The organism is Nocardioides sp. B-3 (assembly GCF_024703895.1).
GTDB lineage: Bacteria > Actinomycetota > Actinomycetes > Propionibacteriales > Nocardioidaceae > Nocardioides.
In genome coordinates, this window is sequence record NZ_CP087968.1 from 497075 (window position 1) to 1377131 (window position 880057).

945 protein-coding genes, 14 tRNA genes, 1 other RNA gene, 256 pseudogenes and 3 riboswitches (2 of these 1219 cut by a window edge) are annotated in these 880057 nt (G+C 69.7%); of the genes and pseudogenes, 458 read left to right on the forward strand and 758 right to left on the reverse strand.

From position 1 onward, the window contains the following. The 8 genes and pseudogenes from LP418_RS03325 to LP418_RS03360 all read right to left on the reverse strand — a co-directional run. Positions 1 to 264, reverse strand: the 5' portion of a protein-coding gene (locus tag LP418_RS03325; protein ID WP_257955226.1) for an FtsW/RodA/SpoVE family cell cycle protein. The gene continues 117 nt to the left of window position 1, outside the view; the window shows 264 of its 381 coding nt (coding positions 1-264); its start codon is at positions 262 to 264; its stop codon lies off the left edge, out of view. 94 nt (positions 265 to 358) lie between these two features. Beyond that, positions 359 to 871, reverse strand: a pseudogene (locus LP418_RS03330) (FtsW/RodA/SpoVE family cell cycle protein); the annotation flags it as partial. 198 nt (positions 872 to 1069) lie between these two features. Further along, positions 1070 to 2101: a penicillin-binding transpeptidase domain-containing protein gene (locus LP418_RS03335; protein WP_257955227.1), complete on the reverse strand. Its 1032-nt coding sequence runs from the start codon at positions 2099 to 2101 to the stop codon at positions 1070 to 1072. A 415-nt stretch (positions 2102 to 2516) separates the two neighbouring features. After that, positions 2517 to 3029: pseudogene (locus LP418_RS30235) on the reverse strand (penicillin-binding protein 2); the annotation flags it as partial. Next, positions 3005 to 3193 (reverse strand): hypothetical protein, encoded by a 189-nt coding sequence (locus LP418_RS03345; RefSeq protein WP_257955228.1) that lies wholly within the window; start codon positions 3191 to 3193, stop codon positions 3005 to 3007. The pseudogene LP418_RS30235 and the gene LP418_RS03345, both read right to left, overlap by 25 nt. Further along, positions 3193 to 3420, reverse strand: a complete 228-nt coding sequence (locus LP418_RS03350; protein ID WP_257955229.1) for a hypothetical protein — start codon at positions 3418 to 3420, stop codon at positions 3193 to 3195. Before LP418_RS03350 ends, LP418_RS03345 begins: the two co-directional genes overlap by 1 nt. A 39-nt stretch (positions 3421 to 3459) precedes the next feature. Further along, a complete protein-coding gene (gene mreC / locus LP418_RS03355; protein WP_257955230.1) occupies positions 3460 to 4626 on the reverse strand; it encodes a rod shape-determining protein MreC in 1167 nt (388 codons plus the stop codon). 23 nt (positions 4627 to 4649) lie between these two features. Beyond that, complete coding sequence (locus LP418_RS03360) at positions 4650 to 5678, reverse strand: rod shape-determining protein (protein WP_257955231.1); 1029 nt, start codon at positions 5676 to 5678, stop codon at positions 4650 to 4652. 130 nt (positions 5679 to 5808) lie between these two features. Between LP418_RS03360 and LP418_RS32260 the strand changes: the two are divergent. Beyond that, positions 5809 to 6075 (forward strand): annotated as a pseudogene (locus tag LP418_RS32260) (DUF937 domain-containing protein); the annotation flags it as partial. A 19-nt stretch (positions 6076 to 6094) separates the two neighbouring features. Beyond that, positions 6095 to 6376 carry a DUF937 domain-containing protein gene (locus LP418_RS32265; protein ID WP_442940220.1) on the forward strand — a complete coding sequence of 94 codons (282 nt, stop codon included), beginning with the start codon at positions 6095 to 6097 and terminating at the stop codon, positions 6374 to 6376. A 125-nt stretch (positions 6377 to 6501) separates the two neighbouring features. Here LP418_RS32265 and LP418_RS03370 read toward each other — a convergent pair whose 3' ends face one another. The 3 genes and pseudogenes from LP418_RS03370 to LP418_RS32275 all read right to left on the reverse strand — a co-directional run bounded on the left by LP418_RS03370 (position 6502) and on the right by LP418_RS32275 (position 7623). Next, positions 6502 to 6816 (reverse strand): nucleoside-diphosphate kinase, encoded by a 315-nt coding sequence (locus tag LP418_RS03370; RefSeq protein ID WP_442940221.1) that lies wholly within the window; start codon positions 6814 to 6816, stop codon positions 6502 to 6504. A gap of 58 nt (positions 6817 to 6874) precedes the next feature. After that, positions 6875 to 6928 (reverse strand): annotated as a pseudogene (locus tag LP418_RS32270) (nucleoside-diphosphate kinase); the annotation flags it as partial. Continuing rightward, positions 6925 to 7623, reverse strand: a complete 699-nt coding sequence (locus LP418_RS32275) for a pyridoxamine 5'-phosphate oxidase family protein (RefSeq protein WP_442940098.1) — start codon at positions 7621 to 7623, stop codon at positions 6925 to 6927. The pseudogene LP418_RS32270 and the gene LP418_RS32275, both read right to left, overlap by 4 nt. A 71-nt stretch (positions 7624 to 7694) precedes the next feature. Between LP418_RS32275 and LP418_RS03385 the strand changes: the two are divergent. Further along, a pseudogene (locus LP418_RS03385) lies at positions 7695 to 8552 on the forward strand (aminotransferase-like domain-containing protein); the annotation flags it as partial. Positions 8553 to 8980: 428 nt separating this feature from the next. On the opposite strand, the gene LP418_RS03390 reads toward LP418_RS03385, so the two are convergent. From LP418_RS03390 to LP418_RS03405, 6 genes are read right to left on the reverse strand one after another with little or no spacing between them, the layout of a single operon-like run. Beyond that, on the reverse strand, positions 8981 to 9463 hold the full coding sequence (locus tag LP418_RS03390; RefSeq protein WP_257955233.1) for a DUF4233 domain-containing protein: 483 nt from the start codon (positions 9461 to 9463) through the stop codon (positions 8981 to 8983). Next, entirely contained in the window at positions 9460 to 10125 is a 666-nt protein-coding gene (locus LP418_RS30245) for a glutamate ligase domain-containing protein (protein ID WP_336275892.1), read from the reverse strand. Before LP418_RS30245 ends, LP418_RS03390 begins: the two co-directional genes overlap by 4 nt. Continuing rightward, positions 10074 to 10556, reverse strand: coding sequence for a hypothetical protein (locus tag LP418_RS30250; protein ID WP_336275893.1), 483 nt, complete (start codon positions 10554 to 10556; stop codon positions 10074 to 10076). Before LP418_RS30250 ends, LP418_RS30245 begins: the two co-directional genes overlap by 52 nt. Beyond that, complete coding sequence (locus LP418_RS30255) at positions 10553 to 10825, reverse strand: hypothetical protein (protein WP_336275894.1); 273 nt, start codon at positions 10823 to 10825, stop codon at positions 10553 to 10555. The genes LP418_RS30250 and LP418_RS30255 overlap by 4 nt, the downstream gene beginning before the upstream one ends. A gap of 12 nt (positions 10826 to 10837) precedes the next feature. Then, positions 10838 to 11083: a GNAT family N-acetyltransferase gene (locus LP418_RS03400; protein ID WP_257955234.1), complete on the reverse strand. Its 246-nt coding sequence runs from the start codon at positions 11081 to 11083 to the stop codon at positions 10838 to 10840. Further along, a complete protein-coding gene (locus tag LP418_RS03405) occupies positions 11080 to 11640 on the reverse strand; it encodes a hypothetical protein (RefSeq protein WP_257955235.1) in 561 nt (186 codons plus the stop codon). Before LP418_RS03405 ends, LP418_RS03400 begins: the two co-directional genes overlap by 4 nt. A gap of 184 nt (positions 11641 to 11824) precedes the next feature. Between LP418_RS03405 and valS the strand changes: the two are divergent. Beyond that, a pseudogene (gene valS, locus LP418_RS03410) lies at positions 11825 to 14452 on the forward strand (valine--tRNA ligase). Between the two features lie 15 nt (positions 14453 to 14467). Here valS and LP418_RS03415 read toward each other — a convergent pair. From LP418_RS03415 to LP418_RS03485, 17 genes and pseudogenes are all read right to left on the reverse strand, one after another. Further along, positions 14468 to 14815 (reverse strand): hypothetical protein, encoded by a 348-nt coding sequence (locus tag LP418_RS03415; protein WP_257955236.1) that lies wholly within the window; start codon positions 14813 to 14815, stop codon positions 14468 to 14470. 408 nt (positions 14816 to 15223) lie between these two features. After that, a pseudogene (gene clpX / locus LP418_RS03420) lies at positions 15224 to 16509 on the reverse strand (ATP-dependent Clp protease ATP-binding subunit ClpX). A 117-nt stretch (positions 16510 to 16626) separates the two neighbouring features. After that, positions 16627 to 17239 (reverse strand): annotated as a pseudogene (locus LP418_RS03425) (ATP-dependent Clp protease proteolytic subunit). Positions 17240 to 17244: 5 nt separating this feature from the next. Further along, the gene (locus LP418_RS03430) at positions 17245 to 17850 is read right to left on the reverse strand and encodes an ATP-dependent Clp protease proteolytic subunit (protein WP_257956884.1); all 606 of its coding nucleotides are present in this window, start codon (positions 17848 to 17850) and stop codon (positions 17245 to 17247) included. A gap of 32 nt (positions 17851 to 17882) precedes the next feature. Then, positions 17883 to 19031, reverse strand: coding sequence for an esterase/lipase family protein (locus LP418_RS03435; protein WP_257955237.1), 1149 nt, complete (start codon positions 19029 to 19031; stop codon positions 17883 to 17885). Beyond that, positions 18965 to 19144: a hypothetical protein gene (locus LP418_RS03440; protein WP_257955238.1), complete on the reverse strand. Its 180-nt coding sequence runs from the start codon at positions 19142 to 19144 to the stop codon at positions 18965 to 18967. The genes LP418_RS03435 and LP418_RS03440 overlap by 67 nt, the downstream gene beginning before the upstream one ends. 112 nt (positions 19145 to 19256) lie before the next feature. Further along, entirely contained in the window at positions 19257 to 19748 is a 492-nt protein-coding gene (locus LP418_RS30260; protein WP_336276012.1) for a hypothetical protein, read from the reverse strand. 118 nt (positions 19749 to 19866) lie between these two features. After that, positions 19867 to 20649, reverse strand: a pseudogene (gene tig / locus LP418_RS30265) (trigger factor); the annotation flags it as partial. Between the two features lie 59 nt (positions 20650 to 20708). After that, a tRNA-Pro gene (locus LP418_RS03450) sits at positions 20709 to 20781 on the reverse strand. 45 nt (positions 20782 to 20826) lie between these two features. Next, a tRNA-Gly gene (locus tag LP418_RS03455) sits at positions 20827 to 20900 on the reverse strand. 85 nt (positions 20901 to 20985) lie between these two features. Further along, the gene (locus LP418_RS03460; protein ID WP_257955239.1) at positions 20986 to 21555 is read right to left on the reverse strand and encodes a PP2C family protein-serine/threonine phosphatase; all 570 of its coding nucleotides are present in this window, start codon (positions 21553 to 21555) and stop codon (positions 20986 to 20988) included. Continuing rightward, positions 21552 to 22079: a hypothetical protein gene (locus tag LP418_RS03465; RefSeq protein ID WP_257955240.1), complete on the reverse strand. Its 528-nt coding sequence runs from the start codon at positions 22077 to 22079 to the stop codon at positions 21552 to 21554. The genes LP418_RS03460 and LP418_RS03465 overlap by 4 nt, the downstream gene beginning before the upstream one ends. Further along, positions 22076 to 22951, reverse strand: coding sequence for an Fpg/Nei family DNA glycosylase (locus tag LP418_RS03470; RefSeq protein ID WP_257955241.1), 876 nt, complete (start codon positions 22949 to 22951; stop codon positions 22076 to 22078). Before LP418_RS03470 ends, LP418_RS03465 begins: the two co-directional genes overlap by 4 nt. Then, positions 22944 to 23162 (reverse strand): RpiB/LacA/LacB family sugar-phosphate isomerase, encoded by a 219-nt coding sequence (locus LP418_RS32280; RefSeq protein ID WP_442940099.1) that lies wholly within the window; start codon positions 23160 to 23162, stop codon positions 22944 to 22946. Before LP418_RS32280 ends, LP418_RS03470 begins: the two co-directional genes overlap by 8 nt. Positions 23163 to 23247: 85 nt before the next feature. Beyond that, positions 23248 to 23454: pseudogene (locus tag LP418_RS32285) on the reverse strand (RpiB/LacA/LacB family sugar-phosphate isomerase); the annotation flags it as partial. Between the two features lie 371 nt (positions 23455 to 23825). Then, positions 23826 to 24257 (reverse strand): hypothetical protein, encoded by a 432-nt coding sequence (locus LP418_RS03480; RefSeq protein WP_257955242.1) that lies wholly within the window; start codon positions 24255 to 24257, stop codon positions 23826 to 23828. Between the two features lie 766 nt (positions 24258 to 25023). Beyond that, entirely contained in the window at positions 25024 to 25899 is an 876-nt protein-coding gene (locus tag LP418_RS03485; RefSeq protein WP_257955243.1) for an alpha/beta hydrolase, read from the reverse strand. 225 nt (positions 25900 to 26124) lie between these two features. On the opposite strand from LP418_RS03485, the gene LP418_RS03490 reads away from it, so the two are divergent. After that, positions 26125 to 26430, forward strand: a complete 306-nt coding sequence (locus LP418_RS03490) for a GIY-YIG nuclease family protein (RefSeq protein WP_257955244.1) — start codon at positions 26125 to 26127, stop codon at positions 26428 to 26430. A 144-nt stretch (positions 26431 to 26574) separates the two neighbouring features. Here the strand turns inward: LP418_RS03490 and LP418_RS03495 are convergent, their stop codons facing one another. The 4 genes and pseudogenes from LP418_RS03495 to LP418_RS32295 all read right to left on the reverse strand — a co-directional run. After that, on the reverse strand, positions 26575 to 26928 hold the full coding sequence (locus tag LP418_RS03495; RefSeq protein WP_257955245.1) for a GNAT family N-acetyltransferase: 354 nt from the start codon (positions 26926 to 26928) through the stop codon (positions 26575 to 26577). A 116-nt stretch (positions 26929 to 27044) separates the two neighbouring features. Further along, a pseudogene (metG, locus tag LP418_RS03500) lies at positions 27045 to 28847 on the reverse strand (methionine--tRNA ligase). Next, on the reverse strand, positions 28844 to 29089 hold the full coding sequence (locus tag LP418_RS32290; protein WP_442940100.1) for a mycothiol-dependent nitroreductase Rv2466c family protein: 246 nt from the start codon (positions 29087 to 29089) through the stop codon (positions 28844 to 28846). The pseudogene metG and the gene LP418_RS32290 overlap by 4 nt, the downstream one beginning before the upstream one ends. Positions 29090 to 29162: 73 nt before the next feature. After that, positions 29163 to 29494: pseudogene (locus LP418_RS32295) on the reverse strand (DsbA family protein); the annotation flags it as partial. A gap of 60 nt (positions 29495 to 29554) precedes the next feature. Between LP418_RS32295 and LP418_RS03510 the strand changes: the two are divergent. The 3 genes and pseudogenes from LP418_RS03510 to LP418_RS03520 all read left to right on the forward strand — a co-directional run bounded on the left by LP418_RS03510 (position 29555) and on the right by LP418_RS03520 (position 32284). Then, positions 29555 to 30445 (forward strand): M1 family aminopeptidase, encoded by an 891-nt coding sequence (locus LP418_RS03510; protein WP_257955246.1) that lies wholly within the window; start codon positions 29555 to 29557, stop codon positions 30443 to 30445. A 44-nt stretch (positions 30446 to 30489) separates the two neighbouring features. Then, positions 30490 to 30828: pseudogene (locus LP418_RS03515) on the forward strand (M1 family aminopeptidase); the annotation flags it as partial. A 460-nt stretch (positions 30829 to 31288) separates the two neighbouring features. Next, positions 31289 to 32284 carry an ERAP1-like C-terminal domain-containing protein gene (locus tag LP418_RS03520; RefSeq protein WP_257955247.1) on the forward strand — a complete coding sequence of 332 codons (996 nt, stop codon included), beginning with the start codon at positions 31289 to 31291 and terminating at the stop codon, positions 32282 to 32284. Here LP418_RS03520 and LP418_RS03525 read toward each other — a convergent pair. The 3 genes from LP418_RS03525 to LP418_RS03535 are packed head-to-tail and all read right to left on the reverse strand — an operon-like array spanning position 32217 to position 32957. Next, positions 32217 to 32600 carry a DUF5130 domain-containing protein gene (locus tag LP418_RS03525; protein ID WP_257956885.1) on the reverse strand — a complete coding sequence of 128 codons (384 nt, stop codon included), beginning with the start codon at positions 32598 to 32600 and terminating at the stop codon, positions 32217 to 32219. The genes LP418_RS03520 and LP418_RS03525 overlap by 68 nt on opposite strands. Continuing rightward, on the reverse strand, positions 32587 to 32775 hold the full coding sequence (locus LP418_RS03530) for a hypothetical protein (protein WP_257955248.1): 189 nt from the start codon (positions 32773 to 32775) through the stop codon (positions 32587 to 32589). The genes LP418_RS03525 and LP418_RS03530 overlap by 14 nt, the downstream gene beginning before the upstream one ends. Next, positions 32751 to 32957: a hypothetical protein gene (locus tag LP418_RS03535; protein ID WP_257955249.1), complete on the reverse strand. Its 207-nt coding sequence runs from the start codon at positions 32955 to 32957 to the stop codon at positions 32751 to 32753. The genes LP418_RS03530 and LP418_RS03535 overlap by 25 nt, the downstream gene beginning before the upstream one ends. A 115-nt stretch (positions 32958 to 33072) precedes the next feature. On the opposite strand from LP418_RS03535, the gene LP418_RS03540 reads away from it, so the two are divergent. Beyond that, positions 33073 to 34089, forward strand: a complete 1017-nt coding sequence (locus LP418_RS03540) for a mechanosensitive ion channel family protein (RefSeq protein ID WP_257955250.1) — start codon at positions 33073 to 33075, stop codon at positions 34087 to 34089. A 106-nt stretch (positions 34090 to 34195) separates the two neighbouring features. On the opposite strand, the gene LP418_RS03545 is transcribed toward LP418_RS03540, so the two are convergent. Continuing rightward, complete coding sequence (locus LP418_RS03545; protein ID WP_442940101.1) at positions 34196 to 34687, reverse strand: OsmC family peroxiredoxin; 492 nt, start codon at positions 34685 to 34687, stop codon at positions 34196 to 34198. A 24-nt stretch (positions 34688 to 34711) separates the two neighbouring features. On the opposite strand from LP418_RS03545, the gene LP418_RS03550 reads away from it, so the two are divergent. After that, positions 34712 to 35086 carry a globin gene (locus tag LP418_RS03550; RefSeq protein ID WP_257955251.1) on the forward strand — a complete coding sequence of 125 codons (375 nt, stop codon included), beginning with the start codon at positions 34712 to 34714 and terminating at the stop codon, positions 35084 to 35086. 3 nt (positions 35087 to 35089) lie between these two features. On the opposite strand, the gene LP418_RS30275 is transcribed toward LP418_RS03550, so the two are convergent. From LP418_RS30275 to LP418_RS03565, 3 genes and pseudogenes are all read right to left on the reverse strand, one after another. Further along, positions 35090 to 35698 carry a thioesterase family protein gene (locus tag LP418_RS30275; protein WP_336275897.1) on the reverse strand — a complete coding sequence of 203 codons (609 nt, stop codon included), beginning with the start codon at positions 35696 to 35698 and terminating at the stop codon, positions 35090 to 35092. Beyond that, positions 35637 to 35942 (reverse strand): annotated as a pseudogene (locus LP418_RS03560) (acyl-CoA thioesterase); the annotation flags it as partial. The gene LP418_RS30275 and the pseudogene LP418_RS03560, both read right to left, overlap by 62 nt. A 70-nt stretch (positions 35943 to 36012) precedes the next feature. Continuing rightward, a complete protein-coding gene (locus LP418_RS03565) occupies positions 36013 to 36192 on the reverse strand; it encodes a hypothetical protein (protein ID WP_257955252.1) in 180 nt (59 codons plus the stop codon). Positions 36193 to 36307: 115 nt separating this feature from the next. Here LP418_RS03565 and LP418_RS03570 point away from each other — a divergent pair, with 115 nt between their 5' ends. The 4 genes from LP418_RS03570 (at position 36308) to LP418_RS03580 (ending at position 38800) form a co-directional block, all read left to right on the forward strand. Next, a complete protein-coding gene (locus tag LP418_RS03570; protein ID WP_257955253.1) occupies positions 36308 to 36910 on the forward strand; it encodes a TetR/AcrR family transcriptional regulator in 603 nt (200 codons plus the stop codon). Between the two features lie 39 nt (positions 36911 to 36949). Next, a complete protein-coding gene (locus LP418_RS03575; protein WP_336275898.1) occupies positions 36950 to 38041 on the forward strand; it encodes an acetyl-CoA C-acyltransferase in 1092 nt (363 codons plus the stop codon). Beyond that, a complete protein-coding gene (locus LP418_RS30280) occupies positions 38014 to 38166 on the forward strand; it encodes a hypothetical protein (RefSeq protein ID WP_336276013.1) in 153 nt (50 codons plus the stop codon). The genes LP418_RS03575 and LP418_RS30280 overlap by 28 nt, the downstream gene beginning before the upstream one ends. A gap of 142 nt (positions 38167 to 38308) precedes the next feature. Next, positions 38309 to 38800, forward strand: a complete 492-nt coding sequence (locus LP418_RS03580) for a MarR family winged helix-turn-helix transcriptional regulator (protein WP_257955254.1) — start codon at positions 38309 to 38311, stop codon at positions 38798 to 38800. 294 nt (positions 38801 to 39094) lie between these two features. On the opposite strand, the gene ettA is transcribed toward LP418_RS03580, so the two are convergent. After that, positions 39095 to 40777: an energy-dependent translational throttle protein EttA gene (gene ettA, locus LP418_RS03585; RefSeq protein ID WP_257955255.1), complete on the reverse strand. Its 1683-nt coding sequence runs from the start codon at positions 40775 to 40777 to the stop codon at positions 39095 to 39097. 118 nt (positions 40778 to 40895) lie between these two features. On the opposite strand from ettA, the pseudogene LP418_RS03590 reads away from it, so the two are divergent. The 3 genes and pseudogenes from LP418_RS03590 to LP418_RS03600 form a co-directional block, all read left to right on the forward strand. Beyond that, a pseudogene (locus tag LP418_RS03590) lies at positions 40896 to 41075 on the forward strand (sigma factor); the annotation flags it as partial. Between the two features lie 181 nt (positions 41076 to 41256). Beyond that, on the forward strand, positions 41257 to 41430 hold the full coding sequence (locus LP418_RS03595; RefSeq protein WP_257955256.1) for an RNA polymerase sigma factor: 174 nt from the start codon (positions 41257 to 41259) through the stop codon (positions 41428 to 41430). Then, positions 41417 to 42235, forward strand: a complete 819-nt coding sequence (locus tag LP418_RS03600; protein ID WP_257955257.1) for a hypothetical protein — start codon at positions 41417 to 41419, stop codon at positions 42233 to 42235. The genes LP418_RS03595 and LP418_RS03600 overlap by 14 nt, the downstream gene beginning before the upstream one ends. Before the next feature lie 90 nt (positions 42236 to 42325). Here the strand turns inward: LP418_RS03600 and ssb are convergent, their stop codons facing one another. From ssb to LP418_RS03615, 3 genes are all read right to left on the reverse strand, one after another. Continuing rightward, positions 42326 to 44593 carry a single-stranded DNA-binding protein gene (gene ssb, locus LP418_RS03605; RefSeq protein ID WP_257955258.1) on the reverse strand — a complete coding sequence of 756 codons (2268 nt, stop codon included), beginning with the start codon at positions 44591 to 44593 and terminating at the stop codon, positions 42326 to 42328. 101 nt (positions 44594 to 44694) lie between these two features. After that, positions 44695 to 46485: a GTPase domain-containing protein gene (locus LP418_RS03610; RefSeq protein ID WP_257955259.1), complete on the reverse strand. Its 1791-nt coding sequence runs from the start codon at positions 46483 to 46485 to the stop codon at positions 44695 to 44697. Further along, positions 46482 to 47603 (reverse strand): PrsW family intramembrane metalloprotease, encoded by a 1122-nt coding sequence (locus LP418_RS03615; protein ID WP_257955260.1) that lies wholly within the window; start codon positions 47601 to 47603, stop codon positions 46482 to 46484. Before LP418_RS03615 ends, LP418_RS03610 begins: the two co-directional genes overlap by 4 nt. A gap of 134 nt (positions 47604 to 47737) precedes the next feature. Here LP418_RS03615 and LP418_RS03620 point away from each other — a divergent pair. The 5 genes and pseudogenes from LP418_RS03620 to LP418_RS03640 all read left to right on the forward strand — a co-directional run. Then, positions 47738 to 48529, forward strand: a pseudogene (locus LP418_RS03620) (aminopeptidase P N-terminal domain-containing protein); the annotation flags it as partial. A gap of 127 nt (positions 48530 to 48656) precedes the next feature. Beyond that, positions 48657 to 49184 carry a M24 family metallopeptidase gene (locus LP418_RS03625; RefSeq protein ID WP_257956887.1) on the forward strand — a complete coding sequence of 176 codons (528 nt, stop codon included), beginning with the start codon at positions 48657 to 48659 and terminating at the stop codon, positions 49182 to 49184. Between the two features lie 25 nt (positions 49185 to 49209). Next, the gene (locus LP418_RS03630; RefSeq protein WP_257955261.1) at positions 49210 to 49863 is read left to right on the forward strand and encodes a hypothetical protein; all 654 of its coding nucleotides are present in this window, start codon (positions 49210 to 49212) and stop codon (positions 49861 to 49863) included. A gap of 485 nt (positions 49864 to 50348) precedes the next feature. After that, positions 50349 to 50876, forward strand: a pseudogene (locus LP418_RS03635) (cation:dicarboxylate symporter family transporter); the annotation flags it as partial. Between the two features lie 100 nt (positions 50877 to 50976). Beyond that, on the forward strand, positions 50977 to 51717 hold the full coding sequence (locus LP418_RS03640; RefSeq protein WP_257955262.1) for a dicarboxylate/amino acid:cation symporter: 741 nt from the start codon (positions 50977 to 50979) through the stop codon (positions 51715 to 51717). Between the two features lie 57 nt (positions 51718 to 51774). On the opposite strand, the gene LP418_RS03645 is transcribed toward LP418_RS03640, so the two are convergent. Further along, positions 51775 to 51848, reverse strand: a tRNA-Arg gene (locus LP418_RS03645). A 58-nt stretch (positions 51849 to 51906) separates the two neighbouring features. Between LP418_RS03645 and LP418_RS03650 the strand changes: the two genes are divergently transcribed. Then, the gene (locus LP418_RS03650) at positions 51907 to 52410 is read left to right on the forward strand and encodes a DUF4442 domain-containing protein (protein WP_257955263.1); all 504 of its coding nucleotides are present in this window, start codon (positions 51907 to 51909) and stop codon (positions 52408 to 52410) included. On the opposite strand, the gene LP418_RS03655 is transcribed toward LP418_RS03650, so the two are convergent. From LP418_RS03655 to LP418_RS03675, 7 genes and pseudogenes are all read right to left on the reverse strand, one after another. Further along, complete coding sequence (locus LP418_RS03655) at positions 52355 to 52627, reverse strand: WSD1 family O-acyltransferase (protein ID WP_257955264.1); 273 nt, start codon at positions 52625 to 52627, stop codon at positions 52355 to 52357. The genes LP418_RS03650 and LP418_RS03655 overlap by 56 nt on opposite strands. 26 nt (positions 52628 to 52653) lie before the next feature. After that, a complete protein-coding gene (locus LP418_RS03660; RefSeq protein ID WP_257955265.1) occupies positions 52654 to 53025 on the reverse strand; it encodes a hypothetical protein in 372 nt (123 codons plus the stop codon). 259 nt (positions 53026 to 53284) lie between these two features. Then, a pseudogene (locus LP418_RS32300) lies at positions 53285 to 53500 on the reverse strand (wax ester/triacylglycerol synthase domain-containing protein); the annotation flags it as partial. After that, positions 53421 to 53723 (reverse strand): annotated as a pseudogene (locus tag LP418_RS32305) (wax ester/triacylglycerol synthase domain-containing protein); the annotation flags it as partial. The pseudogenes LP418_RS32300 and LP418_RS32305, both read right to left, overlap by 80 nt. Positions 53724 to 53958: 235 nt before the next feature. Then, positions 53959 to 54507, reverse strand: a pseudogene (locus LP418_RS32310) (lysophospholipid acyltransferase family protein); the annotation flags it as partial. Next, on the reverse strand, positions 54395 to 55198 hold the full coding sequence (locus LP418_RS03670; protein ID WP_257955267.1) for an HAD family hydrolase: 804 nt from the start codon (positions 55196 to 55198) through the stop codon (positions 54395 to 54397). The gene LP418_RS03670 and the pseudogene LP418_RS32310, both read right to left, overlap by 113 nt. Next, positions 55195 to 57027, reverse strand: coding sequence for a lysophospholipid acyltransferase (locus LP418_RS03675; RefSeq protein WP_257955268.1), 1833 nt, complete (start codon positions 57025 to 57027; stop codon positions 55195 to 55197). Before LP418_RS03675 ends, LP418_RS03670 begins: the two co-directional genes overlap by 4 nt. A 58-nt stretch (positions 57028 to 57085) precedes the next feature. Between LP418_RS03675 and LP418_RS03680 the strand changes: the two genes are divergently transcribed. The 4 genes and pseudogenes from LP418_RS03680 to LP418_RS03695 all read left to right on the forward strand — a co-directional run bounded on the left by LP418_RS03680 (position 57086) and on the right by LP418_RS03695 (position 59136). Next, on the forward strand, positions 57086 to 57316 hold the full coding sequence (locus LP418_RS03680) for a hypothetical protein (protein WP_257955269.1): 231 nt from the start codon (positions 57086 to 57088) through the stop codon (positions 57314 to 57316). Then, positions 57261 to 57911, forward strand: coding sequence for a thioesterase family protein (locus LP418_RS03685; protein ID WP_257955270.1), 651 nt, complete (start codon positions 57261 to 57263; stop codon positions 57909 to 57911). The genes LP418_RS03680 and LP418_RS03685 overlap by 56 nt, the downstream gene beginning before the upstream one ends. Positions 57912 to 58235: 324 nt before the next feature. After that, positions 58236 to 58397 (forward strand): annotated as a pseudogene (locus LP418_RS03690) (aldo/keto reductase); the annotation flags it as partial. Between the two features lie 94 nt (positions 58398 to 58491). Further along, positions 58492 to 59136 (forward strand): aldo/keto reductase, encoded by a 645-nt coding sequence (locus LP418_RS03695; protein ID WP_257955271.1) that lies wholly within the window; start codon positions 58492 to 58494, stop codon positions 59134 to 59136. A gap of 72 nt (positions 59137 to 59208) precedes the next feature. Here the strand turns inward: LP418_RS03695 and LP418_RS03700 are convergent, their stop codons facing one another. The 4 genes and pseudogenes from LP418_RS03700 to LP418_RS03720 form a co-directional block, all read right to left on the reverse strand. Continuing rightward, complete coding sequence (locus LP418_RS03700) at positions 59209 to 59493, reverse strand: hypothetical protein (RefSeq protein WP_257956888.1); 285 nt, start codon at positions 59491 to 59493, stop codon at positions 59209 to 59211. 73 nt (positions 59494 to 59566) lie between these two features. Then, positions 59567 to 59830, reverse strand: a pseudogene (locus LP418_RS03710) (adenosine deaminase); the annotation flags it as partial. A 41-nt stretch (positions 59831 to 59871) separates the two neighbouring features. Beyond that, positions 59872 to 61017, reverse strand: a pseudogene (locus LP418_RS03715) (thioredoxin domain-containing protein); the annotation flags it as partial. Beyond that, entirely contained in the window at positions 60926 to 61447 is a 522-nt protein-coding gene (locus LP418_RS03720) for a MauE/DoxX family redox-associated membrane protein (RefSeq protein ID WP_257955272.1), read from the reverse strand. The pseudogene LP418_RS03715 and the gene LP418_RS03720, both read right to left, overlap by 92 nt. 61 nt (positions 61448 to 61508) lie before the next feature. Here LP418_RS03720 and orn point away from each other — a divergent pair, with 61 nt between their 5' ends. Both orn and LP418_RS03730 read left to right on the forward strand, forming a co-directional pair. Further along, a complete protein-coding gene (gene orn, locus LP418_RS03725) occupies positions 61509 to 62141 on the forward strand; it encodes an oligoribonuclease (protein ID WP_257955273.1) in 633 nt (210 codons plus the stop codon). 47 nt (positions 62142 to 62188) lie between these two features. Beyond that, a tRNA-His gene (locus tag LP418_RS03730) sits at positions 62189 to 62264 on the forward strand. 29 nt (positions 62265 to 62293) lie between these two features. On the opposite strand, the gene LP418_RS03735 is transcribed toward LP418_RS03730, so the two are convergent. After that, positions 62294 to 62932, reverse strand: coding sequence for a DUF4396 domain-containing protein (locus tag LP418_RS03735; RefSeq protein ID WP_257955274.1), 639 nt, complete (start codon positions 62930 to 62932; stop codon positions 62294 to 62296). A 77-nt stretch (positions 62933 to 63009) separates the two neighbouring features. Between LP418_RS03735 and LP418_RS03740 the strand changes: the two genes are divergently transcribed. The 4 genes and pseudogenes from LP418_RS03740 (at position 63010) to LP418_RS03755 (ending at position 65381) form a co-directional block, all read left to right on the forward strand. Continuing rightward, entirely contained in the window at positions 63010 to 63609 is a 600-nt protein-coding gene (locus tag LP418_RS03740) for a DUF305 domain-containing protein (protein WP_257955275.1), read from the forward strand. A 36-nt stretch (positions 63610 to 63645) separates the two neighbouring features. Continuing rightward, positions 63646 to 63774: pseudogene (locus LP418_RS03745) on the forward strand (FAD-dependent oxidoreductase); the annotation flags it as partial. Positions 63775 to 63790: 16 nt separating this feature from the next. After that, a complete protein-coding gene (locus tag LP418_RS03750) occupies positions 63791 to 65128 on the forward strand; it encodes a phytoene desaturase family protein (RefSeq protein WP_257957306.1) in 1338 nt (445 codons plus the stop codon). Between the two features lie 180 nt (positions 65129 to 65308). Then, positions 65309 to 65381 (forward strand) — tRNA-Lys (locus LP418_RS03755). Positions 65382 to 65573: 192 nt separating this feature from the next. Here LP418_RS03755 and LP418_RS03760 read toward each other — a convergent pair. From LP418_RS03760 to LP418_RS03785, 6 genes and pseudogenes are all read right to left on the reverse strand, one after another. After that, positions 65574 to 66077, reverse strand: coding sequence for a pyridoxamine 5'-phosphate oxidase family protein (locus LP418_RS03760; RefSeq protein ID WP_257955276.1), 504 nt, complete (start codon positions 66075 to 66077; stop codon positions 65574 to 65576). A gap of 169 nt (positions 66078 to 66246) precedes the next feature. Continuing rightward, entirely contained in the window at positions 66247 to 66546 is a 300-nt protein-coding gene (locus tag LP418_RS03765) for a GroES family chaperonin (protein WP_257956890.1), read from the reverse strand. Positions 66547 to 66595: 49 nt separating this feature from the next. Beyond that, positions 66596 to 66844: a DUF3618 domain-containing protein gene (locus LP418_RS03770; RefSeq protein ID WP_257955277.1), complete on the reverse strand. Its 249-nt coding sequence runs from the start codon at positions 66842 to 66844 to the stop codon at positions 66596 to 66598. After that, a complete protein-coding gene (locus LP418_RS03775; protein ID WP_257955278.1) occupies positions 66841 to 67512 on the reverse strand; it encodes an energy-coupling factor ABC transporter ATP-binding protein in 672 nt (223 codons plus the stop codon). Before LP418_RS03775 ends, LP418_RS03770 begins: the two co-directional genes overlap by 4 nt. Positions 67513 to 67593: 81 nt before the next feature. After that, complete coding sequence (locus tag LP418_RS03780; RefSeq protein ID WP_336276014.1) at positions 67594 to 68010, reverse strand: energy-coupling factor transporter transmembrane component T family protein; 417 nt, start codon at positions 68008 to 68010, stop codon at positions 67594 to 67596. 478 nt (positions 68011 to 68488) lie between these two features. Next, positions 68489 to 69268: pseudogene (locus tag LP418_RS03785) on the reverse strand (energy-coupling factor ABC transporter permease); the annotation flags it as partial. Between the two features lie 119 nt (positions 69269 to 69387). On the opposite strand from LP418_RS03785, the gene bcp reads away from it, so the two are divergent. From bcp to LP418_RS03800, 3 genes are all read left to right on the forward strand, one after another. Continuing rightward, on the forward strand, positions 69388 to 69858 hold the full coding sequence (bcp, locus tag LP418_RS03790) for a thioredoxin-dependent thiol peroxidase (protein ID WP_257955279.1): 471 nt from the start codon (positions 69388 to 69390) through the stop codon (positions 69856 to 69858). A 35-nt stretch (positions 69859 to 69893) separates the two neighbouring features. After that, a tRNA-Leu gene (locus LP418_RS03795) sits at positions 69894 to 69974 on the forward strand. Between the two features lie 146 nt (positions 69975 to 70120). After that, positions 70121 to 70900 (forward strand): bile acid:sodium symporter family protein, encoded by a 780-nt coding sequence (locus LP418_RS03800; RefSeq protein ID WP_257955280.1) that lies wholly within the window; start codon positions 70121 to 70123, stop codon positions 70898 to 70900. Positions 70901 to 70932: 32 nt separating this feature from the next. Here LP418_RS03800 and LP418_RS03805 read toward each other — a convergent pair. The 5 genes and pseudogenes from LP418_RS03805 to LP418_RS03825 form a co-directional block, all read right to left on the reverse strand. Next, positions 70933 to 71509, reverse strand: a pseudogene (locus LP418_RS03805) (non-canonical purine NTP pyrophosphatase); the annotation flags it as partial. Next, complete coding sequence (rph, locus tag LP418_RS03810; RefSeq protein ID WP_257955281.1) at positions 71506 to 72243, reverse strand: ribonuclease PH; 738 nt, start codon at positions 72241 to 72243, stop codon at positions 71506 to 71508. The gene rph and the pseudogene LP418_RS03805, both read right to left, overlap by 4 nt. A 14-nt stretch (positions 72244 to 72257) precedes the next feature. After that, complete coding sequence (locus LP418_RS03815; RefSeq protein ID WP_257955282.1) at positions 72258 to 72422, reverse strand: hypothetical protein; 165 nt, start codon at positions 72420 to 72422, stop codon at positions 72258 to 72260. Then, entirely contained in the window at positions 72397 to 73032 is a 636-nt protein-coding gene (locus LP418_RS03820; protein ID WP_257955283.1) for an SGNH/GDSL hydrolase family protein, read from the reverse strand. Before LP418_RS03820 ends, LP418_RS03815 begins: the two co-directional genes overlap by 26 nt. A 167-nt stretch (positions 73033 to 73199) precedes the next feature. Further along, complete coding sequence (locus LP418_RS03825; RefSeq protein ID WP_257955284.1) at positions 73200 to 73595, reverse strand: hypothetical protein; 396 nt, start codon at positions 73593 to 73595, stop codon at positions 73200 to 73202. 23 nt (positions 73596 to 73618) lie between these two features. Here LP418_RS03825 and LP418_RS03830 point away from each other — a divergent pair, with 23 nt between their 5' ends. Continuing rightward, the gene (locus tag LP418_RS03830) at positions 73619 to 74050 is read left to right on the forward strand and encodes a hypothetical protein (protein WP_257955285.1); all 432 of its coding nucleotides are present in this window, start codon (positions 73619 to 73621) and stop codon (positions 74048 to 74050) included. Here LP418_RS03830 and LP418_RS03835 read toward each other — a convergent pair. Both LP418_RS03835 and LP418_RS03840 read right to left on the reverse strand, forming a co-directional pair. After that, complete coding sequence (locus LP418_RS03835) at positions 74025 to 74546, reverse strand: AAA family ATPase (RefSeq protein ID WP_257955286.1); 522 nt, start codon at positions 74544 to 74546, stop codon at positions 74025 to 74027. The two genes, LP418_RS03830 and LP418_RS03835, sit on opposite strands and share 26 nt — an antisense overlap. 88 nt (positions 74547 to 74634) lie before the next feature. Further along, a pseudogene (locus LP418_RS03840) lies at positions 74635 to 74979 on the reverse strand (ATP-binding cassette domain-containing protein); the annotation flags it as partial. Positions 74980 to 75042: 63 nt separating this feature from the next. On the opposite strand from LP418_RS03840, the gene LP418_RS03845 reads away from it, so the two are divergent. Both LP418_RS03845 and LP418_RS03850 read left to right on the forward strand, forming a co-directional pair. After that, entirely contained in the window at positions 75043 to 75870 is an 828-nt protein-coding gene (locus LP418_RS03845) for a histidine kinase dimerization/phosphoacceptor domain-containing protein (RefSeq protein WP_257955287.1), read from the forward strand. A gap of 427 nt (positions 75871 to 76297) precedes the next feature. After that, positions 76298 to 76891: a response regulator transcription factor gene (locus LP418_RS03850; protein ID WP_336276015.1), complete on the forward strand. Its 594-nt coding sequence runs from the start codon at positions 76298 to 76300 to the stop codon at positions 76889 to 76891. Between the two features lies 1 nt (position 76892). Here the strand turns inward: LP418_RS03850 and LP418_RS03855 are convergent, their stop codons facing one another. From LP418_RS03855 to LP418_RS03870, 4 genes and pseudogenes are all read right to left on the reverse strand, one after another. Then, positions 76893 to 77045, reverse strand: a complete 153-nt coding sequence (locus LP418_RS03855) for a hypothetical protein (RefSeq protein WP_257955288.1) — start codon at positions 77043 to 77045, stop codon at positions 76893 to 76895. A 5-nt stretch (positions 77046 to 77050) separates the two neighbouring features. Further along, positions 77051 to 77656 (reverse strand): annotated as a pseudogene (locus tag LP418_RS03860) (MBL fold metallo-hydrolase); the annotation flags it as partial. Further along, positions 77653 to 78466: pseudogene (murI, locus tag LP418_RS03865) on the reverse strand (glutamate racemase). The pseudogenes LP418_RS03860 and murI, both read right to left, overlap by 4 nt. A gap of 64 nt (positions 78467 to 78530) precedes the next feature. After that, the gene (locus LP418_RS03870) at positions 78531 to 78890 is read right to left on the reverse strand and encodes a winged helix-turn-helix transcriptional regulator (RefSeq protein WP_257955289.1); all 360 of its coding nucleotides are present in this window, start codon (positions 78888 to 78890) and stop codon (positions 78531 to 78533) included. A 106-nt stretch (positions 78891 to 78996) separates the two neighbouring features. Between LP418_RS03870 and LP418_RS03875 the strand changes: the two genes are divergently transcribed. Beyond that, entirely contained in the window at positions 78997 to 79857 is an 861-nt protein-coding gene (locus LP418_RS03875) for an NAD(P)H-binding protein (protein ID WP_257955290.1), read from the forward strand. Between the two features lie 223 nt (positions 79858 to 80080). On the opposite strand, the pseudogene LP418_RS03880 reads toward LP418_RS03875, so the two are convergent. Then, positions 80081 to 81486, reverse strand: a pseudogene (locus LP418_RS03880) (IS1380 family transposase). 136 nt (positions 81487 to 81622) lie between these two features. Here LP418_RS03880 and LP418_RS03885 point away from each other — a divergent pair. Further along, entirely contained in the window at positions 81623 to 82732 is a 1110-nt protein-coding gene (locus LP418_RS03885; RefSeq protein ID WP_257955291.1) for an alkaline phosphatase family protein, read from the forward strand. On the opposite strand, the gene LP418_RS03890 is transcribed toward LP418_RS03885, so the two are convergent. The 17 genes and pseudogenes from LP418_RS03890 to LP418_RS03965 form a co-directional block, all read right to left on the reverse strand. After that, positions 82648 to 83118, reverse strand: coding sequence for a DUF3152 domain-containing protein (locus tag LP418_RS03890; protein ID WP_257955292.1), 471 nt, complete (start codon positions 83116 to 83118; stop codon positions 82648 to 82650). The genes LP418_RS03885 and LP418_RS03890 overlap by 85 nt on opposite strands. 365 nt (positions 83119 to 83483) lie before the next feature. Next, positions 83484 to 84023 (reverse strand): CotH kinase family protein, encoded by a 540-nt coding sequence (locus tag LP418_RS03895; protein WP_257955293.1) that lies wholly within the window; start codon positions 84021 to 84023, stop codon positions 83484 to 83486. Continuing rightward, positions 83918 to 84451: a CotH kinase family protein gene (locus LP418_RS32315; protein WP_442940105.1), complete on the reverse strand. Its 534-nt coding sequence runs from the start codon at positions 84449 to 84451 to the stop codon at positions 83918 to 83920. The genes LP418_RS03895 and LP418_RS32315 overlap by 106 nt, the downstream gene beginning before the upstream one ends. Then, positions 84348 to 84635, reverse strand: a pseudogene (locus LP418_RS32320) (CotH kinase family protein); the annotation flags it as partial. The gene LP418_RS32315 and the pseudogene LP418_RS32320, both read right to left, overlap by 104 nt. A gap of 156 nt (positions 84636 to 84791) precedes the next feature. Next, on the reverse strand, positions 84792 to 85571 hold the full coding sequence (locus tag LP418_RS03905) for a polyphosphate polymerase domain-containing protein (protein WP_257955295.1): 780 nt from the start codon (positions 85569 to 85571) through the stop codon (positions 84792 to 84794). 16 nt (positions 85572 to 85587) lie between these two features. Then, positions 85588 to 86220, reverse strand: coding sequence for a DUF4956 domain-containing protein (locus tag LP418_RS03910; RefSeq protein WP_257955296.1), 633 nt, complete (start codon positions 86218 to 86220; stop codon positions 85588 to 85590). A 93-nt stretch (positions 86221 to 86313) separates the two neighbouring features. Then, positions 86314 to 87263 (reverse strand): annotated as a pseudogene (locus LP418_RS03915) (PLP-dependent cysteine synthase family protein). After that, positions 87260 to 87532 (reverse strand): MoaD/ThiS family protein, encoded by a 273-nt coding sequence (locus tag LP418_RS03920; protein ID WP_257955297.1) that lies wholly within the window; start codon positions 87530 to 87532, stop codon positions 87260 to 87262. Before LP418_RS03920 ends, LP418_RS03915 begins: the two are co-directional and overlap by 4 nt. Positions 87533 to 87625: 93 nt before the next feature. Next, positions 87626 to 87967, reverse strand: coding sequence for a Mov34/MPN/PAD-1 family protein (locus LP418_RS03925; protein ID WP_442940106.1), 342 nt, complete (start codon positions 87965 to 87967; stop codon positions 87626 to 87628). A 43-nt stretch (positions 87968 to 88010) separates the two neighbouring features. Beyond that, positions 88011 to 88139, reverse strand: coding sequence for a hypothetical protein (locus LP418_RS03930; RefSeq protein ID WP_257955298.1), 129 nt, complete (start codon positions 88137 to 88139; stop codon positions 88011 to 88013). A 60-nt stretch (positions 88140 to 88199) separates the two neighbouring features. After that, on the reverse strand, positions 88200 to 89012 hold the full coding sequence (locus LP418_RS03935) for an NUDIX hydrolase (protein WP_257955299.1): 813 nt from the start codon (positions 89010 to 89012) through the stop codon (positions 88200 to 88202). After that, positions 89009 to 89287 (reverse strand): hypothetical protein, encoded by a 279-nt coding sequence (locus LP418_RS03940; RefSeq protein WP_257955300.1) that lies wholly within the window; start codon positions 89285 to 89287, stop codon positions 89009 to 89011. Before LP418_RS03940 ends, LP418_RS03935 begins: the two co-directional genes overlap by 4 nt. Positions 89288 to 89327: 40 nt before the next feature. Next, positions 89328 to 89957, reverse strand: a complete 630-nt coding sequence (locus LP418_RS03945) for a Gfo/Idh/MocA family protein (protein ID WP_257955301.1) — start codon at positions 89955 to 89957, stop codon at positions 89328 to 89330. After that, complete coding sequence (locus tag LP418_RS03950; protein WP_257955302.1) at positions 89954 to 90538, reverse strand: DUF2017 domain-containing protein; 585 nt, start codon at positions 90536 to 90538, stop codon at positions 89954 to 89956. The genes LP418_RS03945 and LP418_RS03950 overlap by 4 nt, the downstream gene beginning before the upstream one ends. Position 90539: 1 nt before the next feature. Next, entirely contained in the window at positions 90540 to 90845 is a 306-nt protein-coding gene (clpS, locus tag LP418_RS03955) for an ATP-dependent Clp protease adapter ClpS (RefSeq protein ID WP_257955303.1), read from the reverse strand. Between the two features lie 47 nt (positions 90846 to 90892). Then, positions 90893 to 91276, reverse strand: coding sequence for a VOC family protein (locus LP418_RS03960; protein ID WP_257955304.1), 384 nt, complete (start codon positions 91274 to 91276; stop codon positions 90893 to 90895). Between the two features lie 2 nt (positions 91277 to 91278). After that, positions 91279 to 91806: a DUF1697 domain-containing protein gene (locus LP418_RS03965; RefSeq protein ID WP_257955305.1), complete on the reverse strand. Its 528-nt coding sequence runs from the start codon at positions 91804 to 91806 to the stop codon at positions 91279 to 91281. Positions 91807 to 91845: 39 nt separating this feature from the next. Here LP418_RS03965 and LP418_RS03970 point away from each other — a divergent pair, with 39 nt between their 5' ends. The 6 genes and pseudogenes from LP418_RS03970 (at position 91846) to LP418_RS32330 (ending at position 94265) form a co-directional block, all read left to right on the forward strand. Continuing rightward, a complete protein-coding gene (locus LP418_RS03970; RefSeq protein WP_257955306.1) occupies positions 91846 to 92028 on the forward strand; it encodes a hypothetical protein in 183 nt (60 codons plus the stop codon). A gap of 22 nt (positions 92029 to 92050) precedes the next feature. Beyond that, positions 92051 to 92527, forward strand: a complete 477-nt coding sequence (locus tag LP418_RS03975) for an ABC transporter substrate-binding protein (RefSeq protein WP_442940107.1) — start codon at positions 92051 to 92053, stop codon at positions 92525 to 92527. A gap of 150 nt (positions 92528 to 92677) precedes the next feature. Further along, positions 92678 to 93202 (forward strand): hypothetical protein, encoded by a 525-nt coding sequence (locus LP418_RS03980; protein ID WP_257955307.1) that lies wholly within the window; start codon positions 92678 to 92680, stop codon positions 93200 to 93202. Continuing rightward, positions 93157 to 93468 carry an ABC transporter permease subunit gene (locus tag LP418_RS03985; RefSeq protein ID WP_257955308.1) on the forward strand — a complete coding sequence of 104 codons (312 nt, stop codon included), beginning with the start codon at positions 93157 to 93159 and terminating at the stop codon, positions 93466 to 93468. The genes LP418_RS03980 and LP418_RS03985 overlap by 46 nt, the downstream gene beginning before the upstream one ends. A 166-nt stretch (positions 93469 to 93634) precedes the next feature. Beyond that, a pseudogene (locus tag LP418_RS32325) lies at positions 93635 to 93941 on the forward strand (ATP-binding cassette domain-containing protein); the annotation flags it as partial. A gap of 21 nt (positions 93942 to 93962) precedes the next feature. Continuing rightward, positions 93963 to 94265, forward strand: a complete 303-nt coding sequence (locus LP418_RS32330; protein WP_442940361.1) for a hypothetical protein — start codon at positions 93963 to 93965, stop codon at positions 94263 to 94265. Here LP418_RS32330 and LP418_RS03995 read toward each other — a convergent pair. The 3 genes and pseudogenes from LP418_RS03995 to LP418_RS04005 all read right to left on the reverse strand — a co-directional run. Continuing rightward, a complete protein-coding gene (locus LP418_RS03995; RefSeq protein WP_257955309.1) occupies positions 94234 to 94548 on the reverse strand; it encodes a LysR substrate-binding domain-containing protein in 315 nt (104 codons plus the stop codon). The two genes, LP418_RS32330 and LP418_RS03995, sit on opposite strands and share 32 nt — an antisense overlap. After that, on the reverse strand, positions 94545 to 94781 hold the full coding sequence (locus LP418_RS04000) for a hypothetical protein (RefSeq protein WP_257957307.1): 237 nt from the start codon (positions 94779 to 94781) through the stop codon (positions 94545 to 94547). Before LP418_RS04000 ends, LP418_RS03995 begins: the two co-directional genes overlap by 4 nt. Before the next feature lie 222 nt (positions 94782 to 95003). Further along, positions 95004 to 95141 (reverse strand): annotated as a pseudogene (locus tag LP418_RS04005) (LysR family transcriptional regulator); the annotation flags it as partial. A 72-nt stretch (positions 95142 to 95213) separates the two neighbouring features. Here LP418_RS04005 and LP418_RS04010 point away from each other — a divergent pair. Next, the gene (locus tag LP418_RS04010) at positions 95214 to 95861 is read left to right on the forward strand and encodes a LysE/ArgO family amino acid transporter (RefSeq protein ID WP_257955310.1); all 648 of its coding nucleotides are present in this window, start codon (positions 95214 to 95216) and stop codon (positions 95859 to 95861) included. 30 nt (positions 95862 to 95891) lie between these two features. Here LP418_RS04010 and LP418_RS04015 read toward each other — a convergent pair whose 3' ends face one another. Continuing rightward, the gene (locus LP418_RS04015) at positions 95892 to 96278 is read right to left on the reverse strand and encodes a hypothetical protein (protein WP_257955311.1); all 387 of its coding nucleotides are present in this window, start codon (positions 96276 to 96278) and stop codon (positions 95892 to 95894) included. Between the two features lie 140 nt (positions 96279 to 96418). On the opposite strand from LP418_RS04015, the gene LP418_RS04020 reads away from it, so the two are divergent. Next, complete coding sequence (locus LP418_RS04020; protein ID WP_257955312.1) at positions 96419 to 96751, forward strand: hypothetical protein; 333 nt, start codon at positions 96419 to 96421, stop codon at positions 96749 to 96751. Here LP418_RS04020 and LP418_RS04025 read toward each other — a convergent pair. Beyond that, positions 96730 to 96858 carry a hypothetical protein gene (locus LP418_RS04025; RefSeq protein ID WP_336275899.1) on the reverse strand — a complete coding sequence of 43 codons (129 nt, stop codon included), beginning with the start codon at positions 96856 to 96858 and terminating at the stop codon, positions 96730 to 96732. The two genes, LP418_RS04020 and LP418_RS04025, sit on opposite strands and share 22 nt — an antisense overlap. Before the next feature lie 19 nt (positions 96859 to 96877). Between LP418_RS04025 and LP418_RS04030 the strand changes: the two genes are divergently transcribed. Beyond that, positions 96878 to 97015 carry a hypothetical protein gene (locus tag LP418_RS04030; protein WP_257957308.1) on the forward strand — a complete coding sequence of 46 codons (138 nt, stop codon included), beginning with the start codon at positions 96878 to 96880 and terminating at the stop codon, positions 97013 to 97015. A 134-nt stretch (positions 97016 to 97149) separates the two neighbouring features. Here LP418_RS04030 and LP418_RS04035 read toward each other — a convergent pair whose 3' ends face one another. After that, positions 97150 to 97545: a hypothetical protein gene (locus LP418_RS04035; protein WP_257955313.1), complete on the reverse strand. Its 396-nt coding sequence runs from the start codon at positions 97543 to 97545 to the stop codon at positions 97150 to 97152. A gap of 227 nt (positions 97546 to 97772) precedes the next feature. Here LP418_RS04035 and LP418_RS32335 point away from each other — a divergent pair. Next, positions 97773 to 98285, forward strand: a pseudogene (locus LP418_RS32335) (oxygenase MpaB family protein); the annotation flags it as partial. Here the strand turns inward: LP418_RS32335 and hppD are convergent. Beyond that, on the reverse strand, positions 98262 to 99635 hold the full coding sequence (gene hppD / locus LP418_RS04045) for a 4-hydroxyphenylpyruvate dioxygenase (RefSeq protein WP_257955315.1): 1374 nt from the start codon (positions 99633 to 99635) through the stop codon (positions 98262 to 98264). The pseudogene LP418_RS32335 and the gene hppD sit on opposite strands and share 24 nt — an antisense overlap. 221 nt (positions 99636 to 99856) lie before the next feature. On the opposite strand from hppD, the gene LP418_RS04050 reads away from it, so the two are divergent. Continuing rightward, positions 99857 to 100189: an Lrp/AsnC family transcriptional regulator gene (locus tag LP418_RS04050; protein WP_257955316.1), complete on the forward strand. Its 333-nt coding sequence runs from the start codon at positions 99857 to 99859 to the stop codon at positions 100187 to 100189. On the opposite strand, the gene LP418_RS04055 is transcribed toward LP418_RS04050, so the two are convergent. Next, positions 100186 to 100824 carry an IclR family transcriptional regulator gene (locus tag LP418_RS04055; protein WP_257955317.1) on the reverse strand — a complete coding sequence of 213 codons (639 nt, stop codon included), beginning with the start codon at positions 100822 to 100824 and terminating at the stop codon, positions 100186 to 100188. The two genes, LP418_RS04050 and LP418_RS04055, sit on opposite strands and share 4 nt — an antisense overlap. An 81-nt stretch (positions 100825 to 100905) precedes the next feature. Here LP418_RS04055 and LP418_RS04060 point away from each other — a divergent pair, with 81 nt between their 5' ends. Together LP418_RS04060 and LP418_RS04065 are read left to right on the forward strand one after the other, a co-directional pair. Next, on the forward strand, positions 100906 to 102360 hold the full coding sequence (locus tag LP418_RS04060; protein ID WP_257955318.1) for a hypothetical protein: 1455 nt from the start codon (positions 100906 to 100908) through the stop codon (positions 102358 to 102360). A 1-nt stretch (position 102361) separates the two neighbouring features. Continuing rightward, the gene (locus tag LP418_RS04065; protein WP_257955319.1) at positions 102362 to 102457 is read left to right on the forward strand and encodes a hypothetical protein; all 96 of its coding nucleotides are present in this window, start codon (positions 102362 to 102364) and stop codon (positions 102455 to 102457) included. 286 nt (positions 102458 to 102743) lie between these two features. On the opposite strand, the pseudogene LP418_RS04070 reads toward LP418_RS04065, so the two are convergent. The 4 genes and pseudogenes from LP418_RS04070 to LP418_RS04085 form a co-directional block, all read right to left on the reverse strand. Continuing rightward, positions 102744 to 104424: pseudogene (locus tag LP418_RS04070) on the reverse strand (DEAD/DEAH box helicase). A 108-nt stretch (positions 104425 to 104532) separates the two neighbouring features. Further along, the gene (locus tag LP418_RS04075; protein WP_257955320.1) at positions 104533 to 104820 is read right to left on the reverse strand and encodes a DUF3039 domain-containing protein; all 288 of its coding nucleotides are present in this window, start codon (positions 104818 to 104820) and stop codon (positions 104533 to 104535) included. Between the two features lie 46 nt (positions 104821 to 104866). Continuing rightward, positions 104867 to 105433, reverse strand: a complete 567-nt coding sequence (locus LP418_RS04080) for a YqgE/AlgH family protein (RefSeq protein WP_257955321.1) — start codon at positions 105431 to 105433, stop codon at positions 104867 to 104869. 163 nt (positions 105434 to 105596) lie between these two features. Next, a complete protein-coding gene (locus tag LP418_RS04085; RefSeq protein WP_257955322.1) occupies positions 105597 to 106076 on the reverse strand; it encodes a hypothetical protein in 480 nt (159 codons plus the stop codon). A 308-nt stretch (positions 106077 to 106384) separates the two neighbouring features. On the opposite strand from LP418_RS04085, the pseudogene LP418_RS30285 reads away from it, so the two are divergent. Together LP418_RS30285 and LP418_RS04095 are read left to right on the forward strand one after the other, a co-directional pair. Next, positions 106385 to 106453: pseudogene (locus LP418_RS30285) on the forward strand (hypothetical protein); the annotation flags it as partial. A 169-nt stretch (positions 106454 to 106622) separates the two neighbouring features. Then, a complete protein-coding gene (locus tag LP418_RS04095; protein ID WP_336276016.1) occupies positions 106623 to 106937 on the forward strand; it encodes a hypothetical protein in 315 nt (104 codons plus the stop codon). Between the two features lie 3 nt (positions 106938 to 106940). On the opposite strand, the gene LP418_RS04100 is transcribed toward LP418_RS04095, so the two are convergent. The 16 genes and pseudogenes from LP418_RS04100 to LP418_RS04155 all read right to left on the reverse strand — a co-directional run bounded on the left by LP418_RS04100 (position 106941) and on the right by LP418_RS04155 (position 118579). Continuing rightward, entirely contained in the window at positions 106941 to 107297 is a 357-nt protein-coding gene (locus LP418_RS04100; protein WP_257955323.1) for a DUF3048 C-terminal domain-containing protein, read from the reverse strand. Continuing rightward, positions 107230 to 107892, reverse strand: a complete 663-nt coding sequence (locus LP418_RS04105; RefSeq protein WP_336275900.1) for a DUF3048 N-terminal domain-containing protein — start codon at positions 107890 to 107892, stop codon at positions 107230 to 107232. The genes LP418_RS04100 and LP418_RS04105 overlap by 68 nt, the downstream gene beginning before the upstream one ends. A gap of 337 nt (positions 107893 to 108229) precedes the next feature. After that, positions 108230 to 108541: pseudogene (locus LP418_RS32340) on the reverse strand (HupE/UreJ family protein); the annotation flags it as partial. After that, positions 108466 to 109332 carry a hypothetical protein gene (locus LP418_RS04110; protein WP_257955325.1) on the reverse strand — a complete coding sequence of 289 codons (867 nt, stop codon included), beginning with the start codon at positions 109330 to 109332 and terminating at the stop codon, positions 108466 to 108468. The gene LP418_RS04110 and the pseudogene LP418_RS32340, both read right to left, overlap by 76 nt. Then, entirely contained in the window at positions 109283 to 110812 is a 1530-nt protein-coding gene (locus LP418_RS04115) for a metallophosphoesterase (RefSeq protein ID WP_257955326.1), read from the reverse strand. The genes LP418_RS04110 and LP418_RS04115 overlap by 50 nt, the downstream gene beginning before the upstream one ends. Continuing rightward, positions 110719 to 112716, reverse strand: coding sequence for a hypothetical protein (locus LP418_RS04120; protein WP_257955327.1), 1998 nt, complete (start codon positions 112714 to 112716; stop codon positions 110719 to 110721). The genes LP418_RS04115 and LP418_RS04120 overlap by 94 nt, the downstream gene beginning before the upstream one ends. Positions 112717 to 112875: 159 nt before the next feature. Next, positions 112876 to 113619, reverse strand: coding sequence for a C40 family peptidase (locus LP418_RS04125; protein WP_257955328.1), 744 nt, complete (start codon positions 113617 to 113619; stop codon positions 112876 to 112878). 2 nt (positions 113620 to 113621) lie between these two features. Continuing rightward, a riboswitch (cyclic di-AMP (ydaO/yuaA leader) is annotated at positions 113622 to 113798 on the reverse strand. Between the two features lie 218 nt (positions 113799 to 114016). Further along, positions 114017 to 114583, reverse strand: coding sequence for an SDR family oxidoreductase (locus LP418_RS04130; protein WP_336275901.1), 567 nt, complete (start codon positions 114581 to 114583; stop codon positions 114017 to 114019). A gap of 44 nt (positions 114584 to 114627) precedes the next feature. Further along, on the reverse strand, positions 114628 to 114783 hold the full coding sequence (locus LP418_RS30290) for an SDR family NAD(P)-dependent oxidoreductase (protein ID WP_336275902.1): 156 nt from the start codon (positions 114781 to 114783) through the stop codon (positions 114628 to 114630). 38 nt (positions 114784 to 114821) lie between these two features. Next, positions 114822 to 115817 carry a hypothetical protein gene (locus LP418_RS04135; RefSeq protein ID WP_257955329.1) on the reverse strand — a complete coding sequence of 332 codons (996 nt, stop codon included), beginning with the start codon at positions 115815 to 115817 and terminating at the stop codon, positions 114822 to 114824. A gap of 164 nt (positions 115818 to 115981) precedes the next feature. After that, positions 115982 to 116149 carry an HIT family protein gene (locus LP418_RS30295; RefSeq protein ID WP_336275903.1) on the reverse strand — a complete coding sequence of 56 codons (168 nt, stop codon included), beginning with the start codon at positions 116147 to 116149 and terminating at the stop codon, positions 115982 to 115984. A 71-nt stretch (positions 116150 to 116220) separates the two neighbouring features. Further along, positions 116221 to 116394, reverse strand: coding sequence for an HIT family protein (locus LP418_RS30300; RefSeq protein ID WP_336275904.1), 174 nt, complete (start codon positions 116392 to 116394; stop codon positions 116221 to 116223). A 15-nt stretch (positions 116395 to 116409) separates the two neighbouring features. Continuing rightward, positions 116410 to 117558, reverse strand: a complete 1149-nt coding sequence (locus LP418_RS04145; protein ID WP_257955330.1) for an NAD(P)/FAD-dependent oxidoreductase — start codon at positions 117556 to 117558, stop codon at positions 116410 to 116412. Continuing rightward, positions 117555 to 118001 carry a GTP cyclohydrolase I gene (folE, locus tag LP418_RS04150; RefSeq protein WP_442940222.1) on the reverse strand — a complete coding sequence of 149 codons (447 nt, stop codon included), beginning with the start codon at positions 117999 to 118001 and terminating at the stop codon, positions 117555 to 117557. Before folE ends, LP418_RS04145 begins: the two co-directional genes overlap by 4 nt. Beyond that, positions 117955 to 118065: pseudogene (locus LP418_RS32345) on the reverse strand (hypothetical protein); the annotation flags it as partial. The gene folE and the pseudogene LP418_RS32345, both read right to left, overlap by 47 nt. Before the next feature lie 109 nt (positions 118066 to 118174). Beyond that, the gene (locus tag LP418_RS04155; protein ID WP_257955331.1) at positions 118175 to 118579 is read right to left on the reverse strand and encodes a hypothetical protein; all 405 of its coding nucleotides are present in this window, start codon (positions 118577 to 118579) and stop codon (positions 118175 to 118177) included. An 83-nt stretch (positions 118580 to 118662) separates the two neighbouring features. Between LP418_RS04155 and LP418_RS04160 the strand changes: the two genes are divergently transcribed. Continuing rightward, the gene (locus LP418_RS04160) at positions 118663 to 119337 is read left to right on the forward strand and encodes a helix-turn-helix transcriptional regulator (protein WP_257955332.1); all 675 of its coding nucleotides are present in this window, start codon (positions 118663 to 118665) and stop codon (positions 119335 to 119337) included. Between the two features lie 64 nt (positions 119338 to 119401). On the opposite strand, the gene ssrA is transcribed toward LP418_RS04160, so the two are convergent. Together ssrA and LP418_RS04170 are read right to left on the reverse strand one after the other, a co-directional pair. Further along, positions 119402 to 119770: a transfer-messenger RNA gene (gene ssrA / locus LP418_RS04165) on the reverse strand. Between the two features lie 58 nt (positions 119771 to 119828). Continuing rightward, positions 119829 to 120362 (reverse strand): hypothetical protein, encoded by a 534-nt coding sequence (locus tag LP418_RS04170; protein WP_257955333.1) that lies wholly within the window; start codon positions 120360 to 120362, stop codon positions 119829 to 119831. Between the two features lie 54 nt (positions 120363 to 120416). Here LP418_RS04170 and LP418_RS04175 point away from each other — a divergent pair, with 54 nt between their 5' ends. Both LP418_RS04175 and LP418_RS04180 read left to right on the forward strand, forming a co-directional pair. Next, positions 120417 to 120734 carry a type II toxin-antitoxin system VapB family antitoxin gene (locus LP418_RS04175; protein WP_257955334.1) on the forward strand — a complete coding sequence of 106 codons (318 nt, stop codon included), beginning with the start codon at positions 120417 to 120419 and terminating at the stop codon, positions 120732 to 120734. Beyond that, on the forward strand, positions 120731 to 121066 hold the full coding sequence (locus LP418_RS04180) for a type II toxin-antitoxin system VapC family toxin (RefSeq protein WP_272496311.1): 336 nt from the start codon (positions 120731 to 120733) through the stop codon (positions 121064 to 121066). The genes LP418_RS04175 and LP418_RS04180 overlap by 4 nt, the downstream gene beginning before the upstream one ends. Here the strand turns inward: LP418_RS04180 and LP418_RS04185 are convergent. The 7 genes and pseudogenes from LP418_RS04185 to ftsE form a co-directional block, all read right to left on the reverse strand. After that, positions 121050 to 121940, reverse strand: a complete 891-nt coding sequence (locus LP418_RS04185; RefSeq protein WP_257955335.1) for an amidohydrolase family protein — start codon at positions 121938 to 121940, stop codon at positions 121050 to 121052. The genes LP418_RS04180 and LP418_RS04185 overlap by 17 nt on opposite strands. Then, positions 121940 to 122429 (reverse strand): annotated as a pseudogene (smpB, locus tag LP418_RS04190) (SsrA-binding protein SmpB). Before smpB ends, LP418_RS04185 begins: the two are co-directional and overlap by 1 nt. Positions 122430 to 122479: 50 nt before the next feature. Continuing rightward, positions 122480 to 123067 (reverse strand): M23 family metallopeptidase, encoded by a 588-nt coding sequence (locus LP418_RS04195; RefSeq protein ID WP_257955336.1) that lies wholly within the window; start codon positions 123065 to 123067, stop codon positions 122480 to 122482. Further along, complete coding sequence (locus tag LP418_RS04200) at positions 123048 to 123758, reverse strand: hypothetical protein (protein ID WP_257955337.1); 711 nt, start codon at positions 123756 to 123758, stop codon at positions 123048 to 123050. The genes LP418_RS04195 and LP418_RS04200 overlap by 20 nt, the downstream gene beginning before the upstream one ends. A 56-nt stretch (positions 123759 to 123814) precedes the next feature. After that, entirely contained in the window at positions 123815 to 124240 is a 426-nt protein-coding gene (locus tag LP418_RS04205) for an FtsX-like permease family protein (protein WP_257955338.1), read from the reverse strand. Between the two features lie 115 nt (positions 124241 to 124355). Then, positions 124356 to 124508, reverse strand: a pseudogene (locus LP418_RS04210) (hypothetical protein); the annotation flags it as partial. A gap of 250 nt (positions 124509 to 124758) precedes the next feature. Then, entirely contained in the window at positions 124759 to 125448 is a 690-nt protein-coding gene (ftsE, locus tag LP418_RS04215) for a cell division ATP-binding protein FtsE (protein ID WP_257955339.1), read from the reverse strand. Positions 125449 to 125502: 54 nt separating this feature from the next. Here ftsE and LP418_RS04220 point away from each other — a divergent pair, with 54 nt between their 5' ends. After that, positions 125503 to 126234: a hypothetical protein gene (locus LP418_RS04220; protein WP_257955340.1), complete on the forward strand. Its 732-nt coding sequence runs from the start codon at positions 125503 to 125505 to the stop codon at positions 126232 to 126234. A 13-nt stretch (positions 126235 to 126247) separates the two neighbouring features. On the opposite strand, the gene prfB is transcribed toward LP418_RS04220, so the two are convergent. From prfB to LP418_RS32370, 18 genes and pseudogenes are all read right to left on the reverse strand, one after another. After that, complete coding sequence (prfB, locus tag LP418_RS04225) at positions 126248 to 127366, reverse strand: peptide chain release factor 2 (protein WP_257955341.1); 1119 nt, start codon at positions 127364 to 127366, stop codon at positions 126248 to 126250. Between the two features lie 141 nt (positions 127367 to 127507). Further along, positions 127508 to 128305 (reverse strand): hypothetical protein, encoded by a 798-nt coding sequence (locus LP418_RS04230; protein ID WP_257955342.1) that lies wholly within the window; start codon positions 128303 to 128305, stop codon positions 127508 to 127510. Positions 128306 to 128368: 63 nt separating this feature from the next. Then, positions 128369 to 128776 (reverse strand): Tad domain-containing protein, encoded by a 408-nt coding sequence (locus LP418_RS04235; RefSeq protein WP_257955343.1) that lies wholly within the window; start codon positions 128774 to 128776, stop codon positions 128369 to 128371. Positions 128777 to 128812: 36 nt separating this feature from the next. Further along, positions 128813 to 129160, reverse strand: coding sequence for a hypothetical protein (locus LP418_RS04240; protein WP_257955344.1), 348 nt, complete (start codon positions 129158 to 129160; stop codon positions 128813 to 128815). Positions 129161 to 129270: 110 nt separating this feature from the next. Beyond that, positions 129271 to 131727 (reverse strand): type II secretion system F family protein, encoded by a 2457-nt coding sequence (locus tag LP418_RS04245; protein WP_257955345.1) that lies wholly within the window; start codon positions 131725 to 131727, stop codon positions 129271 to 129273. Further along, on the reverse strand, positions 131727 to 132980 hold the full coding sequence (locus LP418_RS04250; RefSeq protein WP_257955346.1) for a CpaF family protein: 1254 nt from the start codon (positions 132978 to 132980) through the stop codon (positions 131727 to 131729). Before LP418_RS04250 ends, LP418_RS04245 begins: the two co-directional genes overlap by 1 nt. Before the next feature lie 129 nt (positions 132981 to 133109). After that, positions 133110 to 133604 (reverse strand): hypothetical protein, encoded by a 495-nt coding sequence (locus LP418_RS04255; protein ID WP_257955347.1) that lies wholly within the window; start codon positions 133602 to 133604, stop codon positions 133110 to 133112. A gap of 100 nt (positions 133605 to 133704) precedes the next feature. Then, entirely contained in the window at positions 133705 to 134082 is a 378-nt protein-coding gene (locus LP418_RS04260; RefSeq protein ID WP_257955348.1) for a hypothetical protein, read from the reverse strand. Further along, positions 134055 to 134252, reverse strand: coding sequence for a histidine kinase dimerization/phospho-acceptor domain-containing protein (locus tag LP418_RS32350; protein WP_442940108.1), 198 nt, complete (start codon positions 134250 to 134252; stop codon positions 134055 to 134057). The genes LP418_RS04260 and LP418_RS32350 overlap by 28 nt, the downstream gene beginning before the upstream one ends. Further along, entirely contained in the window at positions 134182 to 134901 is a 720-nt protein-coding gene (locus LP418_RS04265; RefSeq protein ID WP_257955349.1) for a hypothetical protein, read from the reverse strand. The genes LP418_RS32350 and LP418_RS04265 overlap by 71 nt, the downstream gene beginning before the upstream one ends. Before the next feature lies 1 nt (position 134902). Then, on the reverse strand, positions 134903 to 135136 hold the full coding sequence (locus tag LP418_RS32355; RefSeq protein ID WP_257955350.1) for a winged helix-turn-helix domain-containing protein: 234 nt from the start codon (positions 135134 to 135136) through the stop codon (positions 134903 to 134905). 178 nt (positions 135137 to 135314) lie between these two features. After that, positions 135315 to 135608 (reverse strand): annotated as a pseudogene (locus LP418_RS32360) (response regulator); the annotation flags it as partial. Between the two features lie 55 nt (positions 135609 to 135663). Then, positions 135664 to 136569, reverse strand: a complete 906-nt coding sequence (gene ligD, locus LP418_RS04280; protein WP_257956895.1) for a non-homologous end-joining DNA ligase — start codon at positions 136567 to 136569, stop codon at positions 135664 to 135666. After that, positions 136566 to 137096 (reverse strand): ATP dependent DNA ligase, encoded by a 531-nt coding sequence (locus tag LP418_RS04285; protein WP_257956896.1) that lies wholly within the window; start codon positions 137094 to 137096, stop codon positions 136566 to 136568. The genes ligD (LP418_RS04280) and LP418_RS04285 overlap by 4 nt, the downstream gene beginning before the upstream one ends. 82 nt (positions 137097 to 137178) lie before the next feature. Beyond that, positions 137179 to 137502: pseudogene (locus LP418_RS04290) on the reverse strand (ATP-dependent DNA ligase); the annotation flags it as partial. 12 nt (positions 137503 to 137514) lie between these two features. After that, positions 137515 to 138501, reverse strand: a complete 987-nt coding sequence (locus LP418_RS04295; RefSeq protein WP_257955351.1) for an AMP-binding enzyme — start codon at positions 138499 to 138501, stop codon at positions 137515 to 137517. A gap of 64 nt (positions 138502 to 138565) precedes the next feature. After that, positions 138566 to 138688: pseudogene (locus tag LP418_RS32365) on the reverse strand (AMP-binding protein); the annotation flags it as partial. A gap of 67 nt (positions 138689 to 138755) precedes the next feature. Then, a pseudogene (locus LP418_RS32370) lies at positions 138756 to 139037 on the reverse strand (AMP-binding protein); the annotation flags it as partial. Positions 139038 to 139133: 96 nt separating this feature from the next. Between LP418_RS32370 and ku the strand changes: the two are divergent. Both ku and LP418_RS04310 read left to right on the forward strand, forming a co-directional pair. Further along, a pseudogene (ku, locus tag LP418_RS04305) lies at positions 139134 to 139700 on the forward strand (non-homologous end joining protein Ku); the annotation flags it as partial. Between the two features lie 94 nt (positions 139701 to 139794). After that, the gene (locus LP418_RS04310) at positions 139795 to 140055 is read left to right on the forward strand and encodes a hypothetical protein (protein WP_257955353.1); all 261 of its coding nucleotides are present in this window, start codon (positions 139795 to 139797) and stop codon (positions 140053 to 140055) included. On the opposite strand, the gene LP418_RS04315 is transcribed toward LP418_RS04310, so the two are convergent. The 7 genes and pseudogenes from LP418_RS04315 to LP418_RS30315 all read right to left on the reverse strand — a co-directional run. Then, the gene (locus LP418_RS04315) at positions 140052 to 140969 is read right to left on the reverse strand and encodes an SDR family NAD(P)-dependent oxidoreductase (protein WP_257955354.1); all 918 of its coding nucleotides are present in this window, start codon (positions 140967 to 140969) and stop codon (positions 140052 to 140054) included. The genes LP418_RS04310 and LP418_RS04315 overlap by 4 nt on opposite strands. Before the next feature lie 26 nt (positions 140970 to 140995). Next, entirely contained in the window at positions 140996 to 141634 is a 639-nt protein-coding gene (locus LP418_RS04320; protein WP_257955355.1) for a hypothetical protein, read from the reverse strand. Between the two features lie 122 nt (positions 141635 to 141756). Further along, positions 141757 to 142425, reverse strand: a complete 669-nt coding sequence (locus LP418_RS04325; protein WP_257955356.1) for a sigma-70 family RNA polymerase sigma factor — start codon at positions 142423 to 142425, stop codon at positions 141757 to 141759. 244 nt (positions 142426 to 142669) lie between these two features. Continuing rightward, positions 142670 to 144617: pseudogene (locus tag LP418_RS04330) on the reverse strand (NAD-glutamate dehydrogenase domain-containing protein). Beyond that, a pseudogene (locus LP418_RS04335) lies at positions 144520 to 145929 on the reverse strand (NAD-glutamate dehydrogenase domain-containing protein); the annotation flags it as partial. The pseudogenes LP418_RS04330 and LP418_RS04335, both read right to left, overlap by 98 nt. Further along, on the reverse strand, positions 145865 to 146416 hold the full coding sequence (locus tag LP418_RS30310) for a hypothetical protein (protein WP_336276017.1): 552 nt from the start codon (positions 146414 to 146416) through the stop codon (positions 145865 to 145867). The gene LP418_RS30310 and the pseudogene LP418_RS04335, both read right to left, overlap by 65 nt. A gap of 646 nt (positions 146417 to 147062) precedes the next feature. After that, positions 147063 to 147590, reverse strand: a pseudogene (locus tag LP418_RS30315) (NAD-glutamate dehydrogenase); the annotation flags it as partial. Positions 147591 to 147693: 103 nt separating this feature from the next. Here LP418_RS30315 and LP418_RS04345 point away from each other — a divergent pair. Genes LP418_RS04345 through LP418_RS04355 form a run of 3 tightly spaced genes read left to right on the forward strand, consistent with a single transcriptional unit; the run spans position 147694 to position 148653 of the window. Then, positions 147694 to 148164: a DUF2505 domain-containing protein gene (locus LP418_RS04345; RefSeq protein WP_257955357.1), complete on the forward strand. Its 471-nt coding sequence runs from the start codon at positions 147694 to 147696 to the stop codon at positions 148162 to 148164. Next, positions 148164 to 148427, forward strand: a complete 264-nt coding sequence (locus LP418_RS04350) for a DUF2505 domain-containing protein (protein ID WP_257955358.1) — start codon at positions 148164 to 148166, stop codon at positions 148425 to 148427. Before LP418_RS04345 ends, LP418_RS04350 begins: the two co-directional genes overlap by 1 nt. A 13-nt stretch (positions 148428 to 148440) precedes the next feature. Beyond that, on the forward strand, positions 148441 to 148653 hold the full coding sequence (locus LP418_RS04355) for a DUF2505 domain-containing protein (RefSeq protein ID WP_257955359.1): 213 nt from the start codon (positions 148441 to 148443) through the stop codon (positions 148651 to 148653). Positions 148654 to 148666: 13 nt separating this feature from the next. Here the strand turns inward: LP418_RS04355 and LP418_RS04360 are convergent, their stop codons facing one another. The 10 genes and pseudogenes from LP418_RS04360 to LP418_RS04400 all read right to left on the reverse strand — a co-directional run bounded on the left by LP418_RS04360 (position 148667) and on the right by LP418_RS04400 (position 153402). After that, positions 148667 to 149449 carry a hypothetical protein gene (locus LP418_RS04360; protein WP_257955360.1) on the reverse strand — a complete coding sequence of 261 codons (783 nt, stop codon included), beginning with the start codon at positions 149447 to 149449 and terminating at the stop codon, positions 148667 to 148669. Continuing rightward, positions 149400 to 149921, reverse strand: coding sequence for a hypothetical protein (locus LP418_RS04365; RefSeq protein ID WP_442940109.1), 522 nt, complete (start codon positions 149919 to 149921; stop codon positions 149400 to 149402). The genes LP418_RS04360 and LP418_RS04365 overlap by 50 nt, the downstream gene beginning before the upstream one ends. Next, positions 149918 to 150049 (reverse strand): hypothetical protein, encoded by a 132-nt coding sequence (locus LP418_RS04370; RefSeq protein ID WP_257955361.1) that lies wholly within the window; start codon positions 150047 to 150049, stop codon positions 149918 to 149920. The genes LP418_RS04365 and LP418_RS04370 overlap by 4 nt, the downstream gene beginning before the upstream one ends. Next, positions 150046 to 150612, reverse strand: coding sequence for an aldehyde dehydrogenase family protein (locus LP418_RS04375; protein ID WP_257955362.1), 567 nt, complete (start codon positions 150610 to 150612; stop codon positions 150046 to 150048). Before LP418_RS04375 ends, LP418_RS04370 begins: the two co-directional genes overlap by 4 nt. Beyond that, positions 150605 to 151681: an aldehyde dehydrogenase family protein gene (locus LP418_RS04380; protein WP_257955363.1), complete on the reverse strand. Its 1077-nt coding sequence runs from the start codon at positions 151679 to 151681 to the stop codon at positions 150605 to 150607. The genes LP418_RS04375 and LP418_RS04380 overlap by 8 nt, the downstream gene beginning before the upstream one ends. 9 nt (positions 151682 to 151690) lie before the next feature. Next, positions 151691 to 151825: a hypothetical protein gene (locus tag LP418_RS04385; protein ID WP_257955364.1), complete on the reverse strand. Its 135-nt coding sequence runs from the start codon at positions 151823 to 151825 to the stop codon at positions 151691 to 151693. A gap of 68 nt (positions 151826 to 151893) precedes the next feature. After that, positions 151894 to 152118 (reverse strand): annotated as a pseudogene (locus LP418_RS32375) (hypothetical protein); the annotation flags it as partial. After that, positions 152022 to 152621, reverse strand: a complete 600-nt coding sequence (locus LP418_RS04390) for a WS/DGAT domain-containing protein (RefSeq protein ID WP_336276018.1) — start codon at positions 152619 to 152621, stop codon at positions 152022 to 152024. The pseudogene LP418_RS32375 and the gene LP418_RS04390, both read right to left, overlap by 97 nt. Positions 152622 to 152717: 96 nt before the next feature. Beyond that, positions 152718 to 153161 (reverse strand): annotated as a pseudogene (locus LP418_RS04395) (wax ester/triacylglycerol synthase domain-containing protein); the annotation flags it as partial. A 22-nt stretch (positions 153162 to 153183) separates the two neighbouring features. Beyond that, positions 153184 to 153402, reverse strand: coding sequence for a wax ester/triacylglycerol synthase domain-containing protein (locus tag LP418_RS04400; protein ID WP_257955365.1), 219 nt, complete (start codon positions 153400 to 153402; stop codon positions 153184 to 153186). 636 nt (positions 153403 to 154038) lie between these two features. On the opposite strand from LP418_RS04400, the gene LP418_RS04405 reads away from it, so the two are divergent. Next, positions 154039 to 155361, forward strand: coding sequence for a hypothetical protein (locus LP418_RS04405; protein ID WP_257955366.1), 1323 nt, complete (start codon positions 154039 to 154041; stop codon positions 155359 to 155361). 38 nt (positions 155362 to 155399) lie between these two features. Here LP418_RS04405 and LP418_RS04410 read toward each other — a convergent pair whose 3' ends face one another. The 4 genes and pseudogenes from LP418_RS04410 to LP418_RS04420 all read right to left on the reverse strand — a co-directional run bounded on the left by LP418_RS04410 (position 155400) and on the right by LP418_RS04420 (position 158692). Then, positions 155400 to 156323, reverse strand: a complete 924-nt coding sequence (locus tag LP418_RS04410) for a calcium-binding protein (protein WP_336275905.1) — start codon at positions 156321 to 156323, stop codon at positions 155400 to 155402. Further along, positions 156286 to 156681 (reverse strand): annotated as a pseudogene (locus tag LP418_RS32380) (calcium-binding protein); the annotation flags it as partial. The gene LP418_RS04410 and the pseudogene LP418_RS32380, both read right to left, overlap by 38 nt. Before the next feature lie 74 nt (positions 156682 to 156755). Beyond that, the gene (locus LP418_RS04415; protein ID WP_257955368.1) at positions 156756 to 158009 is read right to left on the reverse strand and encodes an AAA family ATPase; all 1254 of its coding nucleotides are present in this window, start codon (positions 158007 to 158009) and stop codon (positions 156756 to 156758) included. Positions 158010 to 158020: 11 nt separating this feature from the next. Further along, positions 158021 to 158692 (reverse strand): hypothetical protein, encoded by a 672-nt coding sequence (locus tag LP418_RS04420; RefSeq protein ID WP_257955369.1) that lies wholly within the window; start codon positions 158690 to 158692, stop codon positions 158021 to 158023. A 57-nt stretch (positions 158693 to 158749) separates the two neighbouring features. On the opposite strand from LP418_RS04420, the gene LP418_RS04425 reads away from it, so the two are divergent. Further along, positions 158750 to 159064, forward strand: coding sequence for a helix-turn-helix domain-containing protein (locus LP418_RS04425; protein WP_442940110.1), 315 nt, complete (start codon positions 158750 to 158752; stop codon positions 159062 to 159064). A gap of 18 nt (positions 159065 to 159082) precedes the next feature. On the opposite strand, the gene LP418_RS30320 is transcribed toward LP418_RS04425, so the two are convergent. From LP418_RS30320 to sigE, 3 genes and pseudogenes are all read right to left on the reverse strand, one after another. Further along, positions 159083 to 160375 carry a S1C family serine protease gene (locus tag LP418_RS30320; protein WP_336275906.1) on the reverse strand — a complete coding sequence of 431 codons (1293 nt, stop codon included), beginning with the start codon at positions 160373 to 160375 and terminating at the stop codon, positions 159083 to 159085. Positions 160376 to 160475: 100 nt separating this feature from the next. Then, positions 160476 to 161015, reverse strand: coding sequence for a zf-HC2 domain-containing protein (locus LP418_RS04435; RefSeq protein ID WP_257955371.1), 540 nt, complete (start codon positions 161013 to 161015; stop codon positions 160476 to 160478). Next, positions 161015 to 161601: pseudogene (gene sigE / locus LP418_RS04440) on the reverse strand (RNA polymerase sigma factor SigE). Before sigE ends, LP418_RS04435 begins: the two are co-directional and overlap by 1 nt. Before the next feature lie 290 nt (positions 161602 to 161891). Here sigE and LP418_RS04445 point away from each other — a divergent pair. Beyond that, positions 161892 to 162494, forward strand: a complete 603-nt coding sequence (locus LP418_RS04445; protein ID WP_257955372.1) for an O-methyltransferase — start codon at positions 161892 to 161894, stop codon at positions 162492 to 162494. A gap of 320 nt (positions 162495 to 162814) precedes the next feature. Here the strand turns inward: LP418_RS04445 and LP418_RS32385 are convergent, their stop codons facing one another. The 3 genes from LP418_RS32385 to LP418_RS04465 all read right to left on the reverse strand — a co-directional run bounded on the left by LP418_RS32385 (position 162815) and on the right by LP418_RS04465 (position 164786). Next, positions 162815 to 164122: a M17 family metallopeptidase gene (locus tag LP418_RS32385; RefSeq protein WP_442940111.1), complete on the reverse strand. Its 1308-nt coding sequence runs from the start codon at positions 164120 to 164122 to the stop codon at positions 162815 to 162817. Further along, a complete protein-coding gene (locus LP418_RS04460) occupies positions 164088 to 164312 on the reverse strand; it encodes a hypothetical protein (RefSeq protein WP_257955373.1) in 225 nt (74 codons plus the stop codon). The genes LP418_RS32385 and LP418_RS04460 overlap by 35 nt, the downstream gene beginning before the upstream one ends. Positions 164313 to 164618: 306 nt before the next feature. After that, complete coding sequence (locus LP418_RS04465) at positions 164619 to 164786, reverse strand: DUF3117 domain-containing protein (RefSeq protein WP_257955374.1); 168 nt, start codon at positions 164784 to 164786, stop codon at positions 164619 to 164621. A 167-nt stretch (positions 164787 to 164953) separates the two neighbouring features. On the opposite strand from LP418_RS04465, the gene LP418_RS04470 reads away from it, so the two are divergent. The 3 genes from LP418_RS04470 (at position 164954) to LP418_RS04480 (ending at position 166561) form a co-directional block, all read left to right on the forward strand. Further along, on the forward strand, positions 164954 to 165739 hold the full coding sequence (locus tag LP418_RS04470; protein ID WP_257955375.1) for a PaaX family transcriptional regulator: 786 nt from the start codon (positions 164954 to 164956) through the stop codon (positions 165737 to 165739). Between the two features lie 97 nt (positions 165740 to 165836). Next, a complete protein-coding gene (locus tag LP418_RS04475) occupies positions 165837 to 166478 on the forward strand; it encodes an enoyl-CoA hydratase/isomerase family protein (RefSeq protein WP_257955376.1) in 642 nt (213 codons plus the stop codon). Continuing rightward, positions 166418 to 166561 carry a hypothetical protein gene (locus LP418_RS04480; protein ID WP_257955377.1) on the forward strand — a complete coding sequence of 48 codons (144 nt, stop codon included), beginning with the start codon at positions 166418 to 166420 and terminating at the stop codon, positions 166559 to 166561. Before LP418_RS04475 ends, LP418_RS04480 begins: the two co-directional genes overlap by 61 nt. Before the next feature lie 40 nt (positions 166562 to 166601). Here the strand turns inward: LP418_RS04480 and LP418_RS04485 are convergent, their stop codons facing one another. The 7 genes and pseudogenes from LP418_RS04485 to dapE form a co-directional block, all read right to left on the reverse strand. Further along, entirely contained in the window at positions 166602 to 166748 is a 147-nt protein-coding gene (locus LP418_RS04485; RefSeq protein ID WP_257955378.1) for a hypothetical protein, read from the reverse strand. Between the two features lie 208 nt (positions 166749 to 166956). Next, a pseudogene (locus tag LP418_RS32390) lies at positions 166957 to 167073 on the reverse strand (M14 family zinc carboxypeptidase); the annotation flags it as partial. A 46-nt stretch (positions 167074 to 167119) separates the two neighbouring features. Continuing rightward, positions 167120 to 167365 (reverse strand): annotated as a pseudogene (locus tag LP418_RS32395) (M14 family zinc carboxypeptidase); the annotation flags it as partial. Beyond that, entirely contained in the window at positions 167362 to 167787 is a 426-nt protein-coding gene (locus tag LP418_RS04495; protein WP_257955380.1) for a hypothetical protein, read from the reverse strand. The pseudogene LP418_RS32395 and the gene LP418_RS04495, both read right to left, overlap by 4 nt. Positions 167788 to 167802: 15 nt before the next feature. Beyond that, on the reverse strand, positions 167803 to 168093 hold the full coding sequence (locus tag LP418_RS04500; RefSeq protein ID WP_257955381.1) for a DivIVA domain-containing protein: 291 nt from the start codon (positions 168091 to 168093) through the stop codon (positions 167803 to 167805). 4 nt (positions 168094 to 168097) lie between these two features. Beyond that, positions 168098 to 168872: pseudogene (locus LP418_RS04505) on the reverse strand (TIGR00730 family Rossman fold protein). Beyond that, positions 168869 to 169941, reverse strand: a pseudogene (gene dapE, locus LP418_RS32400) (succinyl-diaminopimelate desuccinylase). The pseudogenes LP418_RS04505 and dapE overlap by 4 nt, the downstream one beginning before the upstream one ends. An 84-nt stretch (positions 169942 to 170025) precedes the next feature. On the opposite strand from dapE, the pseudogene LP418_RS04515 reads away from it, so the two are divergent. Continuing rightward, a pseudogene (locus LP418_RS04515) lies at positions 170026 to 170253 on the forward strand (LLM class F420-dependent oxidoreductase); the annotation flags it as partial. A 112-nt stretch (positions 170254 to 170365) separates the two neighbouring features. Continuing rightward, on the forward strand, positions 170366 to 170869 hold the full coding sequence (locus tag LP418_RS04520; protein WP_257956902.1) for an LLM class flavin-dependent oxidoreductase: 504 nt from the start codon (positions 170366 to 170368) through the stop codon (positions 170867 to 170869). Here LP418_RS04520 and LP418_RS04525 read toward each other — a convergent pair. The 9 genes from LP418_RS04525 to LP418_RS04560 form a co-directional block, all read right to left on the reverse strand. Further along, the gene (locus tag LP418_RS04525) at positions 170836 to 171069 is read right to left on the reverse strand and encodes a hypothetical protein (protein WP_257957310.1); all 234 of its coding nucleotides are present in this window, start codon (positions 171067 to 171069) and stop codon (positions 170836 to 170838) included. The genes LP418_RS04520 and LP418_RS04525 overlap by 34 nt on opposite strands. A gap of 28 nt (positions 171070 to 171097) precedes the next feature. After that, complete coding sequence (locus LP418_RS04530; protein WP_257957311.1) at positions 171098 to 171511, reverse strand: hypothetical protein; 414 nt, start codon at positions 171509 to 171511, stop codon at positions 171098 to 171100. Next, a complete protein-coding gene (locus tag LP418_RS04535; protein ID WP_257955382.1) occupies positions 171511 to 172449 on the reverse strand; it encodes a hypothetical protein in 939 nt (312 codons plus the stop codon). The genes LP418_RS04530 and LP418_RS04535 overlap by 1 nt, the downstream gene beginning before the upstream one ends. A gap of 9 nt (positions 172450 to 172458) precedes the next feature. Continuing rightward, on the reverse strand, positions 172459 to 172806 hold the full coding sequence (locus LP418_RS04540; RefSeq protein WP_257955383.1) for a hypothetical protein: 348 nt from the start codon (positions 172804 to 172806) through the stop codon (positions 172459 to 172461). Beyond that, positions 172760 to 173590 carry a hypothetical protein gene (locus LP418_RS04545; RefSeq protein ID WP_257955384.1) on the reverse strand — a complete coding sequence of 277 codons (831 nt, stop codon included), beginning with the start codon at positions 173588 to 173590 and terminating at the stop codon, positions 172760 to 172762. The genes LP418_RS04540 and LP418_RS04545 overlap by 47 nt, the downstream gene beginning before the upstream one ends. Positions 173591 to 173998: 408 nt before the next feature. Continuing rightward, on the reverse strand, positions 173999 to 175123 hold the full coding sequence (locus LP418_RS29760) for a class I tRNA ligase family protein (RefSeq protein ID WP_272496312.1): 1125 nt from the start codon (positions 175121 to 175123) through the stop codon (positions 173999 to 174001). A gap of 13 nt (positions 175124 to 175136) precedes the next feature. Next, complete coding sequence (locus LP418_RS29765) at positions 175137 to 176582, reverse strand: class I tRNA ligase family protein (protein ID WP_272496313.1); 1446 nt, start codon at positions 176580 to 176582, stop codon at positions 175137 to 175139. Beyond that, positions 176524 to 177327 (reverse strand): class I tRNA ligase family protein, encoded by an 804-nt coding sequence (locus LP418_RS29770; RefSeq protein ID WP_272496314.1) that lies wholly within the window; start codon positions 177325 to 177327, stop codon positions 176524 to 176526. The genes LP418_RS29765 and LP418_RS29770 overlap by 59 nt, the downstream gene beginning before the upstream one ends. A gap of 330 nt (positions 177328 to 177657) precedes the next feature. Further along, on the reverse strand, positions 177658 to 178452 hold the full coding sequence (locus LP418_RS04560) for a hypothetical protein (RefSeq protein ID WP_257955386.1): 795 nt from the start codon (positions 178450 to 178452) through the stop codon (positions 177658 to 177660). A gap of 416 nt (positions 178453 to 178868) precedes the next feature. Here LP418_RS04560 and LP418_RS04565 point away from each other — a divergent pair, with 416 nt between their 5' ends. The 4 genes and pseudogenes from LP418_RS04565 (at position 178869) to LP418_RS04580 (ending at position 181884) form a co-directional block, all read left to right on the forward strand. Continuing rightward, a complete protein-coding gene (locus LP418_RS04565; protein WP_257955387.1) occupies positions 178869 to 179417 on the forward strand; it encodes a DinB family protein in 549 nt (182 codons plus the stop codon). A 71-nt stretch (positions 179418 to 179488) separates the two neighbouring features. Further along, positions 179489 to 180416, forward strand: a pseudogene (gene dapD, locus LP418_RS04570) (2,3,4,5-tetrahydropyridine-2,6-dicarboxylate N-succinyltransferase). Between the two features lie 3 nt (positions 180417 to 180419). After that, positions 180420 to 181427 (forward strand): hypothetical protein, encoded by a 1008-nt coding sequence (locus LP418_RS30340; protein WP_257955388.1) that lies wholly within the window; start codon positions 180420 to 180422, stop codon positions 181425 to 181427. A gap of 73 nt (positions 181428 to 181500) precedes the next feature. Further along, positions 181501 to 181884, forward strand: a complete 384-nt coding sequence (locus tag LP418_RS04580) for a hypothetical protein (RefSeq protein WP_257955389.1) — start codon at positions 181501 to 181503, stop codon at positions 181882 to 181884. Positions 181885 to 182003: 119 nt separating this feature from the next. Here the strand turns inward: LP418_RS04580 and LP418_RS04585 are convergent, their stop codons facing one another. Then, complete coding sequence (locus LP418_RS04585; RefSeq protein WP_257955390.1) at positions 182004 to 182615, reverse strand: hypothetical protein; 612 nt, start codon at positions 182613 to 182615, stop codon at positions 182004 to 182006. Next, on the reverse strand, positions 182530 to 183327 hold the full coding sequence (locus LP418_RS04590; RefSeq protein WP_257955391.1) for a hypothetical protein: 798 nt from the start codon (positions 183325 to 183327) through the stop codon (positions 182530 to 182532). Before LP418_RS04590 ends, LP418_RS04585 begins: the two co-directional genes overlap by 86 nt. A 7-nt stretch (positions 183328 to 183334) precedes the next feature. On the opposite strand from LP418_RS04590, the gene LP418_RS04595 reads away from it, so the two are divergent. Together LP418_RS04595 and LP418_RS04600 are read left to right on the forward strand one after the other, a co-directional pair. Further along, entirely contained in the window at positions 183335 to 183931 is a 597-nt protein-coding gene (locus LP418_RS04595) for a hypothetical protein (RefSeq protein WP_257955392.1), read from the forward strand. A 55-nt stretch (positions 183932 to 183986) separates the two neighbouring features. Further along, the gene (locus tag LP418_RS04600; protein ID WP_257955393.1) at positions 183987 to 184373 is read left to right on the forward strand and encodes a hypothetical protein; all 387 of its coding nucleotides are present in this window, start codon (positions 183987 to 183989) and stop codon (positions 184371 to 184373) included. 9 nt (positions 184374 to 184382) lie between these two features. On the opposite strand, the gene LP418_RS04605 is transcribed toward LP418_RS04600, so the two are convergent. Together LP418_RS04605 and fdxA are read right to left on the reverse strand one after the other, a co-directional pair. Continuing rightward, a complete protein-coding gene (locus tag LP418_RS04605; protein ID WP_336275908.1) occupies positions 184383 to 185447 on the reverse strand; it encodes an aminotransferase class I/II-fold pyridoxal phosphate-dependent enzyme in 1065 nt (354 codons plus the stop codon). 34 nt (positions 185448 to 185481) lie between these two features. After that, complete coding sequence (fdxA, locus tag LP418_RS04610) at positions 185482 to 185808, reverse strand: ferredoxin (protein ID WP_257955394.1); 327 nt, start codon at positions 185806 to 185808, stop codon at positions 185482 to 185484. A gap of 54 nt (positions 185809 to 185862) precedes the next feature. Between fdxA and LP418_RS04615 the strand changes: the two genes are divergently transcribed. Both LP418_RS04615 and LP418_RS04620 read left to right on the forward strand, forming a co-directional pair. After that, entirely contained in the window at positions 185863 to 186447 is a 585-nt protein-coding gene (locus tag LP418_RS04615; RefSeq protein WP_257955395.1) for a hypothetical protein, read from the forward strand. 43 nt (positions 186448 to 186490) lie between these two features. Beyond that, positions 186491 to 186805 (forward strand): GNAT family N-acetyltransferase, encoded by a 315-nt coding sequence (locus LP418_RS04620; RefSeq protein ID WP_257955396.1) that lies wholly within the window; start codon positions 186491 to 186493, stop codon positions 186803 to 186805. A gap of 49 nt (positions 186806 to 186854) precedes the next feature. On the opposite strand, the gene LP418_RS04625 is transcribed toward LP418_RS04620, so the two are convergent. Beyond that, positions 186855 to 187355, reverse strand: a complete 501-nt coding sequence (locus LP418_RS04625) for a CHRD domain-containing protein (protein WP_257955397.1) — start codon at positions 187353 to 187355, stop codon at positions 186855 to 186857. A 183-nt stretch (positions 187356 to 187538) separates the two neighbouring features. On the opposite strand from LP418_RS04625, the pseudogene aspS reads away from it, so the two are divergent. Continuing rightward, a pseudogene (aspS, locus tag LP418_RS04630) lies at positions 187539 to 188940 on the forward strand (aspartate--tRNA(Asn) ligase). Positions 188941 to 188960: 20 nt separating this feature from the next. On the opposite strand, the gene LP418_RS04640 reads toward aspS, so the two are convergent. From LP418_RS04640 to LP418_RS04670, 7 genes and pseudogenes are all read right to left on the reverse strand, one after another. After that, positions 188961 to 189575 (reverse strand): VanW family protein, encoded by a 615-nt coding sequence (locus tag LP418_RS04640; RefSeq protein ID WP_257955398.1) that lies wholly within the window; start codon positions 189573 to 189575, stop codon positions 188961 to 188963. Between the two features lie 569 nt (positions 189576 to 190144). Next, positions 190145 to 190729 (reverse strand): annotated as a pseudogene (locus LP418_RS04645) (peptidoglycan binding domain-containing protein); the annotation flags it as partial. A gap of 9 nt (positions 190730 to 190738) precedes the next feature. Then, on the reverse strand, positions 190739 to 191095 hold the full coding sequence (locus LP418_RS04650; protein ID WP_257955399.1) for a hypothetical protein: 357 nt from the start codon (positions 191093 to 191095) through the stop codon (positions 190739 to 190741). A 4-nt stretch (positions 191096 to 191099) separates the two neighbouring features. Next, the gene (locus LP418_RS04655) at positions 191100 to 191432 is read right to left on the reverse strand and encodes a hypothetical protein (RefSeq protein ID WP_257955400.1); all 333 of its coding nucleotides are present in this window, start codon (positions 191430 to 191432) and stop codon (positions 191100 to 191102) included. Next, positions 191429 to 192007: a PIG-L family deacetylase gene (locus LP418_RS04660; RefSeq protein ID WP_257955401.1), complete on the reverse strand. Its 579-nt coding sequence runs from the start codon at positions 192005 to 192007 to the stop codon at positions 191429 to 191431. Before LP418_RS04660 ends, LP418_RS04655 begins: the two co-directional genes overlap by 4 nt. Positions 192008 to 192129: 122 nt before the next feature. Beyond that, on the reverse strand, positions 192130 to 192909 hold the full coding sequence (locus LP418_RS04665; protein ID WP_257955402.1) for a DMT family transporter: 780 nt from the start codon (positions 192907 to 192909) through the stop codon (positions 192130 to 192132). A gap of 263 nt (positions 192910 to 193172) precedes the next feature. Continuing rightward, positions 193173 to 193583, reverse strand: coding sequence for a (deoxy)nucleoside triphosphate pyrophosphohydrolase (locus LP418_RS04670; RefSeq protein WP_257955403.1), 411 nt, complete (start codon positions 193581 to 193583; stop codon positions 193173 to 193175). A 22-nt stretch (positions 193584 to 193605) separates the two neighbouring features. On the opposite strand from LP418_RS04670, the gene LP418_RS04675 reads away from it, so the two are divergent. The 3 genes and pseudogenes from LP418_RS04675 (at position 193606) to LP418_RS32410 (ending at position 197663) form a co-directional block, all read left to right on the forward strand. After that, positions 193606 to 194739, forward strand: a complete 1134-nt coding sequence (locus tag LP418_RS04675; protein WP_257955404.1) for a hypothetical protein — start codon at positions 193606 to 193608, stop codon at positions 194737 to 194739. Positions 194740 to 195274: 535 nt separating this feature from the next. After that, positions 195275 to 196810, forward strand: a pseudogene (locus LP418_RS32405) (S8 family serine peptidase); the annotation flags it as partial. Between the two features lie 211 nt (positions 196811 to 197021). Beyond that, on the forward strand, positions 197022 to 197663 hold the full coding sequence (locus LP418_RS32410; protein ID WP_442940223.1) for a hypothetical protein: 642 nt from the start codon (positions 197022 to 197024) through the stop codon (positions 197661 to 197663). 275 nt (positions 197664 to 197938) lie between these two features. Here the strand turns inward: LP418_RS32410 and LP418_RS04685 are convergent, their stop codons facing one another. Together LP418_RS04685 and LP418_RS04690 are read right to left on the reverse strand one after the other, a co-directional pair. Beyond that, on the reverse strand, positions 197939 to 198748 hold the full coding sequence (locus LP418_RS04685) for a thioesterase family protein (RefSeq protein WP_257955406.1): 810 nt from the start codon (positions 198746 to 198748) through the stop codon (positions 197939 to 197941). A 166-nt stretch (positions 198749 to 198914) separates the two neighbouring features. Next, a complete protein-coding gene (locus LP418_RS04690) occupies positions 198915 to 199649 on the reverse strand; it encodes a LysR substrate-binding domain-containing protein (protein ID WP_257955407.1) in 735 nt (244 codons plus the stop codon). A 220-nt stretch (positions 199650 to 199869) separates the two neighbouring features. Here LP418_RS04690 and LP418_RS04695 point away from each other — a divergent pair, with 220 nt between their 5' ends. From LP418_RS04695 to LP418_RS04705, 3 genes are read left to right on the forward strand one after another with little or no spacing between them, the layout of a single operon-like run. Beyond that, positions 199870 to 200238 carry a hypothetical protein gene (locus LP418_RS04695; protein WP_257955408.1) on the forward strand — a complete coding sequence of 123 codons (369 nt, stop codon included), beginning with the start codon at positions 199870 to 199872 and terminating at the stop codon, positions 200236 to 200238. After that, entirely contained in the window at positions 200223 to 201110 is an 888-nt protein-coding gene (locus LP418_RS04700; protein WP_257955409.1) for an MFS transporter, read from the forward strand. The genes LP418_RS04695 and LP418_RS04700 overlap by 16 nt, the downstream gene beginning before the upstream one ends. 9 nt (positions 201111 to 201119) lie before the next feature. After that, entirely contained in the window at positions 201120 to 201593 is a 474-nt protein-coding gene (locus tag LP418_RS04705; protein WP_257955410.1) for an SRPBCC family protein, read from the forward strand. Positions 201594 to 201599: 6 nt separating this feature from the next. On the opposite strand, the gene LP418_RS04710 is transcribed toward LP418_RS04705, so the two are convergent. Both LP418_RS04710 and LP418_RS04715 read right to left on the reverse strand, forming a co-directional pair. Continuing rightward, on the reverse strand, positions 201600 to 201899 hold the full coding sequence (locus tag LP418_RS04710) for a glutaredoxin domain-containing protein (protein WP_257955411.1): 300 nt from the start codon (positions 201897 to 201899) through the stop codon (positions 201600 to 201602). Position 201900: 1 nt separating this feature from the next. Continuing rightward, entirely contained in the window at positions 201901 to 202296 is a 396-nt protein-coding gene (locus tag LP418_RS04715) for a VOC family protein (RefSeq protein WP_257955412.1), read from the reverse strand. A gap of 159 nt (positions 202297 to 202455) precedes the next feature. On the opposite strand from LP418_RS04715, the gene LP418_RS04720 reads away from it, so the two are divergent. The 7 genes and pseudogenes from LP418_RS04720 (at position 202456) to LP418_RS32425 (ending at position 205631) form a co-directional block, all read left to right on the forward strand. Then, positions 202456 to 202743, forward strand: a complete 288-nt coding sequence (locus LP418_RS04720; RefSeq protein ID WP_257955413.1) for a hypothetical protein — start codon at positions 202456 to 202458, stop codon at positions 202741 to 202743. A gap of 49 nt (positions 202744 to 202792) precedes the next feature. Next, positions 202793 to 202954, forward strand: coding sequence for a hypothetical protein (locus tag LP418_RS32415; RefSeq protein ID WP_442940113.1), 162 nt, complete (start codon positions 202793 to 202795; stop codon positions 202952 to 202954). Beyond that, positions 202902 to 203507: an NAD-glutamate dehydrogenase domain-containing protein gene (locus LP418_RS04725; protein WP_336275909.1), complete on the forward strand. Its 606-nt coding sequence runs from the start codon at positions 202902 to 202904 to the stop codon at positions 203505 to 203507. Before LP418_RS32415 ends, LP418_RS04725 begins: the two co-directional genes overlap by 53 nt. After that, the gene (locus tag LP418_RS04730; protein WP_257955415.1) at positions 203440 to 203709 is read left to right on the forward strand and encodes an NAD-glutamate dehydrogenase; all 270 of its coding nucleotides are present in this window, start codon (positions 203440 to 203442) and stop codon (positions 203707 to 203709) included. The genes LP418_RS04725 and LP418_RS04730 overlap by 68 nt, the downstream gene beginning before the upstream one ends. Further along, positions 203684 to 204804, forward strand: a pseudogene (locus tag LP418_RS32420) (NAD-glutamate dehydrogenase domain-containing protein); the annotation flags it as partial. The gene LP418_RS04730 and the pseudogene LP418_RS32420, both read left to right, overlap by 26 nt. 25 nt (positions 204805 to 204829) lie before the next feature. Then, a pseudogene (locus tag LP418_RS04740) lies at positions 204830 to 205510 on the forward strand (hypothetical protein); the annotation flags it as partial. Beyond that, positions 205482 to 205631 (forward strand): hypothetical protein, encoded by a 150-nt coding sequence (locus LP418_RS32425; RefSeq protein WP_442940224.1) that lies wholly within the window; start codon positions 205482 to 205484, stop codon positions 205629 to 205631. The pseudogene LP418_RS04740 and the gene LP418_RS32425, both read left to right, overlap by 29 nt. A gap of 70 nt (positions 205632 to 205701) precedes the next feature. Here the strand turns inward: LP418_RS32425 and LP418_RS04745 are convergent. The 3 genes and pseudogenes from LP418_RS04745 to LP418_RS32430 all read right to left on the reverse strand — a co-directional run. Further along, positions 205702 to 206412 (reverse strand): annotated as a pseudogene (locus LP418_RS04745) (IclR family transcriptional regulator); the annotation flags it as partial. A 49-nt stretch (positions 206413 to 206461) separates the two neighbouring features. Next, a complete protein-coding gene (locus LP418_RS04750; protein WP_257955418.1) occupies positions 206462 to 206866 on the reverse strand; it encodes an FCD domain-containing protein in 405 nt (134 codons plus the stop codon). Between the two features lie 58 nt (positions 206867 to 206924). After that, positions 206925 to 207116: pseudogene (locus LP418_RS32430) on the reverse strand (GntR family transcriptional regulator); the annotation flags it as partial. 193 nt (positions 207117 to 207309) lie between these two features. Here LP418_RS32430 and LP418_RS04755 point away from each other — a divergent pair. The 14 genes from LP418_RS04755 (at position 207310) to LP418_RS04820 (ending at position 220885) form a co-directional block, all read left to right on the forward strand. Beyond that, a complete protein-coding gene (locus tag LP418_RS04755; RefSeq protein ID WP_257955419.1) occupies positions 207310 to 208179 on the forward strand; it encodes a purine-cytosine permease family protein in 870 nt (289 codons plus the stop codon). Further along, the gene (locus LP418_RS04760; RefSeq protein ID WP_257955420.1) at positions 208143 to 208703 is read left to right on the forward strand and encodes a cytosine permease; all 561 of its coding nucleotides are present in this window, start codon (positions 208143 to 208145) and stop codon (positions 208701 to 208703) included. Before LP418_RS04755 ends, LP418_RS04760 begins: the two co-directional genes overlap by 37 nt. Positions 208704 to 208744: 41 nt before the next feature. After that, the gene (locus tag LP418_RS04765; protein ID WP_257955421.1) at positions 208745 to 209173 is read left to right on the forward strand and encodes a flavin reductase family protein; all 429 of its coding nucleotides are present in this window, start codon (positions 208745 to 208747) and stop codon (positions 209171 to 209173) included. Then, the gene (locus LP418_RS04770) at positions 209170 to 209400 is read left to right on the forward strand and encodes a hypothetical protein (RefSeq protein ID WP_257955422.1); all 231 of its coding nucleotides are present in this window, start codon (positions 209170 to 209172) and stop codon (positions 209398 to 209400) included. The genes LP418_RS04765 and LP418_RS04770 overlap by 4 nt, the downstream gene beginning before the upstream one ends. Positions 209401 to 210059: 659 nt before the next feature. Further along, a complete protein-coding gene (locus tag LP418_RS04775) occupies positions 210060 to 210578 on the forward strand; it encodes a helix-turn-helix domain-containing protein (protein ID WP_257955423.1) in 519 nt (172 codons plus the stop codon). Next, the gene (locus tag LP418_RS04780) at positions 210578 to 211138 is read left to right on the forward strand and encodes a DUF6036 family nucleotidyltransferase (RefSeq protein WP_257955424.1); all 561 of its coding nucleotides are present in this window, start codon (positions 210578 to 210580) and stop codon (positions 211136 to 211138) included. The genes LP418_RS04775 and LP418_RS04780 overlap by 1 nt, the downstream gene beginning before the upstream one ends. Positions 211139 to 211227: 89 nt before the next feature. After that, positions 211228 to 212154, forward strand: coding sequence for a hypothetical protein (locus tag LP418_RS04785; RefSeq protein WP_257955425.1), 927 nt, complete (start codon positions 211228 to 211230; stop codon positions 212152 to 212154). 315 nt (positions 212155 to 212469) lie between these two features. After that, entirely contained in the window at positions 212470 to 214425 is a 1956-nt protein-coding gene (locus LP418_RS04790) for an ATP-binding cassette domain-containing protein (RefSeq protein ID WP_257955426.1), read from the forward strand. A gap of 36 nt (positions 214426 to 214461) precedes the next feature. Further along, positions 214462 to 214653, forward strand: coding sequence for a hypothetical protein (locus tag LP418_RS04795; RefSeq protein ID WP_257955427.1), 192 nt, complete (start codon positions 214462 to 214464; stop codon positions 214651 to 214653). Between the two features lie 547 nt (positions 214654 to 215200). Then, a complete protein-coding gene (locus tag LP418_RS04800; RefSeq protein ID WP_257955428.1) occupies positions 215201 to 216250 on the forward strand; it encodes a relaxase domain-containing protein in 1050 nt (349 codons plus the stop codon). Positions 216251 to 216330: 80 nt separating this feature from the next. Continuing rightward, positions 216331 to 218007, forward strand: a complete 1677-nt coding sequence (locus tag LP418_RS04805) for an ATP-dependent DNA helicase (protein ID WP_257956904.1) — start codon at positions 216331 to 216333, stop codon at positions 218005 to 218007. A gap of 130 nt (positions 218008 to 218137) precedes the next feature. Then, complete coding sequence (locus LP418_RS04810) at positions 218138 to 218827, forward strand: hypothetical protein (RefSeq protein ID WP_257955429.1); 690 nt, start codon at positions 218138 to 218140, stop codon at positions 218825 to 218827. Positions 218828 to 219726: 899 nt separating this feature from the next. Beyond that, positions 219727 to 220557, forward strand: coding sequence for a tyrosine-type recombinase/integrase (locus LP418_RS04815; RefSeq protein WP_257955430.1), 831 nt, complete (start codon positions 219727 to 219729; stop codon positions 220555 to 220557). Next, on the forward strand, positions 220454 to 220885 hold the full coding sequence (locus LP418_RS04820) for a tyrosine-type recombinase/integrase (protein ID WP_257955431.1): 432 nt from the start codon (positions 220454 to 220456) through the stop codon (positions 220883 to 220885). Before LP418_RS04815 ends, LP418_RS04820 begins: the two co-directional genes overlap by 104 nt. Here the strand turns inward: LP418_RS04820 and LP418_RS04825 are convergent. The 4 genes from LP418_RS04825 to LP418_RS04840 all read right to left on the reverse strand — a co-directional run bounded on the left by LP418_RS04825 (position 220857) and on the right by LP418_RS04840 (position 223000). Then, entirely contained in the window at positions 220857 to 221288 is a 432-nt protein-coding gene (locus LP418_RS04825) for a type II toxin-antitoxin system VapC family toxin (RefSeq protein WP_257955432.1), read from the reverse strand. The genes LP418_RS04820 and LP418_RS04825 overlap by 29 nt on opposite strands. Continuing rightward, complete coding sequence (locus tag LP418_RS04830; RefSeq protein WP_257955433.1) at positions 221288 to 221509, reverse strand: hypothetical protein; 222 nt, start codon at positions 221507 to 221509, stop codon at positions 221288 to 221290. The genes LP418_RS04825 and LP418_RS04830 overlap by 1 nt, the downstream gene beginning before the upstream one ends. Before the next feature lie 131 nt (positions 221510 to 221640). Further along, positions 221641 to 222714 (reverse strand): redox-regulated ATPase YchF, encoded by a 1074-nt coding sequence (gene ychF, locus LP418_RS04835; RefSeq protein ID WP_257955434.1) that lies wholly within the window; start codon positions 222712 to 222714, stop codon positions 221641 to 221643. A gap of 64 nt (positions 222715 to 222778) precedes the next feature. Then, positions 222779 to 223000, reverse strand: a complete 222-nt coding sequence (locus LP418_RS04840) for a hypothetical protein (protein WP_257955435.1) — start codon at positions 222998 to 223000, stop codon at positions 222779 to 222781. 25 nt (positions 223001 to 223025) lie between these two features. Between LP418_RS04840 and LP418_RS04845 the strand changes: the two genes are divergently transcribed. Genes LP418_RS04845 through LP418_RS04860 form a run of 4 tightly spaced genes read left to right on the forward strand, consistent with a single transcriptional unit; the run spans position 223026 to position 226540 of the window. After that, a complete protein-coding gene (locus LP418_RS04845; RefSeq protein ID WP_257955436.1) occupies positions 223026 to 224465 on the forward strand; it encodes an FG-GAP-like repeat-containing protein in 1440 nt (479 codons plus the stop codon). Then, positions 224458 to 224832 carry a PH domain-containing protein gene (locus LP418_RS04850; RefSeq protein WP_257955437.1) on the forward strand — a complete coding sequence of 125 codons (375 nt, stop codon included), beginning with the start codon at positions 224458 to 224460 and terminating at the stop codon, positions 224830 to 224832. Before LP418_RS04845 ends, LP418_RS04850 begins: the two co-directional genes overlap by 8 nt. Then, positions 224832 to 224981 carry a hypothetical protein gene (locus LP418_RS04855; protein WP_257955438.1) on the forward strand — a complete coding sequence of 50 codons (150 nt, stop codon included), beginning with the start codon at positions 224832 to 224834 and terminating at the stop codon, positions 224979 to 224981. The genes LP418_RS04850 and LP418_RS04855 overlap by 1 nt, the downstream gene beginning before the upstream one ends. Before the next feature lie 8 nt (positions 224982 to 224989). Next, positions 224990 to 226540 carry a PH domain-containing protein gene (locus LP418_RS04860; RefSeq protein ID WP_257955439.1) on the forward strand — a complete coding sequence of 517 codons (1551 nt, stop codon included), beginning with the start codon at positions 224990 to 224992 and terminating at the stop codon, positions 226538 to 226540. Between the two features lie 4 nt (positions 226541 to 226544). Here LP418_RS04860 and LP418_RS04865 read toward each other — a convergent pair whose 3' ends face one another. Further along, entirely contained in the window at positions 226545 to 227291 is a 747-nt protein-coding gene (locus LP418_RS04865; RefSeq protein WP_257955440.1) for a M57 family metalloprotease, read from the reverse strand. Between the two features lie 236 nt (positions 227292 to 227527). Here LP418_RS04865 and LP418_RS04870 point away from each other — a divergent pair, with 236 nt between their 5' ends. Then, on the forward strand, positions 227528 to 227659 hold the full coding sequence (locus LP418_RS04870; RefSeq protein ID WP_257955441.1) for a hypothetical protein: 132 nt from the start codon (positions 227528 to 227530) through the stop codon (positions 227657 to 227659). Further along, on the forward strand, positions 227659 to 228306 hold the full coding sequence (locus LP418_RS04875; protein ID WP_257955442.1) for an exodeoxyribonuclease III: 648 nt from the start codon (positions 227659 to 227661) through the stop codon (positions 228304 to 228306). Before LP418_RS04870 ends, LP418_RS04875 begins: the two co-directional genes overlap by 1 nt. A gap of 3 nt (positions 228307 to 228309) precedes the next feature. Here LP418_RS04875 and LP418_RS04880 read toward each other — a convergent pair whose 3' ends face one another. Then, entirely contained in the window at positions 228310 to 229470 is a 1161-nt protein-coding gene (locus LP418_RS04880; protein WP_257955443.1) for an ROK family transcriptional regulator, read from the reverse strand. Positions 229471 to 229642: 172 nt separating this feature from the next. On the opposite strand from LP418_RS04880, the pseudogene LP418_RS32435 reads away from it, so the two are divergent. From LP418_RS32435 to LP418_RS04925, 12 genes and pseudogenes are all read left to right on the forward strand, one after another. Then, positions 229643 to 229786 (forward strand): annotated as a pseudogene (locus LP418_RS32435) (ATP-binding cassette domain-containing protein); the annotation flags it as partial. 70 nt (positions 229787 to 229856) lie between these two features. Then, positions 229857 to 230837 (forward strand): ATP-binding cassette domain-containing protein, encoded by a 981-nt coding sequence (locus LP418_RS32440; RefSeq protein ID WP_442940225.1) that lies wholly within the window; start codon positions 229857 to 229859, stop codon positions 230835 to 230837. Continuing rightward, positions 230741 to 231619: pseudogene (locus tag LP418_RS32445) on the forward strand (ATP-binding cassette domain-containing protein); the annotation flags it as partial. The gene LP418_RS32440 and the pseudogene LP418_RS32445, both read left to right, overlap by 97 nt. A gap of 58 nt (positions 231620 to 231677) precedes the next feature. Beyond that, entirely contained in the window at positions 231678 to 232085 is a 408-nt protein-coding gene (locus LP418_RS32450) for an ABC transporter permease subunit (protein WP_442940226.1), read from the forward strand. Positions 232086 to 232276: 191 nt separating this feature from the next. After that, positions 232277 to 233188: pseudogene (locus tag LP418_RS32455) on the forward strand (ABC transporter permease); the annotation flags it as partial. Then, positions 233188 to 233739 (forward strand): hypothetical protein, encoded by a 552-nt coding sequence (locus tag LP418_RS04895; protein ID WP_257955446.1) that lies wholly within the window; start codon positions 233188 to 233190, stop codon positions 233737 to 233739. The pseudogene LP418_RS32455 and the gene LP418_RS04895, both read left to right, overlap by 1 nt. A gap of 16 nt (positions 233740 to 233755) precedes the next feature. Further along, positions 233756 to 234415: a substrate-binding domain-containing protein gene (locus LP418_RS04900; protein WP_257956905.1), complete on the forward strand. Its 660-nt coding sequence runs from the start codon at positions 233756 to 233758 to the stop codon at positions 234413 to 234415. Positions 234416 to 235387: 972 nt separating this feature from the next. After that, a pseudogene (locus LP418_RS04905) lies at positions 235388 to 235912 on the forward strand (Gfo/Idh/MocA family protein); the annotation flags it as partial. A 91-nt stretch (positions 235913 to 236003) separates the two neighbouring features. Continuing rightward, on the forward strand, positions 236004 to 236468 hold the full coding sequence (locus LP418_RS04910) for a Gfo/Idh/MocA family protein (RefSeq protein WP_257956906.1): 465 nt from the start codon (positions 236004 to 236006) through the stop codon (positions 236466 to 236468). Between the two features lie 391 nt (positions 236469 to 236859). Next, positions 236860 to 237651, forward strand: coding sequence for a sugar phosphate isomerase/epimerase family protein (locus tag LP418_RS04915; protein WP_336275910.1), 792 nt, complete (start codon positions 236860 to 236862; stop codon positions 237649 to 237651). After that, on the forward strand, positions 237639 to 238718 hold the full coding sequence (locus tag LP418_RS04920) for a DNA recombination protein RmuC (RefSeq protein WP_257955447.1): 1080 nt from the start codon (positions 237639 to 237641) through the stop codon (positions 238716 to 238718). Before LP418_RS04915 ends, LP418_RS04920 begins: the two co-directional genes overlap by 13 nt. Positions 238719 to 238771: 53 nt before the next feature. After that, on the forward strand, positions 238772 to 239323 hold the full coding sequence (locus LP418_RS04925) for a DUF6542 domain-containing protein (RefSeq protein ID WP_257955448.1): 552 nt from the start codon (positions 238772 to 238774) through the stop codon (positions 239321 to 239323). A 4-nt stretch (positions 239324 to 239327) separates the two neighbouring features. Here LP418_RS04925 and LP418_RS04930 read toward each other — a convergent pair. Beyond that, positions 239328 to 239952 (reverse strand): annotated as a pseudogene (locus LP418_RS04930) (L-threonylcarbamoyladenylate synthase). Between the two features lie 2 nt (positions 239953 to 239954). Beyond that, positions 239955 to 240897, reverse strand: a pseudogene (locus tag LP418_RS04935) (4-hydroxy-3-methylbut-2-enyl diphosphate reductase). 211 nt (positions 240898 to 241108) lie between these two features. Between LP418_RS04935 and xseA the strand changes: the two are divergent. The 3 genes and pseudogenes from xseA to LP418_RS04945 all read left to right on the forward strand — a co-directional run. Beyond that, positions 241109 to 241819 (forward strand): annotated as a pseudogene (gene xseA / locus LP418_RS30345) (exodeoxyribonuclease VII large subunit); the annotation flags it as partial. A gap of 121 nt (positions 241820 to 241940) precedes the next feature. Continuing rightward, positions 241941 to 242252: an exodeoxyribonuclease VII large subunit gene (locus LP418_RS30350; protein WP_336276020.1), complete on the forward strand. Its 312-nt coding sequence runs from the start codon at positions 241941 to 241943 to the stop codon at positions 242250 to 242252. Then, positions 242245 to 242442, forward strand: coding sequence for an exodeoxyribonuclease VII small subunit (locus LP418_RS04945; RefSeq protein ID WP_257955449.1), 198 nt, complete (start codon positions 242245 to 242247; stop codon positions 242440 to 242442). Before LP418_RS30350 ends, LP418_RS04945 begins: the two co-directional genes overlap by 8 nt. A gap of 3 nt (positions 242443 to 242445) precedes the next feature. On the opposite strand, the gene LP418_RS04950 is transcribed toward LP418_RS04945, so the two are convergent. From LP418_RS04950 to LP418_RS04960, 3 genes are read right to left on the reverse strand one after another with little or no spacing between them, the layout of a single operon-like run. Beyond that, positions 242446 to 242640 carry a dihydrofolate reductase family protein gene (locus tag LP418_RS04950; protein WP_257955450.1) on the reverse strand — a complete coding sequence of 65 codons (195 nt, stop codon included), beginning with the start codon at positions 242638 to 242640 and terminating at the stop codon, positions 242446 to 242448. Between the two features lie 35 nt (positions 242641 to 242675). Further along, complete coding sequence (locus tag LP418_RS04955) at positions 242676 to 243533, reverse strand: SRPBCC domain-containing protein (protein WP_257955451.1); 858 nt, start codon at positions 243531 to 243533, stop codon at positions 242676 to 242678. Positions 243534 to 243536: 3 nt separating this feature from the next. Next, a complete protein-coding gene (locus tag LP418_RS04960; RefSeq protein WP_257955452.1) occupies positions 243537 to 243878 on the reverse strand; it encodes an ArsR/SmtB family transcription factor in 342 nt (113 codons plus the stop codon). 179 nt (positions 243879 to 244057) lie between these two features. Between LP418_RS04960 and LP418_RS04965 the strand changes: the two genes are divergently transcribed. From LP418_RS04965 to LP418_RS04975, 3 genes are all read left to right on the forward strand, one after another. Beyond that, a complete protein-coding gene (locus LP418_RS04965) occupies positions 244058 to 244432 on the forward strand; it encodes a hypothetical protein (protein WP_257955453.1) in 375 nt (124 codons plus the stop codon). Further along, positions 244393 to 244848, forward strand: a complete 456-nt coding sequence (locus LP418_RS04970; protein ID WP_257955454.1) for a 13E12 repeat family protein — start codon at positions 244393 to 244395, stop codon at positions 244846 to 244848. Before LP418_RS04965 ends, LP418_RS04970 begins: the two co-directional genes overlap by 40 nt. Positions 244849 to 244997: 149 nt before the next feature. Further along, positions 244998 to 245309: an HNH endonuclease signature motif containing protein gene (locus tag LP418_RS04975; RefSeq protein WP_257955455.1), complete on the forward strand. Its 312-nt coding sequence runs from the start codon at positions 244998 to 245000 to the stop codon at positions 245307 to 245309. 48 nt (positions 245310 to 245357) lie between these two features. On the opposite strand, the gene LP418_RS04980 is transcribed toward LP418_RS04975, so the two are convergent. From LP418_RS04980 to LP418_RS32475, 9 genes and pseudogenes are all read right to left on the reverse strand, one after another. Continuing rightward, a complete protein-coding gene (locus LP418_RS04980; protein ID WP_257955456.1) occupies positions 245358 to 245678 on the reverse strand; it encodes a hypothetical protein in 321 nt (106 codons plus the stop codon). A gap of 270 nt (positions 245679 to 245948) precedes the next feature. Further along, complete coding sequence (locus LP418_RS04985) at positions 245949 to 246155, reverse strand: 2Fe-2S iron-sulfur cluster-binding protein (RefSeq protein WP_336275911.1); 207 nt, start codon at positions 246153 to 246155, stop codon at positions 245949 to 245951. After that, on the reverse strand, positions 246130 to 247113 hold the full coding sequence (locus LP418_RS04990) for an FAD-binding oxidoreductase (protein WP_257955458.1): 984 nt from the start codon (positions 247111 to 247113) through the stop codon (positions 246130 to 246132). Before LP418_RS04990 ends, LP418_RS04985 begins: the two co-directional genes overlap by 26 nt. 16 nt (positions 247114 to 247129) lie before the next feature. Then, positions 247130 to 247189 (reverse strand): annotated as a pseudogene (locus LP418_RS32460) (hypothetical protein); the annotation flags it as partial. Between the two features lie 37 nt (positions 247190 to 247226). Continuing rightward, positions 247227 to 247907, reverse strand: a pseudogene (locus tag LP418_RS04995) (fatty acid desaturase); the annotation flags it as partial. 78 nt (positions 247908 to 247985) lie between these two features. After that, complete coding sequence (locus tag LP418_RS32465) at positions 247986 to 248519, reverse strand: helix-turn-helix domain-containing protein (protein WP_442940227.1); 534 nt, start codon at positions 248517 to 248519, stop codon at positions 247986 to 247988. Then, positions 248417 to 248668 (reverse strand): annotated as a pseudogene (locus LP418_RS32470) (hypothetical protein); the annotation flags it as partial. The gene LP418_RS32465 and the pseudogene LP418_RS32470, both read right to left, overlap by 103 nt. 611 nt (positions 248669 to 249279) lie before the next feature. Next, complete coding sequence (locus tag LP418_RS05005; protein ID WP_257955461.1) at positions 249280 to 249432, reverse strand: hypothetical protein; 153 nt, start codon at positions 249430 to 249432, stop codon at positions 249280 to 249282. Between the two features lie 128 nt (positions 249433 to 249560). Continuing rightward, positions 249561 to 249827 (reverse strand): annotated as a pseudogene (locus LP418_RS32475) (DUF4245 family protein); the annotation flags it as partial. A 139-nt stretch (positions 249828 to 249966) separates the two neighbouring features. On the opposite strand from LP418_RS32475, the gene LP418_RS05010 reads away from it, so the two are divergent. From LP418_RS05010 to glpX, 5 genes and pseudogenes are all read left to right on the forward strand, one after another. After that, entirely contained in the window at positions 249967 to 250248 is a 282-nt protein-coding gene (locus tag LP418_RS05010; protein WP_442940114.1) for a TOBE domain-containing protein, read from the forward strand. A 55-nt stretch (positions 250249 to 250303) separates the two neighbouring features. Continuing rightward, the gene (modA, locus tag LP418_RS05015) at positions 250304 to 251050 is read left to right on the forward strand and encodes a molybdate ABC transporter substrate-binding protein (RefSeq protein WP_257955462.1); all 747 of its coding nucleotides are present in this window, start codon (positions 250304 to 250306) and stop codon (positions 251048 to 251050) included. Between the two features lie 412 nt (positions 251051 to 251462). Next, positions 251463 to 252584, forward strand: a complete 1122-nt coding sequence (locus tag LP418_RS05020; RefSeq protein ID WP_257955463.1) for an ABC transporter ATP-binding protein/permease — start codon at positions 251463 to 251465, stop codon at positions 252582 to 252584. Beyond that, positions 252581 to 252820 carry a TOBE domain-containing protein gene (locus LP418_RS05025; RefSeq protein ID WP_257955464.1) on the forward strand — a complete coding sequence of 80 codons (240 nt, stop codon included), beginning with the start codon at positions 252581 to 252583 and terminating at the stop codon, positions 252818 to 252820. Before LP418_RS05020 ends, LP418_RS05025 begins: the two co-directional genes overlap by 4 nt. Before the next feature lie 10 nt (positions 252821 to 252830). Beyond that, positions 252831 to 253834 (forward strand): annotated as a pseudogene (gene glpX, locus LP418_RS05030) (class II fructose-bisphosphatase). On the opposite strand, the gene LP418_RS05035 reads toward glpX, so the two are convergent. Next, positions 253799 to 254659 carry an esterase/lipase family protein gene (locus LP418_RS05035; RefSeq protein WP_257955465.1) on the reverse strand — a complete coding sequence of 287 codons (861 nt, stop codon included), beginning with the start codon at positions 254657 to 254659 and terminating at the stop codon, positions 253799 to 253801. The pseudogene glpX and the gene LP418_RS05035 sit on opposite strands and share 36 nt — an antisense overlap. Before the next feature lie 71 nt (positions 254660 to 254730). Here LP418_RS05035 and LP418_RS05040 point away from each other — a divergent pair, with 71 nt between their 5' ends. From LP418_RS05040 to LP418_RS32485, 7 genes are all read left to right on the forward strand, one after another. Next, on the forward strand, positions 254731 to 255672 hold the full coding sequence (locus LP418_RS05040) for an alpha/beta fold hydrolase (protein ID WP_257955466.1): 942 nt from the start codon (positions 254731 to 254733) through the stop codon (positions 255670 to 255672). Between the two features lie 420 nt (positions 255673 to 256092). Then, positions 256093 to 256734 (forward strand): extracellular solute-binding protein, encoded by a 642-nt coding sequence (locus LP418_RS05045; protein ID WP_257956907.1) that lies wholly within the window; start codon positions 256093 to 256095, stop codon positions 256732 to 256734. Then, positions 256664 to 256939 carry a hypothetical protein gene (locus LP418_RS05050; RefSeq protein ID WP_257955467.1) on the forward strand — a complete coding sequence of 92 codons (276 nt, stop codon included), beginning with the start codon at positions 256664 to 256666 and terminating at the stop codon, positions 256937 to 256939. Before LP418_RS05045 ends, LP418_RS05050 begins: the two co-directional genes overlap by 71 nt. Before the next feature lie 127 nt (positions 256940 to 257066). Continuing rightward, a complete protein-coding gene (locus LP418_RS05055; RefSeq protein WP_257955468.1) occupies positions 257067 to 258014 on the forward strand; it encodes a carbohydrate ABC transporter permease in 948 nt (315 codons plus the stop codon). Continuing rightward, the gene (locus LP418_RS05060; protein ID WP_257955469.1) at positions 258004 to 258849 is read left to right on the forward strand and encodes a carbohydrate ABC transporter permease; all 846 of its coding nucleotides are present in this window, start codon (positions 258004 to 258006) and stop codon (positions 258847 to 258849) included. The genes LP418_RS05055 and LP418_RS05060 overlap by 11 nt, the downstream gene beginning before the upstream one ends. Before the next feature lie 4 nt (positions 258850 to 258853). Further along, positions 258854 to 259480 carry an ABC transporter ATP-binding protein gene (locus LP418_RS32480; RefSeq protein ID WP_442940115.1) on the forward strand — a complete coding sequence of 209 codons (627 nt, stop codon included), beginning with the start codon at positions 258854 to 258856 and terminating at the stop codon, positions 259478 to 259480. After that, positions 259474 to 260154: a hypothetical protein gene (locus LP418_RS32485; RefSeq protein ID WP_442940116.1), complete on the forward strand. Its 681-nt coding sequence runs from the start codon at positions 259474 to 259476 to the stop codon at positions 260152 to 260154. The genes LP418_RS32480 and LP418_RS32485 overlap by 7 nt, the downstream gene beginning before the upstream one ends. 129 nt (positions 260155 to 260283) lie before the next feature. Here the strand turns inward: LP418_RS32485 and LP418_RS32490 are convergent. The 13 genes and pseudogenes from LP418_RS32490 to LP418_RS05120 form a co-directional block, all read right to left on the reverse strand. After that, a pseudogene (locus LP418_RS32490) lies at positions 260284 to 260502 on the reverse strand (hypothetical protein); the annotation flags it as partial. Continuing rightward, complete coding sequence (locus tag LP418_RS05070) at positions 260495 to 261454, reverse strand: choice-of-anchor B family protein (protein ID WP_257955470.1); 960 nt, start codon at positions 261452 to 261454, stop codon at positions 260495 to 260497. The pseudogene LP418_RS32490 and the gene LP418_RS05070, both read right to left, overlap by 8 nt. A 109-nt stretch (positions 261455 to 261563) precedes the next feature. Next, positions 261564 to 261815: a hypothetical protein gene (locus tag LP418_RS05075; RefSeq protein ID WP_257955471.1), complete on the reverse strand. Its 252-nt coding sequence runs from the start codon at positions 261813 to 261815 to the stop codon at positions 261564 to 261566. Beyond that, positions 261812 to 262237, reverse strand: coding sequence for a DUF1707 SHOCT-like domain-containing protein (locus LP418_RS05080; RefSeq protein ID WP_257955472.1), 426 nt, complete (start codon positions 262235 to 262237; stop codon positions 261812 to 261814). The genes LP418_RS05075 and LP418_RS05080 overlap by 4 nt, the downstream gene beginning before the upstream one ends. A gap of 23 nt (positions 262238 to 262260) precedes the next feature. Next, positions 262261 to 263757, reverse strand: coding sequence for a phosphomethylpyrimidine synthase ThiC (gene thiC, locus LP418_RS05085; protein WP_257955473.1), 1497 nt, complete (start codon positions 263755 to 263757; stop codon positions 262261 to 262263). After that, positions 263754 to 264677 (reverse strand): hydroxymethylpyrimidine/phosphomethylpyrimidine kinase, encoded by a 924-nt coding sequence (locus LP418_RS05090; protein ID WP_257955474.1) that lies wholly within the window; start codon positions 264675 to 264677, stop codon positions 263754 to 263756. The genes thiC and LP418_RS05090 overlap by 4 nt, the downstream gene beginning before the upstream one ends. Further along, positions 264674 to 265237, reverse strand: a complete 564-nt coding sequence (locus LP418_RS05095; RefSeq protein ID WP_257955475.1) for a thiamine phosphate synthase — start codon at positions 265235 to 265237, stop codon at positions 264674 to 264676. The genes LP418_RS05090 and LP418_RS05095 overlap by 4 nt, the downstream gene beginning before the upstream one ends. 43 nt (positions 265238 to 265280) lie before the next feature. Further along, a pseudogene (locus tag LP418_RS05100) lies at positions 265281 to 266046 on the reverse strand (thiazole synthase). Further along, positions 266043 to 266231, reverse strand: coding sequence for a sulfur carrier protein ThiS (gene thiS, locus LP418_RS05105; protein WP_257955476.1), 189 nt, complete (start codon positions 266229 to 266231; stop codon positions 266043 to 266045). Before thiS ends, LP418_RS05100 begins: the two are co-directional and overlap by 4 nt. After that, on the reverse strand, positions 266225 to 267124 hold the full coding sequence (locus tag LP418_RS05110) for an FAD-dependent oxidoreductase (RefSeq protein WP_257955477.1): 900 nt from the start codon (positions 267122 to 267124) through the stop codon (positions 266225 to 266227). The genes thiS and LP418_RS05110 overlap by 7 nt, the downstream gene beginning before the upstream one ends. A gap of 14 nt (positions 267125 to 267138) precedes the next feature. After that, a pseudogene (locus LP418_RS32495) lies at positions 267139 to 267240 on the reverse strand (FAD-dependent oxidoreductase); the annotation flags it as partial. Further along, on the reverse strand, positions 267240 to 267830 hold the full coding sequence (thiE, locus tag LP418_RS05115) for a thiamine phosphate synthase (protein WP_257955478.1): 591 nt from the start codon (positions 267828 to 267830) through the stop codon (positions 267240 to 267242). The pseudogene LP418_RS32495 and the gene thiE, both read right to left, overlap by 1 nt. After that, positions 267823 to 267933, reverse strand: a riboswitch (TPP riboswitch). Its footprint overlaps the gene before it by 8 nt. Positions 267934 to 267951: 18 nt before the next feature. Further along, positions 267952 to 269034, reverse strand: coding sequence for a flavin-containing monooxygenase (locus LP418_RS05120; RefSeq protein WP_257955479.1), 1083 nt, complete (start codon positions 269032 to 269034; stop codon positions 267952 to 267954). Between the two features lie 235 nt (positions 269035 to 269269). On the opposite strand from LP418_RS05120, the pseudogene LP418_RS32500 reads away from it, so the two are divergent. Together LP418_RS32500 and LP418_RS32505 are read left to right on the forward strand one after the other, a co-directional pair. Next, positions 269270 to 269830, forward strand: a pseudogene (locus LP418_RS32500) (fumarate hydratase); the annotation flags it as partial. 82 nt (positions 269831 to 269912) lie between these two features. Beyond that, positions 269913 to 270809 (forward strand): FumA C-terminus/TtdB family hydratase beta subunit, encoded by an 897-nt coding sequence (locus tag LP418_RS32505; protein ID WP_442940118.1) that lies wholly within the window; start codon positions 269913 to 269915, stop codon positions 270807 to 270809. A 126-nt stretch (positions 270810 to 270935) separates the two neighbouring features. Here LP418_RS32505 and LP418_RS05130 read toward each other — a convergent pair whose 3' ends face one another. From LP418_RS05130 to LP418_RS05155, 6 genes and pseudogenes are all read right to left on the reverse strand, one after another. Further along, positions 270936 to 271274 carry a DUF559 domain-containing protein gene (locus LP418_RS05130; RefSeq protein WP_257955480.1) on the reverse strand — a complete coding sequence of 113 codons (339 nt, stop codon included), beginning with the start codon at positions 271272 to 271274 and terminating at the stop codon, positions 270936 to 270938. After that, entirely contained in the window at positions 271258 to 271920 is a 663-nt protein-coding gene (locus tag LP418_RS05135) for a hypothetical protein (RefSeq protein ID WP_257955481.1), read from the reverse strand. Before LP418_RS05135 ends, LP418_RS05130 begins: the two co-directional genes overlap by 17 nt. 461 nt (positions 271921 to 272381) lie before the next feature. Continuing rightward, entirely contained in the window at positions 272382 to 273146 is a 765-nt protein-coding gene (locus LP418_RS05140; protein WP_257955482.1) for a hypothetical protein, read from the reverse strand. After that, positions 273146 to 274468 (reverse strand): FAD/NAD(P)-binding protein, encoded by a 1323-nt coding sequence (locus LP418_RS05145; protein ID WP_257955483.1) that lies wholly within the window; start codon positions 274466 to 274468, stop codon positions 273146 to 273148. The genes LP418_RS05140 and LP418_RS05145 overlap by 1 nt, the downstream gene beginning before the upstream one ends. Before the next feature lie 42 nt (positions 274469 to 274510). Then, positions 274511 to 274934 (reverse strand): annotated as a pseudogene (locus tag LP418_RS05150) (FAD/NAD(P)-binding protein); the annotation flags it as partial. Between the two features lie 246 nt (positions 274935 to 275180). Further along, positions 275181 to 275519, reverse strand: a complete 339-nt coding sequence (locus LP418_RS05155) for a hypothetical protein (protein ID WP_257955485.1) — start codon at positions 275517 to 275519, stop codon at positions 275181 to 275183. A 90-nt stretch (positions 275520 to 275609) separates the two neighbouring features. On the opposite strand from LP418_RS05155, the gene LP418_RS05160 reads away from it, so the two are divergent. Further along, positions 275610 to 276290: a hypothetical protein gene (locus LP418_RS05160; RefSeq protein ID WP_257955486.1), complete on the forward strand. Its 681-nt coding sequence runs from the start codon at positions 275610 to 275612 to the stop codon at positions 276288 to 276290. On the opposite strand, the gene LP418_RS05165 is transcribed toward LP418_RS05160, so the two are convergent. The 3 genes and pseudogenes from LP418_RS05165 to LP418_RS32510 form a co-directional block, all read right to left on the reverse strand. Next, the gene (locus LP418_RS05165) at positions 276261 to 276911 is read right to left on the reverse strand and encodes a TetR/AcrR family transcriptional regulator (protein WP_257955487.1); all 651 of its coding nucleotides are present in this window, start codon (positions 276909 to 276911) and stop codon (positions 276261 to 276263) included. The genes LP418_RS05160 and LP418_RS05165 overlap by 30 nt on opposite strands. Positions 276912 to 277228: 317 nt before the next feature. Beyond that, positions 277229 to 277753 carry an SRPBCC family protein gene (locus LP418_RS05170; RefSeq protein WP_257955488.1) on the reverse strand — a complete coding sequence of 175 codons (525 nt, stop codon included), beginning with the start codon at positions 277751 to 277753 and terminating at the stop codon, positions 277229 to 277231. A gap of 204 nt (positions 277754 to 277957) precedes the next feature. After that, positions 277958 to 278059: pseudogene (locus tag LP418_RS32510) on the reverse strand (ArsR family transcriptional regulator); the annotation flags it as partial. 294 nt (positions 278060 to 278353) lie between these two features. On the opposite strand from LP418_RS32510, the gene LP418_RS32515 reads away from it, so the two are divergent. From LP418_RS32515 to LP418_RS05195, 6 genes and pseudogenes are all read left to right on the forward strand, one after another. Beyond that, positions 278354 to 278713, forward strand: coding sequence for a sigma factor-like helix-turn-helix DNA-binding protein (locus tag LP418_RS32515; protein ID WP_442940119.1), 360 nt, complete (start codon positions 278354 to 278356; stop codon positions 278711 to 278713). Then, positions 278710 to 279459 (forward strand): hypothetical protein, encoded by a 750-nt coding sequence (locus tag LP418_RS32520; RefSeq protein ID WP_442940120.1) that lies wholly within the window; start codon positions 278710 to 278712, stop codon positions 279457 to 279459. The genes LP418_RS32515 and LP418_RS32520 overlap by 4 nt, the downstream gene beginning before the upstream one ends. A gap of 86 nt (positions 279460 to 279545) precedes the next feature. Beyond that, positions 279546 to 279884 (forward strand): annotated as a pseudogene (locus LP418_RS32525) (lyase family protein); the annotation flags it as partial. A gap of 19 nt (positions 279885 to 279903) precedes the next feature. Then, positions 279904 to 280917 carry a lyase family protein gene (locus LP418_RS05185; protein ID WP_442940121.1) on the forward strand — a complete coding sequence of 338 codons (1014 nt, stop codon included), beginning with the start codon at positions 279904 to 279906 and terminating at the stop codon, positions 280915 to 280917. Continuing rightward, a complete protein-coding gene (locus LP418_RS05190; RefSeq protein ID WP_257955491.1) occupies positions 280914 to 281507 on the forward strand; it encodes a class I SAM-dependent methyltransferase in 594 nt (197 codons plus the stop codon). The genes LP418_RS05185 and LP418_RS05190 overlap by 4 nt, the downstream gene beginning before the upstream one ends. 150 nt (positions 281508 to 281657) lie before the next feature. Then, complete coding sequence (locus tag LP418_RS05195) at positions 281658 to 282251, forward strand: GNAT family N-acetyltransferase (RefSeq protein ID WP_257955492.1); 594 nt, start codon at positions 281658 to 281660, stop codon at positions 282249 to 282251. Here the strand turns inward: LP418_RS05195 and LP418_RS05200 are convergent. The 4 genes and pseudogenes from LP418_RS05200 to LP418_RS05215 all read right to left on the reverse strand — a co-directional run bounded on the left by LP418_RS05200 (position 282235) and on the right by LP418_RS05215 (position 285972). After that, positions 282235 to 282480: a DMT family transporter gene (locus LP418_RS05200; protein ID WP_257955493.1), complete on the reverse strand. Its 246-nt coding sequence runs from the start codon at positions 282478 to 282480 to the stop codon at positions 282235 to 282237. The two genes, LP418_RS05195 and LP418_RS05200, sit on opposite strands and share 17 nt — an antisense overlap. A gap of 22 nt (positions 282481 to 282502) precedes the next feature. Continuing rightward, positions 282503 to 282566, reverse strand: a riboswitch (guanidine-III (ykkC-III) riboswitch). 125 nt (positions 282567 to 282691) lie between these two features. Beyond that, entirely contained in the window at positions 282692 to 283087 is a 396-nt protein-coding gene (locus LP418_RS05205; protein WP_257955494.1) for a hypothetical protein, read from the reverse strand. 521 nt (positions 283088 to 283608) lie between these two features. Next, on the reverse strand, positions 283609 to 284922 hold the full coding sequence (locus LP418_RS05210; protein ID WP_257955495.1) for a PhoH family protein: 1314 nt from the start codon (positions 284920 to 284922) through the stop codon (positions 283609 to 283611). A gap of 245 nt (positions 284923 to 285167) precedes the next feature. Beyond that, positions 285168 to 285972: pseudogene (locus tag LP418_RS05215) on the reverse strand (isoprenyl transferase). 70 nt (positions 285973 to 286042) lie between these two features. Between LP418_RS05215 and trhA the strand changes: the two are divergent. Both trhA and LP418_RS05225 read left to right on the forward strand, forming a co-directional pair. Beyond that, positions 286043 to 286765, forward strand: coding sequence for a PAQR family membrane homeostasis protein TrhA (gene trhA / locus LP418_RS05220; protein WP_257955496.1), 723 nt, complete (start codon positions 286043 to 286045; stop codon positions 286763 to 286765). An 83-nt stretch (positions 286766 to 286848) separates the two neighbouring features. Beyond that, positions 286849 to 287316, forward strand: a complete 468-nt coding sequence (locus LP418_RS05225; protein ID WP_257955497.1) for a hypothetical protein — start codon at positions 286849 to 286851, stop codon at positions 287314 to 287316. On the opposite strand, the gene LP418_RS05230 is transcribed toward LP418_RS05225, so the two are convergent. The 8 genes and pseudogenes from LP418_RS05230 to LP418_RS05265 all read right to left on the reverse strand — a co-directional run bounded on the left by LP418_RS05230 (position 287205) and on the right by LP418_RS05265 (position 295504). Then, positions 287205 to 288128: a DUF1353 domain-containing protein gene (locus LP418_RS05230; RefSeq protein ID WP_257955498.1), complete on the reverse strand. Its 924-nt coding sequence runs from the start codon at positions 288126 to 288128 to the stop codon at positions 287205 to 287207. The genes LP418_RS05225 and LP418_RS05230 overlap by 112 nt on opposite strands. 34 nt (positions 288129 to 288162) lie before the next feature. Continuing rightward, positions 288163 to 288408 carry a hypothetical protein gene (locus tag LP418_RS05235; RefSeq protein WP_257955499.1) on the reverse strand — a complete coding sequence of 82 codons (246 nt, stop codon included), beginning with the start codon at positions 288406 to 288408 and terminating at the stop codon, positions 288163 to 288165. Positions 288409 to 288651: 243 nt separating this feature from the next. Next, a complete protein-coding gene (locus LP418_RS05240; protein WP_257955500.1) occupies positions 288652 to 290127 on the reverse strand; it encodes a thioredoxin domain-containing protein in 1476 nt (491 codons plus the stop codon). Between the two features lie 535 nt (positions 290128 to 290662). Further along, positions 290663 to 291118, reverse strand: a complete 456-nt coding sequence (locus LP418_RS05245) for a hypothetical protein (RefSeq protein ID WP_257955501.1) — start codon at positions 291116 to 291118, stop codon at positions 290663 to 290665. A gap of 823 nt (positions 291119 to 291941) precedes the next feature. Then, positions 291942 to 292424: pseudogene (locus LP418_RS05250) on the reverse strand (ABC transporter permease); the annotation flags it as partial. A 288-nt stretch (positions 292425 to 292712) separates the two neighbouring features. After that, positions 292713 to 293486 (reverse strand): ABC transporter permease, encoded by a 774-nt coding sequence (locus tag LP418_RS05255; protein ID WP_257955502.1) that lies wholly within the window; start codon positions 293484 to 293486, stop codon positions 292713 to 292715. A gap of 65 nt (positions 293487 to 293551) precedes the next feature. Then, positions 293552 to 294394, reverse strand: coding sequence for an ABC transporter ATP-binding protein (locus LP418_RS05260; RefSeq protein ID WP_257955503.1), 843 nt, complete (start codon positions 294392 to 294394; stop codon positions 293552 to 293554). 132 nt (positions 294395 to 294526) lie between these two features. Beyond that, positions 294527 to 295504: an ABC transporter substrate-binding protein gene (locus LP418_RS05265; RefSeq protein WP_257955504.1), complete on the reverse strand. Its 978-nt coding sequence runs from the start codon at positions 295502 to 295504 to the stop codon at positions 294527 to 294529. A gap of 242 nt (positions 295505 to 295746) precedes the next feature. Here LP418_RS05265 and LP418_RS05270 point away from each other — a divergent pair, with 242 nt between their 5' ends. Continuing rightward, positions 295747 to 296085, forward strand: a complete 339-nt coding sequence (locus tag LP418_RS05270) for a hypothetical protein (RefSeq protein ID WP_257955505.1) — start codon at positions 295747 to 295749, stop codon at positions 296083 to 296085. A gap of 296 nt (positions 296086 to 296381) precedes the next feature. Then, positions 296382 to 297155, forward strand: coding sequence for an SDR family NAD(P)-dependent oxidoreductase (locus LP418_RS05275; RefSeq protein ID WP_257955506.1), 774 nt, complete (start codon positions 296382 to 296384; stop codon positions 297153 to 297155). A 137-nt stretch (positions 297156 to 297292) separates the two neighbouring features. Here LP418_RS05275 and LP418_RS05280 read toward each other — a convergent pair whose 3' ends face one another. The 30 genes and pseudogenes from LP418_RS05280 to LP418_RS05415 all read right to left on the reverse strand — a co-directional run bounded on the left by LP418_RS05280 (position 297293) and on the right by LP418_RS05415 (position 315295). Next, on the reverse strand, positions 297293 to 297490 hold the full coding sequence (locus LP418_RS05280) for a hypothetical protein (RefSeq protein ID WP_257955507.1): 198 nt from the start codon (positions 297488 to 297490) through the stop codon (positions 297293 to 297295). Next, on the reverse strand, positions 297468 to 297707 hold the full coding sequence (locus LP418_RS05285; protein WP_257955508.1) for a RidA family protein: 240 nt from the start codon (positions 297705 to 297707) through the stop codon (positions 297468 to 297470). The genes LP418_RS05280 and LP418_RS05285 overlap by 23 nt, the downstream gene beginning before the upstream one ends. Beyond that, a complete protein-coding gene (locus tag LP418_RS05290; RefSeq protein ID WP_257955509.1) occupies positions 297704 to 298042 on the reverse strand; it encodes a hypothetical protein in 339 nt (112 codons plus the stop codon). Before LP418_RS05290 ends, LP418_RS05285 begins: the two co-directional genes overlap by 4 nt. Then, the gene (locus LP418_RS05295) at positions 298042 to 298677 is read right to left on the reverse strand and encodes a hypothetical protein (protein WP_257956908.1); all 636 of its coding nucleotides are present in this window, start codon (positions 298675 to 298677) and stop codon (positions 298042 to 298044) included. Before LP418_RS05295 ends, LP418_RS05290 begins: the two co-directional genes overlap by 1 nt. 103 nt (positions 298678 to 298780) lie before the next feature. Beyond that, a pseudogene (locus LP418_RS32530) lies at positions 298781 to 299122 on the reverse strand (Rieske 2Fe-2S domain-containing protein); the annotation flags it as partial. Position 299123: 1 nt separating this feature from the next. Continuing rightward, a complete protein-coding gene (locus LP418_RS05300) occupies positions 299124 to 299342 on the reverse strand; it encodes a recombinase-like helix-turn-helix domain-containing protein (RefSeq protein ID WP_257955510.1) in 219 nt (72 codons plus the stop codon). After that, the gene (locus tag LP418_RS05305) at positions 299335 to 299961 is read right to left on the reverse strand and encodes an alpha/beta fold hydrolase (RefSeq protein ID WP_257955511.1); all 627 of its coding nucleotides are present in this window, start codon (positions 299959 to 299961) and stop codon (positions 299335 to 299337) included. Before LP418_RS05305 ends, LP418_RS05300 begins: the two co-directional genes overlap by 8 nt. Before the next feature lie 5 nt (positions 299962 to 299966). Further along, the gene (locus LP418_RS30355; RefSeq protein ID WP_336276021.1) at positions 299967 to 301247 is read right to left on the reverse strand and encodes a thiamine pyrophosphate-dependent enzyme; all 1281 of its coding nucleotides are present in this window, start codon (positions 301245 to 301247) and stop codon (positions 299967 to 299969) included. Between the two features lie 15 nt (positions 301248 to 301262). Continuing rightward, positions 301263 to 301436 (reverse strand): annotated as a pseudogene (locus tag LP418_RS30360) (thiamine pyrophosphate-binding protein); the annotation flags it as partial. A 28-nt stretch (positions 301437 to 301464) separates the two neighbouring features. Further along, a pseudogene (locus tag LP418_RS32535) lies at positions 301465 to 301629 on the reverse strand (thiamine pyrophosphate-binding protein); the annotation flags it as partial. A 23-nt stretch (positions 301630 to 301652) separates the two neighbouring features. Then, positions 301653 to 302081 carry an SDR family oxidoreductase gene (locus tag LP418_RS05320; protein ID WP_442940228.1) on the reverse strand — a complete coding sequence of 143 codons (429 nt, stop codon included), beginning with the start codon at positions 302079 to 302081 and terminating at the stop codon, positions 301653 to 301655. 118 nt (positions 302082 to 302199) lie between these two features. After that, the gene (locus LP418_RS05325; RefSeq protein ID WP_257955512.1) at positions 302200 to 302436 is read right to left on the reverse strand and encodes an SDR family NAD(P)-dependent oxidoreductase; all 237 of its coding nucleotides are present in this window, start codon (positions 302434 to 302436) and stop codon (positions 302200 to 302202) included. Positions 302437 to 302459: 23 nt separating this feature from the next. Further along, positions 302460 to 302534, reverse strand: coding sequence for a hypothetical protein (locus LP418_RS32540; RefSeq protein WP_442940229.1), 75 nt, complete (start codon positions 302532 to 302534; stop codon positions 302460 to 302462). Positions 302535 to 302875: 341 nt separating this feature from the next. Continuing rightward, a complete protein-coding gene (locus tag LP418_RS05335) occupies positions 302876 to 303202 on the reverse strand; it encodes an SDR family NAD(P)-dependent oxidoreductase (RefSeq protein ID WP_257955513.1) in 327 nt (108 codons plus the stop codon). Then, positions 303202 to 303972, reverse strand: a complete 771-nt coding sequence (locus tag LP418_RS05340; RefSeq protein WP_257955514.1) for an alpha/beta fold hydrolase — start codon at positions 303970 to 303972, stop codon at positions 303202 to 303204. Before LP418_RS05340 ends, LP418_RS05335 begins: the two co-directional genes overlap by 1 nt. 38 nt (positions 303973 to 304010) lie before the next feature. Then, positions 304011 to 304349 carry a hypothetical protein gene (locus LP418_RS05345; protein ID WP_257955515.1) on the reverse strand — a complete coding sequence of 113 codons (339 nt, stop codon included), beginning with the start codon at positions 304347 to 304349 and terminating at the stop codon, positions 304011 to 304013. 42 nt (positions 304350 to 304391) lie between these two features. Continuing rightward, positions 304392 to 304973: a VOC family protein gene (locus LP418_RS05350; protein WP_257955516.1), complete on the reverse strand. Its 582-nt coding sequence runs from the start codon at positions 304971 to 304973 to the stop codon at positions 304392 to 304394. Between the two features lie 34 nt (positions 304974 to 305007). Continuing rightward, positions 305008 to 305757 carry a PDR/VanB family oxidoreductase gene (locus LP418_RS05355; protein ID WP_257956911.1) on the reverse strand — a complete coding sequence of 250 codons (750 nt, stop codon included), beginning with the start codon at positions 305755 to 305757 and terminating at the stop codon, positions 305008 to 305010. Then, positions 305751 to 306518: a cupin domain-containing protein gene (locus LP418_RS32545; RefSeq protein ID WP_257955517.1), complete on the reverse strand. Its 768-nt coding sequence runs from the start codon at positions 306516 to 306518 to the stop codon at positions 305751 to 305753. The genes LP418_RS05355 and LP418_RS32545 overlap by 7 nt, the downstream gene beginning before the upstream one ends. After that, positions 306515 to 306925: a RidA family protein gene (locus tag LP418_RS05365; protein WP_257955518.1), complete on the reverse strand. Its 411-nt coding sequence runs from the start codon at positions 306923 to 306925 to the stop codon at positions 306515 to 306517. Before LP418_RS05365 ends, LP418_RS32545 begins: the two co-directional genes overlap by 4 nt. Further along, positions 306922 to 308151 carry an aldehyde dehydrogenase family protein gene (locus tag LP418_RS05370; protein WP_442940123.1) on the reverse strand — a complete coding sequence of 410 codons (1230 nt, stop codon included), beginning with the start codon at positions 308149 to 308151 and terminating at the stop codon, positions 306922 to 306924. The genes LP418_RS05365 and LP418_RS05370 overlap by 4 nt, the downstream gene beginning before the upstream one ends. Before the next feature lie 394 nt (positions 308152 to 308545). Next, positions 308546 to 308992: an aspartate dehydrogenase domain-containing protein gene (locus LP418_RS05375; RefSeq protein ID WP_257955520.1), complete on the reverse strand. Its 447-nt coding sequence runs from the start codon at positions 308990 to 308992 to the stop codon at positions 308546 to 308548. Positions 308993 to 309047: 55 nt separating this feature from the next. Further along, positions 309048 to 309320 (reverse strand): hypothetical protein, encoded by a 273-nt coding sequence (locus LP418_RS05380; RefSeq protein WP_257955521.1) that lies wholly within the window; start codon positions 309318 to 309320, stop codon positions 309048 to 309050. Between the two features lie 23 nt (positions 309321 to 309343). Next, positions 309344 to 309892, reverse strand: coding sequence for a molybdopterin cofactor-binding domain-containing protein (locus tag LP418_RS05385; protein WP_336275914.1), 549 nt, complete (start codon positions 309890 to 309892; stop codon positions 309344 to 309346). Between the two features lie 82 nt (positions 309893 to 309974). Further along, a pseudogene (locus LP418_RS05390) lies at positions 309975 to 312470 on the reverse strand (molybdopterin-dependent oxidoreductase); the annotation flags it as partial. Positions 312471 to 312628: 158 nt separating this feature from the next. Beyond that, positions 312629 to 313078, reverse strand: a complete 450-nt coding sequence (locus LP418_RS05395) for an FAD binding domain-containing protein (protein ID WP_257955523.1) — start codon at positions 313076 to 313078, stop codon at positions 312629 to 312631. A gap of 1 nt (position 313079) precedes the next feature. Beyond that, positions 313080 to 313538 carry an ABC transporter ATP-binding protein gene (locus LP418_RS05400; RefSeq protein ID WP_257955524.1) on the reverse strand — a complete coding sequence of 153 codons (459 nt, stop codon included), beginning with the start codon at positions 313536 to 313538 and terminating at the stop codon, positions 313080 to 313082. A gap of 173 nt (positions 313539 to 313711) precedes the next feature. Continuing rightward, a pseudogene (locus LP418_RS05405) lies at positions 313712 to 313882 on the reverse strand (ATP-binding cassette domain-containing protein); the annotation flags it as partial. Next, entirely contained in the window at positions 313875 to 314792 is a 918-nt protein-coding gene (locus LP418_RS05410) for an ABC transporter permease (RefSeq protein WP_257955525.1), read from the reverse strand. The gene LP418_RS05410 and the pseudogene LP418_RS05405, both read right to left, overlap by 8 nt. Then, positions 314789 to 315295, reverse strand: a complete 507-nt coding sequence (locus LP418_RS05415) for an ABC transporter permease (protein ID WP_257955526.1) — start codon at positions 315293 to 315295, stop codon at positions 314789 to 314791. Before LP418_RS05415 ends, LP418_RS05410 begins: the two co-directional genes overlap by 4 nt. On the opposite strand from LP418_RS05415, the gene LP418_RS05420 reads away from it, so the two are divergent. Next, a complete protein-coding gene (locus LP418_RS05420; protein ID WP_257955527.1) occupies positions 315288 to 315602 on the forward strand; it encodes a hypothetical protein in 315 nt (104 codons plus the stop codon). The genes LP418_RS05415 and LP418_RS05420 overlap by 8 nt on opposite strands. A 46-nt stretch (positions 315603 to 315648) precedes the next feature. Beyond that, positions 315649 to 315975 (forward strand): hypothetical protein, encoded by a 327-nt coding sequence (locus LP418_RS05425; RefSeq protein WP_257955528.1) that lies wholly within the window; start codon positions 315649 to 315651, stop codon positions 315973 to 315975. Here the strand turns inward: LP418_RS05425 and LP418_RS05430 are convergent. Beyond that, positions 315943 to 316638 (reverse strand): ABC transporter substrate-binding protein, encoded by a 696-nt coding sequence (locus tag LP418_RS05430; protein ID WP_257955529.1) that lies wholly within the window; start codon positions 316636 to 316638, stop codon positions 315943 to 315945. The two genes, LP418_RS05425 and LP418_RS05430, sit on opposite strands and share 33 nt — an antisense overlap. A 110-nt stretch (positions 316639 to 316748) precedes the next feature. Continuing rightward, positions 316749 to 317255, reverse strand: a complete 507-nt coding sequence (locus tag LP418_RS05435; protein WP_257955530.1) for a MarR family winged helix-turn-helix transcriptional regulator — start codon at positions 317253 to 317255, stop codon at positions 316749 to 316751. A 213-nt stretch (positions 317256 to 317468) separates the two neighbouring features. Here LP418_RS05435 and LP418_RS05440 point away from each other — a divergent pair, with 213 nt between their 5' ends. The 7 genes and pseudogenes from LP418_RS05440 to LP418_RS05465 all read left to right on the forward strand — a co-directional run bounded on the left by LP418_RS05440 (position 317469) and on the right by LP418_RS05465 (position 323203). After that, positions 317469 to 318662: an AAA family ATPase gene (locus LP418_RS05440; RefSeq protein ID WP_257955531.1), complete on the forward strand. Its 1194-nt coding sequence runs from the start codon at positions 317469 to 317471 to the stop codon at positions 318660 to 318662. Positions 318663 to 318746: 84 nt separating this feature from the next. Further along, positions 318747 to 318998 carry a helix-turn-helix domain-containing protein gene (locus LP418_RS05445; protein WP_257955532.1) on the forward strand — a complete coding sequence of 84 codons (252 nt, stop codon included), beginning with the start codon at positions 318747 to 318749 and terminating at the stop codon, positions 318996 to 318998. Between the two features lie 5 nt (positions 318999 to 319003). Then, entirely contained in the window at positions 319004 to 319288 is a 285-nt protein-coding gene (locus LP418_RS05450) for a hypothetical protein (protein ID WP_257955533.1), read from the forward strand. Between the two features lie 121 nt (positions 319289 to 319409). Then, complete coding sequence (locus LP418_RS05455) at positions 319410 to 320504, forward strand: ATP-binding protein (RefSeq protein WP_257955534.1); 1095 nt, start codon at positions 319410 to 319412, stop codon at positions 320502 to 320504. 369 nt (positions 320505 to 320873) lie between these two features. Beyond that, entirely contained in the window at positions 320874 to 322343 is a 1470-nt protein-coding gene (locus tag LP418_RS05460) for a TOTE conflict system archaeo-eukaryotic primase domain-containing protein (protein ID WP_257955535.1), read from the forward strand. A gap of 10 nt (positions 322344 to 322353) precedes the next feature. Next, positions 322354 to 322455, forward strand: a pseudogene (locus tag LP418_RS32550) (hypothetical protein); the annotation flags it as partial. A gap of 151 nt (positions 322456 to 322606) precedes the next feature. After that, positions 322607 to 323203 (forward strand): DEAD/DEAH box helicase, encoded by a 597-nt coding sequence (locus LP418_RS05465; protein ID WP_257955536.1) that lies wholly within the window; start codon positions 322607 to 322609, stop codon positions 323201 to 323203. A 254-nt stretch (positions 323204 to 323457) separates the two neighbouring features. On the opposite strand, the gene LP418_RS05470 is transcribed toward LP418_RS05465, so the two are convergent. Beyond that, on the reverse strand, positions 323458 to 324015 hold the full coding sequence (locus LP418_RS05470) for a hypothetical protein (RefSeq protein ID WP_257955537.1): 558 nt from the start codon (positions 324013 to 324015) through the stop codon (positions 323458 to 323460). A 53-nt stretch (positions 324016 to 324068) separates the two neighbouring features. On the opposite strand from LP418_RS05470, the gene LP418_RS05475 reads away from it, so the two are divergent. Beyond that, on the forward strand, positions 324069 to 324314 hold the full coding sequence (locus LP418_RS05475; RefSeq protein WP_257955538.1) for a helix-turn-helix domain-containing protein: 246 nt from the start codon (positions 324069 to 324071) through the stop codon (positions 324312 to 324314). 485 nt (positions 324315 to 324799) lie between these two features. Here LP418_RS05475 and LP418_RS05480 read toward each other — a convergent pair whose 3' ends face one another. Beyond that, positions 324800 to 325060 carry a metal-sensitive transcriptional regulator gene (locus tag LP418_RS05480; RefSeq protein WP_257955539.1) on the reverse strand — a complete coding sequence of 87 codons (261 nt, stop codon included), beginning with the start codon at positions 325058 to 325060 and terminating at the stop codon, positions 324800 to 324802. Positions 325061 to 325064: 4 nt separating this feature from the next. Beyond that, the gene (locus LP418_RS05485; RefSeq protein WP_257955540.1) at positions 325065 to 325466 is read right to left on the reverse strand and encodes a DUF302 domain-containing protein; all 402 of its coding nucleotides are present in this window, start codon (positions 325464 to 325466) and stop codon (positions 325065 to 325067) included. Positions 325467 to 325989: 523 nt separating this feature from the next. Between LP418_RS05485 and LP418_RS05490 the strand changes: the two genes are divergently transcribed. From LP418_RS05490 to LP418_RS05515, 5 genes are all read left to right on the forward strand, one after another. Beyond that, positions 325990 to 326313 (forward strand): MMPL family transporter, encoded by a 324-nt coding sequence (locus LP418_RS05490; protein ID WP_257955541.1) that lies wholly within the window; start codon positions 325990 to 325992, stop codon positions 326311 to 326313. Beyond that, positions 326307 to 326969, forward strand: a complete 663-nt coding sequence (locus tag LP418_RS05495) for an MMPL family transporter (RefSeq protein WP_257955542.1) — start codon at positions 326307 to 326309, stop codon at positions 326967 to 326969. The genes LP418_RS05490 and LP418_RS05495 overlap by 7 nt, the downstream gene beginning before the upstream one ends. A 300-nt stretch (positions 326970 to 327269) precedes the next feature. Beyond that, positions 327270 to 328088 (forward strand): carboxymuconolactone decarboxylase family protein, encoded by an 819-nt coding sequence (locus LP418_RS05500; protein WP_257955543.1) that lies wholly within the window; start codon positions 327270 to 327272, stop codon positions 328086 to 328088. A gap of 287 nt (positions 328089 to 328375) precedes the next feature. Continuing rightward, on the forward strand, positions 328376 to 328594 hold the full coding sequence (locus tag LP418_RS05510) for a YgaP family membrane protein (RefSeq protein WP_257955545.1): 219 nt from the start codon (positions 328376 to 328378) through the stop codon (positions 328592 to 328594). Between the two features lie 465 nt (positions 328595 to 329059). Then, positions 329060 to 329944 (forward strand): Fic family protein, encoded by an 885-nt coding sequence (locus LP418_RS05515; RefSeq protein ID WP_257955546.1) that lies wholly within the window; start codon positions 329060 to 329062, stop codon positions 329942 to 329944. A gap of 372 nt (positions 329945 to 330316) precedes the next feature. On the opposite strand, the pseudogene LP418_RS05520 reads toward LP418_RS05515, so the two are convergent. The 6 genes and pseudogenes from LP418_RS05520 to LP418_RS05540 form a co-directional block, all read right to left on the reverse strand. Further along, a pseudogene (locus LP418_RS05520) lies at positions 330317 to 331557 on the reverse strand (IS110 family transposase). A 182-nt stretch (positions 331558 to 331739) separates the two neighbouring features. Beyond that, on the reverse strand, positions 331740 to 332045 hold the full coding sequence (locus LP418_RS32555) for a DUF255 domain-containing protein (protein WP_442940124.1): 306 nt from the start codon (positions 332043 to 332045) through the stop codon (positions 331740 to 331742). 131 nt (positions 332046 to 332176) lie between these two features. Further along, positions 332177 to 332461, reverse strand: coding sequence for a hypothetical protein (locus tag LP418_RS05530; RefSeq protein WP_257955547.1), 285 nt, complete (start codon positions 332459 to 332461; stop codon positions 332177 to 332179). A gap of 77 nt (positions 332462 to 332538) precedes the next feature. Then, positions 332539 to 332832: pseudogene (locus tag LP418_RS32560) on the reverse strand (flavin reductase family protein); the annotation flags it as partial. A 217-nt stretch (positions 332833 to 333049) separates the two neighbouring features. After that, a pseudogene (locus LP418_RS32565) lies at positions 333050 to 333478 on the reverse strand (cytosine permease); the annotation flags it as partial. Next, positions 333415 to 334254: a purine-cytosine permease family protein gene (locus LP418_RS05540; protein WP_257955549.1), complete on the reverse strand. Its 840-nt coding sequence runs from the start codon at positions 334252 to 334254 to the stop codon at positions 333415 to 333417. The pseudogene LP418_RS32565 and the gene LP418_RS05540, both read right to left, overlap by 64 nt. 197 nt (positions 334255 to 334451) lie before the next feature. Here LP418_RS05540 and LP418_RS05545 point away from each other — a divergent pair, with 197 nt between their 5' ends. Beyond that, a complete protein-coding gene (locus LP418_RS05545) occupies positions 334452 to 335105 on the forward strand; it encodes a GntR family transcriptional regulator (RefSeq protein ID WP_257955550.1) in 654 nt (217 codons plus the stop codon). Positions 335106 to 335155: 50 nt separating this feature from the next. On the opposite strand, the gene LP418_RS32570 is transcribed toward LP418_RS05545, so the two are convergent. From LP418_RS32570 to LP418_RS05605, 13 genes and pseudogenes are all read right to left on the reverse strand, one after another. Further along, positions 335156 to 335458 (reverse strand): hypothetical protein, encoded by a 303-nt coding sequence (locus LP418_RS32570; protein WP_442940230.1) that lies wholly within the window; start codon positions 335456 to 335458, stop codon positions 335156 to 335158. A 20-nt stretch (positions 335459 to 335478) separates the two neighbouring features. Then, positions 335479 to 336135, reverse strand: a complete 657-nt coding sequence (locus LP418_RS32575) for a helix-turn-helix domain-containing protein (RefSeq protein ID WP_442940231.1) — start codon at positions 336133 to 336135, stop codon at positions 335479 to 335481. After that, positions 336029 to 336451: pseudogene (locus LP418_RS32580) on the reverse strand (cupin domain-containing protein); the annotation flags it as partial. The pseudogene LP418_RS32580 and the gene LP418_RS32575, both read right to left, overlap by 107 nt. Positions 336452 to 336466: 15 nt before the next feature. Further along, positions 336467 to 337096, reverse strand: a pseudogene (locus LP418_RS05560) (NAD(P)-dependent oxidoreductase). 19 nt (positions 337097 to 337115) lie between these two features. After that, the gene (locus LP418_RS05565; protein ID WP_257955551.1) at positions 337116 to 337556 is read right to left on the reverse strand and encodes an anthrone oxygenase family protein; all 441 of its coding nucleotides are present in this window, start codon (positions 337554 to 337556) and stop codon (positions 337116 to 337118) included. A 122-nt stretch (positions 337557 to 337678) separates the two neighbouring features. Beyond that, positions 337679 to 338068 carry a hypothetical protein gene (locus LP418_RS32585; protein ID WP_442940232.1) on the reverse strand — a complete coding sequence of 130 codons (390 nt, stop codon included), beginning with the start codon at positions 338066 to 338068 and terminating at the stop codon, positions 337679 to 337681. Between the two features lie 31 nt (positions 338069 to 338099). Further along, positions 338100 to 338330: pseudogene (locus LP418_RS32590) on the reverse strand (hypothetical protein); the annotation flags it as partial. A gap of 66 nt (positions 338331 to 338396) precedes the next feature. Further along, positions 338397 to 339252 (reverse strand): annotated as a pseudogene (locus tag LP418_RS05580) (dioxygenase family protein). A gap of 10 nt (positions 339253 to 339262) precedes the next feature. Next, complete coding sequence (locus LP418_RS05585; protein WP_257956912.1) at positions 339263 to 339745, reverse strand: 4-hydroxyphenylacetate 3-hydroxylase C-terminal domain-containing protein; 483 nt, start codon at positions 339743 to 339745, stop codon at positions 339263 to 339265. Then, positions 339742 to 340128, reverse strand: a complete 387-nt coding sequence (locus tag LP418_RS05590) for a 4-hydroxyphenylacetate 3-hydroxylase C-terminal domain-containing protein (RefSeq protein WP_257956913.1) — start codon at positions 340126 to 340128, stop codon at positions 339742 to 339744. The genes LP418_RS05585 and LP418_RS05590 overlap by 4 nt, the downstream gene beginning before the upstream one ends. 88 nt (positions 340129 to 340216) lie before the next feature. After that, positions 340217 to 340859: pseudogene (locus LP418_RS05595) on the reverse strand (4-hydroxyphenylacetate 3-hydroxylase N-terminal domain-containing protein); the annotation flags it as partial. Beyond that, positions 340856 to 341260 carry a flavin reductase family protein gene (locus LP418_RS05600; RefSeq protein WP_257956914.1) on the reverse strand — a complete coding sequence of 135 codons (405 nt, stop codon included), beginning with the start codon at positions 341258 to 341260 and terminating at the stop codon, positions 340856 to 340858. The pseudogene LP418_RS05595 and the gene LP418_RS05600, both read right to left, overlap by 4 nt. Beyond that, positions 341214 to 341477 carry a flavin reductase family protein gene (locus tag LP418_RS05605; protein ID WP_257955556.1) on the reverse strand — a complete coding sequence of 88 codons (264 nt, stop codon included), beginning with the start codon at positions 341475 to 341477 and terminating at the stop codon, positions 341214 to 341216. The genes LP418_RS05600 and LP418_RS05605 overlap by 47 nt, the downstream gene beginning before the upstream one ends. 154 nt (positions 341478 to 341631) lie before the next feature. Between LP418_RS05605 and LP418_RS05610 the strand changes: the two genes are divergently transcribed. Next, a complete protein-coding gene (locus LP418_RS05610; RefSeq protein WP_257955557.1) occupies positions 341632 to 342447 on the forward strand; it encodes an IclR family transcriptional regulator domain-containing protein in 816 nt (271 codons plus the stop codon). Between the two features lie 466 nt (positions 342448 to 342913). Here LP418_RS05610 and LP418_RS05615 read toward each other — a convergent pair whose 3' ends face one another. The 3 genes from LP418_RS05615 to LP418_RS05625 form a co-directional block, all read right to left on the reverse strand. Next, positions 342914 to 343660: an iron-containing alcohol dehydrogenase gene (locus LP418_RS05615; RefSeq protein ID WP_257955558.1), complete on the reverse strand. Its 747-nt coding sequence runs from the start codon at positions 343658 to 343660 to the stop codon at positions 342914 to 342916. Between the two features lie 25 nt (positions 343661 to 343685). Further along, positions 343686 to 344579, reverse strand: a complete 894-nt coding sequence (locus LP418_RS05620) for a LysR family transcriptional regulator (RefSeq protein WP_257955559.1) — start codon at positions 344577 to 344579, stop codon at positions 343686 to 343688. A gap of 189 nt (positions 344580 to 344768) precedes the next feature. Further along, entirely contained in the window at positions 344769 to 344987 is a 219-nt protein-coding gene (locus LP418_RS05625; protein ID WP_257955560.1) for a hypothetical protein, read from the reverse strand. A gap of 1 nt (position 344988) precedes the next feature. Between LP418_RS05625 and LP418_RS05630 the strand changes: the two are divergent. The 10 genes and pseudogenes from LP418_RS05630 to LP418_RS05670 form a co-directional block, all read left to right on the forward strand. Beyond that, positions 344989 to 345875 (forward strand): annotated as a pseudogene (locus tag LP418_RS05630) (acetyl-CoA C-acyltransferase). After that, positions 345872 to 346786, forward strand: a pseudogene (gene pcaD / locus LP418_RS05635) (3-oxoadipate enol-lactonase); the annotation flags it as partial. The pseudogenes LP418_RS05630 and pcaD, both read left to right, overlap by 4 nt. A 25-nt stretch (positions 346787 to 346811) precedes the next feature. Then, positions 346812 to 347426 carry a CoA transferase subunit A gene (locus LP418_RS05640; protein ID WP_257956915.1) on the forward strand — a complete coding sequence of 205 codons (615 nt, stop codon included), beginning with the start codon at positions 346812 to 346814 and terminating at the stop codon, positions 347424 to 347426. A gap of 76 nt (positions 347427 to 347502) precedes the next feature. After that, positions 347503 to 348144, forward strand: coding sequence for a 3-oxoacid CoA-transferase subunit B (locus LP418_RS05645; protein WP_257955561.1), 642 nt, complete (start codon positions 347503 to 347505; stop codon positions 348142 to 348144). Between the two features lies 1 nt (position 348145). Next, a pseudogene (locus LP418_RS32595) lies at positions 348146 to 348361 on the forward strand (nuclear transport factor 2 family protein); the annotation flags it as partial. A gap of 46 nt (positions 348362 to 348407) precedes the next feature. Then, positions 348408 to 348494, forward strand: a pseudogene (locus tag LP418_RS32600) (hypothetical protein); the annotation flags it as partial. 390 nt (positions 348495 to 348884) lie between these two features. Next, positions 348885 to 351188, forward strand: a pseudogene (locus tag LP418_RS05655) (enolase C-terminal domain-like protein); the annotation flags it as partial. 199 nt (positions 351189 to 351387) lie between these two features. Next, positions 351388 to 351801: a dioxygenase family protein gene (locus tag LP418_RS05660; protein ID WP_257956916.1), complete on the forward strand. Its 414-nt coding sequence runs from the start codon at positions 351388 to 351390 to the stop codon at positions 351799 to 351801. Between the two features lie 4 nt (positions 351802 to 351805). Next, entirely contained in the window at positions 351806 to 352087 is a 282-nt protein-coding gene (gene catC / locus LP418_RS05665; RefSeq protein WP_257955563.1) for a muconolactone Delta-isomerase, read from the forward strand. A 33-nt stretch (positions 352088 to 352120) separates the two neighbouring features. Further along, positions 352121 to 352708, forward strand: a pseudogene (locus LP418_RS05670) (class I SAM-dependent methyltransferase); the annotation flags it as partial. Here the strand turns inward: LP418_RS05670 and LP418_RS05675 are convergent. After that, positions 352648 to 352914: a hypothetical protein gene (locus LP418_RS05675; protein WP_257955564.1), complete on the reverse strand. Its 267-nt coding sequence runs from the start codon at positions 352912 to 352914 to the stop codon at positions 352648 to 352650. The pseudogene LP418_RS05670 and the gene LP418_RS05675 overlap by 61 nt on opposite strands. 12 nt (positions 352915 to 352926) lie before the next feature. After that, positions 352927 to 353821: pseudogene (gene mca, locus LP418_RS05680) on the reverse strand (mycothiol conjugate amidase Mca). Between the two features lie 160 nt (positions 353822 to 353981). Between mca and LP418_RS05685 the strand changes: the two are divergent. Both LP418_RS05685 and greA read left to right on the forward strand, forming a co-directional pair. Then, positions 353982 to 354302: a DUF4307 domain-containing protein gene (locus LP418_RS05685; RefSeq protein WP_257955565.1), complete on the forward strand. Its 321-nt coding sequence runs from the start codon at positions 353982 to 353984 to the stop codon at positions 354300 to 354302. A 142-nt stretch (positions 354303 to 354444) separates the two neighbouring features. Then, entirely contained in the window at positions 354445 to 354942 is a 498-nt protein-coding gene (gene greA, locus LP418_RS05690) for a transcription elongation factor GreA (RefSeq protein WP_257955566.1), read from the forward strand. Between the two features lie 96 nt (positions 354943 to 355038). Here the strand turns inward: greA and LP418_RS05695 are convergent, their stop codons facing one another. From LP418_RS05695 to LP418_RS05750, 12 genes and pseudogenes are all read right to left on the reverse strand, one after another. Then, on the reverse strand, positions 355039 to 355734 hold the full coding sequence (locus LP418_RS05695; RefSeq protein WP_257955567.1) for a pyridoxal-phosphate dependent enzyme: 696 nt from the start codon (positions 355732 to 355734) through the stop codon (positions 355039 to 355041). A gap of 88 nt (positions 355735 to 355822) precedes the next feature. Further along, positions 355823 to 356173, reverse strand: a pseudogene (locus LP418_RS05700) (pyridoxal-phosphate dependent enzyme); the annotation flags it as partial. Positions 356174 to 356257: 84 nt separating this feature from the next. After that, positions 356258 to 356545 carry an AI-2E family transporter gene (locus LP418_RS05705; RefSeq protein WP_257955568.1) on the reverse strand — a complete coding sequence of 96 codons (288 nt, stop codon included), beginning with the start codon at positions 356543 to 356545 and terminating at the stop codon, positions 356258 to 356260. 85 nt (positions 356546 to 356630) lie between these two features. After that, positions 356631 to 357098: pseudogene (locus LP418_RS30370) on the reverse strand (AI-2E family transporter); the annotation flags it as partial. Then, positions 357031 to 357291 (reverse strand): annotated as a pseudogene (locus LP418_RS05715) (AI-2E family transporter); the annotation flags it as partial. The pseudogenes LP418_RS05715 and LP418_RS30370, both read right to left, overlap by 68 nt. Beyond that, positions 357240 to 357554, reverse strand: coding sequence for a hypothetical protein (locus LP418_RS05720; RefSeq protein WP_257955569.1), 315 nt, complete (start codon positions 357552 to 357554; stop codon positions 357240 to 357242). The gene LP418_RS05720 and the pseudogene LP418_RS05715, both read right to left, overlap by 52 nt. A 9-nt stretch (positions 357555 to 357563) precedes the next feature. Then, positions 357564 to 358921, reverse strand: a pseudogene (locus LP418_RS05725) (glutamate mutase L). Positions 358922 to 359091: 170 nt separating this feature from the next. Beyond that, positions 359092 to 359172: pseudogene (locus LP418_RS32605) on the reverse strand (hypothetical protein); the annotation flags it as partial. Between the two features lie 66 nt (positions 359173 to 359238). Then, positions 359239 to 360399, reverse strand: coding sequence for a cystathionine gamma-synthase (locus LP418_RS05735; RefSeq protein ID WP_257955571.1), 1161 nt, complete (start codon positions 360397 to 360399; stop codon positions 359239 to 359241). Positions 360400 to 360489: 90 nt separating this feature from the next. Further along, positions 360490 to 361335 (reverse strand): hypothetical protein, encoded by an 846-nt coding sequence (locus LP418_RS05740; protein ID WP_257955572.1) that lies wholly within the window; start codon positions 361333 to 361335, stop codon positions 360490 to 360492. A gap of 129 nt (positions 361336 to 361464) precedes the next feature. Further along, the gene (locus tag LP418_RS05745) at positions 361465 to 361824 is read right to left on the reverse strand and encodes a type II toxin-antitoxin system death-on-curing family toxin (RefSeq protein ID WP_257955573.1); all 360 of its coding nucleotides are present in this window, start codon (positions 361822 to 361824) and stop codon (positions 361465 to 361467) included. Between the two features lie 60 nt (positions 361825 to 361884). Then, a complete protein-coding gene (locus LP418_RS05750) occupies positions 361885 to 362022 on the reverse strand; it encodes a ribbon-helix-helix domain-containing protein (RefSeq protein WP_257955574.1) in 138 nt (45 codons plus the stop codon). 96 nt (positions 362023 to 362118) lie between these two features. Between LP418_RS05750 and msrA the strand changes: the two genes are divergently transcribed. Further along, positions 362119 to 362763, forward strand: coding sequence for a peptide-methionine (S)-S-oxide reductase MsrA (msrA, locus tag LP418_RS05755; protein WP_257955575.1), 645 nt, complete (start codon positions 362119 to 362121; stop codon positions 362761 to 362763). Positions 362764 to 362840: 77 nt separating this feature from the next. Then, positions 362841 to 363206 carry a YciI family protein gene (locus LP418_RS05760; RefSeq protein WP_257955576.1) on the forward strand — a complete coding sequence of 122 codons (366 nt, stop codon included), beginning with the start codon at positions 362841 to 362843 and terminating at the stop codon, positions 363204 to 363206. Here LP418_RS05760 and LP418_RS05765 read toward each other — a convergent pair. Then, positions 363190 to 364590: a reprolysin-like metallopeptidase gene (locus LP418_RS05765; RefSeq protein WP_257955577.1), complete on the reverse strand. Its 1401-nt coding sequence runs from the start codon at positions 364588 to 364590 to the stop codon at positions 363190 to 363192. The genes LP418_RS05760 and LP418_RS05765 overlap by 17 nt on opposite strands. Positions 364591 to 364828: 238 nt before the next feature. Between LP418_RS05765 and LP418_RS05770 the strand changes: the two genes are divergently transcribed. Together LP418_RS05770 and LP418_RS05775 are read left to right on the forward strand one after the other, a co-directional pair. Next, the gene (locus LP418_RS05770) at positions 364829 to 365482 is read left to right on the forward strand and encodes a TetR/AcrR family transcriptional regulator (RefSeq protein ID WP_257955578.1); all 654 of its coding nucleotides are present in this window, start codon (positions 364829 to 364831) and stop codon (positions 365480 to 365482) included. A gap of 37 nt (positions 365483 to 365519) precedes the next feature. Then, a complete protein-coding gene (locus tag LP418_RS05775) occupies positions 365520 to 365726 on the forward strand; it encodes a hypothetical protein (RefSeq protein WP_257955579.1) in 207 nt (68 codons plus the stop codon). Positions 365727 to 365776: 50 nt separating this feature from the next. Here LP418_RS05775 and LP418_RS05780 read toward each other — a convergent pair whose 3' ends face one another. Beyond that, positions 365777 to 368509 (reverse strand): hypothetical protein, encoded by a 2733-nt coding sequence (locus tag LP418_RS05780; RefSeq protein WP_257955580.1) that lies wholly within the window; start codon positions 368507 to 368509, stop codon positions 365777 to 365779. Beyond that, a complete protein-coding gene (locus tag LP418_RS05785) occupies positions 368394 to 368885 on the reverse strand; it encodes an ATP-binding protein (protein WP_257955581.1) in 492 nt (163 codons plus the stop codon). The genes LP418_RS05780 and LP418_RS05785 overlap by 116 nt, the downstream gene beginning before the upstream one ends. Positions 368886 to 369121: 236 nt before the next feature. On the opposite strand from LP418_RS05785, the pseudogene LP418_RS32610 reads away from it, so the two are divergent. Both LP418_RS32610 and LP418_RS05790 read left to right on the forward strand, forming a co-directional pair. Continuing rightward, positions 369122 to 369238: pseudogene (locus LP418_RS32610) on the forward strand (VOC family protein); the annotation flags it as partial. Positions 369239 to 369353: 115 nt separating this feature from the next. Then, positions 369354 to 369620 carry a hypothetical protein gene (locus LP418_RS05790; protein ID WP_336275915.1) on the forward strand — a complete coding sequence of 89 codons (267 nt, stop codon included), beginning with the start codon at positions 369354 to 369356 and terminating at the stop codon, positions 369618 to 369620. 400 nt (positions 369621 to 370020) lie between these two features. Here the strand turns inward: LP418_RS05790 and LP418_RS05795 are convergent, their stop codons facing one another. The 3 genes from LP418_RS05795 to LP418_RS05805 form a co-directional block, all read right to left on the reverse strand. Next, complete coding sequence (locus LP418_RS05795; protein ID WP_257955582.1) at positions 370021 to 370257, reverse strand: hypothetical protein; 237 nt, start codon at positions 370255 to 370257, stop codon at positions 370021 to 370023. A 4-nt stretch (positions 370258 to 370261) separates the two neighbouring features. Next, the gene (locus tag LP418_RS05800) at positions 370262 to 370873 is read right to left on the reverse strand and encodes a hypothetical protein (protein ID WP_257955583.1); all 612 of its coding nucleotides are present in this window, start codon (positions 370871 to 370873) and stop codon (positions 370262 to 370264) included. A 153-nt stretch (positions 370874 to 371026) separates the two neighbouring features. After that, positions 371027 to 371281 carry a hypothetical protein gene (locus LP418_RS05805; RefSeq protein ID WP_257955584.1) on the reverse strand — a complete coding sequence of 85 codons (255 nt, stop codon included), beginning with the start codon at positions 371279 to 371281 and terminating at the stop codon, positions 371027 to 371029. Between LP418_RS05805 and LP418_RS05810 the strand changes: the two genes are divergently transcribed. Beyond that, entirely contained in the window at positions 371262 to 371789 is a 528-nt protein-coding gene (locus LP418_RS05810; protein ID WP_257955585.1) for a hypothetical protein, read from the forward strand. The two genes, LP418_RS05805 and LP418_RS05810, sit on opposite strands and share 20 nt — an antisense overlap. Here LP418_RS05810 and LP418_RS05815 read toward each other — a convergent pair. Beyond that, complete coding sequence (locus tag LP418_RS05815) at positions 371779 to 372345, reverse strand: dihydrofolate reductase family protein (protein WP_257955586.1); 567 nt, start codon at positions 372343 to 372345, stop codon at positions 371779 to 371781. The genes LP418_RS05810 and LP418_RS05815 overlap by 11 nt on opposite strands. Before the next feature lie 136 nt (positions 372346 to 372481). On the opposite strand from LP418_RS05815, the gene LP418_RS05820 reads away from it, so the two are divergent. The 3 genes from LP418_RS05820 (at position 372482) to LP418_RS05830 (ending at position 373707) form a co-directional block, all read left to right on the forward strand. Continuing rightward, positions 372482 to 372712, forward strand: coding sequence for a hypothetical protein (locus LP418_RS05820; RefSeq protein ID WP_257955587.1), 231 nt, complete (start codon positions 372482 to 372484; stop codon positions 372710 to 372712). Next, the gene (locus LP418_RS05825) at positions 372709 to 373227 is read left to right on the forward strand and encodes a CDP-alcohol phosphatidyltransferase family protein (protein ID WP_257955588.1); all 519 of its coding nucleotides are present in this window, start codon (positions 372709 to 372711) and stop codon (positions 373225 to 373227) included. The genes LP418_RS05820 and LP418_RS05825 overlap by 4 nt, the downstream gene beginning before the upstream one ends. Positions 373228 to 373326: 99 nt before the next feature. Continuing rightward, the gene (locus LP418_RS05830) at positions 373327 to 373707 is read left to right on the forward strand and encodes a hypothetical protein (protein ID WP_257955589.1); all 381 of its coding nucleotides are present in this window, start codon (positions 373327 to 373329) and stop codon (positions 373705 to 373707) included. A gap of 77 nt (positions 373708 to 373784) precedes the next feature. Here LP418_RS05830 and LP418_RS05835 read toward each other — a convergent pair whose 3' ends face one another. Beyond that, positions 373785 to 374072, reverse strand: coding sequence for a DUF1905 domain-containing protein (locus tag LP418_RS05835; protein WP_257955590.1), 288 nt, complete (start codon positions 374070 to 374072; stop codon positions 373785 to 373787). 48 nt (positions 374073 to 374120) lie between these two features. Here LP418_RS05835 and LP418_RS05840 point away from each other — a divergent pair, with 48 nt between their 5' ends. Genes LP418_RS05840 through LP418_RS05850 form a run of 3 tightly spaced genes read left to right on the forward strand, consistent with a single transcriptional unit; the run spans position 374121 to position 375846 of the window. After that, positions 374121 to 374318 (forward strand): hypothetical protein, encoded by a 198-nt coding sequence (locus LP418_RS05840; RefSeq protein WP_257955591.1) that lies wholly within the window; start codon positions 374121 to 374123, stop codon positions 374316 to 374318. Further along, positions 374255 to 375445, forward strand: a complete 1191-nt coding sequence (locus LP418_RS05845) for an AarF/UbiB family protein (RefSeq protein ID WP_257955592.1) — start codon at positions 374255 to 374257, stop codon at positions 375443 to 375445. Before LP418_RS05840 ends, LP418_RS05845 begins: the two co-directional genes overlap by 64 nt. Before the next feature lie 5 nt (positions 375446 to 375450). Next, complete coding sequence (locus LP418_RS05850; RefSeq protein ID WP_257955593.1) at positions 375451 to 375846, forward strand: nuclear transport factor 2 family protein; 396 nt, start codon at positions 375451 to 375453, stop codon at positions 375844 to 375846. A 3-nt stretch (positions 375847 to 375849) separates the two neighbouring features. Here the strand turns inward: LP418_RS05850 and LP418_RS32615 are convergent. Then, positions 375850 to 377897 (reverse strand): annotated as a pseudogene (locus LP418_RS32615) (vWA domain-containing protein). 895 nt (positions 377898 to 378792) lie between these two features. Beyond that, positions 378793 to 379284 (reverse strand): hypothetical protein, encoded by a 492-nt coding sequence (locus LP418_RS32620; RefSeq protein ID WP_442940130.1) that lies wholly within the window; start codon positions 379282 to 379284, stop codon positions 378793 to 378795. Positions 379285 to 379374: 90 nt separating this feature from the next. On the opposite strand from LP418_RS32620, the pseudogene LP418_RS05865 reads away from it, so the two are divergent. Further along, positions 379375 to 380190, forward strand: a pseudogene (locus LP418_RS05865) (wax ester/triacylglycerol synthase domain-containing protein); the annotation flags it as partial. 172 nt (positions 380191 to 380362) lie between these two features. Next, positions 380363 to 380785, forward strand: coding sequence for a WS/DGAT domain-containing protein (locus tag LP418_RS05870; RefSeq protein ID WP_257955594.1), 423 nt, complete (start codon positions 380363 to 380365; stop codon positions 380783 to 380785). 9 nt (positions 380786 to 380794) lie between these two features. Here LP418_RS05870 and LP418_RS05875 read toward each other — a convergent pair whose 3' ends face one another. Further along, positions 380795 to 381190 (reverse strand): hypothetical protein, encoded by a 396-nt coding sequence (locus tag LP418_RS05875; protein ID WP_257955595.1) that lies wholly within the window; start codon positions 381188 to 381190, stop codon positions 380795 to 380797. 55 nt (positions 381191 to 381245) lie between these two features. Then, entirely contained in the window at positions 381246 to 381707 is a 462-nt protein-coding gene (locus LP418_RS05880; protein WP_257955596.1) for a hypothetical protein, read from the reverse strand. A 142-nt stretch (positions 381708 to 381849) separates the two neighbouring features. On the opposite strand from LP418_RS05880, the gene LP418_RS05885 reads away from it, so the two are divergent. Next, on the forward strand, positions 381850 to 382119 hold the full coding sequence (locus LP418_RS05885) for a hypothetical protein (protein WP_257955597.1): 270 nt from the start codon (positions 381850 to 381852) through the stop codon (positions 382117 to 382119). Between the two features lie 125 nt (positions 382120 to 382244). Beyond that, positions 382245 to 382631 (forward strand): VOC family protein, encoded by a 387-nt coding sequence (locus LP418_RS05890; RefSeq protein WP_257955598.1) that lies wholly within the window; start codon positions 382245 to 382247, stop codon positions 382629 to 382631. Positions 382632 to 382634: 3 nt separating this feature from the next. Here the strand turns inward: LP418_RS05890 and LP418_RS05895 are convergent, their stop codons facing one another. Genes LP418_RS05895 through LP418_RS05905 form a run of 3 tightly spaced genes read right to left on the reverse strand, consistent with a single transcriptional unit; the run spans position 382635 to position 383889 of the window. Further along, positions 382635 to 383162, reverse strand: coding sequence for a DinB family protein (locus tag LP418_RS05895; RefSeq protein WP_257955599.1), 528 nt, complete (start codon positions 383160 to 383162; stop codon positions 382635 to 382637). Between the two features lie 41 nt (positions 383163 to 383203). Beyond that, positions 383204 to 383437, reverse strand: coding sequence for a hypothetical protein (locus LP418_RS05900; RefSeq protein ID WP_257955600.1), 234 nt, complete (start codon positions 383435 to 383437; stop codon positions 383204 to 383206). After that, positions 383434 to 383889 carry a hypothetical protein gene (locus LP418_RS05905; protein WP_257955601.1) on the reverse strand — a complete coding sequence of 152 codons (456 nt, stop codon included), beginning with the start codon at positions 383887 to 383889 and terminating at the stop codon, positions 383434 to 383436. The genes LP418_RS05900 and LP418_RS05905 overlap by 4 nt, the downstream gene beginning before the upstream one ends. A gap of 60 nt (positions 383890 to 383949) precedes the next feature. Between LP418_RS05905 and LP418_RS05910 the strand changes: the two genes are divergently transcribed. Continuing rightward, positions 383950 to 384333: a YchJ family protein gene (locus LP418_RS05910; protein WP_257955602.1), complete on the forward strand. Its 384-nt coding sequence runs from the start codon at positions 383950 to 383952 to the stop codon at positions 384331 to 384333. Positions 384334 to 384424: 91 nt separating this feature from the next. On the opposite strand, the gene LP418_RS05915 is transcribed toward LP418_RS05910, so the two are convergent. The 8 genes and pseudogenes from LP418_RS05915 to LP418_RS32635 form a co-directional block, all read right to left on the reverse strand. Further along, entirely contained in the window at positions 384425 to 384631 is a 207-nt protein-coding gene (locus LP418_RS05915; RefSeq protein WP_257955603.1) for a hypothetical protein, read from the reverse strand. Further along, positions 384606 to 385013 carry a VOC family protein gene (locus tag LP418_RS05920; protein WP_257956918.1) on the reverse strand — a complete coding sequence of 136 codons (408 nt, stop codon included), beginning with the start codon at positions 385011 to 385013 and terminating at the stop codon, positions 384606 to 384608. Before LP418_RS05920 ends, LP418_RS05915 begins: the two co-directional genes overlap by 26 nt. Before the next feature lie 26 nt (positions 385014 to 385039). Continuing rightward, entirely contained in the window at positions 385040 to 385627 is a 588-nt protein-coding gene (locus tag LP418_RS05925) for a hypothetical protein (RefSeq protein WP_272496317.1), read from the reverse strand. 253 nt (positions 385628 to 385880) lie between these two features. Then, a complete protein-coding gene (locus tag LP418_RS05930; RefSeq protein WP_336276022.1) occupies positions 385881 to 387062 on the reverse strand; it encodes a YigZ family protein in 1182 nt (393 codons plus the stop codon). 263 nt (positions 387063 to 387325) lie between these two features. Beyond that, on the reverse strand, positions 387326 to 388069 hold the full coding sequence (locus LP418_RS05935) for a sulfite exporter TauE/SafE family protein (protein ID WP_257955604.1): 744 nt from the start codon (positions 388067 to 388069) through the stop codon (positions 387326 to 387328). A gap of 494 nt (positions 388070 to 388563) precedes the next feature. Next, complete coding sequence (locus LP418_RS32625) at positions 388564 to 389136, reverse strand: CBS domain-containing protein (RefSeq protein WP_442940233.1); 573 nt, start codon at positions 389134 to 389136, stop codon at positions 388564 to 388566. Then, a pseudogene (locus LP418_RS32630) lies at positions 389113 to 389511 on the reverse strand (PLP-dependent cysteine synthase family protein); the annotation flags it as partial. The pseudogene LP418_RS32630 and the gene LP418_RS32625, both read right to left, overlap by 24 nt. Positions 389512 to 389653: 142 nt before the next feature. Next, a pseudogene (locus LP418_RS32635) lies at positions 389654 to 390106 on the reverse strand (pyridoxal-phosphate dependent enzyme); the annotation flags it as partial. Here LP418_RS32635 and LP418_RS05945 point away from each other — a divergent pair. Then, a complete protein-coding gene (locus LP418_RS05945; RefSeq protein ID WP_257955605.1) occupies positions 389997 to 390494 on the forward strand; it encodes a hypothetical protein in 498 nt (165 codons plus the stop codon). The pseudogene LP418_RS32635 and the gene LP418_RS05945 sit on opposite strands and share 110 nt — an antisense overlap. Next, positions 390457 to 391056: a hypothetical protein gene (locus LP418_RS05950; protein ID WP_257955606.1), complete on the forward strand. Its 600-nt coding sequence runs from the start codon at positions 390457 to 390459 to the stop codon at positions 391054 to 391056. The genes LP418_RS05945 and LP418_RS05950 overlap by 38 nt, the downstream gene beginning before the upstream one ends. 7 nt (positions 391057 to 391063) lie before the next feature. Here the strand turns inward: LP418_RS05950 and LP418_RS05955 are convergent, their stop codons facing one another. From LP418_RS05955 to LP418_RS06005, 11 genes and pseudogenes are all read right to left on the reverse strand, one after another. Then, on the reverse strand, positions 391064 to 391765 hold the full coding sequence (locus tag LP418_RS05955) for a Bax inhibitor-1/YccA family protein (RefSeq protein ID WP_257955607.1): 702 nt from the start codon (positions 391763 to 391765) through the stop codon (positions 391064 to 391066). Next, positions 391677 to 391955, reverse strand: a complete 279-nt coding sequence (locus tag LP418_RS05960) for a hypothetical protein (RefSeq protein ID WP_257955608.1) — start codon at positions 391953 to 391955, stop codon at positions 391677 to 391679. The genes LP418_RS05955 and LP418_RS05960 overlap by 89 nt, the downstream gene beginning before the upstream one ends. 111 nt (positions 391956 to 392066) lie before the next feature. After that, positions 392067 to 392140: transfer RNA gene (locus LP418_RS05965), tRNA-Leu, on the reverse strand. A 145-nt stretch (positions 392141 to 392285) separates the two neighbouring features. Further along, positions 392286 to 392693, reverse strand: a pseudogene (locus LP418_RS05970) (peptide deformylase); the annotation flags it as partial. After that, a complete protein-coding gene (locus LP418_RS05975; protein WP_257955609.1) occupies positions 392690 to 393208 on the reverse strand; it encodes a glycine cleavage system protein R in 519 nt (172 codons plus the stop codon). The pseudogene LP418_RS05970 and the gene LP418_RS05975, both read right to left, overlap by 4 nt. A 104-nt stretch (positions 393209 to 393312) precedes the next feature. Continuing rightward, positions 393313 to 394776: a Ppx/GppA phosphatase family protein gene (locus tag LP418_RS05980; RefSeq protein WP_257955610.1), complete on the reverse strand. Its 1464-nt coding sequence runs from the start codon at positions 394774 to 394776 to the stop codon at positions 393313 to 393315. Further along, positions 394773 to 395274: pseudogene (locus LP418_RS05985) on the reverse strand (DUF501 domain-containing protein). Before LP418_RS05985 ends, LP418_RS05980 begins: the two are co-directional and overlap by 4 nt. Then, positions 395271 to 395747 carry an FtsB family cell division protein gene (locus LP418_RS05990; RefSeq protein ID WP_257955611.1) on the reverse strand — a complete coding sequence of 159 codons (477 nt, stop codon included), beginning with the start codon at positions 395745 to 395747 and terminating at the stop codon, positions 395271 to 395273. The pseudogene LP418_RS05985 and the gene LP418_RS05990 overlap by 4 nt, the downstream one beginning before the upstream one ends. Before the next feature lie 163 nt (positions 395748 to 395910). Continuing rightward, positions 395911 to 397189, reverse strand: a pseudogene (gene eno, locus LP418_RS05995) (phosphopyruvate hydratase). A 115-nt stretch (positions 397190 to 397304) separates the two neighbouring features. Next, positions 397305 to 397964: a MazG family protein gene (locus tag LP418_RS06000; RefSeq protein ID WP_257955612.1), complete on the reverse strand. Its 660-nt coding sequence runs from the start codon at positions 397962 to 397964 to the stop codon at positions 397305 to 397307. Then, entirely contained in the window at positions 397957 to 398304 is a 348-nt protein-coding gene (locus LP418_RS06005; RefSeq protein WP_257955613.1) for a hypothetical protein, read from the reverse strand. Before LP418_RS06005 ends, LP418_RS06000 begins: the two co-directional genes overlap by 8 nt. A gap of 55 nt (positions 398305 to 398359) precedes the next feature. On the opposite strand from LP418_RS06005, the gene LP418_RS06010 reads away from it, so the two are divergent. After that, entirely contained in the window at positions 398360 to 398689 is a 330-nt protein-coding gene (locus LP418_RS06010; RefSeq protein ID WP_257955614.1) for a hypothetical protein, read from the forward strand. Here the strand turns inward: LP418_RS06010 and mfd are convergent. The 3 genes and pseudogenes from mfd to LP418_RS06025 form a co-directional block, all read right to left on the reverse strand. After that, positions 398661 to 402143: pseudogene (gene mfd / locus LP418_RS06015) on the reverse strand (transcription-repair coupling factor). The gene LP418_RS06010 and the pseudogene mfd overlap by 29 nt on opposite strands. A 134-nt stretch (positions 402144 to 402277) precedes the next feature. Then, positions 402278 to 402544 carry a VOC family protein gene (locus tag LP418_RS06020; RefSeq protein ID WP_257955615.1) on the reverse strand — a complete coding sequence of 89 codons (267 nt, stop codon included), beginning with the start codon at positions 402542 to 402544 and terminating at the stop codon, positions 402278 to 402280. A gap of 173 nt (positions 402545 to 402717) precedes the next feature. Next, a complete protein-coding gene (locus LP418_RS06025) occupies positions 402718 to 402969 on the reverse strand; it encodes a hypothetical protein (protein ID WP_257955616.1) in 252 nt (83 codons plus the stop codon). Between the two features lie 113 nt (positions 402970 to 403082). Here LP418_RS06025 and LP418_RS06030 point away from each other — a divergent pair, with 113 nt between their 5' ends. The 3 genes from LP418_RS06030 (at position 403083) to LP418_RS06040 (ending at position 404451) form a co-directional block, all read left to right on the forward strand. After that, on the forward strand, positions 403083 to 403697 hold the full coding sequence (locus tag LP418_RS06030) for a lytic transglycosylase domain-containing protein (protein WP_257955617.1): 615 nt from the start codon (positions 403083 to 403085) through the stop codon (positions 403695 to 403697). A gap of 74 nt (positions 403698 to 403771) precedes the next feature. Continuing rightward, entirely contained in the window at positions 403772 to 403990 is a 219-nt protein-coding gene (locus tag LP418_RS06035) for a hypothetical protein (RefSeq protein WP_257955618.1), read from the forward strand. 5 nt (positions 403991 to 403995) lie between these two features. Beyond that, a complete protein-coding gene (locus LP418_RS06040) occupies positions 403996 to 404451 on the forward strand; it encodes a hypothetical protein (protein ID WP_257955619.1) in 456 nt (151 codons plus the stop codon). Between the two features lie 77 nt (positions 404452 to 404528). Here the strand turns inward: LP418_RS06040 and LP418_RS06045 are convergent, their stop codons facing one another. Genes LP418_RS06045 through LP418_RS06055 form a run of 3 tightly spaced genes read right to left on the reverse strand, consistent with a single transcriptional unit; the run spans position 404529 to position 405738 of the window. Then, the gene (locus LP418_RS06045; RefSeq protein WP_257955620.1) at positions 404529 to 404786 is read right to left on the reverse strand and encodes an inositol monophosphatase family protein; all 258 of its coding nucleotides are present in this window, start codon (positions 404784 to 404786) and stop codon (positions 404529 to 404531) included. Beyond that, entirely contained in the window at positions 404768 to 405316 is a 549-nt protein-coding gene (locus LP418_RS06050; RefSeq protein WP_257955621.1) for an inositol monophosphatase family protein, read from the reverse strand. The genes LP418_RS06045 and LP418_RS06050 overlap by 19 nt, the downstream gene beginning before the upstream one ends. Positions 405317 to 405336: 20 nt before the next feature. Then, positions 405337 to 405738, reverse strand: coding sequence for a LuxR C-terminal-related transcriptional regulator (locus LP418_RS06055; RefSeq protein WP_257955622.1), 402 nt, complete (start codon positions 405736 to 405738; stop codon positions 405337 to 405339). A gap of 780 nt (positions 405739 to 406518) precedes the next feature. On the opposite strand from LP418_RS06055, the gene LP418_RS06060 reads away from it, so the two are divergent. The 4 genes from LP418_RS06060 to LP418_RS06075 all read left to right on the forward strand — a co-directional run bounded on the left by LP418_RS06060 (position 406519) and on the right by LP418_RS06075 (position 408548). After that, a complete protein-coding gene (locus LP418_RS06060) occupies positions 406519 to 407253 on the forward strand; it encodes a hypothetical protein (RefSeq protein ID WP_257955623.1) in 735 nt (244 codons plus the stop codon). Further along, a complete protein-coding gene (locus LP418_RS06065; RefSeq protein WP_257955624.1) occupies positions 407135 to 407881 on the forward strand; it encodes a sensor histidine kinase in 747 nt (248 codons plus the stop codon). Before LP418_RS06060 ends, LP418_RS06065 begins: the two co-directional genes overlap by 119 nt. Next, a complete protein-coding gene (locus LP418_RS06070; RefSeq protein WP_257955625.1) occupies positions 407859 to 408137 on the forward strand; it encodes a hypothetical protein in 279 nt (92 codons plus the stop codon). Before LP418_RS06065 ends, LP418_RS06070 begins: the two co-directional genes overlap by 23 nt. Positions 408138 to 408236: 99 nt before the next feature. Next, the gene (locus LP418_RS06075) at positions 408237 to 408548 is read left to right on the forward strand and encodes a helix-turn-helix domain-containing protein (RefSeq protein ID WP_257955626.1); all 312 of its coding nucleotides are present in this window, start codon (positions 408237 to 408239) and stop codon (positions 408546 to 408548) included. A 336-nt stretch (positions 408549 to 408884) separates the two neighbouring features. Here LP418_RS06075 and LP418_RS06080 read toward each other — a convergent pair whose 3' ends face one another. Next, entirely contained in the window at positions 408885 to 409670 is a 786-nt protein-coding gene (locus LP418_RS06080) for a hypothetical protein (RefSeq protein WP_257957312.1), read from the reverse strand. Here LP418_RS06080 and LP418_RS06085 point away from each other — a divergent pair. From LP418_RS06085 to LP418_RS06095, 3 genes are read left to right on the forward strand one after another with little or no spacing between them, the layout of a single operon-like run. Then, positions 409600 to 410109: a sugar transferase gene (locus LP418_RS06085; protein ID WP_257955627.1), complete on the forward strand. Its 510-nt coding sequence runs from the start codon at positions 409600 to 409602 to the stop codon at positions 410107 to 410109. The genes LP418_RS06080 and LP418_RS06085 overlap by 71 nt on opposite strands. Before the next feature lie 3 nt (positions 410110 to 410112). Then, the gene (locus tag LP418_RS06090) at positions 410113 to 410319 is read left to right on the forward strand and encodes a dTDP-4-dehydrorhamnose 3,5-epimerase family protein (RefSeq protein WP_257955628.1); all 207 of its coding nucleotides are present in this window, start codon (positions 410113 to 410115) and stop codon (positions 410317 to 410319) included. Continuing rightward, positions 410285 to 410614, forward strand: a complete 330-nt coding sequence (locus LP418_RS06095; protein WP_257955629.1) for a dTDP-4-dehydrorhamnose 3,5-epimerase family protein — start codon at positions 410285 to 410287, stop codon at positions 410612 to 410614. The genes LP418_RS06090 and LP418_RS06095 overlap by 35 nt, the downstream gene beginning before the upstream one ends. Positions 410615 to 410726: 112 nt before the next feature. Here LP418_RS06095 and LP418_RS06100 read toward each other — a convergent pair whose 3' ends face one another. Then, the gene (locus LP418_RS06100; protein WP_257955630.1) at positions 410727 to 410912 is read right to left on the reverse strand and encodes a hypothetical protein; all 186 of its coding nucleotides are present in this window, start codon (positions 410910 to 410912) and stop codon (positions 410727 to 410729) included. A 263-nt stretch (positions 410913 to 411175) separates the two neighbouring features. Continuing rightward, complete coding sequence (locus tag LP418_RS06105; protein ID WP_257955631.1) at positions 411176 to 411625, reverse strand: DUF6492 family protein; 450 nt, start codon at positions 411623 to 411625, stop codon at positions 411176 to 411178. A gap of 408 nt (positions 411626 to 412033) precedes the next feature. Here LP418_RS06105 and LP418_RS32640 point away from each other — a divergent pair, with 408 nt between their 5' ends. From LP418_RS32640 to LP418_RS06115, 3 genes are all read left to right on the forward strand, one after another. Beyond that, entirely contained in the window at positions 412034 to 412561 is a 528-nt protein-coding gene (locus LP418_RS32640; protein ID WP_442940132.1) for a DUF4082 domain-containing protein, read from the forward strand. Positions 412562 to 412566: 5 nt separating this feature from the next. Next, complete coding sequence (locus LP418_RS06110) at positions 412567 to 413037, forward strand: hypothetical protein (RefSeq protein WP_257955632.1); 471 nt, start codon at positions 412567 to 412569, stop codon at positions 413035 to 413037. 241 nt (positions 413038 to 413278) lie between these two features. Continuing rightward, complete coding sequence (locus LP418_RS06115; protein ID WP_257955633.1) at positions 413279 to 413572, forward strand: hypothetical protein; 294 nt, start codon at positions 413279 to 413281, stop codon at positions 413570 to 413572. A 26-nt stretch (positions 413573 to 413598) separates the two neighbouring features. On the opposite strand, the gene LP418_RS06120 is transcribed toward LP418_RS06115, so the two are convergent. From LP418_RS06120 to LP418_RS06140, 5 genes are all read right to left on the reverse strand, one after another. After that, on the reverse strand, positions 413599 to 414432 hold the full coding sequence (locus LP418_RS06120; protein WP_257955634.1) for a glycosyltransferase: 834 nt from the start codon (positions 414430 to 414432) through the stop codon (positions 413599 to 413601). Further along, positions 414432 to 415304: a WecB/TagA/CpsF family glycosyltransferase gene (locus LP418_RS06125; protein WP_257955635.1), complete on the reverse strand. Its 873-nt coding sequence runs from the start codon at positions 415302 to 415304 to the stop codon at positions 414432 to 414434. Before LP418_RS06125 ends, LP418_RS06120 begins: the two co-directional genes overlap by 1 nt. Beyond that, entirely contained in the window at positions 415285 to 415629 is a 345-nt protein-coding gene (locus LP418_RS06130) for a hypothetical protein (RefSeq protein ID WP_257955636.1), read from the reverse strand. The genes LP418_RS06125 and LP418_RS06130 overlap by 20 nt, the downstream gene beginning before the upstream one ends. 108 nt (positions 415630 to 415737) lie before the next feature. After that, positions 415738 to 416583 carry a hypothetical protein gene (locus LP418_RS06135; RefSeq protein ID WP_257955637.1) on the reverse strand — a complete coding sequence of 282 codons (846 nt, stop codon included), beginning with the start codon at positions 416581 to 416583 and terminating at the stop codon, positions 415738 to 415740. Between the two features lie 240 nt (positions 416584 to 416823). Next, the gene (locus LP418_RS06140) at positions 416824 to 417069 is read right to left on the reverse strand and encodes a hypothetical protein (protein ID WP_257955638.1); all 246 of its coding nucleotides are present in this window, start codon (positions 417067 to 417069) and stop codon (positions 416824 to 416826) included. 1397 nt (positions 417070 to 418466) lie between these two features. On the opposite strand from LP418_RS06140, the gene LP418_RS06145 reads away from it, so the two are divergent. The 5 genes and pseudogenes from LP418_RS06145 to LP418_RS06155 all read left to right on the forward strand — a co-directional run bounded on the left by LP418_RS06145 (position 418467) and on the right by LP418_RS06155 (position 421794). After that, positions 418467 to 418754, forward strand: coding sequence for a hypothetical protein (locus tag LP418_RS06145; RefSeq protein ID WP_257955639.1), 288 nt, complete (start codon positions 418467 to 418469; stop codon positions 418752 to 418754). A gap of 780 nt (positions 418755 to 419534) precedes the next feature. After that, positions 419535 to 420140: pseudogene (locus LP418_RS32645) on the forward strand (oligosaccharide flippase family protein); the annotation flags it as partial. After that, positions 420028 to 421020 carry an oligosaccharide flippase family protein gene (locus LP418_RS32650; protein WP_442940234.1) on the forward strand — a complete coding sequence of 331 codons (993 nt, stop codon included), beginning with the start codon at positions 420028 to 420030 and terminating at the stop codon, positions 421018 to 421020. The pseudogene LP418_RS32645 and the gene LP418_RS32650, both read left to right, overlap by 113 nt. Next, a pseudogene (locus LP418_RS32655) lies at positions 421017 to 421418 on the forward strand (glycosyltransferase family 2 protein); the annotation flags it as partial. The gene LP418_RS32650 and the pseudogene LP418_RS32655, both read left to right, overlap by 4 nt. A 220-nt stretch (positions 421419 to 421638) precedes the next feature. Beyond that, positions 421639 to 421794, forward strand: coding sequence for a hypothetical protein (locus tag LP418_RS06155; RefSeq protein ID WP_257955641.1), 156 nt, complete (start codon positions 421639 to 421641; stop codon positions 421792 to 421794). 141 nt (positions 421795 to 421935) lie between these two features. On the opposite strand, the gene LP418_RS06160 is transcribed toward LP418_RS06155, so the two are convergent. The 4 genes and pseudogenes from LP418_RS06160 to LP418_RS06170 all read right to left on the reverse strand — a co-directional run bounded on the left by LP418_RS06160 (position 421936) and on the right by LP418_RS06170 (position 423864). Continuing rightward, complete coding sequence (locus LP418_RS06160; protein ID WP_257955642.1) at positions 421936 to 422364, reverse strand: glycosyltransferase family 2 protein; 429 nt, start codon at positions 422362 to 422364, stop codon at positions 421936 to 421938. Positions 422365 to 422479: 115 nt separating this feature from the next. Beyond that, positions 422480 to 422896, reverse strand: a pseudogene (locus tag LP418_RS32660) (glycosyltransferase family 2 protein); the annotation flags it as partial. Positions 422897 to 422902: 6 nt separating this feature from the next. After that, complete coding sequence (locus LP418_RS06165) at positions 422903 to 423592, reverse strand: NAD-dependent epimerase/dehydratase family protein (RefSeq protein WP_257956920.1); 690 nt, start codon at positions 423590 to 423592, stop codon at positions 422903 to 422905. Continuing rightward, complete coding sequence (locus LP418_RS06170; protein WP_257955643.1) at positions 423535 to 423864, reverse strand: hypothetical protein; 330 nt, start codon at positions 423862 to 423864, stop codon at positions 423535 to 423537. Before LP418_RS06170 ends, LP418_RS06165 begins: the two co-directional genes overlap by 58 nt. 256 nt (positions 423865 to 424120) lie before the next feature. On the opposite strand from LP418_RS06170, the gene LP418_RS06175 reads away from it, so the two are divergent. The 15 genes and pseudogenes from LP418_RS06175 (at position 424121) to LP418_RS06240 (ending at position 433114) form a co-directional block, all read left to right on the forward strand. Further along, positions 424121 to 424960, forward strand: coding sequence for an SDR family NAD(P)-dependent oxidoreductase (locus tag LP418_RS06175; RefSeq protein WP_257955644.1), 840 nt, complete (start codon positions 424121 to 424123; stop codon positions 424958 to 424960). Between the two features lie 77 nt (positions 424961 to 425037). After that, the gene (locus tag LP418_RS06180) at positions 425038 to 425211 is read left to right on the forward strand and encodes a hypothetical protein (RefSeq protein WP_257955645.1); all 174 of its coding nucleotides are present in this window, start codon (positions 425038 to 425040) and stop codon (positions 425209 to 425211) included. A 33-nt stretch (positions 425212 to 425244) separates the two neighbouring features. Beyond that, positions 425245 to 425673 (forward strand): annotated as a pseudogene (locus tag LP418_RS06185) (PQQ-dependent sugar dehydrogenase); the annotation flags it as partial. Beyond that, entirely contained in the window at positions 425648 to 427303 is a 1656-nt protein-coding gene (locus LP418_RS06190) for a PKD domain-containing protein (protein ID WP_257955646.1), read from the forward strand. The pseudogene LP418_RS06185 and the gene LP418_RS06190, both read left to right, overlap by 26 nt. Continuing rightward, a complete protein-coding gene (locus tag LP418_RS06195; protein WP_257955647.1) occupies positions 427278 to 427553 on the forward strand; it encodes a hypothetical protein in 276 nt (91 codons plus the stop codon). The genes LP418_RS06190 and LP418_RS06195 overlap by 26 nt, the downstream gene beginning before the upstream one ends. Positions 427554 to 427568: 15 nt before the next feature. Continuing rightward, on the forward strand, positions 427569 to 428747 hold the full coding sequence (locus LP418_RS06200; protein ID WP_257955648.1) for a PA14 domain-containing protein: 1179 nt from the start codon (positions 427569 to 427571) through the stop codon (positions 428745 to 428747). Beyond that, positions 428744 to 428944, forward strand: coding sequence for a hypothetical protein (locus LP418_RS06205; RefSeq protein ID WP_257955649.1), 201 nt, complete (start codon positions 428744 to 428746; stop codon positions 428942 to 428944). Before LP418_RS06200 ends, LP418_RS06205 begins: the two co-directional genes overlap by 4 nt. A gap of 117 nt (positions 428945 to 429061) precedes the next feature. Further along, positions 429062 to 429178: pseudogene (locus tag LP418_RS32665) on the forward strand (hypothetical protein); the annotation flags it as partial. Positions 429179 to 429325: 147 nt separating this feature from the next. Then, on the forward strand, positions 429326 to 430294 hold the full coding sequence (locus LP418_RS06210) for a class I SAM-dependent methyltransferase (protein ID WP_257955650.1): 969 nt from the start codon (positions 429326 to 429328) through the stop codon (positions 430292 to 430294). A 180-nt stretch (positions 430295 to 430474) separates the two neighbouring features. Continuing rightward, a complete protein-coding gene (locus LP418_RS06215) occupies positions 430475 to 430720 on the forward strand; it encodes a hypothetical protein (RefSeq protein WP_257955651.1) in 246 nt (81 codons plus the stop codon). A gap of 11 nt (positions 430721 to 430731) precedes the next feature. After that, positions 430732 to 431157, forward strand: coding sequence for a hypothetical protein (locus LP418_RS06220; RefSeq protein ID WP_257955652.1), 426 nt, complete (start codon positions 430732 to 430734; stop codon positions 431155 to 431157). 12 nt (positions 431158 to 431169) lie between these two features. Beyond that, complete coding sequence (locus LP418_RS06225) at positions 431170 to 431685, forward strand: PIG-L deacetylase family protein (protein WP_257955653.1); 516 nt, start codon at positions 431170 to 431172, stop codon at positions 431683 to 431685. Further along, entirely contained in the window at positions 431654 to 431812 is a 159-nt protein-coding gene (locus LP418_RS06230) for a hypothetical protein (protein WP_257955654.1), read from the forward strand. The genes LP418_RS06225 and LP418_RS06230 overlap by 32 nt, the downstream gene beginning before the upstream one ends. Beyond that, entirely contained in the window at positions 431809 to 432690 is an 882-nt protein-coding gene (locus LP418_RS06235; RefSeq protein ID WP_257955655.1) for a DUF4910 domain-containing protein, read from the forward strand. The genes LP418_RS06230 and LP418_RS06235 overlap by 4 nt, the downstream gene beginning before the upstream one ends. Beyond that, positions 432641 to 433114, forward strand: coding sequence for a DUF4910 domain-containing protein (locus LP418_RS06240; protein WP_257955656.1), 474 nt, complete (start codon positions 432641 to 432643; stop codon positions 433112 to 433114). The genes LP418_RS06235 and LP418_RS06240 overlap by 50 nt, the downstream gene beginning before the upstream one ends. Here the strand turns inward: LP418_RS06240 and LP418_RS06245 are convergent. The 8 genes and pseudogenes from LP418_RS06245 to LP418_RS06280 form a co-directional block, all read right to left on the reverse strand. After that, on the reverse strand, positions 433092 to 433832 hold the full coding sequence (locus LP418_RS06245; protein WP_257955657.1) for a hypothetical protein: 741 nt from the start codon (positions 433830 to 433832) through the stop codon (positions 433092 to 433094). The two genes, LP418_RS06240 and LP418_RS06245, sit on opposite strands and share 23 nt — an antisense overlap. A gap of 81 nt (positions 433833 to 433913) precedes the next feature. After that, positions 433914 to 434502: pseudogene (gene pth, locus LP418_RS06250) on the reverse strand (aminoacyl-tRNA hydrolase). Positions 434503 to 434798: 296 nt separating this feature from the next. Further along, positions 434799 to 435479, reverse strand: a complete 681-nt coding sequence (locus tag LP418_RS06255; RefSeq protein WP_257955658.1) for a 50S ribosomal protein L25 — start codon at positions 435477 to 435479, stop codon at positions 434799 to 434801. 195 nt (positions 435480 to 435674) lie between these two features. Further along, positions 435675 to 435992 carry an ABC transporter permease gene (locus tag LP418_RS06260; protein WP_257955659.1) on the reverse strand — a complete coding sequence of 106 codons (318 nt, stop codon included), beginning with the start codon at positions 435990 to 435992 and terminating at the stop codon, positions 435675 to 435677. Next, positions 435992 to 436462 carry a hypothetical protein gene (locus LP418_RS06265; RefSeq protein WP_257955660.1) on the reverse strand — a complete coding sequence of 157 codons (471 nt, stop codon included), beginning with the start codon at positions 436460 to 436462 and terminating at the stop codon, positions 435992 to 435994. The genes LP418_RS06260 and LP418_RS06265 overlap by 1 nt, the downstream gene beginning before the upstream one ends. Next, the gene (locus LP418_RS06270; RefSeq protein WP_257955661.1) at positions 436459 to 437229 is read right to left on the reverse strand and encodes an ABC transporter permease; all 771 of its coding nucleotides are present in this window, start codon (positions 437227 to 437229) and stop codon (positions 436459 to 436461) included. The genes LP418_RS06265 and LP418_RS06270 overlap by 4 nt, the downstream gene beginning before the upstream one ends. A 4-nt stretch (positions 437230 to 437233) precedes the next feature. Then, a complete protein-coding gene (locus LP418_RS06275; protein WP_257955662.1) occupies positions 437234 to 438193 on the reverse strand; it encodes an ABC transporter ATP-binding protein in 960 nt (319 codons plus the stop codon). A gap of 10 nt (positions 438194 to 438203) precedes the next feature. After that, positions 438204 to 438632, reverse strand: coding sequence for a MarR family winged helix-turn-helix transcriptional regulator (locus LP418_RS06280; RefSeq protein WP_257955663.1), 429 nt, complete (start codon positions 438630 to 438632; stop codon positions 438204 to 438206). Between the two features lie 87 nt (positions 438633 to 438719). On the opposite strand from LP418_RS06280, the gene LP418_RS06285 reads away from it, so the two are divergent. Both LP418_RS06285 and LP418_RS06290 read left to right on the forward strand, forming a co-directional pair. After that, positions 438720 to 439109 (forward strand): maleylpyruvate isomerase N-terminal domain-containing protein, encoded by a 390-nt coding sequence (locus LP418_RS06285; protein WP_257955664.1) that lies wholly within the window; start codon positions 438720 to 438722, stop codon positions 439107 to 439109. Further along, a complete protein-coding gene (locus LP418_RS06290; RefSeq protein WP_257955665.1) occupies positions 439100 to 439351 on the forward strand; it encodes a hypothetical protein in 252 nt (83 codons plus the stop codon). The genes LP418_RS06285 and LP418_RS06290 overlap by 10 nt, the downstream gene beginning before the upstream one ends. Positions 439352 to 439353: 2 nt before the next feature. Here LP418_RS06290 and LP418_RS06295 read toward each other — a convergent pair whose 3' ends face one another. From LP418_RS06295 to LP418_RS06305, 3 genes are all read right to left on the reverse strand, one after another. Beyond that, complete coding sequence (locus tag LP418_RS06295) at positions 439354 to 439632, reverse strand: FCD domain-containing protein (RefSeq protein WP_257955666.1); 279 nt, start codon at positions 439630 to 439632, stop codon at positions 439354 to 439356. 81 nt (positions 439633 to 439713) lie between these two features. Further along, a complete protein-coding gene (locus LP418_RS06300) occupies positions 439714 to 439965 on the reverse strand; it encodes a hypothetical protein (RefSeq protein WP_257955667.1) in 252 nt (83 codons plus the stop codon). Continuing rightward, positions 439962 to 440135: a hypothetical protein gene (locus LP418_RS06305; protein ID WP_257955668.1), complete on the reverse strand. Its 174-nt coding sequence runs from the start codon at positions 440133 to 440135 to the stop codon at positions 439962 to 439964. Before LP418_RS06305 ends, LP418_RS06300 begins: the two co-directional genes overlap by 4 nt. 138 nt (positions 440136 to 440273) lie before the next feature. Here LP418_RS06305 and LP418_RS06310 point away from each other — a divergent pair, with 138 nt between their 5' ends. From LP418_RS06310 to LP418_RS06340, 7 genes and pseudogenes are all read left to right on the forward strand, one after another. Beyond that, positions 440274 to 440705, forward strand: a complete 432-nt coding sequence (locus tag LP418_RS06310) for an L-lactate permease (RefSeq protein ID WP_257955669.1) — start codon at positions 440274 to 440276, stop codon at positions 440703 to 440705. Between the two features lie 5 nt (positions 440706 to 440710). Further along, positions 440711 to 441547, forward strand: a pseudogene (locus LP418_RS32670) (L-lactate permease); the annotation flags it as partial. Positions 441548 to 441648: 101 nt separating this feature from the next. Further along, positions 441649 to 441963 carry an L-lactate permease gene (locus LP418_RS06325; protein WP_257956922.1) on the forward strand — a complete coding sequence of 105 codons (315 nt, stop codon included), beginning with the start codon at positions 441649 to 441651 and terminating at the stop codon, positions 441961 to 441963. A 20-nt stretch (positions 441964 to 441983) separates the two neighbouring features. Beyond that, positions 441984 to 442724: pseudogene (locus tag LP418_RS06330) on the forward strand ((Fe-S)-binding protein). Next, positions 442721 to 444225: pseudogene (locus LP418_RS06335) on the forward strand (LutB/LldF family L-lactate oxidation iron-sulfur protein). The pseudogenes LP418_RS06330 and LP418_RS06335 overlap by 4 nt, the downstream one beginning before the upstream one ends. Continuing rightward, positions 444222 to 444551, forward strand: coding sequence for a hypothetical protein (locus LP418_RS30385; protein ID WP_336275918.1), 330 nt, complete (start codon positions 444222 to 444224; stop codon positions 444549 to 444551). Before LP418_RS06335 ends, LP418_RS30385 begins: the two are co-directional and overlap by 4 nt. 53 nt (positions 444552 to 444604) lie before the next feature. Then, entirely contained in the window at positions 444605 to 444874 is a 270-nt protein-coding gene (locus LP418_RS06340) for a LutC/YkgG family protein (RefSeq protein WP_257956923.1), read from the forward strand. A gap of 9 nt (positions 444875 to 444883) precedes the next feature. On the opposite strand, the pseudogene LP418_RS06345 reads toward LP418_RS06340, so the two are convergent. The 4 genes and pseudogenes from LP418_RS06345 to LP418_RS06360 all read right to left on the reverse strand — a co-directional run bounded on the left by LP418_RS06345 (position 444884) and on the right by LP418_RS06360 (position 447379). Beyond that, positions 444884 to 445865 (reverse strand): annotated as a pseudogene (locus LP418_RS06345) (ribose-phosphate diphosphokinase). Positions 445866 to 445969: 104 nt separating this feature from the next. Next, a complete protein-coding gene (locus tag LP418_RS06350; protein WP_257955670.1) occupies positions 445970 to 446707 on the reverse strand; it encodes a hypothetical protein in 738 nt (245 codons plus the stop codon). Further along, positions 446685 to 447065: a hypothetical protein gene (locus tag LP418_RS06355; protein ID WP_257955671.1), complete on the reverse strand. Its 381-nt coding sequence runs from the start codon at positions 447063 to 447065 to the stop codon at positions 446685 to 446687. The genes LP418_RS06350 and LP418_RS06355 overlap by 23 nt, the downstream gene beginning before the upstream one ends. Further along, positions 447062 to 447379, reverse strand: coding sequence for an NTP transferase domain-containing protein (locus tag LP418_RS06360; protein ID WP_257955672.1), 318 nt, complete (start codon positions 447377 to 447379; stop codon positions 447062 to 447064). The genes LP418_RS06355 and LP418_RS06360 overlap by 4 nt, the downstream gene beginning before the upstream one ends. A 90-nt stretch (positions 447380 to 447469) precedes the next feature. On the opposite strand from LP418_RS06360, the gene LP418_RS06365 reads away from it, so the two are divergent. The 9 genes from LP418_RS06365 to LP418_RS06410 all read left to right on the forward strand — a co-directional run bounded on the left by LP418_RS06365 (position 447470) and on the right by LP418_RS06410 (position 453176). Beyond that, a complete protein-coding gene (locus tag LP418_RS06365) occupies positions 447470 to 448105 on the forward strand; it encodes a hypothetical protein (protein ID WP_257955673.1) in 636 nt (211 codons plus the stop codon). Between the two features lie 84 nt (positions 448106 to 448189). Then, positions 448190 to 449131, forward strand: a complete 942-nt coding sequence (locus LP418_RS06370) for an ABC transporter ATP-binding protein (protein WP_257955674.1) — start codon at positions 448190 to 448192, stop codon at positions 449129 to 449131. Beyond that, positions 449124 to 449324, forward strand: a complete 201-nt coding sequence (locus tag LP418_RS06375; protein ID WP_257957313.1) for a hypothetical protein — start codon at positions 449124 to 449126, stop codon at positions 449322 to 449324. The genes LP418_RS06370 and LP418_RS06375 overlap by 8 nt, the downstream gene beginning before the upstream one ends. An 82-nt stretch (positions 449325 to 449406) precedes the next feature. After that, positions 449407 to 449991: an ABC transporter permease gene (locus tag LP418_RS06380; RefSeq protein ID WP_336275919.1), complete on the forward strand. Its 585-nt coding sequence runs from the start codon at positions 449407 to 449409 to the stop codon at positions 449989 to 449991. 249 nt (positions 449992 to 450240) lie between these two features. Further along, positions 450241 to 450669, forward strand: a complete 429-nt coding sequence (locus LP418_RS06390) for an AAA family ATPase (protein ID WP_257955675.1) — start codon at positions 450241 to 450243, stop codon at positions 450667 to 450669. After that, complete coding sequence (locus LP418_RS06395; RefSeq protein ID WP_257955676.1) at positions 450669 to 450923, forward strand: hypothetical protein; 255 nt, start codon at positions 450669 to 450671, stop codon at positions 450921 to 450923. Before LP418_RS06390 ends, LP418_RS06395 begins: the two co-directional genes overlap by 1 nt. Next, positions 450920 to 451609: an ABC transporter permease gene (locus LP418_RS06400; protein ID WP_257955677.1), complete on the forward strand. Its 690-nt coding sequence runs from the start codon at positions 450920 to 450922 to the stop codon at positions 451607 to 451609. The genes LP418_RS06395 and LP418_RS06400 overlap by 4 nt, the downstream gene beginning before the upstream one ends. Before the next feature lie 388 nt (positions 451610 to 451997). Continuing rightward, positions 451998 to 452564: an esterase/lipase family protein gene (locus LP418_RS06405; RefSeq protein ID WP_257955678.1), complete on the forward strand. Its 567-nt coding sequence runs from the start codon at positions 451998 to 452000 to the stop codon at positions 452562 to 452564. 90 nt (positions 452565 to 452654) lie between these two features. Continuing rightward, positions 452655 to 453176 (forward strand): hypothetical protein, encoded by a 522-nt coding sequence (locus tag LP418_RS06410; protein ID WP_257955679.1) that lies wholly within the window; start codon positions 452655 to 452657, stop codon positions 453174 to 453176. 32 nt (positions 453177 to 453208) lie between these two features. On the opposite strand, the gene LP418_RS06415 is transcribed toward LP418_RS06410, so the two are convergent. The 3 genes from LP418_RS06415 to LP418_RS06425 all read right to left on the reverse strand — a co-directional run bounded on the left by LP418_RS06415 (position 453209) and on the right by LP418_RS06425 (position 454796). Next, positions 453209 to 453290, reverse strand: a tRNA-Gln gene (locus LP418_RS06415). A gap of 73 nt (positions 453291 to 453363) precedes the next feature. Further along, complete coding sequence (locus LP418_RS06420) at positions 453364 to 453915, reverse strand: hypothetical protein (RefSeq protein WP_257955680.1); 552 nt, start codon at positions 453913 to 453915, stop codon at positions 453364 to 453366. After that, positions 453870 to 454796, reverse strand: coding sequence for a hypothetical protein (locus LP418_RS06425; protein WP_257955681.1), 927 nt, complete (start codon positions 454794 to 454796; stop codon positions 453870 to 453872). Before LP418_RS06425 ends, LP418_RS06420 begins: the two co-directional genes overlap by 46 nt. Positions 454797 to 455480: 684 nt before the next feature. Between LP418_RS06425 and LP418_RS06430 the strand changes: the two genes are divergently transcribed. The 7 genes and pseudogenes from LP418_RS06430 (at position 455481) to LP418_RS06455 (ending at position 459789) form a co-directional block, all read left to right on the forward strand. After that, positions 455481 to 456470, forward strand: coding sequence for an ATP-dependent DNA ligase (locus LP418_RS06430; RefSeq protein ID WP_257955682.1), 990 nt, complete (start codon positions 455481 to 455483; stop codon positions 456468 to 456470). Next, positions 456467 to 456670 carry a hypothetical protein gene (locus LP418_RS06435; protein WP_257955683.1) on the forward strand — a complete coding sequence of 68 codons (204 nt, stop codon included), beginning with the start codon at positions 456467 to 456469 and terminating at the stop codon, positions 456668 to 456670. Before LP418_RS06430 ends, LP418_RS06435 begins: the two co-directional genes overlap by 4 nt. Beyond that, complete coding sequence (locus tag LP418_RS06440) at positions 456670 to 457026, forward strand: hypothetical protein (RefSeq protein ID WP_257955684.1); 357 nt, start codon at positions 456670 to 456672, stop codon at positions 457024 to 457026. Before LP418_RS06435 ends, LP418_RS06440 begins: the two co-directional genes overlap by 1 nt. A gap of 68 nt (positions 457027 to 457094) precedes the next feature. Beyond that, complete coding sequence (locus LP418_RS06445) at positions 457095 to 457778, forward strand: glycosyltransferase (protein WP_257955685.1); 684 nt, start codon at positions 457095 to 457097, stop codon at positions 457776 to 457778. Next, positions 457724 to 457852 (forward strand): annotated as a pseudogene (locus LP418_RS32675) (hypothetical protein); the annotation flags it as partial. The gene LP418_RS06445 and the pseudogene LP418_RS32675, both read left to right, overlap by 55 nt. A 70-nt stretch (positions 457853 to 457922) precedes the next feature. After that, complete coding sequence (locus LP418_RS32680; protein WP_442940134.1) at positions 457923 to 458495, forward strand: glycosyltransferase; 573 nt, start codon at positions 457923 to 457925, stop codon at positions 458493 to 458495. Further along, positions 458380 to 459789 (forward strand): stealth family protein, encoded by a 1410-nt coding sequence (locus LP418_RS06455; RefSeq protein ID WP_257955687.1) that lies wholly within the window; start codon positions 458380 to 458382, stop codon positions 459787 to 459789. Before LP418_RS32680 ends, LP418_RS06455 begins: the two co-directional genes overlap by 116 nt. Here the strand turns inward: LP418_RS06455 and LP418_RS06460 are convergent. The 7 genes from LP418_RS06460 to ligD (LP418_RS30395) all read right to left on the reverse strand — a co-directional run bounded on the left by LP418_RS06460 (position 459680) and on the right by ligD (LP418_RS30395) (position 463985). Next, positions 459680 to 459916, reverse strand: coding sequence for a hypothetical protein (locus LP418_RS06460; RefSeq protein WP_257955688.1), 237 nt, complete (start codon positions 459914 to 459916; stop codon positions 459680 to 459682). The two genes, LP418_RS06455 and LP418_RS06460, sit on opposite strands and share 110 nt — an antisense overlap. Continuing rightward, entirely contained in the window at positions 459913 to 460515 is a 603-nt protein-coding gene (locus LP418_RS06465; RefSeq protein WP_257955689.1) for a hypothetical protein, read from the reverse strand. The genes LP418_RS06460 and LP418_RS06465 overlap by 4 nt, the downstream gene beginning before the upstream one ends. A 381-nt stretch (positions 460516 to 460896) precedes the next feature. Then, positions 460897 to 461295: a hypothetical protein gene (locus LP418_RS06470; protein WP_257955690.1), complete on the reverse strand. Its 399-nt coding sequence runs from the start codon at positions 461293 to 461295 to the stop codon at positions 460897 to 460899. After that, on the reverse strand, positions 461247 to 461867 hold the full coding sequence (locus LP418_RS06475) for a hypothetical protein (RefSeq protein WP_257955691.1): 621 nt from the start codon (positions 461865 to 461867) through the stop codon (positions 461247 to 461249). The genes LP418_RS06470 and LP418_RS06475 overlap by 49 nt, the downstream gene beginning before the upstream one ends. Beyond that, positions 461864 to 462196: a DUF6578 domain-containing protein gene (locus LP418_RS06480; protein ID WP_257955692.1), complete on the reverse strand. Its 333-nt coding sequence runs from the start codon at positions 462194 to 462196 to the stop codon at positions 461864 to 461866. Before LP418_RS06480 ends, LP418_RS06475 begins: the two co-directional genes overlap by 4 nt. Then, positions 462193 to 462822 carry a non-homologous end-joining DNA ligase LigD gene (gene ligD, locus LP418_RS30390; protein WP_336276024.1) on the reverse strand — a complete coding sequence of 210 codons (630 nt, stop codon included), beginning with the start codon at positions 462820 to 462822 and terminating at the stop codon, positions 462193 to 462195. The genes LP418_RS06480 and ligD (LP418_RS30390) overlap by 4 nt, the downstream gene beginning before the upstream one ends. After that, positions 462732 to 463985, reverse strand: coding sequence for a non-homologous end-joining DNA ligase LigD (ligD, locus tag LP418_RS30395; protein ID WP_336275920.1), 1254 nt, complete (start codon positions 463983 to 463985; stop codon positions 462732 to 462734). The genes ligD (LP418_RS30390) and ligD (LP418_RS30395) overlap by 91 nt, the downstream gene beginning before the upstream one ends. A 218-nt stretch (positions 463986 to 464203) precedes the next feature. On the opposite strand from ligD (LP418_RS30395), the gene msrB reads away from it, so the two are divergent. After that, entirely contained in the window at positions 464204 to 464614 is a 411-nt protein-coding gene (gene msrB / locus LP418_RS06490; RefSeq protein WP_257955693.1) for a peptide-methionine (R)-S-oxide reductase MsrB, read from the forward strand. On the opposite strand, the gene LP418_RS06495 is transcribed toward msrB, so the two are convergent. Further along, entirely contained in the window at positions 464580 to 465254 is a 675-nt protein-coding gene (locus LP418_RS06495; protein WP_257955694.1) for a class I SAM-dependent methyltransferase, read from the reverse strand. The genes msrB and LP418_RS06495 overlap by 35 nt on opposite strands. 153 nt (positions 465255 to 465407) lie before the next feature. On the opposite strand from LP418_RS06495, the gene LP418_RS06500 reads away from it, so the two are divergent. From LP418_RS06500 to LP418_RS06520, 5 genes are all read left to right on the forward strand, one after another. Then, on the forward strand, positions 465408 to 466367 hold the full coding sequence (locus tag LP418_RS06500; RefSeq protein ID WP_257955695.1) for a hypothetical protein: 960 nt from the start codon (positions 465408 to 465410) through the stop codon (positions 466365 to 466367). Further along, positions 466303 to 466611 (forward strand): UDP-glucose/GDP-mannose dehydrogenase family protein, encoded by a 309-nt coding sequence (locus LP418_RS06505; RefSeq protein ID WP_257955696.1) that lies wholly within the window; start codon positions 466303 to 466305, stop codon positions 466609 to 466611. The genes LP418_RS06500 and LP418_RS06505 overlap by 65 nt, the downstream gene beginning before the upstream one ends. After that, on the forward strand, positions 466608 to 467069 hold the full coding sequence (locus LP418_RS06510) for a glycosyltransferase family 2 protein (protein ID WP_257955697.1): 462 nt from the start codon (positions 466608 to 466610) through the stop codon (positions 467067 to 467069). The genes LP418_RS06505 and LP418_RS06510 overlap by 4 nt, the downstream gene beginning before the upstream one ends. Positions 467070 to 467387: 318 nt before the next feature. Further along, complete coding sequence (locus LP418_RS06515; RefSeq protein ID WP_257955698.1) at positions 467388 to 467819, forward strand: NAD-dependent epimerase/dehydratase family protein; 432 nt, start codon at positions 467388 to 467390, stop codon at positions 467817 to 467819. Continuing rightward, positions 467776 to 468393 (forward strand): NAD-dependent epimerase/dehydratase family protein, encoded by a 618-nt coding sequence (locus LP418_RS06520; RefSeq protein ID WP_257956924.1) that lies wholly within the window; start codon positions 467776 to 467778, stop codon positions 468391 to 468393. The genes LP418_RS06515 and LP418_RS06520 overlap by 44 nt, the downstream gene beginning before the upstream one ends. Positions 468394 to 468498: 105 nt before the next feature. On the opposite strand, the gene LP418_RS06525 is transcribed toward LP418_RS06520, so the two are convergent. After that, entirely contained in the window at positions 468499 to 468768 is a 270-nt protein-coding gene (locus tag LP418_RS06525) for a hypothetical protein (protein ID WP_257955699.1), read from the reverse strand. 85 nt (positions 468769 to 468853) lie between these two features. Between LP418_RS06525 and LP418_RS06530 the strand changes: the two genes are divergently transcribed. Then, positions 468854 to 470077 (forward strand): hypothetical protein, encoded by a 1224-nt coding sequence (locus LP418_RS06530; protein WP_257955700.1) that lies wholly within the window; start codon positions 468854 to 468856, stop codon positions 470075 to 470077. Here LP418_RS06530 and LP418_RS06535 read toward each other — a convergent pair. The 6 genes from LP418_RS06535 to LP418_RS06560 all read right to left on the reverse strand — a co-directional run bounded on the left by LP418_RS06535 (position 470058) and on the right by LP418_RS06560 (position 474040). Next, positions 470058 to 470285 (reverse strand): hypothetical protein, encoded by a 228-nt coding sequence (locus LP418_RS06535; protein WP_257955701.1) that lies wholly within the window; start codon positions 470283 to 470285, stop codon positions 470058 to 470060. The genes LP418_RS06530 and LP418_RS06535 overlap by 20 nt on opposite strands. Continuing rightward, positions 470266 to 470988 (reverse strand): hypothetical protein, encoded by a 723-nt coding sequence (locus LP418_RS06540; RefSeq protein WP_257955702.1) that lies wholly within the window; start codon positions 470986 to 470988, stop codon positions 470266 to 470268. Before LP418_RS06540 ends, LP418_RS06535 begins: the two co-directional genes overlap by 20 nt. After that, positions 470985 to 471887 (reverse strand): hypothetical protein, encoded by a 903-nt coding sequence (locus LP418_RS06545; RefSeq protein ID WP_257955703.1) that lies wholly within the window; start codon positions 471885 to 471887, stop codon positions 470985 to 470987. Before LP418_RS06545 ends, LP418_RS06540 begins: the two co-directional genes overlap by 4 nt. A 117-nt stretch (positions 471888 to 472004) precedes the next feature. Continuing rightward, a complete protein-coding gene (gene hemQ, locus LP418_RS06550) occupies positions 472005 to 472703 on the reverse strand; it encodes a hydrogen peroxide-dependent heme synthase (RefSeq protein WP_442940135.1) in 699 nt (232 codons plus the stop codon). Between the two features lie 5 nt (positions 472704 to 472708). After that, positions 472709 to 472957 (reverse strand): hypothetical protein, encoded by a 249-nt coding sequence (locus tag LP418_RS06555; RefSeq protein ID WP_257955705.1) that lies wholly within the window; start codon positions 472955 to 472957, stop codon positions 472709 to 472711. A gap of 249 nt (positions 472958 to 473206) precedes the next feature. Continuing rightward, the gene (locus tag LP418_RS06560; protein ID WP_272496318.1) at positions 473207 to 474040 is read right to left on the reverse strand and encodes an FAD-dependent oxidoreductase; all 834 of its coding nucleotides are present in this window, start codon (positions 474038 to 474040) and stop codon (positions 473207 to 473209) included. Positions 474041 to 474121: 81 nt separating this feature from the next. Here LP418_RS06560 and LP418_RS06565 point away from each other — a divergent pair, with 81 nt between their 5' ends. Continuing rightward, the gene (locus LP418_RS06565) at positions 474122 to 475048 is read left to right on the forward strand and encodes a DUF4349 domain-containing protein (protein ID WP_257955706.1); all 927 of its coding nucleotides are present in this window, start codon (positions 474122 to 474124) and stop codon (positions 475046 to 475048) included. Between the two features lie 2 nt (positions 475049 to 475050). Here the strand turns inward: LP418_RS06565 and LP418_RS06570 are convergent, their stop codons facing one another. The 11 genes and pseudogenes from LP418_RS06570 to LP418_RS32695 form a co-directional block, all read right to left on the reverse strand. Then, the gene (locus LP418_RS06570) at positions 475051 to 475626 is read right to left on the reverse strand and encodes a flavin reductase family protein (protein ID WP_257955707.1); all 576 of its coding nucleotides are present in this window, start codon (positions 475624 to 475626) and stop codon (positions 475051 to 475053) included. Continuing rightward, positions 475626 to 475778: a hypothetical protein gene (locus tag LP418_RS06575; protein ID WP_257955708.1), complete on the reverse strand. Its 153-nt coding sequence runs from the start codon at positions 475776 to 475778 to the stop codon at positions 475626 to 475628. Before LP418_RS06575 ends, LP418_RS06570 begins: the two co-directional genes overlap by 1 nt. Beyond that, positions 475775 to 476629, reverse strand: coding sequence for an LLM class flavin-dependent oxidoreductase (locus LP418_RS06580; RefSeq protein ID WP_257955709.1), 855 nt, complete (start codon positions 476627 to 476629; stop codon positions 475775 to 475777). The genes LP418_RS06575 and LP418_RS06580 overlap by 4 nt, the downstream gene beginning before the upstream one ends. A 299-nt stretch (positions 476630 to 476928) precedes the next feature. Beyond that, positions 476929 to 477849 carry an acyl-CoA dehydrogenase family protein gene (locus LP418_RS06590; RefSeq protein WP_257955710.1) on the reverse strand — a complete coding sequence of 307 codons (921 nt, stop codon included), beginning with the start codon at positions 477847 to 477849 and terminating at the stop codon, positions 476929 to 476931. 86 nt (positions 477850 to 477935) lie between these two features. Continuing rightward, entirely contained in the window at positions 477936 to 478142 is a 207-nt protein-coding gene (locus LP418_RS06595; protein WP_257955711.1) for an acyl-CoA dehydrogenase family protein, read from the reverse strand. Next, positions 478139 to 479242 carry a dimethylsulfone monooxygenase SfnG gene (sfnG, locus tag LP418_RS06600; RefSeq protein WP_257955712.1) on the reverse strand — a complete coding sequence of 368 codons (1104 nt, stop codon included), beginning with the start codon at positions 479240 to 479242 and terminating at the stop codon, positions 478139 to 478141. Before sfnG ends, LP418_RS06595 begins: the two co-directional genes overlap by 4 nt. 44 nt (positions 479243 to 479286) lie before the next feature. Continuing rightward, positions 479287 to 479418, reverse strand: a complete 132-nt coding sequence (locus tag LP418_RS06605) for a hypothetical protein (RefSeq protein ID WP_257955713.1) — start codon at positions 479416 to 479418, stop codon at positions 479287 to 479289. A gap of 67 nt (positions 479419 to 479485) precedes the next feature. After that, entirely contained in the window at positions 479486 to 480202 is a 717-nt protein-coding gene (locus tag LP418_RS06610) for an acyl-CoA dehydrogenase family protein (protein ID WP_257955714.1), read from the reverse strand. A gap of 106 nt (positions 480203 to 480308) precedes the next feature. Further along, positions 480309 to 480593: pseudogene (locus tag LP418_RS32685) on the reverse strand (acyl-CoA dehydrogenase family protein); the annotation flags it as partial. Next, positions 480580 to 480933, reverse strand: coding sequence for a hypothetical protein (locus LP418_RS32690; RefSeq protein WP_442940235.1), 354 nt, complete (start codon positions 480931 to 480933; stop codon positions 480580 to 480582). The pseudogene LP418_RS32685 and the gene LP418_RS32690, both read right to left, overlap by 14 nt. A gap of 625 nt (positions 480934 to 481558) precedes the next feature. Next, positions 481559 to 481696: pseudogene (locus tag LP418_RS32695) on the reverse strand (acyl-CoA dehydrogenase family protein); the annotation flags it as partial. A gap of 319 nt (positions 481697 to 482015) precedes the next feature. On the opposite strand from LP418_RS32695, the pseudogene LP418_RS32700 reads away from it, so the two are divergent. The 3 genes and pseudogenes from LP418_RS32700 to LP418_RS06630 all read left to right on the forward strand — a co-directional run. Continuing rightward, positions 482016 to 482132 (forward strand): annotated as a pseudogene (locus LP418_RS32700) (LysR family transcriptional regulator); the annotation flags it as partial. A 142-nt stretch (positions 482133 to 482274) separates the two neighbouring features. After that, positions 482275 to 482931: a substrate-binding domain-containing protein gene (locus tag LP418_RS06625; RefSeq protein WP_257955717.1), complete on the forward strand. Its 657-nt coding sequence runs from the start codon at positions 482275 to 482277 to the stop codon at positions 482929 to 482931. Between the two features lie 192 nt (positions 482932 to 483123). Beyond that, positions 483124 to 484044, forward strand: a complete 921-nt coding sequence (locus LP418_RS06630) for an NYN domain-containing protein (protein WP_257955718.1) — start codon at positions 483124 to 483126, stop codon at positions 484042 to 484044. Between the two features lie 71 nt (positions 484045 to 484115). Here LP418_RS06630 and LP418_RS06635 read toward each other — a convergent pair whose 3' ends face one another. Beyond that, positions 484116 to 484715: a TetR/AcrR family transcriptional regulator gene (locus tag LP418_RS06635; RefSeq protein ID WP_257955719.1), complete on the reverse strand. Its 600-nt coding sequence runs from the start codon at positions 484713 to 484715 to the stop codon at positions 484116 to 484118. A gap of 133 nt (positions 484716 to 484848) precedes the next feature. Here LP418_RS06635 and LP418_RS06640 point away from each other — a divergent pair, with 133 nt between their 5' ends. Beyond that, positions 484849 to 485649: an ABC transporter ATP-binding protein gene (locus LP418_RS06640; RefSeq protein WP_257955720.1), complete on the forward strand. Its 801-nt coding sequence runs from the start codon at positions 484849 to 484851 to the stop codon at positions 485647 to 485649. Continuing rightward, on the forward strand, positions 485646 to 486404 hold the full coding sequence (locus tag LP418_RS06645) for an ABC transporter permease (RefSeq protein WP_257955721.1): 759 nt from the start codon (positions 485646 to 485648) through the stop codon (positions 486402 to 486404). The genes LP418_RS06640 and LP418_RS06645 overlap by 4 nt, the downstream gene beginning before the upstream one ends. 3 nt (positions 486405 to 486407) lie before the next feature. On the opposite strand, the gene LP418_RS06650 is transcribed toward LP418_RS06645, so the two are convergent. Together LP418_RS06650 and LP418_RS06655 are read right to left on the reverse strand one after the other, a co-directional pair. After that, positions 486408 to 486551, reverse strand: coding sequence for a uroporphyrinogen decarboxylase family protein (locus tag LP418_RS06650; protein ID WP_257955722.1), 144 nt, complete (start codon positions 486549 to 486551; stop codon positions 486408 to 486410). Then, complete coding sequence (locus LP418_RS06655; RefSeq protein ID WP_257955723.1) at positions 486551 to 487363, reverse strand: uroporphyrinogen decarboxylase; 813 nt, start codon at positions 487361 to 487363, stop codon at positions 486551 to 486553. Before LP418_RS06655 ends, LP418_RS06650 begins: the two co-directional genes overlap by 1 nt. Positions 487364 to 487597: 234 nt before the next feature. Between LP418_RS06655 and LP418_RS30400 the strand changes: the two are divergent. The 4 genes and pseudogenes from LP418_RS30400 to LP418_RS06670 form a co-directional block, all read left to right on the forward strand. Continuing rightward, positions 487598 to 487693: pseudogene (locus LP418_RS30400) on the forward strand (DUF3000 family protein); the annotation flags it as partial. A 112-nt stretch (positions 487694 to 487805) separates the two neighbouring features. Further along, positions 487806 to 488144, forward strand: a complete 339-nt coding sequence (locus LP418_RS30405) for a DUF3000 family protein (RefSeq protein WP_336276025.1) — start codon at positions 487806 to 487808, stop codon at positions 488142 to 488144. Positions 488145 to 488270: 126 nt separating this feature from the next. Beyond that, positions 488271 to 488975: pseudogene (locus tag LP418_RS06665) on the forward strand (HRDC domain-containing protein); the annotation flags it as partial. A gap of 211 nt (positions 488976 to 489186) precedes the next feature. After that, a pseudogene (locus LP418_RS06670) lies at positions 489187 to 489273 on the forward strand (hypothetical protein); the annotation flags it as partial. Between the two features lie 259 nt (positions 489274 to 489532). On the opposite strand, the gene LP418_RS06675 reads toward LP418_RS06670, so the two are convergent. Together LP418_RS06675 and LP418_RS06680 are read right to left on the reverse strand one after the other, a co-directional pair. Further along, positions 489533 to 490870, reverse strand: a complete 1338-nt coding sequence (locus LP418_RS06675) for an ABC transporter substrate-binding protein (protein ID WP_257955724.1) — start codon at positions 490868 to 490870, stop codon at positions 489533 to 489535. Positions 490871 to 490931: 61 nt separating this feature from the next. Continuing rightward, positions 490932 to 491312 carry a type II toxin-antitoxin system PemK/MazF family toxin gene (locus tag LP418_RS06680; protein ID WP_257955725.1) on the reverse strand — a complete coding sequence of 127 codons (381 nt, stop codon included), beginning with the start codon at positions 491310 to 491312 and terminating at the stop codon, positions 490932 to 490934. 37 nt (positions 491313 to 491349) lie between these two features. Between LP418_RS06680 and LP418_RS06685 the strand changes: the two genes are divergently transcribed. Further along, entirely contained in the window at positions 491350 to 491952 is a 603-nt protein-coding gene (locus LP418_RS06685; protein WP_257955726.1) for a hypothetical protein, read from the forward strand. Between the two features lie 126 nt (positions 491953 to 492078). On the opposite strand, the pseudogene hrpA reads toward LP418_RS06685, so the two are convergent. Together hrpA and LP418_RS06710 are read right to left on the reverse strand one after the other, a co-directional pair. Continuing rightward, positions 492079 to 495913 (reverse strand): annotated as a pseudogene (gene hrpA / locus LP418_RS32705) (ATP-dependent RNA helicase HrpA). A 24-nt stretch (positions 495914 to 495937) separates the two neighbouring features. Then, complete coding sequence (locus tag LP418_RS06710; protein WP_257955727.1) at positions 495938 to 496531, reverse strand: TetR/AcrR family transcriptional regulator; 594 nt, start codon at positions 496529 to 496531, stop codon at positions 495938 to 495940. 166 nt (positions 496532 to 496697) lie between these two features. Between LP418_RS06710 and LP418_RS06715 the strand changes: the two genes are divergently transcribed. Then, entirely contained in the window at positions 496698 to 496913 is a 216-nt protein-coding gene (locus tag LP418_RS06715) for a hypothetical protein (RefSeq protein WP_257955728.1), read from the forward strand. Between the two features lie 90 nt (positions 496914 to 497003). Then, positions 497004 to 499709: an SDR family NAD(P)-dependent oxidoreductase gene (locus tag LP418_RS06720; RefSeq protein ID WP_257955729.1), complete on the forward strand. Its 2706-nt coding sequence runs from the start codon at positions 497004 to 497006 to the stop codon at positions 499707 to 499709. Between the two features lie 20 nt (positions 499710 to 499729). Here the strand turns inward: LP418_RS06720 and LP418_RS06725 are convergent, their stop codons facing one another. Together LP418_RS06725 and LP418_RS06730 are read right to left on the reverse strand one after the other, a co-directional pair. Then, the gene (locus LP418_RS06725) at positions 499730 to 500485 is read right to left on the reverse strand and encodes a threonine/serine exporter family protein (RefSeq protein ID WP_257955730.1); all 756 of its coding nucleotides are present in this window, start codon (positions 500483 to 500485) and stop codon (positions 499730 to 499732) included. Positions 500486 to 500576: 91 nt separating this feature from the next. Further along, a pseudogene (locus LP418_RS06730) lies at positions 500577 to 501158 on the reverse strand (threonine/serine ThrE exporter family protein); the annotation flags it as partial. Here LP418_RS06730 and LP418_RS06735 point away from each other — a divergent pair. Continuing rightward, on the forward strand, positions 501100 to 502173 hold the full coding sequence (locus LP418_RS06735; protein ID WP_257955731.1) for a glutamate--cysteine ligase: 1074 nt from the start codon (positions 501100 to 501102) through the stop codon (positions 502171 to 502173). The pseudogene LP418_RS06730 and the gene LP418_RS06735 overlap by 59 nt on opposite strands. On the opposite strand, the gene LP418_RS06740 is transcribed toward LP418_RS06735, so the two are convergent. Genes LP418_RS06740 through LP418_RS06770 form a run of 7 tightly spaced genes read right to left on the reverse strand, consistent with a single transcriptional unit; the run spans position 502080 to position 509455 of the window. Beyond that, positions 502080 to 502769 (reverse strand): hypothetical protein, encoded by a 690-nt coding sequence (locus tag LP418_RS06740; RefSeq protein WP_257955732.1) that lies wholly within the window; start codon positions 502767 to 502769, stop codon positions 502080 to 502082. The two genes, LP418_RS06735 and LP418_RS06740, sit on opposite strands and share 94 nt — an antisense overlap. Continuing rightward, positions 502694 to 503065 carry a hypothetical protein gene (locus tag LP418_RS06745; protein ID WP_257955733.1) on the reverse strand — a complete coding sequence of 124 codons (372 nt, stop codon included), beginning with the start codon at positions 503063 to 503065 and terminating at the stop codon, positions 502694 to 502696. The genes LP418_RS06740 and LP418_RS06745 overlap by 76 nt, the downstream gene beginning before the upstream one ends. 4 nt (positions 503066 to 503069) lie before the next feature. Beyond that, positions 503070 to 505655 carry a BTAD domain-containing putative transcriptional regulator gene (locus tag LP418_RS06750; RefSeq protein WP_257955734.1) on the reverse strand — a complete coding sequence of 862 codons (2586 nt, stop codon included), beginning with the start codon at positions 505653 to 505655 and terminating at the stop codon, positions 503070 to 503072. 11 nt (positions 505656 to 505666) lie between these two features. After that, complete coding sequence (locus LP418_RS06755) at positions 505667 to 508654, reverse strand: ATP-binding protein (protein ID WP_257955735.1); 2988 nt, start codon at positions 508652 to 508654, stop codon at positions 505667 to 505669. Between the two features lie 37 nt (positions 508655 to 508691). Continuing rightward, complete coding sequence (locus LP418_RS06760; RefSeq protein WP_257955736.1) at positions 508692 to 508883, reverse strand: zinc-ribbon domain-containing protein; 192 nt, start codon at positions 508881 to 508883, stop codon at positions 508692 to 508694. A gap of 3 nt (positions 508884 to 508886) precedes the next feature. Beyond that, positions 508887 to 509264 carry a hypothetical protein gene (locus LP418_RS06765; protein ID WP_257955737.1) on the reverse strand — a complete coding sequence of 126 codons (378 nt, stop codon included), beginning with the start codon at positions 509262 to 509264 and terminating at the stop codon, positions 508887 to 508889. Further along, positions 509252 to 509455 (reverse strand): hypothetical protein, encoded by a 204-nt coding sequence (locus tag LP418_RS06770; RefSeq protein ID WP_257955738.1) that lies wholly within the window; start codon positions 509453 to 509455, stop codon positions 509252 to 509254. The genes LP418_RS06765 and LP418_RS06770 overlap by 13 nt, the downstream gene beginning before the upstream one ends. A 169-nt stretch (positions 509456 to 509624) precedes the next feature. On the opposite strand from LP418_RS06770, the gene LP418_RS06775 reads away from it, so the two are divergent. From LP418_RS06775 to LP418_RS06790, 4 genes are all read left to right on the forward strand, one after another. Continuing rightward, positions 509625 to 510227, forward strand: a complete 603-nt coding sequence (locus LP418_RS06775; protein WP_257955739.1) for a hypothetical protein — start codon at positions 509625 to 509627, stop codon at positions 510225 to 510227. Next, complete coding sequence (locus LP418_RS06780) at positions 510200 to 510691, forward strand: PaaI family thioesterase (RefSeq protein ID WP_257955740.1); 492 nt, start codon at positions 510200 to 510202, stop codon at positions 510689 to 510691. Before LP418_RS06775 ends, LP418_RS06780 begins: the two co-directional genes overlap by 28 nt. Further along, the gene (locus LP418_RS06785; RefSeq protein WP_257955741.1) at positions 510688 to 511410 is read left to right on the forward strand and encodes a hypothetical protein; all 723 of its coding nucleotides are present in this window, start codon (positions 510688 to 510690) and stop codon (positions 511408 to 511410) included. The genes LP418_RS06780 and LP418_RS06785 overlap by 4 nt, the downstream gene beginning before the upstream one ends. A 68-nt stretch (positions 511411 to 511478) precedes the next feature. Then, a complete protein-coding gene (locus LP418_RS06790) occupies positions 511479 to 512579 on the forward strand; it encodes a GNAT family N-acetyltransferase (protein ID WP_257955742.1) in 1101 nt (366 codons plus the stop codon). Positions 512580 to 513184: 605 nt separating this feature from the next. Here LP418_RS06790 and LP418_RS30410 read toward each other — a convergent pair. Then, positions 513185 to 513361 (reverse strand): annotated as a pseudogene (locus LP418_RS30410) (FUSC family protein); the annotation flags it as partial. Between the two features lie 337 nt (positions 513362 to 513698). On the opposite strand from LP418_RS30410, the gene LP418_RS06795 reads away from it, so the two are divergent. Beyond that, positions 513699 to 515105: a WS/DGAT/MGAT family O-acyltransferase gene (locus LP418_RS06795; RefSeq protein WP_257955743.1), complete on the forward strand. Its 1407-nt coding sequence runs from the start codon at positions 513699 to 513701 to the stop codon at positions 515103 to 515105. A 310-nt stretch (positions 515106 to 515415) separates the two neighbouring features. Here LP418_RS06795 and LP418_RS06800 read toward each other — a convergent pair whose 3' ends face one another. Further along, positions 515416 to 516567 (reverse strand): site-specific DNA-methyltransferase, encoded by a 1152-nt coding sequence (locus tag LP418_RS06800; RefSeq protein WP_257955744.1) that lies wholly within the window; start codon positions 516565 to 516567, stop codon positions 515416 to 515418. Positions 516568 to 516719: 152 nt separating this feature from the next. Between LP418_RS06800 and LP418_RS06805 the strand changes: the two genes are divergently transcribed. From LP418_RS06805 to LP418_RS06815, 3 genes are all read left to right on the forward strand, one after another. Continuing rightward, entirely contained in the window at positions 516720 to 517286 is a 567-nt protein-coding gene (locus tag LP418_RS06805; protein WP_257955745.1) for a hypothetical protein, read from the forward strand. A gap of 71 nt (positions 517287 to 517357) precedes the next feature. After that, complete coding sequence (locus LP418_RS06810) at positions 517358 to 517942, forward strand: phosphodiester glycosidase family protein (RefSeq protein ID WP_257955746.1); 585 nt, start codon at positions 517358 to 517360, stop codon at positions 517940 to 517942. Continuing rightward, the gene (locus LP418_RS06815) at positions 517939 to 518253 is read left to right on the forward strand and encodes a hypothetical protein (RefSeq protein ID WP_257955747.1); all 315 of its coding nucleotides are present in this window, start codon (positions 517939 to 517941) and stop codon (positions 518251 to 518253) included. Before LP418_RS06810 ends, LP418_RS06815 begins: the two co-directional genes overlap by 4 nt. Here the strand turns inward: LP418_RS06815 and LP418_RS06820 are convergent. Next, positions 518202 to 518516 (reverse strand): hypothetical protein, encoded by a 315-nt coding sequence (locus LP418_RS06820; protein WP_257955748.1) that lies wholly within the window; start codon positions 518514 to 518516, stop codon positions 518202 to 518204. The genes LP418_RS06815 and LP418_RS06820 overlap by 52 nt on opposite strands. 300 nt (positions 518517 to 518816) lie before the next feature. Here LP418_RS06820 and LP418_RS30415 point away from each other — a divergent pair. Continuing rightward, a pseudogene (locus LP418_RS30415) lies at positions 518817 to 519041 on the forward strand (uracil-DNA glycosylase family protein); the annotation flags it as partial. Between the two features lie 61 nt (positions 519042 to 519102). Then, positions 519103 to 519387 (forward strand): uracil-DNA glycosylase family protein, encoded by a 285-nt coding sequence (locus LP418_RS06825; RefSeq protein ID WP_257955749.1) that lies wholly within the window; start codon positions 519103 to 519105, stop codon positions 519385 to 519387. A 13-nt stretch (positions 519388 to 519400) separates the two neighbouring features. Here LP418_RS06825 and LP418_RS06830 read toward each other — a convergent pair whose 3' ends face one another. Then, on the reverse strand, positions 519401 to 519757 hold the full coding sequence (locus tag LP418_RS06830; protein ID WP_257955750.1) for a hypothetical protein: 357 nt from the start codon (positions 519755 to 519757) through the stop codon (positions 519401 to 519403). Between LP418_RS06830 and LP418_RS29795 the strand changes: the two genes are divergently transcribed. From LP418_RS29795 to LP418_RS06850, 5 genes are all read left to right on the forward strand, one after another. Then, positions 519746 to 520123, forward strand: coding sequence for a hypothetical protein (locus tag LP418_RS29795; protein WP_272496319.1), 378 nt, complete (start codon positions 519746 to 519748; stop codon positions 520121 to 520123). The genes LP418_RS06830 and LP418_RS29795 overlap by 12 nt on opposite strands. 79 nt (positions 520124 to 520202) lie before the next feature. Continuing rightward, complete coding sequence (locus tag LP418_RS06835) at positions 520203 to 520937, forward strand: GTP pyrophosphokinase (protein WP_336275921.1); 735 nt, start codon at positions 520203 to 520205, stop codon at positions 520935 to 520937. Between the two features lie 26 nt (positions 520938 to 520963). Then, positions 520964 to 521752 carry a calcium:proton antiporter gene (locus LP418_RS06840; protein WP_257955751.1) on the forward strand — a complete coding sequence of 263 codons (789 nt, stop codon included), beginning with the start codon at positions 520964 to 520966 and terminating at the stop codon, positions 521750 to 521752. Beyond that, a complete protein-coding gene (locus LP418_RS06845) occupies positions 521749 to 522099 on the forward strand; it encodes a hypothetical protein (protein ID WP_257955752.1) in 351 nt (116 codons plus the stop codon). The genes LP418_RS06840 and LP418_RS06845 overlap by 4 nt, the downstream gene beginning before the upstream one ends. Next, positions 522096 to 522449 carry a hypothetical protein gene (locus LP418_RS06850; protein ID WP_257955753.1) on the forward strand — a complete coding sequence of 118 codons (354 nt, stop codon included), beginning with the start codon at positions 522096 to 522098 and terminating at the stop codon, positions 522447 to 522449. The genes LP418_RS06845 and LP418_RS06850 overlap by 4 nt, the downstream gene beginning before the upstream one ends. A 52-nt stretch (positions 522450 to 522501) precedes the next feature. On the opposite strand, the gene LP418_RS06855 is transcribed toward LP418_RS06850, so the two are convergent. The 8 genes from LP418_RS06855 to LP418_RS06890 all read right to left on the reverse strand — a co-directional run bounded on the left by LP418_RS06855 (position 522502) and on the right by LP418_RS06890 (position 528413). Next, positions 522502 to 523089, reverse strand: a complete 588-nt coding sequence (locus LP418_RS06855; RefSeq protein ID WP_257955754.1) for a transporter substrate-binding domain-containing protein — start codon at positions 523087 to 523089, stop codon at positions 522502 to 522504. Then, entirely contained in the window at positions 522998 to 523309 is a 312-nt protein-coding gene (locus LP418_RS06860; protein WP_257955755.1) for a hypothetical protein, read from the reverse strand. The genes LP418_RS06855 and LP418_RS06860 overlap by 92 nt, the downstream gene beginning before the upstream one ends. A gap of 5 nt (positions 523310 to 523314) precedes the next feature. Beyond that, complete coding sequence (locus LP418_RS06865; RefSeq protein ID WP_257955756.1) at positions 523315 to 523734, reverse strand: GTP-binding protein; 420 nt, start codon at positions 523732 to 523734, stop codon at positions 523315 to 523317. Positions 523735 to 523889: 155 nt separating this feature from the next. Then, positions 523890 to 524090 (reverse strand): DUF742 domain-containing protein, encoded by a 201-nt coding sequence (locus tag LP418_RS06870; RefSeq protein WP_257955757.1) that lies wholly within the window; start codon positions 524088 to 524090, stop codon positions 523890 to 523892. A 186-nt stretch (positions 524091 to 524276) separates the two neighbouring features. Continuing rightward, positions 524277 to 524696 (reverse strand): roadblock/LC7 domain-containing protein, encoded by a 420-nt coding sequence (locus tag LP418_RS06875; protein WP_257955758.1) that lies wholly within the window; start codon positions 524694 to 524696, stop codon positions 524277 to 524279. 15 nt (positions 524697 to 524711) lie between these two features. Then, positions 524712 to 526832: a sensor histidine kinase gene (locus LP418_RS06880; protein ID WP_257955759.1), complete on the reverse strand. Its 2121-nt coding sequence runs from the start codon at positions 526830 to 526832 to the stop codon at positions 524712 to 524714. A 110-nt stretch (positions 526833 to 526942) separates the two neighbouring features. After that, the gene (locus LP418_RS06885; protein WP_257955760.1) at positions 526943 to 527671 is read right to left on the reverse strand and encodes a hypothetical protein; all 729 of its coding nucleotides are present in this window, start codon (positions 527669 to 527671) and stop codon (positions 526943 to 526945) included. Positions 527672 to 527993: 322 nt separating this feature from the next. Next, a complete protein-coding gene (locus LP418_RS06890; protein ID WP_257955761.1) occupies positions 527994 to 528413 on the reverse strand; it encodes a hypothetical protein in 420 nt (139 codons plus the stop codon). A gap of 101 nt (positions 528414 to 528514) precedes the next feature. Between LP418_RS06890 and LP418_RS06895 the strand changes: the two genes are divergently transcribed. The 10 genes and pseudogenes from LP418_RS06895 to LP418_RS06940 all read left to right on the forward strand — a co-directional run bounded on the left by LP418_RS06895 (position 528515) and on the right by LP418_RS06940 (position 532893). Next, on the forward strand, positions 528515 to 529252 hold the full coding sequence (locus LP418_RS06895; RefSeq protein ID WP_257955762.1) for a matrixin family metalloprotease: 738 nt from the start codon (positions 528515 to 528517) through the stop codon (positions 529250 to 529252). Positions 529253 to 529312: 60 nt separating this feature from the next. Continuing rightward, complete coding sequence (locus tag LP418_RS06900; protein ID WP_257955763.1) at positions 529313 to 529630, forward strand: WXG100 family type VII secretion target; 318 nt, start codon at positions 529313 to 529315, stop codon at positions 529628 to 529630. Beyond that, positions 529627 to 529923 carry a WXG100 family type VII secretion target gene (locus LP418_RS06905; RefSeq protein ID WP_257955764.1) on the forward strand — a complete coding sequence of 99 codons (297 nt, stop codon included), beginning with the start codon at positions 529627 to 529629 and terminating at the stop codon, positions 529921 to 529923. The genes LP418_RS06900 and LP418_RS06905 overlap by 4 nt, the downstream gene beginning before the upstream one ends. After that, positions 529920 to 530534 (forward strand): hypothetical protein, encoded by a 615-nt coding sequence (locus tag LP418_RS06910; RefSeq protein WP_257955765.1) that lies wholly within the window; start codon positions 529920 to 529922, stop codon positions 530532 to 530534. Before LP418_RS06905 ends, LP418_RS06910 begins: the two co-directional genes overlap by 4 nt. Continuing rightward, entirely contained in the window at positions 530419 to 531216 is a 798-nt protein-coding gene (locus tag LP418_RS06915) for a hypothetical protein (RefSeq protein ID WP_257955766.1), read from the forward strand. Before LP418_RS06910 ends, LP418_RS06915 begins: the two co-directional genes overlap by 116 nt. A gap of 47 nt (positions 531217 to 531263) precedes the next feature. Further along, positions 531264 to 531569 (forward strand): hypothetical protein, encoded by a 306-nt coding sequence (locus LP418_RS06920; protein ID WP_257955767.1) that lies wholly within the window; start codon positions 531264 to 531266, stop codon positions 531567 to 531569. A 161-nt stretch (positions 531570 to 531730) separates the two neighbouring features. Then, positions 531731 to 532438, forward strand: a complete 708-nt coding sequence (locus LP418_RS06925; protein WP_257955768.1) for a DUF6359 domain-containing protein — start codon at positions 531731 to 531733, stop codon at positions 532436 to 532438. Then, positions 532392 to 532499 (forward strand): annotated as a pseudogene (locus tag LP418_RS06930) (hypothetical protein); the annotation flags it as partial. The gene LP418_RS06925 and the pseudogene LP418_RS06930, both read left to right, overlap by 47 nt. Before the next feature lie 21 nt (positions 532500 to 532520). After that, positions 532521 to 532643: a hypothetical protein gene (locus LP418_RS06935; protein WP_257955769.1), complete on the forward strand. Its 123-nt coding sequence runs from the start codon at positions 532521 to 532523 to the stop codon at positions 532641 to 532643. Next, positions 532633 to 532893, forward strand: a complete 261-nt coding sequence (locus LP418_RS06940; protein ID WP_257955770.1) for an endonuclease — start codon at positions 532633 to 532635, stop codon at positions 532891 to 532893. The genes LP418_RS06935 and LP418_RS06940 overlap by 11 nt, the downstream gene beginning before the upstream one ends. Positions 532894 to 532899: 6 nt before the next feature. Here LP418_RS06940 and LP418_RS06945 read toward each other — a convergent pair whose 3' ends face one another. Further along, the gene (locus tag LP418_RS06945) at positions 532900 to 533088 is read right to left on the reverse strand and encodes a DUF1918 domain-containing protein (RefSeq protein WP_257955771.1); all 189 of its coding nucleotides are present in this window, start codon (positions 533086 to 533088) and stop codon (positions 532900 to 532902) included. A gap of 220 nt (positions 533089 to 533308) precedes the next feature. Between LP418_RS06945 and LP418_RS06950 the strand changes: the two genes are divergently transcribed. Then, a complete protein-coding gene (locus LP418_RS06950; protein WP_257955772.1) occupies positions 533309 to 533755 on the forward strand; it encodes a hypothetical protein in 447 nt (148 codons plus the stop codon). Between the two features lie 37 nt (positions 533756 to 533792). Here LP418_RS06950 and LP418_RS06955 read toward each other — a convergent pair whose 3' ends face one another. From LP418_RS06955 to LP418_RS06965, 3 genes are read right to left on the reverse strand one after another with little or no spacing between them, the layout of a single operon-like run. After that, on the reverse strand, positions 533793 to 534032 hold the full coding sequence (locus LP418_RS06955; protein ID WP_257955773.1) for a PIN domain-containing protein: 240 nt from the start codon (positions 534030 to 534032) through the stop codon (positions 533793 to 533795). Beyond that, complete coding sequence (locus tag LP418_RS06960) at positions 533998 to 534150, reverse strand: hypothetical protein (protein WP_257955774.1); 153 nt, start codon at positions 534148 to 534150, stop codon at positions 533998 to 534000. The genes LP418_RS06955 and LP418_RS06960 overlap by 35 nt, the downstream gene beginning before the upstream one ends. Before the next feature lie 29 nt (positions 534151 to 534179). Then, positions 534180 to 534428 (reverse strand): type II toxin-antitoxin system Phd/YefM family antitoxin, encoded by a 249-nt coding sequence (locus tag LP418_RS06965; RefSeq protein ID WP_257955775.1) that lies wholly within the window; start codon positions 534426 to 534428, stop codon positions 534180 to 534182. Between the two features lie 116 nt (positions 534429 to 534544). Between LP418_RS06965 and LP418_RS06970 the strand changes: the two genes are divergently transcribed. The 7 genes and pseudogenes from LP418_RS06970 (at position 534545) to LP418_RS06995 (ending at position 539775) form a co-directional block, all read left to right on the forward strand. Then, the gene (locus LP418_RS06970; RefSeq protein WP_257955776.1) at positions 534545 to 534934 is read left to right on the forward strand and encodes a DUF2237 family protein; all 390 of its coding nucleotides are present in this window, start codon (positions 534545 to 534547) and stop codon (positions 534932 to 534934) included. Between the two features lie 121 nt (positions 534935 to 535055). After that, positions 535056 to 535393 (forward strand): annotated as a pseudogene (locus LP418_RS06975) (acyl-ACP desaturase); the annotation flags it as partial. After that, complete coding sequence (locus tag LP418_RS06980) at positions 535353 to 535916, forward strand: acyl-ACP desaturase (protein WP_257956926.1); 564 nt, start codon at positions 535353 to 535355, stop codon at positions 535914 to 535916. The pseudogene LP418_RS06975 and the gene LP418_RS06980, both read left to right, overlap by 41 nt. Positions 535917 to 536125: 209 nt before the next feature. After that, positions 536126 to 536455, forward strand: a pseudogene (locus LP418_RS32710) (RNA polymerase sigma factor); the annotation flags it as partial. A gap of 149 nt (positions 536456 to 536604) precedes the next feature. Continuing rightward, a complete protein-coding gene (locus LP418_RS32715; protein ID WP_442940236.1) occupies positions 536605 to 537396 on the forward strand; it encodes a zf-HC2 domain-containing protein in 792 nt (263 codons plus the stop codon). Continuing rightward, positions 537393 to 539483 (forward strand): ABC transporter ATP-binding protein, encoded by a 2091-nt coding sequence (locus LP418_RS06990; protein ID WP_257955778.1) that lies wholly within the window; start codon positions 537393 to 537395, stop codon positions 539481 to 539483. Before LP418_RS32715 ends, LP418_RS06990 begins: the two co-directional genes overlap by 4 nt. Further along, positions 539464 to 539775 (forward strand): hypothetical protein, encoded by a 312-nt coding sequence (locus LP418_RS06995; RefSeq protein WP_257955779.1) that lies wholly within the window; start codon positions 539464 to 539466, stop codon positions 539773 to 539775. Before LP418_RS06990 ends, LP418_RS06995 begins: the two co-directional genes overlap by 20 nt. Before the next feature lie 18 nt (positions 539776 to 539793). On the opposite strand, the gene LP418_RS07000 is transcribed toward LP418_RS06995, so the two are convergent. The 5 genes from LP418_RS07000 to LP418_RS07020 form a co-directional block, all read right to left on the reverse strand. Continuing rightward, positions 539794 to 540819 (reverse strand): hypothetical protein, encoded by a 1026-nt coding sequence (locus tag LP418_RS07000; protein WP_257955780.1) that lies wholly within the window; start codon positions 540817 to 540819, stop codon positions 539794 to 539796. Then, positions 540794 to 541192 (reverse strand): hypothetical protein, encoded by a 399-nt coding sequence (locus LP418_RS07005; protein WP_257955781.1) that lies wholly within the window; start codon positions 541190 to 541192, stop codon positions 540794 to 540796. Before LP418_RS07005 ends, LP418_RS07000 begins: the two co-directional genes overlap by 26 nt. 53 nt (positions 541193 to 541245) lie before the next feature. Further along, positions 541246 to 541614 (reverse strand): hypothetical protein, encoded by a 369-nt coding sequence (locus LP418_RS07010; protein ID WP_257955782.1) that lies wholly within the window; start codon positions 541612 to 541614, stop codon positions 541246 to 541248. Between the two features lie 157 nt (positions 541615 to 541771). Next, on the reverse strand, positions 541772 to 542197 hold the full coding sequence (locus LP418_RS07015; RefSeq protein WP_336276026.1) for a hypothetical protein: 426 nt from the start codon (positions 542195 to 542197) through the stop codon (positions 541772 to 541774). Between the two features lie 16 nt (positions 542198 to 542213). After that, positions 542214 to 542507, reverse strand: a complete 294-nt coding sequence (locus LP418_RS07020; protein ID WP_257955784.1) for a hypothetical protein — start codon at positions 542505 to 542507, stop codon at positions 542214 to 542216. 521 nt (positions 542508 to 543028) lie between these two features. On the opposite strand from LP418_RS07020, the gene LP418_RS07025 reads away from it, so the two are divergent. The 3 genes and pseudogenes from LP418_RS07025 to LP418_RS32725 all read left to right on the forward strand — a co-directional run bounded on the left by LP418_RS07025 (position 543029) and on the right by LP418_RS32725 (position 544976). Continuing rightward, entirely contained in the window at positions 543029 to 543370 is a 342-nt protein-coding gene (locus LP418_RS07025) for a hypothetical protein (RefSeq protein WP_257955785.1), read from the forward strand. Positions 543371 to 543526: 156 nt separating this feature from the next. Continuing rightward, positions 543527 to 544573: pseudogene (locus tag LP418_RS32720) on the forward strand (alkaline phosphatase PhoX); the annotation flags it as partial. A gap of 148 nt (positions 544574 to 544721) precedes the next feature. After that, positions 544722 to 544976 carry an alkaline phosphatase PhoX gene (locus tag LP418_RS32725; protein ID WP_442940237.1) on the forward strand — a complete coding sequence of 85 codons (255 nt, stop codon included), beginning with the start codon at positions 544722 to 544724 and terminating at the stop codon, positions 544974 to 544976. Positions 544977 to 545391: 415 nt separating this feature from the next. Here the strand turns inward: LP418_RS32725 and LP418_RS07035 are convergent, their stop codons facing one another. Together LP418_RS07035 and LP418_RS07040 are read right to left on the reverse strand one after the other, a co-directional pair. Further along, positions 545392 to 546300, reverse strand: a complete 909-nt coding sequence (locus LP418_RS07035) for a penicillin acylase family protein (protein WP_257956927.1) — start codon at positions 546298 to 546300, stop codon at positions 545392 to 545394. Between the two features lie 64 nt (positions 546301 to 546364). Next, positions 546365 to 547267, reverse strand: a pseudogene (locus LP418_RS07040) (penicillin acylase family protein); the annotation flags it as partial. A gap of 41 nt (positions 547268 to 547308) precedes the next feature. Here LP418_RS07040 and LP418_RS07045 point away from each other — a divergent pair. The 6 genes and pseudogenes from LP418_RS07045 (at position 547309) to LP418_RS07070 (ending at position 550204) form a co-directional block, all read left to right on the forward strand. Beyond that, positions 547309 to 547599, forward strand: coding sequence for a hypothetical protein (locus tag LP418_RS07045; RefSeq protein WP_257955787.1), 291 nt, complete (start codon positions 547309 to 547311; stop codon positions 547597 to 547599). Between the two features lie 174 nt (positions 547600 to 547773). After that, a complete protein-coding gene (locus LP418_RS07050; protein WP_257955788.1) occupies positions 547774 to 548184 on the forward strand; it encodes a nitroreductase family deazaflavin-dependent oxidoreductase in 411 nt (136 codons plus the stop codon). 3 nt (positions 548185 to 548187) lie between these two features. Continuing rightward, positions 548188 to 548337 (forward strand): annotated as a pseudogene (locus LP418_RS07055) (homocysteine S-methyltransferase family protein); the annotation flags it as partial. A 124-nt stretch (positions 548338 to 548461) separates the two neighbouring features. Further along, positions 548462 to 548827 (forward strand): homocysteine S-methyltransferase family protein, encoded by a 366-nt coding sequence (locus tag LP418_RS07060; RefSeq protein ID WP_442940238.1) that lies wholly within the window; start codon positions 548462 to 548464, stop codon positions 548825 to 548827. Beyond that, positions 548818 to 549084, forward strand: a pseudogene (locus LP418_RS07065) (homocysteine S-methyltransferase family protein); the annotation flags it as partial. The gene LP418_RS07060 and the pseudogene LP418_RS07065, both read left to right, overlap by 10 nt. A gap of 430 nt (positions 549085 to 549514) precedes the next feature. Next, positions 549515 to 550204: a GTP pyrophosphokinase gene (locus LP418_RS07070; RefSeq protein ID WP_336275922.1), complete on the forward strand. Its 690-nt coding sequence runs from the start codon at positions 549515 to 549517 to the stop codon at positions 550202 to 550204. Positions 550205 to 551521: 1317 nt separating this feature from the next. On the opposite strand, the gene LP418_RS07075 is transcribed toward LP418_RS07070, so the two are convergent. The 23 genes and pseudogenes from LP418_RS07075 to LP418_RS07170 all read right to left on the reverse strand — a co-directional run bounded on the left by LP418_RS07075 (position 551522) and on the right by LP418_RS07170 (position 570133). Then, the gene (locus tag LP418_RS07075) at positions 551522 to 552208 is read right to left on the reverse strand and encodes a hypothetical protein (RefSeq protein WP_257955790.1); all 687 of its coding nucleotides are present in this window, start codon (positions 552206 to 552208) and stop codon (positions 551522 to 551524) included. Positions 552209 to 552423: 215 nt separating this feature from the next. Then, positions 552424 to 553176: an ATP-binding protein gene (locus tag LP418_RS07080; protein ID WP_336275923.1), complete on the reverse strand. Its 753-nt coding sequence runs from the start codon at positions 553174 to 553176 to the stop codon at positions 552424 to 552426. Further along, entirely contained in the window at positions 553154 to 553585 is a 432-nt protein-coding gene (locus tag LP418_RS32730; RefSeq protein WP_442940137.1) for an EcoRII N-terminal effector-binding domain-containing protein, read from the reverse strand. Before LP418_RS32730 ends, LP418_RS07080 begins: the two co-directional genes overlap by 23 nt. A 35-nt stretch (positions 553586 to 553620) precedes the next feature. Then, positions 553621 to 554235: a helicase-related protein gene (locus tag LP418_RS07085; RefSeq protein ID WP_442940239.1), complete on the reverse strand. Its 615-nt coding sequence runs from the start codon at positions 554233 to 554235 to the stop codon at positions 553621 to 553623. Between the two features lie 21 nt (positions 554236 to 554256). Beyond that, a pseudogene (locus LP418_RS32735) lies at positions 554257 to 555379 on the reverse strand (SNF2-related protein); the annotation flags it as partial. Between the two features lie 43 nt (positions 555380 to 555422). Then, a complete protein-coding gene (locus LP418_RS07090; protein ID WP_257955793.1) occupies positions 555423 to 556610 on the reverse strand; it encodes a type II restriction endonuclease in 1188 nt (395 codons plus the stop codon). Next, positions 556607 to 557014 (reverse strand): very short patch repair endonuclease, encoded by a 408-nt coding sequence (locus tag LP418_RS32740; protein WP_442940240.1) that lies wholly within the window; start codon positions 557012 to 557014, stop codon positions 556607 to 556609. The genes LP418_RS07090 and LP418_RS32740 overlap by 4 nt, the downstream gene beginning before the upstream one ends. A gap of 20 nt (positions 557015 to 557034) precedes the next feature. Continuing rightward, positions 557035 to 557943, reverse strand: a complete 909-nt coding sequence (gene dcm, locus LP418_RS07100; protein ID WP_336276027.1) for a DNA (cytosine-5-)-methyltransferase — start codon at positions 557941 to 557943, stop codon at positions 557035 to 557037. 44 nt (positions 557944 to 557987) lie between these two features. Continuing rightward, positions 557988 to 558152 (reverse strand): annotated as a pseudogene (locus LP418_RS32745) (DNA cytosine methyltransferase); the annotation flags it as partial. A gap of 146 nt (positions 558153 to 558298) precedes the next feature. After that, positions 558299 to 558937: a PASTA domain-containing protein gene (locus tag LP418_RS07105; protein ID WP_257955795.1), complete on the reverse strand. Its 639-nt coding sequence runs from the start codon at positions 558935 to 558937 to the stop codon at positions 558299 to 558301. A 131-nt stretch (positions 558938 to 559068) separates the two neighbouring features. Then, entirely contained in the window at positions 559069 to 559347 is a 279-nt protein-coding gene (locus LP418_RS07110) for a hypothetical protein (protein ID WP_257955796.1), read from the reverse strand. Positions 559348 to 559410: 63 nt separating this feature from the next. Then, positions 559411 to 559827, reverse strand: coding sequence for a Mov34/MPN/PAD-1 family protein (locus tag LP418_RS07115; protein ID WP_257955797.1), 417 nt, complete (start codon positions 559825 to 559827; stop codon positions 559411 to 559413). A gap of 132 nt (positions 559828 to 559959) precedes the next feature. Beyond that, on the reverse strand, positions 559960 to 560502 hold the full coding sequence (locus LP418_RS07120; RefSeq protein ID WP_336275924.1) for a ThiF family adenylyltransferase: 543 nt from the start codon (positions 560500 to 560502) through the stop codon (positions 559960 to 559962). A gap of 179 nt (positions 560503 to 560681) precedes the next feature. Continuing rightward, positions 560682 to 561332 (reverse strand): hypothetical protein, encoded by a 651-nt coding sequence (locus LP418_RS07125; RefSeq protein WP_257955799.1) that lies wholly within the window; start codon positions 561330 to 561332, stop codon positions 560682 to 560684. Then, entirely contained in the window at positions 561325 to 562047 is a 723-nt protein-coding gene (locus tag LP418_RS07130; RefSeq protein ID WP_257955800.1) for a hypothetical protein, read from the reverse strand. Before LP418_RS07130 ends, LP418_RS07125 begins: the two co-directional genes overlap by 8 nt. Further along, positions 562038 to 562220, reverse strand: a complete 183-nt coding sequence (locus LP418_RS07135; RefSeq protein ID WP_257955801.1) for a hypothetical protein — start codon at positions 562218 to 562220, stop codon at positions 562038 to 562040. The genes LP418_RS07130 and LP418_RS07135 overlap by 10 nt, the downstream gene beginning before the upstream one ends. 95 nt (positions 562221 to 562315) lie before the next feature. Then, positions 562316 to 562840 carry an SLATT domain-containing protein gene (locus LP418_RS07140; RefSeq protein WP_257955802.1) on the reverse strand — a complete coding sequence of 175 codons (525 nt, stop codon included), beginning with the start codon at positions 562838 to 562840 and terminating at the stop codon, positions 562316 to 562318. Positions 562841 to 562940: 100 nt separating this feature from the next. Beyond that, the gene (locus tag LP418_RS07145) at positions 562941 to 563186 is read right to left on the reverse strand and encodes a DUF2188 domain-containing protein (protein ID WP_257955803.1); all 246 of its coding nucleotides are present in this window, start codon (positions 563184 to 563186) and stop codon (positions 562941 to 562943) included. Positions 563187 to 563624: 438 nt separating this feature from the next. Continuing rightward, positions 563625 to 565469, reverse strand: coding sequence for a type I restriction enzyme subunit R domain-containing protein (locus LP418_RS07150; RefSeq protein WP_257955804.1), 1845 nt, complete (start codon positions 565467 to 565469; stop codon positions 563625 to 563627). Then, positions 565372 to 566733 (reverse strand): type I restriction endonuclease, encoded by a 1362-nt coding sequence (locus LP418_RS07155; RefSeq protein WP_257955805.1) that lies wholly within the window; start codon positions 566731 to 566733, stop codon positions 565372 to 565374. Before LP418_RS07155 ends, LP418_RS07150 begins: the two co-directional genes overlap by 98 nt. Before the next feature lie 8 nt (positions 566734 to 566741). Further along, the gene (locus tag LP418_RS07160; protein ID WP_257955806.1) at positions 566742 to 567956 is read right to left on the reverse strand and encodes a restriction endonuclease subunit S; all 1215 of its coding nucleotides are present in this window, start codon (positions 567954 to 567956) and stop codon (positions 566742 to 566744) included. After that, entirely contained in the window at positions 567949 to 569460 is a 1512-nt protein-coding gene (locus LP418_RS07165; RefSeq protein ID WP_257955807.1) for a type I restriction-modification system subunit M, read from the reverse strand. The genes LP418_RS07160 and LP418_RS07165 overlap by 8 nt, the downstream gene beginning before the upstream one ends. A gap of 178 nt (positions 569461 to 569638) precedes the next feature. Continuing rightward, on the reverse strand, positions 569639 to 570133 hold the full coding sequence (locus LP418_RS07170) for a hypothetical protein (protein ID WP_257955808.1): 495 nt from the start codon (positions 570131 to 570133) through the stop codon (positions 569639 to 569641). 621 nt (positions 570134 to 570754) lie between these two features. Here LP418_RS07170 and LP418_RS07175 point away from each other — a divergent pair. Next, on the forward strand, positions 570755 to 571342 hold the full coding sequence (locus tag LP418_RS07175; RefSeq protein WP_257955809.1) for a hypothetical protein: 588 nt from the start codon (positions 570755 to 570757) through the stop codon (positions 571340 to 571342). 668 nt (positions 571343 to 572010) lie between these two features. Here LP418_RS07175 and LP418_RS07180 read toward each other — a convergent pair. Beyond that, positions 572011 to 572154 carry a hypothetical protein gene (locus LP418_RS07180; protein WP_257955810.1) on the reverse strand — a complete coding sequence of 48 codons (144 nt, stop codon included), beginning with the start codon at positions 572152 to 572154 and terminating at the stop codon, positions 572011 to 572013. Between the two features lie 233 nt (positions 572155 to 572387). Between LP418_RS07180 and LP418_RS07185 the strand changes: the two genes are divergently transcribed. The 6 genes from LP418_RS07185 (at position 572388) to LP418_RS07210 (ending at position 577977) form a co-directional block, all read left to right on the forward strand. Next, complete coding sequence (locus LP418_RS07185) at positions 572388 to 573230, forward strand: Mu transposase C-terminal domain-containing protein (RefSeq protein WP_257955811.1); 843 nt, start codon at positions 572388 to 572390, stop codon at positions 573228 to 573230. 231 nt (positions 573231 to 573461) lie between these two features. Continuing rightward, the gene (locus LP418_RS07190) at positions 573462 to 574019 is read left to right on the forward strand and encodes a hypothetical protein (RefSeq protein ID WP_257955812.1); all 558 of its coding nucleotides are present in this window, start codon (positions 573462 to 573464) and stop codon (positions 574017 to 574019) included. A gap of 104 nt (positions 574020 to 574123) precedes the next feature. Then, entirely contained in the window at positions 574124 to 575083 is a 960-nt protein-coding gene (locus tag LP418_RS07195) for a hypothetical protein (protein WP_257955813.1), read from the forward strand. 156 nt (positions 575084 to 575239) lie between these two features. Beyond that, positions 575240 to 575953, forward strand: coding sequence for a helix-turn-helix domain-containing protein (locus tag LP418_RS07200; protein WP_257955814.1), 714 nt, complete (start codon positions 575240 to 575242; stop codon positions 575951 to 575953). Positions 575954 to 575957: 4 nt separating this feature from the next. Then, the gene (locus tag LP418_RS07205; protein ID WP_257955815.1) at positions 575958 to 576377 is read left to right on the forward strand and encodes a hypothetical protein; all 420 of its coding nucleotides are present in this window, start codon (positions 575958 to 575960) and stop codon (positions 576375 to 576377) included. 1282 nt (positions 576378 to 577659) lie between these two features. Beyond that, a complete protein-coding gene (locus LP418_RS07210; protein ID WP_257955816.1) occupies positions 577660 to 577977 on the forward strand; it encodes a hypothetical protein in 318 nt (105 codons plus the stop codon). 768 nt (positions 577978 to 578745) lie between these two features. Here the strand turns inward: LP418_RS07210 and LP418_RS32750 are convergent. From LP418_RS32750 to nrdR, 3 pseudogenes are all read right to left on the reverse strand, one after another. Beyond that, a pseudogene (locus LP418_RS32750) lies at positions 578746 to 579173 on the reverse strand (TSCPD domain-containing protein); the annotation flags it as partial. A gap of 81 nt (positions 579174 to 579254) precedes the next feature. Further along, a pseudogene (locus LP418_RS07215) lies at positions 579255 to 581342 on the reverse strand (vitamin B12-dependent ribonucleotide reductase); the annotation flags it as partial. Between the two features lie 108 nt (positions 581343 to 581450). Beyond that, positions 581451 to 581925: pseudogene (nrdR, locus tag LP418_RS07220) on the reverse strand (transcriptional regulator NrdR). Between the two features lie 372 nt (positions 581926 to 582297). Here nrdR and LP418_RS07225 point away from each other — a divergent pair. Then, positions 582298 to 582459, forward strand: coding sequence for a hypothetical protein (locus LP418_RS07225; protein ID WP_257955817.1), 162 nt, complete (start codon positions 582298 to 582300; stop codon positions 582457 to 582459). After that, positions 582450 to 582647: a hypothetical protein gene (locus tag LP418_RS07230; protein ID WP_257955818.1), complete on the forward strand. Its 198-nt coding sequence runs from the start codon at positions 582450 to 582452 to the stop codon at positions 582645 to 582647. The genes LP418_RS07225 and LP418_RS07230 overlap by 10 nt, the downstream gene beginning before the upstream one ends. Before the next feature lie 16 nt (positions 582648 to 582663). On the opposite strand, the gene LP418_RS07235 is transcribed toward LP418_RS07230, so the two are convergent. Together LP418_RS07235 and LP418_RS07240 are read right to left on the reverse strand one after the other, a co-directional pair. Beyond that, entirely contained in the window at positions 582664 to 583611 is a 948-nt protein-coding gene (locus tag LP418_RS07235) for a CAP domain-containing protein (protein ID WP_257955819.1), read from the reverse strand. Between the two features lie 16 nt (positions 583612 to 583627). Continuing rightward, positions 583628 to 584956, reverse strand: coding sequence for a hypothetical protein (locus tag LP418_RS07240; protein WP_257955820.1), 1329 nt, complete (start codon positions 584954 to 584956; stop codon positions 583628 to 583630). A 292-nt stretch (positions 584957 to 585248) separates the two neighbouring features. On the opposite strand from LP418_RS07240, the gene LP418_RS07245 reads away from it, so the two are divergent. Together LP418_RS07245 and LP418_RS07250 are read left to right on the forward strand one after the other, a co-directional pair. After that, positions 585249 to 585710, forward strand: a complete 462-nt coding sequence (locus LP418_RS07245; RefSeq protein ID WP_257955821.1) for a DUF6318 family protein — start codon at positions 585249 to 585251, stop codon at positions 585708 to 585710. 344 nt (positions 585711 to 586054) lie between these two features. After that, a complete protein-coding gene (locus LP418_RS07250; RefSeq protein WP_257955822.1) occupies positions 586055 to 586618 on the forward strand; it encodes a hypothetical protein in 564 nt (187 codons plus the stop codon). 395 nt (positions 586619 to 587013) lie between these two features. Here the strand turns inward: LP418_RS07250 and LP418_RS07255 are convergent, their stop codons facing one another. Further along, positions 587014 to 587307, reverse strand: a complete 294-nt coding sequence (locus LP418_RS07255; RefSeq protein WP_257955823.1) for a LysM peptidoglycan-binding domain-containing protein — start codon at positions 587305 to 587307, stop codon at positions 587014 to 587016. A 321-nt stretch (positions 587308 to 587628) separates the two neighbouring features. Here LP418_RS07255 and lexA point away from each other — a divergent pair. After that, a pseudogene (gene lexA, locus LP418_RS07260) lies at positions 587629 to 588358 on the forward strand (transcriptional repressor LexA). Positions 588359 to 588634: 276 nt separating this feature from the next. Here the strand turns inward: lexA and LP418_RS07265 are convergent. Further along, positions 588635 to 588775 (reverse strand): hypothetical protein, encoded by a 141-nt coding sequence (locus tag LP418_RS07265; RefSeq protein WP_257955824.1) that lies wholly within the window; start codon positions 588773 to 588775, stop codon positions 588635 to 588637. Here LP418_RS07265 and LP418_RS07270 point away from each other — a divergent pair. The 5 genes and pseudogenes from LP418_RS07270 (at position 588728) to LP418_RS07295 (ending at position 592308) form a co-directional block, all read left to right on the forward strand. After that, complete coding sequence (locus LP418_RS07270) at positions 588728 to 589267, forward strand: phosphatase PAP2 family protein (RefSeq protein WP_257956930.1); 540 nt, start codon at positions 588728 to 588730, stop codon at positions 589265 to 589267. The two genes, LP418_RS07265 and LP418_RS07270, sit on opposite strands and share 48 nt — an antisense overlap. A gap of 222 nt (positions 589268 to 589489) precedes the next feature. Beyond that, positions 589490 to 589681, forward strand: a pseudogene (locus tag LP418_RS07275) (PhoD-like phosphatase N-terminal domain-containing protein); the annotation flags it as partial. 110 nt (positions 589682 to 589791) lie between these two features. After that, positions 589792 to 590749: pseudogene (locus LP418_RS32755) on the forward strand (alkaline phosphatase D family protein); the annotation flags it as partial. A 76-nt stretch (positions 590750 to 590825) separates the two neighbouring features. Beyond that, positions 590826 to 591023, forward strand: a complete 198-nt coding sequence (locus tag LP418_RS07290; RefSeq protein WP_257957314.1) for a hypothetical protein — start codon at positions 590826 to 590828, stop codon at positions 591021 to 591023. Next, positions 591016 to 592308, forward strand: a complete 1293-nt coding sequence (locus tag LP418_RS07295; RefSeq protein WP_257955825.1) for an alkaline phosphatase family protein — start codon at positions 591016 to 591018, stop codon at positions 592306 to 592308. Before LP418_RS07290 ends, LP418_RS07295 begins: the two co-directional genes overlap by 8 nt. A gap of 15 nt (positions 592309 to 592323) precedes the next feature. On the opposite strand, the pseudogene LP418_RS07300 reads toward LP418_RS07295, so the two are convergent. The 12 genes and pseudogenes from LP418_RS07300 to LP418_RS32770 all read right to left on the reverse strand — a co-directional run bounded on the left by LP418_RS07300 (position 592324) and on the right by LP418_RS32770 (position 600327). Then, positions 592324 to 594305, reverse strand: a pseudogene (locus tag LP418_RS07300) (ATP-dependent DNA helicase). A gap of 46 nt (positions 594306 to 594351) precedes the next feature. Next, positions 594352 to 594720 carry a hypothetical protein gene (locus tag LP418_RS07305; protein ID WP_257955826.1) on the reverse strand — a complete coding sequence of 123 codons (369 nt, stop codon included), beginning with the start codon at positions 594718 to 594720 and terminating at the stop codon, positions 594352 to 594354. Beyond that, positions 594662 to 595972, reverse strand: coding sequence for a SecD/SecF family protein translocase subunit (locus tag LP418_RS07310; RefSeq protein WP_442940241.1), 1311 nt, complete (start codon positions 595970 to 595972; stop codon positions 594662 to 594664). The genes LP418_RS07305 and LP418_RS07310 overlap by 59 nt, the downstream gene beginning before the upstream one ends. Further along, entirely contained in the window at positions 595894 to 596196 is a 303-nt protein-coding gene (locus LP418_RS32760) for a SecDF P1 head subdomain-containing protein (RefSeq protein WP_442940242.1), read from the reverse strand. Before LP418_RS32760 ends, LP418_RS07310 begins: the two co-directional genes overlap by 79 nt. Beyond that, on the reverse strand, positions 596165 to 596413 hold the full coding sequence (locus LP418_RS07320; RefSeq protein WP_257955828.1) for a hypothetical protein: 249 nt from the start codon (positions 596411 to 596413) through the stop codon (positions 596165 to 596167). Before LP418_RS07320 ends, LP418_RS32760 begins: the two co-directional genes overlap by 32 nt. Next, a pseudogene (locus tag LP418_RS32765) lies at positions 596412 to 596636 on the reverse strand (hypothetical protein); the annotation flags it as partial. The gene LP418_RS07320 and the pseudogene LP418_RS32765, both read right to left, overlap by 2 nt. Positions 596637 to 596674: 38 nt before the next feature. Beyond that, positions 596675 to 598166 (reverse strand): annotated as a pseudogene (gene hflX, locus LP418_RS07325) (GTPase HflX). A gap of 46 nt (positions 598167 to 598212) precedes the next feature. After that, positions 598213 to 598434 carry a hypothetical protein gene (locus LP418_RS07330; RefSeq protein ID WP_257955829.1) on the reverse strand — a complete coding sequence of 74 codons (222 nt, stop codon included), beginning with the start codon at positions 598432 to 598434 and terminating at the stop codon, positions 598213 to 598215. A 110-nt stretch (positions 598435 to 598544) separates the two neighbouring features. Further along, a complete protein-coding gene (locus LP418_RS07335; protein ID WP_257955830.1) occupies positions 598545 to 598727 on the reverse strand; it encodes a thrombospondin type 3 repeat-containing protein in 183 nt (60 codons plus the stop codon). Beyond that, the gene (locus tag LP418_RS07340) at positions 598711 to 598929 is read right to left on the reverse strand and encodes a thrombospondin type 3 repeat-containing protein (RefSeq protein ID WP_257955831.1); all 219 of its coding nucleotides are present in this window, start codon (positions 598927 to 598929) and stop codon (positions 598711 to 598713) included. Before LP418_RS07340 ends, LP418_RS07335 begins: the two co-directional genes overlap by 17 nt. A 95-nt stretch (positions 598930 to 599024) precedes the next feature. After that, complete coding sequence (locus LP418_RS07345) at positions 599025 to 599432, reverse strand: hypothetical protein (RefSeq protein WP_257955832.1); 408 nt, start codon at positions 599430 to 599432, stop codon at positions 599025 to 599027. A gap of 166 nt (positions 599433 to 599598) precedes the next feature. Continuing rightward, positions 599599 to 600327 carry an SDR family NAD(P)-dependent oxidoreductase gene (locus LP418_RS32770; RefSeq protein WP_442940138.1) on the reverse strand — a complete coding sequence of 243 codons (729 nt, stop codon included), beginning with the start codon at positions 600325 to 600327 and terminating at the stop codon, positions 599599 to 599601. A gap of 84 nt (positions 600328 to 600411) precedes the next feature. Here LP418_RS32770 and LP418_RS07360 point away from each other — a divergent pair, with 84 nt between their 5' ends. Then, positions 600412 to 600711: a hypothetical protein gene (locus tag LP418_RS07360; RefSeq protein WP_257955833.1), complete on the forward strand. Its 300-nt coding sequence runs from the start codon at positions 600412 to 600414 to the stop codon at positions 600709 to 600711. Positions 600712 to 600714: 3 nt separating this feature from the next. Here LP418_RS07360 and dapF read toward each other — a convergent pair. The 5 genes and pseudogenes from dapF to LP418_RS30430 form a co-directional block, all read right to left on the reverse strand. Beyond that, positions 600715 to 601501, reverse strand: a pseudogene (gene dapF / locus LP418_RS07365) (diaminopimelate epimerase). Then, positions 601498 to 603267 (reverse strand): gamma-glutamyltransferase, encoded by a 1770-nt coding sequence (locus LP418_RS32775; protein ID WP_442940243.1) that lies wholly within the window; start codon positions 603265 to 603267, stop codon positions 601498 to 601500. The pseudogene dapF and the gene LP418_RS32775 overlap by 4 nt, the downstream one beginning before the upstream one ends. Before the next feature lie 76 nt (positions 603268 to 603343). After that, positions 603344 to 604573: pseudogene (locus tag LP418_RS30420) on the reverse strand (gamma-glutamyltransferase); the annotation flags it as partial. Further along, positions 604539 to 604637, reverse strand: a pseudogene (locus LP418_RS30425) (tRNA (adenosine(37)-N6)-dimethylallyltransferase MiaA); the annotation flags it as partial. The pseudogenes LP418_RS30420 and LP418_RS30425, both read right to left, overlap by 35 nt. Further along, the gene (locus LP418_RS30430; RefSeq protein ID WP_336275925.1) at positions 604634 to 604822 is read right to left on the reverse strand and encodes an isopentenyl transferase family protein; all 189 of its coding nucleotides are present in this window, start codon (positions 604820 to 604822) and stop codon (positions 604634 to 604636) included. The gene LP418_RS30430 and the pseudogene LP418_RS30425, both read right to left, overlap by 4 nt. Before the next feature lie 93 nt (positions 604823 to 604915). Here LP418_RS30430 and LP418_RS07400 point away from each other — a divergent pair, with 93 nt between their 5' ends. The 4 genes from LP418_RS07400 (at position 604916) to LP418_RS07415 (ending at position 607519) form a co-directional block, all read left to right on the forward strand. Then, positions 604916 to 605119: an antitoxin gene (locus tag LP418_RS07400; RefSeq protein ID WP_257955837.1), complete on the forward strand. Its 204-nt coding sequence runs from the start codon at positions 604916 to 604918 to the stop codon at positions 605117 to 605119. A 124-nt stretch (positions 605120 to 605243) separates the two neighbouring features. Next, positions 605244 to 606119: an Rv0909 family putative TA system antitoxin gene (locus LP418_RS07405; RefSeq protein ID WP_257955838.1), complete on the forward strand. Its 876-nt coding sequence runs from the start codon at positions 605244 to 605246 to the stop codon at positions 606117 to 606119. Further along, positions 606116 to 606451: a hypothetical protein gene (locus tag LP418_RS07410; protein WP_257955839.1), complete on the forward strand. Its 336-nt coding sequence runs from the start codon at positions 606116 to 606118 to the stop codon at positions 606449 to 606451. Before LP418_RS07405 ends, LP418_RS07410 begins: the two co-directional genes overlap by 4 nt. 300 nt (positions 606452 to 606751) lie before the next feature. After that, positions 606752 to 607519: a hypothetical protein gene (locus tag LP418_RS07415; protein ID WP_257955840.1), complete on the forward strand. Its 768-nt coding sequence runs from the start codon at positions 606752 to 606754 to the stop codon at positions 607517 to 607519. A gap of 31 nt (positions 607520 to 607550) precedes the next feature. Here LP418_RS07415 and miaB read toward each other — a convergent pair. Together miaB and LP418_RS07425 are read right to left on the reverse strand one after the other, a co-directional pair. Beyond that, positions 607551 to 609064, reverse strand: a pseudogene (miaB, locus tag LP418_RS07420) (tRNA (N6-isopentenyl adenosine(37)-C2)-methylthiotransferase MiaB). A 51-nt stretch (positions 609065 to 609115) separates the two neighbouring features. Next, on the reverse strand, positions 609116 to 609283 hold the full coding sequence (locus LP418_RS07425) for a hypothetical protein (protein WP_257955841.1): 168 nt from the start codon (positions 609281 to 609283) through the stop codon (positions 609116 to 609118). Positions 609284 to 609447: 164 nt separating this feature from the next. On the opposite strand from LP418_RS07425, the pseudogene LP418_RS07430 reads away from it, so the two are divergent. The 5 genes and pseudogenes from LP418_RS07430 to LP418_RS07450 all read left to right on the forward strand — a co-directional run bounded on the left by LP418_RS07430 (position 609448) and on the right by LP418_RS07450 (position 612795). After that, a pseudogene (locus tag LP418_RS07430) lies at positions 609448 to 610225 on the forward strand (amino acid ABC transporter ATP-binding protein). A 275-nt stretch (positions 610226 to 610500) separates the two neighbouring features. Then, positions 610501 to 611160: pseudogene (locus tag LP418_RS07435) on the forward strand (transporter substrate-binding domain-containing protein); the annotation flags it as partial. An 89-nt stretch (positions 611161 to 611249) separates the two neighbouring features. Then, a complete protein-coding gene (locus LP418_RS07440; RefSeq protein ID WP_257955842.1) occupies positions 611250 to 611681 on the forward strand; it encodes an ABC transporter permease subunit in 432 nt (143 codons plus the stop codon). Further along, positions 611674 to 611934, forward strand: coding sequence for a hypothetical protein (locus LP418_RS07445; protein ID WP_257955843.1), 261 nt, complete (start codon positions 611674 to 611676; stop codon positions 611932 to 611934). The genes LP418_RS07440 and LP418_RS07445 overlap by 8 nt, the downstream gene beginning before the upstream one ends. 213 nt (positions 611935 to 612147) lie before the next feature. Continuing rightward, the gene (locus LP418_RS07450; protein WP_257956934.1) at positions 612148 to 612795 is read left to right on the forward strand and encodes an amino acid ABC transporter permease; all 648 of its coding nucleotides are present in this window, start codon (positions 612148 to 612150) and stop codon (positions 612793 to 612795) included. 3 nt (positions 612796 to 612798) lie between these two features. Here the strand turns inward: LP418_RS07450 and LP418_RS07455 are convergent, their stop codons facing one another. Continuing rightward, a complete protein-coding gene (locus LP418_RS07455) occupies positions 612799 to 612981 on the reverse strand; it encodes a DUF4442 domain-containing protein (protein ID WP_257955844.1) in 183 nt (60 codons plus the stop codon). A 61-nt stretch (positions 612982 to 613042) separates the two neighbouring features. After that, positions 613043 to 613270 (reverse strand): annotated as a pseudogene (locus tag LP418_RS07460) (DUF4442 domain-containing protein); the annotation flags it as partial. A 57-nt stretch (positions 613271 to 613327) separates the two neighbouring features. Between LP418_RS07460 and LP418_RS07465 the strand changes: the two are divergent. Further along, positions 613328 to 613928, forward strand: a pseudogene (locus LP418_RS07465) (TetR/AcrR family transcriptional regulator); the annotation flags it as partial. A 134-nt stretch (positions 613929 to 614062) separates the two neighbouring features. Next, positions 614063 to 614485 carry a MarR family winged helix-turn-helix transcriptional regulator gene (locus LP418_RS07470; RefSeq protein WP_336275926.1) on the forward strand — a complete coding sequence of 141 codons (423 nt, stop codon included), beginning with the start codon at positions 614063 to 614065 and terminating at the stop codon, positions 614483 to 614485. Between the two features lie 4 nt (positions 614486 to 614489). Here LP418_RS07470 and LP418_RS32780 read toward each other — a convergent pair whose 3' ends face one another. The 11 genes and pseudogenes from LP418_RS32780 to rsmI all read right to left on the reverse strand — a co-directional run bounded on the left by LP418_RS32780 (position 614490) and on the right by rsmI (position 621228). Continuing rightward, entirely contained in the window at positions 614490 to 614843 is a 354-nt protein-coding gene (locus LP418_RS32780; RefSeq protein WP_442940140.1) for an ABC transporter C-terminal domain-containing protein, read from the reverse strand. 205 nt (positions 614844 to 615048) lie between these two features. After that, positions 615049 to 615420: pseudogene (locus LP418_RS32785) on the reverse strand (ATP-binding cassette domain-containing protein); the annotation flags it as partial. Further along, the gene (locus LP418_RS32790; protein WP_442940141.1) at positions 615407 to 616039 is read right to left on the reverse strand and encodes an ATP-binding cassette domain-containing protein; all 633 of its coding nucleotides are present in this window, start codon (positions 616037 to 616039) and stop codon (positions 615407 to 615409) included. The gene LP418_RS32790 and the pseudogene LP418_RS32785, both read right to left, overlap by 14 nt. A 22-nt stretch (positions 616040 to 616061) precedes the next feature. Further along, a complete protein-coding gene (locus LP418_RS32795; protein ID WP_442940142.1) occupies positions 616062 to 616358 on the reverse strand; it encodes an ATP-binding cassette domain-containing protein in 297 nt (98 codons plus the stop codon). After that, the gene (locus LP418_RS07480; protein ID WP_336276029.1) at positions 616288 to 616608 is read right to left on the reverse strand and encodes a hypothetical protein; all 321 of its coding nucleotides are present in this window, start codon (positions 616606 to 616608) and stop codon (positions 616288 to 616290) included. Before LP418_RS07480 ends, LP418_RS32795 begins: the two co-directional genes overlap by 71 nt. Continuing rightward, a complete protein-coding gene (locus LP418_RS30435; protein ID WP_336276030.1) occupies positions 616502 to 616999 on the reverse strand; it encodes a GHMP family kinase ATP-binding protein in 498 nt (165 codons plus the stop codon). The genes LP418_RS07480 and LP418_RS30435 overlap by 107 nt, the downstream gene beginning before the upstream one ends. Before the next feature lie 212 nt (positions 617000 to 617211). After that, positions 617212 to 618075 (reverse strand): annotated as a pseudogene (rsmA, locus tag LP418_RS07485) (16S rRNA (adenine(1518)-N(6)/adenine(1519)-N(6))-dimethyltransferase RsmA). A gap of 46 nt (positions 618076 to 618121) precedes the next feature. Then, positions 618122 to 619252 carry a resuscitation-promoting factor gene (locus LP418_RS07495; RefSeq protein ID WP_272496320.1) on the reverse strand — a complete coding sequence of 377 codons (1131 nt, stop codon included), beginning with the start codon at positions 619250 to 619252 and terminating at the stop codon, positions 618122 to 618124. Between the two features lie 254 nt (positions 619253 to 619506). After that, a complete protein-coding gene (locus LP418_RS30440; protein ID WP_336275927.1) occupies positions 619507 to 620058 on the reverse strand; it encodes a TatD family hydrolase in 552 nt (183 codons plus the stop codon). A gap of 58 nt (positions 620059 to 620116) precedes the next feature. Further along, complete coding sequence (locus tag LP418_RS30445; RefSeq protein ID WP_336275928.1) at positions 620117 to 620392, reverse strand: hypothetical protein; 276 nt, start codon at positions 620390 to 620392, stop codon at positions 620117 to 620119. Then, a pseudogene (gene rsmI, locus LP418_RS07505) lies at positions 620379 to 621228 on the reverse strand (16S rRNA (cytidine(1402)-2'-O)-methyltransferase). The gene LP418_RS30445 and the pseudogene rsmI overlap by 14 nt, the downstream one beginning before the upstream one ends. 38 nt (positions 621229 to 621266) lie before the next feature. Between rsmI and LP418_RS07510 the strand changes: the two are divergent. Next, the gene (locus LP418_RS07510; protein WP_257955846.1) at positions 621267 to 622022 is read left to right on the forward strand and encodes a phospholipid carrier-dependent glycosyltransferase; all 756 of its coding nucleotides are present in this window, start codon (positions 621267 to 621269) and stop codon (positions 622020 to 622022) included. Positions 622023 to 622118: 96 nt separating this feature from the next. Next, positions 622119 to 622892 carry a hypothetical protein gene (locus LP418_RS07515; protein WP_257955847.1) on the forward strand — a complete coding sequence of 258 codons (774 nt, stop codon included), beginning with the start codon at positions 622119 to 622121 and terminating at the stop codon, positions 622890 to 622892. Positions 622893 to 623084: 192 nt separating this feature from the next. On the opposite strand, the gene LP418_RS07520 is transcribed toward LP418_RS07515, so the two are convergent. The 7 genes and pseudogenes from LP418_RS07520 to LP418_RS07550 all read right to left on the reverse strand — a co-directional run bounded on the left by LP418_RS07520 (position 623085) and on the right by LP418_RS07550 (position 628538). After that, positions 623085 to 623157 (reverse strand) — tRNA-Ala (locus LP418_RS07520). Positions 623158 to 623308: 151 nt separating this feature from the next. Continuing rightward, entirely contained in the window at positions 623309 to 623827 is a 519-nt protein-coding gene (locus tag LP418_RS07525) for a hypothetical protein (RefSeq protein ID WP_257955848.1), read from the reverse strand. 327 nt (positions 623828 to 624154) lie between these two features. Further along, positions 624155 to 624706, reverse strand: coding sequence for a GNAT family N-acetyltransferase (locus LP418_RS07530; RefSeq protein ID WP_257955849.1), 552 nt, complete (start codon positions 624704 to 624706; stop codon positions 624155 to 624157). A gap of 126 nt (positions 624707 to 624832) precedes the next feature. After that, positions 624833 to 625183 carry a MogA/MoaB family molybdenum cofactor biosynthesis protein gene (locus LP418_RS07535; protein ID WP_257955850.1) on the reverse strand — a complete coding sequence of 117 codons (351 nt, stop codon included), beginning with the start codon at positions 625181 to 625183 and terminating at the stop codon, positions 624833 to 624835. Positions 625184 to 625300: 117 nt separating this feature from the next. Continuing rightward, positions 625301 to 625771, reverse strand: coding sequence for a cyclic pyranopterin monophosphate synthase MoaC (gene moaC / locus LP418_RS07540; protein ID WP_257955851.1), 471 nt, complete (start codon positions 625769 to 625771; stop codon positions 625301 to 625303). Positions 625772 to 625933: 162 nt separating this feature from the next. Continuing rightward, positions 625934 to 627163: a molybdotransferase-like divisome protein Glp gene (gene glp, locus LP418_RS07545; RefSeq protein WP_257955852.1), complete on the reverse strand. Its 1230-nt coding sequence runs from the start codon at positions 627161 to 627163 to the stop codon at positions 625934 to 625936. Then, positions 627156 to 628538 (reverse strand): annotated as a pseudogene (locus tag LP418_RS07550) (UTP--glucose-1-phosphate uridylyltransferase). Before LP418_RS07550 ends, glp begins: the two are co-directional and overlap by 8 nt. A gap of 197 nt (positions 628539 to 628735) precedes the next feature. Here LP418_RS07550 and LP418_RS07555 point away from each other — a divergent pair. Then, positions 628736 to 629149, forward strand: coding sequence for a 5-formyltetrahydrofolate cyclo-ligase (locus LP418_RS07555; RefSeq protein WP_257955853.1), 414 nt, complete (start codon positions 628736 to 628738; stop codon positions 629147 to 629149). Here the strand turns inward: LP418_RS07555 and LP418_RS07560 are convergent. From LP418_RS07560 to LP418_RS32800, 3 genes and pseudogenes are all read right to left on the reverse strand, one after another. Continuing rightward, positions 629139 to 629855, reverse strand: coding sequence for an AIM24 family protein (locus tag LP418_RS07560; protein WP_257955854.1), 717 nt, complete (start codon positions 629853 to 629855; stop codon positions 629139 to 629141). The two genes, LP418_RS07555 and LP418_RS07560, sit on opposite strands and share 11 nt — an antisense overlap. A 16-nt stretch (positions 629856 to 629871) precedes the next feature. Beyond that, positions 629872 to 631876 (reverse strand): annotated as a pseudogene (locus LP418_RS07565) (penicillin acylase family protein). A gap of 73 nt (positions 631877 to 631949) precedes the next feature. Continuing rightward, positions 631950 to 632507 (reverse strand): annotated as a pseudogene (locus tag LP418_RS32800) (penicillin acylase family protein); the annotation flags it as partial. Positions 632508 to 632602: 95 nt separating this feature from the next. Here LP418_RS32800 and LP418_RS30455 point away from each other — a divergent pair. From LP418_RS30455 to LP418_RS07590, 4 genes and pseudogenes are all read left to right on the forward strand, one after another. After that, a pseudogene (locus LP418_RS30455) lies at positions 632603 to 632665 on the forward strand (FmdB family zinc ribbon protein); the annotation flags it as partial. Between the two features lie 317 nt (positions 632666 to 632982). Continuing rightward, positions 632983 to 633600, forward strand: coding sequence for an SAF domain-containing protein (locus tag LP418_RS07580; RefSeq protein ID WP_257955857.1), 618 nt, complete (start codon positions 632983 to 632985; stop codon positions 633598 to 633600). Between the two features lie 63 nt (positions 633601 to 633663). Then, a pseudogene (locus LP418_RS07585) lies at positions 633664 to 633720 on the forward strand (large conductance mechanosensitive channel protein MscL); the annotation flags it as partial. Between the two features lie 70 nt (positions 633721 to 633790). Then, positions 633791 to 634009, forward strand: coding sequence for an MscL family protein (locus LP418_RS07590; RefSeq protein ID WP_257955858.1), 219 nt, complete (start codon positions 633791 to 633793; stop codon positions 634007 to 634009). 275 nt (positions 634010 to 634284) lie between these two features. Here LP418_RS07590 and LP418_RS07595 read toward each other — a convergent pair whose 3' ends face one another. The 4 genes from LP418_RS07595 to LP418_RS07610 form a co-directional block, all read right to left on the reverse strand. Next, on the reverse strand, positions 634285 to 634476 hold the full coding sequence (locus LP418_RS07595; protein ID WP_257955859.1) for a hypothetical protein: 192 nt from the start codon (positions 634474 to 634476) through the stop codon (positions 634285 to 634287). Next, the gene (locus tag LP418_RS07600; RefSeq protein WP_257955860.1) at positions 634473 to 634727 is read right to left on the reverse strand and encodes a hypothetical protein; all 255 of its coding nucleotides are present in this window, start codon (positions 634725 to 634727) and stop codon (positions 634473 to 634475) included. Before LP418_RS07600 ends, LP418_RS07595 begins: the two co-directional genes overlap by 4 nt. Next, on the reverse strand, positions 634715 to 635479 hold the full coding sequence (locus tag LP418_RS07605) for an LCP family protein (RefSeq protein ID WP_257955861.1): 765 nt from the start codon (positions 635477 to 635479) through the stop codon (positions 634715 to 634717). The genes LP418_RS07600 and LP418_RS07605 overlap by 13 nt, the downstream gene beginning before the upstream one ends. A 364-nt stretch (positions 635480 to 635843) precedes the next feature. Continuing rightward, a complete protein-coding gene (locus LP418_RS07610; RefSeq protein ID WP_257955862.1) occupies positions 635844 to 636956 on the reverse strand; it encodes an LCP family protein in 1113 nt (370 codons plus the stop codon). Between the two features lie 294 nt (positions 636957 to 637250). Here LP418_RS07610 and LP418_RS07615 point away from each other — a divergent pair. Together LP418_RS07615 and LP418_RS07620 are read left to right on the forward strand one after the other, a co-directional pair. Beyond that, positions 637251 to 638502: pseudogene (locus LP418_RS07615) on the forward strand (sulfatase-like hydrolase/transferase). 120 nt (positions 638503 to 638622) lie between these two features. After that, a tRNA-Arg gene (locus LP418_RS07620) sits at positions 638623 to 638698 on the forward strand. Here the strand turns inward: LP418_RS07620 and LP418_RS07625 are convergent. Next, positions 638657 to 640063, reverse strand: a complete 1407-nt coding sequence (locus LP418_RS07625) for a saccharopine dehydrogenase family protein (protein ID WP_257956935.1) — start codon at positions 640061 to 640063, stop codon at positions 638657 to 638659. The two genes, LP418_RS07620 and LP418_RS07625, sit on opposite strands and share 42 nt — an antisense overlap. Positions 640064 to 640384: 321 nt before the next feature. Between LP418_RS07625 and LP418_RS07630 the strand changes: the two genes are divergently transcribed. The 5 genes and pseudogenes from LP418_RS07630 to LP418_RS07650 all read left to right on the forward strand — a co-directional run bounded on the left by LP418_RS07630 (position 640385) and on the right by LP418_RS07650 (position 644655). After that, positions 640385 to 642022: a beta-propeller domain-containing protein gene (locus LP418_RS07630; RefSeq protein ID WP_257956936.1), complete on the forward strand. Its 1638-nt coding sequence runs from the start codon at positions 640385 to 640387 to the stop codon at positions 642020 to 642022. Between the two features lie 43 nt (positions 642023 to 642065). Next, the gene (locus tag LP418_RS07635; RefSeq protein WP_257956937.1) at positions 642066 to 643520 is read left to right on the forward strand and encodes an FAD-dependent oxidoreductase; all 1455 of its coding nucleotides are present in this window, start codon (positions 642066 to 642068) and stop codon (positions 643518 to 643520) included. A 29-nt stretch (positions 643521 to 643549) separates the two neighbouring features. Further along, a pseudogene (locus LP418_RS07640) lies at positions 643550 to 643720 on the forward strand (DUF2277 domain-containing protein); the annotation flags it as partial. Positions 643721 to 644042: 322 nt separating this feature from the next. Continuing rightward, a pseudogene (locus tag LP418_RS07645) lies at positions 644043 to 644180 on the forward strand (Sir2 family NAD-dependent protein deacetylase); the annotation flags it as partial. A gap of 82 nt (positions 644181 to 644262) precedes the next feature. Then, entirely contained in the window at positions 644263 to 644655 is a 393-nt protein-coding gene (locus LP418_RS07650; protein ID WP_257955863.1) for a Sir2 family NAD-dependent protein deacetylase, read from the forward strand. Here the strand turns inward: LP418_RS07650 and LP418_RS07655 are convergent. Then, positions 644631 to 645317, reverse strand: a complete 687-nt coding sequence (locus LP418_RS07655) for a metal-dependent transcriptional regulator (RefSeq protein ID WP_257955864.1) — start codon at positions 645315 to 645317, stop codon at positions 644631 to 644633. The two genes, LP418_RS07650 and LP418_RS07655, sit on opposite strands and share 25 nt — an antisense overlap. Positions 645318 to 645377: 60 nt before the next feature. Here LP418_RS07655 and LP418_RS07660 point away from each other — a divergent pair, with 60 nt between their 5' ends. Further along, on the forward strand, positions 645378 to 646172 hold the full coding sequence (locus tag LP418_RS07660) for a hypothetical protein (RefSeq protein ID WP_257957315.1): 795 nt from the start codon (positions 645378 to 645380) through the stop codon (positions 646170 to 646172). Positions 646173 to 646176: 4 nt separating this feature from the next. Continuing rightward, a pseudogene (locus LP418_RS32805) lies at positions 646177 to 647776 on the forward strand (glycoside hydrolase family 13 protein). On the opposite strand, the gene LP418_RS32810 reads toward LP418_RS32805, so the two are convergent. Then, positions 647733 to 648086 carry a MarR family transcriptional regulator gene (locus LP418_RS32810; RefSeq protein ID WP_442940144.1) on the reverse strand — a complete coding sequence of 118 codons (354 nt, stop codon included), beginning with the start codon at positions 648084 to 648086 and terminating at the stop codon, positions 647733 to 647735. The pseudogene LP418_RS32805 and the gene LP418_RS32810 sit on opposite strands and share 44 nt — an antisense overlap. On the opposite strand from LP418_RS32810, the gene LP418_RS07675 reads away from it, so the two are divergent. Further along, a complete protein-coding gene (locus tag LP418_RS07675) occupies positions 648009 to 648173 on the forward strand; it encodes a hypothetical protein (RefSeq protein WP_257955866.1) in 165 nt (54 codons plus the stop codon). The genes LP418_RS32810 and LP418_RS07675 overlap by 78 nt on opposite strands. Positions 648174 to 648227: 54 nt before the next feature. Here the strand turns inward: LP418_RS07675 and LP418_RS07680 are convergent, their stop codons facing one another. From LP418_RS07680 to LP418_RS07715, 8 genes and pseudogenes are all read right to left on the reverse strand, one after another. Then, positions 648228 to 648410, reverse strand: coding sequence for a hypothetical protein (locus LP418_RS07680; RefSeq protein ID WP_257955867.1), 183 nt, complete (start codon positions 648408 to 648410; stop codon positions 648228 to 648230). 211 nt (positions 648411 to 648621) lie between these two features. After that, positions 648622 to 649173: pseudogene (locus LP418_RS07685) on the reverse strand (MFS transporter); the annotation flags it as partial. Positions 649174 to 649189: 16 nt separating this feature from the next. Next, a pseudogene (locus tag LP418_RS07690) lies at positions 649190 to 649954 on the reverse strand (MFS transporter); the annotation flags it as partial. A 413-nt stretch (positions 649955 to 650367) separates the two neighbouring features. Beyond that, positions 650368 to 652385 (reverse strand): annotated as a pseudogene (locus tag LP418_RS07695) (ABC transporter ATP-binding protein). Beyond that, a pseudogene (locus LP418_RS07700) lies at positions 652382 to 654117 on the reverse strand (ABC transporter ATP-binding protein). Before LP418_RS07700 ends, LP418_RS07695 begins: the two co-directional pseudogenes overlap by 4 nt. Then, positions 654117 to 654692, reverse strand: a complete 576-nt coding sequence (locus LP418_RS07705; RefSeq protein ID WP_257955868.1) for a TetR/AcrR family transcriptional regulator — start codon at positions 654690 to 654692, stop codon at positions 654117 to 654119. Before LP418_RS07705 ends, LP418_RS07700 begins: the two are co-directional and overlap by 1 nt. Before the next feature lie 42 nt (positions 654693 to 654734). Beyond that, positions 654735 to 655394 carry a pyridoxamine 5'-phosphate oxidase gene (gene pdxH, locus LP418_RS07710; RefSeq protein ID WP_257955869.1) on the reverse strand — a complete coding sequence of 220 codons (660 nt, stop codon included), beginning with the start codon at positions 655392 to 655394 and terminating at the stop codon, positions 654735 to 654737. Further along, the gene (locus LP418_RS07715; protein ID WP_257955870.1) at positions 655391 to 655909 is read right to left on the reverse strand and encodes a hypothetical protein; all 519 of its coding nucleotides are present in this window, start codon (positions 655907 to 655909) and stop codon (positions 655391 to 655393) included. The genes pdxH and LP418_RS07715 overlap by 4 nt, the downstream gene beginning before the upstream one ends. A gap of 116 nt (positions 655910 to 656025) precedes the next feature. On the opposite strand from LP418_RS07715, the pseudogene LP418_RS07720 reads away from it, so the two are divergent. Both LP418_RS07720 and LP418_RS07725 read left to right on the forward strand, forming a co-directional pair. Beyond that, positions 656026 to 657178: pseudogene (locus LP418_RS07720) on the forward strand (citrate synthase 2). A gap of 58 nt (positions 657179 to 657236) precedes the next feature. Beyond that, positions 657237 to 657914, forward strand: coding sequence for a hypothetical protein (locus tag LP418_RS07725; protein ID WP_257955871.1), 678 nt, complete (start codon positions 657237 to 657239; stop codon positions 657912 to 657914). Here LP418_RS07725 and LP418_RS07730 read toward each other — a convergent pair. Both LP418_RS07730 and LP418_RS07735 read right to left on the reverse strand, forming a co-directional pair. Then, positions 657911 to 658483, reverse strand: a complete 573-nt coding sequence (locus LP418_RS07730; protein WP_257955872.1) for a hypothetical protein — start codon at positions 658481 to 658483, stop codon at positions 657911 to 657913. The genes LP418_RS07725 and LP418_RS07730 overlap by 4 nt on opposite strands. A 52-nt stretch (positions 658484 to 658535) precedes the next feature. Further along, a complete protein-coding gene (locus LP418_RS07735; RefSeq protein WP_257955873.1) occupies positions 658536 to 659015 on the reverse strand; it encodes a GNAT family N-acetyltransferase in 480 nt (159 codons plus the stop codon). A 133-nt stretch (positions 659016 to 659148) separates the two neighbouring features. On the opposite strand from LP418_RS07735, the pseudogene serC reads away from it, so the two are divergent. Further along, positions 659149 to 660271, forward strand: a pseudogene (serC, locus tag LP418_RS07740) (phosphoserine transaminase). On the opposite strand, the gene LP418_RS07745 reads toward serC, so the two are convergent. The 3 genes from LP418_RS07745 to LP418_RS07755 are packed head-to-tail and all read right to left on the reverse strand — an operon-like array spanning position 660268 to position 664138. Beyond that, entirely contained in the window at positions 660268 to 661797 is a 1530-nt protein-coding gene (locus LP418_RS07745) for a DNA topoisomerase IB (RefSeq protein ID WP_257955874.1), read from the reverse strand. The pseudogene serC and the gene LP418_RS07745 overlap by 4 nt on opposite strands. After that, positions 661730 to 662689 (reverse strand): hypothetical protein, encoded by a 960-nt coding sequence (locus LP418_RS07750; protein WP_257955875.1) that lies wholly within the window; start codon positions 662687 to 662689, stop codon positions 661730 to 661732. Before LP418_RS07750 ends, LP418_RS07745 begins: the two co-directional genes overlap by 68 nt. Positions 662690 to 662734: 45 nt before the next feature. Beyond that, positions 662735 to 664138: a M14 family metallopeptidase gene (locus LP418_RS07755; protein WP_257955876.1), complete on the reverse strand. Its 1404-nt coding sequence runs from the start codon at positions 664136 to 664138 to the stop codon at positions 662735 to 662737. On the opposite strand from LP418_RS07755, the gene LP418_RS07760 reads away from it, so the two are divergent. Then, positions 664131 to 664409 carry a hypothetical protein gene (locus tag LP418_RS07760; RefSeq protein ID WP_257955877.1) on the forward strand — a complete coding sequence of 93 codons (279 nt, stop codon included), beginning with the start codon at positions 664131 to 664133 and terminating at the stop codon, positions 664407 to 664409. The genes LP418_RS07755 and LP418_RS07760 overlap by 8 nt on opposite strands. 137 nt (positions 664410 to 664546) lie before the next feature. On the opposite strand, the gene LP418_RS07765 is transcribed toward LP418_RS07760, so the two are convergent. The 4 genes from LP418_RS07765 to LP418_RS07780 all read right to left on the reverse strand — a co-directional run bounded on the left by LP418_RS07765 (position 664547) and on the right by LP418_RS07780 (position 669211). Next, positions 664547 to 666961, reverse strand: a complete 2415-nt coding sequence (locus tag LP418_RS07765; RefSeq protein WP_257955878.1) for an SAM-dependent methyltransferase — start codon at positions 666959 to 666961, stop codon at positions 664547 to 664549. Positions 666962 to 667062: 101 nt separating this feature from the next. Then, positions 667063 to 668217, reverse strand: a complete 1155-nt coding sequence (locus tag LP418_RS07770) for a hydroxyacid-oxoacid transhydrogenase (protein WP_257955879.1) — start codon at positions 668215 to 668217, stop codon at positions 667063 to 667065. Further along, positions 668205 to 668330, reverse strand: a complete 126-nt coding sequence (locus tag LP418_RS07775; protein WP_257955880.1) for a hypothetical protein — start codon at positions 668328 to 668330, stop codon at positions 668205 to 668207. Before LP418_RS07775 ends, LP418_RS07770 begins: the two co-directional genes overlap by 13 nt. Beyond that, entirely contained in the window at positions 668327 to 669211 is an 885-nt protein-coding gene (locus LP418_RS07780; RefSeq protein ID WP_257955881.1) for an NUDIX hydrolase, read from the reverse strand. Before LP418_RS07780 ends, LP418_RS07775 begins: the two co-directional genes overlap by 4 nt. A gap of 63 nt (positions 669212 to 669274) precedes the next feature. Here LP418_RS07780 and LP418_RS07785 point away from each other — a divergent pair, with 63 nt between their 5' ends. Next, on the forward strand, positions 669275 to 670483 hold the full coding sequence (locus tag LP418_RS07785) for an acyltransferase family protein (protein ID WP_257955882.1): 1209 nt from the start codon (positions 669275 to 669277) through the stop codon (positions 670481 to 670483). A gap of 142 nt (positions 670484 to 670625) precedes the next feature. On the opposite strand, the pseudogene LP418_RS32815 reads toward LP418_RS07785, so the two are convergent. The 3 genes and pseudogenes from LP418_RS32815 to LP418_RS07795 all read right to left on the reverse strand — a co-directional run. Further along, positions 670626 to 671063: pseudogene (locus tag LP418_RS32815) on the reverse strand (lysophospholipid acyltransferase family protein); the annotation flags it as partial. A 51-nt stretch (positions 671064 to 671114) separates the two neighbouring features. Further along, a complete protein-coding gene (locus tag LP418_RS07790) occupies positions 671115 to 672359 on the reverse strand; it encodes a geranylgeranyl reductase family protein (protein WP_257955883.1) in 1245 nt (414 codons plus the stop codon). A 43-nt stretch (positions 672360 to 672402) separates the two neighbouring features. Next, on the reverse strand, positions 672403 to 672657 hold the full coding sequence (locus LP418_RS07795; RefSeq protein ID WP_257955884.1) for a hypothetical protein: 255 nt from the start codon (positions 672655 to 672657) through the stop codon (positions 672403 to 672405). A 216-nt stretch (positions 672658 to 672873) separates the two neighbouring features. On the opposite strand from LP418_RS07795, the gene LP418_RS07800 reads away from it, so the two are divergent. Then, on the forward strand, positions 672874 to 673407 hold the full coding sequence (locus tag LP418_RS07800; protein ID WP_257955885.1) for a winged helix-turn-helix transcriptional regulator: 534 nt from the start codon (positions 672874 to 672876) through the stop codon (positions 673405 to 673407). Continuing rightward, positions 673371 to 673559, forward strand: coding sequence for a hypothetical protein (locus tag LP418_RS07805; RefSeq protein WP_257955886.1), 189 nt, complete (start codon positions 673371 to 673373; stop codon positions 673557 to 673559). Before LP418_RS07800 ends, LP418_RS07805 begins: the two co-directional genes overlap by 37 nt. A 168-nt stretch (positions 673560 to 673727) precedes the next feature. Here LP418_RS07805 and LP418_RS07810 read toward each other — a convergent pair whose 3' ends face one another. From LP418_RS07810 to LP418_RS07995, 38 genes and pseudogenes are all read right to left on the reverse strand, one after another. After that, a complete protein-coding gene (locus LP418_RS07810) occupies positions 673728 to 674168 on the reverse strand; it encodes a GrpB family protein (RefSeq protein ID WP_257955887.1) in 441 nt (146 codons plus the stop codon). A gap of 382 nt (positions 674169 to 674550) precedes the next feature. After that, positions 674551 to 678426: pseudogene (locus LP418_RS07815) on the reverse strand (DNA-directed RNA polymerase subunit beta'). 88 nt (positions 678427 to 678514) lie between these two features. Next, positions 678515 to 680966: pseudogene (gene rpoB, locus LP418_RS32820) on the reverse strand (DNA-directed RNA polymerase subunit beta); the annotation flags it as partial. Between the two features lie 101 nt (positions 680967 to 681067). Next, a pseudogene (locus LP418_RS07835) lies at positions 681068 to 682024 on the reverse strand (DNA-directed RNA polymerase subunit beta); the annotation flags it as partial. A gap of 242 nt (positions 682025 to 682266) precedes the next feature. After that, positions 682267 to 682749 (reverse strand): hypothetical protein, encoded by a 483-nt coding sequence (locus LP418_RS07840; protein ID WP_257955890.1) that lies wholly within the window; start codon positions 682747 to 682749, stop codon positions 682267 to 682269. Between the two features lie 42 nt (positions 682750 to 682791). Next, complete coding sequence (locus tag LP418_RS07845; RefSeq protein ID WP_257955891.1) at positions 682792 to 683031, reverse strand: J domain-containing protein; 240 nt, start codon at positions 683029 to 683031, stop codon at positions 682792 to 682794. After that, positions 683028 to 683204 (reverse strand): hypothetical protein, encoded by a 177-nt coding sequence (locus tag LP418_RS07850; protein WP_257955892.1) that lies wholly within the window; start codon positions 683202 to 683204, stop codon positions 683028 to 683030. Before LP418_RS07850 ends, LP418_RS07845 begins: the two co-directional genes overlap by 4 nt. Further along, on the reverse strand, positions 683201 to 683596 hold the full coding sequence (locus LP418_RS07855; protein ID WP_257955893.1) for a hypothetical protein: 396 nt from the start codon (positions 683594 to 683596) through the stop codon (positions 683201 to 683203). The genes LP418_RS07850 and LP418_RS07855 overlap by 4 nt, the downstream gene beginning before the upstream one ends. Before the next feature lie 47 nt (positions 683597 to 683643). Further along, positions 683644 to 684546 (reverse strand): MCE family protein, encoded by a 903-nt coding sequence (locus tag LP418_RS07860; RefSeq protein WP_257956939.1) that lies wholly within the window; start codon positions 684544 to 684546, stop codon positions 683644 to 683646. After that, the gene (locus LP418_RS07865; RefSeq protein WP_257955894.1) at positions 684464 to 684928 is read right to left on the reverse strand and encodes an MlaD family protein; all 465 of its coding nucleotides are present in this window, start codon (positions 684926 to 684928) and stop codon (positions 684464 to 684466) included. Before LP418_RS07865 ends, LP418_RS07860 begins: the two co-directional genes overlap by 83 nt. Next, positions 684925 to 685422 carry a hypothetical protein gene (locus LP418_RS07870; protein WP_257955895.1) on the reverse strand — a complete coding sequence of 166 codons (498 nt, stop codon included), beginning with the start codon at positions 685420 to 685422 and terminating at the stop codon, positions 684925 to 684927. Before LP418_RS07870 ends, LP418_RS07865 begins: the two co-directional genes overlap by 4 nt. After that, on the reverse strand, positions 685385 to 686359 hold the full coding sequence (locus tag LP418_RS07875; RefSeq protein WP_257955896.1) for an MCE family protein: 975 nt from the start codon (positions 686357 to 686359) through the stop codon (positions 685385 to 685387). The genes LP418_RS07870 and LP418_RS07875 overlap by 38 nt, the downstream gene beginning before the upstream one ends. After that, complete coding sequence (locus tag LP418_RS07880) at positions 686356 to 686682, reverse strand: hypothetical protein (protein WP_257955897.1); 327 nt, start codon at positions 686680 to 686682, stop codon at positions 686356 to 686358. Before LP418_RS07880 ends, LP418_RS07875 begins: the two co-directional genes overlap by 4 nt. Beyond that, positions 686607 to 687503 carry an MCE family protein gene (locus LP418_RS07885; RefSeq protein ID WP_257955898.1) on the reverse strand — a complete coding sequence of 299 codons (897 nt, stop codon included), beginning with the start codon at positions 687501 to 687503 and terminating at the stop codon, positions 686607 to 686609. Before LP418_RS07885 ends, LP418_RS07880 begins: the two co-directional genes overlap by 76 nt. Before the next feature lies 1 nt (position 687504). Beyond that, entirely contained in the window at positions 687505 to 687888 is a 384-nt protein-coding gene (locus LP418_RS07890) for an MCE family protein (protein WP_257956940.1), read from the reverse strand. Then, a complete protein-coding gene (locus LP418_RS07895) occupies positions 687806 to 688477 on the reverse strand; it encodes an MlaD family protein (protein WP_257955899.1) in 672 nt (223 codons plus the stop codon). The genes LP418_RS07890 and LP418_RS07895 overlap by 83 nt, the downstream gene beginning before the upstream one ends. 67 nt (positions 688478 to 688544) lie before the next feature. Continuing rightward, positions 688545 to 689579 carry an MCE family protein gene (locus tag LP418_RS07900; protein ID WP_257955900.1) on the reverse strand — a complete coding sequence of 345 codons (1035 nt, stop codon included), beginning with the start codon at positions 689577 to 689579 and terminating at the stop codon, positions 688545 to 688547. Then, positions 689579 to 690859 carry an MCE family protein gene (locus LP418_RS07905; RefSeq protein WP_257955901.1) on the reverse strand — a complete coding sequence of 427 codons (1281 nt, stop codon included), beginning with the start codon at positions 690857 to 690859 and terminating at the stop codon, positions 689579 to 689581. Before LP418_RS07905 ends, LP418_RS07900 begins: the two co-directional genes overlap by 1 nt. A 14-nt stretch (positions 690860 to 690873) precedes the next feature. Continuing rightward, entirely contained in the window at positions 690874 to 691701 is an 828-nt protein-coding gene (locus LP418_RS07910; RefSeq protein ID WP_257955902.1) for an MlaE family ABC transporter permease, read from the reverse strand. Position 691702: 1 nt separating this feature from the next. Further along, positions 691703 to 692489, reverse strand: a pseudogene (locus tag LP418_RS07915) (MlaE family ABC transporter permease). A gap of 39 nt (positions 692490 to 692528) precedes the next feature. Then, positions 692529 to 693449, reverse strand: a pseudogene (locus tag LP418_RS07920) (ABC transporter ATP-binding protein). Positions 693450 to 693712: 263 nt separating this feature from the next. After that, positions 693713 to 694696, reverse strand: coding sequence for an electron transfer flavoprotein subunit alpha/FixB family protein (locus LP418_RS07925; RefSeq protein WP_257955903.1), 984 nt, complete (start codon positions 694694 to 694696; stop codon positions 693713 to 693715). Continuing rightward, positions 694693 to 695124, reverse strand: coding sequence for a hypothetical protein (locus LP418_RS07930; protein WP_257955904.1), 432 nt, complete (start codon positions 695122 to 695124; stop codon positions 694693 to 694695). Before LP418_RS07930 ends, LP418_RS07925 begins: the two co-directional genes overlap by 4 nt. Then, the gene (locus LP418_RS07935) at positions 695090 to 695476 is read right to left on the reverse strand and encodes a hypothetical protein (RefSeq protein WP_257955905.1); all 387 of its coding nucleotides are present in this window, start codon (positions 695474 to 695476) and stop codon (positions 695090 to 695092) included. The genes LP418_RS07930 and LP418_RS07935 overlap by 35 nt, the downstream gene beginning before the upstream one ends. After that, entirely contained in the window at positions 695473 to 695784 is a 312-nt protein-coding gene (locus LP418_RS07940; RefSeq protein ID WP_257955906.1) for a glycine cleavage T C-terminal barrel domain-containing protein, read from the reverse strand. Before LP418_RS07940 ends, LP418_RS07935 begins: the two co-directional genes overlap by 4 nt. Positions 695785 to 695920: 136 nt before the next feature. Further along, a pseudogene (locus LP418_RS07945) lies at positions 695921 to 697998 on the reverse strand (GcvT family protein); the annotation flags it as partial. A 115-nt stretch (positions 697999 to 698113) separates the two neighbouring features. Then, positions 698114 to 699103: a BCCT family transporter gene (locus LP418_RS07950; RefSeq protein ID WP_257955908.1), complete on the reverse strand. Its 990-nt coding sequence runs from the start codon at positions 699101 to 699103 to the stop codon at positions 698114 to 698116. Positions 699104 to 699191: 88 nt separating this feature from the next. Further along, positions 699192 to 699359 (reverse strand): annotated as a pseudogene (locus tag LP418_RS32825) (BCCT family transporter); the annotation flags it as partial. 122 nt (positions 699360 to 699481) lie between these two features. Next, positions 699482 to 699598: pseudogene (locus LP418_RS32830) on the reverse strand (BCCT family transporter); the annotation flags it as partial. 321 nt (positions 699599 to 699919) lie between these two features. After that, positions 699920 to 700558, reverse strand: coding sequence for a glycine betaine ABC transporter substrate-binding protein (locus tag LP418_RS07960; protein ID WP_257955909.1), 639 nt, complete (start codon positions 700556 to 700558; stop codon positions 699920 to 699922). Between the two features lie 417 nt (positions 700559 to 700975). Next, positions 700976 to 703039 (reverse strand): ABC transporter permease, encoded by a 2064-nt coding sequence (locus LP418_RS07965; protein WP_257955910.1) that lies wholly within the window; start codon positions 703037 to 703039, stop codon positions 700976 to 700978. Next, positions 703036 to 703623, reverse strand: coding sequence for an ATP-binding cassette domain-containing protein (locus LP418_RS29800; RefSeq protein WP_336276032.1), 588 nt, complete (start codon positions 703621 to 703623; stop codon positions 703036 to 703038). The genes LP418_RS07965 and LP418_RS29800 overlap by 4 nt, the downstream gene beginning before the upstream one ends. Further along, positions 703592 to 704110, reverse strand: coding sequence for an ATP-binding cassette domain-containing protein (locus LP418_RS29805; protein ID WP_272496322.1), 519 nt, complete (start codon positions 704108 to 704110; stop codon positions 703592 to 703594). The genes LP418_RS29800 and LP418_RS29805 overlap by 32 nt, the downstream gene beginning before the upstream one ends. Then, positions 704107 to 705456: a GMC family oxidoreductase N-terminal domain-containing protein gene (locus LP418_RS07975; protein ID WP_257955911.1), complete on the reverse strand. Its 1350-nt coding sequence runs from the start codon at positions 705454 to 705456 to the stop codon at positions 704107 to 704109. The genes LP418_RS29805 and LP418_RS07975 overlap by 4 nt, the downstream gene beginning before the upstream one ends. Continuing rightward, positions 705423 to 705809: pseudogene (locus LP418_RS07980) on the reverse strand (GMC family oxidoreductase N-terminal domain-containing protein); the annotation flags it as partial. The pseudogene LP418_RS07980 and the gene LP418_RS07975, both read right to left, overlap by 34 nt. A 73-nt stretch (positions 705810 to 705882) precedes the next feature. After that, positions 705883 to 707031 (reverse strand): aldehyde dehydrogenase family protein, encoded by a 1149-nt coding sequence (locus LP418_RS07985; RefSeq protein ID WP_257955912.1) that lies wholly within the window; start codon positions 707029 to 707031, stop codon positions 705883 to 705885. Positions 707032 to 707104: 73 nt separating this feature from the next. Further along, a pseudogene (locus LP418_RS07990) lies at positions 707105 to 707287 on the reverse strand (aldehyde dehydrogenase family protein); the annotation flags it as partial. A 141-nt stretch (positions 707288 to 707428) separates the two neighbouring features. Next, complete coding sequence (locus LP418_RS07995; protein WP_257955913.1) at positions 707429 to 708238, reverse strand: IclR family transcriptional regulator; 810 nt, start codon at positions 708236 to 708238, stop codon at positions 707429 to 707431. A 208-nt stretch (positions 708239 to 708446) separates the two neighbouring features. On the opposite strand from LP418_RS07995, the gene purU reads away from it, so the two are divergent. From purU to LP418_RS08015, 4 genes and pseudogenes are all read left to right on the forward strand, one after another. After that, positions 708447 to 709223 (forward strand): formyltetrahydrofolate deformylase, encoded by a 777-nt coding sequence (gene purU, locus LP418_RS08000; protein WP_336275930.1) that lies wholly within the window; start codon positions 708447 to 708449, stop codon positions 709221 to 709223. Between the two features lie 36 nt (positions 709224 to 709259). Continuing rightward, positions 709260 to 710942, forward strand: a pseudogene (locus LP418_RS08005) (formate--tetrahydrofolate ligase). 157 nt (positions 710943 to 711099) lie between these two features. After that, a complete protein-coding gene (locus tag LP418_RS08010; protein ID WP_257955914.1) occupies positions 711100 to 711579 on the forward strand; it encodes a hypothetical protein in 480 nt (159 codons plus the stop codon). Positions 711580 to 711606: 27 nt separating this feature from the next. Beyond that, positions 711607 to 712476: a reverse transcriptase family protein gene (locus tag LP418_RS08015; protein WP_336276033.1), complete on the forward strand. Its 870-nt coding sequence runs from the start codon at positions 711607 to 711609 to the stop codon at positions 712474 to 712476. A gap of 13 nt (positions 712477 to 712489) precedes the next feature. On the opposite strand, the gene LP418_RS08020 is transcribed toward LP418_RS08015, so the two are convergent. After that, on the reverse strand, positions 712490 to 714001 hold the full coding sequence (locus LP418_RS08020) for a trimethylamine methyltransferase family protein (RefSeq protein WP_257955916.1): 1512 nt from the start codon (positions 713999 to 714001) through the stop codon (positions 712490 to 712492). A gap of 45 nt (positions 714002 to 714046) precedes the next feature. Here LP418_RS08020 and LP418_RS08025 point away from each other — a divergent pair, with 45 nt between their 5' ends. Beyond that, the gene (locus LP418_RS08025; protein WP_257955917.1) at positions 714047 to 714901 is read left to right on the forward strand and encodes an IclR family transcriptional regulator; all 855 of its coding nucleotides are present in this window, start codon (positions 714047 to 714049) and stop codon (positions 714899 to 714901) included. 23 nt (positions 714902 to 714924) lie between these two features. After that, complete coding sequence (locus tag LP418_RS08030) at positions 714925 to 715491, forward strand: corrinoid protein (protein WP_257955918.1); 567 nt, start codon at positions 714925 to 714927, stop codon at positions 715489 to 715491. Between the two features lie 90 nt (positions 715492 to 715581). On the opposite strand, the gene LP418_RS08035 is transcribed toward LP418_RS08030, so the two are convergent. Continuing rightward, the gene (locus tag LP418_RS08035) at positions 715582 to 715785 is read right to left on the reverse strand and encodes a hypothetical protein (RefSeq protein ID WP_257955919.1); all 204 of its coding nucleotides are present in this window, start codon (positions 715783 to 715785) and stop codon (positions 715582 to 715584) included. Positions 715786 to 715795: 10 nt separating this feature from the next. Here LP418_RS08035 and LP418_RS32835 point away from each other — a divergent pair. The 4 genes and pseudogenes from LP418_RS32835 to LP418_RS08050 form a co-directional block, all read left to right on the forward strand. Further along, positions 715796 to 716002: pseudogene (locus tag LP418_RS32835) on the forward strand (hypothetical protein); the annotation flags it as partial. Between the two features lie 520 nt (positions 716003 to 716522). Beyond that, positions 716523 to 716933, forward strand: a pseudogene (locus LP418_RS32840) (2Fe-2S iron-sulfur cluster-binding protein); the annotation flags it as partial. A 67-nt stretch (positions 716934 to 717000) separates the two neighbouring features. Continuing rightward, the gene (locus LP418_RS08045; protein ID WP_257955921.1) at positions 717001 to 718353 is read left to right on the forward strand and encodes an ASKHA domain-containing protein; all 1353 of its coding nucleotides are present in this window, start codon (positions 717001 to 717003) and stop codon (positions 718351 to 718353) included. After that, positions 718286 to 719020 carry a DUF1638 domain-containing protein gene (locus LP418_RS08050; RefSeq protein ID WP_257955922.1) on the forward strand — a complete coding sequence of 245 codons (735 nt, stop codon included), beginning with the start codon at positions 718286 to 718288 and terminating at the stop codon, positions 719018 to 719020. Before LP418_RS08045 ends, LP418_RS08050 begins: the two co-directional genes overlap by 68 nt. A gap of 372 nt (positions 719021 to 719392) precedes the next feature. Here LP418_RS08050 and LP418_RS08055 read toward each other — a convergent pair whose 3' ends face one another. From LP418_RS08055 to rplJ, 3 genes and pseudogenes are all read right to left on the reverse strand, one after another. Then, positions 719393 to 719806 carry a hypothetical protein gene (locus LP418_RS08055; RefSeq protein ID WP_257955923.1) on the reverse strand — a complete coding sequence of 138 codons (414 nt, stop codon included), beginning with the start codon at positions 719804 to 719806 and terminating at the stop codon, positions 719393 to 719395. A 192-nt stretch (positions 719807 to 719998) separates the two neighbouring features. Beyond that, entirely contained in the window at positions 719999 to 720385 is a 387-nt protein-coding gene (gene rplL / locus LP418_RS08060) for a 50S ribosomal protein L7/L12 (RefSeq protein ID WP_257955924.1), read from the reverse strand. A 208-nt stretch (positions 720386 to 720593) separates the two neighbouring features. Next, positions 720594 to 721149, reverse strand: a pseudogene (gene rplJ, locus LP418_RS08065) (50S ribosomal protein L10); the annotation flags it as partial. A gap of 272 nt (positions 721150 to 721421) precedes the next feature. Between rplJ and LP418_RS08070 the strand changes: the two are divergent. Beyond that, complete coding sequence (locus tag LP418_RS08070; protein WP_257955925.1) at positions 721422 to 722279, forward strand: DnaB helicase C-terminal domain-containing protein; 858 nt, start codon at positions 721422 to 721424, stop codon at positions 722277 to 722279. 170 nt (positions 722280 to 722449) lie between these two features. On the opposite strand, the gene LP418_RS08075 is transcribed toward LP418_RS08070, so the two are convergent. Continuing rightward, positions 722450 to 723298 carry a hypothetical protein gene (locus LP418_RS08075; RefSeq protein ID WP_257955926.1) on the reverse strand — a complete coding sequence of 283 codons (849 nt, stop codon included), beginning with the start codon at positions 723296 to 723298 and terminating at the stop codon, positions 722450 to 722452. A 136-nt stretch (positions 723299 to 723434) separates the two neighbouring features. Between LP418_RS08075 and LP418_RS08080 the strand changes: the two genes are divergently transcribed. Then, positions 723435 to 724430, forward strand: coding sequence for a DnaB helicase C-terminal domain-containing protein (locus LP418_RS08080; protein ID WP_257955927.1), 996 nt, complete (start codon positions 723435 to 723437; stop codon positions 724428 to 724430). 236 nt (positions 724431 to 724666) lie between these two features. On the opposite strand, the gene LP418_RS08085 is transcribed toward LP418_RS08080, so the two are convergent. Further along, positions 724667 to 725083: a DinB family protein gene (locus LP418_RS08085; protein WP_257955928.1), complete on the reverse strand. Its 417-nt coding sequence runs from the start codon at positions 725081 to 725083 to the stop codon at positions 724667 to 724669. A gap of 196 nt (positions 725084 to 725279) precedes the next feature. Here LP418_RS08085 and LP418_RS08090 point away from each other — a divergent pair. After that, a pseudogene (locus LP418_RS08090) lies at positions 725280 to 726189 on the forward strand (transposase). A 65-nt stretch (positions 726190 to 726254) separates the two neighbouring features. Here LP418_RS08090 and rplA read toward each other — a convergent pair. The 5 genes and pseudogenes from rplA to LP418_RS08115 form a co-directional block, all read right to left on the reverse strand. Continuing rightward, positions 726255 to 726975 (reverse strand): annotated as a pseudogene (gene rplA, locus LP418_RS08095) (50S ribosomal protein L1). An 81-nt stretch (positions 726976 to 727056) separates the two neighbouring features. Further along, positions 727057 to 727484, reverse strand: a pseudogene (rplK, locus tag LP418_RS08100) (50S ribosomal protein L11). A gap of 172 nt (positions 727485 to 727656) precedes the next feature. Next, positions 727657 to 728527, reverse strand: a pseudogene (gene nusG, locus LP418_RS08105) (transcription termination/antitermination protein NusG). A gap of 75 nt (positions 728528 to 728602) precedes the next feature. Further along, on the reverse strand, positions 728603 to 728899 hold the full coding sequence (gene secE / locus LP418_RS08110) for a preprotein translocase subunit SecE (RefSeq protein ID WP_257955929.1): 297 nt from the start codon (positions 728897 to 728899) through the stop codon (positions 728603 to 728605). Between the two features lie 44 nt (positions 728900 to 728943). Then, positions 728944 to 729016 (reverse strand) — tRNA-Trp (locus LP418_RS08115). 491 nt (positions 729017 to 729507) lie between these two features. On the opposite strand from LP418_RS08115, the gene LP418_RS08120 reads away from it, so the two are divergent. The 4 genes and pseudogenes from LP418_RS08120 to LP418_RS08135 all read left to right on the forward strand — a co-directional run bounded on the left by LP418_RS08120 (position 729508) and on the right by LP418_RS08135 (position 731905). After that, positions 729508 to 730134 (forward strand): glycerophosphodiester phosphodiesterase family protein, encoded by a 627-nt coding sequence (locus tag LP418_RS08120; protein ID WP_257955930.1) that lies wholly within the window; start codon positions 729508 to 729510, stop codon positions 730132 to 730134. Positions 730135 to 730246: 112 nt separating this feature from the next. Beyond that, a pseudogene (locus tag LP418_RS08125) lies at positions 730247 to 730693 on the forward strand (adenosine deaminase); the annotation flags it as partial. Further along, entirely contained in the window at positions 730662 to 731222 is a 561-nt protein-coding gene (locus LP418_RS08130; protein ID WP_257956941.1) for a hypothetical protein, read from the forward strand. The pseudogene LP418_RS08125 and the gene LP418_RS08130, both read left to right, overlap by 32 nt. Further along, a complete protein-coding gene (locus tag LP418_RS08135; RefSeq protein ID WP_257955931.1) occupies positions 731219 to 731905 on the forward strand; it encodes a hypothetical protein in 687 nt (228 codons plus the stop codon). The genes LP418_RS08130 and LP418_RS08135 overlap by 4 nt, the downstream gene beginning before the upstream one ends. A 32-nt stretch (positions 731906 to 731937) precedes the next feature. Here LP418_RS08135 and LP418_RS30480 read toward each other — a convergent pair whose 3' ends face one another. Beyond that, entirely contained in the window at positions 731938 to 732225 is a 288-nt protein-coding gene (locus LP418_RS30480; RefSeq protein ID WP_336275931.1) for a hypothetical protein, read from the reverse strand. Between the two features lie 302 nt (positions 732226 to 732527). Beyond that, positions 732528 to 732653 (reverse strand): annotated as a pseudogene (locus LP418_RS30485) (UDP-N-acetylmuramate dehydrogenase); the annotation flags it as partial. Between LP418_RS30485 and LP418_RS30490 the strand changes: the two are divergent. Continuing rightward, positions 732652 to 732912: a hypothetical protein gene (locus tag LP418_RS30490; protein WP_336275932.1), complete on the forward strand. Its 261-nt coding sequence runs from the start codon at positions 732652 to 732654 to the stop codon at positions 732910 to 732912. The pseudogene LP418_RS30485 and the gene LP418_RS30490 sit on opposite strands and share 2 nt — an antisense overlap. A gap of 1 nt (position 732913) precedes the next feature. Here LP418_RS30490 and LP418_RS08145 read toward each other — a convergent pair whose 3' ends face one another. The 8 genes from LP418_RS08145 to LP418_RS08180 form a co-directional block, all read right to left on the reverse strand. Beyond that, positions 732914 to 733210, reverse strand: coding sequence for a MaoC/PaaZ C-terminal domain-containing protein (locus LP418_RS08145; protein WP_257956942.1), 297 nt, complete (start codon positions 733208 to 733210; stop codon positions 732914 to 732916). 91 nt (positions 733211 to 733301) lie between these two features. Continuing rightward, the gene (locus LP418_RS08150) at positions 733302 to 733517 is read right to left on the reverse strand and encodes an FAS1-like dehydratase domain-containing protein (RefSeq protein WP_336276034.1); all 216 of its coding nucleotides are present in this window, start codon (positions 733515 to 733517) and stop codon (positions 733302 to 733304) included. Then, positions 733489 to 733701, reverse strand: coding sequence for a MaoC family dehydratase N-terminal domain-containing protein (locus tag LP418_RS08155; protein ID WP_257955932.1), 213 nt, complete (start codon positions 733699 to 733701; stop codon positions 733489 to 733491). Before LP418_RS08155 ends, LP418_RS08150 begins: the two co-directional genes overlap by 29 nt. Positions 733702 to 733776: 75 nt before the next feature. Next, positions 733777 to 733947, reverse strand: a complete 171-nt coding sequence (gene rpmG, locus LP418_RS08160) for a 50S ribosomal protein L33 (RefSeq protein WP_028654832.1) — start codon at positions 733945 to 733947, stop codon at positions 733777 to 733779. 42 nt (positions 733948 to 733989) lie between these two features. After that, positions 733990 to 734063 (reverse strand) — tRNA-Met (locus LP418_RS08165). Positions 734064 to 734104: 41 nt separating this feature from the next. Further along, positions 734105 to 734177: transfer RNA gene (locus tag LP418_RS08170), tRNA-Thr, on the reverse strand. Positions 734178 to 734237: 60 nt separating this feature from the next. Then, positions 734238 to 735635 carry an amidase gene (locus LP418_RS08175; protein ID WP_257955933.1) on the reverse strand — a complete coding sequence of 466 codons (1398 nt, stop codon included), beginning with the start codon at positions 735633 to 735635 and terminating at the stop codon, positions 734238 to 734240. A gap of 21 nt (positions 735636 to 735656) precedes the next feature. Next, a complete protein-coding gene (locus LP418_RS08180) occupies positions 735657 to 736232 on the reverse strand; it encodes a DNA-3-methyladenine glycosylase I (RefSeq protein WP_336275933.1) in 576 nt (191 codons plus the stop codon). A gap of 241 nt (positions 736233 to 736473) precedes the next feature. Here LP418_RS08180 and LP418_RS08185 point away from each other — a divergent pair, with 241 nt between their 5' ends. Genes LP418_RS08185 through LP418_RS08200 form a run of 4 tightly spaced genes read left to right on the forward strand, consistent with a single transcriptional unit; the run spans position 736474 to position 738735 of the window. Then, complete coding sequence (locus tag LP418_RS08185; RefSeq protein WP_257955935.1) at positions 736474 to 736794, forward strand: ArsR/SmtB family transcription factor; 321 nt, start codon at positions 736474 to 736476, stop codon at positions 736792 to 736794. A gap of 11 nt (positions 736795 to 736805) precedes the next feature. Beyond that, complete coding sequence (locus tag LP418_RS08190) at positions 736806 to 737801, forward strand: TIGR03086 family metal-binding protein (RefSeq protein ID WP_257955936.1); 996 nt, start codon at positions 736806 to 736808, stop codon at positions 737799 to 737801. Positions 737802 to 737812: 11 nt separating this feature from the next. Further along, entirely contained in the window at positions 737813 to 738157 is a 345-nt protein-coding gene (locus LP418_RS08195; protein ID WP_257955937.1) for a TfoX/Sxy family protein, read from the forward strand. Further along, positions 738154 to 738735, forward strand: coding sequence for a TerD family protein (locus tag LP418_RS08200; protein ID WP_257955938.1), 582 nt, complete (start codon positions 738154 to 738156; stop codon positions 738733 to 738735). The genes LP418_RS08195 and LP418_RS08200 overlap by 4 nt, the downstream gene beginning before the upstream one ends. Before the next feature lie 124 nt (positions 738736 to 738859). Here LP418_RS08200 and LP418_RS08205 read toward each other — a convergent pair whose 3' ends face one another. Next, complete coding sequence (locus tag LP418_RS08205) at positions 738860 to 739270, reverse strand: SMI1/KNR4 family protein (protein WP_257955939.1); 411 nt, start codon at positions 739268 to 739270, stop codon at positions 738860 to 738862. A gap of 8 nt (positions 739271 to 739278) precedes the next feature. Further along, positions 739279 to 740265, reverse strand: coding sequence for a pirin family protein (locus LP418_RS08210; protein ID WP_257955940.1), 987 nt, complete (start codon positions 740263 to 740265; stop codon positions 739279 to 739281). Between the two features lie 139 nt (positions 740266 to 740404). Here LP418_RS08210 and LP418_RS08215 point away from each other — a divergent pair, with 139 nt between their 5' ends. Continuing rightward, entirely contained in the window at positions 740405 to 741088 is a 684-nt protein-coding gene (locus tag LP418_RS08215; RefSeq protein WP_257955941.1) for a dihydrofolate reductase family protein, read from the forward strand. After that, positions 740980 to 741348, forward strand: coding sequence for a cupin domain-containing protein (locus tag LP418_RS08220; RefSeq protein WP_336275934.1), 369 nt, complete (start codon positions 740980 to 740982; stop codon positions 741346 to 741348). The genes LP418_RS08215 and LP418_RS08220 overlap by 109 nt, the downstream gene beginning before the upstream one ends. Here the strand turns inward: LP418_RS08220 and LP418_RS30495 are convergent, their stop codons facing one another. From LP418_RS30495 to LP418_RS30505, 3 genes are read right to left on the reverse strand one after another with little or no spacing between them, the layout of a single operon-like run. After that, positions 741349 to 741573, reverse strand: coding sequence for a hypothetical protein (locus LP418_RS30495; protein WP_336275935.1), 225 nt, complete (start codon positions 741571 to 741573; stop codon positions 741349 to 741351). A 40-nt stretch (positions 741574 to 741613) separates the two neighbouring features. Next, entirely contained in the window at positions 741614 to 742261 is a 648-nt protein-coding gene (locus LP418_RS30500; protein ID WP_336275936.1) for a hypothetical protein, read from the reverse strand. After that, positions 742183 to 743700 (reverse strand): molybdopterin-dependent oxidoreductase, encoded by a 1518-nt coding sequence (locus tag LP418_RS30505; RefSeq protein ID WP_336275937.1) that lies wholly within the window; start codon positions 743698 to 743700, stop codon positions 742183 to 742185. Before LP418_RS30505 ends, LP418_RS30500 begins: the two co-directional genes overlap by 79 nt. On the opposite strand from LP418_RS30505, the gene LP418_RS08230 reads away from it, so the two are divergent. Genes LP418_RS08230 through LP418_RS08245 form a run of 4 tightly spaced genes read left to right on the forward strand, consistent with a single transcriptional unit; the run spans position 743699 to position 746033 of the window. After that, positions 743699 to 743950, forward strand: coding sequence for a hypothetical protein (locus tag LP418_RS08230; protein WP_257955943.1), 252 nt, complete (start codon positions 743699 to 743701; stop codon positions 743948 to 743950). The genes LP418_RS30505 and LP418_RS08230 overlap by 2 nt on opposite strands. A 4-nt stretch (positions 743951 to 743954) precedes the next feature. Continuing rightward, positions 743955 to 744908, forward strand: coding sequence for a glycosyltransferase (locus LP418_RS08235; protein WP_257955944.1), 954 nt, complete (start codon positions 743955 to 743957; stop codon positions 744906 to 744908). 38 nt (positions 744909 to 744946) lie between these two features. Beyond that, a complete protein-coding gene (locus LP418_RS08240; RefSeq protein ID WP_257955945.1) occupies positions 744947 to 745273 on the forward strand; it encodes an oxidoreductase in 327 nt (108 codons plus the stop codon). Next, positions 745164 to 746033 carry an oxidoreductase gene (locus LP418_RS08245; RefSeq protein ID WP_257956944.1) on the forward strand — a complete coding sequence of 290 codons (870 nt, stop codon included), beginning with the start codon at positions 745164 to 745166 and terminating at the stop codon, positions 746031 to 746033. Before LP418_RS08240 ends, LP418_RS08245 begins: the two co-directional genes overlap by 110 nt. Here LP418_RS08245 and LP418_RS08250 read toward each other — a convergent pair. The 4 genes from LP418_RS08250 to LP418_RS08265 form a co-directional block, all read right to left on the reverse strand. Beyond that, entirely contained in the window at positions 745960 to 747321 is a 1362-nt protein-coding gene (locus tag LP418_RS08250) for a multidrug effflux MFS transporter (RefSeq protein WP_257955946.1), read from the reverse strand. The genes LP418_RS08245 and LP418_RS08250 overlap by 74 nt on opposite strands. 7 nt (positions 747322 to 747328) lie before the next feature. Beyond that, positions 747329 to 747610 carry a hypothetical protein gene (locus tag LP418_RS08255; protein ID WP_257955947.1) on the reverse strand — a complete coding sequence of 94 codons (282 nt, stop codon included), beginning with the start codon at positions 747608 to 747610 and terminating at the stop codon, positions 747329 to 747331. Between the two features lie 73 nt (positions 747611 to 747683). Beyond that, positions 747684 to 748400 carry a hypothetical protein gene (locus LP418_RS08260; protein ID WP_257955948.1) on the reverse strand — a complete coding sequence of 239 codons (717 nt, stop codon included), beginning with the start codon at positions 748398 to 748400 and terminating at the stop codon, positions 747684 to 747686. Position 748401: 1 nt separating this feature from the next. After that, entirely contained in the window at positions 748402 to 748659 is a 258-nt protein-coding gene (locus tag LP418_RS08265; RefSeq protein WP_257955949.1) for a hypothetical protein, read from the reverse strand. An 87-nt stretch (positions 748660 to 748746) separates the two neighbouring features. On the opposite strand from LP418_RS08265, the gene LP418_RS08270 reads away from it, so the two are divergent. Beyond that, complete coding sequence (locus tag LP418_RS08270) at positions 748747 to 749151, forward strand: hypothetical protein (RefSeq protein ID WP_257955950.1); 405 nt, start codon at positions 748747 to 748749, stop codon at positions 749149 to 749151. A gap of 155 nt (positions 749152 to 749306) precedes the next feature. Here LP418_RS08270 and LP418_RS08275 read toward each other — a convergent pair whose 3' ends face one another. Next, positions 749307 to 750518 carry a homogentisate 1,2-dioxygenase gene (locus tag LP418_RS08275; RefSeq protein WP_257955951.1) on the reverse strand — a complete coding sequence of 404 codons (1212 nt, stop codon included), beginning with the start codon at positions 750516 to 750518 and terminating at the stop codon, positions 749307 to 749309. Between the two features lie 65 nt (positions 750519 to 750583). Here LP418_RS08275 and LP418_RS08280 point away from each other — a divergent pair, with 65 nt between their 5' ends. The 4 genes and pseudogenes from LP418_RS08280 (at position 750584) to LP418_RS08295 (ending at position 752576) form a co-directional block, all read left to right on the forward strand. Continuing rightward, positions 750584 to 751435, forward strand: coding sequence for a hypothetical protein (locus LP418_RS08280; RefSeq protein ID WP_257955952.1), 852 nt, complete (start codon positions 750584 to 750586; stop codon positions 751433 to 751435). Further along, positions 751432 to 751635, forward strand: a pseudogene (locus LP418_RS08285) (fumarylacetoacetase); the annotation flags it as partial. The gene LP418_RS08280 and the pseudogene LP418_RS08285, both read left to right, overlap by 4 nt. A 205-nt stretch (positions 751636 to 751840) precedes the next feature. Next, positions 751841 to 752035: pseudogene (locus LP418_RS08290) on the forward strand (fumarylacetoacetase); the annotation flags it as partial. Positions 752036 to 752117: 82 nt separating this feature from the next. Beyond that, positions 752118 to 752576, forward strand: a complete 459-nt coding sequence (locus LP418_RS08295; protein ID WP_257956945.1) for a fumarylacetoacetate hydrolase family protein — start codon at positions 752118 to 752120, stop codon at positions 752574 to 752576. Here LP418_RS08295 and mptB (LP418_RS08300) read toward each other — a convergent pair. The 3 genes and pseudogenes from mptB (LP418_RS08300) to mptB (LP418_RS32845) form a co-directional block, all read right to left on the reverse strand. Then, positions 752501 to 753118 carry a polyprenol phosphomannose-dependent alpha 1,6 mannosyltransferase MptB gene (gene mptB / locus LP418_RS08300; RefSeq protein ID WP_336276035.1) on the reverse strand — a complete coding sequence of 206 codons (618 nt, stop codon included), beginning with the start codon at positions 753116 to 753118 and terminating at the stop codon, positions 752501 to 752503. The genes LP418_RS08295 and mptB (LP418_RS08300) overlap by 76 nt on opposite strands. A gap of 54 nt (positions 753119 to 753172) precedes the next feature. Next, positions 753173 to 753394 (reverse strand): hypothetical protein, encoded by a 222-nt coding sequence (locus tag LP418_RS08305; RefSeq protein ID WP_257955953.1) that lies wholly within the window; start codon positions 753392 to 753394, stop codon positions 753173 to 753175. 55 nt (positions 753395 to 753449) lie between these two features. After that, positions 753450 to 753746 (reverse strand): annotated as a pseudogene (mptB, locus tag LP418_RS32845) (polyprenol phosphomannose-dependent alpha 1,6 mannosyltransferase MptB); the annotation flags it as partial. Between the two features lie 798 nt (positions 753747 to 754544). Between mptB (LP418_RS32845) and LP418_RS08315 the strand changes: the two are divergent. Next, the gene (locus LP418_RS08315; RefSeq protein ID WP_257955955.1) at positions 754545 to 755024 is read left to right on the forward strand and encodes a metallophosphoesterase family protein; all 480 of its coding nucleotides are present in this window, start codon (positions 754545 to 754547) and stop codon (positions 755022 to 755024) included. 9 nt (positions 755025 to 755033) lie between these two features. Here the strand turns inward: LP418_RS08315 and LP418_RS08320 are convergent, their stop codons facing one another. The 6 genes from LP418_RS08320 to LP418_RS08345 form a co-directional block, all read right to left on the reverse strand. Further along, positions 755034 to 755504, reverse strand: coding sequence for a hypothetical protein (locus tag LP418_RS08320; protein ID WP_257955956.1), 471 nt, complete (start codon positions 755502 to 755504; stop codon positions 755034 to 755036). Further along, entirely contained in the window at positions 755501 to 755743 is a 243-nt protein-coding gene (locus LP418_RS08325; protein WP_257955957.1) for a hypothetical protein, read from the reverse strand. Before LP418_RS08325 ends, LP418_RS08320 begins: the two co-directional genes overlap by 4 nt. An 84-nt stretch (positions 755744 to 755827) precedes the next feature. Continuing rightward, positions 755828 to 756208, reverse strand: a complete 381-nt coding sequence (locus LP418_RS08330) for a hypothetical protein (RefSeq protein WP_257955958.1) — start codon at positions 756206 to 756208, stop codon at positions 755828 to 755830. An 84-nt stretch (positions 756209 to 756292) separates the two neighbouring features. Further along, on the reverse strand, positions 756293 to 757168 hold the full coding sequence (locus LP418_RS08335; RefSeq protein ID WP_257955959.1) for an MFS transporter: 876 nt from the start codon (positions 757166 to 757168) through the stop codon (positions 756293 to 756295). Between the two features lie 97 nt (positions 757169 to 757265). Next, entirely contained in the window at positions 757266 to 757676 is a 411-nt protein-coding gene (locus tag LP418_RS08340) for a DoxX family protein (RefSeq protein ID WP_257955960.1), read from the reverse strand. A gap of 147 nt (positions 757677 to 757823) precedes the next feature. Then, positions 757824 to 757909: transfer RNA gene (locus LP418_RS08345), tRNA-Tyr, on the reverse strand. Between the two features lie 94 nt (positions 757910 to 758003). Between LP418_RS08345 and LP418_RS08350 the strand changes: the two are divergent. After that, positions 758004 to 758495 (forward strand): annotated as a pseudogene (locus LP418_RS08350) (YajQ family cyclic di-GMP-binding protein). A gap of 302 nt (positions 758496 to 758797) precedes the next feature. Here the strand turns inward: LP418_RS08350 and LP418_RS08355 are convergent. Beyond that, positions 758798 to 759808 carry a glycosyltransferase family 2 protein gene (locus LP418_RS08355; protein ID WP_336276036.1) on the reverse strand — a complete coding sequence of 337 codons (1011 nt, stop codon included), beginning with the start codon at positions 759806 to 759808 and terminating at the stop codon, positions 758798 to 758800. 391 nt (positions 759809 to 760199) lie between these two features. Between LP418_RS08355 and LP418_RS08360 the strand changes: the two genes are divergently transcribed. Beyond that, positions 760200 to 760556: a hypothetical protein gene (locus LP418_RS08360; RefSeq protein WP_257955961.1), complete on the forward strand. Its 357-nt coding sequence runs from the start codon at positions 760200 to 760202 to the stop codon at positions 760554 to 760556. Between the two features lie 1164 nt (positions 760557 to 761720). On the opposite strand, the gene LP418_RS30510 is transcribed toward LP418_RS08360, so the two are convergent. The 12 genes and pseudogenes from LP418_RS30510 to LP418_RS08415 form a co-directional block, all read right to left on the reverse strand. Continuing rightward, positions 761721 to 762254, reverse strand: a complete 534-nt coding sequence (locus tag LP418_RS30510) for a DUF4143 domain-containing protein (RefSeq protein ID WP_336276037.1) — start codon at positions 762252 to 762254, stop codon at positions 761721 to 761723. After that, positions 762161 to 762886, reverse strand: a complete 726-nt coding sequence (locus tag LP418_RS30515) for an AAA family ATPase (protein ID WP_336275938.1) — start codon at positions 762884 to 762886, stop codon at positions 762161 to 762163. The genes LP418_RS30510 and LP418_RS30515 overlap by 94 nt, the downstream gene beginning before the upstream one ends. 212 nt (positions 762887 to 763098) lie before the next feature. Beyond that, positions 763099 to 763777 (reverse strand): annotated as a pseudogene (locus tag LP418_RS08370) (N-acetylmannosamine-6-phosphate 2-epimerase). After that, positions 763777 to 764475 (reverse strand): ROK family protein, encoded by a 699-nt coding sequence (locus LP418_RS08375; protein ID WP_336276038.1) that lies wholly within the window; start codon positions 764473 to 764475, stop codon positions 763777 to 763779. Before LP418_RS08375 ends, LP418_RS08370 begins: the two are co-directional and overlap by 1 nt. A 37-nt stretch (positions 764476 to 764512) precedes the next feature. Beyond that, a pseudogene (locus tag LP418_RS08380) lies at positions 764513 to 764695 on the reverse strand (ROK family protein); the annotation flags it as partial. Positions 764696 to 764698: 3 nt separating this feature from the next. After that, entirely contained in the window at positions 764699 to 765592 is an 894-nt protein-coding gene (locus LP418_RS08385) for a dihydrodipicolinate synthase family protein (protein ID WP_336276039.1), read from the reverse strand. Between the two features lie 39 nt (positions 765593 to 765631). Further along, positions 765632 to 766603, reverse strand: a complete 972-nt coding sequence (locus LP418_RS08390) for an oligopeptide/dipeptide ABC transporter ATP-binding protein (RefSeq protein WP_257956950.1) — start codon at positions 766601 to 766603, stop codon at positions 765632 to 765634. Positions 766604 to 766685: 82 nt separating this feature from the next. Continuing rightward, a complete protein-coding gene (locus LP418_RS08395) occupies positions 766686 to 767096 on the reverse strand; it encodes an oligopeptide/dipeptide ABC transporter ATP-binding protein (RefSeq protein WP_257956951.1) in 411 nt (136 codons plus the stop codon). 90 nt (positions 767097 to 767186) lie between these two features. After that, positions 767187 to 767390, reverse strand: a pseudogene (locus LP418_RS08400) (ABC transporter); the annotation flags it as partial. Positions 767391 to 767469: 79 nt separating this feature from the next. Continuing rightward, a pseudogene (locus LP418_RS08405) lies at positions 767470 to 769572 on the reverse strand (ABC transporter permease subunit); the annotation flags it as partial. A gap of 89 nt (positions 769573 to 769661) precedes the next feature. Further along, a complete protein-coding gene (locus LP418_RS08410) occupies positions 769662 to 769976 on the reverse strand; it encodes a hypothetical protein (protein ID WP_257955962.1) in 315 nt (104 codons plus the stop codon). A 13-nt stretch (positions 769977 to 769989) separates the two neighbouring features. Further along, positions 769990 to 771295: pseudogene (locus LP418_RS08415) on the reverse strand (ABC transporter substrate-binding protein); the annotation flags it as partial. A gap of 142 nt (positions 771296 to 771437) precedes the next feature. Here LP418_RS08415 and LP418_RS08420 point away from each other — a divergent pair. From LP418_RS08420 to LP418_RS08430, 3 genes and pseudogenes are all read left to right on the forward strand, one after another. Beyond that, a pseudogene (locus LP418_RS08420) lies at positions 771438 to 772535 on the forward strand (GntR family transcriptional regulator); the annotation flags it as partial. 19 nt (positions 772536 to 772554) lie between these two features. Beyond that, positions 772555 to 772872, forward strand: a pseudogene (locus LP418_RS32850) (acetylxylan esterase); the annotation flags it as partial. Positions 772873 to 772984: 112 nt separating this feature from the next. Beyond that, positions 772985 to 773188, forward strand: coding sequence for an acetylxylan esterase (locus tag LP418_RS08430; protein ID WP_257955964.1), 204 nt, complete (start codon positions 772985 to 772987; stop codon positions 773186 to 773188). Positions 773189 to 773248: 60 nt separating this feature from the next. On the opposite strand, the gene LP418_RS08435 is transcribed toward LP418_RS08430, so the two are convergent. From LP418_RS08435 to LP418_RS08450, 3 genes are read right to left on the reverse strand one after another with little or no spacing between them, the layout of a single operon-like run. Then, positions 773249 to 773716 (reverse strand): discoidin domain-containing protein, encoded by a 468-nt coding sequence (locus LP418_RS08435; protein WP_257955965.1) that lies wholly within the window; start codon positions 773714 to 773716, stop codon positions 773249 to 773251. Beyond that, complete coding sequence (locus LP418_RS30520; RefSeq protein ID WP_336276040.1) at positions 773637 to 775334, reverse strand: exo-alpha-sialidase; 1698 nt, start codon at positions 775332 to 775334, stop codon at positions 773637 to 773639. The genes LP418_RS08435 and LP418_RS30520 overlap by 80 nt, the downstream gene beginning before the upstream one ends. 58 nt (positions 775335 to 775392) lie before the next feature. Next, positions 775393 to 775704 carry a sialidase family protein gene (locus LP418_RS08450; RefSeq protein WP_257955966.1) on the reverse strand — a complete coding sequence of 104 codons (312 nt, stop codon included), beginning with the start codon at positions 775702 to 775704 and terminating at the stop codon, positions 775393 to 775395. Between the two features lie 162 nt (positions 775705 to 775866). On the opposite strand from LP418_RS08450, the pseudogene LP418_RS08455 reads away from it, so the two are divergent. Then, a pseudogene (locus LP418_RS08455) lies at positions 775867 to 776538 on the forward strand (SIS domain-containing protein); the annotation flags it as partial. A gap of 326 nt (positions 776539 to 776864) precedes the next feature. Here LP418_RS08455 and nagA read toward each other — a convergent pair. The 8 genes and pseudogenes from nagA to LP418_RS08500 form a co-directional block, all read right to left on the reverse strand. Then, the gene (gene nagA, locus LP418_RS08460; RefSeq protein ID WP_257955967.1) at positions 776865 to 777869 is read right to left on the reverse strand and encodes an N-acetylglucosamine-6-phosphate deacetylase; all 1005 of its coding nucleotides are present in this window, start codon (positions 777867 to 777869) and stop codon (positions 776865 to 776867) included. A gap of 136 nt (positions 777870 to 778005) precedes the next feature. Next, the gene (locus LP418_RS08465) at positions 778006 to 778260 is read right to left on the reverse strand and encodes a TOBE-like domain-containing protein (RefSeq protein ID WP_257955968.1); all 255 of its coding nucleotides are present in this window, start codon (positions 778258 to 778260) and stop codon (positions 778006 to 778008) included. Continuing rightward, a pseudogene (locus tag LP418_RS08470) lies at positions 778257 to 778986 on the reverse strand (sulfate/molybdate ABC transporter ATP-binding protein). Before LP418_RS08470 ends, LP418_RS08465 begins: the two are co-directional and overlap by 4 nt. 9 nt (positions 778987 to 778995) lie before the next feature. Continuing rightward, entirely contained in the window at positions 778996 to 779739 is a 744-nt protein-coding gene (locus tag LP418_RS08480) for a sulfate ABC transporter permease (RefSeq protein WP_257955970.1), read from the reverse strand. A 62-nt stretch (positions 779740 to 779801) separates the two neighbouring features. Next, a complete protein-coding gene (locus tag LP418_RS08485; RefSeq protein ID WP_257955971.1) occupies positions 779802 to 780266 on the reverse strand; it encodes an ABC transporter permease subunit in 465 nt (154 codons plus the stop codon). A gap of 414 nt (positions 780267 to 780680) precedes the next feature. Continuing rightward, positions 780681 to 780815, reverse strand: coding sequence for a hypothetical protein (locus tag LP418_RS08490; RefSeq protein WP_257955972.1), 135 nt, complete (start codon positions 780813 to 780815; stop codon positions 780681 to 780683). Beyond that, the gene (locus LP418_RS08495) at positions 780796 to 781251 is read right to left on the reverse strand and encodes an extracellular solute-binding protein (RefSeq protein ID WP_257955973.1); all 456 of its coding nucleotides are present in this window, start codon (positions 781249 to 781251) and stop codon (positions 780796 to 780798) included. The genes LP418_RS08490 and LP418_RS08495 overlap by 20 nt, the downstream gene beginning before the upstream one ends. A 52-nt stretch (positions 781252 to 781303) precedes the next feature. Then, a pseudogene (locus LP418_RS08500) lies at positions 781304 to 781738 on the reverse strand (substrate-binding domain-containing protein); the annotation flags it as partial. 309 nt (positions 781739 to 782047) lie between these two features. On the opposite strand from LP418_RS08500, the pseudogene LP418_RS08505 reads away from it, so the two are divergent. Both LP418_RS08505 and LP418_RS08510 read left to right on the forward strand, forming a co-directional pair. Next, positions 782048 to 783891 (forward strand): annotated as a pseudogene (locus LP418_RS08505) (2-oxoacid:acceptor oxidoreductase subunit alpha). Then, on the forward strand, positions 783888 to 784985 hold the full coding sequence (locus LP418_RS08510) for a 2-oxoacid:ferredoxin oxidoreductase subunit beta (protein WP_257955974.1): 1098 nt from the start codon (positions 783888 to 783890) through the stop codon (positions 784983 to 784985). Before LP418_RS08505 ends, LP418_RS08510 begins: the two are co-directional and overlap by 4 nt. 73 nt (positions 784986 to 785058) lie before the next feature. On the opposite strand, the gene LP418_RS08515 is transcribed toward LP418_RS08510, so the two are convergent. Further along, entirely contained in the window at positions 785059 to 785475 is a 417-nt protein-coding gene (locus LP418_RS08515; protein ID WP_257955975.1) for a hypothetical protein, read from the reverse strand. Positions 785476 to 785674: 199 nt separating this feature from the next. On the opposite strand from LP418_RS08515, the gene rarD reads away from it, so the two are divergent. Beyond that, complete coding sequence (rarD, locus tag LP418_RS08520) at positions 785675 to 786571, forward strand: EamA family transporter RarD (RefSeq protein WP_257955976.1); 897 nt, start codon at positions 785675 to 785677, stop codon at positions 786569 to 786571. A 157-nt stretch (positions 786572 to 786728) separates the two neighbouring features. Here the strand turns inward: rarD and LP418_RS08525 are convergent, their stop codons facing one another. The 16 genes and pseudogenes from LP418_RS08525 to LP418_RS08605 form a co-directional block, all read right to left on the reverse strand. Then, positions 786729 to 787757 (reverse strand): polyprenyl synthetase family protein, encoded by a 1029-nt coding sequence (locus LP418_RS08525; RefSeq protein WP_336275939.1) that lies wholly within the window; start codon positions 787755 to 787757, stop codon positions 786729 to 786731. Further along, a complete protein-coding gene (gene nuoN, locus LP418_RS30525) occupies positions 787754 to 788755 on the reverse strand; it encodes an NADH-quinone oxidoreductase subunit NuoN (RefSeq protein WP_336276041.1) in 1002 nt (333 codons plus the stop codon). Before nuoN ends, LP418_RS08525 begins: the two co-directional genes overlap by 4 nt. Positions 788756 to 789343: 588 nt before the next feature. Further along, positions 789344 to 790887: pseudogene (locus LP418_RS32855) on the reverse strand (NADH-quinone oxidoreductase subunit M). After that, positions 790884 to 792753, reverse strand: a pseudogene (gene nuoL, locus LP418_RS08540) (NADH-quinone oxidoreductase subunit L). The pseudogenes LP418_RS32855 and nuoL overlap by 4 nt, the downstream one beginning before the upstream one ends. A gap of 108 nt (positions 792754 to 792861) precedes the next feature. Then, positions 792862 to 793156, reverse strand: a pseudogene (gene nuoK / locus LP418_RS30545) (NADH-quinone oxidoreductase subunit NuoK). Continuing rightward, the gene (locus LP418_RS08555; protein ID WP_336275941.1) at positions 793153 to 793782 is read right to left on the reverse strand and encodes an NADH-quinone oxidoreductase subunit J; all 630 of its coding nucleotides are present in this window, start codon (positions 793780 to 793782) and stop codon (positions 793153 to 793155) included. The pseudogene nuoK and the gene LP418_RS08555 overlap by 4 nt, the downstream one beginning before the upstream one ends. Before the next feature lie 183 nt (positions 793783 to 793965). Further along, positions 793966 to 794506 (reverse strand): annotated as a pseudogene (gene nuoI, locus LP418_RS08560) (NADH-quinone oxidoreductase subunit NuoI). Next, a complete protein-coding gene (nuoH, locus tag LP418_RS08565) occupies positions 794506 to 795876 on the reverse strand; it encodes an NADH-quinone oxidoreductase subunit NuoH (RefSeq protein ID WP_257955977.1) in 1371 nt (456 codons plus the stop codon). The pseudogene nuoI and the gene nuoH overlap by 1 nt, the downstream one beginning before the upstream one ends. 252 nt (positions 795877 to 796128) lie before the next feature. Next, positions 796129 to 796701: a molybdopterin-dependent oxidoreductase gene (locus LP418_RS08570; RefSeq protein ID WP_257956954.1), complete on the reverse strand. Its 573-nt coding sequence runs from the start codon at positions 796699 to 796701 to the stop codon at positions 796129 to 796131. Next, positions 796667 to 798283: pseudogene (locus tag LP418_RS08575) on the reverse strand (NADH-quinone oxidoreductase subunit G); the annotation flags it as partial. The gene LP418_RS08570 and the pseudogene LP418_RS08575, both read right to left, overlap by 35 nt. Beyond that, a pseudogene (gene nuoF / locus LP418_RS08580) lies at positions 798280 to 799593 on the reverse strand (NADH-quinone oxidoreductase subunit NuoF). The pseudogenes LP418_RS08575 and nuoF, both read right to left, overlap by 4 nt. Then, positions 799590 to 800311: pseudogene (gene nuoE / locus LP418_RS08585) on the reverse strand (NADH-quinone oxidoreductase subunit NuoE). Before nuoE ends, nuoF begins: the two co-directional pseudogenes overlap by 4 nt. Continuing rightward, positions 800308 to 801657: pseudogene (locus LP418_RS08590) on the reverse strand (NADH-quinone oxidoreductase subunit D). The pseudogenes nuoE and LP418_RS08590 overlap by 4 nt, the downstream one beginning before the upstream one ends. Beyond that, positions 801657 to 802368, reverse strand: a pseudogene (locus tag LP418_RS08595) (NADH-quinone oxidoreductase subunit C). The pseudogenes LP418_RS08590 and LP418_RS08595 overlap by 1 nt, the downstream one beginning before the upstream one ends. After that, a pseudogene (locus LP418_RS08600) lies at positions 802365 to 802920 on the reverse strand (NuoB/complex I 20 kDa subunit family protein). The pseudogenes LP418_RS08595 and LP418_RS08600 overlap by 4 nt, the downstream one beginning before the upstream one ends. Positions 802921 to 802925: 5 nt before the next feature. Continuing rightward, a complete protein-coding gene (locus tag LP418_RS08605; RefSeq protein WP_257955978.1) occupies positions 802926 to 803285 on the reverse strand; it encodes an NADH-quinone oxidoreductase subunit A in 360 nt (119 codons plus the stop codon). 493 nt (positions 803286 to 803778) lie between these two features. On the opposite strand from LP418_RS08605, the gene LP418_RS08610 reads away from it, so the two are divergent. Both LP418_RS08610 and LP418_RS08615 read left to right on the forward strand, forming a co-directional pair. After that, the gene (locus LP418_RS08610) at positions 803779 to 804360 is read left to right on the forward strand and encodes a hypothetical protein (protein ID WP_257955979.1); all 582 of its coding nucleotides are present in this window, start codon (positions 803779 to 803781) and stop codon (positions 804358 to 804360) included. An 8-nt stretch (positions 804361 to 804368) separates the two neighbouring features. Then, positions 804369 to 805163 carry a hypothetical protein gene (locus LP418_RS08615; RefSeq protein WP_257955980.1) on the forward strand — a complete coding sequence of 265 codons (795 nt, stop codon included), beginning with the start codon at positions 804369 to 804371 and terminating at the stop codon, positions 805161 to 805163. A gap of 141 nt (positions 805164 to 805304) precedes the next feature. Here LP418_RS08615 and LP418_RS08620 read toward each other — a convergent pair whose 3' ends face one another. From LP418_RS08620 to LP418_RS08630, 3 genes and pseudogenes are all read right to left on the reverse strand, one after another. After that, the gene (locus LP418_RS08620) at positions 805305 to 805544 is read right to left on the reverse strand and encodes a hypothetical protein (RefSeq protein WP_257955981.1); all 240 of its coding nucleotides are present in this window, start codon (positions 805542 to 805544) and stop codon (positions 805305 to 805307) included. Continuing rightward, positions 805537 to 806106: an ROK family protein gene (locus LP418_RS08625; protein WP_257955982.1), complete on the reverse strand. Its 570-nt coding sequence runs from the start codon at positions 806104 to 806106 to the stop codon at positions 805537 to 805539. The genes LP418_RS08620 and LP418_RS08625 overlap by 8 nt, the downstream gene beginning before the upstream one ends. 88 nt (positions 806107 to 806194) lie before the next feature. Continuing rightward, positions 806195 to 806770: pseudogene (locus LP418_RS08630) on the reverse strand (sugar kinase); the annotation flags it as partial. Between the two features lie 80 nt (positions 806771 to 806850). Here LP418_RS08630 and LP418_RS08635 point away from each other — a divergent pair. The 5 genes and pseudogenes from LP418_RS08635 to LP418_RS30555 form a co-directional block, all read left to right on the forward strand. Then, positions 806851 to 807363: pseudogene (locus LP418_RS08635) on the forward strand (glucose-6-phosphate dehydrogenase); the annotation flags it as partial. Between the two features lie 127 nt (positions 807364 to 807490). Continuing rightward, positions 807491 to 808330, forward strand: coding sequence for a glucose-6-phosphate dehydrogenase (locus tag LP418_RS08640; protein ID WP_257955983.1), 840 nt, complete (start codon positions 807491 to 807493; stop codon positions 808328 to 808330). Next, positions 808327 to 810195: a phosphogluconate dehydratase gene (edd, locus tag LP418_RS08645; protein WP_257955984.1), complete on the forward strand. Its 1869-nt coding sequence runs from the start codon at positions 808327 to 808329 to the stop codon at positions 810193 to 810195. The genes LP418_RS08640 and edd overlap by 4 nt, the downstream gene beginning before the upstream one ends. 61 nt (positions 810196 to 810256) lie before the next feature. After that, positions 810257 to 810343, forward strand: a pseudogene (locus LP418_RS30550) (keto-deoxy-phosphogluconate aldolase); the annotation flags it as partial. A 100-nt stretch (positions 810344 to 810443) separates the two neighbouring features. Continuing rightward, entirely contained in the window at positions 810444 to 810806 is a 363-nt protein-coding gene (locus LP418_RS30555) for an aldolase (protein ID WP_257956955.1), read from the forward strand. A 20-nt stretch (positions 810807 to 810826) separates the two neighbouring features. On the opposite strand, the pseudogene LP418_RS08660 reads toward LP418_RS30555, so the two are convergent. Further along, positions 810827 to 811457, reverse strand: a pseudogene (locus LP418_RS08660) (demethylmenaquinone methyltransferase); the annotation flags it as partial. A gap of 128 nt (positions 811458 to 811585) precedes the next feature. On the opposite strand from LP418_RS08660, the gene LP418_RS08665 reads away from it, so the two are divergent. Then, positions 811586 to 812587, forward strand: coding sequence for a L,D-transpeptidase family protein (locus LP418_RS08665; RefSeq protein ID WP_257955985.1), 1002 nt, complete (start codon positions 811586 to 811588; stop codon positions 812585 to 812587). Between the two features lie 45 nt (positions 812588 to 812632). Here the strand turns inward: LP418_RS08665 and LP418_RS08670 are convergent, their stop codons facing one another. Continuing rightward, positions 812633 to 812938 carry a hypothetical protein gene (locus LP418_RS08670; protein WP_257955986.1) on the reverse strand — a complete coding sequence of 102 codons (306 nt, stop codon included), beginning with the start codon at positions 812936 to 812938 and terminating at the stop codon, positions 812633 to 812635. 94 nt (positions 812939 to 813032) lie between these two features. Here LP418_RS08670 and LP418_RS32860 point away from each other — a divergent pair, with 94 nt between their 5' ends. Beyond that, a complete protein-coding gene (locus tag LP418_RS32860) occupies positions 813033 to 814445 on the forward strand; it encodes an isochorismate synthase (protein ID WP_442940147.1) in 1413 nt (470 codons plus the stop codon). Position 814446: 1 nt separating this feature from the next. Here LP418_RS32860 and LP418_RS08680 read toward each other — a convergent pair. Further along, positions 814447 to 814911 (reverse strand): annotated as a pseudogene (locus tag LP418_RS08680) (MBL fold metallo-hydrolase); the annotation flags it as partial. A gap of 184 nt (positions 814912 to 815095) precedes the next feature. On the opposite strand from LP418_RS08680, the gene LP418_RS08685 reads away from it, so the two are divergent. Further along, a complete protein-coding gene (locus tag LP418_RS08685; RefSeq protein WP_257955987.1) occupies positions 815096 to 816244 on the forward strand; it encodes a glycoside hydrolase family 16 protein in 1149 nt (382 codons plus the stop codon). Between the two features lie 86 nt (positions 816245 to 816330). On the opposite strand, the gene LP418_RS08690 is transcribed toward LP418_RS08685, so the two are convergent. Genes LP418_RS08690 through LP418_RS08700 form a run of 3 tightly spaced genes read right to left on the reverse strand, consistent with a single transcriptional unit; the run spans position 816331 to position 818522 of the window. Further along, a complete protein-coding gene (locus LP418_RS08690) occupies positions 816331 to 816765 on the reverse strand; it encodes a UBP-type zinc finger domain-containing protein (protein WP_257955988.1) in 435 nt (144 codons plus the stop codon). Then, the gene (locus LP418_RS08695) at positions 816765 to 818204 is read right to left on the reverse strand and encodes a cation:proton antiporter (RefSeq protein WP_257955989.1); all 1440 of its coding nucleotides are present in this window, start codon (positions 818202 to 818204) and stop codon (positions 816765 to 816767) included. The genes LP418_RS08690 and LP418_RS08695 overlap by 1 nt, the downstream gene beginning before the upstream one ends. 12 nt (positions 818205 to 818216) lie before the next feature. Beyond that, positions 818217 to 818522: a hypothetical protein gene (locus LP418_RS08700; protein WP_257955990.1), complete on the reverse strand. Its 306-nt coding sequence runs from the start codon at positions 818520 to 818522 to the stop codon at positions 818217 to 818219. Positions 818523 to 818597: 75 nt separating this feature from the next. Between LP418_RS08700 and LP418_RS08705 the strand changes: the two genes are divergently transcribed. Both LP418_RS08705 and LP418_RS08710 read left to right on the forward strand, forming a co-directional pair. Then, entirely contained in the window at positions 818598 to 820220 is a 1623-nt protein-coding gene (locus LP418_RS08705) for a hypothetical protein (protein ID WP_257955991.1), read from the forward strand. Between the two features lie 15 nt (positions 820221 to 820235). Beyond that, complete coding sequence (locus LP418_RS08710; RefSeq protein WP_257955992.1) at positions 820236 to 821258, forward strand: hypothetical protein; 1023 nt, start codon at positions 820236 to 820238, stop codon at positions 821256 to 821258. Here LP418_RS08710 and LP418_RS08715 read toward each other — a convergent pair. From LP418_RS08715 to LP418_RS08745, 7 genes are all read right to left on the reverse strand, one after another. Then, complete coding sequence (locus LP418_RS08715; RefSeq protein ID WP_257955993.1) at positions 821225 to 821782, reverse strand: thiamine pyrophosphate-binding protein; 558 nt, start codon at positions 821780 to 821782, stop codon at positions 821225 to 821227. The genes LP418_RS08710 and LP418_RS08715 overlap by 34 nt on opposite strands. Next, positions 821779 to 822723, reverse strand: coding sequence for an o-succinylbenzoate synthase (locus LP418_RS08720; protein WP_257955994.1), 945 nt, complete (start codon positions 822721 to 822723; stop codon positions 821779 to 821781). The genes LP418_RS08715 and LP418_RS08720 overlap by 4 nt, the downstream gene beginning before the upstream one ends. Further along, positions 822720 to 823532 carry an AMP-binding protein gene (locus LP418_RS08725; RefSeq protein WP_336275942.1) on the reverse strand — a complete coding sequence of 271 codons (813 nt, stop codon included), beginning with the start codon at positions 823530 to 823532 and terminating at the stop codon, positions 822720 to 822722. Before LP418_RS08725 ends, LP418_RS08720 begins: the two co-directional genes overlap by 4 nt. Further along, positions 823438 to 823731 (reverse strand): hypothetical protein, encoded by a 294-nt coding sequence (locus tag LP418_RS08730; protein WP_257957316.1) that lies wholly within the window; start codon positions 823729 to 823731, stop codon positions 823438 to 823440. Before LP418_RS08730 ends, LP418_RS08725 begins: the two co-directional genes overlap by 95 nt. Positions 823732 to 823740: 9 nt before the next feature. Continuing rightward, entirely contained in the window at positions 823741 to 823893 is a 153-nt protein-coding gene (locus LP418_RS08735; RefSeq protein WP_257955995.1) for a hypothetical protein, read from the reverse strand. A gap of 68 nt (positions 823894 to 823961) precedes the next feature. Next, complete coding sequence (locus LP418_RS08740; protein WP_257955996.1) at positions 823962 to 824216, reverse strand: hypothetical protein; 255 nt, start codon at positions 824214 to 824216, stop codon at positions 823962 to 823964. A 42-nt stretch (positions 824217 to 824258) separates the two neighbouring features. After that, a complete protein-coding gene (locus tag LP418_RS08745) occupies positions 824259 to 824882 on the reverse strand; it encodes an SAM-dependent methyltransferase (protein ID WP_257955997.1) in 624 nt (207 codons plus the stop codon). A 67-nt stretch (positions 824883 to 824949) separates the two neighbouring features. On the opposite strand from LP418_RS08745, the pseudogene LP418_RS08750 reads away from it, so the two are divergent. Next, positions 824950 to 825547, forward strand: a pseudogene (locus tag LP418_RS08750) (helix-turn-helix domain-containing protein). 122 nt (positions 825548 to 825669) lie between these two features. Here the strand turns inward: LP418_RS08750 and LP418_RS08755 are convergent. Further along, positions 825670 to 825939 carry a hypothetical protein gene (locus tag LP418_RS08755; RefSeq protein ID WP_257955998.1) on the reverse strand — a complete coding sequence of 90 codons (270 nt, stop codon included), beginning with the start codon at positions 825937 to 825939 and terminating at the stop codon, positions 825670 to 825672. Positions 825940 to 826512: 573 nt separating this feature from the next. On the opposite strand from LP418_RS08755, the gene LP418_RS08760 reads away from it, so the two are divergent. From LP418_RS08760 to LP418_RS08770, 3 genes and pseudogenes are all read left to right on the forward strand, one after another. Continuing rightward, a complete protein-coding gene (locus LP418_RS08760; protein WP_257955999.1) occupies positions 826513 to 827685 on the forward strand; it encodes an MFS transporter in 1173 nt (390 codons plus the stop codon). Then, a pseudogene (locus LP418_RS08765) lies at positions 827669 to 828554 on the forward strand (1,4-dihydroxy-2-naphthoate polyprenyltransferase). The gene LP418_RS08760 and the pseudogene LP418_RS08765 overlap by 17 nt, the downstream one beginning before the upstream one ends. A gap of 57 nt (positions 828555 to 828611) precedes the next feature. Beyond that, positions 828612 to 829877 carry a GNAT family N-acetyltransferase gene (locus LP418_RS08770; RefSeq protein WP_257956000.1) on the forward strand — a complete coding sequence of 422 codons (1266 nt, stop codon included), beginning with the start codon at positions 828612 to 828614 and terminating at the stop codon, positions 829875 to 829877. On the opposite strand, the gene LP418_RS08775 is transcribed toward LP418_RS08770, so the two are convergent. From LP418_RS08775 to hemL, 9 genes and pseudogenes are all read right to left on the reverse strand, one after another. Next, complete coding sequence (locus LP418_RS08775) at positions 829874 to 830146, reverse strand: DUF4229 domain-containing protein (protein ID WP_257956001.1); 273 nt, start codon at positions 830144 to 830146, stop codon at positions 829874 to 829876. The two genes, LP418_RS08770 and LP418_RS08775, sit on opposite strands and share 4 nt — an antisense overlap. Beyond that, a complete protein-coding gene (gene ccsB / locus LP418_RS08780) occupies positions 830143 to 831063 on the reverse strand; it encodes a c-type cytochrome biogenesis protein CcsB (RefSeq protein WP_257956002.1) in 921 nt (306 codons plus the stop codon). The genes LP418_RS08775 and ccsB overlap by 4 nt, the downstream gene beginning before the upstream one ends. Further along, the gene (locus LP418_RS08785) at positions 831060 to 831782 is read right to left on the reverse strand and encodes a cytochrome c biogenesis protein ResB (protein ID WP_336276044.1); all 723 of its coding nucleotides are present in this window, start codon (positions 831780 to 831782) and stop codon (positions 831060 to 831062) included. The genes ccsB and LP418_RS08785 overlap by 4 nt, the downstream gene beginning before the upstream one ends. Beyond that, a pseudogene (locus LP418_RS32865) lies at positions 831697 to 832601 on the reverse strand (cytochrome c biogenesis protein ResB). The gene LP418_RS08785 and the pseudogene LP418_RS32865 overlap by 86 nt, the downstream one beginning before the upstream one ends. Before the next feature lie 59 nt (positions 832602 to 832660). Then, positions 832661 to 833416, reverse strand: a complete 756-nt coding sequence (locus LP418_RS08800; protein ID WP_257956004.1) for a cytochrome c biogenesis CcdA family protein — start codon at positions 833414 to 833416, stop codon at positions 832661 to 832663. Beyond that, on the reverse strand, positions 833409 to 833798 hold the full coding sequence (locus LP418_RS08805) for a TlpA family protein disulfide reductase (RefSeq protein WP_257956959.1): 390 nt from the start codon (positions 833796 to 833798) through the stop codon (positions 833409 to 833411). Before LP418_RS08805 ends, LP418_RS08800 begins: the two co-directional genes overlap by 8 nt. Further along, complete coding sequence (locus LP418_RS08810; RefSeq protein WP_257956005.1) at positions 833713 to 833976, reverse strand: hypothetical protein; 264 nt, start codon at positions 833974 to 833976, stop codon at positions 833713 to 833715. The genes LP418_RS08805 and LP418_RS08810 overlap by 86 nt, the downstream gene beginning before the upstream one ends. Continuing rightward, entirely contained in the window at positions 833973 to 834650 is a 678-nt protein-coding gene (locus LP418_RS08815; protein ID WP_257956006.1) for a histidine phosphatase family protein, read from the reverse strand. The genes LP418_RS08810 and LP418_RS08815 overlap by 4 nt, the downstream gene beginning before the upstream one ends. Before the next feature lie 76 nt (positions 834651 to 834726). Continuing rightward, a pseudogene (hemL, locus tag LP418_RS08820) lies at positions 834727 to 836042 on the reverse strand (glutamate-1-semialdehyde 2,1-aminomutase). 283 nt (positions 836043 to 836325) lie between these two features. Here hemL and LP418_RS08825 point away from each other — a divergent pair. Continuing rightward, entirely contained in the window at positions 836326 to 837450 is a 1125-nt protein-coding gene (locus LP418_RS08825; protein ID WP_257956007.1) for a lytic transglycosylase domain-containing protein, read from the forward strand. A 147-nt stretch (positions 837451 to 837597) separates the two neighbouring features. On the opposite strand, the gene hemB is transcribed toward LP418_RS08825, so the two are convergent. From hemB to LP418_RS32885, 10 genes and pseudogenes are all read right to left on the reverse strand, one after another. Then, positions 837598 to 838593 (reverse strand): porphobilinogen synthase, encoded by a 996-nt coding sequence (hemB, locus tag LP418_RS08830; protein WP_257956008.1) that lies wholly within the window; start codon positions 838591 to 838593, stop codon positions 837598 to 837600. Between the two features lie 143 nt (positions 838594 to 838736). After that, positions 838737 to 840385 (reverse strand): annotated as a pseudogene (locus LP418_RS08835) (uroporphyrinogen-III synthase). Beyond that, a pseudogene (gene hemC / locus LP418_RS32870) lies at positions 840382 to 841684 on the reverse strand (hydroxymethylbilane synthase). The pseudogenes LP418_RS08835 and hemC overlap by 4 nt, the downstream one beginning before the upstream one ends. 12 nt (positions 841685 to 841696) lie before the next feature. Next, positions 841697 to 842617, reverse strand: a pseudogene (hemA, locus tag LP418_RS08850) (glutamyl-tRNA reductase); the annotation flags it as partial. Beyond that, positions 842614 to 843304: pseudogene (locus tag LP418_RS08855) on the reverse strand (redox-sensing transcriptional repressor Rex). The pseudogenes hemA and LP418_RS08855, both read right to left, overlap by 4 nt. 152 nt (positions 843305 to 843456) lie before the next feature. Continuing rightward, positions 843457 to 843711 carry a glutaredoxin family protein gene (locus LP418_RS08860; protein WP_257956010.1) on the reverse strand — a complete coding sequence of 85 codons (255 nt, stop codon included), beginning with the start codon at positions 843709 to 843711 and terminating at the stop codon, positions 843457 to 843459. Beyond that, entirely contained in the window at positions 843708 to 844043 is a 336-nt protein-coding gene (locus LP418_RS08865; protein WP_257956011.1) for an AMP-binding enzyme, read from the reverse strand. Before LP418_RS08865 ends, LP418_RS08860 begins: the two co-directional genes overlap by 4 nt. A 168-nt stretch (positions 844044 to 844211) precedes the next feature. Continuing rightward, positions 844212 to 844259 (reverse strand): annotated as a pseudogene (locus LP418_RS32875) (hypothetical protein); the annotation flags it as partial. Between the two features lie 103 nt (positions 844260 to 844362). Then, positions 844363 to 844845, reverse strand: a pseudogene (locus tag LP418_RS32880) (AMP-binding protein); the annotation flags it as partial. Positions 844846 to 845050: 205 nt separating this feature from the next. Further along, positions 845051 to 845320, reverse strand: a pseudogene (locus tag LP418_RS32885) (AMP-binding protein); the annotation flags it as partial. Between the two features lie 61 nt (positions 845321 to 845381). On the opposite strand from LP418_RS32885, the gene LP418_RS30575 reads away from it, so the two are divergent. From LP418_RS30575 to LP418_RS08900, 6 genes are all read left to right on the forward strand, one after another. Beyond that, positions 845382 to 845981, forward strand: coding sequence for an HAD family hydrolase (locus tag LP418_RS30575; protein WP_336275945.1), 600 nt, complete (start codon positions 845382 to 845384; stop codon positions 845979 to 845981). Beyond that, positions 845869 to 846264 (forward strand): HAD family hydrolase, encoded by a 396-nt coding sequence (locus tag LP418_RS30580; protein WP_336276045.1) that lies wholly within the window; start codon positions 845869 to 845871, stop codon positions 846262 to 846264. Before LP418_RS30575 ends, LP418_RS30580 begins: the two co-directional genes overlap by 113 nt. 133 nt (positions 846265 to 846397) lie before the next feature. After that, positions 846398 to 847135: a sigma-70 family RNA polymerase sigma factor gene (locus LP418_RS08885; RefSeq protein ID WP_257956013.1), complete on the forward strand. Its 738-nt coding sequence runs from the start codon at positions 846398 to 846400 to the stop codon at positions 847133 to 847135. A 444-nt stretch (positions 847136 to 847579) separates the two neighbouring features. Continuing rightward, entirely contained in the window at positions 847580 to 848032 is a 453-nt protein-coding gene (locus LP418_RS08890; RefSeq protein WP_257956014.1) for a DUF5667 domain-containing protein, read from the forward strand. Beyond that, complete coding sequence (locus tag LP418_RS08895) at positions 848029 to 848313, forward strand: hypothetical protein (protein WP_257956015.1); 285 nt, start codon at positions 848029 to 848031, stop codon at positions 848311 to 848313. Before LP418_RS08890 ends, LP418_RS08895 begins: the two co-directional genes overlap by 4 nt. After that, positions 848276 to 848449, forward strand: a complete 174-nt coding sequence (locus LP418_RS08900; protein WP_257956016.1) for a hypothetical protein — start codon at positions 848276 to 848278, stop codon at positions 848447 to 848449. Before LP418_RS08895 ends, LP418_RS08900 begins: the two co-directional genes overlap by 38 nt. A gap of 14 nt (positions 848450 to 848463) precedes the next feature. Here LP418_RS08900 and LP418_RS08905 read toward each other — a convergent pair whose 3' ends face one another. The 6 genes and pseudogenes from LP418_RS08905 to LP418_RS08930 all read right to left on the reverse strand — a co-directional run bounded on the left by LP418_RS08905 (position 848464) and on the right by LP418_RS08930 (position 852180). Further along, a complete protein-coding gene (locus LP418_RS08905; RefSeq protein WP_257956017.1) occupies positions 848464 to 849111 on the reverse strand; it encodes a hypothetical protein in 648 nt (215 codons plus the stop codon). 159 nt (positions 849112 to 849270) lie between these two features. Then, the gene (locus LP418_RS08910; protein WP_257956018.1) at positions 849271 to 849582 is read right to left on the reverse strand and encodes a hypothetical protein; all 312 of its coding nucleotides are present in this window, start codon (positions 849580 to 849582) and stop codon (positions 849271 to 849273) included. A 33-nt stretch (positions 849583 to 849615) separates the two neighbouring features. Further along, positions 849616 to 850482 (reverse strand): NAD-dependent epimerase/dehydratase family protein, encoded by an 867-nt coding sequence (locus LP418_RS08915; RefSeq protein ID WP_257956019.1) that lies wholly within the window; start codon positions 850480 to 850482, stop codon positions 849616 to 849618. Positions 850483 to 850627: 145 nt separating this feature from the next. Continuing rightward, positions 850628 to 850728, reverse strand: a pseudogene (locus LP418_RS08920) (30S ribosomal protein bS22). A gap of 136 nt (positions 850729 to 850864) precedes the next feature. Next, positions 850865 to 851047: a helix-turn-helix domain-containing protein gene (locus LP418_RS08925; RefSeq protein ID WP_257956020.1), complete on the reverse strand. Its 183-nt coding sequence runs from the start codon at positions 851045 to 851047 to the stop codon at positions 850865 to 850867. Beyond that, positions 851026 to 852180, reverse strand: a complete 1155-nt coding sequence (locus tag LP418_RS08930) for an acetoin utilization protein AcuC (RefSeq protein ID WP_336275946.1) — start codon at positions 852178 to 852180, stop codon at positions 851026 to 851028. The genes LP418_RS08925 and LP418_RS08930 overlap by 22 nt, the downstream gene beginning before the upstream one ends. 38 nt (positions 852181 to 852218) lie before the next feature. On the opposite strand from LP418_RS08930, the gene LP418_RS30585 reads away from it, so the two are divergent. Genes LP418_RS30585 through LP418_RS08940 form a run of 3 tightly spaced genes read left to right on the forward strand, consistent with a single transcriptional unit; the run spans position 852219 to position 853149 of the window. Next, complete coding sequence (locus LP418_RS30585) at positions 852219 to 852446, forward strand: hypothetical protein (RefSeq protein WP_336275947.1); 228 nt, start codon at positions 852219 to 852221, stop codon at positions 852444 to 852446. Between the two features lie 33 nt (positions 852447 to 852479). After that, on the forward strand, positions 852480 to 852653 hold the full coding sequence (locus LP418_RS08935; protein ID WP_257956021.1) for a hypothetical protein: 174 nt from the start codon (positions 852480 to 852482) through the stop codon (positions 852651 to 852653). A gap of 31 nt (positions 852654 to 852684) precedes the next feature. Further along, on the forward strand, positions 852685 to 853149 hold the full coding sequence (locus LP418_RS08940; RefSeq protein WP_257956022.1) for an HAD family hydrolase: 465 nt from the start codon (positions 852685 to 852687) through the stop codon (positions 853147 to 853149). Positions 853150 to 853433: 284 nt separating this feature from the next. Here LP418_RS08940 and proC read toward each other — a convergent pair whose 3' ends face one another. The 9 genes and pseudogenes from proC to LP418_RS08990 form a co-directional block, all read right to left on the reverse strand. Further along, positions 853434 to 854204 carry a pyrroline-5-carboxylate reductase gene (gene proC / locus LP418_RS08945; RefSeq protein ID WP_257956960.1) on the reverse strand — a complete coding sequence of 257 codons (771 nt, stop codon included), beginning with the start codon at positions 854202 to 854204 and terminating at the stop codon, positions 853434 to 853436. Then, positions 854113 to 855045, reverse strand: a complete 933-nt coding sequence (locus LP418_RS08950; protein ID WP_257956023.1) for a proline dehydrogenase family protein — start codon at positions 855043 to 855045, stop codon at positions 854113 to 854115. Before LP418_RS08950 ends, proC begins: the two co-directional genes overlap by 92 nt. Positions 855046 to 855227: 182 nt before the next feature. Continuing rightward, complete coding sequence (locus LP418_RS08955; protein WP_257956961.1) at positions 855228 to 855620, reverse strand: ABC transporter permease; 393 nt, start codon at positions 855618 to 855620, stop codon at positions 855228 to 855230. Positions 855621 to 855953: 333 nt separating this feature from the next. Beyond that, positions 855954 to 856659: pseudogene (locus LP418_RS32890) on the reverse strand (ABC transporter ATP-binding protein). A 43-nt stretch (positions 856660 to 856702) separates the two neighbouring features. Further along, positions 856703 to 858328, reverse strand: coding sequence for a peroxidase family protein (locus LP418_RS08970; RefSeq protein ID WP_257956024.1), 1626 nt, complete (start codon positions 858326 to 858328; stop codon positions 856703 to 856705). Between the two features lie 85 nt (positions 858329 to 858413). Next, positions 858414 to 858998, reverse strand: coding sequence for a TetR/AcrR family transcriptional regulator (locus LP418_RS08975; RefSeq protein WP_257956025.1), 585 nt, complete (start codon positions 858996 to 858998; stop codon positions 858414 to 858416). Next, positions 858998 to 859786 (reverse strand): sugar phosphate isomerase/epimerase family protein, encoded by a 789-nt coding sequence (locus LP418_RS08980; protein ID WP_257956026.1) that lies wholly within the window; start codon positions 859784 to 859786, stop codon positions 858998 to 859000. The genes LP418_RS08975 and LP418_RS08980 overlap by 1 nt, the downstream gene beginning before the upstream one ends. Beyond that, entirely contained in the window at positions 859783 to 860310 is a 528-nt protein-coding gene (locus LP418_RS08985; RefSeq protein WP_257956963.1) for a Ppx/GppA phosphatase family protein, read from the reverse strand. Before LP418_RS08985 ends, LP418_RS08980 begins: the two co-directional genes overlap by 4 nt. After that, a complete protein-coding gene (locus tag LP418_RS08990) occupies positions 860202 to 860726 on the reverse strand; it encodes a Ppx/GppA phosphatase family protein (RefSeq protein WP_257956027.1) in 525 nt (174 codons plus the stop codon). Before LP418_RS08990 ends, LP418_RS08985 begins: the two co-directional genes overlap by 109 nt. Before the next feature lie 39 nt (positions 860727 to 860765). Between LP418_RS08990 and LP418_RS08995 the strand changes: the two genes are divergently transcribed. The 3 genes from LP418_RS08995 (at position 860766) to LP418_RS09005 (ending at position 862949) form a co-directional block, all read left to right on the forward strand. Further along, the gene (locus LP418_RS08995; RefSeq protein ID WP_257956028.1) at positions 860766 to 861527 is read left to right on the forward strand and encodes a hypothetical protein; all 762 of its coding nucleotides are present in this window, start codon (positions 860766 to 860768) and stop codon (positions 861525 to 861527) included. A gap of 74 nt (positions 861528 to 861601) precedes the next feature. Continuing rightward, a complete protein-coding gene (locus LP418_RS09000) occupies positions 861602 to 862240 on the forward strand; it encodes a VOC family protein (protein ID WP_257956029.1) in 639 nt (212 codons plus the stop codon). 4 nt (positions 862241 to 862244) lie between these two features. Beyond that, a complete protein-coding gene (locus LP418_RS09005; protein ID WP_257956030.1) occupies positions 862245 to 862949 on the forward strand; it encodes a class I SAM-dependent methyltransferase in 705 nt (234 codons plus the stop codon). Positions 862950 to 863129: 180 nt separating this feature from the next. Here the strand turns inward: LP418_RS09005 and LP418_RS09010 are convergent, their stop codons facing one another. Further along, on the reverse strand, positions 863130 to 864173 hold the full coding sequence (locus LP418_RS09010) for a LacI family DNA-binding transcriptional regulator (RefSeq protein ID WP_257956031.1): 1044 nt from the start codon (positions 864171 to 864173) through the stop codon (positions 863130 to 863132). A 103-nt stretch (positions 864174 to 864276) separates the two neighbouring features. On the opposite strand from LP418_RS09010, the gene radA reads away from it, so the two are divergent. Both radA and disA read left to right on the forward strand, forming a co-directional pair. After that, entirely contained in the window at positions 864277 to 865686 is a 1410-nt protein-coding gene (gene radA, locus LP418_RS09015; protein ID WP_257956032.1) for a DNA repair protein RadA, read from the forward strand. Positions 865687 to 865717: 31 nt separating this feature from the next. Then, a pseudogene (gene disA / locus LP418_RS09020) lies at positions 865718 to 866802 on the forward strand (DNA integrity scanning diadenylate cyclase DisA). A 258-nt stretch (positions 866803 to 867060) separates the two neighbouring features. Here the strand turns inward: disA and LP418_RS09025 are convergent. Beyond that, positions 867061 to 867726, reverse strand: coding sequence for a hypothetical protein (locus tag LP418_RS09025; protein ID WP_257956033.1), 666 nt, complete (start codon positions 867724 to 867726; stop codon positions 867061 to 867063). A 114-nt stretch (positions 867727 to 867840) separates the two neighbouring features. Between LP418_RS09025 and LP418_RS09030 the strand changes: the two are divergent. Further along, positions 867841 to 868711: pseudogene (locus LP418_RS09030) on the forward strand (A/G-specific adenine glycosylase). Positions 868712 to 868841: 130 nt separating this feature from the next. On the opposite strand, the pseudogene LP418_RS09035 reads toward LP418_RS09030, so the two are convergent. The 8 genes and pseudogenes from LP418_RS09035 to panC all read right to left on the reverse strand — a co-directional run bounded on the left by LP418_RS09035 (position 868842) and on the right by panC (position 877630). After that, positions 868842 to 871439, reverse strand: a pseudogene (locus tag LP418_RS09035) (ATP-dependent Clp protease ATP-binding subunit). A gap of 171 nt (positions 871440 to 871610) precedes the next feature. Then, positions 871611 to 871703, reverse strand: coding sequence for an Lsr2 family DNA-binding protein (locus LP418_RS32895; RefSeq protein ID WP_442940148.1), 93 nt, complete (start codon positions 871701 to 871703; stop codon positions 871611 to 871613). Positions 871704 to 871824: 121 nt separating this feature from the next. Then, positions 871825 to 871929, reverse strand: a pseudogene (gene lsr2 / locus LP418_RS32900) (histone-like nucleoid-structuring protein Lsr2); the annotation flags it as partial. A gap of 98 nt (positions 871930 to 872027) precedes the next feature. Next, positions 872028 to 872801, reverse strand: coding sequence for a type III pantothenate kinase (locus LP418_RS09045; RefSeq protein WP_257956034.1), 774 nt, complete (start codon positions 872799 to 872801; stop codon positions 872028 to 872030). Beyond that, positions 872798 to 873697 (reverse strand): carboxylating nicotinate-nucleotide diphosphorylase, encoded by a 900-nt coding sequence (nadC, locus tag LP418_RS09050; protein WP_257956964.1) that lies wholly within the window; start codon positions 873695 to 873697, stop codon positions 872798 to 872800. Before nadC ends, LP418_RS09045 begins: the two co-directional genes overlap by 4 nt. A gap of 171 nt (positions 873698 to 873868) precedes the next feature. Then, positions 873869 to 875358: pseudogene (locus tag LP418_RS09055) on the reverse strand (L-aspartate oxidase); the annotation flags it as partial. A 9-nt stretch (positions 875359 to 875367) separates the two neighbouring features. Beyond that, entirely contained in the window at positions 875368 to 875784 is a 417-nt protein-coding gene (panD, locus tag LP418_RS09060) for an aspartate 1-decarboxylase (protein ID WP_257956965.1), read from the reverse strand. A 76-nt stretch (positions 875785 to 875860) separates the two neighbouring features. Next, entirely contained in the window at positions 875861 to 877630 is a 1770-nt protein-coding gene (gene panC, locus LP418_RS09065) for a pantoate--beta-alanine ligase (RefSeq protein WP_257956035.1), read from the reverse strand. A 630-nt stretch (positions 877631 to 878260) separates the two neighbouring features. Between panC and LP418_RS09070 the strand changes: the two genes are divergently transcribed. Further along, positions 878261 to 878530: a hypothetical protein gene (locus LP418_RS09070; protein ID WP_257956036.1), complete on the forward strand. Its 270-nt coding sequence runs from the start codon at positions 878261 to 878263 to the stop codon at positions 878528 to 878530. A 6-nt stretch (positions 878531 to 878536) separates the two neighbouring features. On the opposite strand, the gene LP418_RS09075 is transcribed toward LP418_RS09070, so the two are convergent. Further along, complete coding sequence (locus LP418_RS09075; RefSeq protein ID WP_257956037.1) at positions 878537 to 879874, reverse strand: hypothetical protein; 1338 nt, start codon at positions 879872 to 879874, stop codon at positions 878537 to 878539. A 74-nt stretch (positions 879875 to 879948) separates the two neighbouring features. After that, on the reverse strand, positions 879949 to 880057 hold the end of the coding sequence (locus tag LP418_RS09080) for a hypothetical protein (protein WP_257956038.1). The gene runs 836 nt beyond the window's last position; only the last 109 of its 945 coding nucleotides appear in the window; its start codon lies beyond the right edge, outside the window; its stop codon occupies positions 879949 to 879951.

Sequence of the window (880057 nt, forward strand, 5' to 3'; positions counted from 1 at the left end):
GCCGCCGTACGACACGAAGGGCAGCGGGACTCCGGTCACCGGCATGATCCCGAGGCACATGCCGATGTTCTGGAAGGCCCGGAAGCCGAACCAGCAGGCGATGCCGGCGGCGGCGATGCGGCCGAACATGTCGTCGGTGTCGGCCGAGATCGCGAGCGCGCGCCAGATGACGATGGCGAGCAGCGCGATCAGCAGGCCCGCACCGACCAGCCCGAGCTCCTCGCCGGCGACGGTGAAGATGAAGTCGGTGTGCTGCTCGGGCACGAAGCCCGAACGGGTCTGGGAACCGTCGAAGAGGCCCCCGGCCGAAGAGTCCGCCGTTGCCGACGGCGATCCGGGCCTGCTCGGTGTTGTAGCCGGCACCGCGCGGGTCGAGGCCGGGGTTGGTGAAGGCCATGAAGCGGTCGACCCGGTAGTCCTTCAGCACGCCGGCGGAGACCGCGACCGCCGCGGCGGCGATGCCAGCGACGCTGAGGCCCATCAGCCAGCGCCGGTCGGCGCCGGAGACCGCGAGGACGCCGAAGACGGTCGCCGTGAGGACCAGCATGGTGCCGAGGTCGGGCTGCAGCATGATCAGCGCGGCCGGGATGCCGGCGATGACCAGCATGCCGATCACCTCGACGGAGCGGACACCGCGGCGCCAGCGGCCCTCGGTGCGCTCGGCGACGAGCAGGGCCATGCCCACGACCACGGAGAGCTTGGCGAACTCCGACGGCTGGATGGACATGCCGCCCAGCTGGAGCCACGAGCGCGAGCCGTTGATCGTCGACCCGGCCACCAGCACGAGCGCGAGCCCGACGATCGACCCGAGGTAGAACACTGGCGCGATGATCCGCACCCAGCGGTGGTCGGTGGCCATCACCGTCACCATCAGCACCCGGGCCGATCGCGACGTTGACGAGCTGCTTGGTGAGGTAGGCCGTGGTCTCGCCGCCGGTCAGGTCCTCACGGGTCGAGGTCGCCGACCAGACCAGCAGGGTGCCCATGACGACGAGCGCCAGCGCCGCGACCATCAGCAGCCAGTCGAGCCCGGGCGCCTTCAGCGTGGTGCGACCGGAGGTCGGCGTGCTCATCGGGTCTCCTTCACGGGCGGCAGGATCGACCCGTCCTCGAGGAAGGTCGGCAGCGCCTTCGGGGCCACCACGCCGGGGATGGCGGCCTGCTGCGGCACCACCTTCTCCCCCTTGACGCCGTAGAGGGTCTCCCAGATCTTGCGGATCGCGTCGCCGGTGGAGCCAGACCCGGTGCCGCCCCGGCTGATCATCATCACCACGACGTAGTCCTCGGTGTAGGACGCGACCCAGCCGGTCGTCTGCTTGCCGACGACCTCCGCGGAGCCGGTCTTGGACCGGACCACGACGTCGTCGAGCGGGAAGCCGCCCATCTTCCAAGCCATGGTGCCGACCCGGGTCACGCCCTTCAGTGCCTCGTCGATGTAGTCGAGGAGCTTCGTGGGTACGTCGACCGAACCGGTCTTGCGCGGAGCGAACCGGCGCAGCACCTCACCGCTCGGGCTGACCAGCGCCTTGGCCACGGTCGGGGCGTAGAGCGTGCCGCCGTTGGAGATGGCGGCGTAGGCACGGGCCAGCTGCAGCGGGGTGACGATGGTGTCGCCCTGCCCGATGGCGAAGTTGGCGGCGTCACCGGCGCGGTAGGCGTAGCCGTCGATGCAGAACTCGCGCGCGAGCTGGTAGACGTAGTCGCTGGTCGCCTTGGTCTGCGGCTTGGCGGACAGGTCGCAGTAGTAGTCCTTCATCGACTCGTAGTAGTCGCGCTTCCACGTCCGGTCCGCGATCCGGCCGGGTGCCTCGCCCGGGATGTCGATGCCGGTGCGACTGCCGAACCCGAAGGTCTGCGCCTCCTCGACGAGGGGGTCCCTCGCGTCGACGTCGGCCTCGTCGCTGCCGAACTTCTGCCAGTAGTGGTAGCCGACCCGGTAGAAGAAGGTGTTGCAGGAGACCTCGAGCGCCTTGGCGAAGCCGATGCTGCCGTAGGAGCCCGACTCGTAGTTCTTGAAGACCCGGTTGCCGACTCGGAACCCGCTCGGGCACGGCAGGCTGGTGTCCGTGCCGTAGCCGTTCTGCAGCGCCGCGGCCGTCATGAACGGCTTCCACGTCGAGCCGGGTGCGAACTGGCCCCCGGGTGGCGCGCGAGAGCAACGGCGTGCCGGCCTCCTCGGAATAGAGCCGCTCGAGCTCCTTGGTGGTGATCCCGCCGACCCAGACGCCCGGGTCGTACGTCGGTTGGCTGGCCATCGCGACGACACGGCCGGTCTTCGCCTCCAGCACCACGGCGGCGCCGGAGTCGGCTTCGTACTTGCGCCCGGTGACGGTGTCGAGCTGGGTCCGCTGGTAGGCGATCCGCTCGGCCAGCTGCTTCTCCACGACCCCCTGCACCTTGGCGTCGATGGAGGTGACGAGGGTGTCGCCGGGCGTCGCCTCGATCGTGCCGTCGTCGCCGAGCACGCGCCCCATCGAGTCGACAGCGACGCGCCGATAGCCGGGAAGTCCGCGCAACCACTCGTCGTACTGCTTCTCGATCCCGGCCCGCCCGACGCTCGAGGCGGCGTTGAGCGACTGGTCGTCGGCGTCCTGCGCTGCGTCGTGCTCGTCCTCGGTGATCGGCGAGAGGTAGCCGAGCACGTGTGCGAGGTTGACCCCGAACGGACGCGGGTAGGCGCGGACGTTCTGCTGCTCGGCGACGACGCCGGGGTAGTCCTCCTGCTGCTCGAGGACGCGCAGCGCGACGTCCTTGCTCACGTCACTGGCGACCGGGACGGGCTGGTAGGGCGAGCCGTTCCAGCAGGTGCCGCGCATGCTGCCCTCGTGGCCGCAGGTGATGAGCCGTTCCTCGATGTCCTGCGGAGCCTCGTCGACCACCACGGCGACGCGACGGATCAGCTCGGTGCGCTGGCGCTCGCCGAGCTTGTCGACGAGGTTGCGATCGATCGAGATCACCCGGGACGTGCGATTGGCGACCAGCGGGCGGCCCCGGTCATCGACGATCAGGCCGCGCTGCGGCTGGACCACGACGTCGCGGACCGACTGGTTGGCGGCCTGCGCCTCGGTAGCCCTCGCCGCCCACGACCCGGAGGTAGTAGAGCCGGACGAAGAGCGTGGCGAAGAGGGAGAAGACGAGCGCCCTGGACCACGACGAGGCGCAGGCGGCTCTTCTGCGAACCGGAGACGGCCATCAGGCGGTCGCCGCCTTCGGATCGAGCGGTGCGAACAGGCGCATCAGCGGCGGCAGCACGAACGGGGTGAGCAGCACGTCCCACAGCACGGCCACGACGATGACCAGCAGCAGGTCGGGCACCGAGCCGCTCTCGCCCAGCAGCAGCCCGGTAAGCGCGAAGATCGAGGTGCCGACGAAGGAGGCCGCGGCGACCGTGCCGACGACGGCGGTGGCCGTCGGCTTCACGTCCCGGCGCACCCGGGCGGCCGGGGAACGCCACCGTGGTCAGCGCCAGCGCCCAACGTCCGGCGACGTGGTCGGCGGGCGGGACGAGGTCGAGGGCCACGCCCGCGGCGAAGCCGAGCAGCATCGCCGAGGGGGCGTCGATCGTGAGCGCAGCGGCCACGACGACGAGCAGGCAGAGGTTGGGGACGATGCCGTGCCACGCGAAGTGCGGGAACAGGGAGACCTGAAGGACCAGTGCCGCGGAGATGGCCGGGGGCAGCGACGACCACCCGGAACCCGGGTCATCGCAGCGCTCCGTCGGCCTCGATGACCGCACGGTCGCTGGTCGTCCCGGTCGGCACCATCACGCCGACCACGTCGAGCGCGGAGAAGTTGACGAACGGCTCGATCACGGCGCGCTGGCTGCTCCCGATCAGGCTGGTGTAGACGTCGGTGACCCGGCCGACCGGGACGCCGCGCTGATAGGGCCCCCTCGGCACTCCCCCACGTGACGACCGTGTCGTGCTTGGCCGGGACGACCGCGTCGTCGACGAGGTGCAGCTCGAGCTCGTCGTCGGCCAGCGAGCCCGGGCCCTTGACGAAGCCGATCTCCGGGCTCGACCCGACCCGGCCGCCGACGTTGGACTCCTTGTCGATGATCAACAGCACCGTCGCCGTGGTGCGGGTGACGCGCAGCACCCGGCCGACCAGTCCATCGTTGTTGATGACCGTCATGTCGGGGCCGATGCCCGACTGCGAGCCGGCGTCGATGGTGACGGTGTTGCTGAAGGACTGCGACGAGCCGTAGGCCACGACCCGGGCCGGGACCGGGGGCCCGGCCGAGGCTCTCGGCGGACTGGGTGAGGCCGTCGTACTCCTCGAGCCGGTTCCTGGTCCCGGGCCGGCGGTCGCGACCCGGCTCCTGAGGTCGGAGTTCTCGGCCTCGAGCTTGCGGACCTCGTCGCTCAGGGAGCCCTTCGCGCGGAACCAGCTCGGGACGGCGGTGAACGGGCGGATCACGGCCGCGGCGCCCGACTCGACCGGGCCGAAGGCCTCGCCGAGCACGCGTCGGGCCGGCTCGACCGGGGAGTCGGTGCCACCGTGGAAGTCCGGGGTGATCAGGGTGACGCTGGCCGGGACCAGCGCGACGAGCAACGACCGTGGCGGTCGGTTGCGCGAGTCGAGTCGGTCCATGCCGCGCCAGCGACGTTCGCGGCCGCCTGTCACGCCGCCTCCCCCGAGCCCGGCCATCAGAATCGCCGTACGTCCGAGACGAGCACCTGCTGGAGCGCCTCGAACTCCTCGACGCACTTGCCGGCGCCGAAGGCGACGCTGGAGAGCGGGTCCTCGGCCACGTGCACAGGCATGCCGGTCTCGTGGCGCAGCCGCTCGTCGAGGCCGCGGAGCAGGGCACCGCCGCCGGTGAGCACGATGCCGCGGTCCATGATGTCGCCGGCGAGCTCGGGCGGAGTCTGGTCGAGCGTGCTGCGAACCGCGTCGATGATGTTGTGCAGCGGCTCCTCGAGCGCCCGGCGCAGCTCCGCGCTGGAGACGACGACGGTGCGCGGCAGGCCGGAGACCATGTCGCGACCACGGATCTCCGCCTCCGGCTCGTTGGGCAGTGGGAAGGCCGAGCCGAGGGTCATCTTCATCTCCTCGGCGGTGCGCTCCCCCAGCATCAGGGAGAACTCCTTCTTCATCCACGCGATGATCGCCCGGTCGAGGTCGTCGCCGGCCGTGCGCACGCTCATGCTGGTGACGATGCCGCCGAGGCTGATCACCGCGACCTCGGTGGTGCCGCCGCCGACGTCGACGATCATGTTGCCGGTGGCCTCGTGCACGGGCAGGCCGGCCCCGATGGCGGCGGCCATCGGCTCCTCGACGATGTAGACCTTGCGGGCGCCGGCCCGGTAGCCGGCCTCCTTGACCGCGCGCTGCTCGACCGCGGTGATGCCGCTGGGCACGCAGATCACCATCCGGGGCTTGGCGAAGTAGCGCCGGCGGTGCACCTGCTGGATGAAGTAGCGCAGCATCTGCTCGGTCGCCTCGAAGTCGGCGATGACGCCGTCCTTGAGCGGCCGGATGGCGGCGATGTTGTCAGGCGTGCGACCGATCATCCGCTTGGCCTCGTGGCCCACCGCGAGGACCTCGCCGGTGGTGGTGTTCATGGCCACCACGGACGGCTCGTCGAGCACGACGCCCTTGCCGCGGACATAGACCAGCGTGTTGGCGGTGCCGAGGTCCACGGCCATGTCACGGCCGACGAAACTAGAAGCCATCTGCGATGCCTCGCTGGGAGATGCGTGTGTACGGGGGAAGGTGGGCGCGGCACTTCTCCGACCCAAGGCTCAGGGTAGGTAGCGCTCCAGCCTGTTCCCGGGAGGACACGCGCGGCGCTAGGTTTCCTGCATGGCTGACATCAACGAGCTCCTCTCGACCCTGCCCATCGACCAGATCGCCTCCCAGCTCGGAGAGGATCCCGACGAGGTACGCCGTGCGGTTGACGTGGCCCTGCCCGCGCTGCTCGGCGGCCTCGAGGCCAACGCCGCCGACCCGGGTGGTGAGGCATCGCTCGCCGAGGCGGTCGCGCAGCACGACAACGACGTCGCCACGCCTCCGGTGGACGTCAACGACGTCGACGTGGCGGAGGGGCAGAAGATCGCCGCCCACATCTTCGGCGCCAACCAGGGACCGGGTGGTCAGCCAGCTCGGGTCGACCGGTGTCTCCAGCGGCCCGGTCTCCAAGCTGATCCCGATCCTCGCGCCCATCGTGCTGAGCTACCTCGCCAAGCAGGTCGGCGGCAAGACCGGCGCGCTCGGCGGAGCCGCCGGCGGCGGTGTCCTCGGCTCGATCCTGTCCAGCATCTCGGGCGGAGCCGCCTCAGGTGCCGGCACGCCGTCGTCCGCGGACAAGGGTGCCGGCTCGATCCTCGGCGACCTGCTCGGCGGGCTGCTGGGTGGTGGCCGCAAGGCCTGAAAACCTCCCTGACATGTGGTGGAGTCCCCGGATATCCGGGGACTCCTTCATGTGTCAGGGGTTGCAGCACCTGACATGTGCACGACTTCCCTGACCAGTCGCGCGACGAGGGGCCTTCGGCCGCGTCAGGCTCCGAGGTCGGGAAACCAGATGCCGATCTCGCGGGCGGCGGACTCGGGGGCGTCGGAGCCGTGGACGAGGTTCTGCTGGACCTTCAAGCCCCAGTCACGGCCGAGGTCGCCACGGATCGTGCCGGGGGCGGCGACGGTCGGGTCGGTGGCGCCGGCGAGCGAGCGAAAGCCCTCGATGCAGCGCTCCCCCTCGAGCACCATCGCGGCCACCGGGCCGGACAGCATGAACTCGACGAGCGGCTCGTAGAACGGCTTGCCCTCGTGCTCGGCGTAGTGCTCGGCGAGCAGCTCGGGCGTCGCCTCCCGCAGCTCGAGGGCGACCGGGGGCGTAGCCCTTCGCCTCGATCCGGCGGATCACCTCGCCGGTGAGGCCGCGGCGCACGCCGTCGGGCTTGACAAGGACAAGAGAGCGCTCGGTCATGGGCCGGAGCCTAGCGGGCAGCCGGGGCCCGGGCGCGAGCCACCACCTCGCCGGGTACCGCCCCGGCGGCGTCCGCGTCGGGGACCGGGGTTGCGGCCACCCGGAGGAGCGGGATGTGCCCGCCCCACCCACCGGCCGACACATCCTCCGGCTCGTCCCCCGGCCCGCCGGCGCGCTCCTTCATCGACGCCTCGTGGAGGGGTACGGCGACGACGGCGGTCGCGGCAAGCTCCTTGCGCGTGCTGGCCCGCAAGGTCGCCGCCCGCCCCGGGATCATGTGGTCGACGATGAGGTCGAGCGCGTGCTGGCGCTCGGACGCATCTTCGACCGGAGCGGCCCGTGCCGATGATCACCGCCGACCGGTAGTTCATCGAGTGGTGGAAGGCCGAGCGGCCGGCGACCAGCCCGTCGAGCTCCGTCACGGTGACGCACACCGTCGCGTCGGGGGCCGCGCGCAACCAGCCGGCCGCCACGGAGCCGTGCAGGTAGAGCGTGCCTCCGGCGTCGGGGCCGTCCGCGTCGACCGCGAAGGCGGTGGGCAGCACCACGGGGTGCTCCCCCATCACGACGCCGACGTGGGCGATCAGCGCGTCGCCGAGCAGGGCCATCAGCCGGCCACGGTCGGCCACGGCGCGGTTGCGGCCCCGCCCGATCGTGGTGCGGGCGGTCGGTTCGAGGGTCGTGGTGCTGTCCATGGCTACCATCGTGGCGCGACAGTGGCTTGCGTGCACGAGCCACTTCAACACCAAACAGACAGGCCACTTCCATGCTTCCGGTGACTCTCGACCGCGCCGACGGCCGACCGCTCGGCGTCCAGCTGGCTGACCGGGTCCGCCGGCTCGTGCTGGCCGGCACCCTCGCCCACGGCACTCGGCTGCCCAGCACCCGGCGGCTCGCGGCCGACCCGGGCGTCTCCCGGGCGGTCACCGAGCAGGCGTGGGACCAGCTGCGGGCGGAGGGCTGGCTCGAGGCGCGGCAGGGCGCCGGCAGCTGGGTCAGCGGCGGTCCCGGGCCCCGCCCTCCGACGTCGCGACCCGGGCGAAGGCCTCAGCCACGACGCCCGCTGGTCCCCCTCGACGCCGGCACGCCGTGGGTCGACACCCGCCACGACGCCGCCCGGCGCCGCGCCCGGCGCGAGGTCTCGTCGGCGACGCCGCCGCGCGGCTACGACGACGCTCGCGGGCTGCCGGAGCTGCGCGCGCTGCTGGCCGAACGGCTCGGCACGACCCGCGGGCTGGGCGTCGACCCTGACGAGCTGAGCATCACCGCGGGCACCACCGCCGGGCTCCGGCACATCCTCAACGCCCTGCCACGGCAGCCGGTCGTGATCGAGGACCCCGGCTACCGCGCCGCCGCCCTGACCGTGCGCGAGAGCGGGCGCGACGTCCGCGACCATCCGGCCCTGCTGCCGATCACGAATCTCTCCGAATGCGCGGCGGCGTACGTCACGCCGGCCCACCAGCACCCGCTCGGCCGGGTGATGCCCGCCGAGGACAGGCTGACGCTGCTGGCCGCCGCACGCCGCGACGGCGCCGTGGTGATCGAGGACGACTACGACTCCGAGTTCCGCTACGACGTCGCCCCGGTGCCGGCCCTCGCCTCGATCGACCCCGACGTGGTCGCCTACCTCGGCACCGCGTCGAAGTCGGTCCTGCCCTCGCTCCGGCTGGGCTGGATGGTGCCGCCGGCGTCCCTGCGTCCGGAGGTGGAACGGCACCGTGCGATCACCCACGACGCGCCCGCCCGGCCCCGTGCAGCGGGCGTTCGTGGCGCTGGTCCGCGACGGCTACCTCGACGCCGTGGTGCGCTCCGCGCGTCGGGTGTACGGCGAACGCGCCCCGCGCGTCGTGGCCGCGCTGTCGCCGTACGCAGAGCTGGCGGGACCCGTGGCAGGCATGTACTCCACCCGGTTGCTCCCCCACCGCAAGGCCGTGCGCGCCCGAGCGGCCGCCGAGGCGGCCGGATTCCGGGTCAACCTGCTCGCGGGCTACTGCCGCAGCGCCGAGCTGTCCGGGCTGGTCGTCGGGTTCGGCGGGCCGACCGACGAGGAGCTCAGAACGCGCGCTGGCCGTGCTGGTCGAGGCGCTCGCGGAGGACTGACGGGCAGTTCAGACCAGGGGCGGCGTCGGGTTCAGGACTACAGCGGGTTCTCGGCGCGGTACGCCGCCCGGGGGCCGCCTTCTCGCGCTCGATCTTGCGTCCGAGGTGATCGGCCGTGGCCCACAGGGCAGCGAAGATGCCGCCCAGCAGGAACATCATCGGGATCACGAAGCCGAGTCCGATCGCGGCGACCCGGATGACGTAGCCCGCGGTGTAGGCCCAAGGCGCCCGCAGCATGCCGGCCAGCAGCAGGCACGCGACCGCGAGCCCGACCCCCACGACGAGCGCGGTGCCGGTGGCGACGCCGGCGATCGTGATCATCACCGGGGTCGTCAGGCCGATGGTGATGGCCTCCGGGCAGAGCACCGCCGCGCACATGCCACGTCGGGGCGAGCGCTCGGTGTTCTGCGGTGCGGTGGCCTCGATGTCGCTCATCGACGCCCCTTCCGGACCAGCATCGAGCGAGCCTCCCCGACGGTGACCACCGAACCGGTGACCAGCACGGCTCCGGCACCGAAGGCGTCACCGAAGGCCTCGCCGGCCTCGGCCGGGGTCGCGGCCCGGTCGATCGCCTCGGCGAGGTCGGGCACGACGGTGACGCGGTCCTCGCCGTAGATCTCGATCGCGGCGGCGCCCGTGTCGGCGGCCGACATCGAGCGCGACGTGGAGTTCTGGGTGCAGATGAGGTGGTGGAAGTGCGGCTCGAAGGCGGCGAGCACGCCATCGGCGTCCTTGTCACCCATCACGCCCATCACGCCGATCAGCGGCGAGAAGCTGAAGGAGTCCTCGAGCGCCTCGGCCGTGGCCTCGGCGCCGTGCGGGTTGTGGGCCGCGTCGAGCACGATCGTCGGGCTGCGACGAATGATCTCGAGCCGCCCCGGGCTGGTGACCTCGGCGAAGGCGGCGCGCACGATCTCGGCATCGAGCGGCTCGCCGTTGCCGAAGGCCTCCACCGCGGCGAGCGCGACGGCGGCGTTCTGGGCCCGGTGGGCGCCGTACAAGGGCAGGAAGACGTCGTCGTAGCGACCGCGCAGGCCCTGCAGGCTCAGCATCTGGCCGCCGATGGCGGGCACACGCGAGATGACCCCGAACTCCATGCCCTCGCGCGACGGTCGCGCCGACCTCGACGGAGCGCTCGAGCAGCACCGCGGCGACGTCGGGCGTCTGCTCGGCGAGGACGGCGTAGGAGCCCTCCTTGAGGATGCCGGCCTTCTCCCGGGCGATGGCGGCGACGCTGTCGCCGAGGTACTTCGCGTGGTCGACCGCGATCGGCAGCACGACCGCGACGTCGGCGTCGGCGACATTGGTGGCGTCCCAGCTGCCACCCATGCCCACCTCGATGACCGCGACGTCGACCGGCGCGTCGGCGAAGGCGGCGTAGGCCATCCCGACCATGGTCTCGAAGAACGACAGCGGGTGGTCCCGGGTCCTCGTCGACGAGGTGCGTGTACGCCGCAACGTCGTTGAACGCACGGACGAACTCCTCGTCGGTGAGCTGTTCCCCGTCGATGCTGATCCGCTCGCTCATCCGCTCGAGGTGCGGGCTGGTGAAGCGGCCGGTGCGCAGGTCGAGCGCGCGAGCAGCTGCTCGATCATCCGGCTGGTGGAGGTCTTGCCGTTGGTGCCGGTCAGGTGGATCACCCGGAAGGACCGCTGCGGCTCCCCGAGCAGCTCGGTGAAGGCGCGGATCCGGTCCGGGCTCGGCTCGAGCTTGGTCTCGGGCCAGCGGGACAGCAGGGCGTCCTCGACTTCGGCGTAGGTCTCGGCCGGGCGGGCGTGTGCGGTGTCGTCACTCATCTCGTGGCGAGTCTAAGGGGCCTCGATGACCGGGTGAGCCATGTCGACGACCGGTCGGTAGCCGAGCGACTCGTAGATCTTGTTCGACGTCGGGTTGGCCCGATCGGTGAACAGGCACATCCGGTGCCCCGCCTCGAGACCGAGCCGGGTCAGCTCGCCCACGACGTAGGACGCGATCCCGGCTCCGCGGTGCTCGCGCGGGGTGAAGACGGGGCCGACCCGCGAGACGCCGTAGGACGGCAGGCTGCGTCCGGTCACGTGCGCGACCTCGCCCGACGGCAGCTCCCACAGCCACTCGGCGCCCTCCCGGATCCGCACGAGGACGCTCTCCGGGTGTTGTGCTCACCGCTGGAGAGGTCGGGCTCCCGGCCGGCCTGCTCGTCCGCCTCGATGTGGAAGGCGGTGAACCACTCCAGCACCAGCACGGCGTCGTCCTCGGTCGCCCGGCGCAGTCGTCCGGGCGGTGGCGGCGGCACCGTGACCTCCGTCGCCTCCCACAGCCGGATGGAGTGGTGGACCTCGGGGTCACCGCCGGCCAGCCCGGCCGTCTCGGCCGCGATCACCTCGACCGCCGGGAGCGCGCCGTTGACGCCGCCGAGCACCTCGCCCCGCTCGTGCAGCGCGACCGCCAGCGCTCGTGCGGCCTCGTCGGACATGGGCAGCGCGAAGATCGGATAGGGCTTGAAGGGCGCGGTCCGCATGGCGACGCTGACCACCTTCCCGGCCTCGTCCCGCACGGCCAGCCACCAGCGCTCGAAGGGAGCGCCGACCTCGGACCGGGAGTCGATCCCGTCGACGATCTCGCGCGCCGGCACGGTCGCTGACCCCGGCGATCACCGTGCCCAGCACGGGGCTCGGCCGCCAGCAGGTCGCCGGCAGCGGCGAGGAAGGCGGCGGGGTCGGTGAAGAACTCAAGGTCCATGGCGCAACGCTAGTCACCGGTGACCACGGGTGGTAACTCGTTTTCGCAGGCCAGAGCGGCGTCAATAGACTGCGCACATGACTGACACCAGCCCTGAGCCCGAGTCCACGACGTCCGCACGCCGCGACGTCGTCGTACCCGACAAGGCCGTGCTCGAAGGGCTCGAGGCCACATGGTCGCAGCGCTGGAAGAACGACGAGACCTACAAGTTCGACCGCACGGCCACGCGCGCCGACGTCTACTCCATCGACACCCCGCCGCCGACCGTGAGCGGCAGCCTGCACGTCGGGCACGTCTTCTCCTACACGCACACCGACCTGATCGCGCGCTACCAGCGGATGACCGGCAAGAAGGTCTTCTACCCGATGGGCTGGGACGACAACGGTCTCCCCGACCGAGCGCCGCGTCCAGAACTACTTCGGCGTCCGCTGCGACCCGAGCCTGCCCTACGACGAAGACTTCACGCCGCCCGAGAAGCCCGACCCGAAGAAGCAGGTCCCGATCAGCCGGCCCAACTTCATCGAGCTGTGCGAGCGGCTCGTCGAGGAGGACGAGCTGGTCTTCGAGTCGCTGTGGCGCACCCTCGGCCTCAGCGTCGACTGGTCCGAGAACTACACGACGATCGGTGCCAAGTCGCAGAAGGTGAGCCAGACCGCGTTCCTGCGCAACTTCGCGCGTGGTGAGGCCTACCTCCGGGGAGGCGCCGACCCTGTGGGACGTCACCTTCCAGACCGCCGTCGCCCGGGCCGAGCTCGAGGCGCGCGACTACCCAGTGCCTACCACCGCGTGGCCTTCCACCGGCCCGACGGCGAGCCTGACCAAGAAAATTTGGTGTGGATCGAGACCACCCGTCCCGAGCTGATCCCGAGCGTCGTCGCGCTGATCGCGCACCCCGACGACGAGCGCTACCGGGCGCTCTTCGGCACGACGGTGACCAGCCCGGTCTTCGGCGTCGAGATCCCGGTCCTCGCCCACCCGGCGGCCGAGCCCGACAAGGGCGCGGGCATCGCCATGTGCTGCACCTTCGGTGACCTCACCGACGTCACGTGGTGGCGCGAGCTCAACCTCCCGGTCCGCACCCCGGTCGGTCGGGACGGGCGGATGCTCCGCGAGACCCCGGAGTGGCTCTCGAGCGAGGCCGGCGTTACGGCGTACGAAGAGCTCAAGGGCAAGACGACCTTCAGCGCGCGAGGCCGTCGTGGCCGCGCTGCGCGAGTCGGGCGACCTCGACGGTGAGCCGAAGGCCACCCAGCGGATGGCCAACTTCTATGAGAAGGGCGACAAGCCGCTCGAGATCGTGGCCACCCGTCAGTGGTACATCCGCAACGGCGGCCGCGAGGCCGACGTCCGAGCCGAGATGCTCGAGCGCGCCGACGAGATCACCCGGCTGCCGAGCCACATGAAGCACCGCTATGACAACTGGGTCGGCGGCCTGAACGGCGACTGGCTGATCTCGCGCCAGCGGTTCTTCGGCATCCCGTTCCCGGTGTGGTACCCGCTCGACGAGGCCGGCGACCCCGACTACGACCACCCGCTGCTCCCCCGCGAGGACGCGCTGCCGATCGACCCGTCGACGCAGGCACCCGAGGGCTTCGACGAGGCGCAGCGCGGCCAGCCCGGCGGCTTCATGGGCGACCCCGACGTCATGGACACGTGGGCGACGTCGTCACTGACGCCGCAGATCGCGGGCGGCTGGCTCACCGACGAGGACCTCTTCTCGCGGGTCTTCCCCTACGACCTGTGCACCCACGCGCACGACATCATCCGCACGTGGCTGTTCAGCCGGATCGTGCGGGCCCACTTCGAGCAGCACGCCTCGCCGTGGACGCACGCGATGATCTCCGGATTCATCGTCGACCCCGATCGCAAGAAGATGTCGAAGTCGAAGGGCAACGTCGTCGTCCCGACCGAGATCCCGGACAAGTACGGCGCCGACGCTGTCCGCTGGCGGGCCGCCCCGGGCCCGCCCGGGTGCTGACTCACCGTTCGACGAGTCGCAGATGAAGATCGGCCGCCGGCTGGCGATGAAGGTCCTCAACGCGTCGAAGTTCGTGCTCGGCAACGTCGGCGCGACCTCGCTCGACCACTTCGCCGTCAGCGCGCCGATCGACTGCGCGCTGCTCGGCCGCCTCGAGGTGGTCACCCGCAAGGCGACCGAGGCGTTCGACGCCTACGACTACACGACCGCCCTCGAGGTCACCGAGAAGTTCTTCTGGGAGTTCTGCGACGACTACCTCGAGCTGGTCAAGGAGCGCGCCTACGACGAGGACGGCGGCACGGCCACCCACTCGGCGAAGGCCGCGCTGGCGATCGCGCTGCACGTCCAGCTGCGGCTGCTCGCGCCGTTCCTGCCCTACGTCACCGAAGAGGTCTGGTCCCGGTGGCAGGACGGCTCGATCCACCACGCCGCTTGGCCCACGCCGGCCGACCTCGGCTCGGCCGCTGCGGCCGACCCGACGGCCGTGACCGCCGTCGCGGCCGCACTGATGGGCGTCCGGGGTGCCAAGTCGAAGGCCAAGGTCTCGATGAAGGCCGAGCTCTCCCGCGTGGAGATCACCGGGCCGCCGGCGCTGCTGGCCGGCGTCGAGTCCGCCGCCGACGACCTGCGCCGGGTCGGCAAGATCACCGGCGAGCTGATCTTCACCCCCGACGAGAGCGCGACGGAGATCTCGGTCTCCGCCGACCCGGCAGAGGTCGCGTCCTGACCTGAGGCGCCGCGCCTAGGGCGTGGGTACGGCCGTCGGGGACTCACCCGGCACCGTGTCGTGCTTCTCGACCTTCGCGGCCTCCCGGGCAGCGACCTCGAGGGCCTTGTCGGCCTCCTTGGCGGCCTTGGCGGCGTCCTTGGTGTCCCCGTCGAGGGCCTCGTCGGCCTTCTTCAGCGCGCGCCGGGCATCCCCGGCCTCCTCCCGGGCGGCCTTGCGGGCCGCCACGACGTCGGGCTGGGCGCCCTTGTCCTTGGTCTTGACCGGGTGTGGGGGCGGAGTCGGGGTCGGCGTCGGCGTCGGGGTGACGGCCGGGACCGGCACGATCGTGGGCTGGGCCGCGGGGTGCACGACGGCGGTCACGGTGGGCGTCGCGGTCGCGGACGGTACGGCGAGCTCGGGGGCTCAGCCCGTGCGCCCCGGAGGCGATCGAGGGAGCCACGGCGGCCGCGGTGTCTCGCACGGTGACCGTGGCGTCGTTGTGCGCAGCAGCAGCGACGGGTTGGGACGGACCGAAGAGGCCGATCAGGGCGTCGGTGCGGATGCCGTGTCCCAGCATCACGGCGCAGACGATCGACACCAGCACGAATGCAACCAGCGGCCGTCTGTGCTCTGCGCTCACCCGGGATCCCCTTTCCGAACCATGAAGTCAGGGGTCATTCTCCCCTGCCCCAGACCCCACATCGTCCGATCGGGCCAAAAATGACTAGAAAGGACTACGTCCGACCCACCCCGGTCGGGTCAGGTCGGACGTAGTGTCTTCGAGCTGCGTCAGGCGGACTTCTTCTTCTTCGACTCCGACTCGCGGGGCACCGGGGTCGGAGACACGTCGTCGAGGACGACTTCCCGGGTGACGATCACCTTGGCGATGTCGTCGCGCGAGGGCACCTCGTACATCACGTGGAGGAGGACCTCCTCGATGATCGCGCGCAGGCCGCGGGCACCGGTGCCGCGCTCGAGGGCCTTGTCGGCGATCGAGGTGATGGCGTCGTCGGTGAACTCGAGCTCGACCCCGTCGAGGTCGAAGAGCTTCTGGTACTGCTTGACGAGGCGCGTTGCGCGGCTCGGTGAGGATCTGGACCGGGGCCTCGTTGTCGAGCTTGGTGACGCTGGCGATGAGCGGGAGCCGGCCGATGAACTCGGGGATCAGGCCGAACTTGGTGAGGTCCTCGGGCCGCACCAACGCCATCAGGTCGTCGGAGTCGCGCTCGGCCTCGCCGCGCACGTCGGCGGTGAAGCCGAGGGTCTTCTTGCCCACCCGCTGCTCGACGATGTTCTCCCGGGCCGGCGAACGCACCACCCACGATGAACAAGATGTTGGTGGTGTCGATCTGGATGAACTCTCGGTGCGGGTGCTTGCGACCACCCTGCGGCGGCACCGAGGCGGTGGTGCCCTCGAGCATCTTCAGCAGCGCCTGCTGGACACCCTCGCCCGACACGTCGCGCGTGATCGACGGGTTCTCCGCCTTGCGGGCCACCTTGTCGATCTCGTCGATGTAGATGATGCCGGTCTCGGCCTTCTTGACGTCGTAGTCGGCGGCCCGGATCAGCTTGAGGAGGATGTTCTCCACGTCCTCTCCGACATAGCCGGCCTCGGTCAGCGCCGTGGCATCAGCGATCGCGAAGGGCACGTTGAGCATGCGCGCCAGCGTCTGGGCGAGATAGGTCTTGCCGCACCCGGTCGGACCGATGACCGGGATGTTGGACTTGGCCACCTCGACGGCCTCGTCCTTGGTGTGCTTGCCGGCAACCGGCTGCAGCCCCGCCCGGACGCGCTTGTAGTGGTTGTAGACCGCCACCGCGAGCGCCTTCTTGGCGTGCTCCTGCCCGATGACGTAGGCATTGAGGAACTCGAAGATCTCCCGCGGCTTGGGCAGCTCGTCGAGGCTCACCTCGCCGCCATCGGCGAGCTCCTCCTCGATGATCTCGTTGCAGAGCTCGATGCACTCGTCACAGATGTAGACGTTGGGTCCTGCGATGAGCTTCTTGACCTGCTTCTGGCTCTTCCCGCAGAAGTTGCACTTCAGCAGGTCGCCGCCGTCACCGATTCGAGCCACGGGTTGATCCTCCGGTCCTGCCGGGCTGCGTTCCCGGCCTTGCAAACTCCCTGACGGTACCCCGCGCCGGCCCCATCTGGGGGCCGGACACGGAGCAAGGTGACACTGTCATGCGACCTAGCTCGTGAGAGCCGGGATGGCCTTGCGCGACTCGAGCACCGCATCGATGAGGCCGTATTCGACGGCGCCCTCGGCGGTGAGGATCTTGTCGCGCTCGATGTCGCGACTGACCTGCTCGATGTCCTTGCCGCTGTGGTCGGAGATCATCTTCTCCAGCAGCTCGCGCATCCGGAGGATCTCGTTGGCCCGGATCTCGATGTCGGAGGTCTGGCCGAACGTGCCCTCGGTGTAGGGCTGGTGGATCAGGATCCGGCTGTTGGGCAGCGCCGGGCGCTTGCCCGGGGTGCCGGCCGCCAGCAGGATCGCGGCGGCCGAGGCGGCCCGGCCCCGGGCAGACGGTCTGCACGTCGGGCTTGATGAAGCGCATCGTGTCGTAGATCGCCGTCAGCGCGGTGAACGAGCCACCGGGGCTGTTGATGTAGATGCTGATGTCCCGGTCGGGGTTCATCGACTCCGGGGACAGCAGCTGGGCCATCACCGCGTTGGCGACGTCGTCGCTGATCGGGGTGCCGAGGAAGATGATGCGCTCCTCGAACAGCTTGGTGTAGGGGTCGATCCGACGGAAGCCGTAGGACGTGCGCTCTTCCCACTGGGGGATGTAGTAATTCATCGGGATCAGCCCTTCTGCCGCGCGGGGCGGCCTTCGTCGGCAGCTTCGCGGGCGTTGGTGACGACCTTGTCGACGAGGCCGTACTCGACCGCCCGGTCGGCGGTGAACCAGCGGTCGCGGTCGGCGTCGGCGACGACCCGGTCGACCGACTGGCCGGTGTGCTCGGCGATCAGGTCGAGCAGCACCTTCTTGATGTGCAGCGACTGCTGCGCCCGGATCTTGATGTCGGAGGCGGAGCCACCCATGCCCGAGGAGGGCTGGTGCATCATGATCCGCGCGTGCGGCAGGGCGTAGCGCTTGCCCTTGGTGCCGGCGCACAGCAGGAACTGGCCCATCGAGGCGGCCGGGCCCATGCCGACCGTGGCCACGTCGTTGGGGATGTAGTTCATGGTGTCGTAGATCGCCATGCCGGCGTCGACGGAGCCGCCGGGGCTGTTGATGTGCAAGAAGATGTCGGCCTCGGGGTCCTCGGCCGAGAGCAACAGCAGCTGGGCGCAGATCGCGTTGGCGTTCTGGTCGCGGACCTCGGAGCCGAGGAACACGATCCGCTCGCGGAGCAACCGCTGGTAGATGTGGTCGTCGAGGCCGTAGGTCCCGATGCCGCCGTTCATCTCGGGCGAGAGTGCTGGGCTGGAGTTCTGGTTCACGCGAGCGACATTAGCCCGAAGCACCGACAGTTCCACGCGTTATGCACCCCTGTTCGCCCACAGCGCACAGCGCGCCGCGCAGGGGCGTGTCGGTCGGTGCTCAGGTCAGCCACCGGGTCAGCGCCGCGGCGACCCGATCGTCGTTCAGCAGGTCGAAGTGGTGTCCGCGCAGGTGCAGCACCTCGCTGCCGGGGAAGAGGTCGCGCCCGCGGCGGTCCCGTCCGTACGCCGAAGCCTGCCGCACCAGCATGTCGCCGAAGAACGCACTGGCGGGGTGTCGCGGTGAGGACGCCGGGGTCGCGGAGACGAGGCGGTAGCGCGTGCGGCAGCGGGGCGAAGTCCTCGTCGAGGCCCTCGATCAGGTCGTCGACGCCGACCGAGCGCTGGTCCGGGATCCGCCCGAACCCGGCCACCTCGGGCAGCCGACCGAGCAGTCCGCTGCCCTGCTTGACCCCGCGCGCGAGGGGCGCGCCGAGGTGCGGGGTGCCGAGCGTGACGACATTGGTGACGCGCGATCGCCACGTCCACTCCCCCTGAACGGCCGTCGCCGCCCGGATGACCAGCCCGCCCATCGAGTGCCCGATCAGCGCCAGCTCGGTCACGCCGGTCGGCCAGTTCTCGACGAGGTGCTCGAGCAGGGCCGCGAGCGACGCGCCGTTGGTGCGCACGGACAGGCCGGTGTTCACGCGGAGCAGCACCGGCGTCCAGCCGAGGTCGGTCAGCTCGTCGGCGTACGTCGTGCCGCGTCGCTCGCGGTTGCGCTGCCAGTAGGCCTCGTTCTCGCAGAGCCCGTGCAGGAACACCGCCACCCGCCCCGTCGCCGTGGGGTACGCCGACGCGAGGCCGCCCGAGGTCAGCGACACGTCGCGTCCGTCCACCCGCGGGGCCATGGTGATCGCCGGGCGCGGCCGCTCCCGCTCGAGCCGGTCACCGATCAGTCCGTTGGCGGCCGAACGGACGAACCGTCCACGCGCTCCGGCCTCCATCACGGGTCCGGCACCGCTTCGGGCGGCCACGTCGAGGCCCGCTCCGAGCCCCTTGAGCGACAGTCCGACGCCGGTGTAGACGGACCCGGCGATCACGCGATGGCCGAGACCCGGGATCGCGCTCGGCGCGCCGAGCGACCGGTCGAGCACACCGTGCACGCGGTCGACCCGGGCCGGTGGGTGTCGCGGACTGTGTCCACCGGGACCTCGTCGGCGACGATCGCGAGGAGCGCGAGGGCGTCGAGGAGGCTCGGCTCGGTGCGAGTCGTCATGGGGCCACTCTAACCTTTTGAGTGAACAGATGTTCACTCACGGGTGCCGAAGCCTTCCGAAAACGCAACAGCGCCCGACGCCGGGGGCGTCGGGCGCTGCTTCAGGCGTGTGTCAGTCCTGCTCAGCAGCCTCAGTGGCGTCGGCGGGCGCCTCGGCGTCCACCTCGGCAGCGGGCTCGCCGATGCTGCCGTCGGGCAGCAGGTTGGCGAGCTCGACGACGTTGCCGGAGGCGTCCTTCACGACCGCACCCTCGACCGGGGTCGCCAGCGCCTTGCCGCGCAGGATCTCCTGCACCATGTCCGGGATGTGGTTGTGCTCGAACATGTGGTTGGCGAACTCCTGCGGGTCCTGACCCGACTGCTGCGCGCGGCGCACCGGGTGGCTCGAGAGGTCCTGCTGGTCGACGCCGATCTCTTCCTTCTTGGCGATGGCGTCGAGCACGAACTGCGCGGCGACGGCGTCGCGGACCCGGCGGTCGAGGTCGGCCTCGAACTCCTCGGTCGTCTGGCCCTCGTCCTCGAGGTACTTCTCCATGGTCAGGCCGGCGTACACCAGCTGCTGCTCGACGTTCTCGCGACGGGCGTTGAGCTCGTCGGTGACCATCGTCTCGGGCAGCGGCACGGAGACCTTCTCGAGCAGGGCCTCGAGGACGGCGTCGCGCGGCGGCGGCCTGCTCGAGACGCTTGCCCCGGCCCGGGCGCTCCTTGACGTCGGCGGTGAGCTCCTCGACGGTGTCGAACTCGGAGGCGAGCTGGGCGAACTCGTCGTCCAGCTCGGGCAGCTCCTGCTCTCGGACGGCGGTGACCTTGACGGTGACGTCGACGGCCTCGCCGATCAGGTCGCCGCCCACGAGCTCGGAGGCGAAGGTCTTTTCGTCGCCGGCAGCCATGCCGACCAGCGCCTCGTCGAGGCCGTCGAGCATGCCACCACGACCGACCTTGTAGGACATCCCGCTGACCTCGCCGCCCTCGACGGTCTCGCCTTCCTTGGTGGCCGTCAGGTCGATGGTCACGAAGTCGCCGTCGGCGGCCGCGCGCTCGACGTCGGCGAGGGTGCCGAAGCGCTCACGCAGCGCCCGGACCTGCTCGTCGACCTCGGCGTCGGACAGCTCGATGTCCTCGACCTGCGCCTCGAGGGCGTCGTACGCCGGGAGCTCGAAGTCGGGCTTGACGTCGACCTCGGCGGTGAACTCGAGGGCCTCGTTGTCCTCGAACTTGGTCACCTCGATCTCGGGCTGCGCGAGCGGCTCCAGCGAGTTCTCCTGCATGGCCTCGGCGTACTTCTGCGGGACGACCTCGTTGATCGCCTCGTCGAGCACGACGCCGCGCCCGACCTGTCGGTCGATGACCGCCGGCGGGACCTTGCCGCGGCGGAAGCCGGGGACGTTGATCTGCTGGGCGATCTTCTTGTACGCCTTGTCGAGGCTCGGCTTGAGCTCCTCGAAGGGCACCTCGATGGTCAGCTTGGCCCGGGTGGGGCTCAAGTTCTCGACGGCGCTCTTCACAGGTGGTCTCCTTCGTTGTCAGGGGTGACCCAGTCGTGGGTCGATATTGCAGGTTGCAGTCGGGGCGACAGGACTCGAACCTGCGGTCTCCTGCTCCCAAAGCAGGCGCGCTAGCCACTACGCTACGCCCCGCCAAGTGCGCCGAAATCGCCCGGTTGTGAGCGGTTCTGACTCCCTTGGAGCGGATGACGGGAATCGAACCCGCGTAATCAGTTTGGAAGACTGGAGCTCTACCATTGAGCTACATCCGCAGCGCGCAAATTGCGCGGTGTCATGGTGCCACACCGGGCCTGAACAGCCACAACCGCGGCCACTGGCCGAGCAGCGAGCGAGCGCTCAGCGGCGGTGCACGAGCAGCAGCGCGCGGTCGTCGTTGCGCGAGCCGATGGACTCGATGATGCGCTTCGCGCCGCCGTCGAACTCCCCGCGGAGCAGCTGTTCGGCTTGGCCCAGCATCTTGTCCACGCCGAGCATGATGTCGCGGTGCGGCGTCTCGACCATGCCGTCGGTGTAGAGCAGCAGCGCGTCGCCGCGACGCATGGTCCCCACGACGGGTTCGTACGTCGCCATGTCGATCAGGCCCGGGACAGGCCCCTCCGCCTCCAGCGTCGACCACCGGCCGGTCCCGGCCGTGCGCAGGGCGGCCGGGGGGTGGCCCGCCGAACGGATCTCGAACTGGCCGGAGCTCAGGTCGAGCGAGAGGTGGACCGCCGAGGCGAAGCCCTCCTCCCAGTCCTGACGCATCAGGAAGTCGTTTGCGGACTCCGGGAAGTCCTCGGGCGCCATCGCACCGAGCAGTCCGCCGAGGGCTCCGGACAGCAGCAAGGCGCGGGTGCCTGCACCCTCCCCCTTGCCTGACACGTCGACGACGACGAGGTCGAGCCGGTGGCCGTGTCGCGCCGTCACCACGAAGTCGCCGGCGAAGGGGTGCCGCCGGCGGAGCGCAGCTCACTGCCGACATACCAGTTGTCGGGGAGCTCGGGGATGCCGCCCCGGCGCAGGATTCGGTCGCGCAGGTCGACGAGCATCGACTCGCCCTGCAGCCCCGCGACGCCCAGCCGGGAGCGGCGGAAGCTCGCGAGCAGGATGATGAAGCCGAGCCCGAAGAGGATCACGACGGTGACGGCGGTGCGCTTCGTGATCTCGGGCTGCTGGGGCACGAGCACCGCGAGGATCAGCAGCGTCAGCACCACGAACCACGGAAGCTGCACGGGTCCCAGCACGAGGTTGGCCAGCACCAGCGGCACCACCATCGCGGTCAGCGGGATGTAGTCGGTGAACTGCCAGATGAGCACGCCGATCACGGCGGCGAGGGCGACCAGCATCGCGAGCATGCGCGACTCGTGCGGCAGGACACCCTGCAGCGCAGACTCGAATCGCTGGCCGATGGACGGCGCCGGCGCCGTTCGACCCTCCCGGTATGCCGTCATGTCCTCGGTCCTCGTGCGGATGCTGTGGAGGACTCTACGGCTCTGGAGCGGAACCGGGGCTGACATTGGGAACACCAGAAGCTGTTGCGTCCGACGAGGACCTCGGTGCGCACCGGGGAGCCGCAGACCGGGCAGGGCTGCCCGGTGCGACGGTAGACGTAGACCTCACCGCCGTGGTCGTCCCTGCGCGGATCTCTGCCCATCGCCTCGGGCGTGTGCTCGGGTCGAACCGTGTCGATCCGGTTGTTGATCACGCCCTCGCGCATCAGGTCGACGAGGTCAGCCCAGATCGTCCGCCACTGGCTGACGCGCACGGTGTTGCCGGGCCGCAACGGGTGGATCCGGTTCCTGAACAGCACCTCGGCGCGGTAGACGTTGCCGACACCTGCCAGCACCGCCTGGTCCATCAGCAGGTCACCGATCGGGCGGTGGCTGGCCTTGATCCGCCGCCGGGCACGGTCCGGGTCGGCGGCGGCGCGCAGCGGGTCGGGCCCGAGCCCGGCGACGATCTCGTCGCGTCTCGTCGGACCGATGAGCTCGCACTGCGTGGCGCCCCGCAGGTCGCCGTACGCCGAGAGGTCGGCGCGCACGATCCGCAGCCGCACCTGTCCGACCGGGAGCGGGACCTCGTCGACGCCGGTGTGCACGTCGAAGCCGCCGATCAGGCCGAGGTGGACGTGGACCGGGTGGTCGTGCTCGAACTCCACGAACAGGTGCTTGCCGGCGGAGTCGGCCCCGAGGAGGCGCGTGCCGTCGATGATCGCGGCGTCGGCCTCGAACCTGCCCTGCGGGCTGCCGACGCGCACGAGGCTGCCCTTGAACGCGGCGTCGAGGTCGTCGGCGAGCCGCCGGAGGGTGTGCCCCTCAGGCACCCGTGCTGCCCCGGAGGGCCGACTCGGGCAGCGGCGGCAGCTCGCCGCTGGTGTCGTACGTCGAGAGCTGGCCGATGCGACGCACGTGTCGCTCCTCGCCGCTGAACGCAGTGGTGAGGAAGACCTCGACGAAGCGGGTCATGTCCTCGACGGTGTGCATCCGGCCGCCGACGGAGACCATGTTGGCGTCGTTGTGCTCGCGCGCGAGCACGGCGGTCTCCTCGGACCAGACCGGGGGCGCAGCGGATGCCTTCGACCTTGTTGGCGGCCATCTGCTCGCCGTTGCCGGAGCCGCCGATGACGACGCCGAAGCTGTCCCGGCCGTCGGCGCGGTCAGCGGCGACGCCCTCCCCCCCGCGCAGGCAGAAGACGGGGTAGTCGTCGACCGCGTCGTAGATGAAGGGACCGTGGTCGACGGGCTCGTAGCCGTTGTCGACCAACCGGGTCATGAGGTGGTCCTTGAGTTCGAGGCCGGCGTGGTCGGAGCCGAGGTGTACGCGCATGGCCGCATTCTCTCAGCCGGCTCCGGGGATCACGACAGGTGTGGTCAGCGCGCCATCAGTGCATCGAGACCCACCGCCACAGCGGCCGGCTCTTGCTCTCGTCTGAGAAGAAGGTCACCTGCTCCTTGAAGGCCATCCGCTTCTGCTCGGCAAGGGCCATCAGGCGCACCGGGCTGAATGCGCGACCTTAGTCACCGATGCCTTGGGGGATGACCCTTGACATTCACATCCCCTCATGAGAGAATCGAGACATACGTTCGGATCGGCGAGAGGGGGTGGATCAGATGGCGTCACAGACGGACACCACGGCCCGGCAGGCCGGCGAACTGCACACGCTGGCACATCTCCTTGCGGACCTCACACCAAGCGGTCTACCGGCCGATCTGCTCGACCAGCTCGAAGCGTTGGAGCGGATCAAGTCCGCCGCCTCGGCCGCCCGGGTCGCGGTGACCACGGCGTTCGCGAATGTCGCCGAGGACGAACACACCCCTCCAACTGGGCTGCGCCCGCCGCCGCGGGCGATGTCGATCGGCGCCGAGATCGCGGTGGTGACGTTGGCCAGTCCCTACGCCGGTGAGCAACGCGTGCTCCTCTCGCGCCGACTCCACGATGACCTGCCGCTGACCCCGGCCGCGTTGGCCCGCGGTGAGCTGACAGAGGACCGCGCGTTCGCTCTCGCGCGCGAAGTCACGCACCTCACCCCCGACCAACGCAGGCTCGTCGATGCGGACCTGGACGGCCTGATGGGCGGCCTTGGTGATGGCCCGCTGCGGGAGGCAGTGCGGCGCTCGTGCTTGACCCACGCAGCGGACACCGAGACCCGCCGTTACCGCCGAGCCCGGGCAGACCGCCGCGTCACCACACGGACCCCGGACGACGGCACCGGACAGCTCACCGCCACTCTCACCCTCGAAACCCCGGCCGCAGTCCGGGCCGCCCTCGACGCTGACGCGGCCGCCGCCCGCGTAGCCGGTGACGAACGGACCGCAGGCCGGGTCCGTGCCGACACCCCGGCCGCCCGGATCACCGGCACGACCGACGCCGCCACCCCAGAGGTGCGAGTCAATCTGGTGATCGGGGTCGACTCTCTCTTCGGCAACAGCGCCGAACCGGGCCTCATCCCCGGCACCGGCTTCCTGCCCGCCGCACTGTGCATCGACTGGGTCCGCCGCGCCTCCGCCGCGGCGAAGGCAACCCTGCGTCGACTCTTCGTCACCCCGGAGGACCGGGCCTTGGTGGCGATGGAATCAGCAAGCCGCCGTTTCGACGGTCACCTCGCCGAGTTCCTCGACCTCCGAGACGGCGGCCGCTGCCGCACCCCCGGCTGCAACGCGGCGATCCGACACCGCGACCACATCCAGCCCGCCGGCCTCGACGGGCAGACCACCGCCAGCAACGGCCGGGGCCTCTGCAGAGCGCTGCAACTACCTCAAGGAATCCCCGGGATGGACCAGCTGGGTCGCCGATCCCGGTCAGGCACAGAGACACGAGGTCCACGCAGTCACGGAGCACCTCAGGATCCTGCGATCCACCGCCCCACCGATGCCCGGTGGAGCTGCCACGTACTACTCACGGGTCGAGCTCATGCTCGCCAGCCATTACACGCTGGCGTCCTAGGAACTGGCCACGATCGACAGGTGCTGGTCGATGAACGCGGCGCCCTGCCTCAGGAGCGGCTCGGAGGCGGTGAACTGGGCGTGCCGCCAGAAGCCGTGGCTTTGCCCGAGGCACCTGATGGCGACGGTCTCGACGCCGGTCTCGGCGATGCGCTGCGCCAGCTCTTCCCCCTCGTCGCGGAGCGGGATCGAACTCCGCAGTGGCGACGAAGGTCGGGGGCAGGTGCTCCAGCTGGTCGGAGTGGAGGGGTGCCACATCGGGGTCGTCCCAGTCGGCCCTGTCGGCGTACTGCTCCCAGTACCAGCTCGCCTCCTGAGGTCCGAAGCCGCTCGCCTCGCCGACCTCGTAGGAGTCGAAGCCCGCTGTCGGGTCGAGGAACGGGTAGATCAGGACCACGGCCCGGAACCGCCCGGGGTTGCGCAGGGCACCGACGAGCGCAAGGTTGGCACCCGCGGAGTCGCCGTGGATCGCCCACTCCCCGGGGAGCGCCTGCTGCTCGAGCCAGCCCGGGACGGTGTCGATGTCCTCGATCGCAGCGGGGAACCTGCGCTCGGGAGGCTTGCGGTAGCCGACGCTCAGCACCCGCCTGCGTGACCGGTTGGCCAGCCGCCGGCAGACGCCGTCGTGCACGTCGATGTCGTTGAAGACGAACCCGCCGCCGTGCACGTGCACGATCACGCCGTCCTCCGGGTCGTCCGGTGTGAAGAGCCGGCACGGCACACCGTCCGCGTCCACGTCCCTCGCCTCGGCGACGTCCTCGCGCGGCTGTGCGAGGTTGAAGAGCCGGACCTTCTCCCTGTACGCCGCCGAGGTCGAACCCCTCGGCACGGAAGTCGGGCGTGGAATCAGCCGCGACCGCGGCACGGACCTCGGGATACATGGATCCATCCTGCCGGGCCTTTCCGCTGGTTGAGCAGCGAGGCCGCCCCACGAGCCCAATCCGCCGGTTGAGCAGTGACGAGCGCAGCGAGGAACGTGTCGAAACCAAGGACGCTCGCGCGTTGTCCACAGCTCGCGATTCACCGCTGGCCTTCGCTCAGCGACTTACCAAGGATGAAGACATGCCCCTGGACCTACATCCTCGAATGCGCTGACGGCTCGTTCTACGTCGGCAGCACGGTCGATCTCGAGGCGCGGGTCTGGCAGCACAATGAAGGTGAGGGCGCGGTCTACACGAAGCGAAGGCTGCCGGTCACACTCGCTTGGGCAGCCGAGTTCGAGCGGATCGACGACGCGTTCGCGTTCGAGAAGCAGGTCCGGGGTTGGCGGCGCGAAAAGCGCATGGCCCTCATCGAGGAGCGGTACGACGAGTTGCCGGCGTTGGCGGTCGGGTACTGGCGCAAGCCCTCCGCTGGTTGAGCCTCGGTTTCGACACGGCGCTGGCGCGCCTGCTCAACCAGCGGCACGTCTACGTCCGCTGGTTGAGCAGCGAGGCCGCCCGCGGCCGAGCGTGTCGAAACCAAGGACGCTGCCTCGGTCTCGACACGGCGCTGGCGCGCCTGCTCAACCAGCGGCTGGAGTCAGCTGCTTCTCGAACCACCAACCCGCGTCGGGGTTGCCGTTGTAGTCCTCGATCTCGACGTAGCCGGTCGCGCGGTAGAGCCCCACTGCCGGCGCCATGTCGCGGCCGGTGTCCGGGCGCGCGACGGTCGCACCGAGCGAGACGCCGGCCTCCTCGAGCGCGGTCAGCAGGCGCCGGGCCGGGCCCGCTCCGCGCGCCGACGGATCGACGTACATCCGCTTGATCTCGCAGACCTCGGGCGCGAGCAGGCGCACGCCACCGCACGCGACCGCCTCGTCACCGCGCCAGCCGACGAGCCACGTGCCCAGCGGAGGTGCGAGCTGCGAAGGCGTCACTCCCCCGGCCCAGCCGTGGTTCAGCGTGACCCCGAGCGAGACGAGCTCGGCTTCAGAGCGCCGCCAGCAACCGCGCCGACTCGACCGAGTCGGACGCGGCTGCTCGCAGGACGACCTCAGCCAATCCGGGCCAGCTCTTCCTCGATGATCGAGGGGTCGAGCTTGGTGAAGATCGGCGTCGGCTTCTCGATCTTGGCGCCCACCGTGACCGGCCGGGACTCCCGGGCGGGCGTCGCCGAGTAGTCGCCGGTGATCACCGGGTAGGACAGCAGGCCTGCGCCGTTGTCGGGGTCGAGCTCGTCGACCTGCTCGATGCGCGGCATCGGGACGAACTCGCCCTCGCCACCCGGGGCGAGGTGCACCTTGTTGGCGGCATGGGGCAGGAACGGTGCGAGCAAGGTGTTGCAGTCGCTGACGCACTGTGCCGTGACGTGCAGGACGGTCGAGAGGCGCTCGCGCTGCGACTCGTCCTTCATCTTGAAGGGCTCGGTGGCGGTGATGTACTTGTTCACCTCGCCGACGACGCGCATGGCCTCGGCAGTGGCGGCGCGCAGCCGGTGTCGTCCGAGCAGGCCACCCACCGTGTCGAAGCCGGCGCGCACCGCGGCGAGCACCTCTTCGTCGATCTCTTCGAGCGTGTACGCCGCCGGGATCTCGCCGAAGCTCTTCGCGATCATCGTCGCGGTGCGGTTGACGAGGTTGCCCCAGCCCGCGACCAGCTCGGAGTTGTTCCGGGTCACGAACTCGGCCCGGGTGAAGGCGGCGTCGGAGGTCTCCGGACCGGCGGCGCAGATGAAGTAGCGCAGCGGGTCGGGGCCATGTAGCGAGCCGTGAAGTCGCCGACGTAGAGCACGTGGCCACGGGAGGTCGAGAACTGCTGGTCGCCCATCGTGAGGTATTCCGACGAGACGACCTCGGTGGGCAGGTTGAGCACGCCGTAGTCACCCGGCTCACCGCCCTTCGAGCCGCCGCCGTTGTAGGCGAGCAGCTCGGCCGGCCAGATCTGCGAGTGGAAGACGATGTTGTCCTTGCCCATGAAGTAGTAGGACAGGGCGTCGGGATCGTTCCACCAGTCACGCCACTTGTCGGGCTCACCCAAGCGGCGCGCCCATTCGATGGAGGCCGAGAGATAGCCGATGACCGCGTCGAACCAGACGTAGAGGCGCTTCGTCGGCTGGTCCTCCCAGCCCGGGATCGGGATGCCCCAGTCGATGTCGCGCGTCATCGCCCGCGGGCGGATCTCCTTGAGGATGTTCTGGCTGAACTTGATCACGTTGGGACGCCAGTGCCCCTCGGCCTCACGCTCGTCCAGCCACACCTTCAACGCGTCGGCGAGCGCCGGCAGGTCGAGCAGGAAGTGCTGGGTGTCGACGAAGTTCGGCGTCTCGCCGTTGATCTTCGAGCGCGGATTGATCAGCTCCGTCGCGTCGAGCTGGTTGCCGCAGTTGTCGCACTGGTCGCCCCGCGCATCGCCGTACCCGCAGATCGGGCAGGTGCCCTCGATGTAGCGATCGGGCAGGGTGCGCCCGGTGGACGGGCTGATGGCTGCCTGCGTGGTCTGCTCGACCATGTAGCCGTTGGCCGGGACGGTGCGGAACATCTCCTGCACGACGCCGTAGTGGTTGCCGGTCGTGGTGCGCGTGAAGAGGTCGTAGGACAGGCCGAGATCGGCGAGGTCGGTGACGATGACCGCGTTGTTCTTGTCGGCGAGATCCTTGGCGCTGATGCCCTCCTTGTCGGCCGTGACCGGGATCGGCGTGCCGTGCTCGTCGGTGCCGGAGACCATCAGCACGTCGTGACCGGCCATCCGCATGTACCGACTGAAGACGTCGGAGGGCACACCTGAAACCGGCCACGTGGCCGATGTGGCGCGGGCCGTTGGCATACGGCCGAGCAACTGCGGAGAGAACATGGGTCATGGGGGAATCCTAGTGAGGAGTCGCGACCCGGTTTCACCCGTGCCGATCAGCTGAAGTCGAGCTCCCCGGAGCGGGTGCGCTTGAGCTCGAAGAAGTAGGGGAACTTCGCCACCGCGACGGTGCCGTCCCACAGGTCCGGGGGCGTCCCGGCCACGCGGGATCTTCGTCAGCACGGGGCCGAAGAACGCCGCACCCTCGATGTGGATCGTCGGTGTGCCGACGTCGTCGCCGACGGCGTCCATGCCCTCGTGGTGCGACCTCGGCGACCGCCTCGTCGAGGGACTCGTCGTCCATCGCGTCGACCAGATCGGCGTCCATCCCCGCCTCGGCGAGGGAGTCGACGATCATCTCGCGATCGATGGGGTTCTTCTGCAGGTGGATGCGCTGGCCCATCGCGGTGTAGAGGTCGAGCAGTCGCGCGTTGCCGTGCCGCTCCTCGGCCGCGATGCACACGCGCACCGGACCCCGGGCGGGCTCCAGCATCTTGCAGTAGTCCTCGGGGATGTCGCGGTCCTTGTTGAGGTAGGCCAGCGACATCACGTGCCGGTGACGTCGACGTCGCGCTGCTTCTCGACCTCGAGGATCCACCGAGAGGTGATCCGAGCGAAGGGACAGAGCGGGTCGAACCAGAAGTCGGCTTGGGTCATGTCTCCCCCAACCACCCTGCGGCGAATTGATTCCCACCCGGCTGGTGGCAGGATGCCCGCATGCCCGGAACCAACCTCACCCGGGACGAGGCCGCTACCCGCGCCGCACTCCCGGACGTCACCTCATACGCCATCGATCTTGACCTCACGACCGGGGACAAGACGTTCGCGTCGACCACGACCATCTCCTTCACCAGCCGGGAGGTGGGGGCCGAGACCTTCGCCGATCTCGACGGTGCCGCGGTCCGCTCGATCACGCTCAACGGGCGTGCGCTGGACATCGCTTCGGCGTACGTCGACAGCCGGATCGCCCTCGACGACCTGCAGGCGGCAAACACGCTCGTCGTGACGGCCGACCTCCCCTACTCCAACACCGGCGAGGGCCTGCACCGCTTCGTCGACCCGGCCGACGACCGCGTCTACCTCTACTCCCAGTTCGAGGTCCCCGACGCCCGCCGCGTCTTCACCACCTTCGAGCAGCCCGACCTCAAGTCCGTCTTCACGTTCAACGTCACCGCGCCCAGCCACTGGAAGGTCGTCTCGACCGCGCCCACTCCGGAGCCGAAGGACCTCGGCGACGGCAAGGCCGTCTGGAACTTCCCGGTCACCGAGCGCATGTCGACCTATGTCACCGCCGTCGTCGCGGGTGAGTACCACGAGGTCCTCGACACCTACGAGGGCAAGTTCGGCACCATCCCGCTCGGGCACTACTGCCGCCAGTCGATGGTGGAGCACATGGACACCGACGTGCTCGTCGAGCTGACCGTGCAGAGCTTCGAGTTCTTCGAGGAGAAGTTCGACTTCCCCTACCCGTTCCACAAGTACGACCAGCTCTACGTCCCGGAGTACAACATGGGCGCGATGGAGAACGTCGGCTGCGTGACGCTGCGCGACGAGTACCTCCCCGCTCCCGGCAGCCGCGCTCGTTCTTCGAGTTCCGCGCCTCCGTGATCACCCACGAGATGGCGCACATGTGGTTCGGCGACCTCGTCACCATGAAGTGGTGGGACGACCTGTGGCTCAACGAGTCCTTCGCCGAGTGGGCCTGCTACTGGTGCGAGGCCGAGGCGACGGAATACACCGATGCCCGGACCGGCTTCGCCAACGCCCGCAAGCAGACCGGCTACCGCGCCGACCAGCTCCCCTCGACGCACCCGATCGCGGCCGACAACGTCGACCTGCACGCGGTCGAGGTCAACTTCGACATGATCACCTACGCCAAGGGCGCCTCGGTGCTCAAGCAGCTCGTCGCGTGGGTCGGCCCGGACGCCTTCGTCGAGGGCATCCGGCAGTACTTCAAGGACCACGCCTTCGGCAACACCGAGTTCTCCGACCTCCTCGTCGCCCTCGAGAAGGCATCGGGTCGCGAGCTTTCGAGCTGGGCCGAGGAGTGGCTGCAGACCGCCGGTGTGAACACCCTCGCCCCGGTCTTCGAGCTCGACGCCGACGGCAGCTACTCGTCCTTCTCGGTCGCCCAGACCGCCCACGCTGACTGGCCGACGCTGCGTCGCCACCGTCTCGGGATCGGCCTGTACGACGAGGTGGACGGTCGCCTCGTCCGTCGCGACTACCTCGAGGTCGACGTCGAGGGAGCGTCCACCCCTGTCGCTGAACTGGTAGGCAGGACGCAGCCCGCGCTGCTGCTGCTCAACGACGAGGACCACGCCTACGCCAAGATCCGCCTCGACGAGCGCTCGCTCGCCACGGTGATCGCCGGCCTGTCCAAGCTCGACGACTCGCTGGCCCGCGCCCTCGTCTGGGGCGCCGCCCGGGGACATGACCCGCGACGCCGAGATGGCCACCACCGACTGGGTCCGCCTCGTGCTGGCCAACATCGGGTCCGAGACCGACGCCCGGGGCGTCACCCGGATCCCGATGATGGCCGCGACCGCCATCGCCCGCTACAGCGACCCCGCGCAGCGCGAGGAGCTCAAGGCCGAGTGGGAGCGCGGGATCCGTCAGCTGATGCTTGACGCCGAGCCCGGCAGCGACCAGCAGCTCACGTTCGCCCGCTGCTACGCCGGGTGTGCGCCGAGCAACGCCCGCCGGGACCACACGATCGGCTCCGACGCGGTTCTCGACGAGCTCGAGGCGTTCCTCGACGGGTCCTTCACGGTGGAGGGACTCGCCGTCGACCAGCACTTCCGCTGGGCGCTGATCACCGCGCTGGCCAAGGCCGGGCGCTACGGCGACGCCGAGATCGACGCCGAGCTCGCCCGTGACAACACGATCGAGGGCCGGGAGAAGGCAGCGGGCGCTCGCGTCGCCCAGCCCACGGCCGAGGCCAAGGCCACCGGATGGGACCTCATCCCGGACCCGGCGACGCCCAACGAGACCTCGCTCCAGATCGTGCTCTCGATCTTCCGCTCGGAGCAGGACGAGGTCGTGGCGCCGTACGTCGAGAAATTCCTCGACGCGACCGACACCGTGATCGACACCCCTCGGGTTCCACAAGGCCTCGAAGCTGCTCGAGTACGGCTTCCCGCTCGCCGTGGGCTCTCCCGAGGTGGTCTCCCGCCTCGACGAGAGGCTGGCCGACAACACGGCTCCCAAGGGCGCTCAGCGCTTCGTGGCCGAGGCCCGCGACGACATCGCCCGTGCCCCGGCTGCTCAGGCCCGCGACGCCCAGCGCTAGCCCCAACAGCCGAGTCGGCGCAAACCAACGGCCGAGTCGGCGCAAGTTGCGCCGACTCGGCGTGCAACTTGCGCCGACTCGGCGGGTTCAGACGCTGGCGTGCAGGGTGTTCTGCGGGCGGGCGTGCTCGGCGAGCATCGCGATGCCGCGCTTGAGGCCGCCCACGAAGTCGTCGGCCGCGAAGTCGGTCTGCATGGCGAGGATCGACAGCTCGACCTCGCGGTCGGTGAGGTGACGACGCACCTCGGTGCCGGTCACGATGTCGATCACACGCGCGGTGGGGTCGACCATCACCAGCAGGCTGTGGGTGGGCGCGACGAGCGAGGCGTGCAGGCGCCGGGCGTAGGCCCGGGTGTCACCCTCGGCGGCGCCGATGAAGACGGAGAACTCGAAGCGGCACGACTGCTCGGCCGCGCGGATGGCCTTGTCGAGCTCGGCGCGATCGCGCGAGCTCAGGTCACCAGCTGCCATGAGCTCCACCGGTCTCACTCGACTCGGTGTCGCCGGAGGCGAGCTCCTTGGAGTGGCGTGGCCCACCGATCCACTGGCTCTCGACGCTGCCACCGGTCGGCGAGACGTCCTCGCCGCGGACCAGCGCGGGGATGTAGACCGCCAGCCCGATCAGCACGAAGATGAGCACGGGCACGCCGCCGAGCAGCAGCAGCGCTTCCGAGCGAGTCGACGTCCGTACAGGGTGGTCCAGCCGTCGGCCGCTTCTGCGTGGGCCGGAGTGGCGAGAAGTGCGATGCCCAGCGCGACGAGCGGCAGGCTGGCGCGGGCGGTGAACCGGGCAGTGGTCGAGAGCGCGGGCGTGATCACGAGGGACACGATATCCGCTCCCCCACCCGACCCGCGCCGCGGCTGAGGTCGACTCGCTCACACTGGCCGCGATGACGCGGCCGGGCGACTTGGGTTCGGCTGCGGAGTCGCCATACTGGCGGGCATGCTTTCGCTCTCCGACACCTGCGCCGACGGCGAAGACATCTGTGACTGGGTCCTGAGGGAGACCGGCGACCAGCGGCTCGCCACGATCTCCGACTGGTTCGTCGGCAAGCCCTTCGCCCTGCTCGGCTCGGCCCTGCTCGGACTGGTCGTCCGCTGGCTGCTGCACCGCCTGATCGACCGCGTGGTGCGGCGTGCGGCGGCCGGCGGGCTCTCCGGATCGATGAGCCGCGTCCCGTTCGGCGGCCGCATGAGCGAGGCCTTCGCCCGGGCCGAGGCGGCCGGCGCCGGTCGTCGTGTCCAGCGGGCCCAGACGATGGGCAGCCTGCTCAAGAGCATCGTCACCGGCGTCGTCGTCGCGGTCACCGTCACGATGATGCTCAGCGAGCTCGGCGCCAACATCGGCCCGGTCATCGCCAGCGCCGGCATCATCGGTGTCGCCCTCGGCTTCGGCGCCCAGAGCCCGGTCAAGGACTTCCTCTCGGGCATCTTCATGATCTTCGAGGACCAGTACGGCGTCGGCGACGTCGTCGACCCGGGCGAGGCGAGCGGCACGGTCGAGGCCGTCAGCCTGCGCGTCACCCGGCTGCGTGACGTCAACGGCACGGTCTGGTACGTCCGCAACGGCGAGATCGTCCGCGTCGGCAACATGAGCCAGAACTGGGCGCGCACCGTTCTCGACATCGCGGTCGGGTACGCCGAGGACCCGGCGCGCGTCCGACGCGTGCTGCAGGAGGTCGCGCACGAGCTCTGGGAGGACGAGGAGTTCAAGGGACTCGTCATCGAGGAGCCGGAGGTCTGGGGCGTCGAGCAGCTCGGCATCGACGGCGTGACCGTGCGCGTCACCCTCAAGACCGCCCCGATGGAGCAGTGGGCCGTGGCTCGCGCGATGCGCGAGCGGATCAAGGCTCGCTTCGACCACGAGGGCATCGAGATGCCGTTCCCCCAACGGGTCGTCTGGCACCGGTCCCCTCCCGAAGCCGGGGATGCCGGCGCCGTACCGGCGGAAGACAACTGACCCGCCCGAAAGCATCCGGGCGGGCCAGACCTCCCCTTGCCGCAAGCGGCTGCGGGGCTCGCACCGGTCCTCCCGCCCCGACGACGTCGGGTCCGAGGACCCCTGCTCAGGCGAGTGCCGCGTCCAGCGTGATCGGCACGGAGAGCGCCTGCGAGACCGGGCAGCCGGCCTTCGCTTCCTCGGCGAGCGCGACGAACTTCTCGTTGTCGAGGCCCTCGACGACGCCACGCACGGTCAGCTTGATGCCGGTGATGCCGGTGCCGGGCGTGAAGTCGACGGCGGCCGTGGTGTCGAGCGAGGTCGCGGGGGTCTCGTTCTTGGCCGGGCCGTTGGAGAAGGCCATCGAGAAGCACGACGAGTGCGCCGCGGCGATCAGCTCCTCTGGGCTGGTCTTTCCGTTGGCCTCCTCGGCTCGCGAAGGCCAGTTCACGTCGAAGGTGCCGAGGCCCGACGAATCGAGGGTGACCTTGCCGGCGCCCTCGAAGAGGGTGCCTTCCCAGTGGGTGCTCTGCAGTGCGGGTGGTGGGCATGAGTGCTCCTTGTGGCTGGGGACAGAGTCTGCGCCCCCGAGTCTTCCACGCCCGCCCGACCGAGCCATCCCCCCGCACGACACAATGGCGAGGTGAGCACCTTCTACGACGAGATCGGCGGCGAGGCGACGATTCGCCAGATCGTGCACACGTTCTACGAGGGCGTGGCCGACGACCCGCTGCTGCGCCCGCTCTATCCCGAGGAGGACCTCGGTCCGGCCGAGGAGCGGTTCGCGCTGTTCCTCATGCAGTACTGGGGCGGTCCGACGACGTACGGCGACACGCGGGGCCACCCCCGGCTACGCATGCGGCACGCGCCCTTCGCGGTGACGCCCGCCGCGGCGGAGCGCTGGCTGGTGCACTTCCGCGAGGGCCTCGACAAGGCGGCGCTGACACCGGCGCAGGACGAGCAGTTCTGGGGCTACGTCACGCACGCCGCGCAGTTCATGGTCAACACCCCGGAGTGACGTTCAGGCCTTGACGACGGCCAGCATCGCTTCGCGGTACGCCGCCGGCGGCTCGATCGAGCGTTGGGTCTCGGAGTCGAAGCAGACCAGCACGACGCGCGCCCGCGACAGCAGGGTCTCGCCGTCGCGGATCTCCGACTCGATCGTGAACGACTTCGTGCCCACGTGCGTGATCCGCGAGTGGACGTCGTAGGGCTCGAGCCGGAAGAGGATCGGCACCTTGTAGTCGACGTCGGTCTGGGCGACGACCACGTGGAAGCCTGCCTCGGGCAGCGAGCGGCCGAGCCGCTCCATCATCGGGATCCGAGACTCCCGGAAGTACTCGAAGTACTTCACGTTGTTGACGTGGCCGTAGACGTCCACGTCGGAGAAGCGCACGTGCAGCGGGTAGTGGCCGGGCTCCCGGGGATCGACCGGCGCGATCTTCGGCGACGCCGGGAGCGGGTCCTCGAGGAAGACGGCGAGCGCGTCCTTCTCCGCGGGGCTCAGCCGCCGGGGGGCGCTCGGTCGCGAAGACGTACGGCGTGAGCACGGTGCTCGCCCGGAGGTGGACGACGCGCCCGTCCGGGGTCTCGTCGAAGATCTCGTAGGCCATGGTGAAGCTGGCCGCACGGATCTCGGTGACCCAGCACTCGATGCTGATGGGTCGGAAGCGGAAGGTCAGCGGGGCCGGGTAGCTCACCTCGTGGCGGACGACCACGACACCCTCGGCGAGGTCCTCGCCGCCCTGCCCGTCCTCACCCCGGCGGACCGCCGGGCCGTGGCTGCGCATCATGTCGACGCGGGCTTCCTGCAGGTAGTCGACATAGACGACGTTGTTCACGTGGCCGAGCAGGTCGAGGTCGGCCCAGCGCATCGGGCACTGATAGAGGTGGCGCACGCCTCGATGGTGTCAGAGCGGCGTCACCCGCGACGTCGGGAGGGCATCAGTGGGCGCCGAGGAGGTTCCCGTAGTAGGTCGGGATCGACTCGTGGCAAGCGACGCGCACCTTGCGGTTGCTGGCGAAGAACTCGGTGCCGGCACCGAGGGCCAGCAGCGCGGCGAGGCCGGCGACCGCGAGCACGGCGAAGACGATCGGGTTGGCGTTGATCAGTTCGAAGCTCATGATGAGTCCTTTCTACGTCTGTAGAATCTCTACATGTGTAGAAGGTACGCTCGCCCGGCGTCCGGCGCAAGTCGGTCGGTAGTGTCGTGCCTCACCTCGTCCCGAAAGGCCCCCCTTGTCCATCGCCCCCCGGCCGCCCCCGGAGCTCTCGGCCCGTCGCCGACAGATCCTCGACGCCGCCGTGACGGTGCTGGCCACGCAGGGATGGCGCGGTCTCACGCATCGCGCCATCGACCGGGCGGCCGGCCTGCCGGAGGGCTCGAGCTCCGCCTATTACCGCTCGCGCAGCGCCCTGCAGGCCGCGATGGCGGAGTACGTCGTGTGGCAGCTCGCCGCCGATGTCGAGACCCCGGCCGCGGAGCTGGACCAGCAGCCCGGCGACCACGACCACGCCGTCGCGGCCACCAGCGCCACCTTCCGGCGCTGGCTCGAGGAGTCCGACCTGCTCACCGCGCGGCTCGAGCTCACGCTGGCGGCGGCCCGCGACGACGACCTCGCGGTGCAGTTGCGTGATTCCCGGCAGAGCCTCACCACGATCGTCGACGACATCATGGACCGCGGCGGGCACGCCCACTCCGGAGCCGTGTCCGCGACCATCGTGGCGGCGCTCGACGGCGTACTGATCTCCGCGCTGCTCCGCCCTGCCGCCCAGCGCGCGGCCTTCGTCGCGGACAGCCCGGACCTGCTCCTCGGATCGCTGGTCGAGGGCCTAGGGTGAAACAGCATCCCCACCAGACTTGAGAATCGGAGTTCTTCCATGCCCGAGGCAGTGATCGTTTCCGTCGCCCGCTCCCCCATCGGTCGAGCCAACAAGGGCTCCCTCAAGGACTTCCGTCCCGACGACCTGACCGCGTTCATCGTCAAGACGGCGCTCGACAAGATCCCCGCCCTCGACCGCAAGACCGTCGACGACCTCTACCTCGGGTGCGGCCTGCCCGGTGGCGAGATGGGCAACAACATGGGCCGCATCGTCAACGTCCTCAACGACATGGACGAGGTCCCGGGCGCGACGATCACCCGCTACTGCGCCTCCTCCGTGCAGACCACCCGGATGGCCTTCCACGCCATCAAGGCCGGCGAGGGAGACATCTTCATCTCCGCCGGCGTCGAGACGGTCTCGCGGTTCGCCAAGGGCACCTCCGACCACATCCCCGGCACGCGCAACGAGGTCTTCACCGACGCGGAGGCCCGCACCGCCAAGCTCGCCGAGGGCGGCCGGGACTGGCACGACCCGCGCGAGGACGGTTCGCTCCCCGACGCCTACATCGCGATGGGCCAGACCGCGGAGAACGTCGCGCGCATGCGCGGGCTCGACTGCAAGGAGCTCGACGAGTTCGCGGTCCGCTCGCAGAACCTCGCCGAGAAGGCGATCAACGACGGCTTCTGGGCCCGCGAGATCACCCCGGTCACGACTCCCGACGGCACGGTCGTGTCGGCCGACGACGGCCCACGCGCCGGTGTCACCTACGACGCGCTCGCCGGACTCCAGCCGGTGTTCCGACCCGACGGCGTCGTGACCGCCGGCAACTGCTGCGCGCTCAACGACGGTGCCGCCGCCGTCGTCATCATGTCCGACACCAAGGCCGCCGAGCTCGGCCTCAAGCCCGCTGGCCCGCATCGTGTCCACCGGCGTCTCCGGCCTCTCCCCCGAGATCATGGGCCTCGGCCCGGTCGAGGCGACCAAGCGTGCGCTCGCCAACGCCAACATGAGCATCGGCGACATCGACCAGTCGAGATCAACGAGGCCTTCGCCGCCCGGTCGTCCCGTCCTACCGGGACCTCGGCATCGACCCGGACCGCCTCAACGTCAACGGTGGCGCCATCGCCGTCGGCCACCCGTTCGGCATGACGGGGGCTCGCCTGCAGAACACCCTGATCAACTCGCTGGACTGGCACGACAAGTCCACCGGCCTGATCACGATGTGCGTGGGCGGTGGCCGGGGCATGGCGCTGATCCTCGAGCGCCCGGCCTAGAACCTGCCTTCCGCCCGCGGGGCCGTGTCGCAACACAATGGTCACGGTCCGCGGGTCAAGGCACGGTTCACCCGTGCCGCTGGATACTCTCGTGGGACCACCTGCTCCGCAGGAGTGGCGCCACACACGGGAGACGACGCTGATGACCACTGAGTCTCAAGAGCCACGCTGGCTCGACGAAGCCCAGCAGCGTTCCTGGCGAGCCCTCGTCATCGGCACCACGCTGCTGATGGACCGGCTCGACGACGACCTGCGTCAGGGCTTCAACATCTCGCTCACGGAGTACGAGATCTCGGTGCGGCTCTCCGAGCGCCCCGGCCGCTTCATGCGGATGGCCCAGCTCGCCGATGCCCCGGCCCATTCCCGCAGCCGTGTCACCCACACGATCGACCGGATGGAGAAGGCCGGCTACGTCGTGCGCGGCAGCACTCCCGAGGACGGACGCGGCATCGTGGCGACCATGACCGACAAGGGCTTCGCGCTCCTCGAGGAGGCCGCCCCGATGCACGTCGAGGGCGTGCGGTCCTACCTCGTCGACGTCGCCGCACCCGATGACTTCGTCGCCCTCGGCCGCGCGATGGACGCCGTCACCGACCAGCTCATCGCCGGACACCCGGAGATGGAGATCCGCTGACGCTCGCCCCGCCCGGCAGGTTCGTCGGCGCCGTACGACTCTCACCGACCAGCGGTGCGTCACCCACATTCCGTACGGCGATCTAGTGGCTGTGCCACCGCCGGCCGGCGCGTCGCCGCTACGACCCACCTGTGGCGGTGCGTCAGCCACATTTCGTGACCCGAAAATGTGGCTCAGTCACCGCTGGAGCACGGGCTGGCGGGTCGCTGAGAATCAGGATAGTCCGTGACGAACGGACCCTCGAATCCTCAGATCCGGGGTCCGTCCGTCACGGACTTTCGAAAGACTTGCGAGTCAGTCGCGGGTGAGGCGGCGGTGCGTCACACGGTGCGGGCGGGCCGCCTCGACGCCGAGGCGCTCGATCTTGTTCTCCTCGTAGGACGCGAAGTTGCCCTCGAACCAGAACCACTTGGCGGGGTCCTCGTCGTCGCCCTCCCACGCCGGGATGTGCGTCGCGACCCGGTCCAGGAACCACCGGTCGTGGGACGTGACCACGGCGCAGCCGGGGTAGTCGAGCAGCGCGTCCTCGAGGGCCGAGAGGGTCTCGACGTCCGTGTCGTTGGTGGGCTCGTCGAGGAGCAGCACGTTGCCGCCCTGCTTGAGGGTCAGCGCCGGGTTGAGGCGGTTGCGCTCACCACCGGAGAGCACGCCGGCCTTCTTCTGCTGGTCCGGGCCCTTGAAGCCGAACGAGGCGACGTACGCCCGCGAGTTCATCTCGAAGTTGGCGACCTTGATGAAGTCCGGGCCGTCGGAGACGACCTCCCAGACGTTCTTGGTGGGGTCGATGCCGCCACGGCTCTGGTCGACGTAGGACAGCTTCACCGTCTGGCCCACGACGAGCTCGCCGCTGTCGGGCTTCTCGTCACCGGTGATCATCCGGAAGAGCGTCGTCTTGCCGACACCGTTGGGACCGACGATGCCGACGATGCCGGCGCGCGGCAGCGTGAAGGAGATGTCGTTCCACAGGGTGCGGCCCTCGAAGCCCTTCACCGGGTGACGGCCCTCGAGCACGATGTCACCGAGGCGCGGGCCCGGCGGGATGTTGATGTCGGCGGTGTCGATCTTGCGGGCCTTGTCGGCCTCGTTGGCCATCTCCTCGTAGCGAGCAAGTCGCGACTTGGACTTGGTCTGGCGCGCCTTGGCGTTGGAGCGCACCCACTCGAGTTCCTTCTCGAGCATCTTGGCGCGCTTGACGTCCTTCTGGCCCTCGATCTTGAGGCGTTCCTTCTTGGTCTCGAGGTAGGTCGTGTAGTTGCCCTCGTAGGGGTGCGTCTTGCCCCGGTCGAGCTCGAGGATCCACTCGGCGACGTTGTCGAGGAAGTAGCGGTCGTGGGTGATGGCCGGGACGGCGCCGGGGTAGTCCTTGAGGTGACCCTCCAGCCACTGCACCGACTCGGCGTCGAGGTGGTTGGTGGGCTCGTCGAGGAGCAGCAGGTCGGGCTGCTGGAGCAGCAGCTTGCACAGCGCGACGCGTCGACGCTCACCACCGGAGAGGGTGTCGACGATGGCGTCCGGCGGCGGGCAGCGCAGCGCGTCCATCGCCTGATCGAGGCGGCTGTCGAGGTCCCGGGCGCTGGCGTGGTCGAGGTCGGTCTGCAGGTCGCCCATCTCGGCGAGCAGCGTGTCGAAGTCGGCGTCGGGGTCGGCCATCAGCTCGGAGATCTCGTTGTAGCGGTTGAGCTTGCCCTTGATCTCGCCGACGGCCTCCTCGACGTTCTCCGGGACCGTCTTGCCCTCGGTCAGTGGCGGCTCCTGCTGGAGCATGCCGACGGAGGCGCCGGGGTCGAGGATCGCGTCGCCGTTGTTGGCCTTGTCGAGGCCGGCCATGATCTTGAACAGCGACGACTTGCCCGTGCCGTTGGGGCCGACGACACCGATCTTGGCGCCGTGCAGGAAGGAGAGGGTGACGTTGTCGAGGACGACCTTGTCGCCGTGGGCCTTGCGCACGTTGCGCAGGGTAAAAACGTATTCAGCCATGGCCCGGAGCCTACGGGTCTGAGCGTCCTCACCGACAACCGGCAGACTTTGAGACCTGTACGGCGATCGCCGCGTCCTTGAGGTGTGGGAGCGACCCACACGGACCACAGGAGGCCACATGCGCGACTCCCCGTCTACCGACGAGGACTTCACGGCGTTCGTCGCAGCCCGATCCCCGGCCCTCTACCGCAGCGCCCGGTTGCTGACGACCAGTGCGCCGGCGGCCGAGGACCTCGTGCAGTCGGCACTGGCCAAGGCCTACGTGCACTGGCGCAAGGTGCAGACCGCCGACGATCCCGCCGCCTACGTGCACGGAATCGTCCTCAAGACCTTCCTCAGCGACCGGCGTCGACGCAGCAGCGGTGAGATCCCGGTCGACGCCACTCCGGACCGCCCGAGCATCGACCGCGACCCGACCGAACGGCTCGCGCTGATGGCCGCCCCGGGGCAGGCTGGCGCCTCTCGATCGAGCGGTCGTGGTGCTGCGCTACTGGGAGGACCGCTCGGTCGAGGAGACAGCGCACGCCCTCCACCTCTCCCCCGCCGCGGTCAAGAACCGCGCGATGCGCGCCCTCGCCCGGTTGCGCCAGACCCTCACCGATCCCGAGCTCCACGAGCTCGCCAGCACGGAGGCACGCCATGACTCACACTGACGAACTGCTCGACCCCCACGAGGCCGAGCTGCGCGACCTGCTCGAGCGCACCATGAACGACACGACGGCGCCGCTCGAGATCGGGCCGCACGCCCTGCGGCAGGGCCGCCGACTCCGCACCCGGCGTCGCCTCGGCATCGCGGCCGGCGCCGTGGCGGCCGGCACCGTGGTCGCGCTCGTCCTGCCCACGGCACTGGGCAGCGGCACGACGGCCATCGATCCGGCGGGCGCCCCGTCGAGCTCGGCCAGCGAGCAGAGTCCGGAACCGCCGACGGCCGAGGTCCCCGAGGGGTGGTGGTCCATCCCTTCCACCGAAATGATCTCGACGGTCGAGGCGATCTTGCCCGACGGCGTGACCGTCACCTCCCCCGGCCCGCTCACGCTCGACGGCCCGGAGGACGGATTCATCAACGCATTCGTGACGGGTCCGGATGGCCCCGGCCGACTCCACATGGTGCTCCTCGGGGGCGACGAGTCGAGTCCACTGATCCCACCGGGCGCAGACCGGGCTGGCACCGGCGACCTCATGTCCCGCGTCGTCCGCTGCAGTGCGGAGGCCACCGCTGACGACAAGTGCATCGAGCTCACCAACGACGCCGGGGCGATCATCGGCCGGCGACTGATCAGCCACTACGGTGATGTGGTCATGAACCGGGTGACGCTTCTGCGCGGCGATGGCATGGTCTACGCCGCCGTGACCAACACCCTCGACGACCAGCCCGGCCCAGATTCGACCGCATCCGGGGAGACTCCGCCCCTCACCCTCGACCAGCTCGAGGACCCGGTCGCCAACGACACTGGGTGATGCCCGCGACCTGAGGCGCCCCGGCCGACCGTGTGGATCTGGTGTCACCGGCTGCACCAGATCCACACGGTCGTCGGCGTCGGGTCGGTCTCAGGCCGCGTCCGCGGCGGCAACCTCGGCGGCGGGCGCTGCCGGCTGGTCGACCGACGCCACGGGCTGCTCGCCCAACGGCACGGCCCGGGGATCGGTCGCGGACTGGCTCGGCTGCTCCCGGCTCCACTGCGGCTGGGGCGCGACCGACTGGACCATCTCGGGTCGGACCGGCTTGGTGAAGACAGCCGTCCCCCGCGACAGGTCGTGCCCGACCGACGTGGCGGTGATCACCAGCTGGGTGTTGGTGGTGCCGTCCTCCTTGGTCCACACGTCGGCTTCGAGCTTGCCGTGCACGACCACGGGGTCACCGCGCTTGATCGACCCGTGGACGTTGTCGGCGAGCCGGCGCCGAGCTCGGATGGAGTACCACGTGGTCGCGCCGTCCTCCCACTGGTTGTTGCGGAACTTGCGCGACGTCGTCGCCACCCGGAAGTTGGCCACGGGCGCACCGCCGGGGACCTCCCGGAGCGAGACGTCGGAGCCGACCCAACCGGTCAGCGTGATGTAGGTGTCGTTCATGAGAAGTGCCTTCCTCGCTGTCGAGGACGGCGTGTCCGCCCTCGACACCAAGAGTGCGGCGAGGCACGGACACCGACGCTGCGGCGTACGAAATCCTGTGGACGACCGTGAAGGCGAGGGACCCTGTGGAGAAGAAGTGGCCCGCGACCGGCCTACTTCAGTGCGATCGCCGGAGCCGTCGCGCATCGTGGAATAGGCCTCGAGCTCGGCTCGCATCGGTTGGACCACGATCTCCTCGGAGACCGACGAGATCGCGTCGCGCAGCCGCTTGTCGGCCACGCGTCCGCGACGTCGCGCCGTCATCGACACCAGCACCCGGCACAGCAGCGCGAGCAGCACCCCGAGCGCTATCCCGCCCAGCAGGAGCAGCGTGGGGACCGGGAAGCCACCCACCTCGGGTGTCGGCGGTTCGGGCAGCCGGGCGTAGGCGCCGAACGCCAGCAGCGCCAGCCATCCGCCACCGACGACGGCGGCGATGATCAGCAGCCACTGCAGGACGCGCACCGGGCCGGCCCACATCGGGATCCTGTCGGCACCCGGGTCGGTGGCCGCGACGGCCCGGTCGAGCCGGTCGCCGAGGTCGGGCAGGCGGGAGACCGACGCCGTGCGGATCGCGGTGACCCGGGGCTGGCCCATGCCGTCGGACACTCGGTCGGCCAGCGCGCGCACCTCGGTGTCGACCCGGGCCTTCTGCACACCGGTCGCCTTCGGCACGGACGTCCGGGCCGCGCCGGTGAGCTGCTTGCCGGCGGCACCGAGGTCGAGGTGGAGTCGCTTGAGCGGGTCGGGCTTGAGCCGGGAGAACCACGCCGTCACCGGCCAGCCGGTGGCGCGGTTGGCGCGGATGCGGGTCGAGTCCTCGACGGCCTTGACGACCGTCGGCACCCCGGCCGCGTCGGCGAACGCGTCATCCAGCGCGGCGACCCGTTCGGTCGACAGCGAGCGCACCGTGGCGGTGCCGGAGGCGGCCCGGAGGCGCTCGGCGGCGGCGCGAACGTCGGCACCGAGCCGGGCCCGGGTCGCCTTCTTCTCGGCCACCCGCTTGGCGATCTGCTTCTTGAGCTCGTCGATCCCCCAGCCGTGGCGGGCACTGATGGGCAGCACCGGGACACCGTCGAGTCCGTCGGCGTCCAGCAGGCGGCGTACGTCCGCGACCATGCCGTCACGACGCGCCTCGGGCACGGTGTCGATGTGGTTGAGGACGACCAGCATCACGTCCTTGTGGGACGCGAGCGGCGCGAGGTAGCGGTCGTGGATCGCGGCGTCGGCATACTTCTGCGGGTCCGGGACCCAGACGAACATGTCGGCGAGCCGCACGAGCCGGTCGACCTCGAGGTGGTGCGAGACCTCCGTCGAGTCGTGGTCGGGCAGGTCGAGGAGCACGACACCGGCCGGGGCGTTGTCCTCCTTGCCCGTGGACAGCATGGAGTCGCGAGTGACCCGGTGGCGGGCCGGGATGCCGAGCCACCCGGGAGCTCCTCGGCGCCGTCGCGGCCCCACACGCAGGCCGTCGCCCACGAGGTCGTCGGCCGGCGGACGCCGACGGCCGACAGCTCGAGCTCGGCCAGCGCGTTGAAGGTCGACGACTTGCCCGAGCCCGTGGCCCCGGCGAGCGCGACCACCGTGTGCTCGGCCGACAGCTTCAGGCGACCGGCGGCACGGTCGACGACGGAACGGGCATCGTCGATGAGCGCGGAGTCGACACGCCCCCCGGGCGGCGTCGACTGCCTGTTCGAGACCCTGCACACGGGTCCCGATCTCAGAACTCCGCGAGACGAGCTTTTGGCCCCCTCGAGCAAGGACGTCATGGTCTCCCTCGGAAAACAGCGGAAAGTGCGCTGCCCACCCTATGTGGCCGAGGCCGGTTCATTGGTCGTGCCACCCTTCGCGGCGAAGCGAAGATCGTCGACGCGCCGAGATGCTGATCTCAGCTTCTCCGGCGCCTCGGGCGAGATCTCGAGGCTCTCGAGCAGGTCGATGTAGCGCTGGCGCTCGCTGCCGAGGAGCTCGGTGACCTTGCTCTCGAGGTCGCGGCGCGCGCGCTCGGCCAGTGCGCGGACGGCCCGGTCGCCGAAGACGGCCTCCAGCAGCTTCTGTCCGAGGACGGCCGAGCCACCGGCGATGCCCGCCTCGGCGCCGGTCACGCCCGCGGTGTGGGCGAAGACGACGACCATCAGTGCGACGGACAGGCCGTTGACGCCGAAGGCCGGGAAGCGAGCCGTCGAACGCTTGTCGGCACCTTCGGTCCGGACCATGTCCGGGACGTCGGACTGCCAGTCGCGTACGGCGCGCTCGGCCCGGCGACGGAAGTCGCGTGAGGCACGACCGAGGTCCTCGCCCGCATCGGCCAGCAGGATCTGGCCCGAGGCCAGCGACTGCCGGGAGGCCTCGGCGCGCTCAGCGGCGGCCTCAGCGTGCTCGAGGATCAGCGTCTCGAGGCCGGACTCGACCGCAACGGTGACGCGCTCGGCCTGCTGCGGCTTGCCCTTGATGGCGTTGACGACCCGGTCGCGCAGCCAGCCGACGCGCGTCTCGAGCGACTTGAGCAGCTCGCCGGTGCCGACGAACTCCTGCCAGCGGGCGAGCACCTCGCCCCGCAGGAGCGTGCCGTCGGCGGAGGCTTCGGCGATCTCGGCCACCGCCCGGTCGTAGGCCTTGTTGGCGTCGTCTCGCAGGCGGCGTACGGCATCGACCTGCTCGGTGGCGGCGTCGGCGACGGAGTGGGTGCGCCGGGCCAGCGTGCGTACGGCGCCGTCGAGCGTCTGCTTCACCACGGCGGAGCGGGCCTCGGAGTCGGCGGCCAGCGACTCCAGCCAGCCGCGGATCTGCTCGACCGACTCGGTCGGCAACAGGCCCTCGTCGCTGACCTCGCCCTCGGTGACGGTGAAGAGCGGGGAGTCCTTGAGGCCACGGCTCGCGAGCATCCGGGCGAGGTGGGTGGAGACGGTCTCGACCGCCTCGGGCGCGGTGCGGTCCAGCACGATCGCGACCGCGGCGGAACGTTCGGCGGCCTTGCGCAGGAAGTCCCACGGCACTCGGTCGGCGTAGCGGGCGGCCGAGGTGACGAAGAGCCACAGGTCGGCGGCGGCGAGCAGCTGCGCGGCCGGGGTGCGGTTGCGCTCCTCGACCGAGTCGATGTCGGGCGCGTCGAGGATGGCGAGGCCGGCCGGCACGGCGTCCGAGGCGACGAGCTGCAGCGCGTCGGGGTCGTTGGTCGGCTTGCTCACGCGCTCGAGCTCGGGCAGCAGCCGGTCCCGGCCGAACCACTCGGCGTCGGCCGGGTTGTGCACCAGCACGGGCGAGCGAGTGGTCGGACGGAGGACGCCGGGCTGGGTGACGCGCTTGCCGACCAGCGAGTTGACCAGCGTCGACTTGCCGGCCCCGGTCGAGCCGCCGACAACGGTGAGCAACGGCGCGTCGATCGTCATCAGTCGCGGGATGACGTAGTCCTCGAGCTGGTCGACCATCTCGCGCTGGGCGTCGCGGTTGGCGACGGCGCTCGGCAGCTCCAGCGGCAGGCGCACCTCCCGGAGCGCGCTGCGCATGCGCACCGTGGCCGTGAGCATCTGGGTGCTCTCGGTGCTGGGGCCGTCGTGCTTGCCCTCGTCCTTGCTCTGCTTGCTCTCGAGCTCAGTCATCGGGTGGGAACCACCTGTCCGGGGAAGGAGATGTAGGGCCGGACAGCGTTGAGGGCAACGACATGCTCCTGACCCCTTTCGGCGAAGTCGTGCGGAGCGGTGCCGCGCAGGTAACGGTGATGAAGGTAGGCCAGCTCGATCGCCGCCGCCCGGTACTCGCGCATCGCCCGCTCACCTTGCGCCCCACCTGCCTGCTTCGCGTGGATGCGCGCCTGCCGGCGGTGCCGCAGGTCGACCAGCCGGGGGATGTCGGTGGCCGGCAGCAGTCCGCGCTGCGAGGCATCGGCGAGGGCCGCGGCCATCATCCCCTTCTCGGATCCGCGTCGATACAGCGCGAAGGCGATCAGACCGAGGAAAGCAGGCAGCATCATCGTGCCGTAGACGACGAAGAAGTTCTCCGTCCCGCCGAGCGTGGAGGAGTTCCACAACGAGTGGGCGATCACCGCGACGGCGTACCCACCCAAGGGCGCCAGCCAGCGCACCGCCAGCTTGCGAGACGTCACGGCGAGACCGACGCCGATCCCGATGAACGCGGTGAAGAGCGGGTGCGCGAAGGGGCTCAGCAGGCACCGGATGATGAAGGTGCCGGTGAGTGCCTCGGTGCCGCCGGGGCCCATGCCGTCGGTGCCGTTGTAGGCCGCCGCGAGATAGAGGATGTTCTCGGTGAAGGCGAAGCCGATGCCGACCATGCCGGCGTAGACGATGCCGTCGAGGACCCCGTCGAGCTCGTGGCGGCGCCACCACAGGAGCAGCACCGGGAACGCGCCCTTGGTCGCCTCCTCGGTGACCGGCGCCAGCACCGCCAGGGGCTCTGCTCGTCGCTCGCGCCACCGGCCGGGCCGATGCCCCCGGAAGAGGAGCGCCGCGGCGGTCGCCACGAAGGCTCCCCACAGCAGGCCGCCGACGAGCAGCGAGCGCGGCTCGGGCTCGTAGCGGTCGAGCCACATGAAGCAGCCGACCAGCGGGCCGACGGGCAGCGCAGCCAGCAGTGCGGCGAGGATCAGCGATCCCGGAGCACCGGACAGCGCGATCACGACGGCCATCACGAGGGCGCCGAGCAGCACGAGGGCGGTCACGACAACGGTGAACGCAACGCTGTCGCGGCGACGTCTGGGCATGCCCGAACCCTAGCCCGATTCGACTCTGCGACCGGTTTCCTCCCGGCGTACAGTGACCGGCGTGAGCGACCAGACGACTCCCGAGACCACCGAGCCGAAGACCGAGTCCCACGATCCCGCGGTCCCCGAGGCCTATGCCGCGTTCATGCGGACCGGCTGGGGTGAGCGCAAGCTCGACGTGCCGGTGCACCCGATCTCGGAGTACGCCGAAGCCCGCCGCGCCGGGCTCGCCGACGCCTTCCCGGGCGAGCGCCCGGGTGCTGCCCGCCGGCACGTACAAGGTCCGCGCCAACGACACCGACTACCGCTTCCGCCCGGACACCGCCCACACCTACTTCACCGGCAACCAGACCTCCGACGCCGTGCTGGTGCTGGACGACGGCGAGGCTGTCCTCTACGCGCGGCCCCGCTCGGAGCGCGACACCGACGAGTTCTTCCGCGACCGGCAGTACGGCGAACTGTGGGCCGGGCGCCGCCCGTCGGCCGACGAGATCAGCGACTCGCTCGGCATCGAGGTCCGCCACGTCAACGACCTTCCGTCGATCGAGGACGACCGCAAGACCCGCGACATCACCACCGACGAGGACCTCGCACGGGTCGCCTCCGAGCTGCGCCTCGTCAAGGACGAATGGGAGGTCGCCGAGCTGCAGGAGGCCTGCGACATCACCACGCTCGGCTTCGAGGACTCGGTGCGCGAGTGGGACCGCGTGCTCGAGCTCGGCGAGCGCTGGATCGAGGGCACGTTCTTCCGTCGGGCGCGGGCCATGGGCAACGACATCGGCTACGACTCGATCGTCGGCGGCGGGTCGCACGCGACGACGCTGCACTGGATCGACAACACCGGCCCGATCACGCCCGGCGAGCTGGTGCTGCTCGACATGGGTGTGGAGGGCAAGAACCTCTACACCGCCGACGTCACCCGCACCATCCCGGTGGACGGCCGGTTCACGACGTTGCAGCGCGACCTCTACGACCTCGTCTTCAACGCCCAGCAGGCCGGCATCGAGGCGGTCAGGCCGGGCGTGCCCTTCCCCGCGGGCCCACAACGCGGCCATGGAGATCCTCGCCCACGGGCTGTCCGACCTCGGCCTGCTGCCGGTCTCCGCGGAGGAGTCGCTCGACCCGGAGTCGAAGCTCTACGCCCGCTGGACCCTGCACGGCACCTCGCACATGCTCGGCATGGACGTCCACGACTGCGGTCGCACGTCGAAGGACATCTACCCCAACGGCGACCTCGCCGAGGGCATGGTCCTCACGGTCGAGCCCGGCCTCTACTTCCGGGAGGACGACCTGCTCGTCCCCGAGGAGCTGCGAGGCATCGGCATCCGGATCGAGGACGACATCCTCGGTCACCGCCGACGGCTGGCGGAACCTGTCCGCCGCCCTTCCCCGCACCTCCTCGGAGGTCGAGGAGTGGATGGGTGCACTCCGCTAGTGGAGTGTCACCACTACGACGCGTATCGCTGCCGGTCGTGCTCGCTCCCGGAGGTCCCGCGCGCCCAGCAGCTCAGTGACAAGGAGGCGCACGCGCGTTCGCTCGTGCCCGCGGTCACCCGGGTTGCCGACGATCGCCGGGCCTGACGCGGGGTTCCGCAACAAGGCCAAGATGGCGGTCGGGGGCACCGCGTCCGCGCCCACTCTCGGGATCCTCGACCGCGAGCACCACGGCGTCGACCTGCGCGACTGCGGACTGCACTCGCCGGGCCTCTCGTCCGCCCTCTCGGTGGTGGCGGATTTCATCACGAAGGCCGACCTGGCGCCGTACGACGTGAAGACGCGGAGCGGCGAGCTCAAGCACGTCCTGCTCACCGAGTCCCCCGATGGCGAGCTGATGCTGCGGCTCGTGGTCCGGTCGACCGCCGACGAGGCGCGCGTCCGCAAGCACCTGCCGTGGCTGCTGTCGTCCCTGCCGGCTCTCCGCGTGGTGTCGCTCAACATCCAGCCGTCGCACGCCGCCGTCCTCGAGGGCGTACGCGAGATCGTGCTCACTCCCGACACCGCGCTGCCGATGCGGCTCGAGGGACTCGAGCTGGCGCTGCGACCTCAGGGGTTCTTCCAGACGAACACGTTCGTCGCCGCCGCGCTCTACGCCCGGCCCGCGCGTGGGCGTCGGCGCTCGAGCCGACCACGGTGTGGGACCTCTACTGCGGCGTCGGCGGCTTCGCCCTGTCGTGTACGGCGGACGGCCGGTCGATCACCGGCGTCGAGCTGTCCGTCGAGGCGGTCGCAGCGGCGTCGGCCACAGCACCCCCCGGAGTGATCTTCGTGGCCGGCGACGCAACGCAGTGGGCGCTCGGCCAAGGGGACTCCCCGGAGCTGGTCATCGTGAACCCGCCCCGTCGCGGCATCGGACCGGCGCTGTCCGAGTGGCTCGAGGCGTCGGACACGTCGCACGTCGTCTACTCCTCGTGCAACGCGGTCACCCCCGGCCGAGGACCTCGCGCGGATGCCGTCACTGCGGCCGGTCGAGGCGCGGGTCCTCGACATGTTCCCGCACACGACGCACTACGAAGTGATCGTGCTGCTCGCCCGCGGGGAATAACCCCCGACCCCTTTCGTTGGGCCCGGTGTGCGAGCACCGGTGACAGATGGCGAGACGCTGACGCGTCGGCGCGTCGTGGACCTGCAGCGCACCAAGAGCTCGCGCTGTCGTCACTGACGCAGCCGCTGTCAGTCCTCTCCCCGCCCGACACCGGCGCAACCCCGCTGGGTCGCGCCCGTGTGACGAAAGGCTATCTTGTAACTATGACTACTGCACTTTCGGAGCAGCCAACCCGCAAGCTCCGTCTCCCCTCGTTCGGCATCCGGGTCCTGATCGGACTCGTGCTGGGCGTCGTCCCGGGCCTCGTGGCCCGCTCGATCGGACCCGACGCGGTCGATGACCCCAACTGGCTGACCGAGACGCTCAGCACGGTGGGCGGCGTCTTCGTCACCCTGCTGCGCACGATCGTCCCGCCACTGGTCTTCCTCGCGATCGTGGCCTCGATCGCCAATCTCCGCGACGTCACCGGCGCCGCGCGGCTCGCGTGGAAGACGCTCGCCCGGTTCGCTGCCACCGCACTGATCGCGGTCTCCATCGGCATCGTGCTCGGGCTCGTCCTGCAGCCGGGCGACCACGCCAGTGTCTCGGCCGACGCGGCAGCAGCACCCTCGACCACCGGTTCGTGGCTCGACTTCCTGACCGGCCCGGTCCCGGCCAACGTGCTCGGCCTCCGGGGCAGCGCGGGTGACGACGGGTCGGTCGGCCTGTCGTTCAACGTGCTGCAGATCCCGGTGGTCGCGATCGCCGTCGGCATCGCCACCCTCAAGGTCGGCAAGGAGGCCGACCCCTTCCCCGGCCGTCGTCCGCTCCGCACTCACCGTGGTCCAGAAAGTGCTCTGGTGGGTCATCCTGCTCGCGCCCGTCGCCACCGTCGGCCTCCTCGGCAACGCCGTCGCGACCTACGGCTGGGACGCCCTCGGCTCCCTCGGCACGTTCACGGTCGCGATCTACCTCGGGCTCGCGCTGGTGATGTTCGGCGTCTACCCGGTGCTGCTGCGCCTCAACGGGCTCTCGGTGAAGCAGTTCTTCTCCGGCGCCCGGCCGGCCCTGTCGCTGGCCTTCGTGTCGCGGTCCTCGGTCGGGACGATGCCGGTCACCGAGTCGGTCACCGAGAAGAACCTCGGCGTGCCTCGCGCCTATGCATCGTTCGCCGTACCCCTCGGCGCGACGACCAAGATGGACGGCTGCGCCTCGATCTACCCGGCTATCGCGGCGATCTTCGTGGCGCAGTTCTTCGGGCTGGACCTGTCGGTCACCGACTACGTCCTGATCGCGTTCGTCTCGGTCATCGGCTCGGCCGCGACCGCGGGCGTCACCGGCGCGACCGTGATGCTGACGCTGACCCTGTCGACGCTCGGCCTGCCGCTGGAGGGCGTCGGCCTGCTGCTGGCGATCGACCCGATCCCGGACATGGGGCGTACGGCGACCAACGTCGCCGGGCAGGCCCCCGGTGCCGACCCCCTCGTGGCCAAGCGGGAGGGGATCCTCGACCTCGAGGCCTACAACGCCCGGCGTACCGGCGCCGCGTGGCGTGAGGACGCTCCGTCAGAAGCGCTCGTCACCGCGTCCTGAGGCCGCATGCAACGAGGCCCCGTCCCGCACCAGCGGGCTGGGGCCTCGTTCGATGTGCGCCCCCGGCAGGACTCGAACCTGCGGCCCAGTCATTAGAAGTGACTCGCTCTATCCAGCTGAGCTACGGGGGCCCTGACGAAACGTAGTAAATCACGGAGGTGCGGCGGTCCGGATTGCTACGGTCCGCCCATGACCACCCAGCCCGACCCGGCAGCACTGACCTCGGGCATCCGTGAGCTCGTCCCGATCCCGGGGGCGATGGAGATCTCCGTGCTCGACGCCCGGAGGGGGCACGCGGCAGCGGAGATCCCGGCCGCGCCCAACGTCAACCACTTCGGGGCGATGTATGCCGGGTCGCTGTTCTCCGTCGCGGAGATGCTCGGCGGGGTGCTCGGCTTCACCACCTTCGACCTCGAGGGGTTCGTGCCGATCGTGAAGAGCCCGGAGATCCGGTTCCTCAAGCCCGCCACCGGCTCGGTGCGCGCGGCCGCCGCGATCTCGGAGGAGGAGATCGCCCGGATCGAGGCCGAGGCGCGCGGACGGGCCGGGCGGAGTTCGTGCTCCCCGCGGAGATCACCGACGAGGCCGGTCTGGTCGTCGGTGCCACCGAGGGCGTCTATCAGATGCGCAGGCTGGGCTAGGAGGGCGCGATCGACGTCACCTCGGCCAACCCCTCGTCCATGCACTCCATGAACACGTCGATGTCCTTGATCGCGTCACCGTCGATGTTCAGCCCGATGCAGCACGTGCCGTCGTGCGAGATCAGGCTGGCCATCACGGCCACGCCCGGCAGCGGGCCGAACGGGAAGACCCGCTCCACGCGGGCGCCGGCCATGTAGACCGGGTAGGGCACGCCGGGCATGTTCGACGCCGAGAGCTCGGCAGCGCTGCCCACGAGGTTGAAGGCCATCTGCCCGACCTTCGAAGGGACGCGGTTCAGCAGCGGCGCGACCCGGGGACAGCGTGTCCGGGGGCGGGCTCGACCCGCAGGGTCAGCACGATCCCGCGCAGCACCGCGATCCGCTCGACGGGGTCCTCGACCCCGATCGGCGCGGCGAAGTAGGCGCCGGCGAACTTGTTGCCGCCCATCGGGTCGTCGGACTTGCGCATGCTCACGGGCATCACCATCGACAGGTCCTCGATGTCCACGCCGTGCCGCTCGTGGTAGCGCCGCAGCCCACCGAGCAGCGCCGCCACATAGGCGTCGTTGAGGGATCCGCGGGCCAGCTTGGCGGTCGCCTTCAGGTCGGCGAGCTCGCACTCCATCACCCGGAAGCGCCACGTCGTCCCGCGCCGATCGGCGAGCAACGGGGAGGGCGTCGCCGGCGGCGGCGAGAGCGTACGGCGAAGCGAGCTGCCGTAGCGGGACGGCCTCGCCCGGGGCGCTGGACCGCCCGGTCAGCATCCGGGCGCCACCCGTCACCGGGCGCGGCCCACGCCGGGCAGCTGCCGGGCCCGGGTCCTGCGCGACCGTCCCGGTGAAGTCCCACGGGTTCGCCGGGTAGCGCGACTCGCGGGGCTCCGCCCGCGGTTTGTCCGCCGTGTGCTCGCGCGTCCGGCTCTGCACGAGCGACATCAGCTGGATGCCCCCGAGCCCGTCGGTGAGCGAGTGGTGCAGCTTCAGCAGGTAGGCCGCCCGCCCGCCCTCGAGCCCCCTCGATGAGAGTGCCCTCCCAGAGCGGCCGGGTGCGGTCGAAGGGTGCGAGCGCCTGCGTCTGCGCGAGCTCCGGGAGCTGCGCCATCGATCCGTCTCCGGGCAGGTGCGTCCGCCGTACGTGGTAATCGAGCTGGAACGTCTCGTCGGGCACCCACGCCGGCGGACCGACCGGCAGCAACGGGTCCATCACCCGCTGCCGGCAGCGCGGCACCAGCTCGGTGGCCCACTCGTGCGCGGCCGGGAAGCGGCCCCAGTCGGGCGGGGCGTCGAAGATCATCAGCGAGCAGATCGTCGACGACAGCCGCGGGTGGTTCTCCGAGCGCCACATCAGCGCCTCGGCCTCGTTCATCCGGTCCTCGGCGCCCCGGGGAGGCGGCGAGGTCCCACATCTGTTCGGTCACGACGGCCACTTCTCCGGGGGTGTCGACGAAGAGCTGGCGCACGTCGGCGACGATCGTGTTGAGGTTGTCGACGGTCCAGTCGGACGTGTCGATCGGGTCGAGCACGCACACGTCGACAGTCCCTTGGCGGACCACGGTCGCGCGAGGGGCGAGCAGCTCGCCGGCGTTGCGGATGACGACCGGCACGATCGGCACCCCCGCCTGCATCGCCATGTGGAAGGCGCCCTTCTTGAAGGGACCCGGCTCCGGCGTCGGCATCCGTGTGCCCTCCGGGAAGATCATGATCGAGGTGCCCGAACGGATCCGCTCGGTGAGCTTGTCCAGCGCCCCTTGGGACTGCCCGGAGTTGGAGCGGTCGATGAAGACGGGGTCGAGGAACAGCGACCCGGCCAGCATCCGCGGGTCGAACCTCGCCTCCGCCTTGGCGACGCCCGTGAAGTCTCGACGCAGCAGCGCACCCATGATCACCGGATCCAGCGAACTGCGGTGGTTGCCGATGAAGATCGCCGGTCGCGCCTTCCGGGCGTTCTCCTCGCCGGTGATGTTCAGCTTGACGCCGGCGAGCGCGAGGGCGCTGTCGCACGCGAGCGGGATGCCGACGTTGGTGCCCGCCCTCTTGTCACGGCGTACGGCGCCGAGGACCGCCCCGGCGACCGGGCCGGCGTTCAGGCCGCCGGCCGCGGCGGCCGTGCCGAGCACGGAGCGGACCCCGGTGCGCAGCGGCTCGGACACGTCGAGGACCGGCCAGCCCTGCAAGCTGGCGGTCGCCCGCAGCGCCCGGCCGGGCGCGATCGGGTGCGGGTGGCCGGTGCTGGCCGGGGAAGGCGACGTCCTCGTCGCCGTTCGCATAGCCGTAGCTCTGGGCAAGGTCGACGTCGTGCTCGCGCGCGAATCGGCGTACGGCCCGGGCCTTGGGCTCGCCCCAGAGGAACTTGCCGACGACACGTCCGGTCAGCACCCCGTCCTCGACCTCGAGCTCGGTGCACAGGATGTCGTCGATGCCGAGCTCGCGCGCGACCGGTCCGGTCTGGAAGCGGGTGGCGGCCGAGGCCAGCACGACGACGTGCCCCATCCGCTGGTGCGCCTTCACGATCGCACGGGCCTGCGGACGGATGGTGCCGGCGATCTTCTGCACGAACAGCCGGTCGCCCATCTCCTCCATGGCGTCGACGAGGTGCCCGCGCAGCGAGGCGAGCCCGAGGTCACCGGCCCGCGTGGGGTCGCCGCCCAGCGTCCCGTCCACCGCGGTCAGCACCAGCTTGGCGAGGTCGCCCGCGCCGACCCGGCCCTTGCGGAGCTGGTCGCGCAGGATGTGCGTGGCCGTGAAGCCCGACACGAGCGTGCCGTCGAGGTCGAAGAACGCCGCGATGTGCGACCCGCGAGGCCCGGCCTCGATCTCGGCGATCAGGTCATCGGGGTTCACGCGCGCCCGGCCCGGTGGAACTCCGCGATCGTGTCGATGCGCGCGATCGTCGCGGAGATCTCGTCGGCGAACGCGTGCCGGACCTTGTCCGTGTCGGGCGTCTCGGGATCGAGCAGGCCGCGGTGGTCCGCGAGCCGCAGGGCCGTCTTGAACAGCTCGAGGGTCACGGACTCGTCGCTGGTGATCCGCCCCTGCAGCGCCCACTGCTGCCCGACCGCGATGCAGTCGTCGAGGAACTCGGGCTCGCTGAAGGGCACGTCGAGGTCGGCCAGCCGGTCGGCGACGATGTGATAGGCGTCGAGGAACGGCCGCAGCACCGGGTGCGCGACGTGCGGGCGGGTGGACGCCAGCCGGGCCCGGAGCTCCGCAGTGTCGGCCTTGCGGCGGCTGCTGGTCGGATCCGCCACGGCTCGCAGCTCGGCGTCGATGTCGGCCCCGAACTCGTGCCGGCCCGCGAAGAAGAAGTCGAACTTCAACAGCTCGCGCAGCCGCAGCGCCTCGGCCTCGGCCACCGCGCGGATGTCACCCGCATCGCTCTCCGCGGCGGCCAGCAGCGCCAGCTCCCCGATCCCGCGGTCGACGAAGACGTGGATCGCGGTGTTGCGGTAGAACGCCGCCACCGGGTGCTTGTCCGGGGCGATGCGCCACACCGTCTCGGTGCCGCCCTCGTAGGACACGAGCACGCCCGAGCCAACGAGCTCCTGCAGGGTCCGCCGCAGCGTCTCGCGCTCCTTGAGGTCGAAGGCTCCCGCGACCCGCCACCCCCGCTCGCCCGGGTAGTCCGCGATCGGAGCGACCGTCGCCTGCACCTGCGCCAGCGACAGCGCCCGGTCCTCCCCGAGGATCGCCATGCTCACGATCGCGGTCGCGGTCACCGGGGTCGCCCGGTTGATCCGGTGGCACGACTCGAGGGCGATCCGCTCGATGGCGTACGGCGCCGCCGACTCGTCCGCCTTGAGCTCGGCCATCCGGTCGGCCAGCGAGATCGGCTCGCCGAAGTCGACGTAGGCGCGACCCGTGCGGCTGCTCTGCTCGCGGGCGAACTTGTAGAGCCAGCGCAGGTCCTCGGGCCGCTTCTGCGCGCCCTTGGCCTCCGAGGTCATCATCGAGACCTCGTGCAGCTGGTCGTAGACGATCGACACCGGCACGATCAGGGCGTCGACCCCGTCGGCCTGCTCGATCGCGTCGGCGACGTACCGCATGATGCCGAAGACCGGCGGACGCAGCTTGCCGGTGCGGGTCCGGCCGCCCTCGATCGACCACGCGAGGTTGGACCTGTTCTTGAGGTGCTGGGCGATGTAGGCGCGCAGTGCCTGCCGGTAGACCGGGATGTCGGAGGTGCTGCGCTTGATGAAGATGACGCCGGAGCGGCTGGCGATCCCGCCCATGGGGAAGAAGTTCAGGTTGGCGCCGCCGAACGTGTACGGCGTCGACATCCGCCCGGACGCGACGACCTCGGGCACCAGCGCGCCGTCGAGGTAGGACCGGTGGGAGAAGAGGAACAACAGCGAGTGCTGCCGGTCGAGCGCGCGCAGCCGTGCGATCGAGTCCTCGTCGACGTACACGTCGTGCGCGCGAGCCAGCCACTGGGAGAAGCGCCGGAACGCCGTCCCCGCACCGGTGGTGTGCGTCGCGGACATCTCGCGCAGGTGCACGCCCGCCTCGCGGCCGACCTGCTGCCGGGGACGGCCCGGGTCCTCGGCCGGGTCGCTGAGCTTCTCGCCGAACGCCTCGTCGGACAGGAGCTGGGCGACCTCCCGGCTGTCGGTCGCCCCGGTGGGCGCGAGGCCGACCCTGCTGGTGATCGGAGTCAGCCACTTCGCGGTCATCCCCGGAGTCTCGGAGGCTCAGCGACTGAGGTCAAGCATCGTCCACCACAATGCGGGGGTGACCTTCTCCTTCTTCACCGTCGACGCCGACCTGCTCGTCCCGACCGACGCCGCCCGGAGCCTCTGGAGCGCCGACCAGATGCACGGCGTGGCGGTGAGCGGAGCGATGGCGCGCGCCATCGAGCGTGCGGTGCCGCGCGACGACCTGCGCCCGGCCCGCTACACCCCTGGACATGTTCCGCCCGGCGTCGATGAACCCCTTCACCATCGAGACGACGATCGTCCGTGAGGGCAAGCGCATCTGCCCGGTCGACGCGGTCCTCGTCCGGGACGGCGAGCCCAAGGTCCGGGCCAGCACGATCTTCCTCAAGCCCAGCCGGGACCCGGACGGCGAGGTCTGGCAGCCGAGCGACAACCCCTCCGCCCCTGCCGGTGTGCCGGTCCTGACCGAGCCGACGATCCCGTGGTTCGCCAGCGAGAAGCCGTGGTCGCAGGACTTCGTCGAGCACCAGAACGCCGGCCGCAAGCAGACCCGGCAGCACGGCGTGCCGATCGTCGCCGGTGAGGAGCCGACGCCGTTCCGGGCCGTGGCCTCGATCTCGGACGCCACCACCATGGCGTGCAACTGGGGCAGCAAGGGCGTGCAGTACATCAACACCGACATCACCCTCTCCCTCGCCCGACTCCCCCGCACCGCCGAGCTCGGCCTGCGCGGCGAGCGCTGGTCCGGCGCCGACGGGATCGCCGTCGGCGTCGCCACCGTCTTCGACCGCGACGGGGTGATCGGCCAGTCGATGGTCACGTCGCTCGCCAACGCCCTGCGGACCGTCGACTTCGAGAAGCACGACTTCAACGAGGACGGCACCCGCACCAACCGGGTCTGAGCGGTCAGGGGCGCCACTCGGCGCGCCTCCCGGATCGGGTCGCGAACGCCGGTTAGAAAATGCACAGGCCCGGCGACGTATGAGATCGCCGGGCCGAAGTCTTTTGCCCTGAAATGGGTGGAACCCAGCAAGTATGAGTTGCTGGGTTCCGGTGTCTTCCGGACCGAAGTCCTTCCGACATCCATAGTTCTACGCCCGCTCCCTCGGGACATGCAAGACCTCCCGGGCACTTTTTCGAAGAGCCTCGGCGTGTCCCGCCGGACACGCCGGACGAGTGGTCGGGTCTAGCGTGGAGCCGTGATCAGCGACCTCGTCCTCGGCACGATGTACTTCGGCACCGGGACCGACCGGCCCACCTCCTACGCCCTGCTCGACCGCTTCGTCGAGGCCGGCGGCACCACGATCGACACCGCCAACTGCTACGCCTTCTGGGCCGATCCGACCGGCCACGGCGGGCAGAGCGAGTCCCTGATCGGCGACTGGCTGCGCGAGCGCCCCGGCCTGCGCGAGCGGCTCACGATCGCCACCAAGGTGGGCGTCGAGCCGACCGACGACGGCGGCGTCGAGGGGCTGGCTCCTGATGTCGTACGGCGCCGGGGCGGAGCTCAGCCGGGAGCGGCTCGGTCTCGAGGTGATCGACCTCTACTGGGCGCACGGCGAGGACCGGAACACCCCGATCGAGGAGACCGTCGACGCGATGGGCACGCTCGTCACGGACGGTCTCGTCAGGCGGCTGGGCATCTCCAACCACCCGACCCGGCTCGTCGAGAGGGCACGCGGGCATGCCCTCGCGCGGGGGCTGGCGCCGTACGACGCCCTCCAGCTCACGACGTCCTACGTCGAGCCGAGGCCGGGCGCGGCGGTGGAGGGCAAGGACCACCGCTTCGGCTGGGTGAGCGAGGAGACGCGTGACTACGTCGCGACGAACGGACTCGAGCTGTGGGCCTACAGCCCGCTGGTCCAGGGGCAGCTTCGACCGCGACGACCGCCCGTTCCCCCGGGCCTACGACCACCCGGGCACGACGGCCCGGCTCGCGGCCCTACGACGCGTTGCCGACGAGCGCAGCCTCGCCCCCAGCCGTGGTGGTGCTCGCCCGGGCTGATCGCCGAGCGCATCCGCCCGATCGTCGGCGTCAGCACCGTCGAGCAGCTCGACTCGGCGCTCGCCGCAGGTGCCCTCGACCTCGACATCGAGACGATGCAGCGGCTGACGACCGCTGGTTGAGCAGCGACGAGCGCAGCGAGGAGCGTGTCGAAACCAAGGTCCTTGATTTCGACACGGCGCTGGCGCGCCTGCTCAATCGGCGGTGCGCTCGTAGTCGTCGATCTCCCCGAGGATCCGGGTCTTCACGTCGTCGGGCGCGAAGGACGCCCGCACGGCGGCCCGCGACAGGTCGGCCATGCCGTCGCGGGAGAGGGACAAGAGCTCGGCCGCGATCGCGTATTCGTCGTTCAGCGTCGTGCCGAACATCGGCGGGTCGTCGGAGTTGATCGTCACCGGCACGCCCGCCTCGACGAACGCCACCGGGGGTGCTCGGCGAGGGTCGCCACTGCCCGGGTCGCGATGTTGGAGGACGGGCACACCTCGAGCGTGATCGACTCCGTCGCCGGTGCTCGAGGAGCAAGGGGTCCAGCGCCGACGACGTGCCGTGCCCGATCCGCTCCGCCCCGAGCAGGCGGATCGAGTCCCACACCGTCTCCGGCCCGGTCGTCTCCCCCGCGTGCGGCACGGAGTGCAGGCCCGCCGCGACGGCCGCCTCGAAGTGCGGCTGGAACTGCGGGCGGGGTACGCCGATCTCCGGGCCACCCAGTCCGAACCCCACGAGCGCCGAAGGACCGTGGTCGAGCGCGTAGCGGAGGGTCGCGTCGGCGGCCGGGATGCCCGACTCGCCGGGGATGTCGTAGATCCAGCGCAGCACCAACCCGAAGTCGCGCTCGGCGGCGACGCGCGGTCCTCGATCGCCTCCGTGTAGGCCTCGATCGGCATCCCGATGTCGTCGCGGTCAGGACGCACGGAGGTGTAGGGCGTGCACGTGAGCTCGGCGTAGCGCAGGTTCTGACCGGTCGCCATCTCGCGCGCCACCTCGTAGGTGAGCATCCGGATGTCCGCCGCCGTCCGGATGACATCGACGACCGCGAGGTAGACGTCGACGAAGTGCGCGAAGTCGCGGAACTCGAAGAACTTCTTCAGCTCCGCCGAGTCGGACGGGACGGTGCACGGGTGCCGGGCCGCGAGCTCGGAGACGATCCGCGGCGAGGCCGACCCGACGTGGTGGACGTGCAGCTCGGCCTTCGGCAGGCCCGCGATGAACGCGGTCAGGTCCGTCACTGCAGGGCCGCCTCGAGCGTGCTGGCGTCGATGGCCTCGCCGTCGACGATGACCGTCGGGGTGCCCCGGATGCCGGCGCTGGCGGCGGCCTTGGCGCCGTTGGCGACCCAGCCCTCGAACTCGAGGTCGTTGATGCCGTCCCCCACGTCCGCCTCGGTGGCACCTGCCTCGACGGCCTTCTCGATCAGCCACGCGTCGTCGGGGGTGGTCCCCGTCCTCGGCCGGCTGTTCGGCGTACAACATGTCGTGGAACTCCTTGGCCACGTCAGGCCCGGCGGTGTCGAGCACCACGGCGAAAGCGTTGGCGGTGCGCTGGGAGTAGTCGCCGAAGCGGCTGAGGAAGTCGAGCGGGCGGTATTCCACGGTGGCGCGACCGTCCGTCACCGCGGTGTCCAGCGTCTCCCCAGCTGCATCCTCGAAGGCCTTGCAGGCCGGGCAGAGGAAGTCCTCGTAGATCACGACCTCGTGGTCGGCACCGGTCTCGCCGAGCACCATGCCGTAGTCGTCCGTGGCGCCCGCCGGGGCGGCCGCCGTCTCATCGATCCTGCCGGCCCGGCTCTGCAGCCAGAAGCCGATGGCGACGACGAGGAGCAGCGCGCCCACGACCCCGCCGATGGTGAGCAGGCGACGCTGCCGCTCCTTGCGCTCCTGCTCCGCCTTCAGGGCCGCTGCCCGGGCGGCGCGCTCAGCGGTCTTGTTGCGCTTCGACATCGAGTTCCTCTCCTTCGCCCGGACCGGGCGAGACCTCTCCCGCACGGGGCGAGAAGACAACAGCATCCAGTGACCAGCGGGTCCGTGGCCAGATCACCAGCCGGGCGGACAGCAGCAGCAGCCCGACGTCGCGGGCGATCTCCCACGGATATTTCGCCGTGGCGTCGGCGATCTCGCCGCCCCCGCCGAAGCAGCCGCAGTCGATCGAGAGCCCGCGCGCCCACGCCGCCGAGATGCCGACGATGAAGGCGACGAACAGCAGCGACGACAGCACACCCATCGTGCGCGTCAGCAGGCCGAGCACCGTGCAGACGCCCAGCACGACCTCGACGACCGGCAGCGCATGGCCGACCGTCGGCACGACCGACTCGGGCAGCAGCTCATACGCGCGTACGGCGCGGACACTGCTCGCCGGGTCGGGCAGCTTCAGGGCGCCGGCCACGATCCAGACCCCACCAGTGATCAGTCGCGCGAGGAGACCGATCCACTGCTTCACGTCCATGACCCTAGGACCAGCGCCTGAACCGCCGCTGAGAACCCTGAGTAGGGTGCTCACCGTGAATGAGCGACTCGTCTGGATCGACTGCGAAATGACCGGCCTCAGCCTCGAGACGGATGCGCTGGTGGAGGTTGCGGCGCTGGTCACCGACTTCGACCTCAACGTCCTCGGCGAGGGCATCGACGTGCTCATCAAGCCACCGCAGGCCGCGCTGGACCAGATGATCGACTTCGTCCGCAACATGCACGTCTCCTCCGGCCTGCTCGAGGAGCTCGAGGGCGGGACGACGATGGAGGACGCCGAGCAGCAGGTGCTGGCCTACATCAAGGAGCACTGCCCCGACGGCAGCCGTCCGCCGCTGGGCGGCAACACCGTCGCCACGGACCGCTCGTTCCCGGCCCGCGACATGCCCACGCTCGAGGGCTTCCTGCACTACCGCAACGTCGACGTCTCCTCGATCAAGGAGCTCGCCCGCCGGTGGTACCCCCGCACCTACTTCGCGGCCCCGGCCAAGCGCGGCAACCACCGCGCGCTCGCCGACATCCGGGAGAGCATCGAGGAGCTGCGCTACTACCGCGAGGCCGTCTTCGTCCCGCAGCCGGGCCTCGACAGCGTCACGGCCCGCGAAGTGGCGGCCCGCCACGCCGGGACGATCACGGGGCTGGGCCCCGATTCAGATTCCGCGCACTGATTGCCCTACACTTCTCATCGGTCTTGCGCCTTGTTGTGCAAGCCATGGTGGGTATAGCTCAGCTGGTAGAGCGCCGCCTTGTGGTGGCGGATGTCGTGGGTTCAAGTCCCGTTACTCACCCCAAGCGATCGAGGCCCTGACCGCAGTCGCGGTCAGGGGCTCGATGCGTGTGAGCTCTCCGTCATCGGCCCGTCCCCGAGCTCGTCGGCGACCGAGACGACCAGCCCGCCGAGCATGAAGGCGACGATGGCAGCCACCAGCGTCGAGGTGGCGAGCGTGGGGATGAATCGGCGAGCGCCCGTCGCCGTACCGCCACCGTGGTGGCCGTGGGTGAGCGCGTGACCCTTGCCGCGCTGCAACAGGTAGCGGTTGACCGGGTAGGCCGCGAGGAACGCGACCGTCAGCGCGATCATCATGCTGATCCAGAAGACGGCGTTGACCGGGCCGGCGTCCATGGCTCCGGGGATGAGGGCCATCACTGCGTTGTCGACGACCTCCATGGTGGCGATCGAGAGCGTGTCGGCGGCGAACACGAGACCGAGGGCAGCGCCGAGGCCCAGACCCGACTTCAGCAACGGCAGCGTCGAGAGGGCGTAGCCGAAGAGGAAGGCGAGCGAGACGGCCAGCAGGATCGTCCAGCCGGCGCTTAACCCGATCGCGGTGCCGATCATCAGGCCGGCGATCTCACCGATGGCGCAACCGGTCAGGCAGTGCAGGGTGGCGCTGAGCGCCATCGCCTTCACCCCACCCATCGCTGCGTGATCGTGCCCGTCGTGATGCATCTCGTTCATCTTCTCTGACCTCCGGCGTGGATGATGGAAGCGTTCATGCTCGTGCCAACCTATACCCCAGGGGGTATATTCCCATCATGATGAAGACTTTGTTGCCGCTCGCCCTCATCCTCGCCCCGGCCGTCGGTTGTGGCGACGACTCCGCGCCCGCGCCTCAGCGTTCCGAGACCGAGCACAACGCCGCCGACGTCACGTTCGCCTCCGAGATGCTCCAGCACCACGCCCGGGCGCTCTCGATGGTCGACCTGACGCTGGACCGCCCAATCGACCCGGAGGTCCGGGAGCTCGCCGAACAGGTCCGCGCCGCCCGGGCGCCTGAGATCCAGACCTTCTCCGAGTGGCTCACCGACTGGGACGAGCCGATCCCCGAGACGATGCGTGACCACGTCAACGCCGGCCACGGCGACGAGCACGTGGGCGAGTCGATGGAGGGTGTCGACACCGACATGCCCGGCATGATGTCGGCCGACGAGATGACCGCCCTGTCGGAGGCCTCGGACGGCGAGTTCCGGGCCATGTGGCTCGACATGATGATCGAGCACCACGAGGGCGCCGTCGAGATGGCGCAGGCGGAGATCGAGGACGGCCGCTACCAGCCGGCCGTCAATCTCGCCGGTGACATCGTCGACACGCAGTCGGCCGAGATCGAGACGATGCAGGCACTCTCGACCTCCTGACGACCCGCCGATGATGATGCGGCTACGTTGGCTCAGGTGAACAACGCTCACCAGTCCTACGACGTCGCCATCGTCGGCGGCGGCCACAACGGCCTCGTCGCGGCCGCCTACCTCGCCCGCGCAGGCCTGTCGGTGGCCGTCCTCGAGCGCCTCGACCACACCGGCGGCGCCGCGGTCTCAGGTGAGCCCGTTCGCCGGGATGCCGGCCCGGCTCTCGCGCTACTCCTACCTCGTCAGCCTGATGCCCGAACAGCTGATGGCCGACCTCGAGCTCGACGTCACGCTGGTCTCGCGGACCACGGCGTCATACACGCCGTACACCCGGGACGGCCGCTCCGGCGGCCTGCTCGTCGAGCGCCCCGAGGGCGAGCCCACGCGCGAGTCCTTCGCCGCCCTGACCGGCTCGGATCGTGAGTACGGCGCCCGGCGCGAGTTCTACGCCGACATGACCGACCTCGCGCACGCCGTCGCGCCGACACTGATGTCGCCGCTCCCCCTCGAGCGCGAGCTGCGCGAGGCCGTCGACCCGGGCATCTGGCGCGACGTCGTCACCCGGCCCCCGGGGCAGACGATCGAGGAGCGCTTCCTCGACGACACCGTCCGCGGCGTCGTCGCGACCGACGCGCTGATCGGCACGTTCGCCTCGATGCACGACCCGTCGCTGGTCCAGAACCGGTGCTTCCTCTACCACCTGATCGGCAACGGCACCGGCGAGTGGCGCGTGCCCGTCGGCGGGATGGGCGCGGTCACCGACGCGCTCGCGCGAGCAGCGACCCGCTGCGGGCGCCGGGATCGTCACCGGGGCCGGCGTCAGCCGGATCGAGGCGGCTCCGACTCCGCAACCGTCGTCTGGCACGACGGCTCCAGCGAGCAGTCGCTGACCTGTCGCCGCGTGCTGTCCGGTGTGGCGCCGTGGGTGCTGCGGATCCTGCTCGGCGAGGGCGAGGACGACGCCACCAAGCCCGAGGGCGCACAGCTCAAGATCAACTTCCTTCTCGACCGGCTGCCGTCGCTGAGGTCGGGCGCCGACCCGGCCGTCGCCTTCGCCGGCACCCTGCACCTCGGCGAGGACTACACACAGCTCGAGGCGGCGTACACCGAGGCGTCGGCCGGGCAGGTGCCGACCACGATGCCCGGCGAGGTCTACTGCCACTCCCTCAGCGACCCCTCGATCCTCGGCCCACTGGCCGAGCAGGGTGCGCACACGCTGACCTACTTCGGCCTGCACACCCCGGCGAGCCTGTTCGAGGGGCAGGGTGGCGCGGCGGCCAAGGACCTCGCGGTCGAGCGCGGATCGCCTCGCTCGACGAGCACCCGGGTCGGGTCGATCCGCGACTGCATCGCGACCGACGCCGACGGCAACCCCTGCATCGAGGCGAAGGTCCCCCAGGGACATCGAACGCGACCCGGCGATGCCGGGCGGGCACATCTTCCACGGAGACCTCGACTGGCCGTGGGCGCCCAACCGGGCCCGCCGCGACACCCCGGCGCAGCAATGGGGCGTCGCGACCGACCATGAGGTCGTCCTCCTGTGCAGGTTCCGGCGCCCGTCGCGGCGGCGCCGTCTCCGGCCTCGGCGGCCACAACGCGGCGCAGGCCGTGCTCGCCGACCCGGCCTGATGATCTCGATTTCAACTCGGCGGCGCAGGCGTGTAGAGTTCAACCTCGTTGCACAGCGCTCCACCGCGTTGTGCAATATGCGCCAGTAGCTCAATTGGCAGAGCAGCTGACTCTTAATCAGCGGGTTCGGGGTTCAAGTCCCTGCTGGCGTACAGAATCACGAGAGGCCGGTCCACCAGGACCGGCCTTTCGTGCGTCTTGGGGCCTCCGAGTCCGACGTCTCGGCGACCAGCCCGTCGGACGTCCACCGGGACGTCCGACGAGGCGGCTGCCCGAGCAACCAGACGGTCGGACGTCCCGCACAACGTCCGACGATGTGGCGACCGGGGTGTCGGACGTAGGAGTCAGCGCTCGTCGATCGAGGCAGCCGTCGTCCCGCCCGGCTCCATCGCAGGCAGGCCGAGCTTGCGGTGGTCCCGTGTCCGGGTGCGCTCGACGTCGAGGCGGATGACGACGCGGTTGTGCATCATCAGGTCGAGGAAGGGCCGCAGCTCTTCGGTGTACGGCGCGTTGTAGCGCTCGAAGACGTCCGGGCAGACGCGCTCCAGCAGCGCCGGGTCGTCCTCGACGACCACGCCGCGGCCCTCCATCGAGACGCCGCGCAGCTGGTCGTAGGTGTGGCCCGCCTCGACGAGGAACGTCAGCCGGTCGTTGCGGCGCAGGTTGAGCACCTTCTGCGACTTCGGCTTGGTCTCGAACCAGACGTGGCCGTCGAACCACGCGTACCACATGCCGACGAGGTGGACCTGGCCCTGCGGGCCGAGCGTCGCCACCGTCGAGCTGCGTTGGGACGTCAGGAACGTGTCGATCTCGGCGTCGTCCATGACGATCGCATCGCGCTGCTTCACGCGGTCACCCTAGCGACGGCGCTAGAGGACGGCCTGCACGAGCGGGGGCTTCCGCGCAGGCCGTCCAACGACGCCTCGACATTCACGGGGAAACGTCGCGACCCGGCAATCCTCACCCCGCGCGGGGCGGCGTGGCTAGGCCTCGTCGGGACTTCCCCAAAATTCGCGGTCAGAGGTAGAGGCCGGTCGAGCCGGCATCGAGCCGCTCCGCAGCGACGGCATGAACGTCACGCTCGCGCATCACGATGTAGACCTCGCCCTGCACCTCGACCTCGGACTTGTCCTCGGGGTCGAAGAGCACGCGGTCGCCGACCTCGACGGCCCGGGCGTGCGGGCCGACGGCGATGACGCGCGACCACGCCGGGCGGCGAGCGCCCATCGCCGCGGTCGCGGGGATGACGATGCCGCCGGACGAGCGCCGCTCCCCCGACTCCCGGTCGAGCTCCACGAGGAGGCGGTCGTGCAGCATCTTGATGGCGGCTGCGCCCGAGGTGCTCACGACTGGATCAGGGCCGCGGTCAACGGACGATCTTGCGGATGATCGCGAGGACCACGATCGCGCCGACGACGCCGCCGGCGACCTTGATGAGGTTGTCGGTGCGCGGGGCACCTGACTCCGTGTCGACGAAGTGCGACTTCACCGACGTCACCTCGCGACCAACGATGGTCTTGGGGTTGGCGCGGTAGGTGAGCTGGTCGATCGTGCTGGCGAGACGCTGGCGCGTCTCCTCGATCTCGCGCTCGAGCGCGCTCAGTTCGTTGGTCACGCGGGAAGGTTACCAACCGTGCGCGGATCGAATCCCCACGGCAGCTCCAGCCGATGGGCGGCCATCAGGGGCCCATCGGTGAGTACGTCGAAGGTCCGCCCGTCCGCCACCACGACCCCGTCGCTGAGCACCAGCGAGCGGGGGCAGAGCTCCAGCGCGTAGGGCAGGTCGTGGGTCACCATCATCAGCGTCACGTCGAGTCCGCGCAGGATGTCGGCCAGCTCGCGACGGCTGGCGGGGTCCGTGTTGGAGCTCGGCTCGTCGAGCACCGGGATCTCCGGCTCCATCGCCAGCACGGTGGCCACGGCCACGCGGCGACGCTGGCCGAAAGAGAGGTGGTGGGGCGGCCGGTCGGCGAAGTCGGCCATGCCGACCCGGTCGAGGGCCGTCATCACCCGCTGGTCGAGGGCCGCGCCCCTGAGCCCGAGATTGGCGGGGCCGAAGGCGACGTCCCGGCGCACGCTGCCGAGGAAGAGCTGGTCGTCGGGGTCCCGGAAGACGATGCCGACGCGGCGGCGGATCTCCGTGAGGTTGCGCTTCTCGACCGGCAGGCCGCTGACGCTGACCGAGCCGGCGCCCCCGGAGAGGATGCCGTTGAGGTGCAGCACCAGCGTCGTCTTGCCCGCACCGTTGGGTCCGAGGAGGGCGACCCGCTCTCCCCGGTGCACGTGCAGGTCGACGCCGTACAGCGCCCGGTGCCCGTCGGGGTAGGCGAAGGCGAGGCCCCTGGACGTCGAGGACAGGTGTGCTCATCGAGGAAGACTTCCGTTGTAGCCGCGCGAGAGCATCGCGAGGTGGATCCGCTCACCGCGCTCGTAGGAGCGGATGAAGAGCGCGCCCATGCCGCGCGCCGGGGTCGGCCAGTGCTTCGGCGATCGCGGGTCGCAGCCGCGCGACCGCATCGCGACGAGCATCCGCGACCACTCCGCCGTGACGACGTCGAGGTAACGGATCATGAAGCCCATGATCTGGACGAGCAGGTCGGGCATCCGCAGCCGCTCCAGGCCGCGCAGGATGTCGTCGGGTTCGGTGGTCGCCGCGAACGTCAGGGACGAGGCGACCCCGATCGTGCCCTTGGCGAGCAGGCCGAAGGCAGCGACGAGGCCAGGCTCCGAGAGCGAGAGGCCGAGCACCTCGGTCTTCGGGCCGGTCGCGATGAAAGGCACCCGGGACCGCGAAGCAGACGAACGGGACCTCGATCACCATCCGCTTGGCGATGTAGGTGAGCGGCACGCCCGAGGCGAAGATGACCGAGACGACCAGCACGGCATAGATGCCGAACACGGAGTAGAGCTCGCGCGGCGTGGCCACCACGACGAGCATGAAGCCGACCAGGACCAGCAGCTTGTGGTGGGCGGCCATCCGGTGCAGCGGGCCGTGCCCGTGGAAGTGCAGGCGGTGGCCGTGCCCGGCGCCCATCAGGCCTGCTCGGGAGTGTGGGTACGGCGACGACGCAGCACCCAGAACAGGCCGCCGCCCGGGAGCAGCGTCGTGAGCGAGCCGACCACGCCGGCCAGACCCCCGGAGAGGCGCTCGTTGTCGACGCCCCGCGTGGGAGTAGCCGGAGAAGACTCCGTCGGAGGTGGCGGACTCCTTCTCGGAGTCGCTGAATCCGGTCTGCTCGGCCACGTAGGCCAGTCCGTCGGGCTGGGCGCTGGCGTAGTAGCTGCCGACACCCGCCACGAGCAGGGCGGCGAGCAGGAAGGCCGCGAAGAACTTCGCGTTGCGGGTCATCGGGCGACCTCCACGTCCGTGCGGATCTCGAGCTCGCGCGTCGAGCAGTGGGCGGGCGCCGTACACGAGATCGGGTCGGGTGGTGACGACCGTGCCGACGACCGGGAACGTGATGACTGCCTCGCCGATGCCGATCACGGTGTGCCAGCCGAGCATCGCGGTCAGGACCGTGCTCATGTCGACCGGGGCGGTGCCGCCGACCGGGAAGAGGCCCGTGAAGACGAGCGCGGCGGCCGGGACGCTGAGCAGGGCGGCGATGCCCGCGGCCGGCGGGATCATCTGGACCTTCTTCGGCAGCACGCTGCGGGCGACGACGAAGGCCAGCCAGCCGGCGGTGACGCCGACCGTGCCCATCAGCGTGACGTTGGTGCCGAGCGCGGTGATGCCGCCGTCGGCCATCAGCAGCGCCTGCACGAGGAGGACCACGCTGATGCAGAGGGCGCCGGTGTAGGGACCGACGAGCACGGCCGCGAGCGCGCCGCCGAGGAGGTGCCCGCTGGTGCCGCCGGCGACCGGGAAGTTGATCATCTGGCCGGCGAAGACGAAGGTCGCGACGAGTCCGGCCATCGGCGCGGTCCGGTCGTCGAGCTCGCGCCGGGCGCCGCGCAGGGCGAGCGCGACGCCAGCGGCCGCAACGACCGCGGTCGCCACCGACGTCGGTGCGTCGAGGAATCCGTCGGGGACGTGCATGTCGCTGACCTCCGTGATGGTTGTATGTCGGTGATCCGAAATCACCTTATTGCAGGTTGTTCGCAACAACCAACCAGTCGGATTGGTAGCAGTTTCCCCTCCGAACGAACAGGACCGAGATGACCGACCGCCTGTCCCCCGGCGACACCGCCCCCGACTTCACGCTCACCTCCGACACCGGCGAGGAGGTCACCCTCTCGGACCTTCGCGGCCGCAAGGTGATCGTCTACTTCTACCCCGCCGCGATGACCCCCGGCTGCACCAAGCAGGCGTGCGACTTCAGCGAGTCACTCGACTCTCTCAAGGGCGCGGGCTACGAGGTGCTCGGCGTGTCGAAGGACAAGCCGGCCAAGCTGGCGAAGTTCCGCGAGCGCGACCAGCTCACTCTCACCCTGCTCTCGGACGAGTCGCTCGACGTGCACAAGTCCTTTGCGGCGTACGGCGAGAAGAAGCTGTACGGAAAGACCATCGAGGGCGTCCTGCGATCGACCTTCGTGATCGACGAGGACGGCCGGATCGAGCTGGCGCAGTACAACGTCAAGGCCACCGGTCACGTCGCGAAGCTGCGGCGGGACCTCGGTCTCGACTGATCCCCGCCTCGGGCGTCGATAGGATCCCGGGGCAAGCCGAAGTGGTGGAATCGGCAGACACGCGGCGCTTAGGACGCCGTGCCTTCGGGCGTGGGGGTTCAAGTCCCCCTTCGGCACACAGCGCATTCGGCACACAGGAGGCATCCGCATCGCTAGGGTCCGCACATGGATTCTGCGATGACCGAGATCGGCCTGCCGATCGCCCTTGCCATCATCATGTTCGGGCTCGGCCCTGGACCTGACGCCCGCGGACTTCCGCCGGGTGGGCAAGCACCCCAAGGCGGTGTTCGTCGCGCTGATCTGCCAGCTCGTGGTGCTGCCGGCGATCTGCTTCGGCATCGTGCTGCTCTTCGACCTGCCGCCGTTCCTCGGTATCGGCCTGCTCCTGCTATCGGCCAGCCCGGGCGGGACGACGGCCAACCTGTTCAGCCACCTGTTCCGCGGCGACGTGGCCCTGAACATCACGCTGACCGCGATCAACTCGATCGTTGCGATCGCCACGCTGCCGATCATCACCAACCTCGCGATCGGCTACTTCGACCAGAGCGACAACGTGACCATGCCGCTGGCCGAGGTGGTCAAGGTCTTCGCGCTGATCCTGATCCCGGTGGGCATCGGCATGCTGGTCAGGTCAAAGAGCCCCGGGTTCGCGCAGCGGATGGACAAGCCGGTCCGCATGGCCTCAGCCGTCATCCCGGCCGTGCTGGTCCTCGGCATCCTCGCGAGCGAGTGGGAGAACGTCGGTGAATACCTCGCCGACGTCGGCCCGGCCGCGATTCTCTTCTGCGTGATCAGCCCGGTCGTCGGCTTCGTCGTCCCGCGTGCCTTCGGCATCGTCGAGAACCGGGCGATCGCGTCATCCTTCGAGATCGGTGTGCACAACGCGACACTGGCGATCTTCGTGGCCGAGAACGTGCTGAACGAGGCCGAGATTGCCGTCCCCGCGGCGGTCTACGGATTGCTGATGTTCCCCCTCGCGGCACTGTGGGGGACCTTCGTCATCAAGAAGATCACCACAGCGAGCGAGTCCGTCGCCGTCTGACCTACGCCGGGGCCTCCGCGATCCGCGGGGCCAGCGCGCAGTGCCTTGCCGCGGTGCGAGATGCGGTCCTTCTCGGCCGGGTCGAGCTCGGCGGAGGTCAGGTCGGCCTCGGCATGCTCGTCGGCGACGAAGACGACGTCGTAGCCGAAGCCTCCGCTGCCGCGGGGAGCGTGGATGATCCGACCGGGCATCCGGCCGTGCTCGACCAGCTCTCCCCCGTCGGCGCCGACGAACGCGACGGCGCACTCGAACCCAGGCGTCTCGCCTGTCGTCCGGTAGGTCGCTGAGCTGGGCCAGCAACAGCTCGTTGTTCCGCGAGTCGCTCTTGGGAGGGCCGGACCACCGAGCCGACAGCACCCCCGGCATGCCGTTCAGCGCGCCGACGCACAGGCCGCTGTCGTCGGCGATCGTCGGCAGCCCGGTGGCCGCGAAGCCCGCGCGCGCCTTGAGCAGCGCGTTGCCCTCGAAGGTCGGCTGGTCCTCGACCGGCTCGTCGTAGTGCGACACGTCGTCGAGCCCCACGACCTCCACCCCGTCGACGTGCTCGGCCGGGATGCGCTGCATCTCGACCAGCTTCTTGGCGTTGCGCGAGGCGAGGAACACCCTCATCGCGCGAGCGCCTCCTGCTGGAGCCGGGTCAGGTCGACGCAGCCCTTGGCGGCAAGGTCGAGCAGGGCGTCCAGCTCGGCGCGGTCGAAGGCGACGCCCTCGGCGGTGCCCCGGACCTCGACGAAGGAACCGGTGCCGGTCATCACGACGTTCATGTCGGTCTCGGCCCGCACGTCCTCCTCGTAGGGCAGGTCGAGGCGCGGCACCCCGTCGATGATGCCGACACTGACGGCGGCGACGGAGCCGGTCAGCGGCTCGCCCTTAAGCGCGCCGGTCGAGCGGAGGTGGGCGACGGCGTCCGCGAGGGCGACGTAGGCGCCGGTGATGGACGCGGTGCGGGTGCCGCCGTCTGCCCGGAGGACGTCGCAGTCGAGGACGATGGTGTTCTCGCCGAGCGCTTCGTAGTCGATGATCGCGCGCAGCGAGCGGCCGATCAGGCGCGAGATCTCGTGGGTGCGACCGCCGATGCGGCCCTTGACCGACTCGCGGTCGGAGCGGGTGTTCGTGGACGCGGGCAGCATGGCGTATTCCGCCGTCACCCAGCCCGAGCCGGAGCCCTTGCGCCAGCGCGGGACACCCTCGGTGGCCGACGCCGAGCACAGCACCTTGGTGCCGCCGAACTCGATCAGCACCGAGCCGGCCGCGTGGTCGAGCCAGTTGCGCGTGATGGTGATCGGGCGGAGCTGGTCGTCGGCGCGACCGTCGGCGCGGAGGGGAGCAGTGGAGATCGTCATGGGGACAAACCTAGTCAGGCCACGGCCTCGTCCCGGAGCGGGTCTCGCCGCGCACCGAGCTCCGCCAGTGCCATCCGAGCGCCCCGGGGGCCGAGGTCGCCGGCGCGGCGCGCGAGCCACGGCACGCCGGCCTTCGCCAGCCGGGCCGGGTCCTCACGTCGCGAGGGGACGGTGCCCACACCGGCGGCCACGCACGGCGGCACGACTGCAGCCGCGCTCGGCCAGCGCTTCGGCGTACCAACCCGCGACCGCCCGGTGCCCCTGCCCCGACGGGTGCAACCGGTCGACCGACCAGAACGAGCGCGTCGTCACCTCGGGCCGCTGGGCGAGGTCGATGCGCACGGTGTCGTGCCGGGCATGGATCTCGTCGTAGGTCGCATTGAGCTGCTGGATCCGCTGCCACATCGGGCGCCGGAGCCAGCCGGGGAGGCCGAGCACCGAGGCATGGTCGTGGTAGCGGACCGTGAGCAGGAGCGCGCCGGCGTCTGCCAGCTCGGCCGCGGTCGTCACCAGCCGCTCCCGGACCCCGACCGGGTCCCGGGAGGACTTCATGGTGTCGTTGACGCCGACGATCACCGACGCGAGGTGCGGACGCAGGACCAGCGCCGGCCGGAGCTGCGAGTCGTGGACGTCGATCGTGGTCCCACCCGAGACGGAGAGGTTGACGAAGTCGACGTCGTAGGACTGTGCGAAGGAGTCGGCCGGGAGCGCGGCCCAGCCGCGGCGTACGGGATCTCCGACACCGAACGTGGTGCTGTCCCCCGGGGCCGCGAACCGCAGTTGACGCATGCCAGCAGCGTGTCGGCGCCCGGGAAGCATCGTCCTGCCACCGGATGACGGCGAGTCCAACGCCGCGTGAAGTTCCCCCGAAGAAAACCAGCCGGGGCCGGTCATCCCCGTGGAAGACCGGTCCCGGCTGGTGTTGGCCCCTCCCCGTGGGGGCCAGTCAGTGGGAGCTACTTGAGCTCGGCCCTCGTCACCCGGCGCAGGCCGAGGACGAACGGCAGCACGACCCAGATCGCGAAGGTGAAGATCACCTGCAGCAGGGTGGTGGTGGAGGGTTCGGCAGCGTCGGGGCTCTGGCCCGGGTAGGGGCTGATCGCGAAGCCGAGGTCGATCCACGGAATGAGGTCCTTGGCCCAGTCGAAGAAGGCGTAGAGCGTGCCGTAGACCATGAAGGGCACCAGCATGGCGACGACGTAGTAGACCGCGATCGCAGCAGGCGTGCTCAGGAAGACCGGGCCGAAGGCGAAGGCCATGGCGAAGAACGCCAGCTGGTTGAAGATCGACCGGGCGAACGTCCCGGCCTCGATGTCCCAGACGGGGTCGGTGCCGGTGATCGCGGCCGCCACCGGGGGTGCCGATGGTGCCGACGATGATGGCCAGCACGATGGTCACGGCGGCCGGGATCATCACGGTGGTGAACTTGGCCCACACGACGCGCATGCGGTGGGGCTCGAGCGTGAAGGACACCGGGCCGGTGCGCTGGCTCCACTCGCTGGTGATGCTGGTGATGGCCGGGACGGGGACGAGCAACGACACCGGGATCGTCATGATCTGCGCGAACTGGGTCGCGGACGGGCTCCCTTCGTCGCTGAGCGCGACGACGAGCAGCACGATGCCGAGGGCCAGCACGAGCAGACCGCCGGTGATGGCGAGCAGCCAGAAGCCGGCGCGGGTGTCCCACATCTTGCGCAGCTCGACCGACACGAGGCGCACGAACGGCACCTGCTGGGTCGAGGAGATGTCGATGGTCGGCGACGGGTCTGCAGCGACGGCTGTCATACCGCGACTCCTTCGGCGGTGATGCTCTCGCGCTGGGTGTCAGCGGTGAGCTCGAGGAACAGGTTCTCCGGGCCGCCCTCGGCGGGCCGGAGGTCGGTCAGCACGATCTGCTTGTCGGCCGCGACCCGGCCCACGTGCACGGGGTCGGTCTCGACCCGGAGCCCGTCACCGGCGGCCGAGACGGTGAAGCCGTTGCCCTCCAGCGCGGTCGACAGCGACGCGACGTCGAGCGCAGTGACGTGCGTGGCACCCCCCGCGCGACCGGCGAGCAGCTCCTGCTTGGTGCCGCTGGCCACGATCTGGCCGCGACCGATCAGGATCATCTCGTCGGCGACCAGCTCGACCTCGTTGAGGAGGTGGCTGGAGAGCAGCACCGTGCCACCGCGGTCGGCATAGTCCTTCAACAGTCCGCGCATCCACCGGATGCCGGCCGGGTCGAGGCCGTTGGCGGGCTCGTCGAGGATCAGCACCGACGGGTCGCCGAGCAGGGCGTGCGCGATGCCGAGCCGCTGGCGCATGCCGAGCGAGTAGTTGCAGGAGCCGACGCGTCGACTCCACGTCGGACAGGCTCACCGGGGCCAGCATCTCGTCGACCCGGGAGGCCGGCAACCCCATCTGCTTGGCGCCGAGCGTGAGGACCTCGCGGCCCGTACGTCCGGCGTGCTGGGCGGAGGCATCGAGGAGCACACCGACGTGGCGACCGGGGTTGGGGATGTCGCGGTAGTGGTGACCACCGATCGTGACCTCACCAGCCGTGGCCGGCGTCAGCCCGACCATCACGCGCATCGTGGTCGTCTTGCCGGCACCGTTGGGGCCCGGGAACCCGGTCACACGACCGGGTCGGCAGGTGAACGTCACGTCCCGCACGGCCGTGAAGTCGCCGTACTTCTTGGTCAGAGAGGTCACCCGGAGCATGCGCCCCAGCCTGTCGGCCCGGACCGCCCCGGACATCGGTCGCAGGGCTGGACCCTGCCCCTACCTAAGTAGGGGGCCGCTGCGCTTAGCCTTGCCCCCATGGAAGGTCAGGTGGAGCGCCCGCGCGCCGAGGACACCCGGCCCGACCTGACACTGGCCGGCCACGCGTGGCGCCCGGCCGTCTGCCTCGCCTTCTCCCTGCTCATCTGGTCACAGGCCGTCGAGGCCGAGTGGTCCCGGCACCGGACGACCTTCTGGTTCGAGATCATCCCGGGGCTGATCGCGTTCGTGGCGGTGATCTTCCGGCGCCGCGCACCGGTGCTCTTCGCCGCCCTGATCGCTTGCCTGAGCGCCTTCTCCGGTCTCGCATCCGGCCCAGCCACCCTCGCCGCCGTCTCGTTGGCCACGCAACGGCGGCCCGGCCCGATCATCGGCGTCGGCCTGCTCAACTTCGCCTGCGCGATGACCTACACGCTCTATGCGCCCTTCGAGCTGAACGGGCCCATCTGGGTCTCCGTGGTGATCAACCTCGTCACGAACGGCGCGATGATGGGCTGGGGCATGTATCTCGGCTCTCGCCGCGAGCTGATCTGGACGCTGCGCCACCGCGCCTCCCGCGCCGAGTCCGAGCAGGAGCTCCGGGTCGCGCAGGGCCGCAGCCGAGAACGCGAGCGGATCGCGCGCGAGATGCACGACGTGCTCGCACACCGGATCACCCAGATCTCCATGCAGGCGGGCGCGCTCGCGTTCCGCGACGACCTCGAGGCCGACCAGCTCCAGCGACGGCCTCGGACAGATCCGGGGCAAGTCCAACGAGGCGATCAACGAGCTGCGCGGTGTGCTGGGGGTGCTCCGCGACGAGGTGACCGGCGAGCTCGTCGAGGGGCCGCAACCGACGTACGCCGACATCGCCGCCCCGGTCAGTGAGTCGCGCGACCACGGTCTCCACGTCGAGTTCAGCGACCGGGTGGACCGCTCGATCGACGCGGTGCCGGACGTCGTCGGGCGCGCGCTCTACCGGATCATCCAGGAGGGGCTCACCAACGCCACCAAGCACGCGCCCGGTGCCCGCGTGAGCATCGCGCTCAGCGGCTCGCCCGAGCACGGGATCGACGTGCTGATCCGCAACCCCCTCGGGTTCGCCGCCGCTCTCCGCGCCGGGAGCGGGCCTCGGCCCGGTGGGCCTGTCCGAACGTGCCGAGCTGCGTGGCGGCACCCTCGTGCACGGCCGCGAGGGCTCGGCGTTCGTGCTGCGCGGGTCGATACCGTGGATCGCATGAGGCGGCCTCCGACGAAGACGATCAAGGTCCCGGTCGTCGACGACGATCCACTCGTCCGCTCCGCGCTGGCCCTGATGCTGGGCGGTCAGCCCGACCCGGTCCTCGTGGGCGAGGCCGGCGACGGCGCCGAGGCGCTGGCGATGGTCGAGCGCGAACGGCCGCACGTCGTGCTGATGGACATCCGGATGCCGGTGATGAACGGTCTCGACGCCACCAAGGCGCTCCTGCAGCTGCCGCAGGCCCCGTCCGTGATCGTGCTGACGACGTTCCGGGCCGACGACTACGTGTTCGCCGCCGTCGCGGCCGGCGCCGACGGGTTCTTGCTCAAGGACACGCCGCCGGCCGAGATCGTCACCGCCGTACGCCGCGTGGCGGACGGCGAGGCCATCCTCTCGCCGTCGGTCACCCGCACGGTGCTGGAGCAGATGCGCCTGACCCAGCCGCTCGATCGCTCCGCGGTCGCGGAGGAGCGGATGGCCACCCTCACGCTGCGCGAGCGCGAAGTCGCGATCTGCGTCGGGCGTGGGCTGAGCAACGCGGAGATCGCGGGCGAGCTCTACCTCTCGATCCCCACCGTCAAGGCCCACGTCTCGCGGCTCTTCGACAAGCTCGACTCGACCAACCGCGTGCAGATCGCGATGGTCGTGCACGACGCGGGGCTGGTCTGAGCTACAGCTCGATGACCATCCCGGCGACCGCGACGTCGAGCTGACCGGTCCAGTGGCCTTCGCCTCGGCGAGTGCGACCTGAGCGTCGTGCCACGGCGGGATGTGGGTGAGCACGAGCCGGCCGACGCCGGCCTCGGTGGCGGTCGTGCCGCACTCGGAGCCCGTCATGTGCAGGTCGGGCGGGTTGTCGACGCCGTCACGGAAGGACGCCTCGCACAGCAGCAGGTCGGCGCCCGCGGCGAGGTCGGTCAGCTCCCGGCAGGGGCCGGTGTCACCGCTGTAGACCGGGGTGCGGCCGTCGACGGTGACCTTCATGGCGAAGGCGTCGACCGGGTGTACGACGACGCGGGCGGTCTCGACCGGGAACGGTCCGACCTGCACGGGGCCGGCGTGCGCGTGGAAGTCGAACTCCTCGGTCATCCCCGGGTCGAGCGGCAAGTCGTAGGCCCGCGCGAGCCGCCCGGGGGTGTCCGAGGGACCCCACACAGGGATGCGCGGCTGCGGGCCGGTCGGGTGGTACTTGCGCATGACGTAGTAGCCGCACATGTCGAGGCAGTGGTCTGCGTGCAGGTGGCTCAGGAACACCGCGTCGATGGTCAGCGGGTCGGCGTAGCGCTGCAGGTGGCCGAGCGCACCGTTGCCGAGATCGAGCAGGATCCGGAAGGTGCGACCGTCCAGCTCGGCCTCGAGGAGGTAGCTGCTCGCCGGCGACTCGGGGCCGGGATAGGAGCCCGAGCAGCCGAGGACGGTGAGGCGGGCGCTCACGACAGTCCGCCGGCGAACTGGGAGGCGACCAGCAGGTCGGAGCCGAGGAACCGGCGACCGATCGTCTCGAACTCGTCGGGGCTGCCGGTGGTGGCGAAGGAGTAGGTCGGCACGCCGCCCTCGCGCATCAGGTCGGTGCGTACGAGCAGCTTGTAGACGTCCTTGGCGCACTCTTCGGCCGAGCTGACCGGGGGTGACGTCGTCGCCCATCACCAGCGAGATGACGCCGGTGAGCAACGGGTAGTGCGTGCAGCCGAGCACGAGCGTGTCGACACCCGCGTCGACGAGCGGCTGGAGGTATTCGTGGGCGACGTCGATGAGCTCGCTGCCGCCGGTCACGCCCTGCTCAACGAAGTCCACGAAGCGAGGGCACGCGCGGGTCAGGAGCTCGACGTGGGGCGCCGCGGCGAACGCGTCGTCGTAGGCCATCGACTCCGCGGTCGCGCGGGTGCAGATCACGCCGATCCTGCCGTTGCGCGAGGCGGCGACGGCGCGCCGGGTCGCGGGCAGGATGACCTCGACGACGGGTACGTCGTAGCGCTCGCGTGCGTCGCGCAGCATGGCCGCGCTCGCCGAGTTGCAGGCGATGACCAGCGCCTTGACGCCCTCGGCGTAGAGGTGGTCGAGGCACTCGAGGGCGTACTCGCGGACCTCGCTGATCGGCTTGGCGCCGTAGGGCTGGCGCGCGGTGTCACCGACGTAGCGGATGGATTCGTGCGGCAGCTGGTCGATGACCGACCGCGCGACCGTCAGCCCGCCGAAGCCGGAGTCGAAGATCCCGATCGGGGCTTCACGGGAGAGGGAGGGCACTGGGCAAGGCTAGGGCTGCGCGGGGAGAAAGGCACGCGCTCGGCGGCGTCGGTCCCGTCACACGTCACGACGTCGGGTTGTCGCCCGCGTGCCCGGCGATCCACTGCATCAACGGGACGAGGTGTGCGGCGAGCTCCGCGCCCGGCTCGGTGAGGGAGTACTCCACGTGCGGGGGCACGACCGGCCGGGCGTCGCGGAGGACCGGGCCGTCGTCGGCCAGCGTGCGCAGCGTCTGGGCGAGCATCTTCTCGCTGACACCCTGCGCCCTGCGGCGCAGCTCGCTCCAGCGCAGTGGCTCTCCCTCGGAGAGGGCCAACAGCACGAGCACGCCCCACTTGCTCATCACGTGGTCGAGCAGGACCCGGCTGTGGCAGGCCGCGGGGAAGACGCCGTCGGGGTAGAGCTCGCGGAGATTGCTACTCACCAACATGTAGGTACCTTACTTCAAAGTGGGTACTACCCAATGGGAAGTTAGTGGAGCTCCCCTTCGTTGGGCCGGACGACAAGCCCTCCAACGAACAGGAATCACGATGACCACCTACCTCGTCACCGGCGCCAGCGGACAGCTCGGCCGCCTCACCGTCCGGGCCCTCCTCTCGCAGGGAGTGGCCGCTTCCGACGTCGTCGCCACCGCCCGCAACACCGCGGCCATCTCCGACCTCGCCGCCCTCGGCGTCGTGACCCGCGCCGCCGACTACACCGACCCGGCCTCCCTCAAGGAGGCCTTCGCCGGCGTCGACCGCGCCCTGCTCATCTCCTCGAGCGCCGTTGGTGAGCGGGTCGCGCAGCACGCCAACGTCATCGACGCCGCGCGCGACGCCGGCGTCGAGCTGCTCGGCTACACCAGCGTCACCCGGGCCGACACCTCGCAGATGATCCTCGCCGGCGAGCACCGCGCGACCGAGGAGCTGCTTGCCGCATCGGGTCTGCCCGTCGTCCTGCTGCGCAACTCGTGGTACCTCGAGAACTACACGGCACAGGCCACCACCGCGCTCGAGCACGGAGTCGTGCTCGGCGCCGCCGGCGAGGGTCGGGTCAGCGCCGCCACCCGCGCTGACTACGCAGCCGCGGCCGCCGCGGCACTGGTCGCCGACGACCGGGCCGGTCGCGTCCACGAGCTCGGTGGCGATGTCGCGTTCACCCTCGAGGAGTACGCCGCAACGCTGGCCGCCGAGTCCGGCCGGCCTGTCGCCTACCGGGACCTGCCCGCGGCCGAGCTGAGTGCGGCCCCGGTCGGCGCCGGCCTGCCCGGGCCGTACGCCGACATCCCGGCCGACTCCGACCCGGGCCCGGGGCGCGGCGAGCTGCTGGCCGACTCGCGCGACCTGTCCCGGCTGATCGGTCGCCCGACGACCACGCCGGTCGAGGCGATCCGCGCCGCTCTCGCCTGATCCGTTGCACTGACCCGTCCCGGCCGCGCGGTGCGACGCACCGCGCGGTCGGTGGTGCGCGCTGCGGCGTACCGCCCGCTTAGCCTCGATCCACCGATGAGCAGGGGCTGACTGGTCGGGGTCGCTGACGACGGGTCATCGGGTGTGTGGGCGTGGCCATCCGTCTGGCCTCGCTGCCGGGTTGTTCCAGGGTTGGTCTTCGTGCCGGTCTCGGCTGGGGTGGTCAGGCCGTCGGTGTTGGTGGTGGGCGTCCGCAGGCCCGGGTGAACAGGTCGCTCCAATCTGTCTCCCGGGGGCCAGTGCGCCGGGAGGTGCAAGGTCACCCGGCGTGCGGAGGACGCGACCCGGGCCGGCACCGTGATGACTTTGCGACGGATCGTCGCGGTCGTGGCCTTGGCCAGCCCGGGGCTGGTCAGGGTCGCGGCGGCTCGGGTCAGGTTGAACGCCATCACGGCCAGCACGAGCCGGGCTGCGTTGGCGGCGAACTTGCCCGAAGGCAGGTGCGCCAGCGCGGAGTGCTTCAGATCGGCGTGGACCTGCTCGATGATCGCGTGACCACGGTGGGTCTTGTCCGCGGCCACGGTGTCGGCCACGGCCGGGTCGGTGGTGGTGAAGAACGCGTGGAAGCGCCGGGTGTCGAACAACGTCTCCTGCCCTGCGTTCTTGCCCGGGTTGAGGTCCGGGATCCGGCGCACCACGAGCCGTCCGGGGACCTGCTCGGCCTTCTTCTTCGAAGTGAACGCGGTGAACCCAATCTCGGAGACCTCGGCGCGAGAGACCCGGGTCTGGGTCTGCTCGTCGAAGACCGCGTCGGTGTACTCGATGGGAGTCCACGCATCGTCACCGATGCTGGCGATCGCCGCCTTGACCTTGGGATCCATCCGGACGGTTACCGACACATCGGCGCCGCCGCGGATCGTGGCACCAACGGTGGCGTGGCCGTAGAACGCGCTGTCGGCACGCACCAACACCTTGGCCGAGGACAACGAGGCGACCGTCTTCAACGCGTCCGCGATCAGCTCGGCCGCGCCCCTGCGGCGAACCACACGAGCCCTTCCGCAGTCGCTGAGCCACGATCACCGGTGCGGACTGGGTTGTGGTCGCCGTGGCGAGGAGTGCGTTGAGTCCGCGGACGCCGGAGTAGCCGTAGCCCGAACCCTGCTTGGCGTAGCCGTGGACCTCGATGATGGTGTCGTCGATGTCGAGCATCACCCGCTCAGCGGTGCCAGCCGAGGAGACGACCAGCGGGGTCCGGGCTGCCAGCCGGCCCGGGAACCGGGAGGCCACGGCGTCGAGCTGACGGACGTGACCGAAGGTGAACGACCGCAAGAACGAACCCAGCGTTGAGGGTGCGTAGGCGTTGGTGAAGACCCGGCCCATCCCGCCGTGACGCAACAGCGCCATGTCGTCGATGGAGTCGGCGCCAGCGACCATCCCGGCGACCAGCGAGGTGACCTTCAAGCCGGCGTTGGCGCCCTTGTCGGTCGGCACGCTCAGATGCGTGTGAGCGAGTTCTCGGAGCCCGGCGGACCGGGCGAGAGTCAGGACCGGGACCAACCCGGCGGACGACACGAGATTCGGATCGTCGAACACCGCTGAGGTCGCGGCCGACGTGTGGCAAAGTTGCATCTACGAGATGCCCTTCGTACTTGGTGGAATTGGGACCCTGAAGAAGTCCGATTTTCCCAGCACGTAAGGGCATTCTCACTTCACGACGCGCTCACAACCCCAAGTTCATCGGTGGATCGAGGCTTAGGGTTGGCGCATGCATCGCCTCGGAGTCGTCCTGTCCGCCCTGACCGTCTCACTCTCGGGCGGCATCGCCTGCGCCGCCGCCAGCGACGGTCCGGACGCCGCGCGTCCCACTGTCGAGCGTCGACTCGACACGGTCGGACCCATCGACACGGTCGTCGCGATCTCCATCGACGGCCTCAACCCCAACGCGATCACCAAGCTCGGTCGTCGCGGCGCGCCGACGCTGCACAAGCTGATCCGGCAGGGCGCCACCACGCTCAACGCTCGCACCGAGCTCGAGCTGACCGACACACTGCCCAACCACACCGGCATGGTCACCGGTCGCCGGATCGAGGCCGCGACCGGCGGGCACGGTGTGACTCGGAACGACGACCGGCGCACACCCGCGACGGTCCAGGCCGCGGCCGGTCACGACGTCTCGTCCGTCTTCAACGTGGTCCACGACGCCGGCGGCGACACCGCCTACTTCGCGAGCAAGACGAAGTTCTCGCTGTGGGAGCGCTCGTGGCCCGAGGCGATCGACGCCGACGTGATCGTCGAGAACAACAAGGCGCTCGTGGCGAACTTCCCGGGTGACCTGACGAACGAGACCCGCAGCTTCCGCTTCCTGCACCTGTCGGCGCCAGACGTCGCCGGTCACGCCACGGGCTTCATGGGCCCGGGCTACCTCCGGGCCGTCACCGCAACCGATCGCCTCGTGGGCCGGGTCCTGCGCGCGGTCAAGGCGTCGCCCACGCTGGCCGGGCACACCGCGATCATCCTCACGTCCGACCACGGCGGCCGCGGCGCCAGCCACCGCGCTCCCAACCGGCCGGCCAACTACACGGTCCCCTTCATGGTCTGGGGTCCCGACGTCGCCCGCGGCGCCAACCTCTATGCGATCAACCCCACCTACTCGGCCCCGGGGCGAACGCAGACGACGTACGCCGACTCGCCGATCCGCAACGGTGACGTGGCCAACCTCGCGCTGGACCTGCTCGAGCTGCCGGCCGTTCCCCGACAGCGAGCACAACCGGGCCCGGGACCTGATCGCGTTCACCGCTCAGCCGGCGTCGGCCACGGGTTGAACCGGCAGCCGTCGAGAGCCTTCGACTGCTGCATCATCACCGGCGCCGGCTGACCCGCGCCGGGACAACCACGGTGCCCGTGGCCGAGCCAGTGGCCGGTCTCGTGGTTGACCACGAGGTGCCGGTAGTCGCGCAGCCCGGCCCGTGCCCGGTTCCACGCCGGCGAGGCGAACTTCCAACGGTCCCGGTTGATCACCACGAAGCGACCGACCCGACATGACCAGTACGTCGAGCACTCGGCGCCGAAGGACGGCAGGGTCGACGCCTCCGCGAGGACGAGCGAGAAGTCGCCTCCCCTCTCGACCTGCCGGAAGGCGATGCCGCCCGCTCGCCAGCCCCGCGCGTCGCCGTACGTCTCCTGCGCCCGGCGCTTGAAGATCGCGACACTGGTGCTGATCCGACCGCGAGTCGTGACGTCGTAGGTGACGGTCCTTCTCACCGGGGTGCGGTAGTCGACCCCGGTCGTCGCCTGCGCGGTGGCGGCGGTCCACGCATGGCCGTCCGCGCGGACGCGGACCTCGACCGAGACCCCCGGTCCCGACGTCGAGCGCGGTCAGGCGGTAGGACCGCTCGCGCGCCCGGGCGATCGGTTCGCCGTCGCGCAGCCAGCGGTAGCGCGTCTCCGTGCGCTGGGGTGACCATCGGCCCGGGTGGGCCCGGAGGACTGGCCCTCCCTCGCCGTGCCGCTGATCACCGGCGCCTCGGTGTTGGTCAGCGACGGCAGCACGAGGGCCGCCCGCGGGGCGCGGCGACGAGCACGAGACACAGCACGACAAGGAACACGGTCCCGGGCACGGGCTCAGACTAGGACGCCGGCGACAACTCATCGACGTGCTCGTCCAGCCGGGCGATCCGCGTCTCCAACCACCTGCGCAGGGCCCGGACCTCCCGGCCGTACGTCTCCCGCTCGGTCGCGGACGGCGGGTTGGGCCACCTGCGCTTGCCGAGCACCGGCCAGCGCCGGAAGTTGCGTTCCGCAGCGCCGGTCGACCGCAGCGTGCGGGCGTTGCCGGCCACGGATCCGAGCAGCTCCTCGCGGAGGCCACCAGCGCGGAGCTCCTGCCAACGCGCAGCCGGGGCCGAGACGAAGGCCGGGTCGGCGTACAGGCGCTCGACCCATGGACGGTCGGCGAGCATGGATCCGCGCGGGAACCGTGCCGCGCCCCGGAAGTCGTTGCCGGACGAGATGTCGAAGTCCCAGACCGGGCCGAGCACCCGGGGCGACCCCGCGGACCCGGTCAGGTAGGTGCTCGAGTAGAACGCGTCCCGGTTCTTGAAGAGCTCGTTGACCAGCACGTAGTCGACTGCCGCCGACTCATCGAGGTGGGGGCGCCAGCCGGACACCGCGTCCGTCCGGGGGGCCCGTGGATGGCGCGGTCGGCGGCCTGCAGGCTGCGCCTCACGTCCGCGCGCTCCTGCCGGCCGAGCTCATCGCGCTCGGGGTCGTTGTGGAGCACGGGCACGTTGGCCTCCGTCAGCCGGAAGGGCTTGTCCTCGCCGGCGAGCTTGTCGAAGGACGTCCACTCGAGGAGCCGCCCCGACGCCCGGTCGGCCCGCACCCGTTGGTCGTGGAGCTTCAGCTTCTCCATCAGCACGTAGACCCCGTGGTAGCGACCGTTGAGAACCACTTCGACGAACCGGGTGCGGCTGGCGGTAGCGGCCCATGCTGCGTGCCGTCGCGTAGGCGAGCACGTTGCGCATGAGCGTTTTCTCGCTGTACGGCGCATACAGCACCCAGTCGTCGTCGGCAGGCATGCCGAGGAGCCGGGCATCCCGGTTGTCACCGGCACGATCCTGCAGCTCGAAGCTCCGGGACTTCTTCGGGAAGCGCCGCGACGACTGGCCTCGCAGCTCGATGTCGATCGACCCACGGAAGGTGGTGCGGTTGCCCTTGCGCAGCACCGGGCGGGCCGTGGTCCTGTCGTCGTGGATCCGGCCGCCGACCCGGATGTGCACCGTGGGCAGCGACCTCTCGGTCGACGGTCGCGCCGCCTCCGCCGGAACGGCCGGGGCCGCCCCACTCAGTGACGCGGCCGGGCAGGGGGCGGCCGGGATCAGGACCAGGGCTGGCCACCAGCGCGACGGATCGGGTGAGCCTGCGCGGCGACGGGCTCATGCTCCGACCCCCACCGGGGGTGCGCGCTCGGGCTCCCAGTCGAAGTAGCGCCGCAGGGTCCGGTTCCATCGGTTCGCCGACAGATGGGGTCGCACCATCGCCATGCCGACGCAGTACTTGCTGATCGGCACGGGCCTCTCCCCCATCGACCACAGCACCCGATCGGCGGTGGTCGCACCGCCGAGCGACTTGATCTCGATCAGCACGTGGCTGTCCATGCGTGCTGTCTGGCCGCCCGGCGCCGTACACACCAGGCGAGCGTCGCACGTGACTCTCGAGCCCTCGGCCAGATTCACCGGGGTCTGCCGCGCGTAGCGGGTGCGGAGCACGGGTTCGAGCTCCCCCGCGCCGCCGTCGAGGTGCACGCGTTCGTCGACGAACTCGCCCGCCTCGTCGTCGAGTGCTTCGCGGCCCTCGAGCGGGTAGGGCATCCGGGTCTTCACCGTCTCGCCGCGGCCACCCTCGGTCTTGACCTCCAGCATGCACGTCGCGGAGTCGACGTAGGTGCGGGTGCGGACCTTGAACTTGCTGCGGCGACCGGTGGCCGACTGGTGGTATGCCTTGAGATCGGGAGTGTCGAAGTAGACGGACTCGTAACGGAAGTCGCGGAGTCCGTCGATCTCCAGCACCCGCAGGGTGTCCCCACACGCTCGCACGAACTCGTCGAACCGGTCCGGGGTGACGAGGTACTTCCGGTCGACCCGGCTCTGCAGCTCGGCCACCGCGAGCACCTCACCCAGCGTGATCGGGGCGAGCTGCGCGGCGCCCCGGCGCATGGCCGCGCGCGGTCGCTCACCGGACGCCACCGGCCGACACGACCTCGTCAGGACCTCGCACGACCTCTCGCGGGGCCATCGACAGCGAGTCCAGCTCATGGCATTCCGGCCGCAATCGATAGCGCACATCGACGATGGTCACGTCGCGCACGAGGTCGAGCTCGACGACGATGAACCTCTGGATGTCCGCGCCCAGCAGGCCGTCGAGGTGATGTGCAAGCGCCGCCTCGTTCGCGATCGCCGCATCCGGGGTGACCGTCTGTTGCCGGTTGAGTGCGTACAGGCGCGGGTGATCTGCGACGAACATGACCACCACGATCAGCGAGCCCACCAACGGTGCCACCTGGGCAGGGTTCGGCTGCAGGCCGGCAATCAGTCCCGGGGCCAAGGAGGCGAAGTAGTAGGCCACCTCCTCCTGCGTCAGCGCGTTGGAACGCAGCCGGATGATCGACAGGACCCCGAACAGTCCGAGCCCCAACCCGGCGGCGACGGTGGCGTTGGCGAGGACCAGAGTGACGGCCATGATGCCGACGTTGAGCGCGACGTAGGCGATGAGCATGTCCCGGCGGCGGTGCCGGATGAAGTAGATGCCGTAGGCCAGCACCGAGATGGCCAGCGCATCGAAGGCCACCAGAAGGATCGTAGTCATGAAGGGTTCTCCTCATCTGCGCCCGAGCGCGTCGACGACCACCATCTCGGCGATGCGTGAGCGCTCGGTGAGGCGCGGATGAGAAAGGTCTTACTAGGCCCAGAGCTGGCCGTCGAGCCGGTCTTCCGCCTCGTCGACGGTGCCTTCGTAGGCGCCGGTGGAGAGGTACTTCCAGCCGCCGTCGGCGACGACGAACGCGATGTCGGCGCGCTCCCCGCCTTGACGGCCTTGGCGGCCCGGCCCAGCGCGGCGTGCAGGATCGCGCCGGTCGAGATGCCGGCGAAGATGCCCTCGAGCTCGAGCAGCTCACGCACGCGGCGTACGGCGTCGCGGGGGCCGACCGAGAAACGCGAGTCGATCAGCGTCGCGTCGTAGAGCTCGGGCACGAAGCCCTCGTCGAGATTGCGCAGGCCGTAGACGAGCTCGCCGTAGCGCGGCTCGGCTGCGACGATCTTCACGTCCGGCTTGGCGGAGCGGAAGTAGCGCGAGACGCCCATGAGGGTGCCGGTCGTGCCGAGGCCGGCGACGAAGTGGGTGATCTCGGGCAGGTCGGCGAGGATCTCGGGGCCGGTGCCCTGCTCGTGCGAGAGGGCGTTGGCGTCGTTGCCGTACTGGTAGAGCATCACCCAGTCGGGGTGCTCGCCGGCGATCTTCTTGGCGACGCGGACGGCCTCGTTGGAGCCGCCCGCTGCCGGCGAGGACACGATCTCGGCGCCCCACATGCGCAGCAGCTGGCGACGCTCCTCGGAGGTGTTCTCCGGCATCACGCAGACGATGCGGTAGCCCTTGAGCTTGGCGGCCATGGCCAGCGAGATGCCGGTGTTGCCGCTGGTCGGCTCGAGGATGGTGGCGCCGGGGCGCAGCGTCCCATCCTTCTCGGCCTGCTCGATCATCTTGAGCGCGGGCCGGTCCTTGATGGAGCCGGTCGGGTTGCGGTCCTCCATCTTGGCCCAGATGCGGACATCAGGGCTCGGCGACAACCGCGGCAGCCCGATCAGCGGGGTGCCGCCGACGGACTCCAGCAGGCTGTCGAAGCGGGTCATCCGCCCGCAACCGCCGGGAGCACGACGACCCGGTCGCCGTCGGCGAGCTCCGCCTCGAGGCCGCCGATGAAGCGGACGTCCTCGTCGTTGATGTAGACGTTGACGAAGCGGCGCAGGTCGCCGTTCTCAAGGAGGCGATCCCGCAGACCCGGGTGGTTGCCCTCGAGGTCGTCGATGAGCGCGGTCAGCGTGGCACCGTTGGCCTCGACCGCCTTGGCGCCGTCGGTGTAGGTACGAAGGATGGTGGGGATGCGGACCTCGATGGCCATCAGATGCTCTCTTCCTTGGGCGTGATCGTGACGTCTTCCTCGGTCACGACAGCGTCGATGATTCTGTAGGACCTGAACTCGACCGGGCCGTCGTTATTCCCGTGCTCGCGCGTGCTGACCAGCACGTAGTGCGCGTTGGGCTCTGCCTGCGAGGCCGATGTCGGTGCGGCTCGGATATGCCTCGGTCGCGGTGTGCGAGTGGTAGATGACCACCGGCTCCTCGTCGCGCTCGTCCATGTCCTTGTAGAGCTGGAACAGGTCCGTCGAGTCGAACTCGTAGAACGTCGGGCTCCCCGCGGCGTTGACCATCTCGATGAACCGCTCGGGCCGGTCGCTGCCCTCGGGCCCGGCGACGATGCCGCAGGCCTCGTCGGGATGGTCGCGCTTCGCGTGCGCGACGATCACGTCGTACGTCGCTTGGTCAATGGTCAACACGGGTCAAGGGTAGGCGGCGGGACCGAGGCGGCCCGACCGCGTCTCAGACGCGGAGGGCCGCAGCGCGACCGAGCGGCCAGATGACGGTGGCGGCAGATCGCAGCCACCCTGCGCCGTACGACGCGAGGTGCCGCCACCCCCTGAAGTTCCACTCGTGCGAGTGGAAGTTCATCGGCCGCTGAGCGTGGGGCGGCTGAAGCGGGCCTGAAGTTCCACCCGAGCGAGTGGAAGTTCAGTGGGTATGCCGAAGCGCGGCTGCGGCGCACACCGCGGCGCACGCGTCGAGCAGCTCGTCCTCGGTGAACCCCGCGCCCGCGAACCGGGCAGGGGCGGTCAGGCCCTGCGCGAGCAGGTCGTCGCGGCTCAAGGGCTTGCCCTCGTGGACCTGCACCAGCTCCGGGTCGCTCGACTCGCGGACCAGTTCCACCGGGTCGGCGATGCTGGCGGCGACGTGCACGGTTGGGCGACCTTCTGGCCCGAGGAGCACGCCCACCCATCCCGCTGCACAGGACGTCACGCCGAACACGGGGACGTCCGGGCGCAACGGCACAGGCCCCTGTTCGGGCACGAACTTCCCGATGAAGCGGGCTTCGCGCTCGTCGGAGAGCCCCGCCTCCATCCGGCTCGCCATGTGCGGCGACATCGGCGGAAGGTCGTCGATGGGCCACCAGCGCACGTCGGTGGACTCGTCGTCGGCGACGTAGGCCTCCCCGCTCACCCAGGTGCAGGCGAACGTGAGGTCGAGGTAGGCCGCGCGATCACCGTTGTCATAGGTCAGCTCGGGCAGCACGGTCGTGGTGGCGAGCCGGTCGACGGTGATGACGACGCCGGTCTCCTCCGGGGCCTCGCGCGCCGCCGCGATCGCCGGTTCCTCGCCGGGGTCGACAATGCCGGTGACGGGCGTCCAGGCGCCGTTGTCGGCGCGCTTGACCAGCAGCACGTGCCCGTCGCCGCGGGTGATGACCGCGGTGACGCCGGGCAGCCAGAGCGGGTGGTGGCCGATCAGCTCGCGCATCTCGACGATGAAGTCGGGGATGGGGCTCATCCGGCCAACCAACCCTCGACCACCCGCTGCACACGGAGCCCGGCGGCGAAGTCGGCCATGTTGGGAGATCCCCCGTCGCGTACGGCGACAGCGAACGCACTCAGGCGAGTGTGCTCGCTGCCGCGCTCACCCGGAGCCTCGATCGGCTCGAAGGCGCTGCCGGTCGACACCGCGAGGTCGCCCCAATCGGTCAGGCGATAGGAGCGATCGGTGCCGTGGACCGTCCATTCGTAGGTCTCCGGCCGGGCGCTGCCCGATTCGGCCCAGACGCGCACGGGCACACCTCCGGCCGGGAACACGGCTGTCGCCGAGGTCTCACTGCCATCGCCGTCGCCCGGTCGCGTGACCGATGACCACACGGGCGTGAGCTCGCCGACAAGCCTGTCGGTGACATAGGCGAAGTGCGAGAAGACCTCTCGCAGGAATCCGCCCTCGGCCGTGCGCGAGCCACGTCGCGTCCTGCTGGAACTCGCGCGGCCACTGCGGGAAGGCGAGTCGGATCTCGACCGAGACCACCTCGCCCAGCTCGCCGGCCCTGATCGCGCGCTCCACCTCGAGCACGGCGGCGCGATCAGAGAGGGCGAAGTTCAGTCCCGTGGCTGGACCATGCTGGGCTGCCGCGACCATGCGCTCCCCGTCGGCAAGGTCGATCGCCAGCGGCTTCTCGCAGAAGACGGCCATTCCCGCATCGAGCGCTCGGGTCGCGAGGTCGGCGTGCAAGCGGGGTGGAGTGGCGATGTAGATCGCGTCGAGACCTTCGTCGAAGAGCTCCGCCGCGTCGGCGACGACCGTGACGCCCGGGTGCGCCGACGCCGCACGCAGCCGTGCGCCGGGGTCAGGATCTGCGGCGATCCGCACGTCGTGATCGGCGTGCTCGCACGCCACGCGCAGCATCTCGGTGCCCATGGCGCCGAGTCCGATGATTCCCAGCGCGATCCTGCTCACGCGATCAGTGCCTCGACAATCGTCTCCTGCAGCAACCCGACCCACTCGTAGATGTCGTGCGCCCGGGCGCGCGGATCGTCGTCGTCGAGGGTGTACCAGAACTCCTCGTCGTCCTCCTCGACACCGAGCCGGGTGGCGAGGGCGAGGCGGATGTCGGTGAACGACCGCATCCAGGTCTCGGCGGTCGGCTCATCGAGCTCGACGTCGATCATCAGCCCGTCCTCCTCGAGCTCGGGCGGCAGCCCGGCCTCCTCGAGGCAGTCGATGATCGCGATGGCGGCCGCGGCCTTGCCGTCGCGCAGGCTGCCCTCGGTGAAGCGGCGGAACTCCGACGCGGCCTCCGGGTCCTCCGTGTAGGCAGTCGGGAACAGCCGCTGCAGCACCGGGTCCTCCGGCTCGCTGGTTGGCCCGGAGAAGTCCATCATCGCCTCGAACGGGTCACGCGAGTCGTCCGGCACCGCGGCTTCGTTGCGGAGCAGCTCGACGATCTGCGAGGCCAGCGAGCGCAGCAGGTCTGCCTCGAAGCCGGTGAAGTTGGCGATGATCAGGCGAGAGGTCCGGTGGCGGGTGAAGGCCCCCACGTCAGGTCGCCTTCTCCATGGTCGCCCACAGCCCGTATTCGTGCATCGCCTGCACGTCGCGCTCCATCTCCTCGCGGGTGCCGGTGGAGACCACGGACTTCCCGTCGTTGTGCACCTCGAGCATCAGCTTGTCGGCCTTCGCCTCGGAGTAGCCGAAGTACTTCCGGAAGACGTAGCTGACGTAGGACATCAGGTTGACCGGGTCGTTCCACACGATCGTCACCCACGGCTTGGCGAGGAACGTGATCTCGTCGGGGGTGAGGGTCGGATCGACCTCGACGGGGCTTGCGGCTGACACGGTCGCCATCGTGACACACGCGGTGGCAAGGGCTCACCAACTGGGCGTTTCCCGCGTCAGGGCCGGGTGGTCGCGTGCCGGTCGAAGTCGGCGCGGTCGGTCCAGACGGGCACGACGCACAGCAGCAGGCCACCGGGGTCGGCCATCACCACCCACCCGTCGGCACGCTCGACGACGGTCGCGCTGAGGGCCTCGAGCCGCGACACCTCAGCAGCGATGTCGTCGGTCTCGAGGTCGAGGTGGATGCGCGGCGGCGTACCGCTCCCGGTCCGCTGCAGCTCCAGTGCCACGTTGCCGGGCAGCCGATGGAGAGATTCGTACGGCGGGTCCGGGTTTGCGGCACGGGTTGCACCCTGCGCGCCCGCCCAGAAGCCGGCCGCGGCGTCGAAGGACTCCTCGGGCTGGTCGATCATGACGACGGCGATCCGGGATCGATGCATGCTCAGCACCACTTCTTGGCCGAGGTCGTGACAACGTTGTAGTTGCGGTTCGTCGCGACGCCGATCAACCTCTCGACCTTCAACGGGTCGACGCCGCCGGCCTCGTAGCCCGCGCCGAGCAGGAGGTGGCAGGCGCGGCCCCGCACCACGGCCCGGTGGTCGTCGGTCGACAACGCCTCGACTGCCGCGGGGTCGGCCACGGGCTCCTTGAGGAGCAGCACGTAGTGGCGCGACAGCTCGCGTTCGGCGTACAGCTCCTCGGCATCCCTGCCGATCTGGGCGAGCTCCGCCCGCGTGAAGACGATCGTCGGCACCTCGAATCCGGTGGCCGCGAGGAAGGCCTCCTCCAGCGCCGCCTCGATCTTGGCCCGCGAGCGGAGGCTCGAGGTCACGCGGACGTTGCCGGTGTTGATGTAGGTCTCGACGTCGGTGAAGCCGGCACTCTCGCAGGCGCCCTTGATCGCGTCCTTGGGGAACTTCCGTTTCGCTCCGAGGTTGATGGCCCGGAGGAACGCGAGGTGGGTCGGCATGCAGACATCATGGCGCGGAACAGGGTTATGGTGCTGGGCATGAAGACTCGAGCTCTGGCCGCAAGTCTGTCCGCCCTCGTCCTCGCCGCGACCGCCGCAGGTTGCGCCAAGGACGACACCTCCTCGACCACCGAGTCGGGCATCGAGCTGGTCAAGGACGGCACCCTGACCATCTGCACGCACCTGCCATACGAGCCGTTCCGAGTTCACCGAGGGCGGTGAGGTCGTCGGCTTCGACCCCGCGGTGCTGGAGATCGCCGCCGACAACGAGGGGCTCGAGACCGAGGTCCTCGACGTCGCGTGGGAGACGATCACGACGGGCGAGGCACTCAACAGCGGCCAGTGCGACGTGGGCGCCGGGGCCATGACGATCAACCCCGAGCGTGAGGCGGTCATGGACTTCACCGACCCCTACTTCAAGGCCACCCGGGCCCTCATGACCAAGACCGGCGCGGGCATCACCTCGCTCGAGGACCTCGCGGGCAAGAAGGTCGCGGTGCAGGACGGCACGACCGGCGCGGAGTACGTCCGCGAGAACGCACCCAAGGACACCGAGGTCATCTCCTACGAGGACTCCTCCCTGATGCAGCAGGCGGTCCTGACCGGCCGGTCGACGCCGGCGTCAACGACAACGGCCTGCTCAACTACTTCGTCAGCGAGAACCCCGAGGTCGAGGTCGTCACGGAGTTCCAGACCGGCGAGGAATACGGCTTCTCGGTGAAGAAGGACGGCAACGACGAGCTGCTCGCCGCCATCAACGAGGGCATCGCGAGCGACGAGTACGACGCGGTCTACGAGGAGTGGTTCGGCACTGCCCCGCCCAGCTGATCGTCCCTTCCCCGCCGCCCCGTCGAAGAAGGTGACCTGACCCATGGCGAGTCCCCGCCAGCGCGCCGCCCGGTGGCGCTACGTCCAGTACGCCGTCCTCGTCGCCGTGTTGGTGGCGATCGCATTCCTCGCGGACTGGGGCCAGATCCAGCGCGTTCTGGAACTGGGAGCTGGTCAAGGAGCAGTTCCCCGCGTCCTGACCATCGCGTTGAAGAACACCATCATCTACACCGCGTGCGGCTTCACCTTCGGACTGGCCCTCGGCCTGTTCCCCGGCACTGATGCGCCTCTCGAGCGTCGGCCCCTACCGATGGATCGCGACGGCCGTCATCGAGCTCTTCCGTGGTCTCCCCGCCCCGGTCGTCTTCATCGCCCTGAGCGTCGGTTTCCGATTGGCCTTCCCGGCCTACGAGATCCCGTTCGGCAACCTCGGCGTCGTCACCCCCGGCCCCGGGCCCGGTCGGGGGTGCCTACATGGCCGAGACGATCAGGGCCGGCATCCGAGCCGTGCCCAAGGGTCAGATGGAGGCCGCCCGCTCGCTCGGCCAGTCGCACGGGCAGGCGATGATCCACGTGGTCGTCCCGCAGGCGTTCCGGATCATCCTGCCGCCGCTGACCAACGAGCTGATCCTGCTCACGAAGGACTCGTCGCTGGTCTACATCCTCGGGCTCTCCCTCTCTGGCTACGAGCTCACCAAGTTCGGCCGGGAAGGCATGAACTCCGCCTCCAACCTGACCCCGATCATCGTGATCGCCCTGTGCTACCTGCTGATCACGGTGCCGTTGTCGATCGTCGTCCGCCGCATGGAGAGCCGCTCGGAGAGGGCCCGCTGATGACCACCACCCACACTGCCTCCGATCGACGCGGCGCCGCGATCGACGTCCGGGACCTGCACAAGTACTTCGGCGACAACGAGGTGCTCAAGGGCATCGACTTCCACGTCGGCAACGGCCGGTCGTCTGCGTCATCGGCCCCAGCGGCTCGGGCAAGTCCACCCTGCTGCGCTGCGTCAACCTGCTGGAGATCCCGACGAGCGGCAAGATCTTCGTCGAGGGCGACGAGATCACCGATCCCGACGCCGACATCGACAGGCTGCGCTCGCGGATCGGCATGGTCTTCCAGCAGTTCAACCTGTTCCCGCACATGACCGTGCTGCAGCAACCTCACCATCTCCCGGGAGAAGGTCAAGGGACGCAAGAAGGCCGAGGCGATCGAGGTCGCCCGCAAGAACCTCGAGAAGGTCGGACTGGCCGACCGCGAGGACGCCTACCCGGCACATCTCTCCGGCGGGCAGCAGCAGCGCGTCGCGATCGCCCGGGCGCTGTCCATGGACCCCGACATGATGATGTTCGACGAGCCGACCTCGGCGCTCGACCCCGAGCTGGTCGGCGACGTGCTCGCCGTCATGAAGGACCTCGCCTCCGAGGGTATGACGATGATGGTCGTCACCCACGAGATGGGCTTCGCCCGCGAGGTCGGCAACAAGCTGGTCTTCATGGACGGCGGAGTCATCGTCGAGGAAGGTGATCCTCGCGAGGTCCCGGGCAACCCTCAGCACGAGCGCACCCAGGGCGTTCCTCTCCAAGGTGCTCTGAGCCTCAGCCCAGCCAGCCGCGCGCCGATTCGGTGATGGCTGCGGTCAGGTCGGCCATCAACGGCGACTCGAGGCGCCAGTGCTGCCAGAACAGCGGCACGTCCGAGTGGCGACCGGGGACGATCTCGACGAGACGGCCCTTGTCGAGGTCAGCGCGCACCTGCGCCTCGGGGATCATCCCCCAGCCCATGCCGCGGCGTACGGCGGTGTCGAACTCCCCCACGGACGGGATCCACGTGACCGGCGGAGTGAAGTGCCGGCGCGTGACCTTGCGCAGGAAGTCGTGCTGCAAGGTGTCGTTGCGGTCGAACGCGATCATCGGAGCCCGGCCCAGCGCGGCCGGGACGGGGCCGTCGGGCAGGTGGTCCTCGAGCCGGGGGGCGTGGCGACGGCGCGGTAGCGCATCGACCCGAGCCGCACCACGCGACAGCCGGGCACCGGCCTCGGGTCGGAGGTCACGGCCGCCATCACGTCGCCTCGACGCAGGCGCTCGGTGGTGCGCGACTGGTCCTCGCGGACGACCTCGAAGGTGACGCGGTGCGCCGACTGCACGGAGACGAGGGCATCGATGAGCCAGTGTAGAGGGCATCCGCGTTGACAGCAATCGGTACGGCGACGAACGGGTCGTCCTCGTCGGGTTCCTCCCCCTCGAGCAGCTCGGCCACCGCCTCGCGCTCCAGCAGCTCGGTCTGCGCCGCCAGCCGGACCAGCACTGCCCGCCTCGGTCGCCTCCAGCGGCTTGATCCGGTGGACCGGGACGCGACCCACGTGGGTCTCCAGCGCCTTGATCCGCTGGCTCACCGCGGAGGGCGTGACGTGCAGCTCGCGAGCCGTGGCCTCGAACGTCCCCAGCCGCACGGCGGTCGCCGTGGTGCGCAGGGCCACGGGGTCGATCTGGGTGACGTCTCTCATAATTAGAGAGTCTAATGATTCCTCAGAATACTTCGCTGGATTGAAGATCGATCCCCACCTAGCGTTGGACGCATGTTGAGCATCTTCGTCACCGGTGTGGCCACCGGCTTCGCCCTGATCGTCGCCGTCGGCGCGCAGAACGCCTTCGTCCTGCGCCGGGGCATCCGCGGCGAGCGGGTCCTGCCGATCATCGTCGTGTGCATGCTCTCCGACGCGCTCGCGATCTCCGTCGGGGTGGCCGGCTTCGGCGTCGTGCTCGAGCGCTGGCCGTCGGTCCTGCCGATCGCCCAGATCGGTGGTGGGCTCTACCTCCCGGCGTTCGGCGTCCAGTCGGCGATGCGAGCCCGGCGCCCGACCGGCCTGTCCGCGGGGTCAGGAACGACGATGACCGTGCGCCGCGCGGTGCTCCTCACCCCGGCCCTGACCCGGCTGAACCCGCACTTCTACCTCGACGCCATCCTCATGCTCGGCACCGTCGCCAACAGCTTCGGTGACCAGCGCTGGTGGTTCTGCGCCGGCGCACTCACGGCCAGCGCGATCTGGTTCCCCACGCTCGGCTTCGGTGCCCGCGCCCTGCGCGGGGTCTTCGCCCGCCCGTCGGCCCGGCGGGTGCTCGACTCCGGCATCGCCGTGGTCATGGCCGGCCCTGGGCATCGGGTTGCTCGCGCACTGAGGCACCCACACCGGCCATCCGGCGTGCACCACGCTGCCACCGTGTAGCCACCTGCTCGCCAGCCGCGCTCGGTCGACTCAGGACATGACTCCTCGGATCCTCACCGCCCCGGTCGCACCGGCCCTGCTGGCGGGCGTCGCGCTCGTCGGCCCCACGGCCTCGCCGGCCACCTCCGCCACGGCCGAGGCCCCGGCCGCCGCCCCCTCCAGCAGGCCCACGCCCACAACGACTACGAGCACGAGCGTCCACTGCTCGACGCTCTCGACCACGGGTTCACCTCGGTCGAGGCCGACGTCTGGCTGGTCGATGGAGAGCTGCTCGTCGCCCACGACCTCGCCGACGTCGAGCCCGGACGGACCTTGGAGTCGCTCTACCTCGAGCCGCTGGCGAAGATCGCGGCCGACAACGGCGGCTCGGTGTACCCCCGACTGGGACGGCACCTTCCAGCTGCTGATCGACGTCAAGAGCGCCGCCGGTCCGACGTACGACGCTGTCCACCTCCGCGCTCGCAGCGCACGAGGACACCATCACCCGCTTCCAGCACGGCACCACCAAGCAGCGCGCCGTCGATGCGGTCATCAGTGGCAACCGCGACCTCGCGTTCATGCAGTCGCAGAAGAAGCGCTTCGCCGGCTTCGACGGGCGCCTCGCGAACCTCGGATCGGGACTGCCCGCAGGCGTGATGCCGCTGGTGAGCGACAACTGGACCAAGCACTTCACCCGGCAGGGTGTCGGGCCGATGCCACAGGCCGAACGCGCCAAGCTCGACGCGATCGTCGCGCAGGCGCACGCGGCGGGCTACCGGGTCCGGTTCTGGGCCACGCCTGACGCTGACCTGCCCAACCGGGAGTCGCTGTGGCAGGTGCTGCGAGACGCAGGGGTCGACCACATCAACACCGACGACCTTGCGGGGCTTCAGGCCTTCCTGTCGTCCTGACCGACGACCGGGCCGAGGCCGGAGCCCTGCTCGGCGAGCGCTTCGCCCAGCCGGTCGATCGCGATCGGTCCGACACCGTGCATCGCCGCGAGCTCCGCCTCGCTCAACGACGCGACTCCCTCCAGCGTGGTGATCCCCACGCTGCGCAGGGCTCGCGTCGCGGGCGCACCGATGGTGCGCGGCAAGGGCGTCCCGGTCTCGCGCGGTGCGCGTTCCGCGCGGCTGGGGCAGCCCGGCATCGACGACCGCCTCACCGCGCGGTGACAGCAGGTAGCCGATGGCCAGCGACTCGGTCAGCCCGAGCTCCTTGAGCTTGCGGACGTCCTTCTTGAAGTCCGCCGTCTCCCGGCCGACCTGCGCGGCCGGGTCGGGCGCCCGCACGGTCGGGTTGAGGTCGATCAGGTCCAGAGTCTCGCGGGTCCAGGGCGCCGTACGCCGAAGCGCCGTCCAGCCTCGCCGGGCGCGTTGATCTCGGCGAGCTCGTGGGCGGTCGGGATCGCCTCGCGGAGCGCTTCACGGGGATCCGGGCCGGCGTAGGCGAGACCGATGCGCCGGGCCGGGTCGTCGGGGCGGGCCGCGAGGGCTTCGCGAAGCGCCTTCAGGGACGGGGCACCCGCGCGACGGGCATCCTCCGCGGTGATCCGCCCGGCTTTCTCGACCGAGGTGACCTCCAGCAGCCCGACGGACGTGCGCATCCGGGTGCCGATCACGACGCGCGGCTTGGCCCAGCGCCGGAACGCGAGATCGACGGTGCCGGCCTTGATCGCGGCGAGCTCCGCCGGACGGATCATCATGGCTCCCAGCCTGCCAGACCTCGTAGTGTCGAGGCATGGCATCCCTGCGGACGCGACTTGGCCGGGAGCTGTTCGCGCGCGTGGCCGGGCCGGAAGGGCCCAAGCACCGCGAGCGCATCCACGGCACGCCCGGACCGCGCTGGTTCGACCGCGACTCCGAGATCGTCCGCGTCCACGGCGACGCGGCCATGTTCATCGGCGGTATCCGCGCGATCCTGCTCCAGACCATGCACCCGGCCGCGATGCAGGCGGTCGCCGACCACTCCGGCTACCGCGGCGACATGTGGGGCCGGCTGGCGCGCACGAGCCACTTCCTCGCGGTCACCACCTTCGGCACCGCCGAGCACGCCGAGCAGTCGGTGCGCGCCGTACGCACCATCCACGAGCGGATGACCGGGACGATGCCGGACGGCACTCCCTATGCCGCGTCCGACGCGCACCTCCCGGCGTGGGTGCACGCGGCCGAGGTCGACAGCTTCCTGCTCGCGCACCAGACGTACGGCGCCCGCCCGCTCGACGCAGCCGGGTGCGACGCCTATGTAGCGCAGGCAGCCGAGATCGCCACAAGACTGGGGGTGCTCCATCCCCCACGGACGGTGGCCGAGCTCCGCGAGGTGCTGGACGACTTCCGGCCCGAGCTGCGCGCCACCGACGAGGCGCGCGGCGGTCAGGTTCCCGGTGCTGCACCCCGACCTGCCGCTCGCCGCCCGCCCGGCCTACGGCGTGCTGATGGCCGCCGGCGTCGCGCTGATGCCGCGCTGGACGCGGCTGCCGCTGCGCCTCCCCCGGCTGCCCGTCTCCGAGCGGACCGTGGTCAAGATGCTCGGCACGCTCGCCACCGGCACCATCCGCTGGGCCATGAGACCGCCAGCGTGACGCTCAGAGGTTCCCCGCGCGTCCTGCTCGCGCTCGATCGCCTCGAAGAGCGCCTTGAAGTTGCCCTTGCCGAAGCCCGGGGAGCCGTGGCGCTCGATGAACTCGTAGAACACCGTCGGCCGGTCGCCCATGGGCTTGGTGAAGATCTGCAGGAGGTAGCCGTCCTCGTCGCGGTCGACCGGGATCTTGCGCTTCTTCAGCTCCTCGATCGGCACCCGGACCTCGCCGATGCGAGCACGCAGCTCGGGGTCGTCGTAGTAGGAGTCGGGCGTGTCGAGGAACTGGATGCCGTTGTCGCGCAGGATGTCGACCGAGCGCAGGATGTCGTTGGTCGCGAGCGCGATGTGCTGGCAGCCCGCGCCGTCGTAGAACTCGAGGTACTCGTCGATCTGCGACTTCTTCTTCACGATCGCCGGCTCGTTGAGCGGGAACTTCACACGGTGGTTGCCGGACGCGACGACCTTCGACATGAGCGCGGAGTAGTCGGTGGCGATGTCGTCGCCGATGAACTCCGCCATGTTCGTGAACCCGAGCACCTTGTTGTAGAAGGTGACCCACTCGTCCATCTTGCCGATCTCCACGTTGCCGACGCAGTGGTCGATGGCCCGGAAGAGGCGCTTGGGGTGCCCCTCGCGACGGACCACCGTCGACTCCCGGGCGACGAAGCCGGGCAGGTAGGGGCCGCTGTAGCGGGAGCGGTCGACGAGGGTGTGGCGCGTCTCGCCGTACGTCGCGATCGCCGCGAGCCGGACGGTGCCGTGCTCGTCGGACTCGTCGTGCGGCTCGACGAGCACGGTAGCGCCCATCTTGCGCGCGTGGTTGATGCACTTGTCGACGTCGGGCACCTCGATCGCGAGGTCGACGACGCCGTCGCCGTGCCTGCGGTGGTGCTCGAGCACGGGGCTGTCGGGGGTGACACCGCCGGTGAAGACGAAGCGCGCGGAGCCACTGCGCAGGACATAGGTCTTGGATTCGCGGTGGCCGGTCTCGGGGCCGCGGTAGGCCTCGAGCTCCATGCCGAGCGCGAGCTGGTAGAAGTTCGCGGTCTGGGTCGCATTGCCGACCACGAAGCAGACGGCGTCCTGCGCGATCACCGGGAAGGGGTCGGTCGAGGCGTCGTACTCGACGAGCCCGACCAGCTGCTGGAGCTGCTCGAGCGTGAGCCCGGCCTGCTGCTCCTCGGCGGTGAGCACGGTCAGCGTGGTGTCAGTCATGGCACAACTCTGACAAGTGACACGCAACGTGTGCAACAGTACGGCGAAGTGCTGGACAACTTGCACAGTCAGGAGCCGTGCCATGGACGATCTGGACGCACAAGTGATCGATCTGTTCGCGAACGAGCCGCGGATCGGCGTCCTCGAGGCGAGCCGTCGCCTCGGCGTGGCCCGCGGCACCGTCCAGGGCGCGGCTCGACCGCCTGACCGGGACCGGCGTCGTGACGGGTTGGGGCCCGGACCTGTCCCCCGACGCCCTCGGCTTCCCGGTGATGGCGTTCCTGACCCTCGAGATCCGCCGGGGCTCGGGCCACAACACCGTCGCCAGCCACCTCGCGACCATCCCCGAGGTGCTTGAGGCCTACACGATCACCGGCGCCGGGGACATGTGGGCGCGCGTCGTCGCCCGGTCCAACGCCGACCTCCAGCGCGTCATCGACCGGGTGCTCGCCGACCCCGGCATCGAGCGCTCGACGACCGTGATCGCCCTCGCCGCCCAGATCGAGCACCGGGTGCTGCCGCTCGCGCGGGTCGCGGCCGTCACGCCGGGTTAGCGCAGGCGCAGCGCGACTTCCTTCGCCGCAGCCAGCACCCGCGGCGCGACGAGCTGCTCGTCGATGGCGCCGTCGAGCGTCACGATCCCGACGCTCGCGCGCAGGCCGTCGACGCCCCGCACCGGAGCGGCCAGCCCGTGGGCACCGGACTGCAGCTCACCACTCGTCACGGCGTACGCCGCAGTGTCGGCCTCGCCGAGCAGACCGATCGCCTTCCCGGCCGCACCCGAGGACAGCGGGTGCCGCGACCCGATCCGGTAGGCCACGTGGAAGTCGGTCCACGTCGGCTCGACCACGGCCGGGGCGAGCGCCTCGTCGCCGTCGGCGACGGTGAGGTGCGCCGTACACCCGATCGCCTCGGCGAGGGACCGCAGCACCGGCACTGCCGGGTCGCGGAGCAGAGGTTGCACGGCCGAGGCGAGATGGAGCACCCCGAGCCCGACGAACAGCCGTCCTCGGCTGTCGCGACGGACCAGCGCGTGCTGCTCGAGGGTGCTGATCAGGCGGTAGACGACCGTGCGGTTGACCGCCATCTGCTGCGACAGCTCGGTGACGGTCAGACCCTCGGGCGCCTCAGCGAGGACGCGCAGGACGCGCAGTCCCCGGTCCAGCGTCTGGGAGGTCTCGGCGGTCATGACCCCAATCTAGTGACAACTTCGTGCGGACCGCTCCCATCACACCCTGTGAGTGCCTCTGGCACCCAACCCCGAGACGGGGTGTCCACACACCGAACCATCAAGGGAGTCATCCATGCATCGCCACGTTCGCCACACGTTCGCCGCCACGGGAACCACGGCGCTCCTCGCTGCCGCACTGCTGACCGCGCCCGGCGCGCAAGCCCTGCTGCCGCGGTCACCTGCCGGGGCAAGGACGTCACCATCGACGGCACCAACCGGGCAGCCGTCAACGGCACGCCCAACAACGACGTCATCGTCGCCAGCGTCGGCGCGACCGTCACCGCGCTCGCCGGGGACGACACCATCTGCGTGCTGCCCGGCACCGCCACCTCGGCGACCTCGGTCGACGCCGGAGACGGCAACGACTCCGTCGACACGTCCACCGTGGCAGCCGCCAGCACCGTCACCACCGCCCTCGGCGCCGGCGACGACACGTTCACCGGCGGAGCCGGCTCCGATCAGGTCTCGACCGGCGCCGGCACCGACACGGTCTCGACCGGCGCCGGCAACGACGGCGTCGGCTCCGGCGTCGCCACCCAGCCCAACGGGGACAAGCTCGACCTCGGCACCGGGGACGACGTGCTCGACTGGCACGGCGTCCAGACGCCGCAAGGGTCCGTCGACTTCGGCGACGGGCTCAACACCTTGACCGACAGCGACGGCGGAGCCGTCGCGATCAACGCCACCTCGCGCAAGGTGGACCGCGCCGGTGTCACGGTGCTGAAGTGGACCGGCTCGGTCGCGACGTACGTCGTGGACTCCACGGCGACGACCGCGGCCTTCACCGGCAGCACCGGTCCCGAGACCTTCGTGCTGCGCGACCCCGCGACGGGCGCCACGCCCACCACGGTCGCTGTCGACATGGCCGGCGGCGACGACACCATCACCATCCGCTCCAACGTCCTCGACGGCTCCACCCGGAACGGCGGCGACGGCACGGACCTCTTCCAGATCGCCTACGACTACAAGGAGCTGCTCCTCGACCTCCGCAGCGGCCAGTTCGAGACCGGCCCCGCGGACGTGACGCCCGACCAGCGCGTCAGCAGTGTCGAGAACGTCGACGCGGTCACCGCCGCAATGACCGTCAAGGGCGACGACCCCGCCAACGCCTTCAACCTGCAGGGTTGCTTCGTCAATGCCGTCGGGCGAGCCGGAGCCGACACCATCGGCTTCGGCGTCGACATCGACAACGCCCCGGCGCTCACGTGCACCGGCGCGAAGATGATCGCCCGAGGCGGCAAGGACACCGACAAGATCTCCGGCACCGTCGGCGACGACCGGTTGTTCGGCAACAAGGGTGCGGACATGATCGAGGCGATGGCCGGCAACGACGTGATCTTCGGTGGTGACGACAACGACCGGATCCGCGGCAACGCCGGCAACGACAAGGTCCGCGGCAGCAAGGGCGACGACGAGCTCGCCGGCAACGAGGGCAACGACCGGGTCCAGGGGCGACCGGGGCAACGACCGGCTCCTCGGTCACGCGGGCAATGACGTGCTCGTGGGCGGCCCGGGCTTCGACCGCGCCAACGGCGGCTCGGGATTCGACCGCGCCTTCACCGTCGAGCGTCGCTGGAAGATCGAGCGCTGATCCTGCGCCGTACCAACGAATCGGCCGTCGTCCGCACCCGCGGGCGGCGGCCGATCCGCGTCCCGGGCGGGGTGACACTCGCCGTACGCCGCCTCACAGCGGTGAGTGAGCCACATTCGGCCGACTGAAAATGTGGCTCCGTCACCGCCGTCGCGCGTGTCGCCCGCGACCCGCCACACCGGCGGTGCACCACCCACATTTCGCGGCCCGAGAATGTGGCTCACTCACCGCCGTCGGGAGACGGGAGACGAGACGAGACGAGAGACGGTACGGCGAACAGCGACCCTCACGAGGTCTTCTTGACCGCCCACTCGCGGACGCGGTTGATCCGGGCGTGCAGCTGGTCGGCGGAGGCGACGGCCGCGGCCGGGCCTCCGCACTCCTTGCGCAGGGCAGCGTGGGTGATGCCGTGCGCCCGGCCGGTGCGGTGGTGCCGGGCGGCGACCAGCCCGTTGAGCTCGCGGCGCAGCACGGCGAGCTGTTCGTGCGTGGTCACCTCGACGACGGTGTCGGGCTCGCGCGCCGCAGCGGCGGCCTTCTGCTTCTTGGCGCGCTCGCTGGTGCGCGAGTGCAGCAGCTCGCGCACCCGGTCGGGCTCGAGCAGGCCGGGGATGCCGAGGAAGTCCATCTCCTCCTCGGAGCCGACGTGCACCTCGCCGGAATGGCCGAACTCGCCGCCGTCGTAGAGCACACGGTCGAAGGACGCGGTCGAGCCGAGGGCCTCGAAGGACATCTCCAGCTCGTCGGAGGCCGACTCCCCCGCGTTGGCCCGGGCCAGCAGGTCGTTCTCGGCGGCGAAGATGTCGTCCTCGTTGGTGACCTTGCGACCGAGGACGTGGTCGCGCTCGACCTCCATCTCGGAGGCGAAGCCCAGCAGGTGGGGAACGGACGGCAGGAACACCGACGCCGTCTCGCCGCGGCCCCGGGCGCGCACGAAGCGGCCGACGGCCCGGGCGAAGAAGAGCTGGGTGCCCGTGGTGGTGGCCCAGACCCCGACGGCAAGGCGCGGCACGTCGACGCCTTCGGAAACCATGCGTACGGCGACCATCCACCGCTTGTCCGAGTCGGCGAACTGCGAGATCTTCTTCGACGAGCCCTTCTCGTCCGAGAGGACCACGACCGGCGACTCGCCGGTGATCTTCTTCAGGAGGCCGGCGTAGGCGCGAGCCGTCTCCCCGGTCTCCGGCGATGACCAGCCCACCGGCGTCGGGCATGTGGCGGCGCACCTCGGAGAGCCGCTTGTCCGCAGCCTCGAGCACCGACGGCATCCACGACCCCGACGGGTCGAGTGCGGTGCGCAGAGCCTGCGCGTGCATGTCCTTGGTGAGCGGCTCGCCCAGCCGCGCGAGGATCTCGTCGCCGGCCCGGGTGCGCCACGTCATCTCGCCGGAGTAGGCCATGAAGAGCACCGGGCGGACGACGTGGTCGGCCAGCGCGTGGGCGTAGCCGTAGGTGAAGTCGGCCACCGAGCGCGGGATGCCGTCGTCGCCGGGCGCGTAGGTGACGAACGGGATCGGGTTGATGTCGGAGCGGAACGGCGTGCCGGTCAGCGCGAGTCGACGGGTGGCCGGCTGGAAGGCCTCTCGGACGCCCTCGCCCCACGACATCGCGTCACCGGCGTGGTGGATCTCGTCGAGGATCACCGGGGTCTTGAAGCGCTCGGTGCGGATGCGCATGGCGAGCGGGTTGACCGCGACGCCGGCATAGGTCACCGCGATCCCGACGTAGTCCTTCGAGGTCTTGCCCGAGCCGGCGCTGTAGGTCGGGTCGAGCGGGATGCCGGCGCGCGCGGCGGCCTCGGCCCACTGGGTCTTGAGGTGCTCGGTCGGGGCGACCACGGTGATCCGGTCGATGATGCGACGGCCCAGCAGCTCGGCGGCCACCGTCAGGGCGAAGGTCGTCTTGCCGGCCCCGGGGGTCGCGACGGTGAGGAAGTCGCGCGGCGAGGTCGCGGCGTAGCGATCCATGGCGGCCTGCTGCCGGGCACGCAGCGAGGGTGCCGTCCCCCACGCGGCGCGGTCGGGCCACGCCGGGGTGAGGACTGGGGACGGATGGACGGGTTCAGGGGCGCCCCGTCACGCGTCCGGGCCCTGATTGCCCGGACCGTCGCCCGAGCCGCCGCCGGGCTTCATCTGCTCCCAGATGTCCTTGCACTCGGGGCACACCGGGAACTTCTCCGGCGCCCGCGAGGGGACCCACACCTTGCCGCACAGCGCGATGACGGGCGTGCCCATCACCATCGCCTCGGTGAGCTTGTCCTTGGGGACGTAATGACTGAACTTCTCGTGATCACCCTCGTCGGTCGGCTGGGTGCGACGGTCTTCGATCGTCTGCGTGCCGGGCGAGAAACCGATGGTGCTCATGGCGCCCAGCCTAACGTCCGCGGGCGGCGAACCTGACCTTGGTGAGCTAGTTCGTCTCCGGGTCGAGCGGTCGCGTCACGTGCCACGCGAGCTGACCGGGTTGGCGGCGCAGCACGTCGCGCCACAGGCTCGTCGTGTCTGCCCGGAAGGCGTCCGCGGTCTCGCCCGCGACGACGTACCAGCTGCCCTCGGCGATCTCGCCCTGCAGCTGATCGGCGCCCCAACCGGCATAGCCCGCATAGACGCGCACGCCGCCGAGCCCGCCGTCCACGAGCTCGACCGGGGTGTCGAGGTCGAGGATGCCGAGTCGGCCGACCACGGTCCGGAACCCGACCGGGACGTCGTCGGCATCGCTGAGCAGCGCCACCGCCAGCGCCCCGTCGGGGCTGACCGGGCCGCCGTGGAACAGCACCTCCGGCTCGGCGCACAGGGCACCCCGGGGTTCGAGCACCTCGGCGACCGGCACGGGTGAGGGACGATTGAGCACGACGCCCAGCACGCCCTCGTCGTCGACGTCGAGCAGCAGGATGACCGTGTGCGCGAAGTTGGGGTCGATCAGCTCGGCGGTCGCGAGCAGCAGCGTGCCGGGCGCGACGTCGCTGCCCCGGCTCATGGCGTCAGTATGGCGCAGCGTGGCGGCTCGCACGGGGAGCGCCAGTCACACGTGCGCACCCGCTGGACAGCGGACGGCCCCCGTCCGACGCACTGGGAGGGAGGGCGCGGTTGGGAGGAACCGCTGGCGTCGGACGGGGGCCGTCACAATCGGGGGTGGGCCGTCAGGCCGCGTGCAGCACCGCCCTGAGGCGGTCGACCGGGGAGGTCTGCGCCGGGGTGGCGAGGGGCGCGACCACGCGCGATGCGCGGGCCCGCTCGGCGATCAGCTCGCCGGCGTGGGCTGCGAGCGCGTCGCGACCGGAGCTGCGTCCGGCCATCACGGCCAGCATCACGTGCTCCTTGGCCGCCGAGGTCGTCATCGCCGCGGCCATCTCGTCGTCGAGGGGTTCGGCGCGGTGGCGATCAAGGATCGCCAGCACGCCGGGGAGCTCGTCGGCCGTGGCCTGCCGGGCGTCGATGACGGCGGCCTCGAGGTCCATGGGCTGCGTCATGAGCTCGCGCTCGATGCGACCAGCCGGGCGGGTGTGCCACCGCAGTGTCAGTGCGCCGAGCAGGGTCAGCTCGTCGCGGAAGGTCTCGGAGACGCCCTCGACGTACATCGGCAGGTCGCCGTCACGTCGTGCATCAGCTTCAGTGATCACGGTGCGGAGGACTTCTCCGCGGGAGTGAAAGGACTTCCGTGTCATGGCAGCTCCTTCGTCTAGGACTCACATACCGTCGGTACGTACTCAGAGTATGCGACCCGACCGCGGCATTCAAACGAAGCGCCGCGTGACCCCGCCCACACCGCGTCGTCCTACACTCGCCGGATGAGCAAACCCGCCGCCTCCAAGCTGATTCCGAAGGTGCCCGGGGTGCCGCGAGTGCCCAGGTCGACGGACGCAGTACTCCTCGTCCACCAAGCGGGCGTTGGTCGAGGTGGCCGAGGAGCTGTTCACCGAGCACGGCTATCCGGCGACCTCGCTGGACCAGATCGTGGCCGGCGCGCGTCACCAAGGGCGCGCTCTACCACCACTTCTCCGGCAAGCAGGCGCTCTTCGAGTCGGTCTTCGAGCGCGTCGAGACCGAGGCCCGCACGGCGATCCAGACCGGGCTCAAGAGCGAGCGCGACCCGTGGCTCAAGGCCCCGGGCCGGTCTGCGGGTCTTCCTCGACGTCGTCCAGCAGCCCGCCTACCGCCGCATCGTGATGCAGGACGGACCGTCTGTCCTCGGCTACGAGCGGTTCCGGGAGCGGGAGGAGCGTTCGACCTTCGCGACCGTGGTGGAGATCGTGCGCGCCGTACTCACCGCGGGCGACTGGGAGCTCGACGAGGAGATGCTGCAGACGTTCACCCGGATCTTCTTCGGCGCCATGAGCTCGGCCGGCGAGTCCGTCGCGAGCAGCGACGACCCCGCCATGGCCGCGATCCGCGTCGAGGCGGCGATGGGCTTCATCCTGACCGGCCTGCAGTCCCCGGCCGACGCCGGCGTGCAGATCCCGGACCCCGCCGCCCCGGAGTGAGCCCTACTTCGCCCAGGTGACGTTGCCGGTGCCCTGCGGCACCAGCTCGATCCAGGTGCGACCCGCCGGCACCGTGAGCTCCTCGCCCTTCTTGGTCTCGAGCTTGATCGCGCCCGTCAGGCCGTCCTTGGTCCAGGTGCCCTGCACGACCTTGCCGTCGTGGAACAGCTGCGCTGGACCGGTGCCCTCGAACTTCGTCTCCGGCACGGGATAGCCCGCCGGGTCGCGGTAGCCCGCATCACCGATCTCGACGCGCATCACCGGGACGCTGGTCGCCGGGAACTCGTCACCCTCAGCGGCGTAGGAGTTGGTGTTGACGTAGGTGCCGCCCCGGGAAGGCCCAGCTCGTCGTGTGGCCACCGAACGAGGCCGTCAGCGAGCGCGCCTTCTTGCCACCGGGGAAGTCGTCCTCGGAGCCGAAGTCGAGGTAGGGCTTCGGCGCATCGCCGCCCTTGATGCCCTTGGCGATCACGTCGGGGTGCGAGAAGAGGTTGTACGGCGCCGAGCGCGAGTCCTCCCGATAGACGCCCTTGGCGCCCTCGGTGACGAACGGGATGCCCGCCTTCTTGACGCGGGCCGGGGTGACGGCCGCCGCGCCACTGGTGATGACGTGCGCGCCGGTCGGCACGATCCCGATGTCGCTCGCCGCACGCATCGAGCGCACGGGACCGACGACGGAGGGGACCTCGGAGTAGTAGAACGCGGCGAGGCGCGTCATGCCGCCCTCGACCAGCTCCTCGACGACCATGTCGGCCGAGCCCGAGCCGATCTGCGGGGAGCTGGACGACGTGTTGTCGACCTTGGTGACGAGCACGGGGTGGGTGGGGGGTGTCGCCGTCGACCTCGAGGCCGGTGAGGGGCCACAGAGCCGGCTCCTCGGGCGTCTCGGTCGCGTCGTCGGAGGGGTCGGCGGAGGAGGATGAGCTCGACTCCGGGGTCTCCTCGTCGCCGCCACAGGCGGCCAGCCCGGTCAACAGGGCGGTCGCCGCGAGGGCGGCGACGGACAGGCGCAGACGGGGATGCACGGGTACTCCGATCACAGGGGGTGTGGAACAAGTTCGACGCCAAGTGTCACTCCGGGCCCAAACGCCGCGCAGCAGGCGCGCCCAAAGAGTGGTCCCGGTCACACGGGAGCGACCCCGGCTACAAGTCGCTCGACGAACCAGAAAGTGCCGGTGACCGCGACCGGGGTCGCCGCGCCGACCAGCACGACCTGACCGCGCGGCAGCCAGCAGCAGCACCACCACCGGGAAGAGCAGGGCGATCAGGACGAGCTGGACGACCTCGATCCCGACGTTGAAGGCGAGCAGTGCGCCGAGCAGGTCCCACGACGCCGCCTCGTCGAGGCCGATCGCACCAGCGAAGCCCGGGCCGTGCAGGAGCCCGAAGCCGAAGACGACGGGAAGTCGCCAGCGTCCTCCTCGCCCGACCACCGTCAGCACGGCAACACCCACGATCGACAGCGCGATGATCGGCTCCACGATCGCCGCCGGAACCGACACCATCCCCAGCGCTGCCAGCAGGAAGGTCACGCTGTGCGCCACGGTGAACGTGCTCGCCGCCAGCACCACGTCGCGCACCGACCGGGAGCCCAGCACCAGCACGAGCAGGAACAGCAGGTGGTCGAGGCCGAGCAGCAGGTGCTCTGCGCCGAGGACCACGAACGACACCCACTGTCGGGACTCGTCGTGCTCGGCGGGCGTGATCTCCCCGGGTGTCGTCGTCGCCCTTGAGCACCGTGGTGCCCTCGGTGCCGTCGAGGTCGTAGCGCACCAGCGTGGTGGTGCTGTGCACGAACGTCTCCGAGTCGGGGAAGAGCGCCGAGAAGAGCGCGTGCGACCTGCCCGGCTCGTCCCCGCAGTCGTAGCCGAGGTGGATCACGGCCGGGCTGCGGCCGTCGCGTTCCGGTGCGCTCCGGTGCGGCGGTCGGCGTCGCCGTACACCTGACGTCGCCGTAGGCGACCCGGAAGCGGTCCGAGACGTACGCCGCAACGTCGGCCCGGTTCGCCTCGAGCTGTCGGGCCTGCTCGGCCGGATCGGTGGCGCCCCGTGCCTCCTCGCGCAGCCGGGGGGACTTCATCAGCAGGTCGTACTCGACCTCGACGTCGACGAGGACGTCGCTCCCCTCACCGGCGGTCGCGGTGACCCGGGCCGTGGTCATCGACCCGTGGGAGCTGGCCGGGGCGGCGCCGATGACGAGCATCGCCGCCGCCCCGACCAGTGCGAGGAGCAACCTCACCGAGCGAGCACCGTGTCGTCGATCCGGATCGGGCGGCCGTTGACGTCGAGGGTGGCGAAGACGTTCGGCGTCGACGTGGTGACGCCGCCGCCGACCGACCGCGCGGTCACCACCCGTGCGCAAGGCCGTGCCCTGCTTGAGGCCCGCCCACTCCACGCTGGCCACCCGGCCGGACGGCACGGTCGCCTCCCCGATCACGGTCGTCGGCGCGTAGACCGCGACCGAGTCGGTGACGAAGCTGGTGGTGCGGCTGGTCAGGTCGACCGGGAGCACCATCGTGTCCTCCCCGGCCGTTGTAGCGCCGGTCGATGTCGAACTCGGTGGCGCCGAAGTCGTCGAGCAGCGGGGAGTAGGTGTCGACCGACATCTCGCCGCGGTCGACGTCGAACTGCAGCATCCGGAAGAAGCTCGCGCCGAACCGGAGCTGGTCGGTCGGGCTGTAGCCGCCGGCCTCGACGAGCCCGAGCCGGTCCGCGGACACCGTGTAGAACTGGTAGTCCGCGAGCAGCTCGACGACGCCGTTGCCGATGTCGCCGACCTGCGGCTTCACGTTGGTGCCGACGCCGTGCTCGTGGCCCGCGAGGATCAGGAACACGTTGGGGTTGTCGGCCACGATCGTGTTGAAGAGCATCGCTCCGTCGGGCGCCGAGAAGGTCGACCCGCGTCCGTCCGGGCTCTTCGACGGCTTGATGTAGTCGTGCGAGAGCAGGATGCCGTTGCGGCCCGGGAAGCGCTTGAAGACCTCGTCGGCCCACTCCCCCTCGTCCCGCGTCACGCCGTACGACAGACCGACCACCACGAAGTCGAGCCCGCCCGCGGAGAACAGGCCGTAGTGGTTCTGGTTGTCGCCGTTGCGCCACGGCCCGCCGTAGGACGCGTTCTGCCAGCGCGCCGCCGCGGCGGTGTAGCGGTCGGGACCGTAGTAGCGGTTGTAGATCGCCTCGGGCCCTTCCTCGGTGCCGGACTGGTTGTCGTGGTTGCCGGCGATCACGCCGTTGGCCACGCCCGCGTCGTCGAGCACCTGCTGCTGGCGCGACGAGAGCTCCATCTCGCCGACGACCCGGCGCTCGAGCTCGGGCGTCGCGGGTCGGCGGATGTTGTTCTCGATGATGTCGCCGGTGTGCGCGACGTAGGCGATCTTGCGGTCCCGGGCGTTCGCCGCGACCCAGCGGGTCACGTCGCCGTACGCCTTCTCCCAGATCGCGCGCTCCTCGGGCGACTCCTGCTCGACCGCACCCTCGGAGAGGTACTGCGTGTCGGTGTAGTGCACGAGCGAGAAGTCGTAGCTCGCCGGGTCGTCGAAGCCGGCCTTGTCGCTGGCGTCGATGTCGTCGGCGAAGGGATCCGCGCCGGTGACGAGCACGTGCACGAACTGGCCGTCGAGGTATCGCTCGTCGACCGTCGCCGTGAGCACCGTGGCGGCCTCGGCGGCCCCGCGCGCGGCGGCGACCGGGTCCCGGGAGCCGGCGCGGACGTTCCACGCGTGCAGCACGACGCGACGGGCCGGGTCGATCGCGCCTTCCCAGCGCAGGACGGGGGCGGTCACCTTGCCCCGGATCGGTACGTCGAAGCGCTGGTAGGCGAGGTCGGTGGCCGCCGCGGACGGCAGCGTCCCGGTGTCGCCCGGCGCCAGCACCCCGGTGCTCCCCGATCCGCTGCTCCCCCGGGACCTGCAGCGTGGTCGGCATCGTCCCGGTCGTGCCCTGCCAACCCCGGGTGGGCGTCAGGATCTCGGCCTGCGAGAAGACCGCCGTCGTCTGGCCACCACCGGGCTCGGCGACCCCGGCGCTCAGCGTCGCCGTCTCGCCGATGTCGGTCGAGCCCGACGCGGGCGCCCGGGTCGGCCGGGACGTCCGGGATCCCGGCGGACTTGAAGGGGATCTCACGCGTGGCCTCGTTGCCGAGGGAGTCGGTGGCCCTCGCGGTGATCAGGTGGTCGCCGGCCGCGAGGCCGGGCCCGACCATCGCGCCGATCTCCACCGGCTGCCCGTCGAGGGTGTACGTCGCCGTGCCCTCGATCTCGCTGCGGTCGGCCAGCTCCACGGCCAGCGGGACGGCGGACGTGATCGTCGAGCCGGCGGCCGGGGTGGACGAGGCGACCTCGGGAGCGGTGTTGTCCACCACGATCAGTCGCGTCGCGGTCTGGCCGGTCGTCGAGGTGGCGGCCGGGGTGTGGTCGCCGTCGGCGAGCGCGGTGGTGTCGAGCAGGGACTTCACCCCGCCCTGCGGCGAGTCGAGGTTGAAGATCAGGTCGATCTCGCGCTTGGCGGTGGTCGACGACCCGCAGTTGCCATCTCCCATGGAGTAGGACGCCTTGAGGTCCCGGCCCGTCGCCGTACCGGATGCCGGCGCGAGCGCGAGGTTCGAGATGGTGAAGTCGTCGCGGTTCTGTCCGCAGGTCGCGGTCGTGACGCCGGTGACGACCTTGATCCGGTTCATGCCGGGCACCGGGCGGTCGTTGGGGAACATCACGTCGACGCGCTGGCTGACGAAGTCGCCGCCGATCTCGGACTTCATCCCGTTGACGAGGACGTAGCTGTGGTACTTCGCCTCGATCGAGTTGCTGCCGACGTTGAAGCTGAAGGCGGCAGCCCCGTGGCCGAGGGTCGGGGTGATCGGGAGCGGCGAGCCGTCGACGCTGACCGACTCGACCCCACCGGGAGTGCCGGCCGGGAAGGACGCCAGCACCGGCACCTCGCCCGACACCGAGCTGCCGTCGGCCGGCATCAGGCGGGGCGCACCGGCGGGTGCGTTGTTGACGGTGAAGCCGTGCTCGGTCTGCGCGCCCGACTCGGTGACCGCCGTCAGCAGGTGCGCGCCATTGTTCAGGGTGGAGGTGTCCGGGTCGGCGCTGAGCCCGGTCGTGCCGACCGGGTCGCCGAGGACGAAGAAGGTGAGCGTGGCCCGCTTCAGCAGCGAGGTGTTGGTGCCGCAGCTGCCGTCGCCCATCGAGTAGGTGTAGTTGTTCTCCTCGCCGTCGGCCACCTCGCCGAGGAGCTCGAGCGAGAGGTTGCTGAGGACGAAGTCGTCGTGGTTGGTGCCGCAGCTCGACTCGATGGTGCCGGTGACGATCTCGATCGTGTTCTCGCCCCGGACCAGCTCGTCGTTGGGGACCTCGAGCGTGGCCCGCTCGTCGACGAGGTCGGGCAGGTCGATGCGGTGCTCGCCGTTGACGAGCAGGTGGTTGCCGTAGCGCCGCTCGATGGAGTTCGTGCCGACGTCGAAGCGGAACTTCGACGTGCCGACCGTCGGCTCGGCCGCGACCTCACGGTCGTCGACCCACAGCGACGCGACCGAGTCCTCGGCGGTGGTCGGCGTCGAGACCACGGCCTGCCGGCCCTCGAGCCAAGCCCCGTCGGGCGGTGACAGCGTCGGCGGCGTCAGCGCGCCCGCGCTCGGCCTCGGCTTGGGGGCGACCGGCTGCGTGGACGCCGGCGTGATGAACGCACCGGTCGACAACATGGCGACGGCGAGGCCCGGGAGCAGGGCGATCGCCGTCAGCGGCCGGAAGCGGGCAGGGCTCGTTGAGTTGCTGCGCATCGACGCGCGTCCTTCCGTGAAGACCTCGAGACCAGACGTGCGGACGGGCCTGAGCGGGCGCGGCCGTCGCTCAATCTGGTGGCTGAACGAGTACTCACGGAGAGCCGAAAACGTCGGGTCGGCAAACAACCCGCGAATGCGAACGGGCGCCCGCCCGAGCTACCGAACAGTCAGGGGGTCCCCACTGAAATTTTCACCCGTACCGTTCGGTAGCGCGGAGGCGGGCGCGCGTGCCCGATCGAGCCAATGCTCCGTCACGGGAGCGGGCCAGAAATGCGAACGGCCCGCCCGCTCCGAGGAGCAGGCGAGCCGTTCTGACAGGCAGTGAAACCTCAGCGCAGGGTGCCGCCGAACCAGCTGCTGGTCCAGGGGCGCGGCGACGGTGACCCGCTGGCCAGAGCCGGGCGCGTGCACCATCATCGCGTGGCCGTTCTGGTAGCCCACGAAGATCGCGGCGTGGTAGACCCCGCCGGAGTTGAAGAAGAACATCAGGTCGCCGGGGCGCATGTTCTGCTTCAATGCGACACGATGCGTGTACGCCGCCTGGGCACCCGACGTCCGCGGGACGTTGAACCCGGCACGGCGGTAGCTGTAGAACACGAGACCGGAGCAGTCGAACGCGTTCGGGCCGGCCGAGCCGTAGGAGTAGGCGTCACCGCGCTGCGCCATCGCCGTGCGCTGGGCGGTGGTGATGCGGGCGTTGAGTCGCTGGGCGGCCCGCTGCTTGCGAGCGGCCTGCTCCTTCTCGTAGCGCTGGTACTGGCTCTCGGAGAGGACGACGGCGCCGGAGCGCTGGGTCTCCTCGGCGGCATGGGCGGGAGCGACGGCCGGGGTGGTGGCGGTGACTCCCGGGGTGACGAGCGTGAGCGCGCAGGTGCGCGCCATGCGACGGATCGCAGGCATGGCAGATTCCTTTCCCACGCCTGTGAGGTGAGCTGTCGGGTTGGAGCTGGAAAGTGCCCCGCCATCTCGCGATGACTTCACCCCGAGCCGTCCGGAACGCTGGTGAGCGCTGCGGCCGGCGGTGGAACCTGTGGGTCCCCCACTCCTGCCCGATCTTCGTGACTCGGGGGTCCATCTCCGGCGGGCAGGACTCGGCGTTACCGGGGATGGCTATTCGGTTTGTTTGCTTGTGAAGCGACGACGACGTTAGGCACCCCCGTGCCAATAAATCCAACCGGCCGACACGACTTGGGGGTCGTGTCGGCCGGTCCTGAGCGTAAAAGTGGGTGGTCGGCGTGAGCAGCGTCTCGCGCTCGCAGCTGCTGCCCCGGACCGCGAGAAGCCGGTCCGGACGGGATCAGCCGAGCTTGGCGCCACCATCGACGTAGAGCGTCTGGCCGGTGATGTAGGAGGCCTCGTCGCTGCACAGGAACGCCGCGGCGGCGGCGATGTCCTCGGGGAAACCGACCCGGCGGACCGGGTTGTGGTCGGCGTTGAGCTTGCGGAACTCCTCGACGTCCATCTTGAGCCGGGCGGCGGTCGCGTCGGTCATCTCGGTGGCGATGAATCCGGGGGCGATGGCGTTGGCGTTGATGCCGAACGGGCCGAGCTCGATGCCGAGCGTGCGGGTGAAGCCCCGGACACCCATCTTGGCGGCGGAGTAGTTGGCCTGGCCGCGGTTGCCGAGCGCGGAGACGCTCGAGAGGTTGAGGATCTTGCCGTACTTCTGCTCCACGAAGTGCTTCTGGGCGGCCTTGGTCATGTTGAACGGGCCCTTGAGGTGGACGCCCATGACGAGGTCCCAGTCCTGCTCGGTCATCTTGAAGAGGAGGTTGTCGCGGGTGATGCCGGCGTTGTTGACGAGGATGTGGATGCCGCCGAGGCCGTCCACGACCGCCCGGATCGCGGCTTCCGCGGCCGCCACGTCGGAGACGTCGCAGCCGATGCCGATGGCCTTGGCGCCCTCGGTCAGCTCGATACGACCGGCCGCTTCTGGGCCGCTGCCTCGTCGAGGTCGACGATGGCGATCGACGCGCCCTCCGTGGCGAAGCGCTGCGCCGTACCGAATCCGATGCCGCGTGCGGCTCCGGTGATGACTGCGACGCGACCGTCAAAGCGACCCATGGTGACTCCTCAAAACCTGTGATGTGGACGGCCCGACACTAGTACCCCCGGGGCCGCGGCTCGTCCCAGGCCAGCACGTGGCCCCAGTGCTCGCGCCTGCCCAGCGTGAGGACCATCTCCTCGACCTTGGTGACAGGGTCGAAGAGGGAGAGTACGGCGCGGGGCGGGCCCTCGTCGCAGGTCGCGGTGTGGGCGATGACGAGCCGGTCGTCGCGGGCGTCGACGAGGCTGATCCCGCCCGTGCTGCCGGGCACGCGCACCTTCTTCGCGTCGCCGGCGGCGTTCTCCCGGACGATGAAGGAGCCGCCGCAGGGGCCGTTGCCCTCGTAGTAGGCGCGGCCGCCGACGACGCGCATGTCGGTGTCGTCCCAGCTCGGTCCGCGGAAGTCCGGGCTGCCGGTCGCGCGCAGGCCGGCGCGGGGCGTGATGGTGCCGTCGAGGGCGATCGTGACGAGCTGGCTGCCAGTGCGGGAGTAGCAGGAGGCGAGCAGCTGGGTGTCGCCGTACCAGCGAAGGGGCCGGCACTCCCCCGGTGTGGAGATCTCGCGCGCCGCCGAGCCGTCGAGAGGCAGGATCGTGACGTGGCCGACGCCGGCGACGACGGCCGCGGTGCCGTCGGGAGTGCTGATGGGGCCCCATGACGACTCGCCCCGACCGAGGAGGGTGCGCGTCCCGTCCCGTGCGATCGAGAAGATCTTGCCGCCGATGTTCTGCGTCAGCACCCCGGCGCCGTCGGGTCGCAGCCCGGTGGCCGACTCGCGCCCGGGCAGCGCCGGGGTCTGGCTGGCGCCGGACTCGAGGTCGAGCCTGATCGCCTGGCTGCGGCGCAGGCTGACGTAGCGCTTGAGCAGGGCGACGCGGGTGTCGGGGTCCCAGCCGATCAGGGTGAAGTTGCTCGGGTCGACGTTGTTCTCCATCGGCTGCCTGCGCGTGGCGTAGAGCGAGTAGCGGACGCCGTCCGGGGAGACCAGCTCCGGGCTCCGGGCGCGGGCGGGCCTGTCGACCCCGGCGCTGCGGATGACGGTGGTCAGCACCCAGCCGTCACCGACCTCGTCCCACGGGACGCTGGCCCGGCGTTCGACGGCACTTCCCTGCCCGGGCCGGAGCGACCAGCACCCGGGACCAGCAGGGCGATGAGTGGTGCGAGCAGCCTCTTCATGCCGGTGTGACGCGAGTGACCCGTGTTTCGTTGCGCCACTCAGGAGTCGAGCTGCGCGCGGAGCCGGGTCGCGTAGTCGTCCATCTCGCCGGCGGCGTACTTCGTGCGGGGCCAGAAGAACCCGCGCAGCCCGTCACCCTTGGTGCGCGGCACGACGTGCAGGTGCAGGTGCGGCACCGACTGACTGACGGTGTTGTTGATCGCCACGAAGGAACCCCCGGGCGCCGAGGCCGGCCTTCATGGCCGTCGCGAGGTCCTGCGCGGCCGCGAGGAACCCGTCACGTTGCGCCGCGGGCAGGTCGGGCAACGTCTCGACGTGCGCGCGGCACCAGCAGGACGTGCCCCTTGAAGACCGGCCGCTGGTCGAGGAAGCCCACCACGCCCTCTCGCTCCAACACCACCGAGGCTGTGAGGTCACCGCTGATGATCTGGCAGAACACGCATCCGTCCACGACGGCGAGCGTAGATCAGCGAGCAGCCCGCACCTGCTCCTTCAGCTCGTCGGACACGTCCCAGTCGTTGACGTGCATCGCGGCGACCAGCAGGTCCCCGCGATACCACCGGGCCACGAGCGAGTCGCCGGACCCCTCGTCGATCTTGACCGCGTCGTAGCCCGCCGCCCCGGGGTGGCCGAAGTACTCGAGTCCGAGGTCGTACTGGTCGGAGAAGAAGAACGGCAGCTCGTCGTAGGCGCCGGGCTCCCCCATCAGCGCGTGGGCCGCGAACTTGCCCCGGCTGACCGCGCTCTGCCAGTGCTCGACGCGCACGCGCTCACCCAGCAGCGGGTGCGCGTGGTTGGCGACGTCGCCGGCGGCGAACACGTCGGGGTGGCTGGTCCGCAGACCGGCATCGACCAGGATCCCGTTGTCCGCGTCGAGCCCGGCCTCCCCGGCGAGCGCGTCGTCCGGGGCCGCACCGACGCCGATCACGACCGTGTCGACCTCGGCCTCGGTGCCGTCGCTGAGGACCGCGACCCGGTCGCGCAGTGTCTCCAGCGACGTGCGTGTCCGCAGGTCGACGCCGTGCTTGCGGTGGACGTCGGCGAGCCGTTCGCCCAGCTCGGGCCCGAGCACCTTGAGCAACGGCTGCTCGGTCGGCTCGACCAGCACCACCTCGGCCCCGAGCTCGCGCGCGGTGGACGCGACCTCCATCCCGATCCAGCCTCCGCCGACCACCAGCAGCCGGGCGCCCGGGGTCAGCCGCTCGTGCAGTCGGCGCGAGTCGTCGATGCTGCGGAGGTAGGCGACCTCGATGTGGTCCGTGCCCGGCACCGGCAGGCGGCGCGGCTGAGCGCCGGTGGCGATCAGCAGCTTGCTGAACGGCTGGCTCCCCTCGGCCGTCCGCACGAGGTGGGCGTCCGTGTCGATGCTGTCGACGCGGGTGCCGGGCCGGACGTCGATGCGGTGCTCGCCGTACCACTCGAGAGGCTTGAGGTAGGTGTCCTCGAGTGACGCCTTCCCGGCGAGATAGCCCTTGGAGAGCGGAGGACGTTCGTACGGCGGATGCGGCTCGTCCGCGAACACGACGAGCTCGCCGTCGTAGCCGTTCTCCCGCAGCTCGACGGCGGCGTGGCCCGCGGCCATCCCTCCGCCGATGATCACGATCGGGGCTGTCATCGGACTCCTCCGTTCACCGGGGTGAGGAACTCGGCGCGTGCCGCGGCGTTCTCCCGCAGGTGGCCGCGCAACGACGAGGTGGTCGTCGTGGAACCGGGCGCGCGGGCGCCGCGCAGCGTCATGCAAGTGTGCTCCGCGACCAGCAGCACGCCAACCCCCTGCGGGTCGAGCTGCTCCTCCAGCAGGTCGGCGACCTGCATCGTCAGTCGCTCCCGGGTCTGCGGCCGGCGGGCGAAGTGGTCGACCGTGCGGGCGAGCTTGGACAGGCCGACGATGCGACCACGCGGCAGGTAGCCGACGTGCGCGACACCGGTGAACGGCAGCAGGTGGTGCTCTGCAGACGGACTGGAACGGGATGTCGCGCACCAGCACCAGCTCGTCGTAGCCCTCGGTGTTGGCAAACGTGGTGAAGTCGAACTCCGGGACGTCGAGCAGCTCGGCATAGGCCAGCGCGAGGCGGCGCGGCGTCTCGGCGAGGTCGGGCGTCGCCGGGTCGTCGGGATCGATGCCGAGCCCTCGGAGGAAATCCCCGGCGGCCCGGGTCGCCGCTTCCGGTCGCGCACGGGCTCGAGGCGGGTGACCCGGCTGCGCTGCGGGACGACGGAGAGACTACTCATCATCGCGTCACGCGGTCGGAGGCGAGTCGCGCCAGCGCGAGCGCGCCGACCAGCAGCCCGAAGTCGCGCAGGGCCACGTCGTAGAAGTCGCCCGGGGTCAGCAGGTTGACGATGATGCCCGCGAGCCGGGCCGCCACGACCCAGCCGCCGATCTGGGGGCGTACGGCGACGAGCAGGCCGGCCACGACCTCGACGACACCGACGGCGAGCATCGCTTCGTGGGCACTGCCGGGGACGATGTCGTTGATCCACGGGGCGAGGTAGATCTCCCAGTCGCACAGGATCTGGGTGAACTTGTCGAGGCCGAAGGCGATCGGCGCGACGGTGAAGACGGTGCGCAGCAGGAAGAAGGCGTGGTCAGCGCCGACGGCGTGCTCTGCTCGGAGGTCCGACGAGGTGCTCATGGCCCAGGTCCGTTCTAAGAGAGGATGATCTCTCCACTAGACACCTGCTGGCGCTCTAACGTCAAGTCCCGTATCTTTTAGAAATGCCCGCCTCCGACGTCTCCAACATCGCTGCGCTCGCTGAGCCCGTACGCCGCAGCCTGTTCGACTTCGTCGTGCGCTCGCGCGCCGCGGTCAGCCGCGAGTCGGCGGCCGAGGGCCTCGGGATCGCGACCCACACGGCGAAGTTCCACCTCGACCGGCTGGTCGAGGAGGGGTTGCTCGAGGTGGAGTTCAAGCGCCTGACCGGCCGCACCGGGCCGGGGTCGGGGCGCCCGGCCAAGCTCTACCGCCGTACCGACCGCGAGGTCGAGGTGTCATTGCCCGAGCGGCACTACGACCTGCTGAGCCGGATCCTGGCGAGGGCTGTCGCCGAGGCGAGCGCCAGCGGGGACGCCGTCGCCTCCGTGGTGGCGCGGGTGGCCCGCGACGAGGGCGCCGCGTGGGGTGCCTCGCTGGACGACCTGCCGGGCGACGCCGACCTCGAGCGGCTGGCCTCGGCCCTCGATGCCGGCGGCTACGAGCCGTGGATCGAGGACGAGACGCTGTTCGTGCAGAACTGTCCCTTCCACCGGGTCGCCCAGGAGCAGACCGAGCTCGTCTGCGGTCTCAACCCGGAGTTCGTCTCCGGCGTCGCGGTCGGCGTGGGGTGCCCCGGCGTTGCCACGAGGCTGGACCCCGGCGAGGACCGGTGCTGCGTCAGCGCACAGAAACGGTGATGGCGGTGTCCTGCAGTCACCGGGTGACTGCGGAACACCGCCATCTCTCATGAGGGCTTTTCGTGTGTGGAGCTGGCGGGAATCGAACCCGCGTCCTCGAGCGTCAGAACCAGGTCTTCTCCGGGTGCAGTCAGTGATGGCGTCTTCTCAGTCCCGGCGCTCGCACTGACACGTCGCCGACAGACTCAGTCAGGAAAAAGTCCCGATCACCCCTCCTGACGAAGGTGAGCAGCAAGTCCTCTAAATGAGGCCCGGGTCCGGGACGAGGACGGGTGCCCGGTCAGACCCTTCGATCACTGCTCAGGCAGCGAGAGCGAAGTCGTTGCGGTTTGAGTTGGCAACTATGGTTTTCCAGCGATCGTTTACGAGATGACGCTGGCTTCTCGACCCGCTTCCCCGGGACTAACGTCCCAAGTCGAAACCGATCAGCCCCTCTTGAGTTGTTACGGTCAGTCTACGGGTCAACACCCAGACCCGTCGCCCGCATTCCCTCAGGACGTCGTCAGGCTCAGTCGCGGGTCGGTGACCGGGGCGGCGAGATCCTCGAGCGGCACCCCGAGATCGAGGGTGCGAGGGTCGTCAGTGACGGACGCCCCGATCACCTGTACGGCGACGTCCTCCCCGTCACGCCGGTCGATGACGTAGACGACACCCGGGTCCTCCTCGGGCTCGAGCTCCTGCCACGCGATCGTCACGTCGTGCCCGTCAACGGAGTCGTCGACGCACTCGTCGAAGAACGACTCGTCGGCGCACACCAGAGGGCTGTCGGTGGTGGGCGCGACGACGACGGCGAGCGACACATCGGCGTACTCGAGCTGGGCACCCGGCGACTCCTCACCGAGCTCGCGGGTGAAGACGTCCCAGTCGGCGATGGAGCGCGGCTCCGGGTCGACGTGCTCTTGCGTGATGGCCGCGATCGCCGCGGGCGTGATCGGCTGGTCCGCCTCGCCCCGCTCGTCGCCGCTCTCACAGGCAGTCAGCCCGACACACAGCGCCAGCACCGCCACAACGCTCCCCCGAGTCATCAAGCGAGCATAGTGTCGGCGCCGGAAGGTACCCTGATGGTGACGGAGGTACCCATGGCCATCAACATCAAGAACGAACGCGTCCTGACGCTCGCTCGGCGCGCCGCGGAGGTGACGGGCAAGTCCCGGGTGAGCGCGATCGAGGAGGCCCCGGAGCAGTTCCTTGAACAGCACGCCGACCGGCACCGGGTCGACATCGCCCGGCGCGAGGAGCAGATCCGCGCGGTGCTCCGTGACGCCGACGCAGCACCGGTCGATCCTGAGCGTGCGATCAAGACTCGTGAGGATCTCTACGACCCGACGACCGGCCTCCCCGGTGATCCCGGACGCGTCCTGTCTGGTCGCCATCCCGGGCAACGAGCCAGAACGTGACGACTTCCTCGCTGTCAGTCTCCGTGCGGAGTGCCGCATGTCGGTTGCCACGTGGCTCGAGTGCTGCCCGGTCCTCGGACTCCCGGTCGCCCGGCGAAGCGGCTCGACTCGACCGACTCGTCGAGCTGCTCCGGATCGAGCTGGTCCCGGTCTCGGCCGCGCACGGTCGGATCGCACGATCGGCCCACCAACGCTACGGGCGCGGATCTGGATCCGCCGCCGGGCTCAACTTCGGCGACTGCTTCGCCTATGCGCTGGCCATCGACAGCGGAGAGCCATTGCTGTTCAAGGGCGACGACTTCCGGCACACCGACGTCAGAGCGGCGCTCTGAGCAACGCCGCGGCGTTGTCGTGGCACACGGCCCGCAGCCAGTCGTCGCCGAGACCGAGGCGCTCGAGCGACTCGAGCTGGTGCAGGTAGGGGTAGGGGATGTTCGGGAAGTCCGAGCCCAGCAGCACCTTCCCGCCGAGCCCCAGCTCCGCCAGCCGCGGCAGTAGGTCCACGGGGAAGACGCCGCCCATCTCGGAGAAGAAGTCCGTGAAGGCCATCGTCGTGTCGAGGTGGACCCGCTCGTAGGTCTCGGCCAGCTCGAGGAACTCGGCATACTCCGGCGCGCCCATGTGCGCGATCACCAGCCGCAGGCGCGGGTGCCGCGCGAGCAGCTCGGCGACCGGCCCGGGTCCGGTGTAGGCCGTCGGCACCGGTCCGCTCCCGGCGTGCAGCACCACTGGGGTCCCGGCCTCGGCGATGAGTCCCCACGTCTTGTCGAGCAAGGGGTCGAGCACCGAGAAGCTCCCGACCTGCACGTGGATCTTGAACACCTCGACGGCGTCGAGCCGCGCCTCGACGTACGCCGCTGCCGAGTGCTCTGGGAAGAAGGTGCCGCACACCAGCGACTCGGGGACGCGAGCCGCGAAGTCGGCGGCCCAGTCGTTGAGCCAGTCGGCCATGTCGGGGCGGTGGGCGTAGGACAGCGCCGTGAACCGCTCGATCCCGAAGGAGCGCAGGGTCTCGACGAGCGCGTCGTCCGCGTCGCGGTAGTACAGCGGCCGGGGGCGGCCGATGAGCGGCCCGGCGGTGTCGAACTGGGCGCGCACCTTGGCCATCACCTGCGGCGGCAGGAAGTGCGTGTGGATGTCGATGAGCCCGGGCAGCGCGAGCCGGCCCCACCACTCGCGTACGGCCCGGGCGTCGGGGTCCTGCATCAGTCGGTGATGCCCTTGAGCCGACGTTGGACGGCCTGTTCCTTCTCCCGGTTGGCCCGGCGCTCGGCGAGGGAGTGCCGCTTGTCGTACTCCTTCTTGCCCTTGGCCAGCGCGATCTCGATCTTGGCGCGGCCGTCCTTGAAGTAGAGGGAGAGCGGGACGATGGTGTAGCCCTTGTCGCCGATCTTGCGCTCGATCTTGTGGATCTCGGAGCGGTTCAGGAGCAGCTTGCGCTTGCGCTTGGCGGAGTGGTTGGTCCACGAGCCCCGGAGGTATTCGGGGATGTGGACGTTGTGCAGCCACACCTCGCCGCCGTCGATGTCGATGAACCCGTCGACCGGGGCTGGCCCGCCCCTCACGCAGCGACTTCACCTCGGTGCCCTGCAGGACCATCCCGGCCTCGTAGGTGTCCTCGATGTGGAAGTCGTGGCGGGCCTTCTTGTTCTGCGCGATCAGCCGGTTGCGCTGATCCTTCTCCTTGGCGGCCATCCGGTCATCTTCTCAGAGGCCGCAACCCGGTTCGCATCGGCGCAGCTGGATCAGAAGTAGTTGGCGGGGTTCACGGCCTTGCCGTTGGCCATCACCGTGAAGTGCAGGTGGCAGGCGGTGGACCAACCGGTGTCACCGACATACCCGATCACCTCGCCGCGCTGGACGTGCGTGCCGGTGCTGACGGTGTAGGACGACGCGTGGTTGTAGATCGTCGCGACACCGGCGCCCGCGAGCACGCCGTGGTTGACGATCAGCCGGTTGCCGTAGACGGAGCTGTAGTAGGACGAGATCACGTTGCCCGACTCGGCCGCGACGATCGGCTGGCCGCAGCCGCCACCGAAGTCGGTGCCGTCGTGCAGTCCCCAGTAGCCGAAGATCGGGTGCGTGCGATAGCCGAAGGGAGAGGTGATGCCACCGCCCACGGGCATCTGCAGGAGCCCGTTGGTGGGACCGACGCGACCGCTCGCGGCGGCTCGGGCGCGGGCACGCGCGAGGGCACGGGCCGCGATCTTGCGCAGCCGCTCCTCGATCCGCTCCTTCTCCCGCTGCGCCTGCTTGAGCTTTCGTACGTCGCGGGCGCGGATGCGCGCCGCCTCGGAACGTGCGGACGCGCGCTCACCGACGAGCGCGACCACGGACGCCTTGGCGCTCTCGGCCTCGGCCTCCAGCTCCCGGGTCTCGGCGAGGTTGGCAGCGGCCCGGGTCGCGCTGGACTCGGACGGCGTCGCGCGCCACGGTGACCCGGTTCTTGTGGACCTCGAGCAGCACCTCGGCCGCCCGGAGCCGGTCGTAGTCACGGGACTGCTTGTCGACCATCGTCTGGCTGACCTCGGCGCGCCGGCTCAGGTCCTGAGCGGTCTCCGACTCCATCAACGACGCGAACGCCATCAGGTCGGGGTCACCCTCGGAGTAGAGCCGCATGATCGTGTCGCCGACGACGTCGCGCTGGGCGGCCACGTCGGCCTCCCCCGCCGCGAGCTCTGCCTCGGCGGTGGCCAGCCTCTCCTCGGCGGCGGCGAGCTCGACGGCCGCGGCCGCGTCGCGCTCCTGCGCGACGGCGAGCTTGCCTCGGGCGGTCGCGAGCGCCGTACGCGCATCGGAGAGCTGGTGCTCGGCCGCCGAGAGCCGCTCCGCGGCCCTGTGCAGCTGCTTGCTCGACTCCTCGACGTGGTCGTGAGCGCGATCGATCTTCTTCTCGACCTGCTTCTGGCGGTCCTTGAGGTCGTCGGCAGTCGCGGCAGGGACGGACAGGGTGCCCAGCGCGATGGCAGCGGCAGCTGTCGCTGCGGCCATGCGGCTGCGGGCGGTACGGGGGAAGGATCGCACCGGGAAGCCTTACGTGTGTTCGGGGAAGGGAACGCGTCGAAGGTAACCCGCCGAGATCACACTTTGAGGTATTTGCGTGTCAGCACGAGTGTCGGAAGCACGGTGAGCAGCGGGCCGAGGACGGCGACGATGCCGACGGCGACGGCAAACTGCTCGAACCCGATCCACGGGATGAACTGCAAGGTGTCCTGACCGCGCTTCTCGATGCCGAAGTACACGAACGCCGCCAGCGCGCCGGTGGCGAGGAGCACGCCGAGGAAGGCGGTCACGAAGGCCTCGAGCAGGAACGGCAGGGCGATGTAGAGAGTCGAGGCACCCACGAGGCGCATGATGCCGATCTCCCTGCGGCGCGCGAACGCCGCGAGCCGGATCGTGTTGGCGACCAGCAGCAGCGCCGCGACGATCAGGAAGAGCGCGGTGCCCAGCGAGAGGCCGAGGAGGCCGGTGATGACCCCGATGATCGGCTCGATGTACTTGCGCATGTCGCGCACGCCGGACACGCCGTCGAGCCCGCTGACGGCACTGACCACGCCCCCGGTACTCCTCCGGGTCCTTGAGCTCGACCCACAGCGACTGGGGCATGTCGTCGACCGTCAGGACGGCGTTCTCGCCCTCGAACTTCTCCTCGCCGTAGAGCTCCTTGACCTTCTCGAAGGCCTCCTCCTTGGTCTCCGGGTCCCAGCCCGCCGCCTCGGGGTTCTCGTCGAGGACGGCGGTGACGGCGTCGCGCTGCGCGTCCGGTGACCTCACCGACGCACGCGGCGTTGCCGTCGTCGGCGGTGCAGAGCGAGACCCGGATCTGGAGCTGGCTGCCCCAGTGGTCGGCGGCCTTGCCGGCCTGCATGTAGAAGAGGGCGCCGAGGCCCACCGGGGTCAGCGAGACGAAGAGCGTCAGGACCACCGCGAGGTGCATCGAGAGGTTGCGCCGAAGGCCCCGGCCGAGCTCGGAGAAGACGTAGCGAAGCTGCATGGATCTGTGTCAGTCCTGTCGGTTCGGGGGTCAGTTGGAGGTGCCGTAGACGCCCTGCGCCCGGTCGCGCACCACGCGGCCGTGCTCGAGCTCGATGACCCGCTTGCGCATCTGGTCGACGATGCCGGCGTCGTGGGTGGCCATCACGACGGTCGTGCCCGTGCGGTTGATCCGGTCGAGGAGCTTCATGATCCCGACCGACGTCGTCGGGTCGAGGTTGCCGGTGGGCTCGTCGGCGATCAGGATCTGGGGCCGGTTGACGAAGGCGCGGGCGATCGCGACGCGCTGCTGCTCGCCACCGGAGAGCTCGTCGGGCAGCCGGTCGCCCTTGCCGGTGAGGCCGACCATCTCGAGGGTCTCGGGCACCAGCTTGGCGATGTCGCCGCGCGACTTGCCGATCACCTGCAGCGCGAAGGCGACGTTCTCCGAGACCGTCTTGTTGCCGAGGAGGCGGAAGTCCCGGAAGACCGTGCCGATCTCGCGGCGCAGGCGCGGCACCTTCCAGCTCGCCAGCCGGTTGAGCTCCTTGCCGGCGACGTAGACGCGACCGGACGTGGGGCGGTATTCCCGCAGCACCAGCCGCAGGAAGGTCGACTTGCCGGATCCGGACGAGCCGACCGGGAAGACGAACTCGCCCTTGTCGACGTCCACCGACACCCGGTCGAGGGCCGCATGGGCGTGGCCGGGGTAGGTCTTGGAGACCTTCTCGAAGCGAATCACGGCCCCGAGGCTACGCGGTGGACCCAGCCGATCCGGACATCCCCGACCCCCGGAGTGCCTACTGTTGCCACGTGCTCGCCTCATCCCGTACGCCGCAGCGCCGGCGTCGCTGCGCCACGGCGCTCGTCGCGACCGTGGGGACGCTCCCCGGCGCTGGTCGGCTGCTCGGGCGACTCGCCTCCGGAGCAGCCGGACGCGGAGCCCACGGCTTCATCGACTCCGTTGGCCGACTACGACACCGAAAGCCTCACGCTGGTCCGGGGCGAGTTCTGCTCGCGGGTGGCGCAACCCGCCACCACGACCCTGCTCGGGGCCGAGGCGACGGAGACGGCGTCCCGGGCGCCCGGTCGCCGACTGCCCGGCAGCCGCGACATCAGCAACGAGTTCGGGTGCTCTCGGACGACCCCGTCGGTCACGGCCCGGGCACGGGTCTTCGCTCCCCCGATCACCCGGGAGCGGGCGAACGACTTCGCCGGCGAGATCGTGGGCATGAAGTGCGAGGAGCTCGAGGACGCCCCCGCCCTAGGCGACCCGGGCGTCGCGCAGCGCTGCGGCCTCAACACCGGCGCGACGCTGACCGGGTTCTACGGCTCGGTCGGGGACGCCCGGATCGGCTGCGAGGTCGACCGCGGTGCGTCATCGAGCACGTCCGCCACCGAGCCGGCGGAGTCCGCGCGCTCGGCGAGTGGTGCGTCGCCGTACTCGAAGCCCTGCGGAGCGCCTGAGGCGTCCCGGCCTGCGCCGTACGTCATGAGGACTGGTTGTTCGAACAGTCACTCCCCATGACGTCAGGGTCGACTCAGGTGGCGTCGGCCTTGTCGGTGCCGCGGCGCCAGCGGATGCCGGCCTCGATGAAGCCGTCGAGGTCGCCGTCGAAGACCGAGGTGGGGTTGCCGCTCTCGTAGCCGGTCCGCAGGTCCTTGACGATCTGGTAGGGGTTCAGCACGTAGTTGCGCATCTGGTCGCCCCAGCTGGCCCGGACGTCGCCGCGCATGCCATCGAGGTGGGCCTTCTCCTCGGCCTTCTTGAGCGCGAGCAGCTTGGCCTTGAGCACCACCATCGCGCTGGCCTTGTTCTGGAGCTGGCTCTTCTCGTTCTGGCACTGCACCACGGTGCCGGTGGGCAGGTGTGTCAGCCGGACCGCGGAGTCGGTCGTGTTGACCGACTGGCCGCCGGGGCCACCCGAGCGGTAGACGTCGACCTTGATGTCGTCGTCGTTGATCTCGATCTCGTCGGTCTGCTCGAGCACCGGCACGACCTCGACGGCCGCGAAGGACGTCTGGCGGCGGCCCCGGTTGTCGAAGGGGCTGATCCGCACGAGGCGGTGGGTGCCGGCCTCGACGGAGAGCGTGCCGTAGGCATAGGGCGCGTGGATGGCGAAGGTCGCGGACTTGAGGCCGGCTTCCTCGGCGTAGGACGTCTCGTAGACCTCGACAGGATATTTGTGCTGCTCGGCCCAGCGGATGTACATCCGCATCAGCTGCTCGGCGAAGTCGGCCGCGTCGACGCCACCGGCGCCGGAGCGGATGCTGATGAGCGCCTCGCGGGCGTCGTACTCACCGTTGAGCAGGGTGCGGATCTCGAGGGACTCGACGGACTTCTTGATCCGGTCGAGCTCCTGCTGGGAGTCCTCGAGGGTGGCGGTGTCACCCTCCTCCCGGGCCATCTCGACCATCAGGGCGAGGTCCTCGATGCGGCCCTCGAGGCCGGTGAACTTGTCGAGCTCGCCCCGGATGGCGGACAGCCGGCCGGTGATGCGCGTCGCGTTGTCCACGTCGTCCCAGAGATCGGGCGCGGCGACACGGTCGCCGAGGTCGGCGATATCCTCGCGCATCTTGCCCGGGTCGAGGACCCGGCCGATGGTGCTCATGGTCGCCCGGAGCTGCTTGATCTCTTGGTCGAAGTCGGTGCCTGCCACAAGGGGCAACAGTACGGGGCCATGGGTGGAGTGGCGAACCGCCCGGAGCCAACCGACGCGTCGGCTGACTCCGGACGGATCTGTCGGGCGGTGCGGGCCCGACTTCTACGCTCCCAGCTGGGAAGGGGGAGCGAGTTCGGACTACTTCGTGCAGAGCACCTCGGGGGTGGCCACGGCGACCTTGGAGATCTTGTCGACCGTGGTGGCCGTGGCGTTGAGCTCGTAGCTGATGCGGAACGCGTCGGTGATGTTGACCTCGTGGTCCTCGATGAGCTGGCCGATCACCAGTGGGGACGCGAAGGCGACCCGGCCGTCGACCTTGAGGGCCGCGGTGCCGGTGCTGTCGCTGGCGGAGTCGTCGGTGAGGGCGTAGCTGGCGCGCAGCTTGAGGCACTTCTTGCCCAGCGTGTACTCGACCGAGGCCGGCGTCCCGGTCTTGTCCGTCACGATGCTGGCTGCGTAGTTCTCGGTCGCGATGACCGCGTTGGTGACGAACACGTTGGTCGCCGGGCCGCGCGAGCGGTAGCCGAGCTTCTCCCAGCCGTAGACGACGAGCTCGAGCTCCCGGCTCACGCCCTTCTTCACCGAGCCCGCGGCCGGCTTCAGCACGCGGTAGAAGCGGGTGCCCGCGGCGGACGGCTCGTCCTTGAGCAGGTAGGTGCCGTTGGCCTTGATCTTCGACTTGCCCGAGACGGACCAGGTCTTCTTGCCCTCCATGCGCTGCTGGAGCACCACCTTGTCACCGGCGGCCTTGGGGGTGACCCGGCCGCGGATCTTGACCGTGTCCTCCTTGGCGATCGCGGTCGCCTTGTTGATCTTGGCGCTCACGGAGTAGGCCACCTTGCGCTCTGCGGTGGTGTCGCTCGCCGTGGCCGAGGTGGCAACGAGCGGGGTGGCGATCAGCGCGAGACCGGCGCCGGCGGTGATGAATCGGTTCATGGGATCCCCCTGTCAGTGTTGCCCTGCTGGGCCTTGTGCAAGGGGGATGCATCCGTACGCCGATTAGTTGCCGATCAGTTGCCCCGGATCGTCACCGCGGCCGTGCTGCTGGCACCGACGACGGGCTTCGACGGGCTGCCGGGGATGCGGAGCGGCAGGTCGACGGGCGCGCTCAGGGTCACCGTGACCGATCGGTCCGCGAAGTTCACGCGCGTCGACGTCGAGGCCCGGGTAGGTCTTGTCCGCCCCGACCGACTGGAGGTAGGCGACCACGACCTTCTCGACCGCGCCCTTCTCCTGCAGCAATCGATCGACGCTCAGCCCTTCGCCGTACACCCCGGCAGCGCCGAGGTCTGCGCCGCGCAACGCGGCCCCGTCGGCGAGCGTGTCGAGACTTTGTCGTTGGAGGTAGGCCGAGGACGCGTTGATGACGAGCGCGATGCCCATCAGCAGGACGGTGGCCGGGCCCATGATCAGCGGGATGGTCGAGCCCCCGCTCGTCGCGCCTCACTCGTCCTCCGCCTTGTCTGTGGTGGGTACGGCGACGAACTGACCGATCGGCACGGTGTGCTGCACGTCGAGCTTGAAGGAGCGCCGACCCTCGTCGATCATCGCCGGGAGGAAGGGCAGGGCGACGCCGGACTCGATGCTGATGGTGATCAGCGACGTGCCTGCGTGACAGTTGTCGGGGAACGGCTTGCACGTGACCTCCACCTTGCCGACCTGACCCTCGCCGCCCCGGTCGATGAGGGTCTGCTTGACCACCGCCTCGGCCCGCGCGTGGCCCGTGGCGTCGTCGGGCGCGAGGGCGTAGGCGCGGGCCGCCGCGGGCGGCGCCGTTGAGGGCGAAGGCACCCTGCTGCACCTCGAAGACCGTCAGCACGATCCACGTGATCGGGATGAAGAGGATCAGCCCGACCCAGCAGAACTCGACCAGCGCACTCCCCCGCTCCCCCGGCGCCCGCTCATGGCGACTCGATGATCGCGTTGCCGGTGGCTCGCAGCTCTATGGCCGGGCCACCCGGGCCGAGCGCAGGAACTTGAGCGGTGATCACGACCTCGTAGGCGGGCGCTTCGGCGATCTCGATCTCGCGGATTACGACGTCCTTGGCGTACTTCTCGTTGAGGGTGCCGCGGATCATCTCGACCGTCTTGGCGGTGCCGTCCTCCGGGGTCGCGCCGACCACGGCAGCACGGCGCGCCCCCTCCGCCGCGGCGGACGAGAGGGTGTTGCGCACGTGCAGCACGAGCGAGAGCTGGAGCAGCCCGGCGAACATCGGCAGCAGGATGAACAGGATCATCACGAAGTCGACCACCGCGCTGCCGCGCTCGGACCTTCGACGCACGACGGTGCCTACTGCTGCTCGCCGGGTCTGACGGCGTTGAAAGCCCGATCCAGGGAGGTCCTTCATCGGCTCGTCGGCAAAGCTGAAGATGGCGATCGCCGGGCCCACGGTCATGACCGTCACCATCACCCACCCGGGCACGTCGCCGCGTTCGTCACGGCGACGCGGTGCGGTCATCGCGAGGTAGCAGCGCAGCAGCTGGTCGAGCGTTGTTGCCTTCATGGTGTTCCCCGTTCGGTTCGTTCGGACGTGCAGAGCTGTGGGTGTGGACCGGGCGTGCTCACGGCACCACCGAGGCTGAGGCCGATGGCCCCCGGGAAGAACGCGAAGAGCACCGTCACGGGGAGGACCGGGGAAGACGACCGGTGCCATCATCAGGACCTCCTTGCGGGCGGCGGTCTCGATCAGGTTGCGGCGTCCGGCCTCGCGCACGTCGGCTGCCTGCGCGTGCAGCACGTCGGCGAGCGGTGTGCCGCGCTCGATGGCAACCGAGATGCCGGTCGCGAACCGGGCGACAAGGGGCAGCCCGGTCGTTGCGGCGAGGCGGTCGAAGGCGGCCGCGACAGGAGTGCCGGTGCGGATCTCGGCCAGCACGCGCGCGAGGTCGGCGGAGAGCTCGCCGCCACTTCGCCGTACGACGCGATCGAGCGCAGCGACCGGGCCCTCGCCGGCGGCGACGGCCGGGGCGAGCAGCTCGGCGACCGTGGGGAACTCGTTGATGATCTGGCGCTCGCGGTTGGTCGCCCGGGTGCTGAGCCGGTTGTCGCGGGCCATCACCCCGAACACGAATCCCGGGCAGCACAGCAGGAGGGCGCTGATCGGCGCGACGGCCCCGGACAGCGCCTTGAGCAAGGAGTAGCCGGCGACCGGGCCGAAGCACGCGAGTCCCCACAGCACCTGTTCGATCCGGAACTCGTGCACCGTCTTGTCGATCGCGGCGCGCTCCGGGCGGCGACGCACCGAGGTCGAGCCGCCCAGCACCTTCTCGACCGGGTCGGCGGCCGAGCGGAGGAAGGGCCCGAAGATGCCGGCCGCCGCCACCGTCGGGGACGACGAGGTGACCTTGAGGCTCGGGGTGCGGCCGACCCGGGGGAGATCGCGGACGTAGGGCAGCACGCGCAGCGCGAGCTGCGGGCGGCGGATGACCGGGATCCGGGCCGCGATGAGCAACACCCCGGCGGCCGCGGCCGCTCCGAGGATGGCGCCCCACAATGTGGCGCTCATGCCGGGATCCGCCGCTCGACGGGCAGCCGGCCGATGCGCATCATCAAGCGGTAGGCACCCCGGGCACAGGACGGCGCCGATCGACAGCACCACGACGCCGGCGCCCGATGAGTAGGCCGTGACCGAGCCCGACTGGAACGACATCAGCAACAGCACGGCCCACGGTGCGGCGACGGCCGGGCGCGCGCCGTTGACGGTCCGGGCCTGCCGGGACTCCATCTCCGAACGGGTGCGGGCCTCGTCGCGGAGGTAGCCCGAGAGGTTGCGCAGGAGGCGTCCAAGCTCGCCGCCGCCGACCTCGCGCGCGATCCGCAGTCCCTCGACGACGCGATCCCCGACGGGATCGGCCGGGCGGACCTTGAGCCGGTCGAGCGACTCGTGGAAGCGGCCCGTGACCCGGTAGTCGAGGGCGAACTGGTCGAAGGAGTCACGCAGGGCCTCGGGCCCGTTGGTGCCGAGAGCGGCGAGGGCGTCGGGCAACGACAGCCCGGCGCGTACGGCGCTGGCGAGGTTGTCGACAGCATCGGGCCACACCTCGGCGAACTCGCGCTGCCGCTTGGCCGCGCGCTGCTTGACCACGGCGATCGGCGTGTAGCCGGCCATCAGTGAGAAGGCGATCGCCACCGGCACCGTGCGCGAGACGGCCCGGATGACCACGAACGCGACCACCGCGAAGACCGGGCACAACGCGGTGAGGCTCGCGACCGACACGTCCCCGAGCCCGGCCCCGGCCAGCAGCTGTCGCCCGCGACCGCCGCCGGGCTTCGGTGCCCCGGGAGTGCGAGGGAGGAAGAAGGCCGACCAGATCAGCAGCAGCCCCAGTCCGACGCCCAGCCCGACGAGCGCTCCCATCAGGTGGCCTCGTTGAGGATGCGGTGCAGGTCGATGCCGATGCGTTCGAACCGCTCCAACCGAGCGGGCATGCCGGCGCTGCGGCGCAGCTCGCCCCCGACCCGCTCGAAGAGCGGCTCGACCTCGATGATGTCGTTCTCCACCCGGCCCGGCACCGAGACGATCTCGTTGACGCGGCGCACACCCTGCGCGTCGATGCCCGGGTGCACGACGAGGTCGACCGAGCTCGCGACGGTCGGCACCACGAAGCGGGCCGAGATGTTCTCCCCGGCCAGCAGCGGGAGCGTGCACATCTTGACCAGCGCCTCGCGGGCGCTGTTGGCGTGCAGCGTGCACATGCCCGGCAGCCCGGCGTTGAGCGCGAGCAGCAGGTCGAGGCACTCCTCGGCGCGGACCTCGCCGACGATGACCCGGCTCGGGCGCATGCGCAGCGCTTCCTTGACCGGGTCGCGGAGCTGGATCTCACCGGTCCCCTCGAGACCGGCCCGGCGCGTCTGCATGGGCACCCAGTCGGGGTGGTTGAACTGGAGCTCGAAGACTTCTTCCGCGGACACCACGCGGTCACCGCCGGGGATCGAGGAGGCCGGGCAGTTCAGGAAGGTCGTCTTGCCGGCCCGGGTGCCGCCCGCGACCGGGATGTTGAGTCCCGCGCGGATCGCGGCGTCGAGGAAGGTCGCTGCCCGGGCCGACATGCTGCCGAGCTCGACGAGGTCGTCGAGTCGTCGGGCCCGGACGACGAACTTGCGGATGTTGACGGCGGAGAAGCCGCGGCTGATCCCCTCGAGCACCACGTGCAGCCGGTGGCCCTCGGGCAGCATGGCGTCGACGAAGGGCTGGGAGATGTCGATGCGACGACCGCTCGACTTGAGCATCCGCTCGATCAGCTCGTGCACCCGGGCCGAGGACAGCATCAGGTTGGTGAGCTCGTGGCGTCCGCGCCGAGCGATGAAGACCCGGCTCGGGTCGTTGATCCAGACCTCCTCGACCTCGGGGTCGTCGAGGAACGGCTGGAGCGGTCCGAATCCGGACACCCGGGCGATCAGCTCACCGACCACAGCACCGGGATCGGCCACCGGGACGACGGCCCCGGTCAGGCTCCGCTCGTCATGTCGGCGTACGACGTCCTCGGCAATGCGGCGCACGATCGGCGCGTCCCGCTGGGGGTCGACACCTTCCGTGCGCACCTGTTCGCGCACGCGCGCATCGAGCTCTTCGATGAGATCGGCATGCGTGTCCGGACGCGTCAGCGTCATGAGTAGTCCCCCGTCCCGAGATGGTGCTACGCGCCAAAGGCTAAACGAGGGTGGACCAGACCACCACAGGGTCGAATCAGCCTGTGGAGAACCTTTACCTTCGGCACTCGGGGCGCGGCGGCGCGAATCTCAGTTCGGGAGGAGGTTCCGGGCCTTCTTCACAGACCGCGAGACCGCGTCGTAGACGTAGCCGGCGTAGGGGATGTCGACGACCGCACGGTCCCGGGTCTGCTGGTCGAAGGACAGGGTCCACGGATCGATCTCGCCCGTGCTGTCCCGGCTGGTCCAGATCAACCCCGACCTGATGTCGACGATGCGTCGCGTGACGAGATCTTGCCGCGGGTCGGTCGGCACGCGGTAGGTGATGATGTCGCCCACCTCGAGATCACCCACCGGCTGCGACTTCGCGAACACCACGGACCCGCGCTCCATCGTGCCGCTCATCGCGTCGTCGGTGACGGTGTGTCTCGACAGTCCGACCGCCGGCGGCAGCACGAAGGCCGGGGCGGTGAAAGCCCCCAGCCCGGCAACCACGCGCCGTGCCCAGCGTCGACGACGAAGGGATCGACGGCGCGAGCAGACCTCCGGGCACTGACTCGGGGGGTGTCGCGGCTGGTTGGTCACGCTCCCCGGAGACGAGCGAGGGCATGGCCCGAACTTACTGAACAGCCGACCACGAACGGACCACGTCGGTTCCACGAGCCGGTAAAAACTTGACACGTGTTCAGCGTCGGGGCAGCAGGATCTCCAGCTCGCCCGAGGTCGCATCGCCGGTGCAGCGACCACCGAGCACCTCGGCCGGGGTGTGCGCCACCCGGACACTCGGTCGCTGCGCCGCACCACGGCGAGCGGGGCCGCTGCGGACGGTGACCTTGACGTGCTCCTCCTCGCCCGCGAAGCGCAGCGTGACCGCGCCGGTCCCGCGCTCGGAGACGTCGCGCAGGACGCTGTCGAGCAGCTGCTCCACGGGTCCGGGGGTCAGCGTGAAGTCGGGTCCGCCATCGACGTACGCGCGGACCTCGCGTGACTCCGGCAGCCGGTCGCGCCAGCGCTGCGCCACGTCGGAGCCGAGCGTCAGCAGGCTGACCTCCGCCCCGGCCACCGAGGCTGCGCGCGCGGGCGAACTCCGAGCAGCTGGCTGACGGTGGTCTCGAGGCGCTCGGCGTCGGCCGGGGACCGGGCGGCGGATCGGCGTACGTCGTCATTGAGGTCGGGGCGCTCGGACAGCTCCTCGAGCTCGAGACGCAGGCCGGTCAGCGGCGTGCGGAGCACGTGCGATGCGTGGTGGAAGAACTCGCGATCGCGTTGCAGGCTCTCCTCGAGCTGTCGGGCGCTGGTCGCCATCGACGTCGCGATCGACCTGACCTCGGGGATCCTCGACCGCGGTGGCTCGAAGTCGAAGCGACCGCGTCCCAAAGAGGCGGCCGACTCCGCAAGCCGGTTGAAGGGCCGCGCCAGCGCCGACGCCACGACAAAGCCGACCCGGGCCGGCGAAGAGGACCAGCGCGGCGAGCAGGAAGAAGAGCGGAAGCTGCTGCTCCCGGGTCGCGTCGGCCACGACGCTGGCGTCCCGGACCAGCGTGACCGTCGTGTCTCCGGCCGTCTCCTCGACGCGCGTCGGCCGGTCTGCGTCCGCGGCGTCGAAGCCTGTCCCCGTGGCGGTGACGGTGGCCGATCCCTCCCGTGTCACGGTCAGCTCGGTCTCGGCGGGCACGAAGGCGGACAACCGGTCGGCGGTGACGAGCTCTCCCCGGGCAGCGAGGTGCTCGATGAAGGTGCCGATCAGGTCTGCGCTGGTGGTGAGCCGGTCGAGCTCGTGCATGCGGGCGACATCGGCCGGGGCGTGGACGCGGACGCCGCCGCCGATGGACGTCATCACCGGGACGAAGCAGGCGAAGGCCGGGGTCAGCCTTCCCCGCACGTCAGTGCTCGCTCTCGAGCCGGAATCCCACTCCGCGAATCGCCACGACGCGATCGTGCGCCCCGGCCTCATCGAGCTTGTTGCGCAACCGACCGATGGTCACGTCGAGCGTCTTGGTCGAGCCGAACCAGTTCTCGTCCCACACCTCGCTCATCAGCTGCTCGCGCGAGACGACCTTGTCGCGGCTCGCGGCCAGCAGGGCGAGTACGTCGAACTCCTTGGCCGTCAGGGCCACCTCGACTCGGGTCGATGGTGACGCGTCGGGCGTCGACGTCGATCCGCAGGCCGGTCACGGTCTCCGTCGCAGTCGCGCCACCGTCGCCCCGGCTCGACTGGCTGCGGCGCAGCAGTGCGCGAACCCGGGCTCGGAGCTCGGCCAGCCCGAAGGGCTTGGCGAGGTAGTCGTCGGCGCCGAAGTCGAGGCCGACGACGCGGTCGAGCTCGCCACCGCGGGCGGTGACGATCATGATGCCGCCCTCGAATCCTGACTCCCGGGCCGCCCTGCACACGTCGAGGCCGTCCATGTCGGGCAGGCCGAGGTCGAGGATCAAGATGTCGGGCGACTCGAGCATCAGGTGCTCGAGGGCCTTGCGTCCGGAGTCGATCCGGGTGACGTCGTATCCCTCTCGTTCGAGCGTGCGAACAAGAGGAAATGCGATGTCTTCTTCGTCCTCGACGACCAGCACCTGCGCCATAGGGGCGAGCATAAGGTGGATTCGGCCTCCCGGAGCGGGAACGCCGGAGCCCGTCCCGACGGGTGGCTCAGGCCTCGAAGAGGTCGCCGTGGTCCTGCACGCGCTCGAGGACCTCCTCGAAGCGGAACTGCTCGAGCCCCAGCGGGTCCTCGGCGCCCAGCTCCACCTCGTCCCGGGTGACGGGCGTGGCCACGGTGGGCCGCTCGCGACCGCGCAGGGAGTACGGCGAGATGGTGGTCTTCGAACCGGAGTTCTGCGACCAGTCGAGGAACACCTTGCCGGGTCGCTTCGCCTTCGTCATCGTCGCGGTGATCAGTGCCGGGTCTGACTTCTGGAGTGCCTCGGCTACCTCCTTGGCCAGCGCGGTGGTGCCGTCGCTGTCGAGGCTCTGCCGGCCAGTGGGGGGCAGGGCGGCGTACAGGTGGAGGCCCTTGCTGCCGCTGGTGACGGCGGTGCAGGTCAGGTCGCGCTCGGCGAGGGCGTCGCGCACCTTGAGCGCCACCCGGCAGCACTCGTGCAGGCCGGCGGGCTCCCCCGGGTCGAGGTCGATGACGAGACGGTCGGGCTTGCGCGGCTTGCCCGCCTTGGTGACCTGCCACTGGTGGACGTGCAGCTCGAGCGCGGCGAGGTTGACCAGCCACGTGAGGGTCGCGAGGTCGTCGCAGATCGGGAACCTCAAGGTGTCGCTGTCCGAGCTCGCGCGACTCCCGGTGGTGGGGACCGTCGCCGTACGCACCCGGGACGGGGTGCCGGCCGGCGCGTTCTTCTCGAAGAAGCTCTTGTCCCGGACGCCGTGCGGCCAGCGGATCCGGGTGACGGCGCGATCCTTGAGGTGCGGCAGCAGGACGCCGGAGATGCTGGCGTAGTAGTTGAGCACCTCGCCCTTGGTGGTGCCCGTGCGTGGATAGAGCACCTTGTCGAGGTTGCTGATCTTGAGCGTGCGGCCGTCGACGTCGACGTGGATGTCGTTCACGAGAGAAGGTCCTCGGGGCCGATGTCGGAGCGGACGCCGCGGTAGGACGGCTGGCGCAGGCGCTTGACCGGGCTGCGGCTGAGGGTGTCGACGTCGATCACGACGCGCGGCTCCACCCAGTGGGTGCCCTTCGCGTCGATCGCGGGCACCTCGTCGGCGAACGGCGACTCGGACACCGCCAACGGCTTGACCAGCTCGGACAGCAGCTTCGTCGCGGCCCCGCCGATGCCGCTGCCCACGCGGCCGCGATACATCAGGCCGTCGGCCGTGGGCTCGCCGACGAGCACGGAGGCCGGGCGGTCGGTCGTGCCCTCCCGGGGGCGCCAGCCGGCGATCACGTAGGAGTAGCGGTGACGGTGCGCCAGCTTCACCCAGTGCGGGCTGCGCGCATCGAGCGTGTAGCGCGAGGACCGCTTCTTGCTGACGATCCCCTCGAGACCCTGCTGCAGCGTCGCGTCGAAGAGCATCGCACCGTCGTCGTACGCCGCAGGGACCTGCCACGAGCCGTCGAGCCCGAGTCCCTCCAACCGCGCGCGGCGCTCGCTCCCGGGGCAGGGCCGTGAGGTCCTCGCCGTCGAGCCGCATCAGGTCGAAGACCATGTAGGTCGCCGGGATCCTCTCGGCCAGCCGTGCGGCGGTCTGCGCGGAGCGCACGTGCATCCGCTCTCGGAGCACGCCGAAGTCGGGCAGGCCTTCGTCGTTGAGCCCGATGATCTCGCCGTCGACGAGGACGTCGCGGTCGCCGAGCGGGCTGGTGTGGATCTCCGGCCACGCGAGGGAGGCGTCGTTGCCGTTGCGGGTGAAGAGCCGTGCACGACCATCCTTGCCCTCGACGACGTCGCCGAGGATCCGCACGCCGTCCCACTTCACCTCGTGCGCCCACTCCGGGCCGACCGGGACGTGGGTGCCCTTGGTGGCGAGCATCGGACGCATGGCGCCAGTCTGTCAGTCGCCGACCAGCTCGAGCGCCTGCTTCGTCGCGGCCGGGTAGTCGACCTTGCTGACGGGCGTGCGCGGAACGGCGTCGACGAAGAACACCTGCTTGGGTGCCTTGTAGTTGGCAATGAGCGTGTGCGCGTGCTCGATCAGCTGGCTCTCGGTCAGGTCGGAGCCGTCGCGCCGCTGCACCAGCGCGGTGACCTGCTGACCCCAGCGCTCGTGCGGGGTGCCGACGACGACCGCGTCGAAGACTCCGTCGTGACGCAGCAGCACCGCCTCGACCTCCTCCGGGTGCACCTTCTCGCCGCCCGTGTTGATGCACACCGAGCCACGACCGAGCACCGTGACGGTGCCGTCCTCCTCGCGCCGGGCGAAGTCGCCGGGGATGACCCACCGGACACCGTCGACCTCCTTGAAGGTGGCGGCCGTCTTCTTCTCGTCCTTGTAGTAGCCGATCGGGATCGGCCCGGAGCGCCTGAGCATGCCGCGCTCCCCCACAGCGGCCGGCTTCATGTCGGGCGCGAAGACCTGCACCTCGTCGGTCACCCCGAAGCGCGCGGACCCGTCTCCTTCACCCGTGTCGAACGACGAGCCGGTGGCGCCGGACTCCGAGGCGCCGTACGAGTCGAGGATGAACTTGCCGGGGAAGGCGGCCCGGATCTCCTCGCGCACGCCGAGGGACAGCGGCGCCGCTCCGTTGGAGATCGCCGCTAGCCCGCTGAGGTCCCAGCGCTCGGGCTCCTTCAGGACCGCCTCGGCGATCGGGCGGGCCATCGCGTCGCCGAGCATGGCCAGCGAGACGGTGCGGGACTTGGCGGCGAGGTCGAGGACGCGCTCGGCGTCGAAGTTGGGGTCGGTGTAGTAGGCGATCGACTGCCCGGCGACGAGCGCGTTGCCCATGATCCACTGGCTGCCGCCGTGCATGAGCGGGCCGCAGGCCATCAGCACCATCGGGTTCTCGACGGCGGCCGCCTCGGTCGCGAGCGCCTCCACCGACTCGATCGGTGCGCCGTAGCGCGGCGTTGAGGGCGGCCCGGATCAGGTCTGCCTGCCGCCAGACCACGCCCTTGGGTGACCCGGTGGTGCCGCCGGTGTAGATGACGTAGTGGTCGTCGTCCTCTCGGTCGACCTGCGGGCGCTGGCCCCCTGCGGCGGTCATCGCGTCGCCGTACAGAACCATCCATGACCGGGACGTGCTTCAGCGGCGTCAACAGGTCGCCGGCGATGTCGACGTACTCCGGTGCGATCACCGCGGCGACGCAGTCGGCGTTGTCGTAGAGGTGGGCGAGCTCGCCGTGAAGGTACTTGTAGTTGATGTTGATCGGCACCGCGCCGATCTTGAGCGTGCCGAAGAAGGCGTCGATCCACTCGATCCGGTTGTGCGCGTGTACGGCGACATGGTCCCCGCGTCCGATCCCGTGCGCGAGCAGGTGGTTGGCGAGCCGGTTGGCGCGCTCGTCGACCCGGGCGTAGGTGTAGGTCTCGTCGATGGTCTCGACGAAGGTGCGCTCGCCGACGGCGTCGGCCATCGCCTCGAGCAGGTCCGGCAGGGTGAGCGGGCGGGGTTCGGAGTCGGTCACAGGCTCAGGCTCCTACAGGAACGTGTTCTGGTCTACGGTTTGAGCATGCGCGCGATCTGGAAGGGCTCAGTCTCCTTCGGCCTCGTCAACGTGCCGGTGAAGCTCTACTCGGCCACCGAGTCCCACGACGTCTCGTTCCGTCAGGTCCATGCCAAGGACGGTGGGCGCATCAAGTACCAACGCGTCTGCTCGATCGACGGCGAGGAGGTGCCCTACTCCGACATCGCCAAGGGCTACGAGACCGAGGACGGCGAGATGGTCATCCTCACCGACGACGACCCGGCCGAGCTGCCGTCCACGTCGTCGCGCGAGATCGCCGTCGAGAAGTTCGTGCCGAGCGACCAGATCGACCCGATGATGTTCGAGAAGTCCTACTACCTCGAGCCCGAGAAGTCCGGCGCCAAGCCCTATGCCCTGCTCCGCCGGGCGCTCAAGGACGCCGACCGGATGGCGGTCGTGACGGTCGCGCTGCGCCAGCGCACGTCGGTCGCGGTGCTGCGGGTGCGCCCAACTGACGGCGGGGACGTGATCGTGCTCCAGACGATGATGTGGCCTGACGAGGTCCGCCAGCCCGACTTCAACATCGAGCCCGGCGAGGTGAAGGACTCCGAGGTCAAGATGGCCAACATGCTCGTCGAGACCCCGGCCGGCGACTTCCGACGCGAGCGAGTTCGAGGACGACTATGCCGGTGCCGTCGAGTCGCTGGTGAAGACCAAGATCGAGGGCGGCGAGGTCAAGAAGACCGCCACCTCGACCAAGTCCTCCGGCGAGGTCGTCGACCTGCTCGCCGCGCTGCAGAAGTCGGTTGCGGCGGCGAAGTCGGCACGCGGCGAGGCGCCGTCCTCCGCAACCGAGGCGGAAGACGAGGCACCCGCGGCGAAGAAGACCGCTGCGAAGAAGACTCAGGCCAAGAAGGCAGCGAAGAAGGCACCCGCCAAGAAGGCCGCGGCGAAGAAGGCGAGCTAGTCGCCCGAGCCGTTGTGCGTGGCCGTCTCGACCGGCGCCACCACGACCTCACCACGAGCGGCGGCAGAGTCGGGCACGCGGCGAGACATCTCGGCGAAGACGAAGTCGGCCAGCCGCGGGGACACGAGGTTGAAGACCTCGGTCACCGTGCCCACGATGCCGTTGACCGTGATCGGACGGTCCTCGAGCGCGCGAACGATGCGCTCGGCGCAGTGCTCGGGGCTCTCGGCCCGACTGTCGGAGTAGGCCTCTGTCGGGCCGATCATGTCGGTGGCGACCAGCGCGACGCGCACGTTCGTGCAGGTGACGTTGTCGAAGAACGCCTCGCGGCCCATGATCCGGCCCCACACGTCGAGGGCGGTCTTGGAGGCGATGTAGGCGGAGAACTTCGGCGCCTTGATCTGGTTGCCCCGGGTGACGATGTTGACCACGTGCCCGAACTTCTGCGCGCGCATCGCCGGCAGCAGACCCATCGTCAGCCGCACGGGCCCGAAGAAGTTCACCGCCATCATCCGCTCGAAGTCGTGGAAGCGGTCGTGGCTGAGCTCGAGGGAGCGGCGGATCGAGCGGCCGGCATTGTTGACGAGGTAGTCCACCGCCCCGTGGCGCGTGAGCAGCTCCGACACGAGCGCGTCGACGGCTTCCCCGTCCGTCAGGTCGAGCGTGTACGTCGAAGCGCGACCGCCGCGAGCCACGATCTCGGCCTGCACGCGGGCCAGCTCGTCGGCCCGTCGAGCGACGAGGAGCACGTGGGCGCCGCGGCTCGCTGCGGCGTACGCCGTGTGCTCGCCGATGCCCGACGAGGCGCCGGTGATCAGGACCGTGGCGCCCAGCAACGGGCTCGGTGCGCTTGGGCGCAGGGTGCGGTGCAGGCGGGACAGCACGGCGACGGGGGTCTGGAGAAGCAGGCTCACGTCGCAGGACCCTAGCCGTGAGGTGCCTACATGTCGTTGCCGAGGAACATCGGGTCGCCGCCGGTCATCTCCAGCTCGCCGATGCGTTCGCATGCTCCGGTGACCGCGTCGCAGTCGTCGAACTGCGCGCCCGGCCCACCGCTCGACGCCACCGGGATCGAGCCGTCGGTGTCGATGGTCCAGTGCGTCGCGCCGTCCTGCTCGGTCACCGACAGCTGGAGGGGCGCAGCGTCGAAGGTCGGAGCCAGCGTGCTCGACCGGGCCGGGACGTGCTCCCCGTCGTGGGTGAGCTGGGAGTCGATGGCACCGCGCACGAAGCGGTAGGTGCGATCGCCGACGCGCGGCTCCTTCGAGGGCGGCTCCCCGTCGTAGAGCACGACGCCGTTGCGGACGTCGGCGATGCGCGTCTTCGGCCCCGCGAGCTCGACGGAGGTGCCTCTCATCTCGTAGGCCATGATGCGGTTGTCCATCCGCACGAAGACGACCCCGTCGTCGAAGGCCTCGATCACCAAGGACCCACACCCCCCGCATGCCGGGTTGAACGGCGTCTCCCCCTCTTGGTGTCCACCACGAGCAGCCGCGGCATTCCCCGGCCCAGACAGCGACGGCGACCTGCGAGCTCGTCGGGTCTGCCTTGGCGGTGGGATGGAAGTCTTCCCGGTCATCGACGTCACCGTCGAAGAGCGCCTTCGTGGTGCCGTCTAGACCGAGCAGCATGGGCCGACCGGCGTCGAAGAAGACGACACCGTTGGAGGTGGCCGCCGCGTCCGTGTCGAGCCACTCGAGGTCACTGGCATCGACGCTGCGACCACCGAAGTGCAGGATGCGTCCGGGATCGGCGTAGGCGCGCAGCCCCTTGGTCGACGTCGGGTCGGTGGCCACCTGCCCGTCCTCCGAGCCCGCCTCCGGCGAGCCCGCCAGCTGTGTCACCGCGGCACCGCCGGCGACCAGCACGACGGCGAGGGCGCCGGCCACCGCCACGCGACGACGCGTGCGGATCCGCCGGCCGTTCCGCATCACGGTGCCGAGGTCGCCCGCAGGCGCCACGACGTGGTCGAGGTGGTCGGACAGCGCGTCGCGCAGGTCGGCAGTCATGACAGGTCCCCTTCGGGAAGGGCCGCACCGGTGGAGCGGCGCAGGTTGGCGAGGCGGCGGCGGCGGCCCGGGACTTCACGGTCCCGCGCGAGCACTCGAGCGCGTCGGCGATCTGCTGCTCGCTGAGGTCTTCGTAGTAGCGCAGCACGATCACCGCTCGCTGCCGTGGGGGCAGCGCGACGACGGCCGACCAGAGGGCGTCGCGTTCCACCAGTCCGTGCTCGGCCGACGGCAGGGGTGGTGGCTCGCCCACGTCCGCGCGTGGTCGCTCGCGTCGCCACGGGGCAGCGCGGCGCGTGCTCAACACCTCGTTGACCACCATCCGCCGTACGTAGGCATCGGGCTGCTCGGCGGCGGACACCCGGCGCCGGGGAGGCGTAGACCTTGGCGAAGGCGGCCCGGCACGCGTCCTCGGCCGATGCCCGGTCACCGGCGATGGCCGGGGCGGTGCGATACATCCGCGGCCACGTGGCGGTGAAGTAGGCAGGGAAGTCCCGCTCGACGTCAGTCACGCTGGGTCCCCGATCGACCGTCGCTGCGTTGTTGCTCATGCCCCACAGACGTAGGCGGGTCCCCGGCAGGTTGGGTCGAGGGCGGACGAATCGTCAGGAGAGCAGACCCCGCACCACGCGCAGTCCCACCGACAACCGGGCCGGGTCGGCGGCCTCGTCGCGGCAGATCTCCTCGAGCGTGGCGGCCGCGCGGCCGATCAGCTCGGCGTCGTCGTCCTCCCACTCGGCGACCCGCACGGGCGCGGCGTCCTCGATCGACGTCGAGGAGAGCACCGCGGCAGTGAGCTGCTGGTGCACGGCATAGAGGTCGTCGCGCACGGCGGCCCGGGCCATGGTCTGCCAACGGTCCTCCCGCGGCAGCGAAGATCCGCTCCACCGGGGCCGGCAGTCCGAGCCGCTCGCCCAGCGCGAAGTGCACGCGGGCGACGTTGACCGGATCGAGGCCGAGGGTCTCCGCCGTCTCGACGACGCCGAGCAGGGCATACGCCGGAGCGAGTACGGCGACGCGCGTGGCCAGCTCCTCGGGCACACCGGCCTTCGTGAGGCGATCGCGGCGACCGATGAAGTCATCGAGCTCCCGGCCGCTCATCAGCTCGGGCAGGACCGCCAGCACCGACTGCACGCGCCCCCGGAAGAACTCGACCGTGGCCATGGAGTCCAGCGGCGGCCGGCGGTTGTTGACCAGCCAGCGCGACGCCCGCTCGACGAGGGTGCGCATCTCGATCCGCATCCGGGTCTGGCGCTCCGCCGGCACCCGGTTGTCGTAGGAAGCGATCTCTCGGCGCATCGCCAGCGACCCGAAGATCTCGCGCGCGACGAAGTTGGCCCGGGTCAGGTCGGCGACGCTGGCGCCGGTCTCCCCCTTCAACCGCGGGATGAAGGTCATGCCGGCGCCGTTGACCGTGTCGTTGACGACCCGGGTCACGATGATCTCGCGACGCAGCGGGTGCTCCTCCATCGCCGGCACGTGGTCGGCCTGCATCCGCGAGGGGAAGTAGGCGAGCAGGTCGTCGCGGAGGTAGGGGTCGTCGGGCAGGTCGGACTCGAGCAGCTCGTCGGCCAGCACGATCTTGGTCCACGACAACAGCACCGACAGCTCGGGCACCGAGAGGCCCTGCCCGCGGTCGAGGCGGCGGCGCACCTGCCGAGACGTCGGCAGTGCCTCGAGGTCGCGGTTGAGGACGCCGCGCCGCTCGAGCTCCTTCATCCAGTCCTCGTGGACGTGCAGGAGGGGTACGGCGTGCGCGCTGGCGTTTGCCGGGGCGAGGTTCTGCTCGTAGTTGTCGCGGAGCACCGGGTCGCCGACCTCGTCGGTCATCTCGGCGAGCAGGGTGTTGCGCTGCTTCATGGTCATGTCGCCACCGGCGACCACCTTGTCCAGCAGGATCTTGATGTTGACCTCGTGGTCGGAGGTGTCGACCCCGGCCGAGTTGTCGATGAAGTCGGTGTTGATGCGGCCGCCCTCACCGCCACAACCCTCACGGGCATACTCGATGCGGCCGAGCTGGGTGAGCCCGAGGTTGCCGCCCTCGCCGACACACTGGGCGCGCAGCTCCTCACCGTTGACGCGGATCGCGTCGTTGGCCTTGTCGCCGGCATCGGCGTTGACCTCGTCGGCGGACTTCACGTAGGTGCCGATGCCACCGTTCCACAGCAGGTCGACCGGCGCGAGCAGGACGGCCCGCATCAGCTCGGCGGGCGTGAGCTTGACGACGTCCTCCGCCGGGCCGAGCGCGCTGCGCACCTGCGCCGAGATCGGGATGGACTTGAGCGACCGCGACCAGACGCCACCGCCGGCTGAGATCAGACTCTTGTCGTAGTCCTGCCGGGACGACCGCGGCAGCTCGAAGAGCCGCTTGCGCTCGGCGAAGGAGGCCGAGGCATCGGGGGTCGGGGTCGATGAAGATGTCGCGGTGGTCGAAGGCCGCCACCAGTCGCGTGGTCTCGGAGCAGAGCATGCCGTTGCCGAAGACGTCGCCGGACATGTCGCCGATGCCGACGGCGGTGAACTCCTCGGTCTGGCAGTCGATGCCGCGCTCACGGAAGTGCCGCTGGACCGAGACCCGGGCGCCGCGCGCGGTGATGCCCATCGCCTTGTGGTCGTAGCCGACCGAGCCGCCCGAGGCGAACGCGTCGCCGAGCCAGAAGCCGTAGGCCTTGGCCACCCCGTTGGCGATGTCGGAGAAGGTCGCGGTGCCCTTGTCGGCCGCGACCACGAGGTAGCTGTCGTCGCCGTCGTGGCGCACGACGCCCCGGGGCGGAACGGTCTCGCCCTCGACCGGGTTGTCGGTGATGTCGAGCAGCCCGGAGATGAAGGTGGTGTAGCAGGCGACGCCCTCTGCCAGCCATGCGTCGCGGTCGGACATGTCGGGCAGCTGCTTGCAGAAGAACCCGCCCTTCGCACCCACGGGCACGATCACGGTGTTCTTGACCATCTGTGCCTTGACCAGCCCCAGCACCTCGGTGCGGAAGTCGTCACGACGGTCGGACCAGCGCAGGCCACCACGCGCGACGGAGCCGAAGCGCAGGTGCACGCCCTCGACGCGCGGCGAGTAGACGAAGATCTCGAAGCTCGGCCGCGGCTCGGGCAGGTCGGGGATCGCCGACGGCTCGAGCTTGAAGGAGATGTACTGGTGCAGCTCGCCGTCGGCGGTCTTCTGGAAGTAGTTGGTGCGCAGCGTGCTGCGGATGTGGGTGAGGTAGGACCGCAGGATGCGGTCGTGGTCGAGGGAGACGACGTCGTCGAGGGCGCTCGCGAGCTTCTCCTCGACGACCTCGATCCGCGCCGTACGCGCCTCGGCGTCGCCGGGCAGGTCACCCTTGCCCGGGTCGAAGCGGGCCTCGAAGAGGTCGACGAGCAGCCGGGTGATGTCGACGTTGTTGCCCAACGCGCCCTCGATGTAGTCGAGCGCGAACGGCGAGTTGCCCTGCTTCATGTATTTCGCGTAGGCACGCAGCACGGTCGCCTGTCGCCGGGTCAGCCCGGCTCCGAGCACCAGCGCGTTGAAGCCGTCGGTCTCGTTGAACCCGTCCCAGACGGCGCGGGCCGCGTCGGCGAAGAGCGTGCGGGCGGTGTCGGGGAGCTGACGCCCGTAGCGCAGCCCGAACTCGTAGATGTAGGACTGGCGCCCGAGGCCGGTGAGCTCGTAGGGCCGCTCGTCGACCACCTCGACGCCCATCGAGGCGAGCATCGGCAGCACCTCGCTGAGGGACAGCGGCGGACCGACGCGGAACACCTTCAACCGGGCCTCGCCACGACCGGCGTCGACCTGCTCGAACAGCGCGAGGTCAATGCCCTCGTCGCCCTCGATGGCCTCGAGCCGACCCGTGTCGGCGGCACCGGTGCGCGGGTTGAAGTCCTCCTTGTAGGCCTCCGGGAAGGAGTCGGACCCGGGCTCGCGCCGGGCGCGAGCCCCGCTCCTCGCCGTACTCCGCGACCACCGCGTTGGTGAAGTCGTCGCGCCACGAGCGCGCGGCCTCGACCATGCGCCGCTCGAGGTCGACCACGTCGACGTCGGGGATCGTCTCGCCCTTGGCGGGGTGGACGACGAAGTGGACGCTGGCGGTCGTGGCCTCGTTGACGCGGGCGGTGAACTCGACGCTCTCGCCGTTGAGGCGCTCGGTGAGGATCTCCGCGAAGCGCTCCCGGACGGTGGTGTTGTAGCGGTCGCGAGGGAGGTAGACGAGCACGGAGACGTAGCGGCCATAGGTGTCGCGGCGCGCGAACAGCCGCGGCTGGCGTCGCTCGCGGGCGAACATCACGGACTGCACGGTCGGCGCCAGCTCGTCGGCCGGCGTCTGGAAGAACTCGTCGCGCGGGTAGTTCTCCAGCGTGTCCATCAGCGCCTTGCCGGCATGGCTGCGCGGGGTCGAAGCCGACCGTGCGCATGACGGTGGCCGTCTTCTCCCGCAGCAACGGGATCCGGGTGACCGACTCGGTGTAGGCGGCGCTGGAGTAGAGGCCGATGAACCGGCGCTCCCCACGACCTCGCCGTTGTCGCCGAACGTCTTCACGCCGACGTAGTCGAGGTAGACCAGGGCGGTGCACCGTGGCGCGGGAGTTGGCCTTGGCCAGCACCAGCAGCGTCTTCTCGCGGGCCTTGTCCTTGACCACCGCGGGCAGCTTGGCGAAGGAGGAGGACATGTCCCGGTCGGCGCGCAGGATGCCGAGACCGGTGCCGGGTACGGCGCGCAGCGCCCATTCCTCGTCGGCACCCTCTCCGACGGACTCGAGGCGGTACTCGCGATAGCCGAGGAACGTGAAGTGGTCGTCGGCCAGCCAGCGGATGAAATCGCAGCCCTGCGTGATCTCGGTGGGGTCGATCGGCGGCGGGTTGTCCTCGATGTCGGCCACGACGGTGAGGGCGCGGTCACGCATCTTGGGCCAGTCCTCGACGGACTCACGGACGTCGCGGAGCACGCGCTGGAGGCTCTCGACGATCTCCGAGACCTCGCCCTCGTCGACGACCCGGTCGATCTCGACGTGCATCCACGATTCCTCGATCGCCTCGGGCGCCGACTCCTCGACCACGCCGTCGGCCGGGGTGTTGACGCCCTGCAGGGCGCCGGTGATGTCGCGGGTGACCTCGAAGCGCGGGTGGATCACGACGTGCACGTTGTGGTCGTGCCGGGACAGCTCCATCGTCACGGAGTCGACGAGGAAGGGCATGTCGTCGGTGACGACCTCGACGACCGAGTGCCCGGCAGCGGACCAGCCCGCGTCCACGGGGCCGGGCGTGATCACACGGACCGTGGCGGTGCCCTGTGGGCGCGACATCGCGAGGGCGTAGTGGGAGGCGAGTGCGCCGTACACGTCATCGGGGCTGCGGTCGAGCAGGTCCTCCGGCGCGACGTGGCGGTAGTAGGCGGCCAGCAGCTCGCCGACCTGCGCGTGCGGCGGACCACCGGTGCCCTTGGAGGCGCGCGCCACGGCCTCGGCGTGCTTCAGCAGTTCGGCCTTGTCGTCCTCGAGCTTCGCCACGCCCCCGACACTAGGGGCCGACTTGTGACGCACACAACATGGGCGCGTACCGGCCGGTTACATCCTCACCAAGACCTGACGGACGCGCTGGCCGACGTGCTGGTCAAGACCGGTGATTGACGTGAAGATGTGCCGCATGAAGCTCACGCACTCAGTCAGGTATGACGCGCCGCTGGCCGACGTCTACGCGATGCTCACCGATCCGGTCTTCCGTGAGAAGGCCGCCACGGCACAGGGCGTGACCTCGGTCGACGTCACGGTGGAAGGCGGCGACGTCCGCCTCGACATGCAGCAGCCCACCACCGACCTGCCGGGGTTCGCGCGCAAGGTCGTGGGTGAGAACAGCAACGTCGTGCAGGCCGAGGCCCGGAACGGCACCGACACGGCCGACTTCTCGATCACCATGCCGCCCCTGCCCGGCGGCATCAACGGCGTGCGCACCCTCAAGGTCGACGGCGACGGCACCCCGGACACGTTCGACGGGGAGGCCGGGGTCAAGATCCCGCTGATCGGCGGCAAGCTCGAGAACCTCATCGGCAGCAAGCTGACCGAGGGCTGGAACAACGAGCACGCCCTCGGTGTCGCGTGGCTGGCGGGAGACCGCTGATGTCCAAGACCATCACCGAGAAGCTGACCTACCCCGGCGCCACGCTCGAGCAGGTCGTCGCGATGCTGGCCGACCCGGCGTTCCGCGAGCAGGTCGCCACCTATCAGCAGGCCGTGCGCAGCTCCGCCTCCAACACCGGGACCGGCGCCGGCAGCACCGCGCGGATCGAGGTCGTCCACGGCACCGACCAGGTGCCGTCGTTCGCCCGCAAGTTCGTCGGCGACGAGATCTCGATCGTCCAGGGAGGAGACGTGGACCAGTGACACGCACGCCGACGTGCTGGTCACGATCCCCGGCAAGCCCGGCGACATGACCGGCACCTACGACCTCTCGCAGGTCGGCGCCGACGTCGTCCGGGACGTCAACCTCACCGTGAAGGTCAACATCCCCTTCGTCGGCGGCAAGGTCGAGGACCTGATCGCCGGACTGCTGTCCAAGGCCTACCGCGCGGAGAACAAGGTCGGCGTGAGGTGGCTCGCTGCCGCCTGACCCCCGAGTTCACTCAGGCAGCGTGAGCCGGTAGGCCAGCACCCCACCGTTGCCGTGGCTCGGCATCAGCAGGATGCCGTCGATGGCGACCGCCTTGGGTGCCGCGACAGCCGGAGTTGGTGTCACCCAGCGGCGCCCCGTCACCGAGCTCACCGAGCTCGGTGACGGACCCGTCACGCAGAGAGCGCAGCGTGAGCAGGCCGCGTCCCGCGTTCAGCCCTTCCTCGTCACCCTCGAAGCCGAGCACCCCGTCGCCCAGGTGCGCGATCGGGATCCATTGCTCGGCTCCCACCCCCGGGAATCCGCCGAGGGACGAACCGTCCTCCAGCGAGAACCTCGTGGCGCCCGGCCGGGCAGGGTCCGCGAGCACGAGCGACTCGTCGGTCTCGAAGAAGGACGCACCGGCCGCGACGTCCGACACATCGTCGAGCACGCGCAGCTCGTCCGACTCCAGCCGGACGAGCTGGAGGTGGTTGTCCCGGGTGACACCAGCCAGCACTGTCAGCGGGTCGGTGGTCAGGATCCGTCGCGGGTCGGACAGCGAAGCCGGTGGCGTCACCTCCGACACCGTCGAACCCGACGCCACGTCGACGGCGCGCCACACCCGCGGCTTGCTCGACGAGACCACAGCGACGCCGTGACCGACCAGCAAGCGGTCGGAGCACGCGACGTCGAGCGTGCTGATGGTCCGCCCGGTGCTCAGGTCGATCCGCCCGGCCCCGCACCCGGCGGTCGCGAGCAGCACCTCACCCCCGACGTCGAGGAGCGGCGCCCCGACGAACGGCCGCTCCCACACCACCGAGGCGCTCTCCGGGTCGACGCCCTTGACGGTCGTACGGCGAGCAGTGGCCGCCTCTCCGCTCGGGAGACCGAGCCCCGCTGCGGGTGGGCTGCAGCGCGGGCCGGCACCGACCCACGCTGACGGCCACGAGCCCGATCTCCGAGGGGACCGGGGTTGCCGCGCACACCGGACCGCCGAGCGGCAGCCGCCACACCTCCGCACCGGTCTCGCGGTCCAGCGCGACGAGCGAGCGCGGCCCGACGACCACGACGTCGTCGCTGTACTCCCACAGCCACGGCGCATCCCGGCTGACCCAGTCGGGCCGCACCTTCACCGCCGCACTCCGGGCGTCGCCCACTGCGGGGGTCGGCGACGGGGACGAGGACTCCGCGACAGGTGCCTCGGCAGCGGGACCCTCGTCAGCAGTGCAGCCGACCGCCGTCACGAGGACGGCGGCCAGCAGTGCGGCGTACGAACGACGCATCACCCGTCCGCGTGGTCCCGGCGTCGGCGGTGCCGGACCACGAGGGCAAGCAGCACGAACGGCCCGAACGCCAGCAGCAGCGTGAGCGCCTGCTCGAACGGGTGCAAGGACCCCAGATGGAGTGGGGTCACTCGGCGTCCATGTAGGGGTAGTGGTGGTCCTTCGGCGGCACGAACGTCTCCTTGATCGAGCGCGGCGAGGTCCAGCGCAGGAGGTTGACCGCGGCGCCCGCCTTGTCGTTGGTGCCGGACGCCCGGCCGCCACCGAAGGGCTGCTGCCCGACGACGGCGCCGGTCGGCTTGTCGTTGATGTAGAAGTTGCCGGCCGCGAAGCGCAGCTCACGCCGCGCCCGGGCGATCGCGGCGCGGTCCTGCGCGATGATCGCGCCGGTCAGGGCGTACGGCGCGAACGACTCCATCTGCGCCACGACCGACTCGAACTTGTCGTCGTCGTAGACGTGGACGGCCGGGATCGGGCCGAAGTACTCGTCGGAGAACATCTGGTCGGTCGGGTCCGTGGACTGGATGATCGTGGGTCGCACGAACCAGCCGACGGAGTCGTCGGTCTGGCCGCCGGCGAGCAGCGTGAGGTGCTTGTTGGCACGCACCCGCGCGATCGCCTTCTTGTGCTTGGCGAACGCCCGGTCGTCGATGACGGCGCCCATGAAGTTGGTGAAGTCGGTGACGTCACCCATTGCCGGAGCCCTCCGTGTCGGCGATGAGCTGGTCCTTCATCTTGTCCCACACCGACCCGGCGACGTACGCACGAGAGGCCGCACTGCACTTCTGCCCCCGGAACTCGAAGGCACCGCGGATCATCGCGACGCGCACGACGTCGGGGTCGGCTGACGGGTGGGCGACGATGAAGTCCTTGCCGCCGGTCTCGCCGACGATGCGCGGGTAGGAGCGGTAGCGGTCGATGTTCTCGCCGACGCTCTTCCACAGGCGGTGGAAGGTCGGCGTGGAACCGGTGAAGTGGATGCCGGCGAGGTCGGGGTGCGGCAGCGCGACCTTGGAGACGTCGAGGCCGTCGCCGGGCAGCATGTTGATGACGCCGGGCGGCATGCCGGCCTCCTCGAGCAGCTCCATCGTCAGCGACGCCGCGAGCTGCTGGGTCGGGGACGGCTTCCAGATGACCGTGTTGCCCATCAGCGCGGGCGCGGTGGGCAGGTTGCCGGCGATCGCGGTGAAGTTGAACGGCGTGATCGCGTAGACGAAGCCCTCGAGCGGGCGGTGGTCCGTGCGGTTCCAGATGCCGCGGCTGTTGGCGATCGGCTGGTCGGTCAGGATCTGGTTGGCGTAGTGGACGTTGAACCGCCAGAAGTCGATCAGCTCGCAGGCCGAGTCGATCTCCGCCCGGAAGGCGGTCTTCGACTGGCCGAGCATCGTCGCGGCGTTGATCCGCTGGCGCCACGGACCGGCGAGCAGGTCCGCGGCCTTGAGCAGGATCGCGCACTTCTCGTCGAAGGGCATCCGCTGCCACGGCAGCGCCGCGGCCTTCGCGGCCTTGATCGCGGCCTCGGCGTCCTTCGTCGTGGCGTTCTTCAAGGTGCCGAGCACGTGCTGGTGGTCGTGCGGCTGCACGACCTTGATCTCCGCACCCCCACCGTTGCGCTTCTTGCCGTTGATGTGGGCGCGCAGGGTGTGCTGCTTGCTCTCGAGGCGGGCGAGCTCCGCCTTCAGGTCAGCCCGTTCGGGGCTGCCCGGGGCGTAGGTCAGGTTGGGCTCGTTGATGGGAGCCGGAGGAGTTGTGATCGCATCCATGGACCGACCTTAGCGACCTGCCAGCACGTCCGAAATTTCCTGCGTGGCATACCGGGCGAGGTCGTCGTCGGGGTCGGCGTCGTCCTCGGTGTCGACGTGCACGGCCGCCCACAGCTTCGTGGGTACGGCGCCCGCCACATCCACCACGTCTGCCAGGCGAGCACGACGCGGCGACCGGGGCCGACGAGCAGGGAGGCGGACGCGTCGGCGGCCGTCATCAGGGCGGCGTACTCCCCCTCCTCGGACTCGTCCTCGGCCACGACCTTGTCCACGTCGGCGGGGACCGACCCGGCCTCGAACGCCTCGGCCAGCAGGTCGAGGGTCAGGGGGAGGTAGACCCTCACAGCTTCGGACCCGTCTTCTTCCGGCCCCGCGGTGCGCGCTGGCGCGTCTCGCTGGCCGACTCCTTGAGCTCGTCGAGCGACTCGAGGATGCACGCGCCGAGGGTGTCGACGTCGGGCAGTGCGTCCCGGTCGGCGGTGATGCCGTAGAAGACGCCGCCGTTGTAGGAGGTGACCCCGACCGCGAGGGCATGGTCGGGCAGCAGCGGGTGCACGGGATAGGTCTCGACCATCGTCGCGCCGCCGGCGTAGAGCGGGAACTGCGGGCCGGGCACGTTGGTCACCGACAGGTGGAAACCACGACGCAGCTCGGCGGCGGCCACCCGCGAGCCCGGGGCGTGGAAGGTCGTCGGCGCGAAGCCCGAGATGCCGGCCAGCCGCTCGGCGCCCACGCCTCGCCCGGTCTCCTTGTGCGCCCGGAAGCTGTAGCTGACTCGGTGCAGGCGCACCACGGGCGACGACTCGGAGATCGGCAGGTTGACCATGTGACCGGCGATCTGGGTGCCGAGCGACGTCGGTTCGAGCTCGTCGTCGATCACCGACATCGGCACGATCGCCTTGATCGTCTTCATGCCACCCATCGACTCCGTGCGGGTCATCAGCCAGCCACGCAGGCCGCCGGTGAGGGTGGCCGGGATGACGTCGTTGATGGTGCCGCCGTGCACGCGCCGGATGCGCTTGTAGTCGTCGAGCTGCGTGTGGATGCTGAGGAAGCGGCGCTGCTGGGAGAGCGGCTTGTTGATCGGCGAGGTCATGACCGGCTTGCGTCCGGCCAGCGCCCCGGCGACGTCGGTGGCGCGGTGACGGGCGGCGTTCGCCGCTACGCATCAGGGACTCGGCGTTGGCCCGGACCGTCTTGATCAGGGTCGACGGGTGCTCGATGGAGTCCGTCACGGCCCCCAGCGCGAGCGACAGCGCATCGGGCTTGCCACGCGGGGCCCACTCGTCGTGGCCGAGCTCGGGGCGGTCGGGCTCGGTGTCGAGGAGCACTGGCCGATGTCGACGGTCTCGCGGCCGTCGACCGGGATCTGGTGGCTCTTGGTGAGCACGGCGAACCGCCCGCCCGCGAGGCCCTCGACGAAGTAGACCTCCCACAACGGACGGGAGCGATCGAGCGGGCGCGACGCGATGCGGGCCACCAGCTCGCGAAGCTGGTCGTGATCACCGGGGCGCAGCAGCAGCCGAGCGACGGACGTGATAGCTCAGCTCGAAGGCCGGGTCGTCGAGCCAGACCGGCGTGGCCAACCGGCCGGGCACGGCCTGCAGGCGCTGGCGGTAGCGCGGCACGAACGCGATGCGGTCGGCGATGAGCTCCACGAGGCGGGAGTAGTCGAAGCCGGACTCACCGGGATCGAAGATCTCGACGGTCGCGTTGTGCATCGGGGGTACGCGGGGACTCGGTGGCGAGGAAAGCCGGGTCCCGCGGCCCAAGCCGCCTCGCTCATGTGTGTCCTTCGTGTCGGTGGCGGCCACCACATGCTGTCGCACCCCGGCCCCCACGGTGTTGCTCCCCATGGGATTCTGGCAGAGAACCGAAGCCATTCGAGGAGTAGTCCAGATGCCCTGCACCACTTTGCGCCGTTCCCGACGCCTGACCACCTTGGCCGCAACCCTCACGATCGGCCTCGGTCTCGTGCTGTCCGGATGCGCGGAGGACGCGGAGCCCACGGACGTGCCGAGCCCCTCGACCAGCGAGACGTCCAACGAGACGACCACCGAGACCTCGGCCCCGACCGAGACGGCGGCGCCCGAGGCCCAGACCATCGACATCACGGTGTCCGGCGACACCGTGAGCCCGAGCGGCGAGCGGGTCGACGCCACGGTGGGCGAGGAGATCATCCTGCGGGTCACCGCCGATGCGCCGGGCGAGATCCACGTCCACTCGACGCCCGAGCAGGAGCTGTCCTACGAGGCGGGCACCACCGACCTGCCGCTCACGATCGACCAGCCCGGTCTCGTCGACGTCGAGTCGCACAACCTCGACTCCGGTCATCGTCCAGCTCGAAGTCCGCTGAGGTGGACGACCGGATCCTCGCCCACGGCATCGGGGGCGCCAAGGACCTGCCGATCCCCCTCGAGCTGGCGATCGCGGGCGCAGTGGCGGCCCCGGTCGTCTCGTTCACGGTCCCGGCCATCGCCCGGCGCAAGCCGCGCTACGACGCCGCCACGAGCGGTCGCCCCGCGCCCGCGTGGCTCGACCGCCTGACGTCATCGCTTCCCCGGCGGGCGTGGTGGCGAACCTTCGGCATGCTCGCCCTGCTCTACGTCGGCTGGGCGGCCGTCGCCGGCCGGGACACCCTGATCAACCCGTTCTTGGGCGTCTTCTACGTCCCGGTCTGGGTCGGCATCGTCCCACTGTCGGTGCTGTTCGGCCCCGTGTGGAAGGCGATCAGCCCCAGCCGCACGATCAACCTGCTGCTTGCCAAGGCATCCGGCAGCGACCCCTCGCTGGGCATGTACACCTACCCGGCACGGCTCGGCTACTGGCCGGCCGCGATCGGGCTCTTCGCCTTCGTCTGGCTCGAGCTGGTCTACCCGAGCTCGACCGAGGTCGGGCCGGTGCGGCTGTGGTGTGCTGCCTACCTCGGCATCATGCTCATCGGCGGAGCGCTGTTCGGCAACAAGTTCTTCGAGCACGCCGACCCGTTCGAGGTCTACTCGACCCCGGCCTCGAAGCTGTCGATCTGGGGCGAGCGCGACGGCCGGCTGCTGATCCGCTCACCCCCGGCCAACCTCGACAGCCCGGCGATCAGGCCCGGGCTCGTCGGCGTCGTGGCGGTGCTCTTCGGCAGCACGGCCTTCGACTCCTTCAAGGACTCCAGTCCGTGGGTGAAGTTCATCCAGTCGACGACGATCAGCGCCGACCTGCTCAACAACCTCGGGCTGCTGGCCTTCTGCGTCGGCATCGGGGTCATCTTCGCGATCGGCACCATGACCACGGGCGTCGAGCAGGGCGTACGCCGCAAGACCCTGCCCGACCGGTTCGCGCACTCCGTCGTGCCGATCATCGTGGGCTACATCGTGGCCCACTACCTCACCTACCTCGTGGAGTACGGCCAGACCACGATCACCCAGCTCAGCGACCCGCTCAGCAGGGGCGGCAACCTGCTCGGCACCGCCGACCTGACGGTGAACTACTGGCTGTCCTACCACCCTGACTTCCCGGCCGGGCTCAAGGTGGTGGCCGTCGTCACGGGCCACGTGCTCGGCGTGATCGCCGCCCACGACCGGGCCGTCCGGCTGTTGCCGGCACGGCACCACCTCACCGGTCAGCTGCCATTGCTGTTCGCGATGGTCAGCTTCACCGTCGGCGGGCTCTACCTGCTGTTCGCTGCCTGACATCCTGCTCCCCCAGCGGTGTGGGGAACCGGGACTTGTCAGAACAACCGTGGGTCGGGCGCGGCTCCCTCGGTGCCGGCGGCTACACGGGGTGCGCCGGCGCCGGGAACCGGGCCGTAGGGCCAGCCCTCGGGCAGGTAGCTGATGACCTCGATGGTCTCGCAGGTCACCTTGTCGGCGCGCGCCTTGTCGAGCTGGTCCATCCGCCCGACGTAGAAGACACGGTCGTTGGTGCCCTCGTCGGCGGTGCCGATGTCGTCGTAGTCGTCGCAGTAGAACTCGTCGCGAGCCCCGTCGTCGAAGAGGTAGATCGTGTCGTTGCCCTGCTCGGAGTAGATCTTGTCCTCCCCCGGGCCGACGAAGATGACGTCGTTGCCGGGGTCGCCCTTGATGTAGTGGTCGTTGCCGTCTCCGTCGATGATGACGTCGTCGCCGTTGCCGCCGCTGAGGGAGTAGTCGTCGCCGGGACCGCCGTCGAGGACGTCGTTGCCGTCGAGGCCGATCAGCTTGTCGTTGCCCTCCCCGCCGATGAGCCGGTCGTTGCCGGGGCCACCGTTGATCTCGGCGGTCCCGGCGGCATCGGGAGCCACGCCGTCGTCGCCGGGACCGCCGTCGAGAAAGTCGTTGCCGTCGCCACCGTTGATGTGCTCGCTGCCCTCGCCACCGACGATCGAGTCGTCGCCCGCGGCGCCGGCGAGGTGGTCGTCGCCGAGCCCACCGTCGAGGGTGTCGTTGTCGCCGTTGCCGTCGAGATCGTCGTTGCCGTCGGCGCCGAGGACCGTGTCGTTGCCGGTGCCCCCGTCGACGACGTCGTTGTCGGGACCGGCGTCGATGGCGTCGTTGCCCGCACCGCCGGTGATGGTGTCCACGCCGGCGCCGCCGACCAGCCGATCGTCGCTGCCCCGGCCCCCGGATCGTGTCGTTGCCCTCGCCACCGTCCAGCATGTCGAGGCCCACCGCACCGATCAGCTTGTCGTTGCCGAGGCTCCCGGTGATCGTGTCGTCACCCGAGCTGCCAGCGACGGTGTCGTTGCCCGTGCCGCCCTCGACGGTGTCGTTGCCGGGACCGGACTGAACCGTGTCCCGGCCAGACCCGGCGTCCACCCTGTCATTGCCGGGACCAGAGAGCACCGTGTCCTTGCCGCCCTTGCTCTTGATCTTGTCGTTGCCGCCGAGCGACACGATCCGATCGGGCTTGCCACTGCCGATGATGGTGTCACCGCGCTGAGTGGCATCCGCGCCGGAGGCGGCCGGGGCGGGCAGGGACAGACAGGTGGCGAGAACAGCAGGCGCGACGTAGCGCGCGAGATTTCGGTGCAAGGCAGCGTGGTCCTAGAACTGGGTGTTTCCGGGGGGGACCACCTTGATAGCAGGAATTCGGCCCAGTGTCAGGGCTATCTGCGAGACACCATCCGTCGGCGCACGCCCGGACGACGGGATTCATCCGCGGCCAATGACCCGGGAAGGACTGCGTCCACGACCCCGGCCGGGGCCCGCACCAGCTGGCCGTCGCCGACCTCGAGCAGCGACCTGCCCGCAACGAGCGCACGATCGGTGGCCGGCCTGTCCTCCGGCAGGAAATGCAGGCCGGAGACCCTCGAGAACCCTTCGACCATGCCGGCGATCTCCCGCTCCGACCAGCCGAGGGTCGAGCGCATCCGGTTGACGACCACCCGCACCGGGGCACCCCCGGTGATCTCGCGCAGGTCGACGAGACCACGGGCCAGCCGTGACAGGCCGACCGGATCCGCGGCCCCCACGACGACGACCTCGTCCGCCGCCGCGAGCGCCGCCGGGGTCATCGCGTTGCGCGCGGGCAGGGCGCCGAAGTCGCCTCCCGGGTCGTCCTCGAGGCTGAAGCCGGTGTCCGGGACAACGTGCCCGAGGTCGCGTGCGCGGTCGACGACGGACTCCGGGTGGGTGGCCCGCACCTCGATCCAGCGGTCGGCCCCGGGCAGGCCGGTCACCACTCCCAGACGGCCGCTGACAAGGCGCAGCGTCGACTGGAAGCGGTCGCCGAGCTGCCCGGCTCCAGCCAGACGAGCCGCCGAGAGCAGTCCGGACACCTCATCGAGGATGCCCAGCTGTTGGGCGACGCCACCGCCGTAGGGGTCGGCGTCGACCAGCACCGTCTTGTGGTCCCGGCGGGCGATCTCGGCCGCCACCGACACGGCGACGGTGGTGCGTCCGGGCGCTCCTCCCGGGCCCCAGATGGCGATCACCTTGTTCTCGTCGGTGGGTGCGGCCTCGACTGGCGCCTCCGCGTCGAGCCCGCGCACCCGGGTGTCGGCCATGTCCTCGACGGTCGAGACCACCTCGGCGAGCGAGTCGAGGTCGCCGGTCGACACGAGGGCGGTGATCCCCAGTCGCTCGGCCCGGCTGAGCACGTCGAGGTCGTCGACGGCCGACGCGACGACGGCGACCGGCCGAACGGCGTACCTCCTCAGGTGGGACACCGCGGACGGGTCGAGGCCGGGTGCCTCGAGGCCGATCACGGCGACGTCGGCCTGTCCGCTGCTCGCGGTGGCGAGCAGGTCGTCGACGTCGACACAGCGCTTGAGCACCACGACTCCCCCGGCACTGTTCAACCGGGCGAAGGCGTCTGACTCCCAGCCGGCGCCGGAGGCCATCATCAGGACGCAGATCATGGTCGTCGTCCTCAGCCGCGCACGAGGACACGCACGCGCTGGTCCTCGCTGGCCGCCGGGATCTCGGTCAGCGCGTCGGAATCGGCCTCCGGGATCCCCAGCACCAGCTGGCGACCACGGCTGACGCTGCCCAGCGAATCGGCCCCCGACGGGGCGTCGATGACCACGACGTCGGAGAGCACGGTGGTCGGCTCGCTCGTCACGTCCTTGTCGCCGCCCGCGCTGTCGTCGGGGATCACCAGCAGCTCGATGACCGAGCCGGCGCCGATGTTGGTGGGGATCAGCTCGTGCGGGAAGGCCAGCGACACGATCACGGTCTCGGCCGCCTCGCCCGAGCCGAGCGCGGCCGCCGGCACGAGCTCGCCCGCGCCCAGTCCGCGGATGAGGCGCAGGTCGTCGGGCAGGGGCACGGAGGTCCGCAGGTAGCGGTCGAGGTCGGCGCTGTCGCCGAAGCGCACGGACGTCGACACCGGGTCGTCCTCACCGACCGTGTCACCCGGTGCCACGTCGCGCGCGGCCGCCCACACGGTCACCGAGTCGTCGGCTCCGCCGAGGATCCGGGCCCCGGCGATGATCGACACCGCCACGATGGCGACCCCGATCCAGAGTCGGGGATCGCGCCATCCCGGGGGCTGGGCGCGGGTGGCGGTGGGTACGTCGATGGCAGCGTGGGTCCGAGACACCGCCACATCATGACCTCTGATCGCGGTTCGAAACGAGTCGTTGTCCACAGGCGGTCGATGACGGAGCAGTTTGTCCACAGGCTCGCGAGGCGGCGTACCTCCACGTCGCTCCGGGTGGCACCATGTCGCCATGGCCTCCCCCGTTTCCTCACGCTGGCCGACGTGGCAGAGGTGCTCAACACCTCGAGCGCGCAGGTCTATGCGCTCGTGCGGCGCGGCGACCTGCCCGCGATCAAGATCGGCGGCCGCGGCCAGTGGCGGGTCGAGGGCTCAGAGCTGGAGAAGTACATCGAGCGGATGTACGACGAGACCAAGACCTTCGTCAGCGCTCACCCGTTCGTGGAGAGCGACGCGGGCCGCGACGAGGCCTGAGCCCCGCTCGGGGTCGTCTCAGCCGACCTCGCCGTCGAGGGTGATCTCGAAGGCCCGCTCGGAGCCACCGCGCTGGACCGTGAACTCAATGGTGTCGCCCGGCTGGTGCGTGCGGATGGCCACGATCAGCGCGATGCCGTCGGTGACGGGCTTGCCGTCGACCTCGGTCACGATGTCGTCCTTCTGCAGGCCGGCCTCCTCGGCGGGAGTGTCCTTGTTGACCTCGGTGATCAGGGCCCCGACGGAGTCCGCACGGCCGGTGCGCACCTGCGCGCCGATCACGGGATAGCGCGCCTCGCCGTTGCGCAGGATCTGGTCGGCCGTGGTCCGGACCTGCTCGATCGGGATCATGAAGCCGACGCCGATGTTGCCCGAGCCGCCGCCACCGAGTCCGCCGCCGCCCGTGGTCGCGATGGCGGAGTTGACCCCGACGACCGCGCCGGCGAGGTTGACGAGCGGTCCACCCGAGTTGCCCGGGTTGATCGCGGCATCCGTCTGCACGGCGTTGATGTAGGAGGAGACGTTGTCCTCGTCGCCGGTCGTGACGGGACGGTCGAGGGCGCTGACGATGCCGGAGGTCACTGTCTGGCTCAGGCCCAGCGGCGAGCCGAAAGCGACGACCGGGTCCCCGACGTGCAGGCCAATCGATGCGCCCAGTGCGGCCGGCTCGAGGTCGCCGGACTCGGCGATCTTCAAGATGGCCGGGTCGTAGACGGGGCTGCGGCCGACCACCGTCGCGTCGTGCCGCACGCCCTCGAAGTCGACGACCTCGATCGGCCCGTTGTCCTCTGCCGCCGACTGCACGACGTGGTTGTTGGTGACGATGTGACCTTCGCGGTCGAGCACGAACCCGGAGCCGGTGGCACCCTCGTCCTCCCCCTCGAAGGCCGCGATGATCTGCACAGTGCTCGGCAGCAGCGCCTCGGGCGACGGCGGGGACCGAACCGTTGTCGGCGTCGAGCGGTGCGGCCTCCTGCGTCTGTACGGCGTCCAGCCCGTCGTCGTACGTCGAAGGATTCTCGTCGATCCGGTCGTAGCCCAGCGCCCCCGAGGAATCCGCCGAACAGTCCCAGCATCAAGGAGAGCACCGCGACGACCGGCCAGATCCAGCCGGAGACTCGACCCCTCGGCTCGTCGGAGCGATGCAGGGCCATGGGCGCGGTGGCGGGCGCGCCGTAGGCGGGCTGGCCGTGCTGCTGGGCGGGCGGGCCCCACGGCGAGTGCTGGGCCGGGATGGGCGACGGCGCGGGCTGGTGGCTCGGCTGGGCGACCTGCGGCTGCGACTGGTGCGGCTGGGAGGGCGAGGTCCACCCGACTCCGGTGATCGGCTGCGTGGGCTCGACGTCGGAACCGGTGCCGGGGAGCTGCTCGGGGTCGGAGTCGGGCGGGTTGGGGCCGGAGTAGTGGTCGCTCACGGAGCCATTGTCACCCGAAGCGCGTCACGCACCGCCACGACCTCGGGGGTGAAGACACGCGGTGGGGTGACTCGGCGCTGCCGCTTCGGAGTGCGCCGGGTGGCCGGGTGGTCGTTGACCACCGGCGTCGAGGTCTGGCTCGGTCGGGTCAGGTCGCTGATCGGTGCCCGACGCTCGAGCTGCGGCGTCCCGGCGGCGCCGAGGGCGAGCACGCCGACCACGGCAGCGCCAGCGGCACCGCCACCGATCGCGACCGGGGAGCGGTGTCGCGCCCGGATGGTGGTGGCCGCGGTCGGGAAGGCCGGCGGGGTGAGGGCCGATCCGCAGCCGAGCAACGAGTTCTTGAGCCGGTCGGGTGCCTCGCACTCCGACCGGTCGGCGAGGGACAGGCCTGCGAGCCCGGTCTTGATCCAGCCCTCGCGCTCGACGAGGTCGCGACAGGGGTTGCACTCGTGGACGTGCGCCCGGGCACGTTCCTCCTCCGCGGCCGGCAGCCGACCGTCGAGCAGGGCGCTGACCCGCGACCCGAGGTGCATCACGACAGCCGTCCGGAGACGTCGAGGTCGGGTCCGGCGTAGCGCTCCCGGCCCTCGGTGGGGGCTCGGTGCGCGAGCGCGCGGCGCAGCATCGCCCGACCGCGGTGGATGCGGGAGCGGACCGTGCCGAGCTTCGCGTCGAGGGATCTCCGCGATCTCCTCGTACGTCAGGCCCTCCACGTCGCACAGCACGACGGCGGCGCGGAAGTCCGGCGGCAGGGTCGCGAGGGCGCGCTCGATGTCGTCGTCGAACCGCTGGTCGGCGTACGACATCTCGGGCGCGACGTCGGCGCTCTGCAGTCGGGCGGCGCGCTCGTCGGAGAGCGGGTCGAAACGGGATGCGCTGCTTGCGGCGCGCGCCGTCGAGGAAGAGGTTGGTCGTGATGCGGTGCAGCCAGCCCTCGAAGGTGCCGGGCGTGTAGGAGTCGAGCGAGCGGAAGACCCGGATGAAGACTTCCCGGGTGAGGTCCTCGGCGTCGGGTCTGTTGCCGGTCAGGCGGTAGGCGAGGCGGAACACGCGATCGGAGTGGTTCTCGACGACCTCGTCCCACGTCGGCACGCCGACGGTGGCTTCGCTGGAATCCATCACCGGTGCCCCCCGGCGTGTGAGCTGCTGACCGAACAGTGTCTGACCTCTTCAACCTAGGGACCGGGTCTGAGAGGACCCTGTGAAAGCGCCACGAACTCGGAAACGATCGCGACTCGTGGTGGACAACGGTCGGGCCCGCCGCCGTGTTCCCGCGGTGTCGCTCGGATCGGCGCCCTACCGGGAGGGATAGAGTCGCGGGCACGCTGTGCGTACGCGTCCCGTCTCCCGGGAGGATCATCATCACCACCCCGATCAAGCCCGCGAGCTGGACCTACGCCGAGGAGTTCGTGGCGGAGGACGACATCCCGGCCGCTGCGCGCCCCCGTGCCGAGGAGGTCGGGGTCGCCCCGATCGGCTCCGGCGGCGGCGCCGCGCTGCGCTTCCCGGCATCGGTCCTCGACGCGCGCGCCGTGGTCGAGATCGGCACCGGCACCGGTGTCTCCGGCCTGTGGCTGCTGCGCGGCATGCGCTCGGACGGCGTGCTGACCACGGTCGACATCGAGGCCGAGCACCAGCGCCTCGCCAAGGAGACCTTCAACGACGCCGGCATCCCCGCCAACCGTGCCCGCACCATCGCCGGTGCCGGCCTCGACGTGCTGCCGCGCCTGACCGACGGTCACTACGACTCGGTGTTCTGCGACGGCGACAAGCGTGAGTACGCCGCCTACCTCGCCGAGGCCCTGCGGTTGCTGCGCCCCGGTGGGGTCGTGGCGTTCGACAACGCGCTGTGGCACGACCGCGTCGCCGACCCCGCCCAGCGCGACGAGGAGACCGTCGCGATCCGCGACCTCGGCCGCACGATCGCCGACAACGAGTCGCTCGTGCCGGTGCTGCTGCCCGTCGGTGACGGACTGCTGGTGGCGAAGAAGGTCTGGACGCCCGAGACCTGAGCGCGTCGCTCCCACTCGGGCAGCGGTGGCACAGCCACATTCGAGCGCCTCGAAAATGTGGCTCACGCACCGCCGTACGACGTGTCGGAACGACTCGCCCGGAGTAGCGGTGGCACACCCACATTCGAGCGCCTCGAAATGTGGCTCACGCACCGCCGTACGACGTGTCGGAACGACTCGCCCGGAGTAGCGGTGGCACACCCACATTCGAGCGCCTCGAAATGTGGCTCACGCACCGCTGCGGGAGAGCGATCAGGCGCGAGGGGTGGCGGCGAAGCCTTCCCAGCCCTCGGCGATCGCGACGATGTCGCACGCCTCGATCAGGACCGGGGCCGAGCCGACGAGCACGGAGACCGGTGACTCGGCGGCGCCGGCGGTGAAGGTCTCCCCGGAATTCGGCGCGCGTCGTCAGAGGCGAACACGTAGTAGCCCTCGAACCAGTCACCGGAACCACGCGCCACGTCTTGAACTGGAGCCCGGTCATGCCGGTGAAGCGCGAACGACGTGTCCGCGACGTATGCCGCAAGCGACTCCTCGATGCCCTCGGCGGCACCCGCGAGCGACCACCGCACGGTCAGGCCCTTCATCGCACGACCCCTCGGAGGGGGTCGTCCGAGCCGAGCCACTCGAGAAGGACCCGGGGACCGAAGCCGGTCGGCCCCTGCGTCCACTCGTAGCGCTCGGCCGGGGCTTCGGCGATGGAGGCGAAGTCGATGTGCGCCCACGGGACGTCGCCCGTGAAGTGCTGGAGGAACAAGGCCGCGGTGATGGCCTCGGGCGCCGCCGGAGGAGTTGTCGCCGTCGGCGACCTTGGAGCTGACGCGCTCCTCGTAGTCGGCCACGAGCGGCATCCGCCACAGCAGCTCGCCCGAGGTGGCCGAGGCGTCGGCGAGCAGGTCGGCCGGGGCTTCGTTGTTGGCGAAGTAACCGCCGGTGCCCTGCCCGAGGGCGACCTTCATGGCGCCCGTCAGGGTGGCGACGTCGACCGGGATGTCGGGCTTGAGCTCCGCGACGGCATAGGCCATGGCGTCAGCCATGACCAGACGGCCCTCGGCATCGGTGTTGTTGACCTCGCTGGTGCGGCCGCCGTAGTGGCGGATCACGTCACCGGGCCGCATCGCGGCACCGCCGACGGCGTTCTCGGCGGCCGGCACGAGGCCGATCACCCGGACCGGGCACTGCACGTCGCGCAGCGCGGCCATCGTCGCGAGCACGGCGGCGCCACCGGACATGTCGCGCTTCATCGACAACATGCCGGCGGGCGGCTTGATGTCGAGGCCACCGGTGTCGAAGGTGATGCCCTTGCCGACCAGCACGACGGTCGGCGTCTTCTTCGTGGCGTCGGCCGGCGAGTAGTCGAGCCGGATCAGCCGGGGCGGCGAGACGGAGGCCGCACCTACGGCGAGCACACCACCGAAGCCTTCCTCGGCGAGCTTCTTCTCGTCCCAGATCGTGACATCCAGGCCCGCGGCGGCGGCGAGCTCCTCAGCCTGCTCTGCGAGCCATGCGGGCGTCTTGAGGTTGGAGGGCACTGACGCGAGAAACCGCGAGCGCCAGCCGGCGCCACCGGCAGCGAGTGCGCGGGCGAGCTCGTCATCGGCGTCCTCGTCGGTCGTGCCGGCCAGCACGATGCGAGCGACCGGAGCCTCCCCGGGCGCCGGTCGAGCGCCAGTGGAAACCGAACGATCCCAGCATCGCCCCGACCACGAAGGCACCGAGGGCCTCGTCGGGCGCGATCGCGGTGATCGAGCTGGCCACGCTGGCGCGGTCCTTGGTCGCCCGCGCGAGCGTCGCGCCGGCGCGGCGGTAGTCGGTCACCGACTGGTCCCCGACCCCGACGAAGACCAGGGACCTGCACGTCGTCGTGGACGACGGGGACCGTGATCACCTCACCGGTCTTGCCGGTGGCCTTCTGGGCCTCGAGGAGCCCGAGCAGGTCGAGGCCGAAGAACTCGCCTGCCTCCTCCGCCCCGGGGCCGAGAGCGATCGAGTCGCCCTCGGCATCCGCCGGGATCACGGGCAGCGCCCACACCTCGGCGCCGCCGATCTGGTGCGGCAGGGCCGGGCTGAGGGCGAACTCCGGTGGGGAGACTCGGGCGGGGAGCTGCAACGGGACGGCCACGATCAGCCGACGACGTCCTTGAGCGCATCCCCGAGCGCACCTGCTTCGTCCTTGTTGAGCTCGACCACGAGGCGACCACCGCCTTCGAGCGGCACGCGCATGACGATGCCGCGGCCTTCCTTGGTCACCTCGAGTGGTCCGTCGCCCGTCCCGGGCTTCATGGCGGCCATCGGCGCACCTCTTCCTGATTATGCTGGAGTGGATCACCGGTCTCTGGCTCCACATGCGAAATCGAGGCGGCTGGGGCCGCCTCGACGGCGTTCTACGACTCCATTATCCCCCATGGCGGGCGTGACACGGACCACAGGGCACCGAGTGCGGCTGGCACACTCCTCGCATGCACGCCCGCTCCGCGCTTTTCGATGTGTACGGCGACCACCCGGTCGCGCACGGACACGCCGCCGCGGTGGCCGATCTGGTGCGCCTGCTGGCACCACTCGGGATCGCGGCCCCGGCCGTGCGGACCGCCATCTCCCGGATGGTGTCCCGGGGCTGGCTCGCGCCGGCGGACGTCGAGGGCTCGCGCGGCTACACCGCCACCCCGCAGGCGGTGAGCAGGCTGGAGGCGGCGGCCGCGCGGATCTACCAGCGCCAGCCCCGGTCGTGGGACGGCTCGTGGCAGCTGGTGTTCCTTGCGCCGTACGCAGATCGTTCGATCCGGGCCGCCGTGCTGCGCGACCTGTCCTTCCTCGGCTATGCCGAGCTGGCCGACCGGGTGTGGGTGAGCCCGTTCGCACGCGCCGAGCTCGAGGCGACGCTGCGGCGGGTGGGCGCGACCGCCACGACGGCCGTCGCCGAGGGCTTCGACCCCGTCGACGCACCCGTCCGCGCCCGGGACCTCGACACGCTGGGTGCGGCCTACACGGACTGGATGCTCAGGGCCACCGACCGCGTCGAGTGCGACCTGAACAGCCACAACGACCCGGACGAGGCGGCCTACGCCGCCCGGTTCCGGCTGGTCCACGAGTGGCGCAAGTTCCTCTTCGCCGACCCCGGCCTGCCCGCCGACCTGCTCCCCCGCGACTGGCCCGGACACCGGGCCAGCGCGTTCTTCCAGGTCGAGGGCGAGCGGCTGCGACCCGCCGCGTCCGCGTTCGTCGCCCGGACCCTGCAGACCGCCTGACGGCACTGGCAGACTGCGCGCATGAGCCTCGAACAGCCCGTCCTGCTGAGCGTCGACAACGCGATCGCCACGATCACGCTCAACCGCCCCCGATGCGATGAACAGCCTCGACATCGCCACCAAGGAGCTGCTGCGCGACATCGTGCAGCAGGTCGCGGCCGACGAATCGGTGCGCTGCGTCGTGCTGACCGGCACCGGGCGCGGATTCTGCGTCGGACAGGACCTCAAGGAGCACATCGAGCTGTTGCGCAGCGGTTCGAGCGACGAGCTCTTCACGACGGTCGAGCGCCACTACAACCCGATCGTGACCGCACTCGCGACCATGCCCAAGCCGGTCATCGCGGCCGTCAACGGTGTCGCGGCCGGTGCCGGCGCCTCCCTCGCCCCGGCCTGCGACATGCGGGTGCTGGCCGACACCGCAGGCTTCAACTTCGCCTTCGCCGGCGTTGCCCTCGCTGCCGACACCGGTGCGAGCTACCACCTGCCGCGACTCGTCGGGCAGGCCAAGGCGCTCGAGCTGCTCTACTTCCCGAGCACGATCTCGGCCACAGAGTCGCAGGCGCTGGGCCCGGCCAACCAGGGTCGTCCCCGCCGCCGAGCTCGAAGCGACCGTGGGTGCCCTCGCCACGCGACTTGCCTCGGGGCCCACCGTCGCGTTCCGCATCGATCCGCCAGTCGGTGGCCTTCTCCTCGCAGCACTCCTTCGCCGACTCACTCGCCAACGAGGGCGCGGCCATGAACCGCACCGGTGCCACCGAGGACCACGCCGCCGCCGTCGCCGCGTTCGTGGCGAAGGAGAAGCCGGTCTTCCACGGCCGCTGAGCGGTCCCTAGGGGTTTTCGTGACAGGCCTTCGGCCTTCCTCAACCTCCGAGCGACGCGCGGCGGGCGCCGAGTGCCCGGAGCAGCTGGCGTGGCGCCTCGATCGTCATCCGGCGACGTGAGGGGTGTGCGGCGTACTCCACCGTCAGCGCCGCGCCCTCGAACTTCGCGTTGAACCAGCCCGTCATCGTGCCGTGGCACAGACCGCCGCAGTCCAGGCGCGTCCGCGGCAGCCTGAGTGCGCGGGCCAGCCGGCGGGCGAAGCGGGAGTCCTTGGTGTCCGTGTCGACGCCGTTGAGCGGCTGGTGGAAGCTGATCAGTCGCGTCCGGGTCGATCCGCCTCAGGAACCGCATCACCGCGCGTGTCTCGGGTTCGCTCCCGGGTCGCGAGCCGGACTCGTAGTTGCCGTCGAGGTCGGCCCAGTCGTAGGGGTAGTTGCGGATGAGGTCGACGCCGCGAGCGTTGCGCCGCGAGTGCCGGGCGAGGCCGTCGGGGTTGTAGGTCGGGATCACCCACAGGTCGATGCCACGGATCGGGGAGACCGTCGCGCAGGCTGGTCAGGACCTGCCGCGTGTGCGGCTCGTTGCCGTGCATGGTCGAGATCAGCACGACCCGCCGCTTGCCCGGCTCACCGAGTCGCCGGGCCCGGATCGGGCGCCCGGCGACCGAGGTGCCGATCACGCGGCGCTCCACGCCGGCGCGCGGTCGGTCCGTCGAAGGACCCGACGCTTCGGCGTACGACGACGTGCTGACGCCGAAGGGCAGCAACCCGAGCAGCATGGCCAGCCCGAGCAGTCGGGTCATACGGCGGCGGTGAGGTAGGCCAAGGTGAAGAGCAGCACGCCGACCAGCATCCCGATGTGGGCCAGCATCGAGAGCCACGGCCCCTTGCTCCACGAGTCGACGGCGGCCGGCTCGGCGTGCTTTCCGCGCGCCGGCATCCACCGGGCCGGGATGAGCAGGCCGAGGATGGTCGTGATCCACCACAGGCCGATCGCCACGATGCCCGCGGCCGCGCCGCCGGGCAGGCTGTCGTCCGGGAAGACCGGGAACAGCACCCACACGACCAGCGCGAGACCGCCGAAGACGGTGTGCAGCGACAACACCCGGTGGCTGATCTGGAGTCGGCCGGCCGCGCTCCCGTCTCCGCTGAGCCGCAGGCGTGTCAGGACCACGACCACCGCGGCGAGCGGGGTCAGGAGGTAGACGAGAACTTCGAGGAACATGACCGGGAGTGTGCCTCAGTCAAGGCACTGGCCGCCACGGGAGTCCACCTCAGCGACCTCGTCGCCACGCTCCTCGAGCTGGTCGGCGAGCCGCGCGAGCAGGGTGTCGACCTCGCTCATGCGGTAGCCCCTGAAGGCGAGCGAGAAACGGACTTTGCGCAGGTCAGCGGCCTGCAGGCGACCGGCGGGGACTCGGACGTCGGGCCGGTCGTCGTACTCCTCCGGGAGGGCGCCCGTGCGTCCGGAAGCGACCGGGGCGACACCGCCCATCGCCAGCACGATCAGGATGGCGAACAACCACATCATCGGTTCACTCCGGCCGCTCGGGGGTGGGGGTCATGACCGTGCCCCGGCGCGCCTTGACCATGAGCTCGACGGCGAGCTCGACATCGTCGGTGACGGTGAACATGTCAAGATCGTCCGCGCTGATCTTGCCCTCCGCAAGCACCGTGCCGCGCAACCAGTCGACGAGCCCCTGCCAGTAGGTGGTGCCGAGGAGGACGACGGGGAACGACGTGACCTTCTGGGTCTGCACGAGCGTGAGCGCCTCGAAGAGCTCGTCGAAGGTGCCGAGCCCGCCCGGCAGGACGACGAAGCCCCGGCTGTACTTGACGAACATCGTCTTGCGGGCGAAGAAGTAGCGGAAGTTGATGCCCTTGTCGACCCACTGGTTGAGCCCCGCCTCGAAGGGCAGCTCGATGCCAAGACCGACGCTGACGCCGCCAGCCTCGCTGGCGCCCATGTTGGCGGCCTCCATCGTGCCCGGCCCTCCGCCGGTGATGACCGCGAAGCCCTCCTCGGCCAGCCGCCGGCCAACCTTCTCGGCGAGGGCGTAGTCGCGGTGCTCGGGCTTCGTGCGGGCAGAGCCGAAGACGCCGATGGCCGGGCCGAGCTCGGCGAGCGCGCCGAAGCCCTCCACGAACTCCGCCTCGGATGCGCAGCACCCGCCACGGGTCGGTGTGCACCCAGTCGCTGGGCCCTCGTGAGTCGAGGAGCCGCTGGTCAGTGGTCGAACCCTCCTCGACCCGGCCGCGGCGGGTCATGATCGGGCCCTTGAAGCGGTCGGGCACTGAGCGATCCGTCATGCCAGCCACTCCTTCAGCTGCGCCTCGCAGCGGGTGATGTGCTCCATCGGCACGTGCTCGTCCTGCTTGTGGGCGAACAACGGGTCGCCGGGGCCGAAGTTGACTGCGGGTACGTCGAGGGCGGTGAACCTCGCGACGTCGGTCCAGCCGAACTTCGGTGCGACTCGGCCGCCGACCGCCTCGACGAACGCCTTCGCCGCGGGCCGGTCGAGCCCCGGCAGTGCACCCGCCGCCATGTCGGTCACGGTCACGTCGAAGCCCTCGAAGAAGTCGCGGACGAAGGCCTCGGCGTCCGCCTCGTCGCGGTCCGGGCGCGAAGCGGAAGTTGACCTCGACCACGCACTCGTCGGGGATCACGTTGCCAGCGACGCCGCCGCGGATCCCGGTGGCGTTGAGGCCCTCGTGGTAGGTCAGGCCGTCGATCACCGGCTGGCGGGCGACGAAGTCGTTGAGCCGAGCCGGGATCGGCGCCGCCTTGTGGATCGCGTTGACGCCCCTCCAGCTGCGGGCCGAGTGGGCGCGCTCACCCGTGGTGCGCACGTCGACACGCATGGTGCCCCGGCAACCGGCCTCGACGGCCGCGTTGCTCGGCTCCATCAGGATCGCGAAGTCGGCCGTCATCAGCTCCGGGTCGCTCTCGGCGAGCAGCCGCAGTCCGTTGTGGACGGAGTCGACCTCCTCGGCCTCGTAGAAGATGAAGGTGATGTCGCGGTTGGGCTCGGTCACGTCGGCGGCGAGCTTGAGCATCACCGCGTCGCCGCCCTTCATGTCGCAGGTGCCGAGGCCGTGCAGGATGTCGCCGTCACGTCGCGCGGGCAGGTTGTCGTTGATCGGGACGGTGTCGAGGTGGCCCGCGATGACCACCCGTTCGTCCCGGCCGAGGTCTGTCCTCGCCACGACGGTGTTGCCCAGTCGGGTGACGGTGAGGTGCGGGAGCGACTGCAGCGCGGCGTCGACCGCGTCCAGCGATCTCCTCCTCGGCGTGGCTCACCGACTCGATGTTGACCAGCTGCTCGGTCAGCGTGACGACGTCGAGCGTGAGGTCCAGGAAGGGTGCAGGCGCAGGCATGCGTCCATCCAACCAGCCGACGGAGACGACTCGACCGGCAACGGCACAGGACGCCCAAAGAAGAACGTGTTCTAGTCTGGTGCCATGCGCAACGGCGTCGTCCTCTTCACCAGTGACCGCGGCATCACCCCGGCGGCCTGCGCCCGCGCGGCGGAGGAGCGAGGCTTCGACACGTTCTACGTGCCCGAGCACACCCACATCCCCGTGCGGCGGAGCGCGGCGCACCCGGGCACGGGGGACGAGTCGCTGCCCGACGATCGCTACCTGCGCACGCTCGACCCCCGGGTAGCGCTGGCGACCGCGGCCGCGGTGACGTCGACGATCCGCCTCGGCACGGCGGTGGCGCTGCCCGTCGAGTCCGACCCGATCACCCCCGGCCAAGACGATCGCCACCCTCGACCACCTCTCCGGCGGGCGAGTCACGATCGGCGCCGGCTTCGGCTGGAACACCGACGAGCTCGCCGACCACCACGTCCCTGCCGGCAAGCGGCGGACCGTGCTGCGGGAGTACGTCGAGGCGATGCGGGCGCTGTGGACGCAGGAGGAGGCGGCGTACGACGGGGAATTCGTCTCCTTCGGGCCGTCGTGGGCCTATCCCAAGCCGGTGCAGCCGCACATCCCGCTCGTCATCGGCGCCGAGGCCGGACCGAGGACGGTCGAGTGGATCGCCGCCAACGCCGACGGCTGGATGACGACGCCGCGGACCTCCGACATCGCCGCATCGGCCAAGCTGCTGCACGACGCGTGGGCGGCCGCCGGGCGCGACGGGGCGCCGCAGATCCACCTGCTGATCGTCGCGAAGCCGTCTCCCGACGACTTCGCCGGGTGGGCCGACGCCGGGGTCACCGACCTGATCTGGGGCGTCCCCGACGCCGACGAGGCGACGGTCGTGGGCTATCTCGACAAGGTGGCCGGCCGGCTCCCCTGACCCGCGTCGAGGTCCCAGTCCACCGCGTCCAGCGTGTCGGCGAGGAGGGCCTCCGGGTGGTCCGTCGCCACCACCGCCACGCCCTCGTGCGCGAGCAGGGTCGCGCGCAGCACGTCGAGACGGGCCCGGCCGAGCTGGGCGTCGAGGTGGTCGACGACGAGCAGCGCTGGATCGCCGTACGCCGCACGCGCCAGGCGCACCTGTGCCTGCTCGGCCGCGCTCAGCGGCTCACCGCCGCGACGCAGCGTGGTGCGTTCCCGGTCGGGCAGCCGAGCCACTGTCGCAGCCAGCCCCGCGGGCCGCCAGCACGCCGTCGATCGGTTGGTCGCTGTCGGGCCGCCGGTAGCGCACGGCGCGCGCGAGGGTGCCACGTTCGAGGGGCAGGTCACGGGCGGCGTGGCCGACCAGCACCCGACGCTCCTCCGGGGGGACGCCGGCGAGCGGGCGACCGGCGACCCGCACGTCGGCGGTCCCGGGCCCCCGGTGCCCGCCAGTGCGTGCAGGACGGCTCCGGACACGCCCCGGCTCGGCACTGCGCACCAGCACGGTCTCGCCGGGAGCCGCGGTGAGGTCGGGGACGAGCACCCCGCCCACGACCGGGCCACGGACCTCGAGGGTGCCGCGGCCCACGGTCGGCGGCATCACGTCCGGCGCACGTGACGCCCGCAGGTCGGCACCCGCGAGCAGCGCCGGGCCGAGGACGCGCCGTGCGGCACGATAGGACTGGCGGTACTCGACGACCCGGCCCCGGGTCGGCCACCGGGCCGGCCAGCACCCCCACCAGCGTGAGCGCGGTCGCGATCGTCCCGCCGGGCAAGGCGGTCCACGCGCCGATGGTCGCCACGATCACCGCCGCGACGGCGGCGGCCGCGACCGCGGCACCGCGGATGTGCCCGGCCACCCGGGCACGGTCCACGGCGGCGTCCATCACCCGCTGACCGCGTCGCTCGACGTGGCGCAGCTCGCGACGCTGCCCGCCACCGGCCCGGATCGACGTGGCGGCGTGGACCGTGTCGCCGAGATGGGCGGCCGGGCGACCGCGCTGGCGCCGCAACGCCCGGGAGCGGTCGTAGGAGATGCGGGCCAGCAGGAGGAGCACGACCGCCAGCACCGCCATCGGCGCGGCCACGGCCAGCGCGAGCAGCGGCTCCAGCAGCGCCAGCGCCACGAGCGTCCCGACCATCAGTGGCACCCCCGACCGCGATGGGAGTCACACCCAGCGCGATCCAGTTGCGCACCGAGGTGAGGTCGTTGGTCGTGCGGGCCACGGTGATGCCCAGCGACGTCCGGTCGTCCACCGGGCTCGAGGCGACGAGCCCCGTGCGGATCTCCCGGACGTAGTGCTGGCCGAGGCTCTCACCCAGCACCCGCTCGCGCGAGCGCACGAGGCCGAGCACCGGGGCACCGACCAGCAGGACGGTCGCGGCCGCACAGCGGCGTACGGCGTCGGGCGTGGCCAGCAGGACCGGCATCGCCACCGCGGTGACCCCCACGAGCCCGGCCCGGGCGAGGCCGGTGCCGACGAGCCGGAGGAAGAGACCGCGGCGCTCGCCGACCGGGGAGGGCGGGCAGCCGCGCACCGTCGCGGGTCACGACAGCAGGCGCCCGGCGGCAACCGGATCGGTCAGGTCGAACGTGTCGATCACCGGAAGCTCGAGTGCGCCGCGCGCCTCCCTCGCCGCCAGCGGGGACGCGGTCACCACGCCGCTGCAGGCGACGACGTCGAGGCCGAGGTCCTGCAGCCTGCGGACGCCGGCGACCGCGCCGAGGGAGTCCGCCGCGGCGAAGACCACGCGGTCGACCAACCCGGCGAACACCGGGTCGCCGACCAGCCGGGCCGTCTCCTGCTGGTAGACGCCGTCGGCGATCTCCAGCACCACGACGTCGGTGTCAGGCTCGGTGAGGTCGGCGACCATCGAGGTGAGGAGGGCGCGCACCTGCGTGTGCGCGAGGCGGTACGTCGACGGGAACCCGAAGTCCGTGAAGTCGAGCACCCGCGACGCCCCGGCGTCGAGGAACATCCCCGGATCCCCGCCGGCGCCGGTGCCGGTGACCTTGCCGCGCGCTGACCCGCAGGCCCGAGGCGACCGGGCCACGCACCGGGCAGGCGAGCGTCGTGGACTTCCCGGAGTTCATCGAGGTGCCGAGAACCGCCACGACGGTGGGCCGCGGTCCCCTGCCGGCGGCCTCCGAGACACGATGGGGAGCGAACCGGTCGAGGGTGAGCACGCCCTCGTCGTCGGCGAGCAGGCCGATCGGCTGGAGGAGCGTCGCCTCCTCGATCGAGGCGTGCCGGGCCGTCACCCGGCCGATGACGCCGCCCGCTGCGACGAGGTGGGCGGCACCGAGGTCGTCGGGCACCTCGGCCTCGAACTGGTCGGGGGCGTAGCGGTGGCCGTAGGCGACCAGCACCTCGTCGCCGAGGAACAGGCTGGCGCGGCGGCTGGCCGGGCTCTCGAGCCGCTGGTGCTGCCCGATCTCGACGACGCGGGCCAGCACGATGTCACCGGAGCGCGGCTGCACGCCGGCCCCCGAGACCAGCGAGAGGTGCTGCTCCACTCGGAGGTGGTCGGCGAGGAACCGGGTCGTGTAGGCGGCCTTGGCACGACGCAGCCGCGCTGGGTCGAGGGGTTCGTGGGTCCGGGGCTGCTCGGACGGGCGGCTGGGGCGAGCCAGCGTGTCGGTGGTGCGGGCCGGGCTGGTGTCCGGGGTCGTGGTCATGGCGGTGACGCTAGGAACGGCCGATGAGGTCGGTGTGAGACGTCGATGAGAAGGCGCTCATACGCGCCGACGACTTCGCGCTGTGGGCCGCTTCGTCGGACGTTGAGCGGGACGTCCGACGAAGCGGCTGCCCGGGCGACCGGATCGTCGGACGTCCCGGCGGACGTCCGACGAAGTGGCCGTCGGGGCTGCTGGTCTGGACCACGGATTGCCACGGCCGCCTGTCCGGTCCGTCATGAGGCAGACAAAGAAGAGGGGAGCCGGGGAAGCCCGCCGCCAAGCTCGTCAAGGCGCTCGTCACCGGCAAGAACACGTTCAAGCTCTCCGCCAAGGTCGGCAAGAACAGGCTCAAGCCCGGTCGCTACGTCGTCAAGGCCAGCACCGGCATCAGCACGAAGAAGGTCAGGCTCAAGGTCGTCCGCTGACCGTCAGCGACGCTCCCGCAGGGCGCCGAGCAGGTCGGGCTCGAGCGTCGACGACGACGTGGTCGACGCGCAGGTCCTCGGCCGGGCGATCGACGTCGGCGTCGGCACCGATCACGGGCGACCTTCGCGCGTCACCGTCACTGCGACGTCCGACGCGTCTGCGTACGACACGCTCGTGGACAGCGTCTCCTGCGCGACCAGCGTCTCGTGCGTCCGCGCGGCGGCCAGCACCTCGGCCGGCCCGGACACCGTCAGCGCGGATCCGGTCGCTGACGTCGAGGCCGGCGTCGCGGCGTGCCTGCTGGATGGAGCGGACCGGGTCGCGGGCGACGCCCTCGGCCTCGAGCTCGGGGGTGAGCGCGGTGTCGAGCACGACGAAGCCACCACCCGGCAGGACGCCGGTCGCGGTGTCGGCGCCGGTGTCGGCGGCGACGGTCTCCCGGGAGAACTCCCCCTCGACGAGCGGGAGCCCACCAGCCGTGACGGTGCCGTCCTCGGCGACGGACCAGTCGCCGGACTTCGAGCCCTTGATCGCGAGCTGGACGTCCTTGCCGAGGCGTGGGCCGGCGGCGCGGGCGTTGACGGTGAGCGACTGCTTGACGCCGTAGGCGTGCGCCTCGTCGGTCGCGACGTCGAGCAGGCGGATCTCCTTGACGTTGAGCTCGTCGGCGACGATCGAGGTGAAGGGAGCCAACCGGTCGGGGTCGGCGACCACGATGGTCAGGGAGGCGAGCGGCAGCCGGTTGCGGAGCGAGGCCCCCTTGCGCAGCGCGGAGCCGGCCGAGCAGACCTCGCGGATCGAGTCCATGGCGGCGACGAGGCCCTCGTCTGCGGGCAGTTCGTCGACGAGCGGCCAGTCGGTGAGGTGCACGGAACGCTCACCGGTGAGACCGCGCCACACCTCCTCGGTGACGAGCGGCATCAGCGGCGCGGTGACCCGGCAGACCGTCTCGAGAACCGTGAAGAGGGTGTCGAACGCCTCGGTCGACTCGCTGTTCCAGAAGCGCTCGCGCGAGCGGCGGATGTACCAGTTGGTCAGCACGTCGAGGAAGCCGCGCGTCGAGTCGCACGCTCCGGCCACCTCGTAGTTGTCCAGCTCGTGCGTCATCGCGGCGACGTAGTCACGCAGCTTCGCCGAGGATGTAGCGGTCCATCGGGTGGCTGCTGGAGGTGGAGCGCGCTGCGTCGTACGACTCGGCGTTGGCGTAGAGGCTGAAGAAGTACCAGCTGTTCCACAGCGGGATCAGCACCTGCCGCACGGAGTCGCGGATCCCCTGCTCGGTGACGACCGGGTTGCCGCCGCGCAGGATCGGTGAGCTCATCAGGAACCAGCGCATCGCGTCGGCGCCGTCGCGGTCGAAGACCTCGCGCACGTCGGGGTAGTTGCGCAGCGACTTGCTCATCTTCGCCCCGTCGCTGCCGAGCACGATGCCGTGGCTGACGCAGGTCGAGAAGGCGGGCTTGTCGAAGATCGCGCCGGCCAACACGTGCATCGTGTAGAACCAGCCGCGCGTCTGGCCGATGTACTCGACGATGAAGTCGCCGGGGAAGTGCCCCTCGAACCACTCGGCGTTCTCGAACGGGTAGTGCACCCGGGCGAAGCTCATCGAGCCCGAGTCGAACCACACGTCGAGCACGTCGTCGACGCGGCGCATCGTCGACTGGCCCTCTTCAGGCGAACGCGGGTCGTCGGGGTTGGGGCGCGTCAGCTCGTCGACGAACGGCCGGTGGAGATCGGGGTTGCCCTCGTGGTCGAGCGGCAGCCGACCGAAGTCGCGCTCGATCTCCTCGAACGAGCCGTAGACGTCCGGGCGCGGGTAGGCCTCGTCATCGGACTTCCACACCGGCACCGGCGAGCCCCAGAAGCGGTTGCGGGTGATCGACCAGTCGCGGGCGTTGGCCAGCCACTTGCCGAAGGAGCCGTGCTGGATGTGGTCGGGCACCCAGCGGATGTCCTCGTTGAGCTCGAGCAGGCGCTCCTTGACCGCGGTGACCTCGACGAACCACGACGAGACGCCCTTGTAGATGAGGGGCTCGCGGCAGCGCCAGCAGTGCGGGTAGGAGTGGTCGTAGGTCTCGCGGCGCAGCAGCACGGTCCCGGGCGTGACCGATCCGCTCGTGGCCTTGAGGTCGTCGATGATCTGCAGGTTGGCGTCGAAGACCAGCATGCCGGCGTACTCGGAAACCGGCGCGGTGAAGCGACCGTCCTTCGCGACGGGCATGACCGCCTCGATGCCCTCGCGGTCGGTGACGACCTTGTCGTCCTCACCGAAGGCGCCCGCGGAGTGGACGAGCCCGGTGCCGTCGCTGGTGGTGACGAAGTCGGCCTCGACGACGCGGAAGGCGTTCTCGTGGCCGAGGTAGTAGCCGAACGGCGGCGTGTAGCTGCGGCCCAGCAGGTCGCGACCGTGCACGCGCTCGACGACCCGGTCCTCGATCGCCCCGTCGCCCTCGAGGAGCTCTCGGCTGTACGCCGCCAGCCGCTCGGCGCCGATGATGTAGCGCTCTTCAGCGCCGGTGGGCGTGGAAGATCGCACCACGACGTACTCGATGTCGGGATGCACCATGATCGCGAGGTTGCTCGGGGAGCGTCCACGGCGTCGTGGTCCAGATCAGGGCGATCTCGCCGGTGTCGAGCTTGCAGCCGACCGTGACCGCCGGGTCCTGACGCATCTTGTAGACGTCGTCGTCCATGCGCAGCTCGTGGTTGGACAGCGGGGTCTCGTCGTTCCAGCAGTAGGGCAGCACACGGAAGCCCTCGTAGATCAGACCCTTGTCGTGCAGCTGCTTGAACGCCCACATGACCGACTCCATGAAGTCGGGGTTCATGGTCTTGTAGTCGTTCTCGAAGTCGACCCAGCGCGCCCGGCGGGTGACGTAGTCGCGCCACTCGCCGGTGTACTTCAGCACGGACTCCCGGCAGGCGTCGTTGAACTTCTCGACGCCGAGCTCGTGGATCTCGTCGGTGGTCTTGAGGCCGAGCTGGCGCATGGCCTCGAGCTCGGCGGGCAGGCCGTGGGTGTCCCAGCCGAAGCGGCGCTCGACGCGCTTGCCGCGCATCGTCTGGTAGCGCGGGATCAGGTCCTTGACGTAGCCGGTGAGCAGGTGGCCGTAGTGCGGCAGGCCGTTGGCGAAGGGCGGCCCGTCGTAGAAGACGAACTCACCGTCGGTCTCGGCGTCGCGCTGGTCGATGCTCGCCCGGAAGGTGCCGTCGGCGTCCCAGTAGGACAGCACGGCCTCCTCGAGCGCGGGGAAGCCCGGCTGGCCGGGGACGCTGGTCGCGTTGGTGTGCGAGACCTTGGGATAGGTCATGAGTGGCTCTCCTGCTCGTGAGATCGATTGACCCACGAGGACGATCCCTTGCGGGACCGCGGTACCACCTCGCTTGCGGCGTCTCCCGACGCTGCCACTCTGGTTTCTTGTCCGGTTCTAATGGGCTCCCCGCCGGCTTGCGAGGGCTGTTCTTCCGGAGGCTCGCCGCTGATGACGGCTCGGACGCCTGTGCCCAGATCGTACGGCGACGCGTCGGCGTGGCGCCAATCAGTTGGGTTCGGTCCGGCCCCGCCCTCGGTAGTCCAGTGGCAGATGGCTGTGGAACGACCCTCCGGACAGCCATCTACCGCTGGACTACCGACCGCTGCGTCACGCGGCGTGGCGATAGCGCAGGTATCGCTCCCGCTGCCAGTCCGCCAGCGCCCGACGTTGTGCCACCGTGGTCGTCGACGTCCACCGGGCAGGAGGCTCGACCGTCCAGAGGACGGGTGTGGTGCGGGCGCGGGCGCGCTGCGCCGCGACGCGCAACCGCGCGGCGAACCCCTCGAGGTCCGCCCAGTCGGAAGCGACCATGGTCACCGTCTCCAGCCCGAGGTCGCGGTAGGCACCGTCCTTCCGCCAGTCCCGGGAAACCCGATCCGCGGTCACGTGGAGCGAGCCGTTGTACTGCGCCAACAGCCCCAGCACCGGGTCGATCACGTCCGGCGTTCCGACGTGACGTCCGTCCGGGGTGAAGACCGGCACGTTGCACAGCGGTTGGGGCAGGCCTGCCATCCGGGTCCATACCCCGCGCATGCCGGTCTCCCGAGGCGACCACGAGTTCTCCTCAGCCTGCGCCACGGCATCTCGGGCCTGCTGGACGCCGGTCACCGGTCCGATGTCGGCGAGGTGTTCGGTCACCTCCGCGATGCTCACCGGGTCGGAGAAGCACGCCATGTCCATCGCCACGATCGCGTCGCCCAGCGAGGAGGCGTAGCGCATCTCGAAGGCCACCGACCGCACACTGCGGGTGATCGGCACTCCGTCGAGGACGACGATGTCCTGCGGGGCCGGGAACTCCCCGGCTGATGCTGAAGCCGGGTTGAGCCACGAGGTGTCGCACGGCCACGAGCGGTACGTCGCGTGGCTGACTTCCGTCGAACGTGCCGTCGAACCATGTGCCACCCTCCCAACGCAGCGCGCCCCAGCCGGTCACGGCCTCGCCCTCGCGCAGGACGGCGGAGGCTTCGACGATGCGCTGCTCCGGGGACTGCTCCACGCCGGCCGGGACGACCAGTCCGTAGCTGGTCGTCCTCCATCTCGGCCCGCGAGCCTGCCCTCGGGTCGGGCCCGATTCTCCCGTCGGGTCCACGCGCACTGGCGCGACGAGGTCGGGGCGTCGCTCGTGGAAGACCTCCGGTTCGAACATGCCGGGCACCCTTCCCCACCTGACCGGGTGATACCGGTTGTCCACAGGGCTGGTTCGGCCGCCCGAACGGTGCGGCCCGATAATCCAGTGGCAGATGGTCGTATGGAGGGCGGGCGGACAGCCATCTGCCACTGGAGTATCAGGTGGGCGGGCGGCGTGCTTGGCTGGCCGCATGGCGAACCCCGGATACAACGGCATGTGGCTCCCGCAGGACCGGGACCCGCGGATGCAGGAAACGCAGACGAAGGGCGAGCTCGCGTGCCCGGTCGGCTACCTCGAGCACTACCGCGCCACCCTCGAGCTCAAGTGCCGGGGACTGACCCCGGAGCAGCTCGGCACCCGCTCGGTGCCACCGTCGAACATGTCGCTGCTCGGGCTCGTGCGGCACATGGCGCGAGTCGAGCAGAGCTGGTTCCGGCGCGTCATCGAGGGCCAGATGGATCTCCCCCGGCACTTCCAGGACGAGGCCTTCGACGGCGGTTTCAACTGGCCCGGCGAGGTGGACGAGGCGCTGGTGGACGAAGCCCGGGCGCTGTGGCGCGAGGAGGTCGAGCATGCTCGCGAGGTGCTCGCCGGCACCACTCTCGACACTCTCGTCGACGTGCACGGCAAGCCCAGCGAGGTGCGCGACCTCATCGTGCACATGATCGAGGAGTACGCACGCCACTGCGGACACGCCGACCTGATCCGCGAGTGCATCGACGGTCGCGCGGGCCAGTGACGGCTTGACGTCGGGCGTCCATCTGGACGTTCGGGTCAGAAGGTCGACCCGGCCCTCCGTACGCTTGGCTCGTGACTTCTGCCTACGGCCACGGCCTTGCAACTCTCGACGCCAACGACACCGTCCTCGACGTGTGGTTCCCCTCCCCCGCGCTGGGCGAGCACGACGGCAGCGAGGCTCCCGCGTCGCTGAGCGCACTCGCGGGCGATGACGAGCTCCGCGCCGTACGGCGTGAGGTGCGCCCGGGTCCAGATCGCCGACCCGGACGCGGCGCCGGTCGACACGGCCGACGTGTGGCTGCGGCTGCACCTGCTCTCCCACCGCCCGGTCGTCCCGAACTCGATCAACCTCGACGGAGTCTTCGGGCTGCTCACCAACGTCGTGTGGACCAGCGCCGGTCCGTGCGCCGTCGACGGGTTCGAGCTCACGCGGGCGCGCCTGCGAGCGGCCGGTCAGCACGTGACGGTCTTCAGCGTCGACAAGTTCCCGCGGATGGTCGACTACGTGGTGCCCAGCGGTGTGCGGATCGGCGACGCAGACCGGGTCCGTCTCGGAGCACACGTGGCCAGCGGCACCACCGTCATGCACGAGGGCTTCATCAACTTCAACGCCGGCACGCTCGGCACCTCCATGGTCGAGGGCCGGATCGTGGCGGGCGTCGTGGTCGGCGACGGCTCCGACATCGGTGCGGGCGCCTCGATCATGGGCACGCTCTCAGGCGGCGGCACGGCCCGGGTCAGCATCGGCGAGCGCTGCCTGCTGGGCGCCAACGCCGGCATCGGCATCGCACTCGGCGACGACTGCGTCGTCGAGGCCGGTCTCTACGTCACGGCCGGCACCAAGGTCTCGCTCCCCGACGGCACGGTCGTCAAGGCCAAGGACCTCTCCGGCTCCGACAACATCCTCTTCATCCGCAACAGCCAGACCGGGGCGGTCGAGGCCCGTGACCGCGTCGGCACCGGCATCACGCTCAATGCCGCCCTGCACCACAACGACTGACCCATGGGCAGACAGGTCCAGGCGCGCCGGCCACGCGCGACCCGGCTGACCCGGCTCGGCAAGCTCGTGGTCGTCGGCATGGCCGGGGTGCTGGTCTTCGCGGGGGTCGGCGTGCTCGTCGACCGCGGCGTCGCGCCGCTCATCCGGCCCAGTGGCTGCACGGCCCGGGTCGACGGACTGACCGTGGAGCTGACACAGGAGCAGGCAGAGAACGCTGCCCTGATCACCGCCATCTCCGTCGAGCGCGGACTCCCGGCCCGGGCCGCGAGCATCGCCCTCGCGACGGCGTACCAGGAATCGAAGATCCTCAACATCGAGCACGGCGACCGCGACTCCGTGGGGCTCTTCCAGCAACGGACGTCGCAGGGGTGGGGCACGATCGAGCAGATCATGGACCCCGTCTACTCGACGCACGCGTTCTACGACGCGCTGGTCGAGGTCGAGGGCTACGAGAACATGGAGATCACCGTCGCCGCGCAGGAGGTCCAGCGTTCGGGTTTCCCCGAGGCGTACGCCGACCACGAGGCCGACGCACGCGCGCTCGCGTCCGCACTGACGGGGAACAGTCCGCGCGCGTTCTGGTGCGAGACCCCCGGCGACGCCGACGAGGCGAGTGACGCCATCGACGACGCCGGGCTCGTCGGACGCGCCTCGATCGTGCGCGAGGACGTCGAGTCGGTCTTCGGCACGCTGTCCCTCGGCGGGTTCGAGCCGGGCGGGGTCTCGAGCGGGCACATGGAGGGGTCGGCGCACTACGAGGGACGCGCGATCGACATCTTCGTGCGCCCGATCAACGCCGACAACAAGAAGCGCGGGTGGGCGATCGCGTCCTACCTCGTCGCCAACGCGGACCGGCTCTCGATCAACACCCTGATCTTTGACGACCGGATCTGGCACGCCGGCTCGCGCTCGGACGACGGCTGGACCGACTACGACGTGCCATCGTCCTCGGGTGGCGACCGGAAGATCCTCCAGCACCGCGACCACGTGCACGTTGACGTGGCGGACTAGCCCGCCCTCCCCGGATTGGGTATGGCGAAGCGTGGAGGCGTCTGCGGAACACCGACCGCCATAGCCTCCCGCAATGCTGAAGTCGACGGTCTACACCATCGGAACCGCCCTGCTCCGCGCGCACGAGAACGATGTCCCGGTGGACGTCCTCGTGGACGGCCACTGGCTGCACGGCGCCGTGAGTGCGGTCGACGGCCGTGGTGTCGTGCTGATGTGCGAGGACGGCGGACTTGCCATGATCCGCCTCGAGCGGGTCTCGGTCGCGCTGGTCCGGCAGGCCGAGGCCTTCGACGTCCACACGGACGAGTCCGGCGAGGCGCACCCGATGCCGGCGGCGGCCGCGGACCGTACCGACGAGCCACGCGTGGTGCGGCCGCGTCCGTCGATCGAGGCGACCGGTCTGCACCGCGACGAGCTGGTTGTCAGGATCGAGGACGGCGCTCAGCCGGGTGACTGACGCTCAGGCCCCCGTCACGACCTCCCACGTCAGGTTCGCCATGGGATCGGCCCCGGTAGCAGCAGTAGAGCCCCGTCCGGACGCCGCGGCCCGGGTGGGCGCCCAGCTCCGCGTCCTGCTCACCGATGCGCGCCGGGGGCATACCTCAGGGAGCGGGTCACGCTGGTGCGCGCCCGCTGCGACGTGCTGTGGGTGGTCCGATCGCGACCCCCCGGGCCGAGGGCACGCCCGAGCTCGGCCGGGAGGTAGTCGCGATCCTGCTCCGCGTGGGCACGGCGGCCGTCGTCGAGGTCGTTCTCCGCCTCGATGATGTCGTCCTCCACCTCGGCCAGCCGTCGGCGGTAGGCGGCCCCGGCCTCGTCGTCGAGGACGGGCAGCCCCTGCTCGACGTGGCGGGCACCGCAGAGGTCGAGGACGTGGAACTCGCGTCCGGGTTCGGCCACCAGCCCGGCCGGGTAGCCCAGCCCGACCGGGTCGGGGAGGACCAGCTCGTGACCCTCGTGAGCCGGGCACCGGGCCGTTCCGGTACGCCGCAACGTCGCCGATCGCACGGACACAGCACCGGCAGGCTCGGCCGGCGGGTGCTGACCTCCCAGCAGCGTGGCGACCTCCGCCGCGCGGCGTACGGCGCCGAAGGCCACGAGATCACGGTGTGCCGCCTGCCACTCCAGCCGGGCCAGAGCAGGGTTGTGGGCCGGGTCGTGCGCCCGGCCCAGCAGGATGCGTGCCACGGCGCGCTCGTGCGGCGCACCCGCCTCGCTCCGGGCGGAGACTCCGGCGACCGCGTGGCGCACGGCGCCCGCGGCATCCCCGCGGGCCGGGGGCCGGGCGGGCCGCAGCCGTCGATGCCGCGGCGGGCAAGGTGCCCGCCGGCACCCGCAGCGCGACCTGCGCCAGCGCCGTGGCAGCCCGTTGCAGGGCCGTCAGGTCTCCGGATGCGGCGGCGATCTCCGCCTGCGCCTCCGGGAGAGGGACCAGCCGGAGGTCGCCGAAAGGCGGGCGCTCCTTCCACGGCAGGTCCGGCGGATGCGCGACGGCCTCCTCCACCATCGCGGTGGCGGCGGCGAGGTCTCCCTGCTCGAGGCGCAGCAGCGCCAACCGGGGCTGTGGTGACCAAGCGTGGTCGTGGGCCTCGAGGAACGCCTCCTCGGCTCCCTGCAGGTCACCGCGTCGCATCCGGATGATGCCCAGCTCGACCAGTGGCCAGCCCAGCTCGCGGCGCATCCACGGGCGCAGCTCGGAGCAGGCGGCCGGGGCTTCGTCCTCGGCCACGTCCATCGGCCCCGAGATCCGCAGCAGCTCGGCCCGGTGGACCCGGCACCGGCCGTGGATGCCACCGAACGCCCGGCCGTGACGCCACTGCTCCATCATCTGCGTCCAGTCCCCGGCCCGGTCGTGCAGACCGAGGTTCTGGGCGGCGCAGACCAGCTCGCAATACATCATCCCCGTCGTGAACGGGTCCAGGGTCGCCCGCGGTCAGGCGCAGCGCCACCTCGTCGAGCTGCGCCAGCCCTACCTCGAGGTCACCGTCGTGGAGCATCAGCCGCGCCGTGGCCACCTGACCGAGCACGAGCGCCGGCAGGACTCCCAGCCGGTTTCCGAGGTCCACTGCCTGCGCGGCATGGCGCCGCGCCGCTTCGGGATCGCCGGAGAGGAACCGCTCATAGGTCCGCACCATCGCGAGCAGTGCATGGGCGGGACCTTCGGGCCGACCGTCGACGAGCGCCTCCGCACGCGAGACCCACCCACGGACCGCGGCCATCAACCCGCTGTCGACCAAGAGGTGGAGGGCCACCGTCGCGGCGGTGAATCCGGCGGCGTCGTCGTCGCCCTGCTGACGTTGTACGGCGTAGAGCGCCTCCCGAGGCCGACACCGCGTGCTCGAACTCGCCGGCGCCGTACGCCGCTCGCGCCCGGGCCTCCCACTCGTCCGCATCCGGGGGACGCACCGGGCACGGGGACCGGTAGCAGGGTCAGTGCACCTGCCCAGTCTCCGCGGTCGAGTGCTGCACGCGCACCTGCCGGGTCGGCCACTGTCGCATTGTGACACCGGCTGTCACGCCTCAGGGGTGTCGAACCCGCAAACCGAGAGGAAACCAGCCATGCACCTTCCCAAGCACGAGATCCCCGTCCGGATGGCCGTCCCGGGAGCCACCGTCCGCCAGCTGTCCGACTTCGGGGTGGCGAGCGCGACGCTCGGCGCCGAATACCTCACCCCGGCTGCCGGGACCGACATCGCTCCCCTGCTCGTGGGCCTCGAGGGGGACCTGTGCCAGTCGCCGCACTGGGGCTTCCTGATCTCCGGCGCGCTGGCGGTGACCTTCGGCACCGGCGAGACCGAGCACATCGTCGGCAACGAGCTGTTCCACTGGCCGCCCGGGCACAGCGTGCGGGTCGAGGAGGACGCCGAGGTGATCCTGTTCAGTCCGCAGGACGAGCACCCGGCCGTCATCGACCACATGAAGGAGCGCCCGGCAGCCGTTTCCTGAGGCAGGGGGTCAGCTGCCGGCGAGCCGGTCGACGGCTGCGTCGATCCGCTCGTCGGTGGCGGTGAAGGCGACGCGCACGTGCCGTGAACCGGCCGAGCCGTAGAAGTCGCCCGGAGCGACCAGGATGCCGAGCTCGGCCAGCGCGGCGACGGTGCTCCAGCAGTCCTCGCCACGCGTGCTCCACAGGTAGAGCGACGCCTCGGAGTGGTCGATGGTGAAGCCGGCGAGCAGCAGGGCTTCCTTGAGCTTGGCCCGCCGGGCGGCGTACGTCGCGTGCTGCTCGACGACGTGTGCGTCGTCGTCGAGGGCCGCGATCATGGCGCGCTGCTGCGGCATCGGCATCTGCAGGCCGAGGTTCTTGCGTACGGCGAGGAGCTCGCCGACCGGGCCGGGTCGCCGGCGACGAACGCGCAGCGGTAGCCCGCGAGGTTGGAGCGCTTGGACAGCGAGTGGACGCTGAGGATGCCCTCGTGGGAGTCGCCGCAGACGTCGGGGTGGAGCACGCTGATCGGTTCGGTGTCCCGGGCGCACTCGAGGTAGCACTCGTCGGAGACCGGGGATCGTGCCGCGCTCGCGGCACCACTCGACGACCTTGCGCAGGTGCTCGAGGGGCAGCACCTTGCCGGTCGGGTTGGACGGCGAGTTGAGCCAGAGCAGTCGCGGCGTCTCGGGGCCGAAGGCGGTCAGCGAGTCGGTGGCGAGTGCTCGCGCTCCTGCGAGCGCCGCACCGACCTCGTAGGTCGGGTAGGCGAGCGCGGGGTAGCCGATCAGGTCGCCCGCACCGATCCCGAGGTGGATCGCCATCGAGCCGATCAGCTCCTTGGAGCCGATCACCGGCAGCACGCCGTCCGGGCCGAGGCCGGTCACGCCGAAGCGGCGCGACAGCCAGTCGATCGCCGCCTGCCGGGTCTCGGGCAGCCCGATCGTCGTGGGGTAGCCGGGCGAGTCCGCGGCCGCCCGCAGCGCGGCCCTGGACGAGCGCGGGCGTCGGGTCGACGGGCGTACCGATCGAGAGGTCGACGATGCCGTCAGGGTGTGCGCGCGGTCGCGGCGTAGGACGTGAGCTTGTCCCACGGAAAGTCCGGGAGCCGGGTCGAGACCCGGCCGCTCACTCGTCGTGCTCTTGGGGAGGCAGCGCGGCGATGAACGGGTGGTCCTTGTCGATCTCACCCATCTTGGCGGCGCCACCGGGCGAGCCGAGGTCGTCGAAGAAGTCCACGTTTGCCTTGTAGTACTCCTTCCACTCCTCCGGGGTGTCGTCCTCGTAGAAGATCGCCTCGACCGGGCAGACCGGTTCGCAGGCGCCGCAGTCGACGCACTCGTCGGGGTGGATGTAGAGCATGCGCTTGCCCTCGTAGATGCAGTCGACGGGGCACTCGTCGACGCACGCGCGGTCCTTGAGGTCGACGCACGGCTGGGCGATGACGTAGGTCACCGAATCCTCCTGAGGGGGCACGGGGTGGGACGCGACCAACCTTAGTATCTCGACATGACCGATGCGCCGGAACCCCACACCGTGGGCAGGCACCAACTCGGTCCGCACGTCGTCGGCACGCGCATCGTGGTGCGCCACCTGCTGCCGGACGGTCGTGCCACGGACGTCCTCGGCGTCTGTACGGCGTGGGCCGACGGCCTCGTGACGATCGACTCGCTGAGGGGGCCGGTGAGGATCGCGGTGGCCGACATCGTCACCGGCAAGCCGGTGCCGCCCCGCGCCTCGGTCCGCCAGCGGGTCCCGGCCCGCGACATCGAGCTGCACTCCTTCGCGCACTGGGACGAGATGCTGCGCGAGCCCGTCGGCGAGTGGTTGGTTCGGAGCTCTCCCCCGGTTGGCGGCCGGCTGCTCAAGCGCGCCAACTCCGCGCTGGCAATGGGCGACCCCGGCGTCGCCCTGACGGCGGCCGCCGACGCCGTACGCGCTGCCTATGCGCGACTCGAGCGACCCGCCCCCGGCTCAGATCGAGCTCGGGTCGACGGTGGAGGCCGGGCTGCTCGATCTCGGCTGGACCCCGCTTGGCCACGGCGACTCGCACACCCAGCTCGCGCCCGTCTCGCGGGCCCTGCGCTCATGTAACCGGCGTTTGCAGGAACTGAACGGCCCACGCAACGGCCGTTCAGTGGGTGCAACCGCCGGTTACATCGAAGAGGGCGACCGCCTGCGCGTTGAGTACGGCGACGAGCCGGTCATCGCCCGGGGCGAGGCGTCCGTCGATGGAGACTGGCTCGGCCTCACCCACCTCGTCGTCGACCCGGCACACCGGCGTCAGGGGCTCGCCACGCGAGTGCTCGCCGAGCTGCTCGACTGGGGCGCCACCCGCGGCGCGACCACCGCCCGGCTGCACGTCGAGACCGACAACCGGGCCGGCATGGCGACGTACGAACCACTCGGGTTCGTCACCCACCACACCAACCGCTACCTCGCGGCGCCATGAGCGCTTGGACCTGAGTCTTCTCGAGACTCAGGTCCAAGCGACGACGGGATCAGTGCCCGGCGTGCAGCTGCGCGCGGATGGCGCCGCCGGGGTATTCACCGTTGTGGACGTTGACGTAGAAGGACGACGGGTTGGCCGGGATCTCTCGGACCTCACCGGGGTCGAGGCCCTTGCCGGCCTCACCCTCGGTCAGGCAGTCGGCCGCCTGCCCGTCCTGCGGCCGGGCGAGGTTGACCTCGACCGGGCCGTTGGCGCCGGCGGCACCTTCGTGGATGTGCGCGGCGCGCGGGGCCCCCGGAGCGAGCTCGAGCTCGGCGATCTTGGAGACCTCGAGGACGTAGCAGAGGGTCGTGGGGTCTCCGTCGATCCCGAAGACGTAGACGCTGCCGCGGCCATTGGGGTCGCCGGCGATGGCCGCAGACCCGTCGGGCGCGACCTCCTGACGACCGTCGAGATCACCCTCGAGGAGGGTGTTGGTGTGCCCAGCCTGCGCGGCCGGGGGGCATGAGGACGGTGCCGATGCCGATCCCTGCGGCGGCGGCGATGGCAACGGCGAGAACGTTCATTGACCTGTTCTTCATCTGGATCTCCTGATGACGTTGGCGGCAGGGAGATTCCTGCCACCACCAGTTCGAAGCCGCGGGGTCTCCCGGATTGCCAGCTCGGACTTGCCTCGCGGGCATGCCTGACCTCACCATGGGACCCGACGACCGAGGGGACTGACAACCCCCGCATGAGTGGTCATCCGCGCGTCCGGCGTCACCGACGAGAGGCCGAGTGTTTCTGCTCGGCGAAGGTGTGGTGGCGCCGCGACCTTGCCCCCGCCCACACCTCCGGGGCCACGCCAACTGGAGGTACTCATGAGATCGCTCTGTTCATCGCTGCCCGCCGCCGAGCCCGGCTCGATCGTCACGCTCGAGGGCTGGGTGCACCGGCGCCGCGAGCTGGCCCGCATCACCTTCCCCGGTCGTGCGCGACCGCAGCGGCTCCGGCCCGGGTCGTGCTGCCCGCCGGCACCGAGGTGCCACCCGAGGAGACGACGATCCGTGTCGTCGGTACGACGACGGCCAACCCGCAGGCACCGGGCGGCGTCGAGGTCACGGACGCGTCGATCCAGCTGCTCGGCGACCCCGCCGACACACCGGCCGTCGAGCTCTGGCGACCCGCGCTCGACGCGAGCTTGCCGGTGCTGCTCGACCACGCGGCGACGACGTGGCGCCACCCCGTGCAGAAGGCCAAGTGGGAGCTGGCGGCCGCCTCGCTGCACGGCTTCCGGTCGTCGCTCGACGGCGCGGGCTTCACCGAGGTGCACTCGCCCAAGCTGGTCGAGTCAGCGACCGAGTCGGGCGCCAACGTCTTCGAGGTCGACTACTTCGGGAGGCCGGCCTACCCGGCCCAGAGCCCGCAGTTCTACAAGCAGGTCATGGTCGGGATCTTCGAGCGGGTCTACGAGGTCGGACCGGTGTTCCGCGCCGAGCCCCACGACACCGTGCGACACCCGGCCGAATACGTCAGCCTCGACGTCGAGCTCGGCTTCATCGAGGACCATCGCGAGGTGGTCGCGTGCCTGCACGACACGGTCGCGGGCATGGTGGCCGGGATCCACGAGCGCGCCGCCACCGCCGTCGAGCGGCTCGGCATCGAGGTGCCCGTGGTTCCCGAGGAGTTCCCGATCCTGCACTTCCGCGAGGCTCTCGCGATCGCGGGCGCGCCCGCCGACGAGCCGGACCTCGCGCCCGCTCACGAGCGCGCGCTCGGCGCCCGGGCCAAGGAGACGCACGGCAGCGACTTCGTGGTGGTCGAGGGCTACCCGACCGCGAGCCGGGCGTTCTACAGCCACCCCCGACCCGGCAGAGCCGACGTGGTCGAGGTCCTTCGACCTGATCTTCCGCGGGCTGGAGCTGGTCAGCGGCGCCCAGCGGCTGCACCGGCACGACGACTACGTGGCGACGCTGTCGGAGCGGGGCTACCCGTTGGCGCCGTGCGCGTCGTACGTCGAGGCGTTCCGCCGGGGCATCCCGCCGCACGGCGGCTTCGCGATCGGGCTGGAGCGCTGGGTGGCGCGGCTCGTGGAAGCGACCAACATCCGCGAGGTCACGTTGTTCCCGCGCGACCTGAACCGACTGGCGCCGTAGCCGGGGCGCCGAGGACAACGTCAGCTGACGTTGTCCTCGGCGTCCGGGTTGGTGCAGATCACCGTGTCGGACGGGGTGTAGGTGGTGGAGAAAGTCTCCGGCTCACGGGTCTCGGTGTTCGGGCTGACCGGTTCGAAGTAGCGCTTGACGTCGATGTCGAAGCCGCCGTAGCCCTCGTTGGCGTGGCACTTCTTGGTGTCGATCTTGCGCACCTTGGCCTTGGTGATGTTGTAGCGCTCGGACTCCGACGTGGTGATGTTCCAGTGCTTCGTGGAGTACATCGAGACGGTCACCACGCCGCTGGAGGTCGGAGTAGCCGGGGTGACGTTGGCGTAGATCAGCACGCCGTAGGGGGTGTCGTTCTTGAACTGCAGGTCGATGGCGCCCCGGGCCACGGTCGCCTCGCGGCCGATCGGGTAGCGGTCGATGTAGAACGAGTGCGGCTTGTGCTCGACGTCCTCGAGGCCCGCGAAGAACATCGCGTTGAAGGTGGTCGTCGCCATCTGCGAGACGCCGCCGCCGAGGTCGGTGACCGGGATGCCGTCCCGGATGATGTAGCCCTCGGTGAAGCCGTTCTCGCGGGTCCGCTCGCCGACGGTGTCGTTGAGGCTGAAGGTCTCGCCGGGCTTGAGCACCGTGCCGTTGACCAGCTCGGCGGCCCGCCCGATGTTGACGTTGCGGTATTCGGCGTACGGGTAGTAGGTCGTGAAGGTCGAGACACGTTCCTTGATCTGGAGCGCCCGGGCGTCCTTCGTCGTGAACTCGGGCTGCGCGACCTTCGCGTCGACCTGCAGCGTGCGCTCGCCGACGGGGGCCGCGACCAGCGCCGGAAGCCGGCGTCGACCTGCGCCCGGTCGTAGGTCACGCCGGGCTTGGCCCGGATCACCTTCGGCACTCCGCCCACGAGCGCCACGGTGGCGTCGACGGGCGCGCCCTCGGCGACGACGTTGGCGGACACGATCTCGGCCAGCTTCGCCGCGTCGAGCTGCGGCACGAGCGCGCCGTCGACCGGCGCGAGGCTCAGGGCCGGGGTGTAGTCCCGGGGGAAGAGCTTGATCGTCGCCTTGTCGAAGCTCAGCGTCACCGGGTCGGACACGGCCGGGTTGGCGAACGTCTCGCGTGCGGCGGCCACGTCGGCCTCGTCGACCGTGGGCTGCGACTGGGTCAGCTCGAGCTCGGGCGTCCCGTCCTCGGAGAGGTACGCCGCAACGAGCGCGTCCTGAGTGGACGCGGGATCGAGCGCGCGGCCGACGCGAGGCTTGACCGTCGTGATGGATCGGCCGTCGAAGCCGACGGCGCCTTCACGGGGTGCTTCGCCGTACTGCTCGTTGAGTCCCGCCAGCGCCGTCGCGAACGCGGCCTCGTCGACGGTCACCTCGGCCTCGAACTCCTGCCCGCCGGTGAAGTAGTTCCACAGTCGGACCGGGTCCCAGCTGCTCTCGCCGCCGGCCTCGGCGACGGAGGCGTCGTAGTCGACGGAGATGCCCGCGGCGGTCGGGTCGATGCTGACGGGCTTGCCGTCGATCGTGACCTCGATCGGGCCGGAGACCCGGTCGGCGAGGCCGGCCTGCAGGCGCTGCGCGGCCTCGGCCTGCGGGTGCCCGCCGATGCTGACGCCGGAGACGGTGGTGCCGCGCGCGACCTTGTCGGCGGCGGCGTAGTGCGCACCCACATAGGCCCCGCCGATCAGCAGGCCGAGCCCCAGCAACAGCCACAGGACGATCCGGCCGCCGGACTTGTCGGCGGCGGCATCATCGGTGTGGTCATCGGTGCTGGGGAGGATCGACACGGTGTGATCCTAGGTAACGGGTGGCGAAACGCCCGGATCCTCGCGGCGCGCGACGACGATTCGGCACGGTCGCCAGCGCGACCGGAAGACCGGGAACGAGCCGCCGAGGAGGCCGTAGCCCGACGTCGAGCTGGGGATCAGGTAGTCACCTTCGGCACGGGGCAGCACGACGTAGGCGATCGCGCCGAACCAGCCCAGCATGAAGGCGAACCGCCAACCGCCCGCGGGCAGCGCGAGCGTCGTGAGTGTGGCTGCGGCAAGGCCGAGGGCGAGCCCCCACCACCAGCCGTGGACCAGCGCGGCGGCCAGTCCCCCGCCGGCTCCGACGACCAACAGCGCGAGCGCCACCAGCGCCCGGACGAGCATCAGCTCACAGGCCGGCGAAGAGGTCGGTCTCGAAACCGTGCTCGCTCACCGACCCGCGCTCGCCCTTGGCCGGGACGTAGAACTCCTCGCCCCAGAAGGCGTGCCCCGACTCGGCGCCGGCGAAGAACGGCCCGTCCGGGTCGACCTGCGTGCGGTGCAGCTTGAGCGCCTCCATCTTGGCGTGCACGAACTCCGAGCCGTCGACGCACGCCGCGATCTGGTCGTCGGGCGTGATGAACGGGCCCATCTCGCCGTCGGGGTCCATGCCCTCGAAGCTCTCGGTGTCGCCGGCCTCGCGCATCTGCCGGATGCTGTCGTGGGTCTTCGACTCGCTCATCGCGCACCAGTAGATCTTGGCGATGTCGTGCGGGGTGCCGAGTGCGAGCTTGTACGTCGGGGGCGGCGGCCAGCACTGCGGCGTACATCGCGACCCGGTGTGCCCGGATGTGGTCGGGGGTGGCCGTAGCCGCCGAACTCGTTGTAGGTCACGAGCACCTGCGGGCGCAGCTCGCGGATCTCCTTGACCAGCTCGTCGGCGGCCTCGGTGAGATCGGCGTGCCAGAAGCCGTTGTCCGGCACGACGTCGGCGGCGACGGCGTGACCGTCCTCGTGCCGGGCCATCCCGGAGTCGTGGAAGCGGCCGAACCCGCCGAGCCAGCGGTGGTCGGTGACGCCGAGGCGGGCCATCGCGGCTGCGATCTCCTCCTTGCGACGCTCACCCGGGCCGCCGTCCTTGTCGTAGGCGAGGTGGCCGAGGTCGGGGACCAGCACCTCGCCCATCTCGCCGGCGGTGCAGGTCACGACGGTGACGCCGCGGCCCTCGGCGACGTACTTCGCCATGGTCGCGCCGTTGTTGATGGTCTCGTCGTCGGGGTGAGCGTGCACGAAGAGCGCATGCAGGTCGGCAGTCATGACACCAGCCTAGGTGGGGCACTGCGGGTGCCGAGCGCGACGCCGACGACGGCGACGACCGGGCCGATGAGCTCGAGCGGGCCGAGGGTCTCGCCCAGCACGATCCAGGGCGAGCACCGCCGTCACCGGCGGCGAGAGGAAGAACAGGCTCGACCCTGCGCCGGCTCCCCACGGCGTACGAGCGCACCCAGCAGGAGCAGGCCGACGATCGAGTTGATGATCGCCGGGAACGCCACGGCGATGCCGCCGCGGAGCGGGTCGGTGACGGCGTGGGTGCCCTCGAGCACGAGGGCGAGTACGGCGAGGGGCGGTGCCGACACCGAGAACTGGATCGCCGCCGACCAGATCGGGTCGGGGGCATGGCCGATCCAGCGCTGGCCGAGGGTGCCGAGGCTGAGGGTGATCGCACTGAAGACGGCGAGCCCGATCGCCACCGGTCCGCCCGCCGCCCGGACGTCGGGGCCGAGCACGATCAGCACGCCGGTGACGCCGATGACCAACCCCACGACCTGTCGGCGAGACAGCGACTCGCGCAGGAAGAGCGCGGCCAGCACGGCCGTGAGGACCGGGGTGAGCGCGTGCAGCAGGGAGGCCGGGGTCGCGCCGAGGCCCGCGTCGAAGGCGAGGTACATCGCGCCGAACTGCACCGCGTTCATCACGATGCCGGTCAGCGCGATCCGGCCCGCCGTGCCGCGGTCGATGCGCAGCGGTCCGCGCAGGATGCGTGCCGGGAGCAGCGCGAGCACGGCGGCGACGCCGAACCGGAGCGCCAGCAGCGTGAAGGGCGCGACGTGCTGCACGCCGTACGGGCCGGAGATGTAGCCGGACGACCACACCAGCACGAATGCGGCGGCCGGGACGAGCGGGAGCGCTCCGACCGGGCGCCCGGGAGAGTCAGTCAAGGGGCTTCTTGATCCGCTTCGGTGCGGTTGGCAGGACGAGGGGTGGGAGGGCCGGCGCGTCGGTCCCGGTGTCGGGCCAGCCGTCGAACTCGTCGACCAGCAGCTCCACCATGAAGTCCGGGGCGTCGGTGACGACCGCCCACGGGTGGCCCTCCTCGTCGTCCTCGCCGGCCGGGGCCCCCGCTCGGCGGCGGCCTCGAACCCGTTGGCCGCCAGTCGGCGTACGACCTGACGGGCGTCGTCCTCGTCGAAGAAGATGGCCCTCACGGTGCCATCCTCTCGCGCCGCCTGTTGCCCGGGGCAGGTAGGAACGGGCGGTCGGGGGCGAGCCAGTCGACGTCGTCGAGCTCGTCCGCGGTGACCCAGCGGAGGAGGTCGTGCTCGGTGGGCGTCGGCTCGCCTTCGGTGAGTACGGCGCACGCGACCCGCAGCTCGTGCCGGTCCCCGATCAGGGCGACGCCAGAGAGCCAGCCGGTCACCTCGATGACGCACCCGAGCTCCTCGCCGATCTCGCGGACGAGTGCGTCCTCGGGCGACTCGCCCGGCTCGACCTTGCCGCCGGGGAACTCCCAGCGACCTGCGGCCTCGGCGGGGGCGGTCCGGCGGGCGGCGAGCACGGAGCCGTCGCGGAAGATCGCGGCCCCCACGACGAGTGTGCGGGTCGGGACTGTCACGGTGCGAGATTACGGTGTGGCCATGCTGACCGAAGGAGTCCACCTCCAGCGGACCGACGAGAACGTCCGGGAGATCGCGGCCCCGGCCGCGGTGCTGGGCGAGCCGACGGGGCTGGGCGGGCTGCTGGACGACCTGAAGTACCGGGCCCGTCGCAGCCGTCTCCCGGCGCGACTCCTCGGCCGTGCGGTGAGTGACGCCTACACGTGGGACGCCTACGACCGGCGCGACCACGACTGGTACCCGCAGGGCATCTCGACCAGCGCCGACTCCTCCGACACCGAGGACATCGAGGGCCGCAAGGTGCTCGTCACGACGTGGTACTCCACCGGTCGCGACGGCGTGAAGCGCGGCTCGCGCGTGACCTTCCTCGACCTCGAGACGCTGAAGTATCGCCACGTCCTGCTGGTGAACCCCGTCTTCGACCGGGAGGGAAACCTCCAGCTGCGGCCGATGAACATCCACGCCGGCGGCATCGTCTGGGCCGGCGGCTACCTCCACATCGCCGCTACGAAGCGCGGGTTCGTCACCGCCGGGGTCGACGACATCATGCGGGTCCTCGGCGACGACGACCACCCGGACGAGCTCGGGTTCGACGGACAGCGCGTGTCGTCGTACGGCCATCGCTATGTCCTGCCCGTGCGCTTCACCTACAAGGCCTTCACCGACGACGGCCACGAGCAGCTGCGCTACTCGTTCCTGTCCCTCGACCGCCGCTCCGACCCGCCGGCCCTGCTGGCGGGCGAGTACAACATCGGCACCGCGCCGAACCGGCTCGCGCGCTACCAGCTCGACCCCGCCACCCGGCAGCTGCAGGCCGGTGACGACGGGTTCTCCCGACCGCTCGAGGTGGACGAGGGCGGCGTGCTGCAGATGCAGGGCGCCGCGCTGGCGGGCGGCCGCTACCACGTGACCGTCTCGCACGGGCCGTTCGTGCCAGGGCACGATCTATGCCGGGTCGTCGGGTCAGCTCAAGCCGATGCGGCTGGCGATGCCGATGGGGCCCGAGGACCTGACCTACTGGCCCTCGACCGACCGGCTGTGGTCCCTCACCGAGCACCCGCGGCGGCGCTGGATCGTGTCGATGAAGCGGTCGGCCTTCGACTGACGCCCACCGACGGCTCGACGGGTCTGACGACGGTACGTCGAAATGCTTGACGTGTGTGACGTCGGTGACGTTGTCTTTGCGCAGCCTCGCCGATCGTCTACCCATCGACGCGCGAGGAAACAGCGTTCTCCATCCGGGCACGCCATCAAGGAGTCTCCTTTGTCAGTCTTCTCTCGGGGCACGGGAGCGCGCAGTCGCTCCTTGGCTCTCCTCTCCGCCGGACTGCTCGTCGCGGGCGTCACGGTCACTGCCGCCGCCACGGCGGCGACCGCCGAGCCGGCCTCCACGGCGACCACGGCGACCCCCGAGCAGGCGCTCGGCGCCGGCCGCTACATCGTGATGCTCCGCCAGCCCGGCGCGACCCGCTACGAGGGCGGCATCGACGGCCTCGCGGCCACCCGGGCCCGCTCGGGCAACAAGTTCAACGCCCGCTCCGACAAGGTCGCGCAGTACTCGCGCTTCCCGGAACGCGAGCAGAGCCGGATCGCCGACGCCGTGGGGGCCGACGTGTTCTCGCAGACCACGATCGCCTCCAACTCGTTCACCGCGCAGCTCACCGCGCAGCAGGCAGCGGAGCTCGCCGTCATGCGCGAGGTGCTGACGCTGGTCGAGGACACCGCCTTCGAGCTCGACACCCGGAACACGCCGCGCTTCCTCGGCCCGGAGTCCCAGTCGGGCACCGGCACCGGCGGCCAGTGGGCCGCCAACGGCGGCGTGGCCAACGCCGGGAAGGGCGTCGTCGTCGGCATCCTCGACAGCGGCATCTGGCCGGAGTCGGCGTCGTTCGCCGGTCCCAAGCTGAAGAGCAAGGCAGGGGGACAGTTCACGCCCTACCGCTCGGGCCGCTCGACCTTCATGAACAAGGCCGACGGCAGCCAGTTCCGCGGCATGTGCGAGACCGGGGAGGACTGGGAGGTCAACGACTGCAACCAGAAGCTCATCGGTGCCCGCTACTACGCCGACGCGTTCGTCGCCAGCGTCCCGGTCGAGAAGCGCGACGCCAACGAGTTCATCTCCACGCGTGACGGTGATGGCCACGGCAGCCACACCGCCAGCACCGCCGCCGGCAACTTCGGTGTCTCGGCCTCGGTCGAGGGACGTGACTTCGGCACCGTGAGCGGCATGGCCCCTGTGGCCAAGATCGCCGCCTACAAGGTGTGCTTCAACGACACCGACCCGAACACCGGTGGCTGCTACACCTCCTCGACGCTCGCCGCCGTCGACGACGCCGTGACCGACGGCGTGGACGTCATCAACTACTCGATCTCGGGTGCGACCAACACCGTCGTCGACGCGGTCGAGTTCGCCTTCCCGGGTGCTGCGGCAGCGGGCGTCTTCGTCGCCGCCTCGGCCGGCAACAGCGGCCCGACCGCCTCCACGGTCGCGCACAACAGCCCGTGGATCACCACGGTGGCGGCTGCGACCCACGCCGTGTTCGAGAACACCGCAGTGCTCGGCAACGGTGCGAAGTACAAGGGCGCCTCGATCAACGGCACGCCGCTGGCCAGCACGCCGCTCGTCAACTCGACCGCGTCCGGTCTCGCCCCGGCCACCGCCGACGAGGTCCGCCTCTGCGCGCCCGGCAGCCTCGACCCGGCCAAGGTCACCGGCAAGGTCGTCGTCTGCGACCGCGGCGTCTACGACCGGGTCGCCAAGAGCTCCGCGGTGAAGCAGGCCGGCGGCGTGGCGATGATCCCGGTCAACATCACGCCCGGCAGCCTCGACGCCGACTTCCACGCCGTGCCGACCGTGCACCTCGACCACGTGGCAGCCCCCGCGATCAAGGCCTACGCCGCGACCGCAGGCGCCACCGCGTCCTTCGAGTCCGGCGACACCACCGGCGGCTCGCCGACCGTGGTGCCGCAGATCGCCGGCTTCTCCTCGCGTGGCCCCGCGAAGGCGAGCGACTCCGACGTCATCAAGCCCGACATCGCGGCTCCCGGTGCCAGCGTGCTGGCCGCGGTCGCCCCGCCGTCGGGCCGGGGACGTGACTTCGACCTCTACTCCGGCACGTCGATGTCCAGCCCGCACGTCGCCGGTCTCGCGGCCTTCATCCTCGGGGTCAACCCGCAGTGGACGCCGATGACCGTCAAGTCGGCCATGATGACGACCGCCTACGACCTCAAGAAGGCCGACGGCAGCGCGCACCGGGACCCCTTCGCCCGGGGCGCCGGTCACGTCGACCCGACCGGGTTCTTCGACCCGGGTCTCGTCGTCACCTCCAGCGAGGACGAGTGGCTGAGCTTCGTCGAGGGTCAGGGCTTCCCCGATCGACGGTGTCGAGCCGATCGCGGCCAACGCCCTCAACGTCCCCTCGATCGCCCGGGGCCGGGTGGCCGCCAGCACCAGCATCACGCGCACGTTCACCGGCCTGCGTGCCGGCACGTGGAGCGTCGAGGCCACCGTGCCCGGCTTCCGTGTCACGACGGACAAGTCGTCGGTGACCATCGGGTCCGCCGGCGAGCGGGTCGCGGTGACCTTCACCTTCACCCGCACCGACGCCGCACTCGCGAAGTTCTCGACGGGCTTCGTCACCCTGACCGGTCCCACCACGGTCCGGATGCCGGTCGCGCCCGTCCGGTCTCGGTCAAGGCTCCCGCCACGGTGGCGGGCACCGGCGCCGACGGTCGTGCCACGGTCGACATCACCGCCGGCTACACCGGTGAGCTCGACGTCCGCCCGACCGGTCTGGCCAAGGCCACGACGGTGGAGCGCAGCACCGCGGTCGGCGAGGACTTCCGAGCGTACGGTCGTCGTGCCCGCCGGCACCAAGGCCGCCCGCTTCGTCGCCGACGCCGCCAACGACGCCGCCGACCTCGACCTGACCGTCTACCGCCTCAACGCCGCCGGCACGCCGGTGGCCGTGGCGGGCCAGTCGGCCACGGGCGCGGCGGACGAGACGGTGACCCTGCTCAACCCGGTCGCCGCGTCCTACCCGGTCGTGGTCAACGGCTCACGCCGCTGCCCCCGGTGAGACCAGCATCGCGACGACCTACGACGAGTACGTCGTCGGTGGGACCGGTCTCGGCAGCTTCCACGCCGAGCCCGACCCGGTCGCGGTCACCCGGGGTGCGAGCACCTCGTTCGACGCAGTCTGGACGGGCCCGGAGGCCGGTCGCTACCTCGGCGTCGTGGAGTACGACGGGGCCCCGGCACCGACCTACGTGACTGTGTCCGTGCCGTGACCTGATCGCGGATCAGCACGACCACGAGCGGGCGTGGCTCCTTCGGGAGTCACGCCCGTTTCTGTCAGCCGCGCGGGTGCCGCGCCAGCTGGCGGCTCTGGGCCACGAGGCGGTCCGCGGAGTCCCAGACCTCGCAGTCCTCCTCGAACATCCCGCCCGCGACGTTGCGGGTGCGGTGACTGACGCGCAGCCAGCCCGGGGCCGGCTTGGCCCGCACGTGCACGGTCAGCTCGAGGGTCGGCGCCCAGCCGAACATCCCGAGGTCGAAGGTCACCGGCGGCAGCGCGTCACACACCATCAGCAGCTCGATCGGGTCGGGGTCGCGCTCGCCCTTGAGCCGGAACCACGCCTGCATCAGCCCGTTGCCCGACGGCTTGCCGACGGCCCACCCCGCACACCCGGGGTCGAACCGCATGTCGAAGCGCTCCATCAGCGGGGCGATCTTGCGGACATCCTCGGGGGCCAGCGTGTTGGGCACGCACTCCTCGAGCGGCGCCATGATCGGCGGCTTCGCCGTGGTGCGGACGTCGTCGGGCAGGCGGTCGAGGTCGCCGCACGTCGCGAGCACGGTGATCCTCGCGTCGTCACCCTGCTTGAGGTCGGCCGCGAGGGTGGCCACGCTGCCTCCGTCGCGCAGGACGCGGGTCGCCACCGTCGCCGGTCCCGGCACCGAGGCGGAGAGGTAGTAGGCGCTGACCGCGATCGGGTCCGGCTTGCCGGGAGCGACCTTGCTGAGCGCGTTGCCGATGGTGGCGAGGAGGTAGCCGCCGTTGACTCCGCCGCCGACGACCCAGCCGTCCGTGAGGTCGGCCGTGAACTCGCCGTCGGTCGTCGGGGTGACGGCGATGTGGTCGTCCCACTCGATCTCAGTCATGGCGCGAGCCTAGAGCGACCCCGCTGAGGTCGCCTCGAGCCGGTATCCGGTGGTTACCAAAACACCCGACTTGGCGGCCTCCGGCCGGTTGGTAGGTAACTGGATACCTACCAACCGGCGAGGGCACCGGAATCCGAGCGTTTGGTATCCGGTGGATACCAAAGTGTCAGTGGTTCGCGGTCCCCGCGACGATCGACGCCCGCAGTCGTTCGGCCGCCGGCGGCAGTTTCCGATCAGTGCGCCGGGTGAGGCCGATGCTGCGGCGGGCGCCCGGCGACCCGACGATCTGGATGCCGTGCGTGCCGGAGAGCCCGACCATCGCCTCGGGCACGATCGCCACCCCGAGGCCCGCGGCCACGAGCCCCTCGATCGTCGCCGGTCCCGGCTCTCGAACGAGATCTCGAGGGCGACCCCGGCCTCCCGGAGCAGCGAGTCGACGAGCGTACGGAAGCCGTATCCGGGTGGCGTGGTGACCAGCTCCTCCCCCCCGGTCGGCCGGGCGCAGGCGCGATCGTCCGGCCAGCCGGTGCGTCGGGGGTACGGCGACGACCAGCCGCTCCTCCTGCAGCAGGTGCCAGCCGTGGCCGGCGGAGCGGCGCGAGCTGATCGCGAGGTCGACCGCGCCGCTGGCCGGGTCCGCCTCGAGCTCGTGGGACGGCTCTCGGCTCAGCAGCACCCGCACCCGCGGCGCGACAGCGTGGAACTCGCGGAGCAGCTGCGGCACGAGCGAGGTCGCCATCGAGTCGAGGAAGGCCAGCCGGGCGACACCGGACTCGGGGTCGAGCGCGCCCCGCACGTCGACCACCAGCTGGTCGTAGCGCGCCACGACCTCGCGCGCCCCGGTCGCCACCAGCTCTCCGATCGGGGTGAGGTGCACGCCGTCGGCCGCCCGCGCGAACACTGGGTGCCCATCTCACCCTCGACCCGGGCCGGGGCTCGCGACAAGGTGGGCTGGGTGATCCCGAGGATCGCGGCCGTGTCGGTCACGTGCTCGTGGTCGGTGACGGCGAGCAACCACTCCAGTCCCGGATCTGCACTCCACGATCATACGCCCGACGTATGCACATTTGGCGTTCTCGACATTGGACGCATGACATTTGTCGGCGCACACTCGGTGAGCGATGTCCGCTCCCACCATCTCCGTCCCGACCGCGCTCGACGCCGGTCACCTGCCCGGCTCCACGGGCTACCGGCGCGTCGTGATCGCACTGTTCGCCGCGGGCCTCGCCACCTTCGAGCTGCTCTACAGCACCCGGGCGATCCTCCCGGCGCTCGCGGCCCCGCTTCGACGTCTCCTCGACCGAGACGACGCTGACCCTCTCGCTGGCGACCCTGTCGCTCGGTGTCTCCCTGCTCGTCGTGGGCCCGCTCTCCGACGTGGTCGGCCGCACCCGGCTGATCCACCTCTCGATGACGCTCTCGGTGATCTGCGCCGTCGGCTGCGCGCTCGCCCCGACCTCGGACGTCGTTGCTGGTGCTGCGCTGCCTGATGGGCGTCGCGCTGGCGGGACTGCCCGCCGTCGCGACGGCCTACCTCCGCGAGGAGCTGCACGGCTCGACGCACGCGCGGGCCGCCGGGCTCTACATCGGCGGCACCGCACTCGGCGGGATGGCGGGTCGGTTGGTGACTGGCTACGCCGGCGAGCTCGCCGGCTGGCGGTGGGCGCTCGGCGCCGCCGCCCTTCTCGCACTGGCCTGCGCGATCGTCGTACGCCGCATGCTGCCCGAGTCACGCCACTTCTCCCCCGCCCCGACCGGCGTCGGCGCGATGCTCGCCATGGCGCGGCGGGCCGTGGCGGACCGGGCACTGGTGGGGCTCTACGTCATCGGCGGCTGCTCGGTCGGTGCGCTCGTGGCCATGCTCAACGTGATCGGCTTCAGGCTGGAGGCGCCGCCGTTCGGCCTCGGCCTCGGTGCCGCGAGCCCGGTGTTCCTCGTCTACCCCCTCGGCACGCTCAGTGCCGCCGCGTTCGGCCGCCTCGCCGACCGGATCGGTCGCCGCGCCGTGCTTCCGATCGGGACGGTGGTCGCGGTCGCGGGCGCCGTACTGACCCTGTCGTCGTCGCTGCCGGTGCTGGTCGCCGGTCTGTCGCTACTGGTCATCGGCTTCTTCGCCGTGCACGGCGTGGCGAGCGGCTGGGTGCCCGCCCGCGCACACGCGGGTGGGGTCAGCGCCGGCCGGGCGGCGTCGTTCTACACGTTCACCTACTACCTCGGGGCGTCGATCTTCGGCAGCCCGGGCGCGAAGGTCTGGACCGGCGTGGGCTGGTCGGGCGTGGTCGCGCTGACGGTGACGCTGCTGCTCGTCACTGGCGCGCTCGCCCTGCGGCTGCGGGTGACCCGCCAGATCGCCGCTCGCTAGGGTCGCGGCATGGACAACGACATTCGCCCCCTGCTCGAGCAGAGCATCGAGATCGCCGCGCCGGTCGCCTCCGTGTGGGACCCGGTCAGCGACGTGCGCCGCATGTCCGAGTGGAGCCCGCAGGTGACCTCGACTCGGCTGCGGAGCAGCTTCGACGAGGTGGCGCTGGGAGCCCAGTTCACCAACCGCAACATCCACGGCGAGCTCGAGTGGACCACTCGCGCGGAGATCGTGAAGTTCAGCCCGGAAACGGAGCTGGCCTTCCGGGTCGAGGACAACTGGGCGATCTGGTCGTTCCAGCTCACGCCTCGTGCCGGTGGCGGCGCCCTGCTGACCCAGCGGCGCGAGCTGCCCGACGGGCTCTCGGACCTCTCGAAGGAGCTCACCGACGGCTTCATGGGCGGGCAGGCCGCCTTCACCGAGAGCCAGCTCGCCGGGATGCGCGAGACGCTCGAGGCGATCAAGGCCGCGGCGGAGGCCTGAGGCTCTTCACACCGTCCGGGCCAGCGCGTCGACGACCAGCTTCGGCGGCGGGTTGGCGTGGGCCTCGCCGTCGATCACGACCGTCGGCACGGTCTCGTTGCCGTCGTTGACGCTCCGGACGTACGCCGCTGCGTCGGCGTCCGCCCAGATGTCGACCCACACGGCCTTGGCGCCGCGCTTGCCTAGGACGAGGCGCAGGCGCTTCGTGAACGGGCACCCCTTGCGCCAGTAGATGACGACCTTGCCCTCCGCTGCTGCCTGCGCGCCCTCGGCGGCGGAGACGGAGCTGGGTCGGTGTCCGAGCACGTCAACCTTCCGGGTTGTAGGCCGTCGCGTGGTGCGGCTGGTAGAGCAGCATGTCGTCCGCGCCGGGAACGTGCAGGCTGACGCCGCGCCCGAAACCCATCTCGTTCGGCTCGCCTGCAAACGTCGCACCCCGACCGGAGAGCTCGGCCATCGTGGCGTCCGGGTCGTCGCACATGACCGCGATCGCGTGGTGCCTCGGCGAGCTGTAGGCGTGCCCCTCGTGCTCGCCCGCGGTCGGGTGCACCCCGAGCTCGCTGCGCCCTGTGCTGAAGATCAGCCACTCGGCGGGATCGTCCGACCCCTCGGACACGAAGGGCCACTCGAGCACGTCCTTGAAGAACGCGCGGGTCGCGGGCGCGTCGTCGGAGTAGACGAGGGTGTGGAGCGCGGTGATCATGCGCGCCACGCTATCGCCGTACGGCGCGCATTCGGGCACCACCGTGCAGGTGTCTGTCATCCCAGACACCATGCGTGGCTCCCTGCTGGCCGTGGCCCTCACGACAGGTCTGCAATGGGAGGCGTGAACACGACCCCGCCCACAGCTGAGGACCACGCCATGCTCGCCCACCAGCCTTCCCGGGGCGGCGCGCCCACGGTCACCCTCGCCGCGTCGCCGGCCGAACCGGGCGCGGTCGACTGCACGTTGGTCTGGGCTGATGATGCGCCTCTTGTGGTCGACGCCGTGCAGATGTTCCAGAGCCTCGGCGTGCGAGTTGCTCGGCACACGACGAACGCCGGGGCCGAGCACTACGTTCTGCTCGACTGGCCGGGAGACGTGGACGAGAACGGCGACCTCTTCCGCGAAGCGCTGAGGGCGATCCATTCCCGGCGCAGCCGAGCGTGACGGCCTCAACAGCCTCGTCCTGCAGGAGCACCTGACGTGGCGGCAGGTCATGCTGCTGCGTGCGCTGTGCCGCTACCTGCGCCAGACGGGACTGGGGCTCGGGCTGGAATACATCCAGGGACACACTGGTCCGCAACGGCTCGCTCGCCCGCGCGACCGTGGCACTCTTCGAGGCCCGATTCGACCCGGACCACGGAACGCAGGAGGGTGAACAGCAGGCCGTCGCACAGCTCGAAGGGCTTCTCGACGGGGTGCGGACCTTGGACGAGGACCGGGTGCTGCGGTCCCTGAGCGAGGTGGTCCGCGCGACCATGCGCACCAGCTTCTTCCGGGCCGACGGCGCACAGAAGCCGCTGCCGCGGCTGACGCTCAAGATCGAGCCACGCTCGCTGGCGTTCGTCCCGGAACCGCGACCCTTGGTGGAGACGTTCGTCTACTCACCGCTCGTGGAGGGCCTGCATCTGCGCACCGCCCGGGTGGCGCGTGGCGGGCTGCGCTGGTCCGAGCGTCCCGAGGACTTCCGCTCCGAGGTGCTCGGCCCGGTCAAGGCGCAGCAGGTCAAGAACTCCGTCATCGTCCCGGCGGGCGCCAAGGGCGCCTTCGTCCTCCGCGTGCCCCTGACCGGTATCGACCGTGACGCTGCAGGGCCGCCCGGTGCGCGAGGCATATGCGGCCTTCATCCGCGGCCTGCTCGACGTGACCGACAACCCGGTCGACGGGGTCGAGCACCGCCCCTCGCGCGTGCGCTGCCACGACGACCCTGATCCCTACCTTGTGGTGGCCGCCGACAAGGGCACTGCCACATTCTCCGACCTCGCCAACGAGGTGGCCGCCGAGTACGGGTTCTGGCTCGGCGACGCCTTCGCCTCGGGCGGTTCCGAGCGGCTACGACCACAAGGGCATGGGCATCACCGCCCGCGGCGCCCGGGTGTCGGTCGAAGCGCATCTCGACGAGATCGGCTTTGATGCTGCACGTGAGCCGTTCACCGTCGTCGGGATCGGGGACATGTCCGGGGACGTGTTCGGCAACGGCATGCTCCTCTCCGACCAGATCCGGTTGGTCGCCGCATTCGACCACCGCCACATCTTCATCGACCCGGACCCTGACCCGGATTCCTCCTACGCCGAACGGCGGCGCCTCTTCGAGCTGCCTGCCTCGGACTGGACGTCCTACAACCCGAACCTGATCTCACCCGGTGGCGGCGTCTACTCACGCAACAGCAGGCGGATCCCACTGTCGGACCAAGCCCGGGCACGCCCGGGCATCACCGCGGAAGGCGAGTGGGCGAGACCGGACGATGTCGTGCGCGCAATCCTCACCGCCCCCGTCACCTTGTTGTGGAACGGCGGCATCGGCACGTACGTCAAGAGCTCCACCGAGGGGCACTCGGATGCTCGCGACAAAGCCAACGACGCGGTCCGTGTCGATGCCACCGACCTGCGCTGCCGGTCATCGGCGAGGGCGGCAACCCGGGCCTGACCCAGCCGGCACGCATCGAGTACGCGCGCCGGGGTGGTCGCATCAACGCCGACTTCGTCGACAACTCCGCAGGCGTGGATACCTCCGACCACGAGGTGAACCTGAAGATCCTGCTCACCCGCAACTACCCGAGTGGGGAGCACCGCGTCGATCGCGACCGTTTGCTGGCGTCCATGCAGGACGAGGTCGCCCATGCCGTGTTGGAGGACAATCGCCGGCAGGCACGGGCCATCAGCCTCGCGTTGCACCGGGGTCCCCTCGTACTGGACCGGCACGCGCGGCTGATCGCCCTGTTGGAGAAGGACGCTGGGCTGGACCGTCGCCTCGAGCACCTGCCCGATGACGAAGAGATCACGCGGCGTCGCGTGGCCGGCGACGGACTGAGCCGGCCGGAGCTCGCCACGCTCCTTGCCCGGTCGAAGATCAGCGTGCGGGAGGCCCTGCTGGACTCCGAGCTGCCCTCCGATCCCGCCGTCCGGGCCATGCTGGGCGCGTACTTCCCTCCCCGGGCACGGAGGGCCGGGCTCATCGAGCAGCACCCGTTGGCTCGCCAGATCGCCGGCACGGTCCCGGCCAACGACATCGTGAACCGAGGCCGGGCCCGGCTTCTTCGTCCGACTGGAAGAGCGCACCGGCGCGCTGCTGCCCGACGCTGCCGCCGCCTTCGCGGTCGCCCGCGACGTCCCGGGCCCGGGTCGACTCTGGGCGGAGGTCGACGACGACGCCATGGCGATCCCGGTGGACGGGCGGCTCTCCGCCTTGACGCTGATCCAACAGTCCCTCGAGGAGGGCGCGGGGTGGCTGCTGCGGAACCGTCCCTCGCCCCTCGCAATCGGGGACGTGATCGAGCGGTTGGCACACCGCGTCGCGGATGCGCAGGCCAGCCTGTTGAGGGGCTTGGACGACGGCACCGAGTCCGGGGTCGCGGCCGACGCCCTGATGCTCGCCGACCGCGGCGTGCCCGAGGTCCTTGCGCGTCGGATCGCGGAGTCGCGCCCGGCAGGCACCTCCCCGGACATCGGGGAGGCGGCCGCCGCCACCGCGTCGCCACTCCGGGACGTCGTCGCGGTGTGGCACGCCGTCGGCGAGGAGCTGGGGGCGAGATGGCTGCGGGCGGGCATGACGGTGACTGCAGGTGACCCGCACTGGCTCCAGCTGGCCAAGACATCGCTGGCCGACGAGCTGGCGACTCAGATGCGGACCATCACCGTGGACATCCCGGGACGCGACGCCCGCAGCGGCCGGTCCTGCGCAACGCGTGTCCGCATGGCTCGGGGCCCGGCCTGAGCCCGTTCGGCGGTACCACGCGACACTGGCGGAGGTGCGTGCCGTCCCCGAGGTGGATCTGGCGATGCTCTCCGTCCTCGCCCAGCACCGGAGGGAGCTGGCGAGGTCTCGCACCGTCTAGCACCCCCAGCGGGTCGGGTCACCGCTCTGCCCCCGAGCCTCTGTGCGAGCGTATGGACCGTCCTGTCGAGGTGGTGGGTGAGGCCGTCCAGCAAGGCCTCGGATCGGTCCTCGACCGGATACGTCACGGCCACGGCGACGACCGGATACCCGCTGGCGTCCACGACGGCCCGAGCCAGAGACGACTGCCCGGCGGTGACCTCCCCTTCCTCGCTGGCGAAACCCTCGTGGCGCACGTCGCTCAACAGACGTCTCAGCTCGATCGGCGTCCGGGGGCCCGACGTTGTGCTCCCGCTCAATTCCTTCGCGCTCGGGTACAGCGCCCGCACCTGTGCCGGCGGCAGCTGGGCGAGCATGGCGCGTCCCGACGCCGTCGTGTGCGCCGGGAGCCGAACTCCAACGTCCGTGATCAGACGCGCCCGTCCCGGCGCTCGCTCCTCGATGACGTAGACGACCTCGCGTCCGTGCAGCACGGACAGGTGCGCGCTGTGCCCACTGCGATCGGCAAGGTCGGCGAGCGGGCGGCGAGCCAGACGCTGCAAGGGCTCTCGGCGCATGTAGCCACTGGCCAGTTCGTAGGCCGCCAGCCCGAGACCGTAGACCTGCTGGTCCGGATAGTGGGTCACGTAGCCGGCATCCATCATGGTCTGGAGCAGGTGGTAGGTCGTCGAACGCGGCAGGGCGAGATCTCGAGCCATCGACGCCGCGGCGACGGGCGTGGCCTGTCGTGCCAGATATGTCAGGAGCTGCAGCGTGTGGGCTCCCGCTGGGACCTGCGCCAACGCCCCTCCTAGATTGACGCTCGACGATGCTCGAACGGCGTGTACGTGGTTACCGGCGCCCGGCCTGTGGACCGAGGGTCGCGTAGGAGAAGTCGACCGGGTAGTCGTTCAGCTCAAGTGCGGCGCCCTCGGCAGCGTCCGCGTCGCGCTCGAGGATGGCTTTCAAGATGGCGACGTGCAGGTTGGCGCCGGCTTTTATCTCGGTGTCCACGTCGGTGACGTGGGTGAACCAGAACCGCCGAGACAGCCCTTGCAGGGGAGCCATCGCGTCCGCAAGGTACTCGTTGTGGGCCCCCTGCACGATCAGGTCGTGCGTGCCACGCACCGTCTCGGCGTACCCCTTGAGGTCGAAGCCGCCCTGCTCGAGCCGCCCGACCAGTGCCGCCATTTCGTCGCCATCGGCTCTGGCTGGACCGCTCGCAGGCCAGACGCACCGCGAGCGATTCGAGGACACGTCGTAGCTCGAGCATGCGCAGCTGCGCCTCCACCGACGCGGACGGAATCAACACACCCTTGTTGGGATGGATCTCCACCATGCGGTTCCGCGAGAGCCGCTGAAGCGCCTCACGCACCGGCGTACGACCCAGCCCCGTCTTCTCCATCAGGAACGACTCCGACACCAGCGAGCCGGGATCGATCTCACCGAACACCACCATGCGCTCGATGTCGTGGTAGGCCTGCACGGCCTTGCCCATTTCGGTCATCGCCCTACGGCCTCCCCGGTTCGGCGATTCTACGGGTCCCGAGGAGCGTCCCCCGGCTGCGTACGGCAGAAGATTTCATCCGCCCCCTTGATATGCCACCGATATACTGGTTGCATACGGAGCCTACCGCTGAGACCCTGCTCACACGACCAGCCCGATCCACCCGGTGAGCGCCCAGACATGAGGGAACGCAATGGCTACGAACTCCAGCATCGAACAACGCTCCATCGACCACATCCCGCTCGCAGAGCGTCACGGCTCCCCGCGCAGCCTGCTCTTCGTGTGGTTTGCAGCCAACACCTCGATCACCGCAGTGGTGACCGGCGCCCTCTTCGTGATCCCGGGCAACACCGCCCTGTGGTCGATCCCCGCGATCATCCTCGGCAACGTCGTGGGCGGCTTCTTCACTTCACTCCACTCCGCCCAAGGCCCCCGACTCGGCGTGCCGCAGATGATCCAGAGTCGCGCTCAGTTCGGCTACTTCGGCGCCATCCTCCCGCTTGTCCTCGCCCTGATGATCTTCCCGGGCTTCTACGCCACAGGCTCGGTCCTCGGTGGACAGGCGATGTCGCGCCTGTTCCACACCTCCCCCGAAGTGGGCTCGGTGCTGTTCGCGCTGATGTCCACCGTGCTGGCGATCTTCGGCTACCGCCACATCCACCGCTTCTCCCACCTCGCGGCGGTGCTCAGCGGAGTGGTGTTCACAGGCTTGTTCATCAAGATGCTGACCGAGCCCGCCGCGACCGACGCCCTCTCCGACAGCACCTTCGCAGTCGCCCCATTCATCCTCGGGATCTCGCTGGCAGCCTCGTGGCAGCTGACCTTCGGCCCCTACATCGCCGACTACTCCCGCTACCTTCCCGAGGACACCCCCAAGTCCGCCACCATCGGCTGGACATTCCTCGGCAGCGTCGTCGGCGCCTCGGCCGCGATGATCCCGGGCGCGCTTGCCGCTGCCCTCGGCGGCGTCGGGTTCCTTGGCAACCAGGGTCGGCTTCCCCGGCCGACCTCGGCGGCGTCTTCTCCGTGGTCGTGCTGCTCGCAGTCATCTGCGGCAAGCTGACCGGCAACACGCTCAGCTCCTACGGCGGCTACATGTCGGTGGCCACCATCGTCACCAGCCTGACTCGCCAATCCCGCATCGAGCCGCGCCACCGAGTCATCTACATCGCCTTCATCTCCGCAGCCGCCACTGCGATCGCGTTGGCTGCCACCGACAACTTCCTCGCCTCGTTCACCGACTTCTTGCTCTTCCTGCTCTACTTCATGACCCCGTGGTCTGCAATCAACCCGGTGGACTACTACTGGGTCCGCAAGGAGCAGTACGACGTCGACGAACTCTTCAACCCCGACGGCATCTACGGCCGGTTCAACAAGGGCGCCATGCTCGCCTACGTCCTCGGCGTGCTGATCCAGATCCCCTTCATGAACAGCACCTTCTACGTCGGTCCCGTCGCCGACTGGATGGGCGGCGCAGAGATCTCCCGGATCCTCGGCCTCGTCGTCGCCGGCGGCCTCTACTACGCCTTCACCGGCCGCGTCCGCAACGAGGTCGCTGCACGCCGCGTCCTAGCCACCCAGCGCTGAACAGCTTGATCCCAGACCTCTTCCCAGCAAGGACCTCCGCCATGAAGTACGACCCCGCCACCGAGAAGAGCCCGCTGCCCTTCTCCCCGTTCAAGAGCTGCACCGTCCCGCGCCCCATCGGGTGGTTGTCGAGCGTCTCCCCGGACGGCGTGGAGAACCCGGCGCCGTACAGCCAGTGGCAGAACCTCACCTTCGACCCCCCGATGGTGATGTTCTCCGCCAACCAGTACCCCGACGGCCGCCGCAAGGACACCGTGCTCAACGCCGAGCAGACCGGCTGGTTCGTCTGGAACATGGCCACCTATGAGCTCCGCGAGGCGGTCAACACCAGCGCGATGGCGCTGCCGCCGGAGGAGAGCGAGTTCGACCGGGCCGGGATCACCAAGCGCTATGCCGACTGGCGCCGGTGCCGATGGTGGCCGAGAGCCCCGTCCACTTCGAATGCCGCTATCTCTCGACCCACCGGATGACCGGCGACTCCAACGTCGGCACCATCGACATCGTCTTCGCCAAGGTCGAACGCATCCACATCGACGACACCGTCCTCACTCCCGACGGCAAGCTCGACATCCCCCGCATCAAGCCCATCGCCCGGATGGGCTACTACGACTACACCGTCGTCAGCGACACCTTCGAGATGCAGGTGCCCGGCGCCGACCGGGACGAGGCTTACGGCCTCGCCGGCCAACCCGCCTGACCGCTGCTCCCGACGCTCCCCGGGCGTTTCCCCAGCGACCCGGGCACGAGGTCCTTCCCCCGACCCCGTGCCCGGGTTCACCACGTTTGCTCGCTTCCAAAGCAGCCAGATCGCGCCACGCCCGTCAGAGCCCGGATCTCCACGCATGTGCTCGGAGTTCCATCGGGCGGCCCGGGTCGACTCAGACGTTGAAGCGGAACGACTTCGCCGTAGATTGGGTGTTGGCGGTCATCGTTGGTGGATCCCGGAAAATGGCGTCTGACCTGCACAAACGCAACTCCGACACCGTTGGGCGTCGTTGGCTTCCACCGATCTCCGCTGAACTTCTTGCGGACTTTTTGCGGACTCTGGGCACCCGCGTGCTGGCAGATCGCGACCCTCGATCCGGAATGGGCCAAGGCGAAAGAGATCGAGCCGATCCTGCCTCGCCATTGCCGAGTTTCAAAGAACTGCAGGACGAGGCGCTACCGCCCTGAGAGAGCGACGGAGGGGTCGTCGGACGACGTTGGAGATCAATGAAACCGCAGGTCAGAGCCGCATTCGACGATTGGTCGCCGTTGGTCATCTCCGGCTGTTTCTGGACCTCGTGTTGCCCCAGTGTTGCCCCAGAGCCCAATCACGACCCGCGTGGCTATAGCAGATTCCGCTATAGTGCGAGCATGACGAGTAGGAGTCACGTGCTGCGCGAGGTGATGCTCAAGACGAGCACCACGCAGTCTGGGCTGTCCCGGCTCAGCGGTGTGCGGCAACCGAGCATCAGCGGTTTCCTCTCCGGCAAGGTCGACCTCAGCGACGACCAGCTCGACCGTCTGCTCTCATGCATGGGTTTCCGTCTTGAGGTCGTACGACGCCCCGTCGTCCCCCAGTTGACTCGCTCCGAACGCCGCTCGTGGCAACTGCACCGGCGACTCTCCACGCTCCTGAATCACCTGAGCTTCGAGGGGTGGCGGCCGACGCTCGAGCGCAACCCGGATCGCCTCAGCGACCGGGTCACGGGTCAGCCACACGAGCGGAATGTCGACCGCTGGCGGCAGTTGATCGAGCGCGGCGACCTCCCCGGCCTGCACCGTGTCCTGACCGGTCTCGACCGCGACTCGATCGAGATGCGCGAGGTGTCCCCCATGGGCGGCCTGTTGACCCGCGAGCAGCGCGACGAAGTCATGGCGGTGGCGGGCTGATGCGACGAGACCAGCTGGAGCACGCGATCCGCGCGGCCTGCCAGATCATCCACCAGTCCGAGGTCATCGTTGTCGGCTCGCAGGCCATCCTCGGCACGTACGACGAGTCACAGCTCCCCGCGGCCGCAACGATGTCCATCGAGGTCGACATCCTGCCGATGGCCGAGACCAACGATGAGACCGCGCGACTGGCCGACCTGATCGAAGGCGTCGCGGGCGAGTTCTCGCCGTTCGAGGAACTCCACGGCTTCAGCATCGACGGCGTCGACCTCGAGACGGCTGTACTGCCCGATGGTTGGCGCGATCGCCCGGTCATGGTGCAGAACGCCAACACGGCGGCGCCGACTGGCGAGCGCTTCACGGGCTGGTGCCTCGACAAGGAGGACCTCTGCGTCGCGAAGCTGACCGCATTCCGCGAGAAGGACCGCAACTTCGTCGCTGCTCTACTCGAAGCCAACCTCGTGGACGCGGCCTTGATCGCAACGCGGTTAACGACGGTCCCACGTAGGCACCTCGCCGCCACCGAGCACGGACTCACCCGGCTCAACTCGATGCGTTGAAGCGGAACGTCCCCGCCGAGAGTTCGACCGTCGCTGACAACCGACCACGAATGCTTGGCAAACTCGACCAAGACCGGCATGGTGCTCGCGTGGGCAATCGGGGGTGGACGCGCCGCATCACGTTGCGTGACGTGTCGATGTTGTGTGTCGTCGCGATCGGCGTCTGCTCGTTCGTGCTGTTGACGGGTTCTGCGCAGAGCGCGCGACTCGAAGTGACCCGTACGGTCGACGCCAACTACAGGTCGTCCTACGACATCCCGGTTCGTCCACAGGGATCACAGACAGCCATCGAAGCGGCGCAAGGCACTGTCCGACCCAACTACCTATCGGGCATCTACGGCAGTATTTCCTCCAAGGAGGTCGCGCAGATCCGCAAGATCCCCGGCGTGGAGATCGCTGCACCCATCGCCATGGTTGGACAGGTCATCCAGAACGTGTGGGTACCCATTGACGTGACTCCGGACGTCGACCCGGTCGGCGAATCCTTGTTCCGGTTCTCGTCAGTTGGCAGCAACTCTGCCGGGTTGAACCAGTTCACTGGTCCGCAGGGATACACCTACGTGGCTGATGGCTTGAGTCAAGACTTCGGCGCCGGCAGCGAGATCCCAGTTACCCAGCGCATCCGGGGCGAGAATGTGCCGGTTTGCCGCGGTGACCCGGTTCGGCGCGTAGGGCCCTTCTCTGAAGACGCCCGCTGGTTCCCTCAGTGCTGGGACCGCGAGTCGGGGTTGGCCGGATCCGTTTGGCCGGAGGGACGCAGCAAGTTTGTCGTCAGGCTCCCTATCCGGTTCCCTGTGACGGTTGCGGCAATCGATCCGGAAGCCGAAGCAGCTCTCACGGGCCTTGACGACGCCATCGTGCGCGGTAGCTATCTCACCGATGAGTCCGGTCCTGAGCCAGATGACACTGGCATGAGCGGGCCAACCATCCCCGTGCTCTACTCCACGCAGTCCTACGTTCGAGAGGTCATGCAGGTCCGGTGGACACACTCGGACGACGCACGATCGAGCAACTGAAGAAGGGCCTCATGAGGGAAGATGCGAGACAGCTGTTGCTCCAAGCACCCACCGTTCGCGCCCACGGTCGAAAGATCGAACTAAACAAGGCATTGGCAAGTTGGGCAAACGGCGGAGAGGTGCTCCCTCGGGCCTTCTACGAGGCTGGCCGGGTCGAATACCAAGGCTCCTCGGCGTCGGTCGCCTTGCAAGCGGTCAATCAGAAGGTCGACAACGGAATCTGGACCTCTGGTGTTTTCCTAGGTGAGCCCTACGCCCCGGTCCCCCGGTCGGCCACCAGTCCGGGGGTTTCGCGAACTCTCGGCCGCACCGGGGATGGCCCCCGAGAAGTTGCCGATGCTGTCCGTGCGAGGGACGTTCGATCCTGCGAACTTGCTCCAAGGAACGACGCTGGGCAAGGTGCCGCTGGAGACATATCAGTCACCAGCGGTCGAGGCTGGGGACACGCGCACCCGCGAGGCACTGGGCGGTGAGGATCTTTACCCCGGATCCAACCCGGCCGGCTACCTGCAGAACCCGCCTCTCATGTTGACTACTCTTTCCTCGCTTCCTGCCATCACGGCGCAAGGTGTCTACGGCTGGTCCGATCCCCAAGCCAAGAGCGAGAAGCCCATCAGCGTCGTCAGGATCCGCGTGGCGGATGTCACCGGAGCAGACGAACTAAGCCGCGAGCGCGTCCGTGTGGTCGCCCAAGCCATCAAGGCCGCAACTGGCCTCGACGTCGACATCACCATTGGTTCGTCCCCCGCCCCCACCTCGATCCAACTAGAGACCGACTCAGGCGACATCACCGTTGTAGAGAACTGGGTCGAGAAGGGCGTCGCAGAACGCATCGTGAACGCTGTCGACAAAAAGAGTCTCGGACTGTTCGTATTGATCCTCCTCACCACTGGCTTGTCAGTCGGCATCTCGGCAAACGCTTCCGTGCGGGCTCGACAACGGGAACTGGCGGTCTTGGCTTGCCCGGGTTGGCGCCCCAGCACCTTGTACAGATCCGTGCTCCTGCGGCTCCTCACTATTGGCGCGATTGCAGGCATGGTCGGCGCCGCGGCCAGCTGGCCCCTCGGGTTCCTGTTTGACACCCCGGTGTCCCGGACACGCGCGGCACTGGCCATCCCAGCCGCCGGCGCGCTGATGTTGCTCGTCGGCATCTGGCCAGCCCTGACCGCAGCACGGTCCACCCCTGCAACGACCATCCGCAACGTCGCGCGCCCCCCACGCCGTGCCCGTCCGCTCAAGGGCCCTGCCTCGCTCGGCATCGCGTATCTGCTGCGCAGACCGAGCCGTCCCCTGACAGCAAGCCTCGCCCCGGCCGTCGGCGTCGCCTCCGTGGTGGTGCTCGTCGGCATCAGTATCGGATTCAGTGGCACCGTCGTCGGCAACCTGCTGGGCAACGCCGTCGCCCTTCAAGTCAGGTCCGCCGACCTCACCGCGGGCTTCATACTCTGCACGATCGGCATCATCGCTGTCCTCGACGTCCTGATCCTCGACGTCAAGGAACAGGCGTCCGGCTACGCATCACTGCAGGCATCAGGATGGCGAGATGACGCCGTCGTCCGGCTAGTCATGGCACAGGCAGTCATCATCTCAAGCCTCGGCGCTGCCCTCGGCGCGCTTCTCGGCCTGACCATCCTCAACTCGCTCGTCGGCATCTCCGCACAACTCCTGACCCTGACCGCCGCGATCACCGCAGCCCGGATCCTCGTCGGGGCGCTCGTTTCCACCGTCCCAGCCTCGGATCGCGATCCATCTCAACACCGCCCGCATACTCGCCGAGGAGGAACTGTGACCGTGACTGAAGTCCAGATCGGAACCGATGGTCCTGCAGTGTCCCTGCGAGGTGTCACCAAGGAATACCGACTGGGTGACGGGTCGACTCTTCGCGCCGCCGACGCCATCACGCACGACATTCCATCCGGCGTCATCACCACCTTCATGGGTGCGTCTGGTTCTGGAAAGTCGACACTGTTGCACCTCATCGGAAGCATCGACACCCCCGACAGCGGCAGCATCACGGTTGCAGGTACCGAACTGTCTCGCCTGAACCGAAAGCAACGCGCCGACTACCGATCACGCATCGGATTCATCTTCCAGCGCTATCACCTGCTGCCCGCCCTGACCGCTCTCGACAACGTCCTAGCGCCGCTGGCAGCGAGAAAGGTGAACTTCGACAAGCACGACCGAGCCCGAGACCTCTTGTCGATGGTCGGACTCAAGGGGCGCGAAGACTCCCTACCGTCTCAATTGTCCGGCGGACAACAACAACGCTGAGCGATCGCCCGCGCACTCGTCAACGAGCCCCACATCTTGCTGGCAGACGAACCCACCGGCAACCTCGACTCACAAACAGCCAAAGAAATCCTCGAGCTCATTACGGAGCTGCAACAACGCCTCGGCGGCACCGTCATCATCGCCACACACGACGCCAGTATCGCGGCGAGCGCCCACAACTGCTTGACCATCGTCGACGGCAGGATCCATCAAGGCATCCCGGCCTGACCCGGGTATCAGCCTCATACCGAACGGCACGATCAGCCGCTGCGTCCGCCAACGCAAGACCTCCTGATCCACGAGAACCATCCGCGCATGTCGACTACGGACGGATCACATCCGGGGCAGGCCTCGGTTACCACAGGCTCACGTTTCCGATGGTCCGCATTCACCCTTTCGATCCACGCTCGACTCATCGCGATCTCCCGCCCAATCGACGAACATCGTTGACTCTCATCGGTCCCGAAGATCCCATCTCGCTTCTCGCCTTCGCGTTCCAATCCGACCTTCTTTCTGGGCGGCACGCATGCTACGAAGGTCGTAGATGGGTCGCCCGGCGTCGGGTGGCCCGACAGTCATTTTCGGGCGACTTGTTGGACGTGATTGGTCATGCATGGAGGCGTGAAGGTCTACCGCGGAGCGGCCTCTGCAGCGCGAGCCTACGTCGAGGCCGACCGGTCCCGGGTCGATGACTACTACCTCGCCGAGGGCGTCGGACTGGCCCGCCGGGTCGGCGCCTCGCCCGGCGAGGGAGTGCGTGATCTCGGGACGTTGGATGGCGACGGGTACGAGCAGTGGGTGGCCGGCCACGACCCCGAGACCGGGCAGGCCCGGGGACGGCTCCTGCAAGGACAGCAACGCCGTGCGGTTCGTCGAGATCACCGTCAACGGCCCGAAGACACGGTCACTCGCAGCGGCACTGAACCCGGAGGTCGCGGCGGCGTACGACGCCGCGCAGGACCGGGCCGCCGAACAGATCATCGGCTGGGTCGCCGAACACGCCACCACCCGGGTCGGACCCCGCGGTCGGCAAGTGCAGGTGCCGGTCGAGCGGATCGAGGCGGCGGTGGTGCGCCACTACACGTCCCGGGCCGGGGACCCCCACCGCCACCTGCACCTGCAGGTCAACGCCCGGGTGTTCGCCATGGGGCAGTGGCGGGGCCTGCACACGGTCGGGTTCCGTGACTCCATCGAGGCGCTGAACGGCATCGGGCACGCCGCGGTGATGTGCGACCCGGAGTTCCGCGCCGCACTCGCCGCGGCCGGGTTCACGCTCGAGCCGGACACCGGGGAGGTCGCCGAGCTGGCGCCCTTCGTGGGTGCGTTCAGTGAGCGGGCCGCGCAGATCGGCCGCAACATCGACCGGTACGAGGCCGAATGGCGCACCGCCAACCCCGGCCGGAACCCGGCCCGGCGGTGCGCCGGTCGTGGGACCGACGGGCGTGGAAGGACGCGCGCCCCGACAAGATCGCGCCCCGGGATGGTGCCGAACTCGTGGCGGCCCGGAACCAGCAGCTTCGCGACCTCGGCTACCGCGACCCCACCGCCCAGCCGGGCCTGCCGATGGTGGTCGGCGCACCCCGGGTCGGTGCGTTCGACCGCGAGGCCGCGGTGGAAACCATCTCGGTCCGGCTCGGCGCCCGACGGTCGGCGTGGAATGCCGCCGACGTCCGCGGTCAGGCCGAGAAGGCGGTCGCCGCGGCCGGGTTCGTCGTCGACCCGGCCGTGCGCACCGAGCTGGCCGAGGACCTCACCGTCCGCGCGGTCGCGGCGTGCGTGTCGCTGTTGCACCAGCCGGGTGTTCCCGTGCACGTCCGAGCCCTGACCTCACCGCATGTGCTGCGGACCGAGGCCGACATCGTGACCCGGCTCGCGGGCCGTGCCAGCGTCCCCCCGGGATCGGCGATGGTGTTCCCCGAGGCGGGGACTGGGCTCGACGAGCTCCAACGCACCGCCGTCACGACGCTCGCAAGCGACGCGGAGCTGGTGGTCATCGAGGGTGCGGCCGGTGCGGGCAAGACCACCACCCTCGCCGCCACCCGGGACGTACTGGGTGAGCGGGGCCGGCGGATGCTGGTGGTGACCCCGACGTTGAAGGCGGCCCGGGTCGCGGCCCGTGAGGTCGGCACCGCGGGCTCGGTGGCGTGGCTGGTGCACCAGCACGGCTTCCGGTGGGACGCCGACGGCCGCTGGACCCGAGTTGCCGCCGATCCGGCGCCCGGGGCGGTGTTGGGTCGTGGTGACCTGCTGCTGGTCGACGAGGCCGGGATGCTCGACCGGGACACCGCCCGTGCACTCCTCACCGTGGCCGACGAGATGGGTGCGCGGGTCGCGCTGGTCGGGGATCGGCACCAGCTCCCCGCGACCGGCCGCGGCGGGGTCCTCGACCTCGCCACGCGGTGGGTCTCGCCCGAGGCGCACGTGGACCTCGACGTCGCGCACCGGTTCGCCGACCCCGAGTACGCCGCCATCAGCCTCGCGCTGCGCACCGGCTCCCCCATGTACACCCCGCCCGGCCCGGACGCGGGTGAGCGGACTGGTGAGCCGGATGGTGAGCGGGGCGGTGAGGTATGGGACGCGTTGTGGCGCCGGGGCCAGATCCGGATCTACCCCAGCGAAGCCGAACGCACCCGGGCGTTCGCGCGGCTCGCCGCCGACGCCATCCACAGCCGCCACGGTGGCCGGGACGGGATGCGGATGATGGCCGACACGCGCGAGCAGGCAGCCGTGTTGAACGGATTCATCCGCGACCGGCTGGTTGCCGCCGGGCACGTCGATGACAGCCGCGCGGTCGCCACCAACGCCGGTGAACGGCTCGGGGTCGGGGACCGGGTTGCGACCCGGCGCAACGACCGCGACCTCGGCGTGAGCAACCGCGACACTCGGACGATCACCGACATCGGCGCCGACGGCAGCCTCACGCTGCGCGGCCGACGCGCCTCCGATCTGCGCACCCTCCCGGCCGGCTACGCGCGCAAGTACGTCGAGCTGGCCTACGCGACAACCGTGTACGGCGCCCGGGGCGAGACCACCAGCACCGGCCACCTCATGCTGGGCGAGCACACCTCGGCCGCCTCGGCCTACGTCGCGATGACCCGCGGCCGCGACGACAACATCACGCACCCGGTCGCCGAAGATGAAGAGGATGCCCGCCGGCAGTGGGAGCAGGTGTTCGCCCGGGACCGGGCCGACCTCGGCCCCGCAGCCGCCGCCCAGCAGGCCGCCGAGGACATCGAGCGCTACGGCACCCAGCCACCCACCCGGCGCCTCGAGGAGGTCCTCGCCGACCTGTGGACTGCTCCGGACCCGGGAAGCCGACCTGCAGGAGCGACACCAACACTCGGTCGACCAACGCGACGCACTCCAGCAGGTCGCCGCGATCCACGCGCGCTACACGCCCGACCGAGACCGCCTGAGCGGCGAAGAGGTCAACGCCAGACGAAGCTGGCTCGACGCACGCCAGCAGGTCACCGACCTCGACGCCGCACTCAACGCCGAGACCACGGATCTCCAAGAGCGGGTCTGGGGCGCCCGGCACCGGGAACTGGCACAGGCGCGGAGAACCGCGGACGTCGTCCGTGACGGCGCTGGGCGGCTGGGCCAGCACCGGCGACAGGTCCGCGAGGCCAGTAACGAGCTGACCGCGTTCGCCCAACGCTGGCACCCCGCCCTCCCCGACCCGGCGACCAACCCGGGGGAGATCGCAGAGCAGGTGACGTGGCTGCACGGACGCCGCGTCGACGACCCGATCAACGCCTACATCGCTCGCACGGTCGCCGACGCCCACCCAGACGCCGACCAGATCCGCAAGGCCGAACGCCACGCCTACACGGCGTACAACCGCGCCGAACAAGCACGCACCCGGCTCGACGAGATCATCTACGCCGAGCTGCGCCCGTACGGGCAGACAGCGCACACGCGCGACACGACCGGCCGCCTCGACGTCGTAGCGGACGAACTGGCAGGGGTCGAACGCGACCTGCGCGCCGCCAGCGCACGCGTCCGGGCGCTCGCGAGTGAACCGAGCATCCGCACGCTTCCGGACGAAGGACTCGACGGCGAACACGACCGATGGACCGCCGACCGCCTCGCCCGACGGCAAGCGGCCACCCAGGGAAGCCAACGACCGCAGACAGCGCCAACACGAGAAGCGACGGCGGATCGACCCGCCTCCTCCGAGCCGGAGCACTCCCGACCACGGGCGGGGCATCGGCCGCTAAAACTTCCTCACCAACCATCGCCCGCAAGCGATGTCCGATCCGGTCCGCAAGTAGTTGCCTTTCACGTCATGGACAACCGCACAGCCGGCGCAGCTTGGTGGGCGCCGGTGATCGCTCCGGGAGCCCCGGCGCACCTAGGAGAACAACAGACGCTGTCCATTCGCCACCGCTGCCTCGCTTGAAGGTTCGCCCACAAGCAGCAAGGAGAAGCACATGAGCACCGCGCCACACCGCGACGACGACAACAACGAAGACCGGAACCACGGCGACGATGAGAGGGCCCGCAGCGAGAACGCCGCCGCCCAGCTGCGGGTGCCGGTTGCCACGATGCGGTCAGGCGCGGTTTCCGTTCTGCTGCCAACGGCAGCCAGTCAGGCGGGGTGCCATTCACGGACTACCGGCCAACAACCTCACAGCCGTCCGGAATCGGGCTCTGACAAGCCGGTCCAGCCCACGAGTGGGGGAACCTGTTGACCTGCGCAAACGCAGGTCCCGGGCAGGTTCCCCCTCAGTTTCCCCCAGGTCCGGCGTACCTGAGGACCGATGCTGATCAACGCGTACAGGTCGTTCACGACGACACCCAGCGAGGAGCACGCGATGAAATTTTGAATTTCGCACGGGCCCCCTGCTGACCTGCGAAAACACCTCCTGACAGGGGCGCCCGTCCCGAGGACGGGCGGGCCAGACGGGCGCAAATTGGTGCCCCCGGGCGCGCACCATGGAAACCGAGCGCACCTGTCGATCGCAGACACCCACCCACCACGACCGGCGACGAATGTCGTCGTAGCCCATCCACAAGGAGGACGGACCCCATGACCGCACAACCCACCATCTCGAACCCACGCCGCTACCCCGGCGACGACATGCTCACCCTCCAGGAAGCCTGCGCCTTCCTCCGCGTCCCCGAAGGCACCCTGCGCTACTGGCGCCACCTCGGCTGCAGGACCACGCAGCTTCAAGGTCGGACGCCACGTCCGCTACTGGCGAACCGATCTCGTCCTCTGGCTCACCGAACAGAGCAACCGTCCACAGGATCGCCACTGACATGTCGAGTTGTCGGCGCATCGATGGAGGATGAAACATGGCCAGCATCAGCAAGCGCACCATGACGCGCCTCGTCATGGACAAGGCGACCGGTCAAAAGAAGACGGTCACGATCGAGCGGTACCGCGCCCGCTACCGAGACGAGTTGGGCAAGGAACACGCCCGGCACTTCATCAAGAAGGCCCGGGCGCAACGGTGGCTCGACCGGGTCACGGCCTCGGTCGTCACCGGCACCTACGCCGATCCCAAGGCTGGCCGCGTCACGTTCGCCGCGTTCTTCGGCGAGTGGTCGGCACGCCGTGTCTGGGCACCGGGGACGGTGCTCGCCATGTCCCCGGCGGCGAGATCGGCGCCGTTCGGCGGCAAGCCGATGAAGCTGATCCGTCGCTCTGAGGTGGAGGCGTGGATCAAGAGTATGGATGAGGCTGGGCTGGCACCGGGAACGATCAAGACCCGATACGTCAACGTCCGGTCGGTTTTCCGCGCGGCCCTCAAGGACAAGGTCATCGGGTCCGATCCGACCGACGGCGTTCGACTCCCCCGGGGCCGTCGCGCCGACGCCGCGATGTCGATCCCGACACCCGAGGAGGTCGGCCAACTGCTCGCCGTCGCGGATGACCGGTTCCAGCCCTTCGTCGCGCTCTGCGCGTTCGCCGGCCTCCGACTCGGGGAGGCGGCAGCGGTCCAGATGGGCGACCTGAACTTCCTCCGCAAGACACTCAGCGTCGGGCGCCGGGTGCAGCGCGTCAACGGCGGAACGATCGATGTACGCGCGCCGAAGTACGGATCCGAACGAGTCGTCTACCTCGCCGACAGCCCTGGTCGACCTGCTCGCGCGACACCTCGCCACGTTCGGCACCAATGGTGAGAGCCAGTGGCTTTTCGTCGGCGATAGTGAAGACCCGCCGCATCAGAACACCGTCGGCTACTGGTGGCGCAAGACGTTGCGCGACGCCGGCCTATCCGGCATCAAGCTCCACGACCTGCGGCACTTCTACGCCTCCGGCCTGATTGCCGCGGGGTGCGACGTGGTGACCGTCCAGCGCTCTCTTGGGCACACGAAGGCGACCACGACCCTCAACACCTACGCGCATCTCTGGCCGACCGCCGAGGACCGCACCCGCAACGCGGCCGAGTCGATCATGGCGGCCTCGATCGGCGGCCTACTTACGGAAAAGTCTCCGGCAGCAGAGTGAAATGGCCGCCGTCCGTCGGCGTGATCGACGGGAAGTGCCGACGGTCGAGCGTCGCAATCTCGCGCGCCCCCGGGCGCTCGGCAATCGCCACGACAGAGGCGTCGGTGCCGCCCAGCGGGAACGACGAGAACTGACGGACCAGCCCAGCCATCCGCTCGACGTCCTCCGGCGTCAGGTCGACGAGTTGGAACGTGCCGTCAACCACAGAGTCGAGGAAGGCCGCTTCGAGATCAGGTCCACCGTGCTCGTTGAGCCAGTAGCAGACCTCTGCCGGGACGGTCGGTGGCAACAGCAGCGTCTCCCCTGCCATGTGCAGGTCGCGGAAGAGGTTGTTTGCCGCGAAGTGCCACTCGTCCCGATGGTTCGAGAGGGCCACGATCGGCCCGGTGTCGCAGACGATCACTACGCGCGTTCGCTGCCGAAGCCTCGCGACAGCACCGCGTCGAGGTACTCGGGTGACGACCCAGTGACGGGTCCGTCCTTGAGCATGCCGACGAACTTGGGGGGCCAGGTGCTCTGCGGCTTCCTCGTGGTCAGTCGGCGGACATCCGCCAGCACGACCTCGACCTGATCGTCAGGCAAGCCCTCGATCAGGTGGATGAGCTCGTCGCGGTTCGCGGTCATGGGATCCAGTGTAGGCGACCGGACCGACACACCGCCCGAGCACCGAGTCGAGTCAAGGGCCCCAGATTCTTGCGGACTCTGTGCGGACTTGGAAGGGTCATACCCCTTCTGACCTGCGCAAACGCACCGATTCAGACGTTGAAGCGGAACTCCACGACGTCGCCGTCGGCCATCACGTAGTCCTTGCCCTCCATGCGGACCTTGCCGGCTTCCTTGGCCTTGGCCATCGACCCCAGCGAGGTCAGGTCGTCGAAGGAGACGACCTCGGCCTTGATGAAGCCCTTCTGGAAGTCGGTGTGGATCACGCCGGCGGCCTCGGGTGCGGTGTCGCCCTTGCGGATCGTCCACGCGCGGGTCTCCTTGGGGCCGGCCGTCAGGTAGGTCTGGAGTCCGAGGGTGTCGAAGCCGACGCGGGCCGGGGTCTCGAGACCGGGCTCGGTGACGCCGGCCTCGGCCGGGAACTCGGCGGCCTCCTCGTCGTCGAGCTCGACGAGCTCGGACTCGAACTTCGCGTCGAGGAAGATCGCCTCGGCGGGCGCGACGAGCTCGCGCATCTTCGCCTTGAGGTCCTCGTCGGCGAGCTCGTCGGCGTCGCAGTTGAAGACCATGATGAAGGGCTTCGCGGTCAGCAGCGACAGCTCGCGCAGCAGGTCGCGGTCGATCGAGGTCGCGATGATCGGGGTGCCCGACTCGAGGGCCTCCTTCGCGGCCTTCGCGGCCTCGAGGTTGGCGACCGGGTCCTTGACCTTCCGCGACTCCTTCTCGAGGCGGAGGATCGACTTCTCGACCGTCTCGAGGTCGGCGAAGATCAGCTCGGTCTGGATCGTCGAGATGTCGTTGGCGGGGTTGACCTCACCGTCGACGTGGGTGACGTCCTCGTCGCGGAAGACGCGCGTGACCCGGCAGATCGCCGCGGACTCGCGGATGTGCGAGAGGAACTTGTTGCCCGGGCCCTCACCCTGCGAGGCGCCGCGGACGATGCCGGCGATGTCGACGAACTCCACCGTCGCCGGCAGGATCCGCTCCGAGCCGAAGATCTCGGCGAGCCTCGGCAACCGCGCGTCCGGCACCCCGACGACGCCGACGTTCGGCTCGATCGTGGCGAACGGGTAGTTGGCCGCGAGCACGTTGTTCTTGGTCAGGGCGTTGAAGAGGGTCGACTTGCCCGCATTGGGGAGTCCGACGATACCGATGGTGAGAGCCACGGGCCGGGAGTCTACGGGCGCCCGCGTGGCCCCAACGATTCGCCACCTCTTGGCCGGGCCTTGTTCAATCGTGGTGTCCCCCGACCCGGCCCCGACCTCCCAAGGACCCATGCCCTCCCGGTTCGAAGAAGTGCTTGCGCTCCTCTTCTCCCTCTCCTCGACGGCGGCCGCCGTGCCCGCCCTCGAGGTGCCCGCCGTGCCCGTCACCAGCGCCACGGCCGTCACTGCCGCCAGCGCGGTCTTCACCGACGGCTTCGATGCGCCGTACGCCGAACGCTGGGCCCACGTCTCGTCGTCGACCCCCAGAGAAGGTGGGTCAGTCCACGGTCGACGGTCGCACGGTGGTCGAGCTCCGCCCCGAGGCACACCTCGAGTTCTCCTCCCCCGTCCCGTTCGAGCCGGGCACGACCTACCGCGTCAGCGCCACCCTCAAGATGCCCAGCGAGACTGGAGTCCATCCGGCCTTCTGGCTGCGCACCCGCGACCTGCAACGGGCCGGCGAGATCGACATCGTCGAGAGCTGGGGCGACCGGGCGCAGTGCAGCCGGGTCCAGGTGGCCTACTACTGGCGCTACTCCCCGCCCATCGGCCGGGTCGAGTGCGCGGGCGACCGCTACCCGCAGGACATGGACGCGTGGCACGACTACGCCGTCGAGTTCACCTACCGGGGACCCGGGCAGGACCCCGCGGCCCCGGCGGCGTCACCGACGCGATTCTTCGTCGACGGCGTCGAGACTCGGTCGACGCCGCACGCACCCGTCTCCGCCGAGTTCCTGCGCCTGCAGAACAAGCGCAACTGCCCCGACGAGGAGCAGCCCACCTGCGGCGAGACGTCGACCTCTCCTTCGATGTACGTCGATGACGTGACCGTCGAGGTCGTCGGGCGCGTGCCCACGGGCGCACCGGCCGACCTGATCGCCGTCCGCACGACCGGGACCGGCGCGGAGGCGCACGTGGTCAGCGCGGCATCCGGCTATGCGGCCTACTCCAACCAGACCCCGATGCCGGTGACCGGACGCGGCTGGCGCTTCACGAGTGGCGACGTCAACGGCGACCGGGCCACCGACGTCTACGGCATCCGGATGGCCGGACGGAACACCGCACAGGTGCAGGTGATGGACGGCACCAACTTGCTGCAGTCGTCCCTCACGCACGCGACGATCGTCGACCGCCGAGGCGGCCTCGGTCGCACCCGGTTCCCGGCCGGTGACGTCGACGGCAATGGCCGTGACGATCTCTACCTCGTCTCGACCACGCCCAGCGGCCGCACCCACCTGACGGTGCTCGACGCAACCACGGGGTTCCAGACCAAGCTCGCCGATGTCGACCTGCCGGCCCCCGCGCTCCCCCGTGACCGGTGGCGGATCACCGTCGGCGACTACAACTTCGACGGTCGCGACGACCTCTATCTCGTCGACACCCGGGCGGGCACACAGACAGCCGTGCACGTGCTGGACGCCCGGACCGAGTTTATGTCGTGGCTGGCGCAGACCCACACCGCGGCTCCCGCCCCGGACACCTCCCCGGGTCGCCACGACGGCGGACGACAACGCGGACGGCCGGGCCGATCTCGTGCTCGTGGACCGGGACGCCGAGGGGGCGACCGAGACGCACTCCCCGGACGCGGCGACCGGATTCACCACCTACGTCCGCGAGGCGCGCACCGCCCTGCCAGCGACGATCGACGGCACTTGGGCGATCACCGGCTGACCGGAGCCAACGGCCGACTCGTAGGCTCGCGCCATGAGTGAGGCGACCGATTCCGTGGCCCTGCGAGAACCCGCCCACCGGGTGTCGCCGCGCGCCGTGACCTACTGGCGGGTGAGCGCCCTGCTCGGCGCGGTGATCGAGGTGGCGATCGTGGTCGGGGTGTACGTCTTCGGCGTACCCAGCGTCTTCGACGACCAGCCCCGGCCCCGGTGGACCACCGCGCTCCCGGTGGTCACGGTGGTGGGGACGCTGGCCCACCTCATCGTGATGCCGCCGCTGCGCTACCGGATCCACCGGTGGGAGATCACCCCGACGGCGATCCACACGCGCCGGCTGGCTGAGCATCGACAGCCGGGTCGCGCCACTGAGCCGGGTGCAGACCGTCGACTCCACCCGGGGGCGCGCTGATGCGCGTGTTCGGCCTCGCGTCGCTGACCGTCACGACGGCGTCGGCGGCCGGCCCGATCACCATCGACTGCCTCGACCGAGAGGTCGCCCGCCAGCTCGTGCACGAGCTCACCGAGATCACCGGCGCCAGCGAGGGCGACGCCACGTGATCACCCCCATGAGCGAGCAGCCGGTCACCCCCGAGGTCGAGTGGCAGCGGCTCTCGCCGCGCAACCTGCTGATCGACCCGGTCAAGGTGCTGGGCCAGTTCGCCTTCCCCGCAGCCGTCGCGCTCTTCGGCATCAGCTCGGGGGATCGTGGCATGCCGTGGTGGGCGTTGCCCTTCGTCGTGCTCGGTGCCGTGGCCTTCGGTGCTCTCCCATGGCTCACCACCTTCTACCGGACCACCGACACCCAGTTCCAGATCCGCAGCGGGCTGCTGAACAAGAAGACCAAGACCGCCCCGCTCGACCGCGTCCGCAGCGTCGACCTCGAGGCCTCGCTCCTGCACAGGGTGGTCGGCCTGACCAAGGTCCAGATCGGCACCGGCGTCGACGACGACCGGATCACCCTCGACTCCCTCACTGCCGTCGACGCCGACGGGTTGCGGTCCTTCCTCCTGTCGAGGAGGGCCGCACCCGCCCCGGCGCCGACTGCCGAGGTTGGTACGGCGCCCGCCGCCGTACAGGCACAAGAGCCCGCCCGCGTGCTGGCCGAGATCGACTGGGCGTGGCTGCGGTTCGCCCCCTTCAGCCCGGCCCGGCTGGTCGTCCTCGCGGCGGCGGTCGGCGCGCTCTCGCAGTTCGGCGACCAGCTGCCGGTCGCAGACACCGCCGAGTCGGCGTGGAGCTGGGTGCACCAGTTCGCGCTGACGCTGGTCATCGCCGGGCTCTTCGCCGGCGGGCTGACCAGCTGGGTGCTGGTCGCGGTCACGGGCTACATCGTCCAGTGGTGGAACATGCGGCTGACCCGCGAGGCCGGGTCCCTGCACCTCACCGCTGGCCTCTTCACGACCCGCTCGATCACCGTCGAGGAGCAGCGCGTGCGCGGGGTGGAGCTGAAGGAGCCGGTGCTCCTGCGGCTGGTCGGGGGCGCCGAGCTGTCGACGCTGGCCACCGGCGTCGGATCGGGCGGGGTGACCGCGATCCTGCCGCCGTGCCCCCGGTCCGTGGCCGGGTCGGTGGGCGCCGACGTGCTCGAGACGGACGCCCCGATGACGGTGCGGCTGACCGCGCACGGTCCCGCGGCCCGCCGCCGATCCCGGATCCGCCAGCTGTGGGGCGCACTGTTCGTCACCGCCGTCTCGCTGGCCGCGTCCATCAGGTTCGACGCCGTTCCCGGGTGGGTCCCCGCGGTCGTCGCCGTGGTGTCGATCGCCTTCGCCGCGCTGGTCGGCGAGTCGGCGTACAGGCATCTGGGGCACGCCTCGACGAGCGATCACCTCGTGGTCGGCAGCGGCGACCTGACGCGCGTGCGCACCGTGCTCGAGCACGACGGCATCATCGGCTGGGTCGTGCGGCAGTCGCTGTTCCAGCGGAGGCTCGCCCCCGGCCACGCTGGTCGCGACGACGGCCGCCGGGGCCGAGAAGGTCGTCGCCCGCGACATCCCGCTGTCCGCAGCGATCCGTCTCGCCGACGCGTCGACGCCGGGCGTGCTCACACCCCGGCTCGTCTGAGGACGCACGAACGCCCCTCAGGCTCGGGACCAGAGGGGCGTTCGCGGGTCTAGCGGATCAGGCGCCGTACAGCGCAGCGGCCCCCCGGCGATCGCTCGCCGTCATGCTCAGGTCGTCGCTCGACCCGTTGCACTGCGGGTAGTGCATGATCGACGCCGAGTCGTAGGGCGTCAGCGGGCGCCAGTTGTTGTCCTCGAAGCAGGTGCCCGACTCGGGACGCGTGTGCTCGTGGCGGAAGCCCAGCGTGTGGCCGAGCTCGTGGCCGATGATGTTGGTCGGCGTCCAGGAACCCGAGGTCCAGATCGAGTCGTCGATCAGCACGTTGCGCGAACGCTTCGGGGTGCTCGGGAAGAAGGCCCGGGCGATGTACTGCGTCGTCGAGACCGGCTCGACCGAGAACAGCACGCTCTTGTTGCGGGTGTTGCAGGAGGCGTCCTGCGACGACACGTGGACGTAGTCGGCCGCGGAGGCCGCCTCCCACAGGCCGGCGCCGCTGGTCATCGCGTTGACGACGTCGGTGTAGCGCGAACCGAACTTGGTGCTCACGCAGTAGGTCAGGTTGCGGACCTGCGAGTCGGACCACTTGTCGTCGACACCGCCGACGGTGTTGACGACAAGGCCCTCGGTGGGGGTGCTCTCGGGGGCGACCGGGTCGTCGTAGAAGGACTTCAGGTCGGCGGACGTCTGGACGGGCTCGTCACCGTTGACGATGAACTGCTGGTCGGTGTCGCGGTAGGTCTGGGCTCGGAACTCCGAGAACGACGGGATGTCGCTCTCGGTGGCCGCGATGGCGGGAGCCGCCACGGAGGCCGCCGGATTGCTGCGGAGGCGAGTGCGAGCTGTCCGAGTCGATTGCGCTGCATGAAGAATTCTCCTCAAGGTGGGGGTTTGTGAGAGCACGCTCCACCCGGGAGTCCAGCAAGTGCACCTGTTTCCCGAGAACAGTGCGTGCGCCGAACCTTCCGCATGAAGAACACCCGTGTAAAGACCCCCGGTCGCTAAATTTTCTGGCACGCCGCGGCGTCTCCTACGCTGACCCGGTGCGCATCGCGACTCGGAACGTCAACTCACTCCGCTCCCGCATCGACCGCGTCGAGGCCTTCCCCGGATCGGCACGACATCGACGTGCTCGCGCTCCAGGAGACCAAGGCGCGAGGACCAGCTGCCGCTGATGGGCCTGCAGGCGCGCGGCTACGAGATCGCCGTCGCCGGCGTCAACCAGTGGAACGGCGTCGCCCTCATCTCGCGCGTCGGCCTCGAGGACGTCACGGTCGGCTTCGCCGACATGCCCGGGTACGGCGAACCGCTGGCCGCCGAGGCCCGCGCGATCGGCGCCACCGCCGGCGGAGTGCGCATCTGGTCGCTCTACGTCCCCAACGGTCGCAAGCCCGACGACCCGCACTACGTCTACAAGCTCGACTGGCTCTCCCGCCTCCGCGCGGCGGCGACGCCGTGGCTCGACGAGGAGACTGTCCCGGTCGGCGACTGGAACATCTGCCCGACCGACGCCGACGTCTTCGACCCCGCGCAGTTCGCGAAGTCGACGCACGTGACACCGCCCGAGCGGGCCGCCTTCCCGGGCGTTCCTCGACGACGGCTGCGTCGAGGTCACCCGCGAGCACGACCCGGGCTACACCTACTGGGACTACTACCGCCAGCGCTTCGAGCGCGACCGTGGGCTGAAGATCGACTTCGCGCTCGCGTCCCCCGCGCTCGCGAAGCGGTCACCGGCGCCTTCATCGACCGCGACGAGCGCGACCCGGCCCGGGGCACGGGCAGCCCGTCCGACCACGCCCCGGTGATCGTGGACATCGCCTGACGATCAGCCCGTGATCGCCACGCTCGCGCGCTCGATCTCCTCGGGCGAGAGCACGTGCGCGATCGCCAGCGCAGCAGCGCCGATGACCCCGGCCTGCTCACCCGCGGCCGACGGCAGGATCCGCAGGTGCTCGGTCGCGAGCGGAAGGGAGCGCTGGTAGACGGTCTCGCGGATGCCGGCGATCAGGTGCTCGCCGGCGGCTGACATCGCGCCCCCGACGACCACGACGGAGGGGTTGATGAAGTTGACGACCATCGCCACCATCTCGCCCATGTCGCGACCGGCCTGACGCACGACCTGCACGGCTCGGAGGTTGCCGCCGCGCACGAGCGCGACGATGTCGGCACTGCTCGAGACGTCTGCGCCACCGGCGCACAACGTGGCGGCCAGCGCGGGCGCGGCCGCCATCGCCTCGAGGCAGCCCTCGTTGCCGCACCGGCAGGTGACGCCCTCTCCGCGTGGCAGCCGCACGTGGCCGACGTCGCCCGCCGTGCCCATCGCGCCACGCTGCAGCGCGCCGCCGGAGATGATGCCGGCACCGATGCCGGTGGAGACCTTGATGAAGACCAGGTCCTGCACGTCGGGGAAGTGTGCGTGCTGCTCCCCCAGCGCCATGATGTTGACGTCGTTGTCGATCAGCACCGGCACGTCGATGTCGCGCCGCACGTGCGCGGGCACGTCGTAGCGGTCCCAGCCGGGCATGATCGGCGGGTTGATCGCCCGGCCGGTCGAGTGCTCGACGGGGCCCGGCAGCCCGATGCCGATCGCCGCCAGCTCGGCGAGCTTGCGCTGCTGGCCACGCAGCAGCGAACGGACCGAGCCCGTGACCCAGCCGAGCACCACCTCGGGCCCGTCGGCGATGTCCGGGTCGGCCCGCGCCTCGGCCGGGATCGTGCCGGCGAGGTCGGCCAGCACCGCGCGTGCGTGGGTGGCACCGAGGTCGACGCCGACGACGACGCGAGCACTCGGGTTGAGTGCGAGGACGGACGGCGGCCGTCCGCCGGTGGAGACCGCGTCGCCGTGCGGCGCCACGAGCCCGAGGCGCAGGAGCACGTCGATCCGGGCGGCGATCGTGGAGCGCGCGAGGCCGCTCGACTCGGCCAGCTGGGCGCGGGTCTGGGGCCCGCCGTCCCGCAGCAGCTCGAACACGTCGCTGGTCTTCACGGCGCGAATTCAACCACCGATTCTTTTGTGCGTCCATCAAACATCTTTTGCCGAACTCTCGACATAAGCCGGTGACGCATGCCACAGTGGCGCCGTGCCCAGCCCCACCGAACCCTCCGCGCAGCCCGTGCTGCGGGTGCGTGGACTCACCAAGTCGTTCGTCGGAAATGTCGTGCTCCGCGACGCCGACCTCGAGGTGCGCCCCGGCCAGGTGCTGGGCCTCGTCGGCGAGAACGGCGCCGGCAAGTCGACGCTGATGAAGATCCTCGCTGGCGTGCACCAGCCCGACGCCGGCACGATCGAGATCGACGGCGAGACGGTGAGCTTCGGCCACCCGGTCCAGGGCCCAGCAGCGCGGGCTGTCGACCGTCTTCCGGGAGTTCAACCTGCTCCCCGAGCGCTCGGTCGCCGAGAACATCTGGCTCGGTCGCGAGCCGCGGCGGCGCGGCATGGTCGACACGACCGCGATGAACCGAGACACCGACGAGCTGCTGGCCGGACTCGGCATCACCGGCCTCAAGGCCAGCCGTCGCGTCCGCTCGCTGTCGGTCGCCGAGCAGCAGGTCGTCGAGATCGCCAAGGCCGTCAGCTTCGACTCGCGGATCATCCAGATGGACGAGCCGACCGCCGCCCTCGCCGATCACGAGGTCGAGCTGCTCTACCGCATCATCGCCACCCTGACCGCCCGCGGCGTCTGCGATCATCTACGTCTCCCACCGGCTCAAGGAGATCTTCGCGCTCTGCGACACGATCACCGTGCTCAAGGACGGCGAGCAGGTCGCGACGGCGCGTGCGGAGGAGCTCGACGAGGCCCGCCTCGTGCGATTGATGGTCGGTCGCCCGATGTCGTCCTTCTTCCCCGACCCGCTGCCCGACACCGTCGTCGGCGAGCCGCGGCTCGAGCTGCGCGGCGCCGGCAACGGCTACGTCGACGACGTCGACCTCACCCTGCGCGGCGGCGAGATCGTCGGCGTGGCCGGCCTGCAGGGGTCCGGTCGCACCGAGCTCCCGGAGGCGATCTTCGGGGTCGCTCCGCTGTCGCGCGGCGAGCTGCTGATCGACGGCGCCGCCGTCAGCATCCGTACGCCGCGCCGGAGCCGTCCGCAAGGGCTCGGCCCCGGTCACGGAGGACCGCAAGGCCACCGGACTGGCCGTCCACCAGTCGATCCTCGACAACGCCCCGGGCGTCGTGCACGCCGTCTTCCCCTCGCGCACCGGCGACGCCCGTCGCGCGATCCCGGGCGTGCTGTCCACCCTCGCCGTCTCGGCGCGCTCCATGGCGCAGGAGGCGCAGTTCCTCTCCGGCGGCAACCAGCAGAAGGTCGTGCTGGCCCGCTGGCTCTCCACCCGCCCGGGCGTCGTGCTGATGGACGAGCCGACGCGCGGCATCGACGTCGGTGCCAAGCACGCGATCTACGAGGTGATGCGCAGCTCGGCCGCGGAGGGCGTCGCCGTCCTCATGGTGTCCAGCGAGCTCCCCGAGGTGATCGGCATGTCCGACCGGATCCCGGTGATGCGCGACGGCCGCATCGCCGGCGAGCTGCCCGCCGGCTCGTCCGAGGAGACCGTGCTCGGCCCGGCCACCGGCAGCCCGGGAGGTGGCGTCGTGAAGTCCGCCCGCCTCACCTCGACCGGCATCGTCTACGCCGTCCTGCTGCTGGCGATCGTGGTCGGCGCGATCCTCACGGCAAGCAACGACCGCAACTTCTTCAGCACCGGCAACATCGACAACATCCTGACCACGACCACGATCCTCGGCTTCATCGCGATCGGTCAGACGCTGGTCATCCCGGTCGGCTCGCTGGACCTGTCCGTGCCGTTCGTGGTCAGCCCGGCCAGCGTGGTCGGCGGCGGCATGATGGCCGGCAGCAGTGGCCGGATCGTGCCCGCGGTGCTGGTCACGCTCGCCCTCGCGGTCGCCATCGGTCTGGTCAACGGCATGGTCGTCAGCCTGTTGAAGGTGCACGGCTTCATCGCCACGCTCGGCATGGGCCTGATCCTGTCGGGCTACCCGGCCAGCAACTACCGGGGCAGCCACGGCAGCGCCCCGCGCCACTTCCGCCTGCTCGACGCCACCCGGATCGGACCGGTCCCGATCGCGACCCTGCTGATGCTGGGCGCGGCCCTGCTGGCGATCTGGATGCTGCGCCGTACGCGCCCCGGGACATCACCTGTACGCCGTCGGCGGCAACGCCGAGGTGGCGCGGATGTCCGGAGTCCGCACCCGTGTCCCCGTCATCGCCGCCCACATCCTGTGCTCCGTGCTCTCGGCGATCGCCGGCCTGCTGCTGCTCGCCCGCCTCGGCGTCGGGCAGCCCACCGTCGGCTCCCGGGGCAACTACGACCTGATGTCGATCGCGGCCGTCGTCCTCGGCGGCACCCTGCTCGCCGGCGGCAAGGGCAACATCACCGGCACGCTGGCCGGGGTCGCGATCTTCGCCGTGCTCGACAACGTCATGGGCGTCATGCAGACCAACCCGTTCCTCAAGGACGTCGTGCGCGGCCCGGTGATCGTGGTGGCGGTGGCGGTCTACGCCCGCCGCGACCCGGACTGGCGCCCGGCCCGCTTCGAGCGACCGAGCGCTCTCGGCTCAGCCCTCGAGGAAGCGCGATGACCCAGATCACGACGACCGAGACGAAGGCCCGACCCGAGCTGGCGGCCCGTCCGGGCACGTGGGGCAGCCGGCTCGGAGCGGGCCTCGCCACCCCCGGCGGTGCCGTGTTCGTGCTGGTGGCAGTGCTGTTGGTCTCGATCATGATCTCCAACCCCAACTTCACCGAGCCCGGGGCGCTGATCCGCTTCGCGGGGCGTACGGCGCCGATCGCGATCGTGGCGATGGGGCAGTACTACGTGATCGTCAGCGGCGAGTTCGACCTCTCGATGGCGGCGGTGATCACCACGCAGGTCGTGCTGGCCGGCAACTTCATCGGCCGGGACGAGGGCCGGATCATCCCCGGGCTGCTGCTGATGCTGGCCGTCGGCGTGCTGATCGGACTGGTCAACGGGCTCGCCACGACTCTGCTCAAGGTGCCGAGCTTCATCGTCACGCTCGGCACGATGCTGGCGCTGACCGGGCTGGTCCGCTACGTCACCGGCGGCGCGGCCACCGGCAACCCCGTCGACAGCTTCCGCCAGATCGGCCGGGGCGGCATCGAGGACGTGCCGGTCGTCGGCATCATCCCCTATCCCCTGCTCATCCTGCTGGCCCTCGCCGCCGCCTCGGTGTGGCTGATGCGCCGCCCGTTCGGCCGCACGCTGATCGCCGTCGGCGACAACCCCGAAGCCGCCCACTACTCCGGCACGCCGCTGTGGTGGGTCAAGACGCGGGCCTTCGTCCTCTCGTCGCTCTCGGCCACGGTCGCCGGCGTGCTGCTCGTGGGGTACGCCGGCGTGCACCCGTCCGTCGGCGCGGGCTACGAGTTCTCCGCGATCACCGCGGTGGTGCTGGGCGGCGTGCTGCTCGGCGGCGGTCGCGGCTGGGTGCTGTCGGCCGCCGCGGGCGCCTTCGCCCTCGAGCTCCTCTTCCTGCTGCTCACCAGCCTCGGCGTCCCGTCGACCCGGCGCGACACCGTGCAGGGACTGATCATCATCGCCGCCGTCGCACTGGCGGCGCGCGCTCGGCAGGGCGGTCGCCGGCCACGACCCTCGCCATCCACTAGCTCGGAGAGACCTACAACCACCCAGCCCGACCCGGGCACAACCACAGGAGAAATCTGATGCGCAGAACCATCAGGGGGACCATCGCGTCCACCTCGTCGGCGCTGCTGGTGCTGGCGGTGCTGGCTGGCTGCAGCACCGACGACATCGACCCCGCCGACACCGAAGCCAGCGAGTCCACCAGCGAGACGTCGAACGAGACGTCCGCCCCGGACAGCGAGTGGTTCGTCCGAGCCGACTACGACGAGCAGGACGCCCAGCGCTCTGCGACGTTCGAGGGCGACCCGGCCCAGCCGTGGCTGCAGTACATCGACGGGAAGATGACCGACACATCGGCGTACAAGGCAGGCGGCGCCAAGAAGGTCTGCTTCTCCAACGCCTCCAACGACAACCCGTGGCGCCAGACCGGCTACATCACGATGCAGCAGCAGCTCGAGGTGCTCGAGAGCGACGGCGTCATCTCCGAGATGGAGGTGCGCGACGCGCAGGCCGACGACAACACGCAGCTCGCCGACATCGACTACTTCATCGCGGAGGGCCAGTGCGACGTCTTCATCATCTCGCCCAACTCGACGGCCGCGATGACCCCCCGGCGTCGAGCGCGCGTGTGAGACCGGCAAGCCGGTCATCGTCTTCGACCGCGGCGTCCAGACCGACTGCGCGACCACGTACATCCACCCGATCGGTGGCTACGCGTGGGGCATCGACACCGCCAACTTCCTCGTCGACAACCTCGAGGAGGGCGACAAGGTCGTCGCGCTGCGCATCCTGCCGGGCGTCGACGTGCTCGAGACCCGCTGGGCCGCGGCCAAGAAGATCTTCGAGGAGAACGGCATCGAGGCCGACGACTTCTTCACCGGGGCCGACCCGACCGAGATCAAGAAGATCATCACCGACGCGCTCAACCGGGGCGACGTGGACGGCGTCTGGATGGACGCCGGTGACGGTGCCGTCGCCGCGATCGAGGCGTTCGAGGACGCCGGCGTCGACTACCCGGTGATGACCGGCGAGGACGAGATGAGCTTCCTGCGCAAGTGGGAGGAGACCGGCCTGACCGGCCTCGCGCCCGTCTACTCCAACTTCCAGTGGCGTACGCCGTTGCTCGCCGTCGAGAAGATCTTCGCCGGCGAGGAGGTGCCCGCGGAGTGGGTGCTGCCGCAGACCCCGATCACCGAGGACGAGCGCTCGGACTACCTCGCGGCCAACGACGGCATGCCCGACGGCCACTACGCGAAGTTCGGCGGCGAGGAGCTGCCCGGCTTCCCGGACGCCCGGACCGACCGCTGATCACCCGGCCCGGCCACGACGTCCGTCGTGGCCGGGCCGCACCAAACTTGTGAGAAGGAGCAGTCGTGCGCGCCATCGGCATCAACACTCGGGTCTGGGCCTCACCGCTCACCGACGCCGTGGTGGACCAGCTGCTGGACCACGTCGCGGCCCTCGGGTTCGACGCGGTCGAGCTGCCGCTCGAACAGGTCGGCGATCTCAGCATCGACGTGGTGGGGGCTGCCTTGGAGCCGACCGGCCCGGCGCCGTACGTCGTGGGCGCGATGGCTCCCGGCCGAGACTTGGTCGCGACCGATCGGGGGACGGTCGCGGCCACGCAGGACTACCTGCGAGCATGCATCGACCCGGCCGCGGGCATCAGGGGCACCCGCCGTGTGCGGGCCGTTCTATGCGGCGACCGGACGCACGTGGCGGATGACTGCGGACGAGCGCACTGCGGCGTACGGCGAATGGCGATCGAACCTCGCGCCGGTCGTCGAGCACGCCGGATCGCGCGGGGTGACCCTCGGGATCGAGCCGCTGAACCGCTACGAGACCTCGCTCGTCAACACCGTCGACCCGGGCGCTCGAGGGACTCGACGGACTGCTCGGGCCGGCCCTCGGGCTGGCGCTCGACACCTACCACCTCAACATCGAGGAACGCTCCAGCGCGGACGCGATCCGGGCCGCCGGCGAGCACCTCGTGCACCTGCAGGTCTGCGGCAGCGACCGGGGCGCACCCGGGCGGCGACCATACGGACTGGCCGGCGGTGGTCGACGCGCTGGACGAGGTCGGCTACGCGGGCCCGCTGAACATCGAGAGCTTCACCGCCGACAACGCCGCCATCGCCACCGCGGCGTCCATCTGGCGGCCACTCGCACCCACGCAGGACGACCTGGCCCGCGACGGGCTGGCCTTCCTGCGCACACTCATCGACCCGGGGGGACCGCGTGACAGACCGGCTCGGAGTCGCCGTCATCGGCTACTCCTTCATGGGCAAGGCCCACTCCAACGCCCGGCGCAACGTGGGCGCGTTCTATCCCGACGTGCCGGCCGTCGACCAGCGCGTGCTCGTCGGCCGCGACCCGATCCTCGTGAAGGAGGCCGCCGGGCGCTTCGGCTGGCAGGACTCGGCGACCGACTGGCGCTCGGTGCTGGAGCGTGACGACGTGCAGATCGTCGACATCTGCACCCCCGGCCACCTGCACGCCGAGATCGCCGAGGCGGCCCCGGCCGCCGGCAAGCACGTGCTCGTGGAGAAGCCGCTGACCAACACGGTGTCGGAGTCCGCGCGGCTGGTCGCCTCCGCATCCTCCGCCCTCGAACGCGGCGTCGTCTCGATGGTCGGCTTCAACTACCGCCGGGTGCCCGCGCTGGCGTTGGCGCGTCGCCTCGTCGCCGACGGCCGGATCGGCGAGGTGCGGTCCGTCCGCGCGGCCTACCTCCGGGACTGGCTGGCCGATGCCACCGCGCCAATGACCCGGCGACTGCGCAAGACCGAGGCCGGCTCGGGTGCTCTCGGCGACCTCGGGTCGCACGTCGTCGACCAGGTGCAGTTCCTCCCGGGCGACGAGGTCTCCCCGGGTCAGCGGCCAGCTGCACACGTTCGTGCCGTCGCGCCCGGGTGCGGGCGGGATCGAGCAGGTCACCGTCGACGACGCGGCACGGGCCACGCTCGGGACGCGGCGCGGAGCGGTGGCCAGCATCGAGGTCAGCCGGATGGCGTTCGGCCGCAAGAACGGCCTGACCATCGAGGTCTACGGCTCGCACGGGTCGATCTCCTTCGACCCGGAGCGGCTCAACGAGCTCGTCGTCGACACCGGCTCCGGGGGCGCGCGGACGCTGGTGACCGAGGCCGACCACCCCTATGCCGGCGCACGGTGGCCGCCCGGCCACGTGCTCGGGTGGGACCACACCTTCACCTCGCAGGCGGCCGACTTCCCGGCGGCGGTGCGTTCATCCACGCAACCCTCCCCCAGCTTCGCCGAGGGCCTCGCGGTCCAACGCGTGCTCGGCGCGATCGCGGACAGCGCGTCTGCGGACGGCACCCGCGTCGAAGTCACGGCACACTGACGGCGTACGAACAGAGGAGAACCGATGGGCAAGCGCTTCACGCTCTTCACCGGCCAGTGGGCCGACCTGCCGTTCGAGGAGGTGGCGCGGCTCGCGGGCGAGTGGGGCTACGACGGCCTCGAGGTCGCCTGCTGGGGCGACCACCTCGACGCGTCCCGCTGGGACGACGCCGATTACGTCGCCTCGCGCCGGGAGATCCTCGAGCGCAACGGCCTCGATGTGTGGGCCATCTCCAACCACCTGCACGGGCAGGCCGTCTGCGACGACCCGATCGACTTCCGGCACCGGGGCATCGTGCGCGAGCGCGTGTGGGGCGACGGCGATCCTGAGGGCGTACGCCGCCGCGCGGCCGACGAGGTCAAGGACACCGCTCGGATGGCGCGCGCTGGGCGTGGACACCGTCGTCGGGTTCACGGGGTCCTCGACTCGGCAGTACGTCGCGATGTTCCCGCCGGTGCCCGCGTCCGTCATCGACGACGGCTACCGGGACTTCGCCGATCGCTGGAACCCGATCCTCGACGTCTTCGACGAGTGCGGCGTGCGGTTCGCGCACGAGGTGCACCCCTCGGAGATCGCCTACGACTTCTGGTCGACGCAGCGCACGCTCGAGGCGATCGGACACCGGCCGGCGTTCGGGCTGAACTGGGACCCGAGCCACATGATCTGGCAGGGGCTCGACCCCGTCGCGTTCATCACCGACTTCGCCGACCGGATCTACCACGTGGACTGCAAGGACACCCGGATGCGGATGGGTGGCGGCCGCAACGGCATCCTCTCCTCCCACCTGCCCCGGGGCGACCAGCACCGCGGCTGGGACTTCGTCTCCACCGGTCGCGGCGACGTGCCCCGGGAGGACGCCTTCCGCGCACTCGCGCGGATCGGCTATGACGGCCCGATCTCCGTAGAGTGGGAGGACGCGGGCATGGACCGCCTGCGTGGTGCTCCCGAGGCGTTGGAGTTCCTGCGCCGCTTCGACTTCGACCTGCCCGCCGCCTCCTTCGACGCGGCGTTCGACCCGGGGCTGAGCCTCTCCCCCGCCCGCGAACGCCGCTGGTTGAGCAGCGAGGCCGCCCGGGAACGCCGCTGGTTGAGCAGCGAGGCCGCCCGCGGCCGAGCGTGTCGATACCAAGGCAACCGCCCGTTGTCGGTCCCTCCTGTCACAGTGCGGACATGGAGATCCTGACGATCCCGGTGATGCTCGCGGTCGGCCTCGCGCTCGGCTTCGGCCCGGGCTGGCTGGCGTCCCGCGCCCGCCCGCGTGACGAGGGCGTGCTGCACGCTCTGGAGCAGCGCAGCGCCGACCGGGCCGTCGTCCGCGAGGGCATGGAGCGTCTCCGGGACCAGCTCAACGACCTCGAGCACGCCCGCGCGACTCGGCAGGGACAGTTCAGCCAGCAGGTCTCCGACATGCGCCTGACCACCGAGTCGCTGCGCCGCGAGACCGGGTCGCTGACCTCCGCGCTCCGCAAGCCGCAGGTGCGTGGCCGTTGGGGTGAGCTCCATCTCCGGCGCACCGTCGAGCTGGCCGGCCTCGTCGCGCGCTGCGACTTCACCGAGCAGGCCCAGCTCGCCGACGGTGTCCTGCGTCCCGACGTGATCGTCCACCTCGCCGGCGGCAAGTCCGTCGTCATCGACGCCAAGGTCTCCCTCGACGCGTTCCTCGACGCGGCCAGCAGCGAGGACGACGACGAGCGCGAGGCCCACCTGCAGCGGCACGTGCGCCAGCTGCGCACCCACGTCGACCAGCTCGCCAGCAAGGCCTACTGGCGCGCGCTCGACGAGACGCCGGAGTTCGTGGTGATGTTCGTGCCGGCCGAGGCCTTCCTCTCCGCAGCTCTCGACACCCAGTCGGACCTGCTCGAGCACGCCGCCGCCAAGAACGTCATCCTCGCCACGCCGACGACCCTGATCGCGCTGCTGCGCACGGTGGCGCACGGCTGGTCGCACGAGACCCCGGCTGCACAGGCGATGGAAGTGCGCCGCCTCGGCACCGAGCTCCACCAGCGGCTCGGTTCGCTGGGCGGTCACCCGGACAAGGTCGGCCGGTCCCCGGGCGCCGCCGTTGCGGCGTACAACGCGGGCGTCGGCTCCCTCGAGGGGCGCGTGCTGGTGACGGCGCGCCGTTTCAACGACCTCGGTGTCACGACCGATGACCTGCCCGCACCTCGCCGGGGTGGAGGAGGCGCCGCGCAGCCTGAGCGCGCCCGAGTTCGAGGCGCTCGGCGACTCGGCGACACCCGGGACGGGTGAGGCGACCTTGTTCGACGACGCCGGAGCCCGGCCGGACCCGCCGTGGATCCGCCGTGCGTGAGCGGTCTCGCCGGACGTCCGACGGTGCGGTCGCGCGGGCAGCCACCTCGTCGGACGTCCCGGAGATCGTCCGACAGATCGGCACCCGGCGCGGCGCCGAGGAGGCACCGGTCACCCGTTCTACGTTGGTGGGTGTGAGTGACACCGGGACCGTGTGGACCGAGGGTCTCGAGCCCGGCCGGCAGGCGGTCGCGCTGGGGATCGCTGCCGTGCTCACGATCGTGGTGATCGACGTGCTCCTCGTCGGCGAGCTGAGCTTCTTCTTCGACCTGTGCTTCATCGTGCTGTGCCTCGGGCTGGCGCTGGTGGTCAGGCCGCACGACTTCTTCATCATCGGTGTGCTGCCTCCGCTGATGATGCTCGCCGTCGTCGCAATGCTCGGTGCGGTCGCGCCGGAGACGGTCGCCGACCGGGGCGACGGCATCGTGCAGGCCGTCGTCTCCGGGCTCGCCCACCACAGCGGCGCGCTGGTCGCGGGCTATGCCGTCTGCCCGGGCACCCTGTGGCTGCGCCAGCGGACCCTGCAGCGCAACGCGTCCGGCTGAGGTCTCAGACCTCGAACCGCTCCACGTCGCCGGCGCCTCGCCGTACGACCTCGGGCTCCGCGCCCGACCAGTCGATCACCGACGTCGGCTGTGCCGGTGTCTCGCCGGCCTCGATCACGATGTCGACCACGTGGTCGAGCTCCTCCTTGATCTCCCAGCCCATGGTGCGGGCCTCGACCTCGCCGGGCAGGATCAGCGTGCTGGTGAGGATCGGCTCGCCGAGCTCTTCAAGGATCGCGCACACCAGCGTGTGGTCGGGAATGCGGACTCCGACCGTCTTCTTCTTCGCGTGCATCAACCGCTTCGGCACCTCGCCGGTCGCGGGCAGGATGAACGTGTACGGCCCGGGCGTGGCCGCCTTGATGGCACGGAACGCGGCGTTGTCGACGTGCACGAACTGGCCCAGCTGGGCGAAGTCCTTGCACATCAGCGTGAAGTGGTGCCGGTCGTCGAGGCCACGGATCCCGAGGATCCGGTCGCGGCCGTCGCGGTTGCCGAGCTGGGCGCCGAGGGCGTAGCCGGAGTCGGTCGGGTAGGCGATCAGCTCGTCGTCACGCAGCGCATCGACGACCCGGCTGATCAGCCGCGGCTGCGGGGTTGTCCGGGTGGATGTCGAGGTAGCGGGCCATCGTCAGGCCTGCTGGGCAGCGCGCAGGTCGCGACGCAGCTCGGGCGGCAGCGCGAAGATGAGCGACTCCTCGGCCGAGTGGACGGCGCGCGGGGGGGTAGCCACGATCGGCGAGGAACGAGAGCACGCCGTCGACGAGGTCCTCCGGCACCGAGGCACCGGAGGTGACGCTGACGTTGTCGACGCCGTCGAGCCGGGCCTCGTCGATCTCGGTGTGGTCGTCGACGAGGTAGGACGCCTTGGCGCCGGCCTCGAGGGCGACCTCGACGAGGCGGACCGAGTTGGAGGAGTTGCGCGAGCCGACGACGATCACGAGGTCGGCCTTGGGCGAGATCTCCTTGACCGCGAGCTGGCGGTTCTGGGTGGCGTAGCAGATGTCGTCGCTCGGCGGGTCGAGCAGCAGCGGGAACTTCTTGCGGATCGCGGCCACCGTCTCGAGGGTCTCGTCGACGGACAACGTGGTCTGCGAGAGCCACGCGACCTTGGCCGGGTCGCGGACGACGATCTTGTCGACGTCGTCGGGGCTCTGCACGAGCTGGATGTGGTCGGGCGCCTCGCCGGCAGTGCCCTCGACCTCCTCGTGACCCTCGTGACCGATGAGCAGGATGTCGTAGTCGTCGCTGGCGAAGCGCTTCGCCTCGTGGTGCACCTTCGTCACCAGCGGGCAGGTGGCGTCGATCGTCTTCAGACTGCGGTCGTCCGCCTCGGCGTGCACCGCGGGCGAGACACCGTGGGCGGAGAAGACGACCGTCTGGCCCTCGGGCACCTCGTCGAGCTCCTCGACGAAGATCGCGCCTCGCGACTCGAGGTTGGCCACGACGTGCTTGTTGTGGACGATCTGCTTGCGCACGTAGACGGGGGCGCCGTAGAGGTCCAGCGCCTTCTCGACCGTGATGACTGCGCGGTCGACGCCGGCGCAGTAGCCGCGCGGGGCCGCGAGCAGCACTTCGCGCGCCGCTTCGGGGGTCGAGGACGGGCGGCAGACCCGGGTTGGTGCTCATGGTGCGAGTCTAGGTGGGCCCGTCGTACGCCGCAGTGTCGGCGCTCTCACCTAGAGTCACCGCCGTGCCCTCCCTCCGCGACGCGACCCGGAAGCCCCGGCGCCGGTGCGCGCCGTGGCCAACGCGGTCAGCCAGTGGATCGACCAGCTCGGCGGGGTGTGGGTCGAGGGCCAGCTCGCCCAGATCAGCCGCCGGCCGGGCATCAACACCGTCTTCATGACCCTGCGTGACACGGTCGCCGACATCTCGGTGCCGCTCACCTGCCAGCGCACGCTCTTCGACTCGCTCAACCCGCCGCTCGTCGAGGGCGCCAGCGTCGTCGTGCACGCGCGACCGTCGTTCTACGCCAACCGCGGCACCTTCTCGCTCTACGCGCGCCAGATCAGCATGGTCGGCCTCGGCGAGCTGCTCGCGCGCATCGAGCGCCGCCGACAGCTGCTCGCGGCCGAGGGGCTGTTCGCGCCCGAGCTCAAGCGCGACCTCCCGTTCCTGCCCGGTCGGGTCGGCCTGATCACCGCCCCCAACAGCGCCGCCGAGCGCGACGTCCTCGACAACGCCCGCCGTCGCTGGCCCGGTGTGCAGTTCGAGGTGGCCTACGCCGCCATGCAGGGCACCCGCTCCGCGGCCGAGGTGATGGAGGCGCTCGACCGGCTCGACCGCAATGCCGCCGTCGACGTGATCGTGATCGCCCGCGGTGGCGGTTCGGTCGAAGACCTGCTGCCGTTCTCCGACGAGGCGCTGATCAGGGCGGTCCACAAGGTCACCACGCCGGTGGTGTCGGCGATCGGGCACGAGCCCGACTCGCCGCTCCTCGACCCGGTGGCCGACGTCCGCGCCTCCACGCCGACCGACGCCGCCAAGCTGGTCGTCCCCGACATGGCGGAGGAGGTCCGCGGCGTCCTCTGGGCCCGCGACCGGGTGCGCCGTGGTGGGTCAGCTGGTGGCCCGCGAGCAGACGCGCCTCGACGACCTGCGTGCGCGACCGGTCATGCGCGACCCGCGCACCATCCTCGACGTCCGCTCCGACGAGGTGGCCGAGCTGCGCGAGCGCGCCCGTCGCCACCTCTCCCACCGACTCGACCGCGCCGCCGACGACATCGGCCACCAGCGTGCGCGGGCGCAGTCGCTCTCACCGCTCGCCACTCTCCAGCGCGGCTATGCCGTCGTGCAGGACGCCGAGGGTCACGTCGTGACCAGCGTCGGCCCGATCGCCGCGAAGCAGCAGCTCAGCATCCGGGTGGTCGACGGACGCATCAACACCACTGTCTCGAACATCGAAGAAGGAGACCCCGATGAGTGACGAAGACCCGTCCTACGAGGTGGCCCGCGAGGAGCTCATCGAGGTCGTCCGCACCCTCGAGGCCGGTGGCACGACCCTCGAGGAGTCGCTTGCCCTGTGGGAGCGCGGCGAGAAGCTCGCCAAGATCTGCCAGACTCGGCTCGACGGTGCTCGCGAGCGCCTCGATGCCGCAGTGGCCGAAGAGGACTGAGCCCTACCTCTTCCGCACGGCGTAGGTCAGGTGCGTCGCTCTCGTCGAGTGCTCGACCGGGACCTGCTCGAGCGCGATGCGGCTGGCGTCCACGCCCTCGAACAGGCGCACTCCGGAGCCGAACAGCACGGGTGAGAGCGCGATCGAGAACTCGTCGACGAGGCCGGCATTGAGGTGCTCCAGGGATCGTCTCGCCACCGCCCGCGACGCGAACGTCCCGGTCGCCGGCGACCTCACGAGGCCCGGCCGAGGGCGGACTCGATGCCGTCGTTGACGAAGTGGAAGGTGGTCCCGCCCGGCCGTTGCCGGGGGTCTCGCTGCTCGTGCGTCACCACGAAGACGGGCGTGTGGAACGGCGCCTCCTCGGGCCACATCTTCTTGCCGGCGTCGAACATGCGCTTGCCCATCACGCTCGCGCCGGTGCGCTCGAAGGTCTCGGCCGGGATGTCGTTGTCGCGCCCCTCCTCGCCGCCCCCGCCGAGCTTGAGGTTCTCCCGGAAGGAGCGCTGCGGGAAGACCCACGCCTGCAGCTCCATCCACTTCTGCCCCATCAGGTCGTCCAGCGACTCCGGCGCGATGAACCCGTCCAGCGACATCGAGACGCTGAAGAAGACGGTGCCGGACATCACTCCACCGCCATCTCGGCGACGTAGGCAGCCAAGGTTGCCCAGTGTCTGCTGACCGGCCTCGACCGCGTGGTACTTCTCGACCGCCTCGTCGCGCTGCTCCATCGTGGGGAAGACCGTACGCAGCTCGATCCGCGTCGCCGTACCGTCGACGTCGAACGTGAGGACCGAGTCGAAGGCGTTCGGGTCGCCGCGCGACTCACCGTGCTGGAACGAGATCCGCTCCGGCGCAGCGATGTCCGTCCGGGTGATCCACTCCGGGTAGTCCGTCCCGTCCGGGCCGTGCATCACGAAGTCCCACTCGCCACCGACGCTGAACTCGAAGGCCGCCGTCGTCGTGGTGAATCCCTCCGGCCCCCACCACTGCGACAGGTGCCGCACCTCGGTGAACGCCTCGAAGACCAGCTCCCGCGGGGCGTCGATGACCCGGGAGACCACGATCTCGCGGTCGGTCGTCGTTCTCATCAGCTATTCCTCGTCTCTCGTCTGCTTCAGGTCCTGCACGTACGCCTCCAGCCGGTCGAAGCTCTCGTTCCAGAACTCCGCGAACCCGCCGGTCCACTCGTGGACCGGTCGCAGTCCGGCCGCGTCCGGGGCGTAGAGACGCTGCTTGCCCGCCCTGCGGTCCTGCACGAGCCCGACCTCGCGGAGCACGCGCAGGTGCTTGGACGCGCCCGGCTGGGTCATCCCCAGCTCCCCGGCCACCTCGGTCACCGGTCGCTCACCCCCGCGCAGCAGCACCGGGATCTGCCTGCGCTGCGGCTCGGCGATCGCGTTGAAGACGTCCGAGGTCGTCGCTGCTCGTGCCATGCCCAGAATCATATGCCGATATCGGCATGCGTCAAGGTGGGTCCACGGCGCAGGTCGCCTACCGCTGCTCGCGGGCCACTTCCTGCCGCATTGCCTGTGGATATCGAAATGCACGAATTCGCCTGTGGATAACTCGAACACCTGTTTTATTCCATGCTTTTCAGGCGTAGAATCACGTCATGGAAACCACCCACGACAACCTCCAGCAGCACCCGCTGCTGGACATTGTCGCGAGCCTTTCCAGCGAGTTCGACAAGGCCACCACCTTCAACCCGACCTTCGTCCCCACCACCGACAAAGCCACCGCGATGCGTCAGCTGTCGACGGTCATCACCCGCGCCCAAGGACTCCTGCTCACCGTGATGGCAGCCTCCGCTGACATCGCCGACGAACACGGCGCCAAACGCGTCGGCGACTGGTACGCCGCCACCACCCGCCACGACCACCGACCCAGCATCGGCCTCGACCACCTCGCCCGGTCCCTCGACACCGACTACCCGCACTGGGTGCCGCGGTGCTCGACGGACGGGTCAACCTCGACCAAGCCGCCGTGATCGTGCACGCCCTCGACGACCTCCCCACCGACGACATCTCCGCCGAGGTCCGCGAGCAGGCAGAGCTGCACCTCATCAGCCTCGCCGACGACTTCGCCCCCACCGAACTACGGCGCCCGGCGCGCAAGGTCCTCGAAGTCGTCGCGCCCGAGCTCAGCGAAGAGGCTGAACGCAAAGCGTTGGAACGCGAAGAACAACGGGCATCGGAACGCACCCGACTGACGGTCACCCCGCGCGGCGACGGCACCAACCGGATCGGCGGCATCATCTCCAACGCGACCACCGCCCGGCTCATGACCTACCTCGAAGCCTTCGCCTCCCCCGGGCACCGCCTCCGAGAACGACGGCGAACGCATCCCCACCGCGCGGCTCCTCGGGCTCGCCCTCACCGACCTCCTCGAAGCACTCCCCGCTGACGTGCTCCCCACCCACGGCGGGACCGCCACCACCGTGACCGTCCACCTCAACCTCGACCAGCTCACCGCGTCGCTGGAGAAGTCCGGGATCGCGACCCTCGACACCGGCGACACCATCACCGCCGGACAAGCCCGCAGGCTCGCCTGCCGTGGCCAAGATCCTGCCCGCCGTCCTCGGCAGCAAGTCCGAAATCCTCGACCTCGGCCGCTCCCGCCGCCTCCACACCGCCGCCCAACGCAAAGCCATCCGGATCAAGCACCACCAATGCCAGACCGACGGCTGCACCGTCCCCGCCGCCCGGTGCGAAACCCACCACCCCCACGCCCGGTCCGCCGGCGGCAAAACAGACCTCGACAACGCAGCACTCCTCTGCTGCCACCACCACCACCGAGCCCACGACACCCGCTACCTCACCCAACAACTCCCCAACGGCGACTACCGCTTCACCAGGCGCACGTAAGCCGACGGAAGTTAGTGATGAAGGCTTCCTTGGTCAACGAGACTCGACTCAGACGCCTGCGGCGTCTTCCTGTCCTACTTGACGAAGGATCTCGTCGGCGACATCTGCGAGTGGGCGGGTCGCGTCGATCACCACGCCCCGGCCCGGGATGTCTTCCTTGGTCCGGTGGAGCCGGACGATGAGATCTCGCTCCGATGCTCTCGATCCCCATTCACCCTGAAGGCGCTCGTCGAGTCGTTGATGCAGAGTGTCGAGATCGACATCGAGGACGAATACCTCGTCGAACAGGTCAATGAACCTCGAGAAATTGCGAGAGCCTCCACAGAAGAAGGTGATGGGGTGCTGGTCGTCGGCCACGAGCGCCCGCACTCGATCGATATCCCAGATGTGGTGGGAGTGAAGGGCAGTATCCGTCGCCTCTCCCGTCGCTGGGGTCGCCCCCGGTACGCAAGTTCCCTGTCACCGTTGATGGCCCGGTAGCCACGACGGTTCAGCTCTCGGCACACCGAGGTCTTCCCCGTTCCGGACACACCCTCGACGAGAAAGTTGCGGACTCCCATGGAGCCATTGTCCAGCCACGCAGCCCTCAGGCGTCGTAGTCCACGGCGACCGACGGCGTGGTCGGGCGCGACTGGCAGGTCAGCACGTAGCCGGCCTCCACGACGGCCGGCGACAGCGGAAGTTCTGCTCCATCGCGACCGAACCCGGGAGCACCTTCGCCTTGCAGGTGCCACAGGCTCCGCCCGGGCACGCGTACGGCGCCTCCAACCCGGCCTTCAGGGCCGATTCCAGCACGGTGTCACCCGCGGCGAGCTGCACCTCATGCTGACGGCCACGCAAACCCACCGAGACCGTCGCCGGGTCCGAAGCCGTCGGCCACCCCGGGCTTCTGGTAGCCGTGGAAGAGCTCCACGTGGACCCGGTCCGGCTCGACGCTGCGCTCGAGGAGCAGGTCACGCAGGTCGGTCACCATCTCGACCGGTCCGCACAGGAACCAGTCGTCCACCGGCGCCGTGGCCAGCTCGGAGCCGAGCAGCTGCTCGAGCCTCGGACGGTCGACCCGACCACGCAGGTGGGCGGGGTGTCGCTGGTCGCGGGAGCGCACGTGCACGATCCGGAGCCGGTCGGCGTAACGCGCCTCGAGGTCGTCCGGGTCCTCGCGGAACATCGTGCTGTCGGCATCACGGTTCCCGTAGACGAGGGTGAAACGGCTGTCGGTCTCGACGGCGAGCGTCGTCTGCAGGATCGAGAGCACCGGGGTGATGCCGCTGCCGGCAACGATCGCGACGTAGTTCCTCGTGGCGAGCGGGTCGAGCTGCGTGCCGAACGCACCGGTCGGCGTCATCAGCTCGAGGGTGTCCCCGGCCGCGAGCTGCTCCATCGCGAAGGTCGAGAAGGCTCCCCCGGGAAGGTGCTTGACGGCGATCGCCAGCTCGCTGGAGGTGGCCGAGGAGCAGATGGAGTAGTTCCGCCGTACGCCCTCTCCCCCGAGGTCGGTGCGGACGGTGACGTGCTGACCGGGCTCGAAGCGGAACTCCTCCCCCAGCTCGTCGGGCACGTCGAAGCGGACCAGCACGCTGTCGGCGGTCAACCGGTCGACGCTGGCGACCGGGACCCGGTGGAACACCGCGGCGCGGGCGGAGGACCGCTGCGGCATCCGCACGGGGAGGAGCCGGGCCAGCTTGCCGTTCAGCTTCTTCCACGCGCGGTACTCGTCGGGGTCGAGCTGCTGGCCGAAGACCGTGCCGATCGCGGCCTCGCGCTCGAGGTAGGCCTCCTCGTTGCGTCGCCGTGGTCGCGACATAGCGGTGGAACGGGATCGACGGGTGCAGGTGGTGGACGAGGTGGTAGTTCTGCGAGAGCAGCAGCGGCGTGAGGATCCACTCGGAGCCGACGCGGTTGCAGGGTCGCGCGGTAGCGGTTCTCCTGCTGGGTGTCCTCGAGGTCGTGGTGGGGCAACCAGTCGAACCACCGAGCCAGGACGAACATCGCGACCCGCTCGGGGATCAGGTAGACCACCGCCAGCGTCCACAGGTGCCCGGTCAACCCGGCGGTGACGATCAGGGCAACGCTCGTCACGAGGAGGAAGCAGGTCTCCAGCACCTCCGCCCGCGGACGACGCCGCACGTTGCGGACCGGGAAGCTCAGGTAGGGCACGTCCATCAGCGGGAACCGGACGGGCAGCTGCCACCACGGTGCACCGCTGACGAAGTGATCGGGATCGTTGTCGTCGTCGTTGGTGTTGCGGTGGTGCTCGATGTGGATGAATGCGAACGACTTGAACGAGATCAGCGGCGAGACGAAGAGCATCGCCACCCGGCCGAACGCCACGTTGACCCAGCGGTGGGTGCTGATCGAGTAGTGCGCGGCATCGTGCAGGACGGTGAACAGCACGAAGATCGCCGTAGCGCTGATCAGGACCGTCGCGAGAGCCGGAAGCCTGTCGCCCAGCGCTGCCCGTGTCGAGACGGCGAAGGCCGCGACGGCACCGGAGAAGATGCCGACGATGGGCCACGAGATCGTCGGGACCGCCTCGCCCGGGTCGGGGAGCGCGTGACGAGAGACTGCTGGAGCAGGGTGCTCGGTGGTTGCTGGCATGCCCGGCAACCTACGAACCCCGACGGCGACCCACCAGTGGGATCGAGCCCATCTCGGTGTGCGCGCCGCACATGCTGATCAGGGTCGGGCGGGCTCCGCGGCGAGCACCACCGGACCGAGCACCTCGACCGGGCGCAACGCCGCGTGCAGCTCGGCGACCCGGCTGGTCGCCGGGCTTCCTCGGCGCTCCTCGGCCCGGCGCAGGCGCTGGAGCACGGTGTTGCGGTGGATCCCGAGCCGTTCGGCCGCGGCCGCCAGTCCGCCTTGTGCATCGAGCACCGCCAGCACGGCGCTTCGCTCCTCGTCCTCCCGGCGGCCCTGCACCGACAGCCCACCGAGCTCGGCCGCGACGAAGCTGCGCGCCGGTCGAGGTCGCCGCTCATCGTGTCGACGAGTGCCACCTCGCCGTACGGCGTGACGCGGGCCTCGCGCCCCGCGAGCTCGACGATCCGGCGCCCGCGCTGTGCCTGCTCGTGGGAGGTGCGGAACCCGGCGGGACCCGGCGCGGGAGTGCCGATGGAGACCCGGACGGACGACGGGACCCGGTCGGCCGGGGGCCCGAGCCCCTCGGGCGTGACGTCGGGAGCACGCGTGGTGAAGACCCAGCCCCACAACGCCCGGACGCCGTCCGGGACCAGCAGCGGATGAGGGGAACCGACATGGGCACCCACCGCAGCCCCCACGCGCGAGGTCGACGTCGTCCCGGTCGGTCCAGCAGACGAAGGCGGTCTGCCATCCGGTGAGCCGGTGGGACAGGGCACGCTCGGCCTGCGCGACGTCGATCTGCTCGCCGGCGATCAGCCCACGGACCGCATCGGTGCGGGCCGCCCTGACCCGGGTCTGCATGCGCTCGAGCTCGGCCACGTACTCGGCGGCCACCTCGCTGGCGATGCGGTCGGTGTAGGCGAAGGCGAAGCGCTGCAGGTTGCTCACCACGGCCGGGGCCGGGGCCGGGTCGGGCACCACCGCGGCGATGCCGGTCAGGATGCGCTCGCTGAAGTAGGCATGACCGACGCGGTAGAAGCGCAGCATCACATCGACGCTGTAGCCCCTCGCCGCCATGGCGCGGGCGTGCTCGAGGGCGGTGACCGGCGCCGTCGCGGCGCCCACGTCGATGCCGTGTCGCACCATCGACAGCGCCGCCTCGAGGTTCGACGAGCACGACCCGAGCGTCAGGCCGCGCACGTCGTCGTCGGCCCCGGCCTCCGGGATCCGTTCGAGGATGTAGTCGAGCATGTCGTCGGCATAGGACGACACGTCCGCCAGCAGCTCGGCCGCGGTGGTGCGCATCCCGACCACCACCGACTCGGGCAGCTCCGCCGGCTCACCCGTGACCAGACCCATGCCGGGAGACTAGCGAGGTGGGAGCGGCTCAGCGCTCCAGCAGCCCGATGAGCTCCTGCAGGTCCGCGGGGGACGCGGAGCCGTAGACGAGCAGGGTCTCGTCGCCGTACTCGATCGAATAGCCGGTGTCGCCACCCTCGTCGGTCCAGGTCTGCCACTCGGAGCCGACGGCGCTGTCCAACGACAGCACCTCGCCCTCGAGGGCTTCCTCGTCGATGTTCTCCTCGACCGGGTCGTCGACCGACTCGTCCTCCTCGGCGCAGCCCGACGAACTTCTCGTCGTCGGTCAGGGAGGCTCATCCCCCATCGCGGCGGGTCGGTCTGGGACAGGTCGATCGCGGTCGCGATCCAGCCGGCAGGCAGCGACGACGGCGCGATCACGTCGAACCCCGCGCCCCGCGCGGCCGTGGCGGCCGCCGCGTAGTCGACGGGCTCGGGCTCGACCTCGACGTCGGCCCGGATCAGCGACCGCACCAGTACGAAGGCACCGATCGCGAGCAGCGTCACGATCATCGCCCCGATCAGACCGTTGGACGAACGCTGGTAACGGCCCGGCTTCTCACTCACGCCGGTCATTGTCACAGGTGGGCCACAATGACCGCATGACGACCTACCGCCCGGCCGAGGCCGCCGAGATCCCGGGCGTCAGCGACGACACCGTGCACGGCGATGGGTGGACGCCGGCAGGCTCGCGACGACCGGCTCCAGTCCCGCCGTGATCGCCGGCGTCGACCTCGCGGCGCTGGCCGAGTCACTGCTCGACGAGCCGGACCGCGATCGCACCCGGGCGAGCTCGGTCAGCGCCCGCAACCGCCTGCCGGGCATCGTCACCGCCGTCAAGAAGGACACCGTCATGGCACAGGTCGAGATGGTCTGCGGCAGCAACCGGATGGTCTCGCTGATGAGCGCCGACGCGGCCGACGAGCTCGGCCTCGCGCCCGGCGTGCGAGCGATCGCATCGGTGAAGTCGACCAACGTGGTGATCGAGACCCCCTGACCGCACCTGCGGTCACAACGCGCCAAATAATCCGCAGATGCGGCACACTGTGCCCATGACGGGAATCCGAATCGCGTGTGGAGCCCCGGTCGCCGCGCTTCTCGTCCCCCGGCCGGTTGCGGTGGGGGGCGATGACGAGCAGACCCTGACCGTGCTCGCGGCGGCCTCGCTGACCGACGCCTTCGAGGACCCGGCAGCGGAGTTCGAGGCCGACCACGACGGCACGAGCGTGACCTTCTCCTTCGGCTCGAGCACCGACCTCGCGGAGCAGGTCGCCGACGGCGCACCCGGAGACGTGCTCGCCACCGCCGACGAGACCTCGATGAGCACCGCCGAGGACGCCGGCGTCACCGGCGAGATCGAGACGTTCGCGACCAACGTCCTCACCATCGTCACGCCAGCCGGCAACCCGGCCGGCATCGCGTCGCTCGACGACCTCGAGGGCTCGACTCGGGTCCGCTGCGCCGACGAGGTGCCCTGCGGCAAGGTCGCGCTGGCCGTCCCGGCCGACAACGACATCACCGCCGAGCCGGCCAGCCTCGAGGAGGACGTCCGCGCCACCCTCGACAAGGTCGTCTCCGGCGAGGCCGACGCCGGTCTCGTCTACGCCACCGACGCCGTCGCCGCCGGCGACAAGGTGGCGACCGTGCAGGTCCCCGGAGCCGAGTCGGCGCTCACGTCCTACTTCAGCACCGTCCTCGAGCAGTCGGAGGACGCCGACCTCGCCCGGGAGTGGGTCGACTTCGTGACGTCCGACGAGGGCCGCTCCATCCTTGAGCACGCGGGCTTCGGCGCCCCGTGAGACAACGCCCGGACCCGCTCGGTCGACCGCCCCTCCTGCTCCCGGCCCCCGCCGGGCTCGCGGTCCTCCTCCTCACCGTCCCGCTCGTCGCGATGCTCGCGGCGATCGACTGGCGCGCGCTGCCGAGCCAGCTCGACTCAGCGCCGTTGCGCACTGCCCTGTGGCTGAGCCTCTCGACCTCGACCGCCGCGATGCTGTGCTGCCCGGCGCTCGGCCTGCCGCTCGCGTGGCTGCTCGCGCGTCGACTTCCGCGGCCGGACCCTCGTCCGGGTCCTCGTCACGGTGCCGATGGTCCTGCCCCCGGTCGTCGCGGGCGTCGCCCTGCGCACCGCCTTCGGCCGCACCGGCCTGATCGGCGAACCCTTGCTCAACGCCACCGGGTTCGCGTTCCCCTTCACGGCTCGGGGGCGTGGTGCTCGCGCACGTCTTCGTCTCCATGCCGTTCGTGGTGCTCGCGATCGAGGGCGCACTGCGGTCGGCCGATCCGGAGTACGACGCCGCGGCGGCCACCCTCGGCGCGTCCCGCTGGACCACGTTCCGTCGGGTCACCGTGCCGCTCGCAGTGCCCGGGATCGTCGCTGGCATGGTGCTCGGCTGGGCCCGCTCGCTCGGCGAGTTCGGCGCGACCATCACGTTCAACGGCAACTATCCCGGCCGCACCCAGACCATGCCGACACTCATCTACGTCACTCGCCAGAGCGACCAGGGACGCCGCGCTCGCGCTGAGCTTCGTGATGCTGGTCGTCTCCGTCGCCGTACTGCTCCTCCTCCGCGACCGCTGGCTGGGTACGCCGTGAAGCGGGGGTTGCAGGCAGACCTCGTCGTCCCCGGCCGGGCCATCGTCACGCTCGACGCCGAGGCGGGCAGCGTCGTCGCGGTGATCGGCCCCAACGGCGCCGGCAAGTCGTCCTTCGTCCGCGCGCTCGCCGGGCTGGTGCCCGCCGACGGCACCGCCCTGCTCGACGGCACCGACCTCCTCACGCAGACGGCAAGGAACCGCGACGTGGGCCCGGTCTTCCGGGGCCAGCTCCTCTTCCCGCACCTGAGTGCGCTGGACAACGTGGCTTTCGGCCCGCGAGCGAGGGGCAGGTCCGGGCGAGAGGCCGACGAGCGGGCGCAGGACCTGCTCGACATCTTCGGCGTCGGGCACCTGAGCCACCGGAGGCCGCGAGAGCTGTCCGGCGGGCAGGCCCAGCGGGTGGCGATCGCGCGCGCCCTCGCCACGGAGCCGCGCCTGCTGCTGCTGGACGAACCGTTCGCCGGGCTCGACGTCACGGTCGCGATGGCCCTGCGCATCGAGCTGGCCCAGCACCTCGCGACCTTCGACGGCGTGACGATCCCGGTCACGCACGAGGCGATCGACGCGCTCACGCTGGCAGACCGGTGCTGGTCCTCGACGACGGCGAGGTCGCCCAGCGCGGCACCCCGCAGCACGTCGCGGCCCGCCCCGAGACCGACCACGTGGCCCGGCTGGTCGGGGTCAACCTGGTCCGGGAGCGCGACGGGCTCACCACCTTCGCGCCGCGCGACGTGACCGTCAGCCTGCGACGCCCTGAGGGATCCGCGCGCCTGCAGTGGCAGGGACAGGTCGCCAGCGCGCAACAGCACGGCGACGCCGCACGACTGCTGGTGAGCTCCGAACCGCCGCTGCTGGCGGACGTCACCCCGCAGGCAGCGGCCGAGCTCGGGCTGGCGCCCGGACGTGAGGTGTGGCTCTCAGTCAAGGCCACCGCAGTGAGTCGGTACGGCACCACCGCCGACGACCGATAACATTCGCGCCATGAGCCCGTCGACGCAGCCGCCAGACCGCAACCTCGCCCTCGAGCTCGTGCAGTGACGGAGGCCGCCGCCATGGCCGCCGGCCGTTGGGTCGGGCGCGGCGACAAGAACGACGCCGACGGGGTGGCCGTCAACGCGATGCGGGTGATGATCTCCAGCATCGGCATGAACGGCACCGTCGTGATCGGCGAGGGCGAGAAGGACAACGCCCCGATGCTCTACAACGGCGAGCAGGTCGGCGACGGCACCGGTCCGGAGTGCGACGTCGCGGTCGACCCGATCGACGGCACTACGCTGACCGCCAAGGGCATGAACAACGCGATCTCCGTGCTCGCAGTGGCGCCCCGCGGCACGATGTACGACCCGTCCGCGGTGTTCTACATGGAGAAGCTCGTCACCGGTCCCGAGGCCGCCGACGTCGTCGACATCCGCAACCCCGTGGCCGAGAACATCCACGCGGTCGCCGGGGCCAAGGGCCTCTCGGTCTCCGACGTCACCGTCGTCATCCTCGACCGGCCGCGGCACGCCCAGCTCGTCGAGGAGATCCGCGCGACCGGCGCCCGCATCAAGTACATCGCCGACGGCGACGTCGCCGGCGCCATCATGGCCGCGCGTCCCGACACCGGCATCGACCTGCTGCTCGGGGTCGGCGGCACGCCCGAGGGCATCATCACGGCCTGCGCGATGAAGTGCACCGGCGGCGTCATCCGGGGCCGGTTGTGGCCGCAGGCCGATGAGGAGCGCCAGCGCGCCCTCGATGCCGGCCACAACCTCGACCGGGACTTCGTGCTCAGCACCGACGACCTCGTCACGGGTGACGACTGCTTCTTCGTCGCGACCGGCATCACCGACGGCGAGCTGATGCGCGGGGTGCGCTACCGCCCCAACGGCGCGACCACCGACTCCCCGGTCATGCGTTCGCGCAGCGGCACCATCCGCCGGATCACCAGCGAGCACCAGCTCTCGAAGCTACGCGATTTCTCCGCGATCGACTTCGACCACTGAGTCGACGGACCTCAGGGCCCGGGTGACGGCGGAGATCACGCGCGGGTCGAGCGCCATGCCGATGTGTGAGGCGCGCACCTCCAGCGGCGTCGCGGCCGGGTCGATGCAGGCACGCCAGTCGACGATGCCGTCGCGCCCGGAGTAGATCGAGGTGAAGGCGATCGTGTCGGCCAACGGCGCGCGGCCCTCGTCGAAGCTCTGGCGCGCGCACGCACCGGCGACGCAGTCCTCGGACATGACCCCGGGGAACCCCGCGCGGCTCAACCGCACCAGCATCGCGACACTCGCCGAGAGCGAGATGTGGTGGGCGCCCGGCGCGAGCATCGGGCTGCCCATCGTCACCGGGCCGGACACCGGGTCGGGTCGTCGGGCGGCAACCCCGCGCGCCAGCATGCCGCCGAGGCTGTGCCCGACGATGCGCACCTTGCTGCCCCTGCGTTGCGCGATCGACTCGAGCCGCATCTCGATCTGGGAGGCGACGTCGAGCGTGCAGCCGACGTTGGAGCGGATGTGCGATCGATAGGTGCGCAGTCCCTGCTGCTGGAGGGCGCGGCGCATCAGGCCGAGCGTGCCGTCGCCGGCCATGAATCCGGGCACCAGCAGCACGGGCTCATCGTCGCGCAGCGGCGCTCGAGTGGCGTACGGCGTGTGGCGCCGCTCGCCGCGCTGGCTGATCGCCTCCCATGCGTAGCGCCCGGCCTCGCCGATCACTCGCCCCTCGCCGATCACGGCGTGTGCGCGGGGTCGACCGAAGCCGTCGGGCAACAGGAAGTCCGCGAGTGTGGTCGGGGTCACAAGAGGCGAACTTATCCCCGGAGTGCCCATTTCGTCGGCATTTCAACTGTCTGGACCGGTTCCTGCTGCCGATTGCCGGACCGGTCGTGTTGACTGGACACATGACCAGTTTCTCTGCCTCGGCAGCCCAGAACCCGCCTGCAGTGGCGGTTTCCGAGGAGATGTTCGCGCCGGTGAGCCCGGACGTGGAGATCTGCTACCAGACCTTCGGGTCGGTCGACGACGACCCGTTGCTGCTGGTGATGGGCCCGGGCGGGCCGATGATCTGGTGGGACGACGACTTCTGCACGAGGCTCGCCGGGGCCGGCTTCCACGTCATCCGCTACGACAACCGCGACACCGGCCGATCCTCGCGGATCGCCGCGCGCGTCGGGCGGGCCCAGCTGGTCAGGGCCTTCTCGACGGGACGGGGCAGTGCGCCGTACTCCATCAGTGACTCGGCCGCGGACGGCCTCGCGCTCCTCGACCACCTCGGTCTCGCGACGGCCCACGTCGCCGGCATCTCGATGGGCGGCATGATCGCGCAGACGATGGCGATCGAGGCGCCCGCGCGGGTGCTCTCCCTGACCAGCATCATGTCGACGACCGGGCGACGGACCGTCGGCTGGCAGAGCCCCGACCTGCTCCCCACGCTGATCGCACCACGGCGCGGCGGCAAGGAGGCCTACGTCGCCACCAACGAGCTCGTGTGGAAGCTGATCGGGTCGCCCGACTTCCCGGTCGACGCCGACGCGCTGCGCAAGCGCGCCGAGGACACGTTCGACCGTGGCGTGTCCGCCAGCGGCGTGCTGCGCCAGATGCTCGCGATCCTCACCCAGCCCAACCGCACGTTGCGCCTGCGCACGCTCCAGATGCCGGCCCTCGTCATCCACGGGATGGCCGACAAGATGGTCCACGTGAGCGGTGGCCGGGCGACCGCCTCGGCGATCCCGGGAGCCGAGCTGGTCCTCGTCGACGGCATGGGCCACGACCTGCCGACCGACCTCTACGACTCCTTCGTCGAGCACATCCGACACACGGCGGATCGCTCACCCCGGGGTTGAAGTTTCACTCGCTTCGGCCTTCATGCGTGTTGCCAAGGAGGGCCACAGGGGACTAGACCTGTGACCTGAGACACAAATGAATGGAGGGGCGGATGACAGCACGATCTACGCGGCATCCACGCACGAGGCGACTACGACGATGGGCGGCTCCGGCCGGAGCCCTGACCCCGGCCTGTGGGATCCTCGCGGGCTGTTCGAGCGGTGACTCCGGCACGCCGGAGCTGGTCTGGTACATCAACCCGGACGCGGGCGGACAGGACGCGGTGGCCGCGAACTGCACCGAGGACGCCGACGGCAAGTACACCATCACGACCCGGGTCCTTCCCCAGTCATCGGACCAGCAGCGCATCCAGCTGGCCCGACGTATAGCCGCGGGAGACCCGGCCATCGACCTGATGAGCCTCGATCCGCCCTTCACCGCTGAGTTCGCCAACGCCGGCTTCCCCGGCCGACATCCCCGACGACGTGGAGGCCCGGCTGACCGAGCAGTCCTTCGAGGGTGCGACTGCGGCGGCCACGTGGGAGGGCGAGGTCGTGGCCTTCCCGTTCTGGTCCAACACGCAGGTGCTCTGGTACCGCAAGTCCTTCGTGGAGAAGGCCGGTCTCGACATGAGCCAGCCCGTCACGTGGGACCAGATCATCGACGCGGCCTCGGAGAACGGCGGCAAGATCGGCGTCCGGGCCAACAAGTACGAGGGCTACTCCGTGTGGATCAATGCACTGATCTCCGGCGCCGGCGGCAACATCGTCGAGGACGCCGAGCAGGGTGCGGACGCCACGATCACCGTGGACAGCGACGCCGGCGAGACGGCGGCGGGCATCATCGAGAAGCTCGCCTCCTCCGAGGCGGCACCCGCCGACCTGTCGGTCTCCAACGAGGGCACCGCCGGTTCGACGTTCGGCTCGGACGAGGGCTCGTTCCCCGGTCAACTGGACCTACATCTGGAACAACTACGGCGAGGAGCGGCTCGACGACGACATCGGCTACGCCATGTATCCGCAGTCCGTGGAGGGCGAGGAGTCGCGTCCGCCGTACGGCGGGATCGGCATCGGGGTCAGTGACGCCTCGGACGAGAAGGAGCTCGCGCTCGAGGCGGCCGAGTGCCCGGTGTCCCCCGAGAACCGGGGCGTGAACGCCGAGCTGACCGGCAACATGCCGGCAAGCGCGGCGGGATACGAGTACCCCCGCCCTTGCCGACCTCTACGCGCCAGAACTGCTGCAGCTGTTCCCGGGACAGCGTCGATGCGGCCGCCCCGCGGTCGGTGACGCCCTACTGGTCCGACATCTCGAGCTCGCTGCAGAGCACCTGGCATCCGCCTGCGAGCGTCGACTCCGACACTCCTGCCGAGTCGAATACCTTCATTGAGCAGATCATCGAGGGAGGGAGTTTGTTGTGAGTGCAGTGACCGCACCGCAGACCGACAAGGCAGCTGAGGAGAAGGCCCGCGCCGCCTCGAGCGATCGAGCCGTCGCCGAGAACCGGCTGGGCCAGAAGCTGGTGGCTCCGGCAGTGATCCTGATGCTCCTTGTCACGGCGTGGCCGATGATCCGGGCGCTCTACCTCTCACTGTTCCGCTACCGGCTCACCACGCCGGACGACCGCGAGTTCGTGGGGCTGGGCAACTACGTGACAGTCCTGACCGACTCGCTCTTCTGGCAGGACACGTTGAACACGGTGATCATCATGGTCGTCACGGTGGCGATCGAGCTGGTCATCGGCTTCGGCTTCGCCATGGTGATGCACAAGATCATGATCGCCCGCGGGCTGATGCGGACCTCGATCCTCATCCCCTACGGCATCATCACCGTCGTCTCGGCGTTCGCCCGGCAGTTCGCGTTCAGCCTCAACAACGGCTTCGTGAATGCTTGGCTGCCGTTCGTCGGCGACGACTACAACTGGTTCGGCGGCCACTGGTCGGCGATGTTCGCGATCATGATCGCCGAGATCTGGAAGACCACGCCGTTCATGGCGTTGCTGCTGCTGGCCGGTCTCTCGCAGGTCTCCGAGGACATGCTCGAGGCCGCCGAGGTCGACGGAGCCACCCGGACCCAACGTCTGTTCAAGGTGATCCTGCCGAACATGAAGGCCGCGATCATGGTGGCGGTCCTCTTCCGCGCCCTCGACGCGTTCCGCATCTTCGACAACATCTTCGTGATGACGCGAGGCGCACAGGAGACGGAGTCCTCGTCGTTCCTGACCTATCGACAAGTGATCGAGCAGATGCAGCTCGGGATGGGGTCGGCGCTGTCGGTGCTGCTCTTCCTGACCGTGCTGCTGCTCGCGTTCGCGATCGTGAAGCTGTTCAAGGTCGACCCGGCACAGGCGAGGGGTGAGGGCTGATGGCCGCCAAGGGAAAGACCGGAGTCGGCACTGGATCGGCTTCATCGCCATCCCGGTGTGGTGCCTGCTGCCGGTGGCATGGATCGTCTCGCTGTCGTTCAAGTCACTCGAGGAGACAGCGGCCGGGAGTCCGCAGTTCCTGCCGAAGGACTTCACCACCTCCAACTACGGCGAGATCCTCAAGAACGACGACTTCACCCGGGCCCTGATCAACTCCTTCGGCATCGCGATGATCGCGACCGTCCTGTCGGTCGTCTTCGCGACCCCGGCGGCCTACGCCATAGCCCGGCTGGAGTTCAAGGGCAAGCGACTGGTGCTCTCGATGGCCCCGGCGATCGCGATGTTCCCAGTGGTGTCGCTGGTGGGCCCGCTGTTCGACATGTGGCGCACGTTCGGCCTGTTCAACACGTGGCCGGGCCTGATCATCCCCTACATGACGTTCACGCTGCCGTTGGCGATCTGGACCCTCTCGGCGTTCTTCCGCGAGATCCCGTGGGAGATGGAGCAGGCGGCCCAGGTGGACGGCGCCACGTCGTGGCAGGCGTTCCACAAGGTGATCGTCCCGCTCGCCGCACCCGGTGTGTTCACCGCGGCGATCCTGACGTTCTTCTTCGCCCGGAACGAGTTCGTGCTCACGATCTCACTGACATCGACGACGTCGTCACGCACGGTGCCGGCCCAGATGTCGTTCTTCGTGGGGCCGGATCCGTTCAACCCACCGTATGCACAACTGGCGACGGCCTCGGTCATCGTCACGATCCCCGTGATCATCATCGTCCTGCTATTCCAGCGCAAGATCGTCGCCGGCCTGACCTCCGGCGCAGTGAAGGGTTGAGTCCATGGCTGCCATCGACATCAAGAACATCGTCAAGAAGTACGGCGACGGCTTCCCGGCTGTGAACGACGTCAGCATCGACGTGCAGGACGGGGAGTTCATGATCCTCGTCGGGCCGTCGGGCTGCGGGAAGTCCACCCTGCTGCGGATGATCGTCGGGCTGGAGGACATCACCTCCGGCGACATGATGATCGGCGACAAGCGCGTCAACGACACGGCGCCTCGCGATCGCAACCTCGCGATGGTGTTCCAGAACTACGCGCTCTACCCGCACCTGTCGGTCTACGAGAACATCGCCTTCCCGCTCCGGCTCGCCGGTGCGCCCGAGAGCGAGATCGACGAGAAGGTGCGCAAGGCGTCCAAGACGCTCGACCTCGACGAGCACTCGGAGCGCAAGCCCGGCAACCTGTCGGGCGGTCAACGCCAGAGGGTCGCCATGGGTCGCGCGATCGTCCGTGACGCCGACGCTTTCCTCTTCGACGAGCCGCTGTCCAACCCGGACGCCAAGCTCCGTGGCCAGATGCGCACCGAGATCAGCGCGGCTGCAGAAGCGCCCGGGCATCACCACGGTCTACGTCACGCACGACCAGACGGAGGCCATGACCCCGGGGCGACCGGGTCGCGGTGTTGAAGCGGGGCATCCTGCAGCAGCTCGCGACGCCGCGTGAGCTCTACGAAAACCCGGGCAACCTCTTCGTCGCCGGATTCATCGGCTCCCCGCCGATGAACTTCGTGCCCGCGGAGGTCGACGGCACGTCGGTCAAGCTGCCGTTCGGCACCGTCCAGATCCCCGAGGACAAGGCGTCGAAGGCGCAGGGCAAGGGGCTGCTCATCGCCGGCATCCGGCCCGAGCACTTCGAGGACGCCTCGGTGATGGAGACCGGGAAGGAGGGCTCGACGTTCACCGCCCGGGTGGACGCGACCGAATGGCTGGGCAACGAGGCCTACGCCTACATCCCGTTCGAAGCGCCGCCGGAGGTCCAGGGCCCAGCTCACGCAGCTGGAGAAGGACCTCGACGGAGAGTCGATGCGCACGCAGCTGGTGATCTCGCTGGATGGTGCCAGCCGGATCGCCGAGGGCGACGAGGCGGAGATCTGGGTCGACTCCCGCAAGATCCACCTCTTCGATCCCGCCACGGGCGAGAACCTCACGGTCGACCTCGCCAATGCCGGCCGGGTCCTCGGACGCGAGGCTCCGGCGAAGGCCAACGCCTGACGCACGACGACAGCTGCCCCGCCCGGATCTCCGGGCGGGGCAGCTGCGTAGTCAGGACCCCATCGCTGCTCCGCTCGGGCGCAGCATGAAGAGCCCGTCATAGCCGTGGACGATGACGAGTCCGTTGTCGAAGAACGGGTAGTTGCTCCAGTGCCGTGGCTGAAGGCAGTGTCGTCGTCCTCGGGCCGGGTGTCGAAGAAGCCCACCTCCCTCAGATTCCCGTTCGCCACGTCGGCTGCCGAGAGGACCCGCAGCCCCGAGCGGTAGTTCGACTGGAAGACGCGAGACCCGTCGACGTACAGGTTGTGGTCGATGGCGTTGGTGGAGGGATTCACGAAGCGTGAGAACTGGCGCGGCGCCGTCAGGTCGACGACGTCCCAGATCAGCGTGGTGGTCCCACCGGTGGTGCCACTGAGCTCGTCGACCTCGTCACCCATCAAGAAGTGCCGGCCGTCCTGCGTCAGCCAACCCCAGGTGGGTGTACGCCGACCCGGTGTAGCCGACGCGCGAGAGCTGTCGCGGCGCCGCCTTGTCGGTGACGTCGACGATGGTGAGCGTGTCCTCGTTGGAGCTGAAGCAGATCTCGCGGCCCGTGAAGCGGGTGTCGGGCCCGTCGTAGACCACGCACTGGGTGTCGTGGGTGTAGCCGTCCTCGCCCACGCAGCCGGCGAACGCCGGCGAGGCGGGCTGGCGGATGTCGATCATGTGCAGGCCACCGCTGCAGGCCCGGACGTCCTCGCGAGCGCCGACGGCGTAGGCGAAGCCGCTGTCGGTGTTGATCGCGATGTTGTGGGCGCGCCCGAAGCCGGTATAGCGGGCGTCGGCGGTGAACGTGACGGGGGCGGCCGCCGGGTCGACCGACCGCAGGCGTCGCAGGTCGAAGACCTGCATGCCGTGCTCACGAGCCTCGGCCACGATGAACGCGTGGTTGTCGTGCACCTTGATGTCACGCCAGATCACGTTGTTGGTGCCGGACGTGGGCAGGTTGCCGAGGTAGACGGGCCGACGCTCGTTGGTCACGTCGACGAACGCGGTGCCGTTGTCACGACCCGCGACGACATAGCGCCGTTCGGTGGCCGGGTCGGTCCAGCCCCAGACGTCCGAACCGCGCCCGCCGCCGATGTGGGACATCGGCAGATAGCTCGACAGGTTGACGTTCTTGCAGGGGAAGTAGCCAGCGTGGCCGTCGACGCAGCTCGCGCCGGGGCCTCGCTGATCGCCCGTGAGAGCCGTGGTCGGGAAGTCAGGGTCGACCTCGCCCACTTCGTCCTTGCCCTCCCCTTCGTGGTCCCCGTCGTGGGCCGGGACGGGGATCGATCCGAGGAGCAGCGCCAACAGCGCCGCCGCCAGTGCGAGGAGCATCCTCGCGGTCCCGAGATATTTCGACATGCGTCACTCCTTGTGGGATGAATGTGTCGTGGATCACCCCAGCACAGGAGGTTGTCCACCGCAACAGGCGTGATGCGGCAAGTCCTCGTGTCAGCTGCCTCTGGTGAGGTCAGTCCAGCTGGCCGTGCGGCCCGGCGCCGGGCAGCTTGAAGCCCCGCTTGCGACCCTCGCCGGGCATCGGCTTGCGGACCACGGTCACCGCGCCCATCAGCGCGATGCCGCGGACCCGCACGAGCGGCGAGTCGGGTCCCAGCACCGGCTCGACCTTGGCGCGCGCCTCGTCGAAGGCGCCCATGATCCCGACGCCCTCGACCGAGACCCGGGTGAAGGCGTTGACGATGACGTCGATGCCACCCATCACGGTGCTGGCGTTGATGACGACCTCGCGTGGAGAAGATCGCCTGCCGAAGGTCGATGTCGATGCCGCCCATCAGCGCGAACGCATTGTGGTTGGCACCCACCTCCCACACGCCCTTGCAGGTCCCGGCCGCCCATGATGGCGAGGCTGGTGGTGTGGCGCGGCGCGGTGCCCGGCAGGCCTGCGGCGTACGGCGACATGGGCTGTGCGGTGGGAGGTGCGGCCGGGGCAGGGTGCAGGTCGACGGTGATCGGCACCAGGTCGGCGTAGGTCTTGGCGCTGAACGTCGCCTCGAGCCGCTCGTCGAGCTCGTCCGGGTCGAGCCGCCCCTGCCCGGCCGCCTCGCGCAACACCTCGGCAACCTTGTGCCGGTCGGCGTCGGAGATGCGCATGCGAGTCGGGTCGTGTCCCTCCAGATCACCCATGAGCTCCACCCTAGATGGCGGCCCTACCCCTCGACATAGACCGTGCCGCCGAGCTCGACGAACTCCGCGGACTTCTCCTTGAACCGCTCGCGCACGTCCCGGCTGATCCGCATGGAGCAGAACTTCGGGCCGCACATGGAGCAGAAGTGCGCCGTCTTCGCACCCTCCGCCGGCAGCGTCTCGTCGTGGAAGGACTCAGCCGTGGTCGGGTCGAGGGAGAGCGCGAACTGGTCGCGCCAGCGGAACTCGAAGCGCGCCTTCGACAGGGCGTCGTCCCAGTCGCGCGCGCCCGGGTGCCCCTTGGCGACGTCGGCGGAGTGGGCGGCCAGCTTGTAGGTGATGACGCCGGTCTTCACGTCGTCGCGGTTGGGCAGGCCCAGGTGCTCCTTGGGCGTGACGTAGCAGAGCATCGCGGTGCCGTGCATGGCGATCGTCGCCGCCCCGATGGCGCTGGTGATGTGGTCGTAGCCCGGCGCGATGTCGGTGGCCAGCGGCCCGAGCGTGTAGAAGGGCGCGCCGTGGCACAGCTCCTGCTGCAGCCGGACGTTCTCCTCGACGAGGTGCAGCGGCACGTGACCGGGCCCCTCGACCATCACCTGCACGTCGTGCTTCCACGCCCGCTCGGTCAGCTCGGCCGGGGTGTGCAGCTCGGCGAACTGGGCCTCGTCGTTGGCGTCGGCCACCGAGCCGGGGCGCAGCCCGTCGCCGAGGCTGAACGAGACGTCGTAGGCCGCGAAGATCTCGCACAGCTCGTCGAAGTGCGTGTAGAGGAAGTTCTCCTCGTGGTGGGCCGGGCACCAGCCGGCCATGATCGAGCCGCCGCGCGACACGATGCCGGTGACGCGCTCGGCGGTGAGCGGGACGTGCCGCAGCAGCACGCCGGCGTGGATCGTCATGTAGTCGACGCCCTGCTCGCACTGCTCGATCACGGTGTCGCGGAAGATCTCCCGTGTGAGCTTGTCGGCCTCGCCGTCGACCTTCTCCAGCGCCCGGTAGAGCGGGACGGTGCCGATCGGGACCGGGCTGTTGCGCACGATCCACTCGCGGGTGGTGTGGATGTCATCGCCGGTCGAGAGATCCATGACGGTGTCGGCACCCCACGTCACCGCCCACGTGAGCTTGTCGACCTCCTCGGCGATCGAGCTGGTGACGGCCGAGTTGCCGATGTTGGCGTTGACCTTCACCGGGAAGCGCTTGCCGATGATCATCGGCTCGCACTCGGGGTGGTTGACGTTGGCGGGGATGATCGCCCGGCCCGCGGCGACCTCGTCCACGACCAGCGAGACGTCACAGCCCTCCCGCGCGGCGACGTAGGCCATCTCCGGGGTGATGATGCCGCGTCGCGCGTAGTGCATCTGGCTGACGTTGCTGCCCGGCTTCGCCCTTCTCGGGGCAGGCTTCGAGCCGCGCCACTCCTCCTTGGCCTCGCCTCGCCGTACGGCGGAGCGACCGTTGTCCGGGAGCTGGGTCTCGCGTCCGGCATAGGTCTCGGTGTCGTCGCGGTCCTCGATCCAGGTCATGTACGGCGACCGGGCAGCCCGACCTCGGGATCCGAGCCGGGGCCGGTCGTGCAGTAGCGGTCGAACGTCTCTCCGTTGGTGAGGGAGACCCGGGTGACGGGCACCTCCCACTCGCCGGTCGCGATGCGTTCGTGGGCGGGGTGGACGGTCATGAGGTTCCTCCGAGGGTGGTGTGTGCGATCGGTCCGCGTCCGCGGCCGAGGTGCCGTGTGGCTGAGGTGGAGCTGTTGGTACGTGTAGGCCGCGGCGCGTGCGGCCGCCTCGGCGACGGTGGCGCCGAGGGCGAGGTGGGCGGCGAGGGCGCTGCTGTGGGTGCAGCCGGTGCCGTGGTCGTTGGTCGTGTCCAACGCCCTGGTGGGTGAGTGGTCGCGGGGTCCCGCCCGGGACGGCGAGCCAGTCGGTGCCCGCCTCGCCGCCGGTGAGCACCACCGCGCACCCGAGGTCTGCCAGCCGCGCCGCGAGGTCGGCGGGGCGATCCGTCGCGTCCGGTGAGTGCTCGGGCCTCGTCGAGGTTGGGCGTCGCGACCAGCGCGCGGCAGCAGGTGCTCGACGTAGGCCTTCACGACGGTCCGGTCGCCGAGGACCGCGCCACTGGTGGCCACGAGCACCGGGTCGACGACGATCGGCAGGTGGCCGAGCGTGTCCGCCACCAGCTCGACCACGGCAGGCGAGCCGAGCATCCCGGTCTTGACGATCGTCACCGGCAGGTCGCCGAGCACCGCACTGAGCTGTGCGTCGACCACGTGGAGAGGCACCGCGTGCACGGCGTGCACACCGGTGGTGTCCCGGGCGGTGATCGCCGTGACGACGCACGCGCCGTGGCAGCCGTGGTGTCCGATCGTCGCGAGGTCGGCCGCGATCCCGGCCGCTCCCCCGGAGTCGGTGCCGGCGACCGTGAGCACCACGGGCGGGGTGGTCATCGCAGCACCTCCAACAGCTCGGCGACCACAGCAGCAGGGTCGGCTGCCCGCATCACGGCAGCCATCACGGCGACGCCGTGCGCCCCGGCTTCCACCGCGGCGGCGGCGTTGTGGGCACCGATCCCACTCAGGGCGAGCACCGGGATCGGGTGGTCATTGAGATCGCCGGTGCCGAGGAGCGTCCGCGTCCCGGGCTTGCTCCCGCTCTCGGCGTACGGCGACAGCGTGGCCCACGAGGCTCCCTCCGCCGCCGCCCGCGCGACCGCGGCGCGCGAGTGGCAGGACCGGCCCCACCACCCCCGGCGCGGCGCGCGTTGATGGGCGGCGAGGTGCAGCCCGTGGACCGCGACGTCGGGAATGCGCGACGAGATGACGGTGAGCCCGGGGAGGACGGTGAGCTCGCGCACCAGCGCCGCACGAGCGGCCGGGGCGAGGTCGTGCTCGCGCACGACGACGGCGGTCAGGCCGGCGTCGACGCACTCCGACACCGTGCGGATCAGGCCGCGACCGAGCGAGAGCTGGGACCGGTCGGTCAGCAGCACCAGCCGCGGCAACGTCATGGCGGGGGCTGTTCGGACGACCAGTTCTCATGACGTCCGGTGCTCACGAGACCCTCCCGACCAGCGGGCTCGCGGAGCGGGCGGCGGCCCGTCGCGGGATCCGGCCGGCGAGGTGGGCGGCGCGACCGGCCTCGACCGCGAGCCGCAAGGCCTCCGCCATCAGCACGGGGTCGTCCGCCCGCGTGACCGCGCTGGCCGCGAGCACCGCGGCGCAGCCGAGCTCCATGGCGAGGGCAGCGTCGGAGGCGGTGCCGATGCCGGCGTCCGGGACGACCGGGACGTCGACGGCGGCCACGACTGCCTCGATGGCGTGCGGGTCGAGCACGCCCAGCCCCGAACCGATCGGCGAGCCCAGCGGCATCACCGCCGCGCAGCCGGCGTCGACGAGTCGGCGGGCCAGCACCGGGTCGGCGGGGGCGTAGGGCAGCACCGTGAAGCCCTCGGCGACCAGCGTGGTCGCGGCCTCGAGGAGCTCGACGGCGTCCGGGAGCAGGGAGCGTTCCGTCGCCCACCACCTCGAGCTTGACCCAGCTGGTGCCGAGCGCCTCGCGGGCCAGCCGCGCGGTGTGCACCGCCTCACCCGCGGACAGGCAGCCGGCCGTGTTGGGCAGCACCCGCGCCCCGATGTCGCGCAGGATGCCGAGCAGTCCGCCGGGCGCGGACGCGGACGTACGCCGCATGCTGACCGTCACCAGCGCCGGCCGCGCCGCCTCCAGCACGGGCCGCACGAGCTCGGGTCGCGGCAGGCCGCCGGTGCCGAGGAAGAGCCGCGACGGCAGCGTCTCGCCGGCGATCACCGGGGAGCTCATCCGCCGGCCACCGCCTGCACGACGTCGACCTTGTCGCCCTCGACGACCACGTGGGTGCCGTGCGACGACCGCGGCACCACCTGATCGTTGACGGCGACGGCGTGGCCCGGCGGCAGCTCGCCGAGCAGCAGCAAGATGGTGTGGGCGGCGGTCTCCACGACCGACCCGTTGACGGTGATCAGCATCTTTCCTCCGGGGGTGGGAAGCGGCGGGGATCGAGCGACGGATCGGGGGCGGCGCCCTCCACGGCGTCGGCAAGGAGTCGCGCGGTGAGCGGGGCCAGCAGCACGCCGTGCCGGAAGTGCCCGGCCGCCGGGAAGACGCCCGCGTCGCCGGTCGGACCGACGAGCGGCCGGTTGTCGAGGGTGCCGGGGCGGTCGCGGGCGAGCGCCTCGCACAGCTCGGCCCGGTCGAGGCCGGGCACGAGCTCCGTGGCGGCATCCAGCAGGCGCCGTACGCCACCGACGGTGACCACCGGCGGCCCGTCGTGCTCCTCGGAGGTCGCCCCGACGACCATCTCGCCGCCGGGCCGCGGCACGACGTAGACCGGCTCCCCGCGCACCCACCCGCGCAGCACGCGGGTCAGGCCGACGTCCCCGCGGAGGCGCAGGATCTCGCCGCGGACCCCTCGCACCGGGTGTGCGTACGGCGCCGGCAACCGCGCGCCGGTGGCGATCACCGTCGCGTCCGGGCGGTCGACCGGGGCGCGCGCGACGACCCGCGCTCCCAGTCGGGTGAGCAGCGCCGAGAGGACGGCCCGCGGGTCGACGGCGCGGTCCTGCGCGAGCATCGCCGCCGAGCTGACCCGCCCCGGGGCGGGCTCGAGCGCGCGGGCCCGGCGGCCGTCGAGCACCTCGACGTCGTCACCGAGGCCGGCGAGCAGCGCGGCCCGGCGCTCGACCTCCCGGCGGTCACCGGCGTCGATCCCGACCAGCAGCGTGCCGGAGTCGTGCAGGGGCACGGCCAGCGCTGCGGCGTACGACGGCCACAGTCGCGCGGACTCGGCGCACAGCGCGTGCAGCGCGGACTCACCGTGCCAGGGCCTCGCCGGCCGGCGAGAGCATCCCCGCGGCGGCATGGCTGGCCCCCCGACCCGGGCGCGGGATCGACGACGACGACGTCGTGGCCGCGGTCGACGAGCTCGGCGGCGCAGGCGAGCCCGACGATGCCGGCGCCGAGGACGTGCACGCGCATCAGCCGACCGCCGTCATGAGCTCCTTCGCGGCTGCCAACGGATCGGGATGTCGCCAGAGCGCGCCGATGACGGCGACCCCGTGGGCGCCCGCGTCGATGCACCGACGCGCGCGGTCCGCGTCGATGCCACCGATCGCGACCAGCGGAAGCACCCCCATGGCGCCCGTGATCGCGTCGACGCCCAACGGGGTCGGCAGTCCGGCCTTGGACTCGGTGGCGAAGACCGGCCCGAAGCCCGCGTAGGTCGCACCGTCCACGGCGGCCCGGTGGACCGCCTCGGCGTTGCGACAGGTGGCCCCGATGACGAGATCGGGGGCGAGGCGACGGGCGTCGGCGACCGACAGGTCGTCGGCCCCGAGGTGCACGCCGTCCGCGCCGGTGGCCAGCGCGACGTCGAGCCGGTCGTCCACGATCACCATCGCTCCGCTGGGCCGGACGGCCGCGAGCACGAGCCGCGTCAGGGCGACGAGCTCGCTGGTCGTGGCGTCCTTGTCGCGGACCCGGAAGCCGGCGACGCCGGCGACGGCGAGGTCCTCGAGCAGGTCGAGGTCGTCGGTCGCGGAGACCGGGCAGAAGATGTGAGGGAGCATCGGGTTCGCTTCCTTCGCCGGCATTACCCGGATCAGGTGTGACGGTCGGAGCGGAATCCAGCTCCCTCTCAGCCCGCTGCCGCGAGCTCCCGTGAGGACGTCGACGAACGTAGCAGATGCGTCAGGCAGACATTCCGTCGTCCTGCGCTGACAGCTGTCGTTGTACGGCGATCGCCGCCGCCCGACCTGCCCGGTTGGCGCCGATGGTGCTGGCGGACGGGCCGTAGCCGACGAGCTGGACGCGTCGCTCGAGGACCGCGGTGACGGCGTTCTGCACCGAGCCGCCGACCTCGAGCTGGATGCCGCCCTCGGGCGAGCGCAGGTGCAGCGGCGCGAGGTGACCGACGGCAGGCCGGAAACCGGTCGCCCAGAGGATGACGTCGACCGGCTCGAACGTCCCGTCGGCCCATCGCACACCGTCGGGCTCGATGGCCGCGAACATCGGGCGCCGCCGGTAGGCACCGAGGCGCTCCGCCTCGCGCTCCTGCGGGCGCAGCATCAGCCCGGTGACGCTCACGACGCTTGCCGGGGGCAGCCCGCGCCGCACGCGATCGGCGACCGGGGTGACGGCCTCGAGCCCGGCGTCGGGGTGGAAGTCGTCGGTGCGCCAGACGGGCTCACGCCGGGTCACCCAGATGGTGTCCGTGACCGGCGCCAGCTCGCCGAGGAACTGCACGGCACTCGCGCCGCCGCCGACCACGAGGACGCGCTTGCCCACGAAATGGGCCGGGCCCGGGTAGTCCGCGGTGTGCAGCTGCTCGCCCGCGAAGGTCTCGGTGCCGGGGTAGTGCGGCACGAACGGCTGCGTCCAGTGCCGGTGGCGTTGATCAGCGTGCGGGTGTGCCGTGTGGTCTCCTGCGTGGACGACCAGCAGGTCGCCCTCGCTGGTGACCCGGTCCACGGTGACCGGCCGGACCACCGGGAGGTCGAAACGTCGCTCGTAGTCGGCGAAGTAGGTAGGCACGACCTCGTTGGCCCGGGCCTGCGACCGGGTCGGTGCCGTCGCGTCCGGCAGGTCGGCGACGCCGTGCACGTCGTCCATGCCGAGGGAGTCCCACCGGTGCTGCCGGGCGCCACCGGGCGCGTCGTTCGCATCGAGGACCGGGTGCTCGATGCCGCGGCGGGTGAGGTGGCGTGACGCCGACAGCCCGGCCCGGCCGGCACCGATGACGATCGACTGGTGGATGGGCTCGTGGACGGGCACGCTGGCTCAACGCCCGGGCAGCGTCCGGTATGCCCGGCGGATCGGCGTACTCTGACGTCTCGTGAGCGACGTTGAAATCCCCTACTCCGACATCCTCCCCAGCCACGGATCGAACGGCACCGACGAGACGCCGTACAGGCTGGTGACGACCGAGGGCGTGTCGACGTTCGAGGCTGAGGGACAGACGTTCCTGCGCGTCGACCCCGAGGCGATCCGGCTGCTGACCGCTGAGGCGATGCACGACATCAGCCACTACCTGCGGCCCGCGCACCTCGCGCAGCTGCGCCGGATCATCGACGACCCCGAGTCGTCGGGCAACGACCGCTTCGTCGCGCTCGACCTGCTCAAGAACGTCAACATCTCCGCGGGCGGCGTGCTGCCGATGTGCCGGGACACCGGCACCGCGATCGTGATGGGCAAGAAGTCCGAGGGCGTGCTCACCGGCATCAACGACGCCGAGGCGATCAGCGCCGGCGTCAAGGACGCCTACACCAAGCTCAACCTGCGCTACTCGCAGCTCGCGCCGCTGACGATGTTCGAGGAGAAGAACACCGGCACCAACCTGCCCGCGCAGGTCGAGCTCTACTCGATGGAGCAAGGTCCGAAGGGCCCGGAGTACAAGTTCCTCTTCATGGCCAAGGGCGGTGGCTCGGCCAACAAGTCGTTCCTCTTCCAGGAGACCAAGGCGATCCTCAACCCCGAGCGGTTGCTGACCTACCTCGACGAGAAGATCCGCTCCCTCGGAACGGCCGCGTGCCCGCCATACCACCTCGCCGTCGTCATCGGCGGGACGAGCGCGGAGTATGGGCTGAAGACCGCAAAGTACGCCTCCGCGCACTACCTCGACGACCTGCCGACAGAAGGCTCGATGAGCGCCCATGGCTTCCACGGACCTCGAGCTGGAGGAGGAGGTCTTCAAGCTCACGCAGTCCTTCGGGATCGGCGCGCAGTTCGGCGGGAAGTACTTCTGCCACGACGTCCGCGTCGTGCGACTCCCCCGGCACGGCGCCTCCTGCCCCGTCGCGATCGCGGTGTCGTGCTCGGCCGACCGCCGGGCGCTCGGCAAGATCACCGCCGAGGGCGTCTTCCTCGAGCAGCTCGAGACGGACCCCGCGCACTACATGCCCGACGCCGGCGTCTCCGACGAGATCTCGTCCGGCGAGGTCGTGAAGATCGACCTGTCGTTGCCCATGGACCAGATCCCGGCCGAGCTCTCCCGTCATCCGGTGAAGACCCGGCTGTCGCTGACCGGCCCGCTCGTCGTCGCCCGCGACATCGCGCACGCCAAGATCAAGGAGCGCCTCGACGCGGGCGAGGAGATGCCGTCCTACCTGCGTGATCACCCGGTCTACTACGCCGGTCCCGCGAAGACCCCTGCCGGCATGGCGTCCGGATCGTTCGGCCCGACCACGGCCGGTCGGATGGACTCCTACGTCGAACAGTTCCGGGCCGCAGGCGGGTCGCTCGTCATGCTGGCGAAGGGCAACCGCTCTCGCGTCGTGACCGAGTCGTGCGACGCCCACGGCGGCTTCTACCTCGGCTCCATCGGCGGCCCCGCCGCGCGCCTCGCGCAGGACTGCATCACCTCGGTCTCGGTGCTGGAGTACGAAGAGCTCGGCATGGAGGCCGTCTGGAAGATCGAGGTCGAGGACTTCCCGGCCTTCATCGTGGTCGACGACAAGGGCAACGACTTCTTCACCGATCCCTCCGGCGCGGTCACGGTGCCCCTGAGCTCGCTAGCCGCCTCCGGGATCCGGGGCCGCTCCGCGGAGTAGGGCCCTCCCGCGCAACGTCCGACGATGTGGCTGCCGGGGTCACCGACTCGTCGGACGTCCCGCGCAACGTCCGACGGTCTGGTCGCCGCCTTGTCGGACGTACGGCGCCGCATGGGCGTCCTCACGTCACGCGGATCGGTCGAGGTCCGGGCACCCTCGTGCCTGCAGCGCCTGCGTGATCTGATCGAAGAAGTCATCGGCAGCGACGCGCAGCCCGAGCAGCGGCAGCCGCAGCACGAGAGCATCGGTGAGAGTCACGTCGTTCTGACGCAGCGCATCCGAGACGGCGTTCTGGACCCAGCCGTGCTGGATCCCGTCGATCTCGACGACGACACCCCATTCCTCCCAGAACACGTCGAGGAAGTAGCGCCCGTCCCCGGTCCGGCGAACCGCCTGCCGCGTGGGCTCAGGTATCCCGCGTTCCCGGCAAGCGGCGGCGAACTCGTGCTCACTGACGGACCGCACCCCCTCGAGCAGATCCGGGATCGTCGCGTGGATGAGCGACCTTCGCTTGTCGCGGCGCACGCGCAACGCAGCCACGCCCGGAGCGATCGGCCGTGGTCAACCCCTGCTGGACGGGCATCGTCAAGATGAGCACCGCTTGCTTCTCGGACTTGGCCCACAGCGCCCCGTGGACCGCCGCAACGTGCGGGGCCGTGCGCGGCACTCCCGACTTCATCTGGTCCTCAGCCCGGAATCGACGGGTCTGGTGAATGTTGAGTCCCTTGCCTCGTCGCCGACGCGCGTTGCGCGGGACCGAGATCCTCAGCGACTCCTCGTCGAACCCGCGCAGCCCCGAGGCAATCAGCGACGAGGCGCCGTCGAGCCCGGCCTGCGGTCCGGCTTCGAGCACCGCGGCCCAGTGGAGACCGAGCGTCGTGAGCTCCCCGGTGTGCACGGCGATCACCCGGCTTCGCACCTTCTGCCACCGCCGAGCAGCGATGTTGGCGCGGATCTGTCCTCGGGTCACCCCGAGAGCGAGGAGCTGTGGCCTGCTGATCACGCTGCTCTGCTCGGCGGCGAGCGACGCCGCCTTCGCGAGCCGACGCTGCCGCAGGTCGGCTCGCTCTCGCTGCTCGTCAGCCTCGTCCGCGCCCGTACTGGTGTCCATGCGAAGAGCCTGCGACGGCGCGCTTCGACGTACCAGCCCCTCTTTCCTCCCTGTGGAGAACCCTGCGTCCGACACTGTGGCGACCGGCTCGTCGGACCTCCGCCGGGACGTCCGACGATGTGGCTGCCGGGGCCACCGGCCCGTCGGACGTCCCGCGCAACGTCCGACGCCGTGGCTGCCGCATCGTCGGACGCAGAGTTCCGCGGCCGACGGCAAAAGCCCTTACGCGCGCGGGCGACGAGCGATCCGCGCCGGCGCGGTCCAGCGGAGAGGGCCGACGCTCGAGCCGCCCGTCGAGCAGGTCGAGCGCGAGGGCGGGCTGGTCGGAGTTGACCAGCGCGAAGAGCAGCGTCTCCTCGACGACCTCAGCTGCGCGGCCGAGCCACCGACGCGGACCGGGGAGGGGAGCAGGTCCGACAGCGTCGAGGCCGCGGCGGACCACTGGCCCTCCCCCGCCGAGATCAGCCCCCGAGCAGAGCGCGGCCACGGTCGCCGACGTCGTGGGGTCCGAGGAGGCGGCACACCACGATCGGAGCCCGGCCAGCCGGGCGAGGTCGCCGGCCGCCGCGAGGGCGAGCGCCGAGTGCATCGCCACGAAAGGCGTCTCCGGCCGGTCGATCAGGTCGGGCACCGGCGGCCTCGAGGACGCACTCCACCGGCGGAGGAGCGGCTTGCAAGGACAAGGAGGAAGAGGAGCCAGACCACGACGACGTCGTCACCCGCCACCTCCACAGCAGTGATGCCGAGTCGACCAGAGCCCGCACACCGGTGACGGTCGGCGGCGCGAGCTGGCTGTAGTAGCGCTGGCGCACGGCCTCGGTGTCGCCGAGGGCGAGGTCGTGCAGTGCCGCGTGCCACGAGAAGTGCGCGCGGTGCGACGCTGACCGGCCGCTCTCGGCGACCCAGTGGTCGAGCCAGACGCGACCGCTCTCGTGCTTGCCGGTCTCGTACATCACGTGCGTCTGCGCGTGCACCGCGTGCCCCGACGACGGCTCGCAGAAGAGCGCGCTCTCGGCCAGCAGGCCTGCCTCGTCGAAGCGACCCCTGGTCCTGCCGGGTGAAGGCGAGCAGCGAGATGTACCACCAGTGGTCGCCGTACGCCGGAGCAAGTCCGTCGACCGGGTCCCACGCCTCCTGCTGGATGTCGGTGACGCCGGAGAAGGCGATCGTCGGCACCGCGGCCGACACCGCAGCACGTCGCGCGGGTGGTGCGCGATGTGGTTCATCAGCGCCTTGGCCCCCTCGTGGCGCGCTCGTCGACGCGGCGTCCGATGACGTCGACGAGGCTGCGCTCACGTTCGTCTCCTCTCTTGAGCACGGCGCGGCGAGCCGCCTGCAGGGAGGCCGCGACGTCCGTCGAGGCGCCCGCCTCGTGACCCAGCATCGCCAGCGCGGCGTGCGCGAGCGCGAAGTCGGGGTCGAGCGCGGCGGCCTCGCGGAGCAGGTCCTCGCCACCGGACTGCAGTCGCATCACCTTCTCCGAGCCGGCGTTGTAGCGCGACGCTGCCTCGGCGGTCGCGGACAGCGGCAGGCCGAGCGGGTCGCGCGGACGGGCGACCGGGTGGTGCCCGCTGACGAGGCGTCCGTCCTCGAGCCGGCGCGGCAGTGGCGCGATCGAGTCGAGCACCCCCACCGCGAGCGCCAGCGCCTGCGAACGGATCTCGGGCACCGCCGTCGTCTCCCACAGCTCGCCGCGGCGCAGCGCACCGAGCGTCCACACGGGCGCGTCGGCCCGGCCGGTCGAGTCGAGCAGCCGACCGTCACGCGTGCGGAAACCCATGCCCGCCGTCGCGGCCTGCGCGAGCGAGACGCCGCCGCGCGCGGAGAGCAGGTCGTCGATCAGTGGGTGTCCCAGCAGTCGTACGTCGAGGGCAGGGCCGGTGCAGTTGACCACCCAGCCGACGTCGTGGGCCGAGCCGTCGGACAGCGTCACGCGCAGTCCGCCCTCGCCGAGCGGCGACGCCTCGACGACGGAGGCGGCGCGCTGTCGGAGCCGGTCGACCCCCTTCAATGAGCGCAGCACGGCCGCCGACGAGGGAGGCATGCGATGACGGACGCGATTCCAGTCGCCGGCATCCGAGGCCGGGAAGGAAGCACGGTCCTCCTCGGACAACCGCTGCCACAGCTCGCTGGCCCGGAACCGGAGGCCGTCGAGCGCGGGCCGCCAGTCGCCACCGGCGGCACGCACGCGGGCGACATGCTCGGCGACGCTCTCTCGCAGCGACGCCAACGTGTCACCCCAATCCCCGACGTCCGGGATCGCCGCGAGCTGCAGCTCGTCGGCGTGGGTGGCCGGGAGCTCGCCGGTGCGCGACACGGCGAGCACCCGGCGGTCGGGGCGCGCGCCGGGGCGGGTGAGCGACAGGACGACGTCGACCATGGTGAGGCCGGTACCGACGAGCAGCACGTCTCCGGGGCCGGCCGCGTCTCGGCGTACGACATCAAGGGCGCCCGGCGCCCACGGATCGGCGACGAAGAACGGCGAGCGCGCGAGGGCTGGGGGCGCCCGGGCGTGTCCCGCAGCGCGGAGACCCGTGGCGACGACCACCGCGTCGGCGGTGAGCTCGTGGCCGTCGTGCAGCTGGACGCTCGCCCCGTCGGACGCCCGCCGCACCCCGACCGCGCACGAGCGGACGTGACGCAGAGAGGCGGTGGCGGCCGCCATGTCGAGCGTGTCGGCGAGGGTCTCGTCGAGGTAGCGCGCGAACTGGCGACGCGGCGCGAAGGCGCCCGGGGACGGAGCGGAGCCGTGGTCCCGGCGCGCGCCACGCGACGAAGTGGCCCGGGTCCTGCGGCAGCGCGGTCATGCCGGCCGCGGGCACGTTGAGGAGGTGCTCGTCGTCGGTGGTGCCGAAGGCGGTGCCGCGACCGGCCCGGTCGGCCGGGTCGACCAGCACGAGGTCGACGCTGGTGCCGCGCTGGTGGGCGTTGCGGGCGAGGTGGATCGCGACCGGGGTGCCGGCCGCGCCGGCACCGATCACCACGACCTGCGGGCGCTTCAGGGACTCGGACACGCATACCTCCTTAGACGATCAAGTCACTGTACTTTCCATACAATGAGACCGTCGAATCGACGCGCCGCCGAGAGCTCAGGCGCGACGACCCCAGCGAGTGCGCCCCCACGGCTTCCAGATCGAGACCACCATCGCGAAGCCGAGCGCCGGGGAAGGACACCACCGGCGGGAACAGCAGGTCGCGACCCGCGCCTCCGACCCGGTCGCGCACCGCGTCCGCGCCCCCGGTCAGCTCCGAGGGAATGCTCAGCGCCCCGGGCACCAGCGGACGAAGACGAGCACCGTCAGCACGGTCGCCACACAGAGCTTGACCAGCACCCGTGTCCACTGGACGAGGCCGTACTTCGTGCCCGGGCCCAGCACGATCCCGGTCAGCAGCATCCCCACGGCCAGCACCGGCACCACCACGGGGATGACGATCCGCGCGGCGGTGTAGGCCGCGGCGGCCACCGGACCGCTGTCCGTGGTGGCGCCGGTGAGCACCGGGGTGGCGAGGCCGAGGTCGAGCCCCATCCAGCCGACTCCGCACACCGTGTGCAGGAGCAGGGTCGTACGGCGAGCATTGCGACTGAGCACGAAGGCCATGCGAAGCACGCTAGGCCGGCCCGGCCCGTCCCGCGTCGGGCAGGACCCCGAGATCGACCCTGACCTCGACCCGGTGTTTGGATGAGGGGCATGAACGGCGAGGAGATCGTGGAGGTCGCGCGGGCCGAGTCCGAGCGCGGCGAGGTGGTGCTCCGCCGACGCACCTCCGAGGTCGGGGCGGACGTGCTCGAGCTGCGCGTCAACGGCGTCTTCGTCATGGACACCATCGAGACCGCGAGCGAGATCGAGCTCGCCGCGGCCGCGCTCGACCTCGTGCCCGATCCGCGTGACGTCGTGGTGGGCGGGCTCGGGCTCGGGTTCACGGCCCAGCGGGTGCTGGCCGACCCGCGCGTCGAGCGGGTGATGGTGGTCGAGATCGAGGAGTCGCTCGTCGAGTGGATGCGCAACGGCACGATCCCGCACGGGCCGGCACTCCTCGCCGACCAGCGGATCAAGATCGTCAATGCGGACCTGCTGATGGCGATCGCGGAGGCGCGTTCGACGTACGACCTGATCCTGCTCGACGTGGACAACGGGCCGGGCTACCTCGTGCACGAGGACAACGCGCGTCTACGAGCAGGCGTTCCTGCGGCGCTGCGGCGACCTGCTCAACCCCAGCGGCGTGCTGGTGATCTGGTCCGCGGCGGCGGCACCCGAGCTGCTCGGCGCCATGCGCGCCGTCTTCGGCACGGTCGAGGAACGGCCCAACGACGTGCTGCTCCGGGACCGGCCGGAGACCTACTACCTGTACGTCGCGCGGCGAGACGCTGAGATCAGGGAGTGATCAGCGAGGGCAGCAGGCCCCACGCGCGCGTGCAATGTCGGCAGGGCGGTGCCGGTGCCGGTCAGGTGCTCGAGGAGCGCCTTCTCGAAAACTCCGTCGAGCAGGGCGTAGGTCGTCGCTGCGTCCGGGGTGGGCGTCGCCTCGGACAGCTCGGCGAAGCGGCTGATGACCCGCCAGATCATCACCTCGAGCGACTTGTCGATCTCGAGCACCGCTTGTCGCAGGTCGGCCTCGAACATCGCCCGGGTGCGCAGGTCGTACCAGAGCCGATGCATCTGCGGCTCCTCCGTGAGCGTCTCGACGAGCTTGTCGGCGAACCGCGCACGCAGCTCGTCGGCGGTGGTGGAGGTGGCGACGACCTCGTCGTAGCGCGTCACGCACTGCGCCTTGTAGTAGCGCACGCAGTAGGTGATCAGCTCGATCTTGTTGTCGAAGTAGTAGTGCAGGACCCCGTGCGAGAACGGCGAGTTCTGCGCGATCTCCCGCAGCGAGGTCTTGGCATAACCGCGCTCACCGAGCGTGATCAATGCCGACTCGGCGAGCTGGTCGCGACGTGCATCGGCCTTGGACTCGCGAGTGCGAGGAACTGTCCCGGCCGTGGGGGTCATGGCCCAATCGTAGGCCAGATGGGGGATATCTGACCGTTTGCGACGGAATCGCTTGACACCCGTCAAGAGGGATCGCAGAGTGTTTTCCAACACCCCCCCACAACCCCTCGGCCTGCTCGCACGAACTCCCGGTCTCCCCGCCAGGAGGTCGTGCACGCAAGAGCTCGGCAGAGGTGCAACACCCGCATGCGACTCGTGGAACACCTCAAGAAGGGCGTTGGCCATTGCCCCGGCCGCGCCTCTGCCTAGCCGCACGACGCCCCCCGCGCCGTACACCGAGGTGATCGACGGGTCGCATCGGTGCGTGCGGAGCTTCCTCAGGACAGCTCGTCGCGGTAGTACGCAGCGAACGCCGGGTAGTAGTCGTCGAAGTCGATGGCCGCCGGGTCGCCACCCGTCTCGGCCGCGACCATCCGGTCGAGGTAGTAGTCCCAGCCGGGCCCGACGCTCTGCGCCAGCTCGACGTTGACGATCTCCCGGGCGAAGGTCAACGTGGTGACACCACCGCGCTCGGCGAGGTCGACCTGCCGGGACCACACCTCGCTGTGGTCGTCGGGCCGCGCAGAACGCATGACCAGCCGGTTCGGTTCGACGCACTCGTCGATCCAGATGGTCTCCGCAGGCGCGTCCTCGGCCTCCGCAGTCATGAAGAACGTGACCGAACCGCTGGCCGGGTCGCCCGACCACCTGCCGATCCAGCGACTCAACCGGTCCGACTCCGTCACCGCTGCCCAGACGTCGGCGATCGGCGCCTTGAAGGTGCGCTCGAAGACGACGTACGCGGTCCCGTCGCGCTCGTCGCGCCTTCCGGTCGCCCCGGGTGTGAACGAGATGGTGGTCATGCTGTCTCCTCCTGTGAGTGTGGCTGCGAGGCGCGTTCGCGGCCGGTACGGCGGACCTCGAGCTCCGGGCCGTCGAGCACCGATCCGTCGAACCGAGGGGTCCGCTCCACCCTCGCGAGCCAGTCCGACACGGGCGCCGGGCCCGCGCGCGAGGCGGTAGTGCCGCTCTCGCCCGCGGTCATCGGCAACCACCAGCCCGGCCTCGCCGAGCACCCGCAGGTGCCGACTGATGGCGGGCCGACTGATGGCGTGGTCGCCCGCGAGGTCGACCACCCGCCCCGGTCCGCGCGCCAGTCGCTCGAGCAGCTCCCGGCGGACCGGGTCGGCGAGCGCGGTGAATGTCCATGACTATTGGTAACTTACCTGTTACCAATAGTCAAGGAGCACACTTCTTCGGAGGTCACTCAACCGATGCGCTGGCACCCGCGTAGGGACAGGTGACGACGACGCAAGGAGACCGGATGTCACGAGCGGACCAGGACCGCGAGTTCGAGGAGTTCGTGGCTGCCGCATGGCCTCGGCTCCGGAGAGCAGCGTTCCTGCTCACGCACAACACCCACGACGCGGAGGACCTCGTCCGGGCCGCCCCGGCCAGCAGCTATGCCAGATGGGGCCGGGTGCGGAGCGACGGCGCCTACTCCTACGTCCACCGGGCGCTGGTCAACGGCTACATCGACGGCATCCGGCGCCGTACTCCCCGTCCCGGTCGAGACCGTCGCGGAGACCGCCGACGCCGCCTCGACCGATCTCGTGGACGCCCGCAGCGAGCTCACCGAGCTCCTCGCCCCGTTGTCACCGCGCGAACGATCCATCGTCGTGTGGCGCTACTACCTCGACGCCTCCGAGCAGGACGTCGCCCGTGCACTGGGCGTCTCTGCCGGAACGGTCAAGAGCACGGCGTCGCGCGCTCTGGCCCGGCTGCGTTCGGCACACACCACCTCGACCCGGGAGTCCCGATGACCCAGCTCGACGACGACCTCGCCCGCATCGTCCGGGAGGACCCGCCGCACACCGGCGCCGTGGACACTGCCGGACTGATCCGGTCCGGCACCCGGCTGCGCCGCCGCCGACAGCTGGCAGTGACGGCCGGCGCCGGCCTTGCGGCGGCAGCCGTCGTCGCGCCCTTCCTGCTGCTCGGGGGCGGCGAGGACACGGTCGGCATCTCGCCGGCCGACTCTCCCCGGCTCGGCACCACGACGCCGAGCAGTCCGAGCACGGACACCGTCACCATCGACGAGCTGCAGGACAAGGCGCCCCGCACGCCGCTTGTCTGCGGCGTCATGGCCTGCGCCGACAGGCACGGCAGGTACGGCAGGACCGGCAGCCCCGAGGAGGGGACCGTGACCGGCAGCCCGCTCGACATGGGTGTCTTCCACGGCAACATGGAGGTGCTCTACGCGACCGACGGCATCTTGTCGAGCGGCATCGTCGACGACGGTCGGCTCATCCGCACCGTCTGGGCCTTCCGGCCCGAGGAGGAGGGGTTGGGGCCGATGCGTGTGTACGGCGGCGAGCGCACCGTCACCGCAGAGGGCCGGGCGCACTTCGGGATCATCGGCTACGTCAAGGGCGTGCACACCGAGGTCACCGCCGGCGTCAACGGCGAGACCAGGGGCCGTCAGTGGCATCAGCACGGACGTCCTCCCCGGTTACACCGTCTTCTACGACACCGCTCCGTGGGACGAGGGATGGGAGGACAGGGCTGACGTCACCTACGCGGTGCCCGGAGTCGCATCGTGCGCAGTGCTGGAGTGCGGGCTCATCGGCTGACCTCGGGAGTAGCGTCGTGCCCATGAGCGAGACGCGCACCGAACACGACTCCCTCGGCGCCATCGAGGTCCCGGCCGATGCACTCTGGCGGGCCCAGACGCAGCGGGCGATCGAGAACTTCCCGATCAGCGGCACCACCCTCGAGCCGCGGCTGATCAGGGCGCTCGCGCTGGTCAAGGGGGCGGCCGCGACGGTCAACGCCGACCCGGGCGTGATCGCCGCCGAGCAGGGCGTCGCGATCGCGGCAGCCGCCCACCGGGTCGCGGCGGGAGAGCACCTCGACGCCTTCCCGCTCGACGTCTTCCAGACCGGCTCCGGCACGAGCTCCAACATGAACATGAACGAGGTCCCGGCCAGCCTCGCCGGCGGCGTACACCCGAATGACCACGTCAACGCGTCGCAGTCCTCCAACGACACCTTCCCCGACCGCGATCCACGTGGCGGCCACCCTCGCGGTCGCCGAGGACCTGCTCCCGGCGCTGGCGACGCTCGAGGCCTCGCTCGCCGCCAAGGCCGAGGAGTTCGCCGGACTCGTCAAGGCGGGGCGCACGCACCTGATGGACGCGACCCCGGTGATGCTCGGGCAGGAGTTCGGCGGCTGGGCCGCGACGATGTCGTACGCCGCGGAGCGACTCGTCGCCGTGCTCCCCGGCGTCCGCGAGCTGCCGTTGGGAGGCACCGCCGTCGGGACGGGCATCAACACCCCGCCCGGCTTCGCGTCGGGGGTGATCGAGGCACTGTCCGTGGGGACCGGGCAGGTCTTCACCGAGGCGCGCAACCACTTCGAGGCACAGGGCACCCGCGACTCCCTCGTCGAGCTGTCGGGCGTGCTGCGCACGATCGCCGTCGGCCTCACCAAGGTCTGCAACGACCTGCGCTGGCTCTCGTCCGGGCCCACGACCGGGCTCGCCGAGATCCACCTGCCCGACCTGCAGCCGGGGTCGAGCATCATGCCCGGCAAGGTCAACCCGGTGCTGCCCGAGGCGACGCTGATGGTGTGCGCCCGGGTCGTCGGCAACGACGCAGCGGTCGCCCGGGCGGGCGCGAGCGGCAACTTCGAGCTCAACGTGCAGATGCCCGTGATCGCGCGCAACCTGCTCGAGTCGATCCGCCTGCTGTCGACCTCGACCACCCTGCTCGCCGAGCGCTGCGTCGACGGCATCACCGCCGACGCCGAGCGCATGCGCGCCTATGCCGAGTCCTCCCCCAGCGTCGTCACGCCGCTCAACAAGCACCTCGGCTACGAGGAAGCGGCCAAGATCGCGAAGCAGGCATTGAAGGACAACGCGACGATCCGTGAGACCGTGATCGCGATGGGGTACGTCGAACGCGGCGCCCTCACCGAACAGGAACTCGACGCAGCCCTCGATGTGGAACGGATGACTCGACCATGAGCCAGCTCAACGATCCGGACTACGTCCGCGAGCAGTACGCCACCGAGGGCAACCTCGAGACCCGCCGCTCGGTGTGGCACCCGACGGCCGATGGCCTCGACCCGGTCAACGAGGCGCTGAACGCGATCGACCGCGCCCTCGTCGGCGACGCCCACATCCTCGAGGTCGGCTGCGGCACCGGTGTCATGGCCGAGCGGATCAACGCCCTGCCCGGCGTCACCCTCGTCGCGACCGACTTCTCCGAACGGTTCGTCGAGCTCACCGCCGTCCGCGGCGTCGACGCCCGCCCGGCCGACATCTGCTACCTCCCCTTCGAGGACGCCGCCTTCGACGTCGTCTACGCCGGCTGGATGCTCTACCACGTGCGCGACCCGGAGCGGGCCCTCAACGAGGTCCGCCGGGTGCTCAAGCCGGGCGGCACGTTCGTCGCCGTCACCAACGGCAACGACCACCTCGCCGAGCTGCGCATCGCGGCCGGCGGCAAGCGCGACATCACCCAGTTCAGCAGCGAGACCGGCGAGTCGGTGCTGCGGCGCCGCTTCGCCGACGTCCGCCGCCACGACCTCGGAGACCCGCGCGGTCTTCGGTGACCACGCCACCGCGCAGGCCTATCTCGACTCGTCCAACGAGGGCCTCGTGCTGCCGCACTTCGAGGGCGAGCGGGAGTACGCCGGGCACGTGACGGTCTTCGAAGCCCGCTGACCCTCGCGTTCGTCCGCCGCACGTCCTAGCCTCGATGCGTGACCGACGCATCGCCGTACGACATCAAGGCGCTCAGCGCGGAGACCCGGCCGGCCTTCGACGACATGGTGGTCCGCCACGGCGGCATCTTCGGTGGGTGCTGGTGCATCTACTTCCATCCCGACGGGCCCGAGCGCGGGCAGGGTGCGGAGGCCAATCGCGCGCTCAAGCGTCAGTACGTCGAGGAGGGCAAGGCGCACGCCGCGCTGGTCTTCGACGGGGACGAGGCGATCGCGTGGTGTGAGTTCGGCTCACCCGAGGAGCTGCCGTCGATCCACCACCGCAAGCAGTACGACGCCACCAAGGCCCGCGACCCCGACTGGCGACTCACCTGCATCTTCATCGACAAGCGATACCGCCGCCGGGGCATCACCGAGCTGGCCCTCCGGGGCGCGCTCGACCTGATCGCCGAGGCCGGCGGCGGGGTGGTCGAGGGCTACCCGCACGACCTGACGAACCAGACGAAGAAGATGTCCTCGTCGTTCCTCTACAACAGCACGCGCAGGACCTACGAGCGGCTCGGGTTCACCTACGACCGGCCCAAGGGCCTGAAGAACTGCGTGATGGTGAAGACGGTCAGTGCGCGAGCTTGAGCCCGACGACGCAGCCGACCGGGCCGAGCATCAGCAGGACCTTGACCGCGCTGACTGACTCGTCGCCCGTCAGCATTCCGTAGGCGACGGTCAGCGTCGCGAGCCCGCCCATGCTGAGCACCATGCCGACGAGAAAGACGACGGACGGGACGAGGCGGGTGAAGCCCTCGGACCGGCCGAGGGCGACGGCCCACACGGCCTCGAGGACACCGGAGACAAGAAGGGACAAGCCATGCCATGACGGACTCCTGAGCGGCCGTCTTGTCGCTGTCCGGGTACGGCTCCCTCGTCCGGTGAGCCGTCTCGGCTCGATGTCAGGATAGGTCGGGCGCTGGCATCAGGCGCAACTGAGGCAGTTCGACCTGAAACCGCCGCGCCTCACGCTCAAGTTGCCTGTACGGCGACCCCAACTGCCTCAGTTGTGAGATCTCAGCCGCGGCTCAGTACCAGCCGTTGCCGGCCTTGAACGACCACGCGCTGCACGGCGTGCCGTAGGTGTCCCGGATGTAGCCCAGGCCCCAGCGGATCTGCGACTCGGCCGACGTCATGTAGTCGGCGGGCAGGGCGTGCAGCTGGGTGAGCGCCTGCGGGATGCCGTAGGCCGAGGACGAGGGGTTGTCGGCGTCGATGCGCCAGCCGGACTCGCTCTCGTAGAGCGAGTCGAGGCAGTCGAACTGGGAGTCGCTGAAGCCGAACTCGGGCAGGAGCGCGCGGGCGATGTCGCGCGGATCACCGGTGGAGAGGTCCTCGGTGCGAGTGACCGCCGGGCCGTTGCCGGCGGAGAGTGCGGCGACCTTGCGGGCGTCGGTGGAGCCGCGACGATCGGAGCGGGACACGATCGGGGTCCGCGCGCGGGTGCTGTCCGTCGACACCGACTCGGTGCCCCGGACCGCGGCCGAGGCTAGGTCGGTCGTCGCCGTACCGGCCGGGAGTGCCGAGCACGCCGTTGGAGACGACGAGCCCGGTGGCGGCGGCGGCGACTCCGGTGAAGAACACGGAGGTGCGCAGGGCTCGCTGGGGGGCGGTCTTCAGTGCCTTGTGCTTGCCGGGGGCGCGGTGCGATGGAACGTACTTGGGGGTTTTGTCACAGGGAGGTCTCACGGATAGGCGACGGGGGCTGACCCCGATCAGGCAGGGGCAGTCGTGCGTGGAGCCGATACGTGACGGCCGCTTTGGGGGAAAGCGGCCCCGAGATCACGAAACGATCACGAGCAACCATGCAGGACGGATCGAGGGCGTGCAAACAGAACCGGCAAAGTCACACGGCCTCATTGGCCCCACTGGTCACAGAGGGCCACAGGCGCCTCAGAAATGAGTCGACCCGCTCCCCAGAAGTGGGGAGCGGGTCGGGGACGGATCACATGCTGACGTTCTCCAGCATCTCGGTCACCGGGGCGGCGATCTGCGAGCGCTCCGAACGGGTGAGCGTCACGTGGGCGAACAGCGGGTGGCCCTTGAGCTTGTCGATGACCGCCACGATGCCGTCGTGGCGACCGACCTGGAGGTTGTCGCGCTGGGCGACGTCGTGGGTGAGCACGACCTTGGAGTTGGCGCCGATCCGGGAGAGCACCGTGAGCAGCACGTTGCGCTCCGGGGACTGGGCCTCGTCGACGATCACGAAGGCGTCGTGCAGTGAGCGGCCACGGATGTGGGTCAGCGGCAGCACCTCGAGCATGCCGCGGTCCATCACCTCGTCGATCACCTCGGGCGTGGTGAGCGCTCCCGGGGTGTCGAAGACCGCCTGCCCCCGGGGGCTCATCTTCTCGGACTCGGAGCCGGGGAGGTAGCCGAGCTCTCGGCCGCCGACCGCGAAGAGCGGGCGGAAGACGACGACCTTCTTGTGCTGGCGCCGCTCCATCACGGCCTCGAGCCCGGCGCACAGCGCGAGCGCCGACTTGCCGGTGCCGGCGCGACCGCCGAGCGACACGATGCCGACCTCCGGGTCGAGCAGCATCTCCAGCGCGATCCGCTGCTCGGCGGAGCGGCCGTGGATGCCGAACGCCTCCCGGTCGCCGCGCACCGGGTGGACCTGCTTGTCGGGACCCATGCGACCCAACGCCGTACCGCGATCGGAGAGCAGGACCGGGCCGTTGTGGCACGGAAGGTCGCGCGCGGACTCGAGGTCGAGCACGCCGTCGTTGTAGAGCTCGTCGAGCTCGGCCGAGCTCACCTCGAGCTCGGACATCCCGGTGTATCCGGTGTCCGAGTCGCTGATCGCCTCGGCGCGGTATTCCTGCGCGTCGAGCCCGACCGCCGACGCCTTGATCCGCAGCGGCAGGTCCTTGGAGACGAGGGTGACGTCGCAGCCCTCGTTGGCCGGGTTGCGCGCCACCGCGAGGATCCGGGTGTCGTTGTCACCGAGCCGGAAGCCGGAGGGCAGGGAAGCGGCGTCGGTGTGGTTGAGCTCCACCCGGACCGTTCCTCCGAGATCGCCCACGGGCACGGGCGCGTCGAGGCGGCCGTGCTCGATGCGCAGCTCGTCGAGCATGCGAAGTGCTGACCGGGCAAAGAAGCCCAGCTCGGGGTGGTGCCGTTTGCCCTCGAGCTCGGTGATGACCACGACCGGCAGGACGACTTCGTGCTCGGCGAACCGTTTCAGGGCGCCGGGGTCGGCCAGCAGGACGCTGGTGTCGAGGACATAGGTGCGGTTCTTCGTAGCGCTGCTGGCCACTGTGGACTACCCCTCACGGACCGGCGCGAACGCCTTCACCCGGTCCAGTTCAATGCATGGACCGGGAGGCTCCTTGAAACGCCGCGTGAGTCAATCTGCGCCTTCCGATTCCGCGGGCTTCCCCACCCGCCGATGCCTTAAAAAGTACGCCGCAAATCAACCGAACCGGAGCGACACGCCAGAACGCGGGGTGAACAGGCTGTTTCGTTCGTACGGCGACGCGAGCACGCCCGCCGGGACGACGCTCAGGAACCGAAGCGACGCTCGCGCTCGGCGTACGCCCGGATGGCGCGCAGGAAGTCGACCCGACGGAAGTCCGGCCAGAGCGCCTCGCAGAAGTAGAACTCCGAGTTGGCGCTCTGCCACAGCAGGAAGCCGCCGAGCCGCTGCTCGCCGGACGTGCGGATGACGAGGTCGGGGTCGGGCTGGCCCTTGGTGTAGAGGTGGGCGGCGATGTGCTCGACGTCGATCACGTCGGCGAGCTCGTCGAGCGAGGTGCCTTGTGCGGCATGCTCCCCGGAGCAACGAGCGGACCGCATCTGCGATCTCGCGACGACCGCCGTAGCCGACGGCGATGTTGACCAGGATGCCGTCGATGTCGCGGGTGTCGTCCTCCGCCTTCTTGAGCTTCTCGGCGGTGCTGGCCGGCAGCAGGTCGAGCGCGCCCACCGGGTGGATGCGCCACTTGCGCTGCACGGCGAGCGACTCGACGGCGCCCTCGATGATGGCGAGCAGCCCCACCATCTGCTCGGGGGGCCGGTTGGTGAGGTTGTCGCTGGAGAGCAGCCACAGGGTGACGACCTTGACGCCCACCTCCTCGCACCAGCCGAGCAGCGGGAAGATGTTGTCGGCGCCGGCCCGGTAACCACCGGCCGTGTCGAGGCCGACGGCCTTCGCCCAGCGGCGGTTGCCGTCGAGCATCACGCCGATGTGCTGGGGGATGCGATCGGACGGGAGGAACTTCACCACGCGGTGCTCGTAGGCCGGATAGAGCACCCGACGCACTGCGTCCCTCAACTTCGCCACGCGTCGATGGTAACCGTGACCGATATCCGGGGTGACGCAGTGATCCTGATCCCGAACACCTGACTTCTGCCCTACCCCCACGTAGGTTGTGCCCATGAACGACATCCTGCGCGATCGTTTCGACGAGCTCTCCGAGCGTGTCGAAGAGGTCATTGCCGACGTCAAGCCCCGCCTGCGCGGGTGGCTGCACCCGGCCACCGCCCCCTCGCGCTGGCCGCCGGCATCGTGCTGGTCGTGCTGTCCCCGGACGCCACGACCCGCATCGGGTCGGGCGTCTTCGCGGCCACCGCGCTGGTCCTGTTCACCGTCTCCGCGGTCTATCACCGCGGCACTCGGGTCGCCCACCGTGCACTCGCGCCTCAAGCGCTTCGACCACTCCAACATCTTCTTGCTGATCGCCGGCTCCTGCACGCCCTTCGCGCTCCTGCTCCTCGACGGCACCAACCGCTGGGCGATGCTCGCGATCGTCTGGGGCGGCGCCATCGGCGGCGTCTTCATGAAGGTCGTCTGGAAGGGCGCGCCGCGCTGGCTGTCGGCCCCCATCTACATGGCCCTCGGCTGGGCGCCCGTCTTCTTCTTCGGTGACTTCGTCTCCGGTGCAGCCGCCAACTACGGAGCCGGCGTGGGGACGGCCGTGATCGTGCTCGTCGCCACCGGCGGCGGCCTCTACACGCTCGGCGGCATCGTCTACGGCACCAAGTTCCCCAACCCGTGGCCGCGCTGGTTCGGCTTCCACGAGGTGTTCCACACGTTCACGATCCCGGCCTTCGTGACGCACTACGTCGGCGTCTCGCTGGCGACCTACTCGCTGCGCTGAGCTGCCGCCGAGCTCGGGGCGTACGGCGACGTGAGCCGCCTCACGAGTCGGAACAACTGAGCAGCACCGGTCGTCGTACCGGGGTGCCTGACTCCACCAGCCGCCGTCCCGGTCCTGACCTCTCCCTCCCCCAGCTCGTCGCCGGTGCCGTCGCCGCGGCCACCGCCACGATCCTCAGCTCGCGCCTCGACCTGATGGGCACCGTGCTCGGTGCGGTCCCGGCCAGTATCGTCTCGGCGATCGTCACCGCGTCGGTGGCCGGCTGGTGGCACCGGATGCGCGAGGCCCGCGAGTGGGTGCCGCAGCGGATCAAGGGCACGCTCGTCGGGCTGGGTGCGCTGGGGCTGCTGGTGCTGGCGTTCCACACCGGCGTCGACACTGGTCACCGCCGACCTGCCGCCCGACACCTTCGCCGCGCGCTGGCTCGCCGAGGTCGGGCTCAGTCGAAGCTGAACCAGACGAAGGCCACGAGCGCCGCCACCATCACGAGGAGCGCCAGCAGGCGGGCGATGGTCGGCGCCCGCTTCGCGATCTTCTCGAGCGCGAGGTAGGTCAGCGAGATCGCGACCAGCCCGAGCGTGACGTGCAACAGCACGGCGAGCGTCACGCAGCCGATCACGCCGGCCAGCAGGAACCGCCCCCACAACAGGCTCAGCGCCAGCGGGATCACGATCGCACCGGCCAAGCCCCCCGGGACCTCCTGCCACCAGACCCGCTCCCCCATCCACGGCAGCGTCGCGGCCAGCGGCCAGTCCAGGTCGAAGAGCTCGCCGGTCGCGCAGTAGCCCGGGTAGACGATCAACGCCAGCGAGACCCCCGCGCCGACGCGGTGCAGCCAGCTGACCAGCGGCGACCGGGGCAGGCCGTCCTTGACGAAGATCGTGGCCGCGGTGACGGCCGCCCACACGATCCAGCGCCGGACCACGCCGGTGCCGGTGTCGGCCATCGCGTCGTGGAACACGCGATCGGCCTCGACCCGGTCGATGACGTGCCCGTCAGTCGAGGTGTAGGACGGGTCGCCGCCGCCCGCCACCAGCGCGTCGTGCACCAGCGCCGCCGGGAGGTGCGCCCCGGTCTTGGGCACCAGCCGGGTGAAGAGCGCCGGCGTCGAGGTGAGGTCGGTGCGGAAGTCAGGGGACGCGGGCACCGGGATCTCGCCGAGGTGCCGGTCGCGATAGGCGATCCGGCGCTCCGTGCTGAAGGTCTCGAGGTCGCGCTCCAGATGTCGCTCGAGCACGATCCGCGGATCTGCCGCCGGGTCCGGTGGCAGCCCGATCCGATCGCCGATCGCCAGCACGCCGCCGTCGTAGAAACGGCGCGGCTGGGTCTTGACGCTGTCCTTCATCGCGGTCCCGAGTCGCATGCCGACACTCTGGCACCGATCACCGACAACGGGGCTAGCCGAGCGCGACCCGCAGCCCCTCCACGTCGGTCACGGGCGCCGCGCAGACGTGGTGGCGGCAGACGCACGCCGCGGCGCGGCCGTCCACCGGGCCTCGGCCCGCGAGCAGCGGGATCGCCTCGTCCGACCCGCCCGCGACCACGACCACCGCGGTCGGGTGGTGACGGGCGAGGTTCGCCAGCGACTCGCGCTGGGCTCCGGGCGGGCCGACGATCGCGACCTCGTGGGGTCCGTCGAGCATGGCGGCGGCCGCGGCCAGCGACCAGCCGGCAAACCGCGGAGTGCGTACACGGCGAGCGCGTGCACCGTCGCCAGCGCAGCCTCCGCTGCTTCCCGGTGCCGGAGGTCGCCGGTCACCGCCGACGACGTCACCAGCGCGTGGAGCAGCGCGGACAGCCCGCTCGGAGATGCGTTGTCGCTCGGGTCGCGCGGACGGGCGACCGGGGCTTCCGCGTCGTCCGCGGTGTCGAAGAACCCACCGTCGTCAGCGCGGGAAGTGCGCGAGTGCGGTGTCGAGCAGGTCGGTGGCGGCGTGCAGCCAGCGCGAGTCGCCGGTCGCCCGGAGGAGGTCCAGGAAGCCGGCCGCGACGGCGCCGTGGTCCTCGAGCACGCCGGCGGGTGTCCCCACGACGCCGTCACGCGAGACCCGCCGCAGCCGTCCGTCGACCACGTGGAGCTCCAGCAGCAGCTCGCCCGCCGCAACGGCTGCGTCGAGGTAGCGCGGTTCGTCGAGCCACGCAGCGAGGCGCGCCGGGCCACTGATGGCCAGCCCGTTCCGGGCGGCCACGACCTTGTCGTCCCGCTCGGGGCGTACGCGCTCGGACCGCGCAACCAGCAACCGATCGCGGACGGCGATCCACCGATCCGTGTCGTCGGCGTCGCGGAGGAGCTGCAGCGTCGAGGCGCCGTGCTCGAAGGTGCCCGTGTCGGTCACCTCGAAGAGGCTGGCCGCCCACCTACCGTCCTCCTCGCCGAGGGCGCCGACCAGCTGGGCAGGCGTCCGGGCGTAGAACTTCCCCTCGACTCCCTCACTGTCGGCGTCGAGCGCAGACGCGAAGCCGCCCTCGTCGGTGCGCAGCTCGCGGATCAGGAAGTCGGCGATCCCCTCCCCTGCCCAGGCCGCCATCGGCGTACGGCGATCGGCGCAGACCCGAAGCAGCAGTGCGTTGTCGTAGAGCATCTTCTCGAAGTGCGGCACCACCCACTGGGCGTCGACGGAGTAGCGCGCGAAGCCGCCGCCGAGCTGGTCGTGGATGCCGCCGCGCGCCATCGCCTCCAGCGTGTCGTCGACCATCGCCAGCGCATCGTCAGAGCCGTGCCGGACCGGGAACTCGAGCACCATCGACGGCGGGAACTTCGGGGCGCCACCGAACCCGCCGTTGGCGGTGTCGAACTCGGACCGGAGCTTGTTCACGGCGCCGTCGAGCACCGCCCGGTCGACGAGCCCGGCCGGCAGCGCGGCCTGCGCGTTGAGGTGCTCGCGCAGGTTGCCCACGACCCGCGCGACGTCGTGACCGCGGTTGACCCACGCGTCGCTGAGCCCCTGCAGTACCTGAGTGAACGACGGCTGCCCGTGCGCCGGGCGCGGCGGGAAGTAGGTGCCGGCGAAGAACGGGTTGCCCTCGTGGTCGAGCACGCACGTCATCGGCCAGCCGCCGTGCCCGGTCATCGCCGTCGTCGCCTGCATGTAGATCGCGTCGACGTCCGGGCGTTCCTCGCGGTCGACCTTGATGCTGACGTAGTGCTCGTTGAGGTAGGCCGCCGTCGTCTCGTCCTCGAAGGACTCGTGCGCCATCACGTGGCACCAGTGGCAAGCCGAGTAGCCAACAGACAACAAGATTGGTGCATCACGACGCTTCGCTTCGGCGAAGGCTTCAGGGCCCCATTCCCACCAATCCACTGGATTGGAGGCATGTTGGAGCAAATATGGACTGGTCGCCGAGGCGAGACGATTGGCCATTCCTGTAACTCCTGACGAGTGGCACGTGCATCATTTTTCCTTGAGTGATGCACGAGAGTGATGCACGAAACCGGCGTACGATGTTTTCTCCAGCGTAGGAGGTCTCGTGGCGACGCGTTCTCAACCGAAGCTGCTCGCGCAGGGCAAGCCGCGTACGACGGACGGCAGTGCGCGGCCGTGGCGGGGGCGGCTCTATGCCCCGTCGGCGGGCAGCAACAAGTACCGGTGTGTGCTTCAAGGCACCGGCCGGTGACGGCGAGCCGTGGAAGCGCGTGCTCCGCCGTGCTGCTTCCGAGGACGATGCCCACTACGCTGCTCTCAACCGAGAGCCGCACCCCGTATAGGAACGGCCGAGAACCCGGGGCGCTTCAGTGGGTCGATCCGCGGTTAGGTTCGAGGGTTGAGCCGCAACCGGTTCCCTTCGGGGTCGGACAGTTCCTGAGTTTGCTCGACGTCCGCTGTCACTTGGACGACCCAGCAGGAAGACTTGGAAAGTTCGTAATAGACCCGCGCGAGCGGACGACCGAACACGCCCTCATAGAATCGCCTGCTCCTCACGGGGTCCGTCGTCTGCAGGATCCAGCCGCTGATTCGTCCTACCCCGGGGGCGGTCGTGGTGCCGGGGTCGACCACGGACTCGAACAACCCAACAAGCGCGCCCTCGGGGGTCCCTGATCCACATGAAGCGGCCGTCGGGTACGACGGTGACGCAACTGAGCGCGCTAGCCCCTGCGTTGATTGCGAGAGCGCAGGTCGTTTCCAGATCCTCGACGCCGATGTAGATCCGCCAGCCACGGTCTGGCCTCGGCGTGACCGGGCCACCGAAGCCGGCGACCTTCAACCCGTCTGAGTAGGACCGCCGGTAGCCCGAATCTGCAGGGTTCAGGTCGTAGGTCCAGCCGAGCTGGGTGGCATAGAAGTCGAGGACCTCCGTCGTCGGCGAACCCCCAAGTTCCAGCCAGCACGGCGCGCGCACGTCCGGATCAGCCATGGATCCGCTCACAATCCGAATGATTCGAGGGCTGTCATCGCTCGAGTCCAACCTAGTGATCGTGGGTCCATGAACGCGAAATGTCCGGTAGCCGGCAGCTCTTCGTAAACGACGTGCTCACCGCGGGCAACGGCATTGGTCACGTATCGCCTGTTCTCCTCCAACCGGTGTGGTTGGTCGTGCAACCCACAAAGTACGACCCGTAAGGCCCCACTCACAGCACGATCAGAGAGGAGGTCGAGATGGGCGTACTCGTGTGGGACCTCGTCATACATCCCACCCATGAATTGGGCATAGCCATCCCCCGGCTCGATGGCGTTGACGCGCAAGTCGCACACCGCACCCAACGCGATGACGTGGCTCACGACCGGAACGCGCGGACCATAGGGCCGGGTAACCACCCGCGGAGTGCCCCACCACGACAACCCGTTCGAGGTCAACGGCCGCAGATAGTTGACCCAGATGAGCCGGGGGCGGCTTCGATGTCGGCCGTGGTTGGACGAGGTCCGCCATCCGTGGTCGGTACGGCGATACTCCGGGCACCAGACGGCATAGCCGCGGCGTACGAGGTCGGCGGCGTTGGCGTTCATGATCGTCCGCGAGAAGCGGGCGAGGAAGCCGCCACCATGAATCAGCACGACCGTGGGAAACGGCCCTGCACCGGGGAGGGAGCCAGAGGTCCCCGACCTGCTGCGCGTGTTCGCCGTAAGCGATCGTGGCGCGTGGGAAGGACTCGATGTCTGCGGCCGCGGTGATCGCCTCGATCCAAGCGTCCAGTTCTTCCACGGTATCCGGATCATCAATCTGGGGCACGCTCGCCAGATCATCCATCGGGGTTGGCTTCCCAGAAGACGATCTTGCGGGTCGCGAATTGAATGAGCTGATCGAGCACCGTGCCGAGGACACCGAGCAGCAAGATCACACCGAGTGCCTGTGAGGGTTCGAAGTTGCGGCCAGCATCGCGAATCATGTACCCGAGGCCGCGGCTTTGACCGAGCATCTCCACCACAACGGTGACCACGACCATGATCGGCACAGCGATCCGAAGCCCGGTCAGCACGGCCGGCAGTGCGGATGGCACCTGCACAGCCCAAAAGGTGCGGACCCAGCCGGCATCGGCGTTGGCTGCAGCGCGAACCAATTCCTTATTGGTGGATTGCACCCCTTGCATTGTGTTGTAGGCGATGGGGTACATGCACTCGAGCGCGACCAGAACGATCACGGGCAGAGTCCCCAGCCCGAAAGTCAGGATAAAGACGGGATACAGAGCGAGCTTCGGCACCGGGTAGGTCGCGCTGAGGAACGGCGAGAAAACGGCCCCCGGCGATTCGGCTCTGAGCCATCAGGACTCCCAGCCCAACTCCGAGGATGGCTGCGAGGGCCAGACCCGTGAGTCCCGACTGCATGGAGACCGAACTGTTGTACCAGAGCTCCCCTGACTGGGCCGAGGCGATCATCGTGTGCCAGATGCGGCCCGGGCCAGTGCCGAGGGATGGGGTTCTGTTGCGACCATGCGTTGAGCTCCCACAGCGCAACGGGAACGGCGAGGCTGACCACGCTCAAGACCATGCCAAGCCATCGCCGAGTCGATCTCTCAACGGCCATCGCTGCCCACCGCCTCGATGTTCTGGCCCCGGGTCAACCGGGTGCCGAGTTGGCTCAGGGCGAGATCGGCGAGGAACCCCGCCGTCGCCAGTACCAGCAAGCCGCCGTACATCACGTCGAAGCGGCCGTTCTCGTAGCCGTTGTAGAGCATGCCCCCGACCCCATCAGGACTCACCACGATCTCGCTGGCAAACATGGTGACGAACGAGAGCGCGACCGCTATCCGCATGCCGACCAGAACGCGCGGCAGAGCAGCAGGAAGAACGACGCTGAAGAAACGACGAAGGGACGATGCCTCCACATTGTCCGCCACACGCATCAGGTCCAGCTCGACGAGTCTGGTGCCGCTCGCCGAATTGATGAAGACCGGGAAGAAGCACCCCAAGGCGATGACACTGACTCGAGTGACGTCCGTGAAGCCCAACCACACCGCAAAGACGGGGAGCAGGGCGATCTTTGGCATGGGGTTTGCGACGCTGACCAACGGATCGACCACCTTGCTCATGAACCAACTCCGACCAGAGACCAGACCGAGCACGACTCCGATCCCGGTACCGATCGCGAATCCGGCCGCTAGCCGCCGCGCACTCGTCGCGATCGCCGGTAGCAAAAGACCCTCTTCATAGGTCGTGACTGCGCCACGAACAATGGCCGTGGGGGTGAGCACGTACTCGGGCAGTTGGCCGCTCCGCCCTGCGGCTTCCCAGCCGAGCAGGAGCAGGATGCCAGCGGCCAAAGAGAGCGGCCACTGCTTGGCAAGCATCCACTCATAGAGTGGGACCCGCGGATTAGCGGGCTCCACGACTCGCGCGATGGCGCCCGTGGCGCTCACCGGCTCGCCTCATCGCCACGCGGCAGCATCTCTTGACGGAGCACATCCCACAGCCGATTGTGCTGCTCCAGCATGCGCAGGTCCTTCTTGGCCTCCGCGGTGCGAGGCCGTGGTAGGTCCACAGGCTCTTCGTGGACGATGCGCCCGGGCCGCGCGCCCATCACCACGACCCGGTCACCCAAGAAGATGGCCTCATTGATGTCGTGGGTGATGAAGACAACCGTGGTACCCGTCGCACTCCAGATCCTGTTGAGCTCCTCCTGCATGAGCTCCCGCGTCTGTGCGTCCAGCGCGCCGAAAGGCTCGTCCATGAGGAGAACCCGCGGCTTCATGGCCAAGGTCCGGGCGAGCGCGACACGTTGGCGCATGCCCCCGGATAGCTCGCCGGGGTAGGAATCCTGAAATCCGTTCAGGCCAACGAGTTCGACGTACTCCATAGCGGCCTGCCGCGACTCACGCCGCCCTTCCTTAGCTGCGACGAGCGGCCGGGCCACGTTGTCGAGGACGCTCTTCCACGGAAAGAGGGCACCGTGTTGGAACATCATGCCCGGGGCCCGACTCGGCTTCGTGACTGGTTCACCGGACAGGAGTACGGAGCCGACGGTGGCGCTCTCGAACCCGCCGATGATGTGCAGCAAGGTGCTCTTGCCGCAACCGCTCGGACCCGGGATCGTCAGGAACTCCCCGTCTGCGACTTGGAGGTCGACCTCGGTCAGTGCCTCGACCGTTCGCTTGCCGCGACGAAAGGTCTTGCAGATCCCGTTGATCTCAAGGAGTGGCTTGACTCGACGCTGGGTATTCGGCACTTCAATCAAGGCTTGCGAATTCTCGGGCGTCATGATGATCTCCTATCGATTGCCCGGGTCTCGAGCGGTGTGGTCACTTGGTGTTGGAGATTCCGGGGAAGACAAGGTCCTCCGCCGTGACGTCCACATCGTCTTCGAGAATGTGGAGGTCCTGCATGCTCGTGATCAGGCTGTCGAGGGCAGCAAGGTCGATGGCGCCGTCATCGGGTCGAGCCCAATCGGACGCACCGAGGTAGACCTCGGCGGGCGCCCGGACGAGCTTGGCGTCCAAAAGTTCCTGCTTCGAACCCTCAACGTCGGCGTTGTAGGCGGCCACCGTCTCCTTGTAGTCGGCGATCCAGGCGAGACCGCGCCGGGGTTGGCCTTGATGTAGGCGTTGCCGAAGATCGCGTCCTGGAGTTCTCGGTCCGTCCCGGACCCGGTCAACGAGTTGAAGACGTCGACCAGTCCGCCGGACGTCTCGGCGATTGAGTAGAACGGCTCAACCGGGCCGGCAACGTCGACGGTGCCGTTTCGCAGTGCGTCTTCCATGCTCGGGAGCGGGATCACCGCGTACTTGACGTCCTTCTGCGGGTCCAACCCGGCGGAGGCGACGGCCTTCTGCGCCCAGTAGTCGTGCGACGTGCCGTAGTCGGCAATGGCGATGGTCTTGCCCTTGAGGTCCTCCGCCGACTTGATTCCACTGTTGTCAAGCGCCACGAAGGTGGTGAGGAAGTGTCCCTCAGCCTCCTTGCTCACCGAGGCGACCAAGCTGAAATCGAGGTCCTTCGCCTTGGCGCTGACCAGCGGCGGGATGGACATCGAGGCACCGTCGAGCTGACCAGAAACGATGGAGGTCATTCGGTCGCTGGACTTGCTGACCGTGGAGTACGTGGGCTCGTACCACTTGCCGCGGTTCGGAGTCGTCCCGACGTTTGCCTCCATCAGGTAGATCGGCTCCTCGGCCGCAGTCCCGTGCGCGAAGGACAGCTTTGCCGGCGACCCGGGCGCGACGGACAGGTCGATCTTGGAGCAGTCGGCCGGGTATGCCTTGCCGTCGGCCGCAGTCTGCGCCTCCGTGTCCGCAGCGCATCCGGTGAGCCCGGCCACCATGATCAGTCCGACTGACAGGACTCCGAGACGGGTGTTGCGATTGAGCGTCATCTTGCCTCCAACATCTGATGATGAGTTGACGGTGCCAAGACCGCCCTCATGCCATGGGGTGTGACCGAACGGGTGCCCAACGCCGCCATCTTGTGAAGCGCGTACACACCTGTCTCGGTGATAGGAATCTTGCACCTCACTTTCTCGGGAGTCAAGAGACTTTGGTAACGTATCTCACACCTTTCAAGAGATAACCTCTCGACAACGACGCGCAAGGAGGAAGCATGAGCAAAGGCTCAACCGTGAACGGGGAGGGCATCCACGTCCGCCCAGTTCATGCCGACCCCGATTGGGATCTCGTAGACCAGGTCGTCGAGGACATGCAGCGCATCCTCCCCGAGGCCGACCTGAGCAGCCTGCACGTCGTGAGCCGGATGCTTCAGGTGATGCGCGTGTTCGAGCGGCGCCGCGAAAAGGTGCTCAAGCAGCATGGACTGGAAGCGTGGTCTTTCGACATGCTCTCGGCCATCCGCCGCTGTCCGGCCCAACAGATGCGCCCCGGTGACCTCCTCGAGTTCACCCCCGGTGACCTCGGGGACCATGACGACCGAGGCTGGACTCCCTTGAGCGACGCCACCTGATTGAACGTCGCCGGGACGCTAGCGATCGCCGTGGCGTCCTCGTCGTCATCAGCGATACCGGGCGCGATCGCATAGACAACGCTTTCGACGACATCATCGAGTGCCAGCGTGAACTGATCGCCGGTCTGAATGGCACCGAGTGCCGCGAGCTCGAGCAGCTGCTTCGAGGCATCCTCCTCACCTGCGACCCGCACCCGATCAACCACTGATCAAGTCAGTTGACGCGTCACGAAGGGACCCTCCTCATGTCAGCACCACAGGGTGCGAGCCCGACCATCTCCTTGGACGACGAAGTTGTGATCGTCACCGGCGGGGCCCGGGGGCTGGGCGCAGCGATCGCCGTTCTGGCGGCCGATGCCGGCGCAACGGTATTCATCGGCGATGTTCTTGACGCGACCCCCGTTGTCGAGAGGATCAGGCAGGGTGGCGGCCACGCGACGTACGTGAGTCACGACGTGTCGGACCCAGCTCAGTGGGATGGACTCGTGCGGCAAGTCATCGAGAGCGCCGGCCAGATAGATGGGCTGGTCAACAACGCCGGGGTGAACCACCGCGTCGACTTGATGAACACCAGCCCTAGCGACTGGCGGCGAGTCATGGACATCAATTTGGGCGGCGCGTTCTATGGGCTCCGGGCAGTCGGCGCGGCCATGGACCCCGACAGAGGCGGTTCCATCGTGAACATGTCGTCGGCACTCGGGCTCGTCGGCAGCCCTGCGGCTGCCTACTCCTCCGCCAAGTGGGCCTTGCGTGGGCTCACCGGGTCAGCGTGCGGAACCCTCGCGCCGAAGAACATCCGAGTCAACTCGGTTCACCCGGGCCTGATCCGCACGCCGATGGCAACCGGAGGAACCAGCGCGTACGTGCAAGCCAACGTCGCGCTCACGCCCTTGGGACGGATGGGCGAGGCAACTGACGTCGCGAACGTCGTTGTCTTCCTGTTGTCCAGCCTCAGTTGCTACGTGAGTGGCGCGGAGATTGCCGTGGACGGAGGCTACGCGGCATTCGGCGGGCAGATGGAGGCCGCGCGAATCGTGCGCGATCTCGAGACTGGCTCTACGGGCCCCTGACGTTCGGGTTCTCGTGGGAAGCGCATACGAAGTTTCTCGTTGCCCGACCACGCGTCTACCGCAGCCAGCGCCACCACGCCGCCACCGGGTGGTTCCACGAGGAGCTCGGCAAGCCATGGGGAGCGTCGCGCAAGTACCTACGCCGAAACCTCCACGCCCGCGTTGGACGAAGCGCCGATGATGCCCTGCGCCTCGACCTCGACGGTCAGCCCTCGTTCCACGAGCGCGGACACCTCCACCAGCGTGGAGGTCGGCAGCTCACCGGTGAAGACCTCACCCCCGGCTCGACCCACCATCGCCTTTTCCTCGATGTCAGTGAGGTAGATCCGCAGCACCAGGGACGTCGTCGAGAGTCGCCCCGCAGGCGTGGGTCAGAGCGGCGACCCTGCGGAACGCCTCCCGCGCCTGCAGGTAGGTGTCGTCACCACCGACGATGCCGTCGGGACCTCCAGCGTGCATCCCGGAGAGAAAGAACTGGCTGCCGTGCACGCGGGCGTTGCTAAACATTCCCGGTCGCGGCGGCGCGGGCACGCTGTCGGCGACAGGACTCACGCTGGCGGTTCCGATCCGGTGCGCCGCTGATCGGACTCGCGGGTGAGCCGCTCTCGGACCGGCGCGAAGTCGTACGTCGGATAGAAATCGGTACTGAAGACGCCCCATGCCCTGCGCTCCAGCTCCACGTTGACCTGAGCGAGCCGGCTCGCCGGCAGTCGCAGCGTCACGATCTGGCCCAGGCCCATGGCCACAACCCACGAGACGACCTCACACCCCTCCGGCGGGAAGCCGTGCCACCAGTCGGCGGCCTCGAGCCTGCTCTGAATCTGCTCCAGATTCTGCGACTGGTCGTGTCGCAGGACCACGGTAAGAAGCATGCTGTCTTGCGACATCAGCTGACGCTGCCGGCCGGGACCGCGGCCTGCGCGCGGGCATCTGCGCGGTAGATCCGGCGGATCCGTGAGACTCCAAGGTCGTGCTGATAGAGGTGCTCCTCGGCATCGGCATCTCCGGCCAGTGCCTCCAGCACCTCTCGGTCCTGTTCGAGGACGGTCCAGTGCTTGGCCTCGAGCCGGGTGCGGTAGAGGAAGCGCCAGACCTCGCGTTCCCAGCCCTGCACGCGCCGAGTCCGCCAGTGGAAGATCGCCGAGTTGGTGGCGTCGATGGGCGTGGCCATGCCGACGATGCCGAACACGCCGCCCGGCCCCGCGTCCTGCGCATAGGGGATCTCCGTGTCGACGAAGTCCATCGACCCACGGACGTACTCCACCCAGTCGAAGTTCACCCCCACCTGATCGGTCTTCTCGAAGAAGAAGCCCCGGTCGGTCTCCCGGATACGGAACCGCGCAGAGGTGTCCCCGCCGAACATCGAATGGGAGTCGCGGTGCAGGAAGGCTCCGTGCATCGGGTCGAGCACGTTGTCCATGTAAAAGCGCCACGGTCCCGCCCACTCGGCGTAGTTGGGGAACCAGGGACACCTCCTCGTCGCTGAGCCGGTCCGGCAGCACGAAGGGTGTCGGTACGGAATCTGCGGTCAGGGGAATGAACGCGAAGATCGTGTCGGCCGCCTCGACGACCTTGAGGGACACGGTCGCCTGCGTGCCCTCCGGGGCACATCCCGGCATGCCCGGTACGGACACGACCGTGCCGGTGCCGTCGACCCGGACACCGTGGTACTTGCAGGCGACTCGGTCCCCGAGGTGCTGGCCGACCGACAGTGGAGCACTGCGGTGGGGGCAGCGATCCTCAAGCATGTGCAGGGTCCCCTTGGCGCTTCGGAAAAGCAGCCAGTCGACGCCGAGGCGGGTCACCTTGGCCATGGCCCCGGGCTTGACCATGTGCGACGGATAGATGGGGTACCACCGGTCGCGGAGACCCGTGGCGGCGAGCTCGACCGCGTCCATCGGGTGTCGCACGCCGACCGCGCGTCGCGGCGCGGACGTGACGGTCGTGGCTGCAGTTGTAGTGGTCATGTCAGTCTCCCAGTCGGCGCATCTCGGCGCGCAGGTTGTCTTCGGTCCAAGCGTTGCCGTCGGGGGCGTGGAGCCCCATTGAGTTGACCCCGGCCACGAGTCCGGGGAGATCATGCGTTCCGGTGGCGAATACCTCCATGAGTGCGCCGGAGAGCTTCTCCTCGTAGGGGCTAAGGGGATGCGGGTGCGTCTGGTTCTGGACGAGATATTGCTCAGGCATGGACGTCCTCCTGTCGTTGTGGCGCCAGCGCCATCAGGCCCTCGGCGATGATCGTGAAAGAGCTGACCCATTCGTTGAACGAGCTTCCTCGCTCTCGGTGGGCCGGGACCCGGCAGCCGTCGATGATGACGAAGACGGCGTTGTCGATGCCGCCGGCGAGCGTCTGGGCATCCCTGTTGCCGTGGCCCAGCTCGGGTGCCGAGGCGATCACCAGCGTGGGAACCCCAACGGTGCGCAGGAGCTCGGCGCGCTCGCCCTCGGCCCGAGTATCGGCCGTGCGCACCAGCTCGGGGTCACCGAGCAGGAGGCTGACGACGAGCTCCGGGTGCCGTGCGGCGAGCACGATCGCGCCGTAGGCCGCCCCGCCGGTGGCCAGCACGTGCACGGGACCGCCGCCACCCGACCTGACAGCTGTGACCGCTCCCTCGACCCAACTCTCGAGGGATCCGGGGTCAGCGGCGACCGTGGCGAGGTCTGCCGGGACGTCCCGGGCCACCACATCGAGATCCTCGTGCTGCTGGTCGAACCAGTCGGCGGCCCCCGGTGCGGTGTGCAGGCACACGATCGGCCGCGCAGCCGCACGCTCGGCACCGAGGAGATCCGCATCGGCGTCAGCCATGTGGATCACCCCTCTCTGGTGGGGACGTGGACGGGTGGGACAAAGGCGCCGGGTGTCGGCTCGATGGCCCCCACGTCGACCTCGACGATGACCGGGCCACGGACGGCGAGTGCGTCGCGGAACGCGTCGTCGAACTCTCCGGCCCCCCGGATGAGGTGATACGGCATGGCCAGCGAGGCAGCCAACAGCGCGAAGTCCGGGGTGTAGAGGTCGACGCCGGCCTCGTCGAAGCCGTTGGCGCGTTGCATGTTGCGCAGCACGCCGTAGCCGCCGTCATTGAAGACGATCACGACACACCACGCCCGCGAGCCGGCCAGCGAGGCCAACTCACCTAGGGTGGACTGCGAGCCCGCCGTCGCCGACCATGACGACCGTGGGCACGTCGGCGCGCGCGGAGGCCGCGCCCAACCCCATCGCCAGTCCTTGGCCGATCCCGCCACCGAGCGGGAAGATGTTGGTCTCCCGGGAGTAGAGCTCGAGCAGTCGGTTGCCCCATTGACTCGAGGGGATGGTGACGTCACGAGCAACCACCGATTCGCGTGGCAGCATCGCCCGCATCGTCGAGCAGATCTCCGCATACCCGCCGATGTAGTCGGTGAGCGCGGCGCGAGCCTCGGCCCGCGCCGTACGCACCGCCCGGGTCCAGTCGGCTCGACCGACGTGTCAGCGAGGGCTGCGTTGATCGCGGCCGTGGTCGCGGCAGCATCCCCGGTGATGCCCACGTCTGCGGGGTGTACGCGACCGAGGGCAGCGGCGTCCACATCGATCTGGATGTGCGGCGTCGGCAGCGGCAGGTGGTAGCTCTTGGTCTCGTTGGAACGGAAGTGTGTCCCGACGGCGAGCAGCAGGTCGGCCTGCTCCAGCAGATGCGCTACTTCGGGCGTGGAGGCGAAGTTCCCGATCACGAGGTCGTCGTCCTCGGCAACGATCGCGCGGCCGGAATTGCTGGTCAGCAGCCCGGCCCCGAGCGTGTGGAGCAGCGCGGTGAGCTCGGTCCGGGCGTCAGCCGCACCACCGCCAACCCAGATCAGCGGCCTCTTCGCCGCAGACAGCAGGCGAACCGCCCGGGCAACTTCGGCCGGATCGGGGAGAGCCGGTGCGTCGACAACAGCCTCGAAAGGCAGCTGCTCGTCGGGACGAGCGAGGTACTGGAGGTCGCTCGGCCACTCGACACTCGCCGGCCCTTGGGGCGCGGACAGGATCCGCGCCACCGCCTGCTCCAGGTCGGCCTCGACATTCTTGGCATCGGTGATCGTGTGTGCGTGCTTGGAGATGGCGTCGAGCATCTGCAACTGCCGGGGTACCTCGTGGATGACGCCGCGTCCCAACCCGAGGTACTCGCTCTCGATCTGCCCGGTCACGTGCAGTACCCGGCTGCCGGCGGTCAGGGCTTCCAGCATGGATCCGGCCGCGTTGCCGGCCCCGGTCCCGGTGCTCGTGAGGGCGACACCGATCTTGCCGGAGGCGCGGGCATAACCGTCGGCAGCGTTGGACCGCGGCGGCCTCGTGACGCACCTCCACGAAGGTGAGCTCGCGGGCGACTGCCTCGACCAGCGGCAGGTTGTGGATGCTGATCACGCCGAAGGCGGTGTCGATGCCGTGTCGGCGCATCACCTGCACCAGCACGTCACCACCAGTGGGTTCGCGGGTGGTCTCCCGGGATGTCATATTCGATTCCTGTCCTTGCCCGGTCAGACGTGGCGGCCGACGCCGCCGCCGACATCGATGGACGCGCCCGTGGTGTAGCCACTGAGCGGCGAGAGGAGTGTGGTGATGGGGAACGCGACCTCGTCGGCGGTCCCAAAGCGGCGGAGCCCGATGCCGCGGTCCGCGGCGATTTCGGCGCTCCGGGCGTCATAGTCCTGATCGGTGCCGGACCCCTCGAATCGGCGCCGCCACTGACCGGTGTCGACCAGCCCCAGGAGCACCGAGTTCACCCGAGTGCCCTCGACGGCCAGCTCCTCGGCCATCGAGTGGGTGAGGTTGAGCAGGGCGGCGCGCGCCGCGGAGGTGATCGCCAACCCGGGCTCGGGTTGCCGGGACAGGATCGCGTTGACGTTGACCACGGACCCGCCCTCGGAGTTGGCCGGGGCCTTCCGAGCGGCCCGGACCAGTTCCAGGAACCGAAGATCTTGAGCTCAAGCTCCTCGCGGATCTGGTCATCGGTGGTCTCCCCGAGACCCGCCATCAGCGAGCGCCCCGCGTTGCACACCAGCCCGTCGACACCGCCGAACTTGCTCACGGTCGCGTCGACGAACGACTCCGCCTCCCCCGGTTCGTCACGTCGCAAGAACCCACGAGCACCCGTTCGGGATCCGCCCCCAACCCCGCGAAGGCGGCCTCGAGCCGGCTCAGGTCCCGGGCACAGCCAGCGACGCGGGCGCCCTCCGCCGAGGGGAGCCGCGCGGTGGCGAGCCCGACGCCTGAGCTGGCGCCGGAAATGATCACGGTGCGATCTGCGAGCTTGAGGTCCATTCCGGTTCTCCCGGGTCTGACGATCAGGTGTTCATGACGAAGCCGCCGTCGACGACCACTGTCGAGCCCGTGACGAAGCCGGCATCCTCGGATAACAGGAACGCGACCGCGCCGGCAACGTCCCGGGGGTCTGCTCTCGGGCGAGGACCCGGTGGTCGGCGTACAGCTCATAGCGAGAAGCCGGGACTGACTCGGTGGCTTCAACCCGGGTGAGACCGGGCGCAACGGCGTTGACGCGTACGCCGAACTCCCCGCGTCGCGGGCCATCGACCGGGTCATGGCGAGGACGGCTCCCTTGGAGCCGACGTAGTGGACCGTGGCGGGGTGAGCCGTAGAAGGCGGCATCGGAGGCGATGTTGACGATCGCACCGTTCCCGGCGGCCTTCAACTGGCCAAAAGGTGCTTGCTGACCAGCCAAAGCCGAAGGCGTTCACGTGCATCACTCGGGAGAAGGCGTCCTCGTCGAGCTCCCAGAACGCGTCTCCCCCGACGCCGTCGGCGAGGGCCGCGTTGTTGACCGGGGGCAGTGGCGCCGCCCAGCTCCGCTGACCCGCTCGGCCGGGGTCGCGACGGAGTCCTTGTCGGAGATGTCGGTAACGACCGCATGCGCCTCGACGCCCCGGTGACGCAGTTGCTTCTCGGCCTTCACGGCGAGCTCGGGTCGCAGCTCGGCCACGACGATCCGGTGGCCGTCGGCGCCGAGTCGCTCGGCGATCGCGAGGCCAAGCCCGCGCCCGGCGCCGGTCACGACCGTGAGCGGGCTCATCAAGCTGACCCCTTCCAGAACGTGAGGATGTGACCGGCCATGACGTCCGGCTTCTCCTGCAACGCCGCATGCCCCGCCTCCGGTACGACGATCAGCCGGGCTCCCCTGATGTGCTGGGCGAGGAAGCGCGACTCGGCGACGCCGGTGACCACGTCGTCGGCACCTACCAGCACCGGGGTCGGAGTGACCGGGGTGGGGAGCAGCGCGGTCAGGTCGGTCCGTGCCATGTGGTCGGCTGCCGCGGTGTATCCGAGGCTCCGGACACGACCCATGCCCTCAGTCACTGATTGCGTCACCTCGGGCGGGCAGGTCGGGGAAACCAGTCGTGCTGACCGGGCCGCGGCGAAGGCCCCGGCACCGAGCGCACTGAGCTCCTCCACCCGGGCCCGCATGGCCCGGGCCTTCTCCGGGGAGGTGCCCGAGCCTCGCGTGCTGTCGGCGAGGACCAGTGTCCGGACCAGGTCAGGACGCGCTGCGGCGATCTGGGTGGCAATGACCCCGCCCCACGACGTGCCGAAAAGGTGGACTCGGCCAGTCGCGAGTTCCTCGAGGATGGCGACGACCTCGGTCGCGTGATCGAGGGCTCCGAAATCGCGATCATCTGACGCGCCGTACCCGGGGGCATCCCAACTCAGTGTTCGGAAGCCGTGTGCGGCCAACTGCCCGGCGAGCGGGCCGCAGGAGCCGGCATGGCCGCCAATCCCGTGCAGGAGGACGACCGGATCGCCGGCGCCGATCACGTCAACAGAGACCCCCCGGATGAACGCCATCGGGTGACCTGCTGCTCAGCCCGGAGATTCATCTCAGCTCACTCCGGCCCAAAGTAGTCAGTCAGGCCGGGGACGACGAGATCCCGGTGTCCGCGGTCGGCGATGCCCGCCATCGCCGACCGAATGTCGCCGGACGGCGGGCCGGCGGTGCCCCACTGGTCGGAGAGCTCGGCAGTACGCTTCCACGTCCTGCACAGCCGGGCGTCCTCATCGATCTGCGCCACCTCGGAGGTGTATTCGCAGACCAGACCGGCCGGATCGGTGAAGTAGGAGAACGTGTTGTCGCCGGGCCCGTGGCGGCCCGGGCCCCACTGCGGGACGATGCCGTGATGCTTGAGACTGCCAAGTCCACGCATGAAGTGGTCGATGCTCTGCATCTCATAGGCCACGTGGTTCAGCGACGTCCACGGCGCCCGGGTTCAGCGCATGACGTGGTGGTCGGAGTTGCAGCGCAGGAACGTCATCTGGTGTTCGGACCAGTCGGAGATCCGCATGCCGAGGACCCGGGTGTAGAAGTCGGCGGCCCGGTCGATGTCGACGGTGTTGAGGACGACGTGCGCGATCTTGCGGGGTACGGCGCGTCGCCCAGCCGGCTCTCGGTTCGCCACCGCATGGGTGTCGGTGGACAGTTCGACGCAACGCCCCTCGGGGTCGACGAGCTGGAGGCCGTATCCGCCTCCGGCGTCGTCACTGAGCAGGCCGGGTTCGCGCAGCAACGGGATACCGAGCTTCTGCAGGGCGCGCGCAGCCTCGTCGACCTCGGCGCGGGAGCCAAGGGCGAAGCTGATCTTGCCCAAGGCGTTGACGTCGTGCTGCTCGAGCCGGAGCACGTGGTGCTCGCCACCGGTGGCGCGCAACCAGAAGGTCGAGCGGTCCTCGTCGACGGTGCTGAGTCCCCAGACCCGGTGGTAGAAGTCCTTGGACTGCACGGGGTCCGGCACTCGAAGGGTGATCGAGCGTAGTGATCTCAAACGGCACACGGGGGTGTCGGCGTAATGCATGGTCGTGTCCTTCCTTCGGTGGGCGTCGTACGGATCAGAGGTCGAGCACCAGCTCCGCAGACCGGCACCGGGAGACGCATACGAACATCGACTTGCCGCTCGCCTGCTCCTCGGAGCTGAGGAGGAAGTCGCGGTGGTCGATCTCGCCCTTAACGACACCGGTCTCGCAGGTGCCGCAGATGCCTTCCGTGCACGAGCTCTCAACCGGGATGCCGGCGTCGCACAGCGCGGCGAGGACCGAGGTGTCCGGCCCCACCGGAATGCGCTGGCCGGTGCTGTCGATGACCACGTCGAAGGCGACGTCCTCGCCCTCCACGACGACCGGCTCGGGAGCCTTGAAACGTTCAATCCGGAGGCGAGAGCTGTCGGGCAACGCCTCGGCGCAGGCCTGCATGAGCGCCTCGGGACCGCAGCAGTACGCCGTCGCGGTCGCGTCGAGGTCGCCGAGCAGCGCGACCACGTCGGGGAAGCTGCCGTTCGCCTCGTCGTCAGCGTGCACCGTGACGCGGTCAGCGGGCAGGGCCGCGACCTCGTCGAGGAACGCCATCGTCGAGCGCGAGCGGCCGGTGTAGAGCAGGTGCCAGTCCGCGCCCTCGTCGTGCAGTCGCCGGACCATCGCGATGATCGGCGTGATGCCGACCCCTCCGGCCACCGGGACGTGCCGGCTGGCGTCGCCGTCGAGCGAGAAGTTGTCGCGTGGTCCCTCGACGGTGATCACCTGCCCGACCGGCAGCGCTTCGTGCACCAAGCGGCTGCCGCCCCGGGAGTCGGGCGTCTTCAGCACCGCGACCTTCCACTGCGAGCGGTCCGCCGGGTCCGAGCACAGGGAGTACTCACGGACGAGGTTGTCGGAGAGCCGCAGCGCCGGGTGCGAGCCAGGCGTCCGGGCGGGCAGCTCGGCGCCCGCCGGGTCGACCAGCGTGACACTGGTGACGCCGTCGGCCTCCCACGTCTTCTGCTGGACGCGCAGTGCGCGTGCCGTGTTCTCGTCCATGAGTTGCTCCTTGTGTCCGGGTCGGGCGTCAGCGCGTGACGCCGTACATCTCCGAGGTCTTGGGGTACGTCGGCAGCTGCGGCTTCTGGGTGCCGATGACCACGCAGAACAGGGCATCGGTGTCGCCCACGTTCGTCAGGCTGCGCGGGCACGCCGGCCGGGACCCGGATCAGGTCGCGGTAGCCGAGCTTGCGGACCGCCGTCTTGGTGCCGTCCTCGACGTCGTGCACGGCCACCTCGAGCTCGCCCTCGAGCACGAAGAAGACTTCCTCGACGTCGTGGTGGGTGTGCTCCGGACCGACCGCGCCGACGGGCAGGCGCATGTTGGAGAAGGTGAAGTGCTCCGACGGCAGCGAGCGGCTGTCGTCGGCGTGGTCGCCGGTCGCACCGGAGCCGATGTAACGGATCTGGGCCCGCTTGAAGCGGTCGCCACCGGCAGCCGCCCGGGAAGCCCGGGTGTCCCAGTCCTCGTGGCGGGTCTCGCGCGAGGCGATGCAGGAGTCGATGAGCTCCTCGAGGTCGACTGGCTTCTGGGTCTCGGTGCTGGTCATCTTTGTTTCCTTCCTGTGGGGTGGTGCAAACCGGCGTGCGCCGGAGCTCGGTGTGGGTGGTCAGGCCCTGCGGGCGATGGCCTCGATCTCGACGGTGGCGCCGTATGGCAGCGCAGCCACTGGACGAACGACCGCGCGGGACGGGGTTCGACGAAGACCTCCCGGTAGTGCTCGTTGGCTTCGTCGCGGAGCGTGACGTCGGTGACGAAGTAGGTCGTCTTCACGACATCGGACAGATTCATGTCGATCGTGGCCAGCCGCTCGGCGAGACGCGCGACGGCAGCCTCGAGTGCGGCACGGCGGCCCGGCACGGCCGGGCCGGACTCGTCGACCGAGAGTGCGCCGGAGACGAAGCCGAAGCCGGCGCTCTCGAATGCGGGGCTGTAGGGATGCGCTGCGGTGGTCATGGCTGCTCCTCGGGGTTGGCCCACGGGAGCGGACGCCCCGAGAGATCGACGTAGATGCTTTTCTGGTGCATGTAGGAGCGAATGCCGTCACGGCCCTTCTCGGTGCCAATTCCGCTGTCCTTGAGCCCGCTAAACGGGGTGGAGATGCTGAACTGCTTGTAGGTGTTCATCCAGACGGTTCCGGCTCGGATGGCCTGTGCCGTCCGCCAGCCGCCGGCGAAGTCGCGGGTCCAGATGCCGCAGGCAAGCCCGAAGACGGTGTCGTTGGCCTGAGCCACCGTGTCGTCCTCGTCATCGAACGGCAGGACGACGGCAACCGGACCGAACACCTCTTCTTGGCAGATGGTGTCCCGGTTGTCGACGCCCGCCGGGACGGTGGGCAGGTAGTAGGCACCCGACTGGAGCGCGGCTTCTTCGGGGATGCGGGCGCCGCAGAGCACCTGCGCCCCCTGCTCGACCGCTGCGTCAACCATTGCGGCCACGCCGTCGCGATGGGAGTGGGTCACCATCGGGCCGACTTGGGTGCGCGGGTCGTCGCCCGGTCCCACGCGCAGCCGGCGGGCACCGGCCACGAGGCGGTCGACGAACTCGTCGTGGATGCTGGTGTGCACGAAGATGCGAGATCCGGCGATGCAGCTCTGGCCGGACGAGGAGAAGACGCCGAAGAGCACGCCGGCGACGGCCCGGTCGAGGTCGGCGTCGCTGAAGACGATCGTGGGCGACTTGCCGCCGAGCTCGAGGGTGATCGGCATCAGCTTGTCCGCGGCGACGTGCGCCGGGTGGCGTCCGGTGGTCGTGCCGCCGGTGAACGAGACCTTGCTGACGTGCGGGTGGGCGACCGGGGCCTCACCGATGGTGCGGCCGGGTCCGGGGAGCACCGAGAGGAGTCCGGCCGGCAGTCCGGCGTCCTCACACAGACGGGCCGGGAGCAGGGTCACCCGGGGCGCCCAGACCGGGGGTTTGGACACGACGGCGTTGCCGGCGGCCGGGGCCGGAGCGATCTTCTGGGCGTCCGAGGCAATCGGGGAGTTCCACGGGGTGATCGCACCGACCACGCCCATCGGCTCGTACGTCGCCGGGGTGAGGAAGTCGCCACGGGCGGGCGTGATCGCACCCTCCATGGTCTCCGGGGCGGCCGCCATGAACCGGAAGGTGCCGGCCGCGCTGCAGGGCCGGGGCCCGGGTCTCCGTGAGGGTCTTGCCGGTATCGAGGGTCTGCAAGGCACCGATCCGGTCGATGTTGGCTTCGATCGCGTTCCCGATCCGGTGCAGCACTGCGGCCCCGCTCATGCGGGAGCCGGGTGGCCCAGCCGGAGGCCGCGGCGGCGCGTAGTCCCGCGTCGACAGCCGTGTCGACGTCCTCGACGACCGCACCGTGCAGCTGAGCGAACACCTTGCCGTCCGCGGGGTTGACCGACTCGATCAACGCGCCCCGTCCGCGGGCCCACTGGCCGCCGACGAAGATCTCGTCCCGGGTGTCGCCCTCGGGGACGGCCACACCGGTCGTCTCGCTTCGCAGGTTCATCGAATTCCCATCACGTCAGATTGTCTAACTGCTAAGAGTTTGAGCGCAAAGATATTACGTGTCAAGGCTTTTGCCGAACCTTCTCGAACCACAGGTCAGGCGATGAGCGGCGGACTCAGGGTCAACCGGGAGACCGTGCGCAGGATCGAGTAGGGCACGACGGCACTGGTCTGCGGATTGTCGGCGCTCGGGCGGTTCTCGATGCGCCAGCTGTAGCGGCCCACCGGTCCCCACGCCTCGATCTCGTGGCGGGTTAGCTCGGCCGCGTGGTCGGCGTACAACTCCACCGACACGTCGGTGCGGGTGCCCACCGAGAGCGCCACCGAGACCGCCACATTGAGCAGCGTGGGAAAGGCACGCGCGGCCTCGCGCGGCGTCCCAGCGAAGACCAGGTGCGGGCCAACTGCCGCGAGGATCTCCCGCTGCTGCGCCTCGGGCATCCACGACTGCACCAGCGACTTGGGCCCCTTCGTCGTGCGCACACGGACGCCGTCGAAGGGCGCCGCGTCGCTGGCCGATGCCAGCAGGTCCAGACCGCCCACCGCGCCATGCGTGCAGAGCACCCGGCCCGGCCCGGCGAGCAGCCGTTCGGCGACGTCAGGGTCGGCCAGTGCGCCGACGGAGGAGACGACCGGGGGTGCGTCCGGCTGCCACCACCTCGGGCCCGAAGCTCCGAAGCGCCTCCTGCCCGGCCGCCTCTACGACGACGTCGCTGGCTGCGATCGCGTCGGCGAGGGAGATCTGGAGGCCGGGAGGACCCGGTAGCGGGCTTCGGTTGACGACTCCGACCAGCCGGGCGCCGGGCACGGCGCCGTCGCGTAGCCCGGCGGCCACGACCTGTCCGATCGCGCCGTATCCGAGAACGCTCACGGAGAGGGGAAGACTGGCGGCCATCAGGATTCGGTCCGTGCATGCAGGGCAGCGAAAACGCGCTCGGGTGACATCGGCAGCTCGGTGAGCTGCGCACCGATCGCGTCTGCGATCGCCTGCGCGATCACCGGGGCAACGGGGAGCATGGTCCCCTCCCCCATGCCCTTCGCCCCGAACGGACCGGCCCCATGCCCCTGTTCCCGGGTGAGGGACCAGAAGCGCTCCGGGATGTCCTCCGCCAGTGGCACCCGATAGTCGAGCGCCTCGGCGTTGACCGGCCGGTCACCGTCGTAGCGGAGTTCCTCGAAGAGTGACTGGCCGAGCCCGAAGACTGCGGCGCCCTCGTCCTGACCGCGGCACCCGAGCTTGTTGATCACCTTGCCGGCGTCGCCGCTCACGACCAGCTGGAGCACGGTCACCTTGCCGGTCTCCGGGTCGACCTCGACCTCGGCGGCTGCCCAGCCGACCTCCCAGAAGACGCACGGCGCCTCCAGCGGCGCGCGATGGGAATTGCCGGACTTGAAGAATCCGTCGGCGGTGAACTCGAACCCGGTGCCGCCGAAAACCCCCATGACCAGCGGCGCGAGCGCATGCTCGGTGCCGTCCGGCCCACCCACGACCCAGTCCCGCAGCGTCAGCGATTCGGGGGTCGAGGTCCAGTTGACCGGCGGCCCACGCGAGGACGTCGCGGCGTACCTTCTCCGCGGCCTGCTGTACCGCCTGCCCCATGACCGCGATGCCGGAGGACGCGTTGGTGCCCCGGTCGAACGGCGTGTTGTCCGTGTCTATGTTGGCGAACACGACCACGGCGGGGGCGCAGCCGAGGACCTCGGCCACGATCTGGCACAGCGCGGACTGGCTGCCCTGACCCATCTCGGTCAGGCCGCTCGACAAGAAGACGTCACCCTTGGTGGAGACCTTCACCCGGGCCTGCGCCGGCTTGTTCACGCCCCCGCCGTCCTTCATGCCGATGCAGACACCCATGCCGCGATGGGGCACCTTCGCCCGGCGGTGGTAGCCGATCTCGTCCGCAACGAGCCGCAGCCCCTCGCGGAGGTCCGAGTCGATCGGCGCCTCACCGGGGACGTACTCCTCGCCCAGTTCCTTGAGGTTCTTCATCCGCAGGTCGAACGGGTCGATTCGGAGTCGTTCGGCGATCAGGTCGACCCGGCGCTCGCTGGCCCGGGTGGCTCGGGTGCCGCCGAAGCCGCGGAAGGCACCGGCCGGGACGGTGTTGGTGGTCACCACCCGGGCGATCGAGTCGATGTGCTGCCAGCGGTAGGCACCCGGCGTGCGGTAGCCCGCCTTCTCACAGACGAGCGGACTCAGCTCGGCATAGGCACCTCCGTTGAGGAGGACCCGAGCCTCTCGTGCCACGAACGTGCCGTCGGCCATCACACCGGTCCGGTAGATGAGGCGTGCGGCGTGCTGCGACACCGTCAGGAAGACCTCCTCGGTGGTCATGGCATAGCGCACAGGACGGCCGCCGCTGAGCTGAGAGAGGCGTACGGCGACCGGGTCGGCCTTCAGGCCGTTCTTTGCGCCGAAGCCGCCGCCGAGGAGCATCGTCTGCACACGGATCCGGTTCTCCGGCATTCCGAAGGTCCGGGCCAGCTCCTTGCGCAGCGGGAACGGAGACTGGGTGGAGCTCCAGATCTCGATCGCGTCGTCGGTCGCCTCGGCCACCGCCACGAAGGGTTCGAGGTGCATGTGATTCATCCGCGAGAAGCTGAAGGTGTCCTCGAAGATGTGGTCGCACTGGTCCCACACGTCGGGCGAACCGGTGGTGTAGCGGAACTCGTAGCTCACGTTGTGCTGGGTGCGCAGTCCGCCGGAGGCACCGTCCCCATAGTCAGGAAGCATCCCGATCGGTGCTTCCGGGAAGATCTGCGGACCCGACGGGTCGAGGGCTTCGTCGAGCTCAGTGACGTACGGCAGGACGTCGTAGACCACCTCGATGAGGTCGAGGGCCGCGAGCGCGGTGCGTTCATCGACCGCGGCGACCGCGGCCACCACGTCACCGACGTAGCGGACCCGGTCGATGGCGACGACGGGCTGGTCCTTGACGAACGTGCCGTAGGGATTGAGGTGTCGCACGTCGTCCCGGGTGAGCACCGCCGCCACACCCGGCAACGCCCGGGCGCGTGACACGCCGATCGAGACGATGTTCGCGTGGGCATGGGGGCTCCGCAGCACCTTGGCGTGCAGCATGCCGGGGCGCACGACGTCAGTCGTGTAGACCGCCTTGCCGGTCACCTTGATACCGGCGTCCGCACGCGCGCCGTCGCGGCCCACGACCCGATGTGCGGCGGGGGCAGTCGGCAGGTCGTGGAGCACGGGTCCGGCATCCACGGACGGTGTCGTGGTCATCCGTCGTCCCCGTGGCCCAGCTCGGCGGCTCGCTCCACCGATTCGAGGATCATTTCGTAGCCGGTGCAGCGGCACGTGTTCGAGCTGATCCAGGGACCGGATCTCGGGTCGCTGCGGACAGGGGTTCTGGCGCAGCAACCCCGTGGTCAGCATCAACATGCCCGACGTGCAGAAGCCGCACTGGAAGCCACCGCACTCCATGAAGGCCCGCTGCTGCGGCGACAACGTGCCATCGGCGGCAGCCGGGCCCTCGACGGTCTCGACGGTCGCACCGGCCACGTCGAACGCGAAGGTGGAGCACGAAGCGACGGGCAGATCGTCGACCAGCACGGTGCAGGCGCCGCAGACACCCCGCTCGCAGGAGCTCCGCACGCCGTGGCAGCGGAAGTCCTCCCGGAGCAGGTCCGCAAGGATCCGATTCGCCGGGACGGTCGCGAATGCCTCCGCGCCGTTGAGCCGGAAGTCGATCGTGGTCTCGCTCATGCGGTGACTCCCTTCGCTTCCCCGGTCGTGATGGGCAGTGGCGACCAGACGCCGGACCAGAACGGCCACCGGGTGGCGGCGGTATTCCGCCGACCCGGCCCGATCCCCAATGTCGTCGGGGAGCAGCGCGGCGATCTTCCGACCCACAAGGCCCGCATCGAGTTCGGCGGGCTGGCCGACGTCCGCGGTGGTCGACACCGTGACCGGACGGCGGTACTCCGCGCCGATGGTGGCGGTGATGCGCAGGCCGTCGGCGGCTGCACGGATGCCCGGGGCGACGGTCGTCGTCGGTCGCATCGACCGCTCGTAGCCGAACCAAGGCCGGGTGCTTCGTGGCAATCGCGACCCCGGTGAGCAGTCCGTGCGGCTGCCGGGCTCCCGCGGCGGCGCCGTCCCGGTCAGGGGCGGGCCATAGCCATTCGATCGGGTGGCTCGGCTCCGCTGCGCCGACGAACTCAAGACTGGCCTCGAGGGCCCCGAGGATGACCGGCATCTCGTAGCGGAAGCGGCGGGCGAGCAGGTTGCCACCGAGGGTGGCGGAGTAGCGGATCCGAACGGTCGCGATGCTGGCCCGGGCCGCCGCCGGGGGACGGCAGCGTCGCCTGCAACAACGGGTGGCCGCTGCCACAGTGATGGGTCAGACCCGCACCGATGCGCAGGACCCCCGCCACGTGCTCGACCTGCTGCAGGTCCGGAACCCGACGCACGGAGACGAGGTCTCGGGGAACGCGGCCCTCGCGCAGTTGAGCGGTGAGATCGGTGCAGCCGGCCGCGATCACCGCCTCGGGGTGTCCGGCAAGCACCGCCACCGCCTCGGCCACGGAGCGGGGGCGGTGGAGGTCGAACGGTGGGATGCTCGACTGGGTCTGCGCGACCAGCCCGGCCCCCAACGCCTGTACCCGCACGTCAGCGGGTCCCAGCCGTGTCGGCAGCGCGGCCAGCCCCCCGCAACAGCTGGGTCACGTGCCCCCGGATCTCGACGAAGCGAGGGTCGGTCTTGGTCGTGACGTGGTCTCGCGGCCGGGGAAGGTCCACCTCGATCGTCTCGGCCACGACGCTCGGCGGCGCGGAGAGCACGATGACGTGGTCGGCGAGGTAAACACTCTCATCGATGTCATGGGTGACCACGAGCACGGTGATGCCGAGCCTTGCACGGATCGCGAGCAGCAGGTCCTCGAGATCCGCGCGGGTCTGTGCGTCGACGGAGGCGTAGGGCTCGTCCATGAGCAGGAGCTTGGGGTGACTGGCCGGGGCACGAGCGATGGCCACCCGCTGCTGCATGCCGCCGGACATCTCCCGGGGGTACAGGCTCTCCTTGCCCGAGAGTCCGACCGCGTCGATGGCCTCCCCGGACGCGTTCCGCACGCTCGGCGGACTTGAGGTGACGCAGCGGGAACGCCACATTCTTGGCGACCCGCATCCGGGGGAACAGAGAGCGCGAATAGTCCCGGAAGACCATCGCCAACCCCTCGGGCACGCCCGTCACACGAGCGCCCCTCGAAGGTCACCGAGCCCTCGCTCGGGGTGTCGAGCCCGCTGATGATGCGCAACAGCGTGGACTTGCCACACCCGGACGGGCCGACGATGACGCTGACCTTTCCTGCTGGCACTTCGGCGCTGATGCTGCGCACCGCGAGGTTCGCCCTGTAGCTCTTCGAGACGGCGTCAAGCACCAGCTCGGGTGTTGTGTGCACCTTTGTCTCAGTCATGTTGTTGCGTCGCTCCTCGGTGCCGGGCCGGGACCCGGCGTTCGATGATGGTGAAGATGATGTTCATGACGACGCCGAGAATCGCCAGCACGACCAGAACGGCCCAGAACCCGGTGTAGTCGAAGTTGCGCTGCATCTGGATCAGGAGGTGGCCGAGGCCGTTCTGCGACTTCTGCAGCTCCGAGATGATCATGATGATCAGGGAGAGGGACATCGCCGTACGCACGCCGGCGAAGATCTTGGGAGCTGCGCCGGGCAGCACGATGTGCACCAGTCGGTCCCAGCGGCCGATCTTGAAGATGACCGCGGCCTGCATGCGAGTTGCGCCGATGCTGGTGACGCCGTCGATGGTGTTGAAGAGGATCGGCCAGACCACGCTGAACGCGATCAGGAAGATCTTCGGGCTGTCCCCAGTGCCGAAGAGGAAGAAGAAGACACCGATCAGCGCGGGGCTCGGGAGCGAGCGCCCGAGGTGGATCAGCGGTTGGAACAGCGCCATCAGGATGCGGTGGCGTCCCAGCGCGATCCCGGCTCCGACACCGAGGACGATCGCCAGTGCCAGTCCCTGAAGGGCCCGCCAGACACTGGGCAGGAGGTGGTCCCACGTCGCGTCTCCGAGAAACAGGCGATCGGCGTCCGGAGCGAGGAAGTCGCTGCGCACTCGACCGAACGCGTCAAACGGGTTGGCGACGAAGAGGCTGCCCGTCTCGCTCCACGACAGTCCCCACCGGGCCGCGAGAATCACCGGGGGAACGATCAACCGCAACGCCGTGACGGCGCTGGTCCTGCGCACGAAGCGGCCAAGGCCGCTGCCAGTCAGCTGTGGCATGGGTCCCCCGGGCTGGCCGGGCGCGGTGGGCGCGACCCCGGTCACGTCGGTCAGGCTGTCGCTGGTCGGTGTGATCGTCATTGCGCCAGCCCCTTCTTCCAGCCGAAGACCTTCGCGTCGATGGTTGCGAGGAGGGTGCTGATCACGATCCCCATGAGTCCTGCGACCAACGTTGCGGCGTACACCAGATCCGTGTCGCTGGACTGTGAGGTGCGAAGCAGGATGAACCCGCCGATCCCGCGGCCGTTTCCGATGAGCAGCTCGGAACTGACGGCCACGATGAGCCCGATCGAGGCGGCCACACGGATGCCGGTGAACGTGAACGGCAGCGCACTGGGCAGCTTGATCCGGAAGAGCACGCCCAGCGAGGACAGCCCGAAGGTCTGGCCGGTCTGCACCGCCGTGGGGTCGGTGGCGCGGACGCCGTACATCGTGTTGAGCAGAATGGGCCAGACGCAGGCGAGCGCTACCGTGAGCGAAAGCGGGAGCATGCCGCTTCCGATCAGCAGCATGAGGATGGGCCCGAGCGCCACCGACGGCAGCACCCGAAACACCTCGACGGGCAACTCGAAGGCGATGAACACCCCCGGTGTAGGCGCCCATCAGGCCACCGAGCACCGTCCCGACGATCGTCGCCATCAGCAACGCGAGCATCCACTCGCGGAGCGTGAAGCCGATCTCTCCCCAGAAGACTCCGTCGCCGAGGAGTGTTCCCAGCTTTCCGAGCACGTTGCTCGGGATCGGGAAGCCCGGGGTGGTGATCACACCGGAGCGGACCATCAGCTCCACGAGTGCGCCGGTCCCGACGACGCCGAGCGCGCCGAGCGCGACCTGCTGCCGTCGACCGAGGAACTCGCCTGCGTCGATCATGTTCAGTCCTCGGGAAGGTAGGTGTGATCGGCCATCGAGAAGCCATCTTCGATGAGGCCCCGGGTCGATGAGCATGTCGCTCACCATCTCCGGGCGGTCGAGGGGCGTCTTGCTGGCGAACACCGGGATCGACATGGTCTCGGCGGTCTTCTCGTCGACACCGGCCACCTTGGGCAGCCGGGCCCGGAAGTCTTCTTCGTCCTTGCTGATGTCTGCGTTCGCGGCGTACATCGCGTCGACGAAGGCGCGGACCGTGTCAGGGTTCTGGGCGATGAACGAGTCACTGGCGATGAACGTGGCTGCGGCCAGCTCGGCGTTCACTCCACCGGAGAGGTCGACCACGTTGCGAAGCCCGGCCGCTTCAGCAGCGGACTTGAAGGGCTCCGGCACGTAGCCGGCCTCGATGGACCCGGCCCTGGACCCCCGCGATCATCTCGCTGAAGGGGACCTCGATCCATTCGGGTGCGACCTCGAGCCCTTCACTCTCGGTGAGGTTCTGGAAGGTCACGTCACCGATGTTGTTCGTAGTGTTGACGCCGACGGTCTTGCCATCGAGGTCCGCCAACTCTTGGACGTCGGAGTCCGGGTTGACGAAGACGCCCATGCTGTCCGGACCCAGCGAGCTGCTCAGCACCACGGTCTGGACGGGGGTGCCCTTCGATTGGGCGATGGAGCCCGAGATGGAGTTGGTGAAGCTGAAATCTAGCTCGCCCGAGGCCACCTTCTGCACCCCGATGGGTCCGCCCTGCAGCGGTTCAAGCTCCACGCTGAGTCCCTCGGCTTCGAAGAATCCGTTCTCCTCGGCCCAGTACACCGTCGCATAGTCGGCCAGCGGCAACACCCCCACGGTCACGTCGGTCTTCTCGAGCTTCCCGTCAGCGGTCTGCGCCGATGCCCCGTCCGACCCACATGAGGTCAGGATCAGCGCAAGGCTCGCCGGGGACACGGCGCCTAGGGTTCGGGACTTGGTCATGAACTTCTCGTTTCGCTTGAGAGATATCTCACCGGAAAACTTCTTGGCGCCAAGATTGTTACTGTCTTGGCGCCAAGGAGTCAACGCTTTCCCGAAGTTTTCTCGACCGATCCCCGGCCGACGCCTCCGCACCTACGCCAAAGGGCGCCCGCGATCTCTCGATCGACGGGGCGCCCCGGGCGTCATGGTGTGCCTCAAGCAGTCTGCGACGTGTCGTCATCCGGCTCACCCTCGACCGCCGCACACAGGGACTCCTCGAGTTCCCCCAACAGGCCGGCAAGGGCCACCCGCTGGGCCGCCGTCAGACCGCGCAGCATGCGTCGTTCGTTGGCGAAGTGGGCGTCCGCCACCCGGTCGACCGGGGCCTTCCCGGCGGCCGTGAGGGTCACGTAGACGACGCGATTGTCGACATCGTCTCGCCTCCGCTCGACTAGTCCGGCCTGCTCCAACCTGTTCACTCGGAGCGTCAGCCCCCTGTGGTGACAAGGGTCTGCGCCGCCAGCTCGCCCGCCGTCCGCCGAAAGCCCGGCGCCGCGCGCCTGCAGGCTCGCCAAGACGTCGAAGCCGGCCTCGTTGGTGCCGTGCTGTTCGAAGATCTCGGAGATTTGCGTGCGGTAGAGCAGAAAACTGCGATGGAGTGGCCCGAAGACGCCCATGGCGGAAACGTCCAACTCGGGGCGCACCATCGCCCACTGATTCATGATCTCGGCGACGCCATCCGAGGACTTCACACCTTCACAACCTTCCCCTTGGTCATCGAGCCGGGCGGACTAACTTCCGCCAGTATCTTTGCGCAAAGGAACCCTAGTGGGTCAGCGTCACCACTCACAAGTACCTGTCTCCGCGTCACAGTCGCCGATTCGCGAAACGGGAGCACGGAGCGAGGACACCAGTCGACGAGGTTTCCGCCTGCTGTGAGTCGGACCGAGGACACCGTGCGCCTCGATCCCGGCTCAGGTCGCTGCGCGCGAGATCGGCACCACGGCGCACTCGGTCGCCCGGTTGTTGCACCAACACGGCTTCCGCTGGGACGAGGACGGGCGTTGGGCCCGGGTGGCCGGAACGCCGCAGCGCTCGGCGCAACTTCGCCGTGGGGGACCTACTCGTCGTGGACGAAGCAGGGATGCTCGACCGGGACACCCCCCGGGCACTGCTTCGACTGGCCGACGAAACCAGCGCCCGGGTGGCCCCCGGTCGGCGACCGGCACCAACTGCCCGCCGTCGGACGCGGGGGCGTCCCGGACCTCGCCATCCGGTACGCACCCGACCGCGTGAGCGAACTCGAGGGCGTCCGCCGGTTCGCAGATCCCGCCTATGCGGAGTTGTCGTTGCGGATGCGGACCGGGAAGAAGCCCGGAGAAGTGTTCGACGAGCTGGCGCGTCGCGGAGAGATCGTGGTGCACGCCACCGACGTCGAACGACAACAGCAGCTCACGGTCCGAGCGACATACGGTGACCTCGTCGTCGCTGACACTCGCGAGCAGGTCGGCAAGATCAACGACCTCGCACATCAGGTCCGTGAGGTCGTCGGTGAGGTCACCGATGGTGTCGTCACGGCGTCGGGCGAACGGATCGGCATCGGCGACAAGATCGCCACCCGTCGAAACGACCACGACGCGGACGTCGCCAACCGGGAGACGTGGACCGTCATCGCTAGCGACAACGGAGCCCCTGACCGTGCATGGGGAGGCCGGCCAGCGACGCCTGCCATCGGCTTACGTGCAGCAGCACGTCGAGCTCTCGCCTACGCCACCACGGCGTACGGCGCCCGTGGCTCCACCGTGCCCGTTTCCCACGTCCTGATCGGCGATCACACCGGCGCCGCCTCGGCGTACGTCGGAATGACCCGTGGCAGGGACCGCAACGTCGCACACCCGGTGGCGGAGTCGGTCGAGGATGCCCGCAAGCAGTGGATCGATGTCTTCGGTCGGGACCGCGCCGATCCCGGCCCGGCACATGCCCGGGGCCTCGCGGCCGAAGCGATCGACCGCTACGGGCCGAAGGCGAAGGCTCCCGCGTTCCGACCTCCGGCGCCGGTGCGCCGACCAGAGCCGGACGTGGGCTACCGACCACGCGCTCCCATGTCAGGTCCCGGGATCGGCTTCTGATCGTCATCGTTACTTCGCCGCAGGCGTCCGATTCCACCGACGGTCTGTTGCTTCTCTCGATGAACGAACAACAGAGGAGTAACAGTGCACAGCACAAACCCGCTCGACATCCCCTTTCACGCCCGCCACGAGGACGAGCTGCTCACCCTCGACGAGGTCGCGCAGATTCTGGTGACCTCACCGAACACAGTCCGCTGGTGGCGCCAGACTGGCACCGGCCCGGAGTTCTTCAAGATCGGTCGCCGGCTCTACACCACCGTCGCCGACCTGCGCCGCTTCATCCGCGAGCAACGACTCGCTTCCCAGCCCGTCGTACGAGGACCGAAGGCGGTGTGAGCGCGATGGACGACGACCCGCGTCACGTCTTCCTGCATGCGAGCGACGTGATCCGCCGCCACGACTGGGGCAAGACCAAGGGCTACCAGAACCTCAAAGACCGATCGCTCGTGCCACCGCCCGTGATGACCCACCCCGACCGCTGGCGGCTGAACCAGCTCTCGGCCCGGGAAGAACGACGCATGGCAATGGCCGAGGCAACACTGCAGGCGCTCGTTGCGCCCGACCGAGACCAGGTCACCATCACCGACCTGCTCCCCCAACCCAAACGTCGTCCTAGGTCGGCATGACGCCCTACGGGCGATCATGACCCGGGAGTCATGCGATCATCGACGTCAGCCGATCCGAAACTTCAGTTTCATCGTGTCCAAAACATCGAGTTCGCGCTAGCCAAACGCTAGAGTTGTGGACGTGTACGAATATCGCCCCCGGGTTGCCGACGGAGAACTTGCCGACAAGATGAGGGCCATCGGTGCGATCCTGATCGAGGGGCCGAAGGCGTGCGGAAAGTCAGAGACCGCCAAGCAGGTCGCCAAGACCGTCTACGAGTTCGACAAGGACGACGTCGCCCGCTCCGCGGTCGCACTCGATCCCGACTCCCTCTTCGCGGGCCTGACCCCCATCCTGTTCGATGAGTGGCAGCTCGAACCGAGCATCTGGAACCGCGTCCGCCGCCGGGTCGACGACCGCCACTCCCGTGGCGACTTCATCTTGACGGGATCGGCGCGCCCCCGCGACGACGCGACCCGACACTCCGGCGCAGGGCGCATCGGCGTTCTCCGCATGCGACCGATGAGCCTGTTCGAGTCCGGTCACTCGAACGGCGAGGTGTCGTTCTCTGCGCTGCTCAACGGCGAGCGGCAGACCGGCCCGGGAACGCATCTGAGCTTCGAGGAGTTGCTCAGGCGCATCGTCATCGGCGGTTGGCCCGAGATCATCGACTACGACGAGGACGACGCCCGAAGGTGGCTTCGCGGCTACCTCGACCAGATCGTCGAGACCGACATCCCTCTGATGGGGCACCGCCGCAACCCCCGCAACCTCACCAGACTTTTCGCCTCCCTCGCGCGAAACGTCGGTCAGGCTGTGAAGCTGTCCGAGATCGCCGGGGACGTCGGCGGCGAGACCGGCCCGATCGCACATGAAACCATCACCGGCTACCTCGACACGCTCGAACGACTCCGCCTCACAGAGGACGCGCCCGCCCGGCGACCCCACATGCGCTCGAAGACTCCGCTGCGCACCGCCGAGGTCCGCTACTTCGTCGACCCGTCGCTCGGGCCAGCTGCTCTTGGCATCGGCAGCAGCGAATTGCGCGCCGACCCCCGTGCGACCGGCTTCCATTTCGAGGCGCTCGTCATGCGTGATCTGCGCATCCTCGCCCAACCTCACTACGGCACCGTAGAATCCCCGGCGCGACAAGAATGGCAACGAAGTCGACGCCATCGTCAGCATCAACCACAACACGTGGGCTGCCTTCGAGGTCAAGCTCAACCCACGCGATGAAGATGACGCGGCGGCCGCGCTCCTACGATTCTCGGCGAACGTGGACAAGGGCAGACACGGCGAACCCGCCGCACTCGGCGTCATAACCAGCACCGGAGTCGCCGGCCGACGCGCCGACGGGGTCCATGTCATACCGATCGGCTGCCTCGGGCCGTGACACCCCGGGACCGCTCGCTCGTGCCGCCGCCGGTGATGACCCACCCCGACCGCTGGCGTCTGGACTCCGACCGCGAGCCGAACACCGTTACCGACCTGCTCCCCCGGCCCAAGCGACTGCGGTCCGCATAAGGCGCCAAGCCCCGCCTTCCCGAAAGATCATTTGCGAACTCCCGAAACCACAGGTTCGAGCCGACCGGCAGAATTGACACTGTGAGCGATCTGCAAGCCGAGCTGGAGAGCCTGCAGGTGGAGAACGCTCGCCTGCGCAAACTCCTCAAGTTGACGGACACGGAGGCTGCTCCAGCTCATGGCACCCAGACGGCATGGTTCGACAAGGCGCCCGGTTCAGTGGATGCGCGGTCGTCCTCGCACGCCAAGGTCGAGTTCTACGCCGCGCTGTTCGGCGCGCGACGCGACGTTTACGCCGTCCGCTGGGACAACACCCGCACCGGCAAGACAGGGTGGATGCCCGCCGTCGAGGGCGGTTGGCGCAAGGGACGCCCTGCCTCCGACATACGACACCTGCCGCTGACGCCCGGGGTCCCGGCCGCGCATCTGATTGGCGACGTCCATGTCGGCCTGTATCCGATGCTCGCCGGCGACCAGACCTGCTGGCTCGCCGCCGACTTCGACGGGCAGGCGGCCATGCTCGACGCGCTGGCTTACCTCAAGGCCGCCCGAGCGGTGGGCGCGCCAGCCGCCCCGGAGGTATCGCGGTCCGGGATCGGCGCCCACGTTTGGGTCTTCTTCACGGGCCCGGTTCCAGCGGCCACCGCGCGCCAACTCGGAACGGCTCTCGTCCGCGAGGCAATCGCCATCCGTGGCCGGATGGACCTTCGCTGCTACGACCGGCTCTTCCCATCCCAAGACGTGCTGCACGGGCAGGGCCCCGGCAACCTCATCGCGGCACCGCTCCACGGCAAGTCACGCAAGCTCGGAACGACGGTCTTTCTCGATCTGGCCACGCTGGAGCCGTACGGGGACCAGTGGGAATACCTCTCCACTTTGGAGTGCCTCACCCCGAAGCAAGTCACTAAGCTCACCTCGGCGCTCCGGGCGCCGACGGTCGGGGCACGTGTCGACCGCGCGTCGACCAAGACGCAGCCGAACCCGGCGCCGATTGTGCATCTTCGTCTCGACGGGACCGTGAGGATTCCCGGGTCGGAGTTGAGCCCCTCGCTCTATGCGACGTTGAAGCACGCTGCTTCGACGTACAACCCTGAGTTCTACGACCGCCAGCGTCGCCGCCAGTCGACATGGAACGTCCCGCGCATCATCACCTCGTACGACGAGACGCTCGACGACCACCTTGTCCTGCCACGCGGCCTGCACGACACGGCGACGAGACTCATCGAGGAGGCCGGAAGCAAGATCGAGGTGGACGATCAGCGAGTCAGCGGAGAACCTTTGGATCTCTCGTCCACCTTCGATCTGAGGTCGCAGCAGCGCGAAGCAGTGGAGTCCCTGATCCCGCACGAGTTGGGGCTTCTCGTGGCTCCACCCGGCTCCGGCAAGACCGTGATGGCCTGCGCGGTCATTGCCGAACGAGGCATCCCCACGCTCGTGCTGGTGGACCGGAAGACCCTCGCCGATCAATGGCGTCGTCAGATCCAGGGACCTGCTCGGCACCAAACCGGGGCAGCTCGGCGGTGGCCGCTCCAAACTGACCGGCGTCGTTGACATCGCCACCTTGCAGACCCCGGCCCGCCGGACCGATCTTGCCGTCAAGCTGGGTGCCTACGGCCAAGTCATCGTCGACGAGTGCCACCACGTGCCGGCAGCCGCGTTCGAGGCCGCCGTCCGTGCCGTCCCCGCCCGCTACTGGGTCGGGCTCACCGCGACCCCCTACCGACGCGACGGCCTCGACGACCTGATCGGCTTCCAGCTCGGCCCCGTACGCCACACCTTCACTCACGCCGACCCTGACACGCTCGAAGGCGCCAGTGCCGACCGACCCCGCCCCGTGCTCGTCGTCCACGCCACCCAGTTCCAACTGGATAACCCCGTCGATCTGTCCGTGCCGGGCGCCATCGCAGGAGTCCATCGCGCTCGCCGAAGACCGTGCACGCAACGAACAGATCCTCACCGACGTAGTAGATGCCCTTGGTCGCGGTCGACACTGCCTCGTCCTCGCCCAGCGGACCGGCCACGTCGACCACCTCGCCGCAGCGCTCACCGAACAGGGACTGGACCCCGTCGTCCTCAAGGGCGGCATGGGCGCAAAACAACGCGCCGCAGCCAACGATCGGCTGATGCCATCTGACGAGGGTGCGCCGCTCCTCGTCGTGGCGACAGGCCACTTCGTCGGTGAAGGCTTCGACTGCCCCCCCCTCGACGCCCTTTTCCTCGCGGGACCCGTCTCGTTCAAGGGGCGCCTCGTTCAGTACGCAGGCCGCATCCTCCGCGCCTATCCCGGCAAGCAGACGGCCGAAGTCCACGACTATCACGACATCGAAGTACCCGTGCTCGCCGCCGCGCTTACCAAGCGAGCGCCCGGATACGTCAGCCTCGGATTCCCCGACCCACGCAAGCGCGCATGACTCCCACACGCTCACGTCACTCGTCGCCACAGCAAAATGTCAGCAGGGGTTGGGGTCGCGCGTCAGTCGCTCGCGAGCTCACGCTCGATCTGCTCAATTGTGGAGCAAGCTGGTTTGGAGGGTTAGGGGCAGTGACTCCGCTACTCCCGTCGGACGTCGGCGGCCACGAGACGACCGGAGCCGGACCTCGCCCTCTGCCCGCCGGCGAGGTCGTCGGGCTCCGGCCCCGGTCTCGGTCTCTGAGCTGCGAGGGCCTACGGCGGCGGCCGCGGGTCGAAACGTGTCCGCCTCGGCGGGGGCGGTGGCGGAGGTGGGGGCAACGGCTCGTATCCACGGATCCACGCGGTCGAGGTGAGGTCGGGGTCCTCCCCGAAGGACAACGCGTCGGGTCTCATCGGCTCGACCGCCAAACGGATGGGCCACTTCCGGGCTTCGCGGACCGGGTCTGGCAGATCGAGCTCGTCCCACACATCGACGAGCAATGCGCCATCCATCCAGCGAATCATCTGCTGAGGGAGCCCTCGACGGATCAGCTGCTCGTAGACGCCCTTGCGCTGCTCGCGGTCGCGAATGTCCCAGTCCCGCATGCCGGTGTTGCGGATCAAGTCGGGGATCGCCAGCGTCGCAAAGCAGTCCGGCGTCTCGACACTCCACAGGATGTTCGGCGCCCAGAACGCCACGATGCCTGTCGGGTGGTGTTCCTTCCAGTCGATGTGGACCCGAAGGTTGAGATCGAACCCGGCGGCCTCCGGGATCCGCGACGCGACCTTCAGGCTGGGCGTATTTGGCCCTTTGGTTGGCAGAGCCCGCACACCTACCTGTCAGCAGCGGATCACCCGGACCCCGCCCAACCGGGGAGGAAACCATGCACAACAACACCGAGATCCCCTTCCACGCCCGCCACGAGGACGAGCTGCTGACGCTCGACGACGTCGCCGAGATCCTGATGACCCCGGTCAACACGGTCCGCTGGTGGCGACAGACGGGCACCGGCCCGGAGTTCTTCAAGATCGGCCGGCGGCTCTACACCACGGTCGGCGACCTGCGGCGCTACATCCGGGCGCAGCGGCTCGCCTCTCAGCCCGTCATCGGCCGGCCGAAGGCGGTGTGAGCACCACCACGTCTTCCTCCACGCCAGCGACGTGATCCGTCGCTACGACTGGGGGAAGACCAAGGGCTATCAGAACCTCAAGGACCGCACGCTCGTCCCCGCTCCCCGTAATGACCCACCCCGATCGTTGGCGGCTCGACCAGCTCTTGGCCCGGGAGGAAAAGCGCATGGCATTGGCCGAGGCAGCGCTGGCGGCCCTTGTTGCGCCGGGCGGGAGGACGTAACCATCACCGATCTACTCCCCCAGCCCAAGCGGCGTCGACGGACTGCCTAAAAGCCCGGCGGCGCCTGACAAGCAATCAGCGCGGTATGACCACCAGTGACCCATCAGCCTCGAACGGGCGGTTAGACATGGCCGCCGTCGCTGCGGAAAGGGTCACCTCTTGAGAACCACGACGCCTGCGCATGATGCCGAGTTGAGGGCGTTGACGGTAGTCGTCCAGCTCGTCACGAGTCGGACGACACAGAGCGAACTCAGCTGACCTCTAGGCCAAGGACAGGAACAACTTTTCCATCTTCTTGACGTCGAGGCTGTCGGCGCCGCCCTCGGTGATGCATTGCTGGAGTCCGGTGGCGACGATTGCGAAGCCCGCCCGATCGAGGGCCTTGGAGACGGCGGCGAGTTGGGTGACGACGTCTTCGCAGTCGCGGCCCTCTTCGAGCATCCGAACCACTCCGGCCAGCTGACCCTGCGCACGCTTGATCCGGTTGATGACCGGCTTCATCGCGTCGGTATCGAGTTGCATGTTCTCAGCCTTCCTTCGTGATTGTTTCGAGCATGTTGGCCGGGCGCTCGCGGGCATCGGTTGCGACGGTTCGGACAGCGTCACTGTCTGCCATCGCGGCCGGGAAGGCCGGATCGAACGCTTCGACCGTAGTGGTCCTCGTGTCGATGCTGCGCACGACCACGTTGCAGGGCAGCAGGGTCGCGATGGACGGGTCCGCCAGCAGGGCTTGATGAGCAAGAACCGGCCGGCACGCGCCAAGGATCACCTGCGGGGGCATGTCCACATCGAGTTTGGCCTTCAAGGTGGCGCTCATGTCGATCTCGGTGATGATCCCGAACCCCTGCTCGACCAAGGCGGCCCGGACCAGTTCGACGGTCTCGGGGAATTCTCGAAACACGGTCGTGGCCATCGTGTAGCTGCTCATTCGGGCTGCCTCCTGCGTATTTGATGCGGTCGGAATCAGAATACCCCCCGGGGTGTTTGACTAGCCAAGCATATACCCCCTAGGGTATGTCTCATCCCTTTCCGAAGAGAGCGATTCATGACTGCCACAGAGTCCAGCGCCTTCCATTCCGCCGTCGATCCCGAGATCGGCTTCCACCCCGGTCCGCTCGGTCGACTTGGCGTGTGGGTGACCCGCCGACGTCGTACGACGGCCGCAGTCTGGTTGCTGCTCATCGTCGGGCTCGGCGCCTTCGCGCCACGGGTCGAGAGCGAGCTCTCCGGCGCTGGCTGGCAGGCCGATGGCTCCGAGTCCGTTGCGGCCCGCGAACTTGCCCGTGACCACTTCGGCGGAAACGCCAGCTCCGCCATCCGGGTGGTCGTCCGTTCCACCGACGGTCCGGTGACCGAAGGGCCCGGCGCGAAGGTCCCGGCCCGAGGCGACCGCACTGCTCGAGGCCGACCCTCGAATCGCCGAGGTCGTCCAGCCGCAGCCCGGCGCTACCTTGAGCCAGGCGCGCAAGACCGCCGTCCTGCTGGCCGGTGCGGCCGTAGACACCAACGAAATGGTCCGGGTCGCCGACGACGTCAAGGGCCCCTTGCAGGATCTGTCCGGCGACGGCGTGAGCGTGAACCCCACCGGAGCATCGCTGCTGTGGTCGGACTTCAACGAGGCCAACCTCAGCGCGATGCTGAAGTCGGAAATGGTCTCCCGGCCGATCACGCTGGCGATCCCGGTCCTCGCCTTCGGGGCCCTCGTTGCCGCCGGCCTCCCGCTGATCCTGACACTCTCCGGCCCTGGTCGCCTCGGCCGGTTCCCCGGGTGCTGATCAGCCAGTTCATCCCGGTCTCGATCTGGGCGATGAACTTCGCGATGATGTTCGCCCTCGCGCTGGGCATCGACTACGCACTGTTCCTCGTCGTGCGCTACCGCGCTGCCCGAATGGGGTCGCATGAATCACCGCGCCGGGCGATCGCGGAGACCATGGACACCGCCGGCAAGGCCGTGCTCCTCTCCGGAGCCACCGTGCTGATCTCACTGTCCGCAGTGATGCTGGTCCCCTCACCGTCATTCCGCTCGATGGCCGGCGGCATCATGCTCGCGGTCCTGTTCGTGCTGGCCGCCACGCTGACCCTGCTGCCCCTAGTCCTGTTCAAGCTGGATGAGCGGATCAACAAGTTCTCGCTGCCGTGGGTCCACCGGGGCGAGCACCGCTCCGCCCGGTTTGAGGCCCGGGGAGAAATGCTCTGGAAGCGCCCGCTGGTCTGGGGACTGGGCTCTCTGATCGTCCTGATCGCACTGGACGCACCGATCTTCGGCCTGAAGACCGCCATGCCATCCATCAAGGTGCTGCCCGAGGAGGCCTCGGCCCGAATCGGCTACGACCTCGTCCGGGAGAGCTTCGGGCCGGGCGCCCCCGGCACCCTGCAGATTATCGTCAAGCAGGCCCCGGGCCGACGAAGCCACCGCTGTCGTCAACGCTGACGCCGGGATCGCCGGCGCCATGCCTGCCGCTCCGGCCACAGACAGCTCGCGCCCGGTGCTCATCCGAGGCCGTCCCGACCGTCGACCCGTCCGACCCGGCACTGTCGAAGACCGTCGACCGCCTCCGCACTGACCTGCCCTCAACAGCAGTGGTCGGCGGCGCTGCGGTAGAGAACCTTGACCTCAAGACCCAGCTCGACGACTCCACCCCACTGGTGATCGGCGTGATCCCGGCGCTCGGCTTCCTGCTGCTACTGGTTGCCCTCCGGGCACCACTGATCGCGTTGCTCGGCACCCCTGGTGAGCCTGCTCTCGACCGCCGCCGCGTTCGGAGTCGCCCGTCTGGTCTTTCAGGAAGGCTGGGGCGCCGGATTCTTCGGCTTCGAATCCCGGGGCTTCCTCGACGCGTGGGCACCGGTGTTCTTCTTCGCAATGATCTTCGCGATCGCGATGGACTACACCGTCTTCCTGCTGGCCTCCGCCAAGGAACACTACGAGCACAGCCGAGACCCCCACGAGGCCATGGTCGGCGCCGTCGCCCACTCCGGCCGAGTGATCTTCGCGGCCGGCGCGGTCATGGTCGCGGTCTTCTTCACCTTCGCCCCGGCCGGCCCACTGCCCCCCAAGGAAATGGGCATCATCCTCGGCATCGCGGTCCTCCTCGACGCCTTCCCCGGTCCGCCTCATCCTGCTGCCCGTCCTGCTCCGCCTGACCGGACGCGCCGCTTGGTGGGCCCCGAACTGGCTGACCCGGATCCTGCCGAAGATCCGCTTCGCCCACGAGTGAGTCCGACGCTTCCCCGATCGCAAGTCCCACGAGAGGAACACGCAATGACAACCACGACCCACACCGAGCACGGCTCCGATGTCCTGACCGGGCTGGCGCCGCTGCACCGCGAACTCCGTCGTGCGATCCCGGACGTCTACAAGGGCTTCGGCGAACTCCACAAGGCCGCGTTCACCCCCGGCGAACTCGACGTGAAGACCAAAGAATTGATCGCTCTGGCGATCGGCGTCGTCGAGGGCTGCGACGGCTGCATCGCCTCACATGCCCGGGCGGCAGCACGAGCTGGTGCCAGCCGCCGGAAGCCGCCGAAGCCATCGGCGTCACCTTCCTGATGAAGGGCGGCCCCGCCACCATCTACGGCCCCGGGGCGTACGACGCGTTCTGCAGCTTCGCCGAACAAGCTGAGTCCGGCGTCGAGCCGGCCTGAAAGGAACCCAGCCATGTGCAACCCCACCCGATGCCGCACCTGCGGAAAACCCACGTGGTCCGGCTGCGGCGCCCACGTCGCCCGTGTCAAGGCCCGCGTCCCCGCCGACCAGTGGTGCCCCGGCCACCGGGACGACACCCACACGGGCCCATCCTGGCTCCGCCGGATCCCGGGCCAGAACGAAGGAACCCGATGAACATCGACAGAGCAGTCCTCGCCATGGCCGGCACCATCATCCTGATCAGCGTGCTGCTCACCGCCCCGGTCTCGACTCGGTGGCTGCTCCTCAGCACGTTCGTCGGGCTCAACCTGCTCCAGTCCAGCCTGACCGGCTTCTGCCCCGCCGCGAACATCTTCGCGAGGCTCGGTCTCTCCCCCGGCTGCGCCTTCACGGCAAGCCAGAGCCGCTAGCCCAGACGGGGCCCGGCAGATGCTGGCACCTGCACATCAAACTGGGCGGATTTACGTCAGCGTTGCATATGTGCAACACCTTGGGCGACCCGAAGTTGTTGTGTTGCATTTAGATCCGCCGAACCTCAACAACTTCGCGTACGCTGGCCCTAAGTTGTTGTGTTGTATTTAGTTTCAGCTCAACTCAACAACTTGACTTTGCTCCGACGGAAGAGGCACCCATGGCTCGCGGACGGCCAACGCGACAGACCATCTACACGCAGTTGGACGAGGCGATCGACGACCTTCGGACACGTCTCGGCGGCCTGCCCGCACCAGCCGAAGCCGAGGAGATCTGGGACGACCTGTGGCACCGGGGAGGCGCATCACTCCACGGCACTGGAGGGCAACACCCTGATCCTCAACGAAGTCCGCAAACTCCTCGACGAGGGCCGCGCCGTCGGCTCCAAGGAACTCAAGGAGTACATGGAGGTCATCGGCTGCAGCGCGGCCGCCAAGTGGGTCTACGGCCGGGCCATGGCCCCCGGAGACTGGACCACAGGAGACCTGCTCAGCATCCGGGAGGTGCGCACAGTCCACTACGAAGCGATGACTCCTGTCTGGAACGTCGCCCCACATCCCCACGCGACGCCGGCCGAGACCCCCGGCAACTGGCGCCGGCACGACATCCAGCCGTTCCCCGAGGGCATGACACCGCCGCAGTTCCCCGAGGTGGTTCATCGGATGACCGACTGGGTCGAGCAGGTAAACCAGCTCCGCGACCCCAGCGAGCTGCCTTTCCCGGAGCGTCTTGCTAAGGCACACAACGACTTTGAAAAGATCCACCCCTACCTCGACGGCAACGGCCGAACCGGGCGCCTCCTCCTCAACCTCCTGCTGGTCCGCCCGGGCTACCCGCCGGCGATCGTCTTCAAGAACGAGCGCGCGAAGTACCTCCGAGCCATGCGCAAGGCGGATATCGGCGAATATGGCCCCCTCGGCGAACTCATCGCCCGTGCGGTCACCAGCAACCTTTACCGCTTCGTCGTGCCCGCGGTTGCAGGCCCCGCTCGACTGGTGCCGATCGCTAGCCTCGCCGATCCGAAGTCGGGCATCAGCGTTGTTGCGCTCAGAGCCGCGGCAGAGCGCGGCCGCCTGCGCGCGCAGAAGTCGGCGAACGGAACATGGCTGAGCTCAAAGAACTGGGTCGAGGACTACCAACTGACCAAGCACAAGCGGAACCCGCCGCCTCCGGCCCAAAGCGAGCGCCGAGCGGCTTTGGCCGAGCTCGCGAAGGACTCAATCGAGCACCACGACAAGCTGCCCAAGGGCGTACCGTCCCTGAAGCGGTCTTCAGAGACTGCCGGCTGAGTGGCGGCGTGCCCAGCACCCTGCGGCACCGACGAAGTTTTCCGCTTCCGTCCAACAATGTTCCTCTCAGGGCCTTGAGTGACATTCAAGGACTGCGACATGTTCCACAAGTCGGCGACGAGGACACATGTTTTCCCGCCCGGGCACGACCTCGAAGTCCTGACTCAGCGGTCCTCAAGTAGAAGGCCATCGGACGCCGAGATCGACCACCACTGGCTGACAGTGATGGGGCCGCGAGTGATACAAACTCCGATGCAAACTCGTCCGGAATCGGTGTCAAACGGCGAAACCCGTCGAGACCGGCGTGATCCGAAATAGTGCCTCTGACGCGAAGATTCACCCCGAGCGGGTTGGGTCTTCGCGTCAGGGCTTTCAGGACACGTTGTCGAGGGTCACGCGATAGCCCATCGCCTCGAGTTGGTGGATGGCACGCTTCTTGGTTCGGCCGGGGTTGAGTCGGGTGAAGTAGTCGCCACCCGGGTCGTCGTAGAGGGTTCCGGTGGTGCCCATGTGCCAGATCGCGATGAGCATGGAGTGCTGGATCGCGACGTTGGCCTTCTTGGGTCCCCGCCGGCTCGCGATGCGTCGGTAGCGGGCGCCGTAGTAGGTGCGCGGGTTCTGCGCGCATGCCATCGCTGCCGCGCCGAGCGCTCCTTGCAGGTAGGGATTGCCCGGCCGCGACTTGCTGGACTTCACCTTCCCGGCGGACTCGTTGTTGCCGGGCGTCGTCCCGGCCCCGGGACGCGAGGTGCTTGGCGGACGGGAACCGCGACATATCCGCACCGGTCTCGGCCACGACGACGTCGGCGGTACGGGTGCTAATGCCGGGGATGGTGCAGATCAGGTCGTGGAATCCCTGAAAGGGCTCCATCATCACCTCGATCCGGGAGGTCAGCTTGTCGATCGCGTCGGTGTGCCGGTCGATCAGGTCCAGATGGACTCGGACCAAGAACGCGTGATGCTCGTTGAACCGCCCGTTCAACGCCTCGGTCAGCTCGGGGATCTTGTTCCGCAGCCGGCGCTTGGCCAGATCGGCAAGCGCCGCGGGGTCGTGGTCACCGGCGATCAGCGCATCAAGCATCGCCCGGCCGGACACACCGAGGATGTCGGATGCGACAGCCGACAACTTGATCCCGGAGTCCTCCAGCAGCTTCTCCAGTCGCTGGGCCTCACGAGCTCGCTCCCCGGTGATCGCGGTCCGCGTTCGGGTCAGGTCCCGCAGTTGCCGGATCGGCTCGGGGCGGCACGAACGAGGCCCTCACCGGGCCGTGCGCGCCGAGTTGCGCGAGCCGAGTCGCGTCAGCGACATCGCTCTTGCGACCGGGCACGGTCTTGACATGGCGCGCATTGACCAGCATCACCTCGACGCCGGGCAGGTCTTCGAGGAGATAGTAGAACGGCTTCCAGTAGTCCCCGGTCGCCTCCATCACCACACACGTGACGTGCTCGGCGACCAGATGCTCACGCAGCGCCGGGATCTGACCGGTCACCGACCCCCGTGTCGTGACGGTCTCGACTGTCTTGCGCCGCCCGGCTCCGGCGACTCGGACACATACCTTGGCGTCCTTCTTCGACACGTCCATCCCCGCACACCGCGGGTGCACGACTTCCATCTCGGTCTCCTTCTCGCACGGACTCACGGCGTCCGTCGCGGGGAGGGCAGGGAGAAACGAAAGTCTGACGCACGGGCTCTACGGCACCAATCCACGGTTCCCGTGGAAGCCCTCCGCCCGCATGCTGACCTTCAGGCTCACAGGCACCACAGAGGCAACGGGGTCGACCACGACGAACAACGTCAGTCTGTGCCGCCACCAACGCGACCAGCAACAGCAAACGGCGCCGAATCTTCGCTCACCATGGTGAGCCTCGAAGACGGCGCCGTGCTGCTGACCTGCGGTTTTGCAGTTTCGGGCCAAATCCTGAGCATGGCCGCCCTTTCGTGGCACCAGCGGCAGGCGGCGTACCCGACGCTCAAGAGGATCGGGACGTTGCGGCGCTTCGCCTCGGCGAACGCATCCGGGCTCCACTCCCACCAGTCGACCGGGTTGGAGGCGTGCTGGAGGAGGTACGGCGACGTCGCGGTCCTGAGGCGATTCGGCATACGTCGACGGTAGACCGGAGCGGGGCGGCCGGGCGAGACGGATCAGGTCCGGCCACCCTCCCGGGGGGAAGAGGGTGGCCGGACCAGCCCCGTTGCACACGCGGGGCACCCAAGGAAGTGCGTGGGCCGTGTCAGGCCGACTGACCAGCGAGGCCGAGCGCCTCGTCCTCGGAGGCACCGGGGATGCGCATCTCGAAGGTGTCGGTCACCACGGCGTAGTCGTAGTAGCCCATGCGGGCGATCGGACGGATCTTGGGGATGTCGAGCTTGCCCTCGGGCGTGATGACGGTGTCGTTGATGTGGATGCGCTCCACCTTGGCGAAGACGATGTCGATGGTCCCGACGTTGGAGTCCCCCACCATCCGGTGCGTGGAGAGATAGCGGCACTCGAAGTGGACCGGGCTCTCGGCCACCATCGGCACCGGCGCCGGTCGGCATAGCGCTTGGTGATCCCCGCCCGGTCGAACTCGCTCTCCTCCGGCGGCAGCGCCATCGCGCTGGTGTTGACCGCCTCGCGCAGGTCATAGGTGGCCATGTTCCAGACGAACCAGCCGGACTGCTCGGCGTTGAGCACTGTGTCCTTGCGTCGCCCGTCGGGATACTGGTTGGCGGAGAACATCACCATCGGCGGGTCGAAGGTGAGGTTCTGCCACTGGCTGTACGGCGCCGGGTTCTCGACACCGTCCGGGCTGACGCTCGAGAGCCAACCGATCGGGCGGGGCACTGTGCAGCTCTTGAACGGGGAGAAGGGCAACGGGCTCTTCTCGGAGGCGGGGTCGTACTTCATCGTGGGTCCTTGCGATCGAAGGGTCGGTCAGCGGTGCGCGTGGACGCGTCGCTGGTCGCGCATGGTCGTGTGGGACCTCGTGGCGAACAGGTAGTAGAGGCCGCCCGAGACGACCGGGCCGATCACCCGGAGCGACCTCGGCGCCACCGAGCCAGTTCGCGACAGGACCGGTGTAGAGGGTGCTGTGCATGAAGGGGATCTGGATCAGTACGCCGGTGGCGTAGGCGACGAAGGCACCCCTGTTGAACCTCCCGTAGATGCCGTCCGCGTCGAAGAGCGCGGCGACGTCGTACTTCTCGCGTCGCACCCAGTAGTAGTCGACGAGGTTGACCGCCGACCACGGGGTCATGAAGTAGAGGAGGAAGAGCAGGAAGTCGGTGAAGGAGCCGAGGAAGTTGTCGGTCGCGGCCAGCGCGATGGCCGGGGCGACGGCCGAGATCACGCCGACGTAGATCGCGCGGTGGCGCGGCTCGATGCGGGACTGACGCGTCAGGCTGGTGACGATGGTGGCGACCGACATGTAGCCGCCGTACGAGCTCAAGGTGTTGCCCGTGAGCTTGCCGGCGATCACGGCCAGCAGGATCACCGGGCCGAAGACCCCGCCCAGGTCGGCGAGGTAGCCCACCCGGTTGGCCAGGGAACGCATCGCCGCCGAGGGCGGCGACGAAGGCGCCGAGCGTCATCGCCAGCGAGGCGCCAAGGACGCTGCCGAGGAACGTCCAGCCGATGGTGGCCGACTTGGGCGTGTTTGCGGGCAGGTAGCGCGAGTAGTCGGCGATGTAGGGACCGAACGTCAGCTGCCACGAGGCGGCCAGCGATACGCCCGGGATGAAGGGAGCGAGCGCGAAGGCGCCGTTGTCCAGCACGTCGCCCAGCGCGGGGTCGCCGAGGATCTTGACGAACAGACCGAGGAAGACCCGGGCCGCTGAGGACGGCGGCGAAGTGCGAGAAGCGGTGGATGTGGCGATAGCCGAAGATGGCCAGCGTCGTCGACATCAGGGCGAAGATGACCGACCCGACCTGCTGCGAGACGTGGAGGAGGTCGGCGATCGCCTGCCCGCCGAGCACCGGGCCGGTGGCGTAGAAGCCGAGGAAGATCATCAGCGCCAGCACCAGCGGCAGGATCGCGCCGAAGTAGCCGAACTGCGCACGGCTCTGGATCATCTGCGGGACGCCGAGGCGCGGCCCCTGCGCCGAGTGCAGTGAGGTGAAGAATCCGCCCGCGATGTTGCCGATCACGATGGCCGGGATCGACCACAGCGCTGAGTTGCCGAGGATCACGAACAGCGCACCGGTCACCACCGCGGTGATCGAGGTGTTGGCCGCGAACCAGACGAACAGCAGGCTGCGAGCCGTGCCGTGCCGTTCCTCGGCCGGGATGAAGTCGATCGAACGCTGCTCGATGCTCGATGTCGGGGGCATGACATCTCTTTTCGCTCGGAGGGCGACGCCGCGGACGGGCGTGTGACCCGGGTCTCAGGGGTGGACACCTCGTATACAACCAATATATTGGTTACATATCAAGGGTTTGGCGGCAACGGATTTCACAGCACGATCCTCGCGCCCCCTGCTCCCACGCACTCCCCCGACACCTAGGATCACCACAGAAAGGGGGTCCGATGACCACGCCCGGCAAAGCAGCGCAGGCCTATCACGACCTCGAGCGCATGATCGTGTTCCAAGAGCTCGAGCCGGGATCGCTGGTCTCCGAGGCCGTTCTGATGGAACGCACCGGCCTCGGTCGCACCCCCGTGCGCGAGGCACTGCAGCAGCTCTCACGCAACCGGATGGTGGAGATCCACCCCAACAAGGGCGTGCTGATCCCGCCGACCTCGATCGAGGCGCAGCTGCGCATGCTCGAGCTGCGACGGGTGCTCGAGTCGCTCGCGGTCCGGCTCGCGTGCGAGCGAGCCACCGCGGACGAGCGCGGTGCCATGACAACGATGGCTGACCGGCTCGACGTCAACACCTTCACGCTTCGTGAGTACGCCGAAACGGTCCGCGGCACGCACGAGCTGATCGCCACCGGCGCCCACAACGAATACCTCGCCGACGCGATGGCCCCGCTGCAGGGGCTCTCCCGACGATTCTGGTTCACCCACGTCGTCGACGAGGCGGCCGAGATCAAGTCCGGATCGACCCTGCACTCGGTGCTGCTCAGGGCGATCGTGGCCGAGCAGGCAGAAGCCGCCGAGAGGGCGTCACACGAGCTCAACGACTACCTCGTCGCGTTCGCCTACGGCACGCTGACGCGCTCACCCGGCCGACGCTGACAGCGCACGGGGAGCTGGCGACGCACCGCCGGATCACGATCGGGTCGAGGTCAGGGCTCGACCGGCGTCTTCCGGAGCACGACGGCCGGGCTGCCCGCCGCGACGACGTGATCGGGGAGGTCGGAGAGCACCAGACTCCCGGCACCGACGACGGTGTTGCGGCCGATGGTGACGCCGGGACCGACGATGACGCCGGCTGCGAGCCACGCGTTCTCCCCGATGTCGATGGGGAGCGCCCGCTCCCAGCCATCGCGGTGGGAGGGACTCGCGTTGAAACGGTCGAGCGCGTCCCCGCAGCATGCACGCAGCGCGGCAAGTTCCGGCCCGTCCCGGCACCACTCACCGCTCGTCATGGCGGCGACCGGGTGGCCCGTCACGAGCCACCCACACGCGTGGCGAGCTCGGACTGAGGTGACCCGCCGTTCCGATACTCCTGCGGACTGCGACCGAACTCGCGCTTGAAGGCCGCGCTGAGGGCGAAGGGGCTGCCGTAGCCGACGCGGCGCGCGATCGACGGCAGCGTGGCGTCCGACTCCGGGGAGCAGGTCGGCCGCGACCCGGGAGCCGGTGCTGGGTGAGGTAGGCGATGGGCGGCTGCCCGAGCAGGTCGGTGAAGCGACGGCCGAGAGCGGCCCGGCTGACGCCGGCGCGTTCGGCCAGCTCGACGACCGTCCGGGCGTGGTCGGGCGCCGCGTGCAGAAGACCGAGGACGGCGCCGACCACCGGGTCGGTCTGGGCGCGATACCAGCCCGGCGCCTCGTCCGCGCGGCTCGCGAACCCGGGCCCGCAGGGCGGAGATGAGCAGGACGTCGAGCAGGCGATCCAGCACGACGGCCCGGCCGGGAGCATCGATCGTGGCCTCCCCGGGCCAGCAGGTCCGGCAACGCCGACGACCAGTCCTCGCGTGACAGCACCACGACGTCCGGGAGAGCGGCGAGCAGCGGGCGGCCCGTCTCGCCCGCGTGCTCGTAGGTGCCGGTGAGCAGGACCGTGTCGCCCCTGACGCCGGGTCCCCGGGTGCGCACACCACGTCCCCACACCTCGGCGAGCGGGCTGCCGTCGGCCGAGCTTGTGCACTGACCGCCGGGACCGATCGCCACGTTGGGCGGGGTCTCCGGGTCGTCACAGGCGGTGTATTGGCCGGGACCGCGCACGATCGCGAGATCTCCGGTCCGCAGGTGGTGCAGCTCCCCCACGTCCGTGACCAGCCGGGCGTCACCGCGCGTCACGCAGACCACGGCGAGCGCCGCCTCGTCCTCGATGCGCAGGCTCCACGGCGGGTCGAGCAGCGACCGCAGCAGGAACGCTCCTCGCGCCCGAGGCCCTTCGAGCAGCACCTCCAGCATGTCCACGACCTCAGGCTAGTAGGACACCGCGACGGCCCGACCCGCGTCGGCGCCGTCGACCGCGTGGGCCAGCAGGGCGTGTGCGACGTCCGCCCGGGAGATCTTCAAGGTGGTGCTGCGGTCGTCCGGGCCGAACCCGCTGCGATAGGCGCCGGTCGCCGGTCCGTCGGTGAAAGCGGACGGCCGGAGAAGCGTCCAGTCGAGCGTGCTCGCGCGGACGACCTCCTCCTGCCGCTGGTGGTCGGCATAGGCCTTGCGCAGGAGCAGCCCGAACATCAGCCGCTTCCAGACGAAGTTGAGATTGCCCCGGCTGTCGCCGGCCCCGAGCGTGGACTGGCACACCAGTCGCCGTACGCCCGTCGCGTCCATCGCCTCGACGACGGCGCGCGCTGCCTGCTTCGCGTACGGCGCCGCGTCGGCCGTCACCGAGAGCGACGATGACCGCATCGCGACCCTCGACGGCCGCCTTCACGGCCACCGGGTCGAGCACGTCGCCCCCCGAGCACCTCGGAGGCCGTCGGCCGGCTCGATGGTCTCGGGGTTGCGGGTGAAGGCGGTGACGCGATGGCCCTCGGCAAGGGCCCGGCTGACGACGTGGCGACCGACGGAGCCGGTGGCGCCGAAGACGGTGAGGTGGAGGGACATGAGAAGGACCTTTCGGTGATCAGTGGACTCGCAGCAGGGCTGCCGGGAGGGTGAGGGAGCCGGTCGAGGTGACGGTGCGGACGACGTTCCACCGCACCCAGCGCTCCTCGAACCGGGAACGGGCCGCGGCGAGGTCCCCGGAGTCGAGGACGACGTCGCCGATCTCCGCGTTGAGCGGCAGGTGCACGACACCCGTGATCAACACGGTGGCGACGGCCAGCGCAAGGGCGAAGGTCAGCAGCACGCCGGCAGTCCGCTGACCGTCGACGAAGGCCAACAACGTCGCGACCCCCACCAGCACCGGGGTCAGGGTGAACGGCACCATGAACCGGGGGTTGCTGACGGCCTTGTCGAGGGCCACGAAGCCAACGACGAACGCGGCGTCATCGGAGCTCGCGAGGGCCGGCATCACCGTGTGGGCGAAGGCCGCGAGGAATCCGGCAGTGAGGCCGGCGGTCACGGTCGCGACCCGGGATGGTCGGGTTGAGGAGTGCCGAGGTCATGCTCCGAGCATGGCCACGGAGCGAGCGTCACGGAATGCTTCGGGCGCTCAGACCCATGCGCGAGACGCTCAGGCCGAGGTTACAGCGACGCTGAATCGCTGCTAATCACGCGTCCCGCGGACCGGCCGAGCAGGCGACGAGCGGTCGCCGTGTCACCGTCGGCGAGCAGGCCGCGGACCTCGGTCGAGGAGCACACCCGCCCGCCGTGCCGCACCAGTGGCATCGCGTCGACGGCGAAGCCGAAGAACTCGCCGGACGCGGCCGGGAAGTCCGGGTCACCGGCGCCACAACGGCCGAAGCGGAAGTTCTCCCCGACCACGACGTGACGCGCGTGCAGTCGCTCGACGAGCCCCGCGCGGATGAACTCCTCCGCGGAGGTCGCGGCCGTCTCGCGGTCGAAGGGCAGGACGAGGACGTGGTCGATGCCGAGGTCGAGGGCGGCATCGACACGCTCGTCGACGCTCAGCAGCTGGCGTGGTGCCCGCTCGGGGACAGGTGACCAGCAACGGGTGCGGGTCGAAGGTCAGCAGCACGGACGGCAGCCGAAGCCCGGCGGCCCGCGTGCGGGCCCGTTGGACGAGCGCCCGGTGCCCACGGTGGAAGCCGTCGAAGACGCCCATCGTGACGACCGAGCCGGCTGCGAGCTGGTCGGGGTCGGGCCATGCGGTCAGGTGCCGCGCGAGAGGGGCGGTCAGGGTCAGAACGGTCATCGGTCTCACGTTCGGGTGCATGCCCGGTGGTGCTGGGTGACCCCGGCGGCCGGAGGGACTCTCCGACCACCGGGGTGGATCAGGTGGTCAGGCTTCGGGCTCGAGCTCGAAGTCGTAGGTGCTGCGGCGGGTGCCGGTGCCGTCGTCCTGCGGGTCGATGACCAGCTCGGGTTTGGTGGCCTCCGCGACGTCGGAGTCGAGGTAGTCACCACCGGCGAAGTAGAGCTGCGTCGTGATCGGCCGGTGCCCCTCGGCACGCACCCGGATGTGCAGGTGCGCGGGCCGCCACGGGTGCCAGCCGGCCGCTTCCGATCAGCTGACCGGTCGGCCCGTCGTGCGGGATCTGGTACGGCGCAGGCTGGATCGTGTTGATCTCGAACCTGCCCTCGGCGTCGGTGACCACCACGCCGCGCAGGTTGCCGTCCGGCACGTGCGGCGCGAAGCCGGAGTAGTAGCCGTCGGAGTCGGCGTGCCAGACGTCGACCTCGGAGCCCGCGAGCGGCGTCCCGTCGGTGTCACGCACCCGGCCCTCGAGCACCAGCGGGGTGCCCTGCTCGTCGTCGCGCCGGGGAAGCTGGCAGGTCGAGCTGAGCTTGACCCGGCCGGGCAGGAAGTAGGGGCCGAGGATCGAGCCCTTGGTCCCCGTCTGGGACTTCGCGACCTGCTCCTCGACGGCGTGCTCGACGAACACGTCCATGAAGAGCGGCCACTCGCCGCCTTCGCCGACGGACATCAGCCACGCCTTGGCGGCCCGGAACTCGGGATAGGTGACGTCGTGCTCGGCAATGGCGCCGTGCACCCCCTTGAGGACCGACGTCACGATCGCGGCGACCCGCTCGGGCGGGGTGTCGGCGACGTCCTGCGTGCTGGCCGCGGCCTTGAAGCTCTCGCTGGCGTTGGCGCCGGAGCCGGCGGCGGTGGGTGATGGCTGGGTGGCAGTCATGGGTGGTGCCTCACTTCCGGTTGAGGATGACGCTGACGTCGGTCGGGTTGATCAGGTCAGGGACGGTCCAGCCGTCGAGGTCGTACTCGCCGAGGAAGGACTCGGCGAAGCCGGTCATCTTCTCGACCTCGCCCTGCGCTTCGGAGGCGAAGAGGATCTCGGCCTTCACGTTCTCGTGGTTGCCCGAGTAGTTGCGCTCGTAGAGCTCGTGGCGGCCACCGAACTCGGTGCCCACGGCGTCCCACAGGGCCTTCATCAGCTTGACGCGATCGACCGCGTCGATGCCGTTGGAGCCGCGGACGTACTTGTCGAGGTAGGGGCGGATCTCCGGGGTCTTGAAGTCCACGGCGTTGGAGTTGAGGTAGATCAGGCCGGACGCCACGTCCTGCATGATGATCTCCTTGACCCGGGGGTACATCTCGATCATCAGCTGGCGGTAGACCATCCCGTAGTCGAGCTTGGGCAGCACCATGCCGCCGGGTCCCCTGGTCAGGGTTGGCTGCCATCGCGTCGGCCGGGGGCGCGGAAGGTGTTGCGGTAGCCGATGACCTCGCCGACACGGGTCTGGACACCGCGGAAGTCCTTGGTGCCGGTCGCCTCGAGCGCCTTGAGCAGCAGGCCGGCGATGAACTCCAGCTTGGTGGCCGGGCGGATGCAGCCGTGGAACGTGAAGCGGTGGAAGAACCCTGTCTGCATGGCGAAGCCGTTGATCTTCTCGGTGTCGCCGTAGACGAAGATGTTCTCCCGGGGCACGAGCACCTTGTCGAAGACGAAGATGGTGTCGTTCTCGTCCATCCGGCTCGAGAGCGGGTAGTCGAACGGGCTGCCGATGGTGTCGGCCTGCATGCCGTAGGACGGGCGACAGATCAGCTTCACGCCGGGAGCGTCCATCGGGACCGTGCACACCGAGGGCGTACTCCTTCTTCTTGATCGGGAGCCCGTAGTGCGCGATGAAGTTGTAGTTGGTGATCGCCGAACCGGTCGCCACGACCTTGGCGCCGGAGACGATCACGCCGGCGTCCGTCTCCTTCTCGACCTTCATGAAGACGTCGCCCACCTCGTCCGGCGGCAGGTTTCGGTCGACCGGCGGGTTGATGATCGCGTGGTTCCAGTAGAGGACCTTCTCCCCGGCTCTCCTTGTACCAGCGCTTCGCGTTCTCCTCGTACGGCGCATAGAACTCCGGGTAGCCGCCGAGCGTGCCGAGGAAGCTGCCCTTGTAGTCGGGGCTGCGGCCCATCCAGCCCCACGTCTGGCGCGACCAGTGCTCGATCGCCTTGCGGTCGGCCTGCAGGTCCTCGGTGGTCTTCGGGGTCTTGAAGAACGGGTGCGTCCAGCCGCCGCTGCCGGTGTCGGTCGGCACCCACAGGTCCTTCTTCAGCTGCTCGTCGTGGAGCGAGTTGTAGAGCCGGGCGGTCATCCGGATCGGGTTGCGGAAGGCCGGGTGCTCGGTGACGTCCTTGACCCGCTCACCGTAGATCCAGATCTCGCGGTCGTCCTTCAGGCTGTCGATGTACTCGTCGCCGGTCATCGGCGCCGAGGTGGGGGTCGCGGTGGCCGGCTCGGGAGCCTTCAGCTCCACCTCTGTGTGGTCGTCGATCTGGGTCATGTCGTTCTCTCTCCCGGTTGGGTGGGAAACGGGTCTGTGGGTGGACCGCTCAGCGGTGGGCGGCCTCGGGAAGCGGGCGGAAGCTCTCGGCGTCGAACCAGCCACTGGTAGGGCAGTCGAGCGACCCTCCCCAGTGGAGGCCGGGCGCCCGAGTCGTGCCGCGGGCTGAGGTAGCGGAACTGCCCTCCGTGGAAGAGCAGCGGCGCGCGGTCGGTCAGGTCGACCGCCTCGACCTCGCCGATGATGATGAGGTGGTCGCCGCCGTCGTAGGTGCGCCACGGGCGGCACGAGATCGTCGTCGCCGCACCGTCGAGCAGTGGGGCCGTCGGCCCAGCGACCCACTCGGGCGGCTGGTCAGCCGGGCGGCCCGCGAAGTGCCGGGCGACGTCGAGGCTGGTCAGCCGCGAGCACGTTGATCGCGAAGGGTTGTCCGGCGAGGTACTCGCAGGCCTTGGCGTTGCGACTCAGGGTCACCTGCGCCGGGGCCGGCTCGAGCGAGACGGCGGTGAACGCGTTGACGGTCGCGCCGTGCGGCTCACCGTCGGCGTTGGTGCAGGTCACCACCGTGACGCCCGTGGCGAACTGTCCGAACGCGTTCCGCAGGTGCCTCGGCTCCATTGGTCCCACCTCCATGGTGTACGCTCTGCGTGCAACTTGTACGAACTGCGTACAGAAGACTGTGGTGGCCGTCACAACGGAAGTCAACGGGTGAGATCACCCGTATTGGTACGCATTCGCTATCGACTCATTCACGATCGACGTAGGGGGCGACATGAGCGAGGTGTCGGAACGGGACATCATCACCAGCATCGAACGCGGCTTCGCCGTGCTCCTTGCCTTCGATGCCGACCTTCCCGAGCCGACCGCCGCGCAGCTGGCCGCATCCACCGGGCTCTCCCGGCCCGCGATCAGGCGCATCCTGCTGACCCTGCAGAAGCTGGGCTACGTCGCCCCGGTGGGATCACGCTGGACCCTGACGCCGCGCGTCCTCACGATCGGCCAGCACTACGCCGCCACCCACGGCGTCGTGGAGGTCGCGCAACCGCACTCGGTGCGCGTCGCCGAGCGCACGGGTGAGTCGGCTTCCTTGGCGCAGCTCGACGGCATCGACGTCGTCTACGTCGCCCGCGTCCACCTCCGCCGTGTGCTCAGCCTCAACGTCGACGTCGGCACCGGGCTCCCGGTGCACGCCACCTCGATGGGTCGCGTGCTCGCGGCCCACGCCGAGGCGTCGATCGTGGAACGCATCCTCGAGGAGGGGCTCCCCCGCCTCACCGAGCGGACGATCACCGACCCGATCGAGTTCCGTGACCGCCTCCACGACGTGCGCCGCGACGGCTTCGCGATCGTGGACAGCGAGCTGGAGGTGGGCTTCCTGTCCGCCGCCGTCCCTGTCCGCGACGTCTCCGGCGCCGTTGTCGCCGCACTGGCCTACTCCACCGCGCGGGGCCTGCACACCGTCGAGGACGTCGAGAAGGACGTGGTGCCCGTCCTGCTGGAGATCGCGGCCGACATCGGTCGCGACCCGGCCGAGCTTCCCGACCACGCCCGGCGGGTGCGACTCAGTGGCCGCACCAGCTTCTCCTGACCGGCTCGCTCAGGCACGGCGCCTTCTGGACCTCCCTCGCGGTGGCCCGCTGCAACGACCAACGCCGGGCAGCGGCCGACTTCCCCGGTCTCGCACCTGAGCCCGTCCAAGGTGGCCGCCCCGGTCTGAGTCGCCCTCGACAGGCCTTGGGGCTGGGATCCGGGATCGGATCTCAGCCCCGGGCCGTCTCCAGAAGGTCGAGCAGCGGGCCTCTCTCGACCGGCCGTGGATTGGGGTACGGCGACGCGACCACCCGGTCCTGCAACGGCAGCGAGCCCGTGGCGGGGCACGCCGAGCTCACGAAGAGTGGTCGGACCGTCGTAGGCGGTGCGCCGGGTCCTCGACCACCGCGACCGGGTCATCGCCGACGAGGCGCGACAATCAGTCGGTCACGCCCGGTGCGTGCGGGAGGTTGAACCGCATCACGTGCGCGAGCAGCAGGGCGTGCAGGTCTGCGTGCGGGAGGTCAGAACGTCCCACCCGGGGCGTGGGCCAGCTGGTGGTGGAGGCCCATCTGTGTCTGGGCGAGACAGAGCCCGGCGAGCCGGGCACCGGTCTGCAGCCGCCCTCGTGCCGAGACGTCGCCGAGATCGACAAGCACCTCGGGCAGGGCGCCCGGGATTCGCGCGACCGACTCGCTCGCCAGCGCGTCGCTCATCGCGGTCGCGTCCAGCGCCCACAAGGCCTCGACGGCGTGCGCCACCGCATTCAGCGAGCTGGTGAGCGTGAGCCCGAACGGCAACGACAACGTGAGCTCGGGGTCGTAGACGACGGTCCCCGGCACGAGTGCGGCGTCGCGGCGGGTCTGTTTCACCCCGTCCCGGGTCTCGCCCAGCACCGGCGTCACCTCGGAGCCGGCATACGTCGTCGGTACGGCGACCCGGGGAATGCCAGTCCGGGCCGAGACCGCCTTCGAGAGCCCGATGGCCGACCCGCCGCCGATGGCGACGACCACGTCGACCGCGTCCTCGCCGATCTCGGCCATGAGCTCGTCGGTCACCGCGACGGGTGTGTGCGCCACGGGCCGGTCGAAGCGCAGTGCAACCCGATCACCGAGCGCCGCGACCACGGTGTCGGCGCCAGCGCTCGCCGAGGGGGTCGCGACTACCAGCACGCGGGCTCCGCCGACCCGCTCGACCTCGTCTCCGACGCAGGCCAGCGCGCCCGGGCCGATCACCACCCTGCTCGCGGCACTCTCGTGGATCGTCACCATGGCGCGACTCTCTCACCCGCACTGGTCACGTCGTGACCTGTGCATGGAGGACGCGCAGCGCGCGGGCCAGCAGGGCGGACTCGTCATCCGCCCGAGTCGCGGCGACCAGCTCCATCCGCGCGCGGCTGACCAGCGGCCGGTAGACCGCGCCGGCCACGACGAGCTCGGACACGGGTTCGGGCACGATCGCCACTCCGAGCGCGGCCGCCACGAAGGTGACCGGGGTGGAGGTCTCGGCGACCTCGTGGCGGATCGACGGTTCGAACCCCGCGTCGCGGCACAGCGCCGACACGGCGTCGTACATCGCGGAGCGCCCGTGCCCGGAGTGGACGATCAGGTCCTCGTCGCGGAGGTCTGCCACGCGCACCTTGCTACGGCCGGCCGGGCGGTGTCCCTCTGGCAGCGCGACGACGTACCTCTCCTCCCGCAGCGGACTCACCGTCACGCGGGCGTCCTCGGACAGCTCCCGGAAGGGACGCAGCAGCGCCAGGTCGATCGACCCGTCGCGCAGTGCATCGAGCTGGTCGGGGCTGAGCATCTCGCCACGGAACGCGAAGTCCACTCCGGGCATCCGCTCGCGCAGTGCGCGGGCGAGGGCAGGCAGGAGGGAGTAGGTCGCCGATCCCACGCAGCCGATCACCAGCCGTCCCTCCAGTCCGCTGCCGATCCGCACCGCCTCGTCACCGGCGGCATCGACCGCCTGCAAGATTGCCCGGACGCGCACGAGGTAGGCCTCCCCCGCAGGCGTCAGGTCGACGCGGCGGGTGGTCCGCTGCAGCAGCGTCACGCCGAGCTCGTCCTCGAGCTGCTTGATCTGCTGGGACAACGGCGGCTGTGCCATGTGCAGCTTGTGGGCGGCACGGCCGAAGTGCTTCTCCTCGGCGACGGCCCGGAAGTAGCGGAGGTGACGGAGCTCCATCGATCCAGACTCTCACGATATTGATCCCGGCGAAATAGATACTTCCACATATCGGCCACGCGGCTTAGCGTCATCGCATGCCCGACATCGTCATCTGTGAACCGATCCGCACGCCCGTAGGTCGCTACGGCGGCGCCTTCGCGTCGCTGTCCGCGGTCGACCTCGCGTCGCACACGCTGCGCGAGCTGGTCAGCCGCACCGGCTCAGGGCGAGGGCGACGTCGACGACGTCATCCCGGGCAACTGCAACCCCAGCGGCGAGAACCCCGCGATCGGCAGGATCGCCGCCCTCGACGCCGGCCTCGGCACGGGCGTCCCCGGACTCCAGCTCGACCGCCGCTGCGGCTCCGGTCTCCAGGGCCGTCCTGTACGCCGCCGCGCAGATCGCCAGCGGCGCCGGCAGCGTCATCGTGGCCGGTGGGGTCGAGTCGATGTCCAACGTCGAGCACTACGCGCTCGGCCTGCGCACCGGGATCCGCAGCGGTGGGGTCGAGCTGATGGACCGCTGGGTCCGGGCCCGCGAGACGGCTGGTGGCAAGGACCATCCCGTCCCCGGCGGCATGCTGGAGACGGCCGAGAACCTGCGGCGCGAATACGCCATCTCGCGCGAGGAGCAGGACGAGTTCTCCGTGCGCTCCCAGCAGCGGGCCGGCGCCGCCCACGAGGCCGGCAAGTTCGCCGATGAGCTGGTGCCGGTCACCGTGCCCGGCGCCCGCGGCAAGCCCGACGTCGTGGTCGACCGTGACGAGCACCCCCGCCCGGACACCACCCCGGAACAGCTGGCCGCCCTGCGTCCGGTGCGCCAGAAGATCGACGCCGAGTCGACCGTGACCGCCGGCAACGCGAGCGGCCAGAACGACGGCGCCGCCATGTGCGTGGTCACCACTCGCGAGGAGGCCGACCGCCGTGGCCTGCGCCCCCTGCTCGCGCTCAAGTCGTGGGCCGTGGCCGGCGTCGGCCCCGAGGTGATGGGCATCGGCCCGGTCCCCGCGACCTCCGCAGCCCCGGAGCGCGCCGGCCTGACCCTCGACGAGATCGACGTGATCGAGCTCAACGAGGCCTTCGCCGCCCGGTGCTCGCCTGCCTGCGCGAGTGGAAGGTCGACGCCACCGACCAACGCCTCAACCCCAACGGCTCCGGCATCTCGCTCGGCCACCCCGTCGGCGCGACCGGCGCCCGCATCCCGGCCACGCTGGCCCACGAGATGCAGCGCCGCGAAGCGCGCTACGGCCTCGAGACGATGTGCATCGGCGGCGGCCGGGGCCCGGCTGCGATCTTCGAGCGGGTCTCGGCATGAGCGCCGTCGCCCTCCACCACGTCGTCACCGGTCCGTCTGACGCACCCGTCGTCGTGCTGTCCAACTCCCTCGGCTCGACCATGAGCATGTGGGACGCGCAGGCCGACGAGCTCGCCGAGCACTTCCGGGTCGTCCGCTACGACACCCGCGGCCACGGCGGCTCGCCCGTCCCGACCGGCCCCTACGACATCGATGACCTCGCCGACGACGTGGTCGCGCTGCTCGACACACTCAAGGTCGAGAAGGTGCACTTCGTCGGCCTCTCGCTCGGCGGCATGACCGGCATGCGCCTCGCCGCCCGCAACCCCGAGCGCGTGGACCGGCTGGTCGTGCTGTGCACCGGAGCTCACCTGACTCCGTCCAGCGCCCGGCACGACCGCGCCGCCACCGTCCGCGCCGACGGGTCCGAGTCCGTCGCCGAGGCCGTGGTCGCCCGCTGGTTCACGCCTGCCTTCCTCGACGCCAACCCCGAGGTGAAGGCGAGCTGCGAGGCAGTCGTCGCCGGCACCCCGGCCGAGGGCTACGCCTCCTGCTGCGAGGTGATCGCGGCGATGGACCTGCGTGCCGACCTGCCGACCATCTCCGCGCCGACCCTCGCGATCGCCGGTGCCGATGACCCCGCCACCCCCGCCGCCGCACCTCGCTGCGATCGCCGACGGCGTGCAGGACGGCCGGCTCCTCGTCGTACCGGATGCTGCCCATCTCGCCAACGCACAGCAGCCCACGGCCATCACCCCCGCGATCGTCGCCCACCTGACCGGAGCATCCGCATGAGCATCGACAAGGTCGTCCCCACTGCTGCCGACGCCGTGGCCGACATCAGGGCGGGGTCGAGCCCGGCCGTCGGCGGCTTCGGTCTCGTCGGCATCCCGTGGTTCCTGATCGGGGCACTGCTCGACCGGGGGGCCGACGACCTGACCGTCGTGTCCAACAACTGTGGGGTCGACGGCGCCGGCCTCGGTCTGCTCCTCGAGCAGCACCCGGATCAGCCGCGTCATCGCGTCGTATGTCGGGGAGAACAAGGAGTTCGCCCGGCAGTACCTCTCCGGCGAGCTGACCGTGGAGCTGACGCCCCGGGGCACGCTTGCCGAGCGGATGCGCGCCGGCGGAGCCGGGATCGGCGCGTTCTTCACCCCCACCGGTGTCGGCACGATGGTCGCCGAGGGTGGACTGCCGTGGCGCTACCACCCCGACGGCACCGTCGCGCTCGCGTCGGAGCCCAAGGAGGTCCGCACCTTCCACGACACGGAGATGGTGCTCGAGGAGTCGATCGTCACCGACGTCGCGCTGGTGCGTGCGGCCAAGGTCGACCGGGCCGGCAACTGCGTCTTCTACGCCTCGGCCCGCAACTTCAACATCCCCGCCGCCATGGCCGGCCGGCTGACCATCGTCGAGGCCGAGGAGGTCGTCGAGATCGGTGAGATCGGGCCGGACGAGGTGCACCTGCCCGGTGTCTTCGTCCAGCGCATCGTCGAGCTGACGCCCGAGCAGGCCGCCGCCAAGGACATCGAGAAGCGCACCACCCGCCCCCGTGAGGAGATCTCAGCATGACCGAGCGGAGCGAGGGAATCATCCAACACAGCGCGGCATGTGCCTCATGCGCGCACGGAGCGAAGCGAGTACGTGCATGAGCTGGACACGCGACGAGATGGCCGCACGAGCGGCGCTCGAGCTGCACGACGGGGAGTACGTCAACCTCGGCATCGGCCTGCCCACGCTGATCCCGGGCTTCCTCCCCGCCGGCTCGACGGTGACGCTGCACGCCGAGAACGGCATCCCGGGCGTCGGGCCCTTCCCGTACGACGACGAGGTCGACCCCGACCTGATCAACGCCGGCAAGCAGACGGTCACCGTGCTGCCGGGAGCCTCCTACTTCGACTCCTCGCTGAGCTTCGCGATGATCCGCGGTGGCCACATCGACACCGCCGTCCCGGGTGGCATGCAGGTCTCGGTCGCCGGCGACCTCGCCAACTGGATGGTGCCCGGCTCGATGGTCAAGGGCATGGGTGGTGCCATGGACTCGGTCAGCGGTGCGCGACGCGTCATCGTGCTGATGGACCACACGACCAAGACCGGCGCACCCAAGCTGCTCGAGGCATGCGACCTGCCACTGACCGGACGTGGAGTCGTGTCCCGGATCATCACCGACACGGGCGTCCTCGACGTGGCCGGCGACGCCTTCGACCTCGTCGAGCTCGCACCGGACGTGAGCGTCGAGGAGATCTCCGAGAAGACCGGCGCGCCGGTCCGAGTGCCCGTCGGGGTCTGACGTGACCGACGACCTCGATCTCGCCGCGCGGGTCCGAAGGCTCGAGGACCTGCACGCCATCGGCCAGCTCCGGGCGCACTACTGCCGGGCCCTCGACGACGGCCGCTGGGACGACCTCGTCGATCTCTTCACCCCCGACGGCGCGTTCGTCGGGCTCTCCACCGCCCGCGGCCACGACGAGCTGCGCACGTTCTTCGCCGACCTCCGGGAGGGGCCCCTGTCCGCCCGGGTGGCACTTCTCGTCCAACGAGACCATCGACCTCGTGGGCTCACCCGCCCACGCCGCGACCGGAGCGACGTGGCTCGACCAGCCCTGTGTCGTCGACGGTCGCGCCCACATCGCCGCCGGTCGCTACACCGATCAGCTGGTCCGCAGCGACGACGGCCGGTGGCGTTTCCGGGAGCGTCGTGTGACGTTCTTCTACTGGGTGTCCGGTGACGAGGACTGGGCCCCCGGCCGCTACGGCTGGGCTCCCGCCCGGGCCGCGGCCGACCCACGCACCCCGGAACGGATCGCGGCGCATCAACACTGAACCTGTGCCGGGTGGGGAACCGGATCAGGGGTCGCGGGCGCCATGCGCCCGATTCCGTTCCCCAACGAGATGGCGAGCGCTCATTGATCGCCAGTACCTCTCAAACAGTGCGAAATAGGTCTTTGTGCTGACGCAATATTGAGACTTACCGTGAACCAATCGCCGCATGTGAGCGGAGTCACGACCCGTTGAGCCGGAGGAGGGACCATGGAGCTGAGGCACCTGCGCTACTTCGCCGCGGTGGCGGACACTCGCCACTTCGGCCGCGCTGCCGAGCGGCTGCACATGGCCCAGCCGGCCCTCTCGCAGTCGATCCGCCAGCTCGAGGCCGAGCTCGGCACCCCGCTGTTCGTCCGGACGACCCGCCGGTGCAGGCTCACGCCGGCGGGCGAGTTCCTGCAGGTCGAGGTGGCGCGCATCCTCGATGCGGTGCAGGCCAGCGTCCGCGGCGTACGCCGCATCGCCGACGGACGACAGGGGCTGGTGCGCGTCGCCTTCACCGGCAGTGCCGCCCACACCCAGCTGCCCCGGATGGCGCGCATCGTCAAGCGCGAGCTCCCGGGGATGGCGCTGGAGATCCACGCCGATCTGCTGACCCCCGCACAGGTCGCCGGGCTCACCGACGGCAGCCCGGACATCGGCGTGCTGCGCCCGCCCATGTCGGGCTCGGGCCTCGATCACCGCATCATCGCCTCCGAGCCGCTCGTGCTCGCCGTCGCTGCCGACCACCGGCTGGCCACGGAGCCGGTCATCTCGATGACCGACCTGCGCACGGAGAAGTTCGTGCTCTTCGCCGGCCCCGACTCCGCGGTCAACGAAGCCGTCCTGCGCAGCTGCCGCCGAGCCGGGTTCGTGCCCCACCACGAGCACGAGGCCGCCGGGGTCTCGGTGCTGCTCCCCCTCGTCGCCGCCGACCTCGGCGTCGCCCTCGTCCCGTCGTCCGTCCGGGCCGCACCGCTCGCGGGCGTGGTCTTCCGCGACGTCGCCGACGCCGCCACCGTCGAGCTCGCGCTCGCCCGGCGCGCCGAGGAGAACAACCCGGCCGTGCTCGCCGTGCTCGACGCACTCGCGACGGACCAGCCCTCCCCCACCAGCAACGTCGACGAGGTCACCCCGATGAAGATCACCCGGGTCGAGGCCATCCCCTTCGCCATCCCCTACTCCAAGCCGCTCAAGTTCGCGAGCGGCGAGGTCCACGTCGCCGAGCACGTGCTCGTGCGCGTCACCACCGACGACGGCGTCGTCGGGGTGGCCGAGGCACCGCCGCGTCCCTTCACCTACGGCGAGACGCAGGCCGGCATCGTCGCGGTCATCGACGGCATCTTCGCGCCGCAGGTGACCGGGCTCGACCTGATGGAGCGCGAGCAGATCCACGCCCGGCTCTCGCGCACGGTGGGCAACCCGACGGCCAAGTCCGCCCTCGACATGGCGATCTGGGACGCCATGGGGCAGTCGCTGGGCTTCAGCGTCACCGACCTGCTCGGCGGCTACACCGACCGGATGCGGGTCTCGCACATGCTCGGCTTCGACGAGCCGGCCGCGATGGTGGCGGAGGCCGAGCGGATGCGCGACACCTACGGCATCAGCACCTTCAAGGTGAAGGTCGGTCGCCACCCCTTCACCCTCGACACCGCGGTCGTGCGCGCCCTGCGCGAGCGCTTCCACGACGAGATCGAGCTGTACGTCGACGGCAACCGCGGCTGGTCCGCGTCCGAGTCCGCCCGGGCGATGAAGGAGATGGCCGACCTCGGACTCACGCTGGCCGAGGAGCTGTGCCCGGCCGACGACGTCGTCGGTCGACGCTGGCTGGTCGAGCAGCTCGACGTCCCCTTCGTCGCCGACGAGTCGGTCGTGACGCCGGCCGAGGTGACCCGCGAGATCCCGGGACGCTCGGCCACCGCGGTCAGCATCAAGACGGCCCGCACCGGCTTCACCACCAGCCGCCGGGTGCATCACACGGCCGAGGGCCCGGGCATCGAGGTCGTGATGGGCAACCAGATCGACGGCCAGCTCGGCTCCCTGTGCTCGGTCGCCTTCGGCTCGGCGTTCGAGCTGACCTCGCGCCGTGCCGGCGAGCTCTCCAACTTCCTCGACATGACCGACGACCTCCTCGCCGAGCCGCTCGAGATCCACGGCGGCGAGCTCGCCGTCCGCCCCGGTCCCGGCCTCGGGCGCCGTCATCGATCCCGACAAGCTCGCGCGCTACCGCCGGGGACTGAACCGCACACCAACACCCCCTCCCGAGCAAGGAGCACCACCATGAGCACCACCGTCAACGAGTCCGCCACCGCGGCCGCTTCGGGCGCCAGCGCCACCGAGCGCTTCCACGCCGACAAGTCGCCGTACGCCGCAGTCAAGGACGTGCCCGCCGAGCGGGTCGACGCGATGGCCCGCGAGGTCCTCGACGCGATGTACGCGACCGTCCGCAAGCACAAGGTCACCTACGACGAGTTCAACGCCCTCAAGGCCTGGATGATCAACGTCGGCGAGGACGGCGAGTGGCCGCTCTTCCTCGACGTGTGGCTCGAGCACGTCGTCGAGGAGGTCAACACCGAGCACCGCGAGGGCAACAAGGGCTCGATCGAGGGCCCCTACTACGTGCCCGGTGCCCCCGAGCAGGGCGCCAACGGCGCCGTCCCGATGCGCGACGGCGAGGGCGGCACCCCGCTGACTCGGGACCGGTCAGGTCACCTCCACCGACGGCACCGCGCTGGCCGGCGCCAAGGTCGAGCTCTGGCACGCCGACGCCGACGGCTTCTACTCACAGTTCGCCCCGGGCATCCCGGAGTGGAACCTGCGCGGCAGCTTCACCACCGGCAACGACGGCTCCTTCGCGATCCACACGGTGCAGCCCGCGCCCTACCAGATCCCCACCGACGGCTCCTGCGGCAAGCTGATCAAGGCGGCCGGCTGGCACGCCCGGCGCCCGGCACACCTGCACGTCAAGGTGTCCGCGCCCGGCCACGAGCTGCTCACCGCACAGCTCTACTTCCCCGGTGACGAGCACAACGACGACGACATCGCCTCGGCGGTCAAGCCCGAGCTCATCCTCGACCCGCAGCAGGCAGCCGACGGCACCGCGACCGTCGCCTACAGCTTCGTCCTCGACCCCGAGAAGGGCTGACCCGATGCTCTTCCACGCACGCATGGACGTCCGGATCCCGCTCGACATGGACCCCGAGGTCAAGGCCGACCTCGTCGCCCGCGAGAAGGCCTACGCCGAGGAGGTGCAGCGATCGGGCCGGTGGCCGCACCTGTGGCGGATCGTCGGCGAATACGCCAACGTGTCGATCTTCGACGTCGAGTCCAACGATGCGCTCCATGAGCTGCTCTCGGGGTTGCCGCTGTTCCCCTACATGGACATCACGGTCACCCCGCTGGCGAAGCACCCCAGCGACATCAACGCCTGACATACGGTCGTCCCATGGACGCCAACGCACTGGGACGACCGCTATGCCGCCAGCGAGCTGGTCTGGTCGCGCGGGCCCAACCAGTTCATCGAGACCGAGTGCGCCGACCTCACGCCCGGGCGGGCGGTCGACCTCGCGTGCGGCGAGGGCCGCAACGCGATCTGGCTGGCATCGCTCGGGTGGGACGTGACGGCCGTCGACTTCTCGCAGGTCGCCATCGACAAGGGCCGCACGCTGGCCGGCGACCTGCCGGTCGACTGGGTCTGCGCCGACGCCACGACGTGGACGGGCAGCGACCTCGACCTCGCGGTGGTGGCCTACTTCCAGGTGCCGGCCGCACTACGGCGTACGGCGATGTGGAATGTCGTCTCGTCATTGCGACCGGGCGGCACGCTGGCCCGGGTCGCGCACGACTCCAGCAACCTCACCGAGGGCACCGGAGGTCCGCAGGACCCGGCCGTCCTGATGACCGCGTCAGACATCCTCGACGACCTCGAAGGGATCGACGTCGAGGTCGTCCGGGCCGAGCGGGTCGCGCGTGTCGTGACCGCAGACGACGGTCACGGCAGCGAGGTCACGAAGACTGCGTGGGACTGTCTGGTCCGGCTGGTTCGTCGCTGACGGCATCGGGGTCGACCGGCTCGTCGCCGTACGCCCCGGCGTCCTTCGCCGCCCGGGGCCTTGCGCAGCTGCTTGGTCAGGCTCCAGCCGAGGAAGGCGACGGCGAGCGCGAGCAGGAGGAAGATCAGCAGGGCCACGGGTCCCGCGACGACATCTTCCGCGTCGGGAGTCTCGGCGGCGACGGCGAGCACGGTGAGCGTGAACATGGGACCAGTCTCTCAGGCAGGGTCGATGATGCCGGCGAACAGGTCGTCCTCCGGCGTCTGCGAGGCGACGTGGCTCACGACGAGCTCGAAGTCCTCGGTGGGCCGGGTCTCGGCCTCTGGATCTCGCGCGGGATCGAGAAGAACCAGCCGTCGGGGTCGATCTGCGTCGCGTGCGCGAGCAGCGCCCGGGTCACGGACGCCGAACCAGTCCGAGCACGGGACCTTGGTGGTGACGCGCGTCCCAGTCGGGGCGCTCCGGCCAGTCGGCCAACCGCTCGGCCCACGGCGACTCCAGCCCGTGCGCGAGCATCGCCTCGTGCAGCGCGACGGCCTTGGGCCGGCTGTGGCCGTGGGAGTAGTAGAGCTTGAGCGGCTGCCGGGGCTCCCCGCGTCGGGGTAGCGCGCCGGGTCGCCGGCCGCGTGGAACGCCTCGACCGAGATCTTGTGGCACATGATGTGGTCGGGGTGCGGGTAGCCGCCGTTCTCGTCGTAGGTCGTCAGCACGTGCGGACGGAACTCGCGGATCAGCTTCACCAGCCGCTCGGCGCCGACCTCGACGTCGATCAGCCCGAAGCAGCCCTCCGGCAGCGGCGGCAGCGGGTCGCCCTCCGGCCAGCCGGAGTCGACGAAGCCGAGCCAGTCCCGGGTCACGCCGAGGATGTCGCGGGCCCGCTCCATCTCCCCGGCGCCGGATCTCGTGGATGTTCTCCGGGATCCCGGGCCGGTCCATCTTCGGGTTCAGGATCGAGCCGCGCTCGCCGCCAGTGCACGTCACCACGTGCACGTCGACACCTTGCGCGACATACATCGCCGTCGACGCCGCTCCCTTGCTGGACTCGTCGTCGGGGTGCGCGTGCACGTGCATCAGGCGGTAGCCCGCACGAGACTGGGCGGAAGGCTGCGGCATGCACCCGAGCATAGGAGACCTACTGTTGGGGCCGTGACCGAGCCAGCCACTCCCCCCAGCGACCTCTCCGCGCGGTACAGCGCACCCGCACCGTGGCGCCGCCCGGTGCTGGTCGCAGCGATGGCCGCACTCGCGGTCGTCTTCCTCCTGGGGGGCCCGGGTGGCCCGGTCGCACGGCACGCCCGCCGCCGAGTCGCAGCTGGTCACCTACGACATCGTCAGCGACAGCTCCGCGGTCGCGCACGTCGACGTACAGCTGGAGGACGGGGCGGACGCGAGCTGTCGGGTGCGGGCGTTTGCCGAGGACCACACCACCGTCGGCGAGATCTCCTTCACCCCCGAGCAGGGGCGCAACGACGTCGAGATCCGCACCGAGCGCCGGGCCACCAGCGTCGACCTGATCGGGTGCACCACCCCCGACCAGGGAAAGACCTCGCTGACCTGCCCATTTGGCGTCGTCGACCTGCATCTGACGACATGAGTTGATAGGTTGGCCATCTGCCCGCCCGGCAGCGCCAGCCCATTGCGCGGCCGAGAGCGCCAGCCCCGGGGCTCGCCAAGAGGACCAACACCACCCCCAGTGGATGCGATTGTGCGTATCCGCCCAGTAGGAGTACACCGACATGACCCGGGACGCCGGCACCATCTGGCTCACGCAGGATGCCTTCGACAAGCTCACCACCGAGCTCGCGGAGCTCAAGGGTCCTCGCCGCGCCGACATCATCGAGAAGATCTCCGCCGCCCGCGACGAGGGCGACCTCAAGGAGAACAGCGGCTACCACGCGGCCAAGGACGAGCAGGGCAAGCAGGAGGCCCGCATCCGCCAGCTCGAGGACATGCTGCGGCGCGCCGAGGTCGGCGAGACGCCCCCCAACGACGGCGTCGTGGAGCCCGGCATGGTCGTGACCATCCGCTTCACCGGCGACGACGACACGGAGAAGTTCCTGCTCGGTGCGCGCGAGAACCTCGCCGAGGGCGACACCCTCGACGTCTACTCCCCGCAGTCCGCCATGGGCGCCGCGATCAACGGCCACAACAAGGGCGAGACGGTCACCTACACCGCCCCCAACGGCAAGGCCCTCCGGGTCGACATCGTCGACGCGGAGCCCTACAAGCCCTGAGCAGCCACCTCGTCGGACGTTGCGCGGGACGTCCGACGAACCGGTCGCCCGCACAGCCACACCGTCGGACGTCCCGGTGGACGTCCGACGGACCGGCTATTCGTAGACCTTGTAGCCCGCCTCGCGGAGCTTGGCCATCACGATGTCCGCGTGGATCTCGCCGCGGGTCTCGAGCTGGATCCGCACCTCGACCTCGTTGAGGTTGAGCGTCGGCGAGATCCGCTCGTGCGCGACCTCGAGCACGTTGGCGCCGGCCTCGCCGACGCGGGCCAGCAGCCCGGCCGGGCCGCCGGGCAGGTCGGGGATGACGACGCGGAGGTAGAGGTAGCGACCGGCCGCCGCGAGGCCGTGCCGGATCACCTTGCCGAGCAGCAACGGGTCGATGTTGCCGCCGGAGAGTACGGCGACGGTCGGGCTCGAGAAGTGCGTCGGGGTGTCCGGGATGGCGGCGACCGCGGCGGCCCCGGCAGGCTCCACCACCATCTTGGCGCGTTCGACCAGCGCCAGCAGCGCCCGCGACAGCGACTCCTCCGACACCGTGCGGATCTCGTCGCAGTGGTCGCGCACCGCGGCGAAGGTGATCTCGCCCGGACACCCGACGGCGATGCCGTCGGCCATCGTCGACATCGACGGCAGCGGCACCGGGGCGCCGTGGCGCAGCGAGTCGGGGAAGGCTGCGGCCCCTTCGGCCTGCACGCCGATCACCCGCACGTCGGGGCGCGCGGCCTTGATCGCGATCGCGATGCCGGCGAGCAGTCCGCCCCCGCCGGTCGGCACGATCACCGTCTTCACCTCGGGCCTCTGCTCGAGGATCTCCCGAGCCGGCCGTGCCCTGCCCGGCGACCACGTCGGCGTGGTCGAAGGGGTGGATCAGCACAGCCCCGGTCTCCTCGGCGAACCGCCGCGCCTCGACCAGCGCGTCCTCGAGGTAGCGACCGTGGAAGCGGACGTCGGCGCCGTACGCTCGTGTCGCCTTCTCCTTGGGGATGGGCGCCCCCTCGGGCATGAAGACGGTGGACTTGATGCCGAGGGTGGTGGCGGCCAGCGCGACGCCCTGCGCGTGGTTGCCGGCGCTCGCCGCGACGACACCAGCCGCGCGCTCCTCAGCGGTGAGCCGCGCGATGCGGACGTAGGCGCCGCGGATCTTGAAGGACCCGGTGCGCTGGAGGTTCTCGCACTTCAGGCTCACCGGCCCGTCGACGAGCGCTGACAGCCACCGCGACTCCTCCATCGGGGTGCGCACGGCAACGTCGCCCAGCACCTCGCGGGCCGCTTCGATGTCGGCCGGGGGTCACGCCGGCCAGCCGCGGATCACTCATTCGGCACCTCTTCCTCCACTTTTGCTTCCTCGTCGTCGGTCGTCACCGGTGACTCGTAGTCCTCTGGCTCGCTCGTGCTCTGGCGGGCGAGGTGGTTGACGACGGCGTTGCCCGCCGCGACGAGGGGGTACGGCGATGAGCGCACCGGCGATGCCCGCGACCAGCACCCCGCAACCGATGGCGACGATCACGCCGAGCGGGTGGACGGAGACGAAGCGGCCCATCAGGAAGGGCTGCAGGATGTGCCCCTCGATCTGCTGGACCGGGATCACGCCACCGAACATGAACAGGGCGGTGATCGGGCCCCCGGTCGACGAGCGCGACCGGGATCGCGACGCTGCCGGCCACGGTCGCTCCGACCATCGGGATGAAGGCACCGAGGAACACCAGCACGCCGATCGCGAGCACGAACGGGACGCCCGGGACCGCGGCGACGACCATCACGCCGACCGCGTCGGCGAGCGCCACCAGCACGGTGGCGCGGACGAACTGGGTCAGCGAGATCCACGCGACGCGCCCGGAGCCGTCGACGTGCTCGCGAGCGGCCCGCGGCGCGAGCCGCACCAGCCAGGACCAGATGCGGCCGCCGTCGGAGAGGAAGAAGAAGGTGGAGAACAGCACGATGAAGAAGCCGGCGAAGGCATGGCCCACGGCGGTGCCGACCTCGGTCACCCGGGAGATGGCGCCGCCCTCGCGGGGAGCCCTCGGTGATGGCCTTCTGCGTCGTCTCGATCCAGCCGTCGAGCTGGCTGTCGCTGAGTGCCAGTGGGCCCTCCCGCAGCCACTTCTTGATCTGGCCGAGCCCCTCGACCACGGAGGCGGCGAGGTCCTGCGCACCGGTCGCGACCTGTTGGCCGACGTAGGTGAGCAGCATCGCCACGGTGGCCGGGCCGACGATCATCACCAGTCCGGTCGCCAGCCCCCGCGGCAGGCCGATGCGCTGGAGCGCGCCGACGGCCGGGCTGGCGAGCGCGGCGATCAGCAGCGAGATGGCGATCGGCAGGGTGATGACTGCGAACCGGGCCAGCAGCCGAAGCGATCCCGAAGGCGGCCGCCGCGATGATGATCAGCCGCCATGACCGGGCAGCCGCGAGGTCGAGGGCCCACGGCACCCGGGCCCGGCTGAAGTTGCTGGATCCGGTGTTGATCGTGATCGGTTCCGGGTCGGCGCTCCGCGCGCAGGGAGGCCCATTGCTGGGCGATCTGCGAGGAGAGCCGATCCACTCGACGGGTCTCGTCCTCCGCCTCGTCGGGCACCTGCTCGTCGTCCGTCGCCCCGTTGTCCTTCGTCACGTCTGCAGGCTACTCATCCGCGCCGAGGATCAGCGTCTGCACCAGCGCGTACGCCGCCTCGGGGTGTTCGCCGGCCAGCAGCCCGGCCGCGGCCAGCACGTAGTCGCGGTCCACCACCACGCGCGGCGCCCGAGGCAGCTGCCAGCCGCCGTCGTGCTCGCCGGTGGCGGGCAGCAGCACGCGGCGTACGACACCGTCGGCACCGTTGCGCAGCGCTCCCCCGGACCCGACCAGCAGGTCGATCTCGCGCAGGTCCTTGCCGGTGCGCTCGACGACGCGCCCCTCGGGGCTGAGGACGACCTTGCTGCGCCCGGCGTGCCGCTTCAGCGCGAGCTCGATCGCGGCGCGGGCGATCGCCTCGTCGACCTCGATCTCGTCCGCGGAGTCGGGCAGGAGGCCCGGGTCCTGTCGCCGGCGCTCGGCCGCGTCGGTGAGATCGAGCCCCGCCTCCGACACCGTGCTGACCGCCGACCAGCGCATCCCGAGGTCACCCTCGACGGTCCGCGTGACCGCGGTCGTGGCGACCACCTCGCGCGCGAGACCGCTGTCCTCGGGATCGAGCTCGACGACGCTGTGCACGTCGGTGGTCGCGCCGCCGACGTCGACGACGACCACGTCGCCGGCGCCCGGTCGCGCCTCGTCGAGCCCGCGGGACAGCAGCTCGACACCCGTGAGCACGACGTCGGGCGTCGCGCCCCGCACCATCGCGGTGAAGTCGGTGCGCTGGCTGAGGTGCTTGCCGCCGATCACGTGCGCCGGAACACCTCGCGGATCGCACCCCGGGCCGGCTCTGCCACGAGCACGCCGATCTTCGGCACGACGTTGTCTGCCGTGACGTACGGCGTCCGCGACCCGGTCAGGGCCGCGACCACCCGAGGCTGCGCCTCGACGTCGCCGGCAACGACCACGGGGCCGGACCAATGTGCCTGCGCCGGGAAGTCGGCGTCGCCGATCAGCTGGCTGCTGTTGCCGCCGTCGGTGCCGCCGACGAGCAGGACGACGTCGGGGAGGGCTGCTTGCAGCTCGCCGAAGCGAGCTGCATCGAGGCCGCCGGCGAGCACTGCCACGACCTTGCCGCCGCTGGAGAGGGCGACGCGTCGCCCGGCTTCCGCGGTGACCAGCTCCTCGTTGCCGACGACCGCGATCCGCAGGCCACCGCCGGCGCTGGAGCAGGCCAGCACCTCGGCGTCGGTCGCCCGAGCGTCCTGCTCGGCCAACGACATCAGACAGGCGTCGAACCCGTCGAGCACGTCGGTCTCGATGGTGGTGGGGTGGCTCGCACTGGCCACCATCCGGCCGGTGTCGAGGTCGACCAGCGACGCCTTGGTGAAGGTCGACCCGAAGTCGACGCAGACGACCGCGCTCATGCGCCGAGGAGCACCGACACGACACCCGCCGCGGCCGCCAGCAGCACCGCACCGGTCATCACCACGACGAGCACTCCGCGCGTCGGCATCGGCTCACCGGTGCGGATCGCCCGGTCCGCGCGGCGGAAGTGGGAGTAGCCCGCGAAGGCGGCCAGCGCCCCCGCCGCGAGGAGCAGCAGCGCGAGGATTGTCGACGCCGCCGACTCGTCGACCGGGTGGAAGAGCGCGACCCCTGCGGCGACCAGCGCGATCGCCGTACGGACCCGGAGCCGGGAAGGTCCGCTCGTTGGCGAGCGTGAAGCGGATGTCGGGTTCGCTCATGCCAGCGCGCGGTCGAGATCCGCCAGCAGGTCCTCGACCGTCTCGATGCCGACGCTGAGCCGGATCAGGTCGGACGGCACCTCGAGGTCGGTGCCGGCGACGCTGGCGTGCGTCATCCGGCCCGGGTGCTCGATCAGCGACTCGACGCCGCCGAGCGACTCACCCGGGGTGAAGACCTCGGCCTTGGCGCACACGTCGAGCGCGTGCTGCTCGCCACCGGTGACACGGAAGCTGACGATGCCGCCGAAGCGCTTCATCTGCTTGGCCGCGATCGCATGGCCGGCGTGCGACTCGAGCCCGGGATAGATGACCTCGGTGACCTTGGGGTGACTGGTCAGGAACTCGACCACGCGCTCCGCGTTGTCGCAGTGGCGATCCATCCGCACCCCGAGCGTCTTGAGCCCGCGGTGCGTCAGGAACGCGTCGAAGGGACCGGCGACGGCGCCCATGGAGTTCTGGTGGAAGGCGATCTTGTCGGCGAGCTCGAGGTCGCGTACGACGAGTGCGCCGCCGACGACGTCGCTGTGGCCGCCGACGTACTTGGTCGTGGAGTGCACGACCACGTCGGCGCCCGGGGTGAGCGGCTGCTGGAGGTAGGGTGAGGCGAACGTGTTGTCGACGACGAGCAGCGCGCCGGCCTCGTGGGCCACGGCGGCGAGTGCCTCGATGTCGCCGATGGTGAGCATCGGGTTGGTGGGCGTCTCGACCCACACGATCTTGGTGCGGCCGGGCACGATCGCGGCCCGCATGGCGTCGACGTCGGAGACGGCCGCGGGGCTGTGGTCGAGGCCCCAGACCTTGGCGACCTTGTCGAAGAGGCGGAACGTGCCGCCGTAGGCGTCGTCCGGGATGACCGCGTGGTCGCCGGGCTTCGTCAACGCCCTCAGGAGGGTGTCCTCGGCGGCGAGCCCGCTGGCGAATGCGAAGCCGCGCTCGCCCTCCTCAACGGAGGCGAGCGCGCCTTCCGGGGCGGTGCGGGTCGGGTTGGCGGAGCGGCTGTATTCATAGCCGCCCCGCATCCCGCCCACACCGTCCTGCTTGTAGGTGCTGGTCGCGTAGATCGGCGGGATCACCGCGCCGGTCATGGCATCGGGTTCGTAGCCCGCGTGGATCGCACGCGTCTCGAAGCCGGATTTGTTGACGTGTTCCCGGGTCACGGTCCCGACACTACTCAGCCCCGGACTACTCAAGGAGTCGTGGGGTGGCGGGCCTTTGGGGGCCCGTCACCCCACGTCCGTGGTGGTCCCTCAATCGCCTGCCTTGCCGCCGGGCGCGGCGGCCGGGGCCTGCACTGCAGCCACGCCCTGCGGACCAACGGCGACTGCGGGACGAACCGCCCAACTTCCGTAGACATACACGTTGCCCGCAGCTGTCGTCGTCACCGTGACACCCGCGCCGAACGGAGATGCCGGGTTGTAGCTGCCAGTCGCGTTGATCGTGCGCCTCTGGTTTGCCAGATTGCTCTGGGCCTCGAAGACGCACAGGTGACCGGGCGAGGCGTTCGGCGCGCTGACGGTGCCTGAGCAACCTGCTGGGGGGATTGCTCCGTCATTGATGTAATGCGTAATGGGGGCCGCCGACAGCGTCCAGCCGAACGACAGGTTGTCGGCGAGCTCGGCACCTGCACCATTCGAGTAGCCGATGATGTCGTAGGTTCCGCGGATCAGGCTGGGAACGGGTGCATACTTCGCGTCGCTCTCGGCCTTGCTGTACGACGAGCCGGCTGCTGCATAGCTGCCGGCGGGCTGGTACTTCGCGTCCCCCTCGGCCTTGGTGTACGACGACCCGGCCGCGGCGTACTTCGCGTCCGCCTGCGCCTTCGTGTAGTAGCCGCCCAGCGCCGCGTCCGACTGCGCCTTCGTGTAGTAGTTGGCGAAGGCGGCGCCGACCTCCGCCTTGGTGGAGTACTTCGCGTCGGAGGTGGACTTCGTGTAGTAGCGCTTGTCCGCCAACGGCTGGAGCTTCTTCTTCCAGATCTTCTTCCAGTTGGTGGCCGCGGCCTGCGAGACCTCCGCGCCCGCAGGGCTCACCGCCGTGAGCCCGCCGCCGATCAGTACGCCGGCAACGATCGCAGCAAGCGCGCGCTTGCTCATTCCTCGAGACTTCATGATGGGTCCTCTCAGTGGGAATTTCCCTCTCCGAGAGCCCAAACTGGCGCTCGCCCTCACTGCTCAGGATCGATCCGGATCTGATACCCCCCAATTTTGAGGCAGTTTTTGCCCTCAGACCAATGCGGCCGCGATCTCGACGACGGCGGCGGAGCCTTCGGCCACGCGCATGACGAGATCGAAGGCCTCGTCCCGGCTCAGGGTGAAGGCGCGTCCGTTGGCGCGCAGGAAGACCACCGTCGCCAGCAGCGCGAGCCGCTTGTTGCCGTCGACCAATGCGTGATTGCGGCAGATCGAGTGCATCAGCGCGGCCGCCTTGAGTTCCAAGGTCGGATAGGCGTCCTCCCCGAAGGCTGAGGACCGTGCGCGTGCCACCGCCGAGTCGAGCAGACCGGGATCCCGGACGGGACCGACGTTCAACAGGCGGGTGAGGACGAGCAGGTCTTCGAGGTCGAGGAACTCGATCTCGTTCACACGGTGCCCAAACGGTCGAGGGCCTCACGGTAGTCACTCATCGCCTGCGTCGCGATCGCGTCAATGCGCTCTCGGTGGGTGAGCGTGTCCCCGGCGAGCGAGCACCGCTCGCCGTACGACCTCTTGCTTCGAGACGCCCTCGATCTGGGCGAGCTCGGTCAGTGCCCGGTCCAGCTCGGCGTCGGTGCGCAGTGTCATCGCCATTCCTCCATGGTATCGATCTGATACCAACGACGGTAGGCGTGAGCACCGACAGCGACGCGCCCCCCTTGCGCGACCCCGGAGAATGGAGCCATGTTCGGATTCGGCAAGCCCTCGACCCTCCCGTCCGCCGACGAAGCGCTGCCGGGTCGCGACGCCCAGCCGTGGACCCTCGGCGAGCACGTGGTCCTCAAGACCCCCGTCGTGAGCCTCGACGTCCCCGCCGGCCACGAGGTCGCAATCTTCGGCCTCGGCTGCTTCTGGGGTGCGGAGGAGATCTTCTGGCAGGTGCCCGGCGTCTGGTCGACGTCGGTGGGCTACGCCGGCGGACACACCAGCCATCCGACGTACGACGAGGTCTGCTCGGGACGCACCGGCCACACCGAGGCCGTGCGCATCGTCTTCGACCCGGCCGTCACGAGCTTCGCCGACCCGGTGAAGAAGTTCTTCGAGATCCACGACCCGACCCAAGGCATGCGGCAGGGCAACGACGTCGGCACGCAGTACCGCTCCGCGATCTACTTCACCTCGCCCGAGCAGGAGCAGACCGCGCGCGACCTGACCAAGGTGTACGGCGACGAGCTGGCCCGGCGCCGGCTCGGCGACATCACCACGGAGATCCGCCCGGCGAGCGAGACGCCCTACTTCTACGCCGAGGACGCGCACCAGCAGTACCTCGCGAAGAACCCGATGGGCTACCGCTGCCACGCCAACACTGGGGTCAGGTTCCCCGCCTGAGGCTGTCGAATCCGCGGACCGTCATCCGTCATGGTGATGACGCGGGCACCGTGTCCGTCCCCGGCAGGAGGAGCACCATGACCGAGTACCTCATCTACTTCAACCAGCAGTGGGTCGGCGACCACACCGAGGAGTGGTTCCGTTCACGAGGGCCACTCGCCATGGCCGTGGTGGACGACATGGTGGCCGCCGGCGTCTACGTCTTCGCCGGTGGGCTCGACCACGCCAGCCCCACCTACGCCGCCGACGCCACCAGCGGCACCGTGGTGGTCACCGACGGCCCCTTCGTCGAGACCACCGAGTTCCTCGGCGGCCTCACCGTCATCGACGTCGCGGACGACGAGGCTGCCAAGGCGTGGGCGGGCAGGATGGCGGAGGCGTGTGGCTGGCCCCGGGAGGTCCGCCAGTTCAAGCCGGTGCCGCGACCTATCGCCGGACTTTGAGCTTCTTCGAGACGCGCGAGACCGACTCGTAGCCGTTGCGCCTGCCGGTCACCCGGACCCAGAGCTTCTTGCCACGGTCCTTGCGGCTCACGCGGTAGGTGCGTCCCTTCGCGCCCTTGATGGCCTTGCCGTTGCGGAACCACTTGAAGGTGTAGGTCACCTTCCTCTTCGGCTTCCAGTCCCGGACGACGGCACGAAGCGACGCACCGGCGCGGGCGGCCCCCTTGATCGTCGGTCGGTGGGTCTTCGCGAAGAGCCTCTTCCCGACAGCGCCGGTGGCGGCCGAGGTCGCGGCGACGGACTCGTAGTACGGCGCCCCGCCCGTCACCGTCACCGTGATGCTGCTGCCGACCTGCGCCTTGCCGAGCACGAACGTGGACCCGGTGGCGCCGGCGATCGGTGCACCGTCGGCGAGCCACTGGTAGCTGAAGGTGACGTTGCCGGGAGCCCAGCCGGCGGTGCTAGCCGTCAGCCTCTGCCCGCGGTTGGGCTTGCCGGTGATCGTCGGGGCGGCCGAGTAGATCTGCGACTGGCGGTAGTTCGCGACCGCCGGAGCCTGCTCGGTGATGGCCCGCACGTTGTCGGCGGCCGCACTGCCGGTGGGGGTAGCCCTCGGCGGTCCGCACGTTGGGGCCCGAGAAGTAGGGCGCGCGGTGCAGGTCACGCCCACGTTGCGACACGCCTCGTAGTAGGCCATCACCGTGACGAACCCGTGCGCGGGGTCGGTGTAGCCGCGGGCATACGGCTTGCCTTCCGGCAGCGGGGCCGAGGCCGCGCCGGCGTCGTGGTCACCGCTGAAGTTGTGGCCGATCTCGTGCGCGAAGACGCGGTAGTCGTCGATGCAGTCGGTGTAGAAGAGCACCGTCCACGCGGCGACCTCGGGGTCGTACTCGGGTGTCAGGCCACCGAGGGCGCCGACGCCACAGCTGGCGCCCAGCGGCACGGAGCCGCTCGCCCACAGGCTGACGAGGTCGGCGTGCGTCTCCTCGCGCACGGCCTGTGCCTCGTCGTAGATGCCGTCGCCCGGCTTGGAGAGCTGCCTGAGCATGGCGAACAGGTCGGTGCTGGTCGCGCTCGCGACCTGCCGGTCGCCGACGCAGCGCAGCTGGACCCGGATGCCGGAGTTGGCGAAGGCCGTGTTGGCGTCGGCGATCTGCGCGGCGAACTTGGCGCGGAGCCCGGCGAGGCCGCCGATGTCGGCCTGCGAGACCGGGGCCGCCGGGTAGACGAACGCCACGTCGACGACGTTGCCGGCGTCGGCCCGGCGGCGGGCGCCGGTGCGGGCGCCGGTCGGGAAGGCATCGGTGCGGAGCGCGTCGGTGGCGGTCGGAGTGGCGGTGCGGCGGGCCAGCTCCGGGGGCGTCGGCGGCCGGCACGACCGCATCCGAGGTCGGGGTTGCTCGGTCGGTCGGGTCTCCCGGGCTCGCGAGTGACGACGGGGCCGGGCTCGTGGCTCCGGCGACGAGCGTCGAGATGAGGGCGAGGGCGGCGGTACGGCGTACGGCGCTGCGAATCGTTCGGCTGGTCATGGCTCAGCTCCTTCGGGTCTGGGCGGTTGATACCCCGGCACCCTGCTGGCAAACGCCAACCGCCCCGGAAACGTACGCTGTAAGGTTTTTGCCGTGCCGACCAGTGCCAAGCGAGAGCCGTTGACCGGGGACCGCCTGCTCACGGCTGCCGTGTCGATCGCCGACACCGAGGGGGTCGCGGCAGTCACCATGCGCCGGGTGTCCGCCGCTGTCGGTGTCGAGGCGATGTCGCTCTACCACCACCTGCCCGGCAAGGAGGCCCTGCTCGACGGGCTCGTGGACACCGTGGTGATGGAGGTCGTGTCGCAGATCAGCATCGTGGAGGAGTCCGGGGCGGACCTCGGCTGGCAGGCGACCCTGCGACGCCGCTTCCTCACCGCGCGGACGGTCATGCTTTGCCACCCATGGGCGCCCGTGCTGATCGCCACCCGGACCTCGATCCCGCCCAGCGCCTTCGCCATCTACGAAGGCCTGCTCGCGACGTTGATCGAGGGCGGCTTCTCCTACCACCTCGGGCACCGGGCGCTGCACAGCTTCGGCAGCATGCCGCTGGGGTTCGTCCGGGGGCTCTTCAGCCCGACAGCCGGTGACGACGACCCGTCGGAGGAGGACTTCGCAGCCATGGCCGAGGCCCTCCCCCACCTCACTTCGATGATGGCGAGCGAGATCCAGATCCATCAGGGCGACACCCTCGGCTGGTGCGACAGCCGGGACGAGTTCGAGTTCACGCTCGACCTGTTGCTCTGACGGCTTCGCCCGCCAGTTGGAGCCCTAGAGTCAGCCCATGGGCCTGTTCGTCGTCACCACCGCGGTGCGCGACGTTACAGGTCGACGACGTTGTCACGGTGATCGAGGCGTGGTGCTCGGACCACTTCGTCGTCTGCTCGGACGCCACCGGGAGCGACGTCGAGCACTCGAACCGGATCGACGTCGCCGTCCCGGTCGACGGCTGGACCGTGGTGTCGTTCCCGGGCTACTTCATCCCCTATGAAGAGATCGCCACCCACCTCTCATCGAAGCTCGACGCGGTCGTCTCCGCCGTCAGCGTCTACGACAGCGACTGCTGGCAGCAGGTGACCGTGGACAGCGGGCAGGTCGTCGACCGCTATGCCACGGACCCGCGCTACCTCGTGTCCGACCCGGGAGCCGTTGGCCGTCGTGGCGCCCCGCTGGGAGGGCGACCCGCAGGCGGTCGCGACCCTGCTGGGGTGCGACGCCCGCGACGTGGCACGCCACTACAAGCGCAACCGCCGCAGCCGCACCTTCGACGACTGGGGCTTCGTGGGGCTGTGGGCCACCGAGGGCATCACCTACCCCGAGCCGTCCGCCACGACCGGCGCGACCCCCGGCGCTCGGCGACGACTGGGCCAGCGTGCTGCACCGGGTCACGCGGCGCTGAGGCCTACCCCACCTGCTCGGGAGCCCGCGGTAGGTGGCAGCCAACTCGGTCCTCGATCGGACCCCGCGCTTGCAGGAACACGTTGGCGAGGTGGCGCTCGACGGTCCTCGGGCTGATGAACAGCGCGGCTCCGATCTCCTTGTTGGACATCCCTTGCGAGGCATGGATCGCGACCCGCGTCTCCCCGGGAGGTCAAGGGCTCGCTGTCCGTGGAAGGTTGTCGCCGCGCAGTCAGCGCCGGTGGCGGCCAGCTCCTGCTCGGCCACGGCCACCCAATAGGTCAGGTCCATCTCGACGAACGCTCCGTGTGCCGCGGCCAGGTGCTCCCGGGCGGCGACCCGCCGCCCGGAACGGCGGAGCCGCCCGCCGTACAGCAATCGCGTGCGCGCGGCCTCGAAGGGCTCCGGGCCCTCAGCATGTGCCGTCATCGCGGCCGCCATCGTCACGGCCGCCGCCTCCTCGTCGACCACCGTCAGCGCCTCGCACCGTCGAGCGAGCGCGACCCACAGGGCAGGCGACCCGGGCGGGTTGGCCTCGGCCAACCCGGCCGCGAGCGAGCGTGCGTCTTCCGTCCTGCCCGGGCCGAGGTAGGCCTCCACGAGGAGCGGTGCCACGCCGAGCGGTTCACCACTGGCACCGACGCCGCCGTCGGCGGCGAGCCGCGCCTCGAGGAGGGTCACCACCTCACCGAGGTCGCCGCGGCACAGCGCGCAGAACGCCGCAGTGATCGCTTGATGGGCCGCATGCGCCGTGGTGCCGGCCCGGTCCGTCAGTTCGCGAGCCCGGGCAAGCGATCTCCCGGCGTCGTCGTGCAACCCGCGAGCGGCCGACTGCCGGGCCAGCATCTCCACCGCGACCGACGCATCGGCGGCGTAGCCGAGGTGCTCGGCCGGGTCCGCGGCCTCACCCGCGTCCGCGAAGGCACCCGTGTGATCGCCCAGCCGGGCCCGCCCGGAGGCGAGCAACGCCGGGCAGGGGACGAGGACCCCGATCGCCCCGCGTCGACGCACCTCGGTGAGCCGGGCCGCCCCCACTGTCACGACGTGACCCACTTGTCCGGTGAAGGCGGAGGCCGGGGCCATCAGCAGCAGCGCCTGCGCATCGTGCCGCAGCTCGGGCAGGTCTGCCAGTCGTCGGACCACGTCAAGGCGGGCCATGCCGGCCTCGAAGTCACCCGCCATCACGGAGGCAGCGCCACCGCAGAACGCGGCCATCAGCTGCTGCTCGGCGTCATCGGGATCGGCAACCTCGTCGATCCGGCGAGCGCAGTCGGCCATCCCTGCCATGTCGTTGAGACGGAAGCGCGCCAGTGCCAGCTCGGTCAGGTCGCGGACCGGGGCTGATCCGTCGAGGAGGTAGGACGCCTCGTCGTAGTACTCGACGGAGTGCGGCACGGATCCGGCGTACTGCTCCAGCATGCCGAGGGTGAAGAGGGCATCGCCGCGGGACCGGTCCCTCACTCCGTCGGCCGGGACCCGGCCGACCAGAGCACGGACCCGGACAACGTCGCCTGCCCGGAACGCGTCGTGGGCGGCGAGGGCGAGGCGTTGCCGAGCCAGTGCCGGCTCCGGCGTCAGCTCGGCGGCGCGTTCGAGCGCCGTCGCAGCAGCGGCGAATCCCAACCGGTCACGGTCGCTGCCGGCGAGGGTCACGAGCTGTCCGGCGAGCATCGAGTCCTTGCCCGTTGCCGACTCTGCCCGGTGCCAGAGCCGGGTCCGGTCGCTCTCGGGCAACGCCGCCGCGAGCGCCGCGTGCGCGCTGCGCCGTTCGCCCGGCGTCGCCAGCTCGAGCACCGTGCTGCGCAGGAGCGGATGCCTGAACCGGTGGCCCACCCGCTCCTCCACGAGGACGCCGCGCCGACACGCCTCCGCCAACGCCTCACCGGCGTCGATACCGGCGGCGGCCGGGGCCACCACGACGCCGTGCGTGTCCGCGCCCGCCTCCCCGACCAGTGCGAGGTGCAGTACGGCGCTGCGAGCGGCTGGCGAGAGCTCGTCGACCGTGCTCCCGAAGTGCTCGCGCAGTCGATCTCCGGCGGGCAACGGGTCGGGCAGCTCGGCGGCCCCCAGCCATTGCGCGTCGTCCAACCGCGCGACCAGCTCGACCGGGGCGAGGGGGTTGCCCTGCGTCGCGGCGACCGGGCTTGCCACCACGGCCGGCGCCGCCTGCGCGGGCAGGATCGTCGCCGCTGCCGAGGTGGAGAGGCCGGTGACGGGCATCAACGGCAGACCCCGGGTGAGCTCGTCCGGGACGGTGCCCTCACGGGCCGCCAGCAGGAAGGCGACGGCGTCCGGACCGAGCCGGCGCGCCGCGAACACGATCGCGGCCGCCGACTCCGGGTCCAGCCACTGCAGGTCGTCCACGATCACCAGCACCGGTCCGTGCTCGGCCGCCGCGGCCGGGAGCGACAGGGTGGCGGCGCCCGGGAGGAACGGCTCGGCGCTCGCCGCGCGGCTCGACCCGGGCCAGTGCCGATCCGAGCGCGGACGCCCGGTGATCGGCGATGTCGGACACCCGGTCCCGGATCGGGTTGAGCAGGCCGAACAACCCGGCATACGCCACGTGGGACTCGGCCTCGATGCCGCGCGTGCCGAGATACGTGAAGGAGGTGGCCTGCGCCCTCGCCGCCTCCAGCAGCGTCGTCTTGCCCACTCCCGGTTCACCCACGATGAGCAACGCGCCGCTGCGCCTCTCGGTCGCCTCGCGCAGCAGGGAATCGATGCGTACCAGCTCGCGCTCGCGGCCGGCCACGACCGCAGAAGTGGGGGTTTGCCGGACGCGACACCGGGGCCGCCGGTGGGAGTTTCGACCGGAGACGTTCCTGCAGAAGGAGGCCGTGATGCGGACATCAACAAGGATCCTAGGGGCCATCGAGCGTGCGCTCACGAGCCCCAGCTGGGCCTACTCGGCCCGGTACTACCCGGTGTTCGTGCGCCGTTGGCCGTGGCCCACGGCTGCGACCACTCCCACGTCGTCAGAGCGGCCCGATGCCTGAGTTCGCCGGCGTCGACCACGCGAGCCTGTCTGTCACCGACCCGGACCGCAGCGAGCGCTTCTACGCCGACGTGCTCGGGCTGATCCGGCTGGCCGACTTCGGCACGGCCAGGGATCCTGCTGCACCGGCCGACGGCGTTCCTGCTGGCGCTCGTCCGCCACGACGCCGGCCACGGCGAGCCGTTCACCGAGCTGCACACGGGGCTGGACCACCTCGGCTTCGGAGTGGACTCCCGCGAGGAGCTCGTGTCATGGGAGCTGCATCTGAAGGCGCTCGGTGTCGAGTACACGCCGATTCGCGACATGGAGTTCGGGGCGCACCTGAACTTCCGGGACCCGGACCACATCGCCCTCGAGCTCAGCACGTCCAACGAAACCGTCACGGGCTGGTTCGACGAGCTCCGGGAGCACGAGCTCACGCGCGACGAGATCGACTCGCGCCTTGCGGACTATCTGGTCTCGACGCAGGTCAGCCACGAGGAGCGACCATGACCATCCAGCTCGATCACCAGACCGCCACCGGGACTGGACCCCCGGGTCGGCATCGCGTTCGGTGTCGGGGGGCGCACTTTGCATCCTCGGCGGGATCGGCTACCTGTCCGTCGTCCTCGTCGAGTCGCAGGACTCGGCTGCCGAGGTGCTGATGTCGTCGCCCCCGGGTACTCGCCTACTGGGCACCGAAGATGGTCCTCTGCCTGATCGGGTTCCCGGCGATCGCGATCGCCGGTTGGCGGCAGCGTCAGATCCCGCGTGCCGCGTCGATCGTCCTCGTGGTGGCCGCCGCTGCGTCGTTGATCCCACAGTTCCCGCCCGGCGCGGTCGCCGCTGGCCCGGGCGTTCGTCATCCTTGCGCGCCGCGGTGGCCGAACCAACCTCTCTGCACTGACCGACGTCAGCAGCTGGGCGGGATTCGAAGGTCGTCGGAGACGCGAGCGAGTTGGTCGAGGCCGTGTCCAACATGAAGCATGCCCCGAGCGACGGCAGCTTGGGCGATGCGGCCGATCACTGCACCGGGCTTGCCCGCGTCGGCGTACGACTTCACGATCGAGACGTTGAGCGGGAAGTCGATGGCGAGGTCGCGGAAGAGCAAACCGGCAGCAGTCGCCGCGGCGGCGTGAGTCGCCGTCACGACGTCATCCGCGAGTGCAGCCGGCGTGTGGACCACCACCTCGTCGTGCAGGAAGAAGACGAGGTGGGGTCGCGCATCGGGAGTCCCGAGGGCCCACAGGCGGTTGCGGAGGTCCGCGATCCAGCACAGCGCCCACTCGGCACCCGTTCCCCGGACGACGAAGTTGCGGGGTGAAGCGGCCGTACGCGCGGCGCCGGCGGGCCCGGGCATCGGGATCGACTCCGGCAGAATCGTCGTCGGACTCCCACGCCTCCCCCGGGCTCGGGCTTCCGCGACCGAGCAGGGTGCGCACGACCCGGCCGCGCTCGCCGTCGCGTGCCGCCTGCTCGACGAGCCCGAAGGCGGCCGGATAGCGACGCGTCAGGCCCGCGACCATCCGGCCGCTCTCACCGCTCGTCGCGCCGTACATCGCTCCGAGCAGGCCGAGCTTCGCGTCGTTGCGCGACGCGACCGCGCCGTCGTCGACCATGCCTTGGTAGAGATCGGCACCGCGAGCGGATCGCGCGAGCGCGGCGTCGCCGCTCATGCCGGCGAGCACCCGCGGCTCGAGCTGCGCGACGTCGGCGACCACGAACAGCCAGCCCTCGTCCGCCACGGCCGCCGGTCGCACCTGCACCGGGAAGGACAGTGCCCCTCCCCCCGTTCGACGACCAGCGCCCGGTGGTCGAACCGGCCGGTTGGTAGCTCGGCCGGAACCGGCCGCCTCGCACCCACTGGTCGATCCACGTCCACCCGTTCGTGGAGAGGAGATGTGCGTCCTGCTTGTACCTCAGGAGCGGCTCGATGCCCGGGTGGTCCAGCGCGCGCAGCGAGCTCGCTCGGGTGTCAGAGACCTCAAGTCCGGTACGGCGGAAGCGCGGCCAACAGCTCGGGACGCGAGTCGGGGGTTGAGCCCCGGCGCGCCGAACGCGGCTCGCACCTCTGCTGCCAACGCCTCCAGCTTCGCGGGCCGCGCACCGCGCGGTGGGCGCGCACCGAGCCGGTCGACGAGCAGCCGCTCGTGGATGTCGACGCGCCGGGGCACCCCGGCGTGGGACATCTCGGCCGCGACCAGGGGCGCCTGCCGACTCCGCCGCGAGCAGCAACGACAGCCGCGACGACTCGGGCGACGCCGCGACCGCGGCCAGCTGCCGCGCGTCCTCGAGGTCGGCACGCAGGTGTTCGGCCGTCTCGTCGACCCAGAACAGGGTCGGATCGGTCACCGTGCTGGGCCCGAGCCGGTCCCAGTGCTCCGACTCGGACCCCGTCAGCAGCGTGTTGTCGACGGCGGGCGCACGCCGCAGCAGGTGGTGTCCCAGCCGCAGGTCGTGGCAGCGCGCGACGCGCACCCCGGCCGCCGGGGAGCGGCGGCGCCCACCTCGCGGTGTCGTCCCAGACCCAGCGTCTCCCGTCGCACTCCCGCGCTTCGACGTACGCCGCAAGGTCGGCCATCGCCAGCTCGCGCGACGCGTCCCCGTCGACCGCGAGGACGCGCTCCCCCGGCAGGCGGGAGAGCGCGACCCGGGTCATGGGCACATGGTGTCAGCGCTTGACGTCGGCCACGATCTTGGTGATGCCGTTGCTGTAGGTCTCGGTCTCGACCACGTCGAGCAGCTCCTTGTCCTTGTCGCTGCCGCTGAAGAGCCGCTTGCCCGCGCCGAGCAGCACGGGGAAGACCGGGAGGTGGTAGCGATCGACCAGACCGGCATCGGCCAACGCCCAGCCCAGCTCGGCACTCCCGTGGACGCTGATCGGCCCGCCGTCGGTCTCCTTGAGCGCAGCGACGTCGTCGACGGAGCGCAGGATCGTGGCGGGCCAGCGCGGGTCCTCCTCGGCAAGGGTGGTCGAGACGACGTAGCGCGGCATCGAGTTGTAGCCCTTGAAGTCGTCGACCATCGTCGGCCACACCGGGGCGAACGCCTCGTAGCTCTTGCGACCCAGCAGCAGGGCACCTGCCTCCTCCTGCTCGCTGCCCTTGATCTCGTAGGCGTCGGGCACGAACTCGATGTCCTTGTAGGTCCAGCCGGAGCTGCGGTGACCGGCTTCGCCGCCGGGAGCCTCCATGACTCCGTCGAGCGACATGAACGCGGTGACGATGAGGTTGCGCATCTTCTTCTCCCGGTGTGGGTCTGGGGGAACTTTCATTCACTCCACGAACAACCCTGCTCGAATACGACACCGGTAGCGAGATGACTTCCGGCCATTCTTGGCGGGTTGTCTGCCTCTCCTCTGACATGATCTGGGCGTGGGTGCCCAGCAGAAGGTCCTCGACCCCGCCGGTTCCCGGCCCAGCGCGCCTCTCTCGGTCGTCGCGTCCCGGCTGGTGCACGCCTACACCGCCTCGGGCATCGTGCTGGCCTTCCTCATGGTGATCGCCGTGATGGAGGGTGACACCGTCCGCGGACTCTGGCTTTTCCCCGGTGGCCATGCTCGTCGACGGCACCGACGGCTTCCCCGGCCCGCTACGTGCAGGTGAAGCGGCACGTCCCGTGGTTCGACGGCGCCCTGCTCGACAACATCGTCGACTACATCACCTACGCGTTCATGCCGATGGTGCTGCTGTGGAGTGCGGGCTACCTCGGCGACGGCACATCGGCGACCGTGCTGGCCGTGGTGCCGCTCGTCGCGTCGGTCTACCAGTTCTGCCGGGTCGACGCGAAGACCGACGACCACCTCTTCCTCGGCTTCCCGAGCTACTGGAACATCGCCGCGTTCTACGTCGTCGTCCTCGACCTCGCGCCCGGCGCTGTGACGGCGGTGCTGCTGATCTGCGCCGTGCTCGTCTTCGTCCCGATCGGCTACGTCTATCCGTCGCGCACCACCACGCTGCAGGTGCCGACCCTCGCCCTCACCGTCCTGTGGCTGGCCAGCTATGCCGTCCTGCTCGCGCAGTTCCCCGACCCCAGCCCGATCTGGCTGGCGATCTCGCTCGCCTACGTCGCCTACTACGTCGCGCTCAGCCTCTACCTGACCACGCGCCGGAGCCGATGACCACGCGCTGCACCTGCCTGACCTCGGCAAAGAGCCGCCCCGGTGACTGTGGGCACGGTGTCACCTGAAGACACGGATGCCACAGTGAGTGGCATGTCGATGACCCTCTCCGACCTGCAGGCGCGCGGCCTCGAGATCGCCGCGAAGTACGACGACCTCAACCTCGCGCAGCGCGGGCGCACGTGGACCCGCGCGGAGACCCTGATGGGGTTCGTCGGCGACGTCGGCGACCTCGCCCAGCTCGCGATGGCCGCCGACAACGTGCGCTCCGACTTCGGCACGCCCGAGGAGACGCACGACGCGCTCGCACGAGCTCGCCGACTGCCTCTGGGCGGTGCTGGTGCTGGCCGACCGCTACGACGTCGATCTCGAGTCGGCGTACGGCGAAGCCATGGACGAGATCGAGCAGCGGCTCGCTCCCGGGGTTTCGTGACGGTCGCTGCTCGACCTCCTCAACCGCCGAGCCCGGGGCGGACCTAGTCCAGTGGCAGATGGTTGTGGATCACCGATTTCGACAGCCAACTGCCACTGGACTACCGAGGCGGGCGAGCGGTGGCTCACGCCCGGCCGACGCTGAGGCGGACCTCGACGACGTCGCCGAGCGCGACGCCTTCAGCCCTGCGGACGGCGTCCTTGAGCGGCAGGAAGTAGGTCTCCTCGCGCGGGAACATCGACGTCGTGAAGGATGTGTCGCCGAGGAAGGCCGTCACCGGGATCACGCCCCAGTAGGCGACCTCCGCCTTGACCTCGTCGATCAGGTCGGCCTCGTCGGGCGGCAGCGGCACGAAGTAGTAGGGCGCCGGCCCACGCCACTCGACGATCTCCCCGGCGAACTCGAGCTCCATGCCGACCACGATAGGGCTCGCCAACCGGGCATCGGCGACACTGACGCCATGACCGAACTTCCCCGCAAGGGCATCGCCCGTGGTGCGCGGCTCGCGGCGCTGCCCCCGGGCTACGCCGGTCGCACCGCGATGGGTTTCGGCAAGCGGCTGGGCGGCGCCCCGCGGAGATGGTGCTCAACGAGGTGCAGCAGCGCACCGCCGAGCAGCTGTTCAAGACGCTCGGCGAGCTCAAGGGCGGAGCGATGAAGTTCGGCCGGGCCCTGAGCGTGCTCGAGGCCGCCCTGCCCGACGAGCTGGTGGCGCCGTACCGCGCCAACCTGACCAAGCTGCAGGACGACGCACCGCCGATGCCGACCCAGACGGTGCGCGACCAGCTGGAGAACGACCTCGGCCCGACACGGAAGAAGCAGCTCGTCTGGCTCGACGGGGGTCCGACCGCTGCTGCCAGCATCGGGCAGGTGCACAAGGGGCGTTGGTCCGACGGGCGCGACGTCGCGGTGAAGGTGCAATATCCCGGCGCCGGCGAGGCGCTCATGGGCGACCTGCGCCAGCTCGCCCGCCCGGCGAAGGGCATCGCGCCCGTGTTCCCCGGCATCGACATCAAGCCCCTCGTCGCCGAGCTGCAGGCGAGGGCCGCCGACGAGCTCGACTACTCCCTCGAGGCCGAGGCACAGCGTGCGTTCGCCGAGGCGTTCCTCGACGACCCCGACTTCGTGGTGCCCGACGTCGTGGCCAGCGGGGAGAAGGTGCTGGTCACTGAGTGGCTCGAGTCGCCGTACAGCCTCGCGCACGTCATCCGCGAGGGGACGCAGGAGGAGCGCAACCACTACGGCGAGCTGCTCGCTCGCTTCCTCTTCTCCGGGCCCGCGCGCACCGGGATGCTGCACGCCGACCCGCACCCCGGGAACTTCCGCCCGATCCCCGAGACCGGGCAGCTCGGCGTCCTCGACTTCGGCGCGGTCGCCCGGCTGCCCGAGCGTCATCTCCCGCGCGATGGGCACGCTGATCCGGGTCGCGCGCGACGCCGAGCACGACCAGCTGGTCGCCGGGCTGCGCGAGGAGGGCTTCATCAAGGACAACGTGAAGGTCGACCCGCAGCTCGTCCTCGACTACCTCTCGCCGTTCATCGAGCCGGCGCGCGTCGAGAACTTCCGCTTCAGCCGCCAGTGGATGCGGACGCAGTTCGAGCGGATCAACAACCCGCGCGACCCCGCCTTCACGATCGCCACCAAGCTCAACCTGCCGACGAGCTACCTGCTGATCCACCGCACTCGGCTCGGCGGCCTCGGCCTGCTCAGCCAGCTCGAGGCGGAGGCGCCGTTCCGCGCGATCCTCGAGGAGAACCTTCCGGGGTTCGCGGTCTGACACGATGACCGCCATGGACTCCGCTGCCGCCCTCGCCCGCTGGCACGCCGTGGTGAAGAGCCGCGACGCCGCCGGCCTGCCCGCCCCGGTCGCCGAGGACGCGGTCTTCCGCAGCCCGGCCGTGCACACGCCGCAGGTGGGCCGCGACACGGTCGTCGGCTACCTCACGGCGGCCTTCACGGTGCTCGGGCCGGAGCTCGCCTACGAGCGTGAGTGGCTGGCCTCCGACTCGGCCGTGCTCCAGTTCCGCACCACTGTCGGGGGTCTCGACGTCAGCGGCGTCGACATCATCACCCGGGACACCGACGGCCAGATCACCGACTTCACCGTGATGATCCGCCCGATGAAGGCACTCAACGCCGTGGTCGAGCAGATGGGCGCCGAGCTGATGCGGATGCTCGCGGGCTGACCCTCAGCCGACCCAGAATCCGCGGTCGCCCATGCCCCAGCCGCCGAATTGTTCCCTGTACGTCGACGCCGACCGATCGCCGAGATAGGACCCGACCACGGCCGCGCCGAGGTCGTCGAGCTCCGGCGAGACCATCCGGCCGTCGACGCGGCGGGCCATCGACTCGATGAACCCGGCCGGGCCGGGGTCCTCGCCGAGGCGGAAGAACGTGGTCTGCGCGCCGATGCGGCGTGAGTTGTCGAGCTCGCGCACGGTGTTGGCGATCGTCAGCGGGTGCGGCGGGTAGGAGAACCAGACGTCGCCGTCGGGCTCGAGGTGGCTGGTGGGTTCGCCGTCGGTGACGATCAGCAGCACCGGCTGGGCGTTGGGGTGCTTGCGGAAGTGCCGGTTGGCCAGCAGCAGCCCGTGGTGCAGGTTGGTGCCCTTGTCCCAGCGGGCGTCGAGGGCAGTCAGCTCCTCGATCTCCATCACCTGTGCGTGCCGGCCGAAGCCGATCAGCTGCAGGTGGTCGCCGCGGAAGCGGGACTGGATCAGCTGGTGCAGCGCGAGTGCGGTGCGCTTCATCGGGACCCAGCGGCCGTCCATCGCCATCGAGAAGGATGTGTCGACGAGCAGGGCGACCGCTGCCCGGGTGCGTTCCTCGGTCTCCTGGACCTCGATGTCGTCGACCCGGATGCGGACGCGCGGAACGCCGGGGTTTCGTGACGGTCGCTGCGCGACCTCCTCAACCGCCGGGGAGCCCGCAGTCCGCAGCACGGCGTTGGTGATCGTCCGCGTCACGTCCCGGGGCTCGGTGTCCCCGAACTCCCGAGGCCCGGGTCGCTCCGGAGAGCTCGCCGGCGGACCCGGCGTTGCGCGACTCGCGTTGCCCCCCGGCGCCCGGACATCCGGGTGGCGACGTCGCGGAGCAACGCCTTGCCGAGCTGGCGCATCGCCTTGGGTGAGAGCCGCAGCTCGCCGTCGGAGCCGCGTTTGAGGTAGCCGCTGTCGCGCAGCGCCTTCTCGAGCTCCGACAGGGTCCGTGCGTCGACGGCGGCCCGGTCGCCGAGCTGGCGCGCGAGGGCGTCGAGGTCGACGTCATCCATCCGCGCTCCGCCGCACGACTGGGAGAGCTGGTCGGTGAGGGCGTCGAGCTCGGCGAGGTCCCGGAAGGCGCCGGTGCCGTCGCCGAGGCCGAGGCCCTGATCGCCCTCGAAGCTCTCCGAGCTGCCCCAGTCGAGATCGGGGCGCAGGGACTGGAGATTGGCGTCCATCCGGGCGAGCTGTTGCATCAGCTCGGGCGAGCCGAACGCCTGCTGTGAGAGCTGCATCAGCTCGGCTCGCTGCTCGGCGGTCATCGAGTTGAGCATCCGCTGGGCGGCGGCCGAGCGCTCGGCGAGGGTGTCCATCAGCTCGTCGATGTTCTGCGGGTTCTCCGGGAAGAAGTCACCGTGTTTTCCCATGAAGTCGGCGAAGTCCTCGTCGGTGTCCTCACCGCGCGAGTGCGTCTCGAGGAGGTCGTTGAGGTCGCCGAGCATCTCGTTGATGGCGGCGCGGTCCTCCTCGGTCGCGCCCTCCATGGCCTCCTTCATGCCGGCGAAGCGCTGGTCGAGCAGCTCGCGGCCGAGCAGGTCCTTGATCTCCTCGTAGGCCTCGCGTGCCTCCGACGATTTCCAGTCGTACGCCGCAAGGTCGGCCACCGCAGCGGCCGTGCTGTCCGGCAAGGCATCGAGCTGGAGCTCGCGGAAGGCCCGGTCGCTGTCCTCCATGACCACGTCGCGGGCCAGCTGCCCGCGCTCGGCGAGCACCGCCTTGTCGAGCAGCTCGCGCACCTGCTGCATGGTGCCGTCGAGGTTGTGCCGCTTCAGCAGGTCGCGCCGCTTCTCCGCGATCCGGCGCGCCGGGTCGTCGAGGCCCTGCTGGTCCTTGCCGCCACGACGAAGGAACTCGCGCATGGCGCGCTCGGGCGAGTAGCCAGCCATGACCTCCCGGCCGATCGCGTCCAGCGCTTCCGCCAGGTCGACCGGCGGGGCGAGCGGGTCGCCGCCGTCGTACTTCCGGTAACGGCTCATCCGTAGACCGTCTCCCGCCCGTCCGTCTCCTTGCCGACGCGACGGGCGAGGTAGAGCCCCTCGAGCGCGAGCTCGATGGCGCACGCACGCTCGCCGTCGTTGGTGGCGTCGATGCGGGCACCGATGTCGTCGTAGACCTCGGACTCGCCGAGCACGGGCAGTCCGGACAGGAACTCCCGCGCGGTCGTGGTGCCGCTGGTGGCGATGGTGGCGCCGTCCTCGATGGCCTCGACGAGCAGGCCCAGGGTCGAGGCCACGGAAGTGGCCCCTGACGGATTCGGCGATCGCCGTACGCAACAGGTGGGTCAGGACCTCGCTCTCGCGCCCCTCCTCGCCGGTCTCGAACTCGATCTTGCCGCCGAGCACCTCGACGGCGGTCTCGAGGTCGACGACGCGAGCGACGGCGAGGTCCTCGCCGTTGACGGTGGCGCGGTGCAGCGCGGCGGCGGCGATCGTCTCGGCGCCGGCGATCGCGAACCGGGCGCTGACACCCGAGCGCTGGTCGACGGCACTCGACTCGCGAAGGTTGCGGGTGAAGCGCGCCGGGATCTCGACGAGCACGTCGGGCACCTCGGCGACCGGGTCGGCCTCCCGGCGGATCACCGCGATCTCGTCGGTGATCTCGAGCGGGTAGTGCGTGCGGATCTCGGCGCCGAAGCGGTCCTTGAGGGGGGTGATGATGCGCCCGCGGTTGGTGTAGTCCTCGGGGTTGGCGGACGCCACGACGAGCACGTCGAGCGGCAGCCGCAGGACGTAGCCGCGGATCTGGATGTCGCGCTCCTCCATCACGTTGAGCATGGCGACTGGGATGCGCTCGGCGAGGTCGGGCAGCTCGTTGATCGCCACGATTCCCCTGTGGGATCGGGGGATCAGGCCGAAGTGGATCGTCTCGGGGTCACCCAGCGAACGCCCCTCGGCCACCTTCATCGGATCGACGTCGCCGATCAGGTCGGCCACGCTCGTGTCGGGGGTGGCCAGCTTCTCGGAATAGCGCTCGTCGCGGTGGCGCCGGGGAGATGCGCAGCTCATCGCCGTACGTCGCCAGCGACTGCTTCGAGGTGATCGTGATCGGGTCATAGGGGTGCTCCCCCAGCACGGACCCGGAGATGACCGGCGACCACTCGTCGAGCAGGCCCACCAACGAGCGGAGCAAGCGGGTCTTGCCACGGCCGCGCTCGCCGAGGAGGACGAGGTCGTGGCCGGCGATGAGCGCGCGCTCGAGCTGCGGGATGACGGTGTCGGCGAAGCCGTGCAGGCCCGGCCACGGGTCGACACCGGCGCGGAGCCGGGCGAGGAGGTTGTCTCGGAGCTCGACGCGCAGCGACTTGAGCTCGTGTCCGGAAGCGCGGAGCTCGCCGAGGGTGGCGATGGCGGGAGGTGGGGTCACGCTCCCACGCTAGTCCGATCACGCAATACGTCACCCCGGACACGTCTGCGTCGTTACCGTCGCGTACACCTCAGACGTCAAGGAACTCACGTGGCTCGCAAGTTGCTCAAGACCAACGATTCGGCCCGGCTCTTCGCCGAGAAGTCCAAGACCCCGATGCAGGTGGGGATGCTGGCCAATCTGGCCGTCCCGGAGGGTCAACCGACCTTCGTCGCGGACCCGGTGGCCCGCTGGCGTGAGGTGAAGAGCTTCGCGCCGCCGTTCAACTACCTGTTCAAGACGCTGCCGGTGCCGAGCTGGGTCGAGCTGCCGGACGAGGAGATCGACCTCGACTACCACCTGCGGCACTCCGCGCTGCCCGCACCCGGCTCGCAGCGCGAGCTCGGCGTGCTGATCTCGCGGCTGCACAGCGCCAAGATGGATCGCCGCTACCCGCTCTGGGAGTGCCACGTGATCGAGGGCCTCGAGGAGGGGCGCTGGTCGCTCTACTTCAAGGCGCACCACTCCCGGGTCGACGGCGTCGGCGGCATCAGGCTGCTGAAGCGGATGCTCTCGGCCGATCCCGACACTCGCGACATGCTGCCGCCGTGGGCGGTGGGCACCCGTGGGCCGGACCAGTCCGGCATCCTTCGCACGAGCGCCACCCTCGACATCGTCCGCCCCGAGATCTCCTCACTCGTGGGCGGTCTCGTCGACGCCGGCAAGAACGCCACGAGTGTCGCGACCTCCCCGGGCCGGACCTACCTCGAGACGGCGACCGGTCTCGGTGACGTCGAGCGCGCGGCGCCGTTCCGCGCTCCCAAGTCGATCTTCAACGGACGCATCCACACTCCTCGCCGCTTCGCGACGCAGAACTACTCGATCGACCGGATCAAGAAGGTCGCCAAGGCCGCGGACGCCAGCCTCAACGACGTCTTCCTCACGATCACCGGCGGCGCACTGCGGCGCTACCTGATGGACCAGGGACAAGCTCCCCGAGCAGACGCTCACGGCCAACGTCCCGGTGTCCGTGCGCAGCGGCGACGGCGCTTCGGTCGGCAACGCGATCACCTTCCTCTACGCCATGCTCGGCACGGACATGGACGACCCGATCGAGCGCATCGCGCGGATCAAGTCCTCAACGCGACTCGGCAAGGAGCGGCTGCCCGATGTCGGCGGCATGGCCATGGACGCCTACACCGCTGCCCTGATGCTGCCCTTCATGGCGCAGGCCATCTTCGGCTTCGGCGGTCGCGGCAAGCCCGCGTCCAACCCGGTGATCTCCAACGTCCCCGGCCCCGCCGAGACGCGCTACCTCGACGGCTCCCAGCTGATCGAGTTCTATCCGGTGAGCCTGCTGTTCAACGGCCGGGCCCTCAACGTCACGGCAGTGTCCTACGACGGCAAGTTCAACGTCGGCTACACCGGCTGCCGTGACTCCATCCCCTCGTTGCAGCGGATCGCGGTCTACTCGGGCGAGGAGCTGGACAAGCTCGAGGAGCGGCTCGGCATCGTCGCCTGAGCCGCTGTTTCAGGCGGGGAAGCGCACGCCCCCGCTGTCGGGGGCAAAATCGGAGGCCGTCGTCCCGGAGGCGACCTGCGCGAGCGAGCCGAACTCGGTGGCGACCGACCACTGGAAGCTCGATGCGTCCCCGACCACCGACGCCGGGAAGCTCAGCACGAGCGTGTCGCCGACCGGTGTGGCAGTGACGCCGCTCGCGGCGCCGAACCCGGCTCCGCTCGGCGAACGCGAGCTCGCGCTCCAGCCCTCCTCGGCCGGGTGGCCCCGGGCCTCGTAGTCGACCCGGCCGTCGAGGTCGACGTCGAAGAAGGCCACGACGTTCTCCACGTTCGACCCGTCCCAGACCTGCGGCAGCGTGCCCGCGACCCGGATGCGCACCTCGAACCCGCCGGCCGTGCGCGTCACGACCGCACCCACGGCGTCGGCATACGCCGGCGCGCCGGTGAGGCTTCCACGGACGTCACCGCGTGCGTCGCTGACGCTGGCGGAGCCGGCGCCCCCGGCCGTTCGTCGGGGTCGGCGACGTGCTGTCCGGCCCCTTCGTCGCGCTCTTCGTGGGCGTGGCAGTGGGCGTGGCAGTGGGCGTGCTCGACGACGTGGTCGCCGGGCTGTCGGGAGTGCTGCTCGACGCCGCCGGCGACGGGCTCCCGGACGGGCTGGATGCGTTCGAGGGGGCCTTCTTCGGCTTCCTCGAGCCGTCGCGCTCGCCCTTCGGCTTCTGCTTGCCGGCCCCGTCGGCCACCGCCTTGTCGGCGCCCTGCTTGCCCTTGCCGCGCCCGTGCTTGCCCTTGCCGGGCTTGAAGTCCGGCTCGAGGCTGGAACCCGCGCCGGCCGGGTCATCGGCACCGGAGGGCGCACAACCGACGCTCGCCGTACCGACGACGAGCAGGATCGAGGCGACGAGAACCCGAGAAAAATTCACGTCCTTCAAACTCTTGCCAAGTGCGTTGGTTACGGCCCAAACTCTGCCTTCGTAATCAGCCACACCGGGAGGGGGGTGGGCTCGCGACACCCGTCACGAGATCTGAATGGGGTGTAGCAACAACCTCCTCGGAAGGCATTTCATGCGCATCACCATGCTCGCAGTTCCCGCGGCCGTCGCCGCACTCATCGCCGGTGGCACGGTCGTCGCCACCGCCGAGCCCGGCCCCAACGGCCACAACACGTTCGGCCTCTGCACCGCCTACTTCCACGGCTCCGAGAAGGGCCGGGAGATGAAGCGCAAGGCTCCGCCGTTCGCCGGTCTCGAGGCCGCCGCCGAGGCCGCCGACATGACCGTCGAGGAGTACTGCGCGGCCAACGGCACCCACCCGGGTGGCGGCAACAAGCCCTGATCCGGGCGCACATGACGCAGGGGTCTCGCCTGTCGGCGAGGCCCCTGCAGGGCATTTCCCCCCATCTCGACCATTGCGGGCGGCGACGGTCGGACGGACGATGGGAGCGGCCAAAGGAGGCGCTCATGTCGCTCGCACACCGCTCGGTCGCGATGATGCTCCCGGTCACCGACGTCGACCGCGCACAGAAGTTCTACGCCGAGTCCCTCGGGCTCGACTACACCGGCACCAACGACGAGGGCAGCGCGATGTTCGCGCTCGAGGGCGGCTCCACCCTGCTGCTGCTCCCACGTCCTGACGGCACCCGCTCCGAGAGCACCGCGATGAGCTTCGAGGTCGACGACATCGGCCGCGAGGTCGCCACGCTCGAGAGCCGGGGTGTCGTCTTCGAGGACTACGACCTGCCGGAGATCAAGACCGTCGACCACGTCTGCGAGTTCGGCACCGAGAAGGCCGCCCGGTTCAAGGACCCCGACGGCAACGTGCTCTGCGTCCACCAGACGGTGGCCTGATCGCTAGGTGCCCGTGACGCCGTCGATCGATTCGCGGATCAGGTCGGCGTGACCGTTGTGGCGCGCATACTCCTCGATCATGTGCAGCATGATCCAGCGCAGGTCGAAGGGCGTTCCGGCGTGCTTCGACTCGACCTTCGCGAGCAGGTCGAGGTTGTCGCCGATCTCGTCGAGCGTGCGGTTGCCCGCCTCGATCGCGTCGTCCAGCAGGCCGAGCAGCACCTCCGGTGAGTCGTCGGCCGCCGTGCGGAACTCCCAGTCCGGGTCGCCCTCCCAGTCGACCCCGACCCACGGCTCGGCGTCCTCGTTGCCGAGCAGCACCACCGAGAACCAGTTGTCCTCCACCAGCGCCATGTGCTTGAGCAGGCCGCCGATCGACAGCGTGCTCGGCGGCAGGGTCTGGGCGAGCTGCTGCTGCGTCAACCCCGCAGCCTTCCGCTTCAGGGCGTGGCGGTGGAAGTCGAGCCACGCACGCAGCTGGACGATCTCGCTGCCGTTCGTGGGCGGGCTGTGGCGTTCGGTGTCAGACATGCCCGCGAGGCTAGCGGCCGGCGTCGGGCCGCTCACCCCGTTTACGACGCGGCGGTGACCGTCCCCTTGGAGCGGGCGAAGTTGGGACTGCCGAGGTACTTCGCGATCACCTTGTAGGTGCCCTTGTCGGGAACGTTGCCGAACCCGGCCTTCGCTCCGCCCGTGGCGCTGAGACCGACGATCGCCGATCCGAGCTTGATGCCGTTGCGACGCAGGACGAACTTCGCCTTGCCGGTCGGGACTCGGCCGTGGGCAGAGGTCACGACGGTCTTCACGACGACCTTGTTGCGGGGTGAGGCTGTGGCCCAGCGAGGGTGATGACGTCGTCGCGTCCTTGGTCACCGTGACGTTGACCGGCGCCGATGTCGAGGGGCTGAAGTCCGCCGCAACCGTCGGGGCGAACGACGCGATCACGGCGTACGGCGTGGTGGACGCGCCCACCAACGGCCAGTCGAGGTCCACCTTCCCGCTGTTGGCGACGTCGGCCGTGAGGACCTTGTCCCCGACCTTCAGCTCGACCTTGCCGGCCGGCTTCTGGCCGTTGGTGGCCGCGTCGACGCTGACGGTCACCTTGGCGGTCTCGCCGTAGGCGAGCGTCGCGGCCCGGACCGTCACGGTCGTGGTGGTGGCGGTGGGCGCGGCGTGCGCCGGCACGCCCGTGCCCAGCGCCGCGGACAGCAAGAGCGCCCCCGGCAGCAGCGCGCACAGTCAGTCGGATGGTGCTCACAGGGGGTCTCCTTCGGTCGCGACGTCCCGGCCGCAATGTAGCGCCGTTTAGGCTCGCGGGGTGTTCACTCGCGACTGTCCGTGCGGTTCGGCATCGCCGTACGACGCCTGCTGCGGGCCGCTCCACCGCGGCGCCTCCGCGGCGACCTCGCCCGAGCAGCTGATGCGCTCGCGCTTCTCGGCGTACGCCGTCGGCGAGACCGACTACGTCTTCCGCACTCGGCACCCGCGCACCCGCCCGGACGACCCGGCGCCCGAGCCCGGCCTCACCCGGACCCGGCTCCGAGGTGCTCCGGCGCGACCGGCGTCGAGGTCGAGTTCGTCGCGCACTACGACTCGCCCGCCGGAACCGGGCGGCTGCACGAGCGCAGTGTGTTCCGAGCAACGCGGGGGTCGCTGGGTCTACGTCGGTCAGGCGTCGGGCGAGCAGTCCGTCAGGCAGTAGGCCATCCCCGCCGGGTCGGCCATCACCGTCCGGGCGTCGTGGTCCGCGACCACCAGCGCGCCCGGGGCCCACGTGCCGCAACAGCTCGCGCTCACGCGACGAGCAGGCGAGGTCGAGGTGCGCGCGGACCGGCCCGTCGTCGCCGACGCGCTGGAGCAGGACCCGCAGGGCCCGGGTCGGCGGGGCGGACGAGCCGCTCGAACTCGGCGTACGGCGAACCGGTCTGCTGCCACCCGAGCAGCGACCGCCAGAAGGCGGCCTCGGCGTCGAAGTCAGCACGCGGGGCGTCGATGCACACCTCGGTCGATGATGCTCCGCGAGCCGTCGGGCCAGCGCGCGGGTGGCGCGGCCTGCGCTGCGGGGTGCGACACGAAGCAGAAGGTCAGCCCGCCGGGCGAGCGCATGACGAGGTAGCCGTGGTCGGCGACCTCCTTGGCGCCGATCTCCACCGCACGATCGGCGCTGGCGCGGGGGTCCGGGACGTGCAGGTCGAGGTGGATCCGCGGGGACTCGTCCCCGACCCGCTGCATCCGCAGGTGGTCGTCGCCGGTGGGCGGGACGAGGGTCAGGAACTCCTCGTCGGCGCCGCGACGTGCCGAGGGCGACCAGCCACTCACGGCAGACCAGAAGGTCACCGAGGGCTCGAAGTCGGGGGCTGGTACGTCGATGAAGGCGCTCATCCAGAACACGACCCGAGCCTAGGTGATCAGAGGCTGGGACCCTCGCCGCGAAGCTTGTCGACCTCGGACATCGCGTCGCGCAGCTGGCCGAGCCATTCGTCGGCGTGCTCGCCGACGAGGCGGACCGACCGGGGCGAGGGCGTCCGAGCGCGAGCGGGCCACGCCCGCGTCGACCGGGTGTCGAGCACCTGCCGCTCGGGCTGACGCAGGCGCGTCATCACCGGTGCGGACACGTGCGTGAACAGCGCCGTGGTGTCGCCGAGGCTGGTGCCCCACGAGACCTTGCGCTGGTAGCGGGCCTCGGCCTCGAGAGCGATCTCGATCCGCTGCTCGCGGGTCTCGGACCGGAAGCGGCTGATCCGTCCCTCGGCCTCGGCCGCGGTGGCGGACTCGTCGGCGAGGGTGCCGATCACGAGGATCTCCTCGCGGTCGGTGGTCACGTCGACGGACGTGAACCACTCGGACGGCAGCCTGCCGGCGAACCAGTCGGCGGCGTCATCGGCGCTGGGCAGGTCGGCGACCTGCCAGCCGCCACGACCACGTGGGCCGCCGTGCCCACGGCCCGGTCCGCGGCTTCGACCGCGTCGTTCGGTGTTCTCGTTCGGGGTGTTCATCACGATTCTCCTTGGTTTCGTTACATGATTACACCGTTACAACGCATACAGAGCAAGAGAATTCCCGAGAAGACCCGGAGACGCGTCAGCCCGCGTCGACCCAGCGCTCGCCGACCCGCTCGGGCGTGGCCGCGCCACCCGTCACCTCGGCCACGATCGGGCCCACGGACAACGGGGGTGGTGGAGCCGACGAGGGAGCCTCACGCCCTCGCCGTACGCCGCATCGAGGACGACGAGGCCACGCGCGCGCCGCTCACTCTCCACCCGTCCGGCGGAACCGTGGTCGAGGGTGATCGCGAACTCCGTGACGAGGTCGCGTCGCAGCGTGCCGGCGGAGTCCGGGGGCGACACGGACGGCGTCGCCGTGCGCGCGGACGAGTCCGCCCGCTCCGAGCAGGGTGCCGCCGAACCACCTCGTCACGACCGCGGCCACGTCGGAGACCCCAGCGCCGCGGAGCACCTCGAGCATCGGCGCACCGGCGGTGCCCGCGGGCTCGCCGTCGTCGGAGGAGCGTTGCAGCGTGCCGTCCGGGCCGAGCACGAAGGCCGAGCAGTGGTGCCGCGCGTCCCAGTGCTCCTTGCGTTGTGCCGCCACCAGCGCTCGGGCGGCAGCCTCCGACGGCACGCGCTGCAGGGTGCACAGGAAGCGCGACCCCTTCACCTCGACCTGACCGGAGGAGTCGCGACCCAGCGTGAGGTAGGACGTCACTCCCGCTCGTCCCGGGTGACCTCGACCCGCTCCGAAGCCCTTGTGCCGCTGCATCCGGGCGTAGGACGCGTAGGCACGCCGGTCGGCCGGCGTCACGTCGACGGCGTCGGTGAAGGGCGTCAGCAGTGCCCGCGGGAAGAGCCGGCGCGCGATCACGACGTTGATCTCCATGGCCAGCACCGCCATCACGGCGCCGATGAACAGGAAGCCGACCAGCCCCGGGACCAGCCCGAAGGTCTTGGTCATCGAGGTCGTGTCGACGAGCACCTCGGCGACGTACAGGGCACCCAGCAGCTGGAGGCCCTGCCACATCAGCGCGAGCGCGAACCCACCGGGCGCGGCCCGCCGGAAGCTGTGCTGGCCGGCGGCGGCGAAGCGGAACAGGACGGTCAGCATCGTGCCGACGATGAGCGCCGTCGCCAGCGGCAGCAGCACCCCGAAAATCTGGTTCAGGGTGCCCACGTCGAAGAACGCGCCGGTCGTGCTGGCGACGGTCGACACCACCGAGACGGAGAGCAGCGCGGCGCCGGCCGTGAGCAGCAGGACGAGGCTCTTGACCCGCGCGTAGAACGGATTGGGGCGCGAGTTGCGCGGCACCGACCGGGCGACGTGCATCGCGTTCTGCAGCGACTGCGCCAGCCCGAGCGACCCGTAGAGAGCGGCGAACGCTCCGAACGCGACCCCGGCGGCCGAGCCCCCGGAGCCCCTCGGGCCGCCCGAGCTGATCGCCGATGATCGGGAACTGGCTGAGCGCGGAGCTGAGGATGTCCTCCTGCCACTCGGGCTTCGCGCCGAGCACGAAGCCGAGGATCGAGGTGCCGAGCAGCATCAGCGGGAAGATCGCGACGAACGCGTAGTAGGTCATCATCGCGGCCGGGTAGTTGCCCCGGTCGTCGAAGAACTTGTAGATCACCCCGAGCGGGAACCCGATGACCGGATGCCGACGCTGGAAGCGGTCGACCGTCCCCACAACTCCCACGCGAGGCACGCTACCGGGCGGGCCCGCGAAGGCGGGTCACCAGAGTCCGAGCACGCCGCCACCGAGCCGGATCACCAGCGCGGTGACGACGACCGGGGAAGAAGATCCGCACGAACCGCGCCCCGCGGGCCATGGCGACCCGCGCTCCGGCATAGCCGCCGATGATGTTGGCCGCGGCCATCATCAGCGCGAGGTGCCAGATCACCGCGCCCTGCGGGATGAAGACGACGAGCGCGGCGAGGTTGGTCGCCCAGTTGGCGAGCTTGGCCTTGGCCGAGGCCCGGAGGAAGTCGTAGCCCAGCAGGCCGACCGGGGCGAAGACGAAGAACGAACCGGTCCCGGGTCCGATCGCGCCGTCGTAGAACCCGACGGCGATGCCGGTCATCAGCACTGCGGACACGTGCTGGCCGCCGCTGAACCGCAGCCGCGTCAGCGAGCCGACGCTCGGCTTGAACCACACATAGGAACCCACCAGCACCAGCGCGACCGGGATGATCGGGTCGAAGGCGCTGCGTGGCATCAACGACGCCACCAGCGCTCCGCCGAAGGAGCCGACGAAGGCGGCGAGCATCAGCGGCAGGAAGGTCCTCGGGTCGGGCCGCATCCTTCGGAAGTACGTCGCCGCGCTGATCGACGTCCCGCAGAAGGACGCCAGCTTGTTGGTGGCCGCGATCTGCACGACCGAGGCGCCCGGCAGCCCGATCAGCAGCGCCGGCAGCTGGATCAGCCCGCCGCCACCGACGACCGCGTCCACGAAACCGGCCGCCGGGGCGGCCGGGACCAGGGCGCGACCGTGCTGGTGGACAGGTCCAAGTCAGCGCTTGATTTCCCGGACTCGGATCAGGTCGTAGCCCGCCGGCATCTCCCCGGAATCCCGGGCACCCGAGTCCGGTGGTCTCACCGGCGGGGATCTCCTCGGAGGTGCAGCGGATCGTCGACCGGAGCTTGCCGTCGGCGACGAAGATGAACTCGAAGACCGCGAACCGCGCCTCGTCCGCCCCGTTGGTCACCTCGCCGGTGATGTAGGGCCGGTCCACCTGTTCCATGCTGATGGTCTGCTTCGAGGACTCGATCGTCCAGTCGTCGGCGACGGTGAACTCGTTCCGGGTGAACCCCTTCCCGAGCTCCACCTCCACAGCGGCCTTGGGGTCGGCGGGCTCCTCGGACGAGTCGTCGGAGCAACCGGCGGCGAGCAGGAGCAGCAGTGCGGCCAGCAGGCCGCGCACGATGATCTTCACGGCGCCATCATCACCCGCGGGCCAAGAACGCCAGCAAATCCTGACGCGTGAGCACACCGACGGGCTTGCCGTCCTCCTGCACCAGCACGGCGTCGGAGGACTCCAGCATCTTCACTGCCTCGCGGGCCGGCGACGTCGAGCCGATGGTCGGCAGCGCCGCGGACATGTGGTCCTCGACCGGGTCGGTCAGCTTCGCCGTACCGGCAAAGAGGGCGTCGAGCAGGGTGCGCTCGGACACCGAACCGGCGACCTCGGCGGCCACGATCGGCGGCTCCGCGCGCACGACGGGCATCTGCGAGACGCCGTACTCTCGGAGGATGTGCACGGCCTCGGCGACCGTCTCGCTGGGGTGCGTGTGCACGAGGTCGGGCAGCTGGCCGGACTTGCCGCGCAGCACCTCGCCGACGGTGCGGTCCCGGGAGTCGCCCTCCGTGGCGAAGCCGTAGGAGCCCAGCCACTCGTCGTTGAAGACCTTGGTGAGGTAGCCGCGACCGGAGTCGGGCAGCAGCACCACGATGACGGCGTCGGTGCGACCCTCGGCGGCGAGCTCCTCGGCGAGCTGCTTGGCGGCAAAGGCGGCCATGCCGGACGAGCCGCCGACGAGCAGCGCCTCCTCACGGGCGAGGCGGCGGGTGTAGGCGAACGAGTCGGCGTCGGAGACCTCGATGATCCGGTCGGCGATGCTCCGGTCGTAGGTGTCGGGCCAGAAGTCCTCGCCGACGCCCTCGACGAGGTAGGGGCGACCGGTGCCACCGGAGTAGACCGAGCCGGCGGGGTCGGCGCCGACCACCCGGACGTCAGGGTTCTGCTCCTTGAGGTAGCGACCGATGCCGGAGATGGTGCCGCCGGTGCCGACGCCGCACACGAAGTGCGTGACCTTGCCGTCCGTCTGCTCCCAGACCTCCGGACCCGTGGTCTCGTAGTGGGAGCGCGGGTTGTGCGGGTTGGAGTACTGGTCCGGCTTCCGGGCACCGGGCTGCGAGGCGAGCCGGTCGGAGACGTTGTAGTAGGAGTCGGGGGTGCTCGGGAGCGACGGCGGTCGGGCAGACGACCACCTCGGCGCCGTACGCCTTCAAGACGTTGCGCTTGTCCTCGCTCACCTTGTCGGGGCACACGAAGATGCACTTGTAGCCCTTTTCCTGCGCCACCATCGCCAGCCCGACACCGGTGTTGCCCGACGTGGGCTCGACGATCGTGCCGCCGGGCTGCAGCTCACCGGACGCTTCGGCGGCCTCGATCATCCGGGTCGCGATGCGGTCCTTCACGGACCCGCCGGGGTTGAGGTACTCGATCTTGGCGAGCACCAGCGGCCCTTCGGCGCTCCCGAGGTCGTCGAGAGAGGTGGACAGCCTCAGCAGCGGGGTGTTGCCGATGAGGTCGAGGAGCGAGTTCACATACTTCACCCGATCAATGTAGTCATCTACCCGCCCGTAGCATGAAGTCGTGGGGACCACAGGGGCAGCACGCAAGCTCGCATCGGCCGCCGCCTTCGGTGGCGGCGGTCTTTCCGTCCTCGGTGCCGGGCTGTACGGCGTGCTGCGGGCCGAGGCCACGCTCGCGCGTCGAGCCATCGGCGAGCCCAACGGCGAGCGCCCTCCGGAGTCGAGCGGGTGGTACGGCCGTGGTCGCCCCGGCCCCGCCATCCGGATCGCGCTGCTCGGCGACTCGAGCGCCGCCGGCTACGGCGTGGAGCGGGTCGAGGACACCCCCGGCGCCCAGCTCGCGAGCGGCGTGGCAACCCGGGCCGACCGGCGCGTGCACCTGCGCGAGTTCGCCGTGGTCGGCGCGAAGTCCAGCGACCTGCTGGCCCAGATCGAAGCGGCGCTGCCGATCAGGCCAGATCTCGCAGGTCATCCTGATCGGTGCCAACGACGTCACCCACTCGGTGACCCCGTCGCAGTCGGTGCGCCACTTGTCCGAGGCCGTGCGGCTGCTGCGTGACAACGGTGTTGCCGTCGTCGTCGGCACCTGTCCCGACCTCGGCACCGTCAAGCCCATCGCTTCCCCGCTCAAGCAGGTCGCGCGCACCCGGTCACGCAGGCTGGCCGCTGCCCAGACGATCGCGGTCGTCGAGGCCGGTGGGCGCACCGTGGCGCTGGCCTCGATCCTCGGCCCGGAGTTCGCCGCGGCCCCCGCGCTGCTCTTCGGGCCCGACCAGTTCCACCCCTCCGCCAACGGCTACAAGCAGCTCGCCTCGGTGCTGATCCCGTCCTGCCCGGCCGAGCTCGGCCTGATCCCCGACGACGAGGCGCTGCCCGCCGCCTATCGCGGCGAGGGAGTCCTGCCGGTCGCGGCCGCCGCCGTGCGCGCCGTCAAGACGCCCGGCACGGAGCTCGGCGGCACCGAGGTCTCGGGCGCCCAGCGCGGCCTGCGCGGTCGCTGGGTCGAGCTGCGGCACCGCCGACGCCACCCGAGCCCGGACGTCGAGTCGCCGGAAGCCTCAGAGAACGACACCGAAAATGACGCCGGCCCCACGTCCATCGACGCGGGGCCAGCGGAGTAGCTGCAGATCAGTCCTGCTGGAAGATCGCCGGGATCCGGAGCAGGTTGGTGTAGATCCAGACGAGGCTGACGGTCAGGCCGAAGGCCGCCCGCCACGAGTCGCGCTCGGGGAGCCCGGCGGCGATGCCCTGCTCGACGAAGTCGAAGTCGAGGATCAGCATGAACACACCGAGCACCGGGCCACCGATGGCGAACAGCAGGCCGGTCGTGCCGAAGCCGAAGAAGCCGATCTGGTTGCCGAAGAAGCTCAGCACCATCTCCATCAGACCGAGCGCCACCATGCCGAACATGGCGGCCACGACGAAGGTGCGGAACTTGTTGCCGACCTTGATGTCGAAGAACTTGTAGGCCGCGAGCGTGCCCGCGAAGGCCGCGAACGTGCCGATGACGGCCTGCAGCACGATGTCGGTGCCGACGCCGGCGACGATCGGGATGAACTTCGACAGGGCACCGAGAGCGATGCCCTCGAGCACGGCGAAGGCGAGCACCAGCGGCGGGCTGATGACGCGCTTGAACGAGTTGACCATCGACAGCGCGAACGCGCCGAAGGAGCCGACCATCAGGGCGAGGTAGAGCTTGCCGATGGCGTCGGAGTTCTCGATGCCGGACTCGGTGACCGAGTCACCGGTCCAGAACCACGTCGCGGCAGCGGCCGCGATGACGACGGCCAGCGTGATGGCGGTCTTCTGGACGACCGAGTCGATCGTCATCCGGCCCCGGTCCACTCGGCCGGGCGTGCCCGTGCCGTAGGTCGACGGGTCGCCGTACTCCGGGGCTGACGGCGCCCGGCCGTAGCCCGGGTAGGGCCTGTCCGCCGCCGGCGTAGGTCTGGTTGCCGTAGGCGTTGGCCGAACCGTTGAATTCCCGGGAACGGGCGAAAACGGGGTTGTTGCTCTTCATGGTCTCTCCTTGGAGGCCGATGCACATGGTGCTGCTCGTGCTGCCAACCATACTCGGCAGCCACTGATCCAAACGTGCGAGCAGGGCCCGATGTTCCCCTTTCACGTGAGGTGCCCCGACTGGGATTCGAACCCAGACTGCGCGGTTTTTAAGACCGCTTCCTCTGCCGGTTGGGATATCGGGGCTACAGGTAGGTCTTGCGAGCGTAGATGGCGTGCGCGCCCCGCGGCCCGGTCGAGGAAGAGCAGGCCGTCGCAGTGGTCGATCTCGTGCTGCAACGCGCGCCTCGAACGCGTTGGCTTCGAGCTGCACCTGCTCGCCGGTGCCGGGCAGCTCCCCGCGTACGACGACGCGGGTTGCCCGCTTCACGTCACCGGTGAAGTCGGGGACGCTCATGCAGCCCTCCCGGGCCTTCTCGTTGCGCGAGGACTCGACGACCTCGGCGTTGCAGAGGACGAAGGTGCCGTGGTGATCGCGGGTCTTGGGGTGCTCGGAGACGTCGACACAGAACACCTTCACGCCGACCCCGACACGGGGTGCGGCCAGTCCGACACAGCCGGGTGAGACGCGCATGGTGGCGACCGGGTCGGCCGCCAGCTGCACGATCTCGACCGAGGTCGGGTCCACCCGCGCACCGTCGCCCGACAGCACCGGGGCGGGCGCGCGGACCACGTCGAGGACGCGCCCGTCGACGCCGAGGTCCTCCACCCGCCGGGCGGAGAGCAGCTCGTTGATCACAGGTCGTCGGCCTCGGCCTCGCGCAGGGTGACGCCGACTCCCAGCCGCTGCGCCGCGTCCTTGAGCGCGGCCTCGAGGGCCGGCACATCCGCGCCCGCGGGCAGGTCGAGCTCGGCGATCAGCAGGTAGAGCTCGCCCGCGAGCCGCGTCGTCAGGTCGGTGATGTTGCCTCCCACCTGCGCGATCTCGTGGGCGACGGTCGACACGATGCCGGCCCGGTCGCCGCCGTGCACGGTCAGCACCCACGCCGACCCCGGCGCCCGGTCGGCGTGCTCCTCGGGCACCTCGCGCACGGTGACGGTCAGCGTGCCGTCGGCCGCCAGCGGTGACAGGGCCTGCTCGACGACCGCTGCGCTGCCGTCGCCGGCGCAGATGAGGGTCATGGCGAAGTGTCCACGCAGCAGCGTCATCGAGGAGTCCTCGAGGTTCAGCCCCAGCCCCGCCAGCTGCTCGGTCGTCTCGGCGATGATGCCGGGTCGGTCGTGGCCGAGGACGGTGATGGCGAGGAGGGTCACGCCGGCATTCTGTCAGGCGGTGGCGGCATCCCGGACAGGGTCGGGGACAGGATCCGGACCGGCGGGCAGCACCTGCTCGGCGACGTGCGGCCACACGCCGTCGATCACCTCGCCCGGAGTCGATCCTCGTCGCCCGCCGCACGTGCGGCTTCTCCAGCTCCTTCTCGACGACCCGCACCACGAAGGCGCGCAGCTCGTCGTCCAAGTTGGCCACCCGCAGCAGCAGCGCCGCCCGCCCGGGTGTCGGTGTTGACGGTCAGGCTCACCTCGTCCGGCTGCGGCGGCGTGACCGTCCACACGAGCGTCAGGGGTTCGTCGATCGTGACCCGCACCTCGAGCGGCACGAGCACGTCGGCGGTGAAACGCAGGCGGTCCACGGCCACGTCGAGGTCGACGTCGGCCCGGGCCGGCACCATGACCCGGAAGGCGAGCTCCTCGCCGGCCAGCGCTTCGCCGTACGACGATCCGAACTCGATGCCGGCGGTGATCTTGGCGAGCATGCGGCCCGGCCCGGCACCCATCGGCCCGAGGTCCGGGCGCTGGCCCATCACCCGGTCGACGGCCTCGCACACGCGGTCCGGCGACAGTGCCGTACGCAGGAAGGTGGCGCCGAACTCCGTTGTCATACCGACAGTATGCCCACGAACCGGCCTCAGGCCCGCATGGACCAAAGCGATTCCCTCGAGGATGTCGGCCTCGCTGACCAGCAGCTCGGCCACGGTGGTGCGTCGCAGCACCCTCGACGCGATCAGCGCGCCGGCGTCGATCACGTCCGCGCGGCCGGGGTGCATGTAGCCCAGCGCGAGCCGCTCGGCGACCGTCATCGCGACCAGCCGATCGACGTACGAGTGCACCTCGTCCACCGCATGGACCGACCGGTCGATCGCTGCCGGGTCGTACGCCGCCGGGTCGAGCACTCCGGCCGCGACCGTCGTCATGGTGCCGGCGATCCCGACGACCGCGGCAGCCGCGGCGAGGTCGACCCCTGAGGCGTCGAGCTGGTCGTCGATGTCGCGGACGACGGCCTCGATCTCCTCGCGGGTGGCCGGGTCGTGGCGGATGTGGCGCTCGTGCAGGCGGACGGAGCCGATGTCCATCGACTTCGCGGCGAGCACCCCGGTGTCGTCGCCGAGCACCACCTCGGTGCTGCCACCGCCGATGTCGACGACCGGGATCGGCCGCGGCGTCTCGTCCGGCACGTTGCTCATGGCACCGGCGAAGGCGACGGCCGCCTCCTCGTCGCCCGTCAGCACCTCCGGCTCGACCCCGAGCCGCGCCAGCACGCCGGCACGGAACTCGGCCGCGTTGCTGGCGTCGCGGGTCGCCGAGGTGGCGCAGAACCTGATCGACTCCACGCGGTACTCGGTGATCAGGTCGGCGTACGCATCGATCGCGGCGAAGGCGCGCACGAGCGCCTCCTCGGCGAGCCGACCGGTGGCGTCGACCCCCTGCCCGAGCCGGACCATCCGCGACTCGCGCACGAGCACGTCGAGACCGTCCTCGGTGCGCTCACCGATGAGGAGCTTGATGGTGTTGGTGCCGCAGTCGATGGCAGCGACGGTGGTCATGGCGAGACGCAGGGGCCGGACTCCCACCAGTCCCCCAGCAGGTCGAGCACCTCGTCGCCGAGCGGGTTGACGCCGCGGCCCATCGCCAGCGACTGGCCGGCGAGCACGTGCAGGCACTTGACCCGATCGGGCATGCCGCCCGCGGAGATGCCCTCGATCTCGGGGACGTCGTGGCCGGAGTCTCGGGCCGGGGGACCCACGGAACTCGAGGTAGGACTCGTGGGCCGCGCGATAGGCCGTGGCGAGCTCCGGGTCCTCGGAGAGCCGGTCCTGCATCTCCTTCATCAGGCCTGAGCCCTCGAGGGTGCCGATGCGGGAGGCCGCGCGGGGGCAGGTGAGGTAGAAGGTCGTGGGGAACGGCGTGCCGTTGGGCAGGCGCGGCTCGGTGGTCACGACGTCCGGGTTGCCGCACGGGCAGCGGTGGCCGACGTCGTGGATGGCGCGGGGCTCGCGCCCGAGCTGGGCCGCGATGGCGGCCTCGTCGGAGGAGTCGATCACTGGCCCGCCACGCCGTCGATCTCGCTCGCCGGGCCCTCCGTCGGCGCCGGCGGGTTGCCCGCCAGCTCGACCGAGGCCCGGGCATCCGACCACCGGGCGGTCGGGACGGTCTTGATGACCTCGTCGGGGTCGCTCAGCGCCGCCCGGCTCTCGAGCGGCTTCCCGTTCTCGTCCAGCACCGGGAACCCCGTCTCGCCGGGCATGAGGTAGCCGAAGCGGGCTCGTGCCTGCGCCTTCACGAACGCCGGGTCCTGCCAACGCTGCTTCTCGCGCTCGAGCGCGTTGATGGCCGTCTCGCGCTCGGCGATCGCCGTCTTGAGCTCGCCGATGTGGGAGCGCTGCTGGATGTAGGCGCGCAACGACGACGCATAGGACACGGTGAGTACGGCGAGCACCAGCACCAGCACGGCGGCGCGACCGGTCAGGCGGGGCCCACGCGGGGTCGCCCCGGCTGCCGCACCGACCGCCGGCATCGACCCGGAGTCGGTCAGGCGCGCCGAAGCCGGCCGAGCGCGCGGCGTACCACGCTCGGACCGACTCGTGCGGGTGCCCGGCCGCGTGCTGCGACCGGGCCCGCCCCGAGGGTTGCGTCGTTGAGTGGGGGGCGGGGAAGCCATGTGGAGCAGTCTGCCCCGCTCAGCCCTTGAATCGCGGGAATGCGGCCGCTCCGGCGTAGCGAGCCGCGTCACCCAGCTCATCCTCGATGCGCAGGAGCTGGTTGTACTTCGCGACGCGGTCGGACCGGGCCGGGGCCCCGGTCTTGATCTGGCCACAGTTCGTCGCGACGGCGAGGTCGGCGATCGTGGTGTCCTCGGTCTCGCCGGAGCGGTGGCTCATCATGTTGCGGAAACCGGCACGGTGGGCCGGGTCGACCGCGTCCGGGGTCTCGCTCAGCGAGCCGATCTGGTTGACCTTGACCAGCATGGCGTTGCCCCGGCCGCCGGCGATGCCGCGCTGCAGCCGCTCCACGTTGGTGACGAACAGGTCGTCACCCACGAGCTGCGTCTTGGCGCCGAGCAGGTCGGTCATGGCCTTCCAGCCGTCCCAGTCGTCCTCGTCCAGCGGGTCCTCGATGGACACGATCGGGTAGGCGTCGACGAGCTCGGCGTAGTAGGCGATCATCTCGTCGGCGGTCTTCTTCTTGCCCTCGAAGGCGTACTTCTTCTTGTCGTGGAACTCCGACGCCGCGACGTCCATGGCCGGGGGCGATGTCCTTGCCCAGCTTGAAGCCGGCGCTCTTGACCGCCTCGGCGATCAGGTCGAGGGCGGCGCGGTTGCTGGCGAGGTCGGGCGCGAAGCCACCCTCGTCGCCGAGCCCGGTCGAGAGGCCCTTCTTCTTCAGCACCGCCTTGAGCGCGTGGTAGACCTCGGCACCGTGCTGCAGCGCCTCACCGAAGGTGGCCGCACCGATCGGGGCGATCATGAACTCCTGCACGTCGACGTTGGAGTCGGCGTGCGCGCCACCGTTGACGATGTTCATCATCGGGACGGGCAGCAGGTGGGCGTTGGGACCGCCGACGTAGCGGAACAGCGGCAGGCCGGCCGACTCGGCGGCGGCGCGAGCGGTCGCGAGCGAGGCGCCGAGGATCGCGTTGGCGCCGAGCTTGGCCTTGTTGGGGGTGCCGTCCGGGTCGAGCATCACCCGGTCGACGAGGCGCTGGTCGTCGGCCTCGAGACCGACGATGGCACCGGAGATGTCCTCGGCGACGGCCTTGACGGCCTTCTGGACCCCCTTGCCGAGGTAGCGCTTGCCGCCGTCACGGAGCTCCACGGCCTCGAAGGCACCGGTGGACGCACCGCTGGGGACCGCGGCGCGACCGAACGCGCCGTCGTCGAGCAGGACCTCGACCTCGACGGTGGGGTTGCCGCGCGAGTCGAGAATTTCGCGGGCGCCGACGGCTGCGATGGATGCCATGGAGGGTGCTCCTGTGGGTCGAAGAACGAGTGGCTTCACCCTAGACCCGACGAGGCAGGTGTCAGTCAGCCCCCAACCTGCATGAGAATCGGCACAGGCGGACGGATGGCCACGATCACCCTTCGACGGCGTCGATCTCTCGGCGTACGGCGTCGCGCAGCGCCTGCTCCGGATCGACACCCTCCGCACGCGCCTCCCGGACGAGGTCGAGCAGCCGCTCCCCCAACCGCTGCTGCAAGACGTCCGACGATCCGGCTGCTCGGACCACCGCCTCGTCGGACGTCCCGTCTGACGTCCGACGGTCCGGCCGCTCGTCGAGACGCGACAGGCGGTCGAGCACCTTGTCGGCGTACAGCAGCGCCGGCAGGCCGGGCGGCAGACCGTCGGTGACGGACGACCGCTCCTTCTCGTCGGCCTTGGCCTGCTGCCACTGGTCGTTGACCTGCTCGGCGGTCAGGTCGGACCCAGCAGAACCGAAGACGTGCGGGTTGCGGCGCTTCATCTTCTCCGTCAGGCCGGCGGCGACGTCGTCGATGGTGAACTGGCCGGTCTCGCTGGCGATCTCGGCGTGGAAGTAGACCTGCAGCAGCAGGTCGCCGAGTTCTTCGCGCAGGTGATCGGCGTCGCCGGAGTCGATCGCCTCGAGCGTCTCGTGGGCCTCCTCGAGGAGGTAGCGCGCCAGCGAGCGGTGGGTCTGTTCGGCCTTCCACGGGCACTCGGCCCGCAGCCGCCGCATGACTGCGACGAACTCGACGAGGTGGTCGCCCTCAGCCACCGCAGCGTTGACTGTTGGGCAGCGAGTTGGCGTAGGCGGCATCGGGCTGGGCCGCGAGCCCGGACTTGGCCTCGTCGCTGATCGCAAGGGACAGGTTGGTGTCGCTCGGGACCAACGACCCGTCGGTGAGCTCGAGGCCGTGCTTCGGGTCGACCTCGATCCCGTGGACGTCGGGCCAGATGGTGAAGACGTCGGAGCCGGCCCGGGTGACCCGGTCGAGCGTCGGCTCGGTGAAGCCCTCCTCGGCGAGCTTGGCGCGACCAACCCGGTCGAGGATGTCGCTGGCGTAGGCCCGGGTGCTCATCAGCTCGATGTAGTCCTCGCGCGCCTCCTCCGGCATCGCGGCGGCCGCGCGCGTGCGCTCGGCGACGTCGCGCTCGTAGGCCGCGGACGGCGTGATCTCGTGCTCCTCGGCGATCTGCTCGGCCCGGGGAGCCGAGGGCGAGCACCCGCACCACGAACTGCGAGATGGCGCCGATCGGCACCACCCGGCCCTCGCTCTCGAACTGGGGCTCGAGCGCCGTGCACATGTGCTCGGTCGCGGCGCTGACCCGCGACGAGCTGATCGTCTCGTCGCCGACCCGGGCCGCGACGCCCGGCGAGGCGCTGCCGGCACAGCCGCTGAGCAGCAGCGCGGACAGACCCATGACGACGACGGGCAGCAGACGGGGGTTGCTCACGATTTTCACTCCGGGATCACGACGTGGTTGCGGGCGGATCGATGATGTCCTCGATCACGTGCCGGGCCCATTCAAGCAGGGCGATCCCGTCGATGGGCTTCCCCCCGATCACCGCGGTCTGCGGGCGGGGCACGAGGATCGTGCTCACGGGTGCCTTGACGATGCTCTTGGGGTAGACACGGTTGAGCCGCACGACCCGCGAGTCGGGCAGGTCGACCGGTGCGAAGCGCACGTTCTTGCCCGCGACCGTGATCTCCCTGACCCCGGCCCGGCGGGCGCGGGGCGCGGAAGCGGCCCACGATCAGCAGCGACTCGACCTCGATCGGCGGCTGACCGTAGCGGTCGACCATCTCCTCGCGCAGCAGGTCGACGTCGTCGTCGGAGCGCACCTCCGCGAGCCGCTTGTACATCTCCAGTCGCAGCCGCTCCGACTGGATGTAGCCGTGCGGCAGGTGGGCGTCGACGGGCAGCTCGATCCGGATCTCGCCGAGCTCCTCGGCGCTCTCGCCCTTGAAGTCCGAGACCGCCTCGCCGACGAGTCGGACGTACAGGTCGAAGCCGACGTCGGCGATGTGGCCGGACTGCTCGCCGCCGAGCAGGTTGCCCGCGCCGCGGATCTCGAGGTCCTTCATGGCGATCGCCATGCCGCCGCCGAGGTCGGAGTGCTGGGCCAGCGTCGCCAGCCGCTCGTGCGCCGTCTCGGTCAGCGGCTTCTCGGCCGGGTAGAGGAAGTAGGCGTAGGCCCGCTCGCGCGAGCGACCCACCCGACCACGCAGCTGGTGCAGCTGGCTGAGGCCGAGAGTGTCCGCGCGCTCGATGATCATCGTGTTGGCGTTGGAGACGTCGAGCCCGGACTCCACGATGGTCGTGCAGACGAGCACGTCGAAGCGCTTCTCCCAGAAGTCGAGCATCACCTGCTCGAGCTGGTGCTCGCCCATCTGGCCGTGCGCGGTCGCAACGCGTGCCTCGGGCACCAGCTCGCGGATGTGGGCGGCGGCCTTCTCGATCGAGTTGACCCGGTTGTGGATGAAGAAGACCTGTCCCTCGCGCAGCAGCTCGCGGCGTACGGCGGCGATCACCCGGCGGTCCTCATAGGCCCCGACGTAGGTCAGCACCGGGTGCCGCTCCTCCGGCGGGGTGGTGATCGTGGACATCTCGCGGATGCCGGTGACGGCCATCTCGAGCGTGCGCGGGATCGGCGTGGCACTCATCGAGAGCACGTCGACGCTGGTGCGCATCCGCTTCATCTGCTCCTTGTGCTCCACACCGAAGCGCTGCTCCTCGTCGACGACGATCAGCCCGAGGTCCTTCATCTTGATCTCCGGACTCAGCAGCCGGTGCGTCCCGACGACGATGTCGACCGACCCGTCCGCGAGCCCCGCGACGACCTCGCGCGCCTCCTTGTCGGTCTGGAAGCGCGAGAGCCCCTTGAGCACGACCGGGAAGCCGCTCATCCGCTCGGAGAACGTCGAGAGGTGCTGCGTCACGAGCAGCGTCGTCGGCACGAGTACGGCGACCTGCTTGCCGTCCTGCACGGCCTTGAACGCCGCCCGGACGGCGATCTCGGTCTTGCCGTAGCCGACGTCGCCGCAGACCCGGGCGGTCCATCGGGACGGTGCGGCGCATGTCGGCCTTGACCTCGTCGACGGTGGTCAGCTGGTCGGGCGTCTCGTGGAAGGGGAACGCGTCCTCGAGCTCGCGCTGCCACGGGGTGTCGGGACCGAAGGCGTGGCCCTTGGTGGCCTGCCGGGCGGCGTAGAGCTTGATCAGCTCGGCCGCGATCTCGCGGACGGCCTTGCGCGCGGTTCTTGCGCTTGGTCCAGTCGCCACCACCGAGCCTGTCGAGGCTGGGCTGCTCGCCGCCGACGTAGCGGGTGATCTGGTCGAGCGTGTCGGCCGGCACGAACAGCTTGTCGGCGGGCGCGCCGCGCTTGGAGGAGCCGTATTCGAGGACGAGGTATTCGCGGGTCGCACCGTGCAGGACGCGTTGCTGCATCTCCACGAAGCGGCCCACGCCGTGCTGCTCGTGCACGACGTAGTCGCCAGCCTTGAGCTCCAGCGGGTCGATCTGCTTCTTGCGCCGCGTCGGCATCTTGCGCATGTCGCGGGTCGAGGCCTTCTGGCCGGAGAGGTCCTCGCCGGTCAGCACAGCGATCCGCGTCTCGGGGTCGACGAAACCGCTGACGAGCCCACCGGTGGTGACGGTGACGACGCTGGCGTCACCCGCGACATCGACGTCGGAGAACGCGGCCGCGACGTCGTGCTCCGCGAGCACCTCGACCATCCGCTCGGCCGGGCCGTGGCCGGGGTGCACGACGGTCACGCGGTAGCCGGCGGCCAGCCAGCCACGGATGTCGGCGATCGCCTTGTCGATGTCGCCGCGATAGGCCTCGGCGGCCTGCACCGACAGCGCTCTCGAGGGTACGGGCCCCCCGGGACGTCCACGTCTGTCTCGACCGACTCGATGCCGAACGGACTGACCGTCCACCAGCCGAGGTTGCGCTCGATGGCGTTGCCGCGCACGTCGGCGACCTCGCGGTAGGACGCGGCACCGAGGTCGATCGGGGACTGCCCACCACCGGCTGCGGCGGCCCAGCTCGCGCCCGGGAACTCCTCGCTGGTCGCGACCGGGTCGTGGGCCCGGGTGCGCGCGCGTCGGGGTCGAGCACCAGCACGGTCGTGGTGTCCGGCAGCAGGTCGACGAGGAGCTCCATCTCATCGACGAGCACCGGGGCGAGCGACTCCATGCCCTCGACCGCCATGCCTGCCGCGATCTTGTCCGTCAGCTCCAGCAGCTGCGGGTGCGCCCGGCCGAGCTCGGCCGCACGTCGGCGTACGTCGTCGGTCAGGAGCAGCTCTCGACACGGCGGCGCCCAGAGGCGATCGAGGGTCTCGACGGTGCGCTGGTCGGCGACCGAGAAGGAGCGGATCTCCTCGACCTCGTCGCCCCAGAACTCCACTCGCAGCGGGTGTTCCTCGGTCGGTGGGAAGACGTCGACGATGCCGCCGCGGACGGCGAACTCGCCACGCTTCTCGACCATGTCGACTCGGGAGTAGGCCGCGTCCGCGAGCCCGCGCACGACGTCGCCCAGCGCCGCCGTCGCACCCTTGGTGAGCTCGACGGGTGCGAGGTCGGCGAGGCCCTTGACCCGGGGCTGCAGGATCGATCGGACGGGCGCCACGATCACCCGCAGCGGTCCGTTGCTGGCGTCGGTGCCGGGGTGCTTGAGTCGCCGGAGCACGGCCAGCCGGCGCCCGACGGTGTCGCTGCGGGGACTCAGCCGCTCGTGCGGCAGCGTCTCCCGGGACGGGTAGTAGGCCACGGTCGCGGGGGTCGACCCGGGTCGCCCAGCTCGACGACCGGGTCCTCGGCCTCGCGGGCAGTGGCGGTCACCGCCAGCACGGTCCGTCCGGCGTCGGCCGGGCCCTTCACCACCAGCGGTCGCACCGCCGCCGGACCGGTCAGGTCGAGGGCGCGCACCTGCCCTGCCTCGGACATCGCCTCGGCCAGCACCGGACCGCCGAGGACGGCGTCGGCGACCGCGGTCAGCGGGGGGGGATGCGGCACGGAACCTCCGGGGTCGAACGCGGACAGACCCCCAACCGGAAACGGGTGGGGGTTCTCGCGAGAGTCTACGAGGCCGCTGCCTCCGCCTCGGAGCGGAGGATGCAGAACTCGTTGCCCTCCGGATCTGCGAACACGACCCAACCGGTGCCGGGGCCGTATTGCCCGCGGTGGTCGCCGACCTCCGTCGCGCCGAGGCCACGCACCCGCTCGATCTCGTCGTCCCGCGTGCCCGCTCGCGGCCGGAGGTCGAAGTGGACGCGGTTCTTGCCGCTCTTGGTGTCCTTCACCTCGATGAAGAGGATCGCGTGCCCCGTCTCCGCGTCGCGGATCATGCACTCCTCGTGACCGGGCAGGTTGGGGTCACCCTCGATGTCGACGTAGCCCGGGGAGCTGCTTCCACCACTCGGCGAGCTCGTAGGCGTTGGCGCAGTCGACGGTGGTGTGCGAGACGAGGGAGGTCATGCCGGTCAGGTTTCCACTGACCACCGACACCGGGCAACGCCGTTTACGCTGCCACGGTGACCCGTGTCGTCTGGCCCATCGCCGTACTCCTCGTCCCGGCCGGGGCGCCCGCCTGCGCCGAGGGCGACGCCCCCGCGAGCGAGGCCGGATCAGCGAGCGCATCGGCCGATCCGTCGAGCAGTACGCCGACGGCCGTGCCGACGGCCGAGGCGTCACCGAACGGACCCGTCGTCCCGCGCAGCCCCGTCGACCCGGTCGACGCGGCCCGGACCCTCAAGGCGGCGTTGCGCGTCATCGACGATCCCGCGTCTTCAGCGGACGAGCTCGCCCCCGGCCGGACACCGCGAGCAGCTGGCGATCCGGGCGGTCAGCGCCCACCCACGATGGCTCGACCGCGTGCTGAGTCGCATGCCGCAGAGGTGGCGACGCGACGTACGCGACAACGTGGCAGCCCGGCTCGCCTTCCGCTCGATGCACCCGACCAGCCCCGCGGACCTCGCCGACGAGCTGCCGGCGTGGCGGATCGTCTCGCCGGCGCCGGCGGCCGACCTGAAGCGCTTCTACCGCGACGCCGAGCGGCGGTACGGCGTCGGCTGGGAGTACCTCGCCGCGATCAACCCGGTCGAGACCGTCTTCGGCCGGATCCGCGGCACCTCGGTGGCGGGCGCGCAAGGGCCGATGCAGTTCCTGCCGACCACGTGGGACATCTACGGCCGGGGCGGGGACATCAACGATCCGCACGACGCGATCCTCGCCGCCGCGCGCCTGCTGCGGTCCAACGGCTTCGGTCGCGACAAGGCGGCCGCCCTTCGTCGCTACAACAACTCATCGGCGTACGTCCGGGGCGTCAGCCTGCACGCGCAGGTGCTGCAGCGGAGGCCGCGGGCGTTCCTCGGCTATCACGCGTGGCAGGTCTACTACCTCACCGCGCGCGGCAGCGTGTGGCTCGAGGAGGGCTACGCCTCGCGCCGGCCGGTGCCCGTGGACGACTATCTCGAGAAACACCCCGAGGCGCTGCCGTAGGCGAGGTTTGTCCGCGATTCGACTGGGTAGTACACGCGATGTCACGACCACCACCTGAAGGGAATCACGGGGACATGCGTACCTCCCGTCTCATCGTCGGCACGATCACTGCCGGCCTCCTCGGCCTCACGCCCGTCGCGATCGCCGCGCCGAGCCAAGCCACCGAAACCTTGGCCACCACCACCGTGGCCGCGCCCAGCTACACCCGGGTCGTCTACGGCGACGACATCTCCGTCAACGTCGACGTCAACGATGCGAACGGCCGGGGGTCTACGACGGCACCTCGACGCTGATGGCGATGCCGGCCGGCTCGACCACCCGGGCACCGGTCGCCACGGGCACCTCCCCCTACAGCTCGTTCTACGACGTGAAGCCGACGATGAACACGAGCTACAAGGTCGTCTACAGCGGTTACACCGCGACCTCGACCTACGACGACAACTACGTCGCCAGCGAGTCCGCCCCCTTCACGGTCGCCGTCGTGCGCGATGTCAAGATCGACAACGCCAAGGCCCGGATGACCATCAAGGGCAAGGTGAAGCCGGACTACAAGAACCAGAAGGTCAAGATCAAGGTCAAGAAGGGCAAGCGGTACGTCAAGTTCAAGACGATCAAGACCACCAGCAAGAGCACTTTCCAGGTGCGCCTCCCCGCCCCGGGCGCGGCTCCTCGAAGCTCTTCTTCAAGATCACGGTCCCCAGGGAACGCCCAGTTCGTGACCTACAGCGACGTCTGGTACACGTACACCTACTGACACACACACGCGATGACCCGACAGGTTGCCCCTGCCGGGTCATCGTCATTCTGGGGTCGGCACAGCCGCCCCTGTGATCACTGCGTGCCGTGGCGCTTGACGAACTCGATGATCTGCTCGGCCAGCTCGGGGCGGCACACGATCAGGTCGGGCAGCGAGGTGTCGTCCTCGTTGTAGACGATCGGCGACCCGTCGACGCGCGAGCAGTGCAGGCCTGCGGCGCGAGCCACCGCGACGGGAGCGGCGTTGTCCCACTGGTACTGCCCGCCCGCGTGGACGTAGGCGTCGGCGAGGTCGCGCACGACGCTCATCACCTTCACGCCGGCCGAGCCCATGGGCACGAGCTCGGCATCGATCTCGGCGGCGAGCGCCCTCGACGAAGGCAGGCGGGCGGGTGCGGGACACGGCGATGCGAGGCCGGGTCGACGTGCGCGGGGGTACGGCGCTGGGCGCACCGGTGTTGAAGGTCTCCCCCGAGCGCGGGCTGGGCGACGGCCCCGGCGGTGAGGCCGTCACCGGGAGCGGATGCCTCCCAGAGCGCGACGTGGACCGCCCAGTCGTCGCGCGGGGGCTCGGAGAACTCGCGGGTGCCGTCGAGGGGGTCGATGATCCAGACGCGGGCGGCGCTCAGGCGCGCCTTGTCGTCGGTCGCCTCCTCGCTCAACACGGCGTCGTCCGGGCGGTGCTCGGCGAGGACGCGAGCGAGCAGCTCTCGGGCCGCGGCGTCGCCGGCGTCCTTCAGGGCCTTTCCCTCGAGCCCACTCCCGGCGCGGACCTGCAGCAGGACCTCACCGGCCTGCTCGGCCGCCCAGACAGCGAAGGCGTGGTCGTCGAGGGTGGAGGGGTCCGTGGTCGCGTCAGTCACGGAAGAAGACTATGGGGTGCTCAGTCCCGTGACCGCCCGGGACTGGGCAGGAGCGTGCGGGGTCGGTCGAAGGCGATCAACGAACCACCGCCCAGCCGGTGCAGCGCGGCCACGGCGGCCAGCTGCGAGCTGACCTCGAGCTTGCGACGGATCGACTTGATGTGGCTGCGGACGGTGGTCTCGGCGATACGGATGTCGTTGACGATGTCGCTCACCGTGTGGCCGTTGGCCAACAGCTCGAGGACCTCTCGCTCGCGAGGCGACAGCGTGGCCAGCCGACGGCGCAGGGCGTCGTCCTCGGACAGCCATCTGAACCATTCGCCCGCCAGTCGCTCGCGCTGCATCTCGTCGACGGGCGAACCACCGTGCTGCACGAGCGCCACGGCCGTGTCCACCTCGACCGGGGTCGACTCGCTCGGCATCACGGCGACCGCGCCGCTGGCCAGTATCCCGCCCCCGGGCCGCCCCTTCGGGCCGATGTGTCAACACCACGAAGCGCGCCGGGGACGCTGAGACGAGCCTCATCGTGGCCGCCATGGAGTCGCGGTCCTCGAGGTCGTCGAACAGCACCACCACGTCGGAACCGGTCAATTCGTGAGTGGCGCGATGCGCCCCCGCGGACCACGCCACGGCTTCTGCCTCGATGCCGCGTCCACCTAGGGCCGCAGCGACCGCCTGCGCGATCAGCTGCAACCGGCACATGATCACGACCACACTGGCCAGAGACTTCGAATCCATCGGCCTCGCCTCCACCTGACCTGTGCGCATCCACGACCTCCCACGGCGCAGGGGCCTCCTCGGTCACGGCCCTTGGTCGCATGATGCCCGAGCCATCACCCTGCAAGCCCGGAGGACTCCGACGTCCACCGATTTGGGGATGCCGCCACGCCCGCTGGTCAACCCGCCCCGCCCGTCTAGCCCACCATTGCTCAGAATTGGGTATCAGTTGATGATCGAGTGGGTCAGTGCAAGATGAGACCTACATTTCGTTGAGCGGCCCTCGGGGGAGCGCACCGTTGACGGGTGGTCCGGGTGATCACTTGAGAAGGAGTCTTGACAAGGCGGGGAAGGCCTTGTCTCGGCACTAGGGGCTATGGGGCGTGGATTCGTGCGACAAGACATTTCGAGCAACAAGAACTACACCGGCTGGCGAGAGGGATTGCTGGCCGCGGGCATGTCAGGGGGCACCCGTCGTCGTGGTGTTGGCCACGACACGCGACCCACGACTCGTGGAGACGGCAGCACTCATCGCCGGTGTCATGGCCGGGGCGCTGCTGCTGATCGCGGCGCTGCTCTTCTACTTCCACTGGCTCACGACGCCCAGCATGCGACAGAGCTGGACCGTGACTGCCCTCGTGGTGCTGCCGACGCAGGTGTTGGTCGCGTCGGGCCACGACTCGGCAGAGCCCGTCTCGGGCGCGCGCACGCAGTTGATGAGCAGCGGTGTCGACCTGCTCGCGACCGCGCTGGTGCTGGCCCTGATGGTCCTCGGCACACGAGCCGTCCGGAACCCGCGGCCGCTCCTGCTCGGGACCGGTCTGGCGACTGCACTGATGTTCATGCACGTGCTCGCCCACGTCGAGACACCGCTGAGCTCCTCGGCGCCGGCCTCCGGCGTCGTGGCGGTCGCGATCGTCCTCGGACATCTGGGCATCGCCCGGCTGGTGCTGCGCGATCACAGCCAGCTCGCATGGGCACGTCACCGGCTGGCCCTGACCGTCATCTCGGTCGGTGTCGCGCATGCCGCCCGCTCCGGAGCCTTCGATGCCCAAGGCTGCCGACTCGGCCGCCGCCGCAGCGCTCGTCGGGGCAGCCGCCGTGTGGGCCGGCGCCACCTTCCAGCTGCTCCGCGACTCCTTGACCACCCAGCACCGGCGCTCGATCGGGCTCGAGGGGTCATTGCTGGAGATCGAGTCCAACCTGCGCGGCAGCCGTGAGCAGCTGCACGAGATCCGCAGCATGGTGGCCGGCGCCGCGAGCGCCTTCCGGCTGCTCGACGACCAGACCATCGGCGCCCCGACGAGGGCTCGTCTCGAGCGTTCGATCGGTGCGGAGCTCGACCGCCTCGAACGCCCGGTGAACCCGCAGGTTGCCGCGAGCCCCGGTCCGGTGGACCTCGACTCCACCGTCGACGTACTCCTCCAGGCGCACCGCGCACGAGGCCGCAAGGTCGAGTGGGAGCCGAGTGGAGGGGCGGCCGTCCACGCCTGTCCCGACGACGTCGCCGAGGCCCTCAACATCCTGCTCGACAACGCGGCCACGCATGGCGGCGCGAACAGTCGGGTCGCGGTCACCAGTGCTGCGGGCCGGGTGGAGATCGCCGTCACCGACCGGGGTCCCGGCGTCGCCCCCGAAGCACGCGAAGGAATCTTCGAGTGGGGGGTCCATGGCAGCGACTCCCCGGGAGAGGGCATCGGCCTCAGCGTCGCCCGGCGTCTGGTCACGGGGCACGGCGGCACGCTGACCCCGGCCGAGCCGAGTGCCGCGCGGGGTTCCTCGTTCGTCATCAAGCTGCCGGCTGCCCGCCGTTCGGAGGAGGGTCATGTCCGCGAATCAGGACACTAGACCCCGCACGCGGGTCCTGATCATCGAGGACCACACGCTGTTCGCCGAGTCCCCGGAGCTGGCGCTCTCACTCGAGGGTTATGACGTACGGCGACTCGCACTGCCCGAGGTCGGCGGGTCGATGGCCACGCTGCGGTCGACGGCGCTGCGCAGCAACGCACGGATCGTGCTGCTCGACCTCGACCTCGGCCGCTTCGGTGACGGGATGACCCTGATCGCTCCCCGGCACGCGCCGGCGCCAACGTCGTCGTCGTGACGGCCTCGACCGACCGGGGTCGGTGGGGAGCGTGCGTCCGGCAGGGTGCGCGCAAGATCCTGTCGAAGGGTCGTCCCCTCCAGGGAGACACTCGCGACGGTGCGCCGACTCCACCGGGGATTGCCGGTGATGACGTCCGACGAGCTGGAGCGACTGCTCGACGCCCGGCGCAGCGAACGGATGGTCACCGATGACATGCGGCGCCGACTCGAGCTCCTCACCACGCGCGAGCGGGAGATCCCGGGTGAGCTGATCGATGGCCACAGCGTGCGCGAGATCTCCCGCATCAGCGTGGTGTCAGAGGCGACGGTGCGCACTCAGGTGAAGTCGATCCTCGGCAAGCTCGAGGTCTCCTCGCAGCTGGCGGCCGTGGGACTGGCCCACCACGTCGGGTGGGTCCGCAGCTCCTGATCCACATGGCCCGCTGAACACGCAGTTCTATGCCGCAATTGCAGGCATGCCCGACTCGGGCAGCCGATCCTAGGCTCGACGCACTGCTCAGCGTGGTCGGAAAGGGGGGACAGATGGCGCAAGTCACTGTGCCCCCAGTCGGCGATCTGGTCAGCGGCCTGCCGTTGCCCCCCACTCAGCGGGTCGCGCACCACGACCAGATCGTCGACGCTGAACACCCACGCACGCGCAGCAATCGGTGGCTCCGCCCGTCCGTCGAGGCGGCGGCCAGCCTCGTGGCACTCGCGCTCGTCACACGTCGCGGAGCCACGGTCCAGCTCGACGTCCTCGTCGCCGTCACGCTCTGCCCGGCCGCTGTTCCCGGCCAGCAACGGCTGGTTCACGCACCGCCCCCCGGGCGAGCCCGTCGCCCGTCGGGTCGGGCGAGTCCTGCGCTCCGGAGCAGGGCTCGGCATCGCCTGCTGGCTGGCCAACGCGGTCATCGGTGAGGCCGCCGCGCCCGCGGCGCTGGTCCCGGTGGTGGCGGCGCTCGTCCTCGCCGTGCTCGCGAGTGGCCTGCTGCCCCTGACCACCGAGGAACCGACCGGGGTCGTGCTCGCCGGGCATCCCGACGACGTCCGGATCGCGATGACCGAGCTGGCCACCTCGCGCCGCTATGTCGTCTCCGCTGCTTGCGTCTCCGCCGAACCCGGCGGTCCGATGGGTGAGGTTCCTGTTCACGTGGGACTGTCCTACGCCGCAGAGGTCACCCACCGGACAGGAAGCGACGCCGTGCTCGTGCTGCCCGGCGCCGGGGTCACGCATGCCACGATGCGGCGGCTCCAGTGGCACGCCGATGGTGCGGGTGTCCCGCTCTACATCGGGACCGGCCTGCTCGACGTCGCACCCACCCGCGTCTCTGTCGTGCAGAGCGCCGGACTCGACGTCATGCAGGTCCGCGCAGCACCCGCTCGTGGCCCGCGCCGGCTCGTGAAGGAGATCGTCGAGCGACTGCTCGCAGCGCTGGCCCTGCTCCTCCTGTCGCCGGTGCTCGTCCCGGGTCTGGGCCCCGGTGCGCCACGAGACGAGCGGCCCCGGTCTGTTCCGGCAGAAGCGAGTCGGGCGCGACGGGGCAGAGTTCACGATGCTGAAGTTCCGCACCATGTCCTGCACTGCGGCCGAGGAGCAGGCCGAGCTCGTCGGCCTCAACCGGGTCGAGGGCGGTGTCCTCTTCAAGCTCCGCAGCGACCCTCGAGTCACTCCCATCGGTGCGATCCTGCGCCGCTACTCCGTCGACGAGGTGCCGCAGCTGTGGAACGTCGCGAAGGGGCAGATGTCCCTCGTCGGCCCACGGCCGGCCCTCCGCGCGGAGGTGGCGCTCTACGACGTCGACACGCATCGGCGTCTCGTCGTGAAGCCGGGCATCACGGGGTTGTGGCAAGTCTCCGGGCGCTCCGACCTGAGCTGGGCCGAGTCGGTGCGTCTCGACGTCAAGTACGTCGACAACTGGTCGCTCTCACTCGACCTGTCCATCCTCCTCCGCACCGTGGCGGTCGTCATCAACCACCGTGGCGCCTACTGACCCATGGACGTCGCAGCAGCTCAGATCCCGGGCCTCGTGGTCTTCACGCCGACCCCGCACCTCGACGAGCGAGGATTCTTCAGCCGTACCTTCGACGCGGAGCTCGCCCGAACGGTGGGGATCGACCCCGACGCCTTCGTCCAGGGACAGCCTCTCGCGCTCCGGGCGCGGCGTTGTGCGGGGCCTGCACGTCCGGCTGGGCGCCGGTGAGAACAAGCTCGTCCGCTGCTCCGCGGGCTCGATCTTCGACGTCGTGGTGGACCTGCGTCCGGGTTCGCCGACCTTCATGGAGTGGGCGAGCTTCGAGCTCTCGGGAGACACCCAGAAGTCCCTCTACGTCCCCGCGGGGTGCGCGCACGGCTTCCGGGGCGCTCACCGAGCCGGCCGACATCTGCTATCGGATCGACCGGGCCCACGACCCGGACTTCGACCTGACCATCGCGCACGACGATCCCGAGCTCGCGATCTCGTGGCCACAGCCGATCACCCTGATGTCCCGGGCTGATCGCGATGCTCCGCCCCTGTCGGAGGTCCGACACCGGCTCGTCGAGATCCGCCCGAACCCGGTCCCCAACATTGAGTAGATGGTCCGCGATGACCCCTACAGAGCGGGTGGCTCAGCCAAGTTGTCGCGGGCGGTCGTGCAGGCGCACCAACTCTCGCCGCTCCGCAAGCGTGAAGCGCTCGGTCGACTGGATTGCGACCCCCAGCTGCCCCGGAGTGAATCCCCTGACGAACTGCTCGACACCGCGGTCGGTCGCGAGATCGAAGAACCAGCCAGCATGGACGAGATCCTCCGCCACGCCGAAGTGGCCTGAGTCTTGCCGCAGGACGAGCTCGGCAAAGATCCTGTACAACGTGTACTCGGAAAACTCGCGTGCCGTGCCACGACCCTGTCCCGGGGTCGTCCATCTGCAACCGTGGGGTGATGTGCTCTTGGAGCTGCACGATCGTTGACCGGCGCCAAGTGATCAGATTACCGATGTAGTCGGCGTCGAGATAGCCCCGCGGCTCGATTCCCAGAAGGCGAGCGCTCACATCGTGCCATCGCACGTGGGTGGGCAGATCAGCCGCCGCGCCCGGAACGCGGTACAGGCGAACCGGGCCTTCGCGCGAGGCTGTCGACGCTCAGAGGTGCAACGAGCACGATGTCGCTGTCGGCGAAGACTATGAGCTCCCGGTCGGTGAAGGACGGCGCCGAGAGCTTGAGGATCTGTTGGATGATCCAGCCCCGGACAACCCCTCCCGGCCCGGTCCAGATCTCCCTGATCCGTCGGTCGAAGGGGCCGATTCGAATCCTTCGGGGCGCTGGCAGCTGCATGTATCCCCGAGGAAGGACACTCTCGACGGTGACGATGCGGCGCCGCCCTCCCGCCAGCGGCTCGAACAGGGCGAGATCACCTCGCGGGACGACCGGGATGTGCTCGGCGCCCTCGGCAAGGAAGCGGTCCATGCTCAAGCAGAGGTCGCGTGCCAGCTCGAGGTCTCCGCGATAGCTCACGGTGACGACTGCCAAGTCGATGGGACGGAGCGCTCCCGACAATTCCTCCACTCTCGGGACTCTAGGCGGGCGGCTGCTGGGACCTGCCGAGAGCTTTGCCCGTTGCCCGGATTCGGGTACGACGCGAAGGCTGATATACGCCATTCGGAGGGTTCGGTCGCACGGAGCGGGTCACTAGCATGGGATGCGTCCCGGAGTCAGGAGACTCGATGCCCGCACGTCGCTTGCACTCCCTCAGCCCGGTGGGCGTCATAGCGGCGTTGAGCATCTCGCTCGCCGGCTCCCCCTCCGCCGTTCCGCCCGACTCCGAGCCATTCACTGTTGGCATGTTTTCCGCGAAGTCGCGTCCTAAGGAGCCTGCTGTCCGGGACCATCGCCGCACCAGCGTGGGGGTGCTCTTCACCACCCGGGCGAGGCGGCGAAGTGAGTGGTGTGGAGTTCTTCCGGTCGCGTCAGAACCGTGGCCGGCAGAAGGTCAAACTGTGGACTTCCCACGGTGTGCTGCTCGGCACCGGCACCTACCGGGGTCATCGCACCGGTTGGGTCACGGCACCTCTGCGCCGACCTGTGTCCATCAGCGCACACACCCGCTACGTGGCGTCCTACTTCGCCCCGCACGGGGGCTACTCCCGCACCCGGAAGGCTGGATTCCCAGTCAAGGCTCATGGCCTCGCCGCGCGCCGAGGACTGCGGAGTCGCGGTCGGGGCATGCCCCGGCACGCGAGCCGCACGAACTACTTCGTCGATGTGGTGTTCACGCCGACCCCCCAGACGACGCCCCCGACCCCGACCCCCGGAGGTCAGCGTTCTGCCGCTTCCAACTGTGCCGTGGGAGGGTGGGCCTACCTACTGGAGTCAGTTCCCCAAGGCTGCTCAATCCGGCTGGGATCAGCCGGGCTTCTTCCCCATCAGCGTGTTCCCCGGGAAAGCCCGAGCACGCGACCGCGCTGAGCCACTTGGGCGTCAACACCTACATGGGAGCCGAGCACGACGGCACGAACCTGAAGTTCGTCACCGATCGCGGCGTCTTCGTGCTCGCTCAGCAGGAGGAGTTCACGCTCAGCGAGGTCGGCAACAACCCGGGAGTGGTCGGCTGGTTGATCTCGGACGAGTGCGAGATGGGTTACAGCGGCTGCCCCGAGGGGCCAGAGGAGGACTCCTTGGCCAAGCAGATCGAGTACGTCAACAAGGTGACCTCGTTTGCTGATGGTCGGTTCAAGCAAGCGAACTTCGGCAACGGCATCCTGCGCACCTTCTGGGCGCCGACGACCATGGATGACCATGTTCAACTGATGGACGTCGCGAGCGCCGACAAATACACCTACACGTCTCCCCACGTCGGGGAGATCGTTCCGGACTCCCCGATTGGCCTGCGGCCGCCAAGGTCGACACGGCCGCCTCCTACGGCTGGCAGGTCGACCAGATGAAGCGGTTCCAGGGACCCCGGTCATCTGCGCCCGATCTGGACCTTCGTCGAGACGGCGATGCCTCTGCTCGACGAACCCAGGGGCGCGCACCATCACCCCGGAGCAGCTCGAGGGGGCAGTCTGGTCCGCGATCATTCACGAGGCCCGGGGTGTCGCCTTCTTCCAGCACAACAACAACGAGCTGTGCGGCACGTATTCGTTGCTCGACTGCGGTGCAGCGCTCCGGGCGAAGGTGACGCATGTGACGACGAAGATTCGCGACCCGGCTCCCGTCATCAACACCCAGTCGTATGCGTATGACTTCGCCAACGGCACCGACACGATGCTCAAGGCAGCGGGTGGCCACGCGTATGTCTTTGCCGGGATTGGCCTGCTCGAGTCTCCCGGCGACAAGCAGTTCGCCCTACCGCCCGGCGTCTCCGGCACCTCTGTGACGGTCGTCGGCGAGAGCCGCACGATCCCGGTCATTGATGGCGCGTTCGTCGACAATTTCGCCGCGGAGTACACCCACCACGTCTACCGCGTCGCCCTCTAGGTCGAACTCCATCCCGGAGAAGCAGGTCAGCTCCGTCGACTCGACTCGTCTCGCTGCCGGGAGGTTGCGCGACCGGGCAACTGCGCCCGCCCGACGACGCTGAAAGCCGCGTAGAGAGCGGCATCACGCAGGTCGGGGAGGGATGCGGCGCTACGAAGCAGAGCCTGCCCGTTGCCGCTGCGCGGCGGTGACTCCCCCGATTCCGCACGAAGATGACGGACCAGTTCAGCGTTTCCCGAGTAGGTGCGGCGTAGAACCCGCCGCAAGTCGGCCGAAGTTCGCGGGACCCGTACCACCGGGGGGATGGTGTCGACCACTTGCTTCTCGTGGGCTTCGAACAGGGTGTCAACGAAGTAGTCATCGGCAACGAGACCCGGGAACGCGCCGAACCCGGCCCTACCCGCTTGGGACATCCCATAGCATCCAGCTCCCCACAAGGAGCGTCGGTTCGACGGCAACCTCATCCGCGCCCGGTAGTAGCAACGCACCACTGCAGCGGCGCCAGTCGTGTCGTAGATGAACGGTGGCCGCGCGGCCAGCGCCCGGCCGCCGCTCAACGCCATCATGACCGCGACGATCGACGCCTGTGAAGCAGAGATGTCGGCGTCGAGGTAGATCCTCGGGAACCGATCGGTCGCTGCATCCGCAGCGTTGAGCGCCATCACCTTCGAAGGTTCCGTAAGCTCGAGCACCCGGACGCCGGACACCTCGCGCGCGAGGGCGGCCGTCGCGTCCGAGCAGCCGTTGGCTGCGACGACCACGTCGATGGACCCGCTGGCCGCAAGCTCTGCCAAGGGAGCAAGCGTGCGCCGGATGACCGAGGCCTCGTCGTGCGCCGGAATGACGATCGAGCCAATCATCAGCCGTCTCGCCTACGCGGACGCGGGATCGTGGGCGGCTCCAGTTGGGAGTGCATGTGGACGTCGAGGTACGCCGGCGGACCTTGGACGAGGTACCTCCGGGCGAGCCGCCGCGGCTCGCACCCGAGGCGCCACAACCACTCGAGCCCCGAGTGTGCAATCCACTCCGGCGCCCTGCGGACGGCGCCGGACACGAAGTCGGCCGAGGCGCCGAATGCGAGCATCACCGACGCGCCCGTGAACGCCCCGTAGTCGGCGATCCACAGCTCCTGTCGTGGCTTGCCGAGGCCCACGAACAGCAACTGTGGCCCGCACTCGGCGACGGCCAGCGCCAACGTGCGAGCCCTGTCCGGTTCCACGACGGCCGAGCGCTCCGGTGCCCAATAGCCCACCACACGCAACTGGGGCCACCGTCGCTCGATGCGCTCGGCGAGAAGCGCGTGCGCGGCCGAGGTGCCACCTAGAAAACCGACAGAGAGCCCCTCGCACTCCGCTCTGTCCAGAAGCTCCTCGATCAGGTCGCTACCGGCCAGCCGCGGCCAGCCGCCCCCATGCAGGCGCCGCACGCGGGTCACGAGCGGGTGCCCGTCGAGCAGCGTGAGCCAGCGGACGCTCGGAGCCCCGTACATGGTCTCGCCCCAACGCCCTCGGCGGCCGAAGTGATGCACATGGTCGAGGTTCGCCGACGCGACACCCAGAGCAGCACCGCCACCTCGGTCCTTGGCGGCGCGGACGATCTCGTCGATTGCCTCCGAGCGCGACCTCAGGTCGACCGGGGCGCCACCGATGTTCGCTCGGCGTACGGCCGGAACCGGTGCGACTCCTCGGGCGACAACTCGCGGCCCCCTCGCCTCAGTAGATCGCGTGCTCATCGATCGCCTCACTTTCCACATCGGCGTGTACGGCGCGCAAGAGTGCTCCGCAGACTCCGGCCAGCACGAAGAACGTCGACGTCACGGTCGCGAACGATCCGAGGTCGAACGTCGCGTACGTGGGGAGGAGGACAACCATGGAGGCAGTGAGCGACAGAGCGAGATCCCGGTCGTTGGCCACCATCTTGAGACGCGCCGGAGATCGGCGGCACAGCCACATGACGCGGACCGCTGCGTAACAGGCGGCCGCGAAGATGGACAAGAATGCAAGGAGCCCGATCACACCGCTGTCGACCAGCGTCAACAGATACTGGTTATCGAACACTTCGTGCTTCGGCGCGTACCAGTGCCCACGCCTCGCCCGAGCAAGGGATGCTGGGAGATCAGTTCTTGGGCGGTTGCGTAGTCATGAGTCCGCCAGCTGATGCTGCTGTCATTTCCTGCGTTGCAGGAACAGATCGAGGAAGACGTTCAACAGGCCCGGCGAGACCAGCTCCACGAACACGAGGAAGCCCGCGCCGATGACGGCCATCTGCGCCCGTCGCCGGCCCGACCACCCCGGGAGCAGCACGATGCCCGCGGAAGCGGCTGCCGGGATCGCGGACCGCGACACCGAGAACATCAGCCCGATGGCCAACAGACCGGCGCATCCCCACCAGAAGGCCGGCCGCCGAGCGTGGCCGCGGCTGGTGGCTGCGACGTGGATCGCGATCGGGAGCAGCATCGCGCACAGCACGCCGAACTCGATGGGGTGTGCCGTCGTACCCGAGACCCTGCGCAGTCCCGATCGATCCAGCACGACCACGTCCGTCGCGGTGAAGTGCATCCCCGGCGGCCGCAGGTGGGGTGTCAGGTCGAAACCGAACAGGAACTGGAGGATGCCGACGACGGCGATGGCCGACCCGCAAGCCACGAGCACCCGAAGCAGGAAGTAGATGCGGTCGCGACCACGCACGCCGTCGCACACCACCAACCCCACGAAGACCATCGCGAAGACGGTCACCATCGCATGGTCGCCGATCTGCCGTTCGTCGGAGGGCAGATACCCGTAGGCGGCGTTGGCGTACGACGCCGGGATCGCGCACGAGTAGGCGAACAGTGCGCGCCGGATCGGACTGCCGCCCTTCGCGGCGCCCAACGTCGTGGTCATCTGGGTGCAGAACCACAGGGCGCCGAGGCCGAGCGCCACGAGGGACGCCGCTGACAGGGACAAGGGAAGGACGTTGAGGACCAACTTCGACGGCAGCACGAACTGGAGCACGACGAAGATGGCCACCACCGTTGTCGCGTCAGCGGCGCGGGGCTGCTGCGCGACTGAGGCTTCCCCGGGCGGGGATTGCGCAACGAGACCGTCGAGGACCGTCATCGGTCCTCCGCAAGTGGGCCAGTCGGGGAGAGGACCCGCGAGGTGGGCCCCTCGCCCCGACCACCGGGTTCCATGTCTCGCACGCCGAGGTCGCCCGGGAAGTCTGTGGGGGATCCCGCCCGGCGGGACCGTCGGCGACGGGTCAGCATGCTCTCAGCACCGAAGACCGCACCGAGGCTCGCCCGGGCAGGCCGGGGCACCCGCGGCTGCCGCGGCTCGCAGCGGACTGCCCAGCAGCGGCAGGGCCGCCGTCGGTGGGGTAACCACCTGAAGCCGGATGCGGGTAGCGTCGGGTGCAGCCAGTTCGTCCCGGCGCTCCGCGAGGACGTCGGCCGCCATCGTGGAGACCTGCCGCACCACCTGCTGCGCCGCTGCCGCGCTGGCTCCGGTTCCCGTCACGAACAGGAACGGACCGGATTCGAGAAGCTCGGGATTCGTGCTGCCGTTGCTGACCTCGTAGCTGGTCGATCCGCCCGGAGTGATGCCCGGGGGCGCGAGCGGTCGCGGCGCTGTTCAACTGCTGAATGACGATCGACGCCGAAAGAGAAAGAGCCGGCTCGAAGTTCAACATGGGATTGGTCAGTGGGTTCGGCGATTCCGCGCTTCTCGCCTCCGTGGCGCCGGACAAGGGCGCCGTCAGCACCCGGGACGCTGCCGGACTCGAAGTGCACAGGCGCAACGAAGTAGGCCGCCGCGGCCAAGCCCAAGGTGACCAAGAAGGCCGGCACAGAGATGTACCAGCGCCGAACGAGGACGACCACGGTCTGCCAGAAGTCCACGGCTTCCTCACTCGACCATCGCGCTGGAGCGGCTCGCCCAAGCGCTCGCCCCGGGGCCAAGCTCCTCCCCGGGGAAGCGATGGGCGCGACTCGACGTCGCGACCGGGAGGTGCGCTGCGTGGAGGTGCTCCGGTCGGCGCGACTCGGACCACGCTGGGCCTGCGGCGCCGAGCCCGGACCCGGTCACGCAGGTAGGCGAGTCCGATGCTCAGTACGAAACCGAGGGTGAGCGCCACCAGACCGAGTTTGACGGCCTGCCCCCGGACCCGCTCGGGAACACTCGGCTGGACGACGTGAAAGAGGCTGACGTAGGTCTTCTCTGGGGCGTTCAGCTCGGTCTGGAGCTCGAGCAGCTTGGACTGCATCAGCTCCATTGCCCCGGCCACGATCCTCCGAGTCTCCCGGGGGGTGGTGCTGCGGGCGACGATGTAGAGGAACGGGCCATTGCTGCCGAGCAGGTTCGGGTTGGTCCGACCGTCGTTGACGACCAGTTCCTCGGATCCATGAACGCCGAGCGACTCGGCTACCGCCTTGTTGTTGGCAGTCTCGATGAGGATGGCCGAGGTCGTCCTGAGACTGTCGTCGAAGTTCAGCATCGGGTTCGTGAGTGCCGTGGGGTTCTCCGGGTCGCGCGACTCGGTGCCGCCGTACTGCGTCGTTGTGAGCACCATCGTCGTGTTGGACTCGTAGGACTTCGGGGGTGACGAAGTAGGCCACAGCGCCCGGGGTGAGCGCGGTCAGGACAGCAGGGATGATCACACGCTTGCGACGCAACAAAACGGTGATCCTGATCCAGAAGTCCATGCCCGTCCGCCCCCATTCACCCGCGTGCGGGCGACTCGTGATGCCTAGGTCACGTGATATTGGCAAGGAGTCCCGGCTGCGGGGCCTCATGCACGCTGCGATCCCCTATTCAGGGGACGCCAGTCCGACTCCGAGGCGATGCCAAACCGGTGCGGTCTAGCGTGCGCCGCAGTGACCCAGGGAGTCCTTGAGCGGGCACAGAAGGAGAGAGGGATGACGACGGCGGAGGTAGTGACGCCCGGCGCGCTCGGACTGAAGGTCGGGGACCCGGTCGAAGTGCGGAGCGCTGAGGAAATCCGCGCGACGCTCGATCAGCACGGTGAGTTGGACGGGCTCCCATTCATGCCCGAGATGCTCGCCCTCTGCGGACGCCGGCTCACAGTCCACAAGGTTGCGCACAAATTGTGCGACTACATCGGCCGCACGGGTCTGCGTCGCATGGACGACGCTGTGCACCTGACCGCGTCCGCGCTGCGACGGGTCGTCCCACGGCGGTTGTGAGAATGCCTGCTCGTTGTACTGGAAGGAGCAGTGGCTCAAGCGAGCCGACCCGAGTACCCCCTGTCGAGCCGAAGCCGGACGCCGGTCAACGCACACTCTTGCCGCTGCTCGTCCAGCAGGCTCGGAAGGAACCGTTCGAGGACGGGGAGCCCCCGGTACTCCTGCCGGGCGACGGAGATGCAGCGCGCGGCGCCGGAGCCGCTTCCGCTGAGAAAGGTGAGTCAGTACCGCGTCGACATCACGTCCGGCAACGCAGACGTGGTCGCGGTCGTCCGGTCCATGTTGATAGTCCTCTTCAACCGATACCGGGACCTCAGCAAACGCCTCTTGCCCCGCCCCCTGCTCTTCCGCGACGGTCTCCACTGGCGCTTCCTGCAGGGCCGTGTGGTCCATGGGCGCACACCCACCCAACACTGGACCTGCAACCCGGCGAGCTCGTCCGGATCAAGTCTCGTGAGGAGATCCCGGCCACCCTCGACAAGGACCTGCTGAACCGCGGGATGGGCTTCGACGCGGAGATGTCTCGATTCTGCGGTCGGACGGCTCGGGTGAAGGCCGGGGCCAACCGGTGTGTGGACGAAAGATCCGGTCGCATGCTGACGATGAAGAACCCGTGCATCATCCTCGAAAACATCTGGTGCGAGGGAGCATTCATGGCGAACTGTCCTCGCCAGTACGTCTGCTGGTGGCGGGAGATCTGGCTGGAGCGAGTGGAGTCGGGTCCCGGCCGTGGATGAGGCTCAGACCTTCGAGGCAGCCCCGGCCGGGTCTTGCGAAGGTGTGACGACTGGCGACTCCGCCCGGCGGTTCACGACGCTCGGACGAAGGGCCGGACGCGGTCTGGGCTGGGCACTCGCCGGCAGCCTGATCCTCAAGGTTGGTTCGTTCGGGGTCAGCCCGGTGATGGTCCGACTACTCGCCCCACACGATTTCGGCCTTTACGCCGTGGCGCTCGCAGCCAACGCGTTCGTCATCCACGTCAACGACATGGGCATGATCGCGGCCACGATGCAGTGGCGCGGTGACGTGAAGGAGATGGCTGCGACAGCCCGGACCATGGCGCTGACGTTCAGCCCGGGGTGGTACGGCTTGTTCTGGGTGGGTGCGCCGTTCCTCGCGAACCTCGCCCACAGCCCGGAGGCGACGCCGCTGGTGCGTCTGCTCACCTTCGTGATTGTCCTCGACGGCATCACGGCCGTCTCGGTCGGTGTCATCCAGCGTCGTTTCCAGCTGGACAAGTTGATGAAGGCGATCGCCGTCGGCTTCCTCTTCAATGCCATCGTCAGCGTGTCACTTGCCGCGAACGGGGCTGGCGCCTACAGCTTCGTCTTCGGTTCGCTCATCCAGTCGGTGGTCGTCGCCGTGCTTGTCCTCCGTGTCGCGCACATCCCCGTCCGGTTCTGGGTTCGACCGCGCGGTCGCTCGTCGCCTCTTGCGCTTCGGGGCGCCACTGGCGATCGGGCTGGGAATCGAGTCCGTTCTCCTCTTCTCGGACTCGTTCGTCGTGGGGCACCTGCTGGGAACCGAATCGCTCGGGTTCTACCTGTTGGCGTTCAACATCTCGAGCTGGGTGCCGGGCATCATCGGGACCGCCGTGCGTTACGTCTCGATCCCGGCCTTCTCGCGGCTCGCCGAAGAAGCGCCCGATCAGCTGTTGCTCGGGGTGCAGCGCTCGCTGCCCACGATGATCGCGCTGGTCGCTCCCATCGCCGCGGTGATGGCGACGCTGTCGCCAGCACTGATCGGGGTCCTGTACGGCGCACGCTGGGAGCCCGCGGCCGACGCGCTCCGCTTCCCCGGCGTTCGCGATGTTGGCCCGGATGTTCACGGCACTGGTGTTCGACATCCAAACGGCGCGTGGCAAGACTCAAGTGACGATCTGGCTGAACCTCATCTGGCTCATCGCCCTGCTGCCCGCGCTGTGGATCGGTGCAAACCTCGGAGGCCCGGGCGGGGCGGCGGCGGGGCACGCGGTCGTCGCCCTCGTGGTCGCGATTCCGCTCGCGGGCTGGATGCTGCACAGATCTGGGGTCGACATGCGCCCTGTGGTGCGACAGCTCATCCGCCCGGTCCTCGCTGGGATTGCCGCAGGACTCGTAATGGCCGCGTTGTCGGTGTCACTGGAGGGCTCCCCGGCCCAGTTGCTGGTCGCAGGCGGGATCGGTGGCGTCGTCTATCTCCTGCTCGCGGTTCCGGCGCGCGTCGGGCGGTGGCCCGGTCAAACGTGTGGTCGTACATGGCGGCTCGACGGGCGGCGAGGGTATGAGCGTCCCGCAAAGGGGTCCACGCCTCACGATCGCGCTGCCGGTGTACAACGGGGCGCACACGCTGGGAGCAGCCATCGAGTCGGTGCTCAATCAGACCTACCCCGACCTCGAGCTGGTCATCAACGACAACGCCTCGACAGACGACACCGACGAGATCTGTCGGAGGTTCGCACAGATCGACGCACGCATCGTCTACCAACGACACGCGACGAACGTCGGTTTGCTCAACAACTTCCGAAGCGCGGCCGAGAGTGCGCGCGGGGCGTACGTGCGCTGGCTTGGGGACGACGACTTCCTCGACCCCGACTACGCCTCGCGGGTCCTCGAGGCGTTCGCCGAGGATGACCGGCGAGTCCCGGTGACCACCCAGATCGCCTACCCGGACGCTGACGGAATCGGGGCGGTGGACACGCGTCACGACCCGGTCCCGCTCTCGTCGGCGGACCCCGTCAAGAGGTTCGGGGAGATGTTACGGCTGTTGACCGCAGGCTTCGCCCTCCTCGACCCGCTGTACGGGACGATGCGGCGAGAACTGGCCGTGCTGCCACGACGGAACCTTCTGCGCGAGGACGAAGTCTTCGCCGCCCGGCTGGCCCCGGCCGGACCCCCGGGGGCACGTGCCGGCACCACTCGCGACCCGACACCGCTCGGAGGCTGGGACCGGAGCGCTGGCGCACCTGCTCGGCGTTCCCCGCTGGCACCGGAACGCCCGGGACGTCATCCAGTGCCGGGGAGTTGTTGCGGTGGATCAACAGTTCCGCCCTCACCCCTGAGCAACGTCGGGGTGCCGGCAACCAGTGCTTCGCCTTTACGCACGCCGCAAGAGGGCCACGTGGAACCGGGGAGTCGCCAAGCTCCAGCGCGCGGGCGGTGCGTCCGGCGCCACCACCGATCGCTCGACGCCAGCGCGGTTGTCAGCGCAGCTCGGCGAGCGACGCGATCCGACGTGAGGGAAAGAGCAGGGCGACCAGCGAGGCGCGGGCGGTACGTCGGCCGGCGGCCGAGCGCAGGAGCGTACCGAGGAGCACGCCGCTCGTGTAGGCGACGCTTCCTACGCTGCCATGCCGACGCTTGAACAGGACGACGCGGTTGACCGTGAGCAGCGCAGCCGGGCTTGGCCTGACGCCGGACTCGCCGCCCTTGTGCTCGACCACGGCTGCCGGCTCGTACCACGTTGCCCACCCGTGGTCGGCCGCGCGCAGCATGAACTCGGTCTCCTCGCTGTAGAGGAGGAAGCTCTCGTCCCACGGACCGACGCGGTCCCGGGACGGACCAGTCCATGAGGAGGGCGGCGCCCGTTGCCCGAGCCACCGGGCCGGGCTGGTCGTGCGGCTGCTCAGCAAAGATCAGTTCCCCCAGCCCGAGCCGATCGGCAGTCCGACCGCCCAGGATCGATTCGGCGAAGGCTCCCATGACGGTGGGGGCCCGGCGCAATGTCGGCTGCAGCACCCCGTCGGCGTCGACAAGACGGGGGGCGACGATGCCTCGTCCCGGGATCTGGAGGGCTTTCGCGAGTGCCGCCAGACTCCCCGGCCGGAGACGGCAGTCGGGGTTGAGCACCATGACGGCTGCGGGAGGGCGTCCGCGCAGGGCGAGCAAGCCTGCGTTGAGCCCCGCCGCGTAGCCGGCGTTCTCGGCGAGCTGCACGACCGAGATCGGCAACCACTCCACCGCGTTTGCGATGGCCACCGAGTCGTCCGTCGACGCGTTGTCCACCACCACGACATCGGCGAGCGTGACCCCGTCAGCCCCGCCCTCCCGCAGTGAAGCAAGACAGCGGGGCAGGTCCTCGGCGCTGTTGTAGGTGATGAGCACGACCGCGACGGTGGGCAGCTGAGCGGGCTGCTCGCGTGGCGCTTGGCCGATCCCGGTCACCGGTCGTCACTCCACAAGCGCCGGCTCGCCGTCGACGCGATGCAGCATGTCGTCCAACCTCCCGGCGCTCTTGAGATCGTTGATCTGCTCGAGCCTGACGAAGGTGTGCGCGAAGTCCGCGGCCGTCAGCCCAGAAACGGGCCATGTCGGCCGCGAGCTGGTCGATCCCGGCCGCCACGGTCCGGTCGGGCGGAAGTCCGGCAGCAACCGGTGGATCTTCTCGAAGTTGACGCGGTAGTCGCGGGTATCAGGGGAGGCGCCGGCGGCGAACGTGACCGGAGCGCCGGTCCGCTCTGCCACGGCCTCGGCGATGGTGCGGATCTGCACCACGTCCTCGTCCCTGCCGACGTTGAAGGCCCGGTCGTGCACAACGTCGCGGTCGGCATCCAGTACGGCGATGAACGCGCGTGAGATGTCCTCGGCGTGCACCGGGGGGCGCCAAGGCGAGCCGTCGCTCTGGAGTCGCACCTCGCCGCGGGTCAGCGCCACACCGGTGAGGTTGTTGACCACGATGTCCGCGCGCAGCCTCGGGCTCGAGCCGTAGGCAGTAGCGTTGCGCAGGTAGCTCGGGCTGAAGTTCCTGTCGGCCAGCTTGCTGATGAGTTGCTCGGCGAGCACCTTGCTCTCGCCGTACGGCGTCACCGGGTGGAACTCGCTGTCCTCAGTGACGGCACCGTCACCGGCTGCGCCGTACAGGCTGCAGGAGGAGGAGAAGACATAGCGCTCGACGCCGGCTTCTCGCTACTCGGGCCGGGGTGCGCGGCACCATGGGCGTTCACTGAGAAGGTCGCCTCCGGGTTCAGGTGGCCGACAGGGTCGTTCGAGATGGCCGCGAGGTTCACGACGGCGTCGAAGCCGGCGAGGTCCTCGGGCGTCTGCTTGCGGATGTCCCCCGTCCGTGACTCGTAGCCACCCGGCTGCGGACCGAAGTCGCACCCGTCATACCAGCCGGCGTCGAGGCCGGCCACGTCGTGACCCGCCTCCGGGGAGCAGGGGGACCAACACCGAACCGATGTAACCGCGGTCGCCCGCGACGAGAACACGCATCAGATCAAAACCTCTTTCCCAAGGCGGTGGCCTCGTCCCGGTGGTGCGCCTTCTTCTGCCGTGATCACACCCGACTCGCAGGGACCGTGCGAGAGAACGGTTGACGCTTACCTGACATTGGGGAGCGAGCGCTTCTGTCGAACCCACTGCACGGATTCGCCGGGGATACTTCGATCCGTGGACCTAGAGTTGTCTGGGCGACGTGCCTTCGTCACGGGCGCGAGCCGAGGAATTGGGCTTGCCATCGCCCGGGGACTGGCCCTCGAAGGCGCGACCGTGTCGATCTTCGCGCGGCATCCCGACGGGCTGAGGAGCGCTGTCGTCGAGCTGAGCCGCGACGGACTCACTGCACACCCCTATGCCGGCGACGTCACCGATTCGGCAGCGCTCGAGGAAGCGATCGCCCGATCTGCGACCGAGCAAGGCGGCCTCGACGTCATGGTTGCCAATGCAGGTGGCGTTCAGGGCGGTGGGTTGCAGACCTCGACGGCCGCAGACTGGGCGTACACGATGGGCATCAACGTCGTGCACGCCGCTACCGCGATTCGCGCGGGCTTGCCGTGGTTGTCGGTCTCCGGCGAGGGCGCGGCCCCGGTGATCGGCTCCATCTGCGGGTTGAAGCCGAGGGCCAACTCCTCGTACTCGGTCGCGAAGGCGGCCGAGATTCATCTGGCACCGAGCCTTGCCGTGGAGCTCGCGAAGGAGAAGGTCCGTGTGAACACCCTCAGCCCCGGGGCTGTCATGTTTGACGGCGGACGATGGGCCGGGACCCGAGCCGTTGACCCTGAGGCGCACGATCGCTTCGTCGCCGACAACGCGCCGACGGGACGATTCGTGAGGTTGGAGGAGGTTGCCGACGCAGCCTGCTTCCCCGGTCAGCCGTCGGGCTTCGGGGATCAACGGAGCGCACGTCGCGGTCGACGGCGCCCGGGACCGGCCGACGGACCGCCCGGTCTATCCGTGAAGGACGCCGCATCCGCGGCGGGCTCGTCCCCAATTCTGGCGACCTGTTCGTGAAGCTCTCTCGCCGGGTGATGCTGGCGGGGTAAAGAGTTGCGCATGAATTGCGCGTTCTCTGGGCGGATGGCATCCACATGACGGCGCTCTGGCGGAGGGCGACCATCACCCTCATGAGCGTGCTCGCGCTCATGACGGCGGGGCTCGCGTCATCGCCTTCGGCGCCGGCCGCGCCCGAGGAGGGCTTCCAGACGTCGCTGGTCATCGGCGACGGCCCGGACGGTCCGAGTGGCTTCAGAAATAGCCCCTGACGGACGCATCTTCGTCCCGGAACGCGGGGGAAGATCAAGATCGTGAAGAACGGCGAACTCATGCCGACACCATTCGCCGACCTTCCGTCAGAGGACACCGGCGACCGTGGTTTGATCGGGATCGCCTTCGATCCGGACTTCGGCATCGCCAACCACTACGTCTACTTCTACTACACGGGGCACGACCCGGTGAACCACCTCGTCAGGTTCAGCGCCGCCGGGGACGTGGCCACCGACGGCCCGCTCGAGCTCTTCAAGACCTCCTCGCCCTCGACGCTGCTGCACGTCGGCGGAAGCATCCGCTTCGGGCCCGATGGCAAGCTCTACTTCGCGGTGGGCGACAACGGCTACGGAGCCAATGCACAGGACCTGAGCAACCCGCACGGCAAGATTCTCCGGATCAACCGAGACGGGTCGACACCGGCCGACAACCCGTTTGCTGGACAGCCCGGGAAGCTGGGGGCCATCTGGGCGTACGGGGTTCCGCAATCCCCGGCGGTTCCAGTTCGACAGCGAAACAGGTCATCTCTACGGCGGAGACGTTGGCGACTTCACGTGGGAGGAGATCAATCGCGTCGTCAAGGGCGGCAACTACGGATGGCCCCTGCACGAGGGAGTGTGCCCGGCCGAGTGCCCGGAATACGTGAATCCGATCTTCGCCTACCCACACGCCGAGGAGAGCGCCGCAGTCACGGGGGGCCCGGTGTACCGCGGTGACATGCTTCCCGCGGAGTACCAAGGGGATCTGTTCTTCGCGGACTACGCGAAGGGATTCATCAAGACTGCCGACCTTGACGCGGCCGGCAACATCACCGCCGTGCGGGACTTCGACACACAAGCGGGGAGCGTGGTCGACCTGAAGGTGGCTCCGGACGGCTCGATCTATTACCTCACCTACTGGCCCGGCGCCCTCTACCGCGTCACGTATGACACGGACTCCAGCCTGCCGGTGGTGAGGGCCACTGCAGACGTCACGAAGGGGACGGCACCCCCGGCGGTCCACTTCTCGAGCGCCGGCAGCACCGACCCCGATGGCGACCCGCTCAGCTTCCAGTGGACGTTCGGTGACGGAACGACCAGCACGGAGCCCGATCCGATCAAGTCCTATTCGGACATTGGCGTCTACACCGCACGCCTCACCGTCACGGCTGCCGGCGATCAGGTCACCGCCCAGCCGATCGTGATCCGTGTCGGGATCCCACCCGACCTGATCGTCTCCATGCCGACCCCGGGACAGTTGTACCGAGCTGGCGACACGATCACGTACAACGCATTCGCCACCGATGCAGCAGGGTTCGACCTCAACGACGCGAACATCAAGACCGTCGTCAGGCTGCACCATGGCACGCACTTCCATCCGTTCGTGGGACCACTGACGGGACGAGCTGGTTCGTTCACGATCCCGCGGACCGGCGAGGCGTCAGCCGACACCTCATACGAGGTCACGGTGACGGCGACAGACACGAACGGCCTGTCGGTGAGCAAAGTCGTGAACCTCCTGCCGAGGAAGTCGGAGATCAGCCCGGTGACATCTCCACCCGGGCTGGGGATCCCGGTCGACAGCGTGTCCGTCAGCACGCCACGCACCATCACTGGTGTCGAGGGATTCCAGCGTGAGCTGGCCGCACCCACCAGCGCAGTGGCCCAGAACGGCAGCCCACTCCAATTCGCAGGATGGTCCGACGGCAAGAGCATCCGTCATGTGATCTCCACGCCAGCCGACGACACCACTTACACGGCGACGTATGTTCCTTCACAGCCGTTCACCGCCAAGTACTACGACAACACGACGTTCTCCGGTGCCCCTGTGCTGACCGGGCAGGACGCCACCATCAACTTCGCCCGGGGCGAGGGTTCACCCGATCCGAGTCTCCCCACCAACGGCTTCTCAGCCGGGTGGACCAAGACCCAGCGCTTCGGCGCCGGTCGGTACCTCTTCACTGCCGTCGCGGACGACGGCCTCAGGCTCTTCATCGACGGACGGCGGGTGATCGGTCAGTGGCGTGGCCCCGCCAACACCGAGTTCAACCACTGCCGATCTCGGCGAAGGCCCGCACACGATCAAGATGGAGTTCGTCGAGCAGGGTGGTGACGCCACGGCCTCCCTCCACTGGGACAGCGCGGCCGCACAGCCGTCCGGCAACTACCGGGCCAACTACTGGAACGCACCGCCGTGGATCAATGCGATTCCGAGCACGTCGCCAGAGCTCTCGCGCGAGGAGGAGGCGATCGACCACGACTGGGGCGAGGGCTCCCCCGGTCCCGGCATCGCGACGAACCGGTTCGTGGCTCGCTGGACTCGCACGATGAGCTTCTCCCCGGGAACTACGAGTTCGCGGTGACCTGCTGACGACGGCGTGCGCCTGTACGTCGATGGCGTCCGCGTGATCGACCAGTGGATCGATCAAGGGCCGACGACGTACCGCACCACGCTCCCACTCGACGGTGGCCCGCACCACGTCGTGATGGAGTACTACGAGAACGGGGCCGGAGCCGTGGCTCGCCTGACCTACGTCGAGGTCGGTGATCCACCAACTGACAGCGGCTACGTGGGCGAGTACTGGAACGTCCCCGACGCCACCGGTACGCCCTCGATCCCGAGCGCCGCGGCCGATGTGGTTCGCAACGACGAGACGCTTGACTTCGACTGGGGTGAGGGATCGCCAGCAGTCGGCATTGCAGCGGACCGGTTCGCTGCACGCTGGACGAAGTCCGTCGTGCTGTCGGCGGGCGTCTACCGCTTCACGGGCGGTCGTGACGACGGCCTGCGGGTGTACCTCGACAACGTGCCCCTGATCGACAAGTGGACGTTGGGCAACGAGGACTACCCGGTCGACAAGGTCGTGACGGGCGGTCCGCACGAGCTGCGGATCGAGTACTTCGAGGCTGGCGCGGGGGCCGGGGCGGCGTTCGACTACGAGCGGGTGGGTGACGTGGTCACCGCCGACGGTGGGTACACCGCCGAGTACTTTGCCAACCGGAACCTGCAGGGTGTTCCCGTTCTGACGCGTACGGAGGACGCCATCGACTTCAACTGGGGCGGCGGCGCGCCCGGTGATGGCGTTCCAGCCGACGACTTCTCCGCCCGGTGGACCAAGTCGCTCACCTTGGAGGAGGCGGGCACCTACCAGTTCACGGTCACGAGCGATGACGGGTTCCGGCTGTACGTCGATGGGGAGACCGTGCTCAACAAATGGGCGCTGCAGGGTGCGACGACGTACACCTCGAATCGTGAATTGAGCACGGGCGAGCACGAGATCAAGCTCGAGTACTTCGAGGCCGGAGGGGACGCGGTCGCCGGGTTCGCCTACGCCCCGACTTCCGAACCACCCCCTCCACCACCCGAGCCATTCGCTGGGGAGTACTTCGACAACAGCACGTTGACGGGGAGTCCTGTGCTCAGCCGTTCGGACGACGCCATTGACTTCGACTGGGCCGAGGGCGCTCCCCGGCTCCGGGGTGCCCAGCAATCAGTTCTCGGCGCGCTGGACGAGGACGAGGACCTACGCCGTCGGCACGTATCAGGTTCAGCGTGACCGGCGACGACGGCATCAGGGTGCTCGTGGACGGCACTCCGGTGATCGACGGCTGGCGCTACCGGGCACCAACGACGTATTCGGCCGACGTTGCACTGTCGGAGGGCGAGCACACCGTGGTCGTCGAGTACTTCGAGTGGAGCGGTGGCGCAGTGGCTCGTTTCAGCGAGGCGCGTCACGCCGATCCGGCGCCATAGGCCCACTCGGTGTACCCACTTCTGGCGACCCTCGCCTCGATCACGGGTGTCGCCCACTTCAGGGCATTCAGAGTGTCCTCGACACCACCCGATGAATCTGGCCACGAGGGGGAATTTGTGAGCGCACCGAAGTGCCGACTCTGCTCAGCGGAACTGAGCCACACCTTTGTCGACCTCGGCATGTCACCGCCCTGCGAGAGCTACCTCAGCACAGAGCAGGTAGACCGGGGGCGAGACGTTCTACCCGCTGCACGTCCGGATCTGCTCCGGGTGCCTCCCCGGTCCAACTGCCGGCCTACATCCCGCCGGAGGACATCTTCAGCGACTACGCGTACTTCTCGTCGTACTCCGACTCCTGGGGTCAAGCACGCACGCGACTACGTGACCGAAGCGGTGGAGCGCCCGGGCCCGGCCGCCGACTCCTTCATCGTCGAGGTGGCCAGCAACGACGGCTACCTCCTGCAGCACAGCGTCGCGCGAGGCATCCGCTCGCTGGGGATCGAGCCGGCCGCGAACATCGCCGAGTTCGCGGTGGCAAAGGGAGTGCCAACCGAGGTGATGTTCCTCGGCGAGGAGACCGGCCGGAAGGTCGCGGACATCCACGGCAAGGCCGACCCGGTCGTCGCCAACAACGTCTTCGCGCACGTGCCCGACATCGTCGACTTCAGCAAGGGCCTGCGCCAGCTGGTGGCCGACGACGGCCACGTGACCATCGAGATCCCGCACCTCATGCGGCTGATCGAGGGCAACGAGTACGACACGATCTACCACGAGCACTACTCCTACCTCTCCCTCCTGACGACCCAACGGGTCCCGGCCGCCGCCGGGCTGACCGTGGTCGACGTGCAGGAGCTCGCAAGCCACGGCGGGTCGCTGCGGACTCGGTCCACCCCTACCGAGAACGCCGCGCCGCCCAGCGAGAACGTCGCCGGGGTCCTCGCCGCCGAAGCAGCCGCAGGCCCGGACACGCTCGAGGGGCATGCGGGCTTCGCCGAGCAGGTCAGCCCGGTGCGCGACGAGTTCGTCGAGTTCCTGATCGCGTGTCGCCGCGCGGGCAAGGAGGTCGCGGCCTACGGCGCACCGGGCAAGGGCAACACCCTGCTCAACCACTGCGGCATCCGCGCCGACCTGATCTCGTTCGCCGTCGACCGCAATCCTCACAAGCACGGCCGCTTCCTGCCCGGGACGCACATCCCGATCAGTCCGGTCGAGCGGCTGGCGGACGAGCAGCCGGACGTGATCGTGATCATGCCGTGGAACCTGCGTGCCGAGATCACCACCCAGCTCGAGTACACGCGCGCCCGGGGCGCCGAGCTGGCCGTGGCGCTGCCGCGGCTCGAAGTCTTGTGAAGTCGCTGATGGAACAGGGAGAGACATCATGAAGGTGGTGCTGTTCTGCGGCGGTCTCGGCATGCGCATGCGTGCCGACAACCAGTCGCTGCCAAAGCCGATGATGCCGATCGGCAGTCGACCCGTGCTCTGGCACGTCATGCGCTACTACGCGCACTTCGGGCACACCGAGTTCGTCCTGTGCACGGGGTACGGCGCCCGGGCGGTCAAGGAGTACTTCCTCAACTACCGCGAGACGGCGTCGAACGACTTCGTCATCACCAAGGGCGGCAAGCACGTCGAGATGCTGGGCACCGACATCAGCGACTGGACGATCAGCTTCATCGACACCGGCATGGACACCGCGATCGGCGAGCGCCTGCGCCGGGTGCGGCCCTACCTCGAGGGCGACGAGGTCTTCCCCGGCCAACTACGGCGATGTCCTGACCGATGCCCCCATGAACGACCTCGTGGACGAGTTCGTCGACTCCGGCTCGGTGGCACAGTTCCCGGCAGTCAAGCCGCAGGACTCGTTCCACGTCGTCGACTTCGACGAGGCCGGCGGAGTCTCCGGGCTCACCCCGGTCGCCGACATGTCGATGCGGATCAACGGGGGCTACTTCGCCCTGCGGCAGGGCATCTTCGACTACCTCGACGAGGGCGACGACCCGGTCATGGACGGCTGTGTCCGTGCCGCCCGCGACGGCAGGCTCCGCGCCGTCAAGTACGACGGCTTCTGGGCGCCGATGGACACTCTGAAGGAACGGACCACGCTCGAGGCGATGTACGGGCGCGGTGTCAGCCCGTGGGCCCTGTGGCGCGACCAGTCATCCGGAGCACGGCCGACGCGCGTCGTACCGGACATCGCGCCTGCCTGTGGCTGAGCGACGGTCGCCGTGCTGACGCTGACCCCGTCGACCGAGGCCCTCCACGTGCTGTGCACGGGCGCGCACCCGGATGACATCGAGATCGCCTGCGGCGGCACCTTGCTCGGCCCGGCCGAGCGCCCGGCGACGCGGTTCACCTCCATGGTGCTGACGGGGACCGACCTGCGCGAGCAGGAGTCGACGAAGGCCCTCCAGCGGCTTGCCCCCGGCATCGAGACGCACTTCGCGCACCCGGTCGACGGCCGGCTCCCGAGCCAGTGGGACGAGACCAAGGACGCGCTGGAGCGTCTGGCCGTCAACTGCCGCCCCGACATCGTCCTCGCGCCGCGGACCGACGACGCGCACCGGGACCACCGTCTGGTCGGCCAGCTGGCCAGCACCGTGTGGCGCGACGCAGTGATCCTCCACTACGAGATCCCCAAGTGGGACGGCGACATGGGCGCGCCCAACACGTTCGTGGGCGTCAGCCTCGAGCACGCGCGAGAAGGTGGCAGTGCTCAACGACTGCTTCCCGAGCCAAGTTGATCGCGAGTGGTGGGACGACCAGACCTTCCTCGGCCTGATGCGGTTGCGCGGGATCGAGTGCCGCTCGCACTACGCCGAGGCGTTCTACTGCTCGAAGATGCTGCTCGGTCTCGGGATCGGCGGATGACGGAGCCGGCCACTCCCGCCGGGCCGCGCATGCGCAGCCTGATGGAGCAGGCCTACCCGATCCTTCGCAGCATCACGGGCGACGGCGTACGCCGCACGCTGGACCTGCTCGAGACCGCGCTGCCCGACGGGGTCGCCCCGGCGCGGACCGGGGTGCCGTCCGGCACCGAGGTGTTCGACTGGACGATCGGCGACGAGTGGAACGTGCGCGAAGCCCGGATCAGGGGGCCAGACGGTGGGCGTGTGGCCGACCTCGCCGCCCACACGCTGCACCCGGTCGGCTACAGCACACCGGTGCGCACACGGTTGTCGCTGGACGACCTACTCCCGCACCTCCACAGCCTGCCGGAGCACCCGGACTGGATCCCGTACCGCACGAGCTACTACCACCGGGACTGGGGATTCTGCCTCCGTCACCGAGACACGGAGGCGCTCCAGCCGGGCAACTACGAGGTCGTCGTGGACTCCACGCTGGTGCCGGGTGAGCTCGTCTACGGGGAGGTGATCCTCCCCGGTCAGACGTCGGAGGAGGTGATCATCACCTCGCACGTGTGCCACCCGTCGCTGACCAACGACAACCTGTCCGGCCTCGCCGTGGCGCTGGAGCTGATCGCCCGGATCAGCCGGCTGGAGGACCGCCGCTTCACCTATCGCTTCCTCTTCGCGCCGGGCACGATCGGCTCGCTCACCCGGCTGAGCCGCCGGGGTGACCGCCTCGAGCGCATCCGGCACGGGCTCGTCATCACCGGTCTGGGGGGCGGTGGACCGCTGGTCTACAAGCAGACCCGCCGGGGCGATCGCCTCGTCGACCGTGGCCTCAGCCCACGTCGTGCTGGCTCGCGGCGGCGAGGTGCGGGGCTATTCGCCGTACGGATATGACGAACGGCAGTTCAACGCCGTGGGTTTCGACCTGCCCGTGGGGCGATTGACGCGTACGCCGCACGGCGAGTATCCGGAGTACCACACCTCGGCCGACGACCCGGCGTTCGTGGCGGACACGGAGCTCGAGGACGCTGTCGAGGCGATCATCGAGATCATCGAGGTCCTCGAAGGTGACCAGACCTACGTCAACCTGAGCCCGTACAGGGAGCCCCAGCTCGGTCGGCACGGCCTCTACCCGACGACCGGTGGGAAGTCCGCCTCCGACGAGGTGATGGCGATGCTGTGGACGCTCGGCTACTCCGATGGCGAGACCTCGTTGCTGCAGGTGGCGCAGCGGTCGGGGCTGCGCTTCGCCGACGTACGCCGTGCTGCCGTGTCACTGGCAGACGCCGGACTTCTCAAGGCCCGCCAGGACGTCTGAGACCTACTGGCGTGAGCTCTCGTCGCGCTGCCGGGTCGTCAGGATGATTCTTTGGGAGCGCATGTTGCGTAGTGAGAACGCCAGCCGGTTCAGGTCGTACGTCGACCAGCCTTCCTCCACCGCCATGCCCTCGGCCACGGTGCGGAGCGCGATAGAGCATCAACGGCTCCTTCCGCATCTCGCCGTGGAGGGTGTACTCCAGCACCTGACGTAGGTACTCTCGGCGAATGCTGCTGCTGGCCTCGGGCGTCACCCGGAGCGGTACGTCGTTGTCGTGGCCCAGTTCAGCGAAGGTGGACCATTCGATGACCGCCGGGTGATCGACCCTGCGGGCGGTCGTCGACTCGGCCGCCGCGACTGCGGCGGCGGGCCGTTCGTCCGCCACGCCCGCGAGCACGTCATCGCGCAGCGGCAACCACTCGACGTACGCCCCGCGGCGGTCGCCGATGATCGTCACGAACAGCGCCGAGACCACCGTCGGGTCGCCGGGCATCCATGACAGCGTCGGACTGTTCGCCGTGCCCTCGCCGGTCGCGAGCATGAGCATCGTGACCGAGCCGTCCGACGCCGCGGGCGGGCGGTCGTCGAGCCCGTCGAACGCACCGTCGATGCGGCCCGGGGCGGACGAGAGTCGCCAGTCGGCCAACACCAGCACGACCAGCGGAGCGAGCACGATGAACGCGATGGTGGCCCCCGGGAGCCGACGTCCGCGCGCCATGGCAGATCCCTCCACGGGACGGTGTCCCTGTCACCACGGTAGGTCCGGCCCGCCCGGCGTTCATGCCCGATCCTGAGGAGATCAGGAGTTGAAGCGCTGCTGCGTCTTCTCCGGGCCCTCGGTCACCGGGGACTCGACCGCGTCGGCTGCATCCATCACCCGGAAGGGCAGGTCCTTCTTCTCGGCGGTGCTGTAGTTGGACAGGACGAAGTCGGCGACGTCCTCGGCGACCGGGCGGGCGGCCGATGCCGACCCGCACGCGGTAGAAGTCGCCGGTGCCGAGGCTGCTGCGCATGGAGCGGAGTCCGTTGTGCCCGTTGTCGCCGCCGCCGAGCTTGATCCGCTGCGTGTAGAAGGCGATGTCGAGCTCGTCGTGGATCGCGATGATCCGCTCGGGCGGCACCTTGTAGAAGGTGGCGAGTGCCTTCACCGGCCCGCCGGACTCGTTCATGTAGCCGCGCGGGGCCAGCACGACTCGCGGGCCCGGGGTCCCCGGGGGCGTCAGGCGTCCCTCGACGACGTCGGCCCGCCCGGTCTTGTGCGAACGGAAGGGACTGCCCATCCGCTCGGCCAGCACGTCGGTCACGAGGTAGCCCACGTTGTGGCGGTGCCCGGCGTAGGTCGGACCGGGGTTGCCCGGGCCGACGACCAGCCACACGTCATCACTCATGTGCTCATCCTCCCAGCCCGGAACGCTCCGGCTGAAATGCGAACCGCCCCACCCTCTGCAGCGGTGCGTGAGCCACATGATCCGCTCAGAAAATGTGGTTGGCGCACCGCCCTCCGGTATGTCCCCGCGCGGCGCGCCGACCGGCGGTGGCACAGCCACATTCGGTCGCCCCGGAAGGTGGCTCACTCACCGCTGGACCGATCCGCGCTGCGGCGTACGGCGAAGCCACGACCACCCACAAATGCGGCGCGCCGCACCGGGAGACCCGATGCGGCGCAGCCGGTGGAACAGGTGGATCACTCCGCGGAGTCGCCCTCCGGGGCGGTCTCCTCGGCGGCGGCCTCGTCGGCAGCCTCGCCCTCGGGGACGTCGTGCTCGATGCCGGCCTCGGCCTCGGCCTCGGCGAGCTCGGCCTCCAGCGCCTCGGCGGAGATCTGACCGGTCACGTTGACGATGAGGAGGTCCTCGTCCGCGGCCAGCGTGGTGCCCTTCGGCAGGTCGAGGTCCTTGGCGAGGATCTGGCTGCCGGCGGGCAGCTTCGCCACCGAGACCTCGATGGACTCGGGGATGTGCGTGGCCTCGGTCTCGACCTCGGATCGTGTTGTTCTCGGTGACGACCGGGGTGTCGGGGGGCGGCGTCGCCGACGACGTGGATCGCGATGTCGACGATGACCTTCTCGCCGCGGATGACGGTGACGAAGTCGATGTGCTCGATGACGCGGCGGATCGGGTCGACCCTGGACCTGCTTGGTCAGGGCGAGGTGCTCGGTGCCGTCGAAGTCGAGGGCGAGCAGCGCGTTGGAACCACCGTGCTTGAGGGCCATCATCGTCTGGTGACCCGGCAGGGTGACGTGGAGCGGCTCGGCGCCGTGGCCGTAGATCACGGCGGGGATCTTGTTGTCGCGGCGGATGCGGCGGGCCGCGCCCTTGCCGAACTCGGTGCGGGTCTCCGCGGCGATCTTCTCGGTCTCAGACATGTGGGTCTCCTTGATTTCGTACGACGTGTGGTGGGCCCGGCCGGAAACGACAAACGCCACGCTCCGGATCGAGAGCGCGGCGTCGTGAACGGGCCGGCCCTGTCGATCACGGAGTCCCCGGGTCTGACGGGCTCCCTCGCCGAGGCAACCTGAGAAGACTAGACCCCCTTCGCCGTACCGGTCGAATCCGCGAGCTCAGATCCTGTCGAGGGTCGCGCCGGTCCGGCTCAGGTGCTCGAACAACCGGATCGCGGCCAGCCCGATGACGAGGTAGATCGTGCCGATCAGCAGCTCGGTGCCGACGAGGCCCTGCACGGCCCCCGGGTCGCGCCGTCGCCGAGCATCCGGGTCGCTTCCGATCGCGTGCGTGAGCGGCAGGCACCGCCCGATGGCGCCCATCCAGCCCGGCAGGTCGTCAAGGGCGACGTTGGTGCCGGTGAAGATCAGCAGCACCGGGAAGAAGACGTTGCCCATGGTCGCGCCGTCGCGGTAGACGAGGTTGATCGCACCCATCACGAGTCCCGGGGCCGGTCGAGGCCAGCGAGCCGACCGCGACGACGAGCGCGATCTGCAGCCGGGGCGTCACTGGGGATGTGGGCGTCGAGCATCCACGTGCCGACCACGACCCCGAACATCGCCACGAACCAGCCGTTGACGATGACCGGCATCGACCGGCCGAGGAACAGCGGGATCCGTCGCGCGGGGGTGGCGAGCACCAGTCCCAGCGTCTGGCCGAAGCGTTCGCCGCCGATGGTGAAGGTCATCGCGAACATGCACGGGATCGCGGCGTAGTTGAGCGCGTTGCCGATCACGTAGAACTCGTCGTTGCCGACGCCCGCGCTGCGGCCGATGTAGGCGAAGAGCAGGATCTGGCAGATCGGCGAGATCAGCAGCGACGGGATGAAGATCCACGGGTTCATCCAGCCGAAGAGTGCGCGGTAGCTCATCAGGCCACCGATGAAGAAGATCCGGACGCTCGTCATGAGAGCGCCGGGGTCGCGTCGCGGCGGGCCGCGTTGATGAGGCGTACGCCGAGCCAGCCGGCCAGCGCCGCATAGGCCGGGCCGACCGCGCCACAGATCGCGAGGTCGCCCCGGGCGCTCTTCCCCGCGGCGGCCGCGCGCATGCCCTCGACCGCCCACGTCGGCGCGAGCGCCCGGGAGATCGGTCGCAGCACGTCGGGCAGCAGGTCGAGCGGGACGACGAAGCCGCACAGCAGCCAGCCCGGGTACTCGAGGGCCGCGCCGAGCGCCCACGACGTGCGGTAGCGCACGGCACTGACGGACAGCAGGAAGCCGAAGAGGGCGATGGTGACGGTGGCCATCAGGATGCTGAGGACGAAGACCGGCCAGTTCTCGATGTGCAGCGCGATGTCGAAGAGCCACCAGTCCCACAGGATCGTGGCGAGCACGCTGTAGAGCCCGATGGTCGCCATGGCGCAGGTGATCGGCAGCAGCACCAGCGAGAACGGCGTGGGCGCGGCGACCACCAGCTCGAGGGTGCCGGCGCGGCGTTCGCGCTGCACCAGCGTCGTGGCGCTCACCGTCTGGGAGGTCCAGATGCCCATCGCGGCGGCACCGATGCCGGCATAGAGCATCGCCTCCGGGTCGCCGTTGACGCGATAGACGAGCAAGGCCGCGGTGGCGAACATCAGCGGGAAGACGACGGCCGAGAAACCTTCGAACGGCGAGAACAGCAGGATCTTGAACTGCAACCAGAAGCAGACGACCAGCTGCCGCAACCGGGTCATCTGGTCACCAGCTCGACATAGGCGTCCTCCAGCGACGGGTCGCGGTGGCTGACCCGACCGACACGCGTCTCCCCCAGCTGCGCCAGCACCGACTGGGTGACCTCGGCGCCGGGCTCGCACGAGACGACCAGCACCTGCAGCTGGCCGCGCTCCTCGACCACGACGGTGCGTACGCCGCCGACTGCGCGCGCGCAGCCACGGCCTCGTCGCCGATGCCGTAGGTCTCGACCTCGAGCACGCGGCCGGCGGAGACCAGCCCCTTCAGCTCGGCGGGGGTGCCCTCGGCGACGATCTCACCGGAGCGGATCACCGCGATCCGGTCGCACAGCTCGTCGGCCTCGAACATGTAGTGCGTCGTCAGCAGCACCGTCTTGCCCTGCTCACGCAGCCCGGCGATGGTCGCGCGCAGCTCGCGGGCTCCGACCGGGTCGATGCCGATGGAGGGCTCGTCGAGGAAGAACACGTCGGGGTCGTGCAGCAGGCCGCGGGCGATGTGGAGGCGCTGGCGCATGCCGCGGGAGTAGCCCTCGACGCGCTCGCCCTCGCGGCCGGTCAGCCCGACCAGCTCCAGCAGCTCGCCGATGCGCTTCTTCTGCTCACGGGGCGGGACGCCGTACAGCTCGGAGAAGTAGCGAAGATTGTCGAGTCCGCTGAGGCGCTCGTAGAGGCCGCGGTCGCCGCCGAAGACGTAGCCGATCCGGCGGCGCACCTCGCGCACGTCGTGCACGACGTCGTGGCCCAGCACGTTGGCCCGGCCCGACGTCGGGATCAGCAGCGTGATCAGCATCTTGATCGTGGTCGTCTTGCCGGCACCGTTGGGGCCGAGCAGTCCGAACAGCTCGCCCGGGGCGATCTCGAAGCTGACGCCCTTGACGGCCTCGACGTCCTTGCGGGTACGGCGAAAGGTGCCCGAGCGAGAGGTGAAGGTACGTCGGAGGTCGATGGCTTCAACGGCAAGAGTCACTCGCCTGACCCTAGAGGTAGGGGTCGGTGATCTCTCTCAAGTTTTCCAGCGATTCGCGGAGGGCGCGCATCCTGCGCACGCCGAGCCGCTGCTCCCACTCGCGCTCGACGATGAGCTCCATCTCGCGTGCGCAGGCCTGCGCCGCCCTTCCGCGCTTCGCCATCCGGACCAGCCGCGCCCGGGCATCGGTCGGGTCGGGGACGCGCTCGACGTATCCGCCCTTCTCCAGCTGGTTCACGAGGAAGCCGGCGGTCTGCTTGGTGATCTGCGCCGCCTCGGCGAGCTCGGTCACGCGGGACCCACCCTCCGCGACCCGGGCGGCCAGCCGACCCTGCGCAAGCGTCAGGTCGTCGAACCCGTGGGCCCGCAGGTGGGCCACGATCCGCTCCTCGGCATGCCGGGAGGAGATGAACATGAGCAACGAGCTCGGCAGCTCCACGACGTCTCCCTCGAAGTGCGTTGACAAATTGGACAGAGAGGCTGACCATTTTAGTCAGTGACACTGACTATATGCCGGGAGGGCGCGATGGACACGCAGACGGTGTGGGCGCACATCCACACAGAGCGCCGTGCCCTCGCCGCCACCCTCGCGGACTCGGCTCCCGAGCAGTGGCTGGCCGACTCGTTGTGCGCCGGGTGGACCGTCCACGACGTCGCCGCGCACGTGATCTCCCACCCTGCAGATCGGCTGGGCCCAGATGCCCGGGATGGTGGCCCGGAACTTCGGCCACGGCTACAACGCGATGATCTTCCGCGAGGTCAAGCGCATGGGTGCGAGCTCGACCCGCGAGACGATCCTCGCCGACTACGCCACCTACGACGGCTCGACGAGGAAGGTCCCGACCACGACGGTCCTCGAACCCCTCATCGACGCGCTCGTCCACCACCGAGGACATCGTCCGACCGTTGGGCCTGACGCGCGAGATGGACCCCGAGGCCGCGGCCGTCGCCGCCGACAGGGCCCGGACGCTCGCGTTCCTGAGCGGGTCGCGCAAGGTCGTCAAGGGCACGCGGATGGTCGCCACCGACGTCGACTGGGTTCGGGGCAGGGGCCCCACGCTCAGCGGACCGATGCAGGAGCTGCTGATGGTCTGCATGGGTCGGGCGCGGGTGGCCGCCGACCTCGAGGGCGACGGGTTGGAGCTCATCCGCGCCTGAGGTCAGGAAGGAGCGTCGACCTCGCCCTCGAGGCCGAGGGTGGGTAGGCGGACGTAGGCCGTACGGATGTGCTCCTCGACGAGCTCGGCCGCTCGCTCGGCCTCGCCGGCCTCGAGCGCGGCCGGGATCGCCCGGTGCTCGCGCCGCAGCTCGTCGGCCAGCGTGGTCCAGTCGGCCAGCTGCTCGAGACCGTGCAGGATCGGGATCCGCATCGACTCTCGGATCGCGATCGTCATGTCCGCGACGAGACGGTTGCCACCGGCCTCAGGCGATCGCGACATGGAAGTCGGTGTCCGTGTCGTTGAAGGCGGCGCGAGTCAGGCCGGGAGCGTCCATCGAGTCCAGGGATCTCGCGTATCCGGTCACGATCGCCCTCCGGCGTGTGCGCCGCTGCCGGGGCGAGCACTGGAGCACTCGAGCATGACCCGGGCGTCGACGACGTCGCCCATGGGGAAGTTGGCCGGGGCGACGTGCAACCGGAGGAACCGGGTCAGCGCCCGGCTCGGCATCGCCGCGATGAAGGTGCCGGCGTTCTTCCCGGTGCCGACAGCCGAGCGGACGACGCCGTAGCCCTCGAGCGTCCGGATGGCCTCGCGGACGGCAGCCCGGCTCACCTCGAGCCGCAGCGCCGGTCGCGCTCGGGCGGCAACGCGTCACCCACGACGAGCGCGCCACTCAGGATCTGCTCCTCGATCCGGCTGATGACCAGCTCGTGGGCCCGGCTGCGCGCCACCGGTTGCCACCCCGCGTCCACATCCGGCCTGCCCCGGTCCTGTGTCACCACGGTGCGCATCCTCTCGGACCGGACGGCCGCGCAGGAGGCGGGGGGTTGACGTGTGATACCGGTCACGCCTAACGTACCACTCAAGTGGTCTGACCACTGAGTGGTAGGCCTCATTCCTGCGAAGGCAAGGATCCCCCCATGTACACACCCGATCTGTCCCCGCTCGGCGACAGCCTGCTGTGGTCTGCCCCGGCGGGCACGCTGCCGCTGCTGACGATCTTCGTGACCCCGGGTTGGTTGCGCTGGAAGGCCCACTGGGCCGGGCTGTCCGCCCTCGGCGTCGCGCTCCTCATGGCCGTCCTCGTGTGGGGCATGCCTGTCGACCTCGCCCTGCTCGCGGCCACCCGGGGCGCGGCCTTCGGCCTGTTCCCCATCATGTGGATCGTGCTCTGCGCGATCTGGCTCTACGAGCTCACGGTGCGCAGCGGCCGCTTCGACGACCTGCGCCACCTGATCAACGTGATCTCCGACGACCCGCGGATCCAAAGCGATCATCATCGCCTTCTGCTTCGGCGGCCTGCTGGAGGCCCTCGCGGGCTTCAGGGGCGCCCGTCGCGATCACCGGCGTGATGCTGATGGCCGTCGGGTTCCCTGCCCTCCGCGCGGCGACCGTGGTGCTGCTCGCCAACACGGCGCCGGTCGCGTTCCGGCGCCATCGCGATCCCGATCATCACCGCGGGCACCCTGACCGGGATCCCCTATGCCGAGATCGGCGCGGTGGTGGGGCGCCAGACGCCGTTCATCGCCCTGTTCGTGCCGCTCTTCCTCGCCTTCCCGGCCGACGGCCGCCGCAGGGGTGCGCGAGACCCGGCCGATCGCGCTCGTCGTCGGCGCGACGTTCAGGGGTCGCCCAGTTCGTCAGCTCCAACTACGTCTCGGTCGAGCTGACGGACATCATCGCCTCCCTCGCCGGGCTCGCAGCCGCCGTACTCATGCTGCGCGTCTGGCAGCCCACGGGTGGCGACCGGGCCAAGGAGCGGTTGCACGCCGAGCACCTCGCGGCAGGCACGACTGCCCCGGGCCGGGACGCAGGTGGTGGTGGCACGACGACACTCACCGCTCCCGGGGCCCACCGGGCGTTGACAGGCAGCCGGACGTTCATGGCGCTGTTCCCCTACCTGCTGGTGATCGTGGTCTTCTCGTTGGCGAAGCTGTGGGGTCCGATCACGGACTTCCTGCTGGCGCGCGACGTGAAGATCCACTGGCCCGGTCTCGACGGCAAGCTCGCGACGGCCTCGGGCGACGTCTCGGCCGCGACGGTCTACACCTTCACCCGGCTCTCCTCCCCCGGCACGCTGCTGTTCCTCTGCGCGATCGTCGTCGCCGCGGTCTACCGCATCCCGGCCCGCGATGCGGGGCAGGAGTTCGTGCGCAACCCGGTGAAGATGCGCTTCGCACTGCTCACCGTCGCCTCCGTGCTGGCGCTGGCCTACGTCATGAACATGTCCGGCCAGACAATCACCATCGGCACTGGATCGCCGGCACCGGCGCCGCCTTCGCCTACCTCTCGCCCATCCCGGGCTGGCTCGGCACGGCAGTCACCGGCTCCGACACGAGCGCCAACGCACTCTTCGCTACCCTGCAACAGACGGCGGCCGCGAAGGCGGGGCTCGATCCCACTCTGCTCGTGGCGGCCAACACCTCGGGAGGCGTCGTGGGCAAGATGATCAGTCCCCAGAACCTCACCATCGCCGCCACGGCCGTGGGGCTGGTGGGCCGCGAGTCGGAGATCTTCCGCAAGGTCGTCCTCTGGAGCCTCGGGATGCTCGTCGTGCTGTGCGTGCTGGTCGGCCTGCAGTCCACGGTCCTGTCCGGGATGCTGCCGTGAGCGCCCCGTCCGCCGCCGGAATGCGGGTCGCCCTGTTCGCGACGTGCTTCAACGACACCATGTGGCCGCAGACCCCGCAGGCCACGGTCCGCTTGCTCGAGCGGCTCGGCTGCACGGTCGAGTTCCCCGAGGAGCAGACCTGCTGCGGGCAGATGTTCACCAACACCGGCTACGCGCCCGAGGCGATGCCGCTGGTGCGGTCCTTCGTGCGGACCTTCGGGTCGTACGACGCCGTGGTCGCGCCCTCCGGATCGTGCGTCGGCTCCGTGCGGCACCAGCACGCCCACCTCGCCCGGCAGGCCGGTGACACGGCGCTGGCCGAGGAGGTGGAGCGGACGACCCCCAAGGTCCACGAGCTCAGCGAGTTCCCCGGTCGACGTGCTCGGCGTGACGGACGTCCGGGCCTACTTCCCCCACCGGGTGACCTACCACCCCACCTGTCACTCGCTGCGGATGCTGCGGGTCGGCGACCGTCCGCTGCAGCTGCTGCGCAACGTCCGCGGCATCGACCTCGTCGAGCTGGCGGACGCCGAGCAGTGCTGTGGATTCGGCGGCACCTTCGCGATGAAGAACGCCGACGTGTCCGTGGCGATGGGCAACGACAAGACGCGACACGTGGTCGCCACCGGCGCCGAGGTGCTCGTCGCCGGCGACAACTCCTGCCCGGCCCACATCGGCGGCCTGCTGTCGCGACAGCGGGCCGGGGTGCGGGTCATGCACTCGCCGAGATCCCGGCGTCGACCGAGGAGGACTCGGCATGACGAACCCAACCACCGGCCACCCGCACGTCGGGGTCACGGCCACCTTCGTCGGGATGCCGAAGTTCCCCGACGGCGCTCGCACCGCGCTCGGCAACCCGCAGCTGCGCCGCAACCTCGCCCACGCCACCAGCACGATCCGCGCCAAGCGGGCGCTCGTCGTCGACGAGCTGGACAACTGGGAGGAGCTGCGGCTGGCTGCCGCGGCGATGAAGGACCGGGCCCTGCACAACCTCGACCACCACCTGCAGGTCTTCGAGACCAACGCGATCGCTGCGGGCGCCACGGTGTACTGGGCGCGAGACGCCGAGGAGGCCAACCGGATCGTGGTGGATCTCGTCCGCGCCGTCGGCACCGACGAGGTGATCAAGGTCAAGTCGATGGCGACCCGGGAGATCGAGCTCAACGAGGCGCTCGAGGCGGCGGGCATCTCGGCTCGGGAGACCGACCTCGCGGAGCTCATCGTGCAGCTCGGCAACGACTGGCCCAGCCACATCCCGGTGCCCGCGATCCACCGCAACCGCACGGAGGTCCGCGAGATCTTCCTCGAGGAGATGGGCAAGGTCGGCCGGCCCGCGCCCGCCGACCTCACCGATGACCCGCGGCGCCCGGCCGAGGCGGCCCGGCTGCACCTGCGGGAGAAGTTCCTGCGGGCGAAGGTGGCGATCTCCGGCGCCAACTTCGCGGTCGCCGACACCGGCAGCCTCGTCGTGGTGGAGTCGGAGGGCAACGGACGGATGTGCTTGACCCTGCCCGAGACGCTGATCTCGGTCGTCGGCATCGAGAAGGTGCTGCCCACGTGGGCCGACCTCGAGGTGATGCTCCGTGGTCCTGCCGCGCAGCAGCACCGGCGAGCGCGAGAACCCCTACACCTCGATCTGGACCGGAGTGACGCCCGGCGACGGACCGCAGTCCGTGCACATCGTGCTGATCGACAACGGCCGCACCAACGTGCTGGCCGACGAGGTCGGCCGGCAGGCGCTGCGCTGCATCCGGTGCTCGGCCTGCCTCAACGTGTGCCCGGTCTACGAGCGCGTCGGCGGCCACGCCTACGGCTCGGTCTATCCGGGACCGATCGGGGCCGTGCTCACTCCCCAGCTGCGCGGGACCTCGAGCGAGGTCGACAAGTCGTTGCCGTACGCCTCGAGCCTGTGCGGCGCCTGCTTCGACGTCTGCCCCGTGCGGATCGAGATCCCCGAGCTGCTCGTGCACCTGCGCACCCGCGTGGTGGACGAGAAGCGCGGCGGGATGCCCAGTGCCGAGGAGGCCGCCATGAAGGCGGCGTCGTGGATGTTCTCCGACCACCGGCGCATGGAACGGGCGCAGAAGCTCTCCGCCCTCGGCGGGGAAGGTGCTCGGCCGCTCCGGTCGCACCACCCTGCGCCAGCTGCCGTGGCCGGCCTCGAGCTGGAGCGACTCCCGCGACGCGCCCGTGCCACCGACCGAGTCCTTCCGCTCCCGGTGGCGGCGCACGCACGGCACGACCGACGAGGAGTCACGATGAACGCGCGAGAAGAGATCCTCGAGAAGATCCGGACGGCGCTGCGCGACATCCCCGTCGACGGGCCGGTCGGTGGCGAGGTGCCGGCGTGGACCTACGGGGAGCCCGTGAGCACGGGCGACCCGGACGTGGTCGAGCGGTTCGCCGAACGCGTCGCCGACTACCGCGCGGTCGTCGTGCGGGTGCCGCTCGACCGGGTGGCGGCGGCGGTGGCCGAACAGCTCGCCGAGGCCGGCGCCGTGACCTTCCGGCCGACGCCGGGTTCCCGGCGACCCGGCTGGCTGCCGCGCTCGAGGCGGGGGTCCGGCTGGTGCCGGACGACGACCTGAGCCCTGACGCGCTCGACCGGGTCGATGCGGTGGTGACGACTGCAGCGGTCGGCGTGGCCAACACCGGCACGTTCATCCTCGACCACGGGCCGGGGCAGGGACGCCGAGCGGCCACCACCGTGCCCGACACCCACGTGTGCGTGGTGACGACCGACCAGCTCGTCAGCGACGTCCCCGAAGCCGTCGCCCGGCTGATCGAGACCGGCGCCAGCACCCGACCGCTCACCCGGATCAGCGGGCCGAGCGCGACGAGTGACATCGAGCTCGACCGGGTCGAGGGCGTCCACGGACCCCGCAGCCTGCGGGTCGTGATCGCAGGCTGAGCTAAGCCCTTACGCGTGCCCGTCGAACATCGACGTGACCGACCCGTCCTCGAACACCTCGCGGATCGCGCGCGCGATCAGCGGTGCGATCGACAGGGTCGTCAGCTTGTCGAACTGCTTGTCCGCCGGCACCGGGAGCGTGTTGGTGACGACGACCTCGACTGCGCTGGAGTTCTTCAGGCGATCCACGGCCGGGTCGCTGAGGATGGGGTGGGTCGCGGCGATGACCACGCCCGCGGCGCCGTCGGCGACGCACGCCTCCGCGGCCTTCACGATCGTGCCTCCGGTGTCGATCATGTCGTCGGTCAGCACGCAGATCTTGCCGTTGACGTCACCGACGACCCGGTTGGCGACGACCTCGTTGGCGACGTCGGTACGGCGGGTCTTGTGGATGAAGGCCAGCGGCACGCCACCGAGGCGGGCGGACCAGCGCTCGGCCACCTTGATCCGGCCGGCGTCGGGCGAGACGACGGCGAGCTGCTGGTCGCCGTACTTGTCGCGCACGTAGTCAGCCGGGATCGGCAGCGCCATCAGGTGGTCGACGGGACCGTCGAAGAAGCCCCTGGATCTGGTCGGCGTGCAGGTCGACGGTGATCAGGCGGTCGGCGCCGGCGGTCTTGAAGAGGTCGGCGACCGGGCGGGCCGAGATCGGCTCGCGGCCGCGGTGCTTCTTGTCCCGGCGGGCATAGCCGTAGAACGGCATGACCACGGTGATGCGCTTGGCCGACGCCCGCTTCAGCGCGTCGACCATGAGCAGGTGCTCCATGATCCACTCGTTGATCGGCGAGGTGTGGCTCTGGATGACGAAGGCGTCACACCCGCGGACGGACTCCTCGTAGCGCACGTAGATCTCGCCGTTGGCGAACTCGTAGGCCGACTGGGGCACGAGCGGTTGGCCGAGAAGCACGGAGACCTCGTCGGCCAACTGGGGGTGAGCCCGGCCGCTGAAGATCATGAGGTTCTTCTCGGTGGTCTTCTTCAGTCCGGTCACCGGCTGAAACTCCTCGATCGGGGGTGGAGTGTCGACGTCAGGATTGTGTCGCACCGGAGCCGTCAGACCCAACCCCGGGGTCAGTGGCGTGAGACACCTGCTGTTCACCCGCGTGACGCGGCGTCTGCCTGAGCGGTGCCGGGCCGCTTCGACTGCGCCCAGCCCTCCAGATTTCGCTGCGGACCGGAGCTCACCGCGAGCGCTCCGGGCGGTACGTCGCGGCGTACGGTCGTCCCGCCCGCGGTCCCTGCGCCGTCGCCGATCCGGACCGGAGCGACGAAGGTGTTGTTGGACCCGGTGCGGGCGTGGCTGCCCACGACCGTGCGGTGCTTGTTGACGCCGTCGTAGTTGGCGAAGATCGTGCCGGCGCCGATGTTGGTGCCCTCGCCGATCTCGGCGTCGCCGACGTAGGACAGGTGCGGGACCTTGGCACCGTCACCGATCCGGGCGTTCTTGGTCTCGACGAAGGCGCCGATCTTCCCCGTGATCCCGAGCTGGGTGCCGGGGCGGAGGTAGGAGAACGGGCCGACGGTGGCCCGGTCGCCGATGACGGCGAGCTCGCCGTGGGTGCGGACGACTCGGGCGCCTGCGCCGATCTCGCAGTCCTTGAGCGTCGTGTCCGGACCGATCACGGCGTCCTCGCCCACGATGGTGGCGCCGAGCAGCTGGGTGCCGGGCAGGATCGTGACGTCCTGCGCGAGCTGCACGTCGGCGTCGATCCGTGTCGTCGCCGGGTCCATCACGGTGACGCCGTCGCGCATCCACTGCTCGACGATGCGCTGGTTGAGGAGGCGGCCCAGCTCGGCGAGCTGCACCCTGTCATTGGCGCCCTCGGTCTGCATGACGTCGTCGATCGCGTGCGCCCCGACGGTGAGGCCGGCATCGCGAGCCAGCTGGACGGTGTCGGTGAGGTAGTACTCGCCCTTGTTGTTGTCGTTGGTGATCCGCGGCAGCGTCGAGCAGGAACTCCGCGTCGAAGGCCGGGATGCCGGAGTTGATCTCCGCGATCAGGCGTTGCTCGTCGGTGGCGTCCTTCTCCTCGACGATCGCCTCGACGTCGCCCTCCGCGTTGCGGATGATCCGGCCGTAGCCGAACGGGTTGGCGACGATGCCGGACAGGATGCTGACCGCTCGCTGGGCCGCTTCGTGCTCCGCGGCGAACTCGCGCAGCGACTCCCCCCCAGCAGCAGGGGGTGTCACCGGCGGCGACGATCACGGTCCCCGTCGTCGTACCGGCGGCCTCGATCGCGACGCGGGACCGCGTGTCCCGTGCCGTCCTGTGTCTCCTGTACGGCGAGCACCGCCCCGGGCACGAGAGACTGGATGTGCGGCCCGACTCGGTCGCGCTGGTGGCCGACGACGGCCACGATCCGCTGCGGCTCCATCGCCTGCACGGCACTCAGCACGTGCCCGATCATCGAGCGCCCGCCGATCGGGTGCAGCACCTTCATCGTCTTGGACTTCATGCAGGTGCCGCCGCCGGCGGCGAGCACGATCACGGTGAGGTTGTCCATGTCGGCAGCCTATGGCCCGCACTGGGTCCCGCGTGCCGCCAGTCAGCCGAAACCGCCGCCGCCCGGACCCTCCGCTGACATGATCGCGGCGTGAAGATCGCCCAGAACAGCGTGCTGCGAGGACTCGTCGTCGGCATGCTCATCGTCTTCGTCGGCGTGGAGGTCACCCAGCGAGACTGGTCGTGGGTTGGCGTCGGCACCGTCCTGCTGCTGGCGAACATCGCCTCGTGGCGTCACCAGCTCTCCGGGGCCGGCCGGCCGGCGACTCCCGGCGCCGACGGCACCCTCGTGCCGCACGACGTGGACCTCACGCTCGGCGCCCTCCTCGACCGACCCTCGGTGCGGCAGGCCCGGGACGCGGCGCCGGCTGTCTGGCAGCAGGTCCTCGACCTCGTGGAGGAGGTCGACCTGTCCATGGAGGCGTCGGACGTTGCGGAGCTCGTGTGGCTCACGACCGACGACGCGGCGCACGGGCCGTGGCACTGGTCCGTGGCGGTGGGCGACGAGCTGAAGCCGCTGCTCGATCTCGACGTGCCCGAGGACCAGGACCCGTTCGTCGCCACGGTGTCCGCGCATCCCGCTGTCGCTGACGTGGCGCACGTCGATCGGGAGGAGTACGCAGTGGTCCTGCGCAGCCCGATGACCCTCGACGAGATGGCGGTGCTCGCGGTGCACGGCCTCGTGGCACATCACCGCGACGCCGTACGGCGACTGAAGCGCACCTGACACGGGCAACCTCCATGAAATCTTCACACCACTCAGGGCCATCCCTGATGGGCTGGTGAGGCAGCGGTCGCTAGCGTGGCCGAGGTGACGGGGACCGAGGGGCCAGTGATCGAGACCGGGGCGCTGACGATGCGCTTCGGCGAGGTCGAGGCGCTGACGGCTCTCGACATCTCCGTCGGCGAGGGCGTGACGGGACTGGTCGGGGCCAACGGGGCCGGCAAGTCGACGCTGATCAAGATCCTGCTCGGTCTGCTCGAGCCGACGAACGGCACGGCCTCGGTCCTCGGCTTCGACATCGCCCGGGACAGCGCGGAGATCCGCCGCCCGGTCGGCTACATGCCCGAGCACGACTGCCTGCCGCCCGACGTGAGCGCCAGCGACTTCGTGGTCCACATGGGCCGGATGTCCGGCCTGCCCGCGACCGTCGCGCGCGAGCGTGCGGCCGACATCCTGCGGCACGTGGGCCTCGACGAGGAGCGCTACCGACAGATGGGCGGCTACTCCACCGGCATGAAGCAGCGCGCCAAGCTGGCTCAGGCGCTCGTGCACGACCCGCGCCCGGTCTTCCCGGACGAGCCCACCAACGGTCTCGATCCGGCGGCGCGCGTCGACATGCTCCACCTCGTGCAGCGCATCGGCCGCGACTTCGGCATCGCCGTCCTCGTCACCTCGCACCTGCTGGGCGAGCTCGAGAAAGTCAGCGACCACGTCATCGTCCTCGACGGCGGTCGGCTGCTGCGGTCCTCCGCCACGGCCGACTTCACCCAGCACACCGGCGGCCTGCTGGTGGAGGTGCTCGGGGGCGAAACCGAGCGCGACCGGCTCGGGGAGAGGCTGGCCCCGGCCGGGCTCACCTGCCGTCCACGCGGAGCGATGATCGCCATCGATCCGCCGGAGCCGGACGTCGCCGTACACGATCTGGTGCGGGACGCCGCCGCGGACCTCGGTCTCGGGCTGGTGCGGATCCAGCCCGACCGGGCACACCTCGAAGACGTGTTCCTGACCGGAGGGGCTGTTCATGTCTGATCGCCCTCTTGAACGCTCTGGCGTCATCCACGACATCGGCTACCGCGGCTACGACGGTGCCCGCGAGGGCACCGGCGCGCTGGCGCTCAGCCTCTACCTCACCGGCGTCCGGCACGTTCGGCTCCGGGCCGCTCGGGCCGCTCGAAGGTGCTGCCCTTCCTCCTGCTCGCGCTCGGCGCACTGCCCGCGGTGATCGTGATCGGCGTCGTGACCATCGTCGGCCCGGACGAGCTGCCCGTGTCCTACGCCGCCTACCTCAGCCAGTCCAGGTGCTGGTGACGCTCTTCGCGGCCGCGCAGGCGCCGGTGCTCGTGTCGCGCGACCTGCGCCACCGCTCGATCGTGCTCTACCTCGCGCGCCCGCTGTCCCCCACGATGTTCGCGTTGGTGCGCTGGGCCTCGCTGTCCACGGCGATCCTCGCCTTCACACTGCTGCCGACGATCATCCTGTACGGCGGAGGGTTGCTCGCCGGCCCGGATGCCGGCCTGCAGACACCGATCTTCGTGCGCTCCGTGGCACTCCAGGTGCTGCTGGCGGCCGTGCTCGCCGGCATCACCGGGCTGATCTCCTCGGTGGCGCTGCGCCGTGGCTTCGCGGTGGTGGCCTCGATCGTGGTGCTGATCGCGGTGACGGGGGTGATGCGGGTGATCCGGGAGATCGCCTACTACGAGCACATCGACGACGTCGGCGAGGTCGCCGGCCTCGTCTCCCCCGGACCCTGCACGACGGGCTGGCGGTGGCCCGGCAGGCCGGGGGTCGCACGCGGATCGAGCTGGCGGGCACTCGGCCGCTCGCCTACCTCGCAATGGCACTGGTCGTCCCGGGCCTCTGTCTCGCTCTCCTCGTCCGCCGCTTCGTGACCGTGGGTTCCCGATGAGCACCCTCGTCCCGGACAAGGTGTCCCGCTGGTTCGGCAACGTCGTGGCCGTCAACGACGTGGCCATGACGATCGGCCCCGGGGTCACCGGGCCTGCTCGGCCCCAACGGCGCCGGCAAGACGACCCTGCTGGCGATGATGGCCGGCTTCCTCCCGCCCTCCTCGGGCTCGGTCACGCTCGACGGCGAGCCGGTCTGGCGCCGTACGGATGCCTATCGGCAGATCGGCCTCGGTGCCGGAGCGCGAGCTGAGCTTCGGCTATCTCACCGGGCGCCAGTTCGTGCGCGCCAACGCGGACCTGCACCGGCTGCCCGACGCGGCTGCCGCGACCGAACGGATCCTCGGTGTCGTCGACATGGTGGAACCTTCGTCACGGCGCATCGACACCTACTCCAAGGGGATGCGGCAGCGGATCAAGATCGCTGCCGCGCTGGTGCACGACCCGACCGTGCTGCTGCTCGACGAGCCCTTCAACGGCGTCGACCCGCGCCAGCGCATGCACCTGATGGAGCTGTTGCGCCAGCTCGGCGACGACGGGCGCACCGTCCTCTTCAGCTCGCACATCCTCGAGGAGGTCGAGACGGCTCGCGCGCCACATCGAGGTGGTCGTCTCCGGTCGGCATGCCGCGTCGGGCGACTTCGGGGGCGATCCGGCGGCTGATGACCGATCGGCCGGTCCGCTACTCGATCACCTCCAGCGACGACCGCGCGCTCGCCGCCGTACTCATCGCACGGCCTGCGGTGCAGTCGGTCAACCTGCGTCCCACCGGCGGCCCGGACGTGCAGGTGAGCGACCTCGGGACGTTCGCGTCCGAGCTGCCGGCGCTGACGCGGAGCCACGACCTGACCCTGTTCGAGCTCTCCCCCAGCGACGAGTCGCTGGAGAGCGTCTTCGCATATCTGGTGGACCGATGAACGCAACGATCATCAAGCTCGCTCTCCGGGCGCTGCTCGGGCGGCGCCGCTTCTGGCTGCTGCTCGCGCTGCCGATCGCGCTGATCGGGCTGACCGTCCTGATCCGCGTGCTGTCGTCGGAGGGTGACGCGGCGTGGCCGATGGTCAGCTTCCTCGGCTATCCGCTCGTGCTGCCGCTCGTCGCGATCCTCGCCGCATCGTCGGTGCTCGGGCCGGAGGTCGACGACGGCTCGATCGTCTACCTCCTCTCCAAGCCGGTCAGCCGGCACGCCATCGCGATCTCGAAGTGGCTCGTCGCCCGGGCTGCGACGCTGGTCGTCGGCGCGCTCGGCGTCTTCGTGGCCGGCCCTGGTCGCGGGCGGTGGCTCGCAGGCCGTCGGCTGGCTGGTGGCCGCGCTGGTCGCCGGGACGACCTACTCCGCGTTCTTCCCGGCCCTGTCGTCGTTCACGCGGCACGCCGTCGTGGTCGGGCTGATCTTCGTCCTGATCTGGGAGGGCCTCGCCGGAGGCTTCCTCAGCGGCATCGCCCGGCTCAGCATCGGGCAGTGGGGCATCCGGATCGGGCACTCGGTCTCGTCGTCGCTGGACGACCCCGCCAACCTGCCCCCGGGCGCTGCTCGCCTCGGTGGTCGTCACCCTCGGCGGCGTGTGGTTCGCCGGCGACCGGCTGCGGTCGTTCGCGCTGACGGGCGACGAGTAGGCGGCTCTCCGCTCGCGCGTCAGGTAGTTAAGTGCGAGTTTGTGGTCCGGACCAACCCGACAAGCTCTCACTGAACTATCGCCGAGCCGCTGCGTCGGGCGGTGGCTACGGCATCGTAGGAACCCATTGACGGGCCCCAGCGCCGCCGATACGTTTCCGCTCCACAGAGGTGCAGTGTCGACGTCGGGGGACGGGTAGTTCCGTCGGCGACGCATCCGCTCGCGACGGATCGGCTGTCGTGGGATCTCGGGAGGAACGTCCTGTGCGTCTCAAGCGTCCACTGATCTCCACCGTGCTGCTGGCAGCACTCACCACCCTCGCCACCATGGTCATCCCCGCCCAGTCGGTCCCGGGCCGTCGAGCGTCAACCCATCGTGTTCGTCCACGGCTTCATGGGCAGTGCCGGCAACTGGGACAGCATGGTCTCCCGGTTCAAGGCCGACGGCTACGCCAGCTCGGAGCTCTTCGCGTGGCAGTACAACACCAGCCAGTCCAACGTCACGACCGCCAAGCAGCTGGCGACCTACATCGACTCGGTCCGCCAGCAGACCGGCTCCACGACGGTCGACGTCGTCACCCACTCGATGGGCGGCCTGTCGTCGCGCTACTACCTGAAGAACCTCGGCGGCCAGCCGGAGGTCGACGACTGGGTGAGCCTCGGCGGTCCCAACCACGGCACCAGCAGCGCCAACTGGTGCTTCACCACGTCGTGCGGCGAGATGCGGGCCGGTTCGAGCTTCCTGACCTCGCTCAACTCCGGCGACGAGACGCCCGGCCCGGTCAGCTACGGCACCTTCTGGTCGTCGTGCGACGAGACGATCAACCCCGACAGCTCCGTCCCGCTGTCGGGCGCGACCAACAAGTACGTCGGCTGCGTCGGCCACGTCGCGCTGCTGACGGACCCGGGGACCTACCGGGGCGTGCGCGACTTCGTCGCGTAGCCGTCGAGCCCGGCGGCGCGGACCACGACGTGGGCCAGCGCCTCCGGGCGGACGAGACGTTGGTAGTCCACACCCTCCGGCACCCACTTCGTGTCCCACAGCTCCAGCTCCGCCTCGGAGTCGCCCCCGGTCCCGGTTGCGGGCCTTCGCCCGCTCAGCGCCTGCCGCCGGGTCCAGGTCGATCCAGACCGCGAGGTCGAACAGGTGCATCAGCTCCGGGCGGATCACCCTGATGCCCTCGACGATCACCACGGGCGGCATCGGCTCGTCGACGTCGCCCTCCTGCCCGTAGTACCACCGGTAGCGGTAGCGCAGGCGTGCTGGCGTCGGCTCGGCCCGGACCGCTTCCAGCACGTCGGACAGCGCGGGCCAGTCGTGCAGCTCCCACATCGTCGCCCGGTCGGTGTCGGTCTTCGCGTAGAGCCCGTCCATGCCGACCACTCGGCCCTCGTGGACACCGACGCCGGCGGCGAGCCGCAGTGCGAGCGTCGACTTCCCCGCGCCGCCGTGGCCGGCGATCGCCACCACGGGCGGCCTCACCGAGGAGGCGATCAGTTCTCGGACGCGGGCCAGCAGTTCGTCGTACGTCGATGGCGGCACGCGTCACCCTGACACGGGACCGTCGTCCGGGCACACCCAATTTCTGGCTCCCCGGGATGGAGTCGAACCATCGTCGCTAATCCTGATTCAAAGTCAGGCGGGCCCTGCCGGCAGACCAACCGGGGAATGTGGCGCTAAGCCTAGAGCCCACTTCGGACGTCATGAGAATTGGTCGTCCCAACGGCCAGTCCCCATGACGTCAGTAGGGCTCCGACTCGTGGTGGAAGCCCTTGGGCGTGACGCCCCGCACGATCGATGGCGCCGTCGCGAAGAGCGATCCCTCGGCGGCCGCGGCCGCTGAGTTCGCGATCAGGCTGGCGATCCGTTCCTCCGCCCCCGACCACTGGATCCGCAGGTTCTCCCGAAGATCGACCAGCCCGTCGTTGATCGAGGCGAACACGTCCTCGGCCCGGTTGGTCGTGAACGTTGCGACTCGGCCGGCCTCTGCGGGCACGTGGTCCTGCGCGAAGGCGATGTAGGCGGTGCTGGCAGCAGACACCGCGACCGCGGCCGTCCCGATCGCGGCCGCCGTGGCTCCGCCGGCCGCCGGGGAGGCGCCTCCCGTGGGGATGGCGGCGATGACGCCCGTGATCAGCGCGGCGACTGCCAGCCACTCCATGCCCGAGTCGGGAGGTTCGACCGGCTGCGAGTTCTTGCGAGCCTGCAGTGCTTCCTCCAACGTGGTGATGGCACCTTCGACGATGTTCAGCAGGCTCTGCTGGCCCAGGTCCACGACGGACTTGCAGGCCACGATGGAGTAGCCCGGGGCGTTGGCAAGGTAGGCCTGTTGCCGGGCGATGAACTCGAGCCTGCCGTACCAGTCGGCGAACTCGTTGGCGGTCTGGCCGCTCCAGTTGGACAGGTTGCTGTCGATCTCCGCCGGTCGTCGGGGACGTTGAGCGCTATCGACCCCAGCTGCGAGTCCGCGATGCTCGCCGCCTCGGTGAAGGTCGAGGTGTGGGGCCGCACCGGGTCCTCGACCATGGAGCGGATGGTCGCGGCGACCTCGTCGCCCCAGACCTGCCCCTTGGCGTAGAGGTAGCGGAACGACGGGATGTTGATCTCGACAGGCGTTTCGTATCCGATCGTGACGACGTTCTCGGGCATGTCATGCAGTTCGAACGGGTAGGTCTCGCCCACATTCACGTCTTTCGCGCTCGACCGTGGGCGGTCGGCGTCGACCACCTCGCGCCAGAGGTGAAGGACCGTGTCGACCGCCCACAGCTCACCGAGAAGCCTGCACATCTCGTCCAGCTTCTGTTCGAAGTCGGCTCGGTCGAATGCCATCAGTTGTCCCTCCTGCTCGAGTTGCCAAATGGGCCGGGGGAGCGGCGGCGCTTCCACCTCACGCCACGGTGAGTCCAGGTCGCCGTACCGCTCCGTGTCGTCCTCCCGCTTGCGGTCCTCGTCGTAGAAGGGGTGTTCCCGGATGAAGTCGGGCACGTAGTCCTCGGGATCCGGCGCGTGGGAATCGTCCGGGTTCTCCGGGACTCGGTCCTCGAGGTCACCCTCGTCGTCGAGACCGGGCCCGTCCCACGGGGCGCGGGGGGCGTCTTGGTCGTGGTTGATACCCCAGTTGAAGTCCGGAGCGTCCGAGCGGCGGCGGGTCGTAGGAGTCCCTGTGTGGCGCATCCGGGCCGGGCGGTCGCGGCACCTCGGGGACGTCGAGGTCAGCGCCCTTGACGAGCGCGGCAAAGGCGTCGTTGGCCTGCTGGTCGGTCGCAGCGAAGTCGTCGGCGATCTGCACCAGCGCCTCACCCGCGTCCTGCAGCGCGAGGGCGTGGATGCGCAGGCAAACCTGCAGCTCCTCGCGCAGCCCGTCGACGAGGGACAGGGCGTACTCGCCGCCCACGCTCTGCCGCAGGAAGTCGATGCGCGGACCGAGGTCGTGGGTCACGGTGGTCAGCTCGGGAGAGAGCGCCGCATAGGCAGGCAGCGACGTCCGGCCGGCCCGCAGGAGCTCGAACAGCTCGACGCCGAAGTCGCTGCCGTGGCCGACTCGTCGATCGTCGTTCGGGTCAACTGTCGGCGGCTGGTAGGGCTTGTTCTTCATGACTGTCTCCTTGGTCGGGTAGTCGGGGGATGCCCCGCCCCCTTGACCGGAAACTGCGTCGGCCGCTGCCGTAAGACTTCCGAAATGTCTTGTCCTCGACCCTGACCGACGGCGCTTCGGGCGACACCAACGCACTAGTCTCGACAGCGTGGACCTGCCCGTGATGCCACCCGTCCAGCCGATGCTCGCGAAATCCGTCAAGGGCGTGCCCCGGAGCTGCGACTACTCCTTCGAGCCGAAGTGGGACGGCTTCCGCTGCCCGGGTGTTCAAGGACGGCGACGAGGTCGAGCTGACGAGCCGCAACACCAAGTCGCTGACGCGCTACTTCCCCGAGGTCGTGGCCGCGATCAGGGAGCAGCTGCCCGAGCGGATCGTCCCGGACGGCGAGCTGTTCGTGGCCATCGGCGACCGGCTCGAGTTCGAGGTGCTGCAGGAGCGGATCCACCCGGCCAAGAGCCGCGTGGACATGCTGTCCGAGAAGACGCCCGCTGGGTTCGTCGCCTTCGACCTCCTCGCGCTGGGCGACGAGTCGTTCATCGACAAGCCGTTCAGCGAGCGCCGGGAGGCGATGACTACAGCGCTCACCGGGTTGACGGGGCCGTGCTTCCTCACGCGCACCACGCAGGATCCCGCGGAGGCCGAGCAGTGGTTCGAGGACTTCGAGGGCGCCGGGCTCGACGGCGTCATGGCGAAGCCCCTCGCATCGCCGTACGAACCCAATGCCCGCACCATGCTGAAGATCAAGCACGAGCGCACCGCCGACGTCGTCGTCGCGGGCTACCGCGAGCACAAGACGTCGACGCCGGAGCACCCGTTGCTCGGCAGCCTCCTCCTCGGCCTGTACGCCGATGGCGAGCTGCAGCACATCGGCGTGAGTGCGAGCTTCACGGCGGCCGGGAGGGCGGAGCTGATCGAGGAGCTGCAGCCGCTGGTGTGCCCGATCGAGGACCACCCGTGGGGACGCTGGAGCGAGTTCCTCACCGCCAACCCCGACCGGGTTCCCGGCACCCAGAGCCGCTGGTCTTCGGGCAAGGACCTCGGCTTCACGCCGCTGCGCCCGGAGCGGGTGCTGGAGGTGAAGTACGACCACATGGAGGGTCGGCGCTTCCGCCACACCGCGCAGTTCAAGCGCTGGCGCGACGACCGCGACCCGGAGTCGTGCGGCTACGAGCAGTTGGAGGAGCCGGTCAGCTACGACCTCGCTAGAGTTCTTGGTGGGGCCGACAATCCGCGTGGAGGCGATGCATCATGAGTGACAACATCAACGACGGCGTCGGCACCTACGACGTGGTGCTGCTCGTCGAAGCAGCCATGTCCAAGGGCGATGCGACGCAGGTCCGCTCGCTGCACAGCGACATCGAGGACCGTGTCGTCTACCACGTCCTGCTTCCCCGGAGGACGCCTCGGCGCGCATCGAGGCGTCGCTCGGCACCCTCGGCGCGGGCGACGTGATGGCCGCCCCCGCGATGGTGATGAGCGACGTCGATCTCGACGCCGTGCGCGAGGAGTGCCGCGACCGTTCGGCCAAGGACCTCGCGGCCACCCTCGCGGCGATCGAGGCCGCGGGCGGCAAGGCCACCGGCGTCGTCACCTCGGAGCCGCCGGTCGACGCGCTCGTGGCGAAGGTCGCTGAGGTCGATGCCCGCGAGGTGATCGTGCTGACCCGCTCGCACCTCGTCGCCGAGTTCTTCCACGTCGACTGGACCTCCCGCGCCCGGCGCAAGCTCGGTGTCCCGGTGCTGCACCTGCTCGAGCGGGAGAACTTCGACGAGCAGGCGGGCGGCGGCGAAGGCGTGACAGGCCTTTGAGCGCGTGAGGTTCGCTCCTCGCAAGCGCCGCCTCTCGGTCGCGTTCCTCGTCTTCAACCCTGGACGGCATGGGCGGTACGTCGAGGTCCGCCATCACGCAGGCCAACGCGCTCGCGCGACGGGGGAATGTCGACGTACGCCTCGTCTCCGTGACGCGCAGTGCCGACGCGCCGCACTACCCGATCGACCCCGCTGTGGGCGTCGACCACCTCGCTGACGCGCGTGGTGACGACCCGCGCGCGAAGCGGCCGTCGCGGCTGGTCCCGAAGCGCTGGGACAGCCAGTTCTCCGAGCTGACCGACGACGGGATGGCGGCGCTGGCTTCACTGGACGTTGATCTGGTCATCACCGTCACGCCGGCCCTGATGGCCGCCGCCGTGCAGCTGCTGCCGGCCGAGACGAAGGTGTTGCACCGGGAGCACCGATCCTCCGCCGACCGGGTCGGCGGTATGGAACCGCTGCTCGCCTTCGCGCCGCGGGTCGCCGCGGTGGCGCTGCTCACGCGATCGACGGCCGACTGGCTCGGGGCCGAGCTCGGGGCGGCCGCGCCGGAGCTGGTGGTGATGCCCAACCCGCTGCCGGTCGCAGCGCAGCCACGATCCGACCTGTCCTCCAAGACGATCGTGACCGCCGGCCGGATCGTGCCGGAGAAGCAGTTCATCCACTCGTGCGGGCGTTCGAGCAGATCGCGGACGACCTGCCCGGCTGGCGACTGCGGATCCTCGGCGACGGACCGCTGCGTGGCGAGCTGATCGCGCACGCCGCGAAGGCCGGGCTGGCCGACCGGATCGAGCTGCCCGGCGCGGTGGAGGACATGGCGCCGGAGTGGGCGGAGGCAGCGATCTGCGCGCTCTCCTCGAAGACCGAGGGCTTCCCGCTCGTCGCCCGGGGAGGCGATGTCGGCGGGTGTCCCCGTCGTCTCCTACGACTGCCCGTCCGGGCCGCGCGAGCTCGTCGAGCACGACGTCAGCGGGCTCCTCGTCGGCGCGGGCGCCAAGGCCGGACTGGCCGCCGCCCTGCACGCGGTGGCTTCCGACCCTTCTCTGCTCACCCGATTGGGCGAAGGGGCGTTCGAGGCCTCCCGGCGCTACGACGCCGACACCATCGCGTCGGAGTGGGAATCCCTCTTTGCTCAGGTAGTCCGTGACGAACGGACCCCCGACACACCGTCGGGAGGGGTCCGTTCGTCACGGACTACCGAATTTTCCCGGGAGGGGGTGCCGGTCAAGGTCCCGGCGATCACCCCGCTGGAGGCGCGCGGAGGCACTGCGACTGGCGGTCGCGGCGGCTGGCAACGCCGGCGAGGGGTGGTTCGTCATCCCCACCCACGACCGCCCGGCGCCGACCGTCGTCGTGCCCGCCCCTCATCGAGCCGCGGTCCTCGCCGCGCTCGCCGAGGTGCCCGACCACTTCTCGTTGCTCGACCCCGGCGATCGCGGTTGGCCCGTACGCCGCCTGCCGGCACGTGACCTCGTCGCCGTGCTCCACAACGCTGCGCCCAACCGGGTGCTGCTCGAGCCCCGGCCGCGCAGCGAGGGACGGCGCTCCTACCTCGGCGAGGACGCCGGCGTGGAGATCGAGTTCTGGGACCGGCTGCCCGACGGCACGCTCGTGGCGCCGCGGCCCAACCGCTGGACGCAGAGCGTCCCACCGGGCACTCCCACCACCACGGTGAGGGAGCACGGCTTCGACGTGCCGACCCTCGAGCTCATGGCCGCCCCCACCCCGTTCGACGTGGGCTTCCCGATCGACGTCGTCTACACGTGGGTCGACGGCGACGACCCGTCGTGGAACGCGGCCCGCGCCGCACGTGAGGGCGCCGACGCCCGCAAGGAGTCCGCCGGCCGGGCACGGTTCCGCAGCCGCGACGAGCTGCGCTACTCCATGCGCAGCCTGCACCTGTTCGCGCCCCGGGTGCACAAGATCTTCCTCGTCACCGCCGGCCAGCGTCCGACCCGGCTGAAGGACGACCCGCGCATCACCCTCGTCGACCACCGCGACATCCTGCCGGCCGACGCGCTGCCGACCTTCAACTCGCAGGCCATCGAGACGGCCCTGCACAAGATCCCCGGGTTGGCCGAGCACTTCGTCTACGTCAACGACGACGTCTTCCTCGGACGGCCGACCCGCCCCGAGCTGTTCTTCTCCCCCGGCGGCGCGGCCGCGGCCTTCGTCGGCGACAACGCGATCGGGCTCCCCGGCACTGCCGACAAGCCGTTCCTGCACGCGGCGGCCAACAACCGGGCCCTGCTCGAGGACGTGTTCGGGGTCGAGATCACCCGGGTGATGGCGCACTCCCCGCACCCGCAGCGGGTCTCCGTGCTCACCGAGATCGAGCAGCGCTTCCCCGACGCGGTCGGCCGGACCGCCCGCGCGCCCTTCCGCAGCGAAACCGACGTGTCACTGCTGTCCAACCTCGCGCAGCACTACGGGCTCATCACCGGGCGCGCCTTCGCCGCTACCGCCCAGCACGCGTTCGTCGACCTCAGCAACGCCCGCGTCGGGCGCCAGCTCAAGCAGTTGCGGGCCCGCGACCACGACTTCTTCTGCGTGGGCGACCACCACGACTTCGCGGTCGATGCCGAGGCGGTCGACGCGATGCTCGCGGCGTTCCTCGAGGACTACTTCCCGCTCGCGGCCCCACAGGGAGACGTCAGCGCCGGAAGAAGCCTGACTTCTTCTCGCGCAGCTCCTCCAGCTCGCGCTGGAGGTCGGCGATGTGCCGGTCCTTCTTGCGCCGGACCTCGCGCTTGCCCTCGCTGACCCGCGCGGTCGTCGCGTCCATCGCGATCGCCTCGGAGAAGTCGAACAGCTCGACGTACTCCTCCTGCAGCCCACCCAGCGCCGCGATCGACTCCGAGTCCTGCGGCGACTCGACGAGCGTGTTCATCGCTTCCCACGTGCGCTCGGCGAGGTCGCGCAATGGGTGGGTACGGCGATGTCGTCCCACGTGATGGCAGAGCGGTTGAGCTTCGCGTCGATGAAGTCGTCGACGTCGTGCGGCTCGCGGGTCGTGAGGTCGGCGTTGTAGGTCAGCCCCGCCTGCTCACCGGCGAGGTGCAGGGCCGTCCGCCAGTCGGCCAGCAGGTCGGCGTACCGCACGAAGGCCCGATCCAGTGACCGCGTCGAGCGCTCGGTCTCGAAGGCGGCGTTGACCCGTGCGGCGATGTTGGCGGTCTCGCGCTGGCGGCGGAACGTCGGCGACTGCTCGGTGAGGTAGGCCGAGTCACGCGAGCGCACGACCTCGGTGGGGTGCCGCAGCATCGTCAGCGTGCTCACCCGCGCACCGAGGTCGGCGGCGACGCGGGTCCACACCGGCAGGATCCAGAACGCGCGCGGGTCCTTGATCAGGATCTGCTCGGCGTCGAGCTGATCGCTCAGCCAGGACCGCAGCTCCGCCTCGACCTCGGGCTTGCTGCCCGCCTCGGCCGCGATCGCGCCGGCGGTCGGGCGGGTGTCGATCGTGCGCACGGGCACCGGGTTGAGCACGCGCTTGTGGAACTCCGTGACCCACTCGGGCTCGTAGTAGCCGCGCGGGGTTCTTCTCGTCCGCCGGCACCTCCGGCTGGGGCACGTGCAGGCCGAGCCGCTTCAGGGCGCCCGCGACGCTCGACGTGCCGGACCGGCCGGACCCGGTGACGAGGAGTAGGTGGGGACTCACGCAGGCGAGGCTAGTCCACGCCAGTGCCCCCGACCGACAGTGCTGGACCGTCCCCCTCCCGGTGCCGAGGATCCAGCACTGTCGTGCACGTCGGCGAGCACGCGATCGGCGTACCGCCCCACCCTCGCGACTGCAGGACCCCGGCGATGACGGCGGCCGGGCGACAGGGGTCGAGGACCTGCCGCCATCCCGGCCGCAGCGTCAGGCGATCACTCGCAGCGGCGGCCGGGGTCGCGCTCGAGGTCCTTCCAGCGGTCGGCCGCGGCTTCGTGGCCGAGCCGGCCGTCGAGCTCGACGTAGAGCTCGTAGTCGGGGTAGTCCACGTCGCGCACGACCCGCCTCCCCACCACGAGCGACTCCGCCCGGCGCACTCCGCTCGGGAGTCCGTGGGCGCGCTCGACCGGGCTCAGGTAGCACTGTTCGAGCAGCGAGTGCGCCCCTTCGCCCACGTCGTCGACGACGGCAGCCGGGAACGCCCGCTGCGGGAGGCGCGTCATCTCGGCCAACGCGGAGGTCAGCCGGGCTGCGGTCGTACGGCGAGTGGAGACCGCGTCGGAGATCACCGCGACCGCGTCCTCCTCGGTGCTGCGCGACGCGACCTGCAGCACGGCCCTGGTCCAGCTTGACCCGGGGCGGCGAAGACTTCGGCCGTACCCGGGGCGTCGTAGTCGGCGAGACGTTCGACGACGATCCCGCTGGGGGTGCGCCCACCGCGCGCTCTGTCGATGGCGACCCGGATGGGGGCGCTCTCCCCCACGCCGCAGCGCTTCATCCCGCACGCCCTCAGCGCGGAGTCCCGGCTCAGCGCGGCCGGCCACACGGCCAGCACCGCCGCCCAAGCGCGCTGGTTCCACGTCGGGACGCCGGTGTGGTTGAGATAGATCCCGTGTCGCAGCCTGACCCACTCGCGCCGGCGGATCATCCGTGCGATGAGCTCATCGGTGCCACCGGCGTCGAGCACTCGGAAGCGGGCGATGACGCCGTCCTGCTTGGCCGGGAGCTCGTCGAGCTTCTCGTCCACACTCACCCGGGGCTGATGCCCATGATGTCGCCGCTCCAAGCGTGCACGTCGCAGGCTGTGGACAACCGACAGTGCTTGATCGTCCCCCGTCTGGTGCCGAGGATCCAGCACCGTCCCGGCGCTCGCCGGTGAAGCGCAAACGCGGTTGTCCTCGCTCACGGCGTCACCTCCAGGTCGACCAGCCACCCACGGAAGGTGTGCTCGGCATCGCGGATGCCGTGCCACTTCTCGATCCCGGTCACCTCGTCCAACATGGGCGTCCCCGTCTCCCCTCGCCGACTCAGCGCACGGATGCGTCGAACGACCCCTGTCACCATCGGCAATGGCGGGTCCTCATGGCTGTCGTAGTGGCCCGTGACCCCGGGTACTCCCGTGTCGCCGTGGTTGGCGTTCGGCGCGAAGACCGGCCACGTCACCTCGTCACCGACCGCGAACTCCGACCCGCAGCACTGGATCTGCCAGTCGCTGATCCAGATCAGCTCGCTCACGTGCCCTCGATGCGGTTGCCGTCCTCGTCCCAGTGGGCGGCGACCTTCTTCGACGGCTGGACCCGCGGCGGTTCGCCGGGCATCTTCGGGTGGTCGGGCGGGTAGTTCAGCTCGACCGGATTGGCGTCCCACAGGTCCAGCAACGGCTGCAGCGAGAAGTGTTCGTCGTCGATCGTCTCCCACGGATCGCCGTCGGAGGCGAGCCTCGACGGGACCGTGAAGAGGTTGAGCCCGGCCGGCGAGGTCAGCGTCGCGAGCTCGTCCCACGACACCGGCGTCGAGACGGGCGCGCCGGGCAGGGGCCGAAGCGAGTAGGCCGACGCGATGGTCCGGTCCCGCGTGTTCTGGTTGAAGTCCACGAAGATCCGCTCCCCACGCTCCTCCTTCCACCGGGCCGTGGTCACGCCGTCGTCGCGCTTCTCGAGCTCGCGGCCGAAGGCGATCGCTGCGTGGCGTACGGCGCCGAACTCCCACTCAGGAGAGATCCGCACGTAGACATGGATGCCGCGGTTGCCGGACGTCTTCGCATAGCCGGTCATGCCGAGGTCGGCCAGCAGCTCGCGCGCGACGCCGGCCACGCGGACCGCGTCGGAGAAGTCGGTCCCCGGCTGGGGGTCGAGGTCGATGCGGAGCTCGTCGGGGTGGTCCTGCCAAGAATCGGACGCAGGGTCGCGACGGACGGGCCGGGGGGGAAGGTGAGGGTGCCCATGTGGGCACACCAGACGGGCACTGCGATCTCCGTCGGACAGATCTCCTCCGCCGTACGACCCGAGGGGAAGGTGATCTCGACCGACTCGAGGTAGTCGGGAGCCCCCTTGGGGACACGCTTCTGGTAGAACGCGTCGGCGTCCTTGTCGAACGGACCGGTGGCCAGCTTCATCCCGGGGCGGACCCCGGACGTCCAGCGTTCGAGGGCGGTCGGTCGGTTGCGCAGCGCGCGCATCAGTCCTTCCTGCACGGACGTGAAGTACTCAGCCACCATCACCTTGGTGACCTCGGGCGTCATGTCGGTCGCCTCGTAGATCACCCGGTCGGGGGACGAGACGCGGACCTCACGGTCGCCGGCCCGGACCATCACCGGCTTCGCTGCTGCCATACGCGTCAGGCTAGCGGTCTCAGTCGACCGGTTGCAGGACCGAGGAGACCTCGACCGGGCCTTCGCCGTACTCCCCGGTCCACCCACCGCTGGAAGCGACCGTCGTCGTGGAAGACCGTGAGCTCCACCTCGGTTGTCGAGGCTGCCGGCGCTGACCGAGAGCAGGCCCGGGAGTCCGATCAGCTCCTGCTGGACGCGCGTGAGCTCGGCCTGTGAGTGCGCGACCTCGGCCACGCACAGCATCCCGCCCCACACCTCACGCAGCTTCCGCTCGGCGCCAGCGGGATCCTCCGTCACGTGGACGGTCACCACGGTCTCCTCGGGACTCCCGGGTGCGGGAGAGCCGTCCGTGCGGCTGACCACCCGCATCGCGAACCCGGGGAGACCGTCGGCGACGTTCCCGACCTCGAGGGCCGTCTCGTTCGTCGTGCGCGAGGGGTCGAGCACCTGCCACCCACCCGCCGGTTCGGGGCACGGGATCGTGAAGTCGAACGTGTGCTCCGTCCTCACCGGCGGCTGCACGTCTGTCGCCGTGAACGAGTCGCCGTCGAAGGAGCCCGTCAGCACGAAGGTCCCCGAGCGCACTCCCTCGGACTCGGTGTAGGCCCCCTCGTGCTGGCTCCAGTCCCAGCCGGGCAGGTCGGCATCGTCGCAGTGTGGGGGCCCTCCGAACGAGCTGTCGGTGAAGCACAACCGCGCGCCCGGAACCGTCGTCGGAGACGATGACGGACTTGGTCGTCGTGACGACCCCGGCCGCCCCCGGCACAGCCGTCGGACGCTCCACTGGACCCGCGTCCACCACGGACCGCTCGCCGCAACCCGCGAGCGCGACCAGCACGGCGATGACGAGTGCCGGGTGGGCAGGCGAGCGCAGCATGCCTCGCAACCTAGTCCCGAGTAGCGTGGTCCGCATGGCCTACGAGGTGGAGAAGACCGACGAGCAGTGGCGAGCCGAGCTCAGCCCGGAGGAGTTCGCCGTGCTCCGCCAAGCCGGCACGGAGGCTGCCTTCAAGGGTGAGTACACCGACACCGAGACCGAGGGCACCTACTCCTGCAAGGCGTGCGGCCACGAGCTGTTCACCAGCAACACGAAGTTCCACTCCGGCTGCGGCTGGCCGAGCTTCTACCAACCGATCAGCGACACGATCGAGTACATCAAGGACACCTCGCACGGCATGGATCGCGTCGAGGTGCGCTGTGCCAACTGCGGTTCGCACCCGGGCCACGTCTTCCCCGACGGCTGCAGCACGCCCACCGGTGATCGCTACTGCATCAACTCGATCTCGATCAGCCCGGCAGCGAGCTCGGCCGACCGACCATGAACGCCCGGGCGCCCATGATCTTCCAGACCAGAGGCACCTTGAGGTAGAGCTTCACCGGGCCCGGACCGCTGGGCAGGCGACCCTTGGTCGTGTAGGGCAGGAACCGCGGGATGTTGACCTCCACGTCGAAGCCGGTGACCTTGAAGGCCTCGGCGAGCGCGCGGTCGTCGACGGGCGTGATGTGGTCCAGGAACATCCAGTAGTCCCTGCCGCAGTAGCGCACGTTGGGCTGGAGGACCATCAGCTTCCCGTCGGGGCGCAGCACGCGGCGTACCTCGTCTAGCGTCGAGACGATGACCTCGCGCGGCACGTGCTCGAAGAAGTTGCTGATGAACACCCGGTCGACCGACGCGGTCTCGATCGGGGTCATCTCGTCGGAGCGGCAGACGTGGGTCTCCACGCCGTCGGCGGCCCGGATGGCGACGTCAGGGTTGAGGTCGACGGCGATCCGGCGCCCCGCACGGATGTTGTTGATGAACTCGCAGTGACCGGCCGCGACATCGAGCACCACCGCGTCCTGAGGGATCCACTTCTGGAAGAAGCGCTGGCACAGCACCTCCCACAGGTCCGTGCGCATCTCTTCCTCGTCGGCGAAGCGCCGCCCGTAGAGCGCCTTGAGGTCATCGCCGTCTGCCTGCATTCGCGTTCCTCCCGTGGGCACGCTGTCGCGCCGGTCCAGATGTGTGGGTCATCCTAGGGTTCGCACCCGCGCGTTATGTGGGGGCATCTGCCACCCGATGGTCGCAGCGCCTATAGGTTGGGCCGCAGCTTTCAGACACGAGGGAGATCCAGCTTGTCCAACACGACATTCGACCACGACGTGGTCGTGGTGGGCGGGTGCGGTCACGTCGGCCTTCCCCTCGCCATCGCCTTGGCGTCGCGCGGTCTCGACGTCGCCATCCGGGACATCGACGCCCGAGCTGTCGACCTCGTGATGAGCGGCGAGCTGCCGTTCATGGAGAACGGCGCGACGGCGGTCCTGCAGAAGGCGCTCGCCGACGGCAAGCTGACCGCGACCACCGACCGCGACGTGATCGGTCGCTCCGAGGCCGTCGTCGTCGTGATCGGCACCCCGGTCGACGAGCACCTCAACCCCGACCCGCACGCCGTGACCAAGGCGTTGCGCGAGTCGCTCGACGCCTTCCGCGACGGTCAGCTGGTCGTCCTGCGCAGCACGGTCTATCCCGGTGTCACCAAGCACATCGAGCGGCTCTTCGCCGAGGCGGGTCTCGATCTCGATGTCGCCTTCTGCCCCGAGCGCATCGCCGAGGGACGGGCGATGGAGGAGCTCTTCTCGCTGCCCCAGATCGTCTCGGGCCGCACCCGGGTGACCCGCGACCGGGCCGCCAAGCTCTTCGGCGTGCTCACCGCGAGCATCGTCGAGCTGGAGCCCGAAGAGGCCGAGCTGGCCAAGCTGTTCACCAACAACTGGCGATACATCAAGTTCGCCGCGGCCAACCAGTTCTATGTCATGGCCAACGACAACGGCCTCGACTACGACAAGATCCGCAAGGCCCCGGGCCCACGACTATCCGCGCGCCGCCGACATGCCGGGCGCCGGCTTCGCCGCCGGACCGTGCCTGTTCAAGGACACCATGCAGCTGGCGGCCTTCACCGACAACTCCTACATCCTCGGCCACTCGGCCATGCTGGTGAACGAGGGCCTTCCGCTCTACCTCGTGACCCGGATGGAGCAGGCGCACGACCTCGCCAACCTCCGCGTCGGCATCCTCGGCATGGCGTTCAAGGGTGAGAGCGACGACATCCGCTCCAGCCTGTCCTACAAGCTCAAGCGCATCCTCGAGTTCCGTTCGCGCGAGGTCCTCTGCACGGACCCCTACGTCACCGTCGACGCCAGCCTGCTGCCGCTGGAGGAGGTCATCGAGCGCTCGGACGTGCTGGTCATCGGTGCTCCGCACAAGGTGTACGCCGACGTGCTGACCGACAAACCGGTCGTGGACGTCTGGAACCTGCTGGCGAACGGGACGACCGTATGACGCTGGCGGTCTCCGTCGTCATCCCGGCCTACAACGAGGGCGACGGCGTGGTGGCGATCCTCGACCGGATCTTCCAGTCCGTCGAGTCCACGGTCGAGGTGCTGGTCGTCGTCGACTTCGCCGAGGACACCACGATCCCGGTCGTGCTGAACCACCCCCGGTTCGGCAACGGTCTCGACCTCCTGATCAACACCTACGGCCGTGGCCCTGCCCACGCGATCCGCTTCGGCATCGACAACGCCAGCCACGGCGTCGTCGTCGTCACCATGGCCGACGGCTCCGACGACCCCCGCCAGATCGACCCACTGGCCCGTCTGGTCGAGCGGGGGGGTCGTGGTCGCGGCAGCGTCGCGCTACTCCCCCGGCGGGCAGCAGGTCGGCGGCCCACTGCTCAAGGGCCTGATCTCGCAGGGCGCCGGCCGATCGCTCGGCATCCTCGCCCGGGTCGGCACCCATGACGCGACCAACAGCTTCAAGGCCTACTCCACGGAGTTCATCCGCGAGGTCGGGATCCACAGCACGAGTGGGTTCGAGATCGGTCTTGAGCTGACCGCCAAGGCTCGACGCCTGCGACGTCCGGTCGCCGAGCTGCCCACCATCTGGCTGGACCGCACCATCGGTGACTCCAACTTCGACATGAGAGCGTGGATCCCGAAGTACCTCCGCTGGTACCGCTTCGCCTTCGGTCCCGCCCTCTCCCCCGCCCAGTCTCCGAGCAGGCAGCAAAGATCGCTGCCCTCAACCAACGCGTCTCCACAAAGAACGGATAAGTCATCGTGAGCAACGACCAGAAGGTCCTCGTCTCGGGTTCGGCCGGTTTCATCGGCGGCTACGTGGTGGAGGAGCTCCTCAGCCGCGGCTACACCGTCGTCGGCATCGACAACTACTCCAAGTACGGCAAGGTCGAGAAGTCCTACGACAGCCACCCGAACTACCACTTCCACGAGGACGACTGCCGCAACGTCGACGTGATGAAGAAGCTGCTCGCCGACTGCGACCACTTCATCGCCGGCGCCGCCCTGATCGGCGGCATCTCCTACTTCCACGCCTACGCCTACGACCTGCTCGCGCAGAACGAGGCGGATCATGGCCTCGCAGTGCGACGCCGCGATCGAGGCGTTCCAGCACGGCAAGCTGAAGAAGGTCACCTACCTCTCCAGCTCGATGGTCTTCGAGTCCTCCGAGCACTGGCCCTCCAAGGAGGGTGACGAGCGGAAGATCCCGCCGCCGCTCTCGTCCTACGGCTTCCAGAAGCTGGCCGTGGAGTACTTCGCCAAGGCTGCCTTCGACCAGTACAAGCTGCCGTACACGATCGTGCGCCCCTTCAACTGCGTCGGCATCGGTGAAGGTCGCGCGCTCGGCGACGTCGAGGTCGCCTCGGGCAACGTCCAGCTCGCCATGAGCCACGTCGTCCCGGACATCGTGCAGAAGATCGTCAAGGGCCGGGACCCGCTCCACATCCTCGGTGAGGGCAACCAGGTGCGTCACTACACGTACGGCGGAGACCTCGCCAAGGGCATCGTGGAGTGCATGAGCCGGGACGCGGCGTACAACGAGGACTTCAACATCTCGACGCCGCAGTCGACCACCGTCCGCGAGCTCGCCGAGGTGATCTGGCGCAAGATCAAGGGCGACGCACCCCTGACCCCCGGTCAGCGACAAGGCCTACGAGTACGACGTGCAGAAGCGCGTGCCGGACGTCCAGAAGGCCAAGGACGTGCTCGGCTTCGAGTGCACCACCAGCCTCGACGTCATGCTCGACGAAGTGATCCCCCCGGGTGACGCAGGCCGTCGCCGACGGTCGTCTCTGAGCTGACCGGCCAGCAGATGCAGATGCTGCGGGGGCGTCTTCCGCTCGCCCTGATGGTGCTGGTCGTCCTGATCGGTTCAGCCTTCCTGCTCTCGCAGGCCCGCTACCTGTGGTTCTTCGGCGACGACTGGGCGTTCCTGCTGGGGCGTGACCTCGGCGCGAATCCCGTCGAAGACCTCATGCGACCGCACAACGAGCACTGGAGCGCGCTCCCGGCCCTGATCTATCGCGCCATGTTCTCGGTGTTCGGGCTGAAGCACTTCCTGCTCTTCGCGATGCTCCCGATCGCGGCCCACGCGGTCACCTGCGTCCTGTTCACCCTGTTGCAGCGGCGCTGCGGCGTACACCCCCGGGTCGCCACGGGCGTCACCACGGTCCCGGGTCTTCCCGGGAGCCGGCGCGGAGAACCTGCTGTGGTCCTTCCGGGTCGGCATGCTGGCCTCGGCGGCGTTCGGGCTCAGCGCGCTGCTGGTGGCCCTGCGCACCCCGGACCGCCGCAACGTGGGCCTGATCTGGCTGCTCTCCGTGCTCTCCCTGATGTCGTCGAGCATGGCCGTCCCGATGCTCATCTGGCTCGGCTCCCTCACGCTGCTGCGCGGTGGCCTCCGTCGCGCGTTGGCGCTCACCCTGCCGCCGATGGGCGTGTACGCCGTGTGGTTCCTCATCTGGGGTCGCGGAGTGGACACCGGTATTCCCGCAAGTCGGGTGGCCGACGTGGTCCCGCTGGCGTGGAAGGGACTCGCCGGCACTCGGGACACCATGTCCGCCTTCGACGGTGCCGGCCCGGTCATCGTCATCGCGTTGCTGGCCGCGGCCGTGCTGCTGCAGCCCGACACCGACCGGCGCGCCCTCGCCCTGTCCGGGTCGGTGACCGCCGTGGCCACCTACCTCATCCCGGCGCAGTCGCGCGGAGGCCTCGGGCCGGAGTCGACCTCGGCCTTGCGCTACTCCTACTTCGGGGCGCTGATGTTGCTGCCCGCCCCGGCCCCGGTCCTGCACGCCCTGCACGAGCGCCTCGCCGCGCGACCCGTGGAGCGATCCCTGACGGTCGCCGTGGTCCCGGCAGCGCTGGTCGTTCCGGGCGCCATCGGCGTGGTCACCTTCCGCGAGGGACGCGACACGCTCGTCCCCGACCTCCGTGCGCGCACCGTCGCCGGCAGTGAGCTCGCCCGGTCGGGCGAACGCTTGTTGGCCAACGTGGTCGACGCGACCTACAACCCCGACGTCACCGCCGTCGCGCTGGCCCACGACTCCGTCGCCGAGGCCCTGCCGGACCAGCGCGTGACGCCACACGACCTGCTCAACGCACGAGCCGCTCTCCGGGTCGCCGCCGGGCCGACGACACGGGACCTGCCCGAGGCGAAGGTCTCGTTCGTGTCGACGGAGACCTCACCATCAGGCGGCTGCGTGATCGGGCTCGGTGCGCCGGGCAGCGTCCTCGAGATCCCGTCGGGCGATGCCGGCGCTCAGGTCCTCTTCACCGTCTCCAACACTGACCGCGTCACCGCGCGACTGCGCTCAGGAGACGCGACGAGCGATCCCGTCGAGGTGCTCGTCGGCGACACCACCCGGGCCTACCTCGGCGTCAGCGCGGCGGACGTCGACCTGCTGGTCGACCTGCCACCGGGGGCACCGTTCACGGTGTGCGCCCGCTGACCCTCAGCCGACGGGCGTCAGGGCGGAGCTGATCTCGACCACCCCGGGCCCGAACTCCCGGTCGGCCCAGGGCCCGGATCGAACCGTCGTCGTAGATCACGGACTGCTCGACCGTGTTGCTGACCGACCCGTAGCCACCGCCGAGGAAGCCCGGCAGGTCCCTCAGGTCCTCGGCGGCACGGCGCAGCTCAGCCTCGGTGTTCGCCACCCGGTAGACGCACAGCGGCCCGCCCCAGACAGGGCGCAGCTCGGCCTCGGCCGCCGCGACGTCGCCGGTCACGCCCACGTTGACGATGGTGAAGGCCGGGTCGTTCATGGCCTGCTCGATCTCGAGCGAGACCTCGCCGTCGAGGAAGGCCTGCCAGCGCGGATTGATCGACTGGTCCACCCACACCAGTCCGTGGTCGGGGGCGCGCAGCCGCGGCCCGCATCAGCTTGCCGCGCGTCGCGTCCGTGGTCATGGCGGGGTCGAGAACGGTCCAGCCGCCGGGTGGTTCGGTGCACGGAGTCGTCTCGGGCGACCGGCTCTCGGGCACGTCGCCACCGGCGACCACCTCCGTGGGCGTGAACGCCGTGCCGTCCCATTCGCCGACGAGCGTGAAGTCGCCCCAGCGCACGCCGTTGGCCTCCTCGTAGGCGCCGGCGTGGTCAGCCCGGGCCCAGTCGAGCACCGCCGGTCCGCTGCACTGGGGTGGCAGGGACTGGGCCACCCCGCCGAGGCAGAGCTCCGGGCCGTCACCGTCGTCGAGGACGGTCGTGGGCCGGGACGTCGTCACCAGCCCGGTTGCGGCCAGCACCTCGGTCGGTCGCGACGCCGAGACGGTCTCCGGCACAGCCTTGTCCCCGCACCCCGCCACCGGGGCGACCGCGACGCACACGAGCACCGTCCCCCGCACGGTGCTGGCCCTCATGCGACCGGCGTCAGGGTCGAGGTGATCTCGACCCGCCCGTCGCCGTACGTCGCGTCTGCCCAGTCCTGCAGCGAACCGTCGTCGTAGAGGACGCCGATCTGCACGACGTCGGCGGCGGCCGACGACGACGTGACTCCGGGCAGCTTCTGCAGCTCCATCGCCAGCTCGTTGAGCTCGGCTTCGGTGTACGCCGCCTCGCTGACACACAGGGCACCGCCCCACGTCTCACGCAGCTTGGCCTCCGCGCCCGCCGCGTCCTTGGTGACCGCGACGTTGATGACCAGCCGGGTCGGGTCGTTGGCAGCAGCGGGGTCGTCGGGCTGGTCGATGAACGACCCGGCATAGCCGGGCAGCGCGGCGGCCGCGGTGAACGTCGCGTCCATCGCCTCCTGAGTGGCCATGGCCGGGTCGACAACACCCCAGCCCTCCGCCGGCGGCTCGCACGGGGTCGTGAGCTCCGGCTCCGGAGCCCGGCTCGTCGGGTCGTAGAGCGCGGCCGGGACGGCCTCGGTGACGGCGAACGTGGTGCCGTCGAAGGTGCCGGTCAGGGCGAAGGAGCCCCACTTGGTGCCGGACTCGTCCTCGTGCTCGGGGTGGTCCGCCCACTCCCACGTCGCCATCGGTGTGCCCGAGCACTGCGGCGGGAACGACTCGGCGACGAAGGTGCACAGCTCCGGCCCGTCACCGTCGTCGAGCACCGTCACGAGGCCACCAGTGGTGACGGCGCCCGTAGCCGCGGGCACAGCGGTGGGCAGCTCGCCCGGCTCGGCGGCGACGTCGGCCACCGTGTCGCCGGCAGGGTCCACCGCCTCCATCTGTTCCTCGGTGCTGCAGGCGGCCAGCGTGATGGGGGCGGACAGGGCGATCAGCGCGGCGAGCGCGACGGCGGTGCGGGTCATGGCACTAGGACGATAGCGGCTCAGGAAGGGTTCCGGCGCGGGCTGGCCGGGCCCGACACGCGCTCCCTTGGACCTGAGTCTTCTCGAGACTCAGGTCCAAGGAGAGTCGGACCTACCTCAGGGCAGGCGGGCGACCAGCTCGGCCGGGGTCACCCGCGAGCCCGTGTAGAACGGCACCTCGTCGCGGACGTGGCGACGTGTCTCGGAGCCACGCAGGTGACGCATCAGGTCGACGATCCGGTAGAGCTCGTCGGCCTCGAAGGCCAGCATCCACTCGTAGTCACCGAGGGCGAAGGACGCGACCGTGTTGGCGCGCACGTCGGGATAGTCGCGAGCCATCTTGCCGTGCTCGGCGAGCATCGCGCGGCGCTCGCCGTCGTCGAGGAGATACCACTCGTAGGACCGGACGAAGGGATAGACGCAGACGTGCGCCTTCGTCTCCTCGTCGGCCGGGAAGGCCGGGATGTGCGACTTGTTGAACTCCGCCGGGCGGTGCAGCGCCATCTGCGACCAGACGGGCTCGAGGCGCGCACCGAAGGTCGTGCGGCGGAAGGTGTTGTAGGCCGACTGGAGCATCTCGCTGTCCTCGGCGTGCCACCAGACCATCAGGTCGGCGTCGGCGCGCAGGCCACTGACGTCGTAGAGCCCGCGCACCACGATGTCCTCCTCGGCCCGGGAGGCGAACAGCGCCTCCACCTCGGACGCCTCGGTGTCGCGGTCGGTGGCTCCGAGCACGTCGCGCAGCTTGAAGACCGACCACATCGTGTAGCGGATGGTGTCGTTGAGCTCTCGTGCCTTCGCTGCCTTCGTCGCCATACGACTCATTCTGCCCGGGCGACCTCGGCGGCCGCACGATGGGCCGACCCGATCACCGCGGGGATGCCCACTCCGTCACACCGGGCGCCGCAGACGGCCGGGCCGGGCGGCAGCGCGGAGCGCACGCGCGTGACCGGGTCGAGGTGCCCGACGGCGTACTGCGGCAGCCCGCCGCCCCATCTCTGCACGTGCGTGTCGATGGGTACGGCGACGATGCCGGCCAGCTCCGAGAGCTCAGCGAGCGAGCGTGCCACGAGAGTGTCGTCCGTTGCCCGGAGCGTCGACTCCTCCCCCACGCGACCGAGCGAGGTGCGCAGCAGGGCGAGATCGCCGCCGGCCTCGCCGACCCAGTCCCACTTGGCGAAGGAGAAAGTGCTGGCCTTGATCCGCGACGCTCGACCGGCGGCACCGGGAAGCCCGACCGGTCGCGAAGGTGCGCAACGGCGGAGACCGGGAGCGCGAACGTGACCACGGCGACGCTGGCCGACTCGATGGTCGCGAGGTCAGCGGCCGCAGTGGGACTCACGGAGGACAGCAGCCCGGCCGTGGGCGCAGCCGGTGTCGCGAGCACGACCCGCGAGGTGCGTACGGTCTCGGGGGCGTGCGTGGACCCGAGCGTCAGCGCCCAGCCGTCGCCGTCGCGCCGGAGGTCTCGCACGGGTGCATCCACCCGGATGTCGAGCCCCGTCGGCCACGGCGTTCGGCAGCAGTCCCATCCCGCCCGGCAGCCCGGCGAAGACGGGCACATCGCTGCGCGGCACGACGGCCACCTGCTCCAACAGCGACCCGCGGCGGGCCATGGCGAGCAGCTGGGGCACGGTCGCGGCCGCGGACAGCCGGCGGGCCCGACCGGCATAGACGCCGCCGAGCAGTGGCTCGACCAACCGCTCCACGACCTCGTCGCCGAGTCGGTCCGCGACAAGCTCGCCGACCGAGACGTCGTCGTCGACCGGAGTCACGACCTCGTTGCGCAGCCGATCGAGACCTGCACTCGAGAGCACGCCGGAAGAGGCCAGCTCCACGACGTCGAACGGCACGCCCATCAGGGAGCGGGGCATCGGTCGCAGCTCACCCCGCGAGAGGATCCGCGACGTCGCGCCCGTTGGGTGCACCACGTCCGAGCCCAGCTCGCGCGCGAGCGCCACCCCTTCCGGGCGGCGGTTGAGCATCGCCTCGGCCCCGACGTCGACACCGACCCCGGCGACCGACTCGAGCCGCAGCTTGCCGCCGATCCGGGGCGACCCTTCGAGGACCGGGACCGACCGCCCTGCCGTCGCGAGATCGCGCGCCGCTGTGAGGCCGGCGATGCCTGCTCCGACCACCACGACGTCGTACATCACGCGCCAACTCTGGCACGTGGCTCGTCACGGTTCGGTCACGGACGGAACCGACGGGCGGGGCGGCCCCGTCGGAGCGCCATGACCACACTCACCCGAGGCCGCCGCGCTGCAGGCCTGATCGCTGCCCTGACCATGACGGCGACCCTCGCCGCCTGCTCCTCAGCCGGTGACGGCGATTCGGCCGGCGCCGGCTCCCGATGCGGTGTCCTCGACCGAGATGGCACCGAACGAGGCGGGCGAACCGCAGTTCAGCGCCGGCGACACCGCCAGCAGAAGCGATGCCTCCGCCTCCAGCCCGGCCCCCGGGCGCCGGCGATCGAGCGGCACGTCATCTCCACCGGCACCGTGTCCCCGGTCAGCGACGACGTGGCGACAGCGCGCCGCGACGTCCAGCGCATCGTGGACTCCCAGCACGGCTCGATCACCGAGGAGAACACCGAGACCGATGACGAGGGCACGGCGACGTACTCACGACTGGTGATCCGCGTGCCGGCGAGCTCCTTCTCGGTGACGATGCTGTCGCTGGAGAAGGCCGCGGAGCTGCGGCAGTCCAAGATCACCAGCGAGGACGTCACCACTCAGGTCATCGACACCGATGTGCGGGTGCGTGCCCGGGAAGGCAGCCTGCGCCGGGTGGAACAGCTGCTCGCACGGGCCAACTCGCTCAAGGACATCATCTGGATCGAGTCGCAGCTGACGAACCGTCAGGCCGAGCTCGACTCGCTGAAGTCCCAGCAGGCCCGGCTCTCCGACCAGACCAGCGACTCGACGATCACGATCGACATCGAGCGCACCTACGTCCCCGAGGCCGAGAAGAAGAAGGAGAAGGACGAGACCGGCTTCATGGTCGGCCTCAAGGGCGGCATGAAGGCGCTCGGCGCGTTCGCCGCCGCGCTGGCCACCATCGTCGGCGCCCTGCTTCCCTTCGCCATCGTGATTGCGATCTTCCTCGTCCCGGCATGGGTGCTGGTACGCCGCAGCGCCCGCCGCCGGGCCACCAGCTGACGTCACGCGGCGTCGGCGTCCCCGCTCGTCGGTGGGACGTCGGCGCCGTTGATGCGTCCGTCGAGCCGGGTCGGGTCGAGGTCGTCGCGGTGCAGCTTCGCGAAGCCGGACTTGTGGAAGACCAAGGGATGCTCGCCGTTCCCGGCGCCGACCTCGTGGATGCGCAGCAGCACGATCAGGTGGTCACCGGCCTCGACCTCGTCGTGCACCGTGACGTCGAAGGTCGCGACAGCTTCCTTGAGGAGTACGGCGCCGCCCTCCGTCACCGTGAACGGCAACCCGTCGAAGCGCTGCTCGCGCGGGCCGGCCAGCTGGCGGCAGATGTCGTCGTGGTGATCGGCCAGCACGCTGATGCCCAGGTGCCCGGCCTCGCGCAGCAGCGGCCAGCTCGAGCTGGAGGTCGCCACCGAGAAGGACACCAGCGGCGGGTCGATGCTGACGGAGGTGAAGGACGACGCGGCGATGCCGGTCAGCTGTCCCTTCACCGATGCGGCGACGGCGACGACGCCGCTGGGGAAGGAACCGAACGCGTCGCGCAGCGTGCGCTGGTCGAGCTGTGAGAGCTGGGTGGTCGTCATCACGACAACGCCCTTTCGTGAGTGAGGTGGGCAAGGCGGGGCCGGGCGATCTCGAGCCGGGTCGCGGCGGCCGGGGTGCGGGACCCGGCACGGGGGTTGCCCACCACCACGGTGGTGCGGTGTTGGTTGAGTCGCTCGCTGCGCTCGCTCATGACGCCGCCCGCTGCGCGCCGAAGGGCACCGACGACGTGGCCGCCACCGGGGACGGGTGCTGCCAGACACCGCGCTGCTCGAGGATCGGGAGCACGCCCTCGCCGAATTGGTAGGCGCCCTCGAGGTGCGGATAGGCGGAGAGGACGAACTCGTCGATGCCGAGTGCGGCGTATTCCTCGATCCGGTCGGCGACCTCGCTGTGGCTGCCGACGAACGCAGTGCCCGCACCGCCGCGGACGAGGCCGACGCCGGCCCAGACGTTGGGGTGGATCTCGAGGTTGTCCTTGCTGCCCCGGTTGAGCGCGAGCATGTTGCGCTGGCCCACTGACTCGGACTGCTTCAGGCCCTCCCGGACCTTCGCGATCGTCGCCTCGTCGATGCCCTCGAGCAGCCGGTCGGCCTCGTGCCGGGCCTCCTCGGAGGTGTCGCGGTTGATGGTGTGGATGCGCAGGCCGAACCTGACCTCACGGCCCTGCTGCTCGGCGAGCTCGCGGATCCGGGCGATCTTCTTCGCCACGGCCGCGGGCGGCTCGCCCCTGTGAGGTAGACGTCGGCGTGCTTGGCCCGCGACGTCGCCGGCGGCGGGCGAGGAGCCACCGAAGTAGATCTCCGGGATCGGGTCGGGGAGCTGCTGGAGCTGCGCGCTCTCGACCCGGAGGAACTCACCGTCGAAGGTGACCGCCTCTCCGGTCCACAGCCCGGTCACGATCTCCGGGAACTCGTCGCAGCGCCGGTAGCGACCCTCCTTGTCCACGAAGTCGCCGTACGCCCGTTGCTCCCGGCTCTCGCCGCCGGTGACGACGTTGAGGAGCAGCCGCCCGCCCGAGAGGTTCTGGAAGGTGGCGGCCATCTGCGCGGCCAGCGTCGGGGAGGTGAGGCCGGGCCGGAAGGCGACCGGGGAACTTCAGCCGCTCCGAGACGGAGCTGAGCATGGCGGTGGTCAGCCACGCGTCCTCGCACCACGCACCCGTGGGCGTCAGCGCGGCCTCGAAGCCGAGCTGTTCGGCGCTGCGCGTGACCTGCCCGAGGTAGGGCACGCTCGCCGGCCGGCCGGCCGCGCCGTGCGCGACGCCGTGGCCGCCGCTGACGACGTGCCGCCCGTCGCCGCCGTTGGTGGGGAGGAACCAGTGGAACTTCATGTCATGCCTCTCAGAGCTGTCCGTGGTTGGGCGGGAGCGTGCGATCCACGACCCACCGCCCGAGGTGTTGCACCTTCCACGCCGCGGGATCGTGCAGCGTGTGCGTGCGCGCGTTGCGCCAGTGCCGGTCGAGGTTGAGCCCGCGCAGGGCGGAGCGAGTGCCCGCGACCTCGAACAGCCGACTCGTGACGTCGACCGAGGCCGCGGTCGACGACGCACGGCTCGCAGCGACCGCCGGGCTGGCGGCGCCGGCCGTCTCGGCGGTGAGGTCGGCGTTGGCGACGTCGACGGCGCGGGCCGCTTCGCGCAGCAACGCCTCTGCCCCGCGTACGGCGACCTCCATCTGCCCGAGGGCATGCACGACCAGCGGGTCGTCGCCCGCGCGGTCGACCCCGGCATCGGGGAACGGGCGGCTCTTCGTACGCACGAACTCCGCCGCCTCCTCGATCGCCGCGCGCGCGATCCCCACGTCGAGCGCCGAGTGCAGGAGCTGGGCGAAGGCGCCGTACGTCTGCGGGCGGTCGAAGGTCAGGTGCCGGGGCGTGATGCGGTCCGCGGTGACGCGCACGTCGACGAGCTCGACCGTGCCGGACGCGGTGGTGCGCTGGCCCATGCCGTCCCAGTCGTCGATGACGGTGACGCCTTCTGCGGTGCGCTCCACCCGGGCGACGTGGAGCGGTCCGTCGACGTCGAGGTGCGCGAGCACCGGGATCCAGTCGGCGAAGAGCGCGCCGGTGGCGTAGCCCTTGGTGCCGGTGAGGAGGTAGGACCCCTCAACCTCCGAGGGTTGCAGCGTCGTGCGGATGTCGCGCACGTGCTTCGTCCCGATCTCCGACTGCGCGTTCCCGAAGCGCTTCCCCGCCAGCACCTCGCCGAAGAAGAACTCCTGCTGCGCCGGGGTCCCCTGCTCGCGCATCGCGTTGACGTACACGAAGTGGCTGTGCGGGACCTGCGCGATGCTCGGGTCGCCGGCCGCGAGGATCCGGAAGACCTCGGCCGGGGGTGACGGCGGGCAGCTCAGGGACCGCCGTACTCCTGCGGGACGGTGATCGCGAGGAGCCCCGACTCTGCGAGCCGGTCGAGCTCGGCGCCGGGCAGGATCCGCTCGGCGTCTCGCCGCGATGCGCCCTCGGCGAAGTGCGCGGCCAGCGTGCGGGCGACCGAGACGGCGTCCTCGCTGGTCCAGGTCGGGCTCACGACGGGCGCGTGTGCCGGGGCCGTCATGCGACGTCCTTCTCCGCTTCCGCCGCCTCGAGCTCGCGCACGATCGGCAGCACCTTGGCGCCGAAGTACTCGACCTCCTCCCGGAAGTGCAGGAAGCCGAGCAGGAAGAGGTCGACGCCTCGACGCTTGAACTCGAGCATCCGGTGCGCCACCTGCTCAGGGGTGCCGACCAGCCCGGTGCGGAAGCCGTCGTTGTACTGCACGAGGTCGCGGAAGTCGGAGTCCTGCCACATCCCCTTCTTGTCCGCCGTCGACTGGCCGGCCTGCTTGACCGCGCCGCCGAAGCCCTCGACCGCCTCGGGGTTGGCCTTGGCGATGATCTCCTCGAGCGTCGCGTGCGCCTCGGCCTCGTTGTCGCGGGCGACCATGAAGCCGTTGACGCCGACCTTCACCGTGCGACCGGCCTGCTTCGCGGAGGCGTTGACGCCGGCGATCTGCTCGGCGATGCCGTCGGGGGTGTTGCCGTTGGCGAAGTACCAGTCGCTGACCCGACCGGCCATCGACTGGGCCACGCCCGAGTTGCCGCCCCGGAAGATCTCCGGAGTCGGGCGCCCATCGAGGGCCAGCGGCTTCGGGTTCATGTCGAAGTCGTGCAGCTGGAAGAAGTCGCCCGAGAACGCGGCGCCGTCCTTGGTCCAGATCTCGCGGATGTAGGAGATGAACTCCTCGGCCATCCGGTAGCGCTCACCGTGCTCGAGCCAGTTGACGCCCATGTTCACGGCCTCGTCCTTGAACCAGCCGGAGACGACGTTGATCGCGGCCCGGCCGTTGGAGAGGTGGTCGGCCGTGGCGATGAACTTCGCCAGCACGCCCGGGTGCCACATGTAGGGGTGGACGGCCGAGATCACCTTGAGCCGCTCGGTCGCGAGCAGCAGCGCGAGGCTGAACGACGTGGCCTCGTGCTGGTAGGCGGCGCCGTACGACGCGGTGTAGCGCACCCGGGTGAGGGCGTAGTCGAAGCCGTTGTCCTCCGCGGTCTGGGCGAGCCGCTTGTTGTAGTCGTAGTCCCAGCTCGTGCGCTGCTCGATGTCGGAGATCACCAGACCTCCGGAGACGTTGGGCACCCAGTAGGCGAACTGCAGCGGTGCGGATGTGGTCATGGGTGTCTCCTCTTGGGGGAAATGGGTGTGCAAGGTCTCGTCTGTCACGTCGGTCGCGGCCACTCCTGCGTGCGGCGGGTGCCGCCGATCGCCCGGGCGTACGGCGGAGGCGTCCCGTTCACGACGTGCGCACCGACCACGCGCGACTTGAGGATGCGCGGGTTGTGCGAGGACACGGTGCGAGCGTTGCGCCAGTGCCGGTCCAGCCCTTCGGAGCGCGCGGTCGCCGAGGCTCCGAGGGTGTCAGAACAGGTCGCTGGTCGCCTTGAGCACCAGCTCGGTCACCACGACACGGGCGGCCGCCGACTCGACCTCCGCGGCCTCGACGGCGGCCGCGACGTCGTGGTGGTGGTGGGACGGGATCTCCGAGACCGCCTGCAGGCAGGCCGCGACCCGCAGCGTGGTCGCCTCGGCGGCATACACCGCGGCGGCGATCTCGCCGATGCGCGCGAGCACCTGTGCGTCGTCGCGCACCCGCGCGGCGTTGGCGTGCGAGTAGTTGCGGGTGCGCGCACGGACCCGGTCGACGACGTCGTTGAGCGCGCCACGGCCGATCCCGGCGAGCGTCGCCGGGAGGTTCAGCTGGTAGAGCCCGGTCTGGTAGGGGAAGCGCTCCGCGAACGGCAGCACGTTGGCGGCCGGCACTCGGACATTGTCGAACGTCGTGGTGCCGCTGCCCGTCCCCCGCTGCCCGAAGCCGTTCCAGTCGTCGACGACACTCACACCCCCGTGGCGCGTGTCGACGATCGCGATGGCGTAGTCGTCGTCGGCCTCGTCCGGCCGGTCGCGGTTGACGACGCGCACATAGACGTCGGCCCACTCGGCGAAGATGCTGCCGGTCGTGTAGTACTTCGTGCCGTCGAGCCGGAAGTCGCCGCCCTCGAGCGGCGCCGGGGGTCGTGCGCTGCGTGTCGATCGCGGTGGAGCCGGTCTCCGACCGGGCGTTGCCGGCGATCTCACCCGCCACGAAACGCTCGAACCAGACGCGCTGGTCGTGGCCGCGCTCGTGCTGCCAGACGCGGTCCTCGGCGAGCGCGAAGTGACCGCGAAAGGCCTGCGGCAGGTTGGCATCGACGGCCGCCAGCTCGATCCAGAGCTGGGTGAGCTCGGAGATCGTCGCGCCGCGACCGCCGTGCTCGTCCGGCACCCGGACCGCGCCGAAGCCGATCTTCTTGAGGCGCCGTACGGCGTCGACGGGAAGCTCGCCGTCGAGCTCGCGCTGCAGGGTGCCGGCAGCGATCTCGGTGAGCAACGGCGCCCACTCCACGCGCAGCTGCCGCAGGAGCGGGGTGTCGTGCGCTGGCCGGCCGACGACGTTGTGCGTCTCGGGCCGGGAGTCAAGAGTCGTCATGACAGGGCTCCTCAGGTGTACCGAGGTGGGCTCGGGGATCTCCCCGAGCAGGGCGAACTCGGCCGACCTCGGCGCGCTTGTGCGCGATCGGGTCGTGCAGGCTGTGGGTGCGGATGTTGCGCCAGAAGATGTCGAGGCCGACGGACGAGGCCGTCGCGCGCGCACCGGTCACGTCGAAGATCCGAGTGCCGACCTCGAGACCGATGTCGATCGCGACCTGTTTGGCGGCGGCGATGATCACGGCGGCCCGGCCGCGTTCTTGGGGCGTGACGGTGTCGGCGTGCTCGTTGATGTCCTCGATCTCGCCCGCGGCCCGCTCGGCCGGGCCTCTGCCGCCCAGAGCCGCGACTGCAGGTCGCCATAGGTCTCCCGGGACGTGGAACTCGTCCGCCCCGCGCTGCTTGGCATCGGGCGTGTAGGGCCGGGGGACGGGTGCGCTCGCGGGTGTAGGTCGCCGCCGTGGCCAGCGCTCCCCGGGCGATGCCGAGGTAGAGGTTGGCGAAGATCAGCTGGATCAGCGGCACGTTGAGGGTGTTGTAGGTGCGCGGCACGAAGGCCCAGCCGTCAGGACCGTTGACGTAGCCCGCGGCGGACTCCCACGGGACCCGCACGCCGTCGATGGTGACGCCGCCGCTCTCGGTCAGCCGCTGGCCGAGGTTGTCCCAGTCGCCGTGGAAGCGGATGGCCGGCTGGTCGGTCGGCACGATGGCGAACACATGGTTCTCGGTGCCGTCGATGACGCCCTCGAGGACCGTGACGTCGGAGACCCGGCCGCCGGTGGAGAAGGACTTCTGGCCACTGAAGACCAGCTCGTCGCCCTCCACGCGGATCGTGAGGTCGCTGTCGCGGGGATTGACCGCGCCGCCGTAGAACCACTGCTGTGCGGTCGCCGCCTGCTCGACGGCCTCGATCTGCTCGGTCGTTCCGACGAGTCGCGCCGCCCGTGCCCAGAGGTAGTGGTAGCCGAGCAGCTGTCCGATCGAGCCGTCGCCGGCCGAGACCGCCCGGATGACTCGCAGTGCCGTGGTCCAGTCCTGACCTCCTCCCCCGTGGGCCACCGGGCCGAGGAGGGTGACGAGCCCGGAGTCCTTGAGCAGCGTCACCTCGTCGTACGGCGTCTGGTTGGCGCGGTCCCGCTCGACCGCGTCGATCGCCGGGCAGGGTGGCCACCTCGCGGGCTCGGTCCACCCAGCCCTCGGGGCTGCTGGGGCCGTCGCCCCACTGGGAGACCTGCGACTGCTGGGTGGTGGTCTGCGCTGCTTGTGTCGTCATGGACGGCTCCTTGGGGGAGGGCGAGAGCAAATGTAGGTTATTGCTACTGTTTTAATAGACTTTAGCCAGACGGAGCCGCCAACCGGTGACAACCGCTGACAGGTTTTCCCGACAAGGGGTGCGGCGCACCCGTGGCACGAAGGAGCGCAGATGCGCATCGAACAGCTCGAGTACGTCGCAGCCGTCACCGAGCACGGGTCGCTGCGCCGGGCCAGCGAGGCCCTGCACATCTCCCAGCCTGCGCTCAGCGAGGCGGTCACCAAGCTCGAGCGCGAGCTCGGCCTGACCCTCATCGATCGCCGTCGCTCCGGATCGAAGATCAGCCGGCAGGGGCTCGACCTGCTCCAGCACATGAGCGAGGTGCTCGAGTCGGTCGACCGGCTCCCGCCGGGCCGCCGGCGACCGGGCCGTGCGGGTCCGGGAGCTGCGGATCGGCACGGTCAACACGGCGTCCTCCACCCTGCTGGTGCCCGCACTGCGCGACCTGCGCACCCTGCAGGACACCGGTGGCGTCGAGGTGATCAACGCCCAGCAGGCCGAGATCCACCGGGGACTGGCCGAGGGCACCCTCGACCTCGGCACGGTCAACGTGCTGCCCGGCGACGACGTCCCGGTCGGGCTGGTCGCGAGCGAGCTGATCCACGGCCAGCCGGTCGCGTGCCTGCGCACCGACCACCCGCTCGCCGCGGGCGACCACGTGACCGTGGCGCAGCTCCGCGAGCAGCACTTCGTCGCGATGCGGCCCGGCTACGTCATGCACCGCTTCGCGCACCGGCTCTTCGCGGGGACGATGCCCCCCACGACGTACGCCACCGACGGCGCCGAGATGGGCAAGGCGATGGTGGCCGAGGGTCTGGGCATCTCGATCCTGCCGGACTACTCCATCTCCGCCGACCCCCTCGTGACCGCCGGCGTCATCACCACCCGCCCGATCCACGGCGACGGCACGACCGTCTCGTTGCTGATGCTGCGGCGCAACGCCGAGCACGTGCCCGCCCAGCTGCGCGACCTCCAGTCCGCGCTGGTGCGGCACGCGAGTGCCTATCGGAGCCGGGCCTCAGCCTGACGTCTCCGGCTCACTCACCTCACAGCGGTGAGTGAGCCACATTTCACGACGCTGGAAGGTGGGTCAGCCACCGCCGTACCTCGTGTCGCGCCAAACACGCCCGGCCAGCGGTGACCCACCCACATTTTCCGCACGGGGAATGTGGGTCACTCACCGCCGCAAGTACAGGAGCGGCGCGACTATGGTCGCCCCATGGAATCCGACCTCCACGGGGGCACCCGCATCGCCGTCCTGATCGACGCCGACAACACGTCCGCGAAGTATGCCGAGGCACTGCTGGAGGAGGTCGCGAAGTACGGCACGCCCACCATCAAGCGTGCGTACGGCGACTTCGCCTCTCCGCAGCTGAAGGGCTGGACCACACAGCTCAACGCGCGGGCGATCCGCTCCATGCACCAGACCGCGTTCACCACCGGCAAGAACTCGACCGACTCGGCGCTGATCATCGACGCGATGGACCTGCTCTACGCCGACAACGTCGAGGCCTTCGCGATCGTCAGCAGCGACAGCGACTTCACCAGCCTCGCGCTACGACTGCGCGAGTCGGGCAAGAAGGTCTACGGCCTCGGCCGCAAGACGACGCCGTCATCGCTGCAGAACGCGTGCGACCGGTTCATCGCCCTCGAGGTGCTGATGGCCGAGGGCTCGGAGGGATCCGAGGAGTCGGAGGACAAGCCCTCGGACGAGAAGACGGCCGAGGAGGCGCCCTCCCTCAACCTGCAGAGCGCCCTCACGAAGGCGATCAACGCGATGGCCGACGAGGACGGCTGGGTGACGGTGTCGCAGATCGGCAACCACCTCACCCGCACCCACGCGTCCTTCGACCCGCGCAACTTCGGGCACAGCAAGCTCACGGCGCTGGTCGCGGCCCAGCCCTACCTCGAGACGCGGCGACGACGCGAAGCGGCTCGAGGTGCGGCTCAAGTCGACGCGCAAGGCTGCTGCAGCCAAGCCCCCGGCCGCAGCGAAGAAGGCTCCGGCGGCGAAGAAGACCGCGAAGGCCAGACCAGCCGAGGCCGTCGAGCCCCCGAGGCTCCCGCAGCTCCCGCCACACCGAAGGTCACCGTCACCACCCGGACGCGACCTGCCCGGAAGACCGTCCCCAAGGACTGACCCGCGACGACTCGCCAGAGCGGCGGTCAGCCAGCCACATTGCCCAAGCTGAAAATGTGGGTCACTCACCGCTAGCCGGCGTGGGGCGTCGGGTGACGGCCGCGACCAAGTCGGCGACGACGACGCGCCCGGTCGTCGATCGTCTCCCGCGGCAGCGCGCGCAGCGGACCCCGCGACGTCAGCGTCGCAAAGCCGTGCACCCCCGACCAACAGGTCATGACGGCATCATCGACCCGCTCGGGGGCGAGCCGCCCCTCCGCGACCAGTGCCGCCAGCGCCTCCTCGAGCAGCGTGTACGGCGATTGGCCGCCCGGCTGCAGCTTCTCCCCCATCGCGAAGAACGCGACGTCGAACCAGCCGGGCTCGTCGAGCGCGAAGGCGATGTAGCCCTCTCCGACGGCGGTCAGCATCGCGGCTCCTTCGTCCTGCCCCACCTGCCGGGCGGCGATGGTCTCGGCCATCTCGTCGAGCACTGAGACTGCGACCGCGATCACCAGCGCGTCGCGGTCGGCGAAGTGCCGGTAGGCCGCACGGGCGGTGACGCCGGCCCGCCGGGTGGCCTCCCGCAGGCCGATGGCCTCGGCCCCGTCACTGCGCGCGAGGTCGCGGGCGACCCGCACCAGCTCCTCGCGCAGGTTGCCGTGGTGATAGCTGCCTCTTGCCTCGGTCATGGTCGAAGTCTACAGTGAAGACATTCCGATGTACTCACTGTGGACATCAATTTATGACAGAGGACAGGACCTGTCCTGCTCCACCGCCACACTCGAGGAATCGGACCACCACCCAGACCAGAAGGAGACACTCATGACGCTCGCTGTCGAGGCCACCGCCCTCGCCAAGCGCTACCGGGGAAAGGGCGGTGAGGTCGACGCCGTGCGCGGCATCGACCCGGCCATCCCGGCCGGCTCCGTGTTCGGATTCCTCGGCCCCAACGGCGCCGGGAAGTCCACCACCGTGCGGATGCTCACGACGCTGATGACCATCACCTCGGGCTCGGCCCGGGTCGCGGGGGTCGACGTCGCGGCTGATCCCGACGGCGTACGCCGCCGCATCGGCGTCGCACTCCGGGAGGCCGGGCTCGATCCGCGCCAGACGGGGCGCGAGCTGCTCCGGCTGCAGTGCCGGCTCTACGGCCTGTCCGCGGCCGAAGCCGTGGCGCGGACCGAGGAGCTGCTGCGGCTCGTCGAGCTCGAGGACGCCGCCGATCGCAACGTGAAGGGCTACTCCGGCGGCATGAAGCGCCGGCTCGACCTCGCGTCGGCGCTCGTGCACCGACCCGAGGTGCTCTTCCTCGACGAGCCGACCACCGGCCTCGACCCGGCCAGCCGGCTGACGATCTGGGAGGAGGTCCGTCGCATCAACGAGCAGGGCACGACCGTCTTCCTCACCACCCAGTACCTCGAGGAGGCCGACCAGCTCTGCGACGACGTCGCGATCATCGACGACGGCCTCATCGTGCGGCAGGGGTCGCCCGCCGCACTCAAGGACGAGCTGGGTCGCCGCCGCGGCGACGGCATCGCCCCCACGCTCGACGACGTGTTCCTCGATGCCACGGGGCGCAGCCGTGCCCGGGTGGCCGGCGACGTACAGGAGGTCCGGGCATGAGTGACACCACCGTTCTCGGCGGGCGGGCCGTGCGCGAGTCCCTGCGCACCCCCGACGCACTGATCCCGACGATCTTCATCCCGCTGTTCTTCCCGGTGGTCAACACCGGCCGGGTCTCGGAGATCTTCCGGTCGGACACCACGGCCTTCCTGCAGGGCCGGGGCTATGCCGCATTCCAGCTCCCCACGTCGCTGCTCCCGGCTGCGTCGTTCGGCAGCTCCGCGCTCTTCCTCGTCGAGGAGATCGAGGGCGGCTACTTCGACAAGCTGCGGGCTGCCCCGATCTCGCGGGTCTCGATCGTCTTCGGCCGGCTCTGGTCCGAGGGCGTGAAGAGCCTCGTCCTGACCGCACTGATGGTGGCGGTGGCGCTGCCGTTCGGGGTGCGCATCGCCGGCGGCGTGACCGGGTTCGCGGTCCTGCTGGTCCTGATCGCGCTGTGGGCGGTGGTGTTCAGCGGCTTCATGCAGCTGGTCGCGCTCAAGAGCCGCAGCGCGGCCGCGACGCAGGCCGGCAGCATGGTGTTCTTCCCGCTGCTGTTCATCACGCCCAACTTCGTGCCGCGTGACCAGCTCAGCCCGCTGATGGAGATCGCCTCCTCCTTCAACCCGGTCACCTACCTCATGGAGGCAGCCGGGTCGCTGGTGCTCGACCCGTCGTTCCAGTGGGCCGTGCTCGGCAAGGGCTTCGCCGTCGTCGCGGTCGCCATGGCCGTGATGGTCGCGCTCACCGTGCGCGCGATCAACGACTATGAGTGAGGCTCAGATCGGGTAGGCCTGCACGAACTCCGTGAGCGCCTTCAGCTGGCCGGGGTCGGTCGACGGGATCACGCCGTGGCCCGGGTTGAAGATGTGCCCCTTGGCCGCTCGCCCCTCCTCGATGATCGAGGCGGCGCGAGCGGTCATCACGTCGGTCGGGGCGAAGACCGGGGGTCGGGTCGAGGTTGCCCCGGGACGACCCGGTCGCCGACGCGTGCGATGCCGTCTGCCAGCGGCGTACGCCAGTCGATGCCCACCACGTCGGCGCCCGCCTCGGCCATCAGGCCGAGCAGGTTGGTGGTGCCGACACCGAAGTGGATGCGGGGCACGCCGAGCTCCCCGGCCGACGCCAGCACGCGAGCGGAGTGCGGCATCACGTGCTCGGCGTAGTCGCCCGGGGTGAGGGCACCGGCCCGGGAGTCGAAGAGCTGTACGGCGCTGGCGCCGGCCTCGACCCGGATGCGGAGGTAGTCCGCGGCGATGCCGCCGATCTTGCGCATCAGGGCGTCCCAGACGTCCGGGGCGCCGAACATCATCGCCTTGGTCTTGGCGTGCTCCTTGGAGGGACCGCCCTCGACGAGGTAGGACGCGACCGTGAACGGCGCGCCGGCGAACCCGATCAGCGGTGTGCCGCCGAGCTCGGCCACGAGCTGACGGACGGCCTGCGTGATGAAGGGGACGTGCTCGGCCGTCAGGTCCGGGATCGCCGCCACGTCGGCCGGGGTCCGCACGGGCGACGCGACGACCGGACCGATGCCGGGCTTGATGTCGAGGTCGACGCCCACCGCCTTCAGCGGCAGCACGATGTCGGAGAAGAAGATGGCCGCGTCGACGCCGTAGCGGCGCACGGGCTGCAGGGTGATCTCGGTGACGAGATCGGCGTCCATGCAGGACTCCAGCATGCCGACGCCCTCGCGGATCTTGAGGTACTCCGGCAGCGAGCGGCCCGCCTGACGCATGAACCAGACGGGGGTGTGGCTGGGAGTCTCGCCCCGGGCGGCGGCCGGGGAAGGCGCTGCGGGCGAGCGGGCTGGAGGCAGGAGCTGTCACGGGCGAATCTTCGCAGGTCAGGCGGCGTGGCGGCACATCGCCATCCGGCGCCACTGACCTACTCTGGGGCCATGGTGGCGCGTCATGAGACGCATCCGGAGACGGGTGCCGGCCCCGCGGAGTTCCGCGCGGCTGTCGCCAGCATGCGCTCAGCCGCCGTCCGCCCCGAGGTCTTCTGCGAGGAGATGCCGGCGCCACAGCGCATTGCGCCGTACTCCTCCGCACTGTCCGCGGACGTCACGGTGGACGACGTCGACCTCGGCACCGGTCGCCTGATCCTGCTGCACGACCCGGCGGGCAACGACGCCCTGGAACGGCACGTTCCGCTGCGTCGCCTATGCCCGCGCCGAGATCGACCCCGAGCTGATCGCCGACCCGATGCTGGCCGCGGTCGGCTGGTCGTGGCTCGCCGAGGCCCTCGACGCCCACGGTGCGGCCTACGCAGAGATGTCCGGGACGGTCACGAGCGTGTCGACGGAGAGCTTCGGTGGCATGTCCGACGAGGAGGGCACCGCGCAGATCGAGGTCCGCGCGTCCCGGACCCCCGTCGCCAAGGACGAGGACCAGCCGCTGGACGTCGGGCCGCACGTGGAGGCGTGGGCCGAGCTGTTGTGCACGGCGGCAGGTCTCCCGCCCGTGCCCGAGGGCGTCACGGCGATCCCGAGCCGGCGCGGTCAGCGCGGCTCGTGACGATGGACGACACCCCCGACACACAGTCCGAGGACGCCCCCGCTCCCGAGGTCGAGCTCGCCCCCTGCTGACCCTGCGCGACGGCCTGCCCCACGTGGTCGAGACCGTCGAGGCCCTCGAAGCGGCGTGTACGGCGTTGGGCGCGGCCACCGGACCGGTCGCGATCGACGCCGAGCGAGCCTCGGGCTACCGCTACTCCGCGGTGCCTATCTGATCCAGCTGCGCCGCGAAGGTGCCGGGACACGGCTGATCGACCCGATCGCCTTCGACGACCCGGCCCCGCTGCAGGAGGCACTGGAGGGCACCGAGTGGATCCTGCACGCGGCGACCCGGGACCTGCCGTGCCTGCGCGAGGTCGGCCTGCGACCCGCGTCGCTGTTCGACACCGAGCTCGCCGGCCGGTTGCTCGGCTACCCGCGCGTCGGCCCGGCCACCCCGGTCGAGACCCAGCTGGGCCAGCGGATGCGCAAGGAGCACTCGGCCGCCGACTGGTCGACCCGCCCGCTGCCCAAGGCCCGGCTCGACTACGCCGCCCTCGACGTCGAGGTGCTCCTCGAGCTGCGCGAGCTGATGGTGGCCGCGCTCGACGAGGCCGGCAAGACCGAGTGGGCACAGCAGGAGTTCGACCACCTGCTCGACTTCGAGCCGACCGTGCGACAGGACGCCCGGCGCCGTACGTCCGGGGTCCATCGGCTCCGCGGCCGTCGTTCGCTCGCGGCGGCCAAGGCGTTGTGGGAGGCCCGCGACGAGATCGCCGCCCGTCGCGACGTCACTCCCGGTCGTGTCATCCCCGACGCCGCCATCGTGGCGGCGGCGACCGCGCTGCCCGCCGACCGCACGGCCCTGATGGGCACGCCCGGCTTCCACGGTCGCGGCGCCGACCGCTACTCCCGCGCCCGGGTCGACGCCCCGGCCGCGGCGCTCGCGATGCCCGAGGACGAGATGCCGACCCGCACCCCGCGCGTCGACGGGCCTCCGCACCCGCGCATGTGGGCCGACCGCGACATCGTCGCCGATCGCCGGTTCAAGGCGGCGCGCGTCCATGCTCACGCTCGCCGAGGAGCACCACCTGCCGGTGGAGAACCTCCTCACCCCCGACTTCGTCCGCCGCGCCATGTGGTCGCCGCCCACCAGCCGAGAGCCCGCCGTGCTGGCCGACGAGCTGCGCAACCAGCTGGCCGGCTACGGCGCGGTCCGTGGCAGCTGGAGCTGGTCACCGGCGCCCTCACCGGTGCGGTGCTGGCCGGCGACGTCGAGCCACCGCCCGAGTCCGAGTGAGCCGACCGGGCACAAAGTTCCGTACTTTGTGACCGGTCGATGCCTGCCCGGCGGAACTTTGTGCCCGGTCGGCTATTCGGTGGGCGACTCGGTCGGGGACGGGGACTCGGTCACCGACTCCGGGTCGAGGACGGCGCGCGAGGCGTTGTCGATCTCCTCGGTGGCGAGCTCGAGGTCGAGCACACCCGGGCTGGTGACGAGGTCGTCGAGCAGGGGGAGACGGCGGCCTCCGTGTCGGCACCGGTGGTGAGCAGCGGCGGGATCACCATGCCACGGATGGCGGAGTTGAAGACGGTGGCGTGCTCGGGCTCGCGGCCGGGCCACAGGAACGCCTCGGAGCCGGCGACCTCGGTGTTGGCCGGGACGATGTAGCCCGTGCGGGTGACGATCTCGAGGGCGGCGTCCGAGACGGCGTACGCCGGGAAGTCAGCCGCGTCGTTGACGACCTCGGTGTCGGCGGAGATGCACAGGCCGTCGATGTCGCCGACGGTCGCCGGGGTCTCGATGACGGGCATCGAGATGGTGTCGAAGGAGAGGTCCTCGACGGCGCGCAGCTCGGGGACGAGGTCGCGGAAGCCGGCGATCATGGCGAGCTTGCCGCGCTTGAAGAGCTGCAACGAGGTGGACTTGCGCAGCTCGTCGACGCTCGGTGTCAGCGTCGTGTCGCGCAGGATCGTCAGCGTCTGCTCGAGGGCGGAGCGGGTGCTGTCGTCGGCGAAGTCCAGCGACGTGGGGTCGGAGTCGTCGTCGAAGAGATGGCCGCCACCGGAGTAGATGAACGGCGCGAGCCCGCGCAGGGTCGGCTCGATCCACACCCCGTCGACCTTGCCGCGACGCGTCGCGAACTGGGCGGCGGCGGCGAACTCCGCGAGCGTCCAGCGGTCGCTGCGCACACCCTCGGATGACACGGTGGGCACGTCGAGGCCCCGACGCTCCATCTTCTCGAAGTCGACGTGCTCGGTGTTGAAGTACATGACCATCGGGGACACCGAGTAGGGCATGCACTGGAGGTCGTCGTCGTAGGAGAACGCATCGAGTGCGTCGCGTGAATAGCGGTCACCGAAGTCGATGCCGCGCTCGTCGAGCAGGAGGCTGACCGGCCGGGTCGACTCACTCTCGGCGAGCTCCATCAGGTCACGACGAGGTGTCAGGAAGACGTCGGGCGCCTCGCCGGCGAGGACCGCCTCGAGTGCCTGCTCGTGGTTGTTCCGGGTGACGAGCTCGACGTGGCGCGCCTGCGACGACGCGTTGAACGAGTCGACGACCCGGTCGAAGGCCTTGAGCTCGGCCGGCTGGCCGAAGGCGCCGAAGGTCAACGTCCCGGGCTCCTCGACCGTGGTCGGCTTGGCGGTCGGCTTCTCCCGCGGCGGCGGCTGGTCGTCGGAGCACGCCGCGAGACCCGGGCTCAGCACCAACGCAGACGTCATCGCCATCAGCCGTCGCGTCATCTTCGCCCGCTTCCCCTACGTCCCATGAACCGTCGCATCCTTGACCGAGGCAACCTTACGGTCACGACGCGGTGTGACCGGCCGCGGCCTCGACCACCCGGGCGAACACGGCGGGATCGAGGGCGGCTCCTTCACGCCGTACGCCATCACGCGTCAGCGGGACGAGCCGATCCAGCCGGACCTCGCTCGGGCGGCCCTTGGAGTCCCGGGCACCGCTGCCGACGTCCATCCAGAAGCGGCCGTGGGTCGCCTCGTCGGCGGCGTCACGGTCGTGGTCCTTGCTCGTGAAGTAGAGCCCGAGCCACCCGTCGTCGACGGCGCGCAGCACCAGCACCGGCCGGTCCTTGCCCCGGGACGGGTCGTCCTCGTAGGCCACCCACGCCCAAACCACCTCGCCGGGATCGGGTTCGCCGTCGATCTCGGGTGCATAGGTGTCGGCCATGGCGCCGAGCATAGGGAAGGGCTCCTACAGTGATGGGATGGCCGACTCGGATGCGCCCCGACACCACCGACCGCGCGTCCCGGGCGCGGCTTTCTTCGAGGACCTCACCGGTGGCGCCGACCCGGCCGCGGTCCGCGAGGCCGGCGACCTCGCGGCCACGTTGCTGGTCCGTGGAGCGCAGGGCGCGGACGACCGCGACCTCATCGAGCGGGTGCTGCACCTCGCCGACACGGAGGGCCTCGAGACGCTGGCCGAGGTCTGGTCCGGCGCTCCGGCGGACAGCCTCGCCGGCTGCCTGTGGCGGCTCTACGTCCTGCGCGCGTGGGTGCACCGGTCGCCGGTGGAGGTCGCCGCGGAGTACGACGCCGGGCTGGCCGGCGCCCGGGTCGCACGCGTGGTCGCAGGCGTCGCCGACCCGCCGGGCCCCGACGAGGTGAAGTCGATGATCGATGACGTGCTGCGCGGCATCGTCGCCGACTTCGCCGTCACCCTGCTCCGCGCCGCCGCCTTCGCCCGCGTCGTCGCCACCGGGCGGGCCGCCCACGCCGGCGCCAACCACGAGGCGACCGTGAGGATGCTCACGCTCTCCGAGCAGCTCGAGGCGGCGGGCCACCTCGAGCTCCGCGGTTCGCTGGCCTGAGCGGAATCACGACGTAGACTCTCCCCGGAGCACGCCGCATCGCGGCAGCCCCGGGTCCCAAAATTAGCCGCTACGAGCGGCCACGCGCCGTGAGGCGCTCCCGGTGCGGCGTGGTCCACAAGTCTTCTATCCGGCGGCGAGGGCCTTGCGGATCCGCTGGTCGCTGACCGAGCCCTTGGTGCCGAGCTGCTGCGCCCACAGGGACACGCGATATTCCTCCAGCAGCCACCGCACCGCCCGCAGCCCCGCACTCGGGGGCCGACCCGGCGGCAGGGCAGCGACCCGGTGCAGCCAGGCGTCCTGCAGGTCGGCCATCTGGTCCATCAGCTGCCGGTCGCGCGCGACCTGCTCGTCGAGCCCGGCGCGACGGTGCTGCACCGCCGCGAGGTAGCGCGGGAACTCGCGGAGCTGGGCCGCCCCCGCCTCGCCGATGAAGCCGCGCGACATCAGCCGCTGCACCTGCGCCTTCATGTCGGTCAGCGCCGGCAGGGTCAGCAGCTCGGCCCGCCCGGACAGCTCCTTGTCGGTCGCGCGCCGGGCGCCGAGCACCTTGATCACGTCGTGGATCGTTGCCGTCACCGCGGCCGTGTGGTCGCGCTTCGCCTCGACCGGGGAGCTTGTCGTACGCCGTCTGGTCACGCACGACCGGACGCGCATCGACGAGGTCGCCGACCACGGCGGCGCGGACGTCGTCCACCAGCTCCCCGACGGTCGGGTACGGCGACCCGACGAGCGCGAGCAGGCTGAACTGGTCGAGCCCCAGCTGGTCCACCGTCGGCGAGCCGCCGAGGGCGAGCAGCAGGAGGCGCCGTACGCCCGGGCGGTGGCGTGCGTCGGCCTCGGCGGCGGACGGGCACACCTGCAGGCCGACCGTGCCGCCCTCGTCGACGAGGGCCGGGAAGCCGCGCACCTCGTGGCCGGCGCGCAGCTGGGTGAAGGACTCGTCGATCGTGCCGAAGGTCCAGCTCGTCTGGCCGGTGGCGGAGACGCCCGAGTCGGCGGCCACGTCGGCGATCGCCTGCTCGAGGCTGGGCCGCAGCGGTGCCTTGAGCGACTCGAGGTCCTTGCCACGGGCAGCCTCGCCACCGGCCTCGTCGACGACCCTGAACGTCGGCTGCAGGTGGCCGGGGACCTTGCTCCAGTCCCACGCGTCGCGCGGGACGACGATGCCGGTCCGGCCGACGAGGTAGCGCTCGAGCGCGTCGAGCAGCGGCTCCGCACCGGCGGGTACGGCGGCGAGGAACTCGCGTGCCTTGTTGGGAGCCGGGACGAAGTTGACCCGCAGGTTCTTGGGCAGGCTGCGGATCAGCTCGGTGACGAGCTCCTCGCGCAGGCCGGGCACCAGCCGGGAGAAGTCCGTCGCCTCGACCCGGTTGAGGGTGGCGACCGGGACCTCGATCGTGAGTCCGTCGTCCTCGTGGCCGGGCTCGAAGTGATAGCTGATCGGGAAGGTCAGGCCGACCTCGTCGGAGTCGTGCCAGCTGGTCGGGAAGTCCGCCGCGCGGACCTCGCCGGCGCCTGCGTGGGTGAGCATCTCCGGGTCGAAGGTGAGCAGGTTGGGGCGCTTGTGGCGCTCGCGCTTCCACCACTGGTCGAAGTGCGCGCCGCTGACGACCTCGGCCCCGACGCGGGCGTCGTAGAAGTCGAAGAGCGTCTCCTCGTCGACCACGATGTCGCGCCGGCGGGCACGGTGCTCGAGCTCCTCCGCCTCGTCGAGCAGCTCGCGGTTGGTGTGGAAGAAGGCGTGCCGCGTGCGCCACTCCCCTGCACGAGTGCGTGCCGGATGAACAGCTCGCGTGACAGCGCCGGGTCGACCTTGCCGAAGGTGATGAGGCGGTCCGCGACGAGGGGTACGCCGTAGAGCGTGACCTTCTCGTAGGCCATCACCGCGACGCGCTTGGCCGACCAGTGCGGCTCGGAGTAGGTGCGCTTGACCGGGTGGCCGGCCAGCTTCTCGGCCCACTCGGGCTTGATCGCGGCATTCTGACGGCCCCACAGGCGGCTCGTCTCGACGAGCTCGCCGGCCATCACGAAGGCCGGGTTGCGACCCTTGAGGACGCTGCCGGGGAAGATCGCGAAGCGGGCGCCGCGGGCACCGACGTACTCCCGCATCGGCTTGCGCTCGCCCTGTTTCGGGTTGGGCCCGCTCTTCGAGGGCTCCGATGTGGCTGAGGAGCCCGGAGAGCAGCGCCCGGTGGATGCCGTCGCCGTCGGGGAGGTCGGCGGGCTGGCCGAGGTCGACCTTCATCTCCTTGCACACCCGGCGCAGCTGCGACTCGAAGTCCTGCCACTCGCGTACGCGCAGGTAGTTGAGGAACTCGCGCTTGCACATCCGCCGGAAGGCGCTCGAGCTCAGCTCGCGCTGCTGCTCCTTGATGTAGCGCCACAGGTTGAGCCAGGTGAGGAAGTCGGACGTCTCGTCCTTGAAGCGGGCGTGCTGCTGGTCGGACTGCGCCTGCATCTCCGCGGGTCGCTCGCGCGGGTCCCGGAGGCTGAGCGCGGCCGCGATGACGATCACCTCGCGCACGCAGCCGAGGCGCTCGGCCTCGAGGATCATCCGGCCGAGTCGCGGGTCGATCGGGAGGCGGGCGAGGCGGCGGCCGAGGTTGGTGAGGGTGGGTCCGGCAGGAGGCGGACTTGGTTTCGACACGCTCGCTGGCGCTCGCTGCTCAACCAGCGTCGAGAGGGCGCCGAGCTCCTCGAGCAGCTCGACACCGGCCTTGATGTTGCGCTGGTCGGGCGGCTCCACGAACGGGAAGCGGGCGATGTCGCCGAGGCCCAGCGAGGTCATCTGCAGGATGACGCTGGCGAGGTTGGTGCGCAGGATCTCCGGGTCGGTGAACTCCGCGCGCCCCTCGAAGTCCTCCTCGGCGTAGAGCCGGATCGCGATGCCGGCCTCCACGCGACCGCAGCGCCCCGAGCGCTGGTTGGCGCTCGCCCGGCTGATCGGCTCGATCGGGAGCCGCTGCACCTTGGTCCGCAGCGAGTAGCGCGAGATCCGCGCGACGCCGGTGTCGATGACGTAGCGGATCCCCGGCACGGTCAGCGACGTCTCGGCCACGTTGGTGGCGAGCACGATCCGGCGTACGGACATGTTGTGGCTGGAGAAGACCCGGTGCTGCTCGGCGGCCGACAGGCGGGAGTAGAGCGGGACGACCTCGAGCCGGTCGCTCTTGAGCGCGTCGAGGGCATCGGCGGTGTCGCGGATCTCGCGCTCGCCGGGCAGGAAGACGAGCACGTCGCCCGGCCCCTCGGCGGACAGCTCGCGGACCGCGGCGATGATCGCCTCGGTCTGGTCGCGCTGGATCGGCTCGCCCTCGTCGTCGTCCTCCGGGAGCTCGAGCAGCGGGCGGTAGCGCACCTCGACCGGGAAGGTCCGGCCGGTCACCTCGATGACCGGGGCGTCGAAGTGCTCGGCGAACCGCTCGACGTCGATGGTGGCGCTGGTGATGATGATCTTGAGGTCGGGCCGCCGCGGCAGCAGCCGCTTGAGGTAGCCGAGCAGGAAGTCGATGTTCAGCGAGCGCTCGTGCGCCTCGTCGATGATGATCGTGTCGTACTTGCGGAGCTGGCGGTCGCGTTGCAGCTCCGCCAGCAGGATGCCGTCGGTCATCAGCTTGACCCCTGGACTGGCGAGACGTGCGGTCCGTGAACCGCACCTGTAGCCGACCGGGTCCCCCAGCTCGGTGCCGAGCTCCTCGGCGATCCGCTCGGCCACGGAGCGGGCGGCGATCCGGCGGGGCTGGGTGTGCCCGATCAGCTTGCCCCCGTTGGCAGCACCGGCACCGCGCCCCATTTCCAGCAGAATCTTGGGCAGCTGGGTGGTCTTACCCGAGCCCGTCTCGCCGGCGATGATGACGACCTCGTGGTCGCGAATGGCGGCCGCGATGTCGTCACGGCGCGCAGAGACCGGGAGCGCGGGCGGGTAGGAGATCTGCACAACCGGACCATTCTCGCGTATGCCGCAAGCCGATTGCGCGCGCCCTCAGGTGAGGTCGACGAGCACGGGCAGGGAGAGGGCCAGCACGGACAGCAGCTCGTCGCGGGTCATCACCGACGGGTCGTCGGCCCACGCGAGCACCATCTCCTCGGTCATCGCCGACCACGCGCGTACGACGAGCCGCGACTGGGGCGTGTCCTTGACGATCTCCCCCACGGCGTCCTCACGGAAGATGCGGTCGGTGAGGGCAGAACCGGCCCTGCTCGTAGAGCCCGCGGATCTCGTCGGTGCCGCCCGCGGCGGCCCGCACGAGGGAGCGGTAGAGGGTGGCGTTGTCGACGACGTAGTCGACGTAGACGCCCAGCGAGGCCAGCATCCGCTCCAGCGGCTCCCCTCGGCCGGTGGTGCGGTCTTCTCGACGAGGTCCTCGACGGCGTGCCGGATGACAGCGAGGCGGAAGTCCTGCTTGGAGCCGAAGTAGTGGTACATCAGGCCGCGCGAGACGCCGGCCTCCTCGGCCAGCACGTCGATGGAGATCTCGTCGACCGAGCGGCTCGCGAACAGCTGCACGCCCAGCTCCAGCAGCTGCGCGCGCCGGGCGTCGGGCGAGAGTCGGGTCCGCGCCGGAGAAGTGGTCATGCACACATCCTATTGACGGATATTCAATAACGCCAATAGTCTCCTCACATGACTCAGCGCACCACGCCCCTGCCCGCGTCCGTCGACCATCTCGTCATCGGCGCCGGCTTCGCCGGTCTGTGTACGGCGATCAAGCTGGCCGAGGCCGGCCGGGACGACTTCCCCGGTGATCGAGAAGGACGGTGGCATCGGCGGCACTCGGCGCGCCAACACCTACCCCGGCGCCGCCTGCGACGTTCCGAGCCAGCTCTACTCCTTCTCCTTCGCGCCCAACCCGAGCTGGTCGATGTCCTTCTCCCCCAGCGGGAGATCGAGGCCTACCTGCAGAAGGTGGCCGAGGACTCGGGCACGCTCGACCGCTTCGCCTTCGGCACCGAGCTGACCGAGGCCGGGTGGGACGAGGCCGCCCAGCGCTGGCACGTCACCACCAACCGCGGCGAGGTCGTGGCGAAGACGCTGATCTCGGGCTCCGGTGGGCTGTCCGTGCCGAAGATGCCCGACATCGACGGCATCGAGACCTTCCGGGGGCGAGATCTTCCACTCCGCCCGCTGGAACCACGACGTCGACCTGAGCGGCAAGCGGGTCGCGGTCATCGGCACGGGCGCCTCGGGCATCCAGATCGTCCCGGCGATCCAGCCGGACGTGGCCCACCTCGACCTCTACCAGCGTACGGCGCCGTACGTCCTGCCCCGCAACGACCGTCGCTACACCGGCGTCGAGAAGCTGCTGTTCAAGCACGTCCCGGGCGTGCAGAGGGCCTACCGCACGGGCATCTACTGGGCGCGCGAGCTCTACGTTCCCGGCTTCGTGTGGAACCCGAAGCTCGCCACGCCGGCCAAGATGCTGGCGCTGGGCAACCTAGCCAAGGCGGTCACGGACCCCGACCTGCGGGCGAAGCTGACCCCGACCTTCCAGATCGGGTGCAAGCGGATCCTCATCTCCAACACCTACTACCCCGCGCTCGCGGCCGACAACGTCGAGCTCGTGACCGACCCGATCGTCAAGGTGACCGGCGACGCCGTCGTCACCGCGGACGGCGTCCGAGCGACCGATCGACGTGCTCGTCGTGGCCACCGGCTTCCAGACCACCGAGCAGCCGATCGCCGAGCACATCCGCGGGCGCGAGGGCACCTCGCTCTCCGACATGTGGGCCGAGCACGGGATGGCCTCCTACAAGGGCACCACCACGCGCGGCTTCCCCAACCTCTTCCAGATCGTCGGCGCCAACACCGGCCCGGGCCACAGCTCGATGGTCTTCATGATCGAGTCCCGGGTCGCCTACATCGTCGACACGCTGAAGACGATGTCCGCGCAGGGCATCGCCGCCGTCGAGCCGCAGCAGGCGGCCCGGGACGAGTGGAACGCCGATCTCCACCGACGCATGCAGCGCACCGTGTGGAGCACCGGCGGCTGCTCGAGCTGGTACCTCGACGCGCACGGCAAGAACACGACCCTGTGGCCGCGCGCCACCTTCACCTTCCGCCGGCTGCTGGCCCGCTTCGACGCCGACAGCTACGACCTCGAGCCGGCACGTGCCGGCATCACCGAAGGAGCCAACGCATGAGCCTCAAGACGCTGCAGGACAAGGTCGTCGTCATCACCGGAGCCGGCTCCGGGATGGGGCGCGAGATCGCCCGGCAGGCCGCCCAACAGGGCGCGCTGCTCGCGATCTCGGACTGGAACCCCGAGGGCCTCGCCGAGACCGTCGACATCGTCAAGGAGCTCGGCGCCGAGGTCCGCAGCGACGTCATCGACGTCTCCGACCGGGCCGCGATGGCGCAGTGGGCGGTCGACGTGGTGGGTCAGTTCGGACGGGTCAACCTGCTCGTCAACAACGCCGGGGTCACGATGACCGGCGACTTCGAGACCATGTCCTACGAGGAGTTCGACTGGATCGTGGGCGTGAACCTGAACGGTGTCGTCAACGGCACCAAGGAGTTCCTGCCCCACCTGATCGCCTCCGGTGACGGCGCCGTCGTCAACCTCTCCTCGCTCTTCGGGCTGGTCTCGATGCCGGGCCAGAGCGCCTACAACGCCACGAAGTACGCCGTCCGCGGCTTCACCGAGGCGCTGCGCGAGGAGATGCTGATCAACAAGCACCCGGTGACCGTCACCAGCGTCCACCCCGGCGGGATCCGGACCGGCATCGCCCGCAACGGTCGCACCACCGCGGGCGAGGACCACGACAAGCTGACGGCGCTCTTCGAGGACAAGCTCGCCCGGATGCCCGCCGACAAGGCCGCCGCGATCATCCTCAAGGGTGCGCTCGCCGGCCGGGCGCGCGTGCTCGTCGGGATCGACGCCCACCTGATGCACCACGCCGCCAAGCTGCTCGGCTCGCGCTACCGGGACGTCATCGCGTTGCTCGCGCCGCGGTCACTCAGTAGCGCTCCTCGCCGCTGGTTGAGCAGCGAGGCCGCCTGCGGCCGAGCGTGTCGAAACCAAGGCGCCTCGAGCTGGCCACCAACATCTGCACCCTCACATACCGAGCGTTTGTGTTGCCAGAACGGCGTCAGGGACAGCAGAAACGTTCGGTATGTCGCCGACCCCCTTGCCGCGCAGCCGGGTCGCGCCTGCTCAGCCAGCGGTGAGGCGCCTAGGTTCGTCCCCATGGCTTTCGCTTCCGGTGACCCGATCCGCGTCGAGGTGACGAAGTGGGGCGACCGGCCGCACTGGGAGTTCGACGGCGTCTGGCTCGGCTCTGATGCGTACGGCGAGTGGCTGGGCTTCCCCGCGCGCACGCACAACTCACGGCCGGGCTACGCGTTCGACTCCGAGGTCGACGCGGTGACGCTGGTGCCAGCCGCGGGCTACTGGGTCGCCACGTTCCATGCCCCCGGAATCTGGTGCGACCTCTACATCGACATCAGCACCCCGTCGGTGTGGGACGGTGACGTGCTGAGGACGGTCGACCTCGACCTCGACGTGATCCGGATGGCCCCCGAGCCTCCGGTCGACTCGACGTCCGCACCGCAGAACCGGAGCGCCGGCCCCGGCGAGGTGTTCATCGACGACGAGGACGAGTTCCTCGAGCACCGTGTGTCCTTCGGATATCCGCCCGAGGTGGTCGCTGCCGCTCGCGCCAGCGCTTACGAGCTGTTCGTCGCGGTGAAGGCAGGCGTGGCGCCGTACGACGGGAAGGCGCACTTGCGCTGGCTCAACCTGCTGACGTCATGAGGACTGCTCGTTCAGAACAGTCAATCCTCATGACGTCCGCGACCGGACCGAGAGGCCTTGAACGGCCCGACCAGTCGCGGCCCGGCGAGGCGGGACTCGAGGCGGCGGGTCTCGCGCTTCAGGGGTTGTGCGAGGTACTCCCCCGGGATCACACCGGACGCCAGCGCCACCGCCACGGACGCGGCGGTCATCATCGCGACGATGCCCTGCGAGGTGCCGGAGCCGCCGGCGGCGAGCAGCGAGAGCCCGCGGTAGATCGACAACCCGGGCAGCAGCGGCACGATCGAGGAGACCGCGACGACGAGCGGCGGCACCCGGAAACGGCCCGCGACGCCGTACGCCACCACGCCGATCGTGAAGGCACCGATCGCTGCCGCCCACGTGCGACCGAAGCCGGTCTCGCCGACGACGGCGTGCAGCAGCGTCGCCGGGCCCGCAGTGGCCGCGATCGGCAGGAGTGCGCGACGGGGGGCGTAGCACGCGAACGCGAAGGCGGCCGCCGAGACGGCGGCTCCGACGACGGCGATGACCGGGTGGTTGCCCAGCGACCGGCCCGGGATCAGCTGGCCGAGGTTGATGCCCAGCACGTCGGCGATCGACAGGCCGCCACTGACGCCGGCGATGATCCCGGCGGTGGCGAGCAGCGCCTCGATCACGCGGGCGCCGCTGGTGACGTAGAACCCGGTCAGCGCGTCCCGGATGGCGCCCATGAAGCCGATGCCGGCCAGCAGCATGACGATGTTGGCGGTCACGACGAGCGACAGGTCGGCCTTCATCGGTGTGGCCGCGAGGCCGACCGCGAAGAGGGGTCGCGACCAGGCCGCCTGCGACCCGGAGGTAGAACGTCGGCAGCCGTCGGCGCGCCATCACCAGCTGCAACCGGTCGATCGTCATGGCGGCGGCCGAGGCGATCAGCGCCACCAGCCAGTCGCCGCCGAGGAAGATCGCGACGCTGGCGCACATCACCCCCCGGGCGAGTGTCACCGACCAGCGTGGCCACGGGTGCCCGGTCGAGAGGATCGTCGCCATCCGGGTGCGCGCGAGGTAGAGGTCGAGGTCGTCCGCGAGCACCTCGCGGACGACCCGGTCGACCCGGGTCAGGTCGGCGTAGTCGATGTCGCGGTGCTTGACGTTGCGGATCATCAGCACCGGCGGGTCCTCGGGCGAGAGCTGGTAGCTCATCGACAGCGACGTGAAGGTGACGTCGATCTCCGGGTTCCGCAGGCCGAGATGGGAGGCGACCGACAGCATGGTGGCGGTGACGTCGGCCGCGCCGGCTCCCGACGACAGCAGCACCTCGCCGATGCGCAGGCACAGGTCGATGGTCAGGTTGAGCTCGCGCGGATCGTCCACCACGGAGCCATGGTCGCACCCGTGCCTCGTCCCTACGATGAGGACGTGCACCTCACCTTCCCCATCGACTTCCGAGGCGTCGCCGCAGCCGACCATCGGGGTCGAGTGGGAGTTCGCCCTCGTCGACAAGGAGACCCGTGACCTGACCAACACCGCGGCCGACCTCTTCGCCGCGGTGACGCCCGACCCGGTCGACCCCAAGCGGTTGCACAAGGAGCTCCTGCGCAACACGGTCGAGGTCGTGACCGGCATCTGTACGTCGGTGGGCGAGGCCGTCGCCGACCTGCGCGAGACCCTCGCGGTGGTCGTGCCGGCCGCGGACGAGCTCGGGGTGGACCTGCTCGGGTCGGGCACGCACCCGTTCGCGAGCTGGTCGGCGCAGCAGCTGACCGAGGGCGTGCGCTACGAGGAGCTGATCAACCGCACGCAGTGGTGGGGGCGGCAGATGCTGATCTGGGGCGTGCACGTGCACGTCGGGCTGCCCTCGCAGGACCGGGTGATGCCGATCATGTCGTCGCTGCTCAACACCTATCCCCACCTGCTGGCGTTGTCGGCGAGCTCGCCGGTGTGGGCCGGGCTCGACACCGGCTATGCCTCCAACCGGTCGCAGATGTTCCAGCAGCTGCCGACGGCCGGGCTGCCGTTCACGTTCGACACGTGGGAGGAGTTCGAGGCGTGCATCGGCGACCGGGCGACGACGGGCGTGATCGACTCGATGTCCGACATGCGCTGGGACATCCGGCCGGCACCCCACCCGGGCACGATCGAGAACCGCGTCTGCGACGGCATGTCCGACATCACCGAGCTCGCGTCGCTGACCGCGCTGATCCACTGCCTCGTGGTCGACCTCGACACCCGGCTCGCCGCCGGCGAGACGCTCCCCGACGATGCCGCCGTGGCACGTGCAGGAGAACAAGTGGCGCGCCGCGCGCTGCAGGCTCGACGCCATCGTGATCCTCGACGAGAAGTCCCGCGAACGGCTCGTCACCGACGACCTCGACGACCTGCTCGAGCGGCTCAGCCCGGTCGCACGCAGGCTCGAGTGCGAGGACGAGCTGCGCGCGGTCGCCGACATCCCGCGCAACGGCGCGTCCTACCAGCGCCAGCGTGAGGTGGCCGCCGCCACCGGGGGTGACCTCGTGGCCGTGGTCGACTCCGTGGTCGCGGAGCTCCGAGCGTCACTGTGAGCGGAGCCTGAGCAGCTCCCCGGTCCAGTCCCGCCAGTCCCAGCGTCGCTGCCACCTCGGCCGCCTCGTCGTGCCGGCCACGCTGGGCGAGGCTGCGGGCCACCCACGCGGGTGCGCGGGCACCGCGGTGGGCCTCCTCGGCGGACCGCAGCAACCAGTCGGCGCGTGGGTCGTCCAGCATCGCGAGCAGCACACCGAGGTGGTGATGGAGGTGGCCCCACATCGCGCCTCCGCCGTACACGAACCGCGGTGACCACGAGGCCAGCACCGGGCTGAGCAGGGCGGCCGACTCCTTGTCCCGGAGGCGTGCCGCGGTGGCCGCGAGCCGGGTCAGCTCGAGCAGGGCGAACCGGCCCCGACGGAGGTGGTCGAAGCCCGCCGAGCCCGCCCTCCGGAGGCCCTCGCGCGCCTCCTCGACCTCTCCGGCCGGGACGGCCACGTGGATCAGGGCAACGGTCCGGTGCGCGTCGAGGATCTCGTGACCGATCGGCTCGCGCAGACCCGGCAGCACCTCGGCCATCCGGCCCTGCTCGAAGCGGATCCCCCGGATCGTCGCGCCGATGGTGGAGGGGCTTCCGGGATGGCGGCCTCGGTGCCGAGGCTGAGCGCCGCCCGAGCCGCGACCTCCGCGTCGTCGACGAGCCCCTGCTGCAGGAGCACCATGGCCCGGCAGGCGCCGGCCCAGAAGAGCCGGTCCGCCCCGCCGAGGTCGTTGGACAGCCGCTCGACCTCGAGCAGCGAGTCGGCGGCCTCGTCGCCGTCGCCGACGCACAGGGCGGCGACCAGCCGGTTGGCGGTGGCCTCGCAGGCAGCCATCGGGTCACCGAGCCTCCGCGCGACGGCCGGGTGCACCGCGGTCTCGACGAACCACGACTGCGCGTCGAACACCTCCGAGATGACCATGTTGCGCACGGTGAGCACCCGGGCGCGTGCAGGCGTCGTCCCCGCCCGCGCGGCCAGTGCCCGGGCCTCGGTGACCTCGGCCATCACCGCGTGCGGCTCGTAGGCTCCGCGCTCCGCGGCCACCCCCGTCAGCAGCAGCGCCCCGGTCGCGTCGTCGGCCGCCGGGCTCCGGAGCGCATCGCGCAGCACGGACACCCGCGCCTCGTCGACGACGCCACCGTGGACGCGACGCCGCCCGAGCGCGAGGGCCGCGCGGACGAACGTCTTCTCGTCCCCTCGGGCATGCGCCTCCCGGGCCGCCCGCACGAGCTCGTCGACGTCGTGGCCGAGGTTCAGGTTCGACGCCATCTCGCCGTGGCGCAGCAACAGCTCGGTGGCGGCGGCCGCGCCCCTCGGACGAGTCCGGCTCGCGGCCACGACGGGAGGCGGCGAGGGCCGCGTCGAAGCACTGGAAGGAGACTCGGAGGGCGAGCCGGGACGCGGCGGCCTCGCCCGCCAGCAGCCCCGACGAGACCGCCGCGGTCGCGTCGCCACCGGCGATGACCCCGGCCGCGTGGTGCCGGGCGACCGCGTGCAGCGTGGCGCCGGTCAGGGGACGCCCGGTCGACTCCGGGTGCTCGGCCACCCGCCGGTGGGCGGCGGCGGCCCGGGTCGGCCCCCAGCGGTCGAGCAACGCCTGCCGGACCATGCCGTGGATGAAGTGGTAGCCGCCCCGGCTCACCTCGTCGAGGAGGTGGGCGCCCACCGCCGCGGCCGGGTGCTGCGCGGTCGCGGCGGGTTCGTGGTCCCACGCGGCCGCGACCAGCTCGAGCTCGACGACGTCTCCCACGACCGACGCGGCCATCAGCGCCTCCACGGTCCGGGGCGGGAGCTGCGCGAGCCGCTCGCGCACGAGCTCGCCGATCCCGGCGCGGGCGCCCCGGGCGACCGCGGGCTCGCGCGCCGCGGTGGCGGTCAGGCACTGCATCACGAAGAAGGCGTTCCCGCCGGTGTCCGCGACCAGCTGACGCGCGTCGGCGCTCACGTCGGCAGCCTCGGCCAGAGCCGAGATCGCCGACTCGTCGAGCGGGCCCACGGGCGCCGGGACGAGCTGCCCCCGGCGGCGCAGGGTGGCGATCAGCGACCGTGCGGGATGGTTGTCGGCGAGGCCGGTGTCGCGCAGCCCGGCCACGACGAGCACGCGTGACTGACCGGCCGCGGTCAACGAGTCCCGCAGCAGCAGCACCGTCTCCTCGTCGACGTTCTCCGGGTCGTCGAGCAGCAGCACGAGCGGCTGGCGGGTGGTCGCCGCCTGCCACCAGCCACCGACCGCGTGCGCGAGCCGCCGCCGTCCCACCGCCGGCGTCGCCTCCCCCTGCACCGGGTCCGACAGGTGTGCGGAGAGGTCGGGGACGAGGCGCACCAGCTCGTGGGCGCCCGGACCCAGCCGGGTCGCGACGAGCGTGGGCGGCAGCATGGCGACGTACGCGGCCGGGCATTCCGCGACGGGTTGGTACGGCGCCGGCAGCTCGCTCGAGCGGCCGGCCAGCACCGTGGCGCCCCGGGCCCGCGCGAGGTCGCAGAACTCCGTCGCCAGCCGCGTCTTCCCGATCCCGGCCTCGCCGCTGAGGACGACGACATGGGGCGATCCCGACGCCTGCACCGGGTCGTAGGCCGCGGTCAGGGCGCCCAGCTCGTCGTCGCGGCCGATCATCGGTGCACCGCGCGCCGCCCGCCACGGCACCGCGACGGTCGCCGGCGCGTCCGGGTCGGGCGCGTGCGTGAGGATCGCGGAGTAGACCTCGGCCGGGTCCCGGCTCGGCTCGACGCCCGGGTCGTCGTGGAGGCGCTGCCGGATCAGCGGGTAGTAGGCCAGCGCCTCGCTCTGGCGCGCGGAGCGGTAGAGCGCCTTCATGTAGACCGCCGCCGGGTCCTCCCGGTGGGGGTGCTCGCGCAGCAGGTCACGCAGCACGGCGGAGGCGGAGGCGTTGTCGCCGAGCTCCATCTGCGCTCCGGCCCAGAGCGCCGTCGCCTCGACCCACAGGTCGGTCAGTGCGGCCGCCTCGGCCCGGCCCCACCTCGTGGTCGCGAGGTCGGGCAGCGGGTCGCCCCGCCACAGCGCGAGCGCCTCGGTCGCGAGGTCGAGGCGCGCGTGGCCGGCAGCGGCGCGCGCGGCGCCCACGAGCTCGCGCAACCGCAGCGCGTCGACCGCCTCGGGCGGCGTGTCCAGGAGATAGCCACCGTCCACGGTGCGCAGCGCCCCGGCGGCCGGACCCGGGTCGGCGCGGAGCTTGGACATGTAGGTGCGCAGGGTGGCGACGCCGTGGTCATCGGAGGCCCCGTCCGCGAGGACGTCGACGATCCGCGACACCGCCACCGGTCGTCCGCCCGCGAGGGCCGGGAACGCCAGCAGCGCCCGCCGTCGCGCACCGGAGACCTCGACCGGCCGACCGTCGTGGCGCGCGACGAGCGGCCCGAGGACGTCGATGTGCAAGGCGATCCCCACGCCGGCGGTGGTGGCCACGCCTGCGACCATCACATCTCGAGGCGGGCAGGGGAAGGAGTCGGCTCAGTTCTCCCCCATCTTGGTGAGGGCGTCGGGACGACGGTGCCCCTTCGCGGCGTACGTCGACAGCGCGGCCTCGCTCTCGACGGCCGCCCCCGCCTCGTCGCCGGCGGCCCGCCCGGCCTCGCCCAGCACCGCGTGCGCGAACGCCAGCAGCTCCAGGGTCGTCGGTGCCCTCGGCGAGCGCCGGGGCCGAGTCGGCGAGCGCCAGCGCGGGAGCCGGGTCGCCGACCGCGACCGGGCAGCGCGCCTGGGTCGCCCGCCGGGACGATCTGCGAGGCGACGTCGTCGGCGGCGGCGTCGCGCTTCGAGGTCTCCGTCAAGGCCCGCGCCTCCGTGACCTGCCCGCGCACCACCGGGATCCGGGCGAGGTAGGCGTCGATCGTGGGCAGCACGAACCGCTCGCCCGGGGAGGTGAGGTGGTCGTGTGCCTGCCGCAGGTCCTGCTCGGCCGCCTCGCTGTCACCGATGGTCAGCAGGGCCATGCCGGAGTAGAAGGACCACTGGGAGCGGGTGGTGGTCAGGCCGAGCTCGTCATACCTCCCGGCCGCTTCCGCCAGCGCCCGCCGCGCCTCCTCCGCGCGTCCGTCGAGCGCGTACAGGTAGCCGAGCACGGTGTGGACCGCGGCCTCGACCCGCCGGGATCCGCGGGCGCGCTTGAGCAGGTCGCCGCACGTCTCGATCGCGTCGGGCACAGGCGTCGGGCCGAGCGCCGGGCAGGACGCCAGCCAGATCGTGATGGCCGCCTCCTCGTGGGCGTCGTCGGCGAGGCGCGCGTGCTTGAGGGCCTTCTCGAGGGCGGCCGTCGTGGCGCCGTACGCACAGGACATGAAGTGCAGCTCGGCGCGCAACCGCCAGACCGCCGCGAGCCCCTCGTGGTTGCCCGCCTCCGTGAGCCGGACGTAGGCCGCGTCGGTCTCCTGCACGAGCCGCGACAACGTGTCGTCGGGGTTGAACTGCAACCGGACGAAGGCGAGGTCGAGCCTCGACAGCTCGACGACACCGCGATCCCCAGTCGCCTCCGCGCCCTCGATCGCCTCGGTGAGGAGGCGGTCGGCGTCCTCGAACCGGCCGTGGTGCGCCAACGCCCGGGGCCGGGGGCACGCAGCACCGCCGGACGCTCGGGGTCGGTGGCGGACAGCACGGCCACGGCACGTTCGAGCAGGTTCGCGGCGGCGGAGACGTCGTCGCGGGCCGGGGCGCGGACGCCGGTCGAGGAGAGCCACTGGCCGGCCCGCGCCGACAGGGCGCGGCTGCGGGCGTCGACGCGGGCCCAGCCGCCGGAACTGATGGGCGGCCTGCTCGAGGTGGTAGGCGATGATCTCGGCGAACTCCGCCTTGCCGCCGGCCGCCGTCGACTCCAGCCAGCCGGCGAATCGCTCGTGCAGCGTGGCCCGTTCCTCGCGCGAGATGCTCGCGTAGGCGGACTCGCGCGCGAGCAGGTGGCTGAAGGCGTAGGCATCCGCGCCGGCGAACCCGGAGCCGACCGGGCGCACCAGCTGCTTGCGCACGAGCGAACGCAGGTGGGTGTCCATCTCCGCGCGCTGCTCAGGCTCGGTCAGGTGCAGCACGGCCTCGCGGTAGAACTCCCGGCCGACGACGGCGGCCCGGTGCAGCAGCGCCCGCTCGCCGTGCCCCATCCGGTCGAGGCGGGTGTCGAGGATGGCCGAGACGGAGGGCGGGATGGCGATCTCGTGCACGCCGACCGCACGCCAGCCGTCCTCCGAGCGCACCAGCAGGTCGTCGTCGACGAACATCCGCATCAGCTCCTCGACGAACAGCGGGTTGCCGTCGGCGTTGCGCACGATCTCGTCATGGACCGCCTGCGGCATGTCGGCACCGTCGAGCAGGTTGTCGACGAGCTGCTCGAGGCCCTCCCCGTGAGCGGGGACAACGTCAGGCGCACGTGCGACGGCACGGTCGAGGCCCAGTCGGCGCGCTCCTCGTCGAGCTCGGGGCGAGCCATGCAGATGAGGAGCAGGGGCACGCTCGTGGCCAGCGTCGCCACGTGCTCGATGAGGTCGAGCAGCGCCGGCTCGGCCCAGTGGATGTCGTCGAACACCACGACCAAGGGTCCGTCGGCGGCGACCACCTCGAACATCCGCCGGGCGGCCCAGGGCGATCTCGGTGGTGGGGGCGATCGTGTCGCTGAGCCCGATCGCGCCGGTGAGCGCACCCACGACGGCCTCCGCGTCGGCAAGCTGTGACCCGGACATCACCCGGGCGACCGCGTCGTGGTCCAGCCCGGCGAGGTCGCGGACGATCTCGCGCAGCGGCCAGTACGTCGCACCGTCGCCGTACGACAGGCAGCGCCCGATCGTCACGCGGGCCCGGTCGCCGACCCGGGCACTGATCTCGTGCACGATCCGGGACTTCCCCAGTCCCGGTGCCGCGACGATCGTGGCCAGCCGGCACCCGCCGGTCAGGCAGTCGTCGAAGAGCCCCTCGAGCTGCGCCAGCTCGCGCTCGCGACCGACCATCGGGCTGTCCGGGTGGCGCCGGAGCCGGGGTGCGTCGGCGATGACGTCCTTCAGCTCCCACGCCGGGACCGGGGCCGACTTCCCCTTCGCGAGGAGCGGCTCGACCGGCTCGGTCAGCACGCAGTCGCGCACCAGCCGCTGGGTGGCCTCACCGAGCAGGATCTGACCGGGGCGAGCGTGCTGCTCGAGGCGGGCGGCGACGTTGACGGCGTCGCCGGTGACCATCTGCTCGTTGACCGCGTGCAGGTTGGTGACGACCTCGCCGGTGTTGACGCCGGTCCGGTTCTGGATGCGGACACCCCACCCGGCCTCGAGCTCCTCGTTGAGCTCGGCCAGCGTCGTCGACATCTCGTGGGCGGCCCGCGCCGCCCGCACGGCGTCGTCCTCGTGCAGCTGCGGGATGCCGAAGACCGCCATGATCGCGTCGCCGATGAACTTCTCGACCACGCCGCCATGGCGCTCGATGACGCGCCGCATCTCATCGAAGTAGAGCGCCACCACCCGGCGTACGGACTCAGGGATCCACCCGCTCCCCGAGAGCCGTGGAGTCGACGATGTCGCAGAAGATGATGGTGACGATCTTGCGTACGTCGACCGCCGGTTCCGCAGGAGTGTGGGCCGTGGCCGGCGGCGCCAGCTTGGTCCCACACTCCCGGCAGAAACGGGCGGGTTGTGCGATCGCCACACCGCACGAGGGGCAGAACATCCCTCAGCCGAACAGCTTCACGAACACCGACGGCACCGTCGTGGTGGCACCGGTCGCGAGCTCGGTCAGGGAGAGGTCGTCGAGCCGCAAGGAGATGGCCGTCAGCGTCTGTCCCGACGGGCACTCGAGGAGCGTGCCTTCCAATGGCGCGGTGTCCACGAGGATCTCTCCGAGGACTCGTCCGTTGCGATCGGGGGTGAACGTCCCGGTGGCGGACAGCGGCAGCGTCACCGCGGTCTTGTTGGTCGCCTTCGGGCGGTTGGCGCCGTTGTTGACGCAGCCGAACTCCGCGGTCGCCGCCCCCGATGTCGGCCTCGACCGTGGTCTCGACGTTGCCGAGTCCCACGAGCGTGAACGAGAAGAGCAGGTCAGGTAGCGCACTCGGCCCGACGGCGTCCGCCGCGACGCGGGCGGTCGTGCCGTCCGTGGTATCGGGGGTAGACCGGGGTGGTCTTCGCCGACTTGAAGTGGGGGAACACCGCCATCGACGGCCCGGCCACGAGGGTCAGGGCGGTGACAGCGGCGGCGATTGCGAGCAGGCTCCGGCGCCCGGGGTGGGTCTTCGATGACATGGGGGTCACGCTCCTTCGTCCTGAGCCACCGTCGACCCCCTGATTGCGCAGACCTTGCCAGCGGCTTGCAGCCGTCGGCGGACCGCGCCAATTACCCGGATCTGGGGACAAGTCGGCGCGACAAGCCTGCGGCAATGCCGTGGCAACCACGACGGACCACGCTCGGGGCATGACCAGCACCGACATCAGCACGATCTCGACCGACGACGTCTGGCGAGAGACCCCGCGCGGGCAGGCCGCGGACATCGGTGTCCTGTCCCTGCCGGGCATCGACGCGGTCCGCAGCTTCCTGCCCGGCGGCGGGTCGTTCACCCCGCCGGTCGCCCACTTCAGCGGCCGCAAGCTGGTCTCCGCCGAACCGGGACGCGTGGTCTTCTCGTTGCCGAAGGTCGGGTGGTACCTCTCCCCCAAGGGCGCGATCCACCCCGGCATCCCGGCCTTCCTCGCCGACGCGCCCCCTGACCGGCGCGATCCAGTCGATGCTGCCGCCGCGGACCGTGTGCACGACCGCGGAGCTGTCGATGACGTTCTGCGCCCCGGTGCCGAGCACCGGTGGCGTGCTGACCGCCGAAGGTCGCTGCATCCACGTCGACGCCGAGATGGGGCTCGCCGAGGTGTTCGTCACCGACGAGGACGGCAGCCCGGGTCGCGCACGGGACCTCGCGCTGCGTCGTCCACCCCCCGATCCCCGACGAGGTGGCGCTCGAGGTCGCCCCGCCGGCTCCGCCCGACGACGTCTTCGTCGTGCCCGACCCCTATGCCCGCCCGGTGACCGGGGTGGTCAACACCCCGGGCGGTACGGCGACGCTGACCGGCCTCGACCTGTTGCGTGGCGTCGCCGACGGCGTGCTCCCGCGGCCGCCGATCGACCGACTCTTCGGCGTGCACCTCGTCACCGCGCAGTCGCGCGAGGTCGTCTTCGAGATGCCCGCGCACGGCTGGCTCGCCAACGAGTTCGGCACTGTGTACGGCGGAGCGCTGGCGTTCTTCGCCACGTCCGCGGCCTCGGCGGCGGTGCAGACGATCGCCAAGGCGGGCACCGGCTTCGGCGCACTGGACCTGAAGGTCAACTTCCTGCGCCCGACCAACACCGACGGGCAGACGATGACCGCGACGGGCACGATCATGCATCCCGGCGGCCAGCTCGTCGTCTCGTCCGGCGTGATCACCCACGGCGGCAAGACCGTGGCGATCGCGACCGGGACGACGGCCCTGCACCCCGGGGCCCGCGCGTGACCCGGAAGGAGCGGCTGCTCACCGCCGAGGAGGCGGTCGCGAAGATCCAGTCCGGGGCCAACGTCTACATCGGCAGCGCCTGCGGCACCCCGCGGACCGTCGTCGCGGCCCTCGAGAAGGCCGCGCTCACGCACCGGGGCACCCGGCTCGTGCACTTCCTCACCGACGGCGTGCGCACCCCGACCGGGCTCGGCACCGGCCACGAGCACCGGGCGTTCTTCCTCAGCGGGGAGCTGGCCGAGCTGGTGCCCGCCGGCCGGGTGGAATACGTCCCGCTCGCACTGACCGACCTGCCGGAGCTGCTCCGCGCCGGCGGCCAGCGCCTCGACGTCGCCGTGGTCCAGACGACCACGCCGGTCGACGGGATGGTCAGCCTCGGCGTCTCGGTGGACGCCGGGCCGGCCGCCGTCTCCGCCGCCCGCCTCGTGATCGCGGAGATCAACCCGGCAATGCCCCTGGACCTCGGGGCAGAGCCTGCTGCCGGTCGACGCCATCGACTGGTTCGTCGAGGTGGCACCGGAGGTCATCACCTACGAGCACCCCGGAGTCGGCGATGCGGGCGAGCGGATCGCGCGCTACGTCGCGCGGATCATCCCCGACGGCGCGACGCTGCACATCGGCCTCGGCCGGGTGCCGACCGCGATGCTGGCCCACCTCACCCAGCGACGCGACCTCGGCGTGCACTCCGACGTGATCACCGAGCCGCTGCTCGGACCTGATCGAGGCGGGCGTCGTCACCGGGCGCCGCAAGGCGGTCGACCCCGGCAAGGTCGTCACCAGCCCGGCGATGGGCAGCCAGCGCCTCTACGACCGGCTCGACCACAACGACGACTTCGACTTCCGCCCGATCGAGCAGGTCCGGGTCGGCCTGTGGCAGCAGACCACCCTCGTCTCGGTGACCCGGGCGTTCCGCATCGACCTCACCGGCCGGGTGTGCGTCGACGCGTTGGGCGGTTCGTTGTACGGCGGTCTCGGTGCCCAGCCCGACTTCCACCGCGCGGCCGCGCACTCACCGGGTGGCAGGGCCATCGTCGCGCTGGCGTCGCGGCAGCCCGACGGGTCGTCGGCGTTCACGGTCCGTCTCGGTGCCGCCGAGGCCGTCGCCGTACCCCGTCACGAAACGCGGTGGGTGGTTACGGAGTTCGGGATCACCTACCTGCACGGGCACTCGCTCCGGGAGCGCGCGGTGGCGCTGATCGAGCTGGCGCACCCCGACGACCGGGAGTCGCTGCTCGCCGACGCCGTGGCGGCCGGGCTGGTGCCGGCCGGGCAGAAGCTGCGCTCGCGCCGTCCCTACCCCTCGGAGGAGGAGCGCGAGATCGACCTGCGCAACGGGGCCCGGGTCCCGGTGCGGCCGACCCAGACGACGGACGCCGCGCGCATGCAGGACCTCTTCTACCGGATGAGGCCGGAGGACGTCCGGACCCGCTTCTTCCGCAACCTGACCTCGCTGACGCGCGACGCCGCGGAGCACCTGTGCAGCGTCGGCTACGACCGGGAGATGGCGCTCGTCGCCGTCATCGGCAGCCGCGAGAACGAGCAGATCGTCGGATCGGCGCAGTACTACCTCGACGTGTCCACCGGTCTCGCCGACGTGTCCTACATGGTCGACTCGCAGTGGCAGGGGCAAGGCCTCGGGGCCGCCCTCCACCGCTTGCTGTCCGACTACGCGAGCCGCCACGGCGTGCGTGGATTCACCGCGGACGTGCTGGCCGAGAACGGCGGCATGTTCAAGATCCTCACCAGCGGCGGTGACGCGACCGTGCACCCGGCGGACGGGGTGCACGAGCTGGTGATCCCGGTCAGGCCCTTGCCTATGCCCGAGGGGGCGGGATCGCGTCCGTCGACTCCAGCTGGTCCATCCCCGTCAGCATCAGCAGGTCGGTGATCACCGCGCGCAGCTGCGCGAGCATCACCTCGACGGACAGCGCCTCCCCGCGCGGCAGCTCGGACGTCGCCATCCCGACCGCGATCAGGGCCGGCTGCGCGGCAGCGGCCATCCGGTCCGCGTGCAGCTCGTCGGCGACGAGGTCGACGGCCGCGGCCAGCTCGCGGGCCACCAGCGGATAGCCGAGGCGGAACCGGCTTTCGCTTGTACGCCGCCGGGGCGACGTACCTCATCAGGACGCGCGTGCTCCGCAGCGACCGGTCGAGCGGCTCGACGAGCTCGGCCATCCGGCGCACGCCCGGCTTGTGCCGGACCCGGAACGGCGAGGAGGCGACGACGGCCGGGCCCTCGTCTGCGGCGCTGCGCAGCTCGGCGATCAGGTAGTCGGTCGAGCGGGCGTCCGCCAGCAGGTCGAGCGCCCGGTCGAGGTCGCCGCCGATCATCACGTCGGCCGCGGTCCGCAGCATCTCGGCCTCCTTGCGCAGCACTCGCGCGGCCTGTTCGCGGGGCCGGCGCAGCGCGGCCGCGGGCACGACGGTGGCCGCGACGAGCGCGACCGCGCCACCGATCAGGGCGTCGGTCCAGCGCGTCAGGGCTCCGCCCGGGCTGACGATCAGGGTGGTGACCACGATCGACTGCACGGCGGCCCGGGTGACCATCAGCGGGCCGCCGTCGAGCAGGAACGCCGCCGACATCGCCAGCGCCACCACGAGCGCGATCTGCCACCAGCCGGACCCGAGCCAGACCACCAGCAGGTCGCCGAGGAGCACGCCGAGCGCCACCCCCGACGGTCACCTCCGCGACCCGTCGCAGCCGCTGGCCGTAGGACGTGCCGAGGCTGACCGGGGGCGGCGATCGGGGCGAAGAACGGAGTGTCGTGGCCGAGCAGGTCCTTGGCGATCAGCCGGGCCACCCCTGCCGCGAGCGCGCACTGCACGATCGCGAAGGACTTCGATCGCAGTCGCTCGGGCACGGGTGCCCATCGACGTACGACCCCGCGACCGGGGCGCGATCGAGCGGGCTGGCCTCCATGGCGGCGATCCTGCCAGAGCGTGTCCACTTGTGGCTGTGGTCACATCACGCGAGGATCGGGGTTTCCTCGAGGAGGGACTCTCCCGCATGGTGACACCGATCGATCCGACCTCCGTCGGCTTCCTGCTCGCCGAGAACCGGTCGATGCCCATGCACGTGGGCGGCCTCGCGCTCTACAAGAAGCCCGAGGGCGCGGGACGCAACTACGTCCGTGACATGTACGAGCAGATGCGCTCCTCGGAGGAGATCGCACCGCTCTTCCTGCGCCACCCGCACCGCTCGGCCCGCACCGCGGGCCAGTTCGTGTGGGAGGAGGACGAGCAGTTCGACATCGAGCACCACTTCCGCCACAGCGCGCTGCCCAAGCCCGGCCGGATCCGCGAGCTGCTCGAGCTGTCCAGCCGCCTGCACAGCACCCGGCTCGCGTGGGACCGGCCGCTGTGGGAGGCGCACGTCATCGAGGGACTCCGCGACGGCCGGGTCGCGATGTACACCAAGATGCACCACGCGCTCGTCGACGGTGTCTCCGCGATGAGGCTGCTCGCCGCGATCCACTCCTCCGACCCCGACGAGCGCAACATGCCCGCCCCGTGGGCCAAGCGCGAACGACCGCCCCGGGCCGCATCCGCCCGGGCGGCGCTGGAGACCAACCTGTCCGACGTCCCGATGGCCGCGTTGCGTACGGCGATGGGCATCACCGCCGAGGCCGCCGGCATGCCCGGCGCGCTGATCCGCACGCTGAACAAGTCCATCCGCAACGAGACGTCGGCCCTGTCCCTCTATGCCCCGCGCACGATCCTCAACCAGCAGATCACCGGTGCCCGCCGGTTCGCCGCGCAGGACTGGCCGGTCGAGCGCCTCCGCGCGATCGGCAAGGCCACCGGAACCACGATCAACGACGTCGTCATCGCGATGTGCTCGGGCGCGATGCGGGCCTACCTGCTGGAGCTCGACGAGCTGCCCGACACCAGCCCGGTGGCGATGGTGCCGATCGGGCTCAAGGCCAAGGAGTCGCAGGTGGCCTCCGCCGACGGTGGCAACGCGGTCGGCTCGATCATGGTGAAGATGGGCACCGAGCTCCCCGACGCCGGCGCCCGCCTGCGTTCGGTGCACCAGTCGATGAAGGCCGGCAAGGAAGCGTTGTCCTCGATGACGCAGATCCAGATCCTCGCCATGAGCGCGCTCGGCCGGGCACCGGCGATCCTGCCGGTGATGCTGAAGATGAGCGGGGTCGCCAAACCGCCGTACAACCTGATCATCAGCAACGTGCCCGGCCCGCGCACCACGCAGTACTTCAACGGCGCCCAGCTGATGGGCAACTACCCGCTCTCGATCCCGATCCACGGGATGGCGCTCAACATCACCTGCACGTCCTACGACGGGCTGATGTGCTTCGGGCTCACCGGCTGCCGGCGCACCGTGCCCCACCTGCAGCGGTTGCTGACCTACCTCGACGAGGAAGTCACCGCGCTGGAGAAGGCCGCCGGCATCTGACAACTGCCGCTGGCGCTGGCGTCGGACGTTGCCCGGGACGTCCGACGAAGTGGCTCCCCCAACGACCGCACCGTCGGACGTCCCGCGTTGCGTCCGACGAAGTGGCTGCCCCCGACGAGCCCACCGTCGGCAGTTGGCCGCCCCGCCGACACGTGGCACGCTCATCAACGCTCACACACCCGCGAACTGCCGACCCCCGCGTACGGCGACCACACCGTCGGACGTTGCCCGGGACGTCCGACGAAGTGGCTCCCCCGACGACCGCACCGTCGGACGTCCCGCGTTGCGTCCGGCGAAGAGGCTGTTCGACCTAGTGAAGCTCCGCCACCGCGGACAACCGGGCGCGGGTGATGTCGGCGACCGTCGCGAAGCCTGCGTTGGCGGCGTTGGACCCGGGGCGGGTCGGCTCGCCCGAGTTGATGCTGATGCAGTGCCGGCTGCCACCGTCGGCGGCGTTGGCGAGGGCGACGGCGTGACCCGTGGTGCCGCTACCGGCGAAGGGGTCGAGCACCACCGCGTCGGGCGGCATCATCGACAGGATCCGGCGCACCAGACCGGTCGGCTTGGGCGACTCGAAGACGTGCCCGATCAGGCCCTTCAGCTCGGCGACCGCGGTGTCGGTGGAGCCGATCTCCTCGGAGAGCCAGATCGTGGTCAGCTTCTTGCGACGCCCGCCGTCGCGGTGCAGCCAGTCGCGCTGGAAGACGTCGACGCGCGAACCGTTGCGGCCGTTGATCTCGCGGCACACCGGGTCGTCGGGACGCTCCTCGATCAGCGGCCGGGACCAGCGCCACACCGCGGGCCGGCCGTCGCCGAAGACGGGCCACACCTCCCGGGCGCCGTCGAAGCCGGCCGTGGCGACGGCGCCGGTCAGCGGGTCGCCGTACACCGGGAAGTGGAGGGTGGGCGCGGTGACCGGGTTGAACTTCTTGTTCGTGTTGCGCAGCGGGAGGTGGCGGAAGGCGCGGCCGTCGTCGGTGAGCTGCCCGAAGTCGGCGGCGTTGACCGTGTCGGGGCTGCTCGCGTCGAGCACGCAGCGCTTGGCGTCGCGGGCGTAGGCGAGGAGGTATTCGTGGTTGGTCGCGAACCCGCCCCCGAGCTGGCGGCCCTTGGGATTGAGGTTGACGACGATCTGGGCCGGGAAGTTGGCCTCGCCGAAGACCTCGTCGAGCAACAGCCGGAGGTACGCCGCCTCGTTGTCGTCGATGCTGATGAACAGCGCGCCCGTGTCGGCCGGGACCTCGCGCATCTCCACCAGGCGCGGTCGCATCATCGCGACCCATGCCTCGTGCCGGCCGGCGCGACCGCCACCGTTCGAGCGGAACGAGTCGACGTAGGCGAAGTCGTTGCCCGTGTTGTAGGGCGGGTCGGTGTAGATCAGGTGGACGCTGCCCGGCTCGAGGGTGGGAAGCACGTCCGGGTTGTCGCCCTCGATGAAGACGTTGTCCACGGCTCGGCCCACGCCGGGCAGCCTAGTCACGACGATCCCCCGGAGACGGACAACCTTCCACGCGGCGGGTTCGTCTTCCATTGGTGACCACGACCCACCAGCACCGCACCGACACGCGACAGACCTCGACCGGGAGGCAAGGCCGCCGCTTTACTCTGGAACGCGTGTCTTCCTCCACAAGATTGACCTCTGCCCTGCTCGCCGGCGCCCTCGGCTGCTCGATGCTCGCCGTCGCGGCGCCCGCCGTCTCCTCACCCACCGAGCTCCGCGTCCCCGCTTCCACCCGGGCCGACGACGACGGCCTCGGCCCGTTGCAGCGCCGCGCCCTGCGCGAGCCGGGCACCGTGATGGGCACGCCCGGTCAGACGTCTGACGGGGTGCGGCCCCGGATCGCTCGTCAGCTGCCGCGCGGGAGCGCGGACCACGCCGCCCGTGGTGACCAGCGACGTCACCTACGAGATCGCACCCGGCATGACGATCCGCGAGTGGGACCAGACCGACTACCGCGGCCCGATCCGCGCCAACCTGCTCACCATCGACCTCAACGCCCCGAACATCTCGCTGGACTACCTCGGCTCGCCCTACGCCGTACGCACCCAGACCGTCAGCCAGATGGGCGCCGCCGCCGGGGTCATCGGCGCCGTGAACGGCGACTTCTTCGACATCTCCGACACCGGGGCTGCCCTCGGCGTCGGCATCGACCACGAGCGCGGCCTGATCCGAGGCTCTGACCACCGGCTGGATCCCGGAGAACGCGTCGTTCTACCTCGACTCCGCCGGCCAGCCGCAGATCGGCCCGCTCGTGACCAAGACGAAGCTGAGGCAGCGGCCGCGGTGGCCCGTCAGTGGCATCAACGCCCCGACCGTCGCGCCCAACTCGATCGGCCTCTACACGACCGACTGGGGCTGGACGAAGGGCTACTCGGTCACCGACAGCGAGAAGAAGAAGCGCGTCCGCGAGGTCGTCGTCGTCAACGGCAAGATCGTCTCCAACAAGGCCGTGCTGTCCAAGGGCCGCAAGATCAAGGGCCGGGTCATGGTCGGCCGCGGCTCGGCCGCCAAGCTGCTCAAGGAGCTCCGGGTCGGCCGCAAGGCGACCTTCAAGTACAAGGCCAAGCCCGGCGCGCAGATCGCCGTGTCCGGCGACCGGCCGCTGCTGATCAACGGTGTGCAGACCGTCATCAACGACCGCCTGATGCACCCGCGTACGGCGGTGGGCGTGGACGTCGACGGCCGCAGGCTGCTGCTCCCGGTGATCGACGGGCGCAGCGAAGCCAGCCGCGGCTACACCATGGTGGAGCTCGCGACGATGATGCGCGCTGGGTGCGGAGAGTGCCCTCAACTTCGACGGCGGCGGCTCCTCGACGCTCTACTCCCTGCAAGGTGACCGGCGAGATGGGCGTGATCAACGAGCCGTCCTCGGGTGGCGTCGAGCGGAAGGTCGCGAACGGGCTCGGCGTCTTCTACAACGGCGTCTTCCCGCCGATCGTGCCGCCCCCCGGCGCCGACCCCCACCCCTACCCCCACGCCCACGCCGAGCCCGACCGCCACGCCGACGGCGCCACCGACGACCGAGCCCACCACGGCCCCGCCGACCACGACACCACCGACCACGACACCACCGGCCTGACCTCGGGGGACGTCGGTCAGTTGGGCACCGGGAACAGCGCGACCGAGGTGACCGGCACCGTGCACTGAACGCCCGACTTCGGCACGGTGGGGGTGACCTCGATGCCGTCGAAGGTCGTCACCCAGCTGACGGCGGTGGGGGTGTCACAGCCCACCGAGACGACCGCCCCGAAGAGGGTGCTGCCCGCGGGGACCGCCACCTCAGCCACGGCGGCACGCACCTTGGCGGCCAGTCCAGCGTCGGTCGCGGACAAGAAGGCCTCCACCGACTTGTCGTCGACCGGGGGCACTGGCCCGGGGGTGGTCTCGCCGTCCACGTTGGACGCCTCCACGATGACGGCTCCTGGTCTGGCTCGACGATCCCGCCGACCGGGACGCTCGCCCCCGACCCCGAGGACGAGTCGGGCTCCACCGTCTGCGACGTGGACTCCGACGTGGACTCCGACGTGGGGTCCGTCGCCGAGCCGGAATCGTCAGTGTCCGCGGTCTCGCTGCCGCAGCCCGCCGCGGCGGAGAGCAGCAGGACGGCGCAGGCGGCGGTCACGCGCAGGGAACTTTGACTCATGGCACTAGGACGATAGCCCGGGCGGAGGGGTTCCGCCGTGGGGCCAGCCACGCCCTAGGCTCGCGCCATGGCCCAGTTCACCCGCGCGGAGCTCGAGTCGTTCCACGACGCCGAGGTCCCTGACCTGCTCGGACCGGGTCTGCGGCTGCTCTTCGTGGGCATCAACCCGGGCCTGTGGACCGCCGCGACGCAGACTCACTTCGCGCACCCGGTGAACCGCTTCTACCCCGCCCTGCTGCAGGCCGGCATCATCGAGCGACCCATCGACGCCGCGGCCGGCATGGACAACGAGGACCGCGCCTACTTCCGCGCACGCGGACTCGGGATCACCAACTTTGGTCCGGCGCGCCACCGTGCGGGCCGACGAGCTGACGGCCGACGAGCTGCGCGCGGGCGGAGACCGGCTGCTGGAGCTGGTCATCGAGCTGGAGCCGCGCGTCGTCGCGGTCGCGGGCATCACGGCATATCGCCGGGCGTTCGGGGACCGCAAGGCGCTCATCGGCCGCCAGCCGAAGCCGCTGGGTGCCGCCGAGCTGTGGGTGGTCCCCAACCCGAGCGGCCTCAACGCCCACCACACGATCGCGACCCCGGCGGCGGCATATGCCGAGCCGGCGCGCGCGGCGGGCATCATCGACTGACCGACCCGGGCGGTCACGACGCCACTCCCTCGAAGACGTCGCCGGCCTCCACGATCAGCAGGCACGCCCCACGCCCGAGCGGCCCCGCGACACCGACCCAGCCGTCGACGCGATGCGCGTCGCCGAGGAACTCGCGGATGATGAACCGGAGCCACTGCCCGGCCGTGTCGACGTTGGCTCCTCGCGGCACCGGGAGCAGGCAGCACCCCTGGTCGCACGGAACCCACGGCGATGCCACCGCGGGCTGGCCGGGCCAGATCCGGGCCATGGCTCCCGGCTGCCGGGCGAACCCGGCCAGGAACGCCGCGTCCCCGGGCTCGAGTGCCGGGGTCACGCTGAGCCGATGATCGGCCGGGGGGTGCTGGGTCATCTGAGTTCCTCCTTCGGGCTTCCTCTACCCACCGTGCGGACCCCCACCGACAACACCGGTGCTTCGCCGTACGACCTGTGGAGAGCCGGCGACGTCACGGTGTCTGTGGACGGTTTGCGACCCACACGGCAGGCTGTGCCCGTGCCGTCCCCCGACCAACCAGCCGATCTGCCAGCCGACCAGCCCGTCCGCGAGGCCGTGCGCGCCTACGCCGCGCAGCAACCGGGACTCGTGACGCCGACCGAGCACTTCGTCGAGCTGATCACCACGCTGCTCGACGACGCGGGCATCAACTACCTCAGCGTCACCGGCCGGACGAAGAGCGTCGCCTCGTTCGCGGCGAAGGCCGCGCGGGACCGTCGGTGACCAGCTCCTCTATCCCGACCCGCTCAGCCAGATCACGGACCAGATCGGCGTCCGCGTCATCACCTACGTCCACAGCGACGTGGCGGCGGTCGCGGAGCTCCTCGACGACGAGCTGACCATCCTCGACGACCGCGACATGGGTCAGGAGACCGCGCGGGCCGGCGGCTTCGGCTACGCCAGCCGACACCTGCTGGTGACGCCCGACCCGCCCGACGGGGAGCAGCACCGAGCGCCGTACGACCAGCTCCGCGGTCACCGGGCGAGCGTGCAGGTGCGCACGGTCCTGCAGCACGCGTGGGCGGAGTTCGAGCACGACATCCGCTACAAGGGCACCGTTCCCGAGGAGTACGTCCCCGACCTCGACCGGCGCTTCACCCTCGCCGCCGGCCTGCTCGAGCTGGCCGACCGTGAGTTCTCGACCATCCGCGAGCGCCTCCGGGCAGTGGCCCCCACCTCGCTCAGCGAGGCCGACCCGAGCGACCCCCGCATCAGCGGGCAGGACCTCGCCTCCTTCCTCGCCAGCCAGTACGCCGACGCCGGCTGGTCGCACACGGACCACTACGGCTGGATCGGCGGCCTGCTGCTCGAGCTGGGCGTCACGTCCCTCGACGAGCTCGCCGGGCTGCTCACCTCCGTCGACGCCGACGCGATCATCCGGCGCATGGGCTATCGCTATCCCGCGGGCGCCGTGCGCAGGCTCGACGACGCCCTCCTCGCGATCTTCGGCCAGCAGTACGTCGACCTGAAGGGCAACGCACACCGTGTGGAGAAGCTCACCGAGCGCCTCGAGAAGCTGAACTCCCCCGACGGTTGATTCGACTGGCTTACTAGGGTTGGGGCATGCCGCGCCTCTCCCGGACCACCGTCACCCCGGTCCCGGCTGCGGCACTCCCGGCCGCCACGTGGGGTCGACACCCGGGTCCGGTCGTCCTCGGCCCGGTCGCGCTCGTGCTGATCGCCGCCGTGCTCGCGGCCGTCCACCACGCCGAAGTGGTCGCGCACCGCGTCGGCGAACCGCTCGGCTCCCTCGTGCTGGCGGTGGCGGTCACCGTCATCGAGGTGGCGCTGATCGTGACCCTGATGATCACCGCCGACAAGGACACCTCCGGGCTGGCCCGCGACACCGTCTTCGCGGCCGTGATGATCAGCGTCAACGGCATCGTCGGGCTGTCCCTGCTGGTCAGCGCGCTGAAGCACCACCCGGCCGTGTTCAACCCCGAGGGCACCGGCTCGATGCTGGCCACGGTGATCACGCTCGCCACCGTCTGCCCGGTGCTGCCGTCCTTCACCACCTCCGAGCCGGGGCCGATCTACACCGGTCCACAGCTCGCCTTCGCGGCCATCGCGTCGCTGGTGCTCTATGGCCTGTTCGTCTTCACCCAGACCATCCGGCACCGTGACTTCTTCCTGCCCGTCGACAAGGACGGCCAGAACCTCGAGGCCACCGGCCACGCCGACCTCGACGACGACGGCCATGCGGACCCGCCCGACAACCGCACGACCGCGTGGAGCGCCGGATTCCTCGTCGTCTCGCTGGTCGCCGTGGTCGGGCTCGCCAAGATCATCTCCCCGGCCATCGAGGACGGGGTCGCGGCCCCGGGGTTCCCCACGCCGTCGTCGGCGTCGTGATCGCCCTGCTGGTGCTGCTGCCGGAGTCCATCGCCGCCGTGCGAGCGGCCGCCCGCGAGAAGGTGCAGGTCAGCCTCAACCTCGCGATGGGATCGGCCATGGCCTCGATCGGCCTGACCATCCCGACCATTGCCATCGCCTCGATCTGGCTGGACGGGCCGCTGGCCCTCGGCCCGGACAACGTGCAGATCGTGCTGTTGTTCCTGACCGTGGTCGTGGGCATCCTGACGGTGGTCCCGGGTCGTGCGAAGCCCCTCCGGGGCGGCGTACACCCGGGTGCTGCTGGCATCCTTCATCTTCTTGACCATCGCCCCCTAGCCCCCGAGAACCGAGAGATCACCTCATGACAGAGCCGGCCCAACCGAAGCGCCGCAGCCACCTGATGGACCCCAACGCGCCGCGCCCCGTGCGTGACCACGCGGCCGAGGACAAGAGCCTCAGCCGGGTGCAGCGGTGGGTGATGTCGGCGCTGGCCGTGACCACGATCTTCCACCCGGTGATGGGGCTGATCATCGCGGCGCTGTTCCTCGACGACCCGCGGCCGGGAGCCCGGGTCGGCCTGTGCCTGATCGCGGGCGCGTTCGGCGTGATCGCCGTGGCCGTGGCGTTCGTGATCCACGGCAAGAAGCCCCTCACCCCGTGGCTGCTCGTCGGGCTGATCCCCACCGCGATCGGGATCGGGCTGATCTACCGCTGACGTGCGATCGGCCCGCCGCACGAGGCGACGGGCCGATCCGAGCTGGGTGGTTCTACGTCTGGGGCGCTGTCTTGCCGAACCAGGTCTGATAGATCTCGTCGTAGCGGCCGCTCTCCCGGAGATCGGCGAGCACGTCGTTGATCACCCGCAGCAGGTCGACGTTGGCGTCCTTCTTGACGGCCATGCCGTACTGCTCGCCGGTGTCGAACTCCGCCACGACCTCGAAGTCCGGGTGGCGCTCGATCGCGTCCTTGACGATGTTGTTGTCGTAGATCCCCGCGTCGACGGTGCCACCGCTGAGCGCCGAGTCGACGTCCCGGACGTTTTCGAACTGCACGATCTGGGTGCCGGTCGGCGCATGGTCGGTGGCATACAGCTCGCCGGTCGTGTCTTCCTGTACGGCGACATTTCCACCGGCGAGGTCGTTGAGCGAGTCGATCCCGCTGCCCTTCTGCACCACCATCACCTGCGTGGCGTTGAAGTAGGGACTGGAGAAGTCGATGACGCGAGCGCGGTCACCGCTGATCGACATCGCCGCCGCGGCGACGTCACAGGTCTCGCTGTTGAACAGCTCGCCCGACGAGATGGCAGCGAAGTCCTCGTTGACGTATTCGGGCTTCAGGTCCGGGGCGGCCGCCACCTCGTTGACGAGGTCGATGTCGAAAGCCGACGACCTCGCCGTCCTGCTCGAACTCGAACGGCTCGTAGGGCAGTGACGTGCACACCAGCAGGGTGCCGTCCTTGATCAGCTTCGGCTTCGGCGCGCTCGAGGTGCTCGCACCCTCCCCGGAGCCGCAGGCGGCCAACGCGAGGATCGCCACCGAAGCGACGGCGACCCGCGCCATCGGCGTACGAGTCATGCGCATCAGCTCGCACCAGCCGGGGTCCGGGTGAGGTGCTCCGGGGCGTATTCGGTGACGCGGATGAGCGCGGCCTTGGCGGACTCCCGGTCGCGGGCGTCGATCGAGATGATCGGCACCTCGGGCGGCAGCGCGAGCGCAGCCTTGACCCGGTCGAGGGTGTACTGGTTGACGCCGTTGAACTCGTTGACCGCCACGATGAACGGCAGCCCCTTGGCCTCGAAGTAGTCCAGCGGGGAGAACGACTCGTCGAGCCGCGCAGTGTCGACGATGACGATGGCGCCGATCGCACCGAGGCACAGGTCGTCCCACATGAACCAGAAGCGACGCTGGCCGGGAGTGCCGAAGAGGTAGAGGATCAGGTCCTCGCCCAGAGTCAGTCGACCGAAGTCCATGGCGACGGTCGTCGTCGCCTTGGACGGCACCGCATCCAGGGTTGTCGACGCCCTCCGACTCGTTGGTCACGAGCGCCTCGGTGCGCAGCGGCTGGATCTCCGAGACAGAGCCGACCAAGGTTGTCTTGCCGACGCCGAATCCGCCGGCGATGACGATCTTCGTCGACGCAGCCTTACGCGGGGGGCTAGTAGGTGCGGAGTCCACGGAGGGTCCTTTCGATGAGCTCTATCCGCTCGTCCTTGGACGAGTTCTCGGTGATGGTTGCTTGTACGCGGATGTAGCCGTGCTCGACGAGGTCGCTGAGCAGGACGCGCACGACGCCGATGGGCATCTTGACGAGTGCTGCGCACTCGGCGACGGAGCGTCGGTCACACACCTCGAGCACTGGAGCGCGGCGGCGCTCACCGAGGCGCCGTCATCCCCGGGCTCCGGGCGCAGGGTCGCCTCCATGGGCAGGTCCACCGTCGCGTGGGTCCGCCCTGAGGTGATGGTGTACGGCCGGACGAAGCGTGGTCTGTTGACCGCTTCCTCCGAGCCGTCCGACTCAACTGGTGCCACGACCGTTCACGCCTCAGTTCGACGAACTGACGCGGGCCTCGGCCTGAACCGTCTGGCCGACCCGCTCCACGAGCAGGGCCATCTCGTAGCCGACCTGACCGATGTCGGCATCCTCTTCAGTCAGGACCGTGAGGTTGGAGCCGTCGCCCACGCTCATGAGCATGAGGTAGCCGTGCTCCATCTCCACGACGGTCTGCAGCACTGCGCCGCCGTCGAAGAGACGAGCGGCACCCACGGCCGAGCTGGCGAGGCCGGACGAGACGGCCGCCACCTGCTCGGCGCGCTCGCCCGGGATGCTCTGGCTCTCCGCCATCAGGAGGCCGTCGGCCGACACCGGGATCGCGTGCGCGGCGTCGGTCACCTCCTCGACGAAGCGAGACACCAGCCAGTTCAGGTTGTTGTCGGTGGCGGAGATGCCTTGGGACTCGGTCATTTCTCTTCTACTTTCTTACTGGTCGTCGGCAGGCACGGAGGCAGTACGTCCACGGCGGACACCAGCCTTGTGTGCGGATAGACGGGCTCGGATGGCTTCGGGGTCGCGGCCGGCTGCCCCCACGGGCTTGGTGACGCTACCGGGCACGAGGCGTGCACCCGGGCGGCGTACCGGAAGACCGGAATCGTTGGTTGCTTCGTCGTGAGTCTCCGCGACCGTGTCGGCGCGCGCCCACCCGGCCTCCACCTCAGTGGAGGTCCGGGCGCGGTCCTCCTCGTCGGTGCTGAGCCACGAGGACCCGGCGGATCCGTTGATGGCGGGCTCTTCGACCTGCGCGGAGTAGGGAGCTGGCTGCTCCACCTCCGTTGGTGCGACTGCTTCCGAGTAGGTGGGTGCGGTCTCGGTGTCGAAGACCGGCTCGGACACCGGGATGGCGGCGGGCGCCTCGGTGGTGTCCTCGAGCCACGACTCCTCGACTGCCTCGACCTCGGCAACCGCCTCCACCGCCTCGTCGTCCTCGGGGGGCAGCGGGTCGGTCAGCGGGTCGCCGAGCGAACCGCGATCGCGCATCGGCATCTGCAGGATCGCGGCGTGGTCGACGTCCTCGTAGTCGGGGATCGGCAGCCGGCCGCGCTGCGGGCGGATCTTGGCCATCAGGGCCGCGATGTGGGACTCCGGGGTCTCCTCGGGCTCCTCCTCGACGAGGGCCTCCGGCTCGGGCTGGGGCTCGGGCTCGGGGACCGGCTCGTGGACGGTCTCCTCGACAGCCGGCTCGTGGACAGTCTCCTCGTGGACGGGCTCCTCGACGAAGGTCTCGGTGACGACCTCGTCTTCGATGGGAGCTTCGACCTCGACCTCGGCCTCGTCCTTCGGCAGGTCGGGTACGGCGACGACGGCCGGGGCGACGGTCAGGTCGCGCTTCGAACGCAACGGCATGGCGCCGGTCGCGCGCTTGACCTCGCGGGGCGCCTCGGGCTCGGCGGTGTCTTCGTCGCCGCCCGTGGGCAGCTGGAGGCCGGCCGCGGTGAGGTGCGACAGGGTGGCGCCACGCTCGCGGGTCGGCAGGCCCCGGTTGGACGACAGGTGCGAGTCGCCGATGCCGAGCGGGTCGGACGCGTCGACCTCGGCCGAACCACGCACCGGCAGCTTCGTCGGCGCGGGGAGCTCGGTGTCGTCGGACTCCTCGACCGCACCGGCCGACAGGACCTGCGTCTCGACGACCTCGGCCGGCGTCTCCTCGACGACCGCCTCGACCTCGGCCTCGACCGGGTCGATGTGGGCACGCGCGGGCAGGATCGCGTTGGGGACGTGGACGAAGGCGGTCGTTCCATCGCCGGTGTTGGCCTTCAGGGTGACAGTGACGCCGTGCCGCTGGGCGAGCCGGCTGACCACGAACAGACCCATGCGGCGCGCGGTGTCGGGGGTGACCTCGACGCCGGTGCGCAGGTTTTCGTTGATCTGCCTGAGCTCGTCGACCGGGATGCCGAGGCCGGAGTCGGTGACGGTGATGGTGACGCCGTTGTCGGTCTCGGTCGCGCCCAGCACGACGCTGGTGTGCGGCGAGGAGTAGGACAGCGAGTTGTCCACGAGCTCGGTGACCATGTGCACGAGGTCGCCGGCGGCCGACTCGTTGACCGGGAGCGGGAGCGTGGACTCGATCCGCACCCGCTGGTAGTCGGTCACACCCGCGGTCGCGGCCTGCAGGGTCTCGGCAATGGAGACGCTCTCCCAGCCGGCCGACCGCGTGGGCGCGTCGGCGAGGATGAGCAGCGAGTCCGCCGTACGCCGCATGCGAGCCGCGAGGTGGTCGAGGCGGAAGAGGCTCTCGAGCCGCTTGGGGTCCTCTTCGTCGCTCTCCAGCGCCTCGATGAGGTTGAGCTGCTGGTTGATCAGGGTGGTGTTGCGACGCGAGAGCGTCACGAACATCTCGCCGACCCGGGTTCGCAGCTTGGCCTCGCCGGAGGCGAGCGTGACGGCCTGCTGGTGGAGGTCGTCCACGGCCCTCGCGAGCTGGCCGACCTCTTCCCGGGTGTGTACGTCGACGCTCTTGATCGGGCCCGGTTCGGAACCGGACCGGATGCGGGCGACGGCGTCGGGCAGGTCCTGCCGGGCGACTCGGGGCGCGCTCTCTCGCACCCGGCGGATCGGGTTGACGATGGTGCGCGAGATCAGGAAGGCGAGCGCGATGGCCGCGGCCGGGGGCGATCAGGGTGAGCAGCGCGTTGAGCAGGGCGCTGCTGCGGGCGTCAGAGGCCTTGTCGGACAGCTCCCCGGTCCACGCCGTCGAGCAGCGTGGCCTGCAGCTTGTCGTAGTCGTCGTAGGCGTCGGCGCCGCCGAGGTCGGGGGTGGTGCCACCCGTGCGGACCTCGAGGGTGCGCTCTCCGTTGTTGGTGCGCAGGGCCCGGATCGAACCCCTCGGCGTCACCGAGCTGGCCGGCGAGACGGTCGAGCGCGGCGCTCTCGGCGCCCAGCTCGGCGAAGAGGGCGAGCGAGCCGGTGCGACCGGAGCGTTCGGTCGCCGCCAGCGCCTGCTGCATGGCGAGCGCGAAACGACCACCGAGCGTCTGCGAGAGGAGCTCGAGTCGCGGCTCGGGCGTGAGCTGCTCGTTGATGATCGAGGTGATGAGCTGGGTGACACCCGACTGCATCTGGCGGAGCTGGGCGATCCAGTGCCGGGGCTGACCGGACCGGTGGCCTCGTCGCGCAGCGAGCGGCTGAGGTCGAGGATGACGTCGACCTGTCGGCTCTGTCCGGGCGTGAGGTCGGCGTCGTCACGGGCCTTCAACAGCTCGGCGGCGGCGTCCTTGATCTCCACCAGCGCGTCGTCCAGCTCGTTCTGGCTGGTGCCGGTGGTCGACTGGGCCGCCACCATGCCCTCTTCGGCCACGGTGAGGTAGGCGATGGCAGGTTCGAGGACGGTGACCTGCTGGGTGGAGGCCGAGGCGTTGCTCGACTCCTCCAGGTCGTTGGTCACGCGGAGACCACCGAAGGCGGCCGCGAGGAGCAGCGGGATCGCCAGCGCGAGCGCAACCTTGCGCCGCAGTGGCCAGCCAGAGACGGCGAGGCGCGAGTCGCGTCCCCAGGGACGGGCTCTGGTCGCTCATGTGAACCCCATGACTTTCATCTTCGCTCCGCCCGTGGACGGATGCCCCGCACAGGGCAAACTCAAGATAGAGAACAGGGGGACCCCGCGTGGCGGAATTGCAGAACTAGCCCACCCTGATTGTCTAGACAGCCTATGGGACGAGCCCGTTTGGGGGCCAGTGCGCCGATCGGCGTTCGGAGCCGACTTCGGCTCAGGTCAGGGACCATACGCCCGGGGCGCCCTTGCTCATCAATCCGTCCTTGATCATCGCCTGCCGGGCCCGCCGTGCGGCATACCTCCACCGCAGCTCGCCCTCAGGCGTGAGCTGGCGGTCGCCGTCGAGCAGCTCCTCGGCAAGCCGCGACTCGAGCGCGGTGAAGACATCGTCGGTGTCCAGCTCGCCGCCGGCCGCCTCGAGCACGCCGATGATGTGGGGCGTGAAGTCCTCGGGCGGTGTCCACTTCCGCGGGGCCCGACGCGTGGGTACGGCGGGTGCCGCGGCCTTCGCAGCGCGGGGAGTGCTCACGCGGGGTGCCCTGACCGGGGCCGGCGGCGGCGGGGGTGCGGGCGGCATCCCGTGCACGCACGTCGACTTGGGTAGGTCACACAGGTCGCAGTAGTCGTCTGACATCGGTGCCAACGCTAGCCCACCTGCCTCATGCTCTGCGCGGTCGGAACTCGATGACGAGCGATCGCCGTCTGTGGACAACGTGCGTGGACAACAATCGTCGTGTGCGCGGACTCAGCTTCAACACAGCGATCTCGATCGTCGTGACGGCTGTGATCGTCACGATGGTGGTGCTGTTCCTTCCCTCGTCACCGATGGAGTCCGTACGCCGCACGCTGGGCCTCGGCTCCGAGCGCGGGCTGCCCGCCCGGCCGGTCGAGGACCCGGGCGGCATCTTCGCGTTCGCGATGACGCAGCCGGGCAGCGCCGAGCCCGTCGGCTGGGACCCGTGTCGGCCGGTCCGCTGCCGGGTCAATCCGGCCAACGGGCCGGACGGTGGTGCGGACCTGATCGCTCGCGCCGTCGAGCGTGTGTCCGCCGCGACCGGGCTCACCTTCGAGGACGAGGGGGCCACGGACGAGCGGCCGTTCAGGGCCCAGTTCGTGCCGCTCGGCACGGACCGACCGGTGGTCATCGGGTGGGGCTCGCCGGCCGAGTTCCCGGAGCTCGCGGGAGACATCGCCGGCATCGGCGGTGGCGCTGCCGAGGAGGGAGTCCTCGGGCGCCGCTACTACGTGACCGGTGCCGTGGCCCTCGACACGGATGTCTTCACCACGCTCGAGATCGCGAGGCGGCCGCAGACCATGGAGGCGATCGTGCTGCACGAGCTCGCGCACGTCGTGGGGCTCGATCACGTCAACGAGCCGACCGAGCTGATGGCCAACACGAACAATGGGCAGATCGACTTCGGTCCCGGCGATCGCGAGGGGTTGGCCCGAGTGGGCGCGCTTCCCTGCGCGTAGTTGTCCACAGATTGCGAAACCGGGGTTCCGCGCGTGCTCCGTCGGCGGAACCATCGAGGCATGTCCTTCTCGGGAGGCATCCGCCTCGATCCCATACGCATCGCGACCAGCGGCGACGCCATCGAGGCCCGGGCCGCCGACATGGCGTCCCGTCGGGCCGTCGTCGAGGAGACGGTCGAGGCGCTGCTGGCGACGTGGCGCGGCGCCGCGGCCCTGCGCTTCGGTGAGCTCTGGTCGGAGTGGCGCGACCACGCCGACGCGGTGATCGACGGACTGGGCGGGAGCGTCGAGTCGTTGCGCGGGGCACGCGACCTCCTGTGCAGCACGGACTCCGGCGCCGGCGCCTCGCAGGATCGACTCCGCGGACGGCTCGGATGACCGACTACACGGTGGACGTCGACGAGCTCGCCTCCGTGGTGGCCGCGATGGCTTCGTGCCAGCGTGACCTCGCCGACCCGGCTGCCGACGTCGAGGGTGAGACGCGCGGTCTGCACGAGACCCGGGCCGGGCTGGCCAGCGACGCTCACGCGGTCTCCCACTCACGCTGGCGCGGCGACTTCATCGAGATGACGACCGCCCTCTCCGGCATTCGTGCCGTGGCAGACCTCGCGCGCGCCAACTACACCGCCGCGGTCGACGCCAACGTCGCGATGTGGGAGCAGCTGAGATGAGGATCCACATCGAGTCCGGCGGCATCACCGGCGCCCGGGACGCGTGTCGGACCGCCAACCAGATCTCGGCGATGCTGTGCGACTCGCTGGCGAGCAAGCTGTCCGGTTTCTCCGGAATGGCGGGCGACGACTCGACGAGCGCGGAGTTCGCTGCGAGCTACGACTCCGGAGCGCACTCGGCCCCGGAGACCCTGACCGAGCTGACGCACGCGTTCATCGGGCTCGGTCGCCTCCCCGGGCTCGACCGGCGACAACCACCGCTCGGCCGAGGAGGCTTCGGCGTCGGTCAGTGCGTTCAGCCCGACCTCCTTCGCCGACGACGACTTCGTCCGAGTCGCGCCCTCACCGCCTCCGAGCAGCCCGGGCGCCAACCCGCCTCAGCTGGGCGTCGTGGAGACCTTCATCCTCGACCGGGTCGAGGGCTTCGTGTGGCCCGGCGCCGACGTCGGCCTGCTGCTCGAAGCCGCGTCGACCTGGCGCCGTACGGCCGAATCGGTGGGCAACCTCGACCGCTACTGCGACCTCGCAGTCACCTTCCTCGAACGACAGGTCTCCCCCGAGATCCCGCTCGCGATCGCCGCGCTCGACGAGCTCCGTGGGCTCATCCGTGACACCGCGGACGAGCTCGCCGCGATGGGCACGTCGTGCGAGGAGTACGCCGAAGCCGTCCGCGCGACCCATCAGCGCACGCTCGACCTGCTGGCCGAGATCGGGCGGATGGTCGTCGAAGGCGCGGCCATCTCGCTGATCGTCGGCGGCCTCACCGGCGGCCTCGGTGCCGGCGCGGCGGGCACCGCCGCCGTCGCCCGGATCGCCGCCCGGGCGCCGCGGTTCCATGCCCTGCTGACGACGCTGCGGGTCACGGTCACGGCCTCCGCTACCCGGATCCGGGTCGCCCGCGAGGGGCTCGACGTCGCGCGGGCTCGGTTCCAGACCTTCGCTCGCGCGAGGGTGCGGAGCGAGCGTGGGGCGATCAAGCTGCCGGGCGGCGGGGCGCGAAGCGGCCGGCAGTTCCAAGGAAGTCCGAAGCACGGATCATCGCCTCACGGGCGCGCATCGGCTGGTCCGATGGATGGGCAGGCAGCGCTTGACCGGAGTGTCGCCATCAGCCCCGCCACAACTACCCGACGGGTCAGCTTCGATGCCGACCACGACCAGTTCGTCGTATTCGACGAAACCACTCGAGGTGTCTTCCACGGACACGTCCGAGAGTGGAGCGAGCTGACTCCATCCATGCAGACAGCGTTGAAACGATCCGGGATAGTAGATCGCAAGGGACGGCCCGTCGAGTGAGGACAACCATGATCTACCAGGAACCAGAGCCGGCAACCCCGGACGCGTTGGAGTCCGCGCTCACCGCCGGCGACATGGAATCGGCGTGCGCCTCCTTGATCGCCCTTGCGTTGACCCACGACGACCCTGCGTTGGTGGAACGACTGGCAACAGAGCTGTTGGTGCACACCAGCGACGAGGTCGCCGGGGCAGCCGCAACATCATTGGGACATCTCGCCCGGATTCATCGCTCCCTCGTCGACGAAGCTCTCGTTCGCGATCGCCCGGCTCAAGCAGCACAACGCACAAGCATCCGCGGCCGGGTCCTCGATGCACTCGATGACCTGTCGATGTTCACATCGGCGGAATCCTGACCCGGGCTTGCTCGACTGAGCAACGAATGAGAGAAGCTTCGATGCAGCCTGAGAGCAAGGACTTCCCTTGAACCTCGCTCGCCTCGCACCTGCGTGGAGTTCCAGGGACCCGTCGCCAACCGGTCACCTCGACACCCTTCCCAGCGCCGCCGCGTTGCGACATGCTCCCGGGCATGAACCGTCATCTCGGGACGGGTCGGGCCGTCGCGCTCGCCGTCATCAGCGCCCTGATCGTCGTCCTCGCCCCGGCCGCACCACCCGCGCTGGCCGCGACACCCCTCACGGTCACCCGGGCGATCAGCCAGCAGAACGGCTCGACGCAGACGGTCCGCGGCTACGTCGTCGGCCAGCCCACCGCGACCAACACGGTCGTGAAGTCGAGCTTCCCCAGCGACTACGCCCTCGCGATCGCCGACTCCGCCAGCCAGTCGAGCACGTCGCAGATGCTCTACGTGCAGATCCCGTCGGCGTACCGCAGCGCGTGGGGTCTGAAGACCAACCCCGGCCTGATGGGCAAGCAGATCGACGTGACGGGCGCGTTGGCGAGCTACTTCTCGCACCCCGGCATGACCGGCACGTCGGCATTCGCGTTCTCCGGTGGCGGCACCGAGCCTCCACCGCCGGGCGGCACGAGCCCGTGGGACAGCACCTACTACGCGCCAGCGATCGGCAAGAGCGGTACGGCGCTGCGCACATCACTGCACGACATCATCGACGCTCACACCAAGCTGTCCTACGACCGTGTGTGGACAGCGCTGAAGGACACAGACCAGGGACCCGAACAACACGGCGAACGTCATCGAGCTCTACACCGGCCGCTCGATCTCGAAGAGCAGCAACGGCGGCAGCCTCGGTCAGTGGAACCGTGAACACGTCTGGGCGCAGAGCCGCGGCGGCTTCACGACGACTGCCGGTCCCGGCACCGACCTGCACCACATCCGGCCCGAGGACGTGGCCGTCAACTCCACCCGCGGCAACAAGGACTTCGACCTCGGTGGGTCCGCGGTGTCGGGGGTGCTCGGACTGCTGGACCGACGCCGACTCCTTCGAGCCGCGCGACGCGGTGAAGGGTGACGTGGCGCGGATGCTGCTCTACATGGCGATCCGCTACGAGGGCGGCGACGGCTTCAACAACCTCGAGATGAGCAGCACCGTCGGCACGTCCTCGACCCTGATCGGCGACCTCGAGGTCCTGCTGGCCCGGAACTCCGAGGACCCGGTGTCGACCTTCGAGATGCGCCGCAACGACCGCATCCACTCGACGTGGCAGGGCAACCGCAACCCGTTCATCGACCACCCGGAGTGGGCCGACGCGATCTGGTGACCTCGGTCAGGTCGGTGCAGGCAGCACGTGGGCGTCCGAACCCGGATAGACGAGTCCCTCATGTCCGTCGCTCCACCGCACGACGTACGGCGGAGCGCCGTCCTCCCCCCGGACCTCGATGATCTCGCCGTGACGAGACGGCGCATCGACCTTGTTGCTCTCGGCGACGAGGCTGTCGCCCACCTTGGCGCGCATGTCTCCACGATGCTCCGACCGCGCGCCAACCACAAGCGGTTGCGGCCATATCCCCAATTGGGCCGATGCGGGGAGGCGGCCTTCCGGGTCAGGCTGGCGATCACTCGAAACGAGCCGGGACCTCAGCCTCAGAGCGACGTCCCCGGCCCCCGTGATGGAGCAAGCCCGGGCTGCTCCATCCGCCTCTCGCATGCTCTTTCTCGAGAAAGTCAGGCACGCCATGAACAACCTTCTGAAACGACTCCTTGTCGTCTTGGTGGCAGCACTCTCGCTCGGGCTGGCGGCCGGCCCCGCCCTCGCTGCCAACGCGCACATCGTCAAGGGTCCCGATGTCGTGGTCAGCGGGAACAGCCTCGTCATCACGGCCTCCATCGCGGGCTCGGGCAACGTGCCCAGCGCGAACTTCTCCCTCACCGGAGATGTCACCGTGTTCGCCCAGTGCTACAACAAGGGCGGCAAGAACCCCGCCGCCGACAACAAGGAAGAGACCAACGACGTCGACCAGTCGGGCACCTTCCCGGTGCGCAACGGTCGGACGAACGTCTCGTTCACCGTCGCACCGCTGTCGACGCTGGACTGCCCCGGCGGCCAGCAGGTCGTCATCGAGTCGGTCAGCTACAACCTCGTCCTTGCGGGCGAAGGGATCAGCGTCCCGATCAGCGGCTGACAACCGTCGCCCCCGGCGTGGCCCCTGACTGACCGGCTCAGTCAGGGGTCACGGTCGAGACTCCGAGCCGTGTCGCGGCCTCGATCATCCTGCGGTCATAGGTGACGACCCGGTCGACCCCGAGCCGGATCGCGGCCGCCGGGTGCAACGCGTCGAGTGATCGAAGGCCAGCGCCGGGGAGGAGCCCGGCTTCGGCGAAGATCGAGGAAGGCAGCTCGAAGAGACTGACGGATGCGAGGAACTCAGGTGACGCCGATCTGCGACAAGCCCGGATCACGTTGCACCGCGCGTCTCAGCTCCGTCTCGACAAGCAGGCTCGCCACCGTGTCGGGACCCTCGTCATCGATCGCGCGAGCAAGCGCGTCGGACTCTGCCTCCTCCACCATCAGCTTCATCGCCGCCGACGTGTCGAGATACCACCGACTCACCGATCTCCCCGGAGATCCTCGAGCAGCGCCTCGGTGGTCGACTTGAGACGCACGCGCTCACGATCTGCCCAGCGCGTACGTCGAGTGGCGGGCCGGACGCAACGCATGTCCGTGCCGGCGGGGATCGGCGTCACGAGCGCGACCGGCACACCACGTCTCGTCACCGTGTAGCTCTCGCCCTGCTCGACGCCGCGGATGATCTCCGCGTTGTCATTGCGCAGTTCACGCTGGCTGATCGTCCTCACCTCTCGAATGTAGCACTGCGTAGCACTTCACGACCGGCACTCCTGTCGCTCAACCGTTCTACCTGCCCGCACCGACAACCGCCCGGACGAAGCAGGTTGTGCGCCATGCTCTTCCCATGAGCGAGCGCAACGTCCTCGGCGGCCAGCTGGAACCCTGCGGCACCGAACCGATGACCGGCTTCTACCGCGACGGCACCTGCACCGTCGGCCCGCAGGACGTCGGCCTGCACGCGATCTGCGCGGTGATGACCGAGGACTTCCTCGCCCACCAGCGCGAGGTCGGCAACGACCTGTCGACGCCCATCCCCGAGTGGGGGTTCCCGGGCCTCGCCCCCGGTGACCGCTGGTGCGTCGTCGCTGTCCGCTGGCTCCGGGCGTACGACGCCGGTCGCGCCGCCCCCGTCGTGCTTGCCGCGACCTCCGCGCGGGCGCTCGACGTGGTCCCGCTGGAGGTCCTGCGCGAGCACTCGGTCGACGTACCGCCAGATCTGTCCGAGCTGACCTGAGTCACTGGGACCTCTGGTCACGACGCCGCGACGGGTGTAGGCAAGGACCATGGCCGTCCTCGAAAGCGCCCAGCTGCTCGCGGAGCTCGAACCCACCGTCGCAGACAACCTCAACCGGCACATGGCCATCGCGGACGAGTGGATGCCCCATGAATACGTGCCCCGGAGCACGGGTCGCGACTTCGCCGACCCGGGCGGCGATCCGTGGGAGGTCGCCCAGTCACAGCTGTCCCCGATCGCGCGTACGGCGCTGGAGGTCAACCTGCTGACGGAGGACAACCTCCCCAGCTATCACCGAGAGATCGACCGCGCCTTCGGTCGCGACAGCGCGTGGGGCACTGGGTCAACCGCTGGACCGCGGAGGAGGGCCGGCACGCGTTCTGCATCCGCGACTACCTCCTCGTCACCCGCGGCGTCGATCCCGTCGAGCTCGAGCGGGCGCGGATGGAGACGATGGAGATCGGCTACGAGAGCCTCGACAAGTCGCTGCTCAACGTCTGCGCCTACGTCTCCTTCCGGGGAGCTCGCCACCCGGGTCTCGCACCGCAACACCGGGCGCTACACGGAGGAGCCCATCGCGGAGAAGCTGCTCCAGCGGGTCGCGAAGGACGAGAACCTGCACATGATCTTCTACCGCAACATCATCGCCGCGGCCCTCGAGCTCGCTCCCAGCCAGACGATGCGCGCGATCACCGACGAGGTCGTCGACTTCCAGATGCCGGGCAAGGTCATTCCCGGGTTCTCCCGCAAGGCAGTGCAGATGGCCAAGGCCGGAATCTACGACCTGCGCATCCACCACGACGACATCGTCACTCCGCTGCTGCGCCAGTGGGGCGTCTGGGAGCTCGAAGGCCTCGACGCCGAGGGCGAGAAGGCGCGCGACGAGCTCGCACAGGCAGTGTCCGCCCCGGACTCCGAGGCCGCCCGCTTCGTCGAGCGCCGCGCAGAAGCCGCCGCCAAGAAGGCCGCTCGCACGTCCTAGCGCGCGGGTGCGGGAGGTTTTCCGCACCCGGGAACCATTTCCGACCTCCGGTGCGACAGTGTTTGGCATGGAGGCCACTGCGCCGGACACCGGCGAGGCAACACACGACCGGGGGCGATTCCGCCCTGCTCGCGCGGGTGGCCGCGGGCGACATGGCGGCGCTGGAGGAGCTCTACCAGCGCCACTCCGCGTGGCTCCTCGCGCGGCTGATGCGGCGCTGCAACGACTCCGAGGTCGTCCTCGACGTCGTGCAGGACACCTTCGTGGCGCTCTGGAAGGACGCTGGCCGGTTCCGCGGCGACGGGGAGGTCGCCGCCCGGTTGTGGGGCATCGCCTTTCGCCGGATGGTGTCGCGGTTGCGGTCGCGCAAGGACGTCGTGCTCCTCCCCGAGTGGGAGACCGGAGCCCACGGCCGCACACCCGCGGCCGAGGACGAGGTCCTGCTCGGGGTCGAGTACGGCGACTCGGCCGAGGGCCTGCGCCGGCTCTCGCCCGAGTTCCGGTCGGTCGTCCGGGCGGTCGTGCTCGACGGGCTGACCACCAAGGAGGCCGGGCGGCTGCTCGGCGTCCGCGAGAACACCGTGAAGACCCGGGCTGCACCGGGCGAAGGCCCAGCTGCGGGGATCCCCGGCGGGACGACAGGAGGGATGGCGATGACGACGCACACCGGCACGCCGACCCGGCACTGCTGGCGGCCTATGTCGCCGGCGACCTCGACGCGATCGAGGGTGCGTCGGTCGAGCAGCACATGGGGCGCTGCTCCGCCTGCCGACAGGCGATCGCACCACTCGTCGATGCCCGCCTCCTCGCCCGGGGGTGGAGCGGCGTCCGCGCCACGGTCGAGGCGCCGGTGCTGCCGTTGCCGATCCGGCTGGCCCGGCGGTGCGGGGTCCCGGAGCCGACGGCGGTGCTGCTCGCGGCGACCGCTTCGTTGCGTACGGCCCGGCTGGTGGCCGCCTTCGTCGCGCTGGCCTTCGCCACGCTCGCCGTCGGTGTGGCCGGCAAGGAGATGCTGGCTCCCTTCCTGCTCGTGGCACCCCTCGTGCCGGTGATCGGTGTGGCCGCTGCCTATGGCCCTCAGCACGACCCGCTCGAGACGCTGGTCGTCACGGCGCCGTACGGCCGGACCCGACTGATCCCGGTCCGCACCATGGCAGTCCCGGCCTCGGTGCTGCCGCTCGCCGTGGTGCTCGGCCTGCTGCTCCCCGGCCCCAACTGGCTGGCGGCCGCGTGGCTCGGGCCCGCCCTTGCGCTGGTGCCGATCCTGTTGGCCCTCGCGAGCTTCGTGGGTCCGCGGACCGGTGTCGCGGTGGTCGTCCCGGCGTGGAGCGGCGTCGTCGTCTTCTCGCTGCGCGGCTTCCCGGCGACGTGGCCCGTCGAGGCGACCCAGCAGCTGATCTACCTGTCCCCGGCGGTCGTCTCCGCCGCCGTGCTCGCCGTGAAGTCTCGTCACGACCGACAGATCGGAGCAGTGCTGTGAACACCGTCGAGCTCACCGGGGTCACCAAGACCTACGGCCGCACCCGCGCCCTCGACGCGGTCGACCTGTCCTTCGACCGCGGGGTCACCGGTCTCCTCGGTCCCAACGGCGCCGGCAAGACCACGCTGCTGCGCATCGTCGCCACCTCCATCGCCGCCGACGGCGGGGACGTCCGGCTGCTCGGCCACGACCCGCACGGCTCGCACGCGGAGGTGACCGCCATCCGGCGTCAGCTCGGCTACCTGCCGCAGGAGCTGGGCTACCCGGGCGACATGAGCGCCTTCGGCTTCGTGGAATACGTCGCGGTCCTCAAGGAGTGGAACGACCGCCGCCGACGCCACGTGGAGGTACGCCGAGTCCTTGACCTCGTCGGGCTCGGCGACCCGGCCACGAAGCGGGTCTCGAAGCTGTCCGGCGGCCAACGGCGGCGAGTCGCGCTCGCGCAGGCACTGCTCGGCGATCCGCGGATCCCGGTGCTCGACGAGCCGACCACCGGCCTCGACCCGACCCAGCGCGCCGACCTGCGACGCACGCTGTCCGTCATCGCCGGCGGTTGCGCCGTACTCCTCTCCACGCACCAGACCGAGGACGTCGCCGCACTGTGCGAGCGCGTCGTCGTGCTGGCCGGGGGCACCGTCCGCTTCGACGGCACGGTCACCGACCTCGGTCGCGACCGCCGACGGCCGGGTCTGGAGCTGCGACGACCCGGGGCCCGACGCGCTGGTCAGCTGGCGCACCGGGACGGGTCGACACCACGTCGTCGGTGGCACGCCGCCACCGGGCGCCGTGCCTGCCGAGCCGACCCTCGAGGACGCCTATCTGCTGATGCTCGGCGCCGATGCCCGGGCCGCGCACGTCCCCGCATGACCCATCTCGCCCGAAGGAGTCACCATGACCGACAGCCTTGCCCTGCCCACGACCAGCACCGCCAGCCTCGGCAGCATGGCCGGGATCGAGGCACGCCGCCTCGCGCGCAGCCCGATCTTCCTCACCGGCGTGGTGCTCGCCTTCGGGGTGCTCACGCTGATGTATGTCCTCAACGACGACCCGGCGTTCGTCGACCTGCTCTCCATCCCGGTCGTCCCGGCGTTCTTCATCGGGCTGACCAGCCCGGTGACGACGGCACGCCTGACCCGGTCGACCGAGGCGGCCGTCGAGGCGGTCGGGACCGCCCCCGGCACCGAGGGTCGTCGGACCCCGGCGCTCGCGATCGCGTGCCCGGTGCCGTTCGCAGCCGGCCTGCTCTTCACCGCCTACGAGATCGTGCTGGCGTCGGTCGCGGGTGTGGCGGACCGGAGTGGTGGTTCGGCACGATGCCCGACTGGCAGGTCTGGAGCATCCTGCTCGCGCTGTCCGGCGTGAGCTGCCTCGGCGCGGCGCTCCCGGGCGTGCTGACCGGCCGCTGGCTCAGCTTCCCCGGAGCCGCGGCGGTGGTCGTGGTCGCCGTGGTGGCGATCAGCTTCGGTGGTGCGATGCCGTTGGCGTACGGCGAAGCCTCGGAGCTTCGCCTGTGGGTGCCGTGGGCGATGTGGCACTCGGGTTCGATGGAGGGCGGCGTCGCGGAGCTCTTCGCCGGCAACCCCGCCTTCTACCTCGGCTACGTCCTCGCGCTCTGCGCCGCCGCCGTCCTCGTCGCGGTGTGGCACGACCGGGCCGCGCGCACCCGCGGGCCTGCGGCTCGCGATCGCGGCGGTCGTGGTCGCCGGGCTGGCCTGTCTGGCGCTGGCGATGACCACCGGCAACGAGGACAACATCGTCTCCGACCCGATCCCCTTCAAGGTCGATGCATGAGTCAGCGCTGGTGGTACCTCCGTCGCGGCATCGCCCGGTCGGCGCGTGCTCGGCTGCGCCGTCGCGGCGGCGGTGCTCACCGGCGCCCCGGCCCGCTGGCCCTCTTCAGCGGGGGTGCTGCTGCCGACGGTGCTCGCCTGCTGGGCGGCGGCTGCGGCGTGCGTCTTCGACGAGCGGGCCACCGCGGTGGTGGCCGTGACTCCTCGTGGGGCCGCATGGCGGCGTACGGCGAGAGCGGCCGTCGCACTCGTCCCGCTCGCCGGGTGGAGCGCGATCGTGGGGACCCGACCGGGTGACCTGCCGCTGGAGCGCCCCGGCTGGTGGCTGGTGGGAGCCGCGACGATCGCGTTGACCGCCGGGCTGGCCGCGTGGGCCTCTCGGCGCGAGGTGGCCGCACCCAGCCGGGCACTCGCCGCGGTGGTCACCCTCGCGGTGATCAGCCCGGTCGTGGTGACCTCGTTCCCGGGTTGGGAATCGGTCTATCCGGTCGACGGATTCGGCCCGGGGGCCCGGACCTTCTGGTCGGTCGTCGCCGCCAGTGGCGTCGTCGCGTGGCTGGTCGCGATGCGTCCGGGGATCCGGGCCTGACCTACAGATGCTCTCGAGCTATTGGCGGTTGACCCGGTGTCGGCAGCCGCTCCCGGGTGGCGGTCGGTCGGTGGGGGTGACGTCGGTGGTGCCGTCGTGGTCGCGGAGGAATTGTTGTCCGTGGGGGTCGGACCAGAGCCAGTGCCTGTCTCGAGTGGTGTGTAGCGCCACCCGGCGTGGGTCTTGAGCTGGTGGTGGTGCCGGCACAGTGGGGCGATGTTGCAGTCGCACGACGCACCACCGGCGGTGGGGTCGTGGTGGTCGAACGGGACGATGTGGTCGTGGTCGCAGGCCCGGGCGGGTTTGGTGCACCGTGGGAACACGCAGGTGCGGGCGATCAGGTCGGCGCGGAGGAGGGTGCGGGTCTTGATCTGGTGCACGGATGTCTGGTCGTGGCCGTTGAGGTCGAGCACCGGCTGGACGGTGAGGTGGGTGTCGGTGCGTGAGCACCAGTCCCGGACCAGTTGGTCGAGGACCGCCCGGTCGCGGGTGGTGTTGCAGGGCCACGGGGTCGAGGCCGAGCAGGTTGGCGTCGGTGATGTGCAGCACCAGCTCGGTCTTCTTCGAGGGTGTCGGTGCGTCGTCGCCGGTGAGGAGGGCGTGGGCGGCGGCGGGGTCGGCGAGGATCCCGATCGCCCGGGCCCGGCGGACGTCGAGAGACTCGACCGGTAGGCCGAGTCGTTGATTCTGGGTGGCAAGGGCGGCCGCGACCCGGGACACGGTGACGTCGAAGTCGTAGAGGTCTTTCCAGTCCGCACGGATGGCCATGTCGGCGATCCCGGTGTGGTTGATCGAGGCCTCGTCGAGCCGCACGAACCGGCGGTCGAGGGCTTCGACCTGTTCGGCCTCGCGTTGCTCGGGGTAGAGCCGCAGCATCGCCTCGTCGATCTTCTTCTCCAGCGCGGTGAGTCCGATCTTGTGCGCGATCGGCGCGACCCGGACGTCGAGGTCGTCGGACACGTCGCGGGGGCGGCCGGCGATGGAGCGGGCGATCATCCGCGCCCGCGACGGGTCGACCTCACCGGTCAGGACCCGGGCCCACACCAAGGGCAGCCGGTGCCGCACGACCGGGGGCGTCGCGGATCAGGAACGACGCGGCGTTGGTGGTGCGACCGATCGCGGCCCCGAACGCGGCCGGGGCGTCCCACCGCACCGCCGGGATGAACGGGTCGTCGAACCCGTCCGGGTCGCCGACACAACCGTTGGCGCAGCCGCCGCCGAAGTCCTCACCGGGCATGCCTTCGGTGGGGCAGCCGTGGATGCACGCGCCGCTGCGTTTCGTGGCGTCCGGGTCGGGGTGCGCATCGGCCCACTCGGCCGCCATGACGAACACCCGCGTCTGCGCCGACCGCAACAGTGCGGTGGTCTCCCGGAGCTCCGCGATCATCGCGGTGGGAGTGACGGTGTCGGTTGCCATGGTCCATTGTCTCTCGAACATCTGTTCGAGTCAAGGGATTTCGGGCCCCGGTTTCAGACCCTCCCGGCCGTCCTGAGCCTCGCTCCCGCACTCGGGAGCGAGCCATGGGCTCCGGTGCCCACCGGGCATCGAGGACCCCGGGATCCACCTTGCGTCAGCTCGGTTCGGCGAAGAGCTCGCCCATCCTCGTGACGGCCTCGGCCCTCGTCATGGTCCGCACTTCGCGCTCGGGGACACCCGAGGTCGAGCAGCGCGGCGACGACGCCCGCCGGGATCGACTCGCGAGGCGGTGGTGGCTCCTCGCCTCGACGAGGTGGAATCGCGTCGCGGACACAGTCCCAGAACTCCGCTTCCTGAACCTCGAGCTGATGCTTCAGGATGTGCCCCCAGAGCTTGGGGCCGTAGCCGTCTCGCTTGCTCACCGGGTGACTGATGCGCGTGTACAGGATGCGACCGTCCGGGAGGGCGAGCTCGTAACGAACGTGGTCGCCTTGAGCGTTCATGTAGCGGTCTTGCGCTCCTCCCAACCTTCGGTCACACAGAACTGCTGGTGGTCCGTGCGCGTGGGAGCCGGGTGCTTCACTCGTCGCGCAGCCACGACTTCAGCTCGTCGTCCGACGACAGCTCGACGAGCTGCACCGGGCTCCAGCTGTCGCGATGGTTGGGTGCGGTGCGCAATCGGTCCACCCATGCCTCGGCATAGTCGCGAAGCGCATCGACGGCAGCGTCCATGACCTCATCCACGCTGTCCCCAGTGGCGGCGACCGGAACTCCGGTGAGGAACAAGCTCCACCCGCCCGCTTCCGAGGCCAGCTCCGCCCGCGCCGGCCGAACGCCGCGCAGGAAGTGGGCCAGCCGGTCCGCGTCCACCGCCGCAACTCGCGACCTGTCCCGCGTCACCGAAACGGGTCGACCCTCGACTGCCGCGTCCAGGACCTCCTTCAGGTGCTCGCGCGCAGAGCTCATGCTCGGGAAGTGTGCGGTGGCCATGGTTTCAATGTACATCGTGTACACGCTGGCTTCAGGCCGCATCCGCCAGCTGGTGCGCCAACCGACGACACACCTCGTCGGCCGGGGCGGCGAGAACCCGGGACAGGCGCATGACCTCCCGCGAGTCGGAAGCGACCAGCAGCGGAGCCAGCGCCTCGACCGTGCCGGGCTCGAGGACAGCGGCGGCCACCAACGGCGCGAGCGTCCGAGGCGCCTCGTGGCACCCGTCGCACGTGCAGTCGCTGTCGCCCTCCCCTTCGACGTCGATCTCGCCGGCGAGGGCGGCCAGCACGAGGGCGGCGTCGTACTCCCCGACCGTTGCCACCGGTGCCGATCTGGTCGGAGCTCAGGTCTGGGTCGGGCGGCTGGACCAGCTGTCGACGCACTCTCTGGGGCAGGTCGCACAGGAGATCGAACTCGTGGAGTCTCGCCACGAGCTGACCCATGAGCTGGCCGGACTCGCCTCGACAGCCGTCGGCGACGGCGTCCAGCCACCTGCTCGGATCCTCGGCCACCCGCCCGGCCACGTCGGGGAGGCACGCACAACGGCGCACTCTCGAAGACCGCGACCCCGTCCGACTCGACGAGCCGCCCGATCACGCACTCGCCGTCCGCGAGCATGGCCGCCGCTCCGATGTTGACCGTCTCGACGACCGCCCTCGTTGACAGGTCGAGCCACAGGATTCGGTCCGCCTCTTCCATGAAGAGCTCGAAGCCACCCATCGGCGCGGAGACCCAGCGCTCGACCCCGACCGCCCCTCTGAGCAACACCTTCCCGGCCCGGGTCTTGATGAAGTCAGCGAGGCCGCCGTACTCGTGCAGCACGAGCTGCCGGTGGACCCAGTCGTGGTCCATGACCTTCAGCTGCGCATCCGTGTCGTCGACGCCCCACAAGGTGCTGCGCCCGCCGCGGGTGGCGACCGCCACCTCCGGGGCGCGATTCGGATTTCCCGGTGTGGCCTGCGCGGCCTGCGCCACGACCCACCCGGCCCACACCCATGCCGGTGCCGCCTCGTCGAGGTCGACAAGCTGCTTGAGCCGGCGGATCCGCCACGGCCGCCACCACGGGCGACCGTCCGGGCCGTTCGGCATGTCTTCGATGAGGCGCAGCGCCTCGACGGCGTCGCCCCGGGCTTCGGCTGCGTCGACCTCGAGCATGCGTGTGAGCCACGGTGCGAGGTGATGTGAACTGGGCATGGCTCCAGTCCAACCGGAAAGGACAACGGCCACCAGACCCCTCGGACGATCTGTGGATAAAGCCCCGGCCGAGGACCGTTTACACCGACCGGTGACAGGCCTAGTGTCCCGAGATCAGCACCTTCACCCCGGGAGGACGTCACCGCCATGTCGACAGACCAGTCGCTCGAACGCCGCACCATCCTCAAGACCGCCGCTGCCGCCTCGCTGGCCGGTCCCTTCGCTGGCCTCGTGGCCGCCGGCCCGGCCTCGGCCAAGCCCACCACCCCGACGGTCGCACTCTTCCCCGTGCCCGACGAGCGCGACGGCGTCATACGCCTGCACGTGCCGGAGGGCTTCCGCTACCGCTCGTTCCACGACACCACGTCGCCGGTGGTGCTCACCGACGGCACCACGCTGCCCGGCCGGCACGACGGCATGGGCGCCTTCCCCGGCCCCGACGGGACGGTGCTGCTGGTGCGCAACCACGAGGTCAACAACCCGGTGCCGGCGGCGTTCGGTCCCGGCACGCCCTACGACTCGCGCGCCGGCGGCGGCACCACGACGATCCGGGTGACGCCCCGCGGGGAGGTGATCCGCTCCTTCACCAGCCTCAACGGCACGATGATGAACTGCTCGGGCGGCGAGATGCCCCGGGGCTCTCGGGTCACCTGCGAGGAGACGATCAACGGCCCGGACGTCGGGCCCGACTTCACCGGCACGTCCAACGTCCCGCTCACCAAGCCCCACGGCTTCGTCTTCGAGGTGCCGGCCAGCGCTTTCCCGGGCGAGGGACAGTCGTCGCGCCAGCCGATCCGGTCGGCCGGGCGCTTCGCGCACGAGGCGGTGTCCTACGACCCGGAGAGCGGCTACCTCTACCTCACCGAGGACGACTTCGGATTCGCCTCCGGCTTCTACCGCTACCAGCCGCCGACCGACCCGATGGTCGTCGGCCGGCTCGAGGACGGCGGAACGCTGGAGATGCTCAAGATCGTCGGGGTCGACAACGCACATCTCGAAGCGGCGCAGGTGCAGGGTGCGACGTACCAGACCGAATGGGTGCCGATCGCCGACCCGGCGCCCGACTTCCCCTACACGCCGGGCGAGACCGCGCCCACCACCAACAACACCGCGATCACCCACGTCGCTCGGCAGGGCTGGGCCCGGGGCGCGGCCTACTTCTCACGGCTCGAGGGCCGGGTGTCCCGCGCCGGCGTCGTCTACTTCACCTCGACGCAGGGCGGCGGTGCGGCCGAGACGGGCAACGAGAACCCCGCCGGCTACGGGCGCGGATCGGGCCGTGTGGGCCTACGAAACGGCGTCCGGCACGCTCCGCTGCGCCTTCCAGTCCTCTGGCCCGCTGGTGCTCGACCTGCCGGACAACATCACCACGTCGCCCCGCGGCACGCTCGTCGTCTGCGAGGACAACACCGACAACAACTACATCCGCGGCCTGTCCGGGGAGGGCAAGCTCTTCAACATCGCCCTGAACCCGACCAACGACGAGTTCGCCGGATCGACCTTCAGCCGGGGCGGACGGACGCTCTTCGTGAACATCCAAGCCAGTCGCGGACGCACCTTCGCCATCTGGGGACCTTGGCACGAGATCGGGGTCTGAGCAGCTCAGCGCGGCCGGTGCCGGTCGAAGGCCACCACCTGCTGGAACGTCGGTCGGTTCTGCCAGTCGATCGGCCGCACCCCGACGGCGCCGGAGGTCGAGTGCCGGATCGCGTCGATCGACTTGTCGTAGGTCAGGTCCGCAACCTTCGACACACCCTGAGCAGCGAGCACTCGCGCCAGCGCGGCACGCAGCGACGTACGCAACGTCTTGCGGCACTTGGCCGAGCTGCCGCGACCGCAGTAGTCGAACGCCGGGTCCGCCTTGACCGTGGAGTCGTCGAGCAGCGTGCGGAGGTCCTTGTTGAGGTAGCTGTAGTAGGGCACGTCCATCCACGACGAGCCCGTGCCGACCCGCGGGTGGTCGTCGAGGATGCCGGGGATGTCGCTGGCCGGGCCGCCGAGGCGGCCGGCCATCACGTCGTACGCCACGGAGTGATCGCCGTCCTGCCACCGGTGTCGAAGAGGGCGATCGCCTGCTGGTGGGCGTAGGCGCCGTCGCGGTCGCGGTCGACCCGTGGGGCACCGGCCCGGACCCAGCGCTTCAGTGCCGTGCGGGCTTCGGTCGTACGGCGATCCCTGCCGATCGCCTTCAGCAGCCATGGCAGGACTGACGTGGCGCGTGTGTCCTGCGTCGCGGCGTCGGCCATGATCCCGACGGCGCGCGTCAACGACACCGTGCGCGATCCACGGATGTCGCGGCGGATCTTCTCCTCGAGGGCGTCGGAGCGGTGCACCGAGCCCCACGCCCAGATGTTGTCGGGCGCCGCCCACTTCGGGGACTGGCGGTTGTTCCAGCTGACGAAGTAGCCGCGCTCCGGGTTGACCTCGCGCACGTGCGCCTTGAAGCCGAGCCAGCCCTGCCAGTCATGGCGGCGATCGCCCCAGCGCGGGAAGTCGAACGCCGTGCCCTTCGCGCGTCGCGGCAGGAGCCCGGAGGCGAAGTAGGCGATGTCGCGGTTGTCGGCGTAGAACCAGTTGAACGTGTAGTCGATGCCGTGCGCCGCCTTCTGGAAGGTCTTCGCGTCCTTGACGTAGTCGGGGTTGTTGAGCCGAGCGAAGCCGATCGCCGAGTCGACCTCGCGGCCGTAGGTGCTGCGCTCAGAGACGATCGCGACGGGCACCCCGTCGACCGTGGTCCGCTCTCGGACGATGCCGTGCCGCGTGCGCAGGACGAGGAACGTGTAGGTCGTCGGCGCACCCTGCCAGCCCGCGCTCGGGAGCGCGGTCTCGCTCGGGGTGTTCCTCGTCATCGGCACGCAGCTGCCGTCGACGAGGTATCCCTCGGAGTCGACCGTCGCCTTGCTGCCGTCGACGTTGCACAGGCGCTCGGCGACGGTGTCGACGTTGTCGAGGGACGCGCTGGTCGCCGACCGGGGCGTAGTCGAGGCCGCGGCCGAGCTCGACCACCACGTTGGTGCCGGCGAACGAGACGCCGCGGGCGTGGACGCCGGGACCCATCAGCACCTGCTCGTTGAGGAGCTGCGGCGTGTAGTAGCCGGTCTGCGGCCCGAAGACGACGACGGGCTTGCCGGTCGCCGACTCCTCGGCGCCGACGAGCAGCGCGTTGCTCATCCCCCGCTTGAGCTCGCGCAGGGAGAAGCTGCCGGTCGGCAGCTCCATCCGCGGCTCGGCCCGGTCGACCCTCGCCTTGGCACGCTCGTTCCCGATCACCGTCCCCGACCCCGGCGCGGTCGCGCCGGCGAGGTCGGGCAGCGCGACGCCACTCCGCTTGACGCCGAGCGCCTCGCCTCCGCCGTACGGCGTCTTCACGCTGGCGCTGCTCGGGGCGTCCGGGTCGTACTTGGTGCGCAGATCCCGGTAGAGCGCGCGCCCCTTCTTCTTGCCGAACTTCTTCGTCAGCTTCTGGAGGTACGCCGCATTGTCGGCCTCGCCGCCACCGCCACGGCCGAAGATGCCGCCGACCAGCGAGGCGATGTAGATGACGTCGGCCCGGTCCCAGCCCTCGACCTGCTGGTTGAGCAGGGCGTACTCCACCGGGCAGGTCGGCGCGACGGCCAGACCACCCGGGCAGAGCTTGTCCCGGCCCGCGTTGATCCCGGCGAGGTAGGCGTCGAGTCCGCTGACGAGGCGCTCGCCCTCGGCGCCGTACCGCGTCGCGATGCCCTCGATCTGCGCGGTGGCCTCGGCCTCTGTGTAGAACGCGGCCTTGTGCTGCTCGGCGTCCATCGCGACATTGCCCGGCGTCCCGCCCGCGAAGGATGCGAGCGTGCCGGAGCCGGTGTGCCGGAGCGCGTCCATCAGGAACATCCGGTCCATCGCCGCGGCGTAGCCGGACCCGAGACATCACGTCGTCGTAGGTCGCGCCGGTGATGAAGGGGACGCCGAACTGGTCCCACTGGATCGCGACGCCAGCCCGCGGGCTCTCCTCGCGCACGACCTGCTCGGGCGTGAACCCGGCGCCCTTGAAGAGCCCGTCGAGATCCGTCTTGTCGAGGTCGTACGGCGAATGGGTGGTCAGCGCGTCGTACATCTCGAGCTGGTCGGCGAAGTTGGGCGGCGCGTTCTTGCCCTCCTCCGCCTCGAGGCCCGGGCCGACCGTCAGCAGGTCCGTCGCGTCGATGGTGCCGCTCGAGCCCGGCGGCAGGATGTTGCGGACGTAGCCGTAGTCGTCATCCTGCGCACTCGCGCTCGGCGGCATCGTCGTGGCGGCGAACAGCGGGACCGGGGACAGGGCAACGACACTCGACCAACGGCGCACGCGCACTCCTCGCTCGGGGGTTCTCGGCGCCTCAACGAGCGGGCGGCTGCGTGCGTTACTCAGTAGCGTGCTCCGCATGCGCCGCACCCTCATCGTCCGGATCCACCGAATCGCCAACGCGGCCGTCCGCCGCCCGGGCCTGCGCAGCTTTCGTGGCGGTGACCTGCTCTACCTGACGACGACCGGCAACAAGACCGGCAAGCAGCGGACCACCCCGTTGCTCCACCTGCTCGACGAGGACCGCTGGATCGTCGTCGCCTCCAACGGTGGCTCCGACTGGGAGCCCGGCTGGTGGTTGAACCTGCGCGCGGGCTCCGCCGCGCATGTCGAGATCGACGGGGAGATGACGCCTGTCGCTGGTGTTGAGCTAGATGGAGCCGAGCGAGAGCGGCTCTGGACTGCACTGAACAGGATGTTCGACTTCGAGGGTTACCGGGCGAAGGTGTCGCGGCGCATCGCTGTCGTGGCGCTGTCGCCGGCGGGCTGAGGCATGCAGCTCGACGACGTCCTCGTCCCGGACGGCGGCCTGTCCAATGCGCTCGAGAACCGGGGCGTTGATCTCTCCTCCGACCTGTGGACCGCACGCTTGCTCTCGGACGATCCCGCGCAGATCGCCGCCGTCCACCGTGACTACTACCTCGCCGGCGCCGACGTCGCCACGACCGCGAGCTACCGGGCGAGGCGTGCCGAGCCTCGTCGCGGCCGGGCTGACGCGGCGCGAGGCGGAGCACACGATCGTCGCGAGCGTCGAGCTCGCCCGCGGCGTGCGCGACGAGGTCGCGGCGGCAAGCGGTCGACGGCTGCTCGTCGCGGCGTCTGTCGGTCCGTACGGCGCAGTGCTGGCCGACGGGTCGGAATACCGAGGTCGGTACGGCGTCTCGCCGGCGGCACTCCGCGACTTCCACGGACCACGGCTGGAGCTGCTGGCATCCGCGGGTCCGGACCTGCTCGCGGTCGAGACCATCCCCGACGCGGAGGAGGCGGAGGTGCTGGTGCCGCTGCTCGACGAGCTCGGCCTTCCCGCGTGGTTCTCGTACTCGGTCGAGGGAGACTCCACGCGCCCGGCCAAACGCTTCGTGAGGCGTACGCCGTCCCGGCCGGCAGCACGAGCATCATCGCTGCCGGGGTGAACTGCTCTGCGCCGTACGACGTGATGCAGGCTGTCACGACGGCGATCGAGGTCACGGGCCTTCCTGCCGTCGCCTACCCGAACCTCGGCGAGACACGGGACAGCGAGACGCACACCCGGCGCGGCGACGCGGTGTTCGACACCCGACTCGCGGCCGACTGGGTCGCAGCAGGAGCGCGGCTCGTTGGCGGATGCTGCCGGGTCGGACCCGATCACATCGCTCAGCTGGCGGGCGTCCTCAAGGGTCAGCCGTCGTAGCGTTGTCGCCGGGCGTCGAAACTCTCGTCGTCCGGGTCAGTCGGATCGCCAATTCAGTCGTACGCTGCCCGGGCGGAGTCAGGTTCGCGGTGCCTCATTGCTGCACAGTCAAGTTCCACGAATGTCATTATCAATCACGCCTACTTTGACGGCCCCGCGGCTTCTCAGGGGTCAGATTCAATGGCGCGAGCGCTCGAAACCGGGGAATGAGGAATGTCGATGTCTAATGAAAACTTGGAGTCCGTCTACCGCGCAGCGCATCCAAGCCGGGTGCTAGGCGCCAGCGAACTCGAGGCATACTTGACCAAACTGCTCGACAATGCCGGGATCAACTATCTTAGCGCGGCGGCACGAGCAAAGGATGTGGAGTCATTCCCTGGCGAAGGCTGGCTCCAACAATACCGACGGAACTGCAAAGTACTCGGATCCAATGAATCAGATCAAGGATCAAGTTGCCTTGCGCGTGATCACATACCTGCCGGAAACAGTAGAGGCGACCTGTGACTTGATCCGCGCGAACTTCCGCGTACTTGAAGAAATCGACAAGGCCGCGGAGAACGAATTGCATGGCGTATTTGGCTATGCGAGTCGCCACTTCATTCTCGAACTTCATGCGGAGCGAAAGGCCATGCTTGAGTATGAAAATTCAAGCACTCTCGAGTTCGAAGTTCAGGTTCGAACAACTCTCCAGCACGCGTGGGCAGAGTTCGAACACGATGTTCGCTATAAGGGCGACATCCCCGAAGGCTTGCGAGGTAAATTCAATCGGAGATTTGCACTTGCCGTGGGCCTCATTGAACTTGCCGACAGCCAATTCAGTGCCATCAATTCCGAATTGGAGCGGCTTGGAGCACGCGAATCTGCAAAAAGTAGGACCCCAACCACGCAAATATCGCCAGAAACTTTGGCTCCGTGGCTCCTGAGTAGGTACCCAAATGCCCAGAGGTCGAGAGCAGAACACTACGTTTGGATGCACACCCTGTTAGAGCAGCTGGGAATGACGACCTTCGAAGACTCGGGACCGGAGTCTCCCGCTCCGTCGACAGCGAGGCGGTCGCGACGGCGATGGGCCACGCCTACCCTGTCGGGGCCGTTCGCCGCCTCGATGACGACCTCCTGAAAGCACTCGACGCGGACTATCTCGCGGCCGACCTCAACATGAAGCGAGAGCCCGCCCTTCAGAGTCGCGCCAAAAGACTCAATCTGACAATTGAGAGCTAATGTCTACCATGCGCGCAGGCCCTATGAACTGCGACATGGTTGTTGGGGGAACGCAGTCCGGGCTCTGGATAGCCTCTAATTGTCTATTGACACATTTGGCCCATTCAGTCGAGTCGCCAACAATGAGCGCCGGGCCAAACTCTACTTGGACATGAGGCCCTCGAGCCGAGACGGGCAAAGTTGCCGACCCAATCTCAAGGGCTGTCGGAAGTCCATCCTCAGCCATTTCCGAGCGCCTGCCAAAACTCGCCGACCGCCACCGACCCAACCCACTTTTCGAGCTCCGCATTTAGCCGAAACACAAGGTACTGGACGCCGCTTACGTCAACGGCCTTGATCGATATGTCGAGGGGCGATGCAACCTGCAGCTCAGGCAATGGAGCCTTGGGGGACAAACCACGCATGTGCCTTATCGCCTCAGGGCGCATGCGGTGGCCTGACACGATGGGCGATCGCATGGCAGTTGCTACACAGGGGCACTAGATCGCGCACGGGATCTACTTGGTACTCCCCCCATCATCGACACAGGCACGCGATGGTGGACTTCTATGAACCCAGTCCCTTCAGGACCATAGTTGCCACCGAAGTCAAAATCGCACGCCCAACACGTGGCCCCGTGCGCCTCAATGCACCGGCGCCGCGCAAGTGGATTCCGCTCGTACTTGTTCACTTCCACGCGAGCGACGGCACCCTCCGGAAGTCCGTCAAACGGTAGGAGTGGACCCTCGGTGGTTAGCCCCGAGAGTACGAGAGCGAGGCAGGCTTCGGCTGCCTCAGTCACCGCGGCCGCTAAACCGGTTTCGGATCTATCAGCGATACGCGTGGTGGTTTCGACTTCCAGATCTCTAACTGGATGCGCGAGGAAGGGAGCACTCGGGTTCCGGATTTCGCCATCCACGGACACGGTCAGAGTGATTGACGCAGGAAGGGAAGCGACCTCAGCAGTCCAGGCGGCGGCATCAGTCTGCCATCCTGCGGCGAGCGCCCGAACCAACGAGCCCCCGAAGGACGCGGGGCGAAAGATTGCCTCGGCGTGATGATGGGACGCGGACAGCATGATGTCGAACGTGAGGCCATCCTCGGCTTGGGCAACGTAGCGGATACCCCACCCTCGATAGCCGTTCCGCTCGACGAAAGTCGACTCAAACGGGATTCCGAATTTCGCGCCAATACTGGCCCCAACAGAATCAGCAGTCTCACGCGCTAGCATTCCCAATCATCCGTCAACGTCGGGCTCGGGGAGGTCCTTAACAAGCTTCCTCAAGTTGCGACTAACTTCAACGCGAAACTCTTCGAACACAACGTCCAACTCTTGATTAGTATTGTTTATCTCCGCTTGAGCCAGCGCGTAGAACAGATACTCAATCGATTGAACCAGTGGACTATTCATCGCATTTGGAATGTATGCTTTTCTATACCAGTCGTGACCTGAGTTTAAAGCAACCTGAATAAGGCTACCCGTCGCAAGGGAAGCCTCCCACAGCACTCCGTCATCGAGACTGGACGCTCTGACTACATTCATCTCACGCGTGTCATCGTCGACACTGATCCGTACGAGCCCCGAGGCGCGACCCGAGCTATCGACGAGGGGCACGGACCCCGTGTTATTCACGAGAGTGACACTGCCATCCGCGCCGGTTTCAACACTGGCGACCATGAGGTCCTTCTTGATTCGGCCAATCGTTGTCTCAGTTGGGCCCTTTGCGCCGTTCTTAAGACTGGCTTCTCGCCCCGCATTTCCCCGTCGGGACCTCTTGTCGGCTTCCCGGCGAACAGGGGCGAGCATCTGTCGAATGTCTTCAATTAGCGATTGATCGAGGTGCACCCCGGACTTCTTGATACCCACCCCGAAGATCTCGTCGAGCTGAGCCGGGAATGACAATTCGACCCGCAGATTGTTCACGTGAGTCTCGGTGCTTCCAGTTCCAAGCCAGTGCGGGCCATCGATGAGTCGATCTTCGCGGTACAAATATATTCCCTGACGATCAACACTGATGCGTGCAGCCTCGCGATCTGCCTCCGACGCGAACTCCTCCTTGCGGGGAAGAATGAAAGCCCGGAGAAGGGCTGAATGTTTCCCTTTGCGGCGTTTCAAAGTTGAAGGATTTCTGAAGGACCTTATCGCCTCCTATTTTCTCGCAGAATGGATCCCGAGGCCGCCAAACGCTTCCCATTGAGTCCAATCACAACATTGGGGGCGCGCACGTCGTCGTGGTCCAGAAACCTTTGGAAGACAGTCCTGAGATGCATCTCTAGAGCGTTTTGGGTCCTAGTCATGGCGAGGGCCATGTTCTTAGCCTGAGCCCCTGACTTAGTCTTCAATAGCTTGTCGACTTTGTCCCACCATACGACCGTGCCACTGGCCACCCTGCCGCCGAGCTCTTCGATTTCATTGACGCCCGCATCAAAGATATCGGCTTCAGATTCATCAGCGTCGCCGATTGCGAGGTTCCATTCACCGGCACTCGCGAGGTCATCCAAATCCCAAGTCGCCGCATTCGGTGCGCCCGACTCGTCTCGGCTCACAACTGTGAGGCGGCGGCAAAAACTGGTTGAGGCTGTTTTGAGGCCGAGTCCGAACCTGCCCAAGCTGTTGGGGTCTTTTCGTTGCTCACTTCCATAACGCATGGCATTTTCGAGGCCCATTTGCGTCATGCCGATTCCATTGTCAGCGATTGTTACTATGGGTTCATGGGAATGCGTGAAGCTTACCCAAACCGAAACGTGAGTGGCCTCGGCAGCTATCGAGTTGTCGACGATATCAGCCACGGCTGAAGGAAACGTATAGCCCGTGTCTCTGAGGCCCTCCACAACCCTTCGAGTGTCTGGGCGCACAATCCCGGTTTGTTTAGGCATCCTCATTCTCCTCATCTTCGACGCTCATGATCCATCCGTTACTCAAGACCTTCTCTTCACTCAGGTCCCGTGGAAGGGCGTGCTCGATTCCAACATGAACCTCCCCGGAGCCGAGTAGCTCGAAGACAAGGCGATCCCCAACGTTGGCATTCAACTCTTTCAACAACGCAGAGATTCGAGTCAATCGATATTCGAGCCGAGTTCCAGAGCCGTGTAAACGATTGTTGTAGAACACAAACCGAGCTGTCCACGACCGTCCAAGGGCGGGCACCCAGAAGGCGACGTGGCAATCGGGGTTGAGCCTCGAAGTGTCGAGTGACGGAAAGATCGCCGCGGCTGGCCCTGACTTGGGCACCAAGATCCCCGCTTGATGACTCCCCGTCAGCCCGAGGTCGTTGGCACTCAACAGCTTGGTAACCCGCACGATCTACTTCCCCCGGTTTGCCGACAACGTGGCCACTAGTCTTCGATCTCGCCATTGACATCTTCGATCAACGATCGCTTACGCTCAACGACGTCTCGCACATGGTCCTCAACGGTACCCTCGTAGAAGAGGTGGTGGACCATAACCGGAAGCTCTTGTTTTCGTCGATAGGCGCGGGCGGTCGCTTGATCAGTCACAGCGGGGTTCCACTCTGGATTGAAGTGGATCACGTGGTTCGCAGCCGTGATGTTGAGCCCGACCCCGGCCGCCTTGGGGTTCAGAAGCAGCAACCCGGGGCCTTCGTGCGCGGCGAACGCGTCCACTTGGTCCTGCCTGAAACGCGTGCCAGACCGGCCGTCAACAATCTCTACGTAGGAGGCGGGGAACTCGCGCGCAAGGCATACCTCCAATCTGTCGAGGGTGGTCTGGAAGGACGCAAAAACCAACGCCTTTTCACCTCGGCCAAGCACCTCACGAACCATCTCAAGGAGGTGGAGGACTTTTGGAGTCGTGTGGAAATCAGCGGGATCGAGATCCGCTTCAGCATGAGCACAAAAGACGCGCTGAGCAGTGAGGCGAGACAAAGCGCTACCGCCAGCAGCCGACAACCCGAAGTACGTCCTGCGCAGTTCATCCGTCAGGTCAACCATGATCGCTGCCTCCCACAACTTGGGGAGATCCTGCGCCACGCTCGCGACGGTTCTACGCATGGTGATTGGGTTCATGAGCGCGCCCGCCAACCGTCCAGGATTTGCAATTCCACCTGTGCTGGACTCAAAGCCATCCCGCGTACCCAACAGGCTCGGGATGACGAACTCGCAGATCGACCACAGGTCGGTGAGGCGATTCTCCACAGGAGTGCCTGACAACGCGAGACCAATCCGTCGGGGCAACCGCTTGGTCGCTATGGATCGTCGCGCGTCGGGGTTCTTGATCCAATGAGCTTCGTCGAGCACCACGACATTCCACTCGATCTCTTCCAGGGAAGGACAGATCTGCCGTCACGGTCTCGTATGAGGTGACTACAACGTCCCACCCCGCGAGCCCCGATGCGACGCCGGTGCGATCCGCACTCGAGTGGACGAGCACTCGAAGCGTCGGTGCGAACGCCGCACATTCCCGTTGCCAATTGGTGAGCAGACCCGCAGGAGCGACAACCAATGATTGACCGTACTCCGCCACGCACAAAAGCAACGCGATTGCTTGGAGTGTCTTCCCTAGACCCATCTCGTCCGCAAGGACGGCCCCCACGTCGAGCTCTGCCAATCCTCTAAGGAACCTGACGCCGTCTTCCCGGTACGGAAACAAATCTGCTGCCAGTCCGGGTATACGAAGCGGGTCCACCGCCGACACCCACCCCGGGTCCAGCCCAAATTCATCGATCACAAGGTCCGCTGCGCCCGTGGCGCATAAGAGCATCTGATGGCCACGCAAAGTCACGACGTGCCCGGGAGCGCTACCGGCTGCGGCCAACAGGTCCAAGCAGGCTAAACGCGTTTCTCGGTCGATCGCGTGCCACGTGTTTCGGTGGACCAAGTGCTCCTGTTCGTGCGTCAGCGCGATGGTGTCAGCACCGCGCATGGCGACGAGGTCAACCATGACCCGCCTCGGGTCCTCCCCGGATAGCCGAATCCGAGCGGAAAGAGTCTTCAATGCAATCTTCAAGCTCGGCAATACCTCGCCGAGGAGTCCTGCAGATGATGCACCCAACACTTCCGCGTTGGTCGCAACCCGCCGGCTGCCGTCGTCAGCGACTGTCACGACCCCGTCAACCACTGTCCATCCGGCTAGCATTGAACGTAGGTCTCGATCATCGAGGCGAACCACAGGGCGCTGTTCACCGGACTAGCTCGATGAAATTGGCCACACTCAAAATGTTGTCCACCCGGGCGGGCTCAAACAAGTGGTGCAGTTGGGAGGGGACCACCAGCATGAGTTGGCGTCCAAACATCTCGTCCGTCTGCGCACGACTGATTGGCGCTTCCAGCGTTAACAGGTGCTTGCGATGCACCCGGTCCGCCTCCGTGAGTACTTGGCGCCAGCGATCCTTGCAAGTGGTCTTCACTCCCAGCATCCTTAGACCCTCATCGGGGAACGACGGGTCTAGGTAGGCCACGCGCCCCGGAATCAGGAAGTCTGGCTTCTTCGCCCCTTCGGTACGTGCCCGGCGCTCGTACGTCACGCAGTGGAGATCGAGGACACGGCCTACGTGGTTCTCCAGTGCATGGCCGGCTCGGGATCTCCTTCTCTGAAAGGTCCGCATGGAGATAGCGAGCACTTCGTCCACATCACCCGCAGCTTCCGCAAGCGAGATCCCGACGAGGTGTCGTTCAAGGGTCCGGTACAGGGATTCTTCCTGATCCATCCAGACAAGCAACGCTTCGTCAGGATCCTCCCGCCCGTCGGCCAACGCCGTCTCTCGGGCAAAGTCCGAGAACGTGGACGTCACCGGGAACGTCCCACCAAAGCGGCGGAGCATCTCCTCAAGTCGAGAATTCTGGATCTGGGCAGTCTCATATCCCAAAGCCTCAAGTAGGTGACGGGCCGTGAAATCGAGCGGACGATCATCCAATGTGGATTCGATGTCGAGCCGCTCAGTCGCCTCGAGGCCGAACAGAGTCTGCAGCTGGATTGCGACTGTCGATCCCGCCGGGGCAACAAGGACGACCACTCCGTCGCGCATGTCAGAAGGGCGGGCGACGATGAGGAAGTCGCCCTCTTGTGCCATCGCCATGACCGGGTTCGCTGGGTAGTACAGCCGACACTCTGTCCCGGTGGCGTGATTCGCGCGGGCGTCGTACCACGTCAATATTCCTTCAACGCTCGTGACCTCGAGATCATCGGTCACGTACAGGAAGCGTGTCGGGAAGCGCAAAATGTCGGAGCCCGGATGCCCAAACAGGTCCACCAGAAGTCCTACGCCGTTTAGCTCATGCTGGTTGGACCGACTCATGTCGACCTCAACTGCGGACAAGAGTTTCCCGGCTGCGGCGTCGAAGTAGGCATCGAGTGACGAACCGATCATGGGACACTCACTTCGAGCGTCGCCTCGTCACTTCTTAGCCACGCGTCCACAGCCTCGATGGTCGCGTCTAGGCTCACCCGCGTCGCACATTCCCACACCACAGCCACTCTCCAACCAAGTGAACGCAGGGCCGCCGGGTCTCGCGTGTCTCGAGCCCGGGTCTCGTCGAGCTTTGCGGTCCAGAACTCCCGTCTCGAGTCCGGGACCTTGAAATATTTGCACCCCGCATGAGCGTGCCAGAAGCAGCCGTGGACCATCACGACGGCGTGGCGCCGAGGAAAGACGATGTCTGGTCGCCCCGGCAACGATTTGTCGTGCAACCTGAAGCGAAAACCCCGCCGGTGGAGCGCCTTCCGCAAGAGTTGCTCAGGCTTTGTGTTCTTGCCTCGGATTCCAGACATCATTCGGCTCCGCACGGCTGGAGTCACGATGTCAGGCACAGATCGAGACTAGCCCGCCGCCGCGACCGCGACCTTCTGCGCCGCGAGAGTCTGCCCAACAGCCTTGGCAACTGTCTCGACCACCGGCACGACGACGCTATTTCCGAACTGCTTGTAGGCCTGCGTGTCGCTGACGGGAATCTCAAAGTGCTCAGGGAAACCCATGAGCCGAGCGCACTCGCGGGGGTGAGGCGGCGCGGAATCAGCCCGTCGCCCCGATGAACGAGGATCTCGGAGCCGTCCTTGTAATAGCGCGCAGAAAGTGTTCTGGCCACGTCGTCTCGTCCGACCAAGCCGAACCCGAACCCGTTGCCAGCGGCGTTGTGCTTGAGTTTGTAATTCTGGAGATACGTCCAGAGCTTAAGGCTAAGCGTGTACTTGGAGGCAGCCAAGCCATCCGCATCTGTGTAGGGGAACTCAACGGGTCCCGATCCGTCGTCCTTGTGCAGGACCGAGTCCATAGTCGGAAAGAGCTGCGGCAGCTTGACCTTCTCGAAGTCGAACCCGCTGCCATCCGGGAAGGCGTCGGTGTCGAATCCCACCATGAAAATTCGGCGGCGGCCCTGCGGCACGACTGCGCTGGCATCAAGGACACGGGGATGAAACTCGTACCCCAGCTCCGTCTCCGGGCGGTGCCGGATGATGCGGAACGTGTTGCCCTTGTCGTGTGAGATCAAGTTGCGCACGTTCTCCAAGAGGAACGCTCGCGGCCGCTTCTTCTCGATGATGCGCGCGACGTCAAAGAACAAGGTGCCCTGCGTGGGGTCCCGGAATCCGTGCGGGCGACCGAGCGCGTTCTTCTTTGATACGCCAGCAATGCTGAACGGTTGGCAGGGGAAGCCCCCAACCAGCACGTCATGGTCGGGGATGTCTGCCGCGTCGATGGCGGTGATGTCCCCGCGAAAACGTGCTCACTTCCCTCATCGGACGGAAAATTCGCCTCGTAGGTCACCTTCGCGAACTTGTTCCATTCCGAGGTGAAGACACACTCACCGCCGGCTCGCTCGAATCCCTCATGACACCCACCGATGCCCGCGAAGAGATCGATGAAACGGAACCCCGCGCGCTCATTGCCGCCCAGCGGTCGAACTGTTGCACCCACTACGTGCCTCTTCCATTGATGTAGCGACCCCAAGCCCCGGGTTAGACGGAGCCACCGACAATGAGCACGAGGGCATGTAGGACGACAGTCGGATGACTATGAGGACGACAGGTCGGATGGGACGACCGATCCCCAGCCGACGCAGGCTACTCAGAGCGCTTCTTGACCCAGACGGTGAACTTCTTGCCCTCCGGCAGGGTCTCGCCTGCCTCCGGCTCTTGCTTCGTCACAATCCATGAGTCGAAGGACATGGGGGCGCGTTCGGCTCCGGTTGCATCCTCCACGCTGAGGTTCTCGTAAGACACGTAGCCGAGTTTCTCCATGTAACCATCTGCGTCTTCCGGGTTTGTACCGACCAGATCGGGGGCGACTGAGGCCGACGTGCCCGGCACGACCGGGGTCGTCTCCTCTAGGAACTCGTCGCCACCATCGGTGTCACGGACGCAGGCCTCGGTGGCTTTGACCTGAGAGAAGAAGCCTCCGGGGAGGTTGGCGGCCAGTTGTGTGTCGTCCCAGTCGGTGGAGCCGTCCATCTGCTCGTCCGGTTCGAGGCCGAGGACCCGCACCCGCCCGTCGGTGGACATGGCCTTTGTGTAGGCCTCGCAGATTTCCACGGCGATGTGCTGACTGTCCTTGCTGACCTTGAGGTCGGTCTCGATGTCGATCCCGTCAAAGGATCCGTCGCCCACTTGGGTGATGTGCTTGATCCACTGGGCGTCGCTGTGGTCGTCGAACACTCGCTCGTTGACGTTGGAGACGGGATCGCTGGTGAACGACTGCAGCACGTTCGAGCTCGGTCCGCCGCATGCGCTTGCGAGGAGACAGGTGGCCAGCAGGGCGATGGTCGTCGGAATGCGGCGATTCATAGCGAGGCTCCGGATGACGTAGGGGCGATGGACTGATGCGACGGGGCGAATCAGGTGAGTGCGATCAGGAGCAGACCGAGGAAGTACAGCGGTGCGATGAGCAGGAACAGGCCTGACCCGAACGTGGTGCGGAAGCCGTGGGCTGTGGTGTCCACTGGTGCGCGGCACTCGTCGTCGCAGCGTGCGCACCAAGCGCTCGGTTGGTGCCCGTTCCGGGCAGCGCGATTGAGGTCGGCGTTGAAACCAGAGACCATCAGCACAAGGCCCACTGCAATCAGGATCGGGAAGACCCAGACTCCGTAGTCGCCGTACAGCATGTTCATCGTCATGCGAGGCATATCGGACGTCTTGCTCCTTCGCTGCAGGGCAACACCATGCAGGCAGCGGGATCGCTATTCGCCGGGTGCGATCGTGATGTCGCTGAATTTCCCGAGCAGTCGGTGACTTGCGGGGTGTGGGTCGCTGAGCAGCCCATGGAGGCGTACATGTCGGGTGCCGGGGTTGAGCGCGGCTACAACGAGGGCGACGGGGTTGCTGTTGCGCATTGCCATGAGTCGCATGGTTCGGCGGTCTCTTGGGCTGGGTGGTTGCGGTAGGGGGTGGGTGTGCCACTCGCCGACGTATCCGATGAGGGGATCGCTGATGGCGAGGTAGTTCACGAGGATCTGTTGGGCGGGTTTGGCGCGGCGTACGTAGTGGGTGCGGGCTGCTGTCCCGTCGTCGACGACGAGGGCGTCCTCGATGTGGAGCCCGTTGGGGGTGCGGTAGCCGACGAGGATGCCCCCATGTTCGGTCGTCCCGGGAAGCACGGGCTGCGGCGTGTAGCGTCGTGGGCTTGCTGAGAGAGGAGGACTGTGGCGGCGGCTGTCATGTGTGGTTGCGGACTTCCCCGGCTGGGCATTCCGGGTCACCGGTGAGCATCCCGATGACGTGGCGAACGGTCATGGCTGCGGCTTCGGCGACGGCGTGCGGTGGTGTGCGGGAGATGGGCTCGCCGCAGCCTGCCTCGAACATTTCGAGGCCGTTTGGGGGTTGGTGCACGGTGGGTGGGTGCGGGGTGGCGGCGTCGTAGGGGAGGGACGATGTCCGCGCGTTGGGTGCGGCCCCTCGTTTTGGAGGCAGGCGGTGATGAAGCGGCGGCCGGTGGCGCGGGCGGCGTCTTCGAGCATGGAGGTGACTGCGCCGTCCGCTGTGGCGTCGACGACGAGGTCGTAGGCGTCGAGAAGTTCGGCCGCTTCGGCGGGGCTCGCCAAGGGCGCTGGGTTAGCGACGATCACGGCTCGGTTGTAGGGGCGGTTATCGAGGACGACCTTCACCAGTGTGGCCTTGTTCGTTCCGCACAGTGACAGCGTGGTGACGAGATGCCGAGTCGTGTTTCCGGGGCTCAGGATGTCGAAGTCGCGGACGGTCATCCGCCCGATTCCGGCGCGCGAGTCCGTCGCAGATGTGTGATCCCAAGGCTCCGGCACCGACGACGTAGACATGCTTGTTGGCGAGCGCGTCAACGGCGGACCCAGCACGCAGTCGCATGACGGACTGGTTAGACGAGGCCGACAGCGCGAAGCGAGGGGTGGCGTCCTGTCCCTTGGCGCCCGTGAGGGTGATGGCGACCGCCCCGTGCTGGTTGCCGCGTTGGTATCGGATGAGGAGGACGTCGATGCGGTCACGTTCGATGGCGGACTGGATGCGCTCCGGCTCGGCGACGTTCGTGATCAGGTCGTGCCAGTTCAGTGGCGGCGTGGTGAGTTCTGCCCAGGTCAGTCACGTATCCACTCAGGATGCCCTTGGTGCTCTTCTTGGGGACCTTGCCGGGTCCGATCACGCGGAGCGTGCGCTGGTCGGCGCGGATCTCGATGTAGTCGTCGCTCAGTGTGCTGAGGTCGTCGTACATCACGTACCCGGTGTCGATGGGCAGGTCTAGGTATGCCTCGATGTCGAGGGCCGGGGGGTCGTCGGGCCATCCCTGCTCGTTCTTCTCGAACCAGAGGTCAACTCGTGCGAGGAGGGAGTCAGCGTCACGCCACGGCTGGTTGTCGCGGTCGCGGCTGGCGTAGAGGCAGAGGTCACCGTTGGGCGATTGGTGCCGTGTCCCGGGAACGTCCCCGATGGCGCGCACGGTGGGCTGTACGTAGGGGAAACCGTCGATTACGCGGATCTCGACGCGGCCATCTTCGAGTTTTGCGTCGCTCGATGAGCCAAGCGATTTGTCGCGCGTGAGTCGGTAGCCGCGCTCGATGAGTTCGTTGATGAAGTCGTCGCGCTCTTGTGCGATGGCGTCGTTCCAGAGCGTGAGGTCGGCCTTGTTGTCATCCAAAGCGCAGGTCTCCTGCGGTGGTGCGCTTGTCGCCCGAGGTCCGACTCTTGGAATCGGACTTCTTGTTGCCGTCCTTGTCGTAGCCCGACGGCATGGGGAACACGTTGGTGAAGTCGTCGTTGGAGCCGAGGATGCCCTGCAAAAGCACGGCCGCCTTCCCGGCTTCGTCGTCGCCCATGTCGCACGCGGTGCGGGCGTCGGCGGCTGCGGTCGTGAACTTGTCCCGTGCGGTGTCGAAGTCGGCGTCCTCGTCGAAGTCGAGCACCTTGCCGTCCATGGAGGGGTCGGGCATCTCGAAGTCGTCGTCGGCGATGCGGCGGAACACATCGGCGACGCCCTCCATGGCCGAAGCGAAGAACTCGGCCATGGTCTCGCCCGAGACGAGGCCCTCCTCGCAGGCGGTGTAGAGCGCCATCTCGACTGTGAAGCCGCCGGGTTTGGTCTTTCCGAGGAGGTTGCGGCGTGCCTGTCGGAGCAGTTTCACGCAGGGAACGTACAACTCGTCGTACTCAGCGTTCTTGTCTTCCTTGAGTTCGGTCATCTTCACCGGGTTGGTCTCGACCCAGCCCTCGTCCTTTGTCGGGATCTCCCACACGGCACCCGCTTTCCGGGCGGGCACCACGTCGATGAACAGTCCGTCGGCGTCGGGAACGAGCAGGGTGACCGACCGGTCGTATCGGGTGACGTTCTTCTTTCCATACTCCTTCACGAGCACGTCGTAGACACGGTCGAGAACGTCTGCAGGCAGCAACTCCTGCCGGGTAGTCGTCGAGTCGGCAGAACATGTCGACGTCGTATACGCGGGCGGATTGAAACCCGTCGCCCGTACGAGCCGATCAGGATCGGGTTGATCCCCCACGCCTTGAGGTCCTCGTCGGCAGCCAGCACCTTGCCGACCTCCTCGTGGGCCTCGGGGGCGGTGTCCCAGTCGAACTTGCTGGGTTCGATGTTCCGATTGCGCAGTTGCGAACTGCGAGGTGAGGTCAGCCATGAGTGGTCTCCTTGGTGGCCAGCGTGGTGTTGCTGGTGTGGTCGATGGCGAACCGTTGCCCGCCCTTGCGGATGTTCTTGGCCGCCTTCTTGTAGAAGTGCTTGGCTGGCGCCTCGGCGGTGTGACGGATCTCGGAGTACCGGTCCGTGAGGATGGTGAGTTCCTCTCGTGCATTCTTGAGATCCTGTGCGGCAAGGTCGACGAGGAGCATCCGTCGAGCGTCTCCTTGGATGTCGTGGAAGGCATTGGCGCATGTGTGTGCTCGTTGCGACCGGCGCTCAGCGCCTAGGACAGTCATGATTGCCGTGAGCGCCGCAGCACCAAGCGCGGCCGCCCCGACAACCCGGATGGGCAGGCCGTCGCTCACGCCCACGGCCCCGGTGGCCAGCCCAAGCACACTGGCGGGGGCACCTAGCGCAAGGTTGCAGCCGCGCCAAAACTTGCCCGCCTCGAACTGGTTTTGCGCGGACCACCGAGCGCTCTCTTCGAGTCGGGACAGTTCCTGACCGATGGGCACCAGTCAACGGGGACGTCGGCCGGTACGGCGTAGTGCTCGCCGGGCTCATCAGGTGGGGTGGACTTGCCCTGCAGTCGAGCGAGGAAACCCATACGGCGCCCTACTTCTTGTCGCGGGGCGGGAAGGGGTCGTTGCCCGGCTTGACGGTGTCGGAGTTGCGGATCTTGCCGTCGCGGCCGTGGATGGCAACCTCGCCACCCCCGGCGTTGTGGACGATCTCCTTGGCTCGGGCCACGGCGTCCTTCTGAGTGTCGGCGTGGGCACTGGCACGGGATGCGCCGGGCTTCTGGACGTTCCAGCCGCCGTCCTTGTCGGGGACGACGTGGCGTCGGTTGTCGTTACTCATGGCTGACTCCCGGGGTGGTGGTTGGTAGTTGCAACGTAAGGGGGCCCACCGACAGTGGTCCTGCTATGCATCGGCAGGTTGCCGTCGGCGACGCACGGCGTGTCCCCGTGCGCGCACTGGTTGCTGTCGCTACCGTGCGTGTCACCGCCGGTCGGGCGGGGTCCGGTGTTCCGGGCATGCAGGGCTCCCCGGTGTTGGCGCGGGGGAAGGTACGCCTGCTGTGGCGACGCGGTTGCGCCGTCACCTTCTAAGAGAGCATTTCCGTGCCCGTCATTTGGCAGGGCGCGCCGAACGATGGTCACGTTCCCAGCCTCTTCTCCACGACTGGCCGTGGTCGGCTGGCGGATGGTTCGCATGATGCGGATGCAGATCGACCGCTTGCCACACCGTGACCGCTGCACGCGGCGGTCCTGTGAGTGGCAGGCCGCTGGGATCTGTTCAGTAGTTCTGTCGCACGTAGGCGTAAACCCGGTCGAAGAGGTCTCCGGTGACGGGCAGCCCGTACTTCTTGAGGGAGGAACGGATTTCGCGTTTGACGGCGCGGTCGCCCTTCTCGTTCTTGGCCCAGCCGGTGTAGGCGACGTCCACGACGATGGAGTCGACCGTGTGCACGAAGTCGGGAACGATCTTGTGGAGCCCTTCGGGGGTGTTCTCGGTGACGATGGCCGACAGGGCACCGGTTTTGGGGTCGTAGAGGTTGGTGTCGTCGACACACGGGTGTTGTTCCGCTGCACGGTCGGCTGCGACGACGTCACGGGCGACGTTGAGGCAGTCTTCGAGGAAGGCGATGGAGTCGTCGACGGTGCTGATGGCTCGTTGGCGGAGTTTCTCGATGCGGTCGGCCAGTGATTTGTAGACGGCGGTGTTGGTGCCTTCGAGGCGTCGTTTGAGGCGGGCTTCGATGGAGTCGACCACGTCCTTGTAGACGTCGCCGGGATTCTTGGGGTCTTGGTTGGGGTCGGGGAGGGCCAGTTGTTCGGCGATGCGCTTGACGAGTTCAAGCCCGGCGGCGTCTAGGCGGACCGTTCGCCCCGGGGCAACGGTGATGTTGTCCATGTGGCCGTGGACGAGGGCGAGCGTTTTGGCGCCGTACTTTTCCCAGAGGATGGCTTGGGACTTGTCGGTGGGGCTGATGTAGTCGAACACCTTGGCGAGCCACCGGTAGTCGCCCTTGTATGGGTCGAGCATCGGGTTTTGGGTGTTGTTGGCGTAGAGGAACTCCCAGACACCTTGGAGGGCAACGAAGTCGGCGATGAACTTGTCCCCGGTGGGGGTGCCTTCGGGGATGCGGGCTTCGGCTTCCGTGAGGGAGTGGAAGTCGGCTTCAGTTTTGTCGATGCCTGCGAAGACGGATTGGACGCCGGTCAGGTCGGTGAGGAACTTGACGGTCAACTGGTTGATGTCGATGACGTCGATGGGGGTGGGTTCGTCGTCTTCGTCGTCCACCTTGGGTCCGGCGACAGCCAGCCCGATTTGTTTGGCGAGGCCGATGTAGTCGACGACTCGACCGAACACTTTCCGTTGGCCGGTGAGGGGGTTCTTCCGGGGGCGGTTGGGGCGGGTGATGGTCTGGAAGAGGTTGGCAGCCTTGAGGGGCTTGTCGAGGTAGAGAACACCCTCGATGGGGGCGTTGAACCCGACCATCCATTTGGCGGTGACGACCACGAAGGTGAGCGGGTCACTGACGTTCTTGAACCGTCGTTTGAGCGCTTCCTCTTGGTCGTCGGTGAGGGCGTACTTGAGGTAGTTCTTGGGGGTGTCCTTGGAGATGGGCACCGACATGACGACCGCAACTTCGAGCGGCTTCGCTGTCTCGCTGCCGTCGCCGCCCTTGATGGTCATGACGGCACCACGCTCGGACAGGATCCGTTGGAGTGTCTCGGCGTACGCAACGACGAGCCGTTGGTTGAACGCCACCACTTGGGCCTTCTGGCCGAGCGGGAACACGTTGCTCAGGTAGTGGGCGACCATGTCTTCGCAGACGGCTGTCATGCGGTCCGGGTTCGACAAGATGGTTTCGGTGTGGGACGCCTTCCCTGACAGGAACTCTTTCGTTTCGTCATCCGGGTCCTCGTCGTCGGCGAGGTCGTCGAATGCCTTGTCGAGGTCGTCCCTGTCGAGGTCGAACCCGACCTTGCGGGCTTCCACCACGATGGGCTTGGTGTACCCGTCTGCGATGGACCGTTCAGGGGTGTAACGGGACATGATGAAGTTGGGATCGTCGGGGTCCCCGAACAGCCTGAACGTGTCCCGGTCGCCTTGCTTGACAGCGGTACCTGTCATCCCGAAGAACGTGGCGTTGGGAACAGCGGCGCGCCACGCCTTCCCCGAAGTCGCCCTCTTGGGAGTCGTGTGCCTCGTCCACGATGACGATGATGTTGTCCCGGTCGGACAAGTGCCCGGCTTCAGCGAACTTGTGGACGGTGGTGACGATGACACCCCGATGGTTCTTCACTGCCTTCCACAGGTCCCGCTTCGACGCCGGGACAGACACCCGGGGCATGCCAGTTGTCTCGAACAACTCGGCTGCCTGCCGCACCAACTGCTTGCGGTGTGCAATGAGGATGACGGTCGGGTTCCCCACTGCCGGATCACGCAAAAGCCGACTTGATGCGAACGCACCCAGTTCAGTCTTCCCGGACCCTTGGTGCTGCCAGATGAGGCCACCACCCTTGCCGACCCGTTTCCCGGTCCGCACCTTCGCGTGAATCGCCTCCGCTGCCTCCAACTGGGCATACCGGGGCAACACCTTCACAGCGGGTTCCATAGATGAACCAGCCCGGTACATCGCATAGTCGTGGAGCATCCCCAGGACAGTTGCAGGGGTCAGCAGCAACTCGACAGACCGGGCAACCCGTTCCGCCTGCGTCTGCTTCAGATCATCCGTCGTTGAACCCCACGGTCCCCAACCTTCGTCCTCATTGACGTCGCCGGACGGTTCAGTTCGGACGGGTGCGAGACGCAGTTGACGTCCATCGGTGGCAACACTGAAGACGTTCGGTGCGAAGAAATGCGGGTACTCCACCTCATAGGTACCCCAAATGTCTTTGGCACCGTTGACCCACGACTTGCCCTTGTCGACAGGCGACTTCGTCTCGGCAACAACGAGCGGGAACCCGTTCACGTAGTACACGACGTCCATGCGTCGGGTATCAGGTCCACCCTTGATCGTCACCTCATCAGAGACGACAAACCGGTTGTTCTCAAGGTCCTCGAAGTCGATGAACCGGCGAGGGACGTGCTTCCCCACGAGGGTCTTGAACGCATGCTCTCCACGGAGCATCACCGTCAACTTCTCGTTCGCCGCAACCAGCCCGTCCTGTGCCAACAACACCGCACGGCTGACCTCAGCCAACACTGCGTCGGTGTTCTCCGGATCGCCCACAAGATCTGGGTTCAACGACAACAGGGCCTCACGAGCCCACCCGTCAACAACTACATCAGTGAGTTCAGGCAGGCGCGGTAGCAGGCTCCCCGCGATGTGCTCCCAACCACCGTCCTCAGCCCAACCAACCAACGCAGCCCGGATCGTGTTCGACTCATTCATCCCCACCATCAGGCAGCACCCTCAACGAAACAGTCAACGGTCTTATCAAGAGCAATCGCCTGCGATAGCAGTGCGGTGACGAGCCCCCGGCGAAGTCGTACGAGACTTGCCAGTTGGATTCGAAGACCATCGGAATTCTCATGAGCATCGAGCACCATTCGGGCGACTTGACGCTGGCTGGCCAAATCGGGAACCGGGATGGGTGTCTCATGAATCTTCGCCTGACTGATGTTGAACATCGAGGCGCTCGTTCCCGTTGCAGCGCCAGTGAGGTGCTTCCGTGTTTCAGCTAGACCCATGGCAACCACTAAATAGTCAGGATCGAGACCCTCGCTCGGAACCATTCGAAGCGTTTTGTCGCACAGGAAGAGCCCCTTCCGAACATCTGCAGGGACACGGCAAACCGCACCTACCCGCGCGGGGGTGTTCGCCCGTGTGATCAGCACGTCTCCTCCACGCACGATTGCCACGTCCGGCATCACTGTGTCAGGCAGAAGCGCCTTTGCTTCCTCTGGAACAAAGCGATGTGGAGTGACTGCACTGACCTTGAGGACCCCCTGCTCCAGCAGTGAAGGTGGCGTCCCGGTCGTCATCGGACTACGCCCTCCCTCGATGCGATGGAGGTACGTTCCAAGTTCGAAGCGCGGTTGAGTAGCGAGGGCGTCTTCAATGAGTGTCTTCATGACGTCTTCAAGCGAGTCGGCCTCGTGGGCGAGAGCGCCGATCTGGCAGTCCACCGCATCCAGCACCGATACGATTCGACGCTGCTCAATCAGCGAAGGCAACATGATTGGGATGGCCCTGACCTTCTTGCCACTGATCTCAGGGAAAGTGCTGCCGGTGGCCCGACCCTCGAACTCGCTTCGGTTCGCCTGAACCCAGTACAAGAGGAACTTCGGCAGCACACTGTCCCCTGCAACGAGCGATTGGAAGCCTTGGTTCGTTGCCATGGGCTGGCCAGCGAGGCCAACTGCCCCGACTGTCGCACGCGAGGTGAGCAGCACTGCGTCTTTCGGGAGCAACTTGGCAGATGAAGCGGCGAGACCGGCAGCGCTAATCGTTCGGTCGGTTGAGGTGATCACCTCGCCTTCCCGTTTGGTCAGTTCGCCGGGCGTTAGCCAGAGGACTTCGCCGCCCCAATAGTTCGCCTGCTTAGTGCTGGGAGTCCCGCCGCCTACAACATCGGCGATGTCGCCAAGCGTGGTCTCAACCCACTCAGTCATCGAAGCCCTCAATGCCTGCAGCGGTGAGGACAGCGTTCATGTGGGCTTCGGCAGCCACGCGGACGGTCTTGGCTTCTTGGTAAGCCACGATGAGGGTGCCGAGATCGGCTTGCTCTTCGGCAGCAACCTTGATGTAGCGCCCGATGTTGAGGTCGAACCCGTTGGTTTTGATTTCGTCGAACGGTACGAGTCGGACGTTGGCCCCGAAGTCGGGTCCATCAGGGTCATCACCTGTCTTGTACGCCTCGGTGAGGACCGTGATGTCGTCGTCACTCATCGAGTTCATGTTGCGACCCTTGGCGAACCGGGCGGACCCGTCCACGAACAGGACGTGGTTTTTCCGCTCAGCCCGCTTGGAGCCTTCGGCTCGGAAGATGAGCAAGCATGCGGGGATGCTGGTCGAGTAGAACAGGTTGGGTGGGAGTCCGATGACGGCTTCGAGAAGGTCCTTCTCGACCGGGCACTGGCGAATGCGGCCCTCTTCGCCTCCACGGAACAACACACCGTGCGGCATGACGACACCGACGCGCCCGGTGACGGGCTTCATCGACGTGATCATGTGCTGAACGAACGCGTAGTCGCCCTTAGTCGCTGGTGGCACACCACAGAATGCGCGCGGGTCGGCAGGCCACTTTTCGGCACCCCAGCCGGAGAGAGAGAACGGCGGGTTGGCCGGGACGGTGTCGAACTGGGTGAGCGTGCCGTCTGGGTTGCGGAACTTCGGGTCCCTGAGGGTGTCGCCGCGTTTGATGTCGAACGTTTCCGGGTCGTGAAGGAAGAGGTTCATCTTGGCGATCGACGCGGTGGTCAGGTTGACCTCTTGCCCGAACACGCGGAGGGTGCGGGCGTCCTTGCCGTTGGCGCGGAGATGGTTGATTGCCGTGACGAGCATGCCACCGGAACCGGAGGTGGGATCGTAGAGCGATTCACCCGGTTCAGGTTCGAGGATGTTGACGAGGAGGTTCACCACTGCTCGTGGGGTGAAGAACTCGCCTGCCTTCTTGCCTGATTCGTCAGCGAAGTTCTTGAGCAGGTACTCATAACCCCGGCCGAGAAGATCGGTTGTGACAGTCGTCGGGTTGAGAGTGATCTCGTTGAACTTGTTGATCACGCCAACGAGCGCAGGTTCCGGCAGGCGTTCCTTGTTTGCCCGGGCAGCGTCACCGAAGATCCCAGACAAGTAGGTCGGGTTGGCCTGCTCGATCCGGGTGAGCGCCTTCTGGATGTTGGCACCGAGGTTGCCGGTGGTGTCATTGGTGACGTCATCCCATCGGGTGCCGTCGGGGAGGATGAAGTCGTGGAACTCGGCTTCCACTTCGGCAGTGAGGTCGTCTCCGTACTCCTCGACCGCTTCGGCGTGCTCGTGGAGCCATGTGTCGGAGAGCCACTTCCAGAACAGCATGGGGAACACGTAGGTCTTGAAGTCTGCCGGGTCCACCGGGCCACGGAGTGCGTTGGCGGCGCCCCAGAGTCGGCTTTCAAGTTCCTGCAATGTGACTGACACTGGTTCGCTGCTTCCCTCGTTTTGGTCGCTTCTCGCTCCTGCTTATCGGCAAACCCGTGGGAGTGCCGTACCCCATCCCCCATGAGCAGAAGCGCGTTGTCACCTTAGACATTGAGTTGGCCGCGTGAGCGCTGAACCAGTCGAACTGGTCCCGCCGAACAAGTCGATTCTCTACTGGTCATGGCCGGGGTAGATCGGTGACTGCTTGCGCCATTGAACGGATGGCTCGATTGAGCGCTGCTTGTGCCGCCGCCGAGTTCCCGAGGTGGGCGGCACTCTCGAAGTCGCGTGCGGCAGCGGCCAGCGTGTTTGCATCGACGTAGAGCCTCGCGAGTTGGGCGTGGGTGATGACGTAGTCACCCATCGGTGTGCGTTGCCCTGAGCGTTTACGCTGGCGTGCTTTGCGGTCGGCTTCGTGGGCTCGTTGGTGGTTGGCGCAGCGTGCCTGCTGGCCTTCGTCGGTGGTGTTGCAGTAGTCGCAGTTTTCGCACCAGTAGAAGTAGGCGCTGTCGGGGGCGAGGCGCTGGTGGCTGCGGCGGGCGACGGCGACTTTGCGGCGTGGTCGGCGACTGGACGTTCCGGGCGCTGGTTGTGGGTCCCGGTTGGGGCGGGCGTTGGGCTCGATGTCGTCGAGCGTGGTGTGCCAAGAGCCTTGGGTAGGGAGTCGGTACACCTGTTGTCGGGTCATCGCAGGCCACCAAGGTGGCGGGTGCGGTGCTCGATGATGGTGAACCTCCACGGCGGGGCTTGCGCCTTTGTATACCCGCCCGGTGGGGGCGCCGTCGCGTGAGCGCGACCGGTCCATCCAAAGCGGGCCCGGCCGTCCGGAACCGGGTTTGCGTCCCGGACCTGTCCCGGACCTCGCAAGGTTGATGTCCCCGACCTGTCCCGAACCTCAGCCTGACGGCACTTTGGACGGCGTCTGGACGGTCTGATTGCCGATCCGGGGGCTCTCGCGGTCGACCGATCTCCTTGGCATGAGCGACAACGAGATCCCCAACGGGGCACCCAACGTGACCACACCACCGCGAGTGGACGTGGTGGCGCACCAGCGCCGCCGGTTCGGACATGGATCAGTCCAGGGCTTCCCGGGGGCGAGGCGATCGTGCTTCAGTTCCCCTCACGGACTCGAACAACTGTTCGATCCATTGTTGGGAAGGAGGACACCGCATGCGCCATCGGCACAGACGACCGCTCGTCGTCCTCCCGTGCTAGCACGGGCGCCGACCAACCACGCGCTGACACCCGCCGCCCTAAGCGAGTCAAGCGTGGCCCGAACCCCATTGGTGTCATCATGCCTTCACTCGCCCTACCCAAGGAACTGTCCGGCTACCGCCCCCAAGACGTGGGGCTGGTAACCCACGCGGCCATCGCCATCTTGGCGCCCGCCCTCCCGGGCCTTGACCCGGTCACGCTCCCGGAGCGGGTCCTCGACATCACCGGTGCGCTCGTCAACGGCGACAACCACAACCGTCGCCGAGTTCTGATGCTGACCGCTGCCGGGCATGTCTGCACCTACCTGCGCCGCTTCGCGCCGACCGCACCGTGGGAACTCCTCGGCTGCGAGTTCGACACCGGCGGTGGCCGCACCGACGTGGCGTGGCGTCACACCGAGACCGGGGTGGTGTTCTTCGACGAGATCAAGACCCACAACCGGTCGATCTCCCAGATCTCCGACCGGGTCATCGCGCAAGCCAACCGGCAGGCAGTCGGTGGCATGGAGCAGTTCGGTGACCTGTTCGCCGGTGTCCGCATCCTCCCGTTCGGCGCCCTGCACTTGGTGACGTTGGCTCACCCAGCCAGCAAGCGCATCCTGCTGTCTCCGACCCAAGCAGAACCCCTACGTCAATCCGACGCTTCGACCCACGGGTCGTCGTCATGAACGCCACACCCTCGAACGTGCCCGTTGAGTCATCCCCGGCGGTACACCCGGCTGCATCCCCAGAAACGGTGGAGTTTGCTGCGGTATCCCCGGCGGAGACGGCGGTGTCACATGAGAGCGGTCGCGATCAGACGACTCACCCTTGCGGTTCAGACAAGCCGAGGGTGGTGGCGCGATGACAGGCGTGGTTCTGGCGCCCGCGCTCCAACGACGGCAGCCAAGGCCTTGGCTGCGCAACGTAGGCAGGCGCTGACACACCTTGCGCTGGTCCGTACACAGAACGGACACGTGCCGGGCCCAGTCATGACGGAGGTGGCCTCGCGGCTGGAAGTTCACCCCGAGCACCTCAGCAAGATGCTGCGGGAGTTCTGCCGCACCGCGAGGGTGGCGGAGCGGCCGGGCAGCACCTACAAGAAGTGCGTCCCGGACGAGTGGCAAGCCAAGGTCCAGTTCTTCCTGAACAAGGGGGTGGCCAGCAAGGCCCACAAGGCGCTCGCAACTGCTGGCCAACTCCCCGAAGGGATGAGCCTACGGGCGTTCCAGCGGCGGGTGAAGGAATGGGACCCGGCACTGGTTGCCTGCGCCAAGGGCGGCTACCGGGCGATGGTCAAGCACCAGTTCTTCAACATCGAGCACATCCCCCACCGGGCCTACGCGTACGGAACCGATCACACGAAACTGCCGATCATGGTGATCCCCGAACGGGGCATGAAGCCGATCTGGCCGTGGCTGACCACGCTGATCGACCTCAAGACCCGGTTGGTGTTGGCGTACCTTCTCACCGACCGTGTCCCCAACACCGCCGACAGCATCGACACTCTCCTTGAAGGTGTCCGTGGCTGGTACACCGCCGACGGAGTGTTCGTGGGCGGGAAGCCCAAGTTCCTGCGTTCGGACCGGGGCGGCGACTACATCTCGGACGCGTTGGCCATGAACCTCATGGACCTCGACATCGGGCGACAGTTCACCGAGCCGTACTCGTCATGGCAGAACGGACGTGTTGAGGCCTTCAACGGCACCATCGACCGGGGACTTCGCACCCAGCATGCCGGGATTCCACCCCGGCGGCGAAGAGGAATACACCCGCCGGGTTCTCAAGACCCCCATCCCGGTGACGTCGCTGGTGACGTTGGAGGTTCTCGACCGCAGGTTGGGCGACTTCTTCGGCGACTACAACAACCGCGTCCACTCGGCTCTCAACGGTCTGAGCCCTTTGCAGGCATGGGCCGACGACGACCACCAACCCGAACTCGCAAACAGCGAAACGGTCATGAACGCCATGTCGTACAAGGAGTCCCGTCGGCTCAACCACTACGGCATCGAGATCCGCAACGCCCACTACAGCCACCCGACGCTGGCCGGGCTGCGCAAGGAGAACGTCACACACGTCGAGGTCCGCTTCCATGCCCACGACCGGCACCACATCGAGGTGTTCGTCGACGGCGTCTGGGAATGCACCGCCACCAAGACGACCGTCCAGCCCGAGCACCACCGCCTCGGTGTCTTGTCGGTCCGTTCCGGCCAGCGCCGCGAGGTCGAGCGCCTCATTCGGACGGCCGACTACGAGCGCGTCCTCGCCGAGCAAGCCCGTCTGCGTGAGGAAGGCATCGACGAGTCCGAGATGCCCCTCCTGCCGCCCCACCCCGACGAGGACACCGAACCCGGAGCGCCTGCGATGCCCGATCTGCCGGACCTCGTCGATGACTTGGGCGGCGTCATCGACACCGCCACGGCCCGGTCGGGCTCGCTCGGCGCCACCTTGTCTGGCAGCACCATCGACACGCTGAACAGGGCGCTATCTGACTCGCCCCTCCTCGACCCGGACGAGTCCACCGTTCTACCCACCATCCCCGACCTGATCTCCCCCACCGAGGAGGGCGCAGCATGACCACCACCGCGACTACCGCCACAGCCACCTACCTGTCCCAGAGCGCGGCCTTGCCAGCCCGGACTGCCGCTACGTGCCCACGTCACTGATCGACGGGGTCAGCCCGGCCGTGAAGGTTGCTGTTCGTACGGGCGGATGCTGCCTCATCGACGGTCCCGTCGGCGTCGGCAAAACCACGGCCGTCGTCGAGGCAGCCCACGCGAACTCGACTGCAACGCCGTCTACATCAACATGTTCGGCACCTCGACACCCCGCGACCAGATGGACGCCATCTGGACCGGGATGACAGGCACCCGGGGTGTTGGCACCGCCGCGCAGATCCGCGACGACATCCTCGACACCCTCAGCCGCAAGCGGATGACGCTTCTCATCGACGACGCCCACCACGTTGGCCTCAAGGGTCTCTCGCCCATCCCGGCCATCTGGAACCGCCTCCACACCGCACGCGGCACCGGCACCCCCATCGTGTTGTGCGGCAACAGCCCGGAACGGCACCTCAAGTCGACCTTGCCCGAACTGCTGTCCAGGTCCTCGACTCGCTACGTCGCGAACCCGCTCGCCGGGAAGCAACTCGTCGCAGCCGTCATGGCCATGGAACCGCTCATCGCCGGGACCGCCGAGGACACCATCCGCCACATCGACGCCCGCCACTTCCGAGGCGAAATCCGCCGCTGGGACCAGTTCCTCGACATGGTCCTCCTCTTCCGGGGCGCCAACACGGACCCGCACCCGCTCACCGACGATGAGGCCAAGACGGTCCTCTCGATCATGCCCGGCGGTAACCAGTGACCCTCGCCCTCCACCACCCCGTCATGGTGACCGAGGCACCCGCTGATGTGCCTGTCACCGAACTGGGTCGACTTGCCGTCCACGACCTCTCGACCGCTGTGTTCGTGCCCACCGACAGCGGGCACGGCAAAGCAGGCATCGCGACGGATGCCCTCAACGCGCTCGGCAAACGCGACGACGTGACCGGCAAGCCCCGCAACGACACCGGGGTCGCCGAAGTCGTCCCGTTGTGGCTAACCGCGCACCGCACCCGCCTGCTTGTCGTCGCCGCTTGCCAACGCACCCCCGTCGCCACACTGCTGCACCTCGTCGAGATGACACAGGCAACGCCCACCTCGCTGCTGTTCGCCACCGACCACGGTCACGCGGCTGGACTGCACCGTGCCCTCGCAGCCGCCGCCCCGGCGCTGGTTGCGTGGCCGGACCTGCCCGACACGCACCCGTCCCACGACCCCGATGCGACCGCGACCAGCGGTCAGTGGGATGCCCGGGAACCGGTCCTCCCGGCAGTCGAGTACTGGACCTTCTATGCGACAGCGAAGCGACTGCTGAGCCCGGACCGCTTCAAGCCTGTCCACGATCTCTACTGCGACACCATGAACCGGCTCACCGACTGGCTCGCCACCCTCGACGCTGCCGGGGCCTCGCTGACTGTCGATCTTGCACACGCGTCCATCAAGACCCTCATCGAGGAACAGACCACCTTCGACAAGGTCACCGTCGTCACCCGAGCCGCCCAAGCCGCCTACCACCGCCACGGCTGGTTCCTCGACGTCGACGAACGCGAACTGCGCAACGGGCTCATCCGATTCCCACCCTCGAAGACCACCCCCGACCTGTACGACCGGCTCCGCGCCTACTACGAACCCAGCCGCGCAGGCACCGTCGCGCTCTACCTCGCCGGGGCCACACCCGACGCCATCCGCGCCACCACCGTGGACGACCTCGCCCACTGGCACCACGACCCCACCCACTGGTCGCCAACCAGCCGGTCCCCGACGAGGCCGCCCCCTACCTTCGTGCCGTCCTACTCGCCCGTGGGGTGGACGGCGCCCAACCAGTGACCCGGCGTTCCCCGGTCACGAGCGTCGCGTCCTTCTCGACCTTCGACAGGCCGCCACCGACCTCGACCTCAACATCGGCGAAGCCGTCCTCAACCAGACCCACTCGATCGCCACCCGACGCGTCCCCACCAGCATCGTGAAACTGGAGCGCCTCACATGAGCACCCGCATCGACCGGGAACGGCTCATCGCCCTCCGCATGAACCGGGGACTCGCCGTCCGGCAACTGGCCCACGACTGCGGCATCGAGATCGCCGTCCTCAACCGCCTCGAAACGAGCGACGACCCCAGTCTCAGCACCCTGTCCGTTGCAGCGCTCACCCGGCTCGCGGACCGGCTACAGGTCCCCGTCGGGCACCTCTTCACCGACGGCACCCAGCCCCCTGCGGACGCTGCTTGCCGGGACGGTGGAAGCGACTCCGTCGCCGATGCTGCGTCGCTCGGAGCGCTCGTCACCGCGCTCGATCACGGCACCTCAATCGTCGCCCTCGCTGACGGCCTCGGCTGGACCACCGACCGAGTCCACAACGCCGCCGACGCCCTCGACCGAGCCCTTCGCACTGTCGGCATGACCGTGTTCAGGAAGTCCGGGCTCCTGTCCATCCGACCCATCGACGACACCCACGCCACCGCCGAACTCGCCGTGCGTCGACATCCCCGAGCCCACAACACCCAACGCCTCGCCAGCCCAGCCCGAACCAAGATCCTCTACCGCGCCGCCCACACCCCGATCAGCCCCCACAGCCTCGCCGAGAAGGACCGCGTCAACATCGCGACCCTCCTCAAGGCCGGAGTGCTCATCGAGAACAACGACCGCTGCTTCGTCCCCTCGCCCGACGTCCTCGCCAGCCTCCACCCCGAAGGCATGTGACGACATGGGAAATCGACTCGCCGATCTGGTCGGACCGTTCTACGACACCGAGGGCGCCTCCACACTCCTTGGCATCAGCGAGCAAGCGGTCGCCGAACTCCGCGACTCCGGCGACCTCCTCGGCATGCAAACCAGCGACGACGACTGGGTCTACCCGACGTTCCAGTTCACAGGCCATCAGGTGAATCCCGCACTCCTGCCAGCCCTGCGCGTCCTTCACGGCCAGCCCGCCCGGTCCATCGGAGTCTGGTTCGTCGCCCCTGACGAGAACCTCAACAACCTCTCCCCATCGAATGGGCCGAGGCCGGAAACCCGCCGAATGCCATGGTCACGGCCGCTCGCCGAACCGCAGCCCGGTGGAAGGGATTCATCTGGCCGTAAAGCCGCAACCGCTCATCACCGCACCCACCCAAGACCACGCTGAGGAGACACCCATGGCCGACACAGACATCTACGAACCCGTCCCCCTGAGCAACCCGGTCAGGGGCACCCTCACCCTTCACTTCGCCGGGGCGACCGTCGAGCGACGCATGAGCCTCGCGGAGGCCCGGAACGATCAACGCCATCAACGACGACAAGCAGAGCGGCGCCCAACTCGACTGGTCCGACCTGCGCTGGTTTCAATACGCATCCGAGAAGGTCCTCGCGTGCGAGTTCACCCCTGACGAAGACCTCGGCTACGGCCTCACCACCGACGACCGCGCCGCCCTCACCAAGCATGGACACCCGCACGGCATCCTCCGCACCCTTGTTGATCACTGGCGTACGCGGGGGACTGAGCCGTCGTACAGCCCTCTCGCCATCGTTCACCTATCCAAGTTCGCCATCGAAGGCACCAGCCGCGACGACCTGACCAGTCTCATCCATGCCCTCGAAGGAGACACCGGTCGCAAACTCCTCCAAGACCCCATCACCCAAACCCAAGACACCTCGACCCGGGCAGCGCACACGTCGAGCAATGACCAGCCCACGGGCACGCACGAATCCGATGCCGCCACATCACACGACGATGGAGCCGTCAGGGAGACCGGTCCCGACAAGGACCTCGAATGACGAAGCCAATGAGGCCGACCTACGCCGACGAGCAGGCACGCCAATGGAACGTCGCCCTCACCGAACTCATGAACATCGGTATGACCTGCGCCGACGCGAGCCTGTGGGCGACCCACCGTCGAGCATGGAAGAACGAACTCCTCTGCGACCGTGTACGCGGTTACCTCGATGCCGGATTCACCCCACGCGAAGGCCTGTCGTGGTGGAGAGTCCGGGTTCGCGCCTCGATTGCCGTCGACTGGGCCAACGCCGGATGGACCCCACTGCAGGTCGAAGAGTTGTTCCGACTCCTCCACCCACTCGGTCGTCTCCCCGGCTTCACTGGACCCGACCGCGCAACGTGGATCGCGCTGAATGACTGGCGTGACACCGGCATCCCAGCGACCCGGTGCCTCGCCTACGTCCGAGCAGGAACCAGCCCCGAAGGGGCAAGCAAATCGAAGCCCGCCGACAGGCCGGAGCGCCCGTCGACGACGCGATCGAGGTCCTCACGCGCCTACGCGCTTGACCCCGGACCGAGGGCACCGCCGCAAAACAGCAAACAGAATGCCATTCCCAGCACGACCTACCGGGGCTAACGTGCACCTTGCTCCAGCCACTCGGCGGGGAGCACCAGCACAACGGGTCGTCACGGCCCGGGAAGGCGGCCCCCAATGGCCCCCACCTCATCTCGCATCGCTGCTCCCGGACCCTTTGAGGTCCTGTGGTTCCCCGACCAGCCCGACGAGATTCACCTCGTAACCACCGATGCGACCTTCACCGACTCCAACGGTCAGCGTCCCGGCTTCTGGATCACGTTCTCCCGCAACCCCAAGAGCGCTAACTGGCACCCGGCCTACTGGAACCGTTGCGTCCGCGCCCTCAAGAACGATGGTCAGCCCGCGCCCGACGAAGTTGAGGAGCACAATCGTCGCCTCGACAAGCGCGGCAAGCACATCGTTGATTGGAACAAGACCCACGACAAGGACTGAACCCGGCAAGGCGACAACTCCCGACCGTCTCGCCGACCCGCACGGCTCCTGACACGCCTGTGGCCCGAGTTGCCTACCACCGCAACTCGGGCCACACCGCCGGGCAATCTGGTCCGCCTGCAACCGCGTACCGGATCAACCGTCTAGTCGACAGTATTGATCGCCCAACCGAGAAGCGGAAGGCAGTGCGCCCGCGAACGTCCCGATGCCGTAGTTCCGGGGATGAGATCGCTCGTGGCCCTCGCTCGCATTCCGCCACACCTCTAATCCACAGAACCCCCGAGGAGTTTCCCTCGGGGGTTCTGCATTCGGCTCAAGCGGAGCGAGGATCGCGGTGACTCACGGGAGAAAGCACTTGTCGCAGCACATGTCGCAGCACATGTCGCAGCACTTGTCGTTCCGACAGCAATTCACTGTCGTCCTACAGGCAGCGGCGCGTCGCAGCCGCTGCCCTCGTTGCCCAGTTCAGCTACAGCCGCTGGTGCTTCCGCAGCCTTCGCACACGTAGCACGAGCCAGCGGGGCGCATCTTCGTTCCGCAGGTCATGCAGAGCGGGCTGTCGACCGCCGTACCCGTGAGCTTCTCGAAGAGCTCGGCGGAGGTGTGGACGCCGGCAGGGGGCGTCCTTGACCTCTGCGGTTTCGTGGCGGCCGCGAGCGGCCTCCTCAACCTCCGAGGCCAGCGGCGCGTCCGCGTCGGAGGAATCCGAGACGACCTCGACGTCGACCGGGGAGAGCAGCTCGGAGGCCGAGCCCGTCTCCTCGACGATCGGCTCGTAGGAACCGGTCTCGAGCTGACGCTGACGCTCCTCGGCGGAGTAGATGCCGAGAGCCGAGCGCTCCTCGAAGGTCATGTAGTCGAGGGCCGGGCGGCGCCAGACGTAGTCCATCAGCGACTGCGCCATACGGACGTCCGGGTCGTCGGTGAGACCGGCAGGCTCGAAGCGCAGGTTGGTGAACTTCGAGACGTAGGTCTCGAGGGGGACGCCGTACTGCAGGCCGATCGACGTGGCGATCGAGAACGCGTCCATCACGCCGGCCGGGGGTCGAGCCCTGCTTGCCGAGCTTGAGGAACACCTCGCCGAGCGAACCGTCCTCGTGCGCACCGGAGGTCATGTAGCCCTCGGCGCCGCCGACCGTGAACGACGTCGTGCGCGAGACGCGCGACTTCGGCAGGCGCTTGCGGGTCGGGGCGTAGACGACCTTCTCGATGACCTTGGTCTCGACGACGTCGTCGCCTTCGACGTGCTGGCCCCGGTCGCGCTTGGCCCGGGTCCGACTTGCCGTCGGAGAGCGGCTGACCGACCTTGCAGGAATCGCGGTAGATCGCGGTCGCCTTGAGACCGAGCTTCCGGGACTGCATGTAGACGTCCTCGACCTCTTCGACCGTAGCGGTCTCAGGGCAGGTTCACCGTCTTGGAGATGGCGCCGGAGAGGAACGGCTGGCAGGCCGCCATCATCCGCACGTGGCCCATCGGCTTGAGCGAGCGGGCGCCCATCGCGGTGTCGAAGACCTCGTAGTGCTCCTGCTTGAGGCCGGGCGCGTCGATGACGTGACCGTTCTCGCCGATGAAGGCGACGATCGCCTCGACCTGCTCGGGCTGGTAGCCCATCTTCTCGAGCGCACGCGGGATCGTCTGGTTGACGATCTGCATCGAGCCGCCGCCGACGAGCTTCTTGAACTTCACCAGCGAGAAGTCGGGCTCGATGCCGGTGGTGTCGCAGTCCATCATGAAGCCGATGGTGCCGGTCGGCGCGAGCACGGAGGCCTGCGCGTTGCGGAATCCGTTGGTCTCACCGGTCGCGATGACGTCGGCCCCGGGCCTGCGTCGCGAGCTTGAGCACGCGGCTGTCCTCGGTGTGCAGCACGCGCACCACGTCGTTGGCGGCCCGGTGCTTGCGCATGACCCGCTTGTGAGCCTCCGCGTTGCGCTGGTAGCCGGCGTAGGGACCGACGATCCCGGCGAGCTCGGCGCTGCGCTTGTACGACGTGCCCGTCATCAGCGAGGTGATGGCAGCCGCCATCGAGCGACCGCCCTCGGAGTCGTAGCCCGGGCCCATGGCCATGAGCAGGGCGCCGAGGTTGGCGTAGCCGATGCCCAGCTGGCGGTAGTCGCGAGTGGTCTGCGCGATCGGCTCGGTCGGGAAGTCGGCGAAGCAGATCGAGATGTCCATCGCGGTGATGATGAACTCGACGGCCTTCGCGAAGAGGGCGGCGTCGAACGTGTCGTCCTCCTTCAGGAACTTCAGGAGGTTGAGCGAGGCCGAGTTGCACGACGAGTTGTCGAGCGACATGTATTCCGAGCACGGGTTGGACGCGGTGATGCGGCCCGTCTCCGGGTTGGTGTGCCAGTCGTTGATCGTGTCGTCGTACTGCAGACCCGGGTCGGCGCAGGCCCGGGCGGCCTCGCTGATCTTGGTGAAGAGCTCACGGGCGTCGACGCGCTCGATGACCTCGCCGGTGCCGCGGGCACGCAGGCCGAAGTCGGTGCCGTCCTCGACCGCACGCATGAACTCGTCGGTCACGCGGACCGAGTTGTTGGCGTTCTGGTACTGGACCGACGTGATGTCCTTGCCGCCGAGGTCCATGTCGAAGCCGGCGTCGCGCAGGGCGCGGATCTTGTCCTCTTCGTTCTTCTTGGTCTCGACGAACTCCTCGATGTCGGGGTGGTCGACGTCGAGCACGACCATCTTCGCGGCACGACGCGTGGCGCCGCCCGACTTGATGGTGCCCGCGGAGGCATCGGCACCGCGCATGAAGGAGACCGGGCCACTCGCCGTACCGCCGCTCGAGAGCAGCTCCTTGGACGAGCGGATGCGGGAGAGGTTGAGGCCGGCACCGGAGCCGCCCTTGAAGATGAAGCCCTCTTCCTTGTACCAGTTCAGGATCGAGTCCATCGAGTCATCCACCGAGAGGATGAAGCACGCGGAGACCTGCTGCGGCGAAGGAGTGCCGACGTTGAACCAGACCGGGGAGTTGAAGGAGAAGTACTGGTTGACCAGCAGCCGGGTGAGCTCGTGCTCGAAGACCTCGGCGTCGTCGGTCGACTTGAAGTAGCCGTTGTCGATGCCGGCCTTCGTGTAGGTCTTCACGACCCGGTCGATGAGCTGCTTGAGGCTCCACTCGCGCACGTCGGTGCCGACCGCGCCACGGAAGTACTTCGTGGTGACGATGGTCGAGGCGTTGACGGACCAGAAGTCGGGGAACTCGACACCGCGCTGCTCGAAGACGGTCTCGCCGGTCTTCCAGTTGGTCTGGACGACGTCGCGGCGCTCCCAGTTGATCGCGTCGTAGGGGTGCGTGCCCTCAGTGCTGAAGACTCGCTCCAACGTGAGGCCTGCGCCGGTGACAGGCGTCTCGGTCATGGGTTCTCCTTCGAATCCGTCTGGATGGTTCATTGGTTCTTCTTCTTCTACTTCTCGGAACTGGTCGCCCGGCACGCGGCTTCCCCACCACGTGCCGGGCAGTCTGTGTCAGCCAGTCGTGACTGGCTGGGTGAGGCGGCGCTCCGTGCGGAGCATCTCGATCTCTGCTTCGAAGTCCTCCGCGGACTGGAAGGCTCGGTAGACGCTGGCGAAGCGGAGGTAGGCGACCTCGTCGAGCTCGCGCAGCGGGCTCAGGATCGCGAGGCCGACCTCGTTGGCGTTGATCTCGGCCTCGGCCGGACAGCCGCAGCGCGTCCTCGACCGCCCGGCCGAGGCAGGCGAGCTGGTCCTCGGTGACCGGGCGGCCCTTGCAGGCCTTGCGGACGCCGGCGATCGCCTTGTCGCGGGTGAAGGGCTCGCTCGCGCCACTGCGCTTGAGCACCATCAGCTGCATCTGCTCGACGGTGGTGAAGCGCTTCTCGCAGCTCGCGCACACCCGGCGGCGGCGGATCGAGGACCCGTCGTCGGCCACGCGGGAGTCGAGGACCCGGGTGTCGGTCTTGCGGCAGTAGGGACAGTGCATCGCGAGACCTCCTTCCGGGCGCGACGAAAACACCCTCCATAGGGTGTCAACGCATGTGGATCAGTGGATGTTTCCTGTGGAGAACTCGTCCCGGGCTGTGCAGTCGAGCCCTGCTCTTGTGAACTAGATGTGGAAAACCACAACGGTGTAACTACTAGATGTAGTGGTAACCGTACGTCGGGGGCGCAGGCGTTGGCAAGTGACCCGAAAGGGCTACTTCTCGGTGGCCGTTGCGGCGGGGTAAAACCGCAGGTCAGTGCCTCACACCACCCGTGGGAACGGTCCGGACAGCGGCGTGTCGGAGCAGGTCTCGCCGTTCGCCGTACCCGCGAAGTCGCCACGCGATTGGGCCCCATCAGCCACAATGACCCGGTGGCAACGGGTAAGCGCTGGTTCGCGCCGGGGAGCGAAGCAGGCGTCGTCGTTCAACCTGCCCGCCCTCGCGTTGGCGCTCGCAATCACGGCCTGCCTGATCGCGTGGGGCTACCTCGTCTATCTCGCCATCGACTTCGGTACGTCGGCGCGTGCCGGTGAATCGGGGAGCGTGGGCCTTCCTCGCGCTGGCCTCGCTGGGCGCCGTGGCATGTCTCTTCGCGGGCCTGCTGTTCGTGTCCCGACTGCTGCGGGCGCTGGGAATCACGAAGGATCTCCCCGACTCGTCCGAGACGGCGCCCGCCCCCGTCGCCGCCCGTGCACCCGGCGGTCGTCGCGCGGCCCGTTAGCGGCTGCGGAAGAACTTCACGACGTAGGTCGTCTCCCCGGTCGGGGATCCCGTCGATGGTGATGCCCTCGACCGTCACCACCGCCTTGCCGACCGGCGCCCGCGGCCAGCTTGCGGGCATCTCCCAGACCGGGGTCGGCATGCCCGGAGCGCCCTCGGGAGGGTGGACCTCGATGCCCTCGACCGGCGCTCCGTCGAGGGTGACATGGACCGTGGCATCGGTGAAGTCGGCGCCCTCGTCGCCGCTCGAGAGCGACCAGCGGCCGCGCGGGGTCGAGCCGGTTGGGGAACCAGCCCGCCGACGGCCAGCTGACCCACTCGGGGTTGGGCGCCGAGTCGTTGAAGGGACGGCCGAACAAGTAGGACACGTTCGCGGTCGCCGTACCCCCGAGACCGATCGCGGTGAGGGGCGGGTAGAGGAACCAGCGCCGGTGCCCGACGGCGAAGTTGATGTCGCCCCAGTCATCGAGGTAGTTCTCGATCTTGTCGGCATTGGTCTCGCTGCGGATTCCCCGGTAGAGGTTGGACATCCCGGCGGCGTCGTAGCCCGCTTGCGTCCAGCACGGCCACGACTTCGGCGGGTAGTGGTTGACCGCGTTCTGCGCCGTCATCATGATCGCCGCCGCCTGCGCCTTGGGCACGGAGGCAACGTCCGGGCCCACCGGCTTCAGGCCTGCCAGCCGGCGGGCGAAGTTGATCGCTCCGAGCTGCTTGCTCGTCGACCCGTTGGCGAGCCGGCCCGTGGCACAGCTCTTGACGTCGCCGCCCACCCACCTCGGTCGGCGCTCGTCGGCAGCTCGCCACATCTCCTTGTACGCCGACCGCACCGCGCTGCGACTGTCCGTGTCGATCGCCTCGGCGGACCGTGGGGTGATGTCGTCCCGTTCGATCGCGCTCGCGCCGGGCGTCAGGCCAGCGGCGAGGGTCAACGCGACCGCTGCCGCGGCGAGGTGGCGTAGGCGCACGGGGGGACGCTATCGCTCACTGCTGGTTGGGGTCGGTCACCAGCTGCGGTGTCGCCTCCGGGATCTCGAGAACGACGGATCCACCCGCGACCGTCACGGTCTCGTCGATGTCCTCCCGGGCGCCGCCGTTCACGCGGAACCTGCCGGAGTAGACCGTGTCCACGCTCGGAGCGACCGCGTCGAGGTCGGTGTAGGTGTGGACCACGTCCCGGTCGGGGTACGGGTGTCCGGCGCTGCTCGTCGTGGCGGTCGTCTCGTCGCCGTAGTGCCGGGTGTAGGACGTCGGCGTCGCCTCGATCTCGACCGTCTGGCCGAGCAAGGTCAACGTCTTGATCGTCGGTTTGTTGTTGGTCGTGTAGAAGATCGTCTCGAAGTTCACGAGCGTCTGCCCACCCACCGGCTGGATCTTCGGCTTCGACTGGGGCCAGTCAAGGCTCTTGAATCGCTTGGCCACGATGGCGGCGATCGGTGGTGTGAAGACCTTTTCCTCCGCGGCCGTCAGGCATGCGGTGCCGATGTAGACGCCGTTGCGCAGGACGGCGTAGATCGAGCCGGTCTCCTCGCCGACCGTGCAGGCTCTGGGGTTGCTGCAGAGCTCGGGCTCGGTCGACTCTCCGCGCCAACAGGCCCGGAAGACTTCGTAGACGGCTTCGGTGTCCGCGCTGGCCTTCTGCCTCAGCTCATCGCCGGTGAACTCGCATGTAACCGAAGCCGTCAGCAGATCCGCCGACTCGACGCAAACGGCGGCAGCTCGGGCTTCCGTGAACATGACCAGCGCCGAGGAGACAAGCACTAGTGCAACCCACTTCGCTGCGGCCTTCATTGGGACAACTGCACTAGGTCTGAGATGAGCCAGGGAATCCTCATCACTGACGAGCGAGGCTCGATAGACGACGTTGCCACCCTCAAGGACTTGCACCTCCGCTGCCTTCGATTCCTTGTAGCGAGTCACCGGCGTCACCACTTCGACCCGATAGTCGGACCCCTGCTCCGTGTCTTGGTCGTGCCGAACACGCACAATCTTCCAGCCGGCCCACTTCACGTACCCGCCGTTCGCGTAAAAGCTCTCGACCCGTTCCGCGGTCTCCGAGCAAGGGCGGCATTCCCGGGTGAGTAAAAGGAACGCGGTCGTCTCGCCCGTCGCCTGCATTTCTGCATTCGCCTCGTTGAAACGCCGGATGAACTCCTCCGGCGTCTCAGGCGCGGCGGTCGACGTCGACTCAGTCGGACTCGGCACCGACGTCGTCGGGTCAGGAATCTGTGGGACCGGCTCGTCTTCCGAACACGCACTGAGCAGCGCGAGCGAAACCGGGAGCGCGGCAGCGAGCGCGCGGCGTAGGGACATGACGGGTCCTTCCCCGAGAAGATTCGTCGCCCTGAACTTACCGCTGCGCGCCCTGCTTCGGCACTCTGCGCGGCAGGTTGTGGACAAGGCCGGCAGTTGGCTCGTTTGTCTCCACAGGTTGGACTTCAGGACTCGCCTTGGCGTCGCCCGTCATTTAGCGTGTTCGTCGTCCGGCTGGGGCCGGACTCTCTCGGGGAAGAAGGCTTGCATGTCTTATTCGTTTGTACGTCGCGTCGCGATCGCCGCCGCCGCGATGCCGTTGCTGCTTGCTGGGTGCACCGACGACGAGCCGGTGCCGCAGATCCCGGACCCGACCACGTCGTCGCCGACGGCCTCGGAGACCACTGCCGCCCCCGAGCCCCGGGAGGAGCAGACCGAGGACGGAGCGATCGCGTTCGCGAGGCACTGGATCGATCTCCTGAACGATGCGCGGCTCGAGTTCGAGACGGAACCACTCGCGAACGCGAGTACGCCCGAGTGCGCGACGTGCAGCAACTACGTGAGCCTGATCGACGAGTGGCAATCCGACGGCACCACGTACGTCAGCAAGCCATGGAGGATTGAGCAGGTCGGGGTCATCTCAAGCGAAGCGGACGCCGTCGAACTCGGACTACGCATCTTCAGACCGGTCGAAGAAATCACGAGCCCGGTCGGTGAGGTCGAGAAGAACCGCGGAACACGGGCGACTTACGCCGCAACATTCCACTGGGGTGACAGTGGCTGGCGCATGCACGAATTGGTGATTCCGGAATGAACGGCCGGCTCTGGCCCTGCCACTGGCTCTGTTGATCGCGTGCATCTCCCTCTCCCCCGGCGCAGGCGGGGGACAAGGACGGCACCGACGTGAGCGATGGACCCACGACGTTCGATGTGCAGAACAGCGAGAACGAGGGAGTCCGAGGACGAACCCGGGGAAATCCACCCCCGGCGCGCAGGCCACGCCAGCAAACAACTCTGGCCCAACTGGACCCCAGCCAGTGGTGAAATACGTTGCCCTCTGCGTACACGGAGACGCCAGCCGGGGAAGGAAGCGCCTTCGGATGCCCCTCCGGCGAGCAACTGGGTTGCGGTGAAGGTGGGTTCCTATTCAAGGTCTACGTGACCTTCCCGGGACAGCCGACAGAAACCTCGACCGAGTGCATCGAGCCCGGCGATCCACCGCCCCCCACCGAGACGGCGCCCGTCGACATCCCGAGCGAGGTACTGAAGGCCTTCGAGAAGGTGCCGCTCCCTGCGTCCTCGATCAGCATCCAGCCACCCGGAGGCGAGACGCTCGTGAACTTCAAGACGATCCTGTCGACACCGGCCGCACAGCACCGGGTCACGGTCCACCTCGACAAGGTCAAGATCGACGTCGTGCTCGAGCTGACGCCGAGTCACTTCTTGTGGAAGCACGGCGATGATTCGGTTCAGGAATCGTCCAACGCCGGTGCCGTGTGGACCGAGGGCGCGGAGGTCGACGGCGAGGGCTTCATCACCCACGTCTACACGCAGAAGCTCAAGGCCGCTCAGGTCAGCGTCGACACCACCCGGTCCGCCCGATTCAGGGGTCCCGGCGACAAGGAGTGGCGAAACGTCGACGGAACCGTCACCAAGGTAGGCGCGCCCGTCTCGCTGGCCGTTCGGGAAGCAACACCCCAGCTCGTCACCGACCCGAACTGACCAAGTCGGCACCTCACCCGCGCGGTCAGGGGCCACAAATCCGGGAATCGTCGGGACACGCCGTACGGCGAAAGCGACACGCGGCAGGCAGATGCACTCGCCCTCTCGAAGTGGCCCCGGCCGTCGCACCCGCCGACAATGGTGGCGGCACCTCGCAGTCCGAGGCCCCACATCCACGCCATCTGCCGCCCACCCCCAGAGCGAAGCGGGCCAGCCGCGAGAAGGCGGCGAGCTTCAGTGTGGACTTGGTGTCACCAGGTGACACCAAGTCCACACCGAAGCGTCTCAACGAAGCACCTGCAAATGCCGCGAGGGGCGGACCACCGTGGTGGCCCGCCCCTCGTCTTCCCCGGCCCGCCAGCCGGGGTCGAGTCGGCTGGCGGAGGCTTGGTGGGTCAGTCGTCGCTGACCGGCACGCGGAGCCTCTGGCCCGCGGAGAGCGCGGCGGACTCGAGGGCGTTGAGCCGCTCGATCTCGTGCATGGTGGAACGGATGTCGCCGTCGACGTTGAGCTCGGCGGCGATGCCCCACAGGGTGTCGCCGGTGCCGACCATGACGATCTCGGTCGGCTCGGCCTTGCCGGGCGTCTCGGAGCCAACGGCCACGGAGCCCGGGAAGAAGGCGGCGATGAGCAGCAGCGTCAGCGCCGCGAGGAACACGACGACGCGACCGCGGCGCGTGAGGCGCACCGAGCTGGTCGGACGGGCGACGCGCGGGGGCGGAGAAAGTGGGGGAAATGCTGAGGGTGCTCATGTTGGCCTCCCGGGGGAAGATCAGCCGGTCGTGGGGTCGAGGGAATGTCTAGACGGAGCCACCGACAACGGCGGTGGGTCGAAGAGACGTTCGATCGAACATGTGTACGACGGTAGAGCATGTGTTCGAACGACGCAAGCACTCGGACGAACATTTGTTCGATGGATCAGAACCTCCGACACGCCTTCGAACAAATGTTTGAACAACCGCTCGGCTGTGACTACGGTGAGACCAATCGATCCGCAGGAGGCGCCGCCATGGCGAAGAAGGAAACACCGGACGCACAGGTCCTGCCCATGCCCGACGGACCGCCCGACGCCACGGGCCTCACTCCTCGCCAGCAGCGGGTGCTCGCGACCATCAAGGACGCCATCGAGACCCGGGGCTATCCACCGAGCATGCGTGAGATCGGCGCCGCCGTTGGCCTCACCAGCTCCTCCAGCGTCGCCCACCAGCTCAAGACGCTCGAGGAGAAGGGGTTCCTGCGACGCGACCCCAACCGGCCGCGTGCGTTGGAGGTCTTCCTGCCCGAGCTGATGGCGGCACGTCGCTCCATCTCGAGCGCCGACGAGTCGACGTACGACGAGACAGACATCGGCAACACCGCTCCCCCGGCGACCTACGTCCCCATGGTCGGGCGGATCGCCGCCGGTGGGCCGATCCCGGCCGAGGAGCGGATCGAAGAGGTCTTCCCGCTGCCCAAGTCGCTGGTCGGCGACGGCACCCTGTTCATGCTCGAGGTCTCCGGCGACTCGATGATCGACGCGGCCATCTGCAGCGGCGACTACGTCGTGATCCGCCGGGGAGCAGACCGCGGAGAACGGCGACATCGTCGCGGCGCTGATCGACGGCGAGGCGACGGTCAAGACGTTCCAGCGCAAGGACGGCCACGTCTGGCTGATGCCGCACAACGTCAACTACGACCCCATCGACGGCACCAACGCCACGATCCCGGGCAAGGTGACCGCGGTCCTGCGCCGCATGTGAGGCTCGTCGATTGACCCAAATGCGGGCATGCGTCCGGGCGCACCCCTCCCGCACGCTTGACGGACCTCATCCTTGGCCGGCAGCCGCGGGCGGCCCCGGACATCCCTGATCTGATCCCCGGGGTCGACCGGGGACAAGCCCGATGCCGGTCAACCGTCAGCCGGGCTTGGGTAGAACAGTGACGATCCTCGCTCCACGCCCCACGGCGTCCGACACTCCGATTTCAGCGCGCAGCAGCCGCCGCGGCCTGCGCGAGCTCGGCTTCATCGCGCTTCTCTACATCGCGTACGCCGCCTCGCGGGTCTTCGCAGACGACGCGCTCGCGCCGGCGCGGACCGGGCGTGGCGCATCGTCGACATCGAGGGCTCCCTGTTCGTCGACGTCGAACGCGACGTCGTCGCGTGGTTCGTCGAGCACGACGTGGTCGGGCTGCTGGCGGCGTACTACTACGCGACCGCCCACTACGTCGTCACGGCCGTCGTCCTCGGCTGGCTCTACCGGCGCCGCGCCTCGCTCTATCCTCGGGCCCGGCAGATCCTGATCGGCAGCACGCTGGTCGCGCTGGTCGCCTACCTGTTGATGCCGACCGCGCCGCCGCGGCTGGTCGGGTTCCCCGACCTGATGGCGATGCACGCCGACAGCGGCTGGTGGGGCGAGGCCGCGTCGGCGCCGCAGGGCGTGGGCTGGATGACCAACCAGCTCGCCGCCTTCCCGAGCATGCACGCCGGCTGGTCGCTGTGGGTCGCCCTCGCGGTCACCGCCGCGACCACCCACCGCGCGCTGCGCGCGGCCGCCCGGGGCACACGTGGTCCTGACCGCGATCGTCGTCGTCGGCACCGGCAACCACTGGCTGCTCGACGTCCTCGTCGGCTGGGGCATCGTCCTCCCGGCGTGGCGAACAACGGGTGAACGTCTCGAGCCCGGGCGTGATCTCCCGCCCGCTGCGTCGTTGTCCGGTGCGTGACCTCGACTCCACGCACCCTCCCCCGGCGAACCGTCCTCGCCTCCGCCACCGCTGCCACCGCTGCGACTGCCGCCACCGGACTGTCCGGGACCCCAGCGGGCGCCGCACCTGACAGCACCTTCTTCCGGCACGGCGTCGCCTCCGGTGATCCGCTGCCCGACCGGGTCGTGCTCTGGACCCGCGTCACACCGACGAAGGACTCCACGCCCGGTTCCGGGACGGGACCCCGGGTCACCGTCGAGTGGGAGGTCGCCACGGACCGACGCTTCCGCACGGTCATCAGCAGCGGGAAGGTCGCGACCCACAGCGGACGCGACCACACCGTCAAGGTCGACGCCACCGGCCTGCGGTCGGCCACCCGGTACTACTACCGCTTCACCCTGCGCGGCCGGCACAGCCCGGTCGGTCGCACCCGGACCGCGCCGGCGCTTGACGCCACACCCGCCAACCTGCGGTTCGGCGTGGTCTCGTGCGCCAACCTGCAGGCGGGCTGGTTCTCGGCGTACAGGCACTGGCCCGACGCGACGACCTGCACGCAGTCCTGCACCCGGGCGACTACCTCTACGAGTACGGCCCCGGACAGTACGGCTACGGCCGGGCCGACGTGGACGTCCGCGCCCACGTACCCGCCCACGAGATGGTGCGACTGGCCGACTACCGCCAGCGGCACGCGCAGTACAAGCTCGACCCCGACCTCCGGGCGCTGCACGCGCGCTATCCCTTCATCGTCACGTGGGACGACCACGAGGTCACCAACGACCAGTTCAAGGACGGCGCCGAGAACCACCAGCCGGACGAAGGCGACTACCTCGTACGGCGCCAGCGGGCCCATCGCGCGTACGACGAATGGATGCCCGTGCGACTCGAGGGCACGGCCGAGGTCGGAGACGGGACCCAGTTGTTCCGCGAGCTCACCTTCGGCAAGCTGGCCCAGCTGAGCATGCTCGACCTGCGCACCTACACGCGACGAGCAGGTTGCCACGACTGCGCCGACGCCGGTGCCGAGCCTCGAGGCGAAGGTGAGCGATCCCGATCGCACGATCACCGGCCGCGAGCAGCTCGACTGGCTCACGTCGTCGCTGCGCCGGGCCCGGCCGCAGTGGAAGATCGTCGGCAACCCGGTGATGATCGCGCCGGTCACCTTCGCGCAGCTGCCGACCCAGCTCATCGACCCGCTCAACGACGTCACCGGGATCCTGCCGCGCGACGGTGCGCCGTACAACGTGGACCAGTGGGACGGCTACACCGACGACCGGCGCGAGCTCTTCACCGCGATCCGCGACCGTCGGCTGCGCGACGTCGTCTTCCTCACCGGCGACATCCACTCAGCGTGGGCCTGCGACCTGCCCTACGACGTCGCCACCTATCCGGTCGGCGAGTCGGCGGGCGTCGAGTTCGTCTGCACGTCGGTGACCTCGAACAACCTCAAGGACATCACCGGCACGCCCGCGCGCACGACCAGCCTCGCGGTCGAGGCGACCATCCGAGGCCAACAACCGGCACGTGAAGTACCTCAACTTCGACGATCACGGCTTCTCCGTCTTCGACCTGACGCCGGCTCGCGCGCAGATGGACTACTTCGTCATCGGCGACCGCAGGGATCCCGGGGCCGGGGTGTCGTGGTCCGCGTCGTGGGCCACGCTCTCGGGCACCAACAAGGTCGTCCCGGTCTCCGCGCCGGTCGGAGGCAGCGATGTGTGAGTCACGGTCCACGGCGTTCGGCGACGGGCTCGCCGAGATCCGCGCCGGTCGGCGCACCCTGCTCGCGGCGGGCGGAGCAACGCTGCTCTCGACGCTGGTGGGCTTCGACCCGGCGTTCGCCTCCAAGTCCGCCAAGCGCGCCTACGTGCTCGTCCTCGACGGCTGTCGCCCCGACGAGATCACGCCCGGCCTCATGCCGCGCACCAGCGCGCTGCGCGACGCCGGACTCAACCACCCCTACGCGTCGTCGGTCCCGATCATGGAGACCATCCCCAACCACGTGATGATGATGACCGGGGTGCGGCCCGACCGCAGCGGTGTCCCGGCCAACTCGATCTTCGACCGCACACTCGGCGCCGTACGCGAGATGGATCGTCCGACGGACATCAAGGTGCGCACGGTCATCGAGCGCCTGAACAAGGCGGGCCTGAGCACCGGCACGGTCCTGTCCAAGGAATACCTGTACGGCGTGTTCGGCGGCCGCGCCACGCACCGCTGGGAGCCGGCCCCGATCGTGCCGGTGTCCGGGCACGCGCCCGACGTCTTCACCATGCAGGCGGCCCCGGCGATGCTGGCCGAGCACGACCCGCACCTGATGTTCGTCAACCTCGGCGACATCGACCGCTTCGGCCACAGCGACCTCACCGGACCGCTCGGGCTCAAGGTCCTGCGCCAGACCGCCCTCGCCACGACGGACGTGCAGGTGGGCCGGTTCGTCGACGCGCTCAAGACGGCCGGTCGCTGGGACGAGTCCATCGTGATCGTGCTCGCCGACCACTCGATGGACTGGTCGCGACCGGACGCGGTGATCTCCCCGGCTCCCGTGCTCGAGGCGGATCCACTGCTCGCCGGGAAGGTCCAGATCGCCGACAACGGCGGCGCCGACCTGCTCTACTTCACCGGCCCGGTCGCGGAGCGCGATGCCGCCGTGGCCCGGATGGTGGCACTGGCGACCTCCGTCGAGGGCGTGCTCTCGGCCCACGACCCACGGCGCACGACCCGGCTGCGCACGGGTCCGCTCGGCGGTGACGTCGTCGTGTTCTGCAGGGCCGGCTGGCGCTTCAGCGACCCGTCGCTCACCTCGAACCCGATCCCGGGCAACCACGGGCACCCGGCCACCAAGTCGATCCCGTTCTTCATCGGCGGTAGACACCCCCGGGTGCCGCGCGGTGTGTCGCGCTCGGCGGAGGCACGCACGATCGACGTGGCGCCGACGCTCGCCGACTTCTTCGGCGTCGGCGGACCGCGCGGCGGCTACGACGGTCGGTCGCGGCTGCCGCGCTGACGTCTGCCGGGGCGCTCAGCCCTCGGCGAGCCGGGCCAGCGCCTTGCGCACGAGCGCGGGGTCGGTGGTGGTCCACATCGGCGGCAGGGAGGCCTTGAGGAACGAGCCGTAGCGAGCGGTCGCGAGCCCGGGGATCGAGTACGGCGACGACGCCGCGATCGGAGGTCGTGCGGATCAGCCGCCCGGCGCCCCTGGGCCAGCAGCAGCGCGGCATGGGTGGCGGCGACCTGCATGAAACCGTTGCCGCCAGCCTTGTCGGCGGCCTTCTGGCGCGCGGACATCAGCGGGTCGTCGGGGCGCGGGAAGGGGATGCGGTCGATCAGCACCAGCTGGCAGGTCTCCCCCGGCACGTCGAGCCCCTGCCACAGCGACAGCGTGCCGAACAGGCAGGTGTGCGGGTCCTCGACGAACTGCTTGGCGAGCTCGGGCAGCTGCGCGTCGCCCCCGGGCGAGCGTCGTCAGGTACGGGAGGCGCTCGCGCACGACCTCGGCCGCGGTCTCGGCCGCCCGGCGTGACGAGAACAGCCCGAGGGTGCGACCACCCGCGGCGTCCACCAGCTCGCAGATCTCGTCGAGCTGGGACTTCACGAGGCCGTCGCGGCCGGGAGGCGGCAGGTGGCGGGCGACGTACAAGATCGCCTGCTGGCCGTAGTCGAACGGTGAGCCGACGTCGATCCCCCGCCGGGCAGCACCTCGCCGGAGCGTGACGGGGCCTCGCGCTCGGTCGGCTTGAGGCCGAGCGAGGTGGCGACGGCGTTGAAGTCGCCGCCGAGCATCAGCGTCGCACTCGTGAAGACGACGGTCTTGTCGGTCAGCAGCTTGTCGCGCATCGGCCCCCACACGGAGCGGCGCGACGTGCAGCCGCGCCGGGATGCGGTCGCGCGCCTCGTTGAGCCACAGCACGTCGCTCTCGAGGTTGGCGGCCATCCGCTCGGCGTTGACGAAGACGTCCTGAACCATGCCCTTGGCACGGGTGCGGCCGGCGTCGCCGCCGTCGCCGCCCGACGTCTCCTTGGGGAAGGCCGAGAGGCACGTGCGGGCGGCGTCGCGCACGAGCGCCAGCGCCTCGCCCAGCTGGTCGGAGAGTCGCTCGATCCGGCCCGGCGTGGTCGCCTCGATCGCCTCGGCCAGCGAGTCGGCGGCCTCGCCGAGCGCGTCGGCCGACTCGTCCTCCACCCAGCGCTGGGAGCGCCGCGACGCGCGCTCGATGTCGTTGACCGCGAGCTCGTCGGTCGCCGCCTGCGTCACGCGGGCGGTCAGCTCGTGGGCCTCGTCGATGACCACCGCGTCGTAGTCGGGGATCATCGGCACCCCCTCGATCGCGTCGATGGCAAGCAGCGAGTGGTTGGTGATGATCAGGTGCGAGCGCTGCGCCTTCTCCTTCGCGCGCTCGGCGAAGCACTCCGCGGCGAAGGGGCACTTGGTGGCGCCGAGGCACTCGCGGTGGCTGACGCTGACCCGGCGCCACTCGCGGTCGGTGTGGCGCGGCGCGTTGTCGCGCTCGCCGGTGCCGGAGTCCTCGGACTCCTTCTCGGCCCACGCGCGGAGCTCGAGCACCTTCTCCGCCATCGATCCGGTGGGGACGTCGACGAGCGCGCCCTGCTCGTCGGGCACTCCTTCACGGATGCGGTGCAGGCACGCGTAGTTGCCCCGGCCCTTGAGCACGGCGTACGTCGCATCGACTCGGTCGCCGATGGCCTCGACCAGCCTCGGGATGTCCCGCTCGACGAGCTGGTGCTGCAGGGCGAGGGTCGCGGTGGCGACCACGACGCGGTCGTGGTGGAGCAGCGCCGGGACGAGGTAGGCCAGCGACTTGCCGGTGCCGGTGCCGGCCCTGGACGAGCAGGTGCTTGCCGTCCACGAGGGCCCGGGGAGACCCGGGTGGCCATCTCGATCTGGCCGGCCCGCTCCTGCCCGCCGAGGGCCGTCACCGCAGCGCCGAGCACCCCGGTGACATCTGGGGTCCTGCGCGCGGGTGGGGCTTGGGTGTCAGGCACCCGAGAACCCTACGGGCGAGCACCGACAGTGCGGCGTACGCACAGGTCAGATGACGGCGCCGGAGTCGTCCGGCGTGCGCACGACCTTCTCGCGCTTGGTCCGACCCATCGGCCACTTCTCCCGGAAGTAGGTGAGCATCGGGGTGGCGGTGAAGACGGAGGAGTAGGTGCCGACGATCAGACCCACGAGCAGGGCGATGGCGAAGTCGCGCAGCGAGTCGCCGCCGAGGACGGCCAGCGCGGCGAGGATGAACATCGTGCCGAGACCGGTGTTCACCGTTCGCGGCATCGTCTCGATGGCGGCGCGGTTGGCCATGGCCGAGAAGCTGTCCTCCGGCCGGGACGCGAACCAGCGCTCACGGATGCGGTCGAAGACGACCACCGTGTCGTTGACGGACAGACCGATGATGGTCATCGCGGCCGCCGGGAAGATGCCGTCGATCGGCTTCTCCAGCCGAGGCGAAGAGACCCACCACCAGCACCACGTCGTGGGCCATCGCGACGACGGCGGAGACACCGAACGTCCACTTGAAGCGGATGGCGAGATAGAGCAGCTGAGCCAACAGCGCGATGCCGAAGGCGATCAGCGCCTTGTCTCGCAGCTCCCGGCCGAGGGAGGCACCGATCGTCTGGTCGTCGATCTTCTCGACGTCGCCGCCGATGGCGCTGAGGGCGTCCTCGATCTGCTGCTCTTCGTCGTTGCTGATCTCACTCGTGCGCACGGTGAAGTCGGCCGTGTCAGCGCCCCGGACGACGGCCTCGGGGAAGCCGGCGTCCGCGATCGCTGCGCGGGCGTCGTCGACCGTGACGTCCTTGGAGACCGAGTAGTCGAGCTGGCGGCCGCCGGTGAACTCGACGCCGAGGTTGAGGCCCTGCGTCACGATGCCGGTCACGGCCAGCACCAGCGCAGCACCGGAGATGCCGAGCCACATGCGGCGCTTGCCCATGATGTCGAAGTCGGACCTGTCGAGCCACTCGCGCACCTTGCCGATGTTGCCCGGGCCGCTGATGGCGGGGCGGCTCTCGACGGCCTTGGTGGAGACGCTCATCTCGGAGAGCACGCGGGCGATGATCAGCGCCGAGACCATGGACGCGATGACACCGATGGAGAGGGTGACACCGAAGCCCTTGATCGGGCCGGAGCCGAGGATGAACAGCAGCGCGGCGGCGAGCAGGGTCGTGACGTTGGAGTCGATGATGGCCGACCACGCCTTGTTGAAGCCGACCGCCGGGGCACGACGAAGACCGGCCGAGGGGTATTCGGCGTACTCCTCGCGGGCGCGCTCGAAGACCAGCACGTTGGCGTCGATCGCCATGCCGATGGCGAGCACGAAACCGGCGAGGCCGGGCAGGGTCAGGGTCGAGCCGAGCGCGAGCAGCATGGCGTAGGCGAGCAGGGCGTAGGACGTGAGCGCCAGCGTCGCCATCGCGCCGACGAGGCGGTAGACGACCATGATGAAGATGCCGGTCAGGAGCAGACCGATGATGCCGGCCTCGATCGAGGCGTCGATCGCCTCGGCGCCGAGGGTCGGGCCGACGAGGCGGTCGGAGATCAGCTCGAGCTCGAGCGGCAGCGCGCCGCCCTCGATCAGCGCCGCCGGTCGCTGGCCTCGGTCTGGGAGAAGTCGCCCGAGATCTCGGTGCTGTTGCTGATGTTGCCGCCGCAGGGGACGTTGACGGACGGGCTGGAGATGGAGGTGCCGTCGAGCACCATCGCGATCCGGTTGGCGTCGCCGGTGGCGCAGGCCGCGGTGGCCGACAGCTTGCCGAAGGCGTCCGATCCCTTGCTGCTGAAGTCGACGTTGACGACGAAACCGACACCGTTCTGCGGCGTGGCCGCGTTGGCGTCAGTGATGTCCTCACCCTCGAGCGCGGTGGGACCGACCTCGATGAAGGAGCCGCCCTCGTCGGGGACGACCGGGGTTGCCCTTCTTGGACGGCTTCGCGTCCGCGCTGGCGACGGTCGCCACGACCGGGTGGACGGTGAGTCGCGCGGTCTGGCCGATCCGCTCCTCGGCCGCCCGGGCCTCCTCGTCGTTGGTGACGCCGGGCAGCTCGACCGGGGATGCGGTCGTCGCCCCGGCGAGCGAGCGTCGACTCGGCGACACCCAGAGCGTCCACGCGTCCGCGCAGCACCTCGACGGTCTTGTCGACGTTCTCGGCGGTCGCCTCGGTCGACTCGGTCCCCGTCGCCCGGAAGACGAACTGCGCGCCACCCCGCAGATCCGGGCCCGGGTTGGGCTTCTGGTTCAGCGTGAGGGCCGGGCAGCCGCCGAGGAGACCGAGGACGAGCAGGAAACGAACGAGGGCGCCGCGTGACATGCGCGACATCCTCCCTCAGGGGTCCCGGCGCACTGCAATCGGGGAGGTCAGACCGGATAGGCCGCGAGATCGCTCGCGAGGTCGGCGTTGGCCCGGCCCCGGACGAGCGTGCCGTCGCCGGTGTGCTCGAGGTGCTCGATCTCGCCCTTCTGGTGCAGCCGGTTGAGCAGGTCGCCACGCTCGTAGGGCAGCAGCGCCTCGAACTGCACGGTCGGGCGCGGCAGCTCCGACTCGATGGCGGCCGGGGCCTTGTCGATGCCCTCGCCGGTCTTGGCGCTGACCACGACGCTGTGCGGCTCACGCGCCAGCAGCCGGGCGATCACCATCGGGTCGGCGACATCGGCCTTGTTGATCAGGACCAGCTCGGGGACCTTCGAGGCATGGATCTCGGCGAACACCTCGCGCACCGCGGCCAGCTGGCCCTCGGGGTCGGGGTGCGAGCCGTCGACGACGTGCAGGATCAGGTCGGAGTCGGCCACCTCCTCGAGGGTGGAGCGGAACGCCTCGACCAGCTGGTGCGGCAGGTGTCGCACGAACCCGACGGTGTCGGACATCGTGTAGACACGTCCATCGCGGGTGGTCGTACGGCGCGTGGTCGGGTCGAGAGTCGCGAAGAGCGAGTCGTCGACGAGCACCCCGGCATCGGTGAGCCGGTTGAGGATCGAGGACTTGCCGGCGTTGGTGTAGCCCGCGATCGAGACACTCGGGATGTGGTTGCGCGAGCGCTCCCGGCGCATGGTCGCGCGGGTGCCCTTGAGCTCCTTGAGCTCTTTGCGGAGCTTGGCGATCTTGCTGTTGATGCGGCGCCGGTCGGTCTCGATCTTCGTCTCACCGGGACCACGGCCACCGATGCCCTCGCCGCCGGCAACGCGGCCACCGGCCCTGGCGGGAGAGGTTGCCACCCCAGCCACGCAGCCGCTGTTTCATGTATTGCAGCTGTGCGAGCTCGACCTGCGCCTGACCTTCCTTGGACTTCGCGTGCTGGGCGAAGATGTCGAGGATCAGCCCGGTCCGGTCGATCGCCTTGACCTTGAGCTTGTCCTCGAGGTTGCGCAGCTGGCTGGGCGCGAGGTCGCCGTCGAGGATCACGGTGTCGGCGCCGGAGGCCTGCACGATCTCGAACAGCCCCTCGACCTTGCCACGGCCGATGAAGGTGGCCGGGTCGGGCGTCTGCCGCCGCTGGTAGATCGCGTCGAGCACCTCGGAGCCGGCCGTCTCGGCCAGCAGGGCGAGCTCTGCCATGGAGTTCTCGGCGTCCTCGACGGTGCCGGAGGTCCAGACGCCGACGAGGATGACCTTCTCCAGCCGGAGCTGGCGGTACTCGACCTCGGTGATGTCCCGGAGCTCCGTGCGGAGCCCGTCCACGCGGCGCAGCAGGTGTCGCTCGGCCGGGTCCTGCTCGCCGGTGGTGAGCTCGAGGTCCTCGGGGTCGGGCCCGTCGGGCGAGACCGGGTCGTCGGCATAGCCGGACTCGAAGTCGTCCCAGTCGTCGGTCGCGTTGAGGGCGGCGTCGAGGTTGAAGTCAGGTGCGTTCGTCATATGGCCTCAAGAGTAGGCCGGGGCTCGACGGACCGCGAACAATTAGTCAGCGACGGCGCACGGTCACCTTGCGTGACTTCGCGGCTGCACAGTCCCCGACCCCGGCAATCGTCCCGGCCGAGACCTTGGCATAGAACTTTCCGGTACGCCGCCCGAGCTTGGTCTTGAACCGGCCGGACGAGCCGGTGCGGGCGCGATCGATGCGCCGGTCCTTGCCCTTCTCGGCCTGCCACACCGTGGCACGTTGACAGGCCTCGCAGCCGGCCACGTCGGCGGAGAGGTTCCCCGACCAGCACCCGCGACTTCTGCTTGAGCTTCAGGGTCCGCTCGACCTTCGGGCAACCGCTCGAGCTCGACGATCCTGCCGGGGGGCAGCGGTCAACGGTGTCGGCCTTGCCGTCGGCGTCGTCGTCGGGGGTCGCAGGCGTTGCCGGCCCGGTCGCCATCGGAATCGAGCTGGTCGGCGTTGGCGACCGTCGGACAGTTGTCCGGGCCGACGACACCGTCCCCGTCCGTGTCGCTGTCACACGGGTCACCCGATCCGTCACCGTCCGAGTCCACCCCGGTCGGGGTTGGCCGGGGTCAGGCAGTTGTCGGAGTTGTTGACCACGCCGTCACCGTCGAGGTCGTCGTCGCAGGGGTTGCCCACCCCGTCGCCGTCCGGGTCGATCTGGTCGGGGTTGGAAAGCCCGACACAGTTGTCGACGGCGCGGTCCTCCGCGCCGTCCGCATCGTCGTCGCACGTGGAGAAGGTGATGGTCACCGACCGGGAATTGAGCGTGCCAGCGATCGTCTTGGAGAGGTTGTAGAGGTGGATCTTCCAGGTGCCGGTGGCCGGTGTGCCGGCGTGCTTCGCATTCAGCGGCGCATGAGGCTGGTAGCTCCCGGCGATGGAAGTTGCCGCGTATCTCGTCGGCGCCTCGGTCGTCCCAGGTCAGTGGTGCGACCCGGGCGCCACTTCCCGGCAACCTTGCCTGAAGCACGTTGCGTTGTGTGACGACGGGCGCCGGGGAGGTCGTAGGACAAGAAGGAGGCGTCGGCATGGGTGGCGTTGACCATCACGTTGATGTCGACGACAGTTCCCGTGTAGCCGCCCGGCCGCGTGACGGAGAGGCTGCTCGGGCTCAACTTCACCGCATCCGTCGTGGTCACGGCGATGGCGGCTGGCGGCCCCGTGTACGTCTGGACACACAGAACCCGCACCGGGGCGGTTGGGGTCGCGGTCGCCGGCGCCGTACCACCGAAGGCGACGAGCAGGCCCGACACCAGCGCGAGAGCTGTGGCGCCCGCCAGCGAACGCGCTCCCCGAGAACTTCACGACGGAATGGTACGCCGGACGGCGCCCGTCGTGAGGTTCTGCCCGGCCACTCCAAACCTGCGGACTACTTCGGCGGCATCCGGATGCCGCCGTCGACACGGATGGTCTCGCCGTTCATGTAGGAGTTGGTGATGCACTCGACGACCATGCTCGCCAGCTCCTCGGCGTGGCCGAGGCGCTTGGGGAACAGCACGTTCTGGCCGAGGTTGGCCTTGAACTCATCCGGGTTGGGGAACGCGTCGTAGATCGGGGGTGTCGATCAGGCCGGGCGCCACCGTGTTGAGGCGGATGCCGGCGGCCGACAGGTCGCGGGCGATCGGCAGCGTCATGCCGACCACGCCGCCCTTGGAGGCGGAGTAGGACGACTGGCCGATCTGGCCGTCGAACGCCGCGACGGACGCCGAGGTTGACGATCGCACCGCGCTGACCGTCGGCGTCGGGCTCGTTGCGGCTCATCACGGTCGCAGCCCGGCGGGTCATGTCGAAGGTGCCGATCAGGTTGATCTCGACCACCTTGCGGAACGCACCGAGGTCGTGGGCGGAGGCGAGCTCACCGTCGCGACCGATGGTGCGCTGCGCCCAGCCGATGCCGGCGGAGTTGACGCACGCGCGCAGCGGAGCGATCTCCGCGGCGGCCTCGACGGCGGCCGCGATCTGCTCGGTGTCGGTCACGTCGACGCGGGCGAAGACGCCCTTGATCTCGGCCGCGAGGGCCTCGCCCAGCTCGGTGTTGATGTCAGCGACGACGACGATCGCGCCGCGAGCGGCGAGGGCGCGGGCGGCCGCGGCACCGATGCCGCTGGCTCCGCCGGTGACGATGGCTGAGGCTCCGGAGATGTCCATGCGCGGATCCTAGGTGTACCCGTTGTCCACAGATGGTCCGGACCCCATGGTGCGTGGCACAGTGGCTGCCTAGGGTCGGATGTCATGACGATGACACCCGCGCAGATCGAGCGGAAGGTGCGGCAGTTGGACAATGATGTGCAGTCCATCTACGACCTCCTCGGCACTATCTCGGCTTCCCAGCACAACATGGCGGCGACTCTGGCTCGCCGGGGCAACCGCCTTGACGAATTGGCCGCCGCTCTTGAGGTGCACGATCAACGCTTCGACGGGGTCGATCAACGCTTCGACGGGGTCGATCAACGCTTCGACGGGGTCGATCAACGCTTCGACGGGATAGACGCCAAGCTCGAAGAGATCCTCACTCTCGTGCGAGCGCGCTGAGCGTCAGAGGTCGCTGGTGCCCTCGGCGACCAGCACGGCCGGCCCCGTCATCAGGATCCGGTCGTCGGTGGTCCAGGGTGATCCGAAGGCTGCCGCCGGGGACGTCGACGGTGTACGCCGTCTCGCGAGGTGCGTCGTCAGCCAGCGCTGCGGCGACCATCACCGCGCAGGCGCCGGTGCCGCAGGAGCGGGTCTCTCCGGAACCGCGCTCGTGCACGCGCATCGCGACGTGGTGTGCGCTGCGGCGTACGACGAACTCGACGTTGACCCCGTCGGGATAGACGGCCCGGTCGAAGCCGGGCTCGACGAGCAGGCTGCCGGCCTCGTCGAGCGAGTCGACGAAGGTCACGGCGTGCGGGTTGCCCATGGAGACGTGCAGGGCCTCGTGGGTGACGCCGTCGACGCTCACCTTGGTGCTCGCGAAGACCTCCGGCGCGCCCATGTCGACGGTGACGTCGTCGCCGTCGAGCGTGACGGTCTTGATGCCGGCGCGGGTGTCGATCTCGAGCGGCGTGGTGGCGCCCTCGTGGTCGAGGAGGTAGCGGGCGAAGACGCGGATGCCGTTGCCGCACATCTCGCTGATCGAACCGTCGGAGTTGCGGTAGTCCATGAACCAGCGCTCGCCCTCGCGCACGGCCCGCAGCACTCCGTCGCCACCGATGCCGGCGCGGCGGTCGCACAGGGCGCGGACCCGGTCGGCGCTCAGGTCACCGTGGATCGTGCCGTCGGGGTCGGGCAGGAGCACGAAGTCGTTCTCCGTGCCATGGCCCTTGAGGAAGCGGTAGCTCACCCCCTCATTGTGTCAGGCGCGCGCAGGACCGACGGAATAGCGAGCGCACGCGAAGGCCTTGTTCTGCTCGAGCTCGAGGAGCACGAGGTCGCGACGGCGCGGGAAGAGCGGGGCGACCCGCGCCGAGGGTGACGGGTGCGATGTAGAGGGATGAGCTCGTCGAGGAGCCCCGCGTCCGCGAACTGGCCGGCCGGGTCACCACCGCCCACCACCCACACGTCCTTGCCGCCTGCCGCGGTCACCATCTCCTCGTGGACGTCCTGCACGTCGTTCGCGGTGAAGGTGATGCCTTCGTGCGGCGCGAACTCACGGTGGGTGAACACACCCACGACGGCTGCTCGTACGCCCACTCCTCGCCGGTGCGGGCGTTGTGGTCGAGAACCCACTGGTAGGTCGTCGCGCCCATGCAGATGGCGCCCACGTCCTTGATGAAGTCGCCGTAGTTGAGCGGGCCACTCTCGTCCCGGTCCCGGACGAAGAGCCAGTCGAGCGAGTCGTGCTCGTCGGCGATGAAGCCGTCGAGGGTGGTCGCGCTGTAGAAGACGGTTCTCATGGCATCTTCCTACTCCTTCTGCACCACCTTCGCCGATCCACCACCACGACGGACCGGCTCCGCGACCGCGGTCATCCGGCCACCGGGTCCGAACTCGATCGCCGTCGCCGCACCGATCTGTGCCCGGCTCGTGAACGCGTCGCCCGCGGGGACGAACGTGTGGCCGAGGGCGGTCAGCGCGGCGCCGTACGCCGTGATGAACTCGGGCTCGGAGGTCACGCTGGCCGTGTTGCGCGGGCTCGATCGCGGCGCCGCAATGGCCTCCTCGATGGTCATGCCCGTGTCGATCCGGTTGACGAGCATCTGCAGCACCGTGGTGATGATCGTGGAGCCGCCGGGCGAGCCGAGGGCCAGGGAACGGCTTGCCGTCCTTGAGCACGATCGTCGGGCTCATCGACGAGCGCGGGCGCTTGCCCGGCTGGATGCGGTTGGGGTCGGCGGCGTCGTAGACGGTCGAGAAGTCGGTCAGCTCGTTGTTGAGGATGAAGCCGTGGCCGGGCACGACCATCCCGGAGCCGCCGGTCTGCTCGATCGTGAGGGTGTACTCCACGACGTTGCCCCACTTGTCCGCGACCGTCAGGTTGGTGGTGGAGATGTTCTCGGTGTCGGTGCCGGTCGTCCCGCTCGCGGCAGGCGTCGGGCAGATCCCGTCGTACGCCGCGGCGTCACCCGCCGCGACCGGCTTCGTCGCCGCCTTGACCGGATTGATGGCGCAGGCGCGCTCGGCGGCGAACTTGTCGCTGAGCAGCGTCGGCAGGGGTACGTCGACGAATCGCGGGTCGCCGAGGTACTTCGCGCGGTCGGCGAAGGCGAGGGCACCGGCCTCGAGGTAGGTGTGCAGCACCTGCTCGGGGGGCTTCCCGGTGAAGTCGGTGCGCTCGAGGATGTTCAGCGCCTCGCCCACGGTGGAGCCGCCGCTCGACGAGGGGGCCATGCCGTAGACGTCGTAGCCGCGGTAGGTGACCTTGGTCGGCGCCCGGCCGAGCACCTTGTAGTCCTTGAGGTCGCTGCGGGACAGATAGCCCCTCGGCACCGGCAGGTCGGTGCCCTTGGTGGTGCGCGGCTTGCGCACGATGTCGACCATCAGCTTCGCGAGGTCGCCACGGTAGAAGGCCCCGGTGCCGCGTTCGGCGATGTCGGCATAGGTCGCGGCCAGCTCGGGGTTGGTGAAGATCGAGCCGACCTTGGGCGCGTCGCCCTTCGGCAGGAACAGCTTCTTGGTCGCGCGGAAGGCGCGGAAGCGCTCCTCGTTGTCGAGCGTCTGCTCTGCGGAACGTCTCGTCGACCACGAAGCCGCGGGTCGCGACCTTGATGGCGGGCTTGAGCGCGTCGGCCATCGTGAGGGTGCCGAACTTCTTCAGCGCGCGCTCCCGGGTCGCCGGCGTGCCGGGCGTGCCGACGCTGACGCCGCTGGTGACGAGGTCGGGCGTGAAGGGGTAGGGCTTGCCGGTGGCCGGGTCGATGAATGCGTCGTTGGGCATCTTCTTCGGCGCGGTCTCGCGGCCGTCGATGGTGCTGACCTTGCCCGTCTCGGCGTCGTAGAAGACGAAGTAGCCACCGCCGCCGATGCCCGCGCTGTAGGGCTCGGTGACGCCGAGGGTGGCAGCGGCAGCGACGGCCGCATCGGCCGCGTTGCCGCCCTGCTTGAGCACCTTGAGGGCGGCCGCACTGGCCTCCGGATCGACCGTGGAGACGGCACCGCCCTTGCCGACGGCGGTCGGGCTCTTGCCGGTCGGTCGGTCTGCAGGGGTGTCGGCCGGGGCCGGTGGCGCGGCCACCGGGAGGCCGGCAACGAGGGCGGACGTCGCCGGGGCAGGGGTGAGACGCATGGTTACCTCCCGAGAGTTGAGATCCCCCCACCTTGCTCCGTGGTCGCCGATCTGTCGAGAGCCGCGAGTGCCTTCTCGAGCCTGTCTTCGTCGTCGAACCGCACCCAGACGACGCGCGGGTCCTTGCAGGAACCAGCCGTCCTGTCGGCGCGCGAAACGTCGAGTTGCTGCCTGTGTGCGTTCCACTGCCTCGTCGCGGGTGATCTCCCCGCGAAGGAAGGCCGTGGCCTCGCGGTAGCCGATCGCGCGCCTCGCCGTCTGGCCCCGCTCGAGCCCCTCGTCGAGCAGCCGCTCGACCTCCTCGACCAGCCCCTCGTCGTACATCTGGCGAACCCGCGTCTCGATGCGCGCGTCGAGGGTGGGCCGGTCGATGTCGACGCCGATCTGCAGGCTGTGCGGGTCGGCGTAGGTCGGAGTGGGAAGGCTGGCGGAGTAGGGGCGGCCGGTGAGCGCGATGACCTCGAGGGCGCGCACGATGCGACGGCCGTTGTCGGGGCCGATCTTCGCAGCGGCCTCGGCATCGAGTCGCTCGAGGCGCTCGTGCAGCGTGTTCGCTCCCACGAGCTCGAGCTCCCCCTCGAGCTCGCGGCGCACGGACTCGTCGGTGCCGGGGAACTCGAAGCGGTCCAGGGATGGCGCGGGTGTAGAGCGCACTGCCGCCGACCAGCACGGGCACCTTGCCCCGGCCACGGATCTCGGCGATCTCGTCGCGCGCCCAGCCCCGGAAGTCGTGCACCGTCGCCGTCTGTGTCACGTCGAGCCGGTCGAGCAGGTGGTGCGGGATCCCGCGGCGCTGCGACGGGGGAGCTTCGCCGTACCGACATCCATGCCGCGGTAGAGCTGCATCGCATCGGTGTTGACGATCTCGCCGCCGAGCTCCGTCGCCGTGTCGAGGCTCAGACCCGTCTTGCCCGATGCCGTCGCCCCGACGATTGCCACGATCGGGAGGGGTGCGCATCCGTGGACATGCTGGCTAGTGTTTCAAACCGTGAGCGGTCTCAACGGGGGCCGCACCGAGCATCGGAGAAGCACATGGGATTCCTCGACGACGCCAAGGACAAGCTCACCGACGCGGTCGACAGCCGGGGCGACAAGATCGCCGCTGGCCTCGACAAGGCCGGTGACTTCGTCGACGACAAGACCGGCGGCAAGTTCTCGGACAAGATCGACGCCGGCACCGACAAGGCGGCCGACGCCCTCGACTCGCTCGACGGCCAGAACGACGACATCAAGTAATCCGTCTGCTCGCTCTGGGCCGTCCACCCCTCACGGGTGGACGGCCTGTTGCATTTGCTCACGTGGTCTGCCTTGACTGGACCCGGGCCGGGACAGCCCCGGCCATGACTTCTCGGGAGTTGTGATGAGCACCAACAGCGGACTCGGCGACGCCGTCGACAAGTACGGCGAGCAGATCGACAGCGCACTGGAGAAGGCCGGCGACTTCGTCGACGACAAGACCGGCGGGAAGTACTCCGAGCAGATCCGGGCGGGTGTCGACAAGGCCGCCGACGCCCTCGACGGGCTGGACGGTCAGAACGACGACCTCGGCACGCCCCCCGAGGCGCCCGACACCGAGGCGCCAGCCGACACAGAGGCTCCGCCCGCGCCGGGCGTCCCGACCGAACCCACCGAACCCACCGCCCCCGACCGAGCCGGCTCCGCCGACGATTCCCACCGAGCCGACCGAGCCGACCGAGCCCGTCACTCCCGCGCCGTAGCCGTGGCCGAGCTGTCGGTCGCGCCGACTAGGTTGAAACGCGTGACCGACAGCTTTGTGGTGGTGCCTGCCTCCTACGTCTATCTGCTTCGCGACGGTGCCGGCGAGCCGGAGGTGCTGCTGCAGCTGCGTCAGGGCACGCCCTACATGGACGGCCACTGGGCCGCTGCCGCAGCCGGACACGTCGAGCGGGGCGAGACGGCGTACGCCGCAGCCCAGCGCGAGGCAACCGAGGAGCTCGGCATCAGCGCGGTCGACCTGCGCTTCGAGTTCACGATGCAGCGCACCCGGGGAGGCGAGCCGATCGACGAACGCGTCGACTTCTTCTTCACCGCACGCTCTCGGTCCGGCGATCCCCGGATCGTGGAGCCGGACAAGGCCGGCGAGCTGCGCTGGTGCCCGCTGTCAGACCTGCCGTCGCCGATGGTGCCCCATGAGGCCTTCGCCCTCAGCCAGCTCGGCACCGACCAGCGTTACCTCAGCCACGGATTCGACACCGACAATGGAGGACAGCGATGAACGACGCAGATCTCGGCCCGAAGCCCGACCCGGTCGTCGAGGAGAAGGAACCCAACCCCGGCGGCGCTGACGCACTCCCCGACGACAGCGACGACGAAGGGCTTGCGCGCGACCCGGATCCCTCGGCCAACCCGGCCGTCGACGAGATCATGCCTCCCGAGATCACCGCGCCGGACACCGAGAAGACCCAGTCTCCCGACGGGGATGCAGCCGACGCCGAGACCGGCGAGGAGACGGACCCCGAGGCAGGCCAGGGAGGCCGAGGACGGGTCGGTCGAGCCGCCGGCCTGACGCTGCTTCCCGCTGAGTGTGGACTCGGTGTCACCGGGTGACACCGAGTCCACACTCAACGTTTTCCACAGCCGCCACCTGACACGACTGACGTGCGTCCGCCGCGGGGAAGCTCTCGCCATGAGCGAGACGAGCAGGGCATGGCCCGACGACTGGGGAATCGACGACTTCCTCGACGACCAAGCCGGGGTCATCTCGCGCGTCCAGCTCCCGGGCGGCCGGAGAGACGGCTCCGAGCATCCGGCGCATGGTGCGCAGACGCGAGCTCGCGATCATCCATCCCGGGGTCTACCACAACCACACGGGCGATCCGACGTGGCTGGAGCGAGCCCTGGGCCGGTGTGCTCCACGCCCGGCCGGCTGCGCTGTCCGGGCAGTCCGCGCTCCGTGCTCATGAGGGGCCCGGCAAGACCAGCCGCGACCTCACCACCATCGAGGTGGCCATCGATCAGGCCCGGACCGTCGTTGCTCCGGCCGGAGTTCGGGTACGCCGCATCGATCGCCTCTCCGAGCGCGCTGTGGAACACCGGACCCCCGCGGCTGCGCTACGAGGACGCCGGCATCGACGTTGCGGCCCACGCCCTCACGGACATGGCGGCCTTGTCAGCCCTCGCCGACATGGTGCAGTCGCGTCGCTCGACCGCGGCCCGGCTCGCCGCCGAGGTCGCATCGCGGATGCGCATTCCCCGTCGGGAGTGGATGAGCAGCGTCCTCACCGACATCGCGGACGGCACCTGCTCGGTGCTCGAGCACGGCTACCTCGATCGCGTCGTCCGACCGCACGGGCTGCCCATGGGCGAGCGTCAGGTGCGCAGCAGCGACGGCACCCGTGTGGTCTACCGCGACACCGAGCACGACAACGGTCAGATCGTCGGAGCTCGACGGCCGGCTCTTCCACGACAGCGCCACGCAGCGCGACGCCGATCTCGAGCGAGACCTCGACGCGGCGGTCGACGGCAAGGGCACGGTTCTGCCCGGGTTGGGGCCGGGTGTTCGACCGGACCTGCGAGACGGCCGGCAAGGTGGCCGCACTGCACCGTGCGCGTGGCTGGCTCGGAGTGCCGACTTCGTGCGGACTGCCTGACTGTGGACTTGATGTCGCTGGGTGACACCGAGTCCACAGTGAAGCGGTGGACGAGCTCAGCCGCAGGCGGGAGCGGGCGGCAACGCGGCCGGCACGCCGAGCGTCGGCATCCCGAGGCCGACCCCCGAGGCGGCGGGCGACTCGGACGGGGCAGCGTTGCGGCGGTCCCGGGCGTCGCCGGCCCGCGTGCGGCGTACGGAGAGAACCGGGCCGTCGGCGACGAGGTGGTGAGGAGCAGCCTTGGTGATCTCGACGATCACCATGTCGCCGGGTCGCACCCCGTCGGCCCCGACCTGCGAGAAGTCCGCCGCGAAGTGCACCAGCCGGTTGTCCGGACCGCGGCCGGAGAGCCGGTGCGTGGCGGCGTCCTTGCGGCCCTCGCCCTCGGAGACCATCAGCTCGACGGAGCGGCCGACGAGCGCCTTGGCCTCGTCCCACGCGACCTCGTTGACGACGTCGACGAGACGCAGGTAGCGATCCTTCACGACCTCGGGCGGCACCTGCGACTCCATGGTGGCGGCGGGGGTGCCGGGGGCGAGGTGAGTACTGGAACGTGAAGGCATTCATGAAGCGCGACTCGCGCACGGCGTCGAGCGTCGCGAGGAAGTCCTCCTCGGTCTCGCCGGGGAAGCCCACGATGATGTCGGTGGTGATCGCCGCGTCGGGCATGGCCTCACGCACGCGCGAGATGATCCCGAGGAACTTCGAGGAGCGGTAGGACCGGCGCATCGCCTTGAGGACGCGGTCGGAGCCCGATTGCAGCGGCATGTGCAGCTGGTGCATCACGTTGGGCGTCTCGGTCATGGCGGCGATGACGTCGTCGGTGAACTCGGCCGGGTGCGGCGAGGTGAAGCGCACGCGCTCGAGGCCCTCGATCGCACCGCACGAGCGCAGCAGCTTGGAGAAGGCCTGACGGTCGCCGAACTCCACGCCGTAGGCGTTGACGTTCTGGCCGAGCAGGGTGATCTCGGTGACGCCCTCGGCGACCAGCGCCTCGATCTCGGCCGGGATCTCGCCGGGCCGGCGGTCCTTCTCCCTTGCCGCGCAGCGCGGGGACGATGCAGAACGTGCAGGTGTTGTTGCACCCCACGGAGATGGAGACCCACGCGGCGTACGCCGAGTCTCGCTTCGTCGGCAGCGTCGAGGGGAAGACCGACAGTGACTCGAGGATCTCGACCTGCGCCTCCTCCTGCGAGCGGGCGCGATCGAGCAGGGCGGGCAGGGAGCCGATGTTGTGCGTGCCGAAGACGACATCGACGTACGGCGCCTTGCTGATGATCGTGTCGCGGTCCTTCTGCGCCATGCAACCGCCGACGGCGATCTGCATGCCGGGGTTGAGCGCCTTGACCGGGGCGAGGTGGGACAGGTTGCCGTAGAGCTTGTTGTCGGCGTTCTCGCGAACCGCGCAGGTGTTGAAGACGACGACGTCGGCCTGCTCACCCTCGGGGGTCGCGACATAGCCCGCGTCCTCCAGCAGCCCGGTCAGGCGCTCGGAGTCGTGGACGTTCATCTGGCACCCGTAGGTCTTGACCTCGTAGGTGCGCGGCTGGCTCTCGATGGCGGTGCTCATGACCCGCCAAGGGTACGGCGAGCCGCACCGGCCACCCGAATCGAAAGGGCGCTAGTGACCGCGCGCCTTCTTCACCCGGGCCTTGGCCTTCCCGGCCGCCTCCTTGGCGGCGATCTTGCCGACGTCCTTGAAGAAGATGGCGGCGCCCTTCGGGTCCTCCTTGGCACCCTTGGCCATGTCCTTGAGCATGTCGAGCCTGCTCTTGCTGCCTTCGCTCATGTGGTCCTCCCGGTTGGGGTGTTGCATCGATTCAAACACCGCCGGACCCCGCTGGGAACGGGTCAGGCGCACCGACTCAACGGTCGGGACACGGTCCGGTCACGTTTGGTCGGTCACGCCCCCGCCTGTGGCCCCGGACACACTGATCGCTATAGGTTGCCGACATGACCGCGTTGGAGCAGGAGCCCCGCTCGGCGGGGCGAGGTGAACCACTCGTCGTACTCACTGGGGTGCAGAAGCACTTCGGGTCGCTGCACGCGCTCAAGGACATCGAGCTGACCGTGACCCGCGGCGAGGTGGTCGTCGTCATCGGCCCGTCCGGCTCCGGCAAGTCGACGTTGTGCCGCGCGATCAACCGGCTCGAGACCATCGACGAGGGTTCGATCACCCTCGACGGCACGCCGCTTCCGGCGGAGGGCAAGGCGCTGGCCAAGCTCCGTGCCGAGGTCGGCATGGTCTTCCAGAGCTTCAACCTCTTCGCGCACAAGACGATCCCGGAGAACGTCACGCTCGGCCCCATCAAGGTGCGCGGGCTGAGCAAGTCCGCTGCCGAGACCAAGGCCCGCGAGCTGCTCGACCGGGTCGGCGTCGGCCACCGTGGCCGAGAAGTACCCCGCACAGCTCTCCGGCGGCCAGCAGCAGCGCGTCGCCATCGCCCGGGCCCCGGCGATGGAGCCGAAGGTGATGCTCTTCGACGAGCCCACCTCCGCGCTCGACCCGGAGATGATCAAGGAGGTCCTCGACGTCATGGTCGACCTCGCCCAGCAGGGCATGACGATGATCGTGGTCACCCACGAGATGGGCTTCGCGCGGACGGCGGCCGACCGGGTCGTCTTCATGGCGGACGGCGGGATCATCGAGGAGAACACCCCCGAGGAGTTCTTCACCCATCCGAAGTCGGATCGGGCCAAGGACTTCCTCGGCAAGATCCTCAAGCACTAGCGCCACTCGGGCTCCACCCAAATGTTCACCACATCAAGGGAGATGCAGATGCGATTCATCCGTACCAAGGCCGTCGTGGCCGGTCTGGGCTCGCGCTCAGCCTCGCCGCCTGCGGCGACGCCGGCACCGACAACGAGGGCGTGGAGGTCGAGGCGTCGGAGGACGCCAGCTTCGAGGCCGGCACCCGCATGGCCGAGCTCGCTGAGGCGGGCACGATCAACGTCGGCGTGAAGTACGACCAGCCGGGCCTCGGCTTCAACGAGACCGGCTCGGACATGCCGACCGGCTTCGACGTCGACATCGCCAAGATCCCGGTCGCCTCCCCGGGCATCGACCCCGAGGACACGTCCAAGGTGAAGTACGTCGAGACGATCTCCGACAACCGCGAGCCCTTCCTCGTGGACGGCAAGGTCGATCTCGTCCTCGCGTCCTACTCGATCACCGACGAGCGTCGTGCGGTCGTCGGTCAGGCGGGCCCCTACATGATCACCGGCCAGCAGCTGCTGGTCCCCGAGGACTCCGAGGCCGCCGGCCCCGAGGACCTGCAGGGCAAGGAAGTCTGCTCCGTCACCGGCTCGACGTCGCTCGACAACGCCAAGGCGCAGGGCATGAAGCCGGTCGGCTTCGACACCTACAGCCAGTGCGTCGACAAGGTGCTCGACGGCACGGTCGAGGCGATGACGACCGACGGCACGATCCTCGCCGGCTACGCCGCGCAGAACGAGGGCACCCTGAAGGTCGTCGGCGAGCCCTTCTCCGAGGAGCGCATCGGGGTCGGCTACTCGCAGGACTACCCGGAGATGTGCCAGTGGATCAACGACACGCTGGAAGCCGCCAACGAGGCCGGCACTCGGGCGGAGGCCTTCGAGGCCAACCTCGGCGCCTCCGGTGTCGAGACGCCGGAGTTCCCCGAGCTCGACGCCTGCGAGTCCTGAGCACCTAGCTCGAGCCGAGTCCGGGCCCGCTGCACGGCGGGCCCGGACTCCGGTCCGGAGCACGATCCCGTCCCCACGAGAGGAGCGGCGTGGAAGCCTTCATCAACGAGTTCCCCGAGGTCCTGCAGGCCTTCGGCTACACCGTCCTGCTCTTCTTGTTCTCAGGGGTGCTGTCGCTCATCGGCGGGACGTTCCCCGTCGCCATGCGGGTCGGCCCGATCGCGGTCCTCAACAAGGCCGCCGCCACCTACGTCACGCTGGTGCGCAACACCCCGTTGCTGATGGTCTTCTTCTTCTTCCAGTTCGCCGCCCCCAAGATCGGCATCAACTTCAACTGGGTCGACGTCCACATCGGTGACTTCGACTTCACCTCGTTCTTCTCCACGGCCGTCGTCGCCCTGACGCTCTACACGTCCACCTTCGTCTGCGAGGCCATCCGGTCGGGCGTCAACGCCGTCCCCTTGGGCCGGAGCCGAAGCCGCCCGGGCGATCGGACTCCCGTTCAGCGGGGTGATGCGTGAGATCGTCCTCCCCCGGGCGATCCGCGCCTCGGTGCCGCCCGTGGCCAGCACCCTGATCGCGCTGCTCAAGAACACGTCGGTCGCCGCCGTGTTCGGAGTCCCGGAGGCGGCCGCCCAGATGAAGATCATGAGCAACAACCACGCGGACGAGCGCTGGGGCATCTTCTTCGGCATCGCGCTGATGTACGTCGTCCCGGTCGAGCTGGTCTCGCTCGTCGCCATCTCGCTCGAGCGTCGCTGGAGGATCGCCTGATGGCCGCCGGAGTTCTCTTCGATGCACCGGGACCCAAGACGGTTGCCCGACACCGGATCTACACGATCATCTCCCCGGTCGTGATCATCGCTGCGATCGCCTACGCCCTGAAGCGGCTGGCCGACGCCGGTCAGTTCGAGTACGCCCTGTGGGAGCCGTTCGTCACCCCGCAGTACCTCAACGCGCTCCCCGGAGGCATGGCGAGACACCATCATCATGGCCGTGCTGTCGGTGCTCGGCGCCGTCGTGTTCGGAATGGTCTTCGGCGTCAGCAAGCTCTCCGAGCACCGGCCGGTGCGTTGGGCGTCATGGCTGGTCGTCGAGTTCTTCCGCGCCGTGCCGGTCATCATGCTGATGATCTTCTGCTTCTACGCCGTCTTCGGCGACATGCCCATCGCCCGTGGCGCGTTCTGGTCCGTGGTGCTCGCCCTCACCCTCTACAACGGCGCCGTGCTGGCCGAGGTGTTCCGGGCCGGCGTGAACGCCGTACCTCGCGGGCAGGCAGAGGCGGCGTACGCCATCGGCATGCGCAAGACGCAGGTGATGAACGTCGTGCTGCTTCCCCGGGCCGTGAAGATCATGATCCCGGCGATCATCAGCCAGTGCGTGGTGGCGCTCAAGGACACCAGCCTGATCCTGATCGTCTTCGGGATCGGCCTGACCAAGATCGCCAAGCAGCTGCCGCTGTCCTTCAACAACATCGTGCCGACGACCATCGTGGTGGCCGGCTGCTACATCATCACCAACTTGGCGCTGACATTGCTGGCCAACTACGTGCAGCGCAAGTTCGTCGGCGAGAAGAAGGTGCTCCAGGTGTCGATGGTCGCCGACGTCGCCGCCGACCGCGGTGGAGTGGTCTGAGCCCTACTTCGCAGGCTTGTCGCTCACGTACAGCTTGATCACGCCCTCGATCACCACGGTCCCGTCCTCGCGCTCGCCGCGGACACGGACGTGGAGCTCGGGCTCGTCGCTGGTCCACTGCTCGGGGTCGGTCTCGGCGATGCAGGTGATGTCGCTGGTGGCCTTGGCGGTGTAGGCGACGTCCATGCCCCAGGGGGATCCAGCGTCGGTGGCTCGGGATCGTCACCTCCGCCAGCGCGCCCATGGCGGCCTCGAGCCCGTTGCACAGCGCGATCGCGTGCACGGTGCCCGGGTGGTTGTGCACGCCGCGCCGCTTGGGAATGACGAGCTCGACGTGGTCGGGCTCGACCACCGTGAAGCGCGGGCGGATCGTGGCGAAGTAGGGCGCCTTCTGCGAGAACGCGATCGAGAAGGCGCGCTTGCCGACGACGGGGACGGCGGAAGCGGAGCTCCACAACTTCTGTACCTGACTCATGTACCCATGTTACCAGTGGGTAACTGGCAGGATCTGCGCATGGCGACGAAGAAGCGGATGACCGGGGCCGAGCGGCGCGAGCAGCTGATCGGCGTTGCGCGCGCAACGTTCGCCGAGCGCGGGTTCGAGGGGACCGCCATCGAAGAGGTCGCGGCCCCGCGCGGAAGTCTCCAAGCCGGTCGTCTACGAGCACTTCGGCGGCAAGGAGGGCCTCTATGCCGTGGTGGTCGATCGCGAGGTGCAGACCCTGCTCACGTCGATGCGACGCGCGCTCGCCGTGCCCGCAGACTCCTCACGAACGGTGCTGGAGCAGGCTGCCCCGGCGCTGCTCGAGTACGTCGACGAGCACCCTGACGGCTTCCGGATCCCGGTCCGGGACAGCCCGACGAACTCCCCCACCATGAAGACGATCATGGGCGACATCGCCTCGCGCGTCGAAGGGCTGATCAGCGAGGGCTTCAAGCGCTCCGGTCTGGATCCGAAGAACTCCCCGATGTACTCACAGATGCTGGTCGGCATGATCGCCCACCTCGGCCTGTGGTGGCTCGACACCCGCAAGCCGGCCCGCGAGGTCGTCGCCGGCCACGTGGTCAACATGGCTCGGAACGGTCTGAGCGGGCTCACCGGGTCCCCGCGCCGATCAGCAAGATGCCCGAGGCCTGACCGCTCCATCTCTCGACGTCAAGATTCTCGACGCGTCTGGCACACTGATCGACATGCGCGACGAAGTGGACAGCCCTGGTCGAGGCCCGGGCACGCGAGCGCAGCGACTCGGACCTCGGTCCGGTCGAGGTGTTCAGCCGGATCAGCCGCCCGGCCCGCCACCTCGACCTCGCGCGGCGCGATGCCTTCACGGCCCACGAGATCGAGTCGTGGGAGTTCGATGTGCTCGCGGCGCTGCGGCGCGCGGGTTCGCCGTACGAGCTGTCGCCCGGACGCCTGCTGCGAGAGACGCTCGTGACCAGCGGCACCATGACCAACCGCGTCGACCGGCTCGCCGCCCGCAACCTTGTCGAGCGACTGCCGGACCCGCGCGACCGTCGTGGGGTGCTGGTGCGGCTCACGCCCGAGGGCAAGGCCGCCGTCGACGGGGCCTTCGGGGCGCTGCTCGCGGCCGAGGCGGAGCTGATCGCAGCACTGCCGAGCGACGCCCGGGGCACGCTCGCATCGCTGCTGCGCACGCTGCTCGCGCCGTTCAGCCCACCCGAGGACTGAGCTGCTACTGCAGGAGGTCGGACGCCTCGAGCCACTCGTGCTCGAGACTCTCCTTCTCGGCCTGCACCACGCTGAGCTGCTTGCCGAGCTCGGCCAGCCGGTCGAAGTCGGTCAGGGACGCGGCCATCTCGTCGTTGAGCGCCTTCTCCTGCTTGTCGATGCGCGCGATCTGCTTCTCGATGCGGGACACCGCCTTGCGGGCATCCCGCTCCTCCGCGGAGCCCGGCTTGACCTTCGCCGATCCCGACGCGCCCCCACCGGCGGAGGGGTTGGAGCCTCCGGTCAGGGTGCGCGACGCCACCGAGTCGAGGCCCGCAGCCCGGCGCTCGAGGTATTCGTCGACCCCGCGCGGCAGCATCGAGATCTGGCCGTCGCCGAGCAGCGCCCAGACGGAATCGGTGACGCGCTCGAGGAAGTAGCGGTCGTGGGGAGACCACGATCAGCGTGCCCGGCCAGCCGTCGAGGAAGTCCTCGAGGACGTTGAGGGTGTCGATGTCGAGGTCGTTGGTGGGCTCGTCGAGCAGCAGCACGTTGGGTTCGTTGAGCAGCAGCTTGAGCAGCTGGAAGCGGCGGCGCTCGCCACCGGAGAGGTCACCGAGCCGCGCGGTGAGCTTGTCGCCGGTGAAACCGAAGCGCTCGAGCATCGACGTCGCGGTGATGTCGGAGCCCGTGGCGGTGCGAGTGACGCGGGCGATCGCCTCGATCGTCGGGAGGACGCGGCCGTTGGGGTCGACCTCGTCGATGGCCCGGGTGAGGTGCTCCATCGCGATGGTGCGGCCGTGCTTGACCCGCCCGGCGGTGGGCTGGAGGCTGCCCGCGATCAGCGACAGCACCGACGTCTTGCCGGCACCGTTGACGCCGACGATGCCGACGCGGTCTCCCGGGCCCGGGCGCCGGGTTGCGTCGCTCAGCAGCTGTCGCTCACCGCGGGACATGTCGACGTGCTCGAGGTCGATCACGTCCTTGCCGAGGCGCTGGGTGGCGAACTTCTGCAGCTCGAGGCGGTCGCGCGGGCGGCGGCACGTCCTCGATCAGCTGGTTGGCTGCCTCGATGCGGAACTTCGGCTTCGCCGCACGCGCGGGGGCACCGCGACGCAGCCAAGCGAGCTCCTTCTTCACGAGCTGTTGGCGGCGCTGCTCCGAGGCACCGGCCCGGCGCTGGCGCTCGGCCTTGGCGAGCACGAACGACGCGTAGCCGCCCTCGTAGGAGTCGACGACGCCGTCGTGGACCTCCCACGTCGTCTGGCAGACCTCGTCGAGGAACCAGCGGTCGTGGGTGACGACGACCAGCGCCGAGGAGCGCTGGACGAGGTGCCCGGCGAGCCGGGCGACCGCTTCGACGTCGAGGTGGTTGGTGGGCTCGTCGAGGATGATCAGCTCGTGCTCACCGAGCAGCAGTGCGGCCAGCGAGCAGCGGCGGCGCTCGCCACCGGAGAGGCCGAGCACCGGCCGGTCGAGGGAGACACCGGCCAGCAGCTCGGTGACGACGCCACGCATGGTCGAGTCGGCCAGCCACTCGTGGTCGGCGCGGCCGCCGAGCACGGCCTCACGCACGGTGTGGGTGTCGACGAGCTCGTCACCCCCGGTGGAGAAAGCCGATCTCCACGCCGCGGTTCATCGAGACACGACCGGAGTCGGGCTCCTCGAGACCGGTCATCACCTCGAGCAGGGTCGTCTTGCCGTCGCCGTTGCGTCCGACGATGCCGATGCGCTCGCCGACGTTGATGCCGAGCGAGACCTCGCTCAGCAACGGCCGGACGCCGTACGCCTTCGAGACTTTTCGAGGTTGATCAGGTTGGCCATCAGGGGCGCTCCGGGAGATGTGCGCCGGCGACAGGGCCGTTCGCGATGAGTACGACGTCGTGCCCCGCACCCTGCAGGCCCGCCACGACGGCGTGGGCGCCGTCGAGCGAGTCGCACAGGAAGATGCAGGTCGGGCCCGAGCCGGAGACCGGGCCGCGCAGGGCGCCTTCGCTCTCGCCACGGTCGATCAGGGTGCCGAGCTCGGGGCGCAGGTCAAGGGCAGGCGCCTGCAGGTCGTTGTGCAGGGCGCGCGCCGGGCGCAGCGCCTCGCCGCTGGCCGGGGCCGACAGCAGATCGGCCGGTTCGGCGGGCTCGGCCAGTGCGTGGGGGAAGAGCTTGTCGAAGTGCGCGTAGACCTCGGGCGTCGACAGACCGGTCGTCGACAGGGACGGCCACCCACCACCGGGAGCCACGGTCGTCGAGCGGTTGCACGACCTCGCCACGGCCACGGCCCCGCGCCGTACCCCCGACGAGGGAGAAGGGGACGTCGCTGCCGAGCTCGGCCGCGATCTCGAGCAGCGCGGCGTCGGGCAGGTCGGCGTGGTGCAGCCGGTCGTAGGCCAGCAGGGTCGCGGCGGCGTCGGCCGAGCCACCGGCCATGCCGCCCGCCACGGGGATCGACTTCAGGACCTCGACGCTCTCCGTGCCGGCACCACCGCTGCGGGCCCGGATCAGCTCGAGCGCGCGGAAGACGATGTTGCTCTGGCCCATCGGGATGTCGGAGGCGTCGATGTAGTCGGCACACTCCAGCGCGAGCGAGGGAGTGCCCGCGGAGGCGAGCGTGACGTCGTCGTACAAGCTGATCGCCCGGTAGACGGTGTCGAGCGGGTGGAAGCCGTCGTCGCGGAGGGCGCCGACGCCGAGGTGCAGGTTGATCTTCGCGGCCGCGCGGACGGAGACGGAGCGCGGCAGTTCGACCACGCTCACCACGGCATGCCCTCGGCGATCCGCGCGAAGTCCGCAACGGTCAGCACCTCGCCACGCGCCATCGGGTCGATGCCGGCCTGCTCGAGCGCGTGCTCGGCGGCCTCGCTCGAACCGGCGAGGGGGCGCAGGGCCGCCCGGATCTGCTTGCGGCGAGTGGCGAAGGCTGCGTCGATGACGGTGAAGACCTGCTCGCGGGTGGCCGTGGTGTCCGGCGGGTCGCAACGGGTCCGGGCCACGAGGCCCGAGTCGACGTTGGGCATCGGCCAGAAGATGTTGCGCCCGATCGAGCCCGGCGCGACGCACGTCCGCGAACCACGCGGCCTTCACGGACGGCACGCCGTAGATCTTGGAGCCCGGCCCGGCGGCCAGTCGGTCGGCGACCTCGGCCTGCACCATCACCAGACCGCGCTCGAGCGACGGGAGCAGTGTGAGCATGTGGATCAGCACCGGCACCGAGACGTTGTAGGGCAGGTTGGCGACGAGCGCGGTCGGCGGCGGACCGGGGATCTGCTCGATCCGCATGGCGTCGCCGAGCACGACCTCGAAGGCGTCGACGTGGTCAGGGGCGCGGTCCGCGATCGTGGCCGGCAGCCGGTCGGCCAGCAGCGGGTCGATCTCGACGGCCACCACACGCTTGGCGACCTCGAGCAGCCCGAGGGTCAGCGAGCCGAGGCCGGGGCCGACCTCGACCACCACGTCGTCGGGACCGATGCCGGAGTCGCGGACGATGCGCCGGACCGTGTTGGCGTCGATGACGAAGTTCTGGCCACGCTGCTTGGTGGGGCGCAGGTCGAGCTCGGCGGCCAGCGACACACTTCCGCCGGCCCGAGGAGTCTCGGGCCGGCGGAAGGGGATGTCATACGCAGAGCCTAGATGTCGACCGCGCGATCAGCGCGATCAGCGCGATCAGCGAGGCAGGCCCAGCGCGGCGGAGCAGTGCGGCCGGGCGCCGTACCCGCCCGAGGCGTCGCGGAGGCGGGTCGCGACCGCGATCTGGGTCTCTCGCGAGGCCCGGGCTCGGCAGGCCGGTGCCGCCGTAGGCCTGCCAGTGCCGAGGTTGAACTGGAGGCCGCCGTAGTAGCCGTTGCCCGTGTTGATGGCCCAGTTGCCGCCCGACTCGCACTGCGCGAGGGCGTCCCAGACGGTGCTGCCACCGGCGAAGTTCTCGGCGGGGTCTTCCTTGGTGCCGACCTTGACGATGGCGTCGACGGGCTTGCGCTCGACGTCGGCGGTGACGACCTTGGTACGGACGATCCTGCCGTTGCGGACGGTCAGCCGGTAGGTCACGTCGCGCACGCCGTCGACACCGGCGCGAATGGTCTCGTCGTCGCCCTCGTAGGCCGAGGCGTCGGGGCGCTCGACGACGGTGAAGTCGATCTTCTCGTTCTTGACCCGCTTCGTGACGATGCGGATGTCGGTGAGCACGATCTTGTCGCCGTCGGAGATCTCGGTGTCGAGAGCGGGCTTGACGATGTCGTGCTCGGACACCTTCACACCGAGCTCGTCGAAGACGTCGGCGACGGTGAGCGCCTTGACCTTGGTCTTCTCGATCCCCTGCTTGCCGACCTTGACGGTGATCGTCTTGGGCGTGGTGACCTCGAGGCGGATGCCGCTGCGCGAGATCAGGGCGTCGCGGGAGGCGGACAGCTCGGCGCTCGAGAAGCCGCGACCGATCTCGCCCGGGGCGCTCGCCACGTCGGTGGAGTTCACCCAGTAGGTGCGCTCCTCACCATCGACACTCAGCTCGAGCGGGCGACCGAACTGGACCGAGATGCGGCTGCCATCGGCAACCGACTCGTCGAGGCCGGGGGCCACGAGGTCCTTGTCGGTGAGCTCGATGCCCTCCGAGGCGAGCACCTCCCCGACCGTGTCGCCCATGGCCGAGACGGTCTGCGCCTGTCCGTCGAGGGACAGGGTGACCGACTTGCTGAGGGCTGCGTAGCCGATCGTGGAGCCGCCGACGGCGACGACGATGACGGCCACGAGGGTCGCGAGGACAGCCTTGGACTTGCTGAGGGTGACGATGCGTGAGCGCACGTTTCTCCGGACTTCGAGCTATCCGGGCCTCGGGGCGTCAGCGCGTCCGCGTGCAGCCGTGACCACCTGGTGCGGTGGGGCGAGATGCGAGCGGGGGACTCGCGGAGAGGGCTCAAACCCCCTCCGGGCGCTGGCGAATCGTTCCCGATCCCGGCCAACAATCACAAGACGATAACGGTCACCTCTCATGACGCCAATTCGATCAGGTGAATTTCGGGCGTTTGTGGCCAGCGTCTCGGTGGTGGTGACGGCGGTCACCACGGCCCTCCGAAGGCGATCTCGGTGTTGTCGTCGATGGCCGCACAGAGGGTTTCGAGGTCGTCGCCACGGACCTCCGCCATCGCCCGGACGGTGTGCGGGACGAGGTAGGACGCGTTGGGCCGGCCCCGGAACGGACTCGGCGTGAGGTACGGCGCATCGGTCTCGACCAGGATCCGGTCGATCGGCGCCGCGGCCAGCGCGACCCGCAGGTGAGCGGCGTTCTTGAACGTGACGGTGCCGGCGAAGCTCAGGTGCGCACCCCGGTCCGGGCAGGCACGCGCGAAGTCGACGTCGCCGGAGAAGCAGTGCATGACCCAGCGCTCGGGCGCGCCCTCCTCCTCGAGGACCCGGAGCACCTCGGCGTGCGCGTCCCGGTCGTGGATGACCAGCGTCTTGTCGAGCCGCTTGGCCGGGTCGATGTGCCGACGGAAGCTCTCCACCTGCACCGCACGCCCGTCGTCGCCCGTCCGGAAGTGGTCGAGCCCGGTCTCCCCCACGGCTCGCACCTTGTCGTGCGCGCCGGCGAGTGCCTCGATCTCGGCCATGGCGGCGTCGAGGTCCTCGACACGGGGGCCTCGTTGGGGTGCAGCGCGACCCCGGCGATCAGCTCGGGGTGCTCGGCGGCGGCAGCGACGGCCCAGCGGGCGCCCTGGCAGGTCGCAGCCGATCTGAACGATGCGGGTGACGTTGACCGACGCGGCCGGGTCGATGGCTCCGCAGGGTGTCGAGCCACTCGCCGTCCGCGATGTCGAGGTGGCAGTGGTTGTCGACGACGGGCAGCGGCAGCGGCTCGGGAGCAGTCGGTCGCTCGCGGTCGCGCTTCGCTCCGGACTTCTCCTCGGTGGCGGCGCGGGCGCGCGTTGGCTCACTTGTGGACAAGGTCGTACACCTCCCGTTTCCGGGACGCCGGCCCGGCGAGCCACGTCGGCGATCGCCTCCTTGCGGGTCGCGCCCGCGGCCTCCTCCTCGGCGACGGCGGCGCGCAACGACTCGGCGTCGGTGTCGACCTCGGCCAGCGCAGGCGCGCCCTCGACGACGATGGTCACCTCTCCGCGAACCCCTTCCGCGGCCCATGCGACGAGCTCGGCGAGCGGCCCTCGACGTACCTCCTCGTGGGTCTTGGTCAGCTCGCGGCACACGGCCCCGGCGCGCTCGCCACCGAAGGCGTCGGCCATCGCGGCGAGCGCCGCCTCGGTGCGGTGCGGCGCCTCGAAGAAGACCATCGTCCTCTCCTCGCGTGCGAGGCCGGTCAGCCGACGACTCCGCTCCCCGGCCTTGCGCGGCAGGAAGCCCTCGAAGCAGAAGCGATCGACGGGCAATCCGCTCACGGCCAGAGCAGTGAGTACGGCGCTGGGGCCGGGCACGGCAGTGACGTGGACGTCGTTCTCGACCGCCGCGACGACGAGCCGATAACCGGGGTCCGAGACGCTGGGCATGCCGGCGTCCGTCACCAGCACGACGCGCTCGCCGGCGAGCAGGGCGGCCAGCAGCACGGGCGTGCGGGCCGACTCGTTGCCCTCGAAGTAGGACACGACGCGACCGGTCAGCGTGATGCCGAGGTCGCTGGTCAGCCGCTTGAGCCGGCGGGTGTCCTCGGCCGCGACCACGTCGGCACCGCTGAGCTCCGCGGCCAGACGCGGCGGCGCGTCGCCGGCCCGGCCGATGGGCGTGGCGGCGAGCACGAGCACCCCGGCGGAGGACGAGGCGGACGACATGTGCCCGATCATGTCAGGCACTCACTAGAGTCTCGTTCGTGACCGCTCCTGCCACCGTCAGCCTGTCGCGCACTGCGGCAGGGAGCGAGGTCCCCACCGCCGAGGAGCGTGCCAAGCCGCGCTGGCGCACGGAGGACCCGCTCATCGGGTGGGTGGGCGCCCTCGCGGTCACCGGCCCGGCGTTCTTCATGCGCTGGTGGAAGCTCGGCACGCCGCACCAGTTCAGCTTCGACGAGACGTACTACGCCAAGGACGCGTGGTCGATGCTCAACAACGGCTTCGTGCGCGAATATGTCGAGGACGCGGACAAGACGATCCTCAACGGCAGCACGCTCGACCTGTGGAAAGAAACCCCCTCGATGGTGGTGCACCCCGAGGTCGGCAAGTGGATCATCGCGCTGGGCGAGAAGGCCTTCGGCATGGACCCCTTCGGCTGGCGCATCGCGGCCGCCGTGGTCGGCTCGCTGATGGTGCTGGTGATGTGCCGCTTCGTCCGCCGCGTGACCGGATCGACCGCGCTCGGACTCCTCGGCGGGCTCCTGCTCGCGATGGACGGACTGCAGCTCGTGCTGTCCCGGCTGGCGCTGCTCGACATCTTCCTCGCCTTCTTCATCCTGCTCGGGGTCCACTGCGTCGTGGCGGACCGACAATGGTTCCGCGCGCGGGCTGGCGAAGGGCGCCACCCGAGCCCTGTTCCGGCCCCGGTTGATCGCCGCCGGCGTCGCCTTCGGCCCGGCGGTCGGCACCAAGTGGACGGCGATGTTCCCCGCTCGCCGCCTTCGGCCTGCTGCTGACGGCGTGGAACTACGGCGCACGCCGCGCGTTCCGCACACCCGCGAGCCCTGCTCAGGGCACTCTTCGTCGACGGCCCGATCGCCTTCGCCAGCCCGGTGCTGGTCGCCCTCGTGGTCTACGTGACCAGCTGGACCGGCTGGCTGATCCACGCGAACGACTACGAGAAGTCGACGCTGAGCAACTCGCAGTACGTCACCTACGACGGCGGGAAGGCTCGGGCCACCGCGAGCCGGGACGACGCCGAGGGCATCGGCGAGGTCACCCAGTCCCTGCACTCGCTGTGGGACTACCACCGCGCCGTCTACAACTTCCACGCGCACTTCCTCAACGACGCCACCCACGTCTACGCGTCCAAGCCGGCCGGCTGGCTGCTGATGGCGCGCCCCCTCGGCGTCGACGTGCAGCTCGACATCAAGCCGGACACCCGGGGCTGCGACGCGCCGGCGGGCTCCACGTGCCTGCGCCAGATCCTGCTGCTCGGCAACCCGCTGATCTGGTGGGCCGGCGCGCTGGCACTCGGCTTCGCGGTGATCCGCTGGCTCGGCGGCCGGGACTGGCGCTTCGGGGTCGCCGTCGTCGGCGTCGGCTCCACCCGGCTGCCCCGGATGATGTACGACGACCGGCCGATCTTCCTCTTCTACGCCATCGCCTCCCTGCCCTTCGTGGTGCTCGCCCTGACACTGGCCCCGGGCAGCATCGTCGGCACGTCCAACGTGCCCACCCCGCGCCGTACCGCCGGAGTGGTGATCGCCGGTTCGTACGTCGTGCTGGCGGTGATCGCCTTTGCGTGGTTCTGGCCCGTGTGGACCGACCAGCTGCTCACACACGACGAGTGGCTGCGGCGGATCTGGTTCACCCGCTGGATCTGATGAGCTCTCGGTGGAGCGCTCATCGCCAGCCCGCCCTCACCTGAACTTCCACTCGCTCGGGTGGAAGTTCATCGGCCATCACGCTCAGGAGCGACGGAAGCCACCTGAACTTCGACTCGCTCGGGTGGAAGTTCATCCCGGGTGACCACAAAATGCCGAACGGCCCGTCTCATGACGGGCCGTTGGTGCTTGTGGAGGTGAGGGGACTCGAACCCCCGGCCTTCTCGATGCGAACGAGACGCGCTACCAGCTGCGCCACACCCCCAAGCGATTGGAAAAGATACCAGCCGCCAAACGGGGTCGCCCAATCGCGCCTGCCCGGACGTCCGGCGGGACGTCCGACAGTCCGGTGGCCCGGGCAGCCGCTTCGTCGGACGTCCCGGACAACGTCCGACGAACTGGCGGGCGAGCGAGCGTCAGGAGCCGGACGCGCGGCGTTCGTCGGCTGCGGCGCGAGCGGTGCGCTGTGACTCCTCGGCCTCGCGGGCGAGGGCGGAGTCGTCGTCGTTGCGGCCCGAGGACCAGACACCGGTGGAGTCGAGGTCGATCGTCTGGACCGTACGGCGAACAGCGGGCGCCTTCGAGACGTAGGTCGGCAAGGTGGTCGGCACCATGTCCCACGCGCCCTCGGCACGGTCCGGAGCCGCCCGGGCGGTCTCGGGGAGCTCGGCGGGCACGTCCTCGACGAGGGGCGAGTCGACGGTCTCGGGGAGCTCGAAGATGATCTCGAGAGGGCTGGCGACGGGCGCCGGGCTCGAACCAACAGAAGCCTGCGCCGGGCGGGCGGCGGCGCGCTCGCCCTTGACCATGACCCGGCAGGCGACCAGCCGGGCGACGAGCAGCCCGGCGGGCACGGCCACGGACGGCCACACGAGCACGTGCGCGACGGCCAGCCCGATGACGACGGTGTTGACGAGCAGGATCAGCCCGAGCACGTTGCGCCGGCGCCTCGGTGGCCTTCGCGGCGGCGGCCCGGCGTGCGGCGTACGACGGCTGCGTCGGCGCGGCGCTGGACGCCTTGGTCTCGACGGTCGGCGCTGAGGTCTGACGGCCGGGCGTGACGACGAGGCGGGCGTCGCGACGGCTGATGGGCTCGCGACGGGCGAGCACCCGCATGGTCGCCGAGAAGCGCTCGACCGAGCGGCTGCGGACGGCCTCGTCATGGTGCTCGAGCGCCTTCGGGATGAGGTAGACGGCCCCGGGCCACCGCCGGGGCAACGAAGATCAGAGCGCTCGGGTCCACATGTCTGAGGTTAGGTTCCCTAGCGCAGCGTGGGGCGCAAGTCCATAGGTGTGTCGCAAGGGAACTCGTGTGACTCGAGTGAAATGTCAGCGCAGGACGCGCGCAGCATCCCCTCGGGACAGTCCTCGACGGTCACCGCGAAGATCCGGTGGTCTCGCCACTCGCCGTTGATGTGCAGGAACCGTGGCGCATAGCCGACCTCGTGCATGCCGAGCTTCTCCACGACGCGCAGGGAGTTGGAGTTCTCCGGGCGGATGCTGATCTCGACACGGTGCAGACCGGCGGCGGTGAAGCAGTGGTCGATCACCATCGCCACGGCGATCGGCATCACGCCGCGACCGGCCACCGCGCGGTCGAGCCAGTAGCCGATCGAGGCGAACTGGGCCGACCCGCGCACGATGTTGTTCACGGTCACCTGACCGGCGAACCGGCCACCGACCTCGACCGCGAAGGGCATCGCTCGGCCCTGCCGGGCGAGCCGGCGCAACCGACGGATGACCCGGGCATAGCTGCCCCGCGGGATCGGAGTCGCCGGGCGGCAGCGTCGCCTCCCACTCAGTGAGCCAGTCATGATTGCGGGTGCGGACGTCGCGCCGGGCCTGCGCGTCGGCAGCCTCGAGCGGTCGCAGCGCCACCGCGCCGTCGGCGAGGAACGCGGGCCAGCCGCGCACCGGCGGTCGGGGGATCTTCACCGGCATCAATGGTCGCTGCCCACGATCTGCTCCACCGCATGGCGCAGGACGGGTGCGAGCACGGAGAGTCCGTCCTTCACACCACCGCGCGAGCCGGGCAGGTTGACCACGAGGCACGAGCCGATGACGCCGGCCACGCCGCGCGAGAGCATCGCGGTCGGGATGTCGTTGCCCACGCCGTAGGCGCGGATCGCGTCGGCGATGCCCGGCACCTCGCGGTCGAGCAGCGGTCGGGTGACCTCGGGCGTGCGGTCGGTCGGGGTCAGCCCGGTGCCGCCGGTGGTGAGGACGACGCGGGCGCCGTCCGTCACTGCTGCGGAGATCGCCCGGCCGACGGGTTCGCCGTCGAGACACACGACGGGCGCGCCCGCCTCGAAGCCCCCGGTCGACGAGCCACGCCACGATCAGCGGACCCGTCTCGTCGGCGTAGACGCCCGCCGCGGCCCGGTTGGACGCGACGACGACGACAGCCTTCACGGCCGCTTCCAGTCGCCCGACCTGCCGCCGGACTTCGTCTCGACCCGCACGTCGGTGATCACCGCGGCCTTGTCGACCGCCTTGACCATGTCGATGACAGTGAGGCCGGCGACCGCGACCGCGGTGAGCGCCTCCATCTCGACGCCGGTCCGGTCGGTGGTGGCAACGGTCGCGACGATGTCGACGGACTCGTCGGTCACGGTGAGGTCGACGGTGACCGACGACAGCGCGAGGGGGTGGCAGAGCGGGATCAGCGACGGCGTCTGCTTGGCGCCCATGATCCCCGCCAGCCGGGCCACCGCGAGCGTGTCGCCCTTGGGCACGCCCGCGCCTCTCAGCAGCCCGATGACGGCCGCCGACACGAGGACGCGGCCCGACGCGCTCGCCGTACGCGCCGTGACGGCCTTGCCGGAGACGTCGACCATCCGGGCCGCGCCGGCGTCGTCGATGTGCGAGAAGGATGTCATCAGGTCGTGTCTCCCAATTCTCGGCCGTCGCGAGCGTCGTCCGGGGCGTGTGGTGGCAAGGCGGAGGAGGGAGACATGGCGGAGCCATGGCGACTGACGACAACGCGGCCCAACGCGCGTGCCGGGCGGCGCGCAGCAGGCCATGGGATTGGGAGACACGGCCTAAAACGCCTCGTCCAGCCGGAGCACCTGCACCATGTCGCCGGCCTGCAGAGCAGCGGTGTCGGGGGGTACGACGATGAGTGCATCACTCGCCGCGAGGTCGCCGAGCAGGTGCGACCCGTGGCCGCCGACCGGGGACACGAACGCGCCACCGCCGTCGCGGTCCCATGACGCGCGCACCATCTGCTGCTTGCCCGCCGGCGAGGAGATGCCGTGCGTCAGGCGAGCGCGGGTGAGCGGTCGCGAGTAGGGCAGCTTGCCCATCATCCGGCGGATCGCCGGCAGCACGAACGTCTCGAAGGAGATGTAGGCCGAGACCGGGTTGCCCGGCAGCGTGAAGATCGGGGTGTTGTCGTCGCCGACGGTGCCGAAGCCCTGCGGCTTGCCCGGCTGCATCGCAACGCCGCCGAACCAGACCGAGCCGAGCGACGAGAGCGCCTCCTTGACCACGTCGAAGTCGCCCTCGCTGACGCCGCCGCTGGTGACGACGAGGTCGGCACGCACGAGCTGGTCGCTGAGCGCGTCGGTGAAGGTCCGCGGGTCGTCGGGCACGATGCCGACGCGGTAGGCGATGGCGCCGGCGGCCCGGGCGGAGGCGGCGAGGAGGTAGGAGTTGCCGTCGTAGATCGAGTCGCGGCTCAGCGTCGTGCCGGGCTCGCGCAGCTCGGAGCCGGTGGAGATCACCACGACGCGTGGCCGCGGCCGGCAGCGCACGGTGGCGCGCCCGACGGCCGCGAGCAGGCCGAGGTGGCGCGGACCGAGGACGGTGCCGTGCTCGAGCAGGAGGTCGCCCTCGGCGACGTCCTCGCCGGCGAAGCGGATGTGCTGGTGCTTGCCGGGCGCCCCGGTGATGCGGACTCGGGCGACACCACGATCGGTCCACTCGTAGGGCACGATCGCGTCGCATCCGGCCGGCACCGGGGCGCCGGTCATGATCTTGGCGGCGGTGCCGGGCGAGAGGGCCATCAGGCCGGCCTGGCCTGCCCCGATCTCCCCCACCACCGGCAGCTGCACGGGCGTGTCGTCGGAGGCGGTCGCGACATCGGCGTAGGTCACGGCATAGCCGTCCATGCCGGAGTTGTCGAAGCCCGGCAGGGAGATCGTCGCCGAGACGTCCTCCGCGAGCGCGAGCCCGAGCGCCTCCATCAGGGGCTGCGGGAAGTCGGGCAGCGGCGAGACCGAGGCCGGGATCCGCTCGACCGGGTCGGGGACCGGCAGCAGCTCAGCCATTGGCGTCCAGCACGGCCGATGCGTCGATGCGCTGGGCGCTCGGCGCCTTGATCTTCACGTCGCCGACGACCTTCACACCATGGCCGAACGTCACGTCGCCGTCCACGACCAGCGAGGTGGCCTCGCGCAGCGACGGCGCCCCCTCGGGGAAGCGCTTGTCGAAGTCGCCGACGAGCTTGTAGAAGTCGCCGTCGAGATCGATGAACGGCACGCCCTCGGCCGCCCGGGTCGAGGACGAAGTCGCCGCCGAGGTCGTAGATGTCGGAGCGCAGCACCAACAGGTCGTTGGTCGTCTTGACCGGCACGAACCGGTCGCGCCCGACCTCGATGGTGCGGGCGCCCTCGAAGATCTCGATCGCGGAGCCCATCGCCGTCTCGATCTGGATCACCTCGGGCGTCGTCTTGTCCGCCGGGTCGAGGTGCTTGACGTTGCGGATCATCGGCAGACCGAGGATGCCCTGCCGGGCGTCGAGCGCCTCGGTCATCGCGTCGAGGTCGAACCACAGGTTGTTGGTCGAGGTGAACTTGTGGCGGTCGAGGTCGGCCAGCGACTCCCGGTCGGACTCGAGCGTCTGGGCCGTCTCGCGCAGCACGATGCGGCCGTCGGCCTTGCGAGTGGCGAAGTGTCCGCCCTTGCGGTCGGAGGCGGTGCGGCGTACGGCCTCGATCGCGAACGGCGCGCCGCTCTGCGCGAACCAGCCCGCCACACGGGGGTCCGGCACCGCACCGAGGTTGTCGGAGTTGGAGACGAAGACGTGCTTGAAGCCGGCGTCGCGCAGCTGGCCGAGCACGCCGGTGCCGCGCAGCGCGGTGTAGAGGTCGCCGTGGCCGGGCGGACACCACTCGAGGTCGGGGTTCTTCGGGTAGGACGCCGGGACGAGGTCCTTGGCGAGCAGCTTGGGCACCTTGTTCTGCAGGAACTCCAGCGGCAGGCCGTCGACCGCGAGGCCGTCAGTAGCGCGAGCGCGGCCATCGTGTCGGCCGAGGTGCGGAAGGAGTTCATGAAGATCAGCGGCAGCGGGGCGTCGTACTTCGTGCGCAGGTGCAGCACTCGGCGGGCGATGATGTCGAGAAAGCTCAACCCGCGACGCACGCACAGCAGCGACTTGGCGCGGTCCATGCCCATCGACGTGCCGAGGCCACCGTTGAGCTTGATCACCGCGGTCCTGCGGATCGCCTCCGCCGCGACGTCGTCGCTCACCTCGACGTCGGCCAGCGACTCCATGTCGAGCGGCGCGATGCTCGACTCGGGGATCATCCCGGTCTCGCCGTGCTCCAGCAGGCGGTAGTAGTGCGCGAAGGTGTCGATGGCGACGGGATCGACACCTTCGTCCTGCATCTTGGCGCGCGCCGTCTCGAGCCCTTTGCTACCCATGCTCCGATCGTAGGCTGATTGCGTGCCAACACCAGCCCAGCCCCCTGTCGCGGTCACGAAGGCCGCCCTGCGCGACCAGCTCCCGGCCGCTCGGCGAGAGCGGCCGCTGGCCGATTCCGTCGTGATCGCCGAGTCGATCGCCGCCCACGTCCTCGCCCCGGGATGCCGTACGCCGATGCGCCACCGTCGCTGCCTATGTGTCCGTCGGACGCGAGCCGGGGACGGGGTTGCTGCTCGACACACTGCGCGCGGCCGGGAAGCGGGTGCTGCTCCCGGTGCTGCGCGCGGACAACGACCTCGACTGGTGCGAGTTCGACGGCCACCTCGTGCCGGCCAGCCGTGGCCTGCTCGAACCCGCCGGTCCCCGGCTGGGCGTCGAGGCGATCGCCGAGGCCGAGGTGGTGCTCGTGCCGGGGCTCGCCGCGTCGGCCGACGGTGACCGGCTGGGTCGCGGGGGCGGTTCCTACGACCGGGCGCTGGCGCGCGTCGGCGCCGGTGTGCCCGTCGCCGTACTCCTGCACGAGAACGAGACCGGGCTCGACGTCCCGACCGAGCCCCACGACCGCCGGGTGACGCACGTGGTCACGGAGGCGGGCGTGCTCAGCCCTTGAGCAGGTCGCCGAGCAGTCCGCCGCCGCCGGAACCGCCGCCGGACGCGGTCGCGGGGTTGACCCACTCGTAGGGCTGGACGACCACGAACCCGGGGCCGTGGAAGGCATATTGGAACGCCTCGCCCGACCCGCCGCGCAGCATCGACTTCATGTTCATGCTCGACACGACGTTGGGCACCAGCGAGCTCGACCGGGCGACGGCGGCCTGCACGTCGACGTACGTCGGTTGCTGGGAGCAGTCGAGGACGACCGGCTTGCCGACGGTGCAGAGCGCGACGGTGCCGGTGCCGCGCACGGTGGTGTTGAAGAGGCCGCCTGCCATGATGCCGGCGCCCTTGACCCGGTTGATGTCCCACTCCATCGCCGCGTCGAAGGCCAGCAGGTTGCGGCCGTTGACCGAGATGCCGTCGCCCTCGAGGGTCACGAGGTGGACCGTGCCGGCCTCCTGCGCGAAGAAGACCTCGCCCCGGCCGGAGACCCGCATCAACGGGATGTCCTCGCTGGTGACGACCTTCTTCAGCAGCTTGACCATCGAGCCGGACTTCTCGTGGTCGAAGCGGATCTGGCCCCGGTAGGCCACCATCCCGCCCTTGACCGCGAGCACCTCGGGGCCGAGCGAGACCCGGAGCATGTGGCTGTTCTGGAGGGCGAACCGCTGCCCGTCACCGATCTCGAGGTTGTCCCGGGCGAACAGGTCACTCTTCATGCGGCGAGCCTAGTCATCAGTCCGTCGCGTCGGCAGGCTTCAGGATCAACGTGTCGTCGGCCGCCTCGACGATCGCGTCGCGGGAGAACGGCCGGGGCAGGTAGTCGCCGTTGACGTAGAGCTCCGTCTGGTCGCCGTAGTGGGAGGAGCCGGGGTGACCGGAGACGCCGGTGAGGTTGATGTAGAGCGAGCGGTCGAAGTCGGCCGGGGAGACGACCATGCGCATCGACGGGGCGGCCGTGACCTCGTAGCCGAAGGCCGCGTCCCAGCTGGTCGCGTCGACGATGCTCGGGCCGCCGCCGACGCCGTGCTCGTCGCGGTTGAAGAGCCGCTCGATCGGCGCGACGCCGGACTCGCCGAGCGTCGCGTGGTGCAGGTCGAGCCGGTGCAGGTGGCCCCGTGTCCACTCATCGGCGTCCAGCGCCCGGCGCTTGGTCAGCTCGTCGCGGGCGTCGAGCATCGCCTGCCGCAGGATGTCGTCGCGCGACTCGGTGACGCCCTCCGTCTCGCTGTCGTCCCACCACGGCCCGGCCGGGTCGCGCAGCAGGTTGCTGACCACGGCGAACCAGCGGTCGCCGCCGTTGGGCCAGATCCCCTCACGCAGCTCGTCGTGGAAGGTCAGGCTCAGCAGGTTGCTCCACACGACGTTGTAGTAGGCCGCAGCGGCGCTGTCCGCCGGCTGGCTGAAGTCCCAGGTCCGCAGGAGGTCCCGGCCGTCGCGGTAGTAGCTCGAGCCGAGGTCCTCGATGTCGAGGAGGTAGGGCACCAGCGTCGCGGCCATCGGGTTGGTGGTGTCGAGCTGCAGGCTCGTCATCTCGTCCACGGACAGCTCGCCCTCGGCCTCGAGCAGCTCGCGGATCCGGGTCGAGCGGTAGCCGAAGTCCCAGTCGTCGGTGAGGAAGTAGGGGTAGTCGTCGTCGATCACGGCCCGGTTGGCCGTGACGATGAACCCCTCGTCGGGGTCGAGCACGTTGGGCAGCGCGTCGAACGGGATGAAGTCGCCGGTCCAGTCGTTGGCCGACAGCCAGCCCTCGGCCGGCATCGTGCCGTCGTTGCCGGACTTGCGGATCGGCACGAGGCCGGGCGCCCTGGTAGCCGATGTGGCCGGCGCGATCGGCGTACACCATGTTCTGCGCGGGTACGGCGAAGTCGCTCGCGGCAGCGCGGAACTCGTCCCAGTGCCGGCGCGGTTGAGACCCAGCACCGCGTCGGCGGTCGTGGTCGGCTGCAGCGCGGTCCACTGCAACGCCACGGCATAGCCGTTGCCGCGCGGCCCCGGCTCGTCCGTGGGGGCGTTGGCGCCGACGGTGCTGAGCTCCTTGGAGACGTCGCTGAGCAGCGGCCCGTGGGCGGTCTCGCGGATGTGCAGGACGAAGTCGTCGCCGTCGCGGACCTTGATCGTCTCGGTGCGCAACGTCAGCGGCCCGGCCTCGCCGTCCCGGGATCCAGCTCTCGCCGTCGATCTGCTCGAGGTAGAGGTCGGTGACGTCGGGGCCGAGGTTGGTGAAGCCCCGTGCGATGTCGGCGTTGTGCCCTATGATCACGCCCGGCACGCCCGAGAACGTGAAGCCGGAGACGTCGAGCGTGCAGTCGCTGGTGACCTCGCGGCAGTGCAGGCCCGTCTGCATCCAGATGCCGGGCTGGCTGATGCCGAGGTGCGGGTCGTTGGCGAGCAAGGGCTGTCCGGTCGAGCTGTGCTCGCCGTCGACCACCCACGAGTTGGAGCCGATGCCGTCGCCACGGCCGAGCAGCTCGGGGAGCCGGTCGAGGCCCGCCTGCAGGTCGGCGAGGGCGCGGACGGTCTCGTCGTTGTAGGCCGGCCGGCGCGGGTTGCGGGTCGAGTTGCGGGTGGCGTTCTGCTCGAAGACCTCGTCCACGACCCCGCCGGTGCCGACGATCGGCGGGTGCGCGTCCGTGTCGTAGGCGGGGTAGAGCGCGGCGAGCTCCTCGGGCGAGTGGTCGAGGCTGGCCATCACCCGGGCGATCTCGTCGTCCATGTTGCCGCGCAGGTCCCACGCCATCGCCTTGAGCCACGCCAGCGAGTCTGCAGGGCTCCCACGGCTCGGGCTCGTAGTCGAGACCGGTCAGCCCGAGGATGGTGTACTCGACCGCGATCTCGCTGGTGCCGTTCTGCTCGAGGTAGCCGTTGACCCCCTCGGCATAGGCCGTCAGGGCGTCACGGGTCTCGGTCTCGAGCAGTCCCCACTCCTCCTCCGCGACCCGGCGCCAGCCCATGGTGCGGATGTACTTGTCGGTCTCCAGCCCGTCCTCGCCGAACAGCTCGGAGAGCCGACCGGACGTCACGTGGCGTCGGACGTCCATCTCGAAGAACCGGTCCTGCGCGGCGACGAAACCCTGCGCGCGCATCAGGTCCGCGTCGGTGTCGGCGTAGATCTGCGCGATCCCGTGGTCGTCGTGGATCACCTCGACCTCCGCGTCGAGTCCCGTGAGCTCGAGCTCGCCATCGGTGTCGGGCACGGGTCGCCGTACGAACGCGGCAGTGGTCAGGAGGAGAGCGACCATCAGCAGGGCGAGAGCGGCCGCCGTGTAGGCGGACCAGCGCACCTTGCGCGGCGCCGTGCGGAACAGCGCGCGCAGCGAGAAGTCGTCGTCGGGGCTGGTCGTCGGTTGCTCGGTCATCTCATCAGGCATTGTGCCGTACGCTTGGCAGTCGATCGGGTGGAGTGCCAGCGAGTCGCGGGCACGCCGGATCGGGTTCCCCGAAGCGCCGGCCAGCAAGGTTTCTCATGCCCACCTATCAGTACGCCTGCACCGAGTGCGGGCACGCGTTCGAGCAGTTCCAGAGCTTCAGCGACGACTCGCTGACCGAGTGCCCGGTGTGCCGGGCCGACTGCGCAAGGTGTTCAACGCCGTGGGTGTGGTGTTCAAGGGCTCGGGCTTCTACCGCACCGACAGCCGCGCGGGATCGTCGTCGACGGTGCCCGCCGCCAAGAGCGAGTCGTCTTCTTCCTCCTCGTCTTCCTCCTCGTCTTCCTCCTCGACGGCCTCGTCGTCGACCACGACCTCGAGCCCCAAGCCGTCCACAGGCTCCTCGAGCGACTGACCCCGCTCGTCCCCTGTGGACGAGCACAGGCGAAATGTCCGGGTCGCGACCTAGCGTCGCCCCATGCTCGATTCCGTACGCCGCAGGCTGCGCGCCCTCCGTCGCGCGATCCCGGCCCGCCGGCGGCCCCCGGCCGCGCTGCTCGTCGCGATGGCGGTGCTCGCCGCCCTGCGCACGACCGTCGGTCCGGGGCCGCCGACGGTCGAGGTGCCGGTCGCGGCACGCGACCCGGCGGCCGGGTCACCCCTGACGGCGCAGGACGTCTCGATCGTGGCGTGGCCGGCCGACCCGGCGCCCGACGGGCTGACCTCGTCGGTCGCCGGTCAGGTGCTGGCCGCGCCTCTTCGACGGGGAGAGGCGATCACCGATCGGCGCTTCGTCGGCTCCTCACTGGCCGAGGCCCATCCCGAGCTGACGGTGCTGCCGTTGCGCCTTCCCGACCCTGCCGTGGTCGAGCTGCTGCGGGTCGGCGATCGCATCGACCTGAGCTCCGTCGACCCGGAGACCGGTTCGGCCACCGAGCTGGCCACGGACGTCCCGGTGCTGGCCATTCCACCCCCGGCGACCACCGACTCGACGCTCACCGGACGCCTGATCGTGGCCGGGATCACGCCTGAGCGGGAGAAAATTGTCTCCGCCGCCACCGTGAGGGAGTTTCTTACGGTCGCATATACCCGCTAACGTGCCAGTTTGTCCTGACATTGATTGATTCCGTCTCTCGGGGTCACGCAAGGAGATAATGCAATGAGTGGATTCAAGAACTTCATCCTCAAGGGCAACCTTGTCGAGATCGCGGTCGGTCTGATCATGGCGCTGTCGTTCGCGGCCGTGGTCACGTCCTTCAGCGCGTGGCTGACCGGCCTGCTGCCGGGTGCCTTCCAGGGACGTCTTCGAGGGCGCCGTGCTCGGCGACCTCGGCTTCTTCCTCAACGCCGTGATCGCGTTCGTCGTCATGGGTGCCGTCGTCTACTTCTTCGTCGTCGTGCCCTACACCAAGGCCAAGGAGAAGTTCTTCCCGGCCGAGGCCTCGGGACCGAGCGACACCGAGCTGCTCACCGAGATCCGCGACGCCCTCAAGGCGCGTGGCTGAGTCTCACCGCTCACAGCACTCATCGAACGGCTCGCCCCTCGGGGGCGGGCCGTTCGTGCATTTGCTCCGGCCCCACTCCCCGGTCTCCCCGGCCTCCCGGTAGCGGTGAGTGAGCCACATTCCGGAGCTCGAGAATGTGGCTGTGCCACCTCGGAGCGGCGTGTCCGTGGGGACCCGCCGAACGGGCGGTGTCAAGGCCTCATTTCTGAGCCAGGAAATGTGGGTGGCTCACCGCTGTCGCGAGAGCCCGGGCGTACGGCGACCAGCCGGCCGGCTCAGCCGTGGTGCGGCGGCACCCGGTCGCGGTACCACTCGTCGCCCTTGCCATCTCGGCCGGCGGAGGGGGCGGTGTCGTCGCTGGTCTGCTCCGGGAGCACGTCACCGAACACTGCGGCGAGCCGCTTGCGGCGTACCCACTCCGGCTCGGGCTTGGCCTTGCCCTTGTCGGGCTCGGACTTGTCGCTCACGCGCAGATCCCGGGTGTCGTCTCCTCGGGCGTGGGCTCGTCCGTCGGAGTGGTCGTCTCTGTCTCGGTGGGCGTCTCCGTCGGGGAGGCCTCTTCGGAGGGGGACTCAGTCTCGGCGGGAGTCTCGGTGGGCGTCTCCGTCGGGGCCGGCGTCTCGGTGGCCTCGCTCGACGTCTTGGGCGGCTCGGCCGTGAGGGCCTCGGCGAGCAGTGCCTTCGGCAGCGCCTTGTCCTCGTTGATCAGCTGCCACATCGTGTCGGCCGCCTCGGTCCAGTAGACCTTGCCCTTGAAGTCGGAGTCGAGCGGGGAAGTAGGCCGTCGGCACGGTGATGAACTTGATGTTGTCGAGGCCGACGTTCTGCAGCTGCAGGGCGATCTTGCCGATGCGCGTCACCGAGCCGAGGCCCTCGTCGGTCTCCGGGGAACGGGTCGCCGCGTCCAGAAAAACCCACGACGCGATCCAGACGGGTCAGGGTGCCGGCCGACTTCACCTTGCGGATCAGGGCCGCGATGAAGGTCTGCTGGCGCTTGATCCGGCTGAGGTCGTTCTGCTGCGCGAGCTCGCCCACATACCGGGCGCGCACGTAGTCGAGGGCCTCGTCGCCCGAGAGGATGGAGGGATCGCCGGCGGGCACGTAGATCTGGTGCGCCTTGTCCACGATGGGCTCGGGCACGCAGACCGGCACGCCGTCGACCGCGTCGACCATCTCGCCGAAGCCGTTGAAGTCGATGACCACGAAGTGGTCGACCAGGATGTCGGTGTTCTGCTCGAACTGGGCGACCGTGCACAACGCCTTGCCCTCGGAGTAGGCGGCGTTCCACATGACGTCCGTCGCGGCCGCGCTGTCCTCGCACTCCGGGCGGTCGACGATCGAGTCGCGCGGGATCGAGATGGCGTAGGACCGCTTCCGGTCGGCCGAGAGGTGCACCGGGATCGTGGTGTCGGAGCCACCGCCGGTTTCCCCGGTCGATGGCGTTGTCGGTCCCCGAACGGGTGTCGTCACCCATCACCGGGATGTTGAGCGGCTCGCCGTTGCCGCGATAGACCTTCTCGGGGCGGTCGCCGAGGACCGAGAGGTCCTGCGTGGCGATGTTGCCGTTGAGGTGTCGGTAGAGGAACACCACACTGAGCGCGGTCACCAGCGCCAGCACCACGGTGCTGGCCAGCATCACCCGGCCGACGGTGTGCTTGCGCTTGGTCTCCGCCTTGCGCTTGGGTGCAGGCGCGTCCGTTCCGGGGCTCGACCAACCTGCCACGACTCAGACCACAACCTTTGCCTCAGGAGCCCGCTGACGGGCGACGCCTCGCAACATACGCGAGCGGCTCAAATTGTCACCGTATCCGGGTCAAGGACAAATTCGCGCCGATCAGGAGCAGAGGCCGTTGTCGGCTGCCTCGGACGACGACCCGGTCGAGCCCTCCTCCGAGCCGCGCGGCCGCCCGGCGTCGATCGCGTCGGAGGACAGCTTCGCGCTGAGCGGCTCGTCCATGATCGCGCTGCGGAACAGCCCCTTCGACTCGGGCAACCAGTGCACGCCGTACTCGTCGTCGTACTCCCACGGGACCGTCACGAACCTGATGTCGTCGAGCCCGGTACGGCGCAGCTGCACGGCGAGGTCGCCGAGCTCTCGCACGCTGTCCAGCCCCTCGCTGGTGACCAGCGACCCGGTGGCCGCGCTGAGGAACTTGATCACCCGGTCAGGGCGGGTCAGCGTGCCGCTGGAGACGACCTTGTTGATCATCGACGCCATGAAGTTCTGCTGGCGCTTGATGCGTCCGAGGTCGGACTCCGAGCCGACGTTGTCACGCACACGCACGTAGTCGAGCGCCCGGTCGCCTCGCAGGACGTTGGTCCCGGCGGGCACGAAGATCTGCTTGGCCGGATCGTCGATCTCCTCCGGGACGCAGATCTCGACGCCACCCACGGCGTCGACCATCTCCTTGAAGCCGTTGAAGTCGATGACGACGAAGTCGTCGATGCGGATCCCGGTCGTCTGCTCGACCTGCTCCACCGCGCACAGGGGCCCGCCGAACGAGAAGGCGGCGTTCCACTTCGCGTCCGTCTCGCCGGCGATCTCGTTGTCGTCACCGCAGTCGGGACGGTCGACGACGGAGTCACGCGGGATGGAGATGCCGTAGGCGCTCTCGCGGTCGGCCGAGATGTGCAGGACGACCGTGGTGTCGCTCCGCGCACCGTTGGCGGGGTCCTCCCCGTCGATGTCGTTGTCGTCGCCCTCGCGAGAGTCCGACCCCATCACCGGGATGTTCAGCGGCTGGCCGTCGCCCTCGTAGAGGACCTCGGGGCGGTCGTCGATCTCCTCGATGCCGGGGACGGTCGTCAGGTTGCCGTTGAGGTGGCGGTAGGTGAGCACGGTCCCGAGTGCGGTCATCATCGCCAGCACCACGCAGCTGGTCAGGATCACCCGAGCGATCGTGCGCGAGTTCGCGTCCGTCACGTCCACGACCACGACCACCTTCATCTGGGGAAGCTCGATTCTCGCCCTCGTCCGCGCCCGCACGAATTCACCACGCTGGGTGGGATGCGCGAAGATGGGACCCTCGTCCGTCCGCCGGCAACCAAAGGCCCTCCCACCGTGTCACAGCCCCTTCGCCTGTCACTCGCAGCGACGGCCGGACTCCTCTTCCTGTCTCTCGTCGCGGCGACGGCAGCCGGCGTCGAGGTGCCCACGCCCGGACAGGTCGTGAACTCGTCGGCGACGAGCGAGCTGGCCGCCGAGGACGCCCCCAATGTCCCGGTCTTCCTGACCGACGACATGCGCAAGGACGACCCGGGCTACCTCCCCAACGTGCGCACCCTCCTCGCCGAGCAGGGCATGACGTTCACGCAGGCCCAGTCGCCGCACCCGCTGTGCTGCCCGGCACGGGCCGAGCTGATGACGGGGCAGTACGCGCAGAACAACGGCGTGCACCACAACTCCGGTCGGTACGGCGGATGGCAGGCCTTCGACCCGTCGTCGACCATCGCGACGTGGGCCCGGGACGCGGGCTACGCGGACAGCGCTGCACGGCAAGCACCTCAACCACTTCGAGGCCGACGCCCCGGCGGACGAGGGGTGGACGAACTTCGACATCCTGCTCGAGCCGGCGACCGACTACGAGAACTTCACCTTCTTCGACGGCGACTCCTACACCGACGACTACGTCACCACCCGGCTGGACGAGCGGACCGTCTCCGACATCGACACCCGGGCCGGGCGCCGGCCGTTCCTGATCTTCGCCAACCACGTCGCGCCGCACATCTGGTTCCCGGCCTCCGCGAAGGGCGACGGGGACGGCGACCGCGGTGGCCTGAACCCACCGGCCGAGTCGACGTACGCGCAAGCACTCGCCGGTCTGACGCCCAAGGCGTTCGCGGCGCCGAGCTTCAACGAGCCCGACATGCGTGACAAGGAGTCGATCGTGAGGGGGCGCGCCAAGCTGGGACCACGCGCGCTGAAGCGGCTGAACCCGGCGCGGATCCGTTCGTTGCTGTCGGTCGACGAGGCCGTTGCGCACGCGGTCGCCGCGCTCGAGACCACGGGCGAGCTCGACAACACTTACATCGTCTTCACCTCCGACAACGGCTACGCCCCGGGCGAGCACCGCTACACCGGCAAGGACCGCCTCTCCGACGAGATCCTCGACATCCCGCTCGTGGTGCGCGGCCCCGGCATCCCGGCCGGCACCCGCTCGGACCGGCCGGTCTCGCTGGTCGACCTGACGACCACGCTCGCCCAGCTGATGTCGCTGACGCCGACGCTCACCACCGACGGGGAGACCTTCGCGCCCACGCTCCGCGACCCCGCCGTGCCCGGCTACCGCGACACCATGCTGATCCAGACCGGCGCCAAGGAGCCCTACGTCCGCTTCGCCGGCTGGGCCTACCGCGGCGTGCTGACGCAGCGCTACTCCTACGGCCGCCGCGTCAACAACGGCCCCGCCGACGGGTTCCTCTACGACCGGCACAAGGACCCCTTCGAGCTGACGAACCTGCTCACCAACGCGCTACGCGGCCGTACGCCGTGAGCTCGAGCGGCGCTACCGCGAGCTGGCCGACTGCGCGGGCAGCGAGTGCAACCGCGCCTTCGGACCGCTCCCCCAGCCGGGCAAGTAGCCGGGTGCGCATGGCAGGATGAGCGCCGACCTGCCCCAGTAGCTCAGTGGATAGAGCAGCCGCCTCCTAAGCGAAAGGTCGCAAGTTCGACTCTTGCCCGGGGCACCACGAGTCACCCATCAAAATCTTGCGAGAAACACCGCGCAAACCGAGACGTGGCGGCGGACTACCGATTAGATGTCCCTCGTCAATTGACTCAGGGGTCCCATCATGGGTCCTCCCCGGCCCGGGTCCCCTGAACACTGACGCTTGGTCGATGTCTGGCCAGATCCGCACCCCGGCAGCGTCCCGGCCCCCGTCCGGGGCGCTGCTGCGTTTTGTCAGCGGGTCTCGAAGGTCAGGCCACCGGCCTGCACGCGCCAGCAGGTTGTCGCCCATCGCTCGGGCGGTGGTGACCCGGCCGGCCGTCGTCGGGTTGTCGTCGAAGGCGAGGCACAGCGCCGACTCGGCCAGCATCATCGACGTCTCGGTGTAACCCGGGTCGCCACCCTTCACGCGGGTGCGCACGGTGTTGCCGCCGCCCTCGCCGACGAAGTCGACGGTGAACCACGACTTGGCGCGCTTGGCCTCGTCGGGTCCGTCCCCGGCCGCGACCTTGCCGAGCAGGAAGTTGCGCACGGGCTTCACCCGGGCCGCTGCGGCGAGCGTCGTGACGAGGGCGGCCCCGCCGGCGGCATACCGCAGCGTCTTGGTGCCGGCGTAGTGCGAGTAGCGGAACTTCGGTCCGTACGGCGCCAGCGCGGCGCCGCTGCGGGCCACGACGATCGGGTCGATGGTGGGCAGGGGGAGCAGCCAGTAGCCCAGGACGGGGTCGCGGTGCGGCTTGCCGGACACGGCGCGCGAGGACCGTCCGTCGGCAGGCTTGCCCTGCTTGCGACGGCGATCGGCGTAGGCCGTCTTCATCTGGCGAGCGCGTGAGAACTGGCCCAGCGCGGAGTGGATCGTGCCGCCGGAAGCCATGCCGCCGGAGCGCACGACGCCACGCAGCGTGATCTCCGCGTCGGCCGGCAGCTGCTGGACGGTGTAGTAGGCGCCGAGGTCGTGCGGGATGGAGTCGAAGCCGCACGCGTGCACCAGCCGGGCCCCGGTGCGCACCGCCGTCTCGTGGTGCTGGAGGTACATCCGGTCGACGAACTCGGGCTCGCCCGTGAGGTCGACGTAGTCCGTGCCGGCCTCGGCGCAGGCGGCGACCAGCGGTGCGCCGTACTGCAGATAGGGGCCGACGGTGGTGATCACGACGCGGGCGCGACGGGCGACGTCGGAGAGCGAGGCGGGGTCGCCAGCATCGGCGGACAGGAGCTGGAGGTAGGGCAGGCCGAGCTTGTCGCGAACCGCCTCGAGCTTGCCCCGGTTGCGGCCCGCCAGCGCCCAGCGCAGCCCGGGCGGGGCGTGGCGCGCGAGGTAGTCGGCGGTGAGCTGACCGGTGAAGCCGGTGGCCCCGAAGAGGACGATGTCGAAGTCGCGATCAGCCATAGCCACATCCTCACAGGTCGGGAACCACGCGGCGAGAGGTGGCGTCTGATCGACGTGAAGATCCGGACCGCCATCGTGTCGACCACCGCCCTCTCCCTCACCGCAGCAGCGGGCATCGGAGTGGGGTTGGTGATCGGACGCGGCGACGATGTGGCGCCCCCACCCACGGGGCCGTCGGCCAACGCGTTCCAGCTGGCCAACGCCTCCCCGGAGCTGGCGCCCGACTGCGATTCCCTCCTTGACTCGTACGTCGACCGCGGCCTCGACCTCGTCACGGCCTACGGCTGGGGTGGCGGCGGGATCGTCATGTTCGACGCCCAGATGGACACCGCGGCCGGCGCGGCGGAACGCTCCACCGCGAGCGCGCCCGTGCCGACCACCGTCCGCTCCACCAACAACGAGACCGGCACCAACGTGCAGGAGGTCGGCGTCGACGAGCCCGACGTCGTGAAGGTCGCGGGCGACAAGCTGTTTCTCATCCGGGACAACGTGCTCACCGCCTACGACGTCGCGGGCGACGAGCCGCAGCAGCTGTCGTCGCTGCAGCTGCCCGACCTGCGCAACGGCGAGATCCTCGTGTCCGGCGACCGGGTGGTCGTGCTCGGGAGCCGCGGAGGCCCGGACGACACCAACGGCGCACGGGTCGTCGTCATCGACGTGAGCCAGCCCGGCACCCCGCAGATCGTCGAGGAGACCGACTACACCGCGACCATCAGCGCGGCCCGCCTGCACGGCGACGTCGTCAGGGTCGTGCTCGACAACGGGCTGCCGGTGCTCGACTTCCGCTACCCGGACGGACAGCTCGGCGAGCGGAGTGCGCTCACCTTCAACCGGCAGCTCGTCCGCGACACGACGCTGGCCGACTGGCTGCCCACCGTGGACGGCGAGACCGTCGTCGACTGCGACGACGTCGCACTGCCCACGATGGAGACCGCGCTGGGCACGACGACGGTGGTCACCTTCGAGCCGGCGGTCGTCGAGCCGACCGCCACCGCGGTCGCCACGACGGCCACCACGTCCTACTTCTCCCCCGACCGGTTCTACCTCGCGGCGAGCGCCTCGTCCGGCGGCTGGTGGCGGGGCGACATCAGCTCGACCATCGACTGCATCCGCGGCTGCTTCCCCACCGACGGCAGCACCGAGCTGTTCGCCTTCGCCCTCGACGGCACCGACACGACGTACGTCGCCTCCGGGACCGTGGAAGGACGGATCAAGGACCGCTGGTCGATGGACCACGCGGGCGGCGCCCTGCGGGTGGCGCTCGGCGCGACCAACGAGACCGGCAACTTCAACTCCGTGGTGACGATGCGCGAGACCGACGCGACTCTCACCGAGATCGGCCGGGTCGACAAGCTCGGTGTCAACGAGGAGATCAAGTCGGTGCGATGGTTCGACGACCTCGCGATCGTCGTCACCTTCCGCCAGACCGACCCGCTCTACGCGATCGACCTGACTGACCCGGACGCCCCCGAGCTGATGGGCGAGCTCAAGATCCCGGGCTACAGCGAATACCTGCATCCCCTCGGCGCGCGGCGGATGATCGGCATCGGCCGGGACGCCTCGCGCACCGGGATGGTCCGCGGCGCGCAGGCCGCCCTCTTCGACGTCACCGACCTGACCGACCCGCAACAGCTCGACGTCGTGACCTACCCCCAGGAACTCCATGGCCGGCGCCGGCGTCGACCCGCGCCAGTTCACCCGGCTGCCCGATCGGCGTACGGCCCTCACCGTCGTCTCCCGGGGCTGGCAGGGCCGCACCGGCTGGGTGTCGGTGCTGACCCCGGACGGCGGCTCGATGTCCAACAGGATGGTCGAGGTGGAGTACGGCGACGAGGTGGCCGAGGTCCGGCTCGTGCCGCTCGCAGACGGCCGGGTCGTGCTGGTGACCGGGGACGGTGTCTCGTTCTTCGACTCGGCGTCCTGAGCAGATCCCCCATGGAGGGCATGCGCTCAGGATGAGTGCTTCCTAGGCTGAGGACGACCGAGGAGGCCCCCATGTCCGATCCCGTCTACGACTGCGGCCGTCGTCGGTGCCGGCATCGCCGGCATGAACGCGCTCGCCGTCGGCAGCAGCTACCTCGAGGCGACCGATCGGGTGCTCCTCATCGACCGGCGACATCGCGCCGGCGGGATGTGGGTCGACACCTATCCGTATGTCCGGCTGCACCAACCCCACCCGTTCTTCACCGCAGGAGACATCGGTTGGCAGAGCGGAGAGGACCGCGCGCACCTCGCCACCAAGCACGAGGTGCTCGACCACTTCATCCATTGCCTCGAGGTAGTGCGCGGCAGGGTGCAGCTCGACGAGTGGCATGACACGGACTACGTCTCGCACGACGCGAGCAACGGCACCGTCGAGATCACCACCCGGACCGAGGACGGCCGGGTCCGCATCGCCCGGGCCCGGCGATTGGTGAAGGCCACGGGCCTCGACATCCGCACCTTGGACCCCCTGCAGGTCTCGAGCACCAGCGTCCACTCCGTCTCCCCGGACTCCTGCGACGTCCGCTCCGGTGACATCGCCGACAGCAACGCACCGGTGTGGATCATCGGCGGCGGCAAGACCGCGATGGACACCGCCTGTGCGCTCATCGCCGGCAACCCGGCGCGCGAGGTCAACATGCTGGTGGGGACCGGGACCTTCTTCTTCGAGCGCGACCGTGCGTTTCCCACCGGCGCCAAGCGCTACGTCGGCGGCCAGCGCGGCTTCACGGTGTTCCGCGACTGGGCCGACCGGTTCGACGGCACCAACGAGACCGAGGTCATGCGCTGGTTCCCGGACGCTCAGGGGATCGCGGTCACCCCGACCGTCGAGCACTTCCTCTTCGGCCTGCTGTCCCGCGCCGAGGCGGAGACGATCCGGAACGGGCTGACCCACCCGGTGATGGACCACCTCACGGACGTCGTCGACGGTGACGGCAGCGTCGAGATGAGCCTGCGCAGTGGTGCCACCCGTCAGATCGAGGAGGGTTCGTGGTTGGTCAACTGCACCGGCTACATCCTCGGCCGCGAACCCCTGACCTATGAGCCCTACACGTCTGCCGACGGACGGGTCGCCACGATCACCCCGACCTCCAGCATCATGTGGCTCACCTCCATGGACAGCTACTTCGCCACCCACCTCCTCATGCTCGACAAGCTCGCCACGGTCCCCCTGTACGAGCTGGACGCGGACAGCCCGGCTCGCCAGAACCGCGACGCCCGGGCCTGTGCGATGACGGCCGTCTCCATGTACAACCAGTGCGTCCTGTTCGACCACGTCCCCCGCGAGGTGTTCACCCGCAACGGCCTTGACTTCGAGAAGTGGTTCCCCGCCCACCGGCAGCTGCTGTCGAACCCGGAGTTCATGAAGTGCCGCAAGGAGCTGCGCGCACACACGGGCGCGGCCCTCGATCGTGTGCAGGCACGGTTCGACGTGCGCTGCGGCCCGGTGCGGCAGCCCGCGACCGTCGCCTGACCTCCGGGCCGCGGCGTACGCTCGAACGCATGTGCCGCAACATCCGCCCGCTCAACAACTTCCAGCCGCCGGCGACGCGTGACGAGGTGACGGCTGCCGCGCTGCAGTACGTCCGCAAGGTCGCCGGCACGACCAAGCCGTCGCAGGCCAACGAGGCCGTGTTCTACGAGGCCGTGAAGGAGATCGCGCACCTCACACAGCACCTCCTCGACGACTCCGGTGACCACCGCTCCGCCGAAGAACCGCGACGTCGAGGCCGAGAAGGCCGGGGCTCGCGCCCAGCTGCGCTACGGCACGTGACGACGACCGAGGCCGCGTCCGGCCTGCTCGAGGTCCTCGACCTCCTCGCCGGTCGCGAGCTCGTTGTCCTGACCGGCGCCGGGCTGTCCACCGACTCCGGCATCCCCGACTACCGCGGTCCGGGTGCGCCGACGCGCACGCCGATGACCTTCCGGGGAGTTCGTCTCGGGGCCGGTGGCGCGGCAGCGCTACTGGGCGCGCAGCCACCTCGGCTGGGCCCGGATGGGCGTGGCCGTCCCCAACGCAGGGCACCACGCACTCGCCGAGATCGACCCCGCGCTGTTGATCACGCAGAACGTCGACGGCCTCCACGAGGAGGCCGGATCGCGCCGTCTCGTCGCACTCCACGGCCGGGTCGCCGACATCGTGTGTCTGGCCTGTCGCCGTACGTCGAGGCGCGAGAGCCTGCAGACCCGGGCTGGACGAGCTGAACGCGGACTGGATGGCGCGGCACGGGCACGCGGCGATGCGCCCCGACGGCGACGTCGACCTCGACGCGACCGCCGACTTCGTGGTCGCGGACTGCGAGGAGTGCGGCGGCGCACTCAAGCCGGACGTGGTGTTCTTCGGCGAGAACGTGCCGGCCGCGCGGGTCGCACGCTGCTACGACGCGGTCGATGCGCTGGGGGTCGACGGTGCGTTGCTCGTCGCCGGCTCGTCACTGGCCGTGATGAGCGGCCTGCGCTTCGTCAAGCGCGCGGCCCGGGCTGGCACGCCGGTCGTGATCGTCAACCGCGGTGTGACGCGCGGCGACGACCTCGCGGCCTACAAGCTCGAGATCGGTGTGGGCGACTTCCTCGGCGCGCTCGCTCAGAGGCGGCGGACGAAGACGTGATCGGCGGCGTCGGCGAAGACCTCGGCGGTCTCCCCGCCGGAGCCGATCAGGATGCCCTCGGCCGTGGTGACGACCGTGATGGTCTTGTCGGGCAGCGCGCCGACGCGACGCAGGGCGCTCATCAGCTCCTCGTCCTTCTGCATCTCCTCGGAGATGCGGCGCACGTGCACGCGCGACTCCTCGGGACCGGCGACGGCCGACAGCGGCTCGACGTCCTGCATGAAGCCCTCGCCCGGGTCGGTCTCGCCGAGCTCGTGGAGGCCGGGGATCGGGTTGCCGTAGGGCGACTCGGTCGGGTGGCCGAGCAGCTCGACGAGGCGGCGCTCGACCGTCTCCGACATGACGTGCTCCCAGCGGCACGCCTCGGCGTGCACGAGCTCCCAGTCGAGGCCGATGACGTCGGTCAGCAGGCGCTCGGCGAGCCGGTGCTTGCGCATCACGCGGGTGGCGAGCCGCATGCCCTCCTCGGTCAGCTCGAGGTGGCGATCGCCCTCGACCGTGACGAGTCCGTCGCGCTCCATCCGCGCCACCGTCTGCGAGACGGTCGGCCCGCTCTGGTGCAGGCGCTCGGCGATGCGGGCGCGCAGCGGGACGATGTCCTCCTCCACCAGCTCGTAGATGGTGCGGAGGTACATCTCGGTGGTGTCGATCAGGTCGCTCACCGGGCCATTCTTACCCATCGGCATTGGCAGGGCTTGATCGGTCGGGCACAGTGGCGAAGCGTGAACGACATCTCCGAGCAGCTCCTGATCCCCCGCCGCTTCTGCGGACCGCCCGACTCTGGAAACGGCGGCTGGACCGCGGGTGCGCTGGCGACCCACCTGACCAGCAGCTGCCCCGACAACAGAGCCTCCGAGTGGCCGACGATCGAGGTCTCGCTGCGCCAGCCACCGCCGCTCGACTCGCCGATGTCGCTCACCGAGGAGGACGGCGTCACGAGCGCGAGCTTCGGCGGCGCGGTGATCGCGAGCGCCCGGCTGGTCGAGTCCGAGCTCCGTGACGTCGATCCGGTGACCGCGGACGAGGCGAAGGCCGCCGAGGCGACATACGCCGGTCACACGTTCCACCCGTTCCCGACCTGCTTCGCGTGCGGCACCGGTCGAGAGCAGGGCGACGGGCTGCGGATCTTCCCCGGCGTCGTCAGTGGCGAGCGGGTGGCGGCGACCCGGCGGCCGGACCGGAGCCCGGTCGAGGACTTCCACACGTACGTCGACGAGTCGGCCCGCGCGTCGGTCGCCACCACTCGGGCGGCGCTCGACTGCGTCGGCGGCTGGGCAGGCGACCTGACCGAGCGGTTGATGGTGCTCGGGCGGATGACGACCCGGGTCGACACGCTGCCGGTGATCGGCGAGGAGCACGTCGTCGTGGGCGCGAGCCGCGGCAGCGAGGGCCGCAAGACCTTCACGTCATCCACGCTCTACGACGCCGACGGACGGGTGGTGGCGAGCGCGGAGCACGTCTGGATCGCGGTCGACCCGGCGGCCTTCGGCGGTGTCTCACCGTCTCAGGCAGAATAGGGATATGAACGTTCCAAATGCCGACCAGCACTGGTGGCGCGACGCCGTCATCTACCAGTCTACGTCCGCTCGTTCGCGGACGCCGACGGAGACGGCATCGGCGACCCGGCCGGCATCACCGCGCGCCTGCCCTACCTCCGCGATCTCGGTGTCGACGCGCTCTGGATCACGCCGTTCTACACGTCGCCGCAGCACGACCACGGCTACGACGTGTCCGACTACTGCGACGTCGACCCGCTCTTCGGCACCCTCGCCGACGCGGACGCGCTGATCGCCCGGGCCCACGAGCTGGACCTGCGGGTGATCGTCGACCTCGTGCCCAACCACTCGTCGTCCGAGCACGAGTGGTTCAAGGCGGCCCCCGGCGGCCGAGCCCGGTTCACCCGAGCGCGCGCGCTACATGTTCCGCACGGGCCTTTCGGGTGGCGAGGCGCCCCCCAACAACTGGGCGTCGGTCTTCGGCGGCCCGGCGTGGACGCGAGTCGGTGACACCGACCAGTGGTACCTCCACCTCTTCGACACCACGCAGCCCGACTTCGACTGGCGCAATCCCGAGGTCGGCGACCTGTTCGAGGACGTGCTGCGCTTCTGGCTGGACCGTGGCGTCGACGGCTTCCGTGTCGACGTCGCGCACGGCATGTTCAAGGACGCCTCGCTGCGCGACCAGGGTGCTGCCGGAGGGCACGAGCGCTACCTCGGGCCAGTCAACACCGACCACTCGATGGTCAGCCGTGATCTCAAGGACGAACCGATGTGGGACCAGCCCGAGGTCCACGACGTCTACCGCCGCTGGGCCAAGGTGCTCGACGAGTACGGCCCCGATCGGATGGCCGTCGCCGAGGCGTGGACCCAGACGCCGGAGTCGATGGCGGCGTTCGTGCGCCCCGACGAGCTGGACCCGGGCATTCAACTTCGCGTGGCTGCTCGCGGACTGGTCGGCGGAGGCGTTCGCCGAGGTCATCACCGGCACCCCGGCCGCGGTCGCCCCCGTCGGCTCGGCTCCGACGTGGGTGCTCTCCAACCACGACGTCGTGCGCCACACCACCCGCTACGGCGGCGGCGCGATCGGCTCGGCCCGGGCGCGTGCCGCGACCCTGACGATGCTGGCGCTGCCCGGCGCCTCCTACCTCTACCGGGGCGAGGAGCTGGGTCTCGAGCAGGTCGACGTGCCACCCGCGGCCCGCCGGGACCCGTCGTGGTTCCGCACCGGCGAGGTCGGGCGCGACGGCTGCCGGGTGCCGATGCCCCGGGGCGGTGACGCTGCGCCGTACGCCTTCGGACCGGGCGACTCCCAGCCGTGGCTGCCCCAGCCCGCGGACTGGGCGCCGCTCACCGCGGAGGCGCAGAGCGGGCGCGCTGGTTCGACGCTGGAGTTCTACCGTACGGCGCTCGCCGCTCGCCGAGACGTGCTCGCCGGCGTCGGGGACGGCGTCGAGATGGTGGCCGGTCTGGGCAGCGACGTGCTCGCGTTCCGCCGCGGCGACGTGACGGTGGTGCTCAACTGCGAGCAGCGGCCGGTGCCGTTGCCGGCCGGCGAGGTGCTGCTCGCGAGCGGTCCGGTCACGGGCGAGCTGCCCGCGAACACGGCGGTCTGGCTGCGCTGACGCGGCTCAGAAGTCGTCGAGGCTGGTGTTGTAGCGACAGAGGGTCGCGACGAAGGCCTCCAACTCGTCGTCCGACCAGTCCTCGAGCCGGCGCCCCCGGGCCTCGCGGCGTTCGTTGGCGAGGTCGGCCATCCGCGCGCGGCCCTCCTCCGTCGGGCTGACGACCCGTGGCACGCCCGTCGTCGGGGTCGCGCTCCTTGGCCGCGAGCCCGAAGTCGACGAGGGTCTGGACGTGCCGGCTGACGGCGCCCTTGTCGAGGTGGAACGCCTCGACAACGGCCGAGGCGCGGACGGTTCCCTGCTCGATCATGTGGGCGAGGATCAGGTAGCCGGCCGGGCTCAGGTCGTGGTGGATGGTCCGCGCGTTCGGCGACGACCCGCCGCACCCGGCGGATGAGCCGCGACAGCTCGACCTCGAGGTCGAGGATCGTCCGCTCGCGGTCGGCCCCGGTCACAGGTCGACGGTCGCTTCGGGCGCGGCAGCAGCGATCTCGTCGTCGCGGAGCACGGTCGTGCGCATCGGCTTCTCCTCGATGAAGAGCAACAGCAGCAGGGAGAGTATGGCGAACGGCAGCGCGATCAGGAACAGGTGTCCGGTCGCCTCGCCGAAGGCGTGCTCGAAGACCTGTCGCACGGGCGGCGACAGGGTGTCCGTGGTCGGGGATGCCGTGGGAGTCGGCGCCGAGCGCGGAGGCCGGGATCGTGCCGGCCTTCACGAGCGCGGTCAGGCCGGTGCGGACGTGGTCGGAGACCCGGTGGCTCAGGGCCGCGCCGAGTGCCGCGACGCCGGCGGAGCCGCCCATGGAGCGGAAGAACGCGACCGGGCTTGAGCCGGAACCGAGGTCGGCCGCGGCGACGCTGTTCTGCACGGCGAGGACGGTGTTCTGCATCGTTGCACCGAGGCCGAGACCGAGGATCGCCATGTAGCCGCCGACGACCACGAGGTGGGTGGTGTCGTCGATGGTCGAGAGCAGCGCCGGGCCGACGATCACGAAGACCATGCCGCCGATGAGGAAGTTCTTCCACCTGCCGGTCGCGGTGATGAGCCGGCCACTGATGATGCTCGAGACGAGCAGGCCGCCGACCATGCAGATCGACATCAGGCCGGCCGTCGTCGGCGACATGCCGCGGGCGAGCTGGAAGTACTGCGAGAGGTAGACGGTCGCGCCGAACATGGCCACCCCGATCAGCACCGAGGCTCCGGTGGCGAGGCTGGTCGTCCGGTCCTTGAACAGGCGCAGCGGGATGATCGGGTCCTTGGCGACGTACTCCTCGACGACGACCGCGCCGACGATCACGGCCGGGCCGGCGACGACGAGGCCGATGCTGGTGGTGGAGCCCCAGGCAGAACTGGTTGCCGGCGAGCGACACCCAGACGAGGAGCAACGAGACGCCACCCATCAGCAGCGTGGCGCCGAGGTAGTCGATGTGGACCTCGCGCTTGATCACCGGCAGGTGCAGCGTTTTCTGGAGCACCACGAAGGCGAGCAGCGCGACCGGGAGACCGGCGTAGAAGCACCAGCGCCAGCCGACGGAATCGACGAGCAGACCGCCGACGAGCGGGCCGCTGACGGTGGCGAGGGCGAACACCGCGCCGATGTAGCCGCTGTAGCGACCGCGCTCCCGCGGCGAGACCATCGTCGCGATCACGACTCGGACCAGTGCGGTCAGGCCACCGACGCCGAGCCCCCGGATCGCGCGGGCGCCGATCAGCACCTCCATCGAGGGCGCGAGGCCGGCGATGACGGAGCCGATCGAGAAGATGACGAGAGCGCTCTGGACGAGAAGCTTCTTGGAGAACTGGTCCGCGAGCTTGCCCCAGATCGGCGTGGTCGCGGTCATGGTCAGCAGGGTCGCGACGACCACCCGTGTGTATCCGGTCTGGCTGCCCTCGAGGTCGGTCACGATCGCCGGCAAGGCGTTGGACACGACGGTGCTGGAGAGCATCGCGACGAACATCGCGAGCAACAGGCCGCTGAGTGCTTCCATCACCTCGCGGTGGGTCATCTGGCCGGACTGCTCGGCGGTGGCCGGTGACGCGGGTGCTGAGGCGGTCGACACGGAAGCTCGATTCATGGTGGTCATAAGGTTGTCAATGACAACTATATTCCCAGAGGGGCAATGTTCCGCTCCCTCGGCGCGGTGGGCTCCGTCACGCGCATCGACGCACCGCACCATGCAGCGACCCGCAGGCCTGCCCCAGTGAAGGGGCGATCCGGGGGATGAAATCCGGGGCCTGCGGGTCGGGTGACTGCTTGGAATTCGCCGGCGCTGTCGTCGACGACGGTTTGCTGCCTAGCGGGCAGCCACCTCACTCATCCGAAAAGACTTCATTTCTCGGACCACCTCCTTTCCGTGTGCTGCAACCGTACGCCGCGGCCCACGACTGCTCAACGCATTTGTTCGCGCCATTTCACCCTCCCCCAACAGCCTTCCGCGCGGCCCGGTGAAGTTCCACTCGCACGAGTGGAAGTTCAGGGCTCGATCGGCGCTCCCACGCTCAACCCCAGATGGATTTCCACTCGCACGAGTGGAAATCCATCTCCCCGGATGTCGCGGCTCCCGTCCGGGAGCACGGTTCGTACGGCGAACTACGCAGCCGCCGCAGCGAACTGCGAGCGGTAGAGCCGGGCGTAGGCGCCGTCCGCCGCGAGCAGCGAGTCGTGGTTGCCCTGCTCGACGATCGCGCCGTCCTCCAACACCGGGATCAAGTCGGCGTCGCGGATCGTGGAGAGCCGGTGGGCGATCACGAACGAGGTCCGGTCGGTGCGCAGGGCGGCCATCGCCTGCTGCAGCAGCAGCTCGGTGCGGGTGTCGACCGACGACGTGGCCTCGTCCGGGATCAGCAGGTCCGGCGCGGCCGGGAAGGCTCGCGCGATGGTGATGAGCTGACGCTCCCCGCCGACAGGTTGGCCCCCTCCTCGTCGATCACGGTGTCGTAGCCGTCGGGCAACGAGTGGACGAAGCGGTCCACGAACGTCGCCCGGGCGGCACGCAGGATCTCCTCCTCCGAGGCGGACGGGCGGCCGTAGGCGATGTTGTCGCGGATGGTGCCGGCGAACAGCCGGGTGTCCCGGAGCACCATGCCGATCTGCGAGCGCAGCGCCGAGCGCGGCATCGAGGCGATGTCGACGCCGTCGAGGGTGATCCGGCCCCCGTCGAGCTCGTAGAAGCGCTCCACGAGATTGACCGGGGGTCGTCTTGCCGGCCCCGGTCGGGCCGACGATGGCGACGGTCTGGCCGGGGTGCGCGACGAGCGACAGCCCGGCGATGAGCGGGCGGTCTGCGACGTACGAGAAAGAGACGTCCTCGAAGCGCACCTCGCCGTGACGCGAAGCGGCTGGGGCCGGAGCGCCCGTCGCCTCGGGCGACTGCTCCACCGCGTCGAGCAGCTCGAAGACCCGCTCGGCCGACGCGACGCCCGACTGCATCAGGTTCATCATCGAGGCGACCCGGGTCAGCGGCTGGGTGAACTGGCGGGAGTACTGGATGAATGCCTGCACCTCACCGAGGGACATGGTGCCGCTGGCGACCCGCAGGCCACCGAGGACCGCGATCACGACGTAGTTGAGGTTGCCCACCAGCATCATGATCGGCATGATCAGTCCGCTCACGAACTGGGCACCGAAAGACGCCTTCCACAGCTCGTCGTTCTCCTCCGCGAAGACCCGCTCGGCCTCGCCCCGGCGGCCGTAGACCTTGACCAGCGCGTGCCCGGAGAAGGTCTCCTCGATGTGCGCGTTGAGGCGGCCGGTACGGCGCCACTGCGCGACGAACATGCCCTGCGAGCGCTTCATCACCTGCCCGGTCACGACCATCGAGATGGGCACCGTGATCAGCGCGACGAGCGCCAGCACCGGCGAGATCCAGAACATCATCGACAGCACGCGCGACGACCGTGAGCACGGAGGTGAGCAGCTGGCTCAGCGTCTGCTGGAGGGTCTGGCTGACGTTGTCGATGTCGTTGGTGACCCGGCTGAGCAGCTCGCCGCGCGGCTGGCGGTCGAAATAGCTCAGCGGCAGCGCTTGACCTTCTCCTCGACCTCGTCGCGCATCTGGCGCACGGTCCCCTGCACCACGTCATTGAGGAGGTAGCCCGCGATCCAAAGGCGATCACCGACGCCCCGACATACAGGGCCAGCACAGCCAGCAACACCCGGCCGACGGCGTCGAAGTCGATGCCCCGGCCGGGCACGAGGGCCATGCCGGCCACCGGGTCGGCCTTCTTGTCGTTGCCCCGGGAGCGCAACAGCTCGACGACCTCGGCCTTGGTCAGGCCGGCAGGCAGGTCGCCACCGATCAGGCCGTTGAAGATCAGGTCGGTCGCGCGCCCGAGCACCCGCGGCCCGACCGCGTTGGCGAGCACACTGACGACGGTGAGCGCGATGACCGCGATCGTCTTGATCCGGTACGGCGCCATGCGCGCCATCAGTCGCTTGATGGACGGTCCGAAGGTGTTGGCCTTCCCGCCGACCATGCCGCCGGCCATCGGGCCGCGACCGGGGCCGCCGGCCGGGGCCCGGATGCGCTCTGTCTCCTTCAGGTCGGTGGCCGCGAGCTCGGCGGACGTGGGCTTCGGAGGCTGCTGCGACGTCGTGGTGGTGCTCATGCTGCTTCCTCTGCGGTGAGCTGGGACTCGACGATCTCGCGATAGGTCTCGCAGGTGTCGACGAGCTCCTCGTGGGTGCCGCGACCGACGACGCCGCCGTCGTCGAGGACGACGATCACGTCGGCATCACGGATGGTGGACACGCGTTGGGCGACGATCACGACGGTGGCCTCGCGGGTCACCGGCTTCAGCGCCGCTCGCAGCCGCGCGTCGGTGGTCAGGTCGAGGGCCGAGAACGAGTCGTCGAACAGGTAGATCTCGGGCCTGCGGATGACGGCCCGCGCGATCGCGAGCCGCTGGCGCTGGCCGCCGGAGAAGTTGGTGCCGCCCCGGGCGACGGCCGACTGCAGGCCGTCAGGCAGCTCCTCGACGAAGTTGCGTGCCTGCGCGATCTCGAGCGCGTCCCACATCTGCTCCTCGGTCGCATCGGGCAGGCCGTGCCGCAGGTTGCTGGCGATGGTGCCGCTGAAGAGGAACGCCTTCTGCGGGACCGGAGCCGAGCGTCGACCAGAGCAGCTCGGGCTTGAGTGCGCGTACGTCGACGCCGTCCACGAGCACGCGGCCGTCGGTCACGTCGAAGAGCCGCGGCACGAGGTTGATCAGTGTCGTCTTGCCGGCGCCCGTGGAGCCGATGATCGCGACGGTCTGACCCGGTCGGGCGGCGAGGTCGACATTGCGCAGGACCGGTTCGTCGGCGCCGGGGTAGGCGTAGGTCACGTCGTCGAGCACGAGGGTGCCGCGCTCGGTGAGGGTGGTGACGGGGTCGACGGCCGGAACGACGCCCGACTCGGTGTCGAGCACCTCCATGATCCGGTCGGCACACACGGCCGACCCGGGGATCATCATCATCATGAAGGTCCCCATCATCACGCTCATGATGATCTGCATCAGGTAGGACAAGTAGGCGGTCAGGGCACCGACCTGCATCTCGCCCGTCTCCACCCGGTGCCCGCCGAACCACAGCACCGCGACCGAGGCGACGTTGGCCACCAGCATCACCACCGGGAACATCCCTGCCTGCCAGCGACCGGCCCGGATCGAGACCCGGGTGAGGTCCCGGTTGGCCCGGCTGAACCGCTCCGTCTCGTGCTCCTCGCGGACGAACGCGCGCACCACGCGGATGCCGGTGATCTGCTCACGCAGCAGGCGGTTGACCTCGTCGATCTTCTCCTGCATCACCCGGAAGCTCGGCACCATGCGAGTGACGATGAAGCCGATCAGGCCGCCGAGGACCGGCACCGTGACCACGATCAGCCACGACAGGCCGACGTCCTCGCGCGTCGCCATCACGATCGCGCCCACCATCATGATCGGCGCCGACACCATCATGGTGAAGCCCAGCAGCACCAGCATCTGCACCTGCTGGACATCGTTGGTCTCGCGCGTGATCAGCGACGGGGCGCCGAAGTGGTTGACCTCACGGGCCGAGAACGAGGCCGACCCGCGCGAAGATCTGGGCCCGGACGTCGCGACCGAAGCCCATCGCCGTACGCGCCGCGAACCAGACGGCGACCACCGAGCACGCGGCCTGCGCGAGCGAGATCGCGAGCATCAGGGAGCCGCGCTGCATGATGAAGTCGGTGTCGCCGGTGACGACACCCTTGTCGATGATCTCGGCGTTGATGCTCGGGAGGTAGAGCATCGCGAGCGTGCCGATGAGCTGGAGCACCACGATGATCGCGATCGGTCCCTTGTAGGGCGCGAGGCGGGTGCGGACGAGGCGGAGCAGCATCAGGAATCCTTGCTGTGCAGGCCGTCGAGGACGGTGCTGACGATCTCGTCGGTCGTGAGGATGCGACCGTCCGAGAGGTGCGGATGGCTGCCGGAGAAGGTCAGCAGCCGGGTGATGTGGACGAACTCGGAGACGGGTACGGCGAGCTCGTCGGCGTGCGGAGCGAGCAGGCCGACCATGATCGCGGCGGCCTCCTCGCGGTGATGGTGCATGTGCTTGCGTGCGCTGGGCGGGCCGACCATGCCGACCGCCGTCATCAGCTCGAAGATGCCGCGGAAGCGGATCTGGAGCAGGGTCACGACGTCGGAGACCAGTGCCCGCAGAGGCTGGTCGGGATCGATCCGGCGCAGGTCGTCGAGGAAGGGCGCCATGTCGAAGGCGTGGTCGAGCGCCGCGGAGACCAGGTCGCCCTTGGAGTCGAAGACCCGGAAGATCGTGCCCTCGGCCACGCCCGCGGCCTCGGCGATCTGCCCGGACGTGACGGTCCGACCGTGCTCGAGGAGCAGCGGCACGGTCGCCTCGACGAGGGCGAGCCGCCGGTCGTCGGGCGACATGGGAGTGGCTCGGGTCTTCACGCCCGCAACTGTAGTGAGTGAGCGCTCACTCACCAACTCCTTTTACGGAGCCAGCCGCTGGATCCGCCAGCCCGCGCCGTCGCGCTCGTAGACGAGCCGGTCGTGCATCCGCCCCGGGCGCCCCTGCCAGAACTCCACCGTCTCCGGCTCGACCCGGTAGCCGCCCCAGTGATCGGGCACCGGGACGTCGCGCCCCTCGAACCGCCTGACCATCTCGTCGTACGCCGCATTGAGCTCTTCACGCGACGCGACGGGCCGTGACTGCAGGCTGGCCCACGCGCCGAGCTGGGCAGGTCGTGGCCGCGAGCGGTGGTAGGCCTCGACCGCCTCGCGCTCGAGCACCGAGGCGGTCCCCTCGATGCGCACCTGCCGCTCGAGCGGGTGCCACGGGAAGAGCAGCGCGCACTGCGGGTTGGCGGCCGGGTCGTCGGCCTTGCGCGAGGTGTGGTTGGTGAAGAGCACGAAGCCGCGCTCGTCGAGCCCCTTCAGCAGCACCATCCGCGACGACGGACGGGCATCGTCACCGACCGTGCTGAGCACCATCGCGTTGGGCTCGTGCAGCCCGGCGTCCATCGCCTCGCCCAGCCAGCGCCGGAACATCGAGAACGGATCGTCGGCCGGGTCACCGACGTCGAGCCCGCCATCGGCGTACTCCGCACGAAGCGCAGCGAGGTCGACGGGCTCGCCGTGCGAACGGCTCATCCCAGCTCGGCGAAGCCGCGGGCCCGGGCGCCCGAGTCGTCGAGGTGGTCGCCGAGCCGGGCCAGCGCGACGCCGACACGGGCGAGCGTCTCGCCGATCTGGTCCATCGCCTCGGCGAGCCTGCCGAGCTGTTCGGTGGCACCGCTCATCTCCTCCGCCGCGCTCGCCAGCCGTGACGCCGGCCCGTCCATCAGCGGCACCTTGGCCGCAGACTCGGCCGCGTCGGCGATGCGCGCGGCGCCGTTGCCGATCGAGGTCACGATCTTGGCCGGGGCATCGCTGGAGTCGGCGAGCGTGCCCTTGAGCCCGGAGCTGCCGTCGTCGCCGACGAGCGAGACGGAGGCCGTCCTCGCCTGCTCCCCCGCGCCCGCCGGGCCGGAGGCGATCTTCTCGAGGTAGTCGGGCAACCGGCCCAGCATCGCGAGCGATTCCTTGTTGTTGGTGAGCAGCTGGAGGAGGTCGGCGAAGTCGCCGCCCTGTCCGTCGAGCTTGCCGAGCATCGATCCCAGGTCCATGACCGAACCCTAATGGGCCTCGGTGATGACCCGGTCGAAAGACGGGTGCACAATTAGTCGGCTCGCGAGCACGTTAGGGGCGAGCCCTACGCCATACGCAAAGGAGCGTCTGCCGCATGACTGAGGTCCACCACGGGCTCGAGGGAGTCGTCGCTTTCGAAACTGAGATCGCCGAGCCGGACAAGGAAGGATCGGCGCTTCGCTACCGCGGCGTCGACATCGAGGACATCGTCGGCCGCGTGCCGTTCGAGAACATCTGGGGCCTGTTGATCGACGGCTCCTACACCCCCGGCCTGCCGCCGGCCGAGGCCTTCAGCCTCCCCGTCCACACGGGCGACGTGCGCGTCGACGTCCGGGCCACGATCGCGATGCTCGCGCCCCAGTTCGGCTTCGGCCAGACCTACGACATCTCCGACGAGCAGGCCCGCGAGGACCTCGCCCGCGTCGCCGTCATGGTGCTGTCCTACGCCGGCCAGTCGGCCCGCGACCTGCACCTGCCCGTCGTCCCGCAGCGCCTCGTCGACGAGGGCTCGACGCTCGCGGAGAAGTTCCTCATCCGCTGGCGCGGTGAGGCCGACCCCCACCACGCCCACGCGATCGACGCCTACTGGTCCTCCGCCGCCGAGCACGGCATGAACGCCTCGACGTTCACCGCGCGCGTCATCACCTCGACCGGCGCCGACGTGGCGGCCGCCTTCTCCGGTGCCATCGGTGCCATGAGCGGCCCGCTTCACGGCGGCGCCCCGGCCCGGGTGCTCACGATGATCGAGGACGTCGAGAAGTCCGGCGACGCCACGGCCTACGTCAAGGGTCTCCTCGACTCCGGCGAGCGGCTGATGGGCTTCGGCCACCGCGTCTACCGCGCCGAGGACCCTCGCGCGCGTCCTGCGCCGTACGGCGAAGGAGCTGAACGCTCCTCGCTACGCCGTCGCCGAGGCCCCGGAGCAGGCCGCGCTCAAGGAGCTGCGCGAGCGTCGTCCCGACCGCGTGCTCGAGACGAACGTCGAGTTCTGGGCCGCCATCGTGCTCGACTTCGCCGAGGTGCCGGCCAACATGTTCACCTCGATGTTCACCTGCGCCCGCACGGGTGGCTGGTCGGCACACATCCCGGGAGCAGAAGCGCACCGGTCGCCTGATCCGCCCGTCCGCGATCTACACCGGCCCGGCCTCGCGCCCGGCCAGCGAGGTCGACGGCTGGAACGCCGACTGGGCCAAGTAGCCCGCAGGCTCGCACGACAGCGGTACTTCACGGTCACGTCGTGGCGGTGAGGTACCGCTGTCCATTTCGCTGCTTTACTTCCACCAACTCGACGCAAAGGTGGAACCCATGTCCGGCGCCCTCAGCAATGCGAAGCAGGTCGTCGAGGACTCCCTCGTCGCCTCCCTCAAGGCCACGGCCGGCAGCGTCCTGCAGACCGCCGTGAAGGGCACGATCTTCGGCGCGGTCCTGATCGCGGTCGTCGGCACGATGGTCTACCTGCTGTCGGACTCGTGGCTGCGGGTGCTGCTGATGGCGGTGCTGATCACCATCGCCACCGCGATCGCGTCCACCTACCTCGGCGTCTACCGCGCGGCCGGCGCCGCGATCATCGCCGCCAACGACGAGGCCAACGTCGCCTCGCACGCCCTCGAGGGCGTGCTCGACGTGGCCCGCGGCGCGGACCGGGTGACCGGCGGCATCGGCGGCAACGCCATCGACGCCGCGTCCGGCCGCGTGATCGGCGCCGCCAAGGTGCTGGGCAAGGAGCGCTCCGGCGTCCTCGGCTTCGTCAGCAAGTTCGCCAAGAAGCAGGTCTACCAGCGCGTGGGCGCGATCGCCGCCGTCGAGCTGGAGACCACGGGCAACCAGGTCGACTGGGACGCCACCAGCGACCGGCTCGAGAACAGGATCGACGGCATGGTCTCCGCCCAGATCCGGGGCGCGCTCGACCGGGGCGCACTGATCGTCGCCGTCCCGATCGCCGTCGGCGCGCTGGCGCTCGGCCCGGTCGTCGGGCTGCTCTAGGAAACGGCCGCGCGCTCGACGTACCAGCTCGTCTGCGCCATGGCCCCGGCCTTGCTCAGCGAGATGTGCATGTGGTCGCGGTGGCGCAGCGTCTTCGAGCAGGTCTTGCGCGAGCGGCAGGAGCCGTTGAGGTAGTTGCGCGGCTCGAAGCCGTCCCACGCGGAGTAGATCTTGTCGTTCCAGATGACGTACATGATCCCCATCCGTCGCGCGAGCGCGTCGGTGTCGCCGAGCTCGTCGTCGGCGAAGGCCTCGGTGATGAAGGCCCGGGCGGTCGCCTCGTCGTCGATGCTGGTCGCATCCAGCGTCCAGTCGAACGCGCGCCCGTCCTTGTGCTCGGAGCGGCCACCGGCGCGACAGCTGCGCAGCGTCCCGCCGTGCGCGCCACCGCGCGCGGAGAGCCACTGGCCGAGCGCGACGGTGCCGGGCTTGTCGGTGGTCGAGCACGACTTCTGCGGCTGGTAGGTCGCATAGCCGTCGACCGGCATGACGTACCTCGCCTGCGTGGGCGGGGTCGTCAGGCACGACAGCAACGCCGCCGTCACCAGCACCACGAGTCCCTTGCGCACGGCAGGAGGTTAGAGGTGCCGGTGGGATTGCGGGGGCGATTGGGGCAAAATGTCACTCGAACGTCGGCGTGTCGGCTGGACACGCCGGGAGCGACTTCCCGAGGCACAGGTTGAGCGGCGCGTCGCGGTAGTGGCCGAAGCCCGCGATCTCGGTGTAGCCCACCGACTCGTAGAGCCCGATCGCCTCCGGCTGCATGAGCCCCGTCTCGAGGATCATCGCCTCGGCCCCAGCCGCGCGCGCGGTCTCCTCGAGGTGCGCCAGCATCCGCCGCGCCAGCCCGAGGCCACGCGCGGCTGGCACGACGTACATCCTCTTGATCTCGGCCGTGTGGGTGGTGCCGGCGAAGACGACGTCCGTACGCCGACGCCACGCACCGGAAACGACCGGGACACCGTCGAGGTGGCCGACGAAGAACGCGCCCCGGGGCGAGACGAACTCGGTGTGGTCGATGGGCGACTCGTCGCGTCCGCCGTAGCGGACGACGTACTCCTCCTGCACCTGATCGATCAGGGCCTGCGCGTCGGGGATCACCGATCGGGACCTGCCTGAGGTCGACGCTCCCTGAGACGCAGGCATCACTCATGGTGGCATCGTATGAGAGGCTGGCGCCGCTGACAGCGTCGTCAGGTTTCCTCTCCGCACGACTCCGGGAAAGGCACCTCCGGTGACCGACGCCATCACGATCCCCACCGAGCTCCTCCCCGCCGACGGCCGCTTCGGCGCCGGGCCCTCGAAGATCCAGACCAGCCACCTCGACGCGCTCGCCGCGACCGGTGCGTCCCTCATGGGCACCTCGCACCGCCGGGCTCCGGTGAGGAACACTGTCGGCCGCGTCCGCGAGGGCCTCGCCACCTTCTTCGACCTGCCCGAGGGCTACGAGGTCGTCTTCGGCAACGGCGGCGCGACGTCCTTCTGGGACATCGCCACCTTCGGCCTGATCCGCGAGAAGTCGCAGCACCTGACCTTCGGCGAGTTCTCGAGCAAGTTCGCCAAGGCCGCCACCGACGCTCCGTGGCTGGCCGCGCCCTCGATCATCAACTCCGACCCGGGCACCCGTCCCGACGCCGTCGCCGAGGAGGGCGTCGACGTCTACGCCCCGGGCGCACAACGAGACCTCGACGGCCGTCATGGCACCGGTCATCCACCCCGCGGGTGCCGCCGACGACGCGCTGGTCCTGATCGACGCCACCTCGGGTGCCGGCGGCCTGCCCGTCGACCTCAACGAGGTCGACGTCTACTACTTCGCGCCGCAGAAGTGCTTCGCCTCCGACGGCGGCATCTGGTTCGCGATCATGTCGCCGAAGGCGCTGGCCCGCGTCGACGAGATCAAGGCGTCCGGCCGGTTCATCCCCGCCTTCTTCGACCTGCCGACCGCGGTCGACAACTCGCGCCTCAACCAGACCTACAACACCCCCTCGATCGCCACCTTCTTCCTGATGGCCGAGCAGCTCGACTGGATGAACGCCAACGGCAGCCTCACCGGCATGGTCAGGCGCACCACCGCCTCGAGCGACGCGCTCTACGGCTGGGCCGAGAAGACGGCCTACACGACGCCCTACGTCGAGGACCCGACGCACCGCTCGCTCGTCATCGGCACCATCGACTTCGACGACAACATCGACGCCGCGCTCATCGCCAAGGCGCTGCGCGCCAACGGCGTCGTCGACACCGAGCCCTACCGCAAGCTCGGTCGCAACCAGCTGCGGATCGCGATGTACCCCGCGATCGACCCGTCCGACGTCGAGAAGCTCACCGGCGCGATCGACTACGTCGTGGGTCAGCTCTAGCGTTCCCGCAACAACTTCAGTGTCGCCCGCTCCAGCGCGGCCTGCCGCTCGTCAGAGGTCCCGGACGAGCGTCGGGCCGCGTTGGTGATCGTGGAGCCGGACTCGTAGGCCTCGATGACGCGCGGGTCGACGTACGCCGAACGCGCGAGTGCTGGGGTGTTGCCGAGGAACTCGGCGACCTCCTTCATCGCCCTCGTGACCGCGCGCTTGCGCGACGCCTTCGTCTCCCCCGGCTCGTCGGTCTCGGCCAGCGACACCGCGGCGAGCACGGTGGCGTGCCAAGTGCGGAAGTCCTTGGCCGTGGCCTCGATCCCCGTCGCCTCGCGCACGTAGTCGTTGACTCGGCTGGAGTCGAGGTCGCGCCAGCGCGTGCCGTCCTTCCACGCCAGCAGCTGCTCGCTGCCACCGCGACGACGTCGCATGATGTCGAGCGCGACGACGGTCGGGGCGTCGTCGATGTCGATGCTGTGCTCGATCCCCGACTTGCCCGTGAACCGGAAGGTGAGCGTGCCTCCACGCCCGGTCACGTGCTCCTTGCGCAGGGTGGTGAGGCCGAAGCTGCCGTTGGTGTCGGCGTAGACGTCGTTGCCGATACGGAAGCAGCCCGGGTCGAGGAGGCGTACGGCGACCGCGCAAGCTCGCTCCAGTGACATCCCCTCGGCGTCGAGGTCGGTGAGCACGCGCTCCCGCGCCCGCGACAGCGCCTTGCCGAAGTCGACGAGCCGGGCATACTTCTCCGCGTCACGGCTGGTGCGCCAGTCCGGGTGGTAGAGGTACTGCCTTCGCCCGGCGTCGTCGGTGCCGACCGCCTGCAGGTGCCCGTTGGCGTGCGGTGTGATCCAGACGTCCGTCCACGCCGGCGGGATGACGAGGTCGCGGCAGCGCTGTCGGTCGGCACCGGTCAGCGCCTTCCCGTGGTCGTCGACGAAGGTGAAGCCCTTGCCCGCCCGCCGCCTGCTCCAGCCCGGTTGGTCCGTGGACGTGCGGCGCAGGCGAGGCATGTCCGCACAGGTAGCCCCCGGCGCGAACGCCGGGGGCTGCCGTGCAGGGTCTTGCGAACGGATCAGTCCAGGAGGTGATCCATGGCCCGGCCGACGAAGTCGCTGCGCATCTCCGCCGTGGTCAGGCCCTCCGCACCGAAGCCCGTGAACACCGTGTCCTCGGTCGTGGTGGCAGCACCCTCCTCGAAGGCCTTCTGGGTGCGGGCCCAGTTGTTCGTCACCCGCGAACCCTCGGGGGCCGGCGCCCGGGTCCAGCCGCCGAGTCCGTCCTCGAAGGAGGTCGCCGTCAGCGCCCCGTCGACCAGCACCTCGGTGTCGTCGACGAAGACGCCGAGGCCCCGGGGTGCCCCAGTCGGTGAGGTAGCTGATGGACACCTCGACCTGCTGGCCGGCGTAGGCCGACAGGTCGACGTCCCACTCCTGCCATCCGGCGCTGTTGCCCGTGGCCGCGTGCCACTCACCCGTGGTGCCGATGGGCGAGCAGTCGGCACCCCGGTAGTGGGCCACGAACGGGTGGATGTCCACCCAGCCCGAGTCGCACGAGTCGCCGGTGCCCTGCCCTGTGTGGCCGTTGGCGTCCGGCAGCGTGGTCCAGTCGTCGGAGCCGACCGGGTGTGCCTCGACGATGACGTAGTCCCAGTCGAGCTCCGTGTCGTGCGACAGCTGGAAGCCCAGCGACCCGGACGTGGCGCCGGTCAGGTCGACCGTCCGCGTCAGCCGCTTCCAGCCCCTGGTCGGCCCACTGGCTGAACATGAACCACTCGCCGGTGTGCGGGTCGTACGGCGCCGCGCCGGGCCGGCCCCACTTGAGGGGTGCGGCACTGGCGAACTGCGGGAAGTCGGCCTCGGGCAGGAAGCTCGAGGTCGCCAGCAGCGACGCCGTGTGGGCTCGGTTGTCGGCCGAGTCGCCGCCGTTGAACGTGCCGGCGAACCCGTCGAAGGCACCCGCCGCCCCGGTGACCGGGAACGGTCCGTCCTCACCGGTGCCGCCGTCGCTCACGTAGTTGTAGGCACCGAGCCAGTACTGCATGAAGTCGTTGAACAGCGGCAGGCAGGGATACGTGTCCGGCGTGGTGCACTGCGGAGGCGCGAACGGGTTGTAGTCGTAGACCCCGTTGGCGGCCTGCGCGAACTGGTTGTACTGACCGGTCACCGGGGCCTTCCCGCCCTCGTTGAGGTAGTCGCGCACCGAGAGCTCGATGTCCAGCGCGAGCTTGTCGGCCGTGCCGCCCACCTGCCCCGGAGCCCGGGTGATGATGTCGTCGCCCGACTCCCACACGATCGCGTCGTAGTGACCCAGCACGCCCGGGTGGTGCGGCTGGGTGCGGCCGTTGGCGTCCACGTCGTAGACGTCGGAGCTGTAGCCGGCAGCGGTCAGTGCGGCGGCGTAGTCGTCGGCGTACTTCGCGGTGGTCACGCCCCCGGGCAGGGCTGAGACCGGTGACGTCCTCGGCGGCCGGGATCAGCACGTCGCCGCCGATGTCGTCGGCGACCTCGTAGGTGAAGGGGTCGCTGCTGACCGGGCCGACGCCGGGCTTGAACCCGGTGAAGCGGACCTCGACCGAGTCACCGGGCGAGGTGCCGGTGACGGTTCCCCTGAACTCGGCGTAGTAGTCGTGGTGGGTGTCGCCGTAGCGCTCACCGCCCGTCCACTGGGACGTCTTGACCGACGTGGCCGGCCCTTCGTTGACGGAGTAGACCAGGCGCAGGTCCTTGATCGCCTTCTTCGCGGTGACCGCGACCGGCTGGGTGGTGCCGTGCGAGACCTCGAACGGGTCGGACACTGGTCTGCTGCCGTCCGGCCGACCACCGAGACCGGGTCGTCGGGGTCGTGGGCCGACTTGGCGACCGCGAGCGCGAACGGGATGTTCTTCTCGAACTCGGCCCGGATCAGCCCTTCGTCGTCGGGGAAGTTGAAGCCGCTGATGCAGTCCTCGGGCAACCACTCGTCGTCGGGGATCGACGCCGAGACGGTCTCACACGTGGTCATCTCGGGGGTGAAGCCCAAGGTGCCGTTCTCGACCGTGGCGTGGGAGTCGGTGTCGCCGTTGGTCGTGTAGAGCTCGGCCGAGATGTCCGGGTCGTAGCCGGGGACGGCGGGGTTGGCGTCGTCGCCGACCATGGCCTCGTAGATCACGTCGTCGGGCGAGGGTGTGCTGACCTGCCAGCCGATGCCGTAGAGCAGCAGCTCGGCCGCGGAGTGGTAGTTGATGAAGAACTCGAAGCCGATCCGGTCGAAGAGCGAGTCGAGCGCCCGGGTCTCGGGCTCGGAGTTGGGGCCGGCCCCCCGATAGGTCTCGCTGTCGGGGACGGGCGAGGAGCCCTCGTTGTCCCAACCCCACTTCACCGCGAAGTTGCGGTTGGGGTCGACCCCGTCACCGGGGGTGATGGTGCCGTCGTCGTTGTTGTCACGCAGGTTCTTGCGCCACAGCCGCTCGTCGGAGAACGTGAAGTCGTAGCCGTCCGGGTTGGCGACCGGCAGGAACCACAGCTCTGTCGTGTCGACGAGCCCGGTCAGCTCGGCGTCGGTGCCGTAGCCCTCCGGGTAGTGGTGCATGAGGCGCCGGACCATCTCGGGCGTGATCCACTCACGTGCGTGCTGGGCTCCGGCGTAGAGGACCGCGGGCCGCTTGCCGTCCTTGAGGATCGAGGCGTTCTTGGTGACCTTGAGCGCGAGGATGTCCTGGCCGGTCACGCTCTTCCCGAGGGTGACGAGCTTGGTGAGGTCCGGATAGGCCTCGGCCGTCCCGCGGAGCTCGTCGGCGATGCCGCCCTCCTCGCTGTAGGAGCGGTAGGCGTCGTAGCCGACGAGGTTCTGCCGGGCCGCCTCCTCCGAGGCGTTGCGGCCGTTGACCTTCTTGACCACGACCGACAGGCCGGCCGCGCGGAGCGTCTCGGCCCGGCCCTCGGTGATGACGGCGTCGAGGCGGATCTTGTTCCGCGCCGCCTCCGAGTGGGTGGTGTGGTGGGTGTCGACGCCGATCTCCTCGAGCTTCTCGAGGTCGGCGGGAAGGGGCCTCGACGACGTAGACCTCGAGGCCTCCGTCGCGGTCGGTCCGACTGGGGCTGGGGCTGGCGGGTGGGCCGGCGACCAGCAGTCCGGCGGTCAGGGCGGTGAGTGCAAGCGCCGTGGGTAGGTAGCGCATCGTCGACCTCTATTTCGTGGGGAAAGGGACGGGCTCAGCGTCCCCACACTTGTTGTGATCTGAGTCACAGTCAAGGGTTCATTTTCGTGAAATAGCCATCTTCGCGCGTATTTGTTGCTAGTCGACCGTCAATTCCCGTGAACCTGCCTGCTGCCGGGTGCGGCCGTCCTCGCCCGCCCTCGCCCGTCCGGGGGTGGCGGCACCCTCGCATGAACCCGGGCGCCCGAGGCGTCAGGTGCCGCCACCTTCCCCCACCCGCGAGGCGCCGTACGGCGATCCGCCAGCGCGGCGGATGACGCTGCGAACCAGCTGCTCAGCGAGGCTTGAGCGCGCAGCAGCACGAGCACGACACCCGGGGAGAGCAGTCCGCTCACCACCCACCACCACACGCTGCGATCGGCTGCGGCGTCCGCCGGGTCGTCCACGGCCTTCGCGCCACCCTCCGGCTCGGGGACGGCCACGGTGGACGGGGTCGAGGACGGCGAGGAGACCGGCGTCGGCGAGAGCACCGCCCTGATGTCCCGGGGCAGCGGCACCTTCAGCACCGGCGCCTGCTGGCCCTCGCTGCTGAGGTAGACGTCCTTGGTCGACGGGGCGGCGATCCCCTCGCCCTGCTGCTGGGGCGGCAGGTCGAAGGCGCCGACCTGCTCGAGGTCGGGGAACGTGTAGACGACAGCGTTGGTGTAGGTCCGCAGGATCAGGTGCGCCCCGTCGGGGAAGAACGCACCGTCGGTGACGATCCCGGTGGTCTCGCCGACCAGCCCGAGCATGTTGGGGGCGTCGTCCGCGAGCTCGGGCGGCGCGGCGTAGAGCTCGCCGCCGAAGAACCCCTTCGTGGCGACGTACAGCCGACCGGTGACGGGGTGCACCAGCAGCGCCTCGGCGTCGCGCTGGCCGTCGGGGTAGACGAGGTCGATGGTCTCCTCGTCGACGGTCCGGTCGCCGTCGCCGACGGGCACCCGGGTGACCTCGATCGAGTCACGGTTGGCGTTGTTGTCGCCGATGTCGGCGACCCAGACGTGCCCCGGGCCGGCCGGTGCCGGGGCCTCGACGTCCTCGGGGCCGTCGGCCCAGAAGGTGACGCCCGTGGTCTCGCCGGTCGCCGTGTCGACGGTGAAGACGCGGCCGGTGTCGCCTGAGTCGTTGATCGTGTGGGCGCGATCGCCCTCGATGACGAGCCCGCTGGACTCGACGATCTCGTTGTCCCGGAAGCTGAAGACCTCGCGCCCGTCGCGGTCCCGTGCCGGCGGCGGTGAGGCCGATGACGAACGGCGTGAGCACGGCGACGGCGCCGAGCCCGCGGAGGAACCGCTCAGCCATGGCGGACGCCGAGGAGCGAGGCGAGCTTCGGAGTCACACCCCGGGTGGCGACGAGCTCGTCGTAGTCCCGGCGAGAAGAGTCCCCCGTGCTGGTGCGGGTTGCGCGCAACATCGTGTTGCGCGGGGTGTGCGCGCTCTCGACGAACTCCACCACGTCGACGCGGTAGCCGAGCGAGCGCAGGATCGCCGCGCGCAACGCGTCGGTGAGGGTGTCGGCGAACCGCTCGCGCAGGATCCCGTCCCGGGTCAGCATGGCGTACGGCGCGGGCGTGCTCGCCGTACGCAACTGGGACGCGATGTCGTGGTGGCAGCAAGGAGCGGCGAGCACCGGGCCGGCACCCCACTCGACCGCGCGCGCCAGCGTCGTCGTCGGTCGCGGTGTCGCAGGCGTGGAGGGCAAGCACGACGTCGGGCGGCTGCGGCAGCGTCGCGTCGCCGATGGTACCGACGACGAAGTCGGCGTCGATGCCGAGCCTCGTGGCCACGCCCGCGTTGTGGTCGGCCGACTGCTGCTTGACGTCGACGCCGGTGACACGCACCGGGAGATCCCGGACGACGCCCGGGAAGCGCTGCGCTGCGAACGTGAGATAGGCGTTGCCGCAGCCGAGGTCGACGATCCGCAGTGGGTCGTCCTCGGTCGGCTGTCGCAGCTGGCCCTTGGCCGGGGCGTCGGTGATGGAGGAGTCGAGGAGCCGGAGGAACTCCTCGACCCGGCGGCGGTACTTCGCCTGCCGGGTCGGCTTGATCCGCCCCTGCGCGTCGGAGATCCCGAGCGCGACCAACACCGGGTCGTCCTCGGCGAGGAGCCGCTGCTTGTCGCGGTCGTGGCCGCGATCGGCCGTCTGCGGCACGGCCGGGTCCTGTGTGGAGACGATCGCGTCGAGCTTCTTGGTGACGCGCAGCTGGTGGGTCTGCGTCGCCGTGTCGACGTGCCAGTTGCCGAAGGGCTCGGACAGCAGCGCGTCGACCGCGCCCTCGGCCTCGCTGCCGGCGGCGAAGTTGGCCGTGTGCGCCTGCGTCTCGTCGAACGACGTCACCTGCAGGTGGCGTCCCGACTTCAGGTCGACGTAGCGGAGCTCCACGCGGCGTACGGCGCGAGCCTGCACCTGCGGGAGATCCTGACCCTTGCGACGCCCGGACGCGACGGCGCGGACGAGGCCCTCGGGGTCGAGGAGGTGTCCGCGGACCGTGTCGAGCGCGTCGGCGAGGGGGACGGTCGCCATCAGAACAGCGCGGCGACGATGACGATCAGGATGAGTGCCCCCAACGCGACCGGGATGACAAGGCGGCGGTGGCGGGGGTTCACCCACACATCCTACCGGCGCTACCAGTGCTCCATGGACGCACGGAAGACGCCAGCGAGGTCCTCACCCGTGACCTCGCGCGGGGCGGTCGCGAGGAGCCGCTGCTGCTTGAGCGCGCCCTCGACGAGGTCGTCGACGTCGCTGTCGAGGTAGCCGATCTCGGCGAGCCCGTTGGGGATGTCGATGTCGCGCATCAGCGACCGGAGCACGTTGGGCAGGGCGTCCGGGCCCGTCGTCGTCGAGCCCAGCAGCGACGCCGCCCGCAGGTGCCGCTCCGGTGAGGCCTCGAAGGTGAGCGCAAAGGCGGCGGGCGCGGTCAGGGACACGGCCATGCCGTGCGGCACGATCGGCTCGTCCTGCGGGTAGCCCGCGGGTCGGTAGTCGCGCACGCGCCCGGCGATCGGGTAGGCGTTGGCGTGCGGGATGTGCACCCCGGCATTGCCGAAGCCGAGTCCGGCGAAGGTGGCGGCCAGCGCCATCTGCTCGCGTGCCTCGACCGACGAGCCGTCCCGGACGGCGGTCCGGAAGGCGCCGGCGAGCAGCGACAGGGACTTCTCCGACCACATGTCCGCGATCGGGTTGGCCCCGCAGTAGGGCACGCGCTGCTCCGGGGTCTTGCGGTCGAAGTCGCCGAACCAGCGCGCGGTGTAGCTCTCGAGCGCGTGGCACAAGATGTCCATCCCGCAGCTCGCGGTCACCATCGCCGGCTGGCTCATCGTCAGGTCCGGGTCGACCACGGCGAGCGTCGGGCGCAGCCGGGCGTGGCTGATGCCGGTCTTGACCTTGAGCGCGAGCACGTCGAGGACGCAGATGGTCGTCGACTCCGAGCCCGTCCCGGTCGTGGTGGGTACGGCGACCAGCGGCAGCAGAGGTGAAGCCGGCGCGCGCCCGCCGCCGACGGGTGCGTTGAGGTAGTCCATCAACGAACCCTCGTTGGTCACCAACAGGTTCACGGCCTTGGCGGTGTCGATCGCAGAACCCCCACCCACGGCGACGATCGCGTGCCACGGCCCACCGTCGCGGGCGAACGTGATCGCCTCCTCCAGCGACTCGTCGGTCGGCTCGACCCGCGCCCGGTCGAAGATCGTGACGTCGAAGCCGCGTCGCGTGACCCGGCGGGCGATCCGCTCGGGGTGCCCGGTCGCGGCCACCCCGGGATCGGTCACCAGCAGCACCCGGGGGAGCTCACCGGCCCGACCAGCTGCACGAGGTCGTGGCCGATCTCGGCCGATGCGCCACTGCCGAACTTGAGGCCCGGCGCGGCGTAGGTGAAGACGGTCTCGGTCATCTCAGCTCCGGGGCGTGGTGGACGAGGTCGAGCACGGGCAGGTCGGCGGACTCGATGTCGGCGACCTCGATCCACGCCACCCGGTCGGTGGTGCCGCCGACCTCGACGACGCGTGGCTCGGCGCCGTCGGGCACCGTGGCCGCGAAGACCGTGTGCACGCCGTGGAAGTCCTCGACACGGCCACTCGGCGCCGTACCGGAGAAGTGGGTGTCGTGCACGTCGAGCAGCGCGCCGACCTCGCACGTCACTCCGCACTCCTCGGCGACCTCGCGCGCGAGCGCCGAGGCCGGTGGCTCGCCGTGGTCGACGCCGCCACCGGGCAGCGTCCACGAGCCGGTGTGGTGGGCGCGCTCGGAGAGACGCGTCAGCAGCACGGCCGAGCCGCGACGGACCAGCGCGTAGGCGGCGATCCGCTGCAGCCGGAAGGGCGCATGGTCGGCCAGCGCCTCGCCCACCATCGCCACGACGGGCAGCGTCCCGTCGGCCACCTTGGCGAGCGGGTGCCGGGCCGCCTCCACGGTCGAGCCGTTGATCTCGACGACGCGCGGAGCCGGGGCGTCGGTGGGCACCCACGCGTCGTAGACGATCCGCAGCGCGTGGAAGTCGGTCATCACACCGTCGCGCGAGGCCCGCGGCAGGTGTGCGGAGTAGACGCGCGCGGTGTCGCCGACGGTGGCGTGCAGCCCGGTCTCCTCGATGATCTCGCGCAGCAGCGCGTCGCGCGGGTCCTCGCCGTGGTCGAGGCCGCCACCGGGCAGGGTCCACAGCTCGGAGCGGCTGATGCGCGGCGCGAGCCGGCACAGCAGCACCTCGGGCTCAGTGGTCACACGCATGATCACGGCGTACGCCGCCACGCGCTGTCGTCTCGGCAGGGAACCCACGCCCGTCAGTCAACCATCCGGCTGGGGTCCGCCGAGGGAGTGTCGGTGTCGTAACGTGGACGGGTGCCATCCACGACCCGTGACCCCCGGCTCGACAACACCAAGATGGCGCTCGTCACGCTGGTAGTCGTGGGTCACTCATGGGGTCTGCTGCCCGACACCCACTTCAGCAACTGGGCCTACGACTTCCTCTACTTCTGGCACATCCCGGCGTTCGTCTTCATCAGCGGCTACCTCTCGAAGTCGTTCGAGTGGACGCCGCGGCACTTCAAGGGCCTGCTCTACGTCCCGGTCATCCCCTACCTGATCTTCGAGCCGGCTCTGTACTACTACCGCGTCAGCATCGGTGAGCACGAGCCCGGCGTCCTCTACCTCGAACCGCACTGGACGATGTGGTATCTCCCCGCCCTGTTCGCATGGCGGCTGATGACGCCGGTCCTCAAGCGGCACTGGCTCTTCCTGCCGGCGTCGGTCCTGATCAGTGTGGCTGCCGGTCTGTGGACGGCCGAGTGGTTCATGCTGCCGCGGATCCCGGGCCTGCTGCCGTTCTTCGTGCTCGGCCTGCACCTCAAGCCGCGCCACCTGCGCCACCTCGACGACCCGTGGGTCAAGGTCGCGGCCGTCGGGGTGCTGGTCCTGATCGCCGTCCTCTCCCGCGACCTCGACGACTGGGCCCGCACCGCTTTCCTCTGGTACGACGCAGGCTACGAGGACCTCGACGTCCGGGCCTCGACGGCCGCGCAGACGCGCCTGTCGGTGATGGCGGTCGGCCTCATCGGAGCCTTCTCGGTGATGTCGCTGATCCCGCGTCGCGCCGGCTGGTTCACCGCCATGGGTGCGGCCACCATGAACGTCTACCTGCTCCACGGCTTCGTGATCAAGACCGCCAAGGCACAGGGGTTCACCGAGTGGAGCGGCGACCATCCGTACGCCGCACTGCTGGTCACCACGATCGGTGCCGTCGCGCTGGCGCTGGCCCCGGCCAGCCCGTGGTCGCGGAGATGGCTCAGCTGGGTGGTCAATCCTCTAGGCAGCTGGGAGCAGCGTCGCAAGCAGCGGGCCCGCACACCTGCGGACCCCACGACGGACGTACCGACGAGCGAGGCACCGAGTCAAGCTCCCTTGCCTCGTGCCGGGTCGGCGCTGCCCCTCCCAGATGAGCCGGGTGCCACGGCGCCCACTCCCCGGTCGTGGGCGGTGGTGCGCACGACCCCCGGATTTCCTCGAGCTGCTCCGTCAGGCGAACGCCGAGGCCCCGAGTCCACTCGGTGAGGTCGGCCTGCGGCGCGACCGTCATCGGCTCACCGAACGTGAGGTCGACCCGGCGCCCGCGGGTGAAGTCGGGCCGCGGTGCCTTGCCCGCACGGTCGACCCGGCCGACGCTGTAGATCCGCTGGCTGCCCCAGATGGCCACCGGGACGACCGGCACCCCGGTCTCGCGGGCCGGGCTGGCGATGCCGCGCATGAGCGACCGCACGGTGAAGGTGTAGGAGATGCCGGCCTCGGGAAAAGCGCACACGGCCTCGCCCTCGCGCAGCAGCCGCCTCGCCTTGAGGTATGCCGCAGCGGGAGCCTCGCGATCGACCGGGATGTGCTGCATCCGGTCCATCGGCCCGGCCAGCGCCCGCTGGTTCCAGATGTCGTGGCGGGTCATGAAGCGGACGTAACGTCCCCGCTCGATCGCGGCCTTCTCGATGAAGACGAAGTCGGGATAGGACACGTGCGTCGCCGCCAGCAGCACGGGGCCGGTCGTCGGCAGGTGCTCCGGGCCGGTCGCGCGCACGTCGATGGCCAGCCCCCGGAGCGCGAGGCGACCGAGGCCGTTCGCAAGGCGATACCAGCGCTCCGTCATGCCCTGCCTTCGTAGTCGCCCCCACCCGTGGATCGGACGGAGCCTAATCGCTCAGGAGAAGGGAGGTCGGGCATCTCGCGCGATCGAGCGGCGGCCCGCCCATCGCCATACCCGCGCGGCGCGGTCGCGGTCGGCGTCGTCGACGAGGTTGCCCATCCAGCGCAGCGCCAAGGTCATCAGCCAGTCCGAGCGCATGCCAGCCGGGCCGAGGGCCGCCACGACCTGCGGCATCGTCGCGACACCGGCCAGTCGACGCGCGATGGAGAAGGACTCGCCGTAGTGCTCGCGCAGGATCTGCGGCCACGCGCCGCCGAGGTCTCCGTCTGCCGCCAACAGCTCCGCGACCAGGCGCCCGGTCTCGAGGCCGTAGTCGATGCCCTCACCGTTGAGCGGGTTGACGCAGGCGGCCGCGTCACCGATCAACGCCCAGTTGGCGCCGGCGACGTTGCTCACCGCGCCACCCATGGGCAGCAGCGCCGAGGCCGGCGCGCGCAGGTCACCGGAGAGCTGGAACTCGTCGCGGCGCTGCTCGGCATAGAAGCTCATCAGCGGCTTGACCGCGATGTTGGCCGGCCGCTTGAGCGTGGCCAGCGTGCCGACGCCGAGGTTCACCTCGCCCGTGCCGAGCGGGAAGATCCAGCCGTAGCCGCTGAGCAGCTCGCCGTCCTCGCCGCGCAGCTCGAGGTGCGAGCTGATCCACGGGTCGTCGGACATGGTCGACTCGATGTAGGAGCGGCCGGCGACACCGTAGACCGTGTCCCGGTGCCACTCGCGACCCAGCAGCTTGCCGAGCGGGGAGCGCACGCCGTCGGCGACCACCAGCCGCCGGCACTCGATCTCGAAGGTCTCGTCACCGGACTTGAACGTCACCGCGGCGACGCGGTCGCCATCCATGCGTACGGCGACGGCACGCGCCCCGTCGAGGGCCAGCGCACCGCTCTTGATCGCGACCGTGCGGAGGTGGTCGTCGAGCTCGGTGCGCGCGACCGCCGAGCCCCACGCGGGCAGGTCGCTGTCGGGCAGGGCCGGCCGGGGCAGCAGCAGCGTCTGGTCGAACCCGTGCGCCCGCAGCCCGAGGTTGACGGTGTGCGCCTGCAGCCAGTCGGTCAGGCCGAGCTTGGCGAGCTCCGAGATCGCCCGCGGCGTCAGCCCGTCACCGCACGTCTTGTCGCGCGGGAAGACCGCGGCGTCGACCGGGACGGTGTCCAGCCCGGCCTTCGCGCTCCACGCCGCGGCCGCCGAGCCCGCCGGGCCGGCGCCGACGACCGGGACGTCGGTCGAGGTGGGAGTCGTCACACGCGGATTCTCTCAGCCGACTCCCGTGCCGGGTGAATCCGGGTCAGTAGCTGAACGTGGTGGCGCCCTCGTCGCCGATCCACTCCCACATGGGGATGGTGCCGCCCTTGCTGGCGCCCTTGATCAGCTCGGCGTCCCGGAGCCCCTTGGCGTCCACGCAGATCGGGCACACGAGGAAGGTGCCTCCCGCGGCGACGTAGCGCTCCATCAGGCTCTCCAGCGTCGGGCAGCCGGTGCAGGCAGTGGCCGTGGCGACGCCCGCGTAGGCGAGTCGCACCGCCTCCTTGGTCAGGAACATCAGCGTCGGGCGTCCCGACTCCGCGGCGCCGACCGAGACCCGGGAACGCGACCGTGACCTTCTCGGCGTCCTCGAGGCCGGTGGTGAGTGAGATGACTGCCTTGCCCATGGCTTCCTCCTGTAGTTCGTGGGGAGTCCATGGAACTGCGAGTTCCGGCGCCACCGCACTTCACGTTCTGTAGTGACGTCGAGCCGCCCGAGGTCTACCGTCGTTCCATGCCGACCTACGGTCAGTTCTGCCCGGTGGCCAAGACCTCCGAGCTGCTGTGCGAGCGCTGGATGCCGCTGGTCCTGCGCGAGCTGATGTGCGGCAGCTCCCGCTTCTCCGAGATCCAGCGCGGCGTCCCACTGATCTCCCCCGCCCTGCTCACCAAACGGCTTCGTCAGCTCACCCTCGCGGGCGTCGTGGAGCGCACGGCGAACGGGCGCGACATCACCTACGCGCTCACGCCCGCCGGCTGGGAGCTCTACCCGATCATCGAGGCCATGGGGGTCTGGGGGCAGCGCTGGGCCCGCAGCAGCTACGGCCCCGACGAGCTCGACCCCTCGCTGCTGATGTGGGACATCCGCCGGATGCTCGCCCCGGCAGGGCTGGCAGAGCGGCCGACCGTCATCGAGTTCCGGATCCGGGGCGGCCCCCGCGCAAGTCGCGCTACTGGCTGGTCGTCGAGGACGACGCCATCGACCTGTGCCTCGTCGACCCGCAGCGCGACGTGGACCTGTGCGTCGAGACCAGCCTCAGGGCGCTGACCGAGGTGTGGATGGGAGATCGCACCATGGCCGACGCCGTGGCTGCCGGGGCGATCTCGCTGTTCGGCCCGCCCGAGCTCGCCGGCCGCTTCCCGGCATGGCTGGGCTGTCACCCGGTCCCGGGCGTCGTGCCCGTCGCCGTACACGCCTGAGCGTCAGCGCCACCCGCGCGAGCGGAAGATCCGGTCATAGATCGCCAGCACGACCTCTTCCTTGCGGGTGTTGTAGTCCATGACATGTCCGACCTCGGCAGTGGTCGCGGCGCTGGCCACGCGCTTCGCGGCCGCATAGACGACCCGATCCTCCGGGTGCTCCCGCAGTCAGTCGCGGAAGAGCCGATGCCGCACGACCTCGGGGCTCGTGGGAGCAAAGACGTGCACGTGCGTCGCCGGGTCCGTGCCGCGCAACACGCGATGGCCGTGCCACCACGGCTCACGCACTGTGTGCACCGGGCCCAGCGCGACGAGGGCGGGAACGTAGGAGTCCTCGTCCTCCGGGTCGCTCACGGTGACGTCGACATCAATGATCGGCTTGGCGGGCAGGTCGGGGACCGAGGTTGACCCGACATGTTCGACGGACAGGGCGAAGTCCCCCAGCGCCGCGCGGATCGTGGTCGCCAGCTCCTCGAACACTGTGGGCCAGCTCGGATCAGGATCGACGACGCGGACCTCCGTGGACGGACCCCGGCCCTGCACCCATGGGTCGGCCCCCGCCGGCGCTGGGATCGACGTGAAGTCAGTGATCTCCTCCGGTGTCGGCACGGGCTCACTCTAGAGCGGGGCCACTCGGCATCGGCCCCCAGCGCCGTACCCGCCTGATCGTCCGGACGTTTGCGCTGTCTCCAGCGCCCGGGAACAGCGCAGACGTTCGGTATGTCGACGTCGAGCCGTCGCGTCCCCGTCCCCCCGCCCCGCCGTCGGCGTCCCCCGCCAAGCGGCGAGTCAGCCACATTCGCCCGCGCTCGAATGTGGCTGGCGCGCCCGGCTCTCGGCGAGTCCCGCGCGCCACGCCGGGGACAGGTGTCACAGCCACCTTTTCGCCGTACAGAAATGTGGGTCACTCACCGCCGCGAAGGGGCAGGAACGACGAAGCCCCGGCCCCACCGAAGTGGGACCGGGGCTGTCGATCAGCTAGATGCTTCGATCAGTTCTGGTACGAGCCAAAGTCGAAGTCATCGAGGGCTACGGCCCGGCCACTGGTGCCGAAGTCGTAGTCGTAGGAGTCGTAACCGGTGACGGAGTAGGCCGCAGCGCGGGCCTCCTCGGTGGGCTCCACCCGGATGTTGCGGTAGCGCTCCGGGCCGGTGCCGGCCGGGATGAGCTTTCCGATGATGACGTTCTCCTTCAGGCCCCGCAGCGAGTCCGAGCGACCGTTGATGGCCGCGTCGGTGAGCACTCGGGTGGTCTCCCGGAAGGAGGCAGCCGAGAGCCACGACTCGGTGGCGAGCGACGCCTTCGTGATGCCCATGAGCACCGGACGACCCGAGGCAGGCTTGATGCCCTCGGAGACCGCGCGGCGGTTCTCCTCCTCGAAGCGCGAGCGCTCGACCGGTCGGACGGCAGCAGGTTGGTGTCACCCGACTCGATGACCGTCACGCGACGCAGCATCTGCCGCACGATGATCTCGATGTGCTTGTCGTGGATCGACACACCCTGCGAGCGGTAGACGTTCTGCACCTCGTCGACCGGTGCTCCCGGGCCTTGCGGACACCGAGGATGCGCAGGACGTCCTGCGGGTCGGGCGTACCGGACGTGAGGTGGTGACCCACCTCGATGTGCTCGCCGTCCTCGACGTTGAGACGCGAACGCTTGGACACCGGGTATTCCCGGACCTCGGAACCGTCGTCCGGGGTGACGAGGACCTTGCGGGCCTTGTCGGTGTCCTCGATCTCGACGCGACCGGCGGCCTCGCTGATGGGCGTACGACCCTTGGGCGAGCGGGCCTCGAAGAGCTCGACCACGCGGGGCAGACCCTGCGTGATGTCGTCGGCCGAGGCCACACCACCGGTGTGGAAGGTACGCATGGTCAGCTGCGTGCCGGGCTCACCGATCGACTGGGCCGCGATGATGCCGACGGCCTCGCCGATGTCGACGAGCTTGCCGGTGGCCAGCGAGCGGCCGTAGCACTTCGCGCAGGTGCCGGTCTTGGCGTCACAGGTCAGCACGGAGCGGACCTTGACCTCCTCGATGCCGGCCGCGATCAGCTCACCGATCTTGACGTCACCCGGGTCCTCGCCGGCAGCGGCGAGCACCTCACCCGACGTCGGGTCGGTGACCTCGACGGCAGCCGAACGGGCGTACGCCGCGGTCTCGGCGTTGTCATCCTTGCGGACGACTCCGTCCTCGCCGCGAACACCGATCACCTTGGGCAGACCGCGCTCGGTGCCACAGTCGTCCTCACGGATGATGACGTCCTGCGACACGTCGACCAGTCGACGCGTGAGGTAGCCCGAGTCGGCGGTGCGAAGTGCCGTGTCGGCCAGACCCTTGCGGGCACCGTGGGTGGAGATGAAGTACTCCGGGACCGAGAGGCCCTCACGGAAGTTGGCCTTGATGGGCCGCGGGATGATGTCACCCTTCGGGTTGGCCACCAGTCCACGCATGGCCGCGACCTGACGGATCTGCATCATGTTTCCGGACGCGCCCGAGTCGACCATCATGTAGATCGGGTTGCGCTTGTCGAAGTTGGCCTCCATGGCCTTGGCCACGTCGTTGGAGGCCCGGGTCCAGATCTCGATGAGCTCCCGGCGACGCTCGTCGTCGGTCACGAGACCGCGCTCGAACTGCTTCTGGACCTTCTCGGCCTGCGCTTCGTAGACCGAGAGGATCTCGACCTTGTCCTTCGGCGTGGTCACGTCGTCGATCGACACCGTGACACCCGAGCGGGTCGCCCAGTGGAAACCGGCGTCCTTGAGGGCGTCGAGCGAGGCGGCGACCTCGACCTTGGTGTAGCGCTCGGCGAGGTCGTTGACGATCGCGCCCGGGGCCTTCTTGCCCACTTCGTAGTTCACGAAGGGGTAGTCGGCCGGCAGGGTGTCGTTGAAGATGACGCGACCCAGCGTGGTCTCGAGGAGCACCGAGGTGCCCTCTTCCCAGTCGGCGCCGACGTTGTCCTCGAGCGGCGGCACGACGTCGTTGAGACGGATCTTCACCTTGCTCTGCATGGTGATCTCGTGCAGGTCGAAGGCCATCATCGCCTCGGCCGGCGTGGAGAACACGCGACCCTCGCCGACCTCGGCCTCGCGGTCCGTGGTCAGCCAGAAGATGCCGATGATCATGTCCTGCGACGGCATCGTCACGGGACGACCGTCGGAGGGCTTGAGGATGTTGTTGGTCGAGAGCATCAGGATGCGAGCCTCGGCCTGCGCCTCCGCGGACAGCGGGAGGTGGACAGCCATCTGGTCACCGTCGAAGTCGGCGTTGAACGCGCCACACACGAGCGGGTGGATCTGGATGGCCTTGCCCTCGATCAGCTGGGGCTCGAAGGCCCGGATGCCGAGGCGGTGCAGGGTGGGTGCACGGTTGAGCAGCACCGGGTGCTCGGTGATGACCTCTTCGAGGACGTCCCACACGACCGGGCGAGCGCGCTCGACCATCCGCTTGGCGGACTTGATGTTCTGCGCGTGCGACAGGTCGACGAGGCGCTTCATCACGAACGGCTTGAAGAGCTCGAGCGCCATCTGCTTGGGCAGACCGCACTGGTGCAGCTTCAGCTGCGGACCCGACACGATGACCGAACGGCCCGAGTAGTCCACGCGCTTGCCGAGGAGGTTCTGACGGAAGCGCCCCTGCTTGCCCTTGAGCATGTCGGAGAGCGACTTGAGCGGCCGGTTGCCCGGACCGGTGACCGGACGACCACGACGACCGTTGTCGAAGAGGCTGTCCACCGCCTCCTGCAGCATCCGCTTCTCGTTGTTCACGATGATCTCGGGGGCACCGAGGTCAAGGAGACGCTTGAGGCGGTTGTTGCGGTTGATGACGCGGCGGTACAGGTCGTTGAGGTCGGAGGTCGCGAAGCGGCCACCGTCCAGCTGCACCATCGGGCGCAGGTCCGGCGGGATGACCGGAACCGCGTCGAGGACCATGCCGATCGGCTGGTTGCCGGTCTTGCGGAAGGCGTCGACGACCTTGAGGCGCTTGAGGGCGCGGACCTTCTTCTGGCCCTTGCCGTTGGCGATCGTGTCGCGCAGCGACTCGACCTCGGCCTCGACGTCGAAGTCCCGGAGGCGCTTCTGGATCGCCGCGGCGCCCATGAAGCCCTCGAAGTACTTGCCGAACCAGGGCCTTCATCTCGCGGTAGAGGAGCTCGTCGCCGAGCAGGTCCTGCACCTTGAGCGACTTGAAGGTGTTCCAGACCTCGTCGAGGCGGTCGATCTCGCGCTGGGCACGGTCGCGCAGCTGCTTCATCTCCCGCTCGGCGCCGTCCTTGACCTTGCGACGCTGGTCGGCCTTGGCACCCTCGGCCTCGAGGGCAGCGAGGTCTTCCTCGAGCTTCTTGGCACGGTCGTCCAGCGAGCCGTCGCGACGCTTCTCGAGGCGCTCGCGCTCGAGGCCGACCTTGTTCTCCGGGGTCGACATGTCGTTGTGGCGGGCGTCCTCGTCGACCGAGGTGATCATGTAGGCCGCGAAGTAGATGACCTTCTCGAGGTCCTTCGGGGCCGGTCGAGAAGGTAGCCGAGACGCGACGGGACACCCTTGAAGTACCAGATGTGGGTGACCGGCGCGGCCAGCTCGATGTGGCCCATGCGCTCACGACGCACCTTGGAGCGGGGTGACCTCGACGCCACAACGCTCACAGATGATGCCCTTGAAGCGCACGCGCTTGTACTTGCCGCAGTAGCACTCCCAGTCCCGGGTGGGACCGAAGATCTTTTCGCAGAAAAGGCCGTCACGCTCGGGCTTGAGCGTGCGGTAGTTGATGGTCTCCGGCTTCTTGACCTCGCCGTGGCTCCAACCGCGGATGTCCTCCCGCGGTGGCCGGGCCGATCTGAATCTGCTCGAAGAAGTTCACGTCCAGCAAGGTGTGGTCCTTTGGTTGCTGTTTGAGTCAGGTGGCTGTGGGACTGGGGGGCCCGGGCAGTCCTCGTGGGACTGCCCGGGACCGCACCTCAGACTTCTTCGACGCTGCTGGGCTCGCGCCGCGACAGGTCGATGCCGAGTTCCTCGGCCGCACGGAAGACGTCTTCCTCGGCGTCCTTCAGCTGGATGGGGCTGCCGTCCTGCGACAACACCTCCACGTTGAGGCAGAGGGACTGCATCTCCTTGACGAGGACCTTGAACGATTCCGGGATACCGGAGTCGGGGGATGTTCTCGCCCTTGACGATGGCCTCGTAGACCTTGACGCGACCGGGCACGTCATCGGACTTGATCGTGAGCAGCTCCTGCAGGGCGTAGGCGGCGCCGTACGCCTCCATCGCCCAGACCTCCATCTCACCGAATCGCTGGCCACCGAACTGCGCCTTACCACCCAGCGGCTGCTGCGTGATCATGGAGTAGGGGCCGGTGCTGCGCGCGTGGATCTTGTCGTCCACGAGGTGGTGGAGCTTGAGGATGTACATGTAACCCACGGAGACGGGCTCGGGGAACGGCTCGCCGGAGCGGCCGTCGAAGAGCGACGCCTTGCCGGTCTCGTCCACCGGGCGCTCACCGTCACGGGTCAGCGTGGTCGAGCCGAGCAGACCGATGATCTCGTCCTCGCGGGCCCCGTCGAAGACCGGCGTGGCAACCTTCGTGTTGGGGTCGGCCTTGTCGGCACCGATCGAGATCAGGCGCTGCTTCCAGTCGCTGTTCTCCGGGTCGCCGGACAGGTTGAGGTCCCAGCCCTGCTTGCCGATCCAGCCCGAGGTGCAGCTCGAGGATCTGACCGATGTTCATCCGTCGCGGCACACCCAGCGGGTTGAGCACCACGTCGACCGGGGTGCCGTCCTCCATGAACGGCATGTCCTCGATCGGCAGGATCTTGGCGATGACGCCCTTGTTGCCGTGACGACCGGCGAGCTTGTCACCGACCGAGATCTTGCGCTTCTGGGCGACGTAGACGCGGACCAGCTCGTTGACGCCCGGGGGCAGCTCGTCGCCCTCTTCGCGGTTGAAGACGCGGACGCCGATGACCGTGCCGGACTCACCGTGCGGGACCTTCATCGAGGTGTCGCGCACCTCACGCGCCTTCTCACCGAAGATCGCGCGGAGCAGGCGCTCCTCCGGGGTCAGCTCGGTCTCACCCTTGGGCGTGACCTTGCCGACGAGGATGTCACCGGTGGTGACCTCGGCGCCGATGCGGATGATGCCGCGCTCGTCGAGGTCGGCCGGGCCCTCCTCGGAGACGTTGGGGATGTCCCGGGTGATCTCCTCCGGCCCGAGCTTGGTGTCGCGGGCGTCGACCTCGTGCTCCTCGATGTGGATCGAGGTGAGGACGTCCTCCTGCACCGGGGCGCTGGCTGAGGATGATCGCGTCCTCGTAGTTGTGGCCCTGCCACGGCATGAACGCCACGAGCAGGTTGGTGCCCGGGGGCCATCTCGGCCTTGTCCGTGCAGGGGCCGTCGGCGATCGGCGAGCCGACCTCCGGGCGGTCACCCTCGACGACCAGCGGACGCTGGTTGATGCAGGTGCCCTGGTTGGAGCGCTTGAACTTGGCCAGCTTGTAGGTCTGGTAGCTGCCGTCGTCGTTCATGGTCTCGATGGAGTCGGCGGAGACCTCCTTGACGACACCGGCCTTCTCGGCCAGCACGACATCGCCGGCGTCGACCGCGGCGCGGTATTCCATGCCGGTGCCGACGAGCGGGCTGTCGCTGACGATGAGCGGCACGGCCCGGCGCTGCATGTTGGCGCCCATGAGCGCGCGGTTGGCGTCGTCGTGCTCGAGGAACGGGATCAGGGCCGTGGCCACCGACACCATCTGGCGCGGCGACACGTCCATGTAGTCGACCTCTTCGGCGAGGATCGCGTCGACCTCACCGCGCTGCTGGCGGACCAGCACCCGCTCCTCGGCGAACTTGTTCTTCTTGTCGAGGGGGGCGTTGGCCTGCGCGATGACGTAGCGGTCCTCGTCGTCGGCCGTGAGGTAGTCGATGTCGTCGGTGACGACACCCTTGACCACGCGACGGTACGGCGTCTCGACGAACCCGAAGGGGTTGATCCGACCGTAGGACGCGAGCGAGCCGATCAGACCGATGTTCGGGCCTTCAGGGGTCTCGATCGGGCACATGCGGCCGTAGTGCGACGGGTGGACGTCACGGACCTCCATGCCGGCGCGGTCACGAGACAGACCACCCGGGCCGAGCGCGGACAGGCGACGCTTGTGCGTCAGGCCGGCGATCGGGTTGGTCTGGTCCATGAACTGCGAGAGCTGCGAGGTTCCGAAGAACTCCTTCAGCGCCGCGACCACGGGACGGATGTTGATCAGGGACTGCGGCGTGATGGCCTCGACGTCCCGGGTCGTCATCCGCTCGCGGACAACACGCTCCATGCGCGCCAGACCGGTGCGGAGCTGGTTCTGGATCAGCTCGCCCACGGTGCGCATGCGACGGTTGCCGAAGTGGTCGATGTCGTCGGCCCGGACCTTGATCGGCTTCTCGTCGGGACCCATGACCACGGCACCCTTGGCGTCGATCAGGTCGGGAGCGTCGACCGGCGCACCGGCGTGGTGCAGCTGCACGATGTAGCGGATCGCGGCGACGATGTCGTCCACGGTCAGCGTCTGCTGGTCGAAGGCCTCGGTCACGCCGAGCTTCTTGTTGATCTTGTAGCGACCGACCTTGGCCGGTCGTAGCGCTTGGGGTTGAAGTAGTAGTTGTTCAGCAGCGTCTGCGCAGCCTCACGCGTGGGCGGTTCCCTGGACGCAGCTTGCAGTAGATGTCGAGCAGCGCCTCGTCCCGGGTCTGGGGGGTGTCCTTCTCCGGGGTGAGCATCATCGACTCGTACTCGCCGAACTCCTCGCGGATCTGCTCCGGGGTCCAGCCGAGCGCCTTGAGGAGCACGGTGACGTTCTGCTTGCGCTTGCGGGTCGAGCCGGACGCCGACGAGGTCGCGCTTGTCGATCTCGAACTCGAGCCGGGCGCCGCGCGACGGGATCATCTTCGAGGTGTAGATGTCCTTGTCGGACGTCTTGTCCGCGGACCGCTCGAAGTAGACGCCGGGCGAACGCACGAGCTGGGACACGACGACACGCTCGGTGCCGTTGATGATGAAGGTGCCCTTGCGGGTCATCATCGGGAAGTCACCCATGAAGACCGTCTGGCCCTTGATCTCGCCGGTCTCGTGGTTCATGAACTCGGCGGAGACGTAGAGCGGGCGGGAGAAGGTGAAGTCCTTCTCCTTGCACTCCTCCTCGGTGTACTTCGGGTCGACGAACACAGGGTTGTCGAACGAGAGCATCATCGTCTCGGAGAAGTCCTCGATCGGAGAGATCTCCTCGAAGATCTCCCGGAGCCCCGACTTCTCGGAGACGTCCTCACCCGCGGCACGACGAGCCACGACCATCTCGTCCCACTTGTCGCCACCGACGAGCCATTCGAAGCTGTCGGTCTGCAGTGAGAGGAGAGCGGGAACCTCGAGAGGTTCGGTGATCTTTGCGAAAGAGGTGCGACGGGTGTTACCAGCGGAGCTGCGCGCGGCCAAGAGTTTTCCTTCGAATGATCAGAAAGATCGAATCGCTGCCAGCCGACCACCGACGTCACCCGTCCGGACAGGGTGAAGGGCATTTGAGGGCAGGCGCAAAGAAGAAGGGTACTCCATATTCACGCGTCTCAAACGCGGGGTCAACTCTTCTCGAGTCCTCACATCCGCGTTGCCGACGATGATGAACGTCGAGACCGATCAGGTCAAGCACCACGGCCGAACTGGTGGACCACAGGTCGGGTCTACTGCGCTGCCGGGGACGTGACGAGGTTGTCGATCAGCCAGTCCTCGCCGACCTTCTGCATGCTGACGGTGACTCGGTCCTTGTAGATGACCGGCTCGGGCGTGAGCTTGTTGGTCGTCGGCCGATCGACGAACACCAGCACGTCGACCCGGTCCTCCCCCGACCTGACGATGCCGGAGGCGATGACCTCCGCGGAGACCTTCGTCTGCGTCGACGGCGCGTTGTCCGTGATGACGCCGAAGAGCTGGTCGTAGTCCTTGAAGTAGTCGGCCGTGACGTAGGACTTCGCGCGGTCACGGTCTGCCTCGAGCGACTCGTAGTCGTAGGACAGCACCGGCACGATCGCGAGCTCCGCGGCCGACTGCGCCGCGCGGGCGGCGTCCTCCACGGCCGTGTCCTCGCCCGTCTGCCGGGCCCAGAGCGCCACCCCCACTGCGACCGCCGCGAGCGCGCCCAGCGCGCCCAGCAGCCACGTCGGCACGGTGCGGGACGTGGTCCCACCGACCGCGGTCGGGGGCCGCCGTCAGGTCGGCTCCCGCGCGCGGCTCCTCGGACGACGGGGTCCGGCGCCTGCGCGGGCCAGCCCGTCGTCGTACGCCGAACGCTTCTGCTCGTCGAGCAGCACCTCGGCCGCCCGGTTGAGCGTCTGGAAGCGCCGAGACCCCGGCTCGAGCTCGGCGATGCCGGACCGCCGGGCGGCGCGGATCTCGTCGGGCGACGCGGTCGGCTCGACATCGAGGACGTCGTACCAGCTCGGGGTCATTGCTTGCCCTCCGTCGTCGGGGTCTCCGAGGGCACGGGGCCCTCCGACTCGGGCACGGCTCCGCCTGCGGTGACCGGGCTGAAGTCGTCGACCAGCCACTCACCATCGATCTTGACGAGGCTCACCTCGATCCGGAACGGGATCGGCTCCTGCGGGACCGTCTTGCCCTTCACCGTGTAGGTGTCGGTGAACGAACCTGCGACGAGCGTGCGGGCCGAGTCGGCGTCGAGGCTGGAGACGCCGGTGGCGAAGACGTCCGGCACGCGTGCGACGCCGGCCTGCGCGACCAGCTGCTCGGCGGCGCCCGCCTCCTCCGGTCGAAGGACGCGGCGAACTTCGGTGTGATGACTTCCTTGACCTTCGAGCGGTAGTCGGGCATCGCACCGCTGTCGTCGAGCAGGTCGGGACCGTAGGACCCCATGCGCAGCATGAACTGCTCGGTCTGGGCCATCACGTCCTCGCGGCCGGCCCGGGTGTCGCCGGACCCGGCGTCACGGGTGACGAGCAGCACCGCGGCCGTCGCCACAGCCGCCGGGGTCACCGCGACCAGCACAGCCGCCAGCACCAGCCGGAACGGCTGGGAGCGGGGTGGGTCGACGGGAGGGGGCGTGCTCAGTCCTGCGTCAGCAGAGGCTGGAGGAACAACCACTTCCACGATTCCTTTCCAAGGGTCCGAGGTGCCACGCTACCGGTCGACTGCACAGCCTCGGCCTCGCGCTCACCCCGGGTGAGTTCGCCGGTCTCCGGGTCGAAGGCGGCGATCGGGTCACCGTAGGAGGCGGCGGCGCGCGGAGCGTGCTGGGCACCACGGGCGTTGGACTGCGACGCCGCCTCGGTGCACCGGGCCGACATGTTCATCGGCCGGTTGGAGCCGTCGAGAGGCGAGCGGCGGTCGGTGCCCTCGTAGCCGGCGTGGCACACGTGCGGCTCCTCGGTGAGGATCATCCCGAAGTGGGCGTCGAAGTTGCCCGTGGCCGCCGTCCGCGACACGACCGTGAAGCCGCCCTCGACGACGTAGGGATAGAGCACGAGCAGCTGCTCGACCCCGTCGAGCCGGGACACGACCACCTCGCCGGTGGTGACGAGGTTGTTGATCAGGGAGGCGAGGTCGACCTCGTTGTCCTCCGGGAACCGTCGCAGCTGGTTGGCGGTCGCGCTGCCGTTGTCGATGACCGCGCGCAGGTCCTTGTCCGAGGCGACCATGCTGGTGGAGAAGACGCTCAGGTCGCGGGCGAAGGAGCGCAGGGAGCTCTCGGACGCGATCTGGCCCCGCAGGACGACGTTGGAGTCCTTGATCAGCTTGGTGGTGATCTCGAAGTTGTCGTCGGCGGCCTCGAGGAACTCGTTGCCGGAGTCGATGATCGTCTGCAGGTCCTCGCCCGCACCACCGAACGCGGCACCGAACTCGGTGGTGACCGTCTGCAGGTCCTTCTCATCCACGCTGCGCACCGTGTTGGACAGGTTCGTGAGCAGCGTGTCCGTCTGGATCGGCGTGCGCGTCCGGTCGACCTCGATCTCGGAGCTCTCCTCGAGGGAAGGGCTCGCCGTCGGCACGCGGCTGAAGCTCGACGTACTGCTCCCCGACGGCGGACCGGTTGCCGACCACCGCGACCGTGTCGGCAGGGATCGTGTCGTAGCCGTTGTCGATGTCGAGGTGGATGTCGACGCCCTCGTCGGTCAGCACCATCTCGGAGACCCGGCCGACACGGACACCGCGGTAGGACACCTCGGCACCGGCGAAGGCGCCGCCGGAGTCGGCGAAGTGGGCGACCACGGTGTAGGCGTCGTCGACGAACACCCGGTCAAGACGGGCGTAGCGCGCACCGACGAAGGAGACGCCCAGCAGCGTGATGATCGCGAAGACCAGCAGCTGGAGCTTGGTACGGCGAGTGATCATCGGAGCACCATCCCGGGCACGAGCAGGTTGACGAGGTGCGGGTCGTAGACGTCCATCAGCTGGCCCATGGTGGGTCCCTGTCCAGTGAGCCGTTCGCCCGTGCCGGCGCGTGGTGCACCGGGTTGGCGAAGCAGGGTCGGCAGCGTGGTCGGGATCGTGAGCGAGGGCGGCGTTGTCGGAGCGCCCGGCAGGCCCGGGATCGTGTTGAGCTGCTTGCAGATGTCCTTGTCCTTGTTCGCCGCCTTCTTGCACTCCTCCTTGAGCTGCAGCAGGTCGTTGGGTGTGTTCAGCACCTTCAGACACGCCGGGCTCAACGGGTTGCCGCTCTTGAGGCACTCGAGCACGTTGTTGACGATCACCGTGGGGTCGATCTGCGTCGGCAGGTTGGTGGGCAGCGTGGGCGAATCGGTGCCGTTGCTGAGATCGACCTCGAGGGTGATCGACAGGTTGGTGAAGTCACCCATGTGCAGGTTCCGCGCCACCTGCGGGGTCACGCCCGACGACCTCGTCGACGAACGGGTAGGTGAGGAAGACATGGAAGGCGTTGGCGAAGTTGTCACCCGACGCGGCGAACTGCGACAGCACCGGGTTGAGCAGCTCCGGGCTCTCGATCGTGGCTTCCTTGGACTGCGAGATCACGTCGACACCCACGGCGCTGAGGTCGTTGAGCGCCTTCAGCATCTTGACCAGGTCGTCGCGCTGCCGGTCGATGGAGTCCGGGGCACTCGGCAGGTCCTCGAGGGCCGCGTCGATCGTCGGCTGCTCCTTGCGGACCGAGAGCGCGAGCTGGTTGAGCTTCTCGATCGCGGTGACGATGTCGGCCTTGTTCTCGTCGAGCTGGCCCATGAACGAGCTGATCTGCTGCAGCACGGACTTGGCTGCGCCCTCGCGGCCCTCGAGCGCGAGGTTGAGCTCACGCGCGATGGTCTGGAGCTGCCCGATCCCGCCGCCGTTCAGCAGCAGGCTCAGCGCCCCGAGGACCTCCTCGACCTCCGAGTTGCGACCCGACCGCTCGAGCGGGATCTCGTCGCCGGTCGCGAGCAGGTTGGCACTGGCACCGGAGTCAGGGGCCTTGAGCGAGACGAACTTCTCGCCGAGGAGGCTGGTCTGGCGGATCTCGGCCAGCGCGTTGTCCGGGAGCTTGACGTCATTGCGCAGCTCGAGGACGACCTCGGCGGTGTAGCCCTCGAGGTTGACGTCTCGCACGGTGCCGACGCTGACGTCGTTGACCTTGACCGTCGACTTCGGGACCGGGTCGAGCACGTCGGCGAACCGGACCGTGATCGTCATCGGGTCCTTGCCGGCGTCGGGCCCGCCGGGCAGGGGAAGCTTGTAGATGTCGAGGTCGCAGCCGGTGAGCAGCAGCGCCGACATCATCATCAGGACGAAGACACGCTTCGCCCGGCGCGGCATTGATCCGGGGGTCGTCATCGCTGCACCTCCACGAGTCCACCGAGGGTGGGGTCGAACTTGAGGTCCGGGGCGGACGGCAGGGTGGTCCCCTCGGTGAGGGCACCGCTGCGGGGCAGGATCTGCTTGATGGTGTTGCAGACGGACTCGGCACCCTTCACCTGATCGGTGAATCCACACAGGAAGGCGGCGGGGTCCGCCTCGATCTGGTCGCCCAGCATGCCGAGGTTGGCGCGGGTGTCGAGGGTGCCTGCCTGCGGGTTGTAGGTCAGCGCCGGGTTGTTGAGGGCGAGCGGGCCGACCTTGAGGACGGTGTCCGGGGCGTCACGCTGCTTGACCAGCACCTTCGAGACGCGGTTGAGGCCCTTGATGTTGCGCCCCCAGGGACCTCCCGGTTGTCGGTCACGAACGTCGACACTGGGGTCAGCGCGGTCGAGAGGTTCTTCAGCGAGGCCGACAGCTCCTCGCGCTCACCCTTCAGCAGGGCGGAGACGTCGGAGAGCGACTGGTTGAAGTCGCGGACCGTCTGGTCGTTCTCCGCCGGGGTCTCGATGAACTTGCCGAGCTGCTCGGCACTGCCGAACAGCTCCTCCTTGTTGTTGGCCGGGGTGTCGGAGAGCTTGGCGAAGTTCTTCAGCGTGGAGTTGAAGTTGGCGCCCTGCCCGTCGAAGTTGTCAGCGGTCACCGCGAGCAAGTCGGAAAGGGCACCGTTCTGATTGGCACCGGTGGGACCCGGGGCCACGTTGAGGGTGTCCGGGCTCTCGAAGATCTGGTCGAGCTCGATCGGCACGGCGGTCTGGGTGAGCTCGAGCTCGGTGTTGTCCGCCATCACCTCGTCGCCCTCCCGGAAGACCGGGGTCAGCTGGACGAACCGGTCACCGACGATCGAGGGCGCCACGATGGCCGCCTTCGCGTCCGCGGGCAGGTTCACGTCGGCGTCGTAGGCCATCGTCACCTCGACATCGGTCCCGGACGGCGTGACCTTCTCCACGGTGCCGATCGCCACGCCGAGGACGCGCACCTCACTGCCCTCGTAGACCGACACCGCTCGGGGGAAGTGCGCCACCGGGCGCTTGGAGTCGTCGCCACCGACCATGGTGAGCACCGCGGCGGTCACCGGGGCGATGACGACCAGCGGGACGGCGAGCTTCCTGACGAGTTCCATCTCAACCCACCTGCGGTGCTGGAGGCATGTTCTGGATGTAGGTGTCGAACCGGGGTCCGGTGCCCGGGGTGTTGGCGAACACCGTGTAGAACGGCGCCATCAACCGCAGGCTGTTGTCGAGGTTGTCCTCGTTCTTGTTGAGCACGTTGACGACGTTCTCCGGGTGGGTCAGAGCGGGCTTGAGGTCCGCACGGCTCTGCTTGACGAGCAGCGTCAGCTCGCGCGACAGGGTCGAGGTGGACGTGAGCAGGTTGTGGATCGCCTCGCGACGACTCACCAGCGCCCGGAACAGCACGTCGGCGTCACGCATCAGCGCCACGATGTCCTCGTCGCGCTCGTCGAGCACCTTGGAGACCTTCTCCGGGTTGACCAGCAGGGTGTTGATCTCGCCGTCGCGCGCCGCGACGTTGGCCGAGAGCCGGGTGACACCGTCGAGGGCCGCGCGGAACTCCTCGGGGGGTGTTGCGGGTGAGGTCGGCCAGCGTGGTCAGGGACTCTGCGAGCTGATCGGTGTTGATCTCCTCCGAGGTCGCGGCCGGGCCTTCGAACGCCGACACCACGTCGTACGGCGAGGTGGTCCGCTCGACCGGGATCGTCGACTCCTCCTCCATCTGACCAGCACCTGCCGGCTCGAGGGAGAGGAACATCGCGCCCAGCAGGGTCTTGACCTTGATCGCGGCGTTGGTGGTCGGACCGAACTCCTCGCCCGAGTCGACCTTGAAGGCGACCTTGACGTGGTCGCCGTCGAGCTCCACCGAGTCGACCTTGCCGACACGCACGCCGGCGATGCGGACCTCGTCGTTGACCTTGAGGCCGCCGGACTCGGAGAAGGCGGCGTAGTAGGTGTCACCGCCACCGATGACCGGGAGGTCGCCGGCACGGAAGGCCACGGCGAGCGAGGCCGCGATCATGGCGAGGCTGATGGCGCCGATGACGACCGGGTTGCGCTCGTGGAACGGGATCATGGGGCTCATCGGGGTCCCCTCGGCGTTGTCTGCGGAGGGAGCGCAGCGGAGGGAGCGGGGAACGTCGTGGGGTGGTTCATCCGAGGTTGCACCTGTCCGATCCGGTCTGGTAGCTGACGGGGACGTTGACACCGGCGGGCAGCTTGACCCGGCCCCGGAACTCGCAGAGGTAGAAGTTGAACCACGAGCCGTAGATCGCGGTGCGGCCGACCTTCTCGAGCTTGATCGGCAGCACCTGCAGGGCACGGTCCAGCTCGGCCTTGTTCCTGTCCGGGTTGCCGGCGAAGTCGCGCAGGTGCTTGATGTCGCTGACGAACGGCTTGCGGATGCCCTGCAGGAGGCCGGCGGTCTGGACGGAGAGCGCCGAGATGTCGTCGAGCGAGGTCAGGATCGCCTGCCGGTCGTCCTTGAGGCCGCCGATGAGCTGGCGGAAGGAGCCGATCAGGCGCGAGAGCTGCTCGTCGCGGTCGCCGATGTGCACGAGCACCCGGTTGAGGTTCTCGATCAGGTCGCCGATGACCTCGTCGCGGTCGGCCAGCGTGGAGGTGACCGACGCCGTGCTCTGCAGGAGACCCTCGAGCGTGCCTCCCTCGCCCCGGAAGACCCGGACGATCTCGTAGGAGAGCTTGTTGATGTCGGCCGGCGACAGCGCTCGGAAGAGCGGCTTGAAGCCGTTGAACAGGACGGTGAGGTCCGGGGCCGGCTTCGTCCGGTCGACCGGGATCGTGCCGCCCTCGGGCATCCGCCCGGAGTCACCCACCTCCTGCGTCAGCGAGATGTAGCGCTGCCCGACGAGGTTGCGGTAGCGGATGGTCGCGAACGTGCCGCCGTTGACCTGCGTCGCGTCGGCGACCGTGAAGCTCACCAGCGCACGGGTGCGCTCGACGATCTCGATGTCCTTGACGGTGCCGACCTTCACACCCGCGACGCGGATGTCGTCGCCCTTGTTGACGCCGGTGGCATTGGTGAAGACAGCCTTGTAGTCGCGCGTCGAGGCGAAGTTGAGGTTGCCGATGAGCACGACCGGGACGGCGGTCGCCACCGACGTGACCACGATGAAGACGAGGAGGCGGACGAGGTCGCCCGAGGTCTTCTTGTCGAGGAGGGCCATCAGCGATCAGCTCCCACGTTGACCGTGGCCCCGCGGGCCATCGGCGCGATGAGGAGCACGCCGAGGTCGGGCACGTCCTCCGCGTCGGTCCCGATGACCGGGCCGAGCAGGCCCTTCATCAGCGCGGACTCGTCCGGGCCTCCCGGGTAGCCGGCGCCCGTCGACCAGCCGGTCGCGGCGCGCGTGATGCCCTTGCCGGTCGGCTCGTCGACGCCGTCGGCGAAGTTGGGCTGGTGGGTCACCGGGTTCTCCCGGCTCCGGGGAGCGTTGGGAAGGCGGCCGCAGTAGGGGCCGCGGCTGTCGCCGTAGACCGGCTTGTCCTCGGGGCCGTAGCCACGCGGTTGGTTGGGCAGCGTCTCCAGCACGATGTGGAGGGTGAACCCGCGGAAGGCCTCGGCCTGCAGCTTGCCGGCCCTCACGATGCCGTCGAGGAGGCACGGGTACTGCGGGGCGTAACGGGCGAAGAGGGCGAGCTGGTCGCGGCTCACGTCGCCGAGGCGGATGATGTTGTCACCGTTGTCACCGAGGAACCGCTCGGCCGTAGCGGAGAACGACCCGATGTCCTTGAACAGCGCGTTGAGCTTCTCCTCACGACCCTCGAGCGTCTGCGTGGTGGTGATGGTGTTGCGCAGGATCGTGGCGACCTCGGGCAACACGTCGACGTACACGTCGGAGACCCGGCCCGTGAGACGCAGGTCCTCGATGAGGGCCGGGATCTCGGGGTTGAGGCGCTTGAGGTAGCTGTCGATCGTCTCGAGGTTGTTGCCGAGCTGGTCGCCGCGGCCCTCGAGCGCGGTCGCGATCGCATTGAGCGTCATGTTGATCTCGGCCGGCTGGACCGCACGCAGGAGCGGGAAGAGGTCGTTGAGCACCTGCTCGACCTCGGTGGAGACGTCGGTGCGGTCGATGACCGCGTCGACCTCGATCCCCTCGGCGCGCGGACCCTCGGGAACGATCAGCGAGACGTACTTCTCGCCGAACAGCGTCTTCGGCACGATCGAGCCGGTCACGTTGGCCGGGATGGTGTCGCGCATCTCGGGGTAGAGACCCGGGGTCAGCGTCGCCCCGTCGGAGTCGCCTTCGATCTCGATGACCTCGCCGACACGGACGCCGCGGATCTTGACGTCCGCGCGCGCCGGCATCTGCAGACCGATGTTGCTGGTCTTCAGGGCGACCTCGTCGAAGTCGGTGAACTTCTGCGTGAAGACGCCGTAGGACAGGCCGACGCCCGAGATGAGCAGGGCGAGGAAGACCACGCCCAGCACCTTGTTGTTCCTCAACGGGTTGAACCTCATCAGCCTGCCAACCTGACTGTTGCGTTGGTGCCCCAGATGGCCATGGACAAGAACAGGTCGAGCACGTTGATCGCCACGATGCTGGTGCGGACTGCGCGACCCACTGCCACACCCACGCCGGCGGGACCGCCCGAGGCGGTGTAGCCGTGGTAGCAGTGGATGAGGATCACGGTGACCGCGAACACGAGCACCTTGCCGAAGGACCACAACACGTCGCCCGGCGGCAGGAAGGCGTTGAAGTAGTGGTCGTAGGTGCCCGTCGACTGGCCGTAGAACTGGGTGACCACGAGCCGGCTCGCGAAGTAGGACGACAGCAGCCCCACGACGTACAGCGGGATGATCGCGATCAGGCCGCCGACGACGCGGGTGGCGACGAGGAACGGCATCGAGGGGATGGCCATCACCTCGAGGGCGTCGACCTCCTCGGAGATCCGCATGGCGCCGAGCTGGGCGGTGAAGCCACAGCCGACGGTCGCCGCGAGCGCGATGCCTGCGACGAGCGGCGCGATCTCACGGGTGTTGAAGTAGGCGGAGACGAAGCCGGAGAAGGCCGCGGTGCCGAGCTGGTTGAGTGCGGCGTAGCCGGAGAGGCCGACTCGGGCGCCGGTGAAGAAGGTCATGCCGATGATGACGCCGACGGTGCCGCCGATGACCGCCAGTGCCCCGGAGCCGAGGGTGACCTCGGCCGGGATCCGCATGATCTCGCGGGGGTAGTGCGTGATCGAGCGCGGGATCGCCTTGACCACACCGATGTGGAAGGCGAGCTGGCCGCCCGGGGTGTCGAGGGAGCTCAGCGGCTTCTGGTAGACGCTCTTGATGCCGGCCATGTCATCCGCCCTTCGGTGGGACGACCCGGAGGTAGATCATGCTCAGGACGAAGTTGGCGACGAAGAGCAGCAGGAACGTGATGACGACGGACTCGTTGACCGCGTCGCCCACGCCCTTCGGCCCACCGTTCGCGTTCATGCCCTTGTAGGACGCCACGATCGCGGCGATCAGACCGAACACCGGGGCCTTGATGAGCCCGATCCAGAGGTCTGGGAGCTGGGCCGGGGCCGTGAAGCTGGCGATGTAGGCGCCGGGGGTGCCGTCCCGGAGGATCACGTTGAAGACGTAGCCACCCGCGACCCCGACGACGCTGACCATGCCGTTGAGGAAGAACGCCACCAGCATGCAGGCCGGGACACGGGGCACGACGAGCCGCTGGATCGGGTCGATGCCCAGCACCATCATCGCGTCGAGCTCTTCACGGATCTTGCGGGCACCGAGGTCGGCGGCGATGGCCGAGCCGCCGGCGCCGGCGATCAGCAGGGCCGTGCCGATCGGGGCGGCCTGCTGGATGACCGCGAGGACCGACGCGGAGCCGGTGAAGGACTGCGCGCCGAACTGCTTGATCAGGCCGCCGACCCGGGAGCGCGATGACGGCGCCGAAGGGGATGGCGACGAGCGCGGTCGGGACGATCGTCACCGAAGCGATGAACCGGGCCTGCTGGATGAACTCGCGCAGCTGGAACGGGCGACGGAACATCGCGCGCCCGACGTCGAGGGCAAAGGCAAACAGCTTGCCCGCAGTCCCGATCGGGACGAGGGCCTTGGATGCGGTGAGTGAGGACACGGCCTGATCAGGCTCCCGGCGCGAGGCCGGCGTTGGCACTCATGAAGGATCCGGGGGCGGCGTGACACCATTTTCGCGGCACCACTGTCCGGGCGGCGGCTGGTGGCGGCGCGGGATGCCGCTCGACGGCTCGAGCTGCAGCGGGATCGGCGGCAGCGGCGGCATGTCGAGGTCCTTCTCGGCGGCCAGCTCGTCGGCGTCCTTCTCCTCGGACATGCCGATGGGGCCGACGGTCTGCGCGTTGAGGAACTGCCGCACGACCGGCTCCTCGGAGCTGAGCAGCATCTCGCGGGGGCCGAACATGGCCGTGCTTGTGGTAGAGCAGGCCGATGTTGTCCGGGACCGTCCGGGTGCTGTTGATGTCGTGGGTGACGATCAGGAAGGTCGCGTCGATCTGCGCGTTGAGGTCGATGAAGAGCTGGTTGATGAACGACGTGCGCACCGGGTCGAGGCCGGAGTCGGGCTCGTCGATGAGCAGGATCTCGGGGTCGAGCACCAGCGCGCGAGCCGGGCCGGCGCGCTTGCGCATGCCGCCCGAGATCTCACCCGGCAGCTTGTCCTCGGCACCGACGAGACCGACGAGGTCCATCTTCTCCATGACGATGGAGCGCACCTCGGACTCGGTCTTCTTGGTGTGCTCGCGCAGGGGGAAGGCGACGTTGTCGTAGAGGTTCATCGAGCCGAACATGGCGCCGTCCCGGAACAGCACCCCGAACAGCTTGCGGATCTCGTAGAGGTCGCGCTCCGAGCAGCTCGCGATGTCGGTGCCCTCGATCAGGATCGAGCCCTCGTCGGGCTTGACCAGTCCGATCAGGGTCTTGAGGAAGACCGACTTGCCCGTGCCCGAGGGGCCGAGCATGACCGACACTGGCCGGCGGGGATGGACAGCGTGACGTCACGCCAGATCAGCTGTTTGCCGAACGACTTCGTGAGGCCGTCGACCTTGATCTCCACGCCCATGCCCGATATCTCCCTTGTGCTGTCCGCGACCGCTGACTGACCGATGCTGCTGCGACTCCCTCGGCGCACCTGCGGATCCGTCGGCGTTACTCGTGCGTACCAACGCCACTGTCGCGGTGAGGTTACGCGCGAATGGCCGCTGCGTCACCGGTCAACCACGGGTCGACACGCTGAGCCGTCCGACTTTCGCGATCGGGCGTCCTGACAAGGGGGCAGACACCCTCGCCTCGCACGTCAAGCGGCTCAGAGTCGTCGGCCACGGCTCATCCGGCCCGGCGACGCCTGATCTCGGCATTGATGGCGGGCACGACCTCGTGCAGGTCGCCGATCACCGCGTGGGTCGCCTTGGTGACCATCGGCGCGTCGGCGTCGGTGTTGATCGCGAGGATGGCCTTCGCGCTGCTGCAGCCGGCCCAGTGCTGGATGGCTCCGCTGATGCCGCACGGGATGTAGAGGTCGGGCGAGATCCGGCTCCCTGTCTGGCCCACCTGCTCGTGGTGCGGGCGCCAGCCGAGGGAGGTGACGACCCGGGAGACGCCCAGAGGGGCGCCCAGCAGGTCGGCCAGCTCGAGCAGGTCCTCGAAGCCGTCCGCACCGCCGGCTCCCCGGCCGGCGCCGACCACCACCCGCGCCGACTTGAGACTGCCCGACAGGTCGGGCTCCGGCTCCTCGGTGGAGACGACACGCGCCACGAGGTCCGCTTCGGCCACCTCCGGTGCGTGGTCCACGACGGCGGCGGCACCCGGGGTCGCCGCTGGCGTCGCCTCGACCGCGTGGCCGGCGACGGTGAACACCGTGGGGCGGCTCGACATCGCCATCTCCTCCACGGCCTGCCCACCGACCACCTGACGGTTCACGACGAAGGGCGCCAAGCCGGTGAACGACACGACGTTGGCGGCCATCGCGACGCCACCACGCGCCGCGAGGTGCGCGAGCACCTCCCCGCCACGAGGCGTCCCGGCTGCTGTCACCACGACCGACCGCGTGGTCGCGAGCACGGTCTCGATCCCCGAGGCCCACGCCGCACCCGCGAACGCATCGAACCCGGGTCCCGTCAGGTGATGGAGCTCGCGCACGCCGTACGCCGCAAGCTGGGCCTGCAAGGTGTCGGAGACGTCGCCCACGACGACCGCGTCGATCGGCACACCTCCGCCGGCATCGGAGAGCGACCGCGCGAAGGTGAGTGTCTCGAGGGACACCTCGACGGCGGCTCCGTCGAGGTCCTTCTCGACGAGCACGAGGATCATCGGGCCAGCACCCCCAGCGACTCGAAGAGGTCGACCACGGCGGCGGCGGCCTCGGGGCCCTTGCCGAGCACCCGGACATCGCTCGGGGCGGCAGGCGGCAGCGCCCAGCGCACCCGGGTCTGCCCGGACGGCGCGGTCGACGGCTCGCGCTCCTCGACCTGCACCTTCTTGGCCTTCATCCGGCCGGGAACAGTCGGGTAGCGGGGCTCCACGCCACCCTCGAGCACCGTGACCACCGCCGGCAGCGGCACGCGGTAGGTCTCGTGCCCGTCGGGCCCGGCGCCGCTCGCGGTCACGACCATCCGGCCGTCGACCTCGCCGACCGACACGTCGGTCACGCCGGTGACGACGGGCCGGCCCAGCTCGTGGGCGAGACGGATGCCGACCCGGAAGTCACCGGTGTCGGCGGCGTCGTTGCCGAGCAGCACCGAGGTCGTGGGGCCTGCCGGCGGCCTCGTGGTCACGCACCACCGCAGCGATCTCGCGGGCGACGTCGGACGGGCCGAACTGCTGGGCGTCCGCCACGACGTGGGTCGCGGCCGTGCAGCCGACGGCCAGCGCCGCGCGCAGCTGCTCGACCGCGTCGGCGTCGCCGAGCGTCAGCACCGCGGCTTCGCCGCCGGTCGCCGCCGCGGCCTGCACGGCCAGCTCGACCGCGCACTCCTCGTGCGGGCTGGTGGTGAAGCCGGCGAACCGGCCGTCGACGCCCTGCCCGTCCTCCGTCAGCACGATCTCGCTGGTGACGTCGGGGACCCGCTTGACGCAGACGAGGACGTTCATCGGATCCGCTCGTTCCCGGGGTCCAGCAGCGGAGTGGCGTCGACGGAGCCGACGGTCACGGGATAGAGCTCCTCCATGTAGGACACCGCGAGCTGGTTGCCGATCACGGCCTGCTCGGGAGGGAGGTAGGCCAACAGGACGTGCTTGCCCAGCGACGGCGCGGAGCCGGCCGACGTGACGTAGGGGTGACGACCGTGACCGTCGGTCAACAGCTGCCCGTCGCGCGTCAGGATCGGCTCGCCGCCGAGCATGTAGCGCTTGGTGCCGCTCGCCGAGGTGTGGTCGTCGACTGTCAGCGTGCAGAGCACCGTGGCGGGCGGCTGCTCCCGCTGCGCGAGGTAGGCCTGCCTCCCCGACGAAGTCGGCCTGCTTCACCTTCGGCCGCTGCATGCCCGCCTCGACGATCGAGCGCTCGCTGTCGAGCTCGAAGCCGTAGGCGCGGTAGCCCTTCTCGATCCGGCCGGTGGTGCCGTAGACACCGATGCCGGCCGGCACGGCGCCGTACGGCGAACCGGCCTCGAGCAGGACCTCCCACACGTCGCCGGCTGAGTCCATCGGGACGTAGAGCTCCCAGCCGAGCTCGCCGACGTAGGAGATCCGCGAGGCGAGGACGGTGCTGCCCTTGACCCGGATCTCCCGGCAGGACAGGAACCCGAAGCCGGCGTCGGAGACGTCGTCAGCGGTGAGCGACGCGAGGATGTCGCGCGCGGGGGACCCCAGATGCCGATCGTGGAGACGTCGTTGGTGACGTCGGTCAGGGTCGTGGCGCCGTCGTCGGGCTGCTGGTCGGTGAAGGTCTTGCGGTCGGCCATCCCGTGCGCGCCACCGGTGACGACCCGGAAGTGGTCCTCCCCCAACCGCATCACCGTGAGGTCGGACAGGAAGCCGCCCTTCGCGTCGAGCACCGGGGTGTAGATGACCTTGCCCACCGCGACGTCGCACTGGGCCACGCACGTGCGCTGCACCGTCTCGAGTGCGCCCGGTCCGACGATGTCGAGGACCCGGAAGGCGCTCAGGTCGATCACGGCCGCGGCCTCGCGCATGCGCAGGTGCTCGGCGTTGATGATGGGGCTCCACCAGCGCGCGTCCCACTCGTGCTCACGCGGCATCACCGCGTCGCCGTACTCCTCCGGGAGAGGTGCGTTGGACTCGTACCAGAACGGCCGCTCCCAACCGGCGGTCTCGAAGAACACCGCACCGAGCTGCTGCTGGGACGCGTGCATCGGCGACAGCCGCTGGTCGCGGTCGGACTCGTACTGCTCTCCCGGGTGGATGATGCCGTAGGTCTTGATGAAGGACTCGGTGGTGCGCAGCCGGGTGTGCTCACGACGCTTCTGGTGGTCGTGGAAGCGGGCGATGTCGCTGTGGTGGATGTCGATCTCGGAGTGTCCGTGCGTCATCCACTCGGCGACCGCGCGACCGACACCGGGGCCCTCCTTGATCCACACCGCGGACGCGGTCCAGAGGCCGGTGACCTCGCTCTCGCCGAGGATCGGGTTGCCGTCGCAGGTCAGGGAGAGCAGCCCGTTGATGGCGTAGCGCATCTCCGCCCCCTCGGCGCCGAGCAGGTCGGGCATCAGCTCGTAGGCCTGCTCGAGCTGGGGGTCGAAGTCGTCGGAGGTGAAGGGCATCTCGGTCGGCGACAGCTTCGCCTGCTCGATCGTCGGGATGTCCTCGGGCTCGTGCAGGATCGCGCGGTGGGCGTAGGAGCCGACCTCCATGTCGGCGCCGTGCTGGCGCTCGTAGCAGAACGTGTCCATGTCCCGGACGATGGGAAACGAGATCTCGCCCTCGGTCTCGGCCAGCTGCGGGCACGGACCCACGCTGATCATCTGGTGCACCGCGGGGGTCAGCGGGATGCTGATGCCGGCCATGTCACCGAGCTTGGGGCTCCAGACACCCGCCGCGATCACCACGGTCCCGGCCTCGATGTCGCCGCCGCTGGTGCGCACCCGGGTGATGCGGCGGCGACCATGCGGCGCGTCCTCGGTGTCGAGGCCGACGACCTCGACGGTGGGCACGACGGTCAGCTCGCCGCTCGCGAGTGCCTGCTCGCGCATGATCGTCCCGGCCCGCAACGAGTCGACGACGCCGACCCCGGGCGTCCAGAACGCACCGATGAACTGGTCGGTCTCGATGAAGGGGACCTTCTCCTTCACGAACTCCGGGGTGACGAGCTCGGACTCGATGCCCCACGCCTTGGCGCTGGACATCCTGCGCCGCAGCTCCTCCATCCGCTCCTCGGTGCGGGCGATCTCGAAGCCGCCCGACTGCGTGAAGACGCCCATCTCCTTATACTGACGCACCGAGTCGAGGGTCAGGTCGGTGATCTCCCGGGAGTGGTCCACGGTGAAGATGAAGTTGGACGCGTGGCCGGTCGAGCCGCCCGGGTTGGGCAGTGCCCCCTTGTCGATCTGGACGACGTTCTTCCACCCCGGGCGGGTCAGGTGGTGGACGAGGCTGTTGCCGACGATGCCGGCGCCGATGACGACGACGTCTGCGGACGTGGGGACAGTGGCCATGCCGGTCTCCTGTTGCTTAATGCGCAACGCGTTGCGCTATGTGCATCCCTCCGAAATGTACGCCGTCGTCCCCGGACGCTGTCAAGGTGCCCGGGGACGACGGATGTGCCGTGGCTCAGCTCAGCGAGTCGATCGGCGGTTGTGCATCCTCGGGCGCCGGTGCTGGTTCCGCGCCGAGGGTGGCCGGGACCACCGTCTGGTGCTCGGCCGGGTCGTACTTCTGGGCGTGCAGCACCGCGCGGCGCACGCGCGTCGGCAGCGTGGACTCGTAGGGCTCTGCCCGCAACGACTTCATCAGCGAGACGCACATGGCCACGATGATCAGCATGAAGGGCCCGGCCACGATGATCACCGGGGTCTGCAGGGCGCCGAGCCCTCCGGACCACAACAGGATCGAGGCGACCGCTCCCCGGGCCACGCCCCAGAAGACGACCAGCCAGCGCATCGGCACCTCTTCGCCGTGCTGGCTCAGCATCCCCATCACGATCGAGGCGGAGTCGGCCCCGGTGATGAAGAAGATCGCGATCAGGAACACCGCGAGGACGACGGTGATCGAGGCCGGGGGGTACTCCCGGAGCATGGTGAACAGCGCGCCTTCGGTCCCCTCGTCGGCGAGCACCGCTCCCGTGTCAGTGGCACCGCTGAGCTGCACGTCGAACGCGGACCCGGCCATGATCGAGAACCACACGAACGACACGAGGCTCGGCACGGCGATCACGTAGACCACGAACTGGCGGATCGTGCGGCCCTTCGAGATCCGGGCGATGAACATGCCGACGAACGGCGTCCAGGACACCCACCACGCCCAGTAGAAGATCGTCCAGCCGCTGATGAACGCGTCGCCGCCGAAGGCGCCGGTGCGGAACGACATGGCCGGCAGGTGCGTGAGGTAGCCGCCGAGCGACTCGGTGAACGTGCTCATGATGAACACCGTCGGTCCCACCACGAAGAGGAAGAAGACCAACACCACCGCGGCCATCGCGTTGGCGTTGGACAGGAACTGCACGCCCTTCTCGACGCCGCTCACCGCGGACGCCACGAAGCAGGAGGTCAGGACGGCGATCACCGCGACGGTGATCCACTTGGAGTTGCCCGAGCCGAACACGTTGTCCAGCCCGCCGGTGATCTGCAGGGCACCCAGGGCCGAGCGACGTGGCCGAGCCGAACAGGGTGGCGAAGATCGCGATCACGTCGATCGCCTTGCCCGGTCCCTCGGTGGCGCGCTTGCCCAGCAGCGGCCCGAACGCGCCGGACACGAGGTTGCCGGCGCCCTTGCGGTAGGCGAAGTAGCCGATGGCCGGGCCGATGACCGCATACATCGACCACGGGTGCAGGCCCCAGTGGAAGAACGTGTACTCCATCGCCGTACGAGCCGCCTCGGGCGTGCCCTCGGCCGCGGTCCCGGCGGGATGCTGCCCTCGTCGGTGGCGGTGAGGTAGGTGAGCGGCTCGGCGACGCCCCAGAACATCAGCCCGATGCCCATCCCGGTGGCGAACATCATCGACACCCGGGAGAAGGTCGAGAACTCCGGAGTGGAGTCGTCGGGGCCGAGCTTGATGTTGCCATAGCGGGTCGTCGCCGGGTAGGTCGAGAAGATCAGGAAGGCCGCACTGACCCGGGACGAACATCCAGCCGAAGCTGTCCGTCAGCCAACCGAGCACCTCGCCGGTGCCGGTCGTCATGCCGTCGGAGTCCACCGCCCCCCAGAGCAGGAAGGCCAGCACCAACGCGGCGGCGACACCGAAGGTGACCTTGTCCGGGGGGACGCGTCCGGAGCTCGGCGGATGCCGCCCCTCGTCGGGTGCCGACGGGGCCTCGTGAGTGGTCTGGGCCATGTCCTACTCCTCGATCGGGGACGGAGTCGTTGCGCCCTCCGCAACACGTGCGCGGAGGACGCAACTACTCTTGCCCGTGACTCGGATCACGTCAAGCGTGGCGGAGCTACTGCATCCGAGGCGTCGACCTTGTCCGGGTTCTCCTCGATCCACTTCGTGGCAGCCTCCTCGGGCGACAACCCGTCCGTGGCGATGTAGCCGGCGACGACGTTCTGGTCCTCGTTGGTCCGGGTGAAGTTCTGCACCGGGCCCACCGCGGTCGAGTCGCTGGCCGCCCACTCCGTGCCGACGATCTTCTTCAGCTCGGTCTCCGGGTAGTCGCACGCCACCGTCTGCGGGTCGTCCCGGCAGCCGTCTTCGTACGGCGGGAGCGTGACCCGCTGCATCGGCACCTCTGCATTGAAGTACTGCGGCTCGTACCAGTAGCCGATGACCCACTCCTTGTTCTCCTCGGCCTTGCGGAACGCCTCGATGGAGGCGGCCTCGCTCCCGGAGAAGACGACCTTGAAGTCCGGGTCGAGGTTGCTGACGATCGCCTCGTCGAACTGGACGTAGGAGGGATCGGCTCCGAGGAACTGCCCCTTGCCGCCGGACTCGGAGGTGGCGAACTCGGCGGCGTACTTGTTCAGGTTCTCCCACTCGAGGATGTCGGGGTGCTCCTCGGCGAGCCACGGCGGCACGAACCAGCCGATGATGCCCACGTTGCCCTGCGGCCCCATGTCCATCGCGGTGCCGTCCCCTTCGCCCTCGAAGAACTTCTTCTCCGTGGTCGGGGTGACCCCAGTCCTCGATCACGACGTCGACCTCACCGGTGCCGAAGCCCTGCCGGGCGACGTCCTCCTTGAGCTCCTTGTAGCTGACGGTGCAGCCCAGCTGGTCCCGGGCCACGGTGCCGACGACGTAGGCGCTGGCCTCGTAGCCGACCCACGGGTTGACCGCCATGTTCAGCTCGCCGCACTCACCTCCGCCCTCGGCGGCAGCCGACTCGTTGGCCTCGGTCGCGTCGTCGATGGAACCTCCACCGCCACAGGCAGACAGTGCCAAGGTGGCGGCGGCGGCCAGTGCCAGTCGAGCCCCCCGGCTGTTCGCAATCCTCATGTCGTGCTCCTCATCTGGTGGTTGTTCGAGAATCTGGGTGGTGCCTACTTGGGCGGGCCGATGGGCAGCCGGACGTTGAAGGCCCGTCGCGAGCCGGGTCCGTCGTCGCGGCGCACGTCGGCGGCCGCGCGGGTGATCCGGTCGAGCATCACGCCGAGCAGGACGATGGTGATGCCGGCCGCCGGGCCCTTGCCCCATGCCTCGCTCCGGGCGAAGCCGTACACGACGTCGTAGCCGAGCGCCCCGGCTCCGACCAGCCCGCCGATCACGGTCATCGCCGGGACGTAGAGCAGGCCCCGGTTGGTCGCCGGGACCAGTGAGCCCTTGGCCATCGGCAGCTGGACCTTGGTGATCTCCTGCCGGGTCGTCTGGCCGGTCGAGCGGCCAGCCTCGATCGTCGTGGGAGAGACGGCCTTCACGCCGTCGGCCACCAGCTTGATGGCGGCCGGAGCGGCGTAGACGATGCCGGCAGTGATCGCCGTGAAGCGGGTCGGCCCGAACAGGGCGAGGACCGGGATCAGGTAGACGAACGGCGGGATGGTCTGGCCGGCGTCGAGCAGTGGTCGGATGCCGACGTCGACCCTGCGGTCGCGGGCCATCCAGACACCGAAGACCAGTGCCGGGATCATCACCGGGACCGTGGCCACCAGCGTCATGTTCAGGGTGATCATCGCGTCGTGCCACAGGTCGAAGTACCAGATGCCGGTCAGGCACACGACGGTGCTCAGCATCGCGCGTACGCCGCCGAAGACGAAGGCGAGCGCTGCGATCGCGACGAACGCCAGCCACCGGGGCGAGTCGGCCAACAGCGCCTGCGTGCGGTTGAGGAACTGGTTGGTGATGAGGTCCTTGACCCACTCGGTGGCGCCGCCGAAGGTGTCGGTGAACCAGTCGACGCCGTCACTGACCCCGCTCGCGACCCGGTCGCCGATGCTGTAGGTCGGGAACTCCGCCGGGCTCACGTAGGTGCGTGAGGCGTAGATGGCCACCGGGGTCGCGAGGCCACCGCCGATGAGCAGTCCGCGCCGCACCTGCTTGTTCCCGCCACCGCCGCGGGCGACCTTCTCGGCTCGCTCGCTCGCGGCCGTCGTGGTCCGGTCGAGCATCACCGCCATGACCACGATCAGCGCGCCCGGCACGAACGCCGTCCCGACGTCGTTGATGCGCAGCCCCGCGAGCACGGGCTTGCCGAGCCCCGGCCCGTTCACGAAGGCCGCCGGGGTGGCCATCGACAACGCGGCCAGCGTGGTCTGGTTGAGGCCGACGATGATCGTCTTGCGAGCCATGGGGATCTGGACCTTGAGCAGTCGCTGCCAGTAGGTCTGTCCGGCCGAGTCGGTGGCCTCGACGGTCGTCGCAGAGACCTCGCGGATGCCGAAGCCGGCGATGCGGATGAGGGGCGGCAGGGCATAGATCAGGGTGGAGACCACGGCCGCGCTCGGGCCGATGCCGAAGAACAGCACGATCGGGAGCAGGTAGACGAACGTCGGCATCGTCTGCATGAAGTCGAGGACGGGCGTGACGACTCGGTTGGCCCGCTTGTTGGTGCCGATCAGGACACTCAGCGGGATCCCGACGAGCACGGCGAGCAGGACGGAGATGCCGGTGATGATGAGCAGGTCGAGGGAGTCCTGCCAGAAGCCGAGGACGCCGAAGGAGAGGAACGACGCCGCCACGAGCAGGGCGATGCGCCAGCTCGCGACGACCGGGCCGACGTAGGTCGCGATGGCGACGACGCCCAGCCAGCCGACCTCGGGCACCGGGCGCGGGAAGTTGGGCACGACGACCATCCGCTGGAGCCACTCGACCGCACTGCGCAGGGCATCGGCGATCGCGTTGGTGAACTGCATGACGGGGTTGGTCGACCGACCGGCCAGCAGCTCGTTCTGGAACTCCGTGAGCCTGTCGTGCAGGTCGGTTCGAGACGTGCCCGGCAGCGCGAGGGTGTCGTTGCCCCCGGTGAAGAACCAGACGGCGATCCGGGCCGCGAGGATCAGGGCCGCCGGGATCCAGCGGCTGACGCTCGTGCGCTCCTCGACCGGGGGCCGAGCTCCGGGCTCGACGGACTTCGGCGTCGACGAGGCAGAGGGCGAGACCGTGGTGGTCACTTCACTTCTTCCTCCGCGACGACGACCCGCATGATGTCCTCCTCGTCGACTACCCCGACCATGCTGTCGCCGTCCATCACGCGGATCGGCGCGTCGGAGGCGATGGCGGCGCGGGCCGCCTGACGCACGATCGTCGAGACCGGCAGGGCCGGTCCGTCCATCGACTCCCCCGGCCGCGGGTCGCGCATCACCCACTTCAGGGTGAGCACGTGGGCCTTGGGCACCTCGGAGACGAAGTCCTTGACGTACTCGTCAGCCGGTTGGGCCACGACCTCGTCGGGCGTGCCGATCTGCACGATCTCCCCATCACGCAGGATCATGATCCGGTCGCCCAGCTTGAGCGCCTCGGACAGGTCGTGGGTGATGAAGACCATCGTCTTGCCGAGCTCGCGGTGCAGCCGGATGACCTCGTTCTGCATGTCGCGCCGGATCAGCGGGTCGAGCGCTGAGAAGGGCTCGTCGAAGAGCAGCATCTCCGGGTCGCCGGCCAGCGCCCGGGCCAGTCCGACGCGCTGCTGCATGCCACCGGAGAGCTGGTCGGGATAGGACTTCTCATAGCCAGTCAGGCCGACGAGGTCGACGATCTCGGCCGCCTTCTCGCGGCGCTCCTTCCCCGGCCACCCCTCGCACCTCGAGGCCGTAGGCGACGTTGTCGATCACCTGCCGGTGGGGCAGCAGCCCGAAGTGCTGGAAGACCATCGAGACCTGCTTGCGGCGTACGTCGCGCAGCTCGCCCGCGGAGGCCGAGGTGATGTCGCTACCGTTGAGCGTGACGGTGCCGGACGTCGGCTCGATCAGCCGGGTCAGGCAGCGCACCGGGGTGGACTTGCCCGAGCCGGACAGGCCCATGACGACGAACACCTCGCCCGGGGCGACGTCGAAGGAGACGTCCTTGACCCCGACCACGCAGTTGGTCTTGGTCTTGAGGTCGGCGCGCGAGAGCTCGGCGTCGGGCGTGCCGATGATCTTGCCGGCACCGGGGCCGAAGATCTTCCACAGGTTGCGCACCGAGAGCGCGCTCTCACCGCTCGAGGCCGGGTCCTCGGTGTCCTTCTCCATCGCGACGCTCATGGGTGCTCCTCATGGTTGCGGCTGTCGCCGGGCGGATACAGCGGGGTGCCGTCGCGGTAGCGGTAGTAGGGCACCTCCGCGGGCGGCAGTGGGGTGTTGCCCGCGATCAGGTCGGCGGCCTTCTCGGCCACCATCATCACGGGTGCATAGATGTTGCCGTTGGTGACGTACGGAAAGACCGAGGCATCCACGACCCGAAGGCCCTCGAGGCCGTGCACCGACATGCTGGCCGGGTCCACGACCGACATCTCGTCGAGCCCCATCTTGGCGGTGCACGACGGGTGCAGGGCGGTCTCCGCGTCTCGGGCGACCCAGTCCAGGATCTCCCGGTCGGTCTCGACGCTCGGACCGGGAGACAGCTCGCCGTCGTTGTAGGGCTCGAAGGCCGGCTGGTTGAGAATGTCGCGAGCCACCCGCACGGCCTCGACCCACTCCCCGGCGATCGGTCGGGGTCGAGAGGTAGTTGAACAGCATCGAGGGGTGTTGCCTCGGATCGGTCGAGCGGATGCGCACGTGCCCGCGGGTGTCGGCGTACATAGGTCCGATGTGCACTCGTATCCGTGCCCCTTGGTCGGCGCCGTGCCGTCGTAGCGGATGGCGATCGGCAGGAAGTGGAACATCAGGTTGGGGTAGTCGACGTCCTCGTTGCTGCGCGCGAACCCGCCGCCCTCGAAGTGGTTGGTGGCGCCGAGCCTGCGCCGGAAGAACAACCAGTCGACGGCGATCTTGGGCCGCATCCGCCAGCGCAGCCCCGGCGCGATGGAGACGGGTTGCTTGGAGGCGTACTGGATGTAGACCTCGAGGTGGTCCCGGAGGTTCTCGCCGACGCCCGGCGAGTGGTGGACGACGTCGATGCCGTGCTGCGCGAGCAGGGCCCGGTCCCCCACACCGGAGAGCTGCAGCAGCTGTGGTGTGTTGATCGCTCCGCCACAGAGGACGATCTCGCCCGCCGCGACCGTACGGCGGAGACGACCCCCGCGCAGGTAGTCGACGCCCACTGCCCGGGTGCCCCGGAAGCGAACCCGGGTGGCCATCGCCATGGTCTCCACCGTGAGGTTCTTTCGGTGCCGGACCGGGTGCAGGTAGGCACGGGCTGCGGACAGCCTCCGGCCGCGATGGACGTTGCGGTCGAAGCGCGCAAACCCTTCCCCGGCGGTAGCCGTTGACGTCGTCTGTGAGGGGATGTCCAGCCTGCTGCACGGCTTCGAAGAACGCGCCGAAAAGAGGGTTGTCGGCCGGCCCGCGCTCCCAGGACCAACGGACCGTCGTCGCCACGCCAGTCGTCGGCTCCGGCCGGGCAGGTCTCCATCCTCTTGAAGTAGGGCAGACAGTGGCGGTAGTCCCACTCCTTCATCCCGGGATCGAGGCTCCAGCGCTCGTAGTCCAGCGGATTGCCGCGCTGGAAGATCATCCCGTTGATGCTGGACGAGCCGCCGAGGATCTTGCCGCGGGCGTGGGAGACCCTGCGGCCGTTCAGGTGGGGCTCGGGATCGGTCTCGTACTTCCAGTCGTAGAGCCGGTTGCCGATCGGGATCGGCAACGCCGCCGGCATGTGGATGAAGGGATCGATGCGGTAGTCGGAGCGTCCGGCCTCGAGGACCGGGACGGTGGTGCCGGGGTCGGCCGAGAGCCGGTTGGCGAGGGCGCAGCCAGCCGAACCACCACCCACGATGACGATGTCGTGGCGGTCCGCGGCCACGTCGACTACTCCTCGAACCAGTTCTGCACGACCGGACGGATGTTGTGCCAGACGTGCTTGGTCTCAGCGATATTCATCGAGACCGGCGGCTCCCAGCTCGCGGCCGGTGCCGGACTGCTTGTAGCCGCCCCACTCGGCCTGCAGGCACGTAGGGGTGGTAGTCGTTGATCCAGACCGTGCCCATCCGCAGCCGCTGCGCCATCCGCTGCCCCTTGCCGGCGTCCTGCGTCCAGACCGCTCCGGCCAGACCGTAGATGCTGTCGTTGGCGATCCGCACCGCCTCGTCCTCGTCACGGAACGTCTCGACCGTCAGCACCGGACCGAACGACTCGTCCCGGGTCACCGACATCGCGCTCGTGCAGCGGTCGAGGATCGTCGGCAGGTAGTAGAACCCGTCGGCCGGGGCCGGATCGTCGGGGCGGGCGCCACCGCAGCGGAGAACTGCTCCTTCCGCAAGGCCGCGAGCGACGTACGCCTCGACCTTGTCGCGGTGCGCGGCACTCGTGAGCGGCCCCGTCTGCGCCTTGTCGGCGAAGGGTCCCCCCAGCCGGATCTGCTCCGCGCGGGCTACGAGGGCGTCGACGAACTCGTCGTGGACGGTCTCCTCCACCAGCAGCCGAGCGCCCGCCGAGCACACCTGCCCGGAGTGCAGGAAGACCGCGGTCAGCGCGTAGTCGAGCGCCACCTCGAGGTCGGCGTCGGCGAACACCACGTTGGGGTTCTTGCCGCCGAGCTCGAGGGCGACCTTCTTCACGGTCGCCGCGGCCGAGGCCATGATCCGACGGCCCGTCTCGAGGCCCCCGGTGAAGGACACCATGTCGACACGCGGGTCGACCGACAGCGGGGCTCCCGCGGTGGCGCCAGCGCCGAGGACCGGGTTGCCCACGCCCGGCGGCAGCCCGACCTCCTCGAGGAGCCGCATCAGGTGGATCGCGGAGTGCGGCGTGTGCTCGCTGGGCTTCAGCACGAAGGTGTTGCCTGCCGCGAGGCACGGGGCGACCTTCCGGGACACCCGGAGCAGCGGGTAGTTCCACGGGGTGATGAGCCCGCACACGCCGATGGGCTCGTGGACCACCCGGCTGACCACGTCGGCGTTGCCGGTGTCGACGACCCGGCCGGACTCCTCGGCAGCGACCCGGCCGTAGTGGCGGAAGACGGCGACCACGTCGGCCGGGTCGTACTGGCTCTCGACGAAGCGCTTGCCCGTGTCGAGCGACTCCATGCGCGCGACCGGGGTCGGTGTCCCGCTCGAGCAGGTCGGCGAGGCGCAGCAGCAGGTCGCCCCGCTCCCGGCTCGAGGTCGCCGGCCATGCGCCGTCGTGGAAGGCGCCATGTGCGGCCTCGATGGCCGCTTCGGTGTCCTCCGCGTCTGCCTCGTCGACCGACGCGACCAGCGAGCCGTCGGCGGGGCAGCGGATCTCGCGGCGCCTCCCGGCACGCGCGCTCGTCCACGATCCGTCGACATAGAGATCTGGCACTGCTGACCCGCCCTCGGCAAATGAGTTTGTTGCGCATGTCGCAACCGGATGCTCCGAGCGCAACCAGTGAGACCCTTCGAGGATGGTGCGGCAACCCCCGCGCGTCAAGGGTCCTCGGACCAGCCCGATGATTGGCCGAGGCTAGCGGTGACCCCAGCCGAGCCGGTGCGAGACCTCGATCGCGGCCTCCGTCACGAGGGTGACCACCTCGTCGAAGCGTTCCGGCGTGAGCCGGAAGGACGGCCCGGAGACGCTCATCGACGCCACCACGTCGCCGTGCACGTTGCGGATCGGCGCCGCGACCGCGGTGAGCCCGACCTCCAGCTCGTCGACGGCGACCGCATAGCCCTGCTCGCGGACCCGCTCGAGCTCGGCGCGCAGTGGCCCGCGCTTGGTGATGGTGCGCGGCGTGTACGTCGCGAGCTTGCCGAGCACCCGGTCGAGCCGGGCGTCGTCCAGACCGCTCAGCAGCACCTTGCCATTGCTCGTCGCGTGCAACGGGATGTGCTGGCCGACCCAGTTGTGGGGCTGCAGGGCCGACGAGCCCGCCACCCGGTCGAGGTAGAGCGCCGAGCTCTCGGAGAGCACCGCGACATTGACGGTCTCTCCCGTGTCGGAGGCCAGCTTGCGGCAGATGGGACGCGCCTCCTGCACGAGGTCGAGTCGCGCCGTGGTGGCGCCCGCGAGGCGCAGGATGCCGACCCCGAGGCGGTAGCGGCCGCGGTCGACCGTCTGCTCGACGAGGCGATGCGCCTCCAGCGTCGCGACCGGGCGGAAGGCCGTGCTCTTGTGCACGCCGAGCTCGGCCGCGATCTCGGTGACCCCGGCTTCGCCGATCCGGGCGAGCACCTCGAGGATGCCCAGCGCCCGGTCGACCGACTGGACACCACGGCCGGTGATCGCGGTGCTCGTCGCCGGCGCCGCGCCGATGGCCTCGGGCGCTTTGCTCATGGCGCGACACTAGCGCACAGCGTGTTGCGTATCGCAGACTGCGTTTCGTCGAGCGCAACGGAATGGTCGACTTGAATCCTCGAGGAGAGCACCATGGTGCAGGCATCCAGCACATCGGTCACGGCCGGCCCGGCGGGCGGCGACTTCGTGCTGGTCCTCTCCTGCCCGGATCGCCCGGGCATCGTGCACGCCGTCTCCGGCTTCCCCGGTGGCGCACGGCGGCAACATCGTGGAGAGCCAGCAGTTCGGCGACCAGCTGACCGACCGCTTCTTCATGCGCATCGACTTCACGGTCGACGGCTCGGCGACCGCGGACTCGCTCCGTGCCCGCTTCGCCGCCGTCGCCGACCATTTCGACATCGACTTCGAGCTGTGGGGGGCCGCGGCGCCGTACCGCACCCTGATCATGGTCTCCAAGCACCTGCACTGCCTCAACGACCTGCTCTTCCGCGCGAGCACCGGAGCGCTCCAGATCGACATCCCCGCGGTGGTCTCGAACCACCCCGACGCGGGCGCACTGGTGCGTTCCTACGGCTTGGACTTCCACCACATCCCCGTCACCGAGGAGACGAAGGCCGATGCCGAGAAGCAGCTGATGGAGCTGGTCGACGCGACGGGGACCCATCTCGTCGTGCTGGCGCGCTACATGCAGGTGCTCTCGGACGACCTGTGCCGACACATGTCGGGGCGGATCATCAACATCCACCACTCGTTCCTGCCCAGCTTCAAGGGGGCCCGGCCCTACCACCGGGCCTTCGACCGCGGGGTCAAGCTCGTGGGTGCGACCGCGCACTACGTCACGGCCGACCTCGACGAGGGCCCGATCATCGAGCAGGACGTCGTCCGGGTGGACCACACCTACGACCGGGACCAGCTCGTCGCGGCCGGGCGCGACGTGGAGGCGCAGGTGCTGTCCCGGGCCGTGCGATGGCACGCGCAGTCGCGGGTCCTGCTCAACGGCGAACGGACCGTCGTCTTCCGCTGACGTCACCACAGGAGCACCACCGAGGGAGGACCCGACATGTTGTCGGACATCGAGATCGCCAACGGCGCCGTCCTGCGCCCGATCAGGGACATTGCCGCCGAGACCCTCGGGATCGGCGAGGAGCACCTCGTGCCCTACGGCCATCACAAGGCGAAGGTCGACCTGACCTATCTCGCGTCCCTCGCCGACCGACCTCTCGGCCGGCTGATCATGGTCACGGCCATGTCCCCCACCCCGCCCGGCGAGGGCAAGACGACCACCACGGTCGGGCTCACGGACGCCCTGCACGGGCTGGGCCACCGCACGGTCGCCTGCCTGCGCGAGCCGTCGATGGGACCGGTGTTCGGCATGAAGGGTGGTGCGGCGGGCGGCGGCTACAGCCAAGGTCGTGCCGATGACCGAGATCAACCTGCACTTCACCGGCGACTTCGCGGCGATCGCCGCCGCCAACAACCTGCTCTCCGCGCTGATCGACAACCACGTGCACCACGGCAACGAGCTCGACATCGACGTGCGCAGCGTGACCCGGAAGCGGGTGCTCGACACCAACGACCGCGCACTGCGCGAGGTGGTCGTGGGCATGGGCGGCCACGTGAACGGCTTCCCGCGCGAGGACGGCTTCGACATCGTGGTGGCCTCGGAGCTGATGGCGATCTTCTGCCTCACCGAGTCGTGGGGAGACCTCAAGCGACGCATCGGCGACATCGTGCTCGGCTACACGCGAGCGATGAAGCCGGTGACGGCGCGCGAGCTCGGCGCGGACGGCGCGATGGCCGCCCTGCTGCGCGACGCCATCGCCCCCAACCCGGTGCAGACCCTCGAGGGGCGCGCCGGCGTTGGTCCACGGCGGTCCGTTCGCCAACATCGCGCACGGTTGCAGCTCGGTGTCGGCCACCCGTGCCGGCCTGCGGCTGGCTGACTACGTCGTCACCGAGGCCGGGTTCGGGGCCGACCCGGGCGCGGAGAAGTTCGTCGACATCAAGTGCCGCAAGTCCGGGCTCCGGCCCGACGTCGCGGTGGTGGTGGTCACGGTGCGTGCCCTGAAGTACCACGGCGGCGTCGCGCTCGCCGAGCTCGAGAACGAGGACCTCGGAGCAGTCGGCGCCGGTATGGCGAACCTGCGCCGGCACCTCGACAACGTGCGCGACGTCTTCGGCATCCCGTGCGTCGTGGCGATCAACCGCTTCCCCTCCGACACCGATGCAGAAGTCGACCCGGTGGTCGACCCGGTGGCAGCCGAAGGTGTCCGGGCCTTCCCGGCGACCCACTTCAGCGATGGTGGCGCCGGTGCCCGAGGAGCTGGCGAAGGGCGTGCTGGCGACGATGGACGAGCCGTCGCCGTACACCTTCTCGTTCACCTACGACGACGACCTCTCCCTGACCGCGAAGGTCGAGGCGATCGCCACGAGGTTGTACGGCGCCGGGCTGGTCACCCGGGACGCGAAGGCGCGGAGACGGCTGCTGAGGATCGAGCGAGACGGCTACGGCAACCTGCCGGTGTGCGTGGCCAAGACGCAGTACTCGTTCTCGACGGACCCCACCCTGCTCGGGGCACCGTCGGGCCACGAGCTGCACGTGCGCGAGGTGCGCCTGTCGGCCGGAGCGGGCTTCGTCGTCATGGTGTGCGGGGACATGATGACGATGCCCGGGCTGCCGGCCGACCCGTCGGCCTCGCGCATCGACCTGACCGACGACGGGACGATCCTCGGTCTCTCCTGAGCCGTGGTGTCGGCGGCTAGGGTGGCGCGCGTGCGGCAGCGCAATCTCGAGACGGTGCACTGGCGCGTGTCGTCAGTTCACCTCCCCGGGGCTACCCCGGGGGCCATCGGCACGTTCAGGCATCGCACCGCGCGGGACGCGCTGCGCTTCGCTGCAGGTGTTCGCGCGCACGACGGGACAGGTCGAGCAGCGCTGCCGCACGCTCGTCCAGCCGGGCAGCCGTGAGGCCCGACCTCGCTCGTGCCCCGGCCTCCGGCTTCTGGCGGGGCCATGGACCCAACCGGGGCTGGTGGACAGTGGCGCCCCGGTCGTGGGCCGTCGACGTCGATGGCTGGCTCCGCTCGCTCGGCAGACGCTCGAGCTGTACCCCCGCCCACCCATGGACCGTCCGCGGGAGCTGGCCACCCTCATCGCTTCCTTGCCCGCCGCCGGGAAGGCTGTCGGCGACCGACCGGTCGTGCATCCCGTTGCCGGCACCCGCATGCTCACCAATCGCTGGGGCCTGCCGCAGCTGGACGACCTCGCGGACCTCGCGGCCTTCCCCGGATCTCGGCAGTTCGGAGCTGCAGTGGTTCGCCGACCCGCGGCACTCGGGCTCGGGGAACGAGTGAGGTGCGACTCCAGCACTACCGGATGAGCCACCGCGTCGCCCCCGAGCGGGGCGATCCGGGTCCCGGAGGCACCCAAGCTCGAGCTCAAGGGCATCCAGCGTCGGCTCCTTGCCGAGGTCGTCTCCCGAGTCCCTCCGCACCACGCCGCACGGGGCTTCCGACCGGGCGGCTCGGTCCGGTCCTACGCGCTCCCGCATGCGGGCAGCCCGGTGGTGATCCGACTCGACCTGGAGGCGTTCTTCGCCAGCGTCACGGTGGCTCGCGTCTACGGGATCTGGCGCACCGCGGGCTACCTGGAGCCGGTCGCCCACTGCCCGGCCGGACTCATGACGAGCGTGCTGCCCCGGTCGCAGTGGCGCACCGTGCCGAGGCCCGCCGACGACGCACTCCTCGACGCCCACTGGCGACTCGGTCGCCGCCCGGCCGCACCGCACCTGCCCCGGGGTGCGCCCACTTCCCCGGCCCCGGCCAACCTCAGCGCGTTCCGCCTCGACGTACGCCTCACGGCGCTGGCCCGATCGTGGGGTGGCCGCTACACGCGCTACGCCGATGACTTGGCCCTCTCCGGTGGCCGCGGCTGGGGGCCGGGACCTCACGACTCATCGACGCCGTCGAGGAGATCGTTCGAGAGGAAGGCTTCCGGCTCAACCCGCGCAAGACCGGCGTCATGCCACGTGCGGGACGCCAGACCCCAGGGTGGCCCGGTCGTCAACGAACGCCCGCGCGTGGCTCGCCGCGAGGTCGACACCCTGCGAGCCATCCTCCACAACTGCCACCGCGACGGCCCGAGCACCCAGAACCGCGACGACCACCCGGCCTTCGCCGAACACCTCCGCGGCCGGATCGCCCGGGTCGCCCAGCACGATCCCGACCGCGGCGAGCGCCTGCTGGCGGCACACGACGCCATCGACTGGAGCCGGTGACCGGCACAACGCCTCAGTCGCCGAGCTCGGCCCGCCGACGGACGACGTACTCCTCGAGCTCCAGACGGACGGCGTCGTCGAGCGGCGGCTGCTCGTACTCCACGAGCTTCTTCGCATAGATCTCGGCGGCCCGGTCGTTGGCGTCCTTGCCGCCGTTGCGCATCCAGCGCTCGTAGTTGTCCGACGACGACAGCAGGGGCCGGTAGAAGCAGGTGCGGAACCGCTCCATGGTGTGCGCGGCGCCCGGAAAGTGGCCGCCGTGGCCGACCTCCTCGTGGGCGCCGAACGCCATCGAGGCCTCGTCGATCTCGAGCGGGGTGAACTCGGCCTGCATCATCTGCAGCAGCTCGATGTCGACGATGAACTTCTCGTAGCCCGCGACGAGGCCGCCCTCGAGCCAGCCGGCCGAGTGCATCACCCAGTTGGCGCCGGCGAGGAAGGTCGGCATCATCGTCATCAGCGCCTCGTAGCCCGCACGGGCGTCCGCCACCTGCGACGACGTCAGGCCGCCTCCGGTGCGGAACGGCAGCCCGAAGTGACGGGCGATCTGGCCGGTGCACAGCAGCCCGATCCCGGACTCCGGTGTGCCGAAGGTGGGCGAGCCCGACTGCATGTCGATGTTGGACAGGAACGACCCGAAGATCACCGGGCACCCGGGGCGGATCAGCTGAGAGAGCGCGATCCCGGAGAGCGCCTCGACGATCTGCTGCACCAGCGCCGCCGGGATGGTCACCGGCGACATCGCACCCATCAGGATGAACGGCGTCAGGACGACGGGCTGGCCGGCGGCGGAGTACTCGAACTGCGCCTCCAGCATCCGGTCGTCCCAGCGCAGCGGCGAGTTGCAGTTGATCAGCGAGATCGAGACCGGCGTCTCCTCGATCGCCTCGCGGGAGCCGAAGAGGATCTCGCCCATGCGGATGGTGTCGGCGGCGTTGACCCCCGACACCACGTTGCCCATGTAGATCTTGTCGGTCAGGGTCTGGAGCGCGTAGGTCATGTCGAGGTGGCGGCTGTCGAGCGGGGTGTCGTTGGGCTCGCAGATCACCCCACCCGCGGAGTCCAGCACGCTGAAGCTCTGGGCCAGCTTGGTGAAGTTGCGGAAGTCGTCCATCGTCGCGTCACGGCGCACCTCGCCCTGCCGGACGAAGGGCGGACCGTAGACCGCACCGAAGGCCATCGAGTCACCGCCGATGTGGATGGTGTTCTCGGGGTTGCGGGCCTGTACGTCGAACTCGCGGGGCGCCTTGGCCACCTGCTCGAGCACGAAGTCGGGGTCGAGGAAGACCGTGTTGTCCTCCACCCGCTGCCCGGCCTTGCGGAACAGCTCGAGCGCCCGGTCGTCCATGAACTCGACGCCGATCTCGGTCATCAGCTTTCGCCAACCACGATCCGGGGTCGCCATCGCGTCCTCGGACAGCACCTCGTAGCGCGGCATCGCATTGCAGGAACACGGTTCCTCCTGATCTGGCGGGGTGCTTGACCACTGACCCCGACGACTCCTAGCCTCATGATGTGGGACCAACGTTCCACATCATGGAACGCTAGGGAAGCCCCCCGAGGAGTCGTCGTGACAGACCAGTCCACCGCCCGGGCCAACGGCACCCGCGCGGTCGACCGCGCCGCCGACCCGGTCGCGACGGTGGTCCGCGCCGACGAGCCGATGACCTTCGCCGACCTGCAGGACGCGAGCGGCCTCGCCAAGTCCACGACCTCGCGCATGCTGACCGCGCTCGAGCGCTCGGGGCTGCTCGAGCGGGACGCCGCCGGTTCCTACGTCGCCGGCCGGTTGTTCTGGCTGTACGCCGCCCGCCACGACCCGTGGGAGGAGCTGGTCCGACTGGCCCGGCCCACCATGGAGGAGATCGGTGACGACACGGGCGAGACCGTGCACCTGAGCGTCACCCGGGGCGAGCGGGTCGTGCAGGTCGCGCAGATCGACTCGCGCTTCCTCCCGGGCACCCGCGACTGGACCGGGATCGACGTCCCCGCCCACTGCTCGGCGCTCGGCAAGGTCTTCTTCGCACGGAACGCGCTGCCGGTCCCGCGCGGCCCCTACGACGCACCGACCGGGTCGACCATCACGACACCTGCGCTGTTGCGCCGCGACGGCGTACGCGCCCGGGAACGCGGCTGGGCGCTGACCCTCGACGAGCTCGAGATCGGGCTCACCGGCGTCGCCGTGCCCGTCTTCGGGATCCACGGCGACGCGATCGCCGCGCTCGGGATCTCCGGGCCGACCCCACGCCCGGAGGAGCGGCTCGACGAGCTCGGCCGCAGCCTGCTGGACCATGCCGCGCAGCTCACCGCCCTGCTGCGCGGGTCGACGAACAAGGAGGGAGGTGGTCGCATGACTCCCGAGGAGATCCTGCAAGGCCTGTACGACGAGACGCTGGTCGGCAACGCCCCGCGGTCCTCGAGCTGACCAATGAGGGGCTCAGCCTCGACATGGAACCGCAGACGCTGCTCTTCGACGCCCTGATCCCCTCGCTCGAGGAGGTCGGCGCGCGCTTCGAGCGCGGCGACTTCTTCGTGCCCGAGATGCTGATCGCGGGTCGCGCCATGGCCGGCGCCATGGAGCGCCTGCGTCCGTTGCTCGCGGAGACGGGCGTACAGACCATCGGCAAGTTCCTGATGGGCACCGTCAAGGGCGACGTCCACGACATCGGCAAGAACCTCGTCAACATCATGCTCGAGGGGGCCGGCTTCGAGGTCATCGACCCGGGCGTGCAGGTGGCGCCGGAGAAGTTCGTCGCGGCGATCGAGGAGCACCAGCCCGACATCGTCGGCTTCTCCGCGTTCCTGACCACGACGATGCCGATGTTCAAGGCCAACATGAACGCCCTCGAGAAGGCCGGGATCCGTGACGACGTCATCGTCATGGTCGGCGGTGCCCCCGTCACGCAGGAGTACGCCGATGCCGTCGGCGCCGACGGCTATGCCGCCGATGCCTCGCAGACCGTGCGCCGGGCCAAGGCGCTGCTGCAGGACAAGCGCGCGAAGGTGCCGGCATGAGCGCTCCCCGCCTCGAGACCGTGCTGCGGTCGGCGACGCAGCAGGTCGTCATCGGGCACGACCGGCGCTTCTGCCTGATCGGCGAGCGGATCAACCCGACCGGGCGCCGGATCTTCCAGGGAACAGCTGCGGGCGGGCGACCTGTCCGCGATCGAGCGCGACGTGAAGGCCCGGGTCGAGGGCGGGGCGGACGTGCTCGACATCAACATGGGCGTGCCCCTCACCGACGAGGCCGACCTCTCGGCCCCGTGCGATCAAGCTCGTCCGGGAGCTCAGCGACAAGCCGATCTGCATCGACTCCTCCGTGGTCGAGGCGCTCGAGGCAGGGCTGTCGGTCTACCGGGGCCGGGCGCTGGTCAACTCGATCACCGCCGAGGACGAGCGGATGGAGCAGATCCTGCCCCTCGTCAAGAAGTACGACGCCGCGATCATCGCCCTGCCCAACGACGCGGACGAGATCCCTATGGAGGTCGAGAAGCGGATCGTGCTGACCCGCAAGATCATCGAGGTCGCGACGAAGGAGTACGGCATCGCGGCGGCCGACATCGTCATCGACCCGCTGGCCATGCCGATCGGCGCCGACCGGGGAGGTCGTCAACACGGCCCCGGAAACGATGCGCCGGATCCGCGAGGAGTTCGGCGTCAACATGACGTGCGGCGCCTCCAACGTGTCGTTCGGGATGCCGGCCCGGCACGCGCTGGGCTCGGCGTTCCTGCCGATGGCGATGACGGCGGGCCTCACCAGCGCGATCATGGACACCCGCACCCCGGAGATCGTCGAGGCGGTCAAGGCCGCCGACCTGCTCCCGGGCCACGACGAGTGGGGCGGCTCTCGGATCGCGGCGCACCGGGCACGCCGGGCGAAGGAAGCAGCAGCCGCACAGTGAAGGACGGGCCCGACTTCTCCCTCGCGGACGTCGCCCGCGAGGGACTCATCGAGCGCTCCCGGCGCAGGCCCGGTGGCCCACGACGGCACCGGTCGTGTGGACCTCGCCTTCACGGTCCACAGCCTCGCGGAGGGCGGTGCCGAGGTGCCGCCGACCCAGCGAGGAGTCCGCGTCCCACCCGGTGTCACGGTCTTCGACGCCGCGTCGTGGAACGGCATCGCGATCGACTCGACCTGCGGCGGCCACGGCACCTGTCACAAGTGCAAGGTCCGGGTCGAGGGCGGCGACGTGCCGATCAGCCGCCACGACGTGCGCACCTTCAGCCGCGAGCAGCTCGACGCCGGCTGGCGGCTCGGCTGCCCGGTGCGGGCCACCCGCGACCTGACGGTCGACGTGCCGCCACTGACGACACGGCCGAAGGCGGCGACCGTCGGCATCGGGCGCCGGGTGATCCTGCGACCCGCGCTGCAGAAGCGCTACGTCGAGCTCGAGGAGGCGACCCTCTCCGACCAGCGCACCGACCCGGTCCGGTTGACCGACGCCATCGACGACCTCGAGCTGACCGCCGACCTGCACGTGCTGCGCCGGCTGTCGACGGTGCTGCGCCGGAGCCGACTTCAAGGTGACCGCGGTGATCGTCGACGAGGACCTCATCGATGTCGAGCCCGGCGACACCAGCGCCCACCGCTACGCCATCGCCTTCGATCTCGGCACGACCACGGTGGTCGGCACCCTGCTCGACGTCGGCACCGGCACCCCGCTCGCCGTCACGTCGATGCTCAACAAGCAACAGCCCTTCGGCGGCGACGTGATCACCCGGATCAGCGCGACGATGATGGACAAGGACACCCCGGGTCGGCTCCGGGGAGGCGGCCGGTGCCACCCGGCCGAGCTGGCCGGTCAGGTCTGCCGCGAGGCGGGCGTCGATCCCGCGCAGGTCTACGAGGTCGCGATCGCCGGCAACGCGACGATGACCGCGCTGGCCCCGGGCATCGACCCGGAGCCGCTCGGTGTCGCCCCGTTCGTGATGTCGAGCGCGCAGCCCCCGTCGGTGCTCGCTGCGGAGCTCGGCCTCACCCTGCACCCGCGAGCGCGCGCCTTCTTCTTCCCTGCCCTCGGCGCCTACGTCGGCGGCGACATCGTGGCCGGCATGCTGGCGAGCGGCATGGACCGGGACAAGCGCACCCGGCTCTTCATCGATGTCGGCACCAACTGCGAGATCGTGCTCAGCGACGGGGACACCATCCTGTCCACGGCCGCACCGGCGGGGCCGGCGTTCGAGGGAGGAGCGATCCGCTGCGGGATGCGCGCCGCGGACGGCGCCATCGAGGTGATCAAGGTCGATCCCCACGCGCTCGGCGACGAGCCGTCCGTCACCCTCGGCGTGATCGGGGACGTCGAGCCGCGCGGCCTGTGCGGCTCCGGGCTGGTCGACGCGGTGGCCGAGCTGGTGCGGGTCGGCCTGCTCGACGACACCGGGCGCATGGTGTCGGACGAGTCGGCGAAGGAGATCGCCCCCGCCCTCGCCGACCGGCTCGCGAAGATCGGCGAGGAGCGCGTCTTCCTGCTGCACCGTCCGACTCCCGAGACCGAGCCGGCGGACTGCGTCTACCTCTCCCAGCGCGACGTCCGCGAGCTCCAGTTCGCCAAGGCGGCGATCTCGACCGGCTGGACGCTGCTCCTCGAGCAGCTCGGCCTCGAGCACCGCGACGTCCAGCAGGTCCTGCTCGCGGGCTCCTTCGGCAGCTACCTCTCGCCCGCGTCGGCCGTCCGCATCGGCCCGGTGCCGAAGCTCCCGGTCCTGCGGATCGTCGCCGCCGGCAACGTCGCGGGCGAGGGCGCGAAGATGGCGCTCCTGTCGGTGCGGGAGCGTGCCGGCGCCCGTGCCCTGCTCGAGGAGGTGACCTATGTCGAGCTCTCCGACCGTCCCGACTTCAACGACAAGTTCGTCGACCAGCTCGGCTTCAGGTCCTGAGCAGGTCGCCGACCGCGGCACCCGGATCGCCCTGATCGCGTGCGGCGCCATCGCCCAGCCATCTGCCGCGGTGGTGGCCGGGCGTGGCTGGCCGGTCGACGTACACCCCCTGCCCCCACTGCTGCACAACCACCCGGAGCAGATCGCGGGCGAGGTGCGAGCCCCGGCGCAGGAGCTCTCGACGTCCTACTCGCGCGTGGTGATCGGCTATGCCGACTGCGGCACCTACGGCGCCCTCGACGAGGTGTGTCGTGAGCTCGGCCTCGCGCGACTACCGGGACTGCACTGCTACGACGTCTATGCCGGCGCCTCCCGGCTGGAACGATTCTTCGACGAGCAGCCGGGGACCTACCTCCTCACCGACTTCCTCGCCCGATCCTTCGCCCGCACCGTGCTCCGCGAGCTCGGACTGGATCGCTACCCGGAGCTGCGCGACACCTACTTCGGGGCCTACACGCGCATGGTGTGGCTGGCCCAGGAGCCGGACGACGAGCTGCGCGGGCTGGCCGAGCAGGCGGCGGCCAGCATCGGCCTGCCGCTGACCGTGGTCGAGACCGGCGACCCGGGGCCTCAGAGCGCGCGCTCGCCGACCCGGTGGGTTCGGGCTAGCCCCGGATCCCGGCCAGCATCTCGGTCCGCCGGGCCTCGGTCTCCACGACTCGGTTGAACGTGAAGACGTGCAGTCCCTCGACCGGGGGCCCCGGGCTCGCCGAGCGCGGGTGCGCACTTCTCCAGGGAAGGTCTCGCCGGTGAAGCCGCCGGGGGCCGCGAGCCGCGCGAACAGGCCCTTGTTCTTGGCCGGGAACTTGGTCGACTCCCCCACGCCGATCTTGGTGGCCATGCCCAGCAGCTTGGTGCGCTCGACCGGGCCCGGGATGCCAAGCAGCAGCGGCATCGTGACCCCCGGCTGCGCAGCCGGTGCAGCCACTCGCGGACGCCTGCCGGGTCGAAGGTGAGGTTGCTGACGATGTGCGTGGCGTGGTGCCTCTTGTCCCACATCGACTGGACGGTCAGGTCGTCGTGGATCGAGGGATGCGACTCAGGGGTAGCCCGTGATCCCGACGTGGGAGAACGGGCGCCCCATGTCGGAGAGGTCCTCCAGCAGGGAGAGCGCATCGCAGTAGTCGCCCGCCGGCTCGGCGTCGCCTCCCGGCACGAAGATGCGGGTGATGCCCTTGCCAACCAGACGGTCGACGATCTCGGTCAGCTCGGACCTGCCGCTGACCATCCGGGCCGCCAGATGGGGTACGGCGACGTAGCCGTGCCCGGTCAGCCGCTCCGCCGGGTCGAAGGTTGCCTCGAGGCCCTTGCTGGGCGACGCCGTCACCGTGACCGTGCGCTCACGCGGCAGGTGCTCGAGCACCTTGTCCTCGGTCGAGGCCGTGGGCAGGACCTCGTAGCGGCTGTTCTCCAGCAGCGTGACGAGGATGTCGGCCGTCCGTTTGTTGCGCATGAAGCAACTCGTTTCGTGATGCGCATCAGGTGCGCATCACTGTACTGGCTTCACTGCTGGCGGTACAGCCTCACGACCCACCGTCTCCGCCCCCCGAGAACGCCTCAGGGCGGCCACCCGGAGGTGACCGCCCTGAGGACGGGTGCGGTCGAGGACCGCGGTTGGATGCCGATCAGGCCGGCATCCGTGGAGTCACTTGACGGTGACGGTGGCGCCGGCGGCCTCGAGGGCCTCCTTCGCCTTGTCGGCCGCAGCCTTGTCGACCTTCTCGAGGATCGCCTTGGGGGCGGACTCAACGAGGTCCTTCGCCTCCTTCAGGCCGAGGCTCGTGAGGGCGCGCACCTCCTTGATGACGTTGATCTTCTTGTCGCCAGCGGCCTCGAGGACGACGTCGAACTCGTCCTGCTCGGCAGCAGCCTCGCCACCGGCGGCCGGGGCGCCAGCGGCGGCGGCAACGGCGACGGGAGCGGCAGCGGTGACGCCGAAGGTCTCCTCGAACTGCTTCACGAACTCGGAGAGCTCGATGAGGGTCATTTCCTTGAACGCGTCGAGCAGCTCGACGGTGGTCAGCTTCGCCATGGTGGCGGTTCCTTCCGATCTGAGACCCACGCCTGCGCGCGGATCGGTGGTTTCAGGTGGTGTACGTCGGCCCGGTCAGGCTTCGGTGGACTCGGTCGCCTCGTCGGCAGCCTCGACAGCGTCGGCCTCGGCAGCGGGTGCCTCGACCTCCTCTGCGGGGGCGGCTTCCTCAGCGGCCTTCGTCTCCTCAACAGCGGCCGGCCCAGTGCTGGATTCCCGGGGAAGCACCACCTGCGAGGATCGAGGGGTCCTCGGTCGCCTTCGCCTCCGGGGCGCCGGCGAGCCGGGCGACCCGGGCGAGCGGGGCGTTGAGGAGGTAGACGGCTCTGGGACAGCGACGCGAGCATGCCGCCCGCGAGCTTGCCCAACAGCACCTCACGCGACTCGAGATCGGCCAGCTTGGCGATCTCGGTGGCGTCGAGGGACTTGCCGTCCAAGACACCGCCCTTGATGACAAGAGCGGGGTTTGCCTTGGCAAAGTCACGCAGACCCTTGGCTGCCTCGACCACGTCTCCATTGATGAAGGCGATGGCCGTGGGGCCGGTGAGCAGGTCGTCGAAGCCTTCGATTCCCACCTCGTTGGCGGCAATCTTGGCAAGCGTGTTCTTGACCACGGCGTAGCTGGCGTTCTCGCCGAGGGAGCGCCGCAGGTCCTGCAGCTGCTTCACGGTGAGACCGCGGTACTCGGTCAGCACAGCGCCGGCGGCATCGTTGAACGACTCAACGATCTCCGCAACGGCGGCAGTCTTTTCTGGCCGCGCCATGGGTCTCCTTCCGGATGTGAACACCGGCGATGGGCCCATACAACGACGAACGCCCCGAGCACAGGCTCAGGGCGTGGATTCGCATTTCTGCGGATCTTGCTCTCACCTGCGCTGGTCGTCCGCTCATTGAGCGGAACCTTCGATCTCGGGGCTGATGCCCGTCGACAACCGGCGGTCTTTGGTTTCGAGTGGCAACAGTACGGCGATGCGCACATCGTGCCAAATCGGCAGTTCTGCCACGCCGGAGCCGCGGGGATTGGTTGCATGGGTTCATGGAAGACAACCTGTTGACGATCGGCGCCACACTGGCCAGCGCTGAGGAGCGCCTGCGCTCGGGTCGTCATGCGGCAGAACGGATGTGGCCGACCGGCTTCAGTGACTCGGACCCCATGATCGGCGGCGGGCTGCGATCGGGTGGTCTGGTGCTGCTCGCCGGCCCCCACGGCCTCGGCAAGACGACCTTCGCGGTGCAGATCTGTCGCAACGTGGTGCGGACCGGACGCCCGGTCGTCTACTTCTCCTACGAGCACGAGGCCGAGGACCTGTTCCAGAAGCTGCTGGCCATGGAGTCGGGTGAGATCGATGCCTCCAGCCGCGCACGCCTCACCGAGATCCGCGACGCGTTCGAGGGCGACCGGGGCGGCACCCTCGATGAGCGGCTGCGGGTCGTCCCGGGCGCGGTCCGGGCGCTCGCCAACGTCCGCACCTACGCCGAGCTCCTCTACGTGCACCGCTCGACCGGGAGTCGTACGGACACGGCGACCATCCGCAAGCACATCCGGGCCGTCCGGGACGAGACGGGCGTGATGCCGATGGTGGTCGTCGACTACCTGCAGAAGGTCCTCGTCCCCAACGGGCCTGCGGAGGAGAACGAGGCGGAGCACCACGATCGTGGAGGGGCTCAAGGACCTCGCCATCGACATCGGCGCCCCGGTGCTGGCGATCGTCGCCGCCGAGAAGGAGGCCCTGCAGTCAGGGACCCGGATGCGGATGCACCATCTGCGCGGCTCCTCGGCCCCGGCCTACGAGGCGGACGTCGTCCCGGTGCTCAACAACAAGGTCGACATCGTGGCCCGCCACCACCTGATGTACGACCTCGGGAACACCGAGCGGTTCCAGCGAGTGGGTGATCCCGGGCATCGAGAAGAACCGGTTCGGCCGCGACGGGGTCGAGCTGGAGTACAAGAAGCGCTTCGACCCGGGGGCCGGTTCGAGTCGGAAGGACGCGCGGTCAGCGAGCAGCTGATCGACGACCGCGTGTTCCTCGACTGAGGAACACGCGGCCGCTCGTCAGCTCGGGTCAGCTCAGGCCGGGGATGTTGTCGGCGACCTCGGCAGCGGGCGGGGCCTCCACGTCGACCTCGGTGCCGAAGTCGTAGTAGGTGCCCTCGGTCGTGCTCAGGGTCGGCTCGCCGCTGCCGGTCATGCTGGGCACCTCGAGCTCCCGGTGGAACTTGCGCGGCTGGTTGTCCGCGTCGACCCACATCTCGATGGCGATCTCCTCGGGCAGGAACTTGGCCACCTCGGCCGGCAGGTCCGGGGCGTCGGAGTAGGACGCGGTGTCCATGACGACGTTGTAGTGGTTGGTCTCGACCCCGTCGACCTCTTCGGTGCCGAGCAGCTCGAACTCCTTGGGAGTCTCCATGGCCTTGAACATCAGGTTGGGGTCGGTGGACTTGCCGAGCGAGCCGAAGAGGCTGTTGGGGTCGGACATGTCGACCTTGAACCACTTCTTGCCGTCGGGCAGCGGCAGGCCGCCACCGGAGATGTAGAGGACCTTGTCGAGCATGACCATCTCCATCGCCCGGGCGCCGGTGCTGGACGCCTCCATGGAGATGCCGTCGTCCTCGTACTCCATGACGCCGCTCATGTCGGTGGCGGCCGCACCGCCGGTGGTGGTGACGCTGAAACCCATCGACTCGGCCTCCTGCAGCGCGGTCATCACGGCCGGGTAGAACTCCTCGGCCGAGAGCTCCTCGAGGTCGCCCGACGCATCGGGCTCCTCGGTGCTGTCGTCGCCGGACGTCTCGCTGGCGGTCTCGTCGGTGGCCGTGCTGTCGTCGTCGCCTCCGCACGACGCCGACGCGAGGACGAGGGTGGTGAGCAGGGAGGCGGCGCCGAGTCGGCGGGCCGGGGAGGGGCGGGCCATGGTGGCTCCTTCACATGTGGGCTTGTCGTCCCATCCTCGCCCACGGTCCGAGAACCAAACCAGTCGACCACGGGCCGAGTCGGCCAATTGAGGCATTCGCCCGCGCGGGACCCGCCCGACGTGCTGGAATCCGGCGGTGGACCCCAAGCTGATCGCAGCCAGCGACGTGCTCGAGCGCGTCGACCGTCGCTTGCTCGACCCCGCATCAGACGCCCCCGTGTGGCCGACCGGATTTCCGCTGCTCGACGAGGAGCTCGGCGGCGGACTGCGTGCCGGGACGCTCAACCCGGTCGCCGGCGCCCGGGGGGAGGGCAAGACGACCTTCGTGCTGCAGATGGCACGCCACTCAGCCCGGTCAGGCCGACCCGTCGTCTTCGTGTCCTTCGAGCTCGAAGCCGAGACGCTGCTGCAGAAGGCCATCGCCGCCGAGGCCGCCGAGCGCTCGACGCGCTCACCGCTCACCGTGCGGCAGGTGCGCGCAGCCTTCGAGGCGGCCGACACCGTGGCGGGCGGCCTGCCTGAACGCCTCGGCATGCACACCGGCGGCATCGAGGCGCTGACCGCCGTCAGCCAGTACGCGGCCCGGCTGTACATCCACCGCTCGACGTCGACCGCGACGACGCTCGACGTGATTGCGTCTGCCGTCAAGGAAGTGCTGGTCGAGCAAGGCGCAGCGCCCCTCGTCGTCGTGGACTACCTGCAGAAGATCAGCACTGCTGACCACCTGCTCGAGGACGAGAAGGTCACCCGCATCACCGAGGGCCTCAAGGACCTCAGCATCGAGTTCGAGTGCCCGGTGGTCGCCATCTCCGCCTCGGACCGTGCCGGCCTCGAGCCCGGCACCCGGATGCGCGCCCGGAACATGCGTGGGTCCACCGCGCTGGCCTACGAAGCCGACGTCGTGCTGATCCCGGTCAACAAGGTCGACGTGGTCGCACGCCACCACCTCATGTACGGCGCCAACAACGGCGAGCACTTCAAGGACTGGTCGGTAGTGACGATCGAGAAGAACCGCTCCGGTCGCACGGGCGGAGAGGTCGAGTTCCGCAAGCAGTTCGACTGCGGGCGCTTCATCGCTGAGGGTCAGTTCGTCTCCGAGAAGCTGGTCGACGAGCGCGTCTACACCGAGTAAAATGGGCTCTTCGCAGCTGAGGGTGTAGTCCGGTCGGCGCGTCGGTGGCCGGGTAAGGGTCGAGGTCTCCCGAGGATGGGGGTGACCATGATCTCGGGCTCGAAGTGCTCGGGCAGCGGTTGGCGCACGAGCCGTTCGGGTGGCGGCCCACGGTGTTGGAGGTCAGCCTCCGCCGATACCGTTGTAACGCCGCCTCCGACGACCCGGAACACGGACCGACGACGCGCCGCGAGCCGTCAGTCGCCGACGCTGCCGTCGATCATCTCGCGCAGGATGTCCGCGTGGCCCGCGTGCCGGGCGGTCTCCACGATCACGTGCAGGTACATCCACGTCAGCTCCCTGCCCCGCGGTGTGGTGACGGCGTAGTCGAGGCTGTGCTGGGCGGCGATCTCGCGGGAGCGGTCGCACTCCGCCCGGTAGGCGGCGATGACGTCGTCGAGCTTCTCGTTCGGCTCCAGCCGCAGGTCGGCCTCCGGGTCTGCGTCAGTCCACGGCGGCGTGGGCAGCTCCGCGGCGGGGATCTGCCCGATCTGCTCGGCGAACCCGCCCAGTTCCACCCACCGCAGGTGTTTGATCAGGCCGCCGAGGTTGGTGCCGGTCGGCACCGGGCTGCGCCGGGCGTCCTCCTCCGACACCCCGCGGGCCTTGCGCACGACGGCGTCGCGCAGATAATCCAGGGAACGTCTCGAGCTGCTCGCGCTCGCTGGCGGCGACCACGCTGCCGAGGATCTCACCGGGTCTGGTCATCGCCCGAACGTAGCACGCGGGCCGACCCTCGCACCGGGGCTACTTTCGGGCTCTTCGCAGTCGCAGTTGAGGGTGTCTGACGCTACCTTCGCCCGCCCTGACCTGACCACGTTCGCTCGTCTTGATGATCTCGGGCTCGAAGTGCTCGCGCAGCGGTTGGAGCCCGATCGGGCGATTTTCCCGGTGCCGGGTTGTCGAGCCCGACAGATGGTGTCGTCGCTGCGGATGCCGGGGCGCGGCCGGGGGACACGGTGGTCCGGCGGTTGGCGCACGAGCCGTTCGGGTGGCGGCCCACGGTTTTGGAGGTCAGCCTCCGCCGATACCGGTGCACCGGGTGCGGTCACGTGTGGCGCCGGGACACGTCGCGGGTCGCCGCTTCGACGACGTGCAGGTCATCGGCGTGGACGAGCACGTCTGGCGGCACACCCGGCGTGGCGACAAGTACGTGACCGTGATCATCGACCTGACGCCGATCCGCGACGGCACCGGGCTGGCGCGGCTTCTGGACATGGTCGCCGGCCGCTCCAAACAGGCGTTCAAGGCCCGGCTCGCCGAACGGGACAAGTCCCGGCGCGACAATATCGAGGTCGTCGCGATCGACCTGCTCACCGAGACCCAGCAGCACCGGCTGACGGAGCTGTTCGCGGCCGACGCCCACGTCGAGGTCGAAGCCACCTGAGGCATCTACCAGCGGATGATCGCCGCCTACCGTGAGCCCGACCGAACCCGGGGCCGCGAGCTGATGAGGCAGTTGATCGAGTCGATCAGCCGAGGCGTCCCCAGCCCGTTCAGCGAGATCATCACGCTCGTCCGCACCCTGACCAAGCGCGCCGCCGACGTGCTCGCCTGCTTCGACCGGCCCGGCACATCCAACGGCCCCACCGAAGCGATCAACGGCCGCCTCGAACACCGCCGCGGCTCCGCCCTCGGGTTCCGCAACCTGACGAACTACATCGCCAGATCACTACTCGAGACTGGCGGCTTCCGACCCCAACTACACCCTCGATTGTGAAGAGCCAGTAAATGGCAGCACCCCGGCCGCCCGGGCGACCGGGGTGCTGACGGATGAGGCGTGGATCAGGCACGGGCCTCGTCCTCGACCGCGACGTTCTTGGTGCGGTTGGGGTCGACCCGGACGCCGGGGCCCATGGTCGTGGAGACGGTGACCTTCTTGATGTAGCGGCCCTTGGAGCTGGCCGGCTTCAGACGCAGCACCTCTTCGAGGGCGGCGGCGTAGTTCTCCGCGAGCTGGGCCTCGGAGAAGGACGCCTTGCCGATGATGAAGTGCAGGTTGGAGTGGCGGTCGACGCGGAACTCGATCTTGCCGCCCTTGATGTCGGCGACGGCCTTCGCCACGTCGGCGGTGACCGTGCCGGTCTTCGGGTTGGGCATCAGCGAGCGCGGGCCGAGGACGCGACCGAGGCGGCCGACCTTGCCCATCATGTCGGGGGTCGCGACGACGGCGTCGAAGTCGAGCCAGCCACCGTTGACCTTCTCCGATGAGCTCGTCGCCACCGACGAAGTCGGCGCCGGCCTCACGGGCGGCCTCGGCCTTCTCGGCGACAGCGAACACGAGGACGCGGGCGGTCTTGCCGGTGCCGTGGGGCAGGTTGACGGTGCCGCGCACCATCTGGTCAGCCTTGCGGGGGTCGACGCCGAGACGCATGACGACGTCCGGGGTCTCGTCGAACTTCTTCTTCGAACCGGCCTTGGCCAGCTTGATGGCGGTCAGCGGGGCGTAGAGCTCGTCCTTGTCGAACTGCTCGGCCGCTGCGCGGTAGGTCTTGCTGCGCTGCATGTGAATCCCTCTTATCTAAGAATGTGGTCGTGAATGAGCCAGCGCGGCTCTGCCACGGGTGTTGCTCGCGGACGCGAGAGGTCAGTCGGTGGTGACGCCCATGGAGCGGGCGGTGCCCTCGACGATCTTCATCGCGGCATCGATGTCGTTGGCGTTGAGGTCGGGGAGCTTGGTGGTCGCGATCTCGCGCACTGGTCCTTGGTCAGCTTGCCGACCTTCTCCTTGTGCGGGACGCCCGAACCCTTCTTCAGGCCGGCGGCCTTCTTGATGAGCTCAGCGGCCGGCGGCGTCTTCGTGATGAAGTCGAAGGACCGGTCCTCGTAGATCGTGATCTCGACGGGGATCACGTTGCCGCGCATCGACTCGGTCTGCGCGTTGTAGGCCTTGCAGAAGTCCATGATGTTCACGCCGTGGGGACCGAGGGCGGTACCCACCGGCGGAGCCGGAGTTGCTGCGCCAGCCTGCAGCTGCACCTTGACGAGTGCAGCAATCTTCTTCTTGGGAGGCATTTCTTTCTCTCTCTCGTGTGGTCATGACGGGGAACTCCCCCTGCCACTGGTGTTACTTCAATTGAAACTGGTGTTTCGTGACGCGTTCCGCATCCCCTCGCTAGCTCGGGTTTGCAGGTGACGCTCCTCAACCCAAAAGGTTGATTGACCGGCCGGAGCAAGCTCCGTCCGCTCAAACCTTTTGAATCTGGCTGAAGCTCAGCTCGACCGGGGTCTCCCGGCCGAAGATCTCGACGAGGGCCTTGACCCTCTGGGACTCGGCGTTGATCTCGGTGATCGTCGCGTGCAGCGTGGCGAACGGACCATCGACGACCATCACGGAGTCGGACACGTCGAAGTCGGCAACCTCGACCGGCTTCTTGGCGGTGGCGGAGCCACGACCGGACGTGTCGCCGGCAGCGGCGGCAGCCTCGGCCTCGGCAACGGCGACCACGGCGGGGGCGAGCATGTCCTCGACCTCGCGCATGCTCAGCGGCACCGGCTGGTGGCTGTGGCCGACGAAACCGGTCACCGACGGCGTGTGGCGCACGGCCGACCAGGACTCGTCGGTGAGGTCCATGCGGACCCGGGACGTAGCCGGGCAGGACGGTACGGGTGACCATCTTGCGCTGGCCGTTCTTGATCTCGGCGACTTCCTCGGTGGGGACCACGATCTCGTGGATGTAGTCCTCCATGTTGAGGGAGATGATGCGGTTCTCGAGGTTCTGCTTGACCCGCTTCTCCATGCCGGAGTAGGTGTGCACCACGAACCAGTCGCCCGGCTTGGCCCACAGCTCGCGGCGGAAGGCCTCGAGCGGGTCGTCGTCGGCAGGCTCGTCCTCGACCGACTCCGCCTCGACGGCCTCGTCCACCTCGTCGTCAGCGGAATCGTCGGCCGACTCGTCGTCAACGACACCGTCCTCGGCGTCCGCGTCGGGAGTCACCTCGGCCGCCGTGGTCTCCTCGGCGGCGTCCTCGGTGGCGTCCTCGAGGGCCGCCTCCGGGGTCGCCTCGGGGGCGTCAGTGGCCTCGTACTCATCCGAGGAGTCGTACTGATCCGACACGTAGTGCTCCGAACGTAGATCTGCTGGGTGTGATCGGCTTGCTGCTTGCCGATCGACTGGACTGGTGCTCATCACTCAGGGGCGACTCGCCCGGCCGGCGAACCGGCGGGCGGTCACTGACCAGAGTCGTTGGCGAACACGGCAAACACGAGCTTGCCGAATGCCGGGTCGAGGGCCGAGACGAACGCCATCATCACGAGGACGAAGACCATCACGACCGGGGAAGTAGGTGATCAGCTGCTCCTGCGTCGGCCAGACGACCTTGCGGAGCTCGGCGACCACCCGGCGGTAGAACGTGGCTGGACCGGTGCGTCGACCGTCGTCGTGACGCGAGTCCTCACGGGACTCGTGTACAGCGCTGGAGTCAGACACGTCTGCCACCTTCTCTTCGTTGTCTTGCTTTTCCGGGTGTCTTGCAGGGCACGAGGGATTTGAACCCCCAACCCTCGGCTTTGGAGGCCGATGCTCTGCCAATTGAGCTAGTGCCCTCCGGCGGTCCTGCACCTGCACCGCGCACCCGGTGACGGGCAGCACGAAGCATTGGTGAGATCCACCAAACCCGAAGCATACGCAAGCCCACCCAGCGACGTCAGAACCGGCGGCCCGCATCAGCATCGTCGTGCAAGCCTCACCCGCCGTTCGTGCTCTCGCCATCCGGCCGTCGGGGAGGTGGGGCGAGGTTGAGGGGCCTCGCCGTCCGGTGAGGACCTTTCAAACCTCGGGAGCTTCGATGAACCACCCCCTGCGCAGGTTCACCCCGGGCATCGCCCCCCTGCTGGTCGGCGGCGTCCTCGCCGCTGGTCTGGTCGAACCGGCCGCTGCCGCCCCAGCCGGCTCGGGCGCCACCACTGACAACATCGCCCACCGCGGTTCCTCGGGCGCCGTACCGGAGAACACGATCGCGGCCGTGGAGCGCGCCCCCGGCCCGGGGCGCCGACATCATCGAGAACGACATCCAGCGCACCGCCGACGGCGAGCTGGTGATCATGCACGACACCACCCTCGCCCGCACCACCGATGTGGAGCAGGTCTTCCCCGATCGCGCTCCGTGGTCGGTCGGCAGCTTCACCCTCGCCGAGATCAAGCAGCTCGACGCCGGGTCGTGGTTCTCGCCCGCCTTCGCCGGTGAGCGCGTCCCGACCCCGGCCGAATGGGTCGGGGCTGTGGGCAACCGGGCCGGGATGCTCCCGGAGCCCAAGGCTCCCGAGCTCTACCCGGGGATCGAGCTCGACCTCGACAAGGAGCTGCGTGCGCTGCCGGAGTTCACGCGAGCACTCAAGCGCGGTGAGGTCGTCGTCCGGGCGTTCAACCACGTCTGGTTGAAGGCCTACCGGGACCTCGCGCCCGACGTGCCGACCGGCCTGCTCTTCGGCACCGCCCCCGACCCGAGCCCAGATCGACGAGGCCTCGACGTGGGCCGAGCAGGTCAATCCCGCGCTGGGTGCCATCGGCGAGGGCACGGTCACAGCAGTGCACGCCGCTGGCATGGAGATCAACGTCTGGACCGTGAACGGCGGTCAGGACATGCGTCGCGCGTGGCATGGCAGGTCGACGGGATCATCACGAACTACCCGCAGGTGCTCGCCGAGATCCTCCGCAAGGGCTGAGCCCGGCGACCTCAGGAGGGCGGTGCCCGGGCCTAGCATGACGGCCATGCCCGGGCACCGCGACCTCCTGACGCTGCCGAAGGCGCACCTCCACCTGCACTTCACCGGGTCAATGAGGCACGCGACGCTGCTGGAGCTCGCCGAGCGCGACGGCATCGCCCTCCCGGACAGCCTCGTCGAGGACTGGCCGCCGCAGCTCTCGGCCGCCGACGAGAAGGGCTGGTTCCGGTTCCAGCGCCTCTACGACGTCGCCGGGTCCGTGCTGCGCACGCCCGACGACGTACGGCGACTGGTGCTCGAGGCAGCGCAGGACGACGTCGCAGACGGTGGCCGCTGGCTGGAGATCCAGGTCGACCCGAGCGGCTATGCCGCGAGGTTCGGCGGCATCACCGCCTTCACCGACACGGTGCTCGACTGCGTCCGCGACGCCTCCGCCCGCACGGGCCCGGGCATGGCAGTGGTCATCGCCGCCAACCGGACCCGGCACCCGCTCGACGCCCGCACACTGGCGCGGCTGGCCGGTCAATATGCCGGCCGCGGCGTGGTCGGCTTCGGGCTCTCGAACGACGAGCGCCGCGGGCGCACCGCGGAGTTCGCCGGCGCCTTCGCGATCGCCGAGCGCGCGGGGGCTGCTGCTCGCGCCGCACGGCGGCGAGCTGCGCGGACCGGAGCACATCCGCGTGTGCCCGGACGAGCTGCAAGCAGACCGGCTCGGCCACGGGGTGCGAGCCGCCGAGGACCCGGCGCTGCTCGACCGGATCGTGGAGGCCGGCGTCGCGCTCGAGGTGTGCCCGGTGTCCAACGTCGCGCTCGGCGTCTACTCCGACCTCACGTCGGTCCCGCTCCCCCAGCTGCTCGCGGCCGGCGCCACGATCGCCCCGGGCGCCGACGACCCGCTGCTCTTCGGCTCGAGACTGGCCGGGCAGTACGCCACCATGCGGGCCGCCCACGACCTCGACGACGCGACCCCGGCCGGCCTCGCCCGGAGCTCGTTCGCGGCGTCGCGCGCGCGGGCCGACCCGGTCACCGAATCGACCCGCCAAATCGACGACTGGCTGGCATCGGCACCTGAGAGGATGCAACCGTGACGCCACCTGACGAGCCGCCGAGCAACCCCTACGACCCCAACTGGCCCAAGCCGGAGACGCCGCCGCCGAGTGCCGGCAACGAGCCGCCGGCCTCGCCCTACGGCCAGCCGACCGACGCGCCGCCCACGCAGCCCTACGGCCAGCCCTACGGCCAGCAGTCGCCTCCGTCGGGCGAGCAGGCGTCGCCGTGCCCGCCCTATGGCCAGCAACAGCAGCAGCCCTGGGGCCGGGCGCCGCAGGGCCAGCCCGGCTGGGGTCAGCAGCAGCCCTACGGCCGGGTGCCCTACGGCACGCCGATGTACGGCGCCATGCAGCCCAAGCACCCGTCCGCGACCACGGCGATGGTGCTGGGCATCGGCGCCCTCGGCGGCATGTTCGTGTGTGGCGTCCCGATCGTGCTCGCGCCGTTCGCGTGGATGGTCGGTGGCCGCGCGGTCAAGGAGATCGACGCCAATCCGGGTCGCTGGTCCGGGCGCGACCGGGGCGCAGGCGGGCCGCGTCATGGGCATGATCGGCACCGGACTGCTGCTGCTCGTGGTGATCGGGCTCGCCGTCGCGATCGTCGGCCCGGCCGCCTTCAGCGAGAGCGACGACCTGACCTACGACCCGGTGGAGGGCTACACGACGTCCGCCCCGTCCAACTGATCCCTAGAGGGTGCAGCCGACGAGCACCGGCTCGTTGACGAGGCGTACGCCGAACGCCTGCTCCACCCCGTCACGCACGGCGCGCCAGCGCGAGCAGCTCGGTGGTGGTGGCGCCGCCGCGGTTGCTGAGGGCGAGCGTGTGCTTGGTCGACAACGACGTGCGCCCGCCGATGTCGTAGCCCTTGCCGAAGCCCGCGCGCTCGATCAGCCGGGCGGCGCTGGACTTCACGGTGCCGTCGGGTTGCGGCCAGCGGGGGGCGTCCTCGGGCAGTGCCGCGGCCTGCTCGGGCGCGAGGAACGGGTTGGTGAAGAACGAGCCCGCGCTCCGGGTGTCGTGGTCGGTCGGGTCGAGGACCATGCCCTTGCCCGCACGCAGCCCGAGGACGGCGTCCCGGACGGCCGCCGGGGGGCGCGCTCTCCGGCCTCGACCCCGAGCGTGCGCGCCAGCTCGGCGTAGGCGACAGGGGCTCCCGGGCTGCCCGGCCGGAGCTGGAGGTCGACGGTGAGCACGACGTGGCGTGCGGGGTCGGCCTTGAAGCGGGAGTGGCGGTAGCCGAAACCGCAGTCGGCGGCCGCGAAGGTGCGCACGCCCTTGAGCGTCCGGTCCCAGACGCGGACCGACGCGATCGTCTGCGAGACCTCCCGGCCATAGGCGCCGACGTTCTGGATCGGGGTGGCACCCACGCTGCCGGGGATGCCGGACAGCGCCTCGACGCCGGTCCAGCCCCGCTCGACCGCGGTGGCGACGAAGTCGTCCCGGGTCACGCCGGCGGCGACCCGGACCATGACGCCGCCGCAGACGCCCTCGCAGTCGTCGGTGTCGGGGGTGATGCCCGAGGTGGCGACCTCGACGACCGCGGCCGTCGAAGCCCTCGTCGGCGATCACCGGGTTGGACCCGCCGCCGAGGACGAGCACGGGCGTGCCGTCGGCGTCGGCCGTCGCGACCGCGTCGACCAGCTCCTGCTCGGTGGTGGCGCGCACCCAGTCGCGGGCCGGACCGCCGAGGCGAAGGGTGGTGTGGTCGGAGAGGAGCCTGCGGGATGACTCAGGCACGCACGACTGCCTTGGGCATGCCGAGCACCTTGACGCCGTCGCAGGTCACGTCGAGGGCGAGGGTGGCCGTGCCGTCCTCGACCTTCTTCACGGAGCCGGCGACGACGACCTCGACGGCACCGTCCGCCGGCACGACGACCGGGTTGGTGAACTTGCAGCCGAGCTCCACGACCTCGGCGCCGTCAGTCCGGGTCGCGACCGCGCGGCCGGCCGGGCCGAGGGTGAGCATGCCGTGCGCGATCACGCCGGGCAGGCCGACGCTGCGAGCGACGTCCTCGTCCCGGTGGATCGGGTTGGGGTCGCCGCTCGCCTCCGCGTAGGCGACCGAGGTCGGCGCGGGTCAGCGAGTAGGTGATCGCGTCAGAACGTCTCGCCGGCGATCATGAGGCACCGCCGGTGTGGACGAGGGTCGCCTTCGCCGTACAGACCGGGGCGCCGTCGGCGTCGTGGATGGCGCTGCTGGTGCCGATGATGTCGGCGCCGCCGATCTGGCGCAGTGAGGCGACGGTCAGCGTGGCGGTCAGGGTGTCGCCGATGCGGACGGGGCGCTCGTAGGCGAAGCGCTGCTCACCGTGGATGATCCGGAACAGGTCGATCTGCTCGGAGGCCGGGGAAGGCGTTCATGGCGTCGAAGGCAAGGACGATCGGGTAGGTCGGGGGGACGGTGCCGTCGGGAGTGCCGCCGAGCGCCGTGGCGAACGCGGCCACCTCGTCGGTCGTCACCGTGCGCTGGCTCGTCGGCGGGAACTCCCGCCCCACCAAGGACTGATCGACAGGCATGGCGTGAGCCTAGATGACGCCGGGAACGACGAAGACCCGCCAGCAGAACTGGCGGGTCTTCGTGGAAGCCCGGGATCAGCGGGTCTCGCGGTGCGCGGTGTGCTTGCGGCAACGCGGGCAGAACTTCGACAGCTCGATGCGGTCGGGGTCGTTGCGGCGGTTCTTCTTGGTGATGTAGTTCCGCTCCTTGCAGTCGACGCACGCGAGCGTGATCTTGGGGCGAACGTCAGAGCTCTTGCTGGCCACGGGAAGTCCTTAGAAGTTTGCGAATTGATGCAGGCTGTTCGGTAGCGGGGGCGGGACTCGAACCCACGACACCACGATTATGAGCCGTGTGCTCTAACCACCTGAGCTACCCCGCCGCCGGGCAGGTGCCGCCAGACTACGACGAGCTCCAACCCAGAGCCCCTTTACGGAATCGAACCGTAGACCTTCTCCTTACCATGGAGACGCTCTGCCGACTGAGCTAAAGGGGCAACGACGGAGAAGAATACACAGCCCTGAGCGGGAACTGAAATCGCCTCATCGCACCCGGTTCAGTCCCGGATCCGGGGCCACGGAACGGCCTCTTCCAGCTCGTAGGCCAGCTCGAGAAGTCGGGCTTCCCGACCCCGTCCCGCGCCCAGCATCATGCCCTGCGGAAGACCCGTCGAGGTGGTCGCCAAGGGCAGCGAGATCGCGGGTTCACCGGTCGCGTTGGCGAGCGGTGTGAAGGCCACCCAGTCGAGCAACCGGTCCATGATCTGCTCGTAGTCGGCGCTCGGTGAGAGGTGGCCGACAGTGGGGGTGGCCGTCGCGAGCGTGGGCGTCAGCGTGACGTCGTACGCCGAACGGTGGCGCGCCGCGAGGCGCTTGCTGCCGCCGATCGCGGCGATCGCGCCGGGGAGCCGGTGCAGGTTTCGCCGGGCGTGACGATCGAGCCCGAGGGTGAGGTTGTCGAGCTTGCTGGGGTCCCACGTCGGGCCGTGCGCGCGCCTGCCGGTCCGCACGAGGAACATCGCCATCATCGCCCAGTAGAGCAGGAAGTCGTCGACGAAGGAGTCGGGGACGGGCGGGTCGATCTCCTCCACGTGGTGGCCCATCGACTCGAGCAGCGCGGCGGTCTTGAGGGTGAGCTCGCGGACCTCCGGGCTGCAGTCGCGACCGACTCCCCGGGTCACGACCGCGACCCGCAGCCGCGCGCGACCCGGTCGGGTGATGTTGCCGATGGGCGCCAGCCGCGGGTGGCGGAAGACCTTCTCGGCCTCGCGGTAGAACGCGGCGGTGTCGCGCACCGAGCGGGTGAGCACGCCGTCGGAGATGATCCGCACCGGCATGTCGCGCATCATCTTGTCCTGCGCCAACCGGTCACGGGTGGGCTTGAGTCCGACCAGTCCGTTGACCGCGGCCGGGATGCGGATGGAGCCGCCGCCGTCGTTGGCGTGGGCGATCGGGACCACTCCGGCCGCGACGAAGGCCGCGGAGCCGGCAGACGAGGCTCCCGCGTAGTGGTCGGTGTGCCGGGGCGTGCGCACCGGGCCGAGGCGCACGTGGTCGGCGGCCGCGTTGAAGCCGAACTCGGAGAGCTGGGTCTTGCCGAGCGGGATCAGCCCGGTGGCGAGGAACATGCGCGCGAAGTCGCCGTCACGCTTGGCCGGTCTCGCGACGTAGGCATCGGTGCCCTGCTGCGTGGGCATGCCCTCGACGTCGACGTTGTCCTTGACGAACGTCGGGACGCCGGCGAAGAAGCCGGGCCTCGGCTTCCGGGCCTCGTCACGCGCACGGTCGAAGGCCTCGTAGGCCATCGCGCCCGGGTCGGCGTTGACCGCGCTGGCACGCGCGATGGCCGCGTCGACCACGTCGGTGACGGGCAGTCCGTCGTGCAGCGCGGCCACCAGTCCCACCGCGTCGAGGTCCTGCAGGGCGTCGTCGGCGAACGCGTGCACACGGGTCATGGCGGGAGGTTAACCCCCGACTCACCACACTCCGCTGGAGCCGCGTCGGTGGCACCCGACGAGGTGGTCGTCGATGATCCCGATGGCCTCCATCAGGGCATACATCGTGGTCGGGCCGACGTGTGCGAATCCGCGCTTCTTCAGCGCCTTGCTGAGCGCGAGGCTCTCGGGGCTGGTGGTCACCATCTCGGCGGTGTCGTGCGGGGCCGGCGTCCTGTCGGGGCGGAAGGACCGGATGAACTCGGCCAGCCCGCCGTCCTCACGCAGCCGCACCGTCGCCTGCGCGTTGGCCACCGCTGCGTCGATCTTGCGGCGGTTGCGCACGATGCGAGCGTCGAGCATCAGGCGCTCGGTGTCGGCATCGCCGTACGCCGCGATCACGTCGGCATCGAAGTCGGCGAAGACCTCACGGAAGGCCGGACGCTTGTTCAGGATCGTCAACCAGGACAGGCCGGACTGGAACGCCTCGAGTGTGAGTCGCTCGAGGTGCGCGGCCTCGCCCTCGACGGGCATCCCCCACTCGGTGTCGTGGTAGGCGAGGTTGACCGGATCGCCGGCGCCCCACGGGCAGCGCGCGATTCCGTCGTCTCCGATCACCGGTCCACTCATGCGCATCATCCTGCCTGCTGCCACCGACATCGCTCTGGTCGCGGCGGTGCGTGAACCACATTTTCCGACCGTGGAATGTGGGTGTGACACCTGCACCGGGCGGGTCGTCGGGGACACGCCGACCCGGGGGGTGATCAGGCCACATTTTCCGACTCAGGAATGTGGCTCACCCACCGCTGCGGGAACCGGGGCTTGACTCAATACGTTAGTTCTGACTAACGTATTATTCATGACCGACGCCCTCTCCGCCGCCGCGGAGCCGACCGAGCGCCGGATCCTGCAGATCTCGGCCCCGCAGCCGCGGACGGTCGGCGAGATCGCTGCCGAGTTCACCGTCACCGGGTCGGCCATCTCCCAGCACCTGCTGCTGCTGGAGGAGGTCGGCCTCGTCACTGCCGAGAAGGTCGGCCGGCAGCGGATCTACACCGTCCGACCCGCCGGCCTGCGCGACCTGCAGGCCGAGATCGACCGCTTCTGGACCACCGAGCTCGACCTGCTCGTCGCCGACGCGCACCACCTCAACGACAACCGCCTCACCGACAACCGCTGAAAGGCAACCCCATGACCACCTTCACCAAGACCGCTGTCCTGCCCGTCTCCGTCGACGAGGCGTTCGCGCTCGTCACCCAGCCCGAGCGACTGCGCCGCTGGCAGGCCGTCACGGCCCGCGTCGACCTGCGCGTCGGCGGCGACTACCGCTGGACCGTCACCCCCGGCAACATCGCACTCGGCACCGTCCGCGAGGTCGAGCCGGGCAAGCGGATCGTGCTCGGCTTCGGCTGGGAGGATGGCGCCATGGGGCTCGAGCCCGACGCCTCGACACTGACCGTCACATTCACCCCGGTCGACAACGGCACCGAGGTCACGCTCACCCACGAGGGGCTGACCGAGGAGCAGGCCGTCGCCCACGCCGAGGGCTGGACGCACTTCCTCGAGCGACTCGAGCGGCTCGCGACGACCGGCGACGCAGGCCCCGACGAGTGGGCCGCCGCCCCGGAGAACCTCGACGAGCTCACCGCCGCCGAGGCCACCCTCGCCGTCCTGCAGCCGATCCTGCGGGGGCTCACCGAGGAGGACCGCGAGCGCCAGACGCCGTGCGCCGACTTCACCGGCCACCAGCTGGCCGAGCACCTCTTCGGCTCCCTCGTCGGGGTCGGCGCCATGGCGGGTGCGGAGATCGTGAACCCCGAGGAGGGTTCGCTGGAGGACCGCGTCTCCACCATGGCCGGCGACGTGATCGAGGCCTACCGCGCCCGTGGTGTCGAGGGCATGGTTGCCGGCCCCGGCGGCCACGACCTGCCCGCCACCGTGGCGGCCACCATCCTCTCGATCGAGTTCCTTCTCCACGCCCGGGACTTCGCCCGGACCAGCGGCCAGCAGGTGGTCGTCTCCGACGAGGTCGTCGCCCGGGTGGCCGAGCACGGCGCCGACATCATCGTCGGCGCGCGAGCTCGCGGCGCCTTCGGTGACGAGGTCGACGCACCGGCCGAGGCGTCGCCGCTCGACAAGCTGGCGGCGTTCGCCGGTCGCCGTACGCCCGTGTCGGTCGTAGCCTGACGACCATGGAGATGCCGAAGCACACCGCCGAGGACAAGGCCCGCTTCCGGTCGCTGGTGACCGAGGGGCCCGGCGTCGAGATCAAGCCGATGTTCGGCTCGGTCGGCGCGTTCGTGAACGGCAACATGTATGCCGGGTTGTTCGGGTCGGCGGTGGGCGTCAAGGCCTCCCCCGCGGACCTCGCGGAGCTGTCGGCGATCGAGGGCTCGGGTCCCTTCGGGCCGGCCGAGCGGCCGATGGGCGGTTGGCTCGCGATGCCCGAGTCCTTCTCGGACGAGGACGCGATGTCGTGGATCGAGCGGGCGCGCGAGCACATCGCGACGTTGCCGCCCAAGGTGAAGAAGCCGAAGAAGTGACCCAGCTGTCAGCGGGCGACTCGCTCACCACGGGCGACGGCCAACCGCTCGGAAGGCTGCGGATGGCCGTCGGCTGGGAGCACACCCACACTGCCGGTTTCGCCGGCAGCGGCGCGGCGCCGGTCGACCTCGACGCGTCGGCCGTGCAGTTCGCCGGCGGGCAGTTCTTCGACGTGGCGTTCTTCAACAACCTCGCCACCCGCGACGGCTCGGTCGAGCACCTCGGCGACAACACGACCGGCAAGGGCGAGGGCGACGACGAGGCGATCAGCGTCGACCTCGCCAAGGTCTACGCCAAGGTCGACACGATCCTCTTCCCGGTGACGAGCTACCGGGGGCACTCGCTGGAATACGTCCGCAACGCCTACTGCCGCCCGGTCGACGACGCCGACGTGGAACTCGCGCGCTTCACGCTCACCCCCGGCGATCCGGGAGACGGGCGCCGTCATGGCCAAGCTCGTGCGGTACGGCGACGCGTGGCAGCTGCACGCGATCGGCTCGGGCATCGCGCTGAAGACGCCGACGGACTCGATCGAGTCGCTGGCGCCGTACGTCTGAGGAGGCGTCAGCTCAATTGACCCGCTGCCGACCAACGGACCAAACAACGTCGGCGAGCAGAGATTCACGCTCGGCTGCGGAGCCTTCGCGACCGTTTGGTCCGTTCGTCTGTCGGGGACGCCGAGGACTTGGGGGTGACGGGACTCAGAAGTCGAGGGCGCGGTTGTGGCTGCGCCAGATCTTCATCTCGTGGGGAACCGGGGCGTGCGGGACCCAGCCCGGCATGAGGGTCGCGAGCGGAGCAACCGTCGTGAAGTCCACGTCCTCGAACCAGCCGTACACCTCGATCAGGGCATCACGCTCCTCGACCACGCGCGTCAGCGGCAGCAGGTGCATGTCCCGGAACCTCAGCCACGGACCAGCGCCGAGCTCGTCCGCGGTCCCCGCGCTCCAGCCGTAGAGCTCGCGGTAGGCCGCCGGGAGGCGCACGCCCGGGGCCGACTCGACGTCGTCGATCTCGGTCGCACTCGCGCCCGGCAGCAGGTTGGGCCGGGGATCGAGGCCGTGCGCGGCGTAGGCATCCGCGAGGGCATCGAGGCGTTCGGCGAGACGCAACGGATCGGTCAGCCGCGGGACCGGAGGCGCGCGTTGGGCAGGGCGGGCGCGGGGATCGGTGGCAGGGGCTCGTCGACGACGATCCCGAACCGACCGGCGCGCACCTCGCGGCCGTCGGTCACGCCGACGACCCGGTCCTGCCACTCCTCGCGGAACGCGACGACCTCCTCGTGCGTGCGGCCGACGAAGTTCCACCACATGACGATCTGCTCGCCGAAGGGCGGCCCGCCGAGCACGACCACGCGAACCTCTTCGGAGCCCGCGGACAGCGTGACGGTCGAGCGACCGGGTGCGACGTAGGCCAGCTCGTCCTGCTTCACCTCACGCTCGTCGACCTGCAGCACACCGCTGTCCACCGGGAAGCCGAGCTCGAAGGTCTCGTCCACCTCGAGGTCGAGCCGGGCGCCGGGATCGAGGTGCAGCTCCGCGCCGAGGAGCGGCGTGTACGTCGACACCGGGGACGTCTCGCCGAGCAGGGAGCCGAGGAAGACCCGGCCCGTCCAGCCCTCACTGCTCACCGGGACGGGCGCGTGGTGGGCGAAGCCGGGAGCGACGTGGCGGCTCGCGTCGGGAAGGGCCACCCAGAGCTGGACGCCGTGGAGCGCGGTCGTCGCCTCCGTGGACACCTCGGAGTGGCTGATCCCCTGTCCGGCGGTCATCAGGTTGACCTCGCCGGGGCGGACCATGGCGTGGTTGCCGGCACTGTCGCGGTGCACGATCTCGCCCTCGAACAGCCAGCTGACCGTCTGCAGACCGGTGTGCGGGTGCGGCGCGACGCTCATGCCACCGGAGTCCGCGACCCGGTCGGGTCCGTAGTGGTCGACGAAGCACCGGGCGCCGATCAGCGACCGCTCTCGCTGGGGCAGCGTGCGGCGTACGCGCATGGCACGGGGCCCGCCGAGCGGCACGTCGCGAGGCGTGAGCACCTCGATGCCGCACGTGACGTCGCCCGTGCTGGCCACGGTCTCCTGCGGGTCTCGCTCCGGGTTGGTCATGGTGCCCAACGCTACTCCGGCGACCTCGTCCGCAGTTCGAGGTCTGTTGGCAGCAAATCCTCTCGACCCGGGGTGCTGACGTCCCTAGGGTCGACAGCACCGAGCATGTTCGCACCTTTCACGAGAAGGACTGATCTGCATGAGGAAGCTCGTCGAATCGACGTTCGTGACGCTGGACGGCGTCATCGGTGACCCGCAGGTGTGGGGAGTGCCCTACTGGGACGCCCAGCACCGGGAGTACGCCACGGGGCTGATGGAATCCGCCGACGCCCTCGTCCCGGGGCGCGAGACCTACGAGAACTTCGCGGCTGCTCGGCCCGGCCGGTCGGGCGACCCCTACACCGACAAGATCAACGCGATGCCGAAGCACGTGGCGACCCGGACGCTGAGCGACCTGTCGTGGAACGCCACCCCGCTGGCCGGCGACGTGGGCGACGCGGTGGCCGCGCTCAAGCAGGAGGACGGCGGTGACCTCCTCAAGTTCGGGACCGGCGAGCTCGACCAGACCCTGCTGGCGCGAGGGCTGCTCGACGAGCTGCACCTGTGGGTCTTCCCCGTCATCGCCGGCAAGGGCGACCGGCTCCTCGACGGCCGAGGTCGACACCACGCACCTGAAGCTCGTCGACACGCACCGCCTCGACAGCGGGATCGTGGTGCAGGTGCTCGCGCCGACCGATGGCTGAGATCCACCTCTCCCCCGTCCAGACCCTGCGCGTGGTCTCCTCGACGCCGGACGCCCTGCGCCTCGAGTCGACCCGGCAGCCGGGCGGCTCCGCTCCCCCACGACACTGGCACCCGCGCCGGGACGAGGAGTTCGAGGTGACGGCTGGGGTCCTGCGCGTCGATCTCGAGGGTGAGTCGCGCGACCTCACGGCCGGCGAAAGGCTGACGATCCCCCGCCGGACCGTGCACCGGATGTGGAACCCCGGCACCGATGAGACGCAGGCGACGTGGGTGATCACGCCGGCCGGTCGCACCGAGGAGATGTTCCGCAGCATGGAGAAGGGGATGAGCCCGTTGCGGGCACTGCCGGTGCTCTGGCGCTTCCGGCACGAGATGCGGCTCGGGCCGGTGCGCGGCTGATCAGCTCAGGTGGGTCGGGTTGACATCGCGTCGTTCGCCGGTGCCCCGGGCACCGGCGATGTCGCGACCGACACCGGTCGGCTCGTAGCCCGGCTTCTCCAGGCGCACGATGACCGACTTGGAGGTCGGGGTGTTGCTGCCCTCGGCGGTCGAGTCGAGCGGCACCAGCGGATTGGTCTCCGGGTAGTAGGCCGCCGCGCACCCGCGGGGCTGGTCGTAGGACACGATCCGGAAGTCGCGCGCGACCCGCTCACGGTCCTGCCACTCACCGACCAGGGTCGACCATGTCGCCGTCGCTCCAGCCGAGTGAGTCGATGTCGGACGGGTGCACGAACACCACGCGACGCCCGCCCTTGATGCCGCGGTAGCGGTCGTCGAGGCCGTAGATCGTGGTGTTGAACTGGTCGTGCGAGCGCAGCGTCTGCAGGATCAGCCGCCCGGGCTCGACCTCCAGCACCTCGATCGGCGTGGACGTGATCACCGCCTTGCCCGACCCGGTCTCGAAGGTCCGCGAGTCCCGGGGCGGGTGGGGCAGCACGAACCCGCCGGGCTGCTTGATCTTGTCGTCGTACGCCGCACACCCCGGCACCACGCGCGCGATGTGGTGCCGGATCACCGAGTAGTCGTCGCGCATGGCGGCCCACGGGATCGTGGACCCGGGAAGCGTCGCGAGGGCCATCGAGCAGACGATGTCGACCTCGGAACGCAGGTGCCCGGACGCGGGCTTGAGCGGCCCGTGGGAGGCGTGGACCGCCGACATCGAGTCCTCGACGGTGACGCGCTGGCGGATGCCGCCGGTGAGGTCCTGCTCGCTGCGGCCGAGCGACGGCAGGATCAGTGCCTCGCCGCCCGTGACGACGTGCGAGCGGTTGAGCTTGGTCGAGACGTGCACGGTGAGGGCGCAGTTGCGCATGGCGCGCTCGGTGACCTCGGTGTCGGGGGCGGCCGCGACGAAGTTGCCGCCCGGGCCGAAGAACACCCGCACCTTGCCGTCGCGCATCGCGCGGATCGCCTTGACGGTGTCATAGCCGTGCTCAGCGCGGCGGCTCGAAGTCGAACTCGTCGCGAAGTGCGTCGAGGAAGCGGTCTGGGGCCTGCTCCCAGACGCCCATCGTGCGGTCGCCCTGCACGTTGGAGTGGCCGCGCACCGGGCACAGCCCGGCACCGGGTCGCCCGATGTTGCCCCCGGAGCATGGCGACGTTGACGATCTCCTTGATCACCGCCACCGAGTTGTGGTGCTGGGTGATGCCCATCGCCCAGCAGGTGATGGTGGCGTCGGAGTCGCGGAACATCTCGGCGGCCTGCGTGACCCGGGCGCGAGTCAGCCCGGTCGACCGTTCGACCTTCGCCCAGTCGAGGTCGGCCACGTGTGCGGCGTACGCCTCGAAGCCCTCGGTGTAGGTCGCCGGGAAGTCGTGGTCGAGGGCGTCCCACTCGACCAGCAGTGCGCCGATGGCCCGGAAGAGCGCGAGGTCGCCGTTGATGCGGATCGGCAGGTGCAGGTCGGCCATCGGCGTACCGGTGCCGATGACGCCGCGTGGTCGCTGCGGGTTCTTGAAGCGGACGAGGCCCGGCTCCTCGAGCGGGTTGATCGAGATGATCTTGGCGCCGTTGCCCTTGGCCTCCTCGAGCGCGGAGAGCATGCGCGGGTGGTTGGTGCCGGGGTTCTGGCCGGCGACCACGATGAGCGACGCGCGGTGGATGTCGTCGAGGCTGACCGAGCCCTTGCCGATGCCGATCGTCTCGACGAGCGCCGTGCCGCTGGACTCGTGGCACATGTTGGAGCAGTCCGGCAGGTTGTTCGTGCCGTAGGCGCGGGAGAAGAGCTGGTAGACGAACGCCGCCTCGTTGGAGGCCTTGCCGGACGTGTAGAAGACGGCCTCGTCAGGGTGCGAGACCTGCTGCAGGTGGCCGGCGATGGTGGCGAATGCGTCGTCCCGGGTGATCGGCTCGTAGTGCGTCGCGCCCGCGCGGAGCACCATCGGCTCGGTGATGCGGCCCTGCTTGCCCAGCCAGAACTCGGTGCGTCCAGCCATGTCCTCGACCGAGTGCTCGGCGAAGAACTCCGGGCCGACGCGCTCGCGGGTCGCCTCCTCGGCGACCGCCTTGGCGCCGTTCTCGCAGAACTCGGCCGTGTGCCGGTGCGACGGATCCGGGTCGGGCCACGCGCAGCCCCGGCAGTCGAAGCCGTCGACCTGGTTGAGTCGCAGCAGCGTCTGGGCCGTGCGCCGCACGCCCATCTGGCTGATGCCCAGCTCCATCGCCTTCGCGACGGCCGTGATGCCAGCCGCCGTGTGCGGTCCGTGCTCGACCTCGAGGTCACTGTCACCCTTGTTCCGGAAGCGCTTCATGCCCTCCATCCTGCCTCGCAGCGCGCGGGCTGTCGCGCGCCGGACACCTGCACCTTCCCCCGCGTTCATCGCGGTGCGCCACGGTGCCCCCATGCGGATCGCGCAACTCGCCAACTTCATCGGGCCCGCCTCGGGCGGCATGAAGACCGCCATCCATGCTCTCGGGGAGGGGTACGTCGAAGCAGGCTGTGAACGCCTGCTGGTGATCCCCGGGTCCGACGGACTCGCGGGTCGCGACACCCTTCGGTGAGGTCGTGCAGCTGCGGGCGCCCAAGGTGGGTGGCGGCTACCGGCTGATCGTCGAGCCCCGGCGCGTCACCGACGTGCTCGAGTCGTGGCGCCCGACATCGGTCGAGCTGAGCGACAAGCTGACGCTGCTGCCGGTCGCCCGGTGGGCTCGCCGAGCGGGTGTGGGATCGGTGCTGTTCTCGCACGAGCGGCTCAGCGACATGTTCGCGATGCGCACCGGCCTCGACACCACCTCCAAGGTGTCGATCGCGCTGCTCAACCGCATCCCGGTCCGCAGCTTCGACACCATCGTGGTCACGTCCGGCTATGCCGAGGACGAGTTCACCAACGCCGCCGCCGGTGCCGACTGCCCGATGGTGCGGGTGCCGCTCGGCGTGGATCTCTCGACGTTCCGCCCTGCTCCGCCGGCGCCGCGGGACGCCGGCCCCCTCAGGCTCACGCACTTCGGACGGCTCTCGCGCGAGAAGAGCCCGCACCTCGCCGTACGCACGGCGGTCGAGCTGCACCGTCGCGGCGTGCCCGTCCACCTCGACGTGTACGGCGACGGCCCGCACCTGTCCGAGCTCGTCGACCTCGCAGGCGACGCCCCGGTGACGTTCCACGGCTTCATCGACGGCCGGCGCGACTCGGCCCGCCACGTCGCCGCGGCCGACATCTCGTTGTCGGTGTGCCCGAGCGAGACGTTCGGACTGGCGGTGCTCGAGGCCCCGGCCGCCGGCACGCCCGTCGTGACCGCCGACCGCGGTGGTGCCCGGGAGCTCGTCGACGCGACGTCGGGCGCGTGGGGCCGCCCGAACCCGTCGTCACTGGCGGACGCCGTCCTCGACCTCGCGGCCCGGCCCGAGTCGGTCCGCCGCACGGGGGCCCGCGCGCGGGCCGAGCAGTTCCCGTGGTCGGCGACGGTGGACTCGATGCTGGCGGTGCACGAGAGCGTCACCCGACGCGTCCTCGTCGCCTGAGGAGGAATAGCCCCCACGAGCAGCCGGTTGGGCTGCTCGTGACCTCACTCTTCGAGCCCCTGACCCTCGGCGCGGTGGACGTGCCCCACCGCGTCTTCATGGCCCCCCTGACCCGCATGCGCGCGACCCCGCCCGGCGACGTCCCCAACGCCTTGATGCAGGACTACTACGTCCAGCGGGCGAGCGCGGGCCTGATCGTCTCGGAGGGCACGCAGATCAGCCCCGAGGGCAAGGGCTACATGGACACCCCCCGGCATCTACAACGACGAGCAGGTCGCCGGCTGGCGCACGATCACCGACGCGGTCCACGCCGCTGGCGGGCGGATCGCCGCGCAGCTGTGGCACGTCGGTCGCGTCTCTCATGAGTCCTTCCACGACGGTGCGCTCCCGGTGTCGGCCAGCGCTTCGCCGTACAGGAACCGCACGACGATCCGCGGTGAGGACGGCCGCCCGACCCGCGCCAACTGCCCGACCCCGCGCGCTCGAGCTCGACGAGATCCCGCGCGTGATCGAGGACTACCGGCGTGCGACCGTCAACGCGCGCAGGCCGGCTTCGACCTCGTCGAGATCCACGGTGCGCACGGCTACCTGCTGCACCAGTTCCTCGCCGCGGACAGCAACCTGCGCGACGACGTCTACGGCGGCTCGCTCGAGAACCGCGCCCGCCTGATGCTCGAGGTCACCGATGCCGTCGTCGGCGCTTGGTCGGCCGACCGCGTGGGAGTGAGGATCTCGCCGATCGGCTCCTTCAACGGCACGACCGATCCTGCCGGCGAGGAAGCCGGCCTGTACGTCGCCCGCGAGCTCGGCCAGCGCAACCCGGCGTTCCTCCACCTGTCCGAGCCGGACTGGGCCGGCGGCCCGGAGCTGACCGACGACTACCGCCGCTCGCTGCGCGAAGCCCACCCCGGCGTGATCGTCGGCGCGGGCAACTACGACGCGGCCAAGGCGTCGCGGCTCCTGTCAGAAGGCCTGATCGATGCCGCGGCGTTCGGCCGGTCCTTCATCGCGAACCCCGACCTTCCCCGCCGGCTCGAGGAGGGACTCCCCCTCAACGCGCCCGTGCCGGACACGTTCTACGGCGGGGACCACTCGGGCTACACGGACTACCCGGCTCACGCCTGACGAGTCGGCGCAAACACACCGCCGAGTCGGCGCAAGTTACGCCGACTCGGCCGGCAACTTGCGCCGAGTCGGCGCGGTGGCTGAGCAGTGCCGGGCCCAGCACAGCGACCCGAGCGCGGTGATCACGAGGGCGGCGACGGCCAGTCCGAGCGTGCTCGTGGCGACGTACGGCGTGAGCGCGACCGCCGCCACGGCGTTGAAGATCAGCACCGGGAACGTCGAGCACGACATCACCGCACCCCGGCGGGTGGGCACCGGGTCGAGCATCATCAGCGAGATCGACGGGTAGGCCATACCGTTGCCGAGCCCGATGAGGCTCGGGCCGATGATCGCCCACGGCAGGTCCGTCGCCAGCGGTGACGCCGCGAAGCCGACGCCGATCACGCCGCCGACCGGGGGTGACGCTGTAGCCGATCGAGACGAGCTTGCGCTGGGTCACCAGCCCCGCGGTCCGTCCGCTGACGAGCGAGCCGACCATCATCGATCCGATCATCGGCACGAAGAGCACCCAGAAGTCGAGCTCGCCCAGCCCCAACAGGTCGACGACGAAGATCGCCGCGCCGCCGATGTAGAGGAACTGCGCGCCGAAGCCGAACGCGCCCGCCCACGCCAGCCGGTGGAACGCGGGCTGACGCGCGACCTCGAGCAGGCCGCGCACGACCTCACCGACCCGCAGCGGCACCCGCGCGATGACGGGGTGCGTCTCCGGCAGCACGATGATGGTCGCGACGATGAGTACGGCGCCGAGGAAGACCCGGAAGGCGAAGACCAGCTCCCACGGGCCGATCTGCAGCAGCCCGCCGCCGACGATGGGCGCGATGGCCGGAGCCGGGCCGAAGATCAGCGCGACCCTGCTCATCAGCCGCTGTGCCTGCTCGCCCTCGTACAGGTCGCGGATGACGGTCCGGCTGACGATCGTCGCGCCACCGGCGCTCAGGCCCTGCAGCACCCGCCCCGCCGGGAGCAGCTCGAAGGTGGGCGCGAACGTGCAGGCGGCCGACGCGACGGCGTACACAGCGACCGATCCGAGGATGACCGGGCGCCGACCGAGGGAGTCCGACAGCGGCCCGTGGAAGATGCTCATCGCGGCGAACGCGAGCAGGTAGGCCGTCACGATCAGCTGGAGCTGCTCGGTGGTCACGCCGAACTCGTCGCGGATGTGCGGGAACGCCGGGAACGGCGTGTCGATGCTGAACGGGCCGATCATCGAGAGCATCGCGAGCACCAGCGGGATGAACACGACGAAGCGCGGAGTCGCGACCTCGTCGACCTTCTCTCCCGCGCTCATGTGGCCATCAGATCACCCGGGCCGTGAATACGTTCAGTCGTCGTTCCGCGCGCCCGCGCCTCCGAGCTCGCCACCCGGGCGAGCGCGGTCCTCGTCGGTCATCTGCTCTGCCGTCAGGTCGAGTCCGCGGGAGACCCGGTCGCGGATCGACTCCGTGAAACCCCCGGTCGGCGAAGAGGTTGTACAACGACTTGCGTCCCCCGAGGACGTCGTCGGCGGCCCGGCGCATCTCGTCGGTGGTCGCCTCGGTCCGCAGCTTGTGCAGGGCTTGCTTCACGAAGTCGTGCATGTCGGATCCGGGCTCGAAGCTGCGGAGCAACGGTTCTTCGTCGCGCGTGGCGTCCCGGTCGTCCCGGTCCTTGTCACGCGCCCTTGTGCTGGTAGCCGCCGGGGAGGGCGTAGTCCTCGAACTGGGTCAAGGCGCTCGTGCCCGTAGCGATGATCGCGAGACCGGCCTCGATTCCCACGAGCACCTTGCCTCGGATCTCGATGATTTCGACGACCGGGTCTGCGATGCGCAGCACCGCGGCGGCCGTACCAGCGCCTGCAAACAGGCTGCCGACCCCACCGGTGAAGAAGGTGACCAGCGCACCGACACCGGCGGCGATCACGTAGTCGATCAGCGTGGCCACGAGGTCGCCGGCCGCCTTGGCTCCCTCGTAGACCCCGAACGCGGCGGTCTGGTATTCCGTGGACATCTCGTCCGGGTTTGCCTGCTGAGCCCGGATTGCCCGGGCCGGGCCCTTGAAGTAGTGCCGGGCGTCAGCCGCCGCGTCGCCGTCCCACGACTTGTCGAGGTCGTGCCAACGCGCCTCGATCTGTTCGCCGCTCCGGGTGCAGAACTCGGCCAGCTCGTCCGGGGCTTGCGCGACGGCCACGCACTGGGTGAAGTCACCCGCCCACCATTCGCCCCACTCGCCGAGCAGGTCAGTCCCGCTGATCTTCTCGACCACCCAGTTGGCGATGCTGCTGAGGGAGATGAAGTCGCCTATGTGCAGCGCGGTGTCGAGGCTCGCGGGAATCGGAGTGCCAAAGCCCGTGGGGCAGGTGAACATGTACGGCGATGTGAAGGTGCTCATCTCACAACTTCCCCCGCGTCTTGGCGGACTTGCCCGCGCTGGCGTGGTCGGCGTCCTCGTAGTCGCGAGCCGTCGCGCGCAACTCGGTGACGGACTCGTCCAGGATCCGCTCGAAGTGCGCGAACAGGGCGCGGACGTTGGTCTCAACGTTGGCGCATTCGTCCATGAGTCGCACCAGAAGAGCGCCCCCTGTGGGCTGCGGATCGGTGTAGCGGGCCTGACAGGCGGCCATGTCCGCGCACGAGCGCAGGACGTTCAACTCTTTCATGCGAAGTCGCGCACCGCGTCCGGATCTTGTGTGCGCCACGCTCTCTGCTGATCCAACCGGTCGGCATAGATTTGCCCCGTGACCGCTGAAACAAACCCAACCACGCCTGCTCAGCTCCGTCTCGGCATTGCCATCGCCGTCGTCGCGGCGGTTGCCCTGCTGAGCCTCGCGGTGACAGTCGCCGTCATCGGCGGCGGGGATCCGGAGGTCGCTGGCTCGTTCGTGCTCACCTTCGTCGCACTCCTGCTGCTCTCCGGAGCCTCGATCGGCGTGGCGCGACTGATCCACGGCGACGATCCCGCGACGGTCGATGTGGCCGCAGGGAGGGCAACGACGCAGCGGCTCTTCGGCGCCGTCGCAGTGATCGGGCTCCTGTTCACGGCCTTCCCGGCGATCATGACGCCCTTCCCGCACGTGCTGGCGGCGGCGATCCCGCTCGTGATGGTGGGCGTGCTGGCTCGCGGGTCGCTGTCGAAGAACTGATCAGCAACGCCGTGAACTAGCCCCGGCGTTCGGTTGGGGAACCGAATCGGGGCGTACAGGCGCCGGCCGGCCCGATCTCGTTCCCCAACTGCGGCAGCGGGGAACCATCGGGTCCGCGGATCGCCGTACAACGACCCGATCGTTCCCCAGCCCGGCTAGGAGTTGCTGAACACCGCCGGATCGTCGCCGTCGTCGGGGCCACGACCTGCCCAGGTCCAGGCGTAGGCCGGGTCCTCGACGGCGAGGCCACCCTCGCCGAGCTCGAGCGGAGCGAAGGTGTCGACCATGACGGCGGACTCGTCGAAGTAGTCGGCACCGAGCGAGGCCTCGATCGCGGACGGCTGCGGGCCGTGGGCGTAGCCGCCGGGGTGCAGGGAGATCGAGCCGAGGTTGATGCCCGAGCCCTTGCGCGCCTCGTAGTCGCCGCCGACGTAGAACATGACCTCGTCGGAGTCGACGTTGGAGTGGTAGTAGGGCACCGGGATCGAGAGCTCGTGGTAGTCGACCTTGCGCGGCAGGAAGTTGCAGATGACGAAGTTCCAGCCCTCGAAGACCCGGTGCACCGGCGGCGGCTGGTGGATCTTGCCGGTGATCGGCATGAAGTCGTCGATGTTGAACGTGTAGGGATACAGGCAGCCGTCCCAGCCGACCACGTCGAACGGGTGCGTCGCATACGTCATCCGGGTGCCGACGATGCCGGCGCTGGTGCGGTGCTTGACCAGCACGTCGACGTTCTCCCCCTCCACGACGTACGGCGACGACGGCCCGTGCAGGTCGCGCTCGCAGTAGGGGGCGTGCTCGAGGAACTGCCCGAACCTCGACAGGTAGCGCTTGGGCGGGTGGATGTGGCTGTTCGCCTCGATCGCGTACAGCCGGCTCTCCGACTCAGGCACCCAGCGGTGGGTCGTCGCGCGCGGGATCACGACGTAGTCGCCGGCGCGGTAGGTCACGACGCCGAAGACCGACTCGACGGTGCCGGTGCCCGCTTCGACGTACACGCACTCGTCGCCGATGGCGTTGCGGTAGAGCGGGGACGACTGTCCACCGGTGACCACGTAGGAGATGCGGACGTCGTTGTTGCCGAGGACGAGCCGGCGTCCCTCGACGGGGCACGTGCCGGTCTCGAGCGAGTGCAGCTTGAGGTGCCGCGCCTTGAGCGGGTGGTTGGGCGTACGCGTCTGGTCGGCGAGCTCCCACACCCGGCTGTCGACGAGCGCGGACGGGACGCCCCGGTGGTAGAGCAGCGACGAGTCGGAGGAGAAGCCCTCCTCCCCCATCAGCTCCTCGTAGTACAGCGCGCCGTCTGCGTCGCGGTGCTGCGTGTGCCGCTTGGGCGGGATCGCCCCGACACTTCGGTAGTGAGCCATCTGCCGTCCTTGTCCGATAATCGGCACATCTCGTCCGCTATGCGCCTACTGACTACAGTAACGGCGTGAGCAACGAGCTTCCAGAGATCTGGTCCGGCTTCTTCGACGACGCGGCCGTCTTCCCGCCCGGCAACGCCGAGCTGCCCGACGCTGTCGAGGCGTTCAGGGCCCGTCGCGACGAGTGGTACGCCGATCTGGTGGCCTCCCTCGTCATCACTGACCAGCGAGTGCCGGACGTGTCCGCGGCCGACGTCCCGCTGTCGATCGTGGTCACCGGCGGGGCCGGCGCGATCGCCGGCGCGCTCAAGCTCGCGGGCCGGGCCGGCAATCCCGTCGCCGGGCTAGAGATCGCGCTCCGCGACCCCGACGACTCGGCCGGCAACGCCCGGCGGGTGGTGGCCGCCGTCGACGCCGCCCGGATGGACGGCGCCCTCGACGACGAGACGCCGATCTTCGTGGAGCTGCCGCAGGGCGACGTGACCTACGCTCGGGAGGCCGCGGCCGACGAGGTGGCCGCCGCCGAGCTCAGGCTGAAGTTCCGCACGGGCGGGGTCGAGGCGCACCTCTTCCCGGCGTCCGGCCGGGTCGCCGCCCGGGTCGATGCCGCGCTCGACCGGGAGCTCACGTTCAAGTGCACTGCCGGGCTGCACAACGCCGTACGCCATCGGTATGCGGAGACCGGGTTCGAGCACCACGGCTTCCTCAACGTGCTGGCCGCGACCGCCGAGGCCGACTCCGGACTCGGCGCCGCCGACGTCGCCGAGACGCTCGAGCTGACCGACGAGGCCGAGCTGCTCGGACTCGTGCGCGAGCTCGACCTGACCAAGGCGCGACGGTGGTTCACGAGCGTCGGATCGTGCTCGATCCTCGAACCCGTCGCCGACCTGACCGACCTCGGACTCTCGGAGCGCCCATGACCGCCGGATTCGGCATCGACCACCTGCCGTACGGCGTCTTCTCCACGCCCGACGGCGACAGGAGGGTGGGCGTCCGGTTCGAGGACACGGTCCTCGACCCGGCGGCCGCGACCGGTCGGGCCGAGTTCGCGCAGCCCTCGCTCAACGCCTTCATGGCGCTCGGCCCCGACGTGTGGGCGTCGACCCGCGCTTCACTGCCCGCCCTCCTCGAGACCGGCCACCACCGGCACCCCCTCGACGAGGTGACGCTGCACCTGCCGATCGAGGTCGGCGACTACGTCGATTTCTACGCCTCCGAGAACCACGCCTCCAACGTCGGCCGGATCTTCCGGCCCCGACCGAGAGCCGCTGCTGCCCAACTGGAAGCACCTGCCCGTCGGCTACCACGGTCGTTCCGGCACGGTCGTGGGCAGCGGCACCGACATCGTCCGGCCCTGCGGGCAACGGAAGGCGCCGACGGACGACGCGCCCACCTACGGCCCGTCGCGCCGCCTCGACATCGAGGCCGAGCTCGGGTTCGTCGTCGGCGTCGGGACAGCTCTCGGCGAGCGGGTGTCGACCGACGCGTTCAAGGACCACACCTTCGGCGTCGTCGGTCTCAACGACTGGTCCGCGCGCGACATCCGGGCCCGGGAGTACGTCCCGCTCGGCCCGTTCCCCGGGCAAGTCCTTCGCCACGTCCATCAGCCACTGGGTCACACCCCCGGCCGCACTCGAGGCAGCCCGGACCGAAATGCCGGGCCGGGACCCGCAGCCCCTGCCCTACCTCGCCGTCGGCGAGCAAGCCGGCCTCGACATCGCCGTCGAGGTGGTGCTCAACGGGAGCGTGGTCTCGCGTCCGCCGTACGCCTCGATGTACTGGTCACCCGCGCAGATGCTGGCCCACACGACCGTCAACGGCGCGAGTGTGCGCACCGGCGATCTGTGGGGATCGGGCACGATCTCGGGCTCGGAGCCCGACCAGCGCGGGTCGTTCCTCGAGCTGTCGTGGGGCGGCAAGGAGCCGTTCCTGCTCGACGGTGTGGAGCGGACCTTCGTCGAGGACGGCGACGTGGTGACGTTGCGCTACACCGCACGCGGCACGTCCGGCGGCACCATCACGCTGGGCGAGGTGACGGGCAGGATCCTGCCGGCCACCTGAGGCGCCGTCGCGATCTTCTCGAGCCGCTCGCGCGCCGTCCGTGTCGCCAGCAGGACCAGCACGAGGGCGGTCACCAGCAGGGAGCCGACCACGATCGCGACGTAGGCCCCGTGCAGCGACGAGTCGAGCGGTGCGACCAGTCCCGAGATGACGACGGCCGCGAGCAGACCGACCGTCCCGAGCCGGGGCAGCCGGATGGTGGCAAGGAACGGCAGCGCCCAGAGGAAGTACCACAGGTGCACCACGGGGCTGAGCACGATCAGCACGCCCATGACCACCGCCACGGCGCGGGCGGCCTCGGCGCGGTCACCCGTGCGCCGGGTCAGCGCCACGCGTGCGGCGATGGCGAGTGCCGCCACCTGCGCGAGCGCGCGCACGATGCCGAGGAGCGTGTCGGGAGCCAGCCCCGTGCCGAGCACGCGGGCGACGAGGTCGAGGAAGGCGCCCAGCATCGTCGGCATCGAGAGCGGCACCTTGACCGTGCCGGGGACGCCGAGCGCGTGCACCCAGCCGACACCGAGACCGGCCAGCAGGCCCGGCAGGACCGGGGCGCCGCACGCGACGGCGCCGACCTCGGCGAAGCGCCGGACGCTGGGCTAGGCGAGCGACGCTCCGACGGGCAGCGCGATCAGGGCGATGCCGATGCAGACGAGCCCGCCCGGCAGCTTCACCGCCGCGGCGAGACCGCCGACGGCGGCACCCCACATCCAGCCCCGTTCGACGCCCACCACGAGCGCGGCGGCCATCAGCCCGGCCATCAGCAGGTCGTTGTGCAGGCCGCCCACGCCGTGCGCCAGCATCAGCGGCGAGCAGAGCACCAACGCGGACGCCGGGGGCGGGGTTGACGCCCGCCCACGACGCGAGCCTCGGCACCGACCACGCCAGCAGCACCAGCCCGACCAGCGCGAAGAAGCGGTAGGCGATCACCAGCATCCACGGGTTGCCGGTCAGGCCGGAGACTGCGTCACCGAAGAGCAGCGGGATCGGTCCGTACGGCGCCGCGGTCTCCATCCAGCGCGGGTCGACGCCCTGCACGATCGGCCCGACGAGGACCCCGGGACCGTGCTCGTACGGCGAGATCCGGAAGTGCGCCAGCACGCCCTGTGCGGCGTAGGACCAGCCGTCGCGGGAGAACAGCGGCGGCGCGAGCACGAGCGGGGCGGACCACACGACGGTCGCGTAGCGGACGAGGGCCGTGGGCGTCCTCGCGGTCCTCGCCCTCGGTCCGTGCGACGTCCCGGCACAGCCGCAGCCACGCGGCGGCGTACAGGCCCAGACCGAGGAGGACGACGGCGAGCCCGGCCATCCGGCCGGCCTCCGCGCCGCGCAGGTCCTGCAGCAGCGCGATCTGCATGAGGGCGGTCGAGTCGGGCAGCGTCGAGATCACGACACCACCGATGAGGACCAGCAGAGAGCCGGCAAACCCCCGAGTCAACATGAGGGCAACGTAGGCAGCCTCGCCGACGCCGCCACAAAGGGAGGGTGAACTCGGCCCGAACAGTCCTAGAGTTCCGGACGTGAAGCAGCTCGGCCAGCACGGCCCTCCCCGCCACGTCATCGCCCACCTCTCCGACCCCCACCTGCTGGCCACCGTCCTGCAGTACGGCGCCGTCGACACGGAGAAGGGCCTGCTGCTCGCGCTCGAGCGGCTCGCGGCCGTCGACCCGCCTCCGCAGGCGCTGGTGTTCACCGGCGATCTCGCGGACAAGGCCGAGCCCGCGGCGTACGCGAAGCTGCGCGCGATCGTCAGAACCGGCGGCAGCGGAGATGGGCGCGGAGGTGGTGTGGGTGATGGGCAACCACGACGAGGCGGGCCGACTACGCGCGCGGCCTCTTCGACACCGACGACGACGGCCCGCAGGACCGGGTCCACGAGGTCGACGGGCTGCGGATCATCTCCCCTGGACAGCAGCGTGCCGGGCTACCACCACGGCGAGCTGAGCGACGACCAGCTCTCATGGCTGGCCGATGTGCTGGCCACCCCCGGCCGAGCACGGCACGTTGCTCGCGCTGCACCACCCGCCGCTCCCGCTGCCGATGCTGCGCGCGGCCGAGCTGATCGAGCTGCTCGAGCAGGACCGCCTTGCCGCAGTGGTGCGCGGGTCCGACGTGCGCGGGATCCTCGCGGGACACCTGCACTTCTCGACGTACTCGCTCTTCGAGGGCGTCCCGGTCTCGGTGGCCTCCGCCAGCTGCTACACCTCCGACCCGGCGCCGGTCGACCGCTTCGTGTCAGGCGTCGACGGCGGCCAGTCGTTCACGATGATCCATGCGTACGCCGACCGGCTCGTGCACACGATCGTGCCGCTCGTGGCCGGACCCGAGGTCAGCGCCGTGGGCCTCGACATCATGGCTGCCATCGAGGGACTCACCGTCGAGGAGGCCCGCGAGATGGCCTCCAACAAGACGTCGCCCTTCAACACGCAGTTCGAGGACCACGACCGCTGACGACGTCGCTCAGCTCGTCGAGCTGCCGGTGACGACCACGTAGAACCGCTTGCGCGTGTCGGCCGTGGTCACCGAGCCGTCACTGTTGCGCGGGCTGACCACCGGGTGGTTGGTGTTGCCGGTGCCGGGCGGGGCGCAGTTGACGATCGTGGGCTGGCACATCGCCGCCGCGATCTCGCCGGAGAACTCCGGATTGCTGTCCGCGCCGGGCGCGCGACCGTTGGTGATGGTGTCACCGTTCTGGTCGACGGTGTTCTGCAGTGCGACGACCGCGAGCACACCGTTGTCGACGAGGTTCTCGCCGGCGTTGATGTAGACGTTGCCGTTGGCGCGCAGGCCCGCCACGTCGGCACCCATCGGGGCCGGGGTGGGATAGGCCGCGGTGACGGTGAAGCCTCCGGACTGGGCGATGATCGCGCCGGTCGCGTCGACCCGGGGCCCAGCGACCGACACCGGCCGGGCCAGCGGGACCGGTGTCACCCCTCGGGCCGGCGGGCAGGTTGTCGCCGAAGTCCTTGACCCGGAGCGAGCCGTTCTTCACGTCCGCGCTGCGGAGCGAGCCGTTCTTGATGTCGCCGGACTTCAGGGAATTGTTCTTGACGTCGCCGCTGTCGATGAGACCCGCGGCAGCGACGGACGTGCCGCTGGTGGCGATCACGAGGGCCGGGGATGGAGACGGCCATGGACGGCGAGGGACGACGGAGATGCGGAACGCGCATGGGTCAGAACCTTTCGATGGGGTCCGCCCGGGGCGGCGGCCTCTCGGAAGGTTCGGAGTGACCCGCGTCACGGATTGGTCGAGCTCAGACGCCCTCGGAGCCGATCCCCGGGTGCACGAATGGCCGGCCTGCCCGGAGCCCCTCCACGGCACCGGGATGGACGCGCCGCAGGTGGTCGAGGCCGCGGCGGCGGTAGCGCACGATCTGCACGATGCCGAAGATCCAGAAGGGGTACTGCACGGCCATCGCGAGCTTGTAGTCGTCGAGCGCGTAGGCGTCCATGCCGCCCGGTTCGACCGGGTCGAGCACGATGCCGATGAAGGCCATCACCAGCAGGGACGCCGTGAACCCCCCGACGTTGACCAGCCCGTTGGCCCGACCGATCGCCTGCACCGGCGTGAACGAGCGCGCCGGGTCGAAGCCGACCATCGACGCCGGCCCGCCGCTCGCGGTGGCGAAGGTCATCACGACCACCAGCCGGGTCGGGGGCGACCCCCGGCCACAGCAGCACGGCCGTCCACGCCGTTGCCATGATCAGCACGACGCCCATCACGATCCACGAGCGGTAGAAGGGCAGACGCGCGACCGAGGCGCGAGCAGGATCCCGCTCACCACCGCCCACGCGGTCATCGCCATCAGCAGTGCGCTGGCGCCACCTGCCGACCAGCCGAGGCCGCGCACCGGGAACGGGAACCCCCACAGCAGGACGAACACCGTCCCGGAGAACTGCGACGTGAAGTGCGACCACATGCCCAGTCGCGTGCCGGGGTTTCCCCACACGGTCCTGACCGACTGCGCCGGGGCACGGAGCTTGATCTGCACCACCTCGTCTCGCTTGTACGGCGAGTCCTTCACCAGGAACACGACGGCAATGAGCAGGAGCACGCCGATGGACGAGACCGTGGCGAAGGCCCTGCTCCAGCCGAGCCGGTCGAGGAGGAAGGTCAGCGGCGCCGCGGCGGCGATGGCGCCCATCTGCCCGGTGAGGCCCGTGAGCTGGGTGACCATCGGGGCCTGCCGCACCGGGAACCACACGCTCACGATCCGGATCACGCTGACGAAGACCATCGCGTCGCCGGCCCCGAGGACGGCCCGTGCCGGGACCGCGGCGCCGAACGACGTACTGAACGCGAAAGCCAGCTGCCCCGCGGTCATCAGCACCAGCCCGCACAACAGCAACGCCCGCGACCCGAAGCGGTCCAGCAGCACACCGACGGGCACCTGCATGCCGGCATAGACGACGAGCTGGAGGACGGTGAAGGTCGCCGGGCTGGTGGCGTTGATGTCGAAGCGCTCGGACGCCAACAGCCCGGCGACACCGAGGGAGCTGCGGTGGAAGACGGCCAGCACGTAGACCGACAGTGCGACGCCCCAGATGGCCCACGCCCGGCGGCGGCCGATGTCGTGGATCTGCTCCGTGCTCACGTCGTCAGCATCGCAGTGAGCGCCGTACAGATGCCGAACCGGCCCCCGACCGGACGATCGGGGGCCGTGCTGCGTGGCTCGCGGGTCAGAGCGGGACTCAGACCGAGAAGAGCGGGCCGGTGATGGTGAGGCCGAGGTCCGGCACGAGGGCGAACAGCGCGAAGAGCGCGATCGCGCCACCCACGAGCGACAGGGTCTTGTTGAACTGGACCTGCTCGTTCATCTTGGCCTCACCCTCCTCGTTCCAGAACTTGTGCATCAGGACCGGGATGGGCGCGATGGCGACGGCGAGAAGCAGCGAGCCCGGGTCGCCCCAGACACCGAGGACGACGGAGACGGCGCCGACGATCATCAGCACACCGGAGGCGAGAACGCTCAGCTTGGCGGCGGGCACACCCTTGTACTGGGCGTAGCCGGTCATGGCCGCGGTGGCGGTCAGGTGGCCGATGCCGGAGGCCACGAAGATGGCGGCGAACAGGACACGGGCGAGGAGGACGACGAAGTCCATGGGGGTTTCTCCTAGTTTAGTTGAATCTTCAAGTAATCGGTTGAACTGAACCCCGGACAACCTTGTTCCCCACGGAACCTGTGACCTGCGACACGGCGACGCGAGCGGGCCCTGAAATGCCGAACGGCCCCGACAATGCGGGGCCGCTGGTGGCAGATGAAGGATTCGAACCTTCGAAGGCGTAAGCCGACGGATTTACAGTCCGCTCCCATTGGCCGCTCGGGCAATCTGCCGTGCTGACCCCCCACCAAGGGCGAGCTTGGTCGGGAGGCAACGAGAGACGAGGATAGCGTCAGACCGACCCAGACAGAAAACCGGAGGAGCCCCATGGCCGACTCAAGCTTCGACATCGTGAGCAAGCTCGACCGCCGGGGAGGTGGACAACGCGCTGAGCCGGGCGGCCCGCGAGATCGCCACCCGATTCGACTTCAAGGGCACCGGCGCCTCGATCGAGTGGAAGGGCGAGCAGGCGATCGAGATCGTGGCCTCCGCCGACGACCGCGCCAGCGCCGTGCTCAGCGTCTTCCGGGACAAGCTGATCAAGCGCGACCAGAGCCTGAAGATCCTCGATGCCTCCGAGCCGCGCCAGTCCGGCCGGGTCTCCAAGATCGACATCGTGCTCAAGGAGGGCATCACCACCGAGGACGCCAAGAAGATCTCCAAGCTGATCCGGACGAGGGCCCCAAGGGCGTCAAGGCGCAGGTCCGGGGCGACGAGCTCCGCGTCTCCTCGAAGAAGCGCGACGACCTGCAGGCAGTCCGGGCGCTGGTGAAGTCGCAGGACTACGACTTCGCGGTCCAGTTCACCAACTACCGCTGAATCGCAGCGTTTGCGCAGGGCAGATGCCTAACGGGTGCCGAGAGTCCGCACAGAGTCCGCGCGCGAGGTGCTTGAACGCGGGGTCGTAGTCGGCCAATGTCATGAGGACTCCGACCGTGAGGCTCTGAAAGAGTCGCTCGTCGCGTTGAAGCCGGCTGACGACCTCGCGTGCAACCTCGCGCTTGGTTCTGCCCTGCAGGCACTGGAATTGCTAGATCCGAGTGGATGATGCCCCACCGAGCAGGTCAAATGACGGCTGCGCACTCGCGGGCGCCCGGGGTGGTCGAGCTCTACCCAGCGGCCTATGAGGCTGCCTCGCCGGTCGCCTTCTGCACCTCGACCGCTCGTCGTGCGGCGACAAACTCGGTTGTACGGGTCGCGGGCAGGAACAGCCGTTTGGGCAGTTGTTCGTGTCGATGGATCTGGTGCTCAAGTTCGATCAGTACCTGCGAGGGCATCGGTGTAGGTGTCCATGTCGGCACCGAGACTTCGATCCGCTCTAGCACACCGAAGGCGTCCAAGGCGTCGGTGTCTTCAAGGACGAAGTCGTCGTAGAGACTGCGGAGCCGGTCATCTGCGACCGCCGGGTCATCAACGTTCTGGACATCCGGGAACGCACGCAGAACCTCAGCTCGCCGATCGCGCATAGCTGGCGGAGGACCCGAGGCGGCGAGGGCCGTCCACTTGCGTACGAATTCGTCGAACGTTGGTGACTCGAAGTGAAGGTGCCGCAGCGCGGCGTCTTCGTAGGCCTCGAGCTTGTTGCCCCGGTCGTCTTCGGCCGCGTGCACGCCTAGTCGAGTGTCCGGGCGTGGACGGATGCCCACTTTTCCACTGACATGCCCATGGAAGAAGCGAGCGTTGTTGGCGCGCTCGAGTAGGCCGGCCCGACGCAGACTCCGCAGCTCGCGCTTGGTGAGTAAGCGCTTGAAAACACGGCCTGCGTCACTGGAGTGCTGCGCCACCGACTCGAGTGGCCAAAGGCGAACTGCCGGGGCTTCAGCCGGAACCTGCCGCAGTACATCGAGGTCCAGCAACGCCACCTCGTCGCCGTCGAGAAAGAACAGCCAATCGATGTTGCCGACCTCGGCACAGGCCACCCGAACAAGGTTCGCGGCCACGCGCTGGCGTCCGTTGAGCGTCTCGATATAGTCGTCTCCCCACCACGCATCATTCGTGACGACCAAGCTCACCTGAGGATGCTGGGCCAAGATCGTGTGCACATCGGTGTCCGGGGGTCCATCGGTGACCACCACGAGATGGTTAAGGCCATGGCCCAGTTGCCGTCCACGAATCGCCGTACGTTGGGCAATGCGTCTCGTATGAGCGTGACCGCGACTGTGATCATTCCGTCAGGCTATCGATCCGTCGCCCAGACGCTAATCGGGTGGGTGGAGTAGTAGCGAACCCTGTCGAGGTCAAGCTTCGTCCATCCGCCCGTGGGCACGTCAACGAGTTGGCTGCGGGGGCTCTACCTCACGCACTGCGGCAGCCAGAACACGCAAACCTCGCTGGACAACCGTCCACAAGGTTTCGCCGCCAGCCCCACCGGTTTCGGGGGCGGAAGCGAAGCGCTGTCGCATCACTTCATCCCGGTTCGATCTACCGTCACAGTCCGGGAACCGAGGTCCGTTCCCGACAGCCTATTCGTTCGTGGGCCGTCCGATTTTCCCCGGCCATCGCGCGAGAAAACGTCGGCCTCCCATGGCCGTCGAACGTTTGCGCTACCGGCGCAAGGTGCCGACGAATACTTTTCAATTTGCGATTCAATTGACTGGCGCGTCTCATGCGCTTGGCTCGCATGGACAGGAGCACGACATTTTTCGGGAAGAAGGCACGTCTATGAAGCGAGCACTTTTGATCGTCGTCAGTTCCATTTTGGCACTCCTCTCGCCACTGTTGTCACCCGCCAATGGCGCTAGTCCGGCTGGTCAGCAGTCAGCAGCTTTCAAGCGCGCATTTGCGGCTCCACTGGATGTGCTCACCTACAACATTGCCGGCGGACAATTTCACAAACGGGAGCATCACCGCGCTCTACCCAGTAGACGAGTTCACCAATAGTCGAAGCCCTGACATCATTGCGCTCCAAGAAGTGTGCTGGAGCCAGAAGGGCTTTCTGGAGGCGGGCACCAATATCTCTGCCAAGTACGACGCGTTGGATGCAGACCAAGACCGTGAGTACGTGCGGTGCAGATACTCGGGTAGGAGTTGCGATCCCGGTTAGGCGGGATCTGCCTGTTGTCGATTGGTCTGGGTTTCCGGAAGCCGCCATGGTTTGCGCTGCGTTCACAGGAATTTCCAGCGTCAATCCGCCGCAAGGAAACCTCGCTTGCTCGGCTCACATGCCCGTGCAATCAGAGGGCGACTTCAATAAGCAGCCAAAGGCGACGCAGGCCTGAGCAATCTGTATCAGATCGGGGGAGGGTCAGGGCGTTTCAACGAGGCGGACCAAACTTCCTGCGGTCCGTGTCGCGGAGGAAAAGATACCCACTTCATTGGAGTCGTGGACGCGCCCACCACGACGCCTGGCTGTACCAACAAGTCGTCACGGAAGATTGACTACATCTTCTACTCTGGCCTCTTCTCCGACCAGAACGCCGGTTTTGATCCGACTGAAGTCGAGAATCGCTGCGGACCGATCGGATCGCCTTCCAACTTCTCGGATCACAAGTTGTACGTTGGTCATTCTCGGAATCTCGGATAGGAGCAGTCGAGCTCCACCTACTCCATAGCACCACCGCAGCGGGCGCCGGTCCTAAAAGGATCGGGGTCCGCTGCGGACTTCTGTACCGCGCTTTTGAAGTATGCAGCGCGGTCGGTCGTATGCCCTATCCGGAGGCGTCGCCGGGAACAGGGCGTCCTACGGAGCTGGTTCCTCCAACAATCTCCTCCTCCGCTGCCGACCCCCTCATCCTCCCGGACCGACCTCCTCATCATTGATCACTATTGGCTATCCACGGTCTGAACCGCCATTCACGAGGAGGACCCCATGACCGCACAACCCACCATCCCGAACCCGCGCCGCAACCCCGGCGACGAGATGCTCACCCTCCAAGAAGCCTGCCGCGTGCTCCGGGTGCCCAAAGGAACCTTGCGCTACTGGCGCCACCTCGGCTGCAGGACCCCGCAGCTTCAAGGTCGGGCGTCACGTCCGCTACTGGCGCGCCGACCTGATCCTCTGGCTCACCGAACAGACCAACCGCGACCCGGGCCGCTGAGCTGTGGCTACGGGCCCAACAGCGCGAGCGGCACCACGGCAACACCGTCCGGGCGACGGAAGGCGTGCTCGCCCGTGGTGATCACCACCCGGTCCACGAGCCGGTCGCCGAGCTGGTCGTGCAGCCAGTTGAGGTGGCGCACATCCAAGTCGCCGACCGTCTGGCTGAGCTTGATCTCGATGGCGACCACCTGACGGTCCTCGCCCTCGACGATCAGGTCGATCTCCCGGTCGGTCTCCTTGGTCCGCAGGTGACCAACTCGCGCCCGGGCCGACGACGCGTAGACCCGGAGGCTCTGGGCGACCGGGGACTCGAACAACGCGCCCAGCCGGGTGCCGGTCGCTGGCGCGACCCGGTCGCCTTCTCCCCGGAGCAGACCGGCCTTGCCGACGCCGACCAGCCGAGCGGCGAGCGCGGGATCGACCGGGTGATGCTTCGGGGACTGGGTCAGCCGCTTGAGCGGGGTTGAACATCGGCACCCGGGCCTCGACCGGATCGAGCACGAAGATCCGCCTGAGATGCTCTCGATAGTTGTCGGCAGTCGGGCGGGACGGCTTGTCGACGACTCCGGCGGTCGCCGCATCGAGGACCTTCGTGTACGCCGCGTCGGTGGACGTCGCGGCGGCATAGGCGGCGAGCCGAGGCGCGGACGGCGGCCGGGCGGCGGACATTGAGCCCGTTCTCGGGCAGGTCACGGTCGACGATGCGGGTGAGGTAGCTGTCCAGCTGAGCATTCCGCGCCCGCTCCGGCAGACCGCGGATGCCCGGGAAGCCGGAGGCCGGGATCTCGTCGACATAGTCGACCGGGCCGATGTCCGAGCGGCCCTCGATCGCCGGCCGCGACCCGGTCAGCAGCTCTGCCAGCGACACCGTCGACTCCCCCGGGCCGCGCTCGGCGAACGACAGCGGGCGCATGGTCAGGCTCACGATCCGGCCCGCACCCGAGTGGACACGCGCCTCGGGTGCGACGGCCGCCGATCCGGCGAGGAGGAACCGGCCCCCGCCGGCGTCCTCGTCGACCGCGCGGCACACGCGGTCCCACACGGGCGGATGAAGCTGCCACTCGTCGATGAAGACCGGGACGGCCGAACGAACGACGTAGTCAGGATCCGCAGCAACGATCTGCCGCTGCGCGGGTAGGTCCAGCGAGATGACGGTATTGGCGCGCTGCAACGCTGTCGCCGTCTTGCCGACGCCCTTCGCACCTTCCAGCGCGATCGCCGCAAGGTCGGGGAACAGCTCGTCCGGGGAGTCGATCGACGATCCTGTCCTGATATGCCATATGGTCGAACTTAGCAGATGGACGCCTCTGAACTTAGCGTTTCGACGCCTTCGAACCATGCATCTCGACGCCTGCGACTGGCCACGCGTGGCCGATTCACCAACTACCGCTGAGCCACCGCATCGACGAACCACCGCGTGATCGAGGTGGGGTGCGTGATCGCGGTGCCGACGACGACGGCGTGTGCCCCTCGCGCCAGCGCCTCCGCCGCCCGGGCGGGGGTGTGGATGCGGCCCTCGGCGACGACCGGGACGTCGAGGGCGCCCGCCGGGCGCTCGACCGGGTCGAGGTCCGGGCCCGCCAGCTTGGGGGTGTAGTCGGTGTAGCCCGACAGGGTCGTGCCGACGAGATCGGCGCCGGCCTCGGCGGCCGCGACGCCCTCCTCGAAGGTCGACACGTCGGCCATCACGAGCACGTCGTGTTGCTCGCGCAGGCCGGCGACCGTCGCGGCGAAGGTGAGCCCGTCGGGGCGGGGGCGACTCGTGCCGTCGAGCGCGACCACCTCCGCGCCGGCCTCGGCGACGGCCGGGGGCGTGGGCCAGCGTCGGCGTGATGAACACGCCTTCCTTGCCGTCCTTCCACAGTCCGATCACGGGTACGTCGAGGCTGGATCGCATCGCGCTGATGTGCGCGATCCCTTGAGCGCGTACGGCGACGGCGCCACCGGCCACGACGGCCTGCGCCACCGGGGCCATGGTCTCCGCGGTGTTCATCGGCTCGTCGCCGTACGCCCGGCAGGAGACCACCAGTCCCCCACGCAATCGTTCGAGCACGTCGTCCATCAGGCTTCCTCTCCGACAAGCTCCCGGGCCAGCGCGGCGGCGCCGAGCAGGGCCGCGTCACCGCCCGGGGCCGAGCGCACGATCTCGGCATCTCGCAGGGACGGCAACAGCTCCGCACCCGCAGCCTCGATGAGGGCGGTCCACCACGGATCGCCGGCGTTGACGACGCCTCCGCCGACGACGACCACGTCCGGGTCCAGCACGTTGACCAACCCACCGATCATCGCTCCGACCGCGAGCCCGCCGAGCCTGATCACGGAGGCGGCCTCCGCGTCACCGGAGGCAATGACCGCTTGGAGGTCGGCGACCTCCAAGGTCGTACGCCGTGCGAACTCCCGCACCAGCGCCGGTCCACTGGCAATTGCCTCGAGGTGTCCGGTGCCGCCGCAGCTGCAGGGCAGGTCGCGCGCCTGCACGGACGGCACGTGACCGACGTGACCGGCCGCGGCGTGCGCGCCCGTCAGGGTGCCGCCGGGAAGGACGAAGGCTCCGCCGACGCCCGTGCCGACGGCCACGAACAGCGCCGTGCCACGGCCGCGAGCGGCGCCGTACCGACTCTCGCCCAAGGCGTGCGCGTGCACGTCGTTGCTGACAGCGGTCGGCAGGCCGGTGAGGGTTGCCAGTGAACCGCGCAGGTCGGTGCCGGCCCAGCCGGCCGGGGGCGTCGGTGGCTCCGAGCACCCGGCCGCTGACCGGATCGATCACACCGGCGCTGCCGACTCCCAGCGCGACCACGTCGGCGCCGTCTCGCAGTGCCGCCACGAGCGCGGCGGCCGTCGACAGCACGGCCGAGGCACCGTCCTGCGCCGGTGTCGCAGCCTCGTTGCGGCGTACGACGGTGCCGTCGCGGGTGACCGGGGCGGCCGCGGTCTTGGTGCCGCCGATGTCGATGACGGCGACCGTCTCGGTGGTGGGCATCGGCTAGAGGAGCCCCGCCAGCTCGAGCTCGACGCGGATGCGTGCGGTCTCGTCGGCGTTCAGCGGCCGCATCGGCAGGGACACCGCGTTGGAGTCGATGACGCCGAGGAGCATGAGCGCGGTCTTGAACGCGCCGACCCCACGGGTGCTGCCCGCCGCGGTCGCGTCGGGGGCGTCGACGATCCGGAAGAGCCGGGTGAGCCGGTCCTGCTCGGCGCGGGCCGCGGCCCAGTCGCCGGCGCGGCAGGCACGGTCGAGGCGCACGTAGCCGTCCGGGTCGACGTTGCCCAGTCCGGGCACGGCGCCGGAGGCACCGGCGAGCATCATCGCGTCGACGACGACCTCGTGGCCGGTGAGCGTGGCGAACTCCGTGTCGGGCAGCTCGTCGGCGAGCCGCACCAGCAGCTGCCGGAACGACACGTCGTCACCGCTCGAGTCCTTGACCCCCGCGAGGACGCCGTCCGCCGCGAGGCGCAGGTGCAGGTCGACCGAGATCTTGGTGTGGACGCACACCGGGATGTCGTAGGACAGGATCGGCAGGTCGGCGGCCGCGTGGATGGCGCGGAAGTGCCGCTCCACCTCATGAGGGCCGACCAGCGTGTAGAACGGAGCGGTCGTCACGAGGGCATCGACGCCGAGCGCCTGCGCCGCGCGCACGCGGTCGATGACGCGCGGGGTGGTCGGCTCGATGCAACCGGCCAGCACCGGCACGGCACCGGCAGCTGTCTTCACGATGACCTCGAGCGCCCGGTCGCGCTGGGGGTCGGTGAGGTAGACGGTCTCGCCGGAGCTGCCCAGAGCAGAACAGTCCGTCCACTCCGGCCTCGAGCTGTCGTTCCACCCGGGCGCTCGAGGGACGCCACGTCGACGGCACCCTCGTCGGTGAGGGGGTGACAGTGGGGGGGACGACGCCGCCGAATCGCGGCATGGGGGTGTTCACGAGCTCTCCTTGACGTGCAGTGGTGTGTCGGTACGGGTGGCCGCCCGGGCCAGCTCGACGAGCTCGCCGTCGGTGGTGCCGGCCGGGATCGGGTGGTAGCAGCGGTAGTCGTGGGGCTTGCCGCCGTTGGCGGCACCGGGCTCCGGCCTCGGCATCTCGCCGGCGCAGATCTCGGTGGCCTTCCAGCACCGGGTGCGGAACGGGCACCCGCTGGGCGGCCCGGTCGCCGAAGGGACCGGCCCGACGAGCGGGATCGGGTCGAGCGGAGACAGCAGGCCGGGGGTCGCCGAGAACAGCGCTCGCGTGTAGGGGTGCTGGGCACCCTCGGGCACCAGCGAGGCTGGGGTCTGCTCGACGATCCGGCCGAGGTACATCGTGATGATCCGGTCGCTGACCCGCTTGACGGTCTGGATGTCGTGCGACACGAAGACCATGGCCGGGTTGAGCCGCTCCTTGAGGTCGAGGAGCAGGTTGAGGATCTGTGCCCGCACCGACACGTCCGGGGCGCTGGTCGGCTCGTCCGCGATGATCAGGTGCGGCTCGAGCGCGAGCGCCCGGGCGATCGAGACGCGCTGGCGCTGCCCGCCCGACAGCTGGCTCGGGAGCACGTCGGCGACCGACTGCGGCAGTCCGACGAGCTCCATCAGCTCAGCGATCCGCGCCTCGCGCTCGGCGACGGTCCCGCGGCGGTGGACGTCGAGCGGGTCGCGCAGGATCTGGCGCACCGGCATCCGTCGGTTCAAGGACGTGGCAGGGTCCCGGAAGATCATCCCGACGCCGGCACCGATGTGCAGCCGACGCTCGGCGGCGTTCATCGACCAGACGTCGCGGCCGGCCACCTGCACCTCGCCGCTGGTCGGCCGCTGCAGGCCGACGAGCACCTTGGCCAGCGTCGACTTGCCGCAGCCCGACTCACCGACGACGCCGACGGTCTCACCGGCGGCGATGGAGAGGTCGGCCCCGGTCAGCGCAGACGACGCTCGCGGTCGAAGATGCCGCCGCCGCGGGTGCGGTGCACGACGTGGACGTCGGTCAGGCTGGCGATCGCGGTCATCGGGCCACCTCCGTGGTCTCGAGCTCGAGTGCAGGGTGGTGGCAGGCGTAGCGATGGTCGGTCTCGCCGACCAGCGGAGGTGCCTGCTCGCGACAGATGTCGCTGGCCATCGGGCAGCGGTCGCTGAACCGGCAGCCCAGCGGGAAGTCGGCCGGGGAAGGCACCACGCCCGGGATCTGGGTGAGCCGATCGGCACCGGTCTCGAGCGACAGCACCGAACCGAGCAGCCCCCGTGCGTAGTGGTGCGCCGGCGACTCGATCACGTCGGTGGTCACGCCCGACTCGACGATCTGACCGCCGTACATCACGACCACGCGGTGCGAGACGTCACTGACCAGAGCGAGGTCGTGGCTGACCGGGATCAGCGCGAACCCGAGCTCCGTCTGCAGCCGCAGCAGCAGCTCCATCACCTGCGCCTGCACGGTGACGTCGAGCGCCGTGGTGGGCTCGTCGGCGATCACCGGGCGGGGGTCGCGCGACAGCGCCATGGCGATGACGACACGCTGGCGCTGGCCGCCGGAGAGCTCGTGCGGGTAGGCCGACAGGGTGCGCTTCGGGTCCAGCCCGACGAGGCCCATCAGCTCCACCGCCGTACGCGTGCCGCCGCGGCGGATCAGCTGCTTGAGCTGGCCACCGACGGTGATCGACGGGTTGAGCGCGGAGAGCGCGTCCCGGTAGATCATCGCGATGTCGCGGCCCATCAGCGCGACGACGAGTGGCGTTGAGCGTGAGCAGGTCGGTGCCGTCGAAGGTCATGGTGCCGCGGATGCGAGCGCCCTTCGGCTGCAGCCCCATCACCGCGAGGGCGGTCAGCGACTTGCCCGAGCCCGATTCGCCGACCAGCCCCAGCACCTCACCGGGGCGTACGGCGAAGGAGATCCCGTCGACGATGTCGACGCCGTTGTGCACGCCGGCGAAGCCGATGGACAGGTCCTCCACGGACAGGATCGGCTGGCCGGTCGGAAGCGGCCGAGCCCGCGCGCGCAGCCGTCGGGCGGCCTCGGCGAGGCCGGGCAGCTCGATCACCTTGCCGTCGCCGGGGCGAGCCTGCTCGAGACGGTCACCGACGACGACGTCGCGACGCAGCAGGGATCGCCGGGTGGCCGGTGCTGCCCACGCGTCGGAGATGCCCTCGGAGAGCACGTTGAGCGCGAGCACCGTGAGCAGGATCAGCAGTCCGGGGAAGAAGGTGGCCCACCAGCCGCCGACTCGGACCATCTCCTTGCCGAAGGCGATGACCGATCCCCACGAGGAGTCGGCGTCCTGCGGCGAGAGGCCGCCGCCGATGAATGACAGCGACGCTTCGAAGACGATCGCGTCGGCGACCATCACGGTCACGAACACCATGATCGGCGCCGCGCAGTTGCGCAGGATGTGGCGCCACAGGATGTGCGGGCGGCGGGCGCCGATGATGCGTTCGGCGGCGACGTAGTCCTCGCCGTACTGCGAGAGCACGTTGGCGCGCACGATGCGAGCGACCGGCGGGATGAAGACGAAGCCGATCGCGACGATCAGCACGAACAGGCTGTTCTTGCCGAACGAGATGATCAGCAGCGCGGAGAGCACGATGGCCGGGAAGGCCATCACCACGTCGAGGACGCGCATGACGAGCTCGTCCACTGCGTTGCAGGACGTGCCGGCAAGGGCGCCGAGCAGCGCGCCGAAGACCAGCGCGATGCCTGCGGCACCGAAGCCGACCATCAGTGAGCGCCGGGTGCCGGCGACCGGGCGGGAGTAGACGTCGCGGCCGAGCTTGTCGAGGCCGAACCAGTAGTCCGAGCCCGGGCCGGTCAGCGGCGAGTCGAGGCCGGTCTGCGTCGGGTCGTGCTTGAGCAGCAGCGGTGCGAGCACGCCGACGAGGACGATCAGCAGCACGAAGCCGAGCGCGAAGCGTGAGGTCAGGTTGAGACGACGGAAGTTGCGCATCAGTGACCTCCTCTCAGTCGGGGGTTCGCAAAGAGGTAGAGGATGTCGACGACCGGGTTCACGACGACGAAGCCGAGGGCGATCGTCAGGATCGTGCCCCGGGGCCAGCGCGGTGTCGTTCTGGCGTACGGCGGTCATGATCAGCGTGCCCATCCCGGGCAGCGAGAAGATCGCCTCGATGATGACGGTGCCGCCGATCAGGTAGCCGATGCGCAGGCCGAGCACTGTCAGCGGATTGACGAGCGCGTTGCGCAGGACGTTGCGGCCGACGACGACGTACGGCGGAAGGCCGGCGCCGATGGCGGTGCGGACGTAGTCGCGGTCGAGCTCCTCGACCATCGAGGTCCGCACGATGCGTGCGAGCGAGCAGCCGACCGGGACAGCCGGGGCCAGCGCCGGCAGCGCGAGGGACTCGAGGAAGCCGCTCAACGAGTCGGCCGGGTTGACGTATCCACCCGTCGGAAAGATCGGGCGGCGTACGGCGAGCTCCCGGATGAGCAGGAGAGCCAGCCAGAACGACGGCATCGCAATCCCCGCCATCGAGGCGAAGCGCATGACCTGGTCGGGCCAGCGGTCGCGGTAGAGCGCCGCCGTGATGCCGAGGGCCGGGCCGATCACCATCGCGCCGAAGACACCGAGCAGGGTCAGCTGGATCGTGAGCGGGAGGGCGGTCGCGATCTTGCTCGAGACGGGCACGGACGGCGGGAACGTCATCCCGAGGTCGCCGCGCACGAGGTCACCGAGGAAGAAGAGGTAGCGCACCGGCAGCGGCCGGTCGAGGCCGTTGGTCTCCTTGAACGCGGCCACCCGGGCCGCGGAGGCCCGGTCGCCGAGCACGGACAGGGCCGGGTCGACGGGCGAGAACTGCATGACCACGAAGACGAACAACGTGATCCCCGGGACCAGTGGGACCGGGGTCAGCAGTCGCCGGGCGATCATGCTCAGGACAGTCAGCATGGGTTCACTCTCGATGAATCAGGGGAGGTGGCGTCCTGCCCGGCCCGGGGGAAGCCGGGCAGGACGCCGTGAGACCGGATCAGATCCGGTCAGTCCTTGCGCTCGGTCTCGAGGAAGTACATGCCGGTGGTGGCGGCGCCCTCGAAGCCCTCGAGCGCGTCGGCGTCGTGCGCCGTCACGACCTGCGTGTGCAGGATCGGGTAGAGAGGCGCTTCCTCGGCGATGATGTCGAGCGCCTGCTTCCACAGGCCGGCCCGCTCGGTCTCGTCGTCGGCCTGCGAAGCCGCGTCGATGAGGTCCGCGACCTGCTGGCGCTCGGGAGCATCCCAGCGGTAGCGGTCCGACGGCCGTCGTGCCGTAGTAGAACCAGCGCAGCAGCAGGTCGGCGTCGGGACCGAAGACACTCAGGTCACCCGAGGCGAGCAGCACGCGAAACTTGTCCGAGGGGACGAGCTCGCCGTACACCGCAGCGGACGGGACGGTGTTGAGCGTCGCCTTGACGCCGATCGCCTTCCACGCCTCGATCACGAGCGGGGCGATGTCCTTGATGAAGGACGCATCGGTCGTGACCAGCTCGAAGGACAGGTCCTTGACGCCCGCGTCCGCGAGCAGCTGCTCGGCCTTGGCGGCGTCGTAGTCGTAGACCGTCGAAGCCTCCCCGGTAGTCCGGGTTGCCCTCGTCGAGATAGCTGCTGGCGGGAGTGCCGTAGCCGCTCAGTGCGGTCTGGATGATCTTGTCCTTGTCGAGCGCGTAGTGCAGCGCCCGGCGCACCCGCTTGTCGTCGAAGGGAGCCGCGGAGTTGTTGAACATCAAGAACGCCCGGTTGAAGGCCTGCTTGGCCTCGACCTCGTAGGAGCCCTTCAGCGAGTCGACGTTGAGGTAGGGCACGGCCTCGATGGCCCGGACGCGACCACCCTCGAGGTCGGCGATCCGCGCGGCGGCGTCGGTGTTGGTGTTCCACGTCATGGTCTCCGCTGCCGCAGGAAGAGGACCGTTGTAGTTCTCGTTCTTCGAGAGCTTCAGGCCCGACTCGGCCGAGGCGCTGTCGAGCTTGTAGGGACCCGAGCCGACCGGCGCGGTGTCGAAGGCCTCGGACGCGGCCTCGTCGGCAGTGAGCGCCTTGGGCACGATCTTGATGACGGCGATGCGCTGGGCGAAGAGCGGGAAGGGCGTCTTGAGCTTGAACTCGACCGTCGCGTCGTCGGTCGCGGTGACGCTCTCGATGAAGCTGATGAAGCCGTTCATCAGGGGCACGACCGCGGGGTCCGCCGGCTCGAGGACGCGTGTGAAGGAGTGGGCCACGTCCTCGGCGGTCACGGCGCTGCCGTCGGAGAACTTGGCGTCGTCGCGCACCTCGACCGTCCACGTCAGGCCGTCCTCGCTGGCGACCGGCTCGGACTTCGCGAGGGCCGGGTAGGGCTCACGGGTGACCGGGTCGAGGTCGACCGGGCCCTCGAAGATGTGCTGGTTGGCCGCAGTGGCCACCGCGCTCGACGCGTTGTCCGGGTCGAAGCCGCTCGACAGCGCGAAGGCCAGCGTGGCCTCGATGCTGTCCGAGGCGCCGCCTTGCGAGTTGGTCGAGGACGGACCGCTGCAGGCGGCCGTCGCGACCGCGAGGCTCAGGGCCACGGCCACCGCCTTCGCGCCCGTGGTCAGCCGGCGACGCACGCCTGCTGATCGGTCCGACCGTGCCATGTCGGTGATGCTCACTGTTGCCTCCATCGGGGGTCAGAACCCGGCTGGGGACGCCAGTGCTCCGGTGTCGAGATGATGAACTTCGGAAATTGTTGTCCCGGACCTATGACGTCTGATGTCTGATGCCGGTATGCTGAGCGTGACACGGATCACGACGGAGGGCAAGGGCATGAGCGGAACAAATCTGTCTCCCAGCGAGGCGAACGGCGTCCCATCGCGGCGTCGCAACCGCCACCTTCGGGAGACGGTCGCCGACGACATCAAGCAGCTCATCCTCGAGCAACGCCTCCGCCCCGGGGACCCCCTGCCGACCGAGTCGGAGCTGTGCGAGGCCGTCGGAGCGAGCCGCTCCAGCGTTCGCGAAGCCGTGAAGACGCTGGCCGCGCTCGACATCGTCGAGGTCCGCCACGGGCACGGGACCTACGTCGGCGGCATGTCGCTGGCCGCCCTCGTGGAGAGCCCGGCCTTCCGCGGGCTGCTCAGCCGGGAGGACGACCACATGGTCCTCGCCGAGCTGGTGGAGGTGCGCCAGACCCCGGAGCAGGGGCTGGCGGACCAGATCGTCGCCGGTCTGGACGACGACCACCGCTCCGAGCTCGCCCTGCTCGCCGGCGGCATGCAGCAGAAGGCGGCCGACGGAGAGGAGTTCATCGAGCTCGACCGCGAGTTCCACCTGATGCTGATGGAGCCGCTGGGCAACGACCTCATCCTGCAGCTGACCGGCGCCTTCTGGGACGTGCACACGATCGTCGCGCCCACCCCGGCCATGACCGGCGAGGGCCTGCGTCGCACCGCCGACGACCACGCCGCGATCGCCGATGCCGCGGTCGCCGGCAACGCCGACGCGCTGCGCACCGCCATCGCCAACCACTACGAGCCGATCCGGGCCTCGATCGCCGCGGCTCGCGCTGCTCGGAGCCGAGGCCTGAGCCACTCGATGCCACTCTTCGACCTGCCGCTGGCCGACCTTGCGACATACTGTCCGGCGCGCCGTGAGCCGGCCGATTTCGTCGACTTCTGGGCCGACACCCTCTCCGCCGCGCGCACTTCGCCTCTCGAGGTCGAGACCGCACCGCACGCGACACCCCTCCCCCCGGTCGACAGCAGCCACCTCTGGTTCTCCGGCTTCGGCGGGCACCGCATCCACGGCCTGCTGCTCGCTCCCTCCCACGCCGCGGTCCCCGGACCCGTGCCGATGGTCGTCCAGTTCCCGGGGTACGGCGACGGCACCGGCAGCCCCCTCGACTGGCTCGCCCTCCCGGCCGCCGGTTTCGCGACCCCCGGTCGTGGACACCCGCGGGCAGGGCGCTCGCGCCCGGCGGGCCGGCGCGACCGGCGACGCGGCGGGCAGCGACTCCCCGCACGTCGAGGGCTTCCTGACCCGCGGGATCCTCGACCCTGCCGACTACTACTACCGACGCGTCTTCACCGACGCCGTGCGGGCCGTCGACGCCGCCGCCGGGCTCGACTTCGTGGATCCCACACGGATCGCGGTCGCGGGCACCAGCCGGGGTGGCGGCATTGCGCTCGCCGCGGCGGCCCCGGCCGACGGCGTCGCGGCGGCGGTCGTCAACGTGCCGTTCCTGTGCCACCCGGACCGCGCCATCGAGATCACCGCGCGGGCGCCGTACGCCGAATTGCTCGCCTTCGTCCGCACCCACCGTGCCGACGCCGACCGCGCCCCCGGCGACCCTCGACTACTTCGACGGCGTCAACATGGCCGCGCGCGCCGACGTGCCGGCGTTGTTCTCGGTGGCCCTGATGGACGACGTGTGCCCGCCCTCGACGGTGTACGCCGCGTACAACCACTACGCCGGCCCCAAGGAGATCGAGGTCTACACCTACAACGAGCACGAGGGCGGCGGCGTCGCCCGGGACGAGCTCACCATCGCGTGGCTGCGCGAACGCTTCCGGGCCTGAGACACAGCACCGCCCCGGGACCCGTCGATCGGTCCCGGGGCGGTGGCCTGTGCGGCTGGGTCAGGGAGAGACCACCGGCCGGATCTCGGCAGCCGCGGCGAACGCGAGTCCGTTGGCCGCAGTGAGCGCCTCGAGCCGGACGTAGCGGGCACCCTGCGGCGCGAACCGCACCTCGGCCTCGCCCTTGCCCACCGGGAAGGTGCCGGAGGCGACCTTCGTCCACGACGCGTTGTCCGAGCTGACGAGGACGTCGTAGTCCGCGATGTCACCGTTGGTGCCGACCGAGCGACGCAGGTAGCGCAGCGCGGTCAGTGGTCGGGGGCTGCCGAGGTCGACGGTGATCTGGTGCGGGTAGCCAGCGGCAGGAGTGCTCCACCGCGAGTGCCAGAACGTCGCCGGATTGCCGTCGATCGCGTTCACGGCGCGGCCGTCCTCACCCGCGGTCTCCTCACTGGAGACGGAGGCGATCGACAGCTCGGAGGACGGGACGATCTCCTCGCCGGCCCGCAGGTCGTCGGACACCTCCACGCCGTGGATCGTCCCCACGAAGCCCCACCGGTTGCCCGGCGCGGCGACCCCGCTTGACCGGGAAGTGAGCACGATTCATGCCCACCGTCAGGTTGGGCAGCCCGCTGGGGTTGAGGGCGTGCGGCTTGGTCAGCGCCGTGACGTCGGCGAAGAAGGCCCGGCGGTTCACCCGGGCGATGAGCTCGCCGTCCGGGATCAGCGACGTCACGCCGGAGCTGCTCGCGGCGACCAGCTCGTGCTGCTTGCCGTCCGCCACGTCGACGTTGCTCTGGAGCCGCACCGGATAGGTGCCGGACGCGGTGCGCACCTCGACGTACGGCTTGCCGCTGTTCAGCGAGACCACGACGTCGCGTACGGCGCTGATCGGGTCCGCGAGTGACAGCAACGTGCCCACGGCGGGGCGCGAGGTGGTGCTGAACCGCACCGTCACCGCACCGCCCGTCAGGTCCTTCACCGAGGCGACCCGGTCGGTCAGGTCGGTCATCGTAGAGCCGTCGTAGTGGCGCTCGACGAGATCGCTCAGGACCGTGTTGCCGCCCTTCACGATGATGCTGCCGGAGCCCTGCGAGGAGCCCTTGTCGCTGGTGAGCTCGACCGTGTAGGGGAAGGCGTTGGTCGCCACGCCCTCGGGGACCCGGACGGGCACCCGCACGCTCGCGGTCGCGCCGGGGGCGACCTTCGGGATCCGCACGTCCGGGGCCGTGAAGCCCTCCGGCAGGTCCAGCGACACGACGCCGCCGTCGATGGCCCCCGTCTCCCGGCTGGTGATCGTGACCTCGACCTCGGCAGTGCCGCCGGCGGTGCCGGGGTCGGTCGTGCAGGCGGAGACCGGCGCGCAGACGCCGTCGAGCCAGTCCTCCCCGAAGCGGGCGTAGGAGATGTGCTGGTAGCCGCCGCGCTCGTAGAGCAGTCCGAACCGGCCGTCCGCGAGCGGCGTCAGCGTGGAGTACTCGGCGGCGCCGGGCTCCAGCACCCGCCGGATCGGCCGGGTCTCGCCGTTGTCGCAGGACTGCCGGACCGTCAGGTTGGACCGCCCGCTCTGGGTGGCGGTGTTGCTGAACAGCAGCTTGCGGGCGTCGGCCGACTGCGGCGCGGCGTCCACGTCGTAGCGGATGATCGAGCCGTTGTTGGCCGGGTCGATCAGCTCGTCGTCGGTGTGCAGACCGGACCAGCTCTCGCCGCCGTCGTCGGAGTAGGCGACCTTGCGGTAGCCGCCCGCCGCGCGGGAGTTCAGCATCAGCCGGCCGTCGGAGAGCTCGACCACCTTGTTCTCGTCCATCCCGGGGCCGAGGAGCTGGCCGAAGCGCCGGGTCTCGCCGTGGTCGTCGCTGATCAGGCTCGCGGCCCAGTTGCCGCCCCGGTGGCGTAAGGCGTACTGCTGGACGAGGCGACCGGCGTACGGGCCCCGACGGATCTGGATGCCCTCACCGGACGCGGCGAACAGTCCCGCCCACGCGGGGTTCTTCGCCTCCTCGGTGAGCCGGCGGTGCTGCCGGTCACACCGTCGTCGTCGGACCAGCTGACGTCGGCGTGCAGGACGTCGGGGTCGTCGTTGTCGTTGCCGGTGGTGGAGCCGAAGTAGCCCCTGGTTGATCGAGGCCGCGTGGAAGAGCCAGATGCGGCCCGTCTCCCGGTCGGTGACCGGGCTCGGATCGCCGTACCCGGGCTTGCCGGGCTCATGTGCGCACGACCTGCCGCTCCTGCCGAGTCGTGCCGCCGTCGGTGCTGCGGCGCACGACGAGCGCGATGTTGTTGGGCACGTCGCCGTACGTCGGGCGACCGTCGTAGGAGGCGATCAGGGTGCCGGCGTTGGACTGGGTCAGAGCCGGGATCCGGTAGACCGGGAACCCGGTGCCGGTGTGGTCGAGGTCGGTGGTGAAGAGGTCTGCGGGTGCGGTTGCCGAGTCGTCCGCGAGTGCCGAGGTGGTGGGCACGGTGACGATGAGCGCGGCACACCAGACGCCGACGAGGCGGTGGAGCGCGTGCATGAAGTTCTCCCTTGTGGCTTGACTAGATCAGACATCGGATGTCTGATGACCGTAGAGAGAGGCTCCGGACGTGTCAAGGATCACATCGGACCGACCACCCCACTGAGCAAGAGGCGACGACGAATGATCGACATCACCCCAGCACCCGTCCCCGGCGCCCAGATGGCCCTCGAGATCGCCCAACAGCCCGCCGCCCCGGCCCACCTGCTGACCGGGATCGCCCCGATCCGGGCCGTCGCCGACCGGATCCGCGCGGCCGCGCCACGCTTCGTGCTGCTCGCCGCGCGCGGCACCAGCGACCACGCGGCGCTCTACGCGAAATACCTCCTCGAGATCTCGCTCGGCCTCCCCGTCGGTCTGGCCTCCCCCTCCACGCTGACCGTCTTCGACGCACGCCCCGACTTCACCGACGTGCTGTGGGTGTCCGTCAGCCAGTCGGGCGGCTCCCCCGACCTCGTCGAGTCCACCGAGGCGGCGCGGCGCCACGGCGCCCTGACGGTGGCGGTCACCAACGCTCCCGACTCAGCGCTGGCCCGGGCCTGTGAGCTGTCCATCGACGTGATGGCCGGGACCGAGGCCGCCGTCGCCGCGACGAAGAGCTACACCAACGAGCTCCTCGCCCTCTGGCTCCTCATCGACGCCCGGCGAGGTGGCGACGCGGCCGCTGCTGCCGGGCTGCCGGACCTCGCGGCCGGCGCACTGGCCGCGACCGGGGTCGAGGAGATCGCCGACCGTTACCGCTTCGTCGACAAGCTGATCACCACGGGGCGCGGCTACTCCTACCCGACCGCCCGCGAGGCGGCGCTCAAGCTGATGGAGACGTCGTACCTCTCCGCGCACGCGTTCTCCGGCGCCGACCTGATGCACGGGCCGCTGGCGATGATCGACCAGGGACCGGCCGGTCCTTGCCGTCGTTCCTCGCGGCGCGGGCGCCCGTGCCATCGCCCCGGTGCTCGAACGCCTCGCCGACCGTGGCGCCGACGTCAGCATCATCGGCGACCCCGCGGCCGCACGTCCCGGTCAGATCGTGGTGCCGCTGCCCACCGGCTCGACCGAGGAGCTGTCGCCGATCCCGGAGATCATGCCGCTGCAGAGGCTTGCGCACACGATGGCCGTCGCCCGCCACCACGACCCCGACGCTCCCCGCGGGTTGGCGAAGGTCACCCGGACGCGCTGAGCACGTCGACGACCTCGAGCCGTTCGTCCAGCACGACCGGGTCGGCCGGAGCGCCCACGCGGATCCGACCGGCCCGGTCGCCGATCCCGAGCGCGTCGGCAGGCACGGTGGAGGCCGCCCGCAGCGCGGCCAGCACGGGCACACCCGCCGCGACTGCGTTGCGGACAGCCCGGTCGAGCGTCAGCACGCTGCCCGCGAGCGAACCACCGTCGACAAGGCGCGCCTGACCGTCGCGCACGGTGACCCGCAGCTCACCGAGCAGCACCTCCCCGTCACCCGGGCCGGTGGCCGAGATCGCATCCGTCACCAGCGCCGTGCGTCCCGGAGCGGCCGCGAAGGGAAGCCGCAGCATCGCCGGGTGCAGGTGGATCCCGTCGTTGATGAGCTCGACGACCACTCGCTCGTCCTCCAGCAGTGCGGCCACCGGGCCGGGGGTCCGGTGGTGGAGCGACGGCATCCCGTTGAACAGATGGGTCGCCACGGTCGCCCCCGCCTCCACCGCGCGGCCGACGGTGTCGTAGTCGGCAGCGGTGTGGCCGATCGCCGCGACAGACCCGGCATCGACCACACGGCGTACGGCATCGAGGCCACCTGCCCGCTCGGGGGCCAGCGTGATCATCGCGATGTGTCCCGCACCGGCGCCCAGCAGCAGGTCGAGCGACTCGGGATCCGGGTCGCGGAGGAGCTCCGGGTCGTGGGCGCCGCAGAAGTCGCCGGCCGGGAACGGCCCTTCGAGGTGGATGCCGGCCACGACGCCGTCGGTCGCGAGCTCCGCCAGTCGCCGTACCGAGGTGACGAGGTCCGCGACGGGCGCGGTGACGAGGCTGGCGACCAGCGAGGTGGTCCCGTGCCGTCGGTGGAACGCCGCCGCAGTCGTCACGTCGTCGGCGGCTCCCGACTGGAACGAGGCGCCGCCGCCGCCGTGCACGTGCATGTCGACGAAGCCGGGCGACAGCCGAGGCGCCACCGAGGTCTCGGACGTGCTCACCCTCGGGTGCCGGGCCGGAGCCGATCTCCGCGATCCGGCCGTCACGCACCCGCACCCAACCGTCGATGACGGCGTCGGGCGTCGCTACTCGCGCGTGGGACAGGACACCGGCAAACGAGGTCATGCGGACAGGATGTCAGCCGACCGCCCGCATCGACGGAATGACCGTCGCACCGTTCGCAGGCGTGAGCCAGACGGTCGCTCCCTCGGCCGGGCCCAGTGAGCGAGCGTGGGTGCGGGTGAGCACCACGGAGACGTCGTCGCCGTCGACCGTGAGGACGGTGAGGCGCACCTCGAAGCCGATGCGCAGCATCCGGTGCACCGAGCCCTCGATCGCGCCTGCGGTGTACGGCGACGTCGCGACCTCGATGTCGTGCGGGCGCAGGGTCACGCCACCCGGGGAGGTGACCTCACCCAGGGAAGCCCATGACGAAGTCGCTGGCCGGCTCGTCGTAGAGCTGGTCGGGCGAGCCGACCTGCTCGACCCGGCCCTCGTTGATCACCACGATCTCGTCGGCGACCTCGAGGGCCTCCTCCCCGGTCGTGGGTGACGAAGACGGTGGTGACGGCGACCTCGTCGTGGAGACGCCGCAGCCACTCCCGCAGCTCCTTGCGGACCTTGGCGTCGAGTGCGCCGAACGGTTCGTCGAGCAGCAGCACGGTGGGCTCCACCGCGAGCGCTCGCGCCAGTGCCATCCGCTGGCGCTGGCCACCGGAGAGCTGCGAGGGCAGCCGGTGCGAGAACTGCGACAGGTGCACGAGCTTGAGCAGCTCGTCGACGCGGGCCGCGATCTCGTCCTTGGGCCGCTTGCGGATCTCGAGGCCGAACGCGACGTTCTTGGCGACCGTCATGTGCTTGAAGACGGCGTAGTGCTGGAACACGAAGCCGACGTTGCGCTTCTGCGGCGGCAACCCTGGTCGCGTTGACGCCCTCGATCGACACGGTGCCGGAGTCAGCGGTGTCGAGGCCAGCGATGATCCGCAGCAGCGTCGACTTGCCGCCGCCGGACGGACCGAGCAGGGCGGTCAGCTGCCCGGTGGGCAGGGAGACGTTGACGTTGTCGAGGGCGACGAAGTCGCCGAAGGTCTTGGTCAGACCAGTGACGTCGATGGACATGGTGGAACCTCAGGCTTCTTCGTGTTGGGGGCGGAGGAAGGCGACGACGATCAGGCACGCGATGCTGATGAAGGCGAGCAGGAACGCCACGGAGTAGGCCGTCTCCTGCTGGAAGTTCTGGTACTTCGCCTCGACGATCAGGGTCGCGGTCTGCGTCTTGCCGGTGATGTTCCCGGAGACGACCTTGACCGCACCGAACTCACCGAGCGAGCGCGCCAGCGACAGCACGACGCCATAGATCACGGCCCACTTGATCGAGGGGAGCGTGATCCGCAGGAATGTCTGGCGGCCGTTGGCACCGAGGCTGCGGGCGGCCTGTTCCCGGTCGTCGCCGATCTCGGAGAGCACCGGCACGACCTCGCGGATGATCAGCGGCAGCGCGACGAAACAGGTCGCCATGATCATGCCCGGGGAGTCGTAGATGACCATCCAACCGGCCTCCTCGATGGTCGGGCCGAACCAGCCGGTGCGACCGCTGAACACGAGGAGCAGCGCCGGGCCCACCACGACGGGCGAGACGGACAGCGGCAGGTCGATGAGGGCCGACAGCACGCGCTTGCCCGGGAAGTCGTAACGCACCAGCAGCAGCGAGATCGTCACCCCGAAGACGAGGTTGATCACGACGGCCCAGATGGCGACCATCAGCGTCAGCTGCAGTGCCGCCACGGTGTGCGGGTCGGTGAAGATGCCGAAGAACGCCTCGGTGCCGTTCCCGAAGGTGCGTACGGCGACGAGCGAGACGGGCCGAGCCACCAGGAAAGAACACGTAGCCGATCGCGATCAGCCGCAGCAGCCAGCGGACCGGAGTGGAGACCCTAACCACGGTTGGCCACCCTTCTCTGGACGATGTCGAGCGCGACGATCACGATCAGGGCGACGACCAGCATCACCGACGCGAGCGCCGCAGCGGACTGGGTGTTGCCGTTCTCGATGAACGTGAGCACCCGGACCGAGACGACCTCGGTGCGGAACGGCAGGTTGCCGGAGAGCAGCACCAGCGAGCCGTACTCACTGATGGCCCGCGCGAAGGAGAGCGCGGCTCCGGCCGCGATGGCCGGCGCCGGGCTGGGCAGGATGATGCGGCGCACGATGGTGCCGCGACGCGCACCCAGCGAGGCCGCCGCCTCCTCGACGTCGGCGTCGAGCTCCTCCAGCACCGGCTGGACCGTGCGCACGATGAAGGGCAACGTGACGAAGGCGAGGGCCAGCATGACCGCGCGCTCGGTGTTGGCCCACTCGAGTCCCAGCGGGCTCTGCGGCCCGTAGAGCGAGAGCAGCACGAGACCGGCGACGATCGTCGGCAGCGCAGAACGGCACGTCGATGATGATGTTGAGCAGCGACTTGCCCCAGAACTGGTCGCGGACCGGGACCCACGCGATGATCGTGCCGACAACGACGTTGATGACGGTGACGATCGCGGCCCCGGGAGACGGTCAGCGTGACCGCGGCCCACGTCTGGTCGCTGCGGAGCACCCGGAAGTAGGCGTCCCAGCCGCCCTCCCCCGCGGTCACGATGATCGCGACCAGCGGGATGAGGACGAGCAGGCTGAACCAGATCATGGCCGGAGCCGAGCCCCAGCCCGGCTCCGGGAGTGAGGGTGTTGCGGGGGGCCGGCGCGGCGACGCCGTCGGGGAGTGCGTGACTCCCCGACGGTGTCGACCGGCGGGCCCAGGAGGGCGCTCGTCATCGGTCCTACTCGCCCAGCTTCCCGGTCTCCTGCTGGACCTCGGCCACCGGGCCGAGCGGCTCGCCGTCCTCGCCGTCGGCGAAGAACTTCTCGGCCGCGGCGGGCCAGCCACCGAAGTCGTCAGCGACCGTGAACAGCACCTTGGGCGTCGGGGAACGGGTCGGCCGGGTCGTTGGCGCCGTCGACCTCGCCGGTGACACCGTCGACCACCGGGCGGTAGCCGTACTTCAGGAAGCTGGCCTGCGCCTCGTCGGTGTAGAGGTAGTCGAGGAAGGACTGGGCCTCGGGCTCGGCGTCCACGGTCACGGCCGCGGGCGTCTCGATGAGCAGGGTCTCGTCGGGCACGATGTAGTCGAGCTCCTGACCGTTCTGGCGGGCCGGGATCGCCTCGTTCTCGTAGGAGATGAGGACGTCGCCGACCCCGCTGGTGAAGCTGGTCAGCGCGTCGCGGGCCGAGCCGGGCAGGGCCACGGCGTTGGTGAAGAAGTCGACGAGGTAGTCCCGCGCCGCCTTCTCGTCGCCGTCGTTGACCTCGAGGGCGTGGCCGTAGGCCGCCGGGGAGGTTCCAGCGGGCACCGCCCGACGAGCCGGGGTTGGGCGAGACGATCTCGACGCCCGGCTTGACGATGTCCTCCCAGCCCCGGATGCCGAGCGGGTTGCCCGGGCGGGTCACGATGACGACGACCGAGTCGGCCACGATCCCCCGGTGCTCACCGGCGTTCCAGTCGTCGGCCACGAGGCCGGCGTCGACGAGGCGGGTGAGGTCGCCCTCGAGCGAGTAGTTGACGTAGTCGGCCGCCCGGCCGCCCTCGACGGCGCGGCTCTGGTCACCGGACGGACCGTAGGAGGTGTTGAACTCGACACCCTCCCCCTCGGGGGTCTCGGCGAAGTTCGCGGTGATCTCGTTGTACGCCGTCTCGGGGGTCGAGTAGGCGACCGGGTCGAGCGCGACGCCGCCCTCCTCGGTGGCACCTTCGGAGTTGGTCGAGCACGCGGTCAACGCCATCAGGGAGGCGAGGGACGCTGCGGCCAAGCGGCGGGAGGCCCGGGAAGTGAGCTTCATGGGTTGATCTCTCTTTTCGCACGGTCCGAGAAGGACAGTTACTGACTAATGTCCAGAAGACTACATGACTATAGGCAATTACTTTCACGCGTCTCGGCGTGTCGCTCGTCACGGCCGCCGGGCCACGTCCAATGCGCGACTCCCACCCGCTGGCCTGATATCGCCGGACTACAGTGGTTGACTGGGAAGAAGGCCACTGGAACACGTTCTATTTGAGCAGGAAGCAGGCACGAGGTGACCCACCCGACCAAGCAGGTCAAGCAGCTCGATCGCGTCATCATCCGGTTCGCCGGTGACTCCGGCGACGGCATGCAGCTGACCGGTGACAGGTTCACGCAGGAGTCGGCCGTCTTCGGCAACGACCCGGTGACGCTGCCCAACTTCCCTGCCGAGATCCGCGCTCCCCGGGGCACGCTGCCGGGCGTCTCGTCGTTCCAGTGTGCACTTCGCCGACCACGACATCCTCACGGCGGGCGACGCCCCCGACGTGCTGGTCGCGATGAATCCCGCCGCGCTGCGCGCCAACCTCGGCGACCTGCCCAAGGGCGCCACGATCATCGTCGACACCCACGACTTCACGGCCCGCAACCTGACCAAGGCCGGCTACACCGCCAACCCGCTCGACGGCGACGACCTCGCGGAGTTCGCCGTCCACCCCGTCGACCTCACGGGCATGACGGTCGAGGCGGTCAAGGAGTTCGGCCTGTCGCGCAAGGACGCCGCCCGCGCGAAGAACATGTTCGCCCTCGGCCTGCTGTCTCGGATGTACGGTCGCCCCACCGAGTCGACCACCGCGTTCCTGACCAAGCGGTTCGCCAAGGTCCCCGACATCCGCGACGCCAACATCCGCGCCTTCAAGTCCGGGTGGAACTTCGGCGAGACGACCGAGACCTTCATCGTCCGCTACGAGATCAAGCCGGCCCCGATGGCAGCCGGCACCTACCGCAACATCACCGGTAACCTCGCGCTGGCCTACGGCCTGATCGCCGGCGGTGTGCAGTCGGGCCTGCCGGTGTTCCTCGGGTCCTACCCGATCACCCCGGCCTCCGACATCCTGCACGAGCTGAGCAAGCACAAGTCGTTCGGCGTGACCACCTTCCGGGCCGAGGACGAGATCGCCGGCGTGGGTGCCGCGATCGGTGCCGCATTCGCCGGCAGCCTCGGCGTGACCACCACCTCCGGGCCCGGTGTCGCGCTCAAGTCGGAAGCGATCGGCCCGGCCGTGATGACCGAGCTCCCGCTGCTGGTCGTCGACGTCCAGCGCGGCGGTCCGTCGACCGGTCTGCCCACCAAGACCGAGCAGGCCGACCTCCTGCAGGCGATGTTCGGCCGCAACGGCGAGGCGCCGGTGCCGATCATCGCGCCCCAGTCACCGGGCGACTGCTTCGATGCGGCCCTCGAGGCCACCCGGATCGCAATCACCTATCGCACGCCGGTGATGCTGCTCTCCGACGGCTACCTCGCCAACGGCTCGGAGCCGTGGCGGATCCCCGAGGTCGCCGACCTGCCGACGATCGACCCCGACTTCGCCACCGAGCTCAACCACGGTGATGGAGACGAAGCGGAGTTCTGGCCCTACACCCGCGACGCCGAGACGCTCGCCCGCCCGTGGGCCATCCCCGGCACCCCCCGGTCTCGAGCACCGCATCGGCGGCCTCGAGAAGGGCGACGGGCACGGCAACATCTCCTACGACCCCGGCAACCACGACTTCATGGTCCGCACCCGTCAGGCCAAGGTCGACCGGATCGCCGACTCGCTGCCCCCGCTCGCCGTCGACGACCCGTCCGGAGACGCGAAGGTCCTCGTGCTCGGGTGGGGTTCGACGTACGGACCGATCGGCGCCGGCGTGCGACGCGTGCGCAAGGCGGGCTACAAGGTCGCGCAGGCCCACCTTCGTCATCTGAACCCGTTCCCCAACGACCTCGGCGACATCCTGCGGCGCTACGACAAGGTGCTGGTCCCCGAGATGAACCTCGGCCAGCTCTCGCTGCTGCTGCGCGGCAAGTACCTCGTCGACGTGGTCGGCTACAACGAGGTGCGCGGCCTGCCGTTGAAGGCGGCCGTCCCGGCCGACGTCATCGGCGGCCTCGTGGCCGATGCCGAGGGCATCGAGGTCGACCTGACCCCCGCACCGAAGGAGGACATCGCATGACCGCGGACCTCGGACTGCCCGGCCTTCGCTCCGGCGTCGAGCTCGTCCCCACCAACGACGAACCGCAGACCGGCAAGGAGTACACCTCCGACCGGGAGGTGCGCTGGTGCCCCGGCTGCGGCGACTACGCCGTGCTCAAGGCCGTGCAGTCGTTCCTGCCCGACCTCGGGCTGCGTCGCGAGAACATCGTCTTCGTCTCCGGCATCGGCTGCTCGTCGCGGTTCCCCTACTACCTCGACACCTACGGCTTCCACTCGATCCACGGACGTGCCCCGTCCATCGCCACGGGCATCGCCACGGCGCGCGAGGACCTCTCGGTCTGGGTCGTGACCGGTGACGGTGACGCGTTGTCCATCGGCGGCAACCACCTGATCCACGCGCTGCGTCGCAACGTGAACATGACGATCCTGCTGTTCAACAACAGGATCTACGGCCTGACCAAGGGGCAGTACTCCCCCACTTCGGAGCCCGGCAAGGTCACCAAGTCGACGCCGATGGGATCGGTGGACCACCCGTTCAACCCGGTCTCCCCGGCCCCGGGTGCCGAGGCGTCCTTCGTGGCCCGCACCATCGACTCGGACCGCAAGCACCTCACGGCAGTCCTGTCGGCTGCCGCGGCCCACCGGGGCACGTCGTTCGTCGAGATCTACCAGAACTGCCCGATCTTCAACGACGGCGCCTTCGACGCCATCAAGTCCAACGACACCAAGGCCGACGCCATCATCCCGCTCGTCCACGGCGAGCAGATCCGCTTCGGGGCGACGGGCGAGGACGGTCGCGGCACCCGGGCCCTGACGCGTGACCGCTCGACCGGCGGCGTGAAGACCGTGCAGGCGAGCGACGTCGACGACGCCGACATCCCGGTGCACGACGCGCACAGCCCCGACCCGTCCACGGCGTTCGCCATCTCTCGGCTCACCGACTCCGGCTACCTCAACCAGTCGCCGATCGGGATCTTCCGCCGTGTGGAACGCCCGACCTACGACGACCGGGCCCGCGCGCAGATCACGGCCGCACAGGACGAGGCCACCGGCGACCCGGCCACGCGACTCGCCGGGCTGATCAGCGCGGGCGACACTCGGACCGTCGTCTGACCCGGACATGACACTGGCCCGCCCGATCAGATCGGGGCGGGCCAGTGTCAGTTGCACGGTGCTGTGGAGCGGATCACTCGAACGCTGCGGTCCAGATCTCACCCTTGGTCGTGCCGTAGCCGTTGGAGGCCTTGACCTTCACGCGCCACTTCCAGACGCCCTTCTGGGGCACGAAGATCTTCGTCCGGTACTTGCCGGTCTCGTCGGTCTTGACCTTCTTGACGGTCCTCCAGTTACAGGCCTTGCAGGCCTTCTTCTGGAGCTGCACCTTGCCGAGGTAGGGCACCGGAGCCACGGCCGGGTCCGCCTGCGGCTCGGTGACGGTGCCGTTGAGCTTGAAGGCGTTGAAGTCAACCTGCTGCTTCGCGTCCGGCGGCACCTCGGTGATGATGCGCTTCGGCAAGGCCCGGTCGGCCCGGACGGGCGCGGCCGAGAATGCGCTCAGGCTGAGAAGTGCGGCCAGCAGGCCGACGATGACGGTGCGGAGCATCCGCATGGTTCCCCTTGGGACGTGTGACAGAAGACGACTGCATGGTAGACGCCGTTCGTAACGGATTCGTTGTCGATCTCCGCCGCCTAGACTCTCGAAGTGCCAGAAACGCGCAGGGGGCTGATCTTCGGCACGGGTGCGTACGCGCTGTGGGGGCTGTTCCCGCTCTACTGGCCGCTGCTCGGAGCCGGCCGGCGCCGTGGAGATCCCGGCCCACCGGATCGTCTGGTCGGCGCTGACGATGGCGGTCCCGGTGGTCGCGCTGCGCCATGCGGCGGCTGTCGGCGCCGTACTCAGGAATCGGCGGCAGCTGACCCTGCTGTCGCTCGCGGCCGTGGTGATCTCGGTCAACTGGGCGACCTACATCTACGGCGTCAACAACGAGCGCGTCGTCGAGGCGGCCCTCGGCTACTTCATCAACCCGCTCGTCACCGTGCTGATGGGTGTCTTCATCCTCGGCGAGCGACTGCGGCGACTGCAGTGGATCGCCCTCGGCATCGCGTCCCCGGCCGTGGTGGTGCTGACGATCGACTACGGGCGACCGCCCCGGGTGGCGCTGGTCCCGGCCTTCTCGTTCGGCTCCTACGGCCCGGCGAAGAAGCAGGCCAACGTGCGACCGGTCGAGAGCCTGACCATCGAGACGCTCGTCCTCGCGCCGATCGCGGTGGGATACCTCGTCCTCCTCGCCGTGACCGGCGCTGCGAGCTTCGGCAACCACGGCACCGGGCACGCGCTGCTCTTCACCACCACCGGCATCGTCACCGCGATCCCGCTCATCCTCTTCGGCGCGGCCGCGATCCGGGTGCCGCTCGTCGCGCTCGGGCTGCTGCAGTACCTCGCGCCGATCATCCAGTTCGGCCTTGGGCGTCCTGCTCTTCCACGAGGACATGCCCACCGGCCGCTGGATCGGCTTCGGGCTCGTGTGGGTGGCGCTGGTGCTCTTCACGGTCGAGACGATCAACCACCGCCGGCGTCAGCTGAGGTTGGTCACCGAGGCGTCGGCCTGCTGATCGCAAGGCCTGCGGCGCCACCTTTCGGACGTACGGCGATTCGTCGCCGTACGACGTGTGGGCAGTGGTCCAGTGGCGGCGCGTGACGAGATCGCCTCCGTGGCGGTGAGTGAGCCACATTCCGGCGGCGTGGAATGTGGCTGGGTCACCGCTGGGCGAGCGTCGCTCCGGGACACGCCCGGGGAGCGGTGCGCCAGCCACATTCGACGGAATGAAAATGTGGGTCACTCACCGCTGACGGGGTCACGGTGAGGCCGGGGGTTGGGTCAGCTGGAACGAGTGGCGACGATGTCGGCGAAGGACTCGAGGGCGGTCCGGACGGAGCCCGGCTCCCGGGACGCTGAGCAGCGACTTGGCGGTCGCGGCCCGGGCGACGACGTAGGCGCGGGCCTCGTCCATCGCGGGGTGCTTGCGCAGGAGGTCGAGCGCCTCGGCGTGCAGCTGGTCGTCGGTGAGGTCGGCGTCGAGCAGCTCGAGGAGGCGTGCGTCGGTCGGGTCGGTGGAGGCGCGGGCCATCAGCACCGGAAGCGTGGGCACACCCTCGCGCAGGTCGGTGCCGGGGGTCTTGCCGGACTCACCCGACTCGGACGCGATGTCGAGGATGTCGTCGGAGAGCTGGAAGGCGGAGCCGACGATCTCGCCGTACGCACGCAGCGCCTCGACCACCTCGGGCGCCGAACCACCGAACATGCCGCCGTAGTGCGCCGACGTGGCGATCAGTGAACCGGTCTTGCCGGCCACGACCTCGAGGTAGTGCACCAACGGGTCCTCCTCGGGACCCGGCTGCACGGTCTCGAGGATCTGCCCCTCGACCAGTCGGGTGAAGGTCCGCGCCCGGATGCGGACGGCGTCGGGCCCGAGGTCGGCGGTCAGCTCGGAGGAGCGGCCGAACAGGAAGTCACCGGTGAGGATCGCGACGTGGTTGTCCCAGCGGGCGTTGGCCGTGTCGGCACCCCGGCGCAGGTCGGCCTCGTCCATCACGTCGTCGTGGTAGAGCGAAGCGACGTGCGTCAGCTCCACGACGCACGCGGCCGTGAGCACCTCGTCGGCGTCCGGCGTGGGGCCGGTCTCCGCGGCCAGCAGCACCAGCAGCGGGCGGAAGCGCTTGCCGCCGGCCGCCATCAGGTGGGAGGCGGCCTTCGACACGTATTCGGTGCGGCCCTCGCAGTAGCCGGCGAGCATCTCCTCGACCTTGACCGGGCGATCGGCAAGACGCTGCGCGAGCGCCGAGTCGTCGACGGGGAGCGCCGGGGAGCTTGACGAGGTGGTCACCTGAGGAATTGTCCTGCAAGCCCCGCGAGATCGAGCAACGGCCCCGGCAAAACGCCGAGCATCAGCGTGGCCGCGGCACCGAAGGCGATCGTGGTGGCCGTGAGCACGGACGGGTAGGCGACGCTGGGACCGTCACCGACGGGCTCGTCGAAGTACATCGCCTTGATCACCCGGATGTAGAGGAACGCCGCGATGATGCTCGCCACGACCGCCACCACCACGACCGGCCGGGCACCGGCGGCCAGCGCCACCGAGAAGACCGCGAGCTTGCCCACGAAGCCGGAGGTGAGCGGGATGCCGGCCATCGCCAGCAGGAAGAACGCGAAGACACCGGCCACGATCGGCGACTCCTTGCCGAGCCCTGCCCATCGGTCGAGCGCGGTGACCTCACCGGCGGAGTCGCGGACCGGGCTGACCACGGCGAAGGCGCCTAGCGTCGCGAAGCCGTACGTCGCGAGGTAGAACAGCACCGCCTGCAGCGCGCTCACCTCGCCGGGCGCGAGGTCGCTGGTCGCCTGCACGCCGAGCACCCCGGTGAGGATGAAGCCGGTGTGCGCCACCGAGGAGTAGGCCAGCAGGCGCTTCACGTCGGTCTGGGTGATGGCCAGCAGCGCGCCGACCAGCATCGTCAGGATCGCGACGACCCACATCATCGGCTGCCACGACCAGCGGTCTGCGCCGAAGGCGACGTAGAAGAGGCGCAGGATCGCACCGAACGCGGCGACCTTGGTGGCGGCCGCCATGAAGGCGGTGACCGGGGTCGGGGCGCCCCGGTAGACGTCGGGGGTCCAGGCCCGGAACGGCGCGGCACCGACCTTGAAGAGCAGGCCGACCGTCATCAGTCCCATGCCGATCAGCAGCAGCGCCGAGCTGCCGGTGTCGTTGCGGACCGACTCGTTGATCGCGGAGAAGTCCATGGAGCCCGCGAATCCGTAGACCAGCGCGACGCCGTACAGGAAGAAGCCGGAGGAGAAGGCGCCGAGGAGGAAGTACTTCAGCGCTGCCTCCCCGGCTCAGCAGGCGGCGACGGCGCGCCGGGCCACAGAGGAGGTAGAGCGGCAGCGACAGGACCTCGAGGCCGACGAACATGGTCAGCAGGTCGTTGGACGCCGGGAAGAGCAGCATGCCGAAGACCGCGAACATCAGGAGCGGGTAGACCTCGGTGTGGTCGAGGCCCTTGGCCCCGGCCTCGCGCTCGGCCTCGGAGCCGGGCAGCGCGGCGGCCCGGCCGGCGAAGGCCGAGACCCCGCCGTCGAGGTGGCGCTCGGCGAAGAGCAGCACGCCGCAGATGGCCAGCACGAGGATGAGACCCCACAGGAAGAGCGTGGGTCCGTCGATCGCGATCGTGCCGCCGACCGCGAGGATGCCGCGGGCGGCGCCGTCGGCATGGACCTCGGCGTCGCGGGCGATGAGCACGACGCTGACGAGCGCGGCCACGAGACCGACCAGCGACAGCAGCACTCGGGCGCCGTAGCGGGCGGCACGGGGCGCGAACGCCTCGACCAGCACGCCGAGGCAGGCGACACCGAAGACGACCGGGAGCGGGAACAGCTCGAAGTAGTCGATCGTGGGCTTCACGAAGTCGGTCACGGGTGGCCTCCCTGCGAGCTGACCGAACCGGTGACGGTCGGCGGGGCGTCGGTGACACCGACGTTGCTCATGATGTCGGTGACGTGCGGATTGATGACGTCGAGCAACGGCATCGGGAAGAAGCCGAACAGCACGAGGGCGAGCAGCAGCGGTGCGAGCGTGCCGACCTCGCGGGCGTCGAGGTCACGCATGACCTCGACCTTCTCGAAGTCCCCGCCCGGGCCGGTCATGGTGCGCTGGTAGGCCCAGAGCACGTAGATCGCGGCGAGCACGATGGCGGTCACGGCGATCGCGCCGGCCCACCGTGGCGTGGTTGAAGGCCGCGATGATGACCAGCATCTCCGAGACGAACGGCGACAGGCCGGGCAGTCCGCAGGCCGCGAGGCCCGCGATCAGGAGCGTGCCGGCCGGGACCGGGGCGACCTTCTCCACGCCGCCGCCCATCGCCTTGATCGAGGCGGTGCCGCGACGACGGATGAGGTAGCCGGCGACCGGGAACAGCGCGGCCGTGCCGATGCCGTGGTTGACCATGTAGAGGATCGAGCCGGAGATGCCCCGGCTGCTGAAGACGAAGATGCCGAGCACGATGAAGCCGAAGTGCGACAGCGACGTCAGGCCGATCAGGCGCAGCAGGTCGTCCCGGCCGATGGCCACCAGTGCGCCGTACACGATCGAGATCAGCGCGAGCACGACCACCAGCGGCGTGGCCCACTGCGACGCGTCGGGCAACAGCCCGAGGCAGAAGCGCAGCATGCCGAACGTGCCGATCTTGTCGAGCACGCAGACCGGAGCACCGACGTGCCGGTGGTCGCCTTCTCGGTCGTGTCGGCCAGCCGGTGTGCACGGGGAACATCGGCGCCTTGATCGCGAAGGCGATGAAGAAGCCGACGAACAGCCAGCGCTGCGTGATCGGGTCGATGTCGAGCGCGGCGAGGTCGGTCAGCAGGAAGGACGGCTTGCCGTTGTTCGACGAGACGACGTAGAGCCCGATCACCGACGCGAGCATGATCAGCCCGCCGGCGAGCTGGTAGATCAGGAACTTGGTGGCCGCGCGGCCACGACCGGACCGGCCGAAGCCGCCGATCAGGAAGTAGGCCGGGATCAGCGTCGCCTCGAAGACGACGTAGAAGAGGAAGACGTCGGTGGCGGTGAAGACGGCCAGCGACATCGCCTCGAGCGCCAGCACCCGGGCGACGAACGTGCGGCTGCCGGAGTTGCCGTCCTCGTCGGCCTCGTGCCACGACGCGGCGAGCACGATCGGCACCGGGAGCGTGGTGAGCAGCACCATCAGCAGGCCCGGGCCGTCGACGCCCGGGGCGTAGTGCACGCCGAGCGCCTCGATCCGGGCATGCGTCTCGGTCAGCTGCATCCCGCCGTCGAGGTCGTACGTCGACAGCGCGGCGATCGCAGCCCACAGCAGCGCGGCGCCGGCGAAGCCGAGACCGGCCAGCCGGGCAGTCGCGGCCGGGAGGAACGCCGTCACGATCGCGCCCACGAGGGGAATCGCGATCAGGACGGAGAGAACAGGGAGGTCGCTCACGAGAGGTTCACCGCCGGGAGGGCCGGGACGACGAGCAACGCGCCGCCGAGCAGGGAGAGGGCATAGGAGCGGACGAAGCCGTTCTGGACGCGGCGCAGGACACCGGACATGGCACCGACACCGGCCGAGCCACCCTCGATGACTCCGTCGACACCGAACCGGTCGAAGGACGCCAGACCCGTGGTCAGCGACCTGCCGGGCGCCACGACGACTGCGTCGTTGATGGCGTCGCCGTACAGATCGGCGCGGGCGGCCCCCGGTCGCGAAGGAGACCTCGGTCGGAGCCTCCCGCGGGATCGTCTGCTTGCCGACGAGGAACCGGGCGGCGGCGACCCCGATGCCGACGACCCCGACCACGATGAGGGTGATCACGATGGCGGGCAGCGGCGGCTCGTGGTGCTCGGCGATCCCGGTGACGGGGGCGAGGAACTCGACCACGAAGTCACCGAGCAGCAGCACGCCACCGAGGACCGACAGCGCGGCCGGGACGATCAGCGGGACCGTCATCACGTGGGGCGACTCGTGCGGGTGCGCGCCCTTCTCCCAGCGGGACTTGTCGCCGAAGAAGGTCATCAGCATCAGCCGCGTCATGTAGAAGCCGGTGATGCCGGCACCGAGCAGGGCGCAGAGACCGACGATCAAGTTGTCCGCGAGCGCGGTCTCGATGATCTTGTCCTTGGAGAAGAAGCCGGAGAAGCCGGGGAACCCGATGATCGCGAGGTAGCCCATCGCGAAGGTCAGGAACGTGACCGGCATGTAGGTGCGCAGGCCGCCGTAGTGGCGCATGTCGACGTCGTCGTTCATGCCGTGCATGACCGAGCCGGCGCCGAGGAACATGTTGGCCTTGAAGAAGCCGTGCGTGAGCAGGTGGAAGATCGCGAACGGGTAGCCCGCGACGCCGAGACCGGCGGCCAGCATCATGTAGCCGATCTGGCTCATCGTGGAGCCGGCCAGCGCCTTCTTGATGTCGTCCTTGGCGCAACCGAGGATCGCACCCCAGAGCAGCGTGATGGTGGCAATGATGACCACCGTCGTCTGCGCCACCGGGGGTCAGTTCGTAGATGAAGTTGGACCGGACGATGAGGTAGACACCGGCGGTGACCATGGTCGCCGCGTGGATCAGGGCGGAGACCGGGGTCGGGCCCTCCATCGCGTCGAGGAGCCGGCCTGCAGCGGGAACTGGGCCGACTTGCCGCACGCGGCGAGCAGGAGCAGCAGCCCGAGCAGGTTGAGCGTGGTCTGCGAGGCGCCGGACGCCTGCTCGCTGACGGCCGCGAAGTCGGTGGTGCCGAATGTCGTGAACATCAGGGCAACGGCCAGCGAGAGGCCGATGTCGCCGACGCGGTTGATGACGAAGGCCTTCTTCGCGGCAGCGGCGGCGGAGTGCTTGTGCTGCCAGAAGCCGATCAGGAGGTAGGAGCAGAGGCCGACGCCCTCCCAGCCGAGGAAGACGACGAGGTAGTTGGCACCCGGGACGAGCACCAGCATCGCGGCGACGAAGAGGTTGAGGTAGCCGAAGAAGCGGCGACGCCGGGCGTCGTGCTCCATGTAGCCGATGGAGTAGACGTGGATCAGCGATCCGACGCCGGTGATCAGCAGCAGGAACAGTGCCGACAGTGGGTCGTAGAGCAGATCCATGCCGACGTTGAAGCTGCCGACCTCGAACCAGGTGAAGAGGTGCTGGCCGAGCTGGCGCTCCGACTCCTCGCGCCCCAGCAGGCTGACGAAGAGGATCAGGCTGAGGACGAAGGACCCGGCGGCGGTCGCCGTACCGATCCAGTGGCCGACCTTGTCCAGGGCGCCCTTGGCGAAGGCACCACCGAGGAGCAGCACGGCCGCGCCCGCGAGAGGCAGCGCGATGATCAGCCAGAGCCGGTGAAGACACCCTCGGCGGCGGTCGGGTGGACCACCGGGATCTCGTGGGCCGCCTCGGAGGAGGCAAGCAGGATTGCGTCAAGAGTCACGTCAGGCCCCTCAGTACTTCAGCAGACTGGCGTCGTCGACGGAGGCGGACCGTCGCGTGCGGAAGATGGTCATGATGATCGCGAGGCCGATCACGACCTCGGCAGCCGCCACGACCATCACGAAGAAGGCCGCGACCCGGCCGTCGAGGTTGCCGTGCTGCTTGGCAGAACGCGACGAGCGCGAGGTTGCCGGCGTTGAGCATCAGCTCGATGCACATGAAGACCACGATGGCGTTGCGTCGCGTGAGGACGCCGATGCAGCCGATGGTGAAGAGGATCGCGGACAGGACGATGTATTCAGTCACTTCACGTCCTCCTCGGTGCTGGCGGGGGCGCCGGACCTGCCCGAGGTCTCGGGCATCGCCGTCGGGTCCTGTCCCAGCTGGCGCTGGACCTCGTCGATGTCGTCGGCCGGGGCCGGACCCGAGCGGACGACGCCGCGAGCAGCGAGCACCCGCGAGATCGAGGACTCCGACGCGGTGCCGTCGGGCAGCAGGGCCGGGGTGTCGACCGCGTTGTGGCGGGCATAGACACCGGGCGCGGCGAGCGGACCGAGGTGCAAGCCATGCTCGGCGTAGTCCTTCATCCGCTGCGCGGCCATGGAGGCCTGCGTCGCCTTGGGCTCGAGGCGCTCTCGGTGCGCGAGCACCATCGCACCGATCGCGGCCGTGATCAGCAGGGCGCTGGTGGCCTCGAAGGCGAAGACGTAGCGAGAGAACAAGATGTTGGCGAGCTGCTCGATGTTGCCGCCGGTGTTGGCCTTCTCGAGGCCGACGGCCGTGCCGAGGGTGACCTGCGAAAGGCCGACCACGAGCACGAGTCCGAGGACGAGGCCGAAGATCGTGGCCAGCGCGCGCTGTCCCTTGATCGTCTCGACCACCGAGTCGGACGCGTCGACGCCCACCAGCATCAGCACGAACAGGAAGAGCATCAGGATCGCGCCGGTGTAGACGATGATCTGGACCGCGAACAGGAACGGCGCTTCCCGGGACGGCGTACAGGACGGCGAGGCTGATCATCACGACGGCCAGCAGCATCGCGGCGTGGACGGCCTTGCGGACGAACAGGATGCCGAGGGCGGCCGCCACCATGATCGGGGCGAGGATCCAGAAGGTCACTTGCCGCCCCTCTCGGTCGGAGCCGGGGCAGCGTAGGTGCCGCGGTAGTAGTCACCCTCGTCGGCTCCGAGCCGCATCGGGTGCGGCGGCTGCTCCATGCCGGGCAGCAGCGGGGCGAGGAGGTCGGACTTCTCGTAGATGAGGTCGGCCCGGTTGTTGTCGGCCAGCTCGTATTCGTTCGTCATCGTCAGCGCGCGTCGGGCACGCCTCGATGCACAGGCCGCAGAGGATGCAGCGCAGGTAGTTGATCTGGTAGACGCGGCCGTAACGCTCACCGGGGCTGAAGCGCTCGTCCTCCGTGTTGGAGCCGCCCTCGACGTAGATCGCGTCGGCCGGGCAGGCCCAGGCGCACAGCTCGCAGCCGATGCACTTCTCCAGCCCGTCGGGCCAGCGGTTGAGCTGGTGCCGGCCGTGGAAACGGGGCGCGGTGGGCATCTTCTCGAAGGGGTACTGCTCCGTCACGACCTTCTTGAACATCGTGCGGAACGTGACCCCGAACCCGGCGACCGGGTCCCAGAACCTCTTGGACTCAGCCATCACTTCTCTCGGTCCGGCTTGGTGGTGCCGGTCACGGTGTTGCTTCGATCGGCGAAGGTCAGCGGGCGTGCGTCGCCACGGACCGCACCCCCGACGGGCATCGGCGGCGTCGGGAAGCCCCCGGCGAAGGCGTCGTGCTCGACGTCGGTCGGTGTCGTCACGGGCTCCTCGCCCTCGCTGTCGCCGAAGAAGAACAGCACGATGCACAGCGCGAGGAAGACACCGGCGGCGGCCAGCAGGTAGGACCGGTCGAGGCCGCCGTCGAGGGTGACGACGCGGATCGTTGCGACGGCGATGATCCGGGCCAGCGCGATCGGGATCAGCCGCTTCCAGCCGAACGCCATGAACTGGTCATGGCGCAGTCGCGGCAGCGAGCCGCGCAGCCAGATGAACATGAAGATGAAGACGAACATCTTGCCGAAGAACCACAGCAGCGGCCAGTAGCCCGAGTCGGCGCCCTCCCAGACTCGGATGATCGGCCACGGGGCGTGCCAGCCGCCGAAGAACAGGGTCGTCGCGAGCGCGGACACCGTCGCCATGTTGATGTATTCGGCGAGGAAGAACAGCGCGAACTTCAGGCTGGAGTATTCGGTGTGGAACCCGCCGACCAGCTCACCCTCGGCCTCGGGGAGGTCGAAGGGCGCGCGGTTGGTCTCGCCGACCATCGCGATCACGTAGATGATGAACGACGGCAGCAGGATCAGGGCGTACCACGTGGGCACCGGGATGACGCCGAGCCAGTACTCCCGGCCGGGGTTCTGCGCGGCCACGATCTCGCTGGTCGACATCGAGCCGGCGTACAGGAAGACCGCGACGAGTGCGAGACCCATGGCGACCTCGTAGGAGATCATCTGCGCGCTCGAGCGCAGGCCGCCGAGCAGGCTGTACGTCGATCCGCTGGACCAGCCACCCGGGACGATGCCGTAGATGCCGATCGAGGCGATCGCCATCACGAAGAGCACCGCGACCGGCATGTCGGTCAGCTGCAGCGGGGTGGTGCGGTCGGTGAACGGCAGCCCGACCTCGGGACCGAAGGGGATGACCGCGAACGTCACGAAGGCCGGGACCGTGGCGATCACCGGCGCCAGCAGGAAGACCACCTTGTCGGCGGCCTTCGGGATGATGTCCTCCTTGAGCGCGAGCTTCACACCGTCGGCCAGCGACTGCAGGAGGCCGAAGGGGCCGTGCACGTTGGGGCCGATGCGGTGCTGCATGCGCGCGACGACGCGGCGCTCGAACCAGATGTTGAACAGCGTCAACAGGACCAGCACCACGAAGATCAGGACGGCCTTGATCAGGATCAGCCACCACGGGTCCCGGCCGAAGGCGGACAGGTCGTCCGCCACCAGACCGATGATCTGAGCGCTCATCACTTGGCTCCCTTCAGGGTGACGGAGCCACCGGGCGACGCGAGGCCGGCGAGCACACCGCGGCCGAATGAGTTGGCCGGCACCCACACGACACCGTCGGGCATCTCGGCGACCTCGACCGGCAGCGTGACCGAGCCCCGGTCACCGGTGAGGACCGCGGTGGCCGCGCCGTCGTGCATGCCGAAGAGGGCGTCGTAGGCCGCCCGGTTGATCCGGGCGACGGCCGGTCGGGCCGTGGCCGCGAGGTTGGCGTCACCGTCCTGCAGGGAGCCGCGGTCGAGCAGCAGCTTCCCGGGTGGACAGCGCCAGCGCACCTGCCTTCGGCTTGGGCCTCTTGGGCTCCTTGCCGAGCTTGAGCGCCGGGCGGACGCCGTCCCACGGGCCCATCGCCTCCATCTCGGCGCGCACCTCGTGCACCGTGCGGAAGCCGAGTGCAGTCCCCTGACCCAGTGCGGCGAGCTCGTCGGCGATGCCGACGAGGATGCGCAGGTCGGGCAGCGAGCCGGGGTTGGCGAACACCGCCTCGAAGGGACGCGGGCGGCCCTCCCGGGTGACGAAGGTGCCGGCCTTGTCGGCGACCGGGGCGACCGGCAGCACGACGTCGGCGCTGGCGGCGACGTCGGTCAGTCGCTGCTCGAGGCTGACCACGAACTGGGCGGCCTCGATGGCCGCGCGGGTGGCGGCCGGGTCGCTGGTGTCGTCGGGGTCCACGCCGCCGATGACCCGGGCCGGCGAGGTCACCCTTGACGAGCGCGGCGACGATGGCGTCGCCGTCTCGTCCGGCCTTGTCTGGCAGCGAGTCCACGCCCCGGGCAGTGGCGGCATCGACGCGAGCAGATGCGTCGGAAGCGGGACGACCGCCGGGCAGCAGGGTGGGCAGGCAGCCCGCCTCGACCGCACCGCGGTCACCGGCGCGACGCGGCACCCGGGCCAGTCGAGCACCAGTCGTCTTCGCGAGCTCGACCGCGGCGATCAGCGCGCCGTGGCTCTGGGCGAGGCGCTCCCCGACCGGGATCACGCCGCCCGCGTCGAGCGCGGTGACGCCGTCGCTGGCCAGCGCGGCCGGGGCGTCGGCCTCCGTGCCGGGCGCGGTCGGGATCACGCGACCGTTCATCTTGAGCAGCCCGCGCGTGGCGTACGGCGCCAGCGCCACGATCTTCGTCTTGCCCTTCGACGCCTTGCGGAGCCGGAGGAAGATGGTCGCCGCCTCGTCCTCGGGCTCCGGGCCGGCGAGCACGACGACGGAGGCGGTCTCGAGGTCGGCGTACGACACGTCACCGGACAGGGCGACGACCGAGGCCGGGAAGTCGGCCTCCTCGGCGCTGTGCGGGCGGGCGCGGAAGTCGATGTCGTTGGTGCCGAGCGCGACCCGGGCGAACTTGGCGTAGGCGTAGGCGTCCTCGGCGGTCACGCGACCACCGGTGAGCACTGCGCTGGGACCGGCCGTCTGCAGGCCGCGAGCCGCGACCGTGAAGGCCTCGGGCCACGACGCGGGACGCAGCTGGCCGTCCTCGTCGCGCACCATCGGGTGCGTGATCCGGTCGTCCCGGCGGGCGTAGTGGAAGGCGAAGCGGTCCTTGTCGCTGATCCACTCCTCGTTGACCTCGGGGTCGTTGCCGGCGAGGCGACGCATGACCTTGCCGCGACGGTGGTCGACGCGGATCGCGGCACCACAGGAGTCGTGCTCCGCGACACCCGGCGTGGACACGAGGTCGAAGGGGCGCGAGCGGAAGCGGTATTCGGCACTCGTCAGCGCGCCGACCGGGCAGATCTGGATCGTGTTGCCGGAGAAGTAGGACAGGAACGGCGCACCGTCGGCGATGCCGACCTGCTGCTGGGCGCCACGCTCGACCATCTCGATGAACGGGTCACCGGCGATCTCGTCGGTGAAACGGGTGCAGCGCTGGCAGACGATGCAGCGCTCGCGGTCGAGCAGGATCTGGGCCGAGAGGTTGATCGGCTTGGGGAAGGTGCGCTTGACGCCCTCGAACCGGCTCTCCCCGCGGCCGTTGGACATCGCCCGGTTCTGCAGGGGGCACTCGCCGCCCTTGTCGCAGACCGGACAGTCGAGCGGGTGGTTGATGAGCAGGAACTCCATCACGCCCTGCTGCGCCTTGTCGGCGACCTTGCTCGTCACCTGCGTCTCGACGACCATGCCCTCGGCGACCGGCAACGTGCAGGAGGCCTGCGGCTTGGGGATCGGCTTGCCGTTGCCGGCGTCGGGGATGTCGACCGGGCACTGGCGGCAGGCGCCCACGGGCGCGAGCAGCGGGTGGTCGCAGAACCGCGGCACCTGCACGCCCACCTGCTCGGCGGCGCGGATGACCGGGGTGTTGGGCGGGACGCTGACACGGACACCGTCGATGGTGACGGTGACCGGGGCGGTCTTCTCCGGGGTCGTCGTCATGCGTTCGCTCCGGTGGTCGCGAAGGTGGTCGAGGCATTCGGGTCGAACGGGCAGCCGCCGTGGCGCAGGTGCGCGAGGTACTCCTCGCGGAAGTACTTGATCGAGCTCGAGATCGGGCTGGTCGCGCCGTCACCGAGGGCGCAGAACGATCGGCCCGGGATGTTGTCGCACTGGTCGAGGAGCAGGTCGAGATCGCTCTCGCTGCCCTGCCCCTTCTCCAGCCGGGCCGGGGTCTGCACCAGCCACCACGTGCCCTCGCGGCACGGGGTGCACTTGCCGCAGGACTCGTGCTTGTAGAACTCGGTCCAGCGCAGCACCGCCCGCAGCACGCACGTGGTCTCGTCGAAGAGCTGGAGTGCGCGGGTGCCGAGCATGGATCCGGCCGCCCCGACGCCTTCGAAGTCGAGGGGTACGTCGAGGTGATCGTTGGTCAGGAGCGGGGTGCTCGAGCCACCGGGGGTCCAGAACTTGAGCTCGTGGCCCTCGCGCATGCCACCGGCCGGGTCGATCAGCTGGCGCAGCGTGATGCCGAGCGGAGCTTCGTACTGACCCGGCTCTGGTGACGTGGCCCGAGAGGCTGAAGATGCCGTAGCCCTTGGACTTCTCGGTCCCCATCGAGGCGAACCAGCTTGCGCCGTGCTCGATGATGCTCGGCACGGACGCGATGGACTCGACGTTGTTGATGACGGTCGGGCTGGCGTAGAGCCCGGCGACCGCGGGGAACGGCGGGCGCAGGCGCGGCTGGCCGCGTCGACCCTCGAGGCCCTCGAGCAGCGCGGTCTCCTCGCCACAGATGTAGGCCCCGGCGCCGGCGTGCACGACGACGTCGAGGTCGTAGCCCGAGCCGTGGATGTTCTTGCCGAGGTGGCCGGCGAGGTAGGCCTCTGGGACCGCGCGCTGCAGCCGACGGATGACGTGCAGGACCTCGCCGCGGACGTAGATGAACGCGTGGTTGGCGCGGATCGCGAAGGAGCTGATGATGACGCCCTCGACCAGCGTGTGCGGGCTGGCCATCATGAGCGGGATGTCCTTGCAGGTGCCCGGCTCCGACTCGTCGGCGTTGACCACGAGGTACTTCGGCTTCGGGTTGTCCTGCAGGGATGAATCCCCACTTCATGCCGGTGGGGAAGCCGGCGCCGCCACGGCCGCGCAGGCCGGAGTCCTTGACCGCGGTGATGATGTCGTCGGGCGCCATGGTGAGCGCCTTCTTCAGCGCGGCGTAGCCACCCTGCTGCTCGTAGGCAGCCAGCGTCCGAGCGCGGTCCCGGGTCCCAGTTGTCGGTGAGGACCGGGGTCAGTACGTCGGTCACTTCTCGTCACCCTTCGCGTCGGCCGCGGGCAGCTCGGCCCGGGTCGGGGCCGTCCAGCCCTTCTCCCGCGCGATCTTGAGACCGACGAGCGACGCCGGCCCGGCGGTCGGGCCCTCGTCGGCGAGGTCGTCGGGGAAGCCGGCGAGCACGCGCTCGGCCTGCTTCCGGTGCACAGCCCGGGGCCGCGCGTGGAGTGGACGTCCTTGCCGGCGCGCAGGTCGTCGACTGCCCGGACCGCCGAGTCGGGGGTCTGGTTGTCCATGAACTCCCAGTTGACCATCATCACCGGGGCGTAGTCGCAGGCCGCGTTGCACTCGATGTGCTCGAGGGTGACTGCGTTTGGATATTCGGCCGTCTGCTCTGTTGTTTCGTCGTTGCCGACGTCGAGGTGCTCCTTGAGCCGATCGAAGATCAGGTCGCCGCCCATCACCGCGCACAGCGTGTTGGTGCAGACACCGACGAGGTAGTCGCCGACGGGCTTGCGCTTGTACATCGTGTAGAACGTCGCGACGCCGCTGACCTCGGCGGCCGAGATGTCGAGCACCTCGGCGCAGGCCGCGATCCCCTCGGGCGTCACGCGCCCCTCGACCGACTGCACGAGGTGCAGCATCGGGAGCAGGCCCGAGCGTGCCTCGGGGTAGCGGGCGGCGATGGCCCGCAGCTCGGCGTACGTCTCGGGCGTCAGTGCCGTGTCGTTCTCGGTGAACTTGGCAGTCATCGGTCGACACCTCCCATCACGGGGTCGATGGAGGCGATGGCGACGATGACGTCGGCGACCATGCCGCCCTCGCTCATCACGCTCGTGGCCCGGAGGTTGGTGAAGGACGGATCGCGGAAGTGCGCGCGGAACGGGCGCGTGCCGCCGTCGGAGACCACGTGCGCGCCGAGCTCGCCGCGCGGCGACTCGATCGGGACGTAGGCCCGGCCCGGCGGGACCCGGAAGCCCTCGGTGACGAGCTTGAAGTGGTGGATCAGCGCTTCCATCGACTCACCCATGATGTGGCGGATGTGGTCGAGGGAGTTGCCCATGCCGTCGGAGCCGATCGCGAGCTGGCTGGGCCGGGCGATCTTCTTGTCGGCGACCATGACCGGTGCGCCCTCGAGGTTGGCGAGCCGGTCGGCCGCCTGCTCCACGATCTTGAGCGACTCGCTCATCTCGTTGAGCCGGATGCGGAAGCGGCCGTAGGCGTCGGCCGTGTCCCGGGTCTGGACCTCGAAGTCGTAGTCCTCGTAGCCGGAGTAGGGCTGCGTCTTGCGCAGGTCCCGAGGCGTAGCCGGTCGCGCGCAGCGGCGGGCCGGACAGGCCGAGCGCCGGGCAGCCGGCGAGGTCGAGGTGGCCGACGTTCTCCGGGCGGGCCTTGAAGATCGGGTTGGCGTTGCACAGGGCGGCGTATTCCGGGAGCCGCTTCTTCATCAGCGCGATGAAGTCACGGATCTCGTCGAGCGCGCCGGGCGGCAGGTCCCGGGCGACACCGCCGGGACGGATGAACGCGTGGTTCATGCGCAGGCCGGTGATCAGCTCGAAGAGGTCGAGCACCAGCTCGCGCTCGCGGAAGCCGATCGTCATCACGGTCAGGGCGCCGATCTCCATGCCGCCGGTCGCGATGCAGACCGTGGGAGGAGATGCGGTTGAGCTCCATCAGGAGGACGCGCATGACCTGCGCCTTCTCCGGGATGTCGTCCTCGATGTCGAGGAGGCGCTCGACGCCGAGGGAGTAGGTCGCCTCGTTGAAGAACGGGGAGAGGTAGTCCATCCGCGTGCAGAACGTGACGCCCTGCACCCGGGAGCGGTATTCCATGTTCTTCTCGATGCCGGTGTGGAGGTAGCCGATGCCGCAGCGGGCCTCGGTGACCGTCTCACCATCGAGCTCGAGGATCAGGCGCAGCACGCCGTGCGTCGACGGGTGCTGCGGTCCCATGTTGACCACGACCCGCTCCTCGGCGGAGTCGCCGAGTCCCCGGGGTGATGGAGTCCCAGTCCCGGCCGGTGACCGTGAAGACCGTGCCCCGGCTGGTCTCGCTCGGGTCGGCGTACAGGTCCTGCTGGCTGTCTGTGGTGCCCATTAGTTGTAGGACCTCCGCTGGTCGGGGGGCGCGATGGTGGCGCCCTTGTACTCCACGGGGATGCCGCCCAAGGGGTAGTCCTTGCGCTGCAGGGTGGCCCGGCCAGTCGTCGGGCATCAGGATGCGGGTCATGGCCGGGTGTCCGTCGAACTGGATGCCGAACATGTCCCGGGTCTCGCGCTCGTGCCAGTCGTTGGTCGGGTAGATGCTGACCGGGCTGGGGATGTGCGGGTCGGCGTCGGGGCAGGTGACCTCGAGCCGGATGCGACGGTTGTGGGTCATCGAGAGCAGGTGATAGACCGCGTGCAGCTCCCGCCCGGTGTCGTCGGGGTAGTGGACGCCACTGACGCCGGCACAGAACTCGAAGCGGAGGTCCTCGTCGTCGCGCAGCATCTGCGCGACGAAGGCGAGGTCCTCGCGGCGGACGTGGAAGGTGATCTCGCCACGGTGGACGACGACGCGCTCGATCGCGGCGTCGAGGTCGGTCGACCTGAGGCGGGCCTCGAGGGCGTCGGCGACCTCGTCGAACCAGCCGCCGAAGGGGCGCTGGGAGTCACCGGGGTAGACCGTGGGGGTGACGAGACCGCCATACCCCGAGGTGTCGCCGGTGCCCTTGACGCCGAACATGCCCCGGCGGGTGCCGACGGCACGCTTGATCTCCCGGTCGCCGGCGACCGGGTCGGTCGAGGGGTCCCGGGTGTTGTCGGTCATCGGAGAAGGCCTCGCATCTGGGAGGTCGGCAGCGCCTTCAGGGCGTTGGACTCCTGCAGCTCGATCTCGGCGAGCCGGTTGACGCCGAGCTTGGTCGACTGGACCCGGTCGTGCAGCTTGAGGATTGCGTCGATCAGCATCTCCGGGCGGGGCGGGCAGCCGGGGAGGTACATGTCGACGGGCACGATGTGGTCGACGCCCTGCACGACGGCGTAGTTGTTGAACATGCCGCCACTGGACGCGCAGACGCCCATGGCGAGCACCCACTTCGGGTCGGGCATCTGGTCGTAGATCTGGCGCAGGACGGGAGCCATCTTGTTGCTCACGCGACCGGCGACGATCATCAGGTCGGCCTTGGCGCGGGCTGGCACGGAAGACCTCCATGCCGAAGCGGGCGAGGTCGTACTTCGGACCACCCGTCGTCATCATCTCGATCGCGCAGCAGGCCAGGCCGAAGGTGGCCGGCCAGAAGGACGCCTTGCGCATGTAGCCGGCAACACCTTCGACGGTCGTCAGGAGGACGCCGGACGGCAGCTTCTCTTCAATACCCATGTGATTCAGTCCCAATCCAGTCCGCCGCGACGCCACACATAGGCGTAGGCGACGAAGACAGTGGCGATGAAGATGACCATCTCGACGAGGCCGAAGAAGCGCATCGCGTCGAAGTGCACGGCCCACGGGTAGAGGAAGATGATCTCGATGTCGAAGATGATGAACATCATCGCGGTGATGTAGTACTTCACCGGGATGCGGCCGCCGCCGATCGGCTGTGGAGTGGGCTCGATGCCGCACTCGTAGGAGTCGAGCTTGGCCCGGTTGTATCGCTTCGGACCCACGGAGGCGCTCATGACCACCGAGCCCACCGCAAAGGCCGCAGCAATGAGGGCCAGCACCAGCACCGGGGTGTAGAGCTCCATGCCTGACGTTCCCTTCCCTCTCGCTTTGCCCCCACTTCGTGACTTTGTGAATGAGTTCACGAGTGGCGCAGGGCACAGTCTAGGGGCCGACGTGCCGTGCGTCACGTCGGGGGTGGGAGGGGCCAAAACGGCCCCTCACCTGCGGATTTAACGCACTTCCGCGTTGCCTAAATGGATGGCTTTCGGGTGCCGGCCAACGGCCGATCAGCGCAGTCGCACTCGATCCGTGTCCGCCGACCGCGCCGGGGTCGCGGAGGGCGGCGTGACGATCCGGACGGTGTGGACGCTGCCCCGGGTCGGCGCCCCACGAGCCGCCCACCCCATCGGCCGTGCCGCTCGCCTGCTCTTCCCTTTACAGATAACCACCGGAAGAGGCAATATTCTGTTATGACAACCAAGGGCGACTTTCTGACGACCCAAGAGGTATCCGACCTCTTGGGCGTTGAGGCGCGCCGTGGTTCGCGTCCTTGCCGAGACAGGATCTATCACCCGCGTGGCCCGCGGGATCTTCGACCGCACATCGGTGGAGCGCTACCGCGTCGGGCGCGGCTCGGGTCGGACCCGGACCCGGGCGGAGCACACTGCTTGGGGAGCAATCGCCATCCTCTCGAATGCGGCACCGCTGGGACTCGGCGATGTCCAGACGTACCGAGTCCGCGCCACTCTGCGCGAGATCATCGAGCCGACCGAGCTGGCGATCCGCCTGCGCGACCGCGCGACGGTCACTACATGGTCCGGCCATCGCTCCGTCATCACGCGCGTCCACGAGGAGCTCGTCGTCCCCGGTCGCCAGCGGCTTGGGCTCATCGAGGACGACGCCATCGTCGACGGCTACATCCACACAGACCGGATCGCAAACCTCGTACGCCGCTTCCGGCTAGTAGAGGACACCACCGGATCCATCACCCTGCGCTACACCGGCATGGACATCGGCTTCGTCAAGTACCTAGCGGCGTTCAACAGGACGCTCGCGGCCGTCGACGCCGCCACCTCCCTCGACCCGCGGGAACGCGCTGTGGGAGAGCAGACCTTGGCTAGCCGGCTGGAGCTGTTCCGTGAGAATGACAGGCTCTGAGCACCCGGGTGCCGGGGCGCCTCTCCGTCGACGTCGTCGCGCCCCTCGGCGGCTGGCCAGACCCCCGGCCGAACGTCTCCGAGATCGCCTCGGTGCTGCCGACCGATAAGTGGACCCCGGTCGGCGGGCTGATGACCCAACTGCACTCCATTCACCACAGCCCGGGCGTCGTACGCCCAACCAACGATGTCGACATCGTGCTGCACATCGAGACCTCTCGCGACGTCGCCTCCGAGACCGCGGCCGCGCTGCGCTCCATTGGCTACGACCTGCGTTCGGCCGTCGACCCGCGCGACAACACCGCTCACCGCTTCTACCGCGGCACCAGCAAGATCGACCTCGTCGCCGGCCGCCCCGACGAAGAGCCTGAGGAAGTAGTCGACGTCTTGATCTCCGACCACCACGCTCCGAAGGTCACCGAACGGCTGGCCGGCCGCGACATGGTTCGCATCGACGGTGGAACGCAGGCGCTACGCCGCACCGTCAACGCGCGTCTGGAGATCGAGCCCGGAACGATCACCATCGTCTCGGTACCTAATCCGTTCGGCGCGCTCATCTTGAAAGCTGCTGCCTACAAGTCCGACTCCCGCGACCCCGACCGCCACCTGCGCGACGCCGTGGCCCTACTCGCCTGCATCGACGACCCTTTCGCCGAGCGCAAGGGCTTCACCGGGTCCGACCGATCCGGGCTGCAGACCCTGCGCACAAGGCTCACAGCCGACGACATCTCTCGGACAATCCTGACCGGCCAGCCCCGGATCGACGCCGAGACAGCCCTGCAGATCCTCACCGACAAGGACTGAGCCCCGAGCCGATGCGGACCCGGGCAGATCAGACGACGATGCCGTGTGGTGGACGGGGTCAGGCATGACGCTGACGAGCCCGCTCGACAAGCCAGTCCCTGCTCGCGTCCCGCAGAGTCGATTCTTCGACCGCGACCCGCCCTACCAGCGCCCGTGCACCTGCGCGCAGATCGACCGGTCGTAGTCCCCACTGGCCATCCGCTCGGCCGCGTCCGCGTGTCCGAGGACGACGTTGCGGCGGACGCCGTCACCGCACCCGACCTCGAGCCGGTGCACGGTGGCGCCGAGCGTGAGCACCTCGACGACGGGGCCGGGAGCCGAGCCGATGGTTAGCAGTCGCACGACTCGTCCGTCGGGCAAGGTGTCGAAGACGTCAGCCATGGTGCCGGGCCAGCTCGGCGTCGACGGCGTGGGGCGACAGCACGGACTCGAGAGCGAGCCGGACGCAGCCGACGAGGCCCGCCCGCTCGCCGTACGTCGACGGCAGCACCTGCAGGTCACGGCCGGCCAGCGCCGTCGTGGACGAGAAGAGGGTGTCGCGCAGGCCGGCGGCAAAGGTGTCGAAGGCTCCGGCCATGTCGCCGCCCACGATGATGGCGCGCGGGTTCAGGACGGTGACCGTGGCCGCCATCGCCTCGCCGACGCGGCGACCGGACTCGCGCACGATCGATCGCGCCTGACCATCACCACGAACCGCCTGCGCCACCGGGTCGCGCACGTGGTCGACCTGCTGACCGTCGCTGCGCAGCCGCTCCACCGTGGGGGCCCAGCCGGCGGCGACCGCCTCCGGGCAACCGGTGTCGCCGCACCGGCAGATCAGGCCCTTCGCGGCCTCGACCTTCACATGGCCGATCTCGCCGGCCGCACTGCGATGACCGCGCAGGATCCGGCCGTCGGCGACGATCCCCAGCCCGAGCCCGGTCGAGGCCTTCAGCGCCAACACATTGTCGTCGTCCGGGGAGCTGGCCGTCGCGCTCGGAGAGGGCCATCACGTTGCAGTCGTTGTCGAGCACGACCGGTGCGGCAGTGACCTCGCGCAGGTAGGGCACGAGGGGCACGCCGTCCCAGCCGGCCAGCGCCGGCGAGTCCACGCTGACCACCCGCACCGGGTCCACCGTCCCCGACAGCGACATGCCCACGCCGCGGACCTCGTCGCCCGAGCGCCCGAGCTCACCCAGCATCCGCTGCAGCTGCTCGACCACGACCGGCATCAGCACGTCGGGACCGAGCCCCACCTCCCGGTCACGACTGACCGCGGCCAGCTCCGAACCGTCGAGCGCGCAGACCGACAGCTGTGAGCGGCTGCGCCCGATCGCCACCGCGAGGACCAGTCCGGCATCGCGGTTGAGCACGAGGGTCGCGGCGGGCCGACCGCCGGTGGCCGACTCCTCGTCGCCCTCCAGCACCAGCCCGGCCTCGGCCAAGGACGACAGGCGTGCCGCGACCGCGGTGCGCGAGAGCCCGGTGACCCGCACCAGCTCGCCCCGGGTCGTCGCGCGTCCCGTGCGGATCAGCTCCGGGACCTGTCCTGCCGTCGCGCCCGAGGGCGACGACGCGTCGACCACGTGCGAACGGAACACCGGTGAGGAGGGCATGGTGCGTGGCATTCAAGCATCAGATCGCTTTGGTCTGAAAAATACCAATGTTTGGTTGTGGAAGTCCCTAACCGTCCGTACGGTGGTGTCCCATGACCCCCGGAACCCCCGTCGAGCCGTGCGACTTCACCGTCTTCGGTGGCACCGGCGACCTCGCGCCCCGCAAGCTGCTCCCGGCGCTCTACCTCCGCGACCGCGACGGCCAGCTGCCCGAGGGCTTCCGGATCATCGGCGTCTCGCGCGCCGAGGTCGATGACGACGGCTATCGCGCGATGGTCGAGGCGGCCCTGACCGAGCACGTCGCCGCGGACGAGCTCACCGATCCGGTCGTACGGCGCCTGCTGGCCCGCCTCCACCACGTCACCCTCGACGTCGAGGACGTCGGCGCCCGGCACCGCCTGCACGACCGGCTCAAGGACGGCGCGGCCGGCGACGACGTCATCCGCGTCTTCTACCTCGCGGTCGCGCCAGCGCTGTTCGGCCCGATCTGCGAGCACCTCGACCGGGTCGGGCTCGCCACCGAGCGATCCCGCGTCGTGCTGGAGAAGCCGATCGGGACCGACCTCGCCACCGCGCAGACCGTGAACGAGGCCGTGGGCCGCGTGTTCGACGAGTCGCACATCTTCCGCATCGACCACTACCTCGGCAAGGAGAGCGTCCAGAACCTCCCCGGTCACGCGCTTCGCCAACACCTTCCTCGAGCCGCTGTGGAACAGCCACTGGGTCGACCACGTGCAGATCACCGTGTCGGAGTCGCTCGGCGTCGGCGAGCGAGGCTCCTACTACGACCGCTCGGGCGCGTTGCGCGACATGGTGCAGAACCACCTGCTCCAGCTCGTCTGCCCGGTCGCGATGGAGCCGCCGACCTACGTCGATCGCGAGACGGTGCGGGACGAGAAGCTCAAGGTGCTGCAGGCACTGCGTCCGATGACCCCCGAGATCGTGGACCGCGACACGGTGGCCGGCCAGTACGCCGCCGGGCTGTGCGACGGCGCGGCCACGTCGTCGTACGCCGAAGAGGTCGGCCACGAGAGCAGCACCGAGACCTTCGTGGCGATCAAGACCGAGGTGCAGAACTGGCGGTGGGCCGGCGTGCCGTTCTACCTGCGCACGGGCAAGCGGATGTCTGAGCGGCTCTCGGAGATCGTGGTGGTCTTCAAGGAGCCGCCGCACCCGATGTTCCCGCACAGCGAGGGGGCGACCGAGCCCAACCGCCTGCACATCCGGGTGCAGCCCGACGAGGGCATGCGGTTGCACATGACCGCCAAGGAGCCCGGCCCGGGCGGCATCCGGTTGCGTCCGGTGTCCCTCGACCTGAGCTACGCGACCGCCTTCGGCCAACGCTCGCCCGACGCCTACGAGCGGCTCCTCATGGACGTCGTCCGCGGCAACACCACTTTGTTCATGCGCCGCGACGAGGTCGAGGCCGCCCGGACGTGGGTGGCGCCGATCCTCGACCGCTGGTCGCAGCCGACCCACCGACCCCGCCGGTATCCCGCCGGCACGCACGGCCCTTTCGCCGCCAGCACGCTCCTCGAGCGCGACGGCCGATCCCGGCAGGAGACCGAATGAACACCCTTCACCCCACCGTCGCCGAGGTGACCGCGCGGATCGTACGGCGCAGTGCCCCCACCCGCACGGCCTATCTCGCCCGCATCGACGCGGCCGCAGACAAGGGCCCGGCGCGCGGCAAGCTGGCGTGCGCCAACCCGGCCCACGGGTTCGCGGCCTCGGACGAGCCGGCGAAGAGCGGCCTGAGGTCGAGCCGCAAGCCCAACGTGGCCATCGTGTCGTCGTACAACGACATGCTCTCGGCGCACCAGCCGTTCCGTGACGTCCCGGAGGTGCTGAAGCAGTCGATCGTCAGGGCGGGCGGCCTCGCCCAGTTCGCCGGGGGCGTGCCCGCGATGTGCGACGGCATCACCCAAGGTCGCGCGGGCATGGAGCTCTCGCTCTTCAGCCGCGACCTCATCGCCATGTCCACCGCGGTCGCCCTCTCGCACGACATGTTCGACGCCGCGATCATGCTCGGCGTCTGCGACAAGATCGTGCCCGGCCTGCTGATCGGCGCGCTGTCGTTCGGGCACCTGCCGACGCTCTTCGTGCCGGCCGGTCCCATGCCGTCCGGGCTGCCCAACGGCGAGAAGGCGCGGGTGCGCCAGCTCTACGCCGAGGGCAAGGCCGGCCGTGAGGAGCTGCTCGAGGCCGAGGCGGCGTCCTACCACTCCCCGGGCACCTGCACGTTCTACGGCACCGCCAACAGCAACCAGATGCTGATGGAGGTGATGGGCCTGCACCTGCCGGACGCGACCTTCGCCAACCCGGGGACTCCCCTGCGGGCGGCGCTGGATCGCGCGGCCGGCGAGCGCGCCGTCGCCATCACCGCGGCCGGGGGCGAGCCCACACCGGTCGGGCACCTCGTCGACGAGCGCGCGATCGTCAACGCGTGCGTCGCGCTGCTCGCGACCGGCGGCTCGACCAACCACACGATGCACCTCGTCGCGATGGCGGCGGCCGCGGGCATCACCCTCACGTGGGACGACCTCGCCGACCTGTCGGCAGCCGTCCCGCTGCTGACGCGGATCTACCCCAACGGCAGCGCCGACATCAACCACTTCGTGGCGGCCGGCGGCACCCCGTTCCCGGTCCACACGCTGCTCAACCACGGCTACCTCCACGACGACGTGCTGACGGTGTCGGGACGCGGGCTGTGGCGACACACCAGCGAGGCCCGCCTGTACGGCGACGAGCTGGTGTGGGAGGAGGGCCCGAAGTCGTCCCACGACACCACGGTCCTGCGCCCGGCCGACGATCCGTTCGCGCCCGACGGCGGCCTGCGGATGCTGACCGGCCGGCTGGGCCGCGCGGTCGTGAAGGTCTCGGCCGTCGAGCCGGGTCACCGCGTGGTGACCGCCCCCGCGGTGATCTTCGACGACCGGGCCGACTTCCTCGCCGCCTTCGCCGCTGGTCGTCTCGACGACCGCGACTCGGTCGCGGTCATCCGCTACCGGGGGCCGGCCGCGAACGGGATGCCGGAGCTGCACAAGCTGATGCCCGCGCTCGGGGTGCTGCAGGACCGCGGCCGGCGCGTCGCGATCGTCACCGACGGTCGCATGTCCGGGGCATCGGGCAAGGTGGCCGCCGCCATCCACGTCACCCCCGAGGCCGCCCTCGGCGGCCCGCTCGCCCGCGTCCGGGACGGCGACCTCGTCACCGTCGATGCCGAGACCGGCCGGCTCGATCTCGACGTCCCCGACGCCGAGTTCGACCGCCGCGCGACGACCGGCCGTGCGCCGTACGACATCGAGTGGGCCGGGACGGGACGCGAGCTCTTCGCCGGCTTCCGCGCGATCGTCGGCACCGCCGAGACCGGCGCCAGCGTCATCCGTCCACTGCCCGCCCCCACTGAGGAGTCCCCCGTTGCCCAGCACGTCTGAGTCACTGTTGTCGATCGTCCCCGTCGTGCCGGTCGTCGTGATCGACGACCTCTCGCACGCCGTGCCCGTCGCCCGCGCCCTCGTGGCCGGCGGGTTGCCGGTGATCGAGCTGACCCTGCGCACGCCCGTCGCGCTGGCGGCGATCCGCGCCATCGCGACCGAGGTCCCGGAGATCTCGGTGGGCGCCGGCACGATCGTGTCTCCCTCCCGTGGTCGAGCGGGCGGTCGAGGCCGGGGCGCAGTTCCCGGTGTCACCGGGGTGTACGCCGACGCTCCTCTCGGCCATGTCCGGCTCCGGGCTCCCCTTCCTCCCGGGAACGGCGACCGTCTCCGAGGCGCTGGCCGTGCTCGAGGCGGGCTTCACCGAGATGAAGTTCTTCCCGGCGGAGGCGTCGGGCGGCGCTGCCTACCTGAAGTCGATCGCGTCGCCCCTCCCGGCTGCGCGCTTCTGCCCGACGGGCGGGATCACGTCGGCCACGGCCGCGTCCTACCTCGCGCTGCCCAACGTCGGGTGCGTCGGCGGGTCGTGGCTGACGCCCTCGGACGCCCTCGCGAGCGGTGACTGGGAGCGCGTCAGCGCGCTGGCCGCGGAGGCTGCAGCGCTGGGCTGAACCTTCAGGCGGTCGCGCGGGTGGAGCGCGACGATGCCGCCGGAGAGGTTGCGCCACTGGGGTTCGCGCCACCCGGCGCCGGCGATCAGGTCGGCGAGCCCGCCCCGGTCGGGCCGGGCCCGGATCGACTCGGCGAGGTAGACGTAGGCGTCCGGTGAGGACGAGACGGCACGCGAGATCGCGGGCAGCGCCTTCATCAGGTATTCCATGTAGACGGTCCGGAACGGCGACCGTGTCGGGTGGCTGAACTCGCAGACGACGAGGCGCCCCCCGGGACGCGTCACTCGTCGCATCTCGCGCAGTCCCTGTGCGGGGTCGACGATGTTGCGCAGCCCGAAGGAGATGGTCACGGCGTCGAAGGTGTCGTCGGCGAACGGCAGCTTCATCCCGTCACCGGCGGTGAACGGCAGCGCCGGGCGCGCCTTCTTGCCCACCTGCAGCATGCCGAGCGAGAAGTCGCACGGGGACGACCATCGCGCCACGGTCCGCGAAGGGCTGGCTCGAGGTGCCGGTGCCCGCAGCGAGGTCGAGCACCTTGTCGCCGTACGACGGATCGACGGCGTCGATCACGTCGCGGCGCCAGCGCCGGTCCCGGCCGAGGGAGAGCACGTCGTTGGTGACGTCGTAGCGCTTGGCGACCGCGTCGAACATGCGTCGGACGTCGGTCGGTTGCTTGTCGAGTTCAGCGCGGGCCACGAGCCGAGCCTAGTGATCCGGCAACTTCGTGTTGTCGGTGGGCGTCCCTACGATTGTCGTCGACCGCCAACCTCGGAGATCACATGCGCTCACGCCGCCTCGTCCAGCTGTTCCTCGCCCTCGTCATGAGCCTGACCGTCGTCTCGGTCGCCACGCCAGCCGTTGCGGCCTTCGACCGGCTGAGGTTCGGAGACACCGGTTGGAAGGTGCGGGTGCTCCAGAGCCGGCTGCACCAGCTGGGGCTGCACTCCGAGGTCATCACGAGCAGGTTCGACGCACAGACCCGCGACGGCGTCCGCACGTTCCAGGCGCGGCGCAAGCGCGACACGACCGGCATCGTCGACCGGGTCACGTGGGACAAGCTGGTCGCCAAGACCAGCGAGCCGACCCACGAGGCCCTGCACAACATCTACACGCCCGGCCCGGCGATCCTCGTGGCCGGCGACCGGGGCCTGCCCGTCCGGCGGTTGCAGGCTCGACTCGAGCAGGTGCAGTGGTGGAAGGGCGACGTCACCGGCGTCTTCGACCAGCGGACCGTCGAGGCGGTCACCGGCTTCCAGACCAAGCGCAGGATCCCGGTCACGGGCGAGGTCGACCGCCGCACCCTCGACCGGCTCGCCGAGATGACGCGCAAACCGACCAAGGCCGAGCTGTTCAACATCGAGCCGAAGGGCGCGGCGCTCGACCCGCTCTGCATGACCGGGCGCGCGATGTGCGTCGACAAGACGTCGCGCTCGTTGCGCTGGGTGATCGACGGCATCGTCCAGTCGCGCTACGACGTGCGCTTCGGCTCCGACGAGCTGCCGACCCGCGAGGGCGCGTTCTCGGTGTTCAAGAAGTCGCGCGACCACGTCTCGAGCCTCTACGACACCTCCATGCCCTTCGCGATGTTCTTCTCCGGAGGCCGGGCGGTGCACTACTCCCCCGACTTCGCCGCCACCGGCTACAACGGCGCCTCCCACGGGTGCGTCAACGTGCGCGACTACAACGGCATCCGCTGGCTCTTCGACCCGGTGCGCATCGGCGACAAGGTGGTTGTCTACCGGTCGAGCGGCGGCGCTCAGAGCCGGCGCAGCCGGGGCTGAGAGCGGCCGCGAGCCCGCAGCCGCTTGCGGCAAGGGGACCAGCGATCAGAACCGGTTCAGCACGACCGGCACCACGACGTAGAGCATGATGCCCACGACGACCCGGGCGGCACTCGCCGCCATCCGGGGCCGTTCCTGCGAGGTCACTGACCGGGGCACCTGCTGAAGCGCCAGCGCAAGCGCGCCGACACCCAGCCACAGGAAGAGGGGTACGACGAGCGACTCGTCGTGCGCAATCGCCACGGCCGTCGCCACAGCCGCTCCGAGTCCGAGCACGGCCACGGTGATGGCCAACCGGACCCGCCAGCGTCGTGTCACGGCGGTGTGGGTGGACGAGGAGAGGGCGGACACATCGCAGAGCCTACGAACGAGTCGAGGAAACCTGACGGGCGTCGGGACTGACACCCGTCCGCTGCGGCCGGGGCGCGGCGTAGGCTCCGCTTTCGTGACGACACCCTCGACCGCCGTCGGCGACCCGTTGGTCGTGCGCACGGTCGCCGCCGGTCTCGACGAGGTCGGATCGCTGCTCGACCTCCTGCCGGTCGACGCCCCGGTCACCCGGCTGCGCCGCGACGAGGGGCTCGTCGGCTGGGGCGTGGCAGCCCTCATCCGCACGAGCGGCACCGCGCGCTTCAGTGACGCCGACAAGTGGTGGTCCGAGATCACCGGCCGCGCCGAGGTCCACGATGCCGTCAACGAGCCGGGCACCGGCCCGGTCGCGTTCGGCTCCTTCGGCTTTGCCGACGAGCCCGGCGACTCGGTGCTCGTGGTCCCGCAGGTCGTCGTCGGCCGGCGTGGTGATCGGGCCCGGGTGACAACGGTCGGCGTCGACCAGCCCACCCTCGCGCCCGCTCCACTTCCGGATGCCCCCGCCGGCCTCAGCTTCGCCGACGGCTCCCTCAACGGCGAGGCCCGGATGACGGTCGTGGCCGACGCCGTGGCCCGGATCAACGCCGGCGACCCGGAGAAGGTCGTGCTGGCCCGCGACCTCGTCGCCACGTGCGTCGAGCCGCTCGACGTGCGCTGGGCACTGCGCAAGCTGGCCCGCGACTACTCCATGTGCTGGACCTTCAACGTCGACGGCCTCTTCGGCGCGACGCCGGAGATGCTCGTGCGCCGCGAGCGCGGACTCGTCACCTCACGGGTCCCGGCGGGCACCATCCGCCGTACGGGCGACGAGGAGCGCGACGCCGCCCCGGCCGGCACGCTGGCCCGCTCCTCGAAGGACCTCGAGGAGCACGAGTACGCCGTCCGGTCGGTCGCCGACGCCCTCGAGCCGCACTGCTCGTCGATGAACGTGCCCGAGGTGCCCTTCGTGCTGCACCTGCCCAACGTCATGCACCTCGCCACCGACGTGGCCGGCGTGGTCCACGACTCGGCGACAGTCTCGTCGCTGCAGCTGGCCGAGGCACTGCACCCGTCCGCTGCCGTCGGTGGCACCCCGACCGCCTCGGCGGTCGCACTCATCGCGGAGATCGAGGGCATGGCCCGCGACCGCTATGCCGGACCGGTGGGCTGGATGGACGCCGGGGGGCGACGGCGAGTGGGGCATCGCGCTGCGTTCTGCGCTGGTCAGGGACAACACCGTCCGCCTCTTCGCCGGCTGCGGAATCGTCGGCAGCTCCGACCCCGAGGCCGAGCTGGCCGAGTCCCGTGCGAAGTTCGTGCCCGTGCGCGACGCGTTGTCCTCCTAGACGTCCGCCCCGTCTGCGCGGCGGGAAGAACTCCCGGCCGTCAGGCAGGAGGTTGCCCATGTGGGTGTCGACGATCCCGAGAGCGACGTCGCTGTAGACCTTGTCGTGGATGCCGAGGTTGCGCGGTGCCCCGACCGCCCGGACGAAGTCGATCGCCTCGCTGATCTTCAACCACGGCGCGCTGATGGGCGCGAGCAGGAGGTCGACGTCGGTCTCGGGCATCGTGAGCGAGTCGCCCGGGTGGTAGACGCGCTGGTCGCCGACCGTCAGCAGGTAGCCGCTGTTGTCGATGCGTGGCAGGTCGTGATGGATGACCGCGTGCTTGAAGCCCACGACATCGACGGTGATCCCGACGTCGAAGGACGACCCCGGCTCGACGACGTGCAGCCGCTCGACGAGGTCCGGAGCGTCCTCGCGGATCCGCGCAGCGACGCCTTCGATGGTGAAGATCGGCGCGTCCGTACGGCGCAGATGACCGGCGTCGTAGTGGTCGGCGTGCTCGTGGGTGATCAGGACAGCGGTCGCCCCGTCCACCGCTCCCGCCTCGGTGAAACCGCCCGGATCGAGCACGACCACGGCCCCGCGGTGCTCGGCCCGGACACATGCGTGGCCGAACTTCGTCAACCTCATGTGGCCAGCCTAAAGACTGTGACAACCTTCAACACGGCTCGTTGGTCAGATTGTCGAACCGCTTTCCTTCCCCGTTATGGTGTTGGCGCCCTCACGGATGCCGGGGGAACCACACGCACCCGAGACGAAGAGAGAACTCATGTCTGGACGCCGCGCAATGGCTGGAAGCCTTGTCGCGCTGCTCATGCCCGCTTCGCTGTTGATGGTCTCCGCGACCACCACCGCCGACGCTGCTGACGCACCGCTCAACACCACCAACGCCCGCAAGGCCAAGAGCAAGGCGAAGCTTGTCGCCATGCCGCAGATCGTGCAGCAGGGCAGCAAGCCGGCGAGTGCCAACTCGGCCAAGGCCGCGCTGACCGCCACGATCAAGCCGGCCAAGGCCGGTCGCCCCGTTGCACTCCGTGCAGAAGGGCAAGAAGTGGAAGACGGTCTCGAAGACCAAGCTCACGAAGAAGGGTCTCGCCGAGTTCGGTGCCCCGATCTCCAAGCGCGGCAAGGCGCTGAACTACCGCGTCACCGCTGCGGCGTACAAGGGTGCCAAGGCCGTCACCAGCAAGTCCACCAGCACCTCCCGCTGGCTGACCGCGTCGTTCACCGACGAGTTCTCCGGCTCCACGCTCTCGGGCACTGGAACCACCGCGGCCCCAACTACGAGCCCGCCAGCCTGCGCGAGTGCTCGAAGGGTTCGCCCAGTGCGGTCTCCGTCAGCGGCGGCACCGTCCGGCTCAGCGTGATCAAGGACCCGACCCGCTCCGGCGAGAAGTGCGTCGCCAAGAAGGACGGCAAGTCCACGGGCTCCTTCGCCTACCGCCTCAACGGCCACATCGGTACCGAGGGCGCCGTCTCGATGAAGTACGGCTTCGCGGCCGCTCGCATCAAGACGCACAAGCTCCGCGGCCAGCACGGCGGCTTCTGGATGCGGCCGACCGTGGCCGCGGGTGGCGACCCCCGCGCCGAGATCGACGTCATCGAGTATTTCGGCGACAAGCACCCCTCGGGCGGCCTGACGTCGTTCATCTACTCCACGAAGAACAACCAGGCCGTCAAGACCGGCTCGTGGATCAAGAACTCGACGTCGTTCCTGAAGAACAAGAAGGACGGCTGGTCGAAGAACTACCACGTCTTCTCCGTGGAGTGGACCCGGTCGGTCTACATCTTCCGCATCGACGGCAAGGAGACTCGGCGCACCAAGGTCGGCATCTCCGACCAGGAGCAGTTCCCGATCCTGAGCGTGCTCGCTTCGGACTACGAGATCTCGCAGATGAAGGGCGGCGACTCCAAGCTGCCCCAGACGATGGCGGTGGACTGGGTCCGCCTGTGGCAGGCCTGATCAACCGGGTCTGACAGCTTCACCTCATGCGGCGACGCGCCGCCCCACTCCGGTGGGGCGGCGCGTTTCGCATTCTACGAGATCCGTCAGCCGGTGAGGTGGTGCACGAAGCACCAGCGCCAGTCCTCGCCCGGCTGGGCGGACTGCATGACGGGGTGGGCGCTGTCGTGGAAGTGCTCGGTCGCGTGCTTGTGCGGCGAGGAGTCGCAACAGGCGACGTTGCCGCAGGCCGGGCAGCGGCGCAGCGAGACCCAGTGCGAACCGAGCTCGATGCACTGCTCGCACACGAGCCCGTCCTCGGCGGTGGCCACCGGTGCGTGACCGGCCGTGTCGAGGTGGTCGCAGGAACGACCGGTCGGGATGCGACGTACGCGGGGGGCGTCCGCGTCGTGGTCGGTGGTGGAGATGTCGAGCATCGACTCCTCGACGTCGAGGATGCTCAGCACCTCGCGGACGACCTCGCTCGGCACGGTGCCGGTGCTGCGGATCTTGAGCACCTTCTGGCGTTCGGCGTCGATCATCACCAGCCGGGCGCGGGCGTAGACGTCGCTGGGCGAGTCCCGGCCGGCGGTGGTGGAGAGCTGCTCCCCGGGCGGCGAAGTTGCGCTGGTCGACACGCTGCCGGATCAGGTCGTGGACGCCGTGCGGGTCGTCGTGCTCGAGCTCGTCGAGCGCGATGAACCCGGCCTTGGAGGCCTGCTGGAGCAGGGCGGCGCGGGCGAGCGCGTCGTCGAGGGGGTCTGGCGAGGGGACCTTGAGCCGGCGGGCGACCCGGGGCAGGGAGAGGCCCCGGATGAAGAGCGTGCCGGCCACGACCGTGAAGGCGATGAGGAGCAGCACCTCGTGGTGCTCGGCCGTCCCGGGGGATGATGAAGGCGGCTGCCAGCGTCACGACACCGCGCATGCCCGCCCAGCCGAGGAGGAACGTGTAGGGCCGGGGCGGGACCTGCCCGGTGCTGGGATCGGGACCCGGGCGGACCAGGGCATAACGGGCCACGAAGACCCACGCGAGGCGCAGCACGATCACCGCGAGCAGGGTGCCGGCGCACACGGCGATGATCCGTGCGGGCGAGAGCTCGCTGTCGGCGACACCGTCGAGGATCCAGCGAGCCTGCAGCCCGATGAGCAGGAAGACGGTGTTCTCCAGCAGGAAGGCGATCGTGCGCCAGTTGATCCGCTCAGCGATGCGGGACTGCGCGGTCTGGATGATCGGCGCCTTGTGCCCGAGCAGCAGGCCGGCGACGACGACGGAGATGACGCCGGAGGACTCGAGCTCCTCGGCCAGCAGGAAGGCCGCGAACGGCGTCACCAGCGAGATCGCGGTGTCCATCAGCGGGTCCGTGACGAGCTTGCGGACCTTGGCCACGATCAGGAAGACCATGAACCCGAGCGCGGCACCGCCGGCGGAGGCCCACAGGAAGTCGAGGCCCACGTCGACGGCTTGCACGCCCTCCGATGCGGCGGCGATCGCCGTACCCGGGAGGACGAGGGCGGTGGCGTCGTTGAACAGCGACTCCCCCTCGAGGATCGTGACCACCCGTCGAGGCAGGCCGATGCTGCGGCCGATCGCGGTGGCCGCGACCGCGTCCGGCGGGGCCACGACCGCACCGATGGCGATCGCGATCGGCCGGGAGATGCTCGGCACGATGAAGTGGACGAGCGCGCCCACGCCGAAGGCCGTGAAGGCGACGAGACCGACCGAGAGGAAGAGGATCGCGCGCCGGTTGGCGTTGAAGTCGACCAGCGAGGTCTGGATCGCGGCGGCGTAGAGCAGCGGCGGCAGCAGACCGAGCAGCACGACCTCGTGCTCGAGGTGGACCACCGGCACGAACGGCAGGTAGGTGCCGACGATGCCGACGGCGATCAGCAGCAGTGGCGCCGGTAGACCGAGGCGGTCGGCCACTGCCGTGCCGGTGAGGACCACGACGACGAGGGCGATGAGGAACAGGGCGATCTCCACCCCCGGAGTCTGTCAGGCGAGCGTACCGATGCCGCTCATGTAGTCGGTGGCGTAGCGCAGCGCGGCGTGCCCCTCACCCGGCGGCAGGATCACCGACGCGGCCTGCGCGAGGTAGTCGCCCTCGAGGTGCACGCTGACGTGCACGTTGCGATCGGCCGGGATCTCCCACGTGACCGGGCCCCACACGACGATGAACTGCCGCCCGTCGATGCTGGCGACGGGGCGGTACTTGTCGAGGGCGCGCGAGTTGCCGGTGGTGAGGTCGATCGTGAGCCGCCGCCGGGTGCCGGTGTGGAACTCGACGTACAGGGATGACACCGGGCGTGGTCGCGTGGGCAGAGTCAGTCGTCATGGATGTCATGGTGCCCCGGCCCGGCATGGATAATCCCCCGCGTGTCGGGTCTGGGGAGCGTGGGCAGGGTTGCCCCGGCGTTCGTCGCGCTCGTGGCCCTGCTCGTGCTGGCGGCGGGGGCGGCGGTCGCGGCCCTCGTCGGCTCCGACGACACCGTCTTCAACCAGCCCGCGGAGCTCGGCCGGGACGGCCGGCCGGTGCTCACGGCGCCCGACCTGCTCGCCTTCGAGGGCGTCACCGTCACGTTGCGCGCGTCGGCTCCCGAGGGCGTCTTCATCGGTACGGCGCACCCGGTGGACGTGGCCGACTTCGTCGGCGACTCGTCCCGGGGTCCGGCTGACCCGAGTCACCCGCACCGGGGTCGAGGCCGAGGACGTCGGGTCTGGCAACGCCGTGGCGCCGGCCGACGCCGACTTCTGGACCTCCTCGATGAGCGGAACCGGCGTCGAGGAGCTCACCCTCGATCGCGACTCGACCGCCGCCCAGTGGGTGATCGCGCCGGTGTCGGGCGTGGGTCCGACGACGGTCTCGTTCGGCATCACCGTGCCCGGCCTGTTCCGGGTGGGCGTTGGTCGCATTCGGGGGTCGGCTCGCTGGTGCTGCTGGCCTGCGTCGAGCTGCTGCTCAGGTCGCGCCGCCGTCCACCGCTCCCGCAGGGCCCGTCGGCCGCGGAGCGCATTGCGGCGTACGTCCCGGCGGACATCGTCGCTCCGACTCCCTCCCGAGGGGGCAAGCGCCGGGCGCGGCGGACCGCGCTCGCGGTGGTGCTCACCCTGTCCCCGGCCGGCTGCACCTACGAGGACCTGCTGCCGGCGAAGCGACAGTCCTCCGAGCTCGCGACCACCAAGGTCGCGCTCACGCGCGCCGAGCTGCCCGCGCTCTTCGAGTCGTACGGCGAACGGCTGCGCACCGCCATCGAGGCCGCCCGACCTCCCCGCTATCGCACGGACGCGTGGCGCCGCGCAGACACCGGACCGGCGCTGGAGAGCGACCTCTTCGCGACCCCGGTCGGCAAGCAGACCAAGCTGGGTCGGCGCTCGGTGCCGGCATACGTCGGGATCGAGGCGTTCTCCGGCCGCTTCGACTCCTACCCGATGTGGTCGCTCGTCGCCTCGAAGGAAGGCAGGTCGACGCGCGTCGACCTGTTCGCCAAGGAGGGTGTGTCTGCGCCCCGGCTGCGCGAGGCTGGCAGCATCGTGTCGCGTGACCTCCCCGATGCCGGGCGGCCCGGCCTGCTGCCCGACGCCGACCGGGCGGCCGCCGCGACCGCCGCGTGGCGCGACTACCTGCGCACGGGTGACCGCGACGACCGGCTGGCCATCGACCGGGACTCGAAGGCGTGGCGCGAGAACATCGCGGACCTCGGTGGCCGCGCGATGTTCAGCGGCTACACCGTCTCGGTCGAGCCGGGCGGGGTGTCGCGCGTGGTGAGCGTCGCCGACGGAGCGCTGGCCCCGGGTGGCGCTGCGCGTCACGACCCGCCTCGACGGACGGCGCGACCTGATGGTGCGGTGGGCGGCGCCGTACGGGAAGTATCGGAAGGCCGAGAAGGGCGTGCTGTCCTTCGCCGACCTCGCCGTCGGCGTGATCCACCTGCCCGCGAAGGGCACGCCGACGTTGCTGGGTGCGACGTTCAGCGAGGTCGCAGCGCCCTGATCCGCTGATCGAGCTCGCGGCGGTTGTCGCGCCGGACGACGACCTCGACGACCTCGATGCCGCCGTTGGGAGACGCGAGCGCCTGCTCCAGCGCTCCCGAGCGAGTCGACGCGGAGGTGCGGTGTCTTCGTGGCGGCGCACAGGCTCCCGATGTCGACGCCGTGCGGCGTGCCGAAGAGCGCGTCGTAGCGGTCGGCGAACTCCGGCGCACCCTGCTCGAGCATGGTGAAGATCGAGCCGCCGTCGTCGTTGGCCACGACGATGGTGAGGTCTGGCCGCGCCTCGCGCGGGCCGAGGACGAGCCCGGTCATGTCGTGCAGGAACGTCACGTCGCCCATCAGCGCGAGCGCCCGGGTGCTGCGGTCGCGCCCGAGCGCGGCGCCGATGGCGCTGGAGATGGTGCCGTCGATGCCGGCGAGACCGCGGTTGGCGATCACCTTGCGACGCCCGCCGACGCCGTAGCGCGGCACCATCAGGTCGAGGTCGCGGATGGGGCTGGAGGCGCCGACGAAGAGCAGCCCGCCGTCGGGCAGGGCCCCGGCCACCGCACCCGCGACTTCGTACGGCGTCAGGTCGGCCTCGTCCCGGAGCAGCGCGTCGAGCTGTCGGCCGACGTCACGGTCCGCCGCCGCCCGGGCGTCGAACCACGCAGTGTCGGTCTCCTCGGCGGTCGTGGCGCGGGCGACCGCGTGGTCGACCCTGAAGGGCCGCTCGCGCCACAGCCCGTCGGCCTCGACGTCCCAGACCTCGACGTCGTCACGCGCGAGCAGGCGGCTGATCGGCCGCGAGAGGGTCGGGTGCCCGGCGACGACGACGCGCCTCGATCCGGTCGCCGAGATCGCTGTCGAGCAGGAGCCGGTAGGTCCGCACCGCGTGGGTGCCAGTGCGCGAGCCGCTCGTCGGCTCGGCGAACAGCGGCCACTGCCCGCGCTCGGCGAGCACCCGGGCCGACGGACCGGCGTCGTCCCCGGCGACCACGACGGTGCGCGGACCGTGCGGGATCTCGATCTCGTCAGGACGCTGGCGCCGCCACGTCGAGGTCGTGATCGCGGGGACCTGCCACGAGCCGTCGGGGACGAGTGGCTCGGCGAGCTGCACGTTGAGGTGGACGGGCATGGACCAGCCGGCCGGGTGGTTGTCGATCTCCTCGCGCTGGCTCGGCTCGGCGATGTCGAGGCAGTCGAGGCCCGGAATGATCCGCACCTCGGTTGGTGGTCTGGTTGGCGGTGGTGCCGCGCAGGCTGGCCGGGCGGTCTGCCGTCACCGGGACCAACGGCACCCCTGAGTGCGCTGCCTCGAGGGCGGCTGGGTGGAAGTTCGCGACTGCGGTCCCGCTGGTGCAGATGACGGCCGCGGGACGTCCCGAGACCTTCGCCATCCCGAGCGCGAGGAACGCGGCCGTGCGTTCGTCGATGCGCGTGTGCAACCGCAGCAGCCCCGCAGCGGCTGCGTCGAACCCGGCGAACGACAGCGGCGCGTTGCGCGAGCCCGGCGCGATCACGACCTCCGTGACGCCACCGGCGATGAGCGCCTCCACGACTGTGCGAGCGAGGGCGGTGGCGTCGGTCATGGACGCAGATCCTGCCGTACGGCGCCGAGCCGGCGCTCCCAGTGGGCGACACGATCACTGGGCGCTGCCAGCCGCGCGAGCGCCTCGTCGTCGAGCTCGACCGGGGCGACCGGCAGGAAGCCGTCGACCGGGAGCAGGGGCGAGACCGCGACGTCGTCGGTCAGCAGCTGGATCGTGGCCAGCCCGCAGGCATGCTCGAGGTTCGGCAGCGCGGCGGCCAGCGCGACGCCCGCAGCGATCCCGACGCTCGACTCGACGGCACTCGACACCACGACCGGCAGCCCGATGTCCTCGGCGATCCGCAGGCACGCGCGCACGCCGCCGAGCGGCTGCACCTTGAGCACCGCGATGTCGGCGGCCTCGAGGTCCCGCACGCGATAGGGGTCCTCGGCGCGCCGGATCGACTCGTCCGCGGCGATGGGCACGTCGACTCGTCTGCGCACGGCGGCGAGCTCCTCGACGGACGCGCAGGGCTGCTCGACGTACTCCGGGCCGGCCGCCGCTCGCTCCAGCAGGCCGATCGCGTGCACGGCCTCGTCGAGGTCCCAGCCGCCGTTGGCGTCCACGCGGATCAGGCCGCCGGGGCCGAGCGCGTCGCGGACCGCTTCGAGCCGGGCAATGTCGTCGGCGAGCGTTTGGCCGCGCTCGGCGACCTTCACCTTCGCGGTGGTGCAGCCTCCCTTGCGGACGATCTCGTGGGCATCGTCGGGGCCGCACGCGGGGACGGTGACGTTGACCGGGATCCGGTCGCGGAGCGGGGCCGGCCAGTCCCCTGCGGCCGCCTCCTCCGCACATCGCAGCCGGGGCCGGGCCACGTCGTCGCCGTACTCCGGGAAGGGCGACCACTCGCCCCACCCGGCGGCGCCCCGGATGAGCACGCCCTCGCGCACGGTGATGCCGCGGAACCTCGTGCGCAGCGGGATCGAGAAGACGTGGATCATGCTCGGCTCCTGAGCGCTTGGCGATCGACCTTGCCGTTGAGCAGCAGTGGGAGCTCGGGGAGCACGACGACCTGCTGCGGCGCCCGGGCGCGCGGATGCACCTCGGAGACCCAGTCGCGCAGGCCGTCCCCCGTCCCGACCACGAACGCCACGACGCGCGTCCCCCACTCCTCGTCGGGCAGGCCGATCACCTCGACGGCGTCGATGCCCGGGTGTTCGCGCAGCCGGGCGGCGACGGCGGGCAGCGGCACGTTCACCCCTCCGCTGATCACCACGTCGTCGATCCGACCGAGCACGTGCAGACGTCCGTCGTCGTCGAGCCGACCGGCGTCGGAGGTGAGGAACCAGCCGTCCACGAGCGTCTCGGCGGTCAGCCGGGGATCTCCGTCGTAGCCCTCGAAGATCGTCGGACCGCCGATCCGGACCCGGCCGTCCGTGCCGATCGCCGGGGCCACCCCGTCGAGGGGCATGCCGTCGTAGACGCAGCCGCCGGCGGTCTCGGACGAGCCGTAGGTCGCGACGATGCGCAGGCCCGCAGCCTCTGCCCCGGCCCGGAGCGCCGGGTCGATGGGTCCACCGCCGAGCAGGATCGTGTGGAGGTTGCGGAGGGCGTCGACCCGGCGCTCGTCCTCGAGCAAGCGGTGCAGCTGGGTGGGGACGAGGGAGGTGAACAACGGCCGCTGATTGAGCAGGCGCGCCAGCGCCGTGTCGAAATCAAGGCCCGTCACCACCACCGGCTCGGCCCCGGCGAGCAACGACCGGCAGATGACCTGGACGCCTGCGACGTACGACGACGGCAACGCCAGCAACCACTGGCCCTGCGCTCCTACGCGTCGCGCTGGCCTCGACGGACGCGACGACGGCGGCTCGCGAGAGGAGGACCCGCTTCGGGATGCCGGTCGATCCGGAGGTCTCGATGAGCAACCGATCGGGATCGTCGGCAGCCAGCCGGGTCCGCAGCTGGGCGATCGCCTCCGTCGGATCGTCGGAGGGGCGGAGGATGCTCACCCGCGAACGCTATCCCGCGAAGGTCGGGGGCCGGATCGTCGCCAGCGTCGCGAGCTCGCTGACCGTCCGCATCCGGCTGCCGCTGAAGTCGCCGGCGTAGTAGCCGTTGTGCCGCCGACGGGTGCCGGCGTAGGTGCCGCTGTGCTCCTCGATGGTGAACATCTGGCTCATCTCCTGTGGTGGGACCTGCTCTCACCAGTTCCACGAACGAGATGACGCCAATACGACAACTACCGCTGCATCTCCCGGGCCATTTCGATGGCGGTGCGTACGGCGGAGGGCTCCGCGTGATCAAGGTAGGCCTCGATCTTGTGGTGCGCCTCCATGCGTGGCGGCACGCCGAAGGTCTCAGGGTGGGCCTCGAGCAGCGGCTCGCGCCGGTCCAGCGGGACGCGGATCACCAGCGTGTTGGGGTCGTGCAGGCGTACGACCAGACGATCACGGACGTACCACGCCGGCCGCGTCTCGGTGCCCTTGCGCTTCACACCGGCCGGGGGACTCCGCGTAGCTGCCCACCTCTTCCGGGGTCACCCCGCCAGCGTAGGCCGACGACGAGCCCGGACGACGACGTCGTGGATCTGCGAATCATTCATCGACCGGTGCGACTCCTCGGCGGTGTCAATCTCCCAGACCTCGGCGTCGAGGCGGCCGGTGATGTCGGCGGCCGTCACCGACGCCTCGGCGGGCGGGCCGTGGTCGTGGCCGTGGCCGTGGCCGTGGTGGAGGTGACCGACGATGAGCAGGGTGCCGCCGGGCGCGACCCACGACGCGATGCGGTCGTAGAACTCCAGCTGCGGCATCGCGGGGTGCGCATAGTGCGTGGTGACGAGGTCGTACGGCGACTCCGGCTCCCACACGGACAGGTCGGCCTGCACCCAGTCCACCCGATCGGCGACACCGCTGGCAGTGGCGCGCTCGGCCGCCGTCTCGAGGGCCTCGGCCGCGACGTCCGCGCCGGTGACCTGCCACCCGTGCTGGGCGAGCCAGATCGCCTCCGCCCCGGCACCGCAGCCCGCGTCGATGGCGCGGCCCGGGGTCAGGTCGCCGACCTGCCGGACGAGGTGCGGGTTGGCCGGGCTGGTGCCCATGGCCGTGGCGCGATCGCCGTGCCAGATCTGGTCCCAGTAGTCCTTGTCGAACGAGTGCGTCATGTCCACCATGGTGACCGGTGACAGGCGGATTCTGCAAACGTTGTTGCCGAATGGCAAACTCCACTCCATGGACGACTCCACCGACCGCACCCTCGACGCCGTGGGACCACGTCTCAAGCAGCTGCGTCAGCGACGCGACATCACCCTGAGCGGCCTCGCCGGCGAGACCGGCATCTCGACCAGCACGCTGTCCCGGCTGGAGGCGGGCCTGCGCCGACCCACGCTGGAGCAGCTGCTCCCCTCGCCCGCGCGTGCACGGCGTCACCCTCGACGAGCTCGTCGATGCCCCCGAGACCGGCGACCCCCGCATCAACCTGCGACCGATCCCGACCAGCGACGGCCGGACGGTCCTGCCGCTGAGCCGCCGGCCCGGCGGCATCCGGGCCTACAAGTTCATCCTGCCGACCGGCCGCGACGACGCCGAGCCCGAGCTCCGCACGCACGAGGGCTACGACTGGGCCTTCGTCCTGAACGGTCGCCTCCGACTCGTCCTCGGAGAGCACGACCTGATCCTCGAGCCCGGCGAGGCCGCCGAGTTCGACACCCGCACCCCGCACTGGTTCGGGGCCACCAGCTCAGGACCGGTCGAGTTCCTCAGCCCGGTCGGCAAGCAGGGCGAGCGTGCGCACGTGCGAGCCGCGCCGAAGTCACGAGGCAGCAGCTAGACGGCAACCACTCGCCGTACAGAACCGTCAAGGCAACGCTCCTCCTCGCGCTACCGAACAGTCGGGGGCGTTCAGGGCCCGAGGACCCCCTGACTCTTCGGTAGCGTCAGCGTGCGCGGATGTCAGTGAGACTCGGTCTTGTCGAAGGGGTCGACCGGCAGGTCCTGCGGGTCCACGATCGCGGGGTCCACGAACTGGTGCGCGTCGCCCATGAACGTGTGGACGAATCCGCACCGCACGCAGATCACACCCTCCGCCGACCGGTTGAGCCAGTCGAGGTCGAGGAACGTCATGCCCGTCGTGGTCATCTTGATCTCGCGACGCGCGAACATCAGGCCGCTGCAGACGTGGCAGGCGAGGAAGGTCTGGGTCGGTTTCACGAAGACGTGCACGACGCGAGCGTACGACGACAACGGTCCGAGCTTGCGTCTACTCGGACTCGTCGAGGCAGCCGTCACCTTCGTGGTGAGCGTGCCGGAGGCTGCCTACCTCCCCGATGGTGGCGGCACATTGCGAGCTTGGGCGCTATGACTCTGCAAGGTGCCGCCACCCCCGCGGGCGGCGGCGCTGATGGTGGCGGCAAATCGCGACTTCGGCCGGGCTGAACCTGCAAGGTGCCGCCACCACCGAGTCACCAAGGAAGCCTCTCGCCGGAAGATGGCCGTCGGGAGCCACTGGCCACAAAAACTCCGCGACGAATGTCGGCGTCACAGGGAAGAATGACCGGCGATGACCATCACAGACTCGGGTCCGCGCCAGCGCTGGATCGACAAGGCCAAGCCGCCCTCCCCACTGGCAGGGCGATTGGCGACCCAGTCGCTCATGTTCGCGCTCGGCGAGGGCACGTTCATGACCGGGTCGGCTGTCTTCTTCACGCAGGTCGTGGGCCTGAGTGCCGCCCGGGTCGGCCTCGGCCTCACCATCGCGGGGTCTTCGGGTTCGTCATCGCCTATCCCCTCGGGCGCGTGGTCGACCGCGTGGGCGCCAAGAAGTGCTGGGCCATCAGCTCCGCCGGGCAGGCTGCGATGTTCGCGCTGTGGCCGTTCATCAACGACTTCACCGGCTACCTCATGATGGCGATCGTCTTCGAGATGATCGGCGGGCTCGGCGGGGTCGCCCACGGCGCCTACACGATCGATGTGCTCCCGCCCAAGGAGCGCGTGACCTCGCGCGCCTACATGTATTCCGCGCTCAACGTCGGCTTCACCCCAGGATCCGCCGTCGGCGGCATCGCGCTCGCCTTCGAGTCGATCACGCTGCTGCAGATGGTGCCGTGGTTCACCGCGGCGGTGTTCGTGGTCAACGCGTTCAGGATCGTGGGGCTCCCGGACGCCTCCCACGACCTGAAGACCAAGGAGGAGAAGAAGATCAGGATCGCCGGCCCCGGCCCGATGAAGAACGCCGGCTGGCTGCTCACCGAGTTCTTCGCCGGCACCCTGTGGACCAACCAGGTCATCCTCAACTTCGTCATCCCGCTGTGGCTGGTCGAAAAGACCGACGCCCCCAGGGTGGTGCTCGCCTTCCTCTTCGGCACCAACACGGTGATGTGCATCTTCCTGCCCCTCGCGGCCGCTCGCGGGGTCAAGGACACCCGGGTCTGCCGTGCGCTGATCCGCATCTCGACGGTCTTCTTCATCGTCTCCTGCGTGATCACCCTGTCCACGCACGAGTCCATCGGCTGGCTCACGATCGCGCTCTTCTTCGTCGGCCACGTCACGCTGACCGGCGCCGAGCTGTTCCTGTCCGCGGCCAGCTGGACCTTCGAGGCCGAGCTCATGGACCCGCGGCGCCGCGGCGAATACCGGGGCGCCTCGGAGCTCGCCGGCACCCTCGGTCGGGTCTGGGCTCCGGCGCTCTACACGTTCCTCGCGATGAACTGGGGCGCCACCGGCTGGCTGATCATCGCCGCGATCGTCACCGTCGCAGCCGCCGGGCTGCATCCTTCCACCAAGATGGCCCGCGCCTTCCTCGAGCGGCACGTGCCCGCCGACGTCCTCGCCGACGCGACCGCGTCGGGACCCGAGGAAGCAGCACCGGTCGGTCCGCCGACGGTGGAGCAGCCCGCCGAGCCGGGCGGGGTCAGCCCCCTGTCACAATCCATCGGTGGCACTCAACCCCTCCGTGGCAACAGCGACTGACTGGCTCGCCGGCGCCCGTCCCCGCACCCTGCCCGCTGCCGTCGCGCCCGTCCTGACGGGCACCGGCATTGCGGCGTACGTCGATGAGCCGGTCTGGTGGAAGGCCGCCCTCGCCCTCGTGGTCAGCCTCGCGCTGCAGGTGGCGGTCAACTACGCCAACGACTACTCCGACGGCATCCGCGGCACCGACGACGAGCGCGTCGGGCCGATGCGGCTGGTGGGCTCGGGTGCGGCCACACCGAAGGCCGTGAAGACCGCCGCGTTCCTCGCGTTCGGCGTCGCCGCCGTGGCCGGCCTCGTGCTCGCCGCCACGACCGCCCGGGTGGCTGGTCGCGGTCGGCGTGGTCTGCGTGCTGGCCGCGTGGTTCTACACCGGCGGCTCCAGGCCCTACGGCTACCTCGGGCTCGGCGAGGTGATGGTCTTCGTCTTCTTCGGGCTGGTCGCCGTCATCGGCACCACCTACGTCCAGACCGAGACCTTCGAGCTTCTTGCGCTGTATGCCGCAGTCGGCATCGGCGCCCTCGCGTGCGCGATCCTCGTGGTCAACAACCTGCGCGACATCCCCACCGACACGATCGCCGGCAAGCGCACGCTGGCCGTGGTGCTCGGCGACGAGCGGACGCGCTACCTCTACGCCTTCCTCGTCGGTGCGGCCGCCGTGGCCGTCGTGGCCGTCGCCGCCGCGTCGACTTGGTGGTGCCTGCTCGGGCTGGTGTTCGTGCTCCGACTGCTGCCGGCCCTGCGCACGGTCCTCGGCGGGGCCACCGGACTCGGCCTGATCCCGGTGCTGCAGCAGACCGGGATCGGGCAGCTGATCTGGGCGGTCCCGGTCGCCGTACCCCTCATTGTCCTGAACCTCGGTGGTTGAGGAAGGCCGAAGGCCTGTCACGAAACCGAGGTTGCCACGCTGGCTAGCGTGGACGCCGTGGACTACGACTTCGCGACCCTCGACCTCGCCGACGAGTCCGAGGCGGCTGTCGCACGCCGCCGGGGCTGGCTGGGCGCCGTGCAGCGCGGCTTCCACAGTGGGCGCCCGGACGAGGCGTTCGAGAAGCACTGGCTGACCCACGTGCGCGCCGACGACGTCGTGTGCGCCGGGGCCCGGCTGCCGGAGGGTGAGTTCGGCGCCGGCCCGGTCCCGGTCGCGACGTTCGCCCACTTCGACAAGACGCTCAACGCCGGGCACGAGCTGCTGCCGTTGCGGATGATCACCGACGTCACAACGAGCCCGGCCCACCGTCGCCGAGGGCTCGTACGCCGACTGATGGAGGACAACCTCGCGGACGCCGTGGCCTCCGGGATCCCGGTGGCGGCCCTCACCGCCAGCGAGGCGACGATCTACGGCCGATGGGGCTTCGGGGCGGCGACCTTCGCCCAGAAGATCGAGGTCAACACCGGTCCCCGGTTCGGTTTGCGCGCCTTCGACGACCCGGGTCGGGTCGAGCTCATCGAGCCGCCCGAGTCATGGCCGATCGTGAGGGGTGTCTTCGACAAGTTCCACGTCGCGAATCGCGGGTCCGTCGACTGGCCGCAGTTCTACGAGGTGCTGCACACGGGTGCGTTCGACTTCAACGAGGGCGGCCCGGACAAGAAGCTGCGCGGGGCCGTCCACCTCGACGGAGACGGAACGGTCGACGGCGTCGTGCTCTACAAGGCGGACGGTCAGGGCCGGGAACGCAAGATCGACGTCACCGAGATGATGGCGCTGACCACGACCGCCGGCCCGGCCCTGTGGAGCTTCCTCGGCGGCATCGACATGGCCCAGAAGGTGACCTTCGGTCTCGCGCACCCCGACGACCCGCTGCAGTGGGCGCTGACGGACATCAACGCCGTCAGCTACACGGCGAACAGCGAGTTCCTCTGGGTGCGCATCCTCGACGTCGAGCGCGCCCTGACCGCGCGACCGTGGGCGGTCGACGGTCGCGTGGTGCTGGAGGTGGAGGACGACCAGAGGCATGCCGCGGGCCGGTTCACCATCGTCAGCGAGGGCGGCCACGCCAAGGTGACGCGCACGGACGACGGTGCCGAGGTCCGGGTGAGCGCAGAGACGCTGGGGTCGCTCTACCTCGGCGGCGCCCACGTGTCGGCGCTGCGCCGGGCCGGTCGCGTGCAGGGCAGCGACGACGCGGTCACCCGGTTCGCGGCGATGGCGGACCTCGCCGTACCGCCGTACAACCTGACCGGCTTCTAGTCTCCCCGGTCTCGGTCTTCGCGCGCCTTGCGCTCCTCGAACTTCGAGGCGGCACGGGCGGCGCGCTCCTCGACCTTCTTGGCGAAGGCGATGCGCTGGCGGTTGAGCAGGAAGTAGGACAGCACGCCGGAGACGGCGAACGCGATGACCAGCGGCCACAGCGCCGGCACGCGACCCTCGGTGAGCAGTGACCAGATCAGCGTGACGGTCAGCAGGCTGGCGACGAAGAGCAGGATGCGCAGCCCGGTGTAGACGGCGAATTCCTTCACAGGGGTGCCTCCATGGACGTGGTGGTGGTGTCAGCCGCGTAGGAGTGCTGGCTGGTGGAGCTGAAGAAGTTGATGCCGATGAAGTTGAACCACAGCGTCGCGAGCCCGACGAGGGCGACGATCGCGGCGTTGCGACCCTTCCAGCCGGCGGTCGCGCGGGCGTGGAGGTAGGCGGCGTAGACGACCCGGGTGATGAAGGCCCACACCTCCTTGGGGTCCCAGTTCCAGTAGGAAGACCACGCCCGGTGGGCCCAGATCGGCCCGGTGATGAGCACCGCGAAGGTCCACACCGGGAAGCCGAAGGCGTGCATGCGGTAGGAGATCCGGTCGAGCGAGGTGACGCCGGGGAGCCGGGCGAGGTAGCCGCGCTCGGCGGTCGAGCGCTCCTTGAGGAGGTAGAGCACCGATGCGATGCCGCCGAGGGTGAAGGCACCGGTCGCGATCACGGCGGAGACCACGTGGATCACCAGCCACGGCGAGTAGAGCGCCTCGGTCAGCGGCGCGACCGGGTCGTAGAGCCAGATGACCGCGAGCATCATCATCGACAGCACGAAGGCGACCACGAGCGGGCCCATCCAGTCCAGCGCGAAGCGACGCAGGAAGAGGAGGTAGAGCAGGCCGACGAAGAACGTGCCGGAGAGCGTGAACTCGTACATGTTGCCCCACGGCACCCGGTTGGGGTCCGCGGCCATCCCGCGCGCGAGCAGGGCGACGAAGTGCACGCCCACGCCGATGACGGTGAGGAGTACGGCGAGGCGCGCGGCCATCGCCGCACGACCCGTCGTGACCTCGACGTCGGCCGGCAGCTTGCGCAGCGCCGCCCACTGGACGAGGTGCGCGAGCAGGGCCAGGAAGTAGACGACCCCACTGGCCGCGACCGCCCGGTTGCTCAGCGCTTCCCACGATGCGTTTGTCACTGCTTTTCCTTGTCTGTGGTCTTCAGCGACTCCATGATCGCGGCGAGCTCGAGCTCGCCGCGCTCGGGGTCGCCGCCGTTGCTCCGGTCGAGGGCGCCGAGATCAATGAGCGTCTCGCCGTCGTCGGACCGCCTGACCCGCACCCACACGCGGCGCGGGCGGATGAAGAGAGAGCCGAGCAGGCCGACCAGCGCCATCACGACGCCGGCCAGCGCGACCAGCTTGCCGGGGGTGCGGCTGATCTGGATCTTGTTCCAGCGCTCGATGCCGTCGAAGGTGACATTCCCCGGGCCGTCCGGCAGGTCGATGGAATCGCCTTCGCGCATGTCGAGGCGGAAGGGCTTGCCGTCGGCCTTCACGACCTGCTCGGTGTTGCTCTTGTCGAGGACGTAGATCGACTCGCCCGTGTTCACCTCACCGGTGAAGACCGACAGCGAGAGCAGCGGGTTGACCAGGTCCCCGAAGCTGGAGCGCGGCAGCCCGTCGCCCAGAGCGAACGTCGGGTAGAAGTCGCCCTCCAGCCCGATCTGGGCAGGCTCTGCGAAGGCGGCCTTCACGACGCCGAACGACGCGAACGTCTGGTCGACCGGCAGGAAGACGGTCGGCCCGCTGTAGGCCACGTCGCCGTTGCCGTCACGCACGGTGATGACGGGCGCATACCCGTGACCGATCAGGAACACCTCGGTGCTGCCGATGGTCAGCGGGTGGTTGACCTTCAGGTCGTACTCCTTGACCTCGGAGTCGGGCGTCTCCCCGGTAGTCGAGCGTGCTGACGAACTTGCGCGCCATGCCCGCCCGCGGCCCCTCGGTCAGCCAGTCGACCCGGAAGTCCTTGACCGTGAACGAGAAGGGCTCGAGGTCCTCGCCCTTGAACAGGCTGCCCGGCACGAAGTCGTCGTACTGCGTGAGGTCGTTGGAGAAGCCCTTGCCCTCGATCACGATCACGCCGCCCTTGTAGCCGTACAGCCCGCCGACCGCGAAGCCGACCAGCACCACCAGCACGGACAGGTGGAAGACGAGGTTGCCGGCCTCGCGCAGGTAGCCCTTCTCGGCGGAGACCCATGGGTCGTCGGTTGAGCCTGTCGAAACCACGACTCGGTAGCGGCGCCGCTTCAGCTCCGCCGCTGCCCGCTCGAGCACGTCGTCGGGAGCGTCTTCTGTCGTGTACGTCGCGTGCTCGGGCAGCCTCGACAGGTGCCGCGGCGCCTTGGGGGCTCGGCCCGCAGCGCCCGCCAGTAGACGGCGGTGCGGGGCACGATGCAGCCGACGAGCGAGATCATCAGCAGGATGTAGATGGCCGAGAACCACGGGGAGTCGTAGACCGAGAACAGGCCGAGCTTCTCGTACACCGGGGTCAGCTTCGGGTGCGCGTCCTGCCAGCGCGAGGCACCGAGCGAGTCGACGTCCTCCTGCGGCACGATCGAGCCGGGGATGGCGGCCAGCGCCGAGGAGCAGCAGCAGCACCAGCGCCGTACGCATCGACGTGACCTGGGCGCCACATCCAGCGACCGAGCTCGCGCGTTCATGTCGGTCGGCATCGGGGTTGCCTGCCGGTCGCGGCCTCCGGTGTCCTTCACCTCGGGTTCGCTTCGGTCGCTCACACCGCGACCTCGAAGTCGCTGATCAGCCTGATCTGCAGCCACTGCACGACCCAGTCCCAGGCGCCGGTCACGAGCAGGACGCCGATCAGCACGAGCATCAGGCCGCCGATCCGGGTGACCCACTGCTGGTGACGCCGCACCACCGCGAAGGCGGACAGGGCGCGACGGTAGGCCAGCGCCGCGAAGATGAACGGGAGGCCGAGACCGAGCGCGTAGACGGCCGAGAGGAGGGCGCCGCGCGCGGCTGTCGCCTCCTGTGCCGACAGGCTGAAGATGACGCCCAGTGTCGGGCCGACGCACGGGGTCCAGCCGAGGCCGAACAGGAAGCCGAGGAACGGCGCGGCCACGAGTCCGACGGCCGGCACCTTGTGGAAGCGCACCTCACGCTGGAGCAGCGGCACCGAGCCGATGAACGCCAGCCCCATCAGGATCACGAAGACGCCGAGCACGACATTGAGCTGTTGCACGTGCGCCGACAGCCAGACGCCGAACTGGCCGGTGATCGCACCCGGGGCCACGAACACGACCGCGAAGCCGAGCACGAACAGCACCGAGCCGGCGAGCATCCGGCCGCGGCCGTGGCGTCCCTCGGCGAGGTCGGCGCCGGAGATGCCGGTGGCGTAGGACAGATAGCCCGGGAGCATCGGGATCACGCACGGTGAGAAGAAGGAGACGAGGCCAGCCAGCAGGGCGACCGGAAGAGCCAGCAGGAGCGAGCCAGAGGCCGCGGTCTCCCGGAACAGATCACCCACCGGATTCAACCTCGAGTTCCTCGACCACGTCCACCGGGGTGCCGACCGACGGCAGCGCACCGAAGATCGCGGCGGCGATCCGGCCCTCCTCGTCGAGCACGAACGTCGTCGGCGGCGACCGAACCGGCACCACCTCGGAGAAGGAGAGCAGCGCCTTGCTGTCGGGGTCGTAGATCGACGGGTAGGGCACATCGTAGGAACGCACGAAGGCCTGCGCGTTCTCCGCGGACGTCTCCCGGATGTTGATGCCGACGAAGTCCGCGGTGTCCGCGAGCTGCTCGGCCGCTTCCACCAGGTCAGGTTGTTCGGCCACGCACGGCGAGCACCACGAGCCCCAGACGTTGACCACGACGAGGCGGCCACGATGGTCGGCGAACGAGATCTCGTTGCCGTCCGGGTCGTCGCCGGTGACGTCGATGGGCTTCTCCCGCGCCGCCGCCGGGATCTGGGTGACGGTCCCGTCCCGGGGAGATGTAGCCCTTGTCGCCGGTGCCCTCGAGCGAGGAGCAGCCGGTCGTGAGGACAGCGAGAAGGACGAGCAGCGAGACGAGCTTGGTCACGGGCGGTCTTCCGGCTTGGCACCGCCGGCGGAGAAGGGCGCCGAGCGGTCGCCGACCGGGATCAGGTCGCCGGCCGGCTCGGAGTAGACGACCTGCGTCAACCGGTCGCCGTCGAAGTGCAGCGAGGTGACGGAGCAGAGCGTGCACTGGCGGCTCTTGGGGTGGTGGAGGTAGGACTTCTTCTCCACGAAGAGCCGCGTCGTCCAGATCGGCAGCTGGTGGCTCACGATCACGGCTTCGTGCCCGCGGGACGCCTCGCGCGCGTCGTCGACGGCCGCCATCATCCGGGCCGCGATATCGTCGTAGGGCTCGCCCCATGACGGCTTCAGCGGGTTGTAGAGGTGCCTGAGCAGGGCAGGGTTCTTGAGGAACGTCTTCGCGCCCCCGCCGAAGCTGACGCCCTCGAACTTGTTGGCCGACTCGATCACCCGCGGGTCGAGGAGCGGCGTGAGCCCGCGGGCGGCGGCAAGCGGCGCGGCCGTCTCCTGCGCACGCTCCAGCGGCGACGTACGGAGGTGGACGATGTCGCGGTCTCCCAGCGCGGAGCCGATGCGCTCGGCCATCGTGCGGCCGAGGTCAGAGAGGTGGAAGCCGTCGCGGCGGCCGTAGAGGACGCCCTCGGGGTTGTGCACCTCGCCATGGCGGAGCAGGTGGACAACAGTCTTGTCACTCATCCGTGTACTCGCTTCGCTCCGTGCACGGATGAGGCACCACGCACACTGTGTTTGTTGATTCGTTCGCTTCGCTCACTCATGCGTTTCCAATCACGGCAGCGGCGGCGCGCGCAGCGCCCGGGAGTGCGTCGAGGACGGTCGAGACCGCGCGGTCGTCGTGCGCGGCGGACACGAACCACGACTCGAAGGCCGATGGCGGAGAGGTAGACCCCCGCGTCGAGCATCGCGTGGAAGAAGGCGCCGAACGCCTTCGTGTCCTGTGCCGAGGCACCGGCGAAGTCGGTGACCGCACCGTCACGGAAGAACACCGAGAACATCGTCCCGGCCCGTTGTACGGCGTGGGGCACGCCGGCGGCGGAGAGCGCATCGGCCACGGCGGCCGTGATGGTGTCGGCGGTGGCCGACAGGTCGGCGTACACGTCGGGCGTGGCAAGGCGGAGCGTGGCGAGACCGGCGGTGGTGGCGATCGGGTTCCCCGAGAGGGTGCCGGCCCGGTAGACCGGGCCCTCGGGCGCGAGCCGGCTCATCACGTCGGCGCGACCGCCGAAGGCGGCGGCCGGGAAGCCGCCACCCATCACCTTGCCGAAGGTCATCAGGTCGGGGGTCCAACCCTCGACGGCGCCGTCGAGGCCCCAGCCACCCTCGCGGGTGGCGCGGAAGCCGGTCATCACCTCGTCGCTGATGAACAGCGCGCCGTGGTCGCGACACGTCTGCGCGAGGAAGCCGTTGAAGCCGGGCTCCGGCGGGACGACGCCCATGTTGCCCGGCGTCGCCTCGGTGATCAGGCAGGCGATCCGGTCGCCGTGCTCCGCGAAGGCCTTCTCGACCGCGTCGCGATCGTTGTAGGGCAGCACGATCGTCTCGCCGGCCGCGCTGGCCGGGACACCGGGTGTGCCGGGCACGGCCGTGGTGGCGAGGCCGGAGCCCGCGCTGGCGAGGAGGGAGTCGACGTGACCGTGGTAGCAGCCGGCGAACTTGATCACGATGTCGCGGCCGGTGAAGCCGCGAGCGAGCCGGATCGCCGACATCGTCGCCTCGGTGCCGCTCGAGACGAAGCGGACCTTCTCGACCGGGGTGCGGGAGACGATCTCCTCGGCCAGCTCGACCTCGGGCTCGGTGGGCGTGCCGTAGGAGGTGCCGCGGGTGACGGCTTCCAGGACGGCTGCCTGCACCTCGGGGTGCGCGTGGCCGAGCAGCATCGGGCCCCACGAACAGATCAGGTCGACGTACTCGTTGCCGTCCACGTCGGTCAGCCACGCGCCACGGGCACTGCGGATGAAGCGCGGGGTGCCGCCGACGGCGTTGAACGCGCGGACGGGCGAGTTCACACCACCCGGCGTCACCGCTCGGGCCCCGCTCGAAGAGCGTGCTGGACAGGGGGACGGGACGCATTGTCACTGCGTCATTGTCCCTTGGACGCCAAGCCATCTCGCACCGGGTTTGGAAACTGGCGTCATGGCCACGGGTTCCCGCCGTCTCAAGGGTGGCTGGAGGGGCCAATTGTGTCCGCCGTCACAGCGGGGTGTCGTTTCGTAACTCCCTGTGACAACATTCGTTGAGAGCCATGCGCGTGCTTGAGGGAGTCGCGTGCACGGATTCCGAGCGTTACCCAAATGGGAGTTTCCAGACATGCCAGCATTCAGCCGCCTGCACAAGGCCACGGCGATCATTCCGCTTGCGGGTACTCTCCGCGGCCCGGACCGCCAGCCTGACCGGTATCGGCGTCGGCTCGGCCAGCGCCGACGAGGCACCGACCACCCTGCCCGACGGCAGCACCGTGCCGACGCAGGCGATCGAGGCTCCGGCCAGCGTCTCCTCCCCCACCTCCGTGGCCCCCGCGGCAGCGACCGGCGACACCAGCCAGATCATCGCCACCGCCTCGACCAGCGGCATCCCGTCGGCCGCGCTCGCCGCCTACCAGCGCGCCGAGGCCGTGATCAACACCGCCGACAAGACGTGCGAGATCCCGTGGCAGCTGATCGCGGCCATCGGCCGGGTCGAGTCCGACCACGGTCGCTTCGGCGGCAACACCCTCAGCGACGAGGGCGTCGCCCAGCCCGGCATCTACGGCATCGCGCTCAACGGCAAGAACAACACGCAGAACATCCTCGACACCGACGCCGGTCAATACGACTCCGACACCAAGTACGACCGCGCGGTCGGCCCGATGCAGTTCATCCCGTCGACTCGGTCGGTCGTCGGCGTCGATGGCGACAACGACGGCAAGCGCAACCCGCAGGACATCGACGACGCCGCGCTCGCGACCTCGGTCTACCTCTGCTCGGGCGACGACGACCTGTCGACCGACCGGGGCCAGCGCGCCAGCGTCTACCGCTACAACCACTCCAACGACTATGTCGACTCGGTGATCTCGATCATGCAGGCCTACATGGACGGCGACTTCACGTCCGTGCCCAACGGCACCACGTCGGCCGGCGTCTTCCTGCCCAACACGACCGGCCCGACCAACGCGCCGGCTCGCACGGGCAACAAGGGCCGGGGCAAGGCCATCATCCGCAGTGGCTCCAAGACGCCCACCGCGACGGCCACGCCGACCGCCACCGCCACGCCCACCGCGAAGCCGACGCCGACCCCGACGCCGACTCCCACGCCGACCGCGACCAAGACCCCGGTCCTCCCGGTCCCCACGACGCTGCCGCCGCTGCCGACCACCTCGGTCACGCCGCTCGACCGTGTGCTCACCGTCGCGCAGGCCACGACGCAGTGCGTTGCCAGCGGCATCTCGGCGCTCGACCCGGAGGCGTTGAACGCCTGCGTCGCCGACCTGATGGCGCCGTAGTCACTCGATCAACCACGAAGGCCCGCCGGTTCTCCGGCGGGCCTTTGTCGTGCCGAGTCGGCGCAAACCAACCACCGAGTCGGCGCAACTCACGCCGACCCGGCGTGCAACTTGCGCCGACTCGGCGTGCAACTTGCGCCGACTCGATCAGCGAGCGAGCAGGCGGGCCGCGTCGGCGGCCCAGTAGGTCAGGATCACGTCGGCACCGGCACGACGGATCGAGGTGAGCGTCTCGAGGACGGCGGCGTCGCGATCGATCCAGCCGTTGGCGGCAGCGGCCTCGACCATGGCGTACTCCCCCGAGATGTTGTACGCCGCCACGGGCACGTCCACCGCGTCGCGCACGCGCGCCACGACGTCGAGATAGGCGAGCGCCGGCTTCACCATCACGATGTCGGCACCCTCCGCCACGTCGAGCAGCGCCTCACGCACGCCCTCGCGGACGTTGCCCGGGTCCTGCTGGTAGGTGCGCCGGTCGCCGTCGAGCGAGGAGTTCACGGCCTCGCGGAAGGGACCGAAGAAGGCGGAGGCGTACTTCGCGGAGTAGGCCAGGATCGAGACGCCGGAGTGTTCGGCGGCGTCGAGCGCCTGCCGGACCACCGCGACCCGGCCGTCCATCATCCCGCTGGGTCCGACCATGTCGACGCCGGCCTCGGCCTGCGCGATGGCCATCTCGGCGTACGCAGCAAGCGTCTTGTCGTTGTCGACCTCACCGTCGGGCGTCAGCAGCCCGCAGTGCCCGTGATCGGTGAACTCGTCGAGGCACAGGTCGCTCATCACGGTCAGGGTGTCGCCCACCTCGGCGACCACGTCGTTGATGGCGAGGTTGAGGATGCCGCTCGGGTCGAGGGCGCCGCTGCCGACCGCGTCCTTCGTCGTCGGGATGCCGAAGAGCATGATCCCGCCCGGGCCCAGCTCGGCCGCCTCAGCGGCTGCCTTCTTGAGCGAGTCGCGCGTGTGCTGGACGACGCCCGGCATCGTGGTGATCGGCACCGGCTCGGTGATGTCCTCGCGGACGAACACCGGCAGGATCAGCTGGCTGGCCCGGACCGTCGTCTCGCTGACGAGGCGCCGGATCGCCGGGGTACGCCGCAGTCGTCGCGGCCGGATGACCGGCCCGGTGATCTCGTTGACTTCGTCCACAATTCCCCCTCGGGTCCCGTTTCAGCGGTGAGTCAGCCACATTCTGCGAGCTGCGAATGTGGCCTGTGCACCGCCGGGCGGGTCGGGCGACACTCGCCGAGTGAGCGGTGAGCCAGCCACAAGATCCACCGGGAAAATGTGGGTCACTCACCGCCACCCATGAACCTACTTCGCGCGCCCTTGCGACGGGCGGTGGGCTTGCGCTCGCTCGGCTTGGTGACGGGCTCGCCCGCCTCCAGCATGTCGACGCGACGGCTGGCACCGAAGTCGGCGAGGGCGTCCACGAGGACCTCCACGTCGGGCTTCGAGGCGAGTACGTCGACGCGCAGGCCGTGCTCCTCCGCTGTCTTCGCCGTGGCCGGCCCGATGACCGCGATGATCGTCGAGGGGTGCGGCTTGCCGGCGATGCCGACGAGGTTGCGCACGGTCGAGGACGAGGTGAAGACGACGGCGTCGAACTTGCCGCTCTTGATCGCGTCGCGGGTCTCCGCGGGCGGCGGGGTGGCGCGCACCGTGCGGTAGGCCGTGACGTCGTCGCACTCCCAGCCCAGGTCGATCAGGCCGGCGACGAGGTTCTCGGTGGCGATGTCGGCGCGCGGCAGGAAGACCCGGTTGATCGGGTCCAGCACGTCGTCGTACGGCGGCCAGTCGGCCAGCAGACCGGCAGCGGACTGCTCGCCCGTCGGCACGAGATCGGCGCGCAGGCCCCGGGCGGCGATGGCCTCGGCGGTCTTGTCACCGACGGCGGCGATCTTCAGGCCGGAGAACGCGCGGGCGTCCGGGCCGTACTCCTCGAACTTCTCGCGCACGGCCTTGACCGCGTTGACCGAGGTGAAGGCGATCCACTCGTAGCGGCCCTCGACGAGGCCGCGGACGGCCTTGTCCATCTGCAGCGGGTTGCGCGGCGGCTCGACGGAGATGGTCGGGACCTCCTCCGGCACGGCGCCGTACTCACGCACGCGGCGCGACAGCGAACCGGCCTGCTCCTTGGTGCGCGGCACCGGGATGCGCCAACCGAAGAGCGGCTTGGTCTCGAACCACGACAGGGTCTCGCGCAGGTCGACGACCTTGCCGATGACGGTGATCGCCGGCGGCGCGATGCGGGCGGCCCGGGCGTCAGCGGCGACGTCGGCCAGCGTGGAGGTGACGGTCGACTGCTCGGTGGTGGTGCCGACGCGGGTCATCGCGACCGGGGTCTCGGCGGGGCGACCCGCAGCGACGAGCGCGGTGGCGATCTCACCGATGGTGCCGACGGCCGACAGCAGGACGAGCGTGCGGTCGTCGGCGTACTGGCTCCAGTCGACCTTCGGGCCGCAGGTGACGACGGCCATCTCGCGGTGGTCCTTGGTGGTCAGCGGGATGCCGGCGTAGGCCGGGACCGCGGAGACCGACGAGACGCCGGGGACGATGTCGAAGCCGACGCCGGCCTTGACGCATGCCTGCGCCTCTTCGGGACCGGAGGCGTAGAGGAACGGGTCGCCGGTCATCAGGCGCACGACGCGGCTCTTCTTGCCGTGCTTGACCACGACCTTGGCACGCGCGGCGTGGGTCAGCGGCTGGCCGTCCTCGCCGAAGCCGCCGTCGACGAGCAACGGCCCGTCCTCGGTGAGGGTCAGCAGGGCCCGCACCGAGTCGACGTGCTCGGGCGACTCGGTGACGATCACTTCGGCGTCGCGCAGCAGCTCCACCGCGCGCACTGTCATGAGGCCGGGGTCGCCGGACCGCTGCCGACGAAGGAGACCCAGCCCTTGGTGGCGGTGGGGGTGGACTGGGCGCTCTGTGCTCGCGTCATGACTGCTTCCTCACTGGTGCTGCTTCCATCAAATCTGCGGCGCCGTCGGCGAGCATGTCGCTCGCGAGGCGGTGGCCGGTGGCGACGGCGTCGTCGACCCGGCCGGTGGCGCTCATCCGGATCGAAAGTGCGCCGTCCGGCGACAGGACGATCGCCCTGATCCACAGCTCGTCACCGTCGTCGCCCTCGACCACTTCGGCGAGTGCGCCGAGCGGTGCCGAGCAACCGGCCTCGAGGGTGGCGAGCACGGCGCGCTCCGCGGTGACCGCGGCCCGGGTGGCGTGGTCGTCGAGGACGGCGAGGTCTGCGACCGTGGTCGGTGTCGGACGCGCGGCACTCGATCGCCAGCGCACCCGGCCGGGGGCCGGGAGCATCTGCAGCGGGTCGAGCACCTCGGTGGCCTCGTCGACGCGACCGAGGCGGGCCAGCCCGGCGCGGGCGAGCAGCACGGCGTCGTAGTCACCGCTCGCGACCTTGCCGATGCGAGTGTCCACGTTGCCGCGGATCTCGACGACCTCGACGCCGAGCCCGAGGGCCTCGAGCTGGGCGGCGCGACGCGGCGAGCCGGTGCCGACGCGGCTGCCCACGGGCAGCTCGCCCGGGGTCAGGCCGTCGCGGGCGACGACGACGTCGCGCGGGTCTTCCCGGGTGGGTACGGCGACGAGGCTGATGCCCTCGGCCGGGGTCGTGGGCAGGTCCTTGAGCGAGTGGACGGCCACGTCCACCTCGCCCCGGAGCAGCGTCGCGCAGCGCGCTGACGAACACCCCGGTGCCGCCAATGGTGGCCAGCGGAGCGGTGTTGGTGTCGCCCTCGGTGGTGATCTCCACGAGCTCAACTTCACGCCCCGGGCGCTCGCGAATCAAGTCGGCGACGTGGCCGGACTGGGTGGTGGCGAGCAGGGACCGGCGGGTGCCGAGGCGGATGGCGGTGGTCACTGGCGTCCCTCCTCGGCCACGCCGGCCCGGGTGACCGCGTCGACGGCATCGGGGTCGAGCGCGAAGAGCTCGGCCAGCGCGGCGGCGTACGACACGGCGCCGGTCTCGTTGGCGAGCGCCTTGACGCGGACGGTCGGCTCGTGGAGGAGCTTGTCGGCGACGCGGCGCACGGTGTGCAGCACCTCGGCGCGGGTGGCGTCGTCGAGGTCGGGCAGCCGGGAGGCGAGCCGCTCCATCTCCGCGTCGACCACCGAGGTGGCCATCGAGCGGAGGGCGATGACGGTGGGGGTGACGCTGGCCCGGGTGGCGGGCCGACAGGAACGCGGCGATCTCCCGGGCGACGATCGCGCGCACCCCCTCCACCTCGCGGGCCGCGGAGGAGTCGCGGAGGTCCTCGGCGAGGGAGGCGAGGCCCACGAGGCTCACGCCATCGAGGGAGGCGACGGTCGGCTCGACGTCGTGCGGAAGGGCCGGGTCGATGATCGCCAGCGGCGTCTCGACGCCGACCCGGGCCGTCGCGAGGGCGTCGCGGGTGATCAGCACGCCGGAGGCACCGGTGCAGGAGACGACCACGTCGGCGTCGGCAAGGGCGGCGCTCAGGTCGACGAGCGGCAGCGACCGGGCGGCGTACTCCCGAGCCAGCCGTTCGGCGTTGTCGCTGCTGCGGTTGACGACGGAGATCTCGCTGGCACCGAGGCGGTGGACGGTCGAGATGGCGAGCGAGGCCATCGCTCCCGCACCGACGACCACGACGCGGCGACCGGCGACCGAGCCCGGGATCCGCTCGAGGGCGGCGGTGACGAGTGAGGGCGCGGCGCGGTCGATGTCGGTCTCGGCGTGCGAGCGCTTGCCGACGCGCAGCGCCTGCTGGAAGAGCACGTTGAGGGCGGGTCCGACGGAGCCGAGCTCCCGGCCCATCCGCAGCGCCTCGCGGGTCTGGCCGAGGATCTGCCCCTCGCCGACGACCATCGAGTCGAGGCCGGAGGCGACGTTGAAGAGGTGGGAGACCGCGCCGTCGTCGTAGTGGACGTAGAGGTGCGGGATGAGCGCCTCGGTCGACTCACCGGCGCGCTCGACCGGGAGTCGCGACACCTCTTCCACGCTGCCGTGGAAGCGGTCGACATCGGCGTACACCTCGAGGCGGTTGCACGTGGAGATCACGGTCGCCTCACCGACGTGCTCGCTGCCCATCAGGTCGTCGACCAGCTTGGTGACGCCGGGCGCGTCGAGCGCCAGCTTCTCGAGCAGCGCGACCGGAGCCGACTTGTGGGAGACCCCCACGACCAGAACGCTCATGCGGAGTCCTCCGTGACGTCGGCGGCCGGGCTCGCCGCGGCCTTGCGCTGCACGTGGTAGGCGAGGATCTGCAGCTCGATCGACAGGTCGACCTTGCGTACGTCGACGCCGTCGGGCACCGAGAGAACGGTCGGCGCGAAGTTGAGGATGCTGGTGACACCGGCCTCGACCATCCGGTCGGCGACGTCCTGCGCGGCCGGGGCCGGGGTGGCGATGACGCCGATCGCGACGCCGTGCTCGACGACGATCGCCTCGAGCTCACTGAAGGGGCGTACGTCGACGCCGGCAACGACCTCGTCGTGCCGGTCGGGATCGGCGTCGAGCAGTGCGACGACGCGGAAGCCGCGGCTGCGGAAGCCGGAGGTAGTTGGCGAGCGCGTGGCCGAGGTTTCCGATGCCGACGATGACGACCGGCCAGTCCCGGGTCACGCCGATCTCGCGGGCGATCTGGTAGCGGAGGTATTCCACGTCGTAGCCGACGCCGCGGGTGCCGTAGCTGCCGAGGTAGGAGAGGTCCTTGCGGAGCTTGGCGGAGTTGACGCCGGCCGCGGCCGCGAGCTCCTCGGAGGAGCAGGTCTCGATGTCCTGCTCGGCAAGCGTGATCAGGGCACGTAGATAGACGGGTAGCCGAGCGACAGTGGCCTCGGGAATGTCCCGGGCGTGGTCGTTGGACGTCCGTGCACTCACTGCATCTTCTCTCCAGTCGGCTCGATCCCGGGTGTGGGAAACCCGTGTGAGGTCGAGCCGGCGCGATCACTGTAAGAGTTTGTGAACGGGAGAACAAACTGAGCGATGGCGCAGGGCTAGCACATGTGAGATGACCCACCGCACGCGGGGCCTCAGGCGCGGAGAGCCGCACGCAGCCGCTGGGGATCGACCCGCCAGAAGTCGTGCTGTCGTCCGTCGACGAACGTCACCGGCACCTCGTCGGTGAATCGGTCCTGCAGGGCCGGGTCGGTGTCGATGTCGACCTCGGAGAAGGACTCGCCCAGCTCGAGGCAGACGGCCTCGATGACGACCCGCGCCTCCGCGCACAGGTGGCAGCCCGCGCGGCTGTAGAGAGTGACGCGAGGCTCGACCCCGGGCTGGCTCACTCCAGCAGTCCCAGCTGGCGCCGGCGCTCGATCCCGCGCAGCCGACCCTTCTGCACCTTGCCGGTGACGGTGAGCGGCAGCTCGTCCACGACCTCGATCCGGCTCGGCTGCTTGAAGCGCGCCAACCGGGCGGCGGCGTGCTCACGGACCACGTCGGCGAGCCCGTCGCCCAGTCCGTCGGTGGGGTCGGCCTCCGCCACGACGTAGGCCACGACGGCCTCGCCCGTGACGTCGTCGGTGACCCCGATGACGGCCGCGTCACGGACCCCCGACACCTCGCGGATGACGTCCTCGACCTCGGAAGGATAGACGTTGAAGCCGCTGACGATCACCAGCTCCTTGACCCGGTCGACGAGGAAGAGGTCACCGGTCGCGTCGAGGAAGCCGACGTCCCCGGTCGGCCACCAGCCCTCGTCGCTCGGGCCGCCCGAGCCGTCGGGCCAGTAGCCGCTGAAGAGGTTGGCGCCCTTGATCTGGATCTCGCCCGGGTCCTCGCTCTCGATGAGGTGGTAGGTCTCGTCGACGAGGCGGATCTCGATGCCGGGCAGTGCGGCCCCGACAGAACCGTTCTGGAGCGCCTCGGCTGCACAGCGTGCTGGTCACGACCGGCGACGCCTCGGTGAGGCCGTAGCCCCGGTGGACCGGGATCGCGGTGAGTGCGGTGAACTCCTCGATCACCTCGGGCGGCAGCGGCGCGGAGCCGGAGAGCACGAGGCGGACGGGGCCCAGCCGGTCGGCCGGGTCCTCGACGCCGCGCCAGTGGGCGAAGACCGGCGGGGCGATCGGCAGCACACTGACCGCCTCGTCCTCGATCAGGTCGAGGACGGCGACGGGGTCCCAGTGCTCCACGAGCAGCAGCTTGGCGCGGAAGCGCAGGACGCTGCCGAGCACCGCGTTGAGGCCGTAGACGTGGAAGAGCGGCAGCACGCCGAGCACCACGTCGTCGCCGTGGATCATCTGCGGCTCGACCTCGCCGACTGGGTCGATGTTCGCGAGCAACGCGCGGTGGGTGAGCATCGCGGCGCGCGGGCGACCCGACGTGCCGCTGGTGTAGAGCAGGGCGGCCAGCTTCTCCGGGTCGCGCAGGGGCGGGATGTCGCGTGCCTCGGTGGCGAGCACGTCGGCGTACGCCACCTCGCCCTCGAGTGGCGCAGTGTCGATGACGACGATCCGCGGCCGGTGGGCGCGGCCGACGAGGTCGTCCTCGAGGTCGGTCTCGCCGCCGTCGAGAGCGGCGGTGACCTGCGCGCAGGCCGCGCGAACGGACTCCGAGGGACGACGGGTCGGCCACGACCAGCCGGGTGCCGGAGTCGGCGATCATCCGGGCCAGCTCGTCGGCGGTCGACCGCGGATTGACGGGTACGGCGACGACCTGCGCCCGCAGGACACCGAGGTAGCTCGTGACGAACTCGAGCCGGTTGCCGACCACGAGCATCACCCGGGCGCCGGCCGGGATCCCGAGGGAGCTCAGGCCGGTGGCGAACGACGCCACCTCCTCCTCGAGCTGCAGCCGGGTGCGGCCGCGACCGCCCGACTCGACCACTGCCAGTCGAGACGGCGCCTCCTCCGACGCACGGAGCACGAGGTCGGCGAGATCGGTCGGCAGCATGGGCCGATACTTCCACACGTACTACGCCTGCGCGCAGGCTTGCGCGGCTACGCTGACCGACGTGACGCCGCCTGAAAAACCCCGCCGACTGAACCTGCAGCAGCGCTCCACACTGGCCGGTGAAGCAGCAGCCGCGGCCGCCGAGGTGGAGACCGCGCTGGACATGCCGAGCGACGCCACCGGGGCCGCGTTCTTCGACGTCGACAACACGGTGATGCAGGGCGCGAGCATCTTCCACCTCGCCCGGGGGCTGCACCGGCGCAAGTTCTTCTCGACCCGCGACATCATCGGCGCCGCCCGGAAGCAGACCTACTTCCGCGTGGTCGGCGTCGAGGACCCCGAGCACGTCGCCGAGGCCCGCAACTCCGCGCTGAGCTTCATCGCCGGGCACACCGTCCGGGAGCTCCGGGAGATCGGCGAAGAGGTCTTCGACGAGGGCATGCAGCACCGCATCTGGCCGGGCACCCGCGCCCTCGCCCAGCTGCACCTCGACCCGGGGCCAGCGGGTCTGGCTGGTCACGGCCGCCCCCATCGAGATCGCCTCGATCATCGCCCGTCGGCTCGGGCTCACCGGCGCGATGGGCACCGTCGCCGAGCACGAGGACGGCGTCTACACCGGCCGGCTCGTCGGCGACATGCTGCACGGCCCCGCGAAGGCTGAGGCGATCAAGGCGCTGGCCGCCCGCGAAGGCTCGGACCTGAGCCGCTGCTCGGCCTACTCCGACTCCTACAACGACCTGCCGATGCTCTCCATGGTCGGCACCCCGATCGCCATCAACCCCGACTCCAAGCTGCGCGCCCACGCGAAGGCGCAGGGGTGGCGGATCCGCGACTACCGCACCGGTCGCAAGGCCGCCCGGGCCGGCCTCGTGGTCGCGGCTGCGGCCGGCGGAGTGAGCGGTGCCGTGGCGGCCGGCGCGGCCGTGCGGGCGCGCCGACACTGAGACGCGGTTCACAACACTCGACTGCGCACTTACTCTGGAGTAGCGGTCAGGTCCACGACCGCACCCGGGAGGGGTTTCACGGACATGTGGCGCGACACGGACTTGTCGGCTGGGCTCGACGCTGCGGCGCGCCGTGGCACTGGCCCTGTCGCCGACCCTGCAGCCGTCCCTGACCCCGGCAACTGCCGCACCGCAGGGCCGACACTTCGCCGTACTCCTGTCCGAGGCGGCGACCTCACCGGCTGCAGGTCCCGGGGCCGGCGGTGGGGAGTACGGCGACGCCGACCGGGCCACGTCCTCGGAGGAGGACGAGGCGGACCGCAGCCGGCTGATCGCCCCGGTCGAGCTCGCACGCAGCGGCGACAAGGACGCCTTCGGCCTGCTCTACGACCACTACCAACCCTCGGTCTACCGATTCCTCTACTACCGCACCCGGTCCGCGACGCTGGCCGAGGACCTGACGGCCGACACGTTCTTCCGCGCGCTGCGCAGCATGAACAACTTCCGCTGGCAGGGGCGCGACTTCGGCGCTCGGTTGATGACGATCGCGCGCAACCTCACCACCGATCACTTCAAGGCCGGCCGCACCCGCCTCGAGATGACCACCGAGGACATGAGCCTGCACGACGACGTGACCGAGGGACCCGAGTCGGCGGTGCTCGCCGGGCTGACCAACGAGGTGCTCCTCAAGGCCCTCACCGAGCTGCCGACCGAGCAGCGCGAGTGCCTGATCATGCGCTTCCTGCAAGGCCTCAGCATTGCCGAGACGGCCCAGCCCCGGGGCCGCTCCGACGGCGCCGTCAAGCAGCTCCAGCTCCGCGGTGTGCGCAACCTCGCCAAGCTGATGCCCGAAGGGATGCGAGACCTATGACGACTGGTCCAGTCCAGCGCGTAACTTCCTTCCTCACCGCGTCGTTTGGCTCGATGGAGGGGCACCGACCGGCTGCCACAGGCGGCCAGCGAACCCAAGGACAACAGCAATGACAGGGCCTTTCTCGACGCGGCGACGTGCAGAGGAGTTCGACGCGGCGATCTCGCGTCCGCTCACCGAGCAGGATGCGAAGGATTTCGCTGCCCTGCTCGCCCTCGTGCGCGACCTGCGAGCGATGCCGCAGCCCACGCCACGATCCGACTTCGTCTCCGACCTGCGGGTGCGCCTGATGGCGGAGGCCGACACGGCGCTGCTGCCGCAGGCCGCCCGTCCGCTCACCGCCACCGAGCAGCGGCTCATGCTCCCCGTCCGGTCCTACCGCCGCGACCGCCGGCTGGCCTGGCGGTCCTCGGGACAGCGGCCCTCCCGGGCGCCACCACCTCGATGGCCGTCGCCGCCCAGACCGCACTGCCGGGCGAGTCGCTCTACCCCGTCAAGCGGGCCATCGAGGAGGCGCAGACCGGCATCGCGCGCGACGACGCCACCCGGGGCCGGGCCCTCCTCGCCAACGCGCGTGGTCGGCTCGACGAGGTCCGCGACCTCACCGAGCGCGGCAACCCGGCCAGCATCAGTGCCGTCGACGCCACCCTCAAGACCTTCATCGACCGGGCCGGCGATGCCTCGGACGCGCTGCTTGCGGCGTACGCCGAAACCGGCGACGAAGCCCTGATCACGGAGCTCCGCTCGTTCACGGCTTCGAGCATGGACCGCCTCTCCGAGCTGGAGTCAGAGGTGCCCGAGTCGGCGCGCGGGGAGCCCGGTCGAGGCCGGGGAGTCCCCCGGCCGGCATCGACCGCCGGGCCAGCGTGGCCTGCCCGGTCTGCGGTGGCTCCGTGACGTCGATCCCGCCCAACCTGCTCTCCGCGGGCAATGCGTCGTCCAGCGTGACGACGGTGATCGTCGCCGCGAGCCAGAACCCCGGCCTGCTCGAGCCGGTCGAGCCGGTCGTGCCCGAGCCCACCAAGCCCGACCCGGTCTCCGGGCAGGGAGACCGACAACCTCAAGGTGCCCGACCTCGCGGTGCCCACCCCGACTCCCACGGCCACCGCGTCGCCGACGCCGACCGTTCCCAAGGTCGACGTGAAGAAGCCGGTCAACGACGTCACCCGGGCTGCTGACCGGCGACCTGTCGACGGCCCTCGGCGGGCTCCCGGTCACCGACCGGTGCTCACCGACGTGGGCACCACGCTCGACGGCACCGTCGACGGGGTGCAGGGAACGGTCGACGGGGTCACCGACCCCGTGCTCCCCTGACGGCCACTGCAGGGTCAGCGGAAGACGTTCTGCCGTTCGCGCAGGAGGGTGTAGAGGGTCTGCTGGATCGTCTCGCGCACCCGGTCGGTGACGTTGAAGACCAGCATCGGGTCGTCGGCCTCGACCGCGTCGTAGGCGTCCGTGCGGATCGGCTCGCCGAACTCGAGCAGCCACTTGGACGGCAGCGGCACCGGGGCCGAGCGGTCCGAGCAGCGGGAAGAACGGCGTGATCGGGATGTAGGGGACTCCCAGCAACCGCGCCAGTGACGGGATGTTGCCGACGAGGGGATAGATCTCCTCGGCGCCGACGACCGACAGCGGGATGATCGGCACACCGGTGCGCAGCGCGGCCGAGACGAAGCCACCACGACCGAAGCGCTGCAGCTTGTAGCGCTCGCTGAACGGCTTGCCGATGCCCTTGAAGCCCTCGGGCCAGACGCCCACGAGCTCGCCACCCGACAGCATGCGCTCGGCGTCCTCGCTGCAGGCCGGGGTCGCGCCGCCCTTGCAGGGCCGGGGTGCTGACAACGGGCAGCTTGAAGACCGGTGTCGGCGCCGAGGGGGCGCAGGAACCGGCCGGTCTCGTCGTGGATCTTGAGCATCGTCATCAGGCCGTCGACGGGCACGGTGCCGGAGTGGTTGGACACGACCGGGGGCGCCACCGGTGGCCGGGATGTTCTCGACGCCGCGGACCTCGACCCGGAACCACTTCTCGGCGATCGGGCGCAGCGCGGCCAGCATGAACCGCTCAGTGATCTCGGCGTCGAAGCCGTATTCGTCGACGACGTATTCACCCGAGAGGCGACGGCGCATGAAGGCCATCATCTCGGCCGGGCGCGCTCCCACTGGTCGCCGAAGACCTCGACCGACGCGCCCCGGAAGGCGGAGAGCCAGTCGCCGATCGGCACGCCGGCCAGCGGGTGACGCTCCTCGCTGGTGGCGGCCGGACGGGACTCGGGCTCGGTGGCGGGCGTCTCGGGCACGGCCGGCTTGCGGGCCGCCGGCTTGCGCAGGGCCGCCGCCTTCTTCGCGGACTGCTTGGCGGGGCCGGCCGGAGCTGCGCGCGGCCGAGGACGGGCGGTCGCGACCGGTGCCGCGACCGGGGCGGCCGCTGGTGCCGATCGGGATGACACGGGCGTCGGAGTCGCGCGTCGGAGTTGATGGCGTCAGACACGGGCCTCACCCTTCGGAGCAGGAACCAGTGTGTTGTCGCTGAGAGGCACACCGAGCGAGACGCCGAAGTCGGCGAAGGCGCTCGCGGTGGTGAAGCGGGGCTCGAAGCCCAGCACCTCGCGCATCCGCGTCGTGTCGACCCCGCGACCGTAGGTCAGGAAGCCGAGCTGCTCCGGCGAGAAGTCGGCGACCCGGGCCCGGCGCAGGACCGAGCCGAGGCGGCCGAGCGCGAAGGGCGGCAACGAGACGGTCGACTTGTTCAGGCGACGGATCGCCTGCGAGAGCATCAGCATGCCGTCGCCGGCGACGTTGAACGTGCCGGGGACATCGGAGACAGCCGCGTGCCTCAGCACGTCGAGCAGGTCGTCCTCGTGCAGGAACTGCAACCGCGGGTCGAAGCCGAGCACCCGCGGGACCACCGGCAGCCGGAAGTAGCTGGTGATGGGGCTGACGACGTGCGGGCCGATCACGTTGGCCGCGCGGATCGTGGTGACGTTGACGTCGGGACGCCGACGCGCGAAGCCGCGGACGTAACCCTCGACCTCGTAGACGTCCTTGGCGTAGCCGGAGCCGGGAACCCGCTTGGGTCCCATCTCCTCGGTGAACATCGCGGGGTCACGCGAGCTGGCGCCGTACATCGTGGTCGTCGACTTCACGACGAGGCTCTGCAGCGTCGGCGACTTCTGGCAGGCAGCCGGGAGCTGCATCGTGCCCATGACGTTGAGCTCTTTCATCGTGTTGCGACCGCCGGCCGTGCCGGGGGTCGCGATGACGCTCATGTGGACGACGGTGTCGACGTCCTCCTTGGCGAGCACCTTCGCGATGACGGGGCTGCGGATGTCGGCGCGCACGAACGACACCTCGCCGATGTCACCGCGGGGCGGGACGACATCGACGCCGATGACGCGATCTATGGACGGGTCGCTGGCGGCAGCGCGCGAAGCGGCGACCGATGTCCCGGGAGATCCCGGTGACCAGCACGACCCGTCCCATAGCGGCAGGGGCTTACTTGCCGAGCTTGCGACGCTGCACGCGCTCTTCTTGAGCAGCTTGCGGTGCTTCTTCTTGGCCATACGCTTGCGCCGCTTCTTGATGACAGAACCCACGAAAAAACCTTTCACGAACCTGCGCGCTCGCAAACCGATGCGGGCGCGGCGCACAGGCAGGTGCCCGCGCGACCCGCACAGCCTACTGGCCGCGCGGGAAGCGAGAATCGGTGTCCGCGGAGGGTCTGCGCCGAGCTCAGCCTGCGTTGTAGAAGCTCTTGCGCAGGTACTCGTTGACGTCGTGCTCGGTCACTCGGAACGAGCGGCCGACTCGGACGGCTGGCAGCTCCGCGTTGTGGACGAGTCGATAGACGGTCATCTTCGACACGCGCATCTTGGCGGCCACCTCGGCGATCGTCAGGAAGACGACGTCCGACATGTCTCCGAGCTGGTTGGGAGCCATTTGTGCACCATTCCTTCTGCGCAACGGCACCGGCTTCCCCCACCGGTGTCACAAGTTCGTGGCGCTCTTTTCGCAAAGATAGGGCCAATGTGACCTGTGGGGAAGGGTGTTACTAGAGAAACTTGTGGGACGTACGGCGTGTCGCGTTGATTACGGGTACGGGTCGAGCCCGTGGAGGGGAAATATCTCGGTCCGCGTGGCCATGATCGCCCGGTCCAGCCGAGGTCTCGGGGTCGTAGCCGCCCGACCAGTCGCGATAGGCGGGGTTGCGGCCGTCGGTGAGTCGGTGCGGCGCCGTACGACCCAAGGTCTCCTCGACGTGGGCACGCCGGGCGGCGGGCGTCTCGGTGGCGGGCGAGAGGGGCGCGCCGGCGACGATCGCGAGCAGGTGCGTCCGGGCACGCGGCACCACCTCGACCGGGGGCGTAGCCGCCACCGCCGGTGACGACCCACTTGCCGTCGCAGAGCTCGTGGGCGAGGTCGTGGAGGGCGAGGTAGGCGGCGCGCTGGCCGTCGACGCTGAGCATCAGGTGGGCAAGCGGGTCCTCCATGTGGGAGTCGCAGCCGTGCTGGGTGACCGGGACCTGAGGCTTCCACTCGCGCAGCAGTGGCGGGACGACGGCGTGGAAGGCGCGCAGCCAGCCACCGTCGGCAGTCCCCGGCGGCAGGGCGACGTTGACCGAGGTCCCTTCGGCCCCCTCGCCGCCGGTGTCCTGTGGGAAGCCGGTGCCCGGGAAGAGCATCTGGCCGGTCTCGTGCAGGGAGATCGTCAACACCCGCGGATCGTCGTAGAAGATCTTCTCGACGCCGTCGCCGTGGTGGACGTCGATGTCGACATAGGCGATGCGCTCGACGCCGCTGTCGAGCAGGAACTGGATCCCGACGGCGATGTCGTTGTAGATGCAGAAGCCGCTCGAGCGGTCGGCCATGGCGTGGTGCAGCCCGCCGACGATGTTGGCGCTGTGCAGCGACTCGCCGCTCAGCACCTGCCGGCAGGCCTCGACGGTCCCGCCGACGACGTGCGCCGCGGCGGTGTGCATGTCGGGGAAGACGGGGTTGTCGTCGCTGCCGAGGCCGTGGGCCGCGTCCTCGCCCCCCTCGATCCCCATGCGCGTGACGGCGTCGATGAGTCCCCCGGGTGTGCACCGTGGCGATCCGCTTCTCGTCGGCCATCGGCGCCGGCACCACGGTCAGTCCGGCCAGCACACCGAGCTCGTCGGCCGGGCGCATCGTGAGGTCTACCCGGATCGGGGACATCGGGTGCGACGGACCGAAGTTGTACTCCGTCAGCGCGGGGTCGAAGACGACCGACGCCGGTCCGGAGCAGTCCACCATGTCGCGCAGGCTACTCCGACGCGGCGGCAACCCCCGGTGAGCCACCGCTGGCCGGACGGTGTGGGATGGGCACATGCACGCGGTGATCTTCGACCTCGACGACACCCCCGGTCGACCACACCTCGGCCGCCCGGACGGCCAGCATCGAGTGGGGTCGGGCCAACGGACTGGCCGGCAGCGACGAGGAGATCGCGCTCACACGGTCGGCGATCGCAACCCCGCACTACCGCGCCTACCAGCTGCGTGAGCTCACCTTCGACGGGCAGCGGCGAGCACGCGTGCGGGAGTTCCTCCCCCACCCGGACCTCGCGGACGACGCCGCCGCGGACGAGGCGTTCCTCGGCTACAGCGCGGTCTACCACGCCAGCTGGACCACCTTCTCCGATGCCGTCCCCGCCCTACGCCGGGTGCGGGCGGCCGGCCTGTGCGCTGCGGTCCTGACGAACGGCGACCACGCGCACCAGCGGCTCAAGCTCGAGCGGGTCGGGCTCGTCGACGACGAGCTGGACCGGGTGTTCACGTCCGACGAGTTCGCCTTCGGCAAGCCCGACCCCGCGGCATTCCCGGGCGCGTGTGCTCGGCTGGGCGTCGAGCCCGGTGACGCCTTGATGGTCGGCGACTCGTTGGTCGCGGACGTCGAGGGCGCCCTCGGCGCAGGGCTGCACGCCGTGCTGCTGGATCGTCGCGACGAGCACCCCTCGCACTCGCCCCGGATCCGGTCGCTGGACGAGCTGCGGTTCTGATCGCCGTACGACAGTGCTGGATCCCCGGCATCCTGAGGGGGACGATCCAGCACTGATCCGGGCCGACGACGTACCGAGAGTTCCTGCTGTCCCAGACGCTCGAGAGCAACAGGAACTCTCGGAAGGTCGGCCGCTACGTCGGCGTCCGCGAGGTTGCTACTCAACTGAGGCAGTTCGCGCCAGAAGCGGGCAGCGCCACGCTCAGTGCGTACGGCGCCGCGCTGAACTGCCTTCAGTCCGCAGCGTGACAGCGGGCTCGTCGGACTTTGCGCTGGCGGGAAGGCTCAGGATCCCTCGGCGAGCTCGCGCGAGCGGTTGCGGGCGGCCTCCATGGCGGCGAGGAACGCGGCGCGCACCTTGTGGATCTCCAGCTCACGCAGGGCGGAGGCCGTGGTGCCGCCGGGCGAGGTGACCTGTTCGCGCAGGATCGCCGGGTGGGTGCCGGTCTCGCGGAGCATCGTGGCCGAGCCGTAGAGGGTCTGGATGACCAGCTCCGAGGCGGTGGCGCGCGGCAGGCCGAGATGGACGCCGGCCTCGATCATCGACTCGACGACGAAGAAGATGTAGGCCGGGCCGGAGCCGCTGATCGCGGTGACCGCGTCCTGCTGCTTCTCGGGCACCCGCACGACCCGACCGGTCGAGGCGAGCAACGCCTCCGCCTCGGCGAGGTGTGCGTCGTCGCAGTGCGAGCCGGGCGAGATGGCGGCCATGCCCTCGTCGACGAGGGCGGGCGTGTTGGGCATGACCCGCACGACCGCGATGCCCTCGGGCACGTGCGACTCGATGAAGGCGGTGGTGATGCCGGCCGCCGGGCTGACGATCAGCTGGCCCGGGCGCAGCACCGGCGCGATCTCGCGGAGCACCGACTCCATGTCCCGGGGCTTCACGACCAGCGCGACGGTGTCGGCCTTGGTGGCCGCCTCGATGTTGGAGACCACGGCGACGCCGTACCGCTCCTCGAGCTCACGGGCGCGCTCGGGACGCTTCTCCCCCACCATGAGCTGGTCGACGCGTCCACCCGCCCGGACGAGCCCGGAGAGCAACATCTCGCCCATCACGCCGGCGCCGATGATGGCTGTGGTCATGGCTGCCTACTTCTTCGAGATCAGGGAGCGGAGGAAGAACGTGAGGTTCTGCGGGCGCTCGGCCATCCGGCGCATGAGGTAGCCGTACCACTCCCCGGCCGTAGGGGATGTAGACGCGCACCGTCTCTCCCGCGGCGGCCGGGCGCTTCTGCTCCTCGGGGCGGATGCCGTAGAGCATCTGGAACTCGTAGGTGCCGGCCCGACGGCCGTAGCGGCTGGCGAGCGAGGACGCGATCTGGATCATCCGCGGGTCGTGGCTGGCAATCATCGGGTAGCCCTGACCGCCCAGCAGCACCTTGAGGCAGCGGACATAGGACTTGTCGACGTCGAGGCGGTCCCGGAAGGCGACGGTCTCGGGCTCGTGGTAGGCGCCCTTGCACAGCCGCACCCGCGAGCCTTCGTGGGCCAGCGCGCGACAGTCGGCCTCGGTGCGGTGCAGCATCGCCTGCAGCACGGCGCCGGTCTCGGGGAAGTCCTTGCGCAGCTCGCGCAGGATGCCGAGCGTCGACTCGGTGGTGGTGTGGTCCTCCATGTCGAGGGTGACCGTGGTCCCGGCGTTGCGGGCGGCCCGGCAGATCTCGCGCGCGTTCTCCAGCGCGATCTTCTCGCCGTTGTCGGGCAACGCCCGGCCGACGGCCGAGAGCTTCACGCTGACCTCCGCCTTGCCGGCGAGGCCGCGACGGCCGAGGTCCGCGAGCAGCTCCTTGTAGGCAGCGACGGTGGCCTCGGCCTGCGCGAGGTCGAGCGTGTCCTCGCCGAGGAAGTCCGGGGGTGACGCGGAGACCGTCGTCGATGAGGCCGGCGGTGGCATCGACGGCCGACTCGGTGGTCTCACCGGGGACATAGCTCGTGACGATTCCGGAGGACACCGGCATGGTGCTGACGAGCTTCTTCACGGCGTCGCTCTTGGCGAGCAGGAGGATCGGTTGGCGGAGCAGTGACATGGCGCACAGGCTACGCCGACGGGCCCGGTCGGGCCGAGTCAGGGACGCCTCATTCCGTACGGCGACGCAGGGTCGCCGCACCGAGCGCCAGCCCCGCCAGCGCGAAACCGAGGACGACCCCGATGTCGCCCCACACGACGGCCTCGTCGGCCGCGCCGACCAGCTCCTGCATGGCGTCGACGGCGTAGGACAGCGGCAGCACGTTGCTGATCGCCTCGAGCACGCCGGGCATGGTCTCGCGCCCGACGAACAGCCCGCAGAGCAGGATCTGCGGCACCACGACGAGCGGCATGAACTGGACGGCCCGGAACTCGGTGGCCGCGAACGCGGAGACGAACAGGCCCAACGCCGTACCGAGGACGGCGTCGACGATCGCGACCACGCCCAGCAACCAGACGGGGCCGTTGACGTCGAGGCCGAGCAGGCCGACGCTGACGGCCACGGCGAGGGCGGACTGGACGGCGGCGATGGCACCGAAGGCCGGGGGCGTAGCCGAGCAGGAAGTCCAGCTTGCCCATCGGCATCGAGAGCAGCCGTTCGAGGGTGCCGCTGCTGCGCTCGCGCAGGGTGGTGACGCTGGTGACGAGGAACATCACGATGAAGGGGAACAGCGCGAGCAGGCCGGGCCCGAAGCGGTCGAAGGCCTCGCCCGGCAGGTCCCGGAACATCCACCACAGCAAGGTGATCAGCAGGCAGGGCAGCACGAGCAGCATGGCCGGGGTGCGGTGGTCGCGGCGGATCTGGGTGAGCACGCGGCCGGCGACGGCGAGCGTCCTCATGCGATCGCCTTCCCTTCCACGATGCGCAGGAACGCGTCCTCGATGTCTCTCGCGTCGCCGCGGATCTCGTCCGGAGTGCCGTTGGCGATGATCCGTCCCTCTCGCATGAGCAGCAACCGGTCGCAGCGCTCGGCCTCGTCCATCACGTGGCTCGACACGAGAACCGCCTTGCCCCGGTCGGCAAGCCGGTGGAAGAGCGCCCACAGGTCGCGACGCAGGACGGGGTCGAGGCCGACCGTCGGCTCGTCGAGGACGAGCACGTCGGGGTCGCCGAGGAGTGCGACGGCGAGGCTGGCGCGCGAGCGCTGGCCGCCGCTGAGGTTGCCGACGACCCGGTCGCGGTGGCTGTCGAGATCGACGGCCGTGATCGCTCCGGTCGATGTCGCCCGCTCCCAGCACCTTGGCGAAGAAGCGCAGGTTCTCGGCGACGGACAGGTCGTCGTAGACGCTCGCGGCCTGCGTGACGTAGCCGACGCGGTCGCGCAGCGGCTTGGCGCCGGCCGGGAGCCCGAGGATGTCGACGCCGCCTGACTCGACCTTCTGCACGCCGACGATGGCGCGCATCAGGGTCGACTTCCCACACCCGCTGGGACCGAGGAGGCCGGTCACGCCCGGGCCGACGTCGAGCGAGATGCCGGGCAGCACCTCGCGACCGCCGCGGACGACCCGGAGGTCGGTGATCGCAATGACGTTATTCACCATGTGTTGAATTGTGCGCCTCTGCAGCGGGGCGCGTCAAGGGACGTCAGTTGCCGAGTGGCGCGAGCAGGTTCTCCTTGTCCTCGAAGGCGAACACGAGCAGGTCGGTCATCCGGAAGCGGCCGTCGACCGCACCCGGGTTGGGGCGGAACTCCGGGCTCCGCACGATGGAGTGCACGCTGGCCTCCATGGCGCGATGGATCGTCTCGACCACGATCCGGGCGCCGACGCCGGTGAGCTCGCCACCGTTGAGCTCGGCCTCGCGCAGGCAGTAGAACCAGAGCGGGGTGTCGGCCGGGAAGACGTCGAGCTGGGCAGCCGACAGGTCGGAGAGGTCGGCACCCCCGGAGCCGTCGCGCAGCTGAGCCTTGGTGAGGGTCGTGACGGGCACTCCGCTGCTGCGCAGCAGCGCCGCCATCTGCTGGCCGCTGGCGAGCTTCACCATGCCGGCGCGCACCGGGTTGCGGAAGGCGAGGTTGGTCCGCATGGTTCCCTCGTCGGCAGGCACGCCACCGAAGGACCCGATCGGAAGCACGGACAACGGGTCGACCAGTCGGGTGTCGATGCGACGGGCCACGTTGAACTCGCCGCGCGGAGGCTTGAGGTCGGGTCGATTGATCTGGGCGAAGCGGTAGAGCCGGCGCCAGTCCGCGATCCAGTTGCTCGGCAGTGTCGGGTCGCCGCCGAGGTTGCCGCTCGTGCCGGAGAACGTGAACAACAGCTCGAGTGCACCGGCGCCGCTCGGGAACACGGCGTTCCGGGCATAGAGCTCGCGCACCATCGAGTGGCCGATCCGGAACGCGCCGATCGAGAACTCGACCGGCATCCTCGGCATCGAGAACGGGTCGGCACCCGGCTCCACGACCTTGCGGCCGTTCGTGAAGACGTCGGTCACCACGGCGCTGTCGCAGATGCGCGGGAGGTAGTCGGTCTTCAGCATCCACTGGTAGTGCAGGACGACCCGACGCCGCGCCTTCTCGAAGCGCTCCGCCGGCGGCACGCCCGCGCCGAGGGCGCCCACAACGCGGTTGTGGAAGCGGATCATCGCGGCGTGGTGCTGGGCGACGGCGAGGTTCTCGTCATTGCGCAGGTCGGGGATGTTCGCCTTGCGCCCGGCCGCGGCCGTCCCGGTGGTGCCGCCGACGCGGGGTACGTCGAAGCCGACCCGCGCCTTGTCGGGGCCGCTCTGCGTGGTCTTGCCGACCTTGAGCCGCGCCTTGTCCGCTTGGTAGAACTCCGACGACACGGGGTCGAGCGGGCCGGCGCCGTACAGGCTGTCGAGGTCGAGCGTCGGCGAACGGCCCTGCACGAGCTCGGCCGGCGAGACTCGGTCACCGAACGCGACCGGGGTCTTGTCGAAGGTGAGGTCGTGGTCGACGAACTGGCCGAGGTAGGTGAAGCCGGCCGGGATGTTGTCGTCGCGCTGCGCACCGCGCGTCATGGCCCGGGCCACCTTGCGCAGGATCGCGTCGGGCAGCTTCTTGCCCTTCGGCCCGACCCGCGCGAACCGGAACGTGGGCGCGGCTCGCAGCGCGACGCCGCTGCGCGCGGTGATCCCCGCCCTCGCGCTCAGTCCGTCCGCTGCGTCCGCGGGCTGCCCCACCACCCCCTCGCCCTCGATGAAGAAGACGTCCCGGCCGTGCCGGGCTGGACGATCTTGGAGCGGCATCATTACCTCCCGAGTGGATTGACGCTGTGCACTCTGCTCCGCCGGGAAGGGGCGCGCATCCCCTGATCTGCTGATGTTCGTGCAGGGATCAGGGGAGGTCGCCGGTGAGATACCGCTGGATCGTCGGGGCGTACGTCGCGATGACGCCCTCCTTCGACAGCGAGGCGAGCGGCTCGGCGCGGAGCACGTAGCGCATCAGGATCAGTCCGATCACCCGGCTCGCGACCAGCGTCATCCGGTGCTCGGGACGGTCGATGCCGAGCCTCGCGCCCACCGGCTGGATGACGACGGGGAGGAAGCCCTCGGAGAGGAGCTTGTCCCCGCCGGGCTCGAGGATCCGCCGCGCCACCGTGAGCAGGGCCGGCTGGATCGTGGGGTCGTCCCAGACGCCGAGGAAGGCGGTCAGGAACCGCTCGGCCACCTCGTCGACCGGGCCCTCGGTGACGTGCGCGACGACCGCGCGCGGGTCGACGGGCAGCTCCATCGCCGCGAGGAACAGGTCGTCCTTCGTGCCGAAGTAGTGGTGCACCAGCGCCGGGTCGACACCGGCCGCCGACGCGACGGCGCGGATCGTCGTACCGCGAAAACCCTGCTCCGCAAAGGCGGAACGCGCCGCGGCCAGCACCGCGGCGCGGGTGTCGGGGGCTCCCGGCCGGCGGCCGCGGACGCTCATCAGTTCGTGCGTACGGCGAAGTGCTGGCGCGCGAAGGCCAGCGACTCGGCAAGGTCGACGATCCGCTCCTCACGACTCGAGCAGCGGCGGGTGTTGATCTCGAGAACGATGTGGCCGTCGAAGGCCTGCTCCGCGATGTGGCCGAGGAAGGCCGCGGCACCCATGGCGCCACGGCCGGGCACGAGGTGCTCGTCCTTGACGGACCCGCTGCCGTCGGTGAGGTGGACGTGGCGCAGCCGGTCGCCCAGCCGGTCGGCCATGGCGATCACGTCGGAGCCGGCGATGGCGGCATGCGAGAGGTCGATGGTGGTGTTGGCGTAGGACTGCTCGCTCGGGTCCCACCCGGGGACGTACATCTCCATGCCGCGGCGCGACGAGGCCCGCCGTGGATACATGTTCTCGACGGCGAACTTGATCCCGGTCGACTCCTCGAGGGCGGCGATGCCGTCGACGAAGCCGGCGGAGTATTCCTTCTGCCAGCGGAACGGCGGGTGCACAACGACGACGTCGGCACCGACCGCGAGCGCCGTGTCGGCCGAGCGCTCGAGCTTGCCCCACGGCTCGGTGCCCCAGACCCGCTGCGTCCAGAGCAGGCAGGGCGAGTGGATCGCGCACACCGGCATCTCGTGGTGCTCGACCAGCTGCTTGATGGCCGAGGTCTGCTGCGACAGCGCATCGATGCCGACCATCACCTCGACGGCGTCGTAGCCGAGCTGCGCGGCGTAGCCGAAGGCGTGTGCAGTCGACTCGGGATAGACCGAGGCGGTCGACAGGGCGATCAGGGTCACGGCTGGCTCAAGACCGAGATCTGGTCGAGGCGCTCGAGGATGACGCCCTCACGCAGGGCCCACGGGCAGATCTCCAGTGCCTCCGGGTCGAAGATGTCCATGCAGGCCTCGGCGACCGGGGCGCCGGGCACGATCTGGTGGGTGCGGCTCGGCGAGACGCCCGGCAGGTGCGCCAGCTCCTCGGCGTTGAGCGCGATCAGCTTGGGGATCCAGCCGGCGAGGGTGTCGCGTTCCGAGCACCCGCGGCACCAACCGGCCGTCTGCGCTCGGCGCGGCCCCGCAGATGCGCGCCAGCGAACGGAACGTCTTCGAGGTCGCGGCCGCCCGGTCGGGGATGCCGGGGCGGAGCAGGTGGCCGGCGTTGTCGGCGATGTCGGCGCGGATCTGCCGGCGCAGCTGGCGCACCGCCTCCTCGTCAGGACGCTCGCCGTCGAACCGTGGTGCAGGCGAGCCGGGCCGCGCCGAGGGGCAGCGACCGGGCCACGTCGGGCGCCTCGTCGGAACCACCCGCGATCTCCAGCGATCCGCCACCGATGTCGAAGACCGCCAACCGGCCGGCAGACCAGCCGAACCAGCGGCGTACGGCGAGGAACGTCAGCCGTGCCTCGTCCTCTCCCGACAGCACCGCGAGGTTGACGCCGGCGACGCGGTTGACGTGCTCGAGGACGTCGTCGGAGTTGACCGCGTCGCGGACCGCGGAGGTCGCGAAGCCGAGCATGTCCGCACACCCCTTGTCCTCCGCGACCCGCACCGCGGAAGCGCAGAAGTCGGTGAGGGCGTCGATCCCGACCTGCGTCACCGCGCCGTGCTCGTCGAGGTGCTCCGCGAGCCGGAGGGGCTGCTTGTGCGAGAACGCCGGCAACGGGGCCGCGCCACCGTGTGCATCAACCACGAGGAGATGACCGGTGTTGGAGCCGATGTCGAGGACGCCCAAGCGCATGGGACCAAACTACTAGCCGCGCGAACGTAGGATCGTCCGGTGCCTGAAGTCGATCTCGTCTTTCCCCGTGCCTACGTCGAGTTCGCCGACCCCGCCGACGACGAGCAGGTGTTCCGCTGCGACCTGACGTGGCTGACGTCGAGCTTCATGTGCATCTTCGGCCGGGGCTGCCGGGGCATCTACAAGGACGCGCCCAACACCGGCTGCTGCACGTTGGGCGCACACTTCGCCGACAAGGACGACGAGTCGCGTGTCGCGGCGTACGTCGATCAGCTGACGCCGGAGCAGTGGCAGTTCCACCCCGGGCGTCCCGTGAAGAAGGCCGACTGGGTCGAGAAGGACGACGAGGGCGAGCGCAAGACGCTCACGCTCGTGCACGAGGAACAGTCGGCGTGCATCTTCCACAATCGCGCAGACTTCGCGACTGGCGCGGGTTGTGCGCTCCACGGACTGGCACTGGAGCAGGGCCGCAACCCGCTCGAGACGAAGCCCGACGTGTGCTGGCAGCTGCCGATCAGACGGACCTACCGCAACGTCGAGCGGCAGGACGGCACGAGCTACACCGAGGTCGCGATCGGCGAGTACGACCGCCGCGGCTGGGGCCCCGGCGGGCACGACCTCGACTGGTACTGCTCGGGCAACACCGAGGCGCACGTCGCCCCGGAGCCGGTCTTCGTGACGCACGAGGCCGAGCTCACCGAGCTGATGGGCGCGGGTGGTTATGGCGAGCTCGTCCGGCACTGCGAGGCGCACGTGCGTTCGCGGTCCGCACTGGCGCTGCATCCCGCCGACCCGCGCTGAACCCACACTTCTCGACGTCAAGAGAACTCGACCCCGTGTGCGGCCGGGTCGAAGAGCAGGTTCAGAATGCCTGCATGCGCCCGGACCATCTCTCTTTCGCAGCCACGCCGGACGGCCTCGCCAGCACAGCCCAGCGCATCGGGACACTGCTGGGCAAGGACTTCATCGACGGCGGGGTCCACCCCCGCTTCGGCACCCGCAACATGATCATGCCGCTCGACGGGGGCACCTACCTCGAGATCGTCGAGGTGCTCGACCACCCCGCCAGCGACAAGGCCCCCTTCGGGCAGGCCGTGCGCGCCCGCTCGGCCGCCGGTGGCGGCTGGCTCGGCTGGGTCGTCGCGATCGACAACCTCACCGAGGTGGAGACGCGACTCGGTCGCGAAGCCGTCAAGGGCAACCGGCACCTGCCGTCCGGCGAAGAGCTGCTGTGGAAGCAGATCGGCGTCAACGACCTGATGGCCGACCCGCAGCTGCCGTTCTTCATCCAGTGGGACTCCCCGCGCGAGATGCACCCCAGCAACGGCGCCGACCCCGACTTCTCCCCGGCCACGCTGGAGATCGCCGGCGACCCGCAGCGCGTCAGCGAGTGGCTCGGCGAGACCGTCGAGGCCCCGCTCGAGGACGTCAAGGTCGAGTGGGTCGCCCCCAACGGCACCCCCGGCATCCCGGCCGCGCAGTTCCAGACCCCCTCGGGTCTGGTCCGCATCTGATCCGGTGACGCGCCCTCCGCGCATCGAGGGCGCCACCCCGTCGCCGAACATCTGGCACCACCCGGCGACCTACGAGATCGAGAACCGCGCGGCCGACCCGCACGGTCGGATCGAGGAGGCAATGTCCTCGGTCGCGTCCCGGTCCGGTGCGCGCTTCCTCGACGTCGGCTGCGGCAGCGGCTTCCACCTACCGCAGTGGGCCTCGACCGCGGCCTCGGTGATCGGCGTCGAACCGCACCCCGACCTCGCGAGGCTGGCGCTGCGCCGTACGCGCAAGCTGTCCAACGTCGCTGTCTCCGTCGGTACGGCGCAGGCCCTCCCGATCGCCGACGCGTCGGTCGACGTCATGCAGGCACGATGGGCCTACTTCTTCGGACCCGGCAGCGAGCCGGGGCTGGCCGAGCTCGACCGCGTGATGGCGCGCGGCGGGACGGCGTTCGTGATCGACAACGACGGCTCGCGCTCGACCTTCGGCTCGTGGTTCCTCCGCGGCTATCCGATGGTCGACCCCGTCGCCGTCGAGCGCTTCTGGTCGACGCGCGGCTGGACCCGGATCCCGGTCGACATGGGCTGGTCGTTCTCCTCGCGCGCGGACTTCGAGGCGGTGGTGCGGATCGAGTTCGCGCCCGAGCTGGCGGAGTCGATCATCGCGACGCACGAGGGCACCGACGTCGACTACGCCGTCAACGTGTGGTGGCGTCGCTTCTGACTGCGCTGATCACGCCGGACGGGGTATCCACCTCGTTACCAAATGTCCCGATTACGAGGGTCTCCGCCGGGAGGTAGGTAACGTTACCTACCTCGCCGCCGAGGGCCTCGGATCCAGTCATTTGGTAACCACCCGGATACCGACTGACGACGTGCGGGCGCGGTGGGTTGACGCCCGGCGTCAGCTGGATCCGCGGATGGCGAGCGTCGGCGTGAGGAGGACGCCCTGCGCGGGCGGCGGCAGGTGGCCCAGCAGGGTCTCGAGGGCGCGCACGATCGCGACAGCGACGTCCTCGAGCGGCTGGCGCACCGACGTGAGCCCGACCGGGAAGACCTGCGCAACCTGCGAGTCGTCGAAGCCGACGACGGCGATGTCGCGGCCCGGTGCGAGCTGGCGGATCCACAGGGTGTGCAGCACGCCCATGGCCAACGTGTCGGAGGCACAGACGAACGCGGTGGGAGCGGACTCGTCGAGGAGTACGGCGGCTGCCTCGGCGCCGCTCTGGACGGTGTCCTCCACCCGCGAGGCGAGTCCGGTGGTGGCGTGGCCCGCGTCGCGCATCGCGCTCAGCCAACCCGCGCGACGGTCCTCGCCGATGGGTGAGTCCTTGCGCCAGCCGATCCAGGCGATCCTCGTGTGGCCCTTGGCGATGAGGTGCTCGGTGGCCGGGCGGGTGCCTGCCGCGCCGTCGACATCGACCCATGGGTGGGTCGCCTGTGGCTGGTCCCACGGGCGACCGAACGCGACGAAGGGCGCACGCTGCTCGGTGAGCCGGGCCGCTTGCGGGTTGCCGAGATAGGTGTCGGTCACGACGAAGGCATCGACGGCGGTGGCGCGGAGGAGGTGGTCGTAGCCACCGACCGGGTCGTCGTTGTCCCCGGCGAAGAGGAGCACGTGATAGCCCGCCTCGGCGGAGGTGTCGACGAGGGTGTGCACGAAGCGGTCCATCATCGCGTTGGCCGTGCCCTCCTGTGCGGGCAGGACGCGCAGGCCGATCAGCTGCGAGCTGCGGGTGCGCAGGTTGCGGGCCGCGCGGTTGGGGGAATAGCCCATCTCGTCGATCGCCTCGCGGACCCGCTCGAGGGTGTCGGGGCGCAGCAGGTCGGGGTTGTTGACGGCGTTGGACACGGTCTGGCGCGAGACACCGGCCCGCTCCACGACGTCCGCGAGCGTCGGCGGCGCGACCGGGATGAATCCGGCTGCCCGTGGCTCCGTGCGCGACATCGCTGGCTCCTTGATCGTTCCAATCCACCAGCAGCATAACCGCCTCATTCGCTGGCGGGTGGGCACCCGGGCACTGTCGGTGGCGTCGCCTACGGTTCGCTGCATGAGCAAAACCGCCAAGGTCAGGTCCGCCTATCGCTGCACGGAGTGCAGCTGGGAGACGACCAAGTGGGTCGGCCGCTGTGGCGAGTGCCGGGCTTGGGGATCCGTCGTCGAGGCGGCGGCCCCGACCCTGCGCACGGCCGCGTCGCCGGTGACGACGCCGGCGGTGCCGATCGGGCAGGTCTCGGTGGAGGACTCGCAGTTCCGCACCAGCGGCGTGCCAGAGCTCGACCGGGTGCTCGGTGGTGGGTTGGTCCCCGGTGCCGCGATCCTGCTCGCGGGCGAGCCGGGCGTCGGCAAGAGCACGCTGCTGCTCGAGGTCGCCGCCCAGACGGCGCGCGTGCGCACCCGCACCCTCTACGTCACCGGCGAGGAGTCCGCCTCGCAGGTCCGGCTCCGCGCCGACCGCACGCGCGGGGTGCACGACGAGCTGTTCCCGGCCGCCGAGACGGACCTCGGCGCGGTGCTCACGCACATCGAGCAGGTGCGACCCACGCTGCTGGTGATCGACTCGGTGCAGACGATCGGCGCGAGCGGCATCGAGGGCGTGCCCGGCGGTGTCACCCGTGTCAAGGAGGTCGCCGCCGCGCTGATCCGGGTCGCGAAGACCCGCAACATCACCACCGTCCTCGTCGGTCACGTGACCAAGGACGGCTCCATCGCAGGGCCGCGCGTCCTCGAGCACCTCGTCGACGTCGTGCTGCACTTCGAGGGCGACCGCAACTCCCGCTTCCGGATGGTCCGCGCGATGAAGAACCGCTTCGGCCCGGTCGACGAGGTCGGCTGCTTCGACCTGTCCTCCGAGGGCATCCGTGCGGTGACGGACCCGACCGGCCTCTTCGTCGAGCACCACTCCTCCCAGGTGCCGGGCACCTGCGTGGCGGTGATGATGGAGGGGCGCCGGCCGATGCTCGCGGAGGTGCAGGCGCTCGTGACGCCCTCACCCCCGGAGCGTCCGCGGCGGACGACGTCGGGCATCGACGGCTCCCGAGTGGCGATGATCCTCGCCGTGCTGCAGCAGCACGCCGGTGTCCGGCTGCACCAGCACGACGTCTTCGGCTCCACGGTCGGCGGCGCGCGCATCACCGAGCCGGCCGCCGACCTCGCGATCGCCATCGCCATCGCCAGCTCCACGAGCGGCATGGCGCCGCCCAAGGGGGTCGTCGCGATGGGCGAGATCGGGCTGGCCGGCGAGCTGCGGCGCGTCCACGACCTGCCGCAACGGCTGGCCGAGGCGGCCCGACTGGGCTTCCGGATGGCGATCGTGCCGAGCGAGCCGGGTGCGCCCGACTCCCCCAACGGTCGCAACGTCGACGGGATGCACGTGCTCGACGTGAGCACGGTGTTCTCGGCACTGCGCGCGGTGAAGGTGCTGAACGGTGATAGGCCAACCCGAGGTCCCCTAGACTGACGCGCGCGACCGGCGCACTCCCGGGGAGGGAATCTTGGCTGAGCGAATCGACGACGCGCTACGACTGCGCGCCACGCTCGCCGAGATCGCGCCCGGCACCGCCCTGCGCGATGGACTCGAGCGGATCCTTCGTGGTCGCACCGGGGCGCTGATCGTGCTCGGCATCGACAAGACCGTCGAGTCGATCGCGACCGGCGGCTTCACGCTCGACGTGCCCTTCACGGCCACGGGCCTGCGCGAGCTCGCCAAGATGGACGGCGCGATCATCGTCGACAAGGACATCTCGCGGATCCACCGCGCGGCCGTGCACCTGATGCCCGACCACACGATCCCTTCCGAGGAGACCGGCACCCGGCACCGCACGGCCGACCGGGTCGCCCGCCAGACCGGGTGGCCGGTGATCTCGGTGTCGCAGTCGATGCAGATCATTGCGGCGTACGTCGGAGACATCCGCCACGTCCTCGAGGACTCCGGCAAGATCCTCTCCCGCGCCAACCGGGCCCTCGCCACGCTCGAGCGCTACAAGATGCGGCTCGACGAGGTCTCCTCGACGCTGTCGGCGCTGGAGATCGAAGACCCGGTCACCGTGCGCGACGTCGCCGTGGTGGCCCAAAGGCTCGAGATGGTCACCCGCATCGCCAGCGAGATCGACGACTACGTCCTCGAGCTCGGCACCGACGGCCGTCTGCTCTCCCTGCAGCTCGAGGAGCTCATCACCGGCGTCGACGCGGAGCGTGAGCTCGTCGTCCGCGACTACCTGCCGACCGGCAAGCGCAAGAAGACGACTCCCGAGACGATGCTGACCGATCTGGCCGCACTCTCCCCGACCGACCTCGTCGACCCGGGCTCGGTCGCTGGCGTGCTCGGCCTCGGCACCGGCGAACACCTCGACGGCGCCGTCGCCCCGCGCGCTACCGCCTGCTCGCCAAGGTGCCGCGCCTGCCCGCCCGTGTCGTCGACCGCCCGGTCGAGCACTTCGGCGGACTGCAGCAGCTGCTCTCCGCCGGCATCGACGACCTCCGGGCCGTCGAGGGCGTCGGCGAGCTCCGGGCCCGCAGCGTGCGTGAGGGGCTCTCCCGGCTGGCGGAGTCGAGCATCACCGAGCGCTACATCTGAGGGCTGCCCGTCGGAGTTCAGCGGTGCCACACCCACATTTTCTCGCGCTCGAATGTGGGTGGCTCACCTCCGCCCGGAGTGTCGCCGACGACTCGCCGTACGACGGGCAGCAAGGCCACATTCCGCGACCGCAGAATGTGGGTCAGGCACCGCCCGGGGGCAACCAAGGGGCTCAACCCTCGGAGTTGCCGGTCCCCTGCTCGCCGGGGGTGTGGGCGGTGTCGCCCTGCTTGTTCTTGCCCCTCGTCGGCTCGGGTTTCAGGCGTCACCGTCTTGGTGATCACTTCCGCTCGGCCGGACGACGAGCTCGAACTGGACGTCCGTGGGCTCACCGCCCAGTGCGGCCGCCTCCACGTGGTAGAAACCGGGCAGGGCCCAGTCCCGCTGCTCGGTGCAGCCCTCGTCGGAGCGGCGAGCCTGCTGCCAGACGACCGTGACGGGCGCGTCCACGGCCTGCCGGACGACCACGTCCCGGGGGACGATGCTCGCCGGGCACTCGCGGCTCGACCAGATGGAGTCGTTGCCCGAGGTGATCGAGACGGTGAGCGTCTCGGGCGAGACGCTCCAGGTGCATGCGGGGGTCGAGACGGTGCGCAGGTTCAGCGTGATCGGCACGTCGGTGTCACCGAGGGCCTCCGCCACCACCGGCGTGGCCACGATGTCGCTGCTCACGCAGGGCCCGGTCGGCTCGGCGAGCGGCGGCTCGGTCGGGGTCTGCTTCTTCTTGCGCTTCTTCTTCACCGGTTCGGTGGTCACGGCCTCGGTCGGCGAGGTCGTGGTCGTCGCACCGGCGGTGGACGCCCGGTCGGAGCCACCGTCGGAGGCGTCACTCAGACCACCCAGGAGCCTCGCGAAGAGCGCCACGAGCACCAGCGCCGTGCCGAGCAGCACGAGGCGTCGCGTCCAGTAGACGCGCGCGGGCAACGGGCCCGCGCGGCTGCAGGGGCGGGGAAGGCATGCGGACACGGTAGACAACCAGGACGGCGCGATCCGGCTGCCACTCCGCGAGACCCCGCATCCCGCCTAGGATCTGACGCGATGAGCGACCTCCACGACCCCGTGCTCGGGTGGTACGACGAGCACGCGTGTGATCTCCCGTGGCGCTCGCCGTCCGCGTCGGCGTGGTCGGTGATGGTCTCCGAGTTCATGCTCCAGCAGACGCCCGTGGTTCGCGTGCTCCCTGTGCACGCGGCTTGGCTCACTCGCTGGCCCACCCCGGCGGCGCTCGCCGCCGAGTCCACGGGCGAGGCGGTGCGGATGTGGGGCCGGCTCGGCTACCCACGACGCGCGCTGCGCCTGCACGCGGCCGCCACGGCCATCGTCTCCGAGCACGGGGGCGAGGTGCCTGCGGCGTACGGCGACCTGCTGGCCCTGCCCGGCATCGGGGACTACACCGCGTCGGCGATCGCGAGCTTCGCCTTCGGGCAGCGGCACGTCGTGCTCGACACCAACGTCCGGCGAGTGTTCGCACGGGCGGTCAGCGGGGTCGAGTTCCCTCCGGCGTCGGTCAGCCGGGCCGAGCGCGAGCTCGCCACCGCGCTGCTGCCCGAGGACGAGCCCACCGCCGCGACCCGGGCCGTGGCGGTGATGGAGCTCGGCGCCCTCGTCTGCACCGCGCGCGACCCGCGTTGCGACGACTGCCCGATCGCCGACCGGTGCGCGTGGCTGGCGGCCGGGCGACCCGCTCACGACGGCCCCGCCCCGGCGCGGCCGGGCCCGGGACGGCACCGACCGCCAGTGCCGCGGGAAGATCATGGCGGTGCTGCGCGACGCCGACGGCCCGGTCCACTCCTCGCGCATCGATGCCGTCTGGCCGGACGACGTCCAGCGCGAGCGCTGTCTCGCCGGCCCGGTCGCCGACCGGCTGGTCGAGGTGGCCGGCCCGTCGGCGTACGCACTCCCCGGGTAGTCCAGTGGCAGATGGCTGTCGAACTGGCCCGCGGGCGACCATCTGCCACTGAACTACCGCGACGGGCGGCCCCCAAATGCACCCGGAGCCCCCGGCCGGGCTGGCCGGGGCTCCGGATGCTGCGCTGCACTCAGTCGTTGGGCTTCTTCTCCACGTCGACCGGGCCGGCGGTGTCGTCGGGACCCTCGAGCGGAGCCTCGGCGTCGCCGATGAGGTCGGCCGTCTCGAAGGGCGGCATGTCCGGCATGGCCGAGACCTTCTGCCCCTTGAACGTGAAGGTCGCGGCAGGGCCCTCGCCCTCGATGTCGACGAGCACGATCTGGCCGGGGCCGATCTCGCCGAAGAGCATCTTCTCGGCCATCACGTCCTCGATCTCGCGCTGGATCGTGCGACGCAGCGGCCGCGCTCCCAGCACCGGGTCGAAGCCCCGCTCCGCGAGCAGGTTCTTCGCGGGCTGGGTGAGCTCGAGGGCCATGTCGCGGTCCTTGAGCCGGAGCTCGACGCCCGCGATCATGTTGTCGACCATCGCCACGATCTGCTCCTGCGTCAGCGGCGGGAAGACGATGATCTCGTCGACACGGTTGAGGAACTCGGGCCGGAAGTGCTGCTTGAGCTCCTCCCCGACCTTCGTCTTCATCCGCTCGTAGCTGCTGCCGTCACCGGTCTGCTGGAAACCGAGGTTCTGGCCCTTGGAGATGTCCTTGGTGCCGAGGTTGGTGGTCATGATGATGACGGTGTTCTTGAAGTCGACCACCCGGCCTTGAGAATCCGTGAGTCGGCCCTCTTCGAGGATCTGCAACAGGCTGTTGAAGATGTCCGGGTGGGCCTTCTCGACCTCGTCGAAGAGCACCACGGAGAACGGCTTGCGGCGCACCTTCTCGGTGAGCTGGCCGCCCTCTTCGTAGCCGACGTAGCCGGGAGGCGAACCGAACAGCCGCGAGACCGTGTGCTTCTCGCTGAACTCGCTCATGTCGAGCTGGATCAGCGAGTCCTCGTCACCGAAGAGGAAGTCGGCGAGCGTCTTGGACAGCCACGTCTTTCCGACACCGGACGGGCCGGCGAAGATGAAGGAGCCGCCCGGACGCTTCGGGTCCTTGAGCCCGGCACGCGTACGGCGGATGGCGCGCGAGAGAGCCTTGACGGCCTCTTCCCGGCCGATGACGCGCTTGTGCAGCTCGTCCTCCATCTTGAGCAGTCGCGAGGACTCCTCCTCGGAGAGCTTGACGATCGGGATGCCGGTCGCGACGGCGAGCACCTCGGCGATCAGCTCCTCGTCGACCTCGGCGACCTCGTCCATGTCGCCGGAGCGCCACTGGGTCTCGCGCTCGGCCTTGCGGGCGATGAGCTGCTTCTCCTCGTCGCGCAGGCGGGCGGCGGCCTCGAAGTCCCGGCCGTCGATCGCGCCTTCCTTGCGCTGGCGCACGTCGGCGATCTTGTCGTCGTACTCGCGCAGGTCGGCCGGGGCCGTCATCCGGCGGATGCGCAGTCGCGAGCCCGCCTCGTCGATGAGGTCGATCGCCTTGTCCGGCAGGAACCGGTCGGAGATGTAGCGGTCGGCCAGCGTGGCCGCGGAGACGAGCGCCTCGTCGGTGATGGTGACGCGGTGGTGCGCCTCGTAGCGGTCGCGCAGGCCCTTGAGCATCTCGATCGTGTGGGCGATCGACGGCTCGGCGACCCGGATCGGCTGGAAGCGGCGCTCGAGCGCGGCGTCCTTCTCGAGGTACTTGCGGTATTCGTCAAGGGTCGTCGCACCGATGGTCTGCAGCTCGCCACGGGCCAGCATCGGCTTGAGGATCGAGGCCGCGTCGATCGCGCCCTCGGCCGCACCGGCACCGACGAGGGTGTGGATCTCGTCGATGAACAGCACGATGTCGCCGCGCGTCCGGATCTCCTTGAGCACCTTCTTCAGGCGCTCCTCGAAGTCACCGCGGTAGCGAGCCGGCGACGAGGGCACCCGTGTCGAGGGTGTAGATCTGCTTGTCCTTGAGCGTCTCGGGCACGTTGCCCTTGACGATGTCTCGGGCCGGGCCCTCGACGATGGTCGTCTTGCCGACGCCGGGCTCGCCGATGAGGACAGGGTTGTTCTTCGTGCGCCGAGACAGGATCTGCATGACCCGCTCGATCTCCTGCTCGCGGCCGATCACCGGGTCGAGCTTGCCCTCGCGGGCGGCCCGGGTCAGGTTGCGGCCGAACTGGTCGAGGACCAGCGAGCTCGACGGCGCCTCGGTGCCGGAAGCGCTCGCGGTCGAGCCGGACGCGCCCGACTCCTTGCCCCGGGAACCCGGACAGCAGCTGGATGACCTGCTGGCGGACCCGGTTGAGGTCGGCGCCGAGCTTCTGCAGAACCCGGGCTGCGACGCCCTCGCCCTCGCGGATCAACCCGAGCAGGATGTGCTCGGTGCCGATGTAGGAGTGGCCGAGCTGCAGCGCCTCGCGCAGGGACAGCTCGAGCACCTTCTTGGCGCGCGGCGTGAACGGGATGTGCCCGGACGGGGCCTGCTGGCCCTGACCGATGATCTCCTCGACCCAGGCGCGCACGGCCTCCGGGGAGATGTCGAGGGACTCGAGGGCCTTGGCGGCGACGCCCTCGCCCTCGTGGATGAGACCGAGCAGGATGTGCTCGGTCCCGATGTAGTTGTGGGAGAGCATGCGGGCCTCTTCCCCGGGCCAGCACGACAACTCGCCGGGCTCGGTCGGTGAACCGCTCTGAACATGTGCGCTCCTCAATGTCTGTGGTCCGCGAAACCGCTGCGGACAGTGGGCTCAACGCCCGACTCCACCCTACGTGTTCCCACGATCCCAGCGGAGTCGTCCGCTATCAGCGAACACGGGTCGTGAGGTCACGCAGTACGGCGCCGCACCCTCGACGAGGGTGCGGCGCCGTACGACGAGAGGTGGATCAGTGTGCGGCGTCGTAGGCCTGCTGGATGTCACCGGAGATCCGGCCCCGCTCGGAGACGTCCATGCCCCGGCCCTTGGCCCACTCGCGCACGTCCTTGGTGTTGGTCGACGAACCGGTGGCCTTGCGCCCCCTGCGCGCGCCACCCGTCACCCTGCGCGTGCCCGACATATCCGCTCAGCGCATTGCGCAGTGCCGACGCATTGCTGTCATTCAGATCGATTTCGTACGTCGTGCCATCGAGGCCGAACGTGACGGTTTCGTCTGCCTCACTGCCGTCGAGATCGTCGACGAGAATGATGTTGACCTTCTGTGCCATGAATATTCCTCACGGGTGTTTGGGGTGTGGAAATGCGTCACCAAGTAAAGCCCCCTTTACCCCACTGAAGCAACACCTGTTGAAAACTTGTGCAAACGTCAGGAATTGCGTTCGATGACGAGCCGCAATCCCTGCAACGTCAGCCGGGGCGAATGTGCGGTGAAACACGAGCATTCTTCGCGCACGAGCGGCGCGAGATGGCCCGTGGAAATGACATTCACGTCGGCCGCCTCGACACCGAGCTCGGCAATCATCCTCGCGACCATGCCGTCCACCTGCGCCGCGGTCCCGAAGAGCATTCCGCTCTGCAGCGCCTCGACGGTGTTCTTGGCGATCACGGATCGCGGCCGCAGGAGCTCGACCTTGCGCAGCTGCGCGCCGCGCCGCCCCGTGGCTTCGAGGGAGAGCTCGATGCCGGGCGCGATGGCGCCGCCGACGTACTGTCCGCTCGCGCTCACCACGTCGAAGGTGGTCGCGGTGCCGCCGAAGTCGACGACAATCGCCGGACCGCCGAATTCATGGGCGGCAGCGAGCGCATTGATGATGCGGTCGGCGCCGACCTCGCGCGGATTGTCCATCAGCACCGGGACGCCCGTGCGCACTCCGGGCTCGACGACCACGCTGCGAATCCCCTCGAAATGCCGGGCCAGCATGTCGCGCCATTCGTGCAGCACCGCCGGGACGGTCGAACAGACGGCAATCGCATCAATGGTGCGGCCGGTTTCGGCGAGGAGTCCGCGCACGAGCACGGCCCATTCGTCGGAGGTACGGCGCTCGTCGGTCGAGACCCGCCAGTGCGCGACGACTTCCGCGCCCTCGAGAAGTCCCGGGACGGTGTCGGAATTGCCGATGTCGGCGGCGAGCAGGGTCATTCGTCCACGAGATCCATGCCGATGTCGAACACCTTCACCGAATGCGTCAGGGCACCGACCGAGATGAAGTCGACACCGGTCTCGCCGACCTCGCGCGCCCGCTCGAGGGTGAGCCCGCCCGAGGCCTCGAGGACCGCGCGGCCGGCGTTGATCGCCACCGCCTCGGCCATCATCGGGCTGGACATGTTGTCGAGCAGGATGCGGTCGCAGCCCGCGTCGAGGAGCTCGCGCAGCTGGTCGAGGTCGGTCACCTCGACCTCGATCTGGAGGCCGGGGTAGGCCGCACGCACGGCTTCGAGGGCCGGCACGACGCCACCGGCGGCGATGACGTGGTTGTCCTTGACCATCGCCATGTCGCTCAGCGAGAAGCGGTGGTTGACGCCGCCACCGCAGCGGACGGCGTACTTCTGGAGCGCGCGCCAGCCGGGCAGGGTCTTGCGGGTGTCGAGCACCCGGGCGTTGGTGCCCTCGAGCGCCTCGACCCAGTGCGAGGTGGCGGTCGCGACGCCGGACAGGTGGCTGGCGAAGTTGAGGGCGGTGCGCTCGGCGGTGAGCAGTCCGCGCGTCCGGCCGGCCACCCGCATGACGACGTCGCCCTCGGCCACCCGAGTGCCGTCGGCCACCCGATCGGTGATCTCGACCTCGTCACCCATGACGTAGCGGAAGACCATCGCGGCCACGCCCAGCCCGGCGACCACACCCGGCTCGCGCGCAGCGAAGTCGGCGCGTCCTCGGGCCTCGGCGGAGATGGTCGCGGCACTCGTGGTGTCGACCGCCCCGTTGGGGAGGTCCTCCTCGAGCGCGCGCACGATGTCGGCGTAGATCGCCGCCGGGTCGAGTCCCGCGGCGGACAGCTCGGTGACGAGGTCGGCCGGCAGTGCGGCATACGGGATCATGCGACTGCTCCTGTGGACGGGTCGGTGGACGCGGCGGGCACGAACGACTGCTCGAGGCGACCGTCGACGAGGCGGGTGTCGATGTGACCGGCCCGGCTGACGTCGTCGCGGTCGGGGGAAGTCCTCGCGCCAGTGCGAGCCGCGGGTCTCCTCGCGCCGCAGCGCGGCTCCCGCGAGGGCGCTGCTGATGACCCGGAGGTTTGTCGTCTCCCAGCCATCGACACCCGGGACGGCGTCGTGGTCGGCGTCGCGATCACCGAGCCAGTCGATGGCCTCGGCGATGCCGAGGGCGGTGCGCAGGACGCCCACACGGGTCGTCATCATGGCCTGCAGCTCGGGACGCTGGGCCCAGTCGACGAGGCCGTCGGAGCGCTTGTCCGACGCCGGCGTCGACCACGCGCGCAGCTCACCCGGCAGCACGTCGGCGATCCGGCGGGAGAAGACGAGTCCTTCGAGGAGCGAGTTGGAGGCGAGCCGGTTGGCACCGTGTACGCCGCTGCACGTGACCTCTCCGGTGGCGTAGAGCCCGGGCACGCTCGAGCGACCGTGCAGATCTGTGGCGACGCCGCCGGACGCGTAGTGCTGGGCGGGTGCGACGGGGATGAGCTGGGTGACCGGGTCGACGCCGTGCTGGCGGCAGACCGCGAGGATGGTCGGGAAGCGCTTCTCCCAGAACTCCTTGCCGAGATGGCGGGCGTCGAGCCACATGTGCGGCTGGTCGGTCTCGAGCATCCGGCGGGTGATCGCCTTGGCGACGACGTCGCGGGGGCGAGGTCGGCGAGCTCGTGCTGGCCGACCATGAAGCGGTTGCCCTCGAAGTCGACGAGGAAGGCGCCCTCGCCACGGACCGCCTCGGAGATCAGCGGTTGCTGGCCCTGCGAGTCGGGGCCGAGGTACATCACCGTCGGGTGGAACTGGACGAACTCCGGGTCGCGCAAGGTGGCGCCCGCGCGCAGCGCGATCGCCATGCCGTCGCCGGTCGAGACGCTCGGGTTGGTGGACTGCGAGAACACTCGGCCGAGGCCGCCGCTCGCGAGCACGATCGCGCGACAGTGGGCGGCACCGACGCCGTCGCGCTGGCCCTCACCGAGCACGTGCAGGGTCACACCGGCCACACCGCCGTCGTCAGCGAGCAGCAGGTCGACGGCCAGCGCGTGCTGGATGACCTCGATCTCGGGCGCGCTCTCGATCGCGACGATCAGCGCGCGCTGGATCTCGGCCCCGGTCGCGTCGCCACCGGCGTGCGCGATGCGGTCGCGGTGGTGACCGCCCTCGCGGGTCAGCGACAGCTCGCCGTCGTGGTGGTCGAACTCGGTGCCGAGGGCGATCAGCTCGCGGACGGCGTCGGGCCCCTCGGTCACGAGCGCGCGGACTGCTTCGACGTCGCACGCCCCGGCGCCGGCAACGAGGGTGTCGACCGGGTGCTGGTCGGGGGTGTCACCGGGACCGAGCGCCGCCGCGATGCCGCCCCGGGCCCACTGCGTGGACCCGGCATTGAGGACGTCCTTGGTGACCACCAGGAGCTTGAGGCTCCGGTCGGCGGCGTGGATGCGCAACGCCGCGGTCAGCCCGGCGATGCCGGAGCCGATCACCACCACGTCGGCCCGGGTGGTCCACCCGGGCTCGGGTGCGGTCAGGCGGCCCGGCAGGCGTTCACTCATCCGGGCAGGCTAGCGGGCGAGGAAGTCGCCGCGCGTCAGCGCGGGATCACCGAAGGTCTCGGCGGGGTCGAAGCCCGTCGCGAGCACCAAGTTGTCGGCGTCGACGAAGACGACGGCAGGCTTGTAGTCCTTTGCCTCCGCGGTCTCCATCTGGCCGTAGGCGATCAGGATGACCGTGTCGCCGGGGTGCACGAGTCGGGCCGCGGCGCCGTTGATGCCGATCACGCCCGAGCCGCGCTCGCCGGCGATCGTGTAGGTCTCGAGGCGGGCGCCGTTGGTGACGTCGACGATGTGGACGAGCTCGCCGGACAGCAGGTCTGCTGCGTCGAGGAGGTCCTCGTCGACCGTCACGGATCCGACGTAGTGGAGGTCCGCCCGGGTCACGGTGGCCCGGTGGATCTTGGACTTCATCATCGTGCGCAGCATCAGCTGCTCCCTTCTTCTGTGGTCGAGCCCGCTGGGGTGCCCGCCGGAGTGGTGAAGTGGATGGGCATGTTGTCGATCAGGCGCGTGCTGCCCAGCCCGGGCGGCCACCGGGATCCGGCCTTCGCCGTTCTCCGGTGCCTCGCCGAGATCGATGCTGGTCAGCGCGAGGTAGTCGAGCTCGATCAGCGGCTCCGACTTGAGCACGCTCATCGCCGCCCATCGCGCTGCCGGCACGCCGTACGCCGCCCGCTCGCGCGCCGCGTGCAGCGCGCGGTTGAGGACGGTTGCGGCTTCGCGCTGCGCGGGGGTCGAGGTAGCGGTTGCGGCTGGACATCGCCGGGCCGTCGGCCTCGCGCATGGTCTCGGCGCCGACGACCTCGACGGGCAGGCACAGGTCGCGCACCATGGCGCGGATCAGCGCGAGCTGCTGGTAGTCCTTCTGGCCGAAGACCGCGACGTCGGGCTGGACGAGGCCGAAGAGCTTGGCGACCACAGTGAGGACGCCGCCGAAGTGGGTGGGCCGGGACTCGCCCTCGAGGATCGTGGCCAGCTTCCCCGGGTGCACCGTGACGCCGTCGCGGACCGAGTCATGGCCGAACCCACCGGCGTACATCTCCTCCACCGCGGGCGCGAAGACGACCCCGACACCGTTGGCCCCGCAGAGCTCGAGGTCCTCGGGCAGCGTGCGCGGGTAGCGGTCGAGGTCCTCTGTCGGCGCGAACTGCATCGGGTTGACGAAGATGCTGACAACGACGACGTCGGCGTGCTCGGCGGCCTCGCGCATCAGGCTGGCGTGGCCCTCGTGCAAGGCGCCCATCGTGGGAACGAAGCCGATGCGCCTGCCCTCCTTGCGCGCGGTCGCGAGCAGGGCCGAGAGCTCCTCGCGGGTGTTGGCGAGGGTGGGGCTGGTGGTCACGACCCGGGAGGTCCGGTTTCGTGACGGTCGCAGGGCGACCTCCTCAACCGCCGATGCGGATGGCTCGGCGGCGTCGAGGATCTGGCGCATCTTGGCTGCCCGGATCGGCAGCAGGCGACCGTCGGTGACGACGCGGTCGAGGGTGGCGCGAGCCATCGCGAGGTAGGAGGCGACGGTCTCCGGCGCGTTGGCGGTGATCTCGAAGAGGTGCGCTCGGACCGTCTCGACGTCGCCGCGGACGATCGGACCGGTGAGCGCGGCATCGCCGTGGGCGAGCGCGTTGTCGAGGGCGGCGTTGAGCAGCGGGCGGAGCGTGTCGGCGGGGTTGTCACCGCCGGCGGCGGAGAGCATCTCCATCGCCCGGGTCACCAGCGTGACGAGGTGGTTGGCGCCGTGGGCGAGACCTGCGTGGTAGAGCGTGCGCTTGTCCTCGGGCACCCACATGGGGCGGCCGCCGAGGTCGGCGACGAGCTGCTCGGTGACGGCCCGCTCGCCCTCGCCGGCGGTGACGCCGAAGATCGCGTCGCGCAGCCGGGGCAGGTCGACCTCGGTGCCGGTGAACGTCATCGCCGGGTGCAGCGCGATCGTGCGCGCGCCGACGGCGGCGGCATCGGCCAGCACGGCGAGCCCGTGGGCACCGCTGGTGTGGACAACGAACTGGCCCTCGCGGATCGCGCCGCTCGCACTGAGCATCGCGACGACGTTGGGCAGCATGTCGTCGGGGACGGTCAGGAGCAGCAGGTCGGCGGCGCGCGCAGCATCGCTGGGCTTCATCACCGGGGTGCCGGGAAGGAGGGACTCGATGCGGCCACGCGAGGCGTCGGATTCACCGGCGGCGGCCACGATCTCGTGGCCCGCGGTGCGAAGCGCGGCGGCGAGGACGGCGCCGACGCGGCCAGCGCCAACGACACCCACACGGAAGTGAGTCATGTGCGAACCCTTTCGTTCCAGTCCCGCCGACCACCCCTGGCGGGGCCGGTGTGGGTACCAGACTCGGTGCTCGATCTATTGCTCGTTGAGCGTACGCCGTCAGATTCCGCCCTGTGAACAGGAAGTGAACGTGACCTATCCGACACTGCGGCGTACGTCGGATTGCCGGTCCTCGGGTAGTTCAGTGCGGTTCCGTGGACTGGATCCAAGCCGCAAGGTCCCACTGAACTACCCACGGAGGGCTTGTCCACAGGCCGCGGATCGCTGGTCGACCAGAGGGGTCGTCGTTGCCTAGCGTCAGGCCCATGAACTTCGCACTGCCCCTCGGGTGGACAGGCTTCTTCGACGAACACCAAGCGGCGCTGCATCTCGTGCTCGGCGGCACGACGACGGCGGCAACCGTGTCCCTTCGTCCGCCAGCGGATCCCCGTGGTGGCAACGTTCTCGACCGTCTCGGTGACTTCTTCGTGGCCGACACACACCGGCTCTCGCTGCAGTCGTGGCACGGAACCCCAGGGGCGGCTTCCGGTCGGCGCCGGTGCCTTGATCGGGGGACGCTCGGCGGCGCATGGCGAGGTCGCCAATGGTTCCTCGCTTGGACTCCGTCGTCGTCACCGCACGGGCGAGATCGTGCTCGACGGGCGCACCTACCGAGTGCGACACCTGTCGCGCTGGCGCGCGGTCGTGGAGGTCGACGGGGAGCGGATCGCCGTACTCACGCGGCGGGTGCTGTCGCGTCGCACTCGCCCTCTCGACCGCACGCGGCTCCCGCGCGTGCGGACTTCTGTCGTGACCGAGGCCGACCAGCTCGCCGTGGTGATCGCCGCCAGCGTCATGGGCCCGCCGGGACGAACCGGGTTCTGGGGTGAGCTGGCGGACGACATCTCTCGGATCCCCTGACGCCGGTCAGGGGGCCGAGTCCAGCACCGTGATGGTCCCTTCGCCGGCGCCTTCGCCGGGGATGGCAACGACTCCGCGCGGATCGAAGACGAACGCGCCCGCTCCCGGGGCTGTCACCGGGACCGAGCTCTCCCCCTCTGCAGAGGAAAAGACGCCCCACCCCACCGCCAGCTCCGGTGATGCGGACAGCACACTGACCCGCCACCGGGCCGAGGTGGCCAGCGCCGGCATCTCAGCGAGCGCCCGGGTGTCCTTGCCGAGCTTGAGCTCCACAGGCACGCCGGCTTGCATCGGTACGGCGCTCACCGACCGAACGGCCGCTGAGGCCTGTGCTTCCGACCGGACGAGCCGTCCATCCAGCTCGAACAGGTAACTCCCGGAGGCGGGCAGCTTCCACAGCAGTTCTCGGTAGTGGCGCTTCCCCTCGCCGAACGCGTGGGGGCTGATGGCCCACGGGTGGACATACCCGTCGGGACCTCGCAGCGCCACTTCCGCAGTGTCGGAATTCGTGGAATCGAGGTCGAGATTGCTGGTCTCCGGGCGTACGAACTGGCCGGCCGTGCCCGAGAACCTCAGCAGCTTCGGGTCCGCGCCACGCCACGCGTCTCCACTTCCGTCGATGGGGGTCGAGGCGGCGGCGTAGCGCTCGAGCCGGGTCGGCTCGGTGTTGATGACGAGGTAGTCATCATTGCGTCGGAACCGGTAGCCGCATTGGCTGCCGAGGACCTCCCGTGTGAGCACCGACCTCGTGTGGCAGAGCCGGGCGAAGTTGCGCTGCGTGGCAGTCGGCTCGAGCTTGCGCGCGGCTTCGACGACTGCTCCATAGCCATCCCCAGACTCGACCCGCACCCCCGGTCCCTTCACGGCGTCCACGCGGTAGGCGTGCACCGTCGTCTCGGTGATCCGGGTGTTCAACGGTTCCGCCACTGAGCCCTCATGGATCACGAGCCGCTTCGGCTCCGGGACGACGTCCCACAGATAGGCGGCACCCCCCGACGACTCTCCACGGCAGGTGTGCTCGTAGTCGAGCACGTAGGTGCCGGTGCGCGGGAAGAACCAGTTGCCCAGTTCACCCCCGGGCACCACCTTGCCGGCGATGCTCAGGTGCGCCCGTTCGCAGTCCGCCGAGGCGTCGCGGTTGGCAAGGACGAAGCCTTCGCCCTTGCGGCCATGGAGGCGGAGCTTGATCCTCCCTACGAAAGGAGCGACCTCAGGGACCTCGATCGCGTCGCCGAACTTCACGTCGACCACGGCCGCAGAGACCGTGGCACTCGCCAGCCCGGTGGTGAGCGGGGCAACCAACACCGAGATTGCTGCGACCACGGCCGCCAGAGTCTTCGTCATGCCACGTAGACACGCGGCTTGGCCGATCGGTTGCTGTTCTCCCGGCGGACACCTTGCTGGTCTAGACCTCTCGCTCAGGCGCGCAGGTGCAGCTTCGCGTGGTCGGGGTCGTCGACGACGAACGGGCGCAGCGCGCGAGCAGCCGTGTGGGTGACGTGGTCGACGACGTGCTCACCCTCGGGC

What these genes read in the sequence shown, in the direction of transcription:
- LP418_RS03335 (WP_257955227.1), bottom strand. Translation starts at nt 2,101, where the DNA reads ATGACGGCCGCGGCGCTGCAGAACGGCTACGGCACGGACACCAGCCTG.
- LP418_RS03345 (WP_257955228.1), bottom strand. Translation starts at nt 3,193, where the DNA reads ATGGCCGTCTCCGGTTCGCAGAAGAGCCGCCTGCGCCTCGTCGTGGTC.
- LP418_RS03360 (WP_257955231.1), bottom strand. Translation starts at nt 5,678, where the DNA reads ATGGCTTCTAGTTTCGTCGGCCGTGACATGGCCGTGGACCTCGGCACC.
- LP418_RS32275 (WP_442940098.1), bottom strand. Translation starts at nt 7,623, where the DNA reads ATGGACAGCACCACGACCCTCGAACCGACCGCCCGCACCACGATCGGG.
- LP418_RS03390 (WP_257955233.1), bottom strand. Translation starts at nt 9,463, where the DNA reads ATGAGCGACATCGAGGCCACCGCACCGCAGAACACCGAGCGCTCGCCC.
- LP418_RS30245 (WP_336275892.1), bottom strand. Translation starts at nt 10,125, where the DNA reads ATGGAGTTCGGGGTCATCTCGCGTGTGCCCGCCATCGGCGGCCAGATG.
- LP418_RS30250 (WP_336275893.1), bottom strand. Translation starts at nt 10,556, where the DNA reads ATGAGCGAGCGGATCAGCATCGACGGGGAACAGCTCACCGACGAGGAG.
- LP418_RS30255 (WP_336275894.1), bottom strand. Translation starts at nt 10,825, where the DNA reads ATGAGTGACGACACCGCACACGCCCGCCCGGCCGAGACCTACGCCGAA.
- LP418_RS03430 (WP_257956884.1), bottom strand. Translation starts at nt 17,850, where the DNA reads ATGAACGGCGGCATCGGGACCTACGGCCTCGACGACCACATCTACCAG.
- LP418_RS03440 (WP_257955238.1), bottom strand. Translation starts at nt 19,144, where the DNA reads ATGACGACTCGCACCGAGCCGAGCCTCCTCGACGCCCTCGCGCTCCTC.
- LP418_RS30260 (WP_336276012.1), bottom strand. Translation starts at nt 19,748, where the DNA reads ATGGTCACCGACGAGCTCAACGCCCGTCGCGAGAACGTCGAGCAGCAG.
- LP418_RS03465 (WP_257955240.1), bottom strand. Translation starts at nt 22,079, where the DNA reads ATGACGGCATACCGGGAGGGTCGAACGGCGCCGGCGCCGTCCATCGGC.
- LP418_RS03490 (WP_257955244.1), top strand. Translation starts at nt 26,125, where the DNA reads ATGAAGACATGCCCCTGGACCTACATCCTCGAATGCGCTGACGGCTCG.
- LP418_RS32290 (WP_442940100.1), bottom strand. Translation starts at nt 29,089, where the DNA reads ATGGACGCCGTCGGCGACGACGTCGGCACACCGACGATCCACATCGAG.
- LP418_RS03510 (WP_257955246.1), top strand. Translation starts at nt 29,555, where the DNA reads ATGCCCGGAACCAACCTCACCCGGGACGAGGCCGCTACCCGCGCCGCA.
- LP418_RS03520 (WP_257955247.1), top strand. Translation starts at nt 31,289, where the DNA reads ATGGCCACCACCGACTGGGTCCGCCTCGTGCTGGCCAACATCGGGTCC.
- LP418_RS03525 (WP_257956885.1), bottom strand. Translation starts at nt 32,600, where the DNA reads ATGGCAGCTGGTGACCTGAGCTCGCGCGATCGCGCCGAGCTCGACAAG.
- LP418_RS03540 (WP_257955250.1), top strand. Translation starts at nt 33,073, where the DNA reads ATGCTTTCGCTCTCCGACACCTGCGCCGACGGCGAAGACATCTGTGAC.
- LP418_RS03545 (WP_442940101.1), bottom strand. Translation starts at nt 34,687, where the DNA reads ATGGCTCGGTCGGGCGGGCGTGGAAGACTCGGGGGCGCAGACTCTGTC.
- LP418_RS03565 (WP_257955252.1), bottom strand. Translation starts at nt 36,192, where the DNA reads ATGAGCTTCGAACTGATCAACGCCAACCCGATCGTCTTCGCCGTGCTC.
- LP418_RS03575 (WP_336275898.1), top strand. Translation starts at nt 36,950, where the DNA reads ATGCCCGAGGCAGTGATCGTTTCCGTCGCCCGCTCCCCCATCGGTCGA.
- LP418_RS03580 (WP_257955254.1), top strand. Translation starts at nt 38,309, where the DNA reads ATGACCACTGAGTCTCAAGAGCCACGCTGGCTCGACGAAGCCCAGCAG.
- ettA (WP_257955255.1), bottom strand. Translation starts at nt 40,777, where the DNA reads ATGGCTGAATACGTTTTTACCCTGCGCAACGTGCGCAAGGCCCACGGC.
- LP418_RS03600 (WP_257955257.1), top strand. Translation starts at nt 41,417, where the DNA reads ATGACTCACACTGACGAACTGCTCGACCCCCACGAGGCCGAGCTGCGC.
- LP418_RS03610 (WP_257955259.1), bottom strand. Translation starts at nt 46,485, where the DNA reads ATGACTGAGCTCGAGAGCAAGCAGAGCAAGGACGAGGGCAAGCACGAC.
- LP418_RS03615 (WP_257955260.1), bottom strand. Translation starts at nt 47,603, where the DNA reads ATGCCCAGACGTCGCCGCGACAGCGTTGCGTTCACCGTTGTCGTGACC.
- LP418_RS03625 (WP_257956887.1), top strand. Translation starts at nt 48,657, where the DNA reads ATGGAGATCCTCGCCCACGGGCTGTCCGACCTCGGCCTGCTGCCGGTC.
- LP418_RS03630 (WP_257955261.1), top strand. Translation starts at nt 49,210, where the DNA reads ATGGCGGTCGGGGGCACCGCGTCCGCGCCCACTCTCGGGATCCTCGAC.
- LP418_RS03650 (WP_257955263.1), top strand. Translation starts at nt 51,907, where the DNA reads ATGACCACCCAGCCCGACCCGGCAGCACTGACCTCGGGCATCCGTGAG.
- LP418_RS03655 (WP_257955264.1), bottom strand. Translation starts at nt 52,627, where the DNA reads ATGGCCTTCAACCTCGTGGGCAGCGCTGCCGAGCTCTCGGCGTCGAAC.
- LP418_RS03675 (WP_257955268.1), bottom strand. Translation starts at nt 57,027, where the DNA reads ATGACCGCGAAGTGGCTGACTCCGATCACCAGCAGGGTCGGCCTCGCG.
- LP418_RS03685 (WP_257955270.1), top strand. Translation starts at nt 57,261, where the DNA reads ATGTTCCGCCCGGCGTCGATGAACCCCTTCACCATCGAGACGACGATC.
- LP418_RS03695 (WP_257955271.1), top strand. Translation starts at nt 58,492, where the DNA reads ATGTCGTACGGCGCCGGGGCGGAGCTCAGCCGGGAGCGGCTCGGTCTC.
- LP418_RS03735 (WP_257955274.1), bottom strand. Translation starts at nt 62,932, where the DNA reads ATGAACGAGATGCATCACGACGGGCACGATCACGCAGCGATGGGTGGG.
- LP418_RS03740 (WP_257955275.1), top strand. Translation starts at nt 63,010, where the DNA reads ATGATGAAGACTTTGTTGCCGCTCGCCCTCATCCTCGCCCCGGCCGTC.
- LP418_RS03765 (WP_257956890.1), bottom strand. Translation starts at nt 66,546, where the DNA reads ATGCTGCACGACCGCCTCCTCGTGGAGCTCGACCGGGAGTCGGGGGAG.
- bcp (WP_257955279.1), top strand. Translation starts at nt 69,388, where the DNA reads ATGACCGACCGCCTGTCCCCCGGCGACACCGCCCCCGACTTCACGCTC.
- rph (WP_257955281.1), bottom strand. Translation starts at nt 72,243, where the DNA reads ATGACGATCTCCACTGCTCCCCTCCGCGCCGACGGTCGCGCCGACGAC.
- LP418_RS03820 (WP_257955283.1), bottom strand. Translation starts at nt 73,032, where the DNA reads ATGCGTCAACTGCGGTTCGCGGCCCCGGGGGACAGCACCACGTTCGGT.
- LP418_RS03830 (WP_257955285.1), top strand. Translation starts at nt 73,619, where the DNA reads ATGATGGCCAGCACGATGGTCACGGCGGCCGGGATCATCACGGTGGTG.
- LP418_RS03835 (WP_257955286.1), bottom strand. Translation starts at nt 74,546, where the DNA reads ATGCGCCAGCGGCTCGGCATCGCGCACGCCCTGCTCGGCGACCCGTCG.
- LP418_RS03845 (WP_257955287.1), top strand. Translation starts at nt 75,043, where the DNA reads ATGGAAGGTCAGGTGGAGCGCCCGCGCGCCGAGGACACCCGGCCCGAC.
- LP418_RS03850 (WP_336276015.1), top strand. Translation starts at nt 76,298, where the DNA reads ATGCTGGGCGGTCAGCCCGACCCGGTCCTCGTGGGCGAGGCCGGCGAC.
- LP418_RS03875 (WP_257955290.1), top strand. Translation starts at nt 78,997, where the DNA reads ATGACCACCTACCTCGTCACCGGCGCCAGCGGACAGCTCGGCCGCCTC.
- LP418_RS03885 (WP_257955291.1), top strand. Translation starts at nt 81,623, where the DNA reads ATGCATCGCCTCGGAGTCGTCCTGTCCGCCCTGACCGTCTCACTCTCG.
- LP418_RS32315 (WP_442940105.1), bottom strand. Translation starts at nt 84,451, where the DNA reads ATGCCCGGCTCCTCGGCATGCCTGCCGACGACGACTGGGTGCTGTATG.
- LP418_RS03905 (WP_257955295.1), bottom strand. Translation starts at nt 85,571, where the DNA reads ATGCGCCGGGGCGCCGCGCAGCTCGCCCCGATCACGCTGGGTGAGGTG.
- LP418_RS03910 (WP_257955296.1), bottom strand. Translation starts at nt 86,220, where the DNA reads ATGACTACGATCCTTCTGGTGGCCTTCGATGCGCTGGCCATCTCGGTG.
- LP418_RS03920 (WP_257955297.1), bottom strand. Translation starts at nt 87,532, where the DNA reads ATGGCCATCGAGGTCCGCATCCCCACCATCCTTCGTACCTACACCGAC.
- LP418_RS03930 (WP_257955298.1), bottom strand. Translation starts at nt 88,139, where the DNA reads ATGAACTTCCACTCGCACGAGTGGAACTTCAGGGGGTGGCGGCACCTC.
- LP418_RS03935 (WP_257955299.1), bottom strand. Translation starts at nt 89,012, where the DNA reads ATGAGCCCCATCCCCGACTTCATCGTCGAGATGCGCGAGCTGATCGGC.
- clpS (WP_257955303.1), bottom strand. Translation starts at nt 90,845, where the DNA reads ATGGCGACCGTGTCAGCCGCAAGCCCCGTCGAGGTCGATCCGACCCTC.
- LP418_RS03960 (WP_257955304.1), bottom strand. Translation starts at nt 91,276, where the DNA reads ATGCATCGATCCCGGATCGCCGTCGTCATGATCGACCAGCCCGAGGAG.
- LP418_RS03965 (WP_257955305.1), bottom strand. Translation starts at nt 91,806, where the DNA reads ATGCCGACCCACCTCGCGTTCCTCCGGGCCATCAACCTCGGAGCGAAA.
- LP418_RS03970 (WP_257955306.1), top strand. Translation starts at nt 91,846, where the DNA reads ATGAAGACTCGAGCTCTGGCCGCAAGTCTGTCCGCCCTCGTCCTCGCC.
- LP418_RS03980 (WP_257955307.1), top strand. Translation starts at nt 92,678, where the DNA reads ATGGCGAGTCCCCGCCAGCGCGCCGCCCGGTGGCGCTACGTCCAGTAC.
- LP418_RS03985 (WP_257955308.1), top strand. Translation starts at nt 93,157, where the DNA reads ATGGAGGCCGCCCGCTCGCTCGGCCAGTCGCACGGGCAGGCGATGATC.
- LP418_RS32330 (WP_442940361.1), top strand. Translation starts at nt 93,963, where the DNA reads ATGGACCCCGACATGATGATGTTCGACGAGCCGACCTCGGCGCTCGAC.
- LP418_RS03995 (WP_257955309.1), bottom strand. Translation starts at nt 94,548, where the DNA reads ATGATCGCGTTCGACCGCAACGACACCTTGCAGCACGACTTCCTGCGC.
- LP418_RS04010 (WP_257955310.1), top strand. Translation starts at nt 95,214, where the DNA reads ATGTTGAGCATCTTCGTCACCGGTGTGGCCACCGGCTTCGCCCTGATC.
- LP418_RS04020 (WP_257955312.1), top strand. Translation starts at nt 96,419, where the DNA reads ATGCAGTCGCAGAAGAAGCGCTTCGCCGGCTTCGACGGGCGCCTCGCG.
- LP418_RS04035 (WP_257955313.1), bottom strand. Translation starts at nt 97,545, where the DNA reads ATGATGATCCGTCCGGCGGAGCTCGCCGCGATCAAGGCCGGCACCGTC.
- hppD (WP_257955315.1), bottom strand. Translation starts at nt 99,635, where the DNA reads ATGACTGACACCACGCTGACCGTGCTCACCGCCGAGGAGCAGCAGGCC.
- LP418_RS04055 (WP_257955317.1), bottom strand. Translation starts at nt 100,824, where the DNA reads ATGACCGCCGAGACCTCCCAGACGCTGGACCGGGGACTGCGCGTCCTG.
- LP418_RS04075 (WP_257955320.1), bottom strand. Translation starts at nt 104,820, where the DNA reads ATGAGCACCATCGGTTTCTCGCCCGGCACGCAGACGATCGAAGACCGT.
- LP418_RS04080 (WP_257955321.1), bottom strand. Translation starts at nt 105,433, where the DNA reads ATGAGCCGGGGCAGCGACGTCGCGCCCGGCACGCTGCTGCTCGCGACC.
- LP418_RS04095 (WP_336276016.1), top strand. Translation starts at nt 106,623, where the DNA reads ATGCAGGACGGACCGTCTGTCCTCGGCTACGAGCGGTTCCGGGAGCGG.
- LP418_RS04120 (WP_257955327.1), bottom strand. Translation starts at nt 112,716, where the DNA reads ATGCGCAGCAACTCAACGAGCCCTGCCCGCTTCCGGCCGCTGACGGCG.
- LP418_RS04125 (WP_257955328.1), bottom strand. Translation starts at nt 113,619, where the DNA reads ATGCCTGCGATCCGTCGCATGGCGCGCACCTGCGCGCTCACGCTCGTC.
- LP418_RS30290 (WP_336275902.1), bottom strand. Translation starts at nt 114,783, where the DNA reads ATGGGTCGCTTTGACGGTCGCGTCGCAGTCATCACCGGAGCCGCACGC.
- LP418_RS04145 (WP_257955330.1), bottom strand. Translation starts at nt 117,558, where the DNA reads ATGACAGCCCCGATCGTGATCATCGGCGGAGGGATGGCCGCGGGCCAC.
- folE (WP_442940222.1), bottom strand. Translation starts at nt 118,001, where the DNA reads ATGCCGAGCTGCTCGACGTCCCGGAGTTCGACTTCACCACGTTTGCCA.
- LP418_RS04155 (WP_257955331.1), bottom strand. Translation starts at nt 118,579, where the DNA reads ATGAGCACCTCGTCGGACCTCCGAGCAGAGCACGCCGTCGGCGCTGAC.
- LP418_RS04160 (WP_257955332.1), top strand. Translation starts at nt 118,663, where the DNA reads ATGCCCGCCTCCGACGTCTCCAACATCGCTGCGCTCGCTGAGCCCGTA.
- LP418_RS04170 (WP_257955333.1), bottom strand. Translation starts at nt 120,362, where the DNA reads ATGACTCGGGGGAGCGTTGTGGCGGTGCTGGCGCTGTGTGTCGGGCTG.
- LP418_RS04175 (WP_257955334.1), top strand. Translation starts at nt 120,417, where the DNA reads ATGGCCATCAACATCAAGAACGAACGCGTCCTGACGCTCGCTCGGCGC.
- LP418_RS04185 (WP_257955335.1), bottom strand. Translation starts at nt 121,940, where the DNA reads ATGCAGGACCCCGACGCCCGGGCCGTACGCGAGTGGTGGGGCCGGCTC.
- LP418_RS04205 (WP_257955338.1), bottom strand. Translation starts at nt 124,240, where the DNA reads ATGCGCAAGTACATCGAGCCGATCATCGGGGTCATCACCGGCCTCCTC.
- LP418_RS04230 (WP_257955342.1), bottom strand. Translation starts at nt 128,305, where the DNA reads ATGAACCGATTCATCACCGCCGGCGCCGGTCTCGCGCTGATCGCCACC.
- LP418_RS04235 (WP_257955343.1), bottom strand. Translation starts at nt 128,776, where the DNA reads ATGGGCCCGGCCACCGTCCTGCTGATGGGCATCGCGCTCGTCATCAAC.
- LP418_RS04245 (WP_257955345.1), bottom strand. Translation starts at nt 131,727, where the DNA reads ATGGGAGCGCTCGTCGGGCTGGGCGTCGGACTGGGGCTGCTGCTGATC.
- LP418_RS04250 (WP_257955346.1), bottom strand. Translation starts at nt 132,980, where the DNA reads ATGACGCTGACGCGTCCGGACACGCATGCCGATCTCATCGAAGAGCTC.
- LP418_RS04320 (WP_257955355.1), bottom strand. Translation starts at nt 141,634, where the DNA reads ATGACCGGGAAGACTTCCATCCCACCGCCAAGGCAGACCCGACGAGCT.
- LP418_RS30310 (WP_336276017.1), bottom strand. Translation starts at nt 146,416, where the DNA reads ATGGACACGCTGGAGAACTACCCGCGCGACGAGTTCTTCCAGACGCCG.
- LP418_RS04345 (WP_257955357.1), top strand. Translation starts at nt 147,694, where the DNA reads ATGAAGCTCACGCACTCAGTCAGGTATGACGCGCCGCTGGCCGACGTC.
- LP418_RS04350 (WP_257955358.1), top strand. Translation starts at nt 148,164, where the DNA reads ATGTCCAAGACCATCACCGAGAAGCTGACCTACCCCGGCGCCACGCTC.
- LP418_RS04375 (WP_257955362.1), bottom strand. Translation starts at nt 150,612, where the DNA reads ATGGGTGACGTCACCGACTTCACCAACTTCATGGGCGCCGTCATCGAC.
- LP418_RS04380 (WP_257955363.1), bottom strand. Translation starts at nt 151,681, where the DNA reads ATGGATGCGATCACAACTCCTCCGGCTCCCATCAACGAGCCCAACCTG.
- LP418_RS04390 (WP_336276018.1), bottom strand. Translation starts at nt 152,621, where the DNA reads ATGACCCGCACGGAGTCGATGGGTGGCATGAAGACGATCAAGGCGATC.
- LP418_RS04400 (WP_257955365.1), bottom strand. Translation starts at nt 153,402, where the DNA reads ATGCACAACGCGACCGTCGAGATCTTCGATCCCGGTGAGTCCGGCTTC.
- LP418_RS04415 (WP_257955368.1), bottom strand. Translation starts at nt 158,009, where the DNA reads ATGATCTGCGTCCTGATGATGGCCTCCGGCGCCGGCTGGGAGTCAGAC.
- LP418_RS04425 (WP_442940110.1), top strand. Translation starts at nt 158,750, where the DNA reads ATGACGGAGCAGTTTGTCCACAGGCTCGCGAGGCGGCGTACCTCCACG.
- LP418_RS04435 (WP_257955371.1), bottom strand. Translation starts at nt 161,015, where the DNA reads ATGCACCTCGGGTCGCGGGTCAGCGCCCTGCTCGACGGTCGGCTGCCG.
- LP418_RS04465 (WP_257955374.1), bottom strand. Translation starts at nt 164,786, where the DNA reads ATGGCCGCCATGAAGCCCGGGACGGGCGACGGACCACTCGAGGTGACC.
- LP418_RS04470 (WP_257955375.1), top strand. Translation starts at nt 164,954, where the DNA reads ATGCACGCCCGCTCCGCGCTTTTCGATGTGTACGGCGACCACCCGGTC.
- LP418_RS04475 (WP_257955376.1), top strand. Translation starts at nt 165,837, where the DNA reads ATGAACAGCCTCGACATCGCCACCAAGGAGCTGCTGCGCGACATCGTG.
- LP418_RS04485 (WP_257955378.1), bottom strand. Translation starts at nt 166,748, where the DNA reads ATGACGGGCTGGTTCAACGCGAAGTTCGAGGGCGCGGCGCTGACGGTG.
- LP418_RS04495 (WP_257955380.1), bottom strand. Translation starts at nt 167,787, where the DNA reads ATGTTCCTCGAAGTTCTCGTCTACCTCCTGACCCCGCTCGCCGCGGTG.
- LP418_RS04500 (WP_257955381.1), bottom strand. Translation starts at nt 168,093, where the DNA reads ATGATGTGGTTGTTCGCCATCCTGATCGTGCTGGCGATGGGCGGTGTC.
- LP418_RS04530 (WP_257957311.1), bottom strand. Translation starts at nt 171,511, where the DNA reads ATGCCGCCGACCGTGGGCCGCGGCACCCTCGAGGTCCGTGGCCCGGTC.
- LP418_RS04545 (WP_257955384.1), bottom strand. Translation starts at nt 173,590, where the DNA reads ATGACCACGACCCCGGACACCAGCCCGGCCCGCACCACCGACACGCTG.
- LP418_RS29760 (WP_272496312.1), bottom strand. Translation starts at nt 175,123, where the DNA reads ATGACGCACGAGCTGGACAACTACGAGGTGGCCGGAGCGTGCGACTCG.
- LP418_RS29765 (WP_272496313.1), bottom strand. Translation starts at nt 176,582, where the DNA reads ATGGTGCATCCCGACATCGAGTACGTCGTGGTGCGATCTTCCACGCCC.
- LP418_RS29770 (WP_272496314.1), bottom strand. Translation starts at nt 177,327, where the DNA reads ATGACCTATCCCAAGGTCTCGCACACCAACGCGACCAGCGTCCCCGGC.
- LP418_RS04565 (WP_257955387.1), top strand. Translation starts at nt 178,869, where the DNA reads ATGGCGAACCCCGGATACAACGGCATGTGGCTCCCGCAGGACCGGGAC.
- LP418_RS30340 (WP_257955388.1), top strand. Translation starts at nt 180,420, where the DNA reads ATGGGCAGACAGGTCCAGGCGCGCCGGCCACGCGCGACCCGGCTGACC.
- LP418_RS04580 (WP_257955389.1), top strand. Translation starts at nt 181,501, where the DNA reads ATGCTGAAGTCGACGGTCTACACCATCGGAACCGCCCTGCTCCGCGCG.
- LP418_RS04590 (WP_257955391.1), bottom strand. Translation starts at nt 183,327, where the DNA reads ATGATGTATTGCGAGCTGGTCTGCGCCGCCCAGAACCTCGGTCTGCAC.
- LP418_RS04600 (WP_257955393.1), top strand. Translation starts at nt 183,987, where the DNA reads ATGCACCTTCCCAAGCACGAGATCCCCGTCCGGATGGCCGTCCCGGGA.
- LP418_RS04615 (WP_257955395.1), top strand. Translation starts at nt 185,863, where the DNA reads ATGACCGATGCGCCGGAACCCCACACCGTGGGCAGGCACCAACTCGGT.
- LP418_RS04650 (WP_257955399.1), bottom strand. Translation starts at nt 191,095, where the DNA reads ATGCTCGTCCGGGCGCTGGTGGCGCTCGCGCTGTTGGTCGTCGGAGCC.
- LP418_RS04655 (WP_257955400.1), bottom strand. Translation starts at nt 191,432, where the DNA reads ATGAGCGAGTCGAAGACCCACGACAGCATCCGGCAGATGCGCGAGGCC.
- LP418_RS04660 (WP_257955401.1), bottom strand. Translation starts at nt 192,007, where the DNA reads ATGACTGCCGACCTGCATGCGCTCTTCGTGCACGCTCACCCCGACGAC.
- LP418_RS04675 (WP_257955404.1), top strand. Translation starts at nt 193,606, where the DNA reads ATGCTGACCGAAGGAGTCCACCTCCAGCGGACCGACGAGAACGTCCGG.
- LP418_RS04685 (WP_257955406.1), bottom strand. Translation starts at nt 198,748, where the DNA reads ATGACTGAGATCGAGTGGGACGACCACATCGCCGTCACCCCGACGACC.
- LP418_RS04695 (WP_257955408.1), top strand. Translation starts at nt 199,870, where the DNA reads ATGTCCGCTCCCACCATCTCCGTCCCGACCGCGCTCGACGCCGGTCAC.
- LP418_RS04705 (WP_257955410.1), top strand. Translation starts at nt 201,120, where the DNA reads ATGGACAACGACATTCGCCCCCTGCTCGAGCAGAGCATCGAGATCGCC.
- LP418_RS04715 (WP_257955412.1), bottom strand. Translation starts at nt 202,296, where the DNA reads ATGATCACCGCGCTCCACACCCTCGTCTACTCCGACGACGCGCCCGCG.
- LP418_RS04720 (WP_257955413.1), top strand. Translation starts at nt 202,456, where the DNA reads ATGCTCGCCCACCAGCCTTCCCGGGGCGGCGCGCCCACGGTCACCCTC.
- LP418_RS32415 (WP_442940113.1), top strand. Translation starts at nt 202,793, where the DNA reads ATGCTGCTGCGTGCGCTGTGCCGCTACCTGCGCCAGACGGGACTGGGG.
- LP418_RS04755 (WP_257955419.1), top strand. Translation starts at nt 207,310, where the DNA reads ATGGCTACGAACTCCAGCATCGAACAACGCTCCATCGACCACATCCCG.
- LP418_RS04765 (WP_257955421.1), top strand. Translation starts at nt 208,745, where the DNA reads ATGAAGTACGACCCCGCCACCGAGAAGAGCCCGCTGCCCTTCTCCCCG.
- LP418_RS04770 (WP_257955422.1), top strand. Translation starts at nt 209,170, where the DNA reads ATGACCGGCGACTCCAACGTCGGCACCATCGACATCGTCTTCGCCAAG.
- LP418_RS04775 (WP_257955423.1), top strand. Translation starts at nt 210,060, where the DNA reads ATGACGAGTAGGAGTCACGTGCTGCGCGAGGTGATGCTCAAGACGAGC.
- LP418_RS04780 (WP_257955424.1), top strand. Translation starts at nt 210,578, where the DNA reads ATGCGACGAGACCAGCTGGAGCACGCGATCCGCGCGGCCTGCCAGATC.
- LP418_RS04790 (WP_257955426.1), top strand. Translation starts at nt 212,470, where the DNA reads ATGGCCCCCGAGAAGTTGCCGATGCTGTCCGTGCGAGGGACGTTCGAT.
- LP418_RS04800 (WP_257955428.1), top strand. Translation starts at nt 215,201, where the DNA reads ATGGCGACGGGTACGAGCAGTGGGTGGCCGGCCACGACCCCGAGACCG.
- LP418_RS04805 (WP_257956904.1), top strand. Translation starts at nt 216,331, where the DNA reads ATGGTGTTCCCCGAGGCGGGGACTGGGCTCGACGAGCTCCAACGCACC.
- LP418_RS04815 (WP_257955430.1), top strand. Translation starts at nt 219,727, where the DNA reads ATGGCCAGCATCAGCAAGCGCACCATGACGCGCCTCGTCATGGACAAG.
- LP418_RS04820 (WP_257955431.1), top strand. Translation starts at nt 220,454, where the DNA reads ATGTACGCGCGCCGAAGTACGGATCCGAACGAGTCGTCTACCTCGCCG.
- LP418_RS04830 (WP_257955433.1), bottom strand. Translation starts at nt 221,509, where the DNA reads ATGACCGCGAACCGCGACGAGCTCATCCACCTGATCGAGGGCTTGCCT.
- LP418_RS04850 (WP_257955437.1), top strand. Translation starts at nt 224,458, where the DNA reads ATGAGTGAGGCGACCGATTCCGTGGCCCTGCGAGAACCCGCCCACCGG.
- LP418_RS04855 (WP_257955438.1), top strand. Translation starts at nt 224,832, where the DNA reads ATGCGCGTGTTCGGCCTCGCGTCGCTGACCGTCACGACGGCGTCGGCG.
- LP418_RS04860 (WP_257955439.1), top strand. Translation starts at nt 224,990, where the DNA reads ATGAGCGAGCAGCCGGTCACCCCCGAGGTCGAGTGGCAGCGGCTCTCG.
- LP418_RS04875 (WP_257955442.1), top strand. Translation starts at nt 227,659, where the DNA reads ATGGGCCTGCAGGCGCGCGGCTACGAGATCGCCGTCGCCGGCGTCAAC.
- LP418_RS32450 (WP_442940226.1), top strand. Translation starts at nt 231,678, where the DNA reads ATGTCCGGAGTCCGCACCCGTGTCCCCGTCATCGCCGCCCACATCCTG.
- LP418_RS04895 (WP_257955446.1), top strand. Translation starts at nt 233,188, where the DNA reads ATGCGCAGAACCATCAGGGGGACCATCGCGTCCACCTCGTCGGCGCTG.
- LP418_RS04920 (WP_257955447.1), top strand. Translation starts at nt 237,639, where the DNA reads ATGGAGATCCTGACGATCCCGGTGATGCTCGCGGTCGGCCTCGCGCTC.
- LP418_RS30350 (WP_336276020.1), top strand. Translation starts at nt 241,941, where the DNA reads ATGCGCGACCCGCGCACCATCCTCGACGTCCGCTCCGACGAGGTGGCC.
- LP418_RS04945 (WP_257955449.1), top strand. Translation starts at nt 242,245, where the DNA reads ATGAGTGACGAAGACCCGTCCTACGAGGTGGCCCGCGAGGAGCTCATC.
- LP418_RS04955 (WP_257955451.1), bottom strand. Translation starts at nt 243,533, where the DNA reads ATGAGAACGACGACCGACCGCGAGATCGTGGTCTCCCGGGTCATCGAC.
- LP418_RS04960 (WP_257955452.1), bottom strand. Translation starts at nt 243,878, where the DNA reads ATGGCACGAGCAGCGACGACCTCGGACGTCTTCAACGCGATCGCCGAG.
- LP418_RS04965 (WP_257955453.1), top strand. Translation starts at nt 244,058, where the DNA reads ATGGAAACCACCCACGACAACCTCCAGCAGCACCCGCTGCTGGACATT.
- LP418_RS04990 (WP_257955458.1), bottom strand. Translation starts at nt 247,113, where the DNA reads ATGTCGCGACCACGGCGACGCAACGAGGAGGCCTACCTCGAGCGCGAG.
- modA (WP_257955462.1), top strand. Translation starts at nt 250,304, where the DNA reads ATGACGGGAATCCGAATCGCGTGTGGAGCCCCGGTCGCCGCGCTTCTC.
- LP418_RS05035 (WP_257955465.1), bottom strand. Translation starts at nt 254,659, where the DNA reads ATGGGCACTCCGGGGATAAGTTCGCCTCTTGTGACCCCGACCACACTC.
- LP418_RS05040 (WP_257955466.1), top strand. Translation starts at nt 254,731, where the DNA reads ATGACCAGTTTCTCTGCCTCGGCAGCCCAGAACCCGCCTGCAGTGGCG.
- LP418_RS05050 (WP_257955467.1), top strand. Translation starts at nt 256,664, where the DNA reads ATGTATCCGCAGTCCGTGGAGGGCGAGGAGTCGCGTCCGCCGTACGGC.
- LP418_RS32480 (WP_442940115.1), top strand. Translation starts at nt 258,854, where the DNA reads ATGGCTGCCATCGACATCAAGAACATCGTCAAGAAGTACGGCGACGGC.
- LP418_RS05070 (WP_257955470.1), bottom strand. Translation starts at nt 261,454, where the DNA reads ATGTCGAAATATCTCGGGACCGCGAGGATGCTCCTCGCACTGGCGGCG.
- LP418_RS05080 (WP_257955472.1), bottom strand. Translation starts at nt 262,237, where the DNA reads ATGGGTGATCTGGAGGGACACGACCCGACTCGCATGCGCATCTCCGAC.
- thiC (WP_257955473.1), bottom strand. Translation starts at nt 263,757, where the DNA reads ATGACCTGGATCGAGGACCGCGACGACACCGAGACCTATGCCGGACGC.
- LP418_RS05090 (WP_257955474.1), bottom strand. Translation starts at nt 264,677, where the DNA reads ATGACCACCCCGCCCGTGGTGCTCACGGTCGCCGGCACCGACTCCGGG.
- LP418_RS05095 (WP_257955475.1), bottom strand. Translation starts at nt 265,237, where the DNA reads ATGACGTTGCCGCGGCTGGTGCTGCTGACCGACCGGTCCCAGCTCTCG.
- thiS (WP_257955476.1), bottom strand. Translation starts at nt 266,231, where the DNA reads ATGCTGATCACCGTCAACGGGTCGGTCGTGGAGACCGCCGCCCACACC.
- LP418_RS05110 (WP_257955477.1), bottom strand. Translation starts at nt 267,124, where the DNA reads ATGCCGCCGCGGGGATGCTCTCGCCGGCCGGCGAGGCCCTGGCACGGT.
- thiE (WP_257955478.1), bottom strand. Translation starts at nt 267,830, where the DNA reads ATGCTCCCTCACATCTTCTGCCCGGTCTCCGCGACCGACGACCTCGAC.
- LP418_RS32505 (WP_442940118.1), top strand. Translation starts at nt 269,913, where the DNA reads ATGGCTTCCACGGACCTCGAGCTGGAGGAGGAGGTCTTCAAGCTCACG.
- LP418_RS05135 (WP_257955481.1), bottom strand. Translation starts at nt 271,920, where the DNA reads ATGGACACCAGTACGGGCGCGGACGAGGCTGACGAGCAGCGAGAGCGA.
- LP418_RS05140 (WP_257955482.1), bottom strand. Translation starts at nt 273,146, where the DNA reads ATGAACCACATCGCGCACCACCCGCGCGACGTGCTGCGGTGTCGGCCG.
- LP418_RS05155 (WP_257955485.1), bottom strand. Translation starts at nt 275,519, where the DNA reads ATGGCCTTCGTGCTCAGTCGCAATGCTCGCCGTACGACCCTGCTCCTG.
- LP418_RS05160 (WP_257955486.1), top strand. Translation starts at nt 275,610, where the DNA reads ATGAACGGCGAGGAGATCGTGGAGGTCGCGCGGGCCGAGTCCGAGCGC.
- LP418_RS05165 (WP_257955487.1), bottom strand. Translation starts at nt 276,911, where the DNA reads ATGACCCCCACGGCCGGGACAGTTCCTCGCACTCGCGAGTCCAAGGCC.
- LP418_RS05170 (WP_257955488.1), bottom strand. Translation starts at nt 277,753, where the DNA reads ATGACCACCATCTCGTTCACACCCGGGGCGACCGGAAGGCGCGACGAG.
- LP418_RS32515 (WP_442940119.1), top strand. Translation starts at nt 278,354, where the DNA reads ATGCCAGATGGGGCCGGGTGCGGAGCGACGGCGCCTACTCCTACGTCC.
- LP418_RS32520 (WP_442940120.1), top strand. Translation starts at nt 278,710, where the DNA reads ATGACCCAGCTCGACGACGACCTCGCCCGCATCGTCCGGGAGGACCCG.
- LP418_RS05185 (WP_442940121.1), top strand. Translation starts at nt 279,904, where the DNA reads ATGACCACGTCAACGCGTCGCAGTCCTCCAACGACACCTTCCCCGACC.
- LP418_RS05190 (WP_257955491.1), top strand. Translation starts at nt 280,914, where the DNA reads ATGAGCCAGCTCAACGATCCGGACTACGTCCGCGAGCAGTACGCCACC.
- trhA (WP_257955496.1), top strand. Translation starts at nt 286,043, where the DNA reads ATGAACGACATCCTGCGCGATCGTTTCGACGAGCTCTCCGAGCGTGTC.
- LP418_RS05230 (WP_257955498.1), bottom strand. Translation starts at nt 288,128, where the DNA reads ATGCGACTCGGGACCGCGATGAAGGACAGCGTCAAGACCCAGCCGCGC.
- LP418_RS05235 (WP_257955499.1), bottom strand. Translation starts at nt 288,408, where the DNA reads ATGCTCGACGGACCCCACGAGGTCGCGATCGTCGGCCCGCCCGGAGCC.
- LP418_RS05240 (WP_257955500.1), bottom strand. Translation starts at nt 290,127, where the DNA reads ATGGCCAATCGTCTCGCCTCGGCGACCAGTCCATATTTGCTCCAACAT.
- LP418_RS05245 (WP_257955501.1), bottom strand. Translation starts at nt 291,118, where the DNA reads ATGGCTGATCCGGACGTGCGCGCGCCGTGCTGGCTGGAACTTGGGGGT.
- LP418_RS05255 (WP_257955502.1), bottom strand. Translation starts at nt 293,486, where the DNA reads ATGCTTGCCAAGCAGTGGCCGCTCTCTTTGGCCGCTGGCATCCTGCTC.
- LP418_RS05260 (WP_257955503.1), bottom strand. Translation starts at nt 294,394, where the DNA reads ATGACGCCCGAGAATTCGCAAGCCTTGATTGAAGTGCCGAATACCCAG.
- LP418_RS05265 (WP_257955504.1), bottom strand. Translation starts at nt 295,504, where the DNA reads ATGACGCTCAATCGCAACACCCGTCTCGGAGTCCTGTCAGTCGGACTG.
- LP418_RS05290 (WP_257955509.1), bottom strand. Translation starts at nt 298,042, where the DNA reads ATGTCGCAAGACAGCATGCTTCTTACCGTGGTCCTGCGACACGACCAG.
- LP418_RS05300 (WP_257955510.1), bottom strand. Translation starts at nt 299,342, where the DNA reads ATGCCTGAGCAATATCTCGTCCAGAACCAGACGCACCCGCATCCCCTT.
- LP418_RS05305 (WP_257955511.1), bottom strand. Translation starts at nt 299,961, where the DNA reads ATGGCTGACGCCGATGCGGATCTCCTCGGTGCCGAGCGTGCGGCTGCG.
- LP418_RS30355 (WP_336276021.1), bottom strand. Translation starts at nt 301,247, where the DNA reads ATGCTCGACGCCATCTCCAAGCACGCACACACGATCACCGATGCCAAG.
- LP418_RS05325 (WP_257955512.1), bottom strand. Translation starts at nt 302,436, where the DNA reads ATGGACCTCAAGCTCGCAGATCGCACCGTGATCATTTCCGGCGCCAGC.
- LP418_RS05335 (WP_257955513.1), bottom strand. Translation starts at nt 303,202, where the DNA reads ATGAGCCCGCTCACGGTCGTGACCGGCGCCGGGCGCGGGCTTGGCCTC.
- LP418_RS05340 (WP_257955514.1), bottom strand. Translation starts at nt 303,972, where the DNA reads ATGGCGTTCATCCGGGGGGTCTCTGTTGACGTGATCGGCGCCGGCGAT.
- LP418_RS05345 (WP_257955515.1), bottom strand. Translation starts at nt 304,349, where the DNA reads ATGCAGAGCATCGACCACTTCATGCGTGGACTTGGCAGTCTCAAGCAT.
- LP418_RS05350 (WP_257955516.1), bottom strand. Translation starts at nt 304,973, where the DNA reads ATGCATTACGCCGACACCCCCGTGTGCCGTTTGAGATCACTACGCTCG.
- LP418_RS32545 (WP_257955517.1), bottom strand. Translation starts at nt 306,518, where the DNA reads ATGACCAGCACCGAGACCCAGAAGCCAGTCGACCTCGAGGAGCTCATC.
- LP418_RS05365 (WP_257955518.1), bottom strand. Translation starts at nt 306,925, where the DNA reads ATGACCACCGCAGCGCATCCCTACAGCCCCGCATTCGAGAGCGCCGGC.
- LP418_RS05385 (WP_336275914.1), bottom strand. Translation starts at nt 309,892, where the DNA reads ATGGGGGTTTTCGGCGGCACCGGGTTCGAGTTCACCGCCGACGGATTC.
- LP418_RS05410 (WP_257955525.1), bottom strand. Translation starts at nt 314,792, where the DNA reads ATGACGATCACACCGACCAGCGACAGCCTGACCGACGTGACCGGGGTC.
- LP418_RS05420 (WP_257955527.1), top strand. Translation starts at nt 315,288, where the DNA reads ATGAACACCCCCGGTGTAGGCGCCCATCAGGCCACCGAGCACCGTCCC.
- LP418_RS05425 (WP_257955528.1), top strand. Translation starts at nt 315,649, where the DNA reads ATGAGCATGTCGCTCACCATCTCCGGGCGGTCGAGGGGCGTCTTGCTG.
- LP418_RS05435 (WP_257955530.1), bottom strand. Translation starts at nt 317,255, where the DNA reads ATGAATCAGTGGGCGATGGTGCGCCCCGAGTTGGACGTTTCCGCCATG.
- LP418_RS05450 (WP_257955533.1), top strand. Translation starts at nt 319,004, where the DNA reads ATGGACGACGACCCGCGTCACGTCTTCCTGCATGCGAGCGACGTGATC.
- LP418_RS05475 (WP_257955538.1), top strand. Translation starts at nt 324,069, where the DNA reads ATGCACAACAACACCGAGATCCCCTTCCACGCCCGCCACGAGGACGAG.
- LP418_RS05480 (WP_257955539.1), bottom strand. Translation starts at nt 325,060, where the DNA reads ATGCAACTCGATACCGACGCGATGAAGCCGGTCATCAACCGGATCAAG.
- LP418_RS05485 (WP_257955540.1), bottom strand. Translation starts at nt 325,466, where the DNA reads ATGAGCAGCTACACGATGGCCACGACCGTGTTTCGAGAATTCCCCGAG.
- LP418_RS05510 (WP_257955545.1), top strand. Translation starts at nt 328,376, where the DNA reads ATGAACATCGACAGAGCAGTCCTCGCCATGGCCGGCACCATCATCCTG.
- LP418_RS05515 (WP_257955546.1), top strand. Translation starts at nt 329,060, where the DNA reads ATGGAGGTCATCGGCTGCAGCGCGGCCGCCAAGTGGGTCTACGGCCGG.
- LP418_RS32555 (WP_442940124.1), bottom strand. Translation starts at nt 332,045, where the DNA reads ATGCCGAATCGCCTCAGGACCGCGACGTCGCCGTACCTCCTCCAGCAC.
- LP418_RS05530 (WP_257955547.1), bottom strand. Translation starts at nt 332,461, where the DNA reads ATGGTGGCCGAGAGCCCGGTCCACTTCGAGTGCCGCTATCTCTCCACG.
- LP418_RS05540 (WP_257955549.1), bottom strand. Translation starts at nt 334,254, where the DNA reads ATGCCCCCGACATCGAGCATCGAGCAGCGTTCGATCGACTTCATCCCG.
- LP418_RS05545 (WP_257955550.1), top strand. Translation starts at nt 334,452, where the DNA reads ATGACCACGCCCGGCAAAGCAGCGCAGGCCTATCACGACCTCGAGCGC.
- LP418_RS32570 (WP_442940230.1), bottom strand. Translation starts at nt 335,458, where the DNA reads ATGACGAGCGGTGAGTGGTGCCGGGACGGGCCGGAACTTGCCGCGCTG.
- LP418_RS05605 (WP_257955556.1), bottom strand. Translation starts at nt 341,477, where the DNA reads ATGGAGCCGAGGCACCTGCGGAACGCGTTCGGACAGTTCGCCACGGGC.
- LP418_RS05610 (WP_257955557.1), top strand. Translation starts at nt 341,632, where the DNA reads ATGAGCGAGGTGTCGGAACGGGACATCATCACCAGCATCGAACGCGGC.
- LP418_RS05615 (WP_257955558.1), bottom strand. Translation starts at nt 343,660, where the DNA reads ATGGTGACGATCCACGAGAGTGCCGCGAGCAGGGTGGTGATCGGCCCG.
- LP418_RS05620 (WP_257955559.1), bottom strand. Translation starts at nt 344,579, where the DNA reads ATGGAGCTCCGTCACCTCCGCTACTTCCGGGCCGTCGCCGAGGAGAAG.
- LP418_RS05625 (WP_257955560.1), bottom strand. Translation starts at nt 344,987, where the DNA reads ATGACGCTGCCGGCGCCGCTGGCGATCTGCGCGGCGGCGTACAGGACG.
- LP418_RS05645 (WP_257955561.1), top strand. Translation starts at nt 347,503, where the DNA reads ATGAGCTGGACACGCGACGAGATGGCCGCACGAGCGGCGCTCGAGCTG.
- catC (WP_257955563.1), top strand. Translation starts at nt 351,806, where the DNA reads ATGCTCTTCCACGCACGCATGGACGTCCGGATCCCGCTCGACATGGAC.
- LP418_RS05675 (WP_257955564.1), bottom strand. Translation starts at nt 352,914, where the DNA reads ATGTTCACGCTCACCGTGCTCGCCGTCGCCGCCGAGACTCCCGACGCG.
- greA (WP_257955566.1), top strand. Translation starts at nt 354,445, where the DNA reads ATGACCCGGGACGCCGGCACCATCTGGCTCACGCAGGATGCCTTCGAC.
- LP418_RS05705 (WP_257955568.1), bottom strand. Translation starts at nt 356,545, where the DNA reads ATGTTCGGTGGCGTGATCCCGGTCCAGCAGATCGAGGGGCACATCCTG.
- LP418_RS05740 (WP_257955572.1), bottom strand. Translation starts at nt 361,335, where the DNA reads ATGAGCAAGCGCGCGCTTGCTGCGATCGTTGCCGGCGTACTGATCGGC.
- LP418_RS05750 (WP_257955574.1), bottom strand. Translation starts at nt 362,022, where the DNA reads ATGACACTGCGCACCGACGCCGAGCTGGACCGGGCACTGACCGAGCTC.
- msrA (WP_257955575.1), top strand. Translation starts at nt 362,119, where the DNA reads ATGTTCGGATTCGGCAAGCCCTCGACCCTCCCGTCCGCCGACGAAGCG.
- LP418_RS05760 (WP_257955576.1), top strand. Translation starts at nt 362,841, where the DNA reads ATGACCGAGTACCTCATCTACTTCAACCAGCAGTGGGTCGGCGACCAC.
- LP418_RS05765 (WP_257955577.1), bottom strand. Translation starts at nt 364,590, where the DNA reads ATGCGGTCGTGCCGGCCGCCGACGCCCCCGGAGCTGGCCCGCCGCACC.
- LP418_RS05775 (WP_257955579.1), top strand. Translation starts at nt 365,520, where the DNA reads ATGGGCCTGTTCGTCGTCACCACCGCGGTGCGCGACGTTACAGGTCGA.
- LP418_RS05810 (WP_257955585.1), top strand. Translation starts at nt 371,262, where the DNA reads ATGTCGACGCGCCGGGGCACCCCGGCGTGGGACATCTCGGCCGCGACC.
- LP418_RS05815 (WP_257955586.1), bottom strand. Translation starts at nt 372,345, where the DNA reads ATGCGCAACCTCATCGTCACCGCGTTCATGTCGCTCGACGGAGTCATG.
- LP418_RS05830 (WP_257955589.1), top strand. Translation starts at nt 373,327, where the DNA reads ATGACCCTCTCCGACCTGCAGGCGCGCGGCCTCGAGATCGCCGCGAAG.
- LP418_RS05835 (WP_257955590.1), bottom strand. Translation starts at nt 374,072, where the DNA reads ATGGAGCTCGAGTTCGCCGGGGAGATCGTCGAGTGGCGTGGGCCGGCG.
- LP418_RS05840 (WP_257955591.1), top strand. Translation starts at nt 374,121, where the DNA reads ATGACCGAACTTCCCCGCAAGGGCATCGCCCGTGGTGCGCGGCTCGCG.
- LP418_RS05850 (WP_257955593.1), top strand. Translation starts at nt 375,451, where the DNA reads ATGGACTCCGCTGCCGCCCTCGCCCGCTGGCACGCCGTGGTGAAGAGC.
- LP418_RS05870 (WP_257955594.1), top strand. Translation starts at nt 380,363, where the DNA reads ATGGACGACCCGATCGAGCGCATCGCGCGGATCAAGTCCTCAACGCGA.
- LP418_RS05885 (WP_257955597.1), top strand. Translation starts at nt 381,850, where the DNA reads ATGCGCATCACCATGCTCGCAGTTCCCGCGGCCGTCGCCGCACTCATC.
- LP418_RS05890 (WP_257955598.1), top strand. Translation starts at nt 382,245, where the DNA reads ATGTCGCTCGCACACCGCTCGGTCGCGATGATGCTCCCGGTCACCGAC.
- LP418_RS05895 (WP_257955599.1), bottom strand. Translation starts at nt 383,162, where the DNA reads ATGTCTGACACCGAACGCCACAGCCCGCCCACGAACGGCAGCGAGATC.
- LP418_RS05920 (WP_257956918.1), bottom strand. Translation starts at nt 385,013, where the DNA reads ATGAGCGCCTTCATCGACGTACCAGCCCCCGACTTCGAGCCCTCGGTG.
- LP418_RS05925 (WP_272496317.1), bottom strand. Translation starts at nt 385,627, where the DNA reads ATGAACACCCCGAACGAGAACACCGAACGACGCGGTCGAAGCCGCGGA.
- LP418_RS32625 (WP_442940233.1), bottom strand. Translation starts at nt 389,136, where the DNA reads ATGGCCGCCTTTGCCGCCAAGCAGCTCGCCGAGGAGCTCGCCGCCGAG.
- LP418_RS05955 (WP_257955607.1), bottom strand. Translation starts at nt 391,765, where the DNA reads ATGACGATCGACTCGGTCGTCCAGAAGACCGCCATCACGCTGGCCGTC.
- LP418_RS05960 (WP_257955608.1), bottom strand. Translation starts at nt 391,955, where the DNA reads ATGAAGAGCAACAACCCCGTTTTCGCCCGTTCCCGGGAATTCAACGGT.
- LP418_RS05980 (WP_257955610.1), bottom strand. Translation starts at nt 394,776, where the DNA reads ATGACCACCGTCGCTGCCATCGACTGCGGCACCAACACCATCAAGCTC.
- LP418_RS05990 (WP_257955611.1), bottom strand. Translation starts at nt 395,747, where the DNA reads ATGCCGGCGGTCGGTGCGGCAGCCGGGGCGACCCCGCGTGGGCCCCGC.
- LP418_RS06005 (WP_257955613.1), bottom strand. Translation starts at nt 398,304, where the DNA reads ATGCCGGAGGAGGCGCGCGAGGACTACATCGAGCTGATGAGCACCCGG.
- LP418_RS06020 (WP_257955615.1), bottom strand. Translation starts at nt 402,544, where the DNA reads ATGATCCGCGACGCGGAGACGGGGCACGCGATCCTCTTCATCGAGGTG.
- LP418_RS06025 (WP_257955616.1), bottom strand. Translation starts at nt 402,969, where the DNA reads ATGACGCGCAACGCCGCCTTGAGGGTCCGGGCCGCGTCGACCGGGTCG.
- LP418_RS06030 (WP_257955617.1), top strand. Translation starts at nt 403,083, where the DNA reads ATGCCGCAGAGGTGGCGACGCGACGTACGCGACAACGTGGCAGCCCGG.
- LP418_RS06035 (WP_257955618.1), top strand. Translation starts at nt 403,772, where the DNA reads ATGCGTACCTCCCGTCTCATCGTCGGCACGATCACTGCCGGCCTCCTC.
- LP418_RS06040 (WP_257955619.1), top strand. Translation starts at nt 403,996, where the DNA reads ATGCCGGCCGGCTCGACCACCCGGGCACCGGTCGCCACGGGCACCTCC.
- LP418_RS06045 (WP_257955620.1), bottom strand. Translation starts at nt 404,786, where the DNA reads ATGGGCTCGGCCGGCGTGAAGGTGATGAGCGTCGTGCGCGACCTCGCC.
- LP418_RS06055 (WP_257955622.1), bottom strand. Translation starts at nt 405,738, where the DNA reads ATGCCGAGCGAGTCGACCCCGGTCGAGGTGGACACGGCCGTGGCGCTC.
- LP418_RS06070 (WP_257955625.1), top strand. Translation starts at nt 407,859, where the DNA reads ATGTCCGCGAATCAGGACACTAGACCCCGCACGCGGGTCCTGATCATC.
- LP418_RS06090 (WP_257955628.1), top strand. Translation starts at nt 410,113, where the DNA reads ATGGACGTCGCAGCAGCTCAGATCCCGGGCCTCGTGGTCTTCACGCCG.
- LP418_RS06120 (WP_257955634.1), bottom strand. Translation starts at nt 414,432, where the DNA reads ATGATTGGCTCGATCGTCATTCCGGCGCACGACGAGGCCTCGGTCATC.
- LP418_RS06125 (WP_257955635.1), bottom strand. Translation starts at nt 415,304, where the DNA reads ATGAGCACGCGATCTACTGAGGCGAGGGGGCCGCGAGTTGTCGCCCGA.
- LP418_RS06145 (WP_257955639.1), top strand. Translation starts at nt 418,467, where the DNA reads ATGACGACGGCGGAGGTAGTGACGCCCGGCGCGCTCGGACTGAAGGTC.
- LP418_RS32650 (WP_442940234.1), top strand. Translation starts at nt 420,028, where the DNA reads ATGCCATCGTCAGCGTGTCACTTGCCGCGAACGGGGCTGGCGCCTACA.
- LP418_RS06180 (WP_257955645.1), top strand. Translation starts at nt 425,038, where the DNA reads ATGACGGCGCTCTGGCGGAGGGCGACCATCACCCTCATGAGCGTGCTC.
- LP418_RS06195 (WP_257955647.1), top strand. Translation starts at nt 427,278, where the DNA reads ATGGAGTTCGTCGAGCAGGGTGGTGACGCCACGGCCTCCCTCCACTGG.
- LP418_RS06220 (WP_257955652.1), top strand. Translation starts at nt 430,732, where the DNA reads ATGAACGACCTCGTGGACGAGTTCGTCGACTCCGGCTCGGTGGCACAG.
- LP418_RS06235 (WP_257955655.1), top strand. Translation starts at nt 431,809, where the DNA reads ATGACGGAGCCGGCCACTCCCGCCGGGCCGCGCATGCGCAGCCTGATG.
- LP418_RS06245 (WP_257955657.1), bottom strand. Translation starts at nt 433,832, where the DNA reads ATGGCGCGCGGACGTCGGCTCCCGGGGGCCACCATCGCGTTCATCGTG.
- LP418_RS06255 (WP_257955658.1), bottom strand. Translation starts at nt 435,479, where the DNA reads ATGTCTGAGACCGAGAAGATCGCCGCGGAGACCCGCACCGAGTTCGGC.
- LP418_RS06260 (WP_257955659.1), bottom strand. Translation starts at nt 435,992, where the DNA reads ATGGGTGCGATCAACCTCGTCTACCGCGACGGCGCGACCATGGGCAAC.
- LP418_RS06265 (WP_257955660.1), bottom strand. Translation starts at nt 436,462, where the DNA reads ATGACGAGCGTCCGGATCTTCTTCATCGGTGGCCTGATGAGCTACCGC.
- LP418_RS06270 (WP_257955661.1), bottom strand. Translation starts at nt 437,229, where the DNA reads ATGACCCGGTTGCGGCAGCTGGTCGTCTGCTTCTGGTTGCAGTTCAAG.
- LP418_RS06285 (WP_257955664.1), top strand. Translation starts at nt 438,720, where the DNA reads ATGGACACGCAGACGGTGTGGGCGCACATCCACACAGAGCGCCGTGCC.
- LP418_RS06295 (WP_257955666.1), bottom strand. Translation starts at nt 439,632, where the DNA reads ATGTCGCGATCGCCTGAGGCCGGTGGCAACCGTCTCGTCGCGGACATG.
- LP418_RS06310 (WP_257955669.1), top strand. Translation starts at nt 440,274, where the DNA reads ATGTACACACCCGATCTGTCCCCGCTCGGCGACAGCCTGCTGTGGTCT.
- LP418_RS30385 (WP_336275918.1), top strand. Translation starts at nt 444,222, where the DNA reads ATGAACGCGCGAGAAGAGATCCTCGAGAAGATCCGGACGGCGCTGCGC.
- LP418_RS06350 (WP_257955670.1), bottom strand. Translation starts at nt 446,707, where the DNA reads ATGCAGACCGAGGGCGCCAATGACAGGGTGCAGCTCGCCGAGCTGGGC.
- LP418_RS06360 (WP_257955672.1), bottom strand. Translation starts at nt 447,379, where the DNA reads ATGGACAACCTCACCGTGATCGTGCTCGCCGCCGGCGGCGGCACCTGC.
- LP418_RS06375 (WP_257957313.1), top strand. Translation starts at nt 449,124, where the DNA reads ATGTCTGATCGCCCTCTTGAACGCTCTGGCGTCATCCACGACATCGGC.
- LP418_RS06395 (WP_257955676.1), top strand. Translation starts at nt 450,669, where the DNA reads ATGACCGATCGGCCGGTCCGCTACTCGATCACCTCCAGCGACGACCGC.
- LP418_RS06400 (WP_257955677.1), top strand. Translation starts at nt 450,920, where the DNA reads ATGAACGCAACGATCATCAAGCTCGCTCTCCGGGCGCTGCTCGGGCGG.
- LP418_RS06425 (WP_257955681.1), bottom strand. Translation starts at nt 454,796, where the DNA reads ATGCGCCACACAGGGACTCCTACGACCCGCCGCCGCTCGGACGCTCCG.
- LP418_RS06435 (WP_257955683.1), top strand. Translation starts at nt 456,467, where the DNA reads ATGAGTGACAACATCAACGACGGCGTCGGCACCTACGACGTGGTGCTG.
- LP418_RS06440 (WP_257955684.1), top strand. Translation starts at nt 456,670, where the DNA reads ATGGCCGCCCCCGCGATGGTGATGAGCGACGTCGATCTCGACGCCGTG.
- LP418_RS06445 (WP_257955685.1), top strand. Translation starts at nt 457,095, where the DNA reads ATGGGCGGTACGTCGAGGTCCGCCATCACGCAGGCCAACGCGCTCGCG.
- LP418_RS32680 (WP_442940134.1), top strand. Translation starts at nt 457,923, where the DNA reads ATGTCGGCGGGTGTCCCCGTCGTCTCCTACGACTGCCCGTCCGGGCCG.
- LP418_RS06460 (WP_257955688.1), bottom strand. Translation starts at nt 459,916, where the DNA reads ATGAACACGCTCGTCGAGTCGCCGCAGGACTCGGAGTCGATCGCGGCG.
- msrB (WP_257955693.1), top strand. Translation starts at nt 464,204, where the DNA reads ATGGCCTACGAGGTGGAGAAGACCGACGAGCAGTGGCGAGCCGAGCTC.
- LP418_RS06495 (WP_257955694.1), bottom strand. Translation starts at nt 465,254, where the DNA reads ATGCAGGCAGACGGCGATGACCTCAAGGCGCTCTACGGGCGGCGCTTC.
- LP418_RS06505 (WP_257955696.1), top strand. Translation starts at nt 466,303, where the DNA reads ATGGAGCAGGCGCACGACCTCGCCAACCTCCGCGTCGGCATCCTCGGC.
- LP418_RS06510 (WP_257955697.1), top strand. Translation starts at nt 466,608, where the DNA reads ATGACGCTGGCGGTCTCCGTCGTCATCCCGGCCTACAACGAGGGCGAC.
- LP418_RS06520 (WP_257956924.1), top strand. Translation starts at nt 467,776, where the DNA reads ATGGTCTTCGAGTCCTCCGAGCACTGGCCCTCCAAGGAGGGTGACGAG.
- LP418_RS06530 (WP_257955700.1), top strand. Translation starts at nt 468,854, where the DNA reads ATGCTGGCCTCGGCGGCGTTCGGGCTCAGCGCGCTGCTGGTGGCCCTG.
- LP418_RS06540 (WP_257955702.1), bottom strand. Translation starts at nt 470,988, where the DNA reads ATGAGGGCCAGCACCGTGCGGGGGACGGTGCTCGTGTGCGTCGCGGTC.
- LP418_RS06545 (WP_257955703.1), bottom strand. Translation starts at nt 471,887, where the DNA reads ATGACCCGCACCGCCGTCGCGCTCGCCGCGCTGATCGCCCTGTCCGCC.
- hemQ (WP_442940135.1), bottom strand. Translation starts at nt 472,703, where the DNA reads ATGGCGACGAAGGCAGCGAAGGCACGAGAGCTCAACGACACCATCCGC.
- LP418_RS06560 (WP_272496318.1), bottom strand. Translation starts at nt 474,040, where the DNA reads ATGTACGACGTCGTGGTGGTCGGAGCAGGCATCGCCGGCCTCACAGCG.
- LP418_RS06565 (WP_257955706.1), top strand. Translation starts at nt 474,122, where the DNA reads ATGACCACACTCACCCGAGGCCGCCGCGCTGCAGGCCTGATCGCTGCC.
- LP418_RS06570 (WP_257955707.1), bottom strand. Translation starts at nt 475,626, where the DNA reads ATGACGACCACCCAGCTCTCACAGCTCGACCAGCGCACGCTGCGCGAC.
- LP418_RS06575 (WP_257955708.1), bottom strand. Translation starts at nt 475,778, where the DNA reads ATGAGCGAGCGCAGCGAGCGACTCAACCAACACCGCACCACCGTGGTG.
- LP418_RS06580 (WP_257955709.1), bottom strand. Translation starts at nt 476,629, where the DNA reads ATGGCCGCCACCTTCCAGAACCTCTCGGGCGGGCGGCTGCTCCTCAAC.
- LP418_RS06595 (WP_257955711.1), bottom strand. Translation starts at nt 478,142, where the DNA reads ATGACGGCCCCGGCACACGCGCCCGTCGTGAGCCCGACCTGGACCAGC.
- sfnG (WP_257955712.1), bottom strand. Translation starts at nt 479,242, where the DNA reads ATGACCACATCCGCACCGCTGCAGTTCGCCTACTGGGTGCCCAACGTC.
- LP418_RS06630 (WP_257955718.1), top strand. Translation starts at nt 483,124, where the DNA reads ATGGAATCCGACCTCCACGGGGGCACCCGCATCGCCGTCCTGATCGAC.
- LP418_RS06635 (WP_257955719.1), bottom strand. Translation starts at nt 484,715, where the DNA reads ATGACCGAGGCAAGAGGCAGCTATCACCACGGCAACCTGCGCGAGGAG.
- LP418_RS06640 (WP_257955720.1), top strand. Translation starts at nt 484,849, where the DNA reads ATGACGCTCGCTGTCGAGGCCACCGCCCTCGCCAAGCGCTACCGGGGA.
- LP418_RS06645 (WP_257955721.1), top strand. Translation starts at nt 485,646, where the DNA reads ATGAGTGACACCACCGTTCTCGGCGGGCGGGCCGTGCGCGAGTCCCTG.
- LP418_RS06650 (WP_257955722.1), bottom strand. Translation starts at nt 486,551, where the DNA reads ATGACCGCTCGCGCCGCCTCGATCATCGAGGAGGGGCGAGCGGCCAAG.
- LP418_RS06655 (WP_257955723.1), bottom strand. Translation starts at nt 487,363, where the DNA reads ATGCGTCAGGCGGGCCGCTCGCTGCCGGAGTACCTCAAGATCCGCGAG.
- LP418_RS06675 (WP_257955724.1), bottom strand. Translation starts at nt 490,870, where the DNA reads ATGACGCGACGGCTGATGGCGATGACGTCTGCGTTGGTGCTGAGCCCG.
- LP418_RS06680 (WP_257955725.1), bottom strand. Translation starts at nt 491,312, where the DNA reads ATGGCCGACACCTATGCACCCGAGATCGACGGCGAACCCGATCCCGGC.
- LP418_RS06685 (WP_257955726.1), top strand. Translation starts at nt 491,350, where the DNA reads ATGGCCGACTCGGATGCGCCCCGACACCACCGACCGCGCGTCCCGGGC.
- LP418_RS06710 (WP_257955727.1), bottom strand. Translation starts at nt 496,531, where the DNA reads ATGACCACTTCTCCGGCGCGGACCCGACTCTCGCCCGACGCCCGGCGC.
- LP418_RS06725 (WP_257955730.1), bottom strand. Translation starts at nt 500,485, where the DNA reads ATGAAGGCCGACCTGTCGCTCGTCGTGACCGCCAACATCGTCATGCTG.
- LP418_RS06735 (WP_257955731.1), top strand. Translation starts at nt 501,100, where the DNA reads ATGAGGACGTGCACCTCACCTTCCCCATCGACTTCCGAGGCGTCGCCG.
- LP418_RS06740 (WP_257955732.1), bottom strand. Translation starts at nt 502,769, where the DNA reads ATGGCCGAGGTGCTGCCGGGTCTGCGCGAGCCGATCGGTCACGAGATC.
- LP418_RS06745 (WP_257955733.1), bottom strand. Translation starts at nt 503,065, where the DNA reads ATGGCTGCCTGCGAGGCCACCGCCAACCGGCTGGTCGCCGCCCTGTGC.
- LP418_RS06755 (WP_257955735.1), bottom strand. Translation starts at nt 508,654, where the DNA reads ATGCGGCGCGTCATCGAGCGCCATGGCGGCGTGGTCGAGAAGTTCATC.
- LP418_RS06760 (WP_257955736.1), bottom strand. Translation starts at nt 508,883, where the DNA reads ATGTTCTGCCCCTCGTGCGGTGTGGCGATCGCACAACCCGCCCGTTTC.
- LP418_RS06770 (WP_257955738.1), bottom strand. Translation starts at nt 509,455, where the DNA reads ATGTCATCGAAGACCCACCCCGGGCGCCGGAGCCTGCTCGCAATCGCC.
- LP418_RS06775 (WP_257955739.1), top strand. Translation starts at nt 509,625, where the DNA reads ATGACCAGCACCGACATCAGCACGATCTCGACCGACGACGTCTGGCGA.
- LP418_RS06790 (WP_257955742.1), top strand. Translation starts at nt 511,479, where the DNA reads ATGGGCAGCCAGCGCCTCTACGACCGGCTCGACCACAACGACGACTTC.
- LP418_RS06795 (WP_257955743.1), top strand. Translation starts at nt 513,699, where the DNA reads ATGGTGACACCGATCGATCCGACCTCCGTCGGCTTCCTGCTCGCCGAG.
- LP418_RS06830 (WP_257955750.1), bottom strand. Translation starts at nt 519,757, where the DNA reads ATGACCCAGCACCCCCCGGCCGATCATCGGCTCAGCGTGACCCCGGCA.
- LP418_RS06840 (WP_257955751.1), top strand. Translation starts at nt 520,964, where the DNA reads ATGCCGCGCCTCTCCCGGACCACCGTCACCCCGGTCCCGGCTGCGGCA.
- LP418_RS06850 (WP_257955753.1), top strand. Translation starts at nt 522,096, where the DNA reads ATGACAGAGCCGGCCCAACCGAAGCGCCGCAGCCACCTGATGGACCCC.
- LP418_RS06860 (WP_257955755.1), bottom strand. Translation starts at nt 523,309, where the DNA reads ATGACTCGTACGCCGATGGCGCGGGTCGCCGTCGCTTCGGTGGCGATC.
- LP418_RS06875 (WP_257955758.1), bottom strand. Translation starts at nt 524,696, where the DNA reads ATGACCGAGTCCCAAGGCATCTCCGCCACCGACAACAACCTGAACTGG.
- LP418_RS06890 (WP_257955761.1), bottom strand. Translation starts at nt 528,413, where the DNA reads ATGTCAGACGACTACTGCGACCTGTGTGACCTACCCAAGTCGACGTGC.
- LP418_RS06900 (WP_257955763.1), top strand. Translation starts at nt 529,313, where the DNA reads ATGTCCTTCTCGGGAGGCATCCGCCTCGATCCCATACGCATCGCGACC.
- LP418_RS06905 (WP_257955764.1), top strand. Translation starts at nt 529,627, where the DNA reads ATGACCGACTACACGGTGGACGTCGACGAGCTCGCCTCCGTGGTGGCC.
- LP418_RS06910 (WP_257955765.1), top strand. Translation starts at nt 529,920, where the DNA reads ATGAGGATCCACATCGAGTCCGGCGGCATCACCGGCGCCCGGGACGCG.
- LP418_RS06925 (WP_257955768.1), top strand. Translation starts at nt 531,731, where the DNA reads ATGCTCCCGGGCATGAACCGTCATCTCGGGACGGGTCGGGCCGTCGCG.
- LP418_RS06945 (WP_257955771.1), bottom strand. Translation starts at nt 533,088, where the DNA reads ATGCGCGCCAAGGTGGGCGACAGCCTCGTCGCCGAGAGCAACAAGGTC.
- LP418_RS06950 (WP_257955772.1), top strand. Translation starts at nt 533,309, where the DNA reads ATGAACAACCTTCTGAAACGACTCCTTGTCGTCTTGGTGGCAGCACTC.
- LP418_RS06960 (WP_257955774.1), bottom strand. Translation starts at nt 534,150, where the DNA reads ATGAAGCTGATGGTGGAGGAGGCAGAGTCCGACGCGCTTGCTCGCGCG.
- LP418_RS06970 (WP_257955776.1), top strand. Translation starts at nt 534,545, where the DNA reads ATGAGCGAGCGCAACGTCCTCGGCGGCCAGCTGGAACCCTGCGGCACC.
- LP418_RS07005 (WP_257955781.1), bottom strand. Translation starts at nt 541,192, where the DNA reads ATGGCAACCGACACCGTCACTCCCACCGCGATGATCGCGGAGCTCCGG.
- LP418_RS07015 (WP_336276026.1), bottom strand. Translation starts at nt 542,197, where the DNA reads ATGTACATTGAAACCATGGCCACCGCACACTTCCCGAGCATGAGCTCT.
- LP418_RS07045 (WP_257955787.1), top strand. Translation starts at nt 547,309, where the DNA reads ATGAAGGGGACGCCGAACTGGTCCCACTGGATCGCGACGCCAGCCCGC.
- LP418_RS07050 (WP_257955788.1), top strand. Translation starts at nt 547,774, where the DNA reads ATGCGCCGCACCCTCATCGTCCGGATCCACCGAATCGCCAACGCGGCC.
- LP418_RS07070 (WP_336275922.1), top strand. Translation starts at nt 549,515, where the DNA reads ATGAATCAGATCAAGGATCAAGTTGCCTTGCGCGTGATCACATACCTG.
- LP418_RS07080 (WP_336275923.1), bottom strand. Translation starts at nt 553,176, where the DNA reads ATGAGGAGAATGAGGATGCCTAAACAAACCGGGATTGTGCGCCCAGAC.
- LP418_RS07085 (WP_442940239.1), bottom strand. Translation starts at nt 554,235, where the DNA reads ATGGTTGACCTGACGGATGAACTGCGCAGGACGTACTTCGGGTTGTCG.
- LP418_RS07090 (WP_257955793.1), bottom strand. Translation starts at nt 556,610, where the DNA reads ATGATCGGTTCGTCACTCGATGCCTACTTCGACGCCGCAGCCGGGAAA.
- LP418_RS32740 (WP_442940240.1), bottom strand. Translation starts at nt 557,014, where the DNA reads ATGATGTCTGGAATCCGAGGCAAGAACACAAAGCCTGAGCAACTCTTG.
- LP418_RS07110 (WP_257955796.1), bottom strand. Translation starts at nt 559,347, where the DNA reads ATGACGATGAACATGCTGTACGGCGACTACGGAGTCTGGGTCTTCCCG.
- LP418_RS07120 (WP_336275924.1), bottom strand. Translation starts at nt 560,502, where the DNA reads ATGTCTACGTCGTCGGTGCCGGAGCCTTGGGATCACACATCTGCGACG.
- LP418_RS07145 (WP_257955803.1), bottom strand. Translation starts at nt 563,186, where the DNA reads ATGAGTAACGACAACCGACGCCACGTCGTCCCCGACAAGGACGGCGGC.
- LP418_RS07150 (WP_257955804.1), bottom strand. Translation starts at nt 565,469, where the DNA reads ATGACAGGTACCGCTGTCAAGCAAGGCGACCGGGACACGTTCAGGCTG.
- LP418_RS07155 (WP_257955805.1), bottom strand. Translation starts at nt 566,733, where the DNA reads ATGAATGAGTCGAACACGATCCGGGCTGCGTTGGTTGGTTGGGCTGAG.
- LP418_RS07160 (WP_257955806.1), bottom strand. Translation starts at nt 567,956, where the DNA reads ATGACTGAGTGGGTTGAGACCACGCTTGGCGACATCGCCGATGTTGTA.
- LP418_RS07175 (WP_257955809.1), top strand. Translation starts at nt 570,755, where the DNA reads ATGCCTTCACTCGCCCTACCCAAGGAACTGTCCGGCTACCGCCCCCAA.
- LP418_RS07180 (WP_257955810.1), bottom strand. Translation starts at nt 572,154, where the DNA reads ATGCTGTCGGCGGTGTTGGGGACACGGTCGGTGAGAAGGTACGCCAAC.
- LP418_RS07185 (WP_257955811.1), top strand. Translation starts at nt 572,388, where the DNA reads ATGCCGGGATTCCACCCCGGCGGCGAAGAGGAATACACCCGCCGGGTT.
- LP418_RS07190 (WP_257955812.1), top strand. Translation starts at nt 573,462, where the DNA reads ATGTTCGGCACCTCGACACCCCGCGACCAGATGGACGCCATCTGGACC.
- LP418_RS07200 (WP_257955814.1), top strand. Translation starts at nt 575,240, where the DNA reads ATGAGCACCCGCATCGACCGGGAACGGCTCATCGCCCTCCGCATGAAC.
- LP418_RS07205 (WP_257955815.1), top strand. Translation starts at nt 575,958, where the DNA reads ATGGGAAATCGACTCGCCGATCTGGTCGGACCGTTCTACGACACCGAG.
- LP418_RS07210 (WP_257955816.1), top strand. Translation starts at nt 577,660, where the DNA reads ATGGCCCCCACCTCATCTCGCATCGCTGCTCCCGGACCCTTTGAGGTC.
- LP418_RS07240 (WP_257955820.1), bottom strand. Translation starts at nt 584,956, where the DNA reads ATGTCCCTACGCCGCGCGCTCGCTGCCGCGCTCCCGGTTTCGCTCGCG.
- LP418_RS07295 (WP_257955825.1), top strand. Translation starts at nt 591,016, where the DNA reads ATGTGTGAGTCACGGTCCACGGCGTTCGGCGACGGGCTCGCCGAGATC.
- LP418_RS07305 (WP_257955826.1), bottom strand. Translation starts at nt 594,720, where the DNA reads ATGACCATCATCGGTCTGTCCGTCAACGACACGGTGGTCGTCTTCGAC.
- LP418_RS32770 (WP_442940138.1), bottom strand. Translation starts at nt 600,327, where the DNA reads ATGGACATCTCCGGAGCCTCAGCCATCGTCACCGGCGGAGCCAGCGGC.
- LP418_RS07360 (WP_257955833.1), top strand. Translation starts at nt 600,412, where the DNA reads ATGACGATGACACCCGCGCAGATCGAGCGGAAGGTGCGGCAGTTGGAC.
- LP418_RS07400 (WP_257955837.1), top strand. Translation starts at nt 604,916, where the DNA reads ATGGGATTCCTCGACGACGCCAAGGACAAGCTCACCGACGCGGTCGAC.
- LP418_RS07405 (WP_257955838.1), top strand. Translation starts at nt 605,244, where the DNA reads ATGAGCACCAACAGCGGACTCGGCGACGCCGTCGACAAGTACGGCGAG.
- LP418_RS07410 (WP_257955839.1), top strand. Translation starts at nt 606,116, where the DNA reads ATGAACGACGCAGATCTCGGCCCGAAGCCCGACCCGGTCGTCGAGGAG.
- LP418_RS07425 (WP_257955841.1), bottom strand. Translation starts at nt 609,283, where the DNA reads ATGAGCGAAGGCAGCAAGAGCAGGCTCGACATGCTCAAGGACATGGCC.
- LP418_RS07445 (WP_257955843.1), top strand. Translation starts at nt 611,674, where the DNA reads ATGCGTGAGATCGTCCTCCCCCGGGCGATCCGCGCCTCGGTGCCGCCC.
- LP418_RS07455 (WP_257955844.1), bottom strand. Translation starts at nt 612,981, where the DNA reads ATGGACGTCGCCTACACCGCCAAGGCCACCAGCGACATCACCTGCATC.
- LP418_RS32780 (WP_442940140.1), bottom strand. Translation starts at nt 614,843, where the DNA reads ATGCTGCCGCGCGGGGTCGACGAATACCTCGAGCGCCGGGCTGCGGGC.
- LP418_RS30435 (WP_336276030.1), bottom strand. Translation starts at nt 616,999, where the DNA reads ATGGGCCAGAGCAACATCGTCTTCCGCGCGCTCGAGCTGATCCGGGCC.
- LP418_RS30440 (WP_336275927.1), bottom strand. Translation starts at nt 620,058, where the DNA reads ATGGCCGAGATCGAGGCACTCGCCGGCGCGCACGACAAGGTGCGAGCC.
- LP418_RS07530 (WP_257955849.1), bottom strand. Translation starts at nt 624,706, where the DNA reads ATGACTGGCTCACTGAGTGGGAGGCGACGCTGCCGCCCGGCGACTCCG.
- moaC (WP_257955851.1), bottom strand. Translation starts at nt 625,771, where the DNA reads ATGACATCCTTCTCGCACATCGACGACGCCGGCGCGGCCCGGATGGTC.
- glp (WP_257955852.1), bottom strand. Translation starts at nt 627,163, where the DNA reads ATGGCTGAGCTGCTGCCGGTCCCCGACCCGGTCGAGCGGATCCCGGCC.
- LP418_RS07560 (WP_257955854.1), bottom strand. Translation starts at nt 629,855, where the DNA reads ATGAAGAGTGACCTGTTCGCCCGGGACAACCTCGAGATCGGTGACGGG.
- LP418_RS07580 (WP_257955857.1), top strand. Translation starts at nt 632,983, where the DNA reads ATGCTCGATTCCGTACGCCGCAGGCTGCGCGCCCTCCGTCGCGCGATC.
- LP418_RS07600 (WP_257955860.1), bottom strand. Translation starts at nt 634,727, where the DNA reads ATGTGGCAGCTGATCAACGAGGACAAGGCGCTGCCGAAGGCACTGCTC.
- LP418_RS07610 (WP_257955862.1), bottom strand. Translation starts at nt 636,956, where the DNA reads ATGAAGGTGGTCGTGGTCGTGGACGTGACGGACGCGAACTCGCGCACG.
- LP418_RS07625 (WP_257956935.1), bottom strand. Translation starts at nt 640,063, where the DNA reads ATGGCTGATCGCGACTTCGACATCGTCCTCTTCGGGGCCACCGGCTTC.
- LP418_RS07630 (WP_257956936.1), top strand. Translation starts at nt 640,385, where the DNA reads ATGGACACCGCGGCCGGCGCGGCGGAACGCTCCACCGCGAGCGCGCCC.
- LP418_RS07650 (WP_257955863.1), top strand. Translation starts at nt 644,263, where the DNA reads ATGGCGCGGCACGGGCACGCGGCGATGCGCCCCGACGGCGACGTCGAC.
- LP418_RS32810 (WP_442940144.1), bottom strand. Translation starts at nt 648,086, where the DNA reads ATGATCGAGCAGGGAACCGTCCGCGCCTCGGCCGTTGTCGAGGCGTTC.
- pdxH (WP_257955869.1), bottom strand. Translation starts at nt 655,394, where the DNA reads ATGAGCCGTTCGCACGGCGAGCCCGTCGACCTCGCTGCGCTTCGTGCG.
- LP418_RS07715 (WP_257955870.1), bottom strand. Translation starts at nt 655,909, where the DNA reads ATGGACCTGGGATCGATGCTCGGCAAGCTCGACGGACAGGGCGGCGAC.
- LP418_RS07725 (WP_257955871.1), top strand. Translation starts at nt 657,237, where the DNA reads ATGTCCGGCGCCCTCAGCAATGCGAAGCAGGTCGTCGAGGACTCCCTC.
- LP418_RS07765 (WP_257955878.1), bottom strand. Translation starts at nt 666,961, where the DNA reads ATGGCGACCGTCCCCCTCGCCGACGCGCTCGACACGGTCCGCGGACAC.
- LP418_RS07775 (WP_257955880.1), bottom strand. Translation starts at nt 668,330, where the DNA reads ATGACCGAGACCGTCTTCACCTACGCCGCGCCGGGCCTCAAGTTCGGC.
- LP418_RS07795 (WP_257955884.1), bottom strand. Translation starts at nt 672,657, where the DNA reads ATGTTCCTGACCAAGGAGGCGGTGCGACTCGCCTACGCGGGCGTCGCC.
- LP418_RS07800 (WP_257955885.1), top strand. Translation starts at nt 672,874, where the DNA reads ATGCCGACCTACGGTCAGTTCTGCCCGGTGGCCAAGACCTCCGAGCTG.
- LP418_RS07845 (WP_257955891.1), bottom strand. Translation starts at nt 683,031, where the DNA reads ATGACCCCGAGCTGGTACGACGTCCTCGATGTCGAGCCGACCGCGTCG.
- LP418_RS07865 (WP_257955894.1), bottom strand. Translation starts at nt 684,928, where the DNA reads ATGATCACTCGCCGTACCAAGCTCCAGCTGCTGGTCTTCGCGATCATC.
- LP418_RS07875 (WP_257955896.1), bottom strand. Translation starts at nt 686,359, where the DNA reads ATGACGACCCCCGGATCAATGCCGCGCCGGGCGAAGCGTGTCTTCGTC.
- LP418_RS07885 (WP_257955898.1), bottom strand. Translation starts at nt 687,503, where the DNA reads ATGGAACTCGTCAGGAAGCTCGCCGTCCCGCTGGTCGTCATCGCCCCG.
- LP418_RS07895 (WP_257955899.1), bottom strand. Translation starts at nt 688,477, where the DNA reads ATGAGCCCCATGATCCCGTTCCACGAGCGCAACCCGGTCGTCATCGGC.
- LP418_RS07900 (WP_257955900.1), bottom strand. Translation starts at nt 689,579, where the DNA reads ATGGCCCTCCTCGACAAGAAGACCTCGGGCGACCTCGTCCGCCTCCTC.
- LP418_RS07910 (WP_257955902.1), bottom strand. Translation starts at nt 691,701, where the DNA reads ATGGCCGGCATCAAGAGCGTCTACCAGAAGCCGCTGAGCTCCCTCGAC.
- LP418_RS07925 (WP_257955903.1), bottom strand. Translation starts at nt 694,696, where the DNA reads ATGATCCTCGTGCTCGTCGAGAAGGACCTCGACGGAGCCGCCGTCGAG.
- LP418_RS07935 (WP_257955905.1), bottom strand. Translation starts at nt 695,476, where the DNA reads ATGAACGTCCTCGTCTGCGTCAAGCGGGTCCCCGACGTCACCAGCGAG.
- LP418_RS07960 (WP_257955909.1), bottom strand. Translation starts at nt 700,558, where the DNA reads ATGGACATGGGGCCGCAGGGCAACGTGGGCATCATCGGCTGGTTCGTG.
- LP418_RS29805 (WP_272496322.1), bottom strand. Translation starts at nt 704,110, where the DNA reads ATGAGCGTCGCGATGGAGAAGGACACCGAGGACCCGGCCTCGAGCGGT.
- LP418_RS07985 (WP_257955912.1), bottom strand. Translation starts at nt 707,031, where the DNA reads ATGGAGTCGCTCGACACGGGCAAGCGCTTCGTCGAGAGCCAGTACGAC.
- LP418_RS07995 (WP_257955913.1), bottom strand. Translation starts at nt 708,238, where the DNA reads ATGAGCAAAGCGCCCGAGGCCATCGGCGCGGCGCCGGCGACGAGCACC.
- LP418_RS08030 (WP_257955918.1), top strand. Translation starts at nt 714,925, where the DNA reads ATGGAACCGCAGACGCTGCTCTTCGACGCCCTGATCCCCTCGCTCGAG.
- LP418_RS08035 (WP_257955919.1), bottom strand. Translation starts at nt 715,785, where the DNA reads ATGCAGATCGGCTTGTCGCTGAGCTCCCGGACGAGCTTGATCGCACGG.
- LP418_RS08050 (WP_257955922.1), top strand. Translation starts at nt 718,286, where the DNA reads ATGTCGAGCTCTCCGACCGTCCCGACTTCAACGACAAGTTCGTCGACC.
- LP418_RS08055 (WP_257955923.1), bottom strand. Translation starts at nt 719,806, where the DNA reads ATGCGCAACAAACGGACGGCCGACATCCTCGTCACGCTGCTGGAGAAC.
- rplL (WP_257955924.1), bottom strand. Translation starts at nt 720,385, where the DNA reads ATGGCGAAGCTGACCACCGTCGAGCTGCTCGACGCGTTCAAGGAAATG.
- LP418_RS08070 (WP_257955925.1), top strand. Translation starts at nt 721,422, where the DNA reads ATGGAAGACAACCTGTTGACGATCGGCGCCACACTGGCCAGCGCTGAG.
- LP418_RS08075 (WP_257955926.1), bottom strand. Translation starts at nt 723,298, where the DNA reads ATGGCCCGCCCCTCCCCGGCCCGCCGACTCGGCGCCGCCTCCCTGCTC.
- LP418_RS08130 (WP_257956941.1), top strand. Translation starts at nt 730,662, where the DNA reads ATGCCGGCCGCGGCGTGGTCGGCTTCGGGCTCTCGAACGACGAGCGCC.
- LP418_RS30480 (WP_336275931.1), bottom strand. Translation starts at nt 732,225, where the DNA reads ATGGTCCTCGACCCGACCGACCACGACACCCGGAGCGCGGGCTCGTTC.
- LP418_RS30490 (WP_336275932.1), top strand. Translation starts at nt 732,652, where the DNA reads ATGACGCCGCCGCAGACGCCCTCGCAGTCGTCGGTGTCGGGGGTGATG.
- LP418_RS08155 (WP_257955932.1), bottom strand. Translation starts at nt 733,701, where the DNA reads ATGCCTGTCGATCAGTCCTTGGTGGGGCGGGAGTTCCCGCCGACGAGC.
- LP418_RS08175 (WP_257955933.1), bottom strand. Translation starts at nt 735,635, where the DNA reads ATGACCCGTGTGCACGCGTTCGCCGACGACGCCCTGCAGGACCTCGAC.
- LP418_RS08185 (WP_257955935.1), top strand. Translation starts at nt 736,474, where the DNA reads ATGACCGACGCCCTCTCCGCCGCCGCGGAGCCGACCGAGCGCCGGATC.
- LP418_RS08190 (WP_257955936.1), top strand. Translation starts at nt 736,806, where the DNA reads ATGACCACCTTCACCAAGACCGCTGTCCTGCCCGTCTCCGTCGACGAG.
- LP418_RS08195 (WP_257955937.1), top strand. Translation starts at nt 737,813, where the DNA reads ATGCCGAAGCACACCGCCGAGGACAAGGCCCGCTTCCGGTCGCTGGTG.
- LP418_RS08210 (WP_257955940.1), bottom strand. Translation starts at nt 740,265, where the DNA reads ATGACCAACCCGGAGCGAGACCCGCAGGAGACCGTGGCCAGCACGGGC.
- LP418_RS08215 (WP_257955941.1), top strand. Translation starts at nt 740,405, where the DNA reads ATGAGGAAGCTCGTCGAATCGACGTTCGTGACGCTGGACGGCGTCATC.
- LP418_RS30500 (WP_336275936.1), bottom strand. Translation starts at nt 742,261, where the DNA reads ATGCGCAACTGCGCCCTCACCGTGCACGTCTCGACCAAGCTCAACCGC.
- LP418_RS08230 (WP_257955943.1), top strand. Translation starts at nt 743,699, where the DNA reads ATGCCCTCCATCCTGCCTCGCAGCGCGCGGGCTGTCGCGCGCCGGACA.
- LP418_RS30505 (WP_336275937.1), bottom strand. Translation starts at nt 743,700, where the DNA reads ATGAAGCGCTTCCGGAACAAGGGTGACAGTGACCTCGAGGTCGAGCAC.
- LP418_RS08250 (WP_257955946.1), bottom strand. Translation starts at nt 747,321, where the DNA reads ATGAGCGCGGGAGAGAAGGTCGACGAGGTCGCGACTCCGCGCTTCGTC.
- LP418_RS08255 (WP_257955947.1), bottom strand. Translation starts at nt 747,610, where the DNA reads ATGCACGACTTCGTGAAGCAAGCCCTGCACAAGCTGCGGACCGAGGCG.
- LP418_RS08260 (WP_257955948.1), bottom strand. Translation starts at nt 748,400, where the DNA reads ATGAGCACCTTCACATCGCCGTACATGTTCACCTGCCCCACGGGCTTT.
- LP418_RS08275 (WP_257955951.1), bottom strand. Translation starts at nt 750,518, where the DNA reads ATGGCTCACTACCGAAGTGTCGGGGCGATCCCGCCCAAGCGGCACACG.
- LP418_RS08315 (WP_257955955.1), top strand. Translation starts at nt 754,545, where the DNA reads ATGTGCTGGCCACCCCCGGCCGAGCACGGCACGTTGCTCGCGCTGCAC.
- LP418_RS08325 (WP_257955957.1), bottom strand. Translation starts at nt 755,743, where the DNA reads ATGCGCGTTCCGCATCTCCGTCGTCCCTCGCCGTCCATGGCCGTCTCC.
- LP418_RS08330 (WP_257955958.1), bottom strand. Translation starts at nt 756,208, where the DNA reads ATGACCTTCGCCACCGCGAGCGGCGGGCCGGCGTCGATGGTCGGCTTC.
- LP418_RS08340 (WP_257955960.1), bottom strand. Translation starts at nt 757,676, where the DNA reads ATGGACTTCGTCGTCCTCCTCGCCCGTGTCCTGTTCGCCGCCATCTTC.
- LP418_RS08360 (WP_257955961.1), top strand. Translation starts at nt 760,200, where the DNA reads ATGGCCGTCGAACGTTTGCGCTACCGGCGCAAGGTGCCGACGAATACT.
- LP418_RS08395 (WP_257956951.1), bottom strand. Translation starts at nt 767,096, where the DNA reads ATGGAGCTGCTGCTGCGGCTGCAGACGGAGCTCGGGTTCGCGCTGATC.
- LP418_RS08430 (WP_257955964.1), top strand. Translation starts at nt 772,985, where the DNA reads ATGGCCGCGCGCGCCGACGTGCCGGCGTTGTTCTCGGTGGCCCTGATG.
- LP418_RS08450 (WP_257955966.1), bottom strand. Translation starts at nt 775,704, where the DNA reads ATGCACGCGCTCCACCGCCTCGTCGGCGTCTGGTGTGCCGCGCTCATC.
- LP418_RS08510 (WP_257955974.1), top strand. Translation starts at nt 783,888, where the DNA reads ATGACCGCGGACCTCGGACTGCCCGGCCTTCGCTCCGGCGTCGAGCTC.
- LP418_RS08515 (WP_257955975.1), bottom strand. Translation starts at nt 785,475, where the DNA reads ATGCTCCGCACCGTCATCGTCGGCCTGCTGGCCGCACTTCTCAGCCTG.
- LP418_RS08555 (WP_336275941.1), bottom strand. Translation starts at nt 793,782, where the DNA reads ATGCTCTTCCTGTTCGTGCTGATGCTGGTGGGCGTCGACGCGTCCGAC.
- nuoH (WP_257955977.1), bottom strand. Translation starts at nt 795,876, where the DNA reads ATGAGCGCTCAGATCATCGGTCTGGTGGCGGACGACCTGTCCGCCTTC.
- LP418_RS08570 (WP_257956954.1), bottom strand. Translation starts at nt 796,701, where the DNA reads ATGCCGCCACTGCCCGGGGCGTGGACTCGCTGCCAGACAAGGCCGGAC.
- LP418_RS08605 (WP_257955978.1), bottom strand. Translation starts at nt 803,285, where the DNA reads ATGGAGCTCTACACCCCGGTGCTGGTGCTGGCCCTCATTGCTGCGGCC.
- LP418_RS08620 (WP_257955981.1), bottom strand. Translation starts at nt 805,544, where the DNA reads ATGGCTGACGTCTTCGACACCTTGCCCGACGGACGAGTCGTGCGACTG.
- edd (WP_257955984.1), top strand. Translation starts at nt 808,327, where the DNA reads ATGAACACCCTTCACCCCACCGTCGCCGAGGTGACCGCGCGGATCGTA.
- LP418_RS08665 (WP_257955985.1), top strand. Translation starts at nt 811,586, where the DNA reads ATGCGCTCACGCCGCCTCGTCCAGCTGTTCCTCGCCCTCGTCATGAGC.
- LP418_RS08685 (WP_257955987.1), top strand. Translation starts at nt 815,096, where the DNA reads ATGCCCGCTTCGCTGTTGATGGTCTCCGCGACCACCACCGCCGACGCT.
- LP418_RS08690 (WP_257955988.1), bottom strand. Translation starts at nt 816,765, where the DNA reads ATGATCGACGCCGAACGCCAGAAGGTGCTCAAGATCCGCAGCACCGGC.
- LP418_RS08715 (WP_257955993.1), bottom strand. Translation starts at nt 821,782, where the DNA reads ATGACCGACGCCACCGCCCTCGCTCGCACAGTCGTGGAGGCGCTCATC.
- LP418_RS08720 (WP_257955994.1), bottom strand. Translation starts at nt 822,723, where the DNA reads ATGATCCACGTCTTCTCGATCCCGCTGCGCACGAGGTTCCGCGGCATC.
- LP418_RS08735 (WP_257955995.1), bottom strand. Translation starts at nt 823,893, where the DNA reads ATGTTCACCATCGAGGAGCACAGCGGCACCTACGCCGGCACCCGTCGG.
- LP418_RS08745 (WP_257955997.1), bottom strand. Translation starts at nt 824,882, where the DNA reads ATGACGCACTCGTTCGACAAGGACTACTGGGACCAGATCTGGCACGGC.
- LP418_RS08815 (WP_257956006.1), bottom strand. Translation starts at nt 834,650, where the DNA reads ATGAGTGACAAGACTGTTGTCCACCTGCTCCGCCATGGCGAGGTGCAC.
- LP418_RS08890 (WP_257956014.1), top strand. Translation starts at nt 847,580, where the DNA reads ATGGCCGTCGCCGCCCAGACCGCACTGCCGGGCGAGTCGCTCTACCCC.
- LP418_RS08925 (WP_257956020.1), bottom strand. Translation starts at nt 851,047, where the DNA reads ATGTCGGACGTCGTCTTCCTGACGATCGCCGAGGTGGCCGCCAAGATG.
- LP418_RS08930 (WP_336275946.1), bottom strand. Translation starts at nt 852,180, where the DNA reads ATGGGGATCGAGGGGGGCGAGGACGCGGCCCACGGCCTCGGCAGCGAC.
- LP418_RS08935 (WP_257956021.1), top strand. Translation starts at nt 852,480, where the DNA reads ATGCACGCGGTGATCTTCGACCTCGACGACACCCCCGGTCGACCACAC.
- proC (WP_257956960.1), bottom strand. Translation starts at nt 854,204, where the DNA reads ATGGGCGAGATGTTGCTCTCCGGGCTCGTCCGGGCGGGTGGACGCGTC.
- LP418_RS08950 (WP_257956023.1), bottom strand. Translation starts at nt 855,045, where the DNA reads ATGCCACCGCCGGCCTCATCGACGACGGTCTCCGCGTCACCCCCGGAC.
- LP418_RS08970 (WP_257956024.1), bottom strand. Translation starts at nt 858,328, where the DNA reads ATGATGCCGCTCCAAGATCGTCCAGCCCGGCACGGCCGGGACGTCTTC.
- LP418_RS08975 (WP_257956025.1), bottom strand. Translation starts at nt 858,998, where the DNA reads ATGAGCGTCCGCGGCCGCCGGCCGGGAGCCCCCGACACCCGCGCCGCG.
- LP418_RS08990 (WP_257956027.1), bottom strand. Translation starts at nt 860,726, where the DNA reads ATGCGCTTGGGCGTCCTCGACATCGGCTCCAACACCGGTCATCTCCTC.
- LP418_RS09000 (WP_257956029.1), top strand. Translation starts at nt 861,602, where the DNA reads ATGCGCCCGGACCATCTCTCTTTCGCAGCCACGCCGGACGGCCTCGCC.
- LP418_RS09010 (WP_257956031.1), bottom strand. Translation starts at nt 864,173, where the DNA reads ATGTCGCGCACGGAGCCACGGGCAGCCGGATTCATCCCGGTCGCGCCG.
- radA (WP_257956032.1), top strand. Translation starts at nt 864,277, where the DNA reads ATGAGCAAAACCGCCAAGGTCAGGTCCGCCTATCGCTGCACGGAGTGC.
- LP418_RS09045 (WP_257956034.1), bottom strand. Translation starts at nt 872,801, where the DNA reads ATGACCCTGCTCGCCGCCGACATCGGCAATTCCGACACCGTCCCGGGA.
- nadC (WP_257956964.1), bottom strand. Translation starts at nt 873,697, where the DNA reads ATGATCCCGTATGCCGCACTGCCGGCCGACCTCGTCACCGAGCTGTCC.
- panD (WP_257956965.1), bottom strand. Translation starts at nt 875,784, where the DNA reads ATGCTGCGCACGATGATGAAGTCCAAGATCCACCGGGCCACCGTGACC.
- panC (WP_257956035.1), bottom strand. Translation starts at nt 877,630, where the DNA reads ATGACTCACTTCCGTGTGGGTGTCGTTGGCGCTGGCCGCGTCGGCGCC.
- LP418_RS09075 (WP_257956037.1), bottom strand. Translation starts at nt 879,874, where the DNA reads ATGACGAAGACTCTGGCGGCCGTGGTCGCAGCAATCTCGGTGTTGGTT.